601 protein-coding genes, 2 pseudogenes and 3 riboswitches (1 of these 606 only partly in view) are annotated in these 689,325 nt (G+C 64.2%); of the genes and pseudogenes, 342 read left to right on the top strand and 261 right to left on the bottom strand.

Translation table 11 applies throughout. The annotated features are described in order from the left end of the window. Nucleotides 1-305: 305 nt before the first annotated feature. Nucleotides 306-1,376, bottom strand: coding sequence for a glycosyltransferase family 4 protein (locus BMW89_RS08915; RefSeq protein WP_092024623.1), 1,071 nt, complete (start codon nt 1,374-1,376; stop codon nt 306-308). Between the two features lie 277 nt (nt 1,377-1,653). On the opposite strand from BMW89_RS08915, the gene BMW89_RS08910 reads away from it, so the two are divergent. Genes BMW89_RS08910 through BMW89_RS08895 form a run of 4 tightly spaced genes read left to right on the top strand, consistent with a single transcriptional unit; the run spans nt 1,654 to nt 7,569 of the window. After that, complete coding sequence (locus tag BMW89_RS08910; protein ID WP_092024621.1) at nt 1,654-3,417, top strand: ABC transporter ATP-binding protein; 1,764 nt, start codon at nt 1,654-1,656, stop codon at nt 3,415-3,417. Between the two features lie 57 nt (nt 3,418-3,474). Further along, nucleotides 3,475-5,679, top strand: coding sequence for an amylo-alpha-1,6-glucosidase (locus BMW89_RS08905; RefSeq protein ID WP_092024619.1), 2,205 nt, complete (start codon nt 3,475-3,477; stop codon nt 5,677-5,679). 19 nt (nt 5,680-5,698) lie between these two features. After that, nucleotides 5,699-6,235: a PRC-barrel domain-containing protein gene (locus tag BMW89_RS08900; RefSeq protein WP_177195917.1), complete on the top strand. Its 537-nt coding sequence runs from the start codon at nt 5,699-5,701 to the stop codon at nt 6,233-6,235. 23 nt (nt 6,236-6,258) lie between these two features. Continuing rightward, a complete protein-coding gene (locus BMW89_RS08895; RefSeq protein WP_177195916.1) occupies nt 6,259-7,569 on the top strand; it encodes an MFS transporter in 1,311 nt (436 codons plus the stop codon). Nucleotides 7,570-7,608: 39 nt separating this feature from the next. Here BMW89_RS08895 and BMW89_RS08890 read toward each other — a convergent pair whose 3' ends face one another. From BMW89_RS08890 to fixL, 4 genes are all read right to left on the bottom strand, one after another. Further along, nucleotides 7,609-8,307, bottom strand: coding sequence for a helix-turn-helix domain-containing protein (locus BMW89_RS08890; protein ID WP_177195915.1), 699 nt, complete (start codon nt 8,305-8,307; stop codon nt 7,609-7,611). Nucleotides 8,308-8,410: 103 nt separating this feature from the next. Then, on the bottom strand, nt 8,411-8,830 hold the full coding sequence (locus BMW89_RS08885; RefSeq protein ID WP_092024614.1) for a response regulator: 420 nt from the start codon (nt 8,828-8,830) through the stop codon (nt 8,411-8,413). 44 nt (nt 8,831-8,874) lie between these two features. Further along, nucleotides 8,875-9,492: a response regulator FixJ gene (gene fixJ / locus BMW89_RS08880; RefSeq protein ID WP_092024613.1), complete on the bottom strand. Its 618-nt coding sequence runs from the start codon at nt 9,490-9,492 to the stop codon at nt 8,875-8,877. 3 nt (nt 9,493-9,495) lie between these two features. Continuing rightward, entirely contained in the window at nt 9,496-11,013 is a 1,518-nt protein-coding gene (fixL, locus tag BMW89_RS08875; RefSeq protein WP_092024611.1) for a sensor protein FixL, read from the bottom strand. 207 nt (nt 11,014-11,220) lie between these two features. On the opposite strand from fixL, the gene BMW89_RS08870 reads away from it, so the two are divergent. The 10 genes from BMW89_RS08870 (at nt 11,221) to ccoS (ending at nt 20,634) form a co-directional block, all read left to right on the top strand. Then, nucleotides 11,221-12,054 carry a universal stress protein gene (locus BMW89_RS08870; RefSeq protein WP_092024609.1) on the top strand — a complete coding sequence of 278 codons (834 nt, stop codon included), beginning with the start codon at nt 11,221-11,223 and terminating at the stop codon, nt 12,052-12,054. A gap of 34 nt (nt 12,055-12,088) precedes the next feature. Beyond that, on the top strand, nt 12,089-12,514 hold the full coding sequence (locus tag BMW89_RS08865; protein ID WP_092024607.1) for a CBS domain-containing protein: 426 nt from the start codon (nt 12,089-12,091) through the stop codon (nt 12,512-12,514). Between the two features lie 211 nt (nt 12,515-12,725). After that, nucleotides 12,726-14,375, top strand: coding sequence for a cytochrome-c oxidase, cbb3-type subunit I (gene ccoN, locus BMW89_RS08860; RefSeq protein WP_092024605.1), 1,650 nt, complete (start codon nt 12,726-12,728; stop codon nt 14,373-14,375). Nucleotides 14,376-14,386: 11 nt separating this feature from the next. Then, complete coding sequence (gene ccoO / locus BMW89_RS08855; protein WP_092024603.1) at nt 14,387-15,121, top strand: cytochrome-c oxidase, cbb3-type subunit II; 735 nt, start codon at nt 14,387-14,389, stop codon at nt 15,119-15,121. A 13-nt stretch (nt 15,122-15,134) separates the two neighbouring features. After that, nucleotides 15,135-15,299, top strand: a complete 165-nt coding sequence (locus BMW89_RS08850) for a cbb3-type cytochrome oxidase subunit 3 (RefSeq protein ID WP_092024601.1) — start codon at nt 15,135-15,137, stop codon at nt 15,297-15,299. Nucleotides 15,300-15,305: 6 nt separating this feature from the next. Beyond that, nucleotides 15,306-16,181 (top strand): cytochrome-c oxidase, cbb3-type subunit III, encoded by an 876-nt coding sequence (gene ccoP / locus BMW89_RS08845; RefSeq protein WP_092024599.1) that lies wholly within the window; start codon nt 15,306-15,308, stop codon nt 16,179-16,181. A gap of 114 nt (nt 16,182-16,295) precedes the next feature. After that, a complete protein-coding gene (ccoG, locus tag BMW89_RS08840) occupies nt 16,296-17,762 on the top strand; it encodes a cytochrome c oxidase accessory protein CcoG (protein WP_092024597.1) in 1,467 nt (488 codons plus the stop codon). A 15-nt stretch (nt 17,763-17,777) separates the two neighbouring features. Beyond that, on the top strand, nt 17,778-18,263 hold the full coding sequence (locus tag BMW89_RS08835; RefSeq protein ID WP_092024595.1) for a FixH family protein: 486 nt from the start codon (nt 17,778-17,780) through the stop codon (nt 18,261-18,263). Nucleotides 18,264-18,274: 11 nt separating this feature from the next. Beyond that, nucleotides 18,275-20,467 carry a cation-translocating P-type ATPase gene (locus BMW89_RS08830; RefSeq protein ID WP_092024592.1) on the top strand — a complete coding sequence of 731 codons (2,193 nt, stop codon included), beginning with the start codon at nt 18,275-18,277 and terminating at the stop codon, nt 20,465-20,467. Continuing rightward, a complete protein-coding gene (gene ccoS, locus BMW89_RS08825) occupies nt 20,467-20,634 on the top strand; it encodes a cbb3-type cytochrome oxidase assembly protein CcoS (RefSeq protein ID WP_092024590.1) in 168 nt (55 codons plus the stop codon). The genes BMW89_RS08830 and ccoS overlap by 1 nt, the downstream gene beginning before the upstream one ends. Here ccoS and BMW89_RS08820 read toward each other — a convergent pair. Beyond that, nucleotides 20,631-21,833, bottom strand: coding sequence for an MFS transporter (locus BMW89_RS08820; RefSeq protein ID WP_092024740.1), 1,203 nt, complete (start codon nt 21,831-21,833; stop codon nt 20,631-20,633). The genes ccoS and BMW89_RS08820 overlap by 4 nt on opposite strands. Nucleotides 21,834-21,935: 102 nt before the next feature. Then, on the bottom strand, nt 21,936-22,418 hold the full coding sequence (locus BMW89_RS08815; RefSeq protein WP_092024588.1) for a cupin domain-containing protein: 483 nt from the start codon (nt 22,416-22,418) through the stop codon (nt 21,936-21,938). A gap of 260 nt (nt 22,419-22,678) precedes the next feature. On the opposite strand from BMW89_RS08815, the gene BMW89_RS08810 reads away from it, so the two are divergent. After that, a complete protein-coding gene (locus BMW89_RS08810) occupies nt 22,679-23,395 on the top strand; it encodes a peroxiredoxin-like family protein (RefSeq protein ID WP_092024586.1) in 717 nt (238 codons plus the stop codon). Nucleotides 23,396-23,468: 73 nt separating this feature from the next. Here the strand turns inward: BMW89_RS08810 and BMW89_RS08805 are convergent, their stop codons facing one another. Further along, the gene (locus BMW89_RS08805; RefSeq protein ID WP_092024584.1) at nt 23,469-24,350 is read right to left on the bottom strand and encodes a LysR family transcriptional regulator; all 882 of its coding nucleotides are present in this window, start codon (nt 24,348-24,350) and stop codon (nt 23,469-23,471) included. A gap of 196 nt (nt 24,351-24,546) precedes the next feature. Here BMW89_RS08805 and BMW89_RS08800 point away from each other — a divergent pair, with 196 nt between their 5' ends. Together BMW89_RS08800 and BMW89_RS08795 are read left to right on the top strand one after the other, a co-directional pair. Continuing rightward, a complete protein-coding gene (locus BMW89_RS08800) occupies nt 24,547-25,689 on the top strand; it encodes a patatin-like phospholipase family protein (protein ID WP_092024582.1) in 1,143 nt (380 codons plus the stop codon). 84 nt (nt 25,690-25,773) lie between these two features. Continuing rightward, the gene (locus BMW89_RS08795) at nt 25,774-26,745 is read left to right on the top strand and encodes an oxygenase MpaB family protein (protein WP_177195929.1); all 972 of its coding nucleotides are present in this window, start codon (nt 25,774-25,776) and stop codon (nt 26,743-26,745) included. Nucleotides 26,746-26,865: 120 nt separating this feature from the next. On the opposite strand, the gene glgA is transcribed toward BMW89_RS08795, so the two are convergent. Further along, entirely contained in the window at nt 26,866-28,281 is a 1,416-nt protein-coding gene (glgA, locus tag BMW89_RS08790) for a glycogen synthase GlgA (RefSeq protein WP_092024580.1), read from the bottom strand. Nucleotides 28,282-28,486: 205 nt separating this feature from the next. On the opposite strand from glgA, the gene BMW89_RS08785 reads away from it, so the two are divergent. The 3 genes from BMW89_RS08785 to BMW89_RS08775 all read left to right on the top strand — a co-directional run bounded on the left by BMW89_RS08785 (nt 28,487) and on the right by BMW89_RS08775 (nt 32,129). Continuing rightward, nucleotides 28,487-29,683, top strand: coding sequence for a CaiB/BaiF CoA transferase family protein (locus tag BMW89_RS08785; RefSeq protein ID WP_092024578.1), 1,197 nt, complete (start codon nt 28,487-28,489; stop codon nt 29,681-29,683). Between the two features lie 159 nt (nt 29,684-29,842). Then, on the top strand, nt 29,843-30,910 hold the full coding sequence (locus BMW89_RS08780) for an alcohol dehydrogenase (RefSeq protein WP_092024576.1): 1,068 nt from the start codon (nt 29,843-29,845) through the stop codon (nt 30,908-30,910). 139 nt (nt 30,911-31,049) lie between these two features. Beyond that, nucleotides 31,050-32,129: an isocitrate/isopropylmalate dehydrogenase family protein gene (locus tag BMW89_RS08775; RefSeq protein ID WP_092024574.1), complete on the top strand. Its 1,080-nt coding sequence runs from the start codon at nt 31,050-31,052 to the stop codon at nt 32,127-32,129. Between the two features lie 117 nt (nt 32,130-32,246). Here the strand turns inward: BMW89_RS08775 and BMW89_RS08770 are convergent, their stop codons facing one another. Continuing rightward, on the bottom strand, nt 32,247-32,564 hold the full coding sequence (locus tag BMW89_RS08770; protein WP_092024572.1) for an antibiotic biosynthesis monooxygenase family protein: 318 nt from the start codon (nt 32,562-32,564) through the stop codon (nt 32,247-32,249). Between the two features lie 100 nt (nt 32,565-32,664). Here BMW89_RS08770 and BMW89_RS08765 point away from each other — a divergent pair, with 100 nt between their 5' ends. Next, nucleotides 32,665-33,564 carry a LysR family transcriptional regulator gene (locus BMW89_RS08765; protein ID WP_092024570.1) on the top strand — a complete coding sequence of 300 codons (900 nt, stop codon included), beginning with the start codon at nt 32,665-32,667 and terminating at the stop codon, nt 33,562-33,564. A gap of 20 nt (nt 33,565-33,584) precedes the next feature. Here BMW89_RS08765 and BMW89_RS08760 read toward each other — a convergent pair whose 3' ends face one another. The 4 genes from BMW89_RS08760 to BMW89_RS08745 form a co-directional block, all read right to left on the bottom strand. Next, nucleotides 33,585-34,400, bottom strand: coding sequence for an enoyl-CoA hydratase (locus tag BMW89_RS08760; protein WP_092024736.1), 816 nt, complete (start codon nt 34,398-34,400; stop codon nt 33,585-33,587). A 155-nt stretch (nt 34,401-34,555) separates the two neighbouring features. Next, entirely contained in the window at nt 34,556-35,917 is a 1,362-nt protein-coding gene (locus BMW89_RS08755) for a L,D-transpeptidase family protein (RefSeq protein ID WP_092024568.1), read from the bottom strand. Between the two features lie 432 nt (nt 35,918-36,349). Further along, a complete protein-coding gene (locus tag BMW89_RS08750) occupies nt 36,350-36,721 on the bottom strand; it encodes a helix-turn-helix domain-containing protein (RefSeq protein WP_177195914.1) in 372 nt (123 codons plus the stop codon). Between the two features lie 29 nt (nt 36,722-36,750). Next, nucleotides 36,751-37,797 carry a LysR family transcriptional regulator gene (locus BMW89_RS08745; RefSeq protein ID WP_092024564.1) on the bottom strand — a complete coding sequence of 349 codons (1,047 nt, stop codon included), beginning with the start codon at nt 37,795-37,797 and terminating at the stop codon, nt 36,751-36,753. 493 nt (nt 37,798-38,290) lie between these two features. Between BMW89_RS08745 and BMW89_RS08735 the strand changes: the two genes are divergently transcribed. After that, nucleotides 38,291-38,557: a hypothetical protein gene (locus BMW89_RS08735; RefSeq protein WP_092024560.1), complete on the top strand. Its 267-nt coding sequence runs from the start codon at nt 38,291-38,293 to the stop codon at nt 38,555-38,557. Nucleotides 38,558-38,760: 203 nt separating this feature from the next. Next, entirely contained in the window at nt 38,761-39,492 is a 732-nt protein-coding gene (locus BMW89_RS08730; RefSeq protein ID WP_092024558.1) for a cytochrome c biogenesis CcdA family protein, read from the top strand. A 93-nt stretch (nt 39,493-39,585) separates the two neighbouring features. On the opposite strand, the gene BMW89_RS08725 is transcribed toward BMW89_RS08730, so the two are convergent. The 7 genes from BMW89_RS08725 to BMW89_RS08695 all read right to left on the bottom strand — a co-directional run bounded on the left by BMW89_RS08725 (nt 39,586) and on the right by BMW89_RS08695 (nt 47,633). Further along, nucleotides 39,586-40,503, bottom strand: coding sequence for an MBL fold metallo-hydrolase (locus BMW89_RS08725; RefSeq protein ID WP_177195913.1), 918 nt, complete (start codon nt 40,501-40,503; stop codon nt 39,586-39,588). 92 nt (nt 40,504-40,595) lie between these two features. Next, nucleotides 40,596-41,801 carry an NAD(P)/FAD-dependent oxidoreductase gene (locus BMW89_RS08720; protein ID WP_092024556.1) on the bottom strand — a complete coding sequence of 402 codons (1,206 nt, stop codon included), beginning with the start codon at nt 41,799-41,801 and terminating at the stop codon, nt 40,596-40,598. Between the two features lie 142 nt (nt 41,802-41,943). Beyond that, nucleotides 41,944-42,234, bottom strand: a complete 291-nt coding sequence (locus tag BMW89_RS08715) for a hypothetical protein (protein WP_092024554.1) — start codon at nt 42,232-42,234, stop codon at nt 41,944-41,946. A gap of 97 nt (nt 42,235-42,331) precedes the next feature. After that, on the bottom strand, nt 42,332-43,270 hold the full coding sequence (locus tag BMW89_RS08710) for a helix-turn-helix domain-containing protein (protein WP_177195928.1): 939 nt from the start codon (nt 43,268-43,270) through the stop codon (nt 42,332-42,334). A gap of 275 nt (nt 43,271-43,545) precedes the next feature. After that, nucleotides 43,546-44,679, bottom strand: coding sequence for a mandelate racemase/muconate lactonizing enzyme family protein (locus tag BMW89_RS08705; protein ID WP_092024550.1), 1,134 nt, complete (start codon nt 44,677-44,679; stop codon nt 43,546-43,548). A gap of 16 nt (nt 44,680-44,695) precedes the next feature. Then, the gene (locus tag BMW89_RS08700; RefSeq protein WP_244547552.1) at nt 44,696-46,204 is read right to left on the bottom strand and encodes a sensor histidine kinase; all 1,509 of its coding nucleotides are present in this window, start codon (nt 46,202-46,204) and stop codon (nt 44,696-44,698) included. A 154-nt stretch (nt 46,205-46,358) separates the two neighbouring features. Further along, nucleotides 46,359-47,633: a serine hydrolase domain-containing protein gene (locus BMW89_RS08695; protein WP_092024548.1), complete on the bottom strand. Its 1,275-nt coding sequence runs from the start codon at nt 47,631-47,633 to the stop codon at nt 46,359-46,361. Between the two features lie 160 nt (nt 47,634-47,793). Here BMW89_RS08695 and BMW89_RS08690 point away from each other — a divergent pair, with 160 nt between their 5' ends. After that, nucleotides 47,794-48,711 carry an intradiol ring-cleavage dioxygenase gene (locus tag BMW89_RS08690; RefSeq protein WP_092024546.1) on the top strand — a complete coding sequence of 306 codons (918 nt, stop codon included), beginning with the start codon at nt 47,794-47,796 and terminating at the stop codon, nt 48,709-48,711. A gap of 9 nt (nt 48,712-48,720) precedes the next feature. Here the strand turns inward: BMW89_RS08690 and BMW89_RS08685 are convergent, their stop codons facing one another. Together BMW89_RS08685 and BMW89_RS08680 are read right to left on the bottom strand one after the other, a co-directional pair. Beyond that, nucleotides 48,721-50,454: a bifunctional protein-serine/threonine kinase/phosphatase gene (locus tag BMW89_RS08685; RefSeq protein ID WP_177195912.1), complete on the bottom strand. Its 1,734-nt coding sequence runs from the start codon at nt 50,452-50,454 to the stop codon at nt 48,721-48,723. Nucleotides 50,455-50,521: 67 nt separating this feature from the next. Beyond that, nucleotides 50,522-51,361: a formate/nitrite transporter family protein gene (locus BMW89_RS08680; RefSeq protein ID WP_177195911.1), complete on the bottom strand. Its 840-nt coding sequence runs from the start codon at nt 51,359-51,361 to the stop codon at nt 50,522-50,524. Between the two features lie 674 nt (nt 51,362-52,035). On the opposite strand from BMW89_RS08680, the gene BMW89_RS08670 reads away from it, so the two are divergent. From BMW89_RS08670 to BMW89_RS08660, 3 genes are read left to right on the top strand one after another with little or no spacing between them, the layout of a single operon-like run. Further along, on the top strand, nt 52,036-53,355 hold the full coding sequence (locus BMW89_RS08670; protein ID WP_092024543.1) for a CmpA/NrtA family ABC transporter substrate-binding protein: 1,320 nt from the start codon (nt 52,036-52,038) through the stop codon (nt 53,353-53,355). Nucleotides 53,356-53,415: 60 nt separating this feature from the next. Then, entirely contained in the window at nt 53,416-54,312 is an 897-nt protein-coding gene (gene ntrB, locus BMW89_RS08665) for a nitrate ABC transporter permease (protein WP_092024542.1), read from the top strand. A gap of 12 nt (nt 54,313-54,324) precedes the next feature. Then, the gene (locus tag BMW89_RS08660; RefSeq protein ID WP_092024540.1) at nt 54,325-55,119 is read left to right on the top strand and encodes an ABC transporter ATP-binding protein; all 795 of its coding nucleotides are present in this window, start codon (nt 54,325-54,327) and stop codon (nt 55,117-55,119) included. Here the strand turns inward: BMW89_RS08660 and BMW89_RS37270 are convergent. Continuing rightward, on the bottom strand, nt 55,095-55,349 hold the full coding sequence (locus BMW89_RS37270) for a hypothetical protein (RefSeq protein ID WP_143062730.1): 255 nt from the start codon (nt 55,347-55,349) through the stop codon (nt 55,095-55,097). The genes BMW89_RS08660 and BMW89_RS37270 overlap by 25 nt on opposite strands. Before the next feature lie 96 nt (nt 55,350-55,445). On the opposite strand from BMW89_RS37270, the gene BMW89_RS08655 reads away from it, so the two are divergent. From BMW89_RS08655 to BMW89_RS08605, 11 genes are all read left to right on the top strand, one after another. After that, nucleotides 55,446-56,825 (top strand): MFS transporter, encoded by a 1,380-nt coding sequence (locus BMW89_RS08655; RefSeq protein ID WP_092024539.1) that lies wholly within the window; start codon nt 55,446-55,448, stop codon nt 56,823-56,825. A gap of 122 nt (nt 56,826-56,947) precedes the next feature. Then, a complete protein-coding gene (locus BMW89_RS08650; protein ID WP_092024728.1) occupies nt 56,948-57,376 on the top strand; it encodes a globin family protein in 429 nt (142 codons plus the stop codon). A 10-nt stretch (nt 57,377-57,386) separates the two neighbouring features. Next, entirely contained in the window at nt 57,387-58,604 is a 1,218-nt protein-coding gene (locus tag BMW89_RS08645; protein ID WP_092024537.1) for an NAD(P)/FAD-dependent oxidoreductase, read from the top strand. Between the two features lie 2 nt (nt 58,605-58,606). Further along, nucleotides 58,607-61,312, top strand: coding sequence for a nitrate reductase (locus BMW89_RS08640; protein ID WP_092024535.1), 2,706 nt, complete (start codon nt 58,607-58,609; stop codon nt 61,310-61,312). Between the two features lie 144 nt (nt 61,313-61,456). Continuing rightward, nucleotides 61,457-63,304 carry a heavy metal translocating P-type ATPase gene (locus BMW89_RS08635; RefSeq protein ID WP_092024726.1) on the top strand — a complete coding sequence of 616 codons (1,848 nt, stop codon included), beginning with the start codon at nt 61,457-61,459 and terminating at the stop codon, nt 63,302-63,304. A 128-nt stretch (nt 63,305-63,432) separates the two neighbouring features. Beyond that, nucleotides 63,433-64,329, top strand: coding sequence for an SMP-30/gluconolactonase/LRE family protein (locus BMW89_RS08630; protein ID WP_092024534.1), 897 nt, complete (start codon nt 63,433-63,435; stop codon nt 64,327-64,329). 18 nt (nt 64,330-64,347) lie between these two features. After that, nucleotides 64,348-65,187, top strand: coding sequence for an aldo/keto reductase (locus tag BMW89_RS08625; RefSeq protein WP_092024531.1), 840 nt, complete (start codon nt 64,348-64,350; stop codon nt 65,185-65,187). Nucleotides 65,188-65,373: 186 nt separating this feature from the next. After that, complete coding sequence (locus BMW89_RS08620; RefSeq protein WP_177195927.1) at nt 65,374-66,315, top strand: DMT family transporter; 942 nt, start codon at nt 65,374-65,376, stop codon at nt 66,313-66,315. Nucleotides 66,316-66,375: 60 nt separating this feature from the next. Beyond that, complete coding sequence (locus BMW89_RS08615; protein ID WP_092024526.1) at nt 66,376-67,455, top strand: zinc-binding dehydrogenase; 1,080 nt, start codon at nt 66,376-66,378, stop codon at nt 67,453-67,455. Nucleotides 67,456-67,619: 164 nt separating this feature from the next. Then, nucleotides 67,620-70,253: a hypothetical protein gene (locus BMW89_RS08610; RefSeq protein ID WP_143062729.1), complete on the top strand. Its 2,634-nt coding sequence runs from the start codon at nt 67,620-67,622 to the stop codon at nt 70,251-70,253. A gap of 14 nt (nt 70,254-70,267) precedes the next feature. Further along, a complete protein-coding gene (locus BMW89_RS08605; RefSeq protein WP_143062728.1) occupies nt 70,268-71,845 on the top strand; it encodes a metallophosphoesterase in 1,578 nt (525 codons plus the stop codon). A 33-nt stretch (nt 71,846-71,878) separates the two neighbouring features. Here the strand turns inward: BMW89_RS08605 and ppk2 are convergent, their stop codons facing one another. After that, a complete protein-coding gene (ppk2, locus tag BMW89_RS08600; RefSeq protein ID WP_092024520.1) occupies nt 71,879-72,799 on the bottom strand; it encodes a polyphosphate kinase 2 in 921 nt (306 codons plus the stop codon). A gap of 100 nt (nt 72,800-72,899) precedes the next feature. Beyond that, nucleotides 72,900-73,361 (bottom strand): Lrp/AsnC family transcriptional regulator, encoded by a 462-nt coding sequence (locus BMW89_RS08595; RefSeq protein WP_092024518.1) that lies wholly within the window; start codon nt 73,359-73,361, stop codon nt 72,900-72,902. 133 nt (nt 73,362-73,494) lie between these two features. Here BMW89_RS08595 and BMW89_RS08590 point away from each other — a divergent pair, with 133 nt between their 5' ends. Further along, nucleotides 73,495-75,858, top strand: a complete 2,364-nt coding sequence (locus tag BMW89_RS08590; RefSeq protein ID WP_092024516.1) for a thiamine pyrophosphate-binding protein — start codon at nt 73,495-73,497, stop codon at nt 75,856-75,858. 205 nt (nt 75,859-76,063) lie between these two features. Next, nucleotides 76,064-77,494 carry an aldehyde dehydrogenase family protein gene (locus tag BMW89_RS08585; protein WP_092024514.1) on the top strand — a complete coding sequence of 477 codons (1,431 nt, stop codon included), beginning with the start codon at nt 76,064-76,066 and terminating at the stop codon, nt 77,492-77,494. A 172-nt stretch (nt 77,495-77,666) separates the two neighbouring features. Here the strand turns inward: BMW89_RS08585 and BMW89_RS08580 are convergent, their stop codons facing one another. Continuing rightward, on the bottom strand, nt 77,667-78,644 hold the full coding sequence (locus tag BMW89_RS08580) for an SMP-30/gluconolactonase/LRE family protein (RefSeq protein WP_092024512.1): 978 nt from the start codon (nt 78,642-78,644) through the stop codon (nt 77,667-77,669). Between the two features lie 89 nt (nt 78,645-78,733). Between BMW89_RS08580 and BMW89_RS08575 the strand changes: the two genes are divergently transcribed. Further along, nucleotides 78,734-79,558 (top strand): NAD-dependent epimerase/dehydratase family protein, encoded by an 825-nt coding sequence (locus tag BMW89_RS08575; RefSeq protein ID WP_092024510.1) that lies wholly within the window; start codon nt 78,734-78,736, stop codon nt 79,556-79,558. A gap of 314 nt (nt 79,559-79,872) precedes the next feature. Next, nucleotides 79,873-80,298, top strand: coding sequence for a hypothetical protein (locus tag BMW89_RS08570; RefSeq protein WP_092024508.1), 426 nt, complete (start codon nt 79,873-79,875; stop codon nt 80,296-80,298). A 21-nt stretch (nt 80,299-80,319) separates the two neighbouring features. Here the strand turns inward: BMW89_RS08570 and BMW89_RS08565 are convergent, their stop codons facing one another. Next, complete coding sequence (locus tag BMW89_RS08565; protein WP_092024507.1) at nt 80,320-81,003, bottom strand: GntR family transcriptional regulator; 684 nt, start codon at nt 81,001-81,003, stop codon at nt 80,320-80,322. A 175-nt stretch (nt 81,004-81,178) separates the two neighbouring features. Between BMW89_RS08565 and BMW89_RS08560 the strand changes: the two genes are divergently transcribed. The 4 genes from BMW89_RS08560 (at nt 81,179) to BMW89_RS08545 (ending at nt 86,061) form a co-directional block, all read left to right on the top strand. After that, on the top strand, nt 81,179-82,897 hold the full coding sequence (locus tag BMW89_RS08560; RefSeq protein WP_092024504.1) for an IlvD/Edd family dehydratase: 1,719 nt from the start codon (nt 81,179-81,181) through the stop codon (nt 82,895-82,897). Between the two features lie 60 nt (nt 82,898-82,957). Next, nucleotides 82,958-83,953: a TRAP transporter substrate-binding protein gene (locus tag BMW89_RS08555; RefSeq protein WP_092024503.1), complete on the top strand. Its 996-nt coding sequence runs from the start codon at nt 82,958-82,960 to the stop codon at nt 83,951-83,953. A gap of 192 nt (nt 83,954-84,145) precedes the next feature. Continuing rightward, nucleotides 84,146-84,724, top strand: coding sequence for a TRAP transporter small permease (locus tag BMW89_RS08550; protein WP_092024501.1), 579 nt, complete (start codon nt 84,146-84,148; stop codon nt 84,722-84,724). Beyond that, the gene (locus BMW89_RS08545) at nt 84,721-86,061 is read left to right on the top strand and encodes a TRAP transporter large permease (RefSeq protein ID WP_092024499.1); all 1,341 of its coding nucleotides are present in this window, start codon (nt 84,721-84,723) and stop codon (nt 86,059-86,061) included. Before BMW89_RS08550 ends, BMW89_RS08545 begins: the two co-directional genes overlap by 4 nt. Here the strand turns inward: BMW89_RS08545 and BMW89_RS08540 are convergent. Both BMW89_RS08540 and BMW89_RS08535 read right to left on the bottom strand, forming a co-directional pair. After that, on the bottom strand, nt 86,054-86,635 hold the full coding sequence (locus tag BMW89_RS08540; RefSeq protein WP_092024497.1) for a histidine phosphatase family protein: 582 nt from the start codon (nt 86,633-86,635) through the stop codon (nt 86,054-86,056). The genes BMW89_RS08545 and BMW89_RS08540 overlap by 8 nt on opposite strands. Continuing rightward, nucleotides 86,632-87,426, bottom strand: coding sequence for an enoyl-CoA hydratase/isomerase family protein (locus BMW89_RS08535; protein WP_092024495.1), 795 nt, complete (start codon nt 87,424-87,426; stop codon nt 86,632-86,634). The genes BMW89_RS08540 and BMW89_RS08535 overlap by 4 nt, the downstream gene beginning before the upstream one ends. A 229-nt stretch (nt 87,427-87,655) precedes the next feature. Between BMW89_RS08535 and BMW89_RS08530 the strand changes: the two genes are divergently transcribed. Continuing rightward, nucleotides 87,656-88,876, top strand: a complete 1,221-nt coding sequence (locus BMW89_RS08530) for an NAD(P)/FAD-dependent oxidoreductase (RefSeq protein ID WP_092024493.1) — start codon at nt 87,656-87,658, stop codon at nt 88,874-88,876. On the opposite strand, the gene rbsK is transcribed toward BMW89_RS08530, so the two are convergent. Both rbsK and BMW89_RS08520 read right to left on the bottom strand, forming a co-directional pair. Next, the gene (gene rbsK / locus BMW89_RS08525) at nt 88,877-89,791 is read right to left on the bottom strand and encodes a ribokinase (RefSeq protein WP_092024491.1); all 915 of its coding nucleotides are present in this window, start codon (nt 89,789-89,791) and stop codon (nt 88,877-88,879) included. Between the two features lie 18 nt (nt 89,792-89,809). Beyond that, nucleotides 89,810-90,703 carry a sugar kinase gene (locus tag BMW89_RS08520; protein WP_092024489.1) on the bottom strand — a complete coding sequence of 298 codons (894 nt, stop codon included), beginning with the start codon at nt 90,701-90,703 and terminating at the stop codon, nt 89,810-89,812. 215 nt (nt 90,704-90,918) lie between these two features. On the opposite strand from BMW89_RS08520, the gene BMW89_RS08515 reads away from it, so the two are divergent. From BMW89_RS08515 to BMW89_RS08460, 12 genes are all read left to right on the top strand, one after another. After that, the gene (locus BMW89_RS08515; protein WP_092024487.1) at nt 90,919-91,767 is read left to right on the top strand and encodes a VOC family protein; all 849 of its coding nucleotides are present in this window, start codon (nt 90,919-90,921) and stop codon (nt 91,765-91,767) included. Nucleotides 91,768-91,988: 221 nt separating this feature from the next. Further along, nucleotides 91,989-92,648 carry a TetR/AcrR family transcriptional regulator gene (locus BMW89_RS08510; protein WP_092024724.1) on the top strand — a complete coding sequence of 220 codons (660 nt, stop codon included), beginning with the start codon at nt 91,989-91,991 and terminating at the stop codon, nt 92,646-92,648. A gap of 267 nt (nt 92,649-92,915) precedes the next feature. Beyond that, nucleotides 92,916-93,725 carry an ABC transporter permease gene (locus BMW89_RS08505; protein WP_092024486.1) on the top strand — a complete coding sequence of 270 codons (810 nt, stop codon included), beginning with the start codon at nt 92,916-92,918 and terminating at the stop codon, nt 93,723-93,725. A gap of 51 nt (nt 93,726-93,776) precedes the next feature. Further along, nucleotides 93,777-94,769 (top strand): ABC transporter substrate-binding protein, encoded by a 993-nt coding sequence (locus tag BMW89_RS08500; RefSeq protein WP_177195910.1) that lies wholly within the window; start codon nt 93,777-93,779, stop codon nt 94,767-94,769. Next, on the top strand, nt 94,766-95,614 hold the full coding sequence (locus BMW89_RS08495; RefSeq protein ID WP_092024483.1) for an ABC transporter ATP-binding protein: 849 nt from the start codon (nt 94,766-94,768) through the stop codon (nt 95,612-95,614). The genes BMW89_RS08500 and BMW89_RS08495 overlap by 4 nt, the downstream gene beginning before the upstream one ends. A 4-nt stretch (nt 95,615-95,618) precedes the next feature. Continuing rightward, nucleotides 95,619-97,016, top strand: a complete 1,398-nt coding sequence (locus BMW89_RS08490; protein WP_092024481.1) for an enolase-like domain-containing protein — start codon at nt 95,619-95,621, stop codon at nt 97,014-97,016. Next, the gene (locus tag BMW89_RS08485) at nt 97,013-98,164 is read left to right on the top strand and encodes a Gfo/Idh/MocA family protein (RefSeq protein WP_092024479.1); all 1,152 of its coding nucleotides are present in this window, start codon (nt 97,013-97,015) and stop codon (nt 98,162-98,164) included. Before BMW89_RS08490 ends, BMW89_RS08485 begins: the two co-directional genes overlap by 4 nt. A 135-nt stretch (nt 98,165-98,299) precedes the next feature. Further along, nucleotides 98,300-99,490: a dihydrodipicolinate synthase family protein gene (locus BMW89_RS08480; protein ID WP_092024478.1), complete on the top strand. Its 1,191-nt coding sequence runs from the start codon at nt 98,300-98,302 to the stop codon at nt 99,488-99,490. Continuing rightward, nucleotides 99,490-100,353 carry a sugar phosphate isomerase/epimerase family protein gene (locus BMW89_RS08475; RefSeq protein WP_092024476.1) on the top strand — a complete coding sequence of 288 codons (864 nt, stop codon included), beginning with the start codon at nt 99,490-99,492 and terminating at the stop codon, nt 100,351-100,353. Before BMW89_RS08480 ends, BMW89_RS08475 begins: the two co-directional genes overlap by 1 nt. Nucleotides 100,354-100,618: 265 nt before the next feature. After that, entirely contained in the window at nt 100,619-103,093 is a 2,475-nt protein-coding gene (locus BMW89_RS08470; protein WP_092024475.1) for an ATP-binding protein, read from the top strand. Further along, the gene (locus tag BMW89_RS08465; protein ID WP_092024473.1) at nt 103,090-103,461 is read left to right on the top strand and encodes a response regulator; all 372 of its coding nucleotides are present in this window, start codon (nt 103,090-103,092) and stop codon (nt 103,459-103,461) included. The genes BMW89_RS08470 and BMW89_RS08465 overlap by 4 nt, the downstream gene beginning before the upstream one ends. A 2-nt stretch (nt 103,462-103,463) precedes the next feature. Continuing rightward, nucleotides 103,464-105,476 carry a response regulator gene (locus BMW89_RS08460; protein WP_092024471.1) on the top strand — a complete coding sequence of 671 codons (2,013 nt, stop codon included), beginning with the start codon at nt 103,464-103,466 and terminating at the stop codon, nt 105,474-105,476. 58 nt (nt 105,477-105,534) lie between these two features. Here the strand turns inward: BMW89_RS08460 and BMW89_RS08455 are convergent, their stop codons facing one another. After that, on the bottom strand, nt 105,535-105,678 hold the full coding sequence (locus tag BMW89_RS08455) for an ion channel (protein ID WP_244547550.1): 144 nt from the start codon (nt 105,676-105,678) through the stop codon (nt 105,535-105,537). A gap of 19 nt (nt 105,679-105,697) precedes the next feature. After that, entirely contained in the window at nt 105,698-106,930 is a 1,233-nt protein-coding gene (locus BMW89_RS08450; RefSeq protein ID WP_092024469.1) for a cytochrome P450, read from the bottom strand. A gap of 106 nt (nt 106,931-107,036) precedes the next feature. Between BMW89_RS08450 and BMW89_RS08445 the strand changes: the two genes are divergently transcribed. The 10 genes from BMW89_RS08445 (at nt 107,037) to cnbZ (ending at nt 118,992) form a co-directional block, all read left to right on the top strand. After that, complete coding sequence (locus tag BMW89_RS08445) at nt 107,037-107,579, top strand: thiamine pyrophosphate-binding protein (protein ID WP_092024466.1); 543 nt, start codon at nt 107,037-107,039, stop codon at nt 107,577-107,579. Further along, nucleotides 107,576-108,166 carry a thiamine pyrophosphate-dependent enzyme gene (locus BMW89_RS08440; RefSeq protein WP_092024464.1) on the top strand — a complete coding sequence of 197 codons (591 nt, stop codon included), beginning with the start codon at nt 107,576-107,578 and terminating at the stop codon, nt 108,164-108,166. Before BMW89_RS08445 ends, BMW89_RS08440 begins: the two co-directional genes overlap by 4 nt. A 145-nt stretch (nt 108,167-108,311) precedes the next feature. Further along, the gene (locus BMW89_RS08435; RefSeq protein WP_092024462.1) at nt 108,312-109,013 is read left to right on the top strand and encodes a TetR/AcrR family transcriptional regulator; all 702 of its coding nucleotides are present in this window, start codon (nt 108,312-108,314) and stop codon (nt 109,011-109,013) included. Between the two features lies 1 nt (nt 109,014). Beyond that, nucleotides 109,015-110,208 carry an efflux RND transporter periplasmic adaptor subunit gene (locus tag BMW89_RS08430; protein ID WP_092024460.1) on the top strand — a complete coding sequence of 398 codons (1,194 nt, stop codon included), beginning with the start codon at nt 109,015-109,017 and terminating at the stop codon, nt 110,206-110,208. 70 nt (nt 110,209-110,278) lie between these two features. Next, nucleotides 110,279-113,374, top strand: coding sequence for a MexW/MexI family multidrug efflux RND transporter permease subunit (locus BMW89_RS08425; RefSeq protein WP_092024458.1), 3,096 nt, complete (start codon nt 110,279-110,281; stop codon nt 113,372-113,374). A gap of 147 nt (nt 113,375-113,521) precedes the next feature. After that, a complete protein-coding gene (locus tag BMW89_RS08420; protein WP_092024456.1) occupies nt 113,522-114,505 on the top strand; it encodes an ABC transporter substrate-binding protein in 984 nt (327 codons plus the stop codon). Nucleotides 114,506-114,557: 52 nt separating this feature from the next. Next, entirely contained in the window at nt 114,558-116,603 is a 2,046-nt protein-coding gene (locus BMW89_RS08415; RefSeq protein ID WP_092024454.1) for a sensor histidine kinase, read from the top strand. Then, nucleotides 116,600-116,989 (top strand): response regulator, encoded by a 390-nt coding sequence (locus tag BMW89_RS08410; protein ID WP_092024453.1) that lies wholly within the window; start codon nt 116,600-116,602, stop codon nt 116,987-116,989. Before BMW89_RS08415 ends, BMW89_RS08410 begins: the two co-directional genes overlap by 4 nt. Further along, nucleotides 116,986-118,236: an adenylate/guanylate cyclase domain-containing protein gene (locus BMW89_RS08405; RefSeq protein ID WP_092024451.1), complete on the top strand. Its 1,251-nt coding sequence runs from the start codon at nt 116,986-116,988 to the stop codon at nt 118,234-118,236. Before BMW89_RS08410 ends, BMW89_RS08405 begins: the two co-directional genes overlap by 4 nt. Nucleotides 118,237-118,245: 9 nt before the next feature. Continuing rightward, a complete protein-coding gene (gene cnbZ, locus BMW89_RS08400; protein ID WP_092024449.1) occupies nt 118,246-118,992 on the top strand; it encodes a 2-amino-5-chloromuconate deaminase CnbZ in 747 nt (248 codons plus the stop codon). On the opposite strand, the gene BMW89_RS08395 is transcribed toward cnbZ, so the two are convergent. The 12 genes from BMW89_RS08395 to BMW89_RS08340 all read right to left on the bottom strand — a co-directional run bounded on the left by BMW89_RS08395 (nt 118,989) and on the right by BMW89_RS08340 (nt 132,844). Then, the gene (locus BMW89_RS08395) at nt 118,989-119,876 is read right to left on the bottom strand and encodes an ABC transporter permease (protein WP_092024448.1); all 888 of its coding nucleotides are present in this window, start codon (nt 119,874-119,876) and stop codon (nt 118,989-118,991) included. The two genes, cnbZ and BMW89_RS08395, sit on opposite strands and share 4 nt — an antisense overlap. Before the next feature lie 4 nt (nt 119,877-119,880). Then, nucleotides 119,881-120,822 carry an ABC transporter permease gene (locus BMW89_RS08390; protein ID WP_092024446.1) on the bottom strand — a complete coding sequence of 314 codons (942 nt, stop codon included), beginning with the start codon at nt 120,820-120,822 and terminating at the stop codon, nt 119,881-119,883. Between the two features lie 31 nt (nt 120,823-120,853). After that, complete coding sequence (locus BMW89_RS08385) at nt 120,854-122,365, bottom strand: ABC transporter substrate-binding protein (protein WP_092024445.1); 1,512 nt, start codon at nt 122,363-122,365, stop codon at nt 120,854-120,856. A 24-nt stretch (nt 122,366-122,389) separates the two neighbouring features. Further along, entirely contained in the window at nt 122,390-123,493 is a 1,104-nt protein-coding gene (locus BMW89_RS08380) for an ABC transporter ATP-binding protein (RefSeq protein ID WP_092024443.1), read from the bottom strand. A gap of 115 nt (nt 123,494-123,608) precedes the next feature. Continuing rightward, nucleotides 123,609-124,598 carry an ABC transporter ATP-binding protein gene (locus BMW89_RS08375; protein ID WP_092024441.1) on the bottom strand — a complete coding sequence of 330 codons (990 nt, stop codon included), beginning with the start codon at nt 124,596-124,598 and terminating at the stop codon, nt 123,609-123,611. After that, nucleotides 124,595-125,305: a DUF1028 domain-containing protein gene (locus BMW89_RS08370; protein ID WP_092024439.1), complete on the bottom strand. Its 711-nt coding sequence runs from the start codon at nt 125,303-125,305 to the stop codon at nt 124,595-124,597. Before BMW89_RS08370 ends, BMW89_RS08375 begins: the two co-directional genes overlap by 4 nt. Before the next feature lie 9 nt (nt 125,306-125,314). Beyond that, nucleotides 125,315-127,120, bottom strand: a complete 1,806-nt coding sequence (locus tag BMW89_RS08365; protein WP_092024436.1) for a gamma-glutamyltransferase family protein — start codon at nt 127,118-127,120, stop codon at nt 125,315-125,317. An 82-nt stretch (nt 127,121-127,202) separates the two neighbouring features. Further along, nucleotides 127,203-128,192, bottom strand: a complete 990-nt coding sequence (locus BMW89_RS08360) for an ABC transporter ATP-binding protein (protein ID WP_092024434.1) — start codon at nt 128,190-128,192, stop codon at nt 127,203-127,205. Beyond that, the gene (locus BMW89_RS08355) at nt 128,189-129,175 is read right to left on the bottom strand and encodes an ABC transporter ATP-binding protein (RefSeq protein WP_092024432.1); all 987 of its coding nucleotides are present in this window, start codon (nt 129,173-129,175) and stop codon (nt 128,189-128,191) included. The genes BMW89_RS08360 and BMW89_RS08355 overlap by 4 nt, the downstream gene beginning before the upstream one ends. Before the next feature lie 13 nt (nt 129,176-129,188). Continuing rightward, a complete protein-coding gene (locus BMW89_RS08350) occupies nt 129,189-130,148 on the bottom strand; it encodes an ABC transporter permease (protein ID WP_092024430.1) in 960 nt (319 codons plus the stop codon). A 1-nt stretch (nt 130,149) separates the two neighbouring features. Beyond that, nucleotides 130,150-131,130, bottom strand: coding sequence for an ABC transporter permease (locus BMW89_RS08345; protein WP_092024428.1), 981 nt, complete (start codon nt 131,128-131,130; stop codon nt 130,150-130,152). A gap of 115 nt (nt 131,131-131,245) precedes the next feature. Then, complete coding sequence (locus BMW89_RS08340) at nt 131,246-132,844, bottom strand: ABC transporter substrate-binding protein (RefSeq protein ID WP_092024426.1); 1,599 nt, start codon at nt 132,842-132,844, stop codon at nt 131,246-131,248. Nucleotides 132,845-133,189: 345 nt separating this feature from the next. Between BMW89_RS08340 and BMW89_RS08335 the strand changes: the two genes are divergently transcribed. The 6 genes from BMW89_RS08335 to BMW89_RS08310 are packed head-to-tail and all read left to right on the top strand — an operon-like array spanning nt 133,190 to nt 140,836. After that, nucleotides 133,190-133,447: a DUF6489 family protein gene (locus BMW89_RS08335; RefSeq protein ID WP_092024424.1), complete on the top strand. Its 258-nt coding sequence runs from the start codon at nt 133,190-133,192 to the stop codon at nt 133,445-133,447. Beyond that, nucleotides 133,447-134,247: a lipase family protein gene (locus BMW89_RS08330; RefSeq protein WP_092024422.1), complete on the top strand. Its 801-nt coding sequence runs from the start codon at nt 133,447-133,449 to the stop codon at nt 134,245-134,247. The genes BMW89_RS08335 and BMW89_RS08330 overlap by 1 nt, the downstream gene beginning before the upstream one ends. A 45-nt stretch (nt 134,248-134,292) precedes the next feature. Then, entirely contained in the window at nt 134,293-135,843 is a 1,551-nt protein-coding gene (locus tag BMW89_RS08325) for a wax ester/triacylglycerol synthase domain-containing protein (RefSeq protein ID WP_092024420.1), read from the top strand. A gap of 10 nt (nt 135,844-135,853) precedes the next feature. Then, nucleotides 135,854-136,849: an alpha/beta fold hydrolase gene (locus tag BMW89_RS08320; protein ID WP_177195909.1), complete on the top strand. Its 996-nt coding sequence runs from the start codon at nt 135,854-135,856 to the stop codon at nt 136,847-136,849. A gap of 45 nt (nt 136,850-136,894) precedes the next feature. Then, nucleotides 136,895-140,131, top strand: a complete 3,237-nt coding sequence (locus BMW89_RS08315) for a bifunctional cytochrome P450/NADPH--P450 reductase (protein WP_092024416.1) — start codon at nt 136,895-136,897, stop codon at nt 140,129-140,131. 30 nt (nt 140,132-140,161) lie between these two features. Further along, nucleotides 140,162-140,836: a spermine/spermidine synthase domain-containing protein gene (locus BMW89_RS08310; RefSeq protein WP_092024414.1), complete on the top strand. Its 675-nt coding sequence runs from the start codon at nt 140,162-140,164 to the stop codon at nt 140,834-140,836. On the opposite strand, the gene BMW89_RS08305 is transcribed toward BMW89_RS08310, so the two are convergent. Continuing rightward, nucleotides 140,833-141,297: a nuclear transport factor 2 family protein gene (locus tag BMW89_RS08305; protein ID WP_092024412.1), complete on the bottom strand. Its 465-nt coding sequence runs from the start codon at nt 141,295-141,297 to the stop codon at nt 140,833-140,835. The genes BMW89_RS08310 and BMW89_RS08305 overlap by 4 nt on opposite strands. Nucleotides 141,298-141,424: 127 nt before the next feature. Continuing rightward, nucleotides 141,425-142,339 carry an alpha/beta fold hydrolase gene (locus BMW89_RS08300; RefSeq protein ID WP_092024410.1) on the bottom strand — a complete coding sequence of 305 codons (915 nt, stop codon included), beginning with the start codon at nt 142,337-142,339 and terminating at the stop codon, nt 141,425-141,427. Between the two features lie 165 nt (nt 142,340-142,504). Here BMW89_RS08300 and BMW89_RS08295 point away from each other — a divergent pair, with 165 nt between their 5' ends. From BMW89_RS08295 to BMW89_RS08220, 16 genes are all read left to right on the top strand, one after another. Then, nucleotides 142,505-142,888, top strand: a complete 384-nt coding sequence (locus BMW89_RS08295; RefSeq protein WP_092024408.1) for a hypothetical protein — start codon at nt 142,505-142,507, stop codon at nt 142,886-142,888. Continuing rightward, nucleotides 142,885-143,967 (top strand): PHA/PHB synthase family protein, encoded by a 1,083-nt coding sequence (locus BMW89_RS08290; RefSeq protein ID WP_092024407.1) that lies wholly within the window; start codon nt 142,885-142,887, stop codon nt 143,965-143,967. Before BMW89_RS08295 ends, BMW89_RS08290 begins: the two co-directional genes overlap by 4 nt. Then, complete coding sequence (locus BMW89_RS08285) at nt 143,964-144,557, top strand: GNAT family N-acetyltransferase (protein WP_177195908.1); 594 nt, start codon at nt 143,964-143,966, stop codon at nt 144,555-144,557. Before BMW89_RS08290 ends, BMW89_RS08285 begins: the two co-directional genes overlap by 4 nt. A gap of 203 nt (nt 144,558-144,760) precedes the next feature. Further along, nucleotides 144,761-145,216, top strand: a complete 456-nt coding sequence (locus tag BMW89_RS08280) for a phasin (protein WP_092024405.1) — start codon at nt 144,761-144,763, stop codon at nt 145,214-145,216. Between the two features lie 215 nt (nt 145,217-145,431). Further along, a complete protein-coding gene (locus BMW89_RS08275; protein WP_092024404.1) occupies nt 145,432-146,718 on the top strand; it encodes a DUF445 domain-containing protein in 1,287 nt (428 codons plus the stop codon). A 187-nt stretch (nt 146,719-146,905) separates the two neighbouring features. Continuing rightward, complete coding sequence (locus BMW89_RS08270) at nt 146,906-147,676, top strand: esterase/lipase family protein (RefSeq protein ID WP_092024403.1); 771 nt, start codon at nt 146,906-146,908, stop codon at nt 147,674-147,676. Between the two features lie 177 nt (nt 147,677-147,853). Next, entirely contained in the window at nt 147,854-148,720 is an 867-nt protein-coding gene (gene paaX / locus BMW89_RS08265; RefSeq protein WP_092024402.1) for a phenylacetic acid degradation operon negative regulatory protein PaaX, read from the top strand. Between the two features lie 77 nt (nt 148,721-148,797). Then, nucleotides 148,798-149,790: a 1,2-phenylacetyl-CoA epoxidase subunit PaaA gene (gene paaA, locus BMW89_RS08260; RefSeq protein WP_177195907.1), complete on the top strand. Its 993-nt coding sequence runs from the start codon at nt 148,798-148,800 to the stop codon at nt 149,788-149,790. 10 nt (nt 149,791-149,800) lie between these two features. After that, on the top strand, nt 149,801-150,088 hold the full coding sequence (paaB, locus tag BMW89_RS08255) for a 1,2-phenylacetyl-CoA epoxidase subunit PaaB (RefSeq protein ID WP_008136594.1): 288 nt from the start codon (nt 149,801-149,803) through the stop codon (nt 150,086-150,088). Next, a complete protein-coding gene (gene paaC, locus BMW89_RS08250) occupies nt 150,088-150,864 on the top strand; it encodes a 1,2-phenylacetyl-CoA epoxidase subunit PaaC (protein WP_177195906.1) in 777 nt (258 codons plus the stop codon). Before paaB ends, paaC begins: the two co-directional genes overlap by 1 nt. Beyond that, entirely contained in the window at nt 150,858-151,361 is a 504-nt protein-coding gene (gene paaD, locus BMW89_RS08245; protein ID WP_092024399.1) for a 1,2-phenylacetyl-CoA epoxidase subunit PaaD, read from the top strand. The genes paaC and paaD overlap by 7 nt, the downstream gene beginning before the upstream one ends. Nucleotides 151,362-151,363: 2 nt before the next feature. Further along, a complete protein-coding gene (paaE, locus tag BMW89_RS08240; RefSeq protein ID WP_177195905.1) occupies nt 151,364-152,446 on the top strand; it encodes a 1,2-phenylacetyl-CoA epoxidase subunit PaaE in 1,083 nt (360 codons plus the stop codon). 55 nt (nt 152,447-152,501) lie between these two features. Continuing rightward, nucleotides 152,502-152,951 carry a hydroxyphenylacetyl-CoA thioesterase PaaI gene (gene paaI / locus BMW89_RS08235; RefSeq protein WP_092024397.1) on the top strand — a complete coding sequence of 150 codons (450 nt, stop codon included), beginning with the start codon at nt 152,502-152,504 and terminating at the stop codon, nt 152,949-152,951. A gap of 29 nt (nt 152,952-152,980) precedes the next feature. Then, a complete protein-coding gene (gene paaK / locus BMW89_RS08230; protein ID WP_177195904.1) occupies nt 152,981-154,312 on the top strand; it encodes a phenylacetate--CoA ligase PaaK in 1,332 nt (443 codons plus the stop codon). 181 nt (nt 154,313-154,493) lie between these two features. Next, nucleotides 154,494-155,498: a quinone oxidoreductase family protein gene (locus tag BMW89_RS08225; protein WP_092024722.1), complete on the top strand. Its 1,005-nt coding sequence runs from the start codon at nt 154,494-154,496 to the stop codon at nt 155,496-155,498. Between the two features lie 2 nt (nt 155,499-155,500). After that, nucleotides 155,501-156,559, top strand: a complete 1,059-nt coding sequence (locus tag BMW89_RS08220) for a YeeE/YedE family protein (RefSeq protein WP_092024395.1) — start codon at nt 155,501-155,503, stop codon at nt 156,557-156,559. Here the strand turns inward: BMW89_RS08220 and BMW89_RS08215 are convergent. Then, nucleotides 156,538-157,452 (bottom strand): DMT family transporter, encoded by a 915-nt coding sequence (locus tag BMW89_RS08215; RefSeq protein WP_092024394.1) that lies wholly within the window; start codon nt 157,450-157,452, stop codon nt 156,538-156,540. The two genes, BMW89_RS08220 and BMW89_RS08215, sit on opposite strands and share 22 nt — an antisense overlap. 100 nt (nt 157,453-157,552) lie before the next feature. On the opposite strand from BMW89_RS08215, the gene pdxR reads away from it, so the two are divergent. After that, complete coding sequence (gene pdxR, locus BMW89_RS08210; protein ID WP_177195926.1) at nt 157,553-158,983, top strand: MocR-like pyridoxine biosynthesis transcription factor PdxR; 1,431 nt, start codon at nt 157,553-157,555, stop codon at nt 158,981-158,983. Nucleotides 158,984-158,993: 10 nt separating this feature from the next. Here the strand turns inward: pdxR and BMW89_RS08205 are convergent, their stop codons facing one another. The 5 genes from BMW89_RS08205 to BMW89_RS08185 all read right to left on the bottom strand — a co-directional run bounded on the left by BMW89_RS08205 (nt 158,994) and on the right by BMW89_RS08185 (nt 163,766). Further along, complete coding sequence (locus BMW89_RS08205) at nt 158,994-160,217, bottom strand: bifunctional alpha/beta hydrolase/OsmC family protein (RefSeq protein WP_092024392.1); 1,224 nt, start codon at nt 160,215-160,217, stop codon at nt 158,994-158,996. Between the two features lie 25 nt (nt 160,218-160,242). Further along, nucleotides 160,243-160,905, bottom strand: coding sequence for a sulfite oxidase-like oxidoreductase (locus BMW89_RS08200; RefSeq protein WP_092024391.1), 663 nt, complete (start codon nt 160,903-160,905; stop codon nt 160,243-160,245). Nucleotides 160,906-160,923: 18 nt separating this feature from the next. Further along, nucleotides 160,924-162,246, bottom strand: a complete 1,323-nt coding sequence (locus BMW89_RS08195; protein ID WP_092024390.1) for an MFS transporter — start codon at nt 162,244-162,246, stop codon at nt 160,924-160,926. Between the two features lie 28 nt (nt 162,247-162,274). Beyond that, complete coding sequence (locus BMW89_RS08190) at nt 162,275-163,495, bottom strand: cytochrome P450 (RefSeq protein WP_092024389.1); 1,221 nt, start codon at nt 163,493-163,495, stop codon at nt 162,275-162,277. A 61-nt stretch (nt 163,496-163,556) separates the two neighbouring features. Continuing rightward, the gene (locus tag BMW89_RS08185; RefSeq protein WP_007607931.1) at nt 163,557-163,766 is read right to left on the bottom strand and encodes a ferredoxin; all 210 of its coding nucleotides are present in this window, start codon (nt 163,764-163,766) and stop codon (nt 163,557-163,559) included. Nucleotides 163,767-163,900: 134 nt separating this feature from the next. Between BMW89_RS08185 and BMW89_RS08180 the strand changes: the two genes are divergently transcribed. After that, nucleotides 163,901-164,548, top strand: a complete 648-nt coding sequence (locus BMW89_RS08180) for a TetR/AcrR family transcriptional regulator (RefSeq protein WP_092024388.1) — start codon at nt 163,901-163,903, stop codon at nt 164,546-164,548. Here BMW89_RS08180 and BMW89_RS08175 read toward each other — a convergent pair. The 4 genes from BMW89_RS08175 to BMW89_RS08160 form a co-directional block, all read right to left on the bottom strand. Beyond that, nucleotides 164,545-165,183, bottom strand: a complete 639-nt coding sequence (locus BMW89_RS08175) for an aspartate/glutamate racemase family protein (protein WP_092024387.1) — start codon at nt 165,181-165,183, stop codon at nt 164,545-164,547. The two genes, BMW89_RS08180 and BMW89_RS08175, sit on opposite strands and share 4 nt — an antisense overlap. Before the next feature lie 155 nt (nt 165,184-165,338). Next, a complete protein-coding gene (locus BMW89_RS08170) occupies nt 165,339-166,352 on the bottom strand; it encodes an amino acid ABC transporter substrate-binding protein (protein WP_092024386.1) in 1,014 nt (337 codons plus the stop codon). A 12-nt stretch (nt 166,353-166,364) separates the two neighbouring features. After that, nucleotides 166,365-167,714, bottom strand: a complete 1,350-nt coding sequence (locus BMW89_RS08165) for an aspartate aminotransferase family protein (protein WP_092024385.1) — start codon at nt 167,712-167,714, stop codon at nt 166,365-166,367. A 3-nt stretch (nt 167,715-167,717) separates the two neighbouring features. Beyond that, complete coding sequence (locus BMW89_RS08160) at nt 167,718-168,590, bottom strand: MurR/RpiR family transcriptional regulator (RefSeq protein ID WP_092024384.1); 873 nt, start codon at nt 168,588-168,590, stop codon at nt 167,718-167,720. Between the two features lie 88 nt (nt 168,591-168,678). Between BMW89_RS08160 and BMW89_RS08155 the strand changes: the two genes are divergently transcribed. Next, nucleotides 168,679-169,863, top strand: coding sequence for an amino acid ABC transporter permease (locus BMW89_RS08155; protein WP_092024720.1), 1,185 nt, complete (start codon nt 168,679-168,681; stop codon nt 169,861-169,863). Between the two features lie 2 nt (nt 169,864-169,865). Then, nucleotides 169,866-170,972 (top strand): amino acid ABC transporter permease, encoded by a 1,107-nt coding sequence (locus BMW89_RS08150; RefSeq protein WP_092024383.1) that lies wholly within the window; start codon nt 169,866-169,868, stop codon nt 170,970-170,972. A gap of 158 nt (nt 170,973-171,130) precedes the next feature. On the opposite strand, the gene BMW89_RS08145 is transcribed toward BMW89_RS08150, so the two are convergent. Together BMW89_RS08145 and BMW89_RS08140 are read right to left on the bottom strand one after the other, a co-directional pair. After that, nucleotides 171,131-172,546 (bottom strand): amidase, encoded by a 1,416-nt coding sequence (locus BMW89_RS08145; RefSeq protein ID WP_092024382.1) that lies wholly within the window; start codon nt 172,544-172,546, stop codon nt 171,131-171,133. Nucleotides 172,547-172,662: 116 nt separating this feature from the next. Continuing rightward, nucleotides 172,663-173,439 carry an SDR family oxidoreductase gene (locus BMW89_RS08140; RefSeq protein WP_092024381.1) on the bottom strand — a complete coding sequence of 259 codons (777 nt, stop codon included), beginning with the start codon at nt 173,437-173,439 and terminating at the stop codon, nt 172,663-172,665. A gap of 159 nt (nt 173,440-173,598) precedes the next feature. On the opposite strand from BMW89_RS08140, the gene BMW89_RS08135 reads away from it, so the two are divergent. Continuing rightward, nucleotides 173,599-174,672: a tartrate dehydrogenase gene (locus tag BMW89_RS08135; RefSeq protein ID WP_092024380.1), complete on the top strand. Its 1,074-nt coding sequence runs from the start codon at nt 173,599-173,601 to the stop codon at nt 174,670-174,672. 193 nt (nt 174,673-174,865) lie between these two features. On the opposite strand, the gene BMW89_RS08130 is transcribed toward BMW89_RS08135, so the two are convergent. From BMW89_RS08130 to BMW89_RS08115, 4 genes are read right to left on the bottom strand one after another with little or no spacing between them, the layout of a single operon-like run. Beyond that, the gene (locus BMW89_RS08130; protein WP_092024379.1) at nt 174,866-175,939 is read right to left on the bottom strand and encodes a malate/lactate/ureidoglycolate dehydrogenase; all 1,074 of its coding nucleotides are present in this window, start codon (nt 175,937-175,939) and stop codon (nt 174,866-174,868) included. Nucleotides 175,940-175,950: 11 nt separating this feature from the next. After that, nucleotides 175,951-176,862 carry an NAD(P)-dependent oxidoreductase gene (locus tag BMW89_RS08125; protein ID WP_092024378.1) on the bottom strand — a complete coding sequence of 304 codons (912 nt, stop codon included), beginning with the start codon at nt 176,860-176,862 and terminating at the stop codon, nt 175,951-175,953. Between the two features lie 12 nt (nt 176,863-176,874). After that, a complete protein-coding gene (locus BMW89_RS08120; protein WP_092024377.1) occupies nt 176,875-178,125 on the bottom strand; it encodes a Zn-dependent hydrolase in 1,251 nt (416 codons plus the stop codon). A 32-nt stretch (nt 178,126-178,157) separates the two neighbouring features. Further along, nucleotides 178,158-179,075, bottom strand: coding sequence for a LysR family transcriptional regulator (locus BMW89_RS08115; protein ID WP_092024376.1), 918 nt, complete (start codon nt 179,073-179,075; stop codon nt 178,158-178,160). 121 nt (nt 179,076-179,196) lie between these two features. Between BMW89_RS08115 and BMW89_RS08110 the strand changes: the two genes are divergently transcribed. From BMW89_RS08110 to BMW89_RS08085, 6 genes are all read left to right on the top strand, one after another. Beyond that, nucleotides 179,197-180,012 (top strand): putative hydro-lyase, encoded by an 816-nt coding sequence (locus tag BMW89_RS08110; RefSeq protein ID WP_092024375.1) that lies wholly within the window; start codon nt 179,197-179,199, stop codon nt 180,010-180,012. Between the two features lie 93 nt (nt 180,013-180,105). Continuing rightward, nucleotides 180,106-181,350, top strand: a complete 1,245-nt coding sequence (locus tag BMW89_RS08105; protein WP_092024374.1) for an ABC transporter substrate-binding protein — start codon at nt 180,106-180,108, stop codon at nt 181,348-181,350. 147 nt (nt 181,351-181,497) lie between these two features. Continuing rightward, on the top strand, nt 181,498-182,376 hold the full coding sequence (locus tag BMW89_RS08100; protein ID WP_092024719.1) for a branched-chain amino acid ABC transporter permease: 879 nt from the start codon (nt 181,498-181,500) through the stop codon (nt 182,374-182,376). Next, the gene (locus BMW89_RS08095) at nt 182,376-183,359 is read left to right on the top strand and encodes a branched-chain amino acid ABC transporter permease (protein WP_092024373.1); all 984 of its coding nucleotides are present in this window, start codon (nt 182,376-182,378) and stop codon (nt 183,357-183,359) included. Before BMW89_RS08100 ends, BMW89_RS08095 begins: the two co-directional genes overlap by 1 nt. Next, complete coding sequence (locus tag BMW89_RS08090) at nt 183,356-184,087, top strand: ABC transporter ATP-binding protein (RefSeq protein ID WP_092024372.1); 732 nt, start codon at nt 183,356-183,358, stop codon at nt 184,085-184,087. The genes BMW89_RS08095 and BMW89_RS08090 overlap by 4 nt, the downstream gene beginning before the upstream one ends. Further along, the gene (locus BMW89_RS08085) at nt 184,071-184,775 is read left to right on the top strand and encodes an ABC transporter ATP-binding protein (RefSeq protein ID WP_092024371.1); all 705 of its coding nucleotides are present in this window, start codon (nt 184,071-184,073) and stop codon (nt 184,773-184,775) included. Before BMW89_RS08090 ends, BMW89_RS08085 begins: the two co-directional genes overlap by 17 nt. A 178-nt stretch (nt 184,776-184,953) precedes the next feature. Here the strand turns inward: BMW89_RS08085 and BMW89_RS08080 are convergent, their stop codons facing one another. Both BMW89_RS08080 and otnC read right to left on the bottom strand, forming a co-directional pair. Then, nucleotides 184,954-185,160, bottom strand: a complete 207-nt coding sequence (locus tag BMW89_RS08080; RefSeq protein WP_092024370.1) for a hypothetical protein — start codon at nt 185,158-185,160, stop codon at nt 184,954-184,956. Continuing rightward, entirely contained in the window at nt 185,157-185,843 is a 687-nt protein-coding gene (gene otnC, locus BMW89_RS08075; protein ID WP_177195903.1) for a 3-oxo-tetronate 4-phosphate decarboxylase, read from the bottom strand. Before otnC ends, BMW89_RS08080 begins: the two co-directional genes overlap by 4 nt. A 117-nt stretch (nt 185,844-185,960) precedes the next feature. Between otnC and ltnD the strand changes: the two genes are divergently transcribed. From ltnD to BMW89_RS08035, 8 genes are all read left to right on the top strand, one after another. Continuing rightward, a complete protein-coding gene (ltnD, locus tag BMW89_RS08070; protein WP_092024368.1) occupies nt 185,961-186,878 on the top strand; it encodes an L-threonate dehydrogenase in 918 nt (305 codons plus the stop codon). A gap of 17 nt (nt 186,879-186,895) precedes the next feature. Continuing rightward, nucleotides 186,896-187,678 (top strand): 2-oxo-tetronate isomerase, encoded by a 783-nt coding sequence (otnI, locus tag BMW89_RS08065; protein WP_092024367.1) that lies wholly within the window; start codon nt 186,896-186,898, stop codon nt 187,676-187,678. Next, nucleotides 187,675-188,961: a 3-oxo-tetronate kinase gene (gene otnK / locus BMW89_RS08060; protein ID WP_092024366.1), complete on the top strand. Its 1,287-nt coding sequence runs from the start codon at nt 187,675-187,677 to the stop codon at nt 188,959-188,961. The genes otnI and otnK overlap by 4 nt, the downstream gene beginning before the upstream one ends. A gap of 163 nt (nt 188,962-189,124) precedes the next feature. Next, nucleotides 189,125-190,816 carry a methyl-accepting chemotaxis protein gene (locus BMW89_RS08055; protein WP_092024365.1) on the top strand — a complete coding sequence of 564 codons (1,692 nt, stop codon included), beginning with the start codon at nt 189,125-189,127 and terminating at the stop codon, nt 190,814-190,816. 177 nt (nt 190,817-190,993) lie between these two features. Further along, on the top strand, nt 190,994-193,186 hold the full coding sequence (locus BMW89_RS08050; protein ID WP_092024364.1) for a methyl-accepting chemotaxis protein: 2,193 nt from the start codon (nt 190,994-190,996) through the stop codon (nt 193,184-193,186). 239 nt (nt 193,187-193,425) lie between these two features. Next, on the top strand, nt 193,426-195,120 hold the full coding sequence (locus tag BMW89_RS08045) for a methyl-accepting chemotaxis protein (protein ID WP_092024363.1): 1,695 nt from the start codon (nt 193,426-193,428) through the stop codon (nt 195,118-195,120). A gap of 170 nt (nt 195,121-195,290) precedes the next feature. Then, a complete protein-coding gene (locus BMW89_RS08040) occupies nt 195,291-198,470 on the top strand; it encodes an efflux RND transporter permease subunit (RefSeq protein ID WP_092024362.1) in 3,180 nt (1,059 codons plus the stop codon). Then, nucleotides 198,457-199,659: an efflux RND transporter periplasmic adaptor subunit gene (locus BMW89_RS08035; protein WP_092024361.1), complete on the top strand. Its 1,203-nt coding sequence runs from the start codon at nt 198,457-198,459 to the stop codon at nt 199,657-199,659. The genes BMW89_RS08040 and BMW89_RS08035 overlap by 14 nt, the downstream gene beginning before the upstream one ends. Nucleotides 199,660-199,805: 146 nt before the next feature. On the opposite strand, the gene BMW89_RS08030 is transcribed toward BMW89_RS08035, so the two are convergent. Continuing rightward, the gene (locus BMW89_RS08030; RefSeq protein ID WP_092024360.1) at nt 199,806-201,320 is read right to left on the bottom strand and encodes an acetyl-CoA acetyltransferase; all 1,515 of its coding nucleotides are present in this window, start codon (nt 201,318-201,320) and stop codon (nt 199,806-199,808) included. A 171-nt stretch (nt 201,321-201,491) separates the two neighbouring features. Next, a complete protein-coding gene (locus BMW89_RS08025; RefSeq protein WP_092024359.1) occupies nt 201,492-202,625 on the bottom strand; it encodes a nitronate monooxygenase in 1,134 nt (377 codons plus the stop codon). Nucleotides 202,626-202,848: 223 nt separating this feature from the next. Here BMW89_RS08025 and BMW89_RS08020 point away from each other — a divergent pair, with 223 nt between their 5' ends. The 3 genes from BMW89_RS08020 to yghU all read left to right on the top strand — a co-directional run bounded on the left by BMW89_RS08020 (nt 202,849) and on the right by yghU (nt 207,347). Continuing rightward, nucleotides 202,849-204,558, top strand: coding sequence for a flavin-containing monooxygenase (locus tag BMW89_RS08020; protein ID WP_092024358.1), 1,710 nt, complete (start codon nt 202,849-202,851; stop codon nt 204,556-204,558). Nucleotides 204,559-204,693: 135 nt separating this feature from the next. Then, on the top strand, nt 204,694-206,370 hold the full coding sequence (locus tag BMW89_RS08015; RefSeq protein ID WP_092024717.1) for a methyl-accepting chemotaxis protein: 1,677 nt from the start codon (nt 204,694-204,696) through the stop codon (nt 206,368-206,370). A 101-nt stretch (nt 206,371-206,471) separates the two neighbouring features. After that, nucleotides 206,472-207,347: a glutathione-dependent disulfide-bond oxidoreductase gene (gene yghU, locus BMW89_RS08010; RefSeq protein ID WP_092024357.1), complete on the top strand. Its 876-nt coding sequence runs from the start codon at nt 206,472-206,474 to the stop codon at nt 207,345-207,347. Between the two features lie 81 nt (nt 207,348-207,428). Here the strand turns inward: yghU and BMW89_RS08005 are convergent, their stop codons facing one another. From BMW89_RS08005 to BMW89_RS07990, 4 genes are all read right to left on the bottom strand, one after another. Then, the gene (locus tag BMW89_RS08005) at nt 207,429-208,046 is read right to left on the bottom strand and encodes a flavin reductase family protein (protein ID WP_092024356.1); all 618 of its coding nucleotides are present in this window, start codon (nt 208,044-208,046) and stop codon (nt 207,429-207,431) included. A 167-nt stretch (nt 208,047-208,213) separates the two neighbouring features. After that, nucleotides 208,214-209,491: an acyl-CoA dehydrogenase family protein gene (locus tag BMW89_RS08000; protein WP_092024355.1), complete on the bottom strand. Its 1,278-nt coding sequence runs from the start codon at nt 209,489-209,491 to the stop codon at nt 208,214-208,216. 290 nt (nt 209,492-209,781) lie between these two features. Further along, the gene (locus BMW89_RS07995) at nt 209,782-210,162 is read right to left on the bottom strand and encodes a VOC family protein (RefSeq protein WP_092024354.1); all 381 of its coding nucleotides are present in this window, start codon (nt 210,160-210,162) and stop codon (nt 209,782-209,784) included. Nucleotides 210,163-210,274: 112 nt separating this feature from the next. Further along, nucleotides 210,275-211,054, bottom strand: coding sequence for an SDR family NAD(P)-dependent oxidoreductase (locus BMW89_RS07990; protein WP_092024353.1), 780 nt, complete (start codon nt 211,052-211,054; stop codon nt 210,275-210,277). A 219-nt stretch (nt 211,055-211,273) separates the two neighbouring features. Here BMW89_RS07990 and BMW89_RS07985 point away from each other — a divergent pair, with 219 nt between their 5' ends. Genes BMW89_RS07985 through BMW89_RS07975 form a run of 3 tightly spaced genes read left to right on the top strand, consistent with a single transcriptional unit; the run spans nt 211,274 to nt 213,423 of the window. Next, entirely contained in the window at nt 211,274-212,062 is a 789-nt protein-coding gene (locus BMW89_RS07985; RefSeq protein WP_092024352.1) for an enoyl-CoA hydratase/isomerase, read from the top strand. Next, entirely contained in the window at nt 212,059-213,045 is a 987-nt protein-coding gene (locus BMW89_RS07980) for a phosphotransferase family protein (protein ID WP_092024351.1), read from the top strand. Before BMW89_RS07985 ends, BMW89_RS07980 begins: the two co-directional genes overlap by 4 nt. A gap of 3 nt (nt 213,046-213,048) precedes the next feature. Then, entirely contained in the window at nt 213,049-213,423 is a 375-nt protein-coding gene (locus tag BMW89_RS07975; protein WP_092024350.1) for a DUF6285 domain-containing protein, read from the top strand. Nucleotides 213,424-213,539: 116 nt separating this feature from the next. On the opposite strand, the gene BMW89_RS07970 is transcribed toward BMW89_RS07975, so the two are convergent. Further along, nucleotides 213,540-214,319 carry an enoyl-CoA hydratase-related protein gene (locus BMW89_RS07970; protein WP_092024349.1) on the bottom strand — a complete coding sequence of 260 codons (780 nt, stop codon included), beginning with the start codon at nt 214,317-214,319 and terminating at the stop codon, nt 213,540-213,542. 211 nt (nt 214,320-214,530) lie between these two features. On the opposite strand from BMW89_RS07970, the gene BMW89_RS07965 reads away from it, so the two are divergent. Continuing rightward, nucleotides 214,531-215,805: an acyl-CoA dehydrogenase family protein gene (locus BMW89_RS07965; protein WP_092024348.1), complete on the top strand. Its 1,275-nt coding sequence runs from the start codon at nt 214,531-214,533 to the stop codon at nt 215,803-215,805. A gap of 318 nt (nt 215,806-216,123) precedes the next feature. Here the strand turns inward: BMW89_RS07965 and BMW89_RS07960 are convergent, their stop codons facing one another. The 3 genes from BMW89_RS07960 to BMW89_RS07950 all read right to left on the bottom strand — a co-directional run bounded on the left by BMW89_RS07960 (nt 216,124) and on the right by BMW89_RS07950 (nt 219,804). After that, entirely contained in the window at nt 216,124-217,017 is an 894-nt protein-coding gene (locus BMW89_RS07960) for a hypothetical protein (RefSeq protein WP_143062727.1), read from the bottom strand. A gap of 254 nt (nt 217,018-217,271) precedes the next feature. Next, nucleotides 217,272-218,852: a fatty acid--CoA ligase gene (locus BMW89_RS07955; RefSeq protein ID WP_092024346.1), complete on the bottom strand. Its 1,581-nt coding sequence runs from the start codon at nt 218,850-218,852 to the stop codon at nt 217,272-217,274. Between the two features lie 79 nt (nt 218,853-218,931). Then, nucleotides 218,932-219,804 carry an SDR family oxidoreductase gene (locus BMW89_RS07950; protein WP_092024345.1) on the bottom strand — a complete coding sequence of 291 codons (873 nt, stop codon included), beginning with the start codon at nt 219,802-219,804 and terminating at the stop codon, nt 218,932-218,934. Nucleotides 219,805-219,920: 116 nt separating this feature from the next. Here BMW89_RS07950 and BMW89_RS07945 point away from each other — a divergent pair, with 116 nt between their 5' ends. Together BMW89_RS07945 and BMW89_RS07940 are read left to right on the top strand one after the other, a co-directional pair. Next, nucleotides 219,921-220,730 (top strand): crotonase/enoyl-CoA hydratase family protein, encoded by an 810-nt coding sequence (locus BMW89_RS07945; RefSeq protein WP_092024344.1) that lies wholly within the window; start codon nt 219,921-219,923, stop codon nt 220,728-220,730. A gap of 131 nt (nt 220,731-220,861) precedes the next feature. Beyond that, nucleotides 220,862-222,406: an acyl-CoA synthetase gene (locus BMW89_RS07940; protein ID WP_092024343.1), complete on the top strand. Its 1,545-nt coding sequence runs from the start codon at nt 220,862-220,864 to the stop codon at nt 222,404-222,406. A gap of 21 nt (nt 222,407-222,427) precedes the next feature. On the opposite strand, the gene BMW89_RS07935 is transcribed toward BMW89_RS07940, so the two are convergent. Then, the gene (locus BMW89_RS07935) at nt 222,428-223,621 is read right to left on the bottom strand and encodes a retropepsin-like aspartic protease (protein WP_092024342.1); all 1,194 of its coding nucleotides are present in this window, start codon (nt 223,619-223,621) and stop codon (nt 222,428-222,430) included. A 249-nt stretch (nt 223,622-223,870) separates the two neighbouring features. Next, on the bottom strand, nt 223,871-225,988 hold the full coding sequence (gene glgX / locus BMW89_RS07930) for a glycogen debranching protein GlgX (RefSeq protein WP_092024341.1): 2,118 nt from the start codon (nt 225,986-225,988) through the stop codon (nt 223,871-223,873). A 215-nt stretch (nt 225,989-226,203) separates the two neighbouring features. On the opposite strand from glgX, the gene BMW89_RS07925 reads away from it, so the two are divergent. Beyond that, nucleotides 226,204-226,608, top strand: coding sequence for a YccF domain-containing protein (locus BMW89_RS07925; RefSeq protein ID WP_092024715.1), 405 nt, complete (start codon nt 226,204-226,206; stop codon nt 226,606-226,608). Between the two features lie 122 nt (nt 226,609-226,730). Here BMW89_RS07925 and BMW89_RS07920 read toward each other — a convergent pair whose 3' ends face one another. Continuing rightward, nucleotides 226,731-227,312, bottom strand: a complete 582-nt coding sequence (locus BMW89_RS07920) for a TetR/AcrR family transcriptional regulator (RefSeq protein WP_092024340.1) — start codon at nt 227,310-227,312, stop codon at nt 226,731-226,733. 207 nt (nt 227,313-227,519) lie between these two features. Between BMW89_RS07920 and BMW89_RS07915 the strand changes: the two genes are divergently transcribed. The 3 genes from BMW89_RS07915 to ppc all read left to right on the top strand — a co-directional run bounded on the left by BMW89_RS07915 (nt 227,520) and on the right by ppc (nt 232,901). Continuing rightward, nucleotides 227,520-228,551 carry an alpha/beta fold hydrolase gene (locus BMW89_RS07915; protein WP_244547548.1) on the top strand — a complete coding sequence of 344 codons (1,032 nt, stop codon included), beginning with the start codon at nt 227,520-227,522 and terminating at the stop codon, nt 228,549-228,551. Nucleotides 228,552-228,727: 176 nt separating this feature from the next. Further along, nucleotides 228,728-229,006, top strand: a complete 279-nt coding sequence (locus BMW89_RS37265; RefSeq protein ID WP_143062726.1) for a hypothetical protein — start codon at nt 228,728-228,730, stop codon at nt 229,004-229,006. Between the two features lie 1,096 nt (nt 229,007-230,102). Continuing rightward, entirely contained in the window at nt 230,103-232,901 is a 2,799-nt protein-coding gene (gene ppc, locus BMW89_RS07900) for a phosphoenolpyruvate carboxylase (RefSeq protein WP_092024338.1), read from the top strand. A 70-nt stretch (nt 232,902-232,971) separates the two neighbouring features. Here the strand turns inward: ppc and BMW89_RS07895 are convergent, their stop codons facing one another. The 4 genes from BMW89_RS07895 to BMW89_RS07880 form a co-directional block, all read right to left on the bottom strand. After that, on the bottom strand, nt 232,972-234,084 hold the full coding sequence (locus tag BMW89_RS07895) for an SMP-30/gluconolactonase/LRE family protein (RefSeq protein WP_092024337.1): 1,113 nt from the start codon (nt 234,082-234,084) through the stop codon (nt 232,972-232,974). A gap of 129 nt (nt 234,085-234,213) precedes the next feature. Further along, the gene (locus tag BMW89_RS07890; protein WP_092024336.1) at nt 234,214-235,128 is read right to left on the bottom strand and encodes an SDR family oxidoreductase; all 915 of its coding nucleotides are present in this window, start codon (nt 235,126-235,128) and stop codon (nt 234,214-234,216) included. Nucleotides 235,129-235,135: 7 nt separating this feature from the next. Beyond that, entirely contained in the window at nt 235,136-236,275 is a 1,140-nt protein-coding gene (locus BMW89_RS07885) for a thiolase C-terminal domain-containing protein (RefSeq protein ID WP_092024335.1), read from the bottom strand. Between the two features lie 3 nt (nt 236,276-236,278). Then, a complete protein-coding gene (locus tag BMW89_RS07880; RefSeq protein WP_092024334.1) occupies nt 236,279-236,692 on the bottom strand; it encodes a Zn-ribbon domain-containing OB-fold protein in 414 nt (137 codons plus the stop codon). Between the two features lie 189 nt (nt 236,693-236,881). On the opposite strand from BMW89_RS07880, the gene BMW89_RS07875 reads away from it, so the two are divergent. The 4 genes from BMW89_RS07875 (at nt 236,882) to alkB (ending at nt 240,478) form a co-directional block, all read left to right on the top strand. Then, nucleotides 236,882-238,231 (top strand): amidase, encoded by a 1,350-nt coding sequence (locus BMW89_RS07875; protein WP_092024333.1) that lies wholly within the window; start codon nt 236,882-236,884, stop codon nt 238,229-238,231. Next, the gene (locus BMW89_RS07870; protein WP_092024332.1) at nt 238,224-238,910 is read left to right on the top strand and encodes a DUF2848 domain-containing protein; all 687 of its coding nucleotides are present in this window, start codon (nt 238,224-238,226) and stop codon (nt 238,908-238,910) included. Before BMW89_RS07875 ends, BMW89_RS07870 begins: the two co-directional genes overlap by 8 nt. Before the next feature lie 158 nt (nt 238,911-239,068). Beyond that, nucleotides 239,069-239,815 carry a 2OG-Fe(II) oxygenase gene (locus BMW89_RS07865; RefSeq protein ID WP_092024331.1) on the top strand — a complete coding sequence of 249 codons (747 nt, stop codon included), beginning with the start codon at nt 239,069-239,071 and terminating at the stop codon, nt 239,813-239,815. Nucleotides 239,816-239,824: 9 nt separating this feature from the next. Further along, the gene (gene alkB / locus BMW89_RS07860; protein ID WP_092024330.1) at nt 239,825-240,478 is read left to right on the top strand and encodes a DNA oxidative demethylase AlkB; all 654 of its coding nucleotides are present in this window, start codon (nt 239,825-239,827) and stop codon (nt 240,476-240,478) included. Nucleotides 240,479-240,597: 119 nt separating this feature from the next. On the opposite strand, the gene BMW89_RS07855 is transcribed toward alkB, so the two are convergent. The 6 genes from BMW89_RS07855 to hpaH are packed head-to-tail and all read right to left on the bottom strand — an operon-like array spanning nt 240,598 to nt 246,899. Next, complete coding sequence (locus tag BMW89_RS07855; protein WP_092024329.1) at nt 240,598-242,223, bottom strand: thiamine pyrophosphate-dependent enzyme; 1,626 nt, start codon at nt 242,221-242,223, stop codon at nt 240,598-240,600. Between the two features lie 25 nt (nt 242,224-242,248). After that, a complete protein-coding gene (locus BMW89_RS07850; protein ID WP_092024328.1) occupies nt 242,249-243,118 on the bottom strand; it encodes a fumarylacetoacetate hydrolase family protein in 870 nt (289 codons plus the stop codon). A gap of 3 nt (nt 243,119-243,121) precedes the next feature. After that, entirely contained in the window at nt 243,122-244,105 is a 984-nt protein-coding gene (gene hpaD, locus BMW89_RS07845; RefSeq protein WP_092024327.1) for a 3,4-dihydroxyphenylacetate 2,3-dioxygenase, read from the bottom strand. A gap of 26 nt (nt 244,106-244,131) precedes the next feature. Beyond that, nucleotides 244,132-245,670, bottom strand: a complete 1,539-nt coding sequence (gene hpaE, locus BMW89_RS07840) for a 5-carboxymethyl-2-hydroxymuconate semialdehyde dehydrogenase (RefSeq protein ID WP_092024326.1) — start codon at nt 245,668-245,670, stop codon at nt 244,132-244,134. Beyond that, a complete protein-coding gene (locus BMW89_RS07835) occupies nt 245,663-246,061 on the bottom strand; it encodes a 5-carboxymethyl-2-hydroxymuconate Delta-isomerase (RefSeq protein ID WP_092024325.1) in 399 nt (132 codons plus the stop codon). Before BMW89_RS07835 ends, hpaE begins: the two co-directional genes overlap by 8 nt. A 31-nt stretch (nt 246,062-246,092) precedes the next feature. Beyond that, a complete protein-coding gene (hpaH, locus tag BMW89_RS07830; protein WP_092024324.1) occupies nt 246,093-246,899 on the bottom strand; it encodes a 2-oxo-hept-4-ene-1,7-dioate hydratase in 807 nt (268 codons plus the stop codon). Between the two features lie 115 nt (nt 246,900-247,014). Between hpaH and hpaR the strand changes: the two genes are divergently transcribed. From hpaR to BMW89_RS07755, 15 genes are all read left to right on the top strand, one after another. After that, complete coding sequence (gene hpaR / locus BMW89_RS07825) at nt 247,015-247,533, top strand: homoprotocatechuate degradation operon regulator HpaR (RefSeq protein ID WP_092024323.1); 519 nt, start codon at nt 247,015-247,017, stop codon at nt 247,531-247,533. A gap of 284 nt (nt 247,534-247,817) precedes the next feature. Beyond that, the gene (locus tag BMW89_RS07820; RefSeq protein WP_092024322.1) at nt 247,818-248,963 is read left to right on the top strand and encodes an ABC transporter substrate-binding protein; all 1,146 of its coding nucleotides are present in this window, start codon (nt 247,818-247,820) and stop codon (nt 248,961-248,963) included. An 83-nt stretch (nt 248,964-249,046) separates the two neighbouring features. Next, a complete protein-coding gene (locus tag BMW89_RS07815) occupies nt 249,047-249,919 on the top strand; it encodes a branched-chain amino acid ABC transporter permease (protein ID WP_092024321.1) in 873 nt (290 codons plus the stop codon). Beyond that, complete coding sequence (locus BMW89_RS07810; protein WP_092024320.1) at nt 249,916-251,694, top strand: branched-chain amino acid ABC transporter ATP-binding protein/permease; 1,779 nt, start codon at nt 249,916-249,918, stop codon at nt 251,692-251,694. Before BMW89_RS07815 ends, BMW89_RS07810 begins: the two co-directional genes overlap by 4 nt. Next, nucleotides 251,694-252,422 (top strand): ABC transporter ATP-binding protein, encoded by a 729-nt coding sequence (locus tag BMW89_RS07805; RefSeq protein WP_092024711.1) that lies wholly within the window; start codon nt 251,694-251,696, stop codon nt 252,420-252,422. Before BMW89_RS07810 ends, BMW89_RS07805 begins: the two co-directional genes overlap by 1 nt. A gap of 258 nt (nt 252,423-252,680) precedes the next feature. After that, on the top strand, nt 252,681-253,457 hold the full coding sequence (locus BMW89_RS07800; RefSeq protein WP_092024319.1) for an HpcH/HpaI aldolase family protein: 777 nt from the start codon (nt 252,681-252,683) through the stop codon (nt 253,455-253,457). Nucleotides 253,458-253,521: 64 nt separating this feature from the next. Then, the gene (locus BMW89_RS07795) at nt 253,522-255,045 is read left to right on the top strand and encodes a UxaA family hydrolase (RefSeq protein WP_092024318.1); all 1,524 of its coding nucleotides are present in this window, start codon (nt 253,522-253,524) and stop codon (nt 255,043-255,045) included. A 191-nt stretch (nt 255,046-255,236) separates the two neighbouring features. After that, complete coding sequence (locus BMW89_RS07790) at nt 255,237-255,758, top strand: PAS domain-containing protein (RefSeq protein ID WP_092024317.1); 522 nt, start codon at nt 255,237-255,239, stop codon at nt 255,756-255,758. Then, complete coding sequence (locus BMW89_RS07785; protein ID WP_177195902.1) at nt 255,736-257,040, top strand: methyl-accepting chemotaxis protein; 1,305 nt, start codon at nt 255,736-255,738, stop codon at nt 257,038-257,040. Before BMW89_RS07790 ends, BMW89_RS07785 begins: the two co-directional genes overlap by 23 nt. A gap of 136 nt (nt 257,041-257,176) precedes the next feature. Then, nucleotides 257,177-260,446 carry a transglutaminase family protein gene (locus tag BMW89_RS07780; protein ID WP_092024315.1) on the top strand — a complete coding sequence of 1,090 codons (3,270 nt, stop codon included), beginning with the start codon at nt 257,177-257,179 and terminating at the stop codon, nt 260,444-260,446. Between the two features lie 27 nt (nt 260,447-260,473). After that, complete coding sequence (locus tag BMW89_RS07775; protein ID WP_092024314.1) at nt 260,474-263,011, top strand: circularly permuted type 2 ATP-grasp protein; 2,538 nt, start codon at nt 260,474-260,476, stop codon at nt 263,009-263,011. Further along, on the top strand, nt 263,008-263,886 hold the full coding sequence (locus BMW89_RS07770) for a transglutaminase family protein (RefSeq protein WP_092024313.1): 879 nt from the start codon (nt 263,008-263,010) through the stop codon (nt 263,884-263,886). Before BMW89_RS07775 ends, BMW89_RS07770 begins: the two co-directional genes overlap by 4 nt. 187 nt (nt 263,887-264,073) lie before the next feature. After that, nucleotides 264,074-265,708, top strand: a complete 1,635-nt coding sequence (locus BMW89_RS07765; protein ID WP_092024312.1) for a tetratricopeptide repeat protein — start codon at nt 264,074-264,076, stop codon at nt 265,706-265,708. A 257-nt stretch (nt 265,709-265,965) separates the two neighbouring features. After that, the gene (locus tag BMW89_RS07760; protein ID WP_092024311.1) at nt 265,966-266,793 is read left to right on the top strand and encodes an HD domain-containing protein; all 828 of its coding nucleotides are present in this window, start codon (nt 265,966-265,968) and stop codon (nt 266,791-266,793) included. Between the two features lie 104 nt (nt 266,794-266,897). Next, the gene (locus BMW89_RS07755) at nt 266,898-267,350 is read left to right on the top strand and encodes a TspO/MBR family protein (RefSeq protein ID WP_092024310.1); all 453 of its coding nucleotides are present in this window, start codon (nt 266,898-266,900) and stop codon (nt 267,348-267,350) included. 8 nt (nt 267,351-267,358) lie between these two features. On the opposite strand, the gene BMW89_RS07750 is transcribed toward BMW89_RS07755, so the two are convergent. The 5 genes from BMW89_RS07750 to BMW89_RS07730 all read right to left on the bottom strand — a co-directional run bounded on the left by BMW89_RS07750 (nt 267,359) and on the right by BMW89_RS07730 (nt 271,455). After that, entirely contained in the window at nt 267,359-268,906 is a 1,548-nt protein-coding gene (locus tag BMW89_RS07750; protein WP_092024309.1) for a cryptochrome/photolyase family protein, read from the bottom strand. Then, nucleotides 268,903-269,508 carry a sigma-70 family RNA polymerase sigma factor gene (locus tag BMW89_RS07745; RefSeq protein WP_092024308.1) on the bottom strand — a complete coding sequence of 202 codons (606 nt, stop codon included), beginning with the start codon at nt 269,506-269,508 and terminating at the stop codon, nt 268,903-268,905. Before BMW89_RS07745 ends, BMW89_RS07750 begins: the two co-directional genes overlap by 4 nt. 77 nt (nt 269,509-269,585) lie before the next feature. Next, nucleotides 269,586-270,233: a ChrR family anti-sigma-E factor gene (locus tag BMW89_RS07740; protein ID WP_092024307.1), complete on the bottom strand. Its 648-nt coding sequence runs from the start codon at nt 270,231-270,233 to the stop codon at nt 269,586-269,588. Then, nucleotides 270,230-270,775 carry a sigma-70 family RNA polymerase sigma factor gene (locus BMW89_RS07735; RefSeq protein ID WP_092024306.1) on the bottom strand — a complete coding sequence of 182 codons (546 nt, stop codon included), beginning with the start codon at nt 270,773-270,775 and terminating at the stop codon, nt 270,230-270,232. Before BMW89_RS07735 ends, BMW89_RS07740 begins: the two co-directional genes overlap by 4 nt. A gap of 347 nt (nt 270,776-271,122) precedes the next feature. Beyond that, nucleotides 271,123-271,455: a DUF3291 domain-containing protein gene (locus BMW89_RS07730; RefSeq protein WP_244547547.1), complete on the bottom strand. Its 333-nt coding sequence runs from the start codon at nt 271,453-271,455 to the stop codon at nt 271,123-271,125. Nucleotides 271,456-271,558: 103 nt separating this feature from the next. Here BMW89_RS07730 and BMW89_RS07725 point away from each other — a divergent pair, with 103 nt between their 5' ends. The 8 genes from BMW89_RS07725 (at nt 271,559) to BMW89_RS07690 (ending at nt 282,416) form a co-directional block, all read left to right on the top strand. Then, the gene (locus BMW89_RS07725; RefSeq protein WP_092024304.1) at nt 271,559-272,452 is read left to right on the top strand and encodes an alpha/beta fold hydrolase; all 894 of its coding nucleotides are present in this window, start codon (nt 271,559-271,561) and stop codon (nt 272,450-272,452) included. A gap of 117 nt (nt 272,453-272,569) precedes the next feature. After that, nucleotides 272,570-275,200 carry a sensor histidine kinase gene (locus BMW89_RS07720; RefSeq protein WP_092024302.1) on the top strand — a complete coding sequence of 877 codons (2,631 nt, stop codon included), beginning with the start codon at nt 272,570-272,572 and terminating at the stop codon, nt 275,198-275,200. Nucleotides 275,201-275,206: 6 nt separating this feature from the next. Beyond that, nucleotides 275,207-276,322 carry a sensor histidine kinase gene (locus tag BMW89_RS07715; protein WP_092024300.1) on the top strand — a complete coding sequence of 372 codons (1,116 nt, stop codon included), beginning with the start codon at nt 275,207-275,209 and terminating at the stop codon, nt 276,320-276,322. 141 nt (nt 276,323-276,463) lie between these two features. Then, complete coding sequence (locus BMW89_RS07710) at nt 276,464-277,039, top strand: HdeD family acid-resistance protein (protein ID WP_177195901.1); 576 nt, start codon at nt 276,464-276,466, stop codon at nt 277,037-277,039. Nucleotides 277,040-277,156: 117 nt separating this feature from the next. Beyond that, nucleotides 277,157-278,368: an ABC transporter substrate-binding protein gene (locus BMW89_RS07705; protein WP_092024295.1), complete on the top strand. Its 1,212-nt coding sequence runs from the start codon at nt 277,157-277,159 to the stop codon at nt 278,366-278,368. Between the two features lie 224 nt (nt 278,369-278,592). Continuing rightward, on the top strand, nt 278,593-279,825 hold the full coding sequence (locus tag BMW89_RS07700) for an acyl-CoA dehydrogenase family protein (RefSeq protein ID WP_092024293.1): 1,233 nt from the start codon (nt 278,593-278,595) through the stop codon (nt 279,823-279,825). A gap of 340 nt (nt 279,826-280,165) precedes the next feature. Next, nucleotides 280,166-280,657 (top strand): septal ring lytic transglycosylase RlpA family protein, encoded by a 492-nt coding sequence (locus tag BMW89_RS07695; protein WP_092024291.1) that lies wholly within the window; start codon nt 280,166-280,168, stop codon nt 280,655-280,657. 208 nt (nt 280,658-280,865) lie between these two features. Beyond that, nucleotides 280,866-282,416, top strand: coding sequence for a hypothetical protein (locus tag BMW89_RS07690; RefSeq protein ID WP_244547546.1), 1,551 nt, complete (start codon nt 280,866-280,868; stop codon nt 282,414-282,416). Nucleotides 282,417-282,449: 33 nt separating this feature from the next. Here the strand turns inward: BMW89_RS07690 and BMW89_RS07685 are convergent, their stop codons facing one another. Next, a complete protein-coding gene (locus BMW89_RS07685; protein ID WP_092024288.1) occupies nt 282,450-283,358 on the bottom strand; it encodes a LysR family transcriptional regulator in 909 nt (302 codons plus the stop codon). Between the two features lie 130 nt (nt 283,359-283,488). On the opposite strand from BMW89_RS07685, the gene BMW89_RS07680 reads away from it, so the two are divergent. From BMW89_RS07680 to BMW89_RS07670, 3 genes are read left to right on the top strand one after another with little or no spacing between them, the layout of a single operon-like run. Further along, on the top strand, nt 283,489-284,712 hold the full coding sequence (locus tag BMW89_RS07680; protein ID WP_092024285.1) for an MFS transporter: 1,224 nt from the start codon (nt 283,489-283,491) through the stop codon (nt 284,710-284,712). Between the two features lie 24 nt (nt 284,713-284,736). Next, entirely contained in the window at nt 284,737-284,907 is a 171-nt protein-coding gene (locus BMW89_RS07675; protein WP_210187558.1) for a cupin domain-containing protein, read from the top strand. Next, on the top strand, nt 284,904-285,920 hold the full coding sequence (locus BMW89_RS07670; RefSeq protein WP_092024283.1) for a zinc-dependent alcohol dehydrogenase family protein: 1,017 nt from the start codon (nt 284,904-284,906) through the stop codon (nt 285,918-285,920). Before BMW89_RS07675 ends, BMW89_RS07670 begins: the two co-directional genes overlap by 4 nt. Nucleotides 285,921-286,192: 272 nt before the next feature. Here the strand turns inward: BMW89_RS07670 and BMW89_RS07665 are convergent, their stop codons facing one another. After that, nucleotides 286,193-287,710: a M81 family metallopeptidase gene (locus BMW89_RS07665; RefSeq protein ID WP_092024281.1), complete on the bottom strand. Its 1,518-nt coding sequence runs from the start codon at nt 287,708-287,710 to the stop codon at nt 286,193-286,195. Between the two features lie 63 nt (nt 287,711-287,773). Beyond that, nucleotides 287,774-288,226 carry an arsenate-mycothiol transferase ArsC gene (locus BMW89_RS07660; protein ID WP_092024279.1) on the bottom strand — a complete coding sequence of 151 codons (453 nt, stop codon included), beginning with the start codon at nt 288,224-288,226 and terminating at the stop codon, nt 287,774-287,776. 247 nt (nt 288,227-288,473) lie between these two features. Between BMW89_RS07660 and BMW89_RS07655 the strand changes: the two genes are divergently transcribed. Then, nucleotides 288,474-289,436, top strand: a complete 963-nt coding sequence (locus BMW89_RS07655) for an alpha/beta fold hydrolase (RefSeq protein ID WP_092024277.1) — start codon at nt 288,474-288,476, stop codon at nt 289,434-289,436. A 114-nt stretch (nt 289,437-289,550) separates the two neighbouring features. On the opposite strand, the gene BMW89_RS07650 is transcribed toward BMW89_RS07655, so the two are convergent. Then, a complete protein-coding gene (locus tag BMW89_RS07650) occupies nt 289,551-290,030 on the bottom strand; it encodes a MarR family winged helix-turn-helix transcriptional regulator (RefSeq protein ID WP_092024275.1) in 480 nt (159 codons plus the stop codon). Between the two features lie 49 nt (nt 290,031-290,079). Here BMW89_RS07650 and BMW89_RS07645 point away from each other — a divergent pair, with 49 nt between their 5' ends. From BMW89_RS07645 to BMW89_RS07635, 3 genes are all read left to right on the top strand, one after another. Beyond that, complete coding sequence (locus tag BMW89_RS07645) at nt 290,080-291,573, top strand: FAD-dependent oxidoreductase (protein ID WP_092024273.1); 1,494 nt, start codon at nt 290,080-290,082, stop codon at nt 291,571-291,573. A gap of 199 nt (nt 291,574-291,772) precedes the next feature. Beyond that, nucleotides 291,773-292,774: an ABC transporter substrate-binding protein gene (locus BMW89_RS07640; protein WP_092024271.1), complete on the top strand. Its 1,002-nt coding sequence runs from the start codon at nt 291,773-291,775 to the stop codon at nt 292,772-292,774. Between the two features lie 424 nt (nt 292,775-293,198). After that, nucleotides 293,199-294,170 carry an ABC transporter substrate-binding protein gene (locus tag BMW89_RS07635; protein WP_092024269.1) on the top strand — a complete coding sequence of 324 codons (972 nt, stop codon included), beginning with the start codon at nt 293,199-293,201 and terminating at the stop codon, nt 294,168-294,170. Nucleotides 294,171-294,267: 97 nt separating this feature from the next. On the opposite strand, the gene BMW89_RS07630 is transcribed toward BMW89_RS07635, so the two are convergent. After that, nucleotides 294,268-295,998: a methyl-accepting chemotaxis protein gene (locus BMW89_RS07630; RefSeq protein WP_092024267.1), complete on the bottom strand. Its 1,731-nt coding sequence runs from the start codon at nt 295,996-295,998 to the stop codon at nt 294,268-294,270. Nucleotides 295,999-296,287: 289 nt separating this feature from the next. Here BMW89_RS07630 and BMW89_RS07625 point away from each other — a divergent pair, with 289 nt between their 5' ends. The 5 genes from BMW89_RS07625 (at nt 296,288) to BMW89_RS07605 (ending at nt 303,631) form a co-directional block, all read left to right on the top strand. Then, nucleotides 296,288-297,670, top strand: coding sequence for an ethanolamine ammonia-lyase subunit EutB (locus BMW89_RS07625; protein ID WP_092024265.1), 1,383 nt, complete (start codon nt 296,288-296,290; stop codon nt 297,668-297,670). Between the two features lie 152 nt (nt 297,671-297,822). Continuing rightward, entirely contained in the window at nt 297,823-299,409 is a 1,587-nt protein-coding gene (locus BMW89_RS07620) for a B12-binding domain-containing radical SAM protein (protein ID WP_177195900.1), read from the top strand. 6 nt (nt 299,410-299,415) lie between these two features. Further along, nucleotides 299,416-300,201: an ethanolamine ammonia-lyase subunit EutC gene (eutC, locus tag BMW89_RS07615; RefSeq protein WP_092024261.1), complete on the top strand. Its 786-nt coding sequence runs from the start codon at nt 299,416-299,418 to the stop codon at nt 300,199-300,201. Nucleotides 300,202-300,406: 205 nt separating this feature from the next. Next, nucleotides 300,407-302,773, top strand: coding sequence for an efflux RND transporter permease subunit (locus BMW89_RS07610; RefSeq protein WP_092024259.1), 2,367 nt, complete (start codon nt 300,407-300,409; stop codon nt 302,771-302,773). A 75-nt stretch (nt 302,774-302,848) separates the two neighbouring features. Then, the gene (locus BMW89_RS07605) at nt 302,849-303,631 is read left to right on the top strand and encodes a class I SAM-dependent methyltransferase (RefSeq protein ID WP_177195899.1); all 783 of its coding nucleotides are present in this window, start codon (nt 302,849-302,851) and stop codon (nt 303,629-303,631) included. 17 nt (nt 303,632-303,648) lie between these two features. Here BMW89_RS07605 and BMW89_RS07600 read toward each other — a convergent pair whose 3' ends face one another. Both BMW89_RS07600 and BMW89_RS07595 read right to left on the bottom strand, forming a co-directional pair. Beyond that, on the bottom strand, nt 303,649-304,494 hold the full coding sequence (locus BMW89_RS07600) for a hypothetical protein (RefSeq protein WP_092024255.1): 846 nt from the start codon (nt 304,492-304,494) through the stop codon (nt 303,649-303,651). A gap of 64 nt (nt 304,495-304,558) precedes the next feature. Further along, nucleotides 304,559-305,056: a hypothetical protein gene (locus BMW89_RS07595; protein WP_092024253.1), complete on the bottom strand. Its 498-nt coding sequence runs from the start codon at nt 305,054-305,056 to the stop codon at nt 304,559-304,561. A gap of 463 nt (nt 305,057-305,519) precedes the next feature. Here BMW89_RS07595 and BMW89_RS37785 point away from each other — a divergent pair, with 463 nt between their 5' ends. From BMW89_RS37785 to BMW89_RS07560, 6 genes are all read left to right on the top strand, one after another. Beyond that, nucleotides 305,520-305,753: a hypothetical protein gene (locus BMW89_RS37785; RefSeq protein WP_177195898.1), complete on the top strand. Its 234-nt coding sequence runs from the start codon at nt 305,520-305,522 to the stop codon at nt 305,751-305,753. Between the two features lie 191 nt (nt 305,754-305,944). Next, nucleotides 305,945-306,829, top strand: a complete 885-nt coding sequence (gene hpnC / locus BMW89_RS07580; RefSeq protein ID WP_092024249.1) for a squalene synthase HpnC — start codon at nt 305,945-305,947, stop codon at nt 306,827-306,829. Further along, on the top strand, nt 306,819-307,658 hold the full coding sequence (hpnD, locus tag BMW89_RS07575; RefSeq protein WP_092024247.1) for a presqualene diphosphate synthase HpnD: 840 nt from the start codon (nt 306,819-306,821) through the stop codon (nt 307,656-307,658). Before hpnC ends, hpnD begins: the two co-directional genes overlap by 11 nt. Then, the gene (gene hpnE, locus BMW89_RS07570; RefSeq protein WP_092024245.1) at nt 307,658-308,914 is read left to right on the top strand and encodes a hydroxysqualene dehydroxylase HpnE; all 1,257 of its coding nucleotides are present in this window, start codon (nt 307,658-307,660) and stop codon (nt 308,912-308,914) included. The genes hpnD and hpnE overlap by 1 nt, the downstream gene beginning before the upstream one ends. Nucleotides 308,915-308,994: 80 nt before the next feature. Continuing rightward, a complete protein-coding gene (gene shc / locus BMW89_RS07565) occupies nt 308,995-310,962 on the top strand; it encodes a squalene--hopene cyclase (protein ID WP_092024243.1) in 1,968 nt (655 codons plus the stop codon). Next, a complete protein-coding gene (locus BMW89_RS07560; protein ID WP_177195897.1) occupies nt 310,959-311,708 on the top strand; it encodes a phosphorylase in 750 nt (249 codons plus the stop codon). The genes shc and BMW89_RS07560 overlap by 4 nt, the downstream gene beginning before the upstream one ends. 132 nt (nt 311,709-311,840) lie before the next feature. Here the strand turns inward: BMW89_RS07560 and pbfA are convergent, their stop codons facing one another. The 6 genes from pbfA to BMW89_RS07530 form a co-directional block, all read right to left on the bottom strand. Beyond that, nucleotides 311,841-313,169 carry a (R)-1-hydroxy-2-aminoethylphosphonate ammonia-lyase gene (gene pbfA / locus BMW89_RS07555; RefSeq protein ID WP_092024239.1) on the bottom strand — a complete coding sequence of 443 codons (1,329 nt, stop codon included), beginning with the start codon at nt 313,167-313,169 and terminating at the stop codon, nt 311,841-311,843. Beyond that, entirely contained in the window at nt 313,166-313,981 is an 816-nt protein-coding gene (gene phnX, locus BMW89_RS07550) for a phosphonoacetaldehyde hydrolase (RefSeq protein ID WP_092024236.1), read from the bottom strand. The genes pbfA and phnX overlap by 4 nt, the downstream gene beginning before the upstream one ends. Beyond that, on the bottom strand, nt 313,978-315,123 hold the full coding sequence (locus BMW89_RS07545; protein WP_092024234.1) for a TIGR03364 family FAD-dependent oxidoreductase: 1,146 nt from the start codon (nt 315,121-315,123) through the stop codon (nt 313,978-313,980). The genes phnX and BMW89_RS07545 overlap by 4 nt, the downstream gene beginning before the upstream one ends. 2 nt (nt 315,124-315,125) lie before the next feature. Beyond that, entirely contained in the window at nt 315,126-316,844 is a 1,719-nt protein-coding gene (locus tag BMW89_RS07540; RefSeq protein WP_092024232.1) for a putative 2-aminoethylphosphonate ABC transporter permease subunit, read from the bottom strand. Nucleotides 316,845-316,859: 15 nt separating this feature from the next. Further along, complete coding sequence (locus BMW89_RS07535; protein ID WP_092024230.1) at nt 316,860-317,960, bottom strand: putative 2-aminoethylphosphonate ABC transporter ATP-binding protein; 1,101 nt, start codon at nt 317,958-317,960, stop codon at nt 316,860-316,862. Nucleotides 317,961-318,036: 76 nt separating this feature from the next. Continuing rightward, on the bottom strand, nt 318,037-319,074 hold the full coding sequence (locus BMW89_RS07530) for a putative 2-aminoethylphosphonate ABC transporter substrate-binding protein (RefSeq protein WP_177195896.1): 1,038 nt from the start codon (nt 319,072-319,074) through the stop codon (nt 318,037-318,039). A gap of 875 nt (nt 319,075-319,949) precedes the next feature. Here BMW89_RS07530 and BMW89_RS07525 point away from each other — a divergent pair. Continuing rightward, a complete protein-coding gene (locus BMW89_RS07525) occupies nt 319,950-320,924 on the top strand; it encodes an outer membrane protein (protein ID WP_177195895.1) in 975 nt (324 codons plus the stop codon). Nucleotides 320,925-321,067: 143 nt separating this feature from the next. Here the strand turns inward: BMW89_RS07525 and BMW89_RS07520 are convergent, their stop codons facing one another. The 5 genes and pseudogenes from BMW89_RS07520 to BMW89_RS07500 all read right to left on the bottom strand — a co-directional run. Beyond that, nucleotides 321,068-321,589: an REP-associated tyrosine transposase gene (locus BMW89_RS07520; RefSeq protein ID WP_092024226.1), complete on the bottom strand. Its 522-nt coding sequence runs from the start codon at nt 321,587-321,589 to the stop codon at nt 321,068-321,070. Nucleotides 321,590-321,683: 94 nt separating this feature from the next. Continuing rightward, nucleotides 321,684-322,757, bottom strand: a complete 1,074-nt coding sequence (locus BMW89_RS07515) for a helix-turn-helix transcriptional regulator (RefSeq protein WP_092024224.1) — start codon at nt 322,755-322,757, stop codon at nt 321,684-321,686. A 189-nt stretch (nt 322,758-322,946) separates the two neighbouring features. Then, entirely contained in the window at nt 322,947-323,636 is a 690-nt protein-coding gene (locus tag BMW89_RS07510; RefSeq protein WP_092024222.1) for an outer membrane protein, read from the bottom strand. A gap of 867 nt (nt 323,637-324,503) precedes the next feature. Beyond that, nucleotides 324,504-325,664, bottom strand: a complete 1,161-nt coding sequence (gene hpnH / locus BMW89_RS07505; RefSeq protein WP_092024220.1) for an adenosyl-hopene transferase HpnH — start codon at nt 325,662-325,664, stop codon at nt 324,504-324,506. Nucleotides 325,665-325,741: 77 nt separating this feature from the next. Further along, nucleotides 325,742-326,032, bottom strand: a pseudogene (locus BMW89_RS07500) (4-hydroxy-3-methylbut-2-enyl diphosphate reductase); the annotation flags it as partial. A gap of 479 nt (nt 326,033-326,511) precedes the next feature. Here BMW89_RS07500 and hpnN point away from each other — a divergent pair. After that, the gene (gene hpnN, locus BMW89_RS07495; protein WP_092024218.1) at nt 326,512-329,100 is read left to right on the top strand and encodes a hopanoid transporter HpnN; all 2,589 of its coding nucleotides are present in this window, start codon (nt 326,512-326,514) and stop codon (nt 329,098-329,100) included. On the opposite strand, the gene BMW89_RS07490 is transcribed toward hpnN, so the two are convergent. Beyond that, the gene (locus tag BMW89_RS07490) at nt 329,068-329,730 is read right to left on the bottom strand and encodes a DUF2147 domain-containing protein (RefSeq protein WP_177195894.1); all 663 of its coding nucleotides are present in this window, start codon (nt 329,728-329,730) and stop codon (nt 329,068-329,070) included. The two genes, hpnN and BMW89_RS07490, sit on opposite strands and share 33 nt — an antisense overlap. 141 nt (nt 329,731-329,871) lie before the next feature. Here BMW89_RS07490 and hpnO point away from each other — a divergent pair, with 141 nt between their 5' ends. After that, nucleotides 329,872-331,263: an aminobacteriohopanetriol synthase HpnO gene (gene hpnO, locus BMW89_RS07485; RefSeq protein ID WP_092024214.1), complete on the top strand. Its 1,392-nt coding sequence runs from the start codon at nt 329,872-329,874 to the stop codon at nt 331,261-331,263. A 20-nt stretch (nt 331,264-331,283) separates the two neighbouring features. Here the strand turns inward: hpnO and BMW89_RS07480 are convergent, their stop codons facing one another. From BMW89_RS07480 to BMW89_RS07450, 7 genes are all read right to left on the bottom strand, one after another. Then, the gene (locus BMW89_RS07480; RefSeq protein WP_092024212.1) at nt 331,284-331,469 is read right to left on the bottom strand and encodes a hypothetical protein; all 186 of its coding nucleotides are present in this window, start codon (nt 331,467-331,469) and stop codon (nt 331,284-331,286) included. Nucleotides 331,470-331,575: 106 nt separating this feature from the next. After that, a complete protein-coding gene (locus BMW89_RS07475) occupies nt 331,576-332,343 on the bottom strand; it encodes an anti-sigma factor family protein (protein WP_092024210.1) in 768 nt (255 codons plus the stop codon). After that, a complete protein-coding gene (locus BMW89_RS07470; RefSeq protein WP_177195893.1) occupies nt 332,340-332,888 on the bottom strand; it encodes a sigma-70 family RNA polymerase sigma factor in 549 nt (182 codons plus the stop codon). The genes BMW89_RS07475 and BMW89_RS07470 overlap by 4 nt, the downstream gene beginning before the upstream one ends. 142 nt (nt 332,889-333,030) lie before the next feature. Then, nucleotides 333,031-333,354 (bottom strand): cupredoxin domain-containing protein, encoded by a 324-nt coding sequence (locus BMW89_RS07465; RefSeq protein WP_092024207.1) that lies wholly within the window; start codon nt 333,352-333,354, stop codon nt 333,031-333,033. A gap of 24 nt (nt 333,355-333,378) precedes the next feature. Beyond that, complete coding sequence (locus BMW89_RS07460) at nt 333,379-334,323, bottom strand: metallophosphoesterase family protein (protein ID WP_092024205.1); 945 nt, start codon at nt 334,321-334,323, stop codon at nt 333,379-333,381. 229 nt (nt 334,324-334,552) lie between these two features. Next, a complete protein-coding gene (locus BMW89_RS07455) occupies nt 334,553-335,434 on the bottom strand; it encodes an alpha/beta fold hydrolase (protein ID WP_092024203.1) in 882 nt (293 codons plus the stop codon). Between the two features lie 11 nt (nt 335,435-335,445). Then, nucleotides 335,446-337,065 (bottom strand): GMC family oxidoreductase, encoded by a 1,620-nt coding sequence (locus BMW89_RS07450; protein WP_092024201.1) that lies wholly within the window; start codon nt 337,063-337,065, stop codon nt 335,446-335,448. Nucleotides 337,066-337,240: 175 nt separating this feature from the next. Here BMW89_RS07450 and BMW89_RS07445 point away from each other — a divergent pair, with 175 nt between their 5' ends. Then, complete coding sequence (locus BMW89_RS07445; RefSeq protein WP_092024199.1) at nt 337,241-338,413, top strand: M20 aminoacylase family protein; 1,173 nt, start codon at nt 337,241-337,243, stop codon at nt 338,411-338,413. Between the two features lie 75 nt (nt 338,414-338,488). Here BMW89_RS07445 and BMW89_RS07440 read toward each other — a convergent pair whose 3' ends face one another. From BMW89_RS07440 to BMW89_RS07430, 3 genes are all read right to left on the bottom strand, one after another. Next, nucleotides 338,489-340,111: an inorganic phosphate transporter gene (locus BMW89_RS07440; RefSeq protein WP_092024197.1), complete on the bottom strand. Its 1,623-nt coding sequence runs from the start codon at nt 340,109-340,111 to the stop codon at nt 338,489-338,491. 124 nt (nt 340,112-340,235) lie between these two features. Continuing rightward, nucleotides 340,236-341,678, bottom strand: coding sequence for a UdgX family uracil-DNA binding protein (locus BMW89_RS07435; protein WP_092024195.1), 1,443 nt, complete (start codon nt 341,676-341,678; stop codon nt 340,236-340,238). Continuing rightward, nucleotides 341,678-342,913 (bottom strand): putative DNA modification/repair radical SAM protein, encoded by a 1,236-nt coding sequence (locus BMW89_RS07430; RefSeq protein ID WP_092024193.1) that lies wholly within the window; start codon nt 342,911-342,913, stop codon nt 341,678-341,680. The genes BMW89_RS07435 and BMW89_RS07430 overlap by 1 nt, the downstream gene beginning before the upstream one ends. Before the next feature lie 163 nt (nt 342,914-343,076). On the opposite strand from BMW89_RS07430, the gene BMW89_RS07425 reads away from it, so the two are divergent. The 3 genes from BMW89_RS07425 to BMW89_RS07415 are packed head-to-tail and all read left to right on the top strand — an operon-like array spanning nt 343,077 to nt 348,707. Beyond that, nucleotides 343,077-343,856, top strand: coding sequence for an ImuA family protein (locus BMW89_RS07425; RefSeq protein WP_092024191.1), 780 nt, complete (start codon nt 343,077-343,079; stop codon nt 343,854-343,856). Beyond that, complete coding sequence (locus tag BMW89_RS07420) at nt 343,759-345,336, top strand: Y-family DNA polymerase (RefSeq protein WP_177195892.1); 1,578 nt, start codon at nt 343,759-343,761, stop codon at nt 345,334-345,336. Before BMW89_RS07425 ends, BMW89_RS07420 begins: the two co-directional genes overlap by 98 nt. Beyond that, nucleotides 345,333-348,707 (top strand): error-prone DNA polymerase, encoded by a 3,375-nt coding sequence (locus tag BMW89_RS07415; RefSeq protein ID WP_092024189.1) that lies wholly within the window; start codon nt 345,333-345,335, stop codon nt 348,705-348,707. The genes BMW89_RS07420 and BMW89_RS07415 overlap by 4 nt, the downstream gene beginning before the upstream one ends. 184 nt (nt 348,708-348,891) lie before the next feature. On the opposite strand, the gene BMW89_RS07410 is transcribed toward BMW89_RS07415, so the two are convergent. Both BMW89_RS07410 and BMW89_RS07405 read right to left on the bottom strand, forming a co-directional pair. Then, complete coding sequence (locus BMW89_RS07410) at nt 348,892-349,662, bottom strand: SDR family NAD(P)-dependent oxidoreductase (protein ID WP_092024187.1); 771 nt, start codon at nt 349,660-349,662, stop codon at nt 348,892-348,894. A 181-nt stretch (nt 349,663-349,843) separates the two neighbouring features. Next, a complete protein-coding gene (locus tag BMW89_RS07405) occupies nt 349,844-350,131 on the bottom strand; it encodes a hypothetical protein (protein WP_092024185.1) in 288 nt (95 codons plus the stop codon). A 55-nt stretch (nt 350,132-350,186) separates the two neighbouring features. On the opposite strand from BMW89_RS07405, the gene BMW89_RS07400 reads away from it, so the two are divergent. From BMW89_RS07400 to BMW89_RS07390, 3 genes are all read left to right on the top strand, one after another. Beyond that, a complete protein-coding gene (locus tag BMW89_RS07400) occupies nt 350,187-351,587 on the top strand; it encodes a CoA transferase (protein WP_177195891.1) in 1,401 nt (466 codons plus the stop codon). Nucleotides 351,588-351,732: 145 nt separating this feature from the next. Further along, nucleotides 351,733-352,977, top strand: a complete 1,245-nt coding sequence (locus BMW89_RS07395) for an efflux RND transporter periplasmic adaptor subunit (RefSeq protein WP_092024183.1) — start codon at nt 351,733-351,735, stop codon at nt 352,975-352,977. Between the two features lie 41 nt (nt 352,978-353,018). After that, nucleotides 353,019-356,135, top strand: coding sequence for an efflux RND transporter permease subunit (locus BMW89_RS07390; RefSeq protein WP_092024182.1), 3,117 nt, complete (start codon nt 353,019-353,021; stop codon nt 356,133-356,135). Here the strand turns inward: BMW89_RS07390 and BMW89_RS07385 are convergent. From BMW89_RS07385 to BMW89_RS07360, 6 genes are all read right to left on the bottom strand, one after another. Further along, on the bottom strand, nt 356,132-356,761 hold the full coding sequence (locus BMW89_RS07385) for a LysE family translocator (protein WP_092024180.1): 630 nt from the start codon (nt 356,759-356,761) through the stop codon (nt 356,132-356,134). The genes BMW89_RS07390 and BMW89_RS07385 overlap by 4 nt on opposite strands. A gap of 200 nt (nt 356,762-356,961) precedes the next feature. Then, nucleotides 356,962-357,924 (bottom strand): amidohydrolase family protein, encoded by a 963-nt coding sequence (locus tag BMW89_RS07380; RefSeq protein ID WP_092024178.1) that lies wholly within the window; start codon nt 357,922-357,924, stop codon nt 356,962-356,964. 51 nt (nt 357,925-357,975) lie between these two features. Continuing rightward, a complete protein-coding gene (locus tag BMW89_RS07375) occupies nt 357,976-358,533 on the bottom strand; it encodes a P-loop NTPase family protein (RefSeq protein WP_092024176.1) in 558 nt (185 codons plus the stop codon). A gap of 28 nt (nt 358,534-358,561) precedes the next feature. Next, the gene (locus BMW89_RS07370) at nt 358,562-359,992 is read right to left on the bottom strand and encodes a TolC family outer membrane protein (RefSeq protein WP_092024174.1); all 1,431 of its coding nucleotides are present in this window, start codon (nt 359,990-359,992) and stop codon (nt 358,562-358,564) included. 188 nt (nt 359,993-360,180) lie between these two features. Beyond that, nucleotides 360,181-360,960: an enoyl-CoA hydratase gene (locus BMW89_RS07365; RefSeq protein WP_092024172.1), complete on the bottom strand. Its 780-nt coding sequence runs from the start codon at nt 360,958-360,960 to the stop codon at nt 360,181-360,183. Nucleotides 360,961-361,072: 112 nt separating this feature from the next. Further along, nucleotides 361,073-361,729: a hypothetical protein gene (locus BMW89_RS07360; protein WP_092024170.1), complete on the bottom strand. Its 657-nt coding sequence runs from the start codon at nt 361,727-361,729 to the stop codon at nt 361,073-361,075. A 288-nt stretch (nt 361,730-362,017) separates the two neighbouring features. Between BMW89_RS07360 and BMW89_RS07355 the strand changes: the two genes are divergently transcribed. The 5 genes from BMW89_RS07355 (at nt 362,018) to paoC (ending at nt 367,227) form a co-directional block, all read left to right on the top strand. Continuing rightward, entirely contained in the window at nt 362,018-362,563 is a 546-nt protein-coding gene (locus BMW89_RS07355) for a sigma-70 family RNA polymerase sigma factor (RefSeq protein WP_177195924.1), read from the top strand. 2 nt (nt 362,564-362,565) lie between these two features. After that, entirely contained in the window at nt 362,566-363,204 is a 639-nt protein-coding gene (locus tag BMW89_RS07350; protein WP_092024166.1) for an NrsF family protein, read from the top strand. 211 nt (nt 363,205-363,415) lie between these two features. Beyond that, nucleotides 363,416-364,072, top strand: a complete 657-nt coding sequence (gene paoA, locus BMW89_RS07345) for an aldehyde dehydrogenase iron-sulfur subunit PaoA (RefSeq protein ID WP_092024164.1) — start codon at nt 363,416-363,418, stop codon at nt 364,070-364,072. Next, on the top strand, nt 364,069-365,019 hold the full coding sequence (locus BMW89_RS07340; protein ID WP_092024162.1) for an FAD binding domain-containing protein: 951 nt from the start codon (nt 364,069-364,071) through the stop codon (nt 365,017-365,019). The genes paoA and BMW89_RS07340 overlap by 4 nt, the downstream gene beginning before the upstream one ends. A 3-nt stretch (nt 365,020-365,022) precedes the next feature. Next, nucleotides 365,023-367,227, top strand: a complete 2,205-nt coding sequence (gene paoC / locus BMW89_RS07335) for an aldehyde oxidoreductase molybdenum-binding subunit PaoC (RefSeq protein ID WP_092024160.1) — start codon at nt 365,023-365,025, stop codon at nt 367,225-367,227. A gap of 17 nt (nt 367,228-367,244) precedes the next feature. On the opposite strand, the gene BMW89_RS07330 is transcribed toward paoC, so the two are convergent. Together BMW89_RS07330 and BMW89_RS07325 are read right to left on the bottom strand one after the other, a co-directional pair. Beyond that, entirely contained in the window at nt 367,245-368,348 is a 1,104-nt protein-coding gene (locus BMW89_RS07330) for a DUF2336 domain-containing protein (RefSeq protein WP_092024158.1), read from the bottom strand. 63 nt (nt 368,349-368,411) lie between these two features. Then, entirely contained in the window at nt 368,412-369,569 is a 1,158-nt protein-coding gene (locus BMW89_RS07325; protein ID WP_092024156.1) for a GGDEF domain-containing protein, read from the bottom strand. A gap of 438 nt (nt 369,570-370,007) precedes the next feature. Here BMW89_RS07325 and BMW89_RS07320 point away from each other — a divergent pair, with 438 nt between their 5' ends. From BMW89_RS07320 to BMW89_RS07305, 4 genes are all read left to right on the top strand, one after another. After that, the gene (locus tag BMW89_RS07320) at nt 370,008-370,577 is read left to right on the top strand and encodes a sigma-70 family RNA polymerase sigma factor (protein ID WP_164987884.1); all 570 of its coding nucleotides are present in this window, start codon (nt 370,008-370,010) and stop codon (nt 370,575-370,577) included. Then, on the top strand, nt 370,574-371,269 hold the full coding sequence (locus BMW89_RS07315; RefSeq protein WP_092024154.1) for a hypothetical protein: 696 nt from the start codon (nt 370,574-370,576) through the stop codon (nt 371,267-371,269). Before BMW89_RS07320 ends, BMW89_RS07315 begins: the two co-directional genes overlap by 4 nt. A 15-nt stretch (nt 371,270-371,284) precedes the next feature. Beyond that, nucleotides 371,285-372,997 carry a S8 family serine peptidase gene (locus tag BMW89_RS07310; RefSeq protein WP_092024152.1) on the top strand — a complete coding sequence of 571 codons (1,713 nt, stop codon included), beginning with the start codon at nt 371,285-371,287 and terminating at the stop codon, nt 372,995-372,997. 487 nt (nt 372,998-373,484) lie between these two features. Continuing rightward, nucleotides 373,485-374,207, top strand: coding sequence for a TIGR03809 family protein (locus tag BMW89_RS07305; protein ID WP_177195889.1), 723 nt, complete (start codon nt 373,485-373,487; stop codon nt 374,205-374,207). Here the strand turns inward: BMW89_RS07305 and BMW89_RS07300 are convergent. The 13 genes from BMW89_RS07300 to BMW89_RS07235 all read right to left on the bottom strand — a co-directional run bounded on the left by BMW89_RS07300 (nt 374,204) and on the right by BMW89_RS07235 (nt 387,163). Further along, nucleotides 374,204-375,574 (bottom strand): TIGR03808 family TAT-translocated repetitive protein, encoded by a 1,371-nt coding sequence (locus BMW89_RS07300; RefSeq protein ID WP_092024148.1) that lies wholly within the window; start codon nt 375,572-375,574, stop codon nt 374,204-374,206. The genes BMW89_RS07305 and BMW89_RS07300 overlap by 4 nt on opposite strands. Before the next feature lie 487 nt (nt 375,575-376,061). Beyond that, a complete protein-coding gene (locus tag BMW89_RS07290; protein ID WP_092024144.1) occupies nt 376,062-376,712 on the bottom strand; it encodes a pyroglutamyl-peptidase I in 651 nt (216 codons plus the stop codon). Beyond that, a complete protein-coding gene (meaB, locus tag BMW89_RS07285; protein ID WP_092024142.1) occupies nt 376,709-377,698 on the bottom strand; it encodes a methylmalonyl Co-A mutase-associated GTPase MeaB in 990 nt (329 codons plus the stop codon). Before meaB ends, BMW89_RS07290 begins: the two co-directional genes overlap by 4 nt. Before the next feature lie 90 nt (nt 377,699-377,788). After that, nucleotides 377,789-378,775 carry a Bug family tripartite tricarboxylate transporter substrate binding protein gene (locus BMW89_RS07280; protein ID WP_092024140.1) on the bottom strand — a complete coding sequence of 329 codons (987 nt, stop codon included), beginning with the start codon at nt 378,773-378,775 and terminating at the stop codon, nt 377,789-377,791. Nucleotides 378,776-378,905: 130 nt separating this feature from the next. Further along, nucleotides 378,906-379,676, bottom strand: coding sequence for an RsiV family protein (locus BMW89_RS07275; RefSeq protein ID WP_092024138.1), 771 nt, complete (start codon nt 379,674-379,676; stop codon nt 378,906-378,908). A gap of 59 nt (nt 379,677-379,735) precedes the next feature. Further along, complete coding sequence (scpA, locus tag BMW89_RS07270) at nt 379,736-381,892, bottom strand: methylmalonyl-CoA mutase (protein ID WP_092024703.1); 2,157 nt, start codon at nt 381,890-381,892, stop codon at nt 379,736-379,738. A 24-nt stretch (nt 381,893-381,916) separates the two neighbouring features. Further along, the gene (locus BMW89_RS07265) at nt 381,917-382,381 is read right to left on the bottom strand and encodes a GFA family protein (protein ID WP_092024136.1); all 465 of its coding nucleotides are present in this window, start codon (nt 382,379-382,381) and stop codon (nt 381,917-381,919) included. After that, nucleotides 382,378-384,249, bottom strand: a complete 1,872-nt coding sequence (locus BMW89_RS07260) for a methylmalonyl-CoA mutase family protein (protein ID WP_092024134.1) — start codon at nt 384,247-384,249, stop codon at nt 382,378-382,380. Before BMW89_RS07260 ends, BMW89_RS07265 begins: the two co-directional genes overlap by 4 nt. 81 nt (nt 384,250-384,330) lie before the next feature. After that, nucleotides 384,331-384,822 (bottom strand): 2-amino-4-hydroxy-6-hydroxymethyldihydropteridine diphosphokinase, encoded by a 492-nt coding sequence (folK, locus tag BMW89_RS07255; RefSeq protein WP_092024132.1) that lies wholly within the window; start codon nt 384,820-384,822, stop codon nt 384,331-384,333. Between the two features lies 1 nt (nt 384,823). Continuing rightward, nucleotides 384,824-385,192, bottom strand: coding sequence for a dihydroneopterin aldolase (folB, locus tag BMW89_RS07250; RefSeq protein ID WP_092024130.1), 369 nt, complete (start codon nt 385,190-385,192; stop codon nt 384,824-384,826). After that, nucleotides 385,189-386,061, bottom strand: coding sequence for a dihydropteroate synthase (gene folP / locus BMW89_RS07245; protein WP_092024128.1), 873 nt, complete (start codon nt 386,059-386,061; stop codon nt 385,189-385,191). Before folP ends, folB begins: the two co-directional genes overlap by 4 nt. Nucleotides 386,062-386,350: 289 nt before the next feature. Further along, on the bottom strand, nt 386,351-386,758 hold the full coding sequence (locus BMW89_RS07240; protein ID WP_092024126.1) for a DUF4332 domain-containing protein: 408 nt from the start codon (nt 386,756-386,758) through the stop codon (nt 386,351-386,353). A 39-nt stretch (nt 386,759-386,797) separates the two neighbouring features. After that, entirely contained in the window at nt 386,798-387,163 is a 366-nt protein-coding gene (locus BMW89_RS07235) for a hypothetical protein (protein WP_092024124.1), read from the bottom strand. A 331-nt stretch (nt 387,164-387,494) separates the two neighbouring features. On the opposite strand from BMW89_RS07235, the gene BMW89_RS07230 reads away from it, so the two are divergent. From BMW89_RS07230 to BMW89_RS07220, 3 genes are all read left to right on the top strand, one after another. Then, a complete protein-coding gene (locus tag BMW89_RS07230) occupies nt 387,495-389,117 on the top strand; it encodes a helicase HerA-like domain-containing protein (protein WP_092024122.1) in 1,623 nt (540 codons plus the stop codon). A gap of 130 nt (nt 389,118-389,247) precedes the next feature. Further along, nucleotides 389,248-390,576 carry a glycosyltransferase family 87 protein gene (locus tag BMW89_RS07225; protein ID WP_177195888.1) on the top strand — a complete coding sequence of 443 codons (1,329 nt, stop codon included), beginning with the start codon at nt 389,248-389,250 and terminating at the stop codon, nt 390,574-390,576. Between the two features lie 23 nt (nt 390,577-390,599). Further along, nucleotides 390,600-391,994, top strand: a complete 1,395-nt coding sequence (locus BMW89_RS07220; RefSeq protein ID WP_092024119.1) for a M20/M25/M40 family metallo-hydrolase — start codon at nt 390,600-390,602, stop codon at nt 391,992-391,994. A gap of 202 nt (nt 391,995-392,196) precedes the next feature. Here the strand turns inward: BMW89_RS07220 and BMW89_RS07215 are convergent, their stop codons facing one another. Beyond that, nucleotides 392,197-392,976, bottom strand: coding sequence for a class II aldolase/adducin family protein (locus BMW89_RS07215; RefSeq protein WP_092024117.1), 780 nt, complete (start codon nt 392,974-392,976; stop codon nt 392,197-392,199). 184 nt (nt 392,977-393,160) lie between these two features. Beyond that, on the bottom strand, nt 393,161-394,810 hold the full coding sequence (locus BMW89_RS07210) for a glycosyltransferase family 39 protein (protein WP_092024115.1): 1,650 nt from the start codon (nt 394,808-394,810) through the stop codon (nt 393,161-393,163). A gap of 312 nt (nt 394,811-395,122) precedes the next feature. On the opposite strand from BMW89_RS07210, the gene BMW89_RS07205 reads away from it, so the two are divergent. Both BMW89_RS07205 and BMW89_RS07200 read left to right on the top strand, forming a co-directional pair. Beyond that, entirely contained in the window at nt 395,123-395,986 is an 864-nt protein-coding gene (locus BMW89_RS07205) for a DUF308 domain-containing protein (protein ID WP_177195887.1), read from the top strand. A 172-nt stretch (nt 395,987-396,158) separates the two neighbouring features. Continuing rightward, complete coding sequence (locus tag BMW89_RS07200; protein ID WP_092024111.1) at nt 396,159-396,575, top strand: Ros/MucR family transcriptional regulator; 417 nt, start codon at nt 396,159-396,161, stop codon at nt 396,573-396,575. A gap of 142 nt (nt 396,576-396,717) precedes the next feature. On the opposite strand, the gene BMW89_RS07195 is transcribed toward BMW89_RS07200, so the two are convergent. Together BMW89_RS07195 and BMW89_RS07190 are read right to left on the bottom strand one after the other, a co-directional pair. Beyond that, a complete protein-coding gene (locus BMW89_RS07195) occupies nt 396,718-397,146 on the bottom strand; it encodes a SufE family protein (RefSeq protein ID WP_092024109.1) in 429 nt (142 codons plus the stop codon). A 68-nt stretch (nt 397,147-397,214) separates the two neighbouring features. After that, nucleotides 397,215-397,634, bottom strand: coding sequence for a DUF5330 domain-containing protein (locus BMW89_RS07190; protein WP_092024107.1), 420 nt, complete (start codon nt 397,632-397,634; stop codon nt 397,215-397,217). Nucleotides 397,635-398,044: 410 nt separating this feature from the next. Between BMW89_RS07190 and BMW89_RS07185 the strand changes: the two genes are divergently transcribed. From BMW89_RS07185 to BMW89_RS07170, 4 genes are all read left to right on the top strand, one after another. After that, nucleotides 398,045-399,910, top strand: coding sequence for a PAS domain-containing sensor histidine kinase (locus BMW89_RS07185; RefSeq protein ID WP_177195886.1), 1,866 nt, complete (start codon nt 398,045-398,047; stop codon nt 399,908-399,910). Continuing rightward, the gene (locus tag BMW89_RS07180) at nt 399,903-400,619 is read left to right on the top strand and encodes a peptidoglycan-binding domain-containing protein (protein ID WP_092024103.1); all 717 of its coding nucleotides are present in this window, start codon (nt 399,903-399,905) and stop codon (nt 400,617-400,619) included. Before BMW89_RS07185 ends, BMW89_RS07180 begins: the two co-directional genes overlap by 8 nt. Before the next feature lie 55 nt (nt 400,620-400,674). Next, on the top strand, nt 400,675-401,019 hold the full coding sequence (locus BMW89_RS07175; protein ID WP_092024101.1) for a DUF1491 family protein: 345 nt from the start codon (nt 400,675-400,677) through the stop codon (nt 401,017-401,019). A gap of 113 nt (nt 401,020-401,132) precedes the next feature. Next, nucleotides 401,133-401,849 carry a hypothetical protein gene (locus tag BMW89_RS07170; protein WP_092024099.1) on the top strand — a complete coding sequence of 239 codons (717 nt, stop codon included), beginning with the start codon at nt 401,133-401,135 and terminating at the stop codon, nt 401,847-401,849. On the opposite strand, the gene BMW89_RS07165 is transcribed toward BMW89_RS07170, so the two are convergent. Then, nucleotides 401,846-402,823 (bottom strand): DUF2336 domain-containing protein, encoded by a 978-nt coding sequence (locus tag BMW89_RS07165; RefSeq protein ID WP_092024097.1) that lies wholly within the window; start codon nt 402,821-402,823, stop codon nt 401,846-401,848. The two genes, BMW89_RS07170 and BMW89_RS07165, sit on opposite strands and share 4 nt — an antisense overlap. A gap of 251 nt (nt 402,824-403,074) precedes the next feature. Between BMW89_RS07165 and BMW89_RS07160 the strand changes: the two genes are divergently transcribed. The 4 genes and pseudogenes from BMW89_RS07160 to BMW89_RS38555 form a co-directional block, all read left to right on the top strand. Next, nucleotides 403,075-403,263 (top strand): hypothetical protein, encoded by a 189-nt coding sequence (locus BMW89_RS07160; protein WP_045006458.1) that lies wholly within the window; start codon nt 403,075-403,077, stop codon nt 403,261-403,263. 15 nt (nt 403,264-403,278) lie between these two features. Continuing rightward, nucleotides 403,279-404,040: a hypothetical protein gene (locus BMW89_RS07155; RefSeq protein WP_092024095.1), complete on the top strand. Its 762-nt coding sequence runs from the start codon at nt 403,279-403,281 to the stop codon at nt 404,038-404,040. Nucleotides 404,041-404,200: 160 nt separating this feature from the next. Further along, complete coding sequence (locus BMW89_RS07150) at nt 404,201-405,988, top strand: WG repeat-containing protein (protein WP_143062725.1); 1,788 nt, start codon at nt 404,201-404,203, stop codon at nt 405,986-405,988. Nucleotides 405,989-406,196: 208 nt separating this feature from the next. Further along, nucleotides 406,197-406,334: pseudogene (locus tag BMW89_RS38555) on the top strand (MBL fold metallo-hydrolase); the annotation flags it as partial. A gap of 34 nt (nt 406,335-406,368) precedes the next feature. On the opposite strand, the gene BMW89_RS07135 reads toward BMW89_RS38555, so the two are convergent. From BMW89_RS07135 to BMW89_RS07125, 3 genes are all read right to left on the bottom strand, one after another. After that, nucleotides 406,369-406,950: an amino acid synthesis family protein gene (locus BMW89_RS07135; RefSeq protein ID WP_092024091.1), complete on the bottom strand. Its 582-nt coding sequence runs from the start codon at nt 406,948-406,950 to the stop codon at nt 406,369-406,371. 8 nt (nt 406,951-406,958) lie between these two features. Beyond that, on the bottom strand, nt 406,959-407,822 hold the full coding sequence (locus BMW89_RS07130) for a fumarylacetoacetate hydrolase family protein (protein ID WP_092024089.1): 864 nt from the start codon (nt 407,820-407,822) through the stop codon (nt 406,959-406,961). A gap of 98 nt (nt 407,823-407,920) precedes the next feature. Further along, complete coding sequence (locus BMW89_RS07125; RefSeq protein WP_092024087.1) at nt 407,921-408,622, bottom strand: FCD domain-containing protein; 702 nt, start codon at nt 408,620-408,622, stop codon at nt 407,921-407,923. A 109-nt stretch (nt 408,623-408,731) separates the two neighbouring features. On the opposite strand from BMW89_RS07125, the gene BMW89_RS07120 reads away from it, so the two are divergent. The 3 genes from BMW89_RS07120 (at nt 408,732) to BMW89_RS07110 (ending at nt 411,698) form a co-directional block, all read left to right on the top strand. After that, complete coding sequence (locus BMW89_RS07120) at nt 408,732-409,724, top strand: zinc-dependent alcohol dehydrogenase family protein (RefSeq protein WP_092024085.1); 993 nt, start codon at nt 408,732-408,734, stop codon at nt 409,722-409,724. Nucleotides 409,725-409,740: 16 nt separating this feature from the next. Continuing rightward, on the top strand, nt 409,741-410,646 hold the full coding sequence (locus tag BMW89_RS07115) for a VOC family protein (protein WP_092024701.1): 906 nt from the start codon (nt 409,741-409,743) through the stop codon (nt 410,644-410,646). Between the two features lie 74 nt (nt 410,647-410,720). After that, on the top strand, nt 410,721-411,698 hold the full coding sequence (locus BMW89_RS07110; protein ID WP_092024083.1) for a tripartite tricarboxylate transporter substrate binding protein: 978 nt from the start codon (nt 410,721-410,723) through the stop codon (nt 411,696-411,698). Nucleotides 411,699-411,787: 89 nt separating this feature from the next. On the opposite strand, the gene BMW89_RS07105 is transcribed toward BMW89_RS07110, so the two are convergent. Beyond that, nucleotides 411,788-412,228, bottom strand: coding sequence for a GFA family protein (locus BMW89_RS07105; protein WP_092024079.1), 441 nt, complete (start codon nt 412,226-412,228; stop codon nt 411,788-411,790). 365 nt (nt 412,229-412,593) lie between these two features. Here BMW89_RS07105 and BMW89_RS07095 point away from each other — a divergent pair, with 365 nt between their 5' ends. The 6 genes from BMW89_RS07095 to BMW89_RS07070 all read left to right on the top strand — a co-directional run bounded on the left by BMW89_RS07095 (nt 412,594) and on the right by BMW89_RS07070 (nt 418,033). Then, the gene (locus tag BMW89_RS07095) at nt 412,594-412,911 is read left to right on the top strand and encodes an ArsR/SmtB family transcription factor (protein WP_092024699.1); all 318 of its coding nucleotides are present in this window, start codon (nt 412,594-412,596) and stop codon (nt 412,909-412,911) included. A 52-nt stretch (nt 412,912-412,963) separates the two neighbouring features. After that, a complete protein-coding gene (locus BMW89_RS07090) occupies nt 412,964-414,331 on the top strand; it encodes an NAD(P)-binding domain-containing protein (RefSeq protein ID WP_092024077.1) in 1,368 nt (455 codons plus the stop codon). Then, nucleotides 414,328-415,515, top strand: coding sequence for an MFS transporter (locus tag BMW89_RS07085; RefSeq protein ID WP_177195885.1), 1,188 nt, complete (start codon nt 414,328-414,330; stop codon nt 415,513-415,515). The genes BMW89_RS07090 and BMW89_RS07085 overlap by 4 nt, the downstream gene beginning before the upstream one ends. A 60-nt stretch (nt 415,516-415,575) precedes the next feature. Then, the gene (locus BMW89_RS07080) at nt 415,576-416,778 is read left to right on the top strand and encodes an MFS transporter (protein WP_092024073.1); all 1,203 of its coding nucleotides are present in this window, start codon (nt 415,576-415,578) and stop codon (nt 416,776-416,778) included. A gap of 329 nt (nt 416,779-417,107) precedes the next feature. Then, nucleotides 417,108-417,314, top strand: coding sequence for a hypothetical protein (locus BMW89_RS07075; RefSeq protein WP_092024071.1), 207 nt, complete (start codon nt 417,108-417,110; stop codon nt 417,312-417,314). A gap of 293 nt (nt 417,315-417,607) precedes the next feature. After that, on the top strand, nt 417,608-418,033 hold the full coding sequence (locus BMW89_RS07070) for a hypothetical protein (RefSeq protein WP_092024069.1): 426 nt from the start codon (nt 417,608-417,610) through the stop codon (nt 418,031-418,033). 313 nt (nt 418,034-418,346) lie between these two features. On the opposite strand, the gene BMW89_RS07065 is transcribed toward BMW89_RS07070, so the two are convergent. The 4 genes from BMW89_RS07065 to BMW89_RS07050 form a co-directional block, all read right to left on the bottom strand. Beyond that, nucleotides 418,347-420,527 carry a LamG-like jellyroll fold domain-containing protein gene (locus BMW89_RS07065; RefSeq protein WP_092024067.1) on the bottom strand — a complete coding sequence of 727 codons (2,181 nt, stop codon included), beginning with the start codon at nt 420,525-420,527 and terminating at the stop codon, nt 418,347-418,349. A 638-nt stretch (nt 420,528-421,165) separates the two neighbouring features. Then, the gene (locus BMW89_RS07060; protein ID WP_092024065.1) at nt 421,166-421,750 is read right to left on the bottom strand and encodes a DUF1254 domain-containing protein; all 585 of its coding nucleotides are present in this window, start codon (nt 421,748-421,750) and stop codon (nt 421,166-421,168) included. Then, nucleotides 421,747-422,325: a DUF1214 domain-containing protein gene (locus tag BMW89_RS07055; protein WP_092024063.1), complete on the bottom strand. Its 579-nt coding sequence runs from the start codon at nt 422,323-422,325 to the stop codon at nt 421,747-421,749. The genes BMW89_RS07060 and BMW89_RS07055 overlap by 4 nt, the downstream gene beginning before the upstream one ends. Before the next feature lie 9 nt (nt 422,326-422,334). After that, nucleotides 422,335-424,626 carry a transglycosylase domain-containing protein gene (locus tag BMW89_RS07050; protein ID WP_092024061.1) on the bottom strand — a complete coding sequence of 764 codons (2,292 nt, stop codon included), beginning with the start codon at nt 424,624-424,626 and terminating at the stop codon, nt 422,335-422,337. 284 nt (nt 424,627-424,910) lie between these two features. Here BMW89_RS07050 and BMW89_RS07045 point away from each other — a divergent pair, with 284 nt between their 5' ends. Together BMW89_RS07045 and BMW89_RS07040 are read left to right on the top strand one after the other, a co-directional pair. Then, nucleotides 424,911-425,426 carry a YcgN family cysteine cluster protein gene (locus BMW89_RS07045; RefSeq protein WP_092024059.1) on the top strand — a complete coding sequence of 172 codons (516 nt, stop codon included), beginning with the start codon at nt 424,911-424,913 and terminating at the stop codon, nt 425,424-425,426. Between the two features lie 155 nt (nt 425,427-425,581). Continuing rightward, nucleotides 425,582-427,162: an MDR family MFS transporter gene (locus tag BMW89_RS07040; protein WP_092024057.1), complete on the top strand. Its 1,581-nt coding sequence runs from the start codon at nt 425,582-425,584 to the stop codon at nt 427,160-427,162. Between the two features lie 6 nt (nt 427,163-427,168). Here the strand turns inward: BMW89_RS07040 and BMW89_RS07035 are convergent, their stop codons facing one another. From BMW89_RS07035 to BMW89_RS07025, 3 genes are all read right to left on the bottom strand, one after another. Next, nucleotides 427,169-428,863: an alpha/beta hydrolase gene (locus BMW89_RS07035; protein ID WP_177195884.1), complete on the bottom strand. Its 1,695-nt coding sequence runs from the start codon at nt 428,861-428,863 to the stop codon at nt 427,169-427,171. 18 nt (nt 428,864-428,881) lie between these two features. Beyond that, the gene (locus BMW89_RS07030) at nt 428,882-431,401 is read right to left on the bottom strand and encodes a GAF domain-containing protein (protein WP_092024054.1); all 2,520 of its coding nucleotides are present in this window, start codon (nt 431,399-431,401) and stop codon (nt 428,882-428,884) included. Nucleotides 431,402-431,509: 108 nt separating this feature from the next. Beyond that, on the bottom strand, nt 431,510-433,144 hold the full coding sequence (locus tag BMW89_RS07025; RefSeq protein WP_092024052.1) for a thiamine pyrophosphate-requiring protein: 1,635 nt from the start codon (nt 433,142-433,144) through the stop codon (nt 431,510-431,512). A 238-nt stretch (nt 433,145-433,382) separates the two neighbouring features. Here BMW89_RS07025 and BMW89_RS07020 point away from each other — a divergent pair, with 238 nt between their 5' ends. Further along, on the top strand, nt 433,383-433,790 hold the full coding sequence (locus BMW89_RS07020; protein ID WP_092024050.1) for a nuclear transport factor 2 family protein: 408 nt from the start codon (nt 433,383-433,385) through the stop codon (nt 433,788-433,790). 58 nt (nt 433,791-433,848) lie between these two features. On the opposite strand, the gene BMW89_RS07015 is transcribed toward BMW89_RS07020, so the two are convergent. The 8 genes from BMW89_RS07015 to ku form a co-directional block, all read right to left on the bottom strand. After that, the gene (locus tag BMW89_RS07015) at nt 433,849-434,241 is read right to left on the bottom strand and encodes a hypothetical protein (protein WP_092024048.1); all 393 of its coding nucleotides are present in this window, start codon (nt 434,239-434,241) and stop codon (nt 433,849-433,851) included. 143 nt (nt 434,242-434,384) lie between these two features. After that, on the bottom strand, nt 434,385-435,980 hold the full coding sequence (locus BMW89_RS07010) for an MBL fold metallo-hydrolase (protein ID WP_092024046.1): 1,596 nt from the start codon (nt 435,978-435,980) through the stop codon (nt 434,385-434,387). Next, nucleotides 435,977-436,897 (bottom strand): ribose-phosphate pyrophosphokinase, encoded by a 921-nt coding sequence (locus BMW89_RS07005; RefSeq protein ID WP_092024043.1) that lies wholly within the window; start codon nt 436,895-436,897, stop codon nt 435,977-435,979. The genes BMW89_RS07010 and BMW89_RS07005 overlap by 4 nt, the downstream gene beginning before the upstream one ends. Beyond that, entirely contained in the window at nt 436,894-438,435 is a 1,542-nt protein-coding gene (locus BMW89_RS07000) for a thymidine phosphorylase family protein (protein WP_092024042.1), read from the bottom strand. The genes BMW89_RS07005 and BMW89_RS07000 overlap by 4 nt, the downstream gene beginning before the upstream one ends. A 152-nt stretch (nt 438,436-438,587) precedes the next feature. Then, nucleotides 438,588-438,752 carry a Flp family type IVb pilin gene (locus tag BMW89_RS06995; protein WP_092024039.1) on the bottom strand — a complete coding sequence of 55 codons (165 nt, stop codon included), beginning with the start codon at nt 438,750-438,752 and terminating at the stop codon, nt 438,588-438,590. Nucleotides 438,753-438,940: 188 nt separating this feature from the next. Beyond that, nucleotides 438,941-439,123, bottom strand: a complete 183-nt coding sequence (locus tag BMW89_RS06990) for a hypothetical protein (RefSeq protein WP_092024695.1) — start codon at nt 439,121-439,123, stop codon at nt 438,941-438,943. 151 nt (nt 439,124-439,274) lie between these two features. Next, nucleotides 439,275-439,511: a hypothetical protein gene (locus BMW89_RS06985; protein WP_092024037.1), complete on the bottom strand. Its 237-nt coding sequence runs from the start codon at nt 439,509-439,511 to the stop codon at nt 439,275-439,277. A 58-nt stretch (nt 439,512-439,569) separates the two neighbouring features. Beyond that, complete coding sequence (ku, locus tag BMW89_RS06980; protein WP_092024035.1) at nt 439,570-440,556, bottom strand: non-homologous end joining protein Ku; 987 nt, start codon at nt 440,554-440,556, stop codon at nt 439,570-439,572. 234 nt (nt 440,557-440,790) lie between these two features. Here ku and BMW89_RS37780 point away from each other — a divergent pair, with 234 nt between their 5' ends. The 14 genes from BMW89_RS37780 (at nt 440,791) to BMW89_RS06915 (ending at nt 458,143) form a co-directional block, all read left to right on the top strand. Continuing rightward, nucleotides 440,791-440,946, top strand: coding sequence for a hypothetical protein (locus BMW89_RS37780; protein ID WP_177195883.1), 156 nt, complete (start codon nt 440,791-440,793; stop codon nt 440,944-440,946). A 231-nt stretch (nt 440,947-441,177) separates the two neighbouring features. Further along, nucleotides 441,178-441,849, top strand: a complete 672-nt coding sequence (locus BMW89_RS06975) for a response regulator transcription factor (RefSeq protein ID WP_092024693.1) — start codon at nt 441,178-441,180, stop codon at nt 441,847-441,849. A gap of 92 nt (nt 441,850-441,941) precedes the next feature. Further along, the gene (locus tag BMW89_RS06970; protein ID WP_092024691.1) at nt 441,942-443,318 is read left to right on the top strand and encodes an ATP-binding protein; all 1,377 of its coding nucleotides are present in this window, start codon (nt 441,942-441,944) and stop codon (nt 443,316-443,318) included. A 160-nt stretch (nt 443,319-443,478) separates the two neighbouring features. Continuing rightward, the gene (locus tag BMW89_RS06965) at nt 443,479-444,885 is read left to right on the top strand and encodes a hypothetical protein (protein ID WP_092024034.1); all 1,407 of its coding nucleotides are present in this window, start codon (nt 443,479-443,481) and stop codon (nt 444,883-444,885) included. 99 nt (nt 444,886-444,984) lie between these two features. Then, nucleotides 444,985-445,254, top strand: a complete 270-nt coding sequence (locus BMW89_RS06960; protein ID WP_092024032.1) for a hypothetical protein — start codon at nt 444,985-444,987, stop codon at nt 445,252-445,254. Between the two features lie 131 nt (nt 445,255-445,385). Continuing rightward, nucleotides 445,386-446,501 carry a c-type cytochrome biogenesis protein CcmI gene (ccmI, locus tag BMW89_RS06955; protein WP_092024689.1) on the top strand — a complete coding sequence of 372 codons (1,116 nt, stop codon included), beginning with the start codon at nt 445,386-445,388 and terminating at the stop codon, nt 446,499-446,501. Nucleotides 446,502-446,538: 37 nt separating this feature from the next. After that, nucleotides 446,539-447,048 (top strand): cytochrome c maturation protein CcmE, encoded by a 510-nt coding sequence (gene ccmE / locus BMW89_RS06950; protein WP_092024030.1) that lies wholly within the window; start codon nt 446,539-446,541, stop codon nt 447,046-447,048. Further along, nucleotides 447,045-449,024, top strand: coding sequence for a heme lyase CcmF/NrfE family subunit (locus BMW89_RS06945; protein ID WP_092024028.1), 1,980 nt, complete (start codon nt 447,045-447,047; stop codon nt 449,022-449,024). The genes ccmE and BMW89_RS06945 overlap by 4 nt, the downstream gene beginning before the upstream one ends. A 4-nt stretch (nt 449,025-449,028) precedes the next feature. After that, complete coding sequence (locus BMW89_RS06940) at nt 449,029-449,511, top strand: cytochrome c-type biogenesis protein (RefSeq protein ID WP_092024026.1); 483 nt, start codon at nt 449,029-449,031, stop codon at nt 449,509-449,511. 107 nt (nt 449,512-449,618) lie between these two features. Then, nucleotides 449,619-450,962, top strand: coding sequence for a methyl-accepting chemotaxis protein (locus BMW89_RS06935; RefSeq protein ID WP_092024024.1), 1,344 nt, complete (start codon nt 449,619-449,621; stop codon nt 450,960-450,962). A gap of 219 nt (nt 450,963-451,181) precedes the next feature. After that, nucleotides 451,182-452,765: a Do family serine endopeptidase gene (locus tag BMW89_RS06930; protein ID WP_092024022.1), complete on the top strand. Its 1,584-nt coding sequence runs from the start codon at nt 451,182-451,184 to the stop codon at nt 452,763-452,765. Between the two features lie 284 nt (nt 452,766-453,049). Then, nucleotides 453,050-453,730 carry a response regulator transcription factor gene (locus BMW89_RS06925; protein ID WP_092024687.1) on the top strand — a complete coding sequence of 227 codons (681 nt, stop codon included), beginning with the start codon at nt 453,050-453,052 and terminating at the stop codon, nt 453,728-453,730. Beyond that, nucleotides 453,714-455,168 carry a sensor histidine kinase gene (locus BMW89_RS06920; RefSeq protein ID WP_092024020.1) on the top strand — a complete coding sequence of 485 codons (1,455 nt, stop codon included), beginning with the start codon at nt 453,714-453,716 and terminating at the stop codon, nt 455,166-455,168. The genes BMW89_RS06925 and BMW89_RS06920 overlap by 17 nt, the downstream gene beginning before the upstream one ends. Further along, nucleotides 455,165-458,143: a bifunctional [glutamine synthetase] adenylyltransferase/[glutamine synthetase]-adenylyl-L-tyrosine phosphorylase gene (locus BMW89_RS06915; protein ID WP_092024018.1), complete on the top strand. Its 2,979-nt coding sequence runs from the start codon at nt 455,165-455,167 to the stop codon at nt 458,141-458,143. Before BMW89_RS06920 ends, BMW89_RS06915 begins: the two co-directional genes overlap by 4 nt. Here the strand turns inward: BMW89_RS06915 and BMW89_RS06910 are convergent. From BMW89_RS06910 to BMW89_RS06890, 5 genes are read right to left on the bottom strand one after another with little or no spacing between them, the layout of a single operon-like run. Beyond that, on the bottom strand, nt 458,106-458,339 hold the full coding sequence (locus BMW89_RS06910) for a formate dehydrogenase subunit delta (protein ID WP_177195882.1): 234 nt from the start codon (nt 458,337-458,339) through the stop codon (nt 458,106-458,108). The genes BMW89_RS06915 and BMW89_RS06910 overlap by 38 nt on opposite strands. Then, entirely contained in the window at nt 458,323-459,156 is an 834-nt protein-coding gene (fdhD, locus tag BMW89_RS06905) for a formate dehydrogenase accessory sulfurtransferase FdhD (protein WP_092024014.1), read from the bottom strand. Before fdhD ends, BMW89_RS06910 begins: the two co-directional genes overlap by 17 nt. 4 nt (nt 459,157-459,160) lie before the next feature. Further along, a complete protein-coding gene (fdhF, locus tag BMW89_RS06900; RefSeq protein WP_092024012.1) occupies nt 459,161-462,034 on the bottom strand; it encodes a formate dehydrogenase subunit alpha in 2,874 nt (957 codons plus the stop codon). Between the two features lie 10 nt (nt 462,035-462,044). Beyond that, a complete protein-coding gene (locus tag BMW89_RS06895; RefSeq protein ID WP_092024010.1) occupies nt 462,045-463,601 on the bottom strand; it encodes a formate dehydrogenase beta subunit in 1,557 nt (518 codons plus the stop codon). After that, nucleotides 463,598-464,086, bottom strand: coding sequence for a formate dehydrogenase subunit gamma (locus tag BMW89_RS06890; RefSeq protein ID WP_092024008.1), 489 nt, complete (start codon nt 464,084-464,086; stop codon nt 463,598-463,600). Before BMW89_RS06890 ends, BMW89_RS06895 begins: the two co-directional genes overlap by 4 nt. A gap of 224 nt (nt 464,087-464,310) precedes the next feature. Here BMW89_RS06890 and BMW89_RS06885 point away from each other — a divergent pair, with 224 nt between their 5' ends. Further along, nucleotides 464,311-465,204, top strand: a complete 894-nt coding sequence (locus BMW89_RS06885; RefSeq protein ID WP_092024006.1) for a LysR family transcriptional regulator — start codon at nt 464,311-464,313, stop codon at nt 465,202-465,204. Nucleotides 465,205-465,392: 188 nt separating this feature from the next. Here BMW89_RS06885 and BMW89_RS06880 read toward each other — a convergent pair whose 3' ends face one another. The 14 genes from BMW89_RS06880 to BMW89_RS37775 form a co-directional block, all read right to left on the bottom strand. Further along, a complete protein-coding gene (locus tag BMW89_RS06880; protein ID WP_092024004.1) occupies nt 465,393-467,723 on the bottom strand; it encodes a PAS domain-containing sensor histidine kinase in 2,331 nt (776 codons plus the stop codon). 223 nt (nt 467,724-467,946) lie between these two features. Next, complete coding sequence (locus BMW89_RS06875; protein ID WP_092024002.1) at nt 467,947-469,320, bottom strand: cation-efflux pump; 1,374 nt, start codon at nt 469,318-469,320, stop codon at nt 467,947-467,949. Between the two features lie 250 nt (nt 469,321-469,570). After that, nucleotides 469,571-470,539 carry a quinone oxidoreductase family protein gene (locus tag BMW89_RS06870; RefSeq protein WP_092024000.1) on the bottom strand — a complete coding sequence of 323 codons (969 nt, stop codon included), beginning with the start codon at nt 470,537-470,539 and terminating at the stop codon, nt 469,571-469,573. A 25-nt stretch (nt 470,540-470,564) separates the two neighbouring features. After that, a complete protein-coding gene (locus BMW89_RS06865) occupies nt 470,565-471,560 on the bottom strand; it encodes an NAD(P)H-dependent flavin oxidoreductase (protein ID WP_092023998.1) in 996 nt (331 codons plus the stop codon). A 373-nt stretch (nt 471,561-471,933) separates the two neighbouring features. Then, nucleotides 471,934-472,581 (bottom strand): hypothetical protein, encoded by a 648-nt coding sequence (locus BMW89_RS06860; protein ID WP_092023996.1) that lies wholly within the window; start codon nt 472,579-472,581, stop codon nt 471,934-471,936. Between the two features lie 45 nt (nt 472,582-472,626). Further along, a complete protein-coding gene (locus BMW89_RS06855) occupies nt 472,627-472,827 on the bottom strand; it encodes a hypothetical protein (RefSeq protein ID WP_092023994.1) in 201 nt (66 codons plus the stop codon). Nucleotides 472,828-472,998: 171 nt separating this feature from the next. Then, complete coding sequence (locus tag BMW89_RS06850; protein ID WP_092023992.1) at nt 472,999-473,715, bottom strand: hypothetical protein; 717 nt, start codon at nt 473,713-473,715, stop codon at nt 472,999-473,001. A gap of 49 nt (nt 473,716-473,764) precedes the next feature. Beyond that, entirely contained in the window at nt 473,765-475,171 is a 1,407-nt protein-coding gene (locus tag BMW89_RS06845; RefSeq protein WP_177195881.1) for a coiled-coil domain-containing protein, read from the bottom strand. A gap of 240 nt (nt 475,172-475,411) precedes the next feature. Continuing rightward, a complete protein-coding gene (locus BMW89_RS06840) occupies nt 475,412-476,185 on the bottom strand; it encodes a fumarylacetoacetate hydrolase family protein (protein WP_177195880.1) in 774 nt (257 codons plus the stop codon). A gap of 11 nt (nt 476,186-476,196) precedes the next feature. Beyond that, complete coding sequence (locus tag BMW89_RS06835; protein ID WP_092023988.1) at nt 476,197-477,216, bottom strand: 2-dehydropantoate 2-reductase; 1,020 nt, start codon at nt 477,214-477,216, stop codon at nt 476,197-476,199. A gap of 101 nt (nt 477,217-477,317) precedes the next feature. Then, nucleotides 477,318-477,746 carry a CBS domain-containing protein gene (locus BMW89_RS06830; protein WP_092023986.1) on the bottom strand — a complete coding sequence of 143 codons (429 nt, stop codon included), beginning with the start codon at nt 477,744-477,746 and terminating at the stop codon, nt 477,318-477,320. A 179-nt stretch (nt 477,747-477,925) separates the two neighbouring features. Beyond that, nucleotides 477,926-479,248: an oxalate/formate MFS antiporter gene (gene oxlT / locus BMW89_RS06825; protein WP_092024682.1), complete on the bottom strand. Its 1,323-nt coding sequence runs from the start codon at nt 479,246-479,248 to the stop codon at nt 477,926-477,928. Between the two features lie 264 nt (nt 479,249-479,512). Beyond that, nucleotides 479,513-480,799 (bottom strand): oxalate/formate MFS antiporter, encoded by a 1,287-nt coding sequence (gene oxlT / locus BMW89_RS06820; protein ID WP_092023984.1) that lies wholly within the window; start codon nt 480,797-480,799, stop codon nt 479,513-479,515. Nucleotides 480,800-481,032: 233 nt separating this feature from the next. Continuing rightward, the gene (locus BMW89_RS37775) at nt 481,033-481,170 is read right to left on the bottom strand and encodes a hypothetical protein (protein WP_177195879.1); all 138 of its coding nucleotides are present in this window, start codon (nt 481,168-481,170) and stop codon (nt 481,033-481,035) included. 278 nt (nt 481,171-481,448) lie between these two features. Here BMW89_RS37775 and BMW89_RS06810 point away from each other — a divergent pair, with 278 nt between their 5' ends. Continuing rightward, the gene (locus BMW89_RS06810) at nt 481,449-482,777 is read left to right on the top strand and encodes an Hsp70 family protein (protein ID WP_092023982.1); all 1,329 of its coding nucleotides are present in this window, start codon (nt 481,449-481,451) and stop codon (nt 482,775-482,777) included. A 274-nt stretch (nt 482,778-483,051) separates the two neighbouring features. Here BMW89_RS06810 and BMW89_RS06805 read toward each other — a convergent pair whose 3' ends face one another. Further along, entirely contained in the window at nt 483,052-483,495 is a 444-nt protein-coding gene (locus BMW89_RS06805; RefSeq protein ID WP_092023980.1) for an SRPBCC family protein, read from the bottom strand. 230 nt (nt 483,496-483,725) lie between these two features. On the opposite strand from BMW89_RS06805, the gene BMW89_RS06800 reads away from it, so the two are divergent. The 5 genes from BMW89_RS06800 (at nt 483,726) to BMW89_RS38340 (ending at nt 487,064) form a co-directional block, all read left to right on the top strand. Beyond that, a complete protein-coding gene (locus BMW89_RS06800) occupies nt 483,726-484,946 on the top strand; it encodes a phytanoyl-CoA dioxygenase family protein (RefSeq protein WP_143062722.1) in 1,221 nt (406 codons plus the stop codon). Between the two features lie 89 nt (nt 484,947-485,035). Then, nucleotides 485,036-485,815, top strand: a complete 780-nt coding sequence (locus BMW89_RS06795; RefSeq protein WP_092023975.1) for an alpha/beta hydrolase family protein — start codon at nt 485,036-485,038, stop codon at nt 485,813-485,815. Between the two features lie 419 nt (nt 485,816-486,234). Then, nucleotides 486,235-486,444 carry a cold-shock protein gene (locus BMW89_RS06790; protein ID WP_092024680.1) on the top strand — a complete coding sequence of 70 codons (210 nt, stop codon included), beginning with the start codon at nt 486,235-486,237 and terminating at the stop codon, nt 486,442-486,444. A 97-nt stretch (nt 486,445-486,541) separates the two neighbouring features. Beyond that, nucleotides 486,542-486,784, top strand: coding sequence for a transcriptional regulator (locus tag BMW89_RS06785; RefSeq protein WP_092023973.1), 243 nt, complete (start codon nt 486,542-486,544; stop codon nt 486,782-486,784). A gap of 55 nt (nt 486,785-486,839) precedes the next feature. Then, complete coding sequence (locus tag BMW89_RS38340; protein WP_092023971.1) at nt 486,840-487,064, top strand: hypothetical protein; 225 nt, start codon at nt 486,840-486,842, stop codon at nt 487,062-487,064. 68 nt (nt 487,065-487,132) lie between these two features. Here BMW89_RS38340 and BMW89_RS06775 read toward each other — a convergent pair whose 3' ends face one another. From BMW89_RS06775 to BMW89_RS06760, 4 genes are all read right to left on the bottom strand, one after another. After that, on the bottom strand, nt 487,133-487,315 hold the full coding sequence (locus tag BMW89_RS06775) for a hypothetical protein (protein WP_092024678.1): 183 nt from the start codon (nt 487,313-487,315) through the stop codon (nt 487,133-487,135). Between the two features lie 498 nt (nt 487,316-487,813). Continuing rightward, a complete protein-coding gene (gene frc, locus BMW89_RS06770; RefSeq protein ID WP_092023969.1) occupies nt 487,814-489,091 on the bottom strand; it encodes a formyl-CoA transferase in 1,278 nt (425 codons plus the stop codon). Nucleotides 489,092-489,153: 62 nt separating this feature from the next. Continuing rightward, complete coding sequence (oxc, locus tag BMW89_RS06765; RefSeq protein WP_092023967.1) at nt 489,154-490,887, bottom strand: oxalyl-CoA decarboxylase; 1,734 nt, start codon at nt 490,885-490,887, stop codon at nt 489,154-489,156. A 60-nt stretch (nt 490,888-490,947) separates the two neighbouring features. After that, a complete protein-coding gene (locus BMW89_RS06760; protein ID WP_177195923.1) occupies nt 490,948-491,643 on the bottom strand; it encodes a GntR family transcriptional regulator in 696 nt (231 codons plus the stop codon). Nucleotides 491,644-491,992: 349 nt separating this feature from the next. On the opposite strand from BMW89_RS06760, the gene BMW89_RS06755 reads away from it, so the two are divergent. The 8 genes from BMW89_RS06755 (at nt 491,993) to BMW89_RS06720 (ending at nt 501,969) form a co-directional block, all read left to right on the top strand. Further along, nucleotides 491,993-494,122, top strand: a complete 2,130-nt coding sequence (locus BMW89_RS06755; RefSeq protein WP_092023963.1) for an acetate--CoA ligase family protein — start codon at nt 491,993-491,995, stop codon at nt 494,120-494,122. Nucleotides 494,123-494,183: 61 nt separating this feature from the next. Continuing rightward, entirely contained in the window at nt 494,184-495,032 is an 849-nt protein-coding gene (locus tag BMW89_RS06750; protein ID WP_092023961.1) for an IclR family transcriptional regulator, read from the top strand. A 108-nt stretch (nt 495,033-495,140) separates the two neighbouring features. Then, a complete protein-coding gene (locus tag BMW89_RS06745; protein ID WP_092024676.1) occupies nt 495,141-495,941 on the top strand; it encodes an NYN domain-containing protein in 801 nt (266 codons plus the stop codon). Between the two features lie 85 nt (nt 495,942-496,026). Beyond that, nucleotides 496,027-497,829, top strand: a complete 1,803-nt coding sequence (locus BMW89_RS06740; protein ID WP_092023959.1) for an adenine deaminase C-terminal domain-containing protein — start codon at nt 496,027-496,029, stop codon at nt 497,827-497,829. A gap of 152 nt (nt 497,830-497,981) precedes the next feature. Continuing rightward, on the top strand, nt 497,982-499,772 hold the full coding sequence (gene gcl / locus BMW89_RS06735; RefSeq protein WP_092023957.1) for a glyoxylate carboligase: 1,791 nt from the start codon (nt 497,982-497,984) through the stop codon (nt 499,770-499,772). A gap of 12 nt (nt 499,773-499,784) precedes the next feature. Beyond that, a complete protein-coding gene (hyi, locus tag BMW89_RS06730; protein WP_092023955.1) occupies nt 499,785-500,570 on the top strand; it encodes a hydroxypyruvate isomerase in 786 nt (261 codons plus the stop codon). A gap of 13 nt (nt 500,571-500,583) precedes the next feature. After that, complete coding sequence (locus tag BMW89_RS06725) at nt 500,584-501,471, top strand: 2-hydroxy-3-oxopropionate reductase (protein ID WP_092023953.1); 888 nt, start codon at nt 500,584-500,586, stop codon at nt 501,469-501,471. A 114-nt stretch (nt 501,472-501,585) separates the two neighbouring features. Next, complete coding sequence (locus BMW89_RS06720) at nt 501,586-501,969, top strand: DUF1236 domain-containing protein (RefSeq protein ID WP_092023951.1); 384 nt, start codon at nt 501,586-501,588, stop codon at nt 501,967-501,969. Between the two features lie 43 nt (nt 501,970-502,012). Here the strand turns inward: BMW89_RS06720 and BMW89_RS06715 are convergent, their stop codons facing one another. From BMW89_RS06715 to BMW89_RS06705, 3 genes are all read right to left on the bottom strand, one after another. Continuing rightward, nucleotides 502,013-502,390: a VanZ family protein gene (locus BMW89_RS06715; protein ID WP_092023949.1), complete on the bottom strand. Its 378-nt coding sequence runs from the start codon at nt 502,388-502,390 to the stop codon at nt 502,013-502,015. Nucleotides 502,391-502,467: 77 nt separating this feature from the next. Continuing rightward, nucleotides 502,468-503,064, bottom strand: coding sequence for a thiamine pyrophosphate-dependent enzyme (locus BMW89_RS06710; protein WP_177195878.1), 597 nt, complete (start codon nt 503,062-503,064; stop codon nt 502,468-502,470). Nucleotides 503,065-503,072: 8 nt separating this feature from the next. Beyond that, nucleotides 503,073-503,639, bottom strand: a complete 567-nt coding sequence (locus BMW89_RS06705; protein WP_177195877.1) for a thiamine pyrophosphate-binding protein — start codon at nt 503,637-503,639, stop codon at nt 503,073-503,075. A gap of 243 nt (nt 503,640-503,882) precedes the next feature. Here BMW89_RS06705 and BMW89_RS06700 point away from each other — a divergent pair, with 243 nt between their 5' ends. Both BMW89_RS06700 and BMW89_RS06695 read left to right on the top strand, forming a co-directional pair. Continuing rightward, nucleotides 503,883-504,932, top strand: a complete 1,050-nt coding sequence (locus BMW89_RS06700) for a hydroxyacid dehydrogenase (protein ID WP_092023943.1) — start codon at nt 503,883-503,885, stop codon at nt 504,930-504,932. 117 nt (nt 504,933-505,049) lie between these two features. Beyond that, a complete protein-coding gene (locus BMW89_RS06695) occupies nt 505,050-505,499 on the top strand; it encodes a flagellar basal body rod protein FlgC (RefSeq protein WP_092023941.1) in 450 nt (149 codons plus the stop codon). A gap of 34 nt (nt 505,500-505,533) precedes the next feature. Here BMW89_RS06695 and BMW89_RS06690 read toward each other — a convergent pair whose 3' ends face one another. Beyond that, complete coding sequence (locus tag BMW89_RS06690; RefSeq protein WP_092024675.1) at nt 505,534-506,475, bottom strand: ornithine cyclodeaminase family protein; 942 nt, start codon at nt 506,473-506,475, stop codon at nt 505,534-505,536. 163 nt (nt 506,476-506,638) lie between these two features. Here BMW89_RS06690 and BMW89_RS37770 point away from each other — a divergent pair, with 163 nt between their 5' ends. Beyond that, the gene (locus BMW89_RS37770; RefSeq protein WP_177195876.1) at nt 506,639-506,851 is read left to right on the top strand and encodes a hypothetical protein; all 213 of its coding nucleotides are present in this window, start codon (nt 506,639-506,641) and stop codon (nt 506,849-506,851) included. Between the two features lie 3 nt (nt 506,852-506,854). Here the strand turns inward: BMW89_RS37770 and BMW89_RS06680 are convergent, their stop codons facing one another. The 4 genes from BMW89_RS06680 to BMW89_RS06665 form a co-directional block, all read right to left on the bottom strand. Continuing rightward, on the bottom strand, nt 506,855-507,433 hold the full coding sequence (locus BMW89_RS06680) for a GNAT family N-acetyltransferase (RefSeq protein ID WP_177195875.1): 579 nt from the start codon (nt 507,431-507,433) through the stop codon (nt 506,855-506,857). Between the two features lie 6 nt (nt 507,434-507,439). After that, the gene (locus BMW89_RS06675) at nt 507,440-509,797 is read right to left on the bottom strand and encodes an Orn/Lys/Arg family decarboxylase (RefSeq protein ID WP_092023937.1); all 2,358 of its coding nucleotides are present in this window, start codon (nt 509,795-509,797) and stop codon (nt 507,440-507,442) included. Nucleotides 509,798-509,882: 85 nt separating this feature from the next. Beyond that, nucleotides 509,883-511,070: a cupin domain-containing protein gene (locus BMW89_RS06670; RefSeq protein ID WP_092023935.1), complete on the bottom strand. Its 1,188-nt coding sequence runs from the start codon at nt 511,068-511,070 to the stop codon at nt 509,883-509,885. 204 nt (nt 511,071-511,274) lie between these two features. Continuing rightward, nucleotides 511,275-511,754: an Lrp/AsnC family transcriptional regulator gene (locus BMW89_RS06665; protein ID WP_177195874.1), complete on the bottom strand. Its 480-nt coding sequence runs from the start codon at nt 511,752-511,754 to the stop codon at nt 511,275-511,277. A 143-nt stretch (nt 511,755-511,897) separates the two neighbouring features. On the opposite strand from BMW89_RS06665, the gene ald reads away from it, so the two are divergent. Beyond that, nucleotides 511,898-513,013 carry an alanine dehydrogenase gene (gene ald / locus BMW89_RS06660; protein WP_092024673.1) on the top strand — a complete coding sequence of 372 codons (1,116 nt, stop codon included), beginning with the start codon at nt 511,898-511,900 and terminating at the stop codon, nt 513,011-513,013. 132 nt (nt 513,014-513,145) lie between these two features. Here ald and BMW89_RS06655 read toward each other — a convergent pair whose 3' ends face one another. The 3 genes from BMW89_RS06655 to BMW89_RS06645 are packed head-to-tail and all read right to left on the bottom strand — an operon-like array spanning nt 513,146 to nt 517,196. Further along, nucleotides 513,146-515,068, bottom strand: a complete 1,923-nt coding sequence (locus BMW89_RS06655) for a flavin-containing monooxygenase (RefSeq protein WP_092023931.1) — start codon at nt 515,066-515,068, stop codon at nt 513,146-513,148. Continuing rightward, the gene (locus BMW89_RS06650) at nt 515,065-515,706 is read right to left on the bottom strand and encodes a TetR/AcrR family transcriptional regulator (RefSeq protein ID WP_092023929.1); all 642 of its coding nucleotides are present in this window, start codon (nt 515,704-515,706) and stop codon (nt 515,065-515,067) included. Before BMW89_RS06650 ends, BMW89_RS06655 begins: the two co-directional genes overlap by 4 nt. Then, on the bottom strand, nt 515,703-517,196 hold the full coding sequence (locus BMW89_RS06645) for an AMP-binding protein (RefSeq protein WP_092023927.1): 1,494 nt from the start codon (nt 517,194-517,196) through the stop codon (nt 515,703-515,705). The genes BMW89_RS06650 and BMW89_RS06645 overlap by 4 nt, the downstream gene beginning before the upstream one ends. Nucleotides 517,197-517,366: 170 nt before the next feature. Here BMW89_RS06645 and BMW89_RS06640 point away from each other — a divergent pair, with 170 nt between their 5' ends. The 8 genes from BMW89_RS06640 (at nt 517,367) to BMW89_RS06605 (ending at nt 524,963) form a co-directional block, all read left to right on the top strand. Further along, nucleotides 517,367-518,626 carry an ABC transporter substrate-binding protein gene (locus BMW89_RS06640; protein ID WP_092023925.1) on the top strand — a complete coding sequence of 420 codons (1,260 nt, stop codon included), beginning with the start codon at nt 517,367-517,369 and terminating at the stop codon, nt 518,624-518,626. Nucleotides 518,627-518,711: 85 nt separating this feature from the next. Next, on the top strand, nt 518,712-519,614 hold the full coding sequence (locus BMW89_RS06635) for a branched-chain amino acid ABC transporter permease (RefSeq protein WP_092024671.1): 903 nt from the start codon (nt 518,712-518,714) through the stop codon (nt 519,612-519,614). Next, complete coding sequence (locus tag BMW89_RS06630) at nt 519,611-520,630, top strand: branched-chain amino acid ABC transporter permease (RefSeq protein ID WP_092023923.1); 1,020 nt, start codon at nt 519,611-519,613, stop codon at nt 520,628-520,630. Before BMW89_RS06635 ends, BMW89_RS06630 begins: the two co-directional genes overlap by 4 nt. A 2-nt stretch (nt 520,631-520,632) precedes the next feature. Beyond that, the gene (locus BMW89_RS06625; protein WP_092023921.1) at nt 520,633-521,388 is read left to right on the top strand and encodes an ABC transporter ATP-binding protein; all 756 of its coding nucleotides are present in this window, start codon (nt 520,633-520,635) and stop codon (nt 521,386-521,388) included. Further along, nucleotides 521,385-522,098: an ABC transporter ATP-binding protein gene (locus BMW89_RS06620; protein WP_092023919.1), complete on the top strand. Its 714-nt coding sequence runs from the start codon at nt 521,385-521,387 to the stop codon at nt 522,096-522,098. Before BMW89_RS06625 ends, BMW89_RS06620 begins: the two co-directional genes overlap by 4 nt. A 164-nt stretch (nt 522,099-522,262) precedes the next feature. Further along, the gene (locus BMW89_RS06615) at nt 522,263-522,481 is read left to right on the top strand and encodes a hypothetical protein (protein ID WP_092023917.1); all 219 of its coding nucleotides are present in this window, start codon (nt 522,263-522,265) and stop codon (nt 522,479-522,481) included. A 111-nt stretch (nt 522,482-522,592) separates the two neighbouring features. Next, the gene (locus BMW89_RS06610; protein ID WP_092023915.1) at nt 522,593-523,651 is read left to right on the top strand and encodes a YeiH family protein; all 1,059 of its coding nucleotides are present in this window, start codon (nt 522,593-522,595) and stop codon (nt 523,649-523,651) included. A gap of 817 nt (nt 523,652-524,468) precedes the next feature. Further along, on the top strand, nt 524,469-524,963 hold the full coding sequence (locus BMW89_RS06605; protein ID WP_092023913.1) for a hypothetical protein: 495 nt from the start codon (nt 524,469-524,471) through the stop codon (nt 524,961-524,963). A gap of 281 nt (nt 524,964-525,244) precedes the next feature. Here the strand turns inward: BMW89_RS06605 and BMW89_RS06600 are convergent, their stop codons facing one another. The 5 genes from BMW89_RS06600 to BMW89_RS06580 all read right to left on the bottom strand — a co-directional run bounded on the left by BMW89_RS06600 (nt 525,245) and on the right by BMW89_RS06580 (nt 529,769). Then, on the bottom strand, nt 525,245-526,117 hold the full coding sequence (locus BMW89_RS06600; protein WP_092023911.1) for an ABC transporter ATP-binding protein: 873 nt from the start codon (nt 526,115-526,117) through the stop codon (nt 525,245-525,247). Further along, a complete protein-coding gene (locus BMW89_RS06595) occupies nt 526,114-527,016 on the bottom strand; it encodes an ABC transporter permease (RefSeq protein WP_092023909.1) in 903 nt (300 codons plus the stop codon). The genes BMW89_RS06600 and BMW89_RS06595 overlap by 4 nt, the downstream gene beginning before the upstream one ends. Beyond that, nucleotides 527,013-528,434: an ABC transporter substrate-binding protein gene (locus BMW89_RS06590; protein ID WP_177195873.1), complete on the bottom strand. Its 1,422-nt coding sequence runs from the start codon at nt 528,432-528,434 to the stop codon at nt 527,013-527,015. Before BMW89_RS06590 ends, BMW89_RS06595 begins: the two co-directional genes overlap by 4 nt. Before the next feature lie 180 nt (nt 528,435-528,614). Beyond that, nucleotides 528,615-529,388, bottom strand: a complete 774-nt coding sequence (locus tag BMW89_RS06585; protein WP_092023905.1) for a Crp/Fnr family transcriptional regulator — start codon at nt 529,386-529,388, stop codon at nt 528,615-528,617. A gap of 78 nt (nt 529,389-529,466) precedes the next feature. Then, a complete protein-coding gene (locus BMW89_RS06580) occupies nt 529,467-529,769 on the bottom strand; it encodes a gamma-butyrobetaine hydroxylase-like domain-containing protein (RefSeq protein ID WP_092023903.1) in 303 nt (100 codons plus the stop codon). Between the two features lie 212 nt (nt 529,770-529,981). Between BMW89_RS06580 and BMW89_RS06575 the strand changes: the two genes are divergently transcribed. From BMW89_RS06575 to mmsB, 16 genes are all read left to right on the top strand, one after another. Further along, nucleotides 529,982-530,755 (top strand): ferredoxin--NADP reductase, encoded by a 774-nt coding sequence (locus tag BMW89_RS06575; RefSeq protein ID WP_092023901.1) that lies wholly within the window; start codon nt 529,982-529,984, stop codon nt 530,753-530,755. A gap of 103 nt (nt 530,756-530,858) precedes the next feature. Then, a complete protein-coding gene (locus tag BMW89_RS06570) occupies nt 530,859-532,601 on the top strand; it encodes a fumarate reductase/succinate dehydrogenase flavoprotein subunit (protein WP_092024669.1) in 1,743 nt (580 codons plus the stop codon). A gap of 33 nt (nt 532,602-532,634) precedes the next feature. Further along, a complete protein-coding gene (locus BMW89_RS06565) occupies nt 532,635-532,868 on the top strand; it encodes a 4Fe-4S dicluster domain-containing protein (RefSeq protein ID WP_008141081.1) in 234 nt (77 codons plus the stop codon). Between the two features lie 2 nt (nt 532,869-532,870). Continuing rightward, a complete protein-coding gene (locus BMW89_RS06560; protein ID WP_092023899.1) occupies nt 532,871-533,848 on the top strand; it encodes a HEAT repeat domain-containing protein in 978 nt (325 codons plus the stop codon). 77 nt (nt 533,849-533,925) lie between these two features. Then, nucleotides 533,926-535,098 carry a fumarylacetoacetate hydrolase family protein gene (locus tag BMW89_RS06555; protein WP_092023897.1) on the top strand — a complete coding sequence of 391 codons (1,173 nt, stop codon included), beginning with the start codon at nt 533,926-533,928 and terminating at the stop codon, nt 535,096-535,098. A 470-nt stretch (nt 535,099-535,568) separates the two neighbouring features. Then, nucleotides 535,569-536,534 (top strand): galactofuranose ABC transporter, galactofuranose-binding protein YtfQ, encoded by a 966-nt coding sequence (gene ytfQ, locus BMW89_RS06545; RefSeq protein ID WP_092023892.1) that lies wholly within the window; start codon nt 535,569-535,571, stop codon nt 536,532-536,534. A 117-nt stretch (nt 536,535-536,651) separates the two neighbouring features. Then, a complete protein-coding gene (locus tag BMW89_RS06540) occupies nt 536,652-538,196 on the top strand; it encodes a sugar ABC transporter ATP-binding protein (protein WP_177195872.1) in 1,545 nt (514 codons plus the stop codon). Continuing rightward, on the top strand, nt 538,193-539,185 hold the full coding sequence (locus tag BMW89_RS06535; RefSeq protein ID WP_092023890.1) for an ABC transporter permease: 993 nt from the start codon (nt 538,193-538,195) through the stop codon (nt 539,183-539,185). The genes BMW89_RS06540 and BMW89_RS06535 overlap by 4 nt, the downstream gene beginning before the upstream one ends. Next, nucleotides 539,182-540,162, top strand: coding sequence for a galactofuranose ABC transporter, permease protein YjfF (gene yjfF / locus BMW89_RS06530; RefSeq protein ID WP_092023888.1), 981 nt, complete (start codon nt 539,182-539,184; stop codon nt 540,160-540,162). Before BMW89_RS06535 ends, yjfF begins: the two co-directional genes overlap by 4 nt. Continuing rightward, nucleotides 540,159-540,929 (top strand): FadR/GntR family transcriptional regulator, encoded by a 771-nt coding sequence (locus BMW89_RS06525; protein ID WP_092023886.1) that lies wholly within the window; start codon nt 540,159-540,161, stop codon nt 540,927-540,929. The genes yjfF and BMW89_RS06525 overlap by 4 nt, the downstream gene beginning before the upstream one ends. A 2-nt stretch (nt 540,930-540,931) precedes the next feature. After that, the gene (locus BMW89_RS06520) at nt 540,932-541,858 is read left to right on the top strand and encodes a Gfo/Idh/MocA family protein (protein ID WP_092023884.1); all 927 of its coding nucleotides are present in this window, start codon (nt 540,932-540,934) and stop codon (nt 541,856-541,858) included. 2 nt (nt 541,859-541,860) lie between these two features. Continuing rightward, nucleotides 541,861-542,940: an aldose epimerase family protein gene (locus tag BMW89_RS06515; protein WP_092023882.1), complete on the top strand. Its 1,080-nt coding sequence runs from the start codon at nt 541,861-541,863 to the stop codon at nt 542,938-542,940. Further along, nucleotides 542,940-543,818, top strand: coding sequence for an SMP-30/gluconolactonase/LRE family protein (locus BMW89_RS06510; RefSeq protein WP_177195921.1), 879 nt, complete (start codon nt 542,940-542,942; stop codon nt 543,816-543,818). The genes BMW89_RS06515 and BMW89_RS06510 overlap by 1 nt, the downstream gene beginning before the upstream one ends. Nucleotides 543,819-543,888: 70 nt before the next feature. After that, a complete protein-coding gene (gene chvE, locus BMW89_RS06505) occupies nt 543,889-544,962 on the top strand; it encodes a multiple monosaccharide ABC transporter substrate-binding protein (RefSeq protein WP_092023878.1) in 1,074 nt (357 codons plus the stop codon). A gap of 89 nt (nt 544,963-545,051) precedes the next feature. Next, nucleotides 545,052-546,629 (top strand): multiple monosaccharide ABC transporter ATP-binding protein, encoded by a 1,578-nt coding sequence (gene mmsA / locus BMW89_RS06500; RefSeq protein WP_092023876.1) that lies wholly within the window; start codon nt 545,052-545,054, stop codon nt 546,627-546,629. Then, nucleotides 546,626-547,816 (top strand): multiple monosaccharide ABC transporter permease, encoded by a 1,191-nt coding sequence (mmsB, locus tag BMW89_RS06495; RefSeq protein WP_092023874.1) that lies wholly within the window; start codon nt 546,626-546,628, stop codon nt 547,814-547,816. The genes mmsA and mmsB overlap by 4 nt, the downstream gene beginning before the upstream one ends. A 132-nt stretch (nt 547,817-547,948) precedes the next feature. On the opposite strand, the gene BMW89_RS37245 is transcribed toward mmsB, so the two are convergent. Next, the gene (locus tag BMW89_RS37245; RefSeq protein WP_177195871.1) at nt 547,949-548,104 is read right to left on the bottom strand and encodes a hypothetical protein; all 156 of its coding nucleotides are present in this window, start codon (nt 548,102-548,104) and stop codon (nt 547,949-547,951) included. Between the two features lie 141 nt (nt 548,105-548,245). Here BMW89_RS37245 and BMW89_RS06490 point away from each other — a divergent pair, with 141 nt between their 5' ends. From BMW89_RS06490 to BMW89_RS06420, 15 genes are all read left to right on the top strand, one after another. Beyond that, the gene (locus tag BMW89_RS06490; RefSeq protein WP_092023872.1) at nt 548,246-548,821 is read left to right on the top strand and encodes a cytochrome c oxidase subunit 3 family protein; all 576 of its coding nucleotides are present in this window, start codon (nt 548,246-548,248) and stop codon (nt 548,819-548,821) included. Nucleotides 548,822-548,823: 2 nt separating this feature from the next. Next, nucleotides 548,824-549,084, top strand: a complete 261-nt coding sequence (locus BMW89_RS06485; protein WP_092023870.1) for a cytochrome C oxidase subunit IV family protein — start codon at nt 548,824-548,826, stop codon at nt 549,082-549,084. Between the two features lie 115 nt (nt 549,085-549,199). Further along, a complete protein-coding gene (locus tag BMW89_RS06480; RefSeq protein WP_092023868.1) occupies nt 549,200-549,652 on the top strand; it encodes a c-type cytochrome in 453 nt (150 codons plus the stop codon). A gap of 38 nt (nt 549,653-549,690) precedes the next feature. Beyond that, nucleotides 549,691-551,037 (top strand): cbb3-type cytochrome c oxidase subunit I, encoded by a 1,347-nt coding sequence (locus tag BMW89_RS06475; RefSeq protein ID WP_092023866.1) that lies wholly within the window; start codon nt 549,691-549,693, stop codon nt 551,035-551,037. Nucleotides 551,038-551,096: 59 nt separating this feature from the next. Then, complete coding sequence (locus BMW89_RS06470) at nt 551,097-551,909, top strand: CbbQ/NirQ/NorQ/GpvN family protein (protein ID WP_092023864.1); 813 nt, start codon at nt 551,097-551,099, stop codon at nt 551,907-551,909. A gap of 10 nt (nt 551,910-551,919) precedes the next feature. Beyond that, nucleotides 551,920-553,839 carry a nitric oxide reductase activation protein NorD gene (locus tag BMW89_RS06465; RefSeq protein ID WP_092023862.1) on the top strand — a complete coding sequence of 640 codons (1,920 nt, stop codon included), beginning with the start codon at nt 551,920-551,922 and terminating at the stop codon, nt 553,837-553,839. 79 nt (nt 553,840-553,918) lie between these two features. Beyond that, nucleotides 553,919-554,581, top strand: a complete 663-nt coding sequence (locus tag BMW89_RS06460) for an HAD family hydrolase (protein WP_092023860.1) — start codon at nt 553,919-553,921, stop codon at nt 554,579-554,581. Nucleotides 554,582-554,587: 6 nt separating this feature from the next. After that, nucleotides 554,588-555,538: a sugar-binding transcriptional regulator gene (locus tag BMW89_RS06455; protein WP_092023859.1), complete on the top strand. Its 951-nt coding sequence runs from the start codon at nt 554,588-554,590 to the stop codon at nt 555,536-555,538. A 306-nt stretch (nt 555,539-555,844) separates the two neighbouring features. After that, entirely contained in the window at nt 555,845-557,155 is a 1,311-nt protein-coding gene (locus BMW89_RS06450) for an ABC transporter substrate-binding protein (RefSeq protein ID WP_092023858.1), read from the top strand. Nucleotides 557,156-557,242: 87 nt separating this feature from the next. Continuing rightward, nucleotides 557,243-558,115 carry a carbohydrate ABC transporter permease gene (locus tag BMW89_RS06445; protein WP_177195870.1) on the top strand — a complete coding sequence of 291 codons (873 nt, stop codon included), beginning with the start codon at nt 557,243-557,245 and terminating at the stop codon, nt 558,113-558,115. Between the two features lie 4 nt (nt 558,116-558,119). Beyond that, nucleotides 558,120-558,950 carry a carbohydrate ABC transporter permease gene (locus BMW89_RS06440; protein ID WP_092023856.1) on the top strand — a complete coding sequence of 277 codons (831 nt, stop codon included), beginning with the start codon at nt 558,120-558,122 and terminating at the stop codon, nt 558,948-558,950. A 10-nt stretch (nt 558,951-558,960) separates the two neighbouring features. Then, complete coding sequence (locus BMW89_RS06435; protein ID WP_092023855.1) at nt 558,961-559,968, top strand: ABC transporter ATP-binding protein; 1,008 nt, start codon at nt 558,961-558,963, stop codon at nt 559,966-559,968. Between the two features lie 41 nt (nt 559,969-560,009). Next, nucleotides 560,010-560,783 carry an SDR family NAD(P)-dependent oxidoreductase gene (locus BMW89_RS06430; protein WP_092023854.1) on the top strand — a complete coding sequence of 258 codons (774 nt, stop codon included), beginning with the start codon at nt 560,010-560,012 and terminating at the stop codon, nt 560,781-560,783. A gap of 39 nt (nt 560,784-560,822) precedes the next feature. Continuing rightward, the gene (locus BMW89_RS06425; protein WP_092023853.1) at nt 560,823-562,469 is read left to right on the top strand and encodes an FGGY-family carbohydrate kinase; all 1,647 of its coding nucleotides are present in this window, start codon (nt 560,823-560,825) and stop codon (nt 562,467-562,469) included. A gap of 5 nt (nt 562,470-562,474) precedes the next feature. After that, nucleotides 562,475-563,410, top strand: coding sequence for a carbohydrate kinase family protein (locus tag BMW89_RS06420; RefSeq protein ID WP_092023852.1), 936 nt, complete (start codon nt 562,475-562,477; stop codon nt 563,408-563,410). Nucleotides 563,411-563,416: 6 nt separating this feature from the next. On the opposite strand, the gene BMW89_RS06415 is transcribed toward BMW89_RS06420, so the two are convergent. Continuing rightward, on the bottom strand, nt 563,417-564,304 hold the full coding sequence (locus tag BMW89_RS06415; RefSeq protein WP_092023851.1) for a LysR family transcriptional regulator: 888 nt from the start codon (nt 564,302-564,304) through the stop codon (nt 563,417-563,419). A 121-nt stretch (nt 564,305-564,425) separates the two neighbouring features. Here BMW89_RS06415 and BMW89_RS06410 point away from each other — a divergent pair, with 121 nt between their 5' ends. From BMW89_RS06410 to BMW89_RS06385, 6 genes are all read left to right on the top strand, one after another. Then, entirely contained in the window at nt 564,426-565,847 is a 1,422-nt protein-coding gene (locus tag BMW89_RS06410) for an amidase (RefSeq protein ID WP_177195869.1), read from the top strand. Between the two features lie 99 nt (nt 565,848-565,946). After that, nucleotides 565,947-566,897, top strand: a complete 951-nt coding sequence (locus BMW89_RS06405; RefSeq protein WP_092023849.1) for an ABC transporter permease — start codon at nt 565,947-565,949, stop codon at nt 566,895-566,897. Next, nucleotides 566,894-567,787, top strand: a complete 894-nt coding sequence (locus BMW89_RS06400; protein WP_092023848.1) for an ABC transporter permease — start codon at nt 566,894-566,896, stop codon at nt 567,785-567,787. Before BMW89_RS06405 ends, BMW89_RS06400 begins: the two co-directional genes overlap by 4 nt. 2 nt (nt 567,788-567,789) lie before the next feature. Then, nucleotides 567,790-568,803 (top strand): ABC transporter ATP-binding protein, encoded by a 1,014-nt coding sequence (locus tag BMW89_RS06395; protein ID WP_177195868.1) that lies wholly within the window; start codon nt 567,790-567,792, stop codon nt 568,801-568,803. Next, entirely contained in the window at nt 568,800-569,801 is a 1,002-nt protein-coding gene (locus BMW89_RS06390) for an ABC transporter ATP-binding protein (protein ID WP_092023846.1), read from the top strand. Before BMW89_RS06395 ends, BMW89_RS06390 begins: the two co-directional genes overlap by 4 nt. 71 nt (nt 569,802-569,872) lie before the next feature. Next, nucleotides 569,873-571,369 (top strand): ABC transporter substrate-binding protein, encoded by a 1,497-nt coding sequence (locus BMW89_RS06385; RefSeq protein WP_092023845.1) that lies wholly within the window; start codon nt 569,873-569,875, stop codon nt 571,367-571,369. A gap of 471 nt (nt 571,370-571,840) precedes the next feature. Here the strand turns inward: BMW89_RS06385 and BMW89_RS06380 are convergent, their stop codons facing one another. The 8 genes from BMW89_RS06380 to BMW89_RS06345 are packed head-to-tail and all read right to left on the bottom strand — an operon-like array spanning nt 571,841 to nt 579,868. After that, complete coding sequence (locus tag BMW89_RS06380) at nt 571,841-573,394, bottom strand: hydantoinase/oxoprolinase N-terminal domain-containing protein (RefSeq protein ID WP_092023844.1); 1,554 nt, start codon at nt 573,392-573,394, stop codon at nt 571,841-571,843. Between the two features lie 6 nt (nt 573,395-573,400). Further along, nucleotides 573,401-574,507, bottom strand: a complete 1,107-nt coding sequence (locus BMW89_RS06375) for an S-methyl thiohydantoin desulfurase family protein (protein WP_092023843.1) — start codon at nt 574,505-574,507, stop codon at nt 573,401-573,403. Next, nucleotides 574,504-575,190: an AroM family protein gene (locus BMW89_RS06370; RefSeq protein ID WP_092023842.1), complete on the bottom strand. Its 687-nt coding sequence runs from the start codon at nt 575,188-575,190 to the stop codon at nt 574,504-574,506. The genes BMW89_RS06375 and BMW89_RS06370 overlap by 4 nt, the downstream gene beginning before the upstream one ends. A gap of 7 nt (nt 575,191-575,197) precedes the next feature. Beyond that, nucleotides 575,198-576,268 (bottom strand): ABC transporter ATP-binding protein, encoded by a 1,071-nt coding sequence (locus BMW89_RS06365; protein ID WP_092023841.1) that lies wholly within the window; start codon nt 576,266-576,268, stop codon nt 575,198-575,200. Continuing rightward, entirely contained in the window at nt 576,265-577,323 is a 1,059-nt protein-coding gene (locus BMW89_RS06360) for an extracellular solute-binding protein (RefSeq protein WP_092023839.1), read from the bottom strand. The genes BMW89_RS06365 and BMW89_RS06360 overlap by 4 nt, the downstream gene beginning before the upstream one ends. A 21-nt stretch (nt 577,324-577,344) precedes the next feature. Then, a complete protein-coding gene (locus tag BMW89_RS06355; protein WP_177195867.1) occupies nt 577,345-578,205 on the bottom strand; it encodes an ABC transporter permease in 861 nt (286 codons plus the stop codon). 8 nt (nt 578,206-578,213) lie between these two features. Next, nucleotides 578,214-579,089 carry an ABC transporter permease gene (locus BMW89_RS06350; RefSeq protein ID WP_092023837.1) on the bottom strand — a complete coding sequence of 292 codons (876 nt, stop codon included), beginning with the start codon at nt 579,087-579,089 and terminating at the stop codon, nt 578,214-578,216. Beyond that, on the bottom strand, nt 579,086-579,868 hold the full coding sequence (locus BMW89_RS06345) for an IclR family transcriptional regulator (RefSeq protein ID WP_092023836.1): 783 nt from the start codon (nt 579,866-579,868) through the stop codon (nt 579,086-579,088). Before BMW89_RS06345 ends, BMW89_RS06350 begins: the two co-directional genes overlap by 4 nt. 363 nt (nt 579,869-580,231) lie before the next feature. On the opposite strand from BMW89_RS06345, the gene BMW89_RS06340 reads away from it, so the two are divergent. After that, the gene (locus tag BMW89_RS06340) at nt 580,232-581,152 is read left to right on the top strand and encodes a VOC family protein (RefSeq protein ID WP_092023835.1); all 921 of its coding nucleotides are present in this window, start codon (nt 580,232-580,234) and stop codon (nt 581,150-581,152) included. A 56-nt stretch (nt 581,153-581,208) separates the two neighbouring features. Here the strand turns inward: BMW89_RS06340 and BMW89_RS06335 are convergent, their stop codons facing one another. After that, entirely contained in the window at nt 581,209-581,835 is a 627-nt protein-coding gene (locus BMW89_RS06335) for an alpha/beta hydrolase (protein WP_092023834.1), read from the bottom strand. Next, on the bottom strand, nt 581,832-582,770 hold the full coding sequence (locus tag BMW89_RS06330) for a ring-cleaving dioxygenase (RefSeq protein WP_092023833.1): 939 nt from the start codon (nt 582,768-582,770) through the stop codon (nt 581,832-581,834). Before BMW89_RS06330 ends, BMW89_RS06335 begins: the two co-directional genes overlap by 4 nt. A 131-nt stretch (nt 582,771-582,901) precedes the next feature. On the opposite strand from BMW89_RS06330, the gene BMW89_RS06325 reads away from it, so the two are divergent. Beyond that, complete coding sequence (locus tag BMW89_RS06325) at nt 582,902-583,813, top strand: LysR family transcriptional regulator (protein ID WP_092023832.1); 912 nt, start codon at nt 582,902-582,904, stop codon at nt 583,811-583,813. Between the two features lie 232 nt (nt 583,814-584,045). Here BMW89_RS06325 and BMW89_RS38680 read toward each other — a convergent pair whose 3' ends face one another. From BMW89_RS38680 to BMW89_RS06315, 4 genes are all read right to left on the bottom strand, one after another. Next, entirely contained in the window at nt 584,046-584,282 is a 237-nt protein-coding gene (locus BMW89_RS38680) for a DUF6719 family protein (protein WP_502686383.1), read from the bottom strand. A 71-nt stretch (nt 584,283-584,353) separates the two neighbouring features. Further along, nucleotides 584,354-584,551, bottom strand: a complete 198-nt coding sequence (locus tag BMW89_RS37240) for a hypothetical protein (RefSeq protein WP_143062721.1) — start codon at nt 584,549-584,551, stop codon at nt 584,354-584,356. A gap of 235 nt (nt 584,552-584,786) precedes the next feature. Beyond that, nucleotides 584,787-587,480 carry a hybrid sensor histidine kinase/response regulator gene (locus BMW89_RS06320; protein ID WP_092023831.1) on the bottom strand — a complete coding sequence of 898 codons (2,694 nt, stop codon included), beginning with the start codon at nt 587,478-587,480 and terminating at the stop codon, nt 584,787-584,789. Further along, nucleotides 587,477-588,520, bottom strand: a complete 1,044-nt coding sequence (locus BMW89_RS06315; protein WP_177195866.1) for an ABC transporter substrate-binding protein — start codon at nt 588,518-588,520, stop codon at nt 587,477-587,479. The genes BMW89_RS06320 and BMW89_RS06315 overlap by 4 nt, the downstream gene beginning before the upstream one ends. A gap of 292 nt (nt 588,521-588,812) precedes the next feature. On the opposite strand from BMW89_RS06315, the gene BMW89_RS06310 reads away from it, so the two are divergent. The 3 genes from BMW89_RS06310 to BMW89_RS06300 all read left to right on the top strand — a co-directional run bounded on the left by BMW89_RS06310 (nt 588,813) and on the right by BMW89_RS06300 (nt 608,005). Continuing rightward, a complete protein-coding gene (locus BMW89_RS06310; protein WP_092023829.1) occupies nt 588,813-589,565 on the top strand; it encodes a hypothetical protein in 753 nt (250 codons plus the stop codon). A 72-nt stretch (nt 589,566-589,637) separates the two neighbouring features. Continuing rightward, nucleotides 589,638-606,299: a leukotoxin LktA family filamentous adhesin gene (locus tag BMW89_RS06305; RefSeq protein ID WP_092023828.1), complete on the top strand. Its 16,662-nt coding sequence runs from the start codon at nt 589,638-589,640 to the stop codon at nt 606,297-606,299. 11 nt (nt 606,300-606,310) lie between these two features. Then, on the top strand, nt 606,311-608,005 hold the full coding sequence (locus BMW89_RS06300) for a ShlB/FhaC/HecB family hemolysin secretion/activation protein (protein ID WP_092023827.1): 1,695 nt from the start codon (nt 606,311-606,313) through the stop codon (nt 608,003-608,005). A 158-nt stretch (nt 608,006-608,163) separates the two neighbouring features. On the opposite strand, the gene bluB is transcribed toward BMW89_RS06300, so the two are convergent. From bluB to cobU, 3 genes are read right to left on the bottom strand one after another with little or no spacing between them, the layout of a single operon-like run. Then, nucleotides 608,164-608,796: a 5,6-dimethylbenzimidazole synthase gene (gene bluB / locus BMW89_RS06295; RefSeq protein ID WP_092023826.1), complete on the bottom strand. Its 633-nt coding sequence runs from the start codon at nt 608,794-608,796 to the stop codon at nt 608,164-608,166. Between the two features lie 4 nt (nt 608,797-608,800). Beyond that, complete coding sequence (gene cobS / locus BMW89_RS06290; protein ID WP_092023825.1) at nt 608,801-609,583, bottom strand: adenosylcobinamide-GDP ribazoletransferase; 783 nt, start codon at nt 609,581-609,583, stop codon at nt 608,801-608,803. After that, nucleotides 609,580-610,083: a bifunctional adenosylcobinamide kinase/adenosylcobinamide-phosphate guanylyltransferase gene (gene cobU, locus BMW89_RS06285; RefSeq protein ID WP_177195865.1), complete on the bottom strand. Its 504-nt coding sequence runs from the start codon at nt 610,081-610,083 to the stop codon at nt 609,580-609,582. The genes cobS and cobU overlap by 4 nt, the downstream gene beginning before the upstream one ends. A gap of 123 nt (nt 610,084-610,206) precedes the next feature. On the opposite strand from cobU, the gene cbiB reads away from it, so the two are divergent. Continuing rightward, nucleotides 610,207-611,148: an adenosylcobinamide-phosphate synthase CbiB gene (gene cbiB / locus BMW89_RS06280; protein ID WP_177195864.1), complete on the top strand. Its 942-nt coding sequence runs from the start codon at nt 610,207-610,209 to the stop codon at nt 611,146-611,148. Between the two features lie 11 nt (nt 611,149-611,159). After that, nucleotides 611,160-612,125: a threonine-phosphate decarboxylase CobD gene (cobD, locus tag BMW89_RS06275; protein ID WP_177195863.1), complete on the top strand. Its 966-nt coding sequence runs from the start codon at nt 611,160-611,162 to the stop codon at nt 612,123-612,125. Here the strand turns inward: cobD and BMW89_RS06270 are convergent. Together BMW89_RS06270 and cobO are read right to left on the bottom strand one after the other, a co-directional pair. Then, a complete protein-coding gene (locus BMW89_RS06270) occupies nt 612,114-613,562 on the bottom strand; it encodes a cobyric acid synthase (RefSeq protein WP_092023822.1) in 1,449 nt (482 codons plus the stop codon). The genes cobD and BMW89_RS06270 overlap by 12 nt on opposite strands. A gap of 11 nt (nt 613,563-613,573) precedes the next feature. Then, nucleotides 613,574-614,209, bottom strand: coding sequence for a cob(I)yrinic acid a,c-diamide adenosyltransferase (cobO, locus tag BMW89_RS06265; RefSeq protein ID WP_092023821.1), 636 nt, complete (start codon nt 614,207-614,209; stop codon nt 613,574-613,576). A gap of 40 nt (nt 614,210-614,249) precedes the next feature. Further along, a riboswitch (cobalamin riboswitch) is annotated at nt 614,250-614,470 on the top strand. Between the two features lie 95 nt (nt 614,471-614,565). Between cobO and BMW89_RS06260 the strand changes: the two genes are divergently transcribed. From BMW89_RS06260 to cobJ, 7 genes are read left to right on the top strand one after another with little or no spacing between them, the layout of a single operon-like run. Continuing rightward, the gene (locus BMW89_RS06260; RefSeq protein WP_092023820.1) at nt 614,566-614,940 is read left to right on the top strand and encodes a DUF1636 family protein; all 375 of its coding nucleotides are present in this window, start codon (nt 614,566-614,568) and stop codon (nt 614,938-614,940) included. After that, nucleotides 614,937-615,986 carry a cobalamin biosynthesis protein CobW gene (gene cobW, locus BMW89_RS06255; RefSeq protein WP_092023819.1) on the top strand — a complete coding sequence of 350 codons (1,050 nt, stop codon included), beginning with the start codon at nt 614,937-614,939 and terminating at the stop codon, nt 615,984-615,986. The genes BMW89_RS06260 and cobW overlap by 4 nt, the downstream gene beginning before the upstream one ends. Before the next feature lie 14 nt (nt 615,987-616,000). After that, entirely contained in the window at nt 616,001-619,249 is a 3,249-nt protein-coding gene (cobN, locus tag BMW89_RS06250; RefSeq protein ID WP_092023818.1) for a cobaltochelatase subunit CobN, read from the top strand. Further along, entirely contained in the window at nt 619,246-620,409 is a 1,164-nt protein-coding gene (gene cobG, locus BMW89_RS06245; RefSeq protein ID WP_092023817.1) for a precorrin-3B synthase, read from the top strand. The genes cobN and cobG overlap by 4 nt, the downstream gene beginning before the upstream one ends. After that, on the top strand, nt 620,409-621,038 hold the full coding sequence (locus BMW89_RS06240) for a precorrin-8X methylmutase (protein ID WP_092023816.1): 630 nt from the start codon (nt 620,409-620,411) through the stop codon (nt 621,036-621,038). The genes cobG and BMW89_RS06240 overlap by 1 nt, the downstream gene beginning before the upstream one ends. Nucleotides 621,039-621,040: 2 nt before the next feature. Continuing rightward, nucleotides 621,041-621,772 carry a precorrin-2 C(20)-methyltransferase gene (locus BMW89_RS06235; protein WP_092023815.1) on the top strand — a complete coding sequence of 244 codons (732 nt, stop codon included), beginning with the start codon at nt 621,041-621,043 and terminating at the stop codon, nt 621,770-621,772. Beyond that, on the top strand, nt 621,769-622,503 hold the full coding sequence (cobJ, locus tag BMW89_RS06230; RefSeq protein WP_092023813.1) for a precorrin-3B C(17)-methyltransferase: 735 nt from the start codon (nt 621,769-621,771) through the stop codon (nt 622,501-622,503). Before BMW89_RS06235 ends, cobJ begins: the two co-directional genes overlap by 4 nt. On the opposite strand, the gene BMW89_RS06225 is transcribed toward cobJ, so the two are convergent. Beyond that, nucleotides 622,479-623,225, bottom strand: a complete 747-nt coding sequence (locus BMW89_RS06225; RefSeq protein WP_092023811.1) for a cobalt-precorrin-6A reductase — start codon at nt 623,223-623,225, stop codon at nt 622,479-622,481. The two genes, cobJ and BMW89_RS06225, sit on opposite strands and share 25 nt — an antisense overlap. On the opposite strand from BMW89_RS06225, the gene cbiE reads away from it, so the two are divergent. The 8 genes from cbiE to cobT all read left to right on the top strand — a co-directional run bounded on the left by cbiE (nt 623,224) and on the right by cobT (nt 630,420). Further along, complete coding sequence (gene cbiE, locus BMW89_RS06220) at nt 623,224-624,405, top strand: precorrin-6y C5,15-methyltransferase (decarboxylating) subunit CbiE (RefSeq protein WP_092023809.1); 1,182 nt, start codon at nt 623,224-623,226, stop codon at nt 624,403-624,405. The genes BMW89_RS06225 and cbiE overlap by 2 nt on opposite strands. Continuing rightward, nucleotides 624,402-624,770 carry a cobalamin biosynthesis protein gene (locus BMW89_RS06215; RefSeq protein WP_177195862.1) on the top strand — a complete coding sequence of 123 codons (369 nt, stop codon included), beginning with the start codon at nt 624,402-624,404 and terminating at the stop codon, nt 624,768-624,770. The genes cbiE and BMW89_RS06215 overlap by 4 nt, the downstream gene beginning before the upstream one ends. Then, complete coding sequence (gene cobM, locus BMW89_RS06210; protein ID WP_092023805.1) at nt 624,767-625,549, top strand: precorrin-4 C(11)-methyltransferase; 783 nt, start codon at nt 624,767-624,769, stop codon at nt 625,547-625,549. The genes BMW89_RS06215 and cobM overlap by 4 nt, the downstream gene beginning before the upstream one ends. Further along, nucleotides 625,549-626,859: a cobyrinic acid a,c-diamide synthase CobB gene (locus tag BMW89_RS06205; RefSeq protein ID WP_092023803.1), complete on the top strand. Its 1,311-nt coding sequence runs from the start codon at nt 625,549-625,551 to the stop codon at nt 626,857-626,859. Before cobM ends, BMW89_RS06205 begins: the two co-directional genes overlap by 1 nt. Next, complete coding sequence (cobA, locus tag BMW89_RS06200) at nt 626,856-627,587, top strand: uroporphyrinogen-III C-methyltransferase (RefSeq protein WP_092023801.1); 732 nt, start codon at nt 626,856-626,858, stop codon at nt 627,585-627,587. Before BMW89_RS06205 ends, cobA begins: the two co-directional genes overlap by 4 nt. A 45-nt stretch (nt 627,588-627,632) precedes the next feature. Continuing rightward, nucleotides 627,633-627,853: riboswitch (cobalamin riboswitch) on the top strand. Between the two features lie 37 nt (nt 627,854-627,890). Continuing rightward, nucleotides 627,891-628,568: an energy-coupling factor ABC transporter permease gene (locus tag BMW89_RS06195; protein ID WP_092023799.1), complete on the top strand. Its 678-nt coding sequence runs from the start codon at nt 627,891-627,893 to the stop codon at nt 628,566-628,568. A gap of 39 nt (nt 628,569-628,607) precedes the next feature. After that, nucleotides 628,608-629,357, top strand: coding sequence for a precorrin-6A synthase (deacetylating) (cobF, locus tag BMW89_RS06190; RefSeq protein ID WP_092023797.1), 750 nt, complete (start codon nt 628,608-628,610; stop codon nt 629,355-629,357). A 10-nt stretch (nt 629,358-629,367) separates the two neighbouring features. Continuing rightward, nucleotides 629,368-630,420 carry a nicotinate-nucleotide--dimethylbenzimidazole phosphoribosyltransferase gene (gene cobT / locus BMW89_RS06185; RefSeq protein ID WP_092023795.1) on the top strand — a complete coding sequence of 351 codons (1,053 nt, stop codon included), beginning with the start codon at nt 629,368-629,370 and terminating at the stop codon, nt 630,418-630,420. Here the strand turns inward: cobT and BMW89_RS06180 are convergent. Continuing rightward, nucleotides 630,413-630,985, bottom strand: coding sequence for a histidine phosphatase family protein (locus tag BMW89_RS06180; protein WP_092024662.1), 573 nt, complete (start codon nt 630,983-630,985; stop codon nt 630,413-630,415). The two genes, cobT and BMW89_RS06180, sit on opposite strands and share 8 nt — an antisense overlap. A gap of 73 nt (nt 630,986-631,058) precedes the next feature. Further along, nucleotides 631,059-631,260, top strand: a riboswitch (cobalamin riboswitch). Between the two features lie 112 nt (nt 631,261-631,372). On the opposite strand from BMW89_RS06180, the gene BMW89_RS37765 reads away from it, so the two are divergent. Both BMW89_RS37765 and BMW89_RS06165 read left to right on the top strand, forming a co-directional pair. Beyond that, the gene (locus BMW89_RS37765; RefSeq protein WP_177195861.1) at nt 631,373-633,721 is read left to right on the top strand and encodes a TonB-dependent receptor; all 2,349 of its coding nucleotides are present in this window, start codon (nt 631,373-631,375) and stop codon (nt 633,719-633,721) included. 12 nt (nt 633,722-633,733) lie between these two features. Beyond that, nucleotides 633,734-635,155 carry a PepSY domain-containing protein gene (locus BMW89_RS06165; protein WP_092023791.1) on the top strand — a complete coding sequence of 474 codons (1,422 nt, stop codon included), beginning with the start codon at nt 633,734-633,736 and terminating at the stop codon, nt 635,153-635,155. 161 nt (nt 635,156-635,316) lie between these two features. Here the strand turns inward: BMW89_RS06165 and BMW89_RS06160 are convergent, their stop codons facing one another. Further along, nucleotides 635,317-636,678 (bottom strand): amidase, encoded by a 1,362-nt coding sequence (locus BMW89_RS06160; RefSeq protein ID WP_092024660.1) that lies wholly within the window; start codon nt 636,676-636,678, stop codon nt 635,317-635,319. After that, the gene (locus BMW89_RS06155) at nt 636,659-637,870 is read right to left on the bottom strand and encodes an MFS transporter (RefSeq protein WP_092023789.1); all 1,212 of its coding nucleotides are present in this window, start codon (nt 637,868-637,870) and stop codon (nt 636,659-636,661) included. The genes BMW89_RS06160 and BMW89_RS06155 overlap by 20 nt, the downstream gene beginning before the upstream one ends. A gap of 26 nt (nt 637,871-637,896) precedes the next feature. Here BMW89_RS06155 and BMW89_RS06150 point away from each other — a divergent pair, with 26 nt between their 5' ends. Then, nucleotides 637,897-638,232, top strand: a complete 336-nt coding sequence (locus tag BMW89_RS06150) for a hydroxyisourate hydrolase (protein WP_092023787.1) — start codon at nt 637,897-637,899, stop codon at nt 638,230-638,232. 143 nt (nt 638,233-638,375) lie between these two features. On the opposite strand, the gene BMW89_RS38335 is transcribed toward BMW89_RS06150, so the two are convergent. The 7 genes from BMW89_RS38335 to BMW89_RS06115 form a co-directional block, all read right to left on the bottom strand. Continuing rightward, entirely contained in the window at nt 638,376-638,882 is a 507-nt protein-coding gene (locus BMW89_RS38335) for a hypothetical protein (protein WP_244547545.1), read from the bottom strand. 183 nt (nt 638,883-639,065) lie between these two features. After that, nucleotides 639,066-639,377 (bottom strand): 1-deoxy-D-xylulose-5-phosphate synthase, encoded by a 312-nt coding sequence (locus tag BMW89_RS06140; protein ID WP_092024659.1) that lies wholly within the window; start codon nt 639,375-639,377, stop codon nt 639,066-639,068. Nucleotides 639,378-639,806: 429 nt separating this feature from the next. Beyond that, nucleotides 639,807-640,121: a hypothetical protein gene (locus BMW89_RS06135; protein ID WP_092023785.1), complete on the bottom strand. Its 315-nt coding sequence runs from the start codon at nt 640,119-640,121 to the stop codon at nt 639,807-639,809. 268 nt (nt 640,122-640,389) lie between these two features. Continuing rightward, nucleotides 640,390-641,205, bottom strand: coding sequence for an ABC transporter permease (locus BMW89_RS06130; RefSeq protein ID WP_177195860.1), 816 nt, complete (start codon nt 641,203-641,205; stop codon nt 640,390-640,392). Continuing rightward, nucleotides 641,205-642,068 (bottom strand): ABC transporter permease, encoded by an 864-nt coding sequence (locus tag BMW89_RS06125; protein ID WP_092023781.1) that lies wholly within the window; start codon nt 642,066-642,068, stop codon nt 641,205-641,207. Before BMW89_RS06125 ends, BMW89_RS06130 begins: the two co-directional genes overlap by 1 nt. A gap of 19 nt (nt 642,069-642,087) precedes the next feature. Then, nucleotides 642,088-643,134 (bottom strand): ABC transporter substrate-binding protein, encoded by a 1,047-nt coding sequence (locus tag BMW89_RS06120; protein WP_092023779.1) that lies wholly within the window; start codon nt 643,132-643,134, stop codon nt 642,088-642,090. 30 nt (nt 643,135-643,164) lie between these two features. Beyond that, nucleotides 643,165-644,259, bottom strand: a complete 1,095-nt coding sequence (locus tag BMW89_RS06115) for an ABC transporter ATP-binding protein (protein WP_092023777.1) — start codon at nt 644,257-644,259, stop codon at nt 643,165-643,167. Between the two features lie 88 nt (nt 644,260-644,347). On the opposite strand from BMW89_RS06115, the gene BMW89_RS06110 reads away from it, so the two are divergent. Continuing rightward, the gene (locus tag BMW89_RS06110) at nt 644,348-645,730 is read left to right on the top strand and encodes an amidase (protein WP_092023776.1); all 1,383 of its coding nucleotides are present in this window, start codon (nt 644,348-644,350) and stop codon (nt 645,728-645,730) included. On the opposite strand, the gene BMW89_RS06105 is transcribed toward BMW89_RS06110, so the two are convergent. Together BMW89_RS06105 and BMW89_RS06100 are read right to left on the bottom strand one after the other, a co-directional pair. Beyond that, nucleotides 645,727-646,476, bottom strand: coding sequence for an aspartate/glutamate racemase family protein (locus BMW89_RS06105; protein ID WP_177195859.1), 750 nt, complete (start codon nt 646,474-646,476; stop codon nt 645,727-645,729). The two genes, BMW89_RS06110 and BMW89_RS06105, sit on opposite strands and share 4 nt — an antisense overlap. A 2-nt stretch (nt 646,477-646,478) precedes the next feature. Then, entirely contained in the window at nt 646,479-647,189 is a 711-nt protein-coding gene (locus BMW89_RS06100) for a GntR family transcriptional regulator (protein WP_092023772.1), read from the bottom strand. 200 nt (nt 647,190-647,389) lie between these two features. Between BMW89_RS06100 and BMW89_RS06095 the strand changes: the two genes are divergently transcribed. The 5 genes from BMW89_RS06095 to hydA are packed head-to-tail and all read left to right on the top strand — an operon-like array spanning nt 647,390 to nt 652,164. Further along, nucleotides 647,390-648,394, top strand: coding sequence for an ABC transporter substrate-binding protein (locus tag BMW89_RS06095; RefSeq protein WP_092023770.1), 1,005 nt, complete (start codon nt 647,390-647,392; stop codon nt 648,392-648,394). Then, a complete protein-coding gene (locus BMW89_RS06090) occupies nt 648,378-649,229 on the top strand; it encodes an ABC transporter permease (protein WP_092023768.1) in 852 nt (283 codons plus the stop codon). Before BMW89_RS06095 ends, BMW89_RS06090 begins: the two co-directional genes overlap by 17 nt. After that, nucleotides 649,229-650,005 carry an ABC transporter ATP-binding protein gene (locus BMW89_RS06085; RefSeq protein WP_092023766.1) on the top strand — a complete coding sequence of 259 codons (777 nt, stop codon included), beginning with the start codon at nt 649,229-649,231 and terminating at the stop codon, nt 650,003-650,005. The genes BMW89_RS06090 and BMW89_RS06085 overlap by 1 nt, the downstream gene beginning before the upstream one ends. Nucleotides 650,006-650,014: 9 nt before the next feature. Beyond that, the gene (locus tag BMW89_RS06080; protein ID WP_092023764.1) at nt 650,015-650,743 is read left to right on the top strand and encodes a maleate cis-trans isomerase family protein; all 729 of its coding nucleotides are present in this window, start codon (nt 650,015-650,017) and stop codon (nt 650,741-650,743) included. Then, on the top strand, nt 650,707-652,164 hold the full coding sequence (gene hydA, locus BMW89_RS06075) for a dihydropyrimidinase (RefSeq protein ID WP_092023762.1): 1,458 nt from the start codon (nt 650,707-650,709) through the stop codon (nt 652,162-652,164). Before BMW89_RS06080 ends, hydA begins: the two co-directional genes overlap by 37 nt. A gap of 26 nt (nt 652,165-652,190) precedes the next feature. On the opposite strand, the gene BMW89_RS06070 is transcribed toward hydA, so the two are convergent. From BMW89_RS06070 to BMW89_RS06050, 5 genes are all read right to left on the bottom strand, one after another. Then, nucleotides 652,191-653,231 (bottom strand): Bug family tripartite tricarboxylate transporter substrate binding protein, encoded by a 1,041-nt coding sequence (locus BMW89_RS06070; protein ID WP_092023760.1) that lies wholly within the window; start codon nt 653,229-653,231, stop codon nt 652,191-652,193. 204 nt (nt 653,232-653,435) lie between these two features. Continuing rightward, nucleotides 653,436-654,191, bottom strand: a complete 756-nt coding sequence (locus tag BMW89_RS06065) for a siderophore-interacting protein (protein WP_244547544.1) — start codon at nt 654,189-654,191, stop codon at nt 653,436-653,438. 18 nt (nt 654,192-654,209) lie between these two features. Further along, on the bottom strand, nt 654,210-654,899 hold the full coding sequence (locus BMW89_RS06060) for an O-methyltransferase (protein ID WP_092023758.1): 690 nt from the start codon (nt 654,897-654,899) through the stop codon (nt 654,210-654,212). Between the two features lie 105 nt (nt 654,900-655,004). Further along, nucleotides 655,005-655,829 carry an AraC family transcriptional regulator gene (locus BMW89_RS06055; protein ID WP_092023756.1) on the bottom strand — a complete coding sequence of 275 codons (825 nt, stop codon included), beginning with the start codon at nt 655,827-655,829 and terminating at the stop codon, nt 655,005-655,007. A gap of 101 nt (nt 655,830-655,930) precedes the next feature. After that, nucleotides 655,931-656,869 (bottom strand): LysR family transcriptional regulator, encoded by a 939-nt coding sequence (locus BMW89_RS06050; RefSeq protein ID WP_092023754.1) that lies wholly within the window; start codon nt 656,867-656,869, stop codon nt 655,931-655,933. 170 nt (nt 656,870-657,039) lie between these two features. On the opposite strand from BMW89_RS06050, the gene BMW89_RS06045 reads away from it, so the two are divergent. The 9 genes from BMW89_RS06045 to BMW89_RS06005 all read left to right on the top strand — a co-directional run bounded on the left by BMW89_RS06045 (nt 657,040) and on the right by BMW89_RS06005 (nt 668,328). Continuing rightward, the gene (locus BMW89_RS06045) at nt 657,040-657,660 is read left to right on the top strand and encodes a UbiX family flavin prenyltransferase (RefSeq protein ID WP_092023752.1); all 621 of its coding nucleotides are present in this window, start codon (nt 657,040-657,042) and stop codon (nt 657,658-657,660) included. Between the two features lie 25 nt (nt 657,661-657,685). After that, the gene (locus BMW89_RS06040) at nt 657,686-659,107 is read left to right on the top strand and encodes a UbiD family decarboxylase (protein ID WP_092023750.1); all 1,422 of its coding nucleotides are present in this window, start codon (nt 657,686-657,688) and stop codon (nt 659,105-659,107) included. A gap of 124 nt (nt 659,108-659,231) precedes the next feature. Beyond that, on the top strand, nt 659,232-660,071 hold the full coding sequence (locus BMW89_RS06035; protein WP_092023748.1) for a helix-turn-helix transcriptional regulator: 840 nt from the start codon (nt 659,232-659,234) through the stop codon (nt 660,069-660,071). A gap of 143 nt (nt 660,072-660,214) precedes the next feature. Continuing rightward, nucleotides 660,215-663,226 carry a xanthine dehydrogenase family protein molybdopterin-binding subunit gene (locus BMW89_RS06030; protein WP_177195858.1) on the top strand — a complete coding sequence of 1,004 codons (3,012 nt, stop codon included), beginning with the start codon at nt 660,215-660,217 and terminating at the stop codon, nt 663,224-663,226. Next, nucleotides 663,223-664,038, top strand: a complete 816-nt coding sequence (locus BMW89_RS06025; protein WP_092023744.1) for an FAD binding domain-containing protein — start codon at nt 663,223-663,225, stop codon at nt 664,036-664,038. The genes BMW89_RS06030 and BMW89_RS06025 overlap by 4 nt, the downstream gene beginning before the upstream one ends. Further along, nucleotides 664,035-664,553 (top strand): (2Fe-2S)-binding protein, encoded by a 519-nt coding sequence (locus tag BMW89_RS06020; protein WP_092023742.1) that lies wholly within the window; start codon nt 664,035-664,037, stop codon nt 664,551-664,553. Before BMW89_RS06025 ends, BMW89_RS06020 begins: the two co-directional genes overlap by 4 nt. Then, nucleotides 664,546-666,090 carry an AMP-binding protein gene (locus BMW89_RS06015; protein WP_092023740.1) on the top strand — a complete coding sequence of 515 codons (1,545 nt, stop codon included), beginning with the start codon at nt 664,546-664,548 and terminating at the stop codon, nt 666,088-666,090. Before BMW89_RS06020 ends, BMW89_RS06015 begins: the two co-directional genes overlap by 8 nt. A 27-nt stretch (nt 666,091-666,117) precedes the next feature. Next, a complete protein-coding gene (locus BMW89_RS06010) occupies nt 666,118-666,924 on the top strand; it encodes an enoyl-CoA hydratase/isomerase family protein (protein ID WP_092023738.1) in 807 nt (268 codons plus the stop codon). A gap of 72 nt (nt 666,925-666,996) precedes the next feature. Beyond that, on the top strand, nt 666,997-668,328 hold the full coding sequence (locus BMW89_RS06005; RefSeq protein WP_092023736.1) for an MFS transporter: 1,332 nt from the start codon (nt 666,997-666,999) through the stop codon (nt 668,326-668,328). A 112-nt stretch (nt 668,329-668,440) separates the two neighbouring features. Here the strand turns inward: BMW89_RS06005 and BMW89_RS06000 are convergent, their stop codons facing one another. The 6 genes from BMW89_RS06000 to BMW89_RS05975 form a co-directional block, all read right to left on the bottom strand. Then, entirely contained in the window at nt 668,441-669,277 is an 837-nt protein-coding gene (locus BMW89_RS06000) for an ABC transporter substrate-binding protein (RefSeq protein WP_092023734.1), read from the bottom strand. Nucleotides 669,278-669,343: 66 nt separating this feature from the next. Beyond that, on the bottom strand, nt 669,344-669,832 hold the full coding sequence (locus tag BMW89_RS05995) for a MaoC family dehydratase (RefSeq protein WP_092023733.1): 489 nt from the start codon (nt 669,830-669,832) through the stop codon (nt 669,344-669,346). A 10-nt stretch (nt 669,833-669,842) separates the two neighbouring features. Continuing rightward, entirely contained in the window at nt 669,843-671,426 is a 1,584-nt protein-coding gene (locus BMW89_RS05990; protein ID WP_092023731.1) for an acyl CoA:acetate/3-ketoacid CoA transferase, read from the bottom strand. A gap of 16 nt (nt 671,427-671,442) precedes the next feature. Then, complete coding sequence (locus BMW89_RS05985) at nt 671,443-672,585, bottom strand: acyl-CoA dehydrogenase family protein (RefSeq protein WP_092023729.1); 1,143 nt, start codon at nt 672,583-672,585, stop codon at nt 671,443-671,445. A gap of 15 nt (nt 672,586-672,600) precedes the next feature. Further along, nucleotides 672,601-672,969, bottom strand: a complete 369-nt coding sequence (locus BMW89_RS05980) for a tautomerase family protein (RefSeq protein WP_092023727.1) — start codon at nt 672,967-672,969, stop codon at nt 672,601-672,603. Nucleotides 672,970-672,972: 3 nt separating this feature from the next. Beyond that, a complete protein-coding gene (locus BMW89_RS05975; RefSeq protein ID WP_092023725.1) occupies nt 672,973-674,073 on the bottom strand; it encodes a LacI family DNA-binding transcriptional regulator in 1,101 nt (366 codons plus the stop codon). Nucleotides 674,074-674,256: 183 nt separating this feature from the next. On the opposite strand from BMW89_RS05975, the gene BMW89_RS05970 reads away from it, so the two are divergent. The 11 genes from BMW89_RS05970 to BMW89_RS05920 all read left to right on the top strand — a co-directional run bounded on the left by BMW89_RS05970 (nt 674,257) and on the right by BMW89_RS05920 (nt 683,101). Continuing rightward, entirely contained in the window at nt 674,257-675,165 is a 909-nt protein-coding gene (locus BMW89_RS05970; RefSeq protein WP_177195920.1) for a dihydrodipicolinate synthase family protein, read from the top strand. Nucleotides 675,166-675,180: 15 nt separating this feature from the next. Continuing rightward, on the top strand, nt 675,181-676,371 hold the full coding sequence (locus BMW89_RS05965; RefSeq protein ID WP_092023721.1) for a CaiB/BaiF CoA transferase family protein: 1,191 nt from the start codon (nt 675,181-675,183) through the stop codon (nt 676,369-676,371). After that, nucleotides 676,368-677,531, top strand: coding sequence for an acyl-CoA dehydrogenase family protein (locus BMW89_RS05960; RefSeq protein ID WP_092023719.1), 1,164 nt, complete (start codon nt 676,368-676,370; stop codon nt 677,529-677,531). The genes BMW89_RS05965 and BMW89_RS05960 overlap by 4 nt, the downstream gene beginning before the upstream one ends. A 9-nt stretch (nt 677,532-677,540) precedes the next feature. Further along, nucleotides 677,541-677,948 carry a MaoC/PaaZ C-terminal domain-containing protein gene (locus BMW89_RS05955; protein WP_092023718.1) on the top strand — a complete coding sequence of 136 codons (408 nt, stop codon included), beginning with the start codon at nt 677,541-677,543 and terminating at the stop codon, nt 677,946-677,948. A 3-nt stretch (nt 677,949-677,951) separates the two neighbouring features. Next, complete coding sequence (locus BMW89_RS05950) at nt 677,952-678,383, top strand: MaoC family dehydratase (protein ID WP_092023717.1); 432 nt, start codon at nt 677,952-677,954, stop codon at nt 678,381-678,383. Nucleotides 678,384-678,391: 8 nt separating this feature from the next. Then, nucleotides 678,392-679,330 carry a dihydrodipicolinate synthase family protein gene (locus BMW89_RS05945; RefSeq protein WP_244547543.1) on the top strand — a complete coding sequence of 313 codons (939 nt, stop codon included), beginning with the start codon at nt 678,392-678,394 and terminating at the stop codon, nt 679,328-679,330. A 16-nt stretch (nt 679,331-679,346) separates the two neighbouring features. After that, nucleotides 679,347-679,649 (top strand): DUF4286 family protein, encoded by a 303-nt coding sequence (locus BMW89_RS05940; protein ID WP_177195857.1) that lies wholly within the window; start codon nt 679,347-679,349, stop codon nt 679,647-679,649. Nucleotides 679,650-679,771: 122 nt separating this feature from the next. Beyond that, entirely contained in the window at nt 679,772-680,608 is an 837-nt protein-coding gene (locus BMW89_RS05935; RefSeq protein ID WP_092023714.1) for an ABC transporter substrate-binding protein, read from the top strand. A gap of 19 nt (nt 680,609-680,627) precedes the next feature. Further along, on the top strand, nt 680,628-681,359 hold the full coding sequence (locus BMW89_RS05930) for an amino acid ABC transporter permease (RefSeq protein ID WP_092023713.1): 732 nt from the start codon (nt 680,628-680,630) through the stop codon (nt 681,357-681,359). Next, nucleotides 681,356-682,156, top strand: coding sequence for an amino acid ABC transporter ATP-binding protein (locus tag BMW89_RS05925; protein WP_092023712.1), 801 nt, complete (start codon nt 681,356-681,358; stop codon nt 682,154-682,156). The genes BMW89_RS05930 and BMW89_RS05925 overlap by 4 nt, the downstream gene beginning before the upstream one ends. A gap of 15 nt (nt 682,157-682,171) precedes the next feature. Then, nucleotides 682,172-683,101 carry a dihydrodipicolinate synthase family protein gene (locus BMW89_RS05920; protein WP_244547542.1) on the top strand — a complete coding sequence of 310 codons (930 nt, stop codon included), beginning with the start codon at nt 682,172-682,174 and terminating at the stop codon, nt 683,099-683,101. Here the strand turns inward: BMW89_RS05920 and BMW89_RS05915 are convergent. The 6 genes from BMW89_RS05915 to BMW89_RS05890 are packed head-to-tail and all read right to left on the bottom strand — an operon-like array spanning nt 683,098 to nt 688,652. Beyond that, a complete protein-coding gene (locus BMW89_RS05915; protein WP_092023710.1) occupies nt 683,098-684,402 on the bottom strand; it encodes an LLM class flavin-dependent oxidoreductase in 1,305 nt (434 codons plus the stop codon). The genes BMW89_RS05920 and BMW89_RS05915 overlap by 4 nt on opposite strands. A gap of 4 nt (nt 684,403-684,406) precedes the next feature. Then, on the bottom strand, nt 684,407-685,165 hold the full coding sequence (locus BMW89_RS05910; RefSeq protein WP_092023709.1) for an ABC transporter permease: 759 nt from the start codon (nt 685,163-685,165) through the stop codon (nt 684,407-684,409). Continuing rightward, complete coding sequence (locus BMW89_RS05905) at nt 685,162-685,977, bottom strand: ABC transporter permease (RefSeq protein WP_092023708.1); 816 nt, start codon at nt 685,975-685,977, stop codon at nt 685,162-685,164. Before BMW89_RS05905 ends, BMW89_RS05910 begins: the two co-directional genes overlap by 4 nt. Then, nucleotides 685,974-686,990 carry an ABC transporter substrate-binding protein gene (locus tag BMW89_RS05900; RefSeq protein ID WP_092024655.1) on the bottom strand — a complete coding sequence of 339 codons (1,017 nt, stop codon included), beginning with the start codon at nt 686,988-686,990 and terminating at the stop codon, nt 685,974-685,976. Before BMW89_RS05900 ends, BMW89_RS05905 begins: the two co-directional genes overlap by 4 nt. A gap of 22 nt (nt 686,991-687,012) precedes the next feature. Next, nucleotides 687,013-687,792, bottom strand: a complete 780-nt coding sequence (locus BMW89_RS05895; RefSeq protein ID WP_092023707.1) for a class II aldolase/adducin family protein — start codon at nt 687,790-687,792, stop codon at nt 687,013-687,015. Then, the gene (locus BMW89_RS05890) at nt 687,789-688,652 is read right to left on the bottom strand and encodes an ABC transporter ATP-binding protein (RefSeq protein ID WP_092023706.1); all 864 of its coding nucleotides are present in this window, start codon (nt 688,650-688,652) and stop codon (nt 687,789-687,791) included. Before BMW89_RS05890 ends, BMW89_RS05895 begins: the two co-directional genes overlap by 4 nt. A 224-nt stretch (nt 688,653-688,876) precedes the next feature. On the opposite strand from BMW89_RS05890, the gene BMW89_RS05885 reads away from it, so the two are divergent. After that, on the top strand, nt 688,877-689,325 hold the 5' portion of the coding sequence (locus tag BMW89_RS05885) for a GntR family transcriptional regulator (protein WP_244547541.1). It continues 268 nt past the right edge of the window; the window shows 449 of its 717 coding nt (coding positions 1-449); its start codon is at nt 688,877-688,879; the stop codon falls past the right edge of the window.

Genomic DNA, 689,325 nt, shown 5'->3' with positions numbered 1-689,325 from the left:
GGATACTGGCAAGTGCGCTTCTTCGACGTGCCGATCGGCATCATCGACCAGCAAACACGCAGGCTGCGGCGCTGCGCTAGCGCAGCGCCGCAGCCGACCAAATCATGAACGAGTGTTACCCATCGATCCGGTCTGTTTTGTTACCCATCCATCCGCTGGACAGCGAAGCGCCGGATGAGGGGTCTCGTTCCGCGGAGAGGCTTTTGACGAGGAGGCAACCCCTCACCCAAGTGAGTTTGCGGCTTCTCCCTCGGAGCCCTCTCCCGCAAGGGGAGAGGGCACTTCGACGCGCATCGCGTAACTGCTTACTCCGCGCTGCTCACTAGCTTGATCCGCGGCGCCTTTTCCTCGGCGAGGCTGCGATACGCCGCGAGATAATCCAGTGCCATTCGCCGCGCGGTGAAGCGTTTCTCGAATTGCTTGCGGATCGCGGCGCGGTCCAATTGCGGAAGGCGTTTGACGACGCCGGCCGCGCTGAGGATGTCCTCCACCACGAAGCCGGTGAGCCCTTCATCGATAATCTCCGGCACCGAGCCGCGGTTGAAGGCGACCACCGGCGTGCCGCAGGCCATGGCTTCGATCATCACCAGGCCGAACGGCTCCGGCCAGTCGATCGGCAGCAGGAGGCCGAGCGCGCCGCTGAGGAAATCGGACTTCTCGTGATCGCCGATCTCGCCGATGAAATCCACCAGCGGATTGTTCGTGATCATCGGCTTGATCAGCTCGTCGTAATAATCCTGATCGGCGCGATCGACCTTGGCCGCGATCTTCAGCGGGATGCCGCAATGCATGGCGATCTTGATGGCGCGGTCGACGCCTTTCTCGGGCGCGATGCGGCCGAGCACGGCGAGATATTCCTGCTTGGCCGTCTTCGGCGTCAGCAGCTTTTCCGGCAGGCCGTGATGAATCGTCGTCACCCAGTTCGCCTGCGGCACCGGACGCCGCTGCGCGTTCGAGATCGAGATCACGGGCATTTTTGAGAAGGTGTTGAACACCGGCTGATGCTCGGGCAGATCGAGCCGGCCGTGCAGCGTGGTCAGGAACGGTGTCGGCTGCCGGTGGAACAGCGACCACGGATAATAGTCGAGATGGAAGTGGAGGAAGTCGAACTCCTCGTCGTCACATTTCTGCCGCACGCGTTCCAGCAGCACCATGTGCAGCGCGTTGGGATCGCGCACGGAACCGTCGAGGCGAAGCGCCCGCGGCCATAATGCGTCCAGCTTCGCCGACGTCTGCGAGTCGCCGCTGGCGAACAGCGTGACATCGTGACCCAAAGCAACCAGCTCTTCCGTCAACCAGTGCACCACCCGCTCGGTGCCGCCATACAGCTTGGGTGGAACAGCCTCCGTCAACGGAGCTACCTGCGCGATGCGCATCTCATCATCTCCTCTGTGCGACCATGGACGTCAAAACCCCCGACCGTGCTCGGCACCGGCATGCCGCGAGGGGAACGTTCTCGCAATTGCGAAGTTCCTTGTAGTGAACGTTACTTCTTCGACACACTTCAGCGTGGCCGCGATGATGCCATCTCCTCTTCTCACATCGTCCGCATCCGCATGTCGTGATGGTTTTGCCCGGGAACCGAGGCGAAGCGGTCGATGTTCAGTCGACAGCTAAGAACAATTTGAATCATCACGACGGGGTCGTAGTCACATGGATCATCTTTCTGGATACGCGCGCAGACCATTTGCCTTTGTCTTGCGCTATCTTCGGATGCGTTTGGCATCGCATCTGGTGATCCTGACCGCTGTCGTTGCCGCCGTTGCCTGCTCCGTGGGCACGCAGTACGGCGTTAAATCTCTTGTCGACAGCCTGTCAGCGGGAACCTCGCATGGCGGTAGCGTATGGCTGGCATTCATTCTGCTCATGTCGCTGATCGCCGCCGACAATTTCTTGTGGCGGATCGCGAGCTGGACCGCGAGCTTCACCTTCGTCCGGGTCACGGGAGACTTGCGGCGTGACATATTTCGACATCTCACAGGACACGCGCCGAGCTACTTCTCCGACCGCATGCCGGGCATGCTGACCAGCCGCATTACCGCCACATCGAACGCCGTGTTCACGGTCGAGAACATGTTCATCTGGAATGTGTTGCCGCCGTGCATCGCCACAGTTGCGGCCATCGCGTTGATTGGAACCGTGAGCCCGTATATGGCGGCGGGCCTGATCGTGATCGCAGGCGGCATGGTGGTGGCGATGTTCCATCTGGCCGCGGCCGGCAAGCCGCTGCATGACGATTTCGCTGACAAGGCGGCCGCCGTCGACGGCGAGATGATCGACGTCATCAGCAACATGCCGCTCGTGCGGGCCTTCTGCGGCATTGGCCACGAGCATGAGCGGTTCGATGCCACGGTAAACCGCGAAGTCAATGCGCGCGGGCGCAGCCTGCGTTATCTGGAAAAGCTGCGGCTTTTCCATGCCGCTGTCACCGTGCTGCTGACAGTCGCGCTGATGGCCTGGGCGGTCACACTCTGGCAGCAGGGCGAGGCGACCACCGGCGACGTCGTGCTGGTCTGTACGCTCGGCATCTCCATTCTCAGCGCGACGCGCGACCTTGCCGTGGCGCTCGTCGACGTCACCCAGCACGTCGCGCGCCTGACCGAGGCGATTGCGACGCTCCTGACCCCGCACGAGCTGCGTGATCATCCCGAGGCCGAGCCGCTGGTGAAGAGCGGTGCGGCGATTGCGTACAACAACGTCACCTTCGGCTATCCTGGTGCTGCGAAGATTTTCGAGCGGTTCAGCCTGCGGCTTCAGCCCGGCCAGCGCGTCGGCCTGGTCGGCCAGTCCGGCGGCGGCAAGTCGACGCTGTTCACCCTGCTCCAGCGCTTCTACGACCCGGACGAGGGCAGCGTGACCGTCGACGGTCAGGACATCGCGATGGTGACGCAGCTGAGCCTGCGCGAGGCGATCTCGGTGGTGCCGCAGGACATTTCCTTGTTCCACCGCTCCATTCGCGAGAACATCCGCTATGGCCGGCCAAACGCGACGGATGACGAGGTTCTGCGCGCTGCGATCGCGGCGCGCTGCGATTTCATCGACGGCCTGCCGGAAGGTCTCGACACCATGGTCGGCGACCGCGGCGTCAAGATGTCAGGCGGCCAGCGTCAGCGCATCGCGATCGCGCGCGCCTTCCTCAAGGACGCGCCGATCCTGCTGCTGGACGAGGCGACCGCCGCGCTCGATAGCGAATCCGAAGAGGCGATCCGTGAGGCGCTGTCGCGCCTGATGCGTGGCCGCACCGTGGTCGCGATCGCGCATCGTCTTGCGACGTTGCGCAATTTCGACCGCGTCATCGTGCTGAAGCACGGCAGGATCATCGAGGACGGCGCGCCCGATCGCCTGATGCAAGGCCAGGGGCCGTACCGTGAGCTGGTGACGCAGGAAATGAGCCGGCTCGCAAAATTCGCCGCGTAAACCCAACAGTCGCGTTCGCGTTGGTTGCGTCTCGAAACAAGCGCAGGGGAGCCGCTCATGGCAGCCGAAGTCGTCACCAAGTTCGTCTCCGTGGCGCGGACCGTGGAGCAAGTCGCGGAGCAGCCGTTCTATATCCCGATGACGGGGCCGTCGGCGCGGCCGCGGCGCTCGCTCAAGCACGACGACACCTTCATCGTGCTCGACAGCCACGGCGACATCGGCGCATCGGCCGGTGGGCCGGACGGCCTGTTTCACCATGACACGCGCTACCTCGCGCGGCTCGAGCTCGTGCTCGACGATGTCCAGCCGCTGCTGCTCGGCTCCAATCTGCGCGACGACAATTCGGCGCTGACTGTCGATCTCACCAACCCCGACATCTACCGTCAGGGCAGCCTTGTGCTGCAAAAGGACCTGCTGCACATCGTGCGCACGATCTTCCTGTGGCGCGGCACCGCCTATCAGCGCATCGGCGTTCAGAATCACGGCGACCGCCGCGCGAGTTTCGAGCTGACGCTGCTGTTCGACAATGATTTCGCCGACCTGTTCGAGGTTCGCGGCGAACGGCGCCCGCGCCGCGGCACCGGCACGAGCAAGCTGCTTGGGCCGACCGACGTGCTGTTTGAATATCGCGGCCTCGACGATGCCGCGCGCACGACGGGCCTGCATTTCGACCCGCGTCCGACGCGGATCTCCGTCAATGCCGCGACCTGGCAACTCGAGCTGGAGCCGCATCAGTCGAAATCGCTGTTCGTGGCGGCGTCCTGCAACCGGCCGATCGCGGAGAAGCCGGCCCGCTTCTTCAGGGGCCTGCTCGCCCATCGCCGCGAGATGCGCCAATCCACGATGGGCGCGGCCAGCATCGAGACCTCCAACAACATTTTTAACGAGGTGCTGTGCCAGGCCATGGCCGACCTCAACATGCTGATGACGGAGACGCCGCAGGGCCGCTATCCCTATGCCGGCATTCCCTGGTACTCGACGACGTTCGGGCGCGACGGGCTGATCACCGCGCTCCAGATGCTGTGGGTCGATCCGCGCGTCGCCAAGGGCGTCCTCAGGCGGCTCGCCCATTTCCAGGCGAGTGCGGTCGATCCGCTCGCCGACGCTGCGCCCGGAAAGATCCTGCACGAGATGCGTGGCGGCGAGATGGCGGCGCTGCGCGAGGTGCCGTTCTCGCAATATTACGGCAGCGTGGATTCCACGGCATTGTTCGTGCTGCTGGCCGGAAGCTATTTCGAACGCACTGGCGACGAAAAAACATTGATCGAGCTATGGCCTGCCATCGAGGCGGCGCTGGCGTGGATCGACGGCCCCGGCGATCCCGATCAGGACGGATTCGTCGAATATCAGCGCGCCACCGAGAAGGGGCTCGCCAACCAGGGCTGGAAGGATTCCTACGACGCGATCTTCCATGCCGACGGCCAGCTTGCGGAAGGCAATATTGCGCTCGCCGAAGTCCAGGGCTACGTCTACGCGGCCAAGCAGCTGGCCGCGCGTTGCGCGCTGCGGCTCGGCAAGCCGGATCGCGCGCGCAAGCTCGAGGCCGAAGCCAAGGCGCTGGCCGAGCGTTTCGAGAAGGCGTTCTGGTGCGAGGAGCTCGGCACCTATGCGCTCGCCCTCGACGGCAGGAAGCGGCCCTGCAAGGTGCGAACCTCGAACGCCGGGCAGGTCCTGTTCAGCGGCATGATCCGCGAGGACCGCGCGCGTCTCGTCGCCGCCGATTTGATGCGGCCGCATTTCTTCTCGGGCTGGGGCATCCGCACCGTCGCGCAAGGCGAGGTGCGCTACAACCCGATGTCGTATCACGACGGCTCGATCTGGCCGCACGACAACGCGCTGATCGCGCTTGGGCTCGCGCGCTACGGCCTCAAACATTCGGTGGCGCATGTCTTCAAGGGGCTGTTCGACGCGGCCACCTATATGGATTTGCGCCGGCTGCCCGAATTGTTCTGCGGCTTCCGCCGCGAGAAGCGGCGCGGCCCGACGCTCTACCCCGTCGCCTGCGCCCCGCAGGCGTGGGCCAGCGCGACGCCATTCACGCTGCTGGAGGCAGCGCTGGGCATCGAGTTCGACGTCGCGCGCGGCGAGATTCGGCTGCGCAATCCGCATCTGCCGGCGTTTTTGAACGAGGTCATCTTGCGCGATCTGCGCCTCGGCGAATCCAGCGTGGATCTGCGCGTCAGCCGCCACGGCGACGACGTGGCGCTGGAAGTGCTGCGCACGCGCGGCCAGATCCAGGTGTCGATCGTGCTGGCGCGCTAGCTGCGCGCAAGGAGGGACCATGCGTACGATCGGAGCGTTGATCCTGAGCTTGGCGACCGTCGTGGGCCTGACGGTCGCCGTATCGCGCGCGGCGGAAGAGCCGCCCGCCGCGGCCCCTACCATGCCCCCAAGCGAAGCGAACGCGCCGGCAACTGTGCAGCCGCCGTCTTCGACCGTGACCGTCACGCCGAAGGATGCCGCGCCGCCGCCGTCGGTGACCATCATCGGTGCGAGCGATGCCCATGGCGTGCTCGGCCGCGATGTGCGTAGCGCCGCCGACGAGGACATGGGCCGCATCGTCGACGTCATCGTCGAACGGACCGGCCACGTGCGGGCCGCCGTGATCGATTTTGGCGGCTTTCTCGGCGTCGGCAGCCGCAAGATCGTGGTGGACTGGAATGCGCTGCGCTTTGGCAAGATTGCCAACAAGAAGGACAGCATCACCCTGGAATTGACCAAGGCGCAGGTCGCGGCCGCGCCGGAATACAAGGAAGACATGCCGATGGTCGTGCTCGGCGCGTCCGGCAGCCTGCAACCGCTGCAAGCGGTACAGTGAGGCGCGGGGAGGGATGGCCGCCGGTGCTGTTGTCGAAGCCGAACCGTGCAGATCGCGAGGGGCGCGTTGAACAGGACAACGTCGCGGCGCTTCCGCCTGCAGGCATGCCGGCGCCGTCGCGGCGGAGCCTGCGCGGCCTCGACTGGTTCATCTTCTTTCTCGCCGACGTGCAGACCGGATTTGGTCCCTTCATCGCAGTTTATCTCACGACGCAGAAATGGACCCAGGTCGAGATCGGGCTGGTGCTGTCGATCGGCGGCATCGTCGCCCTGATCGGCCAGATGCCGGGCGGCGCCATCATCGATGCCGCCAAATCCGAGCGGTTGGTGGCCGGACTTGCGATTGCGACGATCGGCTGCTGCGCACTCGCCTATGCCGCGATGCCGATCTTCCCGGTCGTCGTCGCGGCTGCCACGCTGCATGCGGCGGCCAGCTGCGTGCTGGGGCCGGCGATCGCGGCGATCAGCCTTGGTCTCGTCGGTCCGTTCGCGATCGGCGAGCGGCTCGGCCGCAATGCGCGCTTTGCATCGCTCGGCAATGGCGTTGCCGCCGCGGTGATGGGCACCGCCGGCTATCTGCTGTCGAGCCGCTCGGTATTTCTCGTCACCTTCCTGCTGGCGATCCCGACCCTGATCGCGCTGTCGCGCATTCGCGAGGAGGAGGTGGATATCGCGCGCTGTCACGGCGCGATGCCGCGCGAGGCGGAGGATCGTGGCGATACCAATATCTGGCATTTGATCCGGCAAAAGCCGCTGATCGTCTTTGCGCTGAGCGTCTTGCTGTTGCAAATGGCGAATGCCGCGATGATGCCGCTGATGGCAAGCGCAGTGACGGCGCGATCGAGCCAGTGGGCGACCGTGCTCGTCGCCTTCTGCATCGTCGTGCCGCAGGCGATCGTGGCATTGCTATCCCCTTCAGTCGGGCGCAAGGCGCAGCTCTGGGGCCGGCGTCCGCTGCTTCTGATCGGATTTGGCGCGCTGACGATTCGCGGCCTGTTGTTCGCAACCGTGCGCGATCCTTATCTGCTGGTGCTGGTGCAGGTGTTCGACGGTTTTACGGCCGCGGTATTCGCAGTGATGATCCCGCTGATCGTGGCCGACGTCGCCTTCGGCAGTGGGCACTTCAATCTGGCGCAGGGCATTGTCGGCACGGCGACCGGCATCGGCGCGTCTCTCAGCACCGCGCTCGGCGGCTATGTCAGCGACAAGTTCGGCAATGCCACCGCCTTCTTCGGGCTGGCGAGCATTGCTGCGACGGGGTTTCTTCTGATTTTGCTGGTGATGCCGGAGACGCGGCGCACCGGCATGACCGTCACAAAAGAAATGGCCGGCTGAACGAATTCAGCCGGCCATAAAGCGGGGGAGAACGAAAGATCAGGCGTCGAGATTGTGCAGGCGCGCCCGGTTGCGCAGCACGATCTGGCGGGCGCCGGAGAAACCCAGGATGCCCTGGGCATGAAGCTGGGACAGCGCGCGCGACACGGTCTCGAGCGTGAGGCCGAGATAGTCGCCGATGTCGCGGCGGCACATCGGCAGCGCCATCATGCCGGCGACGGCGAGGCGGCGGTCCATTTCGAGCAGGAAGGTCGCAACACGCTCCATCGCGGTCTTGCGGCCCAAGAGCAGCATGTGGTCTTCGGCGTGGCGCAGCTCGCCAGCCGTCATCGCCCAGAGCTTGCGGGCGACCAGCACGTCGGTGCCGGCGGCCTTCTCAAGGCTGCTGCGCTTCACGAGGCGCACATTGGTGTCGATGATGGCTTCGGCGGCGAGGCGGTGGGTCGGGCCGGACTCGAGGCCGAACACGTCGCCAGAAAGATGGAAGGCGCCGATCTGGCGGCGGCCGTCGGAGAGAAGCTTGTAGCTGCGCACTGCGCCTGTCACGACCTGGTAGACATATTCGGCGGGCTCGTCCTCGCCGTAGATCTCTTCTTCCTTGCGGTAGGAGAACTCGGTGGCGACGAGACCGACATGGCCTGTGATCGCGCCGAACTGGTCGGAGACGGGATGGGCGGGAGCGATCTTGCCACGAACTTGCGTGTTGATCGCCTGGGTGTTGAGTGTCTCGGTCAGCATCTGCGCCATCTCCGTTGTGATGACGCATTGGTACGCGGTATCGGGTGCTTCGAAAATTTCGCGAGATATCTTAAGGGGGGCCCCTTACGTAGAATCCCGTAGGTCAGTTTCCGCGCCGATCCCGGATCGCTTGGCGGATGCGTTTGACCAGGTTTTCGTCGAGAAGCGGCTTCAAAATCACGTCTTTGACGCCCGCGGCCGCCGCCCGGGCCGAGATTTTCCCATCGGGATAGCCGGTGATCAGGATCACCGGCGTATCGCCGATCGATTGGCGCAGGCGGCCGGCGAGCTCGATGCCGTTGATGTCGGGCATCTTGTAGTCGATCACGTAGCAGTCCGCGGCCGCGCCGCTGGCGCTGAGCAGCGCCGTGCCGCTCCTGAAGGTTCGCACGGCAAAGCCGTCTGTTTCCAGCAGGAACCGCAGGGATACGAGCACCGCGTTGTCGTCGTCGACCACATAGACGGTAGGCTGTGCGGAAGGCGACATCGGCAACCGCTCACGATGGGAGCTGATCTCAGTCATGCCGACTGGTTAGCGCATCGCGAGGGAGGGGGCCTTGACTTGCCTCAATCGTTGAGCATGCCGGCCCGCATCGCAAGCCGTACCAGTTCCGACAGGCTGTTGGCCTGCATCTTGGTCATCACATTGGCCCGGTAAACCTCGATGGTGCGCGGGCTGATGTCGTACTCGCGGGCGATCAGCTTGTTGGAGAGTCCGGCAATCAGCCCCTCCATCACCTGGCGCTCGCGCGGGCTCAAGGAGGCGACGCGCGCGGCGAGGTCCTGCGCGACGGCGTCGTTCCTGGCCGCCGGCTCGGACTGGCGGATTGCGGACTCGATCATGGCGGTGAGGCGGTCGTCCTCGAACGGCTTTTCGAGGAAGTCGACGGCGCCGAGCTTCATGGCTTCCACCGCGAGCGGAACATCGCCGTGGCCGGTCATGATCAGGATCGGAAACGGGCTCTGCTGCGCCTTCATCAGCTTCAGAAGCTCGATTCCGTCGATGCCGGGCATGCGCACGTCCGAGACGACGCAACCGAAAGCGAGGCCGGGAAGGGCGTCGAGGAAGCGTTGCGCGTCATCGAACAGGGTAACGCTATAGCCTGAGGAATCCAGCAGAAAGTTCAGCGAATCCCGCATCGCATCGTCGTCGTCGATGACGTAGATGATTCCCTTGGTGGTCATGGATCAGCTCTCGTCGGCTGCAGGCAGGGTGAAGCGGAAGGTCGCGCCGCCGGATGCGTTGCTCTCGGCCCACATGCGTCCGCCGTGAGCCTCGATGATCGAGCGGCTGATCGACAGTCCCACGCCCATGCCGGTGTCCTTGGTGGTGAAGAAGGTCTGAAACAGATTCGGAATGACGTCGTCCTGAAAGCCGGAGCCGGTGTCACAGACCTCGATCTCGATCATGTCGTCGGTGAGGCGGGTGTTGGTGACGACGAGCTCGCGCTGCGGCGACTGCGCCATCGCCTCGAGCGCGTTGCGGAACAGATTGACCAGCACCTGCTGGATCTGGACCCGGTCCGCGAGCACGAGATCGGCGTTCGGGTCGAGATTGAAGCGAAGCTGGACGTTTTGTTCACGAGCGCCGGCAAGCCCGAGTGCGCCGGCCTCTTCGATCAGCTTGGAGAGGCTCTCGACCCGCTTTTCGGACTCACCGCGCGCGACGAAATCGCGAAGACGCCGAATGATCTGGCCCGCGCGCACGGCCTGCTCTGCGGCGCGATCCAGCGCGCTCTCGATCTTCGTCACGTTCGGATCGGCGCTGCCGGCGAGCAGCCGCCGCGATCCCTTCATGTAGTTGCTGATCGCGGCAAGCGGCTGGTTCAGCTCATGCGCCAGCGCCGACGCCATCTCTCCCATCGCGCTCAGTCGCGAGACGTGGACGAGCTCGGACTGCAATTCCTGGAGCCGCGCCTGGGTCTGCTGGTGTTCGGTAAGGTCGCGGACGAAACCGGTGAAATAAGGCTCGCCGCCGGATTGCATCTCGCCGATCGACAGGTGCATCGGAAACGTCGTGCCGTCACGCCGCTTGCCGGTGACGATGCGGCCGATGCCGATGATGTGCGGATCGTGCGTCGTTAGATAACGCGCAAGGTAGCCGTCGTGGCGGCCGCGATCGGGCTCCGGCATCAGGATCCTGACGTTCTGGCCGATCGCCTCGTGCTCGGACCAGCCGAACAGGCGCTCGGCGGCCGTGCTGAAGAACTGCATGATGCCGTGGCCGTTGATGACGATCATGGCATCGGGAATGGTCTGAAGGATGGAGCGGAGGTGGCTCTCGCGGGTGCGCAGGGCTTCCTCGACCTGCTTCTCCTCGTCGATATCGAGGAAGATGCCGCTGAGATGACCGGCAGTGCCGGCTTCGTCGCGAATGAGTCCCGCCCGGGCGCGAATCCACTGCCTCCAGCCGGAAGCGTTGGAGACTCTAAAGGATACGTCGAAGCCGCCACCGCGCTCGGAGACGCGCTTGATCGCGTTCTCCACGCGTTCGCGATCGGTGGGCTCGAGGCGTGACAGGAAGAGGTCGTAGCTGGCCGGCTGGTCGTGCTCGATGCCAAGCAGGCTCCTGGCCGTATCCGACCAGTCCAACGCGCGCGTCGTGAGGTCGAGATCCCAGGTGCCGACGCCGAACCCTTCGATTCGAACCCGGAAATGCTCACCCCGACCGTCGTCTGGCGGCTGCGTTACGCGGGTCGGCGCCAAGCGATTGCTCCCATCTCAGGCGGTGGTCCGGATGCCGTTACCGCTGCGGCAATGTCGCCCAAGGCCGGGCCAGAGGCAAGTTCCGATATCTGATTCCATTGACGGATTTCTCCCGCTCGCGGACCCTTCGTCGGTTTGATCTATCTCATCCTGCCGAACGGCAGGGGCCTTACATTCGATGAAAGCTCAGTTCACTGGAGACCCCCGATGACATACGCGACCGTGATGGTCTGCCTGGCGCTCGATCAATCCAACGAGGCGCGTCTTCAGGTCGCGGGCGAACTCGCCGAACGATTCGAGGCCGACATCGTCGGGGTCGCCGCAGCGCAGTTCGCGCCGCCGCTCTATTTCACCGATGGCGCCGCGGCGCAGCGCCTGATTGATCAGGAGGAGGCCTCCGTCAAGCGGCGGCTGGCCGATCTGGAGGCGCAATTCCGCGCGGCCACGAGGAATCGCGGCGGGCGCGCGGAGTGGCGCAGCGCGATGGATTTTCCGGCGCGATTCGTGCTGGCTCAGGCGCGCTGCGCCGATATCGTCGTCAGCGGCGGGCAGAGCCCGGCCTTCTCCGACGCATTCGCGCTCGCGAGCCCCAAGGATCTGGTGATGCAGGCCGGGCGGCCGCTTCTGGTCGTGCCTGATCACGTCAACCGGCTCGACCTGCGCAGCATAATGGTTGCGTGGAAGGATACGCCGGAGGCGCGGCGCGCGGTGGCGGACGCGCTGCCGATGCTGCGCAAGGCGAGGGACGTCGCAATCGTCGAGATACCCGAGCATGGCGACGATCGCTCGGCCGCGATGGAGCGCGTCGCGGACGTTGCCGCATGGCTCGCCCGCAACGGCGTCATTGCCACCGCCCGCGTCCCGGAAGCCGCGGCGAACGAACCCGCGGCGATACAGCTGGAGCGGATTGCCGGTGACGTCGGCGCCGGCCTGATCGTTGCCGGAGCGTACGGTCATTCGCGCTTTCGCGAGCTGATCCTCGGCGGCGTCACCGAATATCTGGTGACCCAATCCGCCCGCAGCGTGCTGCTGTCGCACTGACGGCCCGCCAAAAGAGACTCGAGGAGGACGCGCCATGTACAAATTTCTTGAAGAGACCGTCGACGGCTACATGACGCGCAACGTCAAGGCAGTGCAGCGGGACCAGGACCTGCTCGCGCTCAGCGAGATGTTCGAAACCGACGATTTCAACTCCTATCCGGTCGAGGACGACGGGCAGGTGGTTGGCATCGTCACCAAGTTCGACATCCTGAAGTGTTTCGCGTTCACCCCGAGCCAGATGCTGCCGCGCTATCATGACCTGATGAGCCGCAAGATCGGCGACGTCATGACGCCGGAGTTCATCTATGTCAGCCCCGACACGCGGTTGACGCGTGTGCTCCAAATCATGGTCGAGCACCGCATCAGGAGCATCATCGTGCTCGACGGCGCCGAGAAGCTGGTCGGAATCATCGCGCGCGAGGACGTCATCAAGGCGCTCAAGGCGACGGCGCAAGGCTGACGATTCGCCCTTAAGTCCTGCGATTTTGCGCCCGTGGTTTCACGGAGGTGCGCGGTCGACGGGTGCGCGACGTTTGGCACAAGCGACTGATATCGCTCTTTGATCCGCCGCGGCCTCACATTAACAGAAATCCACCTAGCTTGATTTCAATCAATTCCCCGCGAGGGCGAATGTGGTTTCTGGCCTCGTGTTCTTTCGAAAGAGAATCCGCATGAGCCAGCCCTCCATCTCCAAATCCATGACGTCAGGTGAAAGCGGCCTGGCTGTCGTGTTCGCGGTCACCGCCTTCCTCTGCGTGGTCGCCTCGGCCAAGGCGCTCGATGCGCCCTTCGCCTTCCACGCCGCGCTCGGCGCTGCGGCGAGCCTGGCGGCGGTGTTCTGCATCATCAACCGCTATTTCGAGCGTCCGGCGGCGCTGCCGCCGGCGGAGATCAACGGCCGCCCCAACTACAATATGGGCCCGATCAAGTTCTCCTCCGTCATGGCGATGTTCTGGGGCATCGCCGGCTTCCTCGTCGGCCTCATCATCGCCTCGCAACTGGCGTGGCCCGCACTGAACTTCGATCTGCCCTGGACCAGCTTCGGTCGCCTGCGGCCGCTGCACACCTCCGCGGTGATCTTCGCCTTCGGCGGCAACGTGCTGATCGCGACGTCGTTCTACGTGGTGCAGAAGACGTGCCGGGCCCGGCTTGCCGGCGACCTTGCGCCCTGGTTCGTCGTCGTCGGATACAACTTTTTCATCCTGATCGCTGGCACCGGCTATCTGCTCGGCGTCACCCAGTCCAAGGAATATGCCGAGCCGGAATGGTATGCCGATCTCTGGCTCACCATCGTCTGGGTGACCTACCTGCTCGTCTTCCTCGGCACCATCATCAAGCGCAAGGAACCGCACATCTTCGTCGCGAACTGGTTCTATCTCGCCTTCATCGTGACGATTGCGGTCCTGCATCTCGGCAACAACCCGGCGCTTCCCGTGTCGGTGTTCGGCTCGAAGTCCTACGTCGCCTGGGGCGGCATCCAGGACGCGATGTTCCAATGGTGGTACGGCCATAACGCGGTCGGCTTCTTTCTCACCGCCGGCTTCCTCGCCATCATGTACTATTTCATCCCGAAGCGCGCCGAGCGGCCGATCTATTCCTATCGCCTCTCGATCATCCATTTCTGGGCGCTGATCTTCCTCTACATCTGGGCCGGTCCGCACCATCTGCACTACACGGCGCTGCCGGACTGGACGCAGACGCTCGGCATGACCTTCTCGATCATGCTGTGGATGCCCTCTTGGGGCGGCATGATCAACGGCCTGATGACGCTGTCGGGCGCCTGGGACAAGCTGCGCACAGATCCCGTGCTGCGCATGCTGGTGGTTTCCGTCGCCTTCTACGGCATGTCGACCTTCGAAGGCCCGATGATGTCGATCAAGGTGGTCAACTCGCTCAGCCACTACACCGACTGGACCATCGGCCACGTGCACTCCGGCGCGCTCGGCTGGGTCGGCTTCGTCTCCTTCGGCGCGCTCTACTGCCTGGTGCCATGGGCCTGGAACCTCAAGGGGCTCTACAGCCTCAAGCTGGTCAACTGGCACTTCTGGGTCGCGACACTCGGCATCGTTCTCTACATCTCGGCGATGTGGGTGTCCGGCATCCTGCAGGGCCTGATGTGGCGCGCATACACCTCGCTCGGCTTCCTCGAATATTCCTTCATCGAGACCGTCGAGGCGATGCATCCCTTCTACATCATCCGCGCCGCCGGCGGCGCGCTGTTCCTGATCGGCGCGCTGATCATGGCCTACAATCTCTGGATGACCGTTCGCGTCGGCGAACAGGAAGTCCAGATGCCCGTCGCTCTTCAGCCGGCGGAATGAGGAGCCCGACAATGTCGTTCTGGACACGCCACCAAATCTTCGAAAAGAACTCGATCATCCTGATCGTCGGCATCCTGCTGGTGATCGCGATCGGTGGTCTCGTCGAGATCACGCCGCTGTTCTACCTCAAGAGCACGATCGAGGCGGTCGACGGCGTCAGGCCGTACACGCCGCTGGAGCTCGCAGGCCGCAACATCTACGTTCGCGAAGGCTGCTATCTCTGCCATTCGCAGATGATCCGCCCGCTGCGTGACGAGGTCGAGCGCTACGGCCACTTCTCGCTCGCCGCCGAGAGCATGTACGACCACCCGTTCCAGTGGGGCTCGAAGCGCACCGGTCCGGACCTTGCCCGCGTCGGCGCGAAGTATTCCGACGACTGGCACGTCACCCATCTGACCAACCCGCGCGCGATCGTGCCGCAATCGGTGATGCCCGGATATCCCTTCCTGGCGCAAACGGAAGTCGATCCGGACACGATCGCCGACCACATGCGCACGCTGCGGACTGTCGGCGTGCCCTACACCGACGACCAGATCGCCAACGCCGGTGCCGACATGAAGGCGCAGGCCGATCCCGATAATGCCGGCTCCGATGCCTTCACCAAGCGCTACGCCAAGGCCGTCGTGCGCAATTTCGATGGCAAGACCGGTACGCCGACCGAGATGGACGCGCTGATCGCGTATTTGCAGATGCTCGGCACGCTGGTCGACTTCAAGATCTACAACGAGAAAGCCAATCTTCGCTGAGAAGGCATCACCGATGAAAGCCATCCTGACACTCGACAATCTTGCGTCCGCTCTCGTCACCACAATCTGGACGCCGGTCTTCATCGCGATCTTTGTCGCGATCATCACCTACGCATTTTGGCCCCGCAACAAGGCCGCGTTCGACGAAGCAGCACACCTGCCGTTGCGGGAGGAGTAAGAGATCATGACCGATCATCATAGCGACATCGATGCCGTCACCGGCAGGTCCACGACCGGGCATGAGTGGGACGGCATCAAGGAGCTCAACACGCCGTTGCCGCGCTGGTGGGTGATTACGTTCTACCTCACCATCGTCTGGGCGATCGGCTACTGGATCGTCTATCCGGCCTGGCCGCTGATCTCGAGCAATACGACCGGGCTGCTCGGCTACTCGACGCGCGCCAGCCTCGCGGTGGAGCTCGCCAATCTCGATTCTGTCCGCGGCGAGAAGATGGTGGCGTTGGCGGCGGCGCCGCTCGCCGACATCGAGAAGGATCCGGCGTTGCTGGCGCTGGCGCGCGCCAAGGGCAAGACCGTGTTCGGCGACAATTGCGCACCGTGCCACGGCTCCGGCGGTGCAGGGGCCAAGGGGTTTCCAAACCTGAACGACGACGACTGGCTGTGGGGCGGCACGCTCGACCAGATCATGCAGACCATCCAGTTCGGCGCCCGCTCGGGCCACGCCAAGGCGCATGAGGGCCAGATGCTGGCCTTCGGCAAGGACGGCGTGCTGAAGGCGGACGAGATCGTCACGGTCGCCAATTATGTCCGCGCATTGTCGGGCCTTTCGACCCGCAAGGGCTATGACGCCGCCAAGGGCGAGAAGATATTCACTGAAAACTGCGTCGCCTGCCATGGCGACGGCGGCAAGGGCAATCCGGAGATGGGCGCGCCCAACCTGACCGACAAGATCTGGCTCTACGGCTCGGACGAGGCGACGCTGATCGAGACCATCAGCCAGGGCCGCGCCGGCGTGATGCCGGCCTGGGAAGGGCGGCTCGACCCCGCCACCATCAAGGCGATGGCGGTCTATGTCCACTCGCTGGGCGGCGGCAAGTAGCCGATATCGGGGACGGGCGGGGGTGCACAAAAGTGCCCCCGCTTGAGGTGGATCAACTGACGCGCTCGCGTCGGGTCTAGGTTTAATCGCACCTTCTCGAGAAGTTCTAGAGCGATGAACAAGACCGTGAACCCGAACGAACTCACATCGGACGACGACAACGGGCCGCTCTACGTAGCCCAGAAGAAGGTGTATCCGCAGAGCATCTCCGGCACTTTCCGCCGGATCAAATGGGGCCTGATGGCGCTGTGCCTCGGCGTCTACTACTTCCTGCCCTTCGTGCGCTGGAACCGCGGCCTCGGTGCTCCCAGCCAGGCGGTGCTGATCGACCTTCCCAACAGCCGCTTCTATTTCTTCTTCATCGAGCTGTGGCCGCAGGAGGTCTACTACTTCACCGGCCTGTTGATCGTGGCTGCGATCGCGCTGTTCCTGATGAACTCGGTCGGCGGCCGGATCTGGTGCGGTTATCTCTGCCCGCAGACGGTGTGGACCGATTTGTTCTACGCCGTAGAGCGTTTGGTCGAGGGCGATCGGCGCGAGCGAATGAAGAAGGACAAGTCTTCTGACCCGATGAAGCTCGAGCGCATCTCCGAGATCGTGCTCAAGCATTCGATCTGGCTCCTGATCGCCTGGTGGACCGGCGGCGCCTGGGTGCTCTATTTCAACGATGCGCCGACGCTCGTGAAGGAGCTCGTCACCTTCCAGGCGCCGATGATCGCCTATATCTGGATCGGCATCCTGACTGCCACGACCTATGTGCTCGCCGGCTTCATGCGCGAGCAGGTCTGCACCTATATGTGCCCGTGGCCGCGGATCCAGGCCGCGCTCACTGACGAATGGGCGCTCAACGTCACCTATCGCTACGATCGCGGCGAGAAGCGCACCTCGGTGAAGAAGGCTGCCGAGCTGCGCGCGCAGGGCGAGCATGTCGGCGACTGCGTCGACTGCTATCAATGCGTCGCGGTCTGCCCGACCGGCATCGACATCCGCAACGGGCCGCAGATGGAATGCATCCAGTGCGGGCTCTGCATCGACGCCTGCGACAACGTGATGACCAAGATCGGCCGGCCGAAGCGGCTGATCGGCTATGACAACGACATCAACATCCAGCGCCGCCAGGAAGGCAACGCGCCGGTCTATCGCATCGTCCGGGCCCGCACCGTCGCCTACAGCGCGATCATCGCGGTCATCGGCGGATTCATGATCTATACGCTGGCCACCCGCAGCCTGCTCGACATCAACGTGCTGCACGACCGCAATCCGGTCGCGGTCAAGCTCAGCGACGGCTCGATCCGCAATGCCTATACGGTCCGGCTGCTGAACAAGAGCGGCTATGACCGCGTCGTCGCGATCGACGCGAACGGCCCGGCCAACGCGACGATCCATGTCGTCGGCGTGGACTCCGTGACGCCGGATCGCCCGATGGTCGTGATCCCGCGCGACTCCACCAGCGAGCTGCGTCTGCTCGTGACGGCGCCGGCGGAGAGCAATCCGGAGAAGTCCATCCCCGTCCGCTTCCACGTCACCGATATCGGCCTCGGCGAAGTCGCCGCTGCCACCGACAATTTCGTCGCGCCGTAAGTTCAGGAGACCGCCATGGCAACCAAGCCGCTGACCGGAGCAAAAGTCTTCCTGATGCTGGTCGCCTTCTTCGGCGTCGTGATCGGCGTCAACGTCACCATGGCGAAGCTCGCGATCGCGACGCTGCCCGGCACAGATGTCGATAGTCCCTATGCCGCAGGCCTCACCTATGACCGCGAGATATCCGCGGCGCAGGACCAGGCTGCGCGGAAATGGAAGGTCGGTGCGCATATCGAGCGGCGCGCCGATGGCAATGCCGTGCTTCAGGTCGAGGCGCGCGACGCGGCGGGCCAGCCGGTGACCGGATTGAAATTCGGCGGACGCCTGGAGCGGCCGACCGACAAGCGCGCCGATCTCGCGGTCGAGCTGTCGGAGGCCGGGATCGGCATCTATCGCGGCAATGCCGCCTCCGTTGCGCCGGGGCAATGGGACTTGGTGATCGAGGGCGAGGCGAAGGGCGAGCGCGTATTCATGTCGCGCAACCGCGTGATCCTGAACTGAAGGATCTTGTTATGCACGTCACGCGCGATTTTTCGCACTACGTCCGGGCCGCAGGCACGGGCGTCCAGCATATCGATCTCGCGGTCGAGGGCGTTCACTGCGCCGGCTGCATGGCCAAGATCGAACGCGGATTGTCCGCGATCCCCGACGTCACGCTGGCGCGCGTGAATCTCACCGACCGGCGCGTCGCGCTGGAGTGGAAGGCGGGCACGCTCGACCCGGCCCGTTTCATCGACCGGCTCGCAGAGCTCGGTTACAAGGCCTATCCTTTCGAGACCGAGAGCGCGGAGGTGGCCGAGGTCGCTGAATCCCGTTTCCTGCTGCGTTGCCTCGGTGTCGCGGCGTTCGCCACCATGAACGTGATGATGCTGTCGATCCCTGTGTGGTCAGGCAACGTCTCGGACATGCTGCCCGAGCAGCGCGACTTCTTCCACTGGCTGTCAGCTCTGATCGCGCTGCCCGCGGCGGCCTATGCCGGGCAACCGTTCTTCCGTTCGGCCTGGCGCGCGCTGTCGAACAAGACCACCAACATGGACGTGCCGATCTCGATCGGGGTGTGCCTTGCGCTCGGCATGTCCGTGGTCGAGACCATCAACCACGCCGAGCACGCCTATTTCGACGCGGCGATCATGCTGCTGACCTTCCTGCTGGTCGGCCGTGTCCTCGACCAAAACATGCGGCGGCGAACCCGCGCCGTTGCCGGCAATCTCGCCGCGCTGAAGGCGGAGACCGCGGCCAAGTTCGTCGGGGCCGACGAGATCTCGCAGGTGCCGGTCGCGGCGATCCACCCGGGCGACATCGTGTTGCTGCGGCCCGGCGAGCGCTGCGCGGTCGACGGCACCGTGATCGAGGGCCGTTCCGAGATCGACCAGAGCCTGATTACCGGCGAGACGCTGTATGTCACGGCCGGGCAGGGCACGCCGGTCTATGCGGGGTCGATGAACATCTCCGGCACGCTGCGGGTGAGGGTTTCGGCGGCGTCAGAGGCGACGCTGCTCGCCGAGATCACGCGGCTGCTCGACAACGCGCTGCAGGCGCGCTCGCGCTACATGCGGCTCGCCGACCGCGCCTCGCGGCTCTATGCGCCGGTGGTGCATGCGACCGCGCTCATCACCATTTTGGGCTGGGTCATCGCGGGCGCCGGCTGGCATGATGCGATCGTGACCGGCGTGGCCGTGCTGATCATCACCTGTCCCTGCGCGCTCGGGCTCGCCATTCCGACGGTGCAGACCATCGCCTCGGGCGCGATGTTTAGAAACGGCGTGCTGCTGAATTCCGGTGACGCCATCGAACGGCTGGCGGAAGCCGACCACGTCATCTTCGACAAGACCGGCACGCTGACGCTGCCCGATCTCGAAGTGATCAACGCGGCCGATATCCCTGCCGGCATTTTCGAACTCGCCGGCCGGCTCGCGCTGTCGAGCCATCATCCGGTCGCAGCCGCAGTTGCACAGGCCGCGGGCGCGAAGTCGCCGATCGTCGGCGCGATCGAAGAGGCGGGGCAGGGCGTGCGCGCGAGCGTTGACGGCATCGAGCTTCGCCTGGGCCGTCCGTCCTTCTGCGGCGCCGAAGGCCTTGTCGGGTTGACCGACGATCTTGACCCCGAAGCCTCCATCGTGGCGTTCAGCAAGGGGACTGCGAAATTCATCCTCTCGGTACGTCAGGGCCTGCGTCCGGACGCGCAGGCCGTGATCGCGGCGCTGAAGGCGCGCAACATCGGCATCGAGATCCTCTCCGGCGACCGCGAGCCGGCGGTGATTGCGGCGGCCCATGCGCTCGGCATTCCCGAATGGCGCGCAGGCGTGACACCGGCCGACAAGATCGCGCGGATCGAGGAGCTGAAGCGGCGCGGGGCAAAAGTGCTGATGGTCGGCGACGGCATGAACGATGCGCCTTCGCTTGCGGCGGCCCATGTCTCGATGTCGCCGATCTCGGCCGCGCATCTCAGTCAGGCGACCGCCGATCTCGTTTTCCTCGGCCGGCCCCTGGCCCCGGTCGTCGCTGCCATCGACGCGTCGCGCAAGGCGCTGCGTCTGATGCAGCAGAACCTCTGGCTTGCGATCGGCTACAACGTCCTTGCCGTGCCGGTTGCGATCAGCGGCGTCGTGACGCCCCTAATCGCCGCGGCCGCCATGAGCGGATCCTCGATCCTGGTGATGCTGAATTCGCTGCGCGCACGCAGCCGTTCGCGGGAGACCGTGTGATGGAAATCCTGGTCATCCTGGTGCCGCTGGCGCTGATGCTTGGAGGTGCCGGTCTCGTCGCGTTCTTGTGGTCGCTCCGCAGCGGCCAATATGACGATCTCGAGGGCGCGGCGTGGCGTGCCATCGCCGACGACGAGCCGCCGCAGGAAGCACCGGTCAAGCGCTAGCGCTTCAGGCTGAACGTGAGCAGAGCCGCCGCCGCAAGGGCCACGCCGACACCACCGACGCAGGCGTGCCAGCCGTAGCTGTCGAACAGGCGTCCGAGCACGGCCGTGCCGACGAGCCCGCCGCAGAAGTAACAGGCAAGATAGGTCCCGCTGGCAACGCCGCGATTGTCGGTGGCTGCCTGTCCGACGAAGCCGGTCGCGGCGGCCTGCGCGAAGAAGGTGCCGACGCCGACCAAAACCATGCCGGCGAGCACTTCGCCCAGATGCGGCGCGAGCATCAGCGGCAAGCCTAGCCCGGCGACGGCGAGCGAGCCCCAGATCGTCGGTCGCGTGCCGAGCCGCGTGGCCACCTTGCCGGCCAGCAAGGTCGTGACGACCGACGGCAGAAAGACGAAATAAACGAGACCAAGGTCCATCATGCCCAGCGACAGCGGCGGCCTGACCAGCACGAAATTGACGAACGTAAAGGTGCCGATGAAGGCGAACAGGATGCAGAAGCCGATGCCGAAGGCGGCGCGCAGCCGCGGATTGCGCCAATGCGCAATGGTGGCTTCGAGTGGCGATGTCGTGGGCATCATCGCATGCATCGGCTGCACGCGCTGGATGGTGAAATAGACCAGCACCGCGCCGGCGAGATTAAGAGCGGCGAAGAAATAGAAATTCCAGGCGAGGCCGAGCCCATCGGCCACCGCCGCGGAGACCAGCCGGCCGACGAGGTTGCTCGCGACGTTGCCGGTGATGTAGGCGGCAAAGGCGCCGCCGGAATCCATGGCGCTGCACTGCTCGCCGAGATAGGCAAGCGTGAGTGCGAAGGCGGACGCCATGCACAGACCCTGCGCGACCCGCAAGGCGGTGAAAACAGCGAGATTTGGCGCGGACGCCAGCAGGCTTGTGGGGATGGCCAGAAGCGTGAGACTGAGCAGGATGCCGGTCCGTCGGTTGATGTGCGGGCTGAGGAGGCCGACAACGAGGCCTGCGACGGCCATGCCGAATGTGCTGGCATTGACGGCAAAGCCCATCGCCGCCGGCGTGACGCCATAGTGGCGCGTCAAAGAGGGCAGGATCGCCTGCGTTGCGAAGAGATCGACGACGGTCAGGAATGCGGTGAGTCCGATCAGGAGCGAACGAAGCGCGAGACCCGGGGAGTGCGCATCCATGGTCATTGCGGCCGGCTTGATGGAAGCGGAAAGATCAGTCATGGCGTGCCTGTCCTGTGAGGATGTGGCGCCCGGCATGCCGGGCAGCATGGGGGATCCCGGACGCCACATCCGGTCACGCGTGCGCTGGGATCAACGCACTCGTCACATGTGGTTGTCGTTCGGATCCTTGCGGACGTCGCCGACATAGAGAATGACCGTCTCCTTGCCGAGGTTTTTCCACCAGTGTGAGGTGCCGAACACTTCCGGGCGGATATCGCCGGTCTTGTGCACGATCGGGTCGACACAGTTGGAGGCATATTCGACGATCTCGCCCTGCTGCACGAAGATCAGGGCAGGGCGGTCGTCGTGGCTGTGCCAGGGCACGATGCCGCCGGGCTCGATGGTCAGCTTGCGGAAGCGCAGCTCGCGGCCCTCGATATGCGCCGGCTGCTTGCCGAGGTCGATCGCGCCGAGCGTGGTGTCCGTGACGCCGACCGGCTTGTAGTCGACCATCTGATGCGCATTCGGCTTGATCTTGTCGGCAGGGCATTCGCCGGCGAAAACCGGCTGTGCGGTGAAGAGAAGCGAGCCGGCAAGAGCGATAGCTGGCCAGAACGCGCGCGATATATCGAGATGCCTGGGCATGGGAAGTCTCCTCTGTTGCGCCGTGGCCTCACAGGTCAGCGGCTATGGCAGCAGCTTCGTTGAATTCGTGCTTGGGATGAAATGCCGTGTCGCTCTCGCTGCGATAGCGTTGCGCTATGGTGGCGCGATAGGCGGCAGCTATCGAACCGATTGGGTATCGGCATTTCCGCCGGACGAATATCGGGCGTTCGATGGCCGTCGCCCCCTTGCGGGGAGGCTCGAACGCAAAAATAATGCTAACTTTGCTGCCGGAGCGGAAGATGACGTCACTTTCACCAGCCGACGCCGAGCGGCTCAAATCTGCCTTCCAGCGCTGCCGCGACATGGACGGCACGCTGAATGAGCAGCTCCGCGCCTATGCCGATGCCAGCCGCGAGGTCTTCCCGGCCTATGGCGATGCGGTTGATCGCCTGGTGAGGCGATTGGACGGAAACGGCGGCGGCGAGACCGCACCGCGCCCGGGCGATGCGATGCTCCCATTCATGCTGCCGGACGAAGGCGGACGTCTCGTGACGCTGCCCGCGCTGCTGGCGCAAGGCCCCGTCGCGGTGATGTTCTTCCGCGGACATTGGTGTCCCTATTGCCGGCTCAATGTCCGCGCCGTGGTGCAGGCGCAGGGCCGCATCGCGGCGATGGGCGCGCAGATCGTGGCGATCATGCCGGAGACGCAGGAATATACCGAACGGCTCAAATCCGACTCCGGCGCGCCATTTCCGATCCTGACCGATCTCGACAATGGCTACGCGCTGTCGCTCAATCTTGCGATCTGGCTCGGCGTCGAGATCCAGCAATTGCTGTCCTATCAGGACATGGCGAAGTTCCACGGCAATGACGGCTGGGTGTTGCCGATCCCGGCGGTGTTCGTGGTCGGACGCGATGGACTGGTGAAAGCGCGATTCGTTGATCCTGATTTTCGCAAGCGCATGGAGATCGACGATCTGCTCGAAGCGCTCGACGGCGCGAGCCGGGAGAATTGAGCTTTACCTAGCTCGCGCTCTCTTCCCTTCTCCCACAAGGGGAGAACGAAGGCAGCGGCATTCGTTATTGAAATTAGCCCGCGATCGCTCGCCAGTCCGCACCGCGCAGCATCCGCATCACGGCATTGGCCACGGCCGTGCGTTGCCGGCCGGCCACCCCGTAGAGGCTGACGGTGCGGCGGGCATCCAGCCCGGTCACCGCGGCGCGTGTCAGCTTTTCCGGCACGGGTGACGTGTGCGGCACCATGGCGACGCCGATATCGGCTTCGACCAGTTCGATCAGATCGCGTTCATTGGAAATCTCATGTCCATGCTCGATGCCGTGCTCGCGCAGGCTTGCGGAGATCCGGCTGGCGTGCTCGCAGAATGTCCGGCTCAGCAGCTGCTCCGCGCGCAGATCGTCCAGTTCGATGTTGCTGCGGCCGGCCAGCCGGTGCTCCCTGCTGACCACGAGCTCGAACTCCTCCGTGAACAACGGCCAGACGTCGAGGCGTTCCCAGTCCTCGTCGATCTCGGCCGCGATGCCAAGCTCGGCTTCGCCTTTCTTCAGGAACTCCGCGACCTCGCGGCTGGTCCCGCGCAGGAAGCGCAGTTCGAGCCGGTTGAACTGCCGCCTGATCTCGTCGAGATGCGGAATGAGCAACGACAGATCAATCGAATGCGTCAGGGCGATGCGCAGCGCGCCAACTTCTCCGCTCTTGAAGGAGGAGGCGAGCGAACGAGCGCCGGCGGCGGCGTCATAGCATTGCTTCAGCAGCGGATGCATGCGCTGGCCGAGCTCGGTCAGCTGCGCCGCCGGCCGTTCGCGCCGGAACAAATCGCCGCCGAGCTCGGCTTCGAGTTGCTTGATCGCGCGCGTCAGCGAGGGCTGCGTTACATTGCACTCCTCGGCCGCGCGCGTGAAATTGAACAGCTGCGCCACCGCGAGGAAATAGCGGACCTGGTGCATTTCCATGGATCGGCTCCCGGCGAGATCGAGCGGACCTTATCCGATCGGGACAGGGAATGACATCCCGCCGCAATAGCGCCTGCGTATGGATTCGGAAGCCAACCGGCATTTCAAAAAGGCCCGAGAATCGCCGAGAACGGCAGGACGTAACAATGGCCCTACGCCTGACGAATGATAACCATAGGCTCGACAGGAGCGAACCATGAACGGCACGCAGAACAACATACAGCGCAAGGACCTGCCGGGTCAGGTCGTCCTCGTGCTTCAGGGCGGCGGCGCGCTCGGCTCGTACCAGGCCGGCGTCTACCAGGCGCTGCACGAGGCCGGTATCGAGCCGGACTGGATCATCGGCACCTCGATCGGCGCGATCAATGCGAGCCTCATTGCCGGCAACCCAAGGGAGCACCGGCTCGCGCGCCTGAGGGAGTTCTGGAAGCGGATGGAGCAGACGCCGGTCTGGGATTGGCGCGCCGCGTTTCCCGGCTTCAACGAGAAGCTGGCCTATTGGTCGACCGTGACCCACGGCATTCCAGGTTTCTTCCGGCCCAATCCGCTGGCGCATGCCGGCGATTGCTATCCGCTCGGCGCCGACCACGCCGGCTTCTATTCGACCGCGCCGCTGGAGAAGACGCTGAGCGAGCTGGTCGATTTCGATCTGGCCAATCGCTGCGCGCCGCGCCTGACGGTCGGTGCGGCTCATGTCGGGACCAGCCAGATGCGCTATTTCGACAGCCGCGACGGCGAGCTGACGGTGAAGCATGTGATGGCCTCCGGCGCGCTGCCGCCGGCTTTCCCGGCGGTGCGCATCGATGGCGAGCTCTATTGGGACGGTGGCATCCTGTCGAACACGCCGACGGAAGCGGTGTTCGACGACAATCCACGCAGGGATTCGCTGATCTTCTCCGTGCATCTGTGGAATCCCGTCGGCGCCGAGCCGACCACGATCGCGGAGGTGCTGAACCGGCAAAAGGACGTGCAGTACTCCAGCCGGATCGCCAGCCAGATCACCCGCCAGCAGCAGGCCCATCGCCTGCGCCATGTCATCAACCAGCTCGCGGCGCGGCTTTCGGAGAGCGAGCGTAGCGACCCGGCTGTGCGAGAGCTGACGAGCTACGGCTGCGCGACCCGCATGCATGTGGTGCGGCTGCTGGCGCCGCAGCTCGACAGCGAGACCCATACCAAGGACATCGACTTCAGCCCGTCGGGCATCACGCGGCGCTGGCATGCTGGCTACGCCCACACGAAGTCCGCGCTTGCGCGAAAACCGTGGGTCGGTGAATTCGATCCGCTCGCCGGCGTGGTGCTGCACGAGCATATCGACGAGATGCCGATGGCCGCGGAATAGGCGGCAAGCCATCGTTTCGTTCATCGAATTGCCACAGGCCTTGCGGATCATCGGTCCATGTCTGCAATCGGTGAGGCCCTGCAATTGGTGTCTGGAAGCGATCTGGAATTGGCGCTCGACAAGGTCCGTGCTGATGCGGCTGGACCAGTGCCCGGCGTGTTCGGTCCCTCCTCCGTCACCTGGCGGATCGACCGCGAGGCCGTGATCTTCCTCGGTGCCGGCCGTGCGCTGTTGTTGCAGCTGGCCCATCCCTGGGTCGCTGCCGCTATCGCCGAACACTCCAAAACCTTTGCCGATCCGATCGGACGCTTCCATCGCACCTTCGACATTGTTTTTGCCATGGTGTTCGGCTCGCTCGACCGTGCCTTGCTGTCGTCCCGGCAGTTGCACCGGCGCCACGCGATGATCGTCGGTGAGATGCCGGAGACGGTCGGTCCGTTCGCGGCCGGCTCGCACTACTGCGCCAATGACATTCCATCGCTGCGCTGGGTGCACGCGACGCTGGTCGAGACCGCGCTGATGGCGCACGATCTGGTCCTGCCGCCGCTCTCGGCGGAGGAGCGCGAGCGTTACTGGACCGAGAGCCGGACTTTTGGCGCGTTGTTCGGGTTGACGGCGGATGATCTGCCGGCGGACTGGGCCGGGTTTGCGTCGTACACGGCGGCGATGGTGCAGTCGGAGACGCTGACCGTCAGTTCGGCGGCGCGCGAGATCGCTGCGCAAATCTTTGGTGGCGCGCGACCATGGCTGCGGCCGCCGCGATGGTATCGCGCGATCACGGCGAGCTTGCTGCCGGAGCCGTTGCGTGCGGGGTTTGGGTTTGAGCTGGATGAACGCGAGAGCAGATCCGCTGACAATGCGCTGCGATGGATACGGCGGGTCTATCCGAAATTGCCGGACCGCCTGCGCTATGTCGGCCCCTACCAGGAAGCGGAAGCGCGGCTGCGCGGCGAGCCGCAGCCAGACTGGATGACGCGGTGTCTCAACAGGGCCTGGATCGGTCGACCGCAAATGGATGCGCGCTCCGGCGTGTCCCGGACAAGCCGCAACGCGTGAGCGTTGCGGCGCAGAGCCGGGACCCAGAAGCTACGGAATCCGGTGCGACATGGGCCCCGGCTCAGCAGCGCACCGTCGAAGAGACGCTGCGCTGCGTCCGGGGCACGAAAGTGTCGCGCCTCACACCGACGCCAGCTTTCGGTACAGCGCGCTGTAGGTGCCGGCCGAGATGCTCCAGGAGAACGAGCGGCCCATGGCGCTGCGGCGCATGGTGTCGAGCTGGTCCTGCGCCATGAAGGCCTCGAAGGCGCGGCGGACGCCGCCGAGGAAGGATTCGTGCGAGGGCTTTGAGAACAGGAAGCCGGTCTCGCCGTCGGTGATGGTCTCGGCGAGCCCGCCGGTCTGGTGACCGATCGGGAGCGAGCCGAAACGCTGGGCGTACATCTGGCTCAGTCCACACGGCTCGAACCGCGACGGCATCAAGGTAAAATCGCTGCCGGCAAAGATGCGCCGCGCTTGGGCGTCGTTGAAGCCGATGGTGACGCCGATGGCGTCGGGCCGGCGGCGGTGGGCGTCGACCAAGGCCTGCTCGAGCGCGGGCTCGCCGGAGCCGGTGACCACGATCTGCCCGCCGGCATCGACGATCTCGTCGGCCGCCGCCAGCACGAGGTCGATGCCCTTCTGGTGCACGAGGCGGGCGACGATGCCGAATATCGGCCCGCGCGATACCGCTAAGCCAAACTGCTTGCGGACATAATCCGCATTGGCCTTTTTGCCGATCCAGTCGCCGGCGCCGAATTGCTGGGCGAGCTGGGCGCAGGAGCGCGGATCCCAGCTCTCGTCGATGCCGTTGAGGATGCCGGTCAGCTCGGAGGCGTCGGAGCGCAAACGAAGCAGCCCCTCCATGCCGCAGCCGAATTCATTCGTGGTGATTTCCCGCGCATAAGTGCCGCTGACGGTGGTGAGGTGCGAGGCATAGACGAGGCCCGCCTTGAGGAAGGAGAGCTGGTCGTAGAATTCGACGCCGTCGATGTGAAAGGAGCTCTCGGGGACGCCGATCCGCCGCAGCGAGTCTTTTGGGAAGAGCCCCTGATAGGCGAGGTTGTGGATGGTCAGGATCGAGGGGAGCTTGCTGCCACGCCAGGCGAGATAGGCCGGCACCAGCGAGGCCTGCCAGTCATTGGCATGGATCAGGTCTGCTGCCCAATTCTTGTCCAGCTTGCCCATGGCAAGCTCAGCAGCTGCCGAGGCAAAGCGTGCGAAGCGGATGTCGTTGTCGGGCCAGTCGCGCCCGGACTCGTCGCCATAGGGATTGCCGGGCCGGTCGTAGAGTTGCGAACACAACAGCACATAGACCGGCAGGCCGTCCTTGGTCGCGGCCCGGCCGAGCGAGCAGGCCGGCATCTCCGCGAACGCGGGGCAGCGGCCAACGATCTGAATATGCGTGAGTTGCTCGATGATGTCGCGATAGCCGGGCAGCATCACCCTGATATCGGCGAAGGGGCGAAGGGCCCTCGGGAGCGCGGCGGAAACGGCTCCGAGTCCGCCGACGCGGACAAAGTCGTCCATCTCTGTCGTAACGAACAAGACCCTCAAGAACTGTTGCCCTCATCCGATCCCGTTTGCTGCTATGCAAGAACGGGTCCAGTTGCCCAAAAACTCCCAAGCCTGACCGCAAGGCGCGTCCGTTCGGTAAAGACTTTCCTACTTAGCCGCCGCCCTCTAGGGTCGGCGCACCAACAAGAGAGAACGTTGATCGTTCCTAACGGACCCCAAGGACTCGACAAGGACGCCAGCACGTATGCCGCTATCAGATAAGCATGAGGGAACGACGACAAAGGCCTTCGCGGGCCTCAGGGTCCTGGATTTTTCGACCACCATTGCCGGTCCCCATTGTGCGCGGATGCTTGCCGACATGGGTGCCGAGGTCATCAAGATCGAGACCGACGGCGGCGAGACGATGCGGACCCGGCCGCCGCTGCGCAAGGGCTGCAGCACCGTGTTTGGCCAGCTCAATGTCGGCAAGAAGAGCGTGGTGCTCGACCTCAAATCCGAGGACGGCAGGGAGGCGGTGCGACGGCTGGTCGCGACAGCGGACATTCTGGTCGAGAACTTTCGCCCGGGCGTGATGCGCCGCCTGCGGCTCGACTACGACAGTCTGCGCCCGGTCAATCCCAAGCTGATCTACTGCTCGATCTCCGGCTATGGCCAGAGCGGCCCCTCGGCCGAGCTGCCGGCCTATGCGCCGGTGATCCATGCGGCCTCCGGCTATGACATGGCGCATCTCGCCTACCAGCCGGGCCGCAGCCGCCCGGATTATTGCGGCATCTACCATGCCGATGTCGTCACCGGCACCTACGGTTTTGGCGCGATTGCATCGGCGCTGTATCAGCGCACGGTGACCGGGCTCGGCCAGCACATTGACGTCTCCATGCTGGAATCGATGCTGACGCTGACGGTGATCGAGTTGCAGAACTCGCAATTCGCGGTGAAGCCGCCGCCGCGCCCGATGTTCGGCCCGACCGAGACCGCCGACGGCTTTGTCATGATTACGGTCGGGAGCGAGAAGACGTTCCAGTGCCTGATGGAGGTGATCGGCCGCCCCGAATGGATTTCCGATCCGCGCTTCTCCAGCTATGCCCCGCGCCGCGAGAGCTGGGCCGACATGATGGACGGCGTCGAGGTCTGGTCAAAGCAGCTCTCAACCGATGCATGCCTCGTCGGCTTAAGTGCGGCTGGCGTGCCGGCCTCGGCCTACCGCACCATCAGTGAGGCGCTGGCCGATCCGCAGCTTGCGCATAGGCAGGCGCTCTCGTCGGTGGAGGACGGAGGCGGCTCATTCCAGGTGCTCAATCTGCCGTTCCGGATGTCCGGGGCCGACACCGCGCCGGGCAAGACGATGGCCGTGCTCGGCGAGCACACCGATGCGCTGCGCGACGAGATCGGCCTTTCGGGCGATGCGTCAATTCCGTCAGGCAAAACAGCCGTGCAAGGCTGACGCAAGGCTAACGAACGGCTTCGTGCGGCAAGCAATGCGGCCTTGCACGTGGTCGGCTTGCCATCGTTCGCCGGGGTGAACTAGACAGATCCAAGTTTGTCTCGTCCTGCTGCCCGTGGCATGGTGACGGCGACAAGAAAACTATCCGGGAGGACGCCGATGAAGAGTTTCAAGGTCGCCGATTTCAAGGCGCCGCTGCAGGAGTTCGACGAGGCGACGCCGCAGCCGTCGGGCACGCAGGTGCTGATCAAGGTGAAGGCCGCCGGCGTCTGCCACAGCGATCTCCACATCTGGGAAGGTGGCTACGATCTCGGCCACGGCCGCAAGCCGCTGTCGCTGAAAGATCGCGGCATCAACCTGCCGTTAACGATGGGGCATGAGACGGTCGGCGAAATCGCCGCCTTCGGTCCAGACGTGAAGCCGGGCGATCAGGGCGATCTGAAGCTTGGCGATGTCGGCCTGGTCTATCCCTGGATCGGCTGCGGCAAATGCGCTGTTTGTCTTGCCGGCGACGAGAACATGTGCGCGACGCCGCGCTCGCTCGGTGTCTATTGCGACGGCGGCTATTCCGATCACATGCTGGTGCCGCATCCGCGCTATCTGCTCAATTTAAAGGGCCTTGATCCCGCGACGACCGCGCCTTACGCCTGCTCAGGCGTCACCACCTACAGCGCGCTCAAGAAGGTCGAGCAGCATTTTGACACGCCGATCGTGATGTTCGGCGCCGGCGGCCTCGGCCTGATGGCTCTGTCTCTGTTGAAGGCGATGGGCGGCAAGGGCGCGATCATGCTCGACATCGACGCCAGGAAGCGCGAAGCCGCGGAGAAGGCCGGCGCGCTCGCCACCATTGATCCCAAGGCGCCGGATGCGCTGGAGCAACTGGCCAAGAAAGCCGGCGGTCCGATCCGCGCCGTGATCGATCTCGTCGGCAATGCCGCGACGACACAGCTCGGCTTCGACTGCCTCGCCAAGGGCGGCAAGCTCGTCATCGTCGGCCTGTTCGGCGGTGGTGCGACCTGGGCGTTGCCGCTGATACCGATCAAGGCGGTGACGATCCAGGGCAGCTATGTCGGCAATTTGCGCGAGACGCAGGAACTGCTCGATCTCGTCCGCGCCAAGAACGTGGCGCCGATCCCGGTGACGAAGGCGCCGCTCAACAAGGCCAACGACGCGCTGGTGCAGTTGCAGCAGGGCGCGGTGGTCGGACGCACGGTGCTGATGCCGTAGTACGACTCTCTCTCCTCGTCATTGCGAGCGAAGCGAAGCAATCCAGACTGCCTCCGAGGATGCATTTCTGGATTGCTTCGTCGCAACGGCTCCTCGCAATGACGAGGCCACACCTTTCTTCACGCAGGATTCACCTCAAATGTCCGCAAACAACGCCTTCCACATTGCCGTGCTCGCCGGTGACGGCATCGGCCCTGAAGTCATGGCGCCCGCCATCGAGGTTCTGCGCAAGATCGAACAGAAATCCGGCTTGAGCTTCCGCTTCACCGAGGCGCCGGCCGGCGCCAACAATTATCTTGCGACCGGCAAGTCGATGCCTGACAGCACCATCAAGCTCTGCGAGGAGGCCGACGCGATCCTGCTCGGCGCCTGCGGTCTGCCGTCGGTGCGCTACCCCGACAACACCGAGATCGCGCCGCAGATCGAGCTGCGCGTCATCTTCGATCTCTATGCCGGCGTGCGCCCGGCGCGGTTGATCCCGGGCGTGCCGAGCCCGATCGTCGGCGCCGACCAGTGCGGCATCGATCTCGTCGTGATCCGCGAGTCCACCGAAGGCCTCTTCGCCTCGATGGGCAAGGGCGTCGTCACCCACGAGGATGCGCGCGAGACGCTGGTGATCACACGCAGGACCTCCGAGCGCCTGTTCGAGTTCTCGTTTCGCCTCGCCGAGCGGCGCAAGGCGCGCGGCAAGCCGGGTTCGCTCGCCTGCGTCGACAAAGCCAACGTGTTCAAGGCCTTTGCGTTCTTCCGCGGCATTTTTGACGAGATCGCCAAGAAGCATCCTGAGGTGAAAACCGATCGCCTCTACGTCGATGCCTGCTCGGCGATGCTGGTCAAGCGGCCCTGGGATTTCGACGTGATGGTGATGGAGAACATGTTCGGCGACATCGTCTCCGACATCACCGCGAGTCTGATCGGCGGCCTCGGCATGGCGCCGTCGGCCGATATCGGCGACAAATACGCCGTGTTCCAACCTTGCCACGGCACCGCGCCCGATATCATGGGGCAGGGCAAGGCCAATCCGACCGGCATGATCCTGTCGGCCGCGATGATGCTGGACTGGCTCGCCGACAAGCACGGCGTCGAAGGTGCTGCCGAAGCCGGTGAGCAGATCGAGCGCGCGGTCGATCAGGTCTATGCCGGCGGACTCAAGCCGATGGAGTTCGGTGGCAGCAACGGCACGGCGGACATTACGAAAGCGGTGCTGGGGGCGCTGTAGAGATAGGCGGCCTAAAGCATGATCCGGAAAAGTGCGAAGCGGGTTTCCGAGAAGATCATGCGCGAACAGCAACCTAAAGCGCGATGACGATTCATCCCAATCTCATCGCGCTTTAGTTCAGACGCCGCGGGTTGCCTTTGCAATCCACGTTCGTTCCCGAATGACGCTGCAAATCTGGAACTTGAACTCGCTGAAAAAGGACTCGACCCCACGCCGCTTTGCCTTGGCGTGCTCGGGATCAATCCGCCATTGATGAAGCGCTTCCTCCGTCTCGAATTCGACGATCGTCACGCGCTCTCCATCGTCGGCGACGAAACCCTTATGCGAGATGTAGCCAGGTATCGTCCGCGCCAGTTCGCTCATGTGTTTTGCCATCGGCCCATATTCATCCTGCACGCCGGGTTTCATTCGCGTGCGAAATACGGTGACGATCATCGGATGGGCTCCTGTGTGAGGCTGCCATGATCTTTACCGAAAGCAGATCATCATATATAATGAATAATCATGATGTAATTGATCTCTCTGAGAGATGTAAATGGATCTGTCGGATCTGCGAATATTCGTCGCGGTCGTGCGCGAAGGCGGCGTGACGCGCGCGGCCGAGCGGCTGCATCGCGTTCAGTCCAATGTCACAACCCGCATCCGGCAGTTGGAAGAGGATCTCGGCGTAGGTCTCTTCATTCGAGAAGGTAAACGCTTGCATCTGGCGCCCCAGGGGCAAGTGCTGTTTGGTTACGCCAATCGCCTGCTCGCTCTTGCGGATGAAGCACGCGATGCTCTGCAAGATGCAAAACCCCGCGGTACGTTCCGCCTCGGCGCGATGGAAAGCACGGCAGCTGTCAGGCTGCCGGGACTGCTCAGCGAATACCACCAGCGGCATCCAGGGGTCGTTCTGGAGCTTCGTACCGGCAATCCGCAGGTTCTTGCGAGCGCCATCCTCGCCGGCGATATCGATGCAGCGCTTGTCGCCGAACCAATAGCCGATGAGCCATTTGAGAAGGCGCCCGCCTTCGAGGAGGAGTTGGTGATTATCGCGGCCGCCAATCATCCGCCGATCGGCAAGAAAAGCAGCGACCTGCCGCGTACCATCATTGTCTTCGAACACGGATGCCCGCATCGCAAGCGGCTTGAAGACTGGTACGCAAAGCGAAGCGAAATGCCGGAGCGCATGATCGAACTGGCGTCGTATCACGCGATGCTGGGTTGCGTTGTTGCCGGCATGGGGGTGGCGCTGATTCCAAAAAGCGTTCTGGCCACGTTTCCAGACAGGAAACTTTTGAGCGTCCACCCGTTGGGAAGAACGGAGAACCGGGCGTGGACTGTGCTCATCTGGCGTAGGGGAGCGGGCTCGGCGAACATTCAGGCCTTGAGGGAGATCTTGCAAGGCTCCCGGTTGGCCGGTCATCGGCAAGCGAGGACCGCCAGGACTGTATGAGGCGTGACCGGACGCCGACGCTACTTGCCACTAAACTGCGGCTTGCGCTTCTCCATGAAGGCTTCCCGACCCTCGCGGAAATCCGCGCTGTCCATGCAGGCGGTGCCGATCGCCTTGATCGCACGCATGTCGCGCGCGCTCTCGTCCTTCAGCACTTCTGCGATGGTGAGCTTGGCCGCCTCGATCGCGAGCGGGGCGTTTTGCGCGATCGTCCCGGCGATTTCCATGGTCTCGCCCCAGAGCTGGTCGACCGGGAATACGCGCTCGACGAGGCCGATCCGCAGCGCCTCGACGGTATCGATGCGCATACCCGTGTACATCAAGAGCCGCGCCCAGGACGGGCCGACCAGTGACACCAGGTGCTTCAAGCCGTCATAGCCATAGGCGATGCCGAGTTTTGCCGCGGGAATGCCGAACTGGCTGCCATGGGCGGCGAGGCGGATGTCGGCGAGCATCGCGACCTGCATGCCGCCGCCGAGACAGAAGCCCTCGATGCAGGCGATCGTCGGCTTGGGATAGTCGGCGAGCAGCGCGCGCTGAGCGACGCTGCGTTTGGCGTACTCTTCGGACGCTGCCGCGTTGTGGCGCGTCTTCTCGAACTGGCTGATGTCGGCGCCGGAGACGAACGCCTTGCCGCCAGCCCCGCGCAGGATCACGACGCGGACCGCATCGTCGTCGCGCAAGGCCGTCAGCGCCTCGCCAAATCCTTCCCACATCTCCAGCGACATGGCGTTGCGCTTGTCGGGATTGTTGAAGGTGATGACGCCGACGCCGCCGGCGGTGTGCTGGAGGATTTTGCCGTCGGCGTAGGATTTTTCGTTGGAGAGTTCGGGCATCGCGCGCTCGCTTGTCATAGGCCGGGCGCAATGTGCGGCCAGCCTGCGGCCCGGGTCAACCGCGGCGAGGGAGGCGGCTTTGCATCCGCCTGTGCCGCGATTGCATGGCGCGGTGACCTCGCCAATCCTATCGCGCCGGTTCTACTGCTCCAGTTCTACTCCGCCATGTGTGCGGTCAACGGATGGCCGGCGGCCTTGCCGAAGAACGCCGCTTCTTCGGCGGTCGCCTCAAGCAGCTGCTCGTCCTGATTATAGACGTCGTTGCGGAACTGGACGGTCTGGTCCTTGGTCATCCATGCCGTGAGGTAGATCCAGGCCACCGGCACCTTCTTCGCCATGGCGACGTCGAGATGCTGGCCGGTCGCGATCTCCGTATCGATCGCGGCGCGGCTCCATTTCGGCTGATCCTTGAGCAGCCACGCCGCGAGATCGCGCACATTGTCGACGCGCGAGCAGCCGTGGGAATCGAAACGGTAGTCGTCGCTGAACAGATTGCGCTGGTTGGTGTCGTGCATGTAGACCGAATAGGGGTTCGGCATGTCGATCTTCACCGCGCCGAGCGCGTTGAAGGTGCCGTTCTGCTGCCGCACGGTGAAGTTCGGCGTGTGTGTGCCCGACCAGTCGACCGAATGCGGATCGATCGGATTGTCGTGGCCGTCGAGCACCTCCATGTGCATGCGCGACAAATAGGTCGGATCTTTCCGCATATGCGCGGAGATCTCGGTCTTGGCAATCGAGGACGGCACCGTCCAGGTCGGGTTGAGCACGACGCTGCTGATCTGTGCCGTCAGCGTCGGCGACGGCTTTTCGGTCTTACCGACGATGACGCGATAGCGCCGCACCACGACGTCGTTCTCGACCGCCTCGGCAAAGGCGGCGGGGATGTTGACCACGACATAGCGCTGGCCGAAGCTGAAATTCATGTTCTCGAGCCGCTCCAGCGAAGCTTCGAGCTGGCGGATGCGCTTCTGCACGGAGACGTTCATCGCCGCGAGCGTGCGCGGCGTCACCGTGCCGGTCGGCGCCAGCCCGTGGCGGGCCTGGAAGCGCTTCACCGCGTCCGCGAGATCCTGGTCGAAGGTGCCGCTGGCCTTGTCGGCGGCGAGATCGCCGGAGACGATCAGCCGCTTGCGCAGCAGCTCGTCATTGGCGCCCTGGACGCCGAGGGCGAACTTCGCATCCGCCGGGATGGTCGGCCAGCCGCCGCGCACCGCAAGGTCGGAATAGCTCAGCGCGGCATCCTTGATCCGCTGGGCAGTCCCCTCGTCATAGGTCGGCTCGTGCGTCATCGCGAGCGCCGCGGTTGAGCGGCTCTCAGCCGTCGATGCGGGTGTCGTGGCAGCTTTCGGCGCTGCCGCGAGGGCCGGATTGGCCGTGGCTGGCACAGTGCCGGCCGAAGTTGCCGGCTTCGGGCCGGCCTGTCCCGTGGTCTCGGTTTGCGCAAGCGCCGAAGCGCTGGCGAACAGGCCCATCGCGAACAGATTCATGGCAATGATCACGGCATGGCGCTTCGGCATCTGTCTTCCCCATGAGGACGGGGCCCGCACGGGCCACGCATATTGGCAATTCCCGGTCGCCGCGCCGCGTGCGCCGATCGGTAAAATCGGTGGGACGTTAGGCCGTCAGTGTTGAGGCCCCATTAAGCACGGCAGTCGAAAGCCCCGCGCGTGAAGTCGCGGAGGCCCTCGATTAGGTCGCAGCAGGAGCGGGATGGGTTCGCGAAAACCGCGGGCGACGGCGGGGAAAAGACCGGGAAAAAGCCAAGAAAAAAGCCGAGAAAAAAGTCAAGAAAAAGGGGCGGTCAGACCGCCCCGGAAGGGCCACGCGCGGACAGCGCGCGGGCCAGATCTGATCCAGTTCGTCTGATCCGGTCGGTCTCGTTCAATCCGGCCGCGCCCCCGCGACGCGGCGGATTGAACATCGGCCGTAACGGCCAGACCGTCGATCGATCAGGCTTCGTTCGCCGCGATCGATTCCATCAGCGAGACGAGCTGGCGCTGCACCGTCTGATCCTTGATCTTGCTGTAGGCGCGCAGCAGGCGGAGGCTGAAGGCCGAATCGAGGAAGAGCAGGCTCTCGACTTCGCGCGCCTTGTTGTCGCCGTCATAGAAGAAGGTCACGGGCACGTCGAGGGCGGTGGCGATCGACTGAAGCCGAGCCGCGCCAACGCGATTGACGCCCTTCTCGTATTTCTGGACCTGCTGGAAGCTGACGCCGAGCTTGTCGCCGAGCTCAGCCTGCGAGATCTTCATCTCGACGCGCCGCAGACGGATCCGCTTGCCCAGCTCAATGTCCGGCTTGCCGGCACTGCGCTGCTTCATTCTTTTCGCCGCTGTTTTCATTCGTTTTCTCATCGTTCTTCGGTTGAAAACCCCCCGAAGAGGTGGGTCAGGGGTTCGCCCATATACGAGTCCTTGAATTCATGCGGATGCACGAATTCTTCCTTAAACCACGGGAATCGCGCCGGATTGAAAGCTTCGATCAGCCAGTCAATCATGTGCCGCACTCTCGGAATCCGGCCACTACCAGGGTGGTAGGACAACCAGATATCCAGCGGTCTGTTCAGCTCGACCTCCAGTGGAATCAACTTCCCGCCAAGCGCAATGGCATAGCTCGGGAATACGCCGATGCCGGCGCCATTCGCGACAGCCCAGTAATTGGCGCTTGAGACGTTGGTCTTCATGACCAGAAGGTCACGCTCCGGAACGCCCGGGAAGAAACTCTCGAAAGTTTCCTTGGCGGCAAGCTGGTCGGCGAATTGCAGCACCAGGCGGTGCTTGATCAATTCGTGGGCCGAGCGCGGCGTGCCGTATTTCTCGAGGTATTTTTGCGAAGCCCAGAACATCAGATGCATGCGGCCGAGCCGCACCAGCTTGACGTCGAGTGCCGAAGGCCGCGACAGATGGATGGCGACGTCAGCTTCGTGGCGGGAGACGTCGGCCGAGCGCATCGCGCAGTGCAGGTCGACGATGATCTTCGGATAGGCCTGCTGGAATTCGACCAGCCGGGGGGCCAGCCAGAACGTGCCCAAGCCCTCGGTCACGGCGACGCGGACTTCGCCGGACAGGGCGTTGGCCGTCGAATCGCTGGTGCGCAATACGTCGAAGGCAGCCGCCTCCATGCGCTCGACGGCGGAGACCACCAGCGCGCCTTCGTCTGTCAGATGGGTGCCGTGGACGTCGCGGGTGAACAGGGTGGTGCCGGTCTGTCGCTCGAAATCATCGATTCGGCGGCGGACGGCGTTGATCGACAGAGACAGGCGTTCGGCCGCCGAGCGGAAACTGCCGCGTCGAACGACTTCCAGGAATATCCGAGCCGCATCCCAATCGGAGAGGCCGCTGATATTTGTCTTTAGGCGTTCCTCCAGTGGAACGCCCCTTTCCGCCAAGGAGTGCATACAAGTCCCTTCGGGTCGCTAAACTGGCAGAGTCTGGCGCAAACCACAACCACGGCGGGTTGGGGAACGACGAGTTTTGAACGTCATCCTTACTGTCTCGCGAGTGGTATCTGGGTGCTGTCAAGACGGGGAATATGGCTGGGAATCGGGCACATTATCGCCCGTTTGAGGGGTGTCGCGTGAGTTCCGTTGCGAGCCTTGAAATGGCTGCGGGATTGTCGGCGCTGTCCGCAATGGACGCTCTCGCGAGCGAAGCATTGCCGTGTTCCCGGGCGGATCAATCACAGCGCATCCTGCGTTCTGTCTCCGACTGTTTCTCCGATCGCCAACAGCGCAGCGGCGCGATGGGCGCGGGAACTGCGGTTTCAGCGCGGAAACACGCTGAAATCATGTTCAGAGGCGCAGGAGCCTCGTGTTATCCTTGGCTCTCCATGGGGGCCAGAGGGGTCGTCACCAACACGTCTCGCAGGCCGAATTAACGGAAAGAACGCCGGTGTCGCATTCAGACGAACAGTTGCAGTCGGTGCTGGAAACGCTCGAGGAGTGCCGCAGGGCGCTCAACGAGATCAACAGCCGTGAGTCGGCCGAGCTGCTGTCCATCGTCATCCTCGACGTGCGGATGAAACTCAAAGGAATTGACGGCGCCGATCTCAAGGCGCTGTGCGACGAAATGCTGCGGAGCGCCGGAAGCGAACCGCAGCCCCCTTCCAAGCAGACGCAGGACCAGCCCCGGCGTCCGCTGCTCCGCGTGGTGAAGTAGCCGCGCCGCCGAGTCTCGCTTTTTGGCGAGATTTGTGCGCGTCCCGATGCCGCATCTGTGATCACGGACGGCATCGGGAGGAGCCCTGGTTTTATGCGCCTCTGTTGCGCATTCCCCGGCATCGGCTACACCAGAGCCGGTGTCCCGGTTCGCGCGCACTCCCCGCGCGCCGCACTGGGGCCTGAGATGGCTCCGACTGCATCATGCAAAATGTTTCGATCCCGGCGGCGTTGATTGCCGGCCTCGTCAGCTTCCTCTCCCCTTGCGTCCTGCCGCTGGTCCCGCCCTACCTGATCTATCTCACGGGCGCGACGATCGAGCATGTCGAGAGCGACGAAGAGGCCGCGGCCTCCAAGCGCGCGATCATGATGTCGGCTTTGCTGTTCGTGCTCGGCTTCTCGACGGTGTTCGTGGCGCTCGGCGCCAGCGCCTCGCTGATCGGCGGCCTGATCCGCGCCTGGTCGGCCGAGCTGTCGATCCTCGCCGGCATCGTCATCATCGTGATGGGCCTGCACTTCCTGGGACTGACGCGCATCGGCCTGTTGATGCGCGAGGGGCGTCTGACCGCGCCAAAACCCGTCGGCCTCTGGGGCGCATATGTGATGGGGCTCGCCTTCGCGTTCGGCTGGACGCCCTGCATCGGCCCGATCCTCGCCGCGATCCTCTCGGTCGCAGCGGCTGAAGCGACGGTGACGAAAGGCGCTGGGCTCCTCGCGGTCTATTCCGCGGGTCTCGGCATTCCCTTCCTGATCGCAGCGCTGATGATCGAGCAGTTCTCAAAATTGTTCGCGCGCATGAAGGGCCATCTCGTCAATGTCGAGCGCGCCATGGGCGTATTGATGGTGATCACCGGCATCGGCTTCCTCACCGGTGCCGTCTCGAATGTGAGCATCTGGCTGCTCGAGACGTTTCCGGCGTTGCAGACGATCGGGTAGCACCGTCTCGTTCGCCCATCATCGATGGCAACAGGGCGCGCACGCATGAAGGCCATGAGCACGCGCCCTGGTTCGGCCTAACCGATCCGTTCGTCAGTAGTCCCAGAACACCGACACGAAACGAAACGCGTCGCCGTCGGTGGCCACGCGGCCGATGGACGGGAACGGCAGATGCGTGGCCACCATCATCTCGCCGGTCTCGGCAAGCTCTCGCAAGAGGCGGACACGAACGCGCGCCGCTTCCTCGGGGTCGTGTTCAAAGCCGTTGTGCCAGTCGGGTTGCTCGAACCCGACCGCGAACACGGCGTCGCCGGCGAATGTCAGCGCGTCGTCGCCGGATGCCACGCGAACCACGCTGTGTCCGGGGGTGTGGCCGCCGGTGCGCCGGGCGATGACGCCGGGGGCAATCTCCTGCGTCTCATCGAAGGTGCGCAGCTGACTGCCGTACTCGCTCACGAACCGCTTGGCGGTCGCCCGAAGCGCGTCCGGAAAACCCTGCGGCATGTTGGTGCGGGAGAAATCGGGCGCCTCCCAGAATTTGACCTCGGCGGCCGCCACGTGGACGCGGACGTCCTTGCGCAGCTGCTGCTTCACGCCGTCGACGAGCAGCCCGCCGATATGGTCCATGTGCAAATGGGTCAGCACGAGGTCGGTCACGGACGACAGATCGATGCCGGCAGCCTCAAGTCGCCTGATCAATTGGCCGGCCCGCGGCAGGTTCAGGCTCGGATCGGATCCGAGGCCGGCGTCGATGAGGATGGTCTTGTTGCCGCTGCGGATCATGACCGCATTCAGCGCCCAGTCGAACGCATCCTGCGGCAGGAACATGTCGTGCAGCCAGGTCGCCCGGACGGTCGGGTCGGCGTTGTGCGCAAGCATCGTGGTTGGCAGCGGCAGCACACCGTCGCTGACCACGAGCACGTCGATCTCGCCGACCTTCAGCGCGTAACGCGACGGAACGAGCTCTTCGCGGCCCGATCCCACTGGATATGAAGTGTTGTGCAGGTTCATGTTCGTCTCCTGTTGCATGATGAGTGTTCCCGGCTGGTTCTGGTTGAGCGGGCCACGCGGCCGGAAGCGCGCGGTCGTCATCGCTTCGTGCGTCAGAGATCGGTGACGCGCTCCGGATCGGCCGATGCGAGCGCAGCAGCGCGCTCGGCTTTCGGCGGATAGATCCAGACGGTGTTGATCTCCTGCTTCGTCTTCTTGGCGATGTCGCCGACCATCTCGACGGTGCGCTCCCAGCCGCGCGTGAACAGCGCGCCGGCCTCGCCGAGGTCGAGGCAGGTGACGTAGGCCTTCTGGTGATAGGGTCTGGTTGGAGCGCCGAGTAGCTCCGCTGCTGCGTTGTTGCCGGCAAAGGCACCCATCCGCGTGGCGTGCTGGCACGACATCAGCGCGTAATTGCCGTCGTTGTCGCAGGCCGCGCGCGCGGCATCGCCGGTGGCGAAGATTCCGGCGACACCAGGCACACGCAAATCGCGATCGACCAGCAGACGGCCGAAATTGTCGCGCTCGGCAGGGATCTGCGCCGTCAATGGCGCAGCACGGATGCCGGCCGCCCAGACCACCGTCTCGGTCTCGATATGCTCGCCGGTCGACAAGGTCACGCCGGATTTGTCGAGCGAGGCGACGCCGGCTCCAAGCCGCGTCTCCACCCCGAGCTTGCGCAACGCGTCCTCGATGTGCGGGCGGGCGCCTTCACCCATGCCGGGCGCGATTGCGCTGTTGCGCTCAACGATGATCACGCGCGTTTTGGCGCTTTGGCCGAGGATGTCGCGCAAGCGCGCGGGCAGCCCGGTGGCGGCCTCGATGCCCGTAAAACCGCCGCCGGCGACGACAACAGTGTCGCGTCCGTTCGCGGCCGGCCGGTCGGCGAGGCCGTGCAGGTGCTGGTCGAGCGCAATCGCGTCATCGAGGGAATCGACGCTGAAGCCGTGCTCGGCAAGGCCGGGAATGTTGGGTCGGAACAGGCGGCTGCCGGTGGCGACCACCAGACGGTCGTAGGACAGGGTCTTCTTCGTGCCCTTTGCCGTCGTGATCTGCATCGTTCGCGCCTCGGTGTTAACGGTCTCGGCACTGCCCTGGATGTAGTCGACGTCGATCGCCTCGAGGACGTCGAGCAGCGGCGCCGTCAGGGTTTCCGGCTTCGGCTCGTAGAGTCGCGGGCGGACCACCAGCGTGGGCTCCGGTGCGACCAGCGCGATTTCGAGATCGTCAGGCGAAGCGCCCTTGATGTCGCGCAGGCGGGCGGCGGAGAGGGCGGCGTACATGCCGGCGAAGCCGGCGCCGATGATGAGCAGTCGCATATGGTTCACTCCTGAGTTTGATTATTGGGTTTTTTTCTTGGGTCTGGTCTGGTTCGAAACGCGCGCGTCATCGCCGCTGCCGAATGCAAGCAGGGCCTGTTGCGATCGATGACGACGCGGAGAGGTGAGACGGAGACGGCCGTTACGGCGCGGTGCAGTTCGGCAGCGAGGACAGCAGCGCGGGGCCTTCACATGCTGTGCGGCAGCTTCGCGGACCCAGTGGCCAGCCGCGCAGGGCTACCGGCATCACAGGCTTCCGGAGCCAATCATGACTGATCAGGATCGACGTCGCGGCATTGGCACTTTGCCCGATCTGTGCCGGGGCTTCCTCGGCCGTTGGCGAGGTGAAGCGCACGGTCAGTGAGAGCCCATACACGATCGCCGTCGAGACGGCTTTTCGTCGCGGTGCAATTGCAAGGCGTTTCCAGTTCATCGTCTGACTCCGTCCGCATGATGTGACGTTGCGATGTGTAGCGAACCAGATACTCGACTGCCCCAGAGCGATTGCCGTCGCTATCGCGCGATTGCTGCTAACGCACGCGCCTGCGCCAATCGCTCGGCGTTTCGCCCGTGAGCTTCTTGAAGGCCGCGGCGAAGGCGGTCTGCGTGGAATAGCCGAGCTCTGCTGCGATCGAGACGACCGATTCGTCGCTCTCCCGCAGCATGTTCATGGCCTGCTCGAGCCGGTGCTGGCGCAGCCAGGCATGCGGCGACAGCCCGGTGCTCTCCTTGAAAGACCGGCAGAAATGGAAGCGCGACAGACCGGCGTCGCACGCGAGCGCCGAAAGCGAAACGTCCGCATCGCTGTCCGAACGCAGGCGTTCGATCGCCCGTCGCAGGACCGTCGGCGAAAGGCCCCCGATGGTCGGCGGCAGCGCGGCTGCGACGCCCGCATGAGCGGCGAGCAGACGCGTGGCGAGAAGGTCAGTCAGTTGTTGCCTGAACAGCGTGTCGAGCGTGGCGCTGCCGTCGAGCGCGTCGGCGGCGCTCAGCAGCAGGCGGGATGTGATGGCGTCGGGATGTCCGGTCCTTTCCAGGAGGTCGTCGGGGCCTGCCGTATTGGCCTCGTTGGCGATGCGCAGCAGCGTCCGCTGCGGAAGATAGAGCTGAACGACATGAATGGGCCGGTGAATGTCCCATCGGGACGTCGAGCCGGCCGGAATGATCGTCACGACGCCGGGACGCGCGCTGCTGATCGCAGCCGATTTTCCGCTGCGCCGCTCCAGCGCCTGCGAGCCGACGGGATAGGTCATGATGACGTGATCGGCCATGGGTTCGACCACGTCGTGCAGCGCCTCGTGCTTCCAATAGGCAATAGTGCCGCTTTGGCAATCGGAGGCCATGCGAAGCGGCCTCGTCTTGAGCACCCGCGCCATCTCCGCGTCTGCGGCGCGCAGCTCCGACGTCGAGCCATCGTCCGTCTGTGCGGTAGGTGCCGGCGGCAAGCCCTTGTGCGGGGGATTGCGCATGAGTGCGGTGCTTCCGGTCATTGCGTGGAACCTCCTGATCGCATCGAGCTTCAAATCAGGCGTCCGTATTTGTACGGGTCGGCGCGAGTTCTATGCGCGCGAGGGCACAGCGTCTTTCCTGAAGCGGCCATGCTTTGTCCGATCCTGCTCCGTGCCGGCGCGCGCTTTCGCAAAAGCACGCCGAGCGGGTCTGCGCTGATGTTGAATGGAGACGCGGGGGCTTCAGAATCGGCTGAGCAGGGTCAGGACCGCTGCTTGATTGCAGATGACATGCCTTAACTTACGGCAAAGCGCGCGAGTGCCTCGCGATTAATCTCGATGCCGAGTCCGGGGCCTTCGGGAACGCGCACAACGCCGTTCGCGTGCTCGATCGGCTCTTTCAAAATCGCCTGCCGGATCGGATGTTCAGTGCGGTCGAATTCGAGCATCGGCTCGAGCGGTGCGAGCGAAGTCGGCGTGTGCGAGGGCAGCACGGCGAGTAGCTGGAGCGAGGCCGCGATCGCGACGCCGGTGCCCCAGACATGCGGATTGTAGCGGATGCCGAACGTCTCGCTCATGTCGGCGATCTTCTTGCATTCGGAGAGGCCGCCGGCCGCGCAGGTGTCGGGCTGGGCGATGTCGAGCGCATGGGAAGCGAGCAGGTCGCGGAAGCCGAAGCGGGTGAACTCGCACTCGCCACCGGCGACGGGAATGGAGAGCGCGGCTCTCACCGCGCGATAGCCCGCGATGTCTTCCGGCGGCACCGGTTCCTCGAACCATCCGATGTCGTAACGCTCGATCAGGCGGCCGAGCCGGATCGCTGCGACGGAATCATAGGCATGGTTGGCATCGACCATCAGCGCGACATCAGGGCCGATCGCCTCGCGCACCGCGCGGGTGACCGCGGCGTCTTCGGCGGTACCGAATCCGACCTTCAGCTTCACGGCCCGAAAACCCTCCGCGGCATAACCGGCGGCTTCCTCCGGCAAATATTTCAGCGGATCGCCTGACTTGCGCCGATAGAGCCCGGTGGCATAGGCCTGCACCTCCTTGCGGGCCGCCCCGCCGAGAAGCTGGCAGGCGGGCACGCCGAAATGTTTGCCCTTGATGTCCCACAGCGCGATGTCGATGCCGCTCAGCCCCTGGATCACGACGCCCTTCTGGCCGTGATCGCGCAGGCGCGCGTAGACCATCTGCCACAGCACGTCGGTGCGCAGCGAATTCTCGCCGATCAACCAGGGCGCGATGCTCTGCACCACCGCGGCCGTCACCCGCGCAGGTCCATAGCATTCGCCCCAGCCGGTGAGCCCCGCATCGGTCTCGATCTCGACCAGCATCGCGGTGCGCGTGTCGTACCAGGCGCGCGAATAGGCGAAGGGCTGCGAGAGCTTTGCTTCGAGGATGTGCGTCCGGACGGTTGTGATCTTCATCGCCGATGTCCCCCGTTCAATGCGCCTCGTCCAGTGCGCACACCACCGTGCAGACGACGCCGCGCGGCAGGAAGTCGACGGTGGCCTCGCCGCCGAGCTGGTCGCGCGCGCTGCGCTCGATCAGGCGGGAGCCGAAGCCGCGCTGCACCGGCGCCGTCACCAATGGGCCACCGATCTCGCTCCAGATCAGCCGCAGCCGCGGCTTGGGTGTGTCGGCAATGACATCCCATTCGAGCGTCACCCGGCCGGTCTCGTTCGAGAGCGCCCCGTATTTGGCGGCGTTGGTGGCGATCTCGTGCACGATCATCGACAGCACCACGGCGAGCCGCGGCGACAGCGGCACCGCGGGGCCGTCCATCCGGATGCGTTCGGGCGCGTTGAGCAGGAACGGCTTGAGCGCGCGGGCCACCACATCCTTCAGCTCCGAGCCTGCCCATTTTTCCTGGCTGAGCAGATTATGCGCTTCCGCGAGCGCGCCGAGACGGCCCTCGAATTTGGTCCGCTCGTCGCGGCTGGCGCTGCGGAAGGTCTGCACCGCGATCGCCTGCATCAAGGCCAGCGTGTTCTTGACGCGGTGATTGAGCTCCTCGATCAACAGATTGTGCAGCATCTCGCCGCGCGCGATCGTGGTCGCCATCCGGACTGCAAAAGTGAGGCCCGTCAGCAGCAGGATGCCGCCGATCAGGCTGGTGATGGCGATGTTGCGCCAGAGCGGGGCGATCAGCGAGCTCTCGGCGACGCCGGCGGCTACGGTCCAGCCGGTCAGCCGCGAGCGGGTATAGGCGGAGGCGAGCGGAACGCCGTCGAGCGACACGGTCGGGAGCGATGCCTCGTTGCCGCGAAACATTTCGGCGTAAAGCGACGGAGAGGCGCGCTTGCCGAACGTCTCGCTTGGGTTCGGTACGCGCGCGAACACGGTGCCCTTTGCGTCGAGCAGGGACACCGTCCATTGCTGGTCGGGCCGCTGCCTCTCGACCAGATCCTGGAAGATGCTGACCGGCGGGCCGAAGCAGAGGTCGTAGATCACCTCGCCGTCCCGGAACACTGGAACCTCGACGGTGAGAACCTGGCGCTGGTTGAGCGTGCCGGTGAACAGGTCGGAATATTGCGGCGATTTGGTCGCGAACACCTTCTCGACGATCTCCAGATTGCCACGCGGCGGCAGGCTCGCGGTGTCCTCCGCCGCCGACGAGAACAACAGCCGGCCCTTGCGATCGGAGATCAGGACCAGGCCGCCCTTGCCGTATTGGTCGAGAAAGCCGAGCGCGATGCGGCGAAAGTTTTGGAAGTCGTTGTTGCGCAGCGAGTTCGTCAGCGCCAGCACCTGCAAGCCGCCGGTCATCCGCTGCACCTCGGAATCCAGCACGAGGCGCATGCTGCGCACGTTCTCGAGCACGCGGCGGTTGGCGTCGTTGCGGTCCTGCTTGTAATTATAGAAGGCAATGCCGACCGCGAAGACGATCATCGGCAGCGTCGTTCCCGCGACCAGGAGAGCGAGTCGGACCGGCAGGGTGAACTTGGACAAACGCGGATATCCTGGCTCCGGCCCGACGGGACCGGACGGGGCCGAGCATAGAGCAGCAGTGTTATCGCACCACTGCGCTTTTAGGAGGACCCCCTTTTAGGAGGACCTGCGCGCCGCGTCCCGCGAGGCGCGCAGGTTGCAGTGCAAAAGAGCGCTACAGATTGCTCTCGGTGATCGCCGCGTAGACCATGCTGCGCAGCTCGCGCCGGATCGGATAGGCGCTCGACGGCAGCACCTGCGTCATGAAGATGGTGATGAGTTCCTCGGCCGGATCGATCCAGAACGAAGTCGTGGCTGCGCCGCCCCAATTGTATTCGCCGGAACTGCCGGCGACGAGCGTCTCCGCCGGGCGCATGGTCACGGCGAAGCCGAGGCCGAAACCGATGCCGTTATAGGCGGCCTCAGCGAACATCGAGCGCGACACTTCCGGCAGCGACCGTCCGCCCGGGATGTGGTTGCTCGTCATCAGCGCCAGCGTCTTCGGGCCGAGCAGCCTGACGCCGCCGAGTTCACCGCCGTTGAGCAGCGCGCGGCAGAAGGTGAGATAGTCGGCCATCGTCGAACACAGCCCGCCGCCGCCGGAAATGAGGGAGGGCGGCGACAGGAATGAGCTCGTGGTCGGATCGTCCTGCAGCGTCAGGCCCTCGCGGCGCTGGCCGGCATGGAAGGTAAATCCGCCAGCGGGATCGGCGTTGTAGCAGGCGGCGAAGCGATGCGCTTTCGAGGCCGGCACGTGGAAATCGGTGTCGGTCATGCCGAGCAGATCGAGGATGCGCGTTTTGAGAAACTGCTCGAACGGCATTCCTGAGATCTTGCCGACGAGATAGCCCAGCACGTCGGTCGCGACCGAATAGTTCCAGGCCTCGCCCGGGGAGAACTCCAGCGGGATTTTGGCGAGGCTCTCGATCATGCCCTGAAGCGTGCCTGATTTCTCGACCTCGCCGATCTTCTCGGCGCGGTAGGCGGCATCGACATTGGAGCGTTGCTGGAAGCCGTAAGTCAGCCCTGCCGTGTGGCGCAACAAGTCCACGATCAGCATCGGCCGGGACGGCGGCCGGGTCAGGAAGGCCGGCGCGGTGCCGGCGACGAACACGCCGAGGTCCTTCCATTCCGGGATGTACTTGGCGACCGGCTCGTCGATCGCGACGAGGCCTTGCTCGACCAGCATCATGAAGGCGACGCTGGTGAGCGGCTTGGTCATGGAATAGATGCGATAGATGGTGTCGTCCTTGACCGGCACCTTGCGCTCGATATCGGCAACGCCCTGGACGGAGCTGTGGGCGATCTTGCCGCGGCGGTAGACCAGAAGATGCGTGCCCGGGAAGCGGCCGGCATCGATGTACCGGGTTTTCAGGTGCGCATCGACGCGGTCGAGCGCGGCCTTGGACATGCCCACGGATTCGGGCGAGGCGGGGGTAGGGGCGAGCATCGGTTCCTCCGGGGCATTTTGTCGGAAAGTTGATACCGAAATGGCGGCCTCATTCCAAGCCGGTTGCGCTTAACGTGGCCCCGCCGACTGGTGTAGGCTCCACTTGGAACGCCTCCAAGGAGCCCATCCGGGCCAACGAGAAAATGCAGGCAAACGCACCATGACCCAGTTCAATGAGACCGAACTCACCGAAGCCGTCGTCAAGAGCTTTGACCAGACACCAAACCCGCGCGCAAAATTCCTGCTCCAGGAATTGGTGAAGTCGCTGCACGATTACGTGAGCAAGACCGGTCTCACCTTCGAGGAGTGGGACTACGCCATCGATTTCCTGACCCGCACCGGCCAGAAATGCACCGACACGCGCCAGGAGTTCATCCTGCTGTCCGACGTGCTCGGCGTCTCCATGCTGGTCGACGCGGTCAACCACCGCGACCGCGACGGCGCCACCCAGACCACGGTGCTCGGCCCCTTCTATGTCGGCGAGCACAAGGTCACGGCCCACGGCACCGACATCTCGCCGAACAATCAAACCGGCGAGCGGATGTTCGTCCAGAGCCGCGTCACCGATCTCCAGGGCAAGCCGCTCGCAAACGTGCCCGTCGACGTCTGGCATGCCGATGACGACGGCTTCTACGATTCACAGAAGGCCAATTACGACGAGGTCGGCGCCTCCGCGCGGGCGCGCTTCATCACCGACGCCGATGGCCGCTTCTTCTTCCGCACCATTTTGCCGTGCAGCTACCCGATCCCGACCGATGGGCCGGTCGGAGAGATGATCATGCAGACCAAGCGTCACCCGATGCGCCCGGCGCATGTGCACTTTCTGGTCAATGCCAAGGGCTACGAGCCGCTGATTACCCACGTCTTCATGGACGGCGACAAATATCTGGATTCCGACGTCGTGTTCGGCGTCAAGGACGACCTCGTCGCCAAGGTCGAGCCGCGCAACGATGCGGCGATGCCCGACGGCGGCAAGGCGAACGGGCAGTGGCACTTGATGACCTACGAATTCCACCTCAAGCCCGGCGGGGGCATGGCGCCGAAGCCGCTGGGCGTGAAGGCGGCGGAACCGGCCTGAGGCCTCGCCCTACCGCGCGTGCAATAGCGCGAGCAGCACGACGACGGCGCAGGCTAAAACCACCGTCGTCAGCTTCCAGAACAGCAACGGATTGCGCTCGATCAGGGGCGTGGTCCGCGTGCTGAGATAGGCTGGATTGGGGGTCCTGAGCTCGAAGATGAATTCGGACAGATCGTCGTGCCGCTTGTAGGGATCCGGATGCAGCGCTTTCCTGAGCGCACCATCCACCCAGACCGGCACGTCGCGGTGATCGCCCATGGCGGTGCGATATCTCAGCTTCCTCACATCCGAGTTTCCGCGGATCCTGGCGATCTCCGCGCCATAGGGAAGCTCTCCCGTCAGCATCTGGTAGCAGATCACGGCCAGTGAGAACATGTCCGCGCGCGGCGTGCCGCCGTCGCCGAGGAAATATTCCGGGGCCGTGTATTGCACCGTGCCGAGGATGTCGTTGCTCTCGGCGTCCGGCGCCGCTTCCGCCACACCCGCGACCCTGACCGAGCCGAAGTCGATGATCTTCGCGGTGCCGGTCTTGTCGATCATGACATTGTCAGGCCGGAGATCCTGATGCAGCATCTCCTTGCGGTGAAAGGCGCGCAGGCCCGTGGCGATCTGCTCGACAATGCCGCGGACGGTCTCCAGATCCGGGCGCGGATTGTCGATCATCCATTGCCTGAGCGTCTGTCCCTCGACAAATTCGGTCGCGACATAGACGTAGTTGCGCCGTTTCGATTGCGACCGGGGTTGCAGCACGTGGGGGCTGTCGATACGGCGGGCAATCCACTCTTCCATCAGGAAGCGCTTCAAATAGGCGGGGTTGTCGCGCAAATCGATCGAGGGGAGCTTGAGCGCGACCGGCTCTTCGGTCGCGGCATCCACGGCAAGATAGATATGGCTGCGGCTGCTGGCGTGAATCTCCCTGATGATCCTGTAGCCGTCGAACATCGCCCGCGGCTCCGGCAAGGGTGGCAGAGGCAGTTCGGAGGTCCGGGTCAGGATGTCGGATGACTCGGCCTGCGGCACCTCGTCGATCCGCAGGATCTGGACCGTGATGTTATCGTCGCTGCCGCGGCGATAGGCCTCTTCGACGATGGCCCTGGCCGCGCCGTCGAGATCGCCCGTGTGCGTTTCGAGTGCGCCCGTCACGAAACGATGGTCGACGAATTCGTAAGCGCCGTCGGTTGCCAGCAGGAAGGTGTCGCCCGGGCTGACCTGAATGGCCTGATAGTCGATCTCGATCTGCGGATTGATGCCGAGTGCGCGACCGAGATAGGTCTGCTCCGACGAAACGATGATCCGGTGATCATCCGTGAGTTGCTCGAGCGCATTGCCGGCGGTGCGATAGACCCGGCAGTCGCCGACATGGAAGATGTGGGCCGTGGCCGACTTGATGACCATTGCAGTCAAGGTGCAGACATAGCCCTTGTCCCGGTCATAGGCGTATTGGCTGCGCCGCGTCTCGGCGTGCAGCCAGGAATTGGTCGCTTCCAGCACGCGCCGCGCCGAGGTCTTCACCGTCCAGGATTCGGAGGTGCAGTAATAATCGGTCAGGAAGCTCTTGACCGCGGACTCGCTGGCGACCTGGCTCACCGCGCTGCTGGAGATGCCGTCGGCCAGAACCGCCGCGATGCCCTTCAGGCTCAACAGCGGCTCGGCCGGGATGAGGACGCCGTGAAAATCCTGATTGACCGGCTTGCGCCCCTTGTCGGAGTGCTGCCCGATCGAAATTTGCAAGCCCCGGCTCATCCTCGCCACCAATACAAAGGGAGCCTCACCTTATCAGGCGAGGCTCCCTTGTTGACCACCAATCAGATCAGGCCGCGGCGCGGGTCTGAGCCTTCGCAGCCGGCTCGCGCTTCGGCTTCGTCATGACATGCGTCGTGTAGAGGGTCAGGCCGGTGAAGGCGAGGCCGCCGACCAAATTGCCGAGCACGGTCGGGATCTCGTTCCAGATCAGATAGTCCATGATCGAGAATTTTGCGTGCAGCATCAGACCCGACGGGAATAGGAACATGTTCACGACGGAATGCTCGAACACCATGTAGAAGAACACCAGGATCGGCATCCACATCGCAATGACCTTGCCGGAGACCGAGGTCGAGATCATGGCACCGACGACGCCGGTCGAGACCATCCAGTTGCAGAGCATGCCGCGCATGAACAGCGTCGCCATGCCGGCAGCGCCGTGTGCGGCATAGCCGAGGGTTCGGCCTTCGCCGATGTTGCCGATGGCCGTGCCGACCTTGTCAGGATCCTGTGTGAAGCCGAACGTCGTGACGAAGGCCATCATGAAGGCCACGGTGAAGGCGCCGGCGAAATTGCCGACGAAGACGAGGCCCCAGTTGCGCAGCACGCCGTTAAGCGTGACGCCCGGACGCTTGTCGAGGAGCGCGAGCGGCGAGAGCACGAACACGCCGGTCAAAAGGTCGAAGCCGAGCAGGTACAGCATGACGAACCCGACCGGGAACAGCAGCGCGCCGATCAGCGGCTGGCCGGTGTTGACGTTGATCGTGACGGCGAACCAGGCCGCCAGCGCGAGGATGGCGCCGGCCATGTAGGCGCGGATGATCGTATCCCGGGTGGACATGAAGATCTTGGACTCGCCTGCATCCACCATCTTGGTGACGAATTCCGAAGGCGCGAGATACGACATCAATGGTTCCTTTTGCTTCGTAAGTGAGATCGACGCGCCCCAGAGGGCGCAGCTGAACATCGTTGGCCGTGCGCACGGCTCTGCCGCGCACGAGGGCTATGGAAGGTCTGGAAGCCTGGGAATCGCGTCACGAGGACTGAGCCGAGGATGGCCGCGAAGCATTTGAGCTCCCGGTCGCAGCCGCCAGAGGCTGCAACAATGCGGCAAGCCGCAGTCTTCGTTGACGCCAGAGGAAATGCAAGTTGCGTGCCGGGTCGTTGTGTTCAAAAAAGTATTTGATATCAATCGGATGGCTCGCGCCTTGATCCGATCATTGCGAGTTCGGCGGCCTTTTGCTTAGGCGGCTGCATAAGATTTGTGCGGCGCACAAGGAATAAGCAGGCCGCAAATTCCGCGTGCGTCGCGCGCCTGCGACAGACTGGCGCGGAGCTTATAACATATTGAATATGATGGGGTTTATGAGCTGCCGCGCTTGGCATGAAGCTTGAATAGTTCCAAGCCGACGCCATTGAAGCCGTCCCGCGAGACTTCTCATCCGAATTTGCTGACGCCACCCAGGCGGGGGTCTCCCCGTCGCGCGTTCGCATGCGCCTTTTTTTGGCGTCACGGACGGACCGGGCTGCTCGTGCGCACTGACGCAATCATTCGCAACGACGCAAAGGACGACACCGCCCATGACCAAGCGCATTCGCCGGCCTTCGGATAGTGGCCTCAGCCGCCGTCAATTGTTGAAGGCCGCCGGCTCAACCGCCGCCCTTCTCGCCGCCGCCAAGCTGAATTTCCCCGCCGGCGCCTTCGCGCAGGATGCAGGCCCCGAGGTCAAGGGCGCCAAGCTCGGCTTCATCGCGCTGAGCGATGCCGGCCCGCTCTTCGTCGCCAAGGATAAGGGCATGTTCGCCAAATACGGCGTGCCCGACACCGACGTGCAGAAGCAGGCCTCATGGGGCACCACGCGCGATAACCTCGTGCTCGGCTCGGAGGGCAACGGCATCGACGGCGCGCATATCCTGACCCCGATGCCGTATCTGATCTCGGCCGGCAAGGTGACGCAGAACAACCAGCCGACGCCGATGTACATCCTGGCGCGGCTCAATCTCGACAGCCAGTGCATCTCGGTCGCCAACGAATATGCCGACCTCAAGCTCGGCGTCGACGCGACGCCGTTCAAGGCGGCGCTGGAGAAGAAGAAGGCCTCCGGCAAGGCCATCAAGGCTGCCATGACCTTCCCCGGCGGCACGCATGATCTCTGGCTCCGCTACTGGCTCGCCGCCGGTGGCATCGATCCCGACAAGGACATCGAGACCATCGTGGTGCCGCCGCCGCAGATGGTGGCCAACATGAAGGTTGGCACCATGGATTGCTTCTGCGTCGGCGAGCCGTGGAACCTGCAGCTGATCCATCAGAACATTGGCTACACCGCGGTCACGACGGGTGAGCTCTGGAACAAGCATCCGGAAAAATCCTTCGGCATGCGCGCGGCCTTCGTCGACAAATATCCGAAGGCTTCGAAGGCGCTGTTGATGGCGGTGATGGAGGCCCAGCAGTGGTCGGACAAGGCCGAGAACAAGGCCGAGCTCGCCGCCATCATGGGCAAGCGGCAGTGGATGAACTGCCCGGTCGAGGACGTGCTCGATCGCACCTCCGGCAAGTTCGATTACGGCGTCCCCGGCAAGGTGGTCGAGAACTCGCCGCACATCATGAAGTACTGGCGCGACTTCGCCTCCTATCCGTTCCAGAGCCACGATCTCTGGTTCCTCACCGAGGACATCCGCTGGGGCAAGTACGAGGCGAATTTCGACACCAAGGCGCTGATCGCCAAGGTCAATCGCGAGGACATGTGGCGCGACGCGGCCAAGACGCTCGGCGTCGCGGCCTCGGAAATTCCGGCTTCCACCTCGCGTGGCAAGGAGACCTTCTTCGACGGCAAGGTGTTCGATCCCGAAAATCCGGCTGCCTATCTGAAGTCGCTCGCGATCAAGCGCGTCGAAGTCTGATGGAGCCAACGGCCGCCCCAGGGCGGCCGCATCGTCTTTTGAAGCCGGAGAGATATTGCGATGAACATGCCTGCCACGAAGATCGAGGTTGAGACCGCGACGCCTGCGACCACCGCAGCGCCTGTCGTCGCGATGACGCCGAAGCGTGCGCCGCGTAGCGAGGCCTATGCGCGGATGGCGAGGGAGACCGCTGTACGCGTGATCCCGCCGCTGGTCGTGATCGCGCTCTTGATGCTGGTGTGGGAGTTGGTCTGCCGCCGCGCCGGCTCGGCGCTGCCGCCGCCGTCAAAGGTCTTCAAGGACACCAAGGAGCTGATCGTCGATCCGTTCTTCGACCATGGCGGCATCGACAAGGGCCTGTTCTGGCATCTCTCCGCCAGTCTCCAGCGCGTCGCGCTCGGCTACTCGCTCTCCGCCATCGCCGGCATCGCGCTAGGCGTGCTGGTCGGACAGTCGGTCTGGGCGATGCGCGGGCTCGATCCGCTGTTCCAGGTGCTGCGCACCATCCCGCCGTTGGCCTGGCTGCCGTTGTCACTCGCAGCTTTCCGCGACGGTCAGCCGTCGGCGATCTTCGTCATCTTCATCACCTCGATCTGGCCGATCATCATCAACACCGCGGTCGGCATCCGCAATATCCCGCAAGATTACCGCAACGTCGCCGCCGTGGTGCAACTCAACCCGCTCGAATTCTTCGCCAAGATCATGATCCCGGCCGCCGCGCCCTACATCTTCACGGGACTTCGCATCGGCATTGGCCTGTCCTGGCTCGCGATCGTGGCCGCGGAAATGCTGATCGGAGGCGTCGGCATCGGCTTCTTCATCTGGGACGCCTGGAACTCCTCGCATATCAGCGAAATCATCCTGGCGCTGTTCTATGTCGGCATCATCGGCTTCGTGCTCGACCGCCTGATCGCGGGCCTCGGCAAGATCGTCACGCGCGGCACCGCGACAAGCTAGGGGAAGGGACACATGACCGCCTATCTGAAGCTCGACCACATCGACAAGATCTTTACCCGCGGCGCCGCGACCACGGAGGTGCTGAAGGACATCAACCTGACCATCGAGAAAGGGCAGTACGTCTCCATCATCGGCCATTCCGGTTGCGGCAAGTCGACCCTGCTCAACATCATCGCCGGGCTCACGACCGCTTCGACCGGCGGCGTGCTGCTGGAGAACCGCGAAGTGAATTCGCCAGGGCCCGATCGCGCCGTGGTGTTCCAGAACCACAGCCTGCTGCCGTGGCTGACTGTCTACGAGAACGTCAGGCTCGGCGTCGACAAGGTCTTTGCCCGGACCAAATCCCGTGCCGAGCGTGACGCCTGGGTGATGCACAATCTCAACCTCGTGCAGATGGCCCATGCCAGGGACAAGCGTCCGTCCGAAATCTCCGGCGGCATGAAGCAGCGCGTCGGCATTGCGCGCGCGCTGGCGATGGAGCCGAAGGTACTGCTGCTGGACGAGCCTTTTGGCGCGCTCGACGCTTTGACCCGCGCCCATCTCCAGGACTCGGTGATGGCGCTGCATCAGAAGCTCGGCAACACCATTTTGATGATCACCCACGACGTCGACGAGGCCGTGCTGTTGTCCGACCGGATTGTAATGATGACGAACGGTCCGAGCGCGCGCATCGGCGAGGTGCTGGAGGTGCCGCTCGCGCGTCCCCGCAAGCGGCTCGAACTCGCGACCAACACCACCTACCTGAAGTGCCGCCAGCGCGTGCTCGAATTCCTCTATGAGCGTCATCGCTTCGTCGAAGCCGCGTAACGCATCGTTAACGCTTCGCCTAATTTTGGATCATCAAGCTCAATCCTTGTGCGCCGCACAAGGATTGAGCGAATCGCAAAATATGCGTGCGAAATCGCCTTGCAAAAGCTTCGGGCAATTCGAATAAGCTCCTGAATTCCCTGTATTTCCTGATTGCGCGCAGTTGGCACGGAAGTTGAATTACCTTGCCCGACGCCAACGACGACGTCCCTCACATCATCAATCAGCATCGTGAACTCGCCATCGGGGCTTGGCCTCGACGCGCGCCTCCATGCCTGGAGGCAGAGCCTGCAACGAAGCAGCGGTGAGCCTAGAAGGGATTTGCAATGACCAAGAGTCCGACGTGGATATCTGACTGGCGCCCCGAAGATGAGGCGTTCTGGAATGCGGGCGGTAAATCGATCGCCCGGCGCAACCTGATCTGGTCGATCGTCGCTGAGCATATCGGCTTCTCGGTGTGGCTGATCTGGAGCATCGTTGCGACCAAGCTGCCGCAGGCCGGCTTCCACTACTCTACCGACGAGCTGTTCCAGCTCGTGGCGGTGCCGGGGCTGATCGGCGCATTGATGCGCTTTCCCTATACATTCGCGGTCACGACCTTCGGCGGCCGCAACTGGACCATCTTCAGTGCGGCGATCCTGTTCATTCCGACGCTGTCGCTCGCCTATTTCGTCAGCCTACCCGACACGCCGTTCTGGCTGATGCTGCTGATCGCCTCGACCGCAGGTCTCGGCGGCGGCAATTTCGCCTCCAGCATGACCAACATCTCCTTCTTCTTCCCTGACAGGATGAAGGGATGGGCGCTGGGGCTGAACGCGGCTGGCGGCAATATCGGCGTCTCCAGCGTGCAGCTGCTGACCCCGATCCTGATGACGCTCGCGGTCATCAACCTGTTCCAGGCAAACCCGGTCGGCGGCGTGTATCTGCAAAACGCCGGCCTGATGTGGGTCATACCGATCGCGATCGCGGTGTTCGGTGCGGTGTTCTTCATGAACAACCTCACCACCGCCAAATCGTCGATCAAGAACCAGCTCGCGGTGGTCAAGCGCAAGCACACCTGGATCATGGCGTATCTTTATATCGGGACGTTCGGATCCTTCATCGGTTACTCCGCGGCATTTCCGCTGCTGATCAAGACGCAGTTTCCGACGGTGACGATCGCGATCGCCTTCCTCGGGCCTCTGGTCGGCTCGTTGTCGCGGCCGCTCGGCGGCTTGCTCGCCGACAAGATCGGCGGCTCGATCCTCACCTTCTGGAATTTCATGGCGATGGCGGCGGCGACGGTCGGGGTGCTCTACTTCGTCGGGCAGAAGGATTTCATCGGCTTCCTGTCGATGTTCCTGATCCTGTTTGTCACGACCGGCATCGGCAACGGCTCGACCTACCGCATGATCCCCTCGATCTTCCGCGAGCAGAATTTGTTCAAGGTTCGCGGCAAGGGCGATGCGGCGCGCGCGGCTGCCCTGAAGACGGCGAGCATCGAGAGCGGTGCCGCGGTCGGCTTCATCGGCGCGGTCGGTGCCGTCGGCGGCTATCTGATCCCGACCGGTTTCGGCAAGTCGATCGCCATGACCGGCGGGCCGCAGCTCGCGCTCGCGATCTATCTCGGCTTCTACGCCTCCTGCCTCGCACTGACCTGGTGGTTCTACCTGCGTCGCAGCCCGCAAGGTGAGGGCGCGCCAGGCCTCGCCGAAGCTCGGGTGTGACACTTGGTATGAAACTCGCTTCTCCCCGTACGCGGGGAGAAGTCTCGCTGATGACGTTTGACCCATGAACCTGGTTCGCAATGGCGCGCACCAAGGCAAACCGAAACAGGCAGGAGAACATCATGACGCCCGAGCAGATCACCCTCATCCAGCAGAGCTTTTCCAAGGTCGCGCCGATTTCCGAAGCAGCCTCGGTGTTGTTCTACGACCGCCTGTTCGAGGTGGCGCCGTCCGTGCGCGCGATGTTTCCCGAGGACATGACCGAGCAGCGCAAGAAGCTGATGGGCATGCTCGCCGCCGTCGTCGGCGGTCTCTCGAACCTGAACTCGATTCTTCCCGCGGCCTCCGCGCTCGCCAAGCGTCATGTCGCCTATGGCGCCAAGGCCGAGCACTATCCCGTGGTCGGCGCGACCTTGCTGTGGACCCTGGAGAAGGGGCTTGGCGAAGCCTGGACGCCCGAACTCGCCACGGCCTGGACCGACGCTTACGGCGTGCTGTCAGGCTACATGATTTCCGAGGCCTACGGCGCGCAGGCGCAGGCCGCCGAATAGGAGATGCCTTGTGAGTGAACCGCTGGTCATCGTCGGTAACGGTATGGCGGCCGCGCGTCTGGTCGACGAGCTCGCCAAGACCGCACTCGGCCGCTACGCGGTTGCTGTGATCGGCGAAGAGCCGCGGCTCGCTTACAACCGCGTGCTGCTCTCTTCCGTGCTGGCCGGCGAAACCGGCTCGCACGAGATCGAGCTGCGGCCGGCGGACTGGTGGCGCCATCGCGGCGTCACCGTGCGCTACGGCTATCGCGTCACCGAGATCGACACCGGCCGCCGCGAGCTGAAGATCGCCGGCGAAGAGAGCATGGAATATTCCAAGCTCGTGCTCGCGACTGGCTCGACGCCGCTGCGGCTCAACGTGCCGGGCGCCGATCTTGCCGGCGTGCACACCTTCCGCGACACCCGCGACGTCGACCTGTTGCTGACGCTTGCGGCCGCGAAGAAGCGCGTCGTCGTGGTCGGCGGCGGCCTGCTCGGCTTAGAGGCGGCTTACGGCCTCGCCAAGGCCGGCGCGCCGGTGACGCTGCTGCATCTGATGGACCGGTTGATGGAGCGCCAGCTCGACGGGCCGGCGGCCGATCTGCTGAAGACTCTGGTCGAGCGCAAGGGCATCCGCATCCTGCTCAATGCCAGCACCAAGTGCCTCCATGGCGATGGCCAGGTGGAGGCCGTCGAGCTTGCCGACGGCAGCCGCCTCGAGGCCGATGCGGTGATCTTCGCCGCCGGCATCAGGCCCAACAGCGCGCTGGCCAAGGAAGCCGGCATCGCGGTCAACCGCGGCATCGTCGTCAATGACGTGATGCAGACGGGCTCGCCCGACATCTACGCGCTCGGCGAATGCGCCGAGCATCGCGGCACCTGTTATGGTCTGGTCGAGCCGGCCTACGAGCAGGCGCGGGTGCTGGCGCAGCATCTCGCCGGGCGGCCCGCTTCGTATCCGGGCAGCGTGGTCTCAACCAATCTGAAAGTCTCCGGCGTCGGCGTGTTTTCCGCCGGCGATTTCATGGGCGGAGAGGGCAGCGAGAGCCTCGTGCTGTCAGATCGCAGGCGCGGCACCTACAAGAAGCTCGTGATTGCAGAAGGCCGGCTCACCGGCGCCGTGCTGATCGGCGATACCGCCGATGCGCTCTGGTATCTCGGGCTGATCCGTAATCGCGAGAATGTCGCCGCGATCCGCTCCGACATGATGTTCGGCCGCGCGCTGGCGCTGCCCTCAAAGGCCGCTTGACGATGACGGCGATCGATCCAAAACTCCGCGCCACCAAGACGACCTGCCCCTATTGCGGCGTCGGCTGCGGCGTGCTCGCGACGCCCGACGGCAAGGGCGGCGCGGCGATCGCAGGCGATCCCGATCATCCCGCCAATTTCGGCCGTCTCTGCTCGAAGGGCTCCGCGCTCGGCGAGACCGTTGGGCTCGAGAGCCGGCTGCTCTATCCGATGATCCGCTGCAAGGGCGTGCTGGAGCGCGTCGCCTGGAGCGATGCGCTCGACCACGTCGCCCATCGCATGCAGCACATCGTCGCGCGCGACGGCGCTGATGCGGTCGCGTTCTATCTGTCCGGCCAGCTCCTCACCGAGGACTATTACGTCGCCAACAAGCTGATGAAGGGGTTTGTCGGCACGGCAAACGTCGACACCAATTCGCGACTCTGCATGTCGTCCTCGGTCGCCGGCCACCGCCGTGCCTTCGGCGCCGACACCGTGCCCGGCTGCTACGAGGATCTCGACCAGGCCGATCTGCTGGTCTTCGTCGGCTCGAACGCCGCCTGGTGCCACCCGGTGCTGTTCCAGCGCATGTTGAAGAATAAGCAGGAGCGCGGCGCGCGCATGATCGTGATTGATCCGCGCCGCACCGACACCGCAACCGACGTCGAATTGTTCCTCGGCCTCAAGCCCGGCACCGACACCGCGCTGTTCTCCGGCCTGTTCGTCCATCTCGCCGACAACGGCGCATTGGACCAGGACTACATCGCCAGCAACACGTCGGGCTTCGACGACGCGCTGGCCCGCGCGCGCAACATCGCCGGCAGCGTTACCGCGACCGCGCTGGCCACGGGCCTCTCCGAACAGGATGTCGCCACCTTCTTCAAGATGTTCCGCGACACCCAGCGCGTCGTCACGCTCTACTCGCAGGGCGTCAACCAATCGGCGCAGGGCACCGACAAGGTCAACGCGATCCTCAACTGCCATCTCGCCACCGGTCGCATCGGCAAGCCCGGCGCCTCGCCGTTCTCGCTCACCGGCCAGCCCAACGCGATGGGCGGCCGCGAGGTCGGCGGCCTCGCCAACCAGCTCGCCGCGCATATGAACTTCACGCCGCCCGACATCGATCGGGTGCGGCGGTTCTGGAAGGCGCCGCGCATCGCGACCCATGAGGGTCTGAAGGCGGTGCAGTTGTTCGAGGCGATCAACCGCGGCGAGGTCAAGGCGCTGTGGGTGATGGGCACCAACCCGGCAGTGTCGCTGCCCGACGCCGACTTCGTGCGCGAGGCGCTGAAGAAGCTCGAGCTGTTCGTGGTGTCCGAGAACGTGCTGTCCAACGACACGGTCGATGCCGGTCCGCATGTGCTGCTGCCGGCGCTGGCCTGGGGCGAGAAGTCGGGCACGGTGACCAACTCCGAGCGCCGCATCTCGCGCCAGCGCTCGTTCCTGCCGGCGCCCGGCGAGTCGAGGCCGGACTGGTGGATCGTGAGCGAGACCGCCAAGCGCCTCGGCTTCGGCGACAGTTTTAATTACAGATCCGCTGCGGATATCTTCCGCGAACATGCGGCGCTCTCGGCCTTCGAGAACGATGGCAGCCGCGATTTCGACATCGGCGCGCTGACCTCGCTATCCGACGAAGCCTTCGATGCCTTGAAGCCGGTGCTGTGGCCGGCGCGGGAAGGCGAGGCGCCGGGTGAACGTTTCTTCGCGCAAGGCGGCTTCTTCACCAATGACGGCAAGGGCCGTTTTGTCGCGCCGGAGGTGCCTGCGCTGCGCGGCGAGATCGGGCCGTCGCGCCCGCTGCGTCTCAACACCGGACGCATCCGCGACCAGTGGCACACCATGACGCGCACGGGTCTGAGCCAGCGGCTGGGCGCGCATCTGCCCGAGCCGTTCGTCGAGATCCATCCTGACGACGCCAACAAATACAACATCGTCCATGACGGCTTTGCCCGTATCACCACCGACTACGGCCAGTGCATCCTGAAGGTCGTCGTCAGCGACCGCCAGCAGCGCGGCACGCTGTTCGCGCCGATCCACTGGAGCGCGATGAATGCCTCGCACGGCCGCGTCGGCGCGCTGGTCGCACCGTTCACCGATCCGTTCTCAGGGCAGCCGGAGTCCAAAGCGACGCCGGCGGCGATCACGCCGTATGAATACGTCTTCCGAGGTTTTGCGCTGTCGCGAAAACAGCTCGATCTGCCGCCAAACCTGATGTGGACCCGCGTCACTGTTACGGGCGGCTTCGGTTATCTCTTTGCCGACAACGCCGATCTGTCGCGCTGGCCGGCCTGGCTCGATGGCGTCGCCGGGGAGGACGTCGCCGAATACCGCGATTTCGGCGGCGGTGTTTTTCGCGCGGCTTCGTTTGATGGAGATCGCATCGAGACCTGCCTGTTCGTTGGCCCCGCGCATGACGCCGGCGACTGGGAGGTGGTGAAGGGCCTGTTCGTGGCCGATCGCGTCACCGACGATCAGCGCCGTATGCTGCTGTCAGGCAAGTCCAGCGAAGGCGCCGCCTCAACCGGCCCGATCGTCTGCGCCTGCTTCGGCGTCGGCCGCGGCACCATCTGCGAGACTATCGTTGCCGGCGCGCGCACGGCGGCCGATATCGGCGCAAAACTCAAGGCCGGCACCAATTGCGGCTCCTGCATCCCCGAGCTGAAGCGGCTGATTGCGACGACCGAAATGGCGCCGCCGAAGCAGGCAAAGCTTGCGGGCGCGGCGAGTTAAATGCCGTACCTCTCACCGTCGTCCGGGCTCTCGCCAGGACGACAGTGAGAGGTGGCCACGCTTTGTCATCCACTTGATCTGAGTCAGCACGGCGCCATCCGCTCCCGGCGATACTGGCCACCCAATTAATTGCCGGTGTTCTCCGTGTCCGCGCCTCGGTCAGACGTCCCCATTCGCCCGCTCCTGATCGGCTTCCCGGCCGCAGGCCTGGTGCTGGGCTTCGTCCTGCGCGCTACCGGTGACGAACAATGGGTCGAGCTGGTCTGGGCGATCTCGACGCTGCCCGTGCTGATCGCACTGCTCGTCGAGATCATACGCGGTGTGAGCCGCGGCGAGTTCGGCCTCGACATCGTGGCTGCGCTCTCGATGACGTCGGCACTGCTGGTTGGCCAGCAACTCGCTGCGGTCGTCGTCGCGCTGATGTACGCCGGCGGGCAATATCTTGAAGACTTTGCCGAAGGCCACGCGCGGCGCGAGATGACGGCGTTGCTTTCGCGTGCGCCGCGCACGGCGATGCGCCATCGCGACCATCAGCTGGAGGAGATCGACGTCGAGCTGGTCGCGGCCGGCGACCGGCTCTTGATCCGCCAGGGCGAGATCGTGCCGGTCGACGGCACGCTCGCGAGTTCGCTTGCGGTGCTCGATCAGTCGGCGCTGACCGGGGAGTCGCTGCCGGTGCAGCGCGTGGCGGGCGAGGCCGTGATGAGCGGCGCGACCAATGCCGGCGAGGCCTTCGATCTCGTCGCGGCGCGCCCCGCCGCGCAGAGCACCTATGCCGGCATCGTCCGCCTGGTCGAGGCGGCGCAGCGCTCCAAGGCGCCGATGGTACGTCTGGCCGATCGCTATGCGGTCGTCTTCCTCGTCGCCACGCTTGCAATAGCGGGCGCCGCGTGGGCCTGGACGCGGGATCCGATCCGCATGGTCGCCGTGCTGGTGGTCGCGACGCCGTGCCCGCTCATTCTCGCGGTGCCCGTCGCCATCGTCGCCGGCCTGTCGCGCGCGGCACACCACGGCATCCTGATCAAAGGCGGCAAGGCACTCGAGACCATGGCGCGCATTCGCTCGTTGGTCGTCGACAAGACGGGTACGCTGACCGACGGCAAGGCCAGCGTGGTCGCGATCCACGCCGCCGAAGGCCTCGTCGAGGACGACGTCATCCGCATCGCGGCTTCGCTCGACCAGGCCTCGAAGCACGTCATCGCGCAGGCGCTGGTCGCCGAGGCGCAGCGCCGCGGCCTCGCGCTGACGGTGCCGACGGAGATGATCGAGACACCGGGCGAGGGTATCTCCGGAATTGTGGAGGAACGTCGCGCGGCGGTAGGCGGCATCAGCTATGTCCGCGCGCAACTGGCGCCGGCGGACAGGGAGCTGGATCCCACGCAAGCCCTCGACCCGCCGGGCGCCGTCGTGGTGTGGCTCGCGGTCGACGGGCGCCTCGCCGGCCGCATTGTGCTCGCCGACGAGCTCCGCGTCGGCATCGCGGCGTTGCTGACGAAACTCCGAGGTCTCGGAGTCGAGCGCATCGTGCTCGCGACCGGTGACCGCCGCGACGTCGCAGACGCCGTCACTGCCGGTTTGGGCCTCGATGCGGTGCGCGCTGACCTGACGCCGGACCAGAAGGTCCTGGTCGTGCTCTCCGAGCGCAAGGCGGGCCCGGTGATGATGGTCGGCGACGGCGTCAACGACGCGCCGGCGCTGGCTGCGGCCGATGTCGGCGTTGCCATGGGCGCGAAGGGCGCCGCGGCGTCGGCGGAGGCAGCCGACGCCGTGCTGCTGGTCGACACGCTCGATCGCATCGTGCCGGCAATCGAGATCGCGCGGCGCGCGCGCTTGATTGCGCTCGAAAGCGTCTATGCAGGCATCGGCCTGTCCACGCTCGGCATGATCGCAGCCGCGTTCGGCTATCTCACGCCAGTCGAGGGTGCGCTGATGCAGGAGGCGATCGACGTCGCGGTTATCCTGAATGCGCTCAGGGTATTGCGGGGCAGCTAGTCCGGATTGCCCGTCGGCCTGCTTGAGCCTGATTTGCTGCCATGATCTGTGCGGCAATCGACGGCCCCGACATTGTCCCTTATGCTGGCGCGGTCCCCGTCACTAACCCAACAATCAAAACAACCATGATGTACCTGGAAACGCCGCCGCGCCTGATCGAAACCAGGCTCTTCTCCGCCATGCCCGAGAAATTCCGCCGCAAGGGCGTGCGGACCGATTGGGCCGATGCCAACCGGCCGGGCGTGCCGACCGACAGCTTCATCGAAGGTCCGTCCTTCGACAAGGACGGCCATCTCTACATCGTCGACATTCCCTTCGGTCGCATCTTCCGCATCGCGCCCGATGGTGAATGGTCGCTGGTGACCGAATACGATGGCTGGCCGAACGGACTGAAGATCGCCGCCGATGGCCGCATTCTCGTGGCCGACTATATGCACGGCATCATGGAACTCGATGCCAGGGACGGCCGCATCAAGCCGATCCTGACTGCGCGCAATTCAGAATCGTTCCGCGGCTGTAACGATTTGCATCTCGCTTCCAATGGCGACATCTATTTCACGGACCAGGGCCAGACCGGCCTGCACGATCCCAGCGGTCGTGTCTATAAGCTCTCGTCGAGCGGCCGACTCGATTGCCTCATCGACACCGGCATCAGCCCGAATGGCCTGGTGCTCGACCCCACCGAAACCGTGCTGTTCGTCGCGATGACGCGCGACAATGCGGTGTGGCGGCTGCCCTTCATGAAGGACGGCAGCGTGTCCAAAGTCGGCCGCTTCTGCTCGCTGTTCGGCACCAGCGGCCCCGACGGCATGACCATGGACGCGAAGGGTCGCCTCTTCGTCGGCCATGCCTCGCTCGGCCACGTCTTCGTGTTCGCGCCGAACGGCGAATTGATCGCACGGATCAAATCATGCGCGGGGCCGAACTGCACCAATGTCGCCATCGGTGGCGCGAAGAAAGATCGGCTCTATATTACGGAGTCTGCAACCGGCAGCGTGCTGGTGGCGGACATCAGCGGACTGTAACGCTCTGTAGGAATAGACATGAACACGCACCCCTTCGGCAAGACCGGCGCCAACGTCTCCGTCATCGGGCAGGGCACCTGGTATCTCGACCATGGCGATCGCAAGCGCGCGATCGCGGCGCTTCAGCGCGGGCTCGATCTCGGCATGACCCATATCGACACCGCCGAGATGTATGGCGATGCCGAGCTTGTCATCGCGGACGCGATTGCTGGCCGACGTGACGAGGTGTTCCTCGTGTCAAAGGTGCTGCCGAGCAACGCCTCGCGCCGCGGCACCATCACGGCCTGCGAGCGTTCGCTGAAGCGGTTGAAGACCGATCATCTCGATTGCTATCTGCTGCATTGGCGAGGCTCCTATCCGCTCGAAGACACCGTCGCCGCGTTCGAGGAGCTGGTGAAGGCAGGAAAAATCAAATCGTGGGGCGTCTCCAATTTCGACGCCGACGATCTCGACGAAATTCTCGATGTTGCCGGCGAAGGCCGCATCGCTTGCAATCAGGTGCTCTATCATCTCAAGGAGCGCGCGATCGAGCATGCTGTGATCCCGTGGTGCGAGCAGCACGGTGTTGCCGTTGTCGCGTATTCGCCGTTCGGTCATGATGATTTCCCTGACGCGCGCAGCAAAGGCGGCGCCGTGCTTGCGCGCATCGCGGAAACGCGTCGCGCGACGCCGCGTCAGGTCGCGCTGAGCTTTCTCGCCCGTGCGACTACGGTGTTCGTGATCCCGAAAGCGTCATCCGCCGAACATGCCGGCGAAAATGCGGCCGCCGGCGATCTCGTGCTGACGAAAGAGGAGATTTCCGCGCTCGATGCGGCGTTTCCGCGCGGTCCGAAGCCGCGTGGTCTGCCCATGCTGTAGTGCACAAAAGCCTATTATTAATGGAGTATTGACGCGCGCGGACCTCAGCGCATATCGGCATCCTGTTTTCGGAAGTTGTGAAAGCGGCGCAATTGTCGTTTTTTACGCCCGTTCCCGAATCGTATTTCCCAGGTTCCAGCCGTGACACCGCCGCCCGCCGCAGCCGCAAGGCTCGACAGTATTTCCATGCCCGTGACCGAGAAGAAGCAGGAGGCTCGCCGTGCACCTGCGCGCGTCGATCATCCCTTCAAGGGCATCGCGCTGGTGCTGCTGTCGACGGTGTTTCTCGGCTGCTCCGACGTCACCGCGAAATATTTGTCGACGAGCCTGCCGTCGATCGAGATCACCTGGATCCGCTTCGTCACGTTCGCGCTGATGTTCACGCCGGTGATGCTGCCGGCTTCGCCGATCTATGCGATGCGCACCGAGCGGCTTGGCCTGCAACTGATGCGCGGTACCGCGCTGCTCGGCTCCTCGCTGTTCTTCATCACCGGCCTGAGCTTCCTGCCGATCGCGGAAGCCTCCGCTACCGGCTTCGTCTCGCCGCTGTTCGTCACCGCGCTGTCGATCATCTTCCTGAGCGAGAAGGTGGGCATGCGCCGCTGGATCGCGACCGCGATCGGTCTGACCGGCGTGATGATCATCCTGCGCCCGGGCTCCAGCGCGTTTCACGTCGCCGCATTCTTTCCGATCATCTCGGCGTTCTGCTGGGCTGCCGCGTTGATCCTGACCCGCATGATCAGCGGGCGCGAAGCCGTCGTCACCACGATGGCGTATTCCGCGCTCACAGGCGTTGCGATCCTCAGCGTGATGGTGCCGTTCGTCTGGGTGACGCCGAGCTGGACCGCGATCGGACTGGGCATCGTGATCGGTGTCGCGTCCACCGTCGGGCAGTGGATCATCGTGCTGGCCTATCGCTACGGCGATGCCTCGGTGCTGGCGCCATTCTCCTACACGCAGTTGCTCTGGGTCAGCATCTTGGGCTTCTTCCTGTTCGGCGAAGTGCCTGATCTCTGGACCATCGTCGGCGCGGCTTTCATCGTCGCCAGCGGTCTCTACATCGCCCATCGCGAGCGCATCCGCCGCGCCCAGCTTCTGGTGCAGGCAGAGCGCTCCCCGAACCCCTGACGCAATATTTCGAATCCGGCTTTGTGCTATCAACGGCTCCAACAAAATGGGAGGAGCCGGATGCGCGCTGCGATCTTCAGAAACGGTGAGATTGTCGTTGGCCAGATGGCCGAGCCGAAGCCCGGGCCCGGCCAGGTGCTGGTCAAGACGCTCGCTTGCGGCATCTGCGGCTCCGACCTGCACGCGCGCCAGCATGCGCCGCGGATGGTGGAGATGGCGAGGAAGACCGGGCGACCGTCGATGGATCTGTCGCGCGACGTCGTCTTCGGCCACGAGTTCTGCTGCGAAATCGTCGACTACGGCCCGGGTACCACGCGCAAGCTCAAGCCGGGCACGCATGTCTGCTCGCTGCCCGCGGTGCTGACGCCGGAGGGCATCAAGGGCATCGGCTATTCCAACGATTTTGTCGGTGGCTATGCGGAGCAGATGCTGCTCAGCGAGCCGCTGCTGCTGGAAGTACCGAATGGTCTTGCGCCGGAACATGCCGCGCTCACCGAACCGCTCGCGGTCGGCGTCCATGCCGTGGCGAAAGCCAATATCAGCGGCGGCGAGGTTCCGCTTGTGATCGGCTGCGGGCCGGTCGGGCTCGCGGTCATTGCCGCGCTGAAGATCAGGGGTCTGCACCCGATCGTCGCCGCCGATTATTCGCCGGCGCGGCGTGCGCTCGCAGCTCAGCTTGGCGCCGACATCGTGGTCGATCCCAGGGTATCGCAGCCTTATGCGAACTGGGCCGAGCACGCGCAGATGTCGGAGGCCGAGAAGGCGGCGCGTCCTCCGCTCCAGGCCATGCTGCCGGCGCTGAAACCTGCCCTCATCTTCGAGTGCGTCGGCGTGCCCGGCCTGTTGCAGCAGGTGTTCGAGGGCGCCCCGCGCGATGCGCGCATCGTGGTGGTCGGCGTCTGTATGGAGGCCGACAAGAGCGAACCCATGCTCGGCATCATGAAGGAGCTCAACGTCCAATATGTGCTCGGCTACACCCCGGACGAATTTGCGGCGTCTCTGCGCCTGATCGCGGAGGGGCTGGTGGATGCGGCCGCGATGGTCACAGCCGAGATCGGCATCGACGGCGTCGCAAAGGCATTCGCCGACCTCGCCAATCCCGAGGCGCACACCAAGATCATCGTGCAGCCGTGGAGATGATCCTTGGCGGCCCCGCGACGCGTTGGCCGATGCGGCGACCGGACATGGCTGCGGCTTGACCGGCAGACGGGTTCGCGGACGCGGACACACGTAAAGGTAGACTCGCCCTGTTTCTTGTGACACACTTGGTCATATTTTTCGCAATTCCTTTTTATGGGTTCGCCGTGGCAGATATTCAGGCCGCCCATGCGCGCTCGCTGGTGTCCCCTGTCTGGACAACCCTTTTCGGTGTGGGTGGCGTTGTCGCCTGCGTCGCGTTGGCGGGGCTCGAGTCTTATGCGGCGCAAGCCATCGGCTTCGAGATATCGGCGTTCTGGTTCGTGGCGCTGGTCGCGCTGAATCTCTTCCTGCTGGCGTTCCTCGCTTTCCGCTCCGATCGGTTCAGGCCGCGGTGGCTCGCGGCGGGCGCCACGACGGGTTTGATACTCGTAGCAGGCGTGTTTTTGCTGATTCAGTCGGCCTTTCTGACGGCGTTCATTGCCACGGGTTCGTCTCCTCCGACTGAATCGGAGAGCACGGTCGCAGGTGGCAGCGCGCCGACGTCATCTCAACTGAACGTGCCGCCCGCCCCGGCGTCGACGGCTCTGCCGTCCAGCCGACCTACAGTTGTTGCCAAGGCGCCCCCGCCGTCCAAAGAGGGCAGACCTGCAAGCTTCGATGATGGGGGAGAGCTGTTGCCGCGCGATAGGCCGGCGGGTGAGAAGCCGGCGGCCTCATCAGCTCCGACGATCCCCGCGCCGTCTCCGGTCGCTCCGGCGCCGCCCGTTGCCTCCGCGCCACCACCGGCTGCGCCCTCGGCGCCATCTCCGCTCGGTCCGATCGTGCCTAGCGCGGGATTTCCTCGGGTTGACGGCCGTCTTGGAGACATCCTGGCCAAAGCAGCGCCGCCGATCGATCTGGACGGTAAGATAGCCTCGGCTTTCCCTCCCTCGGGAGGAGGATATGCAGGGGCGCCGGGAGTGCCAGGGGATGCTGGGGGCCTGATCATCGACAAGCAGGTCGCGGCCCCGCCACAGCCGGGTCCGACGCCGTCCGCCAATACAACCGCGCCAACGCCCGAACCGGTGAATGCTTCCGCTTACTGGAACGGGTGGTTTGTTGATGGCACCGGGCCGGGAGCGAACATCCTGATTGCCAACAACACCTACACCTACACGCTCGATGTTGCTGCCTTCAACTACGCATTGCTGCGTCGGGCACCACAGTCTTCGGGCGTGAGAGCGGATGCCAAATTCGAGGACATGATCGCCGATCCCAAGACGAGCGAGGTTGTCCTGACCATCAAACCGCTCGTTCCCGAGGGCTCCGGCCTGCGGCTGGGGGACGATCGCCACTCTTACACAATCAAGATCGATCTGGACAAGATCCGGCACCCGGATGCGGTTGCGGCAAAGAAATATGCTGACGGTTCGATATCGATCACCGAGCTTTCGAAACAGGCCAGTGCCGGCAGCATTCAGATCGGGCTGACCGCGGAATCGCAGGGCTGTGCCACGATCGCCTTCGCGATCTTCAGGGGCCTTCAGCCGCTCGACCATCTCGTGCAGCGCGTGTCGATCGGCGACACGAATATGTCCGCGCCGGTGTGCGACAGCGCCGATCCGGTGCAGGCCAATGCGCTTTCCGGCGGCCTCAACTCCCTGCGCGAAGTGTCGCTCGGAATGGAAGGCTCGGGCGCAGACGTGACCGCGGCCGCCGCGCTTCACATCTTCGATTTCGAAGCCTACAGCATGGCGGTGTTCGTCGATGGCCGCCCCGGGAAGACTCCGGTCTATGGTTGGCAGACCGCGTCCAGCGTCGTCGACTTTCTGAGGACTGATCGCTTTCAGAACATGATTCTGAAGGCTCGCAAGGATTCCGCCGACAAGAAGCCCGGAAGCTATCTCCCTGCCGCCAAGGAGCTTGCAAAAGTCCTGTTCTCCACGAAACCCGGAAATTCGACGGAGGACGACGCCAAGAACGCGTGGGCAGCACTCCGGGCCATCGTCCGCGAAAGCACTGGATCGCCGGTGGTTGTCGTGCGCGTCGCCTCGGACTCGACTGGCGGCCAGAATCGCAGCATCTACGTGCCGCTCGGAATTCTCGGAGCCAAGGGAGCGGACCCGGTGCTGGAGAAGCCGATCATCGTCGTGCAGCCGATGGCGATCGAGCGATATCCATCTCGCGACAAGTGCATCGGCGACTGGATGTTTGCGGTTCCGGACGGGTTGGAGAACGTTCCTGGCGCGGTCATGCCGCCGGGCTTCTTTCCCACCAAGTTTCCAGGAATGCGAATTTCCGAAATCGAGAAGCTTCGGCGCTACCTGGCCGCCACCACCGGCTCGGCCGTCTCGTTGCTGGCTCCGCCGGCGACCGCGGTTGGCTTCGTCGTCCTTGCCCATCAGGACGAGGGAGCGATGTGGTTCGGGGAATCGACGGATCACATCATTCCGCAGGACATCGAAAAGAGATTTCCCTCCGGGAGCGTCGGAATTTTCGCGGCCTGTTCTGCGGCATCCGCCAAGGGCAGGAATACGGAGTTGCTGCAGCGGTTGAACGAGCAGGGGGTCGACACCTTGATCGCCTCGCCGTTTACGATCGATGCCGGCTACGGTGTGGTGTTTGCCAGCACGTTCGCGGAAATCATGGGCGAAGTCGCTTCTGACAAGCCGCCCCCCACCATCCTCGAACTGTTCGACAGAACGGTCTCGCGAACGGCGCAAAAATTCAAGGACAGGGCTGACGCCGACTACAGCGAGCTCGGCCTGGAATATGTCCTGCTCGGCAATCCCGCGATCAAGCTGTGCGTTTCACCCTAACCGCCAGGTGCTGCATGACTCTTCGTCGGACGGCTGCGTTCACGATGGCAATGATGCTAATTGCGCCGATTTTGACGGCTTGGGCTGATGATGCAAGCTCGCCCGTTGTTGCGAAAGTTCCTTATCAGGCACCGGTCGCCTCGCCGCGACACAGCGTGTTCATCAGCGATCTGCATTTCGGGGTCGGCAAGCAGGCCGGCGGCGATTGGGACCCGACGGAAGATTTTCGTTGGCCCAGGGCGCTCGAAGGTTTCCTGAACAAGATCAGCGAAGACGGTGAGCAGCGCGTCGACCTGGTAATCGTTGGCGATTTTCTTGAACTCTGGCAGCCGCCGGCCGACATCAAATGCCATGGCACAAGTGCCGATCTCGGCTGCACGATAGACGAGATGGCCGCGCTCGTCGGAAAAGTGGTTGCCGAACATGCTGGCGATCTCGCCATTCTTCGCACGTTTGCCGAGCGTGGCGAAAACCGCCTGCACGTCATCGTGGGAAATCACGACTCGACATTGCGTTATGCCGCCGTTTGGAACGCGCTTGGCGCGTCGCTGAATGCCGACAGCGGCCGCATTGACCTCGTGACCGAGGGGTTATGGGTTTCCACCGACGGGCGGATCGTAGCCGAGCATGGGAACCAGATTGGTCAGGACGTCAACAAGTACGCAACATGGCCCGCGATTTCGCGCCATGTCGACGGCAAGGACTACATCATCCGTTCGTGGGGCGAGCTGTTCGTTCAACGGTTGTTCAACAGCCAGGAAAAGACCTATTCGATCATCGACAATCTGAGCCCGGAGACGGCGGGGGCACGATATCGCGCTGCCGATCGAGGGCTTTGGGGTTCGGCCTCCGATGTCGCCAAATTATTGACCTTCAATCTTCTGGAGACGTCGCTGAGACAGAAATCCGTCATGCTCGGGAAGCCTCCCGCCGGCAAGGTCAACTGGGATATTGCGATCGCGCGCGGCAAAGGCGCGATGCTTTTCCTCTATTCGCTGCCCAAGGAGGATCCGCTCAGAAAGCAGCTGGAGCAAGACGATGCGGACGCGCAGGCGATCAAATCCGAGCTGAGCAAGCTCGCGAACGACAAGGATCAACTTCCCGATGCGGAAGTTCAGCAGCTCTGCGATATGATTGCCGCGAACGAGAAGGATCAGATCTGCTGGGACATGCAGCTCGGGAGCCTGGCCGAGCATTTCCTCTCGTCCAAGAGCAAGGTGATGGCGAAGCATCTCGCGGATCGTCAGGCGACGCACAAGTCGATGCGCGTCTTCGTCTACGGTCATACCCATCAGTTCGAGGAGCCTTGGCGTGTCGACGTTGAAGGCTTGCCGGTAACGGTGACGGTCGCGAACACTGGCGCCTTCCAGCGACTGATCGACGATGCCGGCTTCCTCAAGCGTCTCGGCGGCCGTACGCCGCAGGACGCCTTACGCTCGATGCGCCTTGAAGAATTGCCGCCCTGCTACACTGCCGTGGTCGTGCCCGTTCCTGCCGCGGGGCAACTTCCCGCACCGAGGACGCAGGCCTGGTACATGCCGGAGGACGGCGCAGGCAGCTTTACGACGCCTGACGACCCGAGGTGTCATTAGCAACGGCGCCGTCCGTTGTGTGGCCGTGCCCGATCAGTAGTTCGACGGCACGTACATCTCCGGCGGGATCGGGCCGCGGTGATAGTCGGGATTGCGCACGCGCGGCGGCAGCAGGACCGGCGCGCGCGCGACCTCCTGATACGGCATCTGGCTGAGCAGATGCGCGATGCAGTTGAGGCGGGCGCGCTTTTTGTCGACGGCATCGACGACCCACCACGGCGAGTCTGGAAGATGCGTATGCTCCAGCATCGTCTCCTTGGCCTTGGTGTAGGCCTCCCAGCGGCTGCGCGCCTCGACGTCCATCGGGCTCAGCTTCCACTGCTTGAGCGGATCCTTGATGCGCATGGTGAAGCGGAATTGCTGCTCGTCGTCGGTGATCGAGAACCAGTATTTGATCAGGATGGTGCCGGAGCGGATCAGCATCCGCTCGAACTCCGGCACCGACTGGAAGAATTCCTGATATTGCTCGTCGGTGCAGAAGCCCATCACGCGCTCGACGCCGGCGCGGTTGTACCAGCTGCGGTCGAACAGCACGATCTCGCCGCCGGCCGGCAAATGCGACACGTAACGCTGGAAGTACCATTGCGTGCGCTCGCGCTCGCTCGGTGCCGGAAGAGCTGCGACGCGGCAGATGCGGGGATTGAGGCGCTGGGTGATGCGCTTGATGACGCCGCCCTTGCCCGCGGAATCGCGGCCCTCGAACAGCACCACGACCTTCTTCTTCTCGCTCTGCACCCAGTCCTGGAGCTTGACCAGCTCGCCCTGGAGCCGCAGCAACTCCCGGAAATAAAGCCTGCGATCGACCGTCGGGCCGGGTGTGTCGGTCTCGTCGAGCAGCTCGTCGAGACGGGCATCATCCAGCTCCATCTCCAACTCCTCGTCGAGATCGTCGGCCATCTCCTGAAGGATGCGCTCGCGCTTGGCGGTTTCGGAGGTGCGGTCGGATGCGGTCATGGGTCTCTCTCGCGGGCTCAGGATGCCTGTCGTCCACGACCATCGACGGGGTTTATTGCGCTAATGTGACAATAGCGCCCGGGCGGGCGGGTTAAGGCCGTCACACCGGCAGCGCGATCGAGTATTTCACCTGGCTGAGCGCAAAGCTCGACTCGATCGAGGCGATGCCGTCGAGCCGGGTCAACTTGGTCTTGAGAAAAGTCTCGTAGGAGGCGAGGTCGGCCGCGACGACGCGCAAGAGATAGTCGCGATTGCCGGTCATCAGATAGCACTCCAGAACCTCGTCCCATTTCGAGATTGCCCGCGCAAAGCGGTTGAGATCCTCCTCCTTCTGCCGCGCCAGTTTGATCGAGATGAAGACGCTGACATGTAGCCCCAGCGCCTTCTGGTCCACGGTCGCGATGTAACGCGAGATGACGCCGCGCTCCTCCAGCAGCTTGACCCGGCGATGGCATGGCGACACTGAAAGCCCGACCTTGTCGGCGAGCTCCTGCATGGTCAGCCGGCTGTCGTTCTGGAGAGAACTAAGGATTTTTCGGTCGATGGCGTCGAGGGCGTGCATTGGGATGAAACCTGCGGTTTATGGCCAATTATTGGTATGATATCTCAATATCGGCGGGTACGACGCGAAAAATTGAGAAATCTGGGGCCGCCAGCAGGCGTATGATTGAGGCCTCATTTCCCGGAGCATCGTTATGCCCGTCGATTCCGCGCGCCTCGAAACGCTGACTGCGCTGTCCCGCAAGGCGCTGTGGCTGTCGTCATGGACCATCCATCACGCCAACCACATCCGCCCGAACACGGACGGCCTGAAGGTCGGCGGCCACCAGGCCTCGTCCGCCTCGCTCGCGACCATCATGTCGGCGCTGTATTTCAGCGTGTTGCGCCCTGAGGATCGCGTAGCGGTGAAGCCGCATGCGAGCCCGGTGTTCCACGCCATCCAGTATCTGTTCGGCCGGCAGAGCCGCGAGAAGCTGGAGAATTTTCGTGGCTTCAAGGGCGCGCAGTCCTATCCCTCGCGCACCAAGGATGTCGATGACGTCGATTTCTCGACCGGATCGGTCGGCCTCGGCGTCGCGCAGACGCTGTTCGCCTCGCTGGTGCAGGACTACGTCAAGGCGCATGGCTGGATGAAGGATCGCCGCGAAGGCCGGATGATCGCGCTGGTCGGCGATGCCGAGATGGACGAGGGCAACATTTTCGAGGCGCTTGCGGAGGGCTGGAAGCACGGCCTGCGCAACACCTGGTGGATCGTCGATTATAATCGCCAGTCCCTCGATGCGGTCGTGCGCGAAGGTCTCTGGGAAAAGTTCGAGACTGTGTTCCGCAATTTCGGCTGGGACGTGGTCATCGTAAAATACGGCCGCCTGATGCGCGAGGCCTTTGCGGAGCCCGGCGGCGAGGCGCTGAAGCGCTGGATCGACAATTGCCCGAACGCGCTCTATGCGGCGCTCTGCTTCCAGGGCGGTGCGGCCTTCCGCAAGCATCTCCACGACGAGATCGGCGACCAGGGGCCGATTACCAAGCTGATCGACAAGCGCAGCGACGAGGAGCTGCTGGCGCTGATGTCGAACCTCGGCGGCCACGACATGGCGAGCATGTTGGACGCCTTCGAATCCATCGATCACGATCGCCCGGTCTGCTTCATCGCCTACACCATCAAGGGCGTCGGCCTGCCGTTCCAGGGCCACAAGGACAATCATGCCGGCCTGATGACGGTCGCGCAGATGGAGAAATATCGCGAGAGCCAGAACATTCGCCCGGGCCGCGAATGGGACAAGTACGAGGGCCTGACCCAAGGAGCTGCCGAGCTCGACGCCTTCCTCGCCCGCGTGCCGTTCAACCAGGATGGCCGCAGACTAACTGCGCCTGTTATCGAGGTGCCGCAGCAGCTCGCCTTCAAGCCGGCGCCGCAGATGTCGACGCAACAAGGCTTTGGCCTCGTGCTGAACGAGATCGCGCGCGGCGACAGCGAGCTGGCGAAGCGCATCGTCACGACCTCGCCCGACGTCACTGTCTCGACCAATCTCGGTCCATGGGTGAACCGGCGCGGCCTGTTCGCGCGGGCCGAGAAGGCGGACTTGTTCCGCAGCGAGAAAATTCCGTCGACGTTCAACTGGGATTTTTCGCCAAAAGGCCAGCATCTCGAGCTCGGTATTGCCGAGATGAACCTGTTCATCATGCTCTCGGCGCTCGGCCTGTCGCACCAGATCAACGGCGCGCGGCTGTTGCCGGTCGGCACGCTCTACGATCCCTTCATCGAGCGCGGGCTCGATGCGCTGAACTATGCCTGCTACCAGGATGCGCGCTTCATCGTGGCGGCGACGCCGTCGGGGATCACGCTGGCGCCCGAAGGCGGCGCGCACCAGTCGATCGCGACACCGCTGATCGGCATGGCGCAGGACGGGCTCGCCTCGTTCGAGCCGGCCTTCGTCGATGAGCTCGCAGTGATCATGGGTTGGGGTTTTGAGCACATGCAGCGCGATCCGGGCGAGGGTGGTTCCGTCTACCTCCGCCTCTCGACGCGCAGCATCGAGCAGGCGCAGCGCATTATGACGCCGGAACTGCAACAGGGCATTACCGACGGCGCCTATTGGCTGCGCAAGCCGGGCCCGAATGCCGAACTCGTGATCGCCTATACCGGCGCGGTCGCGCCCGAGGCGATCGAGGCGACCGGCTTCATCGGCGAGAGCCGCCGCGACATCGGCCTGCTCGCGATCACTTCGGCCGACCGTCTCCATTCCGGCTGGACCGCCGCGCGAAAATTGCGGCGCGACCGGCGCGGCGTGCAGCATCTCAGCCACATCGAAAAGCTGCTGGCGCCGTTGCCGCGCGACTGCGGCATCGTGACCGTGATCGACGGCCATCCGGCCGCACTGGGCTGGCTCGGCAGCGTCCGCGGCCATCGCGTCGAGGCGCTCGGCGTCGAGCAGTTCGGCCAGACTGGCACGCTCGCCGACCTCTATCGGTACTACGGCATCGACGCCAACGCGATCATCGATGCGGCGGAAAGCCTCACCACGGGTGCTCCGATCGTCCATCGCAAGATGGCGGTGTAGTCGGGGTAACCGGGGCGTGATTCCGAGGCGATAATGCGCGCCCCGGAATGACGGCGAGGCCACCTTGCCACGTTCCCGCCATCGGCTCATATAACCTCCGTCCGCCGCAACGCTGGCCCCGCATATGGCGGGTTCAATTGCCGGCGCTTTCGTGCAAGGATGCCTGCCGAAACGCCCCCACCATGCCCCCAAGAAGAGGTTAACGATGGTCAATCGCATGCAATTCTACATCGACGGCGCCTGGGTCGATCCCGCCGTCAAGAAGTCCACCGCCGTGGTCAACCCCGCGACGGAAGAGGCGATGTACGAGGTTGCGCTGGGCTCCAAGGCCGACGTGGACAAGGCCGTCGCCGCCGCCAAGCGCGCGTTCGTGACGTTCTCCCAGACCAGCCGTGACGAGCGTGTCGCGCTGCTCACCAAAGTGATCGATATCTACAAGGGCCGTCTCAAGGAGATCGGCGCTTCCGTCTCCGACGAGATGGGCGCGCCGCTGCCGATGGCGGAGAAGCTCCAGGCCGGCGCCGGCCTCGGCCATCTCATGACCACGCTCGACGTGCTCAAGAACTATCATTTCGAGGAGCCTGTTGGCACCGCCATGGTGCTGCGCGAGCCCGTTGGTGTGGTCGGCATGATCACGCCCTGGAACTGGCCGCTCAACCAGATCGCCTGCAAGGTCGCGCCTGCGCTCGCTGCCGGCTGCACCATGATCCTGAAGCCGTCGGAGTTCACCCCGACCTCGGCGCTGATCTTCGCGGAAATCCTCCATGAAGCCGGCGTTCCCAAGGGCGTGTTCAACCTCGTCAACGGCCTCGGCCCCGAGGTTGGTGCTGCCATGAGCGAGCACCCCGACATCGACATGATCTCCTTCACCGGCTCGACCCGCGCCGGCATCGACGTTGCGAAGCGCGCTGCTCCCACCGTGAAGCGCGTCAGCCAGGAGCTCGGCGGCAAGTCGCCGAACGTCATCCTCGAAGGCGCCGACCTGCAGAAGGCGGTGACCGGCGGCGTGATGCACATGTTCAACAACTCCGGCCAGTCCTGCAACGCGCCCTCGCGCATGATCGTGCCGCTGTCGAAGATGAAGGAAGTCGCCGCGATCGCGAAGGCTGTCGCCGACAAGACCAAGGCGGGCGATCCCCGCGCGGAAGGCACCACGATCGGCCCCGTGGTCAACCGTGGCCAGTGGGACAAGATCCAGGGATTGATCAAGAAGGGTATCGACGAGGGCGCAACGCTCGTGTCCGGTGGCCCGGGCCTGCCCGAAGGTGTCAACAAGGGATTCTATGTTCGCCCGACCATCTTCGCCGACGTCACCCCCGACATGACGATCGCCCGTGAAGAAATCTTCGGGCCGGTGCTCACCATCATCGGCTCCAAGGACGAAGCCGACGCGGTGCACATCGCCAACGACACGCCCTATGGCCTCGCCGGCTACGTCACGGGTGCTTCGGTCGAGGACGCCAAGCGCGTCGGCCGCCAGATCCGCGCCGGCAACGTCAACCTCCAGGGCGTGCCCAACGACCGCACCGCGCCGTTCGGCGGCTACAAGCAGTCGGGCAACGGCCGCGAGTGGGGCAAGTACGGCCTCGAGGACTTCCTCGAAGTGAAGGCCGTCGCCGGCTTCAACGCGGCGTAAGTTTTAGCGCCATAACAAACAAAGCGCCGGAGCTGGCAACCGCTCCGGCGTTTTCTATGCGTAGGGTGGGTTAGCGAAGCGTAACCCACCACTTCTCTCTCCGGTGAAGCAGACCTTGGTGGGTTACGCCTTCGGTTAACCCACCCTACGATTCCTGCAATGGCGGAGAGACCTATCCCCCCACCGCACCCTGCGTGTTCACATACAGCGCGTAGATCGACTGGCTCGCAGCCATGAACAGGCGGTTGCGCTTGATGCCGCCGAAGCAGAGATTGGCGCAGCGTTCGGGCAGCGCGATGCGGCCGATCATGACGCCGTCGGGCGCGAACACCACCACGCCGTCGAGCTCGGGATCGCCCATGCCCCAGCCGCACCAGAGATTGCCGTCGATGTCGCAGCGCATGCCGTCGGGCGTGCCCGGACCCGCATCGATGTGAACGCGCTTGTTGGAAATCGTGGTGCCATCGGCCGAGACGTCATAGGCGAGGATTTTCCGGTTCGGCACGCCGCGCGATTCCACGACATAGAGGATCTTCTCGTCGGGCGAGAAGCACAGGCCGTTCGGCCCGAGCACGCCCTCGGCAACGATGGTCGCCTTACCGGTCGCGGGATCGAGCCGGTAGACATTCGGATCGATCTCGGGCTCGGCCTTGTAGCCCTCGTAATTGCCGAGCAGACCGAAGGTCGGATCGGTGAACCAGATCGCGCCGTCGGATTTCACCACGACGTCGTTCGGCGAGTTCAGCCGCTTGCCGCCAAATGAATCCATCAGCACGGTGATCTCGCCGTCATATTCGGTGCGGGTCACGCGACGGCCGCCATGCTCGCAGGTGACGAGCCGGCCCTGGCGGTCGCGCGTGTTGCCGTTGGCGAAATTGGAGGGCTTGCGGAACACCGAAATCGCGCCGGTCTCTTCCTCCCATTTGATGATGCGCTGGTTCGGAATGTCGCTGCACAACAGATACCGCCCGTCGCCGAACCACACCGGCCCCTCGGCCCAGCGCAGGCCGGTCGCCAGCCGCTCCACTGCCGACAATTTCAGCCAGTATTTTTCGAAGCGGGGATCGAGCGCGTGAATGGCTGGATCGGGATAGTAGCTCGCCGGCCGCCAGCCTGGCCGCTCCTGATTGTGGGACGATGCCTCATTCATGTCGGTTCTCTCGTTTCGTTCCCTCTGGACAATCCTGCTATCATTAGAGACACGTGACGGCAAATCGGTCACCAACAACGAGGAAAGACATGCCGCGCATCTTGATGACGGGAGCTTCGGGCGGAATCGGAACGCGTCTGCGCAAACTGCTGCCGCCGATCTATCCGGACCTGCTGCTGAGCGACATCCGCCCGCCCAAAGATCTCGGGGCGAACGAGCAGTTCAAGGCGGCGGACCTGGCCGATCTCGCGCAATGCGAGGCGCTCTGCGAGGGCGTCGACGGCATCATCCATTTCGGCGGCTATTCGGTCGAAGGCCCCTGGGACGACATCCTCCAGGCCAACATCATCGGCGGCTACAATCTGTTCGAGGCTGCCTACCGCAAGGGCGTCAAGCGCGTGGTGTTCGCATCGTCCAATCATACGGTCGGCTTCTATCCGCGCCACCACAAGATCGGCACCGACGTCACCGTGCGCCCCGACGGGCGCTACGGCGTCAGTAAGGTGTTCGGTGAAGCCGTCGGCGCGCTCTATGCCGACAAGCATGGGCTGAAGGTCACCTGCATCCGCATCGGCAATTGCGACGAGCGGCCGCTCGACCATCGTCGCATCGCGATGTGGCTGAAGCCGGAAGATCTGGTGCAGCTCTGCCAGATCGGGCTCGAGCATCCCGACATTCACTTCGAGGTGTTTTATGGCGTCTCCCTGAACGAGCGCGCATGGTGGGACAACAGTCGCGCTTACGCATTCGGCTATCGCCCGACCGGCCGCTCCGAGGATCACGTGGCGCATGCGATGGCCGAGCAGGCCAAACTGAAGCCCGACCCGATTGCCGACCATTTCCAGGGCGGCTCGTTCGCGAGCCTCGAGTTCGACGGCGACGCGAGCCGGATCATCGACTGGAATAAGCGGTAGAGCGAAGTATCGCCGCAATGGCGGTGCGCTCCCTCGCCCCGTTCTTACGGGGAGAGGGTGGGGTGAGGGGGCTGCCTCCGCAAAGACGGTGCGAACTGCATTCGGAGCGGCCCACCGCGGTCATTGCGAGCGCAGCGAAGCAATCCAGAATCCCTGCGCGGAAAGACTTTAGATTGCTTCGCTGCGCTCGCAATGACGCGTTGAGGGAGCAGATGACTCGTGGCGCCCCATTGATCTAGGTCAACGCTCATCCGGACATCGTGGCTCTCGATCTGTGCAAACGTAGCTCAACGGTGCTGGCGAGAACCACGACAATGAAAATCAAATTGTCAGTCATCGCAATGCTCGCGACGCTCGTGTCAGGAATCGTAGCAGCACCAGCGCGAGCCGCAACGCTCAGCGACGCCGAAGCGACGTTCCTCGACCAGCTCGTCACCGCATCCGTGGTGCTGGAGCAACGATGCGACGGTTACGAGGTCGATGGTCGCGGCGGCGTTCAGCTCGGTGCCCGGCTTCTCGGCAGCCCCGAAGCGGCGATGGCGATGATTGACGCTTATTCAGCGGCCATCAAGGCCCGCGATGGCGAGACCTACGACCTCGGTAAATTCCGCCCCGAAGTGTCCGAGATGGCGACGAAAACGTTCAGGCGCGTCCGGGCCGACTTGATCAAAAACCCGAAAGGGGCCTGCGCCGGCTATGGCGATGCCAGCGTGGATCGCGGCCTGCTGCGGCGGTACTGAAACTGGCCTGACGCGTACGCGCTAGCCTTGGGCCTCACCCGCAATCCTCGCCAGATAATCCTTCTTGCTGAACTGCATGTGATCCACACACAGCTGCGCCAACGCCCAGCTATCGCGGCCCTTCAACAACTCGATCATCAGTTCGTGCTGGCGGCGCGATTGCGCGAGCCCGTCGCGGTCGGCGAGGTTTTTGGCGCGCATCGGCAGCGTCAGGCTCATATAGTCCTGGAGCGAGCGCACCAGATAGGGATTGCCGCAGGCTGCGAACAGCGCGACGTGGAAGGCGTCGTTGGCTTCGTGGATGCCGCGCAGGTCGCGGATGTCGGCCTTGGCGCAATAGTCGCGCTGCAAGGTGGTCAACTCGTCGATCAGGCCTTGCGACGCGGGCAGGGGGATCATCAGCGCGGCCTGTCGGGTCAGCATCTCCCGCACCTCGTAGATCTGCCGGACCTCCTCGGCGGAATAGAACCGCACGGTGGCGCCGACATTCTTCTCGCGGCGGATGATGCCGCGCCGCTCCGCATCCACCAGCGCCTGGCGCACGAAGTGCCTGGAGGTGCCGTAGCGCGACATCAGCGCGTCTTCGGTCAGGCGCCCGCCCGGGGGCAGGCGGCCGAAGATGATGTCCTCTTCCAGCCGTGCGACGACGTCGTCCGGGTCGTCGCGCCGGACCGGCATGGCATCAGCAGTGCGAATGTCGGACATGCCCTCAGCCTCCGGCGCCTCGCCGGTCCGTCCTGTGGAGCAGGGAGAGCTCCGATTGTCAATAATTTGTGTCAGCTAGCGGCGTCAGAAGCAGAAAGGGCGACGATACAGCCCTATCTTATTGACAATCTGGGGGCAGGCTGTACCACAATGGTGACGTGGAAGGAGTGGCCGAATGACGAGTGGGTTGCGCAAGGGTCTGACGAGCTATGGCGATGCCGGCTTCTCGCTGTTCCTGCGCAAGGCGTTCATCAAGGCCATGGGCTATTCCGACGATGCGCTAGAGCGCCCGATCGTCGGCATCACCAACACCTATAGCGACTACAATCCCTGCCATGGCAACGTGCCCCAGATCATCGAGGCCGCGAAGCGCGGCGTGATGCTGTCGGGCGCGATGCCGTTCGTGTTCCCGACCATTTCGATCGCCGAGAGCTTTGCGCATCCGACCTCGATGTATCTGCGCAATCTGATGGCAATGGATACCGAGGAGATGATCCGGGCCCAGCCGATGGATTCGGTGATCGTGATCGGCGGCTGCGACAAGACGCTGCCGGCGCAGGTGATGGCGGCGATCAGCGCCGACCTGCCGACAGTGGTCATCCCCGTGGGGCCGATGGTTGTCGGCCATCACAAGGGCGAGGTGCTGGGCGCCTGCACCGACTGCCGCCGTCTCTGGGGCAAGTATCGCGCCGGTGAAATCGACGATGTCGAGATCGAGGCGGTGAATGGCCGTCTCGCGCCGTCCGTCGGCACCTGCATGGTGATGGGCACCGCCTCGACCATGGCCTGCATGATCGAAGCCATGGGCCTGTCGCTGCCGATGAGCGCGACGATCCCCGCGCCGCATGCCGAGCGTTTCCGTCTTGCGGAAGCGAGCGGCAGGGTTGCGGCGGAGATGGCCAAGACCAAGGGGCCGAAGCCGAGCGAGTTCTTGACGCCGGCCTCCTTCAAGAACGCGCAGGTCGTGCTCCAGGCGATCGGCGGCTCGACCAACGGCCTGATCCATCTCACCGCGATGGCGCATCGCTCGCCGCATCGGCTCGATCTCGGAGTGTTCGACCAGATTGGCCGCGAGGTGCCGGTGCTGGTCGATCTCAAGCCGTCCGGCGAGCATTATATGGAGCATTTCCATCACGCCGGCGGCGTGCCGAAATTGCTGGCGCAGCTCGGCGACCTCGTCGATCTCGATGCCAAGACCATCACGGGCGAGAGCCTGCGTGATGTCGTCGCGAATGCGGAAGACGTGCCCGGACAGGACGCCATCCGTCCGCGCAGCAATCCGATCAAGAAGGAAGGCGGCCTCGCCGTCCTGCACGGCAACCTCGCGCCGCGCGGTGCTGTCATCAAGCAGTCGGCCGCGAGCCCGAAACTGTTGCAGCACACCGGGCGCGCCGTGGTGTTCGAATCCGTCGAGGACATGACCTTGCGGGTCGACGATCCCGATCTCGACGTCACCGCCGATGATGTGCTGGTGCTGCGCAATGCCGGGCCCAAGGGCGCACCGGGCATGCCCGAGGCGGGCTACCTGCCGATCCCGAAGAAGCTCGCGCGCGGCGGCACCAAGGACATGGTGCGCATTTCGGATGCGCGCATGAGCGGCACCGCGTTCGGCACCATCGTGCTTCACATCACACCTGAATCCGCCGTCGGCGGGCCGCTGGCGCTGGTGAAGAACGGCGATATGATCCAGCTGGACGTTGCGAAGCGCAGCATCGCGTTGCTGGTCGATGCTGCCGAACTCGAACGGCGTCGTGCTGCCTTGAAGCCGGCCGCTGAGCCTGAGGAGGCACGGCGGGGTTACGCCTGGCTTTTCAACGAGACCATCATGCAGGCCGACGAGGGCTGCGATTTCGATTTTATGCAGAGGGCTGGAAAGCAGACTGAGAAGGGGTGATCAACCACCCGAACGAACGCCAGACCGCATAAGCGGCGGGCGATAAAACAGGGGGAAACGATGATTGCACGATCCATGCGTGGGTTGGTGGCTGCGGCCGCTGTTCTCTTCGTCACGGGCGCGTCGGCACAGGAGGTGAAGCATTATCGCTTTGCCTACGACCAGCCGCGCAACACCGGCTATTCCATCGCTGGTGACCTCTTTGCCGACAAGCTCAAGGAATTGAGCAAGGGCACCATGATCATCGACCAGTATCCCGGCGCGCAGCTCGGGCAGGAGCCGCAGGTTCTCCAGCTCGTGAAGGCTGGCGACGTCGAATTCTCCATCGTCTCCTCGGCCAACACCGCGACGATCTCGCCGCAGGCCGGTGTGATGTCCCTGCATTATCTATTCCGCGACGAACAACATGTGGTCAAAGGTCTCGCTGACCCGAAGGTGTTCGAAGCGCTCAAGACCATGATCGACGAGACCACGCAGGGCCTGCACCTCATCGGGACGGGATCGCAAGGCGTTCGCCACATGTACTCCAAGAAGGAGATCCACAATGTCGGCGACATCAAGGGCCTGAAGATCCGCGTGCAGGCGACGGCGACCGAGGACACCATGTTCCCGGCTTATGGCGCCCAGACCGTGCATATGCCGTTCGGCAGCGTCTACACGAGCTTGCAAACCGGCGTGGTCGATGTCGCCGAGAACAGCATCAACGTCTACCTCGTCAACAAGCACTACGAGGTGGCGCCGGTGCTGAACATCACCGAGCACGAGGCCAACAACGCGCTGGTGTTCGTCTCCGACAAGCTCTGGCAGAGCCTCTCGGCCGAGCAGAAGGGCTGGGTGCAGACCGCGGCCAACGAGGTCAGCACGAAGGAGCCGGCGAAGGCGTTCGACCTCGAGCGGGCCGCGGCCGAGAAGCTGAAGAAGCTGGGCGTCAAGATCGTCGACAACGTCGACAAGAAGAGCTTCGCGGCAATCGCCGATCCCTATCTCGACAAGCTCGCCAAGGAGCTGGGCCCGCACGCCGAGAAGATCAAGAATTTGATCCGGTCGATCAATTAGACCGCTTGTGGCCATCCTTCGAGACGCCCGCCTCCGGCGGGCCCTCAGGATGAGGTCTCGTTTCGCGGCGAGATTTTAGACCCTCATGGTGAGGAGCCCGCCGCAGGCGGGCGTCTCGAACCACGCAGGCCGAGCACGATCGGCAGCTTCCGAGCTGTCACTTCCGATAGCTTCGGGACGACGAGGACGTAAATGCCCATCGCCGACAAACTGCTCGTTCAGCGCCAGCGTCACCTGAAATGGCGAGGGCTCGACTGGCTCGAGCTTGCGCTGATGATCCTCTGCGGCGTGCTCTGCTTCGGCTTCTCGCTGTCGGTGACTGCCGACATCGTCACCCGCACCATCGGCCATCCCTGGCTATGGCTTCAGGAGGTCACATCGACGCTGTTCATCTATGCGATCTTCGTGGGGACGGCAGCCGCGACCCGGCGCAACGATCACCTCTATCTGACCGCGATCTCCGAGGCGATGCACGGCACGCCGCGGGTGATCGTCGAAATCATCATCCGCATGGTCGTGCTCGGTGTCGCCTTCTGCCTGATTTGGTACGGCTATCAGAATTATCTCCGCGGCTTCGGCAGTTTTCGGCTGCCGTCGGGCACGCCGATCGCCTCGCTCTACGCGATCATCCCGCTGTCGGGCGTGCTGATCGGCCTGTTCACCATCGAGCAGCTCGTCAACGGCCTGCGCAACGGATTTGATCATCCCGAGCCGCCGGACGAGGACATTGCCCCCGTCGTCACCGAAGCACAAATGAGGGCGCAGCCGTGAGCGCACCCATCGTCCTGGCGTTGATGTCGATCTGCTTCCTGTCGTTCGGCTATCTCGGCGTGCCGGTGCCGTTCTCGCTGATGGCCGGTGTGTTCATCGGCGCGCTGCTGTCGGATGTCTCGCTCGCCGCGATCATCCAGAAGATCTTTGACGGCCTCGATTCCGAGGCGCTGCTGGCGATCCCGTTCTTCCTTTTAGTCGGTGAGCTCATGAGCTCGGCCAATGTGGTGGTGCGAATAGCAAACCTCTCGGTATCGCTGGTCGGGCACATCAGGGGCGGGCTGTCGCAGGTCGTGGTCGTCTTCAGCATGTTCTTCTCGGAGATGTCGGGCTCGACCACCGCCGATGTCGCCGTGATGAGCCGGGCATTGGGCGGCCCGATGAAGCGCGAGGGCTACGAACCCGCCTTCATCGCCGCCATCATCGCGTCCGCCTCAACTATCGCGGCATTGGTGCCACCGAGCATCACGGCCGTGGTCTATGGCGCCGTCGGCAACGTCTCGATTGCCGGCCTGTTCATGGCAGGCGTGGTGCCAGGCTTGATGATCGGCTTTGGCCTGATGATCTATTGCTATTTCTTCGGCCCCTCGGGCCTGCGCAAGCCGCGCGCCCCGCTGCGGCAGGTGGTGTTCGCGGCCGGCGATGCAGCCCTGCCGCTGATGATCCCGGTCATCCTGCTCGGCGGAATTCTGACCGGCTGGTTCACGCCGACGGAAGCCGGCGTCGTCGCCGTGGTCTGGATCATCCTGGTCGTGATCCCCGCGCTCAACCGCGGCCACATCCGAAAGATACCTTACGATTTCTGCCTCGCCGGGCTGATCTTCTCGCTGCCGCTGATCACGATCGGCGCCGCCAACGCCTTCGGCTGGATGCTCGCTTATCTCCGTGGCGCCAGCTACATCGCCGACGTCATCATCTCGATCGCCGGTAACGATCCGCATCTGATCATGCTGCTGATGGTGTTGCTGTTCACCGTGGTCGGCGATTTCATCGAGCCGGTGCCGACCATCATCATCTTCATGCCGCTGGTCAATACGCTGACGGAGGCGGGCGATATCAACGGCGTCCATATGGGCGTGGTGCTGATCGCCACGCTCGCCTTCGGCCTGATCACGCCGCCCTATGGGCTGGTGTTGCTGATGGCGTCGAAATTCGTCGGCGTCAGCTTTGGCAAGGCGCTGCGTGCCGCGTTGCCGATCTATGTCGTGTTCTTCGCCACCATCGCGTTTACGATCTATTTCCCGAGCGTCGTGCTGTGGCTGCCGCAGAAAGTGCTGCCGGAATCGGTCGGATGCTTCAAGTCGCCTGCGGGGACAGGCTACATCTGCCCTAAGTAATGATCTGCTCGACGCGCCATTGCGCGTCATCGCGAACGTAGCGGAACGGTGTGCCGTGGCTATTCTTGAAATAGCTGCCGCTTAGCGCGTTTGCCATGCCCTGCATCACCGCGTCATGGCAGACGAACAGAAAATGGTCACCGGGATGACGGTCCAGCCACGCGGAAACGCAGCGGACCGAGCGCTCGGTCATGGCGTCCCAGTTCTCGCCGTCGGCGGGCAGGATCGAGACGAGGCCCGTCGCCGAGTTGACGCCGTGCTTGATCATGAGGTCGCGGACGGGGAGGCCCTCAAAGCTGCCGAAATCGAACTCGATGATGCCGGCGTCAATCGTGAGCGGCACCGAGATCGCGTCCGCGATGATCTCGGCCGTTCGCGCCGCGCGCACCAACGGGCTTGCGACGATGCGGCTGATGCCGATACCGCGCAACATGCTAACTGCCTCGTGCGCTTGCCGCAGACCGTCCTCATTCAGCGGGGTGTCGGTCCGTCCCTGGAACAGTCCCCGCCGGTTCCAGTCGGTCGCGCCGTGGCGCAGGCCGCAGAACGAGCGCGGTGGCGTAGTCCGGCTCACTTGCTCTTGCTCGTGAATTTCTTCACGGCAGCGCGAAACTCCTCCGTGTTCATCGCCATGATGATCTTGTGCTCCTCGGCATCGAGCTGCTGCTTCACCGGCGTAGTTGCAGCCTGGTAGACCAGCGACTTGGTGCCGGCGATCGCCGCCGGCGGGTTCTGTGCCAGCCGCTCGGCGAGTTTTCGCGTGGCCGCCTTCAGCTCGGTCGCGGGAACTGCCTTGGCGACGAGGCCCCATTCATGGGCCTGCTGCGCGGTAAAATTGTCCTCGGCGAGGAAGATCTGCAGTGCGCGGCGGGAGCCGACCGTGCCGACGATCCCGACCGTCGAGCCGCCATCCGGCGACACGCCGATCTTGGCATAGGCCGGCGTGAATTTTGCGTCGTCCGCGGCGATGCAGAGATCGGTGACGAAGGCGAGGCCCATGCCGGCGCCGGCGGCCGAGCCATGGACGCTGGACAGCGAGATTTTTGGCATGCGCCGGATAATCTCGATGAAGGAATGATAGTGCTTGAGCAGTTGGCCTACGACCGGCGTCACGGTGTTGGCCTCAGCCGCAGCCCCAATCGTCTGAAGATCGCCGCCGGCCGAGAAGGCGCGGCCTTCGCCTTCGAGCACCACGACCCTGATGGCGTCGTCGCCTTCGATATAAGACGCGAGCTGCTCGAGCTTTTGCGCGATCGCAAGATTGATCGAGTTGAACGCGGCGGGGCGGTTGAGGGTGATGGTCGCGATCGGGCCGTCGATCCGCAGCAGGGCGGGATCATCGGGCTGGGAGACGGGAGCTGGCATCTGAGTAATCCCCGGCATGAGGTCTGTTGCTGCAACTAAATCGCAGAAGGCGAGGGGAGACAATCCCCGCCTGCCGCCCTTGCGCGAGGCCGAACGATAGGCTCAAATGGGGCTGCCTTTGTTGAGGGACGGACACGAGCGCCGGCTCCTCCTGGGCAAGTCAAGCCAGAACCAGCGAGAGAGGGGACGACATGGGTGACGCTCGTGTCCTGCGGAAATGGGCTGTCCAATGACGGATGGTCCGGTGATCATTGTCGGTGCCGGCCATGCTGGCTACCAGGTCGCGGCATCCCTGCGCCAGGCGGGCTTTTCAGGCCGCATCTGCCTGATCAATGACGAGGCGCATCTGCCGTATCAGCGGCCGCCGCTGTCCAAGGCCTACATCAAGGGTTCCGCCGGGCCGGAAAGCCTGATGTTCCGGCCGGAGAAGTTTTACCACGAGCAGACCATCGAGTTGATCGCGGGTCGCGTGATGTCGATCGATCGCGCCGGGCGCAAGGTGCTGCTCGCTTCCGGCGAGACGCTTGCTTATGGCCATCTCGTGCTGGCGACGGGCGCGCGCAACCGGCTGCTCGATCTGCCCAATGCCAATCTGCCCGACGTGAAATATCTGCGCATCCTCGACGACAGCGAGGCGCTGCGAAAGATTATGCCGTCGAAGACGCGTGTGGTGGTGATCGGCGCCGGCTTCATCGGCCTCGAATTCGCGGCCACCGCACGGATCAAGGGCCTCGAGGTCGACGTGCTCGAGCTCGCGCCGCGCGTGATGGCGCGTGCGGTGACGGCCGAGGTCTCGGAGTATTTCCAGGCGAGGCACCGCGAGGCCGGCATCCGCATTCACCTCGGTGTGCAGGCAACCTCCATCGAGGCCGACAGCGGCAAGGTCACCGGCGTTTCCTTGAGCGACGGCCGGCATCTGCCGGCTGATCTCGTCGTGGTTGGCGTCGGCGTGCTGCCGAACATCGAGCTGGCGGCCGAGGCGGGGCTGCCGGTCGCCGCCGGCATCATCGTCGACGAATATCTCTCGACGGCCGATCCTGACATCTCGGCAATCGGCGACTGCGCATTGTTCGCCAGCCCGCGCTTCGGCGGATCGCTGCGGCTGGAATCGGTGCAGAACGCCACCGACCACGCCCGCTGCCTCGCGGCGCGACTGACCGGCGACAAAAAGCCCTACGATGGCCATCCCTGGTTCTGGAGCGACCAGGGCGACGACAAGCTCCAGATGGCGGGGCTCACCACCGGCTACGACCGCGTCGTGCTGCGCGGGAGCCCTGCGAACAAGGCGTTCTCGGCGTTCTGCTACAAAGGTGAAAAACTGCTCGGCATCGAGTCGGTCAATCGCGCCGGCGAGCACATGTTCGGCCGCCGCCTGTTCGGCATGGATCGTTCGATCACGCCAGAGCAGGCCGCGGATGAAAGCTTTGACCTGAAGAGCGCGCTGGCGTGATCAGCCGGCGCTGACGACAGCTGCAACTTCCGCCGCCGTCGGCATCGACGGCCCTGCGCCCATGCGCTGCACGCTGATCGAGGCAGCGGCGTTGGCGAAGGCGAGGGCGGTGCGCAACGCGACGCCCTCGGCCAGTTGCGAGGCGAGCGCGCCGACGAAACAATCGCCGGCGCCTGTGGTGTCGACCGCCTTCACGGCGCGCCCCTGCACCGTAAACTCTTCGCCGGCAGCGAGCGTCAGCACGCCGCGCTTGCCGAGCGTGATGCAGATGGTCTGGTCCTCGCGCGCTCGAAGCCCTCGCGCCACGGCGATGATTTTTGCGGCCTCGTCGCTGTCGGACAGCTCGATGCCTGCGAGGAAGCCGAGCTCGGTCTCGTTCAGCACGAGGATATCGACCAGCGCGAGCAGCTCGCCGGACATTTTTTGCGCCGGTGCGGGGTTGAGCAGCGTCGTCGCTCCGGCGCTACGTGCGCGCTGGAAGAACGCGGCGATCGTCGGCAGCGGAATCTCGAACTGGCTGACGGCGACATCGCCCTTTGCCAGCGGGACGTTTGCGACGTCATCCGCGCTGACCAGCGCATTGCTGCCGGGAATGACGACGATGGTGTTGTCGGACTCCGCGACGGTTATGATCGCGGTGCCGGAGTGCGTGTCGGCCTCACGGACGGAGCCGAGATCAACCCCCTGCGCGCCGAGAAATGTCCTCAGCTCGGCCCCGAAGGAATCCTTGCCCAGCCGCCCGATCAGCGTGGTCTTCACGCCGAGCCGCGCCGTCGCAACCGCCTGGTTCGCGCCCTTGCCGCCCGGAAAATACAGCACCTGCTGACCGGAGACGGTCTCGCCGACCCTGGGGTGGCGATCGGCGGTCGCCACCACATCCATGTTGATGCTGCCGGCGACGAAGACGCGCCCCATAATATGCCTCTGCGAACCCTAGACCCTGACCTCGAACTCGTGCCTGACTTTGGCGATGTCCACAAGGGTCGGCAGGCCGGCCTCGTTGCCGAGCCGCTGGATCTTGAAGGTCGAGGCTGCGCGGGCAAAATCAAAATGCTCGCGCCAGCTTTTGCCGGGATGGGCCAGATACGAATAGACGTAAGCGCCGTGGAAGACGTCGCCGGCGCCGTTGGTGTCGATCACACGCTCGCGCGGGATTGGCATCGCCGGCATGGTCTCGACCGTGCCGGTCTCGTTGTACCAGAGCAGGCCCTTCTCACCCATGGTGATGCCGCCGATCTTGCAGCCGCGGCCCTTGAGATAGTCGAGCATCTTCTCCGGCGTGAGGTCCATCTGCTCGCACAGTCGCTCGGCGACGATGGCGACGTCGATGAATTCCAGCAGCTCATGCGTGTTGGTGCGCAAGCCGCCGCCGTCGAGCGAGGTAAGGATACCAGCCTCGCGGCAGACTTTCGCGTAGTGGAGCGCGGCATCCGGCTGATGGCCATCGACATGCAGCACGCGGCAGCCGCCGAGGTTGAGGATCGGGAACGGATGAATGTGCTCGTCGTCGCGGCAGCGGACGATGGCGCGCTTGCCGTCCTTGGGCATGATGAAGGAGAGCGAGGACTGGTTGACCTTCCGCCCGTGCAGCGAGATGGCATATTTCGCGCACATGTCCGTGAACATGCGGCCCAGCCAGTCATTGGCCGCGGTGGCGACGAGATCGGGCACGATGCCGAGCTTGGCGCAGCAGAACGCCGCCGTGACCGCATTGCCGCCGAAAGAGACCGCGTAGTCGGTTGCCACGTGCTTCTCGTCGCCGGTCGGCATGTGGTCGGTGATGAAGACGACGTCGATATAGGTCTGTCCGATAAAGAGAGCCTGCATTGGTTGTCCGTGATGCGCTTGGTGGTCCCGGCCGGCCCGCTTACCTTAGCACCGCTTCGGCGGGAGAAACGCGAAAAATATTCGCAAGGCCATGGCCATAGCCGCTTGAGGTGCGTCAGGCGCCGGAATACGACCGTGGCAGGGCAAGCTGTGCCAGGGCGGAGCCAAAGGCCCTTCGGGTTTTCAGGTTCCGGCCCCATCGGAAGGGAGGGAAGATGATCACCGGCCTCGATCACGTCGTCGCTCTGGTCAAGGATATCGATGCGGCCAAGGCAGCCTATCAGACGCTGTTGGGACGCGCGCCGGCCTGGCAGAATTCCGGCGAGGGCGCCGACCGGGTTCTGTTCACCCTCGAAAACATGACCATCGAGCTGATGGCGCCGCACGGGTTCAGTGTCGCAGCGGACCGGATGCGCGCGCTGCTCGATGACCAGGAGGGCGTGCTCGCCAGCCTGTGCTTTCGTGTCGCAGACATGGGCAAGATGCACCGGCGGCTGGACCGGGTGGCGCTGAAGCCTGATCCCGTTGCCGAGGTCGAGAGCAGCGACGCTGCGACCGGGGCAGTGCTGCACTGGAAGCGCACGCGGGCCGCGACCGAGCTGTCGCGCGGCGTGCGCATGTTCTTCCTCGAGCTTGCGGAGGAGCGCCCCAAATCGGTCGCGACCGATATCGCGCCGATCGACGCGCTCGACCACGTCGTGATCACGACCGAGGATTCCGATCGTGCCGCGGCGCTCTATGGCGCGCGGCTCGGGCTCGATCTCGCGCTCGACCGCTCGCACCAGGATTGGGGCCAGCTGATGTTCTTCCGCTGCGGCGATCTGATCGTCGAGGTGGTGCGCCGTCCCGTGGCGGGCGGCGACGTCGCGCATGACCGTCTCTGGGGCCTGAGCTGGCGCGTCGCCGACATCGACGCGACCCGCGCCCGCCTGATCGCTGGCGGCCTCGACGTCACCGAAGTCCGCAACGGCCGCAAGCCGGGCACGCGGATCATGACGGTGCGCGACGGCACCTGCGGGATCCAGACCGTGCTGCTGGAGCGCTCGCCGAAGCCGGTGGAGTAGGGGACACTCTCCGCTCGTCATTGCGAGCGAAGCGAAGCAATCCAGAATCCCTCCACGGTGAGATCCTGGATTGCTTCGTCGCAAGGGCTCCTCGCCATGACGAAACTATGCGGCGGGCCCCCCGCATGATAAACGCGATCTAACATACCACCCAGCGAGCACCCGGTTTGGCGAAGGCACAGGCAAAGCGAACTCTGAAATGGCAGCGCGATCCCGAAGGGATGCGGCTGCGCATTCTCGAAGCCGCCAAGCAGGAGTTTTCCACCCACGGGCTCGCCGGCGCGCGCGTCGACCGCATTGCCGCCAAGGCCGGCGCCAACAAGCGGATGCTGTACTACCATGTCGGCAACAAGGATGAGCTGTATCTCGCTGTGCTCGAAGGCGCCTATGACAAGATCCGCAGCGAGGAGCGCGGGCTCGATCTCGAACATCTCGATCCGCCCGAGGCCATCCGCCGCCTGATCGAGTTCACCTGGAGCTATTTTCTCCGCAACCCGGAATTCTTGTCGCTGCTCCAGACCGAGAACCTCGCGCGCGCAAAACACCTGAAGAAATCGGCCAAGGTCAAGTCGATGCACTCGCCCTTCGTCGAGATGATCCGCACCGTGGTCCGGCGCGGCGTTGACAGCGGCGACTTCCATGTCGCGGTCGATCCGGTCCAGCTCTACATCTCGATCGCGGCGCTCAGCTTCTTCTATCTCTCGAACTCCGCGACGCTCAGCGTCATCTTTGGCCGCGATCTCTTGGACAAGAAAGCCAAGGACGAGCGGCTTTCGCACATGGCGGGCCTCGTGCTGGCCGCGCTGACGGGGCGGTCGACGGAGCTGCTCGCGATCGCCAAGGCCCCGAAGAAGCGCGCCGTGGTGGCGCAGGCGGTTTAGCGCTCTCGTGCCCCGGACGCAGCGCAGCGCCTCTTGGCGGTGCGCTGCAGAGCCGGGGCCCATTACAATGTGGAGCATGCTGCCTCTGGGTCCCGGCTCTGCGCAGCAGCGTTGCACGCTGCAGGGCGTCCGGGACACGGAGGCGACAATCCCGTGTCTCCAAAGTCCCCCGGAACCGGCGCAAAACGTCACAGGGAATCCTCTGGACAGTATTTATCCAACGGGTTAATTTCTCCCCAGAACGTAGAAGAATGCCGGGAGTGAAAGTTGGCCGAGTTGAAGCCGCAGAGTGCGGTGTCCAAGGTGCTGAACGCGGCCTGGGTGCGGCCGTTTGTGTTCCTGGTCTTCATTGTCGTGGCCTGGGATCTCGCGATCAGGCTGTTCAAAATTCCTGCCTACCAGATCCCGTCGCCGGGCGATGTCCTTGCCGTGCTGCGCACCGACTGGCCGGAGTTGCTGCGCCAGTCCTGGCCGACGACCTATGCGACCGTCTGCGGCTTCATGCTGTCCGCGCTGTTCGGCATTCCCGTGGCGATGCTGATCGCGGGCTCGAAGACGGTGGAGAGCTACGTCTATCCGCTGCTGGTGTTTTCCCAATCCGTGCCGAAGATCGCGATCGCGCCGTTGTTCGTGGTGTGGTTCGGCTTCGGCATCATTCCGAAAGTCATTTCGGCTTTCCTGCTTGGCTTCTTCCCGGTGGTCGTCTCCGCCGTGCAGGGCTTCAAGTCGGTTGACCCCGATATGGTCGATCTCGCTCGCGCCATGCAGGGCAGCCGCTTCCAGGTGTTTTGTGCGGTGAACCTGCCGCATGCGTTGCCCGCGATCTTCTCCGGTCTCAAAGTGTCGGTTACGCTCGCCGTGGTCGGTGCTGTGGTCGGCGAGTTCGTCGGCTCCAATTCCGGCATCGGCTACGTGATGCAGCGCTCGATCGGCACGTTCGACCTGCCGACGATGTTCGCGGCTCTCGTCATTCTCGCTCTGCTCGGCGTCATCCTGTTCTGGATTGTGGACCGGATCGAGAAGCTGGTCATTCCGTGGCATGTCAGCCAGCGCGAGGATGTGATTTTCGCCTCGTAATTTAAGCAACGGCCACCAACGGCCGAAACATAACGACAAGGGAGAGTGACGATGAAGCGGTTGATTGGGGCTGTTGCGGCGGCGCTGATGACGTTTGCAGTTGCGCCGGCGCAGGCGGCTGACAAGGTCGTGTTGATGCTCAATTGGTACGTCTATGGCGAGCATGCGCCGTTCTATTACGGCAAGGCCAAGGGCATTTATGCAGCCGAGGGCATCGAGCTCGAAATCCAGGAAGGCCGCGGCTCGGCCGCGACCACGCAGGCCGTCGCCGCCAAGACCGCCGATTTCGGCTATGTCGACGTCCCCACCATGATGCGCGCGGCGATCAAGGGCGCGCCCGTGGTCGCGACCGGCGTGTTGCTCCAGACCAGCCCGATGTCGGCGATGGGTTTTGCCGACAAGAACATCAGGAAGCCGGACGACATCAAGGGCAAGACGGTGGCGATCACGCCGGCCGATTCCATGACCCAGATCTGGCCGCTGTTCCTGAAGAAGACCGGCCTCAAGGAGAGCGACTTCACCACCGTTGCCGGCGATGGCCAGACCAAGCTCAACGCCGTCATCAACGGCCAGGCTGATTTGCTGCTCGGCTACGTCATGGACCAGTCGATGAAGATCAAGGACGCCACCGGCAAGGACGTCTATCCGATCAAGTTCGCCGACTACGGCATCAACATGGTCTCCTCGGGCATCATCGCCAACTCCGACTATGTGAAGGCCAATGCCGACCTCGTCCGCCGCTTCATGTCGGCAACGACGAAGGCGGTCGAAGCCGCCGAGAAGGAGCCGAAGGCGGCAGCGCAATCGATCCTCGATGCCAACCCCAAGGGCGGCAAGATCGACACGCTGACGCAGGGCTTTGAGCTGACCATTCCGCTCTACCGGACGGCTGAGACCAAGAGCAAGCGGCCGTTCCAGGTCACCGACCAGAACATGACCGACAGCGTCAATCTGATGGTCGAATATGGCGGGCTCGATGCCAAGGCCAAGGACAATCCGAAGGCGTTCTACACCAACGACTATCTGCCGAAGAGTGGCTCGTGAAACCAGCGACCATAGCGAGTGAACCCGTGCAGTCGGCCGCGCATCTGAGACTGGTGAGCGACCGGGCTGCCGGCGATGCGTCGGGCATCAAGCTGTCCGGTGTTTCCAAAATCTACCGGACGCGCGACGGCGATGTGCCGTCGCTGCGGCCGCTCGATTTCCACATCAACGAGGGCGAATTCTTCGTCGTGGTCGGCCCGTCCGGCTGCGGCAAGTCCACGCTGCTCAAGCTGATCTCGGGTCTGCTGCCGCCGACCGCCGGCGAGATCCTGGTCGAGGGCGAGAAGGTGACGACGCCGCACGGCAATGTCGGCATCGTCTTCCAGAATGCGCTGCTGCTGCCATGGCGCAACATCCTCTCCAACGTGATGCTGCCGATCGACATGAAGCGGCTGCCGCGGCAAACATATCTCGAACGCGCCAAGGCGCTGTTGAAGATGGTCGGGCTTGAAGGTTTCGAGAAGAAGCTGCCCTGGCAGCTCTCCGGCGGCATGCAGCAGCGCGCCTCGATCTGCCGCGCGCTGGTGCACGATCCAAAAATCATGCTGATGGACGAGCCGTTCGGCGCGCTCGACGCGCTGACGCGCGAGCGCATGAATGTCGAGCTGATGCGGATCCAGCGTGAAACCAGGAAGACGGTGCTTCTGATCACGCATTCGATCCCCGAAGCCGTGTTCCTCGCCGACCGCGTGTTGGTGATGACCGAGCGGCCGGGGGCGGTCGCCGCAATCTACGACGTGCCGCTGCCGCGCCCGCGTTCACTCGATGTGATGGCCGACCCCGTCTTCACCGAGCTCGTGCAGCGCATCCGCAAGCATTTCTTCTCGCAAGGTTCGCTGGACTAAAACCATGGCACCGCGCCTGAAGCTGCGAGACATCGCGTTCTTTGAACGACCCGCCCATTTCGCGCGGCCGTTCCGCTTTGGCGCGATCACGATCAACGCGACGCCGCAGCTTTTCGTGCGGGTCGAGATCGAGGTTGAGGGCAGGGGGAGCGCGGTCGGCGCCAGCGCCGAGCTGCTGGTGCCAAAATGGTTCGACAAGCGGCCGGAGCTGTCGCCGGCACAGACGGTCGATGGGCTTCGACGATCGCTGGAGATTGCCCGCGGTCTATATCTCGCACGGACAGGTTTTCTGACCGCGTTCGATCTGCATTCTTCCTGCATCGGTGCCCAGGTCGCGACCTGTGCGAAGAAGAATATTCCGGCGCTTGCGGCGGCTTATGGCCCCGCGGAAATCGACAAGGCAATTCTCGATGCGCTGCTGCGCGGGGTTGAGGCCAACTTCTTCGACGGGATGGCCGGTAACATTGCCGGCATGGATGCTCGGCTGTCGCCCGACTTGAAGGACGCGGACATCGCGGCGTTTCTCACCGGTCGGAAGCCGCTGCCGCGCGTCGCCATCAGGCATACCGTCGGCCTCGACGATACCGTCGCAGGCGAGGGCGGTGTTGCCGACGCACGCGAGAACGCCGGCGCTAATTATTTCAAGCTGAAGCTGTCGGGCGATCCCACCGCCGATGCGGTGCGGCTGGCGTGGATCGGCAAGGAGCTCGATACGCTCGGGCGCAGCTATAAGGTGACGCTCGACGCGAATGAGCAGTACGCCGATCTTGCCGCGCTGCAGGCGCTGATGGAACGGATCGATCACGATTCAGCACTGCGTTCGATCGCCTCGTGCCTGCTCTATGTCGAACAGCCGATGCCGCGCGACATCACGAGGCAATCGCCGCTGGGCTCGCTGGCGGCGCACGGTTTCATCATCGACGAGGCCGACGATTCCTACGATGCTTTCCCGGCGGCGCGGGCGCTCGGCTATTGCGGCATTTCGTCGAAATCCTGCAAGGGCCTCTACAAGTCCATCATCAACGCGACACGCGCGGCGAAATGGAGCGCCGGCGGGGCACGGTTCTTCGTGACTGGCGAGGACCTGACCTGCCAGGCCGGCGTTGCCGTGCAGCAGGACCTCGCGCTTGGCGCCTTCATCGGCGTGACCCATGCCGAACGCAACGGCCATCACTATGTCGACGGTTTTGGCGAGGCGCCCGCCACTGAGGCGCAGGCCTTCGCGGCCGCGCATCCCGATCTCTATGCCGATGCCGGGCAGGGCATCCGGCTCTCCATTCACGACGGCGATCTCCTGACGGGATCGCTTCATGCTGCGGGCTTTGCGACGTCGGTCCATCCGGACTGGTCGGCGCTCCGCCCGCTCGAACAGCCGAAATCACTTCAGGAGCAAACGGCATGACCACCCAACGCCTCGGCCTCATCATGAACGGCGTCACCGGCCGCATGGGGCTCAATCAGCATCTGATCCGCTCGATCGTCGCGATCCGCGAGCAGGGCGGCGTCCGCTTGAAGAATGGCGACCGCATCATGCCTGATCCGATCCTGGTCGGCCGCAGCGCCGAAAAAGTCGAGGCGCTCGCCAAGCGCTACAACATCACGCGCTGGACCACCGATCTCGACGCGGCGCTCGCCGACAAGAACGACACGATGTTCTTCGACGCCGCGACCACGCAGGCGCGCCCGGGCCTGCTGACCCAAGCCATCAATGCCGGCAAGCACGTCTATTGCGAGAAGCCGATCGCGACGAACTTTGAGGAAGCGCTTGAAGTCGTCAAGCTCGCCAATGCCAAGGGCGTCAAGCACGGCACGGTGCAGGACAAGCTGTTCCTGCCCGGCCTGAAGAAGATCGCCTTCCTGCGCGATTCCGGTTTCTTCGGCCGCATCCTCTCGGTGCGCGGCGAGTTCGGCTATTGGGTGTTCGAAGGCGGCTGGCAGGAGGCGCAGCGGCCGTCCTGGAATTACCGCGACGAGGACGGCGGCGGCGTCATCTTGGACATGGTCTGCCACTGGCGCTATGTGCTCGACAACCTGTTCGGCAACGTCCAGAGCGTGGTCTGCATCGGCAACACCGATATTCCCGAGCGTTTTGACGAGCAGGGCAAGACGTACAAGGCGACCGCGGACGATTCTGCCTACGCGACATTCCAGCTCGAGGGCGGCGTCATCGCCCATATCAACATGTCCTGGGTGACGCGCGTCTATCGCGACGACCTCGTCACTTTCCAGGTCGACGGCACCCACGGCTCTGCCGTCGCAGGTCTCACCGACTGCATGATCCAGGCGCGGCAGGCGACGCCCCGGCCGGTCTGGAATCCCGACGAGAAGCGGCTGCATGATTTCTACGGCGACTGGCAGAAGCTGCCCGACAACGTCTCCTACGACAATGGTTTCAAGGAACAGTGGGAGATGTTCATCCGCCACGTCTACGAGGATGCGGCCTACAAGTTCACGCTGCTCGAAGGCGTCAAGGGCGTGCAGCTCGCCGAATGCGCGCTGAAGAGCTGGAAGGAGCGGCGCTGGATCGACGTCGCCCCGATCAAGGTCTGAGGTCTGTTGGATAAGTGTCGATGTTATTGAGCCGTCATTGCGAGCGAAGCGAAGCAATCCAGAATGTCTCCGCGGCGAGAGTCTGGATTGCCTCGTCGCTTCGCTCCTCGCAATGACGGGGAGAGGTCTGAAATCATGAACAAGCCCGTCCTGCCGATGTCGTCATTGTCGCTCAAATTGCCGAAGGCCGATCGCTCGATCGAGACCTACCGGCTTACGGCGTCGCGCACGTTCCCCGCAAAGCTCGAGGGTCCGCTGAATCGCATTGCTTTCTCAGCCGTGCACACCGTTGTCGATCCCTTCGCGGACAACGATCCCTGGCTCTCCGCTGCCGTCGATTGGGACAAGACCATCGCCTTCCGCGAGCACGTCTGGGATCTCGGTCTCGGCGTTGCCGAAGCCATGGACACGGCGCAGCGCGGCATGGGGCTGGACTGGCCGACCTCGCTGGAGCTGATCACGCGCTCGGTGTCTGCCGCCAAGCGGCGCAATGCGCTGGTGTTCTCCGGTGCGGGCACGGACCATCTCGCGGTCGAGGACGCCAGGAGTCTCGACGACGTCATTCGCGCCTACGAGGAGCAGCTTTCGGCGGTCGAGAAGGTCGGTGGCCGCATCATCCTGATGGCGTCGCGCGCGCTCGCAAAACTCGGCCGCAGCGCCGACGACTACGCCAAGGTCTACAACCGCGTGCTGTCGCAGGTCCGTGAGCCCGTGATCATCCACTGGCTCGGCGACATGTTCGATCCGGCCCTGACGGGTTACTGGGGTACCAAGGACCTGGACAAGGCGATGGACATTGCGGTGGCCATCATCAACAACAACGCCGCCAAGGTCGACGGCGTAAAAGTTTCGCTGCTCGACAAGCAGCGCGAAGTCGACATGCGTCGCCGTCTCGACAAGCGCATCAAGATGTACACCGGCGACGATTTCAATTACGCGGAGCTGATCGCCGGCGACGAGCAGGGTTTTTCGCATGCGCTGCTCGGTATCTTCGATGCGATCGCTCCGGCGGCATCCTATGCGCTGTCGCGGCTGGCGGCTGGCGACGAGGCCGGCTTCCACGACGTGCTCGGGCCGACGGTGCCGTTGTCGCGTCACATCTTCAAGGCGCCGACGCGGTTCTACAAGACCGGCGTCGTGTTCATGGCCTATCTCAACGGCCACCAGGACCATTTCACCATGGTCGGGGGTCAGGAGAGCACGCGCTCCACGCTGCATCTGGCCGAGCTGTTCCGCCTGGCCGATCAGGCCGGGCTGCTGGCCAATCCGGAACTGGCGGCGCGGCGGATGAAGACCGTGCTGGCCTCGCACGGGATCGAATCCTGATGCGCGATTTCTCGTCCGATCACAGCTGGCTGTCGCTGAACACCGCGACAGTCCGCAAGCAGGGTGATCTCCTTCAGATCATCGACGCCTGCGCCAGGCACGGCATCCGTGCCATCGATCCCTGGCGCGACCAGGTCGCGGCCGTCGGCCTCGACCGCGCCGCGCGGGCCGTGCGCGACGCCGGCCTTGATCTCTCAGGCTATTGCCGTGGCGGCATGTTCACCTCGGACGCGTCGCGCCGCGGCGAAGTTCGCGACGACAATCGCCGTTGCGTGGACGAAGCCAAGGCGTTGGGTGCGCCATGCATCGTTCTGGTCGTCGGCGGCCTGCCGCAATATTCGCGGCCGGGCAGCGAGGCGTCGAAGGACATTGTCGGCGCGCGGACGCAAGTCGAGGAAGCCTTGGCCGAGATGCTCGACTACGCCCGGCAAGCAAAGCTGCCGCTGGCGATCGAGCCCTTGCATCCGGCCTACGCGGCCGACAGGGCCTGTGTGAACACCACAAAGCAGGCGCTCGACATCTGTGACCGGCTCGATCCTGATCGCAGCGGCATGCTGGGCGTTGCGCTCGACGTTTATCACATCTGGTGGGACCCGGAGCTGACGGGTCAGGTCGCTCGCGCTGGCAAGGACCGCCTGCTGGCATTCCACGTCTGCGACTGGCTGGTGCCGACAAAAGACATCCTCAACGACCGCGGCATGATGGGCGACGGCGTCATCGACATCAAATCGGTGCGCGCCGCGGTCGAGGCGCAGGGCTTTGCCGGCTATTCCGAGATCGAAATCTTCTCCAACGACTGGTGGGGCAAGCCGATGGACGAGGTGCTGGCGACCTGCATAGCGCGGCACAAGACGGTGGTGTAGACCGCCGGCGTTGCGAGGGCGCGGGTCGAGGCAGCAATCCCTGCGGCGGATCGCACCCAAGCGATCGGCCTTGCTATGACAAGGCCTGTCTTTGGGTGAAATCATACTAAAACCGGCACTTCTCCGAAGCTGATGTTACGGTGGCGAGTCGGCCGATTTATAGTGATGAGAAAGGACACGCATGCTTACCCACCCCCAAGGAGGAGCGTGTTCCCGCCAAGCCGCAGACGCGTTGGCCTCGCCGCCTTCCTGCTGCTGAGACGGCATGTCCAACGCGGAAAAACTGAGCGCGCCACCAGCCATGATGCGGGTATCGAACCGCCGTGGGCTTTTTTCAGTTGCCGTGGCCGTCCTCGCGGTTGGTGCGGCGACTTTGCTGACCATGCTGCTATCGCCGTTCAGTGCGGCGGTGCCCTTCGGCGTTTATTATCTGGCTGTCGTGGTGGCCGCCGGCTTTGCCGGCGCATGGGCGGGTGGATTGACAACAGCGCTGTCGGCAATTGCGCTCAATTATCTGTTTCTGTTGCCGGCGAATCCGAGCGCGGCAGCACCTCATCCGCTGGTGTCCGCCGCAATCTTCATCGGTGTCGCTGGCATCGTCGTTTTCTTGATTGATCGCATCCGCATCCACGAGCGGCGCATGCGGGTCGGCGAACAAAATATGTCGCACGTCATCCGTTCGGCACAGAGCGCGGTCATCACGATCGATAGCCTGCAGCGGGTCGTCACGTTCAACGCAGCAGCGGAAACGGTCTTCGGCTGGTCGCATATGGAGGCGCTGGGACAGCCGATCAGCCGGTTCATACCCGACGGGCTGTCCTTGGCACATCAATCGCCCGCAGAAGGCAGCGGCCAGTCTGCCGGGCCCCTCGCCACGATGAGCGGATTCAGGAGAAATGGTGAAGAATTTCCGTTCGAGGCTTCGATCTTGCAGACCGAGTGGGATGACCAAAAGCCTTGCATCTTGGTCCTCCATGACGTTTCCGAGCGCAAGGCGGCCGAGGCCCAGCTGCGCCGGCTCAACCGCCTCTATTCGGCATTGAGCCTGATCAACCAGGCGATCGTTGTCTCCGGAACGCAGCGCGATCTGCTGCAAAAGGTCTGCAACGCCCTGGTGGAGCAGGGCGGGTTTCCGATGGCGTGGATCGGATGGGGCGATCCGGAAACCAAATTGCTGGTGCCGATCGCTGTATGCGGCGACGACAGGGGCTACCTGAAAAGCGTCGAGATCTATACCGACGATCGCCCCGAGGGCCGCGGCCCGACCGGCACAGCCTTCCGCGAAGGCCGGCGCTATATCTGCCAGGACTTCTTCAACGACCCCGTCACGCTGCTCTGGCAGCCGCAAGCCAGAAGTCGCGGTTTTCGCGCGTCCGCGGTTTTCCCGATCCGGCTGAAGAACGAGGTTTGCGGCACCCTCACGGTCTACGCCAACCACGTCGGCTTTTTTCAAGACGAGGAGACGGCCGTACTTGCCGAGGCGGCGGGGGATATTTCATTTGCCCTCGACAACTTCGCTCGAAAGGAAGAATTGCAGAAGGCAGAAACCACGGCGCAAATGGCGATGCGGTTTTCCGACTCGATGATCGAAGCTATGCCGGGCATCGTTTATTTGTACAACGATCAAGGTCGTTTTTTGCGCTGGAACCGGAATTTTGAAATTGTTTCCGGCTACTCGCAACACGAGATCGCGACCATGCATCCGCTGGACTTCTTCTGCGGCGAAGAAAAGCTGCCGCTGGAGCAGAAAATCGCCGAGGTGTTTGATCGCGGCGAGGCCTATATCGAGGCGACGTTCTTGTCCAGGGACGGCAGCCGCACGCCTTATTTCTTCACGGGCAGGCGCGTGATATTTGAGGAAATGCCTTGCCTGGTCGGCGTGGGAATTGACGTGTCCGAGCGCAAACAAGCGGAACGCGCGCTGCGCGACCTGAATGAAAGCCTTGAGCGAAAGGTGTCCGACCGCACCAGCGAATTGCAGACGGCGCTCGCGCGTGCTGAAGACGCAGACCAGATCAAGTCGGCATTCCTGGCCAACATGTCGCATGAATTGCGCACGCCGCTCAATTCCATCATTGGGTTCACCGGAATCATGCTGCAAGGGCTGGCCGGGGCACTCAATGGCGAACAGACCAAGCAACTCGGCATGGTGCGCCGAAGCGCCCGGCATCTGCTCGATCTCATCAACGACGTACTCGATATTTCGAAGATCGAAGCCGGAGAGCTCGAGGTCAATCGAAAGGCGTTCGACCTCGGGAGTTCGATCGAGCGGATTGCCGCCCTGATGGCCCCGATGGCGCAAGCCAAGGGCCTGAAACTGGAAGTCCAGGCCTTGTCGAAGCCTTGCTGGATGATCAGCGATCAGCGTCGCGTCGAGCAGGTGCTGCTCAATCTTGTGAACAATGCAATCAAATTCACCGACCACGGCGGGGTCAAACTGACCATTGATGCCGCCTCTCAATCAATCCCGCCTGTCGCGGTCGCGCAGCCGGAGCTGCTGCACATTCATGTCGCCGATACCGGCATTGGCATCAAGCCCGAGCATCTCACGACATTGTTCCAGCCTTTCCGTCAGATCGACAGCGGAATTTCGCGCCAGCACGACGGTACCGGTCTGGGATTGGCCATTTGCCGCCGGCTTGCGGAGCTGCTTGGAGGCGCCATTGAGGTCGAAAGCGAGTGGGGGCGCGGCAGCATCTTCACGTTCAAGCTGCCGATAAATGGATCCATCGAACCATGAACAGAACCGTCCTGTTAATTGAAGACAACGAGCAGAACCGCTATCTGACCACTTTCCTGCTGGAGAAACATGGCTATAGCGTCGTCGCTGCGCTGGACGGAGCTCGCGGGATTGAACTTGGAAAAACCGCCAATCCAGCGATTATCCTGCTCGATATTCAGCTGCCCGTTATGCACGGCTATGACGTGGCGCGGGCGTTGCGCAGCATTGCCCCGCTGCAGGATGTGCCGATCATCGCCGTCACATCCTATGCGATGGCGGGAGACCGCGAGAAGGCGCTGGCAGCCGGCTGCGATGGCTATATTGAAAAGCCGATCGACCCGGATACGTTCGTGTCGGAAATCAGAAAATTTCTGCCGCCGGAGTGAGCATGACGCGCATTCTCATTGTCGATGACAAGGAAGAGAACCTGTACTATCTGCAGGTGCTCCTCACCGGTTATGGATATGTCGTTGAATCCGCCCACCAGGGTGCGGAAGGACTGGCGAAAGCGCGACAAACGCCACCCGACATCATTATTTCCGATCTGCTGATGCCCATCATGGACGGCTACACGCTGTTGCGCCAATGGAAGTCGGACGAACGGCTCCGGAACATTCCATTCGTCGTCTATACCGCAACCTATACCGCTCCGGAAGACGAAGAGCTCGCCATGAGTCTCGGGGCCGACGCCTTCCTGATCAAGCCGCTGGAGCCGGAAGAATTTATCGCCCGCATTCGGCTGGTCGAGGCGGATATCGCGAAAGCGCGGCCACAGACCCTGCGTCAGGTCCAAGGCAACGAGGATGCGACCCTGCAGCAATACAGCAAGGTCCTGGTCCGCAAACTCGAGCAGAAGTCGTTACAACTCGAAGCGGCCAACCGGGCTTTACAGGAAATCAACACCCGTCTCGAGACCCTCGTCGGTCAGGCGAATATCGCAATCCTCGTTCATCACGACTTCAAGCCGGTCATGGCCAACGGCGAACTGGCCCGCATGTTGGGCTACGGAAGCGTCGATGAAGTGCTTGGGTTGCAGGATTGCAGGGTTCTTTTCGCCGACGAGGAGCGCGAGCGGATATCGACTTTCAACAAGAACCGCCTGTCAGGTGCCGGCTCACCGGGCTTCTACGCGGTGAAAGGCAAAAAAGCCGACGGCACCGTCATCGAGATGGAGAACCGGGTATTTCCGATTCAATGGGGCGAGCATCTATCGGTCTGCGCTATGCTGACAGATGTCACCGACCAGAGGAAAATGGAAGAACAGCTTCGGCAGGCACAGCGGCTGGAGGCGGTGGGCCAAATGACCGGAGGCATTGCGCATGATTTCAATAATCTGCTGACGGTCATCCTGGGCAATTCAGAAATTCTCGCGGAAGGCGTTTCCGCCAACCAGGATCTGCACAATCTGGCGGAGATGATCCGGAAAGCAGCTGAGCGCGGCGCCGAGATGACGTGCCGGCTGCTGGCTTTCTCGCGACGCCAGGCGCTGGACCCCAAGGCCGTTGATATCAACGGCCTTGTCTCCGGTGTCGACGGCCTGCTTCGTCGCGCCGTCGGTGGACAGGTCGAGCTCGAGATTCGGCTCGGGAAAGACGCCGGCGCCGTCCTCATCGATGCGGTGCAGCTCGAAAATGCGCTTCTGAACCTTTCCGTCAATGCGCGTGACGCGTTGCCGGATGGCGGCAAGTTGACCATCGAAACGAAAAACCTTCAACTCGATCAGGCCTACGTCGCCGACCAACCGGACGTCACGCCCGGGATGTACACGCTGATCTCGGTTTCGGACACCGGAACCGGAATGGACGAGAAAACGAGACTTCACGCTTTCGAGCCTTTTTTCACCACCAAGGATTTCGGCAAGGGCAGCGGCCTTGGGCTCAGCATGGTCTACGGCTTTGTCAAGCAATCGAAGGGATTTGTCCGGATTTGCTCGGAGCTTGGTCACGGAACGACCGTCGAGCTTTATTTGCCAAGATTAGGGAGAGATGCTGCGACCGACAACGTGCCGCGGCACGTGAAGTCGACGCCCGTCGGCTCGGAAAAAATCCTTGTCGTCGAGGACGATGAACTGGTCCGCACGCAGGTCATGGTACTCTTGGCGAGCCTCGGTTATGACGTGACGGGCGCGACCAATGGTGCGGAAGCACTGGAGACACTCAAGTCGATCGGCGATTTCGATCTGTTGTTTACCGACGTCGTGATGCCCGGCGGCATCAATGGCCCCCAACTTGCCGACAGAGCCCATAAGCTGTACCCGGGCTTGGCGGTCTTGTTTACGTCAGGATACACCGACACTGCCATCGTCCAGGACGGAAGCCCCAACAGCAACGTGCATATGCTCAACAAGCCGTATCGTCGGCAGGAGCTGGCAGCAAAGATCAGGACCGTCCTGGGCCGCTGACCGGTTGACGCCTGAAGCGTGATCCGGAAAACCGCTTCGCACTTTTCCGGATCACGCTTTAGGGCGTGACGTCGCCATAGCCGGTCGTGGTCAGCGTCGCGAAGCTGAAATAGATCACCTGGCTCGCCAGCGCCGGACTGTCTTCCACCTTCATACCGGCGAACAGATTGATGTCGAGGATCGGCGGCGATTTGATCCGCAACGCAAAATAAAGTCCTCGATCAGCCGATCGCGCAGGGCACGCTCAGGAACCCGCGGAACCGCACCCGTCCGCCCCGCACCGGCGCGCCGCTCACGGCATAATTCGGAAAGCGCGCCAGGAAGCGCGAGATTGCAATTGCACCCTCCAGGCGCGCCAGCGCCATGCCCGCGCATTGATGCGCGCCGGTGGCAAACGCAAGATGCCGGTTCGGCGTGCGCGCGACGTCGAAGTTTTCGGGATCCGGAAACTGCGCGGGATCGCGGTTGGCAGCACCAATGCACAACGTCACCGACGTGCCGGCATCGAGCATCACGCCGCCGAGTTCGACACGCTCCGTGGTCATGCGGTTGCCGAGCTGGTTCGAGCTCTCGTAGCGGAGTATCTCCTCGACCGCCGTCTTGATCATGTCGGGGTTGTCGATGAGCCGCTGCTTCTGATCTGGGTTCCGGTGCAGCGCGACGAGACCGTTGCCGATCAGATTGGTGGTGGTCTCATGCCCGGCATTGAGCAGGAAGATGCAATTGTGCAGCAACTCCTTCTCGGTCAGCCGCTCGCCGTTCTCCTCGCCGTTACCTTCTCCCTGGATCAGCCGCGTCAGCACGTCGCGTTCGGGATTGCCGGGCCTCTGGCGCCGTCGCGCGACCAACGTCGCGAGATAGGCGAGGAAGTCCGTCACGGCCTTGTTGCCGCGCGCGGCTACGTCAGGCGACACCACAGGCTCGAGCGCGCCGAGGATCGCCAGCGACCATTCACGCAGCGGCGTACGCTCCTCATGGGGCACGTCGAGCAGATTGCCGATCACCTCGATGGGAATGGAGGCGGCGAAATCCTCGATCAGCTCGCATTCGCCCTTGGTGGCGATGGCGTCGAGCAGACCGTCGACGAGCTTGACGATATCAGGCTCCATCCCTGCGATCGCGCGCGGCGACAGCGCGCCCATGATCAGGCGGCGCACGCGGGTGTGCGCCGGAGGGTCATTGAAGACGAGGCTCGTGGTGTGGTGCTCGTAGAGCGGCGTGTCGCCGTATTTCGGCGCGAACTCGCGCTTCTTGTCCGAGCTGAACGATTTGGTGTTCTTGTAGCTGGTGACGAGGTCGTCATAGCGGGTCAGGAACACGGTGCCGTTGCGTAGGCGCTTGACCGGCTCGTTCTCCCGCAGTGCACGATAGGTCGGGTAGGGATCGGCGTAAAATTCCGCGGTCAGCTTCTCCAGATCGAAATGGGCGGCCAGTTCTTTCGCACTTGCGTTCATCCGCCATACTCGCCGGTTGAGACCGATATGCTGTTTTCGCTCTTTCGAGCCGCGCGGGTCACCGTCTACAGTCGTGCCGTGATTTGCAAGCCGACCGGACAGGAAAATGCACGCCCGCGCTGATGCTGCCGACACGGCCCCGAGTTGGCCCGACGATATTTTCGCAACGTTGCAACGCTTCGATGTCCGGCAGGTGCCCTACGTGCCCGATGCCGGCCATTCAAAACTGATCGAGCGCGTGCTGAGCTCGTCCACGATGCGCGGCATTCCGCTGACGACGGAGGAGGAGGGCGTGGCGCTATTGGCCGGTGCCTGGACCGGCGGCCAGCGCGGCGTTTTGCTGATGCAGTCGAGCGGCGTCGGCAATTGCATCAACATGCTGTCGCTGATCCCGGTCCTGCGCTTTCCGTTCCTGACGCTCGTGACCATGCGCGGCGAGTGGGGCGAGTTCAATCCGTGGCAGGTGCCGATGGGATCGACCACGCAAGGTGTGTTCGAGCTCTCGGGCGTCCAGGTGCTGCGCGCGTCGAACGCGGCTGAAGTGCCGGCCGTGCTGGAGGCCGCCGCTGCCCAAGCCTACAACGCACTGACGCCCACCGCCGTCCTGCTGTCGCAGCGCCTGATCGGCGCCAAGGTTTTCACCAAATGAGCAAGGCCAATCTCCTCGACCGCCGTCAGGTCGTCTCTACACTGCTTGCGAACCGCAAGGACGTGGTTGCGATCGGTGGCCTCGGGGCCTCCACCAACGACATCTGCGCGGCCGGCGACCACGCCCGCAATTTCTATCTCTGGGGTGGCATGGGCGGTGCCGCGATGATCGGCCTCGGGCTCGCTTTGGCGCAGCCAACGCTGCCGGTGCTGGTCATCACCGGCGACGGCGAGATGCTGATGGGCATGGGCAGCCTTGCCACCATCGGGCTCCAGAAGCCGTCTAACCTCTCGATCGTGGTGCTCGACAACGAGGCCTATGGCGAGACCGGCGGCCAGACCAGCCACACCTCGGCCGCCGCCGACCTCGTCGGCGTCGCCCGGGCCTGCGGCATCAGGGACGCCTGCGCGATCTCGACCATGGCGGAGGTCGAGGCCTTCGCGAAAGCCGTCCACGACGTCTCGGCCGGGCCGCGATTTGCCAATGTGAAGATCGACAGCGCCAGCCTTGAGCGGATCCTGCCCACCCGGGACGGGACCTACATCGTCAACCGGATCCGCGGCGACCTCGGCTTTCGGCCGATCTAGGCCCATCCGGCTCGCGTCGCCCGCGGACGTCGTCCTGCTCGCGGGCCGTGCAGGCGTGGCCAATTTCCACTGATTTTACAACGCTTTCAGGTTGCGATGCAGCATAATGCTTGACTTTTGCGTGGGTGAGTGCTTACTCACTAGTATGAGCTCATTGCGTATGACGAGCGACCTGAGGCGTCAATTGATCCTCGGTGCCGCAAAACGCTGCTTTGCCCGACACGGCTACACCGGCACCACGACGAAGAGCGTGGCGGCCGCCGCTGCCATTTCCGAAGCGCTGCTGTTCAAGCATTTCCCGTCCAAGGCGGCGCTCTACGCAGAAATCCTCAGTGACGAGTGCGAGGCGGACCCGGCCTTGATGGAGCTGCTCGAGCGGGAGCCGTCGACGGCTGCCCTGGTCGAGCTGATCCGCGGCATGGTCCAGCACTTCCTCCACATCGCTGACGGTCCCGATCAGGAAGAAGCGCAGCGCCTGCGACTGATGGCCACGAGTCATTTGGATGATGGCGAATTCGCCCGTCTGCTATATGCCAAGATCGAGAAGCTGATCGGGGCGGTCTTCGTCGCCTCGCTCGAGCGCGCGGTTGCCAGCGGTGACGCGCGCCCATTCAGCGGCGATCCGCTCAACCTGTTCTGGTTTGCGCATCACACGTTGATGACGGCTGCGCTGACCAGGCTGCCGGCCGCGCCTTGCCTCGCTTACGGCAAGGCGAACGACCTCGAGCGGCAGCTCTGTGAGTTTCTCCTGAGGGGTATCGGACTTAACGACGCCGCAATTGCTTCGCATTTGAGCCACGAATTGGCGCCGGGTGCGGGCAAGACGGCGATTGCAGAGAGTGCATGACATGAACATCGTTACCGAACACAAGATTTCGGGCGAACCGATCGACAACAAGGCTCCCAAGCGTCCGGTCCGGCCGGTGCTCTGGTTCATCATCGTCGGCACGCTGCTTGGCGCGCTCGTCGGTGGTCTCGTCTGGTTCAACTATTTCCGCGGCCAGATGATCAAGCAGTTCTTCGCCAACAACAAGCCGCCGCCGACCGCAGTCAGCGCGGCCGAGGCGAAATCCGAGGTGGTGCCGAACCTGCTCACCGCAGTCGGCGGGCTGTTCGCCGTGCATCAGGTCGACGTCAGCGCCGACGTCAACGGCCGTGTCACCGAGATCAAGTTCGAGCCGGGTGCGCATATCGAGGCCGGCACGCCGCTGGTGCAGATGTTCGACGCGCCGGAGCAGGGCGACCTCGCCAATTACAAGGCGCAGGCAACCGTCGCGCAGCTTTCGCTCGACCGTGCCAAGCAGCTCGCCTCGCGCCAGTTCGGTCCGCAGGCGACCGTCGATACCGCGCAGGCCTCCTACGACCAGGCGCAGGCCGGCATCGCCAAGACCGAGGCGCTGATATCGCAGAAGCTGGTGCGTGCGCCGTTCTCCGGCGATCTCGGCGTCCGCAAGGTCGAGGTCGGCCAATATCTGACGGCCGGTACGGCGATGGTCTCGCTGACCGATCTGTCGGAGCTGTGGGCGAACTTCACGGTGACGGAAAAGGACTCGGGCAACCTGAAGGTCGGCCAGGTCGTCAGGCTGAAGGTCGACGCCTATCCGGGCCGTACCTTCGACGGCAAGATCACCACGATCGAACCGCAAATCGCGACCGACACCCGCAACATCCGCGTCCAGGCAACGATCGCCAATCCGGACAAGATCCTGAAGCCCGGCATGTTTGTGACCACCACGGTGGTGATGCCGGACAAGCCGGCCGTGATCACCGTGCCTGAGACGGCGGTCGACTACACGCTGTACGGCGACTCCGTGTTCGTGATCACCGAGAAGAAGGAAGAGGACGGCAAGACCAGCCTGAGCGCGGTCCGCACTTTCGTGCAGACCGGCAGCCGGGTCGACGGTCGCGTCGAAATCATCAAGGGCGTGAAGGTGGGCGACAAGGTCGTCGCCGTAGGCCAGCTCAAGCTGCAATCGGGCGCCGCAGTCGCGATTTCGACCGACCCCGGCCCGCAGATTCCAGCGCAGCCGCCGCGCTACTGATCCACCACACTCAAGTGATCAGGCTCGGCCGGATCACTTTTCTTGAGACATCAAAATCGAGATCGCCGCGATGCGCTTCACCGATATTTTCATCAAACGCCCGATTCTGTCGGTCGTCGTCAGCCTGCTGATCCTGCTGATCGGCCTGCGCGCGGCGATGGTGCTGCCGATCCGGCAGTATCCGAAGCTGTCGAACACGGTCATCAACATCACGACCGTCTATCCCGGCGCGTCCGCGGACCTGATCCAGGGCTTCATCACCACGCCGATCGAGCAGGCGGTCGCCTCCGCCGAAGGCGTCGACTACATGACCTCGTCCTCGGTGCTCGGCACCTCGACGATCCAGGTCTACATCAAGCTGAATTTCGATCCGAACCAGGCGCTCACCGAGGTGCTGGCCAAGACGAACTCGGTCAAATATCTGATCCCGAAGGAATCCAACGACCCGATCGTCACCAAGACCACAGGCCAGACCACGGCCGTGATGTATCTCGGCTTTTCCTCCGAGGAGCTGTCGGGCTCGGCGATCTCCGATTATCTGACGCGCGTGGTGCAGCCGGTGCTGTCGACCGTCGATGGCGTGGCCTCGGCCGACATTCTCGGCGGCCAGACCTTTGCGATGCGGCTGTGGCTTGATCCCGTGAAGATGGCCGGCCGCAACGTGTCGCCCGCCGATGTCTCGACCGCGATCTCGACCAACAACTTCCAGTCCGCGGCGGGACAGACCAAGGGCTATCTGATCGTCTCCAACATCTCGACGAACACCAGCCTGACCGACGTCAACCAGTTCAGGAGGATGATCGTCAAGGCCAAGGACGGCGGCTTCGTGCGGATGGAGGACATCGCTACCGTCGAGCTTGCCGCGCAGAGCACGGATGCGAGCGTCGCCTTCAATGGCGAGCACGCGATCTTCATCGGCGTGAACGCGACGCCGCAAGGCAACCCGCTGACACTGGTCAAGGGCGTGCGCGCGCTGTTCCCGGAACTCGAGCGCAACCTGCCGCCGTCGATGAAGATGAAGGTCGCCTACGACTCGACCAAGTTCATCCAATCCTCGATCGACGAGGTGGAGAAGACACTGGGCGAAGCCGTGATTATCGTGATCGTGGTCATCTTCCTGTTTTTGGCCTCGCTGCGTTCGGTCATCATTCCGGTCGTGACGATTCCACTTTCGATGATCGGCGTCTGCACATTGATGCTGGCGCTGGGCTTCAGCTTCAATTTGCTGACGCTGTTGGCGATGGTGCTCGCGATCGGCCTGGTGGTCGACGACGCCATTGTCGTCGTGGAGAACATCCATCGACATCTGGAGGAGGGGAAAACGCCCGTCCAGGCGTCGGTGGAGGGCGCGCGCGAAATCGTCGGTCCCGTGGTCTCGATGACCATCACGCTTGCGGCGGTGTATGCGCCGATCGGCTTCCTCGGCGGTCTCACCGGCTCGCTGTTCCGCGAATTCGCCTTCACGCTTGCAGGCTCGGTGATCGTGTCGGGCGTGATCGCGCTGACGCTGTCGCCGATGATGTGCTCGGTGCTGCTCAAGAACACCGAAGAGGGCCGCTTCGCCAAGCTCGTGAACCGTGTGTTCGGCGCGCTGACTCGGTGGTATGGCCGCAGGCTCGACCGTTCGCTGGATTATAAGGCGATCACCGGCCTGTTCGCGGTGACCATCCTCGGGCTCGTCGGCTTCCTCTATATGCACACCTCGAAAGAGCTGGCGCCTGAGGAAGACCAGGGCATCGTGTTCGCGGTGACCAAGGCGCCGAAATACGCCAACATCGACTATGTCGATTTCTACGGTGAGAAGCTCGACAAGGAATTCCAGAAATTCCCCGAGACCGATCTGCGCTTCGTGCTGAACGGCATCAATGGCCCGCAGGGCGGCATCGCCGGCCTGCTGCTCAAGCCGTGGGAGGAGCGAAAGCGGTCGGCGATCCAGTTGAAGCCGCTGGTGCAGGCCGAGCTTTCCAAGATCGAGGGCGTGCAAGCGTTCGCGTTCAACCTGCCGCCGCTGCCGGGCGGACCGGGCGGCCTGCCGGTGCAGATGGTGATCAATTCCACCGCTGGTTTCCAGGCGGTCTTTGAGCAGATGGAGAAGCTGAAGGGCGCTGCGCGCAAGAGCGGCATGTTCATCGTCTCCGACAGCGACCTCGCCTACAACCAGCCCAACGTGGAGGTCACGATCGACCGCACCAAGGCGCAGGATCTCGGCGTCAACATGCAGAACCTCGGCAGCACGCTCGCGGTTCTGCTGGGCGGCAACTACATCAACCGCTTCAATCTCGAGGGCCGTTCCTACCAGGTCATTCCGCAGGTGCCGCGCAGTAGCCGCCTGTCGCCGGAATCGCTCGGTGGCTATTACGTGACGACTAACACGGGCCAGCAGCTTCCGCTGTCGACCGTGGTCTCGGTCAAGACCAAGACCGCCCCGAATTCGCTGACTCACTACAACCAGCTCAATTCGGCGACCTTCTCGGCCGTGCCGATGCCCGGCGTGACCGTCGGTGCGGCGGTGGACTTCCTTGAAGGCGAGGCCAAGAAGCTGCCGGCCGGCTTCAGCCACGACTATCTCGCGGATAGCAGGCAGTACGTGCAGGAAGGCAACCAGCTCGCGATCACTTTCGGTTTCGCGCTGATCATCATCTTCCTGGTGCTGGCGGCGCAGTTCGAGAGCTTGCGTGACCCGTTCGTGATCATGATCTCGGTGCCGATGGCGATCGTCGGTGCGTTGATCCCGCTGTTCTTCGGCATGGCGACGATGAACATCTATACCCAGGTCGGTCTGCTCACCCTGGTCGGCCTGATCACCAAGCACGGCATCCTGATGGTGGAGTTCGCCAACGAGCTCCAGGTCAACGAGCGGCTGGACCGCCGCTCGGCGATCGAGATGTCGGCCCGCATTCGTCTCCGCCCGATCCTGATGACCACGGCTGCGATGGTAACCGGCCTGATCCCGCTCCTGACCGCAACCGGCGCGGGCGCGGCCAGCCGCTTCTCGATCGGCCTGGTCGTCGTGGCCGGCATGTCGATCGGCACGCTGTTCACGCTGTTCGTGTTGCCGGCGGTCTATGTCGTGCTGGCAACCGACCATCGCAAGGCAGCCGATTCCGAACGGAACAAGCAGGTCAATGAGTTCGACCTCAACGCCAAGGCGCTGCGGCCGACCTGAGCCAGGATCGATTGTAAGATCGATCAAAAGGTCAATTTACGTGCGATGCGGCAACAGCCATGGCTGTTGCCGCTTTTTTTTGCCACGCGATATCTCGTAATATGACGGCTGGAGCGCCCCGGGTGCGCGCTCAAGGCAGGTATTCCGATGAAGAGGCGCGAATTTCTGGCGGTCCTGGGCGGGGCTGCGCTGGCGGGGTCGAACATGGCGCCGGCTGGTGCGCAAGGCCGCATCTATCGCCTTGGTACGGTGACGCCGATCGCGCCGGTTACGGTGGAGAGCCGGGGCGGAAAAATCCTGACAAAGGTGCTCGGTGAGCATGGTTTCAAGCTTGGCCAGAACCTGACCTTTGAAGCGAGAGGCGCGCTTGGCGATGTCGCGATGCTCCCCGCGCTGATCGCGGAGTTGAAGGCCAAGAACGTCGATGCTATCGTGATCATCGGCTATCCGACGGCCATGGCCGCCAGGGCGGCCGGCATTCCCACCGTGGCGGCCAGCGGTATCGGCGATCCCGTCGAAACCGGGCTGATCGAGAGCCTGGCGCATCCGGGCGGCAAGATCACCGGGATTTCGGACGTCGCAGCGACCCTCAGCGCCAAGCGGCTGTCGCTGCTCAAGGAGATGTCGCCAAAGCTGACCAAGGTCGCAATGCTCTGGAACAAGGACGACCTCGGCATGACCACGCGCTACCAAGCGTCGGCAAAGGCTGCCCAGGCGCTTGGACTGACCGTGCAGGCACTGGGCGTCCGCGAACCCGATGATTTCAACGAAGCCTTTTCGGCGATGAATGACGATTTGCCTCACGGCATCCTGATGGTGGCGGACGCGCTGACTATCCTCAACCGCGAGCGGGTGTTCGAGTTCGCGGCCGCCCGAAAGTTGCCGGCGATCTACGAATTCGACGAGTTCGCGCGCGACGGGGGCTTGATGTCCTACGGAGCGGACTCCTCGGAATCCTTCGAGCGGGCGGCCGCGCTGGTCGCTCGCATTTTCAATGGGGCGAACCCCGGCGATCTCCCGTTCGAGCTGCCGACCCGCTATCCCCTGGTGCTCAATCTCAAGACGGCGAAGGCGACCGGACTTGAAATTCCGCCCACATTGCTCGCGCTGGCGGACGAGGTGATCGAGTAGCCTGTATGCTGCGGCAAGAGACAAGGTCCGGGCTTCTTGCTAGGTTCCCGGGATGAGCCTGTCCCTCAATCCCGACACCCAGCAAGCCAGGAATTTGCCGAGCGCGGCCCGCGATGGGGCCTCGTCCGGCGAAGCGGCGGGCCGGGGGATCAGGACGCGGCTGTTCACCAAATATGTCGCGCTGTTCGTGGCCGTCGTGGCCATTGCGCTGCTGGCCAATGGCCTGTTCGAGGTCTTCTTCTATTATCGCGAGCACAAGGCCGCGCTGATCCGGGTCCAGCACGAGCAGGCCGAAGCGGCGGCGGCCAAGATCGGCCAGTTCGTCAAGGAGATCGAGAGCCAGCTCGGCTGGACCACGCAACTGCCCTGGTCGGCGGGCTCGATTGAACAGCGCCGGTTCGACGCGCTGCGGCTGCTGCGCCAGGTGCCGGCGATCACCGAACTCGCCCAGGTCGATTCGACCGGCAAGGAGCGCCTGCGGGTCTCGCGGCTGGCCATGGACGCGATCGACAGCGGGATCGACCTGTCGGGCGACCCGAAGTTCACTGAAGCCGTTTCGCACAAGGTCTATTACGGGCCGGTCTACTTTCGCAGGGAGTCTGAACCCTACATGACGCTGGCGCTGGCCGGCGCGCGCAAGGATGCCGGCGTCAGCATCGCGGAAGTCAATCTCAAGCTGATCTGGGACGTCGTGTCCCAGATCAAGGTCGGCGAACACGGTCATGCCTATGTGGTCGGCCCGGAGGGTCGCCTGATCGCGCATCCCGATATCAGCCTGGTGCTGCGCAACACCGACATGTCTGGCCTCCCACAGGTGCGCGCCGCGCAGGCCGGAGGCGGCACCATCTCCGACGTGCTTCCTGAAGCGCGCAACATCCAGGGGCAGAAGGTGCTGACCGCATCGGCCCCGATCGCGCCGATGCATTGGACGATGTTCGTCGAGCTGCCGGTCGAGGAGGCCTATGCGGCGCTCTATGCTTCGTTGCAGCGGCTTGCGATCGTGCTGCTCGCGGCATCGATCTTCGCGGTCCTTGCCGGGATTTTTCTGGCGCGCCGCATGGTCGGTCCGATCCAGGCGTTACGGAGTGGCGCCGAGCGGATCGGCAGCGGCGATTTCGCGCAGCGGATCTCGATTAAAACCGGTGACGAGCTCGAGGGGCTCGCCGACCAGTTTAACGACATGGGCGCGCGCTTGCAGGAATCCTATGCCGACCTCGAGAACAAGGTCGAGCAGCGAACCGCGGAACTGCGGCAATCCCTGAACGACCTTCGCGCGGCGCAGGACCGTCTGGTCCAGACCGAGAAGCTTGCTTCCCTCGGCCAGCTCACGGCGGGGATCGCCCACGAGATCAAGAACCCGCTCAATTTCGTCAATAATTTCTCCTCGGTCTCGACCGAGCTGATCGACGAGCTCCGCGAGGTCCTGCAAACCGCATCGCTCGACGGCAAGACGAAGGAAGAGGTGGACGAGCTGACGGGCATGCTGCGGGGGAATCTCGAGAAGGTGGTGCAGCACGGCAAGCGCGCCGATTCCATCGTCAGGAACATGCTACTGCACTCGCGCGAGGGCTCCGGCGAGCACCGGGCCGCCGACATCAACGCGATCGTCGAAGAGAGTCTCAATCTGGCCTATCACGGCGCGCGCGCCGAAAGGCCGGCATTCAATGTCATGCTCGAGCGCGACCTCGATCCGGCCGCCGGCATGGCCGACGTCTATCCGCAGGAGATGACTCGCGTGTTCCTCAATCTGATCTCGAACGGCTTCTACGCGGCGACCAAGCGCAAGGAAGGCGCCGCGGACGGTTTCGAGCCGACGCTGAGCGCCGCGACGAAAAACTTGGGCGGCAGGGTGGAGATCCGGATCCGCGACAACGGCACCGGCATTCCGCAGGAGGTGAAGGAGAAGATGTTCAATCCCTTCTTCACCACCAAGCCGGCGGGCGAGGGCACCGGGCTCGGTCTGTCCATGAGCCACGACATCGTCGTGAAGCAGCACGGCGGTACGATCGACGTGAATACCGAGCCCGGCGTCTACACCGAGTTCATCATCACGCTGCCGCGGACCATGGCAGCGGGGAATACCGGAGGCAGGACTTGAACGTTTACATCCTGGTCGTCGATGACGAGCCCGACGTCGAGGCGCTGTTCCGGCAGCAGTTCCGGCGCGATCTGCGTGCCGGTCGCTTCCACATGGAATTTGCGCTCTCGGCGCCCGATGCGCTGAGGCGCGCGGCCGAGGTGCGTGATCCCTCGCTGATCCTGATCCTGTCGGACATCAACATGCCCGGCATGAGCGGGCTCGACATGCTGCCCAAGGTGCGTGCCGACCATCCGCATGTTCCAGTCATCATGATCACGGCCTATGGCGACGTCGAGACGCGCAGGAAGGCGATCGAAGGTGGCGCCACGGGGCTCCTCACCAAGCCAATCGACTTTGCGCAATTGCGCCAGGAGATCGACATCAGGCTCGAGCAGGCGGCATGACCCCGACCATCCTCTTCGTCGACGACGAGCCTGATCTGGAGGCGCTGATCCTGCAAAAGTTCCGCAGGCAGATCCGCGACGGGCTGGTCAACTTCATATTCGCGCGCGACGGCGTCGAGGCGCTGGAGTCGATCGAGCAGAATCCGCTTGTCGATCTTGTGGTCTCCGACATCAACATGCCGCGGATGGACGGGCTGTCGCTGCTGGAAAAGCTCCAGGAGGCCGAGGACAAGAAGTCGACCATCATCGTCTCGGCCTATGGCGACATGAGCAACATCCGTACCGCCATGAACCGTGGTGCGTTCGACTTCCTGACCAAGCCGATCGACTTCACCGATCTGGAAGCCACGATCCAGAAGACCATCCGCCATATCGAGATGCTGCGCGAGGTGCGTCGCCGGCAACTGGAGGCTGAGCGCGCCCATGCCGCGCTGTCGCGCCATTTCTCGCCCGAACTCGCCAAGCGCCTGGCGGCGAGCGGAGACGGTGAGGGGATCGAGGTGCAGTGGCGCGACGTCGCGACTATCTTCACCGACATCACCGGCTTCACCTCGCTGGTCGAGACTGCGCCGCCGGAGACGCTGGGCGCGCTCCTCAGCGAATATGTCGGCGGAATGACTGAGGTGGTCTTCGCGCATGAAGGGACGGTCGCAAAGATCATCGGCGACGCGCTCCAGGTGCTGTTCAATGCGCCCGGCGACCAGCCCGATTATGCGACGCGCGCCGTCGCCTGCGCCCACGATCTAGATGCCTGGGCGCAGGATTTTTGCGCGCGCCAGAAGGCCAAGGGTGTGAGTTTCGGCGCCACGCGCATCGGCATTCACGCAGGGCCGGCGCTGGTCGGCAATTTCGGCGGAAATCGCTTCTTTGATTACACCGCGTATGGGGACTCCATCAACATCGCGGCGCGGCTGGAAGCTGCCAACAAGCAGCTGGGGACGCGCATCTGCGTCAGCGCCAGCATCGCCATGGCGGCCGAGAATTTTCAAGGCCGTCCCGTGGGCGAGCTGATGCTGCGCGGCCGCAGCGAGCCGCTATCCGCCTTTGAGCCGTTGCGGCAGGAAAAATTCGAAGCGCCGGGGATGGCGCTTTATTCCGAGGCTTACGCCAAGATGGAGGCCGGCGATGTCGCCGCCATGCCGGCCTTTGCTGCGCTGGTCGGCATGCACGCCGACGATTCCCTGGCCGGCTTTCACCTGAAGCGCCTGCTCAACGGCGCCAAGGGCATCCGCATGCAATTGGAATAGGAGTTCGAGATGATTCGTGACTTTTCCGCTGGCAATTATCGTTTCATTCCGTCCGTGTTCCAGTATTCGGCGGGTGCTGCTGCGGACGACGGCTACGAGATCGAGCGCGTCCGCTTCGACCGTCTGGTGCCGCTGGCCGAGGGATTTGCACTGGTGGCAAAGTACATCCAGGAGGCAGGGCGTCCGCTGACGGCGTTCTGCGCCTGCGAGCTGCGCTCGCCGGCGGCCTTCAGCGAAGACGGCTTTCGCGCGTTCAATCTGCATTATGTGAAGACGCTGTCCGAATGGGGTATCTTCGACGGCACCACAAATCCGGTGGCGCGCAGCAATGTCTGTCCCGAGATCGATCCGCCATCCGAGCCGTCGTTTTATGCATTCTCCTTCACGCGACCGACGACCTCGAAGAGCCCGAGCTTTGTCATCGCCGGCGGCGCCGAGGCGCGCGAGGGCGGCGGGACCTATGTCGAGCGCACGGTGCGCTACCGCGACCTCAGTCTGGAAGGACTGCGCGAGAAGGTGCGCTTCACCACGACATCGCAGATGGAGATCCGGATGACGACCTTCGGCTTCGGCTGGAAGGACACGACCGGCGTGCAGGCCTATTCCGTACACGACTTCCACCACGCGCTGGTCGACGAGCTGGTCCGCCGCGGCGCGCTGCGCTCCGGCCTGACCTGGCATTTTGCGCGGCCCCCGGTGGTCGATCTCGAATACGAGATGGATTGCCGCCGCGTGATGCGGGAGACGGTGATCTAGCGCTGGCGCGGGTCGAGCGCGTCGCGCAGGCCGTCGCCGAGCAGGTTCAGCGACAGCACCACGAGGAAGATTGCCAGTCCCGGCCAGATCGCCATCCACGGCGCCTGGGTCAGGAAGCGTTGCGCCGCATTGAGCATGCTGCCCCAGGATGGCGCCGGCGGCTGCTGGCCGAGGCCGAGGAACGACAGCGCGGCTTCGGCGATGATGGCGGCGGCGATCGACAGCGTCGCCTGTACCAGCAGCGCCGGCAGGATGTTCGGCAGGATATGCGAGAACGCGATCCGCCACGGCGGATTGCCGAGCGCGCGCGCGGCCTCGACATAATCCTCGGCCTTGACGCTCAGTACTTGGCCGCGGGTGAGGCGGATGAAGATAGGTGTTGCCGAGATCCCGATCGCGATCATGGCGTTGCCGAGACTCGGACCGAGGAACGCGGCAAGCGCGATCGCGAGGATCAGGAACGGGCAGGCCAGCATCGCATCGGTGATGCGGCTGATCAGTGCGTCGACGAAGCCGCCGCGATAGCCGGCGAGCAGGCCGAGCGGCACGCCGATGCCGAGCGCAATCGTAACCGAGATCAGGCCTGCGAGCAGAGACGCCCGCGCGCCGTAGACGACACGGCTCAGGATGTCGCGGCCGAGCTCGTCGGTGCCGAACCAATGGGCCGCCGTGGGCGGCTTGCGCACCAGGCTCCAGCTCGTCGCAATGGGATCATAGGGAACGACGAGCGGGGCCAGTAGTGCAAAGCCGATGAACATTGTGAGCACGACAAGCCCGAACACCGCCGCCTTGCGCTTGAACAAGCGCCGTCGGGCGCGGCGCGCGGGGCTGTCCAATTCGTAAGACTGGGCGACGGGACTGGCGGGGAGCGCGGCGTCGGTCATGGCGCTAGCCCCGCAGCCGCGGATTGACGAGGATATAGGCGACGTCGGCAACCAGGTTGAGCGTGATGTAGACCGTCGCGGTCACCAGCACCACGCCCTGCACGACGGCATAGTCACGGTTGAACACTGCGTCCACGATCAGCTTGCCGAAACCGGGGATGGAGAAGATCTGTTCGGTCAGCACGGCGCCCGACAGCAACGTGCCGAGCTCGATCGCGCCGAGCGTGATGATGGGCGTCAGAGCATTGCGCATGGCATGCTTGAGAATCACCGAACGTTCCGAGAGGCCTTTCGCGCGCGCGGTGCGGACATAGTCACTCTCCAGCACCTGGAGCATGGCGCTGCGGGTGTGCCGCATCAGGATCGCGGAAATCGCATTGCCGAGCACGAAAGCCGGCATGATGGTGGCAGCCAGGCTCGCGCGCCAGTTCTCGGTGAGCGGCACATAGCCCGAGGCCGGCAGCCAGCCCAGCTCGATCGAGAACAGGAAGATCATCAAGATCCCCAGCCAGAAATTCGGCGTCGAGATGCCCCATAGCGCGAACAAATTGGCGGCATAGTCCCAGGCCGTGCCCTTCTTCACCGCGGAGATGATGCCGGCGGGGATACCGATCAGGAAGGCGAACAGGATCGCCATCGACCCGAGCTGGAGCGTCACCGGCAGCTTTTGCGCGATCAACTCGCGCACCGGCATCTTATTGCGCAAGGACTCCCCGAAATCGCCGCTCAATACGCCCTTGAGCCAATAGGCGTACTGCACTGGAACCGGCCGGTCGAGATGATATTGTTGACGGATCTGCTCGATCACGGCCGGATCGCGTTCCTCGCCGGCCATCACCAGCGCCGGATCACCCGGCAGCAAATGCTGGAGCGAGAAGATCATTACCGACACGAAAAACAGCGTCGGCACGATCTGCACGATGCGGCGGGCGAGGAAGTTCAGCATGGACCCGCACCTGTCCCGGGCACGCCCGCGATCACTTGAACTTCAGTCCGACCACGCGGACCAGCCCGTCGGGCATCTGCCTATAGCCCTCGAGCTTCGTGGTATGCGCGATCAGCAGCGTACGGTGATAGATATAAATGATCGGCAGATCGGCGAGCAGGACCTTGGTCAGTTTTTCGTAGATCGCCTTGCGCTCCTCGACATTGGACGTCATGCGCCCATCTTCCATCAGCTTGTCGGCCTCGGGGTTCGCGTACACACCGTCGTTCTGCGGCGCCTTGCTGCGCATGAAGATGTAGGAGTTTCCGTCTGGATCGATGCGGCCGCTCCAGTTGATTTGGAAGATCTGGAATTCGCCGGCCTGGGCCTGCTTGAAGGTTGTTGCGAATTCGACGACGCGAATCTTGATGTCGAAACCCGCTTCCGCGGCCATGGACTGGATGACTTGGGCGACGGCCTCATACTCCGTGCCCTTGGGGACCATGTAGTCGACGGTCACGGGCAGGCTCACGCCCGCCTCCTTCAACAGCGCCTTGGCCTTGGCGACGTCGCGGCCATGGATGGGAAAGGATTTCTGATAGTAGGGATGCGTCGGGCTGACCCATTGATTGCCGGGGGTGAACTCGCCGTTGAACACGACCTGGTTGATCGCCTCGCGATCGATGGAGAAGTCCAGCGCTTGACGCACCTTGGCGGACTGGCTCAAAGGCCCTTTGGCCTTGTCGTTGCCGATGTTGATGGTCAGGCCCTGGTAGCCGAGCTCGGGCGCGGTCGACAGCACGAGCTTGGGATCGGCGCGCACGTCCTTGATGTCGGTGGCGAGCACGCGCTCGATCAAATCGAGCCCGCCGGATTTCAGGTTGGCGAGGCGCACGGTGGCGTCGACGATCGGCAAGAACACGACACGATCGATGTGGATGTTGTCCTTGTTCCAGTAGTCGGCGAACTTCTCGAACACCATGCGGTCCTGCTGGACGCGCTCGACGAATTTGTAGGGGCCCGCGCAGACCGGATGCAGGCCGAACTTGTCGCCGGCTTCCTTCGCCGCCTTCGGCGACACCATCATGCCGGAGCGATCGGTGAGCTGGGCGATCAACGGCGAGTAGGGCGTCTTGAGCACCAGCTTGATGGTCAGGGGATCGACGACCTCGACGTGATCGACGCTGGCGAGCTCCGACTTCCGGAACGAGGTCGGCAGCGTCATGTGACGCTCGATCGAGAATTTCGCGGCTTCCGCGTCGAGCGGCTCGCCGTCGTGGAATTTGACGCCCGGCCGGAGCTTGATCGTCATCTCCTTGCCGTCGGCCGAGGTCTCGTGAGACAGCGCGAGCTGCGGCACGATGTTGAGCTTTTCGTCGATGTCGAACAGCTTGTCGCAGAAGGCGGAGAAGACGATGCGGCCGACATAGGTGCGGCCGATGCTGGGATCGAGGATGTCGGGGTCTTCGGCGATGCCGATGCGAAGCGTGGTCTGGGCCTGGGCCGCGCCCGCGAGCGACGTCAGCAAGGCCGACGCCAGGATTGTCAAACGCACAAAGCTCATCGTTCTCAACCTCTGTTTCGCGGGCTAGGCCGGGTCCGTCCCCAATGAACTAACCCCGCCGCCGCGCGCTGCTTCCGGGCCGCCGCTGAAGGCGGCGACCAATTTTTCCAGGACCGGCGAAAAGCCGCCGTCGGACGGGACGATCGCCGCGGAGGACGGCAGTTCCGACGTTCGGTGGCAGGCCGTTGCATGTCCGGTGCCATCCGGGACGAGCTGTGGCATTTCGCTGCGGCAGCGGTCGATGACATAGGGGCAACGGGTGTGGAAGCGGCACCCCGGCGGCGGATTGAGCGCGCTGGGGATATCACCTTGCAGCACAATCCGGCTGCGCTTTGCCCGCGGTTTAGGCACCGGGATCGCGGAGAGCAGCGCCCGGCTATAGGGGTGGCGGGGCGCGGCAAACAGCGCGTCCGCCTCTGCCGTCTCGACGATCTGGCCGAGGTTCATCACCGCGACATGGTCGGCGATGTGCTTGACCACGGCGAGGTCGTGCGAGACGAAAATGTAGGCGAGCCCAAGCCGGTCCTGGAGGTCGCGCAGCAGATTGAGGATCTGCGAGCGGATCGAGACGTCCAGCGCCGAGACCGGCTCGTCGCAGATGATCAGTTTTGGCTCGACCGCGAGCGCGCGGGCGATGGCGATGCGCTGGCGCTGGCCGCCGGAAAATTCGTGCGGATAGCGCCGCTCGAGCCGCGGCTCCAGCCCGACCAGCCGCAGGATTTCCGCGACACGCTCGCGCCGCTGCGCTGATGGCACGAGGCTGTGCAGCGCCAGCGGCTCGGTCAGGATCTGGCCGACCGTCATGCGCGGATTGAGCGAGGCGTAGGGGTCCTGAAAGATGATCTGCGCCTCGCGGCGGAATTTTCGGAGCGCGTCGGCGCCAAGCGAGAGGAGATCGCGGCCCTCGAAGCGGATTGCACCTGCATCTGGTTCGATCAGCCGTAAAACCAGACGGCTGACGGTCGATTTGCCGCAACCGGATTCGCCGACCAGCGCCAGCGTCTTGCCGGCTTCGAGCGAGAAGCTGACGCCATCAACCGCTTTGACATGCGCGAGCGCACGACCGAACAGCGAGCGCTCCGCGACGAAATGCTTGACCAGGCCTTCGACCTCGAGGAGTGCCGTCATCGTTCGCGCTCCCTACGAAACCCGGTCTCGTGTCCCGGGCGCGGCGCAGCACGAAGTGTTGCGACGCTGAACCGGGACCCAGATTGTCGCCACACGAGAGAGGGGAGCAGCGCCATCACGACACCAACAGTTCGAGCGGCGCGCGGATACAGCGCGAGAGATGGCCGGGGCTGAGTTCGACCAGCGGCGGCGGCGCCCTGGTGCAGGCCTCGAGCACGAACGGGCAGCGCGCGGCGAAGCGGCAGCCGGCGGGCGGCTGCGCCATGTTTGGCACCATGCCTTCGATCGTTGCAAGCTGTTCGGCACGGTGGTCGAGCCGCGGGATCGAGCCGAGCAGGCCGACCGTGTAGGGATGCTGCGGCATGGCGAACAATTCGTCCACCGGCGCGCGCTCGACGATCTCGCCGGCATACATCACCGCGACCTCGTCGCAGACCTCGGCGACCACGCCGAGATCATGAGTGATCAGGATGATCGCGGCGCCGCTAGCCGCCTTCAATTCGCGCATCAGCTCCAGGATCTGGGCCTGCAAGGTCACGTCGAGCGCGGTGGTCGGTTCGTCCGCGATCAGCAGCCGCGGGTCGCAGGCCAGCGCCATCGCGATCATCACGCGCTGGCGCATGCCGCCGGAGAGCTTGTGCGGATATTCGTCGATGCGTCGTTCGGGCGAGGGGATGTGGACGCGGCGCAGGAGATCGATCGTCCGCTGGCGCGCGCTCTTCCGCGAGCCGCCGCGGTGGCGCAAGATCGTCTCGATGATCTGGTCGCCGATGGTAAAACTCGGATTGAGCGAGGTCATCGGCTCCTGGAAAATCATCGCGAGCCGGTTGCCGCGGAGATCGCGCAGCGTCTGGTCAGGAGTCTTCAGCAGGTCAAAACCGTCGAAGCGGATCGCGCCTGATATCTCTGCGCTTTGCTTTGGCAAGAGGCCCATGATTGCCAGCGAGGTCACGCTCTTGCCGCAGCCGGATTCGCCGACGAGACCGAGCGTGGCGCCATTGGCGACGCTGAGATCGACGCTGTCGACCGCATGGGTGACGCGGCCGTCGTCGCCATGAAAACGGATGCGGAGATCCTTGATCTCGATGAGAGGGCTCGCGCTCATGACTGTCTTGCGCGCGCTGCGGCGATGCTGGCGTCGATGATGCTGCGATCGGTATTGCCGGCCGGGTTCTGCCGTGTCGGCATCGCGCGGCGGAAGTGCACCCAGAGTTCCTGGCTGACACGTTCGAGCCGTTCGAGCTCGCCGAGCGGATCAGGATGATCGTCGGCGCGAATGTCCAGCGCCGGCCATTCCTCCTCACCGTGGATCAGCAGCGCGGCGGATTGCTTGCCGCGCTTGTCGCCGCCGGCTGCTTCGCCCGCGCGCATCGCAGCGAGCAGGCGGCGCGGGAAGGGCAGGCTGTCATTGGCGATCCAGGTTTTTGCGGTCTCGTCGAGCACGTCGGCGCCGGCGAGCATATTGCCGGCAATCGAAAAACCGCTGCCCGCGATGTGCCCGCACCAGTCGACGCAGTCGCGGCCGGTATGCGCGGCAATCTCGCCGCTCGCATCCATGATGTGGATCTGCCGGCTCTCGCGGCCATCGTCTGTCGCGAGCAGGGCGGCGAGAACATCGTGCGCGTTGAGGCCCTCACGCAGCAGCTTGACGCCGTCGATGCCGTAATAGGGATTGACGAAGGCCTGCGTCGCGATGGCGCCGAGGCCGGCCGCGACATAGGGCACACGCGCGCCGACGGCGAAAAATCGCGTCGCAACCGCGATGCCGAACTGGCCGGTGGCAGGGTCACGCGCGATGATCGACCAGGTCATGTGTTGCCTTCAGCGCCCTGCGGCGTAGCCCTGCATGCCGCGCGGATTGGCGGCGGCGCGGCGGCGCACCCCGACGCGCGAGGCCGCGGTGAGGCGGCCTTCCGACCAGTCGGAGCCGACCTCGACGATATGTCCGCGCTCGCGAAGGTTCTCGATCGTCGCCTTCGGCACGCGGTTCTCGACCACGAGCACGCCGGGGCGCGCGGTGCGCGGCCAGAACGAGATCGGGAAATGTTCGGAATGCCAGGCGGGCGCGTCGATGGCTTCCTGGAGATTGAGATTGCAATGGACGTGGCGCAGGAAGAATTGCGTGATCCACTGATCCTGCTGGTCGCCACCGGGCGAGCCCCAGGCGAGGTACGGCTCGCCGTCGCGTAGCGCCATGGTCGGCGACAGAGTCGTGCGCGGCCGCTTGCCCGGCGCGAGCGAACTGGGTTGGTTCTCCTCCAAATCGAACATTTGTGCGCGGCTGCCGAGGCAGAAACCCAGTTCGGGAATGACAGGCGAGGATTGCAGCCAGCCTCCTGAGGGCGTCGAGGACACCATGTTGCCGGCTTTGTCGATAATGTCGAAATGCACGGTGTCGCCGCGCACCTCGCCGAAGCGCCCCACGGTTGGTTCGCCGGCGCCGAGCGCGCCGACGGCCTCGCGTTGGCCTTCGGCGTGGCGCAGCTTGACCACGCCGCCAAAGCCCTCGATCGTGCCGGGGCGGAGATCGAGCGAGGCCTTGTCGGTGACGAGCTTGCGGCGTTCGTCGTTATAGGCGTCCGACAGCAGCGTTCCGATCGGGATCTCGCTGAACTTGGGATCGCCATAGAATTTTTCGCGGTCGGCGAAGGCGAGCTTTGCGCATTCGATCTGGAGATGGATGAATTCCGGACCAGTCGGGTCGAGACCGTCGAGCGCAAATCCCTTCAACAGCGCGAGCTGTTGCAGCGTCACCGGTCCCTGGCTCCAGACGCCGGCCTTGCAGACGGTGTAGCGGCCATAATCGTAGGTGAGCGGCGCCTCGACGGTCGGCTGCCAGCGCGCCATGTCGTCGGCCGAGAGCACGCCGCGATGCGGCGAGCCGCTGACATCCATCACTTCCTGGGTCCGGCAGAATTTGTCGATGGCTTCCGCGACAAAACCTTGCGACCAGGACTTTCGCGCGCGCTCGATCTCGGCATCGCGGCCACCGCCGCCGCTCTCGGCTTCGCTGAGAATGCGGGCGTAAGTCGCGGCCAGCGTCTTGTTGGTGAACAGCGTGCCGGGCTTCGGCACCTCGCCGTTTGGCAGATAGACGGCGGCCGAGGTCGGCCAGTGCTTGCGGAACAATTGCTCCACGATCTGAATCGTGGCGCAGGCCCGCTCGACCAGCGGATGGCCGTCGCGCGCATAGGAGATCGCGGGCTCCAGCACGTCGCGCAGCCGCAGCGTGCCGTAGTCGCGCAGCAGCATCATCCAGGATTCGAAGGTGCCGGGAACGCAGGCCGCGAGCAGGCCTGTGCCGGGCACCATGTCGAGGCCTTCGCTCTTGTAATGCGCGATGGTGGCGCGCGCCGGCGCCGGGCCCTGGCCGCAGATCACCTCGGTTCGGCCGCGCTTCACGTCGTGAACGATGATCGGCACGTCGCCGCCTGGGCCGTTCAGATGCGGCTCGACCACCTGAAGCGTGAAGGCGGTCGCGACGCCGGCATCGAAGGCATTGCCGCCCTTTTCGAGGGTGGCCATGCCGACCGCGGTAGCGATCCAGTGCGTGGTGGCGACGACCCCGAACGTGCCCTCGATCTCGGGGCGCGTCGTGAAGGGATCGGGATTGACGATGCTGGCCATAGAGCTACCTTATTTTCGGCGCGCGCAATTGATCACAGGCAATGCCGTGCCGCCAATGCGCAGGCCGCATGGCACGCGCGCGTCACGCTGGGACCGGTGCGGTGTTCACCGCGTGGCAGGCGACGCCGTCGATCAGGCTCGGTGCTTCCTTGCGGCAGAGATCGAATGCCAGCGGGCAGCGTGGATTGAAGGCGCAGCCAGGGGGCGGGTTGATCGGGTTCGGGATCTCGCCCTTGACCGGGATGCGCTGGCGGCCGCTCATGGCGAGATCGGGCACGGCGCCCAGCAGCATTTTGGTGTAGGGCATGCGTGGACGCGTGAACAGCTCGCGCCCTTCCGCGATCTCGACGATGCGGCCGAGATACATCACGCCGACGCGGCTCGCCATGTGGCGGACCACGGCGAGGTTGTGGCTGATGAACATGTAGGTCAAGCCGAACTTGTCCTGGAGATCGCGCATCAGGTTCAGGATCTGCGCCTGCACGGACACATCCAGCGCCGAAGTCGGCTCGTCGCAGACGATGAATTCGGCTTCGGAAGCAAGCACCCGCGCGATCGCGATGCGCTGGCGCTGGCCACCGGAGAATTCATGGGGAAATTTCAGGCGGTCGTCGGGATGCAGGCCGACGAGGCTGAGCAACTCGCCGACCCGGGCCTGGATGTCACGCTCGCCCTGGATCAGGTCGAAGGCGCGGATCGGCTCGGAGATGATGGCATCGACACGGAAACGCGGGTTCAGGCTCGCATAGGGATCCTGAAAAATCATCTGGATGCGGCGGCGCAGCTTTCGCCGCGTCTGGGCCTGCCGCGGATCGGTCATCGAGACGCCGTCGATCAGGACATCGCCGGAACTCGGCGGCAACAGGCCGACGACCATGCGCGCCACCGTGGTCTTGCCCGAACCGGACTCGCCGACCAGCGCAAAAGTCTCGCCCTTCCTGATGTCGAAGGTGACGCCGTCGACGGCCTTGAGATATTCGAGGTGCCCGCCCTCGAGCACACGGTTGAGCCACGGCTTCGAGACGTCGAAGACGCGGCGCAGATTTGTAGCCTGGACGAAAGGCGTGCTCATGCCGCGCTCTCCGCCGGCACGCTGTCATAGAGATGGCAGGCGACGGATTGCGTGCCACGCGGCAGCGGCTCCGGCCGGTCCACGCGGCAGCGATCGAAGGCGGACGCGCAACGCGGATTGAACGAGCAGCCGCGCGGGATGGCCGACAGCCGCGGCATCGAGCCGGGGATCTGCACCAGGCGCTTTTCCTCGCCGGCCAGCGTTGGGATCGCCCCCATCAATCCCTTGGCGTAGGGGTGCAGCGGATTCCTGACGACATCCTGCACCGGACCGATCTCGGCGACGCGGCCGGCATACATCACCGCGACGCGGTCGGAAGCCTCGGCGATGACGCCCATGTCGTGAGTCACCAGCATCACGGCGGTGCCGTGGTCGCGGCCAAGCCGCTTGATCAGGGAGATGATCTGCGCCTGCACGGAGACGTCGAGCGCGGTGGTTGGTTCGTCCGCGATGATCAGCTCGGGCTCCGCGCAGATCGCCAGTGCAATCACCACACGCTGACGCATGCCCCCGGAGAATTCGTGCGGATAACCATCGATGCGTTTTTCCGGCGCGGGAATGCCGACTTCTGCGAGCAGGTCGATGGCGCGTCGCCGCGCCGCTTGTGCGGACAGATTGAGGTGGGTCCGGATCGTCTCAACGATCTGGTCGCCGATCTTGTACAGCGGATTGAGCGAGGTGAGGGGATCCTGGAAGATCATGCCGATGCGTTTTCCGCGGACACGGCGCATCTCTTCCGGCTGCAGATTGTCGATGCGTAGGCCCGACAGGCGGATCTCGCCGCCGGAGATGCGGCCGGGCGGATCGATCAGGCCGATCACGGACAATCCGGTCACGGACTTGCCGGCACCGGATTCGCCGACCACGCCTAGCACCTCGCCCTTGGCGATGTCGAAGGACACGCCGTCGATGGCGCGCAGCGTGCCGCGGCGGGAGGCGAACTCCACCTGAAGATTGCGCACGGAGAGGACGGGTTCTGTCATGGGTGACGCACACTCATCGGAGTTTCGGGTTGAGCGCGTCGCGCAGCCAGTCGCCGAGCAGGTTGATCGACAGGATCAGTGCTGCAAGTGCAAGCCCGGGGAATGCGACGATCCACCATTCGCCTGCGAACAGATAGCCGTTGCCGATGCGGATCAGCGTGCCGAGCGACGGCATGGTCTCGGGCATGCCCGAGCCGAGGAACGACAGCGTCGCCTCGGTGATGATGGCGAGCGCGAGGTTGATGGTGGCGATCACGAGGACCGGCCCCGTGGTATTCGGCAGTACGTGGCGTAGCATGATCACGGGGGCAGGCAGGCCAATCAATTGCGCGGCTGCGACATAGTCCTTGTTCTTCTCGACCAGGACCGAGCCACGCACCGTGCGGGCATATTGCACCCAGAAGCTCAGGCCGATCGCGAAGACCAGGACCGCCAACATGCTCATCTCGTCGAGCTTGTTGCCAAAGACCGATTTGGCGATGCCGTTGATCAGCAGCGCGATCAGGATCGCCGGGAACGACAGCTGCACGTCGGCGATGCGCATGATCAGCCCGTCGACGGCGCCGCCGAAATAGCCGGCGGTGAGCCCGAGCAGGATGCCGAGTCCACCCGAGAATACCACGCCGAGCACGCCGACAAGGAGCGAGATGCGCATGCCGTAGAGGATCGCGGATAGCACATCGCGGCCCTGTTCGTCGGTGCCGAGCAGGAACGGGCTCTGGCCGTCGGCGGTCCACAGCGGCGAAATGCGCGAATTCATCAGCTGGAGCTGTGCCGGGTCGAACGGATTTTGCACCGACAGCACGGGAGCAAAGATGGCGAGCAGGAAGAACAGCAGCGTCACCGCGGCCGCGATCATGGCGATCCTCGAGCGGCGGAACGAATAGAACAAATCGCTGTCGAGCGCGCGCCTGAACCAGCCAGGTGCGGCGGCGCGCTTCTCGGCAGTGTGCGGAACGACGGCCTCGCTCATATCAATGCGCCCGGCTGACCGTCGAGCGCAGCCGCGGATCGACGATGGTGTAGAGGATATCAACCACGAGATTGATGGTGACGAAGATCAGGGAGACCATCATCAAATAGGCCGCCATGATCGGGATATCGACATTCTGGACGGCCTGCACGAACAGCAGCCCCATGCCCGGCCACTGGAACACGGTCTCGGTGATGATCGCAAAGGCAATGACCGAGCCGAATTGCAGGCCCGCGACGGTGATGACGGGAACCAGCGTGTTGCGCAGCGCATGGCCAAAATGGATCGCCCGCGTGGTGAGCCCGCGGGCGCGGGCGAAGCGGATGTAGTCGGTGCGCATCACTTCCAGCATCTCCGTGCGGACGAGGCGCATAATCAGCGTCATTTGGAACAGGCCAAGCGTGATCGAAGGCATGATCAGCGCTTTCAAGCCGGACAGCGTCAGCAGGCCCGTCGTCCACCAGCCGATATGCACGACATCGCCGCGGCCGAAGGAGGGCAGCCAGCCGAGCGTGACCGAGAACAGGTAGATCATGAGGACGCCGATCAGGAAGGTCGGCAGCGAGATGCCGATCAGCGAGACGGCCTGGAAGACATGCGTGAGCCAGCTGTCACGGCGAAGCGCGGAATAGACACCCATCAGGATGCCGCTGACCATGGCGAAGATGGTGGCAACGACGGCCAGCTCCAGCGTCGCGGGCATCCGCTCCATCAGCAGGTTGGCGACCGGCAGGCGGAACTGGTAGGACACGCCGAATTTGAACTGCGCGGCGTTGCCGACATAGCGGCCGAACTGGACGATCACGGGATCGTCGAGGCCGAGCGATTTGCGGATCGCGGCGCGCTCCGCGCCCGACGTGTCCATCCCGACCATCTGGTTCACGGGATCGCCGGCGAATCGGAACATCGAAAATGAGATGATTCCGACGGCGATCATGACGCCGATGGCCTGGATGGCTCGGCGCAGTGTGAAAGCGAGCATCTGTTCCTTTCACATCTCTTCAGCAGCACGCATCATCGCGTTAGCTCGAAACAGCAAGTCCCGGAAGCCGGATCTTGAAAGCGATGGCTTCCGGGACTTCACAACTTGTCTACACCTACTCTTCTTGCTTGGTCGCCCAGTAGAGCATGACCATGTTGTCCGCACGCTGGGTCAGCTTCACCTTCTTCGACACGCCCCAGGCAAGCGCCTGCTGGTGCAGCGGGACATAGGCCCAGTCCTTCATCGAGACCTCGAAAGCCTGCTTGATCAGGAGATCGCGCTTGGCCGGGTCGGCTTCCACGAGCACCTTGTCGGCGAGCTCGTCGAACTGCCTGTTGCAATAGCCTGCGAGATTGGCCTCACCGCGGTTGGGATCCTTGGGATCGTCCCGGCAGCCCATGATGTCGTGCAGCACATTCTGGGAATCGAGCGTATCCGGGGTCCAGCCCAGCATGTACAGCGAAGTCTTGTAGCCGCCGGGCTTGAGCACCTTGGCGAAATACTGGGCCTTCGGTTGCGCCAACAGGTCCACCTTGATGTTGATGCGGGCGAGCATGCCGACGATCGCCTGGCAGATGGCTGCGTCATTGACGTAACGATCGTTCGGGCAGTCCATCGTCACTTCGAAGCCGTCCGCATAACCGGCGTCTGCCAGAAGCTTCTTGGCGGCGTCGGGATCGAACTTCGGCCGGATGGAATCCTTCGAGGCAAAGATCTCTGGTGCGACCATTAATGCGGAAGGCGTGGACAGTCCGCGCATGACGCGGTTCTTGATCAGGTCGACGTCGATCGCCCGGTAGACGGCTTCGCGGACGCGAACGTCCTTGAACGGGTTCTTGCCCTTGATGTTGGAATACAGGAGCTCGTCGCGCGCCTGATCCATGCCGACGAAGATGGTGCGGAGCTCAGGTCCCGTCAGCACCGTGGCGTTGGAGCTTGCTTTAACGCGCTCGATGTCCTGGACCGGAACCGGCTCGATCACGTCGACCTCGCCCGATAACAGCGCCGCGACACGCGTGGCCGGGTTTGCGATCGGCGTGAAGACGATCTCCTTGAGATTATGCTCCGGCTTCCTCCACCAACCCGGGTACGCTTTGTAGACGGTCTTCACGCCAGGCTGATGGCTCTCGATCATGAAGGGGCCGGTGCCGTTTTCATGGAGCGAGGCATAGCTCGGGGTCGTTGCGGCTGCCGGCGTCGGTGCCACCGCATCGTTCGCCTCTGCCCATTTCTTGTCCATGATGTACCAGGTCGCCCACAGCGCCGTCAGGATGGGGTTGGGCGAGGTCAGGATGAAATCGACGGTGTAATCGTCGATCTTGACGGCCTTGGCATCGGCGGGAACGCGGCTCTGGAAATTGGAACCTTTCGCCCGCACGCGCTCGGCCGAGAACACCACATCGTCCGCAGTGAAGGGGTCGCCGTTGTGGAATTTCACGTCCTTGCGCAGGTGAAAGCGCCAGCGGGTCGGCTCCGGCGTCTCCCAGCTTTCGGCCAGTGCCGGGATGATCTTCAGGTCCTTGCCGCGGGCGACCAGGCCCTCATAGACATGGCCGAGATGCGCGCTGGTGGTCGACTCGTTCAACGTGTAAGGGTCGAGCGATTTCAGCTCACCCTGGTTGGCGTAGCGCAGCGTCTGGCTCGACGCCGGCGTGGTTGCCAACGCCAGCATACCGGCGAGCGTCGCCGCAAACAGACTTCGTCCAACTAACATTCTTGACCCTCTCCACTCGCCCGCGCCGTCATTTTTGATTGTTCGGCGGGGCCGATCGATCCATGTTGCCCAGAGTTCTCGACCCGTGCAAGCGCCTTTCCAGCAAGGAACGCGCCAAGTTGCACCGCTGTGCAGCAATGCTGACCAACAATTTGGGGGCGGAAGGTCAGCGGGCGATATTCAACTTTCGACCGGCCCGGGGAATAAAAGCGGACAGGCCGATTTGATTGACCATATCCGCCGATTGCGGAAGCTGGCGCCCGTCGCCCGCCTCGGGTCGCTTGCGTTGCACACCGTGTCGCGGCGATACTGCGGCAGGCCGCTCGAATCTCGTCCGGAGGGGACATGAAAGTTAATATCGAAATCGACTGCACCCCCCTCGAAGCCCGCCAGTTCTTCGGACTGCCCGACGTGATGCCGATGCAGAACGCCGTGATGGACAAGCTGCAGCAGCAGATGATGTCCAACATCGACAAGGTCTCGCCGGAATCGCTGATGCAGAGCTGGTTCACCTTCGATCCGAAGATCGCCGAGCGCTTTCAGGACATGTTCGTCACCATGGCGGGTCTCGGCGGCTCTCGCAGCAGCGACAAGAAGAAATAATGCCGTCCGGGCCGGATGGGCCGCGGGATTCAGGCCGGCTTCGTCCGCCGGGCCTTGGTTTGCTGCTCGCCGAAGCCCGCGGACTTCTGGAGTTCAATGCGAGCTTGCTGCTGTCGCCGGTCTTGATGCGTGCGCCCAAAGGCGACGGCCATCCGGTGCTGGCGCTGCCGGGCTTTCTTGCCAGTGATCTCTCGATGGCGCCGATGCGGCGTTATCTCGGCGAGCTCGGCTATGAGGCGCATGCCTGGCGGATGGGCCGCAATCTCGGCGGGCTCGGGCGGATGCGGGAAGCCTTGCTCGCCCGTCTCACCGAGATCCATGCCGCGACGGGGCGCAAGGTCAGCCTGGTCGGGTGGAGCCTTGGCGGCGTCTACGCCCGCGATCTCGCGCTCCAGGCGCCCGAGATGGTCCGTTATGTCGTCACGCTTGGCAGTCCTTTTGCCAACGACGTGCGGGCGACCAACGCTACGCGGCTCTACGAGGCGCTGTCCGGCGAGCGGGTCGAGGATTTTGCGGAAGCACGCGAGGCGATCGCCGGCGATCTACCGGTGCCGGCGACGTCGATCTATTCGCGCGCCGACGGTGTCGTGAACTGGCGGACCTGTCTGCAGCGCCTCTCCGATCGCGCCGAGAATATCGAGGTGCATCTGGCGAGCCATATCGGGCTCGGTGTGAACCCCGCGGCGCTGTGGGCCGTGGCGGACCGCCTGGCGCAACCGGAGGGGGAGTTCTGGCCATTCGACCGGGCGGGCCCGTTTGCCATTGCATATGCCCCGCCGGAGCGGGCAGTATCGGCCTGACGAGAAGCGCCTGAAGGCGCCCGTCAAGACTCTCGGGAGGGAACTATGGCTGACGGTAAGAAGCTGTCGTCGCTGGACGCATCATTTCTCTATCTGGAAACGCCGGAGATGCCGATGCATGTCGGCAGCATGGCGATCTTTCGCTTGCCTGACGACTACAAGGGCGACTTCTTCGAAGACTTCAAGGCAATGATCGTCTCGCGCCTGCACATCGCGCCGATCCTGAAGGCGCGATTGGAGAAGGCGCCGCTCGACATCGATCATCCCTCCTGGGTCGAGGACGATCAGTTCGACATCGATCGCCATATCTTCCGCGCCAGCCTGCCGCAGCCGCGCGACCGCGCCACGCTCGAGCGCATCGTCGGCTGGATGCACGCCAAGCTGTTGAATCGCGCCCGCCCGCTCTGGGAGTTCTACGTGTTCGAGGGCATGAAGGACAACGAGGTCGGGCTTTATTCCAAGATGCATCACGCCGCAATTGACGGCGGCGCCGGTGCGGCGCTGACCAACATGATCTACGACATCTCGCCGGTCCCGCGGCAGGTCGACCCGCCGACGGCAGGAGCCAAGCCCGGACAGGAGCCGCGCGACATCGCAGCGAACCTGCTCGACTCCTATCAGCAGCTCATCACCCAGCCGCTCGATGCATCGGCGGCCGCGAAGAATCTGCAACTGCCGCGCACCGGCAAGAGCGACATCGGCTCGATCCTGTTCGACAACGCGATGTACCAGATCGAGAGCGCGGTACGCTTTGCCGGCAACATCCCGACCATGGTCAAGAGTGTCTCCGAGGTGCTTGGCAAGATCTCCGATCCGAAGTCGCGAGAAAGCCTTGCCAGCATGGTGTCGCCGCCGACCATGCTCAACAAATCGATCTCGTCAGAGCGCAGCTTCGCCGGCGTCTCGATCTCGTTGTCGAGATCCAAGGCGCTGGCCAAGCAGGCCGGCGGCAAGCTCAACGACGTCGTGCTGGCGCTTGCCTCTGGCGTAGTCCGGCGCTACCTCCAGCAATATTCCACGCTGCCGGCGAAATCGTTAACCGCGGCCGTGCCGATCTCCTTGCGCGAAGAGGGCAACACCGAGGCCAACAACCAGGTGTTCGGCATGATCTGTTCGATCGCGACCAACATCGAGGATCCCAAGGCGCGGCTGGAAGCCATTATCGCGCAATCGACCAAATCCAAGGAGATGTCGCATCCGCTGCGGGCCCTGATGCCGCAGATATCGAACATCTCCATGCTGGGCGCGCCGATGATGTTGCAGGTTCTGGCGCTGGTCTACAGCCGCTCGAACCTCTCGGACGTGTTGCCGCCGGCCGCCAACATCACGGTCTCCAACGTGCCGGGGCCGCGGCAAACGCTCTACGCCGCGGGCGCCGAGTTGTTGCACATCTTCCCGGTGTCGATCTCGACGCATGGACAGGCGCTCAACATCACCGTGCAGAGCTATCGCGACCAGCTCGATTTCGGCTTCATCGTCGGCGCCAACATCATTCCGCATGTGCAGGTGATGAGCGACATGCTGCCGGAGGAGTTTGCCGCACTCGAGGCGGCCTATGCGCCGCCGGCGGCCGACATCAGAGGCGCCGCGGAATAGGGAAGTCGTGATGATTGAAATGCCGCCGCTCAAGTTCGCGCAGACGAACGGAATCCGCATGGGCTATTACGAGGCGGGCCCGGTCACGGACGCCCCGCCTATGGTGCTCTGCCATGGTTGGCCTGAGCTTGCCTTCTCGTGGCGCCACCAGATCAAGGCGCTGAGCGAGGCCGGCATCCGCGTGATCGCGCCGGATCAGCGCGGCTATGGCGCCTCGGACCGGCCCGAGCCGGTCGAGGCCTGCGACATGGAGCATTTGACCGGCGATCTCGTCGGGCTGCTCGATCATCTCGACATCGACAAGGCGATCTTCGTCGGCCACGACTGGGGCGGCTTCGTCGTCTGGCAGATGCCGCTGCGGCATCCCACGCGCGTTGCTGGTGTTGTCGGCGTCAACACCCCGCATTGGGACCGCGCACCGATCGATCCCATTGCGCTGTTTCGCCAGCGCTTCGGCGACCAGATGTATATCGTCCAGTTCCAGGATCCCGCGCGCGAGCCGGACAGGATTTTCGGCAGCCGCGTCGAGCAGACGTTTGATGCGTTCATGCGCAAGCCGCTGGCGCGGCCAGAGGCGAAACCCGCCGAGCCGCCGATCGCGGGCGTTGGTGCCTCATCGAAAACCAATCTCGCCTTTCCGCAGATGATTGCGGGCTACGATGCGAAACACGATCCGCGCACGCCGATCCTGACAGCCGATGAGAAGAAGGTGTTCGTCGACACCTTCACGAAGACCGGCTTCACCGGCGGCATCAACTGGTATCGCAATTTTACGCGCAATTGGGAACGGTCGAAGGGGCTCGATCATCACGTGCACGTACCGTCATTGATGATCATGGCCGAGAACGATGCCGTGCTGCCGCCGTCGGCGGCGGACGGCATGGAGAAGCTGGTCGGCGACCTCGAAAAATATCTGGTGAAGGACAGCGGCCATTGGACGCAGCAGGAGAAGCCGGAGGAGGTCAGCGCCAAGCTGATCGAATGGCGTAGAAGGCGGTTTGGCTAGTTCGCAACGACGGCGTTGAAGACCGAGGCAGGGGAAGCACTTTTAATGTCATCGAAGAACCGTCTGGACCCGATCCCGCAACCGCCAACCAAGCCGGTGGTCGGCAATATGCTGTCGCTGGACTCGGCTGCGCCCGTGCAGCATCTGACGCGGCTTGCCAAGGAGCTCGGCCCGATCTTCTGGCTCGACATGATGGGCTCGCCGATCGTCGTCGTCTCCGGCCACGATCTCGTTGACGAGCTCTCCGACGAGAAGCGCTTCGACAAGGCGGTACGCGGCGCGCTGCGGCGCGTGCGCGCGGTCGGCGGTGACGGCCTGTTCACGGCCGACACCCGCGAGCCGAACTGGAGCAAGGCGCACAACATCCTGATCCAGCCGTTCGGCAATCGCGCCATGCAGTCCTATCACCCGAGCATGGTCGATATCGCCGAGCAGCTCGTCAGCAAATGGGAGCGGCTCAACGCCGACGACGAGATCGACGTCGTCCACGACATGACTGCGCTGACGCTTGATACGATCGGCCTGTGCGGCTTCGAATACCGTTTCAACTCGTTCTACCGGCGCGACTACCATCCTTTCGTCGAGTCGCTGGTGCGCTCGCTCGAAACCATCATGATGACGCGCGGCCTGCCGTTCGAGCAGCTATGGATGCAGAAGCGGCGCAAGACCATGGGCGAAGACGTCGCCTTCATGAACAAGATGGTCGACGAGATCATTGCCGAGCGCCGCAAGAACGCGGAGGGAATCGACGACAAGAAGGACATGCTGGCCGCAATGATGACCGGCGTCGACCGCTCGACCGGCGAGCAGCTCGACGACGTCAACATCCGCTACCAGATCAACACGTTCCTGATCGCCGGCCACGAGACCACCAGCGGCCTGTTGTCGTGCACGATCTATGCGCTGCTCAAGCATCCAGACATTCTCAAGAAGGCCTATGACGAGGTCGATCGCGTCCTCGGTCCCAATGTCGAGGCGCGTCCGACCTATCAACAGGTGACGCAGCTCACCTACATCACGCAGATTTTGAAGGAGTCGCTGCGGCTGTGGCCGCCCGCGCCGGCCTATGGCATCTCGCCGCTGAACGACGAGACCATCGGCGGCGGAAAATACAAGCTCCGCAAGGGCACGTTCACCACCATTCTGGTGACGGCGCTGCATCGCGATCCCAGCGTCTGGGGGCCGAACCCGGATGCTTTCGATCCCGAGAATTTCAGCCGCGAGGCTGAGGCAAAACGGCCGGTCAATGCCTGGAAGCCGTTCGGCAACGGCCAGCGCGCCTGCATCGGCCGCGGCTTCGCCATGCACGAGGCCGCGCTCGCGCTCGGCATGGTCCTCCAGCGCTTCAAGCTGATCGACCATCAGCGCTATCAGATGCATTTGAAGGAAACCCTGACGATGAAGCCGGAAGGCTTCAAGATCAAGGTGCGCCCGCGCGCCGATCGCGAGCGCGGTGCCTATGGCGGGCCCATCACGACGGCGGCTTCGGGACCGAAAGCGCCGCGCCAACCGACCACGCGGCCCGGCCATAACACGCCGATGCTGGTGCTGTACGGCTCCAATCTCGGCACGGCCGAGGAGCTTGCGACGCGCATGGCCGATCTCGCGGAGATCAACGGCTTTGCCGTGCATCTCGGCCCGCTCGACGACTACGTCGGCAAGCTGCCGCAGGAGGGCGGCGTGCTGATCATCTGCGCCTCCTATAACGGCGCGCCGCCGGATAATGCGACGCAGTTCTTCAAATGGCTCGGCGACGATCTGCCGAAGGATGCCTTCGCCAATGTGCGCTACGCCGTGTTCGGCTGCGGCAACAGCGACTGGGCGGCGACCTATCAATCGGTGCCACGCTTCATCGACGAGAAATTGACGGCGCACGGTGCACGCGCAATCTATCCGCGCGGCGAGGGCGATGCGCGCAGCGATCTCGACGGCCAGTTCCAAAAATGGTTCCCGGCCGCCGCTCAGGTCGCGACCAAGGAATTCGGCATCGACTGGAACTTTACCCGCACGGCGGAGGACGATCCGCTCTACGCGATCGAGCCGGTGGCAGTAACCGCCGTCAACACCATCGTCGCCCAAGGCGGTGCTGTCGCGATGAAGGTGCAGGTCAATGACGAGCTTCAGAACAAGACCGGCTCCAATCCGTCCGAGCGCTCGACGCGCCACATCGAGGTGCAGCTGCCGTCCAACGTCAGCTACCGCGTCGGCGATCACTTAAGCGTCGTCCCGCGCAATGATCCGACGCTGGTGGATTCGGTTGCCCGCCGCTTCGGCTTCCTGCCGGCCGACCAGATCAGGCTTCAGGTCGCGGAAGGCCGCCGGGCGCAATTGCCGGTCGGCGATTCCGTGTCGGTCGGCCGCCTGCTCAGCGAGTTCGTCGAGTTGCAGCAGGTGGCGACACGGAAGCAGATCCAGATCATGGCTGAGCACACGCGTTGCCCGGTCACCAAGCCAAAGCTGCTGGCCTTTGTCGGCGAGGAGGCGGAGCCGCTCGAGCGTTACCGCTCCGGGATTCTGGCGAGGCGCAAATCGGTGTTCGACCTGCTGCTCGAGCATCCGGCCTGCGAATTGCCGTTTCACGTCTATCTGGAAATGCTCTCGCTGCTGGCGCCGCGCTATTACTCGATCTCGTCCTCGCCGTCGGTCGATCCAGCGCGTTGCAGCATTACGGTCGGCGTGGTCGAAGGTCCCGCCGCCTCCGGGCGCGGTACTTATAAGGGGATCTGCTCGAACTATCTCGCCAATCGCCGTGCAGGCGATGCGATCTACGCCACCGTCCGCGAGACCAAGGCCGGCTTCCGGCTTCCGGATGATCCGTCCGTGCCTGTTATCATGATCGGACCGGGCACGGGGCTTGCACCCTTCCGTGGCTTCCTCCAGGAGCGCGCCGCGCGCAAGGCGAAGGGCGCCAGCCTCGGCCCGGCCATGTTGTTCTTCGGCTGCCGCCATCCCGACCAGGATTTTCTCTACGCAGATGAATTGAAGACACTGGCGGCAAGCGGCATCACCGAGCTTTTCACTGCGTTCTCGCGCGCAGACGGGCCGAAGACTTATGTGCAGCATGTCCTGGCCGCACAGAAGGACAAGGTCTGGCCGCTGATCGAGCAAGGCGCGATCATCTATGTCTGCGGCGACGGCAGCAAGATGGAGCCCGATGTGAAGGCAGCGCTCATCGCGATCCACCGCGAGAAGAGCGGCAGCGACGCCGCCACGTCTGCGCGCTGGATCGAGGAGATGGGCGCGCAGAACCGCTATGTGCTGGACGTCTGGGCGGGTGGGTGATTGTTCGTCCGATCGTGCTAAAGCACTCCCATGATTCCCTGGGAAAAAATCGACACCGCCAAAATCCCCGGCTCCGACGAAGAGCTCCGCCTGATGCGACGGGGCAAGGAGTTCTCCATCAAGCTCGGCACCAACGAGCTGATGAACAATCGTCTCTCGGGTTCCGAGGCCGCGCTCGCGACGCTGGCGGCGAAGCAGATCGAGAAGGTTGCAAAGCCCGTCGTCCTCATCGGTGGCCTCGGCATGGGCTTTACCCTACGGGCGGCGCTCACCGTGCTCGGGAGCAAGGCGAAGATCGTGGTCTCCGAGCTCGTGCCGGCGGTGGTTGTATGGGCACGAGGCCCTATGGCGGAAGTTTTTGGCGATAGCCTCGATGATGTCAGGGTGAAAATCCGGGAAACCGACGTTGGCGAAATCATCCGCGCGAAGCGCACTGCCTTCGATGCCATTCTCCTCGACGTTGACAATGGACCGGAAGGGCTGACCCGGAAGGGCAATGACGCACTTTACAGTGCGAGCGGGTTGACGGCGGCGAAGACGGCGCTGCGGCCGGGCGGCGTGCTCGCCGTCTGGTCGTCGGGACCAAGCCCCGCCTTCACCAAGCGCCTCGGGCGTGCCGGCTTCGACGTCAACGAAGTCAACATCCGCGCCACCGGACGAGGCGGCGGCGCGCGCCATGTGATCTGGATGGCGAAGAAGAGCTAGAACATCGTGTTGTTGTTCGCCGGATTTTCCGGGATCGGCTGCACGACGTCCCAATGCTCGACGATCTTGCCGTTCTCCAGCTTGAAGATGTCGACGATCGCATTGCCCCTGGTGCCGGGCTCGCGAACCGCGTGAACGTGGAGGATGACGTAGTCGCCGTCCACGAAGCTGCGCTTGATCTCGCTATGCGAGTTCGGGAATTTCTCGCGCAGGAAGCCGATGAACTTCCGGAAGCCGTCCGGGCCGTCGGCGGCGTTGGGATTGTGCTGGACGTAGCGGTCGCCGACATAGGCGAGGGCTGCGTCAACGTCCTTCTGATTGAGGCCCTTCTCGTAGAAGGCAAGTACGGCGGTGCGGTTGGCTTCTTCTCGAGCGCTGCCGGCCATCGCGGCACCGGTCCCGAGGGACAGCATAAAAACTGAAACGGCGATCATTGCGACGGACCGGATGATGAGATGCATGTGAACTCCGAGAGGCCGCAGCCTCTGTCTTGCGATTGGGAAAAGCCTGTATAGCTCTCGCGCCGGCCTCCGTTAAGAGAGTAACCGGTAGCTCACATGGTCACTGCCAAGACACCGGGTCGTCGATCTACGCCGCCTGCGCCGCTGCGCCGTGCGCATGCTTGTCGATGGCGCGGATGATCTCCGGCCAGAAGCGCATCGGCAGCGCGTGGCCCATGCCGTCGATCATCAACAGCTTTGCGCCCGGAATAGACTCGGCCGTGTCCTTGCCGCCCTCGGGACGGACCAGCGGATCGACCGTGCCATGGATCACCAGCGTCGGCGTTGTCACGGCATGCAGCCGCTCCTTGCGGCTGCCGGAGGCGAGCACGGCGCGGAGCTGCCGGCCAACACCGGCCGGATTGAGCCCGCGCGCGAACACGCGCTCGGCACGATCGAGATCGAGCGCTTCCTCTTCCGGAAACGACCCGCCGCGCAGCACCTTCCAGGTCTGGCCGAAGCGGACGATGAACTCCTCCTTGCTCTGCGGCGGCGGCGCCATCAGCATCGCGGCGGCCTCGCGGGTCGGCGGCGGCACGCGCGGATTGCCCGTCGTCGACATGATCGAGGTGAGCGAGCGTACGCGCTCGGGGAACGACAGCGTCGCCTCCTGCGCGATCATACCGCCCATGGAAGCGCCGACCAGATGCGCCGACTTGATGCCGAGCGCATCCATCAGGGCGACCGTGTCTTTCGCCATGTCGATCAGCTTGTAGGTCGCGGCCACGGGAATCCTAAGGAAGCGCAGCTTCAGCAGTTCGAGCGGCGTCAGGCGCTTGCCGCCGGTGAGATGGCTCGACTTGCCGATGTCGCGATTGTCGAAGCGGATCACGCGAAAGCCGTGCACGGCGAGCTGCTCGCAGAACGCATCGTCCCAATGGATCATCTGGGCCCCGAGCCCCATGATCAGCAACAACGGCTCGGCATTGTCGTTGCCGAAAATCTCGTAGCAGATGTCGATGCCGTTGGCGCGAACGGTCTGGGGCGGCTGATGAGCGGTCACGGATGCGTTTCCTCGCTGCTGGTTAAGCCTGTATCGCACGGTTTCACGCCGCAAAGAAGCCGTGTGCGCCGCACCGAACGACCTGCCGGTTGACCGGCATCGCGCAACGGTGTGGTATGGCGAAAAAAGAAGGGCATCGCAGCTCTCGATATCAGGAGGACGCCGATGACCAATGAGATCAACGACCCCGTCGCCATGTGGCAGAAGATGGTTGGGGACATGGAGAAGGGGTTCAACTCCTTCGCCAACCAGGCGATGTCGTCGCCCGAGTTTTCGCAAGTCGTGAACCGTGCGGGAGGAGTTGCTGCAGGTGCTCAGAAGCAACTCGGCGAACTCATGGAGAAATACCTCGTCACGATGAACCTGCCGAGCCGGGAACAGGTGACGGCCCTCGCGGAACGGCTTCAATCCATCGAGTCCCAGATCGGCGAGATGAAGTCGATGCTGAGCCAGATGGCGGCAAGTTCCGGCATCTCGCAAGGTTTCGACGGGGCGCCGAAGCCGCCGCGAACGAAGCGTCCGCCCTCCGAAAACGGAGATCAAAAATGAATGCGCCGACGGGACTTGATTTCGCATCTATCCCGGAGCGCATCCAGTCCGAGGTGCAGCGCGCCATCCAGCGCAGCATCAAGGGCGTCGAGTATTTCTCCACCTCCGGTCCGACGCTCGGATCGACGCCGAAGGACGTGCTGCATTCGCGCGGCACGATGAACCTCTACCACTACCGGCCGATGTCGGACGAGATCTACCGCGTGCCGGTCTTGATCGTGATGGCGACCACCAACCGCGGCTACATCCTCGATCTCGTGCCCGGCCAGAGCTTCATCGAATTTCTGCTGAAGCGCGGCTACGACGTCTACATGCTTGATTGGAGCGCCCCGCGGCCGGAGGAGAAGAGCCTGCGGATGGAGGACTATGTCCTCGACTTCATCCCGGACTGCGTCCGCCGCGTGCAAGCCGATTCCGGCGAGCAGGACGTCTCCGTCATCGGCTATTGCTTCGGCGGCGTGCTGTCGCTGCTCTACGGCGCGATCCACAAGGATGGGCCGATGAAGAATCTGATCTGCTTCACCACGCCGATCGATTTTCGCGAGATGAAGCTGTTCTCCAATCTCTCCGACCGCCGCTATTTCGACGTCGACCGTCTCGTCGACAGCGTCGGCAACGTTCCGCCGGAGATGATCCTGTCGTCGTTCGAGATGCTGCGCCCGGCCTCGCGCACGGCGAGCCAGATCCAGCTGTGGGAGAACATCTGGAATGACGAGTTCGTCAAGTCGTACCGGATGTTCGACCGCTGGGCGACCGACACGCTGCCGCTCGCGGGCGAATATTTCCGCACCATCACAAAAGACCTGATGTGGGACAACAAGCTGTTCAACGACACCATGTCGGTCGGCGGCCGCGCGGCGAAGCTCGAGGACATCAAGGTGCCATTCCTGCACGCCGTTGCCGAGCACGATCACATCGTGCCGTATGATGCCGCAAAGCACCTGATCGCCAAGATCGGCTCGGAGGACAAGGAAGAGGTGATGCTGAAAGGCGGTCACGTCTCGCTGGTCGCCGGCGCCAATGCGGTGAAGCGGCTGTGGCCGAAACTGGACTCCTGGTTGGGGACAAGATCGACATGAACGAGCAGCGTTCCTATCCGCGTCACATCAAGACCGATGCCGGCGATATCGAGATCCGAATGATGTCGCCCGCGGACGAGGCCGCGGTGCTCGCCTTCGGCAAGGGCCTGCCGCCTCACGATCTCCTTTTCCTGCCGCGTAACATCAGCGAGCCAAAAGTGCTGTCGGCCTGGGTCAAGGAGATCGAACGCGGCGCGATCACGAGCCTTCTTGCCATGAAGGACGCTAAAGTCGTCGGCTGCGGCACGCTGGTGCGCGACCCGCATTCCTGGTCGCCCCATGTCGGTGAGATCCGCATGGTGGTCTCGCTCGACGTGCGCGGGAAGGGGGTAGGGCGGGCACTATCGCAGGAGACTTTTGCTCTCGCGCTCGGCGCCGGTCTGGAAAAGCTTTCGGTCCAGATGACGGTCGACCAGCAGGCCGCGATCGCGCTGTTCGAGGGCCTCGGTTTCAAGGCCGAGGCGCTGCTGCGCGACCATGTCCGGGACGTCGAGGGCAAGACCCACGACATCGTCGTGCTCGGCCACAACATCGCGCAGGTCCAGGCCCAGATGGAGGCCTACGGGCTGCCAGACGCCGTCCAGCACTAGGGGCGACGCCCCGCCCCTCGGGGAGCTCGGCTGGCCAGGGAGGCGCCATATTGCCTCTCATTAAGGCTGTTCACGGATTCGTGATATCGCACTGCACCATTGATGTTGCGATGCACCATTAACTATGCCATATAAGCCGTGCCCCGGGCCAATGCGGACGGGGTGAGCCCATAGCTCAAAACAATGAGGATGGAGAGAACCCCATGACCACCGAAACCAACACCGCTTTCGAAGGCTTCAAGGACGCTTTCAAGAACATCCAGAACCTGGAAGTTCCCGAAGCTGCCCGCGAGTTCGTGAAGAAGTCCGCCAACACCGCCAAGGACCGTGCTGCCGAGGTGTTCGCTGGCTCCGAGCGCGTGACCGCCGCCGTCGAGAACGCGGTGACCGAGTCCGTCACCGAAGCCGGCAAGATCAGCCGCAACATCCAGCAGGCGATCTATGACGACGCCCAGGCGTTCTTCGCCGGTATCGACAAGCTCGCGTCAGCCAAGTCGTTCAGCGAAGCCGTCGAGATCCAGTCGGGCCTGCTCCGCGCCCACGGCGAAGCCTTCGTCTCGCGCGCCAAGGCGACCGCTGACTATGTCGGCAAGCTCGCCGCCAACGGTGCGAAGTCCGCTCAGGACAACTTTGCCAAGGCCTACAACAAGACCGCCTGATCTGGCGCCCTGAGACGACAAACTGAATTTGAGGCCCGCTTCGGCGGGCCTTTTGTTTTTTCTTCTTGCTTTCCCCGGATGCAGTGCAGCGCGCCGCGCTTGCGGTGTGGTGCACTGCTGATCCGGGGTCCATGCTGGGTCCCGGCCCTGCGGAGCACCGCTGCGCGCTGCACCGCGTCCGGGACACGCCAAGATCGACGCGCTAAGTATCTACAATGACTACACCCGCCACCTTCTCCTTCGACACCCCTGGCGACGCCGAACGCGCGGCTGAGCTGCGCCGCGTCAAGGCGATGGCGACGCTGGTGCTGGCCTCGACGCTGGCGCTGTTCGTCGTTGCGAAATGGCTGCTGCCCGTGCATCCCGTGTTCGGCTTCATCGCGGCTTTCGCGGAAGCCGCGACCATCGGCGGGCTCGCCGACTGGTACGCCGTGGTCGCGCTGTTCAAGCGGCCGCTCGGCCTGCCGATCCCGCACACCGCGATTATCCAGAGCAATCAGGCCCGCATCGCCGACAAGCTCGGCGAATTCATCCAGGTGCATTTCCTCGAGGCCGGCCCGGTCGAGGCAAAGCTGACGGAGATCGATTTCGGCTCGTTCGTTGCCGACTGGCTGCGCGATCGCAAGCGCAGCGACGACCTCGCACGCTTCGCATTGCGCCTGCTGCCGGAGGCTGTGTCCGCAACCGAGACCTCCGGCCTGATGACCTTCATCGTCCGCCGCATGTCCTCGCAGCTCCAGGCGATCGATCTCGCGCCGCTTGCCGCCGGCACGCTGCGCGGTTTCGTGGCGGAGGGGCGGCATCAGATCCTGTTCGATGATCTCCTGCGCGTGATGCACGAGACGCTGAACCAGACGGAGACGATGGCGATAATCCGCGAGAAGGTGCGCGCAGAGTTGCCGACCCTGCTCAGGCTCTATCGCGCCGACAAGTTTCTGGTGAACAAGATCGTGTCGTCCGCTACCGCCTTCTTCAATGAGGTGCGTAGCGATCCCAAGCATCCGTTCCGTGCCGAGTTCGACCGCATGGTGCTGAGCTTCGTCGACCGGCTCGGCACGGACCAGGCCTATATCGACCGTATCGACGGATTGAAGCGCGATCTCCTGGCGCGGCCCGAGCTTGCCGATCTCGCCCGCACCGTCTGGGCCAACACGCGCTCCTTCATCGAGCGCAGTGCGAGCGGGGAGACGCAGGTGCTCCAGCATCATCTCGCTGGCATGTGCGTCGCAGCGGGCGAAGCGCTTGCCGGCGATGCCGAGCTACGCGGCGAGATCAACCAGGGCTTGGTGGCGGTACTGCGCAGCTTCGTCGCCGACCAGAAGAGCGGCGTCTCGACCTTCATCTCCGATCAGGTCAAGGCATGGGACATGGCGCAGTTGATTTCGCTGATCGAAATCAACATCGGGCGCGACCTGCAATACATCCGCTTCAACGGTTCGCTGATCGGCGGCCTCGCTGGCCTTGCGCTGTACTCCGTAGAATTCCTGCTCCGATTGTTGTGACTTTTGCGTCACGCCCGTTAGCATTAACGCGCGGGCCTATTGTCGCCCCGTCTCTCTCCGGCTTGAATGTCCGGAACCGGCCGCCTAGCTGATTCATGTTGCGCTGCGGAACGTTCAAGAAGCCGGCGTATTGGAATTCATGCCCATTTGCCGGCATCGCAGCCGGCACCTCCCAGGGGATCCATTGATGACCGTGACTTCCCAGACGCTGCGTCCGCCGTCCCGTACCCTGATGTTTTTGGAAGGGCGCGCGATCCACGAGTTCGGCGCATTCCTCGGCGCGCTGCCGCTGCTGAGCCTCGCGCCGCGCGGCGATGGGCAACCGGTGCTGGTGCTGCCGGGCCTGGTCGCCTCCGACGCGTCCACGCGCGCGCTGCGTACGTTTCTGACCAGCAAGGGCTACGCGGTGAGCGGCTGGCGTCAGGGCCGCAATTACGGTCTGCGCGAGGGCGTGCAGCACGCGATGGTCGATCTGGTCGAGGAGCTCAGCGACACGCACGGCCGCAAGATCAGCCTGGTCGGCTGGAGCCTCGGTGGCCTCTATGCGCGCCAGCTCGCCAAGATGATGCCGGAGCGGGTGCGCCAGGTGATCACGCTCGGCAGTCCCTTTGCCGGCGATCCCCATTCGACCAATGCCTGGCGCGTCTATGAATGGGCGAGCGGGCGGAAATCCGACGAGGTCGATCCGCAGTTCGGCGGTGAGCTCGCCGTCCCGCCGCCGGTGCCGACCACCGCAATCTTCAGCCGCACCGACGGCGTTTGCGCCTGGCAGGGCTGCATGGAGAAGTCGGGCGCGCAGACCGAGAGCATCGAGGTCGAGAGCAGCCATTGCGGCATGGGGCACCATCCCGCAGTGGTCTATGCGGTGGCCGACCGTCTCGCGCAGAAGGAAGGCCAGTGGCGCCCCTTCGACCGCAGCGGCTGGCGCAGCGTGGTCTATCCTGACCCGCACCGGTAGTTTCTTCGCCTCTCCCCGCGTGCGGGTGAGGGGGACTCTCCGCGAGTCCGTCCGCTACTGAGTTTGCGGAGAAAGCCCCTCACCGCGACCCTCTCCCGGTAAGAACGGGGAGAGGGAGAGTAAGACCGTCGCGTCCGTCCATTGTCGCGCCCGCACCAAACGCGCTATGCCTCGCGCATGGCGCATCCGCTCTCCCGCATCATCGACCAGCTCAAGCGCGAGCCATCGCGCACCGGCTCCATTGTCATCACGGTGTTCGGCGACGCCATCGTGCCGCGCGGCGGGTCGGTGTGGCTCGGCACGCTGCTGGAATTCTTCGAAAGCCTCGCCATCGACAGCGGCGTAGTTCGGACTGCGATGTCGCGGCTCGCCGCTGACGGCTGGTTGACGCGCGAAAAGGTCGGTCGCAACAGCTTTTATCGGCTCGCCGACAAGGGTAGTCAGACCTTCGAAGCCGCCACGCGCCACATCTACGATCCGCCGCCATCCGACTGGACCGGGCGCTTCGAGCTGCTGTTGATAGGCAATGGCGAGGATCGCGACGCCTCGCGCGAGGCGCTGCGCAACGCCGGCTTCGGCAGTCCGCTTCCCGGCGTCTGGGTGGCGCCATCAGGTGTACCGGTGCCGGACGAGGCTGCGGCCGCGATCCGTCTCGAGGTCTCTGCGGAAGACGACAGCGGCCGCCGCCTGCTCAGCGCGAGCTGGCCGCTGGACCGCACTGCGGACGCCTATCTGAAATTCATGAAGACCTTTGAGCCGCTCCGCGCCGCGATCGGCCGCGGCACGGATCTGTCCGAGGCCGACGCCTTCACCGCGCGCATCCTGCTGATCCACTATTACCGCCGCGTCGTGCTGCGCGATCCGCTGCTGCCCGAGAGCCTGCTGCCGGCCGACTGGCCGGGCAGGGCGGCGCGTGAGCTTTGCGGCGAGATCTATCGCGCGCTGCTTGCTCCGTCGGAACAATGGCTTGATGGCCATGGAACCAATGAGAAGGGCGCGCTGCCGCCGGCGCGAAAGCTCCTGGAAAGGAGATTTGAGGCCTGATTTATATGTTACAGAAATATCTTGCATGACGTAATTCTTGTTATATATTGTCTCCCAATAAATACGGGAGGATGCGCATGTACACCCAGGCGCTGAACACGGCCGAGACCGACGATCGCGGTCTTGAGGATGCTGTTAAGGCTACGCAATTCCAGGCTCGCATCGATGCCGAAGAGCGCATCGAGCCGAACGACTGGATGCCGGCAGCCTATCGCAAGACGCTCACCCGCCAGATCTCTCAGCACGCTCATTCCGAAATCGTCGGTATGCTGCCCGAAGGCAACTGGATCACGCGCGCGCCGACGCTACGCCGAAAGGCCGCGCTGCTCGCCAAGGTGCAGGACGAGTGCGGCCACGGGCTGTATCTCTATGCTGCCGCCGAGACGCTCGGCACCTCGCGCGAAGAGCTCGTCGACGCGATGCTCGCAGGCAAAGCCAAATATTCCTCGATCTTCAACTATCCGACGCTGACCTGGGCCGATATCGGCACCGTCGGCTGGCTGGTCGACGGCGCCGCGATCATGAACCAGATCCCGCTGTGCCGCTGCTCCTATGGTCCCTATGCGCGCGCGATGATCCGAGTCTGCAAGGAGGAATCGTTCCACCAGCGCCAGGGTTACGAGATCATGCTGACGCTATGCCGCGGCTCGGATGAGCAGAAGGCGATGGCGCAGGATGCGTTGAACCGCTGGTGGTGGCCGGTGCTGATGATGTTCGGCCCGCCGGATGCCACGAGCCAGCACAGCGACACCTCGACGAAGTGGAAGATCAAGCGCTTCTCCAATGACGAACTGCGTCAGAAGTTCGTCGATGCCAGCGTGCCGCAGGCGCAATATCTCGGCCTCGCCATTCCCGATCCCGGCATGGCGCAGGATGCGGAAGGCCATTGGCGCTACAGCGAGATCGACTGGACCGAATTCAAGCAGGTGCTGGCCGGCAACGGCCCGTGCAATCGCGACCGCATGGCTGCGCGCCGTAAGTCTCACGATGAGGGTGCCTGGGTGCGCGAGGCTGCAGCGGCCTATGCCGCCAAGCGCGCGCAGCGCCACACCGCACAAGCCGCGGAATAGGGAGATCACGATGGCCACGCCGAACACGCCGCTGTGGGAAGTCTTCATTCGCAGCCGCAACGGACTCGCGCACAAGCATGTAGGATCGCTGCATGCCAGCGATGCCACCATGGCGCTGCAAGCCGCCCGCGACATCTACACCCGCCGTGGCGAGGGCCTGTCGATCTGGGTCGTACCGTCGACCGCGATCACCGCGAGCGATCCCGCCGAGAAGGGCATGATGTTCGAGCCGGCAGAGTCGAAGATCTATCGGCATCCGACGTTTTACGAGGTGCCCGAAGAAGTGGGGCACATGTGATGGCGACCGCCAACATCCAGGTTTCCGAGACGCCGCTGGTGCTCTACGCGCTGCGTCGCGCCGACGACGCGTTGGTCCTCGGCCATCGACTGTCGGAATGGTGCGGACACGCGCCGATGATGGAAGAGGACATGGCGCTCTCCAACATCGCGCTCGACCTCATCGGCCAGGCCCGCGAGCTCTACAGCTACGCCGCCAAGGCCGAAGGCAAGGACAACGACGAGGACAAGCTCGCTTATTTGCGCGATGTCCGGCAGTACCGCAATCTGCTGCTGGTGGAGCAGCCGAACGGCGACTTCGCCCAGACCTTGGTGCGGCAGTTCTTCTATTCCGCCTTTGCCGATCTCTACTGGCGCGCGATGATGAATTCGCGCGACACGACGCTCGCGGCCATTGCCGCCAAGTCGGAGAAGGAGAGCGCTTATCATCTGCGCCATGCCTCGGAGTGGATTATCCGGCTCGGCGACGGCACTGACGAAAGCCACGAGCGCGCGCAGGCGGCGATTGATCACCTCTGGGCCTTCACCGGCGAGATGTTTGCCGTCGATGAAGGTGAACGTGCCCTGATCCATGCCGGCATCGCCATCGATCCCGGGACCTTGCGCGGCCGCTGGCTGACGACGCTCTCCGATGTCGTCGGTGAAGCGACACTTGAGCTGCCGCAGAACGACTGGATGCAGCAGGGAGGCCGGGCCGGCCGGCACAGCGAGCATCTCGGCCATCTCCTGAGCGAACTGCAATCGATGCAGCGTACCCTCCCGGGGCTGACATGGTGACCGCGCTCGAAAGCGACACCGAACTGCGCCAGCGTGCCTGGGATGCCGCGGCTGGTGTCGTCGATCCCGAAATTCCGGTGCTGACCATTGCCGATCTCGGCGTGCTGCGCGATGTCGTTCTCGACGGCGATCATGTCGAGGTCGCAATCACGCCGACCTATTCGGGCTGCCCGGCCATGAACATGATCGCGCTCGAAATCGAGGTTGCGCTGGAGCGCGCTGGTTTCCACCATCCCAAGGTCCGCACCATACTCTCGCCAGCCTGGACGACGGACTGGATGAGCGAGGAGGGGCGCCAAAAGCTGCATGCCTACGGCATCGCGCCGCCGCAAGCCTCGAACTCACGCCGCGCGCTGTTCGGCGAGCAGGCCGTCGCGTGCCCGCAATGCGGCTCGGACAAGACCGAGCTGTTGTCCGAATTCGGTTCGACCTCCTGCAAGGCGCTGTGGCGCTGCAAGGCCTGCCGCGAACCCTTCGATTACTTCAAGTGTCATTGATCATGTCAGCAGCCGCACCGCGCTTCCATCGCCTGGCCGTCAGCGATCTCCGCCGCGAGGCGTCCGACGCGGTTTCGATGACTTTCGCGATCCCCCGCGAACTCGCCGGCGATTATGCCTTCACGCCCGGCCAGTACCTGACGCTCCGCACCATGCTCGACGGCGAAGAAGTGCGCCGCTCCTATTCGATCTGTTCCGGGCCTGACGACGGTGAGATTCGCATCGCCGTAAAGAAGGTGGATGGCGGCGCGTTTTCGAGTTGGGCTGCAGACGAGCTGAAACGCGGTGACGAGCTCGACGTGATGACGCCGACCGGCCGCTTCGGCGTGGTCCCGCCAGCGGAGGCCGGGCGCATCCATGTCGGCTTTGCCGCCGGCTCCGGCATCACGCCGGTCCTGTCGATCGTCAAGGGCATCCTCGCGCGGGAGCCGAACAGCCGTTTCTTCCTGTTCTATGGCAACCGATCGAGCGACAACATCATGTTCCTCGAGCCGCTCGAGGAGCTGAAAGACCGGTTCATCGATCGCCTCTCGATCTTCCATGTCATCTCGGGCGAAGAGCAGGATATCCCGATCCTGCATGGTCGGCTCGACGGCGACAAGGTGAGGGTGCTGTTGCGCTCGCTGGTGCCGGCCGAAAGCGTCGACCACGTCTTCATTTGCGGTCCGTCGGGCATGAGCGAGGACATCGAGGCGACCTGCCGTGATCTCGGCATCGCGGACGAGCGTCTTCATGTCGAGCGCTTCGTCTCCGAATTCGGCGGCAAGCCGCGGCCGAAGAAAGTCGTCGCGCCCGATGCGCCGCCGAAGGCGATCGCCTCCCTGATCATCGACGGCAAGCGCCGCGACGTGCCGGTCGCCGAGGACGAGGCGATCCTCGATGCCGCGCTGCGCGCGGGCCTGGATCTCCCCTTCGCCTGCAAGGGCGGCATGTGCTCGACCTGTCGCGCAAAACTGGTCGAGGGTGAGGCGCCGATGGACATCAATTATTCGCTGGAGCCCTGGGAGCTGAAGGCCGGTTTTGTCCTGACCTGCCAGGCGAAGCCATCATCGGGGCGGGTCGTGGTCGATTACGATCACGTTTGACACTGCGGGCCAACCAGAAGAACATCATGAGCAAGAGCCTCGTCGGGAGAAGCGCGTGAACATCAAAGCCGCCCTATCGCCTGACGATGTTGCCCGCGCCTGCGCCGATGCGATGTGGGCGGAAGACGATGCCTCCAAGGGGCTCGGCATGGAGATCGTCGAGGTCGGCCCCGGCTTTGCGACGCTCGCGATGAATGTGCGGCCGGACATGGTCAACGGCCAGCGCATCGCCCATGGCGGCTTCATCTTCACGCTCGCCGATTCCGCCTTCGCTTTTGCCTGCAATTCGCACAACGACCGCGTTGTCGCGGCGCAGGGCCAGATCACTTTCATCAAGCCCGGCAAGCTCGGCGATCGCCTCGTTGCGAAAGCGCGGGAGATCACCCGCGGCGGTCGCTCCGGCATCTACGATGTGCGCGTCACCGCAGGCGACACCGTCATCGCTGAATTCCGCGGGCATTCGCGTGTCATTCCGGGCACGTGGCTGCCGGCGCAAGACCAATAAAGAGAAAAAATCAATGTGGGGAAACGAGAATGGCTTCGACGAAGCTGAAGGATGGCGGCCACACCTATAAGACCGAGATGGATGCGCATGAGCGCGCGTCGCGCGACGAGATCATGGCGTTGCAGACGCAGCGGCTGGCCTGGTCGCTGAAGCACGCCTACGACAACGTCGCGCATTATCGCAAAGCCTTCGACAAGGCCGGTGTGCATCCGTCCGACTTTCGCGCGCTGTCCGATCTCGCGAGATTTCCGTTCACCGTGAAGACGGATTTGCGCGACAATTATCCCTTCAATATGTTCGCGGTGCCGCGCGAAAAACTCGTGCGGGTGCATGCGTCGTCCGGCACGACGGGCAAGCCGATCGTGGTGGGCTACACGCAAGCCGACATCAATACCTGGTCGGAGGTGATGGCGCGCTCGATCCGCGCCGCCGGCGGCCGCACCGGCATGATCATCCATAATGCCTATGGCTATGGTCTGTTCACCGGAGGTCTCGGCGTTCATTATGGCGCCGAAAAACTCGGCTGCACCGTGGTGCCGATCTCGGGCGGTATGACCGAGCGGCAGGTGCAGCTCATCAACGATTTCCGGCCCGACATCATCACGGTGACGCCGAGCTACATGCTGGCGATCCTCGATGAGTTCAAGCGCCAGAAGCTCGATCCGCGCCAATGCTCGCTCAAGGTCGGCATCTTCGGCGCCGAGCCCTGGACCAATGCGATGCGCAGCGAGATCGAGGATGCCTTCGACATGGATGCGACCGACATCTATGGCCTCTCCGAGGTGATCGGCCCCGGCGTTGCGCAGGAATGCATCGAGACCAAGGATGGCCTGCACATCTGGGAGGACCATTTTTACCCCGAGGTGATCGACCCCGAGACCGGCGCGGTGCTGCCCGACGGTGAGAAGGGTGAGCTGGTCTTCACCTCGCTCACCAAGGAAGGCTTTCCGGTGATCCGCTATCGCACCCGCGACCTGACGCGGTTGCTGCCGGGCACGGCGCGGCCGGGCATGCGGCGGATGGAAAAGGTGACGGGCCGCTCGGACGACATGATCATCCTGCGTGGCGTCAATCTGTTCCCGACTCAGATCGAGGAGGTGCTGCTCGCGACCGACTGGTGCGGCGGCCACTTCATCCTCGAGCTGACCCGCGAAGGCCGCATGGACGAGCTGACCATCATCGCCGAGGCGCGGGCCGAGAGCTGGGACGGCCGCGGGCTCGTCGACCATGCCGACCGCATCTCGACCCACATCAAGAACACCATCGGCATTAGCTCAAACGTGCGGGTCGTCGCTCCTGCCACGCTGGAGCGCTCGCTCGGCAAGGCCAAGCGCCTCTACGACAAACGGCCGAAAGACTGACGGTCATCCTCGTGGTGAGGAGCGCCGAAGGCGCGTCTCGAACCATGAAGGCCCGGCTGCAGCAGCGGGGGCCTGCATCCTTCGAGACGCCGCTGGCGCGGCTCCTCAGGATGAGGGGAGGCAGGTTGACTTGGGTCTCGCCAAGGGCGACAAGGCCCGCGAGAAATCGCGGGTCTTTTCCATGTCACCAGCTGATAGTAGAACCGTCGAAGCGCGCTGCGTGCGCCTCAATGCCAAGGCCGAAAACGCCGCCGCGGTTGAGCCTCACGTCGAGCGTCACACCCTTACGCGCGGGCCGAACGATCTGCTGATCGAGGTGAAGGCTGCCGCCGTCAATCCCTCCGACGTCAAGGCCGCGACCGGGCTGATGCCCTATGCCGTATTTCCCCGCACGCCCGGTCGCGATTACGCCGGCGTGGTGATCGATGGGCCCGCCGGCACGATCGGCTGCGAAGTGTTCGGCTCCTCCGGCGATCTCGGCATCCGTCGCGATGGCACGCATGCAAGCCATCTCGTTGTCGAAGCCGATGCCGTGGTGGAGAAGCCGACGACTGTGTCCTGGGAAGAGGCCGCCGGCATCGGCGTGCCCTTTGTCACGGCCATGGAGGGGTTTCGCCGCGCCGGCATTCCAGAGAGCGGTGAGACCGTTCTGGTGTTCGGCGTCAACGGCAAGGTCGGCCAGGCCGCCGTGCAGATCGCGACCTGGCAGGGCGCCAACGTCATCGGCGTGGTGCGCAGGGCGGAGGCCTATGAGGGCCACAGCAATGCGCCGATCGAGGTGATCGACGCTTCCGCGACCGATGTCGCCACCCGCGTGCGCGAATTGACCGGCGGCAAGGGCGTCGACATCGTCTTCAACACGGTCGGCGATCCCTATTTCCAGGCCGCGCACAAGTCGCTGGCGTTGCGCGGCCGCCAGATCCTGATCGCTGCGGTCGATCGCATCGTGCAGTTCAACATCCTCGAATTCTACCGGGGGCAGCATACCTATGTCGGTATCGACACGCTCGGCCTGTCCTCGGCCGCAACAGGCGCCGTGCTGCGCGATCTCGGCCCTGGCTTTGCAAGCGGCTATTTGAAGCCGTTCTCGATCAAGGCGAATGCGGTCTATTCGCTCGAGCGCGCGAAGGAAGCTTATATCGCTGTCGCGGGCTCCTCGCGGGATCGCGTGATCCTGAAGCCGTAATCATGGAATCGTCCACCCAACTCGTCATCTTGGCCGGCCTCATCATCGGCCTCATCTACGGCTCCGTCGGCTTGCTGAGCGGCTTCTGCCTGATGAGCAGCATGCGCGGCTTTCTGGCGGAGGGTGACGGCCGGCTGGTGCGGTCCTATGCGCTGGCGATTGCGGTAGCGATCGCCGCCAGCCAATTCCTCGCCGGCAACGGTGTCGTTGATCTCGGAAAATCGATCTACCTGCAACCAACCTTCTCGGTGCCGGTGCTCTTCCTTGGCGGCTTGCTGTTCGGCTACGGCATGGTGTTGTCGAACGGTTGCGGCTCGCGTGCGCTGGTGCTGCTCGGCCGCGGCAATCTCCGGTCCTTCGTTGTCGTGATCGTGCTCGCCATCGCTGCGCAGATGACGCTCAAGGGCCTGATCGCGCCGGCGCGCATAGCTCTGGTTCAAGCGTCGCAAACGGCGGTCAAAGCGAATTCGCTGCCGTCGCTGCTGGCAACGCTCGGTCTCGCCGAATCTCTCGCGCGCGCGCTGGCCGCTGCTGTTGTCGTCGTTGCGCTGATCCTGTTTGCCTTCGCGCATCCGGCCTTCCGTCGCTCGCCGGGCCAGATCGCGGCGGGAATTGTCGTCGGCCTTCTCGTCGCGGGTGGCTGGTACGTCACCGGTTATCTCGGTGCCGACGACTTCAATCCCGTTCCGGTGACCTCGCTCACCTTTGTCGCGCCGATCGCCGATGCTCTGCAATACGCCATGCTCTCGACCGGCCTGACGTTGAATTTTGGTATTGCGACGGTGGCCGGCGTCCTCACAGGCAGTCTGGCCACCGCGCTCGCAACGGGCCGCTTCCATCTCGAAGGCTATTCCTCGCCGCGCCACATGCTGCGTTCGGCGAGTGGTGCGGCGCTGATGGGGATCGGCGGCGTGATGGCGTTCGGCTGCTCGATCGGGCAGGGGCTCACGGGCGTCTCGACGCTCGCACTGGGCTCGTTCGTTGCGGTTGCCGGCATCCTGCTCGGTACCACGGCGGGCTTGCGCGGAAGCTTGCGGGTTCAGCCGCTCGCGGTGGCCTGACCGCGCAGCAGCCGGTCGCCCAGCGTCGCAAGGCCGATGCCGGCGACGATCAGTCCGGCTGCGACAGCAAGGCTCATGTCGATCGGCTCGCCCAGCAGGATCGCAGCGCTGGCGATGCCGACGAGCGGCGTCCCGGTGGTACCGAGCGACGTGGTCAGGGCCGAGATGCTCTTGTTGACCATCGACATCGCCCAATAGGCCAGCGCCGTCCCGATCAGGCCGGAATACAGGAACAGCAGCACGAGCCTCCACGACCATTCCGCGTGCGGCAGGCCATCGACGACGAGCGCGCTGACCGACAGCAGGATCGTTGCGACGAGCAGCTGCCAGAGCAGAAGCTGGAGCGGGGAGGCGATCCAGCGATGCGCGCGGATATAGATGATGTTTGCCGCCCAGGAGATCGCGGCGAGGACGACCATGCCGGCGCCGAGCACGACGTTGCTATTGGTCCAGTCGATCGATGTCGGGTTCAGGATCACGGCAAGGCCGATCAGCCCGAGCAGGGCACCGGCGAGCTTTGGCGCGGTCAGCGTGTCCTTCCCGAGCAGGGGCGCGGCGATCGCGACCCAGAGCGGCGTGGTGTAGCCGAGCACGATGGCCTTGCTCGCGGGCAGGAAGCGCACGCCGGCCGCGACAAGGACCGAGAACACCGTCATGTGGAGCAGTGCCACGCTGAGGACAACAGGAATGTCGCGCCGCTCCGGGATCACCAGATTTTTGCTTAATCCTAGGATCACGAATAATGCAGCCAGCGCGATCCAGCTCCGGATCGCTGACGTCCACAGCGGCGTGAGGAACTGGACCAGCTGCTTCGTTACCGACCAGTTCACGCCCCAGGCCAGCACGACGATCAGGAACAGGCCGACGGCCGCGCGGGGTGACAGGGAGTTCATCGCAAAATCCTTGAAGCAGTTCTATCAGGCGGATAGCATCCCGGCTGGTACCTGAAAAAGTGCCAGATAGGAGAACAATAAGGTGCCAGTTTCGGATGGCGTGATCTCCACTCTGATCGACCTGAACCGGGTCGACGACGAGGGGCTGGTCGCGCAACTGACGAGCCAGCTTCGAGGCCTGATCGTGGCCGGCCGTGTCGGCAAAGGTCGCGCGCTGCCGTCGAGCCGTCGGCTTGCGAGAGACCTCGGCGTCTCGCGCAACACCGTCACTTACGCGTTCGAGCAACTTGCCGCTGAAGGATATCTCAAGGCTTCGCACGGCCGTCGTCCGGTGGTGACAGTCGACGCAGATGAGCGCATCGAAGGGCCGGGCGCCGTCACATCCAGTGTCCGCCCCGGCAGGCCGCGGCTCTCGCCCTGGGCGTCAAAGCTCAAGCAAACCGACTGGCCGATGTCCTATCAGGCCTTGCTAAAACCTCTGCGTCCGGGCCACGGCGATGCAAGGGAGTTTCCGAATGAGATCTGGGCCCGCTGCTTGCGCCGCAGCGCTACGCGCGCAGGCAGGCGCGAACTCGGACCAGTCAACCGAACGCGGCTGTGCGAAGCGCTGGCGCATTATCTGGCCACCAGCAGAGGCGTCCGCGCCACGACGGATCAGATCATGATCCTGCCGAGCGCGCAGGCCGCTCTCAGCTTGATCGCGGCGGTGCTCATCACGCCAGGCGACGACGTCTGGGTCGAGGACCCCGGTTATCCCGGCGCCGCCGCCGCCTTTCGTGCGTCCGGCGCACGCGTGACAGGCACGAAGCTGGACGAGCAGGGGATGCAGCGGATTCCGGGAATGGCTGCGCCAAAGCTCATCTTCATGACGCCATCGCATCAGCATCCGACCGGACGGCTGATGTCGCTCGCCCGCCGCACCGAATTTCTCAGGTCAAGCAGGCCCGGCAAGACTTGGATCGTGGAGGACGATTACGACGGTGAGTTCCACTATGACAGCCGGCCGGTGCCTTCCCTGCAAGGTCTCGACGCCCATGGCCTCGTGTTCTATGTCGGCACGTTCTCGAAGGCGATGACCTCGGATATACGGCTCGGCTATCTCGTCGTGCCGCCGGCGTTGGTCGGCACGCTGGAGATCGCGCAGCGGCACATCGGGTTGATCGCGTCCAGCCATATTCAGGAAGCGTTGGCCGAGTTCATTGCCGACGGGCATTTCCTCGCGCATCTGCGCCGAGTGCGCCGGCTCTATCACGCGCGCCGCGATCATCTCGTCGAGGGACTGGAGCGCCATCTCGGCGAGGTGCTCTCGGCCGAAATTCCCTCGGGCGGCATCCAGCTCGTCGCGCGCCTCAAGCGCGGTCGCGCCGATCAGGCGGCGGTGAAACGGCTCGTTGAGGCGGGCGTTGAAACGCGCGCTCTGTCCAGCCTGGCGCTGGAACGGCCGCGCGATCACGGCCTGCTGCTCGGCTTTGCGGCATGGCGCGAGAACGAGATCAGCGCGGCCCTGCGAACGATGGCATCATGCTTCTAGCGATCGCGCGCTAATCCACGGCCTTCGTCACGATGCGGATTTCCGAGGTCAGCGTCCGGTGCACCGGGCACTTGTCGGCGATCTCCATCAGCTTCTTGCGCTGCTCGGCGTCGAGCGCGCCGTCCATCGCGATGTCGCGTTCGATCTGGTCGAGCATGCCCTCGTGCGTCTCGCACTCCGCGCAGTCCTTGGCGTAGATTTTTGAATGCTTCAGCGTGACCGTGACGCGGTCGAGCGGCAGCGACTTGCGGTCGGCATAGAGGCGCATGGTCATGGAGGTGCAGGCCCCTAAGCCTGCGAGCAGGAAGTCATAGGGGCCGGGGCCGGCATCCTCGCCGCCGGCGGCAACCGGCTCGTCCGCCACCAGATGATGCGGGCCGACCGTGATGATTTGGTTGAACTTGCTCTTGCGGGTCTCCTGCACCACGACCCTCCGCGGATCCTCGGCAACATCCATCGCCTTTGCGGGCTTTGCCGTATCGATGTAGCGGCTCGCCCAAGCCGCGATTATTTCGGCTGCGTAGAGGGCGTCGGCCGGCTTGCTCAGCAGATGATCGGCATGGTCGAGCGAGACAAAGCTCTTGGGGTGCTTCGCCGCTACGAAAATCTTCGTCGCGTTGTCGACGCCGACGGTGTCGTCGACAGGCGACTGCATCACCAGCAGCGCCTTGTGCAGGCCGGTGATATCCTTCATCAGCTCGTGCTCGGCGATGTCATCGAGGAATTCGCGCTTGATCCGGAACGGGCGTCCCGCGAGCGAGACTTCCACTTCGCCCTGCGCTCGGATGGTGTCGATATGCTCCTTAAAGAGGCCCGTGACGTGAGCCGGATCGGACGGTGCAGCGATGGTCGCGACCGCCTTGGCCTCGGGGATTTGTCCCGCTGCGGCAAGGATCGCGGCGCCGCCGAGGCTATGGCCGATCAGGAGCGATGGTGCTTTGCGCGTTGTGCGCAAATGATCGGCCGCGCGCACGAGATCGGCGACGTTGGAGGAGAACGTCGAATTGGCAAAATCACCCTCGCTGGAGCCGAGCCCGGTGAAATCGAAACGCAGCACCGCAATGCCTTTGGCAGCCAGCGCGACCGAGATGCGCTTGGCCGCCAGCGTGTCCTTGCCGCAGGTGAAGCAATGCGCGAACAGCGCGTAGGCCGTGGGCTCGCCGTCCGGCAGCTCGAGCGCCGCCGCGAGCTGATGGCCGCCTTCGCCGGTGAATTGAAAGCGTTCCGTCGGCATGGGCTCCCCCCGTTTCGTGTTGAATCTAATCGCCTGAATAGCGTTGCTCGGCCCATGGATCGCCGCGGTTATGATAGCCCCGGACTTCCCAGAAGCCCGGCGCGTCGTCAGTCACGAATTCGATGGCCTGGAGCCACTTTGCGCTCTTCCAGAAATAGAGATGTGGCACGACGAGCCGCACCGGGCCGCCATGCTCTTCCGTCAGCGGTTGGCCCGACCAGCTATGGGCGAGCAGCGCGTCCTCGGCGGCAAAGTCTTCCAGTGCCAGGTTGGTGGTGTAGCCGTCAGAGCAATGCAGCACGACGAAGTGAGCATCCTCGCACGGTTGGCAGGCCGCGAGCAGCTCGCGCGTCGCGAGCCCCTGCCACTCATTGTCGTAGCGCGACCAGGTCGTCACGCAATGGATGTCGGAGGTGAACTGCGACTGCTTCTGCGCGGTGAACTCGGCAAAAGTCCAGAACACGGGGTTTTCGATCGCGCCATGGACGTCGAGCCGCCAGCGTTCGCGCGATACCGGCGGCATGACCCCAAGATCGAGCACCGGCCAGTCCTTGGTCAGGTGCTGGCCCGGCGGCAGGCGCTGATCCTCAGGGCGCGTGATCTTGCCGGTGAGGAAACGGCCTTCGCGCGCCCATTTCTCCTTGGTGCGCGTCAGCTTGCTGTCGGATGGCTCGTTGTCGTCAGCCATAATCTACTCGTAAATGAGCTACTCGTGGCGATGCATCGCGGAAGCGTGCTTGGTGTCACGCATGGTGGAATAGATGATCAGCGACAGGCAGATGATGCTGGCAAGATAGTAATAGAACCATTCCTCATGCCCGATGCTCTTGAAATAGAGCGCGATCGCCGGCGCCGTGCCGCCGAAGATCGAGACCGTGATCGCGTAGGGCAGGCCGACGCCGAGGGCACGGACATTGGTCGGGAACAGCTCGGCCTTCACCACGGCGTTGATCGAGGTGTAGCCGGCGACGAACAGCCAGGCGCAGCAGATCAGGATGAACGCCATGAACGGCGACTTGGTCTCCTTCAGGGTCATCAGCAGCGGCACGGTCGCGAGTGTGCCGGCGACGCCGAAGAAGATCAGCAGCGGCTTGCGGCCGATCCTGTCGGAGATGGCGCCGTAGATCGGCTGGAGGATGGTCGCGAAGATCAGCGTGCCGAAGATGACGAAGGTGGTCTGGTCCTCGGTCAGCCCGACCGAGAGCTTGACGAAGGTCTGCATGTAGGTGGTGAAAGTGTAGAACGCCGCGGTGCCGCCGGCGGTGAGCCCCACCACCAACAACAGCTCGCGCGGATAGCGCAGCAAATTGGTGATCGAGCCGGTCGGCTTCACCACCTTCTTGGCTTCCTCGAACGCCTCGGTCTCGTGCAGATTGCGCCGCATCACCGCAGCAAAGATCGCGAGCCCCGCGCCGATCGCGAACGGGATGCGCCAACCCCAGGCCTTCAGCTCCTCGGGCGTCAGGAAGACCTTTTGCAGGAGCAGCAGCACGATGATGGCGGTCAACTGGCCGCCGATCAGGGTGACGTACTGGAAGCTCGAATAGAAGCCGCGATGCTTGGGATCGGCGACCTCGCTGAGATAAGTGGCGCTGGCGCCATATTCGCCGCCGAGGCTGAGGCCCTCGATCACGCGGGCGAGCGCCAGGATCACCGGCGCGGCAAAGCCGATCGTGGCATAGGTCGGCGTCAGCGCGATGATCAGCGAGCCGAAGCACATGAAGACGACCGACAGGGTCAGCGAGATCCGCCGCCCGTAATGATCGGCGATATAGCCGAACAGCCAGCCGCCCAGAGGACGCATCAGGAAGGTCGCAGCGAACACAACGGCGATGTTCAACTGCTGCACGACGGGATCGCTGCCCGGGAAGAAGGCCGGAGCGAAATAGAGCGCGAACGCCGTATAGGCGTAGAAATCGTACCATTCGACGAGGTTGCCGATCGAGCCGATGAAGATCGCCTTGATCCGCCGCTTGGCGTCGGCGATGTCGATGTGGTCGGAGGCCGGTTGGGTCGCTTGCTCAGTCACGTCCGGCCTCTCCGCTGTTTGGAAAGGCCTACATCGCCTTTCCGAGCAGAAATGGCAACTGGCGGGGGCCCCTGACCGTGCCCTGTGACCAGGTCACGGCGCCTGCCGGATCGAGCCGGAAGTCCGGAATCCGCTTCAGCCATTCCTCCAGCGCGACCTGCATTTCCATCCGCGCCAGGTTGGAACCGACGCAGCGGTGGATGCCGAGGCCGAAGGCGGCGTGGCGGTTCTCCCGGCGGTCGATCACGACTTTGTCAGCGTCCGGAAACATCTTCGGGTCGCGGTTGGCGGCCGGGAAGGACAGCAGCACCATGTTGCCCGCCTTGACCGGGCAGCCCGAGATCGTGGTCTCCTTGACCACCTCGCGCGCCATCGTCACCGGTGAATAGGCGCGCAGCAGCTCCTCCACGGCGGTCGGGATCAGCCCGGGTTCGGCAATCAGCCGTTCGCGGTCGGCCGGGGTCTTGGCGAGATGCCAGAGCGAGGAGCCGATCGCGCTCCAGGTGGTGTCGATGCCGGCGATCAGGAGCAGCCGCAGCGAGCCGAGCACGTGAGACTCTTCGAGCGGGTTGCCCTCCTTGTCCTTTGCATTCATCAGATAGGAGATGAGGTCGTCGGTCGGGTTTGTCCTGCGTTCCTCGATATGCGTCCTGAAATAGGCGCTCATCTCCTGCACGGCCTGAAGCAGCTTGCTCTCGTCCTTGATGCCGAGCTCGAGGATCATGTGGATCCAGTCGATGAAGAGATCGCTGTCGCCCTCGGGAATGCCGAGCATGTGTGCGATGGCCTGAACCGGGATGTATTTGCTGTAGCGTGCGGCCGCATCGACCTTGCCGTCGGCGATGAACCCGTCGATCAACTCGTTGCAGATCGCGCGCATCCGCGGTTCCAGCTTCTTCATCGCATCCGGCGTGAACGGCGGCAGCAACAATTGCTTGGCCGGCTTGTGCACGGGCGGATCGGAAGTGATCGGCGGGGCTGCGTTCCTGGCGGGCTCGGGCCGGACGTCGCGCACAATGATGCGACGCGAGGAGAAGTGTTCGCTGTCGTTGGCGATCTCGCGCACGGCCTCGTAGGTCGTCGGCATGTAGCAGCCGAGGAAGCGCTCGGTGTGAACCACCGGGCTTGCGGCGCGCAGCTCCTCCCAGATCGAGAACGGATCCTCCGTCCATTGCGGATCGGTATGGTCGAAATCGTTGACCCAGTCGGTGACCGGCGGATGGGCGACAGGTTGGCTGACGTCGGACATGGCGGGGGAATCCCTTGGGGCTCGTGTTCGCTGATGGCACGCAAGCGGGGCGCAGCCCGCGCTACTCCTCGATCACATCGATTGCGATTTCCGGGCAATTGGATTTGGCAAGCCAGGCCTTGTCTTCAAGGCCGGGCGGGACAGTGCCGTCACCGGCTTCGTGGGCGTTGCCGTATTCGTCGAGCTCGAACAGCTCCGGCGCCAGCGCCTTGCAGCGCGCGTGGCCCTGGCATTTGTCGGGATCGACGTGAACCCTCAGTCGCTCTGTCATGGCGGCTTCCTTGGTCGCGTGCGCGGGGCCCGAAGGGCGGCGCGTTCCTCATTTGAGTTTTATTCTAAGTTATATCCTATTACATTCGCGACAGGCTTCCCCTGTCAAGCGCAAACTTATAGGCTTGACGCAACATGCGTTCACAACTTGCCCGTAAGCCGCGCAATGCCTACCACCATGGCGATCTTCGCGACGCCTTGATCAAGGCTGCGCTGCGCGAAGCCGAGCAGGGCGGGGCCGAGGCGATCAGCATCAAGGCGCTGGCAAAACAGCTCGGCGTCTCGCAGCCGGCACCGTACCGGCATTTCGCCGATCGTGATGCGCTGTTAACCGCGGTGACGGCGGAGGCGTTCCGGCAGCTGAGTGCACTTCTGCGCGAGGCGATGGCGAAGCCGTCGAAGCAATCAAAATTGTCGCGGCTGGCACAGGCGACGCTTGATTTCGGCCTGCGCCGCAACGGTGTCTATCGCTTGATGTTCGCGTCGCGCACGGTGTCATGCGCGGCCAAGGGCAGCGAGATGCATGAGGCCACGCGCGAGACATTTGGGCTCGTGATCGAAGCGCTGGAGGCGCCAGCGGTCGGCCTCTTGCGCGAGCGGCAGGCGCTGAAGATCTGGGCGGCGCTGCATGGCGTGGTGATGCTGGCCGAGCAGGGCCTGTTCACCGGCGAGGCCGCACATGCCACGCGCGAGGAATTGGTCGAGGATTTCGTCAACGAGACGAAGGCTGCGCTCGCGGTTGCGATCAAAGACGCACGGCGCCAGAAGAAGACCGGCACCTAAGCTTTCGCTTTCAGCAGCTTCATCAGCTTGTCGACCGCGCTGTCCGGGGTCGTAACGACGGGGCGACCAGTCGCTTCCGCAACCAGCGGCGCCGTCGCCGCGATGCTGAACTGGGCAAGCGCGATGACGTCGCAATCGCGCAAATCCTTTGACGCATCGACAATCAGCCGGTCGTGCGTAGCGCGGTCGCCGCGATCGAGCGCAGCCAGTGCACCTTCAGCGAGTTTAGGCACGACCTGGACTGAGGTGGGGAACTCCGGCGGCATTGAGGCCAGTGTCGGCGGGAACGTCGAAAGCAGGCCGATCCGTTTGCCCATCGTCACCGCGCGCTCAATCATGGCCTCATTCGGCTTGAGCACCGGCATTCGCGCATGCGCCCGAGCGACCGCCTCGATGCAGGGGCCGAAGGCCGAGCAGGTGAACAGGATCGCGTCCGCTCCCGTTGCTGCCGCATAATCGCCAAGCGCAAGGAAGCGCTCGGTCATGGCATCGGTGAGCGCGCCGTCGCGTGCCAGATCCGCCGATAGGCTGTCGTCGAGCAAATTCATCAGCCGTGCCTCCGGCCACGCCTGCGCGAATGCCGCCTCGATCGGGGCGATGGAGTGCTTGAGGGCGTGAATGAGGGCGATGCGCATGGATCTCTCTACTCCCTCGCCCCGTTCTTACGGGGAGAGGGCGGGGTGAGGGGCTCTTTCCGCGAAAAAGGTGAGGGATGACTCGCGGAGGCTCCCCCTCACCCGACGCGCTTCGCGCGTCGACCTCTCCCCGCAAGCGGGGCGAGGTGAGCTCTTTACTTGAACGGCACGGCGTACATCAAGCCGCCCTTGCTCCAGAGGCCGTTGAGGCTGCGGTCGAGCTTGAGCGGGCTCGCCTTGCCGACATTACGCTCAAAGATCTCGCCGTAATTGCCGGTGGCCTTGATCGCCGTGACCAGCCATTTGTTGTCCAGCCCAAGCCGCGAGCCGAGATCGCCGGAGGCGCCGAGCAGTCGCTGGATCGCTGGCGTCTGCGACTTCGCCATCTCGTCGACATTGGCCTGGGTGACGCCGAGCTCCTCGGCCTCGATCAGGCCGTAATGCAGCCAAGTGATGATGTCGCTCCAGACCTCGTCGCCGTTGCGGGTGAAGGGTCCGAGCGGTTCCTTGCTGATGGTCTGCGGCAGCACGACGTAGTCGGCCGGGTTCGGCGCCGCCGTTGTCACGGCCCCGGCGAGCGCGGAGGCATCCTGGGTCATGGCATCGCAGCGGCCGCCGAAGAACGTCTGGTACATGGTGTCGACGCGGTCGAACACCAGCGGCTTCCAGTCGATGCCGTTGGCGCGGCCATAGTCACCGAGCGTGACCTCATGCGTGGTGCCCTGCGCGACGCAGACGGTGGCGCCCTTGAGATCCTTGATCTCCTTCACGCCGAGGTCCTTCTTCACGACAAAACCCTGGCCGTCGTAGAAGTTGATCGGGCCTTGCCGCAGGCCCAGCGTGACACCGCGCAGATAAGTCTGCGTCGAGTTGCGGTAGAGCACGTCGATCTCGCCCGACTGGAGCGCGGTGAAGCGGTTCTGCGCGGTCAGCGAGACGTAGCGCACCTTGCTGGCATCGCCGAGCACGCCGGCCGCAAGCGCGCGGCAATAGTCGACGTCGAGACCTTTGTAATTGCCTTGCGAGTCCGGCGCCGAGAAGCCGGCAAAGCCTGCGCTGACGCCGCACACAAGCGTGCCGCGGCTCTTTACCGTGTCGAGCGTCGCCGCCTGTGCGACTACCGCTGATGCCGCGAGCACGCCCGCCGCGATAACTACTTTCCTCATCATGCTACTCTCCCCTCAGTGATTGACACTACGCAATACGTTGTCGACGGCCGTGCCGAGCTTGTCGACGATCAGGTCGATCTCCTCCGCGGAGGCGATATAGGGCGGCGCCAGCAGCACATGGTCGCCGCGGACGCCGTCCACGGTGCCGCCGCCGGGATAGCACCCGAGCCCGTTGGCGAAAGCTTCTGCCTTGATCTTCTGGTTGAGCTTGAGCGCCGGATCGAACGAGGTGCGCGTCGCGCGATCGGCGACGAGCTCGATCGCCCAAAACAGCCCGCGTCCCCGGATGTCGCCGACATGGCGGTGATTGCCGAAGCGCTCGGTGAGGCGCTCCTCCAACTGCTTGCCGCGCTCCTTGACGCGATCGAGCAGCTTGTCCTCGCGAATGACATCCTGCACCGCGAGCGCGGCCGCGCAGGCGAGGGGATGCGCCAGATAAGTATGGCCGTGCTGGAACACGCCGGAGCCTGAGCGGATGGTGTCGATGATCTTGCCGCTCGCGAGCATCGCGCCGATCGGCTGATAGCCGCCGCCGAGCCCCTTCGCAATGGCCTGGATATCGGGTGCGACACCCTCCTGTTCCCATGCATGCGTCGTGCCGGTGCGGCCCATGCCGCACATGACCTCGTCGAGGATCAGCAGCGCGCCATGCCGGTCGCAGATCTCGCGCATCGCCTTGAAGTAGCCATCCGGTGCAGTCACGGCGCCGGCGGTCGCGCCGACGACGGGCTCGGCGAGGAATGCCGCGACGGTGTCGGGGCCAAGTCGCTGGAATTCGGCCTCGAGCTCGGCCGCAAGCCTTGCCACGAACTGCGCATCGGATTCGCCCTCGTGCTTCTCGTGATAGGCAAACGCCGGTGTGACATGGCTGAACGCGGCCGAAAGTAGCGGCGCATAGGGCGCGCGTCGCCAGGCATTGCCGCCGGCAGCGAGCGCGCCGAGCGTGTTGCCGTGATAGCTCTGCCGCCGCGCGATGAAATGCTGCCGCTGTGGCTCGCCGCGCTCGATGAAATATTGCCGCGCGAGCTTGATGCTGGCTTCGATCGCCTCCGATCCGCCGCTGACGAAATAGGCGTAGGCGAGACCGCCGGGCTCGTGCCCGACCAGTCTCTCGGCCAGCGCCTCGGCAGGCTCGGACGAGAAGAAGGCGGTGTGCGCATAGGCCAAGGTCGATGCCTGCTTCGCCATCGCCGCGATGACGCGCGGATGCTGATGGCCGAGGCAGGACACCGCCGCGCCGCCGGAGGCGTCGATCACGCGGCGACCGTCTTCGGCAAAGAGATAGACGCCTTCGCCGCCGATCGCCTTGGGTGGCGTCTCACGCAACGAGCGATGCAGCACGCGGCTGGTGCGGGTGCTCATGGGTTAACCTTTCTCTGAGACGTAAATGGAGGCCGCGGCGAGCCGCGCCTCGGTATTTTCCAGGCGCTTCTTCGCGGCCGTGCCGCCGAGCGAGAACGTCACCGCGGCTAGCGACTGGGCGATCGCGATGGCGCCAGTGAGGCTCGGGAAGAAGCCGGGTGATGAGGCTGCTTCGAACAGCAGCACGTGGTCAGCGCCCTCGGCCATCGGCGCCGAGAGGCTGTCCGCGATCGCGATCAGCGTCGCGCCGGCGCGATGCGCGGCTTGCGCGACGCGGACGCTCGCGTGTGTGTAGGGCAGGAAGCCGATGACGATGACGGCTTCGCCGGGGCGGAACGCGCCGAGGTCGAGATCGTCGGGGCCGGACACGCCGACGAGCTGCACCTGTTCGGGACGAAACAGTCGGAGCTCGTAGTTCAGCAGCTCCGCAACGCTACGGCAGCTTCGATAACCTGTGATCCAGATCCGCTTGGCGTCGTGCAGCGCACGGGCGGCTTCCGCAATTGGCTGCGCCGGAATACGCGGAAGGCCGGCGGCTTCGGCCTCGAGCTTGTCGGTGACCAGCGCGACATCGGCGTTCGGGCCATGCCGGCGGCTTTTGGCGCGGACGGAGAACGGTGCGATCTGCGACGGCCGTCGTGCCTCCGTCAGCGCCGCGCGCAATTCGTCCCAGCCGGAATAGCCGATCGCTTTGGCGAGGCGCGTGAAGGCTGCAGGATCAGCGCCGGCTTCGGCGGCGAGATCGCGCATCGAACGGGTGGTGGCGTCGTAATCATTGGCAGCGACGAAGCGCCCGACCTCCTGCAAGCGCATCGGCAGCGATGGCAATGCAATGCGCAGTTCGCTCAGGGGCGAGGATTTCGCGGGCTCGGCCATGAAACATTTGTTGCACGAATTGGTGTTTGGTGCAACAGTTGACGTGCGCCGCCGGAAATCGCTGCATTTCAACAAGGATTTTTGTGCTGTGACCGCCGATCACCCCAGACCGCCGCCGCGCCGGCGCTTCCCCGCGTTCGGGCGCAACGAATTGACGGGTCTGTTCTGGCAGGTCCTGGTCGTCGGAATCGTCGTCGGGGTCGTCGCCTTCCTCTGGTCCAACACCGTCACCAATCTCTCGGCCCGCCGCATCACGACAGGCTTTGCCTTCCTTGGCCGCGAAGCGGGCATGCCCATTTCCGACAGCCTGCTCGCCTACAATCCGAGAGACAGCTACCTCTGGGCCTTCATTGTCGGCATCGCCAACACTTTGCGCGTCGCGGTGATAGGCATTGTGCTCGCGACCATTTTGGGGACGCTGATCGGCATCTCGCGGCTGTCGGCGAACTGGTTACTGTCGCGGCTTGCTGCCGTCTATGTCGAAGCGCTCCGCGACATCCCGCTGCTGCTTCAACTGCTGTTCTGGTACGTGCTGATGCAGGCGTTGCCGGCCGCGCGCGCGGCGTTCAGGCCAGTCGAGGGCGTGTTCCTCTCCAATCGCGGTCTGATCCTACCGGCGATTCCGCTCGGGCCACCTCAGCTCTGGGTGCTCGGCACGGCGGTGCTTGGGCTTACCGCGTTCGTTCTGATCCGGCGATGGCTGATCGCCCAGCAGATGCGCGATGGCAAGCCGCGGCCGGCCTGGCCCTTTGCGGTTGGTCTCGTCCTCGCGCTGCCGGCCGCAATGTCCGTTGCGCTTGGCGTGTCCTGGACAATCGAATGGCCGGCTCTGCGCGGCTTCAACTTCGTCGGCGGGCTGACGCTCGCGCCGGAATATTTTGCGTTGCTGATCGCGCTCGTCACCTATACCTCGGCCTTCATCGCCGAGATCGTGCGCAGCGGCATCCAGTCGGTGCCGCGCGGCCAATGGGATGCCGCCAACGCGCTCGGCCTGCGCCGCAGCTTGATGCTGCGTCAGATCATCCTGCCACAAGCGTTGCGCGTGATCGTGCCGCCGATGACGAGCCAGTATCTCAATTTGACCAAAAATTCCTCGCTTGCGGTCGCCATCGGCTACCAGGACGTGGTCTCGATCGCCAACACCACGCTGAACCAGACCGGGCAGGCGATCGAGGCGATCGCGCTGATCATGGCGGTGTTTTTGACCATCAGCCTCGGCATCAGCTTTTTCATGAACTGGTATAACTCGCGCATCGCGCTGGTGGAGCGCTGAGCATGACGGCGATCACCGATATTCCGGACGCACCGCGCGCTGCCCGCCGCCCTCAGATCGGCAACCCGGTGCTGCGCTGGCTGCGCACCAATCTGTTCTCGTCGATCCCGAACGGCATCCTCTCGGTCGCACTGCTGGCAGTGCTCTCAAAAGGCATCTTCAGCTTCGTGCAATGGGGCGTCGCCAATGCTGTCTGGCTCACGCCAGCGAACAACTCCAGTGCCTGCAAGGCCGTGCGCGGCGTCGGCGCGTGCTGGGCGATCATCCCGGAAAAATATCGTTTCATCCTGTTCGGCACCTATCCGTTCGACGAGCAGTGGCGGCCGGCGCTGTCGGTGGTGCTGTTCATCGCACTGTTCTACCTCTCGACCCGCCGTGCCTTCTGGCGGCGCGAACTGGTCTATCTGTGGATCGGTACGCTGGCGCTGATCAGCGTGCTGATGTGGGGCGGCGTGCTCGGGCTGTCGTTCGTCTCGCAGGATCGCTGGGGCGGCTTGCCGGTGACGCTGATCCTGGCGACGTTCGGATTGGCATGCGGCTTCCCGCTTGGCATCCTCGTTGCACTCGGTCGGCGTTCGAAATTGCCGGCGGTCCGCTCGCTCAGCGTGCTCTATGTCGAGCTGATCCGCGGCGTGCCGCTGGTGAGCCTGTTGTTCATGGCGAGCGTGATGTTTCCGTTGTTCATGCCCAGTGGATTCAATATCGACAAGCTGCTGCGTGCGCAGATCGCGATCATCCTGTTCGCGGGTGCTTATCTGGCCGAAATCATCCGCGGCGGCCTTCAGGCCGTGCCGAGCGGGCAGTATGAAGCGGCGGATGCGCTGGGGCTGTCGTACTGGCGCAAGCACCGGCTGATCGTGCTGCCGCAGGCGATCCGCCACGTCATCCCGCCGCTGGTCAACACCTTCATCGCCTTCTTCAAGGACACCAGCCTCGTCCTGATCATCGGCATCTTCGACCTGCTGACGACGGCCAAGACCGCGATCATCGATCCCGCCTGGCAGCAGTTTTCGGTCGAGGTCTATATCTTCGTCGCCGCGATCTATTTTGTCTTTTGTTTTGCGATGTCGCGTTACAGTCGTAGCCTCGAGGCGACGAGCGGAAGGTGACGATATCTCTGCCGTGTCCCGGACAAGGTGCAGCGCGTCAGCGCTGCGCCGCAGAGCCGGGACCCAGAGATGCGCGGGAAGTCGTGGGGAGATATGGGCCCCGGCTCTGCAGCGCACCGCCAAAGAGGCGCTGCGCAGCGTCCGGGGCGCGCGAGCGGTTACTTCACGCGCGGATCGATCGGCGTGGCGCCGCGCAAGCCCAAAATATCCTCCAGCACCTTCGCGCCGGCGATCACCTGCGCGTCCGCGCGTGGCGCGCCGACGACCTGCACACCGACGGGCAGGCCTGATGCGGTGTAGCCGCAGGGCAGCGACAGCGACGGGCAGCAGGCGAGGGTAATGGCGTAGACGATGCCGAGCCACTCGACATAATTCTCGAATTTCTTGCCGGCGCATTCTGCGACATAGCGGTCGCCGATCGGGAAGGGCGGTACGATCGTGGTCGGCGTCAGAAGCAGATCGTAGGTCTTGAAGAATTCGACGGCGCGGGCGGTCATGCCGACGCGCTGCGCCTCGGCGCGTGCAAGCTGCTCGACCGTGAGCTTAAGCCCTTCCTCGATGTTCCAGATCACCTCGGGCTTGAGCAGGTCGCGCTTGGTCTTGAGCAAATTGGCCTTGGTGATCGCGAAATCGAAAGCGCGCAGCACGTGAAAGCACTCATGCGCCTCGCGCCAGTCCGGATGCGCCTCCTCGACGATGGCGCCGGCTTCAGCGAAGCGTTCGGCCGCCTTGCGCGTGATCGCTTTCACCTCGGGATCAACAGGCGTGATGCCGAGATCTGTCGAATAGGCGATGCGCTTCGGCTTCCTGCCCAACTGTGCCGCCGACAGGAACGAGATCGCAGGCGCGGGCAGCGACAGCGGATCATCGGCATAGTCGCCGCTCATGGCATCCAGCAGCAGGGCGAGGTCCTCGACATTGCGCGCCATCGGGCCGACGACGCCGAGGTTGCGATCGATACCTGATTTGGGTGTATGCGCGACGCGGCCGATGCTCGGGCGCATGCCGACGACGCCGCAGAACGCCGCGGGGCTGCGCAAGGAGCCGCCCATGTCCGAGCCTTGGGCGAGCCAGGCCATGCCGGTGGCCAGCGCCACCGCCGCGCCGCCGGACGAGCCGGCCGCGGATTTCGTCGTATCCCAGGGATTGAGCGTTGCGCCGAACACCTCGTTGAAGGTGTTGGCGCCGGCGCCGAACTCCGGCGTGTTTGATTTTGCGTAGACGACCGCGCCGTTGGCTTCGAGATTTTCGACCATGAGGTCGGATTCTGTGGGGATGTTGTCCTTGAAGATCGGTGAGCCCTGCGTGTTCAGGACGCCGGCAACGTCGGTGAGATCCTTGATCGGCACCGGCAGGCCCGCAAGAAGGCCGCGCGCGCCGGCCGGCTTCTGCATCAGCGCCTTTGCATTGCTCCGCGCGCGATCGAAGCACAGTGTCGGCAGCGCGTTGACCTTGCCGTCGACCTCACCGATGCGCTTCTCCACCACATCAAGCAGTTCGAGCGGCGAGACATCGCCGGAGCGCAGCTTGTCGACGACGGTGCAGGCTGTTTCGCGGATCAGGTCTTGAGACAATTATTTTACTCCTATGCTTATTGTGTCGTCATTGCGAACGCAGCGAAGCAATCCAGCCTGTCATCGCGGAGACATTTCTGGATTGCTTCGCTGCGCTCGCAATGACGCGGATAGAGCTAACCCCAACCGGCGCTGATGCCGCCATCGACCGTATAGATGACACCCGACGTATAGCCGGCGCGGTCCGATGCGAGGAACGCCATGAGATCGCCGATCTCGCGCGCATGCGCAGGGCGGCCGAGCGGCAGGCCCTTCTGAAATTCCTTGTACCGGCTCTCGTCGCCGAACTGGTGCTTTGCGCGCGTCTTGAGCAAGGTAACGTGGCGATCGGTGCCGACCGGGCCAGGATTGATGCCGACCACGCGAATGTTGTCGGCAAGGCTCTTGCCGCCGAGCGCGCGGGTGAAGGCCATCAGCGCGGCATTGCCGGCACTGCCGCAGATGTAGTTGGCGTCGAACTTTTCGCCGGCAGCACCAATGTCGTTGACGATGACGCCGCCGCCCTTCGCCTTCATTTGCGCGTAGATCTGCCGCGTCAGGTTGATGTAGCCGAATACTTTCAATTCCCAGGCGTGCCGCCAAGTCTCCTCGTCGATCTTGTCGATGGAGCCGCCGGGGATGTCGCCGGCATTGTTGACGAGCACGTCGATATCGGCGGCTTCGCTAGCGAGCCGCGCGATGTCCTCCGCCTTGCGAAGATCCACGATGCTCGTTGTGGCGTCGATCTGGTGCGCCGAGCGCAAGCGATCCGCCAGCGCCTTGAGCTGGTCGCCATTGCGGGCGGCGAGCAGGAGATGAGCGCCTTCCTCGGCGAACGCCTCGGCGGCGGCCGCGCCAATGCCTTTGGACGCGCCCGTGATCAGGACGCGCTTGCCACGCAGATGCAGATCCATGGGGGTTACTCGCTGACGTCGGGAACAAGGATGAAATCAGTAGGCGCTTGGCCGCGCCATGGTCAACATTGCAGTGCAGCGTTGCACTGCCGCCGAGTTTGGTCCATTGCAGTGCGGTCAAAAAGGCGGCGGCTGCCGGACCAAAAAGGGACGTTCTAGATGAGCAAGAAACAATACCGGATCGCAGTCATTCCCGGCGACGGCATCGGCAAGGAAGTGATGCCCGAGGGCCTGCGGGTTCTGGAGGCAGCAGCGAAGAAGCACGGCGTGTCCCTGCATTTCGATCATTTCGACTTCTCGTCATGGGAGTATTACGAGAAGCACGGGCAGATGATGCCGGACGACTGGAAAGAAAAGATCGGAAAGCACGACGCGATCTACTTCGGTGCGGTCGGCTGGCCCGCAAAAATTCCGGATCACGTCTCGCTGTGGGGCTCGCTGATCAAATTCCGCCGCGAGTTCGACCAGTATGTGAATCTGCGCCCGGTGCGGTTGATGCCCGGCGTGCCGTCGCCGCTGGCGGGCCGCAAGCCCGGCGATATCGATTTCTGGGTGGTGCGCGAGAACACGGAAGGTGAATATTCCTCCGTCGGCGGTCGCATGTTTCCCGACACCGACCGCGAGTTCGTGACGCAGCAGACGGTGATGACGCGGATTGGTGTCGACCGCATCCTGAAATTCGCTTTCGAGCTCGCACAGTCGCGGCCGAAGAAGCACCTGACCTCGGCGACCAAGTCCAACGGCATCTCCATCACCATGCCCTATTGGGACGAGCGCGTGGAGGCGATGGCCAAGAAGTTCCCGGGCGTGAAGTGGGACAAGTACCACATCGACATTCTCACCGCGAACTTCGTGCTGCATCCCGACTGGTTCGACGTCGTGGTCGGCTCGAACCTGTTCGGCGACATCCTCTCGGATCTCGGTCCGGCCTGCACCGGCACGATCGGCATCGCGCCGTCGGGCAACATCAACCCCGAGGGTGATTTCCCGTCCGTGTTCGAACCGGTGCACGGCTCGGCGCCCGACATCGCAGGCCAGGGCATTGCCAACCCGATCGGCGCGATCTGGTCGGGCGCGATGATGCTCGAGCATCTCGGCGAGAAGGTCGCCGGCAAGTCGATCGTCGAGGCGATCGAGCGCACGCTGGCAGAGCGTACGCTGCGCACGAAGGATCTCGGCGGTAACGCCGACACCACGGCTTGCGGCAAGGCGGTCGCGGATATGGTGGATTAAAGCGATACTTTACCCTCTCCCCTTGTGGGAGAGGGTGGCTCGCCGCGTAGCGGCGAGACGGGTGAGGGGTTCTCTCCGCAGAGACAGACCCTTCACTTGAAAGTTAGTCTTCGCGGAGAGAACCCCTCATCCGGCGCTTCGCGCCACCTTCTCCCACAAGGGGAGAAGGGAAGGAGAGCGTGCCTCGCTCCGCTTAGCCCGCGATCTTCTCGATCGCGGCCTGATCCAGCCCGAACTTCTTCCCGGCCTCCAGAATCTCCTGCCAGGTGGTCGGATCGACCGGAATGCCTTCGGCCAGGCGCTTCTGCTTCGTCTCGCGCTCGGGATCGCCGGCGATCTTCACCTTGTCGACGCCGGGGGCGGGCGGCGAGCCGGTGTGCCAGGCAACAAAACTCTCGACTTCGCGCGCAAGGTTCTCGCCGGTGCCGAGCTTGGCCGGGTCAATGATGATCGAGAGCATGCCGTTGAGGACGTTGTACTTGCCGTCGGACGGGCCCTTGACCACTTGCCCGCCGGAGAGTGCGCCGCCGAGGATTTCGCAGACCAGCGCGAGGCCCGAACCCTTGTGCTCGCCGAACGGCAGGATGGCGCCGTGCGGCGGGATCACAGTGTAGCGCGGGTTGGTGGTCGGCTTGCCCTCGTTGTCGATGATGGTGCCGGGCTCGAGCGCGACGCCCTTGTTGTGGGCGACGCGGGTCTTGCCCTGCGCGATCCTGCTGGTGGCGAAGTCGAGCACGATGGGGTCTTTGCCCCTGCGCGGGATGCCGACGCAGAAGGGATTGGTGCCATGGCGTCCATCGCTGCCGCCCCAAGGCGCTACGATCGGGCGCGAGATCACGTTGACGAAGTGGATCGATACGAGCCCGTGGTCGATGCACTGCTCGGCCCAGTGGCCGATGCGGCCGATGTGGTGCGAGTTAGAAAGGCCGACGAGGCACACGCCGTTGCGCTTGGCGCGCTCTGCCGCCAGCTCCATCGCTTCATGGCCGATCACCTGGCCGTAGCCGGTGAGGCCGTCGAGGGTAAGAAGCGGGCCGGTGTCGAGCACGATCTTGACGTGCTGGTTCACGGCGAGGCCGCCCGTGGTGACGCTCGAGACATAGCGCGGGATCATGCCGACGCCGTGGGAGTCATGTCCCCTAAGGTTGGCTTCGACGAGATTGGTGGATACGAGCTCGGCTTCGCGGTCCGTGGAGCCGCCGGCCTTGACGATGGCGCGGACGACGTTGGTGAGAGGCTCTGCCTTGATGGTGCGATAATCGGCCATTGTTGTTGCTCTTATCCTTTTGCGATCCGGCGGCAATGGATCCACGCCGCTTCAATCAGGTTTTCGCTGGCCTCCGGCGTCCTGAACGCCGAATGCGCCGACAGCGTCACGTTCGGAATCTTCGTCAGCGGATGATCGCCGGGCAGGGGCTCGATGTTAAAGACGTCGAGGCCAGCATGGCGGATATGGCCCGACTTCAGGGCGTCGATCATCGCGGCTTCGTCGACAACAGCGGCGCGGGCGGTGTTGATCAAGATGACACCGGGCTTCATCGCAAAAATCTTCTCGCGGTTGATCATGCCGCGTGTCTCGTCGTTGAGCAGCAGATGCAGCGACACGACGTCGCTCTTCGCCAATACCGTGTCGAGATCGGTGAATTCGACACCCGGAAAACTCTTCGGCGAGCGATTCCAGGCGACGACCTTCATGCCGCTGCCGGACGCAATGCGCGCGACCTCTGCGGCAATGCCGCCGAATCCGATCAGGCCGAGCGTCTTGCCGGTGAGCTGCATGCCGTCCTCGCGCAGCCAGCTTCCGGCGCGCATCTCGCGGTCCATCATCGCGATGACGCGGGCCGATGCCCACATCAGCGCGATCGCGGATTCCGCCACGGCCGTGTCGCCATAGCCCTTGATCAGGTGCACGGAGATGCCGAGCTCAGCCAGCTCCTCCGGATTCATGTAGCTGCGTGCGCCAGTGCCGAGGAATACGACGTGCTTGAGGCCTGCGCATTTCTTCGCGACCTCGGTCGGCAATGCAGTGTGGTCGACGATCGCGATCTCGGCCCCGTCGAGGATCTCAGGATATTGCTCGGGCTTGATATCGGGGTCCCTGTGGATCCGCACCTTGGGATCGCCAGGCTTTTCCAACCGCTCCATGATCACGGCGAGAGCTTCATTGGCGTCGACGAAAACTCCGCGCATGGCTGTCTCCGGTCAGGATGCGACGCCGGCGATCGCCAGCACGGTGTGCATGAGAACGTTGGTGCCCGCGGCGCAGTCGGGCTGGGTGGCGTCTTCCAGCTCGTTGTGGCTGATGCCGTCCTTGCAGGGCACGAACACCATCGCCGCCGGAATGATCGTGTTGAGATTGCAGGCGTCGTGGCCGGCGCCGGACGTGATGCGGCGAGAGGAGTAGCCGAGCGTCTTCGCGGCGTTCTCGACGGCTGCGATCAGCTTGGGATCGAAATGCGTCGGCGGCTTGCGCCAGACCAGGTCGATCTTCACGTCGACCTTGCGCCGCGCGGCGATCTCGGCAATGGCGGCGCGCAAATCACTATCGAGCGCATCCATGATCGCGCCGTCGGCGCTGCGGCAATCCATGGTGAAGGCGATCTCGCCGGGAATGACGTTGCGCGAGGGATTTGCGATCACGGCCTCGCCGATGGTGCCGACAGCCTTCGGGCCGTGCTTCTTCGCAATGGCTTCCATCGCCAGCACGATCTCGGAGAGCGTTGCCAGCGCATCGCGCCGCAACGGCATCGGGGTCGATCCGGCATGGCTTTCGAAGCCGGAAATCCTGCCGTCGTACCAGAGCACGCCCTGGCCGGAATCGACCACGCCGATGGTCTTGCCCTCGGCCTCCAGGATCGGCCCTTGCTCGATATGCAGCTCGACGAAGCAGCCGAGCTTCTGGAAGCCGACGGGCTTGTCGCCGCGATAGCCGATGCTGTCGAGCGCCTGGCCGACGGTTGTGCCGTCGATGTCCTTGCGCGACAGGATGTCGTCGGTGGTGAAGTCGCCGACATAAGCGGCGGACGCCATCATCGCCGGCGCAAAACGCGAGCCTTCCTCGTTGGTCCAGTTGACGACGCAGATCGGCGCCTCGGTCTCGATGCCGGCGTCGTTCAGCGTGCGGATCACCTCGAGCGCGCCGAGCGTTCCCAAAATGCCGTCATACTTGCCGCCGGTCGGCTGGGTATCGAGATGCGAGCCGATGCCGACGGGCAGCTTCGACATGTCGCGGCCCTTGCGCAGGCCGAACTGTGAACCGAGTGCGTCGGTGTGCACGTCGAGGCCGGCGGCCTCGCAGGCCTTGCGGAACCAGTCGCGCACCTGCTTGTCTTCGCTGCTCAGTGTCAGCCGCCGCACGCCGCCCTTGGCCGTCCCGCCGAATTGCGCGGTCTCGTGGATGGAGCCCCAGAGGCGGGCGGAATCGATTTGCAGATTGGTGGCGGCTCGGCTCATGCGGTCGGTCTCTCGATTATCCGGCGCCTGTTTCAATGACGCGCCAGCGCGGGCGCGTCAACCGCGACGCTGCTCTGCGCAATCTGACATGCAAGCTCGGCGACGCGCTCCACCGCCACGACGTCGGGCGAGGCGAGCCAGCTCGCCGTGAATGTCAGCGGCGCGATTGTGAGATCGGTATCGAGCAATTGCAGCCGCCCGTCGGAAAGCTCGTTCTCGACAATGGCGTCGGGGATCACGGCGATGCCGAGCCCTTCGACCGCCATGTGGATCACGGTCGCAAGCGACGCGGACGCATGCAGCCGGATCGGCGGTAGCTCCGGCCGGTCGAACACCTCGCGCACGACCTCGTAGGGGCGCGTCTTGCGCGGGAAAGTGATGATCGGAAACCGCGCCAGCTCGGCGCGCGTCACGCGACCGTTGCCGAGGCCGAGCGAGGGGCTCGCGAGGAAACCGATCGGATAATCGGCGAGCACGCGGTTGTGCACGCCCGAGGTCGACAGCGGTCCGACGACGAAGGCGAGCTCGATCTCCTGCGCGAGCAGGCGCGCAGTGAGGTTCGGCGTGATGTCGACCTCGATCTCCAGCGACAGGTTCGGATAGACCTCGTTCATGCTCTTCACCAGCCGCGGCAGCCAGGTGTGTACGATGGTCTCGGCGACGCCGAGACGCATCACGCCGCGCATGGCCGAGCGGTCACCGACCTCGGCCATCATCTGAGCGCGCAGACCGATCAGCTTCTCGGCATAGACCATCATCTGCCGGCCGCTTGGCGTCGGCGAGGCCACGCGATGATCCCGGTTCAAGAGCTTCACGCCCATCTCGCGCTCGAGCCCGGCGATGCGCTGGGAGATCGCCGGCTGGGTCGTATTGAGCCGTGCTGCGGCGCCGCGGAAGCTGCCGAGCTTCACAACCCAGAGGAACGTCTCGATCGACCTGAAGTCCAGCATTGGAACCATTTTTCCCGGTCGATAAATAAACTTTATCGATATTGATTAGAAAGGAAGATTAGACTTTATAGCACGCTTGGTGTTGGCTTGTCTTTGTCGAGTTTATAGGCAGGTCGATCACATGACTGTTTTGGTGGCAGCGCAGCAAACTGAGACGCCCGACGCCCTCCCGAGCCGCCAGGCACGGCTCGCCTATCGTGGCGGCCAGGTCGGTTCCACCGCGGGTGTCGCCCCCGGCTTCGTCCAGGGCAATCTGGCGATCCTGCCGGCGGAATACGCCAGCGCTTTTCATCGCTTTTGCCAGCTCAATCCCAAGCCGTGCCCGATCATCGGCATGTCCGATGTCGGCAGCCCGCACATCCCCGCGCTCGGCGCCGACCTCGACATCCGCACCGACGTACCGCGCTACCGCGTCTGGCGCGACGGCGAAGTCATCGACGAGCCGACTGACGTCACCAGCTACTGGCGCGACGATCTCGTGACCTTCGTGCTCGGCTGTTCCTTCTCCTTCGAGGAGGCGCTGCTCGACGAGGGCATGCCGATCCGCCACATCGAGCAGAATGTGCGCGTGCCGATGTACCGCACCAACATCGCATGCGGCGAGGCCGGTCCTTTCGCCGGCCCCATGGTGGTGTCGATGCGCCCGTTCAAGCCGGCCGATGCGATCCGCGCCGTGCAGATCACCTCGCGCTATCCGGCGGTGCACGGCGCGCCCGTGCATCTCGGTCATCCTCACCTGATCGGCATCAAGGACATCGCCAAGCCCGACTACGGTGATCCCGTAGCTGTCGCCGATGACGAGATTCCGGTGTTCTGGGCCTGCGGCGTCACGCCGCAATCGGTGATCAATGCCGCCAAGGTGCCGTTCGCAATCACGCATTCGCCCGGCCTGATGCTGGTGACGGATCTGAAGAACAGGACCATGGCCGTGATTTAGTAGGCAGCCTTTGCTGCTTCTTCGGGCTTTACGCTGTTTGCCAATCGTTTCATTCGATATTCGCAAAATTCGGATAACAGGGGACTTTACCACATGACGATCTCTCGCCGCGACGTTCTGCTCGGAGCCGCCGCCACCGCCGCGCTGATGCCGCTAGCCGCCCGCGCGCAAACGTCTGAAGTGTTGATCGGCGCGACCTATCCCTTGTCGGGCGCCGGCGCCCAGGTGGGTGTCGACGCGCAGCGCGCATTCGAGACCGCGATCGACATCATCAACAACGATCAGGACTTCGATCTTCCGCTCGCCAAGGGCTTGGGCTTGCCCGGTCTCGGCGGCGCCAAGATCCGCATGGTCTACGCCGACCACCAGGGCGACCCGCAAAAGGGGCGCGCCGAGGCTGAGCGACTGATCACCCAGGAGAAGGTCTGCGCGGTGCTCGGCTCCTACCAGAGCGCGGTCGCGGTCACGGTCAGCCAGATCTGCGAACGTTACCAGGTTCCGTTCCTGTCGGCGGACAATTCCTCGCCGAGCCTGCATCGCCGCGGCCTGAAGTACTATTTCCGCGCCTCGCCGCATGACGAGATGTTTTCGGCCGGGATGTTCGACTTCCTCGATGCAATGAAGAAGAAGGGCGTCAAGGCCGACACGCTGGCGCTGTTCCACGAAGATACGATCTTCGGCACCGACTCCGCCAACGCCCAGACCAAGCTCGCAACCGAGCGCGGCTACAAGATCGTCTCCGACATCAAGTACCGCGCCAACTCGCCGTCTCTGTCGGCCGAAGTCCAGCAGCTCAAGGCCGCCAATGCCGACGTGCTGATGCCCTCGAGCTACACCACCGACGGCATCCTGCTGATCAAGACCATGGCCGAGCTCGGCTACAAGCCGAACGCGATCCTGGCCCAGGCGGCCGGCTTCTCCGAAAAGGCGCTTTACGACGCCGTCGGCGACAAGCTCGAAGGCGCGATCACCCGCGGCAGCTTCTCGCTCGATCTCGCCGCCAAGCGGCCGATGGTCGGCAAGATCAACGATCTGTTCAAGGCGAAGTCGGGCAAGGACCTCAACGACAACACCTCGCGTCAGTTCATAGCGATGATCGTGATCGCGGACGCCATCAACCGCGCCAAGTCGACCGACGGCGAGAAGATCCGCGACGCGCTGGCCGCAACCGAAATTCCGGGCGAGCAGACCATCATGCCCTGGAAGCGCGTCAAGTTCGACGACATGGGCCAGAACAACGACGCCGATCCGGTGCTGCTGCAATATATCGGCGGCAAGTTCGTCACCATCTTCCCGTCGCAGGCGGCGGTGGCCGAACCGGTCTGGCCGATGAAGTAAGGATGGGGCGGGAGCAGATCGCTCCCGATTTCCGATCTTGCGGAGTAGACGGAGCCTGCGTCGCGAAAGACGAGGGCGGGCCCGTCCTTTGCGATGTGCGCGCGATCACGCCCCTCGGGGTGAAGGCTTTTTCTGGGGGACAAGTTGCTGACAGTCGAAACAATTGTCCAAAGTCTCGCGAGCGGCCTGTTGATGGGGCTGCTCTACGGACTGATCGCCGTTGGCCTTGCGCTCATCTTCGGCCTGATGGACGTCACGAACTTCGCCCATGGCGAGTTCCTGATGATTGGGATGTACGCGTCCTTCTTCCTGTTCACGTTCTTCGCCATCGACCCCTTGCTTTCGGCCCCGTTGGTCGCCGCGGCGCTGTTCGTGTTCGGAGCGGTCGTTTATCTCTTGATCGTACGCTTCGCCATGAGGGCCAAGGCTAACGCCGGCATGGTGCAGATCTTCTCGACCTTTGGCCTGGCCATCGTCATGCGGGGATTGGCCCAGCTGTTCTTCACGCCGGACTATCGCAGCATTCCGCATTCCTGGCTCGGCGGCAAAACCATATCGGTTGCAGGCATCTTCTTGCCGGAGCCGCAACTGGTCGGTGCGCTGGTCTCGATTCTCGCCTTTGCCGGCCTCTACTTCTTCATCCACCGCACCGATTTCGGCCGGGCGCTGGAAGCCACCCGTGAAGATCCCGGTGCGGTCGCACTCGTCGGCATCGACAAGAACCGCGTGTTCGCGTTCGGTTGGGGCCTTGGTGCCGCGCTTGTTGGTCTCGCCGGCGCGATCATGGCGGTGTTTTTCTACATCTATCCCGACGTTGGCGCGTCCTTTGCGCTGATTGCCTATGTCACGGTGGCGCTCGGCGGCTTCGGTAGTGTGTTCGGCGCCTTCGCCGGTGGCATCATTGTCGGCCTGGTTGAAGCGGTGACCGCCCTGATGCTGCCGCCCTCGCTGAAGTCGGTCGGCATCTATGCGGTCTACTTGCTGGTCGTCTTCATCCGGCCGCGTGGCCTGTTCGGGTCGATGTGATGGACAAGAATTTTGCCGCGCGGCGTCGCCGCGATCTCATCATTGCCGCGCTGCTGGCCGCGCTTGCCGCGCTTGCACCGCTGTTCGTCAAGAACGTCTACATCCAGAACATTATGGTCCTGACCTTGATGTACGCGGCGCTGTCGCAGAGCTGGAACATTCTGTCCGGTTATTGCGGGCAGATCTCGCTGGGCCACGCGCTCTATTTCGGCATCGGCGCCTACACCACCGAGCTTCTGTTCACGAAATTCGGCGTGTTGCCCTGGTTCGGTATGCTCGCCGGCGGTGCGATCGCGGCTGTTATCGCGATGGGGCTCGGCTATCCCTTCTTCCGCCTGCGCGGCCATTACTTCGTGATCGCGACCATCGTCATCGCCGAGATCGGGTTGCTGCTGTTCCAGAACTGGGAATGGGCGGGGGCTGCGATGGGAATCACCATTCCCGTGCGTGGCGACAGCTGGTTGAAATTCCAGTTCATGCGCAGCAAGCTGCCGTATTTCTATTTTGCGTTGGCGCTGTGCTGCCTCGCCTGGTTCGTCACCTGGTGGCTGGAGGATTCCAAATGGGGCTTCTGGTGGCGCGCGGTGAAGGATAATCCGGAAGCGGCCGAGAGCCTCGGCGTCGTCGTGTTCAACTCCAAGATGGGTGCAGCCGCTGTCTCCGCTTTCCTCGTCGCCATCGGCGGCGCCTTCTATGCGCAATTCCTCGCCTATATCGATCCTGAGAGCGTGATGGGCTTCCAGTTCTCGCTGCTGATGGCATTGCCGGCCGTGCTCGGCGGCATCGGCACCCTCTGGGGCCCCGTGCTTGGCGCGGTCATCCTGATTCCGATGACCGAACTGACGCGCTCCTATATCGGCGGTTCCGGCCGCGGCGTCGACCTGATCGTCTACGGCGGGCTGATCGTGGCGATCTCGCTGGCTCTGCCGCAAGGTCTTGTGAGCCTGTTCTCCCGTTCCAAAGCAAAAGGAGCCACGCGATGACTGCGCTCCTTGAAACCCGCGGCGTCTGGCAGCGGTTCGGCGGCCTCGTCGCCAACAGCGACGTCTCGATCTCGGTCGGGCGCGGCGAGATCGTCGGTCTGATTGGCCCCAACGGCGCCGGCAAGTCGACGCTGTTCAATCTCATCGCCGGCGTGCTGCCGCCGACTCAGGGATCGATCTGGTTCGACGGCAAGGATGTTACCAATTTGCCGGCGGCCGAGCGCTGCCAGCGCGGCGTCGGACGCACTTTCCAGGTGGTCAAGAGTTTTGAGACCATGACTGTCATCGACAACGTCATCGTCGGGGCTCTCGTGCGCAACACGGTGATGCGCGAGGCGCGCCGCAAGGCGCATGAGGTGCTGGAGTTCACCGGCCTTGCCGCGCGCGCCGACGTGCTCGCGAGCGACCTCGTGCCGGCCGAGAAGCGCCGCCTCGAAGTCGCGCGTGCGCTCGCGACCGAACCAAAGCTGCTGCTGCTCGACGAAGTTCTCACTGGCCTGACGCCGACCGAGGCGCAGACGGGCGTCGCACTGGTACGCAAGGTGCGCGATACCGGCATCACCGTGCTGATGGTCGAGCATGTCATGGAGATCGTGATGCCGCTGGTCGATCGTGCCATCGTGCTCGACCTCGGCAAGGTGCTGGTCGAGGGCAAGCCTTCCGACGTCGTTCGCGATCCCAAGGTGATCAGCGCATATCTGGGAGATCGTCATGCTGTCAGTGCATGAAGTCACCACGGCCTATCAAGGCCTGGTCGCGATCTCGGCGATCTCGATCGAGGTCCAGAAGGGCGAGATCGTCTGCGTGGCCGGCGCCAACGGCGCGGGCAAGTCGACGTTGCTGAAATCCATTGCGGGTGCCGAGCGTCCGCGTTCGGGCACGGTGACGTTCGACGGCAAGCGCCTCGACGGCATGGCGCAGCATCACATCACCGCCACCGGTATCGCCTATGTGCCGGAGAACCGCCGCCTGTTCCCGCGCCTGTCGGTGCGCGACAACCTTCGTCTCGGCAGCTATCTCTATCGCGGCGAGGCGAACCGCGACGAACCGCTCGGCCTGGTCTTCAAGCTGTTTCCGCGCCTGTCCGAGCGCCTCGACCAGCGCGCCGAGACGCTCTCCGGCGGCGAGCAGCAAATGCTCGCCATCGGCCGCGCGCTGATGACGCGTCCGCGGCTGTTGATGCTGGACGAGCCCTCGCAGGGCATCATGCCGAAACTCGTCGACGAGATTTTTCAGGCGGTGAAGCTCATCCGTGACTCCGGCATGACCGTCTTGATCGTCGAGCAGCGCATGGCCGAGTGCCTGGAGATCGCGGATCGCGCCTACATCCTGCAAACCGGCCGCGTGCTGATGCAGGGCCCGGCTGCCGAGATCAGGGGCAATCCCGACGTGCGGAAGGCGTATCTGGGGCTATAGCTTTCTGGACTGCGCCACAGGCCCCGCCGTCATCCTGAGGTGCGCGCCCTTGCGCGCCTCGAAGGATGAGCCGCAAGCGCCCGTAGCCCATCCTTCGAGGCTTCACCTTGCGATGCAATTGCATCGCAAGGTTCGCACCTCAGGATGACGGCGGTGTGTATGGTTAGCACTCCGGCGGCTACGGCTGCTTCCTTGCCTTGGCTGCAGCTAACAGCATCGCTTCGACGATCGCGTCGAACTCGCTCTTTCCGATCGGATCAGTTGCGCCCAGCTCATCGTAGGTCTTCTCGTAAGGAGACCACCAGTGGTGGCGTAAGCCCACTTCGTGAAGAACACGGGCCGCCGCCTCTATCTCAGTTGGTGCAGGCCGTATCAGTTCGGTCATTCCTCGTGCCCATGCTCCGGCAACGCGACCCCGAACACCTTCACCAGATCCTTCACCTGCTCAGCCGACAGATAGCGCGGGTTCATCCCGCGCAGCAGCAGGTACAGCTTCGCCGTCTCCTCCAGCTCCTCCGTCGCGAATACGGCGGCTTCCAGCGTGTCGCCGGCGACCACAGGGCCGTGATTGGCGAGCAGCACGGATGAATATTTCCCTGCCAGCCCCTTGATCGCATCCGCCACCGCGGGATCGCCGGGGCGATAATAGGGCACGAGCGCGGTGGCGCCGCATTTCATCAAATAATACGCCGTCATCGGCGGCAGCGCGGCGCGCGGGTCGATCTCGGGCAGCATGGAGAGCGCGACCGAATGGGTGGAGTGCAGATGCACGATCGCGCGTGCACTGCCGCGCGTATCGTAGAGCGCGGTGTGGAGAGGAACTTCCTTGGTCGGTGCATCGCCCGAGATCAGGCGGCCCTGCTCATCCAGCCGCGACAGTTTTGCGGGATCGAGGAAGCCAAGCGAGGCGTTGGTCGGCGTCACCAGCCAGCCGCCGCCGTCCAGCCTGACGCTGATATTGCCGGAGGAGCCCGGCGTCAGTCCGCGCTCGAACAGGGACCGTCCGAAGCGGCAGACATCCTCACGCAGCCTCGTCTCGTTGCTCGTTTCAGGTCTCATGGCCGTCATGTCCGCTTGTCTCACGCTTTGGCAGCGCGGCCAAGCCGTGTTATTCGATGCTCCGAGCCGCCGCAAAGGCAGGCCGTCCGGGAAACGTTCGCAAGAATAAGTCGAAGGGTTAGTTGCATGTCCGCCTCCAATTCACAAAATCAGCGTATCGCCGTCATCGGGCTCGGCTCGATGGGATACGGCATGGCGACCTCGCTGAAGCGCGCGGGCCATGCCGTCACCGGCTGCGACGTTTCGGCCGATGCGGTAGCGCGCTTCGTGAAGGACGGCGGCGCGGGTGCGACGACCCCGGCCGAGGCCGCCAAGGACGCGGACATCGTCGTCAGCGTCGTCGTCAATGCTGCTCAGACCGAGACCATCCTGTTCGGCAAGGATGGTGCCGCCGAGACCATGCCGAAGGATAGCGTCTTTGTGTCCTCGGCGACCATGGACCCCGACGTGGCGCGTCGTCTCGCAAAGCAGCTGGAGGCGACCGGCCGGAACTATCTGGATGCGCCGATCTCCGGCGGGGCGCAGCGCGCAGCCCAAGGCGAACTGACGATCCTCGCCTCCGGCAGCCCCGCCGCATTCGCAAAAGCACGGCCGGCGCTCGATGCCATGGCCGCAAAGCTCTACGAGCTCGGTGACGCTGCAGGGCAGGGCGCTGCCTTCAAGATGATCAACCAGTTGCTGGCCGGCGTGCACATCGCAGCCGCCAGCGAAGCAATTGCATTCGCCGCCAAGCAGGGCCTCGACATCCGCAAGGTCTATGAGGTGATCACGGCCTCCGCCGGCAATTCCTGGATGTTCGAGAACCGCATGCCGCACGTGCTCGACGGCGACTACACGCCGCGCAGCGCGGTCGAGATCTTTGTGAAAGACCTCGGCATCATCCAGGACATGGCGCGGAGCGCCCGATTCCCGGTGCCGGTCTCGGCCGCGGCGCTCCAGATGTTCCTGATGACATCAGCCGCCGGCATGGGCCGCGATGACGATGCGTCGGTCGCGCGCATGTATGCGCAGGTCACCGGCGTAAAACTTCCCGGCGACAAGTAGAGCCAAGAGGATTTCCAATGCCCCGTTTCGCCGCCAACCTTTCGATGATGTTCACCGAGGTGCCATTCCTCGACCGTTTCGATGCCGCAGCGCAAGCGGGCTTCACCGCCGTCGAGTTCCTGTTTCCCTATGAGCATCCGGCCGAGGCCGTCGGCGAGCGGCTCAAGCGCAACGGCCTGACCCAGGCGTTGTTCAACCTGCCGCCGGGCGACTGGAATGCCGGCGAGAAGGGCTTTGCTGCGCTTCCCGCGCGCTTCGCCGATCTCAAGGCGAGCCTCGAGACCGCGCTACCTTACGCCAAGGCGACGGGCGTCAAGCGGCTGCACCTGATGGCCGGCATCGCCAATCGCGGCGAGCGTGTTGCGATCGAGGCGTTCTACAAATCGGTGGCGTGGGCGGCGGAGTTCTTCGCGCCGCACGGTATCGACATCGTGCTCGAGCCGATCAATGCGCGCAACGTGCCCGGCTACTTCCTCAACGATTTCGGCTTCGCGCGCGACCTGATCCAGGAGCTGAGGCTTCCGAACCTGAAACTTCAGTTCGACATCTATCATTGCGGGATCATTCATGGCGACGTCACCATGCGGCTGCGCGAGATGATGCCGATCATCGGCCACATCCAGATCGCCAGCATTCCCTCACGCAACGAGCCCGATGGCGAAGAACTGAACTATCCGTTCCTGTTCGCTGAGCTCGACCGGCTCGGCTATCCCGGCTTCGTCGGTTGCGAATACAATCCACGCGGCAAGACCAATGATGGCCTCGCCTGGTTCAAGCCATATGCGGGAGTGAAGCCGTGACGCTCGTAGCGAAAATTTCTCTTGGCTGCGTCGCCGACGACTATACCGGCGCCTCCGATCTCGCCAACACGCTGACGCGCGCCGGCCTGCGCACCGTGCAGATCATCGGCATACCTGCCGATGATCTCGCGCTGCCCGAGGTCGATGCTGTCGTGGTGTCCTTGAAGAGCCGTTCGATCGAGGCGGGCCTTGCCGTATCGCGCTCGCGCGCGGCTGAGAAGTGGCTGCGCGGTCGCGGCGCGAGCCATGTGCTGTTCAAGATCTGCTCGACTTTCGATTCCACCGATGCCGGCAACATCGGCCCTGTCATGGACGCGTTGCGCGCCGATTGCGGCGAGGCAAACGTGCTGGTGACACCGGCCTTCCCGGAGACCGGCCGCACCGTCTATCAGGGTAACCTGTTCGTCGGCGCGGTGCCGCTGAACGAGAGCCCCCTGAAGGATCACCCGCTCAATCCGATGCGTGATTCCAATCTCGTGCGGGTGCTGGCGCGCCAGAGCAAGACGCAAATCGGGCTCGTCGACCTCGCCACCGTCACCCGAGGCGCAGATGCTGTGCAGGCGCGGCTGGCCGAGCTCGCGGGCAAGGGTATCGGCGCTGCGATCATCGATGCCGTCTTCGACCGCGACCTCGAGACCATCGGTCGCGTGGCCGCCGAACATCGGTTGTCGGTCGGCGCCTCCGGCATCGGCCTCGGGCTGGCGCGGGCGCTGGTGTCGACGGGCAAGGTCAAATCGGCCGCGGCGAGCAGCGAAGCCGGTGCTGCGGTCGGTGGACCGGCGGCGTGCCTTGCCGGAAGCTGCTCGCAGGCAACGCTCAAGCAGATCGCCAGCGCCGAAAAGGTGATGCCGGTGCTTCATCTCGACCCGGACCGTATTCTTACGGGAGCGGACGAAGCGCAGCGTGCGCTGGACTGGGCAAGGCCGCGATTGGCCGACGGTCCGGTGCTGATTGCATCGAGCTCGACACCGGATCAGGTCGCCGCGCTCCAGGCTCGTCACGGCCGTGATGCGGCCGGGCATGCCATCGAGCAGGCCATGGCCGACATCGCCGAAAGCCTTGTTAAAGCAGGCGTTCGGCGATTGGTCGTCGCCGGCGGCGAGACGTCGGGCGCCGTCGTCGATCGGTTGAAGATTCCCGGGTTTCTCGTAGGAGTGGAAATCGCCGCCGGTGTTCCGGTGCTGCACGCGGTCGGTGCTGGAGGCGATATGCTGCTGGCGTTGAAGTCCGGAAATTTCGGCGGGCCAGAGTTTTTCGCCGATGCGCTTGGGCTCATGCGTTGAGCGCAGAGCGTTTTTAGTCCCTCATTCACTTCTTTAATGTTCCTTACTCGTACGGAGTCGTAGTTAACAACTACTCACGCTTTGTTGTTGGATATCGGCGCCGCTCCTTTTGGTTGACCACGATTTTAGGACGCGCGCCCGCGCCAACGCAAAGAGACCGCTTATGTTCGCCACCATCTCCATTCGCGCCAAGATCATCAGTGTCGTGGCGTTCCTGCTGGTCGCCATGACCGGCATGGGCCTGCTCGCCGTCATGAAGATGCGGTCGATGAATGCCAACACCACCGAGATCACCACCAATTGGCTGCCCAGCGTGCGGGTGCTCGGCGAACTCCGCGCCAGCGTCATCACCTATCGCAACGTGGTGCGCCAGCACATGCTGTCCGAAACCCTGGAAGAGAAGCTCGCCAACGAAAAGACAGCCGCGACTGTCATCGAGGCGCTCTCCAAGTCCCGCAAGTCCTACGAGACGATGATCGCAGCCCCGGAGGAGCGGAAGCTGTACAGCGACTGGTCAAAGCTGTGGGATGATTACAAGAAGGGCACCGAAGAAGTTTTCGCCCTGTCCCGCAAGGAGGCCGGCAAGGTCCCGCACGACGCGCAGGAACTGAATACCAAAACCGTCAACAAGATCGGCCTTGCGTCGGATGAGGTCCTGACCAAGGACATCGAGCTCAACACCAAGGGCGGCGATCAGGCCGCTCAGGATGCCGCCGACAGCTACTATTACGCCTTCATGCTGGTCTCGATCATCCTCGGCGCCGCCGTGATCATCGGCATCGGCGTCGGCTTCTACCTGGTTCAGGACGTCTCCGCCGGCATCAACTCGATCATCCAGCCGATGCAGGCGCTCGGCAAGGGCGACCTGTCCGCCGAGGTGCCGCATCGCGGCGAGAAGACCGAGATCGGCGCCATGGCCGACGTGCTCCAGGTCTTCAAGGAGGCCCTGATCGCCAAGAAGGCCGCCGACGAGGCCGCCGCGACCGACGCCGAAGCCAAGATCGAGCGCGGCCGCCGCGTCGACAACATCACCCGCGAATTCGAGACGATGATCGGCGAGATCGTCCAGACGGTGTCGTCGGCCTCGACCCAGTTGGAGGCCTCCGCCTCGACGCTGACCTCGACCGCGGACCGCTCCCAGAGGCTGGCGACCACGGTTGCCGGCGCTTCGGAGGAAGCCTCGACCAACGTGCAGTCGGTGGCTTCGGCGACCGAGGAGATGGCCTCGTCGGTGAGCGAGATCAGCCGTCAGGTGCAGGAATCGGCGCGGATGGCAGGCGATGCCGTCGGCCAGGCCCGTTCCACCACCGAGCGTGTCAGTGAGCTCTCCAAGGCGGCGTCCCGCATCGGCGACGTGGTCGAGCTGATCAACACCATCGCCGGCCAGACCAATCTGCTGGCGCTGAACGCCACCATCGAGGCGGCGCGTGCCGGTGAAGCCGGCCGCGGCTTCGCGGTCGTTGCCTCCGAGGTGAAGGCGCTCGCGGAGCAGACTGCGAAAGCGACCGGCGAGATCGGCCAGCAGATCTCCGGCATCCAGGCGGCGACCAACGACTCGGTCGGCGCCATCAAGGAGATCTCCTCGACCATCGAGCGCCTGTCGGAAATCTCCTCGGCCATCGCGGCTGCGGTGGAAGAGCAGGGGGCTGCGACCCAGGAGATCGCCCGCAACGTCCAGCAGGCAGCTCAGGGCACCCAGCAGGTCTCCTCCAACATCACCGACGTGCAGCGCGGCGCCACCGAGACCGGCACCGCCTCCTCGCAGGTGCTGTCGGCGGCGCAGATGCTGTCCAACGACAGCACCCGACTCAAGACCGAGGTCAGCAAATTCCTGACCAACGTCCGCGCGGCCTGAGCCAGCGACGCAGGTATCTTCTTACGCAAGAGCGGCGCCATCGGCGCCGCTCTTTGTTTTGATGCATGCGCTGGCGCACGCTGACTTATTTTTCACGTGGGTCATACGGTTCCAAATTTTTACAGGTTCCGAACCCTGCGAACCTTAACTGGTCGCAGGTTTTTTGGAGACTCAATCGTGAAACTGTTTTCATTTTCTGCCATTCGTTCCATCCAATTGAAGATCGCCCTGATCGCCGGCCTCTGCCTTGCGGTGACATGTATCGTGCTGATCGGCTACGGCCTCTTTTCGACCCAGAGCATGAACCAGTATGTGACCCACGAGGTCATGCAGCTGGTCGATCGTCAGACCAAGGAGAGCCTGATGAACCGGGCCTCCACCGAAGCCAACGCGATCAAGGCCGAGCTGGAGGTGGGGTTCGATGCGGCGCGCACCATCGCGCATGCGTTCGCGACGCTGGCCGACGAGAAGACCGGCACCCCTATCGCGGCGCGGCGGATCCAGTTCAACGCACTGCTCCGCCACGTGCTTGAGCTCAATCCCGCCTTCAATGGCACCTATTCGGCCTGGGAGCCGGGAGCGCTGGATGCCGATGATGCGACGTTCAAGGGACGCAAAGAGGCTGGGTCGGACAACACCGGCCGCTTCCTGCCCTACTGGACGCGCAATGCCAGCGGTGCCATCGCAGTTCAGCCGCTCGTCGAGTATGACAGCAGCGAGCGGCATCCCAACGGTCTCGTGAAGGGGGCCTGGTACATCAACCCGAACACCACGGGTAAGGAAAACATTCTGGGTCCGTTGCCCTACATCGTTCAGGGCAAGGCCGTGTTCCTCGCAACCATGTCGGTGCCAGTCATGATCGACGGCAAATTCCGCGGTGTCGCCGGGGCCGACTACAATCTCGATTTCGTGCAGAAGCTTGCCATGAAGATCAACACCTCGCTCTTCGAGGGCAAGGGCAAGGTCGCGATCCTCAACGATACCGGGCTGATCGTCGCCAACAGCGCCAACCAGGACGTGATCGGCAAGAACGCGTCCGAGGCCGACCCCCGCTGGAGCGAAAGCCTCGCCATCGTCAAGGCCGGCCAGGGGACGGTGCAGGATGATCCCAAGTTCGCCAACATCGACATCTATGCGCCGATCCGCTTCGGGCTCACTGAAAACGCGTGGTCGGTCGTGATCTCGATCCCCCGCGACGTGGTGCTGGCATCGGCCCGGCAACTCGATGCCTCGCTCGGCGCTCGTGCGACCTCCAACACGTTCTGGCAGCTCGGCGTCGGCCTGGTCATCGTGCTGGCGGCGATCTTCCTGATCTCGTTCGCCGCCCGCAAGATCGCGCGGCCGATCCAGGATTGCGCGAATTTCGCCGACGGCATCGCCAAGGGCGATTTCAATCAGCAACTCGGTATTGAGCAGGCCGACGAGGTCGGCAGGTTGGCCACGTCGCTCAGGTCGATGCAGGGCGACATCAAGCGCAGCATCGAGCAGCGCGCCCAGGACCAGGCGGCTGCCGACCGCGAGCGCCGGCGCGCGATGAACGAGCTGGCCGACAGCTTCGAATCCTCGGTCGGCGGTATCGTGGAGACGGTGTCGGCCGCGTCTGGCGCGTTGGAAAGTTCGGCTGGAACGCTCACCTCGACCGCCGAGCGGGCGCAGCAGCTTACCCAGGTGGTCGCTACCGCGTCCGGCCAAGCGTCGGGCAACGTGCAGTCGGTTGCCTCGGCGACCGAGGAGATGGCGTCGTCCGTGAGCGAGATCAGCCGCCAGGTGCAGGAATCGGCGCGGATGGCGGGCGACGCCGTCGGCCAGGCCCGTGTCACCACCGAGCGTGTCAGCGAGCTCTCCAGGGCGGCGTCCCGCATCGGCGACGTGGTCGAGCTGATCAATACCATCGCCGGCCAGACCAATCTGCTGGCGCTGAACGCCACCATCGAGGCGGCGCGCGCCGGTGAAGCCGGCCGCGGCTTCGCGGTCGTTGCCTCCGAGGTGAAGGCGCTCGCCGAGCAGACTGCGAAAGCGACCGGCGAGATCGGTCAGCAGATCTCCGGCATCCAGGCGGCGACCAACGATTCGGTCGGCGCCATCAAGGAGATCTCCTCGACCATCGAGCGCCTCTCGGAAATCTCCTCGGCCATCGCGGCTGCGGTGGAAGAGCAGGGGGCTGCGACCCAGGAGATCGCCCGCAACGTCCAGCAGGCAGCTCAGGGCACCCAGCAGGTCTCCTCCAACATCACCGACGTGCAGCGCGGCGCCACCGAGACCGGCACCGCCTCCTCGCAGGTGCTGTCGGCGGCGCAGATGCTGTCCAACGACAGCACCCGACTCAAGACCGAGGTCAGCAAATTCCTGACCAACGTCCGCGCGGCGTAGTCTCTTATACAAGACCCATCGGTTGAAAAACGAGCGGCGCCAAAAGCGCCGCTCGTTTTTCTTTTTCGTCTCCGGTAGCAGGGTGTCGCTTGCAGGTAGCATCATGGGGAAACGCCCGTAGACCTACGGGAGGGCGTTTCATGGATAGTTAAATTCACTCTATGAGAATCGCAGAAGACGACTCGAATAGCGGCCGTCCGATTTGGAATGAAAAATACTCAATTCATTTGGAGGGCCCAATGCGCAAGAATCTCCCTGTTACCCAGGTCGAATATCCCGTCAGCGACGAGACGCTGATCGTTTCGCGCACCGACCTCAAGGGCAAGCTGACCTATTTCAACGAGGACTTCCTCGCCGCCGCCGGCTTCACCTCGGCCGAGCTGATGGGCCAGCCGCACAACATCGTCCGTCACCCCGACATGCCGTCGGAGGCTTTCGACAATCTCTGGGACACGCTGAAGGCCGGCAAGCCTTGGCTCGGCGCGGTGAAGAACCGCCGCAAGAACGGCGACTTCTACTGGGTGTTGGCGACGGCTTCCCCGATCCGGGAGAATGGCCAGGTCACCGGCTACACCTCGGTCCGCAGCAGGTTGCCGGCCGACCAGCGCAAGCTCGCCGAAGAGGTTTACGCCGCGATCCGCGAAAAGAAGCCGCATGGCTATCGCGTCGACGCCGGCATCATCCGTCGCCGCTCGCTGCTTGACCACTTCAGCGTCTTCACCGGAACGCTGAAGGCACGCCTCGTCACGACGATGACGCTCCAGGCGCTGGTCATGCTCGCGCTCGGCATTGGCGGCGCGATCTCCACGGCCGGGTCGACCAGCCTGATCCTGTCGCTGCTGGCCGTCGTCGGCACCGCGATCGTCAGCTTCGCCGGGCTTGCGACCATGCGCGCAATCCGCGGGCCGATGCAGCATCTCAACGACACGCTGGTCAACCTCGTCCAGGACAAGCTCGACAACCGCATCGTGATCGACCGCGACGACGAGATCGGAGAGGCGCTGCGTAACCTTCAGACCGTGCAGACCATCATCCGCTTCAGTCGCGACGAGGTGCAGGCGGTGCAGCGCCGTGCAGAGGGACAACGCAAGGCCGATATGACCAGGCTCGCCGACGGCTTCGAGGCCGCGATCGGCGAGATCGTCGAGACTGTCTCGTCGGCCGCGACCGAGCTCGAGGCTTCGGCCTCGACGCTGTCCTCGACCGCGGGCCGGGCGCAGGAGCTGGCCTCTGCGGTCGCATCCGGCTCGGAGGAAGCCTCCACCAACGTCCATTCGGTCGCTTCGGCCGCCGAAGAGATGTCATCCTCGGTGCGCGAGATCGGCCGCCAGGTGCAGGATTCCACCCGCATCGCCGGCGAGGCGGTCACCCAGGCACAAGCCACTACCGAGCGTGTCAGCGAACTGTCGCGCGCCGCATCGCGGATCGGCGACGTCGTCGAGCTCATCAATGCGATCGCGGGCCAGACCAACCTCCTGGCACTGAACGCCACGATCGAGGCGGCACGTGCGGGCGAGGCCGGTCGCGGATTCGCCGTGGTTGCTTCCGAGGTCAAGGCGCTGGCGGAGCAGACGGCAAAGGCCACCGGCGAGATCGGCCAGCAGGTCGGCGGCATTCAGGCTGCGACGCAGGACTCGGTCGGCGCCATCGGTGAGATCAGCGGCACCATTGCGCGTCTGTCGGAGATCGCTTCGGCGATCGCAGCGGCCGTGGAGCAGCAGGGCGCGGCGACCCAGGAGATCGCGCGCAACGTGCAGCAGGCGGCTCAGGGCACCCAGCAGGTGTCGTCCAATGTCGGCGACGTCCAGCGCGGCGCCTCCGAGACCGGCGCGGCGTCCTCGCAGGTGCTGTCGGCGGCCCAGATGCTGTCGCGCGACAGCAATCGCCTCAAGCTCGAGGTCGGCAAGTTCCTCAACTCCGTCCGCGCCGCATGAAGCGCTCGGCTGCATGGCTGCGATGTAGATTTCGCAGTGCGGTAGCAGGGAAGTGAATGCGGGCAATCCGCCGGATGTTAGCGTTTCCGGCGGTGCTCAGGTAAAGGGGAAGAGGGAATCCCCGTTGGGGCGGATTCCGCATCCTCGCTTGACCTGGAATTACCTGACGAATGATTGCTCTGGTCCGTATTGCCCTGAGCCGACCCTACACGTTTGTCGTGCTCGCGCTGCTGCTCCTCATCATCGGACCGCTGGCGGCGCTGCGGACGCCGACGGACATCTTTCCCGAGATCCGCATCCCCGTGATCGGCGTGGTCTGGCAGTATACCGGTCTGCCGCCGGATCAGATGTCCGGCCGCATCACCACACCGTTCCAGCGCTCGCTGACGACCACGGTCAACGACATCGAGCACATCGTCGCCAACTCCTATAACGGCTTCGGCATCGTCAAGATCTTCTTCCAGCCGACCGTCGATATCCGCACTGCCAATGCGCAGGTCACCGCGATCTCGCAGACGCTGCTGAAGCAGCTGCCGCCCGGTGCGACGCCGCCCTTGATCCTGAACTACTCCGCCTCGACCGTACCGATCATCCAGGTGGCGCTGTCGGGCGATGGCCTGACCGAACAAAACCTCGCCGACATCGGCATCAATAATTTGCGTACCCCGCTGGTCACCGTCCCCGGCGCTGCGATCCCGTATCCGTTCGGCGGCAAGCAACGCCAGATCCAGATCGATCTCGACCCGACCGCGCTCCAGGCCCGCGGCCTGTCCGGCCAGGACGTGGCCAATGCGCTGGCCGCGCAGAACCTGATCACGCCGGTCGGCACCCAGAAGATCGGGACCTTCGAGTACAACATCCAGCTCAACAACTCGCCGCTCAAGATCGATGAGCTTGGCAATCTGCCGATCAAGACCGTCAATGGCGCCATGGTCTATGTGCGCGACGTCGCGACCGTGCGTGACGGCAATCCGCCGCAGACCAACATCGTTCATGTCGACGGCAACCGCTCGGTGCTGATGATGGTGTTGAAGGCGGGCGCGACCTCGACGCTCGATATCATCGCCGGCATCAAGCAGAAGGTGATCGACGTCAAGGACCAGCTGCCGGATGCGCTCAAGATCGGCTTCATCGGCGACCAGTCGGTGTTCGTCCGCGGTGCAATTCAAGGTGTTGCCGTCGAGGGCGTGATCGCGGCGCTGCTGACCAGCGTCATGATCCTGCTGTTCCTCGGCAGCTGGCGCTCGACCGTCATCATCGCGGTCTCGATCCCGCTGTCGGTGCTGGGCGCCATCATCATGCTGTCGGCGATCGGCGAGACGCTGAACATCATGACGCTGGGTGGCCTCGCGCTCGCGGTCGGCATCCTCGTCGACGATGCCACCGTGACCATCGAGAACATCAATTACCATCTCGAGCAGGGCAAGCCGGTCGAGCAGTCGATCCTCGATGGCGCCAACCAGATCGTGACGCCGGCCTTCGTCTCGCTGCTGTGCATCTGCATCGTGTTCGTGCCGATGTTCTTCCTCACCGGCGTCGCCCGCTTCCTGTTCGTGCCGATGGCGGAAGCGGTGATGTTCGCGATGATCTGGTCGTTCATCCTGTCGCGCACGCTGGTGCCGACCATGGCGAATTACCTTCTGCAGCCGCACGTCCATCACGACGGCGAGCCGCCGAAGTCGCGTAATCCGCTGGTCTGGTTCCAGCGCGGCTTCGAGGCTCGCTTCGAGCGCATTCGCGGCGGCTACCATAACTTCCTCGGGCTCGCGCTCGCGCACCGCGCGGTGTTCGTGATCGGATTCCTCAGCGTGGTCGGCGCGTCCTTCGCGCTGGTGCCGTTCCTCGGGCGCAACTTCTTCCCTGCGGTCGACGCCGGCAACATCCTGATGCATGTCCGCACGCAAGTTGGCACGCGCGTCGAAGAGACCGCCAACCAGCTCGCCGACGTGCAGAAGGTGGTCCGCAAGCTGATCCCGGGCGAGATCGAGACACTGACCGATAACATCGGCATGCCGATCTCCGGCATCAACATGACCTACAACAACACCGGCGTGATCGGCCCGCAGGACGGCGACATCCAGATCAAGCTCAGGGAAGGCCACAAGCCGACCGAAGAGCATGTGCGCGTGCTGCGCGAGCAGCTGCCGCGGCTGTTCCCGGGTGTCAGCTTCTCCTTCCTGCCGGCCGACATCGTCAGCCAGATCCTGAATTTCGGTGCACCGGCGCCGATCGACCTTCAGATCCGCGGCGCCAATATCAGCGCCAATTTTGCCTACGCCAACAATCTGCTGGCGAAGGTCCGCAAGATTCCCGGCGTCGCCGATGCGCGCATCCAGCAGTCGCCAAACAACCCGACCTTCAACATCGATGTCGACCGCACCCGCGCGCAATTTGTCGGCCTGACCGAGCGCGACGTCACCAACAGCCTCGTGGTCAATCTCGCCGGCTCCTCGCAGGTCGCGCCGACCTACTTTCTCAACCCGGACAACGGCGTGTCCTATTCGATCGTGATGCAGACGCCGCAATACCAGATCGACTCGCTCAGCGCGCTGCAGACGCTGCCGATCACGGCGGCCGGAAACGCGCAGTCGCCGATCCTCGGCGGCATCGCCGACATCAAGCGCTCGGTGTCGAGCGCAGTGGTGTCGCAATACGACATCCAGTCGATGGTACAGATTTTTGCCACGACGTCGGGCCGCGACCTCGGCGCGGTCGCCAACGATATCCGCCAGGTGATCGCCGATACCGCCAAGGAGGTGCCGAAGGGCTCTTCCGTGGTGCTGCTCGGCCAGGTGCAGACCATGAACAGCGCCTTCACCGGCCTGCTGTTCGGCCTGCTCGGGGCCGTCGTGCTGATCTATCTGCTGATCGTCGTGAACTTCCAGTCGTGGTCCGACCCGTTCGTGATCATCACGGCGCTCCCGGCCGCGCTCGCCGGCATCGTCTGGATGCTGTTTACGACGCAGACCACGCTGTCGGTGCCGGCGCTCACCGGCGCCATCATGTGCATGGGCGTCGCCACCGCCAACAGCGTTCTCGTGATCACCTTTGCCCGCGAGCGCTACGAGGAGCTCGGCGATCCCATTGCGGCTGCGCTGGAAGCCGGCTTCGTCCGGTTCCGCCCGGTGCTGATGACCGCGCTCGCCATGATCATCGGCATGGCGCCGATGGCGCTGGGGCTGGGCGAGGGCGGCGAGCAGAACGCGCCGCTCGGCCGTGCCGTCATCGGCGGCCTGATCTTTGCAACCTTCGCCACGCTGATGTTTGTTCCCGTGGTGTTCAGTATGGTACACAAGAAACAAGGCGCCAAAGCCGCCGCCTCCCTGGAGACTCCGTATGTCGCCCACTGAACCCCGCTCCCCGGTGTCGCACCGGAAACTGGGCATTCTTGGCGTGGTGGCGCTGATTGCGGCGGGCCTCGTGGTCGGCACCGGCATCCGCGCCCGTGAGGACCAGGGCTCCAAGCTGAAGGAATGGACCGACGACCAGGCCGTTCCCAGCGTCGCGGTGACCCTGCCCAACGCCAAGTCCCTCAATTCCACGATCGATCTGCCGGGCCGGCTCGAGGCCTATTACCGCGCGCCGATCTTCGCCCGCGTCTCGGGTTACCTGAAGAGCTGGAGCGTCGACATGGGCGCTCGCGTCAAGGCCGGTCAGGTGATTGCGGAGATCGAGGCGCCCGACCTCGATCAGCAGCTGTTGCAGGCTCGCGCCGATCTCGTCAGCCAGCAGTCCAGCGCCAGGCTGTCGGAAGCTACGCTGAACCGGCGCAAGACGCTGGTCGCCTCCAACTTCGTCTCCGCGCAGGAAATCGACGAACGCTCGGCCGACCTCTCCAACAAGAACGCCGCGGTCAATTCGGGCCAGGCCAATGTCGAGCGGCTGGAAGCGCTGGCGGGCTACAAGAAGATCACCGCGCCGTTCGACGGCGTGGTCACCGCACGCGACACCGACGTCGGAGCGCTGATCAATTCCGGCGGCGGCTCGGGTCCGGCGATGTTCGTGGTCTCCGACATCACCAAGCTGCGCGTCTACATCAACGTGCCCCAGAACTACGTGCCGGCGATCAAGCTCGGCGCCAAGGCCACCATCGCGCTGCCGGAGTATCCGAACCGGAATTTCCAGGCGACGGTCGAAGCCTCCTCGCAGGCCGTCGATGTCGCCTCGGGCACCACGCGGATGCAGCTTGGCCTCGACAATTCGAGTGGCGAGCTGATGCCCGGCGGCTACGCCAGCGTGAAGCTGAACCTTCAGCGCGACTCCGCGCCGCTCAGCATCCCCGCCAGCGCCTTGATCTTCAACGGCAGCGGCCTGCGCGTTGCGACGGTCGGTGCGGACGATAAGGTGCTGTTCAAACCGGTAACGATCGCCCGCGACCTCGGCCGCGAGATCGAGCTAGCCTCGGGCATCGCAGCAGATGACCGCGTCATCACCGCCCCGCCGGATGGCCTCTCCGACGGCGATGCGGTCCGCGTGACCGGCCCCGGTGCCAAGGGCAAGCCGGCGACGGCGTCAGAGAAGCAGGCGCCGAAGAGCTGAGGCGGTCTCGTGCCCCGGACGCGGCGCAGCACGAAGTGATGCGCTGCTGAGCCGGGGCACATCTCTCCGTACGGTGCCGTGTTGCCTTCTGGGTCCCGGCTCTGCGGAGCGGCATTGTATGCCGCGCCGCGTCCGGGACACGAGAGCTATGCCACCCGCCACTCCGGTACACCGTCCGCGCTCATCGTGATCTCGCCGAGCGAGCCAACTGGCGTGCGATCCATATTCAGCAGCTGCGCCAGCGTCGCCGTGTCGCTTGCCGGAATCCGCGCCAGCGTGCGTTGGTCGTCTTCCGTCCGCAGCATCACCACGCCGTGCTCGGCTTCGCCGCCACGGCCGTAGAGCACGGTAAAGCTCTCCACCTTGCCCTTGCCTGAGACATCCGTGACGAACTCCGGCACCGCGCGCTTGTTGCGCTCGGCCTCGCCTTGCACGCTTGTCTCCTGCGCCAGTGCTTGACCCGGCGGCGCTTTCGACACCACCAGTGCGTGATGCTTGGTAACAAAACCGCCCTGGCCATAGAGCAGGCCGAGCTTTGCGCCGTCGCGCACCCGCCGCACCATCGCGCAGGCCGCATGCGTCATGTAGGTGTTGAGCGGCGCGCCGAAGAAGGTCAGGCCACCGGTCACCGTCGGCTGTACGTCAGCGGAAAGGCCCAGCGTCCGCCGTGCCATCTTGGGCACGCAGGGAAAGCAGCTGTAAAGCTCGATCGCGTCGAATGTCTTGCCGTCGCCGCCGGCGAGATCCATCGCCGCCTTCAGCACCGCGTTCTGCGGATGGCTCTCATAAAATTGGTCGCGCAGCAGATAGTCGCGCGGCTCCTCTGCCGAGGCGCCGCCGAGCGGATACACCAGCCTGTCCTCCGCGATGCCGACCGCCCGCGCCTTGGCGAGACTGGTGAGCAGCAGCGCGCCGCCCATGTTGACGCTGGGGTTGGCGACCATGAGCTTGTTGTAGGGCCATGCAATGAGGCGGTTGTCCGCGGTCGGCGTCGTGATCTCATCCGGTGCATAGCGCCGCTTCAGCCAGGCGTTTGGATTTTGTGCGGCAGCTTCCGAATAGCGCGACCACAGCGTGCCCGATTCCGCCATCGCTTCGCGCGGTGTCTGGCCCCAATGCGCGGAAGAGGCGGCCTCGTAGAACGGATAGACCGTGACGGGGCGGAACACGCCGAGCTTTACCGCCAGAGGTTTCTGGAACGCGGCGCCGCGCTTGGGCTCCTCAACGTCATGGGCGAACGGCGTCCAGGGCAGCTTTATGCCGGCGCGATCGGCCTTGGTCGCGGTCGACTGCGCCTCCGCGCCGCAGACTGCCGCCACGGTGCACTCACCTCGTGCGATGCGCTTGGCAGCTTCGTGGATGAAGCGGATCGGGCTCTCGCCGCCGACCGGGCCGTAATAGCAGTGCGCAGGCGAGATGCCGAGGCGTTGCGCCAAAAGCTTTTCGGGATCGCGATAACGCCAGCTCAGGAAGTTGACGACGTCGAGCGACTGCACCGCGCCAAGCAGTTTTGCGCCGGCATCTTGTTCTGCACGGCGCAGTGCCCGTTCAAGCAGATCGAGCGGCTCGAGGCCCTCGGTGATCTCCTTGGGGCGGTCGACGATCTCGCCGATGCCGACGATGACGGGGATGCGGTCTTCGGGGATAGGGGACTTTGTCATGTCGCTCTTGCTTCGCGTTTTCAGATCTTGGGCACGCCGTCTCCCTTCGAGGGCCGCTGAAGAAGCGGCCACCTCAGGGTGACGGCTACGGGGGAAGCGTCATCCTGAGGTGCGAGTGGCGCGATGCAAAGCATCGCGCCGGGAGCCTCGAAGGATGGGCCACACACACCATCACTCCGCCACCAGCGCATTCATGTGCTCGACGGCTTCGGCAAACTCTTCCTTGAACTCCTGGACCACGGCGCCTGCCGACTTCACGCTGTCGATCAGGCCGACGCCCTGGCCAACAAAGTAGCTGACGAGATCACGCGCCTTGGCGTTGCCGCTCGCCGCCGCGCGGTCGATCGAGTTGAAGGCGTCGCGGCTGATGATGCTTTGCAGCGGCATCGGCAGCGCGCCCGGGCTCTCCGGCGCACGGTCCCAGGCGTCGGTCCAGACCGAGCGGAGTTGCCGTGCCGGCTTGCCGGTGCGACCCTTGGAGCGGATCGCGTCGCGCGAAGATGCCGCGATCATCTTCTCGCGAAAAATCTCGGTGGTCTCGGCTTCGACGGTGGCGAGCCACACGGAACCGGTCCAGGCGCCCGCCGCCCCCATCGCCATGCAGGCCGCCATCTGCCGTCCCGTCATGATGCCGCCGGCCGCCAGCACAGGCACGTCGCGGATCGGCTTGATTGCCTTGATCACCTCCGGCACCAGCACCATGGTCGAGACCTCGCCGCAATGGCCGCCGGCCTCGGTGCCCTGCACCACGAGGATGTCGACACCGGCCGCGACCTGCCGCAGCGCGTGCTCCTTGGCGCCGACGAGCGCCGCAACGGGCACGCCGTGCTTCTTGCCCATTTCGATCATCGCCTGCGGCGGCACGCCAAGCGCATTGGCGATCAGGCGGATCGGATGATTGAAGGAGACTTCGAGCAGCTGGAGTGCCGTCTTGGCGTCGAATGGTTGTGGCTGGTTGTCGGCAACATCAGTCGTGGTCAGCTCGATGTCGTACTTCTTGAGCAGGTCGCGCGTGTAGTTGCGGTGCTCCTGCGGCACGCGTGCTTCCAGGCTCTTCCAGGTGACGTCCTTCTCACCTGCGGTCGACATGTTTTCAGGGATCAGCACGTCGATGCCGTAGGGCTTACCGTCGACGTGGTCGTCGATCCATTTCAGCTCGCGCTCAAGGGTGTCGGGCGTGTGCACGGTTGCACCTAACACGCCGAATCCGCCGGCGCGGCTAACGGCGGCGACGACGTCGCGGCAATGGCTGAAGGCGAGCAGCGGGAACTCGATGCCCAGCATGTCGCAGATCGGCGATTTCATGGCTCTCTCCCGGCGGCCGTCGCGACGACGCTAGCCCATCGTCATTTGCGATGCCATGCCGGATTCCCGCGCGCATCTTGCGTGCAGGCGTCACGTCGTATGATGAGCCATTCCGTCGCGCAAAATAAGCCGGGCAGCGGCCGCCGATAAGCCTCTTGCGCTTTGGCGGACGCGAGAGAATGCTGGCTCACAACAACAGAAAACAACGAGGGAGCGCCAGCCGATGTCGCCAGTGCAATCGAGCCCGGCCCAAGCCACCGAAACCTGCGACGTGGTCGTCGTCGGTGCAGGCTTCGCCGGCCTGTACATGCTGCATCGTCTGCGCGGGCTCGGCTTCTCGGCGCGTGTCTACGAGCAGGGCGGCGGCGTCGGCGGCACCTGGTACTGGAATCGCTATCCTGGCGCGCGCTGCGATGTCGAGAGCATGCAGTATTCCTACTCGTTCTCGGAAGAGCTTCAGCAGGAATGGGACTGGAGCGAGCGGTACGCACCGCAAGCAGAGATCTTGAAGTACGCCAACCACGTCGCCGACCGTTTTGATCTGCGTCGCGACATCCAGTTCAACACGCGCGTCGAGCGGGCCGTGTTCGATGAGCTCGCGAAGCGCTGGTCGGTGACGATCTCCGACGGAAAGACGGTGCAAGCACAGTTCATCGTGCTTGCGACCGGCTGTCTCTCGAATGCGCGTAAGCCCGACATCAAGGGCCTCGAAAACTTCAAAGGCCCTGTCTATCACACCGGCAATTGGCCGCACGAGGATGTCGACTTCAGCGGCCTGCGCGTCGGCCTGATCGGCACGGGATCGTCAGGCATCCAGTCGACGCCTGTCATCGCCGAACAAGCAAAACATCTCACGGTGTTTCAGCGCACGGCGAATTTCTCGATCCCCGCCCGTAACGCCGCCCTGACCGATGAGGAGCGTGAGACGTTTCGCAAGACATATCCGGAGATCCGCCAGTTCGCGCGTGAGGTCGCGCGCAACGGCATTTTCGCGGAGCAACCCGATCGCGGCGCGCTCGACGACAGCGACGAGACCAGAAACGGCAAGTACGCCGCGCGCTGGGAGCGTGGCGGTCTCACTTTCATGTATGTCTATAACAATCTCGGCCTCCAGCGGTCCGCGAACGACACCGCAGCGAACTTCGTGCGCGACAAGATCGCCGAGATCGTGAAGGACCCCAAAACCGCAAAGCTGCTCCAGCCCAACAGCCATCCGATCGGCACCAAGCGCATCTGCATCGACACCGATTATTTCGCGACCTTCAACCGGCCGAATGTCTCGCTGGTCGACATCAAGACCAATCAGATCGAGGAGATCACGGCGAATGCCGTGCGTGTCGCGGGCGTGGACCACGAGGTCGACGCGCTGGTGATGGCCACGGGCTTCGATGCCATGACCGGGTCCGTTGCGAAGATCGACATAAGCGGACGCGGCGGCGAGACGCTGAACCAGAAATGGGAGGAGGGGCCGAAGACCTATCTTGGCCTGATGAGCGCCGGCTTTCCGAACCTCTTCATCATCACCGGCCCCGGCAGCCCGTCGGTGCTCTCCAACATGATCGTGTCGATCGAGCAGCATGTGGATTGGATCGCCGATTGCCTCCTGCACATGCGCGAGCAGGGGCTCGCCACCATGGAGGCGGGCAGGGACGCCGAGGACAAATGGGTGGCGCATGTCAACGAGGTCGCCCACGGCACGCTCTATCCGCAGGCCAATTCCTGGTACATGGGCGCCAACATCCCCGGCAAGCCGCGCATCTTCATGCCCTATATCGGCGGCGTCGGCGTCTATCGCCGGATCTGCGACGAGGTCGCGGCGAAGGGCTATGAGGGGTTTGTGATGGAGGCCGAAGCGCGGCCGCGCAGGCTGGTGTCAGGTGAGGTTGCGGGGGCCGCCGAGACGGGATTGCAGCAACATCGGGAAACAATATAGCGCCGGCGTCGCGCGTATTTCCGGATGCCCGATATTTCTGCGGAGCTGTCCGCCACCACGTAATTATTCGGTAAGTCGATTCCGTTACAACAAACGCGCGCAGGCGCGGAATGACTATCTGGAATGGAGAGTGCGATGGCTTGGTTCAACAACATGTCTGTTGGGCGCAAGCTGTTGCTTACATTTTCGGCAGTCGTTCTGCTGGTGGTCGTGCTCGGCGGCTTCGCCCTCAAATCGCTAGCGGACCTGCACGGCGCGGCGCGTGAGCTGTCCGGCAACTGGCTCCCGAGCGTCGACAAGGCTCGCGGGTTGCAATACCAGATCGCCCGCATCCGGACCAACCAGCTCTCGGTGCTGATGGCCAAGGATGGCGATCGCGAGGAAATCCGCCAGACCCTGCGCAAGATCGAGCAGACCGTGACCGACAGCCTCAAATCCTACGAGGCGTTCGTGACCTCGCCGGAGGAGCAGGCAGCGCTCAAGCGGCTCAGCGGGCACTACGCCGCCTTCCTGGAAACGGACAAGGCGCTGGACCTGCTGGCCAGCAATCCCGAAGGCGCCCGCGAGAGCTTCTTCGCCGGCAGAAACCAGTTTCGCGAGCTGCTCGAGGACGCCGACAAGCTCGTGAAGGTCAACACCGACGGCGCCGGCCGCTCGGTCGCCGCGTCGGAATGGACCTACGACAACGCGCGCGCTGTCATCGTGATCGTGCTGCTGGTCATGATGGCGGCCGCGGCCGCGGCCGGCTTCGTGCTGCGCTCGGCGATCGGAAAGCCTCTGCTCGCGCTCGACAAGGCGATGGGGCGGCTCGCCCAGAACGACACCACCACCGAAGTGCCGGCGACGGCGCGGCGCGACGAGGTCGGCGCCATGGCCCGCGCGGTGCTCGTCTTCAAGGAGGGCATGATCGCCGCCGATCAGATGCGCGCGCGACAGGAAGAGGAACGGCAGGCCAAGGAGCGTCATGCCGCCTACATCATGGGGCTGGCGCAGGCGTTCGATGTGGCGGCAAGCTCCGTCATCGGCGGCGTCGCCGATGCGGCGAGCCGCATGCAAGCGACCGCGGGCGGCCTGTCGTCGACCGTCGGCCAGACCGGCGAGCAGGCCATGACGGTGGCTGCGGCCGCGCAGCAGGCCTCGGCGAACGTGCAGACGGTGGCCTCCGCCGCCGAGGAGCTGACCTCCTCGATCCACGAGATTTCCCGGCAGGTCTCGCTCGCTTCCCAGGTCAGCCACAAGGCGGTGGACCAGGCCAATCGCACCAACGACATCGTCGGTGGCCTTCAGCAGGCAGCGCGCCGGATCGGCGAGGTGATCGACCTCATCAACCAGATCGCCAGCCAGACCAATCTGCTGGCACTGAATGCGACCATCGAGGCTGCGCGGGCCGGCGATGCGGGCCGAGGTTTTGCGGTCGTCGCCAACGAGGTGAAGAGCCTTGCCGCCCAGACCTCGCGGGCGACCGACGAGATCAGCCAGCAGATCGCCTCGGTGCAGCAGGCGACCGCGCAGGCGGTCGATGCGATCACCGCGATCGGCGGTACCATCCAGGAGATCAGCCAGATCTCCACCACGGTCGCATCCGCGGTCGAAGAGCAGGGCGCGGCAACGCAGGCCATCGCCCGCAACGCGGAGCAGGCCTCTGCCGGCACCGGAACGGTGACCAAGAACATCGAGGGGGTGAGCCAGTCGGCACGGTCCGGCGGCGGCGCCGCGCAGGAGATGCTGTCCGCGGCCACATCACTGTCGCGCGAGGCCGACCAGATGCGCTCCCTGGTCCAGGACTTTCTCGGCAAGGTCAAGGCTGCATGACGCGGGTCTGAGGCCCGCGCCGGACGCAGAGCCGGCAGGGCTTGTCATCGGCCGTCAGCGGGCTAATTAATGCAGGCGCATCTTTTCGCCGGAGCCCCCGCATGACCGACGCCCCTTACGTACCGCCCAAAGTCTGGACCTGGAACAAGGAGAACGGCGGCCAGTTCGCCAGCATCAACCGGCCGATTGCCGGCGCGACCCACGACAAGGAGCTGCCGGTCGGCAAGCATCCGCTGCAGCTCTATTCGCTGGCGACGCCGAACGGGGTCAAGGTCACGGTGATGCTGGAGGAGCTGCTGGCGCTCGGCCACAAGGGCGCCGAATACGATGCCTGGCTGATCAAGATCGGCAATGGCGACCAGTTCGGCAGCGGCTTTGTCGACATCAACCCGAACTCCAAGATCCCGGCGCTGATGGATCGCTCCGGTCCGGAGCCAATCCGCGTGTTCGAATCCGCCTCGATCCTGTTCTACCTCGCCGAGAAGTTCGGCGGTGCCTTCCTGCCGAAGGAGATCAAGGCCCGCACCGATGCCATGTCCTGGCTGTTCTGGCAGATGGGCAGCGCGCCCTATCTCGGCGGCGGCTTTGGCCATTTCTACGCCTACGCGCCGTTCAAGATCGAATACGCCATCGACCGCTTCGCGATGGAGGTCAAGCGCCAGCTCGACGTGCTCGACCGGCGCCTCGCCGACAACGAGTACCTCGCCGGCAAAGAATACACCATCGCCGATATGGCGGTGTGGCCGTGGTACGGCGCGCTTGCCAAGGGGCTGGTCTACGGCGCCGGCGAATTCCTGTCGGTGCAGGACTACAAGAACGTGCAGCGCTGGACTGATCAGATCGCGCAGCGCCCCGCCGTGAAGCGCGGCCGCATGGTCAACCGCGTCTCCGGCGATCCCGCAAGTCAGCTCCACGAGCGCCACGACGCAAGTGATTTCGAGACGAAGACGCAGGACAAGGTCGAGGCCGCGACGTGAGGGCGTAGGGCGGATTAGCCGCAGGCGTAATCCGCCACTCTTGTTGGAGTAGGTCGGCGGATTACGCTTCGCTAATCCGCCCTACGATTTCTTCGCCCCTTCCGCCGCCGGAAACACCACGCGGTCATCCGTCCGGCAATAGCGGTCGGCGAACATGCGGCCGATCGGATGATAGCGGTCCATGTGCACCCGCATCGCCTTGTCGTCCCATAGCTCGTCGCGGATATGGAAGTGGATGCCTTCGCCCATGATCAGCCGGCGATCATCGTTGACGTCGATCATCTTCCAGAGCTTGCATTCCATCGCCCAGGGCGTGTCGGCGAGCCTGGGCACGGCGATTTTGCTTGAGGGCGCGAGCTTCAAGCCGAGATAGTCGGGCTCACCGACGTCAGGCGGAAAGTCGCCGCTCGACTCATGCATCGCTTTCGCCAGCGGCTCGTCGGCGAGGTTGACCACGAACTCGCCGGTGCGCTGGATGTTGAGGAAGGTGTCCTTGTCCTGGCCGTTCGGCTTGCGGTTCGCCGCGAACATGCACAGCGGTGGATCCTCACAGAACGCGTTGAAGAAGCTGAACGGCGCCGCGTTGACCACGCCGGTCGGCCCGACCGAGGTCACCCATGCGATCGGCCGCGGCAGGATGAACGACGTCAGCACCTTGTAGCGCTCGCGTGGCGTCAGGTCGCTGGCGGCGTATTCCATGGGCGCTCCGTGGGAGAAGAGAGCTTGCTTTCTTACCTCGCCCCGCTTGCGGGGAGAGATCGAATTCGGGTGAGGGGGTACAGGTCTCTCGGTGATCTCACGCGCGGAGAGAGGCCCCTCACCCCACCCCTCTCCCCGTAAGAACGGGGAGAGGGAGAGGAGAGACCTTACGCCATGCTCAGCTCGTGGCGTCCCACGACCATCCAGTGCACCTCGTCCGGACCGTCCGCAAAGCGCAGATGACGGACGTCCTGATACATCTCCGCGAGCGGGGTCCAGTGCGAGATGCCGGTGGCGCCGTGCATCTGGATCGACTGGTCGATGATCTTGCAGGCGCGCTCGGGCACCATGGCCTTGACCATGGAGACCCAGACGCGGGCCTCCTTGTTGCCGAGCACGTCCATGGCCTTGGCGGCCTTCAGCACCATCAGCCGCATCGCTTCGATCTCGCAGCGTGCCTGCGCGATGATCTGCATGTTGCCGCCGAGATGGGCGATCTTCTTGCCGAAGGCTTCGCGGGTGAGGCCACGCTGCACCATCAGGTCAAGCGCCTTCTCGGCCTTGCCGATGGTGCGCATGCAGTGATGGATGCGGCCGGGTCCGAGACGCAGCTGCGAGATCTCGAAGCCGCGGCCTTCGCCGAGCAGGATGTTCTCCTTGGGCACGCGAACATTGTTGAAGCGCATGTGCATGTGGCCACGCGGGGCGTGGTCCTGGCCGAACACGTACATGGGACCGAGCACCTCGACGCCGGGCGTGTCGCGCGGTACCAGGATCTGCGATTGCTGCTTGCTCGGCGCGGCATCCGGATTGGTCTTCACCATCACGATGAGAATCTTGCAACGGGGGTCGCCGACGCCGGAGATGTAGTACTTCTCGCCGTTGATGACCCATTCGTCGCCGACGAGCTTTGCACTGGTCGAGATGTTCTTGGCATCGGAGGAGGCGACGTTCGGCTCGGTCATGACATAGGCGGAGCGGATCTCGCCGTTCATCAGCGGCTTCAGCCACTTCTCCTTCTGCTCCTTGGTGCCGACGCGCTCCAGCACCTCCATGTTGCCGGTGTCGGGCGCGGAGCAGTTCATGCTCTCGGAGGCCAGCGGGCTCTTGCCGAGCTCGGAAGCGATATAGGCGTAGTCGAGGTTCTTCAGGCCCTGGCCGGTGTCGTCATCGGGCAGGAAGAAATTCCAGAGGCCTTCCTTCTTGGCCTTGTTCTTGGCGACCTCGAGCACTTCGAGCTGCTTCGGCGTAAAGCTCCAGCGGTCTTCCTTCTTCTCGCCGGCCTTGGCGAATTCGATCGACATCGGCTCGACGGTCTCGCGGATGAATTTCCTGACGTGATCGTAGAGCGGCCGGACCTGGTCCGACATGCGGAGGTCGTTGAGCTCGTCGCCGGGGTTGAGGGTGTAGTTGGTGGTGCGGGGTATGTAGGCGTGTTTTGTCATTGTTCCTCCCGGGGGGCGATGAGATCGTGTTGGCCGGGAGAATAGTCGCAGCGCGGGCAAAGTGCGAGCGCGCATTTTTCACGCAAGCCATGCCACGCGATGGAATATCGCGAGGTGTTTGAAATGTTGTTTGAATGAGATCGCAGGGTCGGAGTACCCACCACGCTCTCTGCTGTCATCGCCCGGCTCGACCGGGCGATCCAGTATTCAGAGACGGCAGCGATTGAATCGAGAAGCTGCGGCGTACTGGATGCCCCGGCCAAGCCGGGGCATGACAGCAGCGCGCGTAACTAGCTCGGCATCCGATGCATCGCGCAGATCTTGTTGCCGTCGAGATCGCGCAAATAAGCGAGATAGAGCTTATTCCCAGCGCCCTCGCGGATGCCGGGCGGATTCTCGATCGGCGTTCCGCCGGCGGCCATGCCGGCGGCGTGCCACTTGTCGACCTGCTCAGGCGAGTTGGCGGCAAAGCCGATGGTGGCTCCATTCGCGCACGTTGCCGGCTCGCCGTTGATCGGCGTCGTCACCGAGAACACGCCGGTCTTGGTGAAGTAGAAGATGCGGTGGCCATCGACCTTGGCCGGGCGTACCTCAAGCGTGCTGAGAAGGTTGTCGTAAAAAGCCTTGGCCTTGTCGAGGTCGTTGGTGCCGATCATGATGTGTGAAAACATTTTGCCTATCCCCTCATTATGATTTGTGGCCCGGATGGAGCGTAGCGAAATCCGGGTCTTGCTTGCTTTGGCAGTTCCCGGATTGCGCTACGCTCCATCCGGGCTACGAGAATCAGAACGCCGTATAGCCGCCATCGATCACGAACGTATCCGCGGTGTGATACGACGACGCCTTGCTCATGAGATACACCGCGATGCCGCCGAAATCGGATGCCTCGCCGAAGCGGCGCACCGGAATCCGCGGCATCACGTTCGCCACGAACTTTTCGTTGCCCATGATGCCTGCGGTCATATCGCTCTTGATCCAGCCGGGCAGGATCGCATTCGCGGTGACGCCGTGGCGGGCGAGCTCGACGCCAAGCGCGCGCACCAGCGCGTTGATCGCGGCCTTGGTTGCCGCGTAATGCTCGTTGCGGGCGGTGCCGAAGATCGAGGCGAGGCTCGAGGTCGCAACCAGTCGGCCAAAGGGATCGCCGGCATCGGCGCGCTCGGTCATGTGTCTTGCTGCGGCCTGGAAGGCGTGAAACACGCCGTCGAGATTGGTTGCGAACATCGTGCGCCATTCCTCTTCGGTGCGCTCGATGAAGGAGCGCCGGCCGCCGCCGCCGATGCCCGCATTGGCGAAGCAGCCGTCGACCCGGCCGAATGTGTCGAGCGTCGCCTTCATCGCGGCGTTGACCGAGGTCGGATCGGTGACGTCACAGACGCGGGCGTCGACCTTGCCTGACAGCCCCGCCATGCTCGCGGCAGCAATCCTGTTCTTGTCAGCATTGCGGCCCCAGATCGAGACATTGCAGCCCTGGCCGGCGAGCGCCTGCGCGATGCCGAGCCCGATACCGCCATTGCCGCCGGTGATCACGGCGACGCGTCCGGTGAGGTCGAAAAGGTTCATGGCGCGTTTCCTGTTTTTGGCAAGGGTTCTTGGCAGGATATTTTGGCAAGGCATCTTGGTATGCCGCGCGTCAGCCGGTGCGCGCAAGATCATGCGATATGACGGTGGGGTATGCTTTCGCCACCATGGACAAGACTGCGCCAAAAATCAAATATGCGCGCCCTGGCAAAATGAATTCCGGTCTGCGAAACATCGCTGGCTGCAACCGACGAGGAAACCATGCAGTTCAAACACGTCACGCTCGATTTTGATGGCTCGGTCGCGATCCTCAGGCTCGACCATCAGGAGGTGATGAACGCGGTTTCCATGGACATGCTCGGCGGCCTCGCCGAGGCGCTCGATACGATCGAGGAGAAGAAGGACGAGGTGCGCTGCATCGTGCTGACCGGCGCGGGGCGGGCGTTCTGCACCGGTGCTAATCTCCAGGGCCGCAACAACCAGGCGAAGAAGACCAAGGCCGGCCTGACGCTGGAGACCGGCTTTCACCCGTTCCTGCGCCGCATCCGCAATCTGCATTGTCCGATCGTGACCGCGGTCAATGGCCCGGCCGCCGGCGCCGGCATGAGCTTCGCGCTGCTCGGCGACATGATTTTATGCGCGCGTTCCTCCTACTTCCTTCAGGCCTTCCGCCGTATCGGCCTCGTGCCGGATTGCGGCTCGACCTGGCTGTTGCCGCGCCTCGTCGGCCGGGCGCGCTCGATCGAATTGTCGCTGATGGGCGAGCGCCTGCCGGCCGAGAAGGCGCTGGAATGGGGCCTCATCAATCGCGTCTACGACGACGGCGTGCTGATGGAGGAGGCGATGAAGCTCGCGCGCGATCTCGCCAGCGGCCCCACGGTCGCGCTGTCGCTGATCCGCAAGCTCTATTGGGACAGCCCGGAAAATTCCTTCGAGGACCAGCTCAACCTCGAATTCCAGTGCCAGCTTCGCGCCGGCGACACGGATGATTTCCGTGAAGGCGTCGGCGCCTTCCTCGAGAAGCGCCCGGCGCAGTTCAAAGGCAAATGATCGAGGCGGAACTCTCTCGCAGCGCGCAGCGCTGGTGTCCGGGTGCGACCAGTGTCACTGGCGCTGCAAAGCTGTCGGGCGGCGCCAGTCAGGAGACCTGGCGCTTCGACATCGCGCATCCCGACGGGCCGATCGGCGCGATCCTGCGCCGCTCGCCGAAGGGCTATGGCGCAGCCCCAACGCGCGCGGCGGGGCTCGCCGCCGAAGCCCAGCTGATGCAGCTCGCCTATGAGGCTGGCGTGCCGTCGCCGCGCGTGATGCATGTGCTGACGCCGGATGAAGATCTCGGCACCGGCTTCATCATGCAGCGGGTCGAGGGCGAGACCATCGCCCGCAAGATTCTTCGCGACGACGAGTACGCGGCGGCGCGGCCGCATCTCGCGCGTCAGATCGGCGGCGTGCTTGCGAGGCTGCACAGGCTGCCGCTCGACAAATTGCCGGAGCTGCGCAGCCGGAACGCGACCCAGGAGATCTCTGAGTTCGAGCGCGACTATCGCAGCCTGAACTGGCCAAAGCCCGTATTCGAGCTGGCGCTGCGCTGGCTGCGCGATCACGATCCCGGCGCGTCGGCCGAGACGACGCTGGTGCACGGCGATTTCCGCAACGGCAATCTCATCATCGGTGCCGACGGTGTTCGCGCCGTGCTCGACTGGGAGCTCGCTCATCTCGGCGATCCCATGGAGGATCTCGGCTGGGTTTGCGTCAATTCGTGGCGGTTTGGCGAGATCGACAAGCCCGTCGGCGGCTTTGGTTCGCGCGAGGAATTGTTCGCGGGCTACGAGGCCGCGGGCCGCAAATGCGATCCGTCGCGCGTCAAATTCTGGGAAGTGATGGGCACGCTGCGCTGGGGCATCATGTGCGGCGGCATGATGCAGCGGTTTCGCGAGGGCCCGGATCATTCGATGGAGCGAGCGATGATCGGCCGCCGCGCTAGCGAGACCGAGATCGATCTGTTGCGGCTGCTGGCGCCGCGCGGGAGCTGACACATGCAGGACGAACCGACACCGGTCGAGCTGACCAAGTCAGTCGCCGATTTCCTCCGCAACGACATCACGCCGTTGATCAGCGGTCACCAGGCCTTCAAGCTGCGCGTCGCCGTCAACATCCTCGACCTGGTCATGCGGCAGCTGACGCGGGAGGAGGGGAGTGATGCGAGCGAAGTGGTGCGGTTGCGCGCGCTGCTCGGTGTCGACGGCGAGGTCACAGATCTCAACCGTGCGCTTGCCGCGCGTATCGCCAAGGGCGAAGCGGATCTCGCAACGCCGGGCCTCGCCGAGCATCTGTGGGCGACGACTATGGACAAGCTCGCGGTGGATCAGCCGAACTATGCGTCGTACAAACGCGAGCTGGGACGAGGCTAGGCGACGCTCCATCAGCCGTCATTGCGAGCGCAGCGAAGCAATCCAGAGTCTTTCCGCGGAGGCAGTCTGGATTGCTTCGTCGCAAGGGCTCCTCGCAATGACGGCCGAGGGGCGGCTTACTTCCCCACCCAATTCGGCGGGCGCTTCTCCGAAAACGCCTTCGGGCCCTCGATATAATCCTGCGAGGCCGCCATCGCCTTCACCGCCGGATACTCCCGCTGCTCCTCGATCGCCTGCTCCAGCGACACGCCAAGCCCCCTCTGGATGGTCTGCTTCGAGGCGCGGATCGACATCGGCGAGTTCTTGGTGATCATCTCCGCCCAGCGCAGCGCGCCCGCAAGCGCTTCGCCTTGCGGCACCACCTCGTTGACGAAGCCGAGCTCGTGCCCTTCCTTGGCGCTGACATGGCGCGCGGTGAGGATCATGCCCATGGCGCGCTTGAGCCCAATTTGCCGCGGCAAGCGGTGCAGGCCGCCGGCAAGCGCGGCCAAGCCAACACGCGGCTCGGGCAGGGCGAAGGTCGCGTTCTCCGAGGCAATGATCAGGTCGCAGGCGAGCGCGATCTCGAAGCCGCCGCCCATCGCGACGCCGTTGACCGCAGCGATGATCGGCTTGTCACAGTCGAATCGCGCAGTGAGACCGGCAAAGCCACTCTTGTCCCAGCCGCGTTTGCCGCCGGCGGCCTGCCACTTCAGGTCGTTGCCGGCGCAGAACGCCTTGTCGCCGCTGCCGGTGACGATCGCGACCCACTGCTCGGCATCCGCGGCGAAATCGTCGAACACTTTCTGGAGCTCGAAATGCGCATCGGTGTGCAACGCGTTGTAGACCTCCGGCCGCGACAGCGTGACGATCGTGATCGGCCCCTTGCGTTCCACCTTTGAGAATTTCAGATCCATCGCGCGCTCCCGCATTGTCTCGTGAAGGAATATTGGTTTCATACTAGCCCGCGTCAGCGCTGTGACACCATCGAATTGCGCGGGCGCGCCTTGCGCCTCTCACACGTCTCGGTTTGCTTGACTTGCGCGTGCTCTTCTCACCTTAATCGCGCGAAGCAAAAGCGCGCCTAGCGCCTTAACGCAAAACGATAAATTCATCCGGGAGAGAACCGTGGATTTTTCACTGCCAGCCGATCTCGTCGCCTATCTCGCAGAGCTCGACCGTTTCATCGAGCGCGAGATCAAGCCGCTAGAAGAGGCCGACGATAACATCCGCTTCTTCGATCATCGCCGCGAATGGGCCCGCACCGATTTCGAGAATGGCGGCTTGCCGCGCCATGAATGGGAAGCGCTGCTGCGCAGGGCAAAGGATCTTGCCGATGAGGCGGGCCATCTGCGCTTTGCGGTGTCGAAGCAATATGGCGGCAAGGATGGTTCCAACCTGTGGATGGCCGTGATCCGCGAGCATTTTGCGGCAAAGGGCCTCGGCCTGCACAACGACCTCCAGAACGAGCACTCCATCGTCGGCAATTTCCCCGTCGCGACCATGCTCGATCGCTACGGCCGCGACGACCAGAAGGCGATGATCGATGGCTCGATCAAGGGCAAGTACCGCATCACCTTTGGCCTGACCGAGCCGAATCACGGCTCGGATGCCACCCACATGGAGACGCGCGCGGTGCCCGCGACCCGCGACAACGTCAAGGGCTGGATCATCAACGGCGAGAAGATGTGGACGACCGGCATGCACGTCGCCACGCACTGCGCGCTGTTCGCGCGCACCAGCGGCAATGACGGCGATGCCCGCGGCATCACCTGTTTGCTGGTGCCGGCCAAGAGCCACGGCGTGAAGATCGAAGAGTACATGTGGACCTTCAACATGCCGACCGACCACCCCCGCGTCAGCTTTACGGATGTGTTCGTGCCGGATGATGCGCTGTTCGGCGAGGTCGGCCGCGGACTGTCGCTGGCGCAATGTTTCGTGCATCAGAACCGCATTCGCCAGGCGGCAAGCTCGCTCGGCGCGGCCGTCTACTGCATCAACGAGAGTGTGAAATATGCGCGCGAGCGAAAGCCGTTCGGCAAGGCGCTGGCCGAGAACCAGGCGATCCAGTTCCCGCTGGTCGAACTCGCCACCCAAGCTGAAATGCTGCGGCTGCTGATCCGCAAAACGGCGTGGGAGATGGACAAGCTCACCGAGGAGCAGATCGAGCGCACGCTCTCCGACCGCGTCTCGATGTGCAATTACTGGGCAAACCGCCTCTGCTGCGAATCCGCCGACCGCGCCATGCAGGTTCACGGCGGCATGGGCTACTCACGCCACAAGCCGTTCGAGCACATTTATCGCCATCACCGCCGCTACCGGATCACGGAGGGCAGCGAGGAGATCCAGATCCGCAAGGTGGCGGGTTTCTTGTTTGGGTATATGGGGCCGGGGAAGCATTAAGCCGCGGGGACTAAGTTTTTGGACGCCGGACCGGGCTATCCCTCTACAGTGTGGCAATCATCCCACGCGCCGGTATTCGGATCATAGTAGCAGACCGTGTGCGGCCCAGCCGGGACCGCGGCTGACTCAACCTTTCGGAACGACCATGCACCCCGGTGTTTAATCATCGCCCAGCTTTTCTTTTCTTTAGCGCTGGGTCCAGTATTGACCTTGTCATAACCATCCCTCCTGGCTCGGCTTGCCGTAGCGGGAAGCTTTGAAGAAGTTTTTGCCATGCTTGCCTCTCAGATGCGGTAGGATTGACGAGCTAGCCGAAGATCAGCGACTTGGCAGACTCTGGATTGCCTGACTCACCGCCGCGCCGGTTTCCGTGGCAAGGTGAGAATTCGCGGCAGCCGTGGCCAACATGCCTTTCTGCGTAGGTCCAAAAGTGATGATCAACTCTTGAGTTCGGTCTCTATTGGCGGCGAGAAGAGCGTTGCTCGTATTGCCGCTAAATCGCACGAGCTTCCATTGCGGATTTACGTTTCCATTCGAGACGATCTCGAACTTGATGTCATGTGTGATCGCGTTCTGCGCTGTCGTGTTGTTGGCGTAGTTGATGATGCTGACGTCATAGGGGAGAAGTGCGGCATGTAACCAGTCGTAGATTTTCAAGTCGCTCTCCAGAAACAGATCGGCGTTCGTCGGCGGTGGTAGGCACGACATCCCGATCGAAGGCGTGCCGTTGAGCAGCTCCTTGACCATAAAGAACATATTCAGCTTGTCGTTTCGCGTGGCCGTGGACGAGGCGGTCCCGCCGAGTCCAAGCGAGAACGACTGCGGCGTGGTGACGGACGGCGCGCCACGGAATGTGGTCACGCCACTCGGATAGATCGAATTGAGCGCGACGCCAGGCGCCAACGTGCTGCTTTCAATAATATTGAGATTGAGTGTGACCTGCACCGACCATTTGTTGATGAACCAGCTTAGGTCTCGCGGTGGAGGCGGCGCGGGACCTCCGGGCGTCTGAACCAGTTTGGGTCCTGGTTCTCTCACTACCCGCTGGACGGCCCTGCGCAATTCACAAACCACTTGCCCGGCGATTTTGTTCACCTTGTATGTCGCATCGTCCGTCGTGCCCCAGAACTCCTGAATATCTGGGACGTAAGTGCCGCAGCTCGCAAGGAATAGGCATGCGCTTCCGAGAAGCGCGCGATCGATTCTGAACACGATATTCCTGCCCCAACAGTGTATCAGTATTCAAGCTAAGGGTGTAATTAGATGCGCGTCGACCATTAGGTGCAATAGCCCCAACATGGTGACATGCAAGATTTGGTCGATGTTGCTTTTGCGCAACGCTGTCTTGCGCCGCCATGCCTTCGCAGCAATGACTGTCACGATGCATGGGGGGGCGTCGTTGGCTACCGGCGACCGGGCGCAAGGGTTGAGGAGGCACCCGGCCGTCGGCACTGTCGTCGACCCGATCAATTCACCCTTCTATCCTTCCCCGCCCAATACGGCTCGCGCAATTGCCGCCGCAAAATCTTGCCTGACGGATTGCGCGGCAGCGCCGGCAAGAACTCCACGCTCTTCGGCGTCTTGAAGCCGGCGATGCGCTCGCGGGTGAAGTTGATGATATCGGTTGCGGTCGCGCTCTTGCCCGGCTTCATCACCACGACAGCCTTCACGGCCTCGCCCCATTTGTCGTCGGGGATACCGATCACGGCGGCTTCCGCGACGTCGGGGTGATCGCACAGCGCACTCTCGACCTCGGCGGGATAGATGTTCTCGCCGCCGGAGATGATCATGTCCTTGATGCGGTCGTGGATGTAGAGATAGCCGTCCTCGTCCATGTAGCCTGCATCGCCCGTGCGCAGCCAGCCGTCGCCGCGCAGGGTCGAGGCGGTTGCCTCGGGCAGATTCCAGTAGCCCGCCATGTTCGAGCCGGAGCGCGTCGCGATCTCGCCGACCTGGCGCGGCGGCAGCGGCTTGCCGTCCGCATCGAGGATTGCGATCTCGACGCCCGGCAGCGCCTTGCCGGCCGAGCGCATCCGCTCGAGGCCCTCGACGTGGTCCTCAGGCGGCAGCGCGACGATCGTGCCTGTCGTCTCCGTCATGCCGTACATCTGCACAAAACCGCATTTGAAGATGTCGATGCACTCCTTCAGCAGCGCCGCCGGAATGGGGGAGGCACCGTAGAGCATGTACTTCAATCGTGAAAAGTCGACGGTCTTCGCGCGCGGCTGCCGCACCACGAACTGCATCGCCGCCGGCACCATGAACAGTTTTGTGATGCCTGACTGCTCGAAGAAATCCAGCACCTTGGTCGGATCGAACTCGCGCGCGATCACGCCGCGGGCGCCGTGATAGAGGCCCATCACGCCCCAGCCGGAGCCGCCGATGTGGAAGATCGGCATCGCCACCAGCGAGACATCGTCGGTCGACCACCGGTTCCAGTCGGGCTTATCCGCAGCGTTGCCTGTTTGCACGAGATTGAGGAAATTCGCGTGGCTCAGCATCGCGCCCTTCGGCTTGCCCGTCGTGCCCGATGTATAGAGCTGGATCGCGATGTCTCTGGTGTCGATCGCAACCTTGGGATCGTCGCCGCTCTGCGCATCGCGCCAGGCTGCAAAATCCCGCCATTCCGGCGCGCCGCCTTCAGTGGTGATAACAGTGCGCACCCCGGGTAACTGGTCCTTGATCTGGCGGACCTGCGTAATGAACTCCGGTCCTGTGAACAGCAACGGCGCCTTGCAGTCGCCGACGATGAAGGCAATTTCGGGCCCGGCAAGCCGCCAGTTCACCGGCGCCATCACCACGCCGGCCTTCATTGCGCCCATCAGCAGCTCGAAATAGAGGTCGCTGTTCTTGCCGAGATAGGCGATGCGCTCGCCCTTCTTCACATCCATCGCTAGAAGCGCATTCGCGACCTTGTTGGTCTTGATGTCGAACTCGGCAAAGCTGGTGAGGCGGCCTTCGAACTCGTAGGCGGTGGCGTTGCCGCGGCTCATCGCGCGTTCGCGCACCATGTCGGCGAGATTCGCCAATGGCTGTGTGGTGGACATGTCTCTCCCGTGACGTCTTGTTTTTGTGCCGCGGAGTGTGGCGTCATCCGCGGGCAAAGACAATACGGGTCAACAACAACTACCCCCGCTTTGCCCGGTCCTTCTCGTTCTGCGCCACGATGCTTTCGCGCGCGGTTTTCCAGTCGTCGTCGCTCCAGTCGCGAAGCTGGTAGAAATTGCCGCCCATCGCGAGGGCCTGCGCGCCGTCCATGGCGATGGTCTCGCCGGTGATCCAGTCGCAGCCGCCGGAGATCAAAAACACCGCGACGTTCTGCAACTCCTCCATGGTGCCGACGCGGCCCATCGGGTTCATCGCCTTGGTGCGCGCACCGGCCTCGTCACCTGGCTTGATGCGCTTGCTCATGCCCTCGGTCGGGATTTCGCCCGGTGCGATGGTGTTGAGGCGGATGCCGTAGCGGCCCCATTCGGTCGCAAGCGACATCGTCATGGCGTGGATCGCCGACTTGCTCATCGCCGACGGCACCACGTAGGGCGAGCCGTTGCGCACCCAGGTCACGGTGATCGAGACGACATTGCCGGGCTGCTTCAAGGCGATCCAGCGCTTGCCGACCGCATGCGTGACGTAGAACGTGCCGTGCATGACGATGTTGGCGATAGCATCGAAGCCGCGCGGCGATAGTTCTTCCGAGCGCGAGATGAAATTGCCGGCGGCGTTGTTGATGAGGTCGGTGAGGGGCGCATCGCGAAAGATGTTCTCGACCATCTCCTCGACCGCGAGCGCGTTGCGGATGTCGACGCCGTGGCTGGTGACGCGGCCGCCATACTGATCCATCAACTCGGTCGCGGTCTCGTCGCAAACGATCTTGCGCCGGCCGCAAATGTGTACCTCGGCGCCGAGCTGAAGGAAGCGCGCCGCCATCGACTTGCCGAGCCCGGTGCCACCGCCGGTGACCAGGATGTTTCGGCCGGCCAGGAGATTTTCCTTGAACATGAGTGTTTCCCCCGTAGCGATTGTCAGTTAATTGGTCGATTGACTAAATCCGGCCGTCAGCTTCCTGTAAAGCGGCACCGAACAAGAACAGGCAAGAACCAGGGGAGAATTCATCCATGGAAGAGCGCGTCTCGATCTCGATCTCGGAAGGCGTCGCCGATGTGCGGCTGGTGCGCGCGGACAAGATGAATGCGCTTGATCAGGCGATGTTCGAGGCCCTTGTCGCCGCAACCGAGCGGCTTTCGACGGACAAAAGCGTCCGCGTGGTCGTGCTGTCCGGCGAGGGCCGCGCCTTCTGCGCCGGTCTCGACATGGGGCGTTTTGCCGCCATGAAGGAGAAGGGCGGTAACGGAATTCCGGGTGGCGAAAATCGTGACCTTACCGCGCGCACGTATGGCCAGGCGAACTTCGCGCAGCAGGCGGTCTGGGGCTGGCGCCAGCTTCCGGTTCCAGTGATCGCGGCCGTGCATGGCGTCGCCTTCGGCGGCGGCTTCCAGCTCTCGCTCGGTGCCGATATGCGTTTCCTCTCGCCAGATGCGCGGATGTCAGTGATGGAAATCAAATGGGGCCTCGTTCCTGACATGGCGGGCACACCGATCCTGGCCTCGCTCGTGCGCGACGACATTTTGCGTGATCTCACCTACACCGGCCGCATCTTCTCCGCGCAGGAGGCGATGACGTATGGCCTCGCTACGCGGATCTGCGATGATCCCCGCGCAGCAGCGCTTGAAGTCGCGCGCGACATCGCCGGCAAGAGCCCCGATGCAATCCGCGCGGCGAAGCGTCTGCTCAACAATCTCTCGGTCGATCCGGGCCCCGCGCTGCTGGCCGAGTCCGTCGAGCAGCAGAAGCTGATCGGCAGCGCGAACCAGACCGAAGCGGTGCGCTCCAATCTGGAGAAGCGCGCGGCGAAGTATGCGGACTAGCATGGTCCTCATCCCGAGGAGCCGCGGAACGCGGCCTCTCGAGGGATGGGCCACGGGCTCTCATGGTTCGAGACGGCGCTTCGCGCCTCCTCACCATGAGGGTCAACTCCAACCAAAAAGAAAAACAACAAATGAGCGAAACGCCAAAGTTCCTCGGCATCGTCTCCGGCGAGCGGCGCCGTACCCACGCTGAGGTCACGAACCGCACCGATCGCATCGCAAGCGGCCTCGCCAAGATCGGCGTCAGGCAAGGCGATTGCGTCTGCATGCTGATGCGCAACGACATCGCCTTCCTGGAAGCCGCTTACGCCGCGATGCGGCTGGGGGCCTATGGCGTGCCGATCAACTGGCATTTCAAGCCGGAGGAGATCAATTACATCCTGAACGACACCGGCACGTCCGTGCTGATCGGCCATGCCGACATGCTGCACGCCTTGCGCGACGCCATTCCGAAAGGCGTCACCGTGCTCAGCGTGCCGACGCCGCCGGAAATCCTGTCCAACTACAAGATCGATCCAGTTCACCTGACGACGCCGGACTTCGCGATCGATTTCGAATCCTGGCTCGCGCAGTTTAAGCCCTATGACGGCCCGGTCGTGCCGCAGCCCATGAACATGATCTACACCTCAGGCACGACCGGCCATCCCAAGGGCGTGCGGCGGAATGCGCCGACGCCGGACCAGCAGGCCGCCGGCGAGCGCATGCGCGCAATGATCTACGGGCTCAAGCCCGGTGCCCGCGCGATCCTGCCGGGCCCGCTCTATCACTCGGCGCCGAATTCGTTCGGCATCCGCGCGGGAAAACTCGGCGGTGCGCTGGTGTTGATGCCGCGCTTCGAAGCCGAGGAATTTCTGGAGCTGATCGAGCGCTTTGAAATCGACACCATCTTCATGGTGCCGACCATGTTCATCCGCCTGATGAAGCTACCGGAGGCCGTCCGCAGGAAGTACGACGTCTCTTCGCTCCGCCAAATCATCCATGCGGCTGCGCCCTGTCCGGCGGATGTCAAGCGCGCCATGATCGAATGGTGGGGGCCGGTGATCTACGAATTCTACGGCTCGACCGAATCCAGCGCGGTCACCTTCGCGACGTCAGAGGATGCACTGAGGAAGCCCGGCACGGTCGGCAAGATCTCGCCCGGCGCCGAATTGCGCTTCATCGGCGAGGACGGTCGCGTGCTGGGCGTCGGCGAGATCGGCGAGATCTATTCCCGCATGGCCGAGATGGCCGACTTCACCTATCACAACAAGCCGGAGAAGCGCGCCGAGATCGATCGCGACGGCTTTATCACCTCCGGCGATGTCGGCTACATCGACGAAGACGGCTACGTCTTCATCTGCGACCGTAAGCGCGACATGGTGATATCAGGCGGCGTCAACATCTATCCGGCCGAGATCGAGTCGGTGCTGCACGCGGTCCCCGGCGTGCATGATTGCGCGGTGTTCGGCATCCCCGATGCCGAGTTCGGCGAGGCGCTGATGGCGGTGGTGGAGGCGCAGCCCGGCATCACACTCGATGCCGCCGATGTCCGCGCAAGGCTGAAGACCTCGCTCGCCGATTACAAGGTACCCAAGCACATCGAGATTCGCTCGGGGCTGCCGCGCGAAGACTCCGGAAAAATCTTCAAGCGTCGCCTCCGCGATCCCTATTGGGAGCAGGCGGGACGGAAAATCTGACTCGGGAGTACGTCGGGCCAATTAGTTGAGAATGCGTGGCTTCAACTCTAGCGCGCCGCCGGCAAGCACCACGTTGAAGCGGGCCAGGAAGGTCATGCCGAGCAGACCGTCCACTTGTGGCCCATATGTGCCAGAGCTGCCCATGCCAATTGCGACAGGCACGTTTGCGGCCTGCGCGCGGCCAACTTCGATGAGTTGTGCATAGCCCGGCGCTGACTGGACCGTACCGCCGACGACATGGAATGTAATCGGATTGCTTTCGTCGGGTAAAATGCGTGCGCGCGCCGCAAACGCGGCGGTCATCGAAACCATTGAGGCGCCCGTGTCCACGATCATGCGGCCCTTGGCGCCATTGATGGTGACGTCCACGACGTTGGTAGAACCGATCAGCAGTCGGTCTGAACCCGTCGCATACGTTGCGCGACAGTTTCCCTTGTTCGCGTACTCCCTGATCATTTGCGAAATCTGTGGAGTTTGCCGGTTAGCGACGTCGTACGAGAGATACATTTCAAGCGGCGTGATTGCATCGCAGGGGCGGCCGACGGCATCATACATACGCGATATCCAGTAGAACTCGCTGGGGGCAACGTTCGACAGGTCAACGAAAAGCTGGAGCGTGCTGATAGAGTCGCTCAGTGCTGCCTTGTAATTCTTCAGCCGTTCCTGCGCCGTGCCCCTGAGGAATCGGTAGCGACCGCTTGCCTGGTCAAGCTTGATCATCTCCTCGGAAGCGCCGAGCGCCCCGTTGTAATCGCTCAGCCGGGTGAACGCCGCGTAGGCCACCTCGAGCAGGTCTGCGCTGTGTCCGCACCGCTGACCGAACTTCAGGGCGCTCTTGGCGGCCTCTCGCGGGTATCCCGATTGGACCATCACATTTGCTAGCGGCTCAACGGCCTCCCGATCGCATGGCTCTCGTTGCAGCTGATCGAGCAGTTTACTCGCTTCCGTATTTCGCTCGAAGCTGGCCGGGAGGGATGTGATGTCGAGGTCCTCGTAGACCTTCTTGAAGCGGCCGAACGGCTCCGGCTTCGGAAGTGCGGCTGGCTGTTTGGATGCGGCAAGATCACGGGCCGGCTGCAACTTACTTTCCGCGATCTGTAGCTGGAAGTAGAAGAAGGCGGCTGCGCCGCCGGCAATCAGGAAAGCAAGGGCAATAGAAAAAGGAACGATATACGCAGGCCGCTCTGCGTACTCGGGAACGAGTCGCTCTGGCATGAGACCCTCAAAGAAAAATGCGAAAAAAATGCGCTCACTACCGCAAGTTTAGCTGTGCCCATTCGAGGCGCAAGGGTGTTCGTATTGCGGCCCGCAAGAAATCGTCGGTAGCTCCCTTGTTTTGAGCATGGTGATGCCTGCAGCCGGCACAAGCTTGACGCCGACCGGCGCAATCAGCGAGAAAATTAGCCGGGATGTCGCTTCGCTCATCCGGGCGACGCTGCCGGAACAAGAGCGCTGATCCGCGCTCTAAACCAGCTCCCCGCCAACGAACAGCAGGAACGACCGGCCCGGCACCTTGTAGATGCTGTCAAATTCAAACCGTGCCCCCGACCCGCCGTCCCCGACATTGGTGTCGAGCAGCAGCGACCAGCATGGACCTGCCGAGGTGTGGGGCAGCTTGAAGTCGACCTCGCCCTCAAAGCTGTTGAGGATGATCAGCACGCTGTCGTCCTCGCCGTGGCGCGGGATCGCGGTTTTTCGCGCACGGCCGTCGAGCACGACGCCGAAGCATTTCAGCCAGCCGGTCTCCCAGTCCGCGCTCGACATCTCGCTGCCACTGGCGTTGATCCAGACGACGTCGCGGATATCGAGCTGCGCATCGTGCGCGCCGGTGAGGAAGCGGCTGCGGCGCAGGATCGGATAGTCGCGACGGAGCTGGATCACGCGCTTGGTAAAGGCGAGAAGCTTCTGCGCGTCCTCGCCCATGCTCCAGTCGAACCAGGAAATGTCGCTGTCCTGGCAATAGGCGTTGTTGTTGCCTTGCTGGGTCCGGCCGAACTCGTCGCCGCCGAGCAGCATCGGCGTGCCTTGCGAGAGCAGCAGGGTCGCCAGCATGTTGCGCTTCTGCCGCTCGCGCAAGCCGCGGACGTCCTTGTCGTCGGTCGGGCCTTCGGCGCCGCAATTCCAGGAGCGGTTGCTGGAACTGCCGTCGCGATTGCCTTCGCCATTGGCCTCGTTGTGCTTGTCGTTGTAGCTCGCCCAATCGTTCAGCGTGAAACCGTCATGGGCGGTGATGAAGTTGACGCTGGCCCACGAGCGCCGGCCACCCCAGCGACCAAAGATATCGGCCGAGCCGAGCAGTCGCGAAGCGAGCACGGACGGCGGCGCCTCGCCGCGCCAATAGTCGCGCACAATGTCGCGATATTTGTCGTTCCACTCGGCCCAGCCGGGCGGGAAGCCGCCGACCTGATAGCCGCCCGGGCCGCAATCCCAGGGTTCGGCAATCAGCTTGACGGTCGACAGCAACGGATCCTGGTCCATCGCCTTCAAGAATCCGCTCTGCTCGTCGAAGCCGTAGACCTCGCGGGCGAGGATGGTGCCGAGATCGAAGCGGAAGCCGTCGATATGCATGTGGCCGGCCCAGTAGCGCAAACTGTCCATCACCATCTGGATCACGCGCGGGTGGGACAGATTGACGGTGTTGCCTGTGCCGGTGTCGTTGATGTAGAAGCGCCGCCGGTCCGGCAGCAGGCGATAATAGCTGGCGTTGTCGATGCCCTTGAAGGACAGGGTCGGGCCGAGCTCGTTGCCTTCGGCAGTGTGATTGTAGACGACGTCGAGGATCACCTCGAGCCCGGCGCCATGCAGCTTCGACACCATCTCCTTGAACTCGCGAAGACTGTTCGGCACGTCGGATGCGTAGCGCGGGTCCGGCGCGAAGAAGCCGATGGTGTTGTAGCCCCAGTAATTGACGAGGTTCCTCCTCAAGAGATTGTCGTCGTTGATGAACGAGTGCACCGGCAAAAGCTCGATCGAGGTCACGCCGAGCGATGTCAGGTGCGCGATCATCTCGGGCGCGGCGAAGCCGGCATAGGTGCCGCGCAAATTCTCCGGCACATCGGGGTGCTTCTTCGTGAACCCTTTGACATGGGTTTCGTAAACGATGGTCTCGTCCCAGTGAACGTCGTGCTGCGCCGCCTCGGCCTGCCAGTCGAAATCGGGATCGACCACGACGCATTTCGGCATGAAGGGCGCGCTGTCGCGTTCGTCGAAGGTGGTGTCGTCGCCCGTCTCCATCTTGTAGCCGAACACGGCCGGGTCCCACTTCAGCGTCCCGGCATGGGCGCGGGCATAGGGATCGAGCAGGAGCTTGTTGGGATTGAAGCGATGGCCGGCCTCGGGCTGATAGGGCCCGTGAACGCGCAGGCCGTAAAAGGTGCCGGGCCCGACGCCCGCGATGTAGCCGTGAAAAACCTGGTCGGTATATTCCGGCAGCTCGAAGCGGTGGGTCTCGCGATCGCCCTCGAACAGGCAGACTTCCACCTTGGTGGCATTGGCGGAAAAGACCGCGAAGTTCGTGCCCTTGCCGCTCCAATGGGCACCCAGCGGATAGGGCAGGCCTTCCTCGATGACGAAATCAGACATTTAAACCCCCGGGCCCCAATGGCCGCGACGGCAACGCCATCGCGTCCTGAATGTTTCAAGCGCCGTGCCATTCTGGGCGCTGCGTGCGTCAATTCAATGAAGTGAGAGCGGGTGACGCCATTTGAGGCAGTCACGTCAGGCGGCAGCCGATGGCCATCTTCGCAGAGACGATTTTCACACCTATATAGGTGGCGTCACTGACAGCGGATAAAGCCATGACCCCCGTCTCCATCCTGCTCAACATCCTCTGGATCCTCATCGGCGGCGCCTGGATGGCGGTCGGCTGGCTGGTCGCCGCGGTCATCATGGCCGTCACCATCATCGGCCTGCCCTGGGCGCGGGCGGCGTTCAACATCGCCATCTACACGCTGCTGCCGTTCGGCTCGAAGGCGGTCAACCGCTACGATGTCACTGGGATGAGCGATATCGGCACCGGCCCGCTCGGGGTGATCGGCAACATCATCTGGTTCGTGCTGGCCGGCTGGTGGCTGGCACTCGGGCATCTCCTGACCGCGCTGGTGCTTGCGGTGACCATCATCGGCATTCCCTTCGCCTGGGCTCATCTGAAACTCGCCGGCATCGCACTCTGGCCGATCGGCAAGGTGATCGTGCCGGCTTAGGGCCGGTCTCAGAACTGTTGGGATGGGGTGAGCGCCGGCGAAACCCATCAGACCTTCCGCCGATGATGATGCACGATGGGTTTCGCAAGGGCTCAACCCACCCTAGGCGTACTGAACCTGGATCACCCTTTGGGGGCAGCCCAGCCCCGGACACTGACATCCGCCAGAGCCTGAAATATCGCCGGCGTGCGTTCCAGGCGGGCGATCGTTCGCGCGCCTTCGACGGCCGCGACCAACGCCGCTGCGGTCGAGGATGCGCGCGCGGACGCGAAACCGCACTCTCTAAAATGCTCCGCAACAATCTCGGTCGAATCGATAAATCCGCGCGCGACCCGCTTGGTCAGCTCAGCGTCGAGCGCGGGCAGCTCATTCGCCAGATTTTGCATGAGACATCCATACTGGAAATCAGAGGCAACCATTTCGGCCGCGAATGCTGCAAAGATCTGATGGACGAACTTCAGAGCGTGGCCTGCCGTGTTCGCCGAGATCTCCCGCAATAGAGAGATTCTGCTCGCGACGTAGTGATCGATTGCTTCTTCCGCGAGCTGTGCCTTGCCGCGCGGAAAGTGAAAATAGAACGATCCTTTCGGAGCACCGCTTTCATCGATGATCTGGGTCAAGCCGGTCGCAGTATAGCCTTGGATGCGAAACAGTCGCACGGCGGTAGCAATCGCGCGGGCGCGCGCATCGGTCTTGCGGGGCATCCTGCAAACCTAACACGCTTCGCTTGACAGTTCTATGGCGACCGCCATAATATGGTGATCGCCATAGAATGTGGGTCCCCACGTGCCAGCCGAAACCCAAAAATTGCGTGACACGGCACTATCGACCCCAGGTTGTTGCAGGAAAAATTCAAATGAATTCGAGCGATTTCGATTTCGTCACATGTTCTGGCGAAAGGGACCTCTGAGATGGCCCTGAGAACCTGCTCGATGGTGCTTTCAGGAGCCGTCATGTTAAGTACGATGTTCACTCAACTCGCCAGCGGGGCGACTTCAGACGATGCCGTCTGGCACAATAAAGTCCCGGCCGCTCTGAGCGAGCCTGCCGTCGATATCGACAAGCATCCGAACCTTCTCCACAAATATGCGGACAACGCCGGGACGAAGATCCACTACGTCACCATGGGATCCGACAAGAAACCGCTGATGGTGTTCGTGCACGGATTTCCGGACTTCTGGTATTCCTGGCGAAATCAGATCCAGGTATTTTCGGCAGATTATCAGGTGGTCGCTCTTGATCTGCGCGGATACGATCTGAGCGATCGGCCGGACGGTGTCGAGAACTACAAGACTCCGGTTCTGCTCCGTGACATCCGCGCCGTGATCGACGCAGAGAGAAAGGGTCGAAAGGCCATCCTGATCGGGCACGACTGGGGCGCCGCTCTGTCCTGGCTATTCACCGGACAAAATCCGGACCTGATCGAGAGACTTGTCGTCCTCAGCGTTCCTCATCCCGGCGCCATCACGAAGGAATTGCTCCCGTGGAACCATCCCGTCGCGCAGTCGAGGGCCAGCGCGTACGCAACAAAGTTCCTCGCCAAAGGCAAAGGCGACACCCTGACTGCGGAAGATTTGGCATACTGGGTTGTCGAACCCAGGGCTAAAAGCCGCTACATTGAGGCTTTCTCGAAATCGTCGATCCTGGCCATGATGAATTACTACAAGGCCAACTACAATCTATCCCAGTTTGCGCTCAACCTGTTCGATCCGATGATGAAGGCAATCTACGGCGCCACGATCAACTGCCCGGTCCTGCATGTGCACGGAATCGAGGAGAGCCATGCTTTGTTGAGCACGCTCGATCTGGAAAAATCATGGATGAAAAATCCGGGCGATCTCACGATCAAAATCGTTCCTGGAGTAGGCCACTTCATTCAGCATGAGGTGCCCGACTATCTCAACCAGACGATTTCCTCCTGGTTGAAAGATTCAGGAAACTGAGTCCTGCGATGATGGATGATCAATGGCTGCTTCTGGCCCGGAGCAGTCGTCAAGCGCGATGTCAATTGCCGGCATTCGACTTTTGCGCCGGAGTCGGCATGGCGGCAATGACCAAGGTCCGTTCGGTTTTCGTAAGGTTGAACCACCTGCCTCGTGTGAACGACCAAGAGCCAATCATGTTCGACGATCTGATGAACCTCTTGGCTATTCTGTCTGTCGGCTTTCCCGCCGTGCCGTGGTTTTTTGGTGCGCGATGGGGGGCGAGAGGAGTTTGGCTCAGTACAGGATTGGCCGTAGTCATCCTGCTATGTTGTTTTCCAATATTGTTTTCGGTTTCATGCGGTGCCTGTGGGCAGGGCGCGATAGCCATTTTTGTGCTGGGCCCGATCTGGATTGCTTCGGCATTGCTGACGGTCACTTCGGCGGCGGTCGCTCACTACAAATTCGCGCGCTGATTTCCGCACCGCGGGGGTACGATACCGCCCACGCTGGGCATCGCAGATGAAGCTCGTAGGATGGGTAGAGCGCCAGCGAAACCCATTAATCCGCTAGCCGCTGTCGAAGCGCGATGGGCGTTCGCAAGGGTTCAACCGATCCTTCGGCCGCGGCGCGCTCACCCGCCTCCCGTCCACAATCCCTCGCGTTGCCCGACAGGCAAAATACACCACATGCAGGTCAACGGTGTCGCCACGAATATTCTGATTGACCGAAATCTTATCTTCGGGTAAATCGCATTCCATCCCAGCCCGCCAAAGGGGCGTTTCGCGATCGTCACGATACGTGAGCCGGGATGCGATGGACGCGGCAGCGCCGGCGCGTGACGAGATGGCAGGGCGGGCTATGCCTGTGAGTCATCGCGATCCGCGGGATCGACACGGCGCCGTTACAGCGTTCCTTTTCGGCTTTGGGGGCGAGCACGCGCGAGCCTTCGAATGATCGGGGAGAGACGTCCGCGGACGGCAAAAGCGTGTGGTCCTGACGCCCGGGGTCTGTGCGTCAAGGCTTGCGGTGGTGTGGCGGCCGACCGGCAGACACATCGGTCATCCGCAAGGCGACGGGGGCAATAGTGCATCGCTCCCCGGGGAGAGCGCGCCATAAGCCGTAAAACCATTGCGCAGGGAAGGCCGGGCGACCGGCATCACCTGTGGTCACCCCGCGTGCGTTTCTCGTATGCGGACCTCGGGTGCCAGCCGGCGCCCGGCCTTCCCTGCGCCCTTTCTTCTTGATGAGGGCGAAACCGACAGCAAAACTCGGGCGAAACCGGCCGCGAGAAGGCGAAGGCATGTTTAACGCCAAGACCTCCATTCTCGTGCCCCGGACGCAGCGCAGCGCGCCGCGACTTGGCGGCGTGGTGCGCTGCTGAGCCGGGGCCCATATCTTCTGCCGCGCTGGGTCCCGGCTCTGCGCAGCAACGCTGAAGGGCGTTGCAGCGCGTCCGGGACACGAGCGGGTGCCCGTCGTGTGCGCCGCCCCCAACTTCATCTTGCGCTGCGGCAAAAAACTTGCACACTCGCTGAGCCGGGCAGCGAGCTCGAACCAGGGAGCGAGCCGATGTCCCTCCAGACCGTACCATCCGACGCCGCCGATCAACGCTCCAACCGCCCTGAGGACGTTCAGGCACTGGAAGCGGACACGCGGCTGCGCGACGACATCCGCCTGCTCGGGCGCATCCTGGGCGACACGGTGCGCGACCAGGAGGGGCCCGAATTGTTCGACCTGGTCGAGCGCATCAGGCAGACCTCGATCCGGTTCCACCGCGACGAGGACCGGCTCGCCCGCCGCGAGCTCGAGCAGATCCTCGACAGCATGTCGACCTCCGAGACGGTGCGGATTGTCCGTGCCTTCAGCTATTTCTCCCACCTCGCCAACATCGCCGAGGATCAGAACAACATCCGCCAGATGCGCGCCCGTACCGCAACAAAGAGCGGCGGCTCCGGCGTGCTCGCGGAAACGCTGGCCCACGCCAAGGCCGCGGGTATCGGCGCGGATGCGCTGCGCAATTTCTTCAAGAGCGCGCTGGTCAGCCCCGTGCTGACCGCGCACCCGACCGAGGTCCGCCGCAAGAGCACCATGGACCGCGAGATGGAGGTCGCAAGCCTGCTCGATCGCCGCGAGCGGGTCGCGCTGACCGAAGACGAAGTTGCCGCCAGCGACGAGCAGCTCCGCCGGGAGGTGCTGACGCTGTGGCAGACCAATCTGTTGCGCCGAACCAAGCTCACCGTGCTCGACGAGGTCGCGAACGGCCTGTCGTTCTACGACTACACCTTCCTGCGCGAGGTGCCGCGGCTGGTCAACACGCTGGAAGACCGGCTGGAGGACGGCGGCGAGGCCGCCGCCAGCGAGCTTGCCTCGTTCCTGCGCATGGGCAGCTGGATCGGCGGCGATCGCGACGGCAATCCCTTCGTCACCGCCGACGTCATGCGCGGCACGCTGCGGCTGCAGTCGAGCCGGGTGATGCAGTTCTACCTGAACGAGCTGCACGTGCTCGGCTCGGAGCTATCAATCGCGGCACATCTCGCCGATATCTCCGAGGAGCTGCGCACGCTGGCGGAGCGCTCGCCGGACACCTCGCCGCACCGGAGCGGCGAGCCTTATCGTCTCGCGGTCTCCGGCATCTATGCGCGCCTGTCCGCAACGGCCGAAATGCTTCAGGTCGAGATCACGCGGCGTCCGGTCGGCAAGGGCGCGCCGTACGAAAGCGTCAAGGAGCTCAAGGCCGATCTCGACGTGCTGCACCGTTCCTTGATCGCGAATAACGCGCGCGTCATCGCGCGCGGCCGGCTGCGGTTGCTGCGACGCGCAGTGGATTGCTTTGGCTTCCACCTGGCGCGGCTCGACATCCGCCAGAACTCGGCCGTGCATGAGCGGACCATCGCCGAACTGATGGACGCTGCGAATCCCGGCATGTCCTATCTCGCGCTCGGCGAGGACGCCCGTATTTCGCTGCTCACCAATGAACTCCGTAGCATCCGCTCGTTGGTGTCGCCATTCGTCAAATACAGCGACGAGACCATGGGCGAGCTCAACGTATTCCACGCCGCGGCGGAAGCCCATGCGAAGTTCGGCTCGGACTCCATTCCCCAGTGCATCATCTCGATGTGCAAGAGCATGTCGGACATGCTCGAAGTGGCCGTGCTCCTGAAGGAAGTCGGTCTCGTCCATCCCTCCGGGCGCAGCGCTATCAACATCGTGCCGCTGTTCGAGACCATCGAGGATTTGCAGGCCTCGAGCGTCATCATGGACCGCATGCTGTCGCTGCACGATTACCGTCGTCTCGTCGACAGCTGTGGTGGCGTGCAGGAGGTCATGCTCGGTTATTCCGACAGCAACAAGGATGGCGGCTTCGTCACTTCGGGCTGGGAGCTGTACAAGGCCGAGATCGGCCTCGTCGACGTGTTCGAGCGGCATCACGTGCGGCTGCGCCTGTTCCACGGCCGCGGCGGCTCGGTCGGTCGCGGCGGCGGCCCGAGCTACGACGCCATCATCGCCCAGCCCGGCGGCGCCGTGAACGGCCAGATCCGTATCACCGAGCAGGGCGAGATCATCTCCTCGAAATATTCCAACGCCGAGGTCGGCCGCAGCAATCTTGAGATCCTGGCCGCCGCGACGCTGGAGGCGAGCCTGCTGCATCCGCGCCAGAGCGCACCACGCGGCGAATATTTGACCGCGATGGACGAGCTGTCGAACCTCGCCTTCAAGGCCTATCGCGGGCTTGTTTACGAGACCGACGGCTTCGTCGATTACTTCTGGGCCTCGACCGTCATCAACGAGATCGCGACGCTGAACATCGGCAGTCGCCCGGCCTCGCGCAAGAAGACCCGCGCGATCGAAGACCTTCGCGCCATTCCCTGGGTGTTCTCCTGGGCGCAATGCCGCCTGATGCTGCCGGGCTGGTACGGCTTCGGCAGCGCAGTCGAGCAGTGGATCGCGGAGCATCCCGACAAGGGCATGCCGTTCCTGAAAGAGCTCTACAAGGAATGGCCGTTCTTCCGCATGCTGCTGTCGAACATGGACATGGTGCTGGCCAAAAGCTCGATCGCGATCGCTTCGCGCTATGCCGAGCTCGTCCCTGACGAGGCGTTGCGTGAAAAGATCTTCGGCCGCATCCGCCGCGAATGGCATTCCTGCATCGAGACGTTGCTGGACATCATGGGGCAGGATCGGCTGCTGCAAGGCAACCCGCTGCTGGAGCGCTCGGTGCGCCACCGTTTCCCCTATCTCGATCCGCTCAACCACGTTCAGGTCGAGCTGCTGAAAGAGCATCGCGCGCAGAACCCGGATGAGCAGGTGCTGCGCGGGATTCAGCTGACGATCAACGGCATCTCGGCGGGCTTGCGGAATACGGGTTGATCGGCGAGTTGCGAATGGCGAGTAGCGAATGGAGTCCACTCGCCATTCGCCACTCACACTTCGCGTCACATCAACAGAAATGCGCCCCCTGCGTCTCCACATAGACCGAATACAGCGACTGGCTCGCGGTCATGAACAGGCGGTTGCGCTTTCGGCCGCCGAAGCAGAGGTTGGCGCAAGTCTCTGGCAACAGGATCTGCCCGATCCGTGCGCCGTCGTTTGGCGCGAACACCTGCACGCCGTCATAGCCCGGTCCAACCCAGCCGGCGCCGACCCAGATATTGCCGTCGACGTCGACCCGCATTCCGTCGGGGAAGCCTGATTTGCCGTCGAGCTTCATGTCGATCAGCCGCTTCGGGTTCGACAGCTTCTGACCGTCGAGGTCGTAAGACCAAACCACGTTCTCCGCCTGCGGATAATGCGTGATCCCGGTGTCGCAAACGTAGACCTTCTTGTAGTCGTGAGAGAAGGCGATGCCGTTCGGCTTGAACGGTTCGTCCGCGACCTTCGTAAGCTGGCCTGACTGCGCATCGAGGCGATAGACAGCTTCCTTCTGATAGGGCTGGAGCGAGCCGGTGTTGGCGAGCTTGCCCTCGTAGATGCTGATCGCGCCATAGCCGGGATCGGTGAACCAGATCGACTTGTCGTTGGGATGGACGACCATGTCGTTCGGGCCGTTGAGCGGCTTGCCGTTCGCTTGCTCCGCCAGCGTCGTCACCGAACCGTCGTGTTCGTAGCGGACGAGGCGGGTGCGCTCGGCGGTGATCTGGCGGCCCTCGGTGTCGAACGAATTGCCGTTGGCCTCGTTCGACGGCTTGTGGAACTGCTCGGAGATGTGGCCGTCGTCGTCGAGATAGCGCAGCTGCCGGTTGGCCGGGATGTCGCTCCAGACGAGATATTGCCCCTGCGCATTCCACGCCGGTCCTTCCGCCCACAAGCAGCCGGTGTAGAGCCGCTTGATCGAGGTGTTGCCGACCTTGGCCTTGAAGCGCTTGGGATCGATAGCGATGATGTCAGGATCGGGATAGCGCTGCGGCTCGGCATTGGCGCCGAAGTCGCGGGCGTCCGCGCGCGAGGCGAGCAGGGCGGATGCGGCGACGGTCGCAGCGCCCTTGAGAAGCGTGCGGCGGCCGAGGCCGCCGGTTGCAGTGGTGTCGTCGGAGTTGGTCAGTATTCTTGTCATGGTTTCCTCCCAAGATTGTGTTGGGAGGACACTATTCGCCTGCATTCAGGCTTAAAGCGGGGCGATCTCTGGACAAGACAACCAGAGATCGCAGCGCAGGGATGCCAAAAATGTGGCTAGACGGAATCCTTACACGGGGTCCCAGGGGAAGATGTCGGCGGAGCGGTCGAGCTTGTAGAACGAGCCCTTCAGCGCCGGCATGCCGTGTTCCGCGATTGTCTGCGGCGTCCAGCCCTCGCTGCGATGAACCGAACGCAGCGGACGGTTCTGGCTGAACAGGAACAGCTCGTTCATGCGCGCGCCGAAGATTTGCCCAGAGACCTCCTTGGCGGCATCGGACAGCAGATAGGCGCAGATCGGCGCGATCTTCTCCGGTCCCATCTGCTTGATCTTCTCGACGCGCGCCTTCTCGGCCTCGGTCTCGGTCGGGATGGTGCCGATCATGCGGGTCCAGGCGAACGGCGAGACGCAGTTGGAGCGGACGTTGAAGCGGCCCATGTCGAGCGCGATCGACTTGGAAAGCCCGATGATGCCGAGCTTGGCGGCGGCGTAGTTGGCCTGGCCGAAATTGCCGATCAAGCCCGAGGTCGAGGTGAAGTGCACGAAGGAGCCCGACTCCTGCTCGCGGAAAATGCGCGCCGCGGCGTGCGAGACATAGAACGAGCCCATCAAATGGACCTTGATGACGGCCTCGAACGCTTCCACGCTCATCTTGTGGAAGATCATGTCGCGCAAAATGCCGGCATTGTTGACGACGCCGTCGAGCCGGCCGAAATGATCGGTCGCGGTCTTGACGATCTTGCTGGCGGGGACGGCTTCCGCTACCGACTCGAAGTTCGGAACGGCGATGCCGCCGCGCTTCTTGATCTCCTCGACGACCTCCTCAGCGGGAGACGCGCTCGAACCGGCGCCGTCGGCGGCGCTGCCGGGATCGTTGACGACGACCTTGGCGCCTTCCGCCGCGCAGAGCAGCGCGATCTCGCGCCCGATGCCGCGGCCTGCGCCGGTGACGATGACGACCTTGTCTTGCAGTGATTTTGTCATGTGTGTTCTACCTCTCGTTCGTAAACACGATCGTGCCTGACGCGGCGAACATGCCGCCGACGCCGTGGCACACCGAAATCTTCGCGCCAGCCACCTGCGCCGGCGCGATGCCGCGCATCTGGCGCACGCTCTCCTGGAGCGCGTACATGCCGTACATGCCCGAATGCATATAGCTCAATCCGCCGCCATTGGTGTTGAGCGGCAGTTTTCCGCCCGGCCGCGTGTTGCCGTCGGCGATGAATTGGCCGGTTTCTTCATGCGGCATGAAGCCGAGATCGCCGAGGCCGAACAGTGGCAGATGCGCGAACGCGTCGTAGATCATGAGATGGTCGACGTCCTTGTGGGCGATGCCGGCCTCCTTGAAGGCGAGGGGGCCAGCGGTCTTGAACGCGCGCGAGGAGTTAAAAGTCTCCATCTGGCTGACCATCGGCGTTTCCACGCTCTCGCCTGTGCCCATGATGTAGACCGGTTTGCGCGGAAAATCCTTGGCGCGGTCGGCCGAGGTCAGGATCAGTGCGCCGCCGCCGTCGGTGACGAGGCAGCATTGCAGCAGGCGGAACGGATAGGCGATCATGCGCGAATTGAGGACGTCGGCGACCGTGATCGGGTCCTTCATCATCGCGCGCGGGTTTTTGGCCGCCCATTCGCGCTGGACGACCGCAACCGAAGCCAGTTGCTCGTGGGTGATGCCGTAGGTCTTCATGAAGCGCAGCACGGGGATCGGGAACATGCTGGGCGGGCCGTAGACGCCGAACGGCGCCTCGAACTGGCCGTTGAGGCTGTCCGGCGCTGTCGAGCGCGGCGCCTTGCCGATCATCGACTTGCCGCTCTCGGCATGCGTGATCAGAACGGTTTTGCACAGGCCGGCCTCGATCGCAGCGGCGGCATGGCGGACGTGCAGCATGAATGAGCAGCCGCCGACCGAGGTGCCGTCCACCCAGGTAGGCCTAATGCCGAGATAGTGGCAGACCTGCTGCGGCGTTTCGACCGCGGTGGCAAAACCGTCGATGTCGGACAGCTTCAGCCCGGCATCGGCGATGGCGTTGAGCGCCGCATCCGCATGAAGCTGAAGCTGCGACACGTTGGGGATGACACCGAGCTCGGTGGTCTCGGCCGCGCCGACGACGGCAACCTGGTTCTTGCGCATGGTCTACCCCTTCGCCGGACGGAAGACGGGGAGGGTGATCTTGTCGTCGAGCGCCTCGAAGGCGACTTCGAGCTTCATGTCGAGCTCGAGCGCTTCCGGGGTCTGCGGGCAGTCGATGATGTTGCTCATCATCCGCGGCCCCTCGGCAAGCTCGACCACGGCGATTGCGTAAGGCGGCGTGAAGCCGGGCGCGGCCGGACGGTGGTTGATCACGTAGCTGTAGAGGAAACCCTTGCCGCTCGCCTTGAAGATGCTGACCTTGCGCGAGGCGCAGGACGGGCAGAACGGGCGCGGCGGGAAATAGACATGCGCGCAGGCGTCGCAGCGCTGCAGGCGCAATTCGCCCGCTTTGGCGCCGTCCCAGAAATGCTGGGTTTCCGGCGTCGGTTTCGGTCGCGCGCGCTGCGGTTCGGCCATCTGGCTGGTCCTCCCGGGAAATATTTCAAAGGCACAGGCCTTACGCCCGCCTGTTTCGATCTTGATGCGACAATCGACCATGCCGCGTCAACGGTCCAGCAATGCGCATGCATGCCATCATGCGCACAATGCTTGTGTCGAACTGAGCCGGCGCTATAGATTGCGCGCGCAATATTCCGTGAGACAGACATGCCCGATTTTCCGACACTGGCGAAGCTCGCCGACGACCTCGAAAACGGCCGCACCACCTCCCGAAAACTGGTCGAGGCGTGCATCGCCAAAATCGCCGACTCGGCAGGCGAGGGCCAGCGCGCCTTCATCCATGTCGACAAGGACGCCGCGCTCGCGGCTGCCGACGCGATGGATGGCCTGCGCAAGGCCAAGGCGGCACCGTCGCGCTATGCCGGTATCCCGGTCTCGATCAAGGATCTGTTCGACATCAAGGGCCAGGTGACGCGCGCCGGCTCCCGCGCACTCGACGATTCCCCGCCGGCCGAGCAGGATGCCGCAACCGTGGCGCGGCTGCGCAAGGCCGGCTTTGTCGTGATCGGCCGCACCAACATGACCGAGTTCGCCTATTCCGGCATCGGCATCAATCCGCATTACGGCACACCGAAGGGCGCCTGGAACCGGGCCGAGGGTCACGTGCCCGGCGGCTCGTCCTCGGGCGCCGCGGTGTCCGTGCTCGACGGCATGGCGCATGGCGCGCTCGGCACCGACACCGGCGGCTCCTGCCGGATTCCGGCGGCCTATAACGGCATCGTCGGCTACAAGCCGACGCAGCAGCGCGTGCCGCTCGATGGCGCGGTGCCGCTGTCGTTCTCGCTCGACAGCATCGGCCCGCTGGCGCGATCGGTCAGCTGCTGTGCCATTCTCGATGCGGTGCTGGCAAACGAGCCGATCGTTCCGCTGAGGCCGCGCCCGGTGAAGGGCATGCGGCTCGCGGTGCCGACCACGATCGCGCTCGATGATCTCGACGCAGACGTCGCCGAAACCTTTGAGCGCGCGCTGAAGTCGCTCGCTGATCACGGTGCCATCATCGAGCGCATCGAGATGGCCGAATTCCACGACATCGGCCCGATGAACGCCAAGGGCGGCTTCGCCGCGTCCGAAAGCTATGCCTGGCATCGCTATCTCATCACGTCCAAGGGCGACGTCTACGACCCCCGCGTTTCCGTCCGCATCCTGCGCGGCGAGGCGCAGAGCGCGGCCGACTATATCGACCTCCTCAACGAGCGCCGCTCGCTGATCGCCCGCGTCAATGCACGCCTTGCGCCCTATGACGCGCTGGTGCTGCCGACCACCGCCAACACGCCGCCGAAGATTTCCGATCTCGCCGACGACAAGGCGTTCACCAAAGAAAACCTGCGCGCACTGCGCAATTGCACACTGATCAACATGATCGACGGCTGTGCTATCTCGATCCCTGCGCATCGGGAGGGCGAAATCCCCGTCGGCCTGATGCTTGCAGGGGCGGGCGGCTCGGATCGCCGTATCTTTGAACTTGCTGCCGGCATGGAGGCCGTAATTCGTGTTTGACCTGACTTTCACCGTTGACGCCCAGGACACCACCACGCCGCTGACATTGGCGATCGACCAGATGGTCATCGCCGGCTGGACCGGCCGCGACCCCGTCGCGCGCGACAAGCATATCGCCGAGCTGCAGGAGATGGGCATCGCCCCGCCAGCCTCGACGCCGATCTACTATCGCGGCGCGGCGCGGCGGCTGACGCAGGAAGACAGCATTGAGTGCACCGGCAGCGATTCCTCCGGCGAAGTCGAGTTCGTGCTGATCGGCTGGCAGGGCCGCATCTTCGTCGGCTGCGGCTCCGACCATACCGACCGCAAGGTCGAGGCCTACAATGTCACCGTGTCCAAGCAGATGTGCGACAAGCCGATTGCCTCGACGCTGTGGGAGCTGGAGGACGTCATCGGCCACTGGGACAAGATGATCTTGCGCTCCTGGGCCACGATCAAGGGCGAGCGCGTGCTCTACCAGGAGGGCACGCTGGACGCGATGCTGCCCGTCGCCGACCTCATCAAGCGCGGCTTCGATGGCAACAAGTTCCCCGACGGCTGCGCCATGTTCGGCGGCACTTTTGCGGCCAAGGGCGGCATCCGCCCCGCCGACCGTTTCGAGTTCGAGCTCGAAGATCCCGTTCTGAAGCGCACGATCAAGCACGGCTACGACGTGGCGACGCTGCCGGTGCGGGGCTAATCTCTCTCCGCCGTCATTGCGAGGAGCTCTTGCGACGAAGCAATCCAGAATCTCTCCGCGGAAAGATCCTGGATTGCTTCGCTGCGCTCGCAATGACGAGGAGATAGTCATCGGAAATCGGGTGGCGGGGTGAACCTCGGACTGCAAAGGTGATTGCTATGACAATGACCGCACGCAAAACACCCCATCAGCTATCCGCTGACCTCGCCGCCCACGTCGATGCCCTCGACTGGCCGCAGATCACCAGTGAACTCGACTCCCAGGGCTGCGCCGTCCTGAAAGGCCTGCTGACGCCGGACCAGTGCCGCGCCGCCGCTGCGCTCTATCCCGACGACACCCACTTCCGCAGCCGCATCGTCATGGGCCGTCACGGCTTCGGCCGCGGCGAGTACAAATATTTTGCCTACCCGCTGCCCGATCTGATCGCGCAGCTTCGCCCGGCGCTCTATGCGCATCTCCAGACCGTCGCCAATCGGTGGAACGAGGCGATGGGCATCGACATCCGCTATCCCGCCGCGCATGCCGCCTTCCTCAAGCGCTGCCACGAGGCGGGCCAAGCACGGCCGACGCCGTTGCTGCTGCAATACGAAGCCGGCGACTTCAATTGCTTGCATCAGGACCTCTACGGCGAGCACGTGTTCCCGCTCCAGGTCGCCATCCTGCTCTCCGAGCCGGGACGCGATTTCACCGGCGGCGAGTTCGTGCTGACCGAGCAGCGCCCGCGGATGCAGTCGCGCGCCGAGGTGGTTCCGCTGGCCCAAGGCGACGCTGTTGCTTTTGCCGTGCATCACCGCCCGGTGCAGGGGACACGCGGCACCTACCGGGTTAATCTGCGCCATGGCGTCAGCCGGATTCGCACCGGCCAGCGCCACACGCTGGGTGTGATCTTTCATGATGCCAAATGAGCGCGACGATTGACGTCTGACTTGTTCGATAGCGTTGCCGAGGCGCAGCCATCGCGCGAAGAAATCGCCGACGGCGCGGTGCTGCTGCGCGGCTTCGTCAAGCCGATCGAGGGCGAGCTGATCGAAGCCGTGCGCGCGATCGTCGCGCAGTCGCCGTTCCGGCGGATGACGACGCCGGGCGGCCATCAGATGTCGGTGGCGATAACCAATTGCGGCGAGCGCGGCTGGATCACCGATCACACCGGCTATCGCTATGACCCCATCGATCCGCGAACCGAGGCGCCATGGCCGGCGATGCCGCCGGTGTTTTGCGATCTCGCTCGCGGTGCAGCTGAGCAAGGCGGTTTTGCGGGCTTCACGCCCGATGCCTGCCTCGTCAATCGCTATGAGCCGGGCACGCGGCTATCGCTGCACCAGGACAAGGACGAGCTCGACTATTCGGCGCCGATTGTCTCGGTCTCGCTCGGCCTGCCCGCGACGTTCCTATTCGGCGGCCTGGCGCGCGCCGACAAGCCGCGGCGTTTTCGGCTGGTCCATGGCGACGTCGTGGTTTGGGGAGGGGCCAGCAGGCTCGCCTATCACGGCGTGGCGCCGCTCGCCGATGGCGAGCACGCACTGCTCGGACGGAAGCGGATCAATCTAACGTTTCGAAAGGTGCGCTGACCTAACTCCTCATCCTGAGGAGCGCGCTATTCGCGCGCGTCTCGAAGGATGAAGGCCGAGATGCTGCAGCCGGGCTCTCATGGTTCGAGACGGCGCTGCGCGCCTCCTCACCATGAGGATCAGGGCTTCGGCGGGTGAATGAACGCCCATGGGCTGACTTCAGAATCCCGCGTCACCTCGACCGAGATCAGATACGGTCCGCCATGCGCGAGCGCCTTTTCCATCGCTGCCTTGAACTGGTCCGGCGCGGTCACGCGCGCAGCCGCCACGCCAAAAGACTCCGCGAGCTTGACGAAATCCGGATTGACCAGATCGGACGCCACCACGCGGCCGTCGAAGCGTTCGCGCTGGTCGCGGCGGACATTGCCATAGGCGTTGTTGTTGAACACCAGCGTCACCACGCCGATGTTGAACTGCACGGCGGTGGCAAGCTCCTGCACGCCGAACATGAAGCCGCCATCGCCGGTGATAGCCACCACCGGCTTGTCAGGATTGGCGACCTTGGCGCCGAGCGCGGTCGGGAAACCCGAGCCGAGCGTGCCCTGGTAGCCTGACGTAATGAAGGTGCGCGGCTCGTAGATCGGAAAACCGTACCAGGAGGCGAAGCCGAACTGCGACAATTCGTCGGTGACGATCGCATTCGCCGGCAGCACCTCGCGCAAAATGTTCAGATACGCCATCTGCGGCTGGATGCGCTGGATCTCCTGCTGTGCCGTCGCTGTCGCCTCGCGGATCGCGGCGCGGCGGCCGGCGGTCTTGCTGTAACCGGCCTTGCTGACGGCAGCAGTGAGATCGGCGGTCGCCGTCCTGGCATCGGCAACGATCGCGGTGTCCGAGATGAAGCGCCGCATCTCGACGGGATCGATGTCGATGCGGATGCTCTTCAGGCCATCGGGGCGAAAGGGCCAGCGCGACATGGTCGGCAGCTCCAGCCGCGAGCCGATGCCGATCATGAGGTCGGTTGTCGGCCAGAGCTTGTAAGCGGCGGCCATGGTGAGCCCGAGCTCATGCGCGTTGGAAACGATGCCGCGGCCGCTGCGGAAGGCGACGACGGGGGCATCGATCATCTCGGCAAGCTCGAGGATTTCGTCGCGCGCCTCGATCGCGCCACTACCGACGAAGATCATCGGCGCCTTGCTGTCCTTAATCAACGCAGCCGCCTGCTTGATCATATCGGGGTCAGGCAGCGGCGCGGGCAGCGGCTCCAGCACCTGTGCGGCACGAGTGTCGGCGCGCTGAGTAAAAATGTCCCAGGGCATTTCGACCGAGGCGGGGCCGCGCCGTCCCGATGTCATCTCCTGGAAAGCGCGCGCGACGGTGGTCGGCGCATTGCCGGGATGTTCGATGCGGTCGGCCCATTTCACATAGGTGCGCAAAGTCGCGAGCTGGTCCGGCATCTCGTGCAGATGGCCGCGGCCCTTGCCCAGGAATTGCGTCGGCACCTGGCCGGTGACGCACAGCACTGGCTCGTTGCAGCCATAGGCGGTGAGGAGTGCCGCGCTGGCATTGAGCACGCCGGGGCCGGGCACCACGCTGAACACGCCGGGCCTGCCACTGGAGCGCGCATAGCCGAACGCCATGTAGCCGCAGGCCTGCTCGTGCCGCGCGCCAATCACCTTGAGCTGGGCCTGGTGGAAGGCGTCGAACAGGCCATAGACCTGCGCGCCGGGCAGGCCGAACACGGTGTCGACACCGTGGGCGACAAGCCCGCTTACGATCGCTTCGCCGCCGGTGAGGGTGGTCATTGCATCATTCCATTCGTGTTGTTGGTCAGGCTTCGTCGACGACGCCGTTGCGCAAGGACCCGATGCCCTCGGCTACGACTTCAATAACGTCGCCTGGCTTTAGATAGCGTGGCGGATCGAACCGCGCACCGGCGCCGGTCGGCGTGCCCGTCACGATGATGTCACCGGGAACGAGCGTCGCAAACGTCGAGATGTAGCTGATGAGATAGCGGAACGGGAACATCAGCCGGCTGGTGCGGTCGTCCTGCCGCAGCTCGCCGTTGACATGCGTGGTCAGGCGAATGTCGGCGATCTGCGCTTCCCTGGTGTAGGGCACGAGCCACGGACCGAGGCTGCCGCTGGAATCAAAGTTCTTGCCTTGCGTCACGTTGAACTTGGCGTGGCGCAGCCAGTCGCGCACCGAGCCTTCGTTGCAGAGCGTCAGCGCAGCGATGTGGTCGAGCGCAGCGCTTTCCGCGATGTGCCGACCTTGCTTGCCGATCACCAGCACGATCTCGCCCTCATAGTCGAGCTGCGCTGATGCACGCGGGCGCTCCAGCGGCGTGTCATGGCCGACGAAGGAGCGGGAAGAGCGCATGAACATGCTCGGATATTTTGGTGCCTCCTGGCCGTCCTTGTACTCGGCGTTACGATCAGGATAGTTGACGCCGATGCAGATGATCTTTTCCGGCGCAGGGATCGGCGGCAGCCAGGTAATGTCGGCGAGCGCATGATCCGGCTTGCGGCCGGCAGCCTCTTCGGCGAAGGCCGCGAGCTTCCCGGCCGCGATCACCTCGCGCAGCGTCGGATAATCCTTGGCGTGGCGCGCGGAGAGATCGACGATGCCGCCCTCCAGGACGGCGCCGTAGCTGATATCACCCTTGATGGAATAGGTGGCGAGGCGAGGGAGCTTCATCGTTCAATCCGCCACCAGCACGTCGGCCACGAACTTCGGCTCACGCACGGCCTGGCCTGAGAAGAGAGAGCCCTGCTCGAACCAGGAGCGCGGGGCAGGCGCGCCCCATAGTGTCTGCCTGCGCGGATCGCGCAGCGACCAGCGCAGCGGCTCGTGGTCGTGATCGCCCGTAAAGTAGTCGCTGGTGTAGAGCTCGAGGCGGTGTCCGTCAGGATCGCGCACATAGAGAAAGAATGCGTTCGAGATGCCGTGGCGTCCGGGGCCACGCTCGATGTTCTTCACAAAACCTTGCGAGGCCATGACGTCGCAGAGATGGATGATGTTCATCGCCGTCGGCGTCCAGTAGGCGAAATGGTGCAGGCGAGGGCCCTTGCCGTTGGTGATGGCAAAATCGTGGACGTTGCCCTTGCGATGCATCCAGGCAGCCGCAATGCGGCCGTTCGGGCCGTCCTCCTCGGCATATTCGGTGAGACGGAAGCCGAGTCGTGCATAGAAATCGACCGTGTCCTGCACCTCGGCTGCAAAGACATTGAAATGATCGAGCCGCTGCGGGTGGCAGCCCCTGTAGAGGTCGTAGCGGCGCAGGAGGTGCGGCCGGCGGTCCATCGACGCATAGAGCTCGATCTGGAAGCCGAAGGGATCGGTGAATTGCAGCGTGCGGCCCTGGAAGGGCTGATCGACGAAGGCGTAGCCGAGGCCGTTCTCGGAGAGAAACTTTGCGGCCTTGTCGAGATCGCCGTCATTGCCGACCTTGAAGCCGAGCCTGTTACAGGCGGGCGCTGCGGTTTTGCGCAGCACCAGCGAGTGATGCTGGTGCTCTTCCGCCGCGCGCAGGTACACGACATTGTCGTCGGCGTCCTCGACATGCAGGCCGATAATCGTCTCGTAGAATTCACGGCTCAACTTCAGATCGGTCACGTCGAGCACGACGTGGCTGGAGCGGATGATGTTGAACGGCGGCTCGAAGATGTGTTGCGGTACGGGCATTGCGTTTCCCCTCGGAGCGACGAGCGTCAGATTCCCAGTTTCTGAATCTTGTGTGTGCCCCGCGCCAGCGAGACGTGCTTGGTTTCCATATAGAAGTCGAACGAGTAATCGCCACCATCGCGGCCGATGCCTGAGGCCTTCATGCCGCCGAACGGCGTCGGCAGATGGCGAACGTTCTCCGAGTTCAGCCAGATCATGCCGGCCTCAAGCGCGTCCGCGACGCGCAAGCCCCGGCCCATGTCGTTGGTCCAGACATAGCCGGTGAGGCCATAGCGGATGTCGTTGGCGATCTCGATCGCCTCCGCCTCGTCCTTGAAGGGCAGCACGGTGAGGAAGGGGCCGAACACCTCCTCCTGCGCCACGCGCATCTTGCCGTTCGCGCCTGTGACCAGCGTCGGCTCGACATAATGTCCGCCGCCTGGGCCGTCATACGTCTTGCCACCGACTGCAATCGTGGCGCCGTCCTGGCGCGCGACGTCGAAATAGGAGCAGACCTTTGCCAGATGCCGTTCGTGGATCAGCGGCCCGATCTCGGTTGAGGGATCGAGGGGATGGCCGACCTTCAGCGCCTTCACGCGCGCGGTCAGCTTCTCGATGAATTTTTCGGCGATGTTTTGCTGGATCAGCAGGCGGCTCGACGAGGTGCAGCGCTCGCCATTGAGCGAGTAGATCATGAACACGACGGCATCGAGCGCGCGGTCGAGATCGGCGTCGTCGAACACGATGACGGGGTTCTTGCCGCCAAGCTCGAAATGCACGCGCTTCAACGTCGGCGCGCCCTGAACCATGATGGCGGAGCCCGTCGAACTTTCGCCAACGAAGCCGATCGCCTTGATCGCGGGATGCTCGGTCAAGGCCTTGCCGGCCTCTTCGCCAAAACCATGGACGGTGTTGAGCACGCCGTCGGGAACGCCGGCTTCCTTGACCAGCCTCGACAAGATCGCCGCTGTGACCGGCGACCATTCCGCCGGCTTGTGCACGACGGTGCAGCCGGCCGCGAGCGCAGGGGCGATCTTCCAGGTCGAGAGCATGAACGGCGTGTTCCACGGCGTGATCACGCCAACGGGGCCGATCGGCACGCGCGTCGAGACGTTCCAATGCTCGTCGCTCGGTGTGTTCTGGCCGTCGCGCGCCTCGGCGCATCTGTCGGCGAAGAAGCGAAAGTTCTCGGCGGCGCGGATCGCGGCCTTGGCCATGAAGCGGTAGGCCTGCCCGGTGTCGATGCATTCGAGCACGGCGATGTCGTCGGCATTGTCTTCGATCGCGTCGGCGACGCGATGCAGCAGCTTCTTTCGCATCGCCGGCCCCATGTCGCGCCAGGGCTTGAAGGCAAGCGCAGCGGCGGTCGCTGCGGCGTCGATATCCTCGGCATTGCCGCGGGCGACGCTCGCAAGCGTTGCGCCGTCGACCGGCGACTTGGTCTCAAACGTTTCGCCGGAGATCGAGGGGACGATCTTGCCGTCGATCATGTGGCCGATGCCGTCCGCGCGCAGCTTCTTCAGCAGCGGTGCGACGCGGTCGCGGTTGGCCTGGTAGACGTCGGCTTTCGGCGTGGGCTTATCCATTTGCGGCCTCCACTTTCAGGGCGTCGTGGATGTTATTGCGCTTCCAGCTGGTGTCCTTGTCGTTGATCTGCATGTCGAACGACAAAGCGAACTTGCTGGCGGCGAAGACGGGATCGAGATGTTTTGAGAGTGCCTGGAAAACGTGCTCGCCGGCCTTCTGGCGCGTGGGAAGGTCGCGGCCCTCGCCGATGCGCAGCAGCATGTCGAGAAAACCGTAGTCGTTTCGCGCGTCGGCAATTGCATAATGCTCGCACCTGATGGCGCGGACGCGGATGCCGCCGAGCGGGAAGATGCCGGTCTCGACCGCCGCCTTGCGCACGATCTCGCACACCAGCGCCATATCGAGACGGCTGTCGAGATTGGCCGAATATTCGATCGTGAAATGCGGCATCGCGTTTTCACTCCCTGTGTCGTCTTGTTACTTAAGCGAAGTAGCAGCTCACGGAGCCGTAGGCGCCATAATCGGCCTGAATTGTGTCGCCCTTGCGGGTCTCGATCGGACGGATGAAGGAGCCGGCGAGCACGATTTGTCCGGGCTCCAGCGCAAGGCCGAGCGGCGCTATCTTGTTGGCAAGCCACGCGACCGCAGTCGCGGGATGATTGAGAACGCCGGCAGCAAGGCCGGTCTCTTCGAGCTGGCCGTTCCGGAAGCAGAGCGCGCCGATCCAGCGCAAATCCGCGTCCAGCGGACGGATCGGTCGTCCCCCGAGCACGATGCCGGCATTCGCGGCATTGTCGGCGATGGTATCGAAAATCTTGCGCGTCGCCTTGGTCTTGGGATCGACGCGCTCGATGCGCGTGTCCAGAATCTCCAGCGCCGGCACCACGAAGTCGGTGGCATTGAGCACGTCGAATAGCGTGCAGTCGGGGCCTGCGAGCCGCTTGCTCATCACGAAGGCGAGCTCGGCCTCGACGCGCGTGGCGATGAAGCGCTCGGTCGGAACCAGTCCGCCGTCGGCAAAGAACATGTCGTCGAGCAGCACGCCGGAATCCGGCTCGCCGATGTTGAGCGCGCTCTGCATCGCCTTCGAGGTCAGACCGATCTTGTGGCCTTTGACGATGCGCCCCTCGGCGATCTTGAGGTCGACCCAGGCCTTCTGAATCGCGTAAGCATCGGCGATGCTGATGTCGGGAAAATCCTGCGAGAGCTGCCGGATCTGCGTGCGGGTCTTCTCCGCCTGGTGCAGACGGCTCGCGCAAGCTTGGATATCGTGATGCGAGAGTGCCATGCGCGTTCACTTAAATTGTGCTGCCGGGGAGATAATTAACATGTTAAGTGAATTCGTCAAACCCAATTCCGGCGTGCTGCAGTGCAAACGTTTTCGGGTTTGAGGACGAGGCGATATGGCGAAGAGACCGGCTGAACCCACCAACGCAGGCGCGCATGCCGCACGGCAGGTGCCGATGCGCGACTTCTCGCGCTCGCTGCCGATGTCACTGTTGCGGGCGCGCGAGGCGGTGATGCGGCAGTTTCGCCCCGCACTGCGTGAACATGGTTTGACCGAGCAGCAATGGCGCATCCTGCGCGCGCTCGCCGCCATCGAGACCATCGAAGTCACGGAACTCGCGCGCACGGCGTTTCTCCTCGGCCCCAGCCTCTCGCGCATCCTGCGCGATCTCGAGGCGCGCAATCTGATCGAGCGCAAGACCGCGAAGGCCGACCAGCGCCGCAGCATGGTCTCGATCTCGAAGGAGGGCGTGAAGCTGATGGCCTCCGTCGCGCCGTCTTCGGAAGCGATCTATGCCGAGATCACCCAACGCTTCGGCGCGCGCAAGCTCGCCGAGTTGCAGGAGATGCTTGGGCAGTTGGAATTGTGTCTTGCTTCCACCGGCGCGAGTGACGATGTTACGGATGAAACGTAACGGCAAATTTGCATGATGGCTTCGCAGTTACGCATGACTATCGTCATTGCTTAACGCGTAAGCACCGCGATCTGCGGGAAAACCCGGCAAAAATAGCTGAGAATAGACCGCCGCCTCAGGTGTTAAACACCGTTGGGCGTGAGCTCTCCGCACTTAGTCGATGATGGCTCAATATCAATTTACTCACACGGCGAGAATTCGTAACTAGCATCCGGCTCTGTATTCAGCGATAGAGCCAAAACAAAGAAGGGCCGACAAGGACGCCCGGCCCCAGGGAGGAATGAATGAGACTGACGAGACGCGACTTCGCGGCCGGAATTGCTGCCGGCATTGCCGCGCCCTACCTCATCAAAAGCGCGCATGCGCAAGGCGCCACCATCAAGATCGGCATGTGCGCGCCCGTCACGGGTCCCGCCGCTGAATCCGGCGGTTACGCCATCAAGGGCGCCAAGCTCGCGCTCGAAGCCGTCAACAAGGCCGGCGGTATTTTGGGAAAGCAGGGCGAGCTGATCGTCGAGGACGACCAGACCACCAATCCCGGCATCGTGCTCGCCTTCTCCAAGCTCGCTTCGCAGCCTGATATCGTCGGCTTCCTCGGTTCGATCCGTTCGACCCAGGTGCACGCGATGGCGCCCGACGTGATCAAGCTCGGCAAGCCCGTGATGATCGGCGGCACCGATCCGAATCTCACGCATATGGGCAATCAATGGCTGTTCCGCTGCCGTCCCAATGACAGCTATTCCGGCCGCGTCATCGCCGAATACGGCGTCACGACGCTCGCCAAGAAAAAGTGGGCCGTGCTGCACTCGACCGATGCATTCGGCACCGCCGGTGGCAAGGCGCTGACTGGCGCGCTCGAAAAGCTCGGCGCGCCGCCGGTGCTCGACCAAGGGTACGCCAACCAGAGTCAGGATTTCACGCCGGTCGTGCTCGCGATCAAGCAGTCCGGTGCCGACATTCTCGGCTCCTACTTCACCTTCGAGAACGACCTCGGCATCTTCGCCCGCCAGCTCCGTCAGCTCGGCGTCAACATTCCCTGGGTCGGCTCGCCCTCGATCGTCAACATCACCGCGCTGAAGCTCGCCGGTCCCGCGCTCTACAATACGTATGGCGTGGCGGATTATGCCGAGGATTCCAGCGAAGGCTCGAAGGCGTTCGGCAAGATCTACCGCGACGCAGTCAAGGTTGCGCCCGATAATCAGAGCTCCTGGACCTTCGACGCCATCAACGTGATGGCGCAGGCCATCAACAAGGCCGGCACGACCGAACCGGCCAAGATCCGCGAAGCCATCCTCGCGATCAGGAAGTTCGCCGGTGCCGAGGGCGAATACAATTTCGACCAGAACGGCGACGGTCTGCACGGCTACAACATCGTGAAGAACGAGAAGGGCAACATCACCTTCGACAAGCACATCGAGTTCAACGACTGACGTTGAAACGACCTCCCCGATGCCGGTCGGGGAGGTCGTGACGTCTTTCGTCGAACCTATCCGACCTCCAACAAAAGCTTGTCATGGATCTCGCCCTACAACTCCTGTTTACCGGCATCGGTATCGGCGCCGTCTACGCGCTGGTCGCGCTCGGCTTCGTGCTGATCTTCCGTGCCACCAATGTGGTGAATTTTGCCCAGGGCGAATTCTCCATGGTCGCGGCCTATCTGATGGTCGTCGCAGTCGAGGCCGGTCTGCCCTATTGGGCGGCCTTCATCGTCGCGCTGCTCGGCATGGCGCTGCTCGGTGTCGTCTTCAATCTCGGCGTCTACTACCCGCTGCGTCACCGCAGCTATCTGCCCGTGATCATCGCCACCATCGGCGCCTCGATCCTGCTCGCCAATTCCGTGCTCGCGATCTACGGTCCGCAGCCGCAGGTGCTTGAAGGCTGGTTTGAAACACCCGGCATCCAGGTCGGCCCGGTCTATCTCGACAGCCAGTATCTCCTGATCATCGGCGTCACGATTTGTCTCGTGATCTTCAATTTCTGGTTCTTCGAGAAGACGCTGCTCGGCAAGAAGCTGCAGGCGACCTCGCAGGACAAGGAGATGGCCTCGCTGCTCGGCATTTCCGTCTCCACGATGATCATGATCACCTTCATCTATTCGGCTGTGCTCGGCGGTCTCGCCGGCATCCTGGTCGCGCCCGTGCTGTTCGTCTCGATCCAGATGGGCTCGACGATCGCACTGAAGGCATTTGCGGCGACCATCATCGGCGGCTTCGGCGATGTCGCCGGCGCCATCATCGGCGGGCTCGCGCTCGGCTTGATCGAGACGTTTGGTGCCGCCTATATCTCGGTGCCCTACAAGGACGGCTTTGCCTTCCTGGTGCTCATCGCCTTCCTGATCTTCCGGCCGCAAGGCATCTTCGGCGAACGCGTGGCGGAAAAGGCATGAGCGCACCCAGCGACAACATGCCGATTCCGGCGCCCATCATCCGTTCGAAACCGCTCGTGGTCCGGCACCTGCCGTACTTCATCGGCGCGGCGATCCTGGTCGTGCTCGCGGCCAACATGAACTTCGACGGCTACGTCCACAACATCCTGCTTCAGGCCACGACGTTCGCGATCGCGGTGTTCGGGCTCTCGGTCGTGCTCGGCCTGTGCGGCCAGATCAATCTGGCGCAGGCCGCGTTCTTCGGGCTCGGCGCCTATGCGGTCGGCATCGGGACGACGGATCTGCAAGTGAGCTTCTGGCTCTGCCTCGTCGGCGGCTGCGTGATCTCGCTGCTCGCGGGCGCCTTGCTCGGAATGTCGACGCTTCGGCTCGGCGGCCATTACCTCGCGATGGTGACGATCTCGTTCCAGCAGATCGTCACGCTGGTGATGATCAACGCGATCTGGCTGACGCATGGTCCTGATGGCGTCTCCAACATCAAACGTCCGGACCTGTTCCAGACGTCGCAGAGCTATCTCGCCTTCTGCGTCGCGATGCTGGCGATCGTCGGCTATATGGTCTGGCATCTCTCCGACACCAAGCTCGGCCGCGCCATGCGCGCGGTGCGCGATAACGAGCTTGCGGCGGGCGTCAACGGCATCGACGTCTTCCGCACCAAGATCTATGCATTTGCGCTCTGCGCGCTGCTCGGCGGTCTTGCGGGCGGATTGTTTGCCGGCGGCTTCGCCTATGTCAGCCCCGATCAGTTCTCGTTCGCGGAATCGATCGTGTTCCTGACCATGTCGCTGCTCGGTGGCGTTGGGTCGCCGGTCGGCTCGGTGATCGGCACGGGTCTCCTGATCTTGATTCCGGAGTGGCTGCGTTTCCTCAAGAGCGTGCCGGGCCTCTATCTCGCGATCTACGGCCTGTTCGTGATCCTGATCATCCGCTTCATGCCCGACGGTATCTGGGGCTTTGTCGCGGATGCGCTCACGCGCTGGCGCGCCAAGATCAAGGCGCCGCCGGCAGTGGCCGCGTTGCAGTTGAAGCCGGCGACGATCGGCGGCGACATTGTGCTGGAAGTCACGGGCTTGTCGAAGCATTTCGGTGGCCTCAAGGCCGTCGACGGCGTCGACATCGCCGTGAAGCGCGGCGGCGTGCATGCGCTGATCGGGCCAAACGGCTCGGGCAAGACCACCACGCTCAACGTGCTCTCGGGCCTGTATGTCGCCACATCAGGCAGAATCGTGCTTGACGGCACCGATATCACCCATATGCCGCCGCATCAGCGCACGGCGTCGGGTCTCGGGCGCACGTTCCAGAACATCCGCCTGTTCCGTTCGATGACGGCGCTGGAAAACGTCGAGATCGGCGCGGAGCGGCCCGGCAACACCATGGTCGGGAAGGGCGATGACGCCTTGACCGAGCGTGCGATGGAGGCGCTGACCTTCGTCGGCCTCGGCAGCCGCGCCAACGAGCTGATCTCGAGCTTCTCCTACGGCCATCAGCGCCTGATCGAGATCGCGCGCGCGCTGGCCTCGAACCCGACGCTGCTGCTGCTCGACGAGCCCGCGGCCGGTCTCAACTCGACCGAGAAGCTCGAGCTGCACGAGCTGCTCAAGCGCATCGCCGCACAGGGGCTCACCATCCTGATCATCGATCACGACATGACGCTGGTCTCGGAAGCGGCCCAGCACATCACCGTGTTGAATTTCGGACGCCGCATCGCGGACGGCGAATCCATGGCCGTGCTGCGTCATCCCGACGTCGTCTCCGCCTATCTCGGGAGCGAATGATGCCGTTGCTCGAAATCCGCAATCTCGTGGTGCGCTACGGCGAGATCGAAGCGCTGCGCGGCGTCACCTGCGCCGTGGAGCAGGGGCAGGTGGTGACGTTGTTGGGCGCCAACGGCGCCGGCAAGTCGACGACGCTGCGTGCGATCTCGGGGCTTGCCAAGCCAACCTCGGGCGAGATCCTGTTCGACGGCAAGTCGATCGCCGGTCTCGGCCCGGAGGCTATCGTCCGCATGGGCATCTCGCACGTGCCGGAAGGCCGCCGCGTTTTTCCGGGCCTGACGGTGAAGGAGAACATCATGCTCGGCGCGTCCAATCGCCGGGCGGCGACCTCGGAGATCTCGCGCGAGGCGGACGCGATGTTCGACCTGTTCCCTGATATCCGCAAGTTCACCAATGCGCTCGGCTGGACGCTGTCCGGTGGACAGTTGCAGATGGTGGCGGTCGCGCGGGGGCTGATGGCCAAGCCGCGGCTATTGCTGCTCGACGAACCCTCGCTCGGCCTCGCGCCTGTCATCGTGCAGGCCGTGTTCAAGATCATTTCCGAGATCCGGCGCAATACCACCGTCCTGCTCGTGGAGCAGAACGCGCGCATGGGCCTGTCGGTGGCCGATTACGGCTACGTGCTGGAGACCGGCCGCATCGTGCTCGGCGGCAAGCCCGACGAGCTCTGGGGCAATGAAGCCATCCGCGCCGCCTATCTCGGCGGCCACGCCAAGGCGAGTGCTTAGCCGGACGGTTCCGTCATCGGGGGCGGATTTCGGGCCGATCGCCTTGAACGGCATCCCCTTGCCGGACGACACTCGGGCGGCGATAGTGGACGCCGCCCGCGAGGCCTGGATCCTGTGGCCAAGCGCATAGGTCTTGCGTCATTGCGAGCGTAGCGCGGCGCCCCGGTTCGCGGTAACAGCGATGGTGTGCTGTCGCGGCGCTCGTCATGGTGACGAAGGTCCAAATAACACGGTCCAACAACAAAGAAGGAAGGCAACGTGGCGAACAAGGTCAAGGAAATCTGGAAGTCGGGCAAGGCCGTGGTCAACGCGTGGCTCGCGATTCCCTCCGGCTTCTCGGCCGAGATGATCGCGCAATGCGGCTTCGACAGCGTCACCGTCGACATGCAGCACGGCGTGCAGGACTATCTGTCGATGGTGCAGTGCTTCCAGGCGATGGACAAGCATCCGGTCACCCCGATGGTCCGTGTGCCCTGGAACGAGCCCGGCATCATCGGCAAGGTGCTCGATGGCGGCGCCTATGGCGTGATCTGCCCGATGGTCAACACGGCGCAGGAAGCCAAGAACCTCGTCTCCTATGCGAAATATCCGCCGAAGGGCGTCCGCTCCAACGGCCCGATCCGCGCCGGCATGTACGGCACCGCGGGCTCCTACCAGAAGACGGCGAACGATGACATCGTGCTGCTGCCGATGATGGAGACCAAGACCGCGGTCGAGAACATGGAAGCGATCCTCGACGTCGAAGGCCTCAACGGCGTCTATATCGGCCCGTCCGACCTCGGCTTCTCCTACGGCCTCGAGCCGAAGCTCGACCGCACCGAGCCCGAGATCCTCGCGATCTACGACAAGATCATCAAGGAATGCGACAAGCGCGGGCTCTTCCCGGGCATCCATTGCAGCGGCGCCGAGGGTGCTGCGCGCGCCATCAACATGGGCTTCAAGCTGGTGACGCTCTCGAACGAGGTCGGCTTGATGACGACCTATGCCAAGATGCAGGTCAACGCGACCCGCAAGGATTCGGCCGGCAAGGCGTAAAAATCCTCTCCCTCTCCCCGCTTTGGCGGGGAGAGGTGAACTACGATGATACAGGAGATCTCTCATGACCATCAGCCCCGTCATCCGCCTGCATCCCGATGATGGCGTGCTGATTGCGCGCGCGAGCCTGCCGCCCGGCACCGTGGTCGCCGACGGCGTCACCACGGTCGAACGCATTCCCTCCGGCCACAAGGTCGCGATCAAGCCGATCGCCGTCGGCGAGCCTGTGATCCGCTACGGCCAGATCATCGGCTTTGCGACCATTCCGATCGCTCCGGGCCAGCATGTGCACGTGCAGAACATCGGCATGGGCGATTTCGCCAAGGACTATGCCTATTGCGTTGACGTCAAACCGACGCCGAATTTCGATCTGCCCGCGACTTTCGAAGGCATCCGCCGCCCGGATGGCCGCGTCGCCACGCGCAACTATATCGGCATCCTCACCTCGGTGAATTGCAGCGCGCATGTCGCAAGTCTCGTCGCCGACGTCTTCAAGAAGAACCCCTTCACCGGCGACAACCCGCTGGCCGATTTCCCCAATGTCGACGGCGTGGTGGCGCTGACCCACAAGACCGGTTGCGGCATGACGCAGAACGAGCCCTTGGCGCTGCTCCGCCGCACGCTCGGCGGCTACGCGCGTCACGTGAACTTCTCTCATGTCATCGTGCTCGGCCTCGGCTGCGAGGTGAACCAGATCGGCGGCCTGATGGAAGAGCAGAAGCTTGCCGGTCGCCTCCGCGCGATGGACATCCAGGAAGTCGGCGGCACCCGCAAGACGGTGGAAGCCGGCATCGCCTTCGTGCGCGAAGCTCTTGCGGATTCGAACAAGGTCAAGCGCGAGTCCGTTCCGGTGAGCGAACTCACCGTGGCACTGCAATGCGGCGGCTCGGACGGCTATTCCGGCGTGTCAGCCAATCCCGCGCTTGGCGCGGCCAGCGATCTCATCGTGCGTCACGGCGGCACCGTGATCCTGTCGGAGACGCCGGAGACCTACGGCGCCGAGCATCTGCTCACGCGTCGCGCAGTCAGCCGCGAGGTCGGCGAGAAGCTCGTCGATCTCATGCGCTGGTGGGACGAATACACCGCGCGCGAAGGCGCCGAGATGAACGCCAATCCGAGCCCCGGCAACAAGGCCGGCGGTCTCACCACCATTTTGGAAAAATCACTGGGCGCGATGGCGAAGGCCGGCACCACCAACCTCGTCGACGTGCTGCGCTATGCCGAGCCGGTGACGAAGCGCGGCTTCGTGTTCATGGACACGCCCGGCTACGATCCCGTTGCCGCCACCGGCCAGGTCGCCGGCGGCGCCAACCTCGTCTGTTTCACCACCGGCCGCGGCAGCGTGTTCGGCTGCAAGCCCGCGCCGTCGATCAAGCTCGCCACCAACACGCCCATGTACAAGCGCATGGAAGAGGATATGGACGTCAATTGCGGCACCATCCTCGAAGGCGAGGAGAGCGTCCAGGAGTGCGGCCAGCGCATCTTCGAGCTGATCCTGAAGACGGCCTCCGGCCAGCCGACCAAGAGCGAGAGCTTTGACTTCGGCGGCGCCGAGTTCGCGCCCTGGGTGCTCGGCGCGACAATGTGATCGAGCAAAGCGCGCGCCTCGCTGCGGAAATTTGCAGGACGAACAGAGCCAGTCCGTAAATTTACCGGAGGCCACGTAGCCGCACGGGTTCCCTTCCTCACCTATGCTTAATGTTTCCTGTCGTATTCCTGAGAGTGACGCGAGCTCCGACGCCTTCGGCGCGTTGGCGCTTCGCGAGGATTGGACGACAGATGACGCGTGCGATACGGCCGACCGGTGTGGAAAATCTCCTCGGTGAGGAGGAGTTGATCGTGTCGAAGACCGATCTCAAAGGCCGCATCACCTACGCCAATGACGCCTTCATCCGCATGGCCAAATATTCCTACGCGGAGCTGATGGGAGCGCCCCATAGCCTGATCCGCCATCCCGACATGCCGCGCGCCGTCTTCAAGCTGTTGTGGGACACGCTTCAGACCAAGCAGGAAATCTTCGCCTACGTCGTCAATCTGGCGAAGGACGGCAGCCATTACTGGGTGTTCGCCCACGTCACGCCGACGTTCGACGAGCGCGGCAATATCGTCGGCTATCACTCCAACCGTCGCAAGCCCGATCCCGTGCAGATCGAGCGCATCAAGCCGATCTACAAGACGCTGTGCGCGGAAGAGGCGCGGCACGCCAATGCCAAGGACGGCATGCGCGCGAGTTTCGACGCGATGGTCGGACTATTGAAGCAACAGGGTGTCGGTTACGATGAATTTGTGCTCTCTCTCTAAGGCGCAGGGAGCGACCGCGCTCGCATGTGTTCTTGCTATCGTTGCATTCGGACTCTCGCTCCTCGGTGTAACCGGAATCGCGAGTGCGGCGCTGCTCGGCGCGACCGTCGCGCTGCTCTTCTATGCCGTCTGGTGCCAGCATCGCACGGCAATGGCCGTCGATGAAGTGGCCGATGTCTGCCGCAAGGCTTCGCATGGCGATCTCGAAGCGCGCATCCTGAGCGAGCGGCAGGCCGGGCGGATCGGGGCGATCCAGAAGTCGGTCAACGACATGCTCGACATCACCGATGCGTTCCTGCGCGAGGCTTCGGCATCGATGGACTATGCCAGCCGCGGCAAGTATTTCCGAAGAATCCTCGCGCGTGGTCTGCCCGGCTCGTTCCGCCGTTCGGCCACCGTCATCAATTCCGGCACCGACAGTCTCGGCCGCCGCGTGGTCGAGATCGGGGATCTCGCAAAACAGTTCGGCACGCATCTCGACGGCGTCGCCGGCACGCTCATGGGCGCGGCGACCGATCTCGAATCCGACGCCGGCCAGATGGCGGCCGCGGCCGAGAAGACCAGCCGGCAGACCTCCGGCGTGCTCAACGCCTCCGACCAAGCCTCGCGCAATGTCGCAACCGTCGCCAGCGCCGCCGAGCAGCTCGCATCCTCGATCGCCGAGATCGGCCGACAGGTGAGCGGCTCGACCACGAGCACGGGCCGGGCCGTGAACGAGGCCAATCGCGCCGGCAGCGAGATCCGCTCGCTCGCGGATGCCGCGCTGCGGATCGGCGATGTCGTCAAGCTGATCAGCGAGATTGCCTCGCAGACCAATCTCCTCGCACTGAACGCCACCATCGAGGCAGCGCGTGCGGGCGAGGCGGGCCGCGGCTTCGCGGTCGTAGCCTCTGAGGTCAAGAGCCTCGCCAACCAGACCGCGAAAGCGACCGAGGAGATCAGCGCCAAGGTCGGCGAGATGCAGCAATCGACCACCAATTCGGTCGCAGCCGTCGAGGCGATCGCGCAGACCATTGCCGAGATCAACGGCATCACCGCCTCGATCGCGACCTCGATCGAGCAGCAGGGCCTTGCGACCCGCGAGATCGCCCGCAACGTCCAGGAGGCCTCGGCCGGCACCTCGCAGGTCTCCTCCAACGTGACAGGCATCAGCGAAGCCGCCGCCGATACGGGGCGCGTCGCCAGCCGCGTCAACAGCGCCTCCGAGCGCGTCCACGGCGAGGTCGAGACGCTCCGGCGAGAGGTGACGCAGTTCCTGCAGCGGCTGACCTCGGCGGCGTAAGACCTTCGGCGTACCCAATAGCGATGCGCAAGCGGGCGGCCCGCACCTTGCATAGGCACGGTTTGCCCGTTGTTAGTGCTTGATCGCACTGACGTCAGGTGTTCTGCTCAAAAAAGCTGCTGGAGTACCGCACCCCGTGTCGATCTACGTCGCATTGCACCACGTCACGCATTACAAATACGACCGTCCGATCGATCTTGGCCCGCAGACGATCCGCCTGCGGCCGGCGCCGCACACGCGCACACCGATCCTGAGCTATTCGCTCAAGGTCACCCCGGCCAATCATTTCGTGAACTGGCAGCAGGACCCGCAAGGCAACTGGCTGGCGCGCTACGTCTTCCACGAGAAGACCACCGAGTTGAAGATCGAGGTCGATTTCACGGCGCAGATGACCGTGGTCAATCCGTTCGACTTCTTCGTCGAGCCCTATGCCGACGCCTTTCCGTTTCAATACACCCAGGATCTCAAGACAGAGCTCGCGCCTTATCTCGAGACCATCAAGCCCGATCGGCTGTTCGCGCAATATCTCGACACGATCCCGCCCGAAGCCCCGAACACCGTCGACTACCTGGTCGATCTCAACAGGCAGCTGTCGGAAAAAATTCGCTACGTCATTCGCATGGAACCGGGCGTGCAGACGCCGGAGGAGACGCTCACCTCCGGCGCGGGCTCATGCCGCGACTCCGCCTGGCTCCTGATCCAGACCTTCCGCCATCTCGGGCTCGCCGCCCGTTTCGTCTCCGGCTATCTGATCCAGATCCGCCCCGACATCGATCCGATCGAGGGACCGCCGGAAGTCGAGAACGATTTCACCGATCTGCACGCCTGGGCCGAGGTCTATCTGCCGGGCGCAGGCTGGATCGGTTTTGACGCGACCTCCGGCATGCTCGCGGGCGAGGGGCACATCCCGGTTGCGGCGACGCCACATTATCGCTCGGCTGCGCCGATCTCCGGCGGTGCCGGCTTTGCCGAGGTCGAGTTCGAATTCGACATGAGCGTGAAGCGCATCCGCGAGGCGCCGCGCATCACAAAGCCGTTCTCGGACGAATCCTGGACGCGGCTCAATGATCTCGGCGAGCAGGTCGACGGCGATCTCGCCGCGCGGGATGTTCGGCTCACCATGGGCGGCGAGCCGACCTTCGTTTCGGTTGACGATCTCGAAGCGGCCGAATGGAACACCGAGGCTGTCGGCCCGACCAAGCGCGCGCTCGCTGACGATCTGATCCGCCGTTTGCACACGCGCTTCGGACCGGGCGGCCTGCTGCACTTCGGCGAGGGCAAATGGTATCCCGGCGAGAGCCTGCCGCGTTGGGCCTTTGGCCTGTACTGGCGCAAGGACGGCGTGCCGATCTGGAAGAATGCCGATCTGATTGCCAGGATCGAGAATCCGCGGCGCGTCGAGGTCAAGGACGCCCGGACGTTCGCGGAGGGCACGGCGTTGCGGCTCGGGCTCGATCCCGGCTACATCATCCCGGCTTATGAGGATACCGCCTACTGGCTCCACAAGGAAGCTGAGCTTCCCGTCAACGTCGATCCGTCCGACTCCAAATTATCCGATCCGGAGGCGCGCGCGCGCATGGCGCGGGTGTTCGATGAGGGGCTGAACGCGCCACGCGGATTCGTGCTGCCGGTGCAGCGTTGGAACGCACCGCCGCGCTGGCGCAGTGAGCGCTGGCAACTGCGGCGCAGTCATCTGTTTTTGATGCCGGGCGATTCACCGCTGGGCTTGCGCTTGCCGATCGGCTCGCTCGGCCATATCCCGCCCAACCAATATCCCTACATCGTCGAACAGGACCCGATGGAGGCCCGCGGCAAGCTGCCGGTGTTCAGCCTTCCGGCACGTCCGGAATCGCCGCCGCAGGTCGAGCCCGAGCATCTCAACACGTCCATCCCCGTCCGCACCGCGATGTCGATCGAAGTCCGCAACGGCGTGCTCTGCGCCTTCATGCCGCCGGTCGAGCGCATCGAGGATTATCTCGAGCTGGTCGCTGCCCTCGAAGCGACTGCCGAGGAGATGCAGATTCAGGTTCATGTCGAAGGCTATCCGCCGCCGTTCGATCCGCGCATCGAGGTGATCAAGGTGACGCCTGACCCCGGCGTGATCGAGGTCAACGTCCAGCCGGCAAAGAATTGGCGCGAGGCGGTCGACATCACTGTCGGGCTCTATGAGGACGCCGGCAAGACACGCCTCGGCGCCAACCGCTTCCTGGTCGATGGCCGCCACACTGGCACCGGCGGTGGCAATCACGTCGTGGTCGGCGGCTCCAGCCCGCCGGACTCGCCGTTCCTGCGCCGGCCTGATCTGTTGAAGAGCCTCGTGCTGTACTGGCAGCGGCATCCGGCGCTGTCCTATTTCTTCTCCGGCCTGTTCATCGGCCCGACCAGCCAGGCGCCGCGCATCGACGAAGCGCGTCACGACAGCATCTACGAGCTCGAGATCGCGCTCTCGCACGTGCCGCCGCCGGGCTACCAGACGCCGCTATGGCTGGTCGACCGGCTGTTCCGGCATCTGCTCGTCGACATCACCGGCAACACCCACCGCGCCGAAATCTGCATCGACAAGCTCTATTCGCCCGACGGGACCACGGGCCGGCTTGGTCTCGTCGAATTCCGCGCGCTTGAAATGCCGCCGGACCCGCGCATGTCGCTGGCGCAGCAGCTGCTGATCCGCGCGTTGATCGCAAAATTCTGGCGCGAGCCGCAGGCCGGCAAGTTCGTGCGCTGGGGCACGGCGCTGCACGACCGCTATATGCTGCCGCATTTCATCTGGGAAGATTTTCTGGAGGTGCTCTCCGAGTTGAAGGAGTCCGGTTATCCCTTCGAGTCGGAATGGTATCTGGCCCAGCTCGAATTCCGCTTCCCTGCGTTTGGCCGCATCAATCATGGCGGCGTGACGCTGGAACTGCGGCAGGCGCTGGAGCCCTGGCATGTGCTTGGCGAGGAGGGCTCGGCCGGCGGCACGGTGCGCTATGTCGACAGCTCGGTCGAGCGGCTTCAGGTCAAGGCGGAGGGTTTTGTCGAGGGCCGCCACATCATCACCTGCAACGGCCGCCGCCTGCCGATGACCACGACCGGCCGCTCGGGCGAAGCCGTGGCCGGCGTCCGCTTCAAGGCCTGGCAGCCGGCCTCCGGCCTGCACCCGACCATTCCGGTCCATGCGCCCCTGACCTTCGACCTGATCGACACCTGGAATGGCCGCTCGCTCGGTGGCTGCGTCTACCACGTCGCCCATCCTGGCGGCCGCAGCTACGAGACCAAGCCCGTCAACACCTATGAGGCCGAGGCGCGGCGGCTGGCGCGCTTCCAGGACCACGGCCATACGCCCGGTCCGATGCAGCCGCCGCCCGAGGAACGCACAAATGAGTTTCCGCTGACCCTCGACTTGCGGACCCCGCTCCTGCAATGAGTATGAGGGTGGGGCAGGGAGAGGCGCATGGGCGAGGGCGCAGCCGAACAGGACGACAAGGCGGGTAAGGCGCCAGGACAACGTGAGGGCCAACGTGAAGGCCAGCGCCGCCTTGCGCAATGGGTCCGCGACTATCGCCGCTTGCCCGGCATCCCCGACGAATTCCTGGGGCCCGACGGCGCCCCCCGCGCGGTCTGGAGCCGTTTTTTCGACGCCTTCGGCGCGCTCGCCCCCGACGAGGTCGAGCGGCGCTTCGGCATGGCCGACCGCCACCTCCGCGAGGCCGGCGTCACCTACCGCGCGCCCGGCGACGGCGCTGACCGGCCGTGGTCGATCAGCCATCTGCCGCTGCTGATCGACGAGGCCGACTGGAAGCAGCTGTCCGCCGGCATCACGCAGCGTGCCGAGCTGCTCGAGCTCGTGCTGCGCGACATCTATGGCGAGGGGAAGCTGGTCGCGGAGGGCGCGCTTCCGGCCGCCGCGATCGCCGGCAGTCCCGAATATCTCCGCCCCGTCTGCGGCGTCGAGCCGCCGGGCGGGCGCTATCTCTCGCTCTATGCCGCCGATGTCGGCCGCGGGCCCGACGGCCGCTGGTGGGTGCTCGGCGACCGCACGCAGGCGCCCTCGGGCGCGGGCTATGCGCTGGAAAACCGCCTGGTGCTCTCGCGCGCCTTCTCCGATCTCTACAAGTCGATGAACGTGCCGCGCGTCGCGCCGTTCTTCGAGGCGTTTCGTGACTCACTGCGCGCACGCGCCGATCGCGACGAACCGCGGATCGGCGTGCTCTCCCCCGGCGCCTTCAGTGAAACCTATTTCGAGCACGCGACGCTGGCGCGCTATCTCGGCTTCCTCTTGGTCGAGGGCGACGATCTCGCCGTCAGCGACAATCGCATCCACATCCGCACCGTTGCCGGCCTCAAGCGGCTCGACGTGCTGCTCCGCCGCGTCGATTCCAACTCGCTCGATCCGCTCGAGCTCGATGCGTCCTCGCATCTCGGCGTGCCCGGCCTGATCGACGTGCTGCGCAAGGACGGCGTCGTCGTCGCCAACATGCCGGGCTCGGGCGTGCTGGAGGCCCGCGCGCTGCTCGGCTTCCTGCCGGCGCTCAGCCGCCGCCTGCTCGGCGAAGAGCTGAAGATGCCGCACATCGCGACCTGGTGGTGCGGCCAGCGCTCGGCGCGCGAAGAAGTGCTGTCGCGGCTCGACGAGGTCGCGATCGAAGGCGCCTATGGGCGCGGCGTGCCCGGCTTCGACAGCAATGCTCCGGTGCTCGCGAGCGAGCTCGATGCCGACGGGCGCCAGCGCCTGATCGATTCCATCAGTGCGCGCGGCATGGACTATGTCGGTCAGGAGGTGGTGCGGCTCTCGACCATGCCGGTCTGGGAGCAGGGCCAGCTGACGCCGCGTCCCTTCGTGCTGCGTGTGTTCGCGGCTGCGACGCCCGACGGCTGGGCCATCATGCCCGGCGGCTTCTGCCGGATCGCCGAGAAGACGGATGCGCGCGCGGTGTCGATGGGTGACGGCGCCCGCGCCGCCGACGTCTGGGTCGTTTCGGAGAAGAAGGTCGCGACCGCGTCACTGTTGCCGGCGACCGACAAGGTCCGCATCCGGCGCATCGCCGGCGTGCTGCCGAGCCGCGCCGCCGACAATCTGTATTGGCTCGGCCGCTATCTCGAACGCGCCGAGGCAACCTTGCGGCTGGTGCGCGCGCTGGGCTCGCCGAGCGGACCCAACAAGGGCACCGCGGCCTCGCTGCAATCGGCCGAACGCATCCAGCGTCTGCTGGTGACCTGGGGGGCGATCTCGCAGACCTCGCGCGCGGCGCCGGGGCGCATCGTCGCCGAAGCCTTGCAGAGCCCGGAGCGCTTCGGCTCGGCGCTGTCGCTGGTACGTTCAGCCCAGCGCACGGCGACCTCCTTGCGCGAGCGGCTGTCGCCCGATGCCTGGCAGGTCATCACTGAGATGGCCGAGCGCCTCGCCGTTGAGGTTGAGGGTGACGACAGCGTGGTCAGCGCGGCCGAGTTGACCTTGCAGGAGCTCGCGAGCTTTGCAGGTCTGGCGCAGGAGAACATGAACCGCGCCGCCGGCTGGCGCTTCCTCGACATCGGCCGCCGTACCGAGCGCGCCATCAACACGGCGCGTTTCGCTCGCCAGTTCGCCTATGACGAGGCCGGCGACGAGGATCTCGACATCCTGCTGACGCTGGTGGATTCCCAGATCACCTATCGCTCGCGCTATCTGCTGGCGCCGATCCTGGCGCCGGTGCGCGACCTCGCGGTGCTCGATCCCTACAACCCGCGCTCGGTGGCGTTCCAGGTGACGACGCTGAACGAGCACATCGCAGCACTTCCGAGCTTGAAGGAGCATGGCCTGATCGAGAAGCCGCAGCGGCTCGCGGTCGCGGTGCAGTCGATGCTGGCCACCGCCGAGGCCGAGAGGCTGGAGGTCAAGACGCTGTTCTCGCTAGAGCAGGATCTGCTCAGCCTCGCCGAAGCGATCAGTCTGCACTACTTCCCGCACGGCCCCAAAGCCAGCCGGCCAGAAAAGCTGACGGGGCTGGCGTGATCTACGACATCCGGCACGTCACCACTTACGAATACGAAAGCCCGGTCAGCTTCGCCCGCTGCACGCTGCGGCTGGAGCCGAAGAGCGGCAATGGCCAGGAGCTAGTCTCGCACAAGGTCGAGATTCATCCGCGTCCGTCCGAGCGCCACGTCCGCCGCGACTTCTTCGGCACGCTGACCGAGAGCATCGTGATCGAAACCGCGCATCGCACTTTGCGCATCGATTCACGTTCGCGTGTCTCCATCTCGCGCAAGCCGCCCGCGCGCGATGCTGCAAGCCCGCCCTGGGAGAGCATCCGCGACCTCGCGTTCGAGGCGACGAGCCTCGGGCCGTCTTCGCCGGTCGGCTATGTCTTTGCAAGCCCGCTGGTCCCCGTGTTGCGTCCGGTCAGCGTGTATGCGGCCGCGAGCTTTGCGGCCGGCACGGGCATCCTCGCCGGCGCGGTCGATCTGATGCATCGCATCCGCACTGAATTCCGCTACGATCCCAAAGCCACCGTGATCTCGACGCCGCTCAACGAGGTCTTCGACAAGCGCCACGGCGTCTGCCAGGACTTTGCCCATGTGATGATCGCAGGGCTGCGCGGGCTCGGCCTGCCAGCGGCCTATGTCAGCGGATATCTGCGTACCATTCCGCCAGCGGGACAGCCGCGTTTGCAAGGCGCCGATGCCACCCATGCCTGGGTGTCGCTGTGGTGCGGGGCCGAGCTTGGCTGGATCGATTTCGATCCGACCAACGATCTCCTCGTCGCCAACGACCATATCGTGCTCGCGGTCGCCCGGGACTTCTCCGACGTCTCGCCGGTCGACGGCATCATCGTCGGCTCGCCGAAGCAGAAGCTCGGCGTCGCCGTGGACGTGCTGCTGGTGGAGTGAGCGGGGTTTTACGGTCCGCGTGCCGGACGAACCAGGCGGGGAAACTTGTTTCGGCATGTTTCCTGGCTGTGGCGAACGTCCGTTCATTAAGCGCTTGTTAACGCTGAGCCGCGACATATTGGCTCGTCATCATTGCTGAAGCCGGTCTGCGGGATCTCCGCGGCGGAACGCTTCCAGCGGAGATTCCATGACTGCGACTTCGATTGCCTTCGCGCCGGCGGCAGCCGGTGCGCCGGACGCTGCTGACTATTTGCTGAGGGGACGCGAGCACTACCGGCGCGGCGAGCTCAGGGATGCCATCGCGATCTTCCAGGCGGGACTTGCGGTCGCGGTGATGATGTCGATCGGCGCGGCCAACGACGTCGTTGCCGATCTCCACGCCGCGCTCGCCAACGCCTTCATGCTCTGCGACGACATCGCGTCCGCGGGCGAGAACTACAAGGCAGCCTTGCGTCTTTCGCCGCGTCTCGTCGCGTGCTGGTGCAATCTCGGCATCGTCCATCAGCGCAGCGGCATGACGCGAGAGGCCATCGCGCTCTATCTGGAAGCGCTCCGGCTCAACCCGGCGCACCGGCCGTCGCGGACCAACCTGGTCGAGGCGCTGGTCGTAACCCGGCAGTTTGAGATTGCGAAGTCACTGCTGCTCGAATTGCTGGAGGAGACGCCCGAGGATGCTGTCCTCTACGGCCAGCTCGGCAAGGTCTGCTTCGAGCTCGGTGAGGCCAGTGAGGCCATCGCATATTTCGAGCAGGCGATTGTCCTCGCGCCGGCCCAGGCCGAGAATTTCTACTGGGTCGGCGCGATCCGGCAGGCGCAGGGCGAGAACGAGGCGGCGCAGACGGCTTACACCCGCGCCGCGCAGGCGCATCCGGTCCTGCGCAAGCCCGCGATCACATCGCAGCCTTCGTTCCGGGTGCTGGCGCTGTTTGCACCCTTCGTCGGCAACACGCCGGTCGAGTTTCTGTTCAAGGACTGCACTTACGAGACCAGCATCCTGTCGCTATTGCCCGCGAGCCGGCCGGACATCGCAATGCTCGCGCATCAAGCCGATGTCGTCGTCAACCTGGTCTCCGATGCCGACCAGGGCGGGCAGGTTCTTCCTCTCGCTGTCGCCGTTGCGAATGCCCTCGGCAAGCCTGTCGTCAACGATCCCGCGAAAATCCTGCGCACGACGCGTGATGCGACAGCTCTGGCACTCGCCGGCATCGATGGCTGCCGGATGCCGCGCACGATCCGCATCGGTGCAGGCGAGGGACTTGCCGCGCGTTCCGAGCTTGTGTTTCCGCTGCTGGCGCGGCCGGCCGGCACCCATGGCGGCGACATCTTCGAGAAGCTCGACGACGATGCGGCGCTGATCGCGTTTCTCACCGAGCACGCGGACCATGATCGCTACGTGATCGATTATGTCGATTACCGCTCCATCGACGGCTTCTTCCGCAAGTACAGATTCCTGTTCGTCGGCGAGGAGATTCTGCCCTATCACCTGGCGATCGGCGACGAGTGGAAGCTGCATCGCGATGCTACGGAGATGACGCGGCACGCCTGGATGCAGGAGGAGGAAGAGCGCTTCCTGCGTGATCCCGGTGAGGTCTTTGGCGCCTCGCATTATGATATGTTGCGGATGATCCGCGACCGCATCGGCCTCGACTATTTCGGCATCGATTGTGCCCTCGACCGCGACGGTCACCTCGTCGTGTTCGAGGTCAATGCCTCCATGCTGGTTCACGACCAGAACCCGGATTGTCCCTACAAGGACCCTTACATCCGCCGGATCAAGGCTGCTTTCGACGCCATGCTGGAGCGCGTCGCGCGCGGGAATTGACGCCGCCATCCGCAGCGCGGTGCAAGCGTCCCCGGGGTCGGCCATTGGCCCGCCCGGACCCTGCCCGGGCCCGCCGGGTGTGCTGGACCGTGACCGCAACCGTGATGTTGCGAAGCGGGAGCGTAACATATTTCCGTGTTTTCATTTCGGGATTTGGCGAGCCGGCCCAAGTTGGGCTATGCTAGCCTTTGCGTCGAAGACGAAAATGAGACGTCGGGAGCTGGCGTGGGACACCACCGACAGACGGGGCTGCATCCATGATGACGTTACCGCGACTGGCGGCCGAAACCCTGGAAAAGATGCTGGGCTCTTTCATGCGCCGTCGGTACGACGAGCCCTCTGCCAGGGTGCTGGAGGGCTCGACGCGCACCGCGATGGAGTGCATCGGCAACAGCGACGCGCTGTACCACAACATCGAGCATACGATGCTGGTGACGCTGGCCGCTCAGGCGATCCTCACGGGACGTAATCTCCATGCGCATCTTGCGGCGGAGGACTACCTCCATATCCTGATCGCCTGCCTTGCGCACGATATCGGCTATGTCCGTGGTCTGTTTCCTGAGGATGACGAAGACGGCTTCATCATCGACGATGCCGGCACCAAGGTGGCGCTGCCGCGCGGCGCCTCCGATGCCAGTCTGATGTTGTATCACGTTGATCGCTCGAAGCTTTTCGTGAGGCGACGGCTGCCGGCGGTCCGCGGCATCGACAGTGAGCGCGTCGCCCGTGCCATCGAGGGCACCCGCTTCCCGGCCCGCGAAGGCCAGGAGTACGACGACGAAGCCTCGATCCTGCGTGCCGCCGATTTCATCGGCCAGCTCGGCGACCCCAATTATCTGCGCAAGGCCAATGCGCTCTACTACGAGTTCGAGGAAGTCGGCATGAATCGGCAGCTCGGCTACGACTCGCCCGCCGACATCGTGAACCGCTATCCACAGTTCTATTGGAATAGCGTCGCACCGCACATCCAGACCGAGATCGGCTATCTCAACAAGACCGAGATCGGCCGGCAGTGGATCGCCAACCTCTACAGCAACGTATTCCGCGCCGAGCGCGAGATCACGCTGTCCGGGCCGCAGAAATAAAGGCTGGGCAGAGCGAGGTCGATCCGCGTCCCCCGAGTGATCCAATCCTGCCGCTGCAGCGTTGAAGCGATGACCCCTGTCTTGATCACGCGCGGCGTTGGCTGATGGTAACCTATTCAAGAGCGGCTCTGTTCATCCTGGTTGTGTTCGGGATCGGCTTTGCCATCGGCAGCACGAACCTGCCCGGGGCCTGGTACGCCGGGTTGACCAAGCCGCCGTTCAATCCGCCGAACTGGGTTTTCGCGCCGGTATGGTCCGTGATCTACGTGCTGATCGCGCTGGCCGGCGCGCGGACCTGGGAGCGGGCGCCGCGCGGCCCGGGCATGCTGCTCTGGACTGCGCAGATGCTGTTCAATTTCACCTGGTCGCCGGTGTTCTTCACGTGGCATTGCACCGGCATCGCACTGGCCGTGATCGTCGCCATGCTTCTGGCAATCATCGGATTTATCGCCGAGCGCTGGCAGGCCGATCGGGCCGCCGCGGCACTGTTCCTGCCCTACCTCGCCTGGGTCGCCTTTGCCACCCTGCTCAACGCCGGCATCTTCTTGCTCAACTGAGCCACGGATCAGGTCATGGCTTCGGCGATGCTCGCTGCCTGGCGCCGGATCGTGCGCAACTCTCCGGCATCCTTGCGAGCCAGATTGGCATACTGGTTCTTCATCCGGCCGTTGGCTGCGAAGCGTTGGCGGTGCTTGTCCAGGAAATTCCAGTAGAGTGTGGTAAAAGGACAGGCGTCCTCGCCGATCGATTTCTTGGGATCGAAGCGACACTGCCGGCAATGATCGCTCATACGGTGGATGTAATTGCCCGATGCAGCATAGGGCTTGGTGCCGACGATGCCGCCGTCACCGTGCTGGCTCATGCCGAGTGTGTTCGGCAAGGAGACCCAATCGACGGCGTCCCAGAACATCGACATGTGCCAGCGATGAACGTCGTAGGGCCGGACGCCCAGGAGCATGGCGAACAGTCCGAGCACCATCAGCCGCTCGATGTGGTGGGCATAGGCGTGGTCGATCGTGTGACCGATCGCCTCGGCGAGGCAGCGCATGTCGGTCTCGCCGGTCCAGTAGAATTTCGGCATCGGCAGTTCGGCGTCGAGCGCGTTTGCTTCCGCATAATGCGGCATGCGCTGCCAGTAGATGCCGCGGACGAATTCCCGCCATCCGATGATCTGGCGGGTAAAGCCTTCCAGCGCGTTCAGCGGGGCGGTCGTGTTTTGCAGCGCGGACTGGACGACCTCCAGCGGCCGCAGCTGGTGCAGGTTCAAGGGACCTGACAGGACCGCGTGGTAGAGGAAGGGCTGGCCGGATCGCATCGCGTCCTGGTAGTCGCCGAACCGCGGAAGCCGCTCGGCGACGAAGTCGTCCAGCTGCGCCAGCGCTTGTGTTCGTGTGACGGGCAGGTCGAAGCCGTCGAGCTTGCCGGGATTTTCGGCGAAGCGTTCAGCGACGAGCCGCAGCACCTCCGTCGTGATCGCGTCGGGCGGGCATGAGGGGCGCCGCGGTATGGACGGGCTGGTCCTGCCGAAGGACTTGCGATTCTCCGCGTCGAAATTCCACGCGCCGCCGACGGGTCGTCCGGCGGGATCCATGAGAATCCCGGTCTTTCGGCGCATGGCACGATAGAAGGTTTCAAGCACCGGGCGGTGATGTCGCGCGGAGAAGGCCGCAAATTCCTCGCGCGAGCACAGGAAGTGGCTGTCGCAGTGGATCTCCGGCGCCTGCGGCAGACGGCGCAGCTTTTCAGCGACGCGCCAGTCGCCCGGCTCGGCCACGATCGTCCGTGAGGGCCTGAACCTGCGCTGGGCCCGCGCGATCTCGGTTTCGAAGCGCCCGGTATTGCCGTGCTCGTCGATCTCGACATAGTGCACACGCCGCCCGCGCGCGATGAGTTCGTCCCTGAAGTGTCGCATCGAGGCGAGGAAATAGGCGATGCGCTTCCTGTGCTGCGGGATGTAGGAGGTCTCTTCGATCACCTCCATCTGCAGAACGAGGTCGCGGGAGGGATCGAAGCCGTCGAAAGCAGCGCCGTCGGCGTCGAGCTGGTCGCCGAGCACGACGATGAGATGCCTGACGTCTTCTGGCCTGCTGGAGCGCTCCACCGGCAGGCTCACGGATGGGGCTGCGGTGTGGTCGCCCCCGAAACACAGGCCAGGCAATCGACGCGGACCGAGGCCAGCGTGCGATGCAGCCAGGTCTTGATCGTGCCGACGGGTACGCCATAGCGCCGCGACAGGCTGAGCCTGCTCTCGCCCTCGAGATAGGCGAGCGAGAGGAGATGCCGGCGATCGCGTGGAAGTTTTTCAAGAACGCCGGCCGCGATCGGCCGAACGAGATCGTAGTCGAATGGGTCGGGGTCCCGCCCTCCGGCGTCCGGCACGGACAACGCCTCGTCCAGGTCTGCCCTTGCAACTTGCTTCAGCCGGAGCGCGTCGATGGTGGTGTTGCGCATGATCGTGCACATCCACGTGATGGGCGAAGCGCGTTGGGAATCGAAGCTCGCGGCGTTTTTCCAGATCTTGAGATAGGCTTCCTGGAGCAGGTCGTCGAGATCGATGATCGACGGCGACACCGACAGCGCGGTCTTCCGCAACCTGTTTCGCGTCGACGCATGCAATTCGGCAAAGGCCTGCTGGTCGCCGCTTCCGGCGCGCCGGAGCAGGACACTCAACCGCTCGATGCTCGAATCTCTTTGAACGGCGCGACCGCAGCTCATGCTTCGTCTCCCGCATCAGTCAGCAAGGAAACGATGGCGGCGAGATCCTGGATCACTTCCGCGAGCGGAGGCGAGCATCAAAGCCGGACGAAGGGTGAAATCAACCGGCCAAGCAGTCCATGCAATTCGAGGTCTCCGGACATGGCGACCAGGCACAGGCAAGGCTCATCTGGCCCCACGACCGGCTGATGATCGACGTCGCCGTCACCGAAATCGAAATCGCCAGGGCCGTAGCGGCCGGCTTCGTGACTGAAGCTGCCCTTCAGCACGCAGGTCAGTTCCGTTCCCGAGTGCGAGTGTTGCAGCATGCGTGCGCCCGGCGCAGACCACAGCAGGAACGCGCGCGACTGTTTCGCGCTCGGCAGAATGATCGGTTGAAGCTTCAGGCCGGGTGCCACGCGGCGTTGCTTGCCGAACCGGCAGCGGCGCAAGATCTCCGGCAAATCATCGTCCGGAAGGACGTCGGGAGGCGGGACATCCGCGCGCGGCGCCGGCTGCAACTCGTCCAGCTTTGCCACGATCGCCGCGAACGCATCGGCTTTCATCGCAACCGGTGCGGTCTCCTCAAGCGTGGCGCCGGCCAGATGCTCCATGGCCCCGGCAAAGCGGCGGCAAGCCGGGCACTGCGCGATATGCACGGCGACGACGAGATGATCGGCCTCGTCGAGCCGGCCCGTTGCGAAATCGGCAAGCAGTTCATCCGGTGGGTGGTGGTTGATGGTCATGTCGATTCGTCCAGCAGGTCTCGCAGTCGGTTCATGGCCAGTCGGATGCGGGATTTCACGGTTCCCAGGGGAATACCGAGGCTCTCGGCAATGTCGGCATGTGGGCGCTCCTCGATAAACGACATCCGAACCACCCTGGATTGCTCCTCCGACAGGCGAAGCAGCGCGGCCGCAACGCGCGACACGTCCTCGCCCCGGGTCATGAGGATCTCGGGTGAGTCCACGACGTCGTCAGCCTCATCGATGAAGCCGGGCTGGTCGGCACGCGCCTGTCGCACGGCGCGTCTGGCCGCGTCGATGCGCAGATTTCGCGCGATCGTGAAGATCCACGCGGCTGCGCCGCCCGACGATGGATCGAATTGAGCCGCCTTGCGCCAGACGGCAAGCAGGGTGCTCTGCGCAATTTCCTCCGCGGTGTCGGCGTCCGTCCCGATCTTCATCAGGAGGCCCTTCACGCGAGGAGCGAAATGCTCAAACAGAAGCCTGAAGGCATCGCGATCGCCATGGACCGCGACACGTCCGATCAATTCAGCCCATTCCACCGTCGCCTTGGGCCTTTCAAATGGTGTCCGTTGCAACCGGATCCAGCGCCGAGCGGGCACGGAAGGTCTGCTCCGTACGGGCCTGCTCAGGGCTGGAAGACCGGCGTTCATGAAGCCTCGGTTGGTGTATCCGTTCAGAAACGCTGGCCGCCGCCGTTTGGATCACCTGCCGGGTAGTCATGTCTTAGGCGTTCCTCCGGCCTGCGACAAGCGGGGTTCCAGTTGCTGGGCGCGAGGGCGGAACCAGTCGATGTCATCAACCGGATGATCGACCAGCAAAGTCTTGTGACGCCCGGGCAAGGGGAGCAGGAGGCGCGCGCAAAGGTCGTGGCCGCCCGAGTTCGCGCTCAGACCTCGCGGCCGTAACGCTTCCAGAGGTCGTAGACGGTGTCCCAGGTCGGGATCTCGTCGCAGGTGCATCCATAGGTGGAGCCGGCTCCAAGCTTACGAAAATCCTTCATGGCCTTCAGGTGTGCGCCTCTCGCCACGAAGGCACGCACGCTCGCCGGGTCCGACCACACCGTCATGGTATGGTAGACACCGTCGACGAGCCGGGCGGCGGTGGCAAGATTGCCCGGTGCGCGTTGCGCCTGCCTGAACGATCGGATCGTCCGCCACCAGAACGTCGGCAGTCGTGTGATGCCCCGGGGACGAAAGCCGGTCATGGAGACGTAGACCACGTTGTACCTCTCGATCGTCTGTGTTGGTGAGGAAACGACGCCGAAAAGGGGTTGGATCGTTTGCGATAGCCGATTTATCCTGCCGCGAAGTGAGGTGCGCAGCATGCAGCCGAAAACCGTCACCACGGATGTTCTCGACATTGCCTATCTCGACTACGGCGCGCCCGACGGCTGGCCCTGCATCATGGGCCACGGCTTTCCCTATGACGTGAACGCTTATGCTGCGACTGCGCCGCTGCTCGCGCAGGCGGGCGCGCGGGTGCTGGTGCCCTGGCTGCGCGGTTATGGGCCGACGCGTTTCCGTTCCGCGTCGACCTTGCGCTCCGGCGAGCAGGCGGCGCTGGGCGCCGATCTCCTCGCCTTCATGGACGCGCTTTGTATCGAGCGCGCGGTCGTCGGTGGTTACGACTGGGGCGGGCGTGCGGCCTGCGTGGTCTCGGTGCTGTATCCCGAGCGCGTGGTCGGGCTCGTGTCCGGAAATTCCTACAACATCCAGAACATCGCGCGCGCCATGGAGCCGGCTTCGCCGCCGGAGGAAGCCGCGCTCTGGTATCAATATCTCTTTCACAACGAGCGCGGCCGCCGCGCGCTGGAGCGCAACCGCCGCGGCTTTGCACGCCAGTTGTGGTCGATGTGGTCGCCGACATGGGCGTTCGATGACGCGACGTTCGAGACAAGCGCTGTGTCGTTCGACAACCCTGACTTTGTCGATGTCGTGATCCACTCCTACCGCCATCGCTACGCGCTGGTCGAGGGCGATCCCGCCTATGCCGGAATCGAGGCGGGGCTCGCCGCGCAGCCACCGGTGCGCGTCCCGACGATTGCGATCGACGGCGACAGCGACGGCGTCAATCCCGGCACCGCGCATCATGCGCGCAAGTTCGAAGGCTTCTTCGAGCGGCGCGTGTTCACGGGGGCCGGCCATAATTTGCCGCAGGAACGGCCCGCCGAATGGGCGCAGGCCGTGCTCGATGTGCGCAAGGCGGTGCTGCGGTAGGCTTTCGCCCGCCGTCCCGCACGTATAGATTGCGTGCGGTGCGGAAAAGGGCGAAAAATTGCAGACCTTGATTCGCATCGTTTGTGTCTCTGAAGCGATCTTTCCCGCGGTGGCGATATGGGCACGGCAACCAGGACCGTGAATTCGTCGTTCAGCGTCGTCGGCGTGTTGATCGCCTTCGGCGTCGGCAGTGCGCTGCTGCTGACGACCGGACGACGCGACTATCCCGAGCTCCACACCATCCTGGATACCGGCATCACCCTCATCACGGGGCTGCTGGCCTTGCTGTTCTGGGATACGGGGACGCGTATCGAACAGCCGCTGTTCAAGCGGCTCGCGATTGCTTTCGCCGCGACCTTCTTCCTGGAGTTCCTCCATGTCCTGGTGATCGTGGAATGGTCGGGGTCGCTGGCGTTCCTTATGGAGTTGCGGGAATTCCTCAGGCCCGCGACGTGGCCGCCCGCGGCGCACATCCTCGCGATCGGCATTCTCGCCACGATCTGGTCGTCGCGGCGGGATCGGGGCGGGATTCCGGCCTTCGCGCTGTTCATGGCGGTGGTGGCCGTGCTGCTGGTCGTGATCTTCCAGCGCCTTCCGCCATATAGCCCGCCGGGCCTGCTCGATATCACCCGTCCCGTGCTGATCCTGGCGCCGCCATTGTGGCTCGTCACTTCTGTCCTGTGCTGGCGCTTGCGACTGACGGACCGGATTTTCCGGCCGCTGGCCCTGATGGGCGCCGCCGTTATGCTCGGCCACGTCGCGATGTTGTATTCGGAGGCACCGCACGATACCGAGGCGATGGTCGCTCACCTCGGCAAGATTTCCGGACGTATCGTCCTGCTGCTCGCGATGATGCAGATGGCGTCTTCGGACATGCTGGAGCGGATGTTGGCGGAAACCGAGCTCGCGCGCTTGAACGAGGAGCTCGAACAGCGGGTCGAGGAGCGGACCACGCAGCTCGCGTCGACCAACCTGGCCCTGGAATCCGAGATTCTCGTGCGCCGGCAGGCCGAGCAGAAGACGCAGGCCCAGCTCGCCCGGCTCAGTCTCCTGCACCAGATCACGCGCGCGATCGGCGAGCGGCAGGATCTCAAGAGCATTTTCCAGGTGGTGATCCGCAGTCTGGAGGACCAGTTGCCGGTGGATTTCGCCTGCCTGTGCTTTCACGATACCGTCGACCACGTCCTGACGGTGGAATGCGTCGGGCTCAAGAGCGGCGCGCTCGCGATGGAGCTTGCCATGCCCGAGCGCGCGCGGATCGACATCGACGAGAACGGCCTGTCGCGCTGCATGCTGGGCAAGCTCGTCTACGAGCCGGATATCGCGCGATCATCCTTCCCGTTTCCGATGCGGCTGGCCCGCGGCGGATTGCGCGCGATGGTGCTCGCTCCGCTCCAGGTGGAGAGCAAGGTGTTCGGCGCCCTTGTTGCGGCACGCAGGGACGAGGGCAGCTTCAGCAGTGGCGAATGCGAGTTCCTGCGGCAGCTCAGCGAGCATGTGGCGCTCGCGGCCCATCAGGCGCAACTCCATGGTGCCCTTCAGCAGGCCTATGAGGATTTGCGGCAGACGCAGCAGGCTGTGATGCAGCAGGAGCGGCTGCGCGCCCTCGGGCAGATGGCCAGCGGCATTGCCCACGACATCAACAATGCGCTCTCGCCGGTGTCGCTCTATACGCAATCCCTGCTGGAAGCGGAGCCTAACCTCAGCGTGCGCACGCGCGACTATCTGGAGACGATCCAGCGCTCGGTCGAGGACGTCGCCCACACGGTCACGCGCATGCGGGAGTTCTACCGGCAGCGCGAGCCGCAATTGACGCTGCGGCCGGTCCAGCTCAACGAGCTGGTGCGGCAGGTCGCCGATTTGACGCGGGCGCGCTGGAGCGACATGCCGCAGCTCCGCGGAACCGTGATCACGCTGCGCAACGAGCTCACCGAGCCGTTGCCCGCGGTTTCCGGCGTCGAGAGCGAAATCAGGGAAGCGTTGATCAATCTCATCTTCAATGCCGTCGATGCGTTGCCCGGCGGTGGCACGCTGACATTGCGCACGCGGCTGCTGAGCGGCGGGGGCGGCCCGGACCAGGTGCGGGTCGAGGTCGGCGATGACGGCGTCGGCATGAACGAGGAGACCCGGCGGCGTTGCCTCGAGCCGTTCTTCACCACGAAGGGTGAGCGCGGCACCGGACTGGGCCTTGCGATGGTCTACGGCGTCGCCAGGCGGCACAATGCCGAGGTCGAGGTCGACAGCGCGGTCGGCCTCGGCACAATCGTCTCGCTGAATTTTCCGGTGCCGGAAGCGCCGTCCGCCACGCCGTCGCAGGACAGGCCCGAGACCGCAAGACCGCCGCGACTGCGGCTGCTGCTGGTCGACGACGACCCACTGCTGCTCCGGTCGTTGTGCAATACGCTGGAGACCGAGGGACATGTCGTCGTGACGGCCAATGGCGGCGCCGCGGGCATTGCGGCGTTCCACGCCGCCTCCGAACGCGGCGAGGCCTTTGCGGCCGTCGTCACCGATCTCGGCATGCCGAACGTCGACGGACGCAAGGTGGCAAGCGCGATCAAGAACGCCTCGCCGACGACACCCGTGATCATGCTGACCGGCTGGGGCAAGCGCCTCACATCCGAGGATGACATTCCGCCGCACGTCGACTATCTCCTAAGCAAGCCGCCGAAGATGCGCGAGTTGCGCGAGGCGCTGGCGCGCTGCTGCGGGCCTGACGGCCCGTCAGGCGCGATGGCGGCAGGATAGAGAACAATGCCGACGACAGTTTCGAAGGCCCGCATCCTCGTTGTCGACGACGAAGTGGCGCAGATGAAGGCGCTGTGCGATACGCTGCCGGGGGACGACTACGAGGCGGTCGGCTTCACGGACGGCCAGGCCGCGCTGGCGGAGTTGCGGCGGGCCAGATGCGATCTCCTGCTCGCCGACCTGATGATGCCGGGTATGGACGGCATCACGCTGCTGCGGGCCGCGCAGGAGATCGATCCGGACCTCGTCGGGATCATCATGACCGGCGACGGAACCATCACGACCGCGGTCGAGGCCATGAAGGCGGGCGCGCTCGACTACATTCTCAAGCCGTTCAAGCTGAGTGTCGTCATTCCCGTGCTGGAGCGCGCGCTGGCTGTGCGGCGCCTGCGCCTTGAGAACGCGGAGCTCGCACAGCGGGTGCGCGAGCGCACCACCGAGCTCGAGGCGGCGAACCGGGAGCTCGAAGCGTTCTCCTATTCCGTCGCGCACGATCTGCGCGGCCCGCTCTCGGTCATCGTCGGATATGCGGAGACGCTGATCGAGGATCACGCCGCGCAATGGCCGGAGGGACCCGGGAAGCTGGTCGGCGCCATCATGGCAAGCGGCGAGCATATGCAGCGCCTGATCGACGGGCTGCTGCGCCTGTCGCGGCTCGGCCGCCAGCCCTTGTCGAAGGGGGCGGTCGACACCGGAGCACTGGTTCGCGAGGTCGTGGACGAATTGCGACGGCAGCATGACGGCCGCGAGGTCACCGTCCATGTCGGCGACATTCCCGCCTGCGTCGGCGATCAGGCCCTGTTGCGCCAGGTGTTGGTCAATCTGCTCGCCAACGCCTTCAAGTTTACCCGGGCCCGCGAGAAGCCGCTGATCACGGTGATCGGCTGGACTGAAGCCGGCGAGCGAATCTACTGTGTGCGGGACAACGGAGCCGGTTTCGACATGCAGCAGGCGGACAAGCTGTTTTCGGCGTTTCAGCGGTTCCACGATTCCGATCAGTATGAGGGCACGGGGATCGGCCTCTCGATCGCATCGCGCATCGTGCAGCGCCATGGCGGGCGAATCTGGGCCACGGCCGAGATCGGCAAGGGCGCGGCGTTCTATTTCAGCATTCCGGACTGAGATGGGCGTGACGCGCCGCATTCGATCTTGATTTGCATCAATGTTGGCGCGGGCACGGACTGCTCTGCTGGCTGTTGTCCCAGCCTGGCGCGTGCTATCCTAAAGATGCGCTCTGGGGCTTCGCATGCAGGAGTGGCCACCATGACAAGTGCCTCGGATATTTCTCATCCTTCAAGTCTCGGCTCGGGCATCGCGGCACTGCATGCCAAATGGGGCTGGATCGTCGCGCTTGGGCTGGTCTATCTCATCGCCGGCTTCGTCGCGCTCGGCAGCATGGTGATGGCGACCGTGGCGAGCGTGATCGTGGTCGGCGCGATGATGATCGTCGCCGGGGTCACCGAGGTGATCGGCGCATTCCAGATGAAGAGCTGGGGCAAGTTCGTGATCTGGGCCTTGCTCGGCATGCTCTACATCGTCGCGGGCTTCCTGACCTTCGAAAACCCGTTGTTCGCGGCCGCACTGCTCACCCTGTTCCTCGGCGCCTCGCTGCTGGCCTCCGGCGCCGTCAGGCTGTTTCTCGCCTTCAGCATGAAACGCGAGAGCCCGTGGGTCTGGGTGGCGCTGTCGGCCGTCATCACGCTGCTGCTTGGGCTCTTGATCCTGGCGCGCTGGCCGGTCAACAGCGTCTATATCCTCGGCCTGTTCCTCGGCATCGACCTGATCATGGCGGGCGCGGGCTGGGTGAGCCTGGGCTTCAGTCTGAAGCGACGCGGCTAGGCTATCAGCAACTCGACGCAAGACCGTCCTGTGGAACTCCGCTGATCTGGCGTGCTGACAATAAAGCAGCACGCCGCGCGTTCACCTCGCGTGGACGATCATCACCGGGGAGAAACCATGAAAGCCGCTTTGGCCCTGGCCGCAGTGCTGGCCGCCGCCTGCCTGTCCACGCCCGCTTCCGCACAGAAATCCTATGGTCCCGGCGTCACCGACACCGAGATCAAGATCGGCAACACCATGCCCTATAGCGGCCCGGCATCGCCGCTCGGCATCACCGGCAGGGTCATTTCGGCCTATTTCGACGAGGTCAACGAAAAGGGCGGCGTCAACGGCCGCAAGCTCAATCTGTTGTCGCTGGACGACGCCTTCTCGCCGCCGAAGACGATGGAAGCGGCGCGGCGGCTCGTCGAGGGCGACGGTGTCGCCTTCATCTTCGCGACCATGGGCACCGCGCCGAGCTCGGCGATCGCAAAATATCTCAACAGCAACAAGGTGCCGCAGCTGTTCCTGATCAGCTCGGCCTCGAAGTGGAACGACCCTGCCAACATGCCGTGGTCGATGGCGCTGCCCTGGGCGCCAAACTACACCAGCGAGGCCGCGATCGACGTCGCCTATGCTCGCGCCAAGAACCCGAACGCGCGCTTTGCGGTGCTTTATCAGAACGATGACGCCGGCAAGGAATATCTGCGCGGCGTCAAGGAAGCGCTTGGTGCCGATGCGGACAAGGCGATCGCGATGGCCTCGAGCTTCGAGGTGACTGATCCGACGGTCGATTCCCAGGTGCTGACGCTCGCCAATACCAAGGCCGAAATCTTCATGATCTATTCGGTGACGCCGCGCGCCTGCGCGCAGGCGATCCGGAAGGCGTATGAAGTCGGCTGGCAGGCGACACGCTTCCTCGCCTCCGGCTGCGCCAACAAGGCAACCGTGATGGTGCCGGCCGGCCTCGATGCCGGCAAGGGCGTGCTGTCGCTCGGCTCGCTGAAGCCGTTCGTCGAGCAACCCAAGGACGATCCGGCGATGGTGGCCTATATCGACTTCATGAAGAAGCACCTGCCCAATGCCGACATCAACAACGTCGCCGGCCTCTATGGCTACACCGTCGCGGAGGCGCTGGTGGTGCTGCTCAAACAGTGCAAGGACAATCTGACGCGTGAGAACATCATGGCGCAGGCATCGAACCTGAAGAACGTGCCGCTGTCGCTGTTGATGCCCGGCATCACCCTCAACACCACGCCGCAGGATTTCCGCCCGATCAAGGACGGCTATATCCTCCAGTTCGACGGCAACGACTGGATCGTGGCGAGCGAGCTGCTGCGGGGGACGTGAGGCGGCAATTGAAGGGTGGCCGCAGAGGCGGTGCACCCTCGCCCCTTGTGGGAGAGGGTGGATCGCATCGAAGATGCGAGCCGGGTGAGGGGTGTCTGTCCGCGAGTCGTCTTTACATTTGAACCCGCGGATACAACCCCTCATCCGGCGCTTCGCGCCACCTTCTCCCACAAGGGGAGAAGGGAAGAGGCACCTTCATTGCGTAGGGCGAACAGGAGATCATCATGGACTTTCAACACTCCGCGCGTTCGCTGGAGCTTCAGGAGCGCGTCCGCAAGTTCATGCGGACGCATGTCGAGCCGGTCGAGGAGGTCTATTACGAGCAGGTGAAACCGGAAGCCGCGCGCTACCGGACGCCTCAGGTGCTCCAGGACCTGAAGCGGCTGGCGCGCGAGCAGGGGCTCTGGAACCTGTTTCTCTCGGGTGAGCACGGCCCAGATCTTAACAATTCAAGCATGACCAATCTCGACTACGCGCCCGTGAAGGAGATCATGGGCCGCATCCTCTGGGCGCCCGAAGTGTTCAACTGCTCGGCCCCCGATGTCGGCAACATGGAGGTACTCGCAAACTACGGCACGCCGGCGCAGCAGGAACGCTGGCTAAAACCACTGCTGGAGGGGCGCATCCGCTCCGGCTTCTCGATGACCGAGCCGCAGGTTGCCTCCAGCGATGCGACCAACATCCAGTGCCAGATCAGGCGCGACGGCGGCGACTACGTCATCAACGGGCGAAAGTGGTTTACCTCGGGCGCGATGAACGAGGATTGCGAGATCCTGATCGTGATGGGCAAGACGGCGCCCGACGATCCCGATCGCCATCGCCAGCAATCCATGATCCTGGTGCCGAAGAATACACCCGGCGTGCGCATCGTCCGCGACATGCTCACCTACGGCTATGACGATGCGCCGGTCGGCCATCCCGAGATCGTCTACGAGAACGTCCGCGTGCCCGCCGAGAATATCCTGCTCGGCGAGGGCCGCGGCTTCGAGATCGCGCAGGGGCGGCTCGGCCCCGGCCGCATCCACCATTGCATGCGGCTGATCGGCTGCGCCCAGCGCGCGCTGGAGTTGATGTGCCAGCGCTCGGTGTCCCGTGTCGCCTTCGGCAAGCCGCTCGCCGAGCAGGGCTCGGTGCGCGAGGACATTGCGCACTCCTTCTGCGAGATTGCGCAGGCGCGGCTGCTCACGCTGCAAGCCGCCGACAAGATGGACCGCGAAGGCAACAAGGCCGCGCGCGATTTGATCGCGGCAGCCAAGATCGTGGTGCCCAGCATGGCCGCGCGCGTCATCGACCGCGCCATCCAGATTCACGGCGCCGCCGGCGTCTCGCAGGATACGTTCCTCGCGCGCGCCTATGTCTACGCCCGCTTCATCCGCATCGGCGACGGTCCGGATCAGGTGCATCTCACCGCAGTCGGCAAAGAGCTGATCAAGCGTGGCGGCGTGATCGCAAGCTAAGGCCTCCTGTTGCAAGCAACGATATTGCAACTGTCGTGAAGTTCCGCGCGATTGCGGTTTTCACGGACATTGCGCAATGCGCGTTTACCGCTGAGCACGTAAGACTCCGGGAGGCGAGACCCGAGGCTCTCGGGGCCATGCTGCTGACTCATTCCCTGTCTTAGACGGCGACAACGAAAACACTGTGCGGAGCCGCTCAGGTTCCCACTACGGTTCCGCAGCCCAGGGGTTGGCTCGAATCCGCAAACGATTGGCGCAAGTTCGAAACGCTTCCGCGTTCGCTTGACCATGTTCTGCGGCATCGGGAACCGGACGATCGAAAAAAATCAAAGGAGATATAATGGTGTTCCGCTCGAGCGCCGCGATTTGCGGCGCCCTGGTTGCGCTTGCCGTTTCCGTTACCGTTGCTCGAAGTGAAACAAGTGAGGTCCATCTCATCGCCGTCGTCGATGCCGCCTCCGGGGATGCGATCGTTGGCGCCGCATCCACGTATAATCCGTTCAAGCCCGGCAAGGAGGAGGGCGGCCCGAGCACGGCCTCCGGCGAGCGTTATGATCCCGAGGTCTGGACGGCTGCCATCAAGACGAGCTTGCGTCAGAAATTTGGTGGCGTCCAATTCGGGGCGCGACCGAAATTTGCTCTCGTCGAGGCCGTCGGCAAGAAGGTCATCGTCAAGATCAATGACGTGGGGCCGCTCAAGCCTGGCCGCATCATCGACCTCAATGAGCGGACGATGCGCCATTTCGACCCGGGCATGGATCTTGGAGTCATTCCTGACGTCACCGTCACGCCGCTGTCCGGCGACGATTGGACTCCCGGGCCGGTTGGCTGAAATTCCTACCCAAAGGAGTTACAGCACTCCGGGAGTGCGGAAACGACGGCGGGGTAGCGGGGCAGTCCGGCCCCGCGTTTCTACGCCCCGCAGGCCGTAAAACAGCATTGTTTCAGGCCATGACATCATCGCTTCAGATCATTGTAGTACAATAGTAACGACTGCTGATTGAGAGTACCGCCGAGCACGCCACGGCAGGTTAGCGCAGGTGAATGAAAATAGATCGCTTCCGCCGGAACAGACGTCTTTCGCCGACGTCACAACAGGCGGTCGCACCCCGGGCATGCCGGGACGTCATTCCGGCTTGAATCAGCGTTGGATTGTCGTGGCCGCGATCCTCCTGACGGCCTTGCTTGTTCAAATGCCTGTCGTTCTTAACGCGGATTTGAGCTGCCTGCTTTCTGAAGGAGAGCAAATTCTGGATGGCCGAAAGCTCGGAGTCGACGTCTTCGAGCTGAATCCGCCGCTATCGGTCTACCTGTACATGCCTGCGGCGCTGCTTGCGCGAATAACCGGTATTGCGCCTGAGATCATCGTGATCATCCTGGTGATGATCGAGATCGTTGCCGCGCTCATGATGATCGATCGCGCCGCCGCGGCGGCGAAGTTGGGAGCTGGAGAGAGAAGTACTTCAACGTGCTTGCTCGCTTTTTTGTTCGCAGTCCTTCCCTGCGCCGTATTCGGGCAGCGTGAGCACATAGCCGTCATCGCGCTGACCCCCTTTGTCGCCATCACTGCGATCCGCTGGCGTGGCCTTTCACCCGGACTGGTTGCGATCCTGGCAGGACTGAGTGCCGGGCTGGCCATCAGCATCAAGCCCTACCTTGCTCTCGTGGCAGGCCTTCCGATCATCCTTGGCGTCATCCGCCAACGTTCTCTCAGGCCCTTGTTCACCCCTGAAGCGTGTGCCGCCGCCGCGATCGTCATCGGCTACGGGGCGGTGGTCGTTATCGTCTTTCCCGATTATCTGTTCACCTATGCCCCGATGGTCGCTGCCACCTATCTGGCAATGAGGAAGGATTTGGCTGGTCTGCTTCCTTTCCCGATCGTCGTGATAACGGCTTGCATTGTGTTTCTGCGCCAGATCGCTCCGCAAGGCCTTAAAATGGGAGGCGACGCAACCCCCTGGCTGGCCGCAGCCATTGGCGGGGCCGTGAGTTTCGTCCTTCAAGGCAAGGGCTGGACATACACGGCATACGCGTTTTGCCTGTTTGCGATTGCAGCGCCGTTGCTACATGTTCGCACAAGGAATTTGCCGATGTCGGTCAAGATCGGCGGCTTCGTTGGCGTTGCGCTCATCGGGTTCTGTTTGTCGCTGTCGCGCCAGGAATTTCCGCCGCTGGAGCGGCATATCCAGGCACTTGCAAAGCACCCGCGACTGCTCACGATTACCGATCACGTCGCTCTGGGGCATCCGCTCGTCCGTCAAATCGATGGGACTTGGGTGGGCAGCTCGTGCGTGCAACTGCTGACGGCCGGCGCAATGCTGGTCCAGAACAGCTCGCAGTCAACGCGGGAAGAGCGAGCAAAACTGGACAGCATCGTACATTTCGAGCGGCGGCAGTTGTTGGCAGATCTGCGAAACGGCCGCCCCGACGTGATTCTCGTGGATACCTATCTGCAGAGCACGGTCCCGTTCGACTGGTTGGCCTGGGCCAATTCAGATCCCGAACTCCAGACAGAGCTCAGCCGCTATCGTGAAGTTGAGGATGTTGGCCGCGTTCGAATATTTGTCGATCCGTCCAGCCTGGCACGATAATTCCGCTCTGTTCGACATACGCTGCCGATTCCCCTAGCCGCGCTTTCTTCGCACGTCGTGATGGCGCAGCGCGTCGACGATCACCTTGAAGGCCGCCGAGTTCTGCCGCGAGGTCGGATAATAGATGTAATAGCCGTCGAACTTCGGCGACCAGTCGTCGAGCACGATGACGAGCTCCCCGGACCGGACCTGCGGCGCCACCATGTCTTCGGGGAGATAGGCGATGCCAAAGCCTTTCACCGCGGCCTCGATCATCGCGCGGGAGTCATTGAAGGTCAGTTGCCCCTCGACACGGACCCTGAGGTCGGGACCGTTCTTGGCGAACTCCCAAACATAATGACCGCCGGACGCAAGACGCCGCTTGATGCAGGCGTGATCGACGAGATCTTGCGGGTGCTTCGGTTTCGGGTGCGCTTTCAGATAGGCCGGCGAGGCGACCGCGACGAGCCGCCAATCCGGGCCGATGCGCACCGCGATCATGTCCTTCTCGACGCTCTCGCCGAGGCGGATGCCCGCATCGAAGCCATCCTTGACGATGTTGCGGAAACCACTGTCGAGGCTGAATTCGACCTTGATGTCGGGGTATTTCTTCAGGACCGGCACCAGCTTCGGCCAGACGACTTTTTCGAGCGCATGGTCCGACAGCGTGATCCGGATGGTGCCCGACGGCGTGTCGCGCAGCGACATCAGCGCGGCGATGTCGCGATCGATCTCCTCGATGCGGGGCGCAACCGATTGCAAAAGCCGCTCGCCCGCCTCGGTCAGGCCGACGCTTCGGGTGGTGCGTGTCAGCAGCCGCAGGCCCATCTGCGATTCCAGCCGCTTGATCGTATGGCTGAGCGTCGATTGAACCACGCCCAGCTTCGCTGCGGCCCTGGTAAAGCTGCGCTCGCGGGCGACGGCCACGAAAGCCAGCAGATCGTTGAAATCCTGAGTTGCCATGGCCGGCACTATTCATGAGCTGCATCGATTAATGCAAGCAAATTATAGCGGCTAATCGAATGCCGCCGGCGGCGCTATGTGTTGCCGTGAACAGCGCCAGCCTGGGCGCTTCGCGACACGTGGATCCCCGATGGACGTCACCGCCGACCAAGAAACGACGCAGCCAAAGCGCGCGTGGAGCGCGGTTTTCGCGCTGTCTCTTTGCGCCTCGATGCTGGTGGCATCCGAATGGATGCCGGTGAGCCTGCTCACGCCGATCGCGGATAGTCTGCATTTGACCGAGGGGCAGGCCGGGCAAGCCATTTCCATATCCGGCCTCTTCGCCATCCTCACCAGTCTTTTTATCTCGGCCGCAACGCGCGGGATCGATCGCCGGTCCGTCCTGCTGTGGCTGACCGGCGTCACGCTGGTCTCGGGCGTCGTTGTGGCCTTCGCTCCCAATTACCCGCTCTTCATGGCCGGGCGTGCGCTCGTCGGCATGGCCGTCGGCGGCTTCTGGTCGATGTCCGCCGCAACGATGATCCGTATCGTGCCGGCCAAGGATGTCCCGCGCGCACTTGCGGTCCTCAATGGCGGCAATGCTCTTGCAACGACGATTGCCGCGCCTCTCGGCAGCTTCCTCGGCCAGTACATCGGCTGGCGCGGCGCGTTCTTCTGCGTCGTGCCGATTGCCGCGCTGACCCTGCTTTGGCAATTCGTCACCCTGCCGGAGATGCCGAGCCGGGAACGCGCAAGCGCCTTGGCGGCATTCAGGGTCCTGCGCCGTCCTGGGGTTCCCTACGGCATGCTCGCAGCGGCACTGTTCTTCCTCGGCCAGTTCTCACTGTTCACGTATTTGCGGCCCTTCTTCGAAACGGTGACGCATGTCGACGTCACGACCATTTCGGGGTTGCTGCTCGTGATGGGCTTGGCCGGTCTTGTCGGCACGTCACTGATCGGATTTGTCATCCGCGAGCGTCTTTACGCATCCCTCGTCATCATGCCCTCCGTGATGGCCGTGATCGCCGTTGCGCTGACGGCGTTTGGCTCCTCACTCGCCGCGACGGTGGCGCTGATGTTCCTGTGGGGCTTCGTCGGCACGGCGGCGCCCGTGGGCTGGTGGACGTGGGTCAGCAATGCGCTGCCTGACGATGCGGAAGCAGGCGGCGGCCTGATGGTCGCGGTGGTTCAGCTCGCCATCACCATGGGTGCGGCCGGCGGCGGCATCCTGTTCGACAGCAGCGGCTACAAGGCCACGTTTCTGTTCAGCGCCGTCATCCTCATGTTCTCGTCGCTCGCGATTTTCGCCGGAGCGCTTCGCCGCAAGGCGAGCCCGCAATGCGCTGCTTGCGCGCCGGCAAGCGCGATTCTGTAACCCAAAATATCAAGGAGGCGACAAATGCAGATAAGACAAGCAGGCTCCCAGCCGTCAGTCCGCGCCCCGGCGGAGTATTTCACCGGCACGGTCCGTATCGATCCGTTGTTTCCGGCGATCGATCCCTCTCGCGTTGCCGGCAATCACGTCACCTTTGAACCCGGCGTGCGCACGTCCAACGGAGACCAACAATGAAGGCGACAATCCTCTACGGGCCCGGCGATGTCCGCTACGAAACGATCGACGATCCCAAGATCATCAGCCCGACCGACGCGATCATCAAGCTGTCGGCGACCTGCATCTGCGGCTCCGATCTCTGGCCCTATCGTGGGCTCCAGCCGAACCAGGGCCCCGCGCATATGGGTCACGAATATTGCGGCGTGGTCGTCGAGATCGGCAGCGCGGTGCGGACCATCAGGCCCGGCCAGTTCGTCGTCGGCTCGTTCTGCTTGTCGGACAACACCTGTCCACACTGCAAGTTCGGTTTCCAGTCCTCGTGTGAGCAGCGTGAATTCATGTCGGGCGCGCAGGCTCCTTACGCGCGCGTCGCGCTCGCCGATGGCACGCTGGTCGCGACCCCGGAGATGCCGGGACGCGACCTCATCCCGCATCTGCTCGCGACCTCCGACGTGCTCGGGACCGGCTGGTACGCGGCCGACGCTGCGAATGTGAAGCAAGGCTCGACGGTCGCGGTGGTCGGCGACGGCGCGGTCGGCCTCATGGGCGTGCTCGCAGCGAAAGAGATGGGCGCCGAGCGCATCATCGCCATGAGCCGCCACAAGACCCGGCAGGATCTCGCCCGAGAATTTGGCGCGACCGATATCGTCGTCGAGCGCGGCGCGGAAGGCATCGCGCGCGTCAAGGAGCTGACCCGCGGCGTCGGCGCCGACTCCGTGCTCGAATGCGTCGGCACCCAGGAAGCGATGTCGCAAGCCCTCGAATGCACACGCCCCGGCGGCAGCATTGGCTATGTCGGCGTTCCCCATGGCGTGACCTTCGACGGCCAGGCCTTGTTCTTCGGACAGCGGCGCATGCTGGGCGGTCCAGCGCCCGTGCGGCGGTTCCTGCCCGACCTGATGGACCGCGTGCTCAATGGACGCATTCAGCCGGGCAAGGTGTTCGATCTTACGCTGCCGATCGAGCAAGTCGCAGAAGGCTACAAGGCGATGGATGAGCGCCGCGCGATCAAGACGCTGCTGATGGTGTGATGACAGGGGAGGGTACTCTCGTCGGAAGCGACATTTTGTCGACTCACCCCCGTCATCATCCGTTCAAATTCCGTTGCTAGTCTTCTACGCGACGATTGGTTCGCCGGATGTACGCGGGCCATATCGCAAACCCCGGCATCCGTGCTGGGGTTTTTCGTTCGGCATCGCGGGATGAGCCGGGATGCCAAACGAAGCACGGCCGGGTGATTGATGCTGCGCGTTCCCCGGCGCTCACGGGAATCCGGCAATCGGCGAAGCCCGCGCGGGGAGATTCAACCCGGCGGGATCTCGTCGAGCGGCCAGACCGGACGACGGACTTTTCGGTAGGACAGCTTGGTGTGGTCGAAGGTAGCAAGGCCGCCGCTATCGGCGAGGATCACCTCTTTGGCCATCGGCCCGAAGGCAGCCCGGAAGTGGTGTGCGGACTTGACTGCGACGATCCGGAATTGAGCCGGTTCTGCTCCGAGAATTCGGAACATTTCCTGATCGTAGGTCTGCAGCGTGTTGGTCGAAATTGCGATGGAGATGCCGTTGACCTCGAGCAGGGCCGAAGGGCCGAGCGTCATGGGCTGACCGGCATTCATCGGCCCCTCGCACACGAAGGCGCCGTCCGACAGGCCTGTCACCCGTCCCGTCAGCGTGAGCGAAGGCCCGTAGCTCGCTGGGTGGCGTTTGGCACCGACGACGACATCGAGGCTGGCCCCAAGGCCCGCGGCATGGCAGCGGGCCGCGGCTTCGCCGTCGCCGAGGACACCGAAGAGCACGCCACGGACCTCGGCCTGCAGCAGCGCCTCCAGCAGGCGGACGCCATCGCCGTAGGCGCCCGAACCCGGGTTGTCGCTGAAGTCGGCGATCACGAGGGGACGGGTATCCGCGACGTCAGCTGCGGCCGCGACGGCAAGCTCCGTCGCGGCCGGCAAGTCGAGCGCCGTGACGGTGACTTCGGCGCGCCGGCGGACCATCTCGTTGTGGAGCGAGGCCGCGGCCTGTTGGGCAGCTGTTTCGGCGGCGTTGTGGGAGGCGTCGTAGGTGACCTGAACGCTGGGGCCGACCTCGGCAATGTCCGATCGGCTGAAGCCCGCGCAGACGTCGACGGACAGAAGGCCGGGCGTTTGCGCCTGCATGTCCGCGGCGCGCGCCAGCAGGTCGCTCATCACGCCGCCCTGGGTCCGGCCGTGATTGCATCCTTCGAGCAGGGATCCCTGCAGGCGGAAGACTTTCGGGCGGGTCTTACCGTCCATCGCCGACTGCAGCAGCTCGGCGGCGCGGAACGCCGTCTCATACTGGTCGATGTGCGGATAGGTGCGGTAGGGCAGCATGATGTTGGCCAGCCGGCCCATGCGTTCAGTGACGTTGGCATGCAAATCGAGCGTCACCGCAATCGGGATCGTTTCGCCCAGACGCTTGCGCAATCCCTCAAGCAGCGCCCCCTCGGCGTCGTCGTCGGTCTCGGTCACCATCGCGCCGTGCAATGCGAGGATGACGCCGTCGAGCGGCCCCGTTTCACAGGCCGCGTAGACCAGGCGCTGCAATTCGGCCCAGCACTCGGCCGTCACCTTCCCGGATGGGGTGGCTGCGGCGGCGAGCGGCTGCACCAGGGTCCAGCCGTAATTTTTGGCTGCGGCCAGATGCGCGGCGATCTCCATTCTGGTGTCGGCCAGCGCCGCGGCGATCTCGGCATCACGCAGAAATAGCCGCTTGCGATAGTCCTCGAGCGTCGTCGGAACGATCGAGAAAGTGTTGGTCTCGTGGGCGACTTGCGCCGAGAGAACGCGCCGCGTCTGGCTCATGGTATTCCTTCTTGGTCTTGCTTTATACAATCTGACGAAAGGTCATATGCAAAGAGCTTGCCGCTACCGGTCGCGGATTTGCAGGCTTCCGATCAATAGCCCAACCTGTTCGTCGATCTTGGCCAGCGCCGTCGCAGAATCGAGATATTCGATATCATCCACGTCCCAGTACTGGACGCGATGGGCGACGCCGGCAAAGCGCTGCTCGATCATCGGCCGGTGCTCCGCGTCCTTCAACGCGACCACGAGCTCGGCCTTGGCAAAGTCGTCGAGCGTGCAGAGCACCGGATATCGCGCAGCGCCTCCCGGCGCGATGCCGCTCGCTTGCAGGGCCTCCAACGTGTAGGGCGAGATCGGCCCGACGTTCGCAGGAGAGAGTGTCTCGGCGACGGCTCTCGAGAAGGAAAGCCAGGCCAGCCCTTCGAGCCCGACGCGATGGTTGAAAATCTCCTCGGCATAGCGGCTTCGATAATAATTGCCGGTGCAGAGAAACAGCACGCGATTGGTCTTGGTCATCAGGCAGCGTTTCCGTAATCGATCTCAGGCCGGGTCCACGCCGCTCAATGCATGCACCTGGCCGCCGGAGGCAAGGGCTGATCAAGCGGGGCAGGGTGATAGCCCAGGCAGACAGCATTGCGGGCGCTCGCGCAAAACTTGGGACCCGCATCTGGTCAGAAGGTAGCATGGTGTGCTTTGGTGGACTGGAATATTTGGTGAGTCTCCGTCGGCATTGTGCCTCGGCATATCAACGAGAAGGTCAACAATGCACAGTTTCGTCCCGTGCAGCCGGACGTCCAGCGCGCGGTCCATCGCGGCAATTTTCGTCTCCATCCTGACCATCCTGATCATCTTGGGCGGCCGACCCGCGGTCGCAGCGATCGAATCCTTCCCCGCGGATTTCAGAATCGAAAATATTTCGGTCAATGGCGTCACCCTGCATGTCCGCGTTGGTGGAAAGGGACCGGCTGTCGTCCTCCTGCACGGCTTCGCCGACACGGGCGACATGTGGGCCCCGCTCGCCAAGGCGCTTTACAAGGACCACACCGTGATCGTTCCAGACCTGCGCGGCATGGGGCTGTCGTCCCAGGCCGCGGGTGGCTACGACAAGAAAAACCAGGGCGTCGACATTGCCATGCTCATGGACAAGCTCAATGTCCAGAAGGCCGATCTGGTGACTCACGATATTGGCAACATGGTGGGCTATGCGCTTGCGGCGCAATATTCCGATCGCATCACCAAATGGGTCGTCATCGATGCGCCGCTGCCTGGCATAGGTCCCTGGGACGAAATCCTGAAAAGCCCCATGCTCTGGCATTTCAACTTCCGCGGCCCTGACGTCGATCGCCTGGTCAAAGGCCGCGAGCGCATCTATCTCGACCGGTTCTACAACGAGCTGTCGGCTGATCCGAAGGCCATCGACGAAGCGACGCGAAACCATTATGCGAAGCTCTACGCACGGCCCGGCAACATGCATTACGCCTTCGAGCAGTTCGCGGCGTTCGGGAAGGACGCCACCGACAACAAGGTTTTTGCCGCGACCAAGTTGAACATGCCGATCCTCGCCCTGGGCGCTGAAAAGTCCTTCGGCGATCAGCAAGCGGCGATCATGCGCGACGTCGGCACAAAGGTGGACGGTGGCATCATCACCGGCGCCGGACATTGGATCATGGAAGAGCAGCCGGCGCAGACCGTGAGCAAGGTGCGCGCTTTCCTCGACGGGAAATGACGAGGAAGCGCTTCATCGGAATCGACGACGTGCCGGATCGAGGCATCTTCGGCGCGCCGTCGAGCAGAAGCCGGCGCTGACAGGTCAGCCGAAGGCGGTGCTTCCGTGTCGATTCTACGCCGGGTCTCCTGGCGCGGTCATCGCATCTGCAAGCTTGCGCATCAAGCGGACCAGTTCGTCGACATCGTGATCGTCCCAGCTTGCAAACATTCCCCCGACGATCCGTTCGCGTGCCCTGTCCACCGCGTCCGTCATGGTTTTGCCGTTCGGGGTGATGGTGGCTTCGCTGACGCGGCGATCCGCTTCGCTGGCGCGGCGCTTGACCAGGCCCAGGGTTTCCAGTTTCGCGACCTGCCGGCTGACGGTCGTGTAGTCCCGTCCCATGCGGTCGGCGAGGTCGACGACGCCGATCGGGCCGCGCCGCTCGATGCCGACGAGCAGCGGAAACAGCGCACGATCGAGCGAGATGCCGGCCTCGCGGATCATCATCTCGTCGCCCTGCCGGCGGTTGATGACGCTGATGATGTCGATCAACGCTTCGTGAAGCGAACGCACCTGCTTTTTAATATGTGTATTTTGCACGCTTCTTGACATTCCGCCGTCCTCGGTCTTATGTGTGCATAATACACATATTGAGGGTCCCATGACAAAGCAATTCACGGTCGATGTCCTGATCTGCGGCGCCGGCGCGGCCGGCCTCACGCTCGCGATTGATCTGGCGCGGCGTGGCGTCTCGTTCCGGCTGATCGAGAAGATGGACCGTCCGTTCCACGGGTCGCGCGGCAAGGGAATCCAGCCGCGCACCCAGGAGATCTTCGAGGATCTTGGCATCATTGACCGCATCGTCGCAGCCGGCGGCCTGTACCCGCCGCAGCGCGTCTACCGCGACGACGGCAGCTTCACCGAGTCAGAGGTCGCGGAGCACATCGCCGCGACACCCGCCGAGCCCTACCACATGGCGCTGATGATCCCGCAATTCCTGACCGAGGGCGTCATGCGTGAGCGTCTGCTTGAGCTCGGCCACTGTGTGGAGTTCGGTTGCGAGCTGGTCGGCCTGGAGCAGGATCAGGACGGTGTGACAGCGCGCCTTTCCGGCAAGGCCGGTGAGGAGACAATACAAGTGCGTTACATCGTCGGTGCCGATGGTGGCCGCAGCTTCGTGCGGCACGCGCTCGATATCGGTTTTCCAGGCAAGACGCTCGGCGTGCGCGCCGTGGTGGCCGATATTGTCCTGACGGGGCTGGACCGCACAGCATGGCATCGCTTCAACGACGGTGCGATGGACCGCCAGCTCGCGCTGTGTCCGCTGGCCGGAACGGAGTTTTTTCAGTTGCAGGCGCCGGTCCCGCGCGAAGGCGAGGTCGATCTGTCGACCGAGGGGCTTGCGACGATGGTCGCTGAACGCACCGGGCGCGACGATATCCGCATTCACGCCGTGCATTGGGCCTCGGCCTATCAGATGAACGCGCGCCTCGCCGATCGTTACCGGGATGGCCGCGTGTTTCTCATGGGCGATGCGGCTCACATTCATCCGCCGACAGGTGGACAGGGCCTCAACACCAGCGTGCAGGATGCCTACAATCTCGGCTGGAAGCTCGCGGCGGTGATCGGCGGTGCTCCCGCAATCCTGCTCGACAGCTATGAGAGCGAACGCCGTCCCATCGCCGCGAGCATGCTCGGCCTCGCCACGGGGCTGCTGGAAGCCGCCAAACGCGGCGACATCAGGCGTGGTCGCGAGGTCCAGCAACTCGACATCGGCCATCCCGGCTCGCCGCTGGCGCTGGAGAAACCGGAGCGCGTCGCAGGCGTACTCGCGGGAGACCGCGCACCGGACGCGCCGTTCCGCGGTGCGGCCGGACAGCCCATGCGCCTGTTCGAGCTGCTCAAGGGGCCGCACTGGACGCTGCTTGGCTACGAGGTCGAACGCGGCGCCGTGCCGGCGCGCGCGGGATTGCACATCCACTGCATTGGTCCGGATGGCGAGCTCATCGACGACAACGGACACTTCCGCCGCGCCTACACGGTGTCGCCGGGGGATTGGGTGCTGGTGCGGCCGGACGGTTATATTGGTGCTGTTGTGGGCGCGCAGCAGACCGATGCGCTTGCGCGTTTTCTGGCGGAGCAGGGGGTGGGCTGATTGAGATGGCGCTTGGGCTTGTGATTGGATTGACGGGCCGCGAGCGAGCCTGCGGCGCCATGGCGGACCTCTGAGCCCCGGTACTGCGGTGTCAAGCTTGTGACCCCATTGCGGAACTCAAGCCGCCCGTGGCAAGCTTCCTAATACTTTGGCCGAAGCCTCCAGCACCCCGCCTACTCAACAGTCTTCAGGAGGATCGATGCGGCGCAGGCTATTCCTCGGCATTGCCGCCACGGTCGTGGCCGCATGTGCGCGATCTGCTTACGGTCAGAGCAAGGCAACCCTGCCGATGATTGGGCTTCTGATCCACATCAAGGAAGACACCGATCTTGCAAGACAGAGAGTGACCGTGCTGCGCCAGGGTCTCGCAGACGAAGGGCTAAGCGAGGGGACGCACTATTCTCTCGTGAAACGTTTTCTCGAAGGCGACTACAGCCGCATCGACAACCTCGTACAGGAGTTGGGCTCGCTCAAGCCGCGCGTCCTGGTGATCGGCACGATGGGGATCGGTGCTACTCGCAAACTCTACCCCGAACTTCCAATCGTGTTCACCGGCGTTGCTGCAGATCCGATCGCGCTGGGACTGGCCCAAAGCTATGTGCATCCGGGCGGCATGATCACCGGCAATGTGATGAACGCGGTCGGCGGCGAAGAGACCATGGCCCAAAAACGCCTCGGATTATTCAGGGAAATCGTGCCCAACTTGAAACGACTGGGCGTCATCGGCCCTGCCGGTGGGCCAGTGATGCTGAAGGAGAAGGAAGCCCTGCGGAAAGTTGCCGACCAGGCCGGTTTTCAAGTCCTACTCTACGATATCAAAACGCCTGATGATCTGGAGAGAGTCTTCGCCGCGGGCCTCAGCGATCAGGTCGACGCTTTTTACATCTCGGGCGAACCCCTTCTGTTTGCCCATATGGCGCAGGTGATGGCGTTCGTGACGGCGACACGCAAGCCGACTTTTGGCCCTTACCCCGAATGGGGACGTGCCGGTCTCCTAATGTCTTACTCGACCGACACGATGGAAGGATGGCGCAACGCCGGGGCGTACGCGGGAAAGATTTTCAAAGGTGCCAAGCCCGGTGACCTGCCGATCCTGCAGGCGAGCAAATTTCTCTTCGTGATCAATCAAAGAACGGCAAGATCGCTCGGCATCGCCGTGCCTCCGGCTATTCTGGCCCTCGCCGATGAGGTCGTTGAATAGAATGAAGATGTCGGCTTCTGGCCCGTCGCTGAATTGGCCTGACGACGTGAAAATGTTCGCTCACGCAAGTAGAGCGGACATGCCTTCGCTGTTAGGCGGATTGTGAATATCGCTTAGTCGAGGAGGTGCTTAGGCGGACATGCCTCGAGACGCCGGCCTTTGCCCATAATGACATCACCCAGTGTTTTGCCCGACGAGTCAAACGGACTTTGTAAAATCAGCAATCGTTGTGCTCGCGGCCAAGCGATTGATTTCGCTGGCCCCGGCCGCTGTGCATGGGGGTTGTCTTTCGAGTTTTTGTTTGTGACGGCTATTGTCGGCTCTAGCTGAACACGGCCGAAGGCTTCGGCTTGGACCCATGCCGGCTTGGACCCATGTCGAAAATTGCGTACCCTCTGCTCAAGGTTATGAGATTGAGGTTGGCATGAAGCGACGTGAGTTCATGGCTCTGGTTGGTGGGGCATTGGCGCGACCTATAGCGGCACGCGCCGAGCAAGCGAAGCGAATCGCCCGCATTGGGCTTTTCCTCCCCCCACCGCGAAATTTGGAGGTCGATGCATTCCTCGGGGGGCTCCGCGATCTCGGTTGGGTTGAGGGCGAAAACGTTCATGTCGAATATCGCGACGCCGGCGGCGACGACAGCCGGTTGCCGGCGCTGGCGGCTGAACTGGTCGCCCTCGATGTCGACGTGCTCGCGACAGCCACATTTCCGGGGATTCTTGCTGCTCACCATGCGACGACAAAGATTCCGACCGTGATGATCGTGGGCCCCGATCTGGTGGCCATAGGCCTTGCAGCCAGCATGGCTCATCCCGGCGGCAACATCACGGGACAAACCTTTTTCCTGACAGAACTGGCCGCCAAGCGGTTGGAGATTCTCGCGAGCCTGGCTCCCTCCATAACCCGCGCAGGGGTGCTGATGCAGCGAGGAAACCCTCTGAACGATGGTACCATGCGCGCTATGACGACCGCTGCGCAGGCATTGAAGATCGAACTGCGACCGATCGAAATTGGCATCCCCGGCGACCTCGAAAGCGCGCTGTCAGTCGTCGGCTCGACCCCTATGGACGGCCTCGTGATCACGGACGCCAATGCGTTCGTCACCAACTCTTCCATGGTCGCCGCGATTGTCGACAAGTGCCGCGTGCCGTCGGTTGCCGCACCCATTGTCGCTTCCCGAGGGACCGCGCTGGTGGGTTACGGAGTGGACTTCACCGCAATTTTTCGCCGCGCCACCGTTTTCGTCGACAAGATATTGAAGGGCGCCAACCCGGCCGACGTTCCGATCGAGCAGCCGACGCAGTTCAAGACGGTCATCAACCTGAAGACCGCCAAAGGGCTCGGCATCCAGATGCCGCCGTCCTTACTGGTGCGCGCGGACGAGGTGATCGACTGACAGCCGGCTTTCGCAACAAAATCGGACTCAATGCAGGCATTTGGCTCAAGCGGGCGACGCGCGCGGAAAGTGTGCTTCGCGGGCGGCGGGCGCGCCGTCATCCCGCCTTGGCGATGCGGCTGTCCGACCGCAGGTTCTGGAAGAACTTCTCCACCTCGCGCGACAGCGTGTCCGCCGTCTCCGTCAGGCTGCCCGCGGCCGTCAGCACTGAGGCTGCCGCCGTATCCGTCTCGCCGATGGCGTCGCGGAGCGAAGTGATGTTGGCGACCAGCGTCTCGTTGCCCTGCGCGGCGCTTTGCGCGTTGGACGAGATCTCGCGCGTCGCCTGGTCCTGCTGGCCGACGGCGCCGGCGATCGCGGAGGTCACCGTGTTGATCTCGCGCACCGCGCCGCCGATCTCGCGGACGGCGTCGACCGCATTGCGGGTGGAAGCCTGGATCAGGGACACGTTCTCGCCGATCTCGGCGGTCGCCTTGGCGGTCTGGCCCGCCAGCGCCTTGACTTCATGCGCGACGACGGCAAAGCCGCGGCCGGCTTCGCCCGCGCGCGCGGCTTCGATGGTGGCGTTGAGCGCGAGCAGGTTGGTCTGTTCGGCGATCGCCCGGATCAGGCCGAGCGCGCCGTCGATGCGCTGCGTGACGGCCGCAAGGCTCTCGATCTCGGTGATCGACTTCTCGGTACGCTGGCCGGTCTGCTCGACCGCGCTGGCGCTCTGCCGTACCTGGCGGCCGATCTCCTCGACGGAGGCCGACAGCTCTTCGGCCGCGCCTGCCACCGCGGTGACGTTGTGCGAGGCCTGCTCGGTGGCGTTGGCCGCCGTGCCGGCGCGGTTGCTCGCATCCGCAGTGACACGCGTGATGGTCTGCGCGGTCTCGCGCATGACGGAGGCGTTGTCGCTGAGGCCGCGCATGATCGCGCCGATCGCTTCGCGGAATTCCTCGGCGGATTGTTCGATATGGCGGGCGCGCTGCTCGCGCGCGGCGGAGTCCTGCGAAACCTGCGAGGCAAGGTTGCGGTTGCGGCCCATCGCGTCCTGAAAAATCTGGATAGCGCGTGCCAGCGCGCCGATCTCGTCGGCGCGGTTGCCATGCGGCACTACGACATTCTCGGCGCCGTCGGCGACCTGCTTGATGGCCGCGGTGATGGCGGAGAGGGGGCGGGCGATCGAACGTGCGATGATGACGATGCCGATCACGACCAGCATCAGTGCGACGCCGCCAAGGCAAGTCAGCACCAGCGACAGGATGCGGTTGGTCTCGGTCTGAAGCGCGATCTGCTTTGCGCGCTCGGCATAGACCTTGGACAGCGCCTCGAGGTCCTTGTTCAGCGCCGAGCGCACGGCGCGGTTGGCGTCGTTGTCACCCCATTCGCGGCCCGCGGCCGCGTTGATCTCGACGCCGCGGCGGACCAGCTCCTTGCGGAACTCGACGAATTGCTCGATGCGCTTCTTGAAGGTGGCGAACTGCTCGGCATCGTCGGCTTTGACGATGGTCTCCCAGCGCTTCACGACACCCAGGATCTGGTCGTTGAACTTGAGCAGGCCTTCGCCGTATTTCTTCACGACCGCGGGCTCGGTCGACATGTAGACGCCGCGCGATTCCATCACCACCGCATAGACCAGCGAGTTGACGCGCTCGACGTTCAGCGCGGCGGCGTTCGCCGTCTCGATCGCACTGGTCAGGTCGGCGCTGCGGCGGCTGTTGTAGTCCGACAGCATCGCGATCGCCGCCGTCAGCAGGGCGAACAGCGCGAAGATCGCATAGAGCTTGGTCGCAAGCGTGAAACGGCCTGCCAAGCGAGTGGCATTCCCAGATCGATCGATGGTCATGATTTCAGGGGCCTGAATGGCCGGGAGCGGCCGGTGCGCGCGGTCGTGTAAATTGATGCAAAACTATGCAGGATGAAGGTGGATGCAGCGTTAACGTGCCAGTCCAGCGTGTGCGGCCGCGGTCGAGCGAAATACGAGCTATTGCAGTGATTTGGGGTGATCCTATCGATTTCCGGCAGGCGGCCCCGGCGATCGCCTGGTTTGCCCCAAACATCAGCGTGCACGCCGGCCGGCAACCGCGTATTCGATTGTGAGTCGGCCACTGGCCGACGAACCTCCGGAGGGGCCTTTGGTCTACCGCCATACCATCGACGCCACGACCTACACCTTCACTGATTTGCGCGATCTGCTCGCCAAGGCGACCCCGCCGCGCTCCGGTGACCGCCTGGCCGGCATCGCTGCTGCCAGCGCCGAGCAGATGATCGCGGCGCGGATGGCGCTGGCCGATGTCCCGCTCGGGAAGTTCTTGCAGGAAGCGGTCGTTCCCTATGAGGCCGACGAGGTCACCCGTCTCATCATCGACAGCCACGATGCCAAGGCGTTTGCACAGGTCTCCTCCCTGACGGTCGGCGCCTTCCGCGACTGGCTGCTGTCGGACGCCGCGACATCAGAGGTTTTGCGCAAGCTCGCACCCGGCATCACCCCGGAGATGGCGGCCGCGGTCTCAAAGCTGATGCGCAACCAGGATTTGATCCTGGCGGCGCGGAAATGCGAGGTCACCACCGCCTTCCGCAACACCATCGGCCTGAAGGGGCGGATGAGCACGCGGCTCCAGCCCAACCATCCCTTCGACGATGCGAGAGGCATCACCGCCTCGATCCTCGACGGCATCTTGCTGGGGGCGGGCGACGCCTGCATCGGCATCAATCCCGCGAGCGACGATCCCGCCGTGATCGCGCAATTGCTTCGCCTGCTCGATGAGATCATCGCGCGGCTAAAAATCCCGACGCAGGCTTGCGTGCTGACCCATGTCACGACGACGCTGTCGCTGATCGGGCAGGGCGTGCCGGTCGATCTCGTCTTCCAGTCGGTCGCCGGCACCGAGGCCGCCAACCGCAGTTTTGGCATCGACCTCGCGCTTCTGAAGGAGGGGCAGCAGGCCGGGCTGTCGCAGAAGCGCGGCACGGTCGGCGAGAACGTGATGTATTTCGAGACCGGGCAGGGCTCGGCGCTGTCAGCCAACGCCCATCACGGCGTCGACCAGCAGACCTGCGAGGCCCGCGCCTATGCGGTCGCCCGCGCCTTTTCGCCATTGCTGGTCAACAGCGTGGTCGGCTTCATCGGCCCGGAATATCTCTACGACGGCAAGGAAATCATCCGCGCCGGGCTGGAGGATCACTTTTGCGGCAAGCTGCTCGGCCTGCCGCTCGGGATCGACATCTGCTACACCAACCATGCCGAGGCGGACCAGGACGACATGGACAATCTGCTGACGCTGCTGGCGGCTGCCGGCGTCACCTTCATCATGGGCGTCCCCGGCGCCGACGACGTCATGCTGAACTACCAGTCGACGTCGTTTCACGACGCGCTCTATGTCCGCGACGTCTTCGGCCTGCGCCGCGCGCCGGAATTCGACGATTGGCTGGTGCGGTCAGGCCTTGCGGGCGCCGATTTCCGTCTGGCCGGCGATGCGGGCCTGCTGCCCGATTTTGCCTCGCGGCTGATCGCCTGACGCGGGGGAGCGCCTACACCCCGGAGGAAACTATTGGCGGCCCTCGCGAATTAAGATGGTGCCACAATATTGAGAAATTCCGGCAGCAGCATTACGCTATGTGTCTGGCTGGCAATTTCCGCAACCAGGTCGAGCGTGGCGGGGGAGCTTCAATGCGAGCTGAAAGCAACGGGACGGCCCGGCGGATTCTCTGTGTGTTTCCGCGATACACCTCGTCGTTCGGGACGTTCGAGCATTCCTATCCGCTGACCGACGGCGTCTGCGCCTTCATGCCGCCGCAGGGGCTTTTGCTGCTCGCGGCCTATCTGCCCGAGGACTGGCAGGTCAAGTTCGTCGACGAAAACCTCCGGCGCGCCACGAAGGAGGAGTTTGACTGGGCCGAAGTGGTCTTTGTCAGCGGCATGCATATCCAGCGCCAGCAGATGAACGACATCTGCCGCCGCGCGCATGAATTCGATTTGCCGGTCGCGCTCGGCGGTCCCTCGGTCAGCGCCTGCCCGGACTATTATCCGTCGTTCGACTATCTCCACGTCGGCGAGCTCGGCGACGCCACCAACCAGCTGTTCGAGATCCTGTCGCGCGACATCGCGCGTCCCGAGGCCCAGGTGGTGCTGACCACCAAGGACCGCGTGCCGATGACGGAGTTTCCGATCCCGGCCTACGAGCTCGCCGACGTGAAGAAATACATGCTCGGCAGCATCCAGTATTCCAGCGGGTGTCCCTATGAGTGCGAGTTCTGCGACATCCCCGGCCTCTATGGCCGCAATCCGCGCATCAAGTCGCCGGAACAGATCATCGCCGAGCTCGACCGCCTGCGCGAATGCGGCATGACCGACACTGTCTACTTCGTAGACGACAATTTCATCGGCAACCGCAAGGCAGCGATGGATCTGCTGCCGCACCTCATCGAATGGCAGAAGAAGACCGGCTATGTGGTGCGCCTCGCCTGCGAGGCGACACTCAACATCGCCAAGCGTCCCGAGATCCTCAAGAAGATGCGTGAGGCCTATTTCATCACCATCTTCTGCGGCATCGAGACGCCTGATCCCGACGCACTGAAGGCAATGCACAAGGACCACAACATGATGGTCCCGATCCTCGAGGGCGTGCGCACCATCAATTCCTACGGCATGGAGGTGGTGTCAGGCATCATCATGGGGCTCGACACCGACAAGGCGAATACCGCGGACGCGCTGCTTGACTTCGTCGAGGAGTCCCGGATTCCGCTGCTCACCATCAATCTGCTCCAGGCGCTGCCGAAGACGCCGCTGTGGGACCGGCTGGAGCGGGAAGGGCGCCTCGTCGAAGATGACGGGCGTGATTCCAACGTCAATTTCCTGCTTCCTTACGACGACGTCGTGGCGTCCTGGAAGCACGCCATGAGCGTCGCCTACGAGCCCGAAAAGGTGTTCGCGCGCTTCCAGTATCAATGCGACCACACCTATCCGCACCGCCTCAAGATGCCGGTGCCGGACGAGATGAAGACCTGGCGCAACATCAGGCGCGGCCTGATCATGATCAGGAACATCTTCTGGAAGGTCGGCGTGCTCGGCGACTACAAGAGGGTGTTCTGGAAGTTCGCGATGGGACGCATCAAGCAGGGCGACCTCGAAGGCCTGATCGGCTGCACCCTGATCGCGCATCATCTCATCACCTTCGCGCGTGCGGCGTCCAGCGGCGAGACGAACGCCTCGAACTATTCGCTGCGGCTGCGCGAGGCCTCCGTTCCCGCCGAATGATGCGACATGTCTGATCCGGCCGTCCCGCGCCGCCCGACCCTCGATCTCAGGTCGCTCACGCCCGCGCGCGTCGCGCTCGGACGCAGCGGCGCGAGCGTGCCGACGAAGGCGCTGCTCGATTTCACGCTCGACCATGCCCGCGCCCGCGATGCCGTGCACGCTGCCTTCGATGCGCCGCGACTGGTTGCAGAACTTCGCGCGCTTGGTCTCGTCGTCACCGAGGCGCGGAGCCGGGCGGTCGACCGCCGCGACTATCTGCGTCGTCCGGATCTCGGACGACAGCTCGATACCGAATCGGCGGAGCTTCTGGCGCGAGGTGCGAGCGAGCCATGCCAGATCGCAGTCGTGATCGGTGACGGCCTGTCGGCGGCGGCGGTCCACGCCCATGCGGTGGGTTTGCTGAAGCACCTGCTGCCGCTGCTCGCGAACGGGGACGATGTCGCGCTCCGCCATGTCGTCGTCGCCTCGGGCGCGCGCGTCGCGCTTGGCGACGAGATCGGCGCCATTCTCGGAGCACGCATGGTGGTGACGCTGATCGGCGAGCGGCCCGGCCTGTCGGCGCCCGACAGTCTCGGTGCCTATCTGACCTTCGCGCCAAAACCCGGCCGCACCGACGCCGAGCGCAATTGCGTGTCGAACATCCGCAAGGCTGGGTTGAGCTATCAGGAGGCGGCCTTCAAGATCGCCTGGCTGATCCGCGAGGGGCTGGCGCGGGAAGTCACTGGCGTGGCGCTGAAAGACGAGAGCGCCGACCGCGCGCCGCGTCGAATTGGCACGGCTTTGCCCGAATGAAGGGCATTCCGGTAAAATCGCTGCATCTTGATCGATTTGGCCACCCTCCGCCTGCTTGCGAAAAGGGTGACTGACCTGCTAAACCCCACGCGGCGATTTTCCGCGCATTTTCAAAGGGCAAGCCTCCCATTGGTATGGCATTTTCAAGCCGTTCGCGGGACGCAATAAGCTCACAGCTTGAGCCGATTTAGGAACTGGACAAGGCATGCTCGAAAAGCACCGCGAGAATGAGGTTCATGTCGACAAGGTCGAGCAGGGACCTGCGTCCTCGATCGCCTTCGGGCTCGAGCGCATCGGGCTGATCGCCGTCCGGGCGCCGATCGTCTCCTGCATCGTCCTGCTCGTGCTGATCGTCGGCGCGGTGTTCGGCATCCATCGGATCAAGATCGACGATTCGCTGTCGCAGCTGTTCCGGTCCAACACGCCGGAATTCCGCCAGTACGAAGCGGTGACAAAGAAGTTCCCGGCGGAAGAATTCGACGTCCTCGTCGTGGTCGAGGGCAAGACCCTGCTGGCGCGGAACAACCTCGAGAAGCTGCGCGACTTCGTCACCGACATGCAGCTCGTCGAGGGCACGCGCGGCCTCGTCTCGCTGTTCTCCGCGCGTCAGGCGCCGGCGCCGGGCAAGCTGCCGGCGGCGCTGTTCCCGCCCGAGCTGCCCGAGGGCGCGGCCTATGACAAGTTCATCGAGACCGTCAAGAACAACGAGATCATCCGCGGCAAGCTGCTGTCGGAGGACGGCACGCTGGCGCTGATCGTGCTGTCGCTCGATCCTGAAGTGGTTGCCTCCAGCAAGCTGACCAAGACCATTGCGGACATCCGCGCGCTGATGAAGGAAGACCTCAGCGATACAGGGCTCAACGTGCAGCTCTCCGGCGTGCCGGTGATGCAGCTGGAGATCCGCAACGCCGTCGAGCGCGACGGCCTCACCTACAACATCCTCGGCATCCTCGCCGGCTGCGTCATCGCCATCATCTTCTTCCGCAAGGTCTCGTTCATGGTGGCGGCGGCGTTCCCGCCGATGATCGCGATCCTGCTGGCGCTCGGCGCGCTCGGCTGGGCCAATTTCAATCTCAACATGTTCCTGAACGTGATGACGCCGCTCATCATGGTGATCAGCTTCTCCGACTCGATGCAGCTGACGTTTGCCGCGCGAGACCGGCTGATCGCAGGCCAGGACAAGTTCACCGCATTCAAGAACGCCGTGTTGGTGGTGGGGCCGGCCTGCGTGCTGACGCATGGCACCGCCGGCATTTCCTTCATCGCGCTCCAGTTCTCCGACTCCGACCTGATCCGCAAATTCGGCGAGGCGGGTCTAGCCGCCACCATCATCGCGCTGGTCGCGGTGCTGTCGCTGGTGCCGGTGTTCGGCGTGCTGCTGGTGCGCAACGAGAAACTCTTTGCGACCAAGTTCCAGAGCGCCGATGCCGGCGTCCAGGCGCTGCGTAATTTCTGCTACTGGATCGCGGTGCGTATGGTAGGCCGTCCCGGCCTGTTCAGCCTGATCGCGGTGGTGTTCGTCGCCGGCCTCGGCGTCATTTACGCCAATCTGGAACCGCGCTACCGGCTCGCCGACCAGGTCCCGGACAAGCGCCAGGCGGTTGCCGCCAGCGACCGGCTCGATGCCAAGCTCACCGGCGCCAATCCGGTCAACGTGCTGGTCCAGTTCCCCAAGGGTGAATCGCTCTACTCGCCGGAGACGCTGCAGACCATCGCGGACGTGCACGCGACCGTGGAGAAGGCGGCCGGTGTCGGCAATGTCTGGTCGGTCGAGACGCTGCGCCGCTGGCTTGCGGCAAAAGCCGGCAGCGACGACGTTGCGACACTCAAGGAATATGTCAGCGTCATTCCCGAGCATTTGGTGCGGCGCTTCATCGACGCCGAGCAGGATGCGGTCGTGGTCGCCGGCCGCGTGCCGGACAAGGATTCCAGCCAGCTCCTGCCGATCGTCGACAAGCTCGATTCCGAGCTCGACGCCGTCCGCAAGAAGCATCCCGGCTATGAAGTAGCCGTGACGGGTCTTGCCGCCATCGCCGCACGCAACTCGTCCGGCATGATCGAGAAACTCAACCGCGGGCTCACCGTCGAGTTCGCGCTGGTCGCGATCTTCATCGGCCTTGCCTTCCGCTCCTGGGTCGTGATGTTCGCCTGCATCCTGCCGGGCATCTTCCCGGTGGTGATGTCGGGAACGGTGCTCTGGGCGATGGGCGAGGGGCTGCAATTCGCCAGCGTCGTGGCACTGACCGTCTCGTTCGGCCTGGGCTTAAGCGCCACCATCCACTTCCTCAATCGCCTCAGGCTGGAGAGCAAGCCGGGCGTCGGTTCGGCGCTCGCGGTGGAGCGCGCGACCGTGCTGGTCGGCCCGGCGCTGATCCTGACCACGCTGGTGCTGGCCTGCGGCCTCGTCGTCACCGTGTTCTCCGATCTGCCGTCACTGCGGCTGTTCGGCTGGCTCAGCGCTTTCTCGATGGTGATGGCGCTCGTCGCCGACCTCTTCATCCTGCGGCCGACGGCGATGTGGCTGATCAACCTGCACGCCAAGCTGCAAGGTCCTGATAAGCCGGCGATCTGAGCGGCTTCATCCATCGGACATGGAATCGGCGCAGTCTGAATGACTGCGCCGGAGTTCCGGCCGAGGATGCGGCCGATGCGGTACGACAGCTCCATCGTGGAGTTTCAGCAGAAGCGAGGCGGCGATTCAGCCGCCTTTTTCGTTCCGTTCCTGACATCGGACACGATCCTGCTCGACGCGGGTTGCGGACCCGGGACCATCACGGCCGCACTCGCGGGCGTTGTCGGAAAAGCGGTCGGGATCGATATCGAGCCGAAGGCGATCGCCGCCGGTAGCGCCCGCGCGGCGGAGGCGGGCTTGACCAACCTCGCCTTTGCCGAGGCCGACATGACCGCGCTGCCGTTCGAGGATGGATCGTTCGACGCCGTGTTCTTTCACGCGGTGCTCTACCATCAGAGCGAGGCGGTACTGACCCGAACGCTGGCGGAAGCCCGACGGGTGCTGAAGCCGGGTGGCTTCCTCGCAACACGTGACGCCGATGTCGGCGGTAATGTGCTTCACCCCGAACTCGACGGCGTACGCCTCGCGCTTGATCTCTGGCAACGCTGGTACGAGCACGACGATCCAGAAGCAATTCGCTTCGGCCGCCGGCAGGGCTCCATTCTTCGTGCTCACGGTTTCGCGCCGGTCTGGGCGGGGGCCAGCTACGTCAACCACAGCGCCGATGCCGCGAGCCGCAGCGCAGCCGTCGCGGATGCGCGGCGAAGCCTGCTCGGACTCGGGCCGCAGCTTCTCAGCAAGGCGCTCGCGACCGCCGACGAGATTCAGGCCGCGCTTGCCGGATGGGAGGGCTGGGGAACCGATCCGGACGCAGTCTATTTCAGATGCCGGTGCGAATGCGTCGCGCGCAAGGATTGATGCGGTGCGCCCCGCACTCAAGCCTCGATACGAACGATCCCGTACGGATTGAACTTGAAATCGTCGTCGGCGTATTGCGACCCTTGCGAAAGTGCGAGCTTGCGCTCGCGCAAGCTCGCATCGACGCCGTGTTCCGCCATGGCGTCGGCGATCTCGTCCGTCAGCTTCACCGCATCCCGGTCGCTGCCGCGCGACTTCGCGACATAGACCTCCGGCAGCCCGACGAGGTGGAAGCCCACGCTTTCGTTGTAGCTGTTGCCGCCGAGCGGGCGCTTGGCGAAGGCGAGGCGGCAGGTCCGGCTCATCGCAGCCGTGACGGCGAGCCCCTGGTTCGTCCTCGCCGCCGCCTTGCACTCTGCGGCCAATTGCATCCACCGCGCGAGGCCGTGAGCAACGCCGGCGCTTTCGCCCTTCACGGCGGTGGCGCCGGCCTCGATCATCTCCTCGACGATGCGCAAGGCCGCTGCCGAATAGGCGACTGATTTCTGCTGCTCCAGTGGCGGGCTCAGCACGTAGAGCACCGCCTTATGATTGGCCACCGCAGCTTCGTCCGTAGCGGACCAGGCATTGGGAAAGACGCGGTCCCAGGACACCCCGAACGATCGCTCCATGTGCGGATCGGGCTTCCCTTGCGAATAAGTGCGATCGATCTCGAAGTTGAAATCCGCGATCGTTTTGGCCACCGCCTTCGGCGGATGTAGCAGGCTATCGTCCTTGCCAAGGAAGCAGAGCACGTGACGTGGCTTCACTGACGACGGCTGCATGTCCGTCTCCCTTGGGATCGACGGTTGATCATTGGCCCACGCGCGGCTGGTGGCGAAGAGCCCGACGGCTTTGAGCAGATGCCTGCGCAGATGGTTCATGTCAGCAAAAAGCCCCCGGCTCGCGAGAACCGAGGGCTGTATTCCCATCGATCTGGAAGAGCAATCAGCCCTTCGTCAACGTGATGTTGACGCCGCGGATCTCGCCCTTGGAGGAGATCTGCACCGTCTGCTTGGTGCCGTTGGTGCGCAGCGACAAATTGGCGGCGAAGCCGTTGGCCTCGACGAACACTTCGATCGAGCCGCCGCCGGCGGTGCCCTGCAGATTGCCGAAGATGTTGCGGTTGGTCTCGCTCCAGTTGCCGGAGATCCGCTCGCCCTGGCTCGTCACATCGCTGGTGAGGTCGAACTTGTAGCTGTCGGACGCGCAGTGCAGGGCCTGCTTGAGGTTGAGACCGGTGCCGGCGACCTTGTAGTCCGCCCTGCAGCGGATCCGTTCGGTGGAACCGTCGGACAGCGACACCGTGCCGGTGCCGGTCCAGGCGCCGTCGAAACCGGCAAACGGTCCGGCCGACTGAGCGTGGCTTGCCGAAACCGAGAAGAGCAGCGCAGCCCCGATGCCGGCCGCCTTGATCGCCAGTGCAGATCGCCCAAAAAATTTCATCACAAATATCCCGTTTTGGAACGACGTCCGCTCAACATCGGGGACGTCTCGCCACATCGAAGGTTTAGTGTTCCGAGCCAGTGTCAGGTTCAACGCCCGCCCGCCAGAGATGGCGGTTCACCGGGCGCCCGCGCCATGCCCGGACCCCTGCAATTTGTTGTGTTTCGGCATGTTTCCGGCCCAAACGGCGGGGCGGAGAGATGCAGCGCTGCAACAGCCGTGCAGTAAAATGCGCAGTGCCTGAATTATGACTTAGTATCAAACCCTTACATCTGCCAATGAAGACCCAGGGAAGACCTGATTTGGTGGATGCGGCGCCAATTTGGCCGCATTTACCAGTGCTTGTGCCTTCTCCCACGGCCGCGACTTCCGCGGCGACTTGCCATCAGAACAATCCGTTCCGGCCGTCCGCCCTGTGCTGTCCGGGATCGGTGCGATTCTGCCGTCAGAACGAAGGAATACAATGCGTAAGCTTCTCGTCGCTCTCACCCTGCTGTCGGCAACCCTTTCCACGGCGGCATTCGCCCAGGCAGGACGTGGCACGGACGCCGAGCAGAAGGCCTGCACGCGCGACGTGCAGAAGTTCTGCCGCCCGGTCATCGACCAGGGCGATTTCACGATCCTGGCCTGCCTCAAGGAGAACCGGCCCAAGATCTCGCAGGCCTGCGACCAGGTCCTGAAGAGCCACAATCAGTAAGCTCGGCCACTGGCCCACAAAGGCGGTCCTGGGGCCGCCTTTTCGGGCCGGATCCGGAAGGGCTGCCATCGACAGACAGGATTGGTTTTGCGGCCGTATTCCCCTATATGGGGGCCGCGGCGGCATCGCCGGCATGAGCCCGCGCGAGCGAAAAAGCCCTTCCTGTCCAAACGATTGTAAGCCAGCCCTCGATGACCTCTGCGAGCGAATTGCGATCCGGCAAGGGTGACCGCGACGAGAATTTTCCCGTCGCGTCCTGGATCATTCATCCGCGTCATCGTGCGCTGATCCTGGCGTATTACAATTTCGTCCGCACCGCTGACGACATCGCCGATCACGCCACCCTGCCGCCCGACGAGAAGCTACGCTTGCTCGACCTGTTCGAGGCGGAACTGCTCGGCAAGGGCGACACCCAGACTGAGGCCGTCATCCTGCGGCGCGCGCTGGCCGAGCGCGGCATGGCGCCGCGCCACGCGCTCGACGTGCTGATCGCGTTCCGCATGGACGTGACCAAGCTGCGCTACGAGAACTGGGACGAGGTCATCCATTATTGCCGCTACTCGGCGATGCCGGTCGGCCGCTTCATGCTCGATGTCCACGGTGAGAGCACCTCGACCTGGGCCGCATCGGATGCGCTCTGCGCGGCGCTCCAGATCAACAACCATCTCCAGGATTGCGGCAAGGATTTCCGCGAGCTCAATCGCGTTTATCTGCCGCGCGACGCGCTGGCCGCGAGTGGTGCCTCGGTCGAGCAGCTCGGGCTGACGCAGTCGCCGCCGGAGATGCTGGCCTGTCTTCAGGGGCTCGCCGTGCGCAACGCGGCGCTGCTCGACGAGGGCAGGTCGTTGAGCGCGGAGATCCGGGATGTCCGCCTCGGCGTCGACGTTGCCGTGATCCGGGCCTATGCCGACCGCATCGTGCGCCTGCTGAAGGTGCGCGATCCCCTGCGCGAGCGCGTGCATCTGAACAAGTTCGAGCTTCTCACTTTCAGCCTCGCCGGCATGATCGGCGAAGTCGGCCGCCGCGCGATCGGACGCAAGGCCATTTCCAGACCGGGGACTGCACATGACGCTTGAGGCGGCCGCGCCCAGCGCCAATTACGGCTCGACCGCATCGAACAGCTCCTTCTACGCTGCGATGCGCATCCTGCCGCATGATCAGCGCGAAGCGATGTTCCAGATCTACAGCTTCTGCCGCCAGGTCGACGACATCGCCGATTCCGACGGTCCGCGCGACGAGCGGCTCGCCGCGCTGCAGGAATGGCGCAACGATATCGACGCGCTCTACCAGGGCAATCCGCCGCCGCGCCTTGCCGACTATGTCGGCTCCGTGAAGGCCTTCGGGCTGAAGCGCGAAGATTTTGTTGCGATCGTCGACGGCATGGAGATGGATGTGCCGCAGGACATCCGCGCGCCCGACATGGCGACGCTGGATCTCTATTGCGACCGTGTCGCCAGCGCCGTGGGACGGTTGTCGGTGCGGGTGTTCGGCTTGCCCGAGGAAGATGGCATCGAGCTCGCCCATCATCTCGGCCGCGCGCTCCAGCTCACCAACATCCTGCGCGACATCGACGAAGACGCGGGTCTCGGCCGGCTCTATCTGCCGCGCGAGGCGCTGCTGCATGCCGGGATCACCTCCAACGATCCGGACCGCGTGATCGTCGAGCGTGCGCTGCCAAAGGTCTGTCTGCCGCTGGCACAGCGCGCAAAGGTGTATTTCGAGAAGTCGGACGAGATCATGAGCCGCAATCGGCGCCGCGCGGTGCGCGCGCCGCGCATGATGTCGAAATACTATCATGCCATTCTGGACCTCCTGATCGCGCGCGGCTTCAACGCGCCGCGCGAGCCGGTACGTGTGGCGAAGGTCACACGCATCCTGATCCTGCTCCGTTACGCTTTCATCTGATGCAAAACACAGCTCACATCATCGGTGCTGGAATTTCCGGCCTCTCCGCCGCCGTGCGGCTCGCCAATGCCGGCTTCAAGGTCGCCGTGCACGAGGCGACGCAGCAAGCCGGCGGTCGCTGCCGTTCCTATTTCGACGCCGCCACCAATCTCACCATCGACAATGGCAATCATCTGCTGCTGTCCGGCAACAGCCATGCGCGCGCCTATGCGCGTGCGATCGGCACCGAGGCCGGCCTCGTTGGCCCCGAAAGCGCGCAGTTTCCCTTTGTCGATATCACGACCGGGCAGCGCTGGCAGATCGATCTTGGCGCCGGCCGATTGCCGACCTGGGTGCTCGACGAAAGCCGTCGCGTTCCCGACACCGGGCTCACCGATTATCTGAAACTGGCGCCGTTGATCTGGGCGTCGGAGCAGACGCTGGTCGGCAAATCCATTCCTTGCGAGGGCACGCTCTATCAGCGCCTGGTGCAGCCGCTGCTGCTCGCCGCGCTCAATGTCGATCCGCCCGAGGGTTCGGCCGGTCTCGCGGGTGCGATCGTGCGCGAGACACTGCTTGCCGGCGGGCAGGCCTGCCGTCCCCTGATCGCGCGCGACGGCCTCAGCGCCGTGCTGATCGAGCCCGCCGTGAAGTTTCTGGCTGAGCGTGGCCACACCGTTCAGCTCGGCCATGAGCTGCGATCGTTCGTGACCAGCGATGGCAAGGCGAGCGCGCTGAATTTCGGCGGCGAGGATGTCATCCAGATCGGTGAGGGCGACGTCGTCGTGATGGCGGTGCCGCCGCGCGCTGCCGCGAGCCTGCTGCCCGGCGTGAAGACGCCGACCGAATTCCGCGCCATCGTCAATGCACACTTCCGGTTTGAGCCGCCGCCGGGGTCGCCGGCGATCCTGGGTGTGATCGGCGGCGTCGTGGAATGGCTGTTCGCGTTCCCGAACCGGCTCTCGGTGACCATCAGCAACGCCGACCGCCTCGTCGACATGCCGCGTGAGGAACTCGCGCAGGAAATCTGGAACGATGTCTGCAAGGCGGGCGGGGTTTCCGGCGAGCTGCCGCCGTGGCAGATCGTGCGCGAGCGCCGGGCCACTTTTGCCGCCACACCGGCCCAGAATGCCCTGCGTCCGGGGCCGGTCACTGCGCTGAAAAACCTGTTTCTCGCCGGCGACTGGACTGCTACGGGATTGCCTGCAACCATCGAGGGATCGGTCCGATCTGGTGATCGTGCCGCAGATCTGGTTTTGGCCGCCAAGACATCTTGAAGCCAAGACATCTTGAAAAGCGGCCCTGACGGGCAAAAATTCCCGTCAATTTCAATCGACTATCGGAGCAATCGAGCGAGATGGATTCCGTGAACGCGACCAGCCGCGAAGCTTTGGAATCGAAGGTCTTGGAATCGAGCATTGCGTCGGCCACGCAAGGCGTCGTCGGCCTGCAGCAATCCGACGGCCATTGGGTGTTCGAGCTCGAAGCCGATTGCACGATCCCGGCCGAATACGTGCTGCTGCGTCATTATCTGGCTGAGCCCGTGGACACCGCGCTCGAAGCCAAGATCGCCAACTATCTGCGCCGCGTTCAGGGCGCCCATGGCGGCTGGCCGCTGGTGCATGACGGCGAGTTCGACATGAGCGCCAGCGTGAAGGCTTACTTCGCGCTGAAGATGATCGGCGATTCCACAGACAGCCCGCATATGGTGCGTGCGCGCGAGGCGATGCATTCCCGCGGTGGCGCCATCAACAGCAACGTCTTCACCCGCTTCCTGCTCGCGATGTTCGGCGTGGTGACCTGGCGCGCGGTGCCGGTGCTGCCGATCGAGATCGTGCTGCTGCCGTTCTGGTCGCCGTTCCACATCAACAAGATCTCCTATTGGGCGCGCACCACCATGGTGCCGCTGATGGTGCTTGCCGCGCTGAAGCCGCTCGCGAAGAATCCGAAGGGCGTCGGCATCGACGAATTGTTCCTGCAGGATCCGCGCGGAATCGGCATGACCGCGAAGGCGCCGCACCAGAGCATGGCCTGGTTCGTGCTGTTCCGCGCGCTCGACGGTATCTTGCGCGTGGTCGAGCCGATGTTTCCGAACAGCCTGCGCAAGCGCGCGATCGATGCGGCGCTCGCCTTCACCGAAGAGCGGCTCAACGGCGAGGACGGCATGGGCGCGATCTATCCGCCGATGGCCAACATCGTCATGATGTACGACGCGCTCGGCAAGGACGAGAATTTCCCGCCGCGCGCGATCACGCGCCGGGGCATCGACAAGCTGCTCGTGATCAAGGACGACGAAGCCTATTGCCAGCCCTGCGTCTCGCCCGTGTGGGATACGACGCTGACCGCGCACGCGTTGCTGGAAGCCGGCGGCGACATAGCGGTGCCTGCCGCCAAGCAGGGCCTCGACTGGCTGATCCCGAAGCAGGAGCTCGAGGTGAAGGGCGATTGGGCGGTGAAGCGGCCCGACGTGCGTCCGGGCGGCTGGGCTTTCCAGTACAACAATGCGCACTACCCCGATCTCGACGACACGGCTGTCGTGGTGATGTCGATGGACCGCATGCGGCGGGAGCACGGCGCCACCGGCTATGATGCCGCGATCGATCGCGGCCGGGAGTGGATCGAGGGCATGCAGAGCGACGACGGCGGCTGGGCTGCCTTCGACGTCAACAATCTCGAATACTATTTGAACAACATCCCGTTCTCCGACCATGGCGCGCTGCTCGATCCTCCGACCGAGGACGTCACCGCGCGCTGCATCTCGATGCTGGCCCAGCTCGGCGAGACCGAGACAACCAGCAAGCATGTGGCCGACGGGGTCGCTTACCTCCGGAAGACCCAGCACCCCGAAGGGTCCTGGTACGGCCGCTGGGGCATGAACTTCATCTATGGAACCTGGTCGGTTGTCTGCGCCCTGAACATGGCCGGTGTCCGCCACGACGACCCGATGATGCGGAAAGCCGCCGGCTGGCTGGCCTCGATCCAGAACAAGGATGGCGGCTGGGGCGAGGACGCCGTCAGCTACCGGCTGGACTACCGGGGATGGGAGGCAGCTCCCTCGACCGCCTCGCAAACGGCATGGGCTTTGCTTGCCCTGATGGCAGCTGGCGAGGTTGATCACCCGGCCGTCGCCCGCGGGGTGGAGTACCTGATTGCCACACAGAACGAAAAAGGGCTGTGGGACGAGCAGCGGTACACCGCCACAGGCTTTCCTCGTGTATTCTACCTTCGATATCATGGTTACCCGAAGTTCTTTCCGCTGTGGGCGTTGGCGCGGTACCGGAACTTGAGGAACACCAACAGCAGGGTGGTAGGGGTCGGAATGTGACTTTGGGGACGGGGGACTATCTCACCGCGGGCAATGCCATTGATCCGCGGCCAATCTTGATCGTGACCGGTCTGGTCCAGGAGGCCCGCATCGCGGCTGGGCCCGGGATGGCCGTGATCTGCTCGTCGAGCAGCCCCACCCAGTTGCGGGCGCTTCTGACGGTGATGGATCCCAATACGATTCGCGGCGTGATCTCGTTCGGCGTGGCCGGCGGGCTCGACCCGACCCTGCGCTCCGGCGACGTCGTGCTGGCAACCGAGGTGCTCTCCGGCGATACCCGTTGGGCCGCCGGCCTGTCGCTCGGCAACGACCTCATCGACCGCCTGACCTCAGGCCGCCGCCGTGTGGTGCGCGGCAGCCTCGCCGGCGCCGAGGAAGTGGTCACGGGCCGCTCCAGCAAGGCGGCGCTGCATTCAGAAACCGGCGCCTCCGCCGTCGACATGGAAAGCCACATCGCGGCCGCCTACGCCTCCGAGGCCGGGCTGCCGTTCGCCGCAGTCCGCGTCATCAGCGACCCCGCCCATCGCGCGCTGCCGGCGCTCGCCCGCGCCGCCATCAAGCCGAACGGCCAGATCGATCTCGCCGCCGTGCTCCGCGGCATCGTCCGCAACCCGACCACGCTGCATGCGCTGGTCTCGACCGGCATCGACTTCAACCGCGCGCTGCGCAGCTTGCGGGGGTGTCGCGATTTCCTGATCGGGACGGAGCTGGTCGAGAGCGAGACGCTGGTGTCGAAGGCGGCCTGAGCGGTTTCTTGATTTGACGAAAGAGAAAAGGCCCGGTCGCCATTGGCGTCCGGGCCTTTTTTGGTTGAGATATCTGCGCGTCAGCTCGACCGAGAGCGCCATAGCCGAAGCTTCATCCGCGTCGTGATCTGCTCACAAGGCCGACATCGCCTCTTCGAGGATATCGAGGGCTTGGTCGAGTTCGGCGCGCGAGATCGTGAGCGGCGGGCATAGCGTGACCACGTTGCCACCGCCGAGCTTGAAGCTCAGGCCTGCCTCCAGGCAGCGATACAGCAGGCGCTCGGCGAGCGCGTTGGCCTCGGCCTCGTCGCGGAGACCGATCTCGACGCCGAGATAGAGACCCGCCCCGCGCACCTCGGAAATCAAGGGGTGCCGCTGCGCCATCGATCGCAGCCGGTCGAGGGCGTGCGCGCCGAGGACGCGCGCCGCGGCGAGCAGCCCTTCCTCCTCGATCACATCGAGCGTGGCAAGGGCTGCAGCGCACCCGACCGGGCTCTTCTCGTGGGTGTAGTGGCCCAGTGCCCCCTCGGGCACCACGTCGAGATCGGCCCGGACCACCATTGCCGCCATCGGCATGACGCCGCCGCCCAGTCCCTTGCCGAGCACGAGAATATCAGGTGCAGTTTCGGCCTGCTCACAGACGAACATGGTTCCGGTGCGGCCGAGACAGCTCGGCACCTCGTCGAAGATCAGGAGAGCCCCGTGCCGGTCGCAGCTCGCGCGTACTCTGGGCCAGAAGCCGGGCGGCGGCAGTTCGACCGTGGTCCACCGCATGGGCTCGGCGATCACGGCTGCGACGTCGCCCTGCACCTTGAGGACATAGTCGATGTAGTCGGCGAGCCGCTCATGCGCATGGCCGTCCTGTCCGAAGAAGCGCGCGGCCAGTCCTGGCGGCGGAACATGCTCCGTGCCCGGCAGCAGCGGGCCAGCGCCGCGCCGAAACAGCGCTTCGCCACCCACCGAGACCGCATCGAGATTGGCGCCGTGAAAAGCATCCCACATGGACAGGGTCTTGTGTCGCCCCGTTGCATAGCGGGCGAGCTTCAGCGCCATGCCGATCGCAGCCGAGCCGCTGGGTGCCAGAAGCACCTTCTCCAGCGGCGCGGGCGCCAATTCGGCGAGGCGCCGGGCGAGGTCGATCGCGGCCCTGTTGGTGTAGCGGCGCGGGCAGAAGGGCAAAGTATCGAGTTGCGACTTGATGGCCGCGACCACGCGAGGATGACCGTAGCCGACCTGATGCACGCTGTTGCCGTGGAAATCGAGGATGCGCCGGCCCTGGAGATCGACGAGATGAGATCCTTCGGCGGCGGTGGCCACGTTCAGGCAGGGCGTCGACAGCGACTGCCGCAGGAACCAGCGCTCGTCCTCGTCGAGCCATTCCTGGGTCTGCGCATCGAGGTGGCGTTCGTGAAACGACCGCCGCTCCGCCGACAAATTGACATCGCCCTCGGACTCGCTCACGGCCGCTCTCCGTTGGCCAGCCGGCTTTCGATCGCAGCGATCACGGGCATGATATCGGCGACGCCGTCGATTACGTAGTGGGCGCCGGCGGCCTCCAGCCGGCCGGCAGCTGCCGCGCGCCGCTCGGCGAAGGTTTTCGGTGGCAGCGCCGCGGTGTCGGCGAGCGACAGCCCGAAGACGTTGCCGGTGACAGCCACGCCGACGGTCCAGCAGCCGCCGTTGAGACCTTCCTTGATCCCGACCTCGGTGTCGTCGACCTTGACGCAGCTCCAGGCCGGCCAGACCTCGAGCTCCAGAAAGGCCTTGTACAGCATGAACGGCGTGGGGCGGCCGTCGGGCGTGTCACCGGTGCAAACGATATTGTCCGGCGAATAGCCCTGCGCCGCCGCGACCGGAATGACTTCGGCCATGATCTCGCGCGTGTAGCCCGTGCTCGAGCCGATCTTCAGGCCGCGGCGTCGCAAGCCAGCGACAGCTTCGGCCACGCCCGGGATCACGTCGGCGTAGCGCCCGGCGACCTCGACGTTCATCGGCACGAACACGTCATAGAGCGCATCGATGTCGGCTTCGGTGGGCTCGCGCCCATACTTGCCGCGCCACGCGGCGGCGATCCGGGACAACCGCAGGAGGGCGGCGATGTGGGGGCGCTTGGCCATGCCCATCGGCCCGCGCGCCTCTTCGACGGTGATCGCTATGCCGAAGCGCGCGAATGCCTCCACGAACACGCCCATCGGCGCCAGCGAGCCGTGGTCCACCGTCGTGCCGGCCCAGTCGAACACCACGGCCTGGACGTGCTCGAATTTATCGGTCATGTGGCCCGGCTCCCCGACGTCAATTCGTCAAGCACTTCCTCGGCGATCGCAAACGAGGTGCTGGCGCCGGTGCCGCTGGTGATCATGACCAGGCGTACGGCGTCCGATGGCCGGTCGATCAGCATCAGCCGGTCGGACGCCGAGGCGTAGGTGCCGATCCAGCGCTCGCGGACCACCGGCGTTGGCCATGCCAGCACCTGGCGGAATTCGTCCATGATCAACTCGTCCACCGTATCAGGACCGAAAGGGTCCGGCGTCGCGTCGTAGTGATGGGAATCGCCGACGACGAGCGAGCCGTCCTCGCTCTGCACGGCGATCAAATGCACGCCATTGGCCAGATGCTGGCCCTGCTCCGCCCCGAGCCGCTGCTTCAGCGCGGCAGTCTCAGGCAATTCGGCGTAGCCGAGATAGCGCACCAGGCCAAGGTCCGACATCACGGCCGCATTGAACCGCGGCATTGCGGCCGCCGATCCGACCCGCAGCATATGCAGCTTGCAGCGGACGAGCCCGTAAGCGCTGATGCGTTCCGGATAGAGGCTTAGAAAATCGTCACCCGGGCATACCACGCAGAGCCGGGCGCGGACCGGCCCGCGTGTGGTGTCGATCACCGGCGGCGTCACCGCCTTGACCTGCGTCTGATAGAGGAAGGTGACGCCGTGCACCTCGGCGAGCCACCGCGCCAGCGCCGGCACCGCGATGCGCGACTCCACCCGCAAATCGTGCGGGCTCGCCAGCACGGCTTGCAGATGGTCCGTCTTCAGCATCGGGAAACGTCGACCCGCCTCGGTCGGGCTCAGAAGTTCGCAAGCCTCGCCCATCTCGGTTGATCTGAACGCCTCGAGCACGGCCACAGCTTCCGGTCGTCGCACTGCGACCGCCAGTCCGAAATGCTCGATCCTGATTCCGGCAGCCGCCGCCACTTCGGCCCAGATCTGCCGCGACCGCATCGCGCGTTGCCAACATGGGCCGCGCTGCTGTCCGGTGACCGTGATAAAGCCGAAATTGCGGATCGAGGCGCCGTTCGCCCTTGCATCGCGCTCGATGACCACGACCCGCAAGCCCCGGCGCACGCCCGCAAGCGCATGGGCGAGACCGCAGATGCCGCCCCCGACAACGGCCAGATCGAATTCGTCTCCAGACATGCTCACCGCTTTCTCCACATCTGCGCGCGCGCAAGGTAGCCCCGTGTGAGCAGCATGTAGATGGCTCGTGTCAGGGCGGAGGTGGCGAAGACGACCATGGCCATGGCGGCCGCCGGGGCCACGTCGCCTGCGTCATCCATGTTGAGCACGGCGATGGCCGCAAGCGTCGTGTGCGGTGCGTAGATGAAGACCACCGCAGAGACCGTCGTCATCGCGTTCACGAACAGATACATGGCGATATCCAGCACCGCCGGCAGGCAGACCGGCAAGGTCACCCGCATGAACGTACGCCAGAACGGCACTCTGAGCGATGCCGAAACGGTCTCGAACTCCCGATCGACCTGCTTGAGCGCCGTCACCGCGGTCAGGTGCGAGACGGAGTAGAAATGCGAGATCGTGCAGACAACGAGAATGGCCATCGTGCCGTAGATGAATCGCAGCGGATTGGCCGGGTTGTTGAAGAAGAAGATGTAGCCGAGACCGAGCACCAGGCCCGGGACGGCCAATGGAAGCAGCGCGAGAAACTGCACGAAGCCGCGAACGGTGCGAAAGCGCGGGGTCTTCTCGACCAGATAAGCGCCGGCAAAGATCACTGCGGTGCCGAACAGCGCGGTGAGGCCGGCCATGACGAGCGAGTTGAGATAGCTGCGCCAGCCGCCGCCATCCATCATGTCGAAGTCGAAGTTCTTGAAGCTGGGCGTCAGATTGTACGGCCAGAACGTCGCGATCGAGGCGAAGAAGGATACGCCAAGAATGACCAGGATCGCGAACGCGATCAGCGAACAGATTGCCAGCATCGCGCGGTCGATCGTGGCGTCGGGCTTGGGCGCATAAGGTACCGCGCGCGCGGTGAGCAGCGCCATCTGGCGTCGCTGCATGACCTGATCGACGGCGAAGGCCAGCACCGCGGGCAGCAGCAGGATCAGGCCGACCACCGCACCCATCTGGAAATTCTGCTGCCCGACCACCTGCTTGTAGATGTCGGTCGCGAGCACGTTGAATCTGCCCCCAATGACCTTCGGGACGCCGAAATCGGTGATCACCAGGGTGAAGACGACGAAAATCGCGCTGATCAGGCCATAGCGTGCCCCCGGAAGGGTTACCGTCCAGAAGGTGCGGCTGGGAGACGCCCGCAGGGCTTGCGCCGCCTCGTACAGACGGGCGTCCGAGATTGCCAGCGCCGTGGTGATGATGATGAGCGCGTGCGGGAAGGTCCAGAACACCTCGCCCATGACGATGCCGATCGGACCGTAGATCGACGCGCCGAGCAGCATCCATTTGACCAGGCCCTGATTGCCGAACAGGTAGACAAGGCTGATCGCGGGCAGCAACGAGGGTGCGAGAATCGGGATCTGCGCGATGATGCGGAACAGTCCTCGCGCCGGCATGCAGCTGCGGGTGAGCCCGTAGGCGTAGACGAAAGCGAGCAGAACGCAGATGACGGTGCTCAGCAGCGAGACCCAGACCGAGTGCCAGATCGAGTAGGCGAGCGCCGGATTGGCGAAATAGGCCTGGAAATTGGCAAACCCGACGAAGCTGCCATCGCTCGTCTGGAAGCTCTTGGACAGCAGCGCCCAGAGCGGCAGCAGGACGGTGACGATCAGCCAGAGGCCGAGCGCCACGACCGCGCCTCGCATGATCCAGTCGTCGCGCCCCAGCTTCTGCCTCAGGGGCGCCACCGCGGCGGCGCGGTCCGGCAGACTCAATGTCTCGGTCGCCATCGCTGGTTTCCCGTGTCAGGCGGCAGAGGGCGGCTGGGCAAACACGCGCAACCGCTTCGGCGGAAGCGCCACCTCGATGGTCGCACCCGACGAAATGCCGAGGTCGCGGACGGCGTTGATGGAAAAGTCGGCAGAGAAGTTCAGTCCCGTACCACTCGCATGCAATGTCGTTGCGAAATGATTGCCGATGAATTCCATGACGCCGACCTGGACCGACAGGCGATTGTCCACATGCTCGTCGATGTCGCGCACCACCACGTCCTCCGGCCGAAGGCAGACTGTGACGGCCGTGCCTTCGCCGAGTGGTACTTCCTCGCAAAAGTCGAGCACGGCGCCCCTGACATTGGCGCGCCTGCTGGTGACGAGGCGCCCCTCCAGGAAATTCATCTTGCCGACGAAGTCGGCGACGAAAGCCGTCGCGGGCCGGCCGTAGATCTCGTCGGGCGTGCCGACCTGCTCGATCCTGCCATTGCTCATCACCACGATCCGGTCGGACATGGTGAGCGCCTCTTCCTGGTCGTGGGTCACCATGATGGTGGTCAGCCTGAGGCGACGCTGCAGATCGCGGATCTCGCCGCGCAGGCGCGCCCGGACGCGGGCGTCGAGAGCGGACAGCGGTTCGTCGAGCAGCAGAAGGCCGGGCGACAGCGCCAGCGCGCGGGCAAGGGCGACGCGCTGCTGCTGGCCACCGGAGAGCTGGGCCGGATATTTGCCGGCCTGCTCCGGCAGATCGACGAGCTCGATGAGCTCCTTGACCCGTTTGTCGATCTCGGCGCGGGCTTTGCGCGCCGACACCAGGCCGTAGGCTATGTTGTCCCTGATTGTCAGGTTCGGAAACAGCGCATAGGACTGAAACACGATGCCGAAGTCGCGCTCGGCGACCGGCAGCGTCGAGATGTCCCGCCCGGCCTGATGGATCGACCCCGTGGTCTGCACGTCCAGTCCGGAGATGGCCCGGAGCAGCGTGGTCTTGCCGCAGCCGGACGGGCCGAGGAACGAGATCAACTCCCCCGGCATGATGTCGAGGTCGACCCGGTCCAGCGCGGTGAACGCACCGAACCTTTTCGACAAATTGCGGATGCGGAGATAGGGCTCCGTCGTCGGCATGCTGTCCATGACACTGTCCCGCATTGTCCGGCGGCGCGCATGCACCGCCGGCCTCGTCGATCCCGATATCCTCGTTTCTTGATCCCTACTTCTTGGGCTCGGACTTGCCGTCGTAGCGCTTGCTCCACTCCGCCAGGATCTTGTCGCGGTTCTCCGCAGCCCAGGCAAAGTCGTTCTTGATCAGCATCTTGTTGATGTCGCCCTGGACGAACTCCATGGGGCTTGCGATGCCGGGCAGCGCGACGATGGCGTAGTTTTCGGCGTAGAGCTTGTTGGCCTCGGGCGTCGCGGCCCAGTCGGCAAGCTTCTTCGCTGCCTCGGGCTCCTTGGTGGCCTTCATGATTCCGATCGCCTCCATGTCCCAGCCGAGACCTTCCTTGGGCAGGGCAATGCTGATCGGCGCGCCATCCTTCTTGGTCTTGTTGGCGCGATACTCGAACGAGAGGCCGATCGCGTATTCGCCGGCGCCGGCCTGTCGGCACGGCTTGGAGCCGGAGTGCGTATAGGCCGCGATGTTCTTGTGAAGCTCGTCCATGTACTTCCAGCCCTCGTCCCAGCCGAACAGCTGTAGCCAGGCAGAGACCATCAGAAATCCGGTACCCGAAGAAGCCGGGTTCGGCATGGCGACCTGTCCCTGATAGACCGGCTTCGTCAGATCGGCCCAAGAGGTGGGCTCCGGCAGGTTCTTCTTGCTCGATTCCACGGTGTTGACGCACAGGGCCGATGCCCACACGTCCATGCCCACCCAATCCGGCGACGCCGCGGGATCGCGCATCTTGGCGTCGATCTTGTCGAGCCCAGCCGGCGCGTAGGGCATCAGCATGCCCTCCTTCTGGAGCAGCATCAGCGAGGTCGCGGCAAGGCCCATGACCACATCGGCCTTGGGGTTTGCCTTCTCCGCAAGCAGCTTCGCCGTGATGATGCCGGTCGAGTCGCGGACCCAGAGGATGTTGATGCCCGGATTGGCCTTCTCGAACGCGGCCTTGTAGGGCTTGATCTGGTCGGCTTCCAGCGCTGTGTAAACGGTGAGGTCGGCCGCGCGAGCTGCGGTGCCGAGGCCGAACATGGCAACGGCGAGCGACACGAGCGCGCGTTGCAGACCGCTTGTCGTGCACAGGTTCATGTCGGGCTCCATCGATTGACGCCGCGGGCTGGCTGCGTCCGGGCAGGGGAACCAATATTGTTAAATGACATTTCCGTGACGTACATGTCGGATTTTGTGCACGGCGCGCCTCGATTGCGACGTCTCTGCACATCTTAAGTGCATTGTCATGGCTCCAGCGGCCTCAACGCAAACGTCTGGTTCGGGCTCTCCTTCAGCGGCGCCGGTCGGCGTCAGCGGTGATGCGCGTGTCGCAGCTGAGTTTCCCGGGACAGCAATGGGTTGACCGAATGGACGCTGCGCCGTTCGGTGGCCGCGTTTCGACCGTGCACGGGTTGTTCTTCACTTTTTTGCGGGCGGGCGCCGAAGGCGCTACGCGAGAGGGAGGGGAGGGAGCGTCGCCTGCGCACCGCTGGCGCTCGAACTGAACAAAAAGAAGTGCCCGGTCGTGGGAGACAGGTGCGCTGGACTGCGCCGCTGAAGTGAGACACGCTGATTGCGGTGGCTGGCATTCCGGCTTGGTGAAGGCCAGCGAGTTAGTGCACTGTCAACGTAACTCCAAAGGCCCGCTCGCGACGCGATCGGGCCTTTCGTTTGTCGTCCGTCGCCCGATGGAGCGATTTGTCTGCCATAGCTCGAAGAGCGAAGGCGGAAGCGCAATCCGGGAAAGTCTCGTCGCGGGCGGATTAGTGCACTTCTATCGGAGTTCTAGATGTGCCTTCGAAGGCACACCCGCAGGAATTTGCCATCTTGGTTGAGGCTTGGCTGGTCACTCGCTCTCCGGTGGTATAGCCAAATGGCGCAACAGTCTGCACCGTCGCGGTCCTTCTAGACCGCCAGCATCGATCGCCCGTCGGGACTTGCCGAAATAAAGTGAGCAGATGTGGAAGGGGAGCATGTTTCGTTACATTGCGGCTTTCTTGTCGATCGGCCTTTTGCTGTTCACTTCAGAAGCGAAGGCCGCGATTCCTGAAGATCTCGCTGCCTGTTCCCGGCTGAAGAACGGGACCGAACGACTGGCATGCTTTGACGCCGCGGTCGGAATGGAGAAGCACGGATCGACTTCCAGGCCGCCGCCCATTGCGAAGGCCATCGATACGGCGGCTTCTCCGCGTCGCGCACGAAAATGGGATGGCGCGTTCGTTGGCATCGGCGCCGCTGCGGCGTCCATCAAATCGAACAGCAATGGTAGTTTGACCAGCGATCCGGGAGGCGATCCCAACGTCATCGTAGGCGGGGAAACCGTTTCGAGTCTTAGTAATTCGGCCAAGGGCTCAGGCGCGGGCGTCGATTTGCGTGCGGGATATATGACGCAAATTTCCTCGTTGCTGCTCGGTGTTCAGGGAGACTTGCTTTTTCCAGCGGTCAAAGCCGACCAGAAATTGTTTGTCGGACGATGCGATCATCCCGCTTGCGTGAGCAGTTTCAATTTCAGCGGTCAAGGCTCGCTCACCGCGAACTGGATAGCATCGGCCACGGTGAAGGCCGGCTGGCTTACACCTGATAGTGCCAATCTTCTGTACGTGCTGGGGGGCTTTTCTTACGGCGACTTCACTTCGCACGTGGTCTCGGGCATCTCGATAAACAGCTTCGGTATTGGCGGCACATACCAATTCTCCTTTCCGCGCGTTGACTTTGCAGCCGCCGGTTGGACTGCTGGCCTCGGCTGGGAACGACGCATTGATGATGCGTGGAGGCTGTATGCCGAATACCGGTTCAGCCGCTTCGGAAACTTCGACCAGCGCTATGCCTTTTCCTACGCGCCATGCCCGCTCGGACTTGCCTGTACCACCATGACGCAGATGAGCGGCTCTATCGATCTCCAGACTGTTCGAGTCGGTGTGAGCCGTTCATTTGCAATAACGCAATAGCTTCTCTCAAGCGCCGATCTGCCGGCGCAGAAATTACAAAATTACGGTGACAGTGCCGGACTGCACCCCGTAAGTGAGACACGGCAATTCCTGTGACAGCGCGTAGGATTGGTTGAGCCCTTGCGAAACCCATCTCTTCCCGGTCACCGCTCTCCGTAATCGCGGCCATCATCTGACTGATCGCCCGCCCAATCGGCTGGGTAGTTGCCAAGCTCCACGTGACGATGAAACGAGGACGGCGCCCGGTCGTGCACCCTGTCGACGAGCCCATGCCTGACCGGATTGATGTGAACATAGTCGACATGCCGGGCGAGGTCGGTTTCGTCGCGAATGGTATGCTCCCAATATCTGCGTTGCCAAATGCCGCGTTCCCCCTTGGCCGAACGGCTTTGGGAGATTCTTTCGTTCCGCGCCAGACGGCGCGAAACGGCGGACTTGATCAACTGCCAGCGCATCGCAAAATTGGCATCGCCTTCGGCTAACATCCATACGGTGTGAAGGTCATCAGGCAGCGCCACGATGGCATCGATCGCAAATGGATGGCGCCGGTGCGTCTCACGAAACAGCTCGACATGATCCGTCAGCAACGACAGCTTCCGCTCCGCCAGATTGACGGTGAAGAAGAAGCATCCACCCGGAACGAAGTTGCGACGGTACGCGGTCATGATGGACGATACCACGAAACAAGCGCGATGGGTTTCGCAAGAGCTCAACCCATCCTACGAGCTGTAACTGTAAATCGTGTCACTGTAATCCAGCCTAGCGAATGATGCTTGCGCTCTTCAGCAACGCTACGAGCTGACTTTGTTGGTTGGTCGCAGTTTTTCGGAAGATATTTTCCAGATAGGATCGTGCAGTACTATCCTTGATCTCGCTTTCGAGGGCGCCCTCTTTCAGCGTTTTCCCTGAAACGAGGCTGATTGCCAGTGCTGCCTCTGCGGGTGTGAGATCAAATAGCCCGCTGAGCATGTCCGGTGAAGGAACGATCGCGGTTGCTTTCACCGTTGTCAGGACAACCAATACATCGCCGCCGGAAAACAGGTCACGCGCCGAACGCTTCAAGGGCAGCACGTGCATGACGCTACGCTCGCGCCGCTCGCTGCTCGATATCGGTATGGACAGCACGTCGGAGGTGTCTCTCGTGCGTCCCGTCATCAAGGCATTCTGCAGTAATACATCTGTCGTCGGGTTGATGCTGGATAAGCGATCGCCGCTCCCGATACAAATCGTCGACGGTATCGTCTGAAAGAGCGGATTGGTCGCAATGACTTTGCCGTCACTACATACCGCCGCCGGAAGGTTCATCGCTTGCATGGCCGCGACAGTGCTGCGCGCGCGCTCGAAACCGACTTTCGTCGCGATCAACCCGGCTCGCGCCAAATGTGGCCTGAGCGCGTTGAGTTTTTGGACGCTGCCGTCACGATAGCCGCCATTTGCCAGAGATCTTTGCAGGACATACATGACGAGCTCGCCACTCGGCATGGGTATCGCCGTGCAAATGTGATTTCCGATACCGAGGTCACGCAGCTTGATTCTGATCGGATCGTTCTCGATCTCCTCGGCGCTGAGGTAGGCGTCCACTTCGACGAAGCTGTGAGGTTTGAGGCCGTACATCCGCATGACAGAGGTTGAGAACCGCAGCGAATCGGTCGCGAGAAACTCGCCCAGCAAATCATCCAAATTTCCGAGGGTCACGCCGCGGGTCGGCATTGCCTCTTCAAACAGGAATACTGTTGAGCCAACCGAGTCTGACAGATTTGCAAGCTGCTGCAGGACATCAGGCCACAGATGCGGCACAAACGCCGCCTCGTAGATCAAATCGACAACTTCCATTCCAAACGCAGCCTGTGAATTCAAGTATCGCGCATGAGAGGATACCCTCAAGGTTCGGGGACATGCGAGGCCGCCAATTGCATAGCCACACGTCCAGAATTGCGTTCGTGCAATTCGCATGCGACAAAATGTCGAACAAAAAGCCCGGCATAAAGCCGGGCTCTCCGATCATGGGGTTTAATCCCAACTTCAGAACCGGTAGTTGAAACCAGTGCGAACCAGGTCAAACTTCATCCTGGAAACGTAACTCGTCCCACCTGGGATGACAAAATAGGACTTATCACCCAGATCGACGTGAAGGTACTCCGCTTTGACGCTCCAGTTTTGTCCAACGCCGTATTCAAGGCCGCCACCGGCAGTCCAGCCCGTGTGGGTCTCGCTCTCGGTTGCGCTTGCCGCCTGAATAATCTGGAAAGTATTACGACCCGCCGCGAAGCCGCCGGTGCCGTAAACCAGCAAGCGGTCGAAAGCATAGCCGAGGCGGCCTCTTGCCGTTCCGAACGTGTCGAGCTTGTTGGTGCCAAAGGCGGCTGCGGGGACCAATGCATCAAAAGTGCCGCCGATGCTCGCGGCCTGCATGTCGGCTTCGACGCCAAGCACCCAACCGCCACCGAACTGGAAGTTGAATCCGATCTGACCGCCGCCAAAGAGCCCGTCATGGTCGCGCGATGTTTCAAATCGTCCGAGACCGACGCCGTCGACCACCATCGTTTCGTGGCCGAACGCATAGCCGGCATTCAAGCCGGCGTAAAATCCTGCCCAGTTGTACGCAGCCTGATCAACGGGAGCTTTTGTGTAGGGTGAGGGCGCAAGGTCGGCCGCGAATGCGGTCCTTGTCGCCAGGCCAACGATAGCAAAAACAAACAGGGCGGACTTCATGTCAATCTCCTTGGGCTGAAACTCACCCTAAGGAGTAACGCAGAGGTAGGCTGTAGCTCATCGACAACATGGATGACGGGATTCGGAAATTGAACTACCGGCATTTGACGGTGGTCGCCATTGATGGCTGTGTCCTGCAGCTATGTCGTACTTCACTCACGAGCGCACGGTGTCGCGCGCCGCGAAGAAAAGACCCTCGTACAAAATTGCAGTGACAGTGCTGGACTGGACTGCACCCTTCAAGTGAGACACGATAATCTCGGTGACAGGCATTCCGAGGATGACCTGTGGCAGCGAGAGGGAAGAACCGTCAGTTTCCGACGGCTTACAAACTGACGGCTCTCAAGCGTGCTGTGCGGCTTTGCCGATCTTTGACGAAGCAATCATGGAATGAGGGCCGCTCGTCCATTGGATTTCGGGAAGGTAGAGAGCCGGCGTGCTGCGGTCGAGCGCTTAGCCGGTCCCGTCTTCCGAAGGAGCTAGCATGGCATAGTGCCATTGTTTTGCCCGACGCGTCAACCGATTTTCGTAAAATACGAAATTGTGTCGATCTGAGTCGCGGTCGACTGGCGGCGCGGCTGGTTACGAAAACGAATCCGCGCCGCACCCGGGGCGATCCGTGCCGATTTGCTGCCGATTTGCTCGACGTTGCAACGACCCAACCGATTGGACTTCGTGCCGGTGAGCGATCGCGCTTCTACTGTGCATGGGGTTGTTTTTCATTTTTTGCCGGAGCGCGAGCCGACAATGAGGGAAGGGAGCATCGCCAGCGCATCGATCCGTTCCTCCCGGGCTTGAGCCGGACAAAACAAAAGGCCCGATCGCCATCGGCGACCGGGCCTTTTTCGTTCGTGATGGTTCGCTTGCTTACGCCGCAGTCGAAGCCTTCCGCGCCGCCTTCTCCTGCGCGGCGACGGCTTCGTCCTTGCGGATCTCCGACAGGCGCTTCTGCACTTCCGCCGAGAAGATGTACTGCGCCGGGCGCTGCTTGGTCATGTCGATCTCGGGCGCCATCGGGCCCGTGGTCCTGACGCCGCGCAGCGACACCCACATCGCCTTCAGCGGGTGGCTGATGGCTGCGGTCGCAGCCGTCGGCTCGTAGCCGCAATGGGCCATACAGTCGGCGCACTTCTCGTACTTGCCGGTGCCGTAGGTCTCCCAGTCGGTGGTGTCCATCAGCTCCTTGAAGGTTTTCGCGTAGCCTTCACCGAGCAGGTAGCAGGGCTTCTGCCAGCCGAAAATGTTGCGCGCGGGCATGCCCCACGGCGTGCACTCGTATTCCTGGTTGCCGGCGAGGAAGTCCAGGAACAGGCCGGAATGCATGAAATTCCACTTCTTGCCCTTGCCCATGGCGAAGACGTCGCGGAACAGTTTTTTGGTCTTGGTGCGGTTGAGGAAGTGCTCCTGGTCCGGCGCGCGCTCATAGGCGTAGCCGGGCGACATCGAGACGCCGACACCGAGCTCGACGGTGAGGTCGAGGAACTTTGCGATCTCCTCGGCCGGATGGCCGTCGAAGATGGTGGCGTTGACGTTGACGGTGAAGCCGCGCGCCTTGGCCGCCTTGATCGCGGAGACGGCGCGATCGAACACGCCCTTCTGCGACACCGCCTTGTCGTGATGCTCCTTCAGGCCGTCGAGATGCACGGAGAAGAACAGATAGGGCGAGGGCTCGAACAGATCGAGCTTCTTCTCGAGCAGCAGCGCGTTGGTGCAGAGCGAGACGAATTTCTTGCGCGCGACGAGGCCGCGCACGATCTCGCCGATCTCCTTGTGGATCAGCGGCTCGCCGCCGGGAATGGCGACCATCGGCGCGCCGCACTCGTCAGCCGCGTCCCAGCACTCCTGTGCGGTCATGCGGCGGTTGAGGATCGCATCCGGATAATCGATCTTGCCGCAGCCGACGCAGGCGAGGTTGCAGCGGAACAACGGCTCCAGCATCAGCACGAGCGGATAGCGTTTGCGGCCAAGCAGCTTCTGCTTGATCAAATAGCCGCCGATACGCATTTCCTTGAAGAAGGGGATAGCCATTACAAAGTTTCTTTCTGGGCTTGGAATTCGGGTGGGTCAGCTCGCAGCCAATTGGGCCGGAAGCCTGAATTCGATGTCTCGGGCGCCGAGGCGCCGGCCGTGACGCCGACGGTCCTGGCATCTTTCAACCACTCCGGATTGAGCTTGCTGCCGTCGGTAATCAAATAACGCGCGACGCCGGCCTCAGTGCCGATTTCGCGGAGCCGGTTCGAGTTCGAGCTATTGGCAGCGCCCACCACCAAGATCAATTCGACCAGCTTGCTCAAGTCCCTTACCGCAGATTGGCGGCTCTGTGTCGCATAGCAGATATCCCGGATATCCGGACCTTGAATATCTGTAAAGCGGGCCTGGAGGGCCCCGATAAGTTCCATTGGACGCCCATCACCCAAGTTGCACCAATCCGCTTCGTAGTCCCCAGCGGCACCCCCGGTACTGACCAATCAGCTGCAAAATCCGCACCATTGGCTCGCCCGCGCGGTAGCCGCCCACCCATCCGAGGCTTCGGCGTATGGAGGTACAGCACTTTCTGTCAAAAAAACGGCAGTAAGGAAAGGTTGAATGCAGCTGGAGTTCTACGGCGAGTCGTTCGGCCGGTATTATAGTAAATCCGCCAATGGAACAAAAGGGCGGCACAAGAGGGCGGCATTTGTGCTTACGGCTTCGCCACCTTCCCGCCTCATCTCCCCGGCTATACCGACTGCCCCGCAATGATTTTTTCTTGGCCGCCCGCCGTTTACCTCGAACCTTGTTCCGGCGGTTGCCACTCAAAACAGCAATAGGTTTCGCCCGGGAACTCCGTTAAACAGCGGGCGTTTTCGGCAAGCTGTTAACCGCAGAAAGAAAAGAAGTGCTGCAAAGCGTAGTCGTCGCCATCGTCAGGGCCTGCACCCGGTTTGCCTCCCTCGTCGTCGCTCTCGGGCTCCTGCTATCGGTGGGGGCCGGCTATTACACATCGCAGCACTTCGCCATCAACACCGACATCAACTCGCTGATTGCCCAAAATCTCGACTGGCGTAAGCGCGACCAGCAGTTCGACCGCGCCTTCGACCGCGACGCGACGATTCTCGCGGTCGTCGAGGCCAGGACGCCGGAGATGGCGACTGCGGCAGCGGATGCGCTGTTCGCAAAGCTGAAGGACAACAAGACCGACTTCCAGTCGATACAGCAGCTCGGCACCGGCGAGTTCTTCGAAAAGAATGGCCTGTTGTTCCTGCCGACCGAGGAAGTCGGCAAGACCACCAGCCAGTTCGAATCCGCTGCGCCCCTGATCGAAATCATGGCGGGTGATCCCTCGATCCGCGGCCTGACCGGCGCGCTGGAGACGGGGCTTGCTGGCGTCAAGCGTGGCCAGGTCAAGCTCGACAACACCGAGCGTCCCTTCAACATGATCGCGCAGACGGTCGAGACCGTGCTCAACAAGGGCAATGCGAGCTTCTCCTGGCGCGAGCTCGTCAGCGACGAGCCGCTGACGGATGCCGACAAGCGCGCCTTCATCGAGTTCAAGCCGATCCTCGACTACAACGCGCTGGAGCCCGGCAAGGGCGCCACCGACGCGATCCGCAAGGCGGCAGTGGATCTGGATTTTGCAACCAAATACCAGGCGCGGGTGCGACTGACCGGTCCGGTCCCGATTGCCAATGAGGAATACGCCACCGTCCAGGAAGGCGCCGTCGTCAACGGCATCGGAACTGTGCTGGTCGTGCTGCTCATCCTGTGGCTGGCGCTGCACTCGTCGAAGATCATCTTCGCGGTATTCATCAATCTTTTCGTCGGCCTTGCGCTGACGACCGCTGCCGGCCTGATGATGGTGGGCTCGTTCAATTTGCTGTCGATCGCGTTCGCCGTGCTGTTCGTTGGCCTCGGCGTCGATTTCGGTATCCAGTACAGCGTCCGCTACCGCTCGGAGCGCTACAAGCACGACAATCTCTCCGGCGCGCTGGTGCTTGCCGCAAAGCGCTCCGCGGTGCCGCTGTCGCTGGCGGCAATGGCGACCGCCGCCGGCTTCCTCTGTTTCCTGCCGACCGATTACAGGGGCATCTCCGAACTCGGCCAGATCGCCGGCGTCGGCATGCTGGTGGCGTTCATCTCCAGCATCACGGTGCTGCCCGCGATGTTGAAGCTGTTGAATCCGCCCGGCGAGATGGAGCCGGTCGGTTATGCCTTCCTGGCGCCGCTCGATGACTTCCTGGAAAAGCACCGTGTGCTGGTTGTGGGCGGCACTTTGCTGCTGGCGATTGCAGGCCTGCCGCTGCTCTACTTCCTGAAGTTCGACTTCAACCCGATGAACCTGCGCAACCCGAAGGCCGAGTCGATCGCGACCTTCCTCGATTTGCGCAAGGATCCCAACACGGGCGCCAATGCCATCAACGTGATGACCACGTCGGAAGAGCAGGCCAAGCAGGTCGAGGCGAAGCTCGAGAAGGTGCCTGAGGTGTTGCGCGTGATGTCGCTCAACAGCTTCGTGCCGGAGGATCAGCCGCCGAAGCTGAAGCTGATCGCGCAGGGCGCCAAGGTGCTGAACCCCGCGCTCAATCCCGACCAGATCGATGCGGCGCCGTCGGACAAGGAAAACGTCGATTCGCTGAAGTCGTCGGTCGACAATCTGCGCCGGACCTCCGGTGACACGAAGGGCCCGGGCGCTATCGCCTCTCGCCGGCTGGCGGACGCGCTCGAAAAGCTCGGCAATGGCGACGAGGCCACGCGCAACAAGGCCCAGGACGTGTTCGTCGCGCCGCTGAAGATCGTGTTCGACCAGCTCAGGAACGCGATGCAGGCAGGTCCCGTCACCCTGAACTCACTTCCGCCGGACCTCGTCAGTGCCTGGAAGAGCAAGGACGGCATCATCCGCGTCGAGGCGCAGCCGAAGGGCGATCCCAACGACAACGACACGCTGCGCAAATTTGCGGCGGCGGTGCTCAATGCCGAGCCGACCGCGATCGGCGGCCCGGTCTCGATCCTGAAATCCGGCGATACTGTGGTGAATGCGTTCATCCACGCCGGCATCTATGCGCTGCTGGTGATCAGCCTGTTGCTGTGGCTCGCGCTGCGGCGGTTCATCGACGTGCTGATGACGCTGGTGCCGCTGCTGGTGGCCGGTGCGGTGACGCTCGAGATATGCGTGCTGATCGGCCTGCCGCTCAATTTCGCCAACATCGTCGCGTTTCCGCTGCTGCTCGGCATCGGCGTCGCCTTCAAGATCTATTATGTCGTGGCCTGGCGTTCGGGCAGGACAAACCTGCTTCAGACCAGCCTGACACGCGCGATCTTTTTCAGCGCGCTGACGACGGCAACGGCGTTCGGCAGCCTCTGGCTGTCGAGCCATCCTGGAACGTCCAGCATGGGCAAGCTGCTCGCCCTCTCGCTGGTGACAACGCTTGCCGCCGTGCTGCTGTTTCAGCCGGCCCTAATGGGCAAACCCCGCAATCTCAGGGAGTAGGCAGATGTCGCCGACGGGGTCGGCGACGCCCTTCGGGCCGGGCTTGGCGGCGGCGGCCGTCTTCGGGGCCACTGCTGCGGGCGCTGGTGTTGTGGCACCCGTCGTGCCGGGTGTGCCTTGTTGGGCTGCTTGGGTCCCTTGGGCTTTCGGCGCCGCGCCGGCGGGCTTTGGCGCACCCTTGGCCATGGCGTTGGCGGGGCTCAAGGGGATTGGCGGTCCAACCCGGGTCCAGGTCTCGCCGCCGCAGAGGAAGCCCATCACGCAGCCCTTGATCTCGAGCTGGTCGGTGCCAACAGGCGTGATGGTCGCGCTGTAGGTCTGGCCATCCTGCGCGTTATAGACCTGTCCTTCCCACTGATCGGCGCCGGGCTTCTTCTTCATGTCGATCAGGGTCGGCATGGCCAGTGTCGGCCTGTTCTTTTTCGAGACATCCGGGTTGTTCTCGTCGCGGCCGCCAGGCTGCTTTTCCCAGGAAACGGCGCCCCACATGCTGCCATTGCACTGGGCGACACGGATATTGGCGACGCCGTCGGCGACCCGCCAGTCGCCGGTGGGATCGGCGGCGAGCGCAGGGGTCAGGCTGGTGTAACCAGCAGCCAGTATTATTCCGGTGTAAAGGGCCAAACGCATGAGTGTTCCTTGGCAGTGCAACATGGTTTAAAGCTGTGCTTGCGAAGATGGTCCGAAAAAGGGCAAAAGGCCGCACAGACCGTTTTCCGGAACGGCCCGTTTTCAGTTGACGAAACGGTCCTCAATCGAAGTATGTAGCGGATGCACAGCCCAAATCCAGACATGTCTGAGCTATTCGCGGACCGTCAGGCCCAGCGCAGCGCCCTGCATAATCGGTATCTGAACGAGCAGTTCGTTCGGGTACTGAAGACCATCGGCTACGATGTCGGCTTCCAGAAGGGTCAGGGGCAGTACCTCTACGACCGCGACGGCGCGCGCTATCTCGACCTGTTGTCCGGCTTTGGCGTGTTTGCGATCGGGCGCAATCATCCGGTCATGCGCGAGGCGCTCAAGAGCGTGCTCGATGCCGACCTGCCCAATCTCGTCCAGTTCGACGTCTCGGTGCTCGCCGGCGTGCTCGCCGAGCGCCTGCTGAAATACGTCCCCTATCTCGACAAGGTGTTCTTCGCCAATTCCGGCGCCGAATGCGTCGAGGCCGCGATCAAGTTCGCGCGTGGCTCTACAGGCCGTCCCGGCATCGTCTATTGCGCCCACGGCTATCACGGCCTGACCTATGGCGCGCTATCGCTGACCGGTGATTCGAACTTCCGCACCGGCTTCGAGCCGCTGCTGCCGGGCTGCACCTCGATCCCGTTCAACGATCTGGCCGCCCTCGAAAAGGCGCTGGCCTCGCGCGAGGTCGCGGCCTTCGTCGTCGAGCCGATCCAGGGCAAGGGCGTCAACATGCCCACCGACGAGTTCCTGCCGGGCGCAGCCGCGCTCTGCAAGAAATACGGCACGCTGTTCGTCGCCGACGAGATCCAGACCGGCATGGGCCGCACCGGCCGCTTCCTCGCGGTCGAGCACTGGAACGTCGAGCCCGACATGGTGCTGCTGTCGAAGTCGCTGTCGGGCGGCCATGTGCCGGTCGGCGCGGTGCTGACGCGCAAGGGCATCTTCGACAAGATTTTCAACCAGATGGACCGCGCCGTGGTGCACGGCTCGACCTTCTCCAAGAACGATCTGGCGATGGCCGCCGGCATCGCCACGCTCGACATCATGGAATCGGAGAAGCTGATCGAGGGTGCCGCCAAGCGCGGCGCCGAGCTTCGCCTCGCGCTCACCCGCATGGTGCCCGGCTACGAGTTGCTGAAGGAAGTCCGCGGCAAGGGCCTGATGATCGGCATCGAGTTCGGCCCGCCGAAATCGCTGCGCCTGCGGGCCTCCTGGAACGTGCTGGAGGCCGCCAACAAGGGCTTGTTCTGCCAGCTCATCACCGTGCCGCTGTTCAAGGATCACAAGATCCTGACGCAAGTCGCCGGCCACGGCAGCCACACCATCAAGCTGCTGCCGCCGCTCACCATCACCGAGGAAGACTGCGGCTGGATCGAGAAGGCGTTCGACGACGTCATCGCCGGCAGCCACAAGGTCCCCGGTGCCATCTGGTCGCTCGGCAAGACGCTGGTGGACAACGCGGTGCGGCGGTCGGCCTGACCTTCCGTCGACTGCGTCGATTAGCAACGCCCGGCGTAGTCCCAGATATGAAGCATATTCAGCGTGATTAGGCCTGCAAAGCCGGCAATCACGGACAGGAGCGCGAACCAAATCCATTGCTTGCGCTCCTTGAAGGCCAGCAATGCAGCGCAGCCCGCCGCGAACATCGACGGGAGCGTGGCGCAGATAATCAGTGACGGAACCATGTCTGTCCTCCTTGTGGAGCTGCAATCTGCCGGATTGCGCTCGCGAGGACTGTGAGAAGCGTCACCTCTCTGAACCATGACGCGGAGCTTCGCCCGCTGCCGGCAATTACCCCTCCACACTTGCCTTCATCGCCGCCTCGAACTTGTCGACGAACTCGGCGAGCTCGTCGCCGCCGATATCGCTGACGGCCCAGAAGTTCAGGCCCCGCTCGCCCCAGCGGCGGCAATTGAAGCCCTGCATGGTCTGGGTCTTCGGTGGACGGTGCTCGGTGCTCGACGTCTGCGACACGAACAAATTGATCACGTGCTGCCGGCGCTTGTAGACCACCGCGCCGATGGCGCGGGCGTCGATATAGTCGAGCCGGCCACCGACCAGCGTAAAGCCCTGCGCGGTGAGATCGATCACGGGCGGGGCGACGTCGAGCTTGCCGTTGAACCACGGTTTTACGGTGTGCTGGTCGGTCGAGACCACGTCGATGAGGTGGCCGGCCTGGAGCGAGCGCAGATGGGCGGAGACGACCTCCGACAGGATGCGCTGCTGATCGTCCTGGCGCAGCACCAATGCGACCACGCCGGAGGCGGCGAGCGCGGAGACGGCCGAGCCCATCGCAAAGCCGCGCAGCACCGAGCGGCGGGTCGGTTGCTGGCGCTGCGGTTGCGGCAGCGACGCTTCGATCCGGTTCCGCAGGCTGGCGGGCGCGGTGTAGCGCAGATTGGTGTCGGCGAGCACGCGCTGCATCTCGCGCTGTGCCGCAAGCTCAGCGGCGCAATCCGGGCAGCCGGCGATATGGGCTTCGACCTCGCGCGCGTGGCCGGCATCGAGCTCGTTGTCCAGCAGCGCGTGAAGCAGGATCTTTGCTTCGTCGCAGGTCATCTTGCTTGCTCCTCTTCCGCCGTCCAGGCCGCGCGCAGCATGGCGCGGGCGCGGGCGAGGCGGGACATCACGGTGCCGACGGGCACGCCGGCGGCCTCGGCGATTTCACGATAGGACAGGTTGTTGATCTCCCGCAGCACGAATGTTTCCTTGAACGGTTCGGCAAGCGCGTCGATCAGCTTGCGGATGGCGCCGGCATCGCGACTGCGCAGCACTTCGGTTTCCGGGCTCGCCTCGCTCTCCTGCCATATCGGCGTCTGCTCGGCGGCGCCGGGGGTATCCTCGATCGCGCTGTGCTTGTGGGCGCGCCTTGCATATTCTGCATTGCAGACGTTGCGCAGGATCGCGAACAGCCAGGGCTTCATCGCCGGCCCGCGATAGCTGCCGAAATGCTTCAGCGCGCGCAGATAGCATTCCTGCACCGCGTCCTCGGCATCGGAAGCATCGCGCAGCAGATAGCGCGCGAGCGTGTAGACGTCGTCGAGATAGGGCAGCGCCGCCTCGCGGAAGCGCTGCGCCTTCTGCAAATCGTCGTTGGCGGGCATCGCTCCTCGCTTTGCCTCTTGTTCTGCGCGTCGCGCCGTTTCGTCCCTGTTCGTTTGGTCGGCTTGTGTGACCGAAGGCACACGAGCCCGGCCGGCGTGGGACCACCGGCCGGGCAAGACGTTGATGCCTTGGTTGGAGACGTTACTCAACCTTGATCATCCCCGTCATGTGCGGGTGCAACGAACAAAAATATTTGTAGTCGCCCGCATTGGTGAAGGTGAACGTGAACTTGTCGTCGGTGTCCAGGGTCTTGGACCTGAACTTGCCGGCCGACACCACGGTATGGGGGATGTCGTCCCGGTTGGTCCAGCTCACGGTGGTGCCGACCTTGATCGTGAGTTCGGCCGGCTGGAAAACGAAGTTGTCGATATGAACTTCCATGTCGTCGGCACGGGCAGTTGTTGCGGGCAACAGGATGGCCGCGGCCACGGCGACACCGAAGTCGCGGCGATTGAGTGTCTTCATTGTCAGCTTCCGTTCAGCCTTGCATCAGCCCTGGATCGGCGTGTCGATGATCGCGAGCCGCTGCTCGTTCTGCTTGAAGTTGATGCTGGCAACGCCGAGCATGGAACGCAGTTTTGCGTCCTCGACCTTCATCGGCCCGGGCGAGGGAGCCGTCCCCGGCGCCGGCTGCGGGAAGGCGGTGGAGCGCGCGGTGTGGAAGGTGACGTTGCCCTCGACCTTCTGCATCACCTGGTGGATATGGCCGTTCAGCACGGTGACCGAGCCAAAACCCTTGACGTATTCGAGCGCGCGGCCGCCGTCCTCGGTGCCCCAGCCCCATTCGGGATAGACGGTCCAGAGCGGGATGTGGGCGAACAGCACGACCGGGGTTGATTTCGACTTGCCGCGCAGATCGTCCTCGAGCCAGGCGAGCTGCTCGGCGCCGAGATTGCCGAGGCCGCCGCCCTTGAGGTCAACGACATTGACGAGGCCGATAAAGTGCACGCCGCCGGCATCGAAGGAGTACCAGCCCGCACCCTTGGTGCCGCGACCGTAACGCTCGCGATAGAATTTTACTTCCTCGTCGAGGAAGTCATGCTCGCCGGGCACGTAATGCACGTCGAGCTTGCTCTGCGAGATGATGCGATCGGCATTATCGAACTCGGCGGCCTTGGACAGATGGGTGATGTCGCCGGTGTGGATCATGAAGGAGGGCTTGGCCGGCATCGCGTTGATCTTGTTGATAGCTTCCTCCAGCGTGCCCAGCGCGTTGGGATTGGCCGGCTTGTCGAAGCCGACATGGCTGTCGCTGATCTGGAGGAAGGTCATGCCGGGCGCCGCCGCGGTCGCAGCCTGCGCGGAATCGATGATGCCGAGCGAGCGCGGCACGCCGCCCGTGATGGTCCAGAGCACTCCGGTGCCGGCCCAGGTCATGCATTCCAGCACCTTGCGGCGGCTGACGCCGTCTTCCCCGTGATCGTGTCCGCTCATCGCACGTCTCCACTTCGCCCTGAATTGGGCTTCGGGGAGGTGATCGGGGGAGGGAGGGTCTTATTCCCGGATGTGATGACGTTTTCGTGAGGGGATTTCGGTCTCGTGTCCCGGACGCGGTGCAGCGGCTCTTGGCGGTGCGCCGCGGAGCCGGGACCCACGCCACTGGGTCTGGGCCCCGGCTCTGCGCAGCAGCGTTGCACGCTGCAGCGCGTCCGGGGCACGAGACCTACTTCGCGAACTCCCGGATCGCTTCGACCACGTACTCCGGCACTTCCTGCGCCACGCAGTGCCCGGCTTCTTCGAAGACTAATGTGCTCACGTGCGGTATCAGTGACACGGCACGTCGCGCCATCTCCTTGTAGATCGGCCCCGACTTCGCTGCGGTCGTGACGCGCACCGGGCAGTCGATCTCGGCGAGCGAGGCAAACGGATTGCCGCGGGCATCGCCAACATAGACCTGCTCCATTGCCTCGTAGATCGGACGCAGGATTGCCGACTCGATCTCGGGCGTGCAGCAGAGCCGCACCCGGCCATCGTCAAGCGTCGTGAAGCCGTGGCGGACATAGGCTCGAAGCGAGTTCTCGGTCCAATCGGCAAATGCTGGCGCGGCGCGGTAGCGCTCGAACACGGCGTCGGCACTCTCGAACTCAGCGCGCCGGCGCAAGGTGCTTTGTACGCGGGCGAGGGATTCGTCGTTCAATCCTCCGGAGCGTGCCGCGCGCGGGTCCATCACTGTCGGCTCCATCACGAACAGGCGCGTAAAGCGACCCGGCGAGAGTTTCGCAGCGAGCAGGAGATCGGTCGCACCGGCGCTGTGTCCGATCCCGTAGACGTCGCGAAGCCCCAGTGCATCGATCACCCGGCAAACATCCTCGGCATAATCCAGGAAATGATAGGCGCCGGGCTTGTGGCTGGCGCCATGACCGCGGCGGTCGAGCGCGTAGACGGTGTAGGTCGATGCAAGATCGCGCGCGACCTCGTCCCAGACATCGGCAACGAAGCCGGTGCCGTGCACGAGCAGGGCAGGCGGCTTGCCGCTCTCGCCCCATTGCAACATGGCGATCTCTGCATCAGTGGGGCCGATTGAAAAGCGGTGCGTGCTGATCATGGTGCGAGGCGCTACTTTGCATCCTCCAAAATCATCGTCGCGCCCTTCTCGGCGATCATCGCGGTCGGCGTGTTGGTATTCCCGGAGGTGATCGTCGGCATGATCGAGGCATCGACGATGCGCAAGCCGTCGAGGCCGTAGAAGCGCAGCCGTTCGTCGACCACCGCCATCGGATCGCTCGGCGCGCCCATCTTCGCGGTACCGACGGGATGGAAGATGGTGGTGCCGATGTCGCCGGCCGCCTTCGCGAGCGAGGCATCGTCGTCGCCGACGGTGGGGCCGGGCAGATATTCGCTCGGGCGATATTTCGCGAGCGCCTTCTGCTGCATCAGGCGACGTGTGGTGCGGATGGCGTCGGCGCCGACCTGGCGGTCGTCGTCGGTCGACAGGTAATTCGGCGCGATGATCGGCTTCTCGTCCGGCGTCGACGCGCGCAGCCGCACGGTGCCGCGCGAGGTCGGCTGGAGATTGCAGGCACTGACCGTGATCGCGGGAAAGCGGTGCAGGGGATCGCCGAACTTGTCGAGCGACAGCGGCTGCACATGGAATTGGATGTTGGCGCGCGCGCGCGTCGCATCCGAGCGCGTGAAGATGCCGAGCTGCGACGGCGCCATGGTCAGCGGACCGCGGCGGCGGAAGGCGTAGTCGAGCCCCATCAAACCGCGGCGGAACAGATTGTAATAGGTCTCGTTCAGCGTGCGCACGCCCTCGACCTTGTAGATCGCGCGCTGCTGGAGATGGTCCTGCAAATTGCGGCCGACGCCGGGCCTGTCCATGACGATGTCGATGCCGAGCGGCGACAGCCAGTCGGCGGGGCCGATGCCGGAGCGATGCAGCACCTGCACCGAGCCGATCGCGCCTGCCGAGAGGATCACCTCGCGTTTCGCACGCGCCTCGATGGTTTCGCCGTTCTGGATGAAGCGCACGCCGACGGCGCGGCCTTGCTCGATGATCAGACGATCGACCAGCACGTTCTTCTCGAGCCGCAAATTGGAGCGGTTCAGCGCGGGCTTGAGGAAGCCGCGCGCCGACGACCAGCGCCGGCCGCGCTTCTGATTGACGTGAAAGTAGCTGGTGCCTTCGTTGTCGCCGGTGTTGAAATCCGGGATGCGCTTGATGCCCATCTCCTCGGCGGCGTCGCCGACCGCATCGAGCACATCCCATGACAGCCGCGGCGCCTCGATGCGCCAGCCGCCTCCTGCGCCGTGATGCTCGCTGGCGCCGAGGAAGTGGTCTTCGAGCTTCCTGAATAGCGGCAGCACGTCGTCGTAGCCCCAGCCGGTCATGCCGAGCTGGCGCCAATGATCGTAATCGGCTGCTTGGCCCCGCATCGAGATCATGGCGTTGATCGCCGAAGAGCCGCCGATCACCTTGCCGCGGGGATAGGCCAGCGAGCGGCCGTTCAGGCCGGGCTCGGCCTCGGTCTTGAACATCCAGTCCGAGCGCGGATTGCCGATCGCGAAGAGATAGCCGACAGGGATGTGGAACCAGATCCAGTTGTCGTCGCCGCCGGCTTCGAGGATGAGGACGCGGTTCCCGGGAACGGCCGAGAGCCTGTTGGCGACGATGCAGCCGGCGGTGCCGGCCCCGACGACGATATAGTCAAACTCACCTTCGAGCCGCCTTGGCATTCTGCTTCCACCCGGATGGTCACTTGACGTTCCGTCCTAATAGGCAGACGCAGCGGATTGGGACAAGTCCGGCCATGCCGGATGGACAGGGCTAGGCCCCGATCCCCGGCAGTTGGGTGGACTGGCGCTTGCATGGTAGACAGTCCTGTATTTTCAACAAAGCTTGAGACCTTCCATGCCCATCGTGAACCGTGTCGCCGACCTTCAACCCGATATTCAGGCCTGGCGCCGGGACATCCATGAGCATCCCGAGCTGCTGTACGACGTTCACCGCACCGCAGCATTCGTCGCGGATCGCCTCCGTGAGTTCGGCTGCGATGAGGTCGTGACCGGCCTCGGCCAGACCGGCGTGGTCGGCGTGATCAAGGGCAACAAGCCGGCGGGCGAGGGCCTCAAGGCCATCGGACTGCGCGCCGACATGGACGCGCTGCCGATCGACGAGCAGACCAACCTGCCTTACGCCTCCAAGACTCCCGGCAAGATGCACGCCTGCGGCCATGACGGTCACACCGCGATGCTGCTTGGCGCTGCGCGCTACCTCGCGGAGACCCGCAACTTTGCCGGCGATGCGGTCGTGATCTTCCAGCCGGCCGAGGAGGGCGGCGCCGGCGGCTTGGCCATGGTCAAGGACGGCATGATGGAGCGCTTCGGCATCGAGCAGGTCTACGGCATGCACAACGGCCCTGGCATCCCGGTCGGCTCGTTTGCGATCCGGCCGGGTCCGATCATGGCGGCGACCGACGAGGTCGACATCAACATCGAGGGCCTCGGCGGCCATGCCGCGCGTCCGCACAAATGCATCGACTCCGTGCTGGTGGGCGCACAGGTGATCACGGCGTTGCAGTCGATCGTCGCGCGCAGCGTTGATCCGCTGGAATCGGCGGTGATCTCGATCTGCGAATTCCACGCCGGCAACGCCCGCAACGTCATTCCGCAGACCGCGACGTTGAGGGGCACCATCCGCACGCTCTCGCCGGAAGTGCGCAAGCTGGTCGAGAAGCGCGTGCACGAGGTGGTCGCGGGCGTGGCGCAGATCACCGGCGCCAAGATCGATTTGCGCTACAAGCGCAACTATCCCGTCGTGAACAACCACGCCGCGGAGACGGAAGTGGCGCGGCGCATCGCCATGCAGGTCGCGGGCGACGCCAACGTGCACGAGATGTCGCCGCTGATGGGCGGCGAGGATTTCGCCTACATGCTGGAAGCGCGCCCCGGCGCTTTCATCTTCTGCGGCAATGGCGACAGCGCCGGCCTGCATCACCCCGCCTATAATTTTGACGACAAGGCGATCGTGTTCGGCACCTCGTACTGGGTCAAGCTGGTCGAGGAACAGCTCGCGGCGTCGTAAGCCCTCAGGGCCAAGCGTAACGGAAAAGGGCCCGTGCATAGCACGGGCCCTTTTTGTCTTGTGTCGCGTTGTGGCTCAGAACACGTGCGAGAAGAAGTAGTAGAGCGAGCCGGAGATGATCATCGCGGCCGGCAGGGTCAGCACCCAAGCCATGGCGATGTTGCGGATCGTAGACCATTGCAGGCCAGAACCGTTGGCGGCCATGGTGCCGGCGATGCCGGACGACAGCACGTGGGTGGTCGAGACCGGCAGGCCGTAGATATCGGCGGCGGCGATGGTGGCAGCAGCGGTGATCTCGGCGCAAGCACCTTGCGCGTAGGTCAGGTGGGTCTTGCCGATCTTCTCGCCGACGGTGACCACGATGCGCTTCCAGCCGACCATGGTGCCAAGGCCGAGCGCGATGGCGACCACGATCTTCACCCAGCCCGGGATGAACTTCGTGGCGCTATCGAGCGAGCCCTTGTAGGCGTTGAGCACGGCGACGTCGTCGGCGTTGAGCTCGGCTTCCTTGTCCTTCATCAGGAAGCGAAGCGCTTCGGAGGCGAGGTACATGTCGTTGCGGGTGTTGCCGACAACGTCGGCCGGCACCTTGGCGAGCGAGCCGTAGGTCGTGACCTGCTTGGCGATATCGCGCACGAGCACGGCGAGCGACGGGAACGTGCCGCCGGTCACTTCGCGCGTGGCGACGTAGCTGGTGACCGCGGGCCGCGGATTGCCGAGCACGTTGTAGCCGGCCGCCTTGCCCTCGATGATCTTGCTGGCCGAGGCCGAGTTCGTGACGAAATGTTCGATCTCGCTCGCCGGCATTGCGCGGTTGAGCGCATAGGCCGTTGGCACGGTGCCGATCAGGATCAGCATGATCAGGCCCATGCCCTTCTGACCGTCATTGGAGCCGTGGAAGAAGCTCACCAGCGTACAGGTGAGGATCAGGATGCCACGAATCCACAACGGCGGCGGCTGATCGCCCTTCGGCTCGCCGAACAGAGCGGGCGTGACGCCCAGCAGAACGTTGCGCAGGATCAGTAGCAGGACCGCGGCGAGCGCGAAGCCGAACAGCGGCGACAGCAGCAGCGCCTTGCCGATGTTGGTGGCCTGCGACCAGTCCACGCCCGAGGTGCCGCTGCGGCCGTGCAGGATCGCGTTCATGATGCCGACGCCCATGATCGAGCCGATCAGGGTGTGCGAGCTCGAGGCCGGCAGACCGAAATACCAGGTGCCGACGTTCCAGATGATGGCGGAGATCAACAGCGCGAACACCATCGCGAAGCCGGCGCTGGAGCCGACCTGAAGGATCAGCTCGACCGGCAGCAGCGAGACGATGCCGAACGCCACCGCGCCCGAGGACAGCAGCACGCCAAAGAGGTTGAACATGCCGGACCACACCACGGCAATGTTGGCGGGTAGTGAACGGGTGTAGATCACGGTCGCGACCGCGTTGGCGGTGTCGTGGAAGCCATTCACGAACTCGAAGCCGAGCGCGATCAAAAGCGCGACGAAGAGCATGAGGAAGGGGGCGATGCTCTTGACCTGCGTGCCGGTCGCATCGATGTCGATCCAGATGCTGTAGGCAACGAAGAGCAGGGCGGCAGCGATAACCCCCATATAGATAATGCCGGTCAGTGGGTGGAATCCGCCTTCAAGGTCGGGCCCCTTACGCAAGGCCGGCTCGATGGAGCCTGGCAAAGCAACGTCACTCATTGGAAATTCTCCTGTCCCAAGAGCCCGATTTTGCGCGCGTCATGTGACAGCCAGTTGAAATGGCGGACAGGCAATTAAAATGTCGTGAGTTCTCCACGGCTTGTTGCCGTGCATCCGGGTCCTGTCAGGCGGCGCGCGGGGCTTTTTTCAGCAAGCCGGCGGCGATCTTCAATTCTTCGACAAAGCGCTGATATTCCAGCGCTCTCGCCTCCGGATCGGGCAGTCGCAGCAGATAGGACGGATGCACTGTCACGAGCGCCTTGCGTCCGTCGGGAAGATCGATCAACCGGCCGCGGGTCTTGCCGACAGGGGTGATCTTGCCGAACACGCTTTGCGCGGCGGTAGCGCCCATCGCGACGATGAGCTCGGGCTGGATTGCCGAAACTTCCCGCTCATACCATTGTCGGCACGCTTTGATCTCCGGCGTCGCCGGCTTCTGGTGCAGGCGGATCTTTCCGCGCGGTACGAATTTGAAATGCTTCACCGCGTTAGTGACATAGACCGTCTTGCGGTCGACGCCGGCTTCGGCGAGCGCACGGTCGAGCATCTGGCCGGCCGGGCCGACGAAGGGATGGCCGGCGAGGTCTTCCTTGTCGCCGGGCTGCTCGCCGACCAGCATGATGGTGGCGTTCTTCGGCCCTTCGCCGAACACGGTCTGGGTCGCGTCCTTATAGAGCGGGCAGGCGCGGCAATGCGTGGCCTCCTCGCGGAGCGCTTCGAGATCATCGGTGGCGATCTTGCGTGTCATCGGAGCCTCCGGCCGCTTCTGAGGCTTGTGCGGATCGGTTGCGGCATTGGCGATCATGGCGCCGGTCATGCGCTCGGCATCCTCGATTAGGGGCTTAATGATCGAAGCCTCGGGCAGGTTCCTCCAGTATTTCTTCGGCATTTCCGTCTGCATCGCCTTCACCTTCAGCCGGGCCGGATTGAAAATGCTGGCGTAGTAACGCCGCCAGGTTTCCTCCAGCCGGTCTTCGCCCGGCGCCTCGTTCTTGCTGACGCCCGGTGTGAACGTGAGGGCGTGGCCGTCCCAGTGCGCGCAGAGGTCGGGTGTGAGGATCGACCAGGGCATGTCAGCAAAGCGTTTTGCGAAGAACGGCGCGGCGAGCTCGACGATGTGATGCTCCGGCTCGAACCATGCGACGTAGTGCGCTGCGCGTTCCCGGCCGATCTCGCGGAAGCGCACGAAGGCGTGCATCTTGTGCTCGTCGCGATGCACCGCTCTTGCCATCGCAATGACCTGCGCGACATCAGGATCAGTCGCGACCTCGATGAGGTCGTGATGGTCCTTCAATCGCCAGAGCAGGCGATAGAGGATGGCGAAGCGCTCGCCATCGCGATGCAGGATTGCGGCCTGGGCGAGCTCGACGAATTTTGCGGAGACAGTGAAAGTGCCATCGCTCACCTCAGGCAGCGGAGACGGTGCGGGCGGTGCGAACAACTCCGCTTCGCCGCCTTGCACGGTCCAGGTGACATCGGTGGGCTGCACATGATGCAGCACGAGGTGACGCGCAGCTTTGCGCCAGCCGGCGAAATCGGTTTCGGTGTCGAGGGTGATGTACTGCATCAGAAGCCAAACCCCAATTGTGTTGCCTTCGGCTTGAACCGCTCGATCAGCCGCGCCTCATCGAGGCGATGCGATGAGGGGCGATGATCGCTGAGGACGATGAACGGCAGCGCCTTGTTGCGGGGCACGTGCAGCCGCGCGAGATCGGAGAGGCGGATCGTGGTGGTGCGCCGCGTCGCGATGATGCGTTCGACCGCCTTGGTGCCGAAGCCAGGCACACGCAACAATTCCTCGCGGCTGGCGCGGTTGACGTCGAGCGGAAAGCGGTCGCGATGGCGCAGCGCCCAGGCGAGTTTTGGATCGATGTCGAGCGGCAGCATCGCGCTGTCGTCGACGATCTCCGCAACGTCAAAACCGTAGAACCGCATCAGCCAATCGGCCTGGTAGAGCCGGTGTTCGCGCAGCAGCGGCGGCGGGCGCAGGGGAAGTGCGCGGCTCGCATCGGGGATCGGGCTGAACGCGGAATAATAGACGCGCCGCAGCCGGTAGGAGCCGTAGAGATTGGCGCTGGTGTGCAGAATGGTGTGGTCGGAGGCGCTATCTGCGCCGACGATCATCTGCGTGCTTTGCCCGGCCGGCGCGAAGCGTTGCGGTTTTGTCTTTGTCTTCGCGGCGCGGCCTTCCTCGGCCTCGTCGAGCTTCAGCCTGAGACGGCCCATGGTGCGGCGGATCGCGCGCAAATCCTTCTCCGGCGCGAATTTCTGGAGGCTGGTCTCGTCCGGCATCTCGATGTTGATGGAGAGGCGGTCGGCGTATTTGCCGGCCTCCGCGATCAGCGCGTCGTCGGCCTCGGGAATGGTTTTCAGATGGATGTAGCCGCGGAAGTGATGCTCCTCGCGCAGTTTTCGCGCGACACCCACCACTTGCTCCATCGTGTAGTCGGGGTTGCGGATGATGCCGGAGGAGAGGAACAGCCCTTCGATGTAATTGCGCCGGTAGAAGTCGAGCGTCAGCTTGACCAATTCGTCGACGGTGAAGCGGGCGCGCGGCACGTTGGAGGAGGCGCGGTTGACGCAATAGAGGCAATCGTAATTGCAGGCGTTGGTCAGCAGCACCTTGAGCAGTGAGATGCAGCGTCCATCAGGCGCATAGGAATGGCAGATGCCCATGCCCGGCGCGGTCGAGCCCATGCCCTTGCCGTCGCTGGAATCCCGCTTCTCGGTGCCGCTGGAGGCGCAGGACGCGTCGTACTTTGCGGCGTCCGCCAGAATCTCCAGCTTGCGTTGCACGTCCATGCCTAAATCCCTTTGATTCCACTGCTGAATCTGACGAAGCGCCAATTCGATTGACTCAAGCCGCCCCGTTAGCTTTATATTAGAACATATCATGAACAAATGAGCCAGCCGCAGGTTCTTATTTTTGAGAGCCTCGGCAATCACCCCTGAAGGAGCGGCGAGCATGAGCGCACGCATCAGCGCGCTTGCGACCTTGCGCGGCCAGATCGAGCGCATCGAGACGGCGGAGGTCGTGCATCAGCACGATCGCGTCGCGCTCGGCCATGGCGAAGCCGACGCCGTGCTGAAGGGCGGGCTCGCGCGCGCGGCAATCCACGAGGTGTTTTGCGAGGGGCGGCAGGGGACGGCCGCGACGGGTTTTGTCAGTGGGCTTGCGGGCCGGGTGACCGCGCGCAAACCGCTGCTGTGGGTGCGGCAGGATTTTTCGGAACGCGAGACCGGCGCGCTGTCGATGAGCGGGCTCGCCGAGCTCGGCCTCGATCCCCGCCGCGTGGTGATGGTGCGCGCCGCCGATGTCGAGAGCGCGCTGCGCACCGCGGCCGACGCGCTTGCCTGCGATGCGCTGGGCGCCGTCGTGCTCGAGCTCTGGGGCGAGACCAGGCAGTTCGATCTCGTCGCGAGCCGCAAACTGACACTCGCCGCGCAATCGTCCGGCGTCACCGGTCTGCTGCTGCGGATGGCGGCGCAGCCGCTGGCCTCGACTGCGGAAACGCGGTGGATGCTCCGCGCCGCGCAGTCGCCGCCGGGCTCCGCGTGGAGCGCCTGGGGCGCGCCGCGCTTCGATGCCGAGTTGTTGCGCAATCGTCATGGCCCGTGCGGCCGGTGGATCATGGAATGGAGATGTGATGAGTGCCAGTTCAGTGAACCGTCGGCGTATCCTCAGCCTATGGCTGCCGCGCCTGCCCATCGACCGGATCCAGCGGTTCTTCGGCGCGCTGGGTGATCCCAGCATCGTCGTCATCAAGGACAGCAATGCGCTGGTGATCCATGCGCTGGATGAGGCCGCCGAGCGCCTCGGGCTGCATATCGGTCAGCCCTTGGCGAATGCGCGGGCGATGTGTCCGGATCTAAAGGTGTTCGACGCCGATGTCGTGGCCGATGCGAAGACGCTCAGCGACATCGCCGACTGGTGCGACCGCTTTACGCCGCTGGTGGCGCTCGATGCGCCGCACGGGCTGTTCCTCGACATCACCGGCTGCGCGCATCTGTTCGGCGGCGAAGCCGCGTTGTTGCAAACGCTGGTTCGTGCGCTTGCCCGGCAAGGGTTTGCAGTCAGCGCAGCGATCGCCGGCACCTCGGTCTGCGCGCGCACGCTGACGCGGCAATCTTCCGGCACCATCGTGGCCGATGGCGGGGAGGCGGCGGCGATCGACCGGTTTCCGGTGTCAGCACTCGGTGCGGGCGAGGCCATCACCACTGGCTTGCGCCGTGCCGGCCTGAAGACCATCGGCGATGTCGCCTCGCGCGCGCCGGGCGAGATCACGGCACGGTTCGGTGCACGGTTCTCCACGTTGCTCGCGCATGCGCTGGGGCGGGGCGATGCGCCGATCAACCCGCGCAAGCCGCTGCCCGACTACATCGTCGAGCAACGTTTCGCCGAGCCGATCGCGACCGACACCATGATCGCGATGACGCTGTCGCGACTGGCGGACACGTTGATTGCCTCGATGGAGAAGCAGGGCAAAGGTGCGCGGCGGCTGGAGGCTGCGTTTTTCCGTACCGACGGCGCAGTGCGCGCGATCATGGTCGAGACCGGACGTCCGGTGACGCGAAGCGCGGTCATTGACCGTCTGTTTCGCGAGCGCCTCGATGCGCTGGCCGATCCCCTCGACCCCGGTTTCGGCTTCGACATGGTGCGCTTGTCGGCGAGCCGCACCGAGATCGTGGTGCAGGAGCAACGTGATCTCGACGCCCATGTCCACGACAATGACGAACTCGCCGCGCTGATCGATCGCATCGCCGCACGCATCGGCGGAAAACGCGTCGTCGTGCATTTGCCTGAGGATACCCACATCCCCGAATGCGCGGTGCTGGCCGCGCCGGCGCAGCATCATCTCGCCGCCGCCATGCAAGCGGAATGGCCGGTGCGCGCCGAGAGTGAGCCGCCGCTGCGCCCGTTGCGGCTGTTCGACAAGCCCGAGCCGGTCACGGTGCCGTTCGCGACCGTGCCGGACGGCCCGCCGCATCAATTCACCTGGCGGCGCGCGAAACATGCGGTGGTGCGGGTGGAAGGGCCCGAGCGCATCGCGATGGAATGGTGGCGGCAGGACGGCAAGCAGCTGACGCGGGATTATTTCCGGATCGAGGACGCCGAAGGCCTGCGCTTCTGGATCTTTCGCGACGGTCTTTACGAGGGCGAGGTGTTCGACGGCGACGGTAAGCCTGCGTCTCCCGGCTGGTATGTGCACGGTCTCTTCGCATGACTACGCCTGCTTATGCCGAGATCGGCATCACTACAAACTTCTCCTTCCTGCGCGGCGGCTCGGATCCGCGTGCCTATGTGCATCAGGCGAGCAAGCTCGGTATCCCCGTGATCGGCATTGCCGACCACAACACGCTTGCCGGCGTGGTGCGCGCCTGGAAGGAGCTCGACAATAAAGAGGTACTGCACAAGCCAAAGCTGCTGATCGGTACGCGCATCGTCTTCATCGATGGCACGCCCGACATTTTTGTCTACCCGCGCGACCGCGCCGCCTATGGCCGGCTGTGCCAGCTTCTCACCCGGGGCAAGCGCGGCGACGAGATCACGCGGATCGAAAAAGGCGAGTGCCATCTCGCCTTCGCTGATCTCGTGGAGTTCTCGGAGGGCCAGCTCCTGGTCTTGACGCTGCCGCATCGCTTCGAGCCCGCGCAGGCGCTGGATGTTCTTGCAAAGCTGAGAGCGAGCCGCGCCGAGGGCGTGTGGCTGGCGGCGAGCCTGATCTATCGCGGCGATGATCGGCGCCGCCTGGCAGGGCTCGACGATCTCGCCGCCAAAGCAAACGTGCCACTGCTTGCGACCAATGAGGTGCTCTATCACGATCCCGGTCGCCGTCCGCTTCAGGACGTGCTCACCTGCATCCGGGAAAAGACCACGATCGAGGCGGTCGGACGGAAGCTTGAGGCCAATGCCGAGCGTTTTCTGAAGACCCCGCAAGAAATGTCGCGGCTGTTCCGCGATTTCCCCGAGGCGATCGCGGAGACCATGCGCTTTGCGGACAAGATCGAGTTTTCGCTCAGTCAGCTCAGTTATCAATATCCAGACGAGCCGGTGCCGCCGGGCAAGACCGCGCAAGGGCATCTGGAGGATCTGACCCGGGCGGGCGTACAAAAATATTTCGGCGGCGACATCGACGACAAGCTGCGCGCCACCCTGAAAAAAGAACTCGCGCTGATCGCCGAGCTGAAATACGCGCATTACTTCCTCACCGTGCACGACATCGTGCATTACGCGCGCAGCCAGAACATTCTGTGCCAGGGCCGCGGTTCGGCGGCGAATTCAGCCGTGTGCTACGTACTCGGCATCACCTCGGTCGACCCGACCAAGGTCGATCTGTTGTTCGAGCGCTTCATCTCCAAGGAGCGGCTGGAGCCGCCGGACATCGACGTCGATTTCGAGCACTCGCGGCGCGAGGAGGTGATGCAATATGTCTATCGCCGCTATGGCCGGCACCGCGCCGCGATCATCGCCACGATCATCCATTACCGCCCGCGCAGCGCCATCCGCGACGTCGGCAAGGCGCTGGGACTGACCGAGGACGTCACCGCCGCGCTCGCCGACACCGTCTGGGGCAGCTGGGGCAAGGGCCTCAACGACATGCAGGTCAGGCAGGCCGGGCTCGATCCGCAAAATCCCATGATCAACCTTGCGGTCGAGCTTGCGACCGAGCTGATCGAATTTCCGCGTCATCTCTCCCAGCATGTCGGCGGCTACGTGCTGACGCAGGACCGGCTCGATACCTATGTGCCGATCGGCAACGCCGCGATGGACGACCGCACCTTCATCGAATGGGACAAGGACGATGTCGATGCGCTCAACATGATGAAGGTCGACGTGCTCGCGCTGGGCATGCTGACCTGCATCAGGAAATGTTTCGATCTGATCGATGCACACAAGGGCGAGCGCTGGGTTCTGGCTAGCGTCCCACAGGACGATCCCAAGGTTTACGACATGCTGTGTGATGGAGAGTCCCTCGGCGTATTCCAGGTCGAGAGCCGCGCGCAAATGAACATGCTGCCGCGCCTGAAGCCGCGGACTTTTTATGATCTCGTCATCGAGGTTGCGATCGTGCGGCCGGGGCCGATCCAGGGCGACATGGTGCATCCCTATTTGCGGCGACGGAACGGGATCGAGAAAGTAAACTATCCGGCGCCGTCGCCAGATCATGGAGAGCCGGACGAGCTCTATAAAGTGCTGCACAAGACGCTCGGTGTCCCGCTGTTCCAGGAGCAGGCGATGCGCATCGCGATTGAGGCGGCCAAGTTCACGTCCGAGGAGGCCAACGGCCTGCGGCGCTCGATGGCGACGTTCCGCAATGTCGGCACCATCGGCAAGTTCGAAGACAAGATGATCGGCAACATGATCACGCGTGGCTATGCGCCGGAATTCGCCAAAAACTGTTTTGAGCAGATCAAGGGCTTTGGCTCTTACGGCTTCCCGGAGAGCCACGCCGCGAGCTTCGCGCAGCTCGTCTACATCTCTTCATGGTTGAAGCACTATCACCCCGACGCCTTCTGTTGCGGTCTGCTGAACTCGCAGCCGATGGGTTTTTACGCGCCGGCGCAAATCGTCAGCGATGCCCGCAAGAACGGCGTCGAGGTGCGCGAGATCGACGTGTCCTACAGTTTTGCGCAGAACACGCTGGAGAATGCCGATGGAAGATATTGCGCCGTCCGTCTTGGCTTCCGTCAGATCGACGGTTTTCACTGGCTTGATCCCGATGAGGAGTTCCTCAAGAAGGAGCAGGTGAAGCGACAAGGCAAGGAATATGTCAGTCAGAAAGACTGGGCCGATCTTATCATCGACGCGCGCAATCGCCGTTCCTTCACCTCGCTCGAAGATTTTGCCCGCGACACCGGCCTGCCCAAGCGCGCGCTGATTCTGCTCGCCGACGCCGACGCGTTCCGCTCGCTCGGGCTCGATCGCCGCGAGGCGCTGTGGCAGGTGCGGCGGCTGCCCGACGACGTCGCATTGCCGCTGTTCGAAGCGGCGACGGCGCGCGAGCAGCCGGACGAGCACGCAAAGCCGCTGCCGGTGATGCCGCGCGCCGAGCAGGTGGTCGCGGATTACCAGACTATCCGGCTATCGCTGAAGGGCCATCCGATGGAATTCTTGCGCGAGATGTTTTCGCGCGAGCGTGTCGTCGCCTGCAAGGAGATCAGCCACGACAACGAGCGACGCCGCGTTCGCTGTGCCGGCGTGGTGCTGGTGCGGCAGCGGCCGGGCAGCGCCAGCGGGGTCGTGTTCATGACGCTGGAGGACGAAACCGGCATCGCCAATGTCGTGGTGTGGCCAAAAATCATGGAGCAATACCGGAAAGAGGTGATGGGCGCGCGCCTCATCGAGGTTCAGGGCTATATCCAGAGCAGCCCCGAAAAGGTGACGCATCTCATCGCCCAGCGCATGATCGATCGCTCGCACGATCTGGTCGGCCTCGCCAACGATGCGCTGAGCCGCAAGCACCCGGTGCCGGCAGGCGCCACGGTGATCGAGCCCCTCAACGAAGACCCCCGCGCCCTCGCGGATATGCCCGCGCAAAAAATCCGTCACCCCCGCAACGTCCGCATCCTGCCGCCGTCGCGGGATTTTCATTGAGGCGATCCCCGCCGACAACTCTTTCACCGTCACCCTGAGGTGGCCGCTCCTTCAGCGGCCCTCGAAGGGCGACGGCCCGGCTGTAGCAGTAGGGCCGAGCATCCTTCGAGGCTTCCCATGCGTCGCGTTGCGCCGCATGGCTCGCACCTCAGGATGACGGAACTGGCAGGGACGCGCGTGCCTGCTAAAAATTCACCCGGTTCGAGATCGCGCCGTCAACCACGAGATTCGATCCCGTGGTGAACCCCGACACCGGGCTCGCCAAAAACACCGCCGCGCTCGCGATCTCCTGTGGCGTTGCCATCCGGCCCGTCGGGTTGCGCTTCATCGCGTCGTTGTAACGCTCGGGCATGTTCTGTTCGATCATGTTCCAGACGCCGCCCTTGAAATAGACCGTGCCGGGCGACACGACATTCACGCGGATCTTCTTCTTTGCGTATTGCCGTGCCAGGCCCTTGGCCATGTGGATCAGCGCCGCCTTGATCGGGCCGTAGGAGCTCGCGAAATCGGCCTGAGCCGCGGCGATCGAGGAGATGATGACGAAGGCGGCGTCGCCGCTTGTCTCGCCGCTGGCCTCGAGGAACGGCCGTGCCGCGTCGAACGCATGCACGGCGCCGAGCACGTCGAGCCGGAAATTCTGCTCCCAGGACGCGGGATCGCCGCCCTGCGCCATCGCGCCGGCATTGGAGAACAGCATGTCGATGCCGCCGAGCTCTTTTGCGGCGCCCTCGACCCACGCTCTCAGCGCCGCGCCGTCGGTGACGTCAACCGGACCGCCGGTCGCGCTGATGCCGTTCGCCTTCAGCTCGGCCACCGTGGCCGCAACCTGATCCGCATTGCGCGCGCACACCGCAACATTGGCGCCTTCACCGGCCAGCGTCGCCGCAATCGCCCGCCCGATGCCGCGCGTGCCGCCGAGCACGATGGCGTTCTTGCCTTTGAGACCGAGATCCATTGTTTGGTTTTCCTTTTTGTTGGTGCAGGGAGTGTAGCTGCTTCGGGAAATATGCTGAACTCTCCAATTCGTCATTGCGAGCGCAGCGAAGCAATCCAGAGATGCATCCGCGGAGATAGTCGGGATTGCGTCGTCGCAAGAGCTCCTCGCAATGACGACGTGGAGAAAAGGCGGGGCCGCCTCACTCCGGCGCAGCGCCCACAGGCGGGCCACCGGGCGGGCGGTGCAGGAAAGTCAGCGAGGCGTAGGCGCCGGCCCAGGAGCCGATCGCCGCGAACGCGACATAGAACGCGTTCTCGGTGTAGCTGATCACCGCGTAGGAGGAGAGCATGTACCAGACCGCGCTCCAGTTCGCGGCCGGCACGCGTTTTCGCGCGATCACGGCGGAGGTGAACATCACATAGACTGCGTCGGTGGCCGCCGTTGCGATGAACACGGCTCCTGCGGTGAGGGGATCGATGGCGGCCATTGCATTCCTTTATGTGCTAATGCGATGGCTGCAAACTAAAGGGAGAGAAGCGGACATGCAAAGCCCCGCCAACATTCTCAGGGATATCTGGACCTCCGCCGGCGGCGATAAGGCTGCGCTCGACCGCGTGCGGCTGACCGGGGAGGAGCCCCAGATCCCGTCCTCGTTTCGCGTCGCCGTCGCTGGACAGACGGCGATTGCCGCGGCTGGCCTCGCCGCCGCCGAGATCTGGCGGCTGCGCAGCGGTGAGGCGCAGGACGTCACCGTCGACATGCGCCATGCCGTCGCCGAATGCCGCTCCGAGCGTTATTTGCGCCTCGACGACAAGCCGCCGCCTCCCGCCTGGGACGCCATCGCCGGCGTCTACAGGACCGGCGACAACCGCTTCGTCCGCTGCCACACCAATTTCCTGCATCATCGTGACGCCGTCTGCAAGGTGCTGGCTTGCGAGCCCGAGCGCGAGAAAGTGCAGGCCGCGTTGATGCAATGGAAGGGCGAGGATTTTGAGACTGCGGCTTATGCCGCCGGCGGTGTCGTTGCCCTGATGCGGAGCTACGACGAATGGTCGGCGCTGCCTCAGGCGCGCGCGCTTGCCGAACTGCCGCTGATCTCGATCGAGAAGATCGGTGATGCCCCACCAAAGCCGTGGCCTGAAGGCGATCGTCCGCTCGCGGGCCTCCGCGTGCTCGACCTCTCCCGCGTCATCGCAGGGCCCGTTGCGGGCCGCACGCTCGCGGCGCATGGCGCGGATGTTTTGCTGATCTCAGGGCCGGAGCTGCCAGCGATTCCCTGGCTCACCATCGACACCGGCCGCGGCAAGCTCACGACGTTCATCGCGCTGAAGAGCGAGGCGGGCAGGGCGCAAATGCGTGAGCTCCTGAAAGAAGCCGACGTCTTCTCGCAAGGCTATCGCCCGCGTGCGCTTGCCGCCCTCGGTTTTTCGCCCGAGGAGGCCGCGAAGATCAATCCCGGCATCGTCTATGTCACGTTGTCGGCCTATGGCCATGCCGGCCCGTGGGCCGAGAGGCGCGGTTTCGATTCGCTGGTGCAGACCACGACCGGCTTCAACCATGCGGAGGGGCAGGCCGCCGGCATCGACGGTCCCAAGGAATTGCCGGCGCAGATGCTCGATCACGCCACCGGCTATCTGATGGCGTTCGGCGCGATGATGGCCAAGCTCCGCCAGGCCAGCGAAGGCGGCAGCTGGCACGTGCGCGTGTCGCTGGCCCAGACCGGGCGCTGGCTGTGGAATCTCGGCCGGCTCGACGGCGGGCTGAATACCCCGGATCTTACGGGCGAAGCCGTACATTCTGCGTTCATCGAGAGCGTGCCATCTGGCTTCGGCACGTTGAAGGCGGTGCATCATTCGGCGCTGCTGTCGAAGACGCCGGCGCGATGGATCCGTCCGGCGATGCCGCTCGGCAGTCATCCGCCGCAATGGCCGCAGCAAAGCTGACGTGAAGCTGACGCGTTGCAGAATTTTAACTCAGATCGAAAGACGCCCGGCGTTTTTTAGGTTGTTTGAAATCCCAATTCAGCACTATTAGCGCGACCGATGAGGCAGTCGTTTGCCGAGATCGTCGCAGATATGACCAGGCCCCATGGTAGTTGAAAATACCAAGCGATTGCAGGTGCTTACAAAACAACGGGTGATCACATCCGTAGTTTTACTGGCACTCGCCGGCGCCGGCGCCTATGGCTTCCTCTATGCGGGGACCAAGGACAAGAGCCACTCCGAGATCTCCAGCCAGTCGCGCAGGAATGCGCAGAATTTCACGCCGACGCCGTCCGAATGGGCGACGCTGACGATCGAGCCGGTCAAGGCCAAGACCTTCCGGGCCGAATATGTCACCGAGGGCAAGGTCGCGGTCGACGAAGACCGTTCGACGCCGGTGTTCTCGCCCTATGCGGGCCGGGTCACCAAGCTGCTCGCCAAGCCGGGCGAGATGCTCAAGCAAGGTCAACCGCTGTTCACGATCGAGGCCGCGGACACCGTGCAGGCCCAGAACGATTTCATCGCGGCAATGACCTCGCAGAACAAGGCGAAGTCGGCGATCGACCTTGCCGACATCCAGTTCAAGCGCGCCAAGGACCTCTATGAAGGCCACGCCATTCCGCTGAAGGACTATCAGCAGGCGGAGGCGACCCAGGTCCAGGCGCAGAACGACATGCGCTCGTCGGGGACGGCGCTGGAGGCCGCGCGCAACAAGCTGCGCATTCTCGGCTTCACCGACGAGACCATCAAGGTCTTCCAGGACAAGGGCGTCATCGATCGGGAGATCACGATCTACTCGCCGATCGCGGGGACGGTCGTGCAGCGCAAGATCGGCCCCGGCCAATACGTCAATTCCGGCGCCAGCGATCCGGTCTTCGTGGTCGGTGATCTCTCGACAGTCTGGCTCACCGCCTTCGTGCGCGAGAGCGACGCGGCCGCCGTGTGCATCGGGCAGGACATCAGCGTCAACGTGATGGCGCTGCCGGGCCGCCCGCTGACCGCGAAGATCAACTACGTTGCCGCCGCGATCGATCCGAGCACCCGTCGCCTGCTGGTGCGCGCCACCATCGACAACAAGGACGGCCTGCTGAAGCCGGAAATGTTCGCCAACGTCACGATCTATTCGGCCGGCGACCGCGCCGCGCCGGCGGTGCCGAAGCAGGCCTTGATCTATGAAGCCGACAAGGTCCGGCTCTGGGTCGCGCGCGAGGACAAGTCGGTCGAGCTGCGCGAGATCAAGATCGGCCTCATCAACGGCAACCTCGTCGAAGTCACGAGCAACCTGAAACCCGGCGAGCAGATTGTCGTCAAGGGCAGCCTGTTCATCGACCGCGCGGCGTCCGGTAGCTGATCGACGACCCAAGAAACTGAAAAGCCGGACTGAAGACCTGAATGGATCGCCTCGTCGCCCTTGCCGTCAACCGGCGCTTCCTGATGGTCGGGATGTTCGTCGCCGTAATGATCGGCGGCCTGATTGCGTTCAACCAGCTCAACATCGAGGCCTATCCGGATCCGACCCCGCCGATGGTCGACATCGTGACGCAGAGCCCGGGCCTGTCGGCGGAAGAGATCGAGCGCTACATCACGATCCCGATCGAGACCCAGGTCGCGGGTCTGAAGAACCTGACGACCATCCGCACCATCTCGCTCTATGGCCTGTCCGACGTCAAACTCCAGTTCTCCTTCGCCTACACCTATGACGAGGCGCTGCAGCAGGTCTTGAACCGCCTGGCGCAACTCGCGCCGCTGCCCGGCAACGTGCAGCCGCAGATATCGCCGCTCAGCCCGATCGGTGAGATCTTCCGCTACCGTCTGGTCGGCCCGCCGAACTACAGCGTGCTCGACCTCAAGACCATCCAGGACTGGGTCCTCCAGCGTCGTTTCCGTGCCGTACCTGGCGTCATCGACGTCACCGGCTGGGGCGGCAAGAGCAGGACCTACGAGCTCCAGGTCGACAACAACAAGCTGGTCGCCAACGGCCTGACGCTGCCGCAAGTGCTCCAGGCCGTCAGCAATTCCAACGTCAATGTCGGCGGCAACACCGTCAATATCGGCCAGCAATCGGCCGTGGTGCGCGGCGTCGGCTTGATCCGCTCGATCGACGACCTCGCCAACACCATGATTGCCCAGACCAACGGCAATCCGGTGCTGGTCAAGGACGTCGCCACCGTCACCGTCGGGCAGAAGCCCCGCCTCGGCATTGCCGGCATCGACGATTCCGACGACATCGTGCAGGGCATCGTGCTGATGCGCCGCGGCGAGCAGAGCTCGCCGACCATCAAGCGCGTCCATCAGCTCGTTCAAACCATCAACGACTCCAGCATCCTGCCGCCCGGTGTGCGCATCGAGCGCATCTATGACCGCGGCGACCTGATCGAGCTCACCACTCACACCGTGCTGCACAACATGGTGGTCGGCATTTTTCTGATCGTGCTGTTGCAGTGGATATTCCTGGGTGACTTGCGCAGCGCGCTGATCGTCGGCGCCACCATTCCGTTCGCGCTGTTCTTCGCCGTGATCATCCTGGTGCTGCGCGGGGAATCGGCGAACCTGCTGTCGGTCGGCGCGATCGATTTCGGTCTGATCGTCGATGCCACCGTCATCATGGTGGAGGCGATCTTCCGGCGCCTGACGCAGACGACGCCAGTCTCGGAAGCCGACCATATGTCGCCCGAGACGCTGTTCGGCATGAAGAGCCACGCCATCCTGAGCGCCGCGGCCGACGTGTCGCGTTCGATCTTCTTCGCCGCTGCCATCATCATCGCAGCCTTCCTGCCGCTGTTCACGCTATCAGGTGTCGAGGGCAATATCTTCGGACCGATGGCGCGCACCTATGCCTATGCGCTGGCCGGCGGCCTGCTTGCGACATTCACCGTTACCCCGGCGCTATCAGCGATCATCCTGCCTGCGCATGTCCATGAGACCGAGACCAGGGTGATGCGGATCCTGCATCGGCTCTACATGCCGTTGCTGAACTGGGCGGTCGCCAATCGCGGCATCATGCTTGGGGGCGCCGTCGGTCTCGTGCTGATGACGGTTGCACTCAGTCGGCTGCTCGGCCTCGAATTCCTGCCCAAGCTGGAAGAGGGCAATCTCTGGATCCGCGCCACGCTGCCGCCGACCATCTCGCTCCAGGAAGGCAACAGCTACGTCAACGAGATGCGCAAGGTGATCCGCGCCCGGCCCGAGGTCGAATCCGTGGTGTCGCAGCACGGCCGTCCCGATGACGGCACCGATGCGGCTGGCTTCTTCAACGCCGAGTTCTTCGCACCGCTGAAGCCCGCCAGCCAATGGCCCGGCACCCACGACAAGGAAGAGCTGACCGCGCAACTGCTCAAGCAGCTCGACGACCGTTTCCCTGGCGTCGAATTCAACTTCTCGCAATATCTCCAGGACAACGTCTCCGAAGCCGTGTCCGGTGTGAAGGGCGAGAATTCGATCAAGCTGTTCGGCAGCGATCTCCAGGCCCTGACCGACACCGCCAACAAGATGAAGCAGGTGCTGGCCACCGTGCAGGGCGTCACCGACCTTGCGGTGTTCACTTCGCTCGGGCAGCCGACCATCCAGATCGACATCGACCGGGCCAAGGCCGCGCGCTATGGCCTTGCGCCGGGTGACATCAACGCCACCATCAAGGTCGCGATCGGCGGCGACACCGCCGGCGATATCTACGAGCCCGGCTCCGATCGCCATTTCCCGATCATCGTTCGGCTGGCGCCGGAATTCCGGCGGAGCGCGGAGGTGATTCAGAATTTGCGTATCGGCGCGCCCGGGCCCAACGGTATCGTCACGCAGATTCCGTTGAGCGAAGTCGCCAGCATCAGCCTCGTCTCGGGCGCGGCCTATATCTATCGCGAGCAGCAGGAACGCTACCTGCCGATCAAGTTCTCGGTGCGCGAGCGCGATCTCGGCAGCGCGATCCGCGAGGCCCAGCAGAAGATCGCCGATCAGGTGCAATTGCCGCCCGGCGCGCACATGGAATGGGTCGGCGAGTTCGGCAATCTCCAGGATGCGATCCGGCGGCTGTCAATCGTGGTGCCGATCTCGCTGGCGCTGATCGGCGTGCTGCTCTGGTTCAATTTCGGCTCGATGACCGACACGCTGCTCGCGATGAGCGTGATCCCGATGGCGATCTTCGGCGGCGTGCTCGGGTTGTTGATCACCGGCACCGCCTTTAGCGTCTCCGCGGCGATCGGCTTCATCGCGCTGTTCGGCATCGCGGTGATGGACGGCATCATCATCCTGTCGCAGTTCAACCAGCTGATCGAGGAAGGCATGGACCGCATGAGCGCGGTGATCCGTACGGGCGAGCTTCAGCTCCGGCCCGTGCTGATGACCTGCGTCGTCGCCGGCGTCGGCCTGCTGCCCGCTGCGCTGTCGGAGGGCATCGGCTCGCAGGTGCAGAAGCCGCTCGCGGTCGTCGTCGTCACCGGCATGATGCTGGCGCCGATCGTGATCCTCGTGACCTTGCCGGTCCTGATCTCCTTCTTCTCCCGCCGCGCGCGCTAACCCAGCGCCCGCTGCGCGATCCGCACCAGCATGGTGGTGCCGAGCCCGAGCAGCATCAGGCTCGCGAACCGGCTGCTGAGCGACAGCACCCGTGGTGTTAGCCGTGATCGCGCGGTTGCGACGATGGTGCTGAGCATCATCCACCAGACTGCAGAGCCCACAAACACGCCCGCGACGAGCGGTGTTGTTGCGGCCTGCGTGGAAAACGCATGCAGCGCGGCCAGAAACAGGATGACCGTCAGCGGATTTGTCAGCCCGAGCGCGATGGCGCTGAGATAGGCGCGCGCCAGCCGCACTCTGTCGATCTCGCCGGCGTCCTGGAGCACGATGGAACACCGATGCGTGCGGATTGCGAACCACAGCAGTGTAAAGGCCGAGACAATTCCGAAGACCGCCGCATTCGCCTCGACCCATGGCTGTGCGAGCGAGCCAAGTCCCAACACCGCAAGGGCGCTGTAGGTGAGATGCACAGTCGCCGCACCGAAGCCGGTTGCAAGGCCTGTGGCCATGCCGGATGCCAATGTGCGCTGAATGCACAGCATGCCCATGGGCCCGATGGGAGCGGCGACGGTGAAACCAATTCCGATGCCGGAGAAAAGCGCGGCAAGATAATGCGATAAAGGCATGCACCCGCACGAACATATGAAATCTGCACGTGTGCGTACCGGGATGCGAGAGTCCGTGCCTCAACCGAAAGGGTGAAAAGCAAAAGGAAACGCGAACACGTTCGTGTGAGTCCGACGTCGTTGTGATCTTGCGACAACAGTTCCACGATTCGAACATGGAACTGCGTCGCTTCGTTGAACCTATTTGCGCGTGTCGCGACTCAGAACCCGTAGAGTTGCGCGGGATTGTCGACCAGGATCTTCTTGCGCACATCCGTATCAGGTGCCCACACCGGAAGCTGGTTGAGCAGGCGACCGTCGTCGATCGGATAGAACGGTGCGATGTCGGTGGCCTTGCGTCCTGGCATCTGCGCAGAATCCGGATGCGGCCAATCGGTGCCCCAGACGATGCGGTCCGGATTGGCCGCGATCAGCGCGCGCGCATAGGGCACCATGTCCTGATAGTCAGGCGCGAGCTTCGACGAGCGATAGGCGCCGGAGATCTTCACATAGGCCTTGCCGGATTTGACGAGGGCGACAAGATCGGAAAATCCCGGCTGTTCCGCGCCGAGCGAAGCGTCGAGGCCACCGAAATGATCGAACACGGCGGGTACGGGCGCAGCCAGCACCAACTCCTTGATCGCGGAGATCATCGGCAGCGTCGTGTAGAGCTGCACGTGCCAGCCGCGCGCTTTCATGCGCTCGACGGCCGCGGTGAAGCGGGCCCGGCCGACATTGGGATCGCTGATGCCGCCGGTCGCAAGGTTGATGCGGATGCCGCGAAAACCTTCCTGCTGCATCGTATCGAGCTGGGCTTCGGTCGTCTTGTCGTCGATCACCGCAACCCCGCGCGCATTCGCGCCGCGCGCCTTCATGCCGAACAGCGTCGAGGAATTGTCGGTGCCGTAGACGCTCGGCGTCACAATCACCACGCGCTCGATATGCAGCGCCTTGTGTAGCGCGGCCATTTCTTCGGGGCTCGCGGGCTCCGGCGTGTAGACGCGTCCCGCGAAGAACGGAAACTTTTCGAGATCGCCATGAATGTGGGTGTGGCAGTCGCAGGCATGCGCCGGGACGTCGAAATTCACCGGCGTCGCAGGCTGCGACGCGCGGGCGTGGGCTTTGCTGGTCATGGCTACTCCGGCGGCAAGAGAGGCGAGCAGGACGCTGCGTCGGTCGAGCATGGTTTCTCCCCCTGTTTTTATTGTTGGCAGTGGTGCCGCGACGGTATCACATCAGCCCGGCAGCCGCTCCGCTTCGCTGCATAGCTGCTCGACAAGCTCCGCAAGCGGGCGTGAGCCGTCGACGCGCACCACCGGGCAGGGCAAGCCCGCGAGCCACGCCTCGTCTTTTGCGAGACTGCGGCCTTCGCGGTCGCCGGCTTCGTAGTGCGAAGCCCATGCGACGAACGACTCCGTTTCGTCATGACGCCAGCCGCCCTGTGCGACGGCATCGGCACCAAAATGCGAAGCCTCGCGGGCACGCAGTCGCCGCATGCGAAGCTCGCGCGGCGTGGTCACGAAGACAACGAGATCGAAGAGCGGGATGAGTTCGTCGCCCCAACCGGTGACGGTTCCGCTCAGCACCCAATCCAGACGCGGCAGAAACATCTCGCGCATCAGGCGCAGGCGCTCGGTGGCGGGGCGTGTCGTCTGGTAGGGCGGCGCAGTCGGCAGCCAGAAATAATCGTCGGTGTCGTGATGCGGCAGCGCGAGCTTACCCGCGAGCGCGCGACCAAGCGTCGTCGCGCCGGAGCCCGAAGCTCCCATCAGATGGATGCGGCAGCTTTTCATCGGTACCAGGCCAATAGATTTGAAACGACTATTGCCCGGACGGCGTGCGCAGGCCGTGCCAGGCGTCGCGGACCTGCTGGTAGTGCACTTCGGGCAAATAGTCCGGCGTGTTCAGGCTCAAGGTCTTGACGTCGAGATGGCCGACGGCGCTGAGCAGGGTGTAGGAGGCGATCACGCGGTCGCGCAGCGCGCCGATCAGGCGGGCCTTGGCCTGGATCAGGTCGGCTTGCGAGTTCAGCACGTCCACCGTTGTGCGCTGTCCGCCGGCGGCCTCGCGCTGCACGCCCTGGAGCGCGACGGTCGCCGCCTTCACCTCGGACTCCGAGGCCGAGACCGCGATCTTGGCGCCTTCATTGGCGACCCAGGCGCTCACCGCCGCCGTACGTGCCTGATTGCGCACCTGGTCGAGCACGAGTCGGCTCTGCGCCGTGATTTCCTTGGCCTGCCGGGTCTGCGCCGCCGCCTGGCCGCCGTCATAGATCGGCACGGTGACATTGGCGACGATCGAGGCCTGGTCCTCGGCGAAGGTGCCGAGCGTCGGATCGTTGTTGCGGCTTTTGCTGGCGCTGCCCTGGAGGTTGGCGCTCGGCAGCAGCGCGCCTTCGGCAACGCGAATGTTGGTGGAGGCGACGTCGACGTCGAAGCCGGCCGCCATCACCGCCGGGTGCTGACGGATCGCCATGGTCAGTGCATCCTCGCGGCTCTTCGGCAGATAGCGGTCGACCACTTCGGCGGGACGGAGCTGCGATGGCGGATTGCCGACCACCTGCGCATAGGTCGCCTGGCTGATCGCAAGCGCGACTTCCGCGGCATTGAGATCGGAAAGGCCGCGGCTGAGGCGCGCCTCGGCCTGGGCACTGTCGGTCGGCGTGACGTCGCCGGCGTTGAGGCGGCGCTGGGTGACGGACAGCGTCTCGCGCAGGAACGCAACGTTGGAGCGCTGCGCCTCGACCAGTGACTGGTTCGCCAGCACGTTGGTGTAGGCGGTGACGGCGTCGAGCAGCACGCCCTGGCCGACATTGCGCAGCGCCTCGCGGCCTGACTGCACCTGGAGTTCGGCGGCGCGCACATTGTTGGCGGTGCGGAAGCCGTTGAACAGGGTCTGCGTCACGGTGACGCCGATGATCCACGGCTTCAGATTGGCGGTCTGGATGGTGTTGTCGGGCAAAAGGTTGCGCACCGATTGCAGGCCGGCGCTGAGGCTCGCCACGATCTGCGGCCGGTAGCCGGCCAGCGCCTGCGGCACGTTCTCGTCGGTGGCGCGCTGGCGCGCACGCTCGGCATTGAGCTGCGGATTGGTCTGGTAGGCTTTTGCCAATGCCTCCGGCAGGGCTTCGGCCGATGCGGCGGAGGGCAGGGCGCAGCAGAGCGCCAGCGTGGTCCATGTCGCAAGCACAGGACCCACGCCCGATCGACGCCGCGTCATCTCGCGACCAGCTCTGGCGGCACGCCCAATCATGTAATCCCGCAAAACCCCGGCTGTCCGCCCCCGCCGACGGTGGCCTCTTAACTGTTTAACCAGCCGGGGTCCCGCAGGCAAACTGCCGCGGGGGAAACCCCCATGTATTCCGTGCTTGTTGCAGGTACGTCACAGGGATTTTGCGAGAAGGCGTCAGAGCCTTACACCAGCCTTACCGCTCGCCGGGATTACCGGTTCTTGTTCACCGGCTTGCGCTTCTCGATGAACGCCGCCATGCCCTCGGAGCGGTCTTCCAGCGCGAAGGTCGCGTGGAACAGATTGCGCTCGACGCTCATGCCCTCGGCGAGCGTGGTCTCGAAGGCGCGGTTGACCGCTTCCTTGGCCATCGCCGCGGCGGGCTGCGACATCGAAGCGATCTTCTCCGCTGCGGCCATGACTTCATCCATGAGCTTGTCAGCGGGCACAATGCGGCTGACGAGGCCTGAGCGCTCGGCTTCCGCGGCATCCATCATGCGGCCGGTCAGGCAGAGGTCCATCGCCTTGGCCTTGCCAATCGCGCGCGTCAGGCGCTGGGTGCCGCCGATCCCGGGAATGGTGCCGAGCGTGATTTCAGGCTGGCCGAATTTTGCGGTGTCGGCTGCGATGATGAAGTCGCACATCATGGCGAGCTCGCAGCCGCCGCCGAGGGCGTAGCCCGAAACCGCCGCGATGGTCGGCTTGCGGCAGCGTGCGACGCGATCGCCGCCGATCGCGGCAAAGTCCTCGGAGAACATGTCGATGAAGCCCTTCGGCTGCATCTCCTTGATGTCGGCGCCGGCGGCAAAGGCCTTCTCGCTGCCGGTCACGACGATGCAGCCGATGGCGTCATCGCCCTCGAGATCGTCGACGGCGGCGGCAATCTCGCGGAAGACGCCGAAGGAAAGCGCGTTGAGCAGCTTCGGCCGGTTCAGCTTGATAATGCCGACCGCACCGATGCTTTCGACGATGATGTGTTCGAACGTGCTCATGCTCCACCCACGCTTTTGATTGGGCGGGCAATGTGCCTGCTGGCGCGGATGGCTTCAAGGGGGCCGGAACGCGCGGCTGGCGCGTCCCGGACGAGGCCCTTCAGGCCAAAAGCTAGGCCATGAACATGCGTGCGGCGGAGGCCAGCGTCAGCAGCGTGCCGATTCCGATGAAGATCTTGCCGATCATGGAGCTCTGGTCCCAGGCCGAGCTGTGCTGGCTGCTCGCCATGACAGGTGCCGGCCGCGGCTGCGCGTCGGTTGCGGCGATCACCGCCTTCTGCGCGGGCGCAGGGTCGGGATCACTGAGCTGATCGGGGGCCGTGGCCTGGTTCTCGGCATTCGGCGTGGCGGTATTATCGGCCGCTGCCTGGACGTTGTCGGTGGCGCGGCCTGTCATGGCGGAGGCCGCAGCCGCGGGCGTATCGGCGGCGGCGAGCTGCGCATGGGCGTTGGCGATTTCGGGCGGCATCTGGCTCGAGGCCGGGATGTCGTTATCGGCCTTCGTCTCGTCCGACTTCGCCTTGTCGGCCTTTGCCGCGACGTCGGTCTTGCCGGCCTTGTCGTCGGAGGATTTCTGCGCCGTCTTGCTGCCGGTGCGGCGAGACATGTGACGCCGGTGCTTGTCCGGCCTGACGGCGTCGGCCTGCTTGCCCGCGCTGTCCGGTTTGCCGCTCGCAGCCGAACTCGGCGCCGCCTGTGCGGCGCCTCCGAACAGCAGGAAAAGCCCGGCCAGAAGAATCAGGGCGGTGCGCCCGCTCGCTTTCATCATGTTGACGATCTCCCCAATCCACCCATCCCGGATCGAACAGAGACGCCGAGGCGTGACGAGAGCGGGGCAGAAAATGGGAATCTTCGGGCTACACTTGGCAAAAACGGGGCAAGCCACCCCTTCGCGACCGTCCGCCGGGTGCGGACGGGACCGATCGGTGTTATGAGCCGTCGCAGATTTTTGACGGCCGCGCAGACAGTGGCTCCGGCATCGATCACGAATTCGTGATCGTACAGGCGCCGGCGTAACAAACTGAAGGAGCGGCCGAATTGCATGGTGAGGGCGCGCGTGCGCGGACGTGAGGACGAGTGGACCGGCCTGATGCGGTCGGCCATGGCAGGCGATGATGCGGCGTATCATCGCCTGTTGAAGGCGGTCACGCCCGTGCTGCGCGCTGCCGCGAGGCGTGGCTTGGCGCGGGCCGGGCAGCCTCCTGATCAGGCCGAGGATATCGTGCAGGAGATTTTGTTGGCGGTGCATCTGAAGCGGCACACCTGGGACAGCGAAGCCCCCTTCGCGCCGTGGCTGTTTGCGATCGCCCGCAACAAGCTGATCGACACGTTGAGGCGGCGCGGCAGGCGCATCTTCGTCGACATCGACGATTTCGCCGAGACGCTGCCGGGCGAGATGCCGGAGGAGACCGCTTCGCCGGCCGAGGTGGCGACGCAGCTGGGCGCGCTGCCGCAGCGCCAGCGCGACGTGTTGCAATCGATCGCGGTCGAGGCTGCCTCGATCAAGGACACGGCGGCAAAGTTTTCGATGAGCGAAGGTGCGGTGCGGGTCGCGCTGCATCGCGGACTTGCAGCGCTGACTGCCAAACTGCGGGACCACTAGTCATGGATACCGATCAACTCATTCGTTCGCTCGCGGCCGACAATGCCCGCCGAGCCCCGCGCGTCGGCGCCGTGTTGACGATGGCGCTGCTGGTGGCGGCCCCGTTCTCGATCCTGATCTTCGCTACCTTCCTCGGCGTGCGGCCCGACGTGATGACGGCCATGCACAACCCGTTCTTCGATACGAAGTTCGCGGTCACGCTGTCGCTCGCGATCCCCGCAATCATCGTCAGCCTGCATCTGTCGCGGCCCGAAGCCCTGATGCGCGGCTGGGGCTGGCTGCTGCTGCTGCCCGTCGGCCTGCTTGCCGTCGCGATCGGCAGCGAGGCGATGATGGCGCCGGCCATGCCGATGACGATGCGGCTTGTCGGCAAGAACTCGCGGTGGTGCCTGTCGGCGATCCCCGCAATGTCGCTGCCGCTTCTTGCGGGTGCACTGTTCGGCCTGCGCCATGGTGCCCCGTCGCGCCCGGCACTGGCCGGCGCGCTGGCCGGTCTGTTGTCCGCCGGATTGGCGGCGACGCTCTACGCCTCGCATTGCACCGATGACTCGCCGCTGTTCGTGGCGACCTGGTATACGATCGCAACCGCATTGGTGACGGCGATCGGTGCTGCGGTGGGCTCGAGGGTGTTGCGTTACTGAACTGACGACGTGCCGCGCAAATCGACGTGACGTCACGGATCCGCGACCTCGGGGCTTCGACAGGCCGCAGAGCCCTCATTCATGAAGGACGCTCATAGGCTCATGCGCGCGTGACTGGCTAATCCCGCTCGTGTCTAGAAACTAACTTCGGTTGGACGACTTCTATCCAGTGCGCCGATGGGCGCTGCTGCAGCGAGGGATATGCCCAACCATGCGAAAACCCAGCGCATTCGAAATGTCGCGGCGGAACCTCTTGATTGGAACCGCCTCGTCGGTAGCGATCGGAGCTGCTTCGCGCGCGGCCAGAGCTCAAAATTCCGCCACCACGCTTCCGGCCGCCGCGGAAGGAACGCCGGCGATGGCAACGGTGTCCTTCAGCGTCAACGGCGAGGTCCGCGCGCTGAAGCTGGACACCCGCACGACGCTCCTCGACGCTCTGCGCGAGCATCTCCATCTCACCGGCACCAAGAAGGGCTGTGACCACGGTCAATGCGGCGCCTGCACCGTGATCGTCGGCGGGCAGCGGATCAATTCGTGCCTGACACTTGCAGTCATGCATGAGGGCGAGACCGTCACGACCATCGAGGGGCTCGGTACGCCGGAGCATATGCATCCGATGCAGGCCGCCTTCGTCAAGCACGATGGCTTTCAGTGCGGCTATTGCACGCCGGGTCAGATTTGCTCGGCCGTGGCGGTGCTCGACGAGATCAAGGCCGGAATTCCAAGTCACGTCACGGGCGATCTCAATGCCGCTCCGCAGCTGACCAACACCGAATTGCGCGAGCGCATGAGCGGCAACATCTGCCGCTGCGGCGCCTATTCCAACATCGCCGAGGCAATCACCGAAGTTGCCGGGAGGCGCGCATGAAGTCCTTTACCTACGAGAAGGTGAGTTCACCCGCGGCGGCGGCATCCGCGGTCGTCAGCAACAGCAATGCAAAATTCATTGCCGGCGGCACCAATCTGCTCGATTTGATGAAGCTCGAAATCGAGACGCCGTCTCATCTGATCGACGTCAACGGCCTGGGATTCGACAAGATCGAACCGACGTCCGACGGCGGACTTCGCATCGGCGCGCTGGTGCGCAACACGGCGCTCGCGGCCGATGCGCGGATCCGGCGTGACTATGGCCTGCTGTCACGTGCGTTGCTTGCCGGCGCGTCCGGACAATTGCGCAACAAGGCGACCACTGCCGGCAACCTGCTGCAACGGACACGTTGCCCATACTTCTACGACACCAATCAGCCCTGCAACAAACGTAACCCCGGCAGCGGCTGTGCCGCCATCGGCGGCGTGACCCGCCAGCATGCGGTGATCGGTGCGAGCGATGCCTGCATCGCGACGCATCCGAGCGACATGGCGATTGCCATGCGTGCGCTCGATGCGACTGTTCAGACCGCGCGCCCGGACGGCTCGATCCGGGACATTCCGATCGCGGATCTCCACCGTCTGCCGGGCGATACCCCGCACATCGAGACGACGCTGACCTCAGGTGAACTGATCACGTCCGTAACGCTGCCCAAGCCCGTTGGCGGAACGCATATCTACCGGAAGGTCCGCGACCGCGCCTCCTACGCGTTCGCATTGGTCTCGGTCGGAGCGATCGTCCAGCGCGACGGGACGGGACGCGTTGCCGTCGGAGGCATCGCTCACAAGCCGTGGCGGGTCGAAGCGGCCGAAGCCGAGATGCCGCACGGTGCGAAAGCCGTTGCCGCGCATCTGCTCGAAGGAGCCAGCCCGACGAAAGAAAATGCATTCAAGCTTTCGCTGGTGGAGCGAACCCTGGGCGCGGTCCTGACCGAAGCGAAAGGTTGAGCCATGAAGTTCGACACGCCTGCGACCACCAACCCGATCGATCAGCTCAAGGTCATCGGTCATGCGACCAGCCGGATCGACGGCCCGCTGAAGACCACGGGACGGGCGACCTATGCCTATGAGTGGCACGATCGTCCCGCCAGCCCCGCCTACGGCTACATTGTTGGGGCGGCCATCGCCAAGGGCCGGATTGCTTCGATGGATCTGTCTCGTGCCAGGTCCGCGCCCGGCATCATCGCGATCGTCACGGCGGAGAATGCCGGCAAGCTCGGTAAAGGCAATTACAACACGGCAAAGCTGCTCGGCGGGCCCGACATTGACCATTATCATCAGGCGGTCGCGGTCGTCGTCGCCGAAACATTCGAGCAAGCCCGCGCCGCAGCCCAGCTCGTCAAGGTCGATTACGCCGCAGCGAAGGGTTCGTTCGACCTTTCCGCCGGACGGGACGGGGCCGCCAAGCCTCCCGGACGCGGTGACGATCAGCCGGACACGACCGTCGGTGATTTTCCCGGTGCCTTCGCGTCTTCGCCGGTACAGCTCGATGCGACCTACACTACGCCGGATCAGGCCCATGCGATGATGGAGCCGCACGCGTCGATGGCGGCGTGGGAAGGGGACAAGCTCACGCTCTGGACCTCCAACCAGATGATTGCCTGGACCACCGGGGACGTTGCGAAGACGCTAGGCCTGCCCAAGGAAAACGTTCGCCTGATTTCGCCCTTCATCGGCGGCGGCTTCGGCGGCAAACTATTCCTTCGCGCCGATGCCGTCCTCGCAGCGCTAGGCGCCCGCGCCGCCAACCGTCCGGTCAAGGTCGCCATGCAGCGGCCTCTGATGTTCAACAACACGACGCATCGTCCGGCGACGATCCAGCGCATTCGTATCGGTGCTGGCAGGGACGGCAAGATCACGGCGATCGGACACGAGAGCTGGTCGGGCAATTTGCCGGAGGGCAGGCCGGAGACGGCGGTCCAACAGACGCGTTTGCTCTATGCCGGCGAGAACCGGATGACGGCGCTGCGTCTCGCCATGCTCGATCTGCCCGAGGGCAACGCCATGCGCGCGCCCGGCGAGGCGCCGGGCATGATGGCGTTGGAGATCGCCATGGACGAGATGGCAGAGCGGCTGGGTCTCGACCCCATCGAATTTCGTGCGCGCAACGACACCCAGGTCGATCCCGAGCATCCGAATCGTCCGTTCTCTCAGCGGCAACTCGTCGAATGCATGCGGATCGGCGCGGAGCGCTTCGGCTGGAACAAGCGGAATGCCGAGCCCGGCAAGCAGCGCGACGGTCGTTGGCTTATCGGAATGGGCGTGGCTGCAGCCTTCCGCAACAATCTTCTGATGAAGTCGGGGGCGCGCGTTCGTCTCGACAGAGGCGGGACTGTGACCGTCGAGACCGACATGACCGATATCGGAACCGGCAGCTATACCATCATCGCCCAGACCGCGGCGGAGATGATGGGGGTGCCTTTGGAAAAGGTCGTCGTGCGTCTCGGCGACTCCAGCTTCCCGGTATCCGCAGGCTCCGGCGGCCAGTTCGGCGCGAACAATTCGACCTCGGGTGTCTATGCTGCTTGCGTCAAGCTGCGCGAGGCCGTGGCGCAGAAGCTCGGCTTCAACTCCGCTGAAATTGCCTTCACGGATGGGCAGGTCACTGCGGGCAACCGAAGCGTTCCGCTTGGGCAGGCGGCGTCGGACGGCGAACTCGCGGCAGAGGATTCGATCGAGTACGGCGACCTTGCCAAGACCCATCAGCAATCGACGTTCGGCGCGCATTTCGTCGAGCTCGGCGTCGACGTGGCGACGGCCGAGATTCGTGTCCGCCGGATGCTTGCCGTTTGCGCCGCAGGCCGTATCCTCAACCCGACGACCGCGCGTAGCCAGGTGATCGGTGCCATGACGATGGGCGTCGGCGCGGCGCTCATGGAAGAGCTGGCGGTGGACAAGCGCTCCGGTTTCTTCGTCAATCACGATCTCGCCGGCTACGAGGTTCCGGTTCATGCCGACATCCCGCACCAGGATACGATCTTCCTGGACGAAACGGATCCGATGTCGTCGCCGATGAAAGCCAAGGGGATCGGTGAGCTGGGGTTATGCGGCGTCGCCGCGGCGCTGGCCAACGCCGTCTACAACGCGACCGGGATACGGGTCCGGGAATACCCGATCACGCTCGACAAGCTGCTGCATCGCATGCCTGACGCCTGACGCCGTTCGCGGCAGTCTCACGCCGCCGGCGCCGCGCCCTGCTGCATGCGATGGAAGCGCAGCACCTGCTGTGCGGTCGATGAGCGCAGCGCCTCGTAGGTATCGCGCAGCGTCAGCATGTCGGTCTGCGGGCCGCCTGAGAGCTTTTCGCGCATGGCAATGATCGCGCGCACGCTCGACCATTGCATGCCCGCGACCTTGGCGAGGATCATCACGCCCTCGGCGCGGCTCTCGATCATCATGTTTTCGGCGGTCTCGACCGCGACGCCTGCCAGCGCCGCGAGCCCCGCATTGGTCTCGTCGAACTTGCCTTGCTCGGCAAAGGTGCTGACCTGGAATTCGTTGAGGCGGCCGTCCTCGTGAAGCGATCTCACCAGCGCGCGTGACATCTCGGTCTGCCGGGTCATGGCGGCGGCGCGAACCCGCTGGGCCACTTCCTGGACCACGCTCGACACTTCGTCCGCGAGCTCCGGATGCGCGGCCTCGAGCTTCCTGCGGACGTTCAGGGACGCCTTCGCGATCAGCTTCAGATAGTGATGGCGCGGCAGGTCGGGCCGCAGGCCGATACAGGTGGCAAGATCATCGTCGCGTTCGGCGCGCGCAACGAGGTCGGTGAGGCTTCCCTCGGAGAGCTGCGCGCCTGGATTGCCGACAGTCGATTGCACCACGTCCTCGTCGCCGCGCGTTACCAGCACGTCGGTCAGCGCTTCCGACAGCACCCGCCGCAGCGAGATCGCCTTGAGATGCGCCTGGCCGCGCGTGTGCGCGATCTCGATCAGGGTTGCCTCGTCCAGCCGTTCCGATTTCGACAGCACGGGGCCGGCGACCTCGATGACTTCGTCGAGTGCAAGCGTGCGGATGATTTTGGGCGGCGCGGCCGCGACCGGTGCGAGACGGTCGGCGAGCAGCGCCCGGGCCGAAATCTCGATCTGCTCGACCAGGCACTGGAATACGTCGTCGAACACGCGGACGTGCTCGTCTGAATACTCCACCAAACTGCCTACGAAGAGATCGGTGACGCGGCGCAGCGTCTCGACCCGGCGCGCAACGGTGCCGTGCGACAGCGCAGCCTGCAATTCCTCCAGCAGGTTTTCGGATGGTTTGGCGGATTTCGATCTCATAGCCCTGTCCTGGAGCGTTCGGTCCGGCGGCGGATTCTCACGCGCCGGGGGGAAATGGATTGGTCAGCTCGTGGCGATACGGTTGCGCCCTTGCGCCTTGGCGGAATAGAGCGCGCTGTCGGCGCGCGCGAGAAATGTATCGGCAGTATCGGCGTCGCGGAGCGTCACGACGCCCGCGGAAATCGTCACGCGCATGCCGGGGGCAAATGCGCTCCAGTCGAGATCAGCGACGATGCCGCGCAGCCGCTCCATCATGCGCGAGGCGGCATCGCCCGCGGTGTCGGGCAGCAGCAGCAAAAATTCCTCGCCGCCGTAGCGACCAAAACAGTCGTCCGGGCGGATGTTCGCGAAAATGGTGATGGCGAAGGTGCGCAGCACCTCGTCGCCCACGGGATGGCCGTGGGCGTCGTTGATGCGCTTGAACCAGTCGAGGTCGATCAGCGCGATCGCGCAAGGCGTCGATGCCTGACGCGACTTTTCCATCTCTGCGTCGAGAAGCCGCATGATGCAGCGGCGATTGTAGGAGCCGGTGAGCTCATCGAGCTCTGCCAGCTCCTCGATGCGCCGATAGGCATCCTTCAGCTCGATGCTGCGCCGGTACAGGATCTTGCGCAGCGTGGCGCCGAACAGGCCGAGGAAGGCGCACTGGCCGATCACCAGCACGAAACACAGCATCGAGGCAGTCCGCTGCAGCCTCGTGGCAACGGGCATGCCGATCGGCAGATCGGACACGAGGAAGACGGCGGCGAGGCCGGTGGTCGCGATCGCCCATGTGATCATCGCCTGCGCCGAGGTCATGCGCAGCGTGCCGAAGGCGAAGATCAGGAACAGCACGCAGATGAAGGCGATGCCGATGGTCGGCGCCGACAGCAGGAACACGAACTGCAGCGCCATATGCGCCGAGATCTGGAAGACGGTGAGATAGTGGTCAGTATGCCTGTCGCCGACGCCGGCTTCCGACATCACGACGAAGATGCCGATGATCGAGAGGCCGCCGACCCAGAACAGCGACGGAACGTGCATCGCAACAGTGCCGTCATAGCCGTAGAGCAGCAGGACGAAGGCGCCGAGCGAGTAGCTCGCGACCTGGCCGACATACATCTGCCGACGCTGCCGGGTCCGGCGCGCCCGCACCTCGGGCGCAGCGGCGTCGGGCATGAGAACGAGATCCGCGACCTCAGCGGCATTCCTCTCCGGTAAGGACGTCGCGGCCGTGCTCATTGTCCCGCCAATGGTGGAGCTCAGCCCAAAAATCTACGTGGCAAGCCTTTAGGTTTGGTATCCTTTGAAACCGAATCCAAACGGTGCAGCGCAGTACAGGGTGAAGGCGGCCGGCAGGTGGAATTTGCCGGCAATTAGGCATCGCTGGCGATGCGGTCGAGCCAAAACAGGGCTTGGTGAGACATATGTCGTGCAGGGCTGCTATGGTTCCATGCATGTCGGGCCGTCTGCACTGGGGCGGCATTGCGCAGGAAAGTGCTTCATTACTATGTTACCGTTCTTGAGCGAGGCAGCCAACCGTGGCGGGTGGCAAAAGGAAAGTTCGCGTATGTGGGGTAGATCACACAAGCCCCCGTATGACTGCGGTAGGTTGAAGAATTTCGCTCCTCCCGTCGAACCGTCCGCCGCTCCGACCCGACCAACTTTGCGAGACGGGCATTGAGCGTGACACAGGCGGCTACGGACGAGGTCCTCATCGCCAGGATCGCTCAGGGTGACCGGCTTGCCATGCAGGTGCTGTACGGGCGGCACCATGTCAGGGTTTACAGGTTCGGGCTGAGGCTCGTGCGGGACGAGCAGGCGGCGGAAGACCTCATCAGCGAGGTGTTTCTCGACGTCTGGCGTCAAGCCGGCAAATTCGAGGGCCGATCCGCCGTTTCCACCTGGCTGCTGGCAATCACCCGATTCAAGGCCCTCTCGGCGCTCCGGCGCAGGAAGGATTTTGAGTTGGACGACGACGCCGCGAACGCGATTGAGGATTCGTCCGACAATCCGGAAACGGTGGTGCAGAAGAAGGATACCAGTGAAGCGTTGCGGGAGTGTCTGACGGGCCTCTCGCCGGACCATCGGGAAATCGTCGATCTCGTCTACTACCACGAGAAATCCGTGGAAGAAGTGGCCGAAATCGTTGGCATTCCGGAGAACACTGTGAAGACGCGCTTGTTCTATGCGCGCAAGAAATTGGCCGAACTGCTGAAGGCAGCCGGCATTGAGCGAGGCTGGCCATGATGGCTTTGAGCAAGAAGATGCTGGAGCAAGAGCCCAGTGAAATTGAACTGCTGCTGCCCTGGCACGCCGCCGGCACGCTGAGCGCGCGCGACGCCCACCGCGTCGAGGAAGCGCTGGCGAATGATCCGGCGCTTGCGAGGCAATATGCCGCGATCCGCGGCGAGTACGAAGAGACCATCCATCTGAACGAGAGCCTGGGTGCTCCGTCGGCGCGGGCGATGCAGAAGCTGTTCGCCACGATCGACGCCGAGCCGGCGCGGCCGATCGGTTCACTGCCGCTCTCGGCGCGCATCGCGACCTTCTTCTCGAGCCTGTCGCCCCGCACGCTGGCCTGGTCGGCGAGCCTGGGTGCCATCGCGCTGCTGCTGCAAGCCGGCATCATTGGCGCCGTGCTGATGAAGAACCAGACCGCGACCTTCCAGACCGCCTCGCTGTCGACCGGCGCCCCGATCACGCGCGAACTCGGTGCATCCGCAACACCGGCCCGCGCGCTGGTGCGCTTCACGCCCGAGGCGCGGGTTGCCGACATCACCGCATTGCTCGACAGCTACCAGGCGTCGATCATCGGCGATGCCAAGGGCGGCATGTTCCGCCTTCAGTTCGACAAGGCGATGAGCCAGGACGATCTCGCCACGCTGCTCGGCAGGATGCAGCGCGAGAAGTTCGTCAACCTCGCCGTCGCGGCGCCGTAAGGCGCCGCTGCACCGATGACGCGCAAGTCCGAGAGTAAGGTGCGAGCCGGGGCCTATGCTTCCTCGGTCGGAGCCGCGCTGCTGCTCGCCGGCTGTCTCGGCGTCGAGGTTGCGCAGGCGCAGGCGATCATGCGCACGCCCACCATCAGCCTCCCCTCGCGCACGCCGACCATCTCTCCGAGCATCGCCGGGCGCGCCAGTTCGGGTGTTGCCGCCAGAGCGGTGGTCGTCGGCCGCGGCCCCGGGCCCGGCCCGATTGTGACATCGAGGATTTCGGCGCGGATGGTACCGACGCCGGTGCTGCCTTATGCGCGCTACTCCCCGAACCTCTACCCCGCCTGCACGGCGCCCTATCGCGACGATGGCGGCGAATGCCTGGCGCAGCCAAATGCGGGCGGTGAGGGCACCGGCAAGTCGGGCAAGAAGAGCGCGAGCAAGGGGCGTGGCAACAACACGCTGGCCGCCGTCGACTTGCGCACCATCGCCAACGAATTCGTTGCCGAGATCGACAGCGCGCTGTCGGTGACCGAGGCCGACGCGCTTGCGCGCCGCCACGGCCTCGCGCGTATCGCATCCGAGAATTTCCCGCTGATCGGGGCGACGTTCGGCCTGTTCCGCATCACGGATGGCCGGCCTTCCGAGACGGTGCGGCGCGAATTCGCCGCCGACGCCAGCGTGCGCTCGGTTCAGCCGAATTTCCGTTACGTGCTCCAGGACCAGAAATCGTCTGTGCCGACCGAGGGTGATCCGGCGCAATATGCACTGACCAAACTCCGTCTGCCGCAGGCGCACACGCTGGCGCACGGTGCCAACGTGACGGTGGCCGTGATCGATTCCGGCATCGACGCCAAGCATCCCGAGCTCGCCAATTCTATCTCCGACAATTTTGATGCGCTCGGCAGCACCGAGGGACCGCACGTCCACGGCACCGGCATCGCTGGCGCCATCGTGGCGCATGCCAAGCTGATGGGCAGCGCGCCCGAGGCGCGCATCATCGCCATCCGCGCCTTCGGCGGCACCACGGGCGGCGCCGAGAGCTCGTCCTACATCATCCTGCGCTCGCTGAACTACGCCGCGGAGCACGGCGCGCAGATCGTCAATATGAGCTTCGCCGGCCCGAAGGATGCCGTGATCGAGCGCGCTATCGCCGCGACCGCCGGGCGCGGGCTGGTGCTGATCGCAGCCGCCGGCAATGCGGGCGCGAAATCGCCGCCGCTTTATCCCGCCGCCAATCCCAACGTGATCGCGGTCAGTGCGACCGATCAGCAGGACAGGCTGTTCTCGGCGTCCAACCGCGGCAATTACATCGCGCTGGCCGCGCCCGGCGTCGACATCTTCCTGCCGGCGCCCGACGGCAAATACCAGATGACGTCGGGGACCTCGTTCTCGGCCGCCTATGTCTCCGGCGTCGCGGCGCTGCTGCTCGAGCGCAATTATGCGCTCAAGCCGGAAGCGCTGCGCATGACGCTGGCGAAGACCGCGCGCGACCTCGGCTCGCCCGGGCGTGACGAACTGTTTGGTGACGGCGAGGCGGATGCTTTTGCCGCAGTCATGGCTGTTCCTGCCGACAGCACGACGCCGGTTGCGGCTGCGTCCGGTACAACAAAACGTGAAGATGCGCAGCCACGTCGCGACGAGCCCGGCATCCGCGCAATAGAGCAACCCTCGTTGTCGAGCGCAGGCGATAAATCCGCGATTTCTCAGGCGGATAGGCCGGCGACGCGATAGCGGCTGCGACAAGATTGCGCGCCGCGCGAAGGTCGAAAAATCGAACGCCGCATTGAACGTTCAGCCGGCTGCCACGACCAAATTATGTGGGAGCGGTCATCCCTCCCCATAAGTCATATTAGGCGCGAGCGCCCATCCACCCCAAGCGCCCATATGGCTCGACCCGTCCGGTTGTCCCCCCGGACGGGTCTTTTCTTTTTTGGCATCCGATTCCTTGAAGCGATGTATGGGATCAGCCTGCGGTTGAGCGATCGCGGCTGCGCCCATCGCCGACCTCGTTCAGGTCCACCGCAAGTCCGTCATGCTTGCGCGAAGCTTGACTCGGAAATGCCTGAGAACTCCGCACGACTACGGTCTTTCAAGACGAAAGCCGTGTCGTTGCTGGACAAGTCAAAACTTTTCCACAAAATATTCATGTCGCGTCTAAATTGATTCGTGTGTGCGTTGCGTCCCCCGCGTCCGTATTTTTCTCCTGACGGGCTGGTTCATGACACATCGCCAAAGCACCGGTCACCGCGAACTTGCGGCACGCTGGTGCGCTCTCGCCGAGCAGCGGCTGGAACATCTCTCTGAAATGTTCGAGACCGGACGCTGGCGCCGCTATCACTCCGAGATCGCATTCCTCGAAAACATCCAGGAAGCCAAACGCGCCGTCCAGACCTGGCGCGCCATCGCGACCGGCGGGGACGTCGCCGCGGCCGCCGCAAGCGTCACCACCGCCTTCGGCTGGTCGCCGGCCACCATGCCCCGGGTGTTTCCGCGTGATCAGGCGCAGGCGCAGACCGTGCAGCCGAAGGCCGTGCACATTGTCCCCGAGACCGCCGTGCCGGTCAGGCTCGATCCCAAGCCGGACGTTCTCGCCGAGATCACCGAAGCGCCGCTCGCCCCGGCCGCACCGCTTGCGGCGCGTGCTGCGATGGCCTCGTTCACCGCGCCTGCCGAGATACCATCGCTCAGGGCGCCCGCTGCGAGGGCGCCGTTCGTCGCACCTGCCGTGAGGTCGCCGGTCGCCGCGTCTGCCGCAACGGCGTCACGCACCGCGCCCGCCGTAAGGCCGCCGCTGGCCACGCCTGCCGCCATGGCAACGCTTCTGCCGCAGTTCGCCCCGCCCGCCGCAGAAATCGTCGCAGCCCCCGAGCGCGTCGTCGAATTCACCTTCAACCTCGACGGCCTGGAAGCAAAGTACCCGCTGCTGCGCAACGCGTTCTAGCGCCGCACCGCGTTCCCCCCGATCATCAGCTGCGCAAACCGTTGCGCGCCGTCGGCCGACAGGTCCGCCGTCACCGCGCGGGCGTGGTCGAGGCCGACCACGGCGCCGCGCGGGGTTTCCGAGATCATGTTGTTGTTGACGAGGGCGGTGCCGGCGCCGGGCACCACGGAGACGCCGATGCCGGCCAGCGCCTTGCGGATCACATTGCCCGTGATCGCGACGTCGCGCAGATATTTGCCCCAGCCGGCGACGATGCCGTAGGACGGCGCGTTCTCGATGACGTTGCCGGTCACGGAGGTGTCGGCCTCGATGTAGATGCCGACGCCGGCATCGTCATCTGGCGCGGTGCCGATCGGCCGCTTCGGGATCAGATTGCGGATGATGTTGCCCTGGACCACCGCGATGCGGCCGCCTTCGTTGAAATTGCAGACGGAGACGCCGACGGCGGCGCCATCGACCGTATTGTTGGCGATCACCGCGGCCTCGAACGCAAACTCCGAATAGAGCGCGACCTCGCGAACGTCGCTGACGCTGTTGCCTGATATGTGGATGTTGGAGGCCGAATTGCCGCGCACCGCCGAGTAGTCGCAATTCCTGATGCGGTTGCCGCGCACGATCACATTGCCGGCACGGAAGGCGTTGATGGCGTTGCCGTACTGGCCCGAGCCGCCGGGGCCGGCCTTGATGTCCTCGATGCGATTATCCGTGACCAGCGTGCCGTCGTCGCCGATCGCGGTGCGCAGGATCTCGATGCCGTTGTCATTGGTGCCGATGATGGTGTTGCGGGAGACGCTGAGGCCCCTCGCATCGAACGAGACCACCGCCGTCACTGTGATGTTGGTCAAGATGTTGCCGGAGATATCGCCCGAGACCTGCTCGAGCCAGATGCCGCAGCCGCCCGAGTTCGTGATCTCGCAATCGGTGATGCGGACGTCACGCCCGCCGAGGACATGGACCAGCCCGCGCCGCGCCGGCAGCGCAATGCCGCCGCCGTCGAAGGTGATGCCGGTGAGGCCGATGGAGTCGGAGCCATCGCTCTGGATCGCCGAGGTCCCGCCGGTGAAGACGAGTTTTGTCGCGCCGCGCACACCGATCAGTTGCGCCCCGTTCGGCAGCCGCAGCAATCCGCTGCGGTAGACGCCGGGCGGCAAGGCGAGGGGCATCTGCGCGCGCGCGGCTTCATCAATGGCGCGCTGGAGCACGCGCGTCTGGTCCTCGCTGCTGCCGGGTCGCACGTCGTAGTGCGTGGCATCGCGGCCGAGCAGGGACGTCAGCGGCGCGGCGCGCGCGGCGTCGGCCGGCATGGCCAGCGCGCCGGCAATGCCAGCGGTGGAAGCTCCGATGAGATGACGGCGGTTGAGATCCATGATGCGTCTTCCGGCGGACGCGGGACGTGTCCGCAGCGGTTAGGTAGCGCAGAAATGGGGCAGGGCGGGCGAAGCCGTAGCGATTGTTGGTTGGTAGGGTTAAATGTTTACCTCAGCGGAGCTCAATGCCATTGCTGCTTCTCTGGGTTTGAGAGCCGATCGCGATAGATCCAAACATGCCTAAAGCCCGCCCACCACTGGAGCCACTCAGCCCGTTTCCTCTCGAAGAGGACGAGGCGATACTCATCAGGAACACCGTGCGACGGTTCTATGGTGAGGATGCGGTGGTACGGAGCTTTGGTCCCGACCGAGACCATTTAATGCTGCACGTGGAAACCAGCGCACTCCTTGGGACTTTTGGTCATTCCGACTGCATGGGCGTTATCTACGCCCGCATCGATCGAAGCCGAATCTCTTGCTGTGTCACAAAGCGAGGGCACCGCATCCGCGGCCAAGCGAAGATCGCCTATAGACAGGGCGTCGTGCTCTAGGACGAAGTGCGCCCCTTCCGCGCCAATTGCACCATCTCCACCAGCATCGCCTCGCCGGCATCCACCAGTTCCTCCAGCGTGATCCGCGCGGCGCCCTTGCGGCGCACGGCGCCACTGCGTGCAAGCAGCGGAATATGGATGAATGCCGCAAGCTGCGGTCCGTCCGCCCTTGCGTGCTCGATCGCGCGCCAGCTCAGATAATTGCAGAGATAGGCGCCGGCATCGCGCGAGGCGCGTGCATCGATGCCGGTGAGGCGCGCGGCGCGCAGCAGTTTTGCCGTGTGCGGACCGAACATCATCGCATCCGCTTGGCCTTCGATGCCGCGCTTGCTCGAGCGGGTGTTGGCGGCATCCGGCCAGAGCATGGTGACGGCATTGCGCGCGCGCGTCTCGATGCGCAGATAGGGCGTGCGTGCCGCGAGGCCGAACATCAGCAGCGCATCCGGTTTCTCTTTCGCGAGCACCTCAGGCAATTGCCGGTCGACCGCGGCATAAGTGACCGGAAAGATGTGGCTTGCGATTGCGACATCGTCGAGCGCCGGGCGGCGCAATTGCGCCAGCCGCGCCACCAGCGGCTGCGTCGGATTATAGGGCGCCCCCGGAAACGGCCCGAAGCCGGTGAGGAGAATGCGGAGCTTGTCGCTCATTGCAGCAACTCCAGAATCTTCTCGGCGGCAAGCGCCGGCGTGAGATGGCCTTCGGCGACTTCAGTCTCGATCTTCTTGACCTTCGTCCGCACCGATGCCTCGCTGCGCAGCCGCGAAAGCATCCGCTGCTCCAGCATCGACCACATCCACTTCACCTGCTGGTCGCGCCGCCGCGCGGCAAAATCGCCGGATGCGTTCATCGCCTTGCGGTGATCGAGCACCTTCTGCCACAGCTCGGCGATGCCGGTGCCGGCCAGCGCGGAGTAGGTGACAACAGGCGGATGCCAGTGCTCGGACCGCGGCGTCAAAATATGCAGCGCGCCGCGATAGTCGGCGGCGGTGATATTGGCGCGCTTGAGGTTGTCGCCGTCGGCCTTGTTGATGGCGATCATGTCGGCGAGCTCGACCAGGCCTTTCTTGATGCCTTGCAACTCGTCGCCGCCGCCCGGCAGCATCAGCGCGAGGAAGAAATCGGTCATGTCGCAGACAGCCGTCTCGGACTGGCCGATGCCGACGGTCTCGACCAACACGACACCGAAGCCGGCCGCCTCGCACAGCAGCATCGCTTCACGCGTCTTGGCCGCAACGCCTCCCAGCGTGCCTGACGATGGCGAGGGGCGGATGAAGGCATCGTCGGAGGCCGACAGTTGCGCCATCCGCGTCTTGTCGCCGAGGATCGAGCCGCCGCTGCGCGCGGAGGACGGGTCGACCGCAAGCACCGCGACCTTGTGGCCCTGTTCGATCAGGTAGCTGCCGAGCACATCGATGGTCGTGGATTTCCCGACGCCGGGCGAGCCGGTGATTCCGACGCGAAACGCCTTGCCGGTGTCAGGGAGCAGCATCTGCACCAGCTCCCGCGCCAGCGCCTGGTGATCGCCGCGGCGGCTCTCCACCAGCGTAATCGCCCGCGCCAGCGCCGCACGGCTGCCGGCGCGGAGGTCGCGGGCGAGGGTCTTGATGTCGAGCGGGGCCTTCTTCTCAGTCATGCCCTGCTTTACAACGCCCCGGCGAGGCAGGCGAGGGCCGCTGAGCTAAGGATGTTGCCGCAGCTGGGGCGCTCGGGATGAGGTGTCAAATCAGGCCTTCGCAAAACCGGCTGCCTTCATGGCTTGACCCATCTGGCCGTCCGCTTGGTCCATGAAGGTCGCGAACTGGCCGGCATCGCGCCAAACGGTGCCGAAGCCGCGTTTGGTCATGAAGTCTCTGAACTGGGGGGAGTCGTACACCTTCTTCAAGGACGCGCTCAGCCTTGTGGCGGCCTCCGGAGCCAAGCCTCTCGGCGCGCCGATGCCGCGCCATGAGCTGTTGGAATAGTCGACGCCGAGCGCCTCTTTCAGCGTCGGGACGTCGGGAAAGATCGGATTGCGTGCAGGCGCCATGATCGCGAGGCTCCGCGCCTGACCTGCCCCGATTGTGGCCCGCGCCTCCGGCACCGAGCAGGTGGTCAGATCGAGGCTGCCTGCGACCAGATCCTGCATGGCCGGTGCTGCGCCATTCGACGCTGACCACGAGACCTGGTTCACCGGCAATCCCATCGCCTGCATCCAGCCGACGAGTGCGAGATGCCAGATGCCGCCTTGTCCCGTGCCCGATGCCTTGAACCTTCCGGGCGGCGCTATCTTGATGGCATCCATGAGCTCCTTCACCGTCTTGTACGGCGATGACGAGGAGACCTGGATGCCCGGCGGGTCTTCATTCATCAGCGCCAGGGCCGTGAAGTTCCGCGGCGTTAATTGGGTCAAGCCCTGCCAATGCAGCATCGAGATTTCGACGGTCAGCATGCCGATCGTGTAGCCGTCCGGCGGCGCGGTTGCGATCTCGGCATGGCCAACGGCGCCGGAGCCGCCGGTTCGGTTGACGACGGTGAAGGGCTGGCCGAGCTCCTTCTCCAGCAGCGTCGCGACGATACGCGCGGTTGCATCCGTGCCGCCGCCGGCACCCCAGGGCACGATTAAGGTCACCGGCCGCGCGGGATAGGCTTGCGCAAGTGCGGGTGTGAGGAGAGCGGATGTGGCAACGGCCACAGAAGAAGCCGCGAAACTGCGGCGCGTGATTCCTGGCATCAATGTTCCCGTCGGCGCCCTCGGGAATCGGGCTCTTTTCAATGCAACATTTTAGGCGGAATTGCCCTGATGTCGCAAGCAGCGGCACCATCGCGCTGTGTGCAACAGGTCCCGTTCGATCTTAGGGCGATCACTGCGCCTCGTCCGCATCGCCCTTCTGCCGTGCGCCGCCGAAGATGCGTGTGCCTTCCGCAGTGAGATAGGGCTTCAGCGTCTCCCACGGCACGAACGCGACATATTCGCCCTCGGCGTAGGGACCGACCGCATAAGGCGGATAGTGGAAGGTGAGCCCGGAACTTTTGCCGGCTTCGGTTGACGGCGCCAGCGTCACTGCGCCGATCTTGACGAGGCTCGGCTCCACGCTCTTGAACCATTCGTCGGTTGCGGTCTCGCTGGTGTCGCGCTTCTTCTTCTCGATTTTCAGCGAGGCGATCACGGCTTTCACCATCGCCTTCATGGTGGGGCCGCCGTCGGCGGTCTCGGTGAAGAACGGCCGGATCGAGATGCGCTTGCTCTCCGCCTTGTCCCACAGGATCGTGTTCACGTCCGAATTGGGATGGGCGCCGTGGGTGTCCATGTAGTCGTTGCGGAGGATGCTGACATAGCGGTCCGCGACAACCGAGCGGATCGCATATTTGCGCTCGAAATTCCAGCCGCCGTCTTTGAAGAATTGCGGATCCTCTTTGCGCGAGGCCGCAGCTTCGCGAGCGTTCTTGTCGAGCCACTTCTTGCCCTCAGCCAGGCAATCCGCTGCCAGTGCCGCATCCGCCTTGATCTTGTCGTCGAGGAAGATATGGGCCTCGATGCTCTTGTTCTTGATGACGGCGTCGGGCTTGGGGTCGGCGGCGAGGGCGGAGCTGAACAGCGCGCCGCAAACAACGACCGCAGTGAGCGCGCGCATGAACGTTGGCGCGAGAGACATCACGCAAAATCCTTCTTGTCGGAAGATCGGCGACGAAGCTACTCCGCCGCCTCGCTATGTCCGAGCCGTGCATTCAGCTTGCGGATCAGCTCCTCGGCGGCTTCCGCGATCACCGTGCCGGGCGGGAAGATCGCTTCGGCACCGGCCGCATACAGCGCATCGTAATCCTGCGGCGGCACCACACCGCCGACGATGATCATGATGTCCTCGCGGCCCTGCTTCTTCAGCGCGGCCTTCAGCTCCGGCACGGCGGTGAGGTGCGCAGCGGCCAGCGAAGAGACGCCGAGGATGTGGACGTCGTTCTCGACCGCTTGGCGCGCGGCTTCGTCGGCGGTTGCGAACAGCGGCCCGATGTCGACGTCGAAGCCGATGTCGGCGAAGGCAGACGCGATCACCTTCTGGCCGCGGTCGTGGCCGTCCTGGCCGATCTTTGCGACCAGGATGCGCGGACGGCGGCCTTCGGCCTCCTCGAAGGCGTCGATCAGCGCCTGAACCTTCTCGACCTGGTTGCCCATGGTGGATGCTTCCCGCTTGTAGACGCCGGTGATGGATTTGATCTCGGCACGGTGGCGGCCGAACACCTTTTCCATCGCGTCCGAAATTTCACCGACAGTCGCCTTCGCACGCGCCGCGTCGATCGCGAGCGCAAGCAGATTGCCGTTGCCTTCGCCGGCCGAGCGCGTGATCGCGGCGAGCGCGGCATCGACGTCCTTCTGGCTGCGCTCGGATTTCAGGCGCGTCAGCTTGTCGATCTGGAGTCGGCGAACATTGGTGTTGTCGACCTTGAGGATGTCGATGGCGGCTTCGTCGGTCGGCTTGTACTTGTTGACGCCGATCACCGCCTGCCTGCCGGCATCGATGCGGGCCTGGGTCTTGGCGGAGGCCTCCTCGATTCGCAGTTTGGGCACGCCGGCCTCGATCGCCTTGGCCATGCCGCCGAGCTCCTCGACCTCCTGGATATGGCCCCAGGCTTTCGCGGCGAGGTCGCGGGTGAGACGCTCGACGTAATACGAGCCGCCCCAGGGATCGATGATGCGGGTGGTGCCGCTCTCCTGCTGCAGGAACAGCTGGGTGTTGCGGGCGATGCGCGCCGAGAAATCGGTCGGCAGCGCCAAGGCCTCGTCGAGCGCATTGGTGTGCAGCGACTGGGTGTGGCCTTGGGTGGCCGCCATCGCCTCCACCGTCGTGCGCATCACATTGTTGAAGACGTCCTGCGCGGTCAGCGACCAACCCGAGGTCTGGCTGTGCGTGCGCAGCGACAGCGAGCGCGGGTCTTTCGGATTGAACGGCTTCAGCAGCTTCGCCCAAAGCAGGCGGGCGGCGCGCAGCTTGGCGACTTCCATGAAGAAGTTCATGCCGATCGCCCAGAAGAACGACAGCCGCGGCGCGAAGCGGTCGACGTCAAGCCCGGCGGCAAGGCCGGCACGCAGATATTCGACGCCATCGGCAAGCGTGTAGGCGAGCTCGAGATCCTGCGTCGCGCCGGCCTCCTGCATGTGATAGCCGGAGATCGAGATCGAATTGTATTTCGGCATTTTTTGCGAGGTGTATGCAAAAATGTCCGAGATGATCCGCATCGAGGGCGCGGGCGGATAGATATAGGTGTTGCGCACCATGAACTCTTTCAGAATATCGTTCTGAATGGTGCCCGACAGTTTTTCGGGCGCCACGCCCTGTTCGCCGGCGGCAGCGACATAGAGCGCGAGGATCGGCAGCACCGCGCCGTTCATGGTCATGGACACGCTCATCTGGTCGAGCGGAATCCCCGCAAACAGCGTGCGCATGTCGTAGATGGAATCGATGGCCACACCGGCCATGCCGACGTCGCCGCCGACGCGCGGATGATCCGAGTCATAGCCGCGATGGGTGGCGAGATCGAAGGCGACCGAGAGGCCTTTCTGTCCAGCCGCGAGGTTGCGGCGGTAGAACGCGTTGGAATCCTCCGCCGTGGAGAAGCCGGCATATTGCCTGACGGTCCAGGGCTGGTTGACATACATGGTCGGGTAGGGACCGCGCAGATAGGGTGCGATGCCCGGATAGGTCTCGAGGAAATCGAGCCCGGCAAGATCCGCCTCGCCATAGGCGGGCTTCACCAGAATGCCCTCGGGCGTCAGCCACGGCTCGGCGCTGCCGGCTGGAGCTGCGGTGGCGATGCGCTCGAAGGCGACGTCGGCGAAATTTGGAATGCGGCTCATGGCTTCAACCATATCATGGACGCCTCAATCATGATCCGGATGCTGATGGCTGACGATGGTCGCCATCTTCTCCGGCCCGTAATTCTGTTGCGTGGTCTGGCTCGGCAAATTGGAGATGCCGACCACCCAGCCGAGGCGGGACTCGCTCCCGTACTGCCGGGTCGGCACCAGTCGGTCAGGCCGGTCGAAGGCGCCGGTCATGATCTCGATCCGCTCACCGTCGATGCGGCCGAAACTGAGAGGCGTGCCGCAGGCCGCGCAATAGCCGCGGTCGGCGATCGAGGACGAGCGAAACAACGCCGGCTGTCCCTTGGTCCAGGCAAAATCCGTCCGGTTGATGTCGGCGAACGAGGCGAACGGCGCGCCGCTGGCCTTCTGGCACATCCGGCAATGGCAGATCGAAATCTTGTTCGGTGCCGCCGTCAGCGCAAAGCGCACCGCGCCGCATTGGCAGCCGCCGGTGAGAACGGGTTTGCTGGCGTCGCTCATGCCTGTTCCATCCGCAGGTAGGCCTCCTGCAACGTGGCAAGCGCATCGCCGCCGGCAAAGACGAAACCCGTGACGCCGGCTGCACGGAGGGCCGCCTCGGCATCAGTCGGGCGTCCCGCCAGATAGATATGTCGGCTGCCTGCAGTTTGCAGGGCCTTCGCCGCGGCTTCGGCGTGTTCCGCATAGACCTTGTCGCTGGAACAAAGACAGGCAAGCCCGGCGCCGGAGGCCTTGAAGGCGGCGGCCAGCGTGGCCGGATCGGCAAATCCCTCGCTGTCGACGGCCTCGATGCCGCCGGCCTCGAAGAAGCTCTTGGCAAAGGTCGCGCGTGCCGTGAAATCTGCGGCCGTGCCGAGATTGGCCAGAAACACCTTTGGCCGGGCGCCGCGCGCCTTCAGCGCCGCATCGGATTTGTCGCGCAGCGCCTCGAACGGTTCCGCAAGCCGGACGGGAGGAAGCGCATCGAACTTGTACTTCTGCTCGCCGTAAGGCGCCAGCGCGACCGGCGTTGCCTTCAGCACCGCCGTCTCGCGCTCGTGCAGGTTCGGAAACTCGCTGGCGCCGGTCAGCACGTCGCGGCGTTCTGCGATATTGGCATCGCGCGCTTTTCGCGCGGCCGCGACCTTGCTCTGGAATAGGCCCTGCTGAAGCGCGGCAAAGGCGCCTCCGGCCTTCTCGCTCTCCTGGAACAGCGCCCAGACGGCGTCGCAAAGCTGTGCGGTCAGCGTCTCGATGCCGCCGGCGCCCGCTGCGGGGTCGCTGACCTTGGCGAGGTTGCTTTCTTCCAGCAGCAGGGCTTGCGTGTTGCGGGCCGCGCGCCGTGCGAACGGATCGGGCAGACCAAGCGCAAGCGTATGCGGTAGCACGGTGATCGCATTGGCACCGGCAAGGCCAGCCGCGAATGTCGCGATGGTCGCGCGCAGCATGTTCACGTAAGGGTCGCGCTGCGTCAGCATGCGCCAAGCGGTATCGGCCGCGATGAAGAGCGGCTTCGGGGTCAGCCCGCACGCCGTCTCGATGCGAGCCCACAACAGCCGCAATGCGCGGAATTTTGCCATGGTCAAAAACTGGTCGGCGTCGGCGGAGAGCCGCGCATAGATCATGCCCTGCGCCTGCTCGAGCGGAACGCCCGCGCTTTCGATCGCACGCAAATAAGCGACGCCGCAGGCGAGCACGAAGGCAAGCTCCTGCACCTCGGAGCCGCCGGCATCGTGGATCACGCGGCCGTCGGCCGAGGCAAACGGCCCCTTGAAGCCGAGTGCAGCAAGGCCCTTGATGCCGCCGGTGACCGCGGGAACGATTTCCTCCCACGTATACGGGCTGTGGCCCCACACCGCGCAAGCTGCAAGCGGATCGAGCCCGAAGCGGATGTTGCAGGCGGCGGGATCGAGGCCGTTGCTCTTCACATATTCCGCGACATGGATCGCGGCCATCCGCGATTGCGGGCCGATATCGAGCTCGATGCCGATGCCGGCATCGAGGTGAATGTCCTTCAAAACCTTTGCGACCGCATCGGCGGTCGGTTCCAAGCCGAAACCATGGGCGCCATTGCTACCAGCGAACACCAGCGAAAGCCCGGTTGCGCCATTCTCGAGATCGGTCAGCGCCTGCGCATTCGCGGCCACCGCATCGGGATGGTCGATCCGCTGCACGATCTGCCACGGCGCGGCCGCCGGCCGTCCCACCACCGGCGCAACGCCCCTGGCGCGCGGATAGAGCGGGTCGATCTTGAGTCCGTCATAGGTCTTGCCGACCAGCTTCTCGAACGGCGTGCCCTTGAGCACGCCGTCGACCAGCTTGCGCCAGTCCTCGACGGTGGCCTTGGGAAAATCGGCCGCCAACGGCAGGTCGTCAGTCACGGAGGTCATGCGGCCAAGGGCTCCCGAACGGCTTGTTATTCGCAGGCGAAATTGCCACGGCGGGCCGTCCCTGCAAACGGTTGTTTTTGGTTAACCGGTATCCGGAAGCCGCTCAATGCCTTGCGTCGAGACGCTGGCAAGCCCGTCACGCACACGAATGCCCGAGATCAGGCGGTCGGGCGCGATTTCGGCCAGCGGCACCAGCACGAAAGCGCGCTCGAACAGGCGCGGATGGGGCAGCGTCAGATCAGGCTTCTGAAAGCTGACGTCGTCATAGGCGATCATGTCGAGATCGAGCGTGCGCGGGCCCCATTGCCGGTCCTTGTCGCGCGTGCGGCCGAATTTCTGCTCGACCTTCTGCATCACGAACAGCAGCGCGTGCGGGTCGAGGTCGGTCTCGATCTCGACGCAGGCATTGACGAAAGGATCCTGGTCCTCGTCGCCCCAGGGCGGCGTCGCATAATCCGATGAGCGCGCGATCATTGCGGCCTGCGCCATGCCGCAGATGTGGGCGATCGCCTTGCGGAATGTCGTGCGGACATCGCCGACATTGCCGCCGAGCGCGATGAGCACGCTTGCCATGTCAGGGGTGCCGCGAGCGCGTCAGCATGATGCCGACGTCGTCGAAGATGGCGGGGATCGGCGCATGCGGCTTGTGCACGGTGATCTTCACGGCGCGGATGCGCGGGAAATGCAACAGGATGGCATCGGCGACCGCACCGGCCGCGCGCTCCAAAAGCTTGTAATTGGTGTTCTTGAACGCCGCCGTCGTGGTCGCGACGACTTCGGCGTAGGACACGGTGTCGGCGAGCTTGTCAGAGCGCGAGGGCTCCGACAGGTCGGTATAGAGTTCGAGATCGATGATAAACCGCTGGCCGACCTCGGTCTCGTGCTCCATCACGCCATGGCGGGCGTGGATCGACAGGCCGGTCACGAAGATCGTATCGGTCATGGCTTGCTCTCTGGCTTGCTCTCGATTGCATTGGCGACCCGCAGGGCCTGCAAGGTCTCGGCGACGTCATGGGTGCGGATGATTTTCGCGCCCTTCTGCGCGGCGATCAAATGCGCGGCGATCGAGCCGGCGAGCCGCCCCGATGGCTCCGATGGCGACACCGAGGCGATGAAGCGTTTTCGCGAGGCACCGACCAGGATCGGCAGGCCGAATATTTTGAGCTCGCCGAGCCGCGCCAGCGCGAGCATGCTCTGCTCGGCGGTCTTGCCGAAACCGATGCCGGGATCGAGCACGATTTTGTCGCGCGCGATGCCGGCTTTCGCGGCGATATCCAGCGAGCGCAGGAAAAATGCTTTCATGTCCACGACGATGTCGATGGCGGGATCGACGCTGTCGCGGTTGTGCATGACGATGATTGGGACGCCTCTCGCGGCGACCAGCGGGGCCATGCCGGCGTCACGTTGCAGGCCCCAGACGTCGTTGGCGATCGCCACGCCCTGGTCGAGCGCGAAGGCGACGACCTCCGCCTTCATGCTGTCGATCGACACCGGCACGCCGAGCGCGACGATGCCTGCCAGCACCGGCTTCAGCCGGGCAAGCTCGTCCGCCGCCGTGACGGCCTTCGCGCCGGTGTAGGGCCGGGTGGATTCGGCGCCGATGTCGATGATGTCGACGCCATCAGCGATCATCGCCCGCGCCCGCTTCAGCGCCTGCTCGGGCGCGATGAACTCACCGCCGTCGGAGAAGGAGTCCGGGGTGACGTTGAGCACGCCCATCACTGCCGGGAGAGGCCGTTCCAGCAGTTTCCGTAACGTATCAGCCCTGGCCGAGCCGGCCGGCGGGACGGATGGGGAGGGCGAGGCATTCATGCGGCTCGCTTTAGCGGTCGGGGAGGGGGAGTTCAAGGCGGGAAGGGGGCATTGCCGACGTGCCCACGCGCCCGGCCTTCACCTGCGCAGGATGCTCTCGTGCCCCGGACGCAGCGCAGCGCTCCTTTAGCGGTGCGCTGCTGAGCCGGGGCCGATGCTGCCGAGAACTGCTTGCGTGGCATGGGTCCCGGCTCTGCGCAGCAACGCTAAGCGCGTTGCAGCGCGTCCGGGACACGAGACCTCGCGCCGCTCACGAGACGGCACCAAGGGGATACGGAGAGCGCCGGCCCTAATACGTAATCTTCGGCTGCAGCTTCTTCGCCTTGGCGATGATGTCGCCGACCGACTTCTCCGACGGCAGGATGCGGACGAGCTTTCTCTTCTCGTTGGCGTCCCGCATGCTCTGGGCGAGTCTTGCCGGATTCCGATAGGAGAGCTCGCGCACGGTGGTGACGCCGGCGGCGCGGACGAGGCCGACCTTGGCGCGGCCCATGCCGGGGATGCGCATGTAGTCGGAGACGTTGGCCCATTCCAGCAGCTGCTGCTCGCTGATGCCGGTCCTGGCGGAGAGCGCCTTGCGGCCCTTCACGGTGGAGGCCGCATCGAGCAGCGCGTCGGTCGTGCGGATACCTTGCGCCTTCAACTTGTTGGCGGCAAAGGCCGACAGGCCCTCAATCTCGGAGATCGGATATGTCATGATACTCGATGTGAAATACTTGGGCTTAATACTTGGGCTTCAGGCGAACTGGCCGAGGCCCGGAGTCCCCGCAATGATCTTGCCCATCTGATCCGCTCCGATTTTGTCTCGGCCGAAGCGGAAAAGTTCACGGGCAATCGTCTGAATGTCGGACATGCCAAGTCCGAGGCCCATCAGGCGCGTGCCGACCGCCATCAGGCCGCCGCCCATCAGCCGCGATAGTCCGCCGCCGCTCTTGGACGCCTCGATGGCTGCTTCTGCACCGGGAATCTGATCGATCAGGGTCTGGACGCTGTCGGAAGGACCCTCGTTGCGAAGGAAGCCCAGGATAATGCCGACGGTCTTTTCAGCCACAGCACTATCTATGCTGGCGTTTGTCGCCAGCCGCCCGATCAGCTCGTCCATATGGCCTGCCCCTCAGCCGGTTCACATGCCGGAGTATTATTTTCGAGAATGATCTTGAGCCGGTGTGATGTGAAATACAAGCGATGAACGCTCGCAACGTTCCGATTCATTCTCGAACGCGCGAAAGGTGTTGCAGCGATGCAAGAGCAAAGATGGAATCGGCAAAAAATTGCCGCGGTGCGAACGCCGCGTTCCTACTTTCGGCTGATGTCGTTCGTTTGCTTCCGACAGCGTTGAACGGTTTTGATCGGCGCGCGACATGCGTTAAACTACGGAACTGGTGCATTTGAGTTTCAATACGCGAAACACCGCAGAGAGATCAGAGAGAATAATGACCGCACAGGACAGCAAGCTCGGCGATACCGGCGACAAGATCTTCGTCGGCAAGGGAGACGAGCAGGCATGGCTGACGCTCGCGCTCGCCAATCGCCATGGTCTCGTCACCGGTGCAACTGGAACCGGCAAGACCGTGACGCTGCAAGTCATGGCGGAAGGATTTGCGCGCGCCGGTGTCCCGGTCTTCGCAGCCGACATCAAGGGCGACCTCTCCGGCATCTCCGAGGTCGGCGAGGCCAAAGACTTCATCGTTAAGCGTGCCACGGAGATGGGGCTGACATTCCAGCCCGACCAGTTCTCCACGGTGTTTTGGGACGTGTTCGGCGAACAGGGCCACCCGGTGCGGGCCACCGTCACCGAGATGGGGCCGCTTCTGCTGGCGCGCATGCTCGACCTGAATGATGTGCAGGAAGGCGTGCTCAATGTCGCCTTCCGCGTCGCCGACGACGCGGGCCTGACCCTCATCGATATGAAGGATCTGCGCGCGCTGCTCGATGCCATCGTGCCGGATGCCGGCAAGAAGGGCGCGGATGCCGAGGAAAGTCCGCTTGCCGACATCAAGAAGGCGGCGCAGGGTTTTGGCAACGTCACCAAGGCGACTGTCGGCACCATCCAGCGCCAGCTTCTGGTGCTGGAGAACCAGGGCGCCTCCAAATTCTTTGGCGAGCCGGCGCTGACGCTGAAGGATTTCATGAAGACCGACCGCGACGGCCGCGGCATGGTCAACATCCTTGTTGCCGACAAGCTAATGCAGAGCCCGCGGCTTTACGCGACATTCCTGCTGTGGATGCTGTCAGAGCTGTTCGAGGAATTGCCCGAGGTCGGCGACCTGCCGAAGCCAAAACTGGTGTTCTTCTTCGACGAGGCGCATCTGCTGTTCAACGACGCGCCGAAGGCGCTGATGGACAAGATCGAGCAGGTGGTGCGCCTGATCCGCTCCAAGGGCGTCGGCGTCTACTTCGTCACGCAAAACCCGATCGACGTACCGGATCGCGTGCTCGGGCAGATGGGCAATCGGGTGCAGCACGCGTTGCGCGCCTTTACTCCGCGCGACCAGAAGGCGGTCGCTGCCGCAGCCCAGACCTTTCGCCCCAACCCGAAGCTCGACACAGCCAAGGTGATCATGGAGCTCGGCAAGGGCGAGGCACTGGTGTCCTTCCTCGAAGGCAACGGCACGCCTGCGATGGTCGAGCGGGTGTTGATCCGGCCGCCATCGGCCCGGATCGGGCCGATCACGCCGGAAGAGCGCAAGGCGATCATGGATGCAAGCCCTGTGAAGGGCAAATACGACACCGCCGTCGATGCAGAGTCCGCCTATGAGGTGATCCAGAAGCGCATCGCCGGTACGGCGGCAACCGCCGATGCCGGCGCGGGCGGCGGAGGCGGCGGCATCCTCGGCCAGATCGGCTCGATCGTCGGCACCATCTTCGGCACCAACGTCAAACGCGGTCGTTTGTCGACGGGCCAGGTCATTGCGCGCGACATGACGCGATCGGTCACCAACCAGGTGATCGGGGGAATGGCCGCCAATATCGGCAAGTCGGTTGCCGGCCAGCTCGGCGGCTCGATCGGCCGCACCCTGGTCCGCGGCGCGCTCGGCGGGTTGCTGCGAAGGTAGGCAGCCAAGCCTGGTTTGGGGCAATTCGTCTGCCGGGGGCGAGCGCGCGACGGGTACAAATTCGGGTGAGGGGGGTTCTCCAAGCGTCCGTTGGTCTGCTACGTGCTAGATGTTGCCGACTGGATATAATGTGACATCATCGAATCTATCAGACAAACCGGGCGCACTCCGGACCTTCTCGCTGCGTGCGCCGCTCGACCTGCTCTTCCTGCTCTGCTGCCTGATCCTGACAGCTGATGTCCTCGGTCCGGAGATCTTCGGCCACGGCAAGACCAAGGATTATGGGCTCTGGTATTGGGCCGGACAGCAGGTCTTGCAGGGAGGGCCGCTCTATCCCGGCGATATCAGGGAGTACTTCGAGTTCATCTATCCGCCATTGCCCGCGATCCTGCTGGCGATCCCGAGCTGGTTCGGCAAGATCGCGCTCTACGCCGTCCTGTCGATCCTGAACGTCATGGCGTGGTGGTACACGGGCATGTTCTCCAATGCCATGACGGGATCGGGCCGCAGACCCGGTCCGTGGCTGGAGGCGCTGCCGGCCCTCGTCACCGTGACCTTCGTGTTCGACATGTTCGACCTCGGCCAGCCGAACCTCGTGCTGCTGGCGATGATGCTGTGGGGCTTCTGGTGCCTGCAGCATCAGCGGGGCTGGCTTGCAGGCTTCCTGTTCGCGCTCGCCACCGCCATCAAGGTGTTTCCGATCGCGGTGCTGCCCTATCTCATCTGGCGGCGGAATTGGTCGGCTGTCGTCGCGACGGTCGCCTTCACCGGCATCCTACTTTATGTCGCGCCGGCGCCGATCCGCGGCTTCGAGCGCAACGCGGCCGAACTCAAGACCTGGTACCAGGGCATGGTCGGCACGAGCTCGGAAAAGGGCTTTGGCCAGCGCGACGAGCAGAATTGGTCGTGGGTCAACCAGTCCCTCATTGCGGTCACGCACCGCCTGGTCCGCCCGATCAATTACAATCAGGAAGATCCCAACAAGCCGCCGCGCACGATGAATATCATCGACGTCGACTACAAGACGGCGAACCTGATCGTGCTGGCGCTATCGGCGCTGCTCGGGCTCGGCTTCCTTGCGGTGATGCCGCCGCAGCGGCGGCGAACGGCGCGCTCGGATGCCGAGGAGCTCGGCATCCTGTTCTGCCTGATGACGGTGGCCTCGCCCTTGGCGCGGCAATACTACTTCATGTGGCTGTTCTTCCCGATGACGGTGCTGATGCATCGCGCCGCCTACGACGTGCGACCGAATGTGCGGCTGGGAACCTGGCTTGCGCTGGGCGCTGCCGGCGTCCTCATGCTGCTGGCGCTGCCGTGGTTTCCCAATGTCATTCAGGCCTGGGGCAATAATCTCGCGGCCACGGCGGTTCTTGCAGGTAGCCTTGCATGGCACATCCGGCATCCGCCGGTTGCTTCTGGCTCCGAGCCCGAGACGGGGTTAAAACCCGGAACGTCTTAAGACTCAAAGTCAGGAATCCGACCATGGCCAATGCGCAGCTTCAATCCGTGCTCGATCACATCGACAAGGATTTTGACAACAGCCTGGAGCGTCTGTTCTCGCTGTTGCGGATCAAGTCGATCTCCGCAGATCCGGCCTTCGCAGGCGACTGCAAGGCGGCGGCCGAGCATCTTGCCAAGGACATCGCGAGCCTCGGTGTCGCAACCGAAGTGAGGTCGACCGCCGGCCATCCCGCCATCGTCGGCAAGATCAAGGCGGGTGGACGCCCGCACGTGATCTTCTACGGCCATTACGACGTGCAGCCGGTCGATCCGGAAAATCTTTGGCACCGTCCGCCATTCGAGCCCGTGGTCACGGATCATGCCGACGGCCGCAAGATCATCGTCGCGCGCGGCGCTGAGGACGACAAGGGCCAGGTGATGACCTTCGTCGAGGCCTGCCGCGCCTGGAAGAAGGTGACGGGTTCGCTGCCGATCGACGTCACCTTCCTGATCGAAGGCGAGGAGGAGGTCGGCTCGAAGAACTTTGTCCCCTTCATCGAGGCCAACAAGGACGAGTTCAAGGCAGACTACGTGCTCGTGTGCGACACTGGAATGTGGGATCGCAACACACCGGCGATCACGACGTCGCTGCGCGGCCTGCTCTATGAAGAGCTGAAGATCACCGCCGCGAACCGCGATCTGCATTCCGGCGTGTTCGGCGGCAGCGCCATGAACCCGATCCGGGTTCTCACAAAGATTCTCGGCGGTCTGTTCGACGACGACAACCGCATCACCATCCCCGGTTTCTACGACGGGGTGCAGGATCTGCCGCCCGATATCCTCGCGCAGTGGAAGAAGCTCAATCTGACGCCCGAGATGTTCTTGAAGCCGATCGGCCTGTCGATCCCGGCCGGCGAAAAGGGCCGGCTGCTGATCGAGCAGGCCTCCTCGCGTCCGACCTGCGACGTCAATGGCATCTGGGGCGGCTATATCGGCGAGGGCTCCAAGACGGTGATCCCGTCGCACGCTTCTGCAAAGGTCTCGTTCCGCTTGGTCGAAGGGCAGGACCCGCAAAAGATCCGCAAGGCTTTTCGCGATTACGTGTCGGCTCGCATTCCCGGCGATTGCAAGGTCGAGTTCGGCGACCATTCCGCCGCGCCTGCGGTTGCGCTCGACTGGAACATGAAGCCGCTCGCCGCAGCCAGCAAGGCATTGACCGAGGAGTGGGGCAAGGAGACCGTGCTGATGGGCTCCGGCGCCTCGATCCCGATCGTCGCCGATTTCAAGCGCGCGCTCGGGCTGGACTCGCTGCTGGTCGGCTTCGGCCTCGACGACGACAACATCCATTCGCCCAACGAGAAATACGATCTCCGCAGCTTCCAGAAGGGCATCCGCTCCTGGGCACGAATTCTCGCGGCGCTGGCCGAGGTGAAGTAAGGGCGGCGGTGCCGTAGGGTGGATTAGCCGAAGGCGTAATCCACCAACTTCGTTCTGCATGCGTGGATCCGTGGTGGATTACGCTTCGCTAATGCACCCTACGAACTCACCCCAAACAAAAACGCCGCCCGGAATTGGGCGGCGTTTCATTCCGAAACGTGCAGAGGGTGTTGAGCCTACCCTACACGAAATCCGCGGAATTTCAAGATCGGTAGCCCGGCAACTCGCGGTCGAGCTTGCGTAGCAGCGGCGGCCACACCAGGTTGGTGGCCCGCAACTCGGCGCGGTCGCGGTTGGCGAGCAGCTCGGTGTTCTTCTCGATCGCGATCTCCTCGACCGGATAGACCGGCGTGCCCAGCGCGCGGGTACGCACCTGCATCGAGCAGGCGCGCTCGAGGTGATACATGCGCTCGAAGGCGGAGGCGACCGAGCGGCCGACCGTCATCGTGCCGTGGTTACGCAGCAGCATGTGATTGTGGTCGCCGAGATCCTTCTGCAGCCGCGGCCGCTCGTCGTGATCGAGCGCGATGCCTTCATAGTCGTGATAGGCGAGGTCGTGGGTGACGAGCTGTGCGGTCTGGTTCAGCGGCAGCAGGCCTTCGGCTGAGCTCGACACCGCGGTGCCGTCGAGGGTGTGGAGATGCAGTACACAGCCCGCGTCCTCGCGGACCTCGTGGATCGCCGAATGGATGGTGAAGCCGGCCGGGTTGATGCTGTACTCGCTCTCGGAGAGCTGGTTGCCGTGCAGATCGACCTTGACCAGGCTCGAGGCCGTGATCTCGTCGAACATCAGTCCATAGGGGTTGATGAGGAAGTGATGCTCGGGACCCGGCACGCGGGCGGAGATGTGGGTGTCGACCAGATCGTCCCAGCCGTAGAGCGAGACGAGGCGATAGCAGGCGGCGAGATTGACCCGTTGCTGCCACTCTGCCTCCGTCATGTTCGACGGCACTTCCTTCAGGCGGGCTTCCGCTGGTGACATGGCTGGTCTCTCCGAAACATCGTTGTTGCGGGGAGGGAGCCTAGTCTTGGGTGAGGCCGGCGGCAAGGCGGTCAAATCGCAGCTGCCAAGCGTAGCCCGCATGAGCGAAGCGACATGCGGGAATCCCAGCCGAAGTCCCGGATATCGCTTTCGCTCATCCGGGCTACGGCTCAGGAGAAAATTATTACGGCGCCGGGATCGAGAGCAGGCTGGAAATGCTGCTGCCGCGGATGTCGTAGACGCGGGCGAACACCACGTCGTCGCGCTTGATCTCGACCAGGACGGGCGCGGTCAGGCCCTTGCAGTAGAACTCGCCGAGCGTCATGGCGAAGTCAGCGGCATTGGAATCCCAGCCGATGGTGAAGTCGGGCCCGAGCGCGACCTGGGCGGGGCGCTGCGGACCGCACACTGCGACCTTCCATTTGCGGTTGCGCGGTGGACTTTCCTGGCGCTCCACGAGCTGCTCGCGCAGCTCATCCGAGGCCTGCTTCAGCGCGAGGCCCCAATAGTCGAGCATGAAACGGTCGTCGGCGGAGCGCACGGTGCCGGCGATGTGGTTGAAATGCGTATATTGATAGGGATGCAGCCGGATCATCTCCGCGAGCGGCAGTGCGAGGCCAAAGCAGAAGGTCGCGAGCACGACCGGCTGCCAGGCACGATGATTGGCGCGCAGGCGCTCCATGGTCCAGGCGAAGGCGACGCCGCCGAGCACCGCCATCGGCGGAATCACGAAGACGAAATGGCGGATGCCGTTGTAGAGCGCTGGGCGCTTCACCATCGCGATCGCGAGCGGCAGAGTTGCGGCCAGCGTCAGCATCAGGAGGATGGTCTTGCGGCGCGCCGGAACCTCGCGGCGCGGCAGCATCGCGAAGGTGCTGAACACCGCGCCGCCCATCAGGATCAGCATCACCTCGGACAGCTGAAGCGCAAATAGCGTCGGCAGATAGGACCAGGGCATGTCGGGCACGGAGACGATCGCGCCGTCGAACATCTCCTTCCAGGGCTTTTCGAAGAAGTGCGAGAAGTAGGTCAGCGCCTCGAAGGGATTGCCGGGCTCCATGATCGACCACGGCCAGATCAGGCCCATCACGAGATAGCCGAACGCGAGGCCGGGCAGCAGCACGTAGATGACATGGGCGAAGCGGCGAGCTGCTTCGCGGACGCCTTCAGTGCGCAGTTCCTCGAGGAACAGCGGCATGAAGCCGATGATGGCGTAGACCAGCGCGAGCCCGCCAAGGACGCGGCAGCCGAGCGAGAGGCCGGCACCCAGGCCGACGATCAGGATGGTGCGCGGCGAGGGCTGCGGATATTCTTCGGCGAGCCGGACCAAGCCTAGCATCAGGATGATCATCGCCACCGCGAAGGGCGCATCCTTCGGGTTCATGAACATGTGGCCGTAGAAGATCGGGCAGAGTGCGAGCAGCAGCAGCGCCGCGAGCCCAGCAAGCGGTCCGCCGATTCGGCGGCCGAGCCGCCACGTCACCGCAAGTCCGATCAGGCCGACGATCGCACCGACCAGACGGCGCGTCTCGAACAGCTCGAGTGGAATGACCTTGTGGAGGAGGGCGGCGACCATGTCGAAGCCGCCGCCGTACATATAGAGGTTGGCAAAGGAGAGCGCCGCGGTGTCCCGGAAACCGGAACCGTACATGCGCAGCAACAGATCGGCATATTCAGCGTGGGTGTAATCGTCCCAGCCGAGCCCGTAGTCGCGGAAGGTCAAGCCTGCGATGACGGCGACCGCAGCCAGCACCAGCATGGCGAGATCGTCGCAAGTCCGTTCAACCGAGCGCCGCAGTGGCGTGTCGATCGCCGACGTCGTGATGGATGTCATGGCTATTGGTGACCCGGAATCCCCTCTTGGCCCTGCCGGTGCACGCGGGCCACTTCCCCGGAATCCCTATAGCGCAGTTCCATTACCAAGTAATTGGGCATTATGGCTAAATTCCTGATGCGACGCAGCAAATCCTTGCAACTGGGAGCACACTAGCAGTAACGATCCGGAGCTGAAGGGAATGTGAATAAGTCCCTGATTTCCTTCCTCTAAGGAACGCTGCCAACAATTGGCCGTTGGCGAGGAACACAGTATGACGGTATCGTGGCGTAGAGGATGTCGCGCTTGGACGCGCGGCTTGGGGTGGGTTCGATGACCTTGGCATTGTTGATCGCGGGCATCGTCGCCACCGTGGCGGGCCTCCTTGCGGTCGCTTTTGGCTTTACCGTCAGGGAATTCAGCCTCGGCAGCACCCTCATAATCTCCGGCACGATCGGCGTCTGCTCCGGAATGTTACTGGCTGGTCTCTACGTCGTGGTCGCCGAGCTGAAGGGCATCGCCCGCCGGCTGGCCGGCGCACCGTCCGAGGTTCGGGTCAGGCCCGTGCTGCCGGGTCTCGCGACGCCTGGAGCTGCGGTGCCCGAGCCGGGGCTTGCTCCGGCGATGCGGACCGAGCCAATGGCCCCGCCGGCGCCCGCCGCGCCGCCGCCATGGCAAGGCGAAGCACCGGCGCGGGAGCGACCGCGGGTCGAGCCGTCGCCAGCGTCAGAACCAGAGCTGCAAACGTCAGCCGCCGATCCGGAAGCGCCGCGCCGGCGCAATTTGATGTTCGCCTCGACCTCGCGCAAGGAACGCGAACGCGCGGAGGCAAAGGTCACCGACGGTACGCCATCGCAGCCGCATGCAGAGCCCGCCGCCCCGGACACGCCGCCCGCGAACTTCGACGATGCCTGGCCGAAGCCGGACCGGATGCGCCCGCCTGAGCCGCCGCCCGCCGCCCGCCGCCCACCGCCGCGTTCGCCATCGACCTTTGCCGAGCCTTCCGCGCCGCCGCGCGCACCCGAGCCGGAGATGGAGGTCGACCAGGCGCCGGTGACCGTGCTCAAATCCGGAATCGTCGACGGCATGGCCTATTCGCTCTATTCCGACGGCTCGATCGAGGCGCAGATGCCGGAAGGCATGATGCGCTTTGCCTCGATCGACGAGCTGCGCGCGCATCTCGACCAGCGGTCGTGAGCGGCGCCGCGCTCAAGTAAAGCGCCGCTGCTGTTGTCACGACGTCAATATTCAGCTCATAGTCGTAAGTCGTCTTATTTCAGCCGAACGTATTGTTGACACGGAATACTGTGGCGTCGTCAATCCCATGAGACGCAAGGTTTAAGGCAAGGTTTTAAGGAAGGGCGGGCCCATGTCGGATGCCGGGGCTAAGAATTTCATTGAGCTGACGGCGAGCATCGTGTCGGCCTATGTCGGCAACAACCCGACGCCAGCCGCCGAGATTTCGAACCTGATTAGCCAGGTGCACGGCGCCCTGGTGCGGGTTTCGTCAGGCCGCGCCGAGACGACGCCACTCGAACCGGCAAAGCCCGCGGTGTCGCTGAAGAAGTCGATCGCGCCGGACTATCTGGTGTGCCTCGAAGACGGCAAGCGCTTCAAGTCGCTGAAGCGCCATCTGCGCACCCAGTACAACATGACGCCGGAGCAATATCGCGAGAAATGGGGCCTGCCCGCCGACTATCCCATGGTCGCGCCGAACTACGCGGTGGCGCGCTCGCAACTGGCAAAGCAGATGGGCCTGGGACAGCAGCAGCGGAAGCGGAAGTAGGCTTGTTGTTTCATCCGCGCAATCAGCCCTCATCCTGAGGAGCCCGCGGAGCGGGCGTCTCGAAGGATGGCTACGGGCGAGAGCAGGGCCTGCATGGTTCGAGACGGCGCTTCGCGCCTCCTCACCATGAGGGGCTTCTTCGTCACGACGCGTCCGCGAGCGCCTCTTTCGCGTCGGTCTTGATGCGCTCGACCATCGAGCGCAGGCCGTTGGAGCGCTGCGGCGAGAGATGATCGCGGAAGCCGAACTCGTTGAACACCGCGATCGCATCGGTGGCGAGAATCTCCTGCGGCGTGCGGCCGGAATAAAGCGAGAGCACGATCGCGACCAGTCCGCGCACGATATGCGCATCGCTGTCGCCGCGATATTTTAGGACCGGCGCGCCGCCATCGCGATCGACCAGCTTCTGAAGCCAGACCTGGCTGACGCAGCCATTCACCTTGTTGGCGGCGGAGTGCTCGGCCTCGGCCATCGGTTCCAGGGTGCGGCCGAGCTCGATAACGTACCGGTAGCGGTCGTCCCACTCGTCCAGAAGCTCGAAATTGTCCCTGATTTCGTCGATCGTGGTCATGCTGGCCCAGTGTTCCCGTTCGGGCCAATATAGGGACGGAAAGCCGTGAAATCGATAGGGTTTCGGCCTTAATTCGCCGGTACCGGGCCGCGCCATTCCAGCGCGAGGTCGTCCTGGCTCAGGGTGTCGCGCGGCGTCTCGCTCGATGCGGCATCGCCTTCACCGGCCAGCGCGATCGAGCCGGTGTGGTCGGGCGCCTTCTTGTCGGGCTTCTCGAGCTGCTCTTTCTTCTCGTTGATGATCTGGTAGATCTTGCGCGCGCCGTCCTGGGCGCGCTGGCCGATGATGGTCGCGGCCTGTCCGCCGACCTCGCAGGCCGCCGGCTGGCGCTTGCAGAACTGGGTCATGTCGGAGACGGCCGCGGTCGCAGCCTGCACCGCGTCGGCAGCACCGATCTGCGGCAGCTTCTCCGATTCGGGTGTCTTGTCCCGCGGAAGGAGCACCAGCACCAGCCCGAGCCAGAATGTGATGCGGAGCAGAAAGCGCATCTTATCGACCTGTACGTTAGATCCCGCCGCGGCGATCCCCGCAGAGCGTGTCGGACCTAGCAACTCTCGATAAATCGCAAGTGATTGCCTTCCGCTTAATTCGCGGAAAATTTACGCAAAAATTGTCGGAAGTCGCAGTCTCGTAAATTTTCGATTGACGCCGGTGCCCGTAATTCCGCCGGGTTCACATATCCACCAATTCGAAACCATGAGAAGGAAGGTGAAACCCTGTGTTCACCATCCTCGCTGAAGACGTCGTCAAATCGTCTAAAAAGCTTCGCGATGACACGGTGTCCGGCCGCACGCGGCATCGCCTTAGCACTCGTTTAAGGTCGCTCTGACACGGTGGCTCAACGATAAGGAGGCGTTCCGGCGCGTCTTCTCGACGAGTGAGCCGAAGCGCGAGACCCGTGACAGTTTTGAGTATCATCCGCGATTGTCTCGATGCGTTGCTGCATCCGTCCGCGCGTTACGATGCGCTGACGCGAGCACGCCATCGTGCCTTCATGGCGCCGCGGCTGCTGGGCAGCCTGGCGGCCTTTGCCGCATTCCCCGTTTATCTCGCCATGCGTGGCGCACCGAGCGCGGTCGAGGTCGCAGCCTTCGCCTGGCTGATCGCGCCCATCATGCTGTCCTGGTTCCTGTCGCGCACCGGCCGCTACGAAGGCGCGCATGTGCTGTCCTCGCTGGCGCTCGCCGGATTGATCATGGCGGTTGCGGTCACAACCGGCGGCATCGAATCATTTGCTGCGGTCTGGCTGGTCGTGGTTCCCCTCGAAGCCGCGCTGTCGGCCTCGCGCCGCGTTGCGGCCTTCGCCTCGTTGCTCGCGCTCTCCTGCGCCGGAATGCTGATCCTGGTCAGCCAGCTCGGCTGGCTGCCGGTGGAAGAGTCGGGGGCCGCGCAGCGTGGCGTGCTGATGGCCTTCGGCGTCGCTTCGGCCACTCTTTATGCCGCGGGCCTTGCCTTCGGCGCGGAATCGCTCGCCCGCACCAGCGTCTCGCTGCTGTCGCGCGAGGAGGAGCGTTATCGCCTGCTCGCGCGCAACATGAGTGACGTCATCTCGCGGCATCAGCGCAACGGCGCGGTGCAGTTCATCTCGCCGGCCGCGGAAGTCATGCTCGGCATGCCCGTCGCGCAACTGCTCGCTCACGGCCTGTTCGACCGCGTTCATGTCGCCGATCGTCCGGCCTATCTCACGGCTTTGTCGGATGCCGCGCGCGGCGACGTGCGCAGCGTCGAGTTCCGGTTGCGGCGCGAACCTGTCGGCTCCGAGCGCAATCAGGTCGATTTCATCTGGGTCGAGATGCGCTGCCGGCCGCTCGAACAGGATCCGGGCCGTGATGCCACGCGCGAGGCCGAAGTCGTCGGCGTGATGCGCGACATCACCGATCGCAAGCTTTCCGAACAGACGCTCGATCAGGCACGCAGCGCGGCAGAAGCGGCCGATGCCGCCAAGACGCGCTTCCTCGCCACCATGAGCCACGAGCTGCGTACGCCGCTCAACGCCATCATCGGCTTCTCCGAGATGATCGCGCAGGAGCAGACTTTGATGCTGGGTCCGGCCCAGCGCAAGGAATACGCCCAGCTCATCAATGATTCCGGCCTGCATCTGCTGTCGGTCGTCAACGGCATCCTCGACATGTCGAAGATGGAATCGGGCAATTTCGAGATTGCGTCGGAGCCGTTCGCGCCGCGCGCCTCGCTGATGCATTGCTGCAATCTGCTGGCGCTGAAGGCGCGGGAGAACGGCATCGACCTCATCACCGACGCGCCGCAGGATTTGCCTGTGATGACCGGCGATCCCAGGGCCTTCAAGCAGATCGTGCTCAATCTCGTCGCCAACGCCATCAAGTTCACCGAGCGCGGCGGCCAGGTTTCGGTGACCGCCGCGGTGACGGGCTCGCAACTCACGTTGCGCATCAGCGACACCGGAATCGGCATTGCGCCGGACGATCTCAAGCGCATCGGTGCGCCGTTCTTCCAATGCGGCAAGACCTATCAGCGCCGCCACGAAGGTACCGGTCTCGGCCTTTCGATCGTGAAGAGCCTCGTGGCGTTGCATCTCGGTGAAATGACGGTACAAAGCAGGCTCGGCGAGGGCACCGCCGTCACCGTCAAGCTGCCGCTCGTCTACACGCCGCCGCAAGTCAAGCCGGCCGAGAGCAAGATCGCGACGCTGACGCCGGTGCTGCGCCAAGAACTACATAACGAGCTACATAACGAACCTCACGACGACCTCCAGGATCAACCTGCTCCGGTGAAGAAAAGTGCCTAAGAAGTCTGCCAAGGACGAAGCTGCTCCGCGCCGTCGTGGCGCCAAGGGTGGAGCTAAGGCTGCGGTCATCGACGTCGAGACCGAGCGCAACCTCGTGATGCGCGTGCTCCTGCACAGCCCCAAGGACACGCTGGCCGGCCTCGTCGCCGTCGCCGCCATCAGCGCGATCGTCGCAAATGCGCTGTTCCTTCAAACCGGCCGCCATCCCGCGCCGATGTTCGGCACCGTGATCAATCTTCCCGCGCCGTCGCCGGTGCCGCTGTCCAATCCCATGCCGCGTCCGCGCCCCGTCGGCGCCGATACCTCGCCGCTCGAGCCGAAGGCGACGGAGTTTCGCGTCGAGCCGAAACCTGCTGAGAAGGCCCCGGAAAAACCGGTCGAGGCGACCGCATCGACACCGCGCTCGGGCAGCGATCCCATGACCAATCTGGTCAAGCAAACGACCTCAGTGCCGCCTTCCGTCGCCATTGCGCGTCCGCCCGCGCCGATCCCGGTGCAGCAGAGCCCGGCCGGAAAGCGTATCGCCGGCGTGCAGCGCGCGCTGTCGGAATACGGCTACGGCAATTTGAAGATCACGGGCGCGATGGGCGCCGAGACTCAGTCCGCGATCCAGAAATTCGAGCGCGAGCACAAGATGCAGGTCACCGGCCAGGTGTCCGACCGCCTGCTGCGCGAGCTCGGCGCCGCGATCGGTCATCCCGTCGAATAAGCGTCATTCCTGCGAAGGCTGGTGCTGATCCCGGCACTGGCCTATCGTGCTTTCCATGCGTTTGAAATCAAACATCTGGGTCTCAGCCTATCTGCGCCGGTGCCAGACCGAGGGCGTGTTCGGCGCGGTGCGCCGTCGCGGCGCCGAGGAGGCGGGCGCGGTGTTCGTCAAGGTGTCGCTGCTCGATGGCAACGCGATGCTCTACGTGCCGGCGCCGCAGACCTCCTATGATGACGGACGGCCGGTCGATCGCTTTTTTGTCCCGCTTGCGCCGCAGCCGATGCCGGAGCAGGCGGTCGAGGAGCGGCTGACCAAGGAAATCCGCTTCGACTCCGATGCCTGGATTGTCGAGACGGAGGATCGCGCGGGGCGGCATTTTCTGGAGCTGGCTCGGAGCTGACAGTCCGAGCATCCGAGGCCTCACGCGATAATGACAATCGCAAGTTGTGCTGCTAGCTTTCGGTCCTGAATGAGTCTGACATCTCCCTCTTATCCAGGACTAAGATGAGTAGTGTGGAAGCTGAATGGCCTTGGCGGAAAGGACCGGATGAGGTGGGATGCAATCTCGCCCTCGGCCATCTCCTCGAGAACCTGCCGCGCCGGCTGACAGTCAACGGTCGAATCCACGCCGAAACCTACATCTCAGCTGTCGGGGCGATCGCAGGGTACGCCGCGCAAAAGACGCTGTTTGCCGAGAGTCCGCCTGTGATGGGTGTCAACATCAACCGCGTTGGCGTGGCGTCCGGCGAACAGTATTGGTTTGGTGACACGCTGAACTTTATGCTGGTCCCCAAGACCGATGCCGACGCGAACCGGTGCGTCTGGTCCCTGGCGGCGGGCGGCGCGGTGAGTGCCGGCATGCAGGGACAGCAGATGCCGGGGCTTGATGCGATGTTCAAACACGTCGCCTCGACGATCGGCGGGACAAGCGAAGGCAAGTCCTCGGTCGTTGTGCAACACCAGGCCCATCTGCCGGCGCGCGAGCTTCTGAAGGCGGTATGGCCGTTGGCTCTCACGTGCTTTTCGGGAAAATTTCCGGGTGCTGGTCGCGAATATCCGGCTGCTCCCGTGACCTGGTGGTCGGCTATCGCCGCCTATGCCTCAAACCGTCCCATTCGAGATGTGAAAGATGTGCTTCCGCCAGACATTGCGCTGACACTGCTGATGGAGACCGCCATCTATTGCAGCAAGCTCGACCAATCGAAAGTCGAGGGGGCGTCGGCGTCCTAGCGATCCGACGATCCGTCGGTGCCTGTCCGCACCGCAGGCGCGGAGCCGGGCTGCACCGTCGGCCGCGTCTGGCTCGCGCCCGCACGTGCGCGCTGGCGTTCGCTGTCGTGCAGCGAGGACTGATACTTTGCGCGCGTGACCGCGAGTGTCGAGCCGCGCCAGGCCGCCAGCATCACCAGTGCCGAGCGATCGCTGAGGCGGTCATAGAGCCGCGACAGCCGGTAGACCGCATCCACCGAATTGCCGATCTCCGGCTTGAAGAACAGCAGGATGCGCTGGAAGTTCGGGCTCGGCATGTCGAGCGCGCGGGCGGCAATTGCGAGCGCCTCGCCGCCGGCATCGTCGACGATCTGGGCTGCGACACGCGAGGGCAGGATCAGGCTGTCGCCGAGCTCGTAGGTGAAGCTCTCGATGTCATTGGCGATCGCCGCCATCTCGAGAATCTGGATCGCGCGCTTGGCGTGCACGGTCGGAATCCGCGGCGCGGCCTTCAGCGGCGTCTGCGCCAGATTCTGCAGGATCAGCGCGCGCTGGGTCGCGTCGGCGCGGAAGAACATGTCGTGGATCTCGGCCGCTTCCTTCGGCTGCATCGCCATGTTGGCGGCCATGCGCTGCTCGGCCTCGGTCGGCGTGCGCACCAGGGAGGGCGCCTGCGGGCTTGCGGGAATCTCGCGGGCGAGCGGAACCCTGCGGCCTTCCTGGGCCGCGACCAGTCCGAGTTTCTGAAGGACCGGGACCGGCGTCTGCGGATAGATCGCGAGCTTCGCCTTGACGGACGAACGCGTCGCATCGTCGACCTGGTCGATCAGCCGGGTCGCGAGCGCGATGAACTGGCGCTGCTCGTCGTCGCTGTGTGTGGGCGCCTGGACGTAAAGGTCCGTCAGCACGCGCAGCAGCGTCGGCCGAACATCGACGCCTTCGCGACGGGAGAGGGACATCAGCCCGTCGAATCCGGGAAACAGCGACTTGGTCATGGAGATACGCGACCTGAAAAGATACTCGGCCCAAGCCTATCGCAAGCTCCTTTAAAGGCTCGTTAAGGAAAACGAGGCGTGAAGCCGGTCCCGCAATTCAGCGGCATATCGTGCCGCAACGGGACGGCGGCGCCGGGCCCGTGCGGTTACGGTCCAAAGCCCATGTTTACACCCCGTTAACCATAAACTGATCCTAATGCCCCTCATGTTGCAGGGGCGCATTTCATCGCGCGGCAATTGAGAGAGCTGACATGGGGACCATCATCGAATTTCCGGCCGGTCGCCGGGTAGGCTCATCGGGGGACGTCACGCCGCGCGCGGACATGGGGATGATTTTGATCCTTCCCGTGATCCGCATCGAGCGCGAGGCGGACGAAACCAGCGGCGATCGCGGGCCGGAAGCGGGCACTGCGCCGGGGCGCCGTCGTCGTCGCCGCTGACGTCAGGTTTCTGCAATGCCGGGCGCCATCCGCCATATCCGGCCTTTCGGTACGGCCATCCTGCTCGCAGCTGTGGGCGCGAGCCTTGCCGCCTGTAGCGGCGGCGATTTCGGCCGCACCCGCGAAAGCATGCGCAGCGACGACATGCATAGCTGGCTCGGCGCCGAGGTCACCGGCAGCCTCGGCCTCAAGCCGTCGCAATTCCAGCTCACCGACGAGGAGCGCCAGCTGCGCGACCTCGCTTATCCCCTGATCGAGCCGCCGCTGTCGCGCCCCGCATGGAAGAGCGTGTTCGGCGACTACAAGGCCTTGCCGTCGCCCTGGCAGCAGAAGGTCGTGTTCGACCGCACCATGTATGGCCGCACGCTGATCGACGAGCCGCACCGCTCGCATTCCTCGCGCTATGCGCAGATGATCGAGGACGTGCGCAACGACATCACCCGTTTCGAGCCGTTCTTCGCCTCCGCGATCCGCGTCATCGATCTCGACAAGAAGCGCAATGCCAGCATGGCGCGCGTCTCCGCCCTCTCGCCAAAGGAGAAGGAGGATGCGGTCGCGCGCATGCAGGAGAACTCGCTGATCATCCAGTGGGTGCAGCAATGCCTGGAGCAGCGCGTCTCGTCCTATCGCTGGGGGCTGGAGCGCCTGGTGATCCAGGCGCCCGACAGCATGGCCGCCGATGCCGATCGCCTGATCGGCGAGCTCGCCGCCCAGACCACCAACCCGCCGGTCGCGGCGCAGCCCGCCTACGGGCGTGCGGTCATCTCGAAGGGCTGAAATCGTATCCGGGCTGCGGTTACGCTGACGGGCTATTTTAGCGCAATGAGGTAACGGTCGATTTGGCAAAAGCGCCAAATGACTGACACCCGCGTCAGGGAAGAGCTAAAAATCGCCGAAGTTGAGCCTATCGTGTCAGGCTCGTCGGAGGTTGTCGGCCTTGAACGCTCATTTTCGTCGGCTCCTTGGTATCGCCATTGTCCTTGCGGCAATGCCGGCCGTTCGTGGGCAATCCCCCGGACCTCTGCCCTCTGCCATTGCGTCGGGATCTGACGATCTGGAAAGCCAGGCCCGCAAGCAAGGCGCGACCCTGATTCCCACCTGCAGATTCGAAGGTGCCCGCTGCGGCTATATCGATCGCAGTGGCAAAACCGTCATCGCACCGCAATTCGATTGGGTCGATCTCTTTGTTGGCGATCGCGCGCTGGTCGGGAGCACCGGGAAGTATGGTGCGATCGACATGACCGGCCGTTACGCGGTTGCGCCGACTTATGCGTCGATGAGCAGGTTCGATCGCGGCCTCGCGCTGGTCGTCGTCGGAAATCAGTTGGGAGCAATAGACCAGGATGGTCGCACGATTGTGCCGGCGGAACACGGTGCGATCATGCGCATCGCGGAAAACGCCTTTCTGGTCGCGGAGCCGCCCTATGCCAGCCGCCGGCAACCGGATTTGTCGAGGGACTTCGCTCCCTATGCATACGGCACGCGATGGGGCATCGTCGCCAGCGGCGGGAGCTGGATCGTCCGGCCGACATTCGCGCAAGTGAGTCTGCTCTCAGACGATCTGAGCGGCCTCTTCTGGGCCAGCAGCTCCACAGGCGCACCGGTCCGGTGGCAGCTGATGGGGCGGGATGGAGCGCCCGTCAACAACGAGGTGTTCGACAACGTCCAGGGAATTCTGGCGGGCCAGGACCGCGCGGTCGTGCAACGCGGCGGGCGCTGGGGCGCCGTCAACGACAAGGGAGAGATCGTAGTCGATCCGAAATTCGACTGGCTCGGATATTTCCGCGACGGCTGGGCTCCCTATCGGCTCGCAGGATCGGAGGGGCGCATCGACCGGGGCGGCGAGATCCTGTCGAGCGCAGTGACCCAACCATCGATTTCCAGCGGCAAGCTCGGCGCCGTTGTCAATGGCAAGTCGCTGTATACCAACCAGGCTGGCACGGAGCTGCTCGGCTCCGATCATCCGAAGTGTCCCGACGGCCGCCATCTTCGCTTCGAGCAGGGCCGCTGGACGATCGTGACGGCCGACGAGCGGCCTGCGCCGGATGTGGCGTTCCAATATGTGAGCCTTGCCTGCGATGGCCCCTCGATCGTGAAGCACGACGGCAAATGGGGTTTCATCGCGGTCGATGGCAGGCTTTTGGCGGAGCGGTACTTTGATCGCGCCGATGCATTTCACGACGGGGTCGCCATGATCGTCGAGAACGGACAATGGGCACTGATCGGGGACGACGGATCGCCATTGCTCGGGCCGTTGAAGCTTGCCAGAGCCACGGCGACCAGCGGCACGGGGGAATACAGCATCGAATTTGAGGAAGGTTTTCGGACGCTCGACAAGGCACTGCTGGCTACACTCGTGCGCGATCCCAGTGTCCTGACGCGTCGTCTTGCGCCGCGCCTGCCGTGGTCCGAAGGGCTCGCGGCACAGCTCGACGACAAGACCGGCAAATGGGGTTTCATCGATGTGACGAAGAATTTCGTCATCGCGCCGCAATTCGATGCAGTGGGGCCATTCCGGCACGGCTCTGCCTGGGCTGCATTCCCCGACCGTCGCGAATGGTGCCCGATCGACAAGACCGGAAACGTCACGCCCGGTGTCCCCTGTGGGTGCGGCCAACCGCTCATCATTATCGAGCGCTATACACCGCCGCCCAACGTCGCATGCTATGACGATGGTATTCGCATCGTTCGCGGCGCCCCAGTGATCCGCGGAACGGCGCGCTAGCAGCTGGCTCGCCAGCGCCTTCGGTCAGAAGAGTGCCGGATCTGTTTCGGCTTGCGCCGCTGCCTCTGAAGCTTCCCGACAAAATCCTTCAGTGCGTCTACCAGCTGGGCCGATGCGCGGTAGGCGAGCCCGACCTCGCGCCTGACCTTGACCTCGATCTCGCGCACCGTGACATCGGGATTGCCGCGCGCAAAGCCTTTCCGGGGCGATGGCGATTGCGATGCCGACGCCGGCGGCGACCAGCGCCATGCCGGATGAACACGTGCGCCACGTGCTGCTGACCCATCTCGACCGCGATCACGCCGGCGGCGTGCCTGATTTCCCGCATGCCGCGATCCATGTCCATCGCGCCGAATACGACATGGCGGTGCTGCGCAAGCTCACCTCTGCCCGTCGTGCACCGAGATATCCGATGCCTTCAAGCCCCCGATGCGTGCGTGAGGCCGGCCGCCGGTCGCCATCACTAGCCCGAAGGCGATCTCGTCGCGCCGTGGTGAATCCCACAGCGTCATCTCCGCGGTGCCGAAATGGCTGCGGACATAGGCGGCGTGAATATGGCCCAGCGGCACCATGAGCCGCGTGCCGGGACCGCCGATGGTCTTCGCCGCCGGAACGATCGCCTTGGGCTGACCCAGCACCTCGCGCATGCCGTGGCCGCCGGCTTCATGCCAGACGGCGCCGTGCTCGAGCTCGCCGTCCTCGCCGACGATGATGCCCTTGCCATAGGCCTCGACGTGCGACGCACCGCCGAGCTGTGCGATTAGCCGCGTCGCGAGCTCGCGCCCGAGCTCGCGCAAGGACGCCTGAAACGGCATCAGATCAGGTTCGAAGCGGCCCGCGAAGGGATTGCGGATGACCGCGACAGCTGTTCCGACCAGCAGTGGCTTTTCCAGGCGCGGGCCGCGCTCATGCCAGATGGTCTCGACACTGAGCGCAGTCTTGCGAACATCATACGAGGACATGCGCGGCTCTAGGCTTCGTCGACGACGGGATTACTGAGCACGCCGATGTTCTCGATCTCGACCTCGACCACATCGCCGGGCTTGAGGAACACCGGCGGCTTGCGGGTGAAGCCGACGCCCGCCGGCGTGCCGGTGGCGATGACGTCGCCGGGGACGAGGTCGAAAATGGTCGAGGCATATTCGATCAGCCGGGGGATCGAGAAGATCAGCATCGAGGTGTCGGAGGATTGCACCACCGCGCCGTTCACGCGCGTCTCCAGTTTCAATTTGGTGGGATCGCCGATCTCGTCCGGTGTGACCAGCCATGGTCCGAACGGGCCGGTGCCGACGAAGTTCTTGCCGGAAGCGATCTGCTGCGCATGGCGCTGCCAGTCGCGCACGCTGACGTCGTTGTAGATCGAGTAGCCCGCGACGTGGTTCCAGGCGTCGGCCTGGGTGATGTGGCGGCCGCCCTTGCCGATGACGACGGCAAGTTCGCCCTCCCAGTCGAAATTGTCCGAGACCTTTGGCCGGATCACCGGCGCGTTGTGCGCGACCTGGGAGCGCCAGACCCGCAGGAAGATCGGCGGGAATTCGGTGATCTCGCGCTTCATGCCGAACGCCACCGCCTCCTGGTGGTGGTCGAGATAATTGCGCACGGCGCAAACGATCTTCTCGGGACGCGGGATCACCGGAAGATATTTGACGTCACTGAGCGCCATCGTGGGCTTGTGGGCGGCGACGATGGATTCGCGGCGGGCGTAGTCGTCGCTGCCGAGGAAATCCGCGAGAACAGGATATTGGGGCAGGGCGCGGCCGAGATCGACGATTCCGTTTTCGACAACGGCGCCCCAACTTTCCCGATTTCCGTCCAAGAACGACAGCAGCTTCATGGTTTCGCCCCGAAGGTTGGTATTTTCGATATGCTCTATTATTTTCGAAAATAATCGCGAGCGCAAGCCCGCCTTGTGCCAAAAATGCCGATGCGGCCCTATTCGGCGTCGAGCAGGTGCCCGGCGTATGTCGCGACGTTGTCCGCGGTCGAGCGGATATGCGCCTCGATCAGTTGCACGGCGAGATCCGCATTGCGCGAGATCGCGGCCTGCATGATCGCCTGGTGCTCGCCGGCCTTGTCGCGCGGGCGGGGGCGGAAATTGGCCGACAGGTGCCGATAGCGCTCGGCGCGGTCGAACAGCTCGGCGCGGATGGCGAGCAGCGTCGCCGAGCCGCAGGCGGAGACCAGCGCCTGATGGAATTGGCGGTGGGCGATCTTCCACTCGGGATCGCGCAACGGGTGCTCGGGATCACGCTGCTCGATCCGCTTCAATCTGTGCAGCGTTGAGATAACGGCGATTTCCCAGTCGTCATCGCCCTTTTCGATCGCGCGGCGGATCAACTCCACCTCGATCAGCACCCTTGCATCGGTAACTTCCGTGAGGTCCTGGCGGCTGACCGGCGCGACGCGAAATCCGCGCTGCTCCTGGGCATCGACGAGCCCTTCCGCGGCGAGCGCGGTCAGTGCCTCGCGCAGCGTCGTAAAGCTCGCGCCGAACCGTTCGCGCAGGACATCGAAGCGCAGCGGCTCGCCCGGCGCGACGGCGCAGGCGATAATCTCCTCGCGCAGCCGATGGGTGATGTCGGCGGCGATGGTCTTGCCGAATTCCTTGCGGGGGCGAATGGCGCTGTCGGGCATGGCTCTGCCAATGAATCGATGCCTCAACATGCCGCGCCAACGACCATCTTGCAATAATTTTCGTAAACGGTATGATTTTCGAAAATATAGTCTGGGGAGCAATGAAATCATGAGGGCTGTGGTGGTGCGTCAGCCGGGTGGGCCGGATGCACTCGAGGTGGTCGAGCTTCCGGTGCCCGTGCCGGGCGCAGGCCAGGTGCAGATCCGGGCCGAGGCGTTCGGGGTCGGGCAGCCCGACGTGCTGATCCGGCGCGGCGTCTATAAATGGATGCCGCCGCTGCCGGCCAATCCCGGCAACGACGTCGCCGGCCGCATCTCCGCGCTCGGGCCCGGCGTCGAGGGATTTGCCGTCGGTCAGAAGGTGCTGCTGAGCGCGCGCGACCTGTCCCAGCGCGGCGGCTGCTACGCCGACTATGTGGTCGCACCAGTGGATGCCATTCACGCGCTGCCCGACAATGTTGATCTGCAGGCGGCCGTGTGCCTGTCGAACTACCAGGTCGCTTACGCGCTGCTGCACGAGTGCTGTCATCCACGCGCGCCCGCGAGCGTGCTGGTGATTGGTGCGGCCGGCGGCGTCGGCACCGCGCTGGTGCAACTGGCAAAACTCGCACAGATGAAAGTCATCGGCACGGTCTCGACCGACGAGAAGGCTGCGTTCGCGAAGGCGAACGGCGCCGATCACGCCATCTTCTACCGCCGCGAGGACGTCGTGGCGCGGACGCGTGAGTTGACGGACGGCGAGGGCGTCGGCCTCGTGCTCGATCACGTCTGCGGTCCCGAATTCACCGGCTATCTCGGCGCGCTCGGCAAATGGGGCACGCTGCTGTCGTACAACGCCTTCGCGGGATTGCCGGAAGAGAGTTTGATGGCGGCAATGCGCGACCATCTCGACATTTGCCCGGCGATACGCTGCTTCTCTTTCCACATCTACGACCACGATCGTGACGGGCGCCGCGCCCTGATGCGCAGCGTGATCGAGGCGCTGAGCCGCAATGCGATCAAGCCGGCGATCTCGGCGGTCCTGAAGCTCGACGAGGTGAGGCAAGCCCATACGCTGCTTGAGCAGGGCTCCGCGCTCGGCAAGATCATCATGACGCCATGAGGGGATGGACCGCACGATGACGACACCAGCACCCATTGCACGGTTCACGCGGCTCCGGCACGCGACCTTCACCTCGCCCGATCCGGAGCGGCTGCTCGACTATTACCGTGGCGTGATCGGTCTTGGCCTCGTCGGTCGCGACGAAAACCGCATCTTCCTCGCTAACGATTGCGAGCAGCTCTCGCTCGTGATCGAGCCCGGCGACGCGGCGCTGAAGAGCATCGCCTTCGAGATATCGCCTGACGTCCAGATCGAGGCGCTGGGCGCCGCGCTGAAGCAGGCTGATTTGCGGCCCGAGCTTCGCAGCGATCCGCTGCCCGGCGTTTCCAGGCTGCTGACCTTCAGTGATCCCGAAGGCACGCGCTTCGAGCTGATCCAGGGCTGGACACCGACGCCCGCGCAGGAGCGGATCGGCGGGCTCGCCGTGACCAAGCTCGGCCATGTCGCCCTTCGCACGCCCGATCCGCGCGCGGCGTCGGAGTTTTATGCGAACGTCATGGGCTTGCGGGTCTCCGACTGGATCGAGGATCGCTTCGTCTTCATGCGCAGCGGCTTCGAGCATCACACGCTGAACTTCGCCCGCGCGCCCGATCGCGGCCTGCATCATTTTGCATTCGAGCTGCGCGGCCCGACCCACATGCACCAGGCGTGCGACCATCTCGCGCGGCACAAGCTCCCCGTGCTCTGGGGACCGGTTCGCCATGGCCCCGGGCACAACACCGCGATCTATCACCGCAATCCCGACGGGCATCTGGTCGAGCTGTTTTGCGATCTCGACCGCATGACCGACGAGGTGCTCGGTTATTTCGAGCCGCGCCCCTGGCACCGCGATCGTCCGCAGCGCCCAAAGGTCTGGGTCGGCCTGCCGCGCGACGTCTGGGGCATGGCGCCATCACCGGAATGCACGGAGTTTGCCCGCTAGGCAGCGCAATCACGACTTGAACAACGCCGCTCTCGTTGCGGCCAACAAATAACAGTCAAAGGAAGGAAGCATCCATGCATCGGATGAAGCGGCTTGCTGCGGCCATTTTTCTGTTGGGCGGTTGTCTCGCGACCGGCCCTGTGTCGGCTGACACCTATCCGTCGCGCCCGATCCGCTTGCTGCACGGATTTGCCGCCGGCGGCGCCGCCGACACGCTGTCGCGCATCATCGCCGACGGGCTCTCGAAGAAGCTCGGGCAACCCATCATCGTCGAGGCCAAGCCCGGCGCCGGCGGCAACATCGCGGCGGATGCCGTCGCGAAGGCCGCGCCCGACGGCTACACGCTCGGTCTCGTCACAGGCGCCCATGCGATTTCCGCGGCGACCTACAAGAGCCTCGCCTACCAGCCCGCCGAGAGCTTTGAGATGATCTCGACGCTGGTCTACTACGCGCTCGTCATCGCCGTGCGCAGCGACCACCCCGCAAAATCGCTGGGCGAGCTCATCGCCATCGCCAAGGAGAAGCCCGGTGCGCTCAGCTTCGGATCGGTCGGTTTCGGCAGCACGCATCACCTTGCAGGCGAGCTGCTGAACGCAACGGCCGGCGTCGAGATCGTGCATGTGCCCTATCGCGGCGATTCACAGGCCATCACGGCCCTTCTTGGTGGAGAGGTCCCGGTCATCGTCGGCACGCCGGTCCTGCTCGCGGCGCAAATCCAGAGCGGCGCGATCCGCGGCCTCGCGGTGACCTCGCCGGCGCGGACCGCGCTGCTGCCCGATGTCCCCACGGTCCAGGAAGCCGGCATCAAGGACTATGACGTGCGCACCTGGGCAGGCCTGCTCGCGCCGAAGGGAACGCCGCCCGCCATCATCGCCACGCTCAATGCCGCGACTCTCGACGTGCTCAAGGACCCCGAGATCAAGCAGCGTCTGGAGACCGCCGTCGGCGGCGAAGTCCGCGGCAGCTCGCCGGCGGAGATGAAGACGCTGATCGAGACCGAGATCGTCAAATGGACCGGCGTGGTGGAGCGCGCGAAGCTCCCGAAGATCTGATTCACGGAAGTGCCGCGTCGTTCGCCGGTCATGCCGTCGACGCCATGGCACGTCGGCCGGCATCGAACCACGCTACGCTTCCAGCGCTGTCATGTTGAGGAGCTCTCGTCAGCCGGGATGAAGCGGAGGGTGCCTGCGCGGCGCGTCGGCTTGCCGGTGTCGTTGGTGTGATTGATGCCATCCATGACCGGCACCTCAGCGAAATCGAACGGGCTGACCCCGTCGAGGCAAGCCACGTTGACGGCATAGAGGGTGGTGTCGGATCGCCGCTGATGATGCGTGTAGATTCCGCAAGTCGGACAGAAGAAGTGCTGCGCCGATCCGGTGTGGAAGCGGTAGCTCGTGAGCGCCTCCTCGCCTTGCAGGAACTTGATCCCGCCCATTTCCGCCATGGCGACGACGGCGCCTCGCATGCTGCAGTAGGAGCAGGTGCAGCGGCGGATCGAATTGAAGCCGTCACTGAGCGTCACCTCGAAGCGCACCGCGCCGCAATGGCACTGCCCGGCACGAACGTTCACCTCGTCCACCATGTTGCCTGTGTCTCCTGTTCGGATCGCTTCTGCCGACGAGCCATCAAGATCCGCGCGGGCGGGCCAGTCTTTTGATGATGGCCTTGTTTAGCTGTTTTGCCCGATGTGTCAAAGGACGTGATAGAAGCCCGGTTCGCTCCCGCGAGAGCCGTTGGTGTCGTAGCGATGCGTATCCGTGCCCCAGCCGAGATGCCGCGTTGAAGTGCCGGTCATGCCGGAAGGGACGTTCCGCACCGCCCGTCCACATGATCAAGCTGACGGCGACGCGGAGCATCACGCCGTGCAAACGGATGCCTCCGACCAAATTTCGAATATTCTAGAAGTACAGATTGACGATCTGCAAGAGAAGGCGCATTGTCCTGATCATGAAGATGGTTGACGCAGCAGCGCGTTTGGAAGCTCTGGGTAATCAAACCCGGCTCCAGATCTATCGTGCCCTGGTCAGGGCAGGGCATTCGGGCATGCCCGTCGGCCGCTTGCAGGACAAGCTGAAAATCCCGGCGTCGACGCTGTCGCATCACATCAAGGCTCTGGTCGCGGTGGGGCTCGTCAGTCAGGTCCGGGAATCGACAACGCTCGTCTGTCACGCGAACTTCGATGCAATGCGCGGGTTGGTGGATTTCCTGGTGGCAGAGTGCTGTGCAGACGACGTCGGGTGCAAAGGCGCACAAACGGCGGCCTGATCTTTTTTTGGCCGATATTATTCGATGATTCTAGAAGGATGGGAGAATCCGAATGCACGATAACAAAACGGTAGCCATCATCGGGGCAGGGCCCGTCGGTCTCGCTGCGGCCGCGCACGTGCTCGAACGCGGCATGTCTCCGATCGTGCTCGAGGCCGGACCCGAAGCCGGGCACGCGGTGCGTCAGTGGCAGCATGTGCAGCTGTTCTCGCCATGGGAATACAATGTCGACAAGGCCGCCGCGCGGCTGCTCGCGCCGACGGGGTGGAATTCGCCGGAGCCTCAGTCTTATCCGACCGGCGGCGAACTGCTCGATCGATATCTCAATCCTCTCGCGACGCGAACGCGGCTGCGCGAGACAATCCGGACGTCCAGCCGCGTCACAGCCATCAGCCGTGTCGGCTTCGACAAGGCGAAGACCAAGGGGCGCGAGCATGCGCCGTTCGAAATCCGCTACCAGAACGGCAAGGGCCCCGAGGTGCTGCGCGCCGATGCGGTGATCGACGCGTCGGGATCGTGGTTCTCGCCCAATCCCGCTGGCGGCAATGGTTTGCCGGCGATCGGTGAGCGCGAGCGCGCCCACGGCATCGCCTATGGCATGGCGGATGTACGAGGCGCCGGCCGCGCCAGATATGCAGGCAAGACCGTCGCCGTGCTCGGGGCCGGTCACTCCGCCGTCGGCACGCTGATCGATCTCGTGCAGCTTGCCGACGAGGTCCCCGGCACGCAGCCCATCTGGCTGTTGCGCGGCCTCGATCCCGCGAAGGCCTTCGGCGGCGGCGCCAATGACAAGCTTGCAGCGCGCGGTGAATTGGGGTCAACCTTTGCCGCGCTCGTGGCTGCCGGGAAAATCAGGATCGAGGCCGGATTTGGTGTCACCCACCTCTCGGAGTCCGAAGGTCGCCTCAACATTTCAGCGGGTGCCTGCTGCGGTGCGCGGAGTGTGGTTGCCGACGAGTTGGTCGTCTCGACCGGCTTCCGTCCCGATCTTTCGTTTCTGTCCGAACTGCGGCTTCGGCTGGACCCGGCCATCGAGGCGCCGGTCGCGCTCGCGCCGCTGATCGATCCCAACGAGCATAGCTGCGGAACGGTCCGTCCTCACGGCGCCCGCGAACTCGCGCACGACGAGCCGGGCTTCTATCTCGCCGGCATGAAATCCTACGGCCGTGCGCCGACCTTCCTGATGATGACCGGATACGAGCAGGTCCGCTCCATCGTTGCCGATATCGCGGGCGACAAGGAGGCCGCAGCGCGGGTCGAGCTCGTGCTGCCTGAGACCGGCGTCTGCACGCTCGGGGGCGTCGAGTCCGGGGCCGCATCGGGTTGCTGCGGCGGCCCGGCGACGGAGGAGCCGTCGGCCTGCTGTGCCGCCGATCAAACGGCCAGGAAGGCGGGTAGCGCGGGGTGCGGTTGTTCATGACGCAAGTCACTGCGGACCGGGCCGCGAGTCCACTCCCTGTTGTACTCGCGCTCGGCACCGCGCAGACCGTTGCGTGGGCGTCGAGCTACTATCTTCCGGCCATCCTGGCTGCGCCGATTGCGCGCGATCTCGGTCTTGCGCCGACTTACGTATTCGGTGCGCTGTCAGGCGCGCTTGTGATCTCCGGGTTGCTCGGCCCACGCGTCGGACATGCCATCGATACGTTTGGCGGGCGGAGCCTGCTCGCCATCTCGAACCTCCTCTTTGTGACCGGCCTGCTCTTGCTGTCTGTGGCCCACGGCGTAGCGGTGCTGATCGCAGCGTGGGTGTTGCTCGGGGTTGGCATGGGCATGGGCCTCTATGAGGCGGCGTTCGCGACGTTGGCTCGCATCTATGGCGCCAATGCACGACGGACGATCACCGGGATCACGCTGATCGCCGGTTTCGCCAGCACTCTCGGCTGGCCGCTCACGAATTGGCTCGCTTCGGAGTACGGCTGGCGCCTGGCCTGCCAGGTGTGGGCCGCGATCCATATCTGTCTGGCGTTGCCGCTCAATCTCTCGCTGCCGCGCGCCGCCCCATTGGATCACGGGTCTCGACCGGGTGTGAGCCAGAGCCAGCAATCAGGCCGCCAGAGCGAGAGCTTCGCAATGGTGGTGCTTGCCTACATGCTTGCTGCGACAAGTTTTGTCAGCTCCGGAGTGTCGGCAATCTTGCCGACGATGCTCGTTGCATTCGGCACGACGCCGGCTGAAGCCCTGGTCGCGGGAGCGTTGATCGGGCCCGCGCAAGTTGGCGCCCGACTTCTGGAGGCTGGATGGCTTGGCCGATTTCATCCGCTCCTGTCGACCAGGCTGGCCATCCTCATGAATCCGCTCGGCATCATCGCGTTGATCGCAGGAGGACCCTTCCTCGCGCCGGTCTTCGCGGTGCTGTATGGCGCGGGCAACGGCATCATCACCATTGCCCGTGGCACGCTCCCATTGGCGCTGTTTGGGCCGGTGGGATTTGGCAGGCGTGTCGGCATGATCTCGCTGCCCTCGAGGGCAACAGGCGCCCTCGCGCCGCTTGCACTCGGATTGATGGTGGAACATATCGGCAGCAGTGCGCTATGGATCAGTGCGCTGGCATCGATCTCCGCCTTTTTCGCACTCCTGCTGCTTCGTGCGGATCAGACGACGTGAGGACCTAGTGGATGGGAGGAAAGCATTCGTAACCTCGGCGGTCGGTCTCTGATTGCGGTGATGTGCATCGGCCAGGTCGGCAATCTGCTGCCGCATGTGACGCTGTCCGCGAATCTCGCGCAGCATCTGATGCCGGCGTGGGGGCTCTCTGCCGCCGAAGGCGGCTTGATGGCGAGCGGCTATGCGTTTGGCTACATGCTCGCAGTGCCGGTGCTGACGACGTTGACCGACCGCATCGATGCACGGCTCGTCCTCCTCTGCGGCTCGATACTCAGCGGCCTCGCGACCGTAGCGTTCGGACTCTTTGCGCAAGGGTTCTGGTCGGCGACCGCGATCTGGTCCATTGCAGGGCTTGGATTTGCCGGCGCCTACATGCCCGGCCTGAAGGCGTTGACGGAGCGGCTTCCTCCCGGCGACTCCTCACGGGCCGTCACTCTGTACACGTCGAGCTTCTCTGTCGGCGTCGGCCTCTCGTTCCTGCTGGCGCAGATGATCGCCGACAAATGGGGATGGCGAACCGCTTTCCTCGCGACTGGCTTCGGTCCTGTCGCGATGGTCGTCGTATGTCTCTTGATCGAGGGGCGACGACCCGCGCCGAAGACCGGGCGCCTCCTGAACTTCGCGCCTGTCTTCGCCAACCGCGAGGCGCTTGGATACATCTTCGGTTACGGCGCCCATTGCTTCGAGCTCTACGGCATTCGCACTTGGCTGGTCGGGTTCTGGACCTTCGTCATCGCTCATCAAGGCGCGCCGTCGTGGTTGGGCCCCGTCGTGCTGAGCTTCTGCTTCGCGGTGATCTCGATGCCCGCCAGCATTCTCGGCAACGAGGCCGCGTTGAAATTCGGCCGCCATCGGGCGATCACGGTGGTGATGATCGCATCGGCCTGTGTTGCGCTGGTCATCGGGTTCAGTGCGACAGCCCCGGCATGGATGCTCGCGCTGCTGCTGATGATCTATGGCCTGACGGTGCCGGCCGATTCCGGCGCGTTGACGGCCGGCATGTCCGCTGCGGCCGTCTCCGAACATCGGGGCGCAACCCTGGCTTTGCATTCGACCGTCGGTTTCGGGCTGTCAGCGGTTGGAGCCTGGGGGACCGGCGCTGCGCTCGATGCCGCTGGCGGCCCGCAGAGCGCGAACGGTTGGCTGCTGGCGTTCATCGTTCTTGCGGCCGGAATTGCATTGGGACCGTTGGCGCTGCTGTGGGCGCGGATGGGCCCATATCCCAGGAAAATCTCGCCGCGCGACGGCCGGATAATGCCGTAACCCCCTCATAATATACGACAAAGCTCGCGATTTGGTGTATGGTACAGCCATCGCCGCTCCGCTCTGGGCAATTGCCGGCGACTGAGAGTCCTTGCGCTCCCGCCTTTTTTGGGAGGCTGCTGTGGACCAGGTAGTCGGCGAACCCGTTCGCATCGTGACCGGCCTTCGATGTGAACAATACGGCGGACAGCCGCGCCTTGCGCACCAAATGTAGATTCTCGCAAGAACAAGACCGTGTGGTGATCCCTTCCGTTTGACCATGCCGCTGTCCTGACAGGACACAACGACCGACCCCACGCCAAAGCAACTGCGAATTTCGAGGTAGACACATGTCGTACGCCTACAAGCTAAATGAAGACGTCCGCCACCAGGCCCAAGGCCCACAAGGGCGTGAGGCAACCGATCAGCCCATGATTTACACCGTCATCCGGCATATGCCGATTGAGGCCGATGGCCGTATTCGTTACCGCATCAAGTGCAAGTCGGACAAAGTTGAGCGAGTGGTTACGGAAGATCAGCTTTCGTATTCGCAGTGATCCGCTTGATGTGTCCCGCTTGTCCTGGGAGACGATAGCGATCCTCTGATCATGGCAACCTCCGTACCGACATAAAAAACCCGCGACGGATTTCTCCGCGCGGGTGTTGCAATTTCTCGATGCTGCCATTCTGCCAGTGTTTTGCCCGACGGCAAAGTCCAGCGGACGCGGTCTGGAGGATTCGCATTGCTGTCCGGTTTTCCACAACGCGAGGGGTAGTGGCGTTTTGCCGTTCCAGCCCACGACGGATCGATAATTTGCCAACCACGGCCCATGCCGTGTTGATGTCAGCCATGGGCACCAAATCACGCGAGGTCATCTGGGGCGGCCGGATCATGGGCGCGGAGATTTCCGCGAAGCATGCCCGCGAGGAGGCGAAGAGGGCCGTTCGTGAAGCTGATCGGGCCGAAGCCGAAGCTTGGTCGGTCCGCATGGAAGGCTACGGTGGCCCCTCGCAGCCGTCGCCGACGATCGCTCAATGCCTCAACGGCGGCATGGGCTGGCTTGAGGTCGAGTGCAACAGGTGCAAGGCGCGTGCGAGCCTGCCGCTCGATGCGATCCGCCGGCCGCGCGATACGCCGATCTGGAAGCTGGAAGCCTCGCTCAAGTGCCGGTCATGCCGGAAGGGACGCTCCGCACCGCCCGTCCACATGATCAAGCTGACCGCGACGCAAGGCATCACGCCCTACAAATGGGTGCATCCGACCGAAGAGCGTTAGGAATGGTGAAATCGTCGAAGCGCCGCAAGGGGTGTTTCCCAAACCCGCGATGACCGTTTCGCAACATCCGACGGCTTCATGGCATCTCTGGGAATGGATGAGAAAATAGCTTCTAGGCGATGTCGAAACGCCCCGTGTCTCAGCGGCGGTCTTCACCTCCGATGCCCAGCCGCGCATTGAACGAGCGGCCCTGTCCCTTGACGTTGCAGCCGTAAGCAGCGGAAGACAACCGGGGTGGTGAGCCCCGATTGCTGCTATCGGACATCACGCATGGCAGCGGTGTCGGCGCGATGGATGCCGGAACGCATCGGCCTCACTTCCACCAGGTTGCGCCGTTCGCGAGCATGGCGTCGTGATGGTGCCCGCTGGAGTCTCTTGCCACCGCGCCGTCGCCCTCATTGAGCAGCCAGCGCGCAACCAGCGCGCCCGCGTTCGGGTGCCCGTCGAGCGAGGACTTGCCGCTCCAGGCAGCGATCGTCTCCGGCGGCAACGCCTGGTTCCAGATACGAACATCGGCGAGACGGCCGCCATAGGCCCGGTCGAGAAACCCTTTGAGGAATTCGCGGCCGATCAGAACCGGGGTCGGGCCGTCCGCGATGCCCTGCGAATCCGGCCACTCCTGGCGGCCGACTTCGACGCCATTGACATAGGTGGTTGATCGCCGTCCGTCATAGGTTGCCGACACCGCCGTCCAGACGTTGGCCGGGATCGCCGCCGACGCCCTCGCGCCCGCCCGGTTGCCCGGATCGGACACCGCGATGCCGAGCATCGGCTTGCCGTCGTCGAGCGCGAGCGCGTAGCCGGTCACTGGGATGTAGGGAAAGCCCGGGCCAGTGATATCGCGCATTGGCTTGCTGACCAGACCGAGATAACCGGGTGATCCGTCCCAATAGACCATGGCTTCGAGCGTCACCTGGGAGCCCACGCGCAAGTCCGTCGCGTCGGCGACCCGCGCGTAGGAGCCCGATCCGTCCTTCTGGCCATTGAACTTGAGCGATACGGCGGGAAGCGGCGACGGCTTTGTGAAGATCCATGCGGCGCCGTCATTGTTGTGATAGCAGGGAGCGCCGGAGATCGCTGTGCCGCCGTTGGCCGACAGGGCGACCGCATGGCCCTGCGTACCGTCCCCGTGCTCCGGCAAATTGCCGAGGCGCGACCATGTCTGATCGCCGTTTCGGGAATACAGGCTCACCCAGCCGGCGGGAACGACCCCGCCGTTGCGCCCTGCGACATACCTATCATCTCCGATGATGGCCGTGCTGCCGTCGCGCGACAGGCCCACCGCGAAGCCTCGGTCGATCGTCTGTCGCTGGCTCCACGTCGCGTTGGTGCGTACGAATATCGCGCCCATGGCCGGTGCCGGACTGAGGCCGCTCACGAGCGCCGTGTTTCCGTCTCCCGAGAGCGCAATGGCGCTCGCGAAGAAGGGGTTTTGCGTATTTTCGGACGGACCCGTCAGCTTGCCGCCCTGCTGCACCCATGACGTGCCGTTGCGGGCGAAGACCCACGCCGCCCCTTTGCCGTTGTTGTCCCAAGGTCCGCCCATCATGGCGGTGTTGCCGTCAGCGGATATCGCAACCGCGGAGCCTTGCCTGACCACGCCCATTGGACTCGAAACGGCACCCGTGCCCAGCAGCTTGCCTCCCTGAGGGGCCCACACACCGCTGCTCCGGACAAATATCCAGGCGCCTCCGTCCTGAAGCTCGCCCGAGCGGAGATAGCCGTCGCCGATGATCGCCGTATTGCCGTCGGCCGAAACCGATACCGACATTCCGAAGTGTCCATATTTGTTGTCGTCGGAGATCGGAGGCCGGACCAGTTTGTCGCCCTGCTGAATCCAGCCGCCGCCGTTGCGGACGAAGACCCACACGGCGCCCGTGCCGTGGACGTCAGCCGGGCCACCGACGAGCGCGGTGTTACCGTCGGCCGACAGCGCAACCGAATAGCCCTGGTCGACGCCGCCTTGTGCGTTGGAGCCGACCAGTTTCGCTCCTTGCTGGACCCACTGGCCGTTGCTGCGGGCAAATATCCAGGCGGCTCCGACGCTGGAGGATGGATTCCCGCTATCGTCACATCGTTGCGGGGCTCCGAGCAACGCCGTGTTGCCATCGGCTGAAAGCGAGACCGAATAGCCGAGGCCGTAGCCTGCGGAATCCGAGGCGACGAGTTTCGCCTGCTGGGTGTAAGTCTGGGCAAGCGCGCCCGCCGGACACGCCGCAAGCAAAACGATCATCAACGCGGGCAATGGCGCAAATGGCCGACGATAAATCCTGTTGCTCATGAAACACCTCTGGAAAGCAGTAATGAATTCGCGATTATGAACTGTGCCGGTACCGCCCCAACGAGCACGGCTGGCGTCAGGGATGTGCCCGGCTGCTCGGATGGATGCTGGGCAGATACGACAGTCGCTTCGTAACACAGGTTGTTCGATATAAAAATGCTCGTCTTGCGTTTTCATCTCGGCGAGATCGATGACGCCTGTCGCGTCGACCATCCCGGTTTCTCTAAGGCTTCATTCGCAGCCGTGTAACGGCCTGTTGCGGATGAAGCAGCGAGGTGACTCGTCGGGTTCATCACCCCCAGGGCGGCAAATCGTTTCGTACTGAATGATCGCGCTTCTCACTTCATCCGTCGTCGTTAGCAGGAAGACACGCACATCATCGATCGAAAACGAGGACCCCGCACGGCATTTTTTGGAAAACTTTGCGCAGATATGATCTGGGCGCGGCACCTGATTCAGCCGAACCGGCAAGAGCCTGATGAACGCAGTCGATAACGCTGCCATGAGCCCAGGGCGAATATTAGCCCAGCAGCCACAGCTGCTTTCTCCAGAACAAACATCGCCGCATGAAACACGCGCGATCCTCTCATCGCGACGTTCTGTGCTCAGACATGAAAAAACCCGCGGCGGATTGCTCCGCGCGGGTGTGAACGAAATTTTCGATGATGCAAGTATGCCAGTGTTTTGCCCGACGTGTCAAAGCGCAATATCGCGGCTCTCCGGCGAGTCTGCACTCGTCCCAGAGGCATGTTGGGCGCAGACTCAAAACAGCCAATGATTTCAACACCCCCGCTACTGTGTATGGGGTTGTTTTTTCAGTTTTTGTTTTGAGCGCGCCTGACCGCTCAGCTTCAGCGCCGTCCGCGCGGCGCCTCGGCCTTGGCCGGCGCCTCGGTCTGCGGTCCGCAGCTCGCAGCTGCAAGCGTTGCCTGCGCCTGCGGCATCAGGCCGGGTTCGGCGGCCAGCGCCTTCATCACAATCAGGCCGGTGGTCGCAGGGGAATCGATGATCAGGCGGTCGGCCGCGGTGACCTCTTCGTCCTCGGGCAGCTCGTTGTGCTGCGGCTCGGTCATCAAATCGAGCTCGATCACCTTCTTGCCCGCGGAGCGGTCGTTGATCGCGTAATAGGCGATCTCGTTGCGGGTGTAGAACGACACCGACGTATAGGCCTGGCTCACCGGCACCGTCAGCTTGATCGGTCCGTTCGAGAGATCGTAGCGGCAGATCGCCAGCGCAAAGGCCGGGTCCATGAACGGCATCGGCGAGGTGTTGGGATCGGCGAGGGGAAGTTGGGTCACCCCGTTGAGCTTGGTCATCGGCGTCAGCCGCGAATAGGCATCCTGCGTCGCGATCCGCGGCAGCGCCAGCACGCTGACGAGATGGACCACGAGGCCCAGCACCACGCCGGCGACGATGGTGAACAGCAGCCGGATCATGAGCAGCCCACCGTCTTGATGGTGGGCATCGGTGCATCGCGCTGGGTGCGCGTGGCAACGCCGACAGGGGTGTCGTAGAGGCGCAGCATCAGCGCATAGCGCTCGATGCCGCCGGTCGGCAGCCAGTTGCCGGCGCGCGAGCGCGAGGCGATGCGGATCTCGAACGTGCCGTCGGATTGCCGCACGATCTCCTGGCTGGTGAAGCCGTAGCGGGCAAGCGAATTGGCGACGAGGTGGCCCTTGCGGTCGTACAGCGTCAGCGTCCAGAACCGCGCCGGCGGCGTCACGCCGGAGACGATCACGTCGCAGCGGCCGTCGAGCGCCTTCTTCTTCTCGTCCGCGGTCGCGGTGAAGGCGACGCCGTCACCGGTGCCGATCGGCAGCTCGCCATTGCGCACGATGGTGGCGCGCGAATAGGGATCGACGTCGGCGGTGCCGGTGCGCGGCCGTGCGGTCCAGGGGCCGATGGTCAGCGCGCCGATCTCGGTGCCGCGCGTCGTCGTCACCCAGGTCGCGCCGACGCCGACCACGCTCGCGAGCAGAAGGGCCGTCAATGTGATCAGGATCAGCCGCACGGGTTTCGATCAGTTCTTGCGCGGGGTGGATGAGTTCGCATTTTCTTCCGCCGCATAATTCTGCGGGAAGGCGAGCGCGCTGGTCGCCGAGGCCGGCTTGGCGTTCTTGCCGTCGTCGGCCGCCGCCTTGGTCGCGGTCCTGGCGGCGTCATCGAGCAGCTTCTCGACCCGCACCAGAATGTCGGCGCCGCGCTTGGTCAGCACTGGCGGCGGACCGGGCTTGGTCTCCAGCACTTTTGGTGCCGCATTCGCCTGCGCGTTGGCCACTCGCTCCGGTGGCAGCTTCTGGCCCATGCCGATGCCGGGAATCTCGCGGACCTCGACGCCCTGATGTGCCGTGACCATGATGTCGTGCCAGGTCTGCGCCGGCAGCGAACCGCCGGTCATGCGGTTGGTCGGCGAGTAGTCGTCATTGCCGTACCAGACCGCGCAGGTGAAATTGCCGGTGTAGCCGACGAACCAGGCGTCGCGATAAGCATTCGTGGTGCCGGTCTTGCCCGCGGTTGGAATACCGTCGAGCGCGGCGCGGCGCGCGGTGCCTTCGCTGACGACGTGACTCATCATGCCTGCCATGTCGGCGGCGATGTTCGGCGGAATGGCCTGCTTCGGCTTCGGACCGTCGCGGTCCCAGCGCCAGACCAGATCGCCTGCGCCAGTGCGCACCTCCAGCACCGAATGCGGCGTCACCGACTTGCCGCGGTTCGGGAAGGTCGCATAGGCAACCGCGTGCTCGATCACGCTGACTTCGTCCGAGCCGATCGGCAGCGACGGGGTGTCGGGCAGCGGCGCCTTGAGGCCGAAGCGGCGGGCGACCTCGACGATCTTGGCGCGGCCGACCTTGGCGGGGTTCTGCGCTTTGGGCTCGTTCTTCTGGCCGATCGCAATCGACAGTTTCACCGGCACGACGTTGATCGAGCGCGTGATCGCCTGCGTCAGCGTCACCGCGCCGGAATAGGAATGGCCATAATTCTGCGGACACCAATTGCCGATGCAGACCGGGCCGTCGACCACGATCGAGTTCGGCGTGAACCCGTTCAGGAGTGCCGTGGTGTAGACGTAAGGCTTGAACGACGAGCCGGGCTGGCGATAGGCGTCGACCGCGCGGTTGAACTGGCTTGCGCCGTAGTCGCGGCCGCCGACCATGGCGCGGATGCCGCCGTCGAGATCGGAGACGACGGTCGCGGCCTGGGTCGCATGATAGTCGCGGCCGAACTGGCGCAGCTGGTTCTCGATCGCGTCTTCCGCGGCCTTCTGCACATTGGCGTCGATCGCAAGCCGAACGACGAACACGCGCTCGGTGTACGATTTCGGGAAGGTGTCGACCAGCTTGCGCATCTCGTCGAAGGCGTAGTCGAGATAATAGTTCGGCGAAGCCTCGTCGCGGCGATCGACGGCGAAGGCGGGGTTTCGGCGGGCGCCGAACACCTGGCCATCGGTCATGAAGCCGGCATCGACGAGGTTGTCGAGCACGACGTTGGCGCGGGCGCGCGCCGCGGGCAGGTTGATGTGCGGTGCGTATTTCGTCGGCGCCTTGAACAGGCCGGCGAGCATCGCCGCTTCCGACAGCGTCACGTCGCGCGCGGATTTGTTGAAGTAGAAATGCGCGGCGCCGTCGACGCCGAAGGTGCCGCCGCCCATATAGGCGCGGTCCAGATAGAGCTTGAGGATCTCGTTCTTGGTCAGGCGCCATTCCAGCCAGACCGCGAGGAAGGCCTCGTTGACCTTGCGCTCGATGGTGCGCTCGTTGCTTAGAAACAGGTTCTTGGCGAGCTGCTGGGTGATCGAGGAGCCGCCCTGGCGGACGCCGCCGGCTTGCGCGTTGGTGACGAGCGCGCGTGCGGTGCCGGCGATGTCGATGCCGAAATGCTCGTAGAAGCGGCGGTCTTCGGTGGCGAGCGTCGCCTTGATCAGGACGTCAGGAAAATCTTCCAGCGGAATGGAGTCGTTATGCTTGATGCCGCGGCTGCCGATCGGGTTGCCGTAGCGGTCGAGGAAGCTCACGGCGAGATCGGACTTCTTCAGCCAGTCCTCGTCCGCGGTCTCGCGGAAGGCGGGGATGGCGAGCGTCAGCATCAGCACCAGGCCGCCGAGCCCGAGCGTTGCAGCCTCCGACAGCGGCTCGATGAACACCCAGCGCTTCCAGCGCCCGACATAGAACCGGTCCATGAAGGTCGAATAGCGCTCGTAGAGCTCGCGGATGCCCTTGGCCGAGGAGAACAGCGAGGAGTCGATGCGCGCGTCGAGGTCCAGAAAGAAATTCCGGATTCGGCTCTTCCAGTTGGATGGTGTGTTCTGGACCACCTAGAACCCTTGAGGCTTGCTTCGACAGCGTTCAAGCACCCGGCTGGGGCGGCATCGAGACGTCTTGCGGGAGTGTTGCGGCAAACCCAAGGCGCCCGGTTCGCGTCCGAGGGGGACTCTGTGTTCCTTCTAGCCGAGCGGGGGCTATAAACCAATGGTCAGGCTTGGGATTTTGAACAACAGGACTAATTGAACCCCGGTTCATTACGGGCCACACGGGAGCGTTGCTTGCAGCATCATGGTCCCACGCCCTAGATGGCACTTTCGAACCTTTGTTGAGGCGCATGACCGCAGCTCCCAAACGACCTTCAGGCCAGGAAGGATTCTTCTGGAAAACCAAGACGTTGGAAGAGCTGTCGGAGGGCGAGTGGGAAAGCCTGTGCGACGGCTGCGGCCGCTGCTGCCTGAACAAGCTCGAGGAGGAAGATACCGGCGAGATCTATTACACCCATGTCGGCTGCAAGCTGCTCGATGGGGCGACCTGCGGCTGCAAGGACTACCCGAATCGTTCCGCCCAGGTTCCAGACTGCGTCCGCCTGACCCCGGCCAATGTCCGTACCCTGAACTGGCTGCCGCCGAGCTGCGGCTACAAGCTCGTGGCCGAGGGCCGCGACCTCTATTGGTGGCATCCGCTGGTCTCCGGCGATCCCAATACCGTTCATGAGGCCGGCGTCTCCGTGCGCGGGCGGGTCGAGGGCAGCGAGGTTGAGATCCCGGACGACGAGCTTGAGAACCACATCGTGCAATGGCCGGCACAGCTGCCGAAACGGGCACGCCTGAAGCGACGCCCGAAGGACTGATCCGCCTTCGGATTTTGATCACGTCTGCGGGATGACCCGGCGGTGGGATGCTCCCATGCGCCGCGGTGCCTGCCTGAGAAGAACTTTGCTGTCTACATTGGCTGCATAGAACGAATCTTTCGCGGCATTGCGCCGCCTCACGGCTTCCGATCGAGATGAACAAGTTCGAACGGCAGAACAGTTCTGCCGACATCCAAATGTTGCCCGACGATATCGCCGAAGAGCTGTCCCGCCTTCCGAGCGAGGTCTTGAGCGTCGATGACGCTCCTTCGATCGCGCCGCCGGCGCCGCTCTCCCAAGATGAGGTCCGCACCATCGTCATCAGCCTGATGCTGACGATGTTCCTGGCAGCCCTCGACCAGACCATCGTGGCGACCGCGCTACCGACCATCGGACGCCAGTTCCAGGACGTCTCGAACCTGTCCTGGGTGATCACCGCCTATCTGCTCGCCTCGACCGCGGTGGCGCCGGTGTTCGGCACACTCAGCGACATCTATGGCCGCAAGGTCATGATCATCGTGTCATTGAGTCTGTTCATTGCGGGCTCGGTGTTGTGCGCGATCGCGCCGAGCCTGCCGATGCTGATCCTGGCGCGCGGCCTCCAGGGCCTTGGTGGCGGCGGCATCATGCCGGTCGTGCAGACTGTGATCTCCGACGTGGTGTCACCGCGGGAGCGTGGCCAGTACCAGGCTTATTTCTCCAGTGTCTGGATGGTTGGCGGCATCCTTGGTCCCGTCATCGGCGGCGTGTTCGCCGAGCATCTGCACTGGTCGATGATCTTCTGGATCAACCTGCCGCTCGCAGCCGCAGCGCTCGTGATGCTGTTGCCGAAGATGAAGAAGATCCCGGTGTTCCACCGCAAGCGCAAGGTAGACTGGCTCGGCGGCGTGCTGCTGATGGCCTCCGCCGTCGTCTTCATGCTGGTGCTGACCTGGGGCGGCACGCGCTTTCCATGGCTCTCGCCGACCGTTCTTGCGATGGTCGGCGGCGCGGTCGCGCTCGCAGTCACCTTCGTGTGGCACGCGCGCCGCTCGGACGAGCCGTTCCTGCCGCTGCCGCTGCTCAGCGGATCGGTCGCGCCTTTCGCGCTGTTGGCCGGCGGTTGCGGGCTTGGTGCGATCACGGGCCTCACCGTCCAGCTGCCGCTCTATTACGAGGCGGTCTACCACCTCAGCGCCAGCGAGGCGGGGCTTGCGCTGATTCCGCTCGCGGCGGTCTCGACCGTGGGTGCGGCCATCGCCGGCCGTACCATGGCGCGTGCCAAACATTACAAGCGTGTCGCGATCATCGGCACGTCCTGGGCTGCGCTGTGTGCGCTCGGCCTCACGCTGACGACCTTGCCGCTATGGGCCCTGCTGTCGCTGATGGCCGCGTTCGCACTCGGTCTCGGCACGACCTTTCCGGTTTGCGTGGTCTCGCTGCAAAATTCGGTCGCCCGTCCGCTGGTCGGCACCATCACCGGCGCGATGAACTTCTTCCGCTCGCTGATGTCCTCGTTCACGGTCGCGGCCTTCGCCGCCATCCTGCTGATTGCGCTCGGCGCCGACGTTCCGCTTGCCGGCGAGCACCATGGTGCGATCAACGCGATCCCCGCCGACGACATGCGGCACGCGTTCCGCTACGTCTTCGGCGCGGCTACGGCGCTGATGACCACCGCCTCGCTCTGCCTGATCATGATGGAGGAGCGGCCGCTGGCCGGTCCCACCGTCACGCAGCAGGTGGAGATGGCGGAGTAGGGCGCTTCACCCGCCGCGATCGGGATCGTCGTCGGCGCTGCCGGTTTTCCGCGCTTTCGCCGCAAGCTGCTCCTTAAGCATCGCCAACGCGTCGGTCGACCAATCCCGGACATCGGTCACGGCAACCCAGGCATCGACGTAATGCTCGGGCGCGTAGACATGACCGAAGCCCATCGGCGTACCATTCGCCATCCCCATGTCGAGGGCGAGCTGAAGCATGGTGACGATCGGATACCATCCAAGCTCCGGTGAGACATCCGGACCGCGCGGCGCCGCCATCCACGCCGGCCGCCGGTAGGCATCCCGGTAATTGAAGAACGTGATCGCGTCGCTGGCATATTGCAGATAGACGATTCGCATCGGGCCCCAGGGCACATCTGCCGACACGGTGGCTCCGTTCTGGTTCATGAACCGCACGAAGCGACTGTTGCGGAATTCCGGCAGCCAGGCCGGCGAACCCGGATTGCGGCTCGCGGTGACCGAACGCCAGATGCGGCTCTCGAACGGCGGTCCGCTCCACACCGCGCCGGCAATGGGATCGCCGATCGTCTCGAACAGCTCCGCGGACTTTTCCGAGTTCATGGCGCCGAGGCTGAGCCCGTGCAGATACAGTTTTGGCCGCTTGTCCTTCGGCAGCGTCGTCCAATAGCCGTAGATTTCCGCAAACAGCGCACGCGATGCCTCGGCGCCGTATTCCGGCTGAAACAGCAGCGACAGCGGGCTGTTGAGGTAGGAGTATTGCATCGCGACGCTCGCGATGTCGCCATGGTGGAGATATTCGACGCTATCCATCGCGGACGGATCGATCCAGCCGGTGCCGGTCGGCGTGATGACGATCAGGACTTTGCGCTCAAAACCGTGCTGACGCTTGAGCTCGTCCAGCGCCAGCCTGGCGCGCGCTTGCGCCGTGCCGGCGCCGCCGAGGCCGACATAGACACGCACAGGCTCCTGCGCGGCCTGTCCCGTCACGGCGCTGATCTCGGCCGCGGCCGGACCCGATACAATGAATCGGCGTCCCGTGCGTCCGAGCTCATTCCATTTCACCAACGATGCCGGGCTTCCCGTTTTCCCCGGCGCCGTCGGCTGCGGCCGCTCGGGCTCGAAGACGGCATCGAGCTCGCGGAAGGACGAATCGAGCGCGTTGAACGCCGTGCTGACCAGGACATTGCTGGCGATCGCCCAGAACAGCAGGGCTGCAACCAGAACGCCGATGACGTTTGCGATCCTCTGCGGAATGAAGCGCCGTTTGCGTGCGGCAAGGAAGCGGGCGATCAGCACAAACAGCCGCCCCAGCATCAGCAGCACTGCGAATGTGATCAGGGCGATGACGCAGACCTTGAGCGGATGCGCGGTGTCGACCGGCGCCATCTTCATCACAGTGCGGATCGAGTTCTGCCATTCGGCGGCCTGCCGCAGAAAGATGATCGCCACCAGCAGGCAGCCGGTCACGGCCAGCGCATTGGCGCCCGACCTTGCGCGCGCCGAGGGCTCGGGCAGTTCGAGATAATGCCACAGCCAGCGCCACAGGATGCCGGCGAGATAGCCGATCGCAAAGCAGGCGCCGGCGAGGGCGCCCTGGGTGAGGTAGCTGCGCGGGATCAATGTCGGTGTCAGGGCGGCCGCAAAGAACAGCGCGCCCAGCATGAGGCCGACGCCGGAGAGCGAGAGGAGTTGTCGCCGAACGAACCACGCCAGATTCATGAAAGCCCCCGAGCGGCGCTATTCTCTGTTGTCTGAAAAATTGCTCTTGCGCGGCAGTAGAATCGTGAACTCCGTGAACGCACCGGGCTCCGTCGCGACGTCGATCGCGCCGCCATGCTGCTTCACGACGATGTCGTGGCTCATCGACAATCCGAGGCCGGTGCCTTCGCCGGCCGGCTTGGTGGTGAAGAACGGATTGAACATCTTCGCCTTCACCGCGTCCGGAATGCCGGTGCCGTTGTCGCGGATGCGGATCTCGACACTGTCGCCGCGGTCGCGGGTCGTGGCTGTCACCACCGGCTCGTAACTGCCAGCGCCGTTGTCCGCCTTGCGTTTCGCCACCGCATGAAACCCGTTCGAGATCAGGTTCAGCAGCACCCGGGTGATCTCCTGCGGAAACACTTCGGCAGAGCCTGCCGAAGGATCGAGCTCGCGCTTGAGTATCACGTCGAATTGTGGCTTCTCGGCGCGCGCGCCGTGATAGGCGAGGCTGAGGCTTTCCTCGACCAGCGCGTTGACGTCGCTCTCCCGATGCTCGCCGCCGCCTTCGCGCGAATGCAGCAGCATGTTCTTGACGATGGAGTCGGCGCGCTTGCCGTGCTGCACGACCTTTTGCAGATTGTCTTTCAGCAGTCCCGTCAGTTCGTCGACTTCGCTGCGGACATCGTTCGCGAGCGGAACGGGCGCCAGCACCTCGTTCAGCTCGTCCGTCAGCTCGGCGGAGAGCGCGGCGAAATTGTTGACGAAATTGAGCGGGTTCTTGATCTCGTGCGCGATGCCGGCGGTGAGCTGGCCGAGCGAAGCCAGCTTCTCGGTCTGCACCAGCCGGTCTTGCGCTGCGCGCAGATCGTCGAGCGATTTGGCAAGCTCGCGCGTGCGGTCCTGCACCTCGTTGAATAGCCGCGTGTTCTCGATCGCAATCACGGCCTGGTCGGCAAAGGTCTTGAGCAGGCTGGTCGCCTTCTCCGGGAAGGGGCCCGCCTCGGGCCGTGTCACGCCGATGGTGCCGATCGCAACGCCGTCGCGCAGCATCGGGATCACGAGGATGCTGCGATAGCCGCGCGTTCGCGCCAGTTCCCGCATGGCCTCGGTGAGGTCGGGCTCGTTCTGCATGTCGCTGCGGAATGCGAACGCGCCGCTCGTCGCAACCCGGCTGTGAATGCCTGACGACGATAGTGGCACGGGGAACGAGCTGAGCAGCTCTTCGTTGCCCGCCTCGACGTCGGTGGTGAAAGCAGCAAGATGCAGCATGCCGTTGATGACGCGGGTGACGGTGGAGGAATGTCCGCCGACCAGCGCCTTGGCGCTGTCGGAGATCGCCTGGAATACCGGCGTGACGTCCGCTGGTGAGGCCGCGATCACCTTGAGAATGTCAGCGGTCGCGGTCTGCCGTTCCAGCGCTTCCCTGGTCGTATTGAACAGGCTGACATTCTTGATCGCGATCACGGCCTGGTCGGCGAAGGTTTGTAGCAGCCGCACATGATGCTCGCCGAAAGTTCCGGTCGCGCGCCGCGTCGCAATGATGACGCCGATCGCCTCGCCCTCGCTCATCAGGGGCGTGAACAGCATGCTGCGAAAGCCGCGAGCGCGCGCGATGTCGCGTGCGGCTGGTTCGAGCTCTGTGTCGGGCAGTTGCACTGCCGTGCCATCGGCCACGAGCCGATGGGCCGGAAATTGCGCGAACGGCACCGGGAATGAATCCTGGAGTGCGCGGTCGCCAGCGGGATCGCCAGGCGTGAACGCCGCAAGGTGCGCGGCGCCGTCGATATAACGCAACACCGCGGTGGAGAAGCCGCCAATCAGCCGGTTGGCGTTGGCAGCGATGGCGTCGAACACCTGCCGTACGTCAGAGGGCGAACTCGCCAGCACCTTCAGAATGTCGGCGGTCGCGGTCTGCCGTTCTAGTGATTGGCGCGTCTCGTTGAACAGGCGCGCGTTCGCGATCGCGATCGCGGCCTGGTCGGCAAAACTCTGTTGCAGCGCCATCTCGTCATCAGTGAAGGGCGCGAGACGGTCCCGGTAGACGATCAACGCGCCGATCGCCTTGCCTTCGAGCCGCAGCGGCGAGCCGGACATCGAGCGCGTGCCGGCGGCGCGAACGTGAGGAAGGCCGGGCCAGTCGGCGATGTCAGGATCGACATTGTCGACATCGGGGACGTGAACCTGGCGGTTCTCGGCGACGATCGTGCCCGGCATGTTGCGGCCGCCGATCCTGAGTTGGGCGAGTGGCACGCCGGCGCCGACACGCTGTGCACTTTCGCCGACCCGGATGACCTTGGACCAGCCGTCGCCTTCGGCAATGTGAATGGTCGCGCTCGGCGCGCCGAACAGATGCATGGTCGCTTTGGCGATCTGTTGCAGCGAGCCATCCGCATCGCCCGAGGAGTTCGCGATGGTGCGCAGGATCTCCGTGCTGGCATTCTGCCGGTCGCGCGCCATCGCGAGCTCGGCTTGCAGCTGCGCGTTCTCGGCCGCAGCCGACTGCAATTGCCGTTTGAGCTCGTCGATCCCGGCGACATCGTTGGAAGAGGTGGTCATTCGCAATCCGGCTGGATGCCGCGACACGCGCGGCACTCATCCGGATTATCACATCTCCGGCGGCTGGAGCCAGCGTCCGCGGCGGTGGATTTGCCGCCGAAAACCGGCTCAGGTTCCCGGCCGCGACACTTCGGTCTCCTTGCTGGTGATGAACTCCAGCAGCACCGGCACACCTTCCTTCGTCTTCTGGATGCCGCGCTTGATCGCAGGGATGATGTCCTCCGGCTTGGTCACGCGCTCACCATAGCCGCCGAAGGCGCGCGCCATCGCGGCGTAGTCGCCGGAAATGTCGGTCGAGCGATATTTCTCGGTCGAGATCGGCATCACCTTCAATTCGATCGCCATCGAGAAATTGTTGAGGAGGATCGACATGATCGGGATGCGCTCGCGCACCGCGGTCTCGAAATCCATGCCTGTGAAGCCAATCGCCGCATCGCCCCAGACATTGATGCAGAGCTTGTCGGGCTTTGCGAGTTTTGCGCCCATCGCGAGCCCGAGGCCGTAGCCGAGCTGCGTCGTCTTGCCCCAGCCGAGATAAGAGAGCGGCTCCACAGCTTTCCAGAACGGCGAGAGCTGGTCGCGCGGGCTGCCGGCATCATGGGTGATGATGGTATTCCTGATGTCGACGGTGTGTTGCAGGTCCCACAGCACGCGATAGGGGCTGAGCGGCGCGTCGTTGCTGGTCAGCTTCGGCATCCATTTCGCCAGCCATTCCTTGTGCGAGGCCGCGATCTCGGCTGCGACCGCCGACGCGTCGCGATCCCCAGTGACCGTCTTGCCGATCTCCTCCAGCAGCGCATCGAGCACGAGACCGGCATCGCCGACGAGACCGATCCTGGCCTCCACGTCCTTGTTGAGATGGTTCGGGTCGAGCGTCGAATGGATGATGGTTTTTCCTTTCGGCATCGCGATGCCGAAGCTGGTCTCGGTGAAGGAGCAGCCGATGCCGAAGATGACATCGGCCTCAGCAAGGAATTTCGGGACCGCGCGCGGCACCGCAAGACCGCCGGAGCCGAGCGAGAGCGGATGCGTTTCCGGAAACGACGATTTGCCGCCGAGGCTGGTGGTGACGGGAATCCCGAGCCGCTCCACGAGCTGCTTCAGCTGCGGCCATGCCTGCGCGTAATGCACGCCCTGGCCGGCGTAGATCACCGGCCGTTTTGCGTTGACGAGCAGGCTGGCCGCCTCCTTCACATGTACGGGGTCGGCGCCGTAGCGCGTGCGCAGCACCGGTGTGTAGTTCAGCGGCTCCGGCACCTCCTCGTTCCACATGTCCGCGGGGATCTCGACGATCACGGGCCCGCCGCGGCCGTTCTTCAACTTGGTGAAGGCGCGGCGAAAAATGTTGGTGACTTCAGCGGCGAGGATGATCGGCTCGGAGGATTTCGAGAACGCCTTCATCGCCTCGCTGGAATTGAAGTTCGGCTCGATATGCGCGAGCCGGCGCTGATAGCCCATCGGCAGCACCAGCACAGGCACGGATTCGCCAAAGCACTGCGCGACGCCGCCCATCGCGTTCTCCGCGCCGGGCCCGTGCTGCATGCAGAACGCGCCGATCGTGCGCCCCGACGTCACCCGCGAGATCGCATCCGCCATGTGCACGCCGACGCGCTCCTGCCGCACCATCACAGGCCGGATCTCGGCCTTCGCCGCATGCTCGATCAAATGGTTGACGGGATAGCCGCAGAGGATCTCGATCCCCTCGCGCCGCATGATTTCCGCAATGGCGGTGCCGAGCTTCATGGCGTCTCTCCCTGGCAAGGCCGGTTGGTCCCGGCTGGTTTGGAGGAGAGAGGATCAGGAAATGCCGGGGCGGTAAAGTGTGGGTTCTCGCGTGCGCAGGTAGGTCTGCCATGCAGTCCGGCCTCACTCGGGCCGCCGGCTCAGGAGGCCGTCATGGTCCGCCGTGCAAGACCGATGGTTCGGCAGGAATTTTGCAACGCGACGCGTGAACGCCAGGCAGAATTCCTTTGGAGGTGACATGAGCGATAGCGTGAGCGCTCTCTTCGATCGTTGGGAGCGGGTTTGGCATGAAGGCCAATATGGCCTGATCCCCGATTGTGTGGGGTCGCATTACATCCGCCACGACGAGAAGGGCGACCGGGCCGTGACGCGCGGCGAATACACCGCGGAATTACAGGCCGTGCATAAGGACCGCCCCGGAATCCGCGTCGTCGTGTATGATCATTCCTTTACGGCCGATCGCGCCTGGTTCCGTTTTGCATTGGTCTGGCCTGATCCCGCGACCGGCGAGAAGCGCAGCCGCGCCGGCATGCAAGCCTACCGTATCGAGGACGGCAAGCTGGCCGAGACCTGGATCACGATGCTTGGTCTTGGCACTACATGGGCTGACGAACCGCAGAAACGATGGACGTGCCGAAAGGGCTGAGGGCAGACGCGGAAGATGGTTCGGGCACAACCGGTTGGCTTCATCCGTGCTACGATCGCTACTTGCAGTTTTTGCAGATCGTCAGCTTTTGTTTCAGCGCCTCATCCACCTGATCGAGGCCATTCACATCCGGATTGGAGCTGGAATTGGATTTGGAGCCCCTTGCCGCGCGGGACCTCGCAGGCGGCGTCACCGGACTTGCGGTGTCATTGTCGTCGACAGCGCTGAAGCCATCATAGTCGGCTGCTGGGTTCGGCGCTTGTGGAAGACCGCCGGTCGGCGGCGTCCTGTCGGACGCTGCCGGGGAGTTTTTGGCGGTCGCCCGTGGCGGCGATGCCTTGGGTGGAGCAAGCGAAACCGGCGGCGCGGTCGAGGTCTGTGCCCTCGCGCCGTCCTGCGGCGAGATGCCAACAAGAATGAGGCTAACAGCCATGAGCGTCGCGATTCTCATCCGCATCCTTCAGACGGTTTGGGTTCGACCATTCATAGCACCGCAGCTCGGACGGAGCCAACGGGTCAAAACACGCCGTCTCGCTGCGCATGCAATGACGAGATTGAGGAGGCATCTCGCCACGAACGTCGTCCGCTGTCCTGCTACGCCTTCTCCTGCAACGCCCGCCGTAGCCTGCGGATGATGACGCCGCGGGCGCGGTCGTCGGCGGCGGCTGCGACCTTGTCGCTGATGTCGAGCATCAGCTCCGACATCTCGTTGTGCCAGTCCAGATGCGTGACGGCTTCGGGCGTGAGGCGACGGCGATGGTCGACGTCGAGGACGCGCGGCTCGGCGGTCTCGAGCTCGTAGATGTCGTCCAGCAAGGGTTGATGGATTCTTGCGGCCGGAAGAATGCGTTCGGCCAGCCGCTCGGCGAGACTGGCGATCGCGTCCTGCTCGCCGTGAGTGAGAAACAGTCCGCGCGCGATCGGGCGGCGCGCCGCGATCCAGCCGGCGATGCCCGCGGCGTCTGCATGTCCGGAATATTCGTCGATCATGCGGATGCGGGCGGCGACCCTGATCTCCTCGCCCTGGATGCGGACGCCCTTGGCGCCCTCCTGGAGGAAGCGGCCGAGCGTGCCATGCGCCTGGAAGCCTGAGAGCAGCACGGTTGCGCGCTCGTTCCACAGCCAACGCTTGAGGTGATGGCGGATGCGGCCCGCGTCGCACATGCCGCTGGCGGCGATGATGATGTGAAAGCCGGTCAGGCGCATGATGGCCTTGCTCTCGGCAACCGTCTCGGTGAATTTGAGATGCGGCGAGTTGAGCAGACGATCGACGTCCACGCCCTGATCGAGGCTTGCGGCGTGCTGGCGGAAGACTTCGGTCGCATGGATCGCGAGCGGGGAATCCAGGAAGATCGGCGCCGCCGGAACTTCACCGCGTTCCATCAGGTGAACGATGTCGACGATCAGCTCCTGCGTCCGCTCCACCGCGAAGGCCGGGATCAGCAGGGCGCCCCTGGCGGCGGCGGCATCGCGGATCTCGCTTGCCAGATGCTGTCGGCGTTGCTCGGGCGTGGTCGCTGCGCGGACACGGTCGCCATAGGTCGCCTCGCAGATGACGTAGTCGAGGTCCACCGGCGCTCGGGGATCGGGCTGGAGCAGCTTTGCTTCCGGGCCGACGTCGCCTGAGAGCAGTACGCGCAACGGCCGCTCCGGGGCGGCCTGATCGAATTCCAGCTCGATCGAGGCGGAGCCGAGCAAATGGCCTGCGTTCCAGTAGCGCGCGCGAACACCCGGGATCACGTCGGCCCAACGCTCATAGTCGACAGGGCGGAACGATTGCAGCGAAGCGGTCGCGTCGGCCTGAGTGTAGATCGGCGTGACCTCCTTCCGCCTGCGCGCGGCGTTGCGCCGGTTCAGCTGCGCGACCTCGGACTCCTGGATACTGCCGGCGTCCGGCAGCATCCAGGAGCACAGGTCGATCGTGCCACGCGTCGCCAGGATAGGTCCTGCAAATCCCTCACGCACGAGCTTCGGCAGCAGTCCGCTGTGGTCGATATGCGCATGCGTGAGCAGCACTGCCTGGATGTCCGCGGGACGGAACGGGAAGGCGCCGTAATTGAGCTGCTTGAGCGTCTTCTGTCCCTGGAACAGGCCGCAATCGACCAGGAAGCGTCCGGTCGCGGTCTCGAACAGGTAGCTCGATCCGGTCACGGTGCGGGCGGCGCCGCAAAATCGGACGGTGATGCTCATGTCGTTGGCTCCAGCGGAAATTTCGGGTTTAGCTCGCGCCTGAGGGCCGCGGCCAGGATCTCGTCCAGGGCGATCGCGTTGGTCGGATGCGGCACGCTATCGCTCGAGCGAATGGAGCGGATGCCTGCATCGGTGAAGGCAGAGATCATAGCGGGCGGAAACAGTGCGTGGGTCACGACCGTATCCACGGCACTTGCCCCCATCGCGCGCAAGGTCCTGGCCGCGACCATCAGCGTCGTCCCGGAGGAGACGATGTCGTCGACCATCAGCGCCGGCCGCCCCGCAAGCAGGGCCGCATCGGCAAAATCGATCTCGACGGAGCGGTCGCCGCGCCGTGTCTTTCGCGCGACCGTGTGCTGCAAGCCCAGCCGCCCGGCAAGATCCCTCACCCACGGCTCGGACTCGGCATCTGGGCCGATCACGACGGTTGCGGCATCGATGCCGGCCTTCGCCAGCGCGTTTGCGATCGCCGGCATCGCGGACAGGTTTTCGGACTCGATGCCGGGAAAGACGAGCCCGATGTCGCCGGTCCGATGCAGGTGCGCATCCACGGTGACGACGCGGTCGGCGATCGACGCAAGCAGGCCGCCCATCGCACGCTGGCTGATGGCCTCGCCCGCATGAAACGCAATGTCCTGCCGCATGTAGCAGAGATAGGGCGCGACCAGGACCAGCCGCTTCGCGCCGCCGCGCCGCAGCGCCTCCGCGGCGAACAGCAGCGCAATCAGCTTGTCGTTGGGCTGGTCGAGCGCGGCATAGAGGATGGTGGTGTCTGCCGCCGGCGCGACCGTGACGCGCAGCTCGCCGTCCGGGAAGCGATGCAGGGCGATCTCGTCGCAGGCAAGCCCAAGCCGCACCGCGAGACGCTTCGCGGCCTCAGTGCCGAAGGGCAGGGTCTGGAGCGCGATCGTGCTCACGACGCTGTCTTGTCCCGGAGGGCGTCGTGACCGTTGACGGCGTAGCCGTTCTCCGCTGCGGCGGCGGAGGCCGCCAGATCGTGCTCGGGCCGATCGAAGGCGTAGACGCGATAGAGCGGCTCGCCCTGTTCGACGCGGTCGCCGATCTTCTTGAACAGGCGGATGCCGGCGCCCTTGTCGAGCGGCGCGCCGGCGGTCCGAGCGAGCCGGTTCAGCCGCAGGCAGTCGATCGCGGACACTACGCCGTCGTGCGCCGCCTTGACGTCGAAGCTGCGCGATCCGAGCTCGGCACTGCATGTCGAGGGGCCCTGGGCGTCGATGATCTTCTGCATCTGCTTCAGCGCGGCGCCGCTGTCGAGCAGCTCGCGCGCCCGTGCATAGCCGGCGCCGCCGCGCAGCTTCGGATCGTATTCCAGCAAATGGGCGGCGAGCCGCAGCGATTTCTCGCGCAGGTCGCGCGGCGCATCCCGATCGTTGCCGAGCACCGCCATCACGTCGTTGGCCTCGAGCACCGGCCCGATGCCGTTGCCGATCGGCTGGCTTCCGTCGGTCGTGATCACCTCGACGGTGCGGCCGAAGCGGTCGCCGACGAATTCGAACAGTTTTCGCAGCCGCATCGCCTCGACCGCGCCGGTGACTTTCGCTGTCGGCCCGACCGGAATGTCGATCAAGAGATGCGTCGAGCCCGCGGCGATCTTCTTTGACATGATGGAGGCGACCATCTGCTCGCGGGTATCGAGGCTCAGCGGGCGCTCGACCGAGATCAGGACGTCGTCGGCCGGCGAGAGATTCACGTGCCCGCCCCAGATCAGGCAGCCATTGCAGGCCGAGACGATCGCCTTCATTTCATCGATGCCGACATTCACCCGCGCCAGTACCTCCATCGTGTCGGCCGTGCCGGCGGGCGAGGTGATGGCGCGCGAGGAGGTCTTGGGGATCGGCAGGCCGTGCGCGGCGACGATCGGCACCACGATCATCGAGGTGCGATTGCCGGGAATGCCGCCGATGCAATGCTTGTCGACGACGACAGGAGCGGGCCAGACCAGTTGCGTGCCGGCCTGAGCCATCGCGCCGGTTAGGGAGAGAAGCTCATCGCTGGTGATGAAGCTCGCCGAACCGATCAGGAAGGCAGCGATCTCCATGTCGGAGTAGCGATAATGGGCGAGGTCGTCGATGATCGCGCCGATCTCCGCCTGGCTCAACGTTCGCCCGTGAATCTTCGCGCGCACCGCTTCCAGGCTTTCCGGAGGCGCGGCGGGCGTCACCGTGACCGGCGCGCCGACCGGTTCGGCGAAACGGCGGAAAGCGGGCTCTGAGAGTCCGATCTCGTCTCGGGCCGCCAGCGTGTCATCGTCAGTGATCAGCAGCGTCGCCAGCAGCACCTTGCCGTTCCGACGGAGTTCGACGCGGCTGAAGCCGCGGAAAATCTCAGCGCGTAGCGCCCTCGATTGCCTGGAGATGACGACGACGTTTTCGCGGCCGGTATCCAGGCGAACGCGGCGGATATTCAACTGGGAGTGCGGGAGGTCTGGATGCATGGACGGGCCTGCAGGAGGAAGCTCGGCCTCCATGCTTAACCGCCGTTGTCTCGAAGCTTTTGACCCAGATCATGGTCTGCGACGTCGGCAAACCTGCGCGCTGTGGCGACATCGGCCGATGTCAGAGGATCGCATTCGGCCCGGCAGGCCGGTTACTTCGTCGCGGCGCTGATCGAGTTGAATTTGCTGTTCAGCAGCGCGCTGCCGGTGTTGTTCACGACCGTGACGATCGCGAGCGCGACGCCGGTGGCGATCAGGCAATACTCAATCGCGGTGGCTGCACTTTCATCGGCGAGGAAGGACCTGAGCAAAGCCATCGTCAACTCCTTTTCATCCGTCCAACGTAGGCTGGTGCCGTTTTCGGAATGGTAAATTGATTCACTAACTTTTCGGGGCGCGCGCGCCAAACTGCAGGTGGGGCGGACCCGACCTCAGGCCTTATATGTTGCCATTCGTTGACTTAAGGTTTCGTCACCCAATTCAGCTGGATTTGACGCTGTCCTTCTCAGGAGCTGATGATGCGTCCAGGTGCGGCCTTGCGAGGGCGTTTCAGCACGGCGGCAAGGCGCCCGATCAGATAGCGCATGACGCGCGGCTGCAACCGCGCCGCGCTGTCGGCGAGGTGCTTGTCCTCGGTCGTATCGCTGACGAGGCCGATATAGTTCTTTCTCGCGTCCCGCTGCTGCACGGCGTGCAAACCTTAGGTTCGATCGACGGCGCGACCTTGTTGCACGCGACGGGAACCGACAGTTAATTTTGTCTTCCGTATGATTACGTGACGCCGCGCGGGCGGGAGGCCGGCGCCGAAAACGACAGTGCGTTTTAACGGATTGTTGAGGCTACTTGCGGCGCGCGTCGGCGTTGAGTGCCCGCAGCATCGCGATGCGGGCGAACGTCATCCAGCCGCCGCCGGTCTCGGCCGCGTTGATCAGGGTTTCGATCGCGGTCTGCCAATGGCTCACGTGCTGCGCATGCTCGGGCAGCTGCATGATGTGATCGGCCGCCTCTTGCAGCGTCCGCAGCTTGCGTCCGCTGGCTAAGGAAATGGGATCGTCGAATGCCGCCGACCAGGGCATGTCAGGCCGGCCGAGCGGCGAGGGGAGAGATCATTGCGCGATCGAAAGGCGCGTGCTGCTAGCCGGCCTTTTTCGTCCGCGCGGTCGCGCGCACCGGCTTGTCGGCGGCCTTCTTCGCGGTTTCCTTGGGAGCTGCTTTCGCCGCGGCATCCTTGCCGCCCTTGCCGGAGATCGGCAGCAGCATCTCGCGCTGGCCTTCGACGCGCTTCTTCGGCTTCTTGCCCTTGACGGTCTCTTTGGCGACCTTCGTTGCGGGCGCGGCGTCCTTCTCGTTCGCGATGCTCTTCTTCAGCGCGTCCATCAGGTTGATGACGTTGCCGCCGGTCTTGGGCGTCGTCTTCGCCGCGATCGGCGTGCCCGAGCGCTTCTTGTTGATGAGATCGATCAGCGCAGTCTCGTAATGATCCTCGAACAGTTCGGGCTCGAACGCGCCGGACTTCTTCTCGACGATGTGCTTGGCGAGGTCGAGCATGTCCTTGGTCAGCTTCACGTCCTGGATGTCGTCGAAATAGTCCTTCTCGCTGCGCACCTCGTAGGGATAGCGCAGCAGCGTGCCCATCAGCCCGCTCTCGAGCGGCTCGAGCGCGATGATGTGCTCGCGGTTGGTCAGCACCACGCGGCCGATCGCGACCTTGTCCATGCTGCGGATAGTCTCGCGGATCACCGCGAAGGCGTCATGGCCGACCTTGCCATCCGGCACGAGATAATAGGGGCGGATCAGGTAGCGGCTGTCGATGTCCGTCTTCGGCACGAACTCGTCGATTTCGATCGTGTGCGTGGAGTCGAGCGCGATGTCGTCGAGCTCGTCCTTGGTGACCTCGATGTACGTGTCGGTGTCGACCTTGTAGCCCTTGACGATGTCCTCGGAGGTGACCTCGTCACCGGTCTCGGCGTCGACCTTCAGGTACTTGATCCGGTGGCCGGTCTTGCGATTGATCTGGTTGAACGAGACCTTCTCGGTATCCGACGTGGCCGGATACAGCGCGACCGGGCAGGTCACGAGCGACAGACGCAGAAAACCCTTCCAATTGGCGCGGGGGGCCATGGGCTACTCCAAACGCAATAAGGACCGACTTATGAGGATACCATCGGGGAATACCGAATCATACTCGGCGGGCAGCGGAATCTTGCAACTGCGTTAACCGGCCGCCGGGCGCATGGTTGCTGCCTGATCCCCGCCAAAAGCCGGAACATCATATCCAATCACGCGTTGCCACGGGACATCACGCCGCGAGGAGGTCGCGGCCATCCGACGCGACAGCCAGAGATTGAGGTCACCATGGCAACCACGCGAGACGAACATCAGATCGTCGAAACTGCAACCGAGGCGCGCCAAGGCGAACCTGGGCCGTCGGTGGCAGCTCTGCTCGCCATCTCGACCGGGCTTGCGATCCTGATCCTCGCCGTCATCTGGTTCGTGTTCTTCCGGACCTGACCGCTAAATCAACGGGAAGGGCGGACCTTCCGACTCGCCGCATAACGCGGCACATTGCGCCCGCCATGCCACAGGCCTCGTCCGGTGGCCTGGCGGGCGCAGTCGCGTCTGTCCCGAACAAATAGTATATGACCAAAAAGTAACGCAGGCGGTTCCCCGCGTTCATATTCAGTTCACGCCGGAATTGCTCATCTGTGGCGGTGTTCATGCGGCCTATTTTTGGAGAGAAGCGTGCGCCTGCTTGTCGTTGAGGACGACCCCGATCTCAATCGCCAGCTCACCAAGGCGCTGACCGACGCCGGTTATGTCGTCGATCGCGCCTTCGACGGGGAGGAGGGGCACTTCCTCGGTGACAACGAGCCCTATGACGCCGTCGTGCTCGACATCGGCTTGCCCAAGAAGGACGGCATCTCGGTGCTGGAAGCCTGGCGCCGCAACGGCCGCACCATGCCGGTCCTGATCCTCACCGCGCGCGACCGCTGGAGCGACAAGGTGCAGGGGTTCGACGCCGGCGCCGACGATTACGTCGCGAAACCCTTCCATCTGGAGGAGGTGCTGGCGCGCATCCGCGCGCTGCTGCGCCGCTCGACCGGCCATGCCCAGAGCGAATTGACCTGCGGTCCCGTCTCGCTCGACACCAGGACCGGGCGGGTCAGCGTCTCCGGCAATCCCGTGAAGATGACCTCGCACGAATATCGGCTTCTGGCCTATCTGATGCACCATTCCGGGCGCGTCGTCTCCCGCACCGAGCTGGTCGAGCATCTCTACGACCAGGATTTCGACCGCGACTCGAACACGATCGAGGTCTTCGTCGGCCGTATCCGCAAGAAGCTCGACGTCGACATCATCCAGACCGTCCGTGGTCTCGGCTATCTCCTGACCCCACCGCCAGCAGGGGCTTGAAGTGATCTGGGCTTGACGAGCGGTCGGACAGGGGCCTTGGTCGCCTCATGACCGCCGACGCCATGCCGCCTCGCGCCCCCGGGATCATTCCGATGCCCGCCAGCTCGCTTGCGAACCGACTGTTCCTGTCGGCGACGGCGTGGCTCGTGGTGATCCTGGCCATCACCGGCGTGGTGCTATCGTCGGTCTACAAGGACGCCACCGAGCGTGCCTTCGACCGCCGGCTCAATCTCTATCTCCGCACCCTGATCGCCGAGGTTGCGACCCCAGACGAGCCGCCGGACCGCCAGTTCCAGTCGCTCGGCGAGCCGCTGTTCGATCTGCCGCTGTCCGGCTGGTACTGGCAGATCACGCGCACCGACACTGAAAAGCCGGAGGTGCGCTCCTCGCGCTCGCTCTGGGACAAGAAGCTGCCGAAACTGGATGAGCAGGGCGCCGAGCTCACCGCCGCCGGCATTCGCCTCGCTTATGTCGACGGTCCCGAGGGTCAGAAACTGCGCATGGTCGAGCGTCCCGTCGATCTCGGTGCCGACGGAAAATTCTTCGTCAGCGTTGCCGGCGACGACACCGAGATTTTCGACGAGACGCGCAGCTTCGATTATTATCTCGGCGGCACCTTCACCGCGCTCGGCATCGTGCTGCTGCTGACGACCGTGTTCCAGGTCCGCTTCGGCCTCGCCCCGCTCAAACGCATCTCCGAATCGATCGCCGACATCCGCTCGGGGCGGGCGGAGCGGCTCGAGGGCGAATTCCCGGTCGAGATCGCGCCTTTGGCACGCGAGACCAACGCGCTGATCGATGCCAATCGCGAGATCGTCGAGCGCGCCCGCACCCATGTCGGCAATCTCGCGCACGCGATCAAGACGCCGCTCTCGGTCATCGTCAACGAGGCCGGAACGCACGCGGCCGATCCTTTCGCGGCCAAGGTGATGGAGCAGGCGGATGTGATGCGCAACCAGCTCGCCCATCATCTGGAGCGCGCCCGCATCGCGGCCAGGGTCTCGATCGTTGGCACCGTGACGGAAGTTGCGCCCGCCATCGAGGCGCTGCGGCGGACCATGGAGAAGATCCATCGCGGCCGCGGCATCATGGTCGAGGCAACGGCCGATCCGTCGGCGAAATTCCGTGGCGAGCGGCAGGATCTGGAGGAGATGGTCGGCAACCTCGTCGACAATGCCTGCAAATGGGCAGCTTCCCGTGTCTTCATCGAGGTTTTGGTGGAGGCGCCCCAGCAGGCCGGCGCCGGCCCGCGCTTAAGGATCGTCGTGGACGACGACGGCCGCGGCCTGTCCGAGGCGGAGCGCGCCCAGGTCTCCCGGCGCGGACAGCGCCTCGACGAGTCCAAACCCGGCTCGGGGCTGGGCTTGTCCATCGTGACCGACCTCGCCGCGCTCTACGGCGGCAGCCTCGCGCTCAGTGGCGCGCCGATCGGGGGCTTGCGGGCCGAACTGGTGCTTCCCGGAATATAATCCTCTGTTCCCAAGGGGTTATTTGCTCTACCGGGCACCGATCCGGAGCAAAAGGCGGGCATTTGAGCCAACGTCCTCAACGGCTTCTTAAGGCGCAGCCTCCTATGATCGCGCCGGACGCATCCCATGTCCGCCATTTTACCGTGCATTACCCGGGCGCATGAGCCAGACATCGATCGAGCGGCTGAGGGAATATCTCGCGCAGCTCCCGCCGCAGGCGCAGGCGCTGCTCATGCGGGAGTTCGAGCGCGCGCTCGAACGCGGCCAGGACACGGCTGTGGCCACCCTCGTGCTCGAGCAACTGCGCAAGATCGTCCGCAAGACCGAATCCGATGAGGCCACGCCGCCGCGCACGGACGACCTGTCGCGGCTGCTGTTCCAGGCCCTGGAACCGTTCCTGGTCGAGGCGGGCGCCCCGATCCGGGTCGGACAGATCCGCCGCTCCTCGCTGCCGCCGATCTGGCAATGGCTCGGCCGTGATGGCGCCCCGGACAAGCTGAACGAATTCGAGACGGCGCTGGCGCGGATGCCGGTCGCGGACAGTACGGGGCAGGTCGAGGCCCTCGCCTTAAAGCTCCAGGCGGTCGCTGCGGATGCCATCTTCGAACTGACGGGGCCGGGCGGCGGCGACAAGTCGCGCGCGCTCGCCCGCGTCGGTCCGCCCAACGTGATCGAGGATCTCTATTCGATCGGAGCGGTGCTCCAGGTCCGGGAACCCGTCGCGACGCTGAACGAGAAGCTGCCGCGCTTCCTGCGCGCCTTCGGCGATGCCCAGATCGCCTCTGTGATGGCCGCGCTCAACATTCCCGTCCTCCAGACGCCGCAGATGCTTCCCTTCGCGCTGTCGGTCGTCGTGCAGCGGATGACCGCGCGCTGGCAGATCATTCGTCTCGCCATCAAGATTGCCGCGTCCGACGACGAGATCCGCGTCGCGGCCACGCCCTATGGCGTCGCGGTCACGATTGCCCTGCACGATTTGTCCCGCGTGGCAGCGATCCTGCGCATGGACATCAAGCGCGGTAATTTCGACACCGTCGCGGACAATCTCAAGGCGCTGCATGACGGCGTGCGCGGCCTGCGCACGGAACTCGACCTGCGCAACGATTCCGCCTGGGGCAAGCAGCTGACCTCGATCCGCGCCGACATCTCCAATGCGCTGCAATCGGAGATCGACAGCGTTCCCGGCCGCGTTCGCCGCATCCTGCGCCAGCGCCCCGAGAAGGACATTCCGCCGGGCGCGCGGATTGACAGCACCGAGGTCGAGGAAACCGCGGCGCTGATCGATTTCGTCGCGACCTGCCGCAATTACGCCAGCGAGCTCGCGATCAACGAGGTGACGCTGCGCACCTATTCCGACCTCCAGCAATATGTCGAACGCTCGACCGAGCAATTGGTGCAGGCGTTGCGCTCCGCCGATCACAAGGTCCGCACCTACAGGCAGCAGCAGGTGCAGGCCGCGATTCGCTTCTGCCAGGTGCTATTCGGCGATGATTATGCCTCGCTGATGAGCCGTGCCGCGGAGAACGCGGCGACCGGCGAGCGCAGCAAATCGTCGCGCGCCAGCTGATTCAGGCGCATATTTTCGTGATCACAATTTGAGGTTGACGCTGCCGGTGACGAGCCCTACGTTCACGGTGCAAATTTTGGAATTTCTATCTGTGGGCGCATGAAACCCGTTATCAGCTCCATCGAAATTGAAAACCGCGTCATCGTTGCCAAATATCAAAGGCTGATGGTCGGCGCGAAGATGGTGTTGGTCGAAAAGGCAAGCGGTCGGCAGCTGCCCGAGACCGTCACCAGGGTTGCATCGCCCGTTCCCGTCGGGGCGGTGCGCATCAGATTGCCCACCGCAATCGAGCCGGGAACATACTTCCTCAAGGCCTTCGACGGGCACGGCGAGGATGCCGCCCGGAGCGCGGACTTCGAGATCGGCTAAGCCGTTGGATTTCCACCGTTTCGGGACTGTGTGCGCTCGCGCCGAATTGACAATTGTCAATTGCCGCATCGTCCGGCCGTGGTGTAAAGCCACCTGTGGGCGCGGTTCGCGCGCTGCCGGAAGCTTGCCAGATGACGCTATGGTTCGTGTTCGCGCTGATGACGGTCGCGGCGATTTTCGCCGTGCTCTGGCCGCTCGGCCGCGGTGCGCGCGCGGAAAATCAGGGCAGCGAGGTTGCGGTCTACAAGGACCAGCTGGCCGAGATCGAGCGTGATCTCGCCGCAGGATTGATCGCCGCTCCCGAGGCCGAGGCCGCGCGTGTCGAGATCAGCCGCAGGCTGCTCGCTGCCGCCGCCAGCGAGCCTGTGTCGGAGCCGAAATCGAGCCTCAGATGGCGTCGCGCGGCAGCCGTGCTGGCGCTCGTCGGCCTGCCACTTGTGGCGATCGGCGTCTACATGCCGCTCGGCTCGCCTCTGCTGCGCGACTTTCCCCTGGCGCAGCGGGAGCGCGGGTCCGGCTCCGGCATGGCGCAATCGCTCGAAAACCTCGTCGTACAGGTCGAGCAACATCTCGAAAAGAATCCGACCGACGGACGCGGCTGGAACGTGCTCGCGCCCGTGCTGGAACGGCTTGGCCGTTTCGACGATGCGGTGCGGGCCTATCGCAGTTCGATCACCTATAACGGCGAGAGCGCGGAGCGCCGGGCCGATCTCGGCGAAGCCATCGCGGCCGCTGCAAACGGCGTGGTGACCGCCGAAGCCAAGACCGAGTTCGAGCGCGCACAGGCGCTCAACGCCGACGATCCCAAGGCGAACTACTTCCTCGGCCTTGCCGCCGAGCAGGACGGCCGCAAGGACGATGCCGCCAACATCTGGCGCGCGCTGCTGGCAAAAGCGCCGGCGGATGCGCCGTGGCGTCCCCTGGTGCAAACCTCGCTGGCGCGCGTCGGCGGTGGCGGCGCGACCATGCCGGCGCTCTCGGACGAGACCATCGCAGCCTCCAAGGACATGAACGCGGGCGATCGCAACGCGATGGTCCGCGGCATGGTCGAGCGTCTCGCCACGCGCCTCAAGCAGAACGGCGACGACGTCGAGGGTTGGCTGCGCCTGGTGCGCGCCTATCTCGTGATGGGCGATCGCGACAAGGCGGTCGGCGCATCGAGCGATGCCCGCCAGGCCGTTGCCAACGATGCCGCGCGGCTGAAGCAGCTCAACGAAGGCCTCAAGACGCTCGGGCTCGACGGATGATGAGTTCAGGGCGAGACGAGCAGGGAACGGATACGCCATGACGCGCAAGCAGCGACGTATGACCATCATCGGCGGCTCGCTCGCCGTGCTCGCGCTTGCGGCCGCGCTGGTGCTCAACGCCCTGCGCGACTCCATCGTGTTCTTCTCGACCCCGACCATGGTCGCCGAGAAGCACGTCGCGCCGGGAAAACGGTTTCGCCTCGGCGGACTGGTGCAGCCCGGCTCGCTCCAGCGCGGTGACAACCTTGCAGTGACCTTCGAGGTCGCCGACGGCGGCGCAAAGCTTCCGGTCGCCTTCAAGGGCATTCTGCCCGATCTGTTCCGTGAAGGGCAGGGCGTCGTCGCCGAAGGCGCGCTCGATGTCAACGGCGTGTTCAAGGCCGACACTGTGCTCGCCAAGCACGACGAAACCTACATGCCGAAGGATGTCGCCGATGCCCTGAAGAAGCAGGGGCATTGGAAAGACGATTACGGTGCCAAAGCTTCCGATGGCCTCAAGCCTTCGGCAACGACCGCGCAGGGCAACTCGCAGGGAGCGGTGCGATGATTGCGGAAGCCGGACATTATGCGCTGGTGCTGGCACTCGCGCTGGCACTGATCCAGTCCATCGTGCCGCTGATCGGTGCGCGCCTGAACGATGCCGCGCTGATGAACGTGGCGCGCTCCACCGCGCTGGCGCAGCTGCTGTTCGTCGGTGCGTCGTTCATCGCGCTGGTGACGTTGCACGTGAACTCGGATTTCTCCGTCGCCAACGTCTACGAGAATTCCCACTCCATGAAGCCGCTGATCTACAAGATCACCGGCGTGTGGGGAAACCATGAGGGATCGATGCTCTTGTGGGTCTCGATCCTGGCGCTGTTCGGCGGTCTGGTCGCGGCCTTCGGCAACAATCTGCCGCTGTCGCTGCGTGCGCATGTGCTGGCCGTGCAGGCCTGGATCGCCAGTGCCTTCTATCTCTTCATCCTGATGACCTCGAATCCGTTCCTGCGCATCGCCAATCCGCCGATCGAGGGACGCGACCTCAATCCGGTGCTGCAGGACATCGGCCTCGCCGTGCATCCGCCGATGCTCTATCTCGGCTATGTCGGCTTCTCGATCTCGTTTTCCTTCGCCATCGCGGCGCTATTGGAGGGGCGGATCGATGCGGCCTGGGCGCGCTGGGTGCGGCCGTGGACGCTGGTCGCCTGGATCTTCCTCACCCTCGGCATCGCCATGGGCTCCTACTGGGCCTATTACGAACTCGGCTGGGGCGGCTGGTGGTTCTGGGACCCGGTCGAGAACGCCTCGCTGATGCCGTGGCTTGCCGGCACGGCGCTGCTGCATTCGGCGCTGGTGATGGAGAAGCGCAATGCGCTGAAGGTCTGGACGATTCTCTTGTCGATCCTGACCTTCTCGCTGTCGCTGCTCGGGACCTTCCTGGTGCGCTCGGGCGTCATCACTTCGGTGCATGCCTTCGCCACCGACCCGACCCGCGGCGTGTTCATTCTCCTGATCCTCTGCCTGTTCATCGGCGGCAGCCTGTCGCTGTTCGCGGGCCGCGCGACCTCGTTGAAGCAGGGCGGCCTGTTCGCGCCGATCTCGCGTGAGGGCGCGCTGGTCTTGAACAATTTGCTGCTCAGCGTGGCCTGCGCGGTCGTGCTGTTCGGCACGCTCTATCCGCTGGCGATGGAAGCGCTCGACCTCAAGATTTCGGTCGGTGCGCCCTTCTACAATCTCACCTTCGCCCCGCTGTTTGCCCTCTTGCTGCTCGCGGTGCCGTTCGGGCCAATGATGGCGTGGAAGCGCGGCGATCTGCTCGGCGTCACCCAGCGCCTGCTCGCGGCGGGTGTTGCAGGCCTCGTCGCCGTCGCCATCGTCTGGGGCTGGGTGAGTGGCGGCAGCACGCTGGCGCCGCTCGCGATCGGGCTCGGCATCTTCGTTATCGCCGGCGCGGTGACCGACATCGTCGAGCGGACCGGCCTCGTGCGGTTGCCATTCGCGACAGTGCTGCACCGGGCGCGCGGCCTGCCGCGCTCGGCCTGGGGCACGGCGTTTGCGCATGCCGGTCTCGGCGTCGCGCTGATCGGCATTGTCTGCGAGACCACCTGGAACAGCGAATACATCGCGACCATGAAGCAGAACGACGTCGCCCACGTCGCCGGCTACGACCTCAAGCTCGACGGCCTGTTTTCGCGTCAGGGCCCGAACTTCCGCGAGATGATCGCCGAGTTCAATGTCAGCCGCGATGGCGAGGCGATCAGCGTCATGACGCCGTCCAAGCGCAGCTTTACCACGCGCGGCTCCTCGACCACCGAGGCCGCGTTGCTGAGCCGCGGTGCGAGCCAGCTCTACGTCTCTCTCGGCGATGCCACTGCCGAGGGCGCCATCGCGGTGCGCATCTATCACAAGCCGCTGGTGCTCATGATCTGGTGGGGACCGGTGCTGATGGCCTTTGGCGGCATGCTGTCGCTGTCCGATCGGCGCCTGCGCGTCGGCGCGCCAAAGCCGGCGCGGGCCAAGCAGCGCCTCCAGCCGGCGGAATGACCCAATGCGGCGGATGATGGCCACGATTGTCGCGCTGATGCTGCTGGCTCTGCCTGCGGCGCACGCCGTGCAGCCCGACGAGATCATGTCTGATCCCGTGAAGGAGTCGCGCGCGCGCGGTCTGTCGCGTGAGCTGCGCTGCATGGTCTGCCAGAACCAGTCGATCGACGATTCCGATGCGCCGCTGGCGCGCGACCTGCGCCTTTTGGTGCGCGAGCGCATCGCGGCCGGCGACAGCAATTCGCAGGTGCTGGATTTCCTGGTCGCGCGCTATGGCGAGTTCGTGCTGCTCAAGCCGCGCTTCGAGCGGCAGACCATGGCGTTGTGGCTGCTCGCACCGCTGCTGCTGATCGGCGGCGGTCTGGCGCTGTGGCTGCAATTCCGGCGTCGCGCCCGAAGCGGTGCAGACTTACCGGCTCCGCCGCTCACGCCTGAAGAGGAAGCGCGGCTCGCGGCTCTGATGTCGGACGAAGCGAAATCGTCCTGACCTAAGTAATGATACGTAGGCTGCCTGCCACAGCGTATTTCATGCTCTGTTGATCTTTGTCTGGAAGCTTGTCGCGAGTTTCGATTCCAGACTTTGAGCCCTCAACGATGTTCACGAACAGCAATCTGACGATCCGCTTCCTGGTCGGCGCCGTCGTCGCTGCATTATTGTTCCTGCTGGGCATCGGCGGCGGCACCGGCTTCGTCGCGGTGCTCTATCTCAACAACGAGATCACCAGCCTGTCGTCGGACTTCGCCGCGCTGAGCGGCCCCGCGCGCGATCATGCGATGCTGATCTACCAGCAGGCGCAGACGGCGTTCTCATATTTCCTGATGGCCTGCGGCGTGATCGCGGTGGTCGCCGTCGCGATCTGCCTCACCACCTGGTTCGCGGTGCGCAACGGCATCCTCAGTCCCCTGGCGGCGATCGTCCATGCGATGCGCGAGGTCGCCGACCAGAAGTTCGAGACATCAGTTCCGGGCCTCGGCGGCACCAACGAGATCGGCCTGCTCGCCGGTGCGTTGGAAGTGTTCAAGACCAACGGCATCGAGCGGCGGCGCCTGACCGAGCAACAGCTGCATGAGGCCCAACATCAGGCCGAGCGGTCGAAATTCCTGGACGGGCGGATCAAGCGCTTCAACGAACTTGTCGCCAGTGTGGTCGACAGCGTGGCGTCGTCGTCGGCGCACCTGAAGAGCAACGCAGAGTCGCTGTCGCAGACCGCCAACGACACCAGCACCAAGGCCAATGCGGTCGCGAGCGCCGCGAGCCAGGCCAGCACCAGCGTGCAGACGGTGGCGGGCTCCGCCGAGGAGATGACGAATTCGATCGGCACGATCAGCCGCCGCGTCACCGACGCGACCCAGCGCGCCGAGGGCGCAGCTGCGCAGGCCGAGAAGAGCCGCGACACCATCCACACGCTGTCTGATGCCGCCGACAAGATCGGCGAGGTCGTGCAGCTGGTGCAGGCGATCGCCTCGCAGACCAATCTGCTCGCACTCAACGCCACCATCGAGGCGGCCAGGGCAGGAGACGCCGGCAAGGGCTTTGCGGTGGTCGCTTCCGAAGTGAAGAGCCTCGCGCACCAGACCAGCAAGGCGACCGAGGAGATCACGTCGCACGTCGCCAGCATCCAGGGCATCACCGCGGAGACGCGCAGCGCGATCGACGGCATCTCGAAGACGCTGTCGGAGATCTCGTCGATCATGTCCGGCATCGAGGTCGATACCGCCCAGCAGCGCAACGCCACGCAGGACATCACCCGGAGCGCGCAGGACGCCGCACACGGAACGCTGGATGTGTCCAATCATATCGTCCAGATCACCTCGACCTCGGCCGAGACCGGGCGCATGGCGGCCGAAGCACGGGATTCCGCCGTCGACCTGTCGCAACAGGCCGAGACCCTGAAGCGCGAAGTCGACGAGTTCATCGTCAGCGTCCGGGCCAGCTAAGCCCGCGAAAACGCGTTCCCGGGCCGATCACTGGAACTTGACTAAGCTCCTGCCAGATCACGACTTTCGTCGTGCGTTAAACCGCCGCATCGGCTTCGTCCTTCATTACAAAAGTTTAACCCCGCCGCCAGCGCACGGTAAGGCGCGAGCCCCCATGTTCAGGTCCGCAAGGTGCTGGCATCCGGCACCAAATGAATTCAAGGCCCCGGAGATCCCTGCATGAGCGACCGTATCGACCTCTCGAACCTTCCGTCCTACCGGCAGCCGCGCCGGTCGGTGTTCTCGGCCCGCCGGATCGCGCTGATGGCGTCGGTCCTCGCCGGTCTCGGGGTCGCCGTCCACGGCTTCAGCCCGTCGACCTCGCCTGCCGATTTGTTCTCCAGCCCGGCGCATGCGCAGGTCAACAACGAGGTCCGCAAGGTCGAGCGTCCGATCGGCTTTGCCGACATCGTCGAGCGCGTGAAACCGTCGGTGATCTCGGTCAAGGTCAACATCAAGGAAAAGGCCGCGAGCAACGATGATGGCGACGACGCGCAGTCGCCGTTCCAGCCGGGCTCGCCGATGGAGCGCTTCTTCCGCCGCTTCGGCGGGCCGGATGGCATGCCGGGTCTGAAGGGTGGTGGTGGTCGCGGCCGCGTCGTGCAAGGCCAGGGCTCCGGCTTCTTCATCTCGGCTGACGGCTTTGCCGTGACCAACAACCACGTGGTCGACGGCGCCGAAAAGGTCGAAGTCACGACCGACGACGGCAAGACCTACAGCGCCAAGGTGATCGGCACCGACCAGCGCACCGACCTTGCCTTGATCAAGGTCGAGGGTGGCTCGAATTTCCCGTTCGCCAAGCTTGCCGACGCCAAGCCGCGGATCGGCGACTGGGTGCTGGCGGTCGGCAATCCCTTCGGCCTCGGCGGCACCGTGACCGCGGGCATCGTCTCGGCCAGCGGCCGCGACATCGGCAACGGCCCCTATGACGATTTCATCCAGATCGACGCGCCCGTGAACAAGGGCAATTCCGGCGGTCCCGCTTTCGACACCAACGGTGAGGTGATGGGCGTCAACACCGCGATCTACTCGCCCTCCGGTGGCAGCGTTGGCATCGCGTTCTCGATTCCCGCGAGCACCGTGAAGAGCGTGGTCGCCCAGCTCAAGGACAAGGGCTCGGTCAGCCGCGGCTGGATCGGCGTTCAGATCCAGCCTGTCACGTCCGATATCGCCGACAGCCTCGGCATGAAGAAGGCCGAGGGCGCGCTGGTGGCGGAGCCGCAGGCAAACGGTCCGGCTGCCAAGGCCGGCATCGAGTCCGGCGACGTCATCACGTCGGTCAACGGCGAAGCCGTCAAGGACGCGCGTGAGCTTGCCCGCACCATCGGCGGCATGCCGCCCGGCGCGACCGTGAAGCTCAACGTGCTGCACAAGGGCCAGGACAAGGTTGTGAACATGACGCTCGGCCAGCTGCCGAACACGGTCGAGGCCAAGGCCGATACCGACAAGGACAGCGGCAAGGGTGCGAGCAAGGGCACCGATGTGCCGAAGCTCGGCATGACCGTTGCGCCCGCCGACTCCGTCGCCGGCGCCGGCAAGGAAGGCGTCGTGGTCACCGAAGTCGATCCGAAGAGCGCTGCGGCCGAACGCGGTTTCAAGGAAGGCGACGTAATCCTCGAAGTCGGCGGCAAGACCGTGGCCACCGCCGGCGACGTCCGCGACGCCATCACAGCGGCGCGGACCGACAACAAGAACAGCGTCCTGATGCGCGTGAAGAGCGGCGGCCAGTCGCGCTTCGTCGCGATCCCCCTCGCCAAGGGGTAAGCCTCAGGAGGCCTACGAATGAGGGGTGTCGCCGGCATTAGTCGCCCCCGCCGACGACGCCCTTCGGGGGAGCAGCGTAAATTTCGCTTCCCCAGTCTACCTTCCGGTGGAATTACGCCCCCCTCCGTCGGAAGGCCTAGGGCGGTGAGGTCCCCCCAGCTTCACCGCCCGCCCTTTTGCCTACCCAGGTTTTCGCCCAAGTCCCGTTTGCCTGGCTTGCATGCGATTGCCGCTCGCGCCATGTTCAGAGAAGGTTGACCCCCTTGACCGCCGCCGAACGCACGATGCGCCTCCTCATCATTGAAGACGACCGCGAATCCGCCGACTACCTCGTGAAGGCGTTTCGCGAGGTCGGACATATTGCCGACCACGCCGCCGACGGCGAGGAGGGCCTCGCCATGGCCGAGAACGGCGAGTACGACGTGCTGGTGGTCGACCGCATGCTGCCCAAGCGCGACGGCCTGTCGCTGATCGGCGCGCTGCGCGCCAAGGACGACACCACGCCGGTGCTGATTCTCTCCGCGCTCGGCCAGGTCGACGACCGCATCAAGGGTCTGCGCGCCGGCGGCGACGACTATCTGCCAAAGCCCTATTCCTTCGCCGAGCTGCTGGCCCGGGTCGAGGTGCTGTCGCGTCGCCGCGGCGGTCCCGCCGAGGACACGCTCTACCGTGTCGGCGATCTCGAGCTCGACCGTCTGTCCCATCGCGTTGCCCGCGGCAAGGACGAGCTGACGCTCCAGCCGCGCGAATTCCGCCTGCTCGAATATTTGATGAAGCATGCCGGCCAGGTGGTGACGCGCACCATGCTGCTGGAGAATGTCTGGGACTATCATTTCGATCCGCAAACCAACGTGATCGACGTGCACATTTCGCGGCTGCGCTCCAAGATCGACAAGGGTTTCGAGCGGCCGCTGCTGCACACGATCCGCGGCGCCGGGTATATGATCCGTGACGGCATTCGGTAAACTCATCCGCACCACGGCATTCCGGCTGACGCTGGTCTACCTGTTTTTGTTTGCGATCTTCGCGGCGTCGCTGCTCGGCTATTTCGCCTGGAATACGCGGCGGCTGATCACCGAAGAGATCACGCAGACGGTCAATTCCGAGACCTCGGAGATCAACGAGATCTACGGGCGCCGCGGCTTGTTCGGCCTCGTGCGCGCGATCGAATATCGTGCGCTGCGGCCGGGCGCCAACCTCTACCTCGTGACCACGCCGACCGGGCAGGCGGTTGCCGGCAATGTCGGTTCGCTGGCGCCCGGCGTGATGGCAACGCGCGGCTGGACGGAGACGGCCTACAGGCGGATCGAGGATGCGAACGAGCGCGATCACCGCGCGCTGGTGCGCGTCACCGAATTGGAGAACGGTTTTCGTCTGCTGATCGGCCGCGATCTCGACGAGCGGCGGCGCCTGTTCGGCATCGTGGCGAAGGCGGCGCAATGGTCGGTCCTGATCGTCGTGGTGCTCGGCCTCGGCGGCGGCATCTTCGTCGCACGCAGGGTGTTGAGGCGCATCGATGCCATGACCGGCACCGCGCAGCGCATCATGACCGGGGATCTCAGCGGACGCCTGCCGGTGGGGCGCAGCGGCGACGAGCTCGATCGTCTTGCGGAAAACCTCAACGCCATGCTGGAGCGGATCGAGGCGCTGATGGCGGGGCTGAAGGAAGTCTCCGACAACATCGCCCACGACCTCAAGACGCCGCTGACGCGCCTGCGCAACCGCGCCGAGGAGGCGCTGGCGAAATCGGGCAGCGAGGCCGATTACCGTGCCGCGCTGGAGCGGACCATCGAGGAATCCGACGGCCTGATCCGCACCTTCAACGCGCTGCTGATGATCGCGCGCGCCGAGTCCGGGCAGGCACGCGGCAACATGGACGATTTCGACGCGGCCGATGTCGCGGGCGGCATCCACGAGCTCTACGAGCCGCTGGCCGAGGACGACGGCATGACGCTCAAGGTGAAGGCCGACCCGACACCGGTTCATGCCAACCGCGAATTGATCAGCCAGGCGCTCGCCAATCTGGTCGAGAACGCCATCAAATACGGCAAGCCGGTCGCGCTGACAGGTGGAACCGTGGTCAGCATGGACTCCAGGCAGATCACGATCGAAGCGAGACGCGAGGGCGACCAGGTGCTGCTCAGCGTCACCGATCGCGGCCCCGGCATCCCCGAGGCTGACCGCAAGCATGCCGTCGAGCGATTCGTGCGGCTTGAAGCCAGCCGCACGCTGCCGGGCTCAGGCCTCGGCCTCAGCCTCGCCTCCGCGGTTGCGACGCTTCATGGCGGCGAATTGCGGCTGAGTGATGCCCATCCGGGTCTCGTCGCCACGCTGGTGCTGCCGGCGCGCGCAGGCGACAGGGTTGCTCCTCCAATAGCGGATGTGCCACAGAAGGTGGCATGAACCACTCCGCGCCGGGAAACGCGGACAAGCATGGTGAGAGCCTGGCCGCGCGCTTCGCGGAGGCTCCCCATATTGCCGCTTCCACAACCGACGAACGACGTTTTGACGATTGGCTGGCCGAGCTCGAGCCGGCACAATCGAGCCATCTTGGAGCGTTGCTGGTTCATCCCTTCGCCCGAAATATCCTGGCCGGCATTGCCGAATTCTCGCCCTATCTGTTCGATCTGGTGCGCGCTGATGCGCTGCGCCTGATCCGGCTGCTCGAATGCGATCCGGATCTGCATCTCGCCGCACTGATCGCCGAGGCGAGGGACGCGGTGCTCGCGGCAGGCGACGAGGCCGAGGTGATGCGGCTGCTTCGCCGCATGAAGGCGGAGGCCGCACTTCTGATCGCGCTGTGCGACATCGGCGGGGTCTGGCCGGTGATGCGGGTGACGGCGGCGCTGACCGACGTCGCGGTGTCCTCGGTGCAGGCGGCGCTCCAGTTCCTGCTGCGGCAGGAAGCCGCACGTGGAAAGATCCTGCCGCCCAACCCTGAAGCCCCCGAGGAAGGCTGCGGCCTGATCGTGCTCGCCATGGGCAAGATGGGGGCGGGCGAGCTGAACTATTCCAGCGACATCGATCTCATCGTGTTCTTCGACCCTGATAACACGACGCTGGCGCCCGACCTCGAGCCGCAGCCGTTCTTCGTCCGTGTCACGCAGGGGATGGCGCGCATCCTCCAGCAGCGCACTTATGACGGTTACGTCTTCCGCGTCGATCTGCGTCTGCGTCCCGATCCGTCCTCGACGCAAGTTGCGATCTCCCGTGACGCCGCGCTGCATTACTACGAGCGGGAAGGGCGCACATGGGAGCGCGCCGCGATGATCAAGGCGCGCGCCTGTGCCGGCGATGCGAGGGCGGGCGAGGCGCTGCTGGCCGAGATCGCGCCGTTCGTCTGGCGCAAGCATCTCGACTTCGCAGCGCTCGCCGACGTCCACGACATGAAGCGGCAGATGCAGACCTATCGCGGCCAGAGCGAGGTCGCGGTCGAAGGCCACAACGTCAAGGTCGGCCGTGGCGGAATCCGCGAGATCGAGTTTTTCGCGCAGACCCAGCAGCTGATCGCCGGCGGCCGCCATCGCGAATTGCGGGTGCGGCCGACGCTCGCCGCGCTCAATGTGCTCGCGAACAGCAACTGGATCACCTTCACAGCGCGCGACGAGCTGACCAGGGCGTACGAATTCCTCCGCCGGGTCGAGCACCGCCTCCAGATGGTCGCGGACGAGCAGACCCATGCGCTGCCCGACGACAAGGAGGCGGTCGAGCGCTTTGCCCGCTTCTTCGGCTATCCCGATCGCGAAGCCTTTGCGCGCGACCTGCTGCGGCAGCTCGAAATCGTCCAGGGCCACTACGAAAAACTGTTCGAGGGCGACCCGACCGGCACGGCAAAGCTGCCGGCGCTCGACTACGGTGCGGGTCCCGACGATCCGCGCCTGCTCCAGCATCTGACGACGCTCGGCTTCAAGAAGCCCGCCGCGGTCGGGCAGACCTTGCGCGACTGGATCACCGGCGACTATCGGGTGTTCCGCAATGAGGCGACGCGAAGCGCCTTCATCGAATTCGTGCCGGCCCTGATCGACGGCCTGGCGCATGCCGAGGCGCCGGACCGCGCCGTCGTGTCGTTCGATCATTTCCTCGGGGCGCTCCAGCGTGGCGGCCGGCTGATCACGCTGCTCGGCCAGAACCGCGACCTCGTCGCGCTGGTGGCGCTGGTGCTGGGGGCAGCGCCCCGGCTTGGCGAGATGCTGGCGCGCAAGCCGCAGCTGATGGACGGCCTGATCGACCCGCGCTTCTTCGGCGCGATGCCGGACAAGCAGCAGTTGTCGGCACGGCTTGCGGCCACGGTGCAGGATGCCGCTTCATATGAAGAATTCCTCGATCGCTTGCGCCTGTTCGGGCAAGAGAGCCTGTTCCTGATCGGCACGCGCATCCTGTCGGGCACCGTCTCGGCGCAACAGGCGAGCACCGCCTTTGCCGACGTTGCCGAAGGCACCGTCCACACTGTGCATGGCCTCGTCGCCGACCGCTTTGCCGCCCAGCATGGCCGGATCAAGGGGCAGGAGACCGCCATCATCGCGATGGGCCGGCTCGGCAGCCGCGAGATGACGGCCTCTTCCGATCTCGATTTGATCCTGCTCTACGATTTCGACGGTGAGACTCCGGACTCGGACGGAGCGAAATCGCTCCAGGGCGCGCATTATTTCGCCCGCTTCACCCAGCGCCTGATCAGCGCCTTCACGACGCGCACCAATTACGGCGTGCTCTACGAGATCGACATGCGGCTGCGCCCGTCAGGGCGCGCCGGCCCGGTCGCGTCGAGCCTTGCGTCCTTCGCCGATTATCAGGCCAACGAGGCCTGGACCTGGGAGCACATGGCGCTGACGCGCGCACGCGTGGTGTCGGCATCGCCTGAATTCCGCGAGCAGATCGAGCGCGTCATCCGCGATGTCCTGACCCGCCGCCGCGATGGCACGATCATCGCCAATGACGTCGCCGACATGCGGCGCGCGATCGCGCAGGAGAAGGGCGAGAGCGACCATTGGGATCTCAAATATGCCGCCGGCGGCATGATCGACATCGACTTCATCGCGCAATATCTCCAGCTCGTGCATGCCCATCACAAGCCTGACATTCTCGACGTCAGTACGCTCCAGGTGCTCGACAATGCAGCCAGGCTCGGCGTGCTCGCGCAGTCGGAGGCCGAGATCCTGCGTGCCGCTGCGCGGCTCTATCACGATTTGACGCAGATCCTGCGGCTGTGCGTCAGCGACGGCTTCAAGCCTGATACCGCCGGCACCGACCTCCAGCGCGTGATGGCACGCGCAGGTGATGCGCCTGATTTCTCGTCGCTGGAGGCGCGTGTGAAGGAGACGCAGGGCGAGGTGCGGCGTATCTTCAGGACGCAGCTGGAAGGCTCTGCTTCAGCGAGGTGAGGGCCTCGATCACGTTCGGCTCCAGACCCGCGCCGCCCGCGTCGAGATGCGCGAAGATCGCCCGCTTCATCCGGGGATCCCAGAACTTCTTGATATGGTCGGCGATCCCCGGCACGGCCTTGTCGTGGCCCTGGCTGCGGAAGAACGTGCCGATCTGGTTGGCCATGTAGACGAGGCGGTCAGCAGGCGACGACATCGACAATCTCCTGAGCACGAAGGGCCGTGACGCGGCCCTGGTGCGTGAACACTTCAAACCCGTCGCTGCGGGCAATCGCGATCAGCGTGATGCCGGCGGCCTCCGCAGTGCGAACCGCGAGCGCGGTAGGCGCGGAGACCGCGACCAGCACAGGCGCGCCGATGGCAGCCGTCTTTTGTACCATCTCGACCGACACGCGGCTGGTCAGCAGCACCATGCCGACGCTTGCGTCGGTCCGGCTGCGCGCCAGCGAGCCTGCGAGCTTGTCGAGCGCGTTATGGCGGCCGACGTCTTCGCGCAAGGCCACGATGCCATTCGACGGCGACCAGAAGGCTGCGGCGTGGACCGCGCGGGTCTGCATGTTGATCGATTGCAGGGGCGCGATCGCCTGCATCGCCGCCATGATGTGTTGCGGCGTGAAGCTGGTCCCTTGCGGCACCACGGCTGCGGGCCGAATTGCCTCCGCAATCGAGTCGATGCCGCAGATGCCGCAGCCGGTTGGACCTGCGATATGGCGGCGGCGTTCGCTGATGCGCGCGCCATCTTCCGAGGCCAGCCACATCTGCAGCTCGATGCCGTCGTCGAGGCGGACGATTTCGAGCGACTTGATGTCATCGACCGACTTGATGATGCCTTCGTCCAGGCTGAAACCGACGGCAAAATCTTCGAGGTTCTGCGGCGTCCCCATCATGACGGCATAGGTGCCGCCATTATAAGTCAGCGCCAGCGGCGTCTCCTCCGGGATCAGCCGCGCCCCTTCGGACGCGACGCCGTCACGCCAGATCTCGCGGTCGATGGCCTGGACCGGCACGTGCATGCCGTTACTCCGCAGCCTCGGCCGGCGCGATGCGGCGGGAGTGCCGCGCCTGCTCGTCATAGGACTTCTGCCAGTCGGACGGGCCGTTCGACGGCGAGATCTGCACCGCCGTGACCTTGTATTCGGGGCAATTGGTGGCCCAGTCCGAATACTCGGTCGTGATCACGTTGGCCTGTGTGTCCGGATGATGGAAGGTGGTGTAGACGACGCCCGGCGACACGCGGTCGGTGATCTCCGCGCGCAGCGTGGTCTCGCCGGCGCGGCTCTTCAGCCGTACCCAGTCGCCGTCGCGCACGCCGCGCAGCTCGGCGTCGTGCGGGTGGATCTCCAACCGGTCCTCGGCATGCCAGACCACATTCTCGGTGCGCCTCGTCTGCGCGCCGACATTGTACTGGCTGAGGATGCGGCCGGTGGTGAGCAGCAGCGGGAAACGGGGACCGGTGCGCTCGTCGGTCGCGACATATTCGGTGACGATGAACTTGCCCTTGCCGCGGACGAAGCCGTCGATATGCATCACCGGCGTGCCCTCCGGCGCCTTCTCGTTGCAGGGCCACTGCACCGAGCCGAGCTCGTCGAGCTTGGCGTAGGAGACGCCCGTGAAGGTCGGCGTCAGCGCCGCGATCTCGTCCATGATCTCGGACGGATGGCTGTAGTTCATCTCGAAGCCCATCGCCTTGGCAAGGCCGATGGTGACCTCCCAGTCGGCCATGCCGTTCTTCGGCGTCATCACCTTGCGGATGCGCTGGATGCGGCGTTCGGCGTTGGTGAAGGTGCCGTCCTTCTCGAGGAAGCTCGAGCCGGGCAGGAAGACGTGGGCGTAGTTGGCGGTCTCGTTCAGGAAGAGGTCGTGAACGATGACGCATTCCATCGCCGACAGCGCCGCCACCACATGCTTGGTGTTGGGATCGGACTGGAGAATGTCCTCGCCCTGGACGTAGATGCCCATGAAGGTGCCTTCGATCGCGGCATCGAACATGTTGGGAATGCGCAGGCCCGGCTCCGGGTTGAGCTTGACGTTCCAGAGCGCCTCGAACTGGTCGCGCACGGCCTCGCCCGAGATATGGCGATAGCCGGGCAGCTCGTGCGGGAACGAGCCCATGTCGCACGCGCCTTGCACGTTGTTCTGGCCGCGCAGCGGGTTCACGCCGACGCCGGGACGGCCGATATTGCCGGTGACCATCGCGAGGTTGGCGATCGCGATCACCGTGGTCGAGCCCTGACTGTGCTCGGTGACGCCAAGTCCGTAATAGATCGCGCCATTGCCGCCGGTGGCGTAGATGCGGGCCGCTTCGCGCAGGACCGTCGGATCGACGCCGGTGAGAATCGCGGTGGCTTCCGGGCTATGCTTGGGCTGGGCGACGAAGGCGGCCCATTCCTCGAACTCGCTCCAGTCGCAGCGCTCGCGGATGAAGGCTTCGTTGGCGAGGCCCTCGGTGACGATGACATGCGCCAGCGCCGTCACGACCGCAACGTTGGTGCCGGGCATCAGCGGCAGATGCAGCGCCTTCACATGCGGCGATTCCACCATCTCGGTGCGGCGCGGATCGATCACGATCAGTTTTGCGCCCTGGCGCAGCCGCTTCTTCAGGCGCGAGGCGAAGACGGGATGAGCCGAGGCCGGATTGGCGCCGATGATCATGGCGACGTCGGTGTCCTCCACCGAGTCGAAATCCTGCGTGCCGGCCGAGGTGCCGAAGGTGACCGACAGGCCATAGCCGGTCGGCGAGTGGCAGACGCGGGCGCAGGTGTCGACATTGTTGTTGCCGAAGCCGGCGCGGATCAGCTTCTGCACCAGATAGGTTTCTTCGTTGGTGCAGCGGGACGAGGTGATGCCGCCGATGGCGTCGCGGCCGTATTTCTTCTGGATGCCGCGCATCTTCGCCGCAGCGAAGCTGAACGCTTCGTCCCAGGAGACTTCCTTCCAGGGATCCTCGATCCGCTCGCGGATCATCGGATTGAGGATGCGCTCCTTGTGGTTGGTGTAGCCCCAGGCGAAGCGGCCCTTGACGCAGGAATGGCCGCGATTGGCCTTGCCGTCCTTGTAGGGCACCATGCGCACGACTTCCTCGCCGCGCATCTCAGCCTTGAACGTGCAGCCGACACCGCAATAGGCGCAGGTGGTGACGACCGAGTGCTCGGGCTGGCCGATCTCGATGACCGATTTCTCCGTCAGCGTCGCAGTCGGGCAGGCCTGCACGCAGGCGCCGCAGGAGACGCATTCGGAGCCGAGGAAACTCTCGCTCATGCCCGGCGAGACGCGGCTGTCAAAACCGCGGCCGGAGATCGTCAGCGCAAAAGTGCCTTGCACTTCCTCGCAGGCGCGGACGCAGCGCGAGCAGACGATGCACTTGGAGGGATCGTAGGTGAAATACGGGTTGGACTCGTCCTTCGGCATCCAGGCGGCGTTGATCTCGCCATGGGATTTCGCAAAGACGTGGTTCTCGCCCTCGTAGCCGTAGCGGACGTCGCGCAGGCCCACGGCACCCGCCATGTCCTGCAATTCGCAATCGCCATTGGCGCCGCAAGTGAGGCAGTCGAGCGGATGGTCGGAGATGTAGAGCTCCATCACGCCCTTGCGGAGCTTCTTCAGCTTTTCGCTCTGGGTGTGAACGACGAGGCCGTTCATCGCCGGCGTGGTGCAGGAGGCCGGCGTGCCGGCGCGACCCTCGATCTCGACGACGCAGAGCCGGCAGGAGCCGAACGCGTCGACCATGTCGGTCGCGCAGAGCTTTGGGATCTGGTGGCCGGCGTCCATCGCGGCCCGCATGATCGAGGTGCCCTCGGGCACCGTGACCTCATTGCCGTCGATGGTCAGCGTCACCATCGTTTCCGATTTCGAGCGCGGTGTGCCGAAGTCGATTTCTTCGATCAGAGACATCGTTGTTCTCCTATTCCGCGGCTTGAAGCGTGGTCGGTACGGGTGCGAAATCTTCCCGGAAGTGCTTCAACGCGCTGAGCACCGGGTAGGGCGTGAAGCCGCCGAGTGCGCAGAGCGAGCCGAATTTCATGGTGTTGCAGAGGTCTTCGACGAGTGCGAGGTTTTCGCTCACGCGTTCGCCGTTGATGATTTTCTCGATGGTCTCGACGCCGCGGGTCGAGCCGATCCGGCAGGGCGTGCACTTGCCGCAGGATTCGATGGCGCAGAACGCCATCGCAAAACGGGCCTGCTTGCGCATGTCGACGCTGTCGTCGAACACGACGATGCCGCCATGGCCGATCAGGCCGTCGCGGGCGGCGAACGCCTCATAGTCGAACGGCGTGTCGAACAGCGCGCGGGGGAAGTAGGCGCCGAGCGGACCTCCGACCTGCACCGCGCGGACGGGGCGCCCCGTGAACGTGCCGCCGCCGATGTCGTCGACGAGCTCACCGAGCGTCACGCCGAACGCGGTTTCGAACAGCCCGCCATGGCGGATGTTGCCGGCGAGCTGGATCGGCATCGTGCCGCGTGAGCGGCCCATGCCGAAATCCGCGTAGGCCTTGGCGCCCTCTGCGAGGATGAAGGGGATGGCGGCGAACGACAGCACGTTGTTGATCACGGTCGGCTTGCCGAACAGGCCGTGATGCGCCGGCAGCGGCGGTTTGGCACGCACCAGGCCGCGGCGGCCTTCGAGGCTCTCCAGCAGCGAGGTCTCTTCGCCGCAGACATAAGCGCCGGCGCCGACGCGCACTTCCATATCGAAGCTGTAATTGGAGCCGCCGATCTTGTCGCCGAGATAGCCGCCGCGCCTGGCCGCCACGATGGCAGCGTTCATCGCCTCGACCGCATGCGGGTATTCGCTGCGGATGTAGATGTAGCCCTTGGTGGCCCCGACAGTGATGCCTGATGTCGTCATGCCCTCGATCACCAGGAAGGGATCGCCTTCCATGATCATGCGGTCGGCAAAGGTGCCGCTGTCGCCTTCGTCGGCGTTACAGACGATGAATTTGCGGTTCGCGCTGGCTTGCGCGACCGTCTTCCACTTGATGCCAGTCGGGAAGCCAGCGCCGCCGCGGCCGCGCAGGCCGGACGCCGTGACTTCGTTCAGGATCGCATCAGGTCCGAGCGAGAGTGCGCGCTCAAAACCCTTGTAGCCGCCATGGGCGCGGTAGTCGTCGAGTGAGCGCGGATCAATCACGCCGCAGCGGGCGAAGGTGAGACGGGTCTGGCGCTTCAGCCAGGGAAGCTCGTCGGTCGCGCCCAGCCGCAACAGATGCGGCGTGTTGCTGGCGAGCGCGTCGAGCAGGGAGGGGACATCGGTCTCGGTCACGGGGCCGAAGGCGATCCGGCCCTGCGGCGTCGCGACCTCGACCAGCGGCTCCAGCCAATATAGGCCGCGCGAGCCGGTCCTGATAATCTCGACCGTCACGCCGCGCTTGGCCGCAGCCGCTTCCAGAGCCAGCGCAACCTCGTCGGCGCCGACGGCCACCGCACCCGCATCGCGTGAGACGAATAGACGCATGCTCATCGCTGTGCCTCCGCAACCAGTGCATCGAGGCGCTTCTCGTCGAGCCGGCCAATCAGGCGGCCGTCGAGCATCGCGGACGGCGCGGTCGCGCACAGGCCGAGGCAGTAGATCGGCTCCAGCGTGACGCGATCATCGGCCGTCGTGTTGCCGAGCGACACGCCCAGTTTTGCTTCCGCGCGCGCAGCAAGCGCATCGCCGCCAGCGGCCTGGCAGGCCTCCGCGCGGCACAGCTTCAGCACATGGCGGCCGGCCGGCTTGTGCCTGAAATCATGATAGAACGTGAAGACGCCATGCACCTCGGCGCGCGACAGATTCAGCGCCTGCGCCACCATCGGAATCACCGGCTCGGGGACGTAGCCGAAGGCCTCCTGAAGCGCGTGGAGGATGACGAGCGTCGCGCCCTCTTGCTTCGCATGTTCGGCGATGATTTCGGCGCCGCGCGTCTCGTTCCAAGGCTCGTAACAAGGCTCGTAAACCGCTGTCATTCTTCGTTCTCAGATTGAGCGTCCCTACAGCGCAAACTATTTGGAATCGTTCGAAGATCAATAAAGCTGTCTCATGCTGCGATTGCGAATTCAGATCGATTTGGGAATGCAATCGACCGATACAGAAATGCAATTAGCCGCGTTTCGCTTGCCGGTTTTTCCGTGTTGGTAACGACCTGCCGTGCTAGCTTGTATGCCACGATAGAATCCGAGGGGACGACCGGTTGCTCGACAAGCTTGAATTGCTGCTGGCGCTGGCAAAGGAGCGGCATTTTGGTCGCGCGGCAGAGGCTTGCGGCGTGACCCAGCCGACCATGTCGACCGGTCTGAAACAGCTCGAGGAGATCCTCGGCGTGATGCTGGTCCAGCGCGGGTCCCGGTTCCAGGGCTTTACCCCCGAGGGCGAGCGGGCGCTGGACTGGGCGCGGCGGATCGTGGGCGATGCCCGGGCCATGCGTGACGAGATCAACGGGCTGAAGCATCAGCTCTCCGGCGAGATCCGCATTGCCGCGATCCCGACCGTGCTCGGCATGGTCGCCCAGCTGACGACGCCATTCCGCGCCAAGCATCCCGAGGTGCGTTTCAGCATCCGGTCAACGACATCATCGGAGGTGCTGGGGCTGCTCGAAAATCTCGAGGTCGATGCAGGGCTGACCTATATCGAGAACGAGCCGATCGGGAAGGTGCGCACCATTCCGCTCTACAACGAGAGCTATCGCCTGCTGACCGCGCCGGACGGCATGTTCGGCGATCGCGAGACGGTGACGTGGAAGGAGGTCGGCGAGGTGCCGCTGTGCCTGCTCACGCCCGACATGCAGAACCGCCGCATCATCGATCGCGCGCTGCGCTCGGTCGGCGCGGAGGCGACGCCGACCTTGACCTCGAACTCGCTGCTGGTGCTGTTCACGCACGTGAAGACGGGACGTTGGGCGAGCGTGATGCCGGCCAAGCTTGCCGAGACGCTTGGCCTGTCGGACACGGTTCGCTCGATCCCGATCACCGATCCCGATGTCAATTACAGCATCGGCATGGTGATCCCGCAGCGTGATCCCATGACGCCGCTGATTGCGGCGCTGGTCAACGTCGCGCGTGAGGTCGCGCCGTCGTTGCAGCTGTAGGGACCAGAGCGGGAGGGCCCGAGCAAGCGCCTCGTCCTTCGAGACGACCGCTTCGCGGTCTCCTCAGGATGAGGCTCCGTTGTATCGGTGTTCGTTGAAACTGCTGCTGCGTACTCTGCCCTCATCCTGAGGGCCCGCCGGAGGCGGGCGTCTCGAAGGATGGCCGCAGACGAGTTTCCCGGCAGGCGTTACGCTGCAGCCGATATCCCGGACGCTGCCTTGATCGCGTCGCGCGGCAGGGTCACGCGCACCACCGTGCCGACATCGATCTTCGAGCGCAGCTTCATTGAGCCGCCGTGCAGCTGCGCCAGCGAGCGGGCGATGGCGAGGCCCAGTCCCGAGCCGTGATAGGTCTTGGTGAGCTGGCTCTCGACCTGCTCGAACGGGCGGCCAAGCCGTGCCAGCGAGTGCTGTGCGATCCCGATGCCGGTGTCGGCGATCATCAGCACGATCTTGTCGTCGAGTTGCCGGCTGCGCACCACGATGCGTCCGCCGTCGGGCGTGAACTTCACCGCGTTCGACAGCAAATTGACGATGATCTGCTTGGTGGCGCGGCGGTCGGCGACGACCGAGATCGACGTCTCGATGTCGGCGTCGAGCGTCAGCTGCTTGTCCTGGGCCCGGCCGGTGACGACCCGCAGGGATTCCGCCAGCGTCTGCGCGAGGTCGAGCTCTTCCATGTCGAGCTTCATGCGGCCGGCCTCGATCTTGGACATGTCGAGGATGTCGTTGATGACTTCGAGCAGGTAATGGCCGCTGGTCAGAATGTCGTGGCAGTATTCCTGGTACTTCTCCGAGCCCAGCTCGCCGAACATGCCCGAGCCCATGATCTCGGAGAAGCCGATGATGGCGTTGAGCGGCGTGCGCAGCTCGTGGCTCATATTGGCGAGGAATTTCGACTTGGTCTGGTTGGCTTCCTCGGCGCGGGTCTTCTCGCGCTGGTACTTTTCGGCGAGATCGGCGAGCTCGTTGGTCTGGCGCTCGAGGGCGGCCTGCGAGCGCTTCAGGTCGATGACGGTGGCGCGCTGGCGCAGATCGTTGTCGACCAGCTTCTGCTCGTGCTCCTTGATCCGGGTGATGTCGGTGCCGACCGAAACGTAGCCGCCGTCCTTGGTGCGGCGCTCGCTGATATGCAGCCAGTTGCCGTCGTCGAGCTGCGCCTCGAAGGTGCGCGCGCCCGGGCCTTGGGCAGCTGTCTCGTTGTGGCGGGTGCGGACCTCCGGCATGCGGCCGACCTCGAGCACGGTCTCGTAGGAGGTGCCGGGAATGACGGCTGAGTCGGGCAGCTTGTGCAGGCGCTGGAAGTGCGAGTTGCAGAGCACCAGGCGGTCGCTGGCGTCCCACAGCACGAAGGCTTCCGGAATGGTCTCAATGGCGTCGCGCAGCCGCAGATCGGCTTCCACCGTCCGCTCGGCGAGGCTCTTCTGTTCGGTGATGTCGACAGCAATGCCGATCAGGTGGACGCTGGAATCGGTCGCCCCACTTGTCTTCTCGCAGCGGACGCGGAGCCAGATCCAGTGGCCGTCGACATGCTGCATGCGGAAGGTCTGGTCGATGTGGTCGATCTTCTCGGAGATCAGCTGGTCGGCGATCTCGAATAGGTCGATGTCGTCGGACTTCACCAGCGCGTTGACCTCGCCGAAGGTGAGGAGCTCGTTGCGGCCGTCGAGGCCCAGCATCGAGAACATCGATTGCGACCAGAAGATGCGGCCGCGCGACAGGTCCCAGTCCCACAGCCCGCAGCGGCCACGGTTGAGCGCGGTGTCGATCCGGCCGCGCACGGCGTCGTTGATGAGGTCGCCCTCGCGGGCCCGGGTCGATTGCCAGTGGAAGGCGAAGCCGAGGATCAGGACGACGAAGCCTGTCGTTGCCGACAGCGTTACCGAGAGCGCGGCGTCCGAGCCCCAGATCGGCTCGTTGCGCTCCTGGATCACGGTGACGAAGCCGGGCAGCGACTTGATCTGCCGCGAGGTCGCCATCGCGGCGTTGCCGTTCGGCAGCGTCATGTCGGAAATGCCGATGTCGCGCGGCGGGGCTGCCAGGAGTTGCGCCGTGGTGATGGCATCGAGCAGGCGGTCGTTGCCTGAGGGATCGCTGTCGATCGGAATGCGGGCGAGGATGCGGCGGTCAACGCCGGCCGAGGTGACGACGACGTGGCGGCCCGAGACTCTGGCCCGGGACGGGATCATGTCGGGCAGCAGCGTCGGCAGGTTCTCGACGTTCTTCAATCGCTCCGCGCGCACGGAGGTGACGCGGTCGATGCGCTCGGCGAGCAGTTCGGCGAGGGATGAAATGTCGTTCTGGATCACCTGCCGCTTCTGGCGCGTCTGATCGACGACCTGCACGAACGCGCCGAGGCAGATCGTGATCAGGAACGCGATGATGAGCGTCGGCACGGCGCGGCGCAGCGCCGGCTCCGCGATCAGGAGCCGATGATAGGCAGGTTTCGCGATCGACTGCGCCAATCCTTTGATCGAATCGGATTGGACGCATGCGTTCGCGGCGTCTGCACGCGCCATGCCTTCGGCCCCCTGAAAACCTGTACGACGAATTTCGAAAGCAGCCCCACGTCGCTTTCGAATCAAAGCGATTTGAATCCACTTTGCGCAGGCTGTCGAGAGTCAATGAATCGTTAACGCCGAATAATTCTTATCCAATGGAGAGTTCGTGCCTCTCGCATCCGTAAATCGACGTGAGCGATGAGTCCGAAACGAGAACGTGTGACGCCTCGCACATTCCGCGTCACGCGCGCGGCGGCTCGGCGTGACTGATGACGCGCTTCACGCTCGGGAAGGCGCGGCGCAGCCTGCGCTCGATCGCATCGACATGCTCGTGCACCTTGACCACGCTCATCGACGGCGTGGCGCGGCAGTGGAAGTTGACGATCTCGCCGGCGTCGGTGTTGCGGACGCGCACATTATGGATGTCGTGGATCTCGCCGCCGGCGGCATATTCGGTGAGCGCGGCGGCGATGGCCTGCACCCGTTCCGGCGCGGCATCGATTCCGAACGGCAGTTCCGGTTCCAGCGGCTCGATATGGACGTCGACCTCGACGTCCTCGCCGAACTCCTCCTGGATGTTGCGCTCAAGCGTGTTGGCGACGTCATGGGCGGCGTCTAGCCGCATCCCGGCATCGACCTCGAGGTCGATGCTGACGATCAGTTTTCCGCCGAGATCGTGCACCGTGACGTGGTGGATGGCGAGGCCCGAATTGTGCGCGATCACCATGATGCGGTCGCGCACGGTCTCGTTGTCGCGCGCGACGGGGACGGCCGTGAAGGTCAGATCAGCGTCGCCGAATGCCTTGTCGACGGCGGCTTGCGCCTTGCGCTTGATCTCCTCGACCCGGTCGATTGGATAGGTGCGCGGCACTTTTGCGATGGTGTCGATGAAAGTGGTCGCTCCGACCATGCGCACGCGCAGGCGCTCGACGTCGATCACGCCCGGGACGCCACAGATCGCGGCAGTGGCCTTCTCCTGTGCGCCTTCCGGCGCGCGGTCGACCAGCGTCTGCACGGTGGAGCCGGCCATGCGCAGGCCGAGCAGAGCGATCATCACGGCAACGGCGGCGGCTGCGGCCGCGTCGCCCCACCAGAAGCCGAGGGCGGCGAGGATCAGGCCGATAATCACCGCGAACGAGCCCAGGACGTCGGAGGCGAAATGCAGCGCGTCGGCCGCCAGCGCCTGGCTCCGCGTTTCCCGCGCGGCCTTGTGCAGCGCGCGGGCACGCCAGAAATTGACGACGATATCGATCACCAGCACGATGAAGGGGACGGCCGAGATGGTCGGCGGCGGTGTTCCCTCGCGCAGCCGGCTATAGGCTTCGACCAGGATGCCACCGGCGAGCACGTAAAGCAGGGCGGTGACGCCGAGCGCGGAGATGCTCTCCAGCTTGCCGTGGCCGTAATGGTGCTCGTCGTCCGCCGGCTTGTCGGACACCCGCACCACTGCCCAGGTGATGATGGTCGCGATCAAGTCGACCGAGGAATGCAGGGCCTCGGAGATCAGTGCGAGCGAGCCGATCGCGATTCCAACCGCGAACTTGGCCGCCGCCATGCCGCCGCTGGCGAAGATTGAGATGGCCGCGACCGAGGTTTTGTTGTGCTGGGAGGTCATGGCGGGGATTTAGCAGGCCATGGCGGGACATCAAGCGATGATCCACAGGCGTAGTCGCTAGTGAGTTGCAGGAGCGATGCTGGCAGTTGCCGTCATGCCCGGGCTTGTCCCGCCTGCGCGGCCGAAGCCGCTTCGGCGAGGCGAAGGCCCGGGCATCCACGTTCGTCGAGCAGCAAGACGTGGATGGCCGGGACAAGCCCGGCCATGACGAGCGGAGAGAGGCGCGCCATGTCGCTCTCGCCCGCCGCCGCTACACAGTCACGACGATCTTCCCCAGATGCTTGTTGGCCTCCATGTGCTCGAACGCCTTGTCGATGTCGTCGAACGCGTAGACCTTGTCGATCGGCAGCTGGAGCTTTCGCGACTCCACCGCGCCCCAGATGTCGGTCTTGACCTCATCAAAGATCTCGCGGACCTCCTCGATGGTGCGGGTGCGGAAGGTGACGCCGATATAGTTGATCCGGCGCGCCGCATGCAGGTCGAAGTTGAAATCGGCATGGGTTCCGCCGAGCCGGCCGACATTGACGATGCGGCCCTTGACCCGGGTCGCCGCGAGGTTCTGGTTGGCGACTTGGCCCGAGACCTGGTCGACGATGAGGTCGACGCCTTCGCCGTTGGTCGCCTTGAGCACCTCATCGACCCATTTCGGGTCCGAGGAGTCCACCGCGAGGTCGGCGCCATACTCCGTCAGCCGGCCGCGGCGATAGGCATCGGTCGACGAGCCGATCACGAGCTTTGCGCCCTTGAGTTTTGCAATTTGCATCGCCATCAGGCCGACGCCGGAGCTCGCGCCCTGGATCAGCACGCTCTGGCCCGGCTGCACGCCACCGACCATGACGACGGCGTTGTACATGGTCGCGAGCGCGACGGGCAGGGTGGCGGCCTCCTCGAAATTCATGTTCGAGGGCGCGCGAAACAGCCGGCCGTGGTCGGCGAGTGTGTACTCCGCAAACGCAGCGCCGCCCGAGCCCATGATGCGGTCGCCGACCTTGACGCCCTTCGCGTCCGGTCCGAGCTCGGCAACTTCGCCGGCCCATTCCATGCCGAGCACGGTGCCGGCGCCGCCGGCCGCGCCATGAGCGTGGCCTTTGCGCATGCCGGTGTCGGCGCGATTGAGTCCGCAAGCGCGCACGCGGACGAGCACTTGCGTGCCCTCGGGTTTTGGTTGAGCGACGTCGGAAATCCGAGCGCCTTCAGGGCCGTAGACATAAGCCTTCATGAATTACTCTCGCTTCTTGCAGTGATTATTCCGCGGCTTGGGCGGTCGGATGAACGATCATGCCTTCGAGCCGGCTGCGGATGATGGCTTCGGCTTCGCGCACGATGCGCGAGATGAGCTCGCCACAGCTTGGGATGTCCTGGATCAGGCCCTGCACCTGGCCGGCCGACCAGATGCCTTCGTCCGAATTGCCTGATGCATAGACCATCTTGCCGCGCGCGCCAGCGACGAGTTCGCGGATGTCCTCGAACTTGGCGCCTTCCTTCTCCATGGCGACGACCTTGGTCGAGATCTCGTTCCTGGCGACGCGCGAGGTGTTGCGCATGGTGCGGAAGATCAGCTCGGTCTCGCGCTCGTCATTGGCGACGATCTTCTCCTTGATGAGCTGGTGGATCGGGCTCTCCTTGGTGGCCATGAACCGGGTGCCCATGTTGATGCCCTCGGCGCCCAGCGCCAGGGCGGCGACCAGGCCACGGGCATCGGCAAAGCCACCCGAGGCGATCATCGGGATCTTGATCTTGTTGGCGGCGGCCGGGATCAGGATCAGGCCGGGGGTGTCGTCCTCACCGGGGTGGCCGGCGCATTCGAACCCGTCGATCGAGATGGCGTCGACGCCCATGCGCTCGGCCGAAAGCCCATGGCGGACGCTGGTGCATTTGTGCACGACCTTGACGCCGTGCTTTTTGAACTCGTCGACATGCTCCTGCGGCTTGTTGCCGGCGGTCTCGACCACGGTGATGCCGGCCTCGATGATGGCGGCGCGGTATTCGGCATAAGGCGGCGGCTTGATCGCGGGCAGGATGGTGAGGTTGACGCCAAACGGCTTGTCGGTCAGGTCGCGACAGCGCGCGATCTCCTTGGTCAAATCCTCCGGCGTCGGCTGGGTCAGCGCCGTGATGAAGCCGAGCGCGCCGGCGTTGGCAACGGCAGCGACCAGCTCCGCCCGGCCGACCCATTGCATGCCGCCCTGGACGATCGGGTGCTCGACGCCGACGAGTTTTGTGAACCGTGTTTGCAACATGATTTCCCCCAGGGTGGCCCGCAGGCTCTGTTATCGGTTGATGCCGAGAGGATGCCGCCGGGGGTAGGAAATGTCTATTGCGGGACCGTGCGGTGGGGGCGGGGTGGCATGCGGGAGGTGGAGGTGATTCCGCTGGGCGGATAATTGGGGGCTCGTGTCCCGGACGCGCTGCAACGCGTAGCGTTGCTGCGCAGAGCCGGGACCCAGAAGGCCGCGCAACGGGCTGATGCATGGGCCCCGGCTCTGCAGCGCATCACCGTAGCGCGTCGAAGACGCGCGTAAACTCGCTTATGGTGCTGCGCAGCGTCCGGGGCACGAGACCTGGGCTTTCGAATTCAGCTGCTCGCAATGAAGATCGAGCCCGGTAGCGCCGCTACTCCGCCGATAGACGCACCATTTGCCGGCCGCCGTTCATTTCCTTGAGGCGGTTGACGAAGTTTTCCGGGCGCTGCCAGCGGTAGGGGACCTGCAGGCCCATGAACTCGGCGATGTCGCCGATGAAGCCGGTGCAGTTGGTGGTCTCGGCATTCCAGACCGGCGAGCTCGCCTGCAATTTCTTGATATAGGCGAACACCCGCTTGGCGTCGGCCTCGTTGAGGTACACGCGGTAGTTCGCGGTCAGATAGTCCGGATCGAGATCGCCGTAGCTCGCGCCGGTCTCGGCTGGCACCCAGGTGAGGTGGCCGAGCACGTAAGCCCAGGTGTCCCCGGACGGTGTGAGGCCTGCGACCTCGACGGCGCGCTCGCTGGTCTTGCCGTACCAGACGAAGGCATGGCCCCAGCTTGCCGCGGTCCGTGCGCGGAAGTCGACGTAATAGGGACCTTTTTCCGCACGCGCGATCGGGCGCCGCGACTGCGGCGCCGATCGTGATGCGGTGTCGGTCGTGGCAAGCGCATTTGCATCAGCAACGCGCTTGTTCGCTTCGTGGGCCGAGGCCGAGGGCATCGTGCATGCGAGCATCGCCGCCAGGGCAAATCCCGCAAGGATGCAGGATCCCGATCGATCAGGTTTGTTCGTCACACTGTGCCCCTCGACTGTCGGCCGCTTACGCAGACTTTGCGCGTATCAATAGCGCGCTGCGACCGGGCCGGGCGCCTTGCCGATCGGGGACTTTCCAATCGGGCTCTTGCCAATCGGCATCTTGCCGATCGGCGCCTGCTCCGAATAGACCGGCACGGGCTGGCGGCGCGGCAGATCCGCGGCGTTCGCAACCGTCACCAGAGCAAGCGTGGCACCCAGTACAAATACAATCTTCTTCACGTTCATACCCCTAGAAGGTTTGGTCCAAACACGGCACCGCCGTGCCCCCAGACACGCCTCAGAGATGGACGTCGGAATGCGTCCACAGTGCGGCACCCCCGCGACATGTTGGCGGCATCTCTCGGGCGCGCGGAGATGTGATATGTCCAGATGTTGCGGAGCGGCGCCGCGCGTTCCTTAACGGTCGGCGCGCAGCCGAAAGTGCATCTCAATCTTCGCTGGCGATGGTTCGCTCGCTATCCGCCAGGGCGAAAAGCCGGGCGTGGGATCCGGATCGGAGGGAAGATCGATCGGCCAGCTTTGCGTGGGAATCCCGGGGAGCGTCAGGCTGACGACGCGGTGTCGCGTCTTGTACATCAGAGAGGTCGAGGCAATGATCGCTTTGCGGTCGCCGTCATGCGCGCGCCAGTTCGCCGGCAACATGGCGTTGGCATACCCTGTCGCCTCCTCGATCTCGATATGTACGTCCTCCTCCTTGTCCGGCAGGGTCATGCCGGCGGGGAGGCGAAACTCGATTGCGAGCGTCATGTAGCCGTGACTGAGATAGGGCGAGCGAATGAGCTCGTACCATCCCCACCAGGCGAGGCCTGCCGTGATGAGCAGGACGGGGATCGCAAAGGGGAGGGACAGCCGCGCGGCGGGGCGAGGTGCGGGATCGGAGGTTTCCGCGGCCGGCTGTGGCGTTGCATTCCGGACCAGGCCGAAGCGCACGAACAGCCAGATGCCCGCGATCAGGCCGGCGACGCCGCCGATCGGGCCGATGTCAAAGAAGGCGCCCATGGCGATGCCGCCATCGCGGTCCGGCCCGGCCAGCATGACCACCAGCGCTGCAAGGCCCGACCAGCCGGCGAGCATGCCGAGCAGGGCGGACAGGATGCCGAGGATGATGCGCATGTGCGGTTGGTCGCGCCGGCATCAACTCCGGTTCGAGGCGCGCCGCAACTCACCCAATCCGGTTGAGGCTGTTCCGGATCGTCGAGAAGATGCCGCCGATGTCCTTGCGCAGGGCATCGAGCGCGTTGAAATTGTCGAAGATGCGGGTGAGACGGTCTTCGACCTCGCGCTTGCTCTTGGTGAGCGTTTCGACGCGGGAGGCCAGCGTGACGCCCGCATTGGCCTCGATCTCGCCGACGGTTTTGGCCAGAAGATCGCGGGTGGTGCTGACATCCGCGATCATGGCCTCGATGCCGAACACCGGGGCCTTGAGCGGGACGAGATCGGCCTGCGATTTCGACAATTCCGCCTTGAAGGCATTCAGCGTCGTCAGCGTCTCCTGCAGCGCGCCGAGGCGCTGGCGCGACTGGAGCACGAAATCGTTCAGCGCGTTCTGGCGCTCAGTGAGCGTCTTGCCGTCGGAATCGGTCTCGACCTCGCTGAGCGAGCGTTCGAGCTGGGCCTGGCGCTGGCCGAGCTCCTCGAAGTCGAGCCTGACAGCCTTGAGGATGTTGAAACTGTCGTCGATGCGGGCGAGGCGCTGCTCGATCTCGAGCTTGTTCTTCGACAGCATCTCGACGCGGTTGCCGAGCGGCGTTTCGCCGCCGGTCTCGATCTCGTCGATGCTCTTGGCAAGGAGGTCATGACCGAGGCCGATCTCGCCGATCAGGGCGTTGATGCCGGCGTCCGTCGATCGCAGCGGCACCAGCTCGGCGTGGGATTTCGCCAGATCTTCCTTGTACTGGTTGAGGGTCGCGAACGTCTCCTGCACCGTGTTGACCCGCGTCAGCAGCGTCGATACGTCGCGCGCGATGTCCTTGAGCCGGTCGGCGAGGTTGTTCTTGCGGTCGTCGGTTTCGAGGTCGTGCAGGGAGCGTTCGAGCTGGTTCTGGCGGTCGCGGATCTCGGTGAAGACGGGCTCGACCGCGCGGCGCTGATCGGCGACCTTGCCGACCATGTCGCGCACGCCCTGCTGGCGGCGGCGGATTTCGGCGAGTTGGTCGTGCATGTCGGTGGATTCGTTGCGGCCCTGCTGGAGCAGCGCGCGCTGCTCGGTCTCGCCCAGCTTGTCGTGGAGAGCGGAGACCGCCTCTCTGGGATCGCTCTCGATCAGGTGCTGGACGGTGGCATCGAGGTGGTTTTGCAGGGCGTGGGCGACGACGACGTCCTCGCGGGTCTTCTTGAGGCGGTCGCGCAGCTTGTCGAGGCGCCGGTCCTGGCGCGACAGCCGCCAGGCGGTTGCGCCGATCAGCGCCAGCGCCACCACCAGAAGCGCCCCGGTTGCGATGCGCTGCGGCACGGGCAGGCCCGCGAACAAGGCGGGCAAATGGGCGATATCGTAACCAAACGCCTGTTGGGCGAGAAGCGCGATGGCGGCGAGCAGGACAAACCAGGCAACCAGGACAAACAGCCACATCGTGACTTCCTCACGCCGGCACACAATCTCGCCATAGTTGCTATTGGAGAGCGGAACCGAGATCAAGAGGCGCGCGGGGTGCCGGAGGCAGCCGAGGAGCGCGATCCACGGTTCGGGGGCGTCGGCCGATCGGCGGAGGGGCGGCGGGTTGCCGGGTTTTCCCGAGGGGGCGGGGCGGCGCCTTCATTCTCCGCCGTCATTCCGGGCTTGCGTTGCGCGCGCCCGGAATGACGGAGAGAGCTACAGCCGAAACTCGTTGGTCAGCTCGCCGACGCCGTCGATCGCCACGGTCACCGTGTTGACCGGCTCCTTCATCACGCCGACACCCACCGAGGTCCCGACCGCGATGAGGTCGCCGGGGAGCAGGGTCATGTCGTGGGAGATTTTGCTGACCAATTCCTGCGCGGTGAAGATCATGTCCGAGATCGGATAGTTCTGCCGCTCAGCTCCGTTGAGAATGGTGCGGACCACGAGCTTCGCCGGATCGAGGCCGGTCGCGATCACCGGGCCGAACGGGCCGTAATCGTCGATGCCCTTGGCGCGGGCCCATTGCGGGAAGGTCGGGTCGCTGGTCAGGATGTCGTTGGCGGTGATGTCGTTGACGCAGGTGTAGCCGAAGATGAAGCTGTCGGCTTCGCTCGGTGAGACGCGCGCGCAGGTCTTGCCGATGACGATGCCGAGCTCGCCCTCATAGGTGGTCTTGCCGTCGTAATAAGAGGGGCGGCGGATCACCGCGCCCGGCGTCGTGATGCTGGTGGTGGCCTTGAGCAGATAAAGCGGCGCCAGTGGCTCGGGCTGGTTGAGTTTTGCAGCGAGCGCGTGAAAATTGTTCCAGAGCGCGACGATCTTGCTGGGCGCGCAGGGCGCGAGCAGCTCGACCTCCGACAGCGCCAGCGTTTTGCCGGTCGCAGCGTTGCGGCCGAACATCTCGCCATCATGCACGCTGATGCCTGATGGCGTCAGCGTGCCGAAGCCGGTCGCGCCATTATTCCGGAAACGCAGCCATTGTTTCATCTCGCCCGCCATCACGCCACCGCCAGTGCGCGGGGATCAGCCAGTGCCGAGACGCCGTCATAGAGGCCGGCGATGCGGGCGCGCTGGGTCACCATCGCCAGCACCGAGTCCAGTGCAGGCGTGGCGATGCCGGTGAGGCGGCCCATCTCCTGCACCACGGTGACGAGCGGGTCGATCTCCATCGGACGGCCGCGTTCGAGGTCCTGGAGCATCGAGGTCTTGTGCGCGCCGACCTTGCGGGCGCCCTCGATGCGGCGCTCGACATCGACGCGGAATTTGACGCCGAAGGTTTCAGCGATCGCTTGCGTCTCCACCATGATCGCGCGCGACAGCGCCCGCGTGGAGGGATCGGTGCAGATCACGTCGAGCGTCGCGTGGGTCAGTGCGCTGATCGGATTGAAGCAGACATTGCCCCACAGCTTGAGCCAGATCTCGTCGCGGATGCGGTCGAGCACCGGCGCTTTCAGCCCGGCCGCGACGAACAGATCGGCGAGGCGCTGCACGTCCGACGTGATCTCGCCGGAGGGCTCGCCGAGCGGAAAATTGTTGCCGTAGACGTGGCGGATCACGCCGGGCGCCTCGATCTCGGTGGCGGGATAGACGATGCAGCCGATGGCGCGCTCGGCGCCGATCTCGCGCCACTGCCGCCCGCCGGGGTCGATGCTCTCCAGCGTCGCGTTTTCGTATTGGCCGCCGTGCTTGTGGAAGTACCAATAGGGTATGCCGTTGACGGCGGTGACGATGCGGGTGTGCGGGCCCAGCAGCGGCTGCATCTTCTCGATCACGCCGGTGATCGAATGCGCCTTCAGCGTGATGATGATGTAGTCCTGCACGCCGAGCTCGGCGGGATCGTCGGTGCAGCGCGGATGGACAATGTGCTTCTCTTCGCCCGCCAGCAGCGTCAGCCCGTGCTCGCGCATCGCGGCGAGGTGCGCGCCGCGTGCGATCAGGCTGATATCGGCGCCGGCACGCGCGAGCTGAACCCCGAGATATCCGCCGATCGCGCCGGCGCCGTAGATGCAGATCTTCATGAAATCCTCGCGGGAAGCCGGAATTTTGGGACGAAAGATCCCGTCCGGCTCGGAAGGATCCGAGCCGGGGCCGGTAGTCACAGGGGAAGGGTCGTGTGGCTTTAAGCTGCCGCTTGCGGCGTGCCGTTGATCGCTTCGTCCATGACAGCGGCGATGTCGCGCATGCTGATGACGGAGACGAGGCTGTAATCGTCGATCACGGGCAGGTGCCGGATGTGATTGCGGTTCATCAAATGCCGGACATGCTCGATCGTGTCCGAGGAGGTGCAGGAGATGAGCTGCTGCACCGAGACGAGCTGCGAGACTTTCACATTGATGGCGCCCGCGCCATGCTCGGCGACGGCGCGCACCACGTCGCGCTCGGTGAACATGCCGACGGCGGTGTTGCCCTCGGAACGGACCACGTCCTTCACCACCAGCGCGCTGATGTTGTTGGCACGCATCAGCTTGGCGGCGATACCCACCGTTTCGTTCATTCGCACCGTGACAACGCGCGGTGTCTTCTTGCGCAGAATGTCTCCGACCAGCATTGCAACCTCCCTGGGTGAATGATGGGGTTAATTGTGGTATACATAATACCAATCGTCAAGCATTCGATTTGGCTGATCCGAAAATTCTTGCGGCAGGAATGCTGACGTTTGTCGTCGCGCCAAAACAAAAGGGGCGCATCGCTGCGCCCCTGTCTCAACCGTGCAAGATGTGAGGCGGCTTACGCCGTCTCGGTCTTGGCAGTGCTGGTCGCGGCATTGGCGCTCTCGGCTTCCTTGCCCAGGATGAAGGAGCGGCGCATCGGCTTGATCACGAACAGCGCCATCAGCGCCGCGGTCGCATTCAAGGCCACCGCCACCACGAACACGGCCTTCCAGCCATAGGTCGCCGAGATCACGCTCGCGAGCGGGACCAGCAGGGACGCCGTGCCCTTGGCGGTGTAGAGCATGCCGTTGTTGGTGGTCGCGAACTTCGAACCGAAGGTGTCGCCGCAGGTCGCGGGGAACAGCGAGTAGATTTCGCCGAACACGCCGAAATACACCGCGGTCGCGAGCACGAAGACAACAGGTACCTGACCATAGGCCGACAGCGTCAACAGCATCACCGCTGCAGTGCCGAACGCGATGAACATGGTGTTCTCGCGGCCGATATTGTCGGAGACGTAGCCGAAGAACGGGCGGCCGAAGCCGTCGAAGATGCGGTCGAGCGAGATCGCGAATGTCAATGCCGCCATCTGGAAGCCTGCAAGCGTCACCGGCGTATCGGCGATCTTGAAGTCGTGCGCGATCGGGGCGATCTGCGCCGCAGTCATCAGGCCGCCGGAAGCGACCATGACAAAAACCAGGTACATCACCCAGAAAATAGGGGCGCGCAGCACCTGCGGCGGCGTGAAGTCGATCTTGGTCTGCGGCAGATTGAGCTGCTTCTTCTTCGGCGGGATCGAGATCCGCGGCGGCTGGATGAAGAAGGCGAGGATGAAGACGATCACGCCCTGGCCGATGCCGAAGGTGAGGAAGGCGTGCTGGTAGCCGCTCGTTGCGATCATGGTCGCGATCGGCACGATGGTGAGGGCGGCGCCTGCGCCGAAGCCTGCGGCGGTCGCGCCGGCGGCAAGGCCGCGGCGATCGGGAAACCATTTCAGCGCGTTGCCGACGCAGGTGCCGTACACCGCACCCGCACCCATGCCGCCGATGACGGCGGCCGTGTAGAGCAGGGGAAGGCTATCGGCGTAGGAGTTGAGAATCCACGAGAGCGCGATCATCACGCCGCCGAACATGATGACGAGGCGCGGGCCGTATTTGTCGACGAACCAGGCCTCGATCGGCACCAGCCATGTCTCGGTGACGACGAAGATGGTGAAAGCGAGCTGGATCGCGGCGCGTCCCCAATGGTGGGCCGCATCGATCGGATCAACGAACAGCGTCCAGCCATATTGCAGATTGGCGATCATCGCCATGCAGACGATGCCCATGCCGAGCTGGAGCCAGCGGAAACCTGTGCGAAGGGGCGCAGCCGTGACGGCGCCATCCGTGCTGGAAATCATCAACAACCTCCCATGGCGCCTGATTTGATGCGACCTGGGATTGCAAGATGACCCAGTGTCGCAAATATTGTGGCTTATCGTCGCAAGCGCGGCGCGGAGCTTGGTATACCATATTCCAGAAAGCAAGTCCTATCTTGTGACGCAGTGCAAGAAAAGTGCGTGGTGCCACCAGCTTCAGCGGTAGCAGGAGCGGGTTCTGTAAAAACGAAAACGCCCGGCCGTGAGGCCGGGCGTCGTTGCGTGAAGTCTCTGTGGTGAGGCGCGTCAGATGCTCGATTTCGCGACCACGATCTTGCGCCAGGGTTTGAGCACCGCGATCGCCAGCGCCGAGGCCAGGATGTTGGCGCCGGCTGCGATCATGAACACGCTGTCCCAATTGCCCGAAGTCTGCTGCACGTAATTGCCGAGCGGCACAAGAAGCGCGGCCGTGCCCTTCGCGGTGTAGAGCAGGCCCGCATTGGTGGTCGCGAACTTGGCGCCGAACGTGTCGGTGCAGGTCGAGGGGAACAGCGAGTAGATCTCACCCCAGGCGAAGAACACGAAGCCCGACAGGATCACGAACCAGATCGGATCCTGGCCCCAGAGGTAGAGCATCCAGATGCCGAAACCCTCCATGCCGAAGGCGATGAACATGGTGTTCTCGCGGCCGATCATGTCGGAGATCCAGCCGAAGAACGGACGCGTCAGGCCGTTGAGCACGCGATCGATGGTCGCTGCGAACGTCACCGCCGTCATGGTCATGCCGATCAGCGTCACTGGCACGGCGTCGACTTTCCAGTCGACCGCGATCGGCTTCAGGTTCGCCGTCACCATCAGGCCGCCGGCGCCGACGATCACGAACATGAAGTACATCAGCCAGAAGATCGGCTGACGCAGCACCTCGGTCGGCTGGTAGTTGCGGCGGGTTTGCAGCAGATTGGCGTTGGCCACCACGTTCGGCACCTGGCCTGCTTTCGGCGCGAGCAGGAAGAAGGCGAGGATGCAGATGATGATGCCTTGTCCGAGGCCGAAATAGAGGAAGGTGGTCTGGAAACCACTGTCCTTGATCATGGCCTGGATCGGCGCGACGGTGAGCGCGGAGCCTGCACCGAAGCCTGCCGCCGTGATGCCCGCGGCGAGACCGCGCTTGTCGGGAAACCATTTCAGCGCGTTGCCGACGCAGGTGCCGTAGACGCCACCGGCGCCGATGCCGGCGATGATCATGCCGAGATAGAAGCCGTTGAGCGTGGTCGCCTGCGCGTTGATCGCCCAGCCGACGGCGCAGAGCACGCCGCCGATCAGCACGACGAGGCGCGGACCGTATTTGTCGACGAACCATCCTTCGACCGGCACGAGCCAGGTCTCGAACAGGACAAAGAGTGTAAAGGCCCACTGGATCGACGCGCGATCCCAGCCGAATTTTTTCTGGATGTCGGGGACGAAGAACGTCCAGCCGTATTGATAGTTGGCGATCATCACCATCGCCGCTACGCCAACCGCCAACTGCGCCCAGCGATACGTGTCGCTAACGCGCGCGGCAGTCGGAGCTGTTGCCTGCACCATGTCCGTCATAAAGCCTCCCGTGGCGCCTCTCATTTTTCTGCGAGCGCTGGAGAGGCATTCTTGTATTCATTATGCCAAGGTTCAAGCGCTGGTCCGCTCACCGTGCGCAAATGCCGCAGAACCTTGCCGGCCCGGGCTTGTGAATCGGACAGCGCAAATAGAAATGGCCCCGTCGTGCGGGGCCATTCATCAAAAGTCGTATATGGACGGCTTTGAAACCTGCGCGCCGCGCGCGGGGCTGGTTACAGACCGAAGCGCGGCAGGTCGCCGTTGTGATTCGAGATCTCGGCGCTCGCCATCAGGAAGCGGTCAACCACGGCCATGAAACGGGCGAACAGCGAGGCGGAGGGGGCGAGGGCGACGGAAGCGGTCTTGGACATCGAAATTCCCTTTCTTGAGACGGTCAGTATCCCTGTCTCATTTCGAGGAGCAATCTATGTATACCAGATGCCACTGTCTATGCACGTCATTGCATGGCAGCATATTATCTACCGCATTGCAGCATAATGATGCGTTAAAGGGGCCGATCTGGGCATAAAACGTCCGTAGACAGCCGAATCCGCGTCATTGGACTGTCGCAGTGCACAATCTAGCCTTGGCAGGGCAACCCAAAGCCGTTAGTGGTCTGCCCCCTTTTCCAATCATCTACGAGTGGTTCATGTCGAGCGCCTCGCCCGCCGTCTCGATCGGCATCGATTTTGGGACCAGCAATACGGTCGTAGCCATCGCCGCGGACGACCGCCGCGTCGAGGCCATCCGCTTTGACCATGGCGGCCAGCGCCACAGCGTCTACGTCTCGGCGCTGTGCTTCTGGGAGGACCGGCCGGGCGCCGGCGCCCAGGCCGAAGGCGGCCCGTGGGCGATCGAGACGTTCCTCGAAGGACGCCACGTCCACCGCTTTCTCCAGTCGTTCAAGACGTTTGCTGCGAGCTCCAGCTTCAACACCACGCAAGTCTTCCGGCAGCGCTTCAAGTTCGAGGACATTCTGGCGGCGTTCCTGCGCACGCTGGCGCGCCATGGCGGCGACAAATTCGGCTTCGCAACATCGTCGATCACGGTTGGCCGGCCCGTGCGCTTCGCCGGAGGCAATCCCGACGAGGCGTTGGCGATGCAGCGCTATCGCGCCGCGTTCGAGAGCCTCGGCGCCGGCCACGCGCGCTATGTCTATGAGCCCGTGGGCGCCGCGTTCTCCTTTGCCCGAAGGCTGGAGCGCGATGCGACCGTTTTAGTCGCGGATTTCGGCGGCGGCACCAGCGACTTCTCGGTGATGCGCTTTTCGCGCGCGGGCGGCACGCTTCGCGCCGAGCCGCTCGGCCACGCCGGCATCGGCATTGCCGGCGACACGTTCGATTACCGCATCGTCGACCACGTCGTTTCGCCCAGGCTCGGCAAAGGCTCCAGCTTCCGCTCGTTCGACAAGGTGCTGCCGGTCCCGAGCGGCCACTACACCAACCTGGCGCGCTGGCATCAGCTCGCGATGATGAAGAGTAACGGCGATCTGCGCGAGCTCCGGGAGCTTGCCCGCACCGCGGTGAAGCCAAAGCTGCTCGAGGATTTCATCACCGTCGTCGATCTTGACCTCGGCTTTTCGCTGTATCGCGCGGTGTCCGATGCCAAGGTTGCGCTGTCGGGCCACGACGAGGTCGACTTCCGCTTCAAGGGCGGCGGCGTCGACATCGGCGCGACCATCACACGGAAGAATTTTGAAGGCTGGATTGCCGACGATATCGCGCGGCTGGGAGGGACTGTCGACAAGGTGCTGGCCGAAGCCGGCATCACAGCGCGCGAGGTGGAGAAGGTGTTCCTGACCGGCGGCACCTCGTTCGTGCCTGCGGTCCGAAAAGTGTTCGCCGACCGGTTCGGCAACGAACGGCTGATGTCGGGCGACCAGTTCGAGTCGATTGCCTACGGCCTCGCGCTGATCGGGCACAGTCCCGATCCCGACCGCTGGACCGCAAGCGGCGGGATCGCGCCGAAGGGCGCGTAACGATCGTTCTCCACGGACTCGATGTGAGTTTTTCTCCCCGAGAGCTCCTCATTCTCCGTCATTGCGAGCGCAGCAAAGCAATCCAGAGTCTTTCCGCCGAGGGATTCTGGATTGCTTCGCTGCGCTCGCAATGACGAGTTGGGGGCGATCTGCGCGTCCAATCGAACAGAACCGGGTGGGCAAAGGCGCGAAGCGCCGTGCCCACCATCCTTCCGAGGTTGAGAGAGCATTGGTGGGCACGCTACGCTTTGCCCACCCGATACTAACGTCACCGCTACTGCTTGATCTCCGGCTCCACGAGCTTGGCCAGGTTCCGCAGCGATTCCTGCCAGCCGAGATAGCAGGCTTCCGGCGGGATAGCGTCGGGGATGCCTGCCTGTGTGATGTCGATCTCGGTGCCGACCAAAACCTTCTTCAGTGTCACGGTCACCTCGATCACGCCGGGCAGATTTGGATCGTCGAACTTGTCGGTGTAGCGCAGCCGCTGGCCGGGAACGAGCTCGAGATACTCCCCGCCGAACGCGTGGCTGTGGCCGGTCGTAAAATTCCGGAACGACATCTTGAACGTGCCGCCGACCTTGGGCTCGAGGTGGTGCACGGTGCAGGTGAACCCGTTCGGCGGCAGCCATTTCGCCAGCGCATCCGCCTCCAGGAAGGCGCGATAGACTTTCTCGGGGCTGGTGGTGAGCACGCGGTGCAGGCGGACAGTGCTGGGCATGGTCTTTCTTCCTCTTGCATTGACGGGCGCGACAAGGACCTCTCTTGCCCATCCATAGTCCGAGGACGAACGGGGTAGCGCCGATCCGACACGGCGTCATCATTCTTTGAGGGAACCTGTCCGGCGTTTCCAAACTGCGGACACATCCTGCGGCGTCATCGTGAACGCGAGCCGGTAGCGACCGCCGCGGATGCGGCGGCGCGTGACCCATTGTGCACAGAAGCGCTTCTTTGCAGAGAAAAAAGCAACTGGCGCGCCCGGTGTTCAAGTGGCTCGCATTTGGGCGGCATCGTGATGAGGTCGCGTGCAGCAGATCCGTCGTGCTCGCTCGACATTCACAAGCAAAAAAGCTCGCGTCACACTTCGAAACACAAGGGCCGAATTTTGGCCGCCGAGCTCCTGGATTAGTCGGCAACTGGCCGCGTCTGACGACACGACGTACGCGCCGGGCATCCATCACACGAGGCGGAATTGACGACATGAAGCAAGAGACCGTGCGCTACCGGCTCGCCCGCCGTGTTCGCAGCCTGCCCGCAGAGACTGTCTCGAGGTTGCTTGGAATGCCGCGCATCAGCCGGCGACTGAACGAGGCCTATGAGACGGCACGAGCATCCTATCGGCCCCGCCTGCCCAAACTCCCCGCGCTCGACATGGAAATTGTCGCCGGGCTGGAGAAGAACGGCGTCCATATCACCTCGCTCGACGAGTTGAGGCTGCCCGGTACGCAAGCGCTTTGGACATCGGCGACCGAAATCGCAAACACATATTCCCTCCGCGCCAGCGCGGGTGAGTTTGCCGGCGAATATACGGTGCGGGTCGGCGCCGACGACTTGATGCGGCATCCGCATATCGTCGGATGGCCGCTCCAGGATCGTATCCTCGACATCGTCGAGACCTATCTCGGCCTGCCATCCGCCTATGGCACGCTGAACTTCCTTTACACCCTGGCCGACGGCCGGCAGGTCGCGGCTCGCCGGTGGCATCGTGACCTCGAGGATCGGCGCATGGTCAAGGTCGTCGTCTATCTGCACGAGGTCGACATGGACGCCGGTCCGCTCGAAATCCTGCACTGCTCGTTTCCGGGCAGCGATGCGCTCGACGGCTCCAACTTTCCCATCCTGACGCAGGAGATGCTCGAGCAGAGGCTCGGCACGACGCTGAACAGCGGCGATGTGACCACCTGCACCGGCAAAGCCGGCACGGTGATCTTCACGGATGTGGCGCGTCGTTACCATCGCGGGCGCCCCGCGATCGCACGCGACCGCTGCGCGCTGTTCTACAACTTCTTCTCGCGCGCACCTCTCCGACCATTTTTCTGCGAGCGGCACGTGTTCTCACCGGGGCAGATCCGCGAGCTTGCGGCCGATCAATCGGCGCGGGCGCGCGACTGCATGCTGTGGCGTTCCAACGTCCCCCTGCTCGCCCGGCTCGTGCCGTCCGCGCGGCTTTGAAACGCCGGCGGTCAGCCCGATTGTCGAGGGCGACAATCATCCTGCATTGAAGCCACAACTCGGTCGGCGCCGATTTCGACCTGAAAGGCGTGAAGGATTGTCCCGTCACGGGCGCAAAGCTCCCGCTCGTCATCTTCGCGCACGGAAGAGGCGCGTGGTTCGGCGCGAACCATGACACCGAGGAGGCGCTCGCCGATGCCGGCTTCGTCGTCGCCGCCATCAATCATCCCGGCGACACCACCAACGACTCCTCGCGGCGCGATACGCTGCCCGTGTGGGGATCGCGTCCGGTGGACATGGTGCGTCTGCTCGATTTCATGCTGAATGACTGGAAGGACAGGGCGGTGATCGACCCGGCCAAGGTCGGCTTCTTCGGCTTCTCGCTTGGTGGTTATGCGGGCTTCGCATTGAGGGGGACGAGGCCGGATTTCACCTGGCTTGCCGGCGTCTGCAAGGAGACGACCGTAACATGCGCCCAGCTTCATAACGGGGAAACGCTGCCTGACCCGCCGCAGGATGCACGGATCCGCACGGCAGTGATCGTCGATCCTGCACCGCCGGTTCTGACGCGGAAGAATCTCGCCGCGATCAAGATCCCTTTCGAGTTCTGGCGCTCGCAGTTCGGCGGGCCCGGCGTGGGCGACGGTTCGCCCATGGCGCACGTCGCTGAGATACTGCCGGGCAAGCCCGAAATTCACGTCGTGCCGGCCGGCCACTTTGCTTTCCTCGCGCCTTGCTCGGCCGAGCTTGGGGCAGCCGTCCCGCGCATCTGCACCGATACGCCGGCGGGGTTCGACAGGGTGGGCTTCCACCGTGAATTCAACGCGGCGGTGGTGCAGTATTTTCGTGAGCAGCTCGGAGAGCAATGAGCTTCGCGATCGGTGAGGGGCCACGAAGTGCTATTCGCCGGGTAGGCATCAGCTCTTCGGATGATGGCATAATGCCCCTGTTTTGCCCGACGTGTCAAAGTTAATTCGTAAAATACGAAGTCCTTTCGGGACCAAGGGACCAAGGGGTTGGCTACTGTGCTGGGGTAGTTTTTTCAGTTTTTTGGTTTGGGTCTGCACCCAATGGCAAAACCTGCGATTGTCCCCGCTGAGCTCTTGGGCAATTGAATTTGGCCCAGCCTTGCAAAAGACCGTGATCAGGTATACATTGGAGCCGTTCGTTCAGCCGCTGTGCCTTGTTGAATGCGCCCGCGGGCTCCTTTTCCATCGACATCGACGAATTGAATTCGTTCTGTGTGGCTATCACGCGGAACACGCGCGTGTGCGCTTTGGAGAAGAAAATGACGACAGGTACCGTAAAGTGGTTCAACGGCCAGAAGGGCTTTGGATTCATTCAGCCCGACGACGGCGGCAGCGATGTGTTCGTTCACATCAGCGCGGTCGAGCGGGCTGGTCTTTCAGGTCTCGCTGAGGGCCAAAAGGTCAACTTCGAGGCCAAGACCGACAAGATGCGGGGCAAGGTCAGCGCAGAGAATCTCTCGCTGGCCTAAAGGCTCTGGCGCCGTTTCACGGACGTACTGAAACGGCTTCGCTGCCCGCTCGATCCCTGGATTGAGCGGGTTTTGTCCGTTGAGAGCAAGGTGAATCATGAGCGCGAAGAAATCGGCCGAACCGTCACCCGAGGCCATTGCGCGCTCCGATCGTCAGCGTTTGGCCGCTGAAGAAGGCGCGCGGGCCATGGTGGATGCCGAAAAGCAAGCCGTCGACGTTCGCAAGAACATGGCGCGGCTTCGAGAGCTGCGCGAAGCCAAGGCAGCAGCCGACGCTACTCTTCAAGCATCTTCGCCGGTCACCATCCCGGCGAAGCGCAAGAAGAAGCTGCCGCAATAGGCGATTTCGAGAGCGTCAGACGAAAATCTCGAGAGGGCCGGTCAGATGCCAACGAGTGTGGGTCGTGCCTAGAATCAAGTTAGACGGCGGTGGCACAATCACTTTCCTTCTCGCGCTTGGCGCGGGGCGACAAGTGTGCCGGCTTGCAACGACGTTTCTGACGCAGAAGCAGGCCTTCAGCTATCTTCACAAGAATCGAACTGAACTAGAGCGCATCGCGCGGGCGCGGTTTGCTTCAGGGGAGCTCGAAGACGGGATCGTCGTGCTCGCGATGCTCTAGCTCGGGCGCAGATTTCAACGCTGCGCCCTTGGTGCGCGCCTCAAACGGGACCAGGCACGGAGCGCTTCCTATTCGGAGCGGCTGCCCGGCTTGGCCTCGCGGGCCAATCGCTCGGCCTTCAACCGCTCGCGGTTCTCGTCAAAGGAGTGCTGGGCCTTCGCGTAGTCATTCATCGGCTTCTGCGCTTTGGCGGGCTTGAACGCCTTGTCGGCTTCACGCTTGGCGCGGTCAGGCGATTGATCTTTCAACATTTCGACCTCGATTTGATCAACGAACTCAGTCCCGGCACGCGCCGGACGCGACGACTCCCGCTCGCAAGCGGCCATTCTTTAACGCTGGGCAATTCTTCAACGCTGGGTAAGTCATTTGCGAGGCGCTCAGCGACTCGCTGCGGAGGCGGTGCGCCGTCATTTATGAGATCATACCGGTCAAGATAATAACAGGTGGCAGCCGCGTCGGTTCCTTGGAATTCCCCAGATTGAGCGTTGGGTCGCCCAACGCGGAAAGCCTGACGGCGCTTTGCCGGTCAATACATTCGCTTCTTTGGATGACGGCATAATAACCCTGTTTTGCCCGACGGGTCAAATATTTTTCGTAAAATACGAAATTCGTTTGCGGCCAAAGGGTTGGCTACTGTGCATGGGGTTGTTTTTCGGGCTTTGGTTTAACCGGCCTCCAAAACGGCGGCTTACGCAAAAAAAAGGGCCGCCTCGAGGGGCGGCCCTTTCGTCTTGACGTTGTCGTGCCGCTTACTCGGCGGCCTGCTTCTGCGGCGGGTCGAGTGCGCCGGACTTGTGGATATCGGCGACCTGGTGGTCGCTGAAGCCGAGCACCGCGCGCAGGATCTCGTCGGTGTGCTCGCCGAGCAGCGGGGAGCGGGTCACGTCGCTGGCGCTATCCGACAGCTTGATCGGGTTGCCGACCGAGATGTACTTGCCGCGGGTGGGGTGATCGACCTCGACCACGGTGCCGGTGGCGCGCAGCGACTGGTCCTCGGCGATCTCCTTCATCGACAGGATCGGGCCGCAGGGGATGTCGTCCTTGTTGAGGATTTCCATCGCCTCGAATTTCGTCTTCGTCATCGTCCACTGTTCGATGCGGCCGAAGATTTCGTTCAGGCGCGGCAGACGGACAGCCGGCTTGGCATAGTTCGGATCGGTCTTCCAGGTCGGCTCGCCGATGACGTCGCAGATCTTCTCCCAGACCGGGGCCTGGGTAATGAAGTAGATGTAGGCGTTGGGATCCGTTTCCCAGCCCTTGCACTTCAGGATGCGGCCGGGCTGGCCGCCGCCGGAATCGTTGCCGGCGCGCGGCACGGCATCGCCGAACGGAATGCCTTCGCCGAACTGGCTGTATTCCTTCAGCGGACCGTGGGCGAGGCGCTGCTGGTCGCGCAGCTTGACGCGGGCGAGGTTGAGCACGCCGTCCTGCATCGCGGCGGTGACCTTCTGGCCCTTGCCCGAATGCGTGCGCTGATAGAGCGCGGTGACGATGCCGAGCGCGAGATGCAGGCCGGTGCCGCTGTCGCCGATCTGCGCGCCGGTGACGAGCGGCAGGCCGTCGCGGAAGCCGGTGGTGGAGGCGGCACCACCGGTGCACTGCGCGACGTTCTCATAGACCTTGCAGTCTTCGTACGGTCCGGGACCAAAGCCCTTGATCGAGGCGACGATCATTTTCGGGTTGATCGCCTGGATCTTCTCCCAGGGGAAGCCCATGCGGTCGAGCACGCCGGGGCCGAAGTTTTCGACCAGCACGTCGCACTTCTTGATCAGCTCGGTCAGGACTTCCTTGCCCTTGGGGTTCTTGGTGTCGAGCGTGATCGAGCGCTTGTTGTGGTTCAGCATGGTGAAATACAGGCTGTCCACGTTCGGGATGTCCTGCAGCTGGCCGCGGGTGATGTCACCCACGCCCGGGCGTTCCACCTTGATCACGTCGGCGCCGAACCATGCGAGCAGCTGCGTGCAGGTCGGTCCTGATTGAACGTGGGTGAAATCGAGAATGCGAACGCCCTCGAGCGCTTTGGTCATGGTGTTGCTCCGTACTCTGTCTGCCCCTGCACCCGCAGGGAATAAAGGGTTGAGGGGTGGACTTACTTTTTCTTCTGCAAAACGCTCTGCGGATTGAGGTTGCCGATGCGGCCGCTCTCCGAACCTGCGGCCGGATCGATCACCGCGTTGATGAGCGTCGGCTTGCCCGAAGCCATCGCCTCGTTGACGGCGCGCTTCAGCTCATCCGGCGAGGTCGCATTCACGCCGACGCCGCCAAAGGCTTCCATCATCTTGTCGTAACGGGCGCCCTTGACGAACACCGTCGTCGCGGGATCGGCGTTGACGCTGTTGACGTCGGTGCCGCGATAGATGCCGTCATTGTTGAAGATGACGATGCAGATCGGAAGGTTGTAGCGGCAGATGGTCTCGACCTCCATGCCGGAGAAGCCGAAGGCCGAGTCGCCTTCAACCGCGAGCACGGGATGGCCGGTCTCGAGCGTGGCCGCAATCGCCTGGCCCATGCCGATGCCCATCACGCCCCAGGTGCCGACGTCGAGACGCTTGCGTGGGCGGTACATGTCGATGACGCCGCGGGCGAGGTCGAGCGTGTTGGCGCCCTCGTTGACGAGGATCGCCTCGGGGTGATCCTTGATGATGGTCTTCAGCACGCCGAGCGCGCCGTGATAGTCCATCGGCGATTTGTTGTTCATGAGCTTCGGCGCCATCTTGGCGACGTTCTCGTCGCGCTTGGACGCGATGGCTTTGGTCCATTCGGCCGGCGGCGCGGTCCAGCCCGTGGCGATTGCCTGGTTGAAGGCCGCGACCACCGAGCCGATGTCGCCGACGACGGGCGCGACGATCTCGACGTTGGAGTCCATCTCACGCGGCTCGATGTCGACCTGGATGAACTTCTTCGGCGTTTCGCCCCAGCTCTTGCCCTTGCCGTGCGAGAGCAGCCAGTTCAGCCGCGCGCCGATCAGCAGCACGACGTCGGAGTCTTTCAGCACGGTCGAGCGGGCAGCACCTGCGCATTGCGGATGCGTGTCGGAGAGCAGGCCCTTGGCCATGCTCATCGGCAGGAAGGGAACGCCGCTCTTCTCGACGAAGGTCTTGATCTCCTCGTCGGCCTGCGCGTAGGCCGCGCCCTTGCCGAGGATGATGAGCGGACGCTTTGCGTTCTTCAAAACATCAAGCGCGCGCTTGATCGAAGCGGGCGAGGGGATCTGCGCGGGCGCAGCGTCGATCACCTTGACCAGCGACTTCCGGCCGGCATCGGCGTTCATGACCTGGCCGAACAGCTTGGCCGGCAGATCGAGATAGACGCCGCCCGGACGACCCGAGACCGCGGCGCGGATGGCACGCGCAAGGCCAATGCCGATGTCCTGGGCATGCAGCACGCGATAGGCCGCCTTGCACAGGGGCTTTGCGATCGCGAGCTGATCCATCTCCTCGTAGTCGCCCTGCTGAAGGTCGACGATCTCGCGCTCGGAGGAGCCCGAGATCAGGATCATCGGGTAGCAGTTGGTGGTGGCGTGCGCGAGCGCGGTGAGACCGTTGAGGAAGCCGGGCGCGGAGACCGTGAGGCAGATGCCGGGCTTCTTGGTGAGGTAGCCGGCGATGCCTGCCGCATAACCGGCGTTCTGCTCGTGGCGGAACGAGATCATGCGAATGCCTTCGGCCTGGGCCATGCGGCCCAAATCCGTGATCGGGATGCCCGGCACATTGTAGATGGTGTTGATGCCGTTCAGCTTGAGCGCGTCGATGACGAGATGGAAACCATCCGTCAGTTCCTGCTCGGTGCCCGGTGCTTCGGACTTGGTCGCGGTGTTCAGCATGGGCCTTGTCTCCCTGGTCTCAATAGTGGGGCGAGTGCTTCGCCCTTCTGGTGAACGTTGCTAGTTGAACAATTCCTGGCCGTGCGCTTCGACGTAAGCGGCAAGGCCGAGGGTGTGGTCGCGGGTGCGCTTCTCGGCGAGTTCGGTGTCGCGCGATTCCAGCGCTTCGATCATGCCGAGATGCTCGGGGAGCGACGTCGCGGTGCGATCCTTGCGTCCGATGGTGAGTTGCCGGTAGCCGCGCACGTGCAGCAAGAGGTCGTTGGTGAGATCGACCAGCACCGACGATTCCGACAGCGAGATCAGTGCCTGGTGGAAGGCGATGTTGGCGCGCGAATATTCCTCGACGTGATCTTCAGGCAGGCGATCCTTGCTGAAGTCCTTGAAGTAGTCGCGCAGCGCCGTGATGTCTTTCTTGCGCGCGGTGGTGGTGATGAGGCGTGCGGCCATGCTCTCCAGCGCCGCCCAGGCGCGGATCATGTCGACGATCTCGGTCTTGGTCCGGCGCACCACCATGATGCCGCGGCGCGGGACGGTCTTCACGAAACCATCCTGCTCCAGCATCGCGATCGCTTCGCGGATCGGGGTGCGGCTCACACCAAGACGTTCGGACAGCGCGCGCTCGTCGAGCATCACCGGCTCGGGCGTCGAGTAGATGTCCATCTTGAGGATGGCTTCCTTCAAGGCGTCATACGCCTTGTTCTTGAAGCTGCTCTCCGGGGCAATACGAACGATTGAGATGTCCGCCTCGGCCATGTTCGGCAACGCCTTGGTTGGTTTCCGCAGTGACACGACGATTCTCCTCCAGTGGGAGTCGTCTTTTACAGGAATATTAACTGGAAAGTTTTTGGCATACCAAATACCAGAATGTCAAGCTGCCTATTTTTTGCAGCGTTCTAAGCTGCGCTGCAGCTTGACAAGTTGGCTTCTGGCATACCAAATGCCATCGCCAGCCATTTTTGATCCAAAGCGGCGGAGTAATGTCGGCTTTATGCCACTCCATTCCGCGACATGGAACAGAGCGCGGCGAATGGCAAGGATCACGGGCAGCCGCAACACGCGCGCGCTTTGAGAACGCAAGAACTAAGGTCAAGGGAGACGCCACATGTCCAATTCCAAAGACGCCGTCCGCAAAGTGCTCGACCAGGTCAAGGCGGACAACCGCTCCAGCCTGACGGCGCCGGAAGGCAAGCTGGTCTGCGACGCCTACGGTATTCCGGTGCCGAAGGAGGGCGTGGCGAAGTCGGGTGGTGAAGCCGCCAAGATGGCGTCGTCCATGGGCTTCCCTGTGGTGATGAAGATCGTCTCGCCGGACATTCTCCACAAGACGGAAGCCGGCGGCGTTATCGTCGGCCTCAAGACGGCCGAGGATGCCGAGAAGGCTTACGAGACCATCCTCTCCAACGCCAAGAAGTATAAGGCCGATGCCAAGATCGAGGGCGTCCAGGTGCAGCAGATGCTGGCCGGCGGCACCGAAGTCATCGTCGGCTCGATCACCGACGGCTCGTTCGGCAAGCTGGTCGCCTTCGGCCTCGGTGGCGTGCTGGTCGAAGTGCTGAAAGACATCACCTTCCGCCTCGCGCCCGCCACCAAGCAAGACGCGCTCTCGATGCTCGACGGCATCCAGGCACATGAGATTTTGAAGGGCGTGCGCGGCGGTGAACCGGTGAACCGTACGGCGCTGGCCGATGTCATCGTCAAGGTGTCGCAGTTGGTCACCGATTTCCCCGAGATCGTCGAACTCGACCTCAACCCGGTGTTTGCGACGGCCAAGGACGCAATCGCCGCCGACGTGCGCATCGTCGTCGACTTCGCCTATGTGCCGAAGCCGAAGCCGCGCCCGACCGAAGAGATCGTCGCCGCCATGAGCCGCATCATGCAGCCGAAGGGCGTCGCCGTGATCGGCGCCTCCGCGGAAGACGGCAAGATCGGCAACTCCGTGATGAAGAACCTCATCAACGGCGGCTACAAGGGCGAGATCTATCCGATCCACCCGAAGGCAGCGGAGATTCTCGGCCACAAGGCTTACAAGAGCGTCAAGGACGTGCCGGGTGTGATCGACACGGCCGTGTTCGCGATCCCCGCAAAGTTCGTCGCGGGTGCTCTGGTCGAATGCGGCGAGAAGAAAATCCCGGGCGCCGTGCTGATCCCGTCGGGCTTTGCCGAAGCGGGCGCGCCGGAATTGCAGGCCGAGATCGTCGAGATCGGCAAGAAATACGATATCCGCCTGATGGGGCCGAACATCTACGGCTTCTATTATACGCCGGCCAATCTCTGCGCGACCTTCTGCACCGCCTACGACGTCAAGGGCTCGGCTGCGCTATCGTCGCAGTCCGGCGGCATCGGCATGGCGATCATCGGCTTCTCGCGCTCGGCGAAAATGGGCGTGTCGGCGATCGTCGGCCTCGGCAACAAGTCCGATATCGACGAGGACGATCTGCTGGCCTTCTTCGAGCAGGATCCGAACACGACGATCATCGCGCAGCATTGCGAAGACCTCAAGGACGGCCGTGCCTTTGCGGAAGCCGCCAAGCGCGTCTCCAAAAAGAAGCCGGTCGTCGTGCTCAAGGCCGGCCGTACCTCGGCCGGCGCGAAGGCGGCTTCGTCGCACACCGGCGCGCTCGCCGGTAACGACAAGATCTACGAGGATGTCCTGGCGCAGTCGGGCGTGATCCGCGCCCGTAGCTTGCGGCAGCTGCTCGAATTCGCCCGTGGCGTGCCGGTGCTGCCGACGCCGAAGGGCGAGAACGTGCTGATCATCACCGGTGCCGGCGGCTCGGGCGTGCTGCTGTCGGACTCCTGTGTGGACAACGGCCTGTCGCTGATGTCCATGCCGCCGGATCTCGATGCGGCCTTCCGCAAGTTCATCCCGCCGTTCGGGGCTGCCGGAAATCCCGTGGATATCACCGGCGGCGAGCCCCCGATCACCTACGTCAACACCGTGAAGCTCGGCTTGACGGATGAGCGCGTCCATTCGCTGATCCTCGGCTACTGGCACACCATCGTCACGCCGCCGATGGTGTTCGCCCGCAACATGGTCGAGGTGAAGAAGGAGATGGAGGCCAAGGGTTTTGTGAAGCCCATCGTGGCCTCGCTCGCCGGCGACGTCGAGGTCGAGGAAGCCGCCGAATATCTCTACCAGAACGGCATCCCGGCCTATGCCTATTCGACCGAGCTTCCGGTCGAGGTCTTGGGCGCCAAGTACAAATGGGCGCGCGGGGCAGGGCTGCTCTGAGACGGTGACGTCCATTCGCCTCTCCCTGTTCGCAGGGAGAGGTGAGAACAGTCAGGTCGCGATGAGCAAGAACGTGATCCGGCGCAAATCGCTCGAGCCCCGATCTTCATCGGAGGCCGATCACGACACGCGCGACGGCGGCGTGCAGTCCGTTGACCGCGCGCTGTCGATCCTGGAAACGCTGTCCGAAGACGACGAAGGCTATCGCCTCAGCGATCTCGCCGTCCGCACCGGCCTGTCGGCCTCCACCGTGCACCGCCTGCTGGCCACGCTGGAGAGCCGCCGCTTCGTGCAGTTCGATCGCGCCGAATCCAAATGGCATGTCGGCGTGCGCAGCTTCACGGTCGGCGCCAGCTTCGCGCGGCGGCGCAATTTCTCCACGCAAGCCATTCCCTATTTGCGCAAGCTGCGCGATCTCACCCGCGAGACCGCCAACCTCGCCGTGGTCGACGACGAGTTCATCATCGTGCTGACCCGCATGGAGAGCCGCGAGATCATGCGCTCGCTGACCCAGGTCGGCGGTCGCGTCGCCATGGTGACGTCGGGAGTCGGCAAGGCTGTGCTCGCGACCTATTCGGATGAGGACGTCGGCGCCGTCATCCGCCATCACGGTATGCCGCGGTTGACAGAGAGATCGATCGTGCGGCCAAGCGATCTGTTCCGGGAACTCGCGACGATCCGCAAGCAAGGTTATGCGATCGACGATGAGGAAGCCGAGATGGGCCTGCGCTGCGTCGCCGCCGTCGTCTACAACGCGCTCGCCGAGCCGCTGGCCGCGATCTCCATCTCGGGCCTGACCAGCCGCATCACCGATGGGCGGTTACCGGAGGTCGGCCGGATAGTGCGGGAGGTGGCGGTGGAACTCACCGCTGCGCTCGGTGGCGTGATGCCGGTCGCGAAACCGGCCTGAGCCCGGTTTGAGGTCCGTCGTGACCCGCTGAGAGAAATCAGCTCTGGCGGCACGAGCCCCGACATCGGTATATCCATCACCGTTGTCGCGTCCTTTTTGGGGATAATCATGCCGTCCGAGCTCCGTTCGCCCCGTCTGGCTGTCCTGATTGACGCCGACAACGCATCCGCAAAGATCGCGGATGGACTGTTCGAGGAGATTGCCAAGATCGGCGAGGCCAGCGTTCGCCGCATCTACGGCGACTTCTCCAATGCGCGATCCAAGGGGTGGGCCGACATCCTGTCGAAACACGCCATCATCCCGCAGCAGCAGTTCGCCTACACGACGGGAAAAAATGCGTCCGACATCACCCTGGTCATTGACGCCATGGACCTGCTTCACAGCGGTCGGTTCGATGGCTTTTGCCTGGTGTCATCCGACAGCGACTTTACTCGTCTCGCCGCCCGTATCCGCGAGCAGGGGGTCGACGTCTTTGGGTTCGGCGAGCAGAAGACACCGGAGAGCTTCAGGCAGGCATGCCGGAGGTTCGTTTACACGGAAAACCTGCTTGCCGCCCCGGCGAATACCCAGGACGCAGCCTTGAGATCGACATCGCTTCAGCCGCCTGATGCGGCGACCCCCATCATCAAGAAGGTCATTACCCAGATGGAGAGCGAAGACGGCTGGGTCGCTCTCGGGGAGGTCGGACGGCAGCTCGCCAATCTGGCTTCCGATTTCGATCCGAGAACGTTCGGTTTTCGCAAGCTGAGTGACCTCGTGCGAAAGACGAATTCGTTCGAGATCGATGAGCTAAACGGGCGGTCGATGCGGATTCGGGTCAAGCCCGCTGCCGCACCTCCGCCGAGAGCGCGGAACCGGCGCAGACCCGCGAAGTCGGCGGCTGCGGGTGGTTCGGCGCCTAAAGCGTGAGCAGGGCGTGCCGTTATATTTGAGCTTGCCCGGCTCAGCGCCGGGCGTAACCATCGCTCGACCGTAACGCCACGCGAGGGTTCCGATGACCAAACTGACCCGTTTCGCCGTCGCACCGCTGCATTCGATGACGCGGCGCTTGGCCGACGTCGCCTCGGCGCGCGTTGCGCCTGATCTCGTCGTCACGGGCGCGCGGGTGCTCTCGACTTATTCGGAGCGCATCCACGCGAACCGCGAGGTCTGGATCACCGGCGGCCGCATCGCGGCGGTGAGGCCGGCCGGAACAGCCAGGAAGGCCTGGAGCAACGTTGCGGTTTATGATGCCGCGGGCGGCATCATCGCGCCGGGGCTGGTCGATCCGCACATCCACATCGAATCCTCGATGGTGACGGCCTGCGCCTATGCCGAGGCCGCGCTGCTCAACGGCACCACCACGATCTTCTGCGACAGCCACGAAATCGGCAACGTCATGGACGTCGCCGGCGTCGAGGCGATGCTGGAGGACGCGCGCGAAGCGCCGCTCTCGATCTTTTTGACGGTGCCTTCAACGGTCCCTGCGACCTCGGCCGCGCTGGAGACCGCCGGCGGCGATCTCACGCCCGACAAGATTGCCGGCCTGTTCGACCGCTGGCCCGAAGCGGTCGCGCTCGGCGAGAAGATGGATTTCGTGCCTGTCACGATGGGCGACGAGCGCAGCCATGCGATCCTGGCAGCCGCCTTGAAGCGCGGGCGGCCGGTGTCCGGCCATATCTACGGCCGCGAATTCGTCGCGGCCTATGCGGCAAGCGGTGTTACCGATACCCACGAGGCGATCGACCGCGACATCGCCGACGATCTGCTTGATGCCGGCGTCTGGATTTTCCTGCGCGGCGGCCCGCCGACCACGCCGTGGCACTCGCTGCCGCAGGCGATCCGGACGATCACCGAGCTTGGTGCCTCGCACAAGCGCACGGCCGTGTGCACCGACGACCGCGACGCCGACGATCTCCTGCTGTTCGGTCTCGACTGGGTGGTGCGTGAAGCCGTGAAGGCGGGGATGTCACCGGAGCAGGCCTGGTCGATGGGCTCGCTGCACGGCGCCACGCGCTTCAACATGGACGGCGACATTGGGGGTCTCGGCGGCGGCCGCCGCGCCGATCTCGTGTTGATGGACGACAATCTCAAGCCGCAGTGCACCTGGTATGGCGGCGAGCTGGTGGTGGAGAACCGCAAGATCACGCCGAGGCTGGATCAGGCGCTGTCGCAGCGCTATCAATATCCTGACACGGCCTATGTGACCGTGAAGCTGCCGGAGAAGCTGAAGCTGACGCCGGAGCTGCCGGCGAAAGCCTGCACCGTCAATGCGATCAAGACCGCGCTGCCGGGCATCACGTTGATCCACGAGAAGGTCAAGATCGAGCCGGCAAAGGATTGGCCGGAATTGTTCGCCCGCTACGGCCTGTGCTTCGTCACGGTGGTCGAGCGCCACGGCAAGTCGGCCGGCAACGTTGCCTACGGCCTGCTGAAGGATTTCGGCCTGAAGCGTGGCGCGGTCGCCTCCAGCGTCGGGCACGACAGCCACAACATCATTGTCGCCGGAACCAACGAGGGCGATATGCAGGTGGCTATCGCCGCCATCAAGGAGCAACAGGGCGCCGTTTGCGTCGTCGCCGACGGCAAGGTGAGGGCGTTGGTCCCGCTGCCGATCGCGGGCCTCTTGTCCGACAAGCGTGTCACCGAGGTGGCCGAAGAGGTCAAGGTCTTGAAGAAGGAATGGACGGAGGCCGGCTGCACCATCCCCTACATGGGCTTCAATCTAATTCCGCTATCGGTCATTCCGGAAATTCGCATCACCGACAAAGGCCTCGTGCTGGTCCCGCAAATGGAGCTGGCGCCGCTGTTCGAGTGATCCGCTTTCACGAATATCTTGGCTTAACCGCTTGAGACGGCCTCGTTTTTTTCACGGCTGCCACATCGTGGAAAATAAAACCGATCTCGTTGAGATCGGCTTCTGCTCGCCCGATGATCTCGCTCGCTGACGCAACCTAAGCGAGGTCCGATATGGCGAAGATGCGAGCTATCGATGCGGCCGTGCGAATTCTGGAGAAGGAAGGCATCTCGACCGCCTTTGGGGTTCCCGGGGCCGCGATCAATCCGCTTTACTCGGCGTTGAAGAAGCGTGGCTCGATCCGCCATATCCTCGCGCGTCATGTCGAGGGCGCCTCCCACATGGCGGAGGGCTATACGCGGGCCAAGGCCGGCAATATCGGCGTCTGCATCGGCACCTCTGGGCCGGCTGGCACCGACATGATTACCGGGCTCTATTCGGCGATCGCCGATTCCATTCCGATCCTCTGCATCACCGGGCAGGCACCGCGCGCGCGGCTCTACAAGGAAGACTTCCAGGCCGTCGATATCGAGTCGATCGCAAAGCCCGTGACCAAATGGGCGGTGACTGTGCGCGAGCCGGGGCTGGTGCCCCGCGTGTTCAGCCAGGCGTTTCACGTGATGCGCTCAGGCCGGCCGGGGCCGGTGCTGATCGACCTGCCGCTCGACGTGCAGCTGGCCGAGATCGAGTTCGACGACGAGACCTATGAGCCGCTCCCGGTCTATAAGCCCGCTGCCTCGCGGAAACAGGTCGAGAAGGCGCTGGAGATGCTCAATGCGGCCGAGCGGCCGCTGATCGTCGCGGGCGGCGGCATCATCAACGCAGACGCTTCCGACCTGCTGGTCGAATTCGCCGAGATCGTCAACGTACCCGTCGTGCCGACGCTGATGGGGTGGGGCGCGATCCCCGACGATCACGTGCTGATGGCCGGCATGGTCGGTCTTCAGACCAGCCACCGCTACGGCAACGCCACCATGCTCGAGTCAGATTTCGTGCTCGGCATCGGCAACCGCTGGGCCAACCGCCACACCGGCTCGGTCGAGACCTACACCAAGGGCCGTACCTTCGTGCATGTCGACATCGAGCCGACGCAGATCGGGCGCGTGTTCAATCCCGATCTCGGCATCGTCTCGGACGCGAAGGCCGCGCTCGAACTTTTCGTCACCGTCGCCAGGGAGTGGCGACGTTCCGGCAGGTTGCGCGAGCGCCAGGCGTGGCCCGCGGCCTGCCGCGATCGCAAGAAGACCATGCTGCGCAAGAGCCATTTCGACAACGTCCCGATCAAGCCGCAGCGCGTCTACGAGGAGATGACCAAGGCGTTCGGCCGCGACACTTGCTACGTCACCGTGATCGGGCTGTCGCAGATCGCGGGCGCGCAATTCCTCGGCGTCTACAAGCCGCGCAACTGGATCAATGCCGGGCAGGCGGGTCCGCTCGGATGGACGCTGCCGGCAGCGCTCGGCGTGCGTGCGGCGTGTCCTGAACGAGAGATCGTCGCGTTGTCGGGTGACTACGACTTCCAGTTCCTGATCGAGGAGCTCGCGGTCGGGGCGCAATTCAATCTGCCCTACATCCACATCGTTGTGAACAATTCCTATCTCGGCCTGATCCGCCAGGCCCAGCGCGGTTTTGACATGGACTATCATGTCCAGCTCTCCTTCGAGAACGTCAATGCGCCGGAGCTCAATGGATACGGCGTAGACCATGTCGCGGTGGCCGAAGGCCTCGGCTGCAAGGCGATCCGTGTCACCGATCCCAAGGACACGCAGGCCGCGTTCACCACCGCGCGCGAACTGATGGCCAAGCACCGCGTGCCAGTGGTGGTCGAGTTCATCCTCGAACGCGTCACCAACATCGCGATGGGGACCGAGATCGACAACATCGTCGAGTTCGAGGAGGTGCTGGATCTGCCGCTCGACGAGGTCGGGACCAAGCGGCCCGGCGTGCTCCAGCCGGCGGAATAGGGGAACAGTATCATGCCGAAATTCGCCGCCAACCTCACCATGCTCTTCAACGAGATGCCGTTCCTCGACCGCTTTGCCGCGGCGAAGGCCGCGGGCTTTTCCGGGGTCGAGTATCTCTTCCCTTACGATTTCGACAAGGCGCTTTTGCGCGAGCAGCTCGAGGCCCACGGGCTGACGCAGGTGCTGCACAATCTGCCGGCCGGCAATTGGGCTGCCGGTGAACGCGGCATCGCGATTCTGCCCGATCGCACCGCCGAATTCCGCGATGGCGTGTTCCGCGCCATCGACTACGCCAAGGCGCTCGATTGCGAGCAGCTCAACTGCCTCGTCGGCATCGCCCCCATCGATGCCGATCCGCGCGAGCTGAACGAGACGCTGGTCGGGAATTTGCGTTTTGCGGCGTCGACGCTGGCGCGGGAGAATATCAAGCTGCTGGTCGAGCCGATCAATACGCTCGACATTCCAGGCTTCTTCCTCAACGGCACCGAGCAGGCGGTGCAGCTGATCTCCGAGGTGCGGTCGAACAATCTCTTCATCCAGTACGACATCTACCACATGCAGATCATGGAGGGCGATCTCGCCCGCACCATTCAGGAATATCTCCCCCAGATCGCGCATATCCAGCTCGCCGACAATCCGGGCCGGCATGAGCCCGGCACCGGCGAGATCAACTATCCCTTCCTGTTCCGTCACCTCGACGCGATCGGTTATCGCGGCTGGGTCGGCTGCGAATACAAGCCGCGCACCACGACGCTGGAAGGCCTGTCCTGGCACGCGGCGCAAACGTTTGAGACCTGAGGAAACTTAAGACATGATCGATATCGGCTTCATCGGACTTGGCACCATGGGACGGCCGATGGCCGGCCACCTTCTGGCCGCGGGCCATCGCGTTCTCCTGCATGACGTTGCGCCCATCGCCCCCGAGCTGATCACGGCCGGCGGCATCGCCTGCAAATCGGCCAAGGAGGTCGCGGAGGAGGCGGATGCCGTCATCATCATGGTGCCGGATACCCCGCATGTGGAAGCCGTGCTGTTCGGCAAGGACGGCGTCGCGAGCGGCATCTCCAAGGGCAAGATCGTCGTCGACATGAGCTCGATCTCGCCGCTGGCGACGAAGGAGTTTGCCAAGAAGATCGAGGCATTCGGCGCCGATTACCTCGACGCGCCGGTGTCGGGCGGGGAGGTCGGGGCGAAAGCTGCGAGCCTCACCATCATGGTCGGCGGGCCCGAGCGAGCCTTCGGGACCATGAAGCCGATCTTTGACAGGATGGGCAAGAACGTCACGCATGTCGGCGCCAATGGCGATGGCCAGACGACGAAGGTCGCCAACCAGATCATCGTCGCGCTGACGATCGAGGCGGTGAGCGAAGCGCTGCTGTTTGCATCCAAGGCCGGTGCCAACCCCGCGCTGGTACGCAAGGCATTGATGGGCGGGTTTGCCGCGTCGCGCATTCTCGAAGTGCATGGCGAGCGCATGGTGACGCGCAATTTCGATCCCGGTTTCCGCATCGAGCTGCACCAGAAGGATCTCAACCTCGCGCTCGAAGGTGCGCGCGCGCTCGGCCTGTCGCTACCGAGCACCGCGGTGGCGCAGCAATTATTCTCATCCTGCACCGCGCATGGCGGCAAGGCTTGGGACCACTCGGCGATGGTGCGGGCGCTGGAACTGATGGCGGGGCACGAGATCGCCGCGGCCTGAACTGTTACGCTGTAACACTCTCCGGATTTGGCGCGTCTTTCGTCACGGGGGAACTGGAACAATGCTCCGGTCCCGCGGTTGAAGGCGCATCAACAAACACTGGAGAGTGTGGACATGAAGACCCGTCTTGCGATTTCGTTGGCTGCCATCTCGCTGCTGGCGTCGAGTGCAGCCTTTGCCCAGTCGACGACCGAACAGGGCGCCAGGAACGGCGCACGTGCGGGCGGCGACATCGGCGGCCCGGTCGGCGCGATGGTCGGCGGCACCGTGGGTGCGGCCGTCGGTGCTGGCCTGGAAATCCCGAATGCGATCCTGGGCGGAATCCCGCGCGACGACTCCGTCGTGGTCGAGGAGCGCGTCGTCGTCGGCGAGCCGCTGCCGCCGACCGTGGTGCTGCGTCCGGTGCCGAACTACACCGAATATCGCTATGCAGTCGTCAACGATCGCCGTGTCATCGTCGAGCCGCGCACGCGCCGCGTCGTCAAGATCATCGACTGATCGGCGCAACCATAGGCTTGAGAGAAATGGGCCCTGCGGAGCGTTACTCCGCGGGGCCTTCGCTTGTGACGGTCGAGCTGGCACGAAGCCGCGTCACGATCCAATCGGCAACGGCCGCGAGCGCAAAGCCGATGCAGGCCGTGCCGGCATCGACCAGGAAATCCTCCAGCCGTGCATGCCGTCCGGGCGCCCAGAACTGCATCAGTTCGAGCACGCCGATCAAGACCACAGCAATGGCGGCGACAGCCCAGCGGTGGTTGCGGTAGGCAAGGCCGAACGCCAGTCCCACCAGGATGAAGGCGAGCGCGTGCTCGCCGTCCTGGCCGAGGTCGGAATGGGGCCGCAGGCCGGGCGGGCCGAGGGTTGCAAAGGTCACGGCGGCGGCGAGCAGCCAAGCAAAAAACCGAACAAAAATGAACATCCGTTGCCGATAGCACGGAATCGCGACGGCCTGTTGCGGCGGGAGGATCAGATCGCCGTGTAGTTAATGACGAAACGTTAAAGTGGCTGGCGCACGCCGAGGCCGTGCATGAAGCGCTCCCGGATCTGCACCGGGTCCCTGCGGGTGGCGCCGACGCCCGGCTTGTCGTCGATGCGGACGGCGATCAAACTCGGCCCGGAGGCGGACATGGCCTCGTCGACCAGCCGCTCGAAATCCTCCTCGTCCGCGGCCCAGGTGCTGTTGGCAAGCCCGGAGCCTGTGGCGATGGCGACGATGTCGGCCACGTTTGCGGCCGGTGTCGGCTGCGCGCCGGTGATCTGGTAGATGCCGTTGTCCATCACGATCATGATCAGGTTGTTCGGCTTCAATGCCGCAATGGTTGAAAGCGCGCCGAGCTGCATCAGCAGCGAGCCGTCGCCTTCAAGCGCGAACACGCGGCGGTCGGGCTGCGCCAGCGCCACGCCAAGCGCGATCGGGAAGGCGAGCCCCATGCTGCCGAGCATGTAAAAATTCTGCGGGCGGTGGCCGGCGGCCCAGAGGTCGAAATTGGTGTTGCCGATGCCGCCGACCACGGCTTCCTGGTGCTTGAGCTTTGCGATCAGGCGCGAGGTCACATCGAAGCGGTTCATCACCTTGGTATTGCGCGTGTTCATCACTGACCTCACTTGTCGAACGTCTTGCCGCCGGTCAGCAGCGGGTTGAGGATCAGCGCCACCGGCGCCTGGGTCGTGACGGCCTGCTTGATCGAGCGGTCGGCGATGAATTCGAGCTCGTCGAGCCGGGTGATGGTGTGGTGCTCCAGCGCCAGCGAATCCAGCACCGGGCGCATGGTGCGGCAGACCAGCGACTGGCCGTAGTTGAACTCGCCGAGCGTACCGCGCTCGGAGACGAACATGATCAGCGGAATCTGGTAGGGCACCGCGAGCGAGGCCAGCACATTGGCGAGCGTGGCAAAACCGGAGGTCTGCATCAGCACCGCAGCCTTCCGTCCGCCCATCCAGGCGCCCGAGACGATGCCGACGGCCTCTTCCTCGCGGGCGGTGGCAAAGGTGGTGAAGTAGGGATCGGCGTGGAGGTTCTTGATCAGCGGTGTCAGCACGCGATCGGGCACGTAAGGAATGAGGCTGATCTCGTTCCGCTTCAGGGTTTGCAGGACGATGCCGTGCCAGCTCTTGTCGCTGGACCCTTGTGCCACTTGGGGCGGGGTCTGCTGTTCCGCAATCGCCATCGCGTTCTCCCTTGAGCCGCGCATGCTTCTTGGTTTTGGCCGTCGCGGCGGTCTGCCGAACTTGACGGAGCGGGCGGGATTGTCAACATGTCCCGGCCGGCACCGTGATCTGCGCCAGACGGCCTGCCGTGGCCGGCACCGCCATGTCATAAGTGCGGCAACGATAAAACGGGAGGGACGCACGGACGGGGCGCGGATTGCGCTGACCTTGCGGGCCTCCTTGAGAGAGCCGGAAGGGTCCTGATGTCCGTCAACAGCAAGCGCGTCTTCTACGTCAAATATCTGGCCAATCCGATTTATATCGACATCTTGAAGGCGCGGCCCGACGTCCGGCTCGACCGCATCGAGAACGAAAGCCCCGAAGGTTTTTACGCGCCGATCATCAGCGCGGCCCATGTCTACCAGATCGGTGCGGCCCGTGATGAACTCGCCCCTCATTTCCATGTCGATGCGACCTTCCTGAAGCGCACGCCGAACCTGCTGCTCGTCTCCAGCAATGGCGCCGGCTTCGACCCCGTCGATGTCGAGGCCTGCACGGCTGCGGGTGTGCTCGTGGTCAACCAGTCCGGCGGCAACGCCCATTCCGTCGCCGAGCACGCGCTGGCGATGATGCTGACGCTGTCCAAGCGGATCATCCAGTCCGACCGCAAGCTGCGCAGGGAATCCAACGTCAACCGCAACGAGCTCGTCGGTAACGAGATCGAACACAAGACCATCGGCATCATTGGTCTCGGCAATGTCGGCCGCCGCATCGCAGCACTCTGCAAGGGCCTGTTCGGCATGAAGGTGCTGGCTTACGATCCGTATCTCACCGCCGAAGTGATGGCCGAGCGGGGCGGCGAGAAGGTCGAGCTCGACGAACTGTTGCGCCGCGCCGATTTCGTCTCGATTTCCTGCCCGCTCGACAAGCGCAGCCGCAACATGATCAGCACGCGCGAGTTCGCGCTGATGCAGCCGCATGCCTACTTCATCACCACGGCGCGCGGTTTCATTCACGACGAGGATGCGCTGCTCCAGGCCTTGCGCGACAAGCGCATCGCGGGTGCCGGCCTCGACGTCTGGTCCAAGGAGCCGCCGCCGCCGGAGCATCCGCTGCTCCAGTTCGACAATGTGCTGGCGAGCCCGCACACTGCTGGCGTCACCATCGAGGCGCGCCAGAACATGGGCCGCATCGCCGCCGAGCAGGTGCTGGACACGCTCGACGGCAAGCGTCCGCCGCGCATCATCAATCCCGAAGTCTGGCCGCGCTATGCCGAGCGCTTCAAGCAGGCCTTTGGCGTGATGCCGGGGTAGGGGCGCGCGAAGTCTGATCGCGCTCCGATCGTCGGTTACGAGGATGAAAAGAGAAAGCGGCGAATTTTAACGATGGCGTGAGCGAACGCGTATGACTTGTCCTGTAGATGTGAGTCCATGAGCATATTTTCGATTGCGACATCCGGACTTTCCGCTGCGAGTTTGCGTGTGAACGTAGCCGCGAGCAACATCGCCAATGTTCAGACGACCGGCCCGCTGCCTGCGTCAGGCGGATCAGGCACATCGGCCGGTGCCGGCAGCCCGGGCATTGCCCCGACTTTTCCTGCGGCGTATGTGCCGCTGAGGGTCGATCAGGTCTCCCAATCGAGCGGCTCGACGCCGGGCGGAACTGTTGCGACTGTGTCGACGGTGTCTCCGAGCTATACCGCTCAATATGACCCAAGCGCGCCCTTCGCAAACCAGGACGGCCTGGTCGCGGCGCCCAATGTCGATCTCGCCAACGAATTCGCTCAGCTTGCGACCGCAAAATACAGCTTCATTGCCAATGCGAAGGTCATTCAAGCCTACGCCGAAACCACGGACGCGCTGCTCGACATCAAGACGTGATGGCTGATGCCGGCCCGCTCTCGGGATAGGGCGCCTACCCCAGCTTCGCGCCGATCTGCCTAAACACGGCCTCGCAGGTCATGAGGTCGAGATGGCCGCCGCCTGCGTTCTTGAAGAACGTGATGTCTGACGGCGAGGTCCGTCCCTGCACGTGACCACCGGCGAGATCATAGAGGTCGCCGAGGACATCTTTCTCGCTGATCGCGCCGTTGGCGATCGGTTGCAGGATGTCACCGACGCCGTGGAAGGCGGATTCCCGCCGGTCCACGAAGACACGCGACATCTTTGCTGCCTCGTCATCAGCCTCGCGGGTTTGCGGCGTGTAGCCGCCAACAAGGTCCAGATGCGTGCCCGGCCGCAAATTGCGGCCCTTGATCAGCGGCTGATGCGTGCGGGTGCAGGTGGTGATCACATCAGCCTCGCGCGTCGCTGCGTCGAGATCGGCGATCGTCTCCGCCTTGACGCCGTTCTTCGCCAAACGCTGAGCGAGATCCGCGGCGCGATCCGAACTGCGATTCCAGATCAGCACGCGTTGCAGCGACGGCCGCACGGTGCGATGCCCCCTGATCAGCCATTCCGACATCTCGCCGGCACCGACGCAGAGCAGTGTCTCGGGATTGGGCGGGGCGAGCAGTTTCGTGCCCAGCGCAGAGTCGGCAGCGGTGCGCCAATGCGTGATCTCGGTCCCGTCCATCGCCGCCAGCGGTTTTCCGTTGGTGCCGTCGAACAGCACGCACACGGCCTGCACCGCCGGCATCTTGCCTTCCGCCAGATTGGCCGGAAAGCTAGTGAACATCTTGCTCGCCATGTACCGGCCGGGATCGACCGCGCTGCGGATGACGTATTGCCCCTTCTCGTCGCCAAGGAAGGCGTCCAGCACCTCCATCTTCGGCCGGCGGTGCGCCTCTTCCAGGGCGGCAATGAGGATCGGAAACGTCAGAACTTTCGTCACTTCGGTATCGGAGACAAACTGCAAGGCAAGATCCTCATGGGCGACCACCATTTGCCCATAAACCCGCACGGGGGGTTCCGCAACGAATCTTCCGCCAAAACTCCCCGGTCTTGATCCGCGTCAAAATCTCCTTCCCCGGTCCGTGCCAAATGGGACTAGAGTGCTGCCGGGGCAGCAGGGAGGTCCCATGTCAACTTATGTTGTCAGGTTCATGAAGGACGTGCTCGGGGAGTACGGCCGGCAAATCGAGGTTTGCCAGGGCTCGCTCGAAATCGACGCCACCGACGAGACTGAAGCCACGGAGCGGGCGAAAGCAAAATTCTGCAAGGACCAGGCGTTGCATCACTGGTCGCTGCATGCCGACCGCATCCAGGTCAGACCGGCTGACTTTCCCTCGTAGGGTTCAACGGCCAGGCGTCGTGAGCGATGGCGGCGCGGTGACGCCGGCGCCGAGCGAACGCTGCACCATGACGGTGTCAGACCAGCGGCCGTGGCGATAGGCGACGCCGCACAGCAGGCCGGCGCGGGCGAAGCCGAACTTCTCGTGCAGCGCCAGCGAGGGCGCGTTGTCGGCATCGATATAGCCGATCATCTGGCGGAAGCCCGCCGCAGCACAAGCGTCGATCATTCCCTGGAGCAGCAACCGTCCGACACCGCGGCCGAGATGCTCATGATGCACGTAGATCGAATGCTTGGCGGTGTAGCGATAGGCCGGACGCTTGCGGAATAGCACCGCATAGGCATAGCCGACGACCTCGCCGCGATAGGTCGCGACCAGATGCGGCAGGCGGGTCTGCTTCAAATTCTTGCGCCGGTCGCGCAGATCGTCCGGCTCCGGCGCGCCGGTTCCCTCGACATCGCGCGGCACGCCATTGCGGACGTGATGGCGGTAGATCGCCAGCATCGCCTCGATATCGCTCTCGCGTGAGGGGCGGACCAGGACCGGCTCGTTATCCGAGCGGGCAATCGCAGTTTCGTTCATCGGCACCTACTCGGCAACGACGTAAGTATAGAGCCCGATGCGGCCCTGCGCATCGATCTCCTTGTAGATGCCCTGGATCTCCACCTCGAAGCCTGGAAATGTGTTGAAGCAGGTCTCGAACATCTTGAGGTAATCCACCATGGGCTTGGCCCGTTCCGTCAGCCGCTCGCCGGGCACGATGGTGGCGATGCCGGGCGGATAGACCACGAAGGGCGTGGTGGCGATGCGGCCCGCGATCGCCTCGATCGGCAGATAGTCGACGTCGTTCTTGAACAGATAGCGCGCGGCATCGCGGGGCGACATCGCGATCTCGGGCATATGCTCGGGCATGAACTGCCGGGCCTGGAGCGCGCTGACATTGGCATCCCGGAAGAAGCGGTGCATCTCGCCGCAGAGGTCGCGCAGCCGCACGCCGGCATAGCGCGCCTGCCGCCGCTGATAGAATTCAGGGATCGCGTCCGCCAGCAGCGCATTGTCGTCGTGCAGCCGCTTGAACGCGACGAGGCCGGAGATCAGCGTGCCGGCCTTGCTCGCTTCGACGCCGGGGGTGAGCAGGAACAGCAGGGAGTTGAGGTCGTTCTTTTCAGGGACGATGCGGTTTTCGCGCAGATATTGCGCGACAACCGGCGCGGGGATGCCGTGCTCGGCATAGGCACCGGTGGCGCGATCGAAGCCGGGCGTGAGCAGTGTCAGCTTGTTCGGATCGGTCATGGCGAAGCCTTCCGTGAGATCGGGAAAGCCGTGCCAGTTGGTATCCGGAGAGAGTTGCCACAGCGCGGGATTGGTGGCGAGCTCGTCGGTGGACAGCGTCTCCCAGGCGACGTTATGCGCGCCGCCGGGGCGGCTGACGTCGGGGATGGCGACACGATCGGGCACGAACGGCTCGAAGAACCAGCGCCGATCGGAGTTCTGCTCCTTCTCCTCGAACTCCCGGCGCATCGCGCGGATCTTCTTGCGGAGCTCGATGCCGAGGCGAATGGTGTCGTCCCACAGCACTTCGCCGGAGCGGCCCTTCATCATCTGCGCGCCGACATCCAGTGACGCGAACAGTGGATAGAACGGCGAGGTTGATGCGTGCTGCATGAAACTTTCGTTGAAGCGGCGGTGCTCGACGCGCCGCTTCTGGCCGCGGATGTGGCGATCCTTGATGTGGATTTGCGAGGCCTGTGAGAAGCTCGCAAGCTGCTTGTGGGTGGACTGCGTCGCGATGATGCCCGGCGCCTCCGGCGGAAGGTTCGTCAATCCCATCGCGAAACGGCCGGCATAGAGCGGGTGGAATTTCATGAAGCCGGCCCAGGCCTCGTCGAACAGGATGTATTCGCAGAGATGGCCGATGCTTTTCAGGATCATCTCGGCATTGTGGATCGTGCCGTCATAGGTGCACTGCTCGACCACGGCGACGCGGAACGGCCGCTCCTTGCGCCAGGCCTCCTTGTCCGCAACCAGCGGATGGTTGCGGATCGCCTCGCGCAGGGCCTTTTCGCCGAGTGCGTCCCAGCGCATCGGACCGATCAGGCCCCAGGCGTTGCGGATGGTCGGGACGTAGATCGGGATGCCGCCATTGATCATCAGCGCGCCGTGATGGGCGGCCTTGTGGTTGTTGCGGTCGAACAGCACGAGGTCGCCGTCGGTGACGAGGGCGCCGAGCGCGACCTTGTTGGAAGTCGAGGTGCCGTTGAGCACGAAATAGGTTTTTTCCGCACCGAAAATCTGCGCAGCTTCCTTCTGCGCCTTCAGCGCCGGGCCTTCATGGGTGAGGAGATCGCCGAGGTCGAGCACGGAATTGTCGAGGTCGTCGCGGAACACGGATTCGCCGAGATGCTCGACGAAGACGCGGCCGATCGGGCTGCGGTTGTAGAACACGCCGCCATTATGGCCCGGACAGGTCCAGAGCTGGTTGCCTTCCTCGGCATAGTCGACCAGCGCACCGAAGAACGGCGTCTTCAGCGTCTCGGCATATTGCTTGAGCCGGCTGATCAAATTCTTGGCGATGAAGGGCGGGGTCTCCTCGGAGAGGAAGACGTAGCCGTCGATGAAGTCGAGCAGCTCGACGGGGAGGTCCTCGAAGCGCTTGCGCCGGATCAGCAGGATGATCGGGAAGTCGAGCCCGCGGCGCCGCATCAGATTGATCAGCGCCGAGGTCTTGCCCTCAAGGCCCTTTTTGCCCCAGTCCACCACCATGCAACCGATCGCAGCATCGGTCTGCACCGCGATCTCTGCGTCTTCCAGCTTGCGGGCCCGGACCACCTCGAACCCGGAGCGCTGGATCTCCTCGATGATCTGGTTGAAGCGGATGCCCTCGAGGTCGTCGGCATCGAACACGGGGGCGGCGAACAGGAAGTTGAAGCGCTTGAAATAGTCCATTGTCTGTCCCGAATATGCAGAGACTGACAGGTCTCTGCATATTCGATGACAGTTCTATGACGGAACTTTCGACGTGAAGGCGCGCTCAGCTGGCGCTGGCGATGACCATGCGCTTACGGCCGAAATTCGCCACCGCCGCCTCCGGAACGCCGAAATTATTGGCGAGCAGGTGCCGCGGTGCCTTCGCCAGCCAGTCGCCGAGGCTGCTTTCGTGGTAGGTGCCGCTGTCGAGCACGCCGACCAATTCGGCATCTTCCTGGCCGATGTTCTGGATGGAGTGTCCGCAGTTGGCGGGGATGTAGGCGCATTCCCCGGCTGAGAGTTCCGCGACGGCCACCCGCTTGTCGAACGCGAACAGGGTCACGCGCGTGCGTCCCTTCAGGACGTAATGCCACTCGTTGGCATCGGTGTGCCAATGCGGCTCGTGCATCGCGCCGGGTTTGAGCTTGAGCACGGTCCCGGTCATGGTGCTCGAGACCGGAAACTCCTTGGCGGAGGCGACGTAGAGCTGACCGCCGGCCGTGCTGACACGTGGCTTCTGCGACATCAGCTGGAAGCGATGGGTCCGGTCGCGGTCCAGTGCGCGGGCGACTTTGGCCTGCGGGCCGTCGAGCGCCAGCACCTCGCCCTGCATGATGTAGGTTTCGGCCTTCGGATTGGCACCGAGGATGTCGGTGGACACACCCAGCGCCTGCGACAAAATCGGGGCGTCGTAGCGGCTCATCCAGTCGCTGATCCCGAACGTGCCGTGCTCGGAGTAGAGGCCGTCATCGAAGGCAAGGATGGCGTGACAGGGGGCCGGTCCCAGCGTCTGGATTGCATGGCTGTGGCCTTTCGGGAAGAACCAGAGGTCGCCGGGGGCGAGATTGACCACTTCGAGCTGGCCCTCGGGATCGACCACCGTCACCTGGCAATGGCCGTCGACGACGTAGGCCCATTCGGCGGAATTGTGCCAATGCATTTCCCGGGCGCCACCGGCGTTGACGAACAGATGCGCGCCGGCAATTCCGGTCGCGAGCGGGAGCGTGCGGGTCGTGACTTCGCGCGCCCAGCCGCCGGAGGTGGCCTTGATCGGTGCTTTGTCCAGCAATGCCGTGAACACCACGGGATCGCCGGACTTCCGTGGGATCGTCTTCAGGAATTCCGATGCTGGAGCAACGTCGTAACCCCCGGCATGCCCGTCTGGCGCTGCAATCGCGGATTGTGAGGCGCCCAATACTCCGGCGCCGAAGGCAACTGATTGAATGAAGACACGGCGGTTGGATTTGAACATCTAAGACCCCGAATATCACTTGGTTGCATGAACTGGCGCGAGAATCCGGCTGTGCTTCCCGCCCCATCATCTGGGTCCGATGAACGCGTCCGTTCGGCCTCAACCGTTCGGTCGAAGCAGCACTTCAATTATCCTTGATGATGGAATGAAAGCGACTGTGAAGGGATGCGCTTGACAGCGCGATCCGAGCTGCGGGCGACTCAGCTACCGCTTCACTTCGCCGAACACCACCCTCGGCACGGCGCGGTTGACCACCTCGCGTAGCGCGAAGCTCGACTGCACGCGCGCGACGCGCGGCAGGCGCGACAGCTCGGTGCGGTGGATGCGTTCGAAATCCTGGATGTCGCGGGCGAGCACGATCAGGATGTAATCGTCGGTCCCCGACATCAGGAAGCAGCGCACGACGGAGGGGCATTTCACCACCTCCGCCTCGAACGCCTTCAGCGCCTCGTCGCTCTGGCTCTCCAGTGCGATGCGTACCAGCACCGTCGTGGTGAGGCCGAACTGCGTGAGGTCGAGCGCGGCCTGGTAGGCCTGGATGTAGCCGTCGTCCTCCAGCGCCTTCTGCCGCCGCGCCAGCGCGGTGCTTGATAGCCCGACCTTGGTGGCGAGCTCGGTGTGGCTGGCCCGCGCATTGGTGGTGAGTTCCGCGAGGATGGCGAGATCTTTCCGGTCGAGGGCCAATGTTTTGTTTCCGGCGTGAAAGGACATTTTCGCGCCCGAAACCGGCGCGCACGCGGCGAAATTAGCCGATATTTGCACGAAACCAAACCGGCGCTCTCGCTACCATCAACAACGGAATCAATACGTTGGTGAAGGAGCGGAAGATGCGCGTCGGTGTGCCCAGAGAGATCAAGGTGCAGGAATATCGCGTCGGGCTCACCCCGGGCGCCGTTCGCGAATATGTCGCGGCCGGGCACCAGGTGACGATCGAGACCGGCGCCGGCGGCGGCATCGGCGCTTCGGATGATGTGTATCGGCGGGCAGGGGCCGCGATCGCCGAGAGCGCCCGCGATATCTTTGCGAAGTCCGACATGATCGTGAAGGTGAAGGAGCCGCAGAAGGGCGAATGGGCCGAGCTTCGCGAAGGCCAGATCCTGTTTACCTATCTCCACCTCGCGCCGGATCCCGAACAGGCCAAGGGCCTGCTCGCCTCCGGCTGTACTGCGATCGCCTATGAAACCGTCACCGACGCGGCCGGTCACCTCCCCCTGCTTGCGCCGATGAGCGAAGTCGCCGGCCGTCTCGCCATCGAGGCCGCCGGCGCCGCGCTCAAGCGGTCGGCCGGTGGTCGAGGTCTTCTGCTGGGTGGCGTACCCGGCGTGCAGCCGGCGCGTGTCGTCGTGCTCGGCGGCGGCGTGGTGGGAACGCAGGCAGCACGCATGGCCGCAGGGCTCGGCGCGGAAGTCACCGTGATCGACCGCTCTCTTCCCCGGCTGCGTGAACTGGATGATCTCTTTGCCGGCCGCGTGCGCACGCGCTTCTCGACCATCGAGTCGGTCGAGGAGGAAGTCTTTGCCGCCGACGTCGTGATCGGCGCGGTACTGGTGCCGGGCGCGAGCGCGCCAAAGCTCGTCACGCGGGCGATGCTCAAATCGATGCGACCCGGCGCCGTGCTGGTCGACGTCGCCATCGATCAGGGAGGCTGCTTCGAGACCTCGCATCCGACCACGCACGCTGACCCGACGTATGAAGTCGACGGCGTCGTGCATTATTGCGTCGCCAACATGCCGGGTGCGGTGCCGGTGACGTCGAGCCAGGCGCTGAACAACGCGACGCTGCCGTTCGGCCTGTTGCTCGCGAACAAGGGTTTTGCCGCGGTGCTGGAAAATCCTCACTTGCGCAACGGCCTGAACGTGCATCGCGGCCGCATCACCAACAAGGCGGTGGCGGAAAGTCTCGGGCTGGAATTCGCGCCGGATGGGAGTGGGCTCGCGGCGTAGGGCACAAATTCCGTCATTGCGAGCGAAGCGAAGAAATCCAGAGTGCCGCTGCGGAAAGATTTCTGGATTGCTTCGCTTCGCCCGCAATGACGACGTGGTGAGAGTGTGCGCTATCGCTACAGCAGGTCAGCCTCAACAGGTGAAATTACGCCTCGTCAGCCTGTACTGCCCCAGATCCGGATCATGCGTCATGCGCCAGTAGTCGACGAAGCGCCACGGCATGGCCGAGAATACGCGGCCGCTGGAGTTGCGGTAGTAGGTACTCATGCCCGGATGGGTCCAGATCATGCCCTCGTGCTCGGCATCGACCCTGCGGACATAATCGTCGAGCACATCCTGGCGAACGTCGATGGCGGCGACGTCCTGCTCGATCATGCCTGCGAGGCAGGCGGAGATGTAGCGGCTCTGGCATTCCGACTGGAAGATGACGCTGCCGCCATGTGCGGGGCCCGAGTTCGGGCCGAGCATGCAGAAGAAGTTGGGAAAGTCCGGCACCGTGAGGCCGAGGAACGCCGTCGGGTTATCGTTGGCCCAGGCCTCGCGCAAATCCTTGCCGCCGCGGCCGCTGATGTTGAGGCGTGCCGCCATCTCCGTCACCTTGAAGCCGGTGGCGACGACGATGATGTCGGCGGGTCGGTGCTTGCCGTCGGCGGCGACGATGCCGTCGCGGTCGAAATGGTCGATCGCGTCGGTGACGAGCTCGACATTGTCCCGCGTCAGCGTCTTGAACCAGTTGTTGTCGAGCAGGATACGCTTGCCATAGGGTGGATAGGTCGGCACACACTTTGCGATTAGGTCCGGCCGGTCCTTCAGCTCGGTGTGGATGAAATCCGTCAGTTCCTGGCGATGCCGGTCATTGCCCTTGTTGACGGCGCGCTCGGGATGCGGCCAGGCCGGGTCCTTGCGCAGGAAGGGGAGGAGGCCGTCGCCATAGCGCCAGAACATGTTGAAGCGGTACCACTGCACATAGAACGGCAGATGCGCCAGCAGCCAGCGTGCGCCCTCGCTGATCGGGTCGGCATAGCCCTTCACCGGCCGCGCCCATTGCGCGCTGCGTTGATAGACCGTGACCGAGGCGACGCGGCCGGCGATCGCCGGTACGAGTTGCATTGACGTCGCGCCGGTGCCGATCACGGCGACATGCTTGCCGTTGATATCGATATCGCCGGACCACATTGCCGAATGCAGGATCGTTCCCTTGAACTCTTCCTCGCCCTTGAAGTGGGCTCGCGAGGGATCGTTGAGCTGGCCGATGGCCGAGACCAGCGCTGTGGACTCAAATGTCTCTTCGCCATTCTCGGTCTTCAGCGTGGAGATCCAGCGCCGCTTGCCGTCGTCCCAGCGCGACGAGGTCAGCTCGGTGTTGACGCGCAGATGCTTGCGGATGCCGTATTCGTCGGCGACCTTCAGCAGATATCCCAGCAGCTCCTCGCGTTGGCAGAAGTAGCGCGTCCATTCATTGCCCGAGCCGAACGAATAGGAATAGGAGTGGTTCGGCGTATCGACGCCGCAGCCGGGGTAGCGGTTGATCCACCAGGTGCCGCCGAGTTCGTCGTTCTTCTCGACGATGGTGTAGGGAATGCCGAGATGGCCGAGCGCCACGCCGAGCGCGATGGCGCAGACGCCGGCGCCGACGATCAGCACGTGCTGGTCGGCGAGCTTCTCGTCGGAGGGACGCTTTGTCCAGCGCGGCTCCCGCGGCACAAAGCCCATCTCTTCCCGCATCAGCGGCGCATATTCCGGCGCGACATTCTCGCCGAGGCACGCGCGCATCATCTTGAGCAACATCTCTTCACCGGGATCGGTGATCACAGGTTTTGGCGCGCCGTCGGCAAAGAGCTGGACCACTGCAGCGCGGATTTCATCCTGGATCTCCCGGGGCACGCCGGCCTCGGGATCGGGGATGAGGCGGATGTCGCGCTTGGGCAGATAAGGCGGCTCGAGCCATTTCTCGTCGCCGGTCATGTGCACGAGCACCATCAGGAGACAGCGGATGTCGCCTTCGGCGATTGCGGAAGCGATGTCGAACGGCTTGTGTGGAGATGCGATGTTCATGGCGTGTCCTGATCTCCGGATGCACTGAAAAGGCCGCGCGTCATCAGCTTGCGATAGGCGGAGATGACGTGGTCGGGGACGGCGGTGACGCCGTCCGCCGAATAGGAGTAGCGGCGGCTGAGATAGCCGCGCGAGCCCATCAGCATGTGGACGATGGCCTCGAATTCCTCGTCGCTGTAATTTTGAATCGCGCCTGCCCCTCGCGCGCGCCGCAAGATGCGGACATAGGCGACCGAGATGTTGTCGAGATGCTTCTGGTAGCCGATCGGCGCGAAGAATTCGGCTTCGTTGAGGATGCGCAGGAACTCAGGCACCTCGCGGATGAAGTCGAAGAACGCCGCGAAACGCTCGATCTCCTGCCGCGCCGCATCCTCCGTGCCGGTGCGGGCGCGGATGAACTCGACCATGTCGAGGCCGATCTTCGGCAGCAGCTGATCGAGCAGCTCCTGCCGGTTCTCGAAATGATTGTAGAAGGTGCCCTGCGCGACGCCGGCCTCCTCGGTGATGCGCGCGACCGAGGCTTCGGCATAGCCATGCTTGCCGACGACCTTGGTCGCGGCCTCAAAGATCTTCTGCTTGGTCCAGGCGTTGCGCTCGACGCGGTTGAGCTTTGTGACCTTGGCGTTGGCTTGCGTCATTCAGACGTCTCCAGCTCGGCGCGCAGCACGCGCTTGAGAATTTTTCCGCTCGGGTTGCGCGGCAGGCTGTCGCGGATGACGAGCTGCTTCGGCACCTTGAAGCTCGCCAGCCGTGCGCGGCAGTGCTCGGCGAGGGCAGGGAGCTCCAGCGTGGCGCCTTCGGCGAGCACGACGATGGCGACCGGACGCTCGCCCCAGCGCGCATCGCGCAGGCCAATCACCGCGACCTCTTGCACTTCTGGCAGATCGTAGATGACCCGCTCGACCTCGGAGGAGGCGATGTTCTCACCGCCGGAGATGATCATGTCCTTCTTGCGGTCGGTCAGATAGAGAAAGCCGTCGTCATCGAGATAGCCGACGTCGCCGCTGCGGAACCAGTCGCCGAAGAAGGCAGCCGCCGTCTTCTCCGGATCCTTCCAATAGCCGCGCGTGATCTTTGGCCCGCGCAGGCAGATCTCGCCATTGACGTTCGGCGGCAGCGTCCTGCCGTCCTCGTCGCGGATTTCAATTTCCACATGAGCAATGGCGCGTCCCGTGGAACCGATCTTCTCGATCTCGCGGCCAGCGTCCATAAAAGTGTCGCCGCCCACGGTTTCGGTGAGACCGTAGGCATCGACATAGCGCGCATTGCAGAAGAATTCAGAGAACGCGCGAATGCGCAGCTCCGGCGTCTTCTCGCCGCCGCCGATGGCCCATTGCAGGCTCGACACGTCGTAGCGGTCTCGCGTGGGGCAGGTGAGCATCGCGGTGGTCATGACAGGCGCGAACCAGGCGGCATTGAGCCTGTCCTCGGCGATCGCAGCAAGCGCCGTTTCCGGTTCGAAATTGCGCTCGATGCGGATGAAGCCGCCATGCCAGAGCACGGCGATGCCGGGCAAATCGAGCGCGCCGACGTGATAGAGCGGGCCGACGACGAGCAGGCGTGTGTCGGCGCCGAGACCCAGCGCGATCGTCTGATCCGCCGACTTCCAGTAGAAATTATCGTAGGTGAGCATCACGCCCTTGGGGCGGTCGGTCGTGCCCGAGGTGTACATCAGCCGCATCAGGTCGGATGGCGCGCGGACATGCACCGGGGCAGGCGCTGCGTCGGTCGCGAGACACGTGACGCTTTGCTGCGCGGCTTCGTTCAGCACGACGATCTTCGCGCCGGCAGCATTTGCAGCCAGCTCCTCATCGACGATCAACAGCCGCGCGCCGGCATTGCCGGCGATGTAGCCAACCTCGTCCCGCGAGAGACGAAAATTGATCGGCAAAAATACCGCGCCGAGGTGGCTGCTGGCGAAGACGAGCTCCAGGAACGCCGCACTGTTCTTCATCAGCACCGCGACGACATCGCCGGGGCCGATGCCCTGCGCGGCGAGCCAGCCGGCGACCTTGCGGACGCGCGCGTCGAAGACCGCGTAGGAGATCTGCTCGCCGCGGTATTTCAGCGCGGGCCGCTCCGGCGTTCGCCGGGCGTGGAAGGTGATGAAGCTCGAAAGGTTGATCATTTTGCGGGTTCGGGCCGATTGCCGGCCTCGTTTCCTCATGAGTGAATGATGACTCATAATTCATGTTTGTCTTGACGTCACCCCCTCCCTCTGAAATTGTTGGAGCCACGGAGACGCGACGATCTCCGGTGAGGGATTTGGAAACGCCGACCCGACAGAGGGAGGGGAAAATGACGAGAACCCGCACGCCGGGCATCAGCCGCCGTTCAACACTGGCGCTGATGGGCGCCGGTGCGATGAGTGTTGCCGCGCCATGGGTGGCGCGCGCGCAAGCCAAGACCGTCAAGATCGGTATGCCGACGATTTTGTCGGGCCGCGTCGCGCAGCTCGGCACGTCGTCGCGCAATGCGGTGATGCTCGAGGTCGACAAGGTCAATGCCGCCGGCGGGCTTGCAGGCCGACAGATCGAGATGGTGGTCCGCGACTCCAAGGGCCAGCCGCAGGAAGCCGCCCGCGTCGCGCGCGAGCTCGTCAATACCGACGGCTGCGAGCTGCTGCTCGACGGCGAAGCGTCGTCCGGATCGTTCGCGGTGCACGAGGTCGCGCGCGATCTCGGCGTGCTCTGCATCCACACCTGTTCGGAAGCGTCTTCGCTGACCGCCGATCCCAAGCAGCACATCCCCAATGCGTTCCGCTGCGTGCGCCAGGGCATCCATGATTCCATCGTCGGCGGCAGCTACGCCGCCGCGATCTCCAAGGCCAAAGGCCTGAAGAAATGGGCGACCTGCTCGCCAGACTATGCCTATGGCCGCGACACCACCGGCGAGTTCACGCTGTACCTGAAGCGCTTCGCGCCCGACGTCGAGGTGATCAGCGAGTCCTGGCCAAAATTGTTCCAGCCCGACTACACTGAAGTGGTAACGAAGATTTTGCAGGCCAAGCCGCAGGCGCTGTACTCGTGCCTGTGGGGCGGCGATCTCACCTCCTATATCGACCAGGCCAACATCTACGCGATGTTCACCCAGATGGAGGTGTTTGCGGTCAACATGGCCGACTACACCGCGCTCACCGTGGTGAAGAACCTGCCGAAGGGCATCCACTCCGGCAACCGCTACATCAAGACCTACCCGTCCACGCCGGAGAATGCGGCCTGGGGCGATGCCTACAAGGCCAAGTACAACGAGTACCCGACCAACTGGTCGTGGCAGAACGCGACGGCCGTGATGTTCCTCGCCGAAGCCGCCAAGAAGGCGAACTCCACCGACGGCAAGAAGCTCGCGGAGGTCCTGGCCGGCCTCACCATCAAGTGCCCGTTCGGCGCCGACGGCACCGTGACGATGCGCGGCGACGACCACACGCTGGTCGGCTACGCCATTGGCTGGGGCACCACGATCCCTCAGGAGCCTTACGTCCCCGAGGTCAAGGCCGGCGACTGGAAGACCATCTTCGAGCTCGAAGCCGAGTGGAAGAAGAGCAAGGGTTACACCTGATCACGCGCGAGGCGGGGATGGGCAACTCTCCGCCTTCGTCTTGTTTTCCGCGCCAGCGCTGGCGCACGACGATGAAAGTGCTTCCGTGGATCTCGACGCGCTCACCGGCTGCCTCTCCAGCTCCGCCTGCCTGGTGACGCAAACCACCAGCGGCCTCATCATCGGCATGCTGCTGTTCCTGGTCGCGGTCGGGCTGACGCTGATTTTCGGCGTGCTCAAGATCGTCAATTTCAGCCACGGCGCCTTCTACATGTTCGGCGCTTATTTCGCGATGACGGCCTATCACCTCACCGAAAGCTTCGCGCTGGCGATGCTGGCGGGCGCGGCCGGCACAGCGATCCTCGGCCTGATCTTCGAGCGTGTCTTCATGAGCCGCGTCTATGGCGCGGATGTGCTGATGCAGCTCCTCGTCTGCTACGCTTTCGTGCTGATCTTCGACGACGTCGTGCGGCTGATCTGGGGACCTGAATTCAAGTCGATGGGCATGCCGGCGGCATTCCAGGTGATGCCGCTGTTCATCGCCGGGGGCGTGGTGCCGCCTTATTATCTGCTGCTGATCGGCGTCGCGCTGGTTGCGGCGATCGTGCTCGGCATCGGATTGTCGCGCAGCCGGATCGGCAAGGTGATCCGCGCCGCCGCGCATAATCCCGGTATGGTGTCCGCGCTCGGCATCAACACCGGCTTGATCTATGGTGGTGTGTTCGCGCTCGGCGGCATGCTGGCGGGGCTGGCCGGTGCGCTCGCCGCGCCGGTACGTTCGCTGACACCTGGCATGGGATTCTCGGTCCTCATTGAGTCCTTCATCGTCACCGTGATCGGCGGCATGGGCTCCATCGTTGGCGCGCTGGTCGGAGCGTTGTTGATCGGCCTGATACGCTCGTTCGGCTCGCTCGGCTTTCCCCTGTTCACGGAAGGCCTGATGTACCTGTTCATGGTGATCGTGCTGGTCTCCAAGCCCACCGGCCTGTTCGGCAAGGAGGCGGCATGACCGAGCTTGAGGCCGGACGCGCGCAAGCGCTGGTGCCGGTGCGGAGCGGCGCGGCGTTGCATCGCTATCGCGACGTTCTGATTGCGCTGATCGCCTTCGCCGTGCTGGCGAGCCTGCCATTCTTTACCGGCAGCAAGGCGCTGCTCGATTTCGTCATTCGCTGCTCGGCTTACGGCCTGTTCGCGACATCGCTCAACCTCTTGGTCGGCTACACCGGCCTGACCTCGTTCGGCCACGGCATGTTCTTCGGCCTGGGTGCCTACAGTTTTGGCCTGATCATGCAGAAGCTCGGCTTGTCCATTCCCGTCGCCTTCGTCGCGACGCTGGCGGTCACGGCAGTAATTGCCGCCGTCATCGGCGCGATCTGCGTGCGGCTGAAGGATATCTATTTCGCCTTCGTCACGCTGGCCTTCCAGATGCTGATCCACTCGACCATCCTGTCCTGGGCCTCCTTCACCGGCGGCGACCAGGGCCTGCGCGGCGGCATTCCGCGCCCCGAATTCCTCGGCATCAATCTCGCCAACCACGTCCATCTCTATATCGCGAGCTGTGCGTTGCTGATCCTCGGCCTGCTCGCGATGCGCCAGATCGCGCAATCGCCGTTCGGCTACACGCTGCGCATGATCCGCGACAACGCCGCGCGCGCGAGCTTTCTCGGCATCGACGTCTGGCGCGCAAAACTGACCGTGTTCGTGCTGGCGGCGCTGTTCGCCGCGATGGGCGGCATGGTGATGGCGCTGTTCGTCTCCGGCGCCTATCCGGAATTCGCCTATTGGACCATTTCGGGCGAGGGCATCTTCATCAACATGCTCGGCGGCGTCTCGACCTTTTTGGGCCCGATGGTCGGCACCGTGCTGCTGCTGCTGCTCAACGACACCGTCACGCGCTTCACCGAGTACCACGGCATCGTGCTCGGCGTGGTCATCCTGTTCTTCGCGCTGGGCCTGCGTAAAGGCCTGCTCGATTTCGTCGCCGAATGGTTTTCGCAGCGGCGCGATGCAGGCGAGGGGCGTTAGCGATGCTCGAGATCCGCAACCTCGCAAAGTCCTTTGGCGGCGTGAAGGCGACCAACGACGTCTCGCTGGATTTCCCCGACGGTTCGCTTACCGCGGTGATCGGTCCGAATGGCGCCGGCAAGAGCACCTTCTTCAACCTGATCACCGGCGCCTTGAGGCCGGATTCCGGCCAGGTGCTGCTCGACGGCGTCGATCTCGCCGGCCGCTCGCCGCCGGAGATCGTGCGCCACGGCATTGGCCGCGCCTTCCAGGTCGCCAGCATCTTCAAGTCGCTGACGGTGCAGGAGACCATGCTCGCGGCCGTCAGCGCCGATCAGCGCTCATCGGCGGTGTTGCACAAGCGCTTTCCGTTGCCCGAGACGCGCGACCGCGCCGAGCATGTGATGGAGCTGCTGGGGTTGTCGGGGAAACGCAATCGCACCGCCGCAACACTCTCGCATGGCGACCAGAAGCTGCTCGACATCGCGCTCGCGCTGGTGCTCGAACCAAAAGTGTTGCTGCTGGACGAGCCCACCGCCGGCATGGGCCCGGAGGAACGCTGGCGCATGATCGACAAGGTGCGCGAGCTCTGGGAGACGCAAAAAATCACCGTCGTCTTCATCGAGCACGATATGGACATCGTGTTCAAGATCGCGCCAAAAATCGTCGTGCTTTGCTATGGCCGTATTCTTGCGACGGGCACGCCCGACGAAATCCGCAACGACAGCGCCGTGATCGAAGCCTATCTCGGCACCGAACATGCGGGGGCCGCCGCATGAGCGCAGCCATCATCGAAGTCGCCGATCTCGATGTTTACTACGGCACGAGCCAGATCCTGTTCGGCGTCGGTCTCTCCGTGCGGCAGGGCGAGACCATGGCGCTGCTCGGGCGCAACGGCGCCGGCAAGTCGACGACGATGAAAGCGATCATGGGCCTTGCGCCGCCGCGGCGGGGCAGAGTGAGCCTGCGCGGTGCGGTGATCTCGGGCCGGAAGCCACACCATATCGCGCGCGCCGGCCTCGGCTTCGTGCCGGAGGACCGCCAGATCTTTCCAGAGCACAGCGTCGAGGACAATCTCGTCATCGGGAAGAAGAAGGGACCAGAGGGCCAGGACGAATGGCCGATCAAGCGCATCTATGAAGTCTTCCCGTTGCTGGAGCCGCTGCGCCATCGCATTGCCGGGCGCCTCTCCGGCGGCGAGCAGCAGATGCTGGCGATCGCGCGCACGCTGATGGGCAATCCGGCGCTGTTGCTGCTCGACGAGCCGAGCGAGGGCCTCGCGCCGATCATCGTGCAGCGGATCGGGGAGCTGTTGCGGCAGCTCCGCCAGCTCGGCTCGACCGTGCTGATCGCCGAGCAGAACATGCATTTCTGCCTGGGGCTGGCGAGCCACGCCACGGTCATCGACAAGGGCCAGATCGTCTACGCCGCCGGAATCGACGAGCTGAAGGCCAACGAGACGATCCGGCGGCGCTATCTGGCCCTGTAGCGGGGGGCCCGGACCGTCAAACCGGCCAAAAGAAGAAAACTATTGCCTCGGGGGCATCAGGCGGAAGGAGTTTCCCGGCCGAGGGGCAAAAACGCCAATCGCTTCCATTGCCGTTTGGGGCCGAAACGACGACATTCCATTCAGAATTTGATGGATTGACGATCATGGAACGCACTGGATTTGAGCCCTTCGGCGAGCAGCTGGTGTCCGCAACGGACACCCAGCCGAAATCGCGCGCCTCGAAGCTCCTGCTGCGGGCCGGCACCACGGTGTTCTGGTCGCTGGTCGCAGGCATCGTGCTTGCGCGGGCCGCCTTCTTCGAGCCGGGCATCTATGACGGCTTCAGCCGCGTCGCCTCGCTGGCGAAGAGCCTGATCTTCTGACCCCGATTATTCCGGGCCGAGGACAGAACTTCTCTCGGCCCTGATATGCCGAAAACTTATTCCCCAATCGGACATCGCTGCGTATAAATCCTTCTCCTCTGGGAGAGATTTGTGTCGCAAAATCAAGCATCCAGCCCGGCCGATTCCAAGCCGACCACTGCCATTGGCCGCACCGCCGCGCTGATTCCCGGCATTATCCTCTGCATCGCCGTCGCCGGCGTCTCGGCCCTGCTCGAACGGGCGGAACTCGGCGTTTTCGAGCACCCCTATGTCGAGGCGCTGGTGATGGCCATCCTGCTCGGCATGGCGCTGCGCAGCTTCTGGAAACCCGCGCCGCGCTGGCAGGCGGGCATTGCCTTCAGCGCCAAACAGCTGCTTGAAGTCGCGGTCATGCTGCTGGGGGCCTCCATCAGCTTCGCGGCCATCGCGGCCTCGGGCATTGCGCTGCTGGCCTCGATTGCGGCGGTCGTCGTGATCGCGCTCAGCGCCTCCTTCGGCCTCAGCCGCCTGCTCGGTCTCTCCACGCGGTTGTCGATCCTGATCGCCTGCGGCAACTCGATCTGCGGCAATTCGGCGATCGCCGCCGTGGCCCCGATCATCGGCGCCAACAACGACGAGATCGCCTCATCGATCTCCTTCACCGCGATCCTCGGTGTGATGATGGTGCTGGGCCTGCCGCTGCTGATCCCGTTGCTGCAATTGTCGGCCACGCAATACGGCATCCTCGCGGGCCTCACCGTCTACGCGGTGCCTCAGGTGCTTGCGGCGACGGTGCCGGCGGGTCTGATCTCCACGCAGATCGGTACGCTCGTAAAACTGATGCGCGTACTGATGCTCGGGCCGGTCGTCGTCGGCCTCTCGCTGACGGCTTCGCGCTGGCAGGCCGGTGCCAAGAAGACCAATGTCGGCTTCTTCCGCCTGGTCCCCTGGTTCATCCTCGGCTTCCTCGCGCTGGCGACCCTGCGCTCGCTGGAGATCGTGCCCGGCACGGTGGTGGCTCCGATCACGCGGATCACGGGTTTCCTGACGGTGGTGTCGATGGCCGCACTTGGCCTCGGCGTCGATGTGAAAGTGCTGGCCAATGTCGGGGGCAGAGTGACGGCGGCGGTGACGCTCTCGCTGATGCTGCTGCTCGGGATCAGCATCGCGCTGGTGCACTGGTTCAAGTGAGGGGCGGCTGTAGCCGCGAACTCCACTTCCTTCTCCCCTGGTGGGAGAGTGGAGTGCTATTGATGTTAATTACTTGTCCGGGTGAATTCTCTGAAAAGCCCCTTTGGCGATCCGTCCCAACGGTTACCAACCTCCCCACGAGCAAGATGGCAAGAAGGTCAATGCTAATTGCGAAAGCGAGGCTATCCCCGCCAGCAGTGCCGCCCAAGCGTTTAACTGGCTCTGCGTTGCAAGCGTCTGCGATTGCTTACGCAGGGGCTTAAGAATATTCCCACTGAGTTCATCCATCCGATACTGAGTAAACTCAGTCGGTGGCGGGGCCTTCTTCACAGACGCAAAAAAACCAAAACGTGGCAGCGCCAATAGCAGCGGCTGCCGAAAGCACCTGCAGTGGAAAGACGAGGAGGCACCAATTCATGATCGATCGCAGTACGCGGTGATAGCGTGCCCCATAAAAAATGCCTCGGAGCCTTATCCAGCTATGATGCCGGGGGCTGTTACGAGGCATCTTTTCTTGACGGCGCAACCACCTTCAACATGCGGATGGCGACCGCACGATCGAGCTCTGCTGCCGCGAGCCCCGCCGCGATTAAGCGGCGAGAACCTTGTTTCCCTTTTCGCCGCCATTGCGACCGGGGGAGAAGGCAAACGCCCGCTTAGACGTTTTCCGGGTCACTCAAAAGTTTGGTCATAGGGACCTCCTTCCTGTGCGCCGCTTAAATATCTGGTGATTCGTCAGCAGAAGGCTAGCGAAAAATCCTAGTTCTCCACAGTGTGTCAGAGCGGCCGGAAGGCCGCGATTCGGCGAGACGCGCGAATGACGGTATGTCAGTTCATCGGTACGGTCCCTAGTTGGCTAAATCCAATTGGCCTCTGCCTTGATTTCGTGGGCGTCGTCTTGCTCGGAATTGATCTCGTCAGGGTCCAGCGTTCGATGAAGCGGCAGGCGAGAGAAGACCTTAGGCGCTTCGATGCAATGGTGGAGGACCATGGCGGGACCGAAGAATGGATCACGTCTATCAACAAAGGCATCCGCTGGATCGATCAGCACGAATACTGGGATCATCACGCCGAGGACGAGGTTTCCTACAATGTGACTAATCTCATTGAGCAACTAAAGGAGCTTGTACAGGCAATCTCCGGTATTGCGGAAGCGAGCACGAAACTCATCAAATTCCAGCATGAACAATCGCGAGAAAATGCTCGGATTGCAGACGCGTCGATCCGATACAGCTTCATTGGTCTAATGTTGATCTGCCTTGGTTTTGCTCTTCAATTTGTCAGCGCAACGCACCAGATTTGTGGCCCATAGCGCCGCACGCTCACCCGTAAGCCAGAATGAACTTACGCGACATCGATCTTGTTTGTGCGCACCCACACGGGGAGTTCATTGCGACGGTTATCGAAGAAGCAAGCAGTTAGTTCGAAATCCACCGCCACCTTCGCGCCGTGCAACCCTTCCAGCTTAATAAATAGCAACTGATCGGGGGGCGGTCCGCGCCATCTTCTCTGGTATCGACCATCCCAAATAGTCCAAGACTATCGCCTCAGATTTTTCCACCATCAGGCGTGCAAGGTACGAGAGAGGCGCGTCTAAATCACATCCGCCAGCGAGTGCCCGTGCAGCTCGATGTTCAGCCCCTGCATGCCCATGTCGTTGATCTCGCCGCCCATCGCCTTCAGGCTCTCTTCGCGGATCAGCGACATCAGCCCGCGGCGCAGTGCCAGAAATTCCGACGACATCATCATCGATTGCTGCCGCGGCCGCTCCAGCGGAATCGGGATCTCCGCCTTGATCGAGCCGGGACGGGCGGTCATGCAGTAGACGCGATCGGAGAGGAAGATAGCCTCGTCGATGTCGTGGGTGACGAACAGCACCGAGATTTTCAGCCGCTGCCACATGTTGGTGAGGATCTGCTGCATGATGACGCGCGTCTGCGCGTCGAGCGCACCGAAGGGCTCGTCGAGCAGCAGCACCTTTGGTCCCGTCGCGAGCGCGCGGACGATGCCGACGCGCTGCTTCATGCCGCCGGAGAGCTTTTCCGGATAATGCTTCTCGAACGCGTCAAGGCCTGCGAGCCCGAGCAGGGTGCGCGCGGCACGCTCGCGCTGCGAGCGTGGCATGCCGCGCATCTTCAGGCCGAACTCGACATTCTCCCGCACCGTCTTCCAGGGAAACAGTGAATATTGCTGGAACACCATGCCGCGCTCGGCGCTGGGGCCGTTCACGCGCTCGCCGTCGACGGTAACGATTCCGGTGGTTGGCTTGAGGAAGCCCGCGACCGCATTGAGCAGCGTCGATTTTCCGCAGCCGGAGGGGCCGACGATCGAGACGAACTCGCCCGGATTTACGTGAATCTGCGTATCGGTGACGGCCGCGACCGGTCCCTCGATGCTGTCATAGCTGAGGGAGAAATTCCTGACCTCGATATGGCCCTGCGGTGCTTTGGTCACGATCTCGCTCATTTCAGCCTCCACGGCATCACCAATTGCCCGGCGCCTCGGATCAGCAGGCTCGATCCGAGGCCGAGCACGCCGATCGCGATCATGCCGAGCGCGATGTCGGGATACTGGACCAGAGAATAGGCTTCCCAGGTGAAATAACCGATGCCGTATTGGCCCGAGATCATCTCGGCAGCGATCAGCGACACCCAGGCAACGCCCATGCCGACGGTGAGGCCGGTGAAGATGTGCGGCAGCGACGCCGGAAAATACACCTCGCGGAAGATCGAGCGTTCGCGCGCGCCGAGACATTGCGCGGCGCGCACCAGCACGGGATCGACCAGCGACATGCCGTGCAGCGTGTTGATCAAGATCGGGAAGAACGCACCGAGGAAGGTGATGAAGACGATGCTCTGCTCGTTGGTCGGCCATAGCATGATCGCCATCGGCACCCAGGCGATCGCCGGGATCGGCCGCAGCACTTCCGCGACCGGGAAGACGATCTCGTGCACCAGCTTGAAGCGGCCCATGATCAGGCCGAGCGGCACGCCGACGATGGCGGCAAGCGAGAAGCCGAAGACGATGCGCCGGCAGCTGAGCACGATGTGCAGCAGGAATTTGGGATCGTGGATCGCCTTGGTGAAGCTCGCATAGACGGCGAGCGGCGAGGGCACGTTGGTGAAGCGCACGAAGAACACGACGCGATAGGTCGTGAGCAGGTGCCAGACCAGCAGGAATGCGAGCAGCGACATGATGCCGATCGCGATCGCGCGCAGGCCGCCTCGGTTAAGTCGATACCAGCGCAGCGCAACCGTGCCGAAAGACGGCGGTGTTGCAGGCGGCACGGTGCCGGGCGCGGGGCCCGCCTCTGCAATGGCCGGCATGCTGTCCTCGGGATGTCTGACGAGGGCCGGGCTGCTCACGTCTTGCCTCCGCTGACCGCCGCCTTCACCGCGTCGTCGAAGCCGAGCACTTTGCCGCTGATCTTGGCGGCATGGGCTTCGGCATCCTTTTTGAGCAGGAACGGCGCGACCTCGCCGTTGCCGACTGCGAAGAAGGCCTGGTCGGCGAACAGCTTGATGCCGCGAATGGTATCGAAAACGTAGGCGACGTTGATCTTCTTGCCCTTGGCCTTGAAGTCGGCATAGGCCCCGAGCGTGCAGCTGGCGGACGAGAACGGCATGATGCCGGCTTCATCCACCCAGACTTCACCGGCCTTGCGCGGATCGGTGATCGGCTTCTTGCAGAACGAGTCTTCGCCCGTGATTTCGTAGTTCTTGGTGCTCGCGAGCTGCGCGTCGTAGTCGAGCTTCATCTCGGCATAGGCTTTGCGGATGTAGCTGTCGTCGACCCATTTTTTCGGATCAAACTCCTTCATGCGGCCGAGGTTCTGCAACACCTTGACGTCCGTTGCGGCGGCATCGATCAGCGCCGGCTTGACGGTGGGATCGGTCGTCATGTTGCCGCTGGGACCGAGGAAGATGTAGACGACTTCCTTGTTGATGCCGGTCCATTCCTGGATCTTTTCGGCGGCGAGTTTCGGATCGTCACGCAGCCACTGGTTAGCGGCGATCAGCGCCTTGAAATAGGCGACGACGACTTCAGGGTATTTCTCGGCAAAGTCGGTGCGAACCACGATGCCGTGCCAGGTCGGCAGGTTGGTCTCTACGCCGTCAAAGATCTTGCGCGCAAAACCGCGGAACGGCAGCAGTTCGGCAAAGGGAACGAAGTCGGCATGCGCGTCGATCTTCTTTTCCTGGAGATTGGTCGAGCCGACTTCCGGGCTCTGGCTGACGAGCTGGAAGAAGTCGGACGAGTAGCCGCGGTCCTGCATCGCCTTCAGCACCATGCCGTGCGCGGCGGAGCCAAACGGCACACTAACCAGTTTGCCCTTGAGATCGGCAAGCTCGTAATAGGGCGAATCCTTGTGGACGACGATACCGTTGCCGGAGCCGGACAGGCTGTAGGCGGCAACGCCGATCAGGCGGCTCTTGCTTTCGGGATTGCCGTCGAAGGTGAAGCCGTTCACGATCAGCGGATAGTCGCCCATCATGCCGATCTGTAGCTTGTTCGCCATCATCGCGTTGGTGACAGGCGGGCCGGACGTAAAGTTCTGCCACTCCAGCTCGAATTTGATGCTGGAATATTTGCCGTCTTTCGGCAGATATTTTTCGAGGAGATGGAGCTGCCGGATCACGACGCCGGCGGTCACCGTGTTGGTCGTGGTGTCCTGCGTTCCGATGCCGAGCGTCACGGTTTCCGCCGAAGCCGGCTGCGCGAGGATTAGCGCGAGCGACGTCACCGACATCGCGATCGAGAGCGTGGAAAGATGGCGGACCATTCTCATCCTCATTCGGTTGGATGTGCTGTGGTTGCCATGATTGGGTGAGGTCACCGGCGGGGCAAATCCGGAATGTCCGCCGCAGTCGATTAGTTGCCGGGAAAAGCTGATTGCATACTCCTTGGGCAGTCCTGCACTATAAAGCCGCTTGCCTGTGCACCGCTCCTAGTCGGCGCCCTCTTAGTCAGACCCTTGGCCGCGCATCTCCTCCAGCACGTCGGTCCGACACACCACGATCTGCGAGCGCTTGGTGACGACGATTCCCTTCTCCTGCATGCGCTTCAGGCTGATCGTGACCCATTGCCGGGTGGCGCCGACCATGTGGGCGATGTCGGCATGGGTGAAGGCCGCCGCGATCACCCGGCCGTCGGCGTCCTCGACGCCGTAGAGATCGACGAGGTGCAGCAGCAGGTGCGCAAGGCGCTGCGTGATAGAGCGCGTTCCCAGCATCTGCGCCAGCGCCGAATAGCATTTGCCCTTGAAGGTGAGGCCTTCGATCAGGCCGATGGCGAGGTTCGGGATCTCCACGGCAAGCGACCGCAGCTCTTTTCCGGGAAGGTGCACGACGCTGCAATTGCTGGACGCAACGCCGGACCATTGATGCACGGTGCCTTCGAACACTTCGGGCCCGCCGACGAAATTGCCGACATGCCAATAGGCCAGCGTGATCTCGCGCCCGAGCGGGGAAGTATAGAACACGCGGATGCGACCGCTCTCGATCAGCCAGATGCCGTCATGCTTGCCGCCCTGGCTGAACAGCGTCTGGCCGCGGTTCAGCACTTTTCGCCGGCCCTGCTTCAGCACCAGCTCCCGCTCGCGCGCCGTCAGCTTGTCCATCAGCGGCGGCGGCCCGCCGATCCATTGCTGGTTTTCGGTGAGCAGCAACGAGGAACTGCCCGCAGGCCGGACTGCCGGGGGAACAGCCCCGCGAACCGCACTCGCCGCCTGCAACATCGTCTGCCTCCGGAACGTTTAAATCGTTCTAAAGAGGAGCAATGTCCGTGCCAGATGGCGGGCCGGGCAAACGGGCGGCTAACGCCCCGCCAGGCTCAGCAGATACGGTTTCGGGTAGATCCCGCGATTGTGTCCGTCCGAGAACGAGATGTTCAGCCCGTAGCCGAGATCGCCGATCTCCGTGATGGCAATGCCGGGAAATGCTTCAGGGAAGCGGCCGTCGAAGCGGGCGCGGGTGCAGTGGGCGCATTTGCAGGAGAGGCGCAGCTGCTCGGCGGGAACGCTGAGCGCGTCATCTTGCGTGGTGCGGACGAAGAGTGCCGCGAGATCGGCGCTTACTTCGTAGTCTGCCACGGTCGGTGCCACCAGGGTTATGGTCATGACGAACCTCCGACTCCTCTCTACGCCGTCGCGATAAGGCCGCGATAGCAACTAATTGCCAGCGCAGGCGCGGGGCACTGACCTTCGGTGCCTCCTCTTCGATCACCGCCCGCGAAATGTGAAACTAATCGACCGGGAATTTCACTTCCGCGTTGCCGGAATCCCGTCTCTCCGAAACCTTGCACTCAACCGCAGGCATGGAGAGACGACGGATGAGCGCATTTCAGAAGGAAACGGTGTTGTCGGTCCGCCACTGGACCGAGTCCCTGTTCAGCTTCACCGCGACGCGCGATCCCGGCTTCCGTTTCCAGAGCGGCCAGTTCGCGATGATCGGGCTGGAGGTCGAGGGCAAGCCGTTGATGCGGGCCTACAGCATGGCCAGCGCCAATCACGAGGAAGCGCTGGAATTCTTCTCGATCAAGGTTCAGGACGGCCCGTTGACCTCGCGCCTCCAGAAGATCAGGGAGGGCGACATCATCCTGGTCGGCCGCAAGGCGACGGGAACGCTGATCAGCGGCAATCTCATTCCCGGCAAACGCCTCCTGCTGCTCTCGACCGGCACCGGACTGGCGCCGTTCGCCAGCCTGATCAAGGACCCCGACGTCTACGAGAATTACGAGACCATCGTGCTCGCCCACGGCTGCCGCCAGGTCTCCGAACTCGCCTATGGCGAACACCTCGTCGAAGGCCTGCGCAATCATGAATTCTTCGGGCCGCTGATCCGCGACAAGCTCGTTTATTACCCGACGGTGACCCGCGAGCCTTTCAAGAATCGCGGCCGCATCACCGACCTGATCGCGTCCAACCAGATGTTCGATGACATCGGGCTATCAGGCCTCGATATCGAGACCGACCGCATCATGCTGTGCGGCAGTCCGGCGATGCTCGAGGAACTTCCTGCGATGTTCTCCGCGCGCGGCTTTATCGAGGGCAATCACAGCCAACCCGGCCATTTCGTGATCGAAAAGGCTTTTGTCGAGCGCTGAGGCCAAATCGCTTCCCCGCGACAACTAATTGCTATCGCCGGAAAGCCCCCTGAACAAATCTGATGCAAAGGCGCCGGACCTGCCGGCGGACCAGGAGCAAGCGATGGCACTAGATCAGATCGTCGATGGACTTTCGGAGGTTTCCTGCGACGTGCTGGTGATCGGCGGCGGCACGGCCGGCCCGATGGCGGCGCTGAAAGCAAAGCTGAAGAATCCGAAGGCCAATGTCGTCCTGCTCGAAAAGGCCAACGTCAAGCGCTCCGGCGCGATCTCCATGGGCATGGACGGATTGAACAACGCCGTCATCCCCGGCTATGCGACGCCGGAGCAGTACACCAAGGAAATCACCATCGCGAACGACGGCATCGTCGATCAGAAGGCGGTCTATAAATACGCGCAGAACTGCTACAAGATCGTCGAGGAGCTCGACAGTTTCGGCATTCGCTTCCTGAAGAACGAGAACGGCGACTACGCCGTCAAGAAGGTGCATCACATCGGCAGCTATGTTCTGCCGATGCCGAACGGCGAGACCGTGAAGAAGGCGCTCTATCGCCAACTCCGCCGCGCCCGCATCCTGATCTCCAACCGCTACATGGCGACGCGGCTGCTCAAATCCGCTGATGGCCGCATCGCCGGCGCGATCTCCGTCAACACCCGCACCGCCGAGATGCTGGTGATCAAGGCCAAGGCCGTGATCCTCTGCATGGGCGCTGCTGGCCGCCTGGGCCTGCCGACTTCGGGCTACATGTTCGGCACCTACGAGAACGCCGCCAATTCCGGCGACGGCTATGCGATGGCCTATCACGCCGGTGCCGCGCTCGCGAATCTCGAATGCTACCAGATCAATCCGCTGATCAAGGACTATAACGGCCCGGCCTGCGCCTATGTCGCCGGTCCGTTCGGCGCGTTCACTGCCAACAACGAGGGCTCGCGCTTCATCGAATGCGACTATTGGTCGGGCCAGATGATGCTGGAGTTTTACAATGAGCTGCTATCAGGCAAGGGGCCGGTGTTCCTCCAGCTCAAGCATCTGCATCCCGACACCATTTCCGAGATCGAAACGACGCTGCACAAGGTGGAGCGGCCGACCCGTGGCCTGTTCCAGCAAGGACGCGGGGTCGACTACCGCAAGGAATCGATTGAGATGCACATTTCCGAGATCGGATTCTGCTCAGGCCACAGCGCCTCGGGCGTGTTCGTCGACGACAATGCGCGCACCACGGTGCCGGGCCTCTACGCCGCCGGCGACATGGCAAGCGTCCCGCATAACTACATGCTCGGCGCCTTCACCAATGGCGCGGTCGCCGGCACCGACGCGATGGAATTCGCCGAGAACCATGACTTTGCGGAGTTCGATGCCGCCGACGTCGCCACGGAGCGCGACCGCGTGATGGCGCCGACCAAACGCGAGGACGGCATTCCGCCGAACCAGGTGGAGTACAAGACGCGTCGTCTCGTCAACGACTATCTCCAGCCGCCAAAAGTCACGCGCAAATACGAGCTCGGCATGCGCCGCCTCGCCGAGACGCGGCATGACATGCAGGAACACATGATCGCCCGCAACGCGCACGAGTTGCTCCGCGCGCTCGAAGTGCAGTCGATCATGGACTGCGCCGATATGGCGGTGCATGCCTCGCTCTACCGCGAGGAAAGCCGCTGGGGCCTCTATCACTGGCGCACGGATTTCCCGGAGAAGGACAACGAGAACTGGTTCTGCCACACGCTGCTGTCCAAGCAGGACGGCAAGATGACCAGCGAGAAGCGTGCGGTAGAACCTTACGTCGTGCCGATCGCCGACGACGAGAAGGACCTCTACGACAAGCAGCGCATCCGCGCCTCCGCCTGATCCACCGCAACAGCAAGCAACAGGAGACATCACATGCCTCTCGCGTCCTATCAGACATCGGTTCCGGTGGTCGTCGACGACGCCAAATGCATTGCGGACAAGGGCTGCACCGTCTGCGTCGACGTCTGCCCGCTCGACGTGCTCCGCATCAGCGACATGACCGGCAAGGCCTACATGGCCTATGACGAGTGCTGGTACTGCATGCCCTGCGAAGCCGATTGCCCGACCGGCGCCGTCACCGTCAACATTCCCTATCTCCTGAGGTAGTCATGTCGAGCCCGTTCGAATCCTACGACGATCTCGAAGACGCCGACGAGCGGCTTCAGGCCGCCGACCCCGGCGAGCGCCGCGTCGCCATCATCGCGCTCGGCCATTCCGGCGATCCGGCTGCTGTTGCGCATCTCGCCAACATGGTCGCCGATCCCGATGCCGGTGTGCGCCAGCAGGTCGCAATGGCGCTCGGCGAGTTCGACGGGCCGGAAGCGGCGAGCGCGCTGGTCAAGTTGCTGGTCGATCCGGAAAGAATCGTCGCATCCGCCGCGGCCGACAGCATGGCCGAGTTCAAGGATCCCGCCTGCGCTGAAATCATCCTGCCGCTGGTCAAGCACGCCCACGCCTTCGTCCGCATGGGCGCGTTGCGCGCGCTGAAGGAGCTGCGCTGCAAGGACACGCTGAAGCCGGCGCTGGAAGCGCTCCAGGACTCCGATGCCGCCGTGCGCGTGCAGGCGATCGGCGTGATCGGCTTCCTCAAGCTTGAAGAATCCATTCCCGCGCTGACCGCGCTGATCAACGATCCTGACGCGCATGTCCGCCGCGCTGCGGTGAGCGCGCTTGCCTTCTCGCACCTGAAGCCGGCGGCCGAGACGATCACGCGCGCGCTGAAGGATAGCGACTGGATGGTCCGCGAGATGGCGGCGGAAACGCTGGGCCTCAACGTCAACGGTTCGATCGCCGCCGACCAGCTCGTCGGTTCGCTCGCCGACGAATTCTGGCAGGTGCGGCTGAAAGCGATCCGCAGCCTCGGCAAGATGAAAATCGAGCGCGCAGTGCGCCCGATTGGCAATTGCATCAACCATGATCAGGCCAATCTGCGCAAGGAAGCCGCCGCCGCGCTCGGCGAGATCGCCCATCCCGACGGTGAGGCGTTCCTGGCTGTCATCGCCGACGATGCAGATCCCGATGTCCGCAAGAACGCGCGCTGGGCGCTCCAGCAGATCGCGGCCCGCAAGGCACGTGCAGGGGCATAGCGGCTCTCCGCTGGCGGTCTGGACTTCCCCTGCCAGACGTTTATTGGTCTTCGCCAAGAAACAGCGAGGACGCGGCCATGACGACACTGACAACCAAAGACCTTCTCCCCGAAGATGGAACGAAGGGGACGCTGGTCGGCCGCGTCTGGCTGCCGCAGGCAAACGGTCCGGCCGTGGTCGCCGTGCGCGCCGACGGTGTCTTTGACGTCACCGCAAAGTTTCCGACCGTCAGCGCGCTCTGCGAAGAGGACAATCCGGCCAAGGCGCTTGCCGCGGTCAAGGGCGAGCGCATCGGCGATCTCGAAGCTATCGTGGCCAACACGGCGCCCGACGGACGCGTTTCGAAAGAGCCGTGGCTGCTGGCGCCGGTCGATCTCCAGACACTGAAGGCCGCGGGCGTCACCTTCGCGATCTCGATGCTGGAGCGCGTGATCGAGGAACGCGCAAAAGGCAATCCGGCGTCGGCCGAAGCGATCCGCAAAGAAGTGACCCGGCTGATCGGCGACGATCTGTCAAAGCTCAAGCCGGGCTCGGACCAGGCGATGCACCTCAAGCAGGTGCTGATCGACCAGAACGCCTGGAGCCAGTATCTCGAAGTCGGCATCGGCCCCGACGCCGAAGTCTTCACCAAGGCGCCGACCTTGTCCTCGGTCGGCACTGGCATGGATGCCGGGCTGCATCCGAAATCGACCTGGAACAATCCCGAGCCGGAGCTGGTGCTGTTCGTGTCGAGCCGCGGCAAGATCGTCGGCGGCGCGCTCGGCAACGACGTCAATCTGCGCGACTTCGAGGGCCGCTCGGCGCTGCTGCTGTCGAAGGCCAAGGACAACAACGCCTCCTGCTCGATCGGCCCGCTACTGCGCCTGTTTGACGATAGCTTCACACTCGATGACGCGCGAAAACTCGACATCAGCCTGAACGTGAAGGGCGCGGACGGCTTTGTCCTCGACGGCCATTCCTCGATCAGCATGATCAGCCGCGATCCCACCGATCTCGTCGAGCAAACGATCGGCAAGGTGCATCAATATCCTGATGGCTTCGTGCTGTTCCTCGGCACAATGTTCGCCCCCGTCAAGGATCGCGATGCGCCGGGGCAGGGGTTCACCCACAAGCGCGACGACATCGTGACGATCGCGGCGCCTCAACTCGGCAAATTGGTCAACCGCATGCGGACCAGCGACGAGTGCGAACCCTGGACCTTCGGCATCGGCGCGCTGATGAAGAACCTCGCGCAGCGGAAGTTGATTTAGCTCGCTGCCCTTCGCCTCTCCCCGCACGCGGGGAGAGGCCGACACGCGAAGCGTGGCGGGTGAGGGGGACCCTCCGCGAGTCGTTTGGGTCGACATACGCAGAGCTCTATCCACACCGTCATTGCGAGCGCAGCGAAGCAATCCAGAGTCCCTCCGCGGAAAGATTCTGGATTGCTTCGCTGCGCTCGCAATGACGAGGAGGAGGGGTTGCGAGTCCTTCTGTCACCACCCTCGCGGAGACCCCCCAAATTTTTCTTCATCTTCGCGTTGCATCTTCGGAACAAAATCGCGCTGGGCGTGTCATCAGATTGCCGCTCCCGCCAGCACACGGTTCCCGACCAATAGTCAGATAATATGACTAGTCGGAACCCATCTTCCGTGAAATAGTCTCTCCCGCCGCCGCAAAGGCCGGCCTTTGGGTGCCATGCTACCAACCGGCGCCCGAGATAAACATTTGGGAGACACGCCTGATGACCCCTAAAGCCCTCTTTGCGGCCAGCGCCACGGCTGCGTTGCTGCTCGCGCTGCCGGCGAATGCCGCCGAGCTCACCATCGGCTTCTCGCAGATCGGATCGGAATCCGGCTGGCGCGCAGCCGAGACGTCGGTCTCCAAGCAGGAGGCCACCAAGCGAAAGGTCAATCTCAAGATCGCCGACGCGCAGCAGAAGCAGGAGAACCAGATCAAGGCGATCCGGTCCTTCATCGCGCAGAACGTCGATGCGATCTTCCTCGCGCCCGTCGTTTCGACCGGCTGGGATTCGGTGTTGAAGGAAGCCAAGGAGGCCAAGATCCCGGTCGTGCTGCTCGACCGCGACATCGATCCCTCCGGCAAGGAGCTTTATCTCACGGCCGTCACGTCGGACAGCGTCCACGAGGGCGAGGTCGCCGGCGATTGGCTGGCGAAGACCGTCGGGGCCAAGGCCTGCAACGTCGTCGAGTTGCAGGGCACGGTCGGCGCCAGCGTCGCCGCCAACCGCAAGAAGGGCTTTGACACTGCCATTGCCAAGCACGCCAATTTGAAAGTGGTGCGCAGCCAGACCGGCGACTTCACCCGCGCCAAAGGCAAGGAAGTCATGGAAAGCTTCATCAAGGCCGAAGGCGGCGGCAAGAACATCTGCGCGGTCTATGCCCACAATGACGACATGATGGTCGGCGCGATCCAGGCGATGAAGGAAGCCGGCCTCAAGCCGGGCAAGGACATCCTCACCGTCTCGATCGATGCGGTCCCCGACATCTTCAAGGCGATGGTCGCGGGCGAGGCCAATGCCACGGTCGAGCTGACGCCGAACATGGCGGGCCCCGCCTTCGATGTCGTCGCGGCGTTCAAGGAGAAGGGCACCGTTCCGCCGAAATGGATCCAGACCGAATCCAGGCTGCTCACTGCCGCCGATAATCCGCAGAAAGAATACGACAGCAAGAAGGGCCTCGGTTACTGAGGCGGGCACCTTGCCGGACCGCGTCTTGTGGTCCGGCAAGCCCCTTCGAATCTGCCGTGCGAACGAATAGGCTTGGTGTCCGCGTCAGGCGCGGGCACCGGTGGGAGTGAATTTGCCATGGAGAACGGCCTTGATCCTGCTCCGCCGCTATTGGAGGTGCGCGGGATCAGCAAGAGCTTTGGTGCGGTGCGTGCGTTGCAGGAGGTCGACTTCACGCTTCGTGCCGGCGAGATCCATGCGCTGCTCGGCGAGAACGGTGCCGGCAAATCCACGCTGATCAAGGTCGTCACCGGCGTGTTCCCGCGCGATGCCGGAATCGTCAGGCTCGGTGGCGAAGAGGTCGCGCCGCGCTCGGCCAAGGCCGCACTTGGGGCCGGCATTGCGACCGTCTATCAAGAGGTCAATCTGCTGCCGAACCTCTCGGTGGCGCAAAATCTCTTCCTCGACCGTCAGCCGATGCGCTTCGGCATCGTGCGCGAGGGCGAGATGCGCCGCCGCGCGAAAACGCTGCTCGCGGATTTCGGCCTCGAGATCGACGTCGCCGCGCCGCTGGGCAATTATTCGGTGGCCATCCAGCATGTCACAGCGATCGCCCGCGCGGTGGATCTCTCCGCGCGCGTGCTGATCCTGGACGAGCCGACCGCGAGCCTCGACCGCCACGAGGTCGAGATCCTGTTCGGCATCATGCGCCAGTTGGCAAAGCGCGGCATCGGCATCGTCTTCGTCAGCCATTTCCTCGACCAGGTCTATGAAATCTCCGACCGCATCACGGTGTTGCGCAACGGCCGCCTTGTCGGCGAGCGCGAGACCGCTTCACTGTCGCGGCTCGAATTGATCCGGATGATGCTCGGTCGCGAGCTTGCCGAGACCACCAGCGCGCGGGCATCGCAAGGCGAGCATAGGGCGCGCGAGGTTTGCGCCAGTTTTGAGAATTACGGCAAGGCGGGCTATGTCGCGCCGTTCAATCTCGAACTACGCCATGGCGAGGTCGTCGCTCTCGCCGGCCTGCTCGGCTCGGGCCGCACCGAGACGGCGCGGCTGGTGTTCGGCGCCGAGCGCGCCGATCGCGGGCAGGCGAGGGTGGAGGGCGCGCCCGTGCGGCTGCAGTCGCCGCGCGACGGCGTGCGCCACGGCTTTGGCTATTGCCCGGAGGAGCGCAAGACCGACGGCATCGTTGCCGAGCTCAGCGTGCGCGAGAACATCGTGCTCGCACTCCAGGCCAAGCGTGGCCTGCATCGGCCGCTGTCACGGCGCGAGCAGGACGAGATCGCGAAGCGTTATGTGAAGATGCTCGACATCCGTCCGCCCGATCCGGAGCGTCCCGTGGGCCTGCTCTCCGGCGGCAATCAGCAAAAAGTGCTGTTGGCGCGGTGGCTCGCGACTTCGCCGCGGCTGCTGGTGCTGGACGAGCCCACGCGCGGCATCGACGTCGGCGCGCATGCCGAGATCATCCGCCTGATCCGCGAGCTCTGCGATGATGGCCTGGCGCTGCTGGTGATCTCCTCCGAGCTCGACGAGATCGTGACCTATTCGGACCGCGTCGTCGTGTTGCGCGACCGCGCCCATGTCGAGGAACTCACGGGCGAGGCCATCGACGTCGGCAACATTCTCGCGGCCATTGCTGCCGATAGCGTCACTGTTGCGCTTGAGGCCCACACATGACAGCGCTGTTGCCGCGCCGCGGCCTCGCCCAGATCCTCGCGCTGATCGTCATCCTCGCTGTCGATCGCGTGGTGTCGCCGCAGTTCTTCGACCTCCGCCTTCAAGACGGCCGTCTCTTCGGCAGCCTGATCGACGTGCTCAACCGCGGCACGCCGGTGGCGCTGCTCTCGCTCGGCATGGTGCTGGTGATCGCGACGCGCGGCATCGATCTATCGGTCGGCGCGATCATGGCGATCTCGGGCGCGATCGCAGCGAGCCTCGCCGATAGTCATGGGTTACCCGTGGTGCTGGCGGCTGCACTCGGCGCTGGCCTCGTCTGTGGCTTGTGGAACGGCTTTCTCGTCGCTGTGCTCGGCATGCAGCCGATCGTTGCGACGCTGATCCTGATGGTCGCCGGCCGCGGCATCGCCCAGCTCATCACCGAGGGGCGCATCGTGACATTCTCGTCGCCGGGCCTGGTCTGGCTCGGCAATGGCGCCATCCTCGGCATTCCGATGCCGGTCGCAATCGCGCTCGGCATGCTGATCCTCACCGGCGCGGTGGTGCGTGGCTCCGCGCTCGGCCTTCTGATCGAAGCAACCGGCGGCAATGCGCGGGCGAGCGAGCTTGCCGGCGTCGGCACGCGCGCCATGATTTTGGCGGTCTATGTCTGGTGCGGCGTCTGCGCCGCGCTCGCCGGCGTGATCGCGGCCGCCGACATCATGGGCGCCGATGCCAACAATGCCGGCCTTTGGCTCGAGCTCGACGCGATCCTCGCCGTCGTGATTGGCGGTACCTCGCTGTTCGGCGGTCGCTTTAGCCTCATTCTTGCTGTGTTAGGTGCGCTGATCATCCAGACCATGAACACCGGCATTTTGTTGTCCGGCTATCCGCCGGAGTTCAACCTGCTGGTCAAGGCGGTGGTGGTGCTCGCGGTCCTGCTGCTGCAATCGCCGAAATTGTCAGGGTTCGCCGGGATCGCCGCGCGGCTGCGGAGGACGAAAGCATGAAAGGCCTGCCGCCGGTCCTCATCACCGCATTCGTGCTCGTCGCGGGTTTTGCGCTCTGCGCCGTGCAGTTCCCCAACATCGCCTCGACGCGCGTGGTCGGCAATCTCCTCACCGACAATGCCTTCCTCGGCATCGTCGCGACCGGCATGACTTTCGTGATCATCTCCGGCGGCATTGACCTCTCGGTCGGCTCGGTGATCGGATTCACCACCGTGTTCGTCGCGCTCGCGATCGAGCGCTGGGGCATGCCGCCGCTGGTGGCCTTCGCCGCCATTCTCGCGCTCTCGGCGGGTTTTGGCGCCGCGATGGGCGCGATCATCCATGTCTTCGACCTGCCGCCCTTCATCGTGACACTTGCCGGCATGTTCCTGGCCCGTGGCGCAAGCTTCCTGCTCTCGACGGAATCGGTGCCGATCACCGCGCCGGTCTATTCGACGGTATCAGACTTCGCGTTGCGCATGCCCGGCGGCGGCCGATTGACGGCGGTTGCGATCATCATGCTCGTGATCGTGATCGGCGGCGCCCTGCTGCTGCAGCTCACCCGATTCGGTACCAACGTCTATGCGCTCGGCGGCAGCCGACAGACGGCAAGCCTGATGGGTGTTGCCGTAGGCAAGATGACAATCAAGATCTACATGCTGTCTGGTCTGCTCGCAGGCATCGCCGGCATCGTCTTCTCATTCTATACCAGCGCCGGCTATTCGCTCTCGGCCGTCGGCGTCGAGCTCGACAGCATCGCCGCCGTCGTGATCGGCGGCACGCTGCTCACGGGCGGGCAGGGCTCGGTGATCGGCACTTTCCTCGGTGTGCTGATCCAGGGCATGATCCAGACCTACATCAATTTCGACGGCACGCTGTCGAGCTGGTGGACCAAGATCGCGACCGGCGTGCTGCTGTTCGCCTTCATCGTCTTGCAGCAGGGACTTGTCGCGCTTGCGCGCCGGCCGGCCGCAAAGCGTGCAGGAGCTGCCACATGACCTCGCGCATCGTCGTCATCCCGACACAGAGGGCCCATTCCAACCACGCGGAAGTCGCCCGTTCGATCGGCGTCGACATCATCGCCGGCCGCTACGCGGAAGGGACGCGTCTGCCTGGTGATGCCGAGATGATCGCGATGTTCGGCGTGTCGCGGCCGGTGCTGCGGGAGAGTGTGAAGACGCTGGTCGCCAAGGGGCTCCTGACCACCAAGGCGCGGGTCGGCACCGTCGTGCGCGAGCGTGTCGCCTGGAATATGTTCGACGCCGACGTGCTGGCCTGGCATCTCGACGCCGGCATCGACAAGCGCTTCCTCAACGATCTCGCCGAGATCCGTCTTGCGGTCGAGCCGCGCGCAGCCGTGCTCGCGGCGGCGCAGCGGTCAGAGGAGGACGTCGCCGAGCTCCATCGCTGCATGGAGCGGATGCGGTGCGAGGCGTCGGACTCGGTGGGCTTTGCCGACGCCGATCTCGCGCTTCACGTCGCGGTGGCGCGCGCGTCCGGCAATCTGTTCATGCGCTCGATCGGGCACGTCATCGAGGCCGCCTTGCGCGCCTCGTTCCTGCTCAGCGCCCCGGTCGAGCCGGAGGACCGCGACACCGTGCTGCTCTGGCACCAGACAATCGTCGATGCCATCGCGGCCGGCGATGCCGAAGCCGCATCGAAGGCGATGGTCTATGTCATTCACAACGGCATGCGCCGCCATGAGGGCACGGTGATCGTAACAGTGCCCGTGGACCCGCTGCCATCGGCAGATATCGGAGAATAAGCGTGACCGACCTTCGCATCGCCATCGTCGGCTTCGGCAAGATCGCGCGCGATCAGCATGTCGGCGCAATCGCTGCCGTGCCGGGCGCGACCCTTGCGGCCGTCGCCAGCCGCAACGCTTCGCTGCCGGATCTGCCGCATTTTGCCACCATCGAAGAATTGCTGGAGAAGGGACCGCCGATCGACGCCGTTTCGCTCTGCACACCGCCGCAGGTGCGGCGTGCCCAGGCCGCAGCGGCGCTCGCCGCGGGCAAGCATGTGATGCTGGAGAAGCCGCCGGGCACCGGCGTTGCCGAGCTGGACCCGCTGATTGCCATGGCGACGGAAGCGAAGCGCACGCTGTTTGCGACCTGGCATTCGCGCTACGCACCGGCGGTCGAGCCGGCCCGCGAATGGCTGGCCAGCCGCCGGATCCAATCCGTGCACATCAACTGGAAGGAAGACGTCCGCGTCTGGCATCCCGGGCAGGCCTGGATCTGGGAGCCGGGCGGGCTCGGCGTGTTCGATCCCGGCATCAATGCCCTGTCGATCCTGACCCGCATCCTGCCCAGGCCCGTGTTCGTCACCGCGGCCGAATTGGCGTTTCCGGCCAATTGCCAGGCGCCGATTGCCGCGAACCTGACGTTGACCGACATTGGCGGCCTGCCAATCACTGCCGAGTTCGATTTTCGCCAGACCGGGCCGCAGAGCTGGGATATTCTCGTCGAAACCGACGAGGGGCAAATGGCGTTGTCTCGCGGCGGCCGGATCATGGCGATCGATGGCAAAGCCGTTGCCGAGGCGCCCGATGAGGAATATCGCGAGCTGTACCGGCGCTTTGTCAAGCTCACCGCAACAGGCGCGAGCGATGTCGACCTGGCGCCGCTTCGTCTTGTCGCCGACTCCTTCCTGCTCGGCAAGCGCAACATCGTCGAACCTTTTGTGGACTGAACATGGCTGGCTCAAAGAAAATAGAAAAAGACGTCTTCGGAACGCTGCCGGATGGGCGCGAGGTCGAGCGCATTGTGCTGCGCGGGGAGGGCGGCTTCGAAGCCCGCATCATCACCCATGGCGCGGTGATCCAGTCGCTGATCGCGCCGGATGCTAGGGGCGGCTATGACGATGTCGTGCTCGGCCATGACGCCTTTGCCGGCTATCTCGCCGAGCGGAAGTTTTTCGGTGCCACCGTCGGCCGTTACGCCAACCGCATCGCCAAGGGGCAATTCTCGCTCGACGGCGAGAGCGTGCAGCTTCCCGTCAACAACGGCCCGAATGCGCTACACGGCGGCCTCGACGGTTTTGACCGCAAGCTTTGGAACATTGCTTCGATCGAAGAGGGGGCCGAGCCCGCGGTGACGCTCACTTACACCAGCCCGCATGGCGAAGAGAATTATCCCGGCAAGCTCGATGTGCGCCTGACCTATCGCGTCACCGGCCCGGCGGAGCTGTCGCTGATGATGGAAGCGCGGACGGACCGTCCGACCATCGTCAATCTCACCAACCACAGCTTCTTCAATCTGGAAGGCGCGACGTCAGGCACGCCCATTCTCGACCATAAGCTGACGGTCGCGGCGGACCATTTTCTTGCGATTGATCCCACCTCGATCCCGCTACCCGAGCCGCCGCGCAGCGTTGCCGGCACGCCGTTCGACTTCCGCGACGCCCATACCGTGGGCGCGCGCATCCGCGACAGCCACGAGCAATTGCGTAACGGCAAGGGTTACGACCACACCTATTGCCTCGGGCGCGACGGCAAGCTCGCGCTCGCGGCGCGGCTGGAGGCGCCGCGCTCGGGGCGGATCATGGAGCTGTTCACCGATCAACCCGGCGTCCAGGTCTATTCCGGCAATTATCTCGACGGCACCATCTCGGGCAAGGGCGGCAAGCTGATCCGGCAGTCGGATGCCATGTGCCTTGAGCCGCACATCTGGCCCGACGCGCCGAACCGGCCGGATTTCCCGAGCCCACGCCTCGATCCAGGCAAAGTCTATCGGCATCACACCGTCTATCGCTTTGCAGTGAGGGCGCCATGATGGAACAGGTGCCGACCTCCGTCCTGTCGGCCGAACGATGTCATCTCGGCGAAGGGCCGACCTATGATGTGACCACCGATACCGCCTGGTGGTTCGACATTCGCGAGGGAAAACTGTTCGAGGCGCAGCTCGGCAGTGGCAGCATTCGCGTCCACGCGCTCGGCCGGATGGCGAGTGCGCTCGGACGGATCGATGCCGAACGGCAATTGATCGTGGCGGAGGACGGCCTTTACATCCGTCAGCTCGCCGATGGCGTGATGACGCTGTTCTGTCCGCTCGAAGCCGACAATCAAGCGACGCGCTCGAACGATTGCCGCGTGCACCAGTCAGGCACGTTCTGGATCGGCACCATGGGCAAGAAGGCCGAGCGCGGGGCGGGCGCGATCTACGCGTTCCATCGCGGCAAGATCTCGACGCTGTTTCCCGGCATCAGCATTCCCAATTCGATCTGCTTCTCGCCTGATGGCGCCATCGGCTATTTCACCGACACCGCGCGCGCGGTGCTCTATTCCGTGCCGCTCAATCCCGCGACCGGTCTGCCGCGCGGCGAGCCGGAGGTGCTGCTGCGTCACACCGGCATCGGCGGCCTCGACGGTTCGGTGTGCGACGCCGACGGGCAGATCTGGAACGCGTGCTGGGGCGCAAGCCGTATTGATGTGTACTCGCCGCAAGGCGAACGCCTGCGCTCGCTGAGCGTGCCGGCCAAGCAGTCGAGCTGTCCTGCTTTTGTCGGCCCTGATTTATCGCGCCTGCTTGTCACCTCCGCATGGCAGGATATGGACGCCGCGGCGCGCGCCGCCGATCCGCAGGCCGGCTGCACCTTTCTGCTCGAGGCCTCCGCACGCGGTCGCGCGGAGCCTGACGTCAAGCTCGTATAGGAGACCCCAACCAGCCCATCGCCTTCTCGACGAAACCAAGAAACAGTCTGACACCCAAAGGGAGTGAAACATGCTGAAACTGAAGACGACCTTCCTCGCGCTTGCCCTGGCAAGCGCCGCTGCGATGATCGCGGGTAGCCCTGCGAACGCCCAGGACAAGGCTACCGTCGGCATCGCGATGCCGACCAAATCCTCGGCGCGCTGGATCGACGATGGCAACAACATGGTGAAAGTGCTGAAGGAGCGCGGCTACAACACCGACCTTCAATACGCCGAGGACGACATTCCGAACCAGCTCTCGCAGATCGAGAACATGGTGACCAAGGGCGCCAAGGCGCTGGTGATCGCCGCGATCGACGGCACCACGCTGTCCGACGTGCTGAAGCAGGCGAAAGCAAAAGGCATCACCGTGATCGCCTATGACCGCCTGATCCGCGGCACGCCGAATGTCGACTATTACGCGACCTTCGACAATTTCCAGGTCGGCGTGCTCCAGGCAGACTCGATCGTGCAGGGTCTCGGCCTGAAGGACGGCAAGGGCCCGTTCAACATCGAGCTGTTCGGCGGCTCGCCCGACGACAACAACGCCTACTTCTTCTACAACGGCGCGATGAGCGTGCTGAAGCCGTATATCGACAGCGGCAAGCTCGTCGTCGTGTCCGGCCAGATGGGCATGGACAAGGTCGCGACCCTGCGCTGGGACGGCGCCACCGCGCAGGCGCGCATGGACAATCTGCTCAGCGCCTACTACGGCAACAAGAAGGTCAACGCCGTGCTGTCGCCCTATGACGGGCTTTCGATCGGCATCATCTCCTCGCTGAAGGGCGTCGGCTACGGCAGCGCCGGCCAGCCGATGCCTGTCATCTCCGGCCAGGACGCCGAGGTGCCCTCGATCAAGGCGATGCTGCGCGGCGACCAGTATTCGACCATCTTCAAGGACACCCGCGACCTCGCCAAGGTGACCGCCGACATGGTCGACGCCGCGCTCGCCGGCAAGCAGGTCACGGTCAACGACACCAAGACTTACGAGAACGGCGCCAGGACCGTGCCCTCCTACCTGCTCAAGCCGGTCGTGGTCTACAAGGACAATTGGGAGAAGACCCTGGTCGACAGCGGCTACTACAAGAAGTCGCAGTTCCAGTAAGATTCTCTCTTCTCCCTCTCCCCGTTCTTATGGGGAGAGGGTCGGGGTGAGGGGCTCTCTCCCCACGGGCACTAAAGGACGTAACGACGATGACCGCCATGCTGGAAATGCGCAACGTCAGCAAGAGCTTTGCAGGCGTCCAGGCGCTGCGCGACGTCAATTTCTCGGTTCAGGCCGGCCAGATCCACGCCCTCGTGGGCGAGAACGGCGCCGGCAAGTCGACGCTGATGAAGGTGCTGAGCGGCGTCTACCCGGCCGGCAGCTACGAGGGCACCATCGTCTTTGAGGGCGAAGAGCGCCGCTTCCGCGACATCAACGATTCCGAGGCGCTCGGCATCATCATCATCCATCAGGAGCTGGCGCTGATCCCGCTGATGTCGATCGCCGAAAACATCTTCCTGTCGCACCCGCCGTCAAAGCTCGGCGTGATCGACCGCGACGAGGTCTATCGCCGCGCGCGCGACCTTCTCGCCCAGGTCGGCCTGAAGGAATCCCCGGATACGCTGATCACTGATCTCGGTGTCGGCAAACAGCAGCTGGTCGAGATCGCCAAGGCACTCTCCAAGCGGGTGCGGATGCTGATCCTGGACGAGCCGACCGCGAGCCTGAACGAGGCCGACAGCGCCGCGCTGCTCGAGCGCCTGACAGCCTTCCGCGCGCAGGGCATCGGCTCGATCCTGATCTCGCACAAGCTCAACGAGGTCGCCAAGGTCGCCGACCACATCACCGTGCTGCGCGACGGCCGCACCGTCGACAGCATCGATTGCCACGCCGAACCGATCCAGGAAGACCGCATCATCCGCAGCATGGTCAACCGCGATCTCGCCCATCGCTTTCCCGAACGCAGCGCGAAGATCGGTGAGCCCGTGCTCGAAGTCGCGAACTGGTCGGTCTATCACCCCATTCATCCCGAGCGGCAGGTGATCAAGAACCTCGATTTCAGTGTCAGGCGCGGCGAGGTCGTGGGCATTGCCGGGCTGATGGGTGCCGGCCGCACCGAGTTCGCGATGAGCCTGTTCGGCCGCTCCTGGGGTACCAATATCAGCGGCCGCATCCGCCTCGAAGGCCATGAGATCGCGCTGTCGAGCGTTGCGGCTGCGATCGACGCCGGCCTTGCCTATGTCACCGAGGACCGCAAGCACCTCGGGCTGATCCTCGCCGACGACGTCCGCAAGAACATCACGCTGGCAAGCCTCGACCAGGTCGCGCCTAACCGGGTGATCGACGACATCGCCGAGCTGAAAATCGCCAGCGACTACCGCAACCGCATGCGGATCCGTTGCTCCGACGTCTACCAGGAGACCGGCCAGCTTTCCGGCGGCAACCAGCAGAAGGTGGTGCTGTCGAAATGGCTGATGACCGACCCCAAGGTCTTGATCCTGGACGAGCCGACAAGGGGCATCGACGTCGGTGCCAAATACGAGATTTACTGTATCATCAACGAGCTGGCAGAAGCCGGCCGCGGCGTCGTGGTGATCTCCTCGGAGATGCCCGAGCTGCTCGGCGTCTGCGACCGCATCTGCGTCATGAACGACGGCGCCTTCGTCGGCGAGTTCAAGGGCGCTGACGCGACACAGGAAAAGATCATGCGCGCGATCATGCGCAACGAACGAAGCAACGGAAACGGCGTGCCTGAGGCCGCGGAGATGGGAGGATCGCAGCCATGACCGACAAGACGGTTTCGCTGCCCGAGGAGCGCCGCCACGGCAGCTTCATCAAGAACAATTTACGCAATTACGGCATGCTGCTGTCGCTGATCGCGATCATGCTGTTCTTCCAGGTGATGACCGGCGGCACGCTGCTGCAGCCGCTCAACCTGACCAATCTGGTGCTCCAGAACAGCTACATCGTCATCATGGCGCTGGGCATGCTGCTGGTGATCGTCACCGGGCACATCGACCTCTCGGTCGGGTCGGTCGCGGGCTTCGTCGGCGCGGTCGCGGCCGTGCTGATGGTGACCTACAAGGTCGATTACACGCTCGCCTTCATCGCCTGCCTCGTGGTCGGCGCGGCCATCGGCGCCGCGCAAGGCTATTGGGTCGCCTATTTCAAAATCCCGTCCTTCATCGTCACGCTGGCCGGCATGCTGGTGTTCAAAGGTCTCGCGCTCGCAGTGTTGCAGGGCCAGTCGCTCGGGCCGTTTCCGCCGACCTTCCAGAAACTGTCGTCCGGCTTCATTCCCGAGATATTGCCCGAGGCCGGCACGCTGCATCCGACCTCGATGCTGATCGGTGCCGTGCTGGCGCTCGGTCTCGTCTATGCCGGCGCCAAGGGACGATCGCGCGAGCAGCTGCACGGCATCGAGGTCGAGCCTTACGCGTTCTTCCTCGGCAAGAGCATCTTGCTCGCCTGTGCCGTGCTCTATTTCACCTATCTGATCGCCTCGCATCGCGGCCTGCCCAACGTGCTGGTGATCATGGGCGCGCTGATCGCGCTCTACGGCTTCGTCACCCGCCGCACCGTGATCGGCCGGCAGATCTACGCGGTCGGGGGCAACGCCAAAGCGGCAAGCCTGTCGGGCATCAAGACCGAGCGGCTGACCTTCCTCACCTTCGTCAACATGGGCGTGCTCGCAGCGCTTGCCGGCCTCGTCTTCGCCGCACGCCTCAACACCGCGACCCCGAAGGCCGGCCTCGGCTTCGAGCTCGACGTCATCGCGGCGTGCTTCATCGGTGGCGCCTCTGCCTATGGCGGCGTCGGGCGCGTCGGCGGCGCCGTGGTCGGCGCCATGATCATGGGCGTGATGAACAACGGCATGTCCATCCTCGGGATCGGCATCGACTACCAGCAGGTCATCAAGGGCCTGGTGCTGCTGGGTGCGGTGTGCATCGACGTGTATAATCAGCGGAGATAGGCGGTCTCATAGGGCGGGTTAGCCCTGCGACTGCGCGAAGCGCAGTTCGCACGGCGTAACCCACCAACGCCTGTCACCGCGGATACAGAATTGGTGGATTACGCCTTCGGCTAATCCAACCTACGGCAGCCGTTACTGCGTCGTGAACAACACCGTCGCGATGGCGACGGAGAGGCTCACCGCCGATACGGTCGCCACGGTCGAGAGCACGCCCATCTTCCTCAACGCGATGGCGAAGACGATGATGATGGGCGTCGCGGTCATCAGCCCGAGTTGTGCTTCGCTCATCGTTATCAGCCACTCCGCGGAACGCCAAAGAAACGCCAAGCCCGTTTCTATCGCGCTCCGGCGTCCGCTCATTTGTCCTGCAACAAACTCGACCCAGCCCGTGTGAGCTAACTTTGTCCGGTGTCCTGGTCCGGAAAGACGATGTCCACGGCCGATTGCGAACAACAGGGAAACGGCTGGGGAATTTTGGAAGATCTCCCCGGCGATCCCATGATCTGGGTGCTGATCTTCAGCGAGCTCGTCGCCTTCGGCCTGTTTCTTGGCGCCTTCACGGTCGCGCGTGCGATTCATCCGGCCGTGTTCGCGGCCGGGCAGGCGGCGCTCGATTCGAAGCTCGCCGGCCTCAATACTCTCGTGCTGGTGACCAGCGGCTGGGCTGCCGCCCGGGCCACGAAATCCGCGCGGGCTGGTGAAAAGCGGACGTCGCGCCGCTGGCTCCTCGTCGCGATGGCGCTCGGCGGGGTCTTCATCGCGATCAAGCTCACCGAATACGCCGAAGAAATCGGTCGCGGCATCGGGCTCGAAACCAGCCCGTTCTTCACGCTCTACTTCCTGCTGACCGGTTTCCATCTCCTGCATGTCTGTCTCGGCATCATTATCCTTGCCGTGGTCTGCTGCCGCGCTGAAATAACCGGCGTCGAGACCGGCGGCGCGTTCTGGCACATGGTCGATCTGGTCTGGATCGTCATGTTCCCGATTCTCTATCTGGTGCGGTGACGATGCCGGGTCGCCTCGACATCACCTGGATCGCGTTGATCGGCCTCGCGCTCGCAACCATCCTGTTGCCGCCACTGCTGCCGCGACCGCTGCTCGGCAACGCCGTGCTGCTGGTCCTTGCCGCCATCAAGGGCCGCCGAATCGCACTCGACTTCATGGATCTCAGGGCCGTGCCCGCGCTCTGGCGCGGTCTCGTCAGCGCATGGATCGTCACCGTGCTGCTGTTTGCCTGGCTTGCGTCCGCCGTCATCGCCCTGATCTGACGCCGCCAACGCGAGCGCTCATTGCGCCCCGACAAAGACCCGTCCGGCCCAATCGGCAAGATACAGCATCACTGCTTCTTCACGACTGGATTCACACAACGGATAAGGATTGGCAATGGCTGAACGCCTGACCAAGTCGGCGGCCCGAAATGTCTTCTATGGCGGCTCGGCCTTTTTCTTCGCCATTTTCCTGGGGCTGACGGCGCACAGCCATTACTACATGGTCACGACCTCGACGGATGCGCCCACGCTGACCGCGGCGGTCGCGCGCGGCAAGCATGTCTGGGAGCGCAACTCCTGCATCAACTGCCACACGCTGCTCGGCGAGGGCGCCTATTTCGCGCCTGAAGTCGGCAACGTATGGGACCGCTGGGGCGGCAAGGAGGATCCGGCCGGCGCGCGCGAGACGCTGAAGGCCTGGATGCAGTCGCAGCCCTCGGGCGCGGAAGGGCGGCGGCAGATGCCGCAATTCAACCTGAACGACCAGGAGCTGAACGATCTTGCCGACTTCCTGCAATGGGTGAGCACGATCAAGCGCCAGGACTGGCCGCCGAACAAGGCCGGCTGAGCGCGCTGCATTCGTCTTCAAGACAGAGAGAAATCGAGATGAAATATCAAACCCAGAAAGTCGCGATGCTGTATTTCTACGGCGCGCTGACGCTGTTCCTGGCCCAGGTCGTGTTCGGCCTGCTCGCCGGAACCATCTACGTCCTGCCGAACACCCTGTCGGTCATCCTTCCCTTCAACATCGTCAGGATGATCCACACTAACGCGCTGATCGTGTGGTCGCTGATCGGCTTCATGGGCGCGACCTACTTCCTGTTGCCTGAGGAAACCGAGACCGAGCTGTACAGCCCGCTGCTCGCAAAAATCCAGTTCTGGATGTTCTTTGGCGCGGCCGGCGTGGCCGTGGTCGGCTATCTCTTCCACTACCACGAGGGCCGCGAATTTCTCGAACAGCCCTTCATCATCAAGGTTGGCATCGTCGTGGTGTGCCTGATGTTCCTGTTCAACGTCACCATGACGGCGCTGAAGGGCCGCAAGACCACGGTCACCAACATCCTGTTGTTCGGCCTGTGGGGCGTTGCGATCTTCTTCCTGTTCGCCTTCTACAATCCGGCCAATCTGGCGGTCGACAAGATGTACTGGTGGTACGTCGTCCATCTCTGGGTCGAAGGCGTCTGGGAGCTGATCATGGCCTCCGTGCTCGCCTATCTCATGATCAAGCTCAACGGCATCGATCGCGAGGTCGTCGAGAAGTGGCTCTATGTCATCATCGGCCTTGCGCTGTTCTCCGGCATCCTCGGCACCGGCCACCATTTCTACTGGATCGGCGCGCCCGGCTACTGGCAGTGGATCGGTTCGCTGTTTTCCACGCTCGAGGTCGCGCCGTTCTTCACCATGGTGATCTTCACGGTGCAGATGACCTGGAAGGCCGGCCGCAAGCATCCGAACCGCGCTGCGCTGTTGTGGTCGGTCGGCTGCTCGGTGATGGCGTTCTTAGGCGCCGGCGTCTGGGGCTTCCTGCACACGCTGTCCTCGGTGAACTACTACACCCATGGCACCCAGCTCACCGCCGCACACGGCCATCTCGCCTTCTTCGGCGCCTATGTGATGCTCAATCTTTCCGTCATGGCCTACGCGATCCCGCAGCTCAAGGGGCGTGCGCCCTATAATCAGTGGCTCTCGATGGCGAGCTTCTGGATCATGTGCACGGCGATGATGACCATGACCTTCGCGCTGACCTTCGCCGGCGTGATCCAGGTCCATCTCCAGCGCATCCTCGGCCAGAGCTACATGGACGTGCAGGACCAGCTCGCGTTCTTCTACTGGATCCGGCTCGGCTCCGGCGTGTTCGTTGCGATCTCCGCCCTGATGTTCGTCTGGGCCGTGCTGGTGCCGGGCCGCGAGAAGCAGGCGACTGTCCCAGGCGCACTGCAACCGGCGGAATAGCGAACAGCGGCGGCCGCGTTCGTCGCGGCCGCCGTGCCATGTGAATCCGGAGAGAGATCATGAAAGCTGCCCTTCACGCCGTCACGACACAAGCGCCCGAGCTACCGGCCTATGTCGAAAGCCGCAACGAATGCGCGCTGTTCGAGCATGCGTGGCGGCATCAGCTGCCGGTCCTGCTGAAGGGGCCGACCGGTTGCGGCAAGACCCGCTTCGTCGCGCATATGGCGGCGCGGCTGGGCTTGCCGCTCCACACCGTCGCTTGCCACGATGATCTCACCGCAGCCGATCTCACCGGCCGCTATCTGCTCAAGGGCGGCGACACCGTGTGGACCGACGGTCCGCTGACGCGCGCGGTGCGCGAGGGCGGCATCTGCTATCTCGATGAAGTCGTGGAGGCACGCAAGGACGTCACCGTCGTGCTGCATCCGCTCACCGACGACCGCCGCATCCTGCCGCTCGAGCGCACCGGCGAGGAGCTCGCCGCACCCGACAGCTTCATGCTCGTGGTTTCCTACAATCCCGGCTACCAGACACTGCTCAAGGCGCTGAAGCCGTCGACGCGCCAGCGCTTCGTCGCCATCGAGTTCGGCTTCCTGCCGCCGGAGCAGGAGATCGCGGTGGTCGCTGCCGAAAGCGGGCTCGCGCCCGGCTACGTCCGTCCGCTGGTCCTGCTTGCCGGCCGGCTGCGCGCGCTGAAGGGTCACGATCTGGAGGAGGGCGTCTCGACCCGTCTCATCGTCTATTGCGCCACGCTGATTGCGGCTGGAGCCTCGATTGCCGATGCGGTGCTCGCCGGCATGATCGAGCCGCTGACCGATGATTCCGACGTCAAGGCCGCGCTGCTCGACGTCGCGCGCGCCGTGATCTCCTGAGGGGTATCAGATGCTCGATTTCCTCGAGCTTGAAGAAACCGTCGGCCGGGCCTGGCATCGCCTCGTCGGCGGCACCGCGAGCTATCCGGTTCATGCCGAACACGCGGTGTCGCTTGCCGAGGTTCGCAGCCGTATCGCCATCATGTTCCGCGCCCTCGGCGGCGAGACGGGCGTGCAGATCGCGAGCGTCAGTGCCCGCCGCACCGGCCACCGGCTCGGCTGGCGGCAGCGCATCGGGCTCGGCGACGAGCGCCTGGGGCAGCCGGGGCGCGATTCCGCGACGATTTTCCTGCCTGACAGCATCGCTATCTTTCCCGATCGCGAGCTGAACGCCGCGCTGTATCGCTGGCTCGCGGCATGGTTCGCATTTGCGCCCAGCGAGGCGATCGCGGCGGTCGATCCACTGCGGCGCGATCTGCTGATGCTGCGGCGGACCAGCGAGATTGCGGTGCTCGTGCTGACCGAATGTCCCGGTCTCACGGAGGATTACGCACGGCTCGCAACGGCCACGGCGATGGCGCGTCCTCGCCGGCCATTGCCGCGGATCGAACAGGACATGGAGCAGATCGTGCTCGCGCTGCTCGGCGCCGATACGTCGCCCGCCGGCACGCTGTGGCCCGCGATGATGGGAACGGGGCCGCTGCCGGACAGAGCGCCGCCGGGTTATCATTCGATCCTGCCATGCCCGCTCTGGGGCGATTGCTGGGCGCGCGAGCTCTCTCCCGCGCATGTGGGTGACGACGAGAGCGCGCCGGCCTCGGCGCCTGCAGCATCGGACGACCGCAAGCGCTTTGCCGTGCGCGAGCGCGACGACGGCGCCAACCGCCGAGATCCCTTCGTGCTCAACCGCTTCGAAAAGATTCTCGCGATGGCCGAGATGGTCAATGTCGACCGTCCCGCTGACGACAGCGACGATGAGGATGCGAAGAAGGCCGCCGACGATCTCGAGGAGATCACGCTCAGCCGCCGCAGCGGCAAGCCCGCGAGCCGGCTCAAATTCGATCTCGACCTGCCGCCGGAGGCGCTCGATGCCTCGCGCTTGAACGCGGAGTTGACCTATCCCGAATGGGATTATCGTAGCCACGCCTATCTGCCCGATCATTGCCGTGTGCTCGCGGGCGCGGCCTCCGAGCGAGGCGAGAGCTGGACGCCGGATGAGACCGTGCGCCGCCACATCCGCCAGGTGCGCCGCCGCTTCGAGGTCTTGCGGCCGCGTCACGAATTGATGCGCGCGCAAGCCGATGGCCACGATCTCGATCTCGACGCGCTCGTGCGCGCGCGCTGCGATCTCCGCGCCGGCGGCAATGGCGCCGGTCTCGATCGCGTCCACATGGCGATGCGGCCGCAGGGCCACGATCTCGCCGTCACGCTGCTGGTCGACGTCTCGCTCTCGACGGATGCCTGGGTCGACGGCTATCGCGTGCTCGATGTCGAGAAAGAGGCACTTCTCGTGCTAGCGCACGGGCTGTCGGCCTGCGGCGACCACCATAGTATCCTGACCTTCACCTCGCGCCGGCGCTCCTGGGTGCGGCTGGAGACGGTCAAGGCGTTCGGCGAGCCGATGAGTGGAGCGGTCGAGCGCCGCATCGGCGCGCTCAAGCCGGGCTATTACACGCGGATCGGCGCGGCAGTGCGCCACGCCTCGGCCGGGCTCGCGCGCCAGCCGCAGCGCAAGAAGCTGCTGCTCGTCCTCACCGACGGCAAGCCGAACGATGTCGATCATTATGAGGGGCGCTTCGCGGTCGAGGACACCCGCAAATCCGTGCAGGAGGCGCGGCGGCTCGGCATCGCCACATTCGGCGTGACCGTCGATGCCACTGCGCAGTCCTACTTCCCGACGTTGTTCGGCCGCGGCGGCTACGCCATCGTCGGCAACATCCGCCGGTTGCCCGCGGCGTTGCCGGCGATCTATCGGCAGGTGGCCCATTGAACCAGTGCGGTAAAACCCGCGGCGTCGTGTTTTCTGGTGAACTATTGCTCATCAATTGGGTATATGATCGAATGGCCGAATGGAGCAGGGCCGGAACAAAACCGATCTGATCATCTTCGATTGCGACGGCGTGCTCGTCGACAGCGAGCTGCTGAGCTGCCAGTGCCTGTCCGACGAGCTGTCCGAATTTGGGATATCGCTGACGCTTGCGCAGGCGCTCGAGCTGTTTCTCGGGAGAAGCACGAGCGCGGTCACGCAGTATTTTCGCGAGCTCGGCCAGGCGGTGCCGGTCGATTTCCCCGTCCGGCTGAAGTCGCGCGTGCTGATCGCCTTCGAGAGGGCGCTCCAGCCGATTCCGGATGTCGAGACCGTCCTGTCCGGCTTGCGCGCGCCATATTGCGTGGCCTCGTCGAGTGATCTCGACCGCGTCGCGCTGTCGCTGAAGGTGACCGGCCTCGCGCCGTATTTCGACGACCGGATCTACACCGCGCAAATGGTCGCGCACGGCAAGCCCGCGCCGGATCTCTTCCTTTACGCGGCTGACAAGATGGGCGCGCAACCTGTGCGCACGCTGGTGATCGAGGACAGCGTCAGCGGTGTGCAGGCCGCCAAGGCCGCCGGCATGATGGTCTGGGGATTTGTCGGCGGCAGCCATTATCGCGCCCGCGACGGCCGCGCTATATTGTCCGCCGCCGGGGCCGATCGGGTCTTTGCGCGCATGAGCGATTTCTGGGAGGCATAGGCCGCCATGGCCGCCGAGAACGAAAAGTCGAGGCTCGACGATGCCGCGCGTGCCGGCTGGCTCTATTTCATTGCCGGTCACACCCAGGACGAGATCGCAAAGATGCTCCAGGTCTCGCGCGCCTCGGCGCAGCGGCTGGTGTCGCTGTGCCTCGCCGAGCGGCTGATCACGTTCAGGCTCGAACATCCCATCGCCGCCTGCATGGAATTGGCGGCGCGTCTGAAGGAGCGGTTTGATCTCGCTTATTGCGAGGTGGTGCCGGCCGATCCCGCGGCGCCGCAGGCCACCGCAGGCATCGCCGAACGCTGCGCCAATCTGCTCGATGCGACGCTGCGCTCGGAGACGCCTGTCATCGTCGCACTCGGCACGGGGCGGGCGGTGCGCGCCGCAGTCGAGCGCGTTACGCCGATCGACCGGCCCAACCACCAGATTGTCTCGCTGGTCGGCAACATCTCCGCCGACGGCTCGGCTAGCTTTTACGATACCGTCGGCCGGCTCGCCGATCGCACCGGCGCGCGGCACTATCCGATGCCGCTGCCGTTCCTGATGTCGTCGGAAGACGAGCGCAACAAGATGGTGCGAATCGAGCCGATTGCGAAGGTGAAGGCGGTTGCGGCCAAGGCGGATTTGCGCCTCGTCGGCATCGGCCAGATGGACCAGAAGGCCCAGGTCCATGTCGACGGCTTCGTCACCCGCGATGAGCTGTTCGAGATGATGCGGCAGGGCGCGATCGGCGAGATCACCGGCTGGGCCTACGACTCCAAGGGCCGCCTGCTCAAGGCTGGCACCAACAAGCGCCTGACCAGCATCCCGCCGGAAGTGCCGGCCAAGACCACGACGATTGGTGCAGCGATCGGTGCGGCCAAGGTGCCCGCGATCGCGGCGGCATTGAACGGACGCTTGATCAACGGGTTGATCACTGACGAGACGACGGCAAGGGCGATTCTGGAGCGGTAGGGCGGCGATCTTGCCGCTTGCTCTGCCGTCATCGTCCGCCTTGTGCGCGGTTGCGCATTGGGGCGGACGATCCAGTACGCCGCGGCCTCGCTTGGGGCAAACCAACTGACGACACGGCGTACTGGGTGCCCCGCTTTCGCGGAGCACGACAGTGTGGGCCGAGCTACATCTCCTACCACTCCCGCACCGCAGCACTCATAAGTTGCCGAAACACCCGCGCGCCTGCTTGACAACCGCCATCTCTCGATTGAACATACGCCCAACGCGTGGGCATATGCTCAAAAGCGCGAGCTTAGGGAGGTCACCGTGAAACTAGTCCTCGGCGCCGTCTGCGGCGCGTCTGTGCTGTTGGCTATCCCCGCGATGGCCGAAACGACCCTGACGATCGCCACCGTCAACAATGGCGACATGATCCGCATGCAGGGGCTGACGGCTGAATTCACCAAGAAGAACCCCGACATCACGGTCAAATGGGTGACGCTGGAGGAGAACGTGCTGCGCCAGCGCGTCACCACTGACATCGCCACCAAGGGCGGCCAGTTCGACGTCCTGACCATCGGCACCTATGAGGTGCCGATCTGGGCCAAGAAGGGCTGGCTGGTGCCGCTGGCCAATCTCGGCGCGGACTATGACGTCGCCGACCTCCTGCCCAAGATCAAGGACGCCGTCTCCGTCGACGGCAAGCTCTATGCCGCGCCGTTCTATGGCGAGAGCTCGATGGTGATGTACCGCACCGATCTGTTCGACAAGGCCGGCCTGAAGATGCCGGAAAAGCCGACTTGGGATCTCGTCATCGACGCTGCCAAGAAGCTGACCGACAAGAGCGCCGGCACCTACGGCATTTGCCTGCGCGGCAAGGCCGGTTGGGGCGAGAACATGGCGTTCCTCTCGGCGATGGCCAATTCCTACGGCGCGCGCTGGTTCGACGAGAAGTGGGAGCCGCAGTTCAACACGCCGGAATGGAAGGCGACGCTCACGACCTACGTCAATTTGATGAAGGACGCCGGTCCTCCCGGCGCGAGCTCGAACGGCTTCAATGAGAATCTCGCGCTGTTCAACGCCGGCAAGTGCGCGATGTGGATCGATGCGACGGTCGCGGCGTCCTTCGTCACCAATCCGAAAGACTCCAAGGTCGCCGACAAGGTCGGCTTCGCGCTCGCGCCCAACACCGGGCTCGGCAAGAACGCCAACTGGCTGTGGGCGTGGAATCTCGCGATCCCCGCCGGCTCCAAGAAGACCGAAGCCGCCGAGAAGTTCATCGCCTGGGCGACCAGCAAGGACTACACCAAGACCGTCGCCGCGAAGGAGGGCTGGGCCAACGTGCCGCCGGGCACGCGGACCTCGCTCTACAAAAATGAAGAGTATCTGAAGGTCGCGCCTTTCGCAAAACTGACGCTGGCCTCGATTGATGCTGCCGATCCGAACAAGCCGACGGTAAAGCCTGTGCCTTACGTCGGCGTGCAATACGCGGCGATCCCTGAATTCCAGGGCATCGGCACGCAGGTGGGCCAGCAATTCTCGGCGGCGCTTGCGGGATCGATGACGGTCGATGCCGCCCTCACCGCGGCGCAATCGGTGACCGAGCGCGAGATGAAGCGCGCCGGCTACATCAAGTGAACCCGAGCTCTCCCTGAGCTCAAACTTGCGGCCATCCACCACCCTGGATGGATGGCCGCCTTCTTCCCCCAAGCGGAGACGTCAGGAATGGCAACCCGGCAAACGCAGCTTCTTGCGCGGACGCTCCTGACGCCGGCCGTCGGGCTCCTGTTCATCTGGATGATCGTCCCGCTCGCGCTGACGATCTACTTTTCGACCTTGCATTACAGCCTGCTCGATCCCGGCTCCGAGTCGTTCGTTGGGTTGGAAAATTTCCGCTACTTCCTCACCGATCCCGCCTTTCTCGCTTCGCTCCAGAACACGCTTGTGCTGGTCGGCTCCGTGCTGGCGTTGACCGTCCTGCTCGGGATTCCCCTGGCGCTGCTGCTGGATCAACCCGTGATCGGCCTCAACATCGTGCGGTTGATGGTGATCGCGCCGTTCTTCGTGATGCCGACGGTGAGCGCGCTGGTCTGGAAGAATCTCCTGATGCACCCGGTCTCCGGGCTGTTTGCCTGGATCGCGTCGGTGTTTGGGCTCACCCCGATCGACTGGTTCACCGATGCGCCGCTATTGGCCGTGATCCTGATCGTGTCCTGGCAATGGCTTCCGTTTGCGACCCTGATCCTGCTCACCGCGATGCAGTCGCTCGACGAGGAGCAGAAGGAGGCCGCCGAGATGGATGGCGCCAGCGCCGTCTCGACCTTCATCTACATCACGCTGCCGCACCTCGCGCGTCCCATCACGGTGGTGATCCTGATCGAGACCATTTTCCTGCTCACGGTCTTTGCGGAAATTTACGTCACCACGGGTGGCGGCCCCGGACTGTCGACCACCAACATCGCCTTCCTGATCTACTCGCAGGCACTGATCCAGTACGATGTCGGCACCGCCTCGGCGGGCGGCCTCGTCGCTGTCGTGATCGCCAACATCGTCGCCTTTTTCCTCGTCCGCATCGTCGGCCGCAATCTGGAGGCATGAGAGCATGGCGCGGAAGTCGACGACGCAGCGGGTGGTGATTTCGACGATCGGGGCGTGGTTCTTCGGCTTCCTGATCTTCTTCCCGATCCTGTGGATGGTGCTGGCGAGCTTCAAGACCGAGCTTGAGGCCTTCGCCATTCCGCCGTCCTTCCTGTTCTTCCATTGGACCACGGAAAACTATGCGACCGTGCAGGAGCGCAGCGACTATTTTCACCACGCACTGAACTCGATCATCATCGCCGGCGGCTCGACCTTGATTGCGCTGCTGATCGCGATCCCCGCGGCGTGGTCGATGGCGTTCTCGCCGACCAAGCGCACCAAGGACATCCTGCTCTGGATGCTCTCGACCAAGATGATGCCGCCGGTCGGCGTGCTGGTGCCGATCTACCTGATCTACAAGACTTTTGGTTTGCTCGATTCCCGCATCGGCCTCGTCTTCATCCTCTGCCTCGGCAATCTGCCGATCGTGATCTGGATGCTGTTCACCTATTTCAAGGAGATCCCGCGCGATATCCTCGAGGCCGCGCGCATGGACGGCGCTACCATCGGCCGCGAGCTCGTCTACGTGCTGACGCCGATGGCGATCCCGGGGCTGGCCTCGACCATGCTGCTCAATCTGATCCTGGCCTGGAACGAGGCGTTCTGGACGCTGAATCTGTCGACCTCGGAAGCTGCGCCGCTCACCACCTTCATCGCCTCGTACTCCAGTCCGGAAGGGCTGTTCTGGGCAAAGCTGTCGGCGGCGTCGACGCTGGCGATCGCGCCCATTCTCGTCCTCGGTTGGTTCAGCCAGAAGCAGCTCGTGCGCGGGCTCACCTTTGGCGCGGTGAAATAAAGGGGCTGCCATGGGTCAGATCACACTTCAGGACGTGCAGAAATCCTTCGGCCCCGTGCACATCATCAAGGGCGCCGACCTCGAGATTGCCGATGGCTCCTTCGTGGTGTTCGTGGGACCGTCAGGCTGCGGTAAGACCACGCTGCTGCGACTGATCGCGGGCCTCGAGGACGTCTCCGGCGGCAAGATTTTGATCGACGGCAAGAACGTCGTCGACACGCCGCCGGCCAAGCGCGGGCTCTCGATGGTGTTCCAGTCCTACGCGCTCTATCCGCATATGAGCGTACGCGGCAATATCGGCTTCGGCCTGAAGATGGCCGGCTTGTCGAAGGACGAGACCAATCGCAAGGTTGAAGCCGCGGCCGCGACGCTGAACCTCACCCCCTATCTCGACCGCAAGCCGCGCGAGCTCTCCGGCGGCCAGCGCCAGCGCGTCGCGATTGGGCGGGCCATCGTGCGCGAGCCCAAGGCGTTTTTGTTCGACGAGCCGCTCTCCAATCTCGACGCGGCGTTGCGCGTGCAGATGCGGATCGAGGTCACGCGGCTCCAGAAGCAGCTCGGCACCACCGCGATCTACGTCACCCACGACCAGGTCGAGGCCATGACCATGGCCGACAAGATCGTCGTGCTCAACGGCGGCAAGATCGAGCAATATGGCTCGCCGTTGGAGCTCTACGAGCGGCCGGCCAATCTCTTCGTCGCCGGCTTCATCGGCTCGCCGAAAATGAATCTCGTCACCGGCGAGAACGCCTTGCAACACGGCGCGGCCACCATCGGCGTGCGTCCGGAGCATCTCAAGATCGAGCGCGACGGTGCCGGGGGCTGGCAGGGAACGATTGCGGTCGCCGAACATCTCGGCAGCGACACCTTCCTTTATGTCGATGTCGGCCCGCTCGGCATGTTGACCGCGCGCTATATCGGCGAATTGAGCCTGCATGCCGGCGACCACGTGTCGCTGCAGCCCGACCCCGCGCGCATCCACCGCTTCGACGCGGGCGGCAACGCCCTTCGGAGCTAACAAGAAACGGCAAGAAAACTTCAAGAAACGGGAATACCAAAATGTACCTGGAAAAATTCAAGCTGACCGGCAAAACCGCGTTCATCACCGGCGGAGGGCAGGGCATTGGCCTTGGCTGCGCCGAAGCGCTGGCCGAAGCCGGCGCCAAAGTGATCATCGGCGACCGCGACAGCAAGGTCGCCGACAGCGCGAAAGCCGAGCTGAAAGCGAAAGGCTACGACATCGAGACCGCGATCATGGACGTCACCGACACCAAACGGGTTGCGGAGGTGGCGAACGATCTTGTCGCCCGCCATGGCAAGGTCGACATCCTCGTCAACAATGCCGGCATCGCCCGCAGCGAGACGCCGGCCGAGACTGTCACCGACGAGCACTGGCTCAATGTCATCGACGTCAATCTCAACGGCACCTTCTGGTGCTGCCGCGAATTCGGCAAGCACATGCTCAAGGCGAAGAGCGGCGCCATCGTCAATGTCGGCTCGATGTCCGGATTCATCGTCAACAAGCCGCAGGAGCAGTGTTTCTACAACGCCTCCAAGGCCGGCGTGCACCATCTGACCAAATCGCTCGCGGCCGAATGGGGCGCGCGCGGCGTCCGCGTCAATGCGGTGGCGCCGACCTATATCGAGACGCCGCTCAACGCCTTCGTGAAGAGCAACGCCAAAATGTACGACGCCTGGATCGGTGGAACCCCGATGGCGCGGATGGGGCAGGTCGAGGAGATCGCCTCGGTCGTGCTGTTCCTCTCGTCAGAGGCCGCGAGCCTGATGACCGGCAGCATCGTGCTGGTGGATGGCGGCTACACTTGCTGGTAGGCTTGCGCCAAAACTGGCGGAAAGCGACCGGGAGTGACAATGCCGCGAGCGTATATCGGCGTCGACGTGGGGACCACGAGCACGCGGGCAGGGGTGTTTGACGAGGCGGGCACGTTGCTGGCGACGGCGAAGCATCCGATCAGGATCTGGCATGAGGCCGGCGACATCGTCGAGCAATCGTCGTCCGACATCTGGGACGCCTGCGTGACATCGGTGCGGGCGGCGATGGCGGAGGCAGCGATTGCGCCTGACAGCGTCGGCGGCATCGGTTTCGACGCCACCTGTTCCCTGGTGGTGCTCGACCGCCAGGGCGAGCCGGTCACCGTTAGCGCTTCCGGCGACAAGCAGCGCAACGTCATCGTCTGGATGGACCATCGTGCCACCGCCGAGGCACGGCTGATCAACGAGACCGGGGATGCCGTGCTGCGCTATGTCGGCGGTTCGATCTCGCCCGAGATGGAGATGCCGAAACTGTTGTGGCTCAAGCGCCATCTGCGCGCGAGTTTTGACGCGGCCGGTCATTTTTTCGATCTGGCCGACTATTTGACCTGGCGCGCGACCGGATCACTGCAGCGCTCGACCTGCACCGTCACCTGCAAATGGAACTATCTCGCGCATGACGGCGGCGGCTGGAGTGCGCCGTTCTTCGAGCGTATCGGCCTGTCTGACTTCGTCACCGAAAAATACATCCGCATCGGCACCGAGATCGTCGCGCCCGGCACGCGGCTCGGCGAAGGTCTCACCCGCACAGCCGCCGCCGAGCTCGGCCTGTCGCCGGGCACGCCGGTCGGTGCATCGCTGATCGATGCCCACGCCGGCGGCATCGGCGCGATCGGCGGCCGCGACGGATCGGGCGGGACGAGCGATGTCAGCGACCGTCTCGCCTACATCATGGGAACGTCGGCCTGCATCATGGCGACGACGAAGGAGCCGTGCTTCGTGCCGGGCGTGTGGGGCCCCTATTATTCCGGCATGGTGCCGGACTTCTGGCTCAACGAGGGCGGCCAGTCGGCCGCGGGCGCGGCGATCGACCATCTCCTCAAGTCGCATCCGGGCCACGCTGATGCGAGCGCGGCGGCGCGGAGCGAAAATATCGATCTGATCGAGTACCTCGAGCGGCGCATCATCGCGCGCACGGGTGACGCCAGCCGCGCCGCGCTTCTCGCCCGCGACATCCATGTGCTGCCCGAATTCATCGGCAATCGCTCGCCTTATGCCGATCCTGATACCCGCGCGGTCATCGCGGGCCTCGATCTCGACACCGATGTCAGTTCGATGGAGCGGCTGTTCGTCGCCGGTCTGTGCGGGCTCGCTTATGGGCTCGCCGAAGTGATCGAGGCCTTTGCCGCGCACGGTGTCCGTGCAGGCATCATGATTATGGGCGGCGGCGCCAGCCGCAGTCCGCTGGTGCGGCAGATCATGGCGGATACCACGGGCCTCACGGTCGCGCTGCCGCAGACCAAGGAGCCGGTGCTGCTCGGTGCCGCGATGCTCGGCGCGGTGGCCGGTGGTGCTTACGCCTCCATCGGCGAGACCATGGCAAAAATGTCGGCGCTGGGGCGCAAGAGCGAGCCGACCGCGCCCGACATGGCTGCGTTTCACGCCCGCAAGCGCGACGTGTACAAGCTGCTGCGCGAGGTCGATCGCGGCAGCCGTGCCGCGATGCGCGATGGTCCCAAGGGTTGAAACGGATGCTGATTTCTTGCGGCGATGCGCTGATCGATTTCGTGCCGACGCGAAACGCGGAGGGGCGCGAGGCGGTGATGCCCGCGGTCGGCGGCTCCTGCCTCAATGTCGCGATCGGCATGGCGCGGCTCGGTGCGCCCTCAGGCTTTGTCGGCGGCATTTCGACCGACCTGTTCGGGCGCATGATCGCAGATCATGCCGCGGCGTCGAATGTCGACCTTGGCCTTGCCACGCGCAGCGATCACCAGACCACGCTCGCCTTCGTCCGCATCGTCGCGGGCGAGTCGCACTACGCCTTTTACGATGCCGAGACAGCGACGCGGAACTGGACTTACCGGCGCGGGTCCATTCCCTTCGACACTGTTGAAGCGCTCCATGTCGGCTCGACCACGCTGGTCAACGACCAGGGCGCCGCCGAGACCAAAGCGCTGATCGCGGATGCGCGGGCATCGTCCACGATCTCCTTCGATCCGAACTGCCGTCCCAATCTGGTCAGGGACAAGCCGGCCTATCTCGTGCGCATGGCCGAGTTCGCGAACCAGGCCGATCTCATCAAGATGTCGGACGTCGATTTCGCCTATTTGTTTGGCGAACAACCCTATCAGCAACGTGCGAGCGCGCTGCTCGGGCAAGGCACCAGCCTCGTCGTCATCACCCGCGGCAACAACGGCGCCATCGCCTGGCACGCGGGGGCAGGGCAGATCGAGGTCACTGCTCCAAAGGTCGCGGTCGCCGACACCATCGGCGCCGGCGACAGCTTTCAGGCGGCGCTGCTGTTCGCCCTGCACAGACTGGGACGTCTCGCGCGCGACAGGCTGAAGGACATCAGCACTGAGGAGCTGCGCCGCGCATTATCTTTTGCCGCCAATTGCGCCGGCCTGACCTGCACCCGTCCGGGTGCCGATCCGCCCTGGAGCCACGAGGTCAAGTGGAGCCTGTAGCCGGCGTCACAGTCGCGCGACGGCCTTCTCGGCGCATTTGAGGAAGGTTTTGATCAGCGGGCTCTGCGAATCCCGCCGCCAGCAGACCGCGATGTCGATGGAATCGGTGGCCTCACGCAGCGGCCTGAACACGATGCCGCGCGGCGCGCCGAGCTGCGCACAGGCCGGCAGGATCGCAAAACCTTCGCCCGCAAGAACGAGGCTCATCGCCGAATGCACCGTCTCGACCCGGCTCGCGATCGGCATCACCACCTGGTGCCGGCGCAGCAGGGCGACGACGGCGGAGGAGGCGGGGCCATGGTCGGGATGGGGCAGCGCGATCAGCGGACGGCCCTGCAACCTCGCCATCGGCACCGAGCTCAGGCGGGCGAGTGGCGAGCTCTTCGGCATCACGAGCATGAAGGGCTGCGCGCCGATCCGCGCCACCTGGATCTCGGGATGGTTGATGGCCGGCATGCACAGCGCCACCGTGACGCTGCGGTCGAGCAGCCGGGCCTCGCGCGTCGAGGCGCTGAGCTCGGCGAAGCCGAGATCGACGCCGGGAATCGCGCGGCGCAACTCGGGGATCAGCCGCGGCAGCATCGCATTCGCCAGCACGAACATGTAGCCGACCGACAGCCGCCCGCGCCGCCCCGAGGCGACCGCGCGCGCGGCTTCGGCCCCGTCGGCGGCCAGCGCCAGCGCTTCGCTGGCGCGCGCCAGCAGCGCCTGGCCCGCTTCGGTGAGGTCCATGCCGCGGGTGCCGCGGAGGAACAGCGGCGCGCCGATCTCGGCCTCGAGCTTGCGGATCTGGACGGAGAGCGGAGGTTGCGCCATGCGCAGCCGCTCGGCGGCCTTGCCGATGCTGCGCGCCTCGGCGACGGCGACGAAATAGCGGAGCCGGCGAAGATCCATTGGCATACCGAAAACGTATGGGTTGGCGTCTAAAATCGTATTGGACGGCGAGTTAACAAAACTGTCATGATCGCTGTCAATGCTATCGGCCAATGGCGGCCGGCTTCGGAGCGATGTGACGATGAACGGCGATCCCTGTCTGCTGTCCGCAACCGAGCTGCGCGGTCTCATCGCGACAAAGCAGATATCCCCCGTCGAGCTCACCCGCGCCGTGCTCGCCCGCGCCGAGGCGCTCCAGCCCGAGCTGAACTGCTTCATCACGATCTGTGGCGACGAGGCGCTTGCCGAGGCCCGCGCGGCCGAGCGCAAATTGATGGCCGGCGAGCCGCTCGGCCTGCTGCACGGCATCCCCGTCACCGTCAAGGACATCGTCAACACCAAGGGCGTCAAGACCACCTTCGGCGCCGTTCCCTACAAGGACAATGTACCCACCGAGGACGCGGTGGCGGTGGCGCGGCTGCGCAGTGCGGGCGCGATCCTGATCGGCAAGACCACGACGCCGGAATTTGGCAGCAAGTGCCTGACGGATTCACCCCTGTTCGGCCGCACCCGCAATGCGTGGGACGCCTGCCGCTCCTCCGGCGGCTCCAGCGGCGGCGCGGCCGTGGCGGTGGCGAGCGGCATCGCACCGCTGGCGATCGCGACCGACGGCGGCGGCTCGACCCGGATTCCCGCCGCCTGCAACGGCGTGGTCGGCCTCAAGCAGAGCAACGGGATCATTCCGCATAGCCAGGCGCTGGATGTGTTCGGCAACCAGACCTATGTCACGCCGATGACGCGCACCGTCGCCGACACCGCGTTGATGATGCAGGCGATGGCAGGCGAGGACCCTGTCGATCCTTGGTCGATCGGCGTTCCCGTGCCCGATTTCATCGGCACCGCCGCCCCGCACGGCGATCTGCGCGGGCAGCGCATCCTGTACTGCCTGACGCCGCCGGGACGTCCGGTGGCCGCCGAAGTCGAAGCCAGCTTCAAGGCCAGCCTCGACCGGCTGGCGGGCCTCGGCGCCGAGCTCGAGGAATTCTCCGGCGAAGGTTTCGACATCGAGCCGATCTGGCGCGCCATCAACCACACCGTCTGGCGCACGCGCTTTGCCAAGCTCGCGGAGGAGCACGGGGACGCGCTGAGCGAGGCCTTCCTCAAGCAGCTCGCGCTCGCGACCGAAGTCAGCGGCGTCGACTATCAGGAGGCGATGTTCGCGCGCACCGCGCTGTTCCGCCGCGTGCAATCCCTGCTTGCGCGCGGACACTTTCTGGCGATGCCGACGCTGACCCGCACCGCGCTGCCTATCAAGCAGGATTTGTTCGGCACCATCGAGATCGACGGGGTGCATTTCGACAGCGTCCGGCCGCATTGGTTCCCCTGGACCATGCCGTTCAACATGACCGGGCATCCCGCCATCAGCCTTCCCTCAGGCTTTGGCCGCGACGGCCTGCCGATCGGGCTCCAGCTGGTCGGCCGCTTCCGGGCGGATGCCGAATTGCTGCGCGTCAGCGCGCTGTTCGAGGTGTCAGCCGACCTTCTGTCCCGCTGGCCGGAATGACGGTATGCGCATGCAGCAAAGCCGTTGCTCGCAAAGCCCTTGCGTCCGCCGTCCGGACATGGTGTTCGTGCCGCTGATGAGCCCTGAAACCGAGCGCGCATGAGCGTATTTGTCCTCCGACGTCTATTGACCTTGCTGGCGACGCTGGTCGGCGCATCCTTGATCATCTTCCTGGTGCTGGATGCGCTTCCGGGCAACGCCGCGCAGATGCTGATGGGTGCCGACGCCTCGCCGGATGCGGTGCGCGCGCTCACGGTCAAGCTCGGGCTCGACCAGCCGCTGGCGGTCCGTTACCTGCTTTGGATCAAGGGGCTTCTCGTCGGCGATCTCGGCAACAGCTATGTCTACGGTACGCCGGTCGCGAGCCTGATCGCGGAGCGGCTGGTGCTGACCATTCCGCTCGCGATCATGTCGATGCTGATTTCGGTGACGCTGGCGCTCTCGGCTGGCATCTACACTGCCGCCAACCACAACAAGCTCGGTGATGTCGGCGTGATGTCGCTGACGCAAGTGGGCATCGCGCTGCCAAACTTCTGGTTCGCGATCCTGCTGGTGCTGCTGTTCTCGGTGCGGCTGCAATGGCTCTCGGCCGGCGGCTTCCCGGGCTGGGAGGATGGCGTCTGGCTCGGAATCAAATCGCTGCTGCTCCCGGCAATTTCGCTCGCAGTGGTGCAGGCCGCGATCCTTGCGCGCGTCACGCGCTCGGCCGTGCTCGAAGTGCTGCGCGAAGATTTTGTTCGGACCGCGCGTGCGAAGGGGCTTGGCAAGCGCGAGGTGCTTTGGAGCCATGTGCTGCGCAACGCCATGATCCCCGTGATGACGGTGATGGGCCTGCAATTCGCCAATCTGCTCGCCGGCACCATCGTGATCGAGAACGTGTTCTATCTGCCCGGCCTCGGCCGGCTGATCTTCCAGTCGATCGCCAACCGCGACCTGATCGTGGTGCGGAATTGCGTGATGCTGCTTGCGACCATGGTCGTCATCGTCAATTTCGTGGTCGACGTGCTCTATGCCTATATCGATCCTCGCATCAAGGTGCACGATTTGTGAGCGCGCCCTTGACCACCCCGATTGACGCAACCGCCGCGACGCGACGTCTGCCGGCCAAAACCTTCTGGGGCCGCGCGCTCCGCCATCGCAGCTTTGTGCTGGGCGGTGCGCTGAGCCTGCTGGTGCTTGCCTCGGCACTGCTCTCGCTGGTGTGGACCCCGTGGTCGCCTTACGAGATCGACATCGCCTCAAAGCTCCGGCCACCATCGATGGAGCACTGGCTCGGCACCGATTCCTTCGGCCGCGACATCGTCTCGCTGCTGCTTGCGGGTGCCCGCGCCACCATCATGGTCGGCATCATCGCGGTCAGCATCGGTCTCACCTTCGGCGTCTGCCTCGGCCTGATTGCGTCGGCCAAGCGCGGCTGGACCGAAGAGATCATCATGCGCTTCTCCGATTTCACCTTCGCCTTTCCGGCCGTGCTGTCGGCGATCATGCTCGCCGCGGTCGCAGGGCCGGGCATGCTGACCTCGATCGTCGCGATCGGCATTTTCCAGATCCCGACATTGACCCGGCTGACGCGTGGCTCGGCGAATGCGATCTGGGCGCGTGAATTCGTGCTGGCCGCGCGCGCCTCGGGGAAGGGCAAATTTCGCATCACCGTCGAGCATGTCTTGCCCAACATCCTGTCGATCCTGATCGTGCAGGTCACCATCCAGTTCGCGCTCGCGATCCTTGCCGAAGCTGCCTTGTCCTATCTCGGTCTCGGCACGCAGCCACCGCAGCCGTCCTGGGGCCGCATGCTGAACGACGCGCAGACCTTGCTGTTCCAGTCGCCGATGCTTGCGGTCTATCCGGGTGCGTCGATCGCAGTCGCCGTGCTCGGCCTCAATCTTCTCGGTGACGGATTGCGCGATCTGCTCGATCCCCGGCTGGCGCGGGAGCGATGACGATGGCTGAGCGCTCCGACAAGCCGCTGATCGACGTCAGCAATCTCGGCGTCCGCCTCAACACCAGCCGCGGGCCGGCGCAGGCGGTGCGCGGCGTCAGTTTTGCGCTGAAGCGCGGCGAGACGCTCGGGCTCGTCGGTGAATCCGGCTGCGGCAAGTCGGTCACCGCGATGTCGCTGATGGGCCTGTTGCCCGATAGCGCCGTCGTCACCGGCAGCATCAGGCTCGATGGCAACGAGCTCGCCGGGCTTGCCGATGCGGATTATTGCAAGCTGCGCGGCAACCGCATCAGCATGATCTTCCAGGAGCCGATGACCGCGCTCAACCCGATGCACACGATCGGCCATCAGGTCGCCGAGCCGCTGCGGCGTCACAAGAAATATTCGGCGGCGCAGGCGCGGCGCGAGGCGATCGCCTTGCTCGACCGTGTCGGACTGCCCGATCCGGCAAAACGTATCGATGCCTATCCGCACCAGTTCTCTGGCGGCCAGCGCCAGCGCGTCACCATTGCGATGGCGCTCGCCTGCGAGCCCGATTTGTTGATTGCGGACGAGCCGACCACCGCGCTCGACGTCACCATCCAGGGCCAGATCCTCGACCTCATCGCCGATCTCGTCGAGGAGCGCGGCATGTCGATGATCCTGATCTCGCACGATCTCGGCGTCATTGCCGAGAATGTCCAGCGCATGATGGTGATGTATGGCGGCACGGTCGTCGAGAGCGGCCCGACCGACGAAGTCTTCCGCCGCATGGGCCATCCCTACACGCAGGGCCTGTTCCGCGCCCGCCCGAAGCTCGGCGCACGCAAGGGGACGCGACTGACGACGATTTCGGGCACCGTGCCGGAGCTTGCCGATCTGCCTGCGGGCTGTGCCTTCGGCGAGCGCTGTCCGCTGGTCGAGGACAAATGCCGCACGGCGCTGCCGCCGATGGTCGAGGTTGGTCCCAGCCACATCGTGCGTTGCGTGCGCACCGATGTCTCGATGGCCGCCAATGTCGGAGCGCTGTCCGCATGAGCACCGCGCCTCTTCTCGATGTGAAGGATCTCGAGCAGCGCTACATGCTGCCGCGCGAGAGCCTGTTTCGTCCGCCCGGCCAGGTGCGCGCACTCAACGGCGTCAGCGTGCAGGTCCAGGCCGGCAAGAGCCTCGGCATCGTCGGCGAGTCCGGTTCCGGCAAGTCCACCTTTGCCCGCGTGGTGATGGCGCTGGAGCGGCCGACCTCGGGGCAGGTCGCGCTGCTTGGCCGTGACCTCAACCGCATCCCGGCCGACGAGCTGCGCCGCGCCCGCCGCGACTTCCAGATGGTGTTCCAGGACCCTTATGGCTCGCTCGATCCGCGCCAGACCATCGCGCGCATCGTCGCCGAGCCACTCACCGTGCTGGATGACGCCGACCGCACGACCTTCCGCGAACGTGTTGCTGCGGCGCTGCGCCAGGTCGGCTTGCGCGATGCCGACATGGAGAAATATCCGCACGAATTCTCCGGCGGCCAGCGTCAACGCATCGCCATTGCGCGTGCGCTGATCACCCAGCCAAAGCTGATCGTCGCCGACGAGCCGGTCTCCGCGCTCGACGTCTCCGTGCAGGCGCAGGTGCTCAACCTGATGCAGGACCTCCAGGAACAGTTCGGGCTGAGCTACGTCCTGATCAGCCACGACCTCGCGGTGGTCGACTATCTCTGCGACGAGGTCGCGGTGATGTATCTCGGCCGTATCGTCGAGCAGGGGCGCCCGGAGGATCTGTTCGAGCACTGCGCCCATCCCTATACGCGGGCGCTGCTCGACGCGGTGCCGCGGGCGCGCGCGGGTGGCCGGCGTCGGCGCGGGGCCCAGGCGATCGCCTCTCAATCGGCGACGGCAACGGGGTGTCCCTATGTCGCGCGCTGTGCGCTGGCTGACCAGCATTGCCGCGATGCCCCGCCTGAGCTACGCAAGGTGGGCGAGGGACACCTTGCCGCCTGTCACAAGGCAGAGGCCGTGATGGCGTTGCCGCTAGCCGCCATGGAGGGTTAGTGTCCGAAGCGGGATAGGCGTAGTCTTGAATTGACGTAGTCTTGGGAAGACAGAGGGCCGGAGAGTTGGGCATGTTCAGGAAACTATCGATCGTCGCATTTGCCGCCGCGCTTGCCGCAGCGCCGCTGCCGGTACTGGCGCAGAGCAAGAAGGAGAGCGCCGTCATGGCGATGGCGCTGGAGCCGCCGGGGCTCGATCCCACCAACGCCGCCGCCGCCGCGATCGCCGAGGTCACGCTCTACAACATCTATGAGACCCTGACCAAGATCAACGAGGACGGCACCACCTCGCCTTTGCTGGCGGAGAGCTGGACCGCTACGCCGGACTTGAAGTCCTACACGTTCAAGCTGCGCAAGGGCGTAAAATTCCACAACGGCGAACCCTTCGATTCCGCTGCGGTCAAATTCTCGTTCGAGCGCAACGCGGTCGCGACCAGCACCAACAAGGACAAGAGCCTGTTCCAGGGCTTCGAGTCCGTTGCCGCGCCCGACGCCGACACGGTCGTGATCACCCTGAAGAATTCCGAGCCGAACCTGCCGTTCCTGCTGGGACAGGCGAGCGGCTCGATCGTCGAGCCGAAGAGCGCAGCCACCAACGTCACGCAGCCGGTCGGCACCGGACCTTACCAGCTCGGCGCCTGGGCCAAGGGCTCCTCGATTACGCTCGCCAAATGGGCCGACTATCGCAACGCCGCCGCGATCAAGCTCTCGAAGGTGACGATCCGCTTCATCTCCGATCCGGCGGCGCAGGTGGCGGCGCTGCTGTCGGGCGACGTCGATGCATTCCCGCGCGTCGCCGCAGCGCGCGCCTTGCCCCAGTTCAAATCCGATCCGCGCTTTTCGGTGCTGGTCGGCGGCTCCAAGGCCAAGACCATCGTCGCGATCAACCACCGCAAGAAGCCGCTGGATGACGTCCGCGTTCGCCGCGCCATCCTTGCCGCGATCGACCGCAAGTCCATGATCGACGGTGCCGTCGACGGCTTCGGCACCCCGATCGGCAGCTTCTACGTGCCTGGATCGCTCGGCTATGTCGACACCACAGGCATCAACCCCTACGACCCCGAGAAGGCGAAGAAGCTGCTGGCAGAAGCCGGAATCACCACGCCGCTCGAACTGTCGATCAAGCTGCCGCCGCCGTCCTATGCGCGCCAGGGCGGCGAAATCGTCGCAGCCCAGCTCGCCAAGGTCGGCATCATCGCCAAGATCGAGAACGTCGAATGGGCGCAATGGCTGTCGCAGGTGTTCGCCGGCAACGGTCCGCACAATTTCGACCTCACCATCGTCAGCCATGTCGAGCCGTTCGATCTCGTCAAGGTCACCGAGCCTGACTACTATCTCGGCTACAACAACGAGACGTTCAACGCGCTCTACAAGCAGATCGTGTCGACGCCCGACGAGTCCTCTCGCGCAAAACTTCTCGGCGACGCCCAGCGCATGCTCGCTACCGACGCCGTCTCCGCCTACCTCTACCAGCCGCAGCTGATCACAATCACAGCCAAGAAGCTGAAGGGCGTCTGGAAGGACGTGCCGCAATACGAGAACGATTTCTCGACCTGGTATTGGGAGTAAACGAGGGCAGCTCTCGTCGGTTAGCGTACGCGGCGCATTGTTGTGCCCTCTCCCCTTGCGGGAGAGGGCAGCTCCGCTGGTAGACACGAACTCGCTTGGGTGAGGGGTATGCCTCCACGCATGCATCTCTCAAAATTGAGTTCGCGGAGAGAACCCCTCATCCGGCGCTACGCGCCACCTTCTCCCACAAGGGGAGAAGGAAGAGGCGATCGTAGCGATTTCGGAATATTAGCATCGTACCCCTGTTTTGCCCGACGTGTCAAATGGCGGAGATGCCCGTTGCTGTGCCCTCTCTCATTGCAGGAGAGGGCAGCGCCGCCGGTAGACGCGGACCCACTGGTAAGGGGTCTGTCTCCCGCGGATGCACCTCTCTCCAGCCTGAGCTGCTCCATCCGCGTAAGCCATTGATCTCGCTATCCCCGGCTACTGTGCATGGGGTTGTTTTCGCATTTTGTGCTGAGCCGGAGGTCGTCACGCCGCCGCAGGCAGATCCGGATCGGCGATCGCGCCGGCGACGCGGACGCGGACGCGCAGCGCATTGCCGGGCAGATAGGCGATCGGCATGTCCTCGACATCGACGGTCTTGAGACTGTCGCGCGCGGCTCCGGCCTGAACCGCGCGGTCGGCGGCAATATCGCGCGCGGCTGCGATCGCATCCTCGCGGCTGAGATCGCGGAACACCTGGTCGGCTTCGCCAGAGACCTGCGCGATCGCGGCGCCCACCGCATTGGCGCAATCGCCATGCGGCACGCGCACGATCTCGGAAATGCCGGGCAGGCGATCCGGCACCAGGAAGGCGCCGCCGCCGACGGCGAGCAGCGGCACGTCGCCGGCTTCGGTCTTCATGCGGTCGATGTCTTCCTCCAGCTTGCGCCAGGCATCGCGCATCGCCGCCTCGATCAGGCGTTTCGGCAAATTGGCGACGCGTGAGCGATCGCCGATGTCGATCAGGCCGGCCGCGACTGCGATGTCGGTGGCGGTGAGCCGCGAGCCGCCGAACACCAGCGCGTCCGACGTCAGACGATAGCCGACGCTGAGCGGGCCGACGCGAACCGGATCCTCGTCGACATGGCTGCCGCCGCCGAGCCCGATCGACAGCAGGTCAGGCATCCGGAACAGCGTGCGCACGCCGCCGACCTCGACCACGGCATTGGCCTCGCGCGGGAAGCCATGCCGAAGCTGGCCGATATCGCTGGTGGTGCCGCCGACGTCGACCACCATGGCGTCGTCGAGGCCGGAGAGATGCGCGGCGCCGCGCATGGAATTGGTGGCACCGGAGGCAAAGCTCATCACCGGGAAGGCGGTGGCGATCTCGGCTTGCATGACAGTGCCGTCGTTCTGGGTCAGGAACAGCGGCGCGTCGATGCCGCTGTCGGCGATCGCCTTGCGGAACGCTGCGACGGTGGTGATGGCGAGATCGCGCAGGGAGGCGTTGAGCAGCGCGGCATTCTCGCGCTCCAGAAGACCGATGCGGCCGAGATCGTGCGACATCGTCACCGCGACATCAGGGCAGATCTCGGCGAGGATCTCGCGTGCGGTGGTTTCGCAGGAGGGATCGAGCGGGGAGAAGCTCGAGCACACCGCGGCCGAACGCAGGCCCGAATCCTTGATCCTTCGCGCAGCGTTCTTGAGGCCGGCGATGTCGAGCGGCATGAACGGGCGGCCGTCGTAATCGTGGCCGCCCTCCAGCATGAAGATGTCGCCATTGACAAGCGTGGCGAGATCAGCCGGCCAGTCGCAGAACGGCGGCAGCGAGGCGCTGGCGGGCATGCCGATGCGGATCGCGGCGATCTTTTGCACATGACGGCGCTGCACCACCGCGTTGATGAAGTGCGTGGTGCCGATCACGACCGCATCGACCTTCACCGCGGCGGCGGGTTCCGCACGCAATGCCTTGAGCGCGTCGAGGATGCCTGAGGTCACGTCGGCGGTGGTCGGGCGCTTGACGGAATGAACGACCTTCTCGTCGACAATCAGCACGGCGTCCGTGTTGGTGCCGCCGACATCGATGCCAATACGCTTCATGGGATATTAAGCTCCAGCCGCGGCGGGCGAGAAGAGGGAACGGAAATCGAGGTCGTAGCCGAAGGCGCGCGGGCCGACGAATTCGAGACCTCGGGGGCTCGTCAGCACCGGCGGTGCCGGCAGCGCGACGACGGTGACGCGCTGGCCGTAGCGGATCGTCTCGGTGCCGATGCCGTGACCGTTGACGCTGTCGAGCACGCAGATCAGATCGGGTGACGTCGCAATCGCTTCCTCGTCGCGCCAGGCCACGATCCATTCGTTCTGGAACGAGAGCTTCAGCTTGGTGCCGCGGTCCGCATCGCTGCCGTCGACCATCGCCGAGCCGCGCAAAAATCCTTCTGTCGTGCGTCGTGCAACGTCGACGATCTTGCCGGTGAACAGCCTCTTGCCGCCTTCGGTCGAAAGCAGCGCGGCGATCGGATCCTCGTGACGGCGGTTCGCCTCCTGTACGGCGCGGCCGATGCCGATGGCCTTGGTGGTGGTGAAGTGGATGCCCCAGTCCTTGACCTCGCGGCCGGTGCGCGGCGCCTTGCTGGTGGAGGCGATCGAGCCCATCTCGACGCAGATCTTGCGGCTCGCCCGCTCCATCCACTTCCAGGTCGGTACCTTGGTCACGACGGCTTCGATGCCGCGGGGATCGTAGAGCGTACATGGGTAGGGGCGTAAATCTCCGATCGCGACCGAGGTCATCTGCGCCTCAGGGAAGGCGCGGCCCATGCAGTCGGCATCGACCACGGGGATGCCGAGATGGGCAGCCGCCATCAGCGCCTGCACGCCGTTGCCGCCGCCGATCTCCACCGACATCACGGCACGGAACTTGATGCCGTTGATCTCTTCCTGCATGCGCACGGCGCGCGCGATGTTGCGGCTGTCGGCGAGGCGCTCTTGTCCGACCAGCGGCGCGCCCATGTTGGAGACCACGGCGACCCAGTCGTCGTCGCCGAGGTCGAGCGGCGACATCAATTGCACGCGGGTGCCCTCGGCATAGAGCCGGCGCAGATTGAGCAGGCCGAGATAGGGGCTGCCGCCGCCGCCGGTGCCGAGAATCCAGGCGCCAACCGCGAGCGCCTCGATTTCCTCGAGGCTGATCGTCTTCAACTCCATTTTGCTCACGACACCAGCTCCTCGACGATGCGGGCCGCGGTGGCAAGGCCGAGGATCACAGGGCCAGGATAGGCCTTACGCACGCGTGCCTTGTTGGCGCTGGTGTAGCTGATGCAGTCCATCACCACGAGATCTGGCTCGAGCTCCGCCATCGTGTGCGCGGCTTCGTCGACCGCGGCATCGTCGGAACCGGGACGCAAGGTGATGCCGACGACTTCGACACCGTCGCGCTGCCATTTCTTGTCGATCAGCGCAGTCTGCTCCACCAGCGGCGAGAACACGCCGAGCCGGCCGCTCGGCAGCACGGCTTCGACGAGATTGTGCAGGATGGCCGAGGGGAGGATGACAAGACCGTCGGCCGCGAGATTGGGAAATTTGCCGGTGCAGGCCATCAGCGTCACGCCGACGCCCTCGTGTTTGAATCGGATGATCTGCTGGCTCGCGCGGCGCTCGACTTCCTTCTTGCTGATGGTGACGCCGTCGCCGTTCGGCAGCAGCGTGAACAGCGTGTCGTAGCCGTCCATCGGCGGGATGGCGTCGATCTCGGCACGGCTCATGCCGTCGAGCGCGCCGCGCAGCTCGATCTGGATGCCCGGCGACAATACGGCGGCGATCTCGGTGACGACCGAGGGGCGCGGACTCTGGCCGATCACGACCACCCCGATGCGCTGGTGCTTCAATGGCATGTTCATGTTGGGTCTAGTCCTTCAAGACGACGAGATCGGCCGGCGTCCAATCAAGCGTGACGCCGTCGCCGGGAACGAACAGGCGGCTCGTGCCTGCATTGGGCTGCTGCACGAGGACGCGATGGCCGCCCTCCAGCGTGATGCGGTAGAGCACCGCGCCACCGAGAAAGTTGGTGTTCTCGACGATACCGTGGGTGGAGCTGCCGGCTGTGATGGTGGCGTCGGTGCGCGGCGAGAGACGAATCTTTTCAGGGCGCAGCGCCACCGAGAGAACGCCGGTGCCTTCCGTCTCGGCAGGCGGCAGCGCCAGAATCAGGCTCTTGCCGACGTCGAGGCTCGGGCCGACGCGCTCGCCGCGAAAGATGTTGGTGTCGCCGATGAAGTCGGCGACGAAGCGCGTGGTGGGCTGGTTGTAGATTTCAGTCGGCGTACCGACCTGCTCGACGCGGCCGCCGTTCATCACAGCGATGCGGTCGGACATCGCCAGCGCCTCTTCCTGGTCGTGGGTGACGAACACCAGGGTCAGGCCAAGCTTCTTCTGGAGCTGCTTGAGCTCGAACTGCATTTGCTGGCGCAGTTTCTTGTCGAGCGCGCCGAGCGGCTCGTCGCAGAGCAGGACGCGCGGTGCGATCACGATGGCGCGGGCAAGCGCAACGCGCTGCTGCTGGCCGCCGGAGAGCTGCGCCGGACGGCGGTCTTCGAGGCCGGACAGCTCGACCATGGCCAGCGCCGCCTTCACCTTGGCCGCGATGGTCGCCTTGTCGAGCCCGCGCATGCGCAGGCCGAAGGCGACATTCTCGGCGACGGTGCGATGGGGGAAGAGCGCGTAGTTCTGGAACACCATGCCCATGTCGCGCTTGTGCGCAGGCACATGGGTGATGTCGGCGCCGTCGACGCGAATCGCGCCCGAGCTCGGCATCTCGAAGCCGGCGATCATGCGCAGCGTCGTGGTCTTGCCGCAGCCGGACGGTCCGAGCAGGGAGAAGAATTCACCCTGCCGGATGTCCATGGCAACCGCGTCCACAGCGCGCACGCCGCCGTCATAGACTTTGCTGACGCCGGCGATTTCGATCGATGCGCTCATGCGCGGAAGATCCTGTTGACGCGCTGGTCGATCTCGTCCTTGCGCTCATTGTACCACTTCCAGTCGACCTGGATCAGCTTCGAGACCTTCTCGGGCGTGGTGAGCAATTTGGCGTCGTATTTGGGGTCGAGCTTTACTTTCCTGTTGGCCGGCGAGTACCACACGGTTTCGGCGAGGCGCTTCTGTACCTCCGGCCGCAGCATGTAGTTGACATAGGCGTTGGCGAGCTCCTTCATCTTGCTGCCGGGCGTGATGGTCAAAACCTGCTCAAGCGACAGCACGCCTTCGCTCGGCGAAATGAAATCGGTCGGCTGGTTCTGCCCGTCATAGCGGTAGATGCCGGAATCGTGGATGACGCACATGCCGACTTCGCCCGACAGCAGCATCTTCTCCATCGCGCCGGTGAAGTCGACGATCTTGATCGGCTTCAGCTTCTCCAGCGCCATATAGGCCGCGTCGAGATCAGTCTGGCCCTTTCCGAACAGCGTGCCGCACATCATCAGGAAGGCCTGGCCGAGGCTGTTGACGGGGATGACATAGCCGCCGCGGACGCCGTTATATTTCGCGTCCCACAATTCCTTCCAGGAGGTGACGCCGCTGTAGCCCTTGTCGGTGCGCATGCCGAGACCGATGGCGCTGGTGAAGATCGAGACGCCTACGATCTTGTCGCTGATGGCGTAGGGATAGACGTCGGCGAGGTTCGGCACGAGCTTCGCGTCGATCTTCGGTTCGACCAGGCCCATTTCGGCCGCGGCCCACTGCTCGTTGGAATTGGTGTGCATCACGTCGTAGATCGGCGCCGAGCGCGAGCTCGCCTGCAGCTTCGGCAGATAGGGGAAGGCAGAATCGATCTGGAGCTTGCACTTGAACTCGCTCTCGAAGGCGGGGCCGATCTCGGACTTCATGACCTCACCCCACTTGCCGCCCCAGCCGGTGATGCGCAGCGTCGGATCGTCGGCGCGTGCGACGTAAGGAGCGGCGATCGTGCCGATGCCGAGCGAGGCGCTCGCGGTCAGAAAGCGGCGGCGGCTGAGAAATCCCAGGGCTTTCATCATGTCTCGATTCCTTCGATGCGGTTATAATTTGACGTAGGAGCGCAAGCCGACGGTGCGGTCGAGCCCGATGACGACGACAAAGGCGAGCACGATCGAGACGACGGATGCAGCGCCAATGGTGCCGTCGAGATCGAACTTGAGGTAATTGAACAGCGTGACCGGCAGCGTCTCGTTGCCCGGTGAGACCAGGAACAGCGACACCGGAAACTGGTCGAACGAAACGATGAAAGCGAAGATTGCGCCGGCGAGCACGCCGGGCTTGATCAGCGGCAGCGTCACCTCGAAGAAGGTGCGCAACGGACTTGCGCCGAGGTTCTGCGCGGCTTCTTCCAGGCGCGTGTCGAAATTATGCAGCACGGCGAGCGTGGTGCGTACCACGTAAGGCAGCGTCACCAGCGTGTGGCCGGCAACGAGGCCCCAGGTCGGCCGTCCCACGTCGAGCAGCACATAGGTCTGGAACAGCGCGAGCCCGGTCAGGATCGCTGGCAGCATCAGCGGCGAGAGCATGGTCGCCACGATCAGCCGCGTGCCCGGCAGATTGCCGCGTGCCAGCGCCAGCGCTGCGGAGGCGCCGAGGATGGTTGCCGAGACCGTGGTGAGAACCGCGACTTCGAGGCTGAACCAGAGCGCGTGCATGAAGTCGCGCGAGGCGAAGAACTTTTCGAACCAGCGCAAGGACACGCCGACCGGCGGAAACTGGATGAAGGGCGTCGGGTTCAGCGCGAACACGATGACGATGGCGATCGGCGCCAGCAGGAAGGCCAGGATGGCGATGTTGACCGCGAGATAGAGGTAGCGGCCGTAGGGCCGCGCAGCTGCGGCCGTACGCGTTGCCTGCTGGGGTGCCGCGAGCGAAGGGCTGTGCGAGGCCGTGGTTTGCATCCTCGGCCTCACTGCAATTCGCGCTGGCCGGAGACGAGGCCGAGCGCGCGGTTATAGGCGATGACGAGCAGCAGCGAGATCATGAGCAGGATAATGCCGAGCGCAGCGGCAAAGCCGACGTTGAAGTTCGCGGAGATCTGCTGGTAGATCAGGATCGGCAGCGTCATGATCTGGAAGCCGCCGAGCAGGATCGGCGTGACATAGGCGCTGATTGCGAGCGCAAACACCAGAAGCGATCCCGCGAGGATGCCGGGCAGGCTGAGCGGCAGCGTCACTTCTATAAAGGCGCGCAGCGGGCTCGCGCCGAGATTTTCGGCGGCTTGCTCCAGCCGCTCGTCGATGCGGCCGATCACGCCTGTCAGCGTCAGCACCATGAAGGGCACGTAAATGTGGACGAGCCCAACCACGATGCCGGTCTCGGTGTACATCAGCTTCAACGGCTGAGAGATGAGGCCGAGCGAGATCAGGGTCTCGTTGATCACACCTTTGTCGGACAGCAGCGTCATCCAGGCGAAGGTGCGCACCACGATGCCGGTCAGCATCGGAGCCAGCACCGCCATCAACAGCAGCGCGTGACCGCTGCGGCTCTTGATGCGCGCCATCCAGTGGGCCAGTGGATAGCCGATCAGAAGCGCGACCAGCGTGGTCACGAGCCCGATCCGGATCGTGGTCCAGATCACCTCGAAATAAAAGGGATCGCCGATCATGCGGGCGTAGTGACGTGTGGTGAAGGCGACCTTCGGCATCACCACCGGATTGCCGGTGAGCACGCTCATGACAGCCATCAGCCCGATCGGCAGGAAGAAGAACAAGGCAAACAACAGCGCGCTCGGGAGGATGAAGAGCGCAAGGCCGTTGGGGCGCGTGGTCGCGGTGCTGCTCATCGCGTCCCCGTCCGGATGCGAGCGGCGTCCTGATCGAGTGTGTCGCCGGTCAGCCGTCGCAATTTTGCGGCCATCGCCGCCAGCTCGCGGCGAACATTGGCGCGCTCGGCGGCGGTGGTCGCCTGCACCGAATAGGACACCGCGATCCCGACCATCTCGCCTGTCTCGCCGCTTTTCAGCGCAAACCCTTGCGAGCCGACGCCTTCGATCGATTCGTCGGCTGCCTCCGACACGCCGGTGCGGCGGATCTCGTCTAGCCGCGCCATGAGCTGCTTGAAGTTTTGCGGCGAGTTGCGCGGCAGCTTCGGATAGGTCGCGGGCACCCTTGCACGGATGTCCTCATCGGAGAGGCGCGCCAGCATGGCACGGCCGTTCGACGTGACGGGCGCCGGCGTGCGTTGGCCGGGTGGATTGACCACACGCAACGGATTGGAGCCCGGCACGATCCGCAGCACGACCTGCTCGTAGCCGTCGAGCACGGCGATGTAGCCGGTGTGGCCGGTGCGCGCGCAGACCTCGCGCAATTCGCGCTCGGCCATGCTGATGAGATCGTCATGGGCACGGTGTAGCCGACCGAGCTCGAAGGTGAGGAGACCTGGCCGGTAGCGGCGGGTGTGCGGGTCCTGCTCAAGCAGGCCGCAATCGCGCAACGAGCGCAAGAGCCGCGAGGTCGAACTCTTCGGCTTGCCCGTCAGCGCCATCACGTCCGCGAACGACAGATCCGGCCGCGCGCTGGAGAAGCAGCGGAGAATCTCGATGGCATTGGTGAGGGCGCTCATGAAGGCTGGTCCAAGGCAGTTCCATATTTCGGAACCTTGTCCCAAATTCTAAGCATGGCGTGGAAACGGGCAAGCGGAAATTTCGCGCAAGCTGGCGCCCGATTGCGCAGCTACGACTCGTGCGACAGCGATGGTTGAAGGTGGTGAGGCCGGTCGATTCCCGGCGGCAGGGGTCAACGGCTTGATTTGGTCATGAATTGGGAAAGCGACGCCGTTGCTTCCTCTCCGTCATCGCAGGCCAACGGGTCCGGCGCGTCGCGATTGACCGCGAATGCATTCTCTGTTGAGTGGCCGTGATCGCTTGGTGGCGACAAACGCATTCATCGAACACCGCGCGGTCCTATCTCGCTTGAGGAGTTGCCCATGAAGAGGCTGTTGGCTTCCGTTTTGCTCTTGTCATTCACAGCCCTTGCCGGCGGCGCGCCTGCACTTGCAAAGAATGCAGCGAAACCCAGCCGGCCGATGGTGGCCGTGGCGCCGCAATACGACACGACCCACGTCTATGTCGCGCCGGATGACGTCGACAGATTCGTCGCGAGCTTTCTCGCGACTTTCGGCGGCCACAGCACCAAGCAAGTGGTTGCGACGGTTACGCCGACCCCGAGCAGCACGACGTCGCAACTGCTTCAGACGCCGGTGGGGATGGTCTCGCTGTTCGGCTTCAAGACGCCCGTGCCTTACCCTTTCGGCACTGAGCGGAACGGATATCTCGTCAGCGATATTGACGTGGCGATCAAGGCCGCGCGTGCTGCGGGGGCCGACGTCATCGTTTCGGCGTTTCCCGATCCGATCGGCCGCGACGCCGTGGTGCAGTGGCCGGGCGGGATCAACCTGCAGCTCTACTGGCACACGACAAAGCCGAACTACGCCGCGCTCGAGAACATCCCCGAGAACAGGGTTTACGTCTCAGTCGATCGGGCGGATGCATTCCTGCGCAGCTTCCTCGCATTCTCGCAGGGCAAGATCGTCTCCGAGACGGCGACCGCGCCCGGGCTTGAAATCGGCAGAGCGGGAGGGACCTATCGGCGAGTCCGTATCAATTCGGCGTTCGGAAAGATGGTCGTTCTCGTCACCGACGGGCACCTGCCGTATCCTTATGGCCGCGAGACCACGGGCTACGAGGTGGCAGATCTGGACGCAACGCTCGCGAAGGCCAGGGCCGCCGGGGTGTCGGTTCTGATCGAGCCCTATACGTCGGACGGCCGGACTGCGGCGATGGTGCGGTTTCCGGGGGGCTACGTTGCCGAGATTCACTCGGCGCCCGCCAAACACGCGGGGCTTTAGGCCGGTTGAGGGAGCCGGGCGGCGCATCGTCGTTGAACGATGCGCCGCCCGGCGGTTCACGCCGCTTCCGCCGCGACGTTGCCGATCCAGTTGCGGGCGAGCGTCACGTCGGCCTGCGACAATTGATGGCCCGCCGGCAGCACCTTGTGGGTCACGCTGGCGCCTGCCTGCGACAGCAGCGCGGCAAGATGGGCCGAGTTGCTCGCCGGCACGATCGGGTCGCCTTGTCCGGACAACAGCAGGATTGGCTTGCCTGCAAGGTTGGCCTTCGGCGGATCCGACAATGGCACCATGGCACGGAGCAGGATCGCACCCGCCAGCGCGTCCGGCTTCAGCAGCAACAGCGCGGCTGCGATGTTGGCGCCGTTGGAGAAGCCGACCGCAACCGGCGCTGCAATGCCGTATCGCTGCCGCGCATCCGTGACGAAGTCGCCGAGTTCGGCTGCGCGCTTGCGCACATCCTCCTCGTCGAGCACGCCTTCAGCGAGACGGCGGAAGAAGCGCGGCATGCCGTGCTCGAGCACGCGTCCGCGCGGCGAGAGCAGGGCGGCGCCGGGCGAGATCATCTTGCCGAGCCCGAGCAGGTCGTTCTCGTCGCCGCCGGTGCCGTGCAACAGCAACAGCGGATGGGAGCCCGTGTTGGTCGCGGGCTCGAAACGATGGATGAATGTGCTCTCGGTCATGACACGCTTTCTTCGAGGTTGGGCAGAACACCCTCGATCTGCTTGCGTTGCGCTTCGAGGAAACTCGGCAGCTTCAGGTCGCGTCCCAGCGTCGCGACGGGCTCGTCGACGGCGAAGCCGGGGATGTCGGTCGCAATCTCGAACAGCACGCCGCCGGGTTCGCGGAAGTAGATCGAACGAAAATAGTTGCGATCCCTCTGCTCGGTCGGATGCAGGCCGTGATTGGTGACGAGCTTTTGCGCCATCTGGCCTTGCTCGGCATCATCTGCCGCGCGGAAGGCGATGTGATGCACGGAGCCGCCACCCTGATGGCCGCGCAAAAAGCCCTTGGCCTCGTAGATGTCGACGACGCTGCCTTCGACGTCGCCCGAGGCCTTGAAGCGGATCACCGAGCCTTCGCGCGCCGTCTCCTTGAAGCCGAACACGTCGGTGAGGACGGCAGCCGTCTTCGCCGCGCTGTCGAGCAGCAAGGTCACGCCATGGAAGCCGCGGATCGCATGCTCGGCCGGCACGTCGCCATTGCTCCAACCGGGCTCGTTCTCGGCACCGGGAATGCCGACCAGCGCTAGCGCCATCCCGTCGGGGTCGGTGAACGGCAGCACGGACTCGCCAAACCGCTTCTCTAGCGCCTCGAAGGCGATGCCCTTCTCGATGAAGCGCTGCGTCCAGTAGCCGAGCGAGCGCTGCGGCACGCGGAAGGCGGTCTGATGGGTCTCGCCGACGCCGCGGCGGCCGGCCGGTGCGCCGGCCCAGGGGAAGAAGGTCAGGATGGTGCCGGGGCGGCCGGTCTCGTCGCCGTAATAGAAGTGATAGGTGCCGGGATCGTCGAAATTGACCGTCTTCTTGACGAAGCGCAGGCCTAGATCCCGGGTGTAAAAGCCGAAATTGCGGATCGGGTCGCCGGCGATCGCGGTGACATGGTGCAGTCCAGACATTGTCGTCCTCCAGAATTAGGGGAGCGGTCTTGCTCTCTAACCGGAAGTATCGTTCCGCTTTGGATTGGAGACAATCCATGCAAATATGACGTCTATGTCTACGATTTGGAAACAATCGCTGGGGCCGGTCCTTGGATAAGGTGTCGAGCCTCCGGGCGTTCGTAAAAGTGGTCGAAAGCGGCAGTTTTGCCGAAGCCGGGCGGCAGTTGCGGCTGTCGCGCTCGGCAATCAGCAAATACATCGCCGACCTCGAGGAGAGCCTCGGCGTCCAGCTGCTGAACCGGACCACCCGCCACGCCAGCCCAACCGAGAACGGCCAGCGCTATTTCGAGCGTGCGGTCGTGATCCTTTCGGAGATCGAGGCAGCTGACCAGGCGGTGACGCAAGGCCAGTCCGCGCCGCGGGGGCTGCTGCGCGTCAACGCGCCGATGTCGTTCGGCACGATGCGGCTAGGTCCCGTGCTCGCAGACTTCATGGCGCGCTATCCCGAGCTTCAGCTCCAGATCGTGCTCAGCGACGATCTGCTCGATCCCGTCCAGGACGGTTTTGACGTGACGCTGCGGATCGCCGAATTGGAGTCCTCGAGCCTGATCGCGCGAAAAATCATGCCGGTGGCACGCATGATCTGTGCTTCGCCCGATTATCTCGCGCGTCACGGCACGCCAAAACATCCGCAGGATCTGCGCGAGCACACTTCGCTAACCTACGGTTTTCTGCTCACCGGCAATCAGTGGAAGCTCACAGGTAGCGACGGCGATCACTGGATCCAGCCGGCCTGGTCGCTCTGCGTCAACAATGCCGAAGTGCTGCGCGACGTCGCGATCATGGGCAGGGGGCTCGCGCTGCTCCCGGAGTTCATCGCCGCCGATGCCTTGCGAAAGAGCGAGCTGCGTACGGTGCTGGACAAGTATTCTGCGCCGCCGCTCGCGCTCTACGCGGTCTATCCGCCGACGCGGCATTTGTCGGTGAAGGTGCGGCTGTTCATTGATTTTCTGGTGGAGCGGTTTGGGCGTGAGGAGGAGGCGGGCGCGCGGATGCGCTGAGGACTGGGCACGACTTGTCAACCGGTCAGCTTGCCGACGTCTGCTTGCCCCCGAACAGCCGCCGAGAAGCGACCCGTGCGACGATTTCGGGCCAGACGCAGACGCTCCAGCTCCCATGCCAAAGACTGCCTAGAAACGCTAGCCGTTGTCGGGGTCGATCAATTGGCCTCAGCAACACATCGCGAAATGATTGCCAAAGAAGTTGCCCCTGATGCAGCCCTTCAGCTGTTGGCTACGGCTTCTTGATGCAAGTTCTTTTTCGAGCAGAGCCCTTTTGCGATTTCCCCGTAGCCATGTTGATATCGCTGCCACCGGTCACTTTCTTGATCTTACCCGGTCCACAGGTACCGTCATCCACGAGGACGCTCTGACCAGCCGGAAGGGTACCCGGCGCCGGCTCAGAAGTAAGTTGAGCGCGCGCGGACGTTGCGATCAACAGGATAGCCGTAGCGAGAAGGAGCTTCTTCATTTTCAATCAGCTCCAGGTTGAAACAAAAATACCATATCAAATGATCAGTTCCGGTAAACCCATCTGTCAGATCAATTGTCACATTTGTTGGGATTGGCGCTGCACCAGCGGCTGGCCGCTGCGCTGTCCCACCCGCGAGCTTTGTTGATTGAAACACATTGGTCGTAAGTACATGTTTTAACTTTAGGAGGCGCGCTGCTTGTTTTTTGCGCGAAAGCTTGCCCGCTCAGGGCAAGCCCGGTGATAAAGATCAATGCAATGAGCCGCATGAAAAAATCCTCTCTTAAATGTCGTGGCAGAGCTAGCTATTGAGGTGCCCGTCCTCTGCGCGTTTTTGTGGACTTAATTTTTCTCAGACCAGCCGTACTATTAGCAATGCCATATCTACATTGATCGTAGCAGGCTTGAAACCGAGAATTTGGATTCACTTGCAATTGCTGGACCGTGCCTCCGCAGCCGCTGGGAGCCAAATCCGGGCGGCTCGGCAACTCGGTCTGAGCCTCCCTAGCTGACCGAACTCTGCTCCGCAGGCCGGAGCAATTTGTCCAATGCGCTCATCGACGTCCTCTGAAGCGCGGCTAGCTCGCGCGCGGCGCTCTGGCACTCGGGCAGGGACATCGAGGGCGCTGCCAGCTCGACCTCGCGGCAGCGCTCGAACAAGCGGACGAGGCCGAGTGCGCCGGCGGCGCTGCCGAGCTGATGGGGCAACCGCGCGAGCTGCTTGTGATCGCCAATTACCGCGGCCTTGGCGATGTCCTCGATCAGTCTGTCGCTCGTCTCCTGCAGCAAACGATGCAGCTTTGCGATTTGCACTGGTCCCAGGAGTTCTTTCTGGTCGTCGAGGAAATGCCGGTCGATCAACGCGCCTGCCGCGAGCTGCATTGCTGTCGACTCGTCCTGCGGATCGTCCTCGATCGCCTCGCGAAGGGCGTTGATCAGGATCGGCTTGCTGACGACCTTGGCGATCCCTGCGCCGGCGAGCCGCTCGCGCGCGCTCGGCGACGCGTCGGCCGTCACGGCGATGATGCGCGGCATCCTTGGCAGATCGAGCTTGCCGATCCGCGACGCTGCCTCCACGCCGTCCATGTCTGGCATGTGCAGATCCATCAGGATGATGTCGAACGCCTGATCGCGGGCAAGCGCGACAGCCGATGCGCCATTCCTGGCGATGGTGGGGTGGTGACCGAGCCGGTTCAGAATGGCTTCACCGACCTCGCAATTGACGGGATCGTCGTCGACCAGCAGCACACGGAGCTGCCGCGACGGTGGCGGAATCGCACCTTGCGCGAGACGGCTCGCCGCGCGGCCGAGCGGCACCTGGAGCGTGAAAATGCTGCCCGCGCCCGGCGTGCTCTCCACCGTCAGCTCGCCGCGCATCAGGCGCGTGAGGCGCCGCGCGATCGCGAGGCCGAGGCCAGTGCCGCCGAATCGCCGCGCGATGCTGTCGTCGGCCTGGACGAAATCCTCAAAAATTCGCTCGTGCATGTCGGGTGCGATGCCGATGCCGGTATCGCGGATTGTGATGCGCAGCAGGATATGATCGTCGTGCTGCTCCGCCGTCGCCTTCAGGGCGATCCCGCCGCGCGGGGTGAACTTGATCGCATTGCCGATCAGATTGAGCAGGATGCGGTTGAGCCTGACAGGATCGCCGTGCACGGAGGTGTTGACGGTCGTATCGCAGGCGAGCTCGAATGTCAGTCCTTTGCCGAAGGCTTGCGGGCGCATCAGGTCGGCGGCGGTCTCGATCAATTGGTCGAGATGGAAGTCGCGCGTCTCCAGCGTTTCGGTGCTGGCTTCCAGGCGGGCATATTCGAGGATGGCATCGACCAGTGCGATCAGCGTTTCGCCAGATGCCGCGGCGGTCGCGAGGTGGCGGCGCTGCGCCTCGCCGAGGCTGCCGTCGTCCAGCAATTGCAGCACGCCCATGACGCCGTTCAGCGGTGTGCGCAGCTCGTGGCTGACGACGGCGAGGAAGCGCGACTTGGTTTCGTTGGCCAGCACGGCGGCTCTGCGTGCGCGCTCGGCTGAGTCATGCTCGGCAAGGGCGTGATCGCGTGTCTTCTCGAGCTCGGAAGTCCGCTCGATCACCTTGCGTTCGAGCGTCGCATAGGAGTCGCGCAAATGCGCGGCCATCCGGTTGAACTGGTCGCCGAGCGCTTCCAGCTCGTCGCCGGTCTTGATCGCGAGCCGCAGGCCGAGGTCGCCGCTGCCGATCCGCCGGGCGCCCTGCGTCAGGATCTGGATCGGCACGGTCATGCGACGGCTGAGCCAGAGGGACACCAACACTGCGCAGACCAGCAGGGCGACCAGGAGAAACGTCGAGCGGCCGATCGAGGCGTAGATCGGCGCGTAGGCTTCGCTGAGCGGGAGCTCGACGAACACCAGCCAGCCGAGCGATGGTACGGTCGCATAGGTCGAGAGCACGCGCTGACCTGAAAAATCCTCCTTGACGAGGCCGCCTGCGGGCGGCCCCACGCCATCGAGCGCGGCGCGGACGTCGGGATGCGCGGAGAGATCGCTGCGGCGCAACGCCGGCCACAGATCGGGATGAGCGATCAACAGGCCCATGCGATCGACCACATAGGCCTTGCCGGTGTTGCCAACCCTGATCCCGGCGACGAGGTCCCAGATGAAACGCAGATTGACCTCGGCGACAACCACATTGGGATTGCGGCCGCCACTGCGCGCGGCGAGCGTCATGAACGGTTCGGTGTCGCCAGAGAAGTAGACCGGCCCGTAATAGGTCCGGCTTTCGTTGGCGCCGCGGAAGGCCGGCGAGGCGGAAAGGTCGGCGTTGCTGCCGATCCTGTCCGCGACACGGCGCGACACGCGCAACTGTTCGCGGCCCTGCGAGTCGATCTCGATAATTTCCGCGATTGCAGGCGAGAGGCGCAGCAGGCGGATGGCGTTCAGCCGCTCGTCTTCATGGGTCGACAACTCCGGAGGCAGGCGCGAGAGCCATCTGATCTGGGTCTCGATCTGGCTGATGAACTGGCCGATCTGAATGGCCGCGGACGCAGCCTGTTCGCGCTGGGTTGCCGCCAGCAGCTGCTTCTGCTCGCGATAGGAGAACCAGACGTCGAAGCCGGTGTTGACGGCAAGCGCGGCAAAGGCGAGTGCGACGATCGAGTAGAGATATTTCCGGAACAGCCGGCCAGGAGGGGTCCGTAAATGTCCCTGGTCGACAGTTTCGTTCACTCGCGGATCTCGTCGGCGCGCGCGAGCAGTGTGAACGGGATCGTCAATCCGAGCGCGTTGGCAACGGTGCGGTTGATCAGGAGCTCGTATTTGCGCGGCGATTGCACCGGGAGGTCGCCGGCCTTGGTGCCGCGCAGGATCAGATCGACATAATCGGCCGAGCGCACCTCCAGCGTCGGCCCGTAGCTCATCAGCCCGCCCGCATCCATGAAGTAGTGGAACGGATAGATCATCGGGACGCTGTATTTCGCTGTGGTGGCTACGATTGCCTGCCGGTTGACGACCAGAAAGCTGTCGACGAGTGAGATCATTGCGGCCTTCGGTGATTCGGAAAATCGGCTGATCGCCCGGTCGATGTCGGCTGCCGTGCTGACCGGCGCGAGGACCACGGTGACCCCGGATGCCGCGGCCTCCTGCTCGATGGAGTCGAGGTAGAAGCGCCCGGCGCGGGGCGTGCTCGCCGGATTGAACAGGACGCCAACGCGCGCGATATCCGGCACAGCCTCCCGGATGAGCTGAAGCCATTTGCCGCCCATCTCTGCGGTGCTGCTGGTGAAGCCGGTGACGTTGCCGCCGGGATGCGCGAGGCTTTCGACGAAGCCATTGCCGACAGGGTCGTTGGAGGTCGCGAAAACGATCGGGATCGTCTTGGTGGCCGCCATGACGGCCGCGGTTTCGCCGGTCGAGCCGGTCAGGATGACGTCGGGCTTGAGATCGATGAGCTCCTGCACCGCGGCTTTCAATTTGTCCGGTCCGCCGAAACTCGAACGGATTTCGAAGTGGTAGTTGACTCCCTCGACCCAGCCTCGCTGCCTCAAGCCAGCGATGAGTCCACCAAGGCGAGTGGTTGCACTCTCGGTCATGCTCCTTCTGGTTAGTTCGTCGTCGAGCGGCAATGCCGTCAACGAGGCGACGATCCGGACGCGATCCGACGTTGCGCCTAGCGTCAGCCATGCCGCCGCGGTTGCGCCGGCAAGGCGAATGAAATCGCGGCGGTCAACCGCCGACGCAGCGCGGGCAGAAGCGGTCCGCTTGATCATGAAATATTTCGCAAAAATTGTCCCTGGCGTGTGCATAACGCGAAAGCCTGACGACCACAATTGATGAAAAAATGCGCTTATGAATGTTCATTCGCAGCATTCGGCAGCCCGGTACCGTATTCCTGTGCGGCCAGGGAGTCGCTGTTTCGAGCTTTGTCTGTTCCGTGACGCTTTGTAACGCCTTGCAGCGTTGCAACAATTTCCGTCCCGGTTACGAGGACGACTCGGAGACGTCAAGTTCGTAGCTGTTGTTTTTTGAAGCGTTGTTTCAGAATTGTTTCGAAGGTTTTCGATGCGCAAAATCTATCTCGTGCCGGCTCTCGTCGGCCTCTTCACATCCATTGTAGCCGGGCCGCTTGCAGCTCAGAGCGCCGTTCCGAAACAAAAGGCTGCGCCTGCACCCAGAGCCGCAGCTGCCGGTACGGCGCCTGCTGCCGCCGGTGCGCCGGTCGCTGCTGCGACCGAGGCGCCGACCGCCGGTGCGGACGACAAGACGACCAAGGCGATCGATGGTTTCCGCTCCGCCAAGTTCGGCATGAGCGATGCCGACGCCCGCGCGGCGATGATCAAGGACTTCAACGCCAAGCCCGACGCGATCAGGGCCCAGGACAACGCATCCGAACTGACGCACAGCCTGCTGCTTTCCGTTCCCGAGCTGCTGCCGAACGGCGGCACCGCCGAACTCTCCTACGTGTTCGGCTACAAGTCCAAGTCGCTGATCCAGATCGGCGCGGTCTGGTCGAAGGCGACCGATGCGGCGATCACGCCGGAGAAGCTGTTCTCCAACGCCAACATCCTGCGCGCCCATTTCATGGGCGAAGGCTTCAAGCCCGACTCCATCGCGGTCAACATGCCCGTCGCCGGCGGCATCGTGATGTTCCGCGGCAGCGATGCCAAGGATCGCTCGGTGATCCTGCTGCTCCAGGGCACGTTCGAGAACAAGGAGAACAACCAGCGTGTGCTGACACCCACCAGCCTGCTGCTGTTCTACGTAGCCGACGCCAAGAGCCCCGACATCTTCAAGCTGCCGCCCGGCCAGTTCTGATGCCGGACGCCTTCTACGACATTCTCCCACCCGGTTGTGGATCGGCGCCAATGCCGATGAAGAGGATCTGAAATGCGCGGGCCATCTGCGAGGCGAGACGATGCCGAGCTGACGACGCTGCGGGGGCTGGCACGCTTCCGTTCGATGTCGCTGCTCTGCGCCATGCAGATGGTCTTCCTGCCGGTGTTCAGCGTTCGCCTTCAGGCGCAGACCGTGAACGTGATCACGCCGGACGGCCGCACCGGGACCAGCCTGCAGACCTCCGGCAGCGTCACCAACGTCATGACGTCGACGGTCTCGGGCAACAACGCCTTCAATTCGTTCTCGCAGTTCAGCGTCGGGCAGGGCAACACCGTCAATCTGCAACTGCCGACGGGGACGCAAAACCTCGTCAACATCGTTCGCGACGCGCCGGTCTACGTCAACGGCACGCTGAACTCCTACATGAACGGTGCGATCGGCGGTAACGTCTATTTCGCCGATCCCAAGGGGTTTGTCGTCGGCCGTTCCGGTACGGTGAACGTCGGCAGCCTCAACGTCTCGACGCCGACGCGCGAGTTCACCGACAGCCTGATCGGCCCGGGAGGGGCGATCAACGGCACGGCGGTCGGCAACCTCATGGCCGGCTCGTTCCCGGTCTCGCCGGACGGTAACATCCGCATCTACGGTCGGGTCAACGCCATCGATGGCGTGCGCCTGACGGGGCAGAACGTCTTTGTCGGCGGCGCCACCCAGCGCGACATCGCCAATCTCGATCACGCCGCGAAGTTTGCGGCCTCCGTCAACTCCAAGGGCCTGCGCAGCGCCAGCGCCATCACCGTCAGCAACGGCTCGATCCATATCGGCGCCGTCAACAACGCCAGGGTCAACGGGCGCCTGACCGCGCAAAGCAAGACCTCGACGCCGAGCAACATCACGGTGCAGGCCGGCAACAACGTCGAGGTCGGCAAGAACGCCAGGCTCAACATTGCGAGCACGACCGGAGATGCCGGCGAGATCCGCCTGAAGGCGGCTCAGAACCTGACCGTCGCGGGCGGGGCCAAGTTCGACGCCAGCGCGAAGACAGGCAATGCGGGCCTGGTCGATTTCAGCGCGAACGGCATCATCGACATCGGCCAAGGCATCAAGGTCAACCTCAGCGCGGACAGCGGCAAGGCCGGCACGCTGCTGATCGACCCGACAGACGTGGTCGTCGGCGATACGGCCCTGGGCGACGCCGGGGTGACGCTGTCGAACAGCTCCATCGTGAATGCGCTCGCCGGGCTCAGCGCCGGTGCCGATTACCTCATCCAGGCCGATCATTCCATCACGCTTGCCGCGCATGCGGTGATCGATGCCCGCCGTCTCGATGGCTCCGGCCACTCGACCGGCAACGCCAACAACGTCATCATCGACGCGCCGAACATCGAGATCATGAACGGTGCGCAGATCCTGGCCCAGTCGGTCAATTTCGGCGGGACCAGTTACGCCGACGGCAATGTGACGCTGAGGGCAATTGCGAGTGACATCAGGCTGTCCGGCCAGGCCACCGCCGCGACGTCGATCATCGTCGACGGCAAGATCACAGGCGGCATCATCTCGATCAGTGCAACGTCGACGGCCGTGTCGAGTTTCCTGGACGGTTCTGCGGCCGGTGATTTCGCGCTTGTCGGCTCGACGCTTGCCGCTTCGCTGCTCGGGCTCAATGGCGGCTATGTCGCGGCAAGTGCCACGGCGACCATCAACATCAACAGCCATGCCGACATCAACGGCCGCGGCGACGTCACCATTTCCGCGCACACCTCGGAGACCGCGTCCGACCCGGCGGTCGCCACCACCTTGCTTGGCAGCCTCACGCCGGTCGCGGCCGGTGTCGTCGTCGGCAAGATCGACGGCAATGTCACGACCAACGTGGCCTCGGGCGCGACGATCAACGCAGGCGGCAACCTCGAGATCAAGGCGCTCAACGATGCGACCATCGCCGTCTCTGCCGTTGCAGCGTCGACGAGCGCGCAAATCGTCCCGACGGTGGCCTATTCCACGGGATCGGTGACGACGACCGCTAACGTCGCGACCGGCGCGCATATCGCGGCAGGCCTGGTAAACGCGACCGGCAACACCCTGAAGGTGCGCGCGATCAACAACAACTCGTTCTCGACCGGCGCAACGTCGGTTGCGGCGAGCGGGACAGGGGCGAGCGGTGCGGTTGGCGGGGCGTTCGCCATCAGCGATATCACGACGTCCGCGACCGCAACGCTCGGCGCATCGCTCGGAACCGGTGCTGGCAGCCGCATGAACGGCTCCGTTCTGGTTGAAGCGACGTCCGATACCACGAGCAATTCCACGATGGCTTCGGCCATCGCCGGCCTGCCGGCGCTGGTCGCAGCGATCGAAAGAGGTCTGGTCGCCGTCAGCTCGCCGACGTCCATCATCAGGGACCACATGGGCTCGCTGGTGCCGCTGAGCTTCGATTTCAAGGTCGCGGGCGCGCTTTCGCTCGCCAACAGCACCCAGAGCGCGACCGCTGCGATCGCGCAAAATCCGAGCGGCGGCGCGCCGAGCATCTATGCCAGCGGCAACGTCGCCGTCGCCAGCAACGTCATCGATCGCGGCGTTCGCAGCAATGCGACGTCCAGCGCGATCACGAAGGACGTGGTGTCCGGCGAGGGGACGGCGATCAGCGCGGCCGTCGCCTGGGGCAATTTCACCCACAATTCGAACGCCTATGTCGGCGACGGGACCGTGATCAACGCGGCGAATATCGCTGTCGATGCCACCACCGAATTGCCGATCACCAACACCTGGCTGAAGTGGGATGGACTGGGGGCGGTGCTGAGCCACCTCAACGGCAGTCTCGGCGTCGGCGGCAACATCCTGACCAGCTACGCCAATGCCACGGCGGACGCCGGCGACACGATCGGCATCTCCGGCTCGCTGAACCATTTCGTCGTCAACAACAACACGACGGCGTGGGTGGCCGGTTCTGCCAGCCTGACCGCGACCTGCACGAGCGCGACATGCGGCAGCAGCTGGTCGGCAGGGATGGACAATGGCGACGTCCACACCTACGACGCCAGCATCCAGATTGCGGCGACGACGACCACGGCGTCGATCGACGCTGCCGGCAATGTCGGCACGCTTGGCTTCCTGCCCGGCAACACGTCGGGTGGCTCGTCGATCGGCGGCGCGCTCAATCTCGTCCAGTTCAACACCAACACCATCGCCGGCGTTTCCGACCGCGCGACGCTGCGGGCGGCGGACGACATTGCGGTCAACGCGATCACCTCGGATCAGTTTGTCGCTGTCGCGCCGTCGTCCGGCAAGGCTTCCGGCGCGCTGGCGCTGAACGGCATCACCTCGCTCGGCTTCCTGAACAACACGACGCATGCGTCGATCTCGAACCAGGCTACCGTCTACGCCCCGACCGTCGGTATCCTGGCGCAGCAGGATCTGTCGGTCGTGACGTTGTCCGGCGCGATGAACTTCAATGGGAGCGGCGGTTCGGCGGTTGGATTGTCGGTTGCCTATCTGGGCGCAAATATCGACACCTCCGCGTATATCGGCGACAACCATTCCGACATCCGGCCCGGCGTGTTCAGCTCCAACGATCCGTTTGCCGGCACGAGCGGCGGAAGCGGTTCGGTCAACGTCGACAATCTCACGATCAGCGCGACCACCTCCGGGCGCATCACCGCAGCCGCCGTCGCTGCGGCAGTCTCCGATCCGGCGTCGTCCAATCTCTCCGACAAGGCGGGCGCCGCGGGCGCGGCCTCGACCGGAGGGGCCGCCGGCGTGACGACGGCCGCGAGCAAGATCAGTTCGAGCTCGGGGTCGAGCACCAGCGGCTTCAGCGTCGATCTCGCCGGAAGCTCGGCGGTGACCGACGTCTCGCTCGGCACCAGCGCCTATATCAAGAATACGACGGTCAACAAGTTCACCACGGCCAGCGCCGTGACGACCAATACGATCGTTCAGGCGCTCAACGACACCATGCTCAACAATGGTTCCGGCTCCGGGGCGCTCAATCTGGCCGGAGGGTCCGCTCAGGGGGCTGCTATCGGCGGCGCGATCGCGTCGGCGATGTCCAACAATGCGACGCTCGCCTACATCTACGGCACCGCCTTGAACAACCAGAGTTCGGTGACGGTGCAGGCGCTCAATGGCGGTTCGGAGACCGTCGTCGCCCTCGGTGTGGCCGGATCGAAATCCAATGCCGCGTCGCTATCGGCCTCGGTCGGCATCATCACAGACAGCGTCAACGCCTATATCGAGAGCTCGACGATCACGGGGCAGGCGAGCGGCGTCAACCGCGCGCTCGAGGTCGACGCCTACCAGACGACGAACATCGCGATCGGCGGCGGTTCGCTCTATATATCGGGCGGCCAGGCCGGCGTCGGCATCGGGCTGACCTATGCGTCGATCGCCGATCCCACGGGCGGCAATGCCACCGACGCGCACATCCGCAGCAGCTCGATCTCGAACTACGACACCCTGCTGGTGATGGCCGACAGCGCCAGCGTGATTGCGGCCGGCGCGGCCTCGGGCGGGGCAGGGTCCAACGGACTCGCCGGCGCGATCGTCGTCAGCGAGATTTCGCCCACCACGACGGCCTACATCAGCAGCAGCGCAACGGTGAACATCAACGTCGGTCGCGTGACGGTGCTGGCGGACAGCGGCGCGGTGTCGGCGCTGGATACGGCGCTCGGTAATCTCGTCAAGAAGTCGAACAACAATCATCTCGCCACGGATACCTGCACGGTCGCCGGCGGCACGGGCGGGCAGAACTGCATCGACTTCGGCGCTGCCGCGCTCAACGGAGGCACGGGTAACGGTCCGGGGGGCAGCATCATCTCCGTTGCCGGCATCATCCAGGCCGGCAAGAACAATGTCGGCGCCTCGATCATCTACGACACGATCGCAACGACGCATTCGGCCTATATCGCCAACGTCCTGATGACGGCCGGCAACAACGGCAATGTCAGCGTGAGCGCGGTCGATTCCTCGAAGATCCAGGCGGTCACGATCGGCTTCGGTCTGGCCACCGGACAGTTCGCCGGCGTCGGCGGCACCACCATCAGCAGCATCGCCAATACCGTCTCGGCGGCCATCGGCAACAGCCAGTCCAGCACGACGCAATCGTCCGTCACGGGCCGCAACATTTCCGTCTCCGCGACCGACAATTCCAGCATCACCGGAACCGCTGCCGTCGCGGGCGCGTCGACGCAGGGCAGCGCCGCGGGCCTGGCGCTCGTCTACAGCAGCATCGCCAACAACGTCAGCGCCGGCGTCACCGGCTCCAAGCTGATTGCATCGGGCAACGTCGCGGTCGGTGCGAACTCGAACGCCAGCATCTCGACGGTTGCAGTCGGTATCGCGATGTCCTCGCAGGTCGCGCTGGCCGGCTCGGTCGCCACCAATTTGATGGGAACCAACGTCACCGCCAGCATCACCGCCGCTGGCACCAACGGCATCAACGGCGCCGATGTCACCGCGACCAACAACGTCGCCGTGATCGCCGGCAACAACGACAAGGCAGGCGTATTCGCCGGCGCCGTGTCGATCAGCAAGGGGGCGGCCGGCGGCGCGGGCTCGCTGGTCACCAACCAGATCACCGGAGCCACGGCGGCCTATATCAGCGGAGCGAACACCAAGGTCGACGCGCTCGGAACCAGCTCGACCGACACGCTGTCGGTCAACAACGGCACGCTGGTCCATGCCTTCGATCTCGGCACCGCCCATGCGCCGAGCGACAGTACGCCAGATCTCTCGGAGAACCAGGACACTGTGCGTGGCCTTGCCGTCGTCGCGAGCTCGCACCAAGCGGTCACGGCCAATGTCGCTTCGTTGGCTGCCAGCAGCGGCATCGCCATCATGATCAACCCGATCACCAATGTCATGAGCGGGGGAACCCGAGCCTATATTGACAGCGCAGCCATCGACACGCGCCTGACCTCTTCGACGCTGGCGCCGCAGATCGAAGTCGCCGCGTCGAGCTTCTCTTATTCCGGCACGTTCGGCGCCGGCATCATCCCCCCCACCGGCAACGGCGGCGGTGGTGCGACCATCATCAGCACCACGATGTCGCGCGATACCTTCGCCACCATCACCAATGCCACGGTCGGCGGCGTCCAGTCGTCGAGCGCGACGGTCGGCGCGGTCACCGTGAAGGCCAATGCCGAACAGGATGCGTCCTCGGTCGCGATCGGATTCAACACCGGTTCGGTCGGGCTCAACGTCTTCCAGGCGACGACGGAAGCCTATGTCGATGGCGGCGCGCTGACGGCGTCGTCACTGACGGTGAACGCCACCAACAACACCGGCATCTTCTCCGCGAATGGCTCCGGCGCCTATGGCAGCCAGGCCGCCATAGGCGCGGCGTTCCTGGTCCAGGTCTCTTCGAACCGGACCGAGGCTTATGTCGGTGACGAGTTCCATTATCAGGGCAATGGCGCGGCGCATACGACCGCGATCAATCTGAGCGGCGCGCTCGACGTCGAGGCCAACACCAAGAACCGCTTCGAGGCCTATGCGATCGGCGGAGCGCTCTCGACCGGGACGGCCGCGATCGCGGGCATGGCGAACGTCGAGATCGCCAACAACACCACGATCGCTGGCGTCTACGACACCACACTGCAGTCGGCGACGGGCGGCGCAGCCGGAGCAGTGACCATCAACGCCAACGAGGACGTGGCGATCAAGGAGATCGCGGGTGCGCTCGCGATCGGCGCGAGCGGGGGAGGCGTCGGCATCGGCGCCGCCGCCAACGTCATTGTCTTCAAGAGCCAGACCATCGCGGAAAGCCGCAACAGCAACCTGAACTCAACAGGCGCGATTAATGTCGGCGCGCTCAGCACCAAGGAAGTGCTGTCCTACGCGGTGACGGCAGGCATCGGCGGCAGCGTCGGCATCGGCGCGACCGTCGGCGTCATCATCATCGGCACCAACACCGCCGACGCCGACACGCAGGGGCAGCAGACCGGCCAGCTCAATCAGGGCGGCAACGGCACCATCGCGTCGGTGAACAACGGAACCAACAATACGCACGGCAGCGACGCGGTCGCCAGCGGGACCGCTGGCAATCCGAACGGTGCGAACGTGACGTCGACCTACGATGTCTCCAGCGTCCTGTCCGGCGGCAATGACGCCGTCGTTGCGCAGATCGCGGGCGGCAACGTCACCGGCACGCAGGTCAATGTCGTGGCCACCAGCGCCAACGCGGCCAAGATGTATCTGCTCGGCGCCGGCTTTGCGAAGAATGTCGGGATCGGCGCCGGCATTGGCTACACCAGCGTCAACAGCACCGTGCTCGCCAATCTGAGCGGCTACGGGCGCAACGGATCCGGGGTTTTGGAAGCCGCGGATACGCCCTTGGTCGTCTCGGCGCCGTCCGTCACTGTTGCGGCGGTCGTCAAGGACGCCAGCACCGGACCTTATGCCGGCAAGACCATCGACACCGAGGCGATCGCCGGCGGTGCGGCGCTTTACTTCGGTGCCGACGCAGCCGTGGCGGTCGGCAATGTCTCCAACTCCGTGGTGGCCCTGCTCGGCGGCCAGATCACCGGCACGGGCGGCACTGGCGCCGCCGTCATGGCGCTGGATTCGACGACCCAGGTCGTCTTCACCGGCGGCGTCACCGGCGGTGCCGTGGCTGTCGGTGCTTCAGTCGCAACGGCCAGCCGAACGAGCTCGGTCGCAGCGAGGGTGCTGAACGGCGCCACCGTCAACACGTCGACACTGGCGGTCGGCGCATCCGGCGCCGGCACCCTGACCACGACGGCAACGGCGCTCGGCGGCGGTATCGTCGCCGGCGTCGGTGCGGATGCGGAGGCCCACGAGAACTCGTCCGTGTTGGCGGAGATCGGCAGCAGTGCCTCGATCACGACGTCCGCGACGGACGTCGGCACACTGGTATCGGCGTCGATCACGCCCAATCTGTCGAGCAGCGCGATCGGCGTTTCGGTCGGCGGCGCTGCCGTCGGCATCGCCATTGCGAAATCCACGGTCGGCGCCACTGTGACGGCCGATGTCGGCGACAACGTCATCTTCGCGGGCGGTGCGCTCGCCGTGACCGCCATGGCGCTGGTCCCGACCAGCGGCACGACGACCTACGCCTGGGCGCTCGCCGGCGGCGGCGGCTCGCTGATCGGCGCGCAAGGCAGTCTGGCCCAGGCGTCCGAGAACGCGACGGTGAGCGCCTATGGCGGGACGGGGATCACGCTTCCCAACGCCAACGTCACCATCGCGGCTGAAAACGACAGCGCCCAATATGCCGAGGCGACCGGTCTCTCGACCGGGTTCCTGGCGCTCGGCGCCACCGTCGCACAGACGTCGTCGAACGCGCACACCTATGCCTATCTGGGCGCGCCTGCCGACATGGATAACCTGAACCACGAGAGCTACACGGGTATCCTTCGGATCACGGCGACCGGCACCGATACCAATGTCTCCAACGCGACGGTCGGCGCGGGCGGTACCTATGCCGGCGCGGCGGCGGTCGCCACCACCAGCTCGACCGCCGTCACCAACGCGCGGTTCGACGGCGGCACGGCGGATGACACGCTCTATTTCGGCGGCCTCCGCATCAATGCCATCCACACGACGAATTATGCCGCGAGTGGCGATGCCTATCAGGCGTCAACGGCCGGCGTCTCGGCCGGCAACGCGCAGAACGACGTCGACTCGACCACCACTGCCGAGATCGGAACGCACCTGATCATCAATTCGGCGGGCGGCAACATGGTCGTTATCTCCAACGACATTGTCAATCAGGGCGGTGGCGGCGCGCGTTCGGGCTCCGGCGGTTCGTTCTCGGGCGCTGCCGCGCTCAGCGACTCCCATGTCACCCAGACCGTCAACACCAATATCGGCGCCGGCACGGTGCTGAGCCTGAATGACGATCCGCGGACGTCGACGGCGGTCATCAACATCGAGGCCTACAACACGCTGAACACCAACGATACGGCGAGTCTCGCCACGGCCAGCTTGTTCGCCGGCGGCGGCGCCGAATCCAACATGACGGCGAACGCCACGCTCGCGGTCAACATCAATGCCCGCGAGCTGTTCAGCGCCGGCAAGATCTACATCGGCACGGCCGCGAAGATGGCGGCGGCGAACAACGCCAATGCCAGCCTCTATGGCGCGATCGCGGGTGTCGGTGCCAGCACCAACAGCTGGGTCCACGCCAACCAGTCTGTCAATGTCGGCGCCGGCGCGAAGATCGCGGCCTGGCGCGACATCAACATCTATGCGGGCCTCGCCGGCGATGGCTCCGTCTTCAGCAGCGTGCAGGCGACGGCGACGACGGTGGTCTACAACAACACCGTCGTTCCGATCTCCACGCTCTACCGCGGCACGGCCAATGCCGACGACACCACGAGCCTGACGCTGGCCTCCACCTCGAGCGTGCTCGGCGCACGCGACATCTACCTCGGCGCGACGCAGGGGCAGGTCACGGCGGCCGGCAACGGCAGCAACTACAATCCGTATCTGGATATCTTCAGCGCCAAGAACAGCGACAACCACAGCCACACCAGCGGAACCGGCGATGTCGCGCTCAATGGCCTGGTCGTGGCCGGCGTCAACAACGATTTGACCGTCACGATCGAGCTCGGTGCGACAGCGCCGACGTTGAGCACCACCAGCCCCTATTCGTTACTAATGAACTGCTCTTCTTCGCTACCAACGAACTGCTCTTCATCGCCCCTCGAACTCGTCTCCGACGTCAATCACTTCAGCCCGGTGATGAGCTGGAACCACCAGACGGTCCAGTACGCCGTCGTCGGCAACTTCAATCCCTACCAGTTGGTGGTCAACCAGCTGGCGACACTGACCGGCCTGACCGCAGCGCAGATCCGCTCACAGCTCGCGGCGGCGACGCCCACGGCGCCCGCCAGCATGTCGCCGTCCGGTACCGATTCGACCGGCGATATCCAGCGCCAGATCGATACGTTGATCAAGCAGGCGCCATTTACCTCCGATGCGCCCGGCAACGCCTTTGCGTTCGGCGACATCATGGTGTCTGCCGGCAACGTCTCGATCCTGGCCCAGCAGCTCACCGGCAACAGCGGCACGAATCCCGCGGCGCCGGCTGTCATCGCCCGCAGCTCGCCCTTGATCAAGATCGAGAACCGGGGCCTCGACTTCATGAGCCTGGGCAATCTCACGGTCACCGATGTGACCGGCGGAAACATCACCTATCGCCAGATCGATCATGTCGACCCGGATTCGCATTCCAATGTGACCTTCACCGCGATGCCGAGCGCGACGCCGTTGATCGACGTCTCGGCAACCTACAATCGCCTGGATCCCGACAGCGGTCAGGGCATCGACCAAAACGGCAACGTGCTGACCCGCACGCCCGACATCTATTTCAACGGCGCCGTCAACAACGCGAACGGCCTGCTCAAGATCATCAACAATCTCGGCAGTGTCGTCGCGTCGCAGTCACTCAGCGCCGCGACCGTCCAGATCGTGGTGCCCAAAGGCACGTTCACCTTCCTCGGCGGGATCGGGAGCTCCTACGACAGCAGCAGCGCGGTCACTTCGCAATGGGCCACCACCGAAGACAGGCCGGAGGACGCGCTGACGGCGGTGATGACGGCGGCGACCTATCTCGGCGCCTACGGCGACTACAACAGCGCTCCGCATATCGGAGATGGAGCCGGTCACCCGTATTTTTATTACTGCTGCGTCAACGGCAGTACCGGCGTGTATCAACCGGTCTCCGGCGCCGACGCCAGCACGATCTTCACCGCGCGCATGCTGATGACGTACTACGACGGCGTCTCACTCTACTCGGCGATCTTCCTGCCGATGGGGCAGGGCGCGCCCGGCAACGGCAATCCCCAGGCCGGCAGCGTACCTGACGTCAACACCCTCAAGATCATCGAGGGTCAGCAGGACCTGCACAATATCGCGGTCGCGCCCTGGGAGAAAACGACTTATGACGGCCGGAACGTTTACACGGATAGCGGTCCGTACAAGACGCCGTTCAACTGCGACGGCTGCTCGGCCTTCTTCCAGGTCATCAACATCCAGCCGGATGCAATCACGCCGAAGACCGCGGATGCGCCGGCCACCGCGACAGCCAGCCGGACCATCAGCGGCCAGGCGGTCATCATCTCGGCGTCGGTGATCAACATCAACGGCACCATCCAGAGCGGCTCGAGCAGCAATTACTCGGTCAACATTGGTGCCGACGCGTTGCAACAGGTCACGAATCTCAAGAACAACAGCACCGCCTTTACCCTGGCCCAGGCCAACGCGCAGAACGGCAGCTATATCGACATTACAGGCACCAATCTGACGACGTCGGGCACCGGCGACGTCAAGATCGGGGTGAAGTACAACGCTCTCACCGACCAGTTCATCCTGAACAGCGTGGTGCAGGGCGCGGGCGGCTACGTCTATCTGAACGGCAAGATCATCTCGACCTCGACCGACAGCACCCAGACCCAGGGCAACATCGAGATCAAAGGCGGCGCCGGCACGATCACCGTCAACAACACGAGCGGGCTCCAGCTCGTCACCAACACCATCAACACCGGCGCCAGCGCCCAAAGCGTGGTCGAGATCGTCGATCAGCTCAAGGGGAAGACGACGTGGTGGGTCTACGATCCCAAGGCTGCGAGCAGCCAACAGGTGTCGAGGTACGAGATCAACAGCGTCACCGCGAACGCGATCGACCCTTCGATGCTTGCAGCCAGGACAGGTACGGCAGGCATCCAATACGCGACGAAGGAGAACATGCTCTATCAGTGGGTCGACACCGCGACGGTGGATCGCCCGACCAACAGCACGCAGTTCGACTACGGCTGGCAGTTCACGCCCAACCAGACCACCGGTGAGAATTGGACCCGCTCGATCAGCCTGGTTGAGGGCGTGCAGAGCAGCAACTACCAGAAAGTCACTACCGCCACCGGCAGCTATCACTGGGCGGCCGGCACGAATCCGGACGGAAGTCCCATCCCGCTCGGCACCCACCCCGACAAGTGCTGCGGCGCGGACGCCCAGTTCAACTGGTACCAGCAGATCTACGATCACCTGACGCTTACGCTGACCAATACGGTGAAGGCGTCGAACCCGATCAACGTCAAGTTCACCGGCGGCGGGAGCAGCGACGTCGTGGTCAATTCGACCTCCGGCATCGTCATCAACGGGTCGATCAACAACCTACAGGGCACGACGACGCTCTCCGCGACCGGCGCCAACTCGTCCATTACGGTCGCTGCCAATGCCAACAACCCGGTGGTTTCGGGCACGAGCGTGACGCTTTCGGCGGACGGCGGCATCGGCACGCTCGGCACCAACAAAGCTCCCGTGCAGGTGCAGATCTATGGCGGCAGCCTGACCGCCAGCTCGATCGACCGCGACATTGCGATCTCGGCCATCGGCGCGCTGTCGATCAACCAGGTCAAGGTGAATTCGGCGGGCGCTACGCCGCAAGGCAACGTCTTCCTCTCGGCGACCGGCGACATCAACTCGGCGTCCGCCTACAACGTCGCCAATCCGGTCGTGATCGGCAAGAACATCGAGATCAACTCCACCTCCGGTGCGATCGGCGCGACCAGCGCCGTCGTCAACGGCGCCTCCACCCTGACCAACATCAATCCGCTGGTGATCCAGGCGACCGGCACAGTCCAGGCCAACGGGACCGTCGATGGAGGTGTTCTCGATAGCGCCTCGGCGACTGGCACCTATATCATCCAGTCAAAGGGCGATCTGCGCCTCGGCACGATCCAGTCGACCGGCGGCCCGGTCTTCCTTGAGGCGGCCGGCTCAGACAACAACCCGGCCAGCATCCTGAACGGCCGGGCTGCGGTTGGTCTCACCACGGCGCAGAGCCAGCATCTCCAGAACGTCTGGACCAGCCTTGACCTGCTCAGCGGCAACGCCGCCACCAATGCAGTCAACAGCTACCAGTCCATGGTGACGTCGGCCTACAACGACTACTTCCAGCTCAAGAACATCGCGTTCACGAACGGCAGCACCTACAATCCGACCTCGGTGGGCCTGACGGTGCTGCGCGCGCAGGTGGCTGCCAAGCTCGGCATCGATCCCGCAAACGTCTCGACGACGCAGATGCAGGCCGAGGCCACGACGCGGTTCCTGCGGGATCAATTCCTGCTCGGCAAGATCACCACCGACGAGCTCAAAACCTCGCTGACGACATTGCTCGGCACAGCTCCCGCAGATCCGCTGGGGACCGTGTTCGGCAGTTCGCTGTCGTCAACCCTGTTCACGACGTTGTTCGACGGCGTTTCGACAGCCAATCAACGGATGCCGAGCAATACGGCGCTGCAAACGGCGCTCAATACCTACAACGCGAACTACAGCTACACGCTTGCGTCGACCGAGCGGGTCTACGGCATCATCACCGCGGGTTCGCAGTGGACGCAGAGCCAGCTCGCCTACACGGTGTCGTCGTCGGCCGTCGGCGCGGCACCGCCGCCGATCGACGAGAACGTCGTGGCCAATGTCAGCGCCAACCAGATCATGCTCTACGCGCCGCGCGGCTCGGTCGGTAATTCGGCTGCGCCCCAGACCTTCACCTTCACCAGCGTCGATTCCTCGTCGTTGACGCCGGATCAGAGGGGATTGCTCGCCACGGCCGGTCCCGGTCAGCTCACCGTCGGCGCGGTTACGGATCCGACGACCCATGTCACGACCTATACGGTCAGCCTGTCGCAGCAGAACCTCGTCGTTGTCGATAACCCGATCGCGATCTCGGCCAAGGCGCTGACGAACATCTATCTCGGCAGCAAGAACAGCCTCGCGCTCGGCGGCGTCACCGCGAATTACGGCCCGATCACGGCCGCGCAGGCCAACGGCATCGAGGTGACCGGCCGCGGCGACGTCAAGCTCGACGCCGTCACCAGCATCTCCGCCAATGTAGGCGGGGCCGTGATATCAGGTGATATCGGCAACCTGACCCTGATCGCCGAGCACGGCAATATCGGCGCCCCCGGGACCGCCGGAAGCAATCCCGCGACCAACCTGAACGCGATCCAGATCGCGTTCGCCGATCCGAGCAACGACCAGCTGGACCAGGTCTCGTCGGCGCAGGGCATCTATGTGAAGCAGACCACCGGCGATCTCATTCTCGGCAACATCTCCGCCGGCAATGCGATCCAGCTTGCCGCCACCGGCAGCATCTACGCCGAAACCGGCTTCACGGACCGTACCGCGATCCATATTCTGGGCGCCGATCTCGATCTGCGCGCGGGTGGCAACATCGGCTTCAACGGCTCGACCTTCCAGCCGCTGCAGGTGAACATCTCCGGCGCGGTGACAGGCTCGGCGGTCGGCGACCTCAGCATTCTCGCCGTCACCGGCGATCTCATGGTCGGCACCAGCGGTGCCTATGGGACGCTGACGGCCGGGGGCGCATTGACGCTGAATGTGGCGCGCGGCGCGCTCACCATCAATGCCGACATCACCAGCAATGGCCTGATGCAACTGCTCGCCAACCGCGGCATGACTTTCGCAGCCGGCACCAGCGCGGCGCCGGTGGTTGCGACCAGCAGCTCGGACGGTGTGACGCTGGTGGCCGCGACACTGTCGATGGGCGCCTATTCGGCCATCAACGCGGCCGGATTGATCTCGGTGACCACGACGGGCGATGCGACGATCGGCCAGCTGAATTCGTCGCTGTCCTATGCGGCGGCCTCGAACGCGCCCTCGATCATCGTTACCGCCGGCGGCGTCGCCTCGCTCGGCGCGATCATCGACAATGGCGACGGCCAGACCAAATTCGTCGCGTCCGGCACCGGCGCCGAGCTGTCGCTGAGTGGGTCGAACGGTATCGGCAGCGCCACGACCCGGCTTGACTTCAACGCCGCGCTGCTGACTGCAAGCGCGAGCGCCGGCGGCATCTATGTGAAGGCTCTCACCGACACCGAGGCGAGTCTGCTGTCGGCGGTGAAGGGCAGCGTGGACATCGTCGGCACCGGCGGGCTGACGCTCGACCAGGTGGTGGCGGGCACGGCGACCGGCGCAAGCGGCTCCTTCAGCGCCGTGGCTAACAATGGCAGCATCGTCATCGGCACGGCTGATAGCAGCGGCTCACAGACGGTGCATGCCAGCCAGAACGTGACGTTCAAGGCGCTGACGACGACCGGGAATAGCGGCGATGTCGGCAACGTCAACGTCACCGCCGACAACGGCTTCGTCCTGGCGCAGACGGTGATTTCGGGTGGCGCGACCACGCAGGGCTCGGTCTCGGCCAACGGCTCGGCGAGCCTCGTTGCGGCCACGACCATCACCGGCAGCACGCTCGCCGCCACGACCGGCTCGGGCCTGCTGACCGCGGCAGGTCCGATCAACTGGAACGTCCTCAATGTCGGGACGACGCTGGGCGCCACCGCGGGGCAGGGTAGCATCACCTTCCAGACCGCGCAGAGCGGCGGCACGCAGACCATCCACGCCCATGACAATGTGACGTTCAACGCGCTGACGGCGACCGGCACCAATGGCGATGCCGGCAGCATCAACGTCAATGCCGACAATGGCTTCATCCTGGCGCAGACCGTGATGGCTGGCGGCGTGCCGACGCTGGGCTCAGTCTCCGCCAACGGCTCGGCGAGGCTGATCGCCGCCGGGACGAATACCGGCCACAACCTCACGGCCTCCACCGGCAACGCCGTGCTGCAAGGTACGATCGTCAATTGGGATAATCTCAATGTCGGCGGTACGCTCGGCATCACCGCGACAGTAGGCGGGATCACGGTCGGCACCGCGGTCAGCGGAGGCTCGCAGACCCTGCACGCCGTCAACGACATCGCGTTCTCCCAGCTTACGACCACGGGTATCCCGGGCGATGCAGGCGACATCGACCTGCGCTCCGACGCGGGTGGGCTCCGGGGCGGATCGATCTCCGCCAACGGCAACACGCGCTTCAGTTCGGTGGGTCCGCTCTCGCTCGACCGGATCACCGGCGAGGTCGTCAAGCTGAGCTCGAGCGGCGATCTGACGATCCGCTCCATCACCGCGACGAAGGGGGTCAACCTCGCTGCGGCCACGATCAACGTCAACATCGAGCAGATCGGCTCGACGCCGCCAGTCCCGCTGGTCATCAACGTGACCGGCTCTGACGGCGGCCCCGCGACCTCAGCCAACATCTCGATCGACGCCCCCAACGTCATCTTCGACCAGTTCAAGGTGGTGGACGCCAACGTTCTGACCAATGCGCACGCGGTTGCGATCCTGAACGGCTATGTGCCCGGCCAGCTGATGTTGACCACGGCGACCCAGCAGGTGCTGCTCAACAACCGCACGCCGGCGCCGTCCAACTGGCCGACGCTCCAGCTTTACCAGCCGGGCGGCGTGTTCACGATGGCCCAGGTCGGCAACGCCAATGTCAGCAACGCCTATGTGGTGTTCTACACCGGCGATATCTCTGCGACCGTCACCAATTACGGGCCGGACCACAGCTGCTGCCTCGGCTTCACCGGCGCCAGCATGGTGCGCAACATCCCGGTCGACGGCGAGAGCCGCGCGAACATCGAGACCTGGCTCGCGAAGAAGGACGGCAGGATGTTCTACCTGCTCGGTCTCACCGGTCAGGCCCGGCTCGATGCGCTGCTGACGCCGCGGCCGGTTGAGACCATCGGCTCCGGTCCCGCCGTCAACATCGAGGGACTGATCGACACGCGCAAGCTGCGCCGTCAGGGCCAGCGTGCGGGTCGTGCGGGTTGGAAGGACGCGGCGGTTGAGACGGCGAAGCCGGCGGTCGGCCGTCTTGCACAGGCGTGGTAACGGGACCAGGGATGCGGATTTGGCGGGCAGTGTTGGGGGTGGGGCTTGCAGCGTGCTGCATCGTGCCCGCGCGCGCGCAAGTGCCCTCGATCAATCCCGGCGTGATCCAGACCGACGTGGACCGGCAGCGCCGCCAGCTCGAACAGCAGAGCGCGCCGCCAAAACTCAACGGTCCCGCGGTGATCGGCGGCGAGCGGGAGAAATCCCAGCTGCTCAAGCCAGGCGGACCGAAATTCCGCCTGCGCAAGGTCGAGTTCGGCTCCTCCAAATTCATCACGCCCTCGGAGCTCGACGAGATCGCGAAGAAGTATGTCGGCCAGAACGTCGACATTGCCGCGCTGTTGCAGCTCGTCGCCGACATCAACGCCGTCTACGCCGCGCGCGGCATCGTCACGGGCATCGCGACGCTGCCGGAACAGGATCCGAAGGACGGTGTGGTCAAGATCAAGCTGACCGAAGGCCGGCTTCAGAAAACGACCGTCGAGGGTAACAAGCAGACCCGCACCGATTATATCTTGCATCGCTTGAGGGAGCCCGAAGGCGAGGTGCTCGACGTTCCCAAGCTCAATCGCGACGTGATCTGGTTCAACCGCACCAACGACGTGCAGATCAAGGCGCTGCTCCAGCCCGGCACGAGTTTTGGCCTGACCGATCTCCAGTTCGCGGTGATCGAGCCGCCGGTCGACACCTTGCAGCTGTTCACCGACAATCAGGGCTCCGAGAACACCGGGCGCTGGGAGGGCGGGGCCTTCTACAAGCGGCATGGCCTGTTCGGCGTCGACGATCGCCTGACTTTCTACGGCGTCCGCTCCGACGGCAATCTCAACGGCAACGCCGCCTACAGCGTTCCGGTCAATCCGTGGGGCGGTCGCGTCGGCGTCAGCTATACCGAAGGCAAGATCAAGATCGTCCAGGGACCGTTCGTCGCGCTCGACGTCACCGGACGCTCGAGCCAGGCCGCGGTCAATGTCAGCCAGCCGGTCTGGGTGACGCAAAACTGGCTGGTGCTGCTCAATGCCGCGGAGACCGAGGGCAAGACCGTCAGCCGCTTCGCCACGGTCGCCGTCACCGAGGATCACTACGACAAGGCGACAGCCGGCGTCTCGGTGACCAATTCAGGCAACACCTATTCGGTCACGGTCTCGCCGGCGGTGAACTACGTCGCGTGGCAAGACCATGTGCTCGGCAACAACCGCGCGTTCAACACCTATACCGGCTCGCTGATTGCAACCAGCACGGCGGGGCCGGCGAATTTCAGCGCCAACGTACTAGCGAGCTGGCAATACACACAGGACAAGCTGCTGCCGGGCGACCAGATCTTTTCGATCGGCGGCCCCACGACCGTGCGCGGCTATCCCTCCAACTCGGCGTCCGGCGACAGCGGCTACTATTTCAACGCCGAGCTGCACTACAACTGGTCGCAATGGCTGAGGGGCTTTGATACCTACATCTTCACCGACTGGGGTGGGGTGTATTCGACGTTCCCCGGCGTGACCGAGCTCGCCTCGGTCGGCGTTGGCTTCTCCTGGACTTACGCGCAGTTCCTGACGTTCGAGGCGAATTACGCGACGCCGCTGAAGATGGCCGTCTCGACCCAGAACCACTACGAGGCCTATGGTCGCGTCATCTTCCGGCCGTTGTTGATGTTCGAGAAGCCGGAAAGCCGCGCGCCCGTGGCGGCAGTTGCGGGCAAGAGCAAGTCGTAGCGGCGGGGTGCTTCTCCCTCCGCCGTCATTGCGAGCGCAACTCTCTCACCGCCGTCATTGCGAGGAGCCCTTGCGACGAAGCAATCCAGAATCTTTCTGCGGAAACACTCTGGATTGCTTCGCTTCGCTCGCAATGACGGAGGATGGAGCGCGCCTGATTAGCGCCGCAACGTAAACTCGCTCGCTCCCCGCCGCTGCTCCCATTTCGCCTGTTCCAGCTCCGGCTGGTCGCATTCGGCCTCGGGATAGCCAATGCAGAGATAGGCGATGAACTTCCAGGTGTCAGGTACATCGAGAATGGCGTGGACGCGCGCGGGGTTCAAAATCGAGACCCAGCCGAGCCCGATGCCTTCGGCGCGCGCGGCGAGCCACATCGCGGTGATGGCGGCGACCACGGAATATTCCGTCGTCTCCGGCATGGTGGCACGGCCGAGGCCGTGGCCGATATCGCTGGCCTTGTCGGCAAACACGGCGAGGTGGCCGGGGGCCTGTTCGAGGCCCGACAGTTTCAACGCGGCATAGCGCGCTGCGCGTTCGCCGGAATAGCAATTCAGCGCGTCGGAATTGCACGCCCTGAAGTCGTCGATCACAGCGCGGCGCCGCGCGGCATCGTCGACGATGACGAAGCGCCAGGGCTGGCTCAGGCCGACCGAGGGCGACAGACATGCGGTCTCGATCAGGCGATCGATCGCACCGTCCGGCAGCGGGGCGCTGCGAAAGCGGCGCACGTCGCGGCGCCACACGAACAACTCACGCAGTTGCCGGCGAAAGACGTCGTCGAACTCGACCATGACGTCAGCGTCCCATCTGGAAGGCCGCGGCGACCAGCAGGATCAGGATCTCGCCAGTCTGCTCGAATGCGCCGAGGATGTCCCCGGTCTGCCCGCCGATCTGGCGGATGGCAAGCCGTGCCAGCATCAGCCCGGCGAGCGACAGCAGGATCAGGCCGACCAGCGCCTTGCCCGGGCCGAGCGCGAGGGCGAGCGTGAGCGTTCCAAGAGCAAATGCGACGGCCACGCTGCGGCCCGACGGTGCTCCGGCGCTCGCCGAAAGCCCGTCCGGCCGTGCCGGCGGAACCAGCGACATGAAGGCCGGCACGCCAGCACGCGCCGCAGCATGCGCAGCGCAAAGCGCAAGCGTGACGGCCCACGGATTGGCGATGGCCGCAAGCGCGCTCCAGCGCAGACCGAATGAGAGGATCAGCGCGCAGACGCCATAAGTACCGATCCGGCTGTCGCGCATGATCTCGAGCTTGCGATCGCGTGTGCGGCCGCCGCCGAGCCCGTCCGCGGTATCGGCGAGCCCGTCCTCGTGCAGCGCGCCGGTGATGAGTGCAGTCGTCGCGAGCGCGAGCAGGGCAGCAAGGTTCGGTGTTAGTCCGATCCGGCTGGCGATCTTGTAGATTAACGCGCCGGCGAGGCCGACCAGCAGTCCGGCGAGGGGAAGCGCCCATGTCGCGCGGGCGACGGCGCCGTCTCCCGCGGGCTTTGACGATGCCACGGGCAAGATCGTCACGAACGATGCCGCCATCCTGAGATCGGCAATGACGTCTTTCAAAAACTCGGCGCGCGGCATCATTTCAGTTTCATCGGCAGGCCGGCGACGACGAACTCGACCTCGTCCGCGGCGATCGCAATGGTCTGGTTCATGATCCCGGCGGCGTCGCGAAAGCTGCGCGCCAGCGCGTTATCAGGCACGATGCCGAGGCCGACCTCGTTGGTGACGAAAACGACGGGGCTCTTGAGACGGGGCAGGGTGCCGGCGAGCTCTGTCATCTCGCGCTCCCAGTCGCGCTCGGCATGCATCAAATTGGAGAGCCACAGCGTCAGGCAGTCCACGAGCCTTGCGCCGCCGCCATCGCTCGCGACCAGCGCGGGCACGAGATCAAGCGGCACCTCGCGTTCGATCCAGTCGGTTCCGCGGCGCGTGCGGTGCTTCGCGATGCGCGTCTCCATTTCGGCGTCGAGCGCCTCGGCCGTCGCGACATAGACGGGCTGTCCGGGAAAGGCGCGCGCGCGCATTTCCGCACGCTTGCTCTTGCCCGATCGCGCTCCGCCCGTGATCAAGATGACGGCCATAAAAGTCTCCTGTGGGCCAGCACTAATCACCAAACGGGTCGAAAGACAAAGCCGAAATCAGGCGGTCAGGGGCTTGCGCTCGCCCCTCGCTTTGCGCAACAGGGGGCGGGACAGGAGACGAATGTGGGTTTTGCGGGCGCGATGGTGGTGGCGATGGCGGTGGATGCCCTGCTGGGCTGGCCGTCGTGGCTGTTCGCCTGGATCGGCCACCCCGTGACCTGGCTGGGTCGGCTGATCGGCGCCATCGATACCGCCTGGAATCGCGCATCAGATCCGCCAGCGCTGCGCCGCGTTGCCGGCGTCGCCGGAGCGCTCCTTGTGATTGCGGTCTCCGTCGTGCTCGGTTGGTTGCTTCAGTCCTTGCTTCCCTCAGATTGGATACAGATCGCGTTGGTCGGCATTCTGGCCTGGCCGCTGGTCGCATTGCGCTCGCTTCATGATCATGTCGCGGCCGTCGCGAAGCCGTTGCAAGCCGGCGACCTTGCCGGTGCGCGCGAAGCGGTCTCGCGCATTGTCGGCCGCGATCCCGCAATGCTCGATGAAGCCGGCATTGCGCGCGCAGCGATCGAGAGCCTCGCCGAAAACGCCTCCGACGGCATCGTCGCGCCGGTGTTTTGGGGCGCGCTGTTCGGCTTGCCGGGGATCCTCGGCTACAAGGCCATTAACACGCTCGATTCCATGATCGGCCATCGCAGCGAGCGCCACGAAGCGTTCGGCTGGGCCGCAGCGCGCATCGACGATGTCGCGAACTTCATTCCGGCGCGCCTGACCGGATTTCTGTTCGTTCTGCTGGCACCGAGGCGATCTGAGGCACTGTCGTGCATGACGCGGGATGCGCGCCGTCACCGCTCGCCCAACGCCGGCTGGCCGGAAGCGGCGATGGCGGGCGCGCTTGGCGTGCGGCTCAGCGGTCCCCGGTTCTATCACGGCAACATCACCAACGAGCCCTGGCTCAACGAAGGTGCGCGCGATCCGCTTGCGGCCGACCTCGGTGAGGGACTGGCCGTCTACCGACGCGCTATGCTGTTGCTCGCAGGCGTCCTTGCGATCCTGGCCTTCGCGTGAAAGAACGGGGCATGCGCGAGCACGGTGGAAATCTCGATCTGGCCCAGCAGCGTTTTGGCGGACGCGCGGAGGACTGGATCGATCTGTCGACCGGAATCAACCGGCTGCCTTATCCCGTGGGCGAGGTGAGCGCGCGCGCATGGAGCGCGCTGCCGGCGCGTGCCGAGATCGACGCGCTGCATCAGGCTGCGCAGCATGCGTTCCGCACGAGCGCGCCGATCGTTGCGCTTGGCGGCGCGCAGGCCGCGATTCAATTGTTGCCGCAGCTAGCGCGGCGCGGCCGCGCATGCATCCTCGCGCCGACCTACAACGAATATGCAGGTGTTCTCTCGGCCGCGGGCTGGGATGTCCATGAGGTCGGAGAGCTCGACGCGCTGGCAGGCGCGGACCTTGCTGTTGTCGTCAGTCCCAACAATCCCGATGGCCGGCAATTTGCGCCAAAGGAGTTTCTGGCGCTGTTGCCGCGCGTCAGCCGTCTCGTCGTCGACGAGAGCTTTGCCGATGCCGCTCCGCAGCTGTCGCTTGCGCCGCAGGCGGATCGACCGGGACTGCTGATCCTGCGCTCGTTCGGCAAATTTTATGGTCTTGCCGGTCTGCGGCTGGGCTTTGCACTTGGCAATGCGGCCGACGTTGCAAGGCTCGCGGCGGCTTCGGGGCCATGGCCGGTCTCGGGAGCGGCGATCACGATCGGTTGCCGCGCATTGCGCGATGACGCATGGGCTGAGGCTACGTCAGCGCGGCTTGCGCGAGACTGTGTTCGGCTCGACGAGATGGCGCAGATGCAAGGCTGGCGGCTCGTCGGCGGCGCACCGCTCTTTCGCCTTTACGAAACGCCCGACGCTCTCGCTGCACAGGAGAAGCTTGCGCGTGCCCAGATCTGGTCGCGCGTCTTCGCGCAACAGCCGACATGGCTGCGGCTCGGCCTTCCCGGCGGCGAATCCGAATGGACCCGCCTTGCCGAGGTCCTAGCGCGCTAGCGCGAGCAGGCCGTCGACGTCGAGATGCTGTTCGATGTGATCGGCGAGGGCGTCGAGCGCGCTCTCGACCCTCGCATGATACGGCTCGTCGCCGGCGGGAATGTCGAGCTTGGCCAGGAACGCCCTGCGAAAATCGTCCGACGTGAACAGGCCGTGCAGATAGCTGCCTTGCACGCGGCGATCGCTGGAGACCGCGCCTTCCGGCTCGCCGTTCAGTTTCGCGAACGGGCGGGCACGATCCGGCCCGTCGGTGCGGCCGATGTGGATTTCGTAGGCTTCGATCGGCTGATCGGTCGCGGCATGCACGGCCGCAACACGCGTCAGCGTCTTCTGCGGGTTCATCACCGTTTCGACATCCAGAAGTCCGAGGCCCGGCGTGTCGCCCGCGGGACCTTCGATGCCGTCAGGGTCGGCGACGCTGCGACCCAGCATCTGATAGCCGCCGCAGAGCCCAAGCACATGGCCGCCCCTGCGACGATGCGCGAGCAGATCGATGTCCCAGCCCTGTGCGCGCAGGAAAGCTAGGTCGCCTCGCGTCGATTTCGAGCCGGGGACGATGACGAGCCTGACATCGCCGGGAATCGCTTCGCCCGGACGCACCATCACGAGGTCGACACCCGGTTCGAGTTTCAGCGGATCGAGATCGTCGAAATTGGCGATCCGCGACAGCGCGAGGCAGGCGATCTTGCATTGCCCGGGCTTGCGCGCATCGCTCAGGCCCAGCGCGTCCTCGGCCGGGAGCTCGCCGGCGCGGGTGAACCAGGGCAGCACACCAAGGCCACGCCATTCGGTCTTCGCTTCGATAAGTCTGTAGCCGTCGTCGAACAGCGTGGGATCGCCACGAAACTTGTTGATGACAAAACCCTGGATCATCGCGGCATCGTCGGGGTCGATCACCGTTTTGATGCCGACGAGCTGGGCGATGACACCGCCACGGTCGATGTCACCGACCAGCACGACAGGCACGTCGGCCTTGCGCGCAAAGCCCATATTGGCGATGTCGGCCTTGCGCAAATTTACCTCGGCCGGGCTGCCCGCGCCTTCGACCAGCACCAGATCGGCGCGCGCCTTCAGCCGCTCAAAACTCTCCAGCACGGCGCCCATGAGCTGCGGCTTCATGGCCGCATATTCGCGCGCACGTGCCGTTGCGATGCGCTTTCCCTGCACGATCACCTGTGCGCCCACATCGGTCTCGGGCTTCAACAGCACCGGATTCATGTCGGTATGCGGCTCGACGCCGGCGGCGAGCGCCTGCAATGCCTGGGCGCGGCCAATCTCGCCGCCATCGACGGTGACGGCCGCGTTGTTCGACATGTTCTGCGGCTTGAACGGGAGCACGCGCAGACCGCGGCGGCTGAAGGCGCGCGCAAGGCCGGCGACGATGAGCGACTTGCCCACGTCCGAGCCGGCCCCCTGGATCATCAAAGTGCGCGCCATTGCGAAGAGTCTCAGAACTCGACGCCGGCTTGCGCCTTGATGCCGGAGCGGAAGGGATGCTTGACCAGCGTCATCTCGGTGACGAGATCGGCGATCTCGATCAACTCGTCCTTGGCGTTGCGCCCGGTGAGCACGACATGCGTCATCGCAGGCTTGTGCGTCGACAGGAATTCGACGACCTCGGCGATATCGAGATAGTCGTAACGCAGCGCGATGTTGATCTCGTCCAGCACGACCATGCGCAAGTTGGAGTCGAGGATCAGCTCCTTGGCCTTCTCCCAGCCGGCGCGCGCGGCGGCGATGTCGCGGGCGCGGTCCTGCGTCTCCCAGGTGAACCCTTCGCCCATGGCGTGGAACTGGCAGAGCTCGCCGAAATGGCCGGTGAGCAGGCGCCGCTCGCCGGTGTCCCAAGTGCCCTTGATGAACTGAACGACCGCGCAGGGGAAGCCATGGGCGACGCAGCGTACGATCATGCCGAAGGCCGAGGAGGACTTGCCCTTGCCGGCGCCGGTGTGGACGATGATCAGGCCCTTTTCGCCGCTCTTGGTCGCCATGATCTTGTCGCGGGCGGCCTTCTTTTTCGCCATTTTCTGGGCGTGCCGGGCGTCGGTTTCCTCACCCGTTTGGGTATCCGGTTCAGGCGTCATCGGTCCCGGTCCTTCGGCTTGACAAGAGGCGGCCGGGGGCAAATGGTGGCCCGGCGTTGGTTCCTGTCCTATGACAGGCGAAGAGGGAATGCGATAGGGTCCGAATCGGCAAGATTTGGATCTAAACTGCAGCCGCCCCCGCGACCGTGACCGGAGAGATGCCCGAAGCCACTGACCCCTCACGGGATCGGGAAGGCGGGGATCGAAGGGTGAAAACCCTGCTCCGCAAGCCGGGAGACCTGCCAGCGCGGACGAGTTTTGGACCGGCGGACGGGGTGTTCCGCGACGGGGAAACGGCCTCTCAAGTCAGGGGCCGTGCGCCTCTTCGCCTCCCGTAGTTTATTCTGGAAGAGGCGATGACCGTCACACTTCATGTTTGCATCACCTGCCGCGCCGGCGAGACGCCTGGCGAGGGCGAGACGACGCCCGGCAAGCGCCTGCATGGTGCGATCCTCGATGCCGGCGTGCCCGACGGCGTCAATGTGGTTCCCGTCGAATGCCTCTCTGCATGCAGCCAGGGCTGCTCGGTGGCGCTCAGCGCGCCCGGCCGCTGGTCCTATGTCTATGGTCGCCTGTCGGATGCGAACGCGCAGGACGTGGTCGCAGGTGCTGCGGCCTATGCGGCCGCGCCCGACGGGCTCGTGCCCTGGCGCAGCCGTCCCGAAATCTTCCGCAAGCAGTCGCTTGCTCGCATTCCCCCCGTTGCCGTGTTGCCAGAGGCCGCCGAATGAACTCGCTCGCAAAAGTCCCGGTCACGGTGGTCACGGGTTTTCTCGGCTCCGGCAAGACCACGTTGATCCAGCATCTGCTCGCAAACCCCAATGGCAAGAAGCTCGCCGTGCTCGTCAACGAGTTCGGCAGCGAAGGCGTCGACGGCGAAATTTTGAAGTCCTGCGCCGATGCCAATTGCCCGGAAGAGAACATTATCGAACTCGCCAATGGCTGCATCTGCTGCACCGTCGCCGACGATTTCATCCCGACCATGGAGAAGTTGCTCGCGCGCCCGGTGCGGCCCGATCATATCCTGATCGAGACCTCGGGCCTGGCGCTGCCAAAACCGCTGCTGAAGGCATTCGACTGGCCGGAGATCCGCTCGCGCATCACCGTCGATGGTGTGATCGCGCTCGCCGATGCCGAAGCCGTAGCTGCTGGCCGCTTCGCGCCCGATCCGATTGCGGTGGAAGCGCAGCGCGCGGCGGATGAAAACCTCGATCACGAGACGCCGCTGTCGGAAGTGTTCGAGGACCAGATCGCCTGCGCCGACATCGTGCTGCTGACCAAGGCCGATCTTGCGGGCACCGCGGGGATCGAGGCCGCCAAGGCGGTGATCACCGCCGAGATGTCGCGCCGCGTGCCGATGCTTCCCGTCACTGACGGTGCGATCGATGCCCGCCTCATCCTCGGCCTCGGCGCTGCCGCCGAAAATGATCTCGCCGCGCGTCCCTCGCATCATGACGGCGAAGAGGAGCACGAGCATGATGATTTCGCGTCCGTCGTGATCGATCTTCCTGAAGTCACCGACGTCGACGCGCTGGTCGCATCGGTCCAGAAGCTGGCGCGCGAGCAGAACGTGCTGCGTGTTAAAGGATACATCGCTGTCGCGGGCAAGCCGATGCGGCTTCTGCTTCAGGCTGTCGGCGAGCGCGTGCGCCACCAGTTCGACAAGCCATGGGGCGCGGCTATCAGGCAATCGAAGCTCGTCGTGATCGGCGAGCACGGCGATATCGACGAGGCCGCCATCAAGGCGGGACTTGGTATTCAGGGACTTGGTATTTAAGGACTTGGTATCTGATGCACGTCGTCTTCCGCGAGAGCCGCGGTCTGGAGGAGACCGCGACGCCCAGAGACATCGGCCAGGACCCGGCCGATCTCGTGGTGCTCTCGTATTCGGATTCCGATCTAGCGGCCTTCGCAGCCGGATGGCGCAGAGGCCGTAACAGCCTGCCGTCGCTGCGGCTCGCCAATCTCGCAGAACTGCGTCATCCGTTGTCGGTCGACACCTATATCGAGCGGACGCTGTCGCAGGCGCGCGGCATTCTGGTTCGCCTGATCGGCGGTGAGTCCTATTGGCCGTATGGACTCGCGGCCCTTCAGCAGCTCGCGAAGGATCGCAACATCGTGCTGGCCGTGCTGCCGGCCGACGGCCGCGACGACACGCGGCTGGATGCATATTCGACATTGCCGGTCTCGACGCTGCGGCGGCTAAAAGTGCTTTGCGACACCGGCGGTCCCGTCGCGGCGCAAGCGGCGATCGCGCAGCTCGCATTGGCCTCGGGTCTCTACGCGGGCCCTGTTATCGGCGAGATGACGGTGCCCGAGATGGGCTTTTACGATCCCGCGCGCGGCGTGATTGCGGCGCCGCCGTCGGGCGAGGGGAAACCGCGCGCGCTGGTGACCTTCTATCGCTCCTATCTCACTGCGGCCGACACCGGCCCGGTCGATGCCCTGATAGCGGCCCTGCGCGAGAAGGGGTTTGACGCTTACGGCGCGTTCGTCACGTCGCTAAAGGCTCAGGGCGTTGCGGATTGGCTGCGCGCACATCTTGCGAAGAATCCTCCGGCCGCGATCGTCAATGCGACGGCGTTCTCAGCCATGGGCGAGGGCGGCACGACACCGTTCGATGCGGCGTCATGTCCCGTCTTCCAGGTCGCGCTCTCATCGGCGCGGCGCGATGACTGGGCGGAATCGCTGCGCGGCCTGTCGCCCGGCGATCTCGCGATGCATGTGGTGCTGCCCGAAGTCGATGGCCGCGTGTTTACCGGCGTTGTGAGTTTCAAGTCAGCGTCGGTGCGCGATCCCGACCTGCAATTTTCGCATCTGGCGCACAGGCCCGATGAGGAGCGCGTGATGGCTGTTGCGGCGCGCGTTGCGGCCTGGCGCAGCCTCGCGGAGAAGCCGGCCGCCGGGAAGCGGCTGGCGATCGTACTCTCGAACTATCCGGGCCGTCCGCACCAGATCGCGCATGCGGTTGGGCTTGACGCACTGGCTTCAGTCGAGGCCTTGGTGTCCGATCTCGCGGAGGCCGGCTTCAATGTTGCGCCGGTCAATGCGCTCGGCGAGACCTTGCTGAACCAGCATCTGATCTGGAGCGTCGCGGATTACCGTGCGGCGCTCTCGCGCCTTCCGCAAGTCCTGCAGGATGATCTCGCGCAAGCTTGGGGGCTGCCTGAGAACGACTCCGATTGCCGCGATGGGGCGTTCCACTTCGCGGCCATCGCTTGCGGCCAATCGATCATCGCAGTTCAGCCGGAGCGCGGAGATGCGACCACGCGGGATTCCGACTATCACGATCTCGCCCGTACCCCGCGCCACGCCTATGTCGCGTTCCATCTCTGGCTCAGGCAGCAGAGCTGTGATGGGGTCGTGCACATGGGCGCGCATGGCACGCTGGAATGGCTGCCAGGAAAATCGGTGGCGCTGTCGCCCGCGTGCTGGCCGGAAGCCCTGATCGGCGATCTCCCAATCATCTATCCCTTCATCGTCAACGATCCCGGTGAGGCCGCGCAGGCCAAGCGGCGCATTGGCGCTGTTACGATCGGCCATCTGCCGCCGCCGCTGAAACAATCCGCGGTGCCGGAAGGGCTGCGTCGGCTCGAACGTCTGCTCGACGAATATTCGACCGCCGATGGTCTCGACCCTGCCCGGCGCCAGCGCCTGATCGTCGCAATCCGCGACGAGGCGCGCGCCGCAGGCCTTGAAGACGATCTTGGCCTCGATGCATCGGCAGCACCAGCTGAAGCCATTCCGCTGATCGATCGCTTCGTCTGCGATCTCAAGGAAAGCCAGTTCGGCGACGGCCTGCACGTGTTCGGCCGCGGCGCCTGCGGTGAGGCGGAGCGCGATGCGCTACGTGCCGCGCTTGCGGGCGAACGCGTCGCGCCGGGGCCGTCAGGTTCGCCCTATCGCGGGCGGCAGGACGTGCTGCCGACGGGACGCAACCTCTTCGCCGTCGATCCGCGCGCGGTGCCGACGCCGTCGGCGCATGCGCAGGGGATAAAACTCGCCGAAGAGCTGCTGCGCCGTCACTTGCAGGATCACGGCGACTGGCCGAAGGGTCTCGTCGTCGATCTCTGGGGCTCGGCGACGATGCGCACTGCGGGCGAGGAGTTTGCGATGGCGCTGCATCTCGCCGGTCTCGCGCCGCGCTGGGATCACGCCTCCGGGCGCGTCACCGGTTACGACATCATCGCACCAGCCGAGCTCGGCCGTCCCCGCATCGACGTCACGCTGCGCGTGTCAGGCCTCTTCCGCGATGTCTTTGCGGGCCTCGCGCAATTGTTCGAAGCCGCCGCCGAGGCGCTTGCAAGCCGCGATGACGAGGGCGACGAGAATCCATATCGCCACCGTGCCTCGCGCGTGTTCGCACCACGGCCCGGACAATACGGCGTCGGCCTATCGGCAATCCCCGATGCCTTCACACCCGAGACGCGAGACGCCGCCGGCGAGGCCTGGCTGTCGGCATCGTCCTGGGCGTTCTCAGCGGATGGCGAGATCAAGCCGGACCGCGCTGGGATCGAACAGCGGCTCGCGTCTGCGGATGCCTTCGTGCACATCCAGGATCTGCCGGAAACCGATCTGCTGCTCGCGGCCGACTATGCCGCGCATGAAGCCGGTGTTGCTGCGGCTGCGGCGCATCTCGGCGGGGCGGGACCGGCGCTCTATCATCTCGATACGACGCGCCCCGAGCAACCGCATGCGCGCACGCTGACCGAGGAAATCTCGCGCGTCGTCCGGGCACGGGCGACCAACCCGGCCTGGATCGCCGGCATGATGCGCCACGGTTTTCGCGGTGCTGCCGAGATCACGGCGACGCTCGAACACATGGCCGCCTTCGCCCATCTGGCGAACGCCGTGCCGCCGCATCTGTTCGATCTCTATTATGACGCGACGCTCGGCAACGCCGACGTCCGCGCCTTCATGGCCCGCGAAAGTCCAGCGGCGCTGGCGGCGATGGAGACGTGCTTCACCCGCTTGCACGAAGCCTCACTCTGGCGAACGCGCCGCAATTCGATCGCGGCTGCGCTGCGGGAGGCGTCATGAGTGCTTCTATGGTCAAGGGCTGGTGTCCCGGCGCGCTGCGGCCGATGCAATCGGGCGACGGGCTCGTGGTTCGCGTGCGCCCGTTCGGCGGGCGGCTCGATGCGGCGCAGATTTCCGGACTTGCGCATCTGGCCGAGCGCCACGGCAATGGCCTGATCGACGTGACCACTCGCGCCAATCTCCAGATCAGGGGTGTCAGCGAGACCAGCCACCGATTGCTGCTCGACGGCCTTTCGCAGTTGGCGCTGCTTGATCCGGACGCCGAGACCGAATCCCGTCGCAACATCCTTGTGACGCCGTTCTGGCGCGATGGCGACGAGACCCAGGCGCTGGCCGCCGAGTTCGAGGAGGCGCTTGAAGGGTGCGCGCTCGCGCTTCCGACGAAATTCGGCTTCGCGATCGATGACGGCACCTCGCGTGTGCTCGCCGGCGATTCCGCTGACGTGCGGATCGAGCGCGATCGCGCCGGCGGATTGCTGGTGCGGGCCGATGGCGCCAAGCTCGGCCGCTCCGTCGCGCGCGGCGAGGCTGTGACGATAGCACTCGCACTTGCAAATTGGTTCGTCGCCTCCGGCGGCGCCAAGGACGGAAGAGGGCGCATGGCGGCGCATCTCGCTGCCGGAGCAATCTTGCCTGAGGCTTTGCGCGGCGAGGCCGAGCCGGCACCGATCATGGCCGCGGCGCGACCTGGGCTTTATCCGCAGGGGGCGATGGTCGGCGTCGCCTTCGGGCAAATGCAGCACGCGACGCTCACCCAGTTCGCCGGCTGCGGGCATGCGCTGCGCATGACGCCATGGCGGATGGTTTTGAGCGAGGGCAAGCGGAAGATGCCGTCCGCGGCGGGCCTCATCACCGAGGCCTACGATCCGGCGCTACGCATCATCGCCTGTAGCGGCGCGCCGCGTTGCCGCGAGGCCCACGCCGACACCCGCGCGCTAGCCGCGGCGCTTGCTCCGAACATTGGCTCTGCCGCGCGGCTTCACGTCTCAGGCTGTGCCAAGGGGTGCGCGCATTCCGGAGCGGCCGCGATCACGCTGGTGGCGACCGGGACCGGCTTCGACCTCGTGCGCGGCGGATCGACGCGCGATGAGCCCATTCTGCGCGGCCTTGATCGCGACGACATCGTCGAAAATCCCTCCATCCTGATGGGAGGGCATTGATGCCGCACACTTACGAAACCGACGGCGCGGCGATCTATCGGCGATCCTTTGCGACGATCCGCGCCGAAGCCGATCTCGCGCGCTTCACGGCGGATGAGGAGCAGGTCGCGGTGCGGATGATCCATGCCGCCGGCATGGTGGGCCTGGAGGCGCATATCCGTTTTACACCCGGCATGGCGACCGCTGCGCGCGCGGCGTTGCAGAAGGGCGCGCCGATTCTGTGCGACGCGCGCATGGTCTCGGAGGGAATTACGCGCGCGCGATTGCCCGCGGCTAACGCTGTCATCTGCACGCTCGGCGACGAGGCCGTTCCCGCGCTGGCGCAATCCATGCGCAACACCCGTTCGGCCGCAGCGCTGGAGCTGTGGCGGCCGCATCTCGACGGCGCGGTCGTCGCGATCGGTAATGCGCCGACCGCGCTGTTTCATCTCCTCAACATGCTGGAGGATCGTGATTGCCCGCGGCCTGCGGCGATCATCGGCTGTCCCGTCGGCTTCGTCGGCGCCGCCGAATCCAAGGCCGCACTGATGGCCGATCCGCCTGTGCCGGCGCTCACGGTCGAGGGCCGCCTCGGCGGCTCGGCGATCACGGTCGCCGCCGTGAACGCGCTGGCGAGCCGGAGCGAATAGAGATGGGACGCATCATCTGCTGCGGTCTCGGCCCCGGCGATCCCGATCTGATGAGCGTGCGCGCCGACCGCACGGTGCGGGGCGCAAAACATGTTGCCTATTTCCGCAAGAAGGGTCGGCCCGGCCAGGCGCGCCGCATCGTCGAGGGCATGCTGGCGGCCAACGTCACCGAATACGCGATGGAGTATCCGGTCACGACCGAGATCGCCTTCGACAGCGCCGAATACGTGCAGTTGCTGCGCGGCTTCTACGACGAATGGGCCGAGCGCCTGGCGCGGCTGTCTCGCGCGGTCGATGTCGTCGTGCTCTGCGAAGGGGATCCTTATTTCTACGGCTCCTTCATGCATCTGCACACGCGCCTGCAAGGCCGTGTCGAGATCGAGGTGATCGCGGGCATTCCCGGCATGGTCGGCTGCTGGAACGGCGTGGGACAGCCGATCGCGCTCGGCGATGACGTGACGACGGTGCTGATGGGCACGCTCGCCGAAGACGAACTCGAACGGCGCATGCGCGATTCCGATGCGCTCGTCATCATGAAGACCGGCCGTAATCTCGCAAAAGTGAGCCGCGCGCTCGCGGCCGCCGGCCGGCTGGATGATGCCTGGCTGGTCGAGCGCGGCACCATGCCGGGCGAACGCGTGGTGCGGCTGGCCGAGATCGATGCCGCCGACTGTCCTTACTTTGCGATCGTGCTCGTGCACGGCCAGGGCCGGCATCTGGACGCCGCCGAATGACGGGCACGCTGACCATCGCGGGCCTTGGCCCCGGCAGCGAGGCGATGGTGACGCCCGAGGTGTCCGCCGCGTTGGCCTCCGCGACGGATATTCTGGGCTATGCACCTTATGTCTCGCGGGTGCCGCCGCGACCGGGGCTCAAGCTGCATCCCTCGGACAATCGCGAGGAGCTTCAACGCGCGAGCGAGGCGCTGCGTCTGGCCAGCGAAGGCGGGCAAGTCGTTGTCGTCTCCTCTGGCGACCCCGGCGTCTTCGCCATGGCCTCCGCCGTGTTCGAGGCGCTCGAACAGGCGCCGCAATGGCAGGCGTTGCCGATCCGCGTGCTGCCAGGCATCACCGCGATGCTGGCGGCGGCCGCGCGCGCCGGCGCGCCGCTCGGCCACGATTTCTGCGCGATCAATCTCTCGGACAATCTCAAGCCATGGGCCGTGATCGAGAAGCGTCTGCGGCTGGCTGCCGAAGCAGATTTTTCCATCGCGATGTACAACCCGCGCTCAGCGAACCGGCCGGAAGGATTTGGCCGCGCGCTCGCGCTGCTCAAGGACGCCGGCTGTGGCGAGCGCCTCGTGATCTTCGCGCGTGCGATCAGTGCCGCCGATGAGAAGATCGAGACGGTCAGGCTGAACGACGCGACGCCCGAGATGGCCGACATGCGCACGCTGGTGATCCTCGGCAACTCGCAGACGCGGCGCGTCGGCCGCTGGGTCTATGCGCCGAGGCAGGTGCGATGACCGAGCCACTGCATGATCTCGGCCACGCTCTCCACCCGCAACCGTTCGGGCAATTTGGGTCGCGAGATCATGATCACGGGGAGACCGAGCGTACGGGCCGCGTCGATCTTGGCACGCGCGCCGTCGCCGCCGGAATTGCGGGCGACGATCCATGCGATGCCGCGCGCGCGCATCATCTCCAACTCACCGTCGAACGTGAATGGTCCGCGCGATACGATCACCTCTGCGGCGAAGGGCAGGGGCGCCTCGGGCGGGTCGACGAAGCGCAGCGTGTAGGCGTGCTGCGGCCTGGTCGCGAATGGCGCGATGTGCTGGCGGCCGATCGCGAGGAACACGTTTGCGGGCGAATCGGGCAGCGCGCCGACCGCGGCAGCGACATCGGGAATTTCGATCCAATTGTCGCCGGGCGCTTTCGTCCACGGAGCGCGTTCGAGCGCAATCAACGGCGTACCGGTCTGCGCGCACGCCTCGACCGCGTTGCGGCTCATCTCGGCCGCGAAGGGATGCGTCGCGTCGATCACATGGGTGATGCCTTCACCACGGATGGTGTCGACCAGCCCGCTCACCCCGCCAAAACCGCCGATGCGGGTCGGCAGCGGTTGATCAGCAGGCGCGCGGGTTCGGCCGCCATAGGAATACACAGCATCGATGCGTGCGCGCGCGACCTCCGCCGCGAGCAGGCCCGCGTCGGCAGTTCCGCCCAGAATGAGGGCGCGTGTCATGGCTGATCCCTGGCTGACCATCATCGGTATCGGCGAAGATGGCCTTGCCGGGCTGTCCGAGGCAAGCCGAAAGGCGCTCGACGATGCCGAAACTGTCTTCGGTGGTGAACGGCATCTCGCGCTCGCCGGCGTGGGTAACCGTGGCCGCCCGTGGCCGGTGCCGTTCGACGCAGAGGTCGTGCTGAGCCGCCGCGGTGAGCCAACGTTAGTGCTCGCCTCCGGCGATCCGTTCTGGCACGGCGCCGGCGCAAGCCTCGCCGAAAGGCTGGGTTCCGACGAGTGGATCGCGCATCCGGCGCCGTCGACCTTCTCGATCGCGGCCGCGAGGCTGGGCTGGCGCCTCGAAGCAACCGCCTGTCTTGGTCTCCACGCAGCGCCGTTCGAACGTCTTGTCCCACATCTGGCGCAAGGTGCGCGCATCATCTGCCTCGTGCGCGACGGCAAGGCGGTTGATGATCTCGCGAGATGGTTGACGCAACGCGGATGGGGCGCCTCACTCATGTGGACTCTTGCTGCGCTTGGCGGCCCACGCGAATACATCGACCAGCATCGCGCCGATCTCTTCGCTGAGGATATGCCTGAGAATTTGATTGCAGTGGCCGTGCTGGCGCGGGGAGGGCTCGGCGTTCCCCGCAGCTCTGGATTATCGGACGATCTCTTTGTCCACGACGGCCAGATCACCAAGAGACCAGTGCGTGCGCTCGCGCTCTCTGCGCTGGCGCCGCGACCCGGCGAACGGCTGTGGGACATCGGCGCAGGCTCGGGCTCGATCTCGGTTGAATGGGCGCTATGCGGTGGGACGGCGATCGCCGTCGAGGCACGCGATGATCGCGCGACGAATGTCCGTAGCAATGCGGCGGCGTTCGGGCTGATGCATAGGATTGCCGTCATCACGGGGTCTGCGCCCGAAGCTCTGGCCGGACTAGAATTGCCTGACGCCGTCTTCGTCGGTGGCGGTCTTGATCATGCGACGTTCGACGCGATCTGGTCCCGGCTCACACCGGGCACGCGGCTCGTTGCGCATTCCGTGACGCTGGAAACGGAGGCGCTGTTTGGCGAGCTGCATCAGCGCCATGGCGGCGAGTTGATGCGGGTCGAGATTGCACAGGCCGCTCCGCTCGGCCGCTATCGGTCCTGGGAAGCGGCGCGTCCTGTGGTGCAATGGAGTGCGGTCCGATGAAGGTCGCTGGGCTCGGATTCAAGCGGGATGTCACGCTGGCTTCGCTGCGCGAGGCGCTGCTCGCGGCCGGCGGCATTGAAGGCCTTGCGGCGGTGGCGACCGTCAGCGACAAGGCCGACGCGGACGTGCTAAAACAGCTCGCGCGCGAATGCGGCGTGCCGATCAAGGCTGTCCCGGCAGATATGCTGGCCGGCATCAATACGCCGACGCAGTCAAAGCTGGTCGCGGAAAAGTTCGGCACGGGATCTGTTGCCGAGGCGGCGGCGCTCGCTGCTGCTGGTCCTCGTGCGCGATTGATTGCCCCCCGGGCCGTCTCGCAGGATCGCACTGCGACCGCGGCGATCGCCGAAGGAGACGGCGCATGACGGTGCACTTCATCGGCGCCGGGCCGGGCGCTCCAGATTTGCTGACGCTGCGCGGGCGCGACCTCATTGCCGCCTGTCCGGTCTGTCTTTATGCCGGCTCGCTGGTGCCCGAGGGCGTGCTGGCGCATTGCCCAACCGATGCGCGCATCGTCAATACCGCGCCGCTGTCGCTCGACGAGATCATCGCGGAGATCGCCGCCGCGCATGCGGAGGGCAAGGACGTCGCGCGGCTGCATTCCGGCGATCTCTCGATCTGGTCGGCGATGGGTGAACAGCTCCGCCGCCTGCGCGCTCTCGGCATTCCCTACACCGTGACGCCGGGCGTGCCGTCCTTCTCGGCGGCAGCGGCGGCGCTAGAGGCCGAATTGACGCTGCCCGGCCTTGCTCAGACGGTTGTGCTGACCCGCACGCCCGGTCGCGCCAGCGCGATGCCCGGGGGCGAGAAGCTCGCCGCTTTCGCCGCCACCGGCGCGGTGCTGGCGATCCATCTGTCGATCCATCTGCTCGACAAGGTCGTGGCGGAGCTCACGCCGTATTACGGCGCGGATTGCCCCGTCGCGATCGTCTGGCGCGCAAGCTGGCCGGACCAGCGCATCGTCCGCGCCACGCTTGCAACACTCGATGCGGCCGTCGGCAGCGAGATGGAGCGCACGGCGCTGATCCTGGTCGGCAGGACGCTGGGCTCGGCGGATTTCGACGAGAGTCGCCTCTACGCCGCCGACTACGATCGCCGCTATCGCCCCGTAGGCGCCGAGCCACGCTTTCCGGAGGCGTCGTGATGCCGGCAGGGCTCGTCATCTCCGCACCTGCTTCCGGCGTTGGCAAGACCACGCTGACGCTGGCGCTCGCGCGCGCCTGGCGCCATCGCGGATTGAACGTGCAGTGTTTTAAAAGCGGGCCCGACTATATCGATCCTGCCTTCCACGCCGCTGCGACGGGACGCGCCTCCGTCAATGTCGATAGCTGGGCGATGGACCGCGCAACGATCGCGCATCTCGTCAGCCGCGGCGCGGATGCCGATGTCGTGCTCGCCGAAGGCTCGATGGGCCTGTTCGACGGCGTCGCCGCGCGCGGCGTCTCCGGCACTGGCGCCACCGCTGATATCGCGGAGATGCTGGGCTGGCCGGTGGTGCTGGTAATCGATCCCTCCGGACAGGCGCAGACGGCAGCCGCAATCGCCGCAGGCCTTCGCGATTATCGCCCCGGTATGCGCCTTGCGGGCGTCGTGCTCAATCGCATCGCCAGCCCGCGCCATGAAGCTCTCGTGCGGCATGCGCTGGACGGCGTTGGTATCGCCGTGTTCGGCGCGCTGCCGCGCCATGCCGAGATCAGCCTGCCGAAACGGCATCTCGGCTTGGTGCAGGCCGAGGAGCAGGCCGAGATCGGAAAACTGATCGACGAGGCCGCGCGCTTCGTCGCCGAACATGTCGATCTCGATGCGGTGCTGCGATCGGCTGCCAGCTGGTCGCCGCAACCTGCCGCGAATGGGTTGAACGTGACGCCGCCCGGCCAGCGCATTGCGCTTGCCCGAGATGCGGCGTTTTCCTTCGTCTATCCGCATATGCTGGAAGCCTGGCGCGCGGCGGGCGCGGAGATTTCGACATTCTCACCGCTTGCCGACGAAGCGCCCGATAAGAGCGCCGATGTCTGCTGGCTGCCCGGCGGCTATCCCGAGCTTCATGCCGGGACAATCGCCGCCAATGATCGCTTCCGCAGCGGCCTGCGTGCCTTCGCCGAGACACGGCCCGTGCACGGCGAGTGCGGAGGCTATATGGTGCTGGGCGCAGGTTTGACCGACGCCGACGGCATCCGCCATGAGATGACGGGCTTGCTCGGCCTGGAGACGAGCTTTGCCAAGCGCCGCATGCATCTGGGCTATCGCCTCGCCGCACTCGCTGCACCCATGCCGGGGCATCAGGCGGGCGCGCGGCTGCGCGGCCACGAGTTTCATTATTCGACGATCCTCGCTCAGCCCGATACGCCGCTGGCTGTCGTGCATGATGCGACAGGCGCGGTCATTGCAGAGACCGGCTCGCGGCGGGACCACGCCACCGGCACGTTCTTCCATCTGATCGCGGAGGACCGGTGAGCGGTCTTGTCACTTTCATCTCCGCCGGACCCGGCGACCCCGAGCTTCTCACGCTCAAGGGTGCCGCGCGGCTGCGCGAGGCCGATGTCGTGCTCTATGACGACCTCGCTTCGGGGGCGATCCTCGATCTCGCCCGGCCCGGTGCCAATCTCGTCGCGGTGGGGAAGCGGGCAGGCCGGCCCTCGACCAAACAGCATCATGTCAATCGCCTGCTGGTCGACTATGCCGCCACCGGCGTGCGCGTGGTGCGCTTGAAGTCTGGCGATGCCGGCATTTTCGGCCGGCTCGAGGAGGAGCTGGAGACGCTGCGCGAAGCCGGCGTCGGCTACGAGATCATTCCCGGCGTCACCTCGGCCTGTGTCGCCGCCGCGCAAGCCGGCATTCCCCTGACCCGGCGCCACACCTCGCGCCGGGTGCAGTTCATCACCGGGGCCGATGTCACCGGCGAGCTGCCGCAAAATCTGAACTGGGCGGCGCTGGCCGACCCTGAGGCGACGACCGTGGTCTATATGGGCCGGCGCACCTTTCCGGAGCTTGTCGCAAAGTTGATCGAGCATGGCCTCGCGCCTGAGACCCCGGCGCTGTTCGCCGAATCCCTCGGGCGCGACGACGAGCGCCTGCTCCGCACCACGATTGGCGAGTTGGCCGAGCAGCTTGCCCGGGGAGGCGCGGCTTCGACCGCCGCTGTGATCCTGTTCGGCGCGCTGGCGGGGGATTATCCGTCATGATCGCCCCGGCCGCCGGTCGCCCCTTGACGCCCGGCTGGCGAAAAGGGCACACAGGAGATGCATGGTGCTCGACGCGGCGCAAAGCGCTTAGAGCATAATCGGGAATGGGGATGGGCGGACCCAGTTGCGGCGCCCAAAACCCCAGCCGCCCCCGCGACTGTAAGCGGTGAGGGACTCCGATCAGCCACTGGGCCGCAAGGTCCGGGAAGGCCGGAGAACCCCAGTGAACCGCGAGCCAGGAGACCGGCCGTGCATGTTTTGAGGCCAAGGCCGTCGGGTGTGACGGCAGGAAGGAACTGAGCCATGCATATCGAACCCGGACTAGTATCGGACGCCAAGCTCGTGTTGAGTTACGCAACGGGCATCGCAGTGGGCGGTGTTGCGCTGAAGCTCGCGGTCGAGACCGTGCGCGAGCAGGGCATCACGTCGTTTGCGGCGCGGACGCTCGCCACCACCGGCCTCGTCTTCATCTTCTTCGAGATCATGCCGCACTTCCCAGTCGGCGTCTCCGAGGTGCACTTCATCCTCGGCTCGACCTTGTTCCTGTTGTTCGGTGCTGCGCCCGCGGCCTTCGGCCTCGCGTTCGGTCTTCTGTTCCAGGGCATCTTCTTCGAGCCGCCCGACTTGCCGCAATACGGCATGAACGTCACCACGCTGCTGGTGCCGCTGTTCGCGATCCAGGCGATCGCCACGCGGATCATTCCACGCGCCACCGCCTATGTCGATTTGCAGTACCGTCAGGCACTGGCGCTTTCGACCACGTATCAGGCTGGCGTCATCGCCTGGGTGGCGTTCTGGGCGCTCTATGGCTCCGGCTTTGGCGCGACCAATCTCGTCAACATCGCGACTTTCGCGGCCTCCTACGCGCTGGTCATCGTGATCGAGCCGCTGGCCGATCTCGCAGTGCTGGCGCTGGCGAAGTCGCTACGCGGTGTCACGGCGCCCGGCCTCGTCACGCCGCGCCTGCATAACGCTGCTTAAGAGACCAAGGGGCGGCCACGATGGCCGCCCCCACACGCGATGCTCACGCTCTCCCTGATAGGCATCGGTTGCGGCGATCCCGGGCAGCTCACACGTGCTGCGATTGGTGCGATCAACGCGGCCGATCTCGTCCTGATCCCGCGCAAGGGGACGGCGAAATCCGATCTCGCCGATCTCAGGCGGACGATTTGCGCGGATGTGCTCACCAACAAACAGACGCGCATCGCCGAGTTCGATCTTCCCCTGCGCGATGCAACTGATGCGGACTACCGCAAAGGTGTTGACGACTGGCATGATGCCGTGGCCTCGGCCTGGTCGCAGACGATCGCCAGCCATCTCGAAGGCGAGGGCAAGGTCGCGCTGCTGATCTGGGGCGATCCCTCGCTCTACGATTCCTCGCTGCGCATTTCGCGACGGCTCGATCCCTTGCCTGATATCGAGGTCATCCCCGGCATCACCTCGATCCAGGCGCTCTGCGCAGCGCATGCGCTGCCGCTCAACGACATCGGCGAGCCGTTCCTGGTCACCACCGGCCGTCGCCTGCGCGAAGGCGGCTGGCCGGCAGGCGTGGATACAATTGTTGTGATGCTCGACGGCGGCATCGCATTCCAGTCACTCGATCCGGAAGGGCTTCAGATCTGGTGGGGCGCCTATCTCGGCATGCCCGATCAGATCATCATGTCCGGCGCGCTTGTCGAAGCGGGCCCACGCATCGTCGCTGCGCGGCAAGAGGCGCGCGAGCGGCATGGCTGGATCATGGACAGCTACATTCTCAAGCGCAGGCCGTAAGCGAGGCAGCATGCTCCCCGACTGGGTCTACAAAAAATGCCCCGAGATCTCCGCAGCCCATCGCGATGCGGCGATCGCGCGGCAGGCGCAGCTGACGAAACCGACTGGCGCGCTTGGCCGGCTGGAGCAGCTAGCGATCGAGCTTGCGGGACTGCAAGCGACCGGGCAGCCGCGCGCGGCCCGCGTGCCGATCATCGTCTTCGCCGGCGATCACGGCATCGTCGCGCAGGGCGTATCGGCCTACCCGCAAGCCGTGACCATCGCGATGATGGCGAATTTTGCCTCCGGCGGCGCGGCAATCTCGGTGCTCGCACGCGAACTTGGTTCCAGCCTGGAGGTGGTCGACGTCGGCACACTGGCGCAGGAGCAGATGGCGGGCGTCGTCACCGACAAGCTGCGCAGCGGCACGCGCGATTTCAGCGTTGAAGCCGCGCTTGCGCCTGCGGAGTTGGCGTTTGCGTTCGAAGCCGGTCAGCGCGTAGTCGCGCGCGCGGAAGCCCAACAACCCGATCTCCTGATCTTCGGCGAGATGGGCATCGGCAACACCACGACCTCGGCCGCGATTGCGGCGAGCCTGCTCGGCATCAGCGCCGAGGAGATTGCGGGCAGCGGTACCGGTGTCGATGCGGCCGGCCGCGCGCACAAGGCGCGTGTGATCGATGCCGCGATCGTGCATCATGGCGTCTCTGGTGTTGCGCCCGAAAAGATTCTCAGCGCGGTCGGTGGTCTCGAGATCGCGGCGATCTGCGGCGCGATCATCGCGGCTGCACAGCGCCGTATTCCCGTCCTGATCGACGGCTTCATTGTCTCGGTCGCAGCTTTGGCGGCGACGCGATTGAATCCGTCGTGCCAGCCGTTCCTGCTGCCGTCGCATCAATCGGCGGAGCAGGGGCATCGTCTCGTGCTCCGCGCGCTGAACGTGCAGCCGCTGATCAGCCTCGATCTCAGGCTCGGCGAGGGATCGGGCGCCGCCATCGCGTTGCCGCTGGTGCGGCTCGCGTGCAGCCTCCACAACGGCATGGCGACGTTTGCGCAGGCCAACGTGCCGGATCGGCCTAGCTGATCTGCTGATTGACGGAGACGACGCGCCAGCCGGTGGCGAGCCGGTCGATCCGGGTCAGCGACAACGGATCGACCACGAAGCGCAAGGCTGCTTGTGGTGTGAGATCCAGCGCAACACAGAGCGCCGCGCGGATCGTGCCGGAATGCACGACGAGTGTTGCGGAGCCGGGGCCGATCTGCGAGAGACCTCGCCGGACGCGCGCGACCTGATCGTCAAAACTTTCACCGCCCGGCGGCTTTCCGCGCGCCGGATCGCTCCAGAACTGCGTATAGGCCTCGCCACCGGTCGCGGCGAGCTCGTCATGCCGCCGGCCGGTCCAGTCGCCAAAGTTTTGCTCGCTGAACTCGCTGACCAAAGCCGGTTCGAGCCCCAGCGCCCGCGCCGTCTCGACCGTACGCCGCGACGGACTGGCATAGCTGGCGACATCCCGCGGCAGGTGTCGCCGCAGCGCTTCCAGCTGCGCGCGATCGCCGTGATCGGCAGGCGCGTCGGCCGCATGGATCGTCCCTTTGATGCCGTCGACGGGGGCATGCCGTATCAACCAGAGGAAGGTTTCGCCTTCCATGCAGATCTCCCAAGGAAGTTGGTCGCTGTGGCAATAACGCCGCAGCTTGTACATTGACTCTGTCTTGCTCGTAATCCTAGATGGCTTCGACGGTTTCCCCGAGAGGGGATGAAAAGGGAATGCGGTGCGGGGACATTGTCCCCAATGCCGTGGCTGCCCCCGCAACTGTAAGCGGCGAATCTTGTGTCACGAGCCACTGGGTATCTCGGTCCCGGGAAGGCGATGCAAGGTAACGACCCGCGAGCCAGGAGACCTGCCGTCAGCCGTGGTCACACGCGAAGATGTCGGTCGGGGAGTACAGACATTTGGCTTCATCGGAAGGCTGAAAGCCGGACGATGGGACCTTGGTTCGCTGTGACGTGCCACTGACGTCACCGAGGTCCAACCGTGTCTTTCATCCGAATTCTACGCTCGCGCAGATTCCTGCTCGCATCCGCCACGCTCACATGTTTTGCCGCTCTTGATCCGCCCGCCGCGCTGGCGCAGCAGGCCCGCGAGCCGCTGCCGCCCGTCGAGGTGTTGCCCGCTCAACCCCGCAAGCAGGCCAAGCCTGCCGCGCGGGACGCGCAGGGCCCACGCCGCGCAGCTGCGCGCAGGCCAGCGGCCGCATCGGCCGCGCCCAAGGCCGCCGTGCCGACGGCAACGGTGCAAACACCGCTCAACAGCAATGCGGTGGCGGAAAGCGCCTCGCGTCTCGGTCTGACCGTGCGCGAGACGCCCGCAACCGTCGAGGTGATCTCGGCCGAGACCATGCGTGAGCAGGGCTATCGCACCGTGTCCGAGGTCGCGCAGGGCGCAGTCGGCGTCACCTCCGGCGACAACCCGGCCGAGCCTGCGGCCTTCTCGATGCGCGGCTTCACCAACAGCCAGATCAACACGCTCTATAACGGCATCAAGATCGGCCCGCAGAACATGACCTCGCGGGTGATGGACACCGCCAATCTGGAGGCCGTGGAAATCCTGAAAGGCGCGGCCTCGCTGATGTCGGGCGAGGGGGCCGCCGGCGGCGCGATCAATTTCGTCACCAAGCAGCCGCACACAGGGGCGATCCGGAACGAGGCGGATTTCTCTTATGACTCCTTGAATTCGTTCCGCACGCATTATGGCTCCGGTGGCAGCACCAACGTTCAGGGCCTCGACTACCGCTTCGACGTCAGCCGATCCTCGCTCAACGGCTTTGCCGACGACACCAACACCAAGACGCTGGATGTGTCGGGCCAGCTCAACTACCGCATCTCCGACAGCCTCAAGGTCTGGGGCGCGATCGAGTATCGCGAGGATCGCTCGAAGGCCTATTGGGGCGCGCCGCTGGTGCCGGTCGCCTTCAGCGGCACGCATGCGACGAGCGGCATCGTCTCGGGCAATTACTTCAACAGGACTGACCTTGGCGCCGTCACGATCGACGACCGTACCTTCAACACCAATTACAACGTCCTCGACAACAAAAACGTGGCGCAGGAAGTGTGGCTGCGCGGTGGCTTCGAGCTGAAGCTGGCGCCGGACCTGACGCTGAAGAGCCAGGCCTATGGTTACGGCGCCGAGCGTACCTGGTTCAACAACGAGATCGAGGCGTTCGATTCCACAAAGAACCAAGTGTATCGGGAACGCTTCTATGTCGCGCACAGCCAGCGCTTGGTTGGCAACATCACCGACCTGATTTGGGATGCGAATGTTGCGGGCTTCGACAACCGCCTGGTCACGACGCTGTCGTCGAGCTATCTCGATTTCGTGAGGCCGGGCGAGGCGATCTTCCCGAACGATTATGTTCCGCTCGTCGATCCCGTGCGCGGCTATTACGGCACGCTCACGACCAAGCAGCAGACCGCTCGGATCGACAACGAGGCGCTGTCGTTCGAGGACCGGCTGAAGCTCACGCGCAGCTTCGCGCTGGTCGGTGGTCTCCGTGTCGAGCATATCGGGCTCGACCGCAATTCGACCGACGTCGCCGGGCTTGTGAATGCGGGTTTTCCGTTCACGAAGGACTGGGCGCCGACGACGGGCCGTATCGGCTATACCTGGGAGGCTGTCCCCGGCCTGACCTTCTTCAGCCAGTACGCGACCGGCGCGGATATCTCTGCCAATAATATCTTCCTGCTCGCGCCCACCCAGCCGCTCGATCTGACGACGGCGCGCACGTACGAGACCGGTGTGAAACACCTGTTCTGGGACAACCGGGCGGAGTGGTCGTTCTCGGCCTACGACATCCTGCGCAAGAACGTGTATGCCGCGGCGGGCGGCATGGCGCTCAACATTGCCGGGCGGCAGGAGTCGAAGGGCGTCGAGCTTGCCGCCTCGGTGCGACCGATCGAGCCGCTGCGCCTCTGGGGCAACATCGCCTATGTCGATGCCCGCTACGCCGACTACAATTTCGTCGGTGGCTCGTTCTCCGGCAACACGCCGCCGAACGTGCCGCGGGTCGTGGCCAATGCGGGCGCGTCGTACCGGTTCTTCACGCCCTGGCCGGTGGAGTTCGGTATCACCGGCCGCCATGTCGGCGACCGCTACAATACCGACGCCAACGTCGTGACGATGAAGGCGTACACCGTCGCCGACGTCTATGCGTTCGTCGACATTCCAAAAACGGTGTTCAACGCGGTCGACCAGGCCCGCCTGACTTTTCGTGTGCGCAACATCGCGGACAAGCGCTACGCGATCTGGGGCGATCCGTTCTATCCCGACCAGATCCTGCTCGGTGCGCCCCGCACCTACGAGCTCTCGGCGGCGTTCAAATGGTAGGGCGCTGACGACATGATGAACGCGATCGTCCTCGCGCATCGCTGGCTCGGGATCGCGTTCTGCCTTCTGTTCGCGATGTGGTTCGCGACGGGGATCGTGATGCACTTCGTTCCGTTTCCGTCGCTCACGGAAGCGGAGCGATTTGCCGGCCTTGCGCCGGTGGATCGTGCAAAGCCGATCATGGCGGTTGCCGATGCGGTGGCGGCAAGCGGCCTGACCGAGGCGACGCGCGTCCGCCTGGTTCAACGGAACGATGGGCCGGTCTACGTCGTGTCGGGACCGTCGCGGCTTCGTGCTGTCCGCGCTTCGGACGGGCAGGGTGCATCGGTGTCGTCGCCCGAGATCGCGCTCGCCCTTGCGCGGGCTCATGCAAGCCAGCGCGGGCTCGATGCCGCGCATGCGGCTGTCGTTGCATACGCGGACTACGATCAGTGGAGCGTGCCGAACGGCTTTGATCGCTACCGGCCGCTGTTTCGTATCGCACTTGGCGATGCCGCCGGCACGGAGCTTTACGTCTCGTCGATGACCGGCGACGTTGTGCTCGACACGACGCGGAGCGAACGCGGCTGGAATCTCGCGGGCAGCGTCCTGCACTGGATCTACCCGACGATCCTCAGGCGCAATTGGGCGCTGTGGGACGGCGTGGTCTGGACGCTATCGCTGCTGGCCTTGATCGCGGCGGTGCTGGGTGCGGTGCTCGGTGTTATCAGGCTGAGGCTCCGGGAGCGGAAGATCTCATCGCCTTACCGTGGCTGGCACGCCCTGCATCACATCATCGGTCTCATCGCGACGACTTTCGTGCTGACCTGGATTTTTAGCGGCTGGCTCTCGATGGACCACGGCCGGCTGTTTTCGCGCGGCCAGTTGACCCCGGCTGAGGCCGGGGTGATGAACGCCTTGCCGGACTGGAAGACGGCCGCCTTGCGCGATCGCAAGCCGATATCGTCCTCGGCGCGCGAAGTTGAATGGCTTGGCTTTAACGGCACGATTTATCGGCGCGAGCGGATGGGTCTCGACAAGCAGCTTCTGGTGCGGCCTGACGACCAGGAGGCGGACATGTTCAGCGCGCAAGAGGTCGAGCGTGTGGTGGCGCGCCTTGCGGCCGGCTGTGGCGCGCCGTCCGCTGTTGCGGTCGATGACGATTATCCTGCGCAATCCGTGGTGTCGGGTGCACCCATCTACCGGTCCCGTTGCGGCGATCTCTGGTTCGATATCGATGGTGCTGATGGCAGCGTGGTGCAGAGGCTCGATGCCTCGCGGCGAGCCTATCGCTGGGTCTATAGCGCGCTCCACACGCTCGATTTTCCAATCCTCGTGGCGCATCCGCGATTGCGCGATGTCCTGATCGTGGGTCTCTGCGCGCTCGGGCTGGTGTTCTCGATGTCAGGCATCGTCATCGGCTGGCGGCGGTTGCGCCGGTCTTTCGCCGGCTAGACGCCGGATCAAACGCCAAGTGCGAAAACAACCCCATGCACAGTAGCCGGCGATCATGGAATCAAGGGCTTACGGCAAGCACTGGCGGGACTTGACCCGTCGGGCAAAACAGGGGTATATTGCGACTATTCCGAAATCATCCTGCCGCCCCAAAACCAGGCCTACAGCTGCGCCTCGATCTGCCGAGCGGCGCGCAGCAGCGTGCGGTCCTGGCCGCGCCGGGCGATGATCTGAAGGCCGAAGGGAAGACCGTTCGCATCGGTGCCGCACGGAATCGAGATCGCCGGCAGGCGGGCGTGATTGACGAAGGGCGTGAACACGGCATGCCCGCGTGGGCTGGCGGGGCGGCCGCCGATCATGTCGGGGCCGAGCTGGGTGAGCGGCCAGGCGACGCAGGGGACAGTTGGTGTCAGCAGCAGGTCTACCTCGGTGAAGAAGGCCGCAAAGGCATTGGCGATCGCGGCGCTTGCGACCAGGGCGCCGGCAATGTCGGCGCCTGACCAGGAAAGTCCCCGTTCGATCTGCTTGGCGATGTCAGAATCGAAGACAGCCGGGTCCTTGCGGAAGGCATCACCATACAATGCGGCGAGGCCCGCATGCTGAAGCGGCATGACGGCTTCTTCCGTCGTGCCCGCCGGCCAGACGGGATCGCGGTGGGCGATATGCAGGGCCGCGGCGGAGAGGCGCTGAACCGTGGAAACGAGTCCATTGGCGACGACATCATCGACAGCGACATCAAGCCCGAGGCGCGGCGAAAAGGCGATGCGCAAGCCGGCGATGTCGTCAGCCTCTTGCGCGATGTCGGCGGAATCCGGATCGCGCGGATCGACGCCGGCCATAACGTCGAACGCAAGCGCGATATCGGCGACGTCAGTGGCGATCGGCGCGATGACGGAGAGGCCGAAGAACGGTTCGGCGAAGCCGGGCCCGTACGGGATCGCGCCGTAGGACGGCTTGAAGCCGGCGATGCCGACATGGGCCGGCGGCCTGCGGCTGGAGCCGCCTGCATCGGTACCGATCGCGAGCGGCACGAGCCCGGCTGCAACCGCAGCAGCGGGGCCACCCGATGAGCCACCCGGCGTCAGTGTGGGATCGAGCGGATGCCGCGTCGGCCCGTACAGCTGTGAGGTGGTGACGCCTTTGCTGGCGAACTCGGACGTTGCACCGATGCCGACGACGACGGCACCGGCGTTGCGCAGGCGCTCGATCGCGATCGCATCGCGCGGCGCGATGAAATCGGCGAACAGGCGCGAGCCCTGCGTGATGCGCCAGCCGGCGACCCAGATGTTGTCCTTGACGATGATGGGGACGCCGGCGAGCAACATCTTCTCGCCAGAGCGCAAGCGCGCGTCGACCGCCGCGGCATCGGCCAATGTGCGCGCGGGATCGATTGTGACCACCGCGTTCAACGCCTTGGCAGCCTCGATACGCGCGAGAGCGGCCTTGGCGGTCTCGGCCGCGCTGGTTCGTCCCGCCGTAACGTCGGCTGCGATCTCGCGCGCGCTATTGACCGGCTTTGTCATGGCTTCCCAGATCATGGCCTCCCCAGATCAGCGCCAATGTGCCGCACAACGCAAGGCACGCCAAGGCGAAGAAGGCCGCGCCGAGGCTGGCCGCGCCGTCGAGGATCGAAACCAGCGCCGGCGCGGCCAGCAGGCCCATATAGGACGCCGTGAGCACCGCGCCCGTGGTCTCGCCGATCCGATCCTGGGGGGCGAGGCGCGCGATTTCGGCGATGAAGACGCCGTTCCAGCCCGAGGCCGTCAGGCCGAACAGGGTGGCAACAGCGAACTGCGCGGGGCGACTGAGCGATGCGCCTTCGAGGCCAAGCAGCGCGGCGCAGAAGGCCATGCCGACGCCAATGACGATGAGCACGGCGCGTGAAGCGTCGAGGCGCATCGCGACCAGGCCCCAGCCGAGGCGGCCGACCAGGCCGCCGACTTGCGCGCAGGCGAGCGCCATGCCGGCCTCGATATGGCTGAGGCCGAGTTCGCTTGTGCCGAGCGTGACGAAGACGGTGTTGAGCGAGACCTGCATCGCACTGAACGGCATCGAGGCCAGCGCCAGCATCGCGATCCGCCGGTCCGCGGTCATCAGCGCCAGCCGTGCGCGAAGATCGAGCTTTGGCGGCGGGACGACCTTGGCGGCATAGGCGGGGCGCAGCCATTCGAACAGCAAAATCCCCAGCAGCGCGCAGGCGCCAACGGCGGCATAGCACCAGGCTGGCCCGAACGAAATCGCGATCGCGGGCAGGACCAGCGAGCCGCAGACAGCGCCGATCTGATTGCCGGTCTGGCGCACCGAGAACACGAAGGCGCGACGCTCGGCGGTTACCAGCCGCGCCAGCAGCGCCGCGCTCGCGGGCGTCTCCGGCCCCATCGCAAGTCCGAGGCAGAGCCCCGCGGCAAGGAGAGCGGCGCTCGATCCGAGCGAGGCCAGCGCCATGCTGATAACGATGGCCGCGGCACACAGGCTTGCGATCCTGAGCGAACCGAGCCGCGCGATGAAGCTGCCGCCCCAGAACGAAGCGGGGATGCCGACCGCGAACACCGCACAGGAAAACAGCGAGAGCTGCCAGACCTCGATATGGGCGCGCGGCGCAACCACGCCTGGCGCGAACAAGGCGAGCGCCACGAGCGCCTGCAACGAGGTCGTTGCCCCCAGGGCCGGCAGCAGCGCAGGTACTGGCCGAACGGCCGTGTTTGCGTCTAACATGGCGCGGTGCTTACGGGAGGACCATTGTGGCAGGCGGCATTTCCATTCACGCGGTCGATGTGGCGAGCGGACGGCCGGCGCAGGGGCTGCGCGTCGAGATCTGGCGGATCGATCCGGACTCCCAGCGCATCGCCGACGGGCGGCTCGGCGCCAACGGCGTGCTCGATCATCCCGTCGCGCAAGGCGCGGGCGTGACGGCGGGCGAGTACGAGGTGTTGTTTCATCTCGGCGAGTTCTTTGGCGATAGCGACGGTTTTCTCACCGTGACGCCGTTCCGCTTTCGCATCAAGGATGTCAACGAGCATTTTCATCTGCCGCTGAAATTCACCCGCTGGGGCTATTCGCTGTTCCGCGGCGCGTGAAGCGCGATGAGAGCAGGGCGCGTTCTCATGAATGCGGATGTCTGGTCTTGGACGCAAGGCGGAAGTATCCCAATCTTTCAGAGAACGACCGGTCTTGACCCGAAGCCGAAGAAGCTATCGCGTGTGAATTGTGTAAAGGACGCTCATCGATAGTCTGCAAGCAAAAGCGCAAGTTTAGCCCCTTCGGCATATGTCAACTTGGGATCTATGCTAGCGGCATAACTTCTAATTTCATCGATCACGGCGCGTACCCGAGCTTCGTCGTCGCAGCCGACAGTCTCTCGAAATTTTCTCATTAGAGAGCCATTGGCCGCGACCTGCTTAACGAGCGGATCGAGTTCGGCGCTGGTACGCATCGTCTCGTGCGCGACAATCGGCGCCGGGTCGCGCGAGGGCCCAACCTTCTCGCTAACGAGTTTAAGAACTCCCCTTGGCTTTTCTTCGCTCATGCCATCCAGACCGGGATGATCATTGTAAATGTTGTCCTGAAGCATGGTGTCTATCCGAGCGATGATATCGCCGACCGATGTCCTCAATCTCAAAAACTCATCTGCTGGAGAGGCTTCTTTGGCGAGCGTGAGCGCTAAAGATAACTCCTCAATGGCCCGCTCTACGTGCTGCTTAATCGTGTGGGCCGATTTCGTGTCCATAGAACCATCTCGCGGGAACAGCGCCTATTGTGCAAATGGCAGCATACCTGCCTTTGGACCAAAAAGCCTTCCAAATAGCTGGAGCGCTACTGTTCCGTTAATGGCCCGTAGCGGACCTTCAACGCGATGGCCGCTGACGGCAGCTTGTAACCCATTGCAGAAGTAAGGCGATGTTCGTGGAAATCACTCGGAGCGCTTTCCCCTAATGACACGCCAGTATTCCTCCGCGACGTCAGGGTCGATTTCGATAGGAGCGGAGCTTTCGGCGTAGAGGCGGTCTTTGCCATCTTTTCGCGGACCTGAAATCCAAAACCTCTCTCTAGTGTCAACATCGAAGAAGTTTGCCTTGAACTCACTACCTTTCAGGCTCTGGAAAGTGCGCCCTCCATAGCTTATGGATTCGCCTGTTTTTGAGAAGGTGACGCGGCCAATCCGCGCCGGTCCATTCAGCGATGTGGATTTATTCTCGACGTACATAATGCGCGTTTTCGGCATTGACCTGGACTCAGTCATGCTGTTCGCGCGGGCGAGACTGAATTTCAAAAAGGACCGGGTGGGTAATCATTCTGGCTTGGCCCGGTATTGGTATTGTTCCGATCTGGAGACACCTTCATCCCTTGATAGAACGCATAGCCGATGAACGCCGCGAGCACAGCAAAGCAGATGAGAGCGGCAAGCCAGTGCGCCACGTGCGAGCCCTCCATATGCGGTCTCAGCTGGCGGCCTTTTCATCTTACGAGAAGCGGCCAGTCACCACAACTTAAGCACTAATCTCTCAAAAGGAAACGTGAAGCGAGTGGTCACGATTAATGGATCGTTGCTGGCGGCGGCATTTTGAAGTCGAACTTCCGGTTTTGGCCCCTTAGCGGACTCCAGCGGCTCCAAGCGGGGCGCCTAGGACGTCAGCTTGTGACCCGTAGCAGATTATCCCCGAGCCTCGTCGATCTTTTGCCAAAGCTTACGCGCCCACTTTGGAGGCTCGGTACCAAAGAGGCTCGCATTTACTGCTCCGCAAAGCGCACCTAAGCCGAAGCCGCCGAGACCAAGCCCTACGAGCAGCCCCAGCGCTAGGAACACGTACAAATCGCCTGATGACAAAGAAAGGAGCATCACCAATGCCGGCAAGTTGGAGCCTATAGCGAGCCACCAAGCCAATGTTGGTCTTTTGCGAGCGAGCAATAACGTCAGGGGCCATCCCGCGATGAAGCCAATGACGGTGCAGATAAAGATGTACTTCATAGTCTCACCTTCGCTGAGGCGAGTTTAGCAAAGATGAATATCATCGGTTGTAGTATCACCAAAACGCTTCGATGCGCCCATTCTGTCCGCTTCTGGCCCGAAGCCGACGTCCGACCATTTCCGCGTTTGCGCCGCAATTGGATGAGAAGCGGACATCGGTCACGCTGTCGCTTCATGAGCACACGCCCTACCAGCGTTCATCGCGCTTTAAGTTGTTGATTGAGCGTGATCTTTGCGGAGAACCCCTTCGCAATTTCCGGATCAAGTTTTAGTTCGTCAGCCGCCGCGACAGGCCGGTGACGCGCTCCATGACCGCAACCATCGCAACAGTCGCGATGATCAGCACGCCCGAAAGTGCTGCGATGGTCACATCGAGCTTGCCCTCGAGGTCCTGCCACATCCGGATCGGCAGCATGTCGGTTGCGGCATCGCGCAGGAACAGCGACACCGGCACGTTGTCGAAGGACGACATGAAGGCGATGAAGGCGCCCGCAATGATGCCTGGCCGGATCAGCGGCAGCACGATGCGGCGGAACGTGTAGAGCCGGCTCGCGCCCAGCACCGCCGAGCTTTCCAGGAGTGTCGGCTCCAGCTGAGCCAGCGCAGCAACGGTGTTGCGGACGACATAGGGCACGCAGACCACAGTGTGGCCGATCACCAGCGTCAGCAGCGACACCGGCATGCCGACCAGCGAGAACAGCATCAAGGCGGCCAGGCCGAAAGCCAGCGCCGGCAGCACCAGTGGCGACATGAAGAGGGAATCGAGCAGCCGCGCCGACAGCGTCGGCGAGCGCGAGATCGCCAGCGCCGCGGCGACGCCGAGCACCACGGAGAGGCCCGTCGCCCACAGCGCGACGACGAGGCTGTTCTTGGCCGCGAAATGCAGCTGCCAGGCATCCCAGAGCTCGGCGTACCAGCGCAGCGAATAGCCGGGCGGCGGGAATCGCAGTGAAAAACCGCTGGTGAAAGAGACGATCAACACCACCAGCGAGGGCGCGATGATGATGATCAGCGCGATGATCGCGATCACGGTCATGACCAGTTCGAAGCTGAACGCTTCCAGGGTGCGCTTGCGGCCAGCCATCACGCGCCTCCATAGCCGCGCGACAGGCGGCCGAGCGTGGTGAAGACGGAGACGACCGCGAGCACGGCGAGCAGGAAGATGATCGAGATTGCGGACGCGAACGGCCAGTTCTGCAAGGTCGAGGCCTGCTGATAGAGATACATCGGCATGAACAGCATCTGCCCGCCACCGATCAGCGACTGCGTGATGAAGGCGGTGATCGCAGCCGCATAGGTCAGCGTGCATCCGGCGATGACGCCCGGCAGCGACAGCGGCAGCACGATCCTGAAAAAGGTGCGCCAGCTTCCGGCGCCGAGCGAGCATGAGGCATCGTCGAGATTGGGATCGATCCGGCCGAGCGCGGTGATCAGCGGCAAGGTCATCAGGGGCATCTGTACTTGCGCGAGCGCAATCACCACGCCGAACTGGGTGTAGAGCAGTTTTAAGGGCGTATCGATGATGCCAAGGGATTGCAGCGTCGCGTTGATGATGCCCTGGCGTCCCAGGATGACGATCCAGGCGAAGGTGCGTACCACAACGCTGGTCAGGAGCGGCAGCAGCACGATCAGGATGATGATGGTTTGCAGCCGCGGCCCGACCCGTTGGTAGAGCCACGCAATGGGAAAGCCGAGCACGAGGCAGACGGCGGTTACCTCGGCGCCCAATAGCAATGTCGAGCCGAGCACGCTGAGGCTGAAGGGATCAGTGAGGAAGTGCAGGTACTGGCCGAGCCCCCAATGGAGCGCGGCCGTGTCGTTGTGCAAGGAGAGCCAGAGCAATTGCAGCAGCGGTGCGACGAAGAAGAACAGGAAGAACAGCGCCAGCGGCGCTGCCAATCCCATTCCGTAAGACGTCACGTCGCGTGATGCCGGTGCTGCGCCCATCGCCAAGCCCCCAGTGGTTTTAGATCTTGATCTCGCGGTTGAAGCGCTCGATCCAGGCCGAGCGCTGCTCGTTGATCTTCTTCCAGTCCTGGAACACGAATTTCTGCTTCAGCTCTGCGGTGTCCTTGGCGAGCACGCGCGCGATCTCGCCGCCCATCGTGACCTTGGAGTTGGTCGGCACGATCAGGTAGGGAGGGTTCATCAGCGTGGTCTGCACTTCAGGCGTCAGCGACGCCTCGATCAGCTTGAAGGCAAGATCGCGGTTCGGCGAGTTCTTGACGATATGGATCGTGGTCTTGAAAGCGATGGCGCCTTCCTTCGGCGCCACGAACTCGACCGGCACGCCGCGGGCTTTCAGGATCTGGATTGCGTTGAAATTGCCGGGCGAGATGTCGATCTGACCCTGCTGGAACAGCGTCGCGAGTGCACCGGGATTGGCGGCGACCGCCGCGAGATTGGGCTTCAGCTCTTCGATCGCCTTGAAGGCGGGATCGACGTTGGCTTCGGAGCCGCCGCGCATCTTGGCGATCTCGACCAGCCAGCCGGTGCCGAGCGTCGAGTTGAGGTTGGTGATGCCGACGCGGCCCTTGAACTCGGGCTTCCAGAGATCGGCCCAGGAGGTCGGCGGCGTCTTGATCGCTTCGGGATTGTAGGTGAGGCCGACGACCTGGAAGAACGGGGCGGGGCCCATCGGCTCCTGCGCTTCGGAGATCAGGTCCTTGTAGTAAGCGCTCTTCTCGACCGGATAGGGCTCGACCAGGTCCTGGCCGATCGCAACGAGGGCAGGACCGGGATCATGCAGCATGACGTCGATCGGCGGATTGGCTTTTGCGGCATTCACCTTCGCGATCTGGTCGACCGAGAGCATGGGGTCGAGCACGATCGCGGCATCGGCGTTGGCCTTGCGGAACGCCGGCACCAGCACGGCCTTGTGGGCTTCTTCCCAGCTTCCGGTGAAGGTCGCAAACACCAGCGGACGGGCCTGGGCATAGCTCAGTCCGGGAAACGCCTTCATGGCGCCCAGTGTGAGTGCGGTGGTCATCAGGCTTCGGCGGTTCATGATCATGTTCGAACTCCCTCTGGACAAAGACTGGATTTAAAGGGTTGCGGGAAAAGCGTTGGCGAGTGATGGCGCAAGCGGCGCAAGGCGCACCGCAGCGCCGCTCTCCAGCGCGCGCGTCTCGCCGATGCGCGCCTGGGAGATCTTGACGCCGGAGCCATCGGCGGTGGTGACCTCGTGGACGACGGTGGCACCCAGCGGCAGCGACATGCCGACGACGCCGGCAAAACCGGTCTCGTCGCCGACGAATTGCAGATGCTCGGGGCGGATGCAGACAGTAACGCGGCCGCCCTCGGTGAGGACGCCGCCCGCGGGCCGGGCAATGATCTCCGCGCCCGCATCGAGGCGGACCTTGGCGGCGGTCCGATCCGCCGATATCACAACGCCGGGCATGCGGTTGCTGGAGCCGACGAACGTGTTCACGAACAGGGTCTGCGGGCGGTCGTAGACGTCCGACGGCGTACCGAACTGCTCGAGCTTGCCATGGCCCAGCACGGCGACGCGGTCGGCCATCGACAGCGCTTCTTCCTGGTCGTGGGTCACGATCAGTGTGGTGATACCGGAGACGCGTTGCAGCCGCTTGATCTCGATCTGCATGTCGAGCCGCAGATTCTTGTCGAGCGCGGCAAAGGGCTCGTCGAGCAGCAGGATCGACGGCTTGATCGCGAGTGCGCGGGCCAGCGCGACGCGCTGCTGCTGGCCGCCGGAGAGCTGCCGCGGCAGCCGCTCGGCCATCGCAGGCAGTTGCACCAGCTCCAGCAGGCGCTGCGCCTCGCGCTGGCGCGTCGCCTTGTCGATGCCGCGGGCGGCAAGGCCATAGCCGACGTTCTCGCTGATCGACAGATGCGGGAACAGCGCATAATTCTGGAATACGATGCCGACCGCGCGGCGGTTCGGCGGCAGCGCATCGACGATGTCGTCGCCGATGATGATCCGCCCTTGCGACTGCGCGATGAAGCCGGCGATGATCCGCAAGAGCGTGGTCTTGCCGCAGCCGGAGGGCCCGAGCAGCGCGATGATCTCGCCGCCCTTGACGTCGAGATTGATGTTCTCGACTGCGAGCGCACCGCTCGGATAGCGGTGGGTGACGGCGTCGACGACGAGCGAACGTCCGCCTTGCGCTTCAGCCATGGTGTTGCCTCCCGTTGCCCCAAAGGAGAAAGCAAGTCTCGTGCCCGCCGCGCTCGCCTTTCGAGGCGCGCTCAGGCATTGTGCGGCGATGACATCGATCTGCGACTTCGCCGCCACAACCCTTGCGCGCGCCATTGGCAGCGGCGAGCTCTCCTCGCGTGACGCCGTCGAGGCGCATCTTGCGCGGATCGCTGATCGGGACCCGCAATTGGCGGCGTTCGTGACGGTCGATGCCGAGGGCGCCCGCCGCGCCGCGCAAACCTGCGATGCCGCCCCCGCACCAGTCGGCCCACTGCATGGCGTGCCCGTCGGGATCAAGGACCTCACCGACACCGCGGGGCTTGCGACCACCTACGGATCTCTGCTGTTTCGCGATCATTTGCCGGCCGAAGACGATCTCGTGGTGGCACGGCTGCGACGTGCAGGCGCGGTCATTTTGGGAAAGACCAACACGCCCGAATTCGGCTTTGGTGCCGTCTGCACCAACAAATTGTGCGGACCGACGCGCAATCCCTATGATCCTTCGCTGACCTCCGGTGGGTCGTCCGGCGGCTCCGCCGTCGCGGTCGCGACCGGCATGGTTCCGCTGGCGCATGGCACCGATTTCGGCGGCTCGGTGCGCACGCCCGCCAGCTTCTGCGATGTCGCTTCGATCCGGCCGACGCCCGGCCGCATCCCGTCGCCGCGCCGTCCGCTCGGCTGGGACATGCTCGCCACCCATGGCTTCCTCGCTCGCGCTGTTGATGATCTCGAACTTGCGCTGTCGGTATGTGCTGGAGGCGACGTCCACGATCCACTCTCGACCGGTGTCGTCAATGACGATCGTCCGCTCGCAGGGCGTCCCCGGATCGCAGTGACGCCGGATTTCGGGTTCGCGCCGGTTGCGCGCGATGTGCGTGCGCGTTTTGCTGCGGCCTGTGAGGCGCTCGCACGCGTTGGCGACATCGTGCCGTCCTCGCCCGATTGCGGCGGAGCGATCGAAACCTTCCGCACGCTGCGCGCCGCGCACATCGCCAATAGTTATGGCGAGCTGCTGAGGACGCGCCGCGACGAGCTCACGCCCACCGTGATCTGGAATATCGAGGCGGGCGCAAAGCTCTCCGCGGAAGATTATCTGAACGCCGAGCGCCGCCGCACCACGATCTATCGCAGCTTTCGCGAGCTGTTCAGGCGCGCCGATTTCCTGGTCGCGCCCGCGGCGTCGGTCTTCCCCTGGCCGAACGAGGTCAGCGACGTCACCGCGATCGACGGCACGGCGCTGGAGACGCCGATCGATTATCTCGCCGTCACCTTCATCGTGTCGCTGGTCGGTTTTCCGGTCCTGACCTTGCCGGTGCGCCGGGAGGCGAACGAACCGCCCTTCGGCATCCAGATCATCGCGCCGCCCGGTTGCGAATCCCGCTTGTTTGCCTTTGGCCGTATGATCGAAAATGAATTGGGTTTTTCGCATCGCCGGCCAAAGCTCCCCTAGCTGTCGCGATGCTCGAGCCGGGCGGCGAGCGCATCGGCAAGGCCAAGGGTGGGTTTTGCGGCGGGCCGGCGGAATGTGCCCGCCGTCGCCTTGCGCAAGCGCAGCGCCACCAGCGCTTCGGCCTGCTTCACGGCGGCGACGACCTGATCGACGACGGGGACGGGGATCCGGTCGGCGACGCGCTCGGCAAGGCCTGAGAGCGGCGCGCCGGCAAAGATCAGAACATCGGCTTCATCCTCGACGATGGCGCGTTGGGCGAGCGCGACGAGCAGGTCCTCCTTCTCGGTGCCGACCTCCGAAATTGCCTGGAACGGCGTATCGAGCATGCGGATGCCGGCGCAGCGCTCGCGCAGTCCGTGGTCGCGGACGCATTCCTCGTACCAGGGGCCCAGAGCCTGCGCGAAAGTGACGATGGCGAAGCGGCGTCCGGCCATGCAGGCCGTCAGCATCGCGGCTTCAGCCAGGCCGACGACGGGAATGTCAAAGGTTTCGCGCGCGGCGAACAGGCCGGGATCGCCGAACGCGGCGATGATTGCAGCATCAACCTTGGTGTGCTGCTCGGCCAGCATTTCCAGCGCGATGGCGCCGCCGATCTGCGCCTCGGTACGCGTGGAGATATAAGGCACGCCGCGCGAGGCGGTGCAGGGGACGAGCTCGGTGCCGGGTGCTGCAGCGCGCTGCCCGACATCCGTCATCAACTGGGTGACTGCGGTGCTGGTGTTGGGGTTGAGCAGCAGCAGCTTCATGGTCAGGCCGCCGTCAACTTGAGCTTGGAGAGGGCGAGAGTCTCGAGCAGCGCGGTGCCGGTCTGGCGGACATGGGCGCCGAGCAGGCGTCCCGCGGCTTCGCTGTCACGCGCCTCGAGTGCCGCGAGGATGCTGGCGTGCTCGTCGACCGAATTGCTCCAGCGCCGGTCGGCGCCAAGTGCGAGGTAACGCGCGCGTTCGGCGCGGGAGATCAGCGTCTCGTGCGCTTCGCGCAGCGGCGTGTTGCGCGCCATACGGACGATGGTGTTGTGGATCTCGCCATTGATGGCGAAGTATTCGTCGAGCTTGCCGTTGCGGTGGTGACCTTCCATGCGGGTCTGGAGCGTGCGCAAGCGGGCGAGATCGCGCTCGGTCGCGCGCTCTGCGGCAAGCTCCGCCGCGAGTCGCTCGATGCCGGCCAGCGCTTCGAACAATTCGGAGATGCTGTCGACCGCGAGGCCGGCGATGCGCGGGCTGCGATTGGGGCGCAGCTCGATCAATCCTTCCGCCGCCAGCACCTTCATGGCTTCACGAAGGGGCGTGCGCGACACGCCGAGCTCCTTCGATAGTCTGGTCTCCTGGGTCTGCGAACCCGGCGGCAACTCGCCGCGAATGATCATCGTCCGCATCCGCGCGGCGGCGCGCTCATGCAGGCCCATCCGCTTGAGTTTGGGCGACTTTCGTCCCTTCGGCGCTTCCGATTTTGGCTGCACGCGTGCCTCACTTCCCAATTCGATCCTAGCCGCTTACGGCCCTTTGGCTTGCTCAAAATACCGACGCATCTAGCTGAAAACAATGGCATACCGCGCAAATTGTATGCAGCATGCAAAAACCGGATTGCGCTGCCGCGAAGGCCGACGGATGATCTTCCGCAACACGCGCGAGATCTCGCGCCTTCGAAACGGAGTGAGCGATGCGGACGAGTTTGCGACTGGGCCTCGTGGTGATGGCGGCAATGCTTGGTGGAAGCGATCTCGCCTCCGCGCAGACCGCAAAGATCAAGCTCGGCTATGCCAAATGCGCGCACTGCCTGCCGATGTCGCTGATCTCAGGCATGGCGAAGGGTGTCGAGGTCGATGCCACCGGCTTCAACTCAGGTAATGACGTGCTGACGGCCCTGGTCTCGAAGAGCATCGACGTCGCGCAGGTCACCTACCTCCACTACATCACCGCGCTCGACAAAGGTTTTGATGTCGTCGCCGTGTCCGGCCAGATCAACGGCGGCTCGGAATGCCTGTCCTCGGCGAAGCTGAACCTGCCGCCCGAGGACTGGGCCATTTTCAAGGCCACCGTTGCGAAGGCGAAGAGCGACGGTCAGCCGCTGAAGGTCGCGGCCTCCCGCGGCAATGCGCAGGACATCCACATGCGCGGCGCATTCCTGAAGCAGGGCGTCGATCCCAACAAGGACATCCAGTTCATCAACATTCCGAATCCGTCCGACCATCTCGCAGCGTTGCAGCGCGGCGAGGTCGACATGATCTGCACGGTCGAGCCGTTCGCCTCGCAGATCCGCCTTGCCGGTGCTGGCAAGCATTTTGTGCTGCCGTATGACCAGGCCGCAGGCAATCTCACCAACTTGATCGTCACCCGTTCCGATGTCATTGCCAGCCAGCGCGCCGGGGTTCAGGGCGTCGTCACCGCCGTGGTCGAGCTCGACAACAAGCTGATCGCCGACAAGGCGTTGTGGATCGACGTCATCAACAAGCTCACCGGCCTCGACAAGAATGTTGCGACCGAGGCGCTGAAGAATGCGTCGCCCGATCCTGCGATCCATCGTTCGCAGACGCTCGCGATCGCGGCGATGATGCGCGACCTCAAATACATCGCGAAGGATGTGTCCGCGGAAGCGGAGAAGAACATGGACTATTCGTTCCTGGAGCAGGCCACGGGAAAAGCCAAGAATGACCTCGGTTATTGATGCCGCGCCGGCAAGGCGCGCGTTTCGGCTGACGCGGCTATTTCAGGGGCTCGAACGCGTCGTCGTGCCTGCGCTGTTGATCGCGGGCTGGGAAGTTTTTGCCCGCAGCGGCGTGCTTCCGCCCGCGCTGCTGCCGGCGCCGAGCGCGGTGCTGCATGCGCTCGGTGACTGGGTGTTCGGCTTCGACGAGACCACGCAGACCTATTCCGGGCACTGGCTGCGCGATGCGCTCGCCAGTGCTTTGCGCGTGTTCGGTGGTTTTGCGCTGGCAAGCCTGCTCGGCATCCTCGCCGGTGTCGCCATTGGCTGGTCGCGTCTGTTCGAGAAGACGCTGGAGCCGACGCTGCAGATGCTGCGTCCGATCCCGCCGGTGTCCTGGATCCCGCTCGCGATCATCTGGTTCGGCATTGCCGACAAGCCGGCGATCTTCCTCGTGTTCCTCGGCGCCTTCTTTCCCGTGCTGATGAATACCATCCACGGCGTCAAGACCGTGGACCATAATCTGGTGCGTGCCGGTGCCATGATGGGCGCAAGCCAGCGGCAGATGCTGACCGACATCGTGCTGCCGGCAGCGCTGCCCTCGATCTTCGCGGGCCTGCGCATCGCGGTCGGGTCGGCCTGGATGCTGACGGTCACGGCCGAGATGGTCGCGGTGAAAAGCGGCCTGGGCTACGTGCTGTGGGATTCCTACTACTTCCTGCGCTACGACATCGTGCTCGCGGCGATGATCTCGATCGGGCTGCTCGGCTATCTCTCCGATCTCGGCCTCAAGGCGATCATGGCGCGCACGCTGCGCTGGCAGCAGACGACAACCGTGCAGGGCAGGGCGGGCTGATGGCGGCAATCGAGCTTCGCAACATCGTCAAGGTGTTTTCCGACAAGCGGCGCGGCCGCGACCTGCTGACGCTGGACAACATCAATCTCGACATCGAGGCCAATGATTTCGTCTGCCTGCTCGGCCCGTCCGGCTGCGGCAAGTCGACACTGCTGAACATCATCGCCGGCTTCGAGCAGGCGACCTCCGGCCGCACGCTGGTCGACGGCAAGCAGGTGGAGCGGCCGGGCTCGGACCGCGGCGTGGTGTTTCAGCAACCGACCCTGATGCCGTGGCTCACCGCGATCGACAACGTCGCCTTCCATCTCAAGCTCAAGGGCGTCACTAAAGCCGAACGGTACGATCGCGCCATGGAGTTCATCGATCTCGTAGGCCTCCGCGGCTTCGAGCATCACCATCCCTCCGAGCTGTCCGGCGGCATGAATCAACGCGTCGGCATTGCCCGTGCGCTGCTGATGAACCCAAGCGTCATCCTGATGGACGAGCCGTTCGCGGCGCTGGATGCCCAGACCAAGCTCGAAATGCAGGAGGAGCTGGTCGCGATCTGGCAGAAGCGCCGCTGCACCATCGTGTTCGTCACCCACAGCGTCGACGAGGCGCTGGTGCTCGGCAACAAGATCGTAGTGATGACCAAGCGGCCGGGCCGGATCCGCGAGGCCGTGAACTTCGACATGCCGCGCCCGCGCGATATCACCAGCCCCGAATTCAACGACGCAAAGCGCCGCATCCTGTCCCTGATCCGGGAGGAGTCGACGCGGCTTGCGCAGGCGTCGTAAGGTAGAGCCATGCGCAAACGCCTCGGCATGATCACGCCGTCCTCCAATTCGGTGCTCGAGCCCGTCACCAGCGCCATGCTGCACGGCGTGGCTGATGTCACCGCGCATTTCTCGCGGTTCCGCGTCACCGAGATCGCGCTCGATGCCGCAGCGTTGAACCAGTTCGACGCCTCGGTGATGCTGCCTGCGGCGGACCTGCTGGCGGATGCCAAGGTCGACGCCATCGCCTGGAACGGCACGTCCGCAAGCTGGCTCGGTATCGGCCGCGACCGGAGCCTTTGCGAAGCGATCACGGCGCGCACGGGTGTCCCCGCGACGACATCCACGCTCGCCTGCATCGATGCCGCCCGCGCGCTCGGCGCCAAGCGCGTCGGTCTCGTCTCCCCCTATACGGACGATGTGCAGCGACGGATTGGCGGCGTCTGGGCCGAGGAGGGGATCGCTCCGCATGCCGAACGCCATCTTGGCCTGCGCGACAATTTTTCCTTTGGCGAGGTCGCGCCTGCAACGATCGCGGAGATGATCCGCGCGGTCGCGGCGGAAGGCGCCGATGCCGTCGTCATCCTCTGCACCAATCTCGATGGTGCCGCGCTTGCGGCCTCGCTCGAACGGGAATTGGACATCGCCGTACTGGATTCGGTCGCGGTCACGCTGTGGCGGACCCTTGAGCTCGCCGGTGGCGACGTCGGAGCTCTTGCGGAATGGGGCCGGATATTCCAGACATCTTCTATCAAGTGACGGAGGCTCCTGTGACGCAGCTCGATCTCGCCATTCGCGGCGGCACCATCGTGACGGCCAGCGACGAGTTTCGCGCCGATATCGGCATTCGCCACGGCCGCATCGTCAGCATAGCCGACAGTATCGAAGGCGCGGCGCGCGAGATCGACGCGACGGGGCTGCTGGCGCTGCCCGGCGGCATCGACAGCCATGTTCACATCGCGCAAGCCTCGGGCCCCGACGTGGTGATGGCGGACGATTTTGCCTCGGCGACGCGCTCGGCAGCGGCCGGCGGCAACACCATGGTGCTGCCCTTCGCACTTCAGGAGAAGGGGACGTCGCTGCGCACCTGTGTCGAGAACTACCGCAAGCTCGCCGAGGGCGAATGCTACATCGACACCGCGTTCCATCTCATCATCTCCGACCCGACCGCGGTCGTGCTCGGGCAAGAGCTGCCGGCGCTGGTCAAGGACGGCTACACCTCGTTCAAGGTGTTCATGACCTATGACGACCTCGTGCTCAGCGACGAGCAGCTGCTCGAGGTGTTCGACGTCGCGCGCCGCGAGGAGGCGCTGGTGATGGTCCATTGCGAGGGCTACGACGCCATCCGCTTCCTCACGAGCAAGCTGGAGCGCGAAGGCCACATCGCGCCCTACTATCACGGCACCTCACGGCCGCAGGCTGTCGAGCGCGAAGCGACGCACCGCGCCATCAGCCATGCCGAGGTGATCGGCGTTCCCATCATGATCGTCCACGTTTCCGGGCGCGAGGCGATGGAGCAGGTGCGCTGGGCCCAGCAGCGCGGATTGCCGGTGCATGCGGAGACCTGCCCGCAATACATCACGCTCACGGCCGACGACATGAAGGGCCTGAACATGGACATCACGGGCGCGAAGTACGTCTGCTCGCCGCCGCCGCGCGATGCCGAAAGCCAGCAGGCGATCTGGGAGGGTATCACGACGGGCGTGTTCCAGACCTTCTCGTCTGACCACTGCCCGTTCCGCTACGACGATCCCAAGGGCAAGCTGACGCCGAATGCACGGACGTCGTTCCGCTGGGTGCCGAACGGCATCCCCGGTGTCGAGACGCGGCTGCCGATCCTGTTCTCCGAGGGCGTCTCGAAGGGGCGGATCAGCTTGCAAAAATTCGTCGAGCTGACCGCGACCAACCATGCGCGGATCTACGGTCTCTATCCACGCAAGGGCTCGATCGGTGTCGGCTTCGATGCGGACATTGCGCTGTGGGACCCGAAGCTGACGAAAACAATTCAGCAGGCCGATCTGCACCACGGCGCGGACTACACGCCGTGGGAAGGCTTTGACGTCACCGGCTGGCCCGTCACCACCATCGCGCGAGGGCGGGTGGTGTACGAGCAGGGCAAGATCGTCGGCGACAAGGGTGCGGGCGAGGTGCTCAGCCGCGGCAAGTCAAGCCTGGTGTGATCGTCACATCGAATAGATGTGACTGATCACATCGGCTCGATGCCGATCTTCTTGATGATGCCGGCCCATTTCGTGGTCTCGGACGTCATGAAATTCGTCAGGCCCTGCGGGTCCATCACCAGCGGCTCGGCGCCCTGCTCGACGAAGAGAGCGCGCACCTTCGGGTCGTTCACGGCTTCGACCATCGCTTTATAGAGTTTGTCGACGACGGCCTTATCGGTATTCGCCGGCGCAAGCAGCGCAAGCCACGCGGCACTCTCGTAATTCTTCAGGCCGGCTTCTGTCGCGGTCGGCACATCAGGCAGCGCCGTCATGCGCTTGTCGCTGGCAACCGCGAGCGGGCGCGCATCTCCGCTCTTGATCAGGCCGAGAACGTTCGGCAGGAGCTGAAAGCCGAGCGGGACCTGGCCCGCGATGAAATCGGGCGTGTACGCGGCGATGTTGCGATAGGGAACGTGCGTGAGCTCGGTGCCGGTGAGCTGCTCGAAATAGGCGGCCGACAGATGCTGCGACGAGCCGACGCCGACCGTCCCGTAGTTCAGCTCGCGCGGGTGCGCCTTGGCGTAGTCGATCAGCTCGGCGAGTGTTTTCGGCGGCAGCTTCGAATTGATCACGATGACATTCGGCAGCGTTGCGAACAGGCCGATCGGGGCGAGGTCCTTCAGCGGATCGTAGGGCAGGTCCTTGTAGAGCGACTTGTTCGCAGCCAGCGGGCCGGAGGTGCTCATCAGCAGCGTGTAGCCGTCCGGGGCCGCATGCGCCGCGGCCGCGGTGCCGATATTGCCGCCGGCGCCGGGGCGGTTGTCGACCACGAAGACCTGCCCGAGTGACGCCGACATGCGGTTGAGCAGGATGCGCGTGATGACGTCGCTGGCGCTGCCGCCGGCAAAGGGCACGAGCACTTGCACCGGCCGGGCGGGATAGTCTTGCGCTTGTGCAGATCGCAGTCCGGCGGCTGCGAGAGCCGCGCCTGCGCCAAGTGAGAGCAGCGACCTTCGGTCAGGACGAAGTCCCTTGCTCTGCTGCTGAACGATGTCCGTGATCTTGCTGCGACCGAACCGTGTCATCTCGGACTGAATCTCCCGACCGTGTCTTGTTCTGCGAACCCTGGGATTGTCCGAGACAAGAGTCGGGGATGGAGCCAGGCCGCGTTTTCTGCGCCTGGACCGTAGCTAGCAGGCCGCCGCAATCGTCATGCCTGCTGGTCTCACAACTTACCAACCCGTCTCATTCTGCACCGGGCGCGACATCTTGTCCTGACGAGACGCGGCTTAATCCAGCCCGCTCTTGCCCGGAGCCCAATACGCTTTTGCCTTGATCCGCGACGATGCGACACTCGCAGCCTTCAGCGCGCGGCTGATGCGCTGGATCGAGGATGCCTTGCCTATCAGGACGAACTGCGCTCCGTTTGCAGCAAGCCGCAGCAATTCCGCCTCAACGGTCGCGAGATGAGCGTCGTCGGCGCTGCGTGCGATCAATCGTGCCTCGCCGAGGCTGACGGCATCGAGCACCTGCCGCGACTCCGCGACATCAGTAGCTTCAAACATGTGGAGCGTATCGCTGGCTCGCAGAGTCTGGCGCAATGACGCCGCAAGGCCGAACGAGGTCTCATCGCCGAACAGGACGACAGGCGCGACGAGGCCGGCGAGCTCGAGCGAGCGGCGTGGACCGAAGAACTGGCAGGTGTCGCCGTCGCGCAAACCACTGGCCCACCGGCTGCCGGGGCCATCGCCATGCGAGAAGGCGAGCAGCCGTGTCCTGCCTTTGCCGGCATCCCACGACATCGGGGTATAGGTGCGCGCACTCAGGCCCGCGCCCATCGCGACCTGGATCTTCTGGCCGGCAGTCCAGGCGACGCCCCTGAGTGCTTCGCCTTGGAGCTCGATGAGCTGAAAGTGCGGCGAGAGCGTTTCGACGGCAGCGACGCGCGCAGAGCGCATCAGCCATTGCAGCAACATCCGCGTGACGCGGCCTTGCTGTGCCTGCGATGATTCGGAAATTTGCGGCTGCTGGCTGGGCTCGTTCAAGGCTTGGCTCCTGGATTATCAGGTCTTGATCGTGAGTTCGTTGCCGCGCCCCTGATTGAAAGGCAGCGACAGCGAGAGATAACCGTTCCGGGGATCGCGGACGTAGTCGATGTAACCGGAGGCTTCCTCGAACGCGTTCTCGCCGACGATGAGCGCGCCGGGCCTCAGGTGCGGCTCCAGCAATTTCAGAATGGGAAGATAGAGAGTGAAGGCGCCATCGAGCATCACCAGGTCGATGTCGCCGCCGAGGTCGGAGTTGAGGGTTTCGCGCGCATCGCCGAGCCGAAACTCGACGAAATCGGCGAGCCCCGCGGCGGCGACGTTCGCCCGCGCCCGCTCAATCTTGCTAGGTTCGAGATCGCTCCCGATCAGGCGGCCGCCGCCCATGTCGCGCAGCGCTGCCGCCATGTAGATCGCGGAAATGCCCATCGAGGAGCCGAACTCGACGATGCGTTTCGCCTTGCAGGAGCGGACGCACATGTAGAGGAAGAGTCCCAACCGCGGCGAGACGCTCAGGAAGTTGTCTGCGAACCCGTTGTAGAGCCCCTTCAAGTCGCGGCTTTCGGCCTCGATGATCCGGCCAATGATCTCCTCGCGGCTGCTCGTCCCATTTGTGAAGGTCTGTGCCAGCGGCGCATCGGCGGCTTCCGCTTCCTGATGGAGACGATGGAGAACGTCGGCGGCGAGGCCGTCAGTGAGTGAATCCATGTTTGTCGGCTCCTCTGGAATGCGCACGGCGCGCGTCGGAGCCTGGATACGAAATCGTCCCTCCGGCCGCATTCCGCGGACGGGACAATCGATTGCGATTTCCGGTCAATGTGCAGCGATGCGGCGTTCGGCCAGATACCGCGCCGGTGGCTTGCCCAGCGCTTTGCGGAACATGGTGACGAAGGCGCTCGCGCCCTCATAGCCGAGATCGAGCGCCACGGTCTGGACCGAAGATCCCTGGTCGAGGCGTTGAAGCGCGATGAGGATGTGGAGCTGCTGGCGCCAGCGGCCAAAGCTCATGCCGGTCTCGCGTTGCAGGATGCGCGTGAGGGTGCGCGGCGCCATTGCGATGCGCCGGCCCCAATCGTCGATGGTCGCGCGGTCGGAAGGGTCGGCTATCATCGCGCTCGCCATCCGGCGCAGCCTGGTATCTTCAGGCATCGGGAAGCGCAGCTCTTCGGCGGGTGCCAGCGACAGCTGGTCCAGCAGCACCGCTGCGATCCGGCCATCGGCGCCGTCGATGTCGTACATAACGGGCATGTGGGTGGCATGTACCAGCAGTCGTTCCAGCAAAGGAGAGATCGTCAGCGTACAGCATTGCCGGGGCAGCTTCAGTGCAGCATCCGGCTCGACGAACAGGCAATAGACCTCGACATCGCCGGCGACACTCACGCTGTGGGCGACATCACGGGGAATCCAGACCGCGCAGCGCGGTGGCACGATCCAGACGCTTTGCCCGGCTTCCAGCCTGACGACGCCGCGCAAGGCCAGGACAAGCTCGTCCTTGCGATGCGTGTGCATCGCCACCTCGGTGCCCTTCGTGACCATTTCGCCGCCGAAAGCGGCGATGGCGCGCGGCACGTCCTCCGGATTGAAATCGATGGTGTCGTCGGGGCGAAGATCCCCGTCGTTGAGCCGGAAGAAGGGCATGGCGGGATGATTGACCGATCTGGAGGCGATGGACAGGACCCAACCAATATCAGGCCGACGATTGCGACTTTCAACGCAGTGAGATCGAATCTCGACGGGTTCTAAACAGCTCGCTTCCGTGGCTTCCTGCGGGAGGACGGCTCCACCAACTCCCTCGCGGCCGCTGCGGCCTGCGCGAGGTCATGGCTGATGATTTCGAGCACGGCCTTGGCCGCGACCGACACCGCCCGCCGGGGATGATGCACCCAGGCAATGGAGCGCACGATCCGCTGTTCGTCGAAGCGATGTGCCCGGATGGTGCCGCTTGCAAGCGACTGCCGAAGCGCGATGGTCGGCAGCACTGTCGCGAAATCGGTGGTCGCGATCACGTCGCAGAGCGCGGGCAGGGTGTCGAGCTCGAGCCGTGGGCGCAAATCGATGCCGACTGCCGCGGCGTGTTCTTCCAGGATCAGCCGCAGGCCGTGGCGCTTCGAAGGCAGCACCAGATCGAAACCCGCGATGTGGTCGAAGCGCAGTTTGGCCGGCGGCTTGATTGGGCTGTCCTTGCGGCAGGCAAACACCATCTCCTCGTCCATGATGTGATGCGCGGCCAGCGGCGTCTTCCGGCGCGGCACGTTGATCAGCGCGAAATCGAGCTGCCCGGTGTTGACCCAGTCGACCAGCGTCTCGGTGTAGCCTTCGCAGGCCGACAGCGTGATCTCGGGGTAACGGCTGGCAACCGTCGCCGACGAGCTCGCCATCGTGCTCTGCGCGACCGAGGTGATGAGGCCGACCGAGACCCGCCCCGAAATGCGCCCGCCGAGCTGCGCCATCTCCTGGCGGGCATATTCGGCATCGCGCACGATCGGCGCCGTCAATCGCACCAGCGCTTCGCCGGCGCTGGTCAGCGTCATGCCCTGGACGCTGCGGTCGAACAGCTTTTGGCCGAACTCGGCCTCGAGCTTGGCGATCTGCATGCTCAGCGCCGGCTGCACGATGTTGAGCTGGCGCGCGGCCCGGGTGACGTTCTTCTCCTCGGCCAGGCACAGGAAATATTGCATCTGCCTGAGTTCCACGGATCTGTCCTTCGTTCGCCGATCTTGCTCTCAATCCATCATTTCAGATGATGAATGATATAATCAATCATTATTTGTGGTGATAGCTAGCATTGCCTAGTCTCGTGACGGACCGCAGCCTCAAGGACGCGTGCCCAGGGAGCGAAATCATAAATATGCAGGACGCTACGCCCAAGCGGATGATCATCGGCATTTCCGGCGCCTCGGGCGTCACCTATGGCGTGCGTCTGCTGCAGCTGCTGCGCAATGCTGGCGTCGAGACGCATCTGGTGATGTCGAAAACGGCCGAGCTGACCTTTGCCTATGAGACGGAGCTGAAGATCGCGGAGGTGAGGGAGCTCGCCAATGTCTGCCATGCGATCGACGATATGGCCTCGGCCATCGCCAGCGGCTCGTTCCGTACCGCCGGGATGATCGTGGCGCCGTGCTCGATGCGCTCGATGTCCGAGATCGCCTCGGGCGTGACCACGACGCTGCTCACCCGCGCCGCCGACGTCGTACTCAAGGAGCGCCGGCGTCTGGTGCTGATGGTGCGCGAGACCCCGCTGCACACCGGGCATCTCCGGACGATGACGGCACTGTCGGAAATAGGCGCGATCATCGCGCCGCCGGTGCCTGCCTTCTACGCAAAACCCGAAAATCTGGAAGACATGGTCGAGCACACCGTCGGCCGCGTGCTCGACCTGTTCGACATCGATATCGGCGTCGTGCGCCGCTGGGGCGAGGATGAGGCGCTCAAGCGCCGCTCGCCGTCGCTGCGCAAGATCGCGCCCTGACCTGAAGACCTCTGAGGAAAGTCATATGCAAATGGAAACTCCGGCCAAGCAGGGCACGAACGCGCCGTCGGATCTGCGCGCCTGGCTCGCTTATCTCGCCGAGCGCGGCAAGCTTGCCGTCGCCCGCGAGGGCATTGGCCTGGCCGACGAACTCGCCGCCGTCGCCAAGCGGCTGGAGCGCGACAGTGCCGTGCTGTTTCCGCGCCCCGACGGGCACGAGATTCCCGTTGTCGCGAATCTCTTCGCCGGCCGCGATTGGGTCGCCGATTCCATCGGCGTGACCGAGGACCAGCTGCTGCCGCGCTTCCTGGCCGCCGCGAGCCATCCGCTGCCGACGCACGAAGTGGAGAGCGGGCCGGTGCAGGACGTCGTGCACGAGGACGTCGATCTGCTGCGCCAGCTTCCGGTGCCCAAGCATAATGAGCGCGACAGCGGTCCCTACATCACCGCCGGCCTCCTGATCGCCCGTAACCCCAAGACCGGCGTTCAAAACGTCTCGATTCACCGCTGCCAGATCTCCGGCAAGAACCGCATCGGCGTGCTGCTGCTGCCACGCCACACGTTCTCCTATTATCGCTTCGCGGAGGAGATGGGCCAGGCGCTGGAGATCGCGATCGTGATCGGCGCGCATCCGGCCTTGATGCTGGCGTCACAAGCGATCGCCGCGCTGGACGAGGACGAGATGGCAATTGCCGGTGCGTTGCTCGGCGCGCCCGTGGACGTGGTCAAATGCCGCACCAATTCGGTCCGCGTGCCCGCTCATGCAGAGATCGTCATCGAGGGGCGCATTCTGCAGGGCGTGCGCGAGCCGGAAGGCCCGTTCGGCGAATTCCCCCAATATTATGGTCCGCGCGCCAATCGCGAGGTGATCGAGGTCGACGCGATCACGCATCGGAAGGATCCGATTTTCCACACCATCGTCGGCGGCGGTTTTGAGCATCTGATCCTCGGCGGGGTACCGCGCGAGGCGACGCTGCTCCAGCATCTGCGCCGCAGCTTTCCCAATGTGCTCGACGTTCGCCTGACGCGCGGCGGCACCTGCCGCTATCATCTCGCGATCAAGATCGACAAGACCAATGACGGTGAGCCGAAGAATATCATGATGTGCGCCTTCGGCGCGCATTACGACATCAAGCAGGTGATCGTGGTCGACAAGGACGTCGACATCTCCTCGTCCGAGGAGATCGAATGGGCGGTGGCGACGCGCTTCCAGGCTGACCGCGATCTCATGGTCGTATCAGGCGCGCTCGGCTCAAAGCTCGATCCGACCACCGATAACGGTATCAGCGCCAAGATGGGCCTCGATGCGACCGCGCCGATCAGCGCGCCCGAGCTGGCTTTCAAGCGCATCAGCGTCAAGGGCGAGGAGGAGGTCGATCTCGCCACCGCCTTGCAGGTCGACCCGAGCGCCGCGGTCGCGCGGCTGCTTGCGGAGGCGCGGACATGAGCGGATTACCGGCCGCCTGCAACTTGCGTCTTTGTGCGCGGTTGGAATATGTAGCGGGTGCTGCTTATAGTGCCGCGCCAACAAGCCAATCATTTTGCGGCGCAATGCCGGGAGGAAGGAACTGATGTCGACGGCCCTGCGCATCGCTCATGGCGCTTTCGGCAGGGTTGCGCTGCTCGACATGGATCGTTCGCTGGTCCGCCACGCCCATCATCACTGCCACGTCCTGCTCAAGGTCGAGGGCGCCGACACCCAGTTTCTGGTCGGCGACCAGGTGACGCCGCTCACCGACACCGCCGCCGTTCTCGTCGACGGCTGGAAGCCGCACGCTTATGTGCATGACGCCGACCGACCGCGTACGCTGATCATGGCGCTATATATCGAGCCGGAGTGGCTGAAAGAGTTCCGTCCCGGCTGGGCCGCCAGTGGTGCGCCGGGCTTTTTCGAGCGGCCGTCAGGCGAGGTGTCGCCGCGCATCCGCCAGCTCACGTTGCATTTGGCGGCTGAAATGATGGCGAATCCGGATGCGGTACATACGCATGAGCAGACGCTGTCCGATCTGATGATCGCAGTGATCGAGCGCTTCACCCCGTGGCGCAGCTTCCCGACCTCGATCCGCGGCATGAGCGCGGTGAGCTGCGATTGGCGCATCCGCCGCGCGATGGACGCGATGCGGGTGCAGGACTCTTATGCCAATGTCGATCAGTTCGTGAAGGGCGCGGGGCTCTCTCGCGCGCAGTTCTTCCGCCTGTTCGAGACCTCGCTCGGCGTCTCGCCAAAGCTTTATCTGAACGTCGTCCGCATGGAGCGCGCGCTCGATGCCGTCATGCGCGAGGACACGCCGCTCGGCGAGCTCAGCGAGCGGTTTGGTTTTCCGGAGCCCGCGCATTTCACGCGCTTCTTCCGCGATCATGCCGGCGTCAGCCCGCGCGAGTTTCGCAACGTCTCGCGTCTTGCGGGTTGAGTCTTGCGGACTGATATTGCGCTGCACGCGCGCGAATGAGACGATTTGGTAAGTCGTGAGAGCGGGCGGTATGGCCCCCGCATCCCCTGTCCTGACATCTGTCACCGTCGCGTCAAAGAACGCGTCGGGAGGTATGCCGGGACATGGTGCAGGCTGCGGTTCAATCCGCAAATTCAGTCGATCAGAGTGACGACAGGCCGTGGGTCGGGCGTTCGATCGAGCGCGTCGAGGATGCCGCGCTGCTCTCTGGCGGCGGCCGCTTCATCGACGATCTCGGCGTTGCGCCCGGCACGCTGCACGCGACGATCTTGCGCTCGCCGCACGCGCATGCCGACATTCTCTCGATCGACGTTGAAGCCGCGAAACGCCTTGCGGGCGTTGCGGCGGTCCTGACCGGCGAGGACGTCAAGGCGGTCACGACAACCCTGGTCGTCGGCGTGAAGGCGCCGGTCGAATGCTGGCCCATCGCGATGGACCGCGTGCGCTATGTCGGCGAACCCGTTGCCGTGGTCGTTGCAACCGATCGTGCGCGCGCCGAGGATGCGGCCGAGCTGATCAACGTCGAATACCGCCCGCGCGGTGCCGTGGTCGATCCGCTTAGTGCGCTCGTATCAGGCGTGCCGGTGCTGCATGACGGCTTTCCCGGCAATCTTGCCAGCGAACGCGCCTTCCGCTACGGCGATCCTGAAAAAGCCTTTGCGGAGGCGCCGCATCGCTTCTCCATCGACATCCGCTATCCCCGCAACTCCTGCACGCCGATCGAGACCTACGGCGTTGTCGCCTCGCATGATGCCGGCGAGGACGCCTATGAGGTGCTCGCCAATTTCCAGGGTCCGTTCAGCATCCACACCGTGATTGCGCGCGCGCTCAAAGTGCCGGGCAATCGGCTGCGGCTGCGCACGCCACCGGATTCCGGCGGCAGCTTTGGCGTCAAGCAGGGCGTGTTTCCTTACATCGTGCTGATCGCCGCCGCCGCGCGGGTCACGGGTAAGCCGGTGAAGTGGATCGAGGATCGGCTCGAGCATCTCACCGCATCGGTGTCGGCGACCAATCGCGCGACAACATTGTCTGCGGCCGTGGCGGCCGATGGCAAGATACTCGCGCTCGATTGGGACCAGGTCGAGGATTGCGGTGCGCATCTGCGCGCGCCGGAGCCGGCGACGCTCTACCGCATGCACGGCAATATGACCGGCGCCTACGACGTTCGCCACGTCAAGATCCGTAACCGCGTCGTCGTCACCAACAAGACGCCGACCGGCCTCAACCGCGGCTTTGGTGGCCCGCAGGTCTATTTCGCGCTGGAGCGATTGGTTCAGAGGATCGCAATAAGCCTCGGCCTCGATCCGCTCGATGTGATCACGCGCAATCTGATCGATGCAGGCACGTTCCCCTATCGTACCGCGACCGGCGCGCTGCTGGATTCCGGCAACTACCAGGAGGCCGTCGCGCGCGCAGTCGCGCAGGGCAGACTTGCCGAACTTAAAGCGCGGCGCGACGAGGCGCGTGCGCAGGGGCGACTCTACGGGATCGGCTTCACCGCGGTGGTTGAGCCCAGCGTCTCCAACATGGGCTACATCACCACCGTGCTGACGGCCGCCGAGCGCCGCAAGGCCGGTCCTAAGAACGGCGCGCAGGCGACTGCAACGGTCGGTCTCGATCCGGTCGGCAGCGTCACCGTTCATGTCGCCTCGGTGCCGCAGGGGCAGGGCCATCGCACGGTGCTGTCGCAGGTCGTTGCCGACGTCTTCGGCCTCCAGCCAAAAGACATCCGCGTCAACACCGAGATCGACACCGCCAAGGATGCCTGGTCGATCGCTTCAGGGAATTACGCCAGCCGGTTTGCGGCAGCCGTGGCCGGCACGGCGAAGCTCGCGGCCGAGCGTGTTGCCGGCCGTCTCGCCCGCATTGCCGCCAGCCAGCTCAACGTCGAAGCCGCGGACATCGTGTTCGCAAAGGGCTTCGTTGCCTCGAAGCATAATCCGGAGAACCGCATTGCGTTCTCGCGTGTCGCAGCGCTCAGCCATTGGTCGCCGGGCTCGCTGCCTGATGACGCCGGCCAGACCATCCGCGAGACCGTGTTCTGGACGCCGCCGGAGCTGACGCCGCCCGACGAGGACGACCGCATCAACTCCTCGCTCTGCCACGGCTTTATTTTCGATTTCTGCGGTGTCGAGATCGACCGCACCACGCTGGAGACGCGGATCGACCGCTACGTCACCATGCACGATTGCGGCACCATTTTGCATCCCGGCATGGTCAACGGCCAGATCCGCGGCGGTTTTGCCCAGGCGCTGGGTGCTGCGCTGTACGAGGAATACGCCTACGCCGAGGACGGCAGCTTTCTGACGGGAACGCTCGCCGATTATCTGCTGCCGACCACCACGGAGGTGCCGGAGCCCGAGATCTTCCACATGGAGACGCCGTCGCCGTTCACGCCGCTCGGCGCAAAGGGCGTCGGTGAAGGCAATTGCATGTCGACGCCGGTGTGTCTCGCCAATGCGGTCGCGGATGCGCTCGGCGTTGCCGATATCACGCTGCCTCTTGTGCCCGCGCGGCTTGCCGAATTGGTGCGCGGCGACGAGCCGCCGCCTCCCGCCGGCGGTGCAACCACCGCGCCTGTGCGCGAAGGCGACCGGCGGTTGCGCGGCGAGGGGCAGGCGTCCGTCAAGGGCGCGCCGGAGCAGGTCTGGGCGATGCTGCTCGATCCCGCGACGCTGCAGTCCGTCATTCCCGGGTGCCAGCGCGTCGACAAGATCACCGATACGCATTTCGGCGCCGACGTCACGCTCGGCATCGGCCCCGTCAGTGGGCGCTATCGCGCCGACGTGGAACTGTTCGATCTCGATCCGCCGCGCGCGGTCACCTTGCGCGGCGGTGCCACCGGCGCGCTCGGTTTTGGCAATGCGGAAGGGCGCATCACGCTCGCGCCCGACGGCAATGGCGGGACAAAGCTGGCCTACAGCTACGACGCCGCGATCGGCGGCAAGGTCGCGAGCATCGGTGGCCGCCTGCTCGACGGCGCGACGCGCGTGATCATCGGCCAGTTCTTCACCGCGCTTGCGCGCAAGGCTGGCGGCGGTGGCGCAGCGGGCGGGGGCTTTTCGCTATTCGCCCTGCTGGCAAAGGTCGCGAGCCTGTTCGGGGGGCGCCGATGAAGCCGCCCGCATTCGATTATCTCCGCGCCGAAAGCATCGGTGACGTTCTCGATGGGCTCGCGCAGCAAGGCGGCGATGCGCGTGTGCTCGCGGGCGGGCAGTCGCTGATGGCGATGCTCAACATGCGCCTCGCCAAGCCAAAACTGCTGATCGACATCATGCGGCTCGAGGAGCTACGCAAGATCCAGCGCAAGGGCGATACGGTCATCATCGGCGCCGGCGTGCGTCAAGCTGATCTCCTCGCTTGGCCGGACCTTGTCGACGCGCTGCCGCTGGTGGCGCTGGCTCTCCCCTGGGTTGGGCATATGCAGACCCGCAGCCGCGGCACCATTTGCGGCTCGCTCGCGCATGCCGATCCCAGCGCCGAGATGCCGCTGACGCTGGTCGCGCTCGGCGGCGAGGTGCTTTTGCGCAACGCCAAACGCCGCCGCCGCGTCGCGGCCAAGGACTTCTTTGCAGGCATGATGCTGACCGCGCGCAGCGATGACGAGCTGATTGAAGGCATTTCGCTGCCTGTCATCAAGGGATCGCGCGCCGCCTTCCGCGAGGTCGCGCGCCGTCATGGCGATTTCGCCATTGTCGCCTGCGCCGCGATGAAAACCTCCACCGGGGTGCGTCTCGCCGTCGGCGGCGTCGCCGACGTACCGACCGCGCGCGACTGGCCGCGGCTTGAGGGCAGCGCGCTCGACGACGCCCTCAACGCCTTCGCTTATGAGCTCGGAGCCCGTGACGATGTCCACGCCACCGCGCGCTATCGCCGCGATCTCGTGCGCATGATCGGCCGTGATCTGATCGGCGAGGTGCTGCAATGACTCGTCTCAAGGCAGATGCCCGCCACTCCGTCCGTTTCTCGCTGAACGGAAAGCTTGTCGAGGGCGAGGCCGAGCCGCGCATGCTGCTGTCCGATTTCTTGCGCCACCAGCTGGGTGCGACCGGCACCCATGTCGGCTGCGAACACGGCGTCTGCGGCGCCTGCACCATCATCGTCGACGGCATGCTGACCCGGTCCTGCCTGACACTCGCCGCACAAGTTGAAGGCTGCGAGCTTAGGACAGTCGAAGGGCTCGCGCCGTCGGCCGACCGTCTCGGCGTGCTGCAACAGGCATTCCGCCGCAACCATGCGCTCCAGTGCGGCTTCTGCACCGCGGGCATTTTGATGTCGCTCGATCACTACCTCGCTGGGAACCCGACGCCGACCGAGGCCGAGATTCGCGACCTCCTCAGCGGGCATATCTGCCGCTGCACCGGCTACACCCCCATCATCCAGGCGGCGCTTGAAGCAGCCGCAGAACTCGCTTCATCCAAAAAAGAGACGTCAGATGCTTGATCTCGCCAGCAGCTTCATGGCCAGCGTCGCGCGCGATCCAAACGCTGTTGCACTGGTCGACGGCGATCTCCGCCTGACCTACCGGCAATGGTACGCCAGGATTTCCGCGCTGTTGGCTTCCTTCGACCGCCTTGGCCTCAAGCCCGGCGATCACGTTGTCACGCTGTTGCAAAATCGCTGGGAAGCCGCGACGCTGCATTGGGCCTGCCAGTTCGCAGGCCTCGTGATCACGCCGATCAACTGGCGCGCCAAGTCCGACGAACTCGATTACTGCATCGAGAACGCCGAAGCCTGCGCGATTGTCTATCAGGACATTTCCGCCGAGGCGGTGCAGGGATCGGCGCTATCAGGCAAGCTACTGCGCGTCTCCGTCGATCCCGGAACGGGCGATGCCATCAATGTTTCCGACCTGATCAAGGACAGCGCGCCGGACGCCGAGCCGCGCGTCGGCGCCGATGCCTGGTCGATCATGCTCTACACCTCGGGCACGACGTCGCGGCCGAAGGGCGTGCCGCGCCGGCATCGCGCCGAGCGCGCGGCAGCGATCGCCCATGTCGCGCAAAATCTCTACGGCCGCGGCGAGCGCACGCTCGGCGTGATGCCGCTCTACCACACCATGGGGGTCCGCTCGCTGCTGGCGATGTCGCTGATCGGCGGCAGTTTTATTTGCCTGCCGCGCTATGACAGCCGTCAGGCGCTGGTGCTGATCGAGAAAGAAGAAATCACCAACCTCTATCTGGTGCCGACGCTCTATCACGACCTCGTTCACCACGACGCCTTTGCCAAAACCGACGTATCGAGCGTGCGCAAGCTCGGTTTTGCGGGCGCGTCGATGACCGATGGCCTGCTGAAGAAGCTGAACGAGGCATTCAAGCCAAACCTGTTCGTCAACCACTACGGCAGCTCCGAGATCTATACGTTTACGATCGACCAGAACGCGGCGGCAAAGCCCGGCTCGGCCGGCAAGGCGGGGTTGAACCAGCACGTCAAGGTCGTGCGCATCGGCGCGCGTTCGGTCGCGGAGCTTGCGGCGGTCGGCGAGGAGGGCGAGATCATCGCGACGCTCGCCGGCGATGAAGCCTTCGAAGGCTATTGGCGCCGTCCGGAGGCCGACGCCAAGTCCCTGCGCGAAGGCTGGTACTTCACCGGCGACACCGGCTTCGTCGATCCCGACGGCGATCTCTTCGTCACCGGCCGCGTCGACGACATGATCATCACCGGCGGCGAGAACGTCTCGCCAGTCGAGATCGAAAGCTGCCTGTCGCTGCATCCTGATGTCGACGAGGTCGCGGTGGTCGGCGTCGCCGACGAGAAATGGGGCAAGGTCGTCGCCGCCTTCGTCAAGCGCAATCGCGCCGTCTCCGACGTCGAGCTGGAGCAGTTTTGCCGCACCTCAGGCCTTGCCAATTTCAAGCGGCCGCGCCGTTACGTTTTCGTCGACGCGATCCCGAAATCGCCGGTCGGCAAGTTGCTGCGGCGACTGCTCGTCGCCGGAGAATACGAGGCCGAGCGCCTGCCGCCATCGGACGTCGCCTGAATCAATCGTCAACAGAAGGAAGCCAACATGCCGTCACCCTACACATTTGCCGATCCCCGGCTTGCCAAGCTCGACGGGTTCAAGGTCGAGATCGACGAGGCGCATGAGCGCGCCGACATCATCCTGGGGCGTCCGCCCTACAACATCGTGGCGATGCCGCAGCGCGACCAGCTGCGGCTGACCTTCGAGACGCTGGACGAGGATCCGCGCGTCCGCGTGATCGTGGTGCGCGGCGAGGGAGAGCATTTCTCCAGCGGCGGCAATATCGGCGGCTTTATGGAAGCGAGCCCGGAACACGTTTCCAAGCTCGCCTGGAACATCGCCGCACCCGCGCGCTGCGCAAAACCTGTGATCGTCGCCAACCGCGGCTATTGCTTCGGCGTCGGCTTCGAGCTGTCGCTCGCCTGCGACTTCCGCATCGCGTCGGAGACCACGCAATACGCGCTGCCGGAGCAGAAGCTCGGCCAGATCCCGGGCTCGGGCGGCTCGGCGCGTCTCCAGAAGATGGTCGGCATCACCCGCACCAAGGACATCGTGATGCGCTCGAAGCGCATCTCGGCCAAGCAGGCGTTCGACTGGGGCATCGCCACCGAATGCGTGCCGGATGCCGAGTTGGAGAAGGCGACCGACAAGCTGGTCGACGAGCTCCGCACCTTCTCGCCGCTGGCGCAGCGCACCGCCAAAAAACTCCTCAACGATACCGAGGATTCAACGTTGGCCATCGCCATCGAGCTCGAAGGCCATTGCTACAGCCGGTTGCGTCAGTCGGAAGACTTCAAGGAAGGCGTCGAGGCCTTCAACGCCAAGCGTCCGCCGAAATTCGCCGGCCGCTGAGACGCGACAGAACTGCCGCGGCTCGCAATGTTGCGGACCGCGGCTAACTTAAAACGGGGGAGGTAAAACAAAATGGCTGAGATGGATATGCCGGTCGCAGGTGCGCAAGCGTCCGCAGACAACAAGCAGATGGTCAATGCGATCATCGCGTCGGTGCTCGGATGGGCACTCGATCTGTTCGATTTGTTCATTCTACTTTATGTGGCGCCAGTTATCGGCGCGCTGTTCTTTCCGTCGAGCAATCCGGCGCTGTCGCTCGCCGCAGTTTACGGCTCGTTCGCCGTCACGCTGCTGATGCGGCCGCTCGGCTCGGCAATCTTCGGACATTATGCCGACGTCCACGGCCGCAAGCAGGCCATGCTGATCGCCATCATCGGTGTCGGCATCAGCACGGCGGCGTTCGGCCTGTTGCCGACCATCGCGCAGGTCGGCATTCTCGCGCCGATCATCTTCCTGATCATGCGCCTCGTGCAGGGCATCTTCGTCGGCGGCGTCGTGGCGTCGACGCACACGATCGGCACGGAATCGGTGCCGGCGAATTGGCGCGGCGCGATGTCGGGTCTGGTTGGTGGCGGCGGCGCCGGCATCGGGGCGCTGCTCGCGTCCTTGATCTTCTTGATCACGTCCTCGATCTTCCCCGGTGATGCCTTTGCGGTGTGGGGCTGGCGCTTCATGTTCTTCTCGGGGCTGCTGAGCTCGCTGCTCGGCTGGTTCATCTTCCGCAACCTCGAGGAGTCCCCGTATTTCAAGGAGCTCAAGCGTCAGCAAGGCAATAAGCAGGTGAAGGTGTCGAAGGCGCCAGTCAAGGACGTATTCTCGGGCGAATATCGCGGCGTCTTGCTGGTCAATTTGCTGATCACCTTCGGTGGTGGCGCCGGCTACTATCTGACTTCGGGCTATCTGCCGAGCTTCCTGAAAGTCATCAACGCGGTCCCGAACCAGACCTCGTCGCTGATCCTGATGGGCGCGAGCGTGTCGGCATTCTTCTCGGCCGTGCTGGTGGGGGCGCTGAGCGACCGCATCGGTCGCAAGAAGACGTTCCTTATCATTGGCGTTTTGGCGGCCGTGCTGCTGCCGCTGTGCTATCTCAACCTCGCGGCCACCAAGGACACGACGCAGATCACGCTTTATGCGTTCGCTATCGCCTTCATCGGCAATGCCGGCTACGCGCCGGTGCTGATCTTCCTGAACGAGCGCTTCCCGACCGCGCTACGCGCAACTGGCACCGGCCTGTCCTGGAACATCGGCTTTGCGTTGGGCGGCATGATGCCGACCTTCGTCTCGCTGGTGAGCGGCAGCACCGCGGGGATTCCGATGTCGCTGGCCACCTTCTCGGTCGGGGTGTTCGTGATCTATTTGATCGGGGCGGTCGTGATCCCCGAGACCAAGGGCAACTTCCGCTAAGTTGAGCCGGCGCGGCTGCATTTGCGGCCGCGCCGATCGATCGAATTGCGTGACGAGACGGGACTGATCGCGTCGCCGCTGCGGCCGGCTTTACCCGAAGCAAACCACTCTCTTAGTTCGTCGGCCCGTCACCGCGGATCGCGAACGTCGTCGTCTTCAGCTTGGTCATGCCGAATTTGTCGAACAGTCTGTCATAGGTGCCGTCGGCGCGGGCGGCCGTCAGCGCATCTGCGAAAGCTTGCGCGAGCAGCTTGTCGCGGAAGGCGAAGGTGATGTCGGTGCCGGCGATGTCGCGCACCCAGATCTTGGCGATGCCCTTCTGCTCGAGCGAGTTGGCGGTCTCGTTGATGTTGAGCGCGGCCTCGAGCTGTCCGGCGCGCAGCGCCGCCGAGGTCGCAGTCACCGTGGTGAAGGTGCGTAGATCAATCGGCTTGAGGCCCTTGGCTTCCATCGCGGCGCTGAATTCGCGCGCCTTGCGTTCGGTGTAGGTCGCCGATTCCACGCCGACGACGCGGCCGGCGAGATCTTCGAACTTTTCGAGCTTCAGGCTGGAGGAGGGATCGGTGTAGATGCTGATGGCCTGCTGCGCATAGGGCACGAGGTAGAGCATCTTCGAGCGCTCCTCGGTCCAGAACAGGCCGGTGTTGATGGCATCGAAACGGCCCGAACGCAGCGCCGGGATCATCGGCGGGAAGTCCATGCGCAGGAACACCGCCTCGACGCAGATGCGCTTGGCGATTTCCCTGGCGAGCTCGACATTGAGGCCCTGCAACTCGCCCTTGTCGTCGACGAATTGCTGCGGCGGCAGCGTCGGGTTGATCGACATCTGCCATTTCGGCGCTTCGATCAGGCTCGATGCCGGCACCTTTGGTGTGCAGGTCTGGGCGCCGGCCGCTTGCGTCAGGCCGATCAGAATGGCGAGGGCGGAGAAGGTTTTTGGAAATCGCATCAAAGTACTCCTGTCAAATCGTGGGTGGCAGTTGAGCCGTCTCCGGTCCGACGTCTTCGTTCATTGTCACGTATCAGCCGTCGCGTCGCGCGCGGCCTGCCGGGTCAGGATCAGCGAGATATGACGCGCAGCCGTCACGACCTCGTCGCGCTGGTTGAGGAGGTCGAGCGTCTCGACGACGATGCCGCGCTCGGGGTTCCTGGTCGGCCGCTTCTCGACGAAACGGAAGCGGACGCGCAAGGCATCGCCGGCGACGATGGGGCCTTTGAATTTCACCTCGTCCCAGCCGAGCGAGGCGACCGAGGTCTCCTCGTACAGCTTCAACTCCGATTTCAGCCCTTCCATCAGCGACAGGCCGAACAGCCCGTGGCCGATCACCGCGGGAAAGCCGCGCGAGCGTGCGTAGCCTCGGTCGATATGAAGCGGATGATGGTCCCGGGTGACGTCGGCGAAGACTGCGATGTCGGCTTCCGTCACGGTGTGCACGGCGGTCTCGAATTCCGCGCCGAGCGCGATGTCTTCGTAACGGAGATTGATCGGTGCGCTCGTGTCCATGCGTATGTCCTCAGGCAACCTTGCGTGACCGCGCCGGGAGCGCCATGAAACTTTGCGCAATTCCCATCGGCCCGGAACGGAAGATGCGCGGGTCCATGTCTTTCAGTTGCGGGCTGATGCGCGGCTTGAATCCCATATGGGCAAGGATGTCCTCTTCCAGCCGCACACCAGGCGCGATCTCGGTCAGGGTCACGCTGCCGTTCTCCAGCTCGAACACAGCGCGTTCGGTGACGTAGCTCACGTGTTGGCCGCGCTGTGCGGCGAGCGAGGCGCTAAAGCTGATCTGGCCGACTTGCGGGACGAATTTACGGAAAGCGCCATCGCGCCGGATCGCGAGGCGGCCGTTCTCGACGCCGATGTCAAACTTGCCGCCGGTCATGGTGCCGCTGAAGATCAATCGCCTGGCGTTCTGGGTGATGTCGATGAAGCCGCCGGAGCCGTCGCGGCGCTCGCCGAAGCGGGTGACGTTGACGTTACCCAGCTCGTCGACTTCCGCGAAGGAGAGGAAGGCGCAGGAGAGGCCGCCGCCGTCGTAGAAGTCGAACTGATAGGCCTGGTCGAGGATGACGCGCGGGTTGATCGCAGTGCCGAATTCGCGCGCATGACCGGGCACGCCGCCGACCACGCCGGATTCCACCGTCAGCGTGATCAGGTCGGAGATGCCTTCCTCGGCCGCGACATTGGGGATCATCGCGGAGATGCCGACGCCGAGATTGACGACGTCGCGCGGGCGCAGCTCGAAGGCGGCGCGGCGGGCGATCACGCGGCGTTCGGTGAGCGGATCAGGGGTGATCATCGCGACCGGCACGCGGCTCTCGCCGCAGCGCGCGGGATCGTAGACCGTGCCGTAGGTCTGCATCTGATCGGGCTCGAGCACGACGTGGTCGATCAGGAAGCCCGGAATCTTCACCATCTGAGGATGGATCGAGCCGCGCTTCACGATGCGCTTGACCTGGCAGATCACGGTGCCGCCGGCATTGTGCACGGCTTGCGCGATCGAGAGATCCTCGCGCGTCGTGCCCTCGTGCTCCATGCTGATATAGCCGTCCTCATCCGCCGAGGTGCCGCGGATGATCGCGACATCGGGCGGGGTGGGGACGCGGTAGAGCAGGTACGACTGGCCATGCAGTTCGAGCAGATCGACCAGCGGCGCGGTGGTGCGCTTGTTCATGCGGCCGCCGTCCTGGCGCGGGTCCATGTAGGTGTCGAGGCCGACATGGGTGAGAACGCCCGGATGCTTCGCCGCCATGGCGCGGCAGAGCTGGCTCATCACGCCCTGCGGGAAATTGTAGGCGTCGATCAGTTCGTCGCGCACGAGGCGCATGAACGGCACCTGAAGCCCGAAATTTCCGCCGATCACGCGCGCGATCATGCCCTCGTGGGCGAGATGGCACAGTCCCTTCTCGGTCACGGCGCCGACGCCGGTGATGTTGATCAGCGTCAGATTGTGCGGGCCCTGACCACTGACGAAGCGCTGCTCCAGCGCATCGAGGATGGCTTCGGCCGCACCCGTGCCGCCATTGCCGCCGACGATCAGCGTGTCGGTGTCGCGGATCAGGCGAGCCGCCTCTGCCGCGGTGATGATGCTCAGCATGGTCGCACGCGCCGCTTCATGCGGCCTCCTTCTCGACCTGGCGGGCGATGATCAGCCGCTGGATCTGGTTGGTGCCCTCATAGATCTGCGCGAGGCGGACATCGCGAAAAATGCGCTCGATGCGGTACTCGCGCGAATATCCGTTACCGCCGTGGATCTGGAGCGCGTTGGAGACGTGCTTCATCGCCATGTCGGTCGTGAACAGCTTGGCCTGCGCCGCCTCCTTGGCGATCGGCTCACCGGCATCATGCAGGCGTGCGGCGTGATGGATCAGCAGGCGCGCGGCGGCGATGTCGGTCGACATGTCCGCGAGCATGAACTGCACCGCCTGGAAGCCGATGATGGCCTGGCCGAACTGCTTGCGGTCCTTTGCGTATTTTGTAGCGTCCTCGAACGCGGCCTGCGCCATGCCGAGCGCCATCGAGGCCATCATCAGCCGGCTGAAGTTGAAATTGCTCATGGCCATCTTGAAGGCCTGGTTCTCCGGGCCCATCACGCTGTCGGCCGGCAGCCGCACGTCGGAAAAGGTGATCTGGCAGTCGTCGAGGCCGTGCATGCCGAGCAGCTCCTCGTTCTTGCCGCGGGCGATGCCGGGCAGGGTACCGTCGACGAGGAGACAGGAGATGGCACGATGGCCCGCATCCGCGCCGGTGCGCGCGAACACCATGATGCGGTCGGCAACGCCGCCGAGCGTCACCCACGCCTTGGTGCCGTTGAGCCGCCAGCCATGGCCCTCGCGCACCGCGTTGGTGCGGATGCCCGCGACGTCGGAGCCGTGGTCGGGCTCCGAGACGGCGGTGGCGGGGATGATGTCGCCGCTCAGGATTTTTGGGATCAGCGCCTTGTGAGCATCGGTGCCGTGATGATCGAAGAACAACACGGCTTCGACGGGAATGGCAAAAGCATTGGCGACCGCGCCGGAGCAGCGCGCCAGCTCCTCCATGGCGATGCAGGCCGCGACCGCATCGAGGCCGGCGCCGCCGGCGCCTTCGCGCAGGCAAATGCCGAACAGGCCGAGATCGGCCATGCCCTTGTAGAGCGTGCGATCAAAACGATCCTCGCGGTCGATCGCGGCGGCGCGCGGCAAAATCTCGGCTTCCGCGAAGCGGCGGGCGGTGTCGCGGAGAGCCTTCTGGTCTTGGGTATAGAAACGATCCATGGCGTGCGGCTCCCCTCAGTCGCTGGCGAGCTTGGCGTTGTGGGCAACCTCGCTCTTGTCGCGATCGCAGAAATAGACCGCGACGTCGTCGCCGGGCACGCCATAGGCGCTGCATACGCCGCGGGTCAGCGCAATGGCGGCGGCACGGCGTTCGGCCTCGCTGCGGCGGAACGCGTGCACCTTGAGCAGGATGCGTTGGCCGGTCGCCTGATCGCCGAAGACGCCGGCATGGGCATAGTCGTCGGCCGCGATCGGGAGGAAATAGAGAGTGACGGTATCAGCGGTCACGCCGAACGCCGACATCAGGCCGTCGGTGACGGACCTCGCCAACGCGGCCTTGCGCTGCGACGGAACTTGCGGGGCGAGCACTTCGACATAGGGCATCGATCAGACCTTCGCGGGCTTGGCCGCAGACGATTTGGCCGCAGACGATTTGGATTTGGAGGGCTTGGGCCGGGGCGTCCTGGCGGCGCTTGCGGCTTCGATCCGGCGGCAGGAATCACGCTGCACCAGCCGGGCGCCCACGCGATATTCGCGCACGCCGTCATTGCCGTTGCTTTTCGCATCCATCCGATGCAGCAACCGGTCGACGGCGAGATTAGCAAGATCGCGCGCACCGTTGTCGACGATGCTGATGGCCGGGCGATGCCATTCGAACCAGGGCATGTCCTCGTAGCAGAGCAGCGAAAGATCGTCGGGAATCGCGATGTTCCGTTCCGCAATCACACGCAGCGCGCCAAGCGTCGCCTCGTGATTGGCGACGAAGATCGCGCTGGGCGGGCGCGCGAGGTCGAGCAGCTTGCGGCAGCCAGTCGCGCCGGTCTCCGGCTCAAAATGGCCGGCATGAACTAAAGTGTCGTCCTTGGCGATGCCGGCCTCACGCAGCGCGCGGACATAGCCGGACAGGCGTTCGCGACCGGACGTGGTGTCCTGGCGGCCGACGATCAACCCGATGCGCTTGTGCCCGAGCTCGATCAAATGGCGGGTGCCGAGATAGGCGCCTTGCGGATCGTCGGCGAGCACGGTCTCGAGATCGGTTGCGTCATCGCGACGCACCAGGCAGACGATCGGGACGTCGTTCGCGAGCGCTTTAAGCTGCGCGCCGTTCTTGCCGGTGGGCACGACGATCAGTCCGTCGATGCGATGGTCGACCAGCGTGGTGAGGGTGTCGCTCTCCTGTTGCGCGTCGTCGCCGCCGATACACAGAAGCATCTGATAATTCAGTGCCTTCAAGCGCGCCTGCACCACTTCGGCCATCACCTGGAACGAAGCGTTGGTGAGGTTGTGCACGAGCAGGGCCACGAGCCGCGATTGCCCGGTCTTCAGGCCGCGCGCGATCGGGTTCGGCCGATAGCCGAGCTCGCGCGCGATGCGCGTCAGGCGCTGCTGCGTGCGCTCGCTGGTCAGGCCCGTCCCGGTCAACGCACGGGACGCCGTGCTGACCGAAACGCGGGCCGCCTGTGCCACATCTTTGAGCGTGACGCTCATTCAACCCGCCGATAGACTGCAAACGATTGCAAAAAGCTAGGAGCTAATTCCACTGGGATCAAGCTCAAAAAATGGATGGTGTTGCCCAATGCAGAGCCAGTTCTGCAATCGTTTGCATCAATATTGCGGATATTCCGCAGGTCGCAGCCGTCCCCTGAATTCACCCGATTATCCGGCAGTTCCCTGATGAAGATTTTCCGCGGCACCTACACCGTCATGATCACCCCGTTTACGGCAGCGGGCGAGATCGATGTCGTGTCCCTGCGCGCCTTCGTCGATTGGCAGATTGCAGAAGGCATTCACGGGCTGATCCCGCTCGGTTCCACCGGCGAGTTCCTGTCGTTGGACGATGACGAGAAGGCGCTTGTCGCCGAGGTCGTCATCAATCAGGCCGCGGGGCGTGTGCCTGTGCTGATCGGAACGGGGGCGGAGGATACGCGCGAGGTTGTTCGCCTCAGCCGCCGTGCCGAAAAACTGGGCGCCGACGGCGTCATGATCATTCCGCCGTTCTACTCGACGCCGACCGACGACGAGCTGGTCCACCATTACAAGACGGTCGGCGACGCGATCTCGCTGCCGATCATGGTCTACAACAATCCGGCGACGGCCAATGTCGATCTCAAGCCACCGCTGGTGGCGCGCATCGCCGAGATCGACAACTGCCTCTATATCAAGGAGTCGACGCTGGAAGTGACGCGCGTGCGCGACATCATCCGCCTCTGCGGCGACAGGATGACCGTGTTCGGCGGTATTCTCGGCTTCGAATCCTTTGTCGAAGGCGCCCAGGGCTGGGTGGCGGTCGCCTCCAACGTGGTGCCGGCGGAGATGGCGCGCATCTTCAGCCTCGTCGCCGATCACGGCGCGATCAAAGAGGCACGCGAGCTTTATCTCAAATATTTGCCGGTGATCGAGTTCGTCGGCGGCCAGGCCTATGTCGCCGGCAGCAAGGCGCTGCTCGGCCATATGGGTTTCTCAGTCGGCAATCCACGCCCGCCGCGGCTGCCGCTGCCGGCTGCGCAGGATGCCGCTGCACGCGCGCTGGTCAAGACGTTCGATCTGGCGTGGCGTAGCGCGCCAATTGCGGCAGCTTGAATGGGATGTGAACGGATGGACCTGCTCGACGGCGTCAAGATCCTCAGCTTCAATCATTATCTCGCGGGACCATTGGCTGCGCAGACGCTCGCCGACCTCGGCGCCGATGTCATCGCGGTCGAGCCGATCGAGGGTGCGTTTCAGCGCAACTGGGCGGTCGCCAATCACTTTGTCGCGGGCGACAGCGTCAATCATCTCGCGACCGGGCGCAACAAGCGCAGCATCGCGGTCGACCTGAAGCATCCCGATGGCATCGCCGCCGTGAAGAAGCTGGTCGCGACCTCCGATGTCGTGATGGAGAATTTTCGGCCGGGCACCATGGCCAAGCTCGGCCTCGGCTACGACACGTTGAAGGCGATCAATCCCGGCTTGATCTATGCTGTCGCCACCGGATTCGGATCGGACGGGCCCTACAAGGATCGGCCGGGGCAGGACCTGCTGCTCCAGGCGATGTCGGGTCTTGCGATGCGGACGGGACGCGCTGACGGCGAACCGACGGCGGTCGGTTCTGTCATCGTCGACCAGCATGCAGCCTCGCTCTATGCCATGAGCATTCTCGCCGCCTTGTTCGCACGGACGAAGAGCGGCAAAGGCCGGCTGGTCGAGGTCAACCTTTATCAGGCCGCGCTTGATCTCCAGGTCGAGCCGCTGACGGCATGGCTCAACGGCGCGCCGTCGCCGACGTCGCGCGGTCCAGCCGGCATCGCGGCATGGTTCAGCCCCGGGCCCTACGGCGTTCACGCCACGGCGGACGGTCATATGGCGATCTCCATGGCCGCGCCCAAGGCGCTGGCGGTCGCGCTGGACAGCGAGGAGCTGAAGCAGTTCGGCGAAGGTGACAGTTTCTCGAAGCGTGAGGAGATCACGCGGATCGTCGCTGTCAGGCTGAAACAGAAGTCGACAGCCGACTGGCTGCCGGCGCTCGAAGCCGCGCGCATCTGGCACGCGCCGGTGCAGGACTATCGCGATCTCGAGACTGATCCCCAGCTTAATCATCTTGGCGTGTTCAAGACGGCCGAGAGCGCAGGCGGCGCGCCGATCCGGATGGTCGCGCATCCCGCCCGCTATGACGGCCAGACGCCGGAGGTGCGGCTGGTGCCGCAACGGTTAGGCGCGCAGACGCGCGAAGTGCTTGGCGAGATCGGTTACGGCGCGGCCGATATCGACGCGATGATCGCCGGCAAGGCTGTCGGAGTGGCGCGATGATCGACTTCTCGATTCCTGAGGATACGCGCCTCCTGGTCGACACCGTCCGCCGTTTCGTCGAGACGGAGGTGCAGCCGCTCGAAGACGAGGTGGAGCGCACGGCCACGGTGCCCGCCGACGTGCTGGCAGTCACCAAGGCCAAGGCGCAGAAGCTCGGCCTTTACGCGATGAACATGCCGGCGGATGTCGGCGGCGGCGGGCTGTCTTGCATCGAGCATTGCCTGGTCGAGGAGGAGTTCGGCAAGACGTCGGACGCGCTGATCCGGCGCGTGTTCGGCCAAGTCTATCCGATGCTGATGGCCTGCAAGGGCGATCAGGTCGCGCGCTATCTGCTGCCGACGGTGAAGGGCGACAAGATCTGCGCCATGGCGATCACCGAGCCGGGCGCCGGCTCCGATGCGGCGTCGATCAGCACGACCGCTCATCTTGACGGCGACGCGTGGGTGCTCAACGGCACCAAGCATTTCATCAGCGACGGCGACATCGCCGACTATGTGATCCTGATGGCGCTCACCGACAAGGACAAGCGGGCGCGGGGCGGCATTACCCTGTTTCTGGTCGACCGTGGCACGGCAGGCTTCAAGGTGGCGCGGACCCAGCCGATGATGGGTCATCGCGGCTACGGCCATGCCGAGCTGAGCTTTGAGGACTGCCGTATCCCGAAACACGCCGTGCTCGGCGAGGTCGGCGGCGGCTTCAAGCTGATCATGCAGAGCGTGCTCCAGATCCGTCTCGCCCATATCGGCGCGCGCGCCGTCGGCATGGCGCAGCGCGCGCTCGAAATGATGCGCAAGCATGCCGGCGAGCGGCGCCAGTTCGGCCAGCCGATCGGCGACTTTCAGATGGTGCAGAAACTGATCGCCGATTCCGCCATCGAGATCTTTGGCGTCAAGATGATGGTGATGAACGCCGCCTGGGACATCGACCAGGGCCGGGATGCGCGCGACAAGGTCTCGATGATCAAGGTCGCGGCGTCGGAGATGCAGGGCCGCGTGGTCGACCGCGCCATCCAGGTGTTCGGCGGCATGGGCTTCAGCAAGGACCTGCCGCTGGAGCGCATGTATCGCGACGCCCGCGTCACCCGCATCTATGACGGCACCTCCGAAATCCACCGCATGCTGGTTGCGCGCAGCACCATCAAGAACGGCTTGCAGCTCTAGGATCGTCTCATGTCCCACGCACCTCTCAAGCTCGGCGCGGCCTTTGCCTTCCGCAAGACGATGACGGTCGCCGAGCAGGCGATGTTCACCGGCATCAGCGGCAATCTCGGCGGTCTCTATGTCGATGCCGTCCGCGCCAAAAAAGCGGGTGCCTCCAACATGGTCGCCTTCGAGCTCGCGGTCGGCGGGCTCGCCACCACCTGCCTGAGCCAGCTCGGCGGGCCGACCCGGCGGATCGGCAGCATTGCGCTGAATTTTGCCGCGCCCGTGATCGTCGGCGATTCCGTCGAGGCCAAGGCCGAGATCGTCGAGGTCAGCGGCGAGGAGGCGACCTGCCGCGTGACTTGCACCTTGTCGCCTTCGGGCGTGACGGTGGTCGACGGCACCGCAACGCTCGTTCCCTTCGCACTGGGCTAAGCCATGTACGAGCCAAAGTCCTTCGACGATCTCAAGGTGAACGACAGGGTCAGCCTGAGCAAGACCATCACCGAAGCGGATGGCGCGCTCTACATCGCCGCGACCGGCGATTTCGGCCCGGTCCATGTCGACGATGTCTATGCGGGCGCGACGCGCTTCGGCCGCAGGCTGGCGCCGGGGATCATGGTTGCAGGTCTCTGCACCAGCGTTCTCACCAGTGAGCTGGTCGGCACCATCGGCGTGTCGGTCGAGGACCGCTTCTGGTTCACCGGTCCCGTGTTCTATGGCGACACGCTCACCTTCGACGTCTGGATCGCCGAGCAGCACGACGAGACCCGCACCATCATCTGGGAAGCCAGTGCCCGCAACGAGGGCGGCCTCGAAGTGCTGAAGGCGCGCGCGAGCCTGAAATTCCCGCGGCGCAAACCGTCATGAGCAAGCCGATGAAGAAACCCGATTTGCGCGGCGTCACCGTCGCAACCGTGCTGCCCTTCAGGGATGACAGCTCGATCGACTGGGACGGCTATGCCCGTGTGCTCGATTATTGCGCCTGTCCGGATGGAATCGCCGCTGTGTTCGTCAACGGACATGCGGGCGAGGGCGGATCGCTCTCGGACGACGAACGTCAGGCGGTGATCTCGCGCACGCGCAAGCAAATCGGCGGCAAGCCGCTGCTTTCAGGCATCATCGCGCATTCCACCGCCGAGGCGATCCATCAGGCGCAGCTCGCGGAGGCTGCCGGCGCCGATTGCGCGGTGCTGTTTCCGCCGGCGCCGCTCGGCGGCGGTGCATCGGCGACCTCGCGCGCCCCGGTGGCCTTCGTGCAGGCGGTCAGTTCCGCGATCGGAATTCCGGTGTCGATCTTCCAGTATCCGCTGGCGTCCGGCTCCGGCTATTCGCCGGAAACGCTGGCGAAGATTGCCGCGCTCGACCGCGTCATCGCCATCAAGGAAGGCAGCGACAGCATCTTCGCCTATGACGAGAACCGTCGTGCGGTGAAGCAGGCCGATCCCTCCGTCGCGATACTACCGTCGAACTTCAACTGGTTCCTGCCGCAGCTCGCCGTCGGCGGCGACGGGATTCTCTCCGGTCTCGTCAGTCTCGCGCCGGATCTGTTCATTGCGCTCTGGCAAGCCGCGCTCGCCGACGATCTCAAAGCGATGCGCGCCGTCAACGAGCGGCTCTATCCGATTGTGCGTTCGATCTACGGGCCGGCGCCGATCATGGACATGCATACGCGCATGAAGGTCGGACTCAAGGCGCTTGGCCTGATCCGCAACGCCGATCCGCGGCCGCCGCTGCTGCCGGTTCTTCCTGAGCTGTGCGACGCCATTGCAACGACCGTCGGCGCGGCGCGCGCCGGCGGCGACATTCGCGCTTAGCGTGAGGGACGAGCCCATGGCCGACGGAGCCTTCATCCACATCGTGCGGGTCGACATCGATCCCGAGCATGAGGCTGCGTTCAACGCCTGGTACGAGCAGCGGCATTTTCCTGATTTGCTCGACTGCCCAGGCTGGTTGTCGGCAAAGCGCTTCGTCTCGGTGGGCGAGGGGCCGAAATATGCCGCCATGTACGAGGTCGCAGGACGCTGGGTGTTCGAGACGCCGGAGTTCTTGAAGGTGAAGGGTTTTGGCCCGTTCGAAACGCTCGTGAAGAATTTCATGCGCATCCAGCTCAAGCCGATGTCGGGACCGGCCTGAGGGGATCAAGGACGATGCTGCCTGTCGTGTCGTGAGACCTGGCCGGCCGTATCCAAGAAACGTTGAGGGGAATCCCGGGCAAGGGACAGCATCGGTCATTGGCGTCTTACTGGAGGTAAAGAATGTTCTCGACACTGCTTCGCTTGGGTGCGGTTGGCGCACTCCTTCTCGTATCCACGGCTGCGCATGCGGCATGCACGCCCGCGATCGCCGACAGCGATCTGATTGCGCCCGGGAAATTACAGCTCTCAATTAACCCCACCAATCCGCCGCAGCAATTCGTCGACAAGGATGGTCAGTTGCAGGGTCTCAACGTGGAACTCGCCGCCGAGCTCGGCAAGCGGTTGTGTCTTCCGGTTGAACTCGTCCGGATGGATTTTCCGGCGATGATCCCGGCCATGGGCGCGGGTCGCATCGACGGCATCGACACCGGGATGTTCTGGACCGAGGAACGCTCGAAGCTGATGTACATGGTGCCTTACGCCATTCAGGCCATTTCGGTCGTGGTTGCACCCGACAGCGGCATAAAAATTGCTACCGAAAATGACCTGATCGGAAAAACATCCGCTGTCGAGGTCTCTACCTACCAGATGAACTGGCTCAAGAAGCTGAGCGATACGAATGTGGCGAAGGGCGGCCCTGCCATCGAGATGCGCACGTTCCCGACCGCGACCAACGTCGTCAGCGCGCTGCTCGCGGGACAGGTGGACGACGCGCTGCTGGTCGACAGCGTGGCGCGCGATCTCGTCGGCCGTGGCCGCGTCAAGGAAGTGCTGAGCGGGCTCGGTACGGCGCGGACCACGCTCGGTTTTCGCAACAAGACGGTCGCCGAGACCGTCGTCAAGGCGCTCAACGCGATGCGTGCCGATGGCTTTTATCAGGCGCTGTTCGACAAGTTCGGCCTGACCAGCATGCCGGCCGATCAGCCGCTTGCGATCGCCGGCCCCGGTCCGGCCTGATACTTACGGAGACGAGCCGATGAGCCATTTCAGTCCGACGGCCGCCGTCAACTACTTCTTCAACTACTTCCTGATGAAGGGTGTGCTGGTCACCATCGGCTTGACGGTGGCGGCTGTGATCGGCGGATTGATCCTCGGCATGGGCATCGCGTTGATGCGCATGTCGTCCAACCCGGTGCTATCAGGCTTCTCGCGCTTCTACATCTGGTTCTTCCGCGGCACGCCGCTGCTGATCCAGCTGGTGGTGATCTACAGCGGCTTGCCGCAGCTGGGGATCAAATTTAGTGTGATTACCTGCGCGCTCGTCGGCCTCATCCTCAACGAGGCCGCCTATCTCGCCGAGATCGTGCGCGCAGGTTTCATGGCCGTCTCTGCCGGGCAGCGCGAGGCTGCCTGGGCGCTGAGCCTATCGCCTTGGACAACGTTCCGGCGCGTGACGTTGCCGCAGGCGTTTCGGCTGATGATCCCGCCGCTCGGCAACTCCATCAATTCGTTGCTGAAGGCGACTTCGCTCGCCTCAGTCATCTCGGTCGAGGAGCTCATGCGCCGCAGCGACATGCTGATGCAGGAGCATTTCCAGATCCTCGAAGTCTACGCAGCTGCAACAGCTTATTACCTGATCCTCACATCGGTCTGGGACGCGGTGCAGCGCCGACTGGAGAAGCATTTCGGTCGGTCGAGCGCCGCGAAATCGAGGCGGGTCGCGGCAAGGGCGCCGGTTGCGCAGACAAGCGTGGAGGTGCGCGCATGAGCGAGATGTCGATGAATACGGCTAGTGGTGCCGAAGGCGCAATGGCCCAGCCGCAATTGCGTGAAGTGCCTGCGGTTCGCATGGAGGCCGTCTACAAGCACTACGGCGATTTCACGGCGTTGAACGAGGTCGACCTCAAGGTCGCCAAGGGCGAGAAGATCGTGGTTTGCGGCCCCTCCGGCTCGGGCAAGTCGACGCTCATTCGCTGCATCAACCACATCGAGAAACACGACGAGGGCCTGATTTACGTCAATGGCGTTGAGCTCGATCGCCAGCGCAAGAACATCGACGCGGTCAGGCGCGACACCGGCATGGTGTTCCAGAGTTTTAATCTGTTTCCGCACATGACGGTGCTGGAGAATTGCATCCTGGCGCCGATGACCGTGAGCAGCATGTCTCAGGCTGAGGCAAAAGACCTCGCCATGCATTTCCTCACAAAGGTCCGGATTCCGGATCAGGCCGAGAAATTCCCCGGGCAGTTGTCGGGCGGCCAGCAGCAGCGCGTCGCCATTGCGCGGGCGCTGTGCATGCGGCCGAAGATCATGCTGTTCGACGAGCCGACCTCGGCGCTCGACCCTGAAATGGTCAAGGAAGTGCTGGAGACCATGAAGAAGCTCGCGGAAGAGGGCATGACCATGCTGTGCGTGACCCACGAGATGGGCTTTGCCCGCGAGGTCGCCGACCGCATCGTGTTCATGAACGAGGGCAAGGTCGTCGAGCAGGCCGCGCCGGAAGAGTTCTTCAAGAATCCGAAGTCCGAGCGGGCCAGGACGTTCCTCGACCAGATCATCCACTAGCCGATGTCGAACGCGATGCGGACATTTGGCGATCGCCTGCGCGGCATTCATGCCGCCACGATTGTGCCGATGACGCCTGACTTCCAGATCGATGAGCCGAAGCTTGCGATGCATCTCGCCTTGGTCGCGTCGACGCCGGGCATCAATGGGCTATTGGTCAACGGCCACGCTGGCGAGAATTTTGTGCTGTCGCTCGCTGAAAAACAGCGCGTGGTGGAGCTGGCGCGCCGGCATGCCCCAAAAGACTGCCTGATCGTCTCCGGGGTCAACCACGAATCCAGCCTGGAGGCCGCGCGCGAGGCGGCGACGCTGGAGCAGGCGGGTGCGGACGGGCTCCTGGTGTTTCCTCCCAACAGCTGGGCGCTTAGCCACGCTGACGACTGCGTCATCGAACATCACCGGCGCATCCGCGATGCCACAACCGTGCCGTTGATGCTCTACGCCGCGCCGGTCGGTGCGGGCGCCATGGCCTACGCACCGCCGCTGCTGGAGCGGCTCGTCGCCGATCCGCGCTTCGCCGCGATCAAGGAGGGCAGCTGGGAGGTCGCGACTTACGAGCAGAATCTGCGGCTGATCCATAAGCTACGGCCGGAGTTCGTCGTGCTCGGCTCGGGCGACGAGCACCTGCTGACGAGCTATCTCGTCGGCTCGGCCGGCAGCCAGGTCAGCCTCGCCTGCGTCGTGCCGGAGCTCGTCGTCAGCCTCTGGAACGCGGCGGAAGCCGGTGATTGGGAGCAGGCTCGTGCTGCGCACGAGAAGCTCTATCCGCTGGCGGTCGCGATTTACCGCGATGCGCCCGGGGGACGCGCAACGGTACGGCTCAAGGCCTGCCTGAAACTGCTCGGGCGTCTCTCATGCGACGCAGTACGGCCGCCGCAGACGCCGGCAACACCAAACGAGGTGCAGGCGCTCGATCAGGCACTGCGGATTGCCGGCGCGCTCTAAAGCGCGAAGAACGGATTGGCGGGACGCGCGAGTCCGAGGTGATCGCGCAAGGTCGTGCCTTCGTAATCCGCACGGAACAGCCCGCGCTCCTGCAAAATGGGAACGACGAGCTCGACGAAATCCTCGAACCCTTCGTGGAAATAAGGCGGCATGACGTTGAAGCCGTCGGCGGCGTGCTCCTCGAACCAGAGCTGGAGCGTGTCGGCGATGCGCTCGGCCGAGCCGCACAGCACCCAATGGCCGCGGGCTGCGGCGGTGAGATTGTAGAGATCGCGCAGCGTCATGTTCTCGCGGCGGCCCTTGGCGAGCATGACGCTGGCAAAACTGTGATAGCTGTCCGATGGCGCGATATCAGGGATCGGCCCGTCGAGGTCGTAAGCCGACATGTCGCGGCCGAAGCGGTCGGACAAGATGGCGAGCGCATTGCTGCCGCTGACAAAGCTCTGAAGCGTGTTGAGCTTCTCGAACGCCTCCTTGTCGGTGCGGCCGACGACGGGCATCACGCCCGGCAGCACCGTGACGTCCTCGGCGCGGCGTCCAAATGCTGGCAGCCGGGTCTTCAGCGAGGCATAGCCGGCCTTGGCTTCCTCGACGTCCTGCACCACCGAGAATACGATATCGGCGGTGCGCGCGGCGAGCGCTTGGCCGGCCTCGGAGCCGCCGGCCTGGAGCACCACGGGGCGGCCTTGCGGGCTGCGGCCGATGTTGAGCGGGCCCTTCACCTTGAAGAACGCGCCGTCATGGTCGATCGCGCGCAATTTTGCCGGATCGATGTAGAGTCCGCTGGTGCGGTCGGCGACGATGGCATCATCCGCCCAGCCGTCCCACAGGCCTTTGACCACGTCGAGGAATTCGCCGGCCATCTCGTAGCGGCGGGCGTGGTCGGGATGGGTCGTGCCGAAATTCGCCGCCGTCGCCGGATTGGCCGTCGTCACCGCGTTCCATGCCGCGCGGCCGTTTGAGATGTGGTCGAGGGAGGCAAAGACGCGCGCGACCGAGAACGGATCGCTGTAGGTGGTGGAGACGGTGGCGCCGAGACCGATGTGGCTGGTCGAGGTCGCGAGCGCGGCCAGCATCGTCAGCGGCTCGAGCCGCAGCGTGTAGGAGGGATGGGCGGCCGCGTCAGCATAGAGATTGTCGCCCATGAAGATCAGGTCGAACTTGCCGCGCTCGGCGGTGCGGCCGATCTCCTGGATCGCGGCAAAATCCTGAAAGCTGTCGACCGCGCCGGGATAGCGCCAGCCCGCGACGTGGCTGCCGGTGCCCAGGATGAACAAGCCGAGATGCATCTGTCGTTTCATGACGTCATGTCCAGAACAGGATCTTGCGTTCGAGGAAGCCGATCAGGCCGAAGAAGGCGAGACTTGCGGCGGATGCGACGAAGATCGCCGCCCAGACCTGGACGAAATCGATCTGGAGCACGGCCTGGTAGATCACCCAGCCGAGCCCGCCCTGCGCGCCAAGCATTTCGGTAACGATCGCCACGATCACGCTGCGCACTGTCGAGACGCGCATTCCGGACAGCAACAGCGGAAGCGCCGTCGGCAGCCGCAGGCGCCACAGCACGCCGAAGCGGCTTGCGCCAAAACTCTTCATGAGGTCGACGGCGCGGCGATCGACACGGTCGAGCCCGGCCAGCATCGATAACAGGATGGTGAAACTCACCGCCATCGCCACCATCACGATCTTCGAGCTGACGCCAATGCCGAACCAGAGCAGGATCAGCGGCGAATAGCCGACCACGGGCACCGAATTGATCGCGGTTGCGAGCGGCAGGATCGCGCTGCGCAATGCCGGCACCAGTGCGATGGCGACGGCGAGGCCGATCCCGATCAGGCAGCCGAGCCCATAGCCCGCCAGCGCTTCGAGCAGGGTGTAGCCGGCAGCATCAATGAGGATTGCGCGCTTGGACCAGAGGCCGACGACGATGTCGCTGACAGCGGGCAGAACATAGGCCGGCAGGTGCAGTCCGCGCGCCGTGCCTTCCCAGCACGCGATCAGCAGGACAGCGCCGAGAATACCGCGCTGGACAGCGAGCGAGGGTGCTGCGAGTGCGCGGCTCATTGCTCGGCGTTCCAGAACACCAGCCGCCGCTCGACCGCAGCGACCACCGCATAGAAGCCTGTGCCGAGCAGGGCCGCCGCGAGCAGTGCGGCCCAGATCGCAACGACATTTTCGGTGAACATGGCCTGGAGCAGCAGCACGCCGAGCCCGGTGGTGTCGCCGAACCATTCGCCGACGATGGCGCCGACGAGGCTCAACGATGCGGCCAGCCGCAGCGCCACGAAGATCTGCGGCAGCGCGGTCGGAAGCTGCAAGCGGAGCAGGAGCTGGCGGTTGGAGGCGCCGAAGCTGCGCATCAGGTCGACCTGCCTGGGATCGACGGTCTCGAGGCCCAGCAGCGTGTTCACCGTCACCGGAAAGAAGGTCAGATAGAACGCGATGATCGCCTTGGCGAGCAAGGTGTTGCCGAACCAGAGCACGACCAGCGCGCCGAAGGCGATGACGGGAATGGTCTGCGATACCACGAAGATCGGAAAGATCATCTCGCGCAGCGCGCGGACGCGGAAGAACAGGACGCCCATTAGCACACCGAACGCGCCGCCGGAGGCGAAGCCGATCAGCGTCTCGGCCAGCGTACGCAGGAAGCCGTCGACATAGGCCCGGGGCGTCGCCGCCATTGCCATCAGGATCGTGCTGAGGCGCGGCAGATAATAGGGCCGGATGCCGAACAGCAGCACCGAGCCTTCCCAGATCACCGCCGCGACGGCGAGGCCGAGCAGCAGTCGGACCAGCTTGCGCAGCCAATCCGGCATCGTCATCGACCGCGCAGTCGCGCGGCCGTCACCAAGCGATGTCGCGGCAGGGCTGCTCACGGCAGCCGGTCCGCCGCCGGGACGCTCTGGATGAAGCTGGAATCATAGGCCGCAGCGAGATCGACCGGCTTGGAGATCACGCCGTAGTTCAGGAAGAAATCGTGGGCGGTTTTGACGGCGTCGGTGTCGATCCAGAACATACCGTTCTTCGCTGCGGCGCCAGCGGTCATCAGGCGCTTCACCTCAGTGAGCATGAACTCCTGCTGTGCGCGATCGAGCGTTGGCGCGGCGGCCATGACAGTGTCGACGGCGCCTTTGGGATCCGAGAAAGCATCCTTCCAGCCCTTCAGCGAGGCCCGCAAAAACGCCTTGACCAGCTCCGGCTTCTCCTTGGCGGTCGCCTCGGCCACGATCAACGTATCGCGCGGGAAGGTGATGCCGTAATCCTCGGCGACGAAGGTCTTCAGGCTGTCCTTCGGCATGCGCGACTGGATGGTGTAGAATTCGTTGTAATAGGTCGCCGTGATGACATCGACGTTGCCGTCGACGAAGGGCGTCACCGAAACCTGCTGCGGCTGGATCTTCACCTCATCCGGCTTGATGCCTTCCTTGGCCAGCATGCCGTTGAGCACATGATTGGCGCCGGTGAACCAGGTGGTGACGGTCTTGCCTTTGAAGTCCTGGATCGTCTTTACCGGCCCGTCCTTGCGGGTGACGAAGATGAAGGGCGTGATCTGGTGCGATACGCCGATGCAGACGATCGGCAGCCCCTTGTCGCGCGCGGCGAACACGCTGTCGGTGCCGCCCGACAGGCCGAACGTGTCGGCGCCGGTCGCCACCAGATTCTCTGTGAGCAGATTGGGGCCGCCGGGATTGATGGTGAGGTCGATACCCTCGGCCTTGTAGTAGCCCTTGGCCGCCGCGACGTAGAAGCCTGCGAACTGCGCCTGCGGCAGCCATTTCAGGCGCAAGCTCGCCTTCTGCAATTCGGCTGCGGACGCGGCCGTGACAAGCGAGCCGGTCGCCAGTGCGATCGCGGAGAGGACGGAGAGGGCGTGGCGTCGGCTCAACATGGTCATACTCCAGGCGGTGAAATCAATTGCGATAGGATGGATCGGTACGGTCGAGCTGGCGCATCAGCGCCGGCCATTCGCGTTCGCCGGGCACGAGGATGTCGCCCTGCAATTCCCAGAACTGGCGGGCTGCTTTCTCGCAGACCTCGTGCGGCGGCATCACCAGCCTGGCGCCTGACGCGGCGGCGGCCTGCATCTGGAGCTGGATCCGCGCGGCGCGCTCGAAATAATAGAGCAGCATGAAGGCCTCGCCCGGCGTCCGGCCGACGGTGAGGATGCCGTGGTTGCGCATCAGCATCACCTTGTGCGGGCCGAGATCGCGCACCAGGCGGAGCTGCTCGTCGAGGTCGATGGCAACGCCTTCGTAATCGTGGAAGGCCTGTCGGTCGTAGAAGCGCATTGCGAACTGGCTGAGCGGCAGCAGGCCTTTTTCCTGCCCCGAGACGGCAACGCTCGCGTCGGAATGGGTGTGCAGCACGCAAACCGCGTCATGGTTCGAGGTGTGGATCGCTGCATGGATGACGAAGGCCGCGACATTGACGGCCTGCGGCGTGTCGTCGAGCTTGTTACCCTTGGTGTCGATCTTCACCAGGCTCGAGGCCGTGATCTCGTCGAACAGTAGTCCATAGGGATTGATCAGGAACTGATCGTCGTGGCCGGGCACGCGCGAGGAGATGTGATTGTAGATCAGATCGTCCATGCCGAGCCTGGCGACCATGCGATAGCAGGCGGCGAGCTTGATCCGGGCATCCCATTCGGCCGGATCGATCCCGCGCGGTTCTTTCGGCGACATCGCGTTCATTGCGACTTCTCCTGCGCGAGGGAGGATTGGAATGATTTCATGCTTTCCTCCTCGATCGCATCGAGCAGCGTGCGCTTGAGGCGGATGAATTCAGGGGAGGTGACGATCTCGGGCCGGCGCGGGCGGGGAAGGTCGACGACCTGTTCGAGCTTCACCGCGCCGGGACGCGCCGTCATGACCAGCACGCGGTCGCCGAGGAAGATGGCCTCGTCGACGTCGTGGGTGATGAAGAGAATGGTGCGGCGGTATTTCTGCCAGACGTCGAGCAGCCAGCGCTGCATCATCGCCCGCGTCAGCGCATCGAGCGCGCCAAAGGGCTCGTCGAGCAGCATCAGGTCGCGCTCGAACAGGAAGGTGCGCATCAAGGCGACGCGCTGGCGCATGCCGCCGGACAGTTGATTGGGATATTGCTTCTCGAAGCCGGCGAGGCCGAACTCGGGCAGCATCTTGAGCGCCTTCGCGCGGGCCTGGTCGCGCTTCATGCCCTCGACCTCGAGTGCGAGGATGGCGTTGTCGACAACGTTGCGCCAGGGAAACAGCAGGTCGCGCTGCGGCATGAAGGAGACGCGGCCGAGCAGGTCGGCCGAATGGCAGCTCTTGCCCTCGAAGCGCAGGATGCCGCCGGCGTCCGGCTCCTCCAGTCCGGCGACAATATTAAAGAGGGTGCTCTTGCCGCAGCCGCTCGGACCTACGACGGTCACGAACTCGCCCGGGGCGATGGTCGCCTGAAGCCCCGAGAGCGCCGCGACGGCGCCAAAAGTCTTGTTGATCGCGCGCAGCTCGAGCAGCGGCTCAGGGTTGCTCTGAGCCTGCGGGGCGTCGGTAGCCGGTCCGGGATGGGGGAGGCGGGCAGCCTGCACCGGGATGTCCTTGTATAATGGCGGCGGCCATTCGCATACGAAAGCGGACCGCGTCGAAATCTCTTAGCAACTCGTGTGCCAGTGCGATTTCCGCGCAAATCAGGCATAAGACTTGCGAGATCGACGGCGAACAAAGCGAAGCCGCGCGCATCTCCGCGCGAAAATCAGCCGTTTCGCTGGAAGATGGGTGCCATTTTGTATACATGTATCGATATCGGAGAAACATGATGGCGGATATTGGTGCACATGGCGGAGGCAGGCGCGTGAAAAATGGGCAGGAGTCCCTTGGCGCGAGCCCCGGCATGACGCTGGCGGAGAGCCTGCGCCAGAAGCTCGAAGGGGCGATCGCGGCGGGTCATCTCGAACCCGGCAGCCGGCTCGACGAGCAGGAGATCGCGCAGCGCTTCGGCGTCTCGCGCACGCCGGTGCGGGAGGCGTTCCGCCTGATGGCCGCCAACAATCTGGTCGAGCTGCGCGGCCGGCTGGGGGCGACCGTCCGCAGCATCAAGGCGCAGGCGCTGATCGAGATGTTCCAGGTCATGGCGGAGCTCGAAGGGCTCTGCGCCCGGCTCGCCGCAAGACGTGTTTCCCAGGCTTGGGGAGCCGAAATAGGCGAGATTCACCAGCGGCTTGTGGCGGCAGGCGAAACCGGTGATATCGACGTCTTCTACGA

It is taken from the genome of Bradyrhizobium sp. OK095 (assembly GCF_900109945.1).
Taxonomy (GTDB): domain Bacteria; phylum Pseudomonadota; class Alphaproteobacteria; order Rhizobiales; family Xanthobacteraceae; genus Bradyrhizobium.
The sequence above is the reverse complement of the archived record's forward strand: the minus strand, read 5'-3'. Positions and strand labels throughout refer to the sequence as shown.

What these genes read in the sequence shown, in the direction of transcription:
- BMW89_RS06070 (WP_092023760.1), bottom strand. Translation starts at nt 653,231, where the DNA reads ATGACACGGTTCGGTCGCAGCAAGATCACGGACATCGTTCAGCAGCAG.
- BMW89_RS06430 (WP_092023854.1), top strand. Translation starts at nt 560,010, where the DNA reads ATGTACCTGGAAAAATTCAAGCTGACCGGCAAAACCGCGTTCATCACC.
- BMW89_RS07280 (WP_092024140.1), bottom strand. Translation starts at nt 378,775, where the DNA reads ATGCCAGGAATCACGCGCCGCAGTTTCGCGGCTTCTTCTGTGGCCGTT.
- BMW89_RS07705 (WP_092024295.1), top strand. Translation starts at nt 277,157, where the DNA reads ATGAAAGCCGCTTTGGCCCTGGCCGCAGTGCTGGCCGCCGCCTGCCTG.
- BMW89_RS07655 (WP_092024277.1), top strand. Translation starts at nt 288,474, where the DNA reads ATGCACAGTTTCGTCCCGTGCAGCCGGACGTCCAGCGCGCGGTCCATC.
- BMW89_RS08625 (WP_092024531.1), top strand. Translation starts at nt 64,348, where the DNA reads ATGAACACGCACCCCTTCGGCAAGACCGGCGCCAACGTCTCCGTCATC.
- BMW89_RS07760 (WP_092024311.1), top strand. Translation starts at nt 265,966, where the DNA reads ATGATGACGTTACCGCGACTGGCGGCCGAAACCCTGGAAAAGATGCTG.
- BMW89_RS06995 (WP_092024039.1), bottom strand. Translation starts at nt 438,752, where the DNA reads ATGGCTTTGCTCAGGTCCTTCCTCGCCGATGAAAGTGCAGCCACCGCG.
- BMW89_RS07305 (WP_177195889.1), top strand. Translation starts at nt 373,485, where the DNA reads ATGACACATCGCCAAAGCACCGGTCACCGCGAACTTGCGGCACGCTGG.
- BMW89_RS06455 (WP_092023859.1), top strand. Translation starts at nt 554,588, where the DNA reads ATGGCCGCCGAGAACGAAAAGTCGAGGCTCGACGATGCCGCGCGTGCC.
- BMW89_RS06135 (WP_092023785.1), bottom strand. Translation starts at nt 640,121, where the DNA reads ATGAAGTACATCTTTATCTGCACCGTCATTGGCTTCATCGCGGGATGG.
- BMW89_RS08660 (WP_092024540.1), top strand. Translation starts at nt 54,325, where the DNA reads ATGACCGCCTATCTGAAGCTCGACCACATCGACAAGATCTTTACCCGC.
- BMW89_RS07535 (WP_092024230.1), bottom strand. Translation starts at nt 317,960, where the DNA reads ATGGACAGCATGCCGACGACGGAGCCCTATCTCCGCATCCGCAATTTG.
- fdhD (WP_092024014.1), bottom strand. Translation starts at nt 459,156, where the DNA reads ATGCACGTGCCGGTCCAGGCCATCGACCGCGAGATCTGGCGTGACGGC.
- BMW89_RS07935 (WP_092024342.1), bottom strand. Translation starts at nt 223,621, where the DNA reads ATGCCAGAGCGACTCGTTCCCGAGTACGCAGAGCGGCCTGCGTATATC.
- BMW89_RS08180 (WP_092024388.1), top strand. Translation starts at nt 163,901, where the DNA reads ATGCGTTCACAACTTGCCCGTAAGCCGCGCAATGCCTACCACCATGGC.
- BMW89_RS06000 (WP_092023734.1), bottom strand. Translation starts at nt 669,277, where the DNA reads ATGCGATTTCCAAAAACCTTCTCCGCCCTCGCCATTCTGATCGGCCTG.
- BMW89_RS08910 (WP_092024621.1), top strand. Translation starts at nt 1,654, where the DNA reads ATGGATCATCTTTCTGGATACGCGCGCAGACCATTTGCCTTTGTCTTG.
- BMW89_RS07090 (WP_092024077.1), top strand. Translation starts at nt 412,964, where the DNA reads ATGCACGATAACAAAACGGTAGCCATCATCGGGGCAGGGCCCGTCGGT.
- BMW89_RS06035 (WP_092023748.1), top strand. Translation starts at nt 659,232, where the DNA reads ATGTCGACGGCCCTGCGCATCGCTCATGGCGCTTTCGGCAGGGTTGCG.
- BMW89_RS06435 (WP_092023855.1), top strand. Translation starts at nt 558,961, where the DNA reads ATGGGTCAGATCACACTTCAGGACGTGCAGAAATCCTTCGGCCCCGTG.
- BMW89_RS08810 (WP_092024586.1), top strand. Translation starts at nt 22,679, where the DNA reads ATGACGTCACTTTCACCAGCCGACGCCGAGCGGCTCAAATCTGCCTTC.
- BMW89_RS07135 (WP_092024091.1), bottom strand. Translation starts at nt 406,950, where the DNA reads ATGTCCTCGTATGATGTTCGCAAGACTGCGCTCAGTGTCGAGACCATC.
- BMW89_RS07670 (WP_092024283.1), top strand. Translation starts at nt 284,904, where the DNA reads ATGAAGGCGACAATCCTCTACGGGCCCGGCGATGTCCGCTACGAAACG.
- BMW89_RS08915 (WP_092024623.1), bottom strand. Translation starts at nt 1,376, where the DNA reads ATGCGCATCGCGCAGGTAGCTCCGTTGACGGAGGCTGTTCCACCCAAG.
- BMW89_RS07155 (WP_092024095.1), top strand. Translation starts at nt 403,279, where the DNA reads ATGCCGGGCGCCATCCGCCATATCCGGCCTTTCGGTACGGCCATCCTG.
- BMW89_RS08105 (WP_092024374.1), top strand. Translation starts at nt 180,106, where the DNA reads ATGACGATCTCTCGCCGCGACGTTCTGCTCGGAGCCGCCGCCACCGCC.
- BMW89_RS06025 (WP_092023744.1), top strand. Translation starts at nt 663,223, where the DNA reads ATGAAGCCGCCCGCATTCGATTATCTCCGCGCCGAAAGCATCGGTGAC.
- BMW89_RS07795 (WP_092024318.1), top strand. Translation starts at nt 253,522, where the DNA reads ATGACCATCAGCCCCGTCATCCGCCTGCATCCCGATGATGGCGTGCTG.
- BMW89_RS08780 (WP_092024576.1), top strand. Translation starts at nt 29,843, where the DNA reads ATGAAGAGTTTCAAGGTCGCCGATTTCAAGGCGCCGCTGCAGGAGTTC.
- BMW89_RS06625 (WP_092023921.1), top strand. Translation starts at nt 520,633, where the DNA reads ATGCTCGAGATCCGCAACCTCGCAAAGTCCTTTGGCGGCGTGAAGGCG.
- BMW89_RS08650 (WP_092024728.1), top strand. Translation starts at nt 56,948, where the DNA reads ATGACGCCCGAGCAGATCACCCTCATCCAGCAGAGCTTTTCCAAGGTC.
- ltnD (WP_092024368.1), top strand. Translation starts at nt 185,961, where the DNA reads ATGTCCGCCTCCAATTCACAAAATCAGCGTATCGCCGTCATCGGGCTC.
- BMW89_RS08655 (WP_092024539.1), top strand. Translation starts at nt 55,446, where the DNA reads ATGACCAAGAGTCCGACGTGGATATCTGACTGGCGCCCCGAAGATGAG.
- BMW89_RS07190 (WP_092024107.1), bottom strand. Translation starts at nt 397,634, where the DNA reads ATGCGCTTTCTGCTCCGCATCACATTCTGGCTCGGGCTGGTGCTGGTG.
- BMW89_RS07440 (WP_092024197.1), bottom strand. Translation starts at nt 340,111, where the DNA reads ATGAGTGACGTTGCTTTGCCAGGCTCCATCGAGCCGGCCTTGCGTAAG.
- BMW89_RS06030 (WP_177195858.1), top strand. Translation starts at nt 660,215, where the DNA reads ATGGTGCAGGCTGCGGTTCAATCCGCAAATTCAGTCGATCAGAGTGAC.
- BMW89_RS08215 (WP_092024394.1), bottom strand. Translation starts at nt 157,452, where the DNA reads ATGAACTCCCTGTCACCCCGCGCGGCCGTCGGCCTGTTCCTGATCGTC.
- BMW89_RS08680 (WP_177195911.1), bottom strand. Translation starts at nt 51,361, where the DNA reads ATGTCGTATCTCGCGCCTTCGGAATTCGTCACCAAGATGGTGGATGCA.
- BMW89_RS07010 (WP_092024046.1), bottom strand. Translation starts at nt 435,980, where the DNA reads ATGAGCATCACCGTCCGATTTTGCGGCGCCGCCCGCACCGTGACCGGA.
- BMW89_RS06115 (WP_092023777.1), bottom strand. Translation starts at nt 644,259, where the DNA reads ATGGCTGAAGCGCAAGGCGGACGTTCGCTCGTCGTCGACGCCGTCACC.
- BMW89_RS08565 (WP_092024507.1), bottom strand. Translation starts at nt 81,003, where the DNA reads ATGTCCGACATTCGCACTGCTGATGCCATGCCGGTCCGGCGCGACGAC.
- BMW89_RS38335 (WP_244547545.1), bottom strand. Translation starts at nt 638,882, where the DNA reads ATGGACACGAAATCGGCCCACACGATTAAGCAGCACGTAGAGCGGGCC.
- BMW89_RS08870 (WP_092024609.1), top strand. Translation starts at nt 11,221, where the DNA reads ATGACATACGCGACCGTGATGGTCTGCCTGGCGCTCGATCAATCCAAC.
- BMW89_RS08530 (WP_092024493.1), top strand. Translation starts at nt 87,656, where the DNA reads ATGACGGATGGTCCGGTGATCATTGTCGGTGCCGGCCATGCTGGCTAC.
- BMW89_RS06020 (WP_092023742.1), top strand. Translation starts at nt 664,035, where the DNA reads ATGACTCGTCTCAAGGCAGATGCCCGCCACTCCGTCCGTTTCTCGCTG.
- BMW89_RS06930 (WP_092024022.1), top strand. Translation starts at nt 451,182, where the DNA reads ATGAGCGACCGTATCGACCTCTCGAACCTTCCGTCCTACCGGCAGCCG.
- BMW89_RS08435 (WP_092024462.1), top strand. Translation starts at nt 108,312, where the DNA reads ATGAGCTCATTGCGTATGACGAGCGACCTGAGGCGTCAATTGATCCTC.
- BMW89_RS06830 (WP_092023986.1), bottom strand. Translation starts at nt 477,746, where the DNA reads ATGCTGGTCGGAGACATTCTGCGCAAGAAGACACCGCGCGTTGTCACG.
- BMW89_RS06755 (WP_092023963.1), top strand. Translation starts at nt 491,993, where the DNA reads ATGTCCAATTCCAAAGACGCCGTCCGCAAAGTGCTCGACCAGGTCAAG.
- BMW89_RS08000 (WP_092024355.1), bottom strand. Translation starts at nt 209,491, where the DNA reads ATGACAAAACACGCCTACATACCCCGCACCACCAACTACACCCTCAAC.
- paaK (WP_177195904.1), top strand. Translation starts at nt 152,981, where the DNA reads ATGGCTTCGACGAAGCTGAAGGATGGCGGCCACACCTATAAGACCGAG.
- BMW89_RS06640 (WP_092023925.1), top strand. Translation starts at nt 517,367, where the DNA reads ATGACGAGAACCCGCACGCCGGGCATCAGCCGCCGTTCAACACTGGCG.
- BMW89_RS37775 (WP_177195879.1), bottom strand. Translation starts at nt 481,170, where the DNA reads ATGTCCAAGACCGCTTCCGTCGCCCTCGCCCCCTCCGCCTCGCTGTTC.
- BMW89_RS08055 (WP_092024365.1), top strand. Translation starts at nt 189,125, where the DNA reads ATGTTCGCCACCATCTCCATTCGCGCCAAGATCATCAGTGTCGTGGCG.
- BMW89_RS08130 (WP_092024379.1), bottom strand. Translation starts at nt 175,939, where the DNA reads ATGGCCGATTATCGCACCATCAAGGCAGAGCCTCTCACCAACGTCGTC.
- BMW89_RS07300 (WP_092024148.1), bottom strand. Translation starts at nt 375,574, where the DNA reads ATGGATCTCAACCGCCGTCATCTCATCGGAGCTTCCACCGCTGGCATT.
- BMW89_RS37770 (WP_177195876.1), top strand. Translation starts at nt 506,639, where the DNA reads ATGTCAACTTATGTTGTCAGGTTCATGAAGGACGTGCTCGGGGAGTAC.
- cobO (WP_092023821.1), bottom strand. Translation starts at nt 614,209, where the DNA reads ATGACGCCTGAACCGGATACCCAAACGGGTGAGGAAACCGACGCCCGG.
- BMW89_RS06130 (WP_177195860.1), bottom strand. Translation starts at nt 641,205, where the DNA reads ATGGCTGGCCGCAAGCGCACCCTGGAAGCGTTCAGCTTCGAACTGGTC.
- BMW89_RS07595 (WP_092024253.1), bottom strand. Translation starts at nt 305,056, where the DNA reads ATGAAATTTTTTGGGCGATCTGCACTGGCGATCAAGGCGGCCGGCATC.
- BMW89_RS06710 (WP_177195878.1), bottom strand. Translation starts at nt 503,064, where the DNA reads ATGAACACGCGCAATACCAAGGTGATGAACCGCTTCGATGTGACCTCG.
- BMW89_RS08375 (WP_092024441.1), bottom strand. Translation starts at nt 124,598, where the DNA reads ATGAGCGCGAGCCCTCTCATCGAGATCAAGGATCTCCGCATCCGTTTT.
- BMW89_RS07775 (WP_092024314.1), top strand. Translation starts at nt 260,474, where the DNA reads ATGGGCGAGGGCGCAGCCGAACAGGACGACAAGGCGGGTAAGGCGCCA.
- BMW89_RS06700 (WP_092023943.1), top strand. Translation starts at nt 503,883, where the DNA reads ATGTCCGTCAACAGCAAGCGCGTCTTCTACGTCAAATATCTGGCCAAT.
- BMW89_RS07205 (WP_177195887.1), top strand. Translation starts at nt 395,123, where the DNA reads ATGACCTTGGCATTGTTGATCGCGGGCATCGTCGCCACCGTGGCGGGC.
- BMW89_RS06355 (WP_177195867.1), bottom strand. Translation starts at nt 578,205, where the DNA reads ATGCAAACCACGGCCTCGCACAGCCCTTCGCTCGCGGCACCCCAGCAG.
- BMW89_RS07745 (WP_092024308.1), bottom strand. Translation starts at nt 269,508, where the DNA reads ATGAGCTGCGGTCGCGCCGTTCAAAGAGATTCGAGCATCGAGCGGTTG.
- BMW89_RS07370 (WP_092024174.1), bottom strand. Translation starts at nt 359,992, where the DNA reads ATGATTGGGCGTGCCGCCAGAGCTGGTCGCGAGATGACGCGGCGTCGA.
- paaE (WP_177195905.1), top strand. Translation starts at nt 151,364, where the DNA reads ATGTCAGCAGCCGCACCGCGCTTCCATCGCCTGGCCGTCAGCGATCTC.
- BMW89_RS06970 (WP_092024691.1), top strand. Translation starts at nt 441,942, where the DNA reads ATGCCCGCCAGCTCGCTTGCGAACCGACTGTTCCTGTCGGCGACGGCG.
- BMW89_RS08470 (WP_092024475.1), top strand. Translation starts at nt 100,619, where the DNA reads ATGTCCAACGCGGAAAAACTGAGCGCGCCACCAGCCATGATGCGGGTA.
- BMW89_RS06445 (WP_177195870.1), top strand. Translation starts at nt 557,243, where the DNA reads ATGGCAACCCGGCAAACGCAGCTTCTTGCGCGGACGCTCCTGACGCCG.
- BMW89_RS08040 (WP_092024362.1), top strand. Translation starts at nt 195,291, where the DNA reads ATGATTGCTCTGGTCCGTATTGCCCTGAGCCGACCCTACACGTTTGTC.
- BMW89_RS08590 (WP_092024516.1), top strand. Translation starts at nt 73,495, where the DNA reads ATGCCCGTCGATTCCGCGCGCCTCGAAACGCTGACTGCGCTGTCCCGC.
- BMW89_RS07945 (WP_092024344.1), top strand. Translation starts at nt 219,921, where the DNA reads ATGGAAGAGCGCGTCTCGATCTCGATCTCGGAAGGCGTCGCCGATGTG.
- BMW89_RS06120 (WP_092023779.1), bottom strand. Translation starts at nt 643,134, where the DNA reads ATGATCATGAACCGCCGAAGCCTGATGACCACCGCACTCACACTGGGC.
- BMW89_RS07460 (WP_092024205.1), bottom strand. Translation starts at nt 334,323, where the DNA reads ATGAGCGGACACGATCACGGGGAAGACGGCGTCAGCCGCCGCAAGGTG.
- BMW89_RS08330 (WP_092024422.1), top strand. Translation starts at nt 133,447, where the DNA reads ATGCCGTCCGGGCCGGATGGGCCGCGGGATTCAGGCCGGCTTCGTCCG.
- BMW89_RS08220 (WP_092024395.1), top strand. Translation starts at nt 155,501, where the DNA reads ATGGAATCGTCCACCCAACTCGTCATCTTGGCCGGCCTCATCATCGGC.
- BMW89_RS06600 (WP_092023911.1), bottom strand. Translation starts at nt 526,117, where the DNA reads ATGAGCGAGATCGTGACCAAAGCACCGCAGGGCCATATCGAGGTCAGG.
- BMW89_RS08290 (WP_092024407.1), top strand. Translation starts at nt 142,885, where the DNA reads ATGAATGCGCCGACGGGACTTGATTTCGCATCTATCCCGGAGCGCATC.
- BMW89_RS06080 (WP_092023764.1), top strand. Translation starts at nt 650,015, where the DNA reads ATGCGCAAACGCCTCGGCATGATCACGCCGTCCTCCAATTCGGTGCTC.
- BMW89_RS08705 (WP_092024550.1), bottom strand. Translation starts at nt 44,679, where the DNA reads ATGAAGATCACAACCGTCCGGACGCACATCCTCGAAGCAAAGCTCTCG.
- BMW89_RS07620 (WP_177195900.1), top strand. Translation starts at nt 297,823, where the DNA reads ATGCGAGCTGAAAGCAACGGGACGGCCCGGCGGATTCTCTGTGTGTTT.
- BMW89_RS06865 (WP_092023998.1), bottom strand. Translation starts at nt 471,560, where the DNA reads ATGTTGCAAACACGGTTCACAAAACTCGTCGGCGTCGAGCACCCGATC.
- BMW89_RS08160 (WP_092024384.1), bottom strand. Translation starts at nt 168,590, where the DNA reads ATGGCCGAGCCCGCGAAATCCTCGCCCCTGAGCGAACTGCGCATTGCA.
- ccoN (WP_092024605.1), top strand. Translation starts at nt 12,726, where the DNA reads ATGAGCCAGCCCTCCATCTCCAAATCCATGACGTCAGGTGAAAGCGGC.
- paaD (WP_092024399.1), top strand. Translation starts at nt 150,858, where the DNA reads ATGGTGACCGCGCTCGAAAGCGACACCGAACTGCGCCAGCGTGCCTGG.
- BMW89_RS08905 (WP_092024619.1), top strand. Translation starts at nt 3,475, where the DNA reads ATGGCAGCCGAAGTCGTCACCAAGTTCGTCTCCGTGGCGCGGACCGTG.
- BMW89_RS07070 (WP_092024069.1), top strand. Translation starts at nt 417,608, where the DNA reads ATGGGCACCAAATCACGCGAGGTCATCTGGGGCGGCCGGATCATGGGC.
- BMW89_RS07695 (WP_092024291.1), top strand. Translation starts at nt 280,166, where the DNA reads ATGGTGTTCCGCTCGAGCGCCGCGATTTGCGGCGCCCTGGTTGCGCTT.
- BMW89_RS08835 (WP_092024595.1), top strand. Translation starts at nt 17,778, where the DNA reads ATGGCAACCAAGCCGCTGACCGGAGCAAAAGTCTTCCTGATGCTGGTC.
- BMW89_RS08730 (WP_092024558.1), top strand. Translation starts at nt 38,761, where the DNA reads ATGCAAAATGTTTCGATCCCGGCGGCGTTGATTGCCGGCCTCGTCAGC.
- BMW89_RS05895 (WP_092023707.1), bottom strand. Translation starts at nt 687,792, where the DNA reads ATGAACGCGATGTCGCCGAAAGAACCGCGCGGGATCGATCCGGCCGAA.
- BMW89_RS07715 (WP_092024300.1), top strand. Translation starts at nt 275,207, where the DNA reads ATGCCGACGACAGTTTCGAAGGCCCGCATCCTCGTTGTCGACGACGAA.
- BMW89_RS05910 (WP_092023709.1), bottom strand. Translation starts at nt 685,165, where the DNA reads ATGAGCCGCGCACTCGCAGCACCCTCGCTCGCTGTCCAGCGCGGTATT.
- BMW89_RS06875 (WP_092024002.1), bottom strand. Translation starts at nt 469,320, where the DNA reads ATGACCTCCCAGCACAACAAAACCTCGGTCGCGGCCATCTCAATCTTC.
- BMW89_RS07970 (WP_092024349.1), bottom strand. Translation starts at nt 214,319, where the DNA reads ATGGATCTGAAATTCTCAAAGGTGGAACGCAAGGGGCCGATCACGATC.
- BMW89_RS07880 (WP_092024334.1), bottom strand. Translation starts at nt 236,692, where the DNA reads ATGGCCGAACCGCAGCGCGCGCGACCGAAACCGACGCCGGAAACCCAG.
- BMW89_RS07475 (WP_092024210.1), bottom strand. Translation starts at nt 332,343, where the DNA reads ATGACCTGCGACGAAGCAAAGATCCTGCTTCACGCGCTGCTGGACAAC.
- chvE (WP_092023878.1), top strand. Translation starts at nt 543,889, where the DNA reads ATGCTGAAACTGAAGACGACCTTCCTCGCGCTTGCCCTGGCAAGCGCC.
- BMW89_RS07680 (WP_092024285.1), top strand. Translation starts at nt 283,489, where the DNA reads ATGGACGTCACCGCCGACCAAGAAACGACGCAGCCAAAGCGCGCGTGG.
- BMW89_RS06745 (WP_092024676.1), top strand. Translation starts at nt 495,141, where the DNA reads ATGCCGTCCGAGCTCCGTTCGCCCCGTCTGGCTGTCCTGATTGACGCC.
- BMW89_RS08775 (WP_092024574.1), top strand. Translation starts at nt 31,050, where the DNA reads ATGTCCGCAAACAACGCCTTCCACATTGCCGTGCTCGCCGGTGACGGC.
- BMW89_RS08440 (WP_092024464.1), top strand. Translation starts at nt 107,576, where the DNA reads ATGAGCAAGGCCAATCTCCTCGACCGCCGTCAGGTCGTCTCTACACTG.
- BMW89_RS07515 (WP_092024224.1), bottom strand. Translation starts at nt 322,757, where the DNA reads ATGGAAGTTGTCGATTTGATCTACGAGGCGGCGTTTGTGCCGCATCTG.
- BMW89_RS07450 (WP_092024201.1), bottom strand. Translation starts at nt 337,065, where the DNA reads ATGCCAAGGCGGCTCGAAGGTGAGTTTGACTATATCGTCGTCGGGGCC.
- BMW89_RS08350 (WP_092024430.1), bottom strand. Translation starts at nt 130,148, where the DNA reads ATGAGCGAGGCCGTCGTTCCGCACACTGCCGAGAAGCGCGCCGCCGCA.
- hpnD (WP_092024247.1), top strand. Translation starts at nt 306,819, where the DNA reads ATGACGCTTGAGGCGGCCGCGCCCAGCGCCAATTACGGCTCGACCGCA.
- BMW89_RS07080 (WP_092024073.1), top strand. Translation starts at nt 415,576, where the DNA reads ATGTGCATCGGCCAGGTCGGCAATCTGCTGCCGCATGTGACGCTGTCC.
- BMW89_RS07755 (WP_092024310.1), top strand. Translation starts at nt 266,898, where the DNA reads ATGGTAACCTATTCAAGAGCGGCTCTGTTCATCCTGGTTGTGTTCGGG.
- BMW89_RS08280 (WP_092024405.1), top strand. Translation starts at nt 144,761, where the DNA reads ATGACCACCGAAACCAACACCGCTTTCGAAGGCTTCAAGGACGCTTTC.
- BMW89_RS06365 (WP_092023841.1), bottom strand. Translation starts at nt 576,268, where the DNA reads ATGAGCGCATCGATCGAAATCGCCGGCGTCAGCAAAGTCTATGACGGC.
- BMW89_RS07375 (WP_092024176.1), bottom strand. Translation starts at nt 358,533, where the DNA reads ATGAAAAGCTGCCGCATCCATCTGATGGGAGCTTCGGGCTCCGGCGCG.
- BMW89_RS06720 (WP_092023951.1), top strand. Translation starts at nt 501,586, where the DNA reads ATGAAGACCCGTCTTGCGATTTCGTTGGCTGCCATCTCGCTGCTGGCG.
- BMW89_RS08820 (WP_092024740.1), bottom strand. Translation starts at nt 21,833, where the DNA reads ATGACTGATCTTTCCGCTTCCATCAAGCCGGCCGCAATGACCATGGAT.
- BMW89_RS07990 (WP_092024353.1), bottom strand. Translation starts at nt 211,054, where the DNA reads ATGAACCTTTTCGACCTCACCGGACGCGTCGCCGTGATCACCGGCGGC.
- BMW89_RS07315 (WP_092024154.1), top strand. Translation starts at nt 370,574, where the DNA reads ATGATGGCTTTGAGCAAGAAGATGCTGGAGCAAGAGCCCAGTGAAATT.
- BMW89_RS07920 (WP_092024340.1), bottom strand. Translation starts at nt 227,312, where the DNA reads ATGCCCCGCAAGACCGATGCGCGCGCCCGCGCGATTGCTACCGCCGTG.
- BMW89_RS37780 (WP_177195883.1), top strand. Translation starts at nt 440,791, where the DNA reads ATGGCAACCACGCGAGACGAACATCAGATCGTCGAAACTGCAACCGAG.
- BMW89_RS07210 (WP_092024115.1), bottom strand. Translation starts at nt 394,810, where the DNA reads ATGACATCCATCACGACGTCGGCGATCGACACGCCACTGCGGCGCTCG.
- BMW89_RS07650 (WP_092024275.1), bottom strand. Translation starts at nt 290,030, where the DNA reads ATGTCAAGAAGCGTGCAAAATACACATATTAAAAAGCAGGTGCGTTCG.
- BMW89_RS05960 (WP_092023719.1), top strand. Translation starts at nt 676,368, where the DNA reads ATGATCGACTTCTCGATTCCTGAGGATACGCGCCTCCTGGTCGACACC.
- BMW89_RS07175 (WP_092024101.1), top strand. Translation starts at nt 400,675, where the DNA reads ATGCGTTTGAAATCAAACATCTGGGTCTCAGCCTATCTGCGCCGGTGC.
- BMW89_RS06470 (WP_092023864.1), top strand. Translation starts at nt 551,097, where the DNA reads ATGAAAGCTGCCCTTCACGCCGTCACGACACAAGCGCCCGAGCTACCG.
- BMW89_RS08345 (WP_092024428.1), bottom strand. Translation starts at nt 131,130, where the DNA reads ATGCTCGCTTTCACACTGCGCCGAGCCATCCAGGCCATCGGCGTCATG.
- BMW89_RS06725 (WP_092023953.1), top strand. Translation starts at nt 500,584, where the DNA reads ATGATCGATATCGGCTTCATCGGACTTGGCACCATGGGACGGCCGATG.
- fixJ (WP_092024613.1), bottom strand. Translation starts at nt 9,492, where the DNA reads ATGACCACCAAGGGAATCATCTACGTCATCGACGACGACGATGCGATG.
- hpaR (WP_092024323.1), top strand. Translation starts at nt 247,015, where the DNA reads ATGGCGAAGAGACCGGCTGAACCCACCAACGCAGGCGCGCATGCCGCA.
- BMW89_RS07640 (WP_092024271.1), top strand. Translation starts at nt 291,773, where the DNA reads ATGCGGCGCAGGCTATTCCTCGGCATTGCCGCCACGGTCGTGGCCGCA.
- BMW89_RS07605 (WP_177195899.1), top strand. Translation starts at nt 302,849, where the DNA reads ATGCGGTACGACAGCTCCATCGTGGAGTTTCAGCAGAAGCGAGGCGGC.
- BMW89_RS07125 (WP_092024087.1), bottom strand. Translation starts at nt 408,622, where the DNA reads ATGCCCGACAGCGCCATTCGCCCCCGCAAGGAATTCGGCAAGACCATC.
- BMW89_RS07265 (WP_092024136.1), bottom strand. Translation starts at nt 382,381, where the DNA reads ATGAGCGACGCCAGCAAACCCGTTCTCACCGGCGGCTGCCAATGCGGC.
- BMW89_RS07065 (WP_092024067.1), bottom strand. Translation starts at nt 420,527, where the DNA reads ATGGTCGACGCGACAGGCGTCATCGATCTCGCCGAGATGAAAACGCAA.
- ccoP (WP_092024599.1), top strand. Translation starts at nt 15,306, where the DNA reads ATGACCGATCATCATAGCGACATCGATGCCGTCACCGGCAGGTCCACG.
- ccmI (WP_092024689.1), top strand. Translation starts at nt 445,386, where the DNA reads ATGACGCTATGGTTCGTGTTCGCGCTGATGACGGTCGCGGCGATTTTC.
- BMW89_RS07725 (WP_092024304.1), top strand. Translation starts at nt 271,559, where the DNA reads ATGCAGCCGAAAACCGTCACCACGGATGTTCTCGACATTGCCTATCTC.
- BMW89_RS08560 (WP_092024504.1), top strand. Translation starts at nt 81,179, where the DNA reads ATGACGAGTGGGTTGCGCAAGGGTCTGACGAGCTATGGCGATGCCGGC.
- folP (WP_092024128.1), bottom strand. Translation starts at nt 386,061, where the DNA reads ATGAATGCCTCGCCCTCCCCATCCGTCCCGCCGGCCGGCTCGGCCAGG.
- BMW89_RS08575 (WP_092024510.1), top strand. Translation starts at nt 78,734, where the DNA reads ATGCCGCGCATCTTGATGACGGGAGCTTCGGGCGGAATCGGAACGCGT.
- BMW89_RS08340 (WP_092024426.1), bottom strand. Translation starts at nt 132,844, where the DNA reads ATGTTAGTTGGACGAAGTCTGTTTGCGGCGACGCTCGCCGGTATGCTG.
- cobS (WP_092023825.1), bottom strand. Translation starts at nt 609,583, where the DNA reads ATGATGCCGCGCGCCGAGTTTTTGAAAGACGTCATTGCCGATCTCAGG.
- BMW89_RS06585 (WP_092023905.1), bottom strand. Translation starts at nt 529,388, where the DNA reads ATGTTGCAGGCGGCGAGTGCGGTTCGCGGGGCTGTTCCCCCGGCAGTC.
- BMW89_RS06380 (WP_092023844.1), bottom strand. Translation starts at nt 573,394, where the DNA reads ATGAAGCGTATTGGCATCGATGTCGGCGGCACCAACACGGACGCCGTG.
- BMW89_RS06910 (WP_177195882.1), bottom strand. Translation starts at nt 458,339, where the DNA reads ATGTCGTCGCCTGCTGACCGCCTCGTCTACATGGCCAACCAGATCGGC.
- BMW89_RS07235 (WP_092024124.1), bottom strand. Translation starts at nt 387,163, where the DNA reads ATGGACGAGCTGATCGGGCGGCTGGCGACAAACGCCAGCATAGATAGT.
- folB (WP_092024130.1), bottom strand. Translation starts at nt 385,192, where the DNA reads ATGACCGATACGATCTTCGTGACCGGCCTGTCGATCCACGCCCGCCAT.
- BMW89_RS05995 (WP_092023733.1), bottom strand. Translation starts at nt 669,832, where the DNA reads ATGGACACGAGCGCACCGATCAATCTCCGTTACGAAGACATCGCGCTC.
- BMW89_RS07665 (WP_092024281.1), bottom strand. Translation starts at nt 287,710, where the DNA reads ATGAGCCAGACGCGGCGCGTTCTCTCGGCGCAAGTCGCCCACGAGACC.
- BMW89_RS08320 (WP_177195909.1), top strand. Translation starts at nt 135,854, where the DNA reads ATGATTGAAATGCCGCCGCTCAAGTTCGCGCAGACGAACGGAATCCGC.
- BMW89_RS07995 (WP_092024354.1), bottom strand. Translation starts at nt 210,162, where the DNA reads ATGTTTTCACACATCATGATCGGCACCAACGACCTCGACAAGGCCAAG.
- BMW89_RS06425 (WP_092023853.1), top strand. Translation starts at nt 560,823, where the DNA reads ATGCCGCGAGCGTATATCGGCGTCGACGTGGGGACCACGAGCACGCGG.
- BMW89_RS07470 (WP_177195893.1), bottom strand. Translation starts at nt 332,888, where the DNA reads ATGCCCGCCAACGACGATTTGCAGAAGGCGCAGCGCTTCCGCGAGGCG.
- BMW89_RS07630 (WP_092024267.1), bottom strand. Translation starts at nt 295,998, where the DNA reads ATGACCATCGATCGATCTGGGAATGCCACTCGCTTGGCAGGCCGTTTC.
- BMW89_RS08175 (WP_092024387.1), bottom strand. Translation starts at nt 165,183, where the DNA reads ATGCGCATCGCCCTCATTCACGCCCTCAAGCACTCCATCGCCCCGATC.
- BMW89_RS06705 (WP_177195877.1), bottom strand. Translation starts at nt 503,639, where the DNA reads ATGGCGATTGCGGAACAGCAGACCCCGCCCCAAGTGGCACAAGGGTCC.
- ald (WP_092024673.1), top strand. Translation starts at nt 511,898, where the DNA reads ATGCGCGTCGGTGTGCCCAGAGAGATCAAGGTGCAGGAATATCGCGTC.
- BMW89_RS08475 (WP_092024476.1), top strand. Translation starts at nt 99,490, where the DNA reads ATGCGCGATTTCTCGTCCGATCACAGCTGGCTGTCGCTGAACACCGCG.
- BMW89_RS07685 (WP_092024288.1), bottom strand. Translation starts at nt 283,358, where the DNA reads ATGGCAACTCAGGATTTCAACGATCTGCTGGCTTTCGTGGCCGTCGCC.
- BMW89_RS06045 (WP_092023752.1), top strand. Translation starts at nt 657,040, where the DNA reads ATGCAGGACGCTACGCCCAAGCGGATGATCATCGGCATTTCCGGCGCC.
- BMW89_RS06670 (WP_092023935.1), bottom strand. Translation starts at nt 511,070, where the DNA reads ATGTTCAAATCCAACCGCCGTGTCTTCATTCAATCAGTTGCCTTCGGC.
- BMW89_RS06300 (WP_092023827.1), top strand. Translation starts at nt 606,311, where the DNA reads ATGCGGATTTGGCGGGCAGTGTTGGGGGTGGGGCTTGCAGCGTGCTGC.
- BMW89_RS08025 (WP_092024359.1), bottom strand. Translation starts at nt 202,625, where the DNA reads ATGAAATCGCCGATCTGCGACATGCTGGGCATCGAGTTCCCGCTGCTC.
- BMW89_RS07030 (WP_092024054.1), bottom strand. Translation starts at nt 431,401, where the DNA reads ATGACCACCTCTTCCAACGATGTCGCCGGGATCGACGAGCTCAAACGG.
- BMW89_RS06485 (WP_092023870.1), top strand. Translation starts at nt 548,824, where the DNA reads ATGCCGGGTCGCCTCGACATCACCTGGATCGCGTTGATCGGCCTCGCG.
- BMW89_RS06740 (WP_092023959.1), top strand. Translation starts at nt 496,027, where the DNA reads ATGACCAAACTGACCCGTTTCGCCGTCGCACCGCTGCATTCGATGACG.
- yjfF (WP_092023888.1), top strand. Translation starts at nt 539,182, where the DNA reads ATGAAAGGCCTGCCGCCGGTCCTCATCACCGCATTCGTGCTCGTCGCG.
- BMW89_RS06510 (WP_177195921.1), top strand. Translation starts at nt 542,940, where the DNA reads ATGGAACAGGTGCCGACCTCCGTCCTGTCGGCCGAACGATGTCATCTC.
- BMW89_RS07545 (WP_092024234.1), bottom strand. Translation starts at nt 315,123, where the DNA reads ATGTCTGGAGACGAATTCGATCTGGCCGTTGTCGGGGGCGGCATCTGC.
- BMW89_RS07610 (WP_092024259.1), top strand. Translation starts at nt 300,407, where the DNA reads ATGCTCGAAAAGCACCGCGAGAATGAGGTTCATGTCGACAAGGTCGAG.
- BMW89_RS06845 (WP_177195881.1), bottom strand. Translation starts at nt 475,171, where the DNA reads ATGTGGCTGTTTGTCCTGGTTGCCTGGTTTGTCCTGCTCGCCGCCATC.
- BMW89_RS06810 (WP_092023982.1), top strand. Translation starts at nt 481,449, where the DNA reads ATGTCGAGCGCCTCGCCCGCCGTCTCGATCGGCATCGATTTTGGGACC.
- BMW89_RS07925 (WP_092024715.1), top strand. Translation starts at nt 226,204, where the DNA reads ATGACCCCCGTCTCCATCCTGCTCAACATCCTCTGGATCCTCATCGGC.
- yghU (WP_092024357.1), top strand. Translation starts at nt 206,472, where the DNA reads ATGACCGACGCCCCTTACGTACCGCCCAAAGTCTGGACCTGGAACAAG.
- BMW89_RS05975 (WP_092023725.1), bottom strand. Translation starts at nt 674,073, where the DNA reads ATGAGCGTCACGCTCAAAGATGTGGCACAGGCGGCCCGCGTTTCGGTC.
- paaA (WP_177195907.1), top strand. Translation starts at nt 148,798, where the DNA reads ATGTACACCCAGGCGCTGAACACGGCCGAGACCGACGATCGCGGTCTT.
- BMW89_RS06655 (WP_092023931.1), bottom strand. Translation starts at nt 515,068, where the DNA reads ATGAACATCGCATCTCCACACAAGCCGTTCGACATCGCTTCCGCAATC.
- BMW89_RS08785 (WP_092024578.1), top strand. Translation starts at nt 28,487, where the DNA reads ATGCCGCTATCAGATAAGCATGAGGGAACGACGACAAAGGCCTTCGCG.
- BMW89_RS06650 (WP_092023929.1), bottom strand. Translation starts at nt 515,706, where the DNA reads ATGACGCAAGCCAACGCCAAGGTCACAAAGCTCAACCGCGTCGAGCGC.
- BMW89_RS08085 (WP_092024371.1), top strand. Translation starts at nt 184,071, where the DNA reads ATGCTGTCAGTGCATGAAGTCACCACGGCCTATCAAGGCCTGGTCGCG.
- BMW89_RS06835 (WP_092023988.1), bottom strand. Translation starts at nt 477,216, where the DNA reads ATGAAGATCTGCATCTACGGCGCCGGCGCGATCGGCGGATATCTCGGG.
- BMW89_RS06195 (WP_092023799.1), top strand. Translation starts at nt 627,891, where the DNA reads ATGCATATCGAACCCGGACTAGTATCGGACGCCAAGCTCGTGTTGAGT.
- BMW89_RS08295 (WP_092024408.1), top strand. Translation starts at nt 142,505, where the DNA reads ATGACCAATGAGATCAACGACCCCGTCGCCATGTGGCAGAAGATGGTT.
- BMW89_RS07400 (WP_177195891.1), top strand. Translation starts at nt 350,187, where the DNA reads ATGCAAAGCCCCGCCAACATTCTCAGGGATATCTGGACCTCCGCCGGC.
- BMW89_RS07110 (WP_092024083.1), top strand. Translation starts at nt 410,721, where the DNA reads ATGCATCGGATGAAGCGGCTTGCTGCGGCCATTTTTCTGTTGGGCGGT.
- BMW89_RS08360 (WP_092024434.1), bottom strand. Translation starts at nt 128,192, where the DNA reads ATGAGCACGCCTTTCGTCCAGGCTACAAATCTGCGCCGCGTCTTCGAC.
- BMW89_RS06155 (WP_092023789.1), bottom strand. Translation starts at nt 637,870, where the DNA reads ATGTTAGACGCAAACACGGCCGTTCGGCCAGTACCTGCGCTGCTGCCG.
- BMW89_RS37240 (WP_143062721.1), bottom strand. Translation starts at nt 584,551, where the DNA reads ATGCGGCTCATTGCATTGATCTTTATCACCGGGCTTGCCCTGAGCGGG.
- BMW89_RS07480 (WP_092024212.1), bottom strand. Translation starts at nt 331,469, where the DNA reads ATGGTTCCGTCACTGATTATCTGCGCCACGCTCCCGTCGATGTTCGCG.
- BMW89_RS07955 (WP_092024346.1), bottom strand. Translation starts at nt 218,852, where the DNA reads ATGTCCACCACACAGCCATTGGCGAATCTCGCCGACATGGTGCGCGAA.
- BMW89_RS06630 (WP_092023923.1), top strand. Translation starts at nt 519,611, where the DNA reads ATGACCGAGCTTGAGGCCGGACGCGCGCAAGCGCTGGTGCCGGTGCGG.
- ccoS (WP_092024590.1), top strand. Translation starts at nt 20,467, where the DNA reads ATGGAAATCCTGGTCATCCTGGTGCCGCTGGCGCTGATGCTTGGAGGT.
- BMW89_RS07290 (WP_092024144.1), bottom strand. Translation starts at nt 376,712, where the DNA reads ATGAGCGACAAGCTCCGCATTCTCCTCACCGGCTTCGGGCCGTTTCCG.
- BMW89_RS07275 (WP_092024138.1), bottom strand. Translation starts at nt 379,676, where the DNA reads ATGCGCGCGCTCACTGCGGTCGTTGTTTGCGGCGCGCTGTTCAGCTCC.
- BMW89_RS05900 (WP_092024655.1), bottom strand. Translation starts at nt 686,990, where the DNA reads ATGTTGAGCCGACGCCACGCCCTCTCCGTCCTCTCCGCGATCGCACTG.
- BMW89_RS08225 (WP_092024722.1), top strand. Translation starts at nt 154,494, where the DNA reads ATGTCACCAGCTGATAGTAGAACCGTCGAAGCGCGCTGCGTGCGCCTC.
- BMW89_RS07835 (WP_092024325.1), bottom strand. Translation starts at nt 246,061, where the DNA reads ATGCCGCATTTCACGATCGAATATTCGGCCAATCTCGACAGCCGTCTC.
- paaX (WP_092024402.1), top strand. Translation starts at nt 147,854, where the DNA reads ATGGCGCATCCGCTCTCCCGCATCATCGACCAGCTCAAGCGCGAGCCA.
- cobF (WP_092023797.1), top strand. Translation starts at nt 628,608, where the DNA reads ATGCTCACGCTCTCCCTGATAGGCATCGGTTGCGGCGATCCCGGGCAG.
- BMW89_RS08390 (WP_092024446.1), bottom strand. Translation starts at nt 120,822, where the DNA reads ATGCTGAACTTCCTCGCCCGCCGCATCGTGCAGATCGTGCCGACGCTG.
- BMW89_RS08095 (WP_092024373.1), top strand. Translation starts at nt 182,376, where the DNA reads ATGGACAAGAATTTTGCCGCGCGGCGTCGCCGCGATCTCATCATTGCC.
- BMW89_RS06350 (WP_092023837.1), bottom strand. Translation starts at nt 579,089, where the DNA reads ATGAGCAGCACCGCGACCACGCGCCCCAACGGCCTTGCGCTCTTCATC.
- mmsA (WP_092023876.1), top strand. Translation starts at nt 545,052, where the DNA reads ATGACCGCCATGCTGGAAATGCGCAACGTCAGCAAGAGCTTTGCAGGC.
- BMW89_RS08620 (WP_177195927.1), top strand. Translation starts at nt 65,374, where the DNA reads ATGCCCGTGACCGAGAAGAAGCAGGAGGCTCGCCGTGCACCTGCGCGC.
- BMW89_RS08135 (WP_092024380.1), top strand. Translation starts at nt 173,599, where the DNA reads ATGAGCAAGAAACAATACCGGATCGCAGTCATTCCCGGCGACGGCATC.
- BMW89_RS08690 (WP_092024546.1), top strand. Translation starts at nt 47,794, where the DNA reads ATGACCCAGTTCAATGAGACCGAACTCACCGAAGCCGTCGTCAAGAGC.
- BMW89_RS08335 (WP_092024424.1), top strand. Translation starts at nt 133,190, where the DNA reads ATGAAAGTTAATATCGAAATCGACTGCACCCCCCTCGAAGCCCGCCAG.
- BMW89_RS08165 (WP_092024385.1), bottom strand. Translation starts at nt 167,714, where the DNA reads ATGAGCACCCGCACCAGCCGCGTGCTGCATCGCTCGTTGCGTGAGACG.
- BMW89_RS06790 (WP_092024680.1), top strand. Translation starts at nt 486,235, where the DNA reads ATGACGACAGGTACCGTAAAGTGGTTCAACGGCCAGAAGGGCTTTGGA.
- BMW89_RS08900 (WP_177195917.1), top strand. Translation starts at nt 5,699, where the DNA reads ATGCGTACGATCGGAGCGTTGATCCTGAGCTTGGCGACCGTCGTGGGC.
- BMW89_RS08370 (WP_092024439.1), bottom strand. Translation starts at nt 125,305, where the DNA reads ATGACCTGGTCGATCATCGCGCGTGACCCTGCCACCGGCCAGTTCGGC.
- BMW89_RS08570 (WP_092024508.1), top strand. Translation starts at nt 79,873, where the DNA reads ATGAAAATCAAATTGTCAGTCATCGCAATGCTCGCGACGCTCGTGTCA.
- hpaE (WP_092024326.1), bottom strand. Translation starts at nt 245,670, where the DNA reads ATGGATAAGCCCACGCCGAAAGCCGACGTCTACCAGGCCAACCGCGAC.
- BMW89_RS06405 (WP_092023849.1), top strand. Translation starts at nt 565,947, where the DNA reads ATGAGCGTATTTGTCCTCCGACGTCTATTGACCTTGCTGGCGACGCTG.
- BMW89_RS08425 (WP_092024458.1), top strand. Translation starts at nt 110,279, where the DNA reads ATGCGCTTCACCGATATTTTCATCAAACGCCCGATTCTGTCGGTCGTC.
- BMW89_RS06465 (WP_092023862.1), top strand. Translation starts at nt 551,920, where the DNA reads ATGCTCGATTTCCTCGAGCTTGAAGAAACCGTCGGCCGGGCCTGGCAT.
- BMW89_RS07420 (WP_177195892.1), top strand. Translation starts at nt 343,759, where the DNA reads ATGAGTGCCAGTTCAGTGAACCGTCGGCGTATCCTCAGCCTATGGCTG.
- BMW89_RS08045 (WP_092024363.1), top strand. Translation starts at nt 193,426, where the DNA reads ATGCGCAAGAATCTCCCTGTTACCCAGGTCGAATATCCCGTCAGCGAC.
- BMW89_RS06565 (WP_008141081.1), top strand. Translation starts at nt 532,635, where the DNA reads ATGCCTCTCGCGTCCTATCAGACATCGGTTCCGGTGGTCGTCGACGAC.
- BMW89_RS37785 (WP_177195898.1), top strand. Translation starts at nt 305,520, where the DNA reads ATGCGTAAGCTTCTCGTCGCTCTCACCCTGCTGTCGGCAACCCTTTCC.
- BMW89_RS07390 (WP_092024182.1), top strand. Translation starts at nt 353,019, where the DNA reads ATGGATCGCCTCGTCGCCCTTGCCGTCAACCGGCGCTTCCTGATGGTC.
- cbiE (WP_092023809.1), top strand. Translation starts at nt 623,224, where the DNA reads ATGGCTGATCCCTGGCTGACCATCATCGGTATCGGCGAAGATGGCCTT.
- BMW89_RS08110 (WP_092024375.1), top strand. Translation starts at nt 179,197, where the DNA reads ATGACTGTTTTGGTGGCAGCGCAGCAAACTGAGACGCCCGACGCCCTC.
- BMW89_RS06985 (WP_092024037.1), bottom strand. Translation starts at nt 439,511, where the DNA reads ATGCCCTGGTCGGCGGCATTCGACGATCCCATTTCCTTAGCCAGCGGA.
- BMW89_RS07430 (WP_092024193.1), bottom strand. Translation starts at nt 342,913, where the DNA reads ATGGACGTGCAACGCAAGCTGGAGATTCTGGCGGACGCCGCAAAGTAC.
- cobD (WP_177195863.1), top strand. Translation starts at nt 611,160, where the DNA reads ATGCGCGAGCACGGTGGAAATCTCGATCTGGCCCAGCAGCGTTTTGGC.
- BMW89_RS07490 (WP_177195894.1), bottom strand. Translation starts at nt 329,730, where the DNA reads ATGCGTTTGGCCCTTTACACCGGAATAATACTGGCTGCTGGTTACACC.
- BMW89_RS06775 (WP_092024678.1), bottom strand. Translation starts at nt 487,315, where the DNA reads ATGTTGAAAGATCAATCGCCTGACCGCGCCAAGCGTGAAGCCGACAAG.
- BMW89_RS06395 (WP_177195868.1), top strand. Translation starts at nt 567,790, where the DNA reads ATGGCTGAGCGCTCCGACAAGCCGCTGATCGACGTCAGCAATCTCGGC.
- BMW89_RS06615 (WP_092023917.1), top strand. Translation starts at nt 522,263, where the DNA reads ATGGAACGCACTGGATTTGAGCCCTTCGGCGAGCAGCTGGTGTCCGCA.
- BMW89_RS07850 (WP_092024328.1), bottom strand. Translation starts at nt 243,118, where the DNA reads ATGAAGCTCCCTCGCCTCGCCACCTATTCCATCAAGGGTGATATCAGC.
- BMW89_RS06620 (WP_092023919.1), top strand. Translation starts at nt 521,385, where the DNA reads ATGAGCGCAGCCATCATCGAAGTCGCCGATCTCGATGTTTACTACGGC.
- BMW89_RS07720 (WP_092024302.1), top strand. Translation starts at nt 272,570, where the DNA reads ATGGGCACGGCAACCAGGACCGTGAATTCGTCGTTCAGCGTCGTCGGC.
- BMW89_RS07600 (WP_092024255.1), bottom strand. Translation starts at nt 304,494, where the DNA reads ATGAACCATCTGCGCAGGCATCTGCTCAAAGCCGTCGGGCTCTTCGCC.
- BMW89_RS08585 (WP_092024514.1), top strand. Translation starts at nt 76,064, where the DNA reads ATGGTCAATCGCATGCAATTCTACATCGACGGCGCCTGGGTCGATCCC.
- gcl (WP_092023957.1), top strand. Translation starts at nt 497,982, where the DNA reads ATGGCGAAGATGCGAGCTATCGATGCGGCCGTGCGAATTCTGGAGAAG.
- BMW89_RS06215 (WP_177195862.1), top strand. Translation starts at nt 624,402, where the DNA reads ATGAAGGTCGCTGGGCTCGGATTCAAGCGGGATGTCACGCTGGCTTCG.
- BMW89_RS06125 (WP_092023781.1), bottom strand. Translation starts at nt 642,068, where the DNA reads ATGGGCGCAGCACCGGCATCACGCGACGTGACGTCTTACGGAATGGGA.
- BMW89_RS07805 (WP_092024711.1), top strand. Translation starts at nt 251,694, where the DNA reads ATGCCGTTGCTCGAAATCCGCAATCTCGTGGTGCGCTACGGCGAGATC.
- BMW89_RS06535 (WP_092023890.1), top strand. Translation starts at nt 538,193, where the DNA reads ATGACAGCGCTGTTGCCGCGCCGCGGCCTCGCCCAGATCCTCGCGCTG.
- BMW89_RS06390 (WP_092023846.1), top strand. Translation starts at nt 568,800, where the DNA reads ATGAGCACCGCGCCTCTTCTCGATGTGAAGGATCTCGAGCAGCGCTAC.
- BMW89_RS08190 (WP_092024389.1), bottom strand. Translation starts at nt 163,495, where the DNA reads ATGTCCGACGTCAGCCAACCTGTCGCCCATCCGCCGGTCACCGACTGG.
- BMW89_RS08460 (WP_092024471.1), top strand. Translation starts at nt 103,464, where the DNA reads ATGACGCGCATTCTCATTGTCGATGACAAGGAAGAGAACCTGTACTAT.
- BMW89_RS08515 (WP_092024487.1), top strand. Translation starts at nt 90,919, where the DNA reads ATGATCACCGGCCTCGATCACGTCGTCGCTCTGGTCAAGGATATCGAT.
- BMW89_RS06415 (WP_092023851.1), bottom strand. Translation starts at nt 564,304, where the DNA reads ATGGATCTTCGCCGGCTCCGCTATTTCGTCGCCGTCGCCGAGGCGCGC.
- BMW89_RS06335 (WP_092023834.1), bottom strand. Translation starts at nt 581,835, where the DNA reads ATGACCGAGAGCACATTCATCCATCGTTTCGAGCCCGCGACCAACACG.
- BMW89_RS07160 (WP_045006458.1), top strand. Translation starts at nt 403,075, where the DNA reads ATGGGGACCATCATCGAATTTCCGGCCGGTCGCCGGGTAGGCTCATCG.
- ytfQ (WP_092023892.1), top strand. Translation starts at nt 535,569, where the DNA reads ATGACCCCTAAAGCCCTCTTTGCGGCCAGCGCCACGGCTGCGTTGCTG.
- BMW89_RS07310 (WP_092024152.1), top strand. Translation starts at nt 371,285, where the DNA reads ATGACGCGCAAGTCCGAGAGTAAGGTGCGAGCCGGGGCCTATGCTTCC.
- BMW89_RS06040 (WP_092023750.1), top strand. Translation starts at nt 657,686, where the DNA reads ATGCAAATGGAAACTCCGGCCAAGCAGGGCACGAACGCGCCGTCGGAT.
- BMW89_RS07890 (WP_092024336.1), bottom strand. Translation starts at nt 235,128, where the DNA reads ATGACAAAATCACTGCAAGACAAGGTCGTCATCGTCACCGGCGCAGGC.
- BMW89_RS06050 (WP_092023754.1), bottom strand. Translation starts at nt 656,869, where the DNA reads ATGCAATATTTCCTGTGCCTGGCCGAGGAGAAGAACGTCACCCGGGCC.
- BMW89_RS08885 (WP_092024614.1), bottom strand. Translation starts at nt 8,830, where the DNA reads ATGACTGAGATCAGCTCCCATCGTGAGCGGTTGCCGATGTCGCCTTCC.
- BMW89_RS08355 (WP_092024432.1), bottom strand. Translation starts at nt 129,175, where the DNA reads ATGACAGAACCCGTCCTCTCCGTGCGCAATCTTCAGGTGGAGTTCGCC.
- BMW89_RS08640 (WP_092024535.1), top strand. Translation starts at nt 58,607, where the DNA reads ATGACGGCGATCGATCCAAAACTCCGCGCCACCAAGACGACCTGCCCC.
- BMW89_RS08720 (WP_092024556.1), bottom strand. Translation starts at nt 41,801, where the DNA reads ATGCGACTGCTCATCATCGGCGCCGGCTTCGCCGGCATGTACGCCGCC.
- BMW89_RS08420 (WP_092024456.1), top strand. Translation starts at nt 113,522, where the DNA reads ATGAAGAGGCGCGAATTTCTGGCGGTCCTGGGCGGGGCTGCGCTGGCG.
- BMW89_RS06695 (WP_092023941.1), top strand. Translation starts at nt 505,050, where the DNA reads ATGAGCATATTTTCGATTGCGACATCCGGACTTTCCGCTGCGAGTTTG.
- BMW89_RS08415 (WP_092024454.1), top strand. Translation starts at nt 114,558, where the DNA reads ATGAGCCTGTCCCTCAATCCCGACACCCAGCAAGCCAGGAATTTGCCG.
- ku (WP_092024035.1), bottom strand. Translation starts at nt 440,556, where the DNA reads ATGGCCCCCCGCGCCAATTGGAAGGGTTTTCTGCGTCTGTCGCTCGTG.
- BMW89_RS08315 (WP_092024416.1), top strand. Translation starts at nt 136,895, where the DNA reads ATGTCATCGAAGAACCGTCTGGACCCGATCCCGCAACCGCCAACCAAG.
- cobU (WP_177195865.1), bottom strand. Translation starts at nt 610,083, where the DNA reads ATGGCCGTCATCTTGATCACGGGCGGAGCGCGATCGGGCAAGAGCAAG.
- ppk2 (WP_092024520.1), bottom strand. Translation starts at nt 72,799, where the DNA reads ATGACCGCATCCGACCGCACCTCCGAAACCGCCAAGCGCGAGCGCATC.
- BMW89_RS06945 (WP_092024028.1), top strand. Translation starts at nt 447,045, where the DNA reads ATGATTGCGGAAGCCGGACATTATGCGCTGGTGCTGGCACTCGCGCTG.
- BMW89_RS07895 (WP_092024337.1), bottom strand. Translation starts at nt 234,084, where the DNA reads ATGACAAGAATACTGACCAACTCCGACGACACCACTGCAACCGGCGGC.
- BMW89_RS05990 (WP_092023731.1), bottom strand. Translation starts at nt 671,426, where the DNA reads ATGCTGAGCATCATCACCGCGGCAGAGGCGGCTCGCCTGATCCGCGAC.
- BMW89_RS08685 (WP_177195912.1), bottom strand. Translation starts at nt 50,454, where the DNA reads ATGAGCCGGGGCTTGCAAATTTCGATCGGGCAGCACTCCGACAAGGGG.
- BMW89_RS08755 (WP_092024568.1), bottom strand. Translation starts at nt 35,917, where the DNA reads ATGCCGAAGCGCCATGCCGTGATCATTGCCATGAATCTGTTCGCGATG.
- BMW89_RS07915 (WP_244547548.1), top strand. Translation starts at nt 227,520, where the DNA reads ATGGCCCTGAGAACCTGCTCGATGGTGCTTTCAGGAGCCGTCATGTTA.
- fdhF (WP_092024012.1), bottom strand. Translation starts at nt 462,034, where the DNA reads ATGTCTCTGATCGAAGAAATCGACTTCGGCACACCGCGCTCGAAATCG.
- BMW89_RS06525 (WP_092023886.1), top strand. Translation starts at nt 540,159, where the DNA reads ATGACCTCGCGCATCGTCGTCATCCCGACACAGAGGGCCCATTCCAAC.
- BMW89_RS38680 (WP_502686383.1), bottom strand. Translation starts at nt 584,282, where the DNA reads ATGAAGAAGCTCCTTCTCGCTACGGCTATCCTGTTGATCGCAACGTCC.
- BMW89_RS05945 (WP_244547543.1), top strand. Translation starts at nt 678,392, where the DNA reads ATGAAGAAACCCGATTTGCGCGGCGTCACCGTCGCAACCGTGCTGCCC.
- BMW89_RS06225 (WP_092023811.1), bottom strand. Translation starts at nt 623,225, where the DNA reads ATGACACGCGCCCTCATTCTGGGCGGAACTGCCGACGCGGGCCTGCTC.
- BMW89_RS07230 (WP_092024122.1), top strand. Translation starts at nt 387,495, where the DNA reads ATGACCGCACAGGACAGCAAGCTCGGCGATACCGGCGACAAGATCTTC.
- BMW89_RS07510 (WP_092024222.1), bottom strand. Translation starts at nt 323,636, where the DNA reads ATGAAGTCCGCCCTGTTTGTTTTTGCTATCGTTGGCCTGGCGACAAGG.
- BMW89_RS06095 (WP_092023770.1), top strand. Translation starts at nt 647,390, where the DNA reads ATGCGGACGAGTTTGCGACTGGGCCTCGTGGTGATGGCGGCAATGCTT.
- BMW89_RS06410 (WP_177195869.1), top strand. Translation starts at nt 564,426, where the DNA reads ATGAACGGCGATCCCTGTCTGCTGTCCGCAACCGAGCTGCGCGGTCTC.
- BMW89_RS08850 (WP_092024601.1), top strand. Translation starts at nt 15,135, where the DNA reads ATGAAAGCCATCCTGACACTCGACAATCTTGCGTCCGCTCTCGTCACC.
- BMW89_RS07260 (WP_092024134.1), bottom strand. Translation starts at nt 384,249, where the DNA reads ATGACCTCCGTGACTGACGACCTGCCGTTGGCGGCCGATTTTCCCAAG.
- BMW89_RS06580 (WP_092023903.1), bottom strand. Translation starts at nt 529,769, where the DNA reads ATGACCATAACCCTGGTGGCACCGACCGTGGCAGACTACGAAGTAAGC.
- folK (WP_092024132.1), bottom strand. Translation starts at nt 384,822, where the DNA reads ATGGCAAGCGTGCTCATCGCGCTCGGCGGCAATGTCGGCGATGTCCGC.
- BMW89_RS07525 (WP_177195895.1), top strand. Translation starts at nt 319,950, where the DNA reads ATGTTTCGTTACATTGCGGCTTTCTTGTCGATCGGCCTTTTGCTGTTC.
- BMW89_RS06110 (WP_092023776.1), top strand. Translation starts at nt 644,348, where the DNA reads ATGACATCGATCTGCGACTTCGCCGCCACAACCCTTGCGCGCGCCATT.
- BMW89_RS08605 (WP_143062728.1), top strand. Translation starts at nt 70,268, where the DNA reads ATGACTCTTCGTCGGACGGCTGCGTTCACGATGGCAATGATGCTAATT.
- BMW89_RS06645 (WP_092023927.1), bottom strand. Translation starts at nt 517,196, where the DNA reads ATGATCAACCTTTCGAGCTTCATCACCTTCCACGCCCGGCGAACGCCG.
- BMW89_RS07635 (WP_092024269.1), top strand. Translation starts at nt 293,199, where the DNA reads ATGAAGCGACGTGAGTTCATGGCTCTGGTTGGTGGGGCATTGGCGCGA.
- BMW89_RS07060 (WP_092024065.1), bottom strand. Translation starts at nt 421,750, where the DNA reads ATGATCCGGCTGCTGTTCACCATCGTCGCCGGCGTGGTGCTGGGCCTC.
- BMW89_RS08380 (WP_092024443.1), bottom strand. Translation starts at nt 123,493, where the DNA reads ATGACGGCACTCCTCGAGGTCGAAGGCCTGGTCAAGCATTTCGTCGCG.
- BMW89_RS07950 (WP_092024345.1), bottom strand. Translation starts at nt 219,804, where the DNA reads ATGTTCAAGGAAAATCTCCTGGCCGGCCGAAACATCCTGGTCACCGGC.
- BMW89_RS07395 (WP_092024183.1), top strand. Translation starts at nt 351,733, where the DNA reads ATGGTAGTTGAAAATACCAAGCGATTGCAGGTGCTTACAAAACAACGG.
- BMW89_RS08275 (WP_092024404.1), top strand. Translation starts at nt 145,432, where the DNA reads ATGACTACACCCGCCACCTTCTCCTTCGACACCCCTGGCGACGCCGAA.
- oxc (WP_092023967.1), bottom strand. Translation starts at nt 490,887, where the DNA reads ATGCTGAACACCGCGACCAAGTCCGAAGCACCGGGCACCGAGCAGGAA.
- BMW89_RS08395 (WP_092024448.1), bottom strand. Translation starts at nt 119,876, where the DNA reads ATGACCGACGCCGCGCTCCCCGCCAGTCCCGTCGCCCAGTCTTACGAA.
- scpA (WP_092024703.1), bottom strand. Translation starts at nt 381,892, where the DNA reads ATGAGCCGCATTCCAAATTTCGCCGACGTCGCCTTCGAGCGCATCGCC.
- paoA (WP_092024164.1), top strand. Translation starts at nt 363,416, where the DNA reads ATGCGAAAACCCAGCGCATTCGAAATGTCGCGGCGGAACCTCTTGATT.
- hyi (WP_092023955.1), top strand. Translation starts at nt 499,785, where the DNA reads ATGCCGAAATTCGCCGCCAACCTCACCATGCTCTTCAACGAGATGCCG.
- cobG (WP_092023817.1), top strand. Translation starts at nt 619,246, where the DNA reads ATGAGTGCTTCTATGGTCAAGGGCTGGTGTCCCGGCGCGCTGCGGCCG.
- BMW89_RS08115 (WP_092024376.1), bottom strand. Translation starts at nt 179,075, where the DNA reads ATGCTGGACTTCAGGTCGATCGAGACGTTCCTCTGGGTTGTGAAGCTC.
- hpnE (WP_092024245.1), top strand. Translation starts at nt 307,658, where the DNA reads ATGCAAAACACAGCTCACATCATCGGTGCTGGAATTTCCGGCCTCTCC.
- BMW89_RS06890 (WP_092024008.1), bottom strand. Translation starts at nt 464,086, where the DNA reads ATGACAGCGGTTTACGAGCCTTGTTACGAGCCTTGGAACGAGACGCGC.
- BMW89_RS08760 (WP_092024736.1), bottom strand. Translation starts at nt 34,400, where the DNA reads ATGCCCGAACTCTCCAACGAAAAATCCTACGCCGACGGCAAAATCCTC.
- BMW89_RS07360 (WP_092024170.1), bottom strand. Translation starts at nt 361,729, where the DNA reads ATGATGAAAGCGAGCGGGCGCACCGCCCTGATTCTTCTGGCCGGGCTT.
- BMW89_RS08015 (WP_092024717.1), top strand. Translation starts at nt 204,694, where the DNA reads ATGGCTTGGTTCAACAACATGTCTGTTGGGCGCAAGCTGTTGCTTACA.
- BMW89_RS06750 (WP_092023961.1), top strand. Translation starts at nt 494,184, where the DNA reads ATGAGCAAGAACGTGATCCGGCGCAAATCGCTCGAGCCCCGATCTTCA.
- otnI (WP_092024367.1), top strand. Translation starts at nt 186,896, where the DNA reads ATGCCCCGTTTCGCCGCCAACCTTTCGATGATGTTCACCGAGGTGCCA.
- BMW89_RS06370 (WP_092023842.1), bottom strand. Translation starts at nt 575,190, where the DNA reads ATGAACATGCCATTGAAGCACCAGCGCATCGGGGTGGTCGTGATCGGC.
- BMW89_RS07865 (WP_092024331.1), top strand. Translation starts at nt 239,069, where the DNA reads ATGACAATGACCGCACGCAAAACACCCCATCAGCTATCCGCTGACCTC.
- BMW89_RS07815 (WP_092024321.1), top strand. Translation starts at nt 249,047, where the DNA reads ATGGATCTCGCCCTACAACTCCTGTTTACCGGCATCGGTATCGGCGCC.
- BMW89_RS06105 (WP_177195859.1), bottom strand. Translation starts at nt 646,476, where the DNA reads ATGAAGCTGCTGCTGCTCAACCCCAACACCAGCACCGCAGTCACCCAG.
- shc (WP_092024243.1), top strand. Translation starts at nt 308,995, where the DNA reads ATGGATTCCGTGAACGCGACCAGCCGCGAAGCTTTGGAATCGAAGGTC.
- BMW89_RS07075 (WP_092024071.1), top strand. Translation starts at nt 417,108, where the DNA reads ATGTCGTACGCCTACAAGCTAAATGAAGACGTCCGCCACCAGGCCCAA.
- BMW89_RS07445 (WP_092024199.1), top strand. Translation starts at nt 337,241, where the DNA reads ATGCCCATCGTGAACCGTGTCGCCGACCTTCAACCCGATATTCAGGCC.
- BMW89_RS07350 (WP_092024166.1), top strand. Translation starts at nt 362,566, where the DNA reads ATGGATACCGATCAACTCATTCGTTCGCTCGCGGCCGACAATGCCCGC.
- rbsK (WP_092024491.1), bottom strand. Translation starts at nt 89,791, where the DNA reads ATGGGGCGCGTCTTCGTCGCCGGCAGCATCAACATGGATGTGGTGGCG.
- BMW89_RS08185 (WP_007607931.1), bottom strand. Translation starts at nt 163,766, where the DNA reads ATGACAGAGCGACTGAGGGTTCACGTCGATCCCGACAAATGCCAGGGC.
- BMW89_RS08595 (WP_092024518.1), bottom strand. Translation starts at nt 73,361, where the DNA reads ATGCACGCCCTCGACGCCATCGACCGAAAAATCCTTAGTTCTCTCCAG.
- BMW89_RS08325 (WP_092024420.1), top strand. Translation starts at nt 134,293, where the DNA reads ATGGCTGACGGTAAGAAGCTGTCGTCGCTGGACGCATCATTTCTCTAT.
- glgX (WP_092024341.1), bottom strand. Translation starts at nt 225,988, where the DNA reads ATGTCTGATTTCGTCATCGAGGAAGGCCTGCCCTATCCGCTGGGTGCC.
- BMW89_RS05985 (WP_092023729.1), bottom strand. Translation starts at nt 672,585, where the DNA reads ATGGATCGTTTCTATACCCAAGACCAGAAGGCTCTCCGCGACACCGCC.
- BMW89_RS07105 (WP_092024079.1), bottom strand. Translation starts at nt 412,228, where the DNA reads ATGGTGGACGAGGTGAACGTTCGTGCCGGGCAGTGCCATTGCGGCGCG.
- BMW89_RS08750 (WP_177195914.1), bottom strand. Translation starts at nt 36,721, where the DNA reads ATGAAGCAGCGCAGTGCCGGCAAGCCGGACATTGAGCTGGGCAAGCGG.
- BMW89_RS07940 (WP_092024343.1), top strand. Translation starts at nt 220,862, where the DNA reads ATGAGCGAAACGCCAAAGTTCCTCGGCATCGTCTCCGGCGAGCGGCGC.
- hydA (WP_092023762.1), top strand. Translation starts at nt 650,707, where the DNA reads ATGGGGCCGGATATTCCAGACATCTTCTATCAAGTGACGGAGGCTCCT.
- BMW89_RS07240 (WP_092024126.1), bottom strand. Translation starts at nt 386,758, where the DNA reads ATGACATATCCGATCTCCGAGATTGAGGGCCTGTCGGCCTTTGCCGCC.
- BMW89_RS06305 (WP_092023828.1), top strand. Translation starts at nt 589,638, where the DNA reads ATGCGCGGGCCATCTGCGAGGCGAGACGATGCCGAGCTGACGACGCTG.
- ccoG (WP_092024597.1), top strand. Translation starts at nt 16,296, where the DNA reads ATGAACAAGACCGTGAACCCGAACGAACTCACATCGGACGACGACAAC.
- BMW89_RS06515 (WP_092023882.1), top strand. Translation starts at nt 541,861, where the DNA reads ATGGCTGGCTCAAAGAAAATAGAAAAAGACGTCTTCGGAACGCTGCCG.
- BMW89_RS08430 (WP_092024460.1), top strand. Translation starts at nt 109,015, where the DNA reads ATGAACATCGTTACCGAACACAAGATTTCGGGCGAACCGATCGACAAC.
- BMW89_RS07985 (WP_092024352.1), top strand. Translation starts at nt 211,274, where the DNA reads ATGCAGTTCAAACACGTCACGCTCGATTTTGATGGCTCGGTCGCGATC.
- BMW89_RS06895 (WP_092024010.1), bottom strand. Translation starts at nt 463,601, where the DNA reads ATGAGCATGCGTCTATTCGTCTCACGCGATGCGGGTGCGGTGGCCGTC.
- BMW89_RS05950 (WP_092023717.1), top strand. Translation starts at nt 677,952, where the DNA reads ATGTACGAGCCAAAGTCCTTCGACGATCTCAAGGTGAACGACAGGGTC.
- cobM (WP_092023805.1), top strand. Translation starts at nt 624,767, where the DNA reads ATGACGGTGCACTTCATCGGCGCCGGGCCGGGCGCTCCAGATTTGCTG.
- BMW89_RS07675 (WP_210187558.1), top strand. Translation starts at nt 284,737, where the DNA reads ATGCAGATAAGACAAGCAGGCTCCCAGCCGTCAGTCCGCGCCCCGGCG.
- paoC (WP_092024160.1), top strand. Translation starts at nt 365,023, where the DNA reads ATGAAGTTCGACACGCCTGCGACCACCAACCCGATCGATCAGCTCAAG.
- BMW89_RS07810 (WP_092024320.1), top strand. Translation starts at nt 249,916, where the DNA reads ATGAGCGCACCCAGCGACAACATGCCGATTCCGGCGCCCATCATCCGT.
- BMW89_RS07025 (WP_092024052.1), bottom strand. Translation starts at nt 433,144, where the DNA reads ATGAAGCTCGGCACCGCCATTGCGGAAATCATGCGGCGCGAGGGGATC.
- BMW89_RS07415 (WP_092024189.1), top strand. Translation starts at nt 345,333, where the DNA reads ATGACTACGCCTGCTTATGCCGAGATCGGCATCACTACAAACTTCTCC.
- BMW89_RS07975 (WP_092024350.1), top strand. Translation starts at nt 213,049, where the DNA reads ATGCAGGACGAACCGACACCGGTCGAGCTGACCAAGTCAGTCGCCGAT.
- BMW89_RS08480 (WP_092024478.1), top strand. Translation starts at nt 98,300, where the DNA reads ATGAACAAGCCCGTCCTGCCGATGTCGTCATTGTCGCTCAAATTGCCG.
- cobJ (WP_092023813.1), top strand. Translation starts at nt 621,769, where the DNA reads ATGACGGGCACGCTGACCATCGCGGGCCTTGGCCCCGGCAGCGAGGCG.
- BMW89_RS07200 (WP_092024111.1), top strand. Translation starts at nt 396,159, where the DNA reads ATGTCGGATGCCGGGGCTAAGAATTTCATTGAGCTGACGGCGAGCATC.
- BMW89_RS08200 (WP_092024391.1), bottom strand. Translation starts at nt 160,905, where the DNA reads ATGGCTGACGACAACGAGCCATCCGACAGCAAGCTGACGCGCACCAAG.
- BMW89_RS06680 (WP_177195875.1), bottom strand. Translation starts at nt 507,433, where the DNA reads ATGAACGAAACTGCGATTGCCCGCTCGGATAACGAGCCGGTCCTGGTC.
- BMW89_RS06420 (WP_092023852.1), top strand. Translation starts at nt 562,475, where the DNA reads ATGCTGATTTCTTGCGGCGATGCGCTGATCGATTTCGTGCCGACGCGA.
- BMW89_RS07765 (WP_092024312.1), top strand. Translation starts at nt 264,074, where the DNA reads ATGACTGCGACTTCGATTGCCTTCGCGCCGGCGGCAGCCGGTGCGCCG.
- BMW89_RS06870 (WP_092024000.1), bottom strand. Translation starts at nt 470,539, where the DNA reads ATGAAGGCTTATGTCTACGGCCCTGAAGGCGCTCGGATTTCCGACGTC.
- BMW89_RS07330 (WP_092024158.1), bottom strand. Translation starts at nt 368,348, where the DNA reads ATGAGATCGAAATCCGCCAAACCATCCGAAAACCTGCTGGAGGAATTG.
- BMW89_RS06385 (WP_092023845.1), top strand. Translation starts at nt 569,873, where the DNA reads ATGTTCAGGAAACTATCGATCGTCGCATTTGCCGCCGCGCTTGCCGCA.
- BMW89_RS06575 (WP_092023901.1), top strand. Translation starts at nt 529,982, where the DNA reads ATGAGCGCATTTCAGAAGGAAACGGTGTTGTCGGTCCGCCACTGGACC.
- BMW89_RS06940 (WP_092024026.1), top strand. Translation starts at nt 449,029, where the DNA reads ATGCGGCGGATGATGGCCACGATTGTCGCGCTGATGCTGCTGGCTCTG.
- BMW89_RS06840 (WP_177195880.1), bottom strand. Translation starts at nt 476,185, where the DNA reads ATGAAACAATGGCTGCGTTTCCGGAATAATGGCGCGACCGGCTTCGGC.
- BMW89_RS07130 (WP_092024089.1), bottom strand. Translation starts at nt 407,822, where the DNA reads ATGAAGCTGCTGTCGTTCTTGGACGGAAATCGGGAAAGTTGGGGCGCC.
- BMW89_RS06205 (WP_092023803.1), top strand. Translation starts at nt 625,549, where the DNA reads ATGCCGGCAGGGCTCGTCATCTCCGCACCTGCTTCCGGCGTTGGCAAG.
- BMW89_RS06240 (WP_092023816.1), top strand. Translation starts at nt 620,409, where the DNA reads ATGCCGCACACTTACGAAACCGACGGCGCGGCGATCTATCGGCGATCC.
- BMW89_RS08725 (WP_177195913.1), bottom strand. Translation starts at nt 40,503, where the DNA reads ATGAACCTGCACAACACTTCATATCCAGTGGGATCGGGCCGCGAAGAG.
- BMW89_RS06005 (WP_092023736.1), top strand. Translation starts at nt 666,997, where the DNA reads ATGGCTGAGATGGATATGCCGGTCGCAGGTGCGCAAGCGTCCGCAGAC.
- BMW89_RS07095 (WP_092024699.1), top strand. Translation starts at nt 412,594, where the DNA reads ATGAAGATGGTTGACGCAGCAGCGCGTTTGGAAGCTCTGGGTAATCAA.
- BMW89_RS05920 (WP_244547542.1), top strand. Translation starts at nt 682,172, where the DNA reads ATGCGGACATTTGGCGATCGCCTGCGCGGCATTCATGCCGCCACGATT.
- paaC (WP_177195906.1), top strand. Translation starts at nt 150,088, where the DNA reads ATGGCGACCGCCAACATCCAGGTTTCCGAGACGCCGCTGGTGCTCTAC.
- BMW89_RS08630 (WP_092024534.1), top strand. Translation starts at nt 63,433, where the DNA reads ATGTACCTGGAAACGCCGCCGCGCCTGATCGAAACCAGGCTCTTCTCC.
- BMW89_RS08890 (WP_177195915.1), bottom strand. Translation starts at nt 8,307, where the DNA reads ATGCTGACCGAGACACTCAACACCCAGGCGATCAACACGCAAGTTCGT.
- BMW89_RS08270 (WP_092024403.1), top strand. Translation starts at nt 146,906, where the DNA reads ATGACCGTGACTTCCCAGACGCTGCGTCCGCCGTCCCGTACCCTGATG.
- BMW89_RS07120 (WP_092024085.1), top strand. Translation starts at nt 408,732, where the DNA reads ATGAGGGCTGTGGTGGTGCGTCAGCCGGGTGGGCCGGATGCACTCGAG.
- bluB (WP_092023826.1), bottom strand. Translation starts at nt 608,796, where the DNA reads ATGGTCGAGTTCGACGACGTCTTTCGCCGGCAACTGCGTGAGTTGTTC.
- BMW89_RS07645 (WP_092024273.1), top strand. Translation starts at nt 290,080, where the DNA reads ATGACAAAGCAATTCACGGTCGATGTCCTGATCTGCGGCGCCGGCGCG.
- BMW89_RS06315 (WP_177195866.1), bottom strand. Translation starts at nt 588,520, where the DNA reads ATGATCAAGCGGACCGCTTCTGCCCGCGCTGCGTCGGCGGTTGACCGC.
- BMW89_RS07195 (WP_092024109.1), bottom strand. Translation starts at nt 397,146, where the DNA reads ATGACCACGATCGACGAAATCAGGGACAATTTCGAGCTTCTGGACGAG.
- BMW89_RS08695 (WP_092024548.1), bottom strand. Translation starts at nt 47,633, where the DNA reads ATGCTCGCCCCTACCCCCGCCTCGCCCGAATCCGTGGGCATGTCCAAG.
- BMW89_RS07405 (WP_092024185.1), bottom strand. Translation starts at nt 350,131, where the DNA reads ATGGCCGCCATCGATCCCCTCACCGCAGGAGCCGTGTTCATCGCAACG.
- BMW89_RS06555 (WP_092023897.1), top strand. Translation starts at nt 533,926, where the DNA reads ATGACGACACTGACAACCAAAGACCTTCTCCCCGAAGATGGAACGAAG.
- BMW89_RS07040 (WP_092024057.1), top strand. Translation starts at nt 425,582, where the DNA reads ATGAACAAGTTCGAACGGCAGAACAGTTCTGCCGACATCCAAATGTTG.
- BMW89_RS06715 (WP_092023949.1), bottom strand. Translation starts at nt 502,390, where the DNA reads ATGTTCATTTTTGTTCGGTTTTTTGCTTGGCTGCTCGCCGCCGCCGTG.
- BMW89_RS06490 (WP_092023872.1), top strand. Translation starts at nt 548,246, where the DNA reads ATGTCCACGGCCGATTGCGAACAACAGGGAAACGGCTGGGGAATTTTG.
- BMW89_RS08445 (WP_092024466.1), top strand. Translation starts at nt 107,037, where the DNA reads ATGCACGCCCGCGCTGATGCTGCCGACACGGCCCCGAGTTGGCCCGAC.
- BMW89_RS08670 (WP_092024543.1), top strand. Translation starts at nt 52,036, where the DNA reads ATGACCAAGCGCATTCGCCGGCCTTCGGATAGTGGCCTCAGCCGCCGT.
- BMW89_RS08745 (WP_092024564.1), bottom strand. Translation starts at nt 37,797, where the DNA reads ATGCACTCCTTGGCGGAAAGGGGCGTTCCACTGGAGGAACGCCTAAAG.
- BMW89_RS07530 (WP_177195896.1), bottom strand. Translation starts at nt 319,074, where the DNA reads ATGAACCTGTGCACGACAAGCGGTCTGCAACGCGCGCTCGTGTCGCTC.
- hpnH (WP_092024220.1), bottom strand. Translation starts at nt 325,664, where the DNA reads ATGGCTATCCCCTTCTTCAAGGAAATGCGTATCGGCGGCTATTTGATC.
- BMW89_RS05925 (WP_092023712.1), top strand. Translation starts at nt 681,356, where the DNA reads ATGAGCGAGATGTCGATGAATACGGCTAGTGGTGCCGAAGGCGCAATG.
- BMW89_RS07660 (WP_092024279.1), bottom strand. Translation starts at nt 288,226, where the DNA reads ATGACCAAGACCAATCGCGTGCTGTTTCTCTGCACCGGCAATTATTAT.
- BMW89_RS06010 (WP_092023738.1), top strand. Translation starts at nt 666,118, where the DNA reads ATGCCGTCACCCTACACATTTGCCGATCCCCGGCTTGCCAAGCTCGAC.
- BMW89_RS06180 (WP_092024662.1), bottom strand. Translation starts at nt 630,985, where the DNA reads ATGGAAGGCGAAACCTTCCTCTGGTTGATACGGCATGCCCCCGTCGAC.
- cobT (WP_092023795.1), top strand. Translation starts at nt 629,368, where the DNA reads ATGCTCCCCGACTGGGTCTACAAAAAATGCCCCGAGATCTCCGCAGCC.
- BMW89_RS08365 (WP_092024436.1), bottom strand. Translation starts at nt 127,120, where the DNA reads ATGGCCAGCATCGTCAATCCCGATCCCTTCACGACGCGCCCCGAGATC.
- BMW89_RS06060 (WP_092023758.1), bottom strand. Translation starts at nt 654,899, where the DNA reads ATGGATTCACTCACTGACGGCCTCGCCGCCGACGTTCTCCATCGTCTC.
- BMW89_RS06055 (WP_092023756.1), bottom strand. Translation starts at nt 655,829, where the DNA reads ATGCCCTTCTTCCGGCTCAACGACGGGGATCTTCGCCCCGACGACACC.
- BMW89_RS08035 (WP_092024361.1), top strand. Translation starts at nt 198,457, where the DNA reads ATGTCGCCCACTGAACCCCGCTCCCCGGTGTCGCACCGGAAACTGGGC.
- hpnO (WP_092024214.1), top strand. Translation starts at nt 329,872, where the DNA reads ATGCACAGCCCAAATCCAGACATGTCTGAGCTATTCGCGGACCGTCAG.
- BMW89_RS07385 (WP_092024180.1), bottom strand. Translation starts at nt 356,761, where the DNA reads ATGCCTTTATCGCATTATCTTGCCGCGCTTTTCTCCGGCATCGGAATT.
- BMW89_RS07045 (WP_092024059.1), top strand. Translation starts at nt 424,911, where the DNA reads ATGACCGCAGCTCCCAAACGACCTTCAGGCCAGGAAGGATTCTTCTGG.
- BMW89_RS07785 (WP_177195902.1), top strand. Translation starts at nt 255,736, where the DNA reads ATGAATTTGTGCTCTCTCTCTAAGGCGCAGGGAGCGACCGCGCTCGCA.
- BMW89_RS07215 (WP_092024117.1), bottom strand. Translation starts at nt 392,976, where the DNA reads ATGTCACCAGCGGAAGCCCGCCTGAAGGAAGTGCCGTCGAACATGACG.
- BMW89_RS06675 (WP_092023937.1), bottom strand. Translation starts at nt 509,797, where the DNA reads ATGGACTATTTCAAGCGCTTCAACTTCCTGTTCGCCGCCCCCGTGTTC.
- oxlT (WP_092024682.1), bottom strand. Translation starts at nt 479,248, where the DNA reads ATGATTTCCAGCACGGATGGCGCCGTCACGGCTGCGCCCCTTCGCACA.
- BMW89_RS07220 (WP_092024119.1), top strand. Translation starts at nt 390,600, where the DNA reads ATGGCCAATGCGCAGCTTCAATCCGTGCTCGATCACATCGACAAGGAT.
- BMW89_RS07085 (WP_177195885.1), top strand. Translation starts at nt 414,328, where the DNA reads ATGACGCAAGTCACTGCGGACCGGGCCGCGAGTCCACTCCCTGTTGTA.
- BMW89_RS06015 (WP_092023740.1), top strand. Translation starts at nt 664,546, where the DNA reads ATGCTTGATCTCGCCAGCAGCTTCATGGCCAGCGTCGCGCGCGATCCA.
- BMW89_RS08770 (WP_092024572.1), bottom strand. Translation starts at nt 32,564, where the DNA reads ATGATCGTCACCGTATTTCGCACGCGAATGAAACCCGGCGTGCAGGAT.
- BMW89_RS06560 (WP_092023899.1), top strand. Translation starts at nt 532,871, where the DNA reads ATGTCGAGCCCGTTCGAATCCTACGACGATCTCGAAGACGCCGACGAG.
- BMW89_RS07000 (WP_092024042.1), bottom strand. Translation starts at nt 438,435, where the DNA reads ATGCATCCAGACCTCCCGCACTCCCAGTTGAATATCCGCCGCGTTCGC.
- BMW89_RS08710 (WP_177195928.1), bottom strand. Translation starts at nt 43,270, where the DNA reads ATGCGCAATCCCCCGCACAAGGGCTTGCCGCCGGCACCTACCGCACAG.
- BMW89_RS06855 (WP_092023994.1), bottom strand. Translation starts at nt 472,827, where the DNA reads ATGAACGTGAAGAAGATTGTATTTGTACTGGGTGCCACGCTTGCTCTG.
- BMW89_RS08535 (WP_092024495.1), bottom strand. Translation starts at nt 87,426, where the DNA reads ATGCCAGCTCCCGTCTCCCAGCCCGATGATCCCGCCCTGCTGCGGATC.
- BMW89_RS08510 (WP_092024724.1), top strand. Translation starts at nt 91,989, where the DNA reads ATGCGGCTGCGCATTCTCGAAGCCGCCAAGCAGGAGTTTTCCACCCAC.
- BMW89_RS06540 (WP_177195872.1), top strand. Translation starts at nt 536,652, where the DNA reads ATGGAGAACGGCCTTGATCCTGCTCCGCCGCTATTGGAGGTGCGCGGG.
- BMW89_RS08465 (WP_092024473.1), top strand. Translation starts at nt 103,090, where the DNA reads ATGAACAGAACCGTCCTGTTAATTGAAGACAACGAGCAGAACCGCTAT.
- hpnC (WP_092024249.1), top strand. Translation starts at nt 305,945, where the DNA reads ATGACCTCTGCGAGCGAATTGCGATCCGGCAAGGGTGACCGCGACGAG.
- BMW89_RS08385 (WP_092024445.1), bottom strand. Translation starts at nt 122,365, where the DNA reads ATGAGCTTTGTGCGTTTGACAATCCTGGCGTCGGCCTTGCTGACGTCG.
- BMW89_RS37270 (WP_143062730.1), bottom strand. Translation starts at nt 55,349, where the DNA reads ATGCTGATTGATGATGTGAGGGACGTCGTCGTTGGCGTCGGGCAAGGT.
- BMW89_RS06270 (WP_092023822.1), bottom strand. Translation starts at nt 613,562, where the DNA reads ATGGCGCGCACTTTGATGATCCAGGGGGCCGGCTCGGACGTGGGCAAG.
- BMW89_RS07015 (WP_092024048.1), bottom strand. Translation starts at nt 434,241, where the DNA reads ATGAGAATCGCGACGCTCATGGCTGTTAGCCTCATTCTTGTTGGCATC.
- BMW89_RS08030 (WP_092024360.1), bottom strand. Translation starts at nt 201,320, where the DNA reads ATGACAAAGTCCCCTATCCCCGAAGACCGCATCCCCGTCATCGTCGGC.
- BMW89_RS08020 (WP_092024358.1), top strand. Translation starts at nt 202,849, where the DNA reads ATGTCGCCAGTGCAATCGAGCCCGGCCCAAGCCACCGAAACCTGCGAC.
- BMW89_RS08080 (WP_092024370.1), bottom strand. Translation starts at nt 185,160, where the DNA reads ATGACCGAACTGATACGGCCTGCACCAACTGAGATAGAGGCGGCGGCC.
- BMW89_RS08580 (WP_092024512.1), bottom strand. Translation starts at nt 78,644, where the DNA reads ATGAATGAGGCATCGTCCCACAATCAGGAGCGGCCAGGCTGGCGGCCG.
- BMW89_RS08490 (WP_092024481.1), top strand. Translation starts at nt 95,619, where the DNA reads ATGGCACCGCGCCTGAAGCTGCGAGACATCGCGTTCTTTGAACGACCC.
- BMW89_RS07875 (WP_092024333.1), top strand. Translation starts at nt 236,882, where the DNA reads ATGCCCGATTTTCCGACACTGGCGAAGCTCGCCGACGACCTCGAAAAC.
- BMW89_RS07885 (WP_092024335.1), bottom strand. Translation starts at nt 236,275, where the DNA reads ATGCGCAAGAACCAGGTTGCCGTCGTCGGCGCGGCCGAGACCACCGAG.
- BMW89_RS07465 (WP_092024207.1), bottom strand. Translation starts at nt 333,354, where the DNA reads ATGAAGACACTCAATCGCCGCGACTTCGGTGTCGCCGTGGCCGCGGCC.
- BMW89_RS08205 (WP_092024392.1), bottom strand. Translation starts at nt 160,217, where the DNA reads ATGCCGACGGAACGCTTTCAATTCACCGGCGAAGGCGGCCATCAGCTC.
- meaB (WP_092024142.1), bottom strand. Translation starts at nt 377,698, where the DNA reads ATGACTGAGAAGAAGGCCCCGCTCGACATCAAGACCCTCGCCCGCGAC.
- BMW89_RS06085 (WP_092023766.1), top strand. Translation starts at nt 649,229, where the DNA reads ATGGCGGCAATCGAGCTTCGCAACATCGTCAAGGTGTTTTCCGACAAG.
- eutC (WP_092024261.1), top strand. Translation starts at nt 299,416, where the DNA reads ATGTCTGATCCGGCCGTCCCGCGCCGCCCGACCCTCGATCTCAGGTCG.
- BMW89_RS05915 (WP_092023710.1), bottom strand. Translation starts at nt 684,402, where the DNA reads ATGAAACGACAGATGCATCTCGGCTTGTTCATCCTGGGCACCGGCAGC.
- BMW89_RS08500 (WP_177195910.1), top strand. Translation starts at nt 93,777, where the DNA reads ATGAAGCGGTTGATTGGGGCTGTTGCGGCGGCGCTGATGACGTTTGCA.
- BMW89_RS06340 (WP_092023835.1), top strand. Translation starts at nt 580,232, where the DNA reads ATGAAGAGGCTGTTGGCTTCCGTTTTGCTCTTGTCATTCACAGCCCTT.
- mmsB (WP_092023874.1), top strand. Translation starts at nt 546,626, where the DNA reads ATGACCGACAAGACGGTTTCGCTGCCCGAGGAGCGCCGCCACGGCAGC.
- BMW89_RS08805 (WP_092024584.1), bottom strand. Translation starts at nt 24,350, where the DNA reads ATGGAAATGCACCAGGTCCGCTATTTCCTCGCGGTGGCGCAGCTGTTC.
- BMW89_RS08140 (WP_092024381.1), bottom strand. Translation starts at nt 173,439, where the DNA reads ATGGATCTGCATCTGCGTGGCAAGCGCGTCCTGATCACGGGCGCGTCC.
- BMW89_RS06760 (WP_177195923.1), bottom strand. Translation starts at nt 491,643, where the DNA reads ATGGCCGAGGCGGACATCTCAATCGTTCGTATTGCCCCGGAGAGCAGC.
- BMW89_RS07115 (WP_092024701.1), top strand. Translation starts at nt 409,741, where the DNA reads ATGACGACACCAGCACCCATTGCACGGTTCACGCGGCTCCGGCACGCG.
- BMW89_RS06785 (WP_092023973.1), top strand. Translation starts at nt 486,542, where the DNA reads ATGAGCGCGAAGAAATCGGCCGAACCGTCACCCGAGGCCATTGCGCGC.
- BMW89_RS06360 (WP_092023839.1), bottom strand. Translation starts at nt 577,323, where the DNA reads ATGATGAAAGCCCTGGGATTTCTCAGCCGCCGCCGCTTTCTGACCGCG.
- BMW89_RS07540 (WP_092024232.1), bottom strand. Translation starts at nt 316,844, where the DNA reads ATGGCGACCGAGACATTGAGTCTGCCGGACCGCGCCGCCGCGGTGGCG.
- oxlT (WP_092023984.1), bottom strand. Translation starts at nt 480,799, where the DNA reads ATGACGGACATGGTGCAGGCAACAGCTCCGACTGCCGCGCGCGTTAGC.
- BMW89_RS06090 (WP_092023768.1), top strand. Translation starts at nt 648,378, where the DNA reads ATGACCTCGGTTATTGATGCCGCGCCGGCAAGGCGCGCGTTTCGGCTG.
- BMW89_RS08550 (WP_092024501.1), top strand. Translation starts at nt 84,146, where the DNA reads ATGCCCATCGCCGACAAACTGCTCGTTCAGCGCCAGCGTCACCTGAAA.
- BMW89_RS08555 (WP_092024503.1), top strand. Translation starts at nt 82,958, where the DNA reads ATGATTGCACGATCCATGCGTGGGTTGGTGGCTGCGGCCGCTGTTCTC.
- BMW89_RS06440 (WP_092023856.1), top strand. Translation starts at nt 558,120, where the DNA reads ATGGCGCGGAAGTCGACGACGCAGCGGGTGGTGATTTCGACGATCGGG.
- BMW89_RS05935 (WP_092023714.1), top strand. Translation starts at nt 679,772, where the DNA reads ATGTTCTCGACACTGCTTCGCTTGGGTGCGGTTGGCGCACTCCTTCTC.
- BMW89_RS06160 (WP_092024660.1), bottom strand. Translation starts at nt 636,678, where the DNA reads ATGACAAAGCCGGTCAATAGCGCGCGCGAGATCGCAGCCGACGTTACG.
- BMW89_RS07410 (WP_092024187.1), bottom strand. Translation starts at nt 349,662, where the DNA reads ATGGATCTCGGTCTCAAAGGCAAGAACGCCATCGTGCTCGGCGGCACG.
- BMW89_RS06590 (WP_177195873.1), bottom strand. Translation starts at nt 528,434, where the DNA reads ATGGTCCGCCATCTTTCCACGCTCTCGATCGCGATGTCGGTGACGTCG.
- BMW89_RS08120 (WP_092024377.1), bottom strand. Translation starts at nt 178,125, where the DNA reads ATGAGCCGAGCCGCCACCAATCTGCAAATCGATTCCGCCCGCCTCTGG.
- BMW89_RS05930 (WP_092023713.1), top strand. Translation starts at nt 680,628, where the DNA reads ATGAGCCATTTCAGTCCGACGGCCGCCGTCAACTACTTCTTCAACTAC.
- BMW89_RS08815 (WP_092024588.1), bottom strand. Translation starts at nt 22,418, where the DNA reads ATGCCCAGGCATCTCGATATATCGCGCGCGTTCTGGCCAGCTATCGCT.
- BMW89_RS08485 (WP_092024479.1), top strand. Translation starts at nt 97,013, where the DNA reads ATGACCACCCAACGCCTCGGCCTCATCATGAACGGCGTCACCGGCCGC.
- BMW89_RS06460 (WP_092023860.1), top strand. Translation starts at nt 553,919, where the DNA reads ATGGAGCAGGGCCGGAACAAAACCGATCTGATCATCTTCGATTGCGAC.
- BMW89_RS08305 (WP_092024412.1), bottom strand. Translation starts at nt 141,297, where the DNA reads ATGCATCTCATCATCCGGTCCGTCGCAATGATCGCCGTTTCAGTTTTT.
- ccmE (WP_092024030.1), top strand. Translation starts at nt 446,539, where the DNA reads ATGACGCGCAAGCAGCGACGTATGACCATCATCGGCGGCTCGCTCGCC.
- BMW89_RS08125 (WP_092024378.1), bottom strand. Translation starts at nt 176,862, where the DNA reads ATGCGCGGAGTTTTCGTCGACGCCAATGAAGCTCTCGCCGTGATCATG.
- ppc (WP_092024338.1), top strand. Translation starts at nt 230,103, where the DNA reads ATGTCCCTCCAGACCGTACCATCCGACGCCGCCGATCAACGCTCCAAC.
- BMW89_RS06165 (WP_092023791.1), top strand. Translation starts at nt 633,734, where the DNA reads ATGATGAACGCGATCGTCCTCGCGCATCGCTGGCTCGGGATCGCGTTC.
- BMW89_RS06480 (WP_092023868.1), top strand. Translation starts at nt 549,200, where the DNA reads ATGGCTGAACGCCTGACCAAGTCGGCGGCCCGAAATGTCTTCTATGGC.
- BMW89_RS07380 (WP_092024178.1), bottom strand. Translation starts at nt 357,924, where the DNA reads ATGCTCGACCGACGCAGCGTCCTGCTCGCCTCTCTTGCCGCCGGAGTA.
- BMW89_RS08520 (WP_092024489.1), bottom strand. Translation starts at nt 90,703, where the DNA reads ATGCAGGCTCTCTTTATCGGACAGACCTATATCGACGTCGTCTTCATC.
- BMW89_RS06960 (WP_092024032.1), top strand. Translation starts at nt 444,985, where the DNA reads ATGAAACCCGTTATCAGCTCCATCGAAATTGAAAACCGCGTCATCGTT.
- BMW89_RS06915 (WP_092024018.1), top strand. Translation starts at nt 455,165, where the DNA reads ATGAACCACTCCGCGCCGGGAAACGCGGACAAGCATGGTGAGAGCCTG.
- BMW89_RS07520 (WP_092024226.1), bottom strand. Translation starts at nt 321,589, where the DNA reads ATGACCGCGTACCGTCGCAACTTCGTTCCGGGTGGATGCTTCTTCTTC.
- BMW89_RS07820 (WP_092024322.1), top strand. Translation starts at nt 247,818, where the DNA reads ATGAGACTGACGAGACGCGACTTCGCGGCCGGAATTGCTGCCGGCATT.
- BMW89_RS08615 (WP_092024526.1), top strand. Translation starts at nt 66,376, where the DNA reads ATGCGCGCTGCGATCTTCAGAAACGGTGAGATTGTCGTTGGCCAGATG.
- paaB (WP_008136594.1), top strand. Translation starts at nt 149,801, where the DNA reads ATGGCCACGCCGAACACGCCGCTGTGGGAAGTCTTCATTCGCAGCCGC.
- BMW89_RS08830 (WP_092024592.1), top strand. Translation starts at nt 18,275, where the DNA reads ATGCACGTCACGCGCGATTTTTCGCACTACGTCCGGGCCGCAGGCACG.
- BMW89_RS05940 (WP_177195857.1), top strand. Translation starts at nt 679,347, where the DNA reads ATGGCCGACGGAGCCTTCATCCACATCGTGCGGGTCGACATCGATCCC.
- phnX (WP_092024236.1), bottom strand. Translation starts at nt 313,981, where the DNA reads ATGACCGATAAATTCGAGCACGTCCAGGCCGTGGTGTTCGACTGGGCC.
- BMW89_RS07435 (WP_092024195.1), bottom strand. Translation starts at nt 341,678, where the DNA reads ATGCAGTACATCACCCTCGACACCGAAACCGATTTCGCCGGCTGGCGC.
- ntrB (WP_092024542.1), top strand. Translation starts at nt 53,416, where the DNA reads ATGAACATGCCTGCCACGAAGATCGAGGTTGAGACCGCGACGCCTGCG.
- cobN (WP_092023818.1), top strand. Translation starts at nt 616,001, where the DNA reads ATGCACGTCGTCTTCCGCGAGAGCCGCGGTCTGGAGGAGACCGCGACG.
- BMW89_RS07020 (WP_092024050.1), top strand. Translation starts at nt 433,383, where the DNA reads ATGAGCGATAGCGTGAGCGCTCTCTTCGATCGTTGGGAGCGGGTTTGG.
- hpaD (WP_092024327.1), bottom strand. Translation starts at nt 244,105, where the DNA reads ATGCCCGTACCGCAACACATCTTCGAGCCGCCGTTCAACATCATCCGC.
- BMW89_RS06475 (WP_092023866.1), top strand. Translation starts at nt 549,691, where the DNA reads ATGAAATATCAAACCCAGAAAGTCGCGATGCTGTATTTCTACGGCGCG.
- BMW89_RS05980 (WP_092023727.1), bottom strand. Translation starts at nt 672,969, where the DNA reads ATGCCCTATGTCGAAGTGCTCGCCCCGCAAGTTCCGTCGCAGCGCAAG.
- BMW89_RS06310 (WP_092023829.1), top strand. Translation starts at nt 588,813, where the DNA reads ATGCGCAAAATCTATCTCGTGCCGGCTCTCGTCGGCCTCTTCACATCC.
- BMW89_RS06330 (WP_092023833.1), bottom strand. Translation starts at nt 582,770, where the DNA reads ATGTCTGGACTGCACCATGTCACCGCGATCGCCGGCGACCCGATCCGC.
- BMW89_RS06850 (WP_092023992.1), bottom strand. Translation starts at nt 473,715, where the DNA reads ATGCGCATCATCCTCGGCATCCTGTCCGCCCTGCTCGGCATGCTCGCC.
- BMW89_RS08005 (WP_092024356.1), bottom strand. Translation starts at nt 208,046, where the DNA reads ATGGAATACGCCGCCAGCGACCTGACGCCACGCGAGCGCTACAAGGTG.
- BMW89_RS07340 (WP_092024162.1), top strand. Translation starts at nt 364,069, where the DNA reads ATGAAGTCCTTTACCTACGAGAAGGTGAGTTCACCCGCGGCGGCGGCA.
- BMW89_RS07855 (WP_092024329.1), bottom strand. Translation starts at nt 242,223, where the DNA reads ATGACCACCCTCACCGGCGGCGAAGCGATCGTAAGCGGGCTTGTCGCC.
- BMW89_RS08150 (WP_092024383.1), top strand. Translation starts at nt 169,866, where the DNA reads ATGACGGCGATCACCGATATTCCGGACGCACCGCGCGCTGCCCGCCGC.
- BMW89_RS08405 (WP_092024451.1), top strand. Translation starts at nt 116,986, where the DNA reads ATGACCCCGACCATCCTCTTCGTCGACGACGAGCCTGATCTGGAGGCG.
- BMW89_RS07980 (WP_092024351.1), top strand. Translation starts at nt 212,059, where the DNA reads ATGATCGAGGCGGAACTCTCTCGCAGCGCGCAGCGCTGGTGTCCGGGT.
- cnbZ (WP_092024449.1), top strand. Translation starts at nt 118,246, where the DNA reads ATGATTCGTGACTTTTCCGCTGGCAATTATCGTTTCATTCCGTCCGTG.
- BMW89_RS07700 (WP_092024293.1), top strand. Translation starts at nt 278,593, where the DNA reads ATGGACTTTCAACACTCCGCGCGTTCGCTGGAGCTTCAGGAGCGCGTC.
- BMW89_RS07325 (WP_092024156.1), bottom strand. Translation starts at nt 369,569, where the DNA reads ATGAGCACGGCCGCGACGTCCTTACCGGAGAGGAATGCCGCTGAGGTC.
- BMW89_RS06570 (WP_092024669.1), top strand. Translation starts at nt 530,859, where the DNA reads ATGGCACTAGATCAGATCGTCGATGGACTTTCGGAGGTTTCCTGCGAC.
- BMW89_RS37245 (WP_177195871.1), bottom strand. Translation starts at nt 548,104, where the DNA reads ATGAGCGAAGCACAACTCGGGCTGATGACCGCGACGCCCATCATCATC.
- BMW89_RS08800 (WP_092024582.1), top strand. Translation starts at nt 24,547, where the DNA reads ATGAACGGCACGCAGAACAACATACAGCGCAAGGACCTGCCGGGTCAG.
- BMW89_RS08715 (WP_092024554.1), bottom strand. Translation starts at nt 42,234, where the DNA reads ATGAACTGGAAACGCCTTGCAATTGCACCGCGACGAAAAGCCGTCTCG.
- BMW89_RS08285 (WP_177195908.1), top strand. Translation starts at nt 143,964, where the DNA reads ATGAACGAGCAGCGTTCCTATCCGCGTCACATCAAGACCGATGCCGGC.
- BMW89_RS06260 (WP_092023820.1), top strand. Translation starts at nt 614,566, where the DNA reads ATGACCGTCACACTTCATGTTTGCATCACCTGCCGCGCCGGCGAGACG.
- BMW89_RS06805 (WP_092023980.1), bottom strand. Translation starts at nt 483,495, where the DNA reads ATGCCCAGCACTGTCCGCCTGCACCGCGTGCTCACCACCAGCCCCGAG.
- BMW89_RS05955 (WP_092023718.1), top strand. Translation starts at nt 677,541, where the DNA reads ATGTCCCACGCACCTCTCAAGCTCGGCGCGGCCTTTGCCTTCCGCAAG.
- BMW89_RS05965 (WP_092023721.1), top strand. Translation starts at nt 675,181, where the DNA reads ATGGACCTGCTCGACGGCGTCAAGATCCTCAGCTTCAATCATTATCTC.
- BMW89_RS06605 (WP_092023913.1), top strand. Translation starts at nt 524,469, where the DNA reads ATGACGGTATGTCAGTTCATCGGTACGGTCCCTAGTTGGCTAAATCCA.
- BMW89_RS07740 (WP_092024307.1), bottom strand. Translation starts at nt 270,233, where the DNA reads ATGACCATCAACCACCACCCACCGGATGAACTGCTTGCCGATTTCGCA.
- BMW89_RS37265 (WP_143062726.1), top strand. Translation starts at nt 228,728, where the DNA reads ATGTTCGACGATCTGATGAACCTCTTGGCTATTCTGTCTGTCGGCTTT.
- BMW89_RS06345 (WP_092023836.1), bottom strand. Translation starts at nt 579,868, where the DNA reads ATGAGCGCCCTCACCAATGCCATCGAGATTCTCCGCTGCTTCTCCAGC.
- BMW89_RS08310 (WP_092024414.1), top strand. Translation starts at nt 140,162, where the DNA reads ATGATTCCCTGGGAAAAAATCGACACCGCCAAAATCCCCGGCTCCGAC.
- otnC (WP_177195903.1), bottom strand. Translation starts at nt 185,843, where the DNA reads ATGACGGCCATGAGACCTGAAACGAGCAACGAGACGAGGCTGCGTGAG.
- BMW89_RS06880 (WP_092024004.1), bottom strand. Translation starts at nt 467,723, where the DNA reads ATGGCGCGTGCAGACGCCGCGAACGCATGCGTCCAATCCGATTCGATC.
- BMW89_RS06925 (WP_092024687.1), top strand. Translation starts at nt 453,050, where the DNA reads ATGCGCCTCCTCATCATTGAAGACGACCGCGAATCCGCCGACTACCTC.
- BMW89_RS06935 (WP_092024024.1), top strand. Translation starts at nt 449,619, where the DNA reads ATGTTCACGAACAGCAATCTGACGATCCGCTTCCTGGTCGGCGCCGTC.
- BMW89_RS07455 (WP_092024203.1), bottom strand. Translation starts at nt 335,434, where the DNA reads ATGATCAGCACGCACCGCTTTTCAATCGGCCCCACTGATGCAGAGATC.
- BMW89_RS07425 (WP_092024191.1), top strand. Translation starts at nt 343,077, where the DNA reads ATGAGCGCACGCATCAGCGCGCTTGCGACCTTGCGCGGCCAGATCGAG.
- BMW89_RS08450 (WP_092024469.1), bottom strand. Translation starts at nt 106,930, where the DNA reads ATGAACGCAAGTGCGAAAGAACTGGCCGCCCATTTCGATCTGGAGAAG.
- BMW89_RS07035 (WP_177195884.1), bottom strand. Translation starts at nt 428,863, where the DNA reads ATGAATCTGGCGTGGTTCGTTCGGCGACAACTCCTCTCGCTCTCCGGC.
- hpaH (WP_092024324.1), bottom strand. Translation starts at nt 246,899, where the DNA reads ATGGCACTCTCGCATCACGATATCCAAGCTTGCGCGAGCCGTCTGCAC.
- BMW89_RS08765 (WP_092024570.1), top strand. Translation starts at nt 32,665, where the DNA reads ATGGATCTGTCGGATCTGCGAATATTCGTCGCGGTCGTGCGCGAAGGC.
- BMW89_RS06140 (WP_092024659.1), bottom strand. Translation starts at nt 639,377, where the DNA reads ATGCCGAAAACGCGCATTATGTACGTCGAGAATAAATCCACATCGCTG.
- BMW89_RS06235 (WP_092023815.1), top strand. Translation starts at nt 621,041, where the DNA reads ATGGGACGCATCATCTGCTGCGGTCTCGGCCCCGGCGATCCCGATCTG.
- BMW89_RS08090 (WP_092024372.1), top strand. Translation starts at nt 183,356, where the DNA reads ATGACTGCGCTCCTTGAAACCCGCGGCGTCTGGCAGCGGTTCGGCGGC.
- frc (WP_092023969.1), bottom strand. Translation starts at nt 489,091, where the DNA reads ATGACCAAAGCGCTCGAGGGCGTTCGCATTCTCGATTTCACCCACGTT.
- BMW89_RS08170 (WP_092024386.1), bottom strand. Translation starts at nt 166,352, where the DNA reads ATGATGAGGAAAGTAGTTATCGCGGCGGGCGTGCTCGCGGCATCAGCG.
- BMW89_RS07710 (WP_177195901.1), top strand. Translation starts at nt 276,464, where the DNA reads ATGACAAGTGCCTCGGATATTTCTCATCCTTCAAGTCTCGGCTCGGGC.
- BMW89_RS06965 (WP_092024034.1), top strand. Translation starts at nt 443,479, where the DNA reads ATGAGCCAGACATCGATCGAGCGGCTGAGGGAATATCTCGCGCAGCTC.
- BMW89_RS08865 (WP_092024607.1), top strand. Translation starts at nt 12,089, where the DNA reads ATGTACAAATTTCTTGAAGAGACCGTCGACGGCTACATGACGCGCAAC.
- BMW89_RS07165 (WP_092024097.1), bottom strand. Translation starts at nt 402,823, where the DNA reads ATGACCAAGTCGCTGTTTCCCGGATTCGACGGGCTGATGTCCCTCTCC.
- ccoO (WP_092024603.1), top strand. Translation starts at nt 14,387, where the DNA reads ATGTCGTTCTGGACACGCCACCAAATCTTCGAAAAGAACTCGATCATC.
- BMW89_RS07365 (WP_092024172.1), bottom strand. Translation starts at nt 360,960, where the DNA reads ATGAGCACGTTCGAACACATCATCGTCGAAAGCATCGGTGCGGTCGGC.
- cobW (WP_092023819.1), top strand. Translation starts at nt 614,937, where the DNA reads ATGAACTCGCTCGCAAAAGTCCCGGTCACGGTGGTCACGGGTTTTCTC.
- BMW89_RS07790 (WP_092024317.1), top strand. Translation starts at nt 255,237, where the DNA reads ATGACGCGTGCGATACGGCCGACCGGTGTGGAAAATCTCCTCGGTGAG.